General features: G+C 64.8%; 812 protein-coding genes, 3 tRNA genes, 6 pseudogenes and 2 riboswitches (1 of these 823 cut by a window edge). Of the genes and pseudogenes, 434 read left to right on the forward strand and 387 right to left on the reverse strand.

The window, feature by feature from the left end; translation table 11 throughout:
- Positions 1-82 precede the first annotated feature (82 nt).
- Both AC07R1_RS00005 and AC07R1_RS00010 read right to left on the reverse strand, forming a co-directional pair.
- The gene (locus AC07R1_RS00005; RefSeq protein ID WP_155246649.1) at positions 83-229 is read right to left on the reverse strand and encodes a hypothetical protein; all 147 of its coding nucleotides are present in this window, start codon (positions 227-229) and stop codon (positions 83-85) included.
- A 51-nt stretch (positions 230-280) separates the two neighbouring features.
- Complete coding sequence (locus AC07R1_RS00010; RefSeq protein WP_011060391.1) at positions 281-1,564, reverse strand: NAD(P)/FAD-dependent oxidoreductase; 1,284 nt, start codon at positions 1,562-1,564, stop codon at positions 281-283.
- Positions 1,565-1,751: 187 nt separating this feature from the next.
- On the opposite strand from AC07R1_RS00010, the gene AC07R1_RS00015 reads away from it, so the two are divergent.
- A tRNA-Val gene (locus AC07R1_RS00015) sits at positions 1,752-1,828 on the forward strand.
- Between the two features lie 144 nt (positions 1,829-1,972).
- Here the strand turns inward: AC07R1_RS00015 and catB are convergent.
- From catB to AC07R1_RS00030, 3 genes are all read right to left on the reverse strand, one after another.
- On the reverse strand, positions 1,973-2,608 hold the full coding sequence (gene catB, locus AC07R1_RS00020) for a type B chloramphenicol O-acetyltransferase (protein ID WP_495109928.1): 636 nt from the start codon (positions 2,606-2,608) through the stop codon (positions 1,973-1,975).
- A gap of 142 nt (positions 2,609-2,750) precedes the next feature.
- Positions 2,751-3,368 (reverse strand): peptide chain release factor H, encoded by a 618-nt coding sequence (gene prfH, locus AC07R1_RS00025; RefSeq protein WP_342403833.1) that lies wholly within the window; start codon positions 3,366-3,368, stop codon positions 2,751-2,753.
- Positions 3,368-4,501, reverse strand: a complete 1,134-nt coding sequence (locus AC07R1_RS00030; protein ID WP_495109929.1) for an RNA ligase RtcB family protein — start codon at positions 4,499-4,501, stop codon at positions 3,368-3,370. The genes prfH and AC07R1_RS00030 overlap by 1 nt, the downstream gene beginning before the upstream one ends.
- Before the next feature lie 274 nt (positions 4,502-4,775).
- On the opposite strand from AC07R1_RS00030, the gene AC07R1_RS00035 reads away from it, so the two are divergent.
- From AC07R1_RS00035 to AC07R1_RS00060, 6 genes are all read left to right on the forward strand, one after another.
- Positions 4,776-5,096, forward strand: coding sequence for a helix-turn-helix domain-containing protein (locus tag AC07R1_RS00035; protein WP_011060395.1), 321 nt, complete (start codon positions 4,776-4,778; stop codon positions 5,094-5,096).
- An 85-nt stretch (positions 5,097-5,181) separates the two neighbouring features.
- Entirely contained in the window at positions 5,182-5,532 is a 351-nt protein-coding gene (locus AC07R1_RS00040; RefSeq protein ID WP_041117035.1) for a hypothetical protein, read from the forward strand.
- A gap of 343 nt (positions 5,533-5,875) precedes the next feature.
- On the forward strand, positions 5,876-6,505 hold the full coding sequence (locus AC07R1_RS00045; RefSeq protein ID WP_011060397.1) for a lytic polysaccharide monooxygenase auxiliary activity family 9 protein: 630 nt from the start codon (positions 5,876-5,878) through the stop codon (positions 6,503-6,505).
- 45 nt (positions 6,506-6,550) lie between these two features.
- Complete coding sequence (locus tag AC07R1_RS00050; protein ID WP_053150255.1) at positions 6,551-8,017, forward strand: glycosyl hydrolase family 18 protein; 1,467 nt, start codon at positions 6,551-6,553, stop codon at positions 8,015-8,017.
- Positions 8,018-8,180: 163 nt separating this feature from the next.
- Positions 8,181-8,642, forward strand: coding sequence for a DUF2214 family protein (locus AC07R1_RS00055; protein WP_041774567.1), 462 nt, complete (start codon positions 8,181-8,183; stop codon positions 8,640-8,642).
- 79 nt (positions 8,643-8,721) lie between these two features.
- Positions 8,722-9,162 (forward strand): VOC family protein, encoded by a 441-nt coding sequence (locus tag AC07R1_RS00060; protein ID WP_495109930.1) that lies wholly within the window; start codon positions 8,722-8,724, stop codon positions 9,160-9,162.
- Positions 9,163-9,400: 238 nt separating this feature from the next.
- Here the strand turns inward: AC07R1_RS00060 and csrA are convergent, their stop codons facing one another.
- Complete coding sequence (gene csrA, locus AC07R1_RS00065; protein ID WP_007920550.1) at positions 9,401-9,595, reverse strand: carbon storage regulator CsrA; 195 nt, start codon at positions 9,593-9,595, stop codon at positions 9,401-9,403.
- 265 nt (positions 9,596-9,860) lie between these two features.
- On the opposite strand from csrA, the gene AC07R1_RS00070 reads away from it, so the two are divergent.
- Positions 9,861-10,211: a hypothetical protein gene (locus AC07R1_RS00070; RefSeq protein ID WP_011060401.1), complete on the forward strand. Its 351-nt coding sequence runs from the start codon at positions 9,861-9,863 to the stop codon at positions 10,209-10,211.
- Positions 10,212-10,262: 51 nt separating this feature from the next.
- Here AC07R1_RS00070 and AC07R1_RS00075 read toward each other — a convergent pair whose 3' ends face one another.
- The 3 genes from AC07R1_RS00075 to AC07R1_RS00085 all read right to left on the reverse strand — a co-directional run bounded on the left by AC07R1_RS00075 (position 10,263) and on the right by AC07R1_RS00085 (position 12,502).
- Positions 10,263-10,952 (reverse strand): endonuclease, encoded by a 690-nt coding sequence (locus AC07R1_RS00075; RefSeq protein ID WP_011060402.1) that lies wholly within the window; start codon positions 10,950-10,952, stop codon positions 10,263-10,265.
- Positions 10,953-10,956: 4 nt separating this feature from the next.
- Positions 10,957-11,226 (reverse strand): DUF1654 domain-containing protein, encoded by a 270-nt coding sequence (locus tag AC07R1_RS00080; protein WP_015634917.1) that lies wholly within the window; start codon positions 11,224-11,226, stop codon positions 10,957-10,959.
- Between the two features lie 187 nt (positions 11,227-11,413).
- Positions 11,414-12,502 carry an asparaginase gene (locus AC07R1_RS00085; protein WP_495109931.1) on the reverse strand — a complete coding sequence of 363 codons (1,089 nt, stop codon included), beginning with the start codon at positions 12,500-12,502 and terminating at the stop codon, positions 11,414-11,416.
- Positions 12,503-12,840: 338 nt separating this feature from the next.
- Here AC07R1_RS00085 and AC07R1_RS00090 point away from each other — a divergent pair, with 338 nt between their 5' ends.
- The 8 genes from AC07R1_RS00090 (at position 12,841) to AC07R1_RS00125 (ending at position 20,540) form a co-directional block, all read left to right on the forward strand.
- Positions 12,841-13,290, forward strand: coding sequence for a hypothetical protein (locus AC07R1_RS00090; protein WP_011060405.1), 450 nt, complete (start codon positions 12,841-12,843; stop codon positions 13,288-13,290).
- 272 nt (positions 13,291-13,562) lie between these two features.
- Entirely contained in the window at positions 13,563-14,519 is a 957-nt protein-coding gene (locus tag AC07R1_RS00095) for a sugar ABC transporter substrate-binding protein (RefSeq protein WP_011060406.1), read from the forward strand.
- Between the two features lie 57 nt (positions 14,520-14,576).
- On the forward strand, positions 14,577-16,130 hold the full coding sequence (locus AC07R1_RS00100; protein WP_015634919.1) for a sugar ABC transporter ATP-binding protein: 1,554 nt from the start codon (positions 14,577-14,579) through the stop codon (positions 16,128-16,130).
- A complete protein-coding gene (locus tag AC07R1_RS00105; protein ID WP_011060408.1) occupies positions 16,127-17,101 on the forward strand; it encodes an ABC transporter permease in 975 nt (324 codons plus the stop codon). The genes AC07R1_RS00100 and AC07R1_RS00105 overlap by 4 nt, the downstream gene beginning before the upstream one ends.
- Before the next feature lie 3 nt (positions 17,102-17,104).
- On the forward strand, positions 17,105-18,127 hold the full coding sequence (locus AC07R1_RS00110) for a LacI family DNA-binding transcriptional regulator (protein ID WP_011060409.1): 1,023 nt from the start codon (positions 17,105-17,107) through the stop codon (positions 18,125-18,127).
- A 24-nt stretch (positions 18,128-18,151) separates the two neighbouring features.
- Positions 18,152-19,069, forward strand: coding sequence for a ribokinase (gene rbsK, locus AC07R1_RS00115; protein WP_053157380.1), 918 nt, complete (start codon positions 18,152-18,154; stop codon positions 19,067-19,069).
- Complete coding sequence (gene rbsD / locus AC07R1_RS00120; protein ID WP_495109932.1) at positions 19,066-19,470, forward strand: D-ribose pyranase; 405 nt, start codon at positions 19,066-19,068, stop codon at positions 19,468-19,470. The genes rbsK and rbsD overlap by 4 nt, the downstream gene beginning before the upstream one ends.
- A 41-nt stretch (positions 19,471-19,511) precedes the next feature.
- Positions 19,512-20,540 carry a nucleoside hydrolase gene (locus AC07R1_RS00125; RefSeq protein WP_011060412.1) on the forward strand — a complete coding sequence of 343 codons (1,029 nt, stop codon included), beginning with the start codon at positions 19,512-19,514 and terminating at the stop codon, positions 20,538-20,540.
- 33 nt (positions 20,541-20,573) lie between these two features.
- Here AC07R1_RS00125 and AC07R1_RS00130 read toward each other — a convergent pair whose 3' ends face one another.
- Complete coding sequence (locus AC07R1_RS00130) at positions 20,574-20,786, reverse strand: hypothetical protein (protein WP_495109933.1); 213 nt, start codon at positions 20,784-20,786, stop codon at positions 20,574-20,576.
- 165 nt (positions 20,787-20,951) lie between these two features.
- On the opposite strand from AC07R1_RS00130, the gene AC07R1_RS00135 reads away from it, so the two are divergent.
- Positions 20,952-21,257 (forward strand): hypothetical protein, encoded by a 306-nt coding sequence (locus tag AC07R1_RS00135; protein WP_011060414.1) that lies wholly within the window; start codon positions 20,952-20,954, stop codon positions 21,255-21,257.
- A 161-nt stretch (positions 21,258-21,418) separates the two neighbouring features.
- Entirely contained in the window at positions 21,419-21,730 is a 312-nt protein-coding gene (locus AC07R1_RS00140; RefSeq protein ID WP_041117049.1) for an I78 family peptidase inhibitor, read from the forward strand.
- Between the two features lie 71 nt (positions 21,731-21,801).
- Here the strand turns inward: AC07R1_RS00140 and AC07R1_RS00145 are convergent, their stop codons facing one another.
- On the reverse strand, positions 21,802-22,014 hold the full coding sequence (locus AC07R1_RS00145) for a cold-shock protein (protein WP_003179963.1): 213 nt from the start codon (positions 22,012-22,014) through the stop codon (positions 21,802-21,804).
- Between the two features lie 292 nt (positions 22,015-22,306).
- Positions 22,307-22,606 carry a hypothetical protein gene (locus tag AC07R1_RS00150; RefSeq protein WP_011060416.1) on the reverse strand — a complete coding sequence of 100 codons (300 nt, stop codon included), beginning with the start codon at positions 22,604-22,606 and terminating at the stop codon, positions 22,307-22,309.
- A 384-nt stretch (positions 22,607-22,990) separates the two neighbouring features.
- Here AC07R1_RS00150 and thrS point away from each other — a divergent pair, with 384 nt between their 5' ends.
- The 9 genes from thrS (at position 22,991) to AC07R1_RS00195 (ending at position 30,455) form a co-directional block, all read left to right on the forward strand.
- The gene (gene thrS, locus AC07R1_RS00155) at positions 22,991-24,913 is read left to right on the forward strand and encodes a threonine--tRNA ligase (RefSeq protein WP_011060417.1); all 1,923 of its coding nucleotides are present in this window, start codon (positions 22,991-22,993) and stop codon (positions 24,911-24,913) included.
- Positions 24,913-25,464, forward strand: a complete 552-nt coding sequence (infC, locus tag AC07R1_RS00160; RefSeq protein ID WP_169893379.1) for a translation initiation factor IF-3 — start codon at positions 24,913-24,915, stop codon at positions 25,462-25,464. The genes thrS and infC overlap by 1 nt, the downstream gene beginning before the upstream one ends.
- Before the next feature lie 60 nt (positions 25,465-25,524).
- Positions 25,525-25,719, forward strand: a complete 195-nt coding sequence (gene rpmI, locus AC07R1_RS00165; protein ID WP_002553160.1) for a 50S ribosomal protein L35 — start codon at positions 25,525-25,527, stop codon at positions 25,717-25,719.
- Positions 25,720-25,749: 30 nt separating this feature from the next.
- Positions 25,750-26,106 carry a 50S ribosomal protein L20 gene (rplT, locus tag AC07R1_RS00170; protein WP_011060418.1) on the forward strand — a complete coding sequence of 119 codons (357 nt, stop codon included), beginning with the start codon at positions 25,750-25,752 and terminating at the stop codon, positions 26,104-26,106.
- Between the two features lie 110 nt (positions 26,107-26,216).
- On the forward strand, positions 26,217-27,233 hold the full coding sequence (gene pheS, locus AC07R1_RS00175) for a phenylalanine--tRNA ligase subunit alpha (RefSeq protein ID WP_011060419.1): 1,017 nt from the start codon (positions 26,217-26,219) through the stop codon (positions 27,231-27,233).
- Between the two features lie 35 nt (positions 27,234-27,268).
- Complete coding sequence (gene pheT, locus AC07R1_RS00180; protein ID WP_495109934.1) at positions 27,269-29,647, forward strand: phenylalanine--tRNA ligase subunit beta; 2,379 nt, start codon at positions 27,269-27,271, stop codon at positions 29,645-29,647.
- A 3-nt stretch (positions 29,648-29,650) separates the two neighbouring features.
- Complete coding sequence (ihfA, locus tag AC07R1_RS00185; protein WP_002553164.1) at positions 29,651-29,953, forward strand: integration host factor subunit alpha; 303 nt, start codon at positions 29,651-29,653, stop codon at positions 29,951-29,953.
- Entirely contained in the window at positions 29,934-30,290 is a 357-nt protein-coding gene (locus AC07R1_RS00190; RefSeq protein WP_007920509.1) for a MerR family transcriptional regulator, read from the forward strand. The genes ihfA and AC07R1_RS00190 overlap by 20 nt, the downstream gene beginning before the upstream one ends.
- A gap of 88 nt (positions 30,291-30,378) precedes the next feature.
- A tRNA-Pro gene (locus tag AC07R1_RS00195) sits at positions 30,379-30,455 on the forward strand.
- Positions 30,456-30,701: 246 nt separating this feature from the next.
- On the opposite strand, the gene AC07R1_RS00200 is transcribed toward AC07R1_RS00195, so the two are convergent.
- The 4 genes from AC07R1_RS00200 to AC07R1_RS00215 all read right to left on the reverse strand — a co-directional run bounded on the left by AC07R1_RS00200 (position 30,702) and on the right by AC07R1_RS00215 (position 32,485).
- A complete protein-coding gene (locus tag AC07R1_RS00200; protein ID WP_280517146.1) occupies positions 30,702-30,836 on the reverse strand; it encodes a hypothetical protein in 135 nt (44 codons plus the stop codon).
- A 259-nt stretch (positions 30,837-31,095) separates the two neighbouring features.
- Complete coding sequence (locus tag AC07R1_RS00205; RefSeq protein ID WP_011060426.1) at positions 31,096-31,305, reverse strand: hypothetical protein; 210 nt, start codon at positions 31,303-31,305, stop codon at positions 31,096-31,098.
- A 107-nt stretch (positions 31,306-31,412) separates the two neighbouring features.
- Positions 31,413-31,697 (reverse strand): DUF4156 domain-containing protein, encoded by a 285-nt coding sequence (locus tag AC07R1_RS00210; protein ID WP_495109935.1) that lies wholly within the window; start codon positions 31,695-31,697, stop codon positions 31,413-31,415.
- A 59-nt stretch (positions 31,698-31,756) separates the two neighbouring features.
- The gene (locus tag AC07R1_RS00215; RefSeq protein ID WP_011060427.1) at positions 31,757-32,485 is read right to left on the reverse strand and encodes an XRE family transcriptional regulator; all 729 of its coding nucleotides are present in this window, start codon (positions 32,483-32,485) and stop codon (positions 31,757-31,759) included.
- 109 nt (positions 32,486-32,594) lie between these two features.
- Here AC07R1_RS00215 and AC07R1_RS00220 point away from each other — a divergent pair, with 109 nt between their 5' ends.
- Both AC07R1_RS00220 and AC07R1_RS00225 read left to right on the forward strand, forming a co-directional pair.
- A complete protein-coding gene (locus tag AC07R1_RS00220; RefSeq protein WP_080512180.1) occupies positions 32,595-32,765 on the forward strand; it encodes a Com family DNA-binding transcriptional regulator in 171 nt (56 codons plus the stop codon).
- Positions 32,766-33,009: 244 nt separating this feature from the next.
- Entirely contained in the window at positions 33,010-33,852 is an 843-nt protein-coding gene (locus tag AC07R1_RS00225; protein ID WP_047285119.1) for a putidacin L1 family lectin-like bacteriocin, read from the forward strand.
- Between the two features lie 44 nt (positions 33,853-33,896).
- On the opposite strand, the gene AC07R1_RS00230 is transcribed toward AC07R1_RS00225, so the two are convergent.
- Entirely contained in the window at positions 33,897-34,514 is a 618-nt protein-coding gene (locus tag AC07R1_RS00230) for a GNAT family N-acetyltransferase (RefSeq protein ID WP_495109936.1), read from the reverse strand.
- Between the two features lie 254 nt (positions 34,515-34,768).
- On the opposite strand from AC07R1_RS00230, the gene AC07R1_RS00235 reads away from it, so the two are divergent.
- Together AC07R1_RS00235 and AC07R1_RS00240 are read left to right on the forward strand one after the other, a co-directional pair.
- Entirely contained in the window at positions 34,769-35,689 is a 921-nt protein-coding gene (locus AC07R1_RS00235; RefSeq protein WP_495109937.1) for a hypothetical protein, read from the forward strand.
- 99 nt (positions 35,690-35,788) lie between these two features.
- Complete coding sequence (locus AC07R1_RS00240; RefSeq protein ID WP_072444810.1) at positions 35,789-36,487, forward strand: pentapeptide repeat-containing protein; 699 nt, start codon at positions 35,789-35,791, stop codon at positions 36,485-36,487.
- Here AC07R1_RS00240 and AC07R1_RS00245 read toward each other — a convergent pair whose 3' ends face one another.
- Complete coding sequence (locus AC07R1_RS00245) at positions 36,488-37,405, reverse strand: LysR family transcriptional regulator (RefSeq protein WP_011060434.1); 918 nt, start codon at positions 37,403-37,405, stop codon at positions 36,488-36,490. It lies immediately after the preceding gene.
- A gap of 95 nt (positions 37,406-37,500) precedes the next feature.
- Between AC07R1_RS00245 and AC07R1_RS00250 the strand changes: the two genes are divergently transcribed.
- The 3 genes from AC07R1_RS00250 to AC07R1_RS00260 all read left to right on the forward strand — a co-directional run bounded on the left by AC07R1_RS00250 (position 37,501) and on the right by AC07R1_RS00260 (position 40,892).
- Entirely contained in the window at positions 37,501-38,727 is a 1,227-nt protein-coding gene (locus tag AC07R1_RS00250) for an MFS transporter (protein WP_011060435.1), read from the forward strand.
- Positions 38,728-38,729: 2 nt separating this feature from the next.
- A complete protein-coding gene (locus AC07R1_RS00255; RefSeq protein WP_011060436.1) occupies positions 38,730-39,554 on the forward strand; it encodes a hypothetical protein in 825 nt (274 codons plus the stop codon).
- A gap of 102 nt (positions 39,555-39,656) precedes the next feature.
- A complete protein-coding gene (locus AC07R1_RS00260) occupies positions 39,657-40,892 on the forward strand; it encodes an MFS transporter (protein WP_011060437.1) in 1,236 nt (411 codons plus the stop codon).
- A 71-nt stretch (positions 40,893-40,963) separates the two neighbouring features.
- Here AC07R1_RS00260 and AC07R1_RS00265 read toward each other — a convergent pair whose 3' ends face one another.
- Positions 40,964-41,899, reverse strand: coding sequence for a LysR substrate-binding domain-containing protein (locus AC07R1_RS00265; RefSeq protein WP_236204119.1), 936 nt, complete (start codon positions 41,897-41,899; stop codon positions 40,964-40,966).
- Between the two features lie 166 nt (positions 41,900-42,065).
- Here AC07R1_RS00265 and AC07R1_RS00270 point away from each other — a divergent pair, with 166 nt between their 5' ends.
- The 4 genes from AC07R1_RS00270 (at position 42,066) to aepX (ending at position 46,645) form a co-directional block, all read left to right on the forward strand.
- Entirely contained in the window at positions 42,066-43,295 is a 1,230-nt protein-coding gene (locus AC07R1_RS00270) for a pyridoxal phosphate-dependent aminotransferase (protein ID WP_495109938.1), read from the forward strand.
- Between the two features lie 119 nt (positions 43,296-43,414).
- Complete coding sequence (locus tag AC07R1_RS00275; RefSeq protein WP_011060440.1) at positions 43,415-44,245, forward strand: hypothetical protein; 831 nt, start codon at positions 43,415-43,417, stop codon at positions 44,243-44,245.
- A gap of 81 nt (positions 44,246-44,326) precedes the next feature.
- Positions 44,327-45,712, forward strand: a complete 1,386-nt coding sequence (gene fumC, locus AC07R1_RS00280; RefSeq protein WP_011060441.1) for a class II fumarate hydratase — start codon at positions 44,327-44,329, stop codon at positions 45,710-45,712.
- A 42-nt stretch (positions 45,713-45,754) separates the two neighbouring features.
- Positions 45,755-46,645 (forward strand): phosphoenolpyruvate mutase, encoded by an 891-nt coding sequence (aepX, locus tag AC07R1_RS00285; protein WP_011060442.1) that lies wholly within the window; start codon positions 45,755-45,757, stop codon positions 46,643-46,645.
- Positions 46,646-46,997: 352 nt separating this feature from the next.
- On the opposite strand, the gene AC07R1_RS00290 is transcribed toward aepX, so the two are convergent.
- Complete coding sequence (locus AC07R1_RS00290) at positions 46,998-48,428, reverse strand: efflux transporter outer membrane subunit (RefSeq protein ID WP_495109939.1); 1,431 nt, start codon at positions 48,426-48,428, stop codon at positions 46,998-47,000.
- 59 nt (positions 48,429-48,487) lie between these two features.
- Positions 48,488-49,288, reverse strand: coding sequence for a helix-turn-helix transcriptional regulator (locus AC07R1_RS00295; RefSeq protein WP_011060444.1), 801 nt, complete (start codon positions 49,286-49,288; stop codon positions 48,488-48,490).
- A 595-nt stretch (positions 49,289-49,883) separates the two neighbouring features.
- Here AC07R1_RS00295 and ofaA point away from each other — a divergent pair.
- From ofaA to AC07R1_RS00320, 5 genes are all read left to right on the forward strand, one after another.
- Positions 49,884-56,249: an orfamide A non-ribosomal peptide synthetase OfaA gene (gene ofaA / locus AC07R1_RS00300; RefSeq protein ID WP_495109940.1), complete on the forward strand. Its 6,366-nt coding sequence runs from the start codon at positions 49,884-49,886 to the stop codon at positions 56,247-56,249.
- 317 nt (positions 56,250-56,566) lie between these two features.
- On the forward strand, positions 56,567-69,670 hold the full coding sequence (gene ofaB, locus AC07R1_RS00305) for an orfamide A non-ribosomal peptide synthetase OfaB (protein WP_495109941.1): 13,104 nt from the start codon (positions 56,567-56,569) through the stop codon (positions 69,668-69,670).
- A complete protein-coding gene (ofaC, locus tag AC07R1_RS00310; RefSeq protein ID WP_495109942.1) occupies positions 69,667-84,372 on the forward strand; it encodes an orfamide A non-ribosomal peptide synthetase OfaC in 14,706 nt (4,901 codons plus the stop codon). Before ofaB ends, ofaC begins: the two co-directional genes overlap by 4 nt.
- Positions 84,373-84,522: 150 nt before the next feature.
- Positions 84,523-85,674, forward strand: a complete 1,152-nt coding sequence (gene macA / locus AC07R1_RS00315; protein ID WP_011060449.1) for a macrolide transporter subunit MacA — start codon at positions 84,523-84,525, stop codon at positions 85,672-85,674.
- Between the two features lie 2 nt (positions 85,675-85,676).
- Positions 85,677-87,635, forward strand: coding sequence for a MacB family efflux pump subunit (locus tag AC07R1_RS00320; RefSeq protein ID WP_011060450.1), 1,959 nt, complete (start codon positions 85,677-85,679; stop codon positions 87,633-87,635).
- Between the two features lie 60 nt (positions 87,636-87,695).
- On the opposite strand, the gene AC07R1_RS00325 is transcribed toward AC07R1_RS00320, so the two are convergent.
- From AC07R1_RS00325 to AC07R1_RS00355, 7 genes are all read right to left on the reverse strand, one after another.
- Positions 87,696-88,484, reverse strand: a complete 789-nt coding sequence (locus AC07R1_RS00325; protein ID WP_346624430.1) for a helix-turn-helix transcriptional regulator — start codon at positions 88,482-88,484, stop codon at positions 87,696-87,698.
- Between the two features lie 227 nt (positions 88,485-88,711).
- On the reverse strand, positions 88,712-89,125 hold the full coding sequence (locus AC07R1_RS00330) for a VOC family protein (RefSeq protein ID WP_495109943.1): 414 nt from the start codon (positions 89,123-89,125) through the stop codon (positions 88,712-88,714).
- A 175-nt stretch (positions 89,126-89,300) separates the two neighbouring features.
- Positions 89,301-90,767 carry a GDL motif peptide-associated radical SAM/SPASM maturase gene (locus AC07R1_RS00335; protein WP_026020220.1) on the reverse strand — a complete coding sequence of 489 codons (1,467 nt, stop codon included), beginning with the start codon at positions 90,765-90,767 and terminating at the stop codon, positions 89,301-89,303.
- Positions 90,768-90,899: 132 nt separating this feature from the next.
- Positions 90,900-91,508 (reverse strand): DUF1842 domain-containing protein, encoded by a 609-nt coding sequence (locus AC07R1_RS00340; protein ID WP_495109944.1) that lies wholly within the window; start codon positions 91,506-91,508, stop codon positions 90,900-90,902.
- 51 nt (positions 91,509-91,559) lie between these two features.
- Positions 91,560-92,195: a DUF1842 domain-containing protein gene (locus AC07R1_RS00345; RefSeq protein ID WP_103291320.1), complete on the reverse strand. Its 636-nt coding sequence runs from the start codon at positions 92,193-92,195 to the stop codon at positions 91,560-91,562.
- Between the two features lie 36 nt (positions 92,196-92,231).
- The gene (locus tag AC07R1_RS00350) at positions 92,232-92,420 is read right to left on the reverse strand and encodes a DUF1843 domain-containing protein (RefSeq protein ID WP_015634943.1); all 189 of its coding nucleotides are present in this window, start codon (positions 92,418-92,420) and stop codon (positions 92,232-92,234) included.
- Positions 92,421-92,737: 317 nt separating this feature from the next.
- Entirely contained in the window at positions 92,738-93,367 is a 630-nt protein-coding gene (locus AC07R1_RS00355) for an HAD family hydrolase (protein WP_011060457.1), read from the reverse strand.
- Positions 93,368-93,530: 163 nt separating this feature from the next.
- Between AC07R1_RS00355 and AC07R1_RS00360 the strand changes: the two genes are divergently transcribed.
- Together AC07R1_RS00360 and AC07R1_RS00365 are read left to right on the forward strand one after the other, a co-directional pair.
- Positions 93,531-93,737 carry a DUF6021 family protein gene (locus AC07R1_RS00360; RefSeq protein ID WP_015634945.1) on the forward strand — a complete coding sequence of 69 codons (207 nt, stop codon included), beginning with the start codon at positions 93,531-93,533 and terminating at the stop codon, positions 93,735-93,737.
- 95 nt (positions 93,738-93,832) lie between these two features.
- Complete coding sequence (locus AC07R1_RS00365) at positions 93,833-94,018, forward strand: DUF2188 domain-containing protein (protein ID WP_011060459.1); 186 nt, start codon at positions 93,833-93,835, stop codon at positions 94,016-94,018.
- A 94-nt stretch (positions 94,019-94,112) separates the two neighbouring features.
- Here the strand turns inward: AC07R1_RS00365 and AC07R1_RS00370 are convergent, their stop codons facing one another.
- The 5 genes from AC07R1_RS00370 to AC07R1_RS00390 form a co-directional block, all read right to left on the reverse strand.
- Positions 94,113-94,637: a hypothetical protein gene (locus AC07R1_RS00370; RefSeq protein WP_019095111.1), complete on the reverse strand. Its 525-nt coding sequence runs from the start codon at positions 94,635-94,637 to the stop codon at positions 94,113-94,115.
- A gap of 50 nt (positions 94,638-94,687) precedes the next feature.
- A complete protein-coding gene (locus tag AC07R1_RS00375; protein WP_019095110.1) occupies positions 94,688-95,290 on the reverse strand; it encodes a hypothetical protein in 603 nt (200 codons plus the stop codon).
- A 50-nt stretch (positions 95,291-95,340) separates the two neighbouring features.
- On the reverse strand, positions 95,341-95,754 hold the full coding sequence (locus AC07R1_RS00380) for an LIC_13387 family protein (protein WP_019095109.1): 414 nt from the start codon (positions 95,752-95,754) through the stop codon (positions 95,341-95,343).
- Positions 95,755-95,874: 120 nt separating this feature from the next.
- Positions 95,875-97,647 (reverse strand): acyl-CoA dehydrogenase C-terminal domain-containing protein, encoded by a 1,773-nt coding sequence (locus AC07R1_RS00385; RefSeq protein WP_011060461.1) that lies wholly within the window; start codon positions 97,645-97,647, stop codon positions 95,875-95,877.
- Positions 97,648-97,843: 196 nt separating this feature from the next.
- Positions 97,844-99,466 carry an acyl-CoA synthetase gene (locus AC07R1_RS00390; protein ID WP_015634950.1) on the reverse strand — a complete coding sequence of 541 codons (1,623 nt, stop codon included), beginning with the start codon at positions 99,464-99,466 and terminating at the stop codon, positions 97,844-97,846.
- 373 nt (positions 99,467-99,839) lie between these two features.
- Here AC07R1_RS00390 and AC07R1_RS00395 point away from each other — a divergent pair, with 373 nt between their 5' ends.
- Both AC07R1_RS00395 and AC07R1_RS00400 read left to right on the forward strand, forming a co-directional pair.
- The gene (locus AC07R1_RS00395) at positions 99,840-101,741 is read left to right on the forward strand and encodes a PAS domain-containing sensor histidine kinase (protein ID WP_495109945.1); all 1,902 of its coding nucleotides are present in this window, start codon (positions 99,840-99,842) and stop codon (positions 101,739-101,741) included.
- Positions 101,738-102,373, forward strand: a complete 636-nt coding sequence (locus AC07R1_RS00400) for a response regulator transcription factor (protein ID WP_053157415.1) — start codon at positions 101,738-101,740, stop codon at positions 102,371-102,373. The genes AC07R1_RS00395 and AC07R1_RS00400 overlap by 4 nt, the downstream gene beginning before the upstream one ends.
- A 3-nt stretch (positions 102,374-102,376) precedes the next feature.
- On the opposite strand, the gene AC07R1_RS00405 is transcribed toward AC07R1_RS00400, so the two are convergent.
- Together AC07R1_RS00405 and AC07R1_RS00410 are read right to left on the reverse strand one after the other, a co-directional pair.
- Entirely contained in the window at positions 102,377-102,973 is a 597-nt protein-coding gene (locus tag AC07R1_RS00405) for a TetR/AcrR family transcriptional regulator (protein ID WP_011060465.1), read from the reverse strand.
- Entirely contained in the window at positions 102,966-103,817 is an 852-nt protein-coding gene (locus tag AC07R1_RS00410; RefSeq protein WP_015634954.1) for a 3-hydroxybutyryl-CoA dehydrogenase, read from the reverse strand. Before AC07R1_RS00410 ends, AC07R1_RS00405 begins: the two co-directional genes overlap by 8 nt.
- A gap of 171 nt (positions 103,818-103,988) precedes the next feature.
- Between AC07R1_RS00410 and AC07R1_RS00415 the strand changes: the two genes are divergently transcribed.
- Entirely contained in the window at positions 103,989-105,005 is a 1,017-nt protein-coding gene (locus tag AC07R1_RS00415) for an AraC family transcriptional regulator (protein WP_210672233.1), read from the forward strand.
- Between the two features lie 253 nt (positions 105,006-105,258).
- Here AC07R1_RS00415 and AC07R1_RS00420 read toward each other — a convergent pair whose 3' ends face one another.
- A complete protein-coding gene (locus AC07R1_RS00420) occupies positions 105,259-107,127 on the reverse strand; it encodes a sigma-54-dependent Fis family transcriptional regulator (RefSeq protein WP_019094734.1) in 1,869 nt (622 codons plus the stop codon).
- A 355-nt stretch (positions 107,128-107,482) separates the two neighbouring features.
- Between AC07R1_RS00420 and AC07R1_RS00425 the strand changes: the two are divergent.
- The 6 genes and pseudogenes from AC07R1_RS00425 (at position 107,483) to AC07R1_RS00450 (ending at position 113,724) form a co-directional block, all read left to right on the forward strand.
- A pseudogene (locus AC07R1_RS00425) lies at positions 107,483-108,558 on the forward strand (ATP-NAD kinase family protein).
- A gap of 2 nt (positions 108,559-108,560) precedes the next feature.
- The gene (locus AC07R1_RS00430) at positions 108,561-109,538 is read left to right on the forward strand and encodes a thiamine pyrophosphate-dependent dehydrogenase E1 component subunit alpha (protein WP_072444785.1); all 978 of its coding nucleotides are present in this window, start codon (positions 108,561-108,563) and stop codon (positions 109,536-109,538) included.
- A gap of 30 nt (positions 109,539-109,568) precedes the next feature.
- A complete protein-coding gene (locus tag AC07R1_RS00435) occupies positions 109,569-110,582 on the forward strand; it encodes an alpha-ketoacid dehydrogenase subunit beta (RefSeq protein WP_019094731.1) in 1,014 nt (337 codons plus the stop codon).
- Positions 110,582-111,694 (forward strand): acetoin dehydrogenase dihydrolipoyllysine-residue acetyltransferase subunit, encoded by a 1,113-nt coding sequence (locus AC07R1_RS00440; protein WP_011060472.1) that lies wholly within the window; start codon positions 110,582-110,584, stop codon positions 111,692-111,694. The genes AC07R1_RS00435 and AC07R1_RS00440 overlap by 1 nt, the downstream gene beginning before the upstream one ends.
- A gap of 88 nt (positions 111,695-111,782) precedes the next feature.
- Positions 111,783-112,856 carry a 2,3-butanediol dehydrogenase gene (locus tag AC07R1_RS00445; RefSeq protein WP_011060473.1) on the forward strand — a complete coding sequence of 358 codons (1,074 nt, stop codon included), beginning with the start codon at positions 111,783-111,785 and terminating at the stop codon, positions 112,854-112,856.
- A gap of 142 nt (positions 112,857-112,998) precedes the next feature.
- Positions 112,999-113,724: a hypothetical protein gene (locus AC07R1_RS00450; RefSeq protein WP_026020167.1), complete on the forward strand. Its 726-nt coding sequence runs from the start codon at positions 112,999-113,001 to the stop codon at positions 113,722-113,724.
- Positions 113,725-113,934: 210 nt separating this feature from the next.
- Here AC07R1_RS00450 and AC07R1_RS00455 read toward each other — a convergent pair whose 3' ends face one another.
- Together AC07R1_RS00455 and AC07R1_RS00460 are read right to left on the reverse strand one after the other, a co-directional pair.
- Positions 113,935-115,221, reverse strand: coding sequence for an MFS transporter (locus tag AC07R1_RS00455; RefSeq protein WP_495109946.1), 1,287 nt, complete (start codon positions 115,219-115,221; stop codon positions 113,935-113,937).
- A gap of 75 nt (positions 115,222-115,296) precedes the next feature.
- Positions 115,297-116,676 carry a M20 family metallopeptidase gene (locus AC07R1_RS00460; protein ID WP_210713232.1) on the reverse strand — a complete coding sequence of 460 codons (1,380 nt, stop codon included), beginning with the start codon at positions 116,674-116,676 and terminating at the stop codon, positions 115,297-115,299.
- Positions 116,677-116,793: 117 nt separating this feature from the next.
- Between AC07R1_RS00460 and AC07R1_RS00465 the strand changes: the two genes are divergently transcribed.
- On the forward strand, positions 116,794-117,678 hold the full coding sequence (locus AC07R1_RS00465) for a LysR family transcriptional regulator (RefSeq protein ID WP_495109947.1): 885 nt from the start codon (positions 116,794-116,796) through the stop codon (positions 117,676-117,678).
- A 9-nt stretch (positions 117,679-117,687) separates the two neighbouring features.
- Entirely contained in the window at positions 117,688-117,870 is a 183-nt protein-coding gene (locus AC07R1_RS00470; protein WP_440480708.1) for an Imm32 family immunity protein, read from the forward strand.
- A gap of 23 nt (positions 117,871-117,893) precedes the next feature.
- Here AC07R1_RS00470 and AC07R1_RS00475 read toward each other — a convergent pair whose 3' ends face one another.
- Positions 117,894-118,250: a DUF6572 domain-containing protein gene (locus tag AC07R1_RS00475; protein ID WP_026020166.1), complete on the reverse strand. Its 357-nt coding sequence runs from the start codon at positions 118,248-118,250 to the stop codon at positions 117,894-117,896.
- Between the two features lie 106 nt (positions 118,251-118,356).
- Positions 118,357-119,268 (reverse strand): LysR family transcriptional regulator, encoded by a 912-nt coding sequence (locus tag AC07R1_RS00480; protein WP_220224086.1) that lies wholly within the window; start codon positions 119,266-119,268, stop codon positions 118,357-118,359.
- Between the two features lie 194 nt (positions 119,269-119,462).
- Between AC07R1_RS00480 and AC07R1_RS00485 the strand changes: the two genes are divergently transcribed.
- The 5 genes from AC07R1_RS00485 to AC07R1_RS00505 all read left to right on the forward strand — a co-directional run bounded on the left by AC07R1_RS00485 (position 119,463) and on the right by AC07R1_RS00505 (position 126,482).
- Positions 119,463-119,765 carry a peptidoglycan-binding domain-containing protein gene (locus AC07R1_RS00485; protein WP_041117152.1) on the forward strand — a complete coding sequence of 101 codons (303 nt, stop codon included), beginning with the start codon at positions 119,463-119,465 and terminating at the stop codon, positions 119,763-119,765.
- A 154-nt stretch (positions 119,766-119,919) separates the two neighbouring features.
- On the forward strand, positions 119,920-121,545 hold the full coding sequence (locus AC07R1_RS00490; RefSeq protein WP_495109948.1) for a peptidoglycan D,D-transpeptidase FtsI family protein: 1,626 nt from the start codon (positions 119,920-119,922) through the stop codon (positions 121,543-121,545).
- 23 nt (positions 121,546-121,568) lie between these two features.
- The gene (gene mrdA / locus AC07R1_RS00495) at positions 121,569-123,479 is read left to right on the forward strand and encodes a penicillin-binding protein 2 (protein ID WP_072444777.1); all 1,911 of its coding nucleotides are present in this window, start codon (positions 121,569-121,571) and stop codon (positions 123,477-123,479) included.
- Between the two features lie 73 nt (positions 123,480-123,552).
- Positions 123,553-125,901 carry a penicillin-binding protein 1A gene (locus AC07R1_RS00500; protein WP_065363517.1) on the forward strand — a complete coding sequence of 783 codons (2,349 nt, stop codon included), beginning with the start codon at positions 123,553-123,555 and terminating at the stop codon, positions 125,899-125,901.
- Positions 125,902-126,050: 149 nt separating this feature from the next.
- Positions 126,051-126,482: a hypothetical protein gene (locus AC07R1_RS00505; protein ID WP_072444774.1), complete on the forward strand. Its 432-nt coding sequence runs from the start codon at positions 126,051-126,053 to the stop codon at positions 126,480-126,482.
- 220 nt (positions 126,483-126,702) lie between these two features.
- Here the strand turns inward: AC07R1_RS00505 and AC07R1_RS00510 are convergent, their stop codons facing one another.
- Positions 126,703-127,059, reverse strand: coding sequence for a DUF6572 domain-containing protein (locus AC07R1_RS00510; protein WP_065363518.1), 357 nt, complete (start codon positions 127,057-127,059; stop codon positions 126,703-126,705).
- Between the two features lie 533 nt (positions 127,060-127,592).
- On the opposite strand from AC07R1_RS00510, the pseudogene AC07R1_RS00515 reads away from it, so the two are divergent.
- Together AC07R1_RS00515 and AC07R1_RS00520 are read left to right on the forward strand one after the other, a co-directional pair.
- A pseudogene (locus tag AC07R1_RS00515) lies at positions 127,593-128,348 on the forward strand (MCP four helix bundle domain-containing protein); the annotation flags it as partial.
- A 66-nt stretch (positions 128,349-128,414) separates the two neighbouring features.
- Positions 128,415-129,203 (forward strand): methyl-accepting chemotaxis protein, encoded by a 789-nt coding sequence (locus AC07R1_RS00520; RefSeq protein WP_370059486.1) that lies wholly within the window; start codon positions 128,415-128,417, stop codon positions 129,201-129,203.
- Positions 129,204-129,408: 205 nt separating this feature from the next.
- On the opposite strand, the gene arsH is transcribed toward AC07R1_RS00520, so the two are convergent.
- Genes arsH through AC07R1_RS00540 form a run of 4 tightly spaced genes read right to left on the reverse strand, consistent with a single transcriptional unit; the run spans position 129,409 to position 132,267 of the window.
- On the reverse strand, positions 129,409-130,107 hold the full coding sequence (arsH, locus tag AC07R1_RS00525) for an arsenical resistance protein ArsH (RefSeq protein WP_047336258.1): 699 nt from the start codon (positions 130,105-130,107) through the stop codon (positions 129,409-129,411).
- Between the two features lie 9 nt (positions 130,108-130,116).
- Complete coding sequence (locus tag AC07R1_RS00530; protein ID WP_011060484.1) at positions 130,117-130,587, reverse strand: arsenate reductase ArsC; 471 nt, start codon at positions 130,585-130,587, stop codon at positions 130,117-130,119.
- Positions 130,588-130,615: 28 nt separating this feature from the next.
- Complete coding sequence (locus tag AC07R1_RS00535) at positions 130,616-131,899, reverse strand: arsenic transporter (RefSeq protein WP_495109949.1); 1,284 nt, start codon at positions 131,897-131,899, stop codon at positions 130,616-130,618.
- A gap of 20 nt (positions 131,900-131,919) precedes the next feature.
- Positions 131,920-132,267, reverse strand: a complete 348-nt coding sequence (locus AC07R1_RS00540) for a metalloregulator ArsR/SmtB family transcription factor (RefSeq protein WP_011060486.1) — start codon at positions 132,265-132,267, stop codon at positions 131,920-131,922.
- Between the two features lie 230 nt (positions 132,268-132,497).
- On the opposite strand from AC07R1_RS00540, the gene AC07R1_RS00545 reads away from it, so the two are divergent.
- Complete coding sequence (locus tag AC07R1_RS00545; RefSeq protein WP_444434797.1) at positions 132,498-133,052, forward strand: hypothetical protein; 555 nt, start codon at positions 132,498-132,500, stop codon at positions 133,050-133,052.
- A gap of 232 nt (positions 133,053-133,284) precedes the next feature.
- Here the strand turns inward: AC07R1_RS00545 and AC07R1_RS00550 are convergent, their stop codons facing one another.
- Genes AC07R1_RS00550 through AC07R1_RS00560 form a run of 3 tightly spaced genes read right to left on the reverse strand, consistent with a single transcriptional unit; the run spans position 133,285 to position 134,808 of the window.
- A complete protein-coding gene (locus tag AC07R1_RS00550) occupies positions 133,285-133,716 on the reverse strand; it encodes a carboxymuconolactone decarboxylase family protein (protein WP_011060488.1) in 432 nt (143 codons plus the stop codon).
- A 28-nt stretch (positions 133,717-133,744) separates the two neighbouring features.
- Positions 133,745-134,365 carry an FMN-dependent NADH-azoreductase gene (locus tag AC07R1_RS00555; RefSeq protein ID WP_495109950.1) on the reverse strand — a complete coding sequence of 207 codons (621 nt, stop codon included), beginning with the start codon at positions 134,363-134,365 and terminating at the stop codon, positions 133,745-133,747.
- Positions 134,362-134,808, reverse strand: a complete 447-nt coding sequence (locus AC07R1_RS00560; RefSeq protein WP_495109951.1) for a GNAT family N-acetyltransferase — start codon at positions 134,806-134,808, stop codon at positions 134,362-134,364. The genes AC07R1_RS00555 and AC07R1_RS00560 overlap by 4 nt, the downstream gene beginning before the upstream one ends.
- An 87-nt stretch (positions 134,809-134,895) precedes the next feature.
- Between AC07R1_RS00560 and pdxR (AC07R1_RS00565) the strand changes: the two genes are divergently transcribed.
- The 5 genes from pdxR (AC07R1_RS00565) to AC07R1_RS00585 all read left to right on the forward strand — a co-directional run bounded on the left by pdxR (AC07R1_RS00565) (position 134,896) and on the right by AC07R1_RS00585 (position 146,784).
- Positions 134,896-136,299, forward strand: coding sequence for a MocR-like pyridoxine biosynthesis transcription factor PdxR (pdxR, locus tag AC07R1_RS00565; RefSeq protein WP_495109952.1), 1,404 nt, complete (start codon positions 134,896-134,898; stop codon positions 136,297-136,299).
- Between the two features lie 174 nt (positions 136,300-136,473).
- Entirely contained in the window at positions 136,474-138,195 is a 1,722-nt protein-coding gene (locus AC07R1_RS00570; RefSeq protein ID WP_495109953.1) for a ShlB/FhaC/HecB family hemolysin secretion/activation protein, read from the forward strand.
- Between the two features lie 32 nt (positions 138,196-138,227).
- Positions 138,228-145,535 carry a two-partner secretion domain-containing protein gene (locus tag AC07R1_RS00575; protein WP_495109954.1) on the forward strand — a complete coding sequence of 2,436 codons (7,308 nt, stop codon included), beginning with the start codon at positions 138,228-138,230 and terminating at the stop codon, positions 145,533-145,535.
- On the forward strand, positions 145,532-145,930 hold the full coding sequence (locus tag AC07R1_RS00580) for a hypothetical protein (RefSeq protein ID WP_182999910.1): 399 nt from the start codon (positions 145,532-145,534) through the stop codon (positions 145,928-145,930). Before AC07R1_RS00575 ends, AC07R1_RS00580 begins: the two co-directional genes overlap by 4 nt.
- A 530-nt stretch (positions 145,931-146,460) precedes the next feature.
- Positions 146,461-146,784 (forward strand): hypothetical protein, encoded by a 324-nt coding sequence (locus tag AC07R1_RS00585; protein WP_495109955.1) that lies wholly within the window; start codon positions 146,461-146,463, stop codon positions 146,782-146,784.
- Between the two features lie 181 nt (positions 146,785-146,965).
- Here AC07R1_RS00585 and AC07R1_RS00590 read toward each other — a convergent pair whose 3' ends face one another.
- On the reverse strand, positions 146,966-147,367 hold the full coding sequence (locus tag AC07R1_RS00590) for a type II toxin-antitoxin system HicB family antitoxin (RefSeq protein WP_495109956.1): 402 nt from the start codon (positions 147,365-147,367) through the stop codon (positions 146,966-146,968).
- Positions 147,368-147,846: 479 nt separating this feature from the next.
- Positions 147,847-148,155 carry a hypothetical protein gene (locus AC07R1_RS00595; protein WP_194237899.1) on the reverse strand — a complete coding sequence of 103 codons (309 nt, stop codon included), beginning with the start codon at positions 148,153-148,155 and terminating at the stop codon, positions 147,847-147,849.
- 759 nt (positions 148,156-148,914) lie between these two features.
- Here AC07R1_RS00595 and AC07R1_RS00600 point away from each other — a divergent pair.
- The gene (locus AC07R1_RS00600) at positions 148,915-150,582 is read left to right on the forward strand and encodes a GMC family oxidoreductase (protein ID WP_495109957.1); all 1,668 of its coding nucleotides are present in this window, start codon (positions 148,915-148,917) and stop codon (positions 150,580-150,582) included.
- Between the two features lie 61 nt (positions 150,583-150,643).
- Here the strand turns inward: AC07R1_RS00600 and AC07R1_RS00605 are convergent, their stop codons facing one another.
- Positions 150,644-151,882 carry an MFS transporter gene (locus AC07R1_RS00605; RefSeq protein WP_342403966.1) on the reverse strand — a complete coding sequence of 413 codons (1,239 nt, stop codon included), beginning with the start codon at positions 151,880-151,882 and terminating at the stop codon, positions 150,644-150,646.
- 92 nt (positions 151,883-151,974) lie between these two features.
- Entirely contained in the window at positions 151,975-152,304 is a 330-nt protein-coding gene (locus tag AC07R1_RS00610; protein ID WP_342403967.1) for a Dabb family protein, read from the reverse strand.
- A gap of 353 nt (positions 152,305-152,657) precedes the next feature.
- Between AC07R1_RS00610 and AC07R1_RS00615 the strand changes: the two genes are divergently transcribed.
- The gene (locus AC07R1_RS00615; RefSeq protein ID WP_495109958.1) at positions 152,658-153,551 is read left to right on the forward strand and encodes an NAD(P)-dependent oxidoreductase; all 894 of its coding nucleotides are present in this window, start codon (positions 152,658-152,660) and stop codon (positions 153,549-153,551) included.
- A gap of 32 nt (positions 153,552-153,583) precedes the next feature.
- On the opposite strand, the gene AC07R1_RS00620 is transcribed toward AC07R1_RS00615, so the two are convergent.
- Positions 153,584-154,453 (reverse strand): intradiol ring-cleavage dioxygenase, encoded by an 870-nt coding sequence (locus AC07R1_RS00620; protein ID WP_495109959.1) that lies wholly within the window; start codon positions 154,451-154,453, stop codon positions 153,584-153,586.
- A gap of 192 nt (positions 154,454-154,645) precedes the next feature.
- Between AC07R1_RS00620 and AC07R1_RS00625 the strand changes: the two genes are divergently transcribed.
- Complete coding sequence (locus AC07R1_RS00625; protein WP_342403970.1) at positions 154,646-155,560, forward strand: LysR family transcriptional regulator; 915 nt, start codon at positions 154,646-154,648, stop codon at positions 155,558-155,560.
- Positions 155,561-155,604: 44 nt separating this feature from the next.
- On the opposite strand, the gene AC07R1_RS00630 is transcribed toward AC07R1_RS00625, so the two are convergent.
- Positions 155,605-156,675: a maleylacetate reductase gene (locus AC07R1_RS00630; RefSeq protein ID WP_342403971.1), complete on the reverse strand. Its 1,071-nt coding sequence runs from the start codon at positions 156,673-156,675 to the stop codon at positions 155,605-155,607.
- A gap of 25 nt (positions 156,676-156,700) precedes the next feature.
- The gene (locus AC07R1_RS00635; RefSeq protein ID WP_342403972.1) at positions 156,701-157,081 is read right to left on the reverse strand and encodes a nuclear transport factor 2 family protein; all 381 of its coding nucleotides are present in this window, start codon (positions 157,079-157,081) and stop codon (positions 156,701-156,703) included.
- A 272-nt stretch (positions 157,082-157,353) separates the two neighbouring features.
- Between AC07R1_RS00635 and AC07R1_RS00640 the strand changes: the two genes are divergently transcribed.
- Entirely contained in the window at positions 157,354-157,974 is a 621-nt protein-coding gene (locus AC07R1_RS00640) for a TetR/AcrR family transcriptional regulator (protein WP_495109960.1), read from the forward strand.
- A 9-nt stretch (positions 157,975-157,983) separates the two neighbouring features.
- On the opposite strand, the gene AC07R1_RS00645 is transcribed toward AC07R1_RS00640, so the two are convergent.
- Both AC07R1_RS00645 and AC07R1_RS00650 read right to left on the reverse strand, forming a co-directional pair.
- Positions 157,984-158,748: a hypothetical protein gene (locus tag AC07R1_RS00645; RefSeq protein WP_495109961.1), complete on the reverse strand. Its 765-nt coding sequence runs from the start codon at positions 158,746-158,748 to the stop codon at positions 157,984-157,986.
- A gap of 109 nt (positions 158,749-158,857) precedes the next feature.
- Entirely contained in the window at positions 158,858-160,219 is a 1,362-nt protein-coding gene (locus AC07R1_RS00650; RefSeq protein WP_495109962.1) for an outer membrane protein transport protein, read from the reverse strand.
- 378 nt (positions 160,220-160,597) lie between these two features.
- Between AC07R1_RS00650 and AC07R1_RS00655 the strand changes: the two genes are divergently transcribed.
- From AC07R1_RS00655 to AC07R1_RS00720, 14 genes are all read left to right on the forward strand, one after another.
- On the forward strand, positions 160,598-161,746 hold the full coding sequence (locus AC07R1_RS00655) for an MFS transporter (protein WP_342403976.1): 1,149 nt from the start codon (positions 160,598-160,600) through the stop codon (positions 161,744-161,746).
- A 73-nt stretch (positions 161,747-161,819) separates the two neighbouring features.
- The gene (locus AC07R1_RS00660) at positions 161,820-162,437 is read left to right on the forward strand and encodes a TetR/AcrR family transcriptional regulator (RefSeq protein WP_401401900.1); all 618 of its coding nucleotides are present in this window, start codon (positions 161,820-161,822) and stop codon (positions 162,435-162,437) included.
- 867 nt (positions 162,438-163,304) lie between these two features.
- Positions 163,305-164,042: a flavin reductase family protein gene (locus AC07R1_RS00665; RefSeq protein ID WP_342403978.1), complete on the forward strand. Its 738-nt coding sequence runs from the start codon at positions 163,305-163,307 to the stop codon at positions 164,040-164,042.
- A 396-nt stretch (positions 164,043-164,438) separates the two neighbouring features.
- Positions 164,439-165,185: a gamma-glutamylcyclotransferase gene (locus AC07R1_RS00670; protein WP_495109963.1), complete on the forward strand. Its 747-nt coding sequence runs from the start codon at positions 164,439-164,441 to the stop codon at positions 165,183-165,185.
- Between the two features lie 233 nt (positions 165,186-165,418).
- Positions 165,419-165,886 carry an ester cyclase gene (locus tag AC07R1_RS00675; RefSeq protein WP_495109964.1) on the forward strand — a complete coding sequence of 156 codons (468 nt, stop codon included), beginning with the start codon at positions 165,419-165,421 and terminating at the stop codon, positions 165,884-165,886.
- Positions 165,887-166,121: 235 nt separating this feature from the next.
- Complete coding sequence (locus AC07R1_RS00680) at positions 166,122-166,694, forward strand: hypothetical protein (protein WP_401401906.1); 573 nt, start codon at positions 166,122-166,124, stop codon at positions 166,692-166,694.
- A 367-nt stretch (positions 166,695-167,061) separates the two neighbouring features.
- Positions 167,062-167,361 (forward strand): methylated-DNA--[protein]-cysteine S-methyltransferase, encoded by a 300-nt coding sequence (locus AC07R1_RS00685; protein WP_401401908.1) that lies wholly within the window; start codon positions 167,062-167,064, stop codon positions 167,359-167,361.
- An 80-nt stretch (positions 167,362-167,441) separates the two neighbouring features.
- Entirely contained in the window at positions 167,442-167,633 is a 192-nt protein-coding gene (locus tag AC07R1_RS00690; RefSeq protein ID WP_495109965.1) for a hypothetical protein, read from the forward strand.
- 41 nt (positions 167,634-167,674) lie between these two features.
- On the forward strand, positions 167,675-168,223 hold the full coding sequence (locus AC07R1_RS00695; RefSeq protein WP_495109966.1) for a methylated-DNA--[protein]-cysteine S-methyltransferase: 549 nt from the start codon (positions 167,675-167,677) through the stop codon (positions 168,221-168,223).
- The gene (locus AC07R1_RS00700; protein ID WP_342403985.1) at positions 168,220-168,870 is read left to right on the forward strand and encodes a DNA-3-methyladenine glycosylase family protein; all 651 of its coding nucleotides are present in this window, start codon (positions 168,220-168,222) and stop codon (positions 168,868-168,870) included. Before AC07R1_RS00695 ends, AC07R1_RS00700 begins: the two co-directional genes overlap by 4 nt.
- 84 nt (positions 168,871-168,954) lie before the next feature.
- Positions 168,955-170,019: a bifunctional DNA-binding transcriptional regulator/O6-methylguanine-DNA methyltransferase Ada gene (gene ada / locus AC07R1_RS00705; protein WP_401401910.1), complete on the forward strand. Its 1,065-nt coding sequence runs from the start codon at positions 168,955-168,957 to the stop codon at positions 170,017-170,019.
- Positions 170,020-170,032: 13 nt separating this feature from the next.
- Positions 170,033-170,737, forward strand: coding sequence for a 2OG-Fe(II) oxygenase (locus AC07R1_RS00710; RefSeq protein ID WP_495109967.1), 705 nt, complete (start codon positions 170,033-170,035; stop codon positions 170,735-170,737).
- 18 nt (positions 170,738-170,755) lie between these two features.
- Complete coding sequence (locus AC07R1_RS00715) at positions 170,756-171,061, forward strand: Ada metal-binding domain-containing protein (protein ID WP_401401914.1); 306 nt, start codon at positions 170,756-170,758, stop codon at positions 171,059-171,061.
- Between the two features lie 38 nt (positions 171,062-171,099).
- Positions 171,100-171,816, forward strand: a complete 717-nt coding sequence (locus tag AC07R1_RS00720) for a 2OG-Fe(II) oxygenase (RefSeq protein WP_495110275.1) — start codon at positions 171,100-171,102, stop codon at positions 171,814-171,816.
- Positions 171,817-171,904: 88 nt separating this feature from the next.
- On the opposite strand, the gene AC07R1_RS00725 is transcribed toward AC07R1_RS00720, so the two are convergent.
- The 7 genes from AC07R1_RS00725 to AC07R1_RS00755 all read right to left on the reverse strand — a co-directional run bounded on the left by AC07R1_RS00725 (position 171,905) and on the right by AC07R1_RS00755 (position 177,896).
- A complete protein-coding gene (locus tag AC07R1_RS00725; protein ID WP_495109968.1) occupies positions 171,905-172,444 on the reverse strand; it encodes a P-loop NTPase family protein in 540 nt (179 codons plus the stop codon).
- A 189-nt stretch (positions 172,445-172,633) separates the two neighbouring features.
- Positions 172,634-173,434, reverse strand: coding sequence for an amino acid ABC transporter ATP-binding protein (locus AC07R1_RS00730; protein WP_346625277.1), 801 nt, complete (start codon positions 173,432-173,434; stop codon positions 172,634-172,636).
- Positions 173,435-173,450: 16 nt separating this feature from the next.
- Entirely contained in the window at positions 173,451-174,692 is a 1,242-nt protein-coding gene (locus tag AC07R1_RS00735; protein ID WP_495109969.1) for an NAD(P)/FAD-dependent oxidoreductase, read from the reverse strand.
- A 46-nt stretch (positions 174,693-174,738) separates the two neighbouring features.
- Positions 174,739-175,449 carry an ABC transporter permease gene (locus AC07R1_RS00740; RefSeq protein WP_072444735.1) on the reverse strand — a complete coding sequence of 237 codons (711 nt, stop codon included), beginning with the start codon at positions 175,447-175,449 and terminating at the stop codon, positions 174,739-174,741.
- Complete coding sequence (locus tag AC07R1_RS00745; RefSeq protein WP_011060497.1) at positions 175,446-176,165, reverse strand: ABC transporter permease; 720 nt, start codon at positions 176,163-176,165, stop codon at positions 175,446-175,448. The genes AC07R1_RS00740 and AC07R1_RS00745 overlap by 4 nt, the downstream gene beginning before the upstream one ends.
- Before the next feature lie 86 nt (positions 176,166-176,251).
- The gene (locus AC07R1_RS00750) at positions 176,252-177,004 is read right to left on the reverse strand and encodes a transporter substrate-binding domain-containing protein (protein ID WP_262214620.1); all 753 of its coding nucleotides are present in this window, start codon (positions 177,002-177,004) and stop codon (positions 176,252-176,254) included.
- 16 nt (positions 177,005-177,020) lie between these two features.
- Positions 177,021-177,896, reverse strand: a complete 876-nt coding sequence (locus tag AC07R1_RS00755) for a MurR/RpiR family transcriptional regulator (RefSeq protein WP_047285528.1) — start codon at positions 177,894-177,896, stop codon at positions 177,021-177,023.
- 131 nt (positions 177,897-178,027) lie between these two features.
- On the opposite strand from AC07R1_RS00755, the gene AC07R1_RS00760 reads away from it, so the two are divergent.
- From AC07R1_RS00760 to nahK, 4 genes are all read left to right on the forward strand, one after another.
- On the forward strand, positions 178,028-179,074 hold the full coding sequence (locus AC07R1_RS00760) for an Ldh family oxidoreductase (RefSeq protein ID WP_495109970.1): 1,047 nt from the start codon (positions 178,028-178,030) through the stop codon (positions 179,072-179,074).
- A 196-nt stretch (positions 179,075-179,270) separates the two neighbouring features.
- Positions 179,271-180,455 (forward strand): porin, encoded by a 1,185-nt coding sequence (locus tag AC07R1_RS00765; RefSeq protein ID WP_401260857.1) that lies wholly within the window; start codon positions 179,271-179,273, stop codon positions 180,453-180,455.
- Positions 180,456-180,717: 262 nt separating this feature from the next.
- Positions 180,718-181,881: a nitric oxide-sensing protein NosP gene (gene nosP / locus AC07R1_RS00770; protein WP_152686097.1), complete on the forward strand. Its 1,164-nt coding sequence runs from the start codon at positions 180,718-180,720 to the stop codon at positions 181,879-181,881.
- Entirely contained in the window at positions 181,811-184,462 is a 2,652-nt protein-coding gene (gene nahK, locus AC07R1_RS00775; RefSeq protein WP_401401923.1) for a hybrid sensor histidine kinase/response regulator NahK/ErcS', read from the forward strand. Before nosP ends, nahK begins: the two co-directional genes overlap by 71 nt.
- Positions 184,463-184,651: 189 nt before the next feature.
- On the opposite strand, the gene AC07R1_RS00780 is transcribed toward nahK, so the two are convergent.
- The 6 genes from AC07R1_RS00780 to AC07R1_RS00805 all read right to left on the reverse strand — a co-directional run bounded on the left by AC07R1_RS00780 (position 184,652) and on the right by AC07R1_RS00805 (position 189,879).
- Positions 184,652-185,317, reverse strand: coding sequence for a response regulator transcription factor (locus AC07R1_RS00780; RefSeq protein ID WP_011060504.1), 666 nt, complete (start codon positions 185,315-185,317; stop codon positions 184,652-184,654).
- Positions 185,318-185,371: 54 nt separating this feature from the next.
- Positions 185,372-185,914, reverse strand: a complete 543-nt coding sequence (locus AC07R1_RS00785) for a PQQ-dependent catabolism-associated CXXCW motif protein (RefSeq protein ID WP_011060505.1) — start codon at positions 185,912-185,914, stop codon at positions 185,372-185,374.
- A gap of 232 nt (positions 185,915-186,146) precedes the next feature.
- A complete protein-coding gene (locus AC07R1_RS00790) occupies positions 186,147-186,938 on the reverse strand; it encodes an ABC transporter permease (RefSeq protein ID WP_182999917.1) in 792 nt (263 codons plus the stop codon).
- Positions 186,935-187,693 carry an ABC transporter ATP-binding protein gene (locus tag AC07R1_RS00795; protein ID WP_103408176.1) on the reverse strand — a complete coding sequence of 253 codons (759 nt, stop codon included), beginning with the start codon at positions 187,691-187,693 and terminating at the stop codon, positions 186,935-186,937. The genes AC07R1_RS00790 and AC07R1_RS00795 overlap by 4 nt, the downstream gene beginning before the upstream one ends.
- On the reverse strand, positions 187,690-188,664 hold the full coding sequence (locus AC07R1_RS00800; protein WP_236204216.1) for a YVTN family beta-propeller repeat protein: 975 nt from the start codon (positions 188,662-188,664) through the stop codon (positions 187,690-187,692). Before AC07R1_RS00800 ends, AC07R1_RS00795 begins: the two co-directional genes overlap by 4 nt.
- A gap of 30 nt (positions 188,665-188,694) precedes the next feature.
- Entirely contained in the window at positions 188,695-189,879 is a 1,185-nt protein-coding gene (locus tag AC07R1_RS00805) for an ABC transporter substrate-binding protein (RefSeq protein ID WP_495109971.1), read from the reverse strand.
- Between the two features lie 192 nt (positions 189,880-190,071).
- Between AC07R1_RS00805 and AC07R1_RS00810 the strand changes: the two genes are divergently transcribed.
- The 5 genes from AC07R1_RS00810 to AC07R1_RS00830 all read left to right on the forward strand — a co-directional run bounded on the left by AC07R1_RS00810 (position 190,072) and on the right by AC07R1_RS00830 (position 193,850).
- Entirely contained in the window at positions 190,072-190,194 is a 123-nt protein-coding gene (locus AC07R1_RS00810; protein ID WP_259699551.1) for a hypothetical protein, read from the forward strand.
- Between the two features lie 2 nt (positions 190,195-190,196).
- Positions 190,197-191,468, forward strand: coding sequence for a sensor histidine kinase (locus tag AC07R1_RS00815; protein ID WP_495109972.1), 1,272 nt, complete (start codon positions 190,197-190,199; stop codon positions 191,466-191,468).
- The gene (locus AC07R1_RS00820; RefSeq protein ID WP_495109973.1) at positions 191,468-192,106 is read left to right on the forward strand and encodes a response regulator; all 639 of its coding nucleotides are present in this window, start codon (positions 191,468-191,470) and stop codon (positions 192,104-192,106) included. The genes AC07R1_RS00815 and AC07R1_RS00820 overlap by 1 nt, the downstream gene beginning before the upstream one ends.
- A 171-nt stretch (positions 192,107-192,277) precedes the next feature.
- Positions 192,278-192,595, forward strand: a complete 318-nt coding sequence (locus tag AC07R1_RS00825; protein WP_495109974.1) for a helix-turn-helix domain-containing protein — start codon at positions 192,278-192,280, stop codon at positions 192,593-192,595.
- The gene (locus tag AC07R1_RS00830) at positions 192,588-193,850 is read left to right on the forward strand and encodes a type II toxin-antitoxin system HipA family toxin (protein ID WP_495109975.1); all 1,263 of its coding nucleotides are present in this window, start codon (positions 192,588-192,590) and stop codon (positions 193,848-193,850) included. The genes AC07R1_RS00825 and AC07R1_RS00830 overlap by 8 nt, the downstream gene beginning before the upstream one ends.
- Positions 193,851-193,931: 81 nt before the next feature.
- Here AC07R1_RS00830 and AC07R1_RS00835 read toward each other — a convergent pair whose 3' ends face one another.
- Complete coding sequence (locus tag AC07R1_RS00835) at positions 193,932-194,591, reverse strand: pentapeptide repeat-containing protein (RefSeq protein WP_495109976.1); 660 nt, start codon at positions 194,589-194,591, stop codon at positions 193,932-193,934.
- Between the two features lie 78 nt (positions 194,592-194,669).
- A complete protein-coding gene (exaA, locus tag AC07R1_RS00840) occupies positions 194,670-196,565 on the reverse strand; it encodes a quinoprotein ethanol dehydrogenase (RefSeq protein ID WP_495109977.1) in 1,896 nt (631 codons plus the stop codon).
- A 254-nt stretch (positions 196,566-196,819) separates the two neighbouring features.
- On the opposite strand from exaA, the gene pedF reads away from it, so the two are divergent.
- The 10 genes from pedF to AC07R1_RS00890 all read left to right on the forward strand — a co-directional run bounded on the left by pedF (position 196,820) and on the right by AC07R1_RS00890 (position 208,427).
- The gene (gene pedF / locus AC07R1_RS00845) at positions 196,820-197,281 is read left to right on the forward strand and encodes a cytochrome c-550 PedF (protein WP_019093084.1); all 462 of its coding nucleotides are present in this window, start codon (positions 196,820-196,822) and stop codon (positions 197,279-197,281) included.
- Positions 197,282-197,286: 5 nt separating this feature from the next.
- A complete protein-coding gene (locus tag AC07R1_RS00850; protein WP_179597098.1) occupies positions 197,287-198,162 on the forward strand; it encodes a substrate-binding periplasmic protein in 876 nt (291 codons plus the stop codon).
- An 8-nt stretch (positions 198,163-198,170) separates the two neighbouring features.
- Positions 198,171-198,941 carry a quinoprotein dehydrogenase-associated SoxYZ-like carrier gene (locus AC07R1_RS00855; RefSeq protein ID WP_495109978.1) on the forward strand — a complete coding sequence of 257 codons (771 nt, stop codon included), beginning with the start codon at positions 198,171-198,173 and terminating at the stop codon, positions 198,939-198,941.
- A gap of 35 nt (positions 198,942-198,976) precedes the next feature.
- On the forward strand, positions 198,977-199,906 hold the full coding sequence (locus tag AC07R1_RS00860; RefSeq protein ID WP_495109979.1) for a quinoprotein relay system zinc metallohydrolase 1: 930 nt from the start codon (positions 198,977-198,979) through the stop codon (positions 199,904-199,906).
- A 323-nt stretch (positions 199,907-200,229) separates the two neighbouring features.
- Positions 200,230-202,005: a PQQ-dependent alcohol dehydrogenase PedH gene (gene pedH, locus AC07R1_RS00865; protein WP_258611723.1), complete on the forward strand. Its 1,776-nt coding sequence runs from the start codon at positions 200,230-200,232 to the stop codon at positions 202,003-202,005.
- Between the two features lie 316 nt (positions 202,006-202,321).
- Positions 202,322-203,842 (forward strand): acetaldehyde dehydrogenase ExaC, encoded by a 1,521-nt coding sequence (gene exaC / locus AC07R1_RS00870; protein WP_495109980.1) that lies wholly within the window; start codon positions 202,322-202,324, stop codon positions 203,840-203,842.
- Positions 203,843-204,117: 275 nt separating this feature from the next.
- Positions 204,118-204,189 carry a pyrroloquinoline quinone precursor peptide PqqA gene (pqqA, locus tag AC07R1_RS00875; RefSeq protein WP_011060521.1) on the forward strand — a complete coding sequence of 24 codons (72 nt, stop codon included), beginning with the start codon at positions 204,118-204,120 and terminating at the stop codon, positions 204,187-204,189.
- Positions 204,190-204,250: 61 nt separating this feature from the next.
- Positions 204,251-205,165, forward strand: a complete 915-nt coding sequence (gene pqqB / locus AC07R1_RS00880) for a pyrroloquinoline quinone biosynthesis protein PqqB (protein ID WP_495109981.1) — start codon at positions 204,251-204,253, stop codon at positions 205,163-205,165.
- A gap of 387 nt (positions 205,166-205,552) precedes the next feature.
- Positions 205,553-206,716, forward strand: a complete 1,164-nt coding sequence (gene ercA / locus AC07R1_RS00885) for an alcohol dehydrogenase-like regulatory protein ErcA (protein WP_011060523.1) — start codon at positions 205,553-205,555, stop codon at positions 206,714-206,716.
- The gene (locus tag AC07R1_RS00890) at positions 206,700-208,427 is read left to right on the forward strand and encodes a PAS domain-containing hybrid sensor histidine kinase/response regulator (RefSeq protein ID WP_015635023.1); all 1,728 of its coding nucleotides are present in this window, start codon (positions 206,700-206,702) and stop codon (positions 208,425-208,427) included. The genes ercA and AC07R1_RS00890 overlap by 17 nt, the downstream gene beginning before the upstream one ends.
- A gap of 44 nt (positions 208,428-208,471) precedes the next feature.
- Here AC07R1_RS00890 and AC07R1_RS00895 read toward each other — a convergent pair whose 3' ends face one another.
- Entirely contained in the window at positions 208,472-209,020 is a 549-nt protein-coding gene (locus AC07R1_RS00895; protein ID WP_368995748.1) for a YniB family protein, read from the reverse strand.
- Positions 209,021-209,184: 164 nt separating this feature from the next.
- Between AC07R1_RS00895 and AC07R1_RS00900 the strand changes: the two genes are divergently transcribed.
- The 4 genes from AC07R1_RS00900 to AC07R1_RS00915 all read left to right on the forward strand — a co-directional run bounded on the left by AC07R1_RS00900 (position 209,185) and on the right by AC07R1_RS00915 (position 214,107).
- Entirely contained in the window at positions 209,185-209,853 is a 669-nt protein-coding gene (locus AC07R1_RS00900; protein ID WP_047336301.1) for an ABC transporter ATP-binding protein, read from the forward strand.
- Between the two features lies 1 nt (position 209,854).
- A complete protein-coding gene (locus AC07R1_RS00905; protein WP_495109982.1) occupies positions 209,855-212,335 on the forward strand; it encodes an ABC transporter permease in 2,481 nt (826 codons plus the stop codon).
- Positions 212,325-213,410 carry a lipocalin-like domain-containing protein gene (locus tag AC07R1_RS00910; protein WP_019093658.1) on the forward strand — a complete coding sequence of 362 codons (1,086 nt, stop codon included), beginning with the start codon at positions 212,325-212,327 and terminating at the stop codon, positions 213,408-213,410. Before AC07R1_RS00905 ends, AC07R1_RS00910 begins: the two co-directional genes overlap by 11 nt.
- Positions 213,411-213,519: 109 nt before the next feature.
- Positions 213,520-214,107, forward strand: a complete 588-nt coding sequence (locus tag AC07R1_RS00915; RefSeq protein WP_026020035.1) for a hypothetical protein — start codon at positions 213,520-213,522, stop codon at positions 214,105-214,107.
- A gap of 269 nt (positions 214,108-214,376) precedes the next feature.
- Here the strand turns inward: AC07R1_RS00915 and AC07R1_RS00920 are convergent, their stop codons facing one another.
- A complete protein-coding gene (locus tag AC07R1_RS00920; RefSeq protein WP_047285579.1) occupies positions 214,377-214,763 on the reverse strand; it encodes a hypothetical protein in 387 nt (128 codons plus the stop codon).
- A 184-nt stretch (positions 214,764-214,947) separates the two neighbouring features.
- On the opposite strand from AC07R1_RS00920, the gene AC07R1_RS00925 reads away from it, so the two are divergent.
- Positions 214,948-215,313, forward strand: coding sequence for a hypothetical protein (locus AC07R1_RS00925; RefSeq protein ID WP_410037515.1), 366 nt, complete (start codon positions 214,948-214,950; stop codon positions 215,311-215,313).
- Positions 215,314-215,325: 12 nt separating this feature from the next.
- On the opposite strand, the gene AC07R1_RS00930 is transcribed toward AC07R1_RS00925, so the two are convergent.
- From AC07R1_RS00930 to AC07R1_RS00940, 3 genes are all read right to left on the reverse strand, one after another.
- Entirely contained in the window at positions 215,326-216,747 is a 1,422-nt protein-coding gene (locus AC07R1_RS00930) for an FAD-binding oxidoreductase (protein ID WP_011060532.1), read from the reverse strand.
- A 139-nt stretch (positions 216,748-216,886) separates the two neighbouring features.
- Entirely contained in the window at positions 216,887-218,281 is a 1,395-nt protein-coding gene (gene hglS, locus AC07R1_RS00935; RefSeq protein WP_187682874.1) for a 2-oxoadipate dioxygenase/decarboxylase HglS, read from the reverse strand.
- A 135-nt stretch (positions 218,282-218,416) separates the two neighbouring features.
- A complete protein-coding gene (locus tag AC07R1_RS00940; protein ID WP_011060534.1) occupies positions 218,417-219,343 on the reverse strand; it encodes an alpha/beta fold hydrolase in 927 nt (308 codons plus the stop codon).
- A 236-nt stretch (positions 219,344-219,579) separates the two neighbouring features.
- Between AC07R1_RS00940 and AC07R1_RS00945 the strand changes: the two genes are divergently transcribed.
- Positions 219,580-220,662, forward strand: coding sequence for a diguanylate cyclase (locus tag AC07R1_RS00945; protein ID WP_495109983.1), 1,083 nt, complete (start codon positions 219,580-219,582; stop codon positions 220,660-220,662).
- A gap of 410 nt (positions 220,663-221,072) precedes the next feature.
- Here AC07R1_RS00945 and AC07R1_RS00950 read toward each other — a convergent pair whose 3' ends face one another.
- From AC07R1_RS00950 to AC07R1_RS00995, 10 genes are all read right to left on the reverse strand, one after another.
- Positions 221,073-221,990 carry an ABC transporter substrate-binding protein gene (locus AC07R1_RS00950; RefSeq protein ID WP_015635034.1) on the reverse strand — a complete coding sequence of 306 codons (918 nt, stop codon included), beginning with the start codon at positions 221,988-221,990 and terminating at the stop codon, positions 221,073-221,075.
- On the reverse strand, positions 221,983-222,735 hold the full coding sequence (locus AC07R1_RS00955; RefSeq protein ID WP_053150508.1) for a (2Fe-2S) ferredoxin domain-containing protein: 753 nt from the start codon (positions 222,733-222,735) through the stop codon (positions 221,983-221,985). Before AC07R1_RS00955 ends, AC07R1_RS00950 begins: the two co-directional genes overlap by 8 nt.
- 11 nt (positions 222,736-222,746) lie before the next feature.
- Entirely contained in the window at positions 222,747-224,672 is a 1,926-nt protein-coding gene (locus AC07R1_RS00960; protein ID WP_495110276.1) for a TonB-dependent receptor plug domain-containing protein, read from the reverse strand.
- 152 nt (positions 224,673-224,824) lie between these two features.
- Positions 224,825-225,028: riboswitch (cobalamin riboswitch) on the reverse strand.
- Positions 225,029-225,244: 216 nt separating this feature from the next.
- The gene (locus AC07R1_RS00965) at positions 225,245-226,318 is read right to left on the reverse strand and encodes an arginine N-succinyltransferase (protein ID WP_495109984.1); all 1,074 of its coding nucleotides are present in this window, start codon (positions 226,316-226,318) and stop codon (positions 225,245-225,247) included.
- Positions 226,319-226,367: 49 nt separating this feature from the next.
- A complete protein-coding gene (locus AC07R1_RS00970; RefSeq protein ID WP_011060540.1) occupies positions 226,368-227,384 on the reverse strand; it encodes an arginine N-succinyltransferase in 1,017 nt (338 codons plus the stop codon).
- A 172-nt stretch (positions 227,385-227,556) separates the two neighbouring features.
- On the reverse strand, positions 227,557-228,906 hold the full coding sequence (locus AC07R1_RS00975; RefSeq protein WP_011060541.1) for an APC family permease: 1,350 nt from the start codon (positions 228,904-228,906) through the stop codon (positions 227,557-227,559).
- A 215-nt stretch (positions 228,907-229,121) separates the two neighbouring features.
- Positions 229,122-229,874 (reverse strand): N-formylglutamate amidohydrolase, encoded by a 753-nt coding sequence (locus AC07R1_RS00980; protein WP_011060542.1) that lies wholly within the window; start codon positions 229,872-229,874, stop codon positions 229,122-229,124.
- Positions 229,858-231,213, reverse strand: a complete 1,356-nt coding sequence (locus AC07R1_RS00985) for a type I glutamate--ammonia ligase (RefSeq protein ID WP_495109985.1) — start codon at positions 231,211-231,213, stop codon at positions 229,858-229,860. The genes AC07R1_RS00980 and AC07R1_RS00985 overlap by 17 nt, the downstream gene beginning before the upstream one ends.
- A complete protein-coding gene (locus AC07R1_RS00990) occupies positions 231,210-231,854 on the reverse strand; it encodes a cysteine hydrolase family protein (protein WP_011060544.1) in 645 nt (214 codons plus the stop codon). The genes AC07R1_RS00985 and AC07R1_RS00990 overlap by 4 nt, the downstream gene beginning before the upstream one ends.
- Positions 231,855-231,856: 2 nt before the next feature.
- Positions 231,857-232,711 (reverse strand): MurR/RpiR family transcriptional regulator, encoded by an 855-nt coding sequence (locus AC07R1_RS00995; RefSeq protein ID WP_011060545.1) that lies wholly within the window; start codon positions 232,709-232,711, stop codon positions 231,857-231,859.
- A gap of 354 nt (positions 232,712-233,065) precedes the next feature.
- On the opposite strand from AC07R1_RS00995, the gene AC07R1_RS01000 reads away from it, so the two are divergent.
- Together AC07R1_RS01000 and cobF are read left to right on the forward strand one after the other, a co-directional pair.
- Positions 233,066-233,641, forward strand: coding sequence for a histidine phosphatase family protein (locus AC07R1_RS01000; RefSeq protein WP_495109986.1), 576 nt, complete (start codon positions 233,066-233,068; stop codon positions 233,639-233,641).
- A gap of 191 nt (positions 233,642-233,832) precedes the next feature.
- Positions 233,833-234,594, forward strand: a complete 762-nt coding sequence (cobF, locus tag AC07R1_RS01005) for a precorrin-6A synthase (deacetylating) (protein ID WP_015635042.1) — start codon at positions 233,833-233,835, stop codon at positions 234,592-234,594.
- A gap of 242 nt (positions 234,595-234,836) precedes the next feature.
- On the opposite strand, the gene ftrA is transcribed toward cobF, so the two are convergent.
- Positions 234,837-235,826, reverse strand: a complete 990-nt coding sequence (gene ftrA / locus AC07R1_RS01010) for a transcriptional regulator FtrA (protein WP_065363556.1) — start codon at positions 235,824-235,826, stop codon at positions 234,837-234,839.
- 103 nt (positions 235,827-235,929) lie between these two features.
- On the opposite strand from ftrA, the gene AC07R1_RS01015 reads away from it, so the two are divergent.
- From AC07R1_RS01015 to AC07R1_RS01035, 5 genes are all read left to right on the forward strand, one after another.
- On the forward strand, positions 235,930-236,364 hold the full coding sequence (locus tag AC07R1_RS01015) for a rhodanese-like domain-containing protein (protein ID WP_011060549.1): 435 nt from the start codon (positions 235,930-235,932) through the stop codon (positions 236,362-236,364).
- Positions 236,365-236,638: 274 nt separating this feature from the next.
- Positions 236,639-237,418 (forward strand): ABC transporter substrate-binding protein, encoded by a 780-nt coding sequence (locus AC07R1_RS01020; protein ID WP_011060550.1) that lies wholly within the window; start codon positions 236,639-236,641, stop codon positions 237,416-237,418.
- Positions 237,419-237,521: 103 nt separating this feature from the next.
- Positions 237,522-238,634, forward strand: coding sequence for a succinylglutamate desuccinylase/aspartoacylase family protein (locus AC07R1_RS01025; RefSeq protein WP_072451401.1), 1,113 nt, complete (start codon positions 237,522-237,524; stop codon positions 238,632-238,634).
- Positions 238,635-238,752: 118 nt separating this feature from the next.
- Positions 238,753-239,127 (forward strand): hypothetical protein, encoded by a 375-nt coding sequence (locus AC07R1_RS01030; RefSeq protein WP_026020012.1) that lies wholly within the window; start codon positions 238,753-238,755, stop codon positions 239,125-239,127.
- A gap of 62 nt (positions 239,128-239,189) precedes the next feature.
- Positions 239,190-239,906 (forward strand): alpha/beta hydrolase, encoded by a 717-nt coding sequence (locus AC07R1_RS01035; protein WP_053150529.1) that lies wholly within the window; start codon positions 239,190-239,192, stop codon positions 239,904-239,906.
- 13 nt (positions 239,907-239,919) lie between these two features.
- Here the strand turns inward: AC07R1_RS01035 and AC07R1_RS01040 are convergent, their stop codons facing one another.
- Together AC07R1_RS01040 and AC07R1_RS01045 are read right to left on the reverse strand one after the other, a co-directional pair.
- Complete coding sequence (locus tag AC07R1_RS01040; RefSeq protein ID WP_220224120.1) at positions 239,920-240,498, reverse strand: DcrB/PsbP domain-containing protein; 579 nt, start codon at positions 240,496-240,498, stop codon at positions 239,920-239,922.
- Between the two features lie 154 nt (positions 240,499-240,652).
- Entirely contained in the window at positions 240,653-241,438 is a 786-nt protein-coding gene (locus AC07R1_RS01045) for a hypothetical protein (RefSeq protein WP_401023464.1), read from the reverse strand.
- Positions 241,439-241,859: 421 nt separating this feature from the next.
- Between AC07R1_RS01045 and folE the strand changes: the two genes are divergently transcribed.
- From folE to AC07R1_RS01060, 3 genes are read left to right on the forward strand one after another with little or no spacing between them, the layout of a single operon-like run.
- On the forward strand, positions 241,860-242,420 hold the full coding sequence (gene folE / locus AC07R1_RS01050; protein WP_019093528.1) for a GTP cyclohydrolase I FolE: 561 nt from the start codon (positions 241,860-241,862) through the stop codon (positions 242,418-242,420).
- Complete coding sequence (locus AC07R1_RS01055; RefSeq protein ID WP_315869714.1) at positions 242,421-242,948, forward strand: chalcone isomerase family protein; 528 nt, start codon at positions 242,421-242,423, stop codon at positions 242,946-242,948.
- A 24-nt stretch (positions 242,949-242,972) separates the two neighbouring features.
- Positions 242,973-243,500: a DUF3833 domain-containing protein gene (locus tag AC07R1_RS01060; protein WP_041117266.1), complete on the forward strand. Its 528-nt coding sequence runs from the start codon at positions 242,973-242,975 to the stop codon at positions 243,498-243,500.
- Between the two features lie 18 nt (positions 243,501-243,518).
- On the opposite strand, the gene AC07R1_RS01065 is transcribed toward AC07R1_RS01060, so the two are convergent.
- Positions 243,519-243,974 (reverse strand): thiol-disulfide oxidoreductase DCC family protein, encoded by a 456-nt coding sequence (locus AC07R1_RS01065; protein WP_495109987.1) that lies wholly within the window; start codon positions 243,972-243,974, stop codon positions 243,519-243,521.
- 178 nt (positions 243,975-244,152) lie between these two features.
- Here AC07R1_RS01065 and AC07R1_RS01070 point away from each other — a divergent pair, with 178 nt between their 5' ends.
- Positions 244,153-245,451 (forward strand): Nramp family divalent metal transporter, encoded by a 1,299-nt coding sequence (locus AC07R1_RS01070; RefSeq protein ID WP_161467262.1) that lies wholly within the window; start codon positions 244,153-244,155, stop codon positions 245,449-245,451.
- Between the two features lie 283 nt (positions 245,452-245,734).
- On the opposite strand, the gene AC07R1_RS01075 is transcribed toward AC07R1_RS01070, so the two are convergent.
- Positions 245,735-246,679, reverse strand: coding sequence for a LysR family transcriptional regulator (locus AC07R1_RS01075; RefSeq protein ID WP_401154802.1), 945 nt, complete (start codon positions 246,677-246,679; stop codon positions 245,735-245,737).
- Between the two features lie 113 nt (positions 246,680-246,792).
- On the opposite strand from AC07R1_RS01075, the gene AC07R1_RS01080 reads away from it, so the two are divergent.
- A complete protein-coding gene (locus tag AC07R1_RS01080) occupies positions 246,793-247,296 on the forward strand; it encodes a DMT family transporter (RefSeq protein WP_495109988.1) in 504 nt (167 codons plus the stop codon).
- 2 nt (positions 247,297-247,298) lie between these two features.
- A complete protein-coding gene (locus AC07R1_RS01085; RefSeq protein WP_011060563.1) occupies positions 247,299-247,751 on the forward strand; it encodes a DMT family transporter in 453 nt (150 codons plus the stop codon).
- Between the two features lie 7 nt (positions 247,752-247,758).
- On the opposite strand, the gene AC07R1_RS01090 is transcribed toward AC07R1_RS01085, so the two are convergent.
- The 4 genes from AC07R1_RS01090 to glcD are packed head-to-tail and all read right to left on the reverse strand — an operon-like array spanning position 247,759 to position 251,974.
- Complete coding sequence (locus tag AC07R1_RS01090) at positions 247,759-248,166, reverse strand: heme-binding protein (RefSeq protein WP_015635055.1); 408 nt, start codon at positions 248,164-248,166, stop codon at positions 247,759-247,761.
- A gap of 23 nt (positions 248,167-248,189) precedes the next feature.
- Complete coding sequence (glcF, locus tag AC07R1_RS01095; protein ID WP_220224125.1) at positions 248,190-249,407, reverse strand: glycolate oxidase subunit GlcF; 1,218 nt, start codon at positions 249,405-249,407, stop codon at positions 248,190-248,192.
- A 3-nt stretch (positions 249,408-249,410) separates the two neighbouring features.
- Positions 249,411-250,475 (reverse strand): glycolate oxidase subunit GlcE, encoded by a 1,065-nt coding sequence (glcE, locus tag AC07R1_RS01100; protein ID WP_495109989.1) that lies wholly within the window; start codon positions 250,473-250,475, stop codon positions 249,411-249,413.
- On the reverse strand, positions 250,475-251,974 hold the full coding sequence (gene glcD / locus AC07R1_RS01105; RefSeq protein ID WP_041117278.1) for a glycolate oxidase subunit GlcD: 1,500 nt from the start codon (positions 251,972-251,974) through the stop codon (positions 250,475-250,477). Before glcD ends, glcE begins: the two co-directional genes overlap by 1 nt.
- 231 nt (positions 251,975-252,205) lie before the next feature.
- On the opposite strand from glcD, the gene glcC reads away from it, so the two are divergent.
- Both glcC and AC07R1_RS01115 read left to right on the forward strand, forming a co-directional pair.
- Entirely contained in the window at positions 252,206-252,973 is a 768-nt protein-coding gene (glcC, locus tag AC07R1_RS01110; protein WP_011060568.1) for a transcriptional regulator GlcC, read from the forward strand.
- A gap of 132 nt (positions 252,974-253,105) precedes the next feature.
- Positions 253,106-253,276, forward strand: a complete 171-nt coding sequence (locus AC07R1_RS01115) for a metallothionein (RefSeq protein WP_015635060.1) — start codon at positions 253,106-253,108, stop codon at positions 253,274-253,276.
- A 49-nt stretch (positions 253,277-253,325) separates the two neighbouring features.
- On the opposite strand, the gene AC07R1_RS01120 is transcribed toward AC07R1_RS01115, so the two are convergent.
- A complete protein-coding gene (locus AC07R1_RS01120) occupies positions 253,326-253,553 on the reverse strand; it encodes a DUF6555 family protein (RefSeq protein ID WP_011060569.1) in 228 nt (75 codons plus the stop codon).
- Between the two features lie 224 nt (positions 253,554-253,777).
- Here AC07R1_RS01120 and AC07R1_RS01125 point away from each other — a divergent pair, with 224 nt between their 5' ends.
- From AC07R1_RS01125 to AC07R1_RS01135, 3 genes are all read left to right on the forward strand, one after another.
- Positions 253,778-254,551 (forward strand): AraC family transcriptional regulator, encoded by a 774-nt coding sequence (locus AC07R1_RS01125; RefSeq protein ID WP_041117284.1) that lies wholly within the window; start codon positions 253,778-253,780, stop codon positions 254,549-254,551.
- Between the two features lie 243 nt (positions 254,552-254,794).
- Positions 254,795-254,968, forward strand: coding sequence for a DUF1427 family protein (locus AC07R1_RS01130; protein WP_015635062.1), 174 nt, complete (start codon positions 254,795-254,797; stop codon positions 254,966-254,968).
- A gap of 41 nt (positions 254,969-255,009) precedes the next feature.
- A complete protein-coding gene (locus tag AC07R1_RS01135; protein ID WP_053157584.1) occupies positions 255,010-255,966 on the forward strand; it encodes a quinone oxidoreductase family protein in 957 nt (318 codons plus the stop codon).
- A 286-nt stretch (positions 255,967-256,252) separates the two neighbouring features.
- Here the strand turns inward: AC07R1_RS01135 and AC07R1_RS01140 are convergent, their stop codons facing one another.
- Both AC07R1_RS01140 and AC07R1_RS01145 read right to left on the reverse strand, forming a co-directional pair.
- A complete protein-coding gene (locus AC07R1_RS01140) occupies positions 256,253-257,281 on the reverse strand; it encodes a purine-nucleoside phosphorylase (protein WP_495109990.1) in 1,029 nt (342 codons plus the stop codon).
- Positions 257,282-257,368: 87 nt separating this feature from the next.
- The gene (locus AC07R1_RS01145; protein WP_015635066.1) at positions 257,369-258,325 is read right to left on the reverse strand and encodes a nucleoside-specific channel-forming protein Tsx; all 957 of its coding nucleotides are present in this window, start codon (positions 258,323-258,325) and stop codon (positions 257,369-257,371) included.
- Between the two features lie 262 nt (positions 258,326-258,587).
- Between AC07R1_RS01145 and AC07R1_RS01150 the strand changes: the two genes are divergently transcribed.
- From AC07R1_RS01150 to mnmH, 3 genes are read left to right on the forward strand one after another with little or no spacing between them, the layout of a single operon-like run.
- Positions 258,588-258,989: a nuclear transport factor 2 family protein gene (locus AC07R1_RS01150; protein ID WP_232512096.1), complete on the forward strand. Its 402-nt coding sequence runs from the start codon at positions 258,588-258,590 to the stop codon at positions 258,987-258,989.
- Between the two features lie 43 nt (positions 258,990-259,032).
- Positions 259,033-260,067, forward strand: a complete 1,035-nt coding sequence (selD, locus tag AC07R1_RS01155; protein ID WP_065363569.1) for a selenide, water dikinase SelD — start codon at positions 259,033-259,035, stop codon at positions 260,065-260,067.
- Positions 260,067-261,161: a tRNA 2-selenouridine(34) synthase MnmH gene (mnmH, locus tag AC07R1_RS01160; RefSeq protein ID WP_495109991.1), complete on the forward strand. Its 1,095-nt coding sequence runs from the start codon at positions 260,067-260,069 to the stop codon at positions 261,159-261,161. Before selD ends, mnmH begins: the two co-directional genes overlap by 1 nt.
- A 168-nt stretch (positions 261,162-261,329) precedes the next feature.
- Here the strand turns inward: mnmH and AC07R1_RS01165 are convergent, their stop codons facing one another.
- Entirely contained in the window at positions 261,330-262,385 is a 1,056-nt protein-coding gene (locus AC07R1_RS01165) for a permease (RefSeq protein WP_404673284.1), read from the reverse strand.
- 367 nt (positions 262,386-262,752) lie between these two features.
- Positions 262,753-263,529 (reverse strand): IclR family transcriptional regulator, encoded by a 777-nt coding sequence (locus AC07R1_RS01170; protein WP_011060579.1) that lies wholly within the window; start codon positions 263,527-263,529, stop codon positions 262,753-262,755.
- A gap of 171 nt (positions 263,530-263,700) precedes the next feature.
- Between AC07R1_RS01170 and AC07R1_RS01175 the strand changes: the two genes are divergently transcribed.
- Genes AC07R1_RS01175 through AC07R1_RS01190 form a run of 4 tightly spaced genes read left to right on the forward strand, consistent with a single transcriptional unit; the run spans position 263,701 to position 267,217 of the window.
- Positions 263,701-264,471, forward strand: a complete 771-nt coding sequence (locus AC07R1_RS01175; RefSeq protein ID WP_015635071.1) for an ABC transporter substrate-binding protein — start codon at positions 263,701-263,703, stop codon at positions 264,469-264,471.
- A gap of 60 nt (positions 264,472-264,531) precedes the next feature.
- Complete coding sequence (locus tag AC07R1_RS01180) at positions 264,532-265,188, forward strand: amino acid ABC transporter permease (protein WP_011060581.1); 657 nt, start codon at positions 264,532-264,534, stop codon at positions 265,186-265,188.
- Positions 265,185-265,931 (forward strand): amino acid ABC transporter ATP-binding protein, encoded by a 747-nt coding sequence (locus AC07R1_RS01185; protein WP_011060582.1) that lies wholly within the window; start codon positions 265,185-265,187, stop codon positions 265,929-265,931. The genes AC07R1_RS01180 and AC07R1_RS01185 overlap by 4 nt, the downstream gene beginning before the upstream one ends.
- The gene (locus AC07R1_RS01190) at positions 265,928-267,217 is read left to right on the forward strand and encodes an NAD(P)/FAD-dependent oxidoreductase (protein WP_495109992.1); all 1,290 of its coding nucleotides are present in this window, start codon (positions 265,928-265,930) and stop codon (positions 267,215-267,217) included. The genes AC07R1_RS01185 and AC07R1_RS01190 overlap by 4 nt, the downstream gene beginning before the upstream one ends.
- On the opposite strand, the gene AC07R1_RS01195 is transcribed toward AC07R1_RS01190, so the two are convergent.
- Positions 267,218-267,892, reverse strand: coding sequence for a histidine phosphatase family protein (locus AC07R1_RS01195; protein ID WP_342404007.1), 675 nt, complete (start codon positions 267,890-267,892; stop codon positions 267,218-267,220).
- A gap of 227 nt (positions 267,893-268,119) precedes the next feature.
- Here AC07R1_RS01195 and AC07R1_RS01200 point away from each other — a divergent pair, with 227 nt between their 5' ends.
- From AC07R1_RS01200 to AC07R1_RS01230, 7 genes are all read left to right on the forward strand, one after another.
- Complete coding sequence (locus AC07R1_RS01200) at positions 268,120-268,824, forward strand: glutathione binding-like protein (protein WP_015635075.1); 705 nt, start codon at positions 268,120-268,122, stop codon at positions 268,822-268,824.
- A gap of 217 nt (positions 268,825-269,041) precedes the next feature.
- Positions 269,042-269,944 carry a PhzF family phenazine biosynthesis protein gene (locus AC07R1_RS01205; protein WP_495109993.1) on the forward strand — a complete coding sequence of 301 codons (903 nt, stop codon included), beginning with the start codon at positions 269,042-269,044 and terminating at the stop codon, positions 269,942-269,944.
- The gene (locus tag AC07R1_RS01210) at positions 269,941-270,537 is read left to right on the forward strand and encodes a hypothetical protein (protein ID WP_103407867.1); all 597 of its coding nucleotides are present in this window, start codon (positions 269,941-269,943) and stop codon (positions 270,535-270,537) included. The genes AC07R1_RS01205 and AC07R1_RS01210 overlap by 4 nt, the downstream gene beginning before the upstream one ends.
- 286 nt (positions 270,538-270,823) lie before the next feature.
- Positions 270,824-271,798, forward strand: coding sequence for a porphobilinogen synthase (gene hemB, locus AC07R1_RS01215; RefSeq protein WP_015635078.1), 975 nt, complete (start codon positions 270,824-270,826; stop codon positions 271,796-271,798).
- A gap of 111 nt (positions 271,799-271,909) precedes the next feature.
- Positions 271,910-272,431, forward strand: a complete 522-nt coding sequence (locus AC07R1_RS01220) for a sigma-70 family RNA polymerase sigma factor (protein WP_015635079.1) — start codon at positions 271,910-271,912, stop codon at positions 272,429-272,431.
- Positions 272,428-273,399, forward strand: a complete 972-nt coding sequence (locus tag AC07R1_RS01225; protein ID WP_495109994.1) for a FecR family protein — start codon at positions 272,428-272,430, stop codon at positions 273,397-273,399. The genes AC07R1_RS01220 and AC07R1_RS01225 overlap by 4 nt, the downstream gene beginning before the upstream one ends.
- A gap of 101 nt (positions 273,400-273,500) precedes the next feature.
- A complete protein-coding gene (locus AC07R1_RS01230) occupies positions 273,501-275,975 on the forward strand; it encodes a TonB-dependent siderophore receptor (RefSeq protein ID WP_495109995.1) in 2,475 nt (824 codons plus the stop codon).
- A 39-nt stretch (positions 275,976-276,014) separates the two neighbouring features.
- On the opposite strand, the gene AC07R1_RS01235 is transcribed toward AC07R1_RS01230, so the two are convergent.
- A complete protein-coding gene (locus AC07R1_RS01235) occupies positions 276,015-276,920 on the reverse strand; it encodes a LysR substrate-binding domain-containing protein (protein ID WP_495109996.1) in 906 nt (301 codons plus the stop codon).
- Between the two features lie 161 nt (positions 276,921-277,081).
- On the opposite strand from AC07R1_RS01235, the gene AC07R1_RS01240 reads away from it, so the two are divergent.
- Entirely contained in the window at positions 277,082-277,939 is an 858-nt protein-coding gene (locus AC07R1_RS01240) for an SDR family NAD(P)-dependent oxidoreductase (RefSeq protein ID WP_495109997.1), read from the forward strand.
- Here AC07R1_RS01240 and AC07R1_RS01245 read toward each other — a convergent pair.
- Entirely contained in the window at positions 277,926-279,476 is a 1,551-nt protein-coding gene (locus tag AC07R1_RS01245) for an FAD-dependent oxidoreductase (RefSeq protein ID WP_495109998.1), read from the reverse strand. The genes AC07R1_RS01240 and AC07R1_RS01245 overlap by 14 nt on opposite strands.
- 51 nt (positions 279,477-279,527) lie before the next feature.
- Positions 279,528-280,142 carry a LysE family translocator gene (locus tag AC07R1_RS01250; protein ID WP_011060595.1) on the reverse strand — a complete coding sequence of 205 codons (615 nt, stop codon included), beginning with the start codon at positions 280,140-280,142 and terminating at the stop codon, positions 279,528-279,530.
- A 332-nt stretch (positions 280,143-280,474) separates the two neighbouring features.
- Between AC07R1_RS01250 and AC07R1_RS01255 the strand changes: the two genes are divergently transcribed.
- Together AC07R1_RS01255 and AC07R1_RS01260 are read left to right on the forward strand one after the other, a co-directional pair.
- Entirely contained in the window at positions 280,475-281,566 is a 1,092-nt protein-coding gene (locus tag AC07R1_RS01255) for a DUF1615 domain-containing protein (protein ID WP_015635084.1), read from the forward strand.
- 414 nt (positions 281,567-281,980) lie between these two features.
- Complete coding sequence (locus AC07R1_RS01260; protein WP_026020092.1) at positions 281,981-282,523, forward strand: ATP phosphoribosyltransferase regulatory subunit; 543 nt, start codon at positions 281,981-281,983, stop codon at positions 282,521-282,523.
- A gap of 103 nt (positions 282,524-282,626) precedes the next feature.
- Here AC07R1_RS01260 and AC07R1_RS01265 read toward each other — a convergent pair whose 3' ends face one another.
- Entirely contained in the window at positions 282,627-283,424 is a 798-nt protein-coding gene (locus AC07R1_RS01265) for a DUF4349 domain-containing protein (RefSeq protein WP_011060598.1), read from the reverse strand.
- Positions 283,425-283,621: 197 nt separating this feature from the next.
- On the opposite strand from AC07R1_RS01265, the gene AC07R1_RS01270 reads away from it, so the two are divergent.
- Complete coding sequence (locus AC07R1_RS01270; RefSeq protein WP_495109999.1) at positions 283,622-284,041, forward strand: PaaI family thioesterase; 420 nt, start codon at positions 283,622-283,624, stop codon at positions 284,039-284,041.
- Between the two features lie 124 nt (positions 284,042-284,165).
- Here the strand turns inward: AC07R1_RS01270 and rtcR are convergent, their stop codons facing one another.
- The gene (gene rtcR, locus AC07R1_RS01275) at positions 284,166-285,758 is read right to left on the reverse strand and encodes an RNA repair transcriptional activator RtcR (RefSeq protein WP_258611738.1); all 1,593 of its coding nucleotides are present in this window, start codon (positions 285,756-285,758) and stop codon (positions 284,166-284,168) included.
- A gap of 204 nt (positions 285,759-285,962) precedes the next feature.
- On the opposite strand from rtcR, the gene AC07R1_RS01280 reads away from it, so the two are divergent.
- The 11 genes and pseudogenes from AC07R1_RS01280 (at position 285,963) to AC07R1_RS01330 (ending at position 298,300) form a co-directional block, all read left to right on the forward strand.
- On the forward strand, positions 285,963-287,507 hold the full coding sequence (locus tag AC07R1_RS01280) for an RNA-binding protein (protein WP_011060601.1): 1,545 nt from the start codon (positions 285,963-285,965) through the stop codon (positions 287,505-287,507).
- A 772-nt stretch (positions 287,508-288,279) separates the two neighbouring features.
- A complete protein-coding gene (locus tag AC07R1_RS01285; RefSeq protein ID WP_011060602.1) occupies positions 288,280-289,506 on the forward strand; it encodes an RtcB family protein in 1,227 nt (408 codons plus the stop codon).
- A gap of 4 nt (positions 289,507-289,510) precedes the next feature.
- On the forward strand, positions 289,511-290,854 hold the full coding sequence (locus AC07R1_RS01290; RefSeq protein ID WP_495110000.1) for a PBS lyase: 1,344 nt from the start codon (positions 289,511-289,513) through the stop codon (positions 290,852-290,854).
- Positions 290,855-290,870: 16 nt separating this feature from the next.
- Positions 290,871-291,500 carry a hypothetical protein gene (locus tag AC07R1_RS01295; RefSeq protein ID WP_065363583.1) on the forward strand — a complete coding sequence of 210 codons (630 nt, stop codon included), beginning with the start codon at positions 290,871-290,873 and terminating at the stop codon, positions 291,498-291,500.
- Between the two features lie 15 nt (positions 291,501-291,515).
- Complete coding sequence (locus AC07R1_RS01300; RefSeq protein WP_072451373.1) at positions 291,516-292,304, forward strand: nucleotidyltransferase domain-containing protein; 789 nt, start codon at positions 291,516-291,518, stop codon at positions 292,302-292,304.
- Between the two features lie 8 nt (positions 292,305-292,312).
- Complete coding sequence (gene rtcA, locus AC07R1_RS01305; RefSeq protein WP_342404109.1) at positions 292,313-293,341, forward strand: RNA 3'-terminal phosphate cyclase; 1,029 nt, start codon at positions 292,313-292,315, stop codon at positions 293,339-293,341.
- Between the two features lie 39 nt (positions 293,342-293,380).
- Entirely contained in the window at positions 293,381-294,019 is a 639-nt protein-coding gene (locus AC07R1_RS01310) for a glutathione S-transferase family protein (protein WP_065363584.1), read from the forward strand.
- Between the two features lie 443 nt (positions 294,020-294,462).
- Positions 294,463-295,584 (forward strand): site-2 protease family protein, encoded by a 1,122-nt coding sequence (locus AC07R1_RS01315; RefSeq protein WP_495110001.1) that lies wholly within the window; start codon positions 294,463-294,465, stop codon positions 295,582-295,584.
- A gap of 166 nt (positions 295,585-295,750) precedes the next feature.
- Positions 295,751-296,044 carry a DUF3144 domain-containing protein gene (locus AC07R1_RS01320; protein ID WP_011060609.1) on the forward strand — a complete coding sequence of 98 codons (294 nt, stop codon included), beginning with the start codon at positions 295,751-295,753 and terminating at the stop codon, positions 296,042-296,044.
- A gap of 498 nt (positions 296,045-296,542) precedes the next feature.
- Positions 296,543-296,890: pseudogene (locus AC07R1_RS01325) on the forward strand (cache domain-containing protein); the annotation flags it as partial.
- Between the two features lie 120 nt (positions 296,891-297,010).
- Positions 297,011-298,300: a methyl-accepting chemotaxis protein gene (locus AC07R1_RS01330; protein WP_428985084.1), complete on the forward strand. Its 1,290-nt coding sequence runs from the start codon at positions 297,011-297,013 to the stop codon at positions 298,298-298,300.
- Positions 298,301-298,372: 72 nt separating this feature from the next.
- Here the strand turns inward: AC07R1_RS01330 and AC07R1_RS01335 are convergent, their stop codons facing one another.
- Both AC07R1_RS01335 and AC07R1_RS01340 read right to left on the reverse strand, forming a co-directional pair.
- Positions 298,373-298,822, reverse strand: a complete 450-nt coding sequence (locus AC07R1_RS01335; protein ID WP_041117341.1) for a hypothetical protein — start codon at positions 298,820-298,822, stop codon at positions 298,373-298,375.
- A gap of 27 nt (positions 298,823-298,849) precedes the next feature.
- Entirely contained in the window at positions 298,850-299,767 is a 918-nt protein-coding gene (locus AC07R1_RS01340) for a LysR family transcriptional regulator (protein ID WP_495110002.1), read from the reverse strand.
- Between the two features lie 127 nt (positions 299,768-299,894).
- On the opposite strand from AC07R1_RS01340, the gene AC07R1_RS01345 reads away from it, so the two are divergent.
- Positions 299,895-302,330 carry an MFS transporter gene (locus AC07R1_RS01345; RefSeq protein ID WP_495110003.1) on the forward strand — a complete coding sequence of 812 codons (2,436 nt, stop codon included), beginning with the start codon at positions 299,895-299,897 and terminating at the stop codon, positions 302,328-302,330.
- On the opposite strand, the gene AC07R1_RS01350 is transcribed toward AC07R1_RS01345, so the two are convergent.
- Both AC07R1_RS01350 and lysA read right to left on the reverse strand, forming a co-directional pair.
- On the reverse strand, positions 302,327-302,980 hold the full coding sequence (locus tag AC07R1_RS01350; RefSeq protein ID WP_194238250.1) for a hypothetical protein: 654 nt from the start codon (positions 302,978-302,980) through the stop codon (positions 302,327-302,329). The two genes, AC07R1_RS01345 and AC07R1_RS01350, sit on opposite strands and share 4 nt — an antisense overlap.
- Before the next feature lie 188 nt (positions 302,981-303,168).
- Positions 303,169-304,401 carry a diaminopimelate decarboxylase gene (gene lysA / locus AC07R1_RS01355; protein ID WP_495110004.1) on the reverse strand — a complete coding sequence of 411 codons (1,233 nt, stop codon included), beginning with the start codon at positions 304,399-304,401 and terminating at the stop codon, positions 303,169-303,171.
- A gap of 129 nt (positions 304,402-304,530) precedes the next feature.
- On the opposite strand from lysA, the gene AC07R1_RS01360 reads away from it, so the two are divergent.
- Together AC07R1_RS01360 and AC07R1_RS01365 are read left to right on the forward strand one after the other, a co-directional pair.
- Positions 304,531-305,475: a LysR family transcriptional regulator gene (locus AC07R1_RS01360; RefSeq protein ID WP_011060617.1), complete on the forward strand. Its 945-nt coding sequence runs from the start codon at positions 304,531-304,533 to the stop codon at positions 305,473-305,475.
- Positions 305,476-305,668: 193 nt separating this feature from the next.
- Positions 305,669-305,971: a hypothetical protein gene (locus AC07R1_RS01365; RefSeq protein WP_015635102.1), complete on the forward strand. Its 303-nt coding sequence runs from the start codon at positions 305,669-305,671 to the stop codon at positions 305,969-305,971.
- Positions 305,972-306,104: 133 nt separating this feature from the next.
- Here AC07R1_RS01365 and AC07R1_RS01370 read toward each other — a convergent pair whose 3' ends face one another.
- The 3 genes from AC07R1_RS01370 to AC07R1_RS01380 are packed head-to-tail and all read right to left on the reverse strand — an operon-like array spanning position 306,105 to position 308,689.
- Positions 306,105-307,283: an acetyl-CoA C-acetyltransferase gene (locus tag AC07R1_RS01370; protein WP_495110005.1), complete on the reverse strand. Its 1,179-nt coding sequence runs from the start codon at positions 307,281-307,283 to the stop codon at positions 306,105-306,107.
- A gap of 11 nt (positions 307,284-307,294) precedes the next feature.
- Entirely contained in the window at positions 307,295-307,954 is a 660-nt protein-coding gene (locus tag AC07R1_RS01375) for a CoA transferase subunit B (RefSeq protein WP_011060620.1), read from the reverse strand.
- Between the two features lie 36 nt (positions 307,955-307,990).
- Entirely contained in the window at positions 307,991-308,689 is a 699-nt protein-coding gene (locus AC07R1_RS01380; RefSeq protein WP_011060621.1) for a CoA transferase subunit A, read from the reverse strand.
- 152 nt (positions 308,690-308,841) lie between these two features.
- Between AC07R1_RS01380 and AC07R1_RS01385 the strand changes: the two genes are divergently transcribed.
- Entirely contained in the window at positions 308,842-309,744 is a 903-nt protein-coding gene (locus AC07R1_RS01385) for a LysR family transcriptional regulator (protein ID WP_015635104.1), read from the forward strand.
- Between the two features lie 3 nt (positions 309,745-309,747).
- Here AC07R1_RS01385 and AC07R1_RS01390 read toward each other — a convergent pair whose 3' ends face one another.
- The 4 genes from AC07R1_RS01390 to AC07R1_RS01405 form a co-directional block, all read right to left on the reverse strand.
- Positions 309,748-310,590 carry an NAD-dependent protein deacetylase gene (locus tag AC07R1_RS01390; RefSeq protein ID WP_019092914.1) on the reverse strand — a complete coding sequence of 281 codons (843 nt, stop codon included), beginning with the start codon at positions 310,588-310,590 and terminating at the stop codon, positions 309,748-309,750.
- 111 nt (positions 310,591-310,701) lie between these two features.
- Complete coding sequence (locus tag AC07R1_RS01395; RefSeq protein ID WP_019092913.1) at positions 310,702-312,333, reverse strand: methyl-accepting chemotaxis protein; 1,632 nt, start codon at positions 312,331-312,333, stop codon at positions 310,702-310,704.
- Positions 312,334-312,545: 212 nt separating this feature from the next.
- Complete coding sequence (locus AC07R1_RS01400; RefSeq protein ID WP_145714090.1) at positions 312,546-314,771, reverse strand: LTA synthase family protein; 2,226 nt, start codon at positions 314,769-314,771, stop codon at positions 312,546-312,548.
- Positions 314,772-315,051: 280 nt separating this feature from the next.
- A complete protein-coding gene (locus AC07R1_RS01405) occupies positions 315,052-316,122 on the reverse strand; it encodes an AbrB family transcriptional regulator (protein WP_041752151.1) in 1,071 nt (356 codons plus the stop codon).
- A gap of 134 nt (positions 316,123-316,256) precedes the next feature.
- Here AC07R1_RS01405 and AC07R1_RS01410 point away from each other — a divergent pair, with 134 nt between their 5' ends.
- Positions 316,257-317,168 (forward strand): LysR family transcriptional regulator, encoded by a 912-nt coding sequence (locus tag AC07R1_RS01410; protein ID WP_011060629.1) that lies wholly within the window; start codon positions 316,257-316,259, stop codon positions 317,166-317,168.
- A gap of 24 nt (positions 317,169-317,192) precedes the next feature.
- Here the strand turns inward: AC07R1_RS01410 and AC07R1_RS01415 are convergent, their stop codons facing one another.
- The 9 genes from AC07R1_RS01415 to AC07R1_RS01455 all read right to left on the reverse strand — a co-directional run bounded on the left by AC07R1_RS01415 (position 317,193) and on the right by AC07R1_RS01455 (position 326,364).
- Complete coding sequence (locus tag AC07R1_RS01415; protein ID WP_011060630.1) at positions 317,193-317,633, reverse strand: CBS domain-containing protein; 441 nt, start codon at positions 317,631-317,633, stop codon at positions 317,193-317,195.
- Positions 317,634-317,801: 168 nt separating this feature from the next.
- On the reverse strand, positions 317,802-318,971 hold the full coding sequence (solA, locus tag AC07R1_RS01420) for an N-methyl-L-tryptophan oxidase (protein ID WP_125063136.1): 1,170 nt from the start codon (positions 318,969-318,971) through the stop codon (positions 317,802-317,804).
- Positions 318,972-319,002: 31 nt separating this feature from the next.
- Positions 319,003-319,527, reverse strand: coding sequence for a DUF2867 domain-containing protein (locus AC07R1_RS01425; protein ID WP_495110006.1), 525 nt, complete (start codon positions 319,525-319,527; stop codon positions 319,003-319,005).
- Positions 319,528-319,732: 205 nt separating this feature from the next.
- Positions 319,733-320,839, reverse strand: a complete 1,107-nt coding sequence (locus AC07R1_RS01430; protein ID WP_495110007.1) for a hypothetical protein — start codon at positions 320,837-320,839, stop codon at positions 319,733-319,735.
- A gap of 341 nt (positions 320,840-321,180) precedes the next feature.
- Positions 321,181-322,278, reverse strand: a complete 1,098-nt coding sequence (locus tag AC07R1_RS01435) for a polyamine ABC transporter substrate-binding protein (protein ID WP_015635115.1) — start codon at positions 322,276-322,278, stop codon at positions 321,181-321,183.
- Between the two features lie 136 nt (positions 322,279-322,414).
- A complete protein-coding gene (locus AC07R1_RS01440) occupies positions 322,415-323,311 on the reverse strand; it encodes an ABC transporter permease subunit (protein ID WP_011060635.1) in 897 nt (298 codons plus the stop codon).
- Positions 323,308-324,189, reverse strand: coding sequence for an ABC transporter permease subunit (locus AC07R1_RS01445; protein WP_162865010.1), 882 nt, complete (start codon positions 324,187-324,189; stop codon positions 323,308-323,310). Before AC07R1_RS01445 ends, AC07R1_RS01440 begins: the two co-directional genes overlap by 4 nt.
- 44 nt (positions 324,190-324,233) lie before the next feature.
- Complete coding sequence (potA, locus tag AC07R1_RS01450) at positions 324,234-325,376, reverse strand: polyamine ABC transporter ATP-binding protein (protein ID WP_495110008.1); 1,143 nt, start codon at positions 325,374-325,376, stop codon at positions 324,234-324,236.
- Positions 325,377-325,608: 232 nt separating this feature from the next.
- The gene (locus AC07R1_RS01455; protein WP_011060638.1) at positions 325,609-326,364 is read right to left on the reverse strand and encodes a gamma-glutamyl-gamma-aminobutyrate hydrolase family protein; all 756 of its coding nucleotides are present in this window, start codon (positions 326,362-326,364) and stop codon (positions 325,609-325,611) included.
- Between the two features lie 266 nt (positions 326,365-326,630).
- Here AC07R1_RS01455 and AC07R1_RS01460 point away from each other — a divergent pair, with 266 nt between their 5' ends.
- From AC07R1_RS01460 to AC07R1_RS01515, 12 genes and pseudogenes are all read left to right on the forward strand, one after another.
- Positions 326,631-328,007, forward strand: coding sequence for a glutamine synthetase family protein (locus AC07R1_RS01460; protein ID WP_011060639.1), 1,377 nt, complete (start codon positions 326,631-326,633; stop codon positions 328,005-328,007).
- A gap of 33 nt (positions 328,008-328,040) precedes the next feature.
- A complete protein-coding gene (locus tag AC07R1_RS01465) occupies positions 328,041-329,531 on the forward strand; it encodes an aldehyde dehydrogenase (protein WP_019095741.1) in 1,491 nt (496 codons plus the stop codon).
- Positions 329,532-329,586: 55 nt separating this feature from the next.
- Entirely contained in the window at positions 329,587-330,867 is a 1,281-nt protein-coding gene (locus AC07R1_RS01470; RefSeq protein WP_495110009.1) for an NAD(P)/FAD-dependent oxidoreductase, read from the forward strand.
- A 251-nt stretch (positions 330,868-331,118) separates the two neighbouring features.
- Positions 331,119-331,667: a cupin domain-containing protein gene (locus AC07R1_RS01475; RefSeq protein WP_011060642.1), complete on the forward strand. Its 549-nt coding sequence runs from the start codon at positions 331,119-331,121 to the stop codon at positions 331,665-331,667.
- A 149-nt stretch (positions 331,668-331,816) separates the two neighbouring features.
- Positions 331,817-332,752, forward strand: coding sequence for a PoNe immunity protein domain-containing protein (locus tag AC07R1_RS01480; RefSeq protein ID WP_495110010.1), 936 nt, complete (start codon positions 331,817-331,819; stop codon positions 332,750-332,752).
- 331 nt (positions 332,753-333,083) lie between these two features.
- A complete protein-coding gene (locus tag AC07R1_RS01485; protein WP_495110011.1) occupies positions 333,084-333,491 on the forward strand; it encodes a hypothetical protein in 408 nt (135 codons plus the stop codon).
- Positions 333,492-333,830: 339 nt separating this feature from the next.
- Positions 333,831-334,805: a quinone oxidoreductase family protein gene (locus AC07R1_RS01490; protein WP_011060644.1), complete on the forward strand. Its 975-nt coding sequence runs from the start codon at positions 333,831-333,833 to the stop codon at positions 334,803-334,805.
- The gene (locus AC07R1_RS01495) at positions 334,802-335,728 is read left to right on the forward strand and encodes a LysR family transcriptional regulator (RefSeq protein WP_495110012.1); all 927 of its coding nucleotides are present in this window, start codon (positions 334,802-334,804) and stop codon (positions 335,726-335,728) included. Before AC07R1_RS01490 ends, AC07R1_RS01495 begins: the two co-directional genes overlap by 4 nt.
- Positions 335,729-335,766: 38 nt before the next feature.
- Positions 335,767-336,677 (forward strand): annotated as a pseudogene (gene rarD, locus AC07R1_RS01500) (EamA family transporter RarD).
- Positions 336,678-336,908: 231 nt separating this feature from the next.
- Positions 336,909-337,550 carry a GIY-YIG nuclease family protein gene (locus AC07R1_RS01505; RefSeq protein WP_019095026.1) on the forward strand — a complete coding sequence of 214 codons (642 nt, stop codon included), beginning with the start codon at positions 336,909-336,911 and terminating at the stop codon, positions 337,548-337,550.
- Positions 337,551-337,859: 309 nt separating this feature from the next.
- On the forward strand, positions 337,860-338,231 hold the full coding sequence (locus AC07R1_RS01510) for a hypothetical protein (RefSeq protein ID WP_139187207.1): 372 nt from the start codon (positions 337,860-337,862) through the stop codon (positions 338,229-338,231).
- 389 nt (positions 338,232-338,620) lie between these two features.
- Complete coding sequence (locus AC07R1_RS01515) at positions 338,621-338,899, forward strand: hypothetical protein (protein ID WP_145714073.1); 279 nt, start codon at positions 338,621-338,623, stop codon at positions 338,897-338,899.
- A gap of 196 nt (positions 338,900-339,095) precedes the next feature.
- On the opposite strand, the gene AC07R1_RS01520 is transcribed toward AC07R1_RS01515, so the two are convergent.
- Entirely contained in the window at positions 339,096-340,610 is a 1,515-nt protein-coding gene (locus tag AC07R1_RS01520; protein ID WP_495110013.1) for a 2OG-Fe(II) oxygenase, read from the reverse strand.
- 105 nt (positions 340,611-340,715) lie between these two features.
- On the opposite strand from AC07R1_RS01520, the gene AC07R1_RS01525 reads away from it, so the two are divergent.
- Entirely contained in the window at positions 340,716-341,324 is a 609-nt protein-coding gene (locus AC07R1_RS01525) for a TetR family transcriptional regulator (protein ID WP_019095023.1), read from the forward strand.
- The gene (locus AC07R1_RS01530) at positions 341,321-342,007 is read left to right on the forward strand and encodes an HD domain-containing protein (protein WP_495110014.1); all 687 of its coding nucleotides are present in this window, start codon (positions 341,321-341,323) and stop codon (positions 342,005-342,007) included. Before AC07R1_RS01525 ends, AC07R1_RS01530 begins: the two co-directional genes overlap by 4 nt.
- 469 nt (positions 342,008-342,476) lie before the next feature.
- On the opposite strand, the gene AC07R1_RS01535 is transcribed toward AC07R1_RS01530, so the two are convergent.
- From AC07R1_RS01535 to cysD, 6 genes are all read right to left on the reverse strand, one after another.
- Positions 342,477-343,268: an SDR family oxidoreductase gene (locus AC07R1_RS01535; protein ID WP_072452409.1), complete on the reverse strand. Its 792-nt coding sequence runs from the start codon at positions 343,266-343,268 to the stop codon at positions 342,477-342,479.
- 40 nt (positions 343,269-343,308) lie between these two features.
- Positions 343,309-343,776 carry an SRPBCC domain-containing protein gene (locus AC07R1_RS01540; RefSeq protein WP_072452408.1) on the reverse strand — a complete coding sequence of 156 codons (468 nt, stop codon included), beginning with the start codon at positions 343,774-343,776 and terminating at the stop codon, positions 343,309-343,311.
- 16 nt (positions 343,777-343,792) lie between these two features.
- Positions 343,793-344,980 carry a sulfotransferase family protein gene (locus AC07R1_RS01545; protein ID WP_495110015.1) on the reverse strand — a complete coding sequence of 396 codons (1,188 nt, stop codon included), beginning with the start codon at positions 344,978-344,980 and terminating at the stop codon, positions 343,793-343,795.
- Positions 344,977-346,089 (reverse strand): DUF1214 domain-containing protein, encoded by a 1,113-nt coding sequence (locus AC07R1_RS01550; RefSeq protein ID WP_207239057.1) that lies wholly within the window; start codon positions 346,087-346,089, stop codon positions 344,977-344,979. The genes AC07R1_RS01545 and AC07R1_RS01550 overlap by 4 nt, the downstream gene beginning before the upstream one ends.
- Positions 346,090-346,251: 162 nt before the next feature.
- Positions 346,252-348,162: a sulfate adenylyltransferase subunit CysN gene (gene cysN / locus AC07R1_RS01555; RefSeq protein ID WP_495110016.1), complete on the reverse strand. Its 1,911-nt coding sequence runs from the start codon at positions 348,160-348,162 to the stop codon at positions 346,252-346,254.
- The gene (cysD, locus tag AC07R1_RS01560) at positions 348,162-349,364 is read right to left on the reverse strand and encodes a sulfate adenylyltransferase subunit CysD (protein WP_495110277.1); all 1,203 of its coding nucleotides are present in this window, start codon (positions 349,362-349,364) and stop codon (positions 348,162-348,164) included. The genes cysN and cysD overlap by 1 nt, the downstream gene beginning before the upstream one ends.
- Before the next feature lie 824 nt (positions 349,365-350,188).
- Between cysD and cysQ the strand changes: the two genes are divergently transcribed.
- On the forward strand, positions 350,189-350,953 hold the full coding sequence (gene cysQ, locus AC07R1_RS01565) for a 3'(2'),5'-bisphosphate nucleotidase CysQ (RefSeq protein WP_262213230.1): 765 nt from the start codon (positions 350,189-350,191) through the stop codon (positions 350,951-350,953).
- 184 nt (positions 350,954-351,137) lie between these two features.
- Here cysQ and AC07R1_RS01570 read toward each other — a convergent pair whose 3' ends face one another.
- From AC07R1_RS01570 to AC07R1_RS01590, 5 genes are all read right to left on the reverse strand, one after another.
- Positions 351,138-351,902, reverse strand: coding sequence for an amino acid ABC transporter ATP-binding protein (locus tag AC07R1_RS01570; protein WP_047285775.1), 765 nt, complete (start codon positions 351,900-351,902; stop codon positions 351,138-351,140).
- Complete coding sequence (locus AC07R1_RS01575) at positions 351,899-352,558, reverse strand: amino acid ABC transporter permease (protein WP_495110017.1); 660 nt, start codon at positions 352,556-352,558, stop codon at positions 351,899-351,901. Before AC07R1_RS01575 ends, AC07R1_RS01570 begins: the two co-directional genes overlap by 4 nt.
- 9 nt (positions 352,559-352,567) lie before the next feature.
- Positions 352,568-353,215, reverse strand: coding sequence for an amino acid ABC transporter permease (locus AC07R1_RS01580; RefSeq protein WP_011060659.1), 648 nt, complete (start codon positions 353,213-353,215; stop codon positions 352,568-352,570).
- 63 nt (positions 353,216-353,278) lie between these two features.
- The gene (locus AC07R1_RS01585) at positions 353,279-354,067 is read right to left on the reverse strand and encodes an ABC transporter substrate-binding protein (protein ID WP_495110018.1); all 789 of its coding nucleotides are present in this window, start codon (positions 354,065-354,067) and stop codon (positions 353,279-353,281) included.
- Between the two features lie 188 nt (positions 354,068-354,255).
- A complete protein-coding gene (locus AC07R1_RS01590; protein ID WP_495110019.1) occupies positions 354,256-357,303 on the reverse strand; it encodes an aminotransferase class III-fold pyridoxal phosphate-dependent enzyme in 3,048 nt (1,015 codons plus the stop codon).
- Positions 357,304-357,442: 139 nt separating this feature from the next.
- Here AC07R1_RS01590 and AC07R1_RS01595 point away from each other — a divergent pair, with 139 nt between their 5' ends.
- The 5 genes from AC07R1_RS01595 to AC07R1_RS01615 all read left to right on the forward strand — a co-directional run bounded on the left by AC07R1_RS01595 (position 357,443) and on the right by AC07R1_RS01615 (position 363,681).
- Positions 357,443-357,883 (forward strand): Lrp/AsnC family transcriptional regulator, encoded by a 441-nt coding sequence (locus AC07R1_RS01595; protein ID WP_011060662.1) that lies wholly within the window; start codon positions 357,443-357,445, stop codon positions 357,881-357,883.
- A 211-nt stretch (positions 357,884-358,094) separates the two neighbouring features.
- Positions 358,095-358,601, forward strand: a complete 507-nt coding sequence (locus tag AC07R1_RS01600) for a sigma-70 family RNA polymerase sigma factor (protein WP_495110020.1) — start codon at positions 358,095-358,097, stop codon at positions 358,599-358,601.
- Positions 358,598-359,563: a FecR domain-containing protein gene (locus tag AC07R1_RS01605; RefSeq protein WP_495110021.1), complete on the forward strand. Its 966-nt coding sequence runs from the start codon at positions 358,598-358,600 to the stop codon at positions 359,561-359,563. The genes AC07R1_RS01600 and AC07R1_RS01605 overlap by 4 nt, the downstream gene beginning before the upstream one ends.
- A 97-nt stretch (positions 359,564-359,660) precedes the next feature.
- Positions 359,661-362,495: a TonB-dependent receptor gene (locus tag AC07R1_RS01610; protein WP_072442391.1), complete on the forward strand. Its 2,835-nt coding sequence runs from the start codon at positions 359,661-359,663 to the stop codon at positions 362,493-362,495.
- 142 nt (positions 362,496-362,637) lie between these two features.
- Positions 362,638-363,681, forward strand: coding sequence for a hypothetical protein (locus AC07R1_RS01615; RefSeq protein ID WP_410037048.1), 1,044 nt, complete (start codon positions 362,638-362,640; stop codon positions 363,679-363,681).
- A gap of 51 nt (positions 363,682-363,732) precedes the next feature.
- On the opposite strand, the gene AC07R1_RS01620 is transcribed toward AC07R1_RS01615, so the two are convergent.
- From AC07R1_RS01620 to AC07R1_RS01630, 3 genes are read right to left on the reverse strand one after another with little or no spacing between them, the layout of a single operon-like run.
- Entirely contained in the window at positions 363,733-364,215 is a 483-nt protein-coding gene (locus AC07R1_RS01620; RefSeq protein WP_077935005.1) for an HIT family protein, read from the reverse strand.
- A gap of 14 nt (positions 364,216-364,229) precedes the next feature.
- A complete protein-coding gene (locus AC07R1_RS01625; protein ID WP_019095014.1) occupies positions 364,230-364,445 on the reverse strand; it encodes a hypothetical protein in 216 nt (71 codons plus the stop codon).
- Between the two features lie 52 nt (positions 364,446-364,497).
- Complete coding sequence (locus AC07R1_RS01630) at positions 364,498-365,055, reverse strand: hypothetical protein (RefSeq protein WP_495110022.1); 558 nt, start codon at positions 365,053-365,055, stop codon at positions 364,498-364,500.
- On the opposite strand from AC07R1_RS01630, the gene AC07R1_RS01635 reads away from it, so the two are divergent.
- Positions 365,008-365,700 (forward strand): tRNA (adenine(22)-N(1))-methyltransferase, encoded by a 693-nt coding sequence (locus tag AC07R1_RS01635; RefSeq protein ID WP_026022876.1) that lies wholly within the window; start codon positions 365,008-365,010, stop codon positions 365,698-365,700. The two genes, AC07R1_RS01630 and AC07R1_RS01635, sit on opposite strands and share 48 nt — an antisense overlap.
- A gap of 110 nt (positions 365,701-365,810) precedes the next feature.
- Here the strand turns inward: AC07R1_RS01635 and AC07R1_RS01640 are convergent, their stop codons facing one another.
- On the reverse strand, positions 365,811-366,737 hold the full coding sequence (locus AC07R1_RS01640) for a LysR family transcriptional regulator (protein ID WP_077933855.1): 927 nt from the start codon (positions 366,735-366,737) through the stop codon (positions 365,811-365,813).
- 210 nt (positions 366,738-366,947) lie between these two features.
- Here AC07R1_RS01640 and AC07R1_RS01645 point away from each other — a divergent pair, with 210 nt between their 5' ends.
- Both AC07R1_RS01645 and AC07R1_RS01650 read left to right on the forward strand, forming a co-directional pair.
- Positions 366,948-367,388, forward strand: coding sequence for a DoxX family protein (locus AC07R1_RS01645; RefSeq protein ID WP_011060672.1), 441 nt, complete (start codon positions 366,948-366,950; stop codon positions 367,386-367,388).
- 76 nt (positions 367,389-367,464) lie between these two features.
- Positions 367,465-368,388 carry an NADP-dependent oxidoreductase gene (locus AC07R1_RS01650; protein WP_171053474.1) on the forward strand — a complete coding sequence of 308 codons (924 nt, stop codon included), beginning with the start codon at positions 367,465-367,467 and terminating at the stop codon, positions 368,386-368,388.
- A 129-nt stretch (positions 368,389-368,517) separates the two neighbouring features.
- Here AC07R1_RS01650 and AC07R1_RS01655 read toward each other — a convergent pair whose 3' ends face one another.
- A complete protein-coding gene (locus tag AC07R1_RS01655; RefSeq protein ID WP_073698931.1) occupies positions 368,518-369,000 on the reverse strand; it encodes a GNAT family N-acetyltransferase in 483 nt (160 codons plus the stop codon).
- 213 nt (positions 369,001-369,213) lie between these two features.
- On the opposite strand from AC07R1_RS01655, the gene AC07R1_RS01660 reads away from it, so the two are divergent.
- Positions 369,214-370,065, forward strand: coding sequence for a hypothetical protein (locus tag AC07R1_RS01660; protein ID WP_041774174.1), 852 nt, complete (start codon positions 369,214-369,216; stop codon positions 370,063-370,065).
- 113 nt (positions 370,066-370,178) lie between these two features.
- The gene (locus AC07R1_RS01665; protein WP_011060675.1) at positions 370,179-370,604 is read left to right on the forward strand and encodes a GNAT family N-acetyltransferase; all 426 of its coding nucleotides are present in this window, start codon (positions 370,179-370,181) and stop codon (positions 370,602-370,604) included.
- Positions 370,605-370,667: 63 nt separating this feature from the next.
- Here the strand turns inward: AC07R1_RS01665 and AC07R1_RS01670 are convergent, their stop codons facing one another.
- Positions 370,668-371,099, reverse strand: a complete 432-nt coding sequence (locus AC07R1_RS01670) for a hypothetical protein (RefSeq protein ID WP_015635144.1) — start codon at positions 371,097-371,099, stop codon at positions 370,668-370,670.
- A gap of 233 nt (positions 371,100-371,332) precedes the next feature.
- On the opposite strand from AC07R1_RS01670, the gene AC07R1_RS01675 reads away from it, so the two are divergent.
- Together AC07R1_RS01675 and AC07R1_RS01680 are read left to right on the forward strand one after the other, a co-directional pair.
- On the forward strand, positions 371,333-372,295 hold the full coding sequence (locus tag AC07R1_RS01675; protein WP_495110278.1) for an AraC family transcriptional regulator: 963 nt from the start codon (positions 371,333-371,335) through the stop codon (positions 372,293-372,295).
- Between the two features lie 356 nt (positions 372,296-372,651).
- Complete coding sequence (locus tag AC07R1_RS01680; protein ID WP_495110023.1) at positions 372,652-373,584, forward strand: alpha/beta hydrolase; 933 nt, start codon at positions 372,652-372,654, stop codon at positions 373,582-373,584.
- Positions 373,585-373,715: 131 nt separating this feature from the next.
- Here AC07R1_RS01680 and AC07R1_RS01685 read toward each other — a convergent pair whose 3' ends face one another.
- Positions 373,716-373,862: an MFS transporter gene (locus AC07R1_RS01685; protein WP_143061828.1), complete on the reverse strand. Its 147-nt coding sequence runs from the start codon at positions 373,860-373,862 to the stop codon at positions 373,716-373,718.
- Positions 373,863-373,977: 115 nt separating this feature from the next.
- Between AC07R1_RS01685 and AC07R1_RS01690 the strand changes: the two genes are divergently transcribed.
- The 4 genes from AC07R1_RS01690 to AC07R1_RS01705 all read left to right on the forward strand — a co-directional run bounded on the left by AC07R1_RS01690 (position 373,978) and on the right by AC07R1_RS01705 (position 376,028).
- The gene (locus tag AC07R1_RS01690) at positions 373,978-374,148 is read left to right on the forward strand and encodes a winged helix-turn-helix transcriptional regulator (RefSeq protein WP_162865003.1); all 171 of its coding nucleotides are present in this window, start codon (positions 373,978-373,980) and stop codon (positions 374,146-374,148) included.
- A 56-nt stretch (positions 374,149-374,204) separates the two neighbouring features.
- Positions 374,205-374,504 (forward strand): barstar family protein, encoded by a 300-nt coding sequence (locus AC07R1_RS01695; protein WP_011060681.1) that lies wholly within the window; start codon positions 374,205-374,207, stop codon positions 374,502-374,504.
- Positions 374,505-374,588: 84 nt separating this feature from the next.
- Positions 374,589-375,440, forward strand: a complete 852-nt coding sequence (locus AC07R1_RS01700) for an EcsC family protein (protein WP_093409056.1) — start codon at positions 374,589-374,591, stop codon at positions 375,438-375,440.
- 12 nt (positions 375,441-375,452) lie between these two features.
- Complete coding sequence (locus tag AC07R1_RS01705) at positions 375,453-376,028, forward strand: GNAT family N-acetyltransferase (protein WP_495110024.1); 576 nt, start codon at positions 375,453-375,455, stop codon at positions 376,026-376,028.
- A 34-nt stretch (positions 376,029-376,062) separates the two neighbouring features.
- Here the strand turns inward: AC07R1_RS01705 and AC07R1_RS01710 are convergent, their stop codons facing one another.
- The 3 genes from AC07R1_RS01710 to AC07R1_RS01720 are packed head-to-tail and all read right to left on the reverse strand — an operon-like array spanning position 376,063 to position 377,047.
- The gene (locus AC07R1_RS01710) at positions 376,063-376,509 is read right to left on the reverse strand and encodes a hypothetical protein (protein ID WP_145714032.1); all 447 of its coding nucleotides are present in this window, start codon (positions 376,507-376,509) and stop codon (positions 376,063-376,065) included.
- Positions 376,460-376,639, reverse strand: coding sequence for a cyclic-phosphate processing receiver domain-containing protein (locus AC07R1_RS01715; protein WP_495110025.1), 180 nt, complete (start codon positions 376,637-376,639; stop codon positions 376,460-376,462). Before AC07R1_RS01715 ends, AC07R1_RS01710 begins: the two co-directional genes overlap by 50 nt.
- 27 nt (positions 376,640-376,666) lie before the next feature.
- Complete coding sequence (locus AC07R1_RS01720; protein WP_145714026.1) at positions 376,667-377,047, reverse strand: hypothetical protein; 381 nt, start codon at positions 377,045-377,047, stop codon at positions 376,667-376,669.
- A gap of 434 nt (positions 377,048-377,481) precedes the next feature.
- Between AC07R1_RS01720 and AC07R1_RS01725 the strand changes: the two genes are divergently transcribed.
- Genes AC07R1_RS01725 through AC07R1_RS01735 form a run of 3 tightly spaced genes read left to right on the forward strand, consistent with a single transcriptional unit; the run spans position 377,482 to position 379,430 of the window.
- Entirely contained in the window at positions 377,482-378,270 is a 789-nt protein-coding gene (locus AC07R1_RS01725; RefSeq protein WP_495110026.1) for a hypothetical protein, read from the forward strand.
- 26 nt (positions 378,271-378,296) lie between these two features.
- Positions 378,297-378,926, forward strand: a complete 630-nt coding sequence (locus AC07R1_RS01730) for a DMP19 family protein (RefSeq protein ID WP_495110027.1) — start codon at positions 378,297-378,299, stop codon at positions 378,924-378,926.
- Positions 378,927-378,983: 57 nt separating this feature from the next.
- Positions 378,984-379,430, forward strand: a complete 447-nt coding sequence (locus tag AC07R1_RS01735; protein WP_169893659.1) for an NUDIX hydrolase — start codon at positions 378,984-378,986, stop codon at positions 379,428-379,430.
- Between the two features lie 58 nt (positions 379,431-379,488).
- Here the strand turns inward: AC07R1_RS01735 and AC07R1_RS01740 are convergent, their stop codons facing one another.
- From AC07R1_RS01740 to AC07R1_RS01750, 3 genes are all read right to left on the reverse strand, one after another.
- On the reverse strand, positions 379,489-381,960 hold the full coding sequence (locus AC07R1_RS01740; RefSeq protein ID WP_495110028.1) for a TonB-dependent siderophore receptor: 2,472 nt from the start codon (positions 381,958-381,960) through the stop codon (positions 379,489-379,491).
- Between the two features lie 70 nt (positions 381,961-382,030).
- Positions 382,031-383,005 carry a FecR family protein gene (locus AC07R1_RS01745; protein WP_123431002.1) on the reverse strand — a complete coding sequence of 325 codons (975 nt, stop codon included), beginning with the start codon at positions 383,003-383,005 and terminating at the stop codon, positions 382,031-382,033.
- Positions 382,998-383,531: an RNA polymerase sigma factor gene (locus tag AC07R1_RS01750; protein WP_011060692.1), complete on the reverse strand. Its 534-nt coding sequence runs from the start codon at positions 383,529-383,531 to the stop codon at positions 382,998-383,000. Before AC07R1_RS01750 ends, AC07R1_RS01745 begins: the two co-directional genes overlap by 8 nt.
- A gap of 302 nt (positions 383,532-383,833) precedes the next feature.
- Between AC07R1_RS01750 and AC07R1_RS01755 the strand changes: the two genes are divergently transcribed.
- On the forward strand, positions 383,834-384,457 hold the full coding sequence (locus tag AC07R1_RS01755) for a cell wall hydrolase (RefSeq protein WP_495110029.1): 624 nt from the start codon (positions 383,834-383,836) through the stop codon (positions 384,455-384,457).
- Here the strand turns inward: AC07R1_RS01755 and AC07R1_RS01760 are convergent.
- Both AC07R1_RS01760 and AC07R1_RS01765 read right to left on the reverse strand, forming a co-directional pair.
- Positions 384,454-384,819 carry a hypothetical protein gene (locus AC07R1_RS01760; RefSeq protein WP_019094996.1) on the reverse strand — a complete coding sequence of 122 codons (366 nt, stop codon included), beginning with the start codon at positions 384,817-384,819 and terminating at the stop codon, positions 384,454-384,456. The genes AC07R1_RS01755 and AC07R1_RS01760 overlap by 4 nt on opposite strands.
- A gap of 31 nt (positions 384,820-384,850) precedes the next feature.
- The gene (locus AC07R1_RS01765; protein WP_401154721.1) at positions 384,851-385,252 is read right to left on the reverse strand and encodes a GFA family protein; all 402 of its coding nucleotides are present in this window, start codon (positions 385,250-385,252) and stop codon (positions 384,851-384,853) included.
- Between the two features lie 117 nt (positions 385,253-385,369).
- Here AC07R1_RS01765 and AC07R1_RS01770 point away from each other — a divergent pair, with 117 nt between their 5' ends.
- Both AC07R1_RS01770 and AC07R1_RS01775 read left to right on the forward strand, forming a co-directional pair.
- A complete protein-coding gene (locus AC07R1_RS01770; protein ID WP_019094995.1) occupies positions 385,370-385,927 on the forward strand; it encodes a hypothetical protein in 558 nt (185 codons plus the stop codon).
- A 38-nt stretch (positions 385,928-385,965) separates the two neighbouring features.
- Positions 385,966-386,427: a methyltransferase family protein gene (locus AC07R1_RS01775; RefSeq protein WP_011060697.1), complete on the forward strand. Its 462-nt coding sequence runs from the start codon at positions 385,966-385,968 to the stop codon at positions 386,425-386,427.
- Between the two features lie 13 nt (positions 386,428-386,440).
- Here the strand turns inward: AC07R1_RS01775 and AC07R1_RS01780 are convergent, their stop codons facing one another.
- Positions 386,441-386,878 carry a hypothetical protein gene (locus AC07R1_RS01780; RefSeq protein ID WP_019094994.1) on the reverse strand — a complete coding sequence of 146 codons (438 nt, stop codon included), beginning with the start codon at positions 386,876-386,878 and terminating at the stop codon, positions 386,441-386,443.
- A gap of 187 nt (positions 386,879-387,065) precedes the next feature.
- Between AC07R1_RS01780 and AC07R1_RS01785 the strand changes: the two genes are divergently transcribed.
- Complete coding sequence (locus tag AC07R1_RS01785) at positions 387,066-387,596, forward strand: DUF1993 domain-containing protein (protein WP_011060699.1); 531 nt, start codon at positions 387,066-387,068, stop codon at positions 387,594-387,596.
- A 72-nt stretch (positions 387,597-387,668) separates the two neighbouring features.
- Here the strand turns inward: AC07R1_RS01785 and yfcF are convergent, their stop codons facing one another.
- Complete coding sequence (yfcF, locus tag AC07R1_RS01790; protein ID WP_495110030.1) at positions 387,669-388,301, reverse strand: glutathione transferase; 633 nt, start codon at positions 388,299-388,301, stop codon at positions 387,669-387,671.
- Between the two features lie 417 nt (positions 388,302-388,718).
- On the opposite strand from yfcF, the gene AC07R1_RS01795 reads away from it, so the two are divergent.
- Together AC07R1_RS01795 and metE are read left to right on the forward strand one after the other, a co-directional pair.
- Entirely contained in the window at positions 388,719-389,048 is a 330-nt protein-coding gene (locus AC07R1_RS01795; protein WP_019094991.1) for a hypothetical protein, read from the forward strand.
- Between the two features lie 213 nt (positions 389,049-389,261).
- Positions 389,262-391,550: a 5-methyltetrahydropteroyltriglutamate--homocysteine S-methyltransferase gene (gene metE / locus AC07R1_RS01800; RefSeq protein ID WP_495110031.1), complete on the forward strand. Its 2,289-nt coding sequence runs from the start codon at positions 389,262-389,264 to the stop codon at positions 391,548-391,550.
- A gap of 413 nt (positions 391,551-391,963) precedes the next feature.
- Here the strand turns inward: metE and AC07R1_RS01805 are convergent, their stop codons facing one another.
- Positions 391,964-392,860, reverse strand: coding sequence for a DMT family transporter (locus tag AC07R1_RS01805; RefSeq protein ID WP_015635166.1), 897 nt, complete (start codon positions 392,858-392,860; stop codon positions 391,964-391,966).
- Positions 392,861-392,968: 108 nt separating this feature from the next.
- On the opposite strand from AC07R1_RS01805, the gene AC07R1_RS01810 reads away from it, so the two are divergent.
- The gene (locus tag AC07R1_RS01810; RefSeq protein WP_011060704.1) at positions 392,969-394,303 is read left to right on the forward strand and encodes an aminotransferase-like domain-containing protein; all 1,335 of its coding nucleotides are present in this window, start codon (positions 392,969-392,971) and stop codon (positions 394,301-394,303) included.
- Between the two features lie 11 nt (positions 394,304-394,314).
- Here AC07R1_RS01810 and AC07R1_RS01815 read toward each other — a convergent pair whose 3' ends face one another.
- From AC07R1_RS01815 to AC07R1_RS01840, 6 genes and pseudogenes are all read right to left on the reverse strand, one after another.
- Positions 394,315-395,178 carry a methyl-accepting chemotaxis protein gene (locus tag AC07R1_RS01815; protein WP_370059491.1) on the reverse strand — a complete coding sequence of 288 codons (864 nt, stop codon included), beginning with the start codon at positions 395,176-395,178 and terminating at the stop codon, positions 394,315-394,317.
- Positions 395,173-396,162, reverse strand: a pseudogene (locus AC07R1_RS01820) (MCP four helix bundle domain-containing protein); the annotation flags it as partial. The pseudogene AC07R1_RS01820 and the gene AC07R1_RS01815, both read right to left, overlap by 6 nt.
- 27 nt (positions 396,163-396,189) lie before the next feature.
- Positions 396,190-397,071 (reverse strand): alpha/beta fold hydrolase, encoded by an 882-nt coding sequence (locus AC07R1_RS01825; protein WP_041774176.1) that lies wholly within the window; start codon positions 397,069-397,071, stop codon positions 396,190-396,192.
- 87 nt (positions 397,072-397,158) lie between these two features.
- On the reverse strand, positions 397,159-397,680 hold the full coding sequence (locus AC07R1_RS01830; protein WP_495110032.1) for an alpha-ketoglutarate-dependent dioxygenase AlkB family protein: 522 nt from the start codon (positions 397,678-397,680) through the stop codon (positions 397,159-397,161).
- Between the two features lie 53 nt (positions 397,681-397,733).
- Positions 397,734-398,051, reverse strand: coding sequence for a hypothetical protein (locus tag AC07R1_RS01835; RefSeq protein WP_053157779.1), 318 nt, complete (start codon positions 398,049-398,051; stop codon positions 397,734-397,736).
- Between the two features lie 107 nt (positions 398,052-398,158).
- Positions 398,159-398,884 (reverse strand): murein L,D-transpeptidase catalytic domain family protein, encoded by a 726-nt coding sequence (locus tag AC07R1_RS01840; RefSeq protein WP_053157782.1) that lies wholly within the window; start codon positions 398,882-398,884, stop codon positions 398,159-398,161.
- A gap of 153 nt (positions 398,885-399,037) precedes the next feature.
- On the opposite strand from AC07R1_RS01840, the gene AC07R1_RS01845 reads away from it, so the two are divergent.
- Positions 399,038-400,609 carry a L,D-transpeptidase family protein gene (locus AC07R1_RS01845; RefSeq protein WP_019094448.1) on the forward strand — a complete coding sequence of 524 codons (1,572 nt, stop codon included), beginning with the start codon at positions 399,038-399,040 and terminating at the stop codon, positions 400,607-400,609.
- A gap of 183 nt (positions 400,610-400,792) precedes the next feature.
- On the opposite strand, the gene AC07R1_RS01850 is transcribed toward AC07R1_RS01845, so the two are convergent.
- A complete protein-coding gene (locus AC07R1_RS01850) occupies positions 400,793-402,673 on the reverse strand; it encodes an amidohydrolase (protein ID WP_495110033.1) in 1,881 nt (626 codons plus the stop codon).
- A 114-nt stretch (positions 402,674-402,787) separates the two neighbouring features.
- Between AC07R1_RS01850 and AC07R1_RS01855 the strand changes: the two genes are divergently transcribed.
- Positions 402,788-403,159, forward strand: coding sequence for a hypothetical protein (locus AC07R1_RS01855; RefSeq protein WP_210456908.1), 372 nt, complete (start codon positions 402,788-402,790; stop codon positions 403,157-403,159).
- A 3-nt stretch (positions 403,160-403,162) separates the two neighbouring features.
- Positions 403,163-403,345 (forward strand): DUF1289 domain-containing protein, encoded by a 183-nt coding sequence (locus AC07R1_RS01860; protein WP_011060713.1) that lies wholly within the window; start codon positions 403,163-403,165, stop codon positions 403,343-403,345.
- Here AC07R1_RS01860 and AC07R1_RS01865 read toward each other — a convergent pair whose 3' ends face one another.
- Together AC07R1_RS01865 and AC07R1_RS01870 are read right to left on the reverse strand one after the other, a co-directional pair.
- Positions 403,346-403,831, reverse strand: a complete 486-nt coding sequence (locus tag AC07R1_RS01865) for a hypothetical protein (protein WP_011060714.1) — start codon at positions 403,829-403,831, stop codon at positions 403,346-403,348.
- 13 nt (positions 403,832-403,844) lie between these two features.
- Entirely contained in the window at positions 403,845-404,486 is a 642-nt protein-coding gene (locus AC07R1_RS01870; protein ID WP_011060715.1) for a LysE family translocator, read from the reverse strand.
- 246 nt (positions 404,487-404,732) lie between these two features.
- Here AC07R1_RS01870 and AC07R1_RS01875 point away from each other — a divergent pair, with 246 nt between their 5' ends.
- Positions 404,733-405,407 (forward strand): hypothetical protein, encoded by a 675-nt coding sequence (locus tag AC07R1_RS01875; protein WP_015635178.1) that lies wholly within the window; start codon positions 404,733-404,735, stop codon positions 405,405-405,407.
- Positions 405,408-405,493: 86 nt separating this feature from the next.
- Here the strand turns inward: AC07R1_RS01875 and AC07R1_RS01880 are convergent, their stop codons facing one another.
- The 7 genes from AC07R1_RS01880 to AC07R1_RS01910 form a co-directional block, all read right to left on the reverse strand.
- Positions 405,494-405,712, reverse strand: coding sequence for a hypothetical protein (locus AC07R1_RS01880; RefSeq protein WP_019094443.1), 219 nt, complete (start codon positions 405,710-405,712; stop codon positions 405,494-405,496).
- 196 nt (positions 405,713-405,908) lie between these two features.
- Entirely contained in the window at positions 405,909-406,961 is a 1,053-nt protein-coding gene (locus AC07R1_RS01885; RefSeq protein ID WP_065363729.1) for an NAD(P)-dependent alcohol dehydrogenase, read from the reverse strand.
- 213 nt (positions 406,962-407,174) lie between these two features.
- Positions 407,175-408,020 (reverse strand): CAP domain-containing protein, encoded by an 846-nt coding sequence (locus tag AC07R1_RS01890; RefSeq protein WP_176707119.1) that lies wholly within the window; start codon positions 408,018-408,020, stop codon positions 407,175-407,177.
- Between the two features lie 100 nt (positions 408,021-408,120).
- Complete coding sequence (locus AC07R1_RS01895; RefSeq protein WP_495110034.1) at positions 408,121-408,816, reverse strand: YwqG family protein; 696 nt, start codon at positions 408,814-408,816, stop codon at positions 408,121-408,123.
- Between the two features lie 85 nt (positions 408,817-408,901).
- The gene (locus AC07R1_RS01900) at positions 408,902-409,522 is read right to left on the reverse strand and encodes a hypothetical protein (protein ID WP_495110035.1); all 621 of its coding nucleotides are present in this window, start codon (positions 409,520-409,522) and stop codon (positions 408,902-408,904) included.
- A gap of 75 nt (positions 409,523-409,597) precedes the next feature.
- Positions 409,598-410,092 carry a PaaI family thioesterase gene (locus AC07R1_RS01905; protein WP_125063169.1) on the reverse strand — a complete coding sequence of 165 codons (495 nt, stop codon included), beginning with the start codon at positions 410,090-410,092 and terminating at the stop codon, positions 409,598-409,600.
- Between the two features lie 104 nt (positions 410,093-410,196).
- Positions 410,197-410,838, reverse strand: coding sequence for a hypothetical protein (locus AC07R1_RS01910; protein WP_123473178.1), 642 nt, complete (start codon positions 410,836-410,838; stop codon positions 410,197-410,199).
- A 665-nt stretch (positions 410,839-411,503) separates the two neighbouring features.
- Here AC07R1_RS01910 and mqo point away from each other — a divergent pair.
- The 3 genes from mqo (at position 411,504) to AC07R1_RS01925 (ending at position 414,969) form a co-directional block, all read left to right on the forward strand.
- Complete coding sequence (gene mqo / locus AC07R1_RS01915; RefSeq protein ID WP_495110036.1) at positions 411,504-413,141, forward strand: malate dehydrogenase (quinone); 1,638 nt, start codon at positions 411,504-411,506, stop codon at positions 413,139-413,141.
- Positions 413,142-413,396: 255 nt separating this feature from the next.
- Positions 413,397-414,119, forward strand: a complete 723-nt coding sequence (locus AC07R1_RS01920; RefSeq protein WP_015635183.1) for a GNAT family N-acetyltransferase — start codon at positions 413,397-413,399, stop codon at positions 414,117-414,119.
- Between the two features lie 67 nt (positions 414,120-414,186).
- Entirely contained in the window at positions 414,187-414,969 is a 783-nt protein-coding gene (locus AC07R1_RS01925) for a DeoR/GlpR family DNA-binding transcription regulator (protein WP_346624126.1), read from the forward strand.
- Between the two features lie 116 nt (positions 414,970-415,085).
- On the opposite strand, the gene AC07R1_RS01930 is transcribed toward AC07R1_RS01925, so the two are convergent.
- From AC07R1_RS01930 to AC07R1_RS01950, 5 genes are all read right to left on the reverse strand, one after another.
- On the reverse strand, positions 415,086-415,883 hold the full coding sequence (locus AC07R1_RS01930) for a nucleotidyltransferase domain-containing protein (protein WP_495110037.1): 798 nt from the start codon (positions 415,881-415,883) through the stop codon (positions 415,086-415,088).
- A gap of 87 nt (positions 415,884-415,970) precedes the next feature.
- Entirely contained in the window at positions 415,971-417,299 is a 1,329-nt protein-coding gene (locus AC07R1_RS01935) for an MFS transporter (RefSeq protein ID WP_495110038.1), read from the reverse strand.
- Positions 417,300-417,453: 154 nt separating this feature from the next.
- Positions 417,454-418,647 (reverse strand): L-2-hydroxyglutarate oxidase, encoded by a 1,194-nt coding sequence (gene lhgO / locus AC07R1_RS01940; RefSeq protein ID WP_011060730.1) that lies wholly within the window; start codon positions 418,645-418,647, stop codon positions 417,454-417,456.
- A 115-nt stretch (positions 418,648-418,762) separates the two neighbouring features.
- Positions 418,763-419,473: a FadR/GntR family transcriptional regulator gene (locus tag AC07R1_RS01945; RefSeq protein WP_011060731.1), complete on the reverse strand. Its 711-nt coding sequence runs from the start codon at positions 419,471-419,473 to the stop codon at positions 418,763-418,765.
- A gap of 111 nt (positions 419,474-419,584) precedes the next feature.
- Positions 419,585-420,112 carry a GNAT family N-acetyltransferase gene (locus tag AC07R1_RS01950; protein ID WP_401402042.1) on the reverse strand — a complete coding sequence of 176 codons (528 nt, stop codon included), beginning with the start codon at positions 420,110-420,112 and terminating at the stop codon, positions 419,585-419,587.
- A 124-nt stretch (positions 420,113-420,236) separates the two neighbouring features.
- Between AC07R1_RS01950 and AC07R1_RS01955 the strand changes: the two genes are divergently transcribed.
- Entirely contained in the window at positions 420,237-421,130 is an 894-nt protein-coding gene (locus AC07R1_RS01955) for a LysR family transcriptional regulator (RefSeq protein ID WP_236203855.1), read from the forward strand.
- Positions 421,131-421,134: 4 nt separating this feature from the next.
- On the opposite strand, the gene AC07R1_RS01960 is transcribed toward AC07R1_RS01955, so the two are convergent.
- Together AC07R1_RS01960 and AC07R1_RS01965 are read right to left on the reverse strand one after the other, a co-directional pair.
- Entirely contained in the window at positions 421,135-421,749 is a 615-nt protein-coding gene (locus tag AC07R1_RS01960) for a LysE family translocator (protein ID WP_368994867.1), read from the reverse strand.
- A gap of 123 nt (positions 421,750-421,872) precedes the next feature.
- Positions 421,873-422,742, reverse strand: a complete 870-nt coding sequence (locus AC07R1_RS01965) for a LysR family transcriptional regulator (protein ID WP_493168192.1) — start codon at positions 422,740-422,742, stop codon at positions 421,873-421,875.
- Between the two features lie 137 nt (positions 422,743-422,879).
- Between AC07R1_RS01965 and AC07R1_RS01970 the strand changes: the two genes are divergently transcribed.
- From AC07R1_RS01970 to AC07R1_RS01990, 5 genes are all read left to right on the forward strand, one after another.
- Positions 422,880-423,938 carry an agmatine deiminase family protein gene (locus AC07R1_RS01970; protein ID WP_495110039.1) on the forward strand — a complete coding sequence of 353 codons (1,059 nt, stop codon included), beginning with the start codon at positions 422,880-422,882 and terminating at the stop codon, positions 423,936-423,938.
- Positions 423,935-424,843: an N-carbamoylputrescine amidase gene (gene aguB / locus AC07R1_RS01975; RefSeq protein ID WP_065364710.1), complete on the forward strand. Its 909-nt coding sequence runs from the start codon at positions 423,935-423,937 to the stop codon at positions 424,841-424,843. Before AC07R1_RS01970 ends, aguB begins: the two co-directional genes overlap by 4 nt.
- A 43-nt stretch (positions 424,844-424,886) precedes the next feature.
- On the forward strand, positions 424,887-425,966 hold the full coding sequence (locus AC07R1_RS01980) for an extracellular solute-binding protein (RefSeq protein WP_401155012.1): 1,080 nt from the start codon (positions 424,887-424,889) through the stop codon (positions 425,964-425,966).
- A 127-nt stretch (positions 425,967-426,093) separates the two neighbouring features.
- Positions 426,094-427,212: an agmatine deiminase family protein gene (locus AC07R1_RS01985; protein WP_262214839.1), complete on the forward strand. Its 1,119-nt coding sequence runs from the start codon at positions 426,094-426,096 to the stop codon at positions 427,210-427,212.
- A gap of 129 nt (positions 427,213-427,341) precedes the next feature.
- Complete coding sequence (locus AC07R1_RS01990) at positions 427,342-427,800, forward strand: GNAT family N-acetyltransferase (RefSeq protein ID WP_011060736.1); 459 nt, start codon at positions 427,342-427,344, stop codon at positions 427,798-427,800.
- Positions 427,801-427,855: 55 nt separating this feature from the next.
- Here AC07R1_RS01990 and AC07R1_RS01995 read toward each other — a convergent pair whose 3' ends face one another.
- Together AC07R1_RS01995 and AC07R1_RS02000 are read right to left on the reverse strand one after the other, a co-directional pair.
- On the reverse strand, positions 427,856-428,797 hold the full coding sequence (locus tag AC07R1_RS01995; RefSeq protein ID WP_495110040.1) for a class I SAM-dependent methyltransferase: 942 nt from the start codon (positions 428,795-428,797) through the stop codon (positions 427,856-427,858).
- Between the two features lie 241 nt (positions 428,798-429,038).
- Complete coding sequence (locus tag AC07R1_RS02000) at positions 429,039-429,974, reverse strand: ankyrin repeat domain-containing protein (protein ID WP_495110041.1); 936 nt, start codon at positions 429,972-429,974, stop codon at positions 429,039-429,041.
- A 286-nt stretch (positions 429,975-430,260) separates the two neighbouring features.
- Here AC07R1_RS02000 and acuI point away from each other — a divergent pair, with 286 nt between their 5' ends.
- A complete protein-coding gene (gene acuI, locus AC07R1_RS02005; protein ID WP_011060738.1) occupies positions 430,261-431,244 on the forward strand; it encodes an acrylyl-CoA reductase (NADPH) in 984 nt (327 codons plus the stop codon).
- 133 nt (positions 431,245-431,377) lie between these two features.
- A complete protein-coding gene (locus AC07R1_RS02010; protein WP_210482260.1) occupies positions 431,378-432,733 on the forward strand; it encodes an MATE family efflux transporter in 1,356 nt (451 codons plus the stop codon).
- 9 nt (positions 432,734-432,742) lie between these two features.
- On the opposite strand, the gene AC07R1_RS02015 is transcribed toward AC07R1_RS02010, so the two are convergent.
- On the reverse strand, positions 432,743-433,072 hold the full coding sequence (locus AC07R1_RS02015) for a DUF2834 domain-containing protein (RefSeq protein WP_011060740.1): 330 nt from the start codon (positions 433,070-433,072) through the stop codon (positions 432,743-432,745).
- 14 nt (positions 433,073-433,086) lie between these two features.
- Entirely contained in the window at positions 433,087-433,488 is a 402-nt protein-coding gene (locus tag AC07R1_RS02020) for a DUF6713 family protein (protein WP_410919032.1), read from the reverse strand.
- Positions 433,489-433,632: 144 nt separating this feature from the next.
- On the opposite strand from AC07R1_RS02020, the gene AC07R1_RS02025 reads away from it, so the two are divergent.
- The gene (locus AC07R1_RS02025) at positions 433,633-434,085 is read left to right on the forward strand and encodes a GNAT family N-acetyltransferase (protein WP_495110042.1); all 453 of its coding nucleotides are present in this window, start codon (positions 433,633-433,635) and stop codon (positions 434,083-434,085) included.
- Positions 434,086-434,121: 36 nt separating this feature from the next.
- A complete protein-coding gene (locus tag AC07R1_RS02030; RefSeq protein ID WP_495110279.1) occupies positions 434,122-434,943 on the forward strand; it encodes a helix-turn-helix domain-containing protein in 822 nt (273 codons plus the stop codon).
- On the opposite strand, the gene AC07R1_RS02035 is transcribed toward AC07R1_RS02030, so the two are convergent.
- Positions 434,940-435,680 carry a TetR/AcrR family transcriptional regulator gene (locus AC07R1_RS02035; RefSeq protein WP_258718406.1) on the reverse strand — a complete coding sequence of 247 codons (741 nt, stop codon included), beginning with the start codon at positions 435,678-435,680 and terminating at the stop codon, positions 434,940-434,942. The two genes, AC07R1_RS02030 and AC07R1_RS02035, sit on opposite strands and share 4 nt — an antisense overlap.
- A gap of 152 nt (positions 435,681-435,832) precedes the next feature.
- Positions 435,833-436,207, reverse strand: a complete 375-nt coding sequence (locus tag AC07R1_RS02040) for a DUF2784 domain-containing protein (RefSeq protein ID WP_342403605.1) — start codon at positions 436,205-436,207, stop codon at positions 435,833-435,835.
- A gap of 205 nt (positions 436,208-436,412) precedes the next feature.
- Here AC07R1_RS02040 and AC07R1_RS02045 point away from each other — a divergent pair, with 205 nt between their 5' ends.
- A complete protein-coding gene (locus tag AC07R1_RS02045; protein ID WP_401334481.1) occupies positions 436,413-437,441 on the forward strand; it encodes a hypothetical protein in 1,029 nt (342 codons plus the stop codon).
- A gap of 15 nt (positions 437,442-437,456) precedes the next feature.
- Here the strand turns inward: AC07R1_RS02045 and AC07R1_RS02050 are convergent, their stop codons facing one another.
- The 4 genes from AC07R1_RS02050 to AC07R1_RS02065 form a co-directional block, all read right to left on the reverse strand.
- Positions 437,457-439,220, reverse strand: a complete 1,764-nt coding sequence (locus AC07R1_RS02050) for an FAD-dependent oxidoreductase (protein ID WP_065363751.1) — start codon at positions 439,218-439,220, stop codon at positions 437,457-437,459.
- Positions 439,221-439,578: 358 nt separating this feature from the next.
- Positions 439,579-440,952 carry a nucleotide 5'-monophosphate nucleosidase PpnN gene (gene ppnN / locus AC07R1_RS02055; RefSeq protein WP_011060748.1) on the reverse strand — a complete coding sequence of 458 codons (1,374 nt, stop codon included), beginning with the start codon at positions 440,950-440,952 and terminating at the stop codon, positions 439,579-439,581.
- A gap of 225 nt (positions 440,953-441,177) precedes the next feature.
- Positions 441,178-441,843 carry a suppressor of fused domain protein gene (locus tag AC07R1_RS02060; protein WP_077933892.1) on the reverse strand — a complete coding sequence of 222 codons (666 nt, stop codon included), beginning with the start codon at positions 441,841-441,843 and terminating at the stop codon, positions 441,178-441,180.
- Positions 441,844-441,894: 51 nt separating this feature from the next.
- Positions 441,895-442,644, reverse strand: coding sequence for an SIR2 family NAD-dependent protein deacylase (locus AC07R1_RS02065; RefSeq protein WP_072452334.1), 750 nt, complete (start codon positions 442,642-442,644; stop codon positions 441,895-441,897).
- A gap of 182 nt (positions 442,645-442,826) precedes the next feature.
- On the opposite strand from AC07R1_RS02065, the gene AC07R1_RS02070 reads away from it, so the two are divergent.
- Entirely contained in the window at positions 442,827-443,231 is a 405-nt protein-coding gene (locus tag AC07R1_RS02070; RefSeq protein ID WP_011060751.1) for a response regulator, read from the forward strand.
- Between the two features lie 33 nt (positions 443,232-443,264).
- Here AC07R1_RS02070 and AC07R1_RS02075 read toward each other — a convergent pair whose 3' ends face one another.
- On the reverse strand, positions 443,265-444,134 hold the full coding sequence (locus AC07R1_RS02075; protein WP_011060752.1) for an isocitrate lyase/PEP mutase family protein: 870 nt from the start codon (positions 444,132-444,134) through the stop codon (positions 443,265-443,267).
- Between the two features lie 437 nt (positions 444,135-444,571).
- Here AC07R1_RS02075 and AC07R1_RS02080 point away from each other — a divergent pair, with 437 nt between their 5' ends.
- The gene (locus tag AC07R1_RS02080) at positions 444,572-445,699 is read left to right on the forward strand and encodes a saccharopine dehydrogenase family protein (RefSeq protein ID WP_495110043.1); all 1,128 of its coding nucleotides are present in this window, start codon (positions 444,572-444,574) and stop codon (positions 445,697-445,699) included.
- A gap of 7 nt (positions 445,700-445,706) precedes the next feature.
- Here the strand turns inward: AC07R1_RS02080 and AC07R1_RS02085 are convergent, their stop codons facing one another.
- The 3 genes from AC07R1_RS02085 to AC07R1_RS02095 all read right to left on the reverse strand — a co-directional run bounded on the left by AC07R1_RS02085 (position 445,707) and on the right by AC07R1_RS02095 (position 449,090).
- Positions 445,707-447,032, reverse strand: a complete 1,326-nt coding sequence (locus tag AC07R1_RS02085) for a YncE family protein (protein WP_103408011.1) — start codon at positions 447,030-447,032, stop codon at positions 445,707-445,709.
- A gap of 117 nt (positions 447,033-447,149) precedes the next feature.
- The gene (locus AC07R1_RS02090; protein WP_011060755.1) at positions 447,150-448,097 is read right to left on the reverse strand and encodes a sensor domain-containing diguanylate cyclase; all 948 of its coding nucleotides are present in this window, start codon (positions 448,095-448,097) and stop codon (positions 447,150-447,152) included.
- A 3-nt stretch (positions 448,098-448,100) separates the two neighbouring features.
- Positions 448,101-449,090, reverse strand: coding sequence for a response regulator (locus AC07R1_RS02095; protein WP_011060756.1), 990 nt, complete (start codon positions 449,088-449,090; stop codon positions 448,101-448,103).
- A 797-nt stretch (positions 449,091-449,887) separates the two neighbouring features.
- Here AC07R1_RS02095 and AC07R1_RS02100 point away from each other — a divergent pair.
- Positions 449,888-450,424 carry a DUF4174 domain-containing protein gene (locus tag AC07R1_RS02100; protein ID WP_011060757.1) on the forward strand — a complete coding sequence of 179 codons (537 nt, stop codon included), beginning with the start codon at positions 449,888-449,890 and terminating at the stop codon, positions 450,422-450,424.
- A gap of 75 nt (positions 450,425-450,499) precedes the next feature.
- Here AC07R1_RS02100 and AC07R1_RS02105 read toward each other — a convergent pair whose 3' ends face one another.
- A complete protein-coding gene (locus AC07R1_RS02105; RefSeq protein WP_495110044.1) occupies positions 450,500-451,675 on the reverse strand; it encodes an aspartate aminotransferase family protein in 1,176 nt (391 codons plus the stop codon).
- 100 nt (positions 451,676-451,775) lie between these two features.
- Between AC07R1_RS02105 and AC07R1_RS02110 the strand changes: the two genes are divergently transcribed.
- Complete coding sequence (locus AC07R1_RS02110) at positions 451,776-452,723, forward strand: LysR family transcriptional regulator (RefSeq protein ID WP_019094420.1); 948 nt, start codon at positions 451,776-451,778, stop codon at positions 452,721-452,723.
- Here the strand turns inward: AC07R1_RS02110 and AC07R1_RS02115 are convergent.
- The 3 genes from AC07R1_RS02115 to AC07R1_RS02125 are packed head-to-tail and all read right to left on the reverse strand — an operon-like array spanning position 452,675 to position 454,444.
- The gene (locus tag AC07R1_RS02115) at positions 452,675-453,181 is read right to left on the reverse strand and encodes an NUDIX hydrolase (protein WP_019094419.1); all 507 of its coding nucleotides are present in this window, start codon (positions 453,179-453,181) and stop codon (positions 452,675-452,677) included. The genes AC07R1_RS02110 and AC07R1_RS02115 overlap by 49 nt on opposite strands.
- Positions 453,182-453,189: 8 nt before the next feature.
- Positions 453,190-453,897: an NUDIX hydrolase gene (locus AC07R1_RS02120; protein WP_011060761.1), complete on the reverse strand. Its 708-nt coding sequence runs from the start codon at positions 453,895-453,897 to the stop codon at positions 453,190-453,192.
- A 1-nt stretch (position 453,898) separates the two neighbouring features.
- Positions 453,899-454,444, reverse strand: a complete 546-nt coding sequence (locus AC07R1_RS02125) for an adenylyltransferase/cytidyltransferase family protein (protein ID WP_019094417.1) — start codon at positions 454,442-454,444, stop codon at positions 453,899-453,901.
- Between the two features lie 184 nt (positions 454,445-454,628).
- On the opposite strand from AC07R1_RS02125, the gene AC07R1_RS02130 reads away from it, so the two are divergent.
- From AC07R1_RS02130 to nadE, 3 genes are read left to right on the forward strand one after another with little or no spacing between them, the layout of a single operon-like run.
- Positions 454,629-455,276, forward strand: coding sequence for a nicotinamidase (locus AC07R1_RS02130; RefSeq protein ID WP_495110045.1), 648 nt, complete (start codon positions 454,629-454,631; stop codon positions 455,274-455,276).
- 9 nt (positions 455,277-455,285) lie between these two features.
- Positions 455,286-456,515 (forward strand): nicotinate phosphoribosyltransferase, encoded by a 1,230-nt coding sequence (gene pncB, locus AC07R1_RS02135; RefSeq protein ID WP_011060764.1) that lies wholly within the window; start codon positions 455,286-455,288, stop codon positions 456,513-456,515.
- 3 nt (positions 456,516-456,518) lie between these two features.
- Positions 456,519-457,358, forward strand: coding sequence for an NAD(+) synthase (gene nadE / locus AC07R1_RS02140; protein WP_065363761.1), 840 nt, complete (start codon positions 456,519-456,521; stop codon positions 457,356-457,358).
- 132 nt (positions 457,359-457,490) lie between these two features.
- Here nadE and AC07R1_RS02145 read toward each other — a convergent pair whose 3' ends face one another.
- The 7 genes from AC07R1_RS02145 to AC07R1_RS02175 all read right to left on the reverse strand — a co-directional run bounded on the left by AC07R1_RS02145 (position 457,491) and on the right by AC07R1_RS02175 (position 464,777).
- Complete coding sequence (locus tag AC07R1_RS02145) at positions 457,491-457,958, reverse strand: hypothetical protein (protein ID WP_495110046.1); 468 nt, start codon at positions 457,956-457,958, stop codon at positions 457,491-457,493.
- Positions 457,951-458,361, reverse strand: a complete 411-nt coding sequence (locus AC07R1_RS02150) for a GFA family protein (protein ID WP_495110047.1) — start codon at positions 458,359-458,361, stop codon at positions 457,951-457,953. The genes AC07R1_RS02145 and AC07R1_RS02150 overlap by 8 nt, the downstream gene beginning before the upstream one ends.
- A gap of 187 nt (positions 458,362-458,548) precedes the next feature.
- Complete coding sequence (locus AC07R1_RS02155; RefSeq protein WP_220224193.1) at positions 458,549-459,565, reverse strand: DUF2628 domain-containing protein; 1,017 nt, start codon at positions 459,563-459,565, stop codon at positions 458,549-458,551.
- A 112-nt stretch (positions 459,566-459,677) separates the two neighbouring features.
- Positions 459,678-460,991, reverse strand: a complete 1,314-nt coding sequence (locus AC07R1_RS02160; protein ID WP_011060769.1) for an NAD(P)/FAD-dependent oxidoreductase — start codon at positions 460,989-460,991, stop codon at positions 459,678-459,680.
- A 137-nt stretch (positions 460,992-461,128) separates the two neighbouring features.
- Entirely contained in the window at positions 461,129-462,493 is a 1,365-nt protein-coding gene (locus AC07R1_RS02165; protein WP_495110048.1) for a glutamine synthetase family protein, read from the reverse strand.
- Positions 462,494-463,136: 643 nt separating this feature from the next.
- Positions 463,137-463,796 carry a methyltransferase family protein gene (locus tag AC07R1_RS02170; protein ID WP_174394975.1) on the reverse strand — a complete coding sequence of 220 codons (660 nt, stop codon included), beginning with the start codon at positions 463,794-463,796 and terminating at the stop codon, positions 463,137-463,139.
- A gap of 84 nt (positions 463,797-463,880) precedes the next feature.
- Positions 463,881-464,777 (reverse strand): LysR family transcriptional regulator, encoded by an 897-nt coding sequence (locus tag AC07R1_RS02175; RefSeq protein ID WP_342403594.1) that lies wholly within the window; start codon positions 464,775-464,777, stop codon positions 463,881-463,883.
- A 161-nt stretch (positions 464,778-464,938) separates the two neighbouring features.
- Between AC07R1_RS02175 and AC07R1_RS02180 the strand changes: the two genes are divergently transcribed.
- The 3 genes from AC07R1_RS02180 to AC07R1_RS02190 all read left to right on the forward strand — a co-directional run bounded on the left by AC07R1_RS02180 (position 464,939) and on the right by AC07R1_RS02190 (position 468,155).
- Positions 464,939-465,580 carry a hydrolase gene (locus tag AC07R1_RS02180; RefSeq protein WP_011060773.1) on the forward strand — a complete coding sequence of 214 codons (642 nt, stop codon included), beginning with the start codon at positions 464,939-464,941 and terminating at the stop codon, positions 465,578-465,580.
- Between the two features lie 114 nt (positions 465,581-465,694).
- Positions 465,695-466,273, forward strand: coding sequence for an antibiotic biosynthesis monooxygenase (locus AC07R1_RS02185; RefSeq protein ID WP_011060774.1), 579 nt, complete (start codon positions 465,695-465,697; stop codon positions 466,271-466,273).
- A 31-nt stretch (positions 466,274-466,304) separates the two neighbouring features.
- The gene (locus AC07R1_RS02190; protein WP_495110049.1) at positions 466,305-468,155 is read left to right on the forward strand and encodes an amidohydrolase; all 1,851 of its coding nucleotides are present in this window, start codon (positions 466,305-466,307) and stop codon (positions 468,153-468,155) included.
- Between the two features lie 91 nt (positions 468,156-468,246).
- Here the strand turns inward: AC07R1_RS02190 and AC07R1_RS02195 are convergent, their stop codons facing one another.
- On the reverse strand, positions 468,247-468,825 hold the full coding sequence (locus tag AC07R1_RS02195; RefSeq protein ID WP_041117561.1) for a GIY-YIG nuclease family protein: 579 nt from the start codon (positions 468,823-468,825) through the stop codon (positions 468,247-468,249).
- A gap of 279 nt (positions 468,826-469,104) precedes the next feature.
- Positions 469,105-469,434 carry a hypothetical protein gene (locus AC07R1_RS02200; protein ID WP_011060776.1) on the reverse strand — a complete coding sequence of 110 codons (330 nt, stop codon included), beginning with the start codon at positions 469,432-469,434 and terminating at the stop codon, positions 469,105-469,107.
- 568 nt (positions 469,435-470,002) lie between these two features.
- Between AC07R1_RS02200 and AC07R1_RS02205 the strand changes: the two genes are divergently transcribed.
- A complete protein-coding gene (locus AC07R1_RS02205) occupies positions 470,003-472,363 on the forward strand; it encodes a DNA polymerase II (protein WP_072442313.1) in 2,361 nt (786 codons plus the stop codon).
- A gap of 6 nt (positions 472,364-472,369) precedes the next feature.
- On the opposite strand, the gene AC07R1_RS02210 is transcribed toward AC07R1_RS02205, so the two are convergent.
- On the reverse strand, positions 472,370-472,699 hold the full coding sequence (locus tag AC07R1_RS02210; protein ID WP_011060778.1) for a DHCW motif cupin fold protein: 330 nt from the start codon (positions 472,697-472,699) through the stop codon (positions 472,370-472,372).
- 39 nt (positions 472,700-472,738) lie between these two features.
- Positions 472,739-473,035, reverse strand: a complete 297-nt coding sequence (locus tag AC07R1_RS02215; protein ID WP_495110050.1) for a hypothetical protein — start codon at positions 473,033-473,035, stop codon at positions 472,739-472,741.
- 256 nt (positions 473,036-473,291) lie between these two features.
- On the opposite strand from AC07R1_RS02215, the gene AC07R1_RS02220 reads away from it, so the two are divergent.
- A complete protein-coding gene (locus tag AC07R1_RS02220; protein WP_011060780.1) occupies positions 473,292-474,737 on the forward strand; it encodes a serralysin family metalloprotease in 1,446 nt (481 codons plus the stop codon).
- A 116-nt stretch (positions 474,738-474,853) separates the two neighbouring features.
- Positions 474,854-475,489: an SUKH-3 domain-containing protein gene (locus AC07R1_RS02225; RefSeq protein ID WP_220224202.1), complete on the forward strand. Its 636-nt coding sequence runs from the start codon at positions 474,854-474,856 to the stop codon at positions 475,487-475,489.
- A 322-nt stretch (positions 475,490-475,811) separates the two neighbouring features.
- Here the strand turns inward: AC07R1_RS02225 and AC07R1_RS02230 are convergent, their stop codons facing one another.
- Positions 475,812-476,561 (reverse strand): glycine-rich domain-containing protein, encoded by a 750-nt coding sequence (locus AC07R1_RS02230; RefSeq protein WP_401019591.1) that lies wholly within the window; start codon positions 476,559-476,561, stop codon positions 475,812-475,814.
- A gap of 207 nt (positions 476,562-476,768) precedes the next feature.
- Between AC07R1_RS02230 and AC07R1_RS02235 the strand changes: the two genes are divergently transcribed.
- Positions 476,769-477,995 carry a DUF2599 domain-containing protein gene (locus AC07R1_RS02235; protein WP_011060782.1) on the forward strand — a complete coding sequence of 409 codons (1,227 nt, stop codon included), beginning with the start codon at positions 476,769-476,771 and terminating at the stop codon, positions 477,993-477,995.
- A 131-nt stretch (positions 477,996-478,126) separates the two neighbouring features.
- Here AC07R1_RS02235 and AC07R1_RS02240 read toward each other — a convergent pair whose 3' ends face one another.
- Together AC07R1_RS02240 and AC07R1_RS02245 are read right to left on the reverse strand one after the other, a co-directional pair.
- The gene (locus AC07R1_RS02240; RefSeq protein ID WP_011060783.1) at positions 478,127-479,749 is read right to left on the reverse strand and encodes an MFS transporter; all 1,623 of its coding nucleotides are present in this window, start codon (positions 479,747-479,749) and stop codon (positions 478,127-478,129) included.
- Between the two features lie 195 nt (positions 479,750-479,944).
- Positions 479,945-481,591 carry a GMC family oxidoreductase gene (locus AC07R1_RS02245; RefSeq protein WP_495110051.1) on the reverse strand — a complete coding sequence of 549 codons (1,647 nt, stop codon included), beginning with the start codon at positions 481,589-481,591 and terminating at the stop codon, positions 479,945-479,947.
- Between the two features lie 131 nt (positions 481,592-481,722).
- On the opposite strand from AC07R1_RS02245, the gene AC07R1_RS02250 reads away from it, so the two are divergent.
- The gene (locus AC07R1_RS02250) at positions 481,723-482,616 is read left to right on the forward strand and encodes a LysR family transcriptional regulator (protein ID WP_011060785.1); all 894 of its coding nucleotides are present in this window, start codon (positions 481,723-481,725) and stop codon (positions 482,614-482,616) included.
- 6 nt (positions 482,617-482,622) lie between these two features.
- Here AC07R1_RS02250 and AC07R1_RS02255 read toward each other — a convergent pair whose 3' ends face one another.
- Entirely contained in the window at positions 482,623-483,558 is a 936-nt protein-coding gene (locus AC07R1_RS02255; RefSeq protein ID WP_495110052.1) for a phytanoyl-CoA dioxygenase family protein, read from the reverse strand.
- Between the two features lie 180 nt (positions 483,559-483,738).
- Complete coding sequence (locus tag AC07R1_RS02260; protein WP_495110053.1) at positions 483,739-485,253, reverse strand: MFS transporter; 1,515 nt, start codon at positions 485,251-485,253, stop codon at positions 483,739-483,741.
- A gap of 155 nt (positions 485,254-485,408) precedes the next feature.
- Between AC07R1_RS02260 and AC07R1_RS02265 the strand changes: the two genes are divergently transcribed.
- Both AC07R1_RS02265 and AC07R1_RS02270 read left to right on the forward strand, forming a co-directional pair.
- Positions 485,409-486,038: a TetR/AcrR family transcriptional regulator gene (locus AC07R1_RS02265; protein WP_015635232.1), complete on the forward strand. Its 630-nt coding sequence runs from the start codon at positions 485,409-485,411 to the stop codon at positions 486,036-486,038.
- 31 nt (positions 486,039-486,069) lie between these two features.
- Complete coding sequence (locus tag AC07R1_RS02270; protein ID WP_019094398.1) at positions 486,070-486,444, forward strand: hypothetical protein; 375 nt, start codon at positions 486,070-486,072, stop codon at positions 486,442-486,444.
- Between the two features lie 36 nt (positions 486,445-486,480).
- Here the strand turns inward: AC07R1_RS02270 and AC07R1_RS02275 are convergent, their stop codons facing one another.
- The 6 genes from AC07R1_RS02275 to AC07R1_RS02300 all read right to left on the reverse strand — a co-directional run bounded on the left by AC07R1_RS02275 (position 486,481) and on the right by AC07R1_RS02300 (position 493,071).
- Positions 486,481-487,521: a DUF6602 domain-containing protein gene (locus AC07R1_RS02275; protein WP_019094397.1), complete on the reverse strand. Its 1,041-nt coding sequence runs from the start codon at positions 487,519-487,521 to the stop codon at positions 486,481-486,483.
- 16 nt (positions 487,522-487,537) lie between these two features.
- A complete protein-coding gene (locus AC07R1_RS02280) occupies positions 487,538-488,644 on the reverse strand; it encodes a DNA alkylation repair protein (protein WP_495110054.1) in 1,107 nt (368 codons plus the stop codon).
- Positions 488,645-488,928: 284 nt separating this feature from the next.
- The gene (locus AC07R1_RS02285; RefSeq protein ID WP_011060792.1) at positions 488,929-490,752 is read right to left on the reverse strand and encodes a monovalent cation:proton antiporter-2 (CPA2) family protein; all 1,824 of its coding nucleotides are present in this window, start codon (positions 490,750-490,752) and stop codon (positions 488,929-488,931) included.
- Positions 490,753-490,902: 150 nt separating this feature from the next.
- Positions 490,903-491,427 (reverse strand): hypothetical protein, encoded by a 525-nt coding sequence (locus tag AC07R1_RS02290; RefSeq protein ID WP_125063575.1) that lies wholly within the window; start codon positions 491,425-491,427, stop codon positions 490,903-490,905.
- Positions 491,428-491,436: 9 nt separating this feature from the next.
- On the reverse strand, positions 491,437-492,447 hold the full coding sequence (locus tag AC07R1_RS02295; protein WP_495110055.1) for a M48 family metallopeptidase: 1,011 nt from the start codon (positions 492,445-492,447) through the stop codon (positions 491,437-491,439).
- Positions 492,448-492,471: 24 nt separating this feature from the next.
- Positions 492,472-493,071: a LemA family protein gene (locus AC07R1_RS02300; protein WP_072452305.1), complete on the reverse strand. Its 600-nt coding sequence runs from the start codon at positions 493,069-493,071 to the stop codon at positions 492,472-492,474.
- Positions 493,072-493,256: 185 nt separating this feature from the next.
- Between AC07R1_RS02300 and AC07R1_RS02305 the strand changes: the two genes are divergently transcribed.
- From AC07R1_RS02305 to AC07R1_RS02320, 4 genes are all read left to right on the forward strand, one after another.
- Positions 493,257-493,688, forward strand: coding sequence for a DUF4265 domain-containing protein (locus AC07R1_RS02305; RefSeq protein WP_495110056.1), 432 nt, complete (start codon positions 493,257-493,259; stop codon positions 493,686-493,688).
- Between the two features lie 23 nt (positions 493,689-493,711).
- Entirely contained in the window at positions 493,712-494,104 is a 393-nt protein-coding gene (locus AC07R1_RS02310; RefSeq protein ID WP_401154635.1) for an Imm10 family immunity protein, read from the forward strand.
- 76 nt (positions 494,105-494,180) lie between these two features.
- Positions 494,181-494,519 carry an FKBP-type peptidyl-prolyl cis-trans isomerase gene (locus tag AC07R1_RS02315; RefSeq protein WP_011060802.1) on the forward strand — a complete coding sequence of 113 codons (339 nt, stop codon included), beginning with the start codon at positions 494,181-494,183 and terminating at the stop codon, positions 494,517-494,519.
- Between the two features lie 22 nt (positions 494,520-494,541).
- Positions 494,542-494,964: an NUDIX hydrolase gene (locus AC07R1_RS02320; protein WP_065363786.1), complete on the forward strand. Its 423-nt coding sequence runs from the start codon at positions 494,542-494,544 to the stop codon at positions 494,962-494,964.
- A 63-nt stretch (positions 494,965-495,027) separates the two neighbouring features.
- On the opposite strand, the pseudogene AC07R1_RS02325 reads toward AC07R1_RS02320, so the two are convergent.
- Positions 495,028-495,147: pseudogene (locus AC07R1_RS02325) on the reverse strand (sensor domain-containing diguanylate cyclase); the annotation flags it as partial.
- A 67-nt stretch (positions 495,148-495,214) separates the two neighbouring features.
- Here AC07R1_RS02325 and AC07R1_RS02330 point away from each other — a divergent pair.
- Together AC07R1_RS02330 and dmeF are read left to right on the forward strand one after the other, a co-directional pair.
- Positions 495,215-495,490 carry a metal/formaldehyde-sensitive transcriptional repressor gene (locus AC07R1_RS02330; RefSeq protein ID WP_011060804.1) on the forward strand — a complete coding sequence of 92 codons (276 nt, stop codon included), beginning with the start codon at positions 495,215-495,217 and terminating at the stop codon, positions 495,488-495,490.
- Between the two features lie 9 nt (positions 495,491-495,499).
- Entirely contained in the window at positions 495,500-496,489 is a 990-nt protein-coding gene (gene dmeF / locus AC07R1_RS02335) for a CDF family Co(II)/Ni(II) efflux transporter DmeF (protein ID WP_495110057.1), read from the forward strand.
- 11 nt (positions 496,490-496,500) lie between these two features.
- Here dmeF and AC07R1_RS02340 read toward each other — a convergent pair whose 3' ends face one another.
- Entirely contained in the window at positions 496,501-497,139 is a 639-nt protein-coding gene (locus tag AC07R1_RS02340) for a LysE family translocator (protein ID WP_210458814.1), read from the reverse strand.
- 119 nt (positions 497,140-497,258) lie between these two features.
- On the opposite strand from AC07R1_RS02340, the gene AC07R1_RS02345 reads away from it, so the two are divergent.
- Positions 497,259-498,191, forward strand: a complete 933-nt coding sequence (locus tag AC07R1_RS02345; protein WP_053150902.1) for a LysR substrate-binding domain-containing protein — start codon at positions 497,259-497,261, stop codon at positions 498,189-498,191.
- A gap of 13 nt (positions 498,192-498,204) precedes the next feature.
- On the opposite strand, the gene AC07R1_RS02350 is transcribed toward AC07R1_RS02345, so the two are convergent.
- The 4 genes from AC07R1_RS02350 to AC07R1_RS02365 form a co-directional block, all read right to left on the reverse strand.
- Positions 498,205-498,708 (reverse strand): GNAT family N-acetyltransferase, encoded by a 504-nt coding sequence (locus AC07R1_RS02350; protein ID WP_011060808.1) that lies wholly within the window; start codon positions 498,706-498,708, stop codon positions 498,205-498,207.
- 152 nt (positions 498,709-498,860) lie between these two features.
- Entirely contained in the window at positions 498,861-499,352 is a 492-nt protein-coding gene (locus AC07R1_RS02355; RefSeq protein WP_019094385.1) for a DUF1543 domain-containing protein, read from the reverse strand.
- Positions 499,353-499,446: 94 nt separating this feature from the next.
- Positions 499,447-499,794: an antibiotic biosynthesis monooxygenase family protein gene (locus AC07R1_RS02360; RefSeq protein WP_047286049.1), complete on the reverse strand. Its 348-nt coding sequence runs from the start codon at positions 499,792-499,794 to the stop codon at positions 499,447-499,449.
- Entirely contained in the window at positions 499,791-500,930 is a 1,140-nt protein-coding gene (locus AC07R1_RS02365; protein ID WP_495110058.1) for a cytochrome P450, read from the reverse strand. Before AC07R1_RS02365 ends, AC07R1_RS02360 begins: the two co-directional genes overlap by 4 nt.
- 81 nt (positions 500,931-501,011) lie before the next feature.
- On the opposite strand from AC07R1_RS02365, the gene AC07R1_RS02370 reads away from it, so the two are divergent.
- The gene (locus AC07R1_RS02370) at positions 501,012-501,767 is read left to right on the forward strand and encodes an ArsR/SmtB family transcription factor (protein WP_072452299.1); all 756 of its coding nucleotides are present in this window, start codon (positions 501,012-501,014) and stop codon (positions 501,765-501,767) included.
- A 37-nt stretch (positions 501,768-501,804) separates the two neighbouring features.
- Here AC07R1_RS02370 and AC07R1_RS02375 read toward each other — a convergent pair whose 3' ends face one another.
- Positions 501,805-505,407 carry a transporter substrate-binding domain-containing protein gene (locus AC07R1_RS02375; protein ID WP_495110059.1) on the reverse strand — a complete coding sequence of 1,201 codons (3,603 nt, stop codon included), beginning with the start codon at positions 505,405-505,407 and terminating at the stop codon, positions 501,805-501,807.
- A 290-nt stretch (positions 505,408-505,697) separates the two neighbouring features.
- Between AC07R1_RS02375 and AC07R1_RS02380 the strand changes: the two genes are divergently transcribed.
- The 4 genes from AC07R1_RS02380 (at position 505,698) to AC07R1_RS02395 (ending at position 509,793) form a co-directional block, all read left to right on the forward strand.
- Positions 505,698-506,195, forward strand: a complete 498-nt coding sequence (locus tag AC07R1_RS02380; protein WP_047336485.1) for a P-loop nucleotide/nucleoside kinase family protein — start codon at positions 505,698-505,700, stop codon at positions 506,193-506,195.
- Positions 506,196-506,635: 440 nt separating this feature from the next.
- The gene (locus tag AC07R1_RS02385; protein WP_401261061.1) at positions 506,636-508,045 is read left to right on the forward strand and encodes a circularly permuted type 2 ATP-grasp protein; all 1,410 of its coding nucleotides are present in this window, start codon (positions 506,636-506,638) and stop codon (positions 508,043-508,045) included.
- A 3-nt stretch (positions 508,046-508,048) separates the two neighbouring features.
- Positions 508,049-508,999: an alpha-E domain-containing protein gene (locus AC07R1_RS02390; RefSeq protein WP_011060816.1), complete on the forward strand. Its 951-nt coding sequence runs from the start codon at positions 508,049-508,051 to the stop codon at positions 508,997-508,999.
- Complete coding sequence (locus AC07R1_RS02395; protein ID WP_011060817.1) at positions 508,996-509,793, forward strand: transglutaminase family protein; 798 nt, start codon at positions 508,996-508,998, stop codon at positions 509,791-509,793. Before AC07R1_RS02390 ends, AC07R1_RS02395 begins: the two co-directional genes overlap by 4 nt.
- 11 nt (positions 509,794-509,804) lie before the next feature.
- On the opposite strand, the gene AC07R1_RS02400 is transcribed toward AC07R1_RS02395, so the two are convergent.
- Positions 509,805-510,602: an AraC family transcriptional regulator gene (locus tag AC07R1_RS02400; RefSeq protein ID WP_011060818.1), complete on the reverse strand. Its 798-nt coding sequence runs from the start codon at positions 510,600-510,602 to the stop codon at positions 509,805-509,807.
- 111 nt (positions 510,603-510,713) lie between these two features.
- Here AC07R1_RS02400 and AC07R1_RS02405 point away from each other — a divergent pair, with 111 nt between their 5' ends.
- Positions 510,714-511,664 (forward strand): DMT family transporter, encoded by a 951-nt coding sequence (locus tag AC07R1_RS02405; RefSeq protein WP_401019625.1) that lies wholly within the window; start codon positions 510,714-510,716, stop codon positions 511,662-511,664.
- Positions 511,665-511,718: 54 nt separating this feature from the next.
- Here the strand turns inward: AC07R1_RS02405 and AC07R1_RS02410 are convergent, their stop codons facing one another.
- The gene (locus AC07R1_RS02410; RefSeq protein WP_019094320.1) at positions 511,719-512,369 is read right to left on the reverse strand and encodes an SEL1-like repeat protein; all 651 of its coding nucleotides are present in this window, start codon (positions 512,367-512,369) and stop codon (positions 511,719-511,721) included.
- 177 nt (positions 512,370-512,546) lie between these two features.
- Between AC07R1_RS02410 and AC07R1_RS02415 the strand changes: the two genes are divergently transcribed.
- The 3 genes from AC07R1_RS02415 to AC07R1_RS02425 are packed head-to-tail and all read left to right on the forward strand — an operon-like array spanning position 512,547 to position 515,368.
- Positions 512,547-513,767 (forward strand): putative DNA modification/repair radical SAM protein, encoded by a 1,221-nt coding sequence (locus AC07R1_RS02415; protein WP_015635263.1) that lies wholly within the window; start codon positions 512,547-512,549, stop codon positions 513,765-513,767.
- On the forward strand, positions 513,764-514,657 hold the full coding sequence (locus AC07R1_RS02420; protein ID WP_401402102.1) for a TIGR03915 family putative DNA repair protein: 894 nt from the start codon (positions 513,764-513,766) through the stop codon (positions 514,655-514,657). Before AC07R1_RS02415 ends, AC07R1_RS02420 begins: the two co-directional genes overlap by 4 nt.
- Before the next feature lie 12 nt (positions 514,658-514,669).
- Positions 514,670-515,368 carry a hypothetical protein gene (locus tag AC07R1_RS02425; RefSeq protein ID WP_065363798.1) on the forward strand — a complete coding sequence of 233 codons (699 nt, stop codon included), beginning with the start codon at positions 514,670-514,672 and terminating at the stop codon, positions 515,366-515,368.
- Between the two features lie 99 nt (positions 515,369-515,467).
- Here the strand turns inward: AC07R1_RS02425 and AC07R1_RS02430 are convergent, their stop codons facing one another.
- The 5 genes from AC07R1_RS02430 to AC07R1_RS02450 form a co-directional block, all read right to left on the reverse strand.
- Positions 515,468-516,487 (reverse strand): branched-chain amino acid aminotransferase, encoded by a 1,020-nt coding sequence (locus tag AC07R1_RS02430; RefSeq protein WP_011060826.1) that lies wholly within the window; start codon positions 516,485-516,487, stop codon positions 515,468-515,470.
- A 277-nt stretch (positions 516,488-516,764) separates the two neighbouring features.
- Entirely contained in the window at positions 516,765-518,156 is a 1,392-nt protein-coding gene (gene lpdA / locus AC07R1_RS02435) for a dihydrolipoyl dehydrogenase (RefSeq protein WP_041117646.1), read from the reverse strand.
- A 3-nt stretch (positions 518,157-518,159) separates the two neighbouring features.
- The gene (locus tag AC07R1_RS02440; protein WP_053150929.1) at positions 518,160-519,464 is read right to left on the reverse strand and encodes a dihydrolipoamide acetyltransferase family protein; all 1,305 of its coding nucleotides are present in this window, start codon (positions 519,462-519,464) and stop codon (positions 518,160-518,162) included.
- Positions 519,465-520,523: an alpha-ketoacid dehydrogenase subunit beta gene (locus tag AC07R1_RS02445; RefSeq protein ID WP_011060829.1), complete on the reverse strand. Its 1,059-nt coding sequence runs from the start codon at positions 520,521-520,523 to the stop codon at positions 519,465-519,467.
- A gap of 1 nt (position 520,524) precedes the next feature.
- Positions 520,525-521,760 carry a 3-methyl-2-oxobutanoate dehydrogenase (2-methylpropanoyl-transferring) subunit alpha gene (locus AC07R1_RS02450; protein ID WP_495110060.1) on the reverse strand — a complete coding sequence of 412 codons (1,236 nt, stop codon included), beginning with the start codon at positions 521,758-521,760 and terminating at the stop codon, positions 520,525-520,527.
- A 196-nt stretch (positions 521,761-521,956) separates the two neighbouring features.
- Between AC07R1_RS02450 and bkdR the strand changes: the two genes are divergently transcribed.
- Positions 521,957-522,445, forward strand: coding sequence for a Bkd operon transcriptional regulator BkdR (gene bkdR, locus AC07R1_RS02455; RefSeq protein ID WP_011060831.1), 489 nt, complete (start codon positions 521,957-521,959; stop codon positions 522,443-522,445).
- A gap of 3 nt (positions 522,446-522,448) precedes the next feature.
- Here the strand turns inward: bkdR and AC07R1_RS02460 are convergent, their stop codons facing one another.
- Positions 522,449-523,645 (reverse strand): cyclic di-GMP phosphodiesterase, encoded by a 1,197-nt coding sequence (locus AC07R1_RS02460; RefSeq protein ID WP_232642411.1) that lies wholly within the window; start codon positions 523,643-523,645, stop codon positions 522,449-522,451.
- Positions 523,646-523,762: 117 nt separating this feature from the next.
- Positions 523,763-525,385 (reverse strand): methyl-accepting chemotaxis protein, encoded by a 1,623-nt coding sequence (locus tag AC07R1_RS02465; protein ID WP_495110061.1) that lies wholly within the window; start codon positions 525,383-525,385, stop codon positions 523,763-523,765.
- Positions 525,386-525,632: 247 nt separating this feature from the next.
- On the opposite strand from AC07R1_RS02465, the gene AC07R1_RS02470 reads away from it, so the two are divergent.
- The gene (locus AC07R1_RS02470) at positions 525,633-527,117 is read left to right on the forward strand and encodes a DASS family sodium-coupled anion symporter (protein WP_065363802.1); all 1,485 of its coding nucleotides are present in this window, start codon (positions 525,633-525,635) and stop codon (positions 527,115-527,117) included.
- A 15-nt stretch (positions 527,118-527,132) separates the two neighbouring features.
- Here the strand turns inward: AC07R1_RS02470 and dapF are convergent, their stop codons facing one another.
- The gene (gene dapF / locus AC07R1_RS02475; protein ID WP_495110062.1) at positions 527,133-527,927 is read right to left on the reverse strand and encodes a diaminopimelate epimerase; all 795 of its coding nucleotides are present in this window, start codon (positions 527,925-527,927) and stop codon (positions 527,133-527,135) included.
- A 208-nt stretch (positions 527,928-528,135) separates the two neighbouring features.
- On the opposite strand from dapF, the gene AC07R1_RS02480 reads away from it, so the two are divergent.
- Together AC07R1_RS02480 and AC07R1_RS02485 are read left to right on the forward strand one after the other, a co-directional pair.
- Positions 528,136-529,797, forward strand: a complete 1,662-nt coding sequence (locus AC07R1_RS02480; RefSeq protein WP_011060836.1) for an MFS transporter — start codon at positions 528,136-528,138, stop codon at positions 529,795-529,797.
- Positions 529,794-530,918, forward strand: coding sequence for an HlyD family secretion protein (locus tag AC07R1_RS02485; RefSeq protein WP_019094312.1), 1,125 nt, complete (start codon positions 529,794-529,796; stop codon positions 530,916-530,918). Before AC07R1_RS02480 ends, AC07R1_RS02485 begins: the two co-directional genes overlap by 4 nt.
- Before the next feature lie 225 nt (positions 530,919-531,143).
- Here the strand turns inward: AC07R1_RS02485 and copD are convergent, their stop codons facing one another.
- Genes copD through AC07R1_RS02500 form a run of 3 tightly spaced genes read right to left on the reverse strand, consistent with a single transcriptional unit; the run spans position 531,144 to position 532,855 of the window.
- Positions 531,144-532,019, reverse strand: a complete 876-nt coding sequence (gene copD / locus AC07R1_RS02490; RefSeq protein ID WP_401402111.1) for a copper homeostasis membrane protein CopD — start codon at positions 532,017-532,019, stop codon at positions 531,144-531,146.
- A 3-nt stretch (positions 532,020-532,022) separates the two neighbouring features.
- On the reverse strand, positions 532,023-532,391 hold the full coding sequence (copC, locus tag AC07R1_RS02495) for a copper homeostasis periplasmic binding protein CopC (protein WP_220224217.1): 369 nt from the start codon (positions 532,389-532,391) through the stop codon (positions 532,023-532,025).
- 29 nt (positions 532,392-532,420) lie between these two features.
- Positions 532,421-532,855 carry a GNAT family N-acetyltransferase gene (locus AC07R1_RS02500; RefSeq protein WP_011060840.1) on the reverse strand — a complete coding sequence of 145 codons (435 nt, stop codon included), beginning with the start codon at positions 532,853-532,855 and terminating at the stop codon, positions 532,421-532,423.
- A gap of 264 nt (positions 532,856-533,119) precedes the next feature.
- On the opposite strand from AC07R1_RS02500, the gene AC07R1_RS02505 reads away from it, so the two are divergent.
- Complete coding sequence (locus tag AC07R1_RS02505; protein ID WP_011060841.1) at positions 533,120-533,740, forward strand: TetR/AcrR family transcriptional regulator; 621 nt, start codon at positions 533,120-533,122, stop codon at positions 533,738-533,740.
- A 178-nt stretch (positions 533,741-533,918) separates the two neighbouring features.
- Here AC07R1_RS02505 and preA read toward each other — a convergent pair whose 3' ends face one another.
- From preA to hydA, 3 genes are all read right to left on the reverse strand, one after another.
- Entirely contained in the window at positions 533,919-535,193 is a 1,275-nt protein-coding gene (gene preA / locus AC07R1_RS02510; RefSeq protein ID WP_194237802.1) for an NAD-dependent dihydropyrimidine dehydrogenase subunit PreA, read from the reverse strand.
- Complete coding sequence (locus tag AC07R1_RS02515; RefSeq protein WP_495110063.1) at positions 535,194-536,561, reverse strand: NAD(P)-dependent oxidoreductase; 1,368 nt, start codon at positions 536,559-536,561, stop codon at positions 535,194-535,196.
- Between the two features lie 218 nt (positions 536,562-536,779).
- Entirely contained in the window at positions 536,780-538,219 is a 1,440-nt protein-coding gene (hydA, locus tag AC07R1_RS02520) for a dihydropyrimidinase (protein WP_401154610.1), read from the reverse strand.
- Positions 538,220-538,841: 622 nt separating this feature from the next.
- Here hydA and AC07R1_RS02525 point away from each other — a divergent pair.
- From AC07R1_RS02525 to msrA, 7 genes are all read left to right on the forward strand, one after another.
- A complete protein-coding gene (locus AC07R1_RS02525) occupies positions 538,842-540,329 on the forward strand; it encodes an NCS1 family nucleobase:cation symporter-1 (protein WP_065363810.1) in 1,488 nt (495 codons plus the stop codon).
- 217 nt (positions 540,330-540,546) lie between these two features.
- The gene (locus AC07R1_RS02530; RefSeq protein ID WP_495110064.1) at positions 540,547-541,824 is read left to right on the forward strand and encodes a Zn-dependent hydrolase; all 1,278 of its coding nucleotides are present in this window, start codon (positions 540,547-540,549) and stop codon (positions 541,822-541,824) included.
- Positions 541,825-542,111: 287 nt separating this feature from the next.
- Positions 542,112-542,774, forward strand: a complete 663-nt coding sequence (locus AC07R1_RS02535) for a hypothetical protein (protein WP_495110065.1) — start codon at positions 542,112-542,114, stop codon at positions 542,772-542,774.
- A gap of 260 nt (positions 542,775-543,034) precedes the next feature.
- The gene (locus AC07R1_RS02540; RefSeq protein WP_019093858.1) at positions 543,035-544,003 is read left to right on the forward strand and encodes an aliphatic sulfonate ABC transporter substrate-binding protein; all 969 of its coding nucleotides are present in this window, start codon (positions 543,035-543,037) and stop codon (positions 544,001-544,003) included.
- 111 nt (positions 544,004-544,114) lie between these two features.
- Positions 544,115-546,187 carry an ATP-binding cassette domain-containing protein gene (locus AC07R1_RS02545; RefSeq protein WP_495110066.1) on the forward strand — a complete coding sequence of 691 codons (2,073 nt, stop codon included), beginning with the start codon at positions 544,115-544,117 and terminating at the stop codon, positions 546,185-546,187.
- Positions 546,184-547,239 carry an ABC transporter substrate-binding protein gene (locus tag AC07R1_RS02550; RefSeq protein WP_495110067.1) on the forward strand — a complete coding sequence of 352 codons (1,056 nt, stop codon included), beginning with the start codon at positions 546,184-546,186 and terminating at the stop codon, positions 547,237-547,239. Before AC07R1_RS02545 ends, AC07R1_RS02550 begins: the two co-directional genes overlap by 4 nt.
- Positions 547,236-547,700, forward strand: a complete 465-nt coding sequence (gene msrA / locus AC07R1_RS02555) for a peptide-methionine (S)-S-oxide reductase MsrA (protein ID WP_186355466.1) — start codon at positions 547,236-547,238, stop codon at positions 547,698-547,700. Before AC07R1_RS02550 ends, msrA begins: the two co-directional genes overlap by 4 nt.
- Positions 547,701-548,567: 867 nt before the next feature.
- Here the strand turns inward: msrA and AC07R1_RS02560 are convergent.
- The 4 genes from AC07R1_RS02560 to AC07R1_RS02575 all read right to left on the reverse strand — a co-directional run bounded on the left by AC07R1_RS02560 (position 548,568) and on the right by AC07R1_RS02575 (position 554,573).
- On the reverse strand, positions 548,568-549,980 hold the full coding sequence (locus tag AC07R1_RS02560) for an efflux transporter outer membrane subunit (RefSeq protein ID WP_495110068.1): 1,413 nt from the start codon (positions 549,978-549,980) through the stop codon (positions 548,568-548,570).
- The gene (locus AC07R1_RS02565; protein ID WP_495110069.1) at positions 549,964-551,130 is read right to left on the reverse strand and encodes an efflux RND transporter periplasmic adaptor subunit; all 1,167 of its coding nucleotides are present in this window, start codon (positions 551,128-551,130) and stop codon (positions 549,964-549,966) included. The genes AC07R1_RS02560 and AC07R1_RS02565 overlap by 17 nt, the downstream gene beginning before the upstream one ends.
- Positions 551,120-554,341 (reverse strand): efflux RND transporter permease subunit, encoded by a 3,222-nt coding sequence (locus tag AC07R1_RS02570; protein ID WP_495110070.1) that lies wholly within the window; start codon positions 554,339-554,341, stop codon positions 551,120-551,122. Before AC07R1_RS02570 ends, AC07R1_RS02565 begins: the two co-directional genes overlap by 11 nt.
- A gap of 70 nt (positions 554,342-554,411) precedes the next feature.
- On the reverse strand, positions 554,412-554,573 hold the full coding sequence (locus AC07R1_RS02575) for a hypothetical protein (RefSeq protein ID WP_346624170.1): 162 nt from the start codon (positions 554,571-554,573) through the stop codon (positions 554,412-554,414).
- Between AC07R1_RS02575 and AC07R1_RS02580 the strand changes: the two genes are divergently transcribed.
- The 3 genes from AC07R1_RS02580 to AC07R1_RS02590 all read left to right on the forward strand — a co-directional run bounded on the left by AC07R1_RS02580 (position 554,572) and on the right by AC07R1_RS02590 (position 556,559).
- Complete coding sequence (locus AC07R1_RS02580) at positions 554,572-554,976, forward strand: PA0061/PA0062 family lipoprotein (RefSeq protein WP_125063738.1); 405 nt, start codon at positions 554,572-554,574, stop codon at positions 554,974-554,976. The two genes, AC07R1_RS02575 and AC07R1_RS02580, sit on opposite strands and share 2 nt — an antisense overlap.
- A gap of 32 nt (positions 554,977-555,008) precedes the next feature.
- On the forward strand, positions 555,009-555,419 hold the full coding sequence (locus tag AC07R1_RS02585; RefSeq protein ID WP_495110071.1) for a PA0061/PA0062 family lipoprotein: 411 nt from the start codon (positions 555,009-555,011) through the stop codon (positions 555,417-555,419).
- 123 nt (positions 555,420-555,542) lie between these two features.
- Positions 555,543-556,559, forward strand: coding sequence for a PDDEXK nuclease domain-containing protein (locus AC07R1_RS02590; RefSeq protein ID WP_495110072.1), 1,017 nt, complete (start codon positions 555,543-555,545; stop codon positions 556,557-556,559).
- A 75-nt stretch (positions 556,560-556,634) separates the two neighbouring features.
- Here the strand turns inward: AC07R1_RS02590 and AC07R1_RS02595 are convergent, their stop codons facing one another.
- From AC07R1_RS02595 to AC07R1_RS02610, 4 genes are all read right to left on the reverse strand, one after another.
- On the reverse strand, positions 556,635-557,006 hold the full coding sequence (locus AC07R1_RS02595; protein WP_225368752.1) for a YkvA family protein: 372 nt from the start codon (positions 557,004-557,006) through the stop codon (positions 556,635-556,637).
- Between the two features lie 203 nt (positions 557,007-557,209).
- Entirely contained in the window at positions 557,210-558,037 is an 828-nt protein-coding gene (locus AC07R1_RS02600) for a sulfite exporter TauE/SafE family protein (protein WP_011060859.1), read from the reverse strand.
- Positions 558,034-559,311: an NAD(P)/FAD-dependent oxidoreductase gene (locus AC07R1_RS02605; protein ID WP_053157919.1), complete on the reverse strand. Its 1,278-nt coding sequence runs from the start codon at positions 559,309-559,311 to the stop codon at positions 558,034-558,036. The genes AC07R1_RS02600 and AC07R1_RS02605 overlap by 4 nt, the downstream gene beginning before the upstream one ends.
- A 30-nt stretch (positions 559,312-559,341) precedes the next feature.
- Complete coding sequence (locus AC07R1_RS02610; RefSeq protein WP_011060861.1) at positions 559,342-560,226, reverse strand: MBL fold metallo-hydrolase; 885 nt, start codon at positions 560,224-560,226, stop codon at positions 559,342-559,344.
- Between the two features lie 251 nt (positions 560,227-560,477).
- Here AC07R1_RS02610 and AC07R1_RS02615 point away from each other — a divergent pair, with 251 nt between their 5' ends.
- Positions 560,478-561,791, forward strand: coding sequence for a sigma-54 interaction domain-containing protein (locus AC07R1_RS02615; RefSeq protein ID WP_072452278.1), 1,314 nt, complete (start codon positions 560,478-560,480; stop codon positions 561,789-561,791).
- Positions 561,792-561,804: 13 nt separating this feature from the next.
- Here AC07R1_RS02615 and AC07R1_RS02620 read toward each other — a convergent pair whose 3' ends face one another.
- The 4 genes from AC07R1_RS02620 to AC07R1_RS02635 form a co-directional block, all read right to left on the reverse strand.
- Complete coding sequence (locus AC07R1_RS02620) at positions 561,805-562,707, reverse strand: tyrosine-protein phosphatase (protein ID WP_495110073.1); 903 nt, start codon at positions 562,705-562,707, stop codon at positions 561,805-561,807.
- A gap of 20 nt (positions 562,708-562,727) precedes the next feature.
- Positions 562,728-564,110, reverse strand: coding sequence for a DUF1329 domain-containing protein (locus AC07R1_RS02625; RefSeq protein WP_495110074.1), 1,383 nt, complete (start codon positions 564,108-564,110; stop codon positions 562,728-562,730).
- Positions 564,111-564,139: 29 nt separating this feature from the next.
- A complete protein-coding gene (locus AC07R1_RS02630) occupies positions 564,140-565,693 on the reverse strand; it encodes a DUF1302 domain-containing protein (protein ID WP_495110075.1) in 1,554 nt (517 codons plus the stop codon).
- A 219-nt stretch (positions 565,694-565,912) separates the two neighbouring features.
- Entirely contained in the window at positions 565,913-566,452 is a 540-nt protein-coding gene (locus AC07R1_RS02635) for a GNAT family N-acetyltransferase (protein WP_077933952.1), read from the reverse strand.
- A 205-nt stretch (positions 566,453-566,657) separates the two neighbouring features.
- Between AC07R1_RS02635 and AC07R1_RS02640 the strand changes: the two genes are divergently transcribed.
- From AC07R1_RS02640 to AC07R1_RS02655, 4 genes are all read left to right on the forward strand, one after another.
- On the forward strand, positions 566,658-568,145 hold the full coding sequence (locus AC07R1_RS02640; protein ID WP_041117729.1) for a PAS domain S-box protein: 1,488 nt from the start codon (positions 566,658-566,660) through the stop codon (positions 568,143-568,145).
- Between the two features lie 136 nt (positions 568,146-568,281).
- Positions 568,282-568,533, forward strand: coding sequence for a CsbD family protein (locus AC07R1_RS02645; RefSeq protein ID WP_011060865.1), 252 nt, complete (start codon positions 568,282-568,284; stop codon positions 568,531-568,533).
- A gap of 1 nt (position 568,534) precedes the next feature.
- Complete coding sequence (locus AC07R1_RS02650; RefSeq protein ID WP_015635301.1) at positions 568,535-568,795, forward strand: DUF1652 domain-containing protein; 261 nt, start codon at positions 568,535-568,537, stop codon at positions 568,793-568,795.
- Between the two features lie 177 nt (positions 568,796-568,972).
- Positions 568,973-569,614 carry a trimeric intracellular cation channel family protein gene (locus tag AC07R1_RS02655; RefSeq protein ID WP_015635302.1) on the forward strand — a complete coding sequence of 214 codons (642 nt, stop codon included), beginning with the start codon at positions 568,973-568,975 and terminating at the stop codon, positions 569,612-569,614.
- 223 nt (positions 569,615-569,837) lie between these two features.
- Here AC07R1_RS02655 and AC07R1_RS02660 read toward each other — a convergent pair whose 3' ends face one another.
- Positions 569,838-571,232: a sensor histidine kinase gene (locus tag AC07R1_RS02660; RefSeq protein WP_011060868.1), complete on the reverse strand. Its 1,395-nt coding sequence runs from the start codon at positions 571,230-571,232 to the stop codon at positions 569,838-569,840.
- On the reverse strand, positions 571,210-571,893 hold the full coding sequence (locus AC07R1_RS02665) for a response regulator transcription factor (protein WP_011060869.1): 684 nt from the start codon (positions 571,891-571,893) through the stop codon (positions 571,210-571,212). Before AC07R1_RS02665 ends, AC07R1_RS02660 begins: the two co-directional genes overlap by 23 nt.
- Positions 571,894-572,074: 181 nt before the next feature.
- On the opposite strand from AC07R1_RS02665, the gene AC07R1_RS02670 reads away from it, so the two are divergent.
- The 6 genes from AC07R1_RS02670 (at position 572,075) to hcnC (ending at position 577,332) form a co-directional block, all read left to right on the forward strand.
- A complete protein-coding gene (locus tag AC07R1_RS02670; RefSeq protein WP_258611812.1) occupies positions 572,075-572,416 on the forward strand; it encodes a YdcA family protein in 342 nt (113 codons plus the stop codon).
- Positions 572,417-572,454: 38 nt separating this feature from the next.
- Positions 572,455-572,841 (forward strand): hypothetical protein, encoded by a 387-nt coding sequence (locus tag AC07R1_RS02675; protein ID WP_258611813.1) that lies wholly within the window; start codon positions 572,455-572,457, stop codon positions 572,839-572,841.
- A 190-nt stretch (positions 572,842-573,031) separates the two neighbouring features.
- Positions 573,032-573,973: a membrane protein gene (locus AC07R1_RS02680; RefSeq protein ID WP_011060872.1), complete on the forward strand. Its 942-nt coding sequence runs from the start codon at positions 573,032-573,034 to the stop codon at positions 573,971-573,973.
- A 389-nt stretch (positions 573,974-574,362) separates the two neighbouring features.
- Positions 574,363-574,680 (forward strand): cyanide-forming glycine dehydrogenase subunit HcnA, encoded by a 318-nt coding sequence (gene hcnA, locus AC07R1_RS02685; RefSeq protein WP_011060873.1) that lies wholly within the window; start codon positions 574,363-574,365, stop codon positions 574,678-574,680.
- Positions 574,677-576,086: a cyanide-forming glycine dehydrogenase subunit HcnB gene (gene hcnB, locus AC07R1_RS02690; protein WP_011060874.1), complete on the forward strand. Its 1,410-nt coding sequence runs from the start codon at positions 574,677-574,679 to the stop codon at positions 576,084-576,086. Before hcnA ends, hcnB begins: the two co-directional genes overlap by 4 nt.
- Positions 576,079-577,332: a cyanide-forming glycine dehydrogenase subunit HcnC gene (gene hcnC, locus AC07R1_RS02695; RefSeq protein ID WP_145713903.1), complete on the forward strand. Its 1,254-nt coding sequence runs from the start codon at positions 576,079-576,081 to the stop codon at positions 577,330-577,332. Before hcnB ends, hcnC begins: the two co-directional genes overlap by 8 nt.
- 202 nt (positions 577,333-577,534) lie before the next feature.
- Here hcnC and AC07R1_RS02700 read toward each other — a convergent pair whose 3' ends face one another.
- Entirely contained in the window at positions 577,535-578,146 is a 612-nt protein-coding gene (locus AC07R1_RS02700; RefSeq protein WP_011060876.1) for a glutathione S-transferase, read from the reverse strand.
- A gap of 268 nt (positions 578,147-578,414) precedes the next feature.
- The gene (locus tag AC07R1_RS02705; RefSeq protein ID WP_495110076.1) at positions 578,415-579,638 is read right to left on the reverse strand and encodes a multidrug effflux MFS transporter; all 1,224 of its coding nucleotides are present in this window, start codon (positions 579,636-579,638) and stop codon (positions 578,415-578,417) included.
- 92 nt (positions 579,639-579,730) lie between these two features.
- Here AC07R1_RS02705 and pdxR (AC07R1_RS02710) point away from each other — a divergent pair, with 92 nt between their 5' ends.
- The 3 genes from pdxR (AC07R1_RS02710) (at position 579,731) to AC07R1_RS02720 (ending at position 582,481) form a co-directional block, all read left to right on the forward strand.
- Positions 579,731-581,200, forward strand: coding sequence for a MocR-like pyridoxine biosynthesis transcription factor PdxR (gene pdxR / locus AC07R1_RS02710; protein WP_495110077.1), 1,470 nt, complete (start codon positions 579,731-579,733; stop codon positions 581,198-581,200).
- A gap of 75 nt (positions 581,201-581,275) precedes the next feature.
- The gene (locus AC07R1_RS02715; protein WP_495110078.1) at positions 581,276-582,196 is read left to right on the forward strand and encodes a DHH family phosphoesterase; all 921 of its coding nucleotides are present in this window, start codon (positions 581,276-581,278) and stop codon (positions 582,194-582,196) included.
- A 15-nt stretch (positions 582,197-582,211) separates the two neighbouring features.
- Positions 582,212-582,481 (forward strand): DUF7660 family protein, encoded by a 270-nt coding sequence (locus AC07R1_RS02720; RefSeq protein ID WP_053157953.1) that lies wholly within the window; start codon positions 582,212-582,214, stop codon positions 582,479-582,481.
- A gap of 19 nt (positions 582,482-582,500) precedes the next feature.
- On the opposite strand, the gene AC07R1_RS02725 is transcribed toward AC07R1_RS02720, so the two are convergent.
- On the reverse strand, positions 582,501-583,421 hold the full coding sequence (locus tag AC07R1_RS02725; RefSeq protein ID WP_011060881.1) for a MurR/RpiR family transcriptional regulator: 921 nt from the start codon (positions 583,419-583,421) through the stop codon (positions 582,501-582,503).
- A 315-nt stretch (positions 583,422-583,736) separates the two neighbouring features.
- Between AC07R1_RS02725 and AC07R1_RS02730 the strand changes: the two genes are divergently transcribed.
- The 13 genes from AC07R1_RS02730 (at position 583,737) to AC07R1_RS02790 (ending at position 598,484) form a co-directional block, all read left to right on the forward strand.
- Positions 583,737-585,677: a bifunctional 5-dehydro-2-deoxygluconokinase/5-dehydro-2-deoxyphosphogluconate aldolase gene (locus AC07R1_RS02730; RefSeq protein ID WP_495110079.1), complete on the forward strand. Its 1,941-nt coding sequence runs from the start codon at positions 583,737-583,739 to the stop codon at positions 585,675-585,677.
- A gap of 130 nt (positions 585,678-585,807) precedes the next feature.
- On the forward strand, positions 585,808-586,716 hold the full coding sequence (iolE, locus tag AC07R1_RS02735) for a myo-inosose-2 dehydratase (RefSeq protein WP_220224237.1): 909 nt from the start codon (positions 585,808-585,810) through the stop codon (positions 586,714-586,716).
- Entirely contained in the window at positions 586,713-587,519 is an 807-nt protein-coding gene (gene iolB, locus AC07R1_RS02740) for a 5-deoxy-glucuronate isomerase (protein WP_495110080.1), read from the forward strand. Before iolE ends, iolB begins: the two co-directional genes overlap by 4 nt.
- Positions 587,520-587,555: 36 nt before the next feature.
- Entirely contained in the window at positions 587,556-588,377 is an 822-nt protein-coding gene (locus tag AC07R1_RS02745; RefSeq protein WP_495110081.1) for a TIM barrel protein, read from the forward strand.
- Positions 588,378-588,455: 78 nt separating this feature from the next.
- Positions 588,456-590,393: a 3D-(3,5/4)-trihydroxycyclohexane-1,2-dione acylhydrolase (decyclizing) gene (iolD, locus tag AC07R1_RS02750; RefSeq protein ID WP_492575885.1), complete on the forward strand. Its 1,938-nt coding sequence runs from the start codon at positions 588,456-588,458 to the stop codon at positions 590,391-590,393.
- Positions 590,394-590,427: 34 nt separating this feature from the next.
- Complete coding sequence (gene iolG, locus AC07R1_RS02755; protein ID WP_011060887.1) at positions 590,428-591,438, forward strand: bifunctional inositol 2-dehydrogenase/D-chiro-inositol 1-dehydrogenase; 1,011 nt, start codon at positions 590,428-590,430, stop codon at positions 591,436-591,438.
- 213 nt (positions 591,439-591,651) lie between these two features.
- Entirely contained in the window at positions 591,652-591,897 is a 246-nt protein-coding gene (locus AC07R1_RS02760) for a hypothetical protein (protein WP_065363832.1), read from the forward strand.
- A 41-nt stretch (positions 591,898-591,938) separates the two neighbouring features.
- A complete protein-coding gene (locus AC07R1_RS02765) occupies positions 591,939-592,865 on the forward strand; it encodes a sugar ABC transporter substrate-binding protein (RefSeq protein ID WP_011060889.1) in 927 nt (308 codons plus the stop codon).
- A gap of 66 nt (positions 592,866-592,931) precedes the next feature.
- Positions 592,932-594,479, forward strand: a complete 1,548-nt coding sequence (locus tag AC07R1_RS02770) for a sugar ABC transporter ATP-binding protein (RefSeq protein WP_342403177.1) — start codon at positions 592,932-592,934, stop codon at positions 594,477-594,479.
- Positions 594,480-594,510: 31 nt separating this feature from the next.
- Entirely contained in the window at positions 594,511-595,533 is a 1,023-nt protein-coding gene (locus tag AC07R1_RS02775; protein WP_011060891.1) for an ABC transporter permease, read from the forward strand.
- 421 nt (positions 595,534-595,954) lie between these two features.
- Positions 595,955-596,359, forward strand: a complete 405-nt coding sequence (locus AC07R1_RS02780; RefSeq protein ID WP_123723309.1) for a TraR/DksA family transcriptional regulator — start codon at positions 595,955-595,957, stop codon at positions 596,357-596,359.
- 546 nt (positions 596,360-596,905) lie between these two features.
- Positions 596,906-598,144 carry a methyl-accepting chemotaxis protein gene (locus tag AC07R1_RS02785; protein WP_374046142.1) on the forward strand — a complete coding sequence of 413 codons (1,239 nt, stop codon included), beginning with the start codon at positions 596,906-596,908 and terminating at the stop codon, positions 598,142-598,144.
- 121 nt (positions 598,145-598,265) lie between these two features.
- On the forward strand, positions 598,266-598,484 hold the full coding sequence (locus AC07R1_RS02790; protein ID WP_019094291.1) for a hypothetical protein: 219 nt from the start codon (positions 598,266-598,268) through the stop codon (positions 598,482-598,484).
- Here the strand turns inward: AC07R1_RS02790 and AC07R1_RS02795 are convergent.
- From AC07R1_RS02795 to AC07R1_RS02805, 3 genes are all read right to left on the reverse strand, one after another.
- Entirely contained in the window at positions 598,481-598,720 is a 240-nt protein-coding gene (locus AC07R1_RS02795) for a DUF2789 domain-containing protein (protein WP_011060895.1), read from the reverse strand. The two genes, AC07R1_RS02790 and AC07R1_RS02795, sit on opposite strands and share 4 nt — an antisense overlap.
- Before the next feature lie 84 nt (positions 598,721-598,804).
- Complete coding sequence (locus AC07R1_RS02800; RefSeq protein ID WP_169891827.1) at positions 598,805-599,167, reverse strand: HlyD family secretion protein; 363 nt, start codon at positions 599,165-599,167, stop codon at positions 598,805-598,807.
- A 78-nt stretch (positions 599,168-599,245) separates the two neighbouring features.
- A complete protein-coding gene (locus AC07R1_RS02805) occupies positions 599,246-599,476 on the reverse strand; it encodes a hypothetical protein (RefSeq protein ID WP_026020108.1) in 231 nt (76 codons plus the stop codon).
- A gap of 602 nt (positions 599,477-600,078) precedes the next feature.
- On the opposite strand from AC07R1_RS02805, the gene AC07R1_RS02810 reads away from it, so the two are divergent.
- The 3 genes from AC07R1_RS02810 to AC07R1_RS02820 all read left to right on the forward strand — a co-directional run bounded on the left by AC07R1_RS02810 (position 600,079) and on the right by AC07R1_RS02820 (position 601,902).
- On the forward strand, positions 600,079-600,549 hold the full coding sequence (locus AC07R1_RS02810) for a hypothetical protein (RefSeq protein WP_026020109.1): 471 nt from the start codon (positions 600,079-600,081) through the stop codon (positions 600,547-600,549).
- Positions 600,549-600,752 (forward strand): hypothetical protein, encoded by a 204-nt coding sequence (locus tag AC07R1_RS02815; RefSeq protein ID WP_015635322.1) that lies wholly within the window; start codon positions 600,549-600,551, stop codon positions 600,750-600,752. The genes AC07R1_RS02810 and AC07R1_RS02815 overlap by 1 nt, the downstream gene beginning before the upstream one ends.
- 136 nt (positions 600,753-600,888) lie before the next feature.
- The gene (locus AC07R1_RS02820; RefSeq protein WP_410036969.1) at positions 600,889-601,902 is read left to right on the forward strand and encodes an ABC transporter substrate-binding protein; all 1,014 of its coding nucleotides are present in this window, start codon (positions 600,889-600,891) and stop codon (positions 601,900-601,902) included.
- Positions 601,903-601,962: 60 nt separating this feature from the next.
- Here AC07R1_RS02820 and AC07R1_RS02825 read toward each other — a convergent pair whose 3' ends face one another.
- Together AC07R1_RS02825 and AC07R1_RS02830 are read right to left on the reverse strand one after the other, a co-directional pair.
- A complete protein-coding gene (locus AC07R1_RS02825; RefSeq protein WP_495110082.1) occupies positions 601,963-604,098 on the reverse strand; it encodes a TonB-dependent receptor in 2,136 nt (711 codons plus the stop codon).
- Positions 604,099-604,185: 87 nt separating this feature from the next.
- Positions 604,186-604,572, reverse strand: a complete 387-nt coding sequence (locus tag AC07R1_RS02830; RefSeq protein ID WP_047286184.1) for a DUF2946 domain-containing protein — start codon at positions 604,570-604,572, stop codon at positions 604,186-604,188.
- A 96-nt stretch (positions 604,573-604,668) separates the two neighbouring features.
- Here AC07R1_RS02830 and AC07R1_RS02835 point away from each other — a divergent pair, with 96 nt between their 5' ends.
- Entirely contained in the window at positions 604,669-605,106 is a 438-nt protein-coding gene (locus tag AC07R1_RS02835) for a DUF3995 domain-containing protein (RefSeq protein WP_019094294.1), read from the forward strand.
- Positions 605,107-605,243: 137 nt separating this feature from the next.
- Here the strand turns inward: AC07R1_RS02835 and AC07R1_RS02840 are convergent, their stop codons facing one another.
- From AC07R1_RS02840 to AC07R1_RS02865, 6 genes are read right to left on the reverse strand one after another with little or no spacing between them, the layout of a single operon-like run.
- A complete protein-coding gene (locus AC07R1_RS02840) occupies positions 605,244-605,612 on the reverse strand; it encodes a Na+/H+ antiporter subunit G (protein WP_011060902.1) in 369 nt (122 codons plus the stop codon).
- On the reverse strand, positions 605,609-605,887 hold the full coding sequence (locus AC07R1_RS02845) for a K+/H+ antiporter subunit F (RefSeq protein ID WP_011060903.1): 279 nt from the start codon (positions 605,885-605,887) through the stop codon (positions 605,609-605,611). Before AC07R1_RS02845 ends, AC07R1_RS02840 begins: the two co-directional genes overlap by 4 nt.
- Positions 605,884-606,372 carry a Na+/H+ antiporter subunit E gene (locus AC07R1_RS02850; protein ID WP_011060904.1) on the reverse strand — a complete coding sequence of 163 codons (489 nt, stop codon included), beginning with the start codon at positions 606,370-606,372 and terminating at the stop codon, positions 605,884-605,886. The genes AC07R1_RS02845 and AC07R1_RS02850 overlap by 4 nt, the downstream gene beginning before the upstream one ends.
- Positions 606,369-608,057, reverse strand: coding sequence for a monovalent cation/H+ antiporter subunit D (locus AC07R1_RS02855; RefSeq protein ID WP_015635327.1), 1,689 nt, complete (start codon positions 608,055-608,057; stop codon positions 606,369-606,371). The genes AC07R1_RS02850 and AC07R1_RS02855 overlap by 4 nt, the downstream gene beginning before the upstream one ends.
- The gene (locus AC07R1_RS02860) at positions 608,054-608,398 is read right to left on the reverse strand and encodes a Na+/H+ antiporter subunit C (RefSeq protein WP_011060906.1); all 345 of its coding nucleotides are present in this window, start codon (positions 608,396-608,398) and stop codon (positions 608,054-608,056) included. The genes AC07R1_RS02855 and AC07R1_RS02860 overlap by 4 nt, the downstream gene beginning before the upstream one ends.
- Positions 608,398-611,316 (reverse strand): monovalent cation/H+ antiporter subunit A, encoded by a 2,919-nt coding sequence (locus AC07R1_RS02865; RefSeq protein WP_011060907.1) that lies wholly within the window; start codon positions 611,314-611,316, stop codon positions 608,398-608,400. Before AC07R1_RS02865 ends, AC07R1_RS02860 begins: the two co-directional genes overlap by 1 nt.
- Before the next feature lie 205 nt (positions 611,317-611,521).
- Between AC07R1_RS02865 and AC07R1_RS02870 the strand changes: the two genes are divergently transcribed.
- Positions 611,522-611,881 carry a hypothetical protein gene (locus AC07R1_RS02870; RefSeq protein ID WP_169891825.1) on the forward strand — a complete coding sequence of 120 codons (360 nt, stop codon included), beginning with the start codon at positions 611,522-611,524 and terminating at the stop codon, positions 611,879-611,881.
- 163 nt (positions 611,882-612,044) lie between these two features.
- Here the strand turns inward: AC07R1_RS02870 and AC07R1_RS02875 are convergent, their stop codons facing one another.
- The gene (locus tag AC07R1_RS02875) at positions 612,045-613,052 is read right to left on the reverse strand and encodes a DMT family transporter (RefSeq protein ID WP_015635330.1); all 1,008 of its coding nucleotides are present in this window, start codon (positions 613,050-613,052) and stop codon (positions 612,045-612,047) included.
- Here AC07R1_RS02875 and AC07R1_RS02880 point away from each other — a divergent pair.
- From AC07R1_RS02880 to AC07R1_RS02930, 11 genes are all read left to right on the forward strand, one after another.
- The gene (locus AC07R1_RS02880) at positions 613,047-613,610 is read left to right on the forward strand and encodes a helix-turn-helix domain-containing protein (protein WP_011060910.1); all 564 of its coding nucleotides are present in this window, start codon (positions 613,047-613,049) and stop codon (positions 613,608-613,610) included. The genes AC07R1_RS02875 and AC07R1_RS02880 overlap by 6 nt on opposite strands.
- A 202-nt stretch (positions 613,611-613,812) precedes the next feature.
- Positions 613,813-615,015 (forward strand): SfnB family sulfur acquisition oxidoreductase, encoded by a 1,203-nt coding sequence (locus AC07R1_RS02885; protein ID WP_495110083.1) that lies wholly within the window; start codon positions 613,813-613,815, stop codon positions 615,013-615,015.
- A gap of 11 nt (positions 615,016-615,026) precedes the next feature.
- Positions 615,027-615,491 (forward strand): acyl-CoA dehydrogenase, encoded by a 465-nt coding sequence (locus AC07R1_RS02890; RefSeq protein WP_011060912.1) that lies wholly within the window; start codon positions 615,027-615,029, stop codon positions 615,489-615,491.
- Positions 615,491-616,894: an LLM class flavin-dependent oxidoreductase gene (locus AC07R1_RS02895; protein ID WP_495110084.1), complete on the forward strand. Its 1,404-nt coding sequence runs from the start codon at positions 615,491-615,493 to the stop codon at positions 616,892-616,894. Before AC07R1_RS02890 ends, AC07R1_RS02895 begins: the two co-directional genes overlap by 1 nt.
- 152 nt (positions 616,895-617,046) lie before the next feature.
- On the forward strand, positions 617,047-618,036 hold the full coding sequence (locus AC07R1_RS02900; RefSeq protein ID WP_041752187.1) for an AMP-binding protein: 990 nt from the start codon (positions 617,047-617,049) through the stop codon (positions 618,034-618,036).
- Positions 618,033-618,809, forward strand: coding sequence for an ABC transporter ATP-binding protein (locus AC07R1_RS02905; RefSeq protein WP_495110085.1), 777 nt, complete (start codon positions 618,033-618,035; stop codon positions 618,807-618,809). Before AC07R1_RS02900 ends, AC07R1_RS02905 begins: the two co-directional genes overlap by 4 nt.
- Positions 618,809-619,690, forward strand: a complete 882-nt coding sequence (locus AC07R1_RS02910) for a branched-chain amino acid ABC transporter permease (RefSeq protein WP_495110086.1) — start codon at positions 618,809-618,811, stop codon at positions 619,688-619,690. Before AC07R1_RS02905 ends, AC07R1_RS02910 begins: the two co-directional genes overlap by 1 nt.
- 4 nt (positions 619,691-619,694) lie before the next feature.
- Entirely contained in the window at positions 619,695-620,744 is a 1,050-nt protein-coding gene (locus AC07R1_RS02915; RefSeq protein ID WP_047336614.1) for a branched-chain amino acid ABC transporter permease, read from the forward strand.
- A 28-nt stretch (positions 620,745-620,772) separates the two neighbouring features.
- On the forward strand, positions 620,773-622,107 hold the full coding sequence (locus tag AC07R1_RS02920) for an ABC transporter substrate-binding protein (RefSeq protein ID WP_011060918.1): 1,335 nt from the start codon (positions 620,773-620,775) through the stop codon (positions 622,105-622,107).
- 3 nt (positions 622,108-622,110) lie between these two features.
- A complete protein-coding gene (locus AC07R1_RS02925) occupies positions 622,111-622,878 on the forward strand; it encodes an ABC transporter ATP-binding protein (protein ID WP_015635334.1) in 768 nt (255 codons plus the stop codon).
- A 13-nt stretch (positions 622,879-622,891) separates the two neighbouring features.
- Entirely contained in the window at positions 622,892-624,328 is a 1,437-nt protein-coding gene (locus AC07R1_RS02930) for an FAD/NAD(P)-binding protein (RefSeq protein WP_019094299.1), read from the forward strand.
- Between the two features lie 56 nt (positions 624,329-624,384).
- Here AC07R1_RS02930 and AC07R1_RS02935 read toward each other — a convergent pair whose 3' ends face one another.
- The 6 genes from AC07R1_RS02935 to AC07R1_RS02960 form a co-directional block, all read right to left on the reverse strand.
- Complete coding sequence (locus AC07R1_RS02935; protein ID WP_011060921.1) at positions 624,385-625,491, reverse strand: Gfo/Idh/MocA family protein; 1,107 nt, start codon at positions 625,489-625,491, stop codon at positions 624,385-624,387.
- A gap of 231 nt (positions 625,492-625,722) precedes the next feature.
- Complete coding sequence (locus AC07R1_RS02940; protein ID WP_011060922.1) at positions 625,723-626,490, reverse strand: SDR family oxidoreductase; 768 nt, start codon at positions 626,488-626,490, stop codon at positions 625,723-625,725.
- A gap of 39 nt (positions 626,491-626,529) precedes the next feature.
- Positions 626,530-627,597, reverse strand: coding sequence for a phosphotransferase family protein (locus AC07R1_RS02945; RefSeq protein WP_011060923.1), 1,068 nt, complete (start codon positions 627,595-627,597; stop codon positions 626,530-626,532).
- Between the two features lie 247 nt (positions 627,598-627,844).
- On the reverse strand, positions 627,845-628,795 hold the full coding sequence (locus AC07R1_RS02950) for a 2-hydroxyacid dehydrogenase (protein WP_262214769.1): 951 nt from the start codon (positions 628,793-628,795) through the stop codon (positions 627,845-627,847).
- Positions 628,796-628,812: 17 nt separating this feature from the next.
- On the reverse strand, positions 628,813-629,208 hold the full coding sequence (locus AC07R1_RS02955; protein ID WP_019094301.1) for a VOC family protein: 396 nt from the start codon (positions 629,206-629,208) through the stop codon (positions 628,813-628,815).
- A gap of 134 nt (positions 629,209-629,342) precedes the next feature.
- Positions 629,343-629,882 (reverse strand): cysteine hydrolase family protein, encoded by a 540-nt coding sequence (locus tag AC07R1_RS02960; RefSeq protein WP_123430918.1) that lies wholly within the window; start codon positions 629,880-629,882, stop codon positions 629,343-629,345.
- A gap of 492 nt (positions 629,883-630,374) precedes the next feature.
- Here AC07R1_RS02960 and AC07R1_RS02965 point away from each other — a divergent pair, with 492 nt between their 5' ends.
- The gene (locus tag AC07R1_RS02965; protein WP_019094303.1) at positions 630,375-631,655 is read left to right on the forward strand and encodes a serine/threonine transporter; all 1,281 of its coding nucleotides are present in this window, start codon (positions 630,375-630,377) and stop codon (positions 631,653-631,655) included.
- A gap of 316 nt (positions 631,656-631,971) precedes the next feature.
- Positions 631,972-633,645: a SulP family inorganic anion transporter gene (locus AC07R1_RS02970; RefSeq protein WP_019094304.1), complete on the forward strand. Its 1,674-nt coding sequence runs from the start codon at positions 631,972-631,974 to the stop codon at positions 633,643-633,645.
- Positions 633,646-633,699: 54 nt separating this feature from the next.
- Here the strand turns inward: AC07R1_RS02970 and acnB are convergent, their stop codons facing one another.
- Entirely contained in the window at positions 633,700-636,309 is a 2,610-nt protein-coding gene (gene acnB, locus AC07R1_RS02975) for a bifunctional aconitate hydratase 2/2-methylisocitrate dehydratase (RefSeq protein WP_019094305.1), read from the reverse strand.
- A 409-nt stretch (positions 636,310-636,718) separates the two neighbouring features.
- Between acnB and AC07R1_RS02980 the strand changes: the two genes are divergently transcribed.
- Positions 636,719-637,186 (forward strand): DUF1289 domain-containing protein, encoded by a 468-nt coding sequence (locus tag AC07R1_RS02980; protein ID WP_368994981.1) that lies wholly within the window; start codon positions 636,719-636,721, stop codon positions 637,184-637,186.
- A 217-nt stretch (positions 637,187-637,403) separates the two neighbouring features.
- Here AC07R1_RS02980 and AC07R1_RS02985 read toward each other — a convergent pair whose 3' ends face one another.
- Positions 637,404-638,267 carry a universal stress protein gene (locus AC07R1_RS02985; protein WP_011060931.1) on the reverse strand — a complete coding sequence of 288 codons (864 nt, stop codon included), beginning with the start codon at positions 638,265-638,267 and terminating at the stop codon, positions 637,404-637,406.
- 289 nt (positions 638,268-638,556) lie between these two features.
- On the opposite strand from AC07R1_RS02985, the gene AC07R1_RS02990 reads away from it, so the two are divergent.
- From AC07R1_RS02990 to AC07R1_RS03000, 3 genes are all read left to right on the forward strand, one after another.
- Complete coding sequence (locus AC07R1_RS02990) at positions 638,557-639,162, forward strand: MiaE family protein (RefSeq protein ID WP_011060932.1); 606 nt, start codon at positions 638,557-638,559, stop codon at positions 639,160-639,162.
- A gap of 171 nt (positions 639,163-639,333) precedes the next feature.
- Positions 639,334-640,044, forward strand: a complete 711-nt coding sequence (locus AC07R1_RS02995) for a winged helix-turn-helix domain-containing protein (RefSeq protein WP_011060933.1) — start codon at positions 639,334-639,336, stop codon at positions 640,042-640,044.
- Positions 640,045-641,334: an ATP-binding protein gene (locus tag AC07R1_RS03000; protein ID WP_011060934.1), complete on the forward strand. Its 1,290-nt coding sequence runs from the start codon at positions 640,045-640,047 to the stop codon at positions 641,332-641,334.
- A 67-nt stretch (positions 641,335-641,401) separates the two neighbouring features.
- On the opposite strand, the gene AC07R1_RS03005 is transcribed toward AC07R1_RS03000, so the two are convergent.
- The 3 genes from AC07R1_RS03005 to AC07R1_RS03015 form a co-directional block, all read right to left on the reverse strand.
- Entirely contained in the window at positions 641,402-642,202 is an 801-nt protein-coding gene (locus AC07R1_RS03005; protein ID WP_019093779.1) for a MipA/OmpV family protein, read from the reverse strand.
- Between the two features lie 6 nt (positions 642,203-642,208).
- Positions 642,209-644,020, reverse strand: coding sequence for a serine hydrolase domain-containing protein (locus tag AC07R1_RS03010; RefSeq protein ID WP_495110087.1), 1,812 nt, complete (start codon positions 644,018-644,020; stop codon positions 642,209-642,211).
- A 108-nt stretch (positions 644,021-644,128) separates the two neighbouring features.
- On the reverse strand, positions 644,129-644,617 hold the full coding sequence (locus tag AC07R1_RS03015; RefSeq protein WP_019093781.1) for a GFA family protein: 489 nt from the start codon (positions 644,615-644,617) through the stop codon (positions 644,129-644,131).
- Positions 644,618-644,727: 110 nt separating this feature from the next.
- A riboswitch (yybP-ykoY riboswitch) is annotated at positions 644,728-644,888 on the forward strand.
- Positions 644,889-644,898: 10 nt separating this feature from the next.
- Between AC07R1_RS03015 and mntP the strand changes: the two genes are divergently transcribed.
- The gene (mntP, locus tag AC07R1_RS03020; RefSeq protein ID WP_495110088.1) at positions 644,899-645,471 is read left to right on the forward strand and encodes a manganese efflux pump MntP; all 573 of its coding nucleotides are present in this window, start codon (positions 644,899-644,901) and stop codon (positions 645,469-645,471) included.
- A gap of 75 nt (positions 645,472-645,546) precedes the next feature.
- On the opposite strand, the gene AC07R1_RS03025 is transcribed toward mntP, so the two are convergent.
- Positions 645,547-646,113 (reverse strand): GNAT family N-acetyltransferase, encoded by a 567-nt coding sequence (locus AC07R1_RS03025; protein WP_011060939.1) that lies wholly within the window; start codon positions 646,111-646,113, stop codon positions 645,547-645,549.
- A 135-nt stretch (positions 646,114-646,248) separates the two neighbouring features.
- Positions 646,249-647,154: a LysR family transcriptional regulator gene (locus AC07R1_RS03030; RefSeq protein ID WP_495110089.1), complete on the reverse strand. Its 906-nt coding sequence runs from the start codon at positions 647,152-647,154 to the stop codon at positions 646,249-646,251.
- 142 nt (positions 647,155-647,296) lie between these two features.
- Here AC07R1_RS03030 and AC07R1_RS03035 point away from each other — a divergent pair, with 142 nt between their 5' ends.
- The 6 genes from AC07R1_RS03035 to AC07R1_RS03060 all read left to right on the forward strand — a co-directional run bounded on the left by AC07R1_RS03035 (position 647,297) and on the right by AC07R1_RS03060 (position 653,610).
- On the forward strand, positions 647,297-648,124 hold the full coding sequence (locus AC07R1_RS03035) for an HTD2 family dehydratase (protein ID WP_495110090.1): 828 nt from the start codon (positions 647,297-647,299) through the stop codon (positions 648,122-648,124).
- Between the two features lie 34 nt (positions 648,125-648,158).
- Positions 648,159-649,322: an acyl-CoA dehydrogenase family protein gene (locus AC07R1_RS03040; RefSeq protein ID WP_495110091.1), complete on the forward strand. Its 1,164-nt coding sequence runs from the start codon at positions 648,159-648,161 to the stop codon at positions 649,320-649,322.
- Between the two features lie 9 nt (positions 649,323-649,331).
- Complete coding sequence (locus AC07R1_RS03045; protein WP_495110092.1) at positions 649,332-650,681, forward strand: MmgE/PrpD family protein; 1,350 nt, start codon at positions 649,332-649,334, stop codon at positions 650,679-650,681.
- A 32-nt stretch (positions 650,682-650,713) separates the two neighbouring features.
- Positions 650,714-651,919, forward strand: coding sequence for a CaiB/BaiF CoA transferase family protein (locus tag AC07R1_RS03050; protein ID WP_495110093.1), 1,206 nt, complete (start codon positions 650,714-650,716; stop codon positions 651,917-651,919).
- Between the two features lie 349 nt (positions 651,920-652,268).
- Positions 652,269-653,081 (forward strand): HpcH/HpaI aldolase/citrate lyase family protein, encoded by an 813-nt coding sequence (locus tag AC07R1_RS03055; protein WP_495110094.1) that lies wholly within the window; start codon positions 652,269-652,271, stop codon positions 653,079-653,081.
- A gap of 97 nt (positions 653,082-653,178) precedes the next feature.
- The gene (locus AC07R1_RS03060; RefSeq protein WP_011060948.1) at positions 653,179-653,610 is read left to right on the forward strand and encodes an HD domain-containing protein; all 432 of its coding nucleotides are present in this window, start codon (positions 653,179-653,181) and stop codon (positions 653,608-653,610) included.
- Positions 653,611-653,638: 28 nt separating this feature from the next.
- On the opposite strand, the gene AC07R1_RS03065 is transcribed toward AC07R1_RS03060, so the two are convergent.
- The 5 genes from AC07R1_RS03065 to AC07R1_RS03085 form a co-directional block, all read right to left on the reverse strand.
- Entirely contained in the window at positions 653,639-653,830 is a 192-nt protein-coding gene (locus tag AC07R1_RS03065; protein WP_011060949.1) for a tautomerase family protein, read from the reverse strand.
- Positions 653,831-653,920: 90 nt separating this feature from the next.
- On the reverse strand, positions 653,921-654,250 hold the full coding sequence (locus AC07R1_RS03070) for a hypothetical protein (protein ID WP_011060950.1): 330 nt from the start codon (positions 654,248-654,250) through the stop codon (positions 653,921-653,923).
- A gap of 63 nt (positions 654,251-654,313) precedes the next feature.
- Entirely contained in the window at positions 654,314-655,777 is a 1,464-nt protein-coding gene (locus AC07R1_RS03075; RefSeq protein ID WP_495110095.1) for an amidase, read from the reverse strand.
- A 105-nt stretch (positions 655,778-655,882) separates the two neighbouring features.
- On the reverse strand, positions 655,883-657,004 hold the full coding sequence (locus AC07R1_RS03080; protein WP_011060952.1) for a polyamine ABC transporter substrate-binding protein: 1,122 nt from the start codon (positions 657,002-657,004) through the stop codon (positions 655,883-655,885).
- A gap of 106 nt (positions 657,005-657,110) precedes the next feature.
- Positions 657,111-658,142, reverse strand: coding sequence for an AraC family transcriptional regulator (locus AC07R1_RS03085; RefSeq protein WP_036996300.1), 1,032 nt, complete (start codon positions 658,140-658,142; stop codon positions 657,111-657,113).
- Between the two features lie 487 nt (positions 658,143-658,629).
- Here AC07R1_RS03085 and AC07R1_RS03090 point away from each other — a divergent pair, with 487 nt between their 5' ends.
- From AC07R1_RS03090 to dctM, 3 genes are read left to right on the forward strand one after another with little or no spacing between them, the layout of a single operon-like run.
- Positions 658,630-659,631, forward strand: a complete 1,002-nt coding sequence (locus AC07R1_RS03090; protein WP_495110096.1) for a TRAP transporter substrate-binding protein — start codon at positions 658,630-658,632, stop codon at positions 659,629-659,631.
- A gap of 57 nt (positions 659,632-659,688) precedes the next feature.
- A complete protein-coding gene (locus tag AC07R1_RS03095) occupies positions 659,689-660,321 on the forward strand; it encodes a TRAP transporter small permease (protein WP_145713868.1) in 633 nt (210 codons plus the stop codon).
- Entirely contained in the window at positions 660,321-661,601 is a 1,281-nt protein-coding gene (gene dctM, locus AC07R1_RS03100; protein WP_011060956.1) for a C4-dicarboxylate TRAP transporter large permease protein DctM, read from the forward strand. The genes AC07R1_RS03095 and dctM overlap by 1 nt, the downstream gene beginning before the upstream one ends.
- Before the next feature lie 110 nt (positions 661,602-661,711).
- Here dctM and AC07R1_RS03105 read toward each other — a convergent pair whose 3' ends face one another.
- The 5 genes from AC07R1_RS03105 to AC07R1_RS03125 all read right to left on the reverse strand — a co-directional run bounded on the left by AC07R1_RS03105 (position 661,712) and on the right by AC07R1_RS03125 (position 667,799).
- Positions 661,712-662,323 carry a DNA-3-methyladenine glycosylase family protein gene (locus AC07R1_RS03105; protein ID WP_011060957.1) on the reverse strand — a complete coding sequence of 204 codons (612 nt, stop codon included), beginning with the start codon at positions 662,321-662,323 and terminating at the stop codon, positions 661,712-661,714.
- 117 nt (positions 662,324-662,440) lie between these two features.
- A complete protein-coding gene (locus AC07R1_RS03110; protein WP_495110097.1) occupies positions 662,441-663,343 on the reverse strand; it encodes an alpha/beta hydrolase in 903 nt (300 codons plus the stop codon).
- Between the two features lie 44 nt (positions 663,344-663,387).
- Positions 663,388-665,622 carry a TonB-dependent siderophore receptor gene (locus AC07R1_RS03115; protein WP_375538518.1) on the reverse strand — a complete coding sequence of 745 codons (2,235 nt, stop codon included), beginning with the start codon at positions 665,620-665,622 and terminating at the stop codon, positions 663,388-663,390.
- Positions 665,623-665,769: 147 nt separating this feature from the next.
- Positions 665,770-667,107 (reverse strand): HAMP domain-containing sensor histidine kinase, encoded by a 1,338-nt coding sequence (locus tag AC07R1_RS03120; protein ID WP_495110098.1) that lies wholly within the window; start codon positions 667,105-667,107, stop codon positions 665,770-665,772.
- Positions 667,107-667,799 carry a response regulator transcription factor gene (locus tag AC07R1_RS03125; RefSeq protein ID WP_210456787.1) on the reverse strand — a complete coding sequence of 231 codons (693 nt, stop codon included), beginning with the start codon at positions 667,797-667,799 and terminating at the stop codon, positions 667,107-667,109. The genes AC07R1_RS03120 and AC07R1_RS03125 overlap by 1 nt, the downstream gene beginning before the upstream one ends.
- 182 nt (positions 667,800-667,981) lie before the next feature.
- On the opposite strand from AC07R1_RS03125, the gene AC07R1_RS03130 reads away from it, so the two are divergent.
- From AC07R1_RS03130 to AC07R1_RS03170, 9 genes are all read left to right on the forward strand, one after another.
- Complete coding sequence (locus AC07R1_RS03130) at positions 667,982-668,677, forward strand: helix-turn-helix transcriptional regulator (RefSeq protein ID WP_495110099.1); 696 nt, start codon at positions 667,982-667,984, stop codon at positions 668,675-668,677.
- A 5-nt stretch (positions 668,678-668,682) separates the two neighbouring features.
- Positions 668,683-669,468 (forward strand): PhzF family phenazine biosynthesis protein, encoded by a 786-nt coding sequence (locus AC07R1_RS03135; RefSeq protein ID WP_492576027.1) that lies wholly within the window; start codon positions 668,683-668,685, stop codon positions 669,466-669,468.
- A gap of 115 nt (positions 669,469-669,583) precedes the next feature.
- Positions 669,584-670,231, forward strand: coding sequence for a hypothetical protein (locus AC07R1_RS03140; protein ID WP_495110100.1), 648 nt, complete (start codon positions 669,584-669,586; stop codon positions 670,229-670,231).
- Positions 670,228-670,704 carry a surface-adhesin E family protein gene (locus AC07R1_RS03145; RefSeq protein ID WP_011060965.1) on the forward strand — a complete coding sequence of 159 codons (477 nt, stop codon included), beginning with the start codon at positions 670,228-670,230 and terminating at the stop codon, positions 670,702-670,704. The genes AC07R1_RS03140 and AC07R1_RS03145 overlap by 4 nt, the downstream gene beginning before the upstream one ends.
- Before the next feature lie 135 nt (positions 670,705-670,839).
- Positions 670,840-671,133 carry a hypothetical protein gene (locus AC07R1_RS03150; RefSeq protein ID WP_011060967.1) on the forward strand — a complete coding sequence of 98 codons (294 nt, stop codon included), beginning with the start codon at positions 670,840-670,842 and terminating at the stop codon, positions 671,131-671,133.
- Positions 671,134-671,173: 40 nt separating this feature from the next.
- Positions 671,174-671,524 (forward strand): hypothetical protein, encoded by a 351-nt coding sequence (locus AC07R1_RS03155; RefSeq protein ID WP_495110101.1) that lies wholly within the window; start codon positions 671,174-671,176, stop codon positions 671,522-671,524.
- Between the two features lie 107 nt (positions 671,525-671,631).
- Complete coding sequence (locus AC07R1_RS03160; protein WP_019093795.1) at positions 671,632-672,240, forward strand: hypothetical protein; 609 nt, start codon at positions 671,632-671,634, stop codon at positions 672,238-672,240.
- A 16-nt stretch (positions 672,241-672,256) separates the two neighbouring features.
- Positions 672,257-672,844 (forward strand): hypothetical protein, encoded by a 588-nt coding sequence (locus AC07R1_RS03165; protein ID WP_053158049.1) that lies wholly within the window; start codon positions 672,257-672,259, stop codon positions 672,842-672,844.
- 474 nt (positions 672,845-673,318) lie between these two features.
- Positions 673,319-674,926: an alpha/beta hydrolase gene (locus tag AC07R1_RS03170; RefSeq protein WP_495110102.1), complete on the forward strand. Its 1,608-nt coding sequence runs from the start codon at positions 673,319-673,321 to the stop codon at positions 674,924-674,926.
- Between the two features lie 82 nt (positions 674,927-675,008).
- On the opposite strand, the gene AC07R1_RS03175 is transcribed toward AC07R1_RS03170, so the two are convergent.
- From AC07R1_RS03175 to AC07R1_RS03195, 5 genes are all read right to left on the reverse strand, one after another.
- A complete protein-coding gene (locus AC07R1_RS03175) occupies positions 675,009-675,701 on the reverse strand; it encodes a hypothetical protein (RefSeq protein ID WP_495110103.1) in 693 nt (230 codons plus the stop codon).
- Positions 675,702-675,798: 97 nt separating this feature from the next.
- Entirely contained in the window at positions 675,799-676,353 is a 555-nt protein-coding gene (locus AC07R1_RS03180; protein WP_495110104.1) for a UPF0149 family protein, read from the reverse strand.
- Positions 676,354-676,448: 95 nt separating this feature from the next.
- The gene (locus AC07R1_RS03185; RefSeq protein WP_015635375.1) at positions 676,449-676,850 is read right to left on the reverse strand and encodes a hypothetical protein; all 402 of its coding nucleotides are present in this window, start codon (positions 676,848-676,850) and stop codon (positions 676,449-676,451) included.
- A 362-nt stretch (positions 676,851-677,212) separates the two neighbouring features.
- Positions 677,213-677,689, reverse strand: coding sequence for a MaoC family dehydratase (locus AC07R1_RS03190; RefSeq protein ID WP_495110105.1), 477 nt, complete (start codon positions 677,687-677,689; stop codon positions 677,213-677,215).
- Positions 677,690-677,698: 9 nt separating this feature from the next.
- The gene (locus tag AC07R1_RS03195) at positions 677,699-678,316 is read right to left on the reverse strand and encodes a LysE family translocator (protein ID WP_011060975.1); all 618 of its coding nucleotides are present in this window, start codon (positions 678,314-678,316) and stop codon (positions 677,699-677,701) included.
- A 242-nt stretch (positions 678,317-678,558) separates the two neighbouring features.
- Here AC07R1_RS03195 and AC07R1_RS03200 point away from each other — a divergent pair, with 242 nt between their 5' ends.
- The 4 genes from AC07R1_RS03200 (at position 678,559) to AC07R1_RS03215 (ending at position 680,717) form a co-directional block, all read left to right on the forward strand.
- Positions 678,559-679,011 carry an Lrp/AsnC family transcriptional regulator gene (locus AC07R1_RS03200; RefSeq protein ID WP_011060976.1) on the forward strand — a complete coding sequence of 151 codons (453 nt, stop codon included), beginning with the start codon at positions 678,559-678,561 and terminating at the stop codon, positions 679,009-679,011.
- A gap of 71 nt (positions 679,012-679,082) precedes the next feature.
- Positions 679,083-679,313, forward strand: a complete 231-nt coding sequence (locus tag AC07R1_RS03205) for a DUF3079 domain-containing protein (protein WP_015635378.1) — start codon at positions 679,083-679,085, stop codon at positions 679,311-679,313.
- 45 nt (positions 679,314-679,358) lie between these two features.
- Positions 679,359-680,009: a DUF2239 family protein gene (locus AC07R1_RS03210; protein ID WP_123397408.1), complete on the forward strand. Its 651-nt coding sequence runs from the start codon at positions 679,359-679,361 to the stop codon at positions 680,007-680,009.
- 87 nt (positions 680,010-680,096) lie between these two features.
- Entirely contained in the window at positions 680,097-680,717 is a 621-nt protein-coding gene (locus AC07R1_RS03215; protein WP_011060979.1) for a LysE family translocator, read from the forward strand.
- 45 nt (positions 680,718-680,762) lie between these two features.
- Here AC07R1_RS03215 and AC07R1_RS03220 read toward each other — a convergent pair whose 3' ends face one another.
- On the reverse strand, positions 680,763-681,350 hold the full coding sequence (locus AC07R1_RS03220) for an AidA/PixA family protein (RefSeq protein ID WP_065363866.1): 588 nt from the start codon (positions 681,348-681,350) through the stop codon (positions 680,763-680,765).
- A 411-nt stretch (positions 681,351-681,761) separates the two neighbouring features.
- On the opposite strand from AC07R1_RS03220, the gene AC07R1_RS03225 reads away from it, so the two are divergent.
- On the forward strand, positions 681,762-682,949 hold the full coding sequence (locus AC07R1_RS03225) for a PrpF domain-containing protein (RefSeq protein WP_065363867.1): 1,188 nt from the start codon (positions 681,762-681,764) through the stop codon (positions 682,947-682,949).
- 178 nt (positions 682,950-683,127) lie between these two features.
- Here AC07R1_RS03225 and AC07R1_RS03230 read toward each other — a convergent pair whose 3' ends face one another.
- Both AC07R1_RS03230 and AC07R1_RS03235 read right to left on the reverse strand, forming a co-directional pair.
- Entirely contained in the window at positions 683,128-683,574 is a 447-nt protein-coding gene (locus AC07R1_RS03230) for a WapI family immunity protein (RefSeq protein ID WP_255313427.1), read from the reverse strand.
- A gap of 1 nt (position 683,575) precedes the next feature.
- Positions 683,576-683,917, reverse strand: coding sequence for a low molecular weight protein tyrosine phosphatase family protein (locus AC07R1_RS03235; RefSeq protein ID WP_065363869.1), 342 nt, complete (start codon positions 683,915-683,917; stop codon positions 683,576-683,578).
- 189 nt (positions 683,918-684,106) lie between these two features.
- On the opposite strand from AC07R1_RS03235, the gene AC07R1_RS03240 reads away from it, so the two are divergent.
- The 3 genes from AC07R1_RS03240 to katG all read left to right on the forward strand — a co-directional run bounded on the left by AC07R1_RS03240 (position 684,107) and on the right by katG (position 687,777).
- Positions 684,107-684,664, forward strand: a complete 558-nt coding sequence (locus AC07R1_RS03240; protein WP_493168366.1) for a helix-turn-helix domain-containing protein — start codon at positions 684,107-684,109, stop codon at positions 684,662-684,664.
- Positions 684,665-684,782: 118 nt separating this feature from the next.
- A complete protein-coding gene (locus tag AC07R1_RS03245; protein WP_495110106.1) occupies positions 684,783-685,382 on the forward strand; it encodes an HD domain-containing protein in 600 nt (199 codons plus the stop codon).
- A gap of 214 nt (positions 685,383-685,596) precedes the next feature.
- A complete protein-coding gene (gene katG, locus AC07R1_RS03250; RefSeq protein WP_495110107.1) occupies positions 685,597-687,777 on the forward strand; it encodes a catalase/peroxidase HPI in 2,181 nt (726 codons plus the stop codon).
- A 61-nt stretch (positions 687,778-687,838) separates the two neighbouring features.
- On the opposite strand, the gene AC07R1_RS03255 is transcribed toward katG, so the two are convergent.
- The 3 genes from AC07R1_RS03255 to AC07R1_RS03265 form a co-directional block, all read right to left on the reverse strand.
- Entirely contained in the window at positions 687,839-688,507 is a 669-nt protein-coding gene (locus tag AC07R1_RS03255; protein ID WP_495110108.1) for a hypothetical protein, read from the reverse strand.
- Positions 688,485-689,105 carry a hypothetical protein gene (locus tag AC07R1_RS03260; RefSeq protein WP_011060988.1) on the reverse strand — a complete coding sequence of 207 codons (621 nt, stop codon included), beginning with the start codon at positions 689,103-689,105 and terminating at the stop codon, positions 688,485-688,487. Before AC07R1_RS03260 ends, AC07R1_RS03255 begins: the two co-directional genes overlap by 23 nt.
- Positions 689,106-689,169: 64 nt before the next feature.
- Complete coding sequence (locus AC07R1_RS03265) at positions 689,170-689,598, reverse strand: hypothetical protein (protein WP_495110109.1); 429 nt, start codon at positions 689,596-689,598, stop codon at positions 689,170-689,172.
- Between the two features lie 178 nt (positions 689,599-689,776).
- On the opposite strand from AC07R1_RS03265, the gene AC07R1_RS03270 reads away from it, so the two are divergent.
- Together AC07R1_RS03270 and AC07R1_RS03275 are read left to right on the forward strand one after the other, a co-directional pair.
- Complete coding sequence (locus tag AC07R1_RS03270) at positions 689,777-690,721, forward strand: helix-turn-helix transcriptional regulator (protein WP_047336585.1); 945 nt, start codon at positions 689,777-689,779, stop codon at positions 690,719-690,721.
- 64 nt (positions 690,722-690,785) lie between these two features.
- Positions 690,786-691,187, forward strand: coding sequence for a hypothetical protein (locus AC07R1_RS03275; protein WP_401403241.1), 402 nt, complete (start codon positions 690,786-690,788; stop codon positions 691,185-691,187).
- A 39-nt stretch (positions 691,188-691,226) separates the two neighbouring features.
- Here the strand turns inward: AC07R1_RS03275 and AC07R1_RS03280 are convergent, their stop codons facing one another.
- Positions 691,227-691,655, reverse strand: a complete 429-nt coding sequence (locus AC07R1_RS03280; RefSeq protein ID WP_011060992.1) for a hypothetical protein — start codon at positions 691,653-691,655, stop codon at positions 691,227-691,229.
- A 234-nt stretch (positions 691,656-691,889) separates the two neighbouring features.
- Here AC07R1_RS03280 and AC07R1_RS03285 point away from each other — a divergent pair, with 234 nt between their 5' ends.
- From AC07R1_RS03285 to AC07R1_RS03300, 4 genes are all read left to right on the forward strand, one after another.
- Complete coding sequence (locus AC07R1_RS03285) at positions 691,890-692,804, forward strand: SGNH/GDSL hydrolase family protein (RefSeq protein WP_495110110.1); 915 nt, start codon at positions 691,890-691,892, stop codon at positions 692,802-692,804.
- Between the two features lie 348 nt (positions 692,805-693,152).
- Positions 693,153-693,416 carry a hypothetical protein gene (locus AC07R1_RS03290; protein WP_103407483.1) on the forward strand — a complete coding sequence of 88 codons (264 nt, stop codon included), beginning with the start codon at positions 693,153-693,155 and terminating at the stop codon, positions 693,414-693,416.
- A gap of 2 nt (positions 693,417-693,418) precedes the next feature.
- Entirely contained in the window at positions 693,419-693,607 is a 189-nt protein-coding gene (locus tag AC07R1_RS03295; protein ID WP_239692754.1) for a hypothetical protein, read from the forward strand.
- A gap of 86 nt (positions 693,608-693,693) precedes the next feature.
- On the forward strand, positions 693,694-694,266 hold the full coding sequence (locus tag AC07R1_RS03300; RefSeq protein WP_495110111.1) for a hypothetical protein: 573 nt from the start codon (positions 693,694-693,696) through the stop codon (positions 694,264-694,266).
- A 15-nt stretch (positions 694,267-694,281) separates the two neighbouring features.
- On the opposite strand, the gene AC07R1_RS03305 is transcribed toward AC07R1_RS03300, so the two are convergent.
- Positions 694,282-694,959: a phytanoyl-CoA dioxygenase family protein gene (locus AC07R1_RS03305; protein WP_495110112.1), complete on the reverse strand. Its 678-nt coding sequence runs from the start codon at positions 694,957-694,959 to the stop codon at positions 694,282-694,284.
- Positions 694,960-695,249: 290 nt separating this feature from the next.
- On the opposite strand from AC07R1_RS03305, the gene AC07R1_RS03310 reads away from it, so the two are divergent.
- On the forward strand, positions 695,250-695,504 hold the full coding sequence (locus AC07R1_RS03310) for a DUF3077 domain-containing protein (protein WP_495110113.1): 255 nt from the start codon (positions 695,250-695,252) through the stop codon (positions 695,502-695,504).
- A 112-nt stretch (positions 695,505-695,616) separates the two neighbouring features.
- On the opposite strand, the gene AC07R1_RS03315 is transcribed toward AC07R1_RS03310, so the two are convergent.
- Positions 695,617-698,025: an SIR2 family protein gene (locus tag AC07R1_RS03315; RefSeq protein ID WP_495110114.1), complete on the reverse strand. Its 2,409-nt coding sequence runs from the start codon at positions 698,023-698,025 to the stop codon at positions 695,617-695,619.
- A gap of 291 nt (positions 698,026-698,316) precedes the next feature.
- Between AC07R1_RS03315 and AC07R1_RS03320 the strand changes: the two genes are divergently transcribed.
- Positions 698,317-698,598: a hypothetical protein gene (locus AC07R1_RS03320; RefSeq protein ID WP_495110115.1), complete on the forward strand. Its 282-nt coding sequence runs from the start codon at positions 698,317-698,319 to the stop codon at positions 698,596-698,598.
- A gap of 51 nt (positions 698,599-698,649) precedes the next feature.
- On the opposite strand, the gene AC07R1_RS03325 is transcribed toward AC07R1_RS03320, so the two are convergent.
- Together AC07R1_RS03325 and AC07R1_RS03330 are read right to left on the reverse strand one after the other, a co-directional pair.
- Positions 698,650-699,282, reverse strand: a complete 633-nt coding sequence (locus AC07R1_RS03325; protein WP_065363887.1) for a cupin domain-containing protein — start codon at positions 699,280-699,282, stop codon at positions 698,650-698,652.
- 73 nt (positions 699,283-699,355) lie between these two features.
- Positions 699,356-701,308 carry an oxidoreductase gene (locus AC07R1_RS03330; RefSeq protein WP_495110116.1) on the reverse strand — a complete coding sequence of 651 codons (1,953 nt, stop codon included), beginning with the start codon at positions 701,306-701,308 and terminating at the stop codon, positions 699,356-699,358.
- Positions 701,309-701,522: 214 nt separating this feature from the next.
- On the opposite strand from AC07R1_RS03330, the gene AC07R1_RS03335 reads away from it, so the two are divergent.
- The 13 genes from AC07R1_RS03335 to AC07R1_RS03395 all read left to right on the forward strand — a co-directional run bounded on the left by AC07R1_RS03335 (position 701,523) and on the right by AC07R1_RS03395 (position 718,345).
- Positions 701,523-702,584, forward strand: a complete 1,062-nt coding sequence (locus AC07R1_RS03335) for an ABC transporter substrate-binding protein (RefSeq protein ID WP_495110117.1) — start codon at positions 701,523-701,525, stop codon at positions 702,582-702,584.
- A 73-nt stretch (positions 702,585-702,657) separates the two neighbouring features.
- Complete coding sequence (locus tag AC07R1_RS03340) at positions 702,658-703,452, forward strand: class II aldolase/adducin family protein (protein WP_015635397.1); 795 nt, start codon at positions 702,658-702,660, stop codon at positions 703,450-703,452.
- Between the two features lie 466 nt (positions 703,453-703,918).
- A complete protein-coding gene (locus AC07R1_RS03345) occupies positions 703,919-704,557 on the forward strand; it encodes a TetR family transcriptional regulator C-terminal domain-containing protein (protein WP_053151166.1) in 639 nt (212 codons plus the stop codon).
- Positions 704,558-704,640: 83 nt separating this feature from the next.
- Positions 704,641-705,357: a response regulator gene (locus AC07R1_RS03350; RefSeq protein WP_011061002.1), complete on the forward strand. Its 717-nt coding sequence runs from the start codon at positions 704,641-704,643 to the stop codon at positions 705,355-705,357.
- Between the two features lies 1 nt (position 705,358).
- Positions 705,359-706,156: a substrate-binding periplasmic protein gene (locus tag AC07R1_RS03355; RefSeq protein ID WP_495110118.1), complete on the forward strand. Its 798-nt coding sequence runs from the start codon at positions 705,359-705,361 to the stop codon at positions 706,154-706,156.
- On the forward strand, positions 706,153-708,408 hold the full coding sequence (locus tag AC07R1_RS03360) for an ATP-binding protein (protein WP_495110119.1): 2,256 nt from the start codon (positions 706,153-706,155) through the stop codon (positions 708,406-708,408). The genes AC07R1_RS03355 and AC07R1_RS03360 overlap by 4 nt, the downstream gene beginning before the upstream one ends.
- 208 nt (positions 708,409-708,616) lie before the next feature.
- The gene (locus tag AC07R1_RS03365; RefSeq protein WP_072442088.1) at positions 708,617-710,020 is read left to right on the forward strand and encodes an amino acid permease; all 1,404 of its coding nucleotides are present in this window, start codon (positions 708,617-708,619) and stop codon (positions 710,018-710,020) included.
- Positions 710,021-710,487: 467 nt separating this feature from the next.
- A complete protein-coding gene (locus tag AC07R1_RS03370; protein WP_011061006.1) occupies positions 710,488-711,279 on the forward strand; it encodes an enoyl-CoA hydratase/isomerase family protein in 792 nt (263 codons plus the stop codon).
- Positions 711,280-711,496: 217 nt separating this feature from the next.
- On the forward strand, positions 711,497-712,657 hold the full coding sequence (locus tag AC07R1_RS03375; protein WP_125063254.1) for an acyl-CoA dehydrogenase family protein: 1,161 nt from the start codon (positions 711,497-711,499) through the stop codon (positions 712,655-712,657).
- 21 nt (positions 712,658-712,678) lie between these two features.
- The gene (locus AC07R1_RS03380; RefSeq protein ID WP_495110120.1) at positions 712,679-714,778 is read left to right on the forward strand and encodes an acetate--CoA ligase family protein; all 2,100 of its coding nucleotides are present in this window, start codon (positions 712,679-712,681) and stop codon (positions 714,776-714,778) included.
- A gap of 10 nt (positions 714,779-714,788) precedes the next feature.
- Entirely contained in the window at positions 714,789-716,396 is a 1,608-nt protein-coding gene (locus tag AC07R1_RS03385) for a 5-guanidino-2-oxopentanoate decarboxylase (RefSeq protein WP_495110121.1), read from the forward strand.
- Between the two features lie 26 nt (positions 716,397-716,422).
- Positions 716,423-717,631 (forward strand): pyridoxal phosphate-dependent aminotransferase, encoded by a 1,209-nt coding sequence (locus tag AC07R1_RS03390; protein WP_019093507.1) that lies wholly within the window; start codon positions 716,423-716,425, stop codon positions 717,629-717,631.
- 9 nt (positions 717,632-717,640) lie between these two features.
- Positions 717,641-718,345 carry an NAD(P)H-dependent oxidoreductase gene (locus tag AC07R1_RS03395; protein WP_495110122.1) on the forward strand — a complete coding sequence of 235 codons (705 nt, stop codon included), beginning with the start codon at positions 717,641-717,643 and terminating at the stop codon, positions 718,343-718,345.
- A gap of 499 nt (positions 718,346-718,844) precedes the next feature.
- Here AC07R1_RS03395 and AC07R1_RS03400 read toward each other — a convergent pair whose 3' ends face one another.
- The 24 genes from AC07R1_RS03400 to AC07R1_RS03515 all read right to left on the reverse strand — a co-directional run bounded on the left by AC07R1_RS03400 (position 718,845) and on the right by AC07R1_RS03515 (position 749,312).
- Entirely contained in the window at positions 718,845-719,831 is a 987-nt protein-coding gene (locus AC07R1_RS03400) for a 2-hydroxyacid dehydrogenase (RefSeq protein WP_015635406.1), read from the reverse strand.
- 18 nt (positions 719,832-719,849) lie between these two features.
- Positions 719,850-721,145 (reverse strand): MFS transporter, encoded by a 1,296-nt coding sequence (locus tag AC07R1_RS03405; protein WP_015635407.1) that lies wholly within the window; start codon positions 721,143-721,145, stop codon positions 719,850-719,852.
- Positions 721,146-721,282: 137 nt separating this feature from the next.
- Positions 721,283-722,245 (reverse strand): sugar kinase, encoded by a 963-nt coding sequence (locus AC07R1_RS03410; protein ID WP_072442076.1) that lies wholly within the window; start codon positions 722,243-722,245, stop codon positions 721,283-721,285.
- A complete protein-coding gene (locus AC07R1_RS03415; RefSeq protein ID WP_072442074.1) occupies positions 722,238-723,020 on the reverse strand; it encodes a sugar phosphate isomerase/epimerase family protein in 783 nt (260 codons plus the stop codon). Before AC07R1_RS03415 ends, AC07R1_RS03410 begins: the two co-directional genes overlap by 8 nt.
- A gap of 66 nt (positions 723,021-723,086) precedes the next feature.
- Positions 723,087-724,103 (reverse strand): LacI family DNA-binding transcriptional regulator, encoded by a 1,017-nt coding sequence (locus tag AC07R1_RS03420; RefSeq protein ID WP_495110123.1) that lies wholly within the window; start codon positions 724,101-724,103, stop codon positions 723,087-723,089.
- Positions 724,104-724,245: 142 nt separating this feature from the next.
- Complete coding sequence (locus AC07R1_RS03425; RefSeq protein ID WP_495110124.1) at positions 724,246-725,178, reverse strand: alpha/beta hydrolase; 933 nt, start codon at positions 725,176-725,178, stop codon at positions 724,246-724,248.
- Between the two features lie 88 nt (positions 725,179-725,266).
- On the reverse strand, positions 725,267-726,208 hold the full coding sequence (locus AC07R1_RS03430) for a choline ABC transporter substrate-binding protein (RefSeq protein WP_495110125.1): 942 nt from the start codon (positions 726,206-726,208) through the stop codon (positions 725,267-725,269).
- A 127-nt stretch (positions 726,209-726,335) separates the two neighbouring features.
- A complete protein-coding gene (locus tag AC07R1_RS03435; RefSeq protein ID WP_325985975.1) occupies positions 726,336-726,947 on the reverse strand; it encodes a LysE family translocator in 612 nt (203 codons plus the stop codon).
- Positions 726,948-726,997: 50 nt separating this feature from the next.
- Positions 726,998-727,837, reverse strand: coding sequence for an AraC family ligand binding domain-containing protein (locus tag AC07R1_RS03440; protein WP_495110126.1), 840 nt, complete (start codon positions 727,835-727,837; stop codon positions 726,998-727,000).
- Between the two features lie 80 nt (positions 727,838-727,917).
- Positions 727,918-728,559 carry a DUF1345 domain-containing protein gene (locus AC07R1_RS03445; RefSeq protein WP_495110127.1) on the reverse strand — a complete coding sequence of 214 codons (642 nt, stop codon included), beginning with the start codon at positions 728,557-728,559 and terminating at the stop codon, positions 727,918-727,920.
- A 128-nt stretch (positions 728,560-728,687) separates the two neighbouring features.
- Positions 728,688-730,649, reverse strand: coding sequence for an HAF repeat-containing protein (locus AC07R1_RS03450; RefSeq protein WP_495110128.1), 1,962 nt, complete (start codon positions 730,647-730,649; stop codon positions 728,688-728,690).
- Between the two features lie 355 nt (positions 730,650-731,004).
- Complete coding sequence (locus tag AC07R1_RS03455) at positions 731,005-731,625, reverse strand: glutathione S-transferase (protein ID WP_011061022.1); 621 nt, start codon at positions 731,623-731,625, stop codon at positions 731,005-731,007.
- Entirely contained in the window at positions 731,622-735,266 is a 3,645-nt protein-coding gene (locus AC07R1_RS03460) for an AAA family ATPase (RefSeq protein ID WP_495110129.1), read from the reverse strand. The genes AC07R1_RS03455 and AC07R1_RS03460 overlap by 4 nt, the downstream gene beginning before the upstream one ends.
- A complete protein-coding gene (locus AC07R1_RS03465) occupies positions 735,263-736,507 on the reverse strand; it encodes an exonuclease SbcCD subunit D C-terminal domain-containing protein (RefSeq protein ID WP_011061024.1) in 1,245 nt (414 codons plus the stop codon). The genes AC07R1_RS03460 and AC07R1_RS03465 overlap by 4 nt, the downstream gene beginning before the upstream one ends.
- Before the next feature lie 134 nt (positions 736,508-736,641).
- Positions 736,642-737,613 (reverse strand): AraC-like ligand-binding domain-containing protein, encoded by a 972-nt coding sequence (locus AC07R1_RS03470; protein ID WP_011061025.1) that lies wholly within the window; start codon positions 737,611-737,613, stop codon positions 736,642-736,644.
- A 91-nt stretch (positions 737,614-737,704) separates the two neighbouring features.
- Positions 737,705-739,792: a caprolactamase subunit alpha gene (gene capA, locus AC07R1_RS03475; RefSeq protein WP_169891769.1), complete on the reverse strand. Its 2,088-nt coding sequence runs from the start codon at positions 739,790-739,792 to the stop codon at positions 737,705-737,707.
- A 19-nt stretch (positions 739,793-739,811) separates the two neighbouring features.
- Entirely contained in the window at positions 739,812-741,557 is a 1,746-nt protein-coding gene (capB, locus tag AC07R1_RS03480) for a caprolactamase subunit beta (protein ID WP_011061027.1), read from the reverse strand.
- A 295-nt stretch (positions 741,558-741,852) separates the two neighbouring features.
- A complete protein-coding gene (locus AC07R1_RS03485; protein ID WP_495110130.1) occupies positions 741,853-743,487 on the reverse strand; it encodes a BatD family protein in 1,635 nt (544 codons plus the stop codon).
- Positions 743,484-745,229, reverse strand: coding sequence for a tetratricopeptide repeat protein (locus AC07R1_RS03490; protein ID WP_011061029.1), 1,746 nt, complete (start codon positions 745,227-745,229; stop codon positions 743,484-743,486). The genes AC07R1_RS03485 and AC07R1_RS03490 overlap by 4 nt, the downstream gene beginning before the upstream one ends.
- Positions 745,226-746,302, reverse strand: coding sequence for a vWA domain-containing protein (locus AC07R1_RS03495; RefSeq protein ID WP_011061030.1), 1,077 nt, complete (start codon positions 746,300-746,302; stop codon positions 745,226-745,228). The genes AC07R1_RS03490 and AC07R1_RS03495 overlap by 4 nt, the downstream gene beginning before the upstream one ends.
- A complete protein-coding gene (locus tag AC07R1_RS03500; protein ID WP_011061031.1) occupies positions 746,295-746,789 on the reverse strand; it encodes a DUF4381 domain-containing protein in 495 nt (164 codons plus the stop codon). Before AC07R1_RS03500 ends, AC07R1_RS03495 begins: the two co-directional genes overlap by 8 nt.
- Positions 746,786-747,727, reverse strand: coding sequence for a DUF58 domain-containing protein (locus AC07R1_RS03505; RefSeq protein ID WP_011061032.1), 942 nt, complete (start codon positions 747,725-747,727; stop codon positions 746,786-746,788). Before AC07R1_RS03505 ends, AC07R1_RS03500 begins: the two co-directional genes overlap by 4 nt.
- A 5-nt stretch (positions 747,728-747,732) precedes the next feature.
- Entirely contained in the window at positions 747,733-748,692 is a 960-nt protein-coding gene (locus AC07R1_RS03510; protein ID WP_003218556.1) for an AAA family ATPase, read from the reverse strand.
- 263 nt (positions 748,693-748,955) lie between these two features.
- Complete coding sequence (locus AC07R1_RS03515; protein WP_019094865.1) at positions 748,956-749,312, reverse strand: hypothetical protein; 357 nt, start codon at positions 749,310-749,312, stop codon at positions 748,956-748,958.
- Positions 749,313-749,859: 547 nt separating this feature from the next.
- Between AC07R1_RS03515 and AC07R1_RS03520 the strand changes: the two genes are divergently transcribed.
- A complete protein-coding gene (locus AC07R1_RS03520; RefSeq protein ID WP_495110131.1) occupies positions 749,860-754,719 on the forward strand; it encodes an NAD-glutamate dehydrogenase in 4,860 nt (1,619 codons plus the stop codon).
- A 97-nt stretch (positions 754,720-754,816) separates the two neighbouring features.
- Here AC07R1_RS03520 and AC07R1_RS03525 read toward each other — a convergent pair whose 3' ends face one another.
- The 3 genes from AC07R1_RS03525 to AC07R1_RS03535 form a co-directional block, all read right to left on the reverse strand.
- The gene (locus AC07R1_RS03525; protein ID WP_015635425.1) at positions 754,817-755,539 is read right to left on the reverse strand and encodes an META and DUF4377 domain-containing protein; all 723 of its coding nucleotides are present in this window, start codon (positions 755,537-755,539) and stop codon (positions 754,817-754,819) included.
- 366 nt (positions 755,540-755,905) lie between these two features.
- Positions 755,906-757,270 carry an ArnT family glycosyltransferase gene (locus AC07R1_RS03530; protein ID WP_495110132.1) on the reverse strand — a complete coding sequence of 455 codons (1,365 nt, stop codon included), beginning with the start codon at positions 757,268-757,270 and terminating at the stop codon, positions 755,906-755,908.
- Positions 757,271-757,556: 286 nt separating this feature from the next.
- Positions 757,557-757,871: a hypothetical protein gene (locus tag AC07R1_RS03535; protein ID WP_011061037.1), complete on the reverse strand. Its 315-nt coding sequence runs from the start codon at positions 757,869-757,871 to the stop codon at positions 757,557-757,559.
- A 244-nt stretch (positions 757,872-758,115) separates the two neighbouring features.
- Here AC07R1_RS03535 and AC07R1_RS03540 point away from each other — a divergent pair, with 244 nt between their 5' ends.
- From AC07R1_RS03540 to AC07R1_RS03550, 3 genes are read left to right on the forward strand one after another with little or no spacing between them, the layout of a single operon-like run.
- On the forward strand, positions 758,116-758,772 hold the full coding sequence (locus AC07R1_RS03540; RefSeq protein WP_050783811.1) for an STN domain-containing protein: 657 nt from the start codon (positions 758,116-758,118) through the stop codon (positions 758,770-758,772).
- The gene (locus AC07R1_RS03545; RefSeq protein WP_011061039.1) at positions 758,769-759,314 is read left to right on the forward strand and encodes an RNA polymerase sigma factor; all 546 of its coding nucleotides are present in this window, start codon (positions 758,769-758,771) and stop codon (positions 759,312-759,314) included. The genes AC07R1_RS03540 and AC07R1_RS03545 overlap by 4 nt, the downstream gene beginning before the upstream one ends.
- A 37-nt stretch (positions 759,315-759,351) precedes the next feature.
- A complete protein-coding gene (locus tag AC07R1_RS03550) occupies positions 759,352-760,302 on the forward strand; it encodes a FecR family protein (protein WP_015635428.1) in 951 nt (316 codons plus the stop codon).
- A 126-nt stretch (positions 760,303-760,428) separates the two neighbouring features.
- On the opposite strand, the gene gspJ is transcribed toward AC07R1_RS03550, so the two are convergent.
- Positions 760,429-761,040 carry a type II secretion system minor pseudopilin GspJ gene (gene gspJ, locus AC07R1_RS03555; RefSeq protein WP_011061041.1) on the reverse strand — a complete coding sequence of 204 codons (612 nt, stop codon included), beginning with the start codon at positions 761,038-761,040 and terminating at the stop codon, positions 760,429-760,431.
- On the reverse strand, positions 761,037-761,498 hold the full coding sequence (locus tag AC07R1_RS03560; protein ID WP_011061042.1) for a GspH/FimT family pseudopilin: 462 nt from the start codon (positions 761,496-761,498) through the stop codon (positions 761,037-761,039). The genes gspJ and AC07R1_RS03560 overlap by 4 nt, the downstream gene beginning before the upstream one ends.
- 130 nt (positions 761,499-761,628) lie before the next feature.
- On the opposite strand from AC07R1_RS03560, the gene AC07R1_RS03565 reads away from it, so the two are divergent.
- Positions 761,629-762,057 carry a type II secretion system protein N gene (locus AC07R1_RS03565; RefSeq protein ID WP_011061043.1) on the forward strand — a complete coding sequence of 143 codons (429 nt, stop codon included), beginning with the start codon at positions 761,629-761,631 and terminating at the stop codon, positions 762,055-762,057.
- A gap of 3 nt (positions 762,058-762,060) precedes the next feature.
- On the opposite strand, the gene gspI is transcribed toward AC07R1_RS03565, so the two are convergent.
- Complete coding sequence (gene gspI, locus AC07R1_RS03570; RefSeq protein ID WP_011061044.1) at positions 762,061-762,447, reverse strand: type II secretion system minor pseudopilin GspI; 387 nt, start codon at positions 762,445-762,447, stop codon at positions 762,061-762,063.
- 148 nt (positions 762,448-762,595) lie between these two features.
- On the opposite strand from gspI, the gene gspG reads away from it, so the two are divergent.
- The 11 genes from gspG to AC07R1_RS03625 all read left to right on the forward strand — a co-directional run bounded on the left by gspG (position 762,596) and on the right by AC07R1_RS03625 (position 787,717).
- On the forward strand, positions 762,596-763,045 hold the full coding sequence (gene gspG / locus AC07R1_RS03575) for a type II secretion system major pseudopilin GspG (protein ID WP_011061045.1): 450 nt from the start codon (positions 762,596-762,598) through the stop codon (positions 763,043-763,045).
- 8 nt (positions 763,046-763,053) lie between these two features.
- Entirely contained in the window at positions 763,054-764,034 is a 981-nt protein-coding gene (gene gspK / locus AC07R1_RS03580) for a type II secretion system minor pseudopilin GspK (protein WP_019094873.1), read from the forward strand.
- A complete protein-coding gene (gene gspL / locus AC07R1_RS03585; RefSeq protein ID WP_495110133.1) occupies positions 764,031-765,245 on the forward strand; it encodes a type II secretion system protein GspL in 1,215 nt (404 codons plus the stop codon). Before gspK ends, gspL begins: the two co-directional genes overlap by 4 nt.
- The gene (locus AC07R1_RS03590) at positions 765,238-765,804 is read left to right on the forward strand and encodes a type II secretion system protein M (protein WP_019094875.1); all 567 of its coding nucleotides are present in this window, start codon (positions 765,238-765,240) and stop codon (positions 765,802-765,804) included. Before gspL ends, AC07R1_RS03590 begins: the two co-directional genes overlap by 8 nt.
- Complete coding sequence (gene gspD, locus AC07R1_RS03595) at positions 765,801-768,185, forward strand: type II secretion system secretin GspD (protein ID WP_123473297.1); 2,385 nt, start codon at positions 765,801-765,803, stop codon at positions 768,183-768,185. The genes AC07R1_RS03590 and gspD overlap by 4 nt, the downstream gene beginning before the upstream one ends.
- A 220-nt stretch (positions 768,186-768,405) precedes the next feature.
- Positions 768,406-769,827, forward strand: coding sequence for a type II secretion system ATPase GspE (gene gspE / locus AC07R1_RS03600; protein WP_495110134.1), 1,422 nt, complete (start codon positions 768,406-768,408; stop codon positions 769,825-769,827).
- Positions 769,827-771,038, forward strand: coding sequence for a type II secretion system inner membrane protein GspF (gene gspF, locus AC07R1_RS03605; protein ID WP_011061051.1), 1,212 nt, complete (start codon positions 769,827-769,829; stop codon positions 771,036-771,038). The genes gspE and gspF overlap by 1 nt, the downstream gene beginning before the upstream one ends.
- A gap of 547 nt (positions 771,039-771,585) precedes the next feature.
- Complete coding sequence (locus tag AC07R1_RS03610; RefSeq protein WP_065363919.1) at positions 771,586-772,764, forward strand: substrate-binding domain-containing protein; 1,179 nt, start codon at positions 771,586-771,588, stop codon at positions 772,762-772,764.
- A gap of 125 nt (positions 772,765-772,889) precedes the next feature.
- Positions 772,890-774,068 carry a substrate-binding domain-containing protein gene (locus AC07R1_RS03615; RefSeq protein WP_103291126.1) on the forward strand — a complete coding sequence of 393 codons (1,179 nt, stop codon included), beginning with the start codon at positions 772,890-772,892 and terminating at the stop codon, positions 774,066-774,068.
- Between the two features lie 200 nt (positions 774,069-774,268).
- Positions 774,269-786,832 carry a filamentous hemagglutinin family protein gene (locus AC07R1_RS03620; RefSeq protein ID WP_495110135.1) on the forward strand — a complete coding sequence of 4,188 codons (12,564 nt, stop codon included), beginning with the start codon at positions 774,269-774,271 and terminating at the stop codon, positions 786,830-786,832.
- Positions 786,833-787,000: 168 nt separating this feature from the next.
- The gene (locus tag AC07R1_RS03625) at positions 787,001-787,717 is read left to right on the forward strand and encodes a class I SAM-dependent methyltransferase (protein ID WP_065363922.1); all 717 of its coding nucleotides are present in this window, start codon (positions 787,001-787,003) and stop codon (positions 787,715-787,717) included.
- Positions 787,718-787,812: 95 nt separating this feature from the next.
- Here AC07R1_RS03625 and AC07R1_RS03630 read toward each other — a convergent pair whose 3' ends face one another.
- On the reverse strand, positions 787,813-787,941 hold the full coding sequence (locus tag AC07R1_RS03630; protein WP_255313423.1) for a hypothetical protein: 129 nt from the start codon (positions 787,939-787,941) through the stop codon (positions 787,813-787,815).
- Entirely contained in the window at positions 787,938-789,143 is a 1,206-nt protein-coding gene (locus AC07R1_RS03635) for an MFS transporter (RefSeq protein ID WP_495110136.1), read from the reverse strand. Before AC07R1_RS03635 ends, AC07R1_RS03630 begins: the two co-directional genes overlap by 4 nt.
- Before the next feature lie 124 nt (positions 789,144-789,267).
- Between AC07R1_RS03635 and AC07R1_RS03640 the strand changes: the two genes are divergently transcribed.
- Positions 789,268-790,176, forward strand: a complete 909-nt coding sequence (locus AC07R1_RS03640; RefSeq protein ID WP_495110137.1) for a LysR family transcriptional regulator — start codon at positions 789,268-789,270, stop codon at positions 790,174-790,176.
- A gap of 13 nt (positions 790,177-790,189) precedes the next feature.
- On the opposite strand, the gene AC07R1_RS03645 is transcribed toward AC07R1_RS03640, so the two are convergent.
- A tRNA-Gln gene (locus AC07R1_RS03645) sits at positions 790,190-790,264 on the reverse strand.
- Positions 790,265-790,433: 169 nt separating this feature from the next.
- Complete coding sequence (locus AC07R1_RS03650; RefSeq protein ID WP_495110138.1) at positions 790,434-791,138, reverse strand: hypothetical protein; 705 nt, start codon at positions 791,136-791,138, stop codon at positions 790,434-790,436.
- A gap of 179 nt (positions 791,139-791,317) precedes the next feature.
- Between AC07R1_RS03650 and AC07R1_RS03655 the strand changes: the two genes are divergently transcribed.
- The 7 genes from AC07R1_RS03655 (at position 791,318) to AC07R1_RS03685 (ending at position 800,043) form a co-directional block, all read left to right on the forward strand.
- A complete protein-coding gene (locus AC07R1_RS03655; RefSeq protein WP_492617564.1) occupies positions 791,318-792,922 on the forward strand; it encodes an FAD-binding oxidoreductase in 1,605 nt (534 codons plus the stop codon).
- Positions 792,919-794,508, forward strand: coding sequence for a glycerol-3-phosphate dehydrogenase/oxidase (locus tag AC07R1_RS03660; protein ID WP_495110139.1), 1,590 nt, complete (start codon positions 792,919-792,921; stop codon positions 794,506-794,508). The genes AC07R1_RS03655 and AC07R1_RS03660 overlap by 4 nt, the downstream gene beginning before the upstream one ends.
- A 23-nt stretch (positions 794,509-794,531) precedes the next feature.
- Positions 794,532-796,106: an FGGY-family carbohydrate kinase gene (locus AC07R1_RS03665; RefSeq protein ID WP_011061061.1), complete on the forward strand. Its 1,575-nt coding sequence runs from the start codon at positions 794,532-794,534 to the stop codon at positions 796,104-796,106.
- A 119-nt stretch (positions 796,107-796,225) separates the two neighbouring features.
- Positions 796,226-796,729 carry a hypothetical protein gene (locus tag AC07R1_RS03670; RefSeq protein ID WP_210456741.1) on the forward strand — a complete coding sequence of 168 codons (504 nt, stop codon included), beginning with the start codon at positions 796,226-796,228 and terminating at the stop codon, positions 796,727-796,729.
- 187 nt (positions 796,730-796,916) lie between these two features.
- Positions 796,917-797,393 (forward strand): hypothetical protein, encoded by a 477-nt coding sequence (locus AC07R1_RS03675; protein ID WP_495110140.1) that lies wholly within the window; start codon positions 796,917-796,919, stop codon positions 797,391-797,393.
- Between the two features lie 62 nt (positions 797,394-797,455).
- Positions 797,456-797,701 (forward strand): hypothetical protein, encoded by a 246-nt coding sequence (locus tag AC07R1_RS03680; RefSeq protein WP_495110141.1) that lies wholly within the window; start codon positions 797,456-797,458, stop codon positions 797,699-797,701.
- Positions 797,702-797,916: 215 nt separating this feature from the next.
- A complete protein-coding gene (locus tag AC07R1_RS03685) occupies positions 797,917-800,043 on the forward strand; it encodes a TonB-dependent receptor family protein (RefSeq protein ID WP_495110142.1) in 2,127 nt (708 codons plus the stop codon).
- Between the two features lie 83 nt (positions 800,044-800,126).
- Here the strand turns inward: AC07R1_RS03685 and AC07R1_RS03690 are convergent, their stop codons facing one another.
- The 3 genes from AC07R1_RS03690 to AC07R1_RS03700 all read right to left on the reverse strand — a co-directional run bounded on the left by AC07R1_RS03690 (position 800,127) and on the right by AC07R1_RS03700 (position 801,958).
- The gene (locus AC07R1_RS03690; RefSeq protein ID WP_015635448.1) at positions 800,127-800,276 is read right to left on the reverse strand and encodes a hypothetical protein; all 150 of its coding nucleotides are present in this window, start codon (positions 800,274-800,276) and stop codon (positions 800,127-800,129) included.
- A gap of 150 nt (positions 800,277-800,426) precedes the next feature.
- A complete protein-coding gene (locus tag AC07R1_RS03695) occupies positions 800,427-800,924 on the reverse strand; it encodes a hypothetical protein (RefSeq protein WP_072442033.1) in 498 nt (165 codons plus the stop codon).
- A gap of 134 nt (positions 800,925-801,058) precedes the next feature.
- On the reverse strand, positions 801,059-801,958 hold the full coding sequence (locus AC07R1_RS03700; RefSeq protein ID WP_262212973.1) for a serine hydrolase domain-containing protein: 900 nt from the start codon (positions 801,956-801,958) through the stop codon (positions 801,059-801,061).
- A 136-nt stretch (positions 801,959-802,094) separates the two neighbouring features.
- Here AC07R1_RS03700 and AC07R1_RS03705 point away from each other — a divergent pair, with 136 nt between their 5' ends.
- Complete coding sequence (locus tag AC07R1_RS03705) at positions 802,095-802,625, forward strand: hypothetical protein (protein WP_495110143.1); 531 nt, start codon at positions 802,095-802,097, stop codon at positions 802,623-802,625.
- A gap of 8 nt (positions 802,626-802,633) precedes the next feature.
- Here AC07R1_RS03705 and AC07R1_RS03710 read toward each other — a convergent pair whose 3' ends face one another.
- The 5 genes from AC07R1_RS03710 to AC07R1_RS03730 all read right to left on the reverse strand — a co-directional run bounded on the left by AC07R1_RS03710 (position 802,634) and on the right by AC07R1_RS03730 (position 807,119).
- A complete protein-coding gene (locus tag AC07R1_RS03710) occupies positions 802,634-803,107 on the reverse strand; it encodes a hypothetical protein (RefSeq protein WP_011061069.1) in 474 nt (157 codons plus the stop codon).
- Positions 803,108-803,207: 100 nt separating this feature from the next.
- Complete coding sequence (locus tag AC07R1_RS03715) at positions 803,208-804,920, reverse strand: amidase (protein WP_053158227.1); 1,713 nt, start codon at positions 804,918-804,920, stop codon at positions 803,208-803,210.
- A 214-nt stretch (positions 804,921-805,134) separates the two neighbouring features.
- Positions 805,135-805,755 carry a GIY-YIG nuclease family protein gene (locus AC07R1_RS03720; RefSeq protein WP_015635452.1) on the reverse strand — a complete coding sequence of 207 codons (621 nt, stop codon included), beginning with the start codon at positions 805,753-805,755 and terminating at the stop codon, positions 805,135-805,137.
- Positions 805,756-805,809: 54 nt separating this feature from the next.
- Entirely contained in the window at positions 805,810-806,250 is a 441-nt protein-coding gene (locus AC07R1_RS03725; RefSeq protein WP_495110144.1) for a hypothetical protein, read from the reverse strand.
- A gap of 20 nt (positions 806,251-806,270) precedes the next feature.
- Complete coding sequence (locus AC07R1_RS03730; protein ID WP_495110145.1) at positions 806,271-807,119, reverse strand: suppressor of fused domain protein; 849 nt, start codon at positions 807,117-807,119, stop codon at positions 806,271-806,273.
- A 186-nt stretch (positions 807,120-807,305) separates the two neighbouring features.
- Between AC07R1_RS03730 and AC07R1_RS03735 the strand changes: the two genes are divergently transcribed.
- Both AC07R1_RS03735 and AC07R1_RS03740 read left to right on the forward strand, forming a co-directional pair.
- Positions 807,306-807,665 carry a DUF7677 family protein gene (locus AC07R1_RS03735; RefSeq protein WP_015635455.1) on the forward strand — a complete coding sequence of 120 codons (360 nt, stop codon included), beginning with the start codon at positions 807,306-807,308 and terminating at the stop codon, positions 807,663-807,665.
- Positions 807,666-807,739: 74 nt separating this feature from the next.
- On the forward strand, positions 807,740-808,177 hold the full coding sequence (locus tag AC07R1_RS03740; RefSeq protein WP_011061074.1) for an HIT family protein: 438 nt from the start codon (positions 807,740-807,742) through the stop codon (positions 808,175-808,177).
- A gap of 109 nt (positions 808,178-808,286) precedes the next feature.
- On the opposite strand, the gene AC07R1_RS03745 is transcribed toward AC07R1_RS03740, so the two are convergent.
- The 3 genes from AC07R1_RS03745 to AC07R1_RS03755 all read right to left on the reverse strand — a co-directional run bounded on the left by AC07R1_RS03745 (position 808,287) and on the right by AC07R1_RS03755 (position 813,192).
- On the reverse strand, positions 808,287-810,506 hold the full coding sequence (locus AC07R1_RS03745; RefSeq protein WP_011061075.1) for an OsmC domain/YcaO domain-containing protein: 2,220 nt from the start codon (positions 810,504-810,506) through the stop codon (positions 808,287-808,289).
- Positions 810,507-810,655: 149 nt separating this feature from the next.
- Entirely contained in the window at positions 810,656-812,164 is a 1,509-nt protein-coding gene (locus AC07R1_RS03750; RefSeq protein ID WP_495110146.1) for an NAD(P)/FAD-dependent oxidoreductase, read from the reverse strand.
- Positions 812,161-813,192 carry a LysR family transcriptional regulator gene (locus AC07R1_RS03755; RefSeq protein ID WP_011061077.1) on the reverse strand — a complete coding sequence of 344 codons (1,032 nt, stop codon included), beginning with the start codon at positions 813,190-813,192 and terminating at the stop codon, positions 812,161-812,163. The genes AC07R1_RS03750 and AC07R1_RS03755 overlap by 4 nt, the downstream gene beginning before the upstream one ends.
- Before the next feature lie 485 nt (positions 813,193-813,677).
- Here AC07R1_RS03755 and AC07R1_RS03760 point away from each other — a divergent pair, with 485 nt between their 5' ends.
- The 8 genes from AC07R1_RS03760 to AC07R1_RS03795 are packed head-to-tail and all read left to right on the forward strand — an operon-like array spanning position 813,678 to position 833,197.
- Entirely contained in the window at positions 813,678-813,944 is a 267-nt protein-coding gene (locus AC07R1_RS03760; RefSeq protein ID WP_011061078.1) for a phosphopantetheine-binding protein, read from the forward strand.
- A 13-nt stretch (positions 813,945-813,957) separates the two neighbouring features.
- Positions 813,958-815,307: a 1H-pyrrole-2-carbonyl-[peptidyl-carrier protein] chlorinase gene (gene pltA / locus AC07R1_RS03765; RefSeq protein WP_011061079.1), complete on the forward strand. Its 1,350-nt coding sequence runs from the start codon at positions 813,958-813,960 to the stop codon at positions 815,305-815,307.
- 32 nt (positions 815,308-815,339) lie between these two features.
- Entirely contained in the window at positions 815,340-822,716 is a 7,377-nt protein-coding gene (locus tag AC07R1_RS03770) for a type I polyketide synthase (protein WP_495110147.1), read from the forward strand.
- Between the two features lie 48 nt (positions 822,717-822,764).
- The gene (locus AC07R1_RS03775; protein WP_495110148.1) at positions 822,765-828,089 is read left to right on the forward strand and encodes a type I polyketide synthase; all 5,325 of its coding nucleotides are present in this window, start codon (positions 822,765-822,767) and stop codon (positions 828,087-828,089) included.
- Positions 828,090-828,139: 50 nt separating this feature from the next.
- Positions 828,140-829,774 (forward strand): NAD(P)/FAD-dependent oxidoreductase, encoded by a 1,635-nt coding sequence (locus tag AC07R1_RS03780; protein ID WP_053158244.1) that lies wholly within the window; start codon positions 828,140-828,142, stop codon positions 829,772-829,774.
- A 1-nt stretch (position 829,775) separates the two neighbouring features.
- Complete coding sequence (pltE, locus tag AC07R1_RS03785; RefSeq protein ID WP_077934033.1) at positions 829,776-830,918, forward strand: L-prolyl-[peptidyl-carrier protein] dehydrogenase; 1,143 nt, start codon at positions 829,776-829,778, stop codon at positions 830,916-830,918.
- Positions 830,915-832,411 carry an L-proline--[L-prolyl-carrier protein] ligase gene (pltF, locus tag AC07R1_RS03790; protein ID WP_495110149.1) on the forward strand — a complete coding sequence of 499 codons (1,497 nt, stop codon included), beginning with the start codon at positions 830,915-830,917 and terminating at the stop codon, positions 832,409-832,411. The genes pltE and pltF overlap by 4 nt, the downstream gene beginning before the upstream one ends.
- Before the next feature lie 3 nt (positions 832,412-832,414).
- Entirely contained in the window at positions 832,415-833,197 is a 783-nt protein-coding gene (locus AC07R1_RS03795) for a thioesterase II family protein (RefSeq protein WP_011061085.1), read from the forward strand.
- A gap of 5 nt (positions 833,198-833,202) precedes the next feature.
- On the opposite strand, the gene AC07R1_RS03800 is transcribed toward AC07R1_RS03795, so the two are convergent.
- Positions 833,203-833,838, reverse strand: coding sequence for a TetR/AcrR family transcriptional regulator (locus AC07R1_RS03800; protein WP_026020031.1), 636 nt, complete (start codon positions 833,836-833,838; stop codon positions 833,203-833,205).
- A 111-nt stretch (positions 833,839-833,949) separates the two neighbouring features.
- Between AC07R1_RS03800 and AC07R1_RS03805 the strand changes: the two genes are divergently transcribed.
- The 7 genes from AC07R1_RS03805 (at position 833,950) to AC07R1_RS03835 (ending at position 842,027) form a co-directional block, all read left to right on the forward strand.
- Entirely contained in the window at positions 833,950-834,963 is a 1,014-nt protein-coding gene (locus AC07R1_RS03805; RefSeq protein WP_011061087.1) for an HlyD family secretion protein, read from the forward strand.
- Positions 834,960-836,729, forward strand: a complete 1,770-nt coding sequence (locus tag AC07R1_RS03810; protein ID WP_041117996.1) for an ATP-binding cassette domain-containing protein — start codon at positions 834,960-834,962, stop codon at positions 836,727-836,729. Before AC07R1_RS03805 ends, AC07R1_RS03810 begins: the two co-directional genes overlap by 4 nt.
- Before the next feature lie 3 nt (positions 836,730-836,732).
- Positions 836,733-837,881 (forward strand): ABC transporter permease, encoded by a 1,149-nt coding sequence (locus tag AC07R1_RS03815; RefSeq protein ID WP_019093651.1) that lies wholly within the window; start codon positions 836,733-836,735, stop codon positions 837,879-837,881.
- A 4-nt stretch (positions 837,882-837,885) separates the two neighbouring features.
- Complete coding sequence (locus AC07R1_RS03820; RefSeq protein WP_011061090.1) at positions 837,886-839,004, forward strand: ABC transporter permease; 1,119 nt, start codon at positions 837,886-837,888, stop codon at positions 839,002-839,004.
- 11 nt (positions 839,005-839,015) lie between these two features.
- Positions 839,016-840,512: an efflux transporter outer membrane subunit gene (locus AC07R1_RS03825; RefSeq protein WP_495110150.1), complete on the forward strand. Its 1,497-nt coding sequence runs from the start codon at positions 839,016-839,018 to the stop codon at positions 840,510-840,512.
- A 71-nt stretch (positions 840,513-840,583) separates the two neighbouring features.
- Complete coding sequence (locus tag AC07R1_RS03830; RefSeq protein ID WP_170866300.1) at positions 840,584-841,183, forward strand: LysE family translocator; 600 nt, start codon at positions 840,584-840,586, stop codon at positions 841,181-841,183.
- A gap of 454 nt (positions 841,184-841,637) precedes the next feature.
- Positions 841,638-842,027, forward strand: a complete 390-nt coding sequence (locus AC07R1_RS03835) for a hypothetical protein (RefSeq protein WP_495110151.1) — start codon at positions 841,638-841,640, stop codon at positions 842,025-842,027.
- A 192-nt stretch (positions 842,028-842,219) separates the two neighbouring features.
- On the opposite strand, the gene AC07R1_RS03840 is transcribed toward AC07R1_RS03835, so the two are convergent.
- The 4 genes from AC07R1_RS03840 to AC07R1_RS03855 all read right to left on the reverse strand — a co-directional run bounded on the left by AC07R1_RS03840 (position 842,220) and on the right by AC07R1_RS03855 (position 846,175).
- Entirely contained in the window at positions 842,220-843,218 is a 999-nt protein-coding gene (locus tag AC07R1_RS03840; RefSeq protein WP_011061095.1) for an NADP-dependent oxidoreductase, read from the reverse strand.
- Positions 843,219-843,286: 68 nt separating this feature from the next.
- Positions 843,287-844,156 carry an alpha/beta fold hydrolase gene (locus AC07R1_RS03845; RefSeq protein WP_495110152.1) on the reverse strand — a complete coding sequence of 290 codons (870 nt, stop codon included), beginning with the start codon at positions 844,154-844,156 and terminating at the stop codon, positions 843,287-843,289.
- Between the two features lie 75 nt (positions 844,157-844,231).
- Positions 844,232-845,020 carry an SDR family NAD(P)-dependent oxidoreductase gene (locus tag AC07R1_RS03850; protein ID WP_495110153.1) on the reverse strand — a complete coding sequence of 263 codons (789 nt, stop codon included), beginning with the start codon at positions 845,018-845,020 and terminating at the stop codon, positions 844,232-844,234.
- Positions 845,021-845,074: 54 nt separating this feature from the next.
- On the reverse strand, positions 845,075-846,175 hold the full coding sequence (locus tag AC07R1_RS03855) for an alkene reductase (protein ID WP_495110154.1): 1,101 nt from the start codon (positions 846,173-846,175) through the stop codon (positions 845,075-845,077).
- Positions 846,176-846,324: 149 nt separating this feature from the next.
- Between AC07R1_RS03855 and AC07R1_RS03860 the strand changes: the two genes are divergently transcribed.
- Positions 846,325-846,912, forward strand: a complete 588-nt coding sequence (locus AC07R1_RS03860) for a TetR/AcrR family transcriptional regulator (RefSeq protein ID WP_169891718.1) — start codon at positions 846,325-846,327, stop codon at positions 846,910-846,912.
- Between the two features lie 302 nt (positions 846,913-847,214).
- Here the strand turns inward: AC07R1_RS03860 and AC07R1_RS03865 are convergent, their stop codons facing one another.
- Together AC07R1_RS03865 and AC07R1_RS03870 are read right to left on the reverse strand one after the other, a co-directional pair.
- Positions 847,215-847,997 carry a hypothetical protein gene (locus tag AC07R1_RS03865; protein ID WP_495110155.1) on the reverse strand — a complete coding sequence of 261 codons (783 nt, stop codon included), beginning with the start codon at positions 847,995-847,997 and terminating at the stop codon, positions 847,215-847,217.
- A 123-nt stretch (positions 847,998-848,120) separates the two neighbouring features.
- A complete protein-coding gene (locus tag AC07R1_RS03870; RefSeq protein ID WP_011061102.1) occupies positions 848,121-848,912 on the reverse strand; it encodes a response regulator transcription factor in 792 nt (263 codons plus the stop codon).
- Between the two features lie 139 nt (positions 848,913-849,051).
- Here AC07R1_RS03870 and AC07R1_RS03875 point away from each other — a divergent pair, with 139 nt between their 5' ends.
- Together AC07R1_RS03875 and AC07R1_RS03880 are read left to right on the forward strand one after the other, a co-directional pair.
- Positions 849,052-850,155, forward strand: a complete 1,104-nt coding sequence (locus AC07R1_RS03875; protein ID WP_015635473.1) for an extracellular solute-binding protein — start codon at positions 849,052-849,054, stop codon at positions 850,153-850,155.
- A 164-nt stretch (positions 850,156-850,319) separates the two neighbouring features.
- Complete coding sequence (locus AC07R1_RS03880) at positions 850,320-851,504, forward strand: contractile injection system protein, VgrG/Pvc8 family (RefSeq protein ID WP_495110280.1); 1,185 nt, start codon at positions 850,320-850,322, stop codon at positions 851,502-851,504.
- A 123-nt stretch (positions 851,505-851,627) separates the two neighbouring features.
- Here AC07R1_RS03880 and AC07R1_RS03885 read toward each other — a convergent pair whose 3' ends face one another.
- Together AC07R1_RS03885 and AC07R1_RS03890 are read right to left on the reverse strand one after the other, a co-directional pair.
- Complete coding sequence (locus AC07R1_RS03885) at positions 851,628-852,059, reverse strand: hypothetical protein (protein ID WP_495110156.1); 432 nt, start codon at positions 852,057-852,059, stop codon at positions 851,628-851,630.
- The gene (locus tag AC07R1_RS03890) at positions 852,056-852,526 is read right to left on the reverse strand and encodes a DUF6896 domain-containing protein (protein ID WP_495110157.1); all 471 of its coding nucleotides are present in this window, start codon (positions 852,524-852,526) and stop codon (positions 852,056-852,058) included. The genes AC07R1_RS03885 and AC07R1_RS03890 overlap by 4 nt, the downstream gene beginning before the upstream one ends.
- Here AC07R1_RS03890 and AC07R1_RS03895 point away from each other — a divergent pair.
- The 3 genes from AC07R1_RS03895 (at position 852,525) to AC07R1_RS03905 (ending at position 854,342) form a co-directional block, all read left to right on the forward strand.
- A complete protein-coding gene (locus AC07R1_RS03895; RefSeq protein WP_072441992.1) occupies positions 852,525-852,803 on the forward strand; it encodes a hypothetical protein in 279 nt (92 codons plus the stop codon). The genes AC07R1_RS03890 and AC07R1_RS03895 overlap by 2 nt on opposite strands.
- A gap of 63 nt (positions 852,804-852,866) precedes the next feature.
- Positions 852,867-853,463, forward strand: a complete 597-nt coding sequence (locus AC07R1_RS03900; RefSeq protein ID WP_495110158.1) for a hypothetical protein — start codon at positions 852,867-852,869, stop codon at positions 853,461-853,463.
- 339 nt (positions 853,464-853,802) lie between these two features.
- Positions 853,803-854,342 carry a P-loop NTPase family protein gene (locus AC07R1_RS03905; protein ID WP_077934046.1) on the forward strand — a complete coding sequence of 180 codons (540 nt, stop codon included), beginning with the start codon at positions 853,803-853,805 and terminating at the stop codon, positions 854,340-854,342.
- 123 nt (positions 854,343-854,465) lie between these two features.
- Here AC07R1_RS03905 and AC07R1_RS03910 read toward each other — a convergent pair whose 3' ends face one another.
- A complete protein-coding gene (locus tag AC07R1_RS03910) occupies positions 854,466-855,359 on the reverse strand; it encodes a LysR family transcriptional regulator (protein WP_495110159.1) in 894 nt (297 codons plus the stop codon).
- Positions 855,360-855,458: 99 nt separating this feature from the next.
- Between AC07R1_RS03910 and AC07R1_RS03915 the strand changes: the two genes are divergently transcribed.
- The gene (locus AC07R1_RS03915) at positions 855,459-855,779 is read left to right on the forward strand and encodes a hypothetical protein (RefSeq protein WP_342403790.1); all 321 of its coding nucleotides are present in this window, start codon (positions 855,459-855,461) and stop codon (positions 855,777-855,779) included.
- Positions 855,780-855,790: 11 nt separating this feature from the next.
- The gene (locus AC07R1_RS03920; RefSeq protein WP_495110160.1) at positions 855,791-857,002 is read left to right on the forward strand and encodes an MFS transporter; all 1,212 of its coding nucleotides are present in this window, start codon (positions 855,791-855,793) and stop codon (positions 857,000-857,002) included.
- A 122-nt stretch (positions 857,003-857,124) separates the two neighbouring features.
- Here the strand turns inward: AC07R1_RS03920 and AC07R1_RS03925 are convergent, their stop codons facing one another.
- Positions 857,125-857,298, reverse strand: coding sequence for a hypothetical protein (locus AC07R1_RS03925; protein ID WP_346624230.1), 174 nt, complete (start codon positions 857,296-857,298; stop codon positions 857,125-857,127).
- 339 nt (positions 857,299-857,637) lie between these two features.
- On the opposite strand from AC07R1_RS03925, the gene AC07R1_RS03930 reads away from it, so the two are divergent.
- The 11 genes from AC07R1_RS03930 to AC07R1_RS03980 all read left to right on the forward strand — a co-directional run bounded on the left by AC07R1_RS03930 (position 857,638) and on the right by AC07R1_RS03980 (position 868,942).
- Positions 857,638-858,240 carry a transposase gene (locus tag AC07R1_RS03930; RefSeq protein WP_019093945.1) on the forward strand — a complete coding sequence of 201 codons (603 nt, stop codon included), beginning with the start codon at positions 857,638-857,640 and terminating at the stop codon, positions 858,238-858,240.
- 74 nt (positions 858,241-858,314) lie between these two features.
- Positions 858,315-859,949: a ShlB/FhaC/HecB family hemolysin secretion/activation protein gene (locus AC07R1_RS03935; protein ID WP_375538897.1), complete on the forward strand. Its 1,635-nt coding sequence runs from the start codon at positions 858,315-858,317 to the stop codon at positions 859,947-859,949.
- Positions 859,950-859,970: 21 nt separating this feature from the next.
- Positions 859,971-861,788, forward strand: coding sequence for a DUF2341 domain-containing protein (locus AC07R1_RS03940; protein ID WP_495110161.1), 1,818 nt, complete (start codon positions 859,971-859,973; stop codon positions 861,786-861,788).
- Positions 861,789-861,799: 11 nt separating this feature from the next.
- Positions 861,800-862,225, forward strand: coding sequence for an ExbD/TolR family protein (locus AC07R1_RS03945; RefSeq protein WP_011061113.1), 426 nt, complete (start codon positions 861,800-861,802; stop codon positions 862,223-862,225).
- Positions 862,226-862,228: 3 nt separating this feature from the next.
- Positions 862,229-862,945: an energy transducer TonB family protein gene (locus tag AC07R1_RS03950; protein WP_011061114.1), complete on the forward strand. Its 717-nt coding sequence runs from the start codon at positions 862,229-862,231 to the stop codon at positions 862,943-862,945.
- A gap of 40 nt (positions 862,946-862,985) precedes the next feature.
- A complete protein-coding gene (locus tag AC07R1_RS03955; protein ID WP_093402990.1) occupies positions 862,986-864,680 on the forward strand; it encodes a putative porin in 1,695 nt (564 codons plus the stop codon).
- A gap of 17 nt (positions 864,681-864,697) precedes the next feature.
- Positions 864,698-865,345: a DNA repair protein gene (locus tag AC07R1_RS03960; protein WP_103291169.1), complete on the forward strand. Its 648-nt coding sequence runs from the start codon at positions 864,698-864,700 to the stop codon at positions 865,343-865,345.
- 20 nt (positions 865,346-865,365) lie between these two features.
- The gene (locus tag AC07R1_RS03965; protein WP_011061117.1) at positions 865,366-865,851 is read left to right on the forward strand and encodes a YbjN domain-containing protein; all 486 of its coding nucleotides are present in this window, start codon (positions 865,366-865,368) and stop codon (positions 865,849-865,851) included.
- Complete coding sequence (locus AC07R1_RS03970) at positions 865,848-866,804, forward strand: peptidylprolyl isomerase (RefSeq protein ID WP_011061118.1); 957 nt, start codon at positions 865,848-865,850, stop codon at positions 866,802-866,804. Before AC07R1_RS03965 ends, AC07R1_RS03970 begins: the two co-directional genes overlap by 4 nt.
- Before the next feature lie 174 nt (positions 866,805-866,978).
- Entirely contained in the window at positions 866,979-867,956 is a 978-nt protein-coding gene (locus tag AC07R1_RS03975; RefSeq protein ID WP_011061119.1) for a LysR family transcriptional regulator, read from the forward strand.
- Between the two features lie 473 nt (positions 867,957-868,429).
- Positions 868,430-868,942 (forward strand): GNAT family N-acetyltransferase, encoded by a 513-nt coding sequence (locus AC07R1_RS03980; protein WP_011061120.1) that lies wholly within the window; start codon positions 868,430-868,432, stop codon positions 868,940-868,942.
- 134 nt (positions 868,943-869,076) lie between these two features.
- Here AC07R1_RS03980 and AC07R1_RS03985 read toward each other — a convergent pair whose 3' ends face one another.
- Complete coding sequence (locus tag AC07R1_RS03985) at positions 869,077-869,769, reverse strand: aspartate/glutamate racemase family protein (protein WP_011061121.1); 693 nt, start codon at positions 869,767-869,769, stop codon at positions 869,077-869,079.
- Between the two features lie 78 nt (positions 869,770-869,847).
- On the opposite strand from AC07R1_RS03985, the gene AC07R1_RS03990 reads away from it, so the two are divergent.
- On the forward strand, positions 869,848-870,636 hold the full coding sequence (locus tag AC07R1_RS03990; protein WP_258611899.1) for a helix-turn-helix domain-containing protein: 789 nt from the start codon (positions 869,848-869,850) through the stop codon (positions 870,634-870,636).
- A 183-nt stretch (positions 870,637-870,819) separates the two neighbouring features.
- A complete protein-coding gene (locus AC07R1_RS03995) occupies positions 870,820-871,311 on the forward strand; it encodes an SET domain-containing protein (protein WP_495110162.1) in 492 nt (163 codons plus the stop codon).
- A 48-nt stretch (positions 871,312-871,359) separates the two neighbouring features.
- Here AC07R1_RS03995 and AC07R1_RS04000 read toward each other — a convergent pair whose 3' ends face one another.
- Together AC07R1_RS04000 and ccoN are read right to left on the reverse strand one after the other, a co-directional pair.
- Positions 871,360-871,578 (reverse strand): hypothetical protein, encoded by a 219-nt coding sequence (locus AC07R1_RS04000; RefSeq protein WP_011061124.1) that lies wholly within the window; start codon positions 871,576-871,578, stop codon positions 871,360-871,362.
- A gap of 62 nt (positions 871,579-871,640) precedes the next feature.
- On the reverse strand, positions 871,641-873,068 hold the full coding sequence (gene ccoN / locus AC07R1_RS04005) for a cytochrome-c oxidase, cbb3-type subunit I (protein WP_011061125.1): 1,428 nt from the start codon (positions 873,066-873,068) through the stop codon (positions 871,641-871,643).
- A gap of 267 nt (positions 873,069-873,335) precedes the next feature.
- Between ccoN and AC07R1_RS04010 the strand changes: the two genes are divergently transcribed.
- Entirely contained in the window at positions 873,336-875,009 is a 1,674-nt protein-coding gene (locus AC07R1_RS04010) for a nitrite/sulfite reductase (RefSeq protein WP_053158306.1), read from the forward strand.
- A complete protein-coding gene (locus AC07R1_RS04015; RefSeq protein ID WP_011061127.1) occupies positions 875,006-875,500 on the forward strand; it encodes a DUF934 domain-containing protein in 495 nt (164 codons plus the stop codon). The genes AC07R1_RS04010 and AC07R1_RS04015 overlap by 4 nt, the downstream gene beginning before the upstream one ends.
- A 137-nt stretch (positions 875,501-875,637) precedes the next feature.
- Here the strand turns inward: AC07R1_RS04015 and AC07R1_RS04020 are convergent, their stop codons facing one another.
- Positions 875,638-877,995, reverse strand: coding sequence for a tetratricopeptide repeat protein (locus AC07R1_RS04020; protein WP_495110163.1), 2,358 nt, complete (start codon positions 877,993-877,995; stop codon positions 875,638-875,640).
- Positions 877,996-878,207: 212 nt separating this feature from the next.
- Here AC07R1_RS04020 and AC07R1_RS04025 point away from each other — a divergent pair, with 212 nt between their 5' ends.
- Positions 878,208-878,879: a DUF3313 domain-containing protein gene (locus tag AC07R1_RS04025; RefSeq protein WP_011061129.1), complete on the forward strand. Its 672-nt coding sequence runs from the start codon at positions 878,208-878,210 to the stop codon at positions 878,877-878,879.
- Positions 878,880-878,932: 53 nt separating this feature from the next.
- On the opposite strand, the gene AC07R1_RS04030 is transcribed toward AC07R1_RS04025, so the two are convergent.
- The 16 genes from AC07R1_RS04030 to AC07R1_RS04105 all read right to left on the reverse strand — a co-directional run.
- Positions 878,933-879,910, reverse strand: coding sequence for a DUF3829 domain-containing protein (locus tag AC07R1_RS04030; RefSeq protein ID WP_065363963.1), 978 nt, complete (start codon positions 879,908-879,910; stop codon positions 878,933-878,935).
- The gene (locus tag AC07R1_RS04035) at positions 879,907-881,544 is read right to left on the reverse strand and encodes a molecular chaperone DnaJ (RefSeq protein WP_495110164.1); all 1,638 of its coding nucleotides are present in this window, start codon (positions 881,542-881,544) and stop codon (positions 879,907-879,909) included. Before AC07R1_RS04035 ends, AC07R1_RS04030 begins: the two co-directional genes overlap by 4 nt.
- Before the next feature lie 125 nt (positions 881,545-881,669).
- Positions 881,670-884,177 carry a spermidine synthase gene (locus tag AC07R1_RS04040; protein ID WP_495110165.1) on the reverse strand — a complete coding sequence of 836 codons (2,508 nt, stop codon included), beginning with the start codon at positions 884,175-884,177 and terminating at the stop codon, positions 881,670-881,672.
- A 168-nt stretch (positions 884,178-884,345) separates the two neighbouring features.
- Positions 884,346-885,932, reverse strand: a complete 1,587-nt coding sequence (locus AC07R1_RS04045; protein ID WP_011061132.1) for an arylsulfatase — start codon at positions 885,930-885,932, stop codon at positions 884,346-884,348.
- 89 nt (positions 885,933-886,021) lie between these two features.
- A complete protein-coding gene (locus AC07R1_RS04050; protein ID WP_495110166.1) occupies positions 886,022-887,047 on the reverse strand; it encodes an HAD family hydrolase in 1,026 nt (341 codons plus the stop codon).
- On the reverse strand, positions 887,044-888,372 hold the full coding sequence (locus tag AC07R1_RS04055; protein WP_495110167.1) for a BatD family protein: 1,329 nt from the start codon (positions 888,370-888,372) through the stop codon (positions 887,044-887,046). The genes AC07R1_RS04050 and AC07R1_RS04055 overlap by 4 nt, the downstream gene beginning before the upstream one ends.
- Entirely contained in the window at positions 888,369-889,961 is a 1,593-nt protein-coding gene (locus AC07R1_RS04060; RefSeq protein ID WP_495110168.1) for a VWA domain-containing protein, read from the reverse strand. The genes AC07R1_RS04055 and AC07R1_RS04060 overlap by 4 nt, the downstream gene beginning before the upstream one ends.
- A 1-nt stretch (position 889,962) precedes the next feature.
- Positions 889,963-890,958 carry a vWA domain-containing protein gene (locus AC07R1_RS04065; RefSeq protein WP_103408118.1) on the reverse strand — a complete coding sequence of 332 codons (996 nt, stop codon included), beginning with the start codon at positions 890,956-890,958 and terminating at the stop codon, positions 889,963-889,965.
- Positions 890,945-891,523, reverse strand: a complete 579-nt coding sequence (locus AC07R1_RS04070; RefSeq protein ID WP_495110169.1) for a DUF4381 domain-containing protein — start codon at positions 891,521-891,523, stop codon at positions 890,945-890,947. The genes AC07R1_RS04065 and AC07R1_RS04070 overlap by 14 nt, the downstream gene beginning before the upstream one ends.
- Positions 891,520-892,470 (reverse strand): DUF58 domain-containing protein, encoded by a 951-nt coding sequence (locus AC07R1_RS04075; RefSeq protein WP_019095215.1) that lies wholly within the window; start codon positions 892,468-892,470, stop codon positions 891,520-891,522. The genes AC07R1_RS04070 and AC07R1_RS04075 overlap by 4 nt, the downstream gene beginning before the upstream one ends.
- An 11-nt stretch (positions 892,471-892,481) precedes the next feature.
- On the reverse strand, positions 892,482-893,462 hold the full coding sequence (locus AC07R1_RS04080) for an AAA family ATPase (protein WP_072441949.1): 981 nt from the start codon (positions 893,460-893,462) through the stop codon (positions 892,482-892,484).
- Positions 893,463-893,485: 23 nt separating this feature from the next.
- Positions 893,486-894,070 carry a hypothetical protein gene (locus AC07R1_RS04085; RefSeq protein ID WP_177190955.1) on the reverse strand — a complete coding sequence of 195 codons (585 nt, stop codon included), beginning with the start codon at positions 894,068-894,070 and terminating at the stop codon, positions 893,486-893,488.
- Entirely contained in the window at positions 894,067-894,840 is a 774-nt protein-coding gene (locus AC07R1_RS04090; protein WP_495110170.1) for a DUF2092 domain-containing protein, read from the reverse strand. The genes AC07R1_RS04085 and AC07R1_RS04090 overlap by 4 nt, the downstream gene beginning before the upstream one ends.
- Before the next feature lie 12 nt (positions 894,841-894,852).
- Entirely contained in the window at positions 894,853-895,893 is a 1,041-nt protein-coding gene (locus tag AC07R1_RS04095) for a transporter family protein (protein ID WP_495110171.1), read from the reverse strand.
- Between the two features lie 10 nt (positions 895,894-895,903).
- Entirely contained in the window at positions 895,904-896,857 is a 954-nt protein-coding gene (locus tag AC07R1_RS04100) for a SphA family protein (protein WP_011061142.1), read from the reverse strand.
- 12 nt (positions 896,858-896,869) lie between these two features.
- On the reverse strand, positions 896,870-896,983 hold the 3' portion of the coding sequence (locus AC07R1_RS04105; RefSeq protein WP_495110281.1) for a DUF1254 domain-containing protein. The gene runs 1,284 nt beyond the window's last position; 114 of the gene's 1,398 nt are visible here — the last part of the coding sequence; its start codon lies beyond the right edge, outside the window; its stop codon occupies positions 896,870-896,872.

Consider the following 896,983-nt stretch of genomic DNA (forward strand, 5'->3'; position numbering starts at 1 on the left):
GCGGTAGTTCAGTCGGTTAGAATACCGGCCTGTCACGCCGGGGGTCGCGGGTTCGAGTCCCGTCCGCTGCGCCATATCAGCCTCAAGGATCACTGAACGCCTTGAAGCAACGAAACAAGCCAACAGCTTGTTTCGCATCGATAGCAAAGACCCTGGTCGCAAGACCGGGGTTTTTTGTTTTCGGGATTCGCTCTTTGGCAGCGTCTTTTGCTTGCTGCTGATCGAACACAAAAAACCGCCTGCTCGGCGGTTTTTTTGTGCTTGCAAGGAGGTTCGGCTTTCAGAAGCCGAGCTTGTCCCGAAGGCTGTAGTACCAAGCGCCCAGGGCGGTGAATGGCGTGCGCAGCAACTGGCCGCCGGGGAAGGGGTAGTGAGGCAGGTCGGCAAAGGCGTCAAAGCGCTCAGCCTGGCCGCGCAGGGCCTCCGCCAGGACTTTCCCGGCCAGGTGGGTGTAGGTCACGCCGTGGCCGCTGCAGCCCTGGGAGTAGTAGATATTGTCCCCCAGGCGCCCAACCTGGGGCAGGCGCGACAGCGTCAGCAGGAAGTTGCCGGTCCAGGCGTAATCGATCTTCACGTTCTGCAGTTGCGGGAAGGCCTTGAGCATCTTCGGTCGGATGATGGCCTCGATGTTCGCCGGGTCGCGGGCGCCATACACCACGCCGCCACCGAAAATCAGGCGCTTGTCGCCGGAGAGGCGGTAGTAGTCCAGCAGGTAGTTGCAGTCTTCGACGCAGTAATCCTGGGGCAACAGGCTGGCTGCCAGCTCATCGCTCAGGGGCTCGGTGGTGATGACCTGGGTTCCGCAAGGCATGGACTTGGCTGCCAGCTCCGGAACCAGATTGCCCAGGTAGGCATTGCCAGCAACGATGATGAATTTGGCGCGGACCTTTCCTTGGGGCGTGTGGACCACCGGATTGGCGCCGCGCTCGATGCGGATTGCCGGGGACTGCTCATAGAGGGTGCCGCCCAGCGACTCCACGGCAGCCGCTTCACCCAGTGCCAGGTTCAGTGGATGGATGTGGCCGCCGCTCATGTCGAGCATGCCGCCCTTGTATTGATCGCAGGCCACGATTTCGCGGATACGCCGCTCATCCAGCAATTCCAGCTGGGTGTGGCCGTAGCGCTCCCACAGGCGCTTCTGCGACTCCAGATGACCCATCTGCTTGCTGGTCAGCGCTGCGAATACACCGCCGTCCTTCAGATCGCACTGGATCTGGTATTTGGCCACCCGTTCACGAATGATCCGGCCACCCTCAAAGGCCATCTGCCCCAGCAGTTGTGCCTGCTTGGGGCCGACGCTGCGTTCGATCACGTCGATATCGCGGCTGTAGCTGTTGACGATCTGCCCGCCATTGCGCCCTGAAGCGCCAAAGCCGACCTTGGCGGCCTCCAGTACGGTCACACGAAAGCCGTTTTCCAGGAGGAACAGGGCGCTGGACAGGCCGGTATAACCCGCACCGATCACGCAGACATCGGTTTCAATCTCGCCTTGGAGCATCGGACGTTCCGGAGCCGCATTGGCCGATGCCGCGTAATAGGACTGTGGGTAGGGAATGTTCGCCATCCTGCGACCTCATGTGTTTAATATATTTTACGAGTGCGCCGATGCTACCTGAGTTGCAAATGAGCTGCCAGACTGAAGAAAAAACTTCTTCATCCCACGAAAATTAAAAAATTCGCATATTCATAGGCTTAGCTGCAAAAAAGGTGTTGACACCCCTTTGGAATTCCGTAGAATGCCGCCTCACAGCAGGCACGTAGCTCAGTTGGTTAGAGCACCACCTTGACATGGTGGGGGTCGTTGGTTCGAGTCCAATCGCGCCTACCAAACAAAATCCGCTCTGCTGGGCGGTCTAGAAGGGGTTCACCGAAAGGTGAGCCCCTTTTTTGTTTCTGGCCATTTTGATGGCTTTGCACAATCCGCCAAGAAGCCCACTGGCATTGCAGCGCTCGCTGCGATCTTGGCCAGTGATCAGTCGGGGCGGATGTGTTCCTGCCAATGTTCAAACAGCGCCTCGACATTGGCACTGGTCATCAGTGGCATCACTGCTTTCAACTGCTCGCTGCTCCAGTTCCACCACTGCATTTCCACAAGCATCTCGATACGCCGATCATCGAAGCGCTTGCGAATCGTCTTGGCGGGGTTACCGCCGATGATTGCGTAGGGTTCCACGTCCCGTGTCACCAGGGCTCGAGCGCCTATCACGGCGCCATCGCCGATCCTGATGCCCGGCATGACAATGGCTTCGGAACCGATCCAGACGTCATTGCCGATCACCGTGTCGCCTGCGGCTTGATATCCATTCTGCGCGCCCGCGAAGGCCGGTTCCTCGGGCATCCAGTAGAGCGGAAAGGTGCTGATCCACTCGCTTCTATGCCCCTGGTTGCCGGCCATGATGAATGCGGCTCCCGAGCCGATTGAGCAGAAAGAGCCGATTATCAGCTTGTCCGCACCTTCCTCGTGGGGCAGGTAGCGCGCGCACTCATCGAAACTATGGCCGTGGTAGTAGCCTGAGTAGTAGCTGAAACGACCTACTCGAATATTCGGGTGGGTGACTTGCCGATCAAGCGTGATGCCCTTGAAGGGGCTTTCGAAGTAGTTGTTCATCGGGACTCTGCTCCATGTCTTCAGCGTCCTCTGCATTTGCCGCATCGGTCACCGGTTCAAGATCTTTTACGTATTGCCCTCTGTAGCCACCAACCTGGTTCGGGGAGCCGTCGTGACGATCGGCTTCCCGTACCAGGGCGGGTCAGTCCAGAGGGGTGAAGGCGCTGCCGCTGAAGGTGCGCACGGCATTGCCCCGTTCAACCCGGTGATGGGCGCCACGACGCTGCAAGCGCAGTTCCTGTACGGATTGCTCTTGCCGATCGGCAAGTCGTTGCTGGATCAGTAGACGAGCCAGGCGCTTGTTATCGTGCTGGCTGCGTTCGGACTGCACCTTGACGCTGATGCCGGTCGCTACATGGGTGGCACGTACCGCGGAGTCGGTCTTGTTCACGTGCTGCCCGCCGGGGCCGGAAGCGCGCATGGCCTCGAAGCGGATCTCGCCGCCCTCGGTTTCTTCCAGGGCGCAGAATGGCTGGCCGGCGAAATACCAGTTCTTGCGTCGATGTGCGGGCCGCAGAGGGCTTTTGCAGATCCACAGCAGGGTGCCTGTCCAGCGTCGAGCCAGGTTTGCGGCGTGCTCGCCATCCAGGCTGACCAGCACCGAGCGATGGGCGTCGCGAGCCTGGCTGGCAACCTGCTCGATGATGCCGAGGCGCACGTTCTGCGCTTCGGCTTCGTGATGCAGGCGGCGTAATGCGTGGGTTACTGCCAATTCGCATTCGGCAGGCCCTTGGGCGGAGGACAGCTGTAGCAACATCATCAGCAGCACCCCCGGCGTTTGTAGGTCAGTACCGGTTTGAGTCGGGCAATGATCTTCACCAGGCCGGCGTCGCGCAGGCTGCCCACCACGCTGTCGATGCTCTTGTAGGCTTCGGGAGCCTCTTCGTACATCAGGCCGCGGTCCTCGCAGATCACTCGGCTGCCCAGCTGGGTGCGCTTGAGTTGATCGAAGCTGAAGCGCGTTGCCAGCCGGCCCTTGCAGTCGCTGCGCAGCCACTTGCGCCCGGCGCCGTGCGCCAGGGAGTAGAGGCTGAACGATTGGGGGAGCGGTTGCACCAGGTAGCTGTAGTCGCCACGGGAGCCGGGAATCACCACCGGACCCTGGTCCGATGGCGTGGCGCCCTTGCGATGCAGCCAGCCCGATACGCCGTCGACCTGCGCCGCAGACATCAGGTTGTGATTGATATCCAGCAGCGGCTGGCCCTTGGCCCGCAGATTGTGCAGCAGGCGCTCGGCGATCAGCCGTCGATTGGCCTCGGCAAAGCGCAAGGCCTGGTCGTGCTGCTCCAGGTACTGGGCGCCGGCGGTGCTGGTCATCAACAGGCCGTTGTGGCCGTGTTGGTCGACGTGGCTGCGCAAAATGGCCTCTCCCAGGCCTCGGGAGCCGCTGTGCACCAGCAGCAGCAAGGCTTTCGGGTCCAGTGCCAGTGCTTGCAGGGCGTCGGCGTCATGGACCTGATCGAGTTGTTGCAGTTCGGCGAAGTGGTTGCCGCCGCCGATGGTACCCAGGGAGTGCTCATGACCGCTGACCGGCAATGCCAGTTGCGCGCGTTGTTCATCCCACTGTTCATCCAGAGGCAGGTCGATATTGCCGATTTTCTTTTCCAGCTTGTCGAGGTTGAGGCGAGTGCTGGAGAGGTCGGTTTGCCACAGCGCCATGCCGCAGCCGATGTCGTTGCCCACCAGCGCCGGGTAGGCCACTTCGGTGGAAAAAAATGCCGCGCCCACCGGATAGCCCCGGCCTGGATGCAGGTCGGGCATGCCGACGACCTGGCGCATGCCGGGCAGTTGTGCGGTGGTGTGCAGTTGCTGGAGCGCTTTGTCTTCGATCCAGGTGGTGTCGGAGGCGATCAGAGAGACGCCGTTCGACAAATGACGGATGCAAGTGTCCATGTCCAATTCCTGATTGGAAAAAAATATTCAGGTAGTGGCAGGACGAAGCGGGGGTTAAGCGAAGGCGCTAGCGGGTAGCGGTTGCAGCGTTTAAACCAGGCACGTCCTGCAAGGGGTGATCAGCTGTTGCATGGTGGATCTCCTTGGCAAAAGTGTGGAAAGGGCGCGCAGGTTAATCTTTTGCCCGGGGGCTGGCAATGGTGTGGGCAAACAAAGTGCACCTTCTGCGGCCGCTACGGTCGTAAAACCATCACCTTGTTGAATGAGGATGGTTATGCAGACCTTTGGTGAGCGCTTGAAAGAACAGCGCAAGGCGTTGGGGCTCTCCCAGCAGGAATTCGGTGCCATTGGCGGTGTTGAAGCCAACGCCCAGGGCCGTTACGAGAGCGGTGAGCGGGTGCCCAAATCGGATTACCTGATGGCCATCGGGCGCCACGGCGTTGACCTGCTTTATGTGTTGACCGGCGAGCGCTCGCGCTTGTCCGAGGGCAGCCTGAGCCTGGATGAAAGCACCATTATTCAGAACTACCGCCACCTCGGGGATGAGGACCAGGAGGCGATCGCCCAGCTGGCGTCCTCCTTGGCGGAGTGCTGAGTGGGCGTGGGGGAGTTTTTCTGCTGTTCGCGCGCCTTTTTAACGCGGCCTGAGCGATACTCTCGCGTTTTCAGGAGGAGGCAGCATGCGGGTTTTGATGGCGGTAATGGTGGCGGCGCTATTGGCTGGCTGTGCGAGCTCTACCATGGATGAAGCTCGGGCCCGAACGCCCAACAAAACCCTGGCCTCGGCCAAGGCTGATCAACTGGTAGCGCAATGTGTGCAGTTCGCCTGGCAGGACGAGTCGGTCTTTGGTGTCGATGCCGCTGCCTATCTGCAACCGGGCAAGGCTGGGGGGTACACCGTGTATACCCGTTCCGCCGAGACTTTTGTCGATATCAAGGCCGAGGCCGCGACGACCACCGTCCACTTTTATGCGGTTGCAGACAGCTATGTCTCGAAGCGCCGCCTGGCGGCGCTAGCGACCTGTCTGTAACGCAGAGGATAGTCACTGGCGTTGGCATCTGACGCTATCAGGTACAAACCCGGCATCGGCCGGGTTTTGTCATTTCTGGGGAAGGGTTTCCAGCTGGTCAGGCCAGCTGTTATTGGCGATCTGTGGAAACACCCAATAAGCCTGTAGCAAAGCGTGTAATACATTGCCTCTTCAAACTGTCAGTTGAAATAAGGAAGTCCAGGGATTAAGGGGGCTGGGGCGGACTTTTGTAAATTGTCCTGAATGGTTAGTTTTTGTGGTGATGAAAAAAGCAGGGAAAAGTGCGCTAAGTTGAGGGTGCTCAATAAGGAGCAGTAGTTAATTAATCAATGGAGTGAAAGATATGAATAAGCCACAGGCTCAACTAAAACATGGTCGCGTTGTTTCTCCGTCCAGCCGCGGTGCGGTAGCGGTAGAACTGGGGCTGCTGGGAACCTGGCAGGTCAACGAGATGGAAGGCGGGAAAAACTTTCCGGCCCTCGCCGCCGGTCCTTTCCCAAAGCCTTACGACAGCGATGTGGCCAGTGTCGCGCCACCCGCCGATGGTCATATTCTCAGTGGCGGCAAGGTTGATGATCGCGATTGCATCAACTTCACCAACGAGGAAATGTCGAAAAAGATCAACCGGCCCTTCACTTGGCCGCTGGTGAACGTGAACCCGGGCCAAGTGTTCCAGGTGCAGTGGGAATACACCGCACCTCACGTTACCCGGGGCTATAACTGGTTCATCACCAAGGACGGCTGGGACCCGAAACAGCGCATCAGTCGCGCCCAGCTGGAACCCCAGGCTTTTTATCAGGACTTCTACACCGAAGTGCCATTCGACAAGTTCGGTTCGGTATTGAAAGCCAAGACTCATCATGAAGTTGTGCTGCCCAAAAATAAAAAGGGCCACCATGTTGTAGTACTGGTGTGGATTGTTGCCAATACCGGCAATGGCTTTTATCAGGCTTTCGATCTGGACTTTAAATAAGTTTCAGGTAGTTAACATTTTCTGACAGTTCTGAAGGATTAGAACGTGGATAAGATCGATTTTGCATTAATCAAGAGTCAGGCCGCAGATGCTGCTTCCCTGATGCCGAGCATTGCCGGCAAGAAGGTGCTCATGGGCTTCTGGCACAACTGGGCTGCCGGTCACAGCGACGGCTACCAGCAGGGGCAATTCGCCAACCTGGATCTGGTGGACGTGCCCAAGGAATACAACGTGGTTGCAGTGGCCTTCATGAAGGGCAACGGTATTCCCACCTTCAAGCCCTACAACCTTTCGGACGCCGAGTTCCGGCGCCAGGTGGGCGTGCTCAACAGCCAGGGCCGGGCGGTATTGATCTCCCTGGGCGGCGCCGATGCCCATATCGAATTGCACAAGGGCAACGAACAGCCCCTGGCCAACGAAATCATCCGTCTGGTGGAAACCTACGGCTTCGATGGCCTGGATATCGACCTGGAGCAGAGCGCCATCGACTTTGCCGACAACAAGAGTGTGCTGCCAGCCGCCTTGAAGCTGGTGAAGGATCATTACGCCGGCCAGGGCAAGCACTTCATCATCAGCATGGCGCCTGAGTTTCCCTACCTGACCAGCAATGGCAAGTACGTGGCCTACCTGCAGGCCCTGGAAGGCTATTACGACTTTGTCGCGCCGCAGTTCTATAACCAGGGAGGCGACGGGCTCTGGGTGCAGGAGGCCAATGGCGGGCAGGGCGCCTGGATCGCCCAGAACAATGACGCGATGAAAGAGGATTTCCTCTACTACCTGAGCGAAAGCCTGGCCTCCGGTACCCGCGGTTTCACTCGCATTGCCGCGGACAAGCTGGTGATAGGCCTGCCAAGCAACGTCGATGCCGCGGCCACCGGCTATGTGATCGACCCGTCGGCGGTGAGCAATGCGTTCAAGCGCTTGCAGGGCGCCGGTCACGCCATCAAGGGGTTGATGACCTGGTCGGTGAACTGGGATGCCGGCGTCAGTCGGCAGGGCGTGCCCTACAACTGGGAGTTTCGTCATCGCTATGCGCCGCTGATCCATGGCGATGGCGGTGAGCCGGAGCGCCCAGGTGCTCCTGGAAACCTGATGGTACTGGGCACCAGTCGCAGCAGCGTCAACCTGAGCTGGGGTGTTTCCGGTAGTGTGCGGCCTGTGGAGTTCTACACCTTGTACCGCGACGGCAATGCGGTCGCTCGCACTCCCTCTCCGGGCTTCGAGGATCAGGGGCTGAGTGCGGACACCCAATACAGCTATTTTGTGACCGCTACCGACACTCAGGGCCAGGAGTCGCTCCCCAGCCGCAGTGTGAGTGCCAGGACCGCAGGCGGTGCGGTCGATCCGAGCTTTCCCGAGTGGCGCACCAGCCAGCACTACCTCAGGGAGGATGGAGTGACTTACGAAGGCAATCGTTACCTGTGCCTTCAGGAGCACACCTCCAACCCGGGCTGGACGCCATCCGTAGCGTTCACCCTGTGGAGCAAGGTGCTGCAGGAGCGTCATGGCTGAGTTGTGACGGCCATTGATGAAGTTGAGTGGCCAGGCGGTTCTTGCGGAAGTTGTCGATCCGTGCGAGCCGCTTTTTTCGTTTCCGCTGGCCGGCAACAGCCCGGGTTATGAGCTATTACTGAGCTGCCCGGATGTGTCGATCAATCAAGCGGAGATGAGCTCGATGTTGCAGCAATGGTTGCTGGCGGCTGTGCATTTGCTGGCGTTTGCCAGTGCCTTTGCCGGGGTACTGGCGCGTGCTTCGGCATTGCGTCGCCTGGGCGGCGGCGCTGCGGCGCCCGGGCAGGTGTTGCGGGCCGACAATGTCTGGGGGCTGATGGCCGCGGTGTTGTTGATCACCGGGTTGTTGCGGGCTTTTGGCGGTTATGGCAAGGGTACGGAGTATTACCTGCACCAGCCGCTGTTCCATCTGAAGATGACGCTGTTCGTGATCATCCTGTTGCTGGAGGTCCTGCCGATGCTGACCTTGATCCGCTGGCGCATGGCCCTGGGGCGAGGGGTGGCGCCACAGATCGGGCGGGCGCTGCTGTTCGCCCGTATCAGCGATGTGCAGGCCCTGCTCATGGTGTTGATGGTCATCGCCGCCAGCGGCATGGCGCGTGGGGTGACCTGGGCTCAGTTGTAATCATTGGTAAGCGGGGCTGCACTGCGTGGCTGCTTGAGAGTAGGCTCGCGGCTCTATCAATGAGCAATGGAAGCCTTCGATGTTTCAAATGAATGACCTGGTGCCGGAGATGCTGGTCACCGACCTGCAGCGCAGTCTGGCCTTCTACTGCGATCTTCTGGGCTTCAAGGTGGAGTATCAGCGGCCGGAACACTTCTTTGCCTTCCTCTCCCTCAATGGTGCCCAACTGATGCTGGAGCAGGATGACCAGCAGGAATCGGAGTGGCGCGTGGGGCCCTTGCAGGCTCCATTTGGCCGCGGCATGAACCTGTCCATCGAGTGCCCGGATATTCGCCAGTTGGCAGCCGCCCTGGCTCGGGCGGGCATTGCCTTGCGTCGAGAGATTCAGGAGTGCTGGTACCGTCACGACGAATTTCTGCACGGCGAGTTGAACCTGCTGGTACTCGACCCGGATGGTTACCTGCTGCGCTTTACCCAGGACCTGGGCTTCAAGCCTGTGGAGCCTGCAGCGGACGCCTGACCGCCGCACCGGTGCGCCGCCTGCAATGCAGCGGCGGCGTGTGTCGGGAATCAACGGTCGGGCTCGCTATCGCGAAAGGGCGATAATCAGTGGTTGACGACAGTCTGATGGGCGGGAATCTGCTGTGGCTGCAACCGGGCGAGGGTGTGCGGGCCGTCTGCGGGGAAAAGCTCAAGGCAAACAAGACAGGCGCTGCGCCAGCCGTTGTGCGCGGGCAAAAGGCTGGTGCTCATGCTGTTCAGGGGGTTTCGCGTTTGTCCGGAGCGGTCAGGCCTGCCTGAATGCGTTGATAGATTTCTTCACGGTGTACCGCGACGTCTTTTGGCGCGTTGATACCAATGCGCACTTGCTGGCCGCTGACGCCGAGAATGGTGATCGTAATGTCGTCACCGATGTTTATGCTTTCACCGACTTTGCGGGTGAGTATCAGCATGATCTTCTCCTTGATAGCTTTGTAGGGCACCAGATTCAAACAGTGCAGAGGTCGGTCTTAGGTATAGATTAGTGCGAAGTTCCACTGAGTGGGTGCCTCTTTCTGACGCGCAGAAGATCTATTAATTCCCAAGGCGCAACTATACATAGGCAATAAATATCATTCTTCCTGTTTCGGTCCGATTTTGTGACGAGGTCTCTCGGGTCATGAGTGCTAAAATCGCCACCTCAGACTTTCTAGGGGTTAGGTTGTGCGCACAGTAGCGATGATGATGGCGGTATTGGCGTTGGCCGGTTGTGGGGAAGGCAAGCGGGTCGAAGCGAACAAGAGCACGGCGGTGGCAGTACAGACCCAGCCGGCCTCGACCGAGCCGCAATGGGATGTGCTGGTGGGCAGCCCGCTCCCCCTGGCGGTGAGTGACCTGACCGGCTGGCTGATCGAGCACGGGGTGATTTCCAATGTGGTGACCGTGGACGGCAAGCGTCTGGTCGTGGTCGGTCCGTTTGCTTCCCAGGCCGAGGCCGAGGCGAAGAAGAATGAAGTGACCGAAAAGCTGGTCAAGGCCAAGAAGCGTGACATCGAAGTCACGGTCATCGAGCATCAAGCCGCGCAGTAAGCCCGTTTCCATAGGCTCAATGATCGCCCGCCACCCGCGGGCGATCTGCGTTCAGCCACAAGCCTTGAGGTTGACTGCGCCGACGAATTCATTGCCGCGCCCCATCACGCAAGCCACGCTCTGATTGCGCTGGCGCTCCCAGGCCTGTACTGGATAGGTCTTGTTCCAGGCTTCGAAGAGCTGACGATCCTGTTTGGAAAGGCGCAGGCCGTACTGCTTGCTCATGTAGAAGTAGGTGCGGGCAATCATCCCGCGAATCGAAGGGCGAGGCATGACCTTCTTGGCCTTGAAGTCGACCTGGGTCAGGCACGAACCGTACTGGCCCGATTGTTCCGGCAGCCAGCCGAAGCTGAAATTGCTGCGATCACCATTCACTTCGCCAATGCTCGGTACCAGATTGTGCAGGTCGGCCTCGGCGCGCTGATAGACCGAATCGGTGCGTGTGCAGTTCTTGCGACCGCCTTGTTGCCAGCACTGGCGCTGATGGCCGATCTGCCAGGCCGGCACTATATGCTCCCATTCAATGCGTTCGGCGCGCTTGGCGTTCTTGCGCGGAACATAGCCGCAGGCCGCCAGGTTCACCCGGTTGCCGTTGTATTTGCAGCCGCAATAGAACTCGGTGGATTGGGGGGCGTAGAGCTTCCAGGCGACTTTCTTGGCTTCGCTGAAGGTGCGGGGTGCATCGGCTTGGGCGGAACAGGCGAGAAACAGCAACAGCAGGGCAAAACAACGGACACTCATCGACTCAATCTTCCTTCGGCACGACCCAGAAAATCTGCACGCCGCCATCGTCGCGGTAGGCGAGGGTGACGTTGTCGTTTTCGGCGATCTCCTCCAGCAGGCGTTCCCACTCATCCTGTGGCTCATCGGCGAGGCGGAAGATCAGCGCTGCCTTGGCCTTTTGTGCGGTGGGAGAGTTGATGATTTTCTGGATGCGCACACCCAGGCGTTCGTAGGAGCTGAGGGGCGTTTGGGTCGTGGCCACGGAACATTCCTTATTAAGCTGTACGTGCATACAGTATTTAACTGTAGGGCATTTCGCAACTGCTTAAAATTCAAGAAGTTCCTCTGACAACGCTTTATGCATTTGTCTCACGAGGAGAGCAGATTTTTTTGCATGGGGGAAAGGGGGGGAACCACCCGCCCGGGCGGGCGAGTGGTTGCAAGCATGCTCGACCGGGGCCGGTCGAGCAGAGGGGCTGTCAGTATTCCCAGAACATGCGTTGCAGTTCCTTGCTGTCCTGGGTCTTGGTCAGGGCGACCATGGCCAGGATGCGGGCTTTCTGCGGGTTCAGGTCATGAGCCACGACCCAGTCGTACTTGTCGTCAGGCTGTTCGGCGTTGCGCAGTACGAAGCCGCCGGCATTGACGTGGGAAGAACGAATGATCTGTACGCCATTCTTGTGCAGTTCCTGCAGGGCAGGGACCACACGGGAAGACACCGAGCCGTTGCCGGTACCGGCGTGGATGATGGCTTTGGCGCCACCTTGGGCCAGGGCCTTGTAGGCGGTGTCGCTGACGTTACCGTAGCCGTAGGCGATTTCTACGTCAGGCAGGCTCTTGATGTTCTTGATGTCGAATTCCGAATCCATGGTGTGGCGCTTGGCTGGCAGGCGGAACCAGTAGGATTTGCCTTCCACCACCATGCCCAGCGGGCCCCATGGGCTCTTGAAGGCTTCGGTCTTGATGTTGATCATCTTGCTGACATCGCGGCCGGACTGGATTTCATCGTTCATGGTCACCAGTACGCCTTTGCCGCGGGCGTTCTTGCTGCCGGCCACAGCCACAGCGTTGTACAGGTTGAGCATGCCGTCAGCCGACATTGCGGTACCCGGGCGCATGGAGCCGACTACAACGATTGGCTTGTCGGTCTTTTCCACCAGGTTGAGGAAGTAGGCGGTTTCTTCCAGGGTATCGGTACCGTGGGTGATGACGATGCCATCGACGTCCTTGCTGTCGGCCAGTTCGGCAACGCGGCGGCCCAGTTGCAGCAGGTTTTCGTTGGTGATGCTTTCCGAGGCGATCTGCATGACTTGCTCGCCACGCACGTTGGCCAGTTGGCTCAACTCGGGAATGCCGGCGATCAGTTGTTCGATGCCGACCTTGGCCGCCTGGTAGGTGGCGCTGTTGGCCGCGCTGGCGCCGGCGCCGGCGATGGTGCCGCCGGTGGCGAGAACCACGACGTTGGACAGTTTCTGTTGGATTTCAGCTTCTTTGGCTTGCAGGGCTGCAGGTAGAAGCAGGAGGAGGGCCAAAGCGCCCGGGGCGAAGGATTTGAAGGCAGATTTCATTATTTTCTCTCTAGTAGTGAGACGGTGCTGATGCAGGTTCATCTAGAAACACCCCGGCGGCAGATCTGTATGCGCCGGGGCAGCGAGGGTGGAGCAGGATCTGTACCAGCGCTACCTTGGCTGGATGACTATTTTAAGTTACTGATTTATATCAATTTTATTTCTGTTTTTATGCGTAAGAAGTCATGTGGCGTCCGGGTTTCCGAACGTTTTCAAGGTGGCGCGTTCGGCAATCCGAAAATGCTCGTCACAAGTCCCGGGATGACTTCTCGCTCATCCATTAAAGATTGTTCTGCAGCGGTCGATGATCCTTCTAGGATTTTTCACCAGGAGTTCCCATGTCACTATCAGTAGGATTTCCAGGGGCAGGAGCCATTCTGATCAATGGCAAGTCGCCCGCGACCATCGATGCGTTGAGTAATGCTGCCGCCGAACAGGCGTCTACGGCGTTGGGTACCGACGAGTCGGGCACTTTGCGGGTCGGCTCCAGCAAGCAGGCCGAACAGTCTGAAAGCGAAAGCCCAAGCGAAGACAAGCACGGCATCGTGGTAAAGATGCTGCTCAAGCGCATGCAGGAGCTGCAGCAGCAACTTCGCGAGCTGCAACAGCAACTGGCTGCCGCCCAGGCCGCCAACTACCCAACCCCTGAGGCCAAGCAGACGGCAGTGATGGCCATTCAAGGGCAAGTCGCCGATACCAACGGCGCGCTGGCGGAAGTCTCTGGCAACCTGGTCCGGGAGTTGGCCAAGGAGTCGTCTTCCGGTGGCCTGGTGAACACCACTGCCTGAATCATCAGCCTGTCCGGGAGCATTTTTCGGGCAGGTTTTTCTCCTCGTGGCCGGCTGCGGATGGCTACCCACTCTCTCTGATCGCACTTTGAACAGCGTTGACAAACGCTGGCGAGGTTCGCATAGTTCGTTTTACGCAAACGTTTGCGCGGCCTTCGGACAAGGATAATCGTCTATCTTTGCAAGGTTCGCCGTCGGCCAGTAGGGCTGCCTACCTGGCGGTTCCGTTTGACGAACGCTGCTCACAATAATCATAAGATCGGAGTGAACCCATGAAGCTGCCCTTTGCTGGACGTCTCCTCGCTGTCGCCGTTCTCGCCGCTGCATCCGCGGCCCTTCCTTTCTCCTCGGCTCAAGCCGATACCCCGCAGAAACCCAAGGTCGCCCTGGTCATGAAATCCTTGGCCAACGAGTTCTTCCTGACGATGGAAGATGGTGCCAAGGCCTATCAGAAAGAGCATTCCGCCGATTTCGACCTGGTGTCCAACGGCATCAAGGATGAAACCGATACCGCCAACCAGATCCGCATCGTCGAGCAGATGATCGTCTCCAAGGTCAACGCACTGGTGATCGCCCCGGCTGACTCCAAGGCCATGGTTCCGGTGATCAAGAAGGCCGTGGACGCCGGGATCACGGTGATCAACATCGACAACCAGCTCGACCCCGGCGTGCTGAAGAGCAAGAACATCAGCGTGCCTTTCGTTGGCCCGGACAACCGCAAGGGCGCGCGTCTGGTGGGTGAGTACCTGGCCAAGCAGCTCAAGGCCGGTGACGAAGTGGGAATCATCGAAGGGGTTTCCACCACCACCAACGCGCAGCAGCGCACCGCCGGCTTCAAGGATGCAATGGAAGCCGCGCAGATCAAGGTGGTGTCGCTGCAGTCGGGCGACTGGGAAATCGACGCCGGCAATCGTGTGGCCTCGGCCATGCTCAGCGAATACCCGAACCTCAAGGCATTGCTGGCCGGTAACGACAGCATGGCGGTGGGCGCGGTTTCGGCAGTCCGGGCTGCCGGCAAGGCAGGCAAGGTGCAGGTCGTGGGCTACGACAACATCAACGCCATCAAGCCGATGCTCAAGGATGGCCGGGTCCTGGCCACTGCCGATCAGTTCGCTGCCAAGCAGGCGGTGTTCGGTATCGAGACCGCGCTGAAGATCCTCAAGGGCGAGAAAGTCGACAGCGGCACCAATGGCGTGATCGAAACTCCGGTTGAGCTGGTCACTCAGTAGTCATTGCGGCGGTACAACGGCGCTCGCCCGGTTGGGCGGGCGCATGGAGAGTTTCCTATGTCAGTTTCTGCTGCCAACGCTGTCCTATCGGTCAGCGGTATCGGCAAGACTTATGCGCAACCGGTGTTGACCGGCATCGACCTGACGCTGTTGCGCGGTGAAGTGCTGGCGCTCACCGGCGAGAACGGTGCCGGCAAGAGCACCCTGTCGAAGATCATCGGTGGCCTGGTCAGCCCCACCACAGGGCACATGCAGTTCAATGGTCAGGATTATCGTCCGGGCAGTCGCGCCCAGGCCGAGGATCTGGGCATTCGCATGGTGATGCAGGAGCTCAACCTGCTGCCGACCCTGTCGGTGGCCGAGAACCTGTTCCTCGACAACCTGCCCAGCAGTGGTGGCTGGATCAGCCGCCGGCAATTGCGCAAGGCGGCGATCGAGGCCATGGCCCAGGTCGGTCTGGATGCCATCGACCCCGACACCCTGGTGGGCGAGCTGGGCATCGGCCACCAGCAGATGGTGGAGATCGCCCGTAACCTGATCGGCGACTGCCATGTGCTGATTCTCGATGAGCCCACCGCCATGCTCACGTCCCGCGAGGTAGAAATGCTCTTCGAGCAGATCACCCGCCTGCAGGCCCGCGGCGTGTCGATCATCTATATCTCCCATCGCCTGGAAGAGCTGGCCCGGGTTGCCCAGCGCATCGCGGTATTGCGTGACGGCTGCCTGGTCTGTGTCGAGCCGATGGCCAACTACAACAGCGAGCAACTGGTGAACCTGATGGTGGGTCGCGAGCTGGGCGAGCACATCGACCTGGGCGAGCGCCGGATCGGCGCGCCGGCCTTGACGGTGAGCAACCTCAGCCGCTCGGACAAAGTCCGCGATGTGTCCTTCGAGGTCCGCAGTGGCGAGATCTTCGGAATTTCCGGGTTGATCGGGGCAGGGCGCACCGAGCTGCTGCGCCTGATCTTCGGTGCCGATGTCGCCGACAGCGGCACCATCGCCCTGGGCACCCCGGCGCGCCCGGTGAGCATCCGCTCGCCAGTGGATGCGGTGGCCAACGGCATCGCCCTGATTACCGAGGACCGCAAGGGTGAGGGGCTGCTGTTGACCCAGTCCATCAGCGCCAATATCGCCCTGGGCAACATGCCGGCGATTTCCAGCAGCGGCCTGGTCAATGGCCAGGACGAGGAGCATCTGGCGCGGCGCCAGATCGACGCCATGCGTATCCGCAGCTCCAGCCCGGCGCAACTGGTCAGCGAGCTGTCCGGTGGCAACCAGCAGAAGGTGGTGATCGGCCGCTGGCTGGAGCGCGACTGTTCGGTGCTGCTGTTCGATGAGCCGACCCGTGGCATCGATGTCGGCGCCAAGTTCGATATCTACGGCCTGTTGGGGGAGTTGACCCGGCAGGGCAAGGCCCTTGTGGTGGTGTCCAGCGACCTGCGCGAGCTGATGCTGATCTGCGATCGCATCGGCGTGCTCTCGGCCGGGCGGCTGATCGATACCTTCGAGCGCGACAGCTGGACCCAGGATGAACTGCTTGCCGCGGCATTTGCCGGCTATCAAAAACGAGATGCGCTGATCGATGAAGCGGCGCCTAGGAATGCATCATGAAAACTGCAGCAAGCGGCAAGCGAGGCGGCCACTACTACGGCCTCGGCACTTACCTGGGGTTGGCGGGGGCGCTGCTGGGGATGATCGTGCTGTTCTCCCTACTCAGCAGTCATTTTCTGTCCTATGACACCTTCAGTACCCTGGCCAACCAGATTCCCGACCTGATGGTGCTGGCGGTGGGCATGACCTTCGTCCTGATCATCGGTGGCATCGACCTGTCCGTGGGCTCGGTGCTGGCCCTGGCGGCGTCGACCGTCAGCGTGGCGATACTCGGCTGGGGCTGGAGCGTGGTGCCCGCGGCGTTGCTGGGCATGGCTTGCGCGGCGCTGGCGGGAACGGTGACCGGTTCCATCACCGTGGCCTGGCGCATTCCTTCGTTCATCGTGTCTCTGGGTGTACTGGAAATGGCCCGCGGCGTGGCCTACCAGATGACGGGCTCACGCACCGCCTACATCGGTGACGCCTTCGCCTGGTTGTCGAATCCGATTGCCTTCGGCATTTCGCCGTCGTTTATCATTGCCCTGCTGATTATTTTCCTGGCCCAGGCGGTGCTGACTCGCACCGTGTTCGGTCGCTACCTGATCGGCATCGGTACCAACGAAGAGGCAGTGCGTCTGGCGGGGATCAACCCCAAACCCTACAAGATCCTGGTCTTCAGCCTGATGGGGTTGCTGGCAGGTATCGCTGCACTGTTTCAGATTTCTCGCCTGGAAGCGGCAGACCCGAACGCGGGCTCCGGTCTGGAGTTGCAAGTCATCGCTGCGGTGGTGATCGGCGGCACCAGCCTGATGGGCGGGCGCGGTTCGGTGATCAGTACCTTCTTTGGCGTCTTGATTATTTCCGTGCTGGCTGCGGGCCTGGCGCAAATCGGCGCATCCGAACCGACCAAGCGCATCATCACTGGTGCGGTCATCGTGATTGCCGTGGTGCTGGACACTTATCGCAGCCAGCGCGCCAATCGGCGGGTTTGATTCATGGCAACAATCAAGGATGTGGCGGCGCTGGCGGGGATTTCCTACACCACGGTGTCCCATGTGCTGAACAAGACGCGGCCAGTCAGTGAGGAAGTTCGGGTCAAGGTCGAGGCCGCTATCGCGCGCCTGGACTATGTGCCCAGCGCGGTGGCGCGTTCGCTGAAGGCCAAGACCACGGCTACCATCGGCTTGCTGGTACCCAACAGCCTCAACCCGTACTTCGCCGAGTTGGCTCGGGGGATCGAGGATTATTGCGAACGCAACGGCTACTGCGTGATCCTCTGCAACTCCGACGACAACCCGCAGAAGCAGCGCAACTACCTGCGGGTATTACTGGAAAAACGTATCGACGGGTTGATTGTCACCTCGGCCGGTGGCGACAGCGGCCTGGCCCAGGGGCTGGCCGGCGTGCGCACGCCGATGGTGATTGTCGACCGTGGGCTGGAAGGGGTGAACGCCGACCTGGTGCGTATCGACCACCAGCACGGTGCCTACCTGGCCACCCGACACCTGCTGGAGCTGGGGCATCGGGACATTGCCTGCATCGGCGGCCCGGGCAATACCAGTGTGGCGCAGATGCGCCTGGCGGGATTCCAGCAGGCGCTGCGTGAGGCCGGTGTCGAGGCGCCTGCCGAGCGCATCCTGGAAAGTGATTTCAGTAGCACTGGTGGTTATCGCGCAGCCGCGCAGTTGCTCGATGGCGGACAGCCGCCGAGCGCGATTTTCGCTGGCAACGACATGATGGGCATCGGGGTGCTGCGCGCGGCAGCGGAGCGCAATATCCGCGTGCCCAGCGAGCTTTCGGTGATCGGCTTCGACGACATCCTCATGAGCCGCTACGTCTACCCGGCGCTGACCACGGTCGGCCAGTCGATCCTGCAACTGGGGGAAACCGCGGCAGAGTTGCTGCTGCGGCGGATCGCCTGCCGGGAGCTGCCGGTCGACCAGCGCATCGTTACGCCGAATATCGTCTTGCGGGAGTCGACGGCGCCGCTGGGTGGCGCTTTCGCCGAATACCGCTGAACCCAACTGATTGAGTACCGATGTATGTCAGCAAAAGTAGTGGTAGTGGGTAGCCTCAACATGGACCTGGTGACTCGGGCCGAGCGCCTGCCCCGAGGGGGCGAGACGCTGATTGGCAAATCCTTCGCCACGGTATCCGGTGGCAAGGGCGCCAATCAGGCGGTGGCTGCGGCCAGGCTGGGAGCGCAGGTGTCGATGGTCGGCTGTGTCGGCGACGATGCCTATGGCGAGCAACTGCGAGGTGCCTTGCTGGCCGAGCAGATCGATTGCCAGGCGGTGAGTGTGGTCGAAGGCTCCAGTGGGGTGGCGCTGATCGTGGTGGATGACAGTAGCCAGAATGCGATTGTCATCGTCGCCGGCGGCAATGGCCAGCTCACTCCCGAGAAGGTCGCCGGGTTCGATGGGGTGCTGCAGGATGGGCAAGTCATCATCTGCCAGCTTGAAGTGCCGCTGGCGACTGTGGGCTACACCCTCAAGCGCGGGCGCGAACTGGGCAAGACGGTGATCCTCAATCCGGCGCCGGCCAGTGGCCCGCTGCCGGCGCAGTGGTATGGCGCGATCGACTACCTGATTCCCAACGAGAGCGAGGCTTCGGCCTTGAGCGGGGTAGCGGTGGACTCCCTGGAGAGCGCTGAAGTGGCTGCCGGTCGCTTGATCGCTGCGGGTGCTGGCAAGGTGATCATCACCCTCGGTGCACAGGGCTCGCTGTTTGCCGATGGCCAGCGTTTCGAGCATTTCCCGGCGCCCAGGGTCAAGGCAATCGATACCACGGCGGCCGGGGACACCTTTGTCGGCGGATTTGCCGCGGCCCTGGCTGCCGGCAAGAGCGAAGCCGAGGCCATCCGCTTTGGCCAGGTGGCTGCGGCGCTGTCGGTGACGCGCGCCGGTGCGCAACCTTCCATTCCCACGCTGTCCGACGTTCAGGCGTTTATCCCTTCATGAAAAAGACACCTTTGCTCAACATTGCCCTGTCACGCTTGATCGCGTCCCTGGGCCACGGCGATATCGTGGTGATCGGCGATGCCGGCCTGCCGGTGCCCCCGGGCGTGGAGTTGATCGACCTGGCGCTGACCCACGGCGTTCCCGACTTTCTCACTACCTTGAAGGTGTTGCTCAGCGAGATGCAGGTGGAGCGTCATGTGCTGGCCGAAGAAATTCTGCTCAAGCAGCCTACGCCGCTGGCGGCGCTTGAAGGCATGACCGCCGGTGGTGAGCTGGGGCAGCGGCAGCTCATGAGCCACGAGGATTTCAAGGTGCTCAGCCGCCAGGCCCGTGCGTTGATCCGCACCGGGGAGTGCCAGCCGTATTGCAATATCGCCCTGATTGCCGGGGTGACCTTCTAGGCCGCTGTCGGGCCTTTTCCATCTTGCACAAGGAGTGCGCCATGCGCCGCTATGCTCAGTTGTTTCACCACTGGTTCCGGAGTCTGCTGCTTTTGTCTCTGCTCACTGCTACCGGCGCTCAGGCGGCGGAAAAAATCGATCTGATCATCGACACCGATCCGGGGGCCGACGATGTGGTAGCCCTGCTGTTCGCCCTGGCTTCCCCCGAGGAGCTGCAGATCCGCGCGCTGACCACGGTGGCGGGCAACGTGCGGTTGGACAAGACCTCGCGCAATGCGCGCCTGGCCCGTGAGTGGGCGGGGCGCGAGGAGGTGCCGGTATACGCCGGAGCGCCCAAGCCGCTGCTGCGTACCCCCATCTATGCCGAGAATATCCATGGCAAGGAAGGCATTTCCGGGGTGACGGTGCACGAGCCCAAGGCGCCTCTGGCCAAGGGCAATGCGATCAACTACCTGATCGATACGCTGCGGGCGGCCAAGCCCCACAGCATCACCATCGCCATGCTCGGCCCGCAGACCAACCTGGCGCTGGCGCTGATCCAGGCACCGGACATCACCCAGGGCATCAAGGAAGTGGTGGTCATGGGCGGTGCGCACTTCAACGGTGGCAACATTACGCCGGTGGCCGAGTTCAACCTGTTCGCCGACCCCCAGGCGGCCGAAGTGGTGCTCAAGAGCGGTGTCAAACTGACCTATCTGCCGCTGGACGTGACCCACAAGGTGTTGACCAGCGATGCGCGGCTGCAGAAGATCGCGGCGTTGAACAACAACGCCAGCAAGGTGGTGGGGGACATCCTCAACGAGTACGTCAAGGGCGACATGGAGCACTACGGTATTCCCGGCGGCCCGGTGCATGACGCTACAGTGATTGCCTACCTGCTCAAGCCCGAGCTGTTCACCGGCCGTCAAGCCAATATGGTCATCGACAGCCGCGAGGGGCCGACCTTCGGCCAGACCATCGTCGATTGGTACGACGGCCTGAAGCAGGAAAAGAACGTGTTCTGGGTTGAGAACGGCGATGCCCAGGGCTTCTTCGACTTGCTCACCGAGCGCCTGGCGCGTCTCAAGTGAAGCTTGCCCCCGCAGGTACCTGCCTGCGGGGTTCTATTCCCGTTCCGGGGCCTGTACGCCCAGGTGGTCGGCCGGGTATTTCTCGAAGACTTGTTCAATGAAGGCTCGGGCGGACTGGGTGCCCAGTTCCTTGACCAGCAGGTCTATGCCAATGATCGCCAGCTCCTCCGGGCTCCCCGGGCTGTAGGAGCATTGGCCCTGGGGCCATTTGGCTTTGATGTCGGCGTCGATACTCACGGTGGCCATGAAAGTCTCACGAATTCGGATAAGGCGGGTGCCAGGGCAGGGCTCTGGGCGGGTATTTGCTGCGTTGCAGAGTTAACCATGTTGCCGGGCGTTTGGCACTCCGACTTAGGCATCAGGCGAGTGCTGTGCGACACTGCGGCTTTTCCTGTGCTCAAGGAAGCCTCCGTGCAAATCGATTTGAACCAGCCTGATGCCCTGACCCTGGAGGCGGTGCGTCAGCTGCTGGCGTCTGCCAGCGACAACGTGCATACCCAGTTGCGCGTGAGCAAAACCGGAATTGCCTATATCTCTTCGGGGGTGGTGGGCGGTGCCGAGATAGAAGGTTTGCTGTTTCGCTTGGAAACCTGGGCGGCCGGCTCCGGGTATGTCGGCAAGGTGGCTGCCGCCGACGAGGTCTGGGTGATGCAGATCTTCAATGCGCTCAAACAGAACTGGCCCAAGCCGGCGTTCGACTACATCGACATCTATTGAGCGTCGTTCATATCCGGTGACGATTGTCCCGTGAAAGAGTGGCACCGGCTGAGGCAGACTTGCCCGCTGTTCACCTGATACGGCAAATGGCCATTTGTTTTGAAACCAAAAGCCAAATCAGCTGTCGCACGATCTCTGCTTAATTTTGAAAAGGAGGCTTCATGCCTTGGAAGCTCGCTTCATTCGGAACCTTGTTGGCCGCTGTCGTCCTTGGTGGGTGCAGCACTGCCGGGTCGACAAAGGAGCCTGTGGCCGCTGAGTCCGGGCACACTCGTTGTGAAGCATCGGCCGCCGAATTCGCCGTCGGCAAGAAGGCTTCTCCCGAGTTGCTCGAGCAGGCCCGTACACGCGCAGGCGCGCAGTACGCACGGTTCCTCAAGCCCAACGACATGATCACCCTGGAGTACCGCTCGGATCGCCTGAACCTGAACACTGATGCCGGCCTGGTGGTGACCCGGGTCAACTGTGGTTGAGGGCTGAGGCCTTTGGATCACGCATAAAAAACCCCGTCACATGGACGGGGTTTTTTTAGCTCGCTGAGAAATTACTCAGGGCGAACTTGTGCAGCTTGCATACCCTTTTGGCCTTTCTCAGCCACGAAGGAAACGGTCTGGCCTTCTTTCAGGCTTTTGAAACCGTCGCTTTCAATAGCTTTGAAGTGTACGAACAGGTCGTCACCGCCACCTTGAGGAGTGATGAAGCCGAAGCCTTTTTCATCGTTGAACCATTTTACGGTGCCGGTTTGGCGATTAGACATGGTGTATCTCCAAGAAACATATATTTTCAGTAGTGCTGTGCTGCTCAGGCCAACTGGGCACACCGAGCTATCATAGTCGAAATGTTCGGCTTGGGAGCCCCCCAGAGGCGCTCTTTGCCCGATATACCTGTGTATTTTGCCATCTGAGTTGGCTGCAGGCCCCGGTTTAAGGGGCTTTGGCGTAAAACAGAGGGTAATAAAAAAACCCGTAAAAGCTGCGTAAATTGTGAAAAAGACCGCGTTTCAGGCTCTGTGGCGAGCACTGGCGCAGCCTGTTCCGGGCATCAGCAGCTTATTTGACCACCCGGCAAGCAGCGATGGCGTCCAATGCTCGGGTTCGCAGATCTGCGCTGGGTTGCTTGGTTTTGCTCATCAGCTCCTTGATCTCCTCGGTAGTGAATTTTTCATTTAGCTTGTCGGCGCCGCAGGCACAGTGCTTTTCGGCGCTCTTGGCGTCGATGTTCTGGCTGGCCGCCGCGGTGCAGTCCTTCATGTAGTCGGCGCGTGCTCCGGCAGGCCATGCCGCCTGTGCACTCAAAGGCAGTAGCAGGGTGAGCGGTGCGGCAAGGGCGAGCAGTTTGATAAGGCGCATGAGTCGGGTTCTCCTGAAGTCGGTAGCAAGGACGACGATTCTCCGGTTATTTGAGGCTCGACGTACATCTCAAGTTCACTTTCAACAATAAAAGACTGTAAACCAGGCTCGCGATAATTTGCTGCACGGCGATTGCGATGTATCTGTGCTAGCATGCCCGGCTTCGGTGTTTTCAAGCTTTGGGCCTTTTCTAGCCCTTGCCGTCTATGCCTCATTAATCTTGATGTGAACCCCAGTCACTCTGGTTCGGTTTTTCGGTTGGCCGCAAGGCTCTTGCCACTGTGAGGCAGGCGTTCGTAGCAGAACGGCCGGACTGAATCGCGTACTGGCTCATCCCAACCCACGTGACCTTTGGTAGGGGTCACCACTAGGAGAGGAGGCGCCATGCCCACTATTACTCTTCCCGACGGCAGTCAACGTTCATTCGATCACGCAGTATCCGTAGCCGAGGTCGCCGCTTCCATTGGCGCGGGCCTGGCCAAGGCCACATTGGCTGGCAAGGTCAACGGCAAGCTGGTCGACGCCTGCGACGTGATCGACGGCGATGCAACCCTGCAAATCATCACGCCAAAGGACGAAGAGGGGCTGGAGATCATTCGCCACTCTTGCGCTCACTTGGTGGGGCATGCGGTCAAGCAGTTGTATCCGACCGCGAAAATGGTCATCGGTCCGGTCATCGATGAAGGCTTCTATTACGACATCGCCTATGAGCGTCCTTTCACGCCTGAGGATATGGCCGCCATCGAGCAGCGCATGCAGCAGCTGATCGAGAAGGACTACGACGTGATCAAGAAGGTCACGCCGCGCGCCGAAGTGATCGAGGTGTTCAAGGCCCGCGGCGAGGACTACAAGCTGCGTTTGGTCGAAGACATGCCGAACGAGCAGGCGATGGGCCTGTACTACCACGAAGAATATGTCGACATGTGCCGCGGTCCGCACGTGCCGAACACGCGTTTCCTGAAGTCCTTCAAGCTGACCAAGTTGTCCGGTGCCTACTGGCGCGGTGATGCCAAGAACGAGCAGTTGCAGCGGATCTACGGTACCGCCTGGGCGGACAAGAAGCAGCTCGCTGCCTACATCCAGCGTATCGAAGAGGCCGAGAAGCGCGATCATCGCAAGATCGGCAAGCGCCTGGGCCTGTTCCATACCCAGGAAGAAGCGCCGGGCATGGTGTTCTGGCACCCTAATGGCTGGACCCTGTACCAGGTGCTCGAGCAGTACATGCGCAAGGTGCAGCGTGACAACGGTTACCTGGAGATCAAGACTCCGCAGGTGGTTGACCGCAGCCTCTGGGAAAAATCCGGGCACTGGGCCAACTACGCCGAGAATATGTTCACCACCGAGTCGGAAAGCCGCGACTACGCAATCAAGCCGATGAACTGCCCTTGCCACGTGCAGGTGTTCAATCAGGGTCTGAAGAGCTACCGCGAGCTGCCGATGCGCCTGGCCGAGTTCGGTGCCTGCCACCGTAATGAACCCTCGGGCGCTCTGCACGGCATCATGCGTGTGCGTGGCTTCACTCAGGATGATGCTCACATCTTCTGTACTGAAGACCAGATGCAGGCCGAGTCTGCGGCGTTCATCAAGCTGACCATGGATGTCTATGCCGACTTCGGCTTCAAGGACATCGAGATGAAGCTGTCCACTCGCCCTGAAAAGCGCGTGGGCTCCGATGATCTGTGGGACCGTGCGGAAAGCGCACTGGCAGCGGCTCTGGATAGCGCCGGCCTGCCATACGACCTGCAGCCGGGCGAGGGCGCATTCTACGGTCCGAAGATCGAGTTCTCGCTGAAGGACTGCCTGGGTCGTGTCTGGCAGTGCGGTACCTTGCAGTTGGACTTCAACCTGCCGATCCGTCTGGGTGCCGAGTACGTTTCCGAAGACAACAGCCGTAAGCATCCGGTGATGTTGCACCGGGCGATCCTCGGTTCCTTCGAGCGTTTTGTCGGGATTCTGATCGAGCATTACGAGGGTGCATTCCCTGCGTGGCTGGCTCCGACTCAGGCCGTGGTGATGAATATCACTGATAAACAGGCAGATTTTGCCCTCGAAGTGGAAAAAACACTCAATCAAAGCGGATTTCGTGCCAAGTCCGACTTGAGAAATGAAAAGATCGGCTTTAAAATCCGCGAGCATACTTTGCTCAAGGTTCCCTATCTCTTGGTTATTGGAGATCGGGAGGTCGAGATGCAGACTGTCGCTGTGCGTACCCGTGAAGGTGAAGACCTGGGCTCGATGCCTGTCGCCCAATTCTCGGCGTTCCTCGCACAAGCGGTTTCCCGGCGTGGTCGCCAAGATTCGGAGTAATTATTATTAAGCGTGATATGAGACAAGATAAACGAGCTGCACCGAAAGCCCCGATCAACGAGAATATCTCGGCACGCGAGGTTCGGTTAATTGGCGCTGACGGCGAGCAGATTGGCATCGTCTCGATTGATGAAGCGCTTCGTATAGCTGAAGAAGCCAAGCTGGATCTGGTGGAAATTTCCGCCGACGCAGTCCCACCTGTTTGCCGGGTGATGGATTACGGCAAGTCGATCTTCGAAAAGAAGAAGCAGATTGCTGCTGCGAAGAAGAACCAGAAGCAGATTCAGGTTAAAGAAATCAAGTTTCGTCCAGGGACGGAGGAAGGGGATTACCAGGTAAAACTGCGCAACCTGGTACGTTTCCTGAGTGACGGGGACAGGGCCAAGGTATCCTTGCGATTCCGCGGCCGTGAGATGGCCCACCAGGAGCTGGGGATGGAACTCCTCAAGCGGGTTGAAGCTGACCTGCAAGAGTACGGTTCGGTCGAACAGCATCCTAAGATGGAAGGACGCCAGCTGATCATGGTCATCGCCCCGAAAAAGAAGAAGTAATCAACAGGGCACGGCAGGCCTTCTGATTATGTTTATCAACTGAATGCGGAGTATCCGAACATGCCAAAGATGAAAACCAAAAGTGGTGCTGCTAAGCGGTTTCTGAAAACTGCTAACGGTATCAAGCACAAGCACGCTTTCAAGAGCCACATCCTGACCAAAATGTCGACCAAGCGTAAGCGTCAACTGCGCGGTAGCAGCTTGCTGCATCCGTCTGACGTGGCAAAAGTCGAGCGCATGCTGCGCCTTCGTTAATTTTTGGATCAAGAATAGAGGAAGTAACTCATGGCTCGTGTAAAGCGTGGCGTCATTGCCCGTAAACGTCACAAAAAAATTCTGAAACTTGCTAAAGGCTACTACGGCGCTCGCTCGCGCGTATTCCGTGTTGCCAAGCAAGCGGTAATCAAGGCAGGCCAATACGCCTACCGTGACCGTCGTCAGAAAAAACGTCAGTTCCGCGCTCTGTGGATTGCTCGTATCAACGCTGGTGCTCGTAATAACGGCCTGTCGTACAGCCGTCTGATCGCTGGCCTGAAAAAGGCGTCCATCGAGATCGACCGTAAGGTTCTGGCTGATCTGGCAGTGAACGAAAAAGCGGCGTTTGCTGCGATTGTCGAGAAAGCTAAAGCCACCTTGGCTTAAGTACCCCCGACAGTCATCCGGGCTCACCTTTCGTGAGCCCAGATGTTAAACGTCATAAATAGGGGAAGAGCCTTCAAGCTCTTCCCCTATTTTGTATCTGGAGTCTGTACATGGAAAACCTGGATGCGCTGGTTTCTCAAGCACTTGAGGCCGTGCAACACGCTGAAGACATCAATGCCCTGGAACAGATCCGGGTTCACTTCCTTGGCAAGAAGGGCGAGCTGACTCAGGTGATGAAGACCCTGGGCAACCTGCCTGCCGAAGAGCGTCCGCAAGTCGGTGCGCTGATCAACGTTGCCAAGGAGCGTGTAACAGAGGTTCTCAATGCTCGCAAAGCGGCTTTCGAGGAGGCGGAACTCAGCGCCAAGCTCGCCGCCGAGTGCATTGACGTCACTCTGCCGGGCCGTGGCCAGACCTCGGGCGGTCTGCACCCGATTACGCGGACCCTGGAGCGTATCGAACAGTTCTTCACTCATATTGGCTACGGCATCGCCGAAGGCCCTGAGGTTGAAGACGACTATCACAACTTTGAAGCGCTCAACATCCCAGGCCACCACCCGGCCCGGTCGATGCACGACACCTTCTATTTCAACGCGAACATGTTGTTGCGCACCCATACCTCACCGGTACAGGTCCGCACCATGGAGTCGCAGCAGCCGCCGATTCGCATTGTCTGCCCAGGCCGTGTCTATCGTAGCGACTCCGATATCACCCACTCGCCGATGTTTCACCAGGTCGAAGGCCTGCTGGTCGATCGTGACATCAATTTTGCCGACCTGAAGGGCACGATCGAAGAGTTCCTGCGGGTGTTCTTCGAGAAGGAACTGGCGGTGCGTTTCCGTCCTTCGTACTTCCCGTTTACCGAGCCTTCCGCCGAAGTCGATATGGAATGCGTGATGTGCAGCGGTAAAGGCTGCCGGGTCTGCAAGCAGACTGGCTGGCTGGAAGTCATGGGATGCGGCATGGTTCATCCGAACGTGCTGCGTATGTCCGGGATCGATCCGGAAGAGTTCCAGGGCTTTGCCTTCGGCATGGGCGCCGAGCGTCTGGCCATGCTGCGTTACGGTGTCAATGACTTGCGCCTGTTCTTCGACAACGACTTGCGGTTCCTTGCGCAATTTCGCTAGTCGCGCGTCCGTAACGAATCTATTAGGAGAGCAGGATGAAATTCAGTGAACAATGGCTGCGCGGCTGGGTTAGCCCGCAGGTAAGTCGTGACGAGCTGGTAGCCCGTCTATCGATGGCCGGTCTTGAGGTCGACAGCGTAACGCCGGCCGCCGGTGATTTCAGTGGCGTGGTAGTGGGCGAGGTGTTGAGCACCGAGCAGCACCCGGATGCCGACAAGCTGCGCGTTTGCCAGGTCAGCAATGGTTCGGAGACCTTCCAGGTTGTCTGCGGCGCGCCGAACGTGCGCCCGGGCCTGAAGGTTCCGTTCGCCATGATCGGTGCCCAGTTGCCGGGCGACTTCAAGATCAAGAAGGCCAAGCTGCGTGGTGTGGAATCCAACGGCATGCTGTGCTCTCAGGCTGAGCTGCAAATCGGTGAGGGCAATGACGGCCTCATGGAGTTGCCGGTCGATGCGCCGGTGGGTGAGGACGTTCGCACCTACCTGAGTCTGGACGATGCCAGCATTGAGGTCGACCTGACCCCTAACCGCGGGGACTGCCTGTCCCTGGCCGGCATGGCCCGTGAAGTGGGTGCCTTGTACGCGGCCAAGGTGCAGCGTCCGGAAGTGACGGCGATTTCTGCGGCGCATGACGAAGTGCGTCCAGTGGAAGTGCTGGCTCCGGCTGCCTGCCCACGTTACCTGGGGCGTGTCGTCCGCAATGTCGACCTGTCCAAGCCTACTCCGCTGTGGATGGTCGAGCGCCTGCGTCGCGCCGATGTACGCAGTATCGATGCTGCAGTGGACATCACCAACTACGTGATGCTCGAACTGGGCCAGCCGCTGCATGCCTTCGATCTTGCCGAGATCAATGGCGGCATCCGTGTACGAATGGCTGAAGAGGGCGAGAAGCTGGTATTGCTCGACGGTCAGGAAGTGACCCTGCGCAGCGATACCCTGGTGATTGCCGACCATACCCGAGCCCTGGCGATTGCCGGCGTGATGGGGGGTGAGCACAGTGGCGTCACCGCCAATACCCGTGACGTATTTCTGGAAAGTGCCTTCTTCGACCAGATCGCGGTTGCTGGCAAGGCACGCTCCTATGGCCTGCATACCGATGCTTCCCATCGCTATGAGCGTGGTGTGGACTGGCAGCTTGCTCGCGAAGCCATGGAGCGGGCTACTGGCTTGCTGCTGGAAATCACGGGCGGCGACGCGGGGCCGATCATTGAAACGCTCAGCGAGCAGCATCTGCCATCCGTTGCGCCTGTCACCTTGCGCGCTGAACGCATCACTCAGATGCTGGGCATGGAAATCGACGGCCTCGAGGTAGAGCGTTTGCTCACCGCCCTGGGCCTGACTGTAACTGCCGATGGGGCAGGGCAGTGGCGTATTGAGGTGCCGAGCCATCGCTTCGATATCAGTCTTGAGGTTGACCTGATCGAAGAGCTGGCACGTCTTTATGGTTACAACCGTCTTCCGGTTCGCTATCCGCAGGCTCGTCTGGCGCCTCAGGCCAAGGCCGAGGCCGAGGGTGACTTGCCTGCTCTGCGTCGTTTGCTGGTTGCTCGTGGCTATCAGGAAGCGATCACCTACAGCTTCATCGATCCGAAGCTGTTCGAACTGTTCAACCCAGACGTCGAACCGCTGTTGCTGGCCAATCCGATTTCGGCCGACATGGCAGCCATGCGTTCCTCTCTGTGGCCGGGCCTGGTCAAGGCGCTTCAGCACAACCTGAACCGTCAGCAGGATCGTGTCCGCATGTTTGAAAGCGGCCTGCGTTTTGTTGGCCAGCTGGAAGGTTTGAAGCAGCAGCCGATGCTGGCAGGTGTTGTATGTGGCAGCCGCTTGCCTGAAGGCTGGGCGCAAGGTCGCGATGGCGTGGACTTCTTCGACGTCAAGGCGGATGTCGAAGCGGTACTGGGTTTTGTCGGTGCTCTTGATGCATTCACCTTTGTGCCGGGCAAGCATCCAGCGCTTCATCCTGGTCAGACGGCTCGCATCGAGCGTGATGGTCGTGAAGTCGGTTTCCTGGGGGCCATTCACCCAGAGCTGGCGAAGAATCTCGGCCTGGACCGCCCTGTCTATGTGTTTGAACTGGTCCTGAGTGAAGTGGCTCAAGGGCGTTTGCCGAAATTCCATGAGCTGTCGCGCTTCCCGGAAGTGCGTCGCGACCTGGCATTGCTGGCGGATCGTGACGTGGCGGCCAGCGCCGTTCTGGACGTAATCCGTGAAAATGCAGGTGAGTGGCTGACAGACCTCAGGCTGTTTGACGTCTATCAGGGTAAAGGCATTGATCCTCATAGAAAAAGCCTTGCCGTCGGCTTGACCTGGCAGCATCCATCGCGCACTCTTAACGACGATGAGGTGAACTCTACGACGCAAAATATCCTCACCTCGCTCGAACAAAGGTTGAACGCCACGTTAAGGAAGTGACGTATGGGGGCTCTGACGAAAGCTGAAATGGCCGAACGTCTCTACGAAGAGCTAGGCCTGAATAAACGCGAGGCCAAGGAATTGGTCGAGCTATTCTTTGAAGAAATCAGGCACGCTCTCGAAGATAACGAACAGGTCAAATTGTCCGGTTTCGGTAACTTCGACCTTCGGGATAAACGCCAGCGTCCTGGCCGCAACCCGAAAACGGGTGAAGAAATCCCGATCACGGCGCGCCGTGTGGTCACCTTTCGTCCAGGGCAGAAGTTGAAGGCCCGAGTTGAGGCTTATGCTGGAACCAAGTCATAACGACGAGCTCCCGGTCATTCCGGGCAAGCGCTACTTCACCATTGGTGAGGTCAGTGAGCTCTGTGCGGTCAAGCCGCATGTGCTGCGTTATTGGGAGCAGGAGTTTCCTCAACTCAACCCCGTCAAGCGCCGCGGAAATCGCCGGTATTATCAGCGCCAGGATGTGCTGATGATCCGGCAGATCCGCGCGTTGCTTTATGACCAGGGGTTCACCATCGGCGGGGCGCGCCTGCGCCTTTCCGGCGATGAGGCCAAAGACGATACGACCCAGTACAAGCAACTGATCCGTCAGATGATCTCTGAGCTGGAAGATGTGCTTGTGGTGCTAAAAAAGTAATTCTCTGTTTTAAATACTTCCACTTTTCAAAAGCTTGCGGTATATTCCTCACCGTTTCCTGAGAAGTGAAACAGATTTCACGCCTAGTCGGGGCGTAGCGCAGTCCGGTAGCGCACTAGCATGGGGTGCTAGGGGTCGAGTGTTCGAATCACTCCGTCCCGACCATATTCCTAAAAGAGATCAAGCACTTAGCGGCTTGATCTCTTTTTTCGTTTAGAGGCGGCGCAAACTGATCGCGCTGGCGGTAGTTGAATTTCGTGCCCCAGTGGTTTTCTCATCGTTCCGTTGGGCATTTAGATAGAGACGCAAACAGCTCTCTGTCACAGGTCGGTACCCCCTTTCTCCTCCCATTCCTATACCAGGCTGGCATTCATTGGATGTTCGGTGTGGTCATGGCTGTTGTAGTGGCCGTCATTCCACGCTGCACACCCAACGATGATTATTCCGGTATGGCGCACGAATGAAGGTCACATCCGTAAGCAGGATCATGCCTTTGTCCTGCAGGGCTTCAGTCAATTCAACAAGTGTCTCTGCTTCGATAGTCATTGCTGTTACCTCGTCAGATTTACTGTGCTCATAGTTGTGGACTGAATCCGCGTTCGTGGAATTCAATTTTTCTGCGCGGTTGATTGGGTTCCCAAGGGGTAGCTGTGACCGGGTTCCAATCTGGGGCTTGGTGCCCGGATTGATGAGCGGGTTCGGCCTGGCTTGCTAGGTTATCGGCTCGATGGGGGGAGGGCGCACGGGTGGCAACTACTCCTGCCACGTCCATGACTTGGCACTTGTTACGGCTGGATCACGCAGACTAGTGGAGGGTGGCAATGCGCCGGTTTTCGCCAATCCTGATTCGGTCCAGCGCTCGGTTGAGTGCGTCCAGGGCATTGAGCAAGGCTTGTGCCTCGGTTTCCCGACCCTGACCCCAGAGGCGCTCGGCCATCTTGTTCAAGGCCTGGATGGAGCGCTCGATATCGGCGGCAGTGACTGCCTTGGCATCCTCCGGCTCTTTTCTAGGCATGGGCTGAGGCCTCGATTGTGGTTTGCTGGCGAACTGGATGATGGGTTTGCCAGTGTTCGATGGAGGGCTGTTTCCGGTTCGGTCTGGCGAGATTCATGGAAGGCCTGTCACTGACGACATTTCAAGGCCGCGGCTTGTATGTCGGAGGCGCTACCGACGTTGACGACGCTCATGCTGTCGGCGCCAAGTTCGGCTGCTTTATTGAAGGCCATATTCAGCGCGTCCCCATTGGAGGAGCCCTTCACGGTAAATGCCGTCAGAACCTTGCAGGCCTGTGCCGAGGAGGCCGTCACCAGATCGACCTGCCTTCCTGCTTCCGTCAGTTGTGTGGTGCAAGCCGAGACCGAAGTCGCAGCGACGACAAGCAAGACAAGGCCACGCAGATTACGCATCACTGAACACTCCTGTCGACGAGGTTGCGGCCCTATCCCGGCCAGCCAGCCCCGGGCAATCATCGCGAGTACATCGCCCACCAGAACACATGGCCCAGGATCGAGATCTGCTGTTCCTGGATTTCGGCGAAGCTATAGTCTTCGTCCGGATGTTCATCCCGATTGAAGCTGCGCAGGCGCAGCCCGACCGGCAAACGGTAAACCTGCTTCACGCGCAACTGGCCATTGTGGTTGAGTGCATACATCTCCCCGTCGACTACATCCTTCAGGGCATTCCTGCCGACGTTCACGCCAACGGTTGCGCCGTCGCGCAGCACCGGGACCATGCTGTTGCCGCTGACCGACACGCACTTGGCGTTGTTGAACTGCACCCCGTTCTGACGCAGATCTTTCTTGAAGAAGCGCAGCCGGGCGGTATCGCTTTCTTCGATGACAAACCGGCCCGAGCCTGCAGCCAGCTCCACCTCGTGAAGAAAGGGGACGTAGACCTCGTTGTCATCGAGCGGGGTCGCATCGTCCCAGGTCTCGATATCGTCCAAATGCACGCTTGGCTGGGTGCGTGCCGATGCGGTATCCGCCGCCTTGAGCATTTCTCCAACGCCTTCAGCGAGCCACATGGAGGAAACGCCGCATACCGAGGCAATCTGGGCGACAAAGGCCGTGGCCTTCGATTTGCCACGTTCCAGGTCGGAGATTGAGGTTTGGGTCAGGCCGGCACGTTCAGCGAGCTCTGTTTGATTGAGCTGGGCGTGGCGACGAGCTGTTTTGAGTCGATCTTTAAATTCCATCCGCCCAGTATTACGGGGGTTCCCATAAGCTTGCAAATGGGTATTCCTATATTGTACTATATGGGTGTTCCCGTAAGGGCGTCAGGCAGATAATCAAATGGATTTGCAGATGTTAAAAGAATGCAGATGTGGAAGTTGCAATCGACTTCTCGCTCGAGTGGGCGAGTTTACTGAGCTCCAGATCAAATGTTCCCGCTGTGGAACCTTGAATCATGTAAAGGCCGCGAGTCTCGAGCTATCGCCAGGAGCGGCCAGGTGTGAAAGCGGCGTCGGTCATTGAGCCTGTGATGCAAAGGCACGTCCGGGCCAGAGGCCCGAACTGCTGTTGCATGACGGTTCCAGGCCGCGCGTAGCGCTGTCGCAGTCATTATTGGAATGGGTGGAGCTCTCACGCCGTGGCGGTCATCACTGCGCGTTGAAGCTATCGCCCCCTTCGTGAAAGCCAAGAGCTTCGATTTCCTCGCCTTTGAGCGACATGCAGGCGGAATCCTCCGCATCCATCATTCGACTCAATAGGTAACAACATGGCTTGGATTCGATACGACTTTACCGATAACGGCTCTTCTGTACTGCCGGCTCGCTACTACATGGCGCCGAACCAGTATCTTCAATCCCCCAACAAGCGCTTCAAGCTGCTCTTCCAGCCCGATGGCAACCTGGCACTGTATGACGGCGCCCAGTTGGCATGGGTGGCTGACCAGAACACGCCGTTCACCAACGTGAGCAAGGGCAACAAGAAAGATCCGATGATGGTCTTCATGAACTACGGCTTTGTCCTGGATGACCCGCTGCGTGGCCGTATCTGGTCGACCACTCCGAGTGACCCCACCATGGGTTCGCGCGAAGATGCCTCGCTGCGTGCGTTCACCCAGCTTCAGGACGACGGGAACATCGTCACTGTCGACACCATCCCGCACTGGTATGCGCCCAATGGTCGTGTATTCACCCCGGCGGTGGGTACGGCAATGATCATCAGCGGTCCGGCCGAGCTGGTACCGGGCCAGTTCTACAGCGCTGGCGATCACGCTCTGGTCTTCCAGGGCGATGGCAACCTGGTGGTGTACGGGCCGAACTGGAGCGTGGTGTGGGCGACCTATACCCAGAACAAAGGTGGTGTGCGCTGCGTCATGCAGGCAGACGGCAACCTGGTGATCTACGCCGCGAACAATGCGGTCGTCTGGCAGAGCGGCACGGCTGGTCACCCCGGCGCAACCATCCGCCTGCAGGCCAACGGCAGTTTCACGATAGTGACCGAGCGGCCGATCTGGGCCCGCTTCGGCTATACCCCGACCATCAAGCCGCCGCGTGTGTTCTACCCCGATCACAAGTGGAAAACCGGTAGCTACACCTGGGACAACGTGTTCTAACGGCCTGCAAGAGGCCCCGCGACGATGCGGGGCTTCTACAGGCTTCACTCAAGGGCCCGGCAGGCTTGTTCTGCCGGGCTCTGCCCATTGGTGGCGCGGATTGAACGGGGGCACGAACGGGCAAGCGACAGCTGGCCTTCAAAGGCCGTGCGCCCAACCTTGAAAAACAGATTCTCCTGAGTACCGCCATTCACCTGCTTCAGGACGGTGTGCGACAACTGCCCGCCGATTTTCTCCATGGCTCGCTGTGAGCGGATATTCGAACCCGCAACATGGAACCAGACGGTGTCGACCCACTGAAAGGCGTGCCCGAGCATCAGGTACTTGAGTTCCTTGTTGGCACTGCCCCCCCATTTTTCGCGCGCCAGAAAGGTGTAGCCGATGGCAACTTCACGCTGGTCCTCGTTGAACTCGTAGTAGCGGGAGCTGCCTGCAACCTTGCCGCTGTCGCGGTCGATCACGATCAGGGTGCTCCTGGCCGCCAGTGCGTCGTCGAACCATTGGCGAAATACCGGCTCCTGATAGCGGGTCGAGCTTTGGTGCTGAGCCCAGATCAAGGGATCGCAGGCGACGCCATACAGCGCCGCGAAGTCCACGGCCTCAAGTGGGCGCAGTTCAAGTGATTCACCAACGAGCAGGGGCGAGAGGGGCAGCGATTGCATCAGTGGTCTCCAAAGGACGAATGCATCTGTTTCGTTGCGCGAGGCTTGCTGGATGAGCAATATGCTCCGGTTGCATCACGGCTACGCGGGAGCCGGAACCTTGACAAGGCTCTGGCAGGCCTGAATAGCGCGGCACGGCTGCTGTTGGCCGCGAGTATCCCTGATCGGTCTGTGGCGCATCACCTGGTCAACCCCGCGCAATACTCAACAAGCGCGCAAGCGCTCTGAGCACATCAATGGATGGCAACGCGACGATGAAATACCCCATTGGCCTGTTGGCATGCACGCTCTTACTGGCCTCGCCCGCGTGGGCGCAGGGCAAGCGGGTGATTCCAGGTAGCGAGCAGGTCGAGGCGGGTTATCTCTCGTCGCAATTGTTGCTGAAGCCCTGTACGGACGTGACGACGCTGGGCTTCAGCGCGGACGACAGCGCCCTGCACGATGCCGCCGCCGCGCGCCAGGCCTTGCCTGCGGGAACCTGCAACGACGCAGCGCTGGTGGAGAAACTGTTCAAGGCGCGCTTTGTGCAGTACGGCTCGATCACGCAGGTGTTCACCCCGTGGCAATTGGCACGACAGGTCGATAGGCAGAACCGCGCCATCAGCCGTTGCCCGGATACCCAATGCCTGGGCCGCGAGCTGGATGCAGTGATTGCCGCGCTGGCGCCGGTGTATCTCGGCGCCCGCCGGGTCTGGCCCAGGGGCAAGGGGCTGTGCGCCAGCGAGCCGGTGGACAGCCCGGCGAACCAGACCCTGGCGGTTCTGGGGGCCGACACCCGTCAGCAGATCAATGCGCAATGCGCACAGGAGGGGGTGATTGCCACAACCTGCCACGGCCCCCATGGCCAATTGCTGTTCTTGAGCTGTGGCATGAGCGGCAATCAGGTCAACTCAAGCCAATGGCTTTATCGTGCCGGCAAGGCACACGCCGAGCCGCTGTTCGCCGTCGAGGATGGTCCCCTGGGCGTACTGGCGACTTCCTGCAACGGCATGCCCGACCTGATGACCAGTGCACGGGTCAGTGCCGGGGAGCACAACGACACCTTCTACCGGTACGATGGCAAGGCCTATCAGCAGGTGTATTCCTACATCAGCACCTTTGTCGGCATCGATGCCAACGGCAATGACCTGGCCATCGCCCAGGCCGGCGCACTGGCCAAGGTCGCGTGCCGCTAGGGGCGCGCATTGCTCACAGCGCGCGGCAAAGATCAAGATTGACCTCCCTGGCCGACGCCCAGAAGATGCGGCCCTTCGTATCCAGTCTCGGGAGAGGGCATGCAGGCTCATGACGCTTACTTCACTATCGACGCCGAGGCGCTGCAGGACCGCTCCCTGGCCGAGCTGGCCGCCGGGCAGCCGCTGCCGCTGCGCTGCGCAGGGCTGGACCTGAGCGGCCAGGACCTGTCCCGCATCAGCCTGCCCGGCGCCTGGTTCGAACGCTGCCTGCTGACCGGCGCCGATCTCACCGCGGCCAACCTGATCAATACCCGCTGGACCAGCTGCCGCGGCGGCCAGGCCAACCTGCGTTCTGCAGTGCTTACCGATGCCCGTTTCGAACGCTGTGACCTGAACAACACGCAATGGCAGCGCAGCAAGGTGGCCCATGCAAGCTTCGATGGCTGCAAGCTCACCGGCGCCCACTTCGGCGACGTGTCGGCCCTGGGCCTGAGCTTTTCCGACTGCCTGCTCAACAGCGCCATGCTCTCGGGTATCTCGTTCTACAAGTCGCAGTTGCACAACATCGATTTCAGCGAAGCCGACCTGACCTACTGCGACTTTCGCAAGGCGGTGTTTGTCGACGGCGGCAGCCTGTCCATGGCCCGGGTCAACAATGCCCGCTTCGATGACGCCGACCTGCGCGAAGCCAGCCTGCATGGGCTGCGCCTGGTGGATGCCAAGCTGTTCAAGGGGGCGATCATTTCCCGCAGCCAGGCCGGCATGCTCCTGGCCGGGCTGGGCCTGACCGTGCTCTGACTAGAGCCCGGCCGCTGCGGGTTGGGCTTGCAGCAATTCGTCGAGCACCCCCATGAAGGCTTCCACCAACTGGCTGCGGCCCTGCTTGCGGGTCAGTACCAGCAACTGGGCGGTGGCGCTGGGGTCGGCGAGGGGGCGGTAAGTCACGCCTTTTTTCGCCAGGGTCTGGGTGCAGCGGGGCACCAGGGCAATGCCCTGGCCGGCGGCGACCAGGGCGATGATCGAGGTGATCTGCCGGCCGCTGGGGCCCGGGCGCAATGGCAGGCCGTTGCGTCGGTAGAGTTGTTCGATGGCTTCGTTGAGCCCCGAGCCGTAGTCGGCGGGAAACAGGATCAGCGGATGCTCGCTAAGCTCGGCCAGAGTCACTTGTGCCTGCGCGGCCAGGGGGCTGTCGCTGGAGATCGCCGCCACCAGCGGTTCGTCCCCCAGGGACAGGGACTGGATATCGCTCTGCTCGCTCGGCGGTTGCATGCGGCTCATGCCGATGTCGATGCGCCCGTCGACAATCTGCGACCACTGGCTGACCGAAGCACCTTCCACCAGGGTCAATTGCACGTCCGGGAAGCGCTGGGCGAAGGCCTGGATCGCCTGGCTGAACAGGTCCGAGAGGGCGATGGAACTGGCGTAGCCCAGGGCCAGTTGCCCGGCGCAACCTGCAGCCAGCTTGCCGGCCATGACCTGGGCCAGGTCCACCTGTTCCAGCACGGCCCGGGCGTACGGCAGGAAATGCCGGCCCTGGGCAGTGAGGGTCACGGTGCGGCTGGTGCGGTCGAACAGGCGAAACCCCAGTTCGGTTTCCAGGGCCGAAATCTGCCGGGTCAGCGGCGGTTGCGCCAGGTGCAGGCGCAGGGCGGCGCGACCAAAATGCAGCTCTTCGGCGACCGTCAGAAAATAACGCAACTTGCGTAGATCGAGCATCCTGTTCCCTGGGTATTGATCGGTCGGAATTCGGTATTGGTCTTGGCTTGGCGACGTATTTTATAAAGGCCTTTGGTCATAAAACGAGAGGTTTCATGAATTCGCGTCAGCATTGTGCGCGCATCGCCCTGTTTCTGTGTGGTTGTGCGGCATTTCTCAACCTGTATGCGACCCAGGGCATTCTCCAGGAATTTGCCCAGAGCTTTCAGGTGAGCATCCGGGAAGCCGGCTGGAGTATCACCGTCACCACCCTGGCGGTGGCCCTCACTGCGCCCTTTGTCAGCCGCTTTACCGGGCGTTTCGATCAGCGCCGGGTGATTGTGGTGGCCGCGCTGTTGCTGGCGGTGCCGGCGGGGCTGGCGGCCTATGCCGGCAGTTTTACCCAGCTGCTGGTCTGGCGCCTGGTGGAGGGCATGCTGATCCCGGTGGTGTTCGCCACCAGCGTGGCCTACATCGGCGACCGCTGGAGCGGCGGCACCGTGACCGAAGTCACCAGCCTGTATGTCGCCGGCACCGTGCTGGGCGGCTTTGCAGGGCGTTTTGTCACCGGTTTCATGACCGAATACGTGGGCTGGCGCGAAGCCTTTGCCTTGCTCGCGGGCCTGAGCCTGCTGATCGGGGTGGCCATTCATTTGCTGCTGCCGGCCAACCCGCCCCTGACCGCGCCCCGGGCATCCGGCGGCCTCAGTGCCCTGCGCGAGCTGTGCCGGCGGCCCTTGCTGGCAGCCTACGGCGTGGGCTTCTGCGTGCTGTTCTCGCAAGTGGCCACCTTTACCTACGCCGGGCTCTACCTGAGCCAGGCGCCGTTCGACCTGGGGGCTGCTGCCCTGGGCGCGATCTACAGCGTGTTCCTGCTGGCCCTGGTGGTGATCCCCATCGCCGGGCGCCTGAGCAAGTCGCGGCCCCAGGCCGAGCTGCTGGTGGCTGCGGCGTTGCTCGGGGTCTGCGGTTCGGCCCTGACCCTGCTGCCGTCGCTGTGGCTGATCGTGCTGGGCCTGGCCCTGAGTTCCACCGGGGTGTTCCTGGCCCAGGCCGCCGCCAACTCCTTTACCACCGCCACCGCCCGCCACAACAAGGCCGGCGCCGTGGGCCTGTACCTGACCTGCTACTACCTGGGCGGCAGTTTTGGCGCCGTGGTCCCGGCCCTGCTCTGGAGCCACTGGGGCTGGCAGGGCTGCGTGGCGCTGATCGTGCTGTTCCAACTGCTGTCGCTGCTGATTGCCTGGGGCGGCTGGAAGCCCCTCGAACCCCAAACCCCGGTCGCGGCTCGCGAACCGTCCAACCCGATAGATTCATCATCCAACAAGGAATACGTGAGGTGACCATGAATAACGTACTGACCCGGCAGAGCCAGTTGCTGAAGATTGTCGAACCTGTGTTGAACGACATGCCGGCCAGTGTCTTGAAGCATGCGCTGTTCGAGGCGTTCTGGAGCGAAGAGGGCGCCCTGGTGGACATCGAGCATGCCTTCGAGAAGCTCACCTCTCGTCGCCACGAGCCGGCGGTGCTGCGCAAGTTCTTCGCCAGCTGGTCGAAGACCAACAACTCCGCCACCAGTGTGTCCGGGCTGGCCAACCGCATCACCTTGCTGGCCCGCTCCGGGCAGGGCTCGGAAGCCGCCGACGGCCTGTACCGGGCCTGCGGCAGCCTGCAGCGGATCACCGATGAAGACCTGGGCGCCCTGGGCAATACCCTGCATTCGGACCTGTTCTACAACATGGCCACGCCGATCTGCGGTGATGACCAGTGGCTGCTCAAGGAAAACTGCCTGCCCTCGGCCCAGGGCTTCAAGGACTGGACGGATTTTCGCCGCCTGCGTGACCGCGACCTGCTGCAGGGGCTGCTGACCACCCTGATCCACGAGGTCTACACCCACGGCGAAGTGGAGTTCATCCACCCGCTGTACAAGCAGTGGTTCGTCCGCGACATGGGGGTGCCGGCAGAGAAGGCGCGCACCACCGTGGCCTGGGTCACGGTGCACACCGGCGGCACCGAGAGCAATCACTTCGCCCATGCGGTGGCGGCGGTCAACGAGTTCGTCGATGCCATGCAGGTGCGGGTCGACCCGCAGGCCGCGCGGGAAATCTTCGCCGAATACCTGCAGCGCAAGGCTCGGGTAATGCGCGACTGTGCCCAGCTGTTGCGTTGATGGCTCCGGCCCGGCCCCGGCAACGGGGCTTGTGGCTGACCCAGGCTCGCCTATCCTGTTGCTGATTGACCCTTCCTTTTCATTTTGCAGCCTGCCTCGACAATGAATGACCTGAAACATCACGCCTCCCCGGAGGCATTGCCGGCGTCCGATGTGTCGGTGCGCCGCCGTTCCCTGGTGGCCGGTTGCGGCGCCCACGCGGTGCATGACGGCCTGACTGACGTGATCTATGTACTGCTACCGATCTGGCAGGCGCAGTTCGCCATGAGCTACGCCCAGATCGGCCTGCTGCGCGGCGCCTATTCCGGGATGATGGCCGGCTTCCAGTTGCTGGCCAGCCGTGGAGCCAAGCGCTGGGGGCGCGAGCGCCTGCTGGTGGGTGGCACTGCCCTGGCCGGGCTGGCCTACCTGCTGGCGGGGCAGGCCGGGGGGCTGGGGGTGCTGCTCCTGGCGCTGCTGCTGGGCGGCCTGGGGGCCAGTACCCAGCACCCGCTGGCGTCCTCGATCATCACCGACACCCACGAGGCTGGCGGCGGGGTCAAGGAAGCGCTGTCCCAGTACAACTTCGCCGGGGACATCGGCAAGACCCTGATTCCCGGGTTGGTGGGGCTGCTGCTGACCGTGATCAGCTGGCGTGCCAGCGTGACCCTGATCGGCCTCCTGGGGCTGGCCGCTGCGCTGGCGCTGTGGTGGCTGATCCCGTCCCGGGCGGCGACCCTGGCCATGCAGGAAAAGGCGCCGAAGACGGTCAAGGGCCAGGGCTCGGTCGGCGGCCTGCGGGCACTGATCCTCACCGGCACCCTGGACAGTGCGGTACGCATGGGTTTCCTGACCTTCCTGCCGTTCCTGCTCAAGGCCAAGGGCGCCGGCACCGCCGGTATCGGCCTGGCCCTGACCCTGCTGTTCGTCGGTGGCGCTTTCGGCAAGCTGCTGTGCGGTTACCTCGGGGCGCGCATCGGCATGATGAAGACCGTGTGGATCACCGAGTTCACCACCGCCAGCCTGATCGTGCTGGCGGTGTTCCTGCCCTATGTGGGGTTGATGGTGATGCTGCCGCTGCTGGGGCTGGCGCTGAACGGCACCTCGTCGGTGCTCTATGGCGCGGTGCCGGACCTGGCGGGGGCGGGCAAGCGCGAGCAGGCGTTCTCGCTGTTCTACACCGGCACCATCGGCGGCGGGGCACTGGCGCCGGTGCTGTTCGGCAGCCTCGGCGACGTCACCGGGATTCCCCTGGCGGTGATGGCCCTGGCCGCGACCCTGCTGCTGACCCTGCCGCTGTCCTGGTACGTGCAGCGTGGCCTGGACGCCGACGCCCGGTCCTTGCCCAGCCCCGGCTGAGGTCCCGCCAATGCATTGAAAGCGCAGGCCCGGAGCGGGATGGTCCGGGCCTGCTGCTTGCTGGTGGAGCGCTAGCCGCGCAGGCGCCATTCGGGCCCCGCGGCAGGGGCCGGCAGCGGCGCTGCCAGGGTCCTGGCCAGTTCGACGAAGCGCTCCAGGCAGCGCGACCCCAGGGGCGTGCGCCAACTGACCGTCTGTTCCAGCACATAGGGCTCGGCCAGCGGCACATAGACCACCCCGGGACGCTGCAGGGTCGCGGTGTAGTCGGGCACCACGGCCACCCCGCGCTCCGCCGCCACCAGGGACACCAGGGTGGTCATCTGTGACGCCGTGGGCCCCAGGCGCGGGATGATCCCGCTGTGGGCGCAGAGGTCCTCCAGGGCGGTGTTCAGGGCCGATCCGTAGGCGCTGGGAAAGGTCACGAAGGATTCCCCCGCCAGTTCGCAAAACCCCAGGCTGCTCCTGCCGGCGAAGGCGCTGCGCGACGGCACCGCCACCACCAGGGAATCGCGCGAACTCACCAGCGACTGCAAACCGTGGGCCGGCAAGTCGGGCGCCCCCCAGCCAAAGCCGATATCCAGGCTGCCATCGATCAACTGCTGGCGCTGGCTGGCGGTGGACACCTCGCGAAACGCCAGCTCCACCTCCGGCAGGCTGCGGCTGGTGTTGCGGATCATCTCGGAGAAAGCGTTGGACAGGGGAATCGAGCTGGCATAGCCGATGACGATACGGCCGATGGCGCCATGGGCGATCTTGCGCGCGGTGGCCTCGGCCTCGCCGACGGCACTGATCACCCCCCGGGCCTGCTGCAGGAACAGTTCGCCCTCCGGGGTCAGGCACACGGTGCGGGTCGAGCGTTCGAACAGGCGGATGCCCAGGCGCGCCTCCAGGGCGGCGATATGCCGGGTCAGCGGCGGTTGGGCGATCCGCAGGCGCAGGGCGGCGCGGCCGAAGTGCAATTCATCGGCAACGGTGACGAAATAACGCAGACGACGGAGCTCTAGCATTTCTTGTTTTTCCAGTATCAATCACGACGCAAACAGTATTGGCCGCTATTTGCGACTGTCATCAGAATGTAAGACGACCAGCCTAGACCAGCTTTCCAGGTTGTCGGGGGCTCATGGGTACAGGCTCGGTTCACTCTGTTTTCCGATTGTTTTCGCAGGTACAAAAATGACAAGCAGCGAAGCCACGGCCGTCCGTTTTTCCTTGTCCCAGCGTGCGCTGGGCCTCAGTGCTCCAGGCACCTCGAGCATGCGCAGCAAAGCCAACGCCCTGAAGGAAAGCGGGATCAAGGTGATCAATTTCGCCGCCGGCGAATTGTCCTTCGATGCCTGCGAGGACATGCGCGCCGGGGCCATCGAAGCCATCGCCAACGCGCGCAACCGCTACACCCCGCCCATCGGCCTGCCGGCCCTGCGCGAGAAGCTCGCGCAACGGGTCAGCCAGCGCACCGGGGTGGAGTTCGCCGCCAATGAAGTGGCGGTCACCGCCGGGGCCAAGCAGGCGCTCTACAACGCCTGCATGGTGCTGCTCAACCCCGGGGACGAGGTGATAGTGCCGACCCCGTACTGGGAAACCTTTCCCACCCAGATCCGCCTGGCCGGCGCCACCCCGGTGTGCGTCCAGACCCGCGCCGACCGCTACCGGCTGACGGTGGACGCGGTGCGTGGCGCGCTCACCGAGCGCACCCGGATGATCGTCATCAACACCCCCAACAACCCCACCGGCACCGTCTATGACCGCGAGCAACTGCTGGCCATCGCCCAGTTGGCCCAGGAGCGGCAACTGTGGGTGATGTTCGACGAGTGCTATCGCGGCCTGGTGCGCGAAGGCCGCGAGCACCACAACATCCTGGCGCTGTGCCCGGCATTGAAAGGGCAGACGGTGCTGATCGATTCCTTCTCCAAGAGCCAGGCGGTGACCGGCTGGCGGGTCGGCTACGCCTGCGCCCCGGCGCCGGTGATCGCGGCCATGCACAACCTGCAGGGGCACACCACCTCAAACCCCAGCAGCCTGTCCCAGTACGCCGCGCTCAATACCCTGAACGCCGATTCGTCGCACTTTGCCGACCTGGTCAACCCGTTCCTGCAACGCCAGCTGCACGCCGCACGCACCTACCTCGACCGCCTGGAAGGGGTGAGCTATGCGCCGCCGGAAGGCGCCTTCTACCTGTATATCGATGTCTCTTCCCGGCTCGGCGGCTACTACCACGGCGAAGCGGTGCGCGATGTGGATCACCTGGCCGACCTGCTGCTGACCGAGGCGCACATCGCGGTGGTGCCCGGCTCCGGTTGTGGCGACCCCCACTGCATCCGCATTTCCTACGCCGTGGAATATGAGGAACTGATCGAGGGCCTGGGCCGTTTCGCCCAGTTCATCTCGGCGATCGTCATCGACTGAAGCGGCTCCCGGCAGCCCAGCCCCCAGGGGATCAAGCCCGTTCCCGAGCCCGCCGTGGCCCGGGCCGGCGTCGTTCATCTTGTTGTCCGTGAAGTGAAGAACAATTACAGGAGAAAAACATGGAGAGTTCCCGCAAGGCGTTCATCGGCTACGTGCACCAGGCCCTGGTGGATGTCGAGGACCGCAACCTGGTGGAGGCCCTGCTGACGGGCTTTGAAAACCACCCCGACAAGCTGGACGGCTACTGCCTGACCTACCAGCGCATGACCTCGCGCAAGTGGTCCGAGGACTCGCTGTGCACCTTTTTCTGCGGCTGGCGCAGCCCGGATGGCGCGGCTCATGCGGTGTCCAGCATCATCGTGCGGCTGCTGCAGGAGTCCGAGGACCTGCCCGGTGATGACAACAAGCTCAAGCTGCTGGAGGCGGCCCGGCACTGCGGCGAGATCATCGTCGAGGACGTCGGCCTGGGCGAGATGCACGGCCATCCCCACCATTCCAAGCTCTACCACCGCATGGCCTCGGCCATCTGCGGCTCGGACAACTGGCGCCTGCAGGACAAGTACCTGAACCCCATCACCAAGGAGTTCTCCACCTGGGTCGGCGAGAAGCGCCCGCTGGCCCCGAACCTGGTGGAAGCCCTGGAGATGATGGCCCTGACCGAGCTGTTCAACACCGGCGAGTACAACCTGATGACACCGCTGTGGAAGAACTGGCTGCGCGAATCCTGCGGTTACCCCGCCGGGGAAGCCAACCGCATCGCCGGCTTCCTCAGCGTTCACTGCGGCGCCGTCGAGGCCCGGCATTTCCGCCACGCCACCGACGCCCTGAAGCTCTACACCCAGGCCACCGGCCAGCAGGTCAACTACCGGCGCATCGCTGCGCTGTCCGATGAGTACGTGCTGCGCGCCTGCCAGCACCTGGAGAAGATGGCCTCCGTACTCAAGGAATAAGCGCCTGCCAACCAGGCCGGGCAGGGCGCCTGCCCGGCACCGCAGGCCGGACCCTCATTCATTTATTGGAGAACTACCCACATGCGTCTTGAATCCGACTCGATGGGTTCCATTTCGGTACCGTCCAACAAGTACTGGGGAGCCCAGACCGAACGCTCCATCCACAACTTCCCCATCGGCCGTGCACGCTTCCAGTGGGGGGCGCCGATGATCCGCAGCATGGGCATCCTGAAGAAGGCCGCGGCCCTGGCCAACCTCAAGCTCGGCGAGCTGCCGGAAGCCATTGCGCTGCCCATCGTCAAGGCGGCGGATGAGGTGATCAGCGGGCAACTGGACGAGCATTTCCCGCTGGTGGTGTTCCAGACCGGTTCCGGCACCCAGTCCAACATGAACGCCAACGAAGTGATCGCCAACCGGGCCATCGAGATGCTCGGCGGCGAGCTGGGCAGCAAGAAGCCGATCCACCCCAACGACCACGTCAACCGTGGCCAGTCGTCCAACGACACCTTCCCCACGGCGATGTACATGGTGGTGGTGACGGAGATCTTCGAAACCCTGCTGCCGGGCGTCTCGGTGCTGCGCGACACGCTGTTCGAGAAGGCCGAGCAGTACCGCGATGTGGTCAAGGTCGGACGCACCCACTTGCAGGACGCCACCCCCATCACCCTGGGCCAGGAGATCGGTGGCTGGGTCGAGCAGATCGACTATGCCCTGGCGGCCATCCAGCACAACCTCACCGGCCTCTACGACCTGGCCATCGGCGGCACGGCGGTGGGCACCGGGCTCAACTCCCACCCGCAGTTCGGCGACGAGTGCGCACGAATCATCGCCGAGCTCACCGGCTACCCGTTCAAGTCCTGCGCCAACAAGTTCTTCGCCCTGTCGGCCCATGACGCGCTGATCAACACCTCGGCGGCGATCCGCACCCTGGCCATGGCCCTGATGAAGATCGCCAACGACGTGCGCTGGCTGGCCAGCGGGCCGCGCTGCGGCATCGGCGAGATCGACATTCCAGAGAACGAGCCGGGCTCCTCGATCATGCCGGGCAAGGTCAACCCGACCCAGTGCGAGGCGCTGACCATGGTCTGTACCCAGGTCTTCGGCAACGACGCCACCGTGGCCTTCGCCGGCAGCCAGGGCAATTTCCAGCTCAACGTCTACAAGCCGGTGATGGTGCACAACGTGCTGGAAAGCATCACCTTGCTGGCCGAGTCCTGCCGGGCCTTCAACGACCACTGCGCGGTGGGCATCGAGCCGAACCGGGCGCGCATCGAGGCCAATATCGAGAAGAACCTGATGCTGGTGACCGCCCTCAACCGCCACATCGGCTATGACAAGGCCGCGATCATCGCCAAGACCGCCCACCACGAGGGCAAGTCGCTGCGGGAAGTGGCCCAGCAGCTGGGCTATGTCTCGGCGGCGGATTTCGACCGCTACGTGGTGGCCCTGGACATGACCCATCCCTGAGCGAACCCGGTGTTCCCCAACCACAAGAGGCGTGTGAATCCCATGCAGGAAGCTGATATTCGCCGAACCAACCTGAGCCAGTTGCTGCGCCGCAAGCGCTGCCTTCGCGTGCTCGAAGCCCACAGCCCGATCTCCGCCCTGCTGGCGGAGCAATCCAGGCTGGAGCGGGGCAGCGGACCGAGCCTGGTCTACGACGCCATCTGGTCCAGCTCCCTTACCGACTCGACCCACAAGGGCCTGCCGGACATCGAGATCCTCTCGCCGAGCAACCGCTTGCACGGCATCCGCGAGATCTTCGATGTGTGTTCGTTGCCGATGATTTTCGACGGCGATACCGGGGGCAAGGCCGAGCACTTCGCCATCCACGTGAAGATGCTGGACCGGGCCGGGGTCTCGGCGGTGGTGATCGAGGACAAGTGCGGGCTGAAGAAGAACTCGCTGTTCGGCAACGCGGTGAGCCAGCTCCAGGACTCCATCGAGGAGTTCTGCGAAAAGATCCGCGTGGGCTGCGCCAACCGCAGCCACGAGGATCTGCTGATCATCGCCCGTTGTGAAAGCCTGATCCTCGACAAGGGCATGGACGATGCCATCGAGCGCTGCCTGGCCTATGTCGCGGCCGGCGCCGACGGGATCATGATCCACAGCCGCAAGAAGGACGGCCTGGAGATCCTCGAGTTCGCCCGGTTGTTCCGCCGCCACTGCCCGCGGGTGCCGCTGATCTGTGTGCCCACCAGCTACGCTCACTTGAGTTTCGACGAGCTGGAGGGGGCCGGCTTCAACGCGGTGATCTACGCCAACCACATGCTGCGCAGTGCCTACATGGCCATGCGTGATGTGGCGGTGGGGATTCTCGAGCATGGCCGGACCCTGGAGGTGGAGCCGCGGTGCCTGGGCATCGACGAGATCCTCGACCTGGTGCCGGGCACCCGTTAGGCACTCGCGGCCAACCCCCTTCGCAGGGCCGTGGAACGGGCGTGCTTTATCCGATTCCACTCCAAGATTCGGAACGTTCTGAATTCAGAATTTTCCTACAGACGCTGTGGGGGGCGCTGTCTAGACTCGCTCCCCGTTCGCCCGGCCAGCTACCACAGGCAACACGCTGAATGGCGGTGGTTGGTCAGGGCGGGCTGCAACACGGCTGTACCTGCCTGCCCGGTCCATGTTTCGCCTACTGCCCAGGCTGACCGGGTTGGTTCTACAGCGTGGGGCACTCATGGCCCCGGTCCCCGCATCCCCCCAACCTCTCATCGCCCCAGCCCCCTGATACCCGGCCATCGCCAGTGGCTCAGGGCAAGGTCTGGGCGCGGGCCAGGCTCGGTGCCTGCGCGCCATCCTCCCAGGCACCACCCAGGGCCCGGAACAGATTTACCTCGGCCAGCAACTGCGCCAGGCGGTCGTTGATCAGCCCTTGCTGGGCGCTGAACAGCGAGCGCTGGGCATCGAGGAACACCAGGTTGCTGTCGACGCCGATGCGGTAGCGGTGCTCGGCCAGGTTGTAGTAGTCCTGGCTGGCCTGCACCAGGCTGTGCTGGGCACTCAGTTGCTGCTGGAAGGTCTGGCGCGCGGCCAGGCCGTCGGCGACTTCCTGGAAGGCGGTCTGGATGGCCTTTTCATACTGGGCGACGCTGATGTCCTTCTGCAGCTGGGCGTAATCCAGGCTGGCCCGCAGGCTGCCGGCATTGAAGATCGGCAGGTTGATCTGCGGCTGGAAGGTCCAGGCCCCGGCACCGCCCTTGAACAGCCCGGACAGCTCCTTGCTGGCGCTGCCGGCGTTGGCGGTCAGGCTGACGCTGGGGAAGAACGCTGCACGGGCCGCGCCTATATTGGCGTTGGCGGCCTGCAACTGGTACTCGGCCTGGAGAATGTCCGGGCGCCGCTGCAACAGGTCCGAGGGCAGGCCCGCAGGCACCTGGGCCAGCATGCCCTCGGCCAGCCCGCGCCGGGGCAGGGCGTCGGGCAGCGGCGCCCCCACCAGCAGCGTCAGGTTGTTCAGGTCCTGGGCCACCTGGCGCTGGTAGCGGGCCAGGCTGGCGCGGGCACTGTCGACGCTGGTGCGGGCCTGGGCCACATCCAGGGCCGAGATCTTGCCGGCGCTGCCATTGCGGGCGGTCAGGCGCAGGCTCTGTTCGTCCGCGGCCAGGGTCTTGCGGGTCAGCTCCAGCAGCTCCTGGTCGGCACACCAGCTCAGGTAGGCCGTGGCGACATTGGCCACCAGGCTCAACTGCGCGCTGCGCCGTGCCTCTTCGCTGGACAGGTAGATCATCAGCGCCTGCTGGCTGAGGCTGCGGATGCGCCCGAAGAAGTCCAGCTCATAGGCACTGATGCCCAGGTTGGCGGAGTAGCTGGAGCTGATCAGTGCCTTGCTGCCGGTCATCTGTTCCGGCAGGCGCTGGCGCTTGCCCGAGACGCCGGCGCTCACCGCCGGGAACAGGTCGGCACGCTGGATGCGGTACTGGGCCTGGTAGGCCGCGACATTCAGCGCCGCCACTCGCAGGTCGCGGTTGTTCTGCAGGGCGCTGTGAATCAATTGCTGCAGCAACGGGTCCTGGAACAGTCCCTGCCAGTCGGCCCCCGGGTTGCCGGCAGCGGGGGCGAAGGCTGCGCCCTGTGGGTACTGGGGCGCCACGGGAGCGGTCGGGCGCTGGTAGTCCGGGGCCAGGGAGCAGCCGCCGAGGGCCAGGGCCAGGGCCGCCAGGGTCAGTGGGGAGTTACGCATTGATCAGCCTCGTGACAAGGACATCCTGATGGCGGACAGCCAGGGGCGTGCGGGCGGTTTCAGGCGCCGACCATCCACTTGGCCAGCCCGTGACGGCCGCTGACCCCGAGCTTGGCGGCGGCGCGCTTGAGGTAGGTTTCCACCGAGCTGTTCTTGACGCTCAGGCGCTGGGCCATTTCCGGCACGGTGCCGCCGGTCAGCAACCCCAGGCAGACTTCCTTTTCCCGCGCCGAGAGGGTGATGTCGCCCAGGGACAGGCGCTCATCGAACTCCCGTTGCAGCGGTGTCTGCTGCAAGGCATCGGCGGGCTTGGCACTCCAGCTGCGCAGGTTCTTCAGGGCCTGTTGCCGGTGCAGCTGGGCGTGGCGTTCCAGCAACGGCAGCAGGGTCTGCGACAGGCTCTTGAGAAACGACAGTTCGGACAGGGAAAAGCCGCCCTGGTCGGGAGCCCGGTAGAGGGCGATGACACAGCGGCGATTGGCTTTGCGCGAGACCAGGTGGCATTGGTGCGCGGTGGTGCGGGAAGGGCCGCTGCGGGCCTGGGCATTCATTTGAATCAGCAGCGAGTCGTCCATTTCCAGCATCTGCTGCAGCAGCGGGTCATGGCGTCGCGGCGGCTCCGGCAGTGGCAGGTCCTTGTGCAGCCCGGCGCGCCCCAGCAGGGTAATGGCCAGGGGGCTGGCCTGGCGTTCGTCCAGGGTCCATTCGCTGAGTACCAGTTGGGTCAGAGGCACCAGCTTGTCCACCAGTTGCAGCATTTCGCTGGCGAACTGCGGGTGGCCGGAGCTGGAAATCAACTGCCCCAGTTCGAAGTAGAAGTGCGGGGTTTCCAGGTTCGCAATACTGCTGGTCAGACTCATATCCTTATCATCCTTGATCGAGACAAATCGCTGATCGACGCGCGCTTGCCGCGGCATGCCGTGGCAGATTCCCGATGAACCTGATCCAGTTCCCGGGCGTTGATTTAAGCCTATGGCTTTGCCTGGCGTCTGTAGGGGGAAACCGGGACATCATGGCCCTGCCAGGGCCTCGCCAAGGCTCTGGGTCAAGCCCTTGCGACGGCCCCGTCGCGCCCGCCGGCGGGGTGTTTCCCTGCGTCAAGGTTGCCCGAGGGGCAAGCCTGCGGTGGAACGCAAAAGCCCTCCGCCAGGCCATGAGCGTCGTTCACGCGTAGCCAATTTCCTACAGCCGATTCAGCTGATCAGCAGAGCTGCTGCAACAGCCCGGCGCGGTGCTGCCCGAGGTGCCCGACCGGGGCCGGAACTGTCCGGGTTTCGGGTGACATACAGGCCCTGGGGCCGATGCTTAAATCCGCGGACGCCGGTGCCCGGGCCCATCACATGAGAAGGATCTTATGACGCATTTTTCCGCCGCAGCCGTGGGCGCTTTCGTCGCGCCAGTCACCCCAGCCAGCCACTGCCCGCCATGGGCCGGGCACCCCGCCCGGGGGCGCGCATGAACGCCGGTCCGGTACAGGCCCGGGGCCTGCCGCTGACCGCCGGGCAGCGCGATATCTGGCTCGACCAACTGAGCCGGGGCGACTCGCCGCTGTACAACATCGGCGGCTATGCCGTGCTCAAGGGGCCGTTCCGGCCCGAGCTGATGCAGCGCACCGTGGAGCTGCTGGTGGACAAGCACGACGTGCTGCGCACGGTGTTGTCCCTGGAGGGCAGCGTCGACGGTCTGCCCTTGCAGCACTTCGACCGGCAGTGGCCGGTGGAGCTGGTGTTCCATGACCTGTCCGCGGCGGCCGATCCGCTGGCGGCGGCCCAGGCGCAGATCCGCCGGCAGATGCAGCAGGCGTTCAAGCTCGACGGCGAACGGCTGTGCCGCTTCTCGCTGTTCCGGGTGGGCCCCGAGCATCACCTGATGGAAGTCGAGGCCCATCACCTGATCCTCGACGGCTGGGGGTTCGCCCAGCTGTCCCAGTCCCTGGGCGGGCTCTACAGCGCCCTGGCCAGCGGCGAGGAGCCCCAGGCCACGGCGCCGTCCTTTGTCGACTTCATCGAGGACGACACCCGCTACCACCAGTCCAGCCGCTATGCCCGGGACCGCGACTACTGGCTGGACAAGTACCAGAGCCTGCCGGAGCCGGTGCTGCGCCCGCGCTACCGGCCCGCCGCCGACGCCGCGACCCCGGGGGCGACCCTGGTCCAGGCGTTCCCCGCGGCCTTGCACGAACGCATGAAGGCCCTGGGCAAGAGCACCGGGGCCTCGGCCTTTCATGTGCTGCTGGCGGCGCTGCATGTGTACTTCACCCGCACCCTGCAACGGGACGAATGGGTCCTGGGCATGCCGGTGCTGAACCGCCCCAATGCGGCCTTCAAGGTGACCCTGGGTTCCTTCACCCAAGTCAGCGCGGTGCGCATGGACTTCGGCCGCGAACTGAGCTTCGAGGCTTTGGTGGGGGCGGTGCGCGATGTACTGAAACAGGACTTCCGCCACCAGCGCTTTCCCCTGAGCGAACTCAACCGCGCCCTCGGCCTGCTGCGCGAAGACCGCGCGCAGCTGTTCGAGCTGTCGCTGTCCTACGAACTGGAAGACCTGGACTACCGCTATGGCGAGGCGGCGGCCTCGTCGGTGAAAGTCTCCAACCGCCACGAGCCCACGCCCCTGGCCATCCACCTGCGCAGCAACAGCTTCGATGACAGCGCCTGGATGCACTACGTCTACGACTCGGCGTATTTCCAGCCCGAGGAAATCGAGGCCCTGGCCGCGCGCCTGCTGCATGTGCTGGAGCAGGGGCTGGACAATGTGCAACTGCCGGTGGCCCGCTTCTCCCTGCTGCCTGCCGCTGAGCTGCGCCGCTTGCAGGCCTGGAACGCCAACGAACAGCCAGCCGCCGCCGAACAGCGGATTCACGCCCGGGTCGCAGCCTGGGCCCGGCGCACGCCTCAGGCCATTGCCCTGGTCGCCCAGGGCCAGGCCCTCAGCTATGAACAGCTCGACCGCCGGGCCAACGCCCTGGCCCTGCACCTGCGCGAGCTGGGAGTGGGGCCGGATGCGCGGGTGGCCATCGTCGCCCGGCGCAGCCCGGAAACCCTGGTGGGGCTGCTGGCGATTCTCAAGGCCGGCGCGGGCTATGTACCCCTGGACCCGGCCCATCCGGCTGAGCGCCTGGCCTTCCTGCTGCACGACAGCGCACCGCGGGCGGTGTTGACCCAGGGCGCCCTGCGCCAGTGCCTGCCGACGCTGAACGTGCCGCTGATCGACCTTGACAACGGCCAGTGGCTGGATGGCCCTGGCGAGATTGCCGAGGCCGCCGGGCTGACCGCCGAGCACCTGGCCTACGTGATCTACACCTCCGGCTCCACCGGCCAGCCCAAGGGCGTGATGGTGGAGCACCAGAGCCTGTCGAACCTGGTGGACTGGCATGGCCGGGCTTTCGACCTCCAGGCTGGCAGCCACACCTCATGCCTTGCCGGTTTCGGCTTCGATGCCATGGCCTGGGAAGTCTGGCCGGCCCTGTGCGCCGGGGCGACCCTGCACCTGGCGCCGGTCAGCGACGGCCCCGAGGAGCTGGACCGCCTGCTGGCCTGGTGGCGCGCCCAGCCGCTGGAGGTGAGCTTTCTGCCGACCCCGGTGGCCGAGTACGCCCTCAGCCAGCAACTGGGCCACCCGACCCTGCGCACCTTGCTGATCGGCGGCGACCGCCTGCGCCAGTTGCCTGCTGACCCCGGGTTTGCCGTGATCAACAACTACGGCCCCACCGAGGCCACGGTGGTCGCCACTTCCGGTGCCATCGAGGCCGGGCAGGCCCTGCATATCGGCCGGCCCATCGCCAATACCCGGATCTACCTGCTGGATGAACAGCAGCAACTGCTGCCCATCGGCGTGCCCGGCGAGCTCTATGTGGGCGGTGGTGGGGTGGCCCGGGGTTACCTCAACCGCGATGGGATGAACGCCGGACGCTTCCTTGCGGACCCCTTCAGCGACCGTCCCGGCGCGCGCATGTACCGCAGCGGCGACCTGGCTCGCTGGCGGGAGGACGGCAGCCTGGAATACCTGGGGCGCAACGACGATCAGGTGAAGATCCGCGGCCTGCGCATCGAGCTGGGGGAAATCGAGACCCGCCTGGGGGATCACCCGGCAGTACGCGAGGCGCTGGTCCAGGCCCGGGACGGCCAGTTGCTGGCCTGGTTCATTCCGCGCCAGGCGGTCACGGCCCTGCAACTGCGGGAATTTCTGCGCCAGCAGTTGCCGGAGTACATGTTGCCCATGGCCTACGTACCGCTCGACGCCTGGCCGCTGACCGGCAACGGCAAGCTGGACCGCCGGGCGCTGCCGGCGCCGGGGCCCGAGGACCTGATCAGCCGCGCCTACGAGGCGCCCCAGGGCCCGCTGGAAATCACCCTGGCCGGGCTCTGGAGCGAGCTGCTGCAGGTGGAGCAGGTGGGCCGCCACGATCACTTCTTCGAACTGGGCGGGCATTCGCTGCTGGCCCTGCAACTGATCCAGCGCATGGCCCAGGCCGGCCTGCAGGCCGATGTGCGGGTGCTGTTCGGCCAGCCGACCCTGGCCAGTCTCGCTGCGGCGGTGAGCACCGGGCAGGTCGTCGAGGTCCCGGCCAACCGCGTTCCGCCCGACTGCCAGCGCATCACCCCGGCGATGCTGCCCTTGGTGGAGCTGGATCAGGACAGCATCGACCGGGTGGTGGCCTGCATCCCCGGCGGCGCTGCCAATGTGCAGGACATCTACCCCCTGGCGCCGTTGCAGGAGGGCCTGCTCTATCACCACATGACCGCCGCCCGCGATCCCTACCAGCAGCACGCGCTGTTCGCCTTCGCCCGGCGCGAGGACCTGGACGCCTTCGCCCTGGCGCTGCAGGCAGTGATCGAGCGCCACGACATCCTGCGCACCAGCCTGGTCTGGGACGTGCTGGAGCAGCCGCTGCAGGTGGTCTGGCGCCAGGCCCGGCTGACGGTGCAAGAGTGGCAGGCCGGGCCCGGCGGCCATGTAGCGGAGCGACTGCGCGAGCACTTCGACCCGCAGCACAACCCGCTGGATATCCGCCAGGCGCCGATGCTGGCCCTGGCCTGGGCCGAGGACCGGGCCAATGGGCGGTGGATCGGCCTGCTGCGCTTCCATCACCTGGTCAACGACGCCACCAGTACCGCGGTGCTGCTGGCGGAAATCGCCGCCCATGTGCAAGGCCGGCAAGCCAGCCTGGCGCCGGCCTATGCCTACCGTGACTACGTGGCTCGCACGCGCCAGGGGCAGGCCGCCCACAAGGCGTTCTTCGAGGCCGGCCTGGGCACGGTGGACGAGCCGACCCTGGCCTTCGAACTGCAGGAACGGCCCGGGGAACAACTGGACCTGCAGCACGCCAGCGGCCTGCTGGAAGCCGAGCTTGGCCAGCGCCTGCGGACCCAGGTGCGCCAGCTCGGGGTCAGCGCCGCCAGCCTGTTTCACCTGGCCTGGGCCCTGGTACTGGGGCGTACCAGCGGCCGTGAGGACGTGCTCTTCGGCAGTGTATTGCTGGGCCGCCTGCAAGCCGGAGCGGGGGCCGACCGGGCCCTGGGCATGTTCATCAACACCTTGCCACTGCGCCTGGAGCTGGCGGGGCTGACGGTGGCCGAGGGGCTGGGCCAGGCCCAGCAGCGCCTCAGTGCCTTGCTCGCCCACGAGCAGGCGCCGCTGTCCCTGGCCCAGCGCTGCAGCGCGGTGGCGGCGCCGACCCCGCTGTTCAATGCCTTGCTCAACTATCGCCACAACCTCGGCGGCGACCTGTTGCAGGGTTTGCCTGGGGTCGAGTTGCTGAGCAGCGAAGAGGTGCTCAGCTACCCGCTGATGCTGGCGGTGGACGACCTGGAACCGGGGTTCCGCCTGGGCTGCCGGGCCCCGCGGCGGATCGGCGCGCAACGCCTGCTGGGCTACCTGAGCACCGCTCTCGAAGCGCTGGTGCTGGCCCTGGAACAGGCGCCGCAGACGCCGTTGCACAGCCTGTCGATCCTGCCGCCGGTGGAGTCGCGCTACCTGCTGCAAACGCTCAATGCCACCCGTTCGCAATACCCTCGGGAGCTGACCCTGCATGCCCTGTTCGAAGCCCAGGTGCGGCGCACGCCCGAGGCCATTGCACTGCAGGCCGGCGCGCGGCAACTGAGCTACCGGCAGCTCAACCAGCGCGCCAACCAGCTGGCCCATTACCTGCGCGAGCAGGGGGTGGGGCCGGATGTGCGAGTCGGGCTCTGCGTGCAGCGCAGCCCGGAACTGCTGATCGGCCTGTTGGGCATCCTCAAGGCCGGCGGTGCCTATGTGCCCCTGGACCCGGACTACCCGCTGGAGCGCCTGCGCTACCTGGTGCAGGACAGCCAGCCACTGGCGGTGCTGGTGCACCAGCCGACCCGCGAGCTGCTGGGCCCGCTGCCCCTGTCGCTGATCGACTTCGACCGCAGTACCTGGGAGCAGGCGCCGCAGCATGATCCCGTGGTGGCAGGGCTGACGGTTTCGCACCTGGCCTACGTGATCTACACCTCGGGTTCCACCGGTACACCCAAGGGGGTGATGGTGGAGCACCGCGGCCTGGGCAACCTGATGCACTGGAGTTCGCAGCTGTGTGGCGAGCGGGCCCGGGGCACCCTGCTGCAAAAGGCGCCGTTCAGTTTCGACGGCTCGGTCTGGGAGCTGTTCTGGCCCCTGGTCACCGGCATGCGCCTGTTGCTGGCGCGGCCCGACGGCCAGCGCGATCCGCTGTATCTGGCGCAATTGGTGCGCGAGGAGCAGGTGAGCATGATCAAGTTCGTGCCGGCCATGCTCCTGCAATTTCTGCAGTTGGAAGAGGCCGGCCAGTGCCACAGCCTGACCGATGTGTTCTGCGGCGGCGGCGAGCTGACCGAAGCGATTGCCCGGCTGTTCCGCCAGCGCCTGCCCGGGGCCCGTTTGCACAACGTCTACGGCCCCACCGAGGCCACCGTGGACAGCAGCGCCTGGACCCTGGAGCCCGGGGCAGCGGTGCCGCCGGTGCAACTGCCGATCGGCAAGGCCATCACCAACACCCGGCTGTATGTGCTGGATGCCCATGACCAGCCGGTGCCCCAGGGCGTCAGCGGCCAGCTGCACATTGGCGGGGTCGGGGTTGCCCGGGGTTACCTGGGCTTGCCGCAGTTGCAGGCCGAGCGCTTTATCGACAGCCCCTTCGTCGCCGGCGACCGGCTGTACCGCAGCGGTGACCGGGTGCGCTACAACGCTGACGGCGACCTGGAGTTCCTCGGGCGCAACGACTTCCAGGTCAAGCTGCGGGGGCTGCGCCTGGAGCTGGGGGAAATCGAGGCGCGGCTGGCCAGCCACCCGGCCCTGCGCGAGGTGGCGGTGCTGATGCGTGGCGAGCGCCTGGTGGCCTATTTCAGCCTGCACCCCGGGGTGGCGGCGCCGGGGATCGAGGCGCTGCGGGCCCATGTCCTGGAGCGTCTGCCGGAGTACATGGTGCCGGCAGCCTATGTGCAACTGGCGGCGCTGCCCCTGAGCGCCAACGGCAAGCTGGCGCGCGATGCACTGCCGGAGCCGGGCCTGGAAGCGGTGCTGAGCCGCGATTTCGAGCCGCCCCAGGGGCCGCTTGAAACCACCCTGGCGCGGCTCTGGGCCGAGGTGCTGCAAGTGGAGCGGGTAGGGCGCCACGACCACTTCTTCGAACTGGGCGGGCATTCCCTGCTGGCGGTCAGCCTGGTGGCGCGGATGCGCCAGGAAGGCCTGCACGCCGATGCCCGCCTGTTGTTCAGCCAGCCGACCCTGGCGGCGCTGGCGGCCCATACCCTGGGCCAGTTGCAGCGCCTGGAAATCCCCGCTACCACCATCCCCCAGCTCAAGCGCCAGCGGCGTCTCTGAGGCCGCTGCAAGTGCTTTTCCCCGCGCCGGCCCCAGGGCCGGCGCGGGCCGTGGTACCTCAGCGGGACAGGCCCCGCGCCATGTCCCGGCTTCCCATGTCAGCCCCGCTGCGGCGGATGTTTTAGCGTCTGCGAGCTGCCAGCAAGCCTGGCGGGCTCACTGTCCCTGGTGCTTTTTGCGCAACGGCGCGACAGCCCCGCGCGGTGCCTGGCAGCGGCGCTTGTCGCCCGTCCGGGCAGCGGGGCGCCGGTGAAAGGTTGCATCTGAAACAAGGACGTTCTCTTCAACCGTTTCCGAATTCTCAGGCAGGTTACAAGATGCAGTTCAGCGAATTGATGGCAGTGCTTTCGACCCTGGCGATCCGTCTTCAACGGGAACAGGAGGACCTGCTCGTCCAGGGCGATGACGAGGCGCTGGACGACGGGCTCTGGGACAGCCTGGTGCAGCACAAGGCCCGGCTCCTGGAACTGCTCGACGGCCAGGGTGGCAGCTGGCTGAGCCCGGCCTTCAGGATCACCCCGGACATGCTGCCCCTGGTGCAGCTGGACCCGCCCGCCATCGAGCGTATCGTCGCCGCAGTGCCCGGTGGCGCCGCCAACGTGCAGGACATCTACCCCCTGGCGCCGCTGCAGGAGGGCATGCTCTATCATCATTTGTCCGCCGCCCAGGGCGACCCCTATGTGCTGCAGGCGCGCTTCGCCTTTGCCAGTGCCGAGCGACGGCAAGCCTTCGCCGAAGCCTTGCAATGGGTCATCGACCGCCACGACATCCTGCGTACCGCCATCGCCTGGGAAAGCCTGGATGAGCCGTTGCAGGTGGTCTGGCGCCAGGCGCCGCTGGTGATCGAGGCCGTGGCGCTGGACCCGGCCGACGGCGATGTGCTCGGCCAGCTGCAGGCCCGCTACGACTCCCGGCACTTTCGCCTGGACCTGCGTCAGGCGCCGCTGCTGCGCCTGGTGCACGCCGAGGACCCGGCCAACCAGCGCCAGGTGGCGCTGCTGCTGTTTCATCACCTGGCCCTGGACCACTCCGCGCTGGACCTGGTACGCCAGGAAATCCACGCCCGCCTGCAAGGGCACAGCGAGCGCCTGCCGGCCCCGGTACCGTTTCGCAACCATCTGGCCCAGGCCCTGGCAAGCCGCAGCGAGGCGGCCCACGAACGCTTCTTTCGCGAGATGCTCGGCGATATCGACGAGCCGACCCTGCCGTGCGGCCTGGGGGATGTGCAGGGCGCCGGGCGGGTGATCGAAGAGGCCCGGCTGACCCTGGACCGCGAGCTCAGCCAGCGCCTGCGGGCCCAGGCCCGGCAACTGGGGGTGAGCAGCGCCAGCCTGATGCACCTGGCCCTGGCCCGGGTGCTGGGCCAGCTGTCGGGGCGCGAAGCGGTGGTGTTCGGCACCGTGCTGCTGGGCCGCATGGAGGCCGGCGAAGGCGGCGAGCGGGCCCTGGGCATGTTCATCAACACCTTGCCGCTGCGGGTGGATGTCGGCGCCCAGGGCGTGCGCGCCGGGGTCCTGGCCACCCATCAGCGGCTCAGTGCCTTGCTCGCCCATGAGCATGCGTCCCTGGCCCTGGCCCAGCGCTGCAGCGGGGTCAGTGCGCCGACGCCGCTGTTCAGCGCCATGCTCAACTACCGCCACAGCCACGCCGCCGATGGCGCCCAGGTGCAGGAGGTGGCCCCGGGCATCCAGGTGCTGGGCGCCGAAGAACGCACCAACTACCCGCTGACCATCAACATCGATGACCTGGGAGAGGATTTTTGCATCACCGCCCTGGTGGATCGGCAACTGGGCGCCGAGCGCATCGCCGGCTACCTGCTGACCGCCCTGGAGAGCCTGGCCCTGGCCTTGCAGAGCACTCCGCAGGCACCGCTGTACAGCCTGGAGATGCTCCCGGCCAGCGAGCGCCGCTACCTGTTGCAGGGCCTGAACACGCCGCTGGGGCACTACCCGGACAGCCCGCTGATCCACCAGCAGGTGGAAGCCCAGGCCCGGGTCCAGCCCGAGGCCCCGGCGCTGCTGTTCGGCGAGCTGCGGCTGAGCTACGGCGAGCTCAACCGGCGCGCCAACCAGGTGGCCCACCGTTTGCTGGCGCTGGGCGTACGCCCGGACCAGCGGGTGGCGATCTGTGTCGAGCGCGGCGTGGAAATGATCGTCGGCCTGCTGGGCATCCTCAAGGCCGGCGGCGCCTACGTGCCCATCGACCCGGCCTACCCCCGCGAGCGCATCGCCTACACCCTGCAGGACAGCGACCCGGTGGCGCTGCTGGTGCAGGCCGGCACCCAGTCCCTGGTGGCCGACCTGCGGGTGCCGCTGATCGACCTCGACAGCCGCACCCTGGCCCATGAAGCCCAGGACGACCCCGAAGTGCCGGGGCTGACCCCGGCCCACCTGGCCTATGTGATCTACACCTCGGGCTCCACCGGCCTGCCCAAGGGGGTGATGGTGGAGCACCGCAACGTGGCCCGGCTGTTCAGCGCCACCCGCGACTGGTTCGACTTCAACTGGCGGGACGTGTGGGCGCTGTTCCATTCCTTCGCCTTCGATTTCTCGGTGTGGGAGATCTGGGGGGCGCTGGTGCATGGCGGCCAGTTGCTGGTGGTGCCCCAGGCCGTCAGCCGTTCGCCGGATGACTGCTACCGGCTGCTCTGCGAAGCCCGGGTGAGCATCCTCAACCAGACCCCCAGCGCCTTCCGTTCGCTGATCGCGGCCCAGGACCAGAGCCCCCTCAAGCACTCCCTGCGCCAGGTGATCTTCGGCGGCGAGGCCCTGGAACCGGGGATGCTCAAGCCCTGGTATGCCCACCTGGAAAACGTCGGCACCCAGCTGGTGAACATGTACGGCATCACCGAAACCACGGTGCACGTGACCTATCGCCCGTTGCAGGCGGCGGACGCCCAGCTGGTGGGCAGCAGCCCCATCGGCCGGCGCATTCCCGACCTGCAACTGTATGTGCTCGATGCCCACCGCGAGCCGCTGCCCAGCGGCGTGGTGGGTGAGTTGTATGTGGGCGGCGCCGGGGTTGCCCGGGGCTACCTCAACCGCGATCAGCTGACCGCCGAGCGCTTTATCGCCGACCCCTTCAGCCACGAGCCGGGGGCGCGGCTGTACAAGACCGGCGACCTGGCGCGCTGGCGCAGCGACGGCAGCCTGGAGTACCTGGGGCGCAACGATGACCAGGTGAAGATCCGCGGCTTTCGCATCGAGCTGGGGGAGATCGAGGCCCGCCTGGCGGCCTGCGACGGCGTGCGCGAAGCGGTAGTGATCGCCCGGGAAGACACCCCGGGGGACAAGCGCCTGGTGGCCTATGTGATCCCTCGGCCGGGGGCCGCTGCCAGCGCTGCGCAACTGCGCGAGCAACTGCAACAGAGCCTGGCCGAGCACATGCTGCCCAGCGCCTTCGTGACGTTGCAGGCCTGGCCCCTGACCCCCAATGGCAAGCTCGACCGCAAGGCCCTGCCGGCGCCGGACAGCCAGGCCCTGGCCCGGCGTGAATATGCAGCGCCCCAGGGCGAGGTGGAACAGGCCATCGCGGCAATCTGGCAAGAGCTGCTGGGCTTGCCGCAGGTCGGGCGCCAGGACAACTTCTTCGAGCTGGGCGGGCACTCGCTGCTGGCGGTCAAGCTGATGGAGCGCATGCGCCAGGTGGACCTGTGCGCCGATGTGCGGGTGCTGTTCGGTCAGCCGACCCTGGCCGCGCTGGCGGCGACCGTGGGCGGGCAGCGCGAGGTGCAGGTGCCAGCCAACCGCATCGCCGCCGATTGCCGCCACATCACCCCGGACCTGCTGCCCCTGGCGGACCTCGATCAGGCCGCCATCGACCGGCTGCTGGCGCGGGTGCCCGGCGGCGCCGCCAACGTCCAGGACATCTATGCCCTGGCGCCCTTGCAGGCGGGGATCCTCTATCACCACCTGAGCAGCGCCGAGGGCGATCCCTATGTGCTCCAGGTGCAGTTCGAATTTGCCGGCGAAGACGCCCTGCAAACCTTCACCCTGGCCTTGCAGCAGGTCATCGCGCGCCACGACATCCTGCGCAGCAGCATGGCCTGGGAAGGCCTGGAACAGCCGGTGCAGGTGGTCTGGCGCCAGGCGCCCCTGGACATTCAGGTGGTCGAGACGGACCCGGCCCAGGGCCCGGTGCTGGAGCAGCTGCAGGCGCGTTTCGACCCCCGTCGCTACCGCCTGGACCTGAGCCGGGCGCCGCTGCTGCAACTGGCCTGCGCCGCGGACCCGGGGCAGCAGCGCTGGCTGGGCCTGCTGTTGTTCCACCACCTGGCCCTGGACCACAGCTCCCTGGAGGTGTTGGTGGAGGAGATCAGCGCGGTGCTGCAGGGCGCCGCCGCGCAGTTGCCGGCGCCGGCACCGTACCGCAACTATGTGGCCCAGGCGCGCCTGGGCCATGGTGAGGAGCAGCACCAGGCGTTCTTCCGCGAGATGCTGGCGGACATCGACGAGCCGACCCTGGCCTTCGGCCTGCAGGACGTGCAGCGCGACGGCAGCGGCATCCGGGAGCGTCAACTGCGCCTCGACCCGGCGCTGTGCCGGCGCCTGCGGGAGCAGGCGCGGCACCTGGGAGTGAGCCTGGCCAGCCTGCTGCACCTGGCCTGGGGCCGGGTGCTGGGGCAACTGGCGGGCCGCGATGACGTGGTGTTCGGCACCGTGCTGCTGGGAAGGATGCAGGGCGGCGCCGGTGCCGACCGGGCCCTGGGCATGTTCATCAACACCTTGCCGTTGCGGGTCAGTGTCGGGGAGCAGGGTGTGGCCGAGGCCTTGCGCGCCACCCACGCCCGGCTGGCCCGATTGCTGGGCCACGAGCACGCCTCCCTGGCCCTGGCCCAGCGCTGCAGCGGCGTGCCGGCATCGCTGCCCCTGTTCAACAGCCTGCTCAACTACCGCCACAGCGCTGCCGACACCGCGCAGCAGGGGCCGGCGAGCTGGGAGGGGATCCGCGTGCTCGACTCCCGGGAGCGCAGCAATTATCCCCTGGCGCTGAATATCGACGATGACGCCCACGGCCTGCGCCTGACCGTGCAGGCCGTGGCGCAGGTGGACGGCGATCGGGTCTGTGGCTACCTGCAGTGCGTGCTGGAACACCTCGCTCAGGCCTTGGAGCAGACCCCGGCCCTGGCCCTGGAGGACATCCCGGTACTGCCGGCGGCCGAGCGCCGCCAGGTATTGCTGGAGTTCAATGCCAGCACCCGCGACTACCCGCGCCAGCACACCGTGCACCGGCTGTTCGAGGCCCAGGCCCAGGCCTACCCGCAGCGGGTGGCGGCGGTCGAAGGCCAGGCGCAGCTCAGCTACGGCGAGCTCAATACCCGGGCTAACCAGTTGGCCCGGCACCTGCTGGAGCTCGGGCTGCAGCCCGGCGACCGGGTGGCGATCCTGTTGCCCCGGTCCCTGGACCTGCTGGTGAGCCAACTGGCCGTCTGCAAATGCGCCGCGGCCTATGTGCCCCTGGATATCAACGCCCCGGCCCAGCGCCAGGCCTTCATGGTGGAAGACAGCGCCAGCGTGCTGCTGCTCAGCCGCAGCGACCAGGTGCTTGCGTGCCCGGCCAGAAGGGTCGACCTGGACCGCCTGCAACTGGCGCCATTGCCCGGGCACAACCCGGACCTGGCGCAGTCGTCCGAGACCGTGGCCTACATCATGTACACCTCCGGCTCCACCGGCGTGCCCAAGGGCGTGCAGGTGCCGCACCGGGCCATCAGCCGCCTGGTGCTCAACAACGGCTATGCCGATTTCAACCCCGAGGACCGGGTGGCGTTCGCCTCCAACCCGGCCTTCGACGCCAGCACCATGGATGTCTGGGGCGCCTTGCTCAATGGCGGCCGGGTGCTGGTGATCGATCACTACACCCTGCTGGAACCTGCGCGTTTCGGCCGGGCCCTGAGCACGGCCGGGGCCACGGTGCTGTTTGTCACCACGGCGCTGTTCAACCAGTACGTGCAACTGATTCCCGAGGCCCTCAAGGGCCTGCGGATTCTCCTCTGCGGCGGCGAGCGTGCCGATCCGGCGGCCTTTCGCCGCCTGCTGGCGCTGGCGCCGCGGCTGCGCCTGGTGCACTGCTACGGCCCCACCGAAACCACCACCTACGCCACCACCCATGAAGTCACCGCCCTGGCCGATGACGCCGAGCACGTGCCCATCGGCCGGCCGATCGGCAACACCCGGGTGTATGTCCTGGACGCCCAGCAGCGGCCGCTGCCCATCGGTGCCCCGGGGGAGATCGTGATCGGCGGCGACGGCGTGGCCCTGGGTTATCTCAACCGCCCCGAACTCAACGCCGAGAAATTTATCCGCGACCCTTTCAGCGAACAGCCCGGGGCCTTGCTGTACCGCACCGGGGACATTGGCCGCTGGCTGGGCAACGGCCTGCTCGAATGCCTGGGGCGCAACGACGATCAGGTGAAGATCCGTGGCCTGCGCATCGAACTGGGGGAAATCGAGGCGCGCCTCACTGCCTGCGCCGGGGTCAAGGAGGCCGTGGTCCTGGCCCGGGAAGACGAGCCCGGGGACAAGCGCCTGGTGGCCTACTACACCCTGCAGGCGGACGCCGCGCCGCTGCCGGCCGAAGCCCTGCGCGCGGCCCTGCAGCAGCAACTGCCGGACTACATGGTGCCCCTGGCCTACGTGCAGTTGCAGGCCTTGCCCCTGACCAACAACGGCAAGCTGGACCGCAAGGCGCTGCCGGCGCCGGCCCCGTCGGCCCTGCTCAGCCGTGAATTCGTCGCCCCCCGGGGCGAGGTGGAAATCGCCCTGGCGCGGATCTGGAGCGAGCTGCTCAAGGTGGAGCAGGTGGGGCGCCACGACCACTTCTTCGAACTGGGCGGGCACTCGCTGCTGGCGGTGAGCCTGATCGAGCGCATGCGCCAGATCGGCCTGAGCGCCGATGTGCGGGTGCTGTTCAGCCAGCCGACCCTGGCCGCCCTGGCCGATGCCGTGGGCAGCGGTCGGGAAGTGCAGGTGCCGGCCAACCTCATCAGCGCTGATTGCCCGCGCATCACCCCGGACCTGCTGCCCCTGGTGGAACTGGACCAGGAGGCCATCGACCGGGTGCTGGCCAGCGTGCCGGGCGGCGTGGCCAATGTGCAGGACATCTACCCCCTGGCGCCGTTGCAGGAGGGCATTCTCTATCACCACCTGAGCGCCGGGCAGGGCGACCCCTACCTGCTGCAATCGCGCCTGGCCTTCGACAGCCTGGAGCGCCTGCAGCGTTTCGCCGGGGCCCTGCAGCAGGTCATCACGCGCCATGACATCCTGCGCACTGCGGTGCTCTGGGAAGGCCTGCCGCAACCGCTGCAAGTGGTCTGGCGCCATGCCGAGCTCCGGGTCGAGGAACAGCACCTGGACCCGGCCGAGGGTGACCTGCTGGCGCAGTTGCAGCAGCGCTTCGACGCCCGTCACTGGCGCCTGGACCTGGCCCAGGCGCCGCTGATCCGCCTGGTCTATGCGCGAGAGCCCGGGCAGCAGCGGGTGCCGGCGATCCTGCTGTTCCACCACCTGGCCCTGGATCACACCGCCATGGAGGTGATCGGCGAGGAAATGCGCGACCTGCTGTTCGACCGCGCGCAGCACCTGGGCACACCGGTGCCGTACCGCAACTATGTGGCCCAGGCACGCCTGGGTGCCGGGCAGGCGGAACACGAGGCGTTCTTTCGCGACATGCTCGGGGACATCGACGAGCCGACCCTGGCCTTCGGCGTAGAGGATGTACAGGGTGACGGCCTGGGTATCGAAGAGGCCGCGCTGGTGCTGCCCGAGGCCCTGAGCCAGCGCCTGCGGCAACAGGCGCGGCACCTGGGGGTGAGCGCCGCGGCCCTGATGCACCTGGCCTGGGGCCTGGTGCTGGGGCAGTTGGCCAACCGTCGCCAGGTGGTGTTCGGCACCGTGCTGATGGGCCGCATGCAGGGCGGCGCGGGCGCCGACCGCGCCCTGGGGGTGTTCATCAATACCCTGCCGCTGCGGGTCGATGTGCAGGGCAGCGTGCGTGCCGCGGTCAAGGCCACCCACGCCCGGCTCAGCGCCTTGCTCGGCCATGAGCACGCCTCCCTGGCCCTGGCCCAGCGCTGCAGCGCGGTGGCGGCCGGCGCGCCGCTGTTCAACACCTTGCTCAACTACCGCCACAGCGTGCCGAACACGGCGGCGCCGGACGGCCTGGATATCTGGCAGGGCGTCGAACTGCTGGGGGGCGAGGAGCGCAGCAACTACCCGCTGAGCCTCAGCGTCGATGACCTGGGCGAAGGCTTCAGCCTGGCGCTGCTGGCCCAGGCCGGAATCGGTGCGCAGCGTGTCGGCGCTTATATGCAAAGTGCCCTGGAGCAACTGGCCCAGGCCCTGGAACACAACCCGCAGGCGGCCCTCGAACAGTGCTCGGTGCTGCCGCCACAAGAGCGCGAGCAACTGCTGGAGGGCTGCAATGCCAGCACCGCCGACTACCCCCGCGGGCAGACCCTGCACGGGCTGTTCGAGGCGCGAGCGGCACAGGCTCCCGACGCTGTGGCGCTGGTACAGGGGCCGTTGCGCCTGAGCTACCGCCAGCTCAACCAGCAGGCCAATCAGCTGGCCCGGCAACTGCTGGAGTTGGGCGTGCACCCAGACGATCGCGTGGCCCTGTGCCTGCAACGCGGGCCGCACTTGTTGCGGGGCATGCTGGCGGTCCTCAAGGCCGGGGCGGCCTATGTGCCCATCGACCCGAGCCTGCCGGCCGAACGCATCGCCTACCTGCTGCAGGACAGCGCGCCGCTGGCGGTGCTGGTACAAAGCGCCACCCGCGAGCTGCCGGGCAGCCTTGCGGTGGTGTCGATCGATCTCGATGGGGTTGCCTGGCAGGAGGCCGAGCAGGGCAACCCGCTGCTGCCGCACCTGACCCCGGCGCACCTGGCCTATGTGATCTACACCTCCGGTTCCACTGGCCTGCCCAAGGGCGTGATGGTGGAGCACCAGAGCCTGGAAAACCTGGTGCACTGGCACTGCGCGAGTTTCGACCTGGGCCCGGGGCGGCACAGCTCCAGCGTCGCCGGCCTGGGCTTCGACGCCATGGCCTGGGAGGTCTGGCCGACCCTGTGCAGCGGCGCGACCCTGCACCTGCCGCCCGCCGATGTGGGCAGCCAGGATATCGAAGCGCTGCTGCACTGGTGGCGCGCCCAGCCCCTGGATGTCAGCTTCCTGCCGACCCCGGTGGCCGAATACGCCTTCAGCCAGGGGCTCGGCCACCCCACACTGGACACCTTGCTGATCGGTGGCGACCGCCTGCGCCAGTTCGCCGCCGACCCGGGTTTTGCAGTGATCAACAACTACGGCCCCACCGAAGCCACGGTGGTGGCCAGCTCCGGGCGGATCGAGGCCGGTAGCGCCCTGCATATCGGCCGGCCCGTGGCCAATGCGCGGCTCTACCTGCTGGACGAACTGCAGCGTCCGGTGCCCCAGGGGGTCAGTGGCGAGCTGTATGTGGCCGGGGCCGGGGTGGCCCGGGGTTACCTCAACCGCCCGCAAATGACCGCTGAGCGCTTTCTCAACGACCCCTTCAGCGCCGAGCCCGAGGCACGCATGTACCGCACCGGTGACCTGGCCCGCTGGCGCGCCGACGGCAACCTCGACTACCTGGGGCGCAACGACGACCAGGTGAAGGTGCGCGGCATGCGCATCGAACCTGGGGAAATCGAGGCGGCGCTGCTCACCCATCCGGCCCTCAAGGAAGCCCTGGTGCTGGTCCGCGAGGGGCGCCTGCTGGCCTATTTCACTTCCCGTACCGAGGGTGTGCAAGCCGCCGCCGAAGACCTGCGCGACCACCTGCAAGGCCGGCTGCCGGACTACATGCTGCCGGTGGCCTATGTGCGCCTGCCGGCCATGCCCCTGACCGCCAACGGCAAGCTCGACCGCAAGGCCCTGCCACCGCCGGGGGAAGAGGCCTGGCTGAACCGGGAATTCGTGGCCCCCGAAGGCGAGGTGGAACAGGCCCTGGCGCGGATCTGGAGCGAGGTGCTGCAGGTGGAGGCGGTGGGGCGCCATGATCACTTCTTCGAACTGGGCGGGCATTCGCTGCTGGCGGTGAGCCTGATCGAACGCATGCGCCAGATCGGCCTGGACGCCGACGTGCGGGTGCTGTTCGGCCAGCCGACCCTGGCTGCGCTGGCGGCTGCGGTGGGCAGTGGCCGCGAGGTCGCGGTCCCGGCCAATCGGATCACCGCGGATTGCCCGCGCATCACCCCGGACCTGCTGCCGCTGGTGGAACTGGAGCAGGAAGCCATCGACCGAGTGGTGGCCAGCGTGCCCGGCGGCGTGGCCAACGTGCAGGACATCTACCCCCTGGCGCCGTTGCAGGAGGGCATCCTCTATCACCACCTGAGTGCCCGGCAGGGCGACCCCTACCTGCTGCAATCGCAGCTGGCCTTCGCCAGCCGGCAACGCCTGGATGATTTCGCCGCAGCCCTGCAGCGGGTGGTCGAGCGCCACGACATCCTGCGCACCGCGGTGCTCTGGGAAGGCCTGAAGCAGCCGCTGCAAGTGGTCTGGCGCCAGGCAGGGGTGCAGGTGCAAGAGGTGCAAGCGAACCCCGCCCAGGGCGAGGTCCTGGAGCAACTGCAGGCGCGCTTCGATGCCCGGCACCTGCGCCTGGACCTGACCCGGGCGCCGCTGATGCGCCTGGTGTATGCCCAGGACCCGGCCCGCCAGCGCATCGTCGCCATCCTGCTGTTCCATCACATGGCCCTGGACCACACCGCCCTGGAGGTGGTGCGCGAGGAAATCCAGGCCTGCCTGCTGGGGCAGTCGCCCGCGGGCACGGCGATTCCCTATCGCAACTACGTGGCCCAGGCGCGCCTGGGTGTGAGCCGTGAAGAGCACGAGGCATTCTTTCGCGAGATGCTCGGCGATATCGATGAGCCGACCCTTCCGTTCGGCCTGCAGGACGTGCAGGGCGATGGCGATGCCATCGAAGAGCGCCAGCAGGCCCTGGAGCCGTCACTGAGTGCGCGCCTGCGGACCCAGGCCCGGTTGCTGGGAGTGAGTGCGGCGAGCCTGTTCCACCTGGCCTGGGCCCGGGTCCTGAGCGTCACCTCGGGCCAGGACCGGGTGGTGTTCGGCACCGTGCTGCTGGGGCGCCTGAGCGCCGGGCAGGGCGCCGATCGGGCCTTGGGCATGTTCATCAACACCTTGCCGCTGCGGGTCGACCTGGATGCGCGTGGCAGCCGTGCCGCGGTCAAGGACACCCACGCCCGGCTCAGTGCCTTGCTGGGTCATGAACACGCCTCCCTGGCCCTGGCCCAGCGTTGCAGCGGGGTGGCCGCGCCGCTGCCGCTGTTCAGTGCCATGCTCAACTACCGCCACGGCAGCGACGGGGTGCCGAGCCAGGCCGTGCAACAGGCCTGGCAGGGCATCGAGACCCTGCACAGCGAGGAGCGCACCAACTACCCCCTGAGCCTCAACGTCGACGACCTGGGCCAGGGGTTCCGTCTCACCGCCATGACCCTGGCGCGGATCGGTGCCGAGCGTATCTGCGGCTACATGCAGCAGGCCCTGCTGGCCCTGGTGGAGAACCTGGAGACGGCGCCGCAGCGGCCCCTGCGCGAGGTGCCGATCCTGCCGCCGCAGGAGCGTCAGCACCTGCTGCAAGGGTTCAACGCCACGGCCGTGGATTACCCCCTGGAGCAGACCCTGCACGGGCTGTTCGAGGCCCAGGTACGGCGCAGCCCCGAGGCCACTGCGGTACAGGCCGGCGAGCAGCAGCTGAGCTACGGCGCACTCAACCGGCGCGCCAACCAGCTGGCCGGGCACCTGCTGCACCTGGGCGTCGGCCCCGACAGCCGGGTGGCGATCTGTGTCGAGCGCGGGCTGGAAATGGTGGTCGGCCTGCTGGCGATCCTCAAGGCCGGCGGCGCCTATGTGCCCATCGACCCGGGCTACCCCGCCGAACGCATCGCCTACATGCTCGACGACAGCGCGCCCCTGGCGGTGCTGGCCCAGGGCGCGACCCGGGCATTGCTCGGCGAACTGGCGCGGCCCCTGGTGGACCTCGACCAGCTGGCCTGGAGCGGGCCGGCGCCGGGCAACCCGCAAGTAGAGGGGCTGACCCCGGGGCACCTGGCCTATGTGATCTACACCTCCGGTTCCACCGGCCAGCCCAAGGGCGCGATGAACGAGCACCGGGCCGTGGTCAACCGCCTGTTGTGGATGCAGGCGCAGTACCGCCTTGGCACCGAGGACGCGGTGTTGCAGAAGACCCCGTTCAGTTTCGACGTCTCGGTCTGGGAGTTCTTCTGGCCGCTGTTCACCGGCGCGCGCCTGGTGATGGCGCGCCCCGACGGGCACAAGGACCCGGCCTACCTGCGCCAGGTGATCCGCGAGCAGGGCATCAGCACCTTGCACTTCGTGCCCTCGATGCTCGATGTGTTCCTGGCCCAGGGCGAGGGCGCCGAGGACCTGGGCCTGCGCCAGGTGATGTGCAGCGGCGAGGCATTGCCGGGCAGCCTGGTGCGGCGCTTCAAGCAGCAACTGCCACAGGTGGCATTGCACAACCTCTACGGCCCCACGGAGGCCGCGGTGGACGTCACTGCCTGGGATTGCAGCGGCCCGCTGGCCGATACCCCGGACCACACGCCCATCGGCAAGCCCATCGCCAATACCTGCATCTACCTGCTGGACGCGCAGATGCAGCCGGTGCCCCTGGGGGTGGTGGGCGAGCTGTACATCGGCGGGGTGCAGGTGGCCCGGGGTTACCTGAACCGCGAGCAGTTGAGCGCCGAACGTTTCCTCAAGGACCCGTTCAGCCAGGAACCGGGGGCGCGCCTGTACCGCACCGGCGACCTCGGGCGCTATCAGGCCGACGGCACTATCGAGTACCTGGGGCGCAACGACGACCAGGTGAAGATCCGCGGCCTGCGCATCGAACTGGGGGAGATCCAGGCGCGCCTGACCCAGCTGGAGGAGGTCAAGGAGGCGGTGGTACTGGCCCGCGAGGATGTGCCCGGCGACCAGCGCCTGGTGGCCTACTACACCACCCACGACAGCGCCCGGCGCCTGCCCGTCGAGCACCTGCGCACGCAACTGCTGCAGCACCTGCCGGAGTTCATGGTGCCGGCGCTGTTCGTGCACCTGGCGGCGCTGCCCCTGAGCGCCAACGGCAAGCTGGCGCGCAAGGAACTGCCGGCCCCGGGGCTGGAGGCGGCCCAGGTGCGCGAGTATGAGGCCCCGGTGGGCGACACCGAAATCGCCCTGGCGCGGCTGTGGGCCGAACTGCTCAATGTCGAGCGGGTGGGGCGTCACGATCATTTCTTTGAACTGGGTGGGCACTCACTGCTGGCGGTCAGCCTGATCAGCCGCATGCGTGAGCTAGGCATGGAAGCCGATGTCCGGGCGTTGTTCGAACAGCCGACCCTGGCGGCCTACGCGGCCATGACCGAACGAATGGAGATCGTCCTGTGAGCGTGATCGAACTGTTGGCGACACTGAAGGAAAAGGATGTGCAACTGGTGCTCAAGGACGACCAGCTGGTGGTCCAGGGCAACAAGCAGGCCCTGAGCGAACCGCAGCTGCTGGCCCGCTTGCGCGAGCACAAGCCGGAGCTGATCGAGCTGATCCGCGCCGGCCAGTATTCGCCGAGCAAGGCCGGGCAGGTGCAGGTGCCGGCCAATGGCATCACCCCGGGCATCAGCCGCATCACCCCGGCGATGCTGCCCCTGGCCAACCTCGACCAGGAGGCCATCGAGCGCATTGTCGCCAGCGTCCCGGGCGGGGTCGCCAACGTGCAGGACATCTACCCCCTGGCGCCCCTGCAGGAGGGCATTCTCTACCACCACGTCAGTGCGCAGCAGGGCGACCCCTATGTGATGCAGGCGCAGTTCGCCTTCGCCAGCGAGGAACGCCTGGAAGCCTTTGCCGAGGCCCTGCGCGGGGTCATTGCGCGGCACGACATCCTGCGCACCGCGGTGCTCTGGGATGGCCTGGAGCAGCCGATGCAGGTGGTCTGGCGCGAGGCCGGGCTGGAGCTGCAAGAGGTCGAGACCGACCCTGCGGCCGGTGAGGTTCTGGCCCAGTTGCATGCGCGTTTCGACGCCCGCCACTATCGCCTGGACGTCAGCCAGGCGCCGCTGCTGCGCCTGGTGCATGCCCGGGATGAAGCCGGGCAGCGCATCGTCGCCATGCTGCTGTTCCACCACATGGCCCTGGACCACAGCGCCCTGGATGTGGTGCGCCACGAGATGCAGGCCTTCCTCACCGGGCAGGCCGAGCGCCTGGGGCCGGCCATGCCGTTTCGCAACTACGTGGCCCAGGCGCGGCTGGGCATCAGCGAACAGGAGCACGAAGCGTTCTTCCGCCAGATGCTCGGCGATATCGACGAGCCGACCCTGCCTTACGGCCTGCAGGATGTGCAGGGCGATGGCCGGGCCATCGAGGAATGCACCCAGGCCCTGCCAACCGAGTTGAGCCAGCGCCTGCGGACCCGGGCCCGGCTGGCCGGGGTCAGCGCGGCCAGCCTGTTCCACCTGGCCTGGGGCCGGGTGCTGGGCACCCTGGCGGGCAAGCACAAGGTGGTGTTCGGCACTGTGCTGATGGGCCGCCTGCAAGGCGCCGAAGCCACCGAGCGGGCCCTGGGGATCTTCATCAACACCTTGCCGTTTCGCCTGGATGTGGACAGCCAGGGCCTGGGCGAGGCCCTCAAGGCCACCCATGCCCGGCTCACCACCTTGCTGCGCCACGAACACGCGGCCCTGGCCCTGGCCCAGCGTTGCAGCGGCGTGAGCGCACCGACCCCGCTGTTCAGCGCCTTGCTCAACTACCGGCACAGTGCTGCCGGGGCCAGTGCCGCGGCCCAGGCCGCCTGGGCCGGGATCAGCACCCTGAGCTCCGAGGAGCGCACCAACTACCCCCTGACCCTGAGCGTCGACGACCTCGGGCAGGATTTCAGCCTGACCCTGCTGGCCAGCACCCAGGTCGACCCGCGGCGCATCCTCGGCTACCTGCTGTGCACCCTGGAGAACCTGGCCCAGGCCCTGGAGCAGACGCCGCAACTGGCCCTGGAGCAGTTGCCGATCCTGCCGGTGGCGGAACGCGAGCAGGTGCTGGAAGGCTTCAACCGCAGCGCGGTGGACTACCCCCCGGGGCAGGCTATCCATGGCCGCATCGAGGCCCAGGCGCAGCGCACCCCAGACGCCCTGGCGGCCTGCTACCAGGGCCGCTCGCTGAGCTATGCCGAGCTCAACCAACAGGCCAATGTCCTGGCCCGGCAACTGCGCGGGCTGGGGGTGCAGCCCGATGACCGGGTGGCCATCGTTGCCCGGCGCAGCCTGGAAACGGTGGTGGGCCTATTGGCGATTCTCAAGGCCGGGGCCTGCTATGTGCCCATCGACCCGGCCCACCCGGCCGAGCGTCTGAACTACCTGCTCCAGGACTGCGGCCCGCGGGCGGTGCTGACCCAGGCCGAGCTGCTGGGGCGCCTGCCGGCCCTGGCGGTGCCGGTGATCGAACTCAACCAGCGGTTGTGGCTCGATCAGACGGCGGACAATACCCAGGTACCGGGGCTGAGCGCGGCCAACCTGGCCTATGTGATCTACACCTCCGGCTCCACCGGCCTGCCCAAGGGGGTGATGGTGGAGCACCGGACCCTGGGCAACCTGGTGGACTGGCACTGCCAGGCCTTCGACCTGCGTCCCGGCAGCCAGGCCTCGTGCCTGGCCGGCTTCGGTTTCGATGCCATGGCCTGGGAGGTCTGGCCGGCGCTGTGTGTGGGCGCGACCCTGCACCTGGCACCGGCCCAGGACGGCAGCGAGGACCTGGATGCGTTGCTCGCCTGGTGGCGTGCCCAGCCCCTGGACGTGAGCTTCCTGCCGACCCCGGTGGCCGAGTACGCCTTCAGCCAGGAGCAGGGCCACCCGAGCCTGCGCACCCTGCTGATCGGCGGCGACCGCCTGCGCCAGTTCAGCCACGACCAGGGCTTTGCCCTGATCAACAACTACGGCCCCACCGAAGCCACGGTGGTGGCCAGTTCCGGGCCGATCCACGCCGGTGGCGAGCTGGACATCGGCCGGCCGGTGGCCAACGCGCGCATTTACCTGCTGGATTCCCAGCAGCGCCCGGTGCCCATCGGCGTCGCCGGTGAGCTGTATGTGGGCGGCGCCGGGGTGGCCCGGGGGTACCTCAACCGCCCGCAATTGACCGCCGAACGCTTTCTCGACGATCCCTTCAGCGACCAGCCTGAGGCGCGCATGTACCGCAGCGGCGACCTGGCGCGCTGGCTGGCGGACGGGCGCATCGACTACCTGGGGCGCAACGACGATCAGGTGAAGATCCGCGGCGTGCGTATCGAGCTGGGGGAGATCGAGACCCGCCTCTGCCAGTTCCCCGGTATCCAGGAGGCGGTGCTGCTGGCCCGCGAGGATCAGCCGGGCAACCCGCGGCTGGTGGCCTATTTCACCCAGCAGCAGGACGTCGCCCTGGACGTGGCGCAGTTGCGCGCCCACCTGCTGGCGCAGTTGCCTGACTACATGGTGCCGGTGGCTTATGTACGGCTCGACGCCTTGCCCCTGACCGCCAACGGCAAGCTCGACCGCAAGGCCCTGCCGGCGCCGGATCAGGCGGCGCTGTTTGGCCGTGAATACCAGGCCCCGCAAGGCGCCACCGAAACCACCCTGGCCGCGATCTGGCAGGAGGTGCTGCACCTGCCGCGGGTCGGGCGCCAGGATCACTTTTTCGAGCTGGGCGGCCATTCGCTGCTGGCCATGCGCATGGTGTCCCAGGTACGCCAGCGCCTGGGGGTGGAACTGGCCCTGGGCGAGCTGTTCGCCAATGCCGAGCTGAGCGCGGTGGCCGCGGTGCTGGAGCGTGCCGGGCGCAGCCATCTGCCGGAGATCTTCCCGGCGGTGCAGGATCACGACCTGCCGCTGTCCTTCGCCCAGCAGCGCCTGTGGTTCCTGGCGCAGATGGACGGTGCCGCCAGCGCCTACAACATTCCCATCGGCCTGGGCCTGCGCGGGCAGCTCGATCGCTCGGCGCTGCGCCAGGCGCTGCAGGCCATCGTCAGCCGCCACGCCACCTTGCGCAGCCGTTTCGTGCGCGTCGAGGATCAGCCCCAGGTGCTGATCGGGCCCCTGGACAGCGCTCTGGAACTGCACGAGGAAGACCTGCGCCAGGCGCCGCTGACCCTGGCCGGGCGGGTGCGTGCCGAAGCCGCCCAGGCCTTCGACCTGGAGCAGGGGCCGGTGATCCGCGCGCGCCTGCTGGCCCTGGCGGACGATCACCATGTGCTGCTCCTGACCCTGCACCACATCGTTGCCGATGGTTGGTCCATGGGCGTGCTGACCCGGGAGCTGGTGGCCCTGTACCAGGCCTTCAGCCAGGGCCGGCCCGATCCCTTGGCGCCGCTGGCGGTGCAGTACAGCGACTTTGCCCTGTGGCAACGGCGCTGGCTCAGCGGTGAGGTGCTGCAGCAGCAGAGCGACTACTGGCGCCAGGCCCTGGCCGGCGCGCCCAGCCTGCTGATGCTGCCCACCGACCGGCCGCGGCCGCAGCAGCAGGATTTCAGCGGTGGCAGCATCGAGCTGCTGCTGGACCGGGCCCTGAGCGACCAGCTCAAGGCCCTGAGCCAGCGCCATGGCTGCACCCTCTACATGACCCTGCTGGCCGGCTGGGGGCTGCTGCTGAGCCGCCTTTCGGGGCAGGACGATCTGCTGATCGGCAGCCCGGTGGCCAACCGCATGCGCGCCGAGGTGGAAGGGCTGATCGGGCTCTTCGTCAACACCCTGGCCCTGCGCCTGGACCTGGACCCGGGGCAGAGCGTGAGCGGGCTGCTGGCCCAGGTCCGCGCCCGCAGCCTGGAGGCCCAGGCGCACCAGGACCTGCCGTTCGAGCAGGTGGTGGAAATCGTCCGGCCCCAGCGCAGCCTGTCCCACAGCCCGCTGTTCCAGGTGGTGCTGACCTGGGTCGACAACTTCGCCCAGGACCTGCAACTGGGGGACCTGAAACTCGAAGGTGTGGCCGGGGCCAGCGCGGTGGCCAAGTTCGACCTGACCCTGAGCCTGGGAGAAAGCCAGGGGCAGATCCGCGGAACCCTGGACTACGCCACCGCGCTGTTCGATGAGGCCACGGTGCAGCGCTATGCCGCCTACCTGGTGCAGGTGCTGCGGGCCATGGTGGCCGACGATCAGCAATGCCTGGCCCAGGTGCAGTGGCTGGATGAGACCGAGCGCCGGCAACTGCTGGAGGATTTCAACGCCAGCGCCGTGGACTACCCACGGGGCCGGACCCTGGCCCAGCGCTTCGAGGCCTTTGCCGCTCGGCAGCCCGAGGCCACGGCCCTGCAGATGGGCGCGCAGCGCCTGAGCTATGGCCAGTTGAATACCCGGGCCAACCAACTGGCCTGGCACTTGCGGGAGCTGGGGGTGGGCCCGGATCAGCGGGTGGCGATCTGCGTCGAGCGCGGGCCGGGGATGGTGATCGGCCTGCTGGGGATTCTCAAGGCCGGTGGCGCCTATGTGCCCATCGACCCGGGTCACCCCGCGGAACGCATCGCCTACCTGCTGCAGGACAGCGCGCCGCTGGCGCTGCTGGTGCAGGGCAGCACCCGGGCCCTGGTGGGCCAACCGGCCATGGCCCGGGTGGACCTCGACCAGCCCGAGTGGCAGGCCCGCCCCGAGGGCAACCTGCAGGTGCCGGGCATGAGCTGCGCGCACCTGGCCTATGTGATCTACACCTCCGGTTCCACCGGCCTGCCCAAGGGCGTGATGGTGGAGCATGCCAGCCTGGAAAACCTGCTGGACTGGCATTGCCAGGCCTTCGACCTGGGGCCGGGGCGACATGCCTCCAGCGTCGCCGGTTTCGGCTTCGACGCCATGGCCTGGGAACTCTGGCCGACGCTCTGCGGCGGCGCCACCCTGCACCTGCCGCCGGCCGGTATCGGCCACCAGGACCTCGACCAACTGCTGCACTGGTGGCAGGCCCAGCCCCTGGACCTGAGCTTTCTGCCGACCCCGGTGGCCGAATACGCCTTCAGCCAGGGCCTGGGCCACCCGACCTTGCGCACCCTGCTGATCGGCGGCGACCGCCTGCGCCAGTTCAGCCAGGAGCCGAGCTTTGCCGTGGTCAACAACTACGGCCCCACCGAAACCACGGTGGTGGCCAGCTCCGGGCGGCTGCTGGCCGGCGGGCCCCTGGACATCGGCCGGCCCATCGCCAATGCACGGATCTACCTGCTGGACCCGCAGCAGCGGCCGGTGCCCATCGGCGTCGCCGGTGAGCTGTATGTGGGCGGCGCCGGGGTGGCCCGGGGTTACCTCAACCGCCCGGAGCTGACGGCCGAACGCTTCCTTGAAGACCCCTTCAGCACCGTGCCGGGCGCACGCATGTACCGCAGCGGCGACCTGGCGCGCTGGCGGGCGGACGGGCGCATCGACTACCTGGGGCGCAACGACGACCAGGTGAAGGTGCGTGGCGTGCGCATCGAGCTGGGGGAGATCGAGACCTGCCTCAACCGCCTTCCGGGCATCCGCGAGGCGGTGCTGCTGGCCCGGGAAGACCAGCCGGGGCAGACCCGGCTGGTGGCCTATTTCAGTGCAATCCCCGGCGCCGAGCCGAGCCCGGCCGAGCTGCGCAGGCGCCTGCTGGAGCAACTGCCGGAGTACATGGTGCCGGCGGCCTATGTGCACCTCGCTGCCTTGCCCCTGACCGCCAACGGCAAGCTCGACCGCCGGGCGTTGCCGCAACCGCCGCTGGAGGCGCTGCTGAGCCGGGACTATGTGGCCCCCGAGGGCGACAGCGAGATCGCCCTGGCGCAGATCTGGAGCGAGCTGCTGCAGGTCGAGCGGGTAGGGCGCCACGATCACTTCTTCGAACTGGGCGGCCATTCGCTGCTGGCCATGCGCATGCTGTCCCAGGTGCGGCAGCGCCTGGGGGTGGAGCTGGCCCTGGGCGAGCTGTTCGCCAATGCCGAACTGTGCGCCGTGGCCGCGGCCCTGGCCCGGGCCGAGTGCAGCAGCCTGCCGGACCTGCTGCCGGCGCCGCGCAACCAGCCGCTGGCGCTGTCCTTCGCCCAGCAGCGCCTGTGGTTCCTGGCGCAGATGGAAGGGGCCAACACCGCCTACAACATTCCCATCGGCCTGCGCCTGCGCGGGCCACTGGACGGCGCGGCCCTGCAGCAGGCCCTGGAGCGCATCGTCGCGCGCCATGAAACCCTGCGCAGCCGCTTTGCCCAGTACGGTGACGAAGCCCAGGTGCTGATCGCCCCGGCCGAATCCGGGCTGGAGCTGCTGCTGGAAAACCTGCGGGGCCACCCCCAGGCCAGCGACGCCTTGCAGGCCCTGGTGCAGGGCGAGGCCTCGGCGCCGTTCGACCTGCAACGCGGGCCGCTGATCCGCGGGCGCCTGGTCAGCCTGGCGGACGACCACCATGTGCTGTTGCTGACCCTGCACCATATCGTCAGCGATGGCTGGTCCATGGGCGTGCTGACCCGGGAACTGGTGGCGCTGTACCAGGCCTTCAGTCGTGGCCTGCCCGACCCCCTGGCGCCGCTGGCGGTGCAGTACAGCGACTTTGCCCACTGGCAGCGGCACTGGCTCAGTGGCGCGGTGCTGGAGCAGCAGGCGCAGTGCTGGCGCCAGGCCCTGGAGGGGGCGCCGCCGTTGCTCATGCTGCCCACCGACCGGCCACGGCCGGCCCAGCAGGACTACGCCGGCAGCAGCGTCGAGGTGCGCCTGGATGCGCAATTGACCGCCGGCCTGCGGGCCCTGAGCCAGCGCCATGGCACCACCTTGTACATGACCCTGATGGGCGCCTGGGCGCTGCTGCTGGGGCGGCTCTCGGGGCAGTCCGAGGTGGTGATCGGCACCCCGGTGGCCAACCGCATGCGCGCCGAGGTGGAAGGGTTGATCGGGCTGTTCGTCAACACCCTGGCCCTGCGCCTGGACCTGGAGGCGGCGCCCCGGGTCCAGGCGCTGCTGGCCCAGGTCCGCGCCCGCACCCTGGAGGCCCAGGCTCACCAGCACCTGCCGTTCGAGCAGGTGGTGGAGATCCTGCGGCCGTTGCGCAGCCTGTCCCACAGCCCGCTGTTCCAGACCCTGTTCACCTGGCAGAACGGCGACGGCCCGCAGCTGGAGCTGGGGGACCTGCAACTGGAGGGCATTCACGAGGCCAGCCACTTCGCCAAGTTCGACCTGTCCCTGAGCCTGGGGGAGGTGCAGGACCGCATCGAAGGCAGCCTGGAATACGCCACGGCGCTGTTCGATGAAACCACCATGCTGCGGTATGCCGGCTACCTGCAGCGGGTGCTGCAGGCCATGGTGGCCGATGAACAGATGCTGCTGGCACAGGTGCCGCTGCTGGATGCCGCCGAGCGCGAACAGCTGCTGCACGGCTTCAATGCCACCGCCCGCGACTACCCCCTGGAACAGACCCTGCACGGGCTGTTCGAGACCCAGGTGCTGCGCAGCCCCGAGGCCATCGCCGTGCAGGCCGGCGAGCAGCAGTTGAGCTACCGCGAGCTCAACCAGCAGGCCAACCAGCTGGCCGGGCACCTGCTGCACCTGGGCGTCGGCCCCGACAGCCGGGTGGCGATCTGCGTCGAGCGCGGGCTGCCCATGGTGGTGGGCCTGCTGGGCATCCTCAAGGCCGGCGGCGCCTACGTGCCCATCGACCCGGGCTACCCCGCCGAACGCATTGCCTACATGCTCGACGACAGCGCGCCCCAGGCGCTGCTGGCCGATAGCGCGACCCGGCCGCTGCTGGGCAACCTGGCGCTGCCCCTGGTGGATCTCGACCAGCCGCAATGGCACCGCCAGCCCCGGGTCAACCCGCGGCTCAACGGCCTGACCCCGAGCCACCTGGCCTATGTGATCTACACCTCCGGTTCCACCGGCCGGCCCAAGGGCGCGATGAACGAGCACCGGGCCGTGGTCAACCGCCTGCTGTGGATGCAGGAGCAGTACCGTCTCACTGCCGAGGACGCGGTATTGCAGAAGACCCCGTTCAGTTTCGACGTCTCGGTCTGGGAGTTCTTCTGGCCGTTGTTCACCGGCGCACGGCTGGTGATGGCGCGCCCCGATGGGCACAAGGACCCGGCCTACCTGCGCCAGGTGATCCGTGATGAACGCATCAGCACCTTGCACTTCGTGCCCTCGATGCTCGATGTATTCCTGGCCTATGGCGACACCCGCGAATGCGCCGGCCTGCGCCAGGTGATGTGCAGCGGCGAGGCGCTGCCGGGCAGCCTGGTGCGGCGCTTCAAGCAGCAGTTGCCGCAGGTGGCGCTGCACAACCTCTACGGCCCCACGGAAGCGGCGGTGGACGTCACCGCCTGGGATTGCGCCGGCCCGCTGGCACAGACCCCGGACAACACCCCCATCGGCAAGCCCATCGCCAATACCTGCATCTACCTGCTGGACGGGCAGATGCAACCGGTGCCCCTGGGGGTGGTGGGCGAGCTGTACATCGGCGGGGTGCAGGTGGCCCGGGGTTACCTGAACCGCGAACAACTGAGCGCCGAACGCTTCCTCAAGGACCCGTTCAGCCAGGAACCGGGCGCGCGCCTGTACCGCACCGGCGACCTGGCCCGCTACCTGGCCGACGGCACTATCGAGTACCTGGGGCGCAACGACGACCAGGTGAAGATCCGTGGCCTGCGCATCGAGCTGGGGGAAATCCAGGCGCGCCTGACCCAGCTCGAAGGGGTCAAGGAAGCGGTGGTGCTGGCCCGGGAAGATGTGCCGGGCGACCAGCGCCTGGTGGCCTACTACACCACCGTTGCCGGGCAGCCGGCCTTGGCGGTGGAACAACTGCGCCGGGCGCTGCTGGAACACCTGCCGGAGTTCATGGTGCCGGCGCTGTTCGTGCACCTGGCGGCGCTGCCCCTGAGCCCCAATGGCAAGCTGGAACGCAAGGCCCTGCCGGCCCCGGGGCTGGAGGCGGCCCAGGTGCGCGAGTACGAGGCCCCGGTGGGCGACACCGAGATCCTCCTGGCGCAACTCTGGGCCGAACTGCTCAAGGTCGAGCGGGTGGGGCGCCACGACCACTTCTTCGAACTGGGCGGCCATTCGCTGCTGGCGGTGAGCCTGATCGGCCGCATGCGCCGGGCCGGGCTCTCGGCGGATGTGCGGGTGCTGTTCGGCCAGCCGACCCTGGCGGCCCTGGCCGCTGCCGTGGGCCGCGGTCGCGAGGTGCAGGTACCGGCCAACCTGATCTACCGCGACTGCCCGCGCATCACCCCGGACCTGCTGCCGCTGCTGGCACTGGATCAGGCCGCCATCGACCGGGTGGTGGCCACGGTGCCCGGCGGTACCGCCAATGTGCAGGACATCTACCCGCTGGCGCCGTTGCAGGCCGGCATCCTGTTCCACCATCTGGCGGCTGGAGCGGGTGACCCCTACGTGTTGCAGGCGCAGTTCGCCTTTGCCAGCACCGAGCGCTTGCAGGCCTTCGCCCAGGCCTTGCAGGGGGTGATCGAACGCAATGACATCCTGCGCAGCGCGGTGCTCTGGGAAGGCCTGGAGCAGCCGCTGCAAGTGGTCTGGCGCCAGGCGCCGCTGTGCTGCGAAGAGATCGCCCTGGAGCCTGGCGACGGCGAGGTGCTGGGCCAGTTGCAGGCGCGCTTCGACAGCCGTCGCTACCGCCTGGACATCGCCCAGGCGCCGCTGCTGCGCCTGGTGCAGGCCGCCGACCCGGTGAACCAGCGAGTGGTGGCCCTGCTGCTGTTCCATCACCTGGTGATGGACCACGTGGCCCTGGAGGTGCTGCAGCACGAACTGCAAGCCTTCCTCCTGGGCCAGCAGCAGCGCCTGGGGGAAGCGGTGCCGTACCGCAACTACGTGGCCCAGGCGCGCCTGGGCATCGGCGAGGCCGAGCATGAGGCGTTCTTCCGCCAGATGCTCGGCGATATCGACCAGCCGACCCTGCCGCTGGGCCTGCAGGAAGTACCGGGAGGCAGCGCCGAACTCAGCGAAGCGCGCCAGCCCCTGGACCGCCTGCTGAGCCGGCGCCTGCGCTTGCAGGCGCGGCAACTGGGGGTCAGTGCCGCAAGCCTGATGCACCTGGCCTGGGGCCGGGTGCTGGGCAGCCTGGCGGGGCAGCAGCAGGTGGTGTTCGGCACCGTGCTGCTGGGGCGGATGCAGGGCGGCGAGGGCGCCGAACGGGCCCTGGGAGTGTTCATCAACACCTTGCCGCTGCGGGTCGATCTGGGCGAGTTGCCGGTGCGCGAGGCCCTGCTGGCCACCCATGAGCGGCTGGCGCAGCTGCTTGGCCACGAACAGGCGCCGCTGGCCCTGGTCCAGCGTTGCAGTGGGGTGGAGCCGGGTACACCGTTGTTCAGCAGCCTGCTCAACTACCGTCACAGTGCCCCGGCGGCAAACCAGGCGGGGCAGGCCGGCAGTGCCTGGGAGGGCATGCAGTTGCTCAATGCCCAGGAGCGCAGCAACTACCCGCTGACCCTGAGCATCGACGACCTGGGGGACGGCTTCATGCTCACCGCCGTGGCCGCCGGGATCGATGCCCGGCGCATTTGCGACTACCTGCACGGCACCCTGGAACAGCTGCTGCTGGCCCTGGAGCAGCAACCGGAACAGGCCATCGGCCAGGTGCCGGTGCTGCCGCAGGCCGAGCGCCGGCAGGTACTGGAGGGCTTCAACGACACGGTGCGCGACTACCCGCGCGAGCAGGTCCTGCACCAGTGTTTCGAGGAGCAGGTGCTGGCCCGGCCGCAGCAGGTGGCAGCGGTGCAGGGCGCCGAACAGCTCAGCTATATCCAGCTCAACACCCGGGCCAACCAACTGGCCCAGCATCTGCTGCAACTGGGGGTGCAGCCCGGGGATCATGTGGCGCTGCTGCTGCCGCGCTCCCTGGACCTGCTGGTGAGCCAACTGGCGGTGAGCAAGTGCGGCGCCGCCTATGTACCGCTGGACGTCAATGCCCCGGCCGAGCGCCTGGGGTTCATGCTGGCCGACAGCGGGGCGCCGGTGCTGCTCAGCCACAGCGAGCGGGTGCTGGAAGCTGCGGTGCAACGGGTCGACCTGGACCGTCTGCGCTTCGACCGGCTGGCCGGGCACAACCCGAACCTGGCGCTGTCGTCCGAGGCGGTGGCCTACGTCATGTACACCTCCGGTTCCACTGGAGCGCCCAAGGGCGTGCGGGTGCCGCACCGGGCCATCACCCGGCTGGTGATCAACAACGGCTATGCCGATTTCAACCCCGAGGACCGGGTGGCCTTCGCCTCCAACCCGGCCTTCGACGCCAGCACCCTGGAGGTCTGGGGGCCGCTGCTCAACGGTGGCCGGGTCGTGGTGGTGGACCACGCGACATTGCTGGACCCGCACGCCTTCGGCTCGCTGCTGGAACGCACCGGGGTCAGCCTGCTGTTCCTCACCACCAGCCTGTTCAACCAGTACGTGCAACTGGTTCCCCAGGCCTTCAAGGGGCTGCGCATGCTGCTCTGTGGCGGCGAACGGGCGGATGCCACGGCCTTCCGGCGGATCCAGGCCGAGCTGCCGCACTTGCGCCTGGTCAACGGCTACGGGCCCACCGAGACCACCACCTTTGCCGTGACCCATGAGCCCGGTGAGCTGGCGGCGGATGCCGACAGCGTGCCCATTGGCCGGCCGCTGTCCAACACCCGGGTGTACGTGCTCGATGCCCTGGGCCAGCCGCTGCCGGTGGGGGTGGTGGGGGAGCTGTACATCGGGGGTGATGGCGTGGCCCTGGGCTACCTCAACCGTCCGGACCTGTCGGCGCAGAAGTTCCTCATCGACCCGTTTCACCAGCAAACCCACGGCACCGCTGCGCTGGCCCTGATGTACCGCACCGGCGACCTGGGCCGCTGGCTGGAAAATGGTCTTCTGGAATGCATCGGGCGCAATGACGAGCAGGTGAAGATCCGCGGCCTGCGCATCGAACCCGGGGAAATCCAGGCGCAGTTGGCCCGCTTCCCCGGCCTGCGGGACGGCGTGGTCGTGGTGCGTGAAGACAGCCCCGGGGACAAGCGCCTGGTGGCCTACTACACCCTGCACGAGCACACCCCGGCGCCGGATGCCGAGCAACTGCGCAGCCACCTGCAACAGCAGTTGCCGGACTACATGGTGCCCCTGGCCTATGTGCACTTGCAGGCCTTGCCGCTGACCCGCAACGGCAAGCTGGACCGCCGTGCGCTGCCGGCGCCCGGCAGCGCGGCCCAGCTCGCCCAGGCCTATGCCGCGCCCCAGGGCGCGCTGGAGCAGGCCCTGGCCGGGCATTGGGCGGCGGTGCTGAAGCTCGAGCAAGTAGGGCGCCACGACCACTTCTTCGAACAGGGCGGGCATTCGCTCTCGGCCATCCAGTTGCTCAACCGCCTGCAACAGGCGGCGTTCGACGTGACCCTGGCGGAGCTGTTCCAGCACGCCACGGTGGCGGCCATGGCGCGCCTGTTGAGCGAGCGCACGGCCGCGCCGCGCTCCACCGAGCTGATCCCGGTGCGCACCGGCGGCAGTGGCCCGGCGCTGTTCCTGGTCCATGAGTTCACCGGGCTGGACGTGTATTTCCCGGCCCTGGGCCAGCACCTGGAAGGCGATTTCCCGATCTACGGCCTGCCCGGCGTGGCGGTCGGCGAGCCGCAGTTGCGCACCCTGGAATGCCTGGCCACACGCTTGCTTGACGTGATGCGCAAGGCCCAGCCGCAGGGGCCGTATCGCCTGGCCGGCTGGTCCTTCGGTGGGGTCCTGGCCTATGAGATCGCCCAGCAGTTGCTGGGCCTGGACCAGGAGGTGGAGTTCCTCGGCCTGATCGACAGCTACGTGCCGCGCCTGACCGACCAGGGCAAGGCTCGCTGGTCTGGCGAGCACGCGCACAAGCGCCACCTGCTATTGCAGTGCCGCGCCTACTGGAGCGCCCAGGGCGCGGCCGGGGTGCAGTCCCTGGCGCACCTGGAACAACTGGAGGCGCTGCTGGAACCACTGGACTTTGCCGACCTGCTGCAACGCTGCCGCGACCAGGGGCTGCTGTTCGAGCAACTGGCCACGGCGCCGCCGCAAGCGCTCGGCCATTACCTGGACCGCGAGGTCGCCCACGGCCATGCCCTGGCCCATTACCGGGTCCATCCCCTGGGCATGCCGGTGCATCTGTTCTGCGCCGCCGAACGGCCCACCGAGCTGTCCCGGCGCAGCCCGACCCTGGGCTGGGGCGAGATCCTGCCGGCGGGCGAACTGCACTGCATCAGCGTACCCGGGGACCACCTGAGCATGATGAAGGCGCCGCATATCCAGGCCCTGGGTCACGCCCTGGGCCAGGCCCTGGCGGTGGCCAGGGCCAAGGGCGCGGTGAGCGCTGTGCCGCACCAGCCCTTGCTGCGGATCCAGAGCGGGCGCCCCGGGCACACGCCGATCTTCTGCGTGCCCGGGGCCGGTGACAGCATCACCGGCTTTATCGGCCTGAGCGAGGCCCTGGGGGCCGAATGGCCGATCCTCGGCCTGCAGGCCCGGGGCCTGGACGGCTGCGGGGTGCCCCATGGCCAGGTCGAAGTGGCGGCCCGGCATTACCTGGAGGCCATCACCGCCGAGTACCCCGACGGGCCGCTGCACCTGATCGGCCATTCCTTCGGCGGCTGGGTGGCATTCGAGATGGCCGGGGCCCTGCAGGCCGCCGGTCGCGAAGTGGTGTCGCTGACCCTGATCGACAGTGAGGCTCCCGGAGGCAATGGCGCGCTAGGGCGGCCCTATACCACCACCGCGGCGCTGTGGCGCTTGATCGAATCCATGCAACTGGCTGCGGGCCAGGACATGGGCATCGACCCCGAGCGCTTCGCCGCCGAGGACGACGGCATGCAGATGCACCTGCTGCATGCCGGCATGGTACGGGTCGGGCTGTTGTCCCCGCGCGCCGACCCGCGGGCCATGCACGGCCCGGCGCGAACCTTCGCCAGCGCCCTGCGCACCCGCTACCAGCCTCGGCGCCCGTACCAGGGCAAGGTGCGCCTGGTGCTGGCGGATGACCCGAGCCTGGACGCCGCCGGCAACCGCCGGGAGCAGCAGGGGATGGTCCAGGGCTGGCGCCGGCAGGCTGCGCACCTGCAGGTGTGGTACGGCCCGGGCAACCACTTCAGCCTGCTCAAGGCGCCCAACGTCTACCACCTGGCGGCCTGGTGGCATGACGGCCTGGCGCTGCCCCAGGGGGAGGTCATGTCATAGGGCGCGGGGCAACACAGGCGCTGGCCCTGCCGGCGCCTGGACACCCGGTTTCATTCATCTGGAACACCGCTCACTACGGCAGCACGGTGTTCTGTAAGGGGGCTCGCCGCTGGCCGGTGCAGCCCGCCCTCAACGGACTTGTGGTCATCTATGGAAAAGTCGAAGTTTCGCAAAATCGGTATGGGGCTGTTGCTGGTGGTTGTGGCCGGGTTGATTTTCTATACGGTGCAGGCGCCGGCGGAGCCGCCGCAGTACCTGACCGCCAAGGTCGAACGGGGGGATATCGAGAACGCGGTCCTGGCCTCGGGCCTGCTCGAAGGCATCAAGCAGGTGGATGTCGGGGCCCAGGTCTCCGGGCAGTTGAAGTCGCTCAAGGTCAAGGTCGGGGACAAGGTGAAAAAGGGCCAGTGGCTGGCGGAAATCGACCCGCTGGTGCTGCAGAACACCCTGCGCCAGGCCCAGGTGGACGAGGAGAACCTGCAGGCCAAGCGCCGCGCCACCGCGGCCCAGCTCAAGGAAACCAAGGCCATCTACGAGCGCTACCGTGACTTGCAGTCCGACGCCTCGATTTCCCAGCAGGATTACGAGACCGCCGAATCCAACTACGAGGTGCAGCGGGCCAACCTGCTGTCCCTGGACGCGCAGATCAAGAGCGCGCACATCCAGATCGACACCGCCAAGGTCAACCTGGCCTACACCCGCATCGTCGCGCCGATCGATGGCGATGTGGTGGGGGTGGTGACCCAGGAAGGCCAGACGGTGATCGCCAACCAGCTGGCGCCGGTGCTGCTCAAACTGGCGGACCTGGACACCATGACCGTCAAGGCCCAGGTCTCGGAGGCCGATGTGATCCATATCGCCCCCGGCCAACAGGTGTACTTCACCATCCTCGGCGAGGCGGAAAAACGCTACTACGCCAAGCTGCGGGGCACTGAGCCGGCGCCGCAGAACTTTCTCGAAACCCAGACCGCCGGCACCCCCAAGCAGAACACCGCGGTGTTCTACAACGCGCTGTTCGACGTGCCCAACCCGGACCATAGGCTGCGCATTTCCATGACTGCCCAGGTGCGCATCGTGCTGGATACCGCCAAGGACGTGCTGATGGTACCGGTGGCGGCCCTGGGCCCGCGCAATGCCGACGGCAGCTTCGCGGTGCGGGTGCTGGACGCCAAGGGCCATGCCCAGGCGCGCAACGTCAGCACCGGGATCAACAACAACGTCAAGGTGCAGATCAAGGACGGCCTGGCGGAGGGTGACCGGGTGGTGATTGGTGATCCGCTGCCCGGCACGGCAGGGGCCTGAGCATGAGCGAGCCCCTGCTGCACCTCACCGGCATCAGCCGCAGCTTCACCGCCGGGGATCGGGAGTTCCTGGCCCTCAAGCACATCGACCTGAGCATCCAGGCCGGGGAAATGGTGGCGATCACCGGGGCCTCGGGGTCGGGCAAGTCGACCCTGATGAACATCCTCGGCTGCCTGGACTACGCCACCGCCGGCAGCTACAAGGTCAACGGCCGGGAAACCCGCGACCTCGACGACCAGGCCCTGGCGGAACTGCGCCGCGACTACTTCGGCTTCATCTTCCAGCGCTACCACTTGCTGCCGCACCTGAGCGCCATGCACAACGTCGAGATGCCGGCGATCTACGCCGGTACCCCGCAAGTCAGGCGCCATGGCCGGGCCCGGGAACTGCTGGCGCGCCTGGGTTTGTCCGGGCACCTGGGCCACCGGCCCAGCCAGCTCTCCGGCGGCCAGCAGCAGCGAGTGAGCATCGCCCGGGCGCTGATGAACGGCGGCGAAGTGATACTCGCCGACGAACCCACCGGTGCCCTGGACACCGCCAGCGGCAAGGAGGTGATGAACATCCTCCAGGAACTGCACGGCCTGGGGCACACGGTGATCATCGTCACCCACGACCCCAAGGTGGCGGCCAACGCCCAGCGCATCATCGAAGTGCGCGACGGCGAGATCGTCAGCGACCGGGCCAACCCGCGCCCGGCGGACGAGGCGCCGAGCGAGCCACCGGTCAGCGTGCGGCCCGCCGGTGCGCGGCGCCTGGTGGCCAGCCTGGGGCTGTTCAAGGAGGCCTTCGTGATGGCCTGGGTGGCGCTGGTCTCGCACCGTATGCGCACCCTGCTGACCATGCTCGGGATCGTCATCGGCATCACCTCGGTGGTGTCCATCGTGGCCATCGGCGAGGGCGCCAAGCGCTACGTGCTCAAGGACATCCAGGCCATTGGCAGCAACACCATCGACATCTTCCCCGGGGCCAGTTTCGGCGACAGCCGGGCGGCGGCGATCCAGACCCTGATGCCCGCCGACGTGACGGCCCTGAACCAGCTGTACTACGTCGACAGTGCCACGCCCATGGTCGGCCGCAGCCTGTTGCTGCGCTACGGCAACATCGACCTCAACGCCACGGTCAACGGCGTCAGCCACCTGTATTTCCAGGTTCGCGACATCAAGCTGGCCAGCGGCATTTCCTTCAGCGAGAACGACGCGCGGCGCCAGGCCCAGGTGGTGGTGATCGACCACAACACCCGCAACCGCCTGTTCGGGCCGGATGTCGACCCGCTGGGGCAGGTGATCCTGGTGGGCAACCTGCCGTGCACGGTGATCGGCGTGACCCGGGAGAACAAGAACATGTTCGCCGCCAGCAACCTGCTGAACGTCTGGCTGCCCTACGAGACCGCCGCCGGGCGGGTGCTCGGCCAGCGCCACCTGGACAGCATCAGCGTGCGGATCAAGGACGGCCAGCCGAGCAAAGTGGTGGAGGAGCATGTGAAGAAGCTGATGGAGCAGCGCCACGGCACCAAGGATTTCTTCACCAACAACCTCGACAGCATCATGCAGACGGTGCAGCGCACCAGCCGCTCCCTGGCCCTGCTGCTGTCGCTGATCGCGGTGATTTCCCTGGTGGTGGGGGGAATCGGGGTGATGAACATCATGCTGGTGTCGGTCACCGAGCGGACCCGGGAGATCGGCATCCGCATGGCGGTGGGGGCCCGGCAGTCGGATATCCGCCAGCAGTTCCTGGTGGAGGCGGTGATGGTCTGCCTGATCGGCGGGGCCATCGGCATCAGCCTGTCGTTCGCCATCGGCTACCTGTTCACCCTGTTCATCAAGGAGTGGGAGATGGTGTTTTCCATGGGGTCGATCATTACCGCGTTCGCCTGTTCGACCCTGATCGGCATCGTCTTCGGCTTCGTTCCAGCGCGCAACGCCGCGCGCCTGGATCCCATCGAGGCCCTGGCCCGGGATTGACAGGCCGTATACCGAACCGCCGGCGCTGGGGCCGGCGGGGGTTACAGGGCCAAGGCCGGATCAGGCCGTCGGGGTTTCGCTGCTGTGCGGCGCTTGTTCCTCGGGCGAGTACATCCAGCGCAGCAGCGAGTGCCGGCCACTGATGCCGAGCTTGATGGCGGCGCGCTTCAAGTAGCTTTCGACGGTATTGACCTTGAGCTTGAGCTGCTCGGCCAGCTGCGGCGCGGTGCGCCCGGCCAGCAGCCCGACACAGACCTCCAGCTCGCGGTTGGACAGGCGCAGCCCGGACTGTTCCAGGCGCGCGGCAAAGCGCAGGCGCAGGCTTGCCAGGCCCTCGATGGCGGCACTGTCCTGCTCGGCGGCATCGCCCCGGGGCTGCAGGGCGCTGATGTGTTTTTCCACCATGGGCAGCAGCAACGGCGAGATGTCCTCCAGCAGCAGGCGTTCCTGGGGGGAAAAGCTCTGGTCCTGGCTGCTGCGGTACACCGAGAGCACGTAGTGGTAGGAGTCCTTGCGCCCGGTCAGGTGCAGTTGTGCCGGGTCCGCGTGGCCGCGCTGGCGTTGCAGCGACGGGCCCGGGGCCGGTTCGCCGGATTGTTCGGGAAAGCCGGTGAGCAGCAGCGGGTCATTGCTGGCATGGGCATCGCTGTACAGCGGGTGGCGGGTCTGCATCAGGGTGTTGCCGGTTCTGCCGGCGGCCTGTTCCGGGTCGGCCCGCAGTTGGGTGATATGGGTGGCGTCCACAGCCAGCTGGGTGAGTATCAGGTCGTGCAGCATGCGCGGAAAGTTGCGGCTGCCGGTGCTGGCGATGACCTTACCAATGTGTGGAAACAGTATTTGTGAGTTCATCATTTCATCCATGAATGTGAAGGTGTGGAGGGGGGCTGCCTTATAGCAACGAGTTTGGGTCAGGGTTGATTTACCTCCTGTTTGCTCTGGGCGACAAAGGGTCGCCTCGTATCCTAGTACAGGGTGGCGGTGGCTGTTTGATGAAGTGCGCAAAATCTTTCACCGCGGGCGCAGCGGTGCGGTGCTGCGTTGCACAGCACCGGGGCCGGGCTTGCAGGTGGGCCGGGTTACTGGCGCTTCTCGCAATTGACCATCCATGGCACACCAAAGCGGTCCACCAGCATGCCGAAGCGCTCGGCCCAGAAGGTGGCTTCCAGGGGCATCTGCACGTTGCCCTGTTCGGCCAGGGCGGCGAATACCCGTTCGGCTTCGGCGGCGTTGTCGATGTTCAGCGAGATCGAACAGCCGTGGATGCCCAGGTAGGGCAGCTCAGGGGTGGTGTCCGAGCCCATCAGCACCTGGTCGTCGACGCTCAGGCGGGTGTGCATGATGCGTTCGTGACAGTCGGCAGAGATGTGATCACGGGCCGGGCTTTCACCGAAGGTCATCATCATTTCCAGGGTGCCGTTCAGGCATTGGGCATAGAAGGTGAAGGCGGCCTTGCAGGTGCCGTTGAACACCAGGTAGGGGTTGATTTTCATGCTGTGCTCCGGTCGCAGGTAACGGGCAGGCACGCGGGCCTGTGGACGAACTTCCATAGCAAAGCCGCTATCGGCCCTGCGCGGAGGTTTTTTTATAGATGGTTTTTCCATGCTCGCCCGTGGCGATATAACCGTCGCCGCGCCATTGGGGGCGCGGCGGCGGTGCGGGCGGGGGTTACAGGCGCGGCTGCTCCTGGGGCGTGCCGAGCAACTGGTGCAGGGTGTTGATCAGCGCCTGCTGGCGCAGCCGGTCTTCCTGGTGCCGGGCTTCGGCGGCGGCAACATCGGCGTTGCAGTGCGGGCAGGTGCTTTCATGGGCGTGGATGTACTCCAGGCAACTGCGACACAGGGCCAGGCGCGGCGGGATGCGGCCTTCCTCGGGCGACGCCTGGCCCTGGTTGACCCAGGCCAGCTTGATCACCTGGCCGCTGTCGTTGACGCTCGATACCGCCTCGCCGGTGTCGATGCGTTCGGTGATCAGGTCGAAACGGCCCACCGAGAACGACGCCGGGCCGGCGTCTTCGAGCTTGACGATGCGTTCGCGCAGGCCCTTTTTCGCCAGGTCCAGGGTCCGGTAGTGGCAGTAGGGATTGTTCCCCGGCTTGCCCAGCAGAGAGTGCGAGGTCCAGGTGCAGCCGCCGCGGCAGACATCGTTGTAGTAACAGGTGCGGCAGTAGCCCCACAGGTCGTCCACCGAGCGCAGGCGGCCGAAGTGGATGCCTTCGCTGTAGTGCCAGATGTCGTGCAGGCTCATGCTGCGCACGTTGCCACCGGAGAAACCCACGGTGGCCAGGGACGGGCAGCCCTTGACCGTGCCGTCGGCCTCCAGGGCCAGGACCGTCTGCCCGGCGGCGCAGCCGCTCCAGTGCACGCGGTCGTCGCCGAAGCCGCGCCACATGTGCTCGTAGGGGCCGTAGTAGCCGATGTTGTTGCCCACATTCATCAGCAGCCCGCGCTCGGCGCCTTCGCGGTACAGGCGCGCCAGCAGCGGCATCACCTCCAGCAACTGGTAGGGCTGCAGCAGCAGCTCGGGGTGATCCACCGCATTGCCCATGGCCACGGTCAGCTGGATCTGCCAGTGGCTGGCGCCGGCATCGATGATCAGCTCCATCAGGGCCGGCAGGTCGGGCAGGGTGGCGGCGCCGATCTGCGTGTTGACGCTGACCTTGAGCCCGGCCTGCTTGGCCCGGCGCAGGGTATCCAGGGCCTTGTCGAAGGAGCCGGGGACATTGCGCACCGCGTCATGCAGCGGCGCCAGGCCATCCAGGGAGACGCCGACGCCATTGAGCCCGGCATCCACCGCGGCCTGCATCTTGGCCGGGGTCAGGTTGCGCCCGCCGGTCTGGATCGCCACGTACATGCCGTGGTCGTGGATGGCCTGGATCAGCCGCGTCCAGTCCTTGCGCAGATAGGCTTCGCCACCGATCAGGGTGACTTCCCGGGTGCCCAGGGCGGCGATCGAATCGATTACCGACAGGCATTCCTGGGTGTTGAGTTCGCCCGGGCGCCGATGCCCGGCGCGGGAGCCGCAATGCAGGCACTTGAGGTCGCAGGCGAGGGTGATTTCCCAGACCACATGCACCGGGACAAAGCGCTTGAGGTCGGTTTCGCTGAGGTAGCGGGCGGGGAGACGGTCTGACATGAGAGTTCCTTGCGCACCCGGCGGTGCGCGGCACCAACCCATCGAAATAGGCGCGCCTTCCTTGTGTCGCAATGGCGCGGTCGTTTTGTGGCAGCCCCCGGGGCCGCGGCGGACGGCCCCGGGGGCTGGTGGTCAGCGCTGTTCCAGGCGGCTGATTTCTGCCTGCAACTGCTGCACCGCCTGGGTCAGGTTGTCAGCGTTGGCCAGTTGCTGCTCGCCCTGGGCCACCAGTGCCTTGAGCCGCGCCAGGTCGCCGCTGGCCTGGGCCTGCTGCAGCGCCACGGCGTACAGCGGGTGGCGCACTTCGGCGGCCGGGCCGGCCTGGCTGGCGTAGTCCGCCGCCTGCGCCTGCTCCACCGGGGCCGGGCTCACGGCGGCGTGTTGCACCACGTGCCAGTGCCCCTGGAACTGGTACTTGTAGCTGGCGAAACCGCTGGCCCAGTCCAGGCCGAGGATGCCCTGCAGATGGAAGGTCTCGGCGATCTGGCTGGTGGGGCCGCTGGGATTGCCGGCCAGGCTGAGGATGATGTGCCCCTCGCTGGAGGGGTCGAGCTTGACCTGGGAGTAGTCGCCCCACACGTCGGTGTGGAACTGCACCGGTGGCGAGGTGCTCTGGGTCACGCGGGCAACGCCGCTGACGCGTTTCTTCGGGGTATCGACCAGCAGGTCGAGGGTCAGCACCGGCCCACCGATCACGGGGTTGGCGACGATGAGGCGGGTATGGAACAGTCCGATTGTCATGCTGCAACTCCTTATCTTCTTGAAGACATCAGGTTCGATGGACGGCCGGGCTCAGCGCCGCTCCTGCTGGCTGATCTCGGCCTTGGCGGCCACCAGTGCGGTGCGGATCAGCGGCAGCTGTTCCAGTTGCTGGGTGGCGACCTTGTGCAGGCTCTTCATCTGCGCCAGGTCACCGCTGGCGATGGCACCGTGGATCGGCGCCCCGTACAGCGCCGAGATCGGCGGCAGCGGATGGTTGGGCTGGCCGCGGTGCAGAGGGGCCGACAGGGTGCTGGACTGCACGGTTTCCTGCAGGTGGGCGGGCACCTGGTTGACCGTCACCCAGCTGTGGCCGTTGTAGTACTGATAGTTGGCCACGCCTTCCTTCCAGTCGTCGCTGACCACCAGGTGCAGCTTGAAGTTGATCACCGAGTTCGACCCCGGGCCGCCCTGGTCGCCCTGGGCCGTGATGAGGATCTTGCTGGTGCTGGGCGGCATGACGGTGAGGTAGGTGTACTGGCCCCAGACATCGCTGTGCAGGTCCAGGGGCGGGTTGACCGCCTGGGTGATGCTGGAAGTGCCGCGCACACTGTGTTCCGGGGTATAGGCCAGCAGGTTGAGGATCAGGGTGGGTGCGCCGGGTTGCGAGGTGCCGATGCGGTAGCTCAGGGGGAACAGGCCTTCGGCTTGCGAGTAGTTGCCGGACATTTGCTTTGCCTCCATTCAATGACAGGGGAACCGCGATCAGCGGCGTTCCAGGCGGGCGACTTCCTTGGCCAGCTGTTCGTAGGCGTTGTGCAGATCCTTGGGTTCGTTCCTGGCCGGATCGCGCTTGGCCAGCAGGGCTTTCATCTCCGGCAGCTTGCCTTCGCTGATGGCCGACTGGATGGCGACTCCGTAGGGGGGGATCACATGTTGGGATGCATTGCTCATGGCGTTTGCCTTCCGTGGGTGTGGATGGGGTGCTGCGCTACTCGGCAGCTTTTGCAGTTAAGCAGCGCGGGTGGAATTGGCAGGGTAATGGCACATTGATTTTGTGGGTTTCCGACCGGTGGATTCACGGTCGGTAAAGGGTTGATTTTGTAGACATTCCAAAGGGCGATATGCAGGCGGGAGGTGATTGCGGATGGCGATAGGAGGGGGTGAGAAAGGGGGGCGAGCGTAGGCACCGGCTGCCGGCGAAGAGGCCCGCGACAGCCATGCATCGCCCTGGCCGGCGCCTTCGCTGGCAAGCCAGCCCCTACGGGGTGTCAGTGCGCTCGGACCACCCCCAACTCCTCCAGCCGGCGCCGCGTCTCAGCCGCCGTCACATGATGAATCGCATGCCACCCCAGCGCCGTTGCGGCGACGATATTGGGCGCATGGTCGTCAATGAACACCAGTTCCTCGGGGGCCACCCCCGGCAAATGCGCACGAATGCGCCCCAGGGTCGTGTGATAGATCTCGGCATCCGGCTTGATCTGGCGCTCTTGCCCCGACACCACGATGTCGCGAAAGCGCTGCAGAAACGGGTAATTGTCCCAGGCATAGGGAAAGGTTTCCCGGGACCAGTTGGTCAGCCCGAACAGGGGCACCTGCGCCTGGTGCAGTTCTTCCAGCAGGGCCACGCCCTGATCCAGTGGCCCCTTGAGCATTTCCGGCCAGCGCCCGTAATAGGCCTCGATCAAGGGGGCATGGTCGGGGTGCTCGGCCACCAGGCTGCGGGTCGCCTCGGCCAGGCTGCGGCCGGCGTCCTGCCGGGTATTCCAGGCCTGGGTGCAGATGGTGTCGAGGAACCACTGGCGGCGCTCATCGTCGGGGATCAGCTGGCGGTACAGGTGGTGCGGGCTCCAGTCGAACAGCACGCCACCAAAATCGAAAACCACGGCACGAATCGTCATGAACACGTCCTTTTGAGCGGTTATGGGCCAGGCGCCATCCTGCGACGCCCGGCAGCACAATGCAATTTGCCGCTGGCCGCTGGTCCGCTCGGCGGCACCCTGGCCACGAATCGTGATCCAACCCCTGTATCCGGCCTTTTCCAGGCTGGCACAGGAGCTGCCCATGACTGCCAAGAACCCCACGGGGCCGCGCTCGTCCGAGCATGCCTCGAATCATCATGACCCGGGTTTCGACCCCGATTCGCCAGACCTGGCCGACCCCCAGGTAGACCCGGTAGGCCCGGCCAGGGCACCCCTGGACCGCCCTGAACCCGAGCACCGGCGCAAGCGCTCGCGGGCCTACGATCCCCTGGCCAACCTGAAGAAGTGACCCGGCGCGCCGACATGCGGCAGTCGCCGGGCGGTGTGGCGGGTGTAAGGTAAAACGCCCAAGCCCCAGGCTCGCCGAGGAAAAAGGAGGTGTCCATGAGCACGCCGCTGCTGAACAAACTGCAGATCAACGGCTATCAGGTCTTGAGCGTCAACCACGGGCCCTGGAAGGTCTGCACGCCGGGTGACCGGCTTGCTACCTTCGGCACCCGGGAAGAGGCCATGGCTTTTGCCGCCGCCCTGCCGGCGCGCAGGCAACGACCGGCCGCCACCGGTGGCTAGCGCCCAGGCAGGAAAAAAGCCCCGACCGGTTCGGGGCTTTTTTATGCCTGGTCGGGGGCATGGCCGGACGGGGCGAGGGCGCAGCGGGGCGCAATTACGGCTGCATGAAACTCAGCAGCGGGAGGATGAAGGCTGCTGCCAGGGCCAGTGCCCACAGGGTCTGCAGAAACAGCTCATCGGCGTTGTCGGCGGCGGGCCGCGGGGCGAGGCGGCGGCGCCAGTAGAAGTACAGGCCGCTGACCACGAACACACAGGTGATGCCCATCATGTACTCCAGCTCCCACTTCTGGGGGCTGATGGCCAGGCTGCCGTCCTGGTCATCCGGGTAGTCGAGCCGCCACCAGGCGCCCAGCAGCAGCGGCACCAGCCCGGCCAGGAGCCAGGCCAGGCGCGCGCCGGGCATCCGGGTCAGCAGGGTCACGGCCAGGCCGATCAGGCACAGCACCCAGACAAAGAGGTACAGCTGAAAGCCCATGGCCCCACCGAACAGCGTGCTGCTGACATCCCGCGGCTGCATCATCTGCACGTCGCACAGCAGCATCAGCGACAAGGGCGCGGCAACGACGATCCAGCACAGAGGGCGGTAGAGCCACAACCACAGGGTAAACAGGCGAGACATGGGCACACTCATCGAGGTTTGGTGAAGCAAGAAAGAGGCGGGGTTGACGGTCAGTCGACAATGACCCGGGTGCCAGGGCCCAGGCACAGGCTCAACTGTTCGCCGGCCCGGTTGAAGGCGCAGTACGGCAGGGGCGCCTTGCTGGCATTGACCAAGGGGGGGATGAAGAAGCCCCCCAGCAACACCGCCCATGCAATCCGCAACGACAGCTCACGGAGGGTGGCGGGGGCTCTCGGCTTGAGCCGCTGCTGGTGCAACAGGTAGATGCCGCTGTAGACGAGGGCGAAACCGAAGACCATCACATAGTCCAGCTCCCGGGCCTGGATGCTGAAGATCAGGTTGCCGTCGAAATCATCCGGGTAGTGGATCCGCCACCACAGGCCCAGCAGCAACTGCACCAGCCCACCGATGATCCAGGCCAGGCGGGCGCCGGGCACCCGGGTCAGCACGGCCAGGCCCAGGCCGATGACGCTGAAGGCCCAGCCGCCCAGGTACAGCATGAAACCCATGGAGCCGCCGAACAGCGTGCCGCCGACTTCCCGGGGGACGATCAGGTGCAGGTTGCAACGGATCATGGTGGCCAATTGTGCGGCCACGGCGATCCAGCACAGGAGGTAGTAGAGCCGGGACCAGAAGGTGTGCAGGGGCGACATGCAGAGACTCGAAAAAAACAGGGCCGATGAGAGTGTGTGGTGGGCTGGGTTCAAACCAACAGCAAACCGCAGGCAAGCGCGAACAGCACCAGGGCGATGCTGATGCCCGCCAGGGGAATGCGAAACCAGTAACGAATCGCCAGCACCCACAGGCTGGCGAGAAACCCCAGGCCGATCAGCAGCAAGCCACGGGCCTCCAGCAGCAGGGCCGGGTGCAGCCAGGCGAGGTAGCCATAGACCAGGCCGAACAGCATGGCGCCCAGGCTGTGGCTGGCGTTGAAGCCGACCCAGGCCCGCCACAGGCTGGTCTGGCGGGTGATCATCGGCGACACCTGGCGCATGCGTTCGGCCAGGGCCGGGTCACGGGGCTGGAATTTGTCGGTGGCGAAGGTGTAGATCAGGTGCAGGGTGCCGAGCAGCAGCACGATGGCTGAGCTGGCGATGATCAGGGCGGGGGCCAACACGTTTCTTCCTTGGGCGGTGCTCGGGTGCGCGGAGTATGCCGGGCCGCCCGGGGTTTTGCACCTGCGGGCGCGGCTTTTTTACCGGCACGGGGCAGGGCGCCGGGCGCCCTGCCCAGGGGCTCAGAAGTGCTCGGCGTCGAGGCCGAACAAGGAGGCGCTGCCGGCGCGGATGCTCTGCTCCAGGCTGAGGATGCGCGGCAGCATGCGGCTGAAGTAGAAGCGCGCGGTGGCCAGCTTGGCACCGTAGAAACCGTCGTCCTCGGAACGCTTGTGCTCGGCCACCTGGGCCATGCGCGCCCACAGGTAGGCGTAGGCCACGTAGCCGAACAGCTGCAGGTATTCGACGCAGGCGCTGCCCACCGCGTGGGGGTTCTGCGCCGCCTGTTCACGCAGCCAGTCGCTGAGGTCTTCCAGGCGCTGCACCGCATCCAGCAGCTCGGCGGCGTAGGCGGCGCCGGGCAGGTAGGCGTAGTCGCGGATCTCGCCGGTGAACAGGCGCAGGGCCACGCCGCCGTTGCCCACCACCTTGCGCCCCAACAGGTCCAGGGCCTGGATGCCGTTGGTGCCTTCGTAGATCTGGGCGATGCGTACATCCCGCACCAGTTGCTCCTGGCCCCATTCGCGGATGTAGCCGTGGCCGCCGAAGATCTGCTGGCCCAGCACGCAACTGTCCAGGCCGGTGTCGGTGAAGAACGCCTTGGCCACCGGGGTCAGCAGCGCCACCAGGGCCTCGGCGTTGTGCCGCTCATGGGGCTGGTCGGCGAACTTGGCCAGGTCCAGCTGCTGGCCGACGTAGCTGGCGAAGGCGCGGCCGCCTTCGGTCATGGCCTTCATGGTCAGCAGCATGCGCCGCACATCGGGGTGGACGATGATCGGGTCGGCGATCTTGTCCTTGGCCACCGGGCCGGCCGGGGAGCGGCTCTGGATGCGCTCGCGGGCGTAGGTTCGGGCGTTCTGGTAGGAGTTCTCGGCGCAGCCGATACCCTGGATGCCGATGGACAGGCGCTCGTAGTTCATCATGGTGAACATCGCCGCCAGGCCCTTGTTGGCCTCGCCGATCAGCCAGCCGCTGGCGCCGTCGAAGTTCAGCACGCAGGTGGCCGAGGCCTTGATGCCCATCTTGTGCTCGATGGAACCGCAGCTCACCGCGTTGGCCGCGCCGAGATTGCCGTTGGCGTCCACATGGATCTTCGGCACCAGGAACAGCGAGATGCCCTTGGGCCCGGCCGGGGCGTCCGGCAACTTGGCCAGCACCAGGTGGATGATGTTCTCGGTCAGGTCCTGCTCGCCGCCGGTGATGAAGATCTTGCTGCCGCTGATGCGGTAACTGCCGTTGGCCTGGGGCTCGGCGCGGGTGCGGATGATCCCCAGGTCGGTGCCGGCGTGGGCCTCGGTGAGGCACATGGAGCCGGCCCAGCGGCCTTCGTACATCGGCGGCAGGTACAGCTGTTTCAGCGCTTCGCTGGCGTGGGCGTCGATGGCCAGGCAGGCGCCGGAACTCAGGGCCGAGTACAGGGCGAAACTGGAATTGGCGGCGTAGAGCATTTCCTCGAACTGCACCGCGAGCATCTTCGGCATGCCCATGCCGCCGTAGGCCGGGTTGCCGCTCAGGCCGACCCAGCCGCCCTGGATATAGGTGCTGTAGGCCTCCTTGAAACCGGCCGGGGTGCGCACCTGCCCGGCGTGCCAGCTGGCGCCTTCCTCGTCGCCGCTGCGGTTGAGCGGGGCGATCAGGTTGCCGGTGACCTTGGCCGCTTCTTCGAGAATGGCGTCGGCGGTGTCGCCGTCCACGGTATCGGCCAGGGCCGGCAGGCGCGCCCAGAGCTTGGGTGCGTTGAACACTTCATGCAGGACAAAGCGCATGTCGCGCAGCGGAGCGTTGAATTCGGGCATTGCAGGAACCTCGGGCAAAAGTGGAGGTTGAGCGGCCTCGGCCGCATGAATCGACAACGAAAACCCCGCCACCATGTAGGAGCCGGCTTGCCGGCGAAGGGGCCCGCAAGCCATGCATCGCCCTGGCCGACGCCTTCGCTGGCAAGCGAAGCGCCGCCCGGCCAGCTCCTACAAGGGCTGGGTAGGTGTATTCAGGCTAGAGGTTTTTCGCCATGTCGCGCAGGACGAACTTCTGGATCTTGCCGGTGGAGGTCTTGGGCAACGGGCTGAAGACCACGGTACGCGGCACCTTGAAGCCTGCCAGGTGCTCGCGACAGAAGGCGATGATCTCGGCTTCGCGCACGTCCTGATGATCGGCCTTGAGGGTGATGAAGGCACAGGGCGTCTCACCCCATTTTTCATCGGGCCGGGCCACCACCGCGGCTTCCAGCACTGCCGGGTGGCGATAGAGCACGCCTTCCAGTTCGATGGTGGAAATGTTCTCGCCGCCGGAAATGATGATGTCCTTGAGCCGGTCGCGGATCTCCACGTAGCCGTCCGGGTGGGTCACCCCCAGGTCGCCGGTGTGGAACCAGCCGCCCTCGAAGGCTTCGGCGGTGGCCGTGGGGTTCTTCAGGTAGCCCTTCATCACGGTATTGCCGCGCATGAAGATCTCGCCGATGGTCTGGCCGTCCCGGGGCGTGGGTTCGAGGGTTTTCGGGTCGGCCACCATCACCCCTTCCAGGGTCGGGTAGCGCACGCCCTGGCGCGACTTGATCTGCGCCCGCTGTTCCAGGGGCAGTTCATCCCAGGCGGCGTGCCAGGCGCACAGGGTCACCGGGCCATAGACCTCGGTCAGGCCGTAGACGTGGGTCACCTTGATGCCCATTTCCTCCACCGCGCCGATCACCTTGGCCGGCGGCGCGGCCCCGGCCACCATGGCGTTGACCGGGTGGTCGATGGCCGCCTTGGCGGTGTCGGGCATGTTCACCAGGGCATTGAGCACGATGGGCGCGCCGCACAGGTGCGTGACCTGGTGCTCGCGGATCAGGTCGAGGATCTTCTGCGGGTCGACCCGGCGCAAAAACACGTGCACCCCGGCCAGGGCGGTGACGGTCCAGGGGTAGCACCAGCCGTTGCAGTGGAACATCGGCAGGGTCCACAGGTACACCGGGTGGTTGCCCATGGCCCAGGTCATCTGGTTGCCCAGGGCGTTGAGGTAGGCGCCGCGGTGGTGGTAGACCACACCCTTGGGGTTGCCGGTGGTGCCCGAGGTGTAGTTCAGGGCGATGGCCTGCCACTCGTCATCGGGCCACTGCCAGGCAAACTCGGGATCGCCCTCGGCGAGGAACGCTTCGTAGTCCAGTTCGCTGACCGGCTGGCCCTCGCCGTACTCCGGGTCGTCGAGGTCGATCACCAGGGGCGGGTGATCGAGCATGGCCACGGCGGCGTGGATCACCTCATGGAACTCGCGGTCGGCGATCAGCACCTTGGCTTCGCCGTGGGCCAGCATGAAGGCGATGGCCTCGGCGTCCAGGCGCACATTGAGGGCATTGAGCACGGCGCCGATCATCGGCACGCCGAAGTGTGCTTCGAGCATTGCCGGGATGTTGGGCAGCATCACCGCCACCGTGTCGTTCTTGCCGATGCCGCGCCCGGCCAGGGCCGAGGCCAGGCGCCGGCAGCGGCTGTAGGTCTGGGCCCAGGTGCGACGGATCGAACCGTGGATCACCGCCGGGTAATCGGGGTAAACCGCAGCGGTACGCTCGATGAAGCTCAAGGGGGAGAGGGCGATATGGTTGACGGCAGTCGGCGCCAGGCCTTGCTCGTAGATGGACATGGTTCGGGTACCCGGTGGCTGATTATTAGCTCTATTGGCCGAGGCTTGGGTGGCGCGTGCTGTGTACCTGGGGGCACCCACTGTAGGAGCCGGCTTGCCGGCGAAAGCGATCTCAAGAACACCCTGGTCCGTAGGAGCCGGCTTGCCGGCGAAAGCGCTCTCACGGGCCCCTTCGCTGGCAAGCCAGCTCCTACGGTCAGGCGATCCTTATCAGGCGTTCCTTACAGGTACGCAGCACACCCAGCGAAAGCTCGGTGACTTATCCGGGGTCTTTTATATACTGTTTGTCGATTGATATGGAAGTACTACCTGAGTTGTATGGTAGTTGTACTATATTGAAAATCTGCTGTTGCCACCCACAGGTTGATCGATGATGCCCACCTCCACCCACCTGAGCCGCTGGTTGCAGCTACAGCGTGCAGGCCAGTTGCCGGACTCGCCCTGGCTCGGCCACGACCCGCAACCCAGCCTGCTGCTGGACGCCCAGGCGCAGCCGCTGGACCTCAACCCGGCACTGCGCCAGTGGCTGGACGATGCGGCCACTGGCGATCTCGCGGCCCTGCTGCCGGTCAACCACCCAGCCCTGGTGCGGGCCTGCCTGGAACAGCAGCGGGCCATCGAGCAGGTGGAAGCCCAGTGGGGCGAGCGCATCCTGCTCTGGAGCTTTATCCCCGATCCGCATCGCCAGCGGGTGCTGGCGCGCTGCCAGGAAGCCACGGCCCAGGTCCGGGCCGAGCGCGAGTCGGCCAAGGCCCGGCGCCTGTACCGCCTGATCACCGAAAACACCACTGACCTGATTTCCCGGCACACCCCGGACGGCAGCTTCCTCGACGCCTCACCGGCCTCCTGGACCCTGCTCGGCTACTGGCCCGAGCAACTGCGCGGGCGCCTGGCCCGCAGCCTGTTCCACAGCCAGGACCTGGCCGGGCTGATGCAGCGCACCCGCGATGCCCTGGAGCAGGACGGCTACCACACCATGACCTATCGCATCCGCCATCGCGACGGCCACTACCTGTGGTTCGAAACCGCCTGCCGCGGCATTCGCGACACCTACACCGGCACCGTGGTGGAAGTGGTGGCGGTGTCCCGGGACATCACCGCCCGGGTCCAGGCCGAAGAGAACAAGCGGCGCCTGGCGGAAGTGGTAGAGGCCAACCCCGACCCGGTGCTGTTCATCCAGCCCGGCGGCGCGGTCACCTACCTCAACCCGGCGGCGCGGCGCACCCTGGGGCTCGGCGACGGGCAGGCAATGCCGCCACTGGCGGCCATTCTCAGCGCTGCGGTACTCGACAGCCTGCAACGCGAAGGCTGGGACCGCGCTGAACACAGCGGCCGCTGGAACATCGAGGCGCGCCTGCAACCGCCGGCCGGCGGCGCCTCGGTGCCGGTCTCGCTGATGCTCCTGGCCCACCGCTCGGCCAGTGGCGAGCGTTTCTATTCCCTGGTGGCCCACGACCAGAGCGAGCGCGAACTGCGCGAAGCCCAGCAGCGCCATCACCAGGACGAACTGGCCCACACCGCGCGCCTGGTGACCCTGGGCGAACTGGCCTCGGGTATCGCCCACGAGATCAACCAGCCGCTGGCCGCAGTGGTCAACTACGCCAATGCCAGCCAGCGCTACTTGCAGGCCCTGGGCACCCAGCCCGAGGCCGCCCGCAAGGTGGCCCAGGGCCTGGAACGGATTGCCGAGCAGGCGACCCACGCCGCCGAAGTGATCAAGCGCCTGCGGGCCTTTTTGCGCAAGGGCGGGCGCCGGGTGCAGGCCCTGGACATCGCCGAAGTGGCCCGGGAAACCGTGCGCCTGTGTGCCTGGGAAGCCCAGGCCAGCCAGGTGACGATCGACTTGCAGCTGGCGGATAATCTGCCGCCGGTGTACGCCGACCGGGTGCTGCTGGAGCAGGTGCTGCTGAACCTGCTGCGCAACGCCATCGAGGCCAACCGCGAAGTGCATGGGCAGCAGGGCTCGCACATTGTGCTGGCCGCCGAGGCGACGGCCGAAGGCGGGGTGCAGATCAGCGTCAGCGACCAGGGCCCCGGTGTCTGCGCCGAGCAACTGCCGCAGCTGTTCACCCCGTTCTACACCAGCAAGGCCAATGGCCTGGGGCTCGGGCTGTCCATGAGCCGCAGCATCGTCGAGGGCTTTGGCGGCGACTTGCAGGCCCAGCCCCAGGCCGTCGGCCTGCGCATGTGCTGCCGGCTGCCGGCCAGTGCCCCGGCCGACCCCTCGGCAACGTCCCAGGCAACTTCCCCCGCAACGACAGGAGCAAGGCAATGACGAGTGTGGCGCAGCAACTGGTGTATGTGGTCGACGACGACCCGGGCATGCTCGACTCCACCGTCTGGCTCCTGGAGTCGGTGGGGCTCAAGGCGCTGCCCTTCACCAGTGGCCGCGAGTTTCTCGAACACTGCGATCCGAGCCTCAATGCCTGCGTGCTGCTGGATGTGCGCATGCCCGGCATGGGCGGGCTGAACGTTCAGGAAGAGCTGCGCCAGCGCGATATCCGCCTGCCGCTGATCTTTGTCAGCGGCCACGCCGACGTGCCCATCGTGGTCCGCGCGTTCAAGGCCGGGGCGGTGGACTTCATTGAAAAGCCCTACAACGAACAGCTGTTGCTGGACAGCGTGCAGCAGGCCCTGAGCCGCGCCGACCGCCATCAGAACCAGAGTGCCGGGCAGGCCCGGGTGCAAGGGTTGCTGGAGAGCCTGACGCCACGGGAGAAAGACGTGTTGCTGCCGCTGGTGCAGGGCTACACCAACCGCGAGATTGCCGAGCAACTGGGGGTCAGCATCAAGACCATCGACCTGTATCGCTCACGGGTGATGAAACGCATGCAGGCCGAACACCTGCCGGAACTGGTGGGCATGGCCATTGCCGCCGGGCTGGTAGACCCGCTGCACCTGCGCTGAGGCTCAGGCCACCGCGCTGCGCACGGGCACGCCGCCCAGCAGCCGCTCGATGGCGCCGCTCAGCAGGTTTTCCAACAGGGCTTCGCGTTCACGCTCGGCCAGGGGTTGTTCGCTGAACCAGCTAGGGGCGCTGTTGAGCAGGTTGGCCAAAGCATGGGCCGCTGCGCGCTGCGCCTGTGGGCCAAGGCCGGTCGGGGTGCCCAGCAACTGCACCAGCTGTTGTTCGTAGCGTTCGCGCAATTGCCCGACCCGCAGTTGCTGGTCGGGATTGAGGCAGCCGCTGTCGCGCTCCACCAGGCGGAAATGCCGCGGCAATTCCCGGTGCAGCTTCAGGTGGGCGCGGATCAGCGCCGGCAGGCAGTCGCCCTGCAACTTGCGCCGTTGCAGGCGCTTGAGGGTGCTGTGCAGCTCATCGAAGAACTCCTCGATCAGGTCCAGCAACAGGTGCTGCTTGCTCGGGTAATGGTGGTACAGCGAGCCCGGGGTCAGCCCCAGATGGCTCGCCAGCTCACGCATGCCGACCTGGCCGAAGCCCTTGCTGGCGAACAGCTCCAGGGCCTTGTCGCGGCTTTCGGCAAAGCGTGAGCAACGCTCAGCCATAGTGATGGAAACCCCGACCGGTCTTGCGCCCCAGGTAGCCGGCGGCAACCATTTCCTTGAGCAGCGGCGCGGGGCGGTACTTGCTGTCGTTGAAGCCGTCGTAGAAGGCTTCGAGGATCGCCAGCAGGGTGTCCAGGCCGATCAGGTCGGCCAGGGCCAGCGGGCCGATCGGCTGGTTGCAGCCCAGGCGCATGCCAGCGTCGATGTCCTCGGCGCTGGCCAGGCCTTCCTGGAACACCAGGATCGCCTCGTTGATCATCGGCACCAGGATGCGGTTGACCACAAAACCGGGGCGGTTGCCGGCGGTGATCGCGGTCTTGCCCAGGCGCTGGGCCATATTCATGGCCAGGGCGTGGGTCGCGTCGCTGGTCTGCAGCCCGCGGATCACCTCGATCAGGCCCATCACCGGCACCGGGTTGAAGAAGTGCAGGCCGATGAACCGCTCGGGCGCGCTGACGCTGGCGGCCAGTTGGGTGATCGACAGCGACGAGGTGTTGGAGGCGATCACGCACTCGGCGCTGACCTGGGCGGCGATCTGCTGCAGCACCTTGAGCTTGAGGTCGAGGTTCTCGGTGGCGGCTTCGATCACCAGTTGCGCATCCTTGAGCACGCCGTAGTCGGTGCTGATGCGGATCCGACCCAGGGCGGCGAGCTTGTCGTCTTCGCCGAGGGTGCCCTTGCTCACCTGGCGGTCGAGGTTCTTGCCGATGGTGGCCAGGGCCTTTTCCAGGGCGCCCTGGGCGATGTCCAGCAGGGTCACGTCAAAGCCCGCCTGGGCGCAGACCTGGGCGATGCCGTTGCCCATGGTGCCGGCGCCGATCACCCCGATATTCGCAAGATTCATCTTCAGCTCTTCCTTTGTTCATTGCCTTCGCGGAGCATGGCGCGGTTGCCTTGCACAGCGCATTATCCAGCGCGAGTCTAGAGCCCGGCGCGGTGGCCGGCCTATGCCGAAAGCGGTCAAGCGTGCTGGCGTTTTTTGCCATAGGTCCAGCTACGGGAGCACAGCCTCTACATGCGTGAATCGGATTCGGTCGCGGTCTACTTTGTCCGGGTGATGACCCACGCCCTGCGCCAGCAGCCGGCGCGGCTGGCGGCCGTGCTGCGCGAGGCCGGTATCGATCCGGCGTTGCTCGACCAGCCCCGGGCGCGGGTGCCCGGCAGTGCCTTTGCCGCCCTGTGGCTGATCCAGATCCGCGAGTTGCAGGACGAATTCTTCCAGCTCGACTCCCGGGGCATGCCGCCGGGGGCCTTTGCCCTGATCTGCCGCGGGCTGATCCAGGAGCCCAATCTGGAAAAGGCCCTGCGCCAGTGCCTGAACAACTTCGGCCTGTTTTTACGGGACGTCGGCGCCAGCCTCAGCCTGCGGGGCAAGCGCGCGGTGATCAGCCTCGACAGCCGCTGCGCCGACCCGCTGCGCAGCCACTACGCCGAGGAAACCCTGCTGGTGCTGGTTATCAGCCTGTTGTGCTGGCTCGGCGGGCGACGGATTCCCATCGACCGCGCCGATTTTCGCCACTCGCGCCTGAGCCTCAGCGACGATGCGCTGCTGTGGGGCAGCAACCTGAGCTGGAACGCCGGGCGCACCGAGATCGAATTCGCCAGCCGCTTCCTGCGCCTGCCGGTGGTCCAGGACCTGGCCTCGCTCAAGGTGTTCCTGCGCAGCGCGCCGCAGTGGCTGGTGATCCGCTTTCGCAACCAGCACGGGCTGACCACCCAGGTGCACCAGCGCCTGCGGGGCAGCCACTACAGCCAGTGGCCGACCCTGGAAGCCTTCGCCCGCGAAGTGCAGATGAGCGCCAGCACCCTGCGCCGGCGCCTGGAGCGCGAAGGCGGCTCGTACCAGGAAATCAAGGACGAAGTGCGCCGCGGCGTCGCCGTCGAGCTGCTACGGCGCACCTCCGTCAGCATCAGCGAGATCGCCGAACTCACCGGCTTCCAGGAGCCCAGCGCCTTCCATCGCGCGTTCAAGAAGTGGACCGGCGAAAGTCCCGGGCGCTACCGCGCCCGTTTCCAGCCAGCCCCCGCCTGATTCCACGACATCCCGGCTTCTACGGATTTCGTCCCGTCACACAGCCCCCCGTAGGAGCTGGCTTGCCAGCGAAGGCGCCCGCAAGATCACCGCCCGATCCGAGGGCCTGTTCGCCGGCAAGCCGGCTCCTACGGATTTCGTCCCGTCATGCAGTCCCTTGTAGGAGCTGGCTTGCCAGCGAAGGCGCCCGCAAGATCACCGCCTGATCCGAGGGCCCATTCGCCGGCAAGCCGGCGCCTACGGTCGGTGTGGGTTAGGCCGGGCTGCGGCCGGGCATCTGGATGCCGTGCTGCTGCACGCGGCGGTACAGGGTGGCGCGGGAAATGCCCAGGGCCTTGGCTGCCGCCACGGGTTTCCAGCGGTGGCGCACCAGGGCGTCCAGCAGGGCCTGGCGCTCGGGGCTGGTGGCGGTTTCCAGGGCGGGCAGGGCGCCTTCGGCCTCGGCGCCGCGCAGTTGTTCGGGCAAGTCATGCAGTTGGATCAGCGGCCCTTCGCACACCGCGCAGGCATAGCGCAGCACATGGCGCAATTGCCGCACGTTGCCCGGCCAGCGGTAGCCCAACAGGCATTCCAGCGCCGCATTGCCCAGTTGCACCGGCGCACCGCAGCGCTTGGATTCCTCTTCGACAATCCGGGTGATCAGCGCCAGCCGGTCGCTGCGCTCGCGCAGCGGTGGCAACTGAAAACGCGCCCCCCCCAGGCGGAAATACAGGTCCTCGCGAAAGCTGCCTTCGGCCACCAGCGCCTCCAGATCGCGGTGGGTGGCGCAGATCACCTGGATATCCACCGCCTTGCGCTGCGCGGCCCCCAGCGGCGCCACTTCACCCTCGGCCAGCACCCGCAGCAGGCGGGTCTGCAAGGCCAGGGGCATGTCGCCGATCTCATCGAGGAACAGGGTGCCGCCATCGGCCTGTTGCAGCAGGCCCTGCATGCCCTTGTTCGAAGCGCCGGTAAAGGCCCCGGCGACGTAGCCGAACAGTTCGCTTTCGATCAGGTTCTCGGGAATCGCCGCGCAGTTCACCGCGACAAAGGGCCGGTCCCGACGCTGGCTGGCCTGGTGCAGCTGGCGGGCGAAGACTTCCTTGCCGGAACCGGTCTCGCCCTGGATCAGCACCGGCAGGTGGCGGTCCTTGACCCGCACCGCCAGGCGCAGGCTCTGTTCCACCCGCGGGTCCAGCGGTTCTCCGGCCAGGCTCAGGCGCGGGCGCTGTGCCGGGCGCCTTGGGGCTTGCAGGCGGCCGTGGAGGTTATCGGAAAGGGGGCACAGGGCTTCGTCGCGGGCGCGCTGCAACAGCTGCGGGTCGAACACCTGGGCGATGTGCTGCGGCAAGCGGCCATAGCGGCGCAGCAGGTAATGGCGCGCCGCCGGGTTGAGCGCGCGCAGGCAACCGTCGTCGTCCCAGGCCAGCAGGTAATCCGGCTGGCTGTCGACATAGCCGGGGCTGGCATGGGCCCGCAGCACCCAGTAGCCCTGGGCGCTGTTCATGAAGAATGCCTGTTCGATCTCCCGCGCGCTCTGCACCACCATCTGCCGGATCAGGTGCTGGGAACGGCGGTCGTCCGGGGAACGCACCGCCGACACATCCAGCACCCCCAGCAACTCGCCCTGGGGGTCGAACACCGGGGCGGCGGAACAGGTCAGGCCGATGAACGCGGCGCGAAAATGGTCGCGCTTGTGCACGGTGATCGGCGTGCGCGCGGTGAGCACCGCCGCCACGCCGCAGGTGCCTTCTTCACCCTCCGACCAGCAGGTGCCCAGGTACAGCCCGGCCTTGCGGCAGTCGTTGCGCAGGGTGGATTCCACCCGGTAGTCGATGGTCTGGCCCTGGGCGTCGGTGAGCAGCACGCAGTAGTCGGCGTCGCGCACCCGGCCATGCAGGCGGGCCACTTCTTCGCTGGCGATGCGCAGGAACAGCTCGGAACGCTCGCGGCATTCCTTGAGCACGTTTTCGGACAGGATGCGCGGCCCCTGCAGCGAGCCGGGGTCCAGTTGGTGCTGCTCCATGGAGCGGCGCCAGGAATCGAGGATCAGGCTCGGCACCGGCGCCTGGGGCAGGTGATCGGCGTTTTTCAGGACCCGGCTGACGCAGTCCACATGGGCTTTTGAATGTGCGGAAAGCATGAAGGCCTCCGGTTGCAGCTTCTTATCGTTGTGGGCGCATTAAGCGCCGATCCGCGGCTCCCGACAAGCACCGGGCGGCGCCGTGGGGGCGCTGAGACGCAACGTCTCAGGGTCTCGCCAAGGCCCCGTGCAGCCTGACATGCAACGTCTCAGGCGCAGGGCTTCCCGACACCTGCAGGCGAGTGCAACAGCCGCTCTGCCACGGGCCTTTGCAGCGGTTTTTCCATAACTGGCACCGGCCTTGCTCTGGCTCTTGGCAACCAGCCCTTGGCAACCCGCGCCGACTGGCCCATCGAAGAATAAGAACGAGGTGCCCGATGTTTTCTCCTGCCTGTGCTCCGCCCGCGGTGAGCCCATGAGCCGCCGCCCCCTCACTGTCGGCATCATCGCCAACCCGGCTTCGGGCCGTGATGTGCGCCGCCTCACCGCCAATGCCGGGTTGTTCTCCAGCACCGACAAGGTCTCGGTGATCCAGCGTCTGCTGGCGGCCTTTGGCGCCACCGGCATCACCCAGGTGCTGATGCCCACTGACATGACCGGCATCGCCGCCGCGGTGCAGAAAAACAGCCGCAGCCGCCAGGCCCGGGAGCAGCACTGGCCGGCCCTGGAGTTTCTCGACCTGACCCTGCGCCAGAGCGTCGAGGACACCCGCCAGGCAGCGCGCTGGATGGCCGAGCGCGGGGTGTCGCTGATCGCCGTGCTCGGTGGCGACGGCACCCACAAGGCGGTGGCCGCCGAGGTCGGCGACATTCCGCTGCTGACCCTGTCCACCGGCACCAACAACGCCTTTCCGGAGCTGCGCGAAGCCACCAGCGCCGGGTTGGCCGGCGGGCTCTACGCCAGCGGCCGGGTGCCCGCCGAGATCGCCCTGCGGCGCAACAAGCGCCTGCTGGTGCGCGAGCCGTCCCGGGGCCTATGCGAAGTGGCCCTGGTGGATGTGGCGGTGTCGCCCCTGGCCTTTGTCGGTGCCCGGGCCATCAGCCGCGCCAGCGATCTGGCCCAGGTATTCGTGACCTTCGCCGAACCGCAGTCCATCGGCATTTCCGCGCTCTGCGGGCTGTGGCTGCCGGTCACCCGCCAGGAACCCCACGGCGCCTGGATGCGCCTGGACCCGCAATCCCCCGAGGCGCTGCTGGTGCCCCTGGCCCCCGGCCTGCTGCAGGGCTGCGGGGTGCTGGAGGCCGGCTACCTGCAACCCGATGTGCCCCAGCCCCTGTGCCTGAACGCCGGCACCCTGGCCCTGGATGGCGAGCGCGAGATCGAATTCAACCCCCACGACCGGCCCACGGTCACCCTGGATGCCGGCGGCCCGCTGAGCATCGACGTCAACGCGGTCCTGGAACACGCGGCGCGCCAGCGCCTGCTGGCCATCGACCGCGATCACCGGCAACACCCCGTGAACCTTCAGTCCGAAGACACCCTGGAGAATAAAAATGTCGACATCCCTGACCACTGACCAGTTGCTCCACGCCTACCGGGTGATGCGCACCATCCGCGCATTCGAAGAACGCCTGCACGTGGAATTCGCCACCGGCGAGATCCCCGGTTTCGTCCACCTCTACGCCGGGGAAGAAGCCTCGGCCGCCGGGGTCATGGCCCACCTGCGCGACGACGACTGCATCGCCTCCAACCACCGCGGCCACGGCCATTGCATCGCCAAGGGCGTGGACGTCTACGGGATGATGGCGGAGATCTACGGCAAGAAGACCGGGGTCTGCCAGGGCAAGGGCGGCTCCATGCACATCGCCGATTTCGAGAAGGGCATGCTCGGCGCCAACGGCATCGTCGGTGCCGGCGCGCCGCTGGTGGTGGGCGCGGCCCTGGCCGCCCGGCTGCAAGGCACCGACGGCGTGTCGGTGGTGTTCTTCGGCGACGGCGGCTCCAACGAAGGCGCGGTGTTCGAGGCCATGAACATGGCCTCGGTGTGGAACCTGCCGTGCCTGTTCATCGCCGAGAACAACGGCTACGCCGAAGCCACGGCCTCCAACTGGTCGGTGGCGTGCGACCACATCGCCGACCGCGCCGCCGGTTTCGGCATGCCCGGAGTGACGGTGGACGGTTTTGATTTCTTCGCCGTGCACGAAGCTGCCGGCGCCGCCGTGGAGCGGGCCCGGGCCGGGGAGGGGCCGTCGCTGATCGAGGTCAAGCTGACCCGCTACTACGGCCACTTCGAGGGCGACGCCCAGACCTACCGCGCCCCCGACGAGGTCAAGCATTACCGCGAGCACAACGACTGCCTGATGCAGTTCCGCGAGCGCACCACCCGTTCGGGCCTGGTGCAGGCCAGCCAGCTGGACCAGATCGATGCCGACGTGGAAGCGCTGATCGAAGACGCGGTGCGCAAGGCCAAGTCCGACCCCAAGCCGAGCCCCGCCGACCTGCTCAGCGACGTGTACGTCGCTTATCCATAACGCCCCACAGAACAACAAGAGACCACCATCATGGCGAGAAAAATCAGTTACCAGCAGGCCATCAACGAAGCCCTGGCCCAGGAAATGCGGCGCGACCCCAGCGTGTTCATCATGGGTGAAGACGTGGCGGGCGGCGCCGGCGCCCCCGGCGACAACGACGCCTGGGGCGGCGTGCTCGGGGTGACCAAGGGCCTCTACCATCAATTCCCCGGGCGGGTGCTGGACACCCCGCTGTCGGAGATCGGCTACGTCGGCGCCGCGGTCGGCGCCGCCACCCGTGGCGTGCGCCCGGTGTGCGAGCTGATGTTCGTCGACTTCGCCGGCTGCTGCCTGGACCAGATCCTCAATCAGGCGGCGAAGTTTCGCTACATGTTCGGCGGCAAGGCCCAGACCCCGCTGGTGATCCGCACCATGGTCGGCGCCGGCCTGCGCGCCGCGGCCCAGCACTCGCAAATGCTGACCTCGCTGTGGACCCACATCCCCGGGCTGAAAGTGGTCTGCCCCTCGTCGCCCTACGACGCCAAGGGCCTGCTGATCCAGGCCATCCGCGATAACGACCCGGTGATCTTCTGCGAGCACAAGCTGCTCTACAGCCTGCAGGGCGAAGTGCCGGAGGAGTCCTACGCGATTCCCTTCGGCGAGGCCAACTTCCTGCGCGACGGCAAGGACGTGACCCTGGTGTCCTACGGGCGCACGGTGAACACCGCCCTGGATGCGGCCCGCAGCTTGGCCGGGCGCGGCGTCGACTGCGAGGTGATCGACCTGCGCACCACCAGCCCGCTGGATGAAGACAGCATCCTGGAAAGCGTGGAGAAGACCGGGCGCCTGGTGGTGATCGACGAAGCCAACCCACGCTGCTCCATGGCCACCGACATCTCGGCCCTGGTGGCGCAGAAAGCCTTCGCCTCCCTCAAGGCGCCGATTGAAATGGTCACCGCGCCCCACACCCCAGTGCCGTTCTCCGACGCCCTGGAAGACCTGTACATCCCCGACGCGGCGAAGATCGAGAAAGCCGTGCTCACTGTGATCGAGTGGAGCCGCTGATGAGCCAGATCCATACCCTGACCATGCCCAAGTGGGGCCTGTCGATGACCGAGGGCCGGGTCGATGCCTGGCTCAAGGAAGAAGGCCAGAGCATCAGCAAGGGCGATGAAGTGCTGGACGTGGAGACCGACAAGATCTCCAGCAGCGTCGAGGCGCCGTTCTCCGGCATCCTGCGTCGGCAGATCGCCCGCCAGGACGAGACCCTGGCGGTGGGCGCGCTGCTGGGCATCGTGGTCGATGGCGAGGCCAGTGACGCCGAGATCGACGCGGTGATCGAGCAGTTCCAGGCCAGCTTCGTGCCCGGCGACAGCGCCGATGAAGATAGCGGCCCGGCGCCGCAGAAGGTCGAACTGGGCGGCCGCCTGATCCGCTATTTCGAGCGCGGTGAAGGCGGTACGCCGCTGCTGCTGGTGCACGGCTTTGGCGGCGACCTCAACAACTGGCTGTTCAACCACGAAGCCCTGGCCGCCGGGCGCCGGGTGATCGCCCTCGACCTGCCGGGCCACGGCGAATCGGCCAAGGCCCTGCAACGGGGCGACCTGGACGAGTTGAGCCAGGTGCTGCTGGCGCTGCTGGATCACCTGGAGATTCCCGTGGCCCATCTGGTGGGCCACTCCATGGGCGGCGCGGTGTCCCTCAACACCGCGCGGCTGGCGCCGGACCGCGTGCGCACCCTGACCCTGATCGGCAGCGCCGGGCTGGGCCGCGAGATCAACGGCGACTACCTGCAAGGTTTTGTCGAGGCCAGCAACCGCAATGCGCTGAAGCCGCAGCTGGTGCAGCTGTTCTCCAACGCCGAGCTGGTGAACCGGCAGATGCTCGACGACATGCTCAAGTACAAGCGCCTGGAAGGGGTGCAGGCGGCCCTCGGGCAGTTGGCCGGCAACCTGTTTGCCGACGGCCGCCAGCACGCCGACCTGCGCCCGGTGGTGCAGGACGGCCCGCAGCCGGTGCTGGTGATCTGGGGCAGCGACGACCGGATCATTCCGGTGAGCCACAGCGCCGATCTCAAGGCGCAGATCGAGGTGCTGCCGGGGCAGGGGCACATGCTGCAGATGGAAGCGGCGGAGCAGGTCAACCGCCTGATCCTCGACTTTATCCAGCAGCACTGAGGTGTTCTGCGGCGGCCAGGGGGCCGTCGCAGCTCTACAAGAATAAGGAGAAGCCAAGATGAGTGTTTCCCTCAAGCCTGTTTCCAGCATGCGTGCCGCGGTCTGGCACGGCCGCCACGATATCCGCGTCGAAGACGTACCGCTGCCCGACGCGCCGCCTGCCGGCTGGGTGCAGATCCGCGTTGACTGGTGCGGCATCTGCGGCTCCGACCTGCACGAATACGTGGCCGGGCCGGTGTTCATTCCGGTGGACGCACCGCACCCGCTGACCGGGATCAAGGGCCAGTGCATCCTCGGCCACGAGTTCTGCGGCGAAATCGTCGCCCTGGGCGAAGGGGTCCAGGGTTTCAGCGTTGGCCAGCCGGTGGCCGCCGACGCCTGCCAGCACTGCGGCACCTGCTACTACTGCACCCACGGCCTGTACAACATCTGCGAAAACCTGGCCTTTACCGGGCTGATGAACAACGGCGCCTTCGCCGAATTGGTCAACGTGCCGGCCAACCTGCTGTACGCCTTGCCGGCCAACTTTCCCGCCGAGGCCGGAGCGCTGATCGAGCCGCTGGCGGTGGGCATGCACGCGGTGAAAAAAGCCGGCAGTTTGTTGGGGCAGAACGTGGTGGTGGTCGGCGCCGGCACCATCGGCCTGTGCACCATCATGTGCGCCAAGGCCGCCGGCGCGGCCCAGGTGATCGCCCTGGAAATGTCCGGCGCGCGCAAGGCCAAGGCCCTGGAGGTGGGCGCGACCCACGTGCTCGACCCCAAGGAGTGCGATGCCCTGGCCGAGGTCAAGCGCCTGACCGGCGGGCTGGGGGCCGATGTCAGCTTTGAGTGCATAGGCAACAAGCACACCGCCAAGCTGGCCATCGACCTGATCCGCAAGGCCGGCAAGTGCGTGCTGGTGGGGATATTCGAAGAGCCCAGCGAGTTCAACTTCTTCGAGCTGGTGGCCACCGAGAAAACGGTGCTGGGGGCCCTGGCCTACAACGGTGAGTTCGCCGATGTGATCGCCTTTATCGCCGATGGCCGGCTGGATATTTCGCCCCTGGTGACCGGGCGCATCCAGCTGGAAGAGATTGTCGGCCAGGGCTTCGAGGAACTGGTCAACAACAAGGAACACAACGTCAAGATCATCGTGTCCCCCGGTCAGTTGCGACGCTCGTAAGCGAGCGATTTGGCGATGGCCGGCCGCGGCCATCGCACTTTTTTACAGTTTTGCGTTCTATCACCTGGCCTGGCCGCGCCGATCCCCGCCGCAGCCCGTGAATTCCGACCCGGTGCCGATGGCCTACGCTCCCTCTTCTTGCATGATGCAAACCCGCTTTCAGCGCCTGTTCCTGGTGGCGCTGCTGATGCTTGGCGCCACGGCCTGTACCCAACAGCAAGGGCGCGATTTTGCCAAACAGTTTCGTGAAGGCAAGCCTGACGAATTCTTCCAGACCAGCGTCGATCGCATGGCCACCATCGGCATGCGCGACAACCTGCAGAGCCTGTACCTGCTGATGGGCAAGCTCTACCTGCGCAACCCCAGCCAGTGGCGCAAGTCGGGTTTCCCCGATGGCACCACGGCCCAGCGCGAGATCCGCAATGCCATCGAAAAGCGCCAGCCGCTGCCGGCCCTGGGGGATCGTCGCGACCTGGCGGCCCTGAGCTATTCCCTGAGCCCGGAGTTCCAGGGCGATCGGGTGGGGGCGTTCATCTATGCCATTGGCAGCATGCTGGTGACCGCCCATGGCGGGCGCACCGAGTTCTACATGACCGATACCATCGACCCGCAGTTCATCAGCAACGCCGCGCGCAATATCGAGAAGGCCACCTGGCTGCTGAGCCAGCGCCAGGATGCCAATGGGGTGCTGTTGCTGTTCTCCAACGAGATTTCCGAGGAGGGCAGCAACCTGAGTTTTGCCGTGGAGTTCGGCAAGATCGTCGCGCGCCTGGATTTGCTCACGCAGATTCTCGATGAGCGCTACCGGCGGGTGGGGTTCAATTACGCGCAGAGCCTGCTGCTGATGAATTTCTTGCCGGTGCAGTAGGAGCTGGCTTGCCAGCGAAGGCGCCCGTCCAGGCGCTGCAAGGCCCAAGGGCCGTTTCGCCGGCAAGCCGGCTCCTACGGGGAACGGCACGGACTATCTGCCTGCTGTAGGAGCTGGCTTGCCAGCGAAGACGCCCGTCCAGACGCTGCAAGGCCCAACGATCTGTTCGCCGGCAGCCGGCTCCTACACGGCGTTTGGCTTGGCCCTCTCTCAGGTCATTCCGAGTTTTTTGCGCGCCATCAACAGAGCTACGACGCTCAACGCTGCCGCCAGCATCAGGTAGAAACTCGGTGCCAGCTGTGAGCCGGTCAGGGCAATCAATCCGGTAGCGATCACCGGGGCAAAACCGCCGAAGATCGTGACCCCCAGGTTGTAGCTCAGGGACATGCCGGTGACCCGGGTGCGCACCGGGAAGATGTCCGCCATCAGCGACGGCAGCGGGGCGAAGTACACCGCCTTGATCAGGGCCATCAGCGCCACCACCAGCAGCAGCGAACTGGCACTGGGGCGGCTGTTGAGCCAGAAGAACGCCGGCAGGATCGCCACGGCATAGACCACCGCCGCTGCCAGCATGATTTTCAGGCGACCGATATGGCCGGACAGGTAGCCGACGATGGGCGTGATGATGGTCAGGATCAGGCCGCCGGTAAGGGTCGCCAAAAAGCCCGAGGACTGGGCGATGTCCAGGCGGGTGGCGGCGTAGGAGGGCATGTACTGGATCATGTAGTTCGAGGCGGTCGACACCACCAGGGTGCCCATGGCGATCAGCAGCAGGGTCTTCTGGGTCACCAGCACTTCGCGCAAAGGGCGTTCCCCCGGTTCGCTGGCCTTGAAGTCCGGCGACTCGTCCACCGTACGGCGGATGTACAGGCCCACCGGGCCCAGCAGCAGGCCGAAGAAGAACGGCACGCGCCAGCCCCAGTCGAGCATCTGCTGTGCATCGAGGTGCTTGGTCAGGAAGTAGCCGAAGGTCGAGGCGATGACCACGCCAAAGCCCTGGCTGGCGAATTGCAGGCTGGCGACAAAGTGCCGGGTGCGCGGCGGCGCGTGTTCCAGCATGAAGGCGGTGGAGGTGCCGAACTCGCCACCGGCGGAGAAGCCTTGCAGCAGCCGGGCCAGGAGGATGCCGATCGGCGCGGCGAGGCCCAGGGTGGCGTAGCTGGGCATGATGGCGATCAGCAGGGTGCCCGTCAGCATGATCAGGATCGACAGGGTCAGGGCCTTCTTGCGGCCCCGGCGGTCGGCGTAGGAGCCCAGTACCGCCGCGCCCAGGGGGCGGAGCAGGAACGAGATGCCGAAGGTGGCGAAGGCCAGCAGCAGGGAGAAGGTCGGGTCGGCCGTGGGAAAGAACACCTGGCTGATGGTCAGGGCGAAGTAGGCGTAGATCGACAGGTCGAACCACTCCAGGGTGTTGCCGATCAAGGCGGCGCCGATGGGTTTCCATAAAGCTTTGGGTTCGACCCGGATCGCGGTCGAGGTGGCGGTTAACTCGGTCATGAAGGACGCTCCTGCTTATTGTTGGATTTTGAGCGACAGGTGCCCGAGCGGCGTCGGGCGGGGTAAGCGACGGCCTCAGGCCCGGGGCAGGTCCCCCAGGTCCCAGAACAGGGCCGTCATGATCTCCAGGCCCTCGCGAATCACCGGCAGCAGCAGGTGTTCGTCCGGGGCGTGCTGCGAGCAGCCGGGGTAGGAGTGGGGAATCCACAGGGTCGGCAGCCCCAGCACGTCGGCGAAGATGTCGTTGGGCAGGGTGCCCGCCAGGTTCGGCAGCAGGGCCAGGCGTTGTGAACTGCTGTTGCCGATGGAGGCTTTGGCGAAGCGGACCCAGGGGTTGTCCGGGTCCAGGCGGGTGGCCGGGGAACAGCGCTCCATGATGACCTCCACCTGGCTGAAACCTTCGCGGTCCAGGTGCGCACGCAGCAGGCTTTCCAGCTGCTGCCAGGGCGTGCCGAGGACAAAGCGCAATTGGCAGTAGGCCACGGCCCGGGGTGGAATCGCGTTCACCGGCTTTTGCGGATTGCCGGTGCTGAAAGCGAGGATTTCCAGGGTGTTCCAGGCAAACAGGCGCTCGCCCAGGGTCAGCCCCGGTTCGCCCCAGTGTTCGTCCAGCGGGCGGCCCAGGGAGTCGCGGTCAATCTCCAGGTCGGCGATGGCGGCGCGCACGTTGTCGGGAATGTTCGCCGGCAGCAGTTCGCGGCAGCGGATGCGGCCGTTCTGGTCCACCAGGCTGGCCAGGGCGTTGGCCAGTACCACGCCGGGGTTGCTCATCACCCCGCCCCAGTTGCCCGAGTGCAGGCCCTTGTCCCGGGTGTTTACCTCCAGGCGGAACTGCGCTGAACCGCGGGAGCCAAGGAACAGCGTCGGCCGGGCCTGATTCAGCCGTGGGCCGTCCGAGGCGATAAACACATCGGCCCGCAGCAACTCTCGCTGCTCCTGGCACAGCTGGCGCAACCCCGGGGAACCGGCTTCCTCGCCCATCTCGAACAGCAGCTTGAGGTTGAAACCCAGGCGCCCGTCGCGGGCCTTGAGCACTTGCTCCAGGGCGGTCAGGTTGATGCTGTGCTGGCCCTTGTTGTCGGCGGTGCCACGGCCGTACCAGCGTTCGCCCTCCAGGGTCAGTTGCCAGGGATTCAGGCCCGCGCGCCACTGTTCGGCGTAACCCGGCACCACGTCGCCGTGGCCGTAGCTGAGCACCGTGTGCAGGGCCGGGTCTTCCAGGCGCGTGGCAATCAGGAACGGCCCGCCGGCCTCGGGGTTGGCCAGCATGTGGCAGTCGAAGCCCAGGCGCTGCAGCAGCGGCTGGATTTCCTCCAGCAGGTAGCGCGGCAACTCGCTGGCGTGGGCCGGGTCCTGGCTGTCACTGCGAAACGCCACCCGGCGTCGCAGGTCCTGTTCAAAGTGGCCGTCGTCCAGGTACTGGCGAACGCCGGCGAGGGCAGCTTGCTTGGTCATTGCAACTCCGGTCGGGCAAGGGGAACGGGCCCATGGTGGAGTTGGCAAAGGCATCTGTATATTGCTGTTTTTTGAAGGCATGATTCTAAAAATTGGATGCCTGGCAAGGGGATGCAGATGGACTATCGGTATTTTCTGGCGGTGATCGATGCCGGCTCCCTGGCGGCGGCCGGGGAGCGTTTGCACATCGCCCCCAGCGCGGTGAGCCGGCAGATCGCCCTGCTGGAAGAGAGCGTTGGCGTGGCGCTGTTCGAGCGGCGCCCGCGGGGCATGCAACTCACCGCCGCTGGCGAAGCCCTGGCCGAACACGCCCGGCGTACCTGGCTGGAACAGGAGAACATCCTCGCCGAACTGCGGGGCGAGGGTTACCCGGGGGCCAAGGTAATCCGCCTGGTATCCACCGAGGGCCTGTCGCGGTATTTCCTGCCGCGGGTGCTGCTGGAGCATTACCGCCTGCGGCCCGGAGCCGAGTACCGCCTGGACGTGATCTCGCCCCACGAGTGCGTGCAGCGCATTCGCCGAGGCGAGGCGGACGTGGGGCTGACTTTCAGCACCGAGCCGGTGGAGGGAGTCAACGTGTGCTATTCGATCCGCTCGCCGATTCGCGCCCTGATGCGCGTGGGGCATCCGCTGGCCAGCGCCGGGGTGCTGTCACTGGAGCAGGTGCAGGCGTTTCCCGTGGCCTTGACGCCCAAGGGCACCACCCAGCGGCAACTGCTGGACCTGGTGTGCCAGATGGACGGCCTGAGCTTCGATCAGGTGATGACCTGCAACTTCTCCGGGGCCCTGCATGAGTTTGTGCGCCAGTCCGACACGGTGGCCTTTGCCAGCGCCATCAGCGGCGAAGGGCAGGGGATGGATGGGCTGGTATCGGTGCCCCTGTCCAACCCGCGCTTGGGCGATCGGGACATTCAGGTGCTGACCATGCCCAAGCGGGTGCTGCCGGAAAGCCTGGCGTTCTTTATCGACACCTTGATTGCGCGGTTGCAGAAAGAGGGCTGAGGGAGGCTGCTGACCGTTCTCGCCGAGCCGGACACACTCAGGGCGCTGGGTGAGTTCCTGATCAAGGCTTCAGCCGACATGGCGGCCAATGGCCTGGAACATGTGCACCTGCAAGACGTGATCGAGCACTTCTCGCACCAGCAGCATGTGGATGTGATTGCCCTCAACCGGGCTGTGATCAAGCCTGCCTGAGGCAGCGCCGTGCCCGGCCCGGCTTACATGTTGCGAATCCTCTCGTCGACCCTGAGCTCGAACTCGAAGCCAATGCCCACGTCATTCAGGGTTTCGGTCACGCGGGCCATGAAGTACTCGGCCTGCGCGGGCAATTCATACAAGCCAATGACCCGGATGATCGGGTACTTGCCATAGGCGCCGGGGATCTCGGTGTAGATCTCGCCACTTTCGATGAAGGCGATGTAGCTGTTGATTTTCTCTTGCAGCACGAGCAAGTGCTCGCCTTGTTCCGCCTTGTCGCCCCATTCGAGGTGGTCGGTCATCACCAGTAGCAGGTCGTTGGGAGCCTCCTTGGAGATCCCCCAGAAATCGATGACTTTGGGATTGGTGACGGACATGGCTGATCCTTCAGGCGGCGGGGGCGGGGATTGTATTACGTGCCCCGGGGTTAGTGGCGGTGCTGTAGCAAGTGTCCGTTCTGAGACGTTCGTAAGCCTTCGCCCTTCATTGCAGAAAGAAATGCTCCTTGATCGAATCCAGCAGCAGTGACTTGACGATCTGCAACGCGTTGTCGTGTTTGCTGCCCACGCGCATGCCGATCTCAAGTTCGTAGGAAGGCATGGGCACGGGGCAGGGGAAGGTTTGCAGCGAACTGATCCGTTCCATTGCGCGTGCGGCATGGGTGGGCACGGTGGTGATCAGTTTGGAGCCCACCAGCAGAAAGGGAACGGCGGCGAAGTGCGAGGTCGAGGCCTTGATCGTGCGGGTCAGGCCGACGTTGTTCAGGCCTTCATCGACAATGCCGACATAACCTGCGGACGACACCAGCAGGTGCGGGCGCTGAGCGTAATCCTCCGCGGTCACCGGGACGGTGTTGTGGGCATCGGCGATGCCCAGGTAGTTGCCGCGGCCCAGCCTGATGCGGGTGATCAAGTGCGAGGACAAGCCTCCGGCGGAGATGGCGAGATCGATCTTGTGGCCCATCAGCATGTCTTGTACGACGCCGCTGTGGGTTTGCCGGAAGAGGATGCGCAGCCCGGGCAGGCGCTCTTCCACCACCGAGAGAATCTTCTGCCCCAGGGCGATTTCACTGTCATCGGAGAGCCCGATGGTGAGGGTGCGGCCCTGCACTTGCTGGCCGTCGGAGGCCATGGCCAGGGCCAGCCTGCAGCGGTTGATGGCTTCTTCGACCAGGGGGTACAACTCGTTTGCGCGCATGGTCGGGCGCAGGCCGCGCCCTGTGCGCTCAAACAACGGGTCGCTATAGATCTCTCGCAAACGTGCAAGGGAAGCGCTGACCGCCGGCTGGGTGACGCCCAGCCGGATAGCCGCGCGGCTGGCACCGCCTTCTTCGACCAGGGCGGCAAAAACCCGGAGCAGGTTCAGGTCGGTGTTCTCGATATCAATGGTTTTCATATCAGATAGCTTGAATAGAGTATTGATCTATATTGTACCAGCCATAAAATGACCCGCCAAAACAATCAACGGCTTGAATTACAGAGCCGGTGTTGATGTTTCCAATACTGGGTTAGTGCCCGTTAGTTCGGTTTTTTTATAGGCGGGCATAAGCCTTGGCTGTTGGGTAAGAGGTTTTAACCAGAGGTTGAAGTATGGCGCGCCACTGTAAGTATCTTGCGGCCATGGTGCTCTTTGCCTGGGCCTTTGCGGCTTCTGCTTGCCTGTTTGAAACCGCCATCGGCTCACCTTTGGGAGAAGAGGTTGTGGGTAGATTGCAGCAGGCCCTGGCGGCGCGAAATTATTATCAGGGAACAATAGATGGCGTGGTGGGGGAGAAAACCGAAGAAGCCATCTTTCTGTTCCAGATGGACTGTGAACTTCCGTTAACCGGCAGTATCAACTCGCAGATCCTGCAAAGGCTGGATATAAGGCCGCCCTTGTGGTTATCGGAATAAGTGTGTGGCTTGAAGGTCCGGTACAGGGAAACGTAATTGTTTCGCTATCAAAGGTCAGTGGCTGGAAAGTGGTTTTATTCTTATGGCTTTAACCCATAGCCCAGCGTCTGGTTATCCGTGGCGATTCAGGCTGGCTGTTGTTCTGGTGGGGGTGATGGCCGCAATTGTGTGCGGCCGGATCATTCAACTGCAGATCGCCGACAAGGCGTTTCTGATCAAGCAGGGCGATGCCCGAAGCCTGCGCTCTGTGGCTATCCCGGCCTACCGAGGCTTGATCACCGATCGCCATGGGCAGCCTCTATCCGTCAGCACGCCGGTGACCACGGTCTGGCTCAACCCCCGGGAGCTGATGGGCGAGCAGGGCCACTGGGCTGCGCTGGCCCAGGCGCTTGACGTGCCACAGAGCCGGTTGAGCTCGATCATCCTGCGCAACCGGCAGAAAGAGTTTGCCTACCTGCATCGGCGCGTTGCTCCCCAGGTGGCGGAACAGATGATGCAGGCGGTGCAGGCACTCAAGGTCACGGGGGTTCATACGCTGCAAGAGTCCCGCAGGTTTTATCCGGCGGGCGCCTCCATCGCGCACGTCATCGGCTTTACCGATATCGACAACCGCGGTAGCGAAGGGCTCGAACTGGCTTATGAGAGTGTGCTGCGCGGGCGCGATGGCAAGCAGTTGGTGCTCAAGGATCTCCGTGGCCACTTGATCGAGGACCTGGGGGTTTCGCGCCTGGCCAGGCCCGGGCAGGCACTCGCGCTGTCTGTGGATCTGCGCCTGCAATACGTGGCCGATCGAGAGCTGCGCGAGGGCATTGCCAGCAATGGTGCGGATGCCGGCAGCGTGGTGATCATGGATGTGCGCACCGGCGAGATCCTGGCCTTGGCCAATCAGCCCAGCTACAACCCGAACAATCGCTCTCGGGTGACGCCGTCGATGATGCGCAATCGCGCAGTGGTTGATGTATTCGAGCCGGCTTCAACCCTGAAGCCGTTCTCGGTGGCCGCCGCGCTGGAAAGTGGGCGCTGGAAGCCGGGGGACAGGGTGCACGTGGCAACCGGCACCTTGCAGATCGGCCGATACACCATTCGCGATGCTTCCAGGACCGCGGGCGAAACCCTGGACCTGACCGGCATCCTGGTGCGTTCGAGCAACGTTGCCATCAGCCAGGTGGCCTTCGATATCGGCGCACCGCGGATTCATGACCTGCTGCACCGGGTGGGGCTGGGCCAGGAGACGGGCGTAGGGTTCCCCGGTGAACAGACCGGGGTGCTGCCCCTGCGCCGGGAGTGGCGGCCCACCGAAACCGCGACGCTGGCTTACGGCTATGGGGTGTCCGTTACCGCGGTACAGCTGGCCAGGGCTTACGCCACCCTGGTCAACGGCGGTGTCCGGGTGCCCGCTTCACTGCTGCGGGTTTCTGCCGTGCCCAAGGGCGTCCAGGTGATGCCGGCCAGCGTGGCCAACACCGTGAAAGACATGCTGGTGCAGGTGGTTGAAGGCCCCAGGGGCATCTATCGGGCCAAGGTGCCTGGCTATCAGGTGGGCGGAAAAAGCGGCACCGCGAAAAAAACCAGCCAGGGTGCCAAGGGCTATCTGGCCAGCTCCTATCGCGCCATGTTTGCCGGCTTCGCCCCGGCGGCAAACCCCAGGTTCGTGATCGTGGTCGTGGTGGACAACCCCAGGCACCACGGTTTTTTTGGCGGGCTGGTATCCGCCCCGTTGTTCAGCAAGATCATGTCGCAGACTCTGCGCCTCAATAACGTGGCTCCCGATGATATTTGAAGCCTATGCAGCAAGAGTTGCCCATGCCGCAAATCAGTAACTTCAATCACCAGCAAACAGAAGATGCGATCGTCACCAAACGAATAATGGCAAGTGCCGTGCTGGTGGTTCTGCTGACCGCGGCGCTGGTGGTCAGGCTTTATTTTCTGCAAGTGACGCAACATGAGTACCAGGTTGCCGTTGCGGAAAAGAACCGCGTGCACATCAGGCTCATCCCGCCAGAACGGGGGCTTATCTATGACCGCAATAACGTGGTTCTGGCCGATAACGTAGCCAGTTTCAACTTGACCCTGACCCGTGAACGCGCCGGGGATGTCGGTGTCGTCCTTGGCCATCTGGCGCGGATTCTGCAATTGCCCGAAGCCGAACGCAGCCGGGTCGAGAAGGAACTGCGCCGCGCAAGAAGAGCCTTCGAGCCCGTGACGCTGATGCTGGACCTGACGGAAAAACAGATCGCGCAGGTAGCGGTCAATCAGTTCCTGTTGCCCGGTGTCGAGGTCCAGGCGCAGTTTCTCAGGCAGTACCCCCATGGCGAGCATTTTGCCCACTCGGTGGGGTATGTCGGGCGGATCAACGAGCAGGAGTACAAGCGCCTCGATCCGGCCCGATACCTGCGCAGCCAGTTGATCGGCAAGACCGGGATCGAGCGTTTCTACGAAGACGCCCTGCATGGCCAGATGGGGTTTGAAGAAGTGGAGACCAATGCCCAGGGCCGGGTGATGCGGGTGCTGCGCCGGCACAACCCGATTGCCGGGCAGGACATCGTCCTGACCCTCGACGCCGGGCTGCAGGGTGCCGCCGAGGAAGCGCTGGGGGACCGGCGGGGCGCGGTGGTGGCCCTGGACCCGGCCACGGGGCAGGTGCTGGCAATGGTTAGCCGGCCGAGCTTCGACCCCAACCCCTTCGTCAAGGGCATCTCTGCGCCAGGCTACGCCGCCTTGCGCGATTCCGATGACATGCCGCTGTTCAACCGGGTGTTGCGCGGGCTCTATCCCCCGGGCTCGACCATCAAGCCCATGGTGGTGGTGGCGGGCCTGGACAGCGGCGTGATCACCCCCACCAGCCAGGTGTTTGACCGGGGTTATTTCGAGCTGCCCAACTACAAGCACAAGTACCGCAACTGGAACCGGGGCGGCGAAGGCTGGGTGGACATGTACGACGCGATCATGCGCTCCAATGACACCTACTTCTATGACCTGGCCCACAGGCTGGGGGTCAGAAGGCTGCACAGCTACCTCAGCGAATTCGGCCTGGGGCAAAAGGTTTCGATCGACATGTTCGAAGAGGCAGCGGGATTGATGCCGTCCCCTGAATGGAAGCGCGCCACCCGCCGGCAACCCTGGTTCCCCGGGGAAACCCTGATTCTGGGCATCGGCCAGGGCTATATGCAGGTCACGCCCCTGCAACTGGCCCAGGCCACCAGCCTGATCGCCAATCGGGGGATCTGGCACCGGCCGCACCTGGCGCTGGCGGTCGGCGGCCAGGCGCCGGTCGACCCCAGGCCCATGCCGAACATCGTGCTCAAGGATGCCCATTCCTGGGATCAGGTCATCCAGGGCATGCAGATGGTCATGCACAACCCCCGTGGCGTAGGCCGCGCAGCAGCCCGGGGCGCGCAGTACCGCATTGCCGGGAAAAGCGGCACGGCGCAGGTGGTGGCGATCAAGCAGGGCGAACGCTACAACCGCAACAAGACCCATGAGCGCCACCGGGACAACGCGCTCTTTGTCGGCTTCGCCCCGGCTGAACAGCCGGCCATCGTGGTGGCGGTGATGATCGAGAACGGCGAGGCCGGGGCCCGGGTGGCCGGCCCTGTGGTGAGGAAAGTCATGGACGCCTGGCTGCTCGATGCCAGTGGGCATCTGCAGCCGCAGTTCGCCGTACCGGTATCCAGCGACAAGCGCGCAAACACCCTGACGGTAAACGCCAGCTAGGCGCGCAGGAAATCAGCCAGGGCTCCAGGGCCCGTCAGGTTCACATTCAAAACGGTAAGCGAGGAAACAGCGGGTGCGAGTCATTGAATATCTGGGTTGGAGTGTGCTCGCGCTGGTCAGCGTGGGGCTGCTGGCCGCAAGCGGCACCTACCTGTATCTGCAACCCCGGCTTCCCGATGTCGCTGCCCTCAGGGACGTGCATCTGCAAGAGCCCCTGCAGGTCTTCACCCGGGATGGGAAACTCATTGCCGAGTTCGGTGAAGTGCGGCGCATACCCCTCGCCAGCGCGGACATCCCCCCCGACTTTCGAGCAGCCTTCATGGCCGCCGAGGACGGCAACTTCTATCAGCACCCCGGGGTCGACCCGGCCGGGTTGCTGCGGGCGGCGTTCGAGTTGCTCAAGAGCGGCCACGTTCGCTCCGGCGGCAGCACCATCACCATGCAAGTGGCGAAGAACTTCTTCCTGAGCCGCGAGCAGACCTTTTCACGCAAGCTCAGCGAAATTCTCCTGGCCCTGCAGATCGAGCGCAGCCTGAGCAAGGAGGAAATCTTCAACCTGTATGTCAACAAGATCTACCTGGGCAAGCGCGCCTATGGCATCGCGGCAGCCGCCAGAATCTATTACGGCAAGCCGGTGGCGCAGCTGAGCCTGGCTCAGGTGGCGATGATTGCCGGGCTGCCCAAGGCGCCATCGCGCTACAACCCGATCAACAACCCCGCCAGGGCCAAGCAGCGCCGCGACTGGATTCTGGGGCGCATGCACGCGTTGGGCAGCATCGATACAGCCAGGTATCAAGCAGCCCTGGCGCAAGGGGTAGACGCCAGCTACCACGCCCCGGAACCCGAGATCGATGCTCCCTACATCGCAGAAATGGTCAGGGCGGAAATGTTCCGGCGTTTTGGCGATGAGGCCTACACCCTGGGCCTGCGGGTAGTGACCACGGTTCCCGGTTCATTGCAGGCGTCGGCCACTTCCGCGCTGCGCAAGGGCTTGAAGGTCTATGACAAGCGCCATGGTTACCGCGGCCCTGAAGGGCATTTCGCAGGCCGGGCCGGCAGCCAGTGGCCCGAGCGACTGAAGGCTTTTCCAGCGTATGGCGGCTTGCGGGCGGTGGCGGTGACCCAGGTTTTCGAGCAAAGCATCAGCGTGGTGGATGACCGTGGCCAGGAGCACTCCGTGCCCTGGAGCAGCATGAAATGGGCGCGCCCCTATCTGGGCCACAGCGCCTTGGGGCGCCAGCCGGTGCGCCCGGCCGAGGTGGTCAAGGTCGGGGATGTGATCCGTGTCGACCCCGAGCACGATCCGCTGCTGAGCTTCAGCCAGGTGCCCAGGGCCCAGGGCGCGCTGGTGTCGATCGCCCCGGAGGACGGGGCGATCCAGGCGCTGGTGGGCGGTTTTGATTTTCAACAAAGCAGCTTCAACCGTGTGCTGCAGGCCAGGCGCCAGCCGGGTTCGAGCTTCAAGCCCTTCATCTACTGCGCGGCGCTGGACAGCGGCTACACCCCGGCGAGCCTGGTCAACGACGCCCCCATCGTCCTGGGGGGCGACTACTCCGGCCCGGTGTGGCGCCCGCAGAATGAGAACCGGACCTTCCTGGGGCCGATTCGCCTGCGCGAAGCCCTCAACCGCTCAAGGAACATGGTCTCCATACGCTTGCTGCAAGCCATGGGGGTGGACAAGACCATCGACTACATCGCCCGTTTCGGGTTCGACCCCCAGGACCTGCCCCACAACCTTTCCCTGGCCCTGGGCACCGCGTCGGTCACGCCCATGGAGGTGGTCGCGGGCTGGAGCGCCTTTGCCAATGGCGGCTACAAGATCAGCCCGTACTTCATAGAGCGCATTGAAGACCCCAAGGGCCAGATCGTGTTCCAGGCCAGCCCGCGTTCGGCCCCCACTGCACAGCGGCCAGCCCCCGAGGCGGTGGCCGAGCAGATAGTCGACAGCCGCACCACCTACCTGCTCACCAGCCTGTTGCAGGACGTGGTCAAGCGCGGCACTGGCCGCGCCGCAGCCGCCATGCAGCGCCCGGACATCGCGGGCAAGACCGGCACCACCAACGAGGCCAAGGACTCCTGGTTCACCGGTTACAACGGCCACTACGTCACCAGCGTCTGGGCCGGTTTCGACCAGCCGCAGAGCCTGGGGCGGCGCGAATGGGGCGTGACCATCGCGCTGCCGATCTGGATGGACTTCATGACGGCGGCGCTCGAGGGAACGGCGCCTTACTCCCAGCCGGAGCCGGATGGCATCGTGACCCGCCGGATCAACCTGGAAGATGGCAGCGCCGCCAGCGCGCAGGCGCCGGGCACGGCGATGGAGGTGTTCAGGAGTGACAACGTGCCGCCGGTGGGCGCGGGAGAGGGGGCAGCTGTCGACGGCGCTGCGGACATGCAGCGCACGATGCAGGAACTGTTCTAGTGACCGGGCCGGGCCCTGATGGCGAGAACCGCTCCGGCGATTTTCCAACAACCGTTGCGTAATGGATAGTTGGCCATAGGATGTGCGCGTTCCCGATGATGATCGGGCCCCCATCGTCGTGATCCTTTACTCAGTTTCAAGGTTGCTGCATGAATCCGGATGACTTCAAGAAATTCAATATCGGCTCCATTGTTCGGGCCACTCAAAGCTCTGCTGCGCTCAAACACCAGCTCGGCTTCCTGATCAGGGTTCTGGAGGAACTGGATATCCAGTTCTCCGACTGCGAGCAGGATCCTCTGCGCCTGGCGAAAGCCTATGTTGCCGGGGAAATTCCTGCTGAACGCTGCAAGGCGCAGGCTGCACTCTGGTGGGCAAAAATCGATGAGCAAGGGGCAATACGAGGGTTCAAGGATCGGGAGGTATTGAAGGCACGACTGGCCATTTGTCTGCTGTCGAATGATGAGGACGATATTTCCGTGTTGGGAGATAACCTCTCGTGGTTTCTTGAGGTGTTGGGTTTCTTGAATGTGGAACCGATGAAGCCAATTGAAATGATGAGAGAGTATTTCGAGTTCAAATAGAAGTTCATTCGCGCCCGGCTCGCTCTCGGTGCCCTGGCCGGCAGCCTGACGGCAGGCAAGCCCCCATGCGTTTTGCTGGCTCCCCCCGTCACGCTGGCGGTGTGCTCGACGCGTTTTTCATGAGCAGCATGTGGATTTCATTGCGCTTGATCGGGCGCTGATCCTGCCTGCACAAGGTGTTCCTGCGCGCGGCTCAATCGGCGAGCGCGCAGGGGGCGAGCTACAGGCTGGGAGCCTCTTGGTTCACTTTCAGCTCGAAATCGAAGCCGATGCTCCGTTCATGGAGGATCTCGGTAATGCGTTTGAAAAACCAATCGACTTGCTCGGGCAGTTCGTGCAAACCCAGTACCCGGATAATCAGGTGCTTGCCGCAGGCATCGGGAATTTCGCTGTAGATCTCTTCACTTTCGATGAAGGTGATGTAGGTGTTGATCTTCTCTTGCAGCAGGAGCAGGTGTTCGCTGTGTGCCGCTTCGTCACCCCATTCGAGGGGGTCGACCATGATCAACAGCAGGCTGTCGGGCGCGGATTTGGGGATGGCCCAGATATCGATGACTTTTGGATTGGTGATGGACATTGCTGATCCTTCAGAACGTGGGGGCGGGGGCATTATAGGCCGTAGCGATGGGTTTCTTCAGTGGGCAATCGGTGGTCGCGGTTCCGGCCCGTGGGCGAGGCCAGGGTGGGCTGCCGGGGCTTGCCCCGTTCAGGCGCAACCTGATCGAGCGGCGGCGTGCTCTTTTCAACAGCGGCCTAATCGACGGTAGTGACAAAACGCCACCATCTGCTATGGCTTGTTAGGCCCCCCCTGGATAGATGCCGGGCTCCAGGTGCCATTGCCCAGAAAAATCGAGACGGCGCGGGCCGCGTTATTCGACTTAACTGATGCTCACCCGCCAAGGGGGACATGGGCGCAGGAGGACCGAGTGGGGCCTGCGTCCCGACAGGCCTGGATTGACCCGAGTGAGTATCGACGTTGCCGTGCCGGGTGGGCCGCTAACCCAGTCGTCGGCTTGTTTGCAGCTCTCTGACACTCAGTCGATAGCGTGGAATGACAGCAGGGAAGTACCGACCATTCTATTAGAGAGATAAATAATGAACGTCAGGACAATGAATCTTGCTCCAAGGTCTGCCGCCTTTTTCTCGCTCATTGTCCTGGTGGTGTTCGCCCTGGGCATTGTCGCCGTGCTGCAAATGGGCAAGCTGCGAGACGCGGAGCAGGATGTCGAGACCAACTGGATGACCAGCATCCGCGAGATCGGCAAGATGAAGACCAGCGTCTTGCGCCTGCGCCTGGAAAGCATCCGCATCACTGTGACCACCGACGAACAGCAGCGCCAGACCCGCATCGCCTCGTTGAGCGGTTATCGATCCAACCTGCAGAACACCATCAACCAGTACGAACCCCTGATCACCGGGCCGGCGGAGCGTGAGCTGTACCAGGCTGTAGCGACCGATGTGCAGGCCTACTTCAAGCTGGTGGACGAGCTGGAGCCGCTGTTGCGCAGTGGCGACAACGCCGCGGCCATCACCCTGATCAACACCCGCATCAGCCCCATGACCAACGCCATGCAGGAGAAGATGGACAAACTCTCGGACTTCAACGACGAGGGCGCCAGGCAGGCGGGGATCACTGCCGAGTCGGTTTACAGCAGTGGCCTGACGCTGGTGTTGGTGTTGATGGGGGTGACGGTGGTGCTCACCGTGGTGTTGGCGGCGGTGCTGACCCGCAGCATCACCGCGCCCATCAGCGACGCCCTGGCCGTGGCCGAACGCATTGCCGGCAGCGACCTGTCCCGGGAGATCGGCGTCAGTGGCCGCGATGAAGCCGGCCGCCTGCTGGCCGCCCTGGCGCAGATGCAGACCAACCTGCGGGAAACCATCGCCCACATCGCCGATTCCTCCACCCAACTGGCCTCGGCCTCGGAAGAAATGACCGCAGTGACCGAAGACGCCAGCCGCGGGCTGGTGCGCCAGAACGACGAAGTCAGCCAGGCGGCCACCGCAGTGACCGAAATGAGCGCCGCGGTGGACGAGGTGGCCCGCAACGCCGAAGCCGCCGCCCAGTCGTCCCGCGAGTCCATGGAGTTCACCCGCTCCGGCATCGAGAACGTGGCCCAGACCCTCAAGGCCATCGAAGGCCTGGCCGGCAACGTGGCCAGCACTGGCGAGCAGGTCAAGGCGCTGTCCAGCCGCGCCCAGGACATCAGCAAAGTGGTGGAAGTGATTCGCGCCATTGCCGAACAGACCAACCTGCTGGCCCTCAATGCCGCCATCGAAGCCGCCCGCGCCGGCGAGCAGGGCCGAGGCTTTGCGGTGGTGGCCGATGAAGTGCGGGCCCTGGCCCACCGCACCCAGCAGTCGACCCAGGAAATCGAACAGATGATCAGCGCGATCCAGGCCGACTCGACCCACGCGGTGAGCGCCATGAACGTCAGCGCCGAGATGGCCAGCAGCTCGATCTCCGTGGCGCAGAACGCCGACCTGTCCCTCAAGCAGATCGCCCAGGCGATTACCCAGATCAACGAACGCAACCTGCTGATTGCCACCGCCTCGGAAGAACAGGCCCAGGTGGCGCGTGAGGCGGACCAGAACCTGACCAGCATTCGCGAGCTGTCGATCCAGAGCTCGGCGGGGGCCAGCCAGACGGCCAGCGCCTGCGGGGAGATGGCCAATCTGGCGATCGAGTTGAACCGGCTAGTGGCACGGTTCAAGGTTTGAGCGCGGCTTTTTGCCCTACGGTGGTCTGGTTCCTCCGTAGGCGCTGGCTTGCCAGCGAAGCTCGCCAACGATGATGCGCAATCAGCGAATCAATGCGGCGCCAGCGAGTGTTTTGCAAGCCAGCGTGCGCCTGCCCAAACCCATTCTTGAAATCCGGGTTCACAGGCTTTTGTCGGCGCAGGCTGCAAATGGGCTGTTGCGCCCCTCAGATTGAACGCTGGTTGACCCGGGCCATCAATTGCTCGGCGCTTTCCTTGCGCTCGGAATAACGGTCCACCAGAAACGCCTGCCGGTCGCGCAGCAGCACGGTGAACTTCACCAGCTCTTCCATCACATCCACCACCCGGTCGTAGAACGGCGAAGGCTTCATCCGCCCGGCGTCGTCGAACTCCATGTAGGCCTTGGGCACCGAGGATTGGTTGGGGATGGTGAACATGCGCATCCAGCGCCCGAGCACGCGCAACTGGTTGACCACGTTGAACGACTGGGAGCCGCCGCAGACCTGCATCACTGCCAGGGTTTTGCCCTGGGTCGGACGCACCGCGCCGAGCTCCAGCGGAACCCAGTCGATCTGTGCCTTGAACACCGCCGACATCGCCCCGTGGCGTTCTGGCGAACACCAGACCTGGCCTTCTGACCACAGCACCAGCTTCCGCAGTTCCTGGACCTTGGGATGGTCCACCGGGGCATCGTCGGGCAAGGGCAAGCCAGAGGGGTTGAAGATCCGCGTCTGGGCACCGAAATGCTCCAGCAGGCGCGCGGCTTCTTCGACCAGCAGCCGGCTGAAGGAGCGCTCGCGGGTGGAACCGTAGAGCAACAGGATGCGCGGCTTGTGCTCGTCTGGCGTCGAAGTGGGTGCGCCATCGAACAGGCGCAAATCCAGGTTAGGCAGGTGCTCGGACATGGGGCCTCCTTAAAGCGTGCCGATGCGATCGAGCTCGGTCTTGAGCTGATCGCGGCTGAGGTGGTTGAAGGGCAGTGCGAAGAAGGCTGCGCAGCGCTGTTCGATCTGCGCCAGGGTGGCGCGGAACGCGGCGTCGATCGCTGCCTCTTCACCGCGCACATCGGACGGGTCCGCCAGCCCCCAATGGGCCTTGAGCGCCGGGCCGAAATACACGGGGCAGCTTTCACCGGCCGCCTTGTCGCAGACGGTGATGACAATATCCGGCGGGTTGTCGGCGAAGGCGTCATTGCCCTTGCTGTACAGGCCGTCGGTGGCGATGCCGGCCTGCTGCAAGGTCGACAGGCTACGTGGCAGCACCTGGCCCTTGGGGAAGCTGCCGGCGCTGACCGCCGCAAACCCCTCGGGTGCCAGATGGTTGAACAGGGCTTCGGAAAGAATGCTGCGGCAACTGTTGGCCGTGCACATGAACAGGACTCGCATGGGGGGCTCCTGCCGCTTTGGGCGGCTGTCAGAGGCTCAGGCGCAGGGCCAGGGCCGAAAGGGTGACCAGCAGAACCGGGAGGGTCAGCAGCACGCCGACCTTGAAGTAATACCCCCAGGTGATGCGCAGGCCCTTGCGCTCCAGCACGTGCAGCCAGAGCAACGTGGCGAGGCTGCCGATGGGGGTGATTTTCGGGCCCAGGTCGCAGCCGATGACGTTGGCGTAGATCATCGCCTCGCGCACCAGCCCCTGTGCCTCGCTGGCCTGTATCGACAGCGCGCCGATCAGCACGCTGGGCATGTTGTTCATCACCGAGGACAGCAGCGACGACAACAGGCCCGTGCCCAGGGTGGCGCTCCACAGCCCCTGTTCGGCCAGGCGGTTCAGCACCTGGGCCAGCAGGTCCGTCAGGCCGGCATTCTTCAGGCCGTACACCACCAGGTACATGCCCAGCGAGAACATCACGATCTGCCACGGCGCCTCGCGCAGCACCCGGCGCGTGGAGATCCGGTGGCCCTTGGCGGCGACGGCAAACAGCAGCGCGGCACAGGCCGCCGCCACGGCGCTGATGGGAATACCCAGGGGCTCCAGGGCGAACAGCCCGACCAGCAGCATCAGCAGGGTCCAGCCCCCGACCCTGAAGGTGGCCCGGTCACGGATCGCCGTGCAAGGTTGCGGCAGCGCATCCAGGGCGTAGCGGTGCGGCAGGTCCTTGCGGAAATAGAGGAACAGCACCAGCAAGGTCATGGCGACACTGGCCAGGCTCACCGGCAGCATCACCGCCGCGTACTCGGCGAACCCCAGCCGGAAGTAGTCGGCGGACACGATATTCACCAGGTTGGACACCACCAGCGGCAGGCTCGCGGTGTCGGCAATGAAGCCCGCGGCCATGACGAAGGCCAGGGTCGCTCCGGGGCTGAAACGCAGCGCCAGCAGCATCGACATGACGATGGGCGTGAGGATCAGCGCTGCGCCGTCATTGGCGAACAGCGCCGACACCGCCGCCCCCAGCAGCACGCAGAAGGCGAACAGCCGATGGCCGCTGCCCCTGGCCCAGCGCGCCACATGCAGGGCGGCCCATTCGAAGAACCCGGCCTCGTCCAGAAGCAGACTGATGATGATCACCGCGATGAAAGTCGCGGTGGCGTTCCAGACAATGGCCCACACCGTGGGAATGTCCTGCAGCGATACCGCGCCCACCGCCAGCGCGATGATTGCGCCGAGCGTGGCGCTCCAACCGACGCCGAGGCCCTTGGGCTGCCAGATGACGAGAATCAGGGTGAAGAGAAAAACAGCCACAGCGACAAACATGCAGATTCACTCGATAGGGGTCAGCAGCAAGCGGCTTCGCGAACGGGGCGGCCATCCATGTTCTGCAGGCGCGCGGCGTTGTCCTTGAGCCAAGCGGCGTTGGCCTTGGCCGTCACATGCAGAATCTCCCGGACCCAGCCCGGCAACTCGGGGTTGAGGCGGTAATACACCCATTGGCCCTGGCGGCGATCGAGCAGCAAGCCACTGCTGCGCAGTTGCGCCAGGTGGCGGCTGATTTTTGGCTGGCTGTCGTCGAGTGCACACATCAGCTCGCAGACACACAGCTCCCCCTGATCGGCGATCAGCAGGGTGGCGCGCACACGGGTTTCGTCGGCCAGGCTTTTGAAGACTTCGGGAGGCGTGATCATGCTCGCTCCTTATATATGGAAAATCGAATATACGAATATCCATATGTATTGGGCAAGCCAAAATTTTTCGAGACGCAGGCCTATGGCGGGGAGCGGCCAGAGGAGCGTGGCTTTTCATGGACGTTGCACGGCCGCCCATTGCACTATTGCGCCGGCCTTTCAGCCACCCATCACCCTCCCGTCGAAGACAGAACCCTCGACGGCCCCTTGCCAAGGAAGTCATCAGACCCATGACCGTCAGCGAACTGCTTGCCGCCATTCGTAAACCCTATGTCGAAACCCTGGCGCGTATCGCCGCAGAAGGGGCGGCGCATGTCGAGCCCGCTTACCGCAACAGCGATGGTTCGCTGGCGGTTGAAGGGGCCATGGGCACGCCTTGCCGGGTGGATGTGATTGCGGCCGAGGGCGCTTCGACTGGCGAGCCGGTGCAGGTCGATTCCGAAACCGAGCTGGGCTTTGAGCCTGTGCGCTTTGCGATCGAGCAGATGGCGGTGGTGATCTCGCCCTTTGGCTGGGACTGGTTGCCCCTGGAGGTGCGGGGCTTGAGCCTGGAACAGGCCTCTGAGGTTATTCGGGCGTGGTTCTTTGAGTGGTTCGATGGCGAAGACGAGAATTCGCCAACCGAAGAAGGGCTGCAAGGGGTGCTGCATTTTGTGTCGGACCCGGAGGCCACGGAGGAGGGGTACAGGGTCAAGATTGACCTCGGCTCGGCGCCCGAAGAAGCGCTGGAAGCGCTGCTGTTTGCATTGGCCGATGCCGGCGCCAGCGGAGCTTTTCTCGCATAGAGCAGGAGAGGCCCTGAGCCGACCTGATATCGCTTCCCCTGTAGGAGCTGGCTTGCCAGCGAAGCTCGCCAACGAAGACGCGGAGCCACCTTCTTACCGCGTGCACCTGGGGGCGGGTGGCGGCCAACCCGGCATCCTGCCGGGTTGGCCACGGCTCAATGCCTGCCTTCGACCCTCCTGTGCGCAGGGGCAGGAAGATCAACAGCCAACACCGCCAACGATGGCCTCGCTCTCAGAGCTTCATGCCCACCGCCAGCCGGTTGAAGGCATTCATCAAGGACACGGCCAAGGTCAGGTCGGAAATTTCAACGTCGCTAAAGTGCGCTTTCAGCGGTTCGTACAGCTCGTCCGGCGCGCCCTTGTCGTGGACGTAGGTGAGGGTTTCGGTCCAGGCCAGCGCGGCGCGCTCGCGTTCGCTGAACAGTTCGCTGACGCGCCAGCCGGCCAGGCAATCCAGCTTGTCTTGCGCCACCCCACACTCGCGCAGGGTCTGTGAGTGCTTGCCCAGGCAGAACGAGCAGCCGTTGATCTGCGACACGCGCAAAAACACCAGTTCCACCAGGGGCAAGCCCAGGGGGCTTGCGACCAGGGCGGTGTTGGTGGCGAGCAGGCCTTGATAGGCGGCTGGCGACAGGGTGGCAAAGGGCAGTCTGAGTTGGCTCATGGTGAAACTCCGATAGGGAAAAAAGTGATCAGGCACAAACGAGAGGGTTGAACAGGGGCTGCAAGGACAGTGCGCTGCGGGCCTCGTCGAGGGTTGCACGCACGGCCTCGTCACCGAACACCAACCCTTGCAGATAAGTGAACTGCAGGTCGAACAGGCCGAGGGTGTTCAGCACCTGGCGCAGGTAAGGCGTGAGAAAGTCCGGTTGGCGTGCCCGCGGGCCCTGGTGAAAGCCGCCGGAACTGACCAGCACCTGCACCGGGCGGTCCTTGAGCAGGCCGACCTTGCCTTCCGGGCCGGAGCTGAAGGTGCGGTGAATGCGCAGCACGTAGTCGATCCACAGCTTGAGCGCGGCCGGCAGGGTGAAGTTGTGCATGGGCGTGGCAATGAGCAGGGCATCGCTGCGCTCCAACTCGCCAATCAGCCCTTCGGACACCTCGAACAGTGGCGCGTCGAAGGGCGTGGCGGTGGTCAGGGCGTGGGCGTAGTCCATGCCCAGTGGCGGCAACGGATTGGCCCCCAGATCGCGCTCGACCAGTTCCAGGTGCGGAAAGCGTTGGCGCAGGGAACTCACCAGTTCCAGTGCCAACTTGTTGCCATGGGAAACCTGCCCGCGGGGGCTGGCGTTGATCAGCAGCAGGTTGTTCATGCCGGCTCCCCACCTTGAAGTCGTTGAGTGAAATGCATGCCCCGGGCCAGCAGCCCCTGGCGGAAATAGAAGCGCTGGGCCAGGGGCATATGCAGGCCAGTATCCAGCACCAGGTGATCGCATTGACGCTGCACGGCCTCATCACGCACGGCGCTCAGCAGCCGCGCACCCAAGCCGCTGCGCTGAAGGTCCGGGCTCACGACCAGGTCATCAACGTAGATGAAGCGCCCGTAGAGCAGGTTTTCCAGCTCGCGGTAACCCGCCAGGCCGACGATGCGCTCAGCGTCCCACACGGCGAGCAAGCGGTAGCCCTGCTCGGTTTGCCGGGCTACTTGGGCGACATAGGCCGCCGGGCTGGTGAGGTGGGGGCGCAAGACACGCATCAAGTCGAAACTGGCCGCCAGGGCCGCTTCGCTTTCGAGGTGTTGAAGGGTGTAGGGCATGTCCGTCATCCGCTGAAAAGAGATGACCCACTTTAGAAGGTCAATGGCTTAAGCTACAGGGCCAAAAAATGCATAAATGACTAGGCCATGATCCTTCCTTTCGAATTGGACCGCAGCCAGACGGCGCCGATCTATCGCCAGCTTTATCAGCGGTTTCGCGAGTCTATCGCCGATGGCCGCCTGCGTCCGGGGGACCGAGTGCCGGCGGTTCGCGCCTTGGCGGCGGAACTCAACCTGGCGCGGGGCACCGTGGAAGCGGCCTACCAGCTGCTGATAGGCGAGGGTTACCTGACTGCTCGCGGGGCCGCCGGGACCATTGTCACCCCGCAACTGGCACCGGTTTCGGCGCCCACGCAGCGCACCCCAGTGGCCCCCACGACCTACCAGGCCACCCATGCCGGCACCTCGCCCCTGGCCCTGCAAATGGGCCTGCCAGCGCTGGACGCCTTTCCGCGCAAACTCTGGACCCGCCTCGCGGGCCGGCAACTGCGCCAGGCGGGCGTCGAAGGCCTGGTCTACCCGGACGCGCGCGGCTATGCCCCATTGCGGGCGGCCATTGCCTCCTACCTGGGGATTTCCCGGGGCATCAGCTGCCACCCGGAGCAGATTTTCGTCTGCGCCGGCTACCGCGCCTGCCTCGATCTGATCAGCCACACGCTGATGGGCCCGGGCGCCACTTGCTGGCTGGAAGAGCCCGGCTACTTCATGGCCAGGAGCGCGCTGCTGGAAGCCGGTGCGCAACTGGTGCCGGTGCCCGTGGACGATCAGGGCCTGGACGTCGCCCAAGGCATCGCCCGCGCCCCGGAGGCCGGCTTTGCCGTGGTCACCCCGACCCACCAGAGCCCCCTGGGGGTGTCGCTGTCCCTGCCGCGGCGCCTGGCCCTGCTGGACTGGGCCAACCGTCAAGGCAGCTGGATCATCGAGGACGACTACGACAGCGAATACCGCTACCAGGGCAAGCCCTTGCCGGCCCTCAAGAGCCTCGACCAGCAAGGTCGCGTACTCTACACCGGCACCTTCAGCAAAGTCCTGTTTCCAGGCCTGCGCCTGGCCTACCTGGTGGTGCCCACCGAACAGACCCCAGCGTTCGCCCGCCAGGCGGATCGTTTGCACAACCACTGCCCGCACCTGCAGCAGGCGACGGTCGCGGCCTTTCTCAACGAGGGGCACTTTGCCCGGCACCTGAACAAAATGCGCGGCCTGTATGCGCGTCGGCGGCAGTGGCTGGTGGAGGCGTTGCACCAGGCGTTGGGTGGGCGTTTGCAGATAGACCCGCAGGCGGGGGGCATGCATGTGGTGGCTGGGCTGGGGGAGGGGGACGATGTGCAGATTGCCCAGCGGGCTCGGGGGGAGGGGATTGCGGTGGAGCCGTTGTCGCAGTGGTATCTGGGGGATGGGGTTAGGCAGGGGTTGGTGATGGGGTTCACCAATGTGGTCAGTGCCGAGCAGGCGGCGAGCGTGGCGGTGCGGTTGGGGCGGGTTATTGGGTGAGGTGGTGGGCTGTTGGCCGTTTTGCCTTGACGGCCACTCACTGTCGACGAGCGCAAAAGTGATAGTGCTTGTACCAAGATTGAAACAAATCTATACGTTTAATTGACGTCATTAAAACGCCAACCTAAGATCGCCGCCGTTTAATGGCACAAGGCCATGTAGAGGGATCTAGAAATGTGGCGTTTGGTACGTCGGACCAGGTTCAGCCTGCTGTCCGCTTTTTTTTGCCTGGGCATGGCCGGGATGGCCGAGTCCGCGCCCCTACAGAACACTCCAGGCGTCACCGACCTGATCCGAGACCGCCAGGATCGCTTGCTCGAAGAGCAACAACGTCGCCTTGAAGAACTCAAGGACCTGCCCGGTAAAGTCGTAGCGCCTAGCAAGCCGACAACGCCCACCGACACCCGTTGCTTCACTATCAAAACTGTCGACCTCAGTGGTGCCGATGCCTTGTCCGAGCGCGAGCGCAGCACCTTGCTCAAGCCTTACATCGGCCAATGCCTCGGTGTGCCCCAGCTCAACGAATTGCTCAAGGTCATCACCGACCAATACATGACCAAAGGGTTGGTCACCAGCCGCGCGTACTTGCCACAGCAAGACCTTTCCAGCGGCAACTTGAAGGTGCAGGTGGTCGAGGGTCGATTGGAGGGAATGAAGGGCGCAGAAAACAGTGGTATCACCGACCGCCAGCTGTTCATGAGCTTCCCCGGAAAAACGGGCGATCTGCTCAATCTGCGGGAAGTTGAGCAGATGGTTGACCAGCTAAACCGCTTGCCTTCCAACCAGGCGCAGATGGAGTTGGCACCGGGCAAAGCCGTTGGCGGCAGCGAAGTGCTGGTCAAAAACACTCCACAAAAGCCCTGGCGCGTTGGCCTATCGCGCCACAACGGCGGCCAGCGCAGCACGGGGGAGCAGCAGTGGGGCGTCAATCTGGATTGGGATAACCCTTTCGGCCTGGCCGATCAACTCTCGCTGCGTGGCGGTCACGATGCGCTAAGCGATCACCAAAAAACCTCGCGCAACTCGATGCTCAACTACAGCCTGCCGTTCGGCTGGTGGAACCTCAATTACACCTACAGCGAAACCGAATATCGCTCCTTGGCCCAGGCCAGCGGTTTCAATTTCAAGCAATCGGGCGACAGCCAAAATCATCAGTTGCGGCTGGAGCGCGTGATCCATCGCGATGCCCTGAGCAAAACATCTCTCAGCACCGGTGTGGCGTACCTGCGCACCAACAACTTCATCGAGGACAGCAAGCTCGCTTTGAGCAGCAACCGCCTCAGCGAAGCCCAGTTCGGCATTAACCATGGTCGACGTATCGGTGGCTCATTCCTCAACATTGACCTGGGCATGCAGGACGGCATCGGTGCGTTCGACGCCCAAGCCAACCACAACCCGCGCCCCGGCCAGGCCGATGCGCGCTATCGCAAATACACCGCGACCCTGAGCTACCTGTACCCGTTCAAGCTGTGGGGCGAGTCGTTCAGTTTCAGCAGCCTGATGACTGGCCAGCGCAGCGAAGATGTGCTGTTCAGCCCTCAGCGCATAAGCCTGGGTGGGCAGTCGTCGATTCGTGGCTACAAGGATCAAAGCCTGGCCGGCGACAGTGGCGGTTACTGGCGCAACGACCTGCGCTGGAGCCGCCCGGTGACCTGGGCCTGGATGCAGCCGGTGTTCAGCGAGTACGGCACCAGCCTGGGGTATGACCAGGGCGTGATCCGCCGCGACCGCTATAACGCCGAACAGCACGGGCGCATGACCAGCAACTCGGTGGAGCTGTTTGCACGCGGCCAGAACGTCGCCGCCACCGTGACCTTTGCACACTCTTTGGAACGACCGGCGCCCATCACTGAGCGTGAAGCGCCGATCTATTTCCGCCTGGATTTCTTTCTCTAAATTTTTACCGCCCTTGGGCATCGAGACATGACATGGACGTTCAACAGTTCGCCTTCCTTGCGCGCCAACCTTCTGCATCCCTGAAAAGCCGCTCCCACTTCATGGGCTTGCCCAAACGCGGGTTGGCGTTTGTTTTGGCGAACGTCATGTTCTGGCAACCGTTGCTGGTGCAGGCGGATGGCATTGTAGTCAGCGCGCCGGGCACCAGCCTGGGCCAGGCGGCGAATGGCGTACCTATCGTCAACATCAGTGCACCCAATGGCAGCGGGCTGTCGCATAACCAGTTCCAGGACTACAACGTCGGCCAACAGGGAGTGATCCTCAACAACGCCACCAGCCGCACTCAGTCCACGCAGTTGGGCGGGATCATCCTCGGTAACCAGAACCTCAACGGTACGGCAGCCAGGGTAATCCTCAACGAGGTCAACGGCGGTAGCCCCAGCCAACTGCGCGGTTTTACCGAAGTGGCGGGGCAGTCGGCCCATGTGATCGTGGCCAACCCGTATGGTGTTACCTGCAACGGCTGCGGCTTTATCAACACCCCGCAAGCGACGTTGACCACCGGCAAGCCTGTGCTCGAAAACGGCCAGCTTCAGCGGTATCAGGTGGACCAGGGCAGCGTTGTTATTGAAGGGGCCGGGCTCAATGCCAACAACATCGACCGCTTCGAGATCATCACCCGCTCAGCCAAGCTCAATGCCGACATTCAGGCCAAGAACCTGACAATCATTGCCGGCGCCAATGATGTTGATGCCAAGACCCTGAACGCGACTGCGCGTGCCACTGCCCCGGCGACCGCCCCTCAACTGGCCATCGACTCCTCGGCCCTGGGCGGCATGTACGCCGGGGCGATCAAGCTGGTCAGCAGTGAAGCCGGTGTCGGCGTAAAGCTTGACGGCAACATGCTCGCCAGTGGCGGCGACATGCAGTTGGATGCCAATGGTCACTTGAGCCTGGCGCAGGCCACGGCGGCGCAAGCGGTTGTCATCAATGCCAAGAGCCTGGATGCCCAGGGCGCGGTCTATGCCGGTACCCGTGTCGATGCAACCACCCAAGGCACACTGACCAACCGCCATTCCATCGCCGCTCGGGACAGCGTCAAGCTGACCAGCGACGGTCAGCTCAACAACCTTGGCTTGATCGAGGCCGGTGTCACCCCGCAGAGCACCCGCAACCAAACCGGTGATGTGACCCTCACCGCCAAGAACATCGACAACCGTGGCCAGAGCGTCGTCGCCAGTCGCGACCTCAAGGCAACCGTCAGCGAGACTCTCGACAACCGGGCCGGCACGCTGTCGGCGAACACCGGGATGATCCTCAGTGCCCAGGCTATCGACAATCGCGGCGGCACCCTGACCAGCCAGGGCACGCTCAAAACTACCCTCGGTGGTCAGCTCGATAACCGCGACAACGGTACCCTCGCCAGCGGCGGTGAGCAGGTACTGAAAGCGGCAGCGGTGAACAACACCAACGGGGTCATCAGCAGCCAGGATACCCTTGGCCTGGACGTGGCCAGCCTCGATAACAGCGGCGCTAAGATCACCGCCAAAAGCACGTTGACCCTGGAAGGCACCACCGTCGACAACGCCAAGGGGCAGATCACCAGTCAGGGTGACATCCTCGCCACCGCCAAAGCCTTCAACCAGCAAGGCGGCAAACTGATCAGCCAAGGCCAGCTCAGCCTGACCGCTGACACGATCGACAACAGCCTCGACGGCTACATCGCCTCCGTCAATGCCATGGGCCTCACTGCCCATCAGCAACTGATCAACACCGGTAAAGGCATCATCAGCACCCAGCAGGGCCTGACAATCAACGGCGGTGCGGTGGACAACAACACGGGCAGCCTGCTCAGCCAGAGCGGCATCACCGCGACCTTGGACGCAGGGCTGAATAACCAAGATGGCAGCGTCATCACCCAGACCGATAACCTCACCATCGAAGCCCACAACGTTGATAACCGTGGCGGTGTATTGGCCAGTGTTGCGGGCAAGCTCAAGGCCACTGCGGCAACCGTGCTGGATAACGGAAAATCGCTCACAGCAGCTGACGAAGTGGGGCTGATCCAGGCCCAGTCGATCTACCTGGGCGCGCAACAATCGCTACTGAACAATGGCGGCCAGATTGCTGCCCTGAGCGGCGATACCCAGATCACCAGCACGATCCTCGGCAACCAGAATGGTGCATTGCTGGCCAAGCAAGCCCTGAACGTACGCGCCACCCATCTCAACAACAGCCAAGGCCGAGCCGCCGCAGATGCCATCGATTTCGACCTGGCCGGCGAGCTGAACAACCAATCTGGCCTGGTCGAAGGCGCCAGCGCTTTGCTGATTGACGCCGCGTCCATCAACAACCAGAACGGCAAATTGCGCTCCCTCGGTCAACAAGGCACCGCCAGCGTAGCCAGTGCGCAGTTGCTGGATAATCAGCGCGGCATGATCGAAGCCGCCAACCATGACGTGTCCCTGCGCATGGCCAGCTTCAAGAACACCGACGGCAATGTCCGTCACGTCGGCACAGGCACTTTTGCGGTCGATCTGGCGAAGTTCAGCAATATCGGCGGAAGCGTCGCCACTGCCGGCACACTGACCGTCGACGCCGCCACCTGGGACAACAGCACGGATGTTCAGGCGGATGTGCTGAATGTCACCGTAGGCCAGCTCAACCAGGCAGCCACCGGCAAACTGGCCGCCAGCCAAAGCTTCACCGGCAAGGGCGACAGCTGGACCAATGCCGGACGCATCACCAGCGGCGCAGCGTTCTCCCTGACCGCCGCCAATGTCACCAACACCGGCACCCTCGGCGGCGCCGGCAAGGTTGATCTGAATGCCGAAACTGTGCGCAACGACCACGGCCTGATCTTCAGCGGCGCCGACATGGCGCTGCGCTTCAAGAACCTGACCAACTACTACGCCGACATCTACAGCCTCGGCGGCCTGAGCATGATGGCCCGCGACGGCGTGGCCCGCAGTGCGTCACTGGAAAACATCTCCAGCCATATCGAAGCGGCCAACGATGTACTGGTGCGCAGCGACAGCCTAATCAACCGCAAGGACGTGTTCAGCACTGTCGACCAACCGGTGTCGGGCAGCCTGAGTGTGAGGTGCTACGACTGCAGCGGTGACCACCACAACGTCGATTACATTGCCAATGAAGTCTCCAAAAGTGTGGTGGCGACAGATTCGGCCAGCTCATCTATCCAAAGTGGGGCCAAGCTGACCGTCGATGGATCCAGTGTGCTGAACAAGTACAGCACCATGGCCTCGGGCGCGGATCTGCTGATCACCGCCGACAACTTCGCCAACATTGGCGCTACCACTGGTACCAGCACACGCACGCGTACCTGGAACACCGGCCGCGTTACCGACGGTACGGATGAGCGCTTCCGCGCCAACTGGATCTACCCCTACAACGCCCAGCCCAACCCCAAGGTATTGCCGGTGGGCGCGCTCAACTCTTTCAACCTGGTGGGCGACACCACCACCGTGACCCCGGGCGATCCCATTGCCTCGGTGATTCAAGCGGGCGGCAACATCAGCATCCAGGCGCCCCAGCAGCTGGAAAACAGCAGCATCGTGCAGTTCACGCCGCCGACGCCCGTCGCGGACAAGGGCGGCGCCACGACCGTGACCAAGCCCGCCGTGGTGGTGCTGAACCCGCAACTGCCACCGGACCTGGCACAGCAACAAGTCAACCCGACCACCATGCCGGGCTTCGCTCTGCCCAGTGGGACGAACGGGTTGTTTCACGTGGTCGACAGCGCCGCTGTTGCCAAAAACAGCCAGGATCTGAGCCAAGCCAACATCCAGGGCTCGGACGCCAGCCGTGTGTTCGTCGGCCCCAAATACCTGGTCGAAACCAACTCCGCCTTCACCGATCTCAAGCAGTTCATGAGCTCGGACTACCTGCTGGGCCAGCTGGGTTACGACCCTGAAACCAGTTGGAAGCGCCTGGGGGATGGTCTCTATGAACAACGCCTGATTCAACAAGCCGTCACCGCGCGCACAGGTCAGCGCTTTATCGCCGGCCAGACCACCGACGAAGGCATGTTCAAGTACCTGATGAACAACGCCATCGCCAGCAAGGAGCAACTCAACCTATCCGTTGGCGTGACCTTGACCTCGCAGCAAGTCGCCGCACTGACCCATGACATCGTCTGGATGGAAGACCAGGTGATCAATGGCCAGCACGTGCTGGTCCCCGTGCTGTACATGGCCCAGGCGAACAACCGCCTGACGGCGGATGGGGCGTTGATTCAGGGCAAGGACGTCACCTTGATTGCCGGTGCGGATTTGAAGAACTCCGGCACGTTGCGCGCCAGCGAAAACCTTTCGGCAGCCGCGGGGAACAACCTCGTGAATACGCGGCTCGCGCAGGCCGATGAAAAACTGAAGTTGGTGGCGGGCAAGGACCTGGTGAACATGCAAGGCGGCATCCTCAAGGGTAAGGATGTTGACCTGAGCACCTTGACTGGGGATATCCGCAATGACCGGACCATCACCACGATTGAACACAGTGGGAAGGGCTTCAGCTCCAAGACGGCAGTCGTCGATAGCGCCGCGCGGGTTGAGGCCGAGAACAACCTGACGATGCATGCAGCGCGGGATTTGCTGAATGTCGGCGGGGCCATTACCGCAGGCAAGAACGCTGAGCTGAGCGCGGGTAACGACGTGGTGATTGCGGCGGCTCGCGAAGAAACCGGCTCGACGCGCCAGGACAAACGGCATTTCTGGGCGCAAAGCCAGACGGTGCAGCATGCCAGTGAGATCAAGGTCGGTGGGGATCTTGATGTTGTGGCGACGAACGATTTGACGATGGTTGCCAGCCATGTCAAGGCAGGCGGCGACGTCAATTTATCGGGCAAGGATGTGAACCTCCTTGCGGCTGCCAACGAAGACTCAAGTGAGTACCGCTACAAGCGCAGCGGCAAGAAGATCAAGCAGGAAGAGGACCATGTTCGCCAGCAGGGCACGACCATTGAGGCCGGTGGTGATGTAAACGTTGCGGCGCTGCAAGACGTGACGATGGTCGCCAGCAAAATCAACGCCGGTAACGAGGCCTATCTGGTCGCCGGTAAGCAGTTGAATTTGATGGCTGAACTCAACCGCGACTACTCCCTCTACGACATGAGCAAAAAAGGCAGTTGGGGGAGCAACGCGGCGAAACGCGATGAAGTGACGCAGCACACTAACGTCGGCAGTGAAATCAAGACGGGCGGCGATCTCACGCTCAAGAGCGGCGGGGACCAGCGTTACCAAGTGGCAACCCTGGACAGCGGTAAGGACCTGACGCTGGACAGCGGTGGCCGCATCGTGTTTGAGGGCGTGAAGGACTTCCACGACGAGAGCCATACCAAGAGCAAGGGCGATTTGGCTTGGTACAAGATGAAGGGCGAAGGCAAAACGGATGAGACCCTTCGACAAAGCGCCCTGATCGCTCAAGGCAAGCTGGTGATCAAAGCTGCCGAAGGCATTCGTATCGATATAAAGCAGGTCGATCAACAGAGTGTTAGCCAAACCATCGATGCGATGGTGCAAGCGGACCCCAACCTGGCCTGGATGAAGCAGGCGCAGGCCCGTGGTGATATCGATTGGCGCCAGGTAAAGGAAATTCACGACAGCTTCAAGTACGAGTCCTCTGGCCTCGGCGCTGGCGCCAAGATTGCCATCGCTATTTTGATGTCTTTCATCCTCGGCCCCGCTGGTTTGGGGTTGAGCGGGTCAAACCTGGCAGTTGCTGCCAGCCTGAGCACGACCGCGGTCACTAGCACCATTGATAACAAGGGCAACCTAGGGCTGGCGGTGAAAGATACGTTCAGCACGGGGAGTCTGAAGAACGCTGCGATTGCGGGATTCACTGCTGGCTTTCTTGATTACGCCGACGACAAATGGTTCACGGCAGCCGATGGCGCGGGCTCGGCCACACAGGGTATTCAACCCACGGATGGTGCTGCGGTAGGCGCGACCACCCCTTCCAAAGATATCTTCCGTTGGAGCAATGCCTCTGATGCGGCGACTCGTACCGTTGGACGAGCACTTATCTCGAGCGGAGTGTCCTCGGCCATTGGGGGAGGCAGTTTCGGCAGCAACTTCAGCGCAGCCTTGATGGGCGAGGCCGGCCAAATGGCCATGGCCTCCGGCTTCAACTGGATTGGTGACAACGCCATTCATTTTCCAGATGCAAGCGTCCAGAAAGTGGTTGCTCACGCGATCATGGGCGGCTTGCTGGCTGAGCTGACGGGCAGTGACTTCAAGACAGGCGCAGCGGCCGCAGGGCTCAATGAAGTCATGGTGAGCTCGATGGGCGACCTGGGCCGGGATAACAAAGAGCTGAGGCTGGTTCTATCGCAACTTACTGGCTTGGTAGCGGCTGCGGCGGTCGATGGCGATTTGGACAAAGGTGTTGCTATCGCCAAAGGCGCCACTCAATACAACCATGACCTGCATGAAACTGCGGCGAAACAGGTGGCCCAGCAAGCGCTGGACCACTGTCGCCAAAACCCTCAGCTATGCGACCTGGGTATCGATTTCAGCAAGTTGACGGTCGACGACATCGTTTTTGCCATGCGTGTAGAGGGGGAGCATGGAAAGGGGATAGAAAACGCCAAGCCGGAAGCAATCGCTTTTGTTGACGGCTTCATGTTCAGCAGAGCTCCTAAACTACGTGACGCTTTGTACACTGAAACGGAGTCTGAGCGGAGTAGGCTTGATGTCGAGAATAAGGCGACTTTGGCGCTTTCGGTCATCAGTCTTGGCAATGCGGTTCGTAATTTTGGTAACTTCCTGCAAGGATTGGTGAGGGCGACGCCAACCGGTGTACCTGTCGTCAAAGCTGTGGATGAGCTTGCGGCAAAAGAAGCTGCAGGAGCTTCAAAGAACTCGAATGTGACAAGTGCCATAACAGATGCGGAGGCTGGAACTAGCGGGCTACCGAAACTCGGCTCTTTGAAAGGAGAGCCTGAGCTCCCACCAAAAAATGCGTCTCCAGACATGGTTCGGTCAATAGAACGTCAAAATGAGGCGTCTAAAAAACTTGCCCAAGCAGGGTTTGATGTCGAACAGTTAGCGAACACGGGTCGGAAGGGTGGGAATCCTGATTTGCGAATTAATGGTGACTTGGCTGATGTATTCTCTCCTAGAACGAATAGCCCTATTTCAGTATTAATGACTGTCACTGAGAAGGTTGAAAAACAGGCTAGCAGTGTTGTTGTGAATTTAGCGGACTCTCCACTAACATTTGGCGAGATAGAGAAAGCACTGCGATCTCGTCCTGTTGAAGGATTGAAAAAACTTTATTTGATGAAAAACAATGAATTCAGGGTGATTGAGGCTTCAAAATGACTATTACTATGAGCCTTGAGGCTGAAGAGGGTACCTCATTCGATAAGGTTTCCTTAGCCTTATCAAAAGTTGGAGCTGAATACTCGGTTGATGATAAATATTTGACTGGGAATTTTAATTTTTCGAATTGCTATTTTGTCTTTCGCTATATTGTTCCTCATGACTCTGTGGTAGCAGAGGGTGTGGAGGCCGATTGGGAAGTAGGTGTGCGAGGTGCATTCCATTCGCCTATTGACTCACTCTCGGAAAGTTGGGCGGATATTAAGGGTTTTCTTATGGAGTTTTCGATGGAGACAAGTCGGAGATTTGTACTCTCTTTTCAATATGAGAGCGTGTATGCAGTTCGAGATCAGCATGGTGTAAAATTTTTTAAGAGTATGATTGATGATATTTAGAATCCATATTCCTTCTTCTTAAGCGGGGCAAAAGCAACAGGTGGCGCTGCTGGAAAAGTCGAGGAATTTATCTCGCCAGGAATGGATCGCCATCCCGCCCGGTTAACCTCGAGTTTCCTCCGAGCGTTGTTGATGGGATGGAGTATCCGTAAATATAAAAAATATGGTGGGCTGCTCCAAATAATTTCCCGTTCATTCTTTAAAATATTTCTGTGTTTGCGTTCTTCACTGCGCACGATTGCGTTTAATGAGATTTCAGCCAGGCTTCCTGCGAGCGGCAGTTGTAAATCAGCGATTTACAACCGCTGCCTCAGACACTGAGCTATCACCATTGCTGCAGCTGGTTGGTTATTCTGCCATTTCAACCAGAGCCCTCAAACGCCCTGCAAAACCCTCAACGCGGCTTGATCCAAAATACCCGATCGGATTTGGGGACAGAGGAAAGGCTGCGAAATATCATTCCGATCCGCACACACATACCTACGAATATGGTCCTGGCTATGGAGTAAATGGTAAGACGAGAGTAAAGCATGATTAAAGTTCTGCAATTGAATGAGTTGCTTGTTGCTCACAACTGCTTGCGCGCCATTAATATTCAATTGAACGAAGATGGGGTGACTTATGATTTGTCTCTATCGGTTTCGGTCTCTGAAAATTCAGGGGGTGATGTGGTATGTATCAAGTTTATTGATATCAGCCATTTTGCGTTCCGTGATATTGGTGGCAGATTGACTCAGTTGATGAATATGAGTGTGAGTCAGTTGGATTCGGGTTTTGACCGGATGCGTTATCAGTTGGTCGATCTTGAAGATAATAAGTTGTCATTTTACTTCTCATCATTTTCGGTTGAGTAGAGGGTGCAAAAGAGAGCTAGCCCGTGATTGGAACTGTGGTGTAACTGGTCGTCTCAATGCAGTCAGGTGATGCAGCCATTTGGCCGGCCACACCCCCTGTGGCGAGGGAGCTTGCTCCCGCTGGGTTGCGCAGCAACCCCAACCGGTCTCACTCCGCTTAGCCTGCCCCCTGCAGCCGCTTTCAGCGTCCGAGCTTTTCCATCGCCGCATCGGCCAGGAAGGACGACCGGCTCTTGATGTTGTGCTCGCGGACAAAGCGGTCGATTTGCTGGATGACATAACCCGGCAGGGTCACGTTGACCTTCTCGGTCTTGCCCAGGTAAGGCGTGATATCGATATCCAGCATGCCCCAGCCCATGCCCTCGAAATCGGGGTTGGCGCGGTGCTTGCGGGTGGGTGAGTGCAGGGGAATGGCGTGCCCTGCGCGGGCCCGTTCTTCGAGCATGACGTGGGCAATCTCGATGGCCGCGCTATAGGCGGTTTCGAAGCTGTCGCCCGCGGTGACAGCGCCGGGGATGTCGGGAATCTGGATGCCGGTGGCGGTGTGTTCGTCGCCCCACTCGATGCAGATGGGATAGTGCATGGGGATCTCCTCAATAGATGAAGGCTGAAGGGCTAGATCAGTCCAGCCAGTTTTCTGATGGCCCTGACCGTCGAAACCTGTAGCCGCTGTCGAGCGCAGCGAGGACGCAGTTCTCGCCAAACCTGTCGATGCTTTTCACCTGGCTGCATACGGTTCTGTGGACATATCCGTTGCTGCGGTTACGGCCACTTATGGTTTCGCTCTTACAGCGACTCACTTTTGAACAGCGCAAAAGTAAGCAAAACGCTCCTGCCCCCGCATCCGGCGCCTCGCATAGGCTCGGCGTTCCCTCACTCCGGCGTTGCTCCGGGGGCACGCCGCCACAGGCCATCCATGGCCTGATGGCGGCTAGCTCGGCATCCATGCCGAGCTGCCCCCTGCGCAACGCCTGCGTTCGGCCTTCTGGAGGGGGCAGGTAGATCAAGAGCAAGATCAAAAGCCAAAGCAAGATCAAAGGCCGGGGCAAAGCCCAGCGCGTTTTACGCGCTTGTTGAGTTCAATGGCGTGCAGGCCTCTTGCGCTGTTCGCCACTGAATCACCTCCAGCACCGCGCAACCCTCCCGGGTGAGCAGATGCACCCCTCGGGTGACCCGCGTCAGGTCGCAGTCGGCAATGTCTTTCAGGTTAAGCGTGGACAGCGTGTCCATCAGGTCCCGCACCACGGTGAAACGATGGGCCGCACTGCTGGCCAGATCGCTCAGGGAAGCTTGGGTGTCGAGGTAGAAAACGGCTTGGTTGGCGTCGTGGGTGTCGACGGCGGTAAAGCGCGAGAGTGGCTGGTCAATCATCGGTACAGCTCCTGTTTATGGAGCAATCACCTGGGTTGCCGACGACGAAGAAAATGACCGCTGTGCGCGCCTATGACGACCGGAGAATCACCGCGCACAGCCGTCATCACATCCTGTCGCGGGCACCGGAAAGGCGACTGCAAAGGTGTTGTGGACGCTGATGCTGCGTTGTAATTCGACCGGCCAAGGTCGTCGCGGATGTTGCTGCGAGAAGGGACTATAGGGACGGGGTTTGGGGGCGGCAAGAGAGTGTTGGAGAGGATGTTTAAGTGGCTGTGCCTAGCAGCAGGGGGGCGGCCGTTTTAGATAGCGCTTCGTTCTTGTAGGCCGGTGTGAGAGACCGCTATCGGCCGATTGCTGCCATCCGATAGGGGTAAACATTAGGTCGGAAACAGTCCAGCTAGCGGGGGGGCAACTACACCGCGGTCATGGTTATCGCAGAAAAACTCATTTTCAGTTATGGCCGTTGTTGCCGTCATCGCACGAGAACTACCATGCGTTCTCAGTCGGATTCTAACTACCAATGCTGGTGGATCGCACAAGATTACGCAGGTCTGAATAGACGTTGTCCCGCTTGCCCGAGTTGGAACGGCGACAGTGACCGCATTCCTCGACGAATCTAGTCAGGCCGGCTCGGTGCTCATCGCTCCCAAGGTCCATACCTGCCAGCTTATCTCCATCGTGCAATGGGTCTCCCATGCTGATGACGCCGCTTGTTGATCACTTCAAACATCCAATAAGAAAGAGGCTAGTAAGCATATGCGCAAGACGTATCTTATTGTCGGGGGCGGTACTGCCGGAGCTGTGCTAGCGGCGCGATTATCCGAGTGGGATCTGGCGGATGTCGTGCTGTTGGAAGCTGGCCGCGATACGCCTCCCCACGCTATGCCTGACGATATCAATGATGCGTTTCCTTCGGCATCGCTCAATCCAGGCTATTTCTGGACCAACCTTATGGCGAGGCGAAGGGCAGGTGGTCCTGGGTATCCTTATCCGCAGGCGAAGGTGTTGGGCGGAGGCTCCAGTATCAATGGCATGTGGACTCTACGTGGCCTGCCATCGGATTTTGCACGGTGGGTGGAGTTGGGTGCTGAGGGCTGGGGCTGGGAGCAGGTCTTGCCTTTTTTCAGGAAGGCCGAAGGTGATGTTGATAGAACCGCTGCGCCAGCTGGGCCTTTTAAAATTCGGCGCCCGTCGGAGGTTGAACTTCCAGGCTTTGTTCGGAAGATACGCGACGTACTTGCGGGTAAAGGTGTCGAGGTGATCGATGACATCAACGAACAGCCGGATTGCGGTTTTTTCAATATGCCTTACGCGGCTGTAGGCGGCCTGCGTTCCTCCAGTGCCAGCTGCTATCTGACAGCCCAGGTACGTGCCCGACCCAACCTGCGAATTATTGCCGACGCAGGGGTGGAGTCGATCCAAATGTCCGGCAATCGCGCGTGCGGAGTCATCTACAAAAAAGATGGCGAGGTGCACAATATCGCCGCACATGAAGTGGTCCTGAGCGCCGGAGCGATCCATTCGCCGGCAATTCTCATGCGTTCCGGTATCGGTGCATCTGCCGCGTTAAGCGCCCTCGGTATCCAGCCCCGCATCAATCTTCGAGGCGTGGGGCAGAATCTGCAAAACCATCCTTATTTGCAGATGGTACTGACGCTCCCCCGCCCGGCGCGGCAGAAGGCTGCTTTACGTGCCTTTGCCTGTGCCGGGGTCAGGCACTCATCTGGCTTGAAAAACACAACACCGGGTGATCTGTTTCTCGCGTTTCTTGGACGTGTCAGTGCACGGAGTTTCGGCACGGACCTGGCGATGTTCAGCGCTGCGCTGTACGCCCCAAATTCTCGTGGCAGAGTCGAGTTGGTCTCCGCGGATCCGCAGGTTCCGCCCAGCATTGAGTTTAATTTTCTCAGCGATCCATTGGATATAGAGAGATTGCTGCTGGCGGCCCGTTTCGCCGAATCGCTGTTGGCGGAGCCTGGGTTCAAGCCCTGCTTTCATGATGCGTTCATTATGCCGCCGGTGATGGCCGCCAATCAGTTCAACCAGAGAGGTCTGGCGGGCCTGATCATGGACATAGGTGCTAAGGCGTTGTTAAACGGCCCTTCCATTTTGTCCAGGTGGCTGCTCTCAAAGAGGTTCAGGCCAGGTCGCTGGATCGCCAGTGCTACACGACGTAAACCGATGAGCGATGCCGAGATCCTGGGGGCCATTGCTCCGATGGGGCATCCATCAGGTACTTGCAGAATGGGCCATGCATCTGACCCGGATGCCGTGGTCGACGCTCAGTGCCGGGTGCTGGGGGTTGAGGGGCTGAGGGTGGTCGATGCTTCGATCATGCCCGTGATTACCAGTGCGAATACCAACTTGAGCACGATCATGATTGCCGAAAAAGCGGCAAGCATGATGCTGGCCGGGCAAGTCTGAACCGTTTCAAGAACACAGCGATGATACCGGACAGTGTCATCGCCGTTCCTGAGTGCAGTGACTACTTGAGTGAGTGGCCGCGCAGTCGGCCAATGGGCTGGCTGAAGGTGTCGATATCTGTTTCTGCTGAATGTATGCCGACTCTGGGTAACATCAGTGCAACCAACGCTGCCAGGCCGAAGAAGCCGGCACAGACAATCAGCCCGCCACTGAACCCGATAGCACCCGAAATCCCCGCCAGAGCGAATGGCGCCAGGGCTGATATGCCGCGCCCGACGTTGAAGCAGAAGCCGGCTCCGGTGGAACGAACCCGGGTCGGAAACAGCTCGGCAAGGTAGGACCCGAACAATCCGAAAAATGCTGTGAACAGACCGAACAGCGGACCGAGCCAGAGGAGCACTTGGTGATCATTGGTCATGGCATATATCGGCATGATTGCGGCCACACCCAGCAACGTGATCACGATAGTGCGGTGTCGGCCAATACGGTCAGCCAGCAGGCCAAAGCCGTTGTAGCCGATGAACATGCCCACGTTCAATATCGTTACAAAGTAGGCAACGGATGTAGAGGGCAGGCTTCGCTCAACGGCGAGGTATGTAGGAAGCCAAGCCATTGCCCCCCAGTATCCTGTCAGGGCAAACGCTGACATCAGCGTGCCGAGAATGGTTGTACGACGCAGAGAGGGCTCAAATACATCCCGGACGACCACGGGGGTAGTGCCATGTCGAGCCTTCTGCACAGTCCATTTGGCAGACTCGCGAAAGAGGATGGCAATCGTCAGTACCGGCAGCAGCACGGCGGCGCCGGCAACCAGGAACATCATTCGCCAATCTGGCAGAAAGTGGCCGGAGATTACCGCCGCCACGGCCCCGCCTGCCGGGAAAGCACTGATCACGAAGGCAGCGGCGCGTCCGCGGCTTTGGACTGACCAGGTTTCTACGATGTAGGCTGATACAACGCTCCATACCGACCCCAGGCCAACGCCGGCCAAAAACCTCAGGATTAAAAAGCAGGTGAAATTGGGCACGACTGCGATCGCTGCGGTAAATACACCGAAGGTGATCAAGGCAGTCAGTAGCGCCGTTTTACGTCCATAGTTATCCGCTACATAACCGCCAGTTACGCTGCTCACACCGATGCCGATCAAGGTGGCGGTGACGAGCAGACCACCTTGAGTTGCAGAGAGCCCTAAGTCGCTGCGAATGGAGGGAAGTGCCAACGACAGGAGGACGATTTCCACGGCGTCAAACAAGTACGCAAGGAAACATCCTCCCAGTACGATCCAGCGATTCTGATTCATTTTTTTTGTACCTCTATTGTTATTGTTATACGACGGTGTGCATGCGACGTGGGTCGGGAAGGGTAGGTGTCTCTTGGAGCCGCTACGCGAATTTATCGCCCCCGCGGTTGGGTCTTGGACCAGTAATCCACCTGGTAGCGCGCAATTCGAAGATCCCCCAGCTCCTGTTTTACGCGCAGGTGCTCTGGGTGCACGGCGTAGCCTTCCAGTGCTTCCTTGGAGACAAACTCTGAGTACAGCACCACGTCACACGCATACTCGATGCGGCTGAAATCCACGCCGATTTCGAGGTGTGTCATGCCAGGAATACGGCCGAGTAGGCTGTCGAATGATGCTTTGATCTGCTTGGCGGCTTGATGCCGTTCAGCATCGTTCTGTCCTTTGAGGTTCCACATCACAATGTGCTTTACGTTGTCGCTCATCTTGCCGGTCTCGTTGTTCAGTAGTGAAAAGGTATCGTTTCCAACGGGGTTACCCAGCTGTCGGTGCTGACGCTAAAGCTTCGACGCCACGGGATAAATGCCGTGGGTGGAATTCAATATTTCGCGAATGGAAAAGCGCACGTGAAGTTCAGCCAACGAGCTTCAATCTCGGACTCTTGCGACTGCTGGAAAACACATTTCCGGGGGCGTCATTGGTTGGCAAAGGCAATTTTGCTAGGTTGCCTGTGACGTAAATCCATAAATGGAGAGCGGTATTAAAAAATGAAAAACACAAAAATGAATACATCGGTCTTTTGCCATTTCTCCCTTTACGTAGGAGGCGCGAGCTTCGTATGAACGCACCTGTCATCGGCTGGATTGGGCTGGGAAAAATGGGCACTCCCATGTGCGAGCACCTACTGGACGTAGGCTATCCCCTGCTGATTTTCGACCTGAACAAACAAGCAGTTGAGGCCTGTGCTGCTAGAGGGGCCCAGCCTTGTGAAAGTATTGCTGAGCTGGGGCAGAGAGCCGATATCGTGATCTCGATGCTTCCTGACGACAGCGCCTTGATCAGCGTAGGTGCTCAGGTCCTGAATCATATGGCGGCTGGGAAAATCTTTGCGGACATGAGCACGGTCTCTCCCGAAGCCTCCGCAACCATCTGCGCCGCTGCCACCGCAGGTGGAATCGACTACGTCTGCGCGCCCGTTTCGGGTAGCACCGAGCTGGCGCGCAAGGCAATGCTCACCGTGTTCGCCTCAGGGGGTAAGCCGGCGTGTACGGCGCTGGCACCCATCTTCGCCACATTTGCTGCGACCTGTTACCAGGTAGGTTCGGCGCACCAGGCCCGCTACATCAAACTGGCGATCAACCATATGGTTGGTTCGACAGCGGCATTGATGGGCGAAGCACTGGCCTTGGGTCGCAAGGGTGATGTCGACTGGGACGTGTTGCTGGATGTCATGGCTTCAAGTGTCATTGCTTCCCCCTTGGTGAAGTACAAGATAGATACCCTCAAGGCGCGCAATTTCACGCCTGCGTTTACTGCGGCGCAGATGCGCAAGGACATGGGACTGGTCACATCGGCAGGGAAACAATCAGGCGTGTCTATGCCGCTGGCGGACAGGGTATACAACTACTTCCAGGACTATGCGGAACATAGTCCACAGAACGACTTCTTTGGCGTGCTTGAGGATGTCGAAGCACAATCGGGCCTTCAGCCCCTAGAGCGAACCACGCGCTGAAACTGGCGCCCCGGCCATGGCCGGGGCTGCTGTCAGTTGGGCTCGCTTGGCTTGAGCACAAAATCGAAGTCCAGCGTACAAAATGGCTCATCACACTGCGTGCCGTCGGGAGCAATGCCCGCCTCATGCTTGACCCATTCAGCGATCAGCGATGTGCGAACACCGAAAACGGTATCGGAGTCCAAGTATTCGCCACCCTCCTTGAATACATGGGTGACCAGACGTTCATAGCCCTCGGCCGACACCATGAAGTGCAGGTGAGCAGGTCTCCAAGGATGGCGCTCCAATGCTGCCAGCAACTTGCCAACGGGGCCATCATGGGGGATCGGGTAGGCCTCCGGAACGATTGTTCTGAAGTGAAAGTGCCCTTGGGCATCAGCCCTGAGAACGCCTCGCCCTTCATATGCATCAAGATCCGGTTTCTGAACATCGTAGTAACCCTGGTCATCGGCTTGCCAAACCTCCAGTACCGCGTAAGGCACCACCTCGCCGTTTAATCCTCGGACGGTTCCTCGTACGAACCACGGTGTCCCCGGCAGACTTCTGGACAGGTCTGCACCTAATTCAATGAATGGCGCGTCCGCGACGTGAAAGGGTCCAAATACGGTGGCCTCGGTGCACCCATCCGGCTTGCGATGATTCTGGGCAATGACCAGCGTGGACAAACCCAGTATGTCGGAAAGCAAAATAAATTCTTGGCGCACGGGGCTGCAGATCTGGCCCACGCTGGTTAGAAACTCAATGCCTTTTTCCCACTCCTGTTCGGTGAGCTGAACCTCTCTGGCGAACGCGTGGAGATTTTGGATCAATCCCGTGATGATCTGATGCAGACGCCTGTCCCGCGTGCCTGCGTTTCGCGCGAGTACTTCTTGTGTGATCGTTGTTTCGTCGAGGTTACGCATAGAGGCTCCTGTTGTTCTTGTCAGTGAGTGGCAATTGGGTGGTTGGCAAGAAGCACCGAATTCGATAGCCGATGACGGTGCTTCTGTTCAGACTCGAGCTAAGTTATAGTTTCAAAATATGAAGTAAAATCCATTAATTGGAATTGTGTATTCCAATATTGGAATAATAAAAATAAGTTAAGGCGGGTCAATATGGATCGAATGACAGAGCTGGAGTTGTTCGTAAATACAGCCGAGTTGGGCACTCTGTCCAAAGCCGCTGAGCAGCTTAATATCTCCAATGCCTCTGCAAGCCGCCATTTGGGGGCACTCGAGAGTCGTCTCAATGTCAAACTGATCGAGCGCAACACGAGGCGTTTGTCCCTAACATCTGCCGGCAGTGAATTCTATAAACGCTGCAAGGCATTGCTGGTCGAACTCAATGAGGCTGAAGCTTCATTGACGTCTTCCCAGGCCGAACCTACCGGTACGCTCACGGTTACAGCCTCGGTCTCCTTTGCCATGCTCCACCTCTCGCCGTTGCTACCCAAGTTCTGCAAGCGCTATCCACAGCTCAAGGTCAAGGTCGTCGGTGCCAACCGCTACTACGAAATCATGGATACGGATATCGACCTGGCCATACGAACCCGAGAGTTCGAACCGGACTCCAATATCACTATTCGGCGTCTTGCAGAAACTCGGCGTATCCTGGCCGCCTCACCGGATTACCTGCATCAGCGTGGAAGCCCGAAGCGGGTGCAAGACCTGGCGGACCACGACATGCTGCTTTACAGCCACGCCAACCAGCCTGGCACCCTGAACTTTCAGCAGGGCACCACCGAGGCGTCCATCACGGTAGTACCCAAAATGGAAACCAACGATGGGCAGATTGTCAGAGCAGCGGCTTTGGCAGGCTTGGGCATCCTGGTGCAGCCGATGTATATCATTCATGACGATATCGTTTCCGGTCGCCTTGTATCTGTATTGGATGACTGGCACCTGCCGAGCCTCACGATCAATATTGCATTCCAGAGCCGACGGTACATGCCGGCCAAGACACGCCTGTTCATCGACTTCCTATTGGAGGAGTTTGAAGCGCAGCAATACGAGAAATATTGGACGCGTTAAGGTCTGAAATTCCGGCCCAGGCTCGCGGCCTTGGCCGGAGGACGCTACATCGGACGATTGCCCTCAAACGCGTTTTGCAGCAGTTCGCGAATCGCAGCACGTTCGATTGCTCTAGGGTTCCAGTAGGGGTTGGCCAGTGCGATCTCGGTTGCACGGTCTAGTTCGGCCTCCTTCATACCTAGCTCCTTAAGCGTCAGTGGCGCGCCGAGCGAAGCTGCCAGGTCATAGAGCGCTTGCCCTGCGCTTACGCCTTCGGCACCCAAAGCACGGTTAATACGTAGGGCCGCTTCAGGTATTTGCGCGGCGTTGTAGGCGATTGCATGAGGAAGCACCACGGTATGAGTCGGTGCATGGGGCAAATTAAAACTGCCCCCCAATGTGTGGCACAACTTGTGATGAAGCGCCATGCCGACGTTGCCCAATACCGTGCCGCACAACCAGGCGCCATACAGGCAATTGCTCCGCGCAGCGATGTCTTCAGGGGCATTGACGATAAGGCGAAGTCCACTGGCAAGTGCACGAATGCCTTCCTCGGCGAGCAACGACATCACGGGGTTACCATCTTGGGCGTACAGGCCCTCTGCAGCGTGTGCAATGGCATTGATACCACTGGTGACCGAGAGCCCGACCGGAAGCGAAAGGCTCAGGGTTGGGTCATAGATAACCGTCTTCGGCAGCACTCGCGGGTTCTTGCCCGTTTTCTTGATTCCGTCTTCGGTCAGGCCGTACACCGGTGTCATCTCTGAACCTGCATAGGTTGTCGGGATGGCGAGGATAGGCAGCCCAGAGTCCAGGGCAATCGCTTTTCCGAGGCCAGTGGTCGAGCCGCCACCTATCGCGACAGCACAATCTGCTCCGAGACTACGGGCAACTTCACGTGCTTCTCGGGCAGACTCGATCGGGACATGCATGACCGCCTTGTCGAAAATCCCGGCAGCTCGACTTCCCAGGATCTGGGCGACTCGCTCGGCCTGGGGACGCTGTTCGGGCGTAGACAAGATGAGCGCACGCCTTGATCCGAGGCGGTCAATCTCTTCTTCCAGTTTGCCGATTGCGCCTTGGCCGAAGATGACGCGACCGGGCTGTGAAACGTAGGTGAAATCCATGAGTGACATAAGAAGGGTCCCGGGTTGTTAAAGATCAGGCGATGGGGGTTGGCTGGTAAGCCAGGAGTTTCCAGTTATCGCCATCGTTGACCCATACCGCGAGCGACTTATTGCGCAAAGTCTTGGGGACACCGCCTGAGGTGATTTGCGCGTTCATCTCTCCGAACACCAGAGCAACGCTTCCTTCTACGCGGATGCTATCGATCGGATGGTCGACATGATGGTAAACATAGAATCCTTCGCGACACTTCTTGAGGTAAGAGTCGACCGTATCAATAACTCCGTTGGAGTGGGCGTACTGAAGGTCGGGGTGGGAAAGGTTGGCAAACGTGTCGTATGACCCTTCGAGGATTGCCGCATAACGCAAGTCTTCTTGAGCGCGGATGAGTGTTTCGATATCGCTGGCACTATTCATAACAGTCTCTTTGTTGTGAGGAAGCCGCTGCAGAGCGGTCGAGATGTTTTTAGGCTCGAGTACATCTGCTCGTCTGCAGCCTATAGCCGTACGACAGTTGAAAAAATGCGTGAGATGAAAATCTATATTCCCGCGCTGGAAGAATGCGGCGACCTGGATTTCATGGGGGTACAAGTATTGGGTGTTTTCTATTGGGTTCCGCCTTTTTGGATTAAACGCTAATGTAGGTGGCAGTTGCCCGCTTTGGGCTTATGACACCCACTCGATTCACTGTGTCTATTGATGAAAAACATGAAATGAATGAAAAAAACCAGCAACAGGCGCCAAGTAGACGCTTGGGTGGCCGCTCAGCCCAGGTTGTTTCTGCTGTCCATAGCGCAACCCTTTCCCTGCTTGAAGAAAAAGGCTTCAGCGGGTTTGAAATTCCTGAGGTTGCTGCCAAAGCCAACGTCAACAAAACGTCTATCTATCGCCGTTGGCCCTCTAAGTTGGAGCTCGTCGCTGATGTGGCCAGGGCTCAGGCAAAGCTTGATGTGCCATTGCCCGACACGGGCTCGTTGAAGGGGGATCTTCATGCCTTGTTGCTGCACCTGAGGACTACACTGGAAAGCCCACGTGTGTTGGGGTTGCTTCAGCTAGTTATTGCGCTCGGGAAACAAGACGTTTCCATTCAAAGAGAGCGGGATTTATTCTGGCTGGAACGCTTCGAATTAAGTGGAAAACTGGTAGAGCGCGCAATAGAAAGGGGAGAGCTGCCCGAGGAAACCCACCCTCGGGAGTTCCTCGAGTCCGCCTGCTCTCCGCTGTTTTTTCGAGCGCTGATCACCCGTACGGGAAGCTCCGATCTGGATATCGAACGGGGGGTAGGTCGTTCGATCAAGGCATTTGAGTAGGCTTGGTGGTTAACAAGGCCTCCAGTGGCTTGCTGAGTTTTCAGTGGCCAGGTAGTTAGCGCGGGTGGCCGCTTCGATCCAGTTCGAGAACTCACTGGCCAGATGAAATCGATGACAGCGAATCAGCCACGGCATGACGGCGTAGGGAAATTCGACAGTCAGTTTCGCGCGAAATCCATTGGCCTCATTTTTGAATTGATGCCTTACACCCCCTATCGCAAGGCCGGTGGAGTCCCTGGCGACACCGGCAATCTGGTAGGCGTAGTTGGGGTCTACGGGGGATTTCAAGCTACTCAAGTCTTCGTAGTCGATGTAAAAGTGGGTGGCTAAAGGCGAACCGCCAGTCGTCTCGATGACTTCCTGGCAATTATTCCCGTCGGTGCGAATGACATAGTGGTCGGGCGCTGCGGCGATCATCGAGACTTCATCATTTTTAATCCCGCACTCAATAAACCAGCGCAGGAAATCTTCTGCACGGCCGCGATCGACCAAGATCTCAATGACGCTGAAACGTCGCTGGTTGAATGAAAGTCTAGCAATGACCTTGGTCAGCATTTCAGCCGTCGCAAGCTCGGTTCGCAAAAACGTACGTAGCCCTTCGTCACCGAGCTGCATTTTTCTCTCTAGCAGTTTTTTTCGTAAGCGTTCCAGCGACCAATTTGAGTCAAATGGCACGCCCAGCTTTTTTAGCACATGGTGGGTACGACGTTTTTCCCAGTTGAGGACATCCTGTGCAGGAACGGGTTGGCCTTTAATGTATATATTGATGTTCATCGCATATGCCGGAGGAGCAAGGCCTCACTCCCAATAGAATTTTTCCGGAGTAAGACATTGCAAGTATTGTGGTAAGGCCTCTCCATTCGAGAGTGTGCCCGAGTGGTAGTTAAAAACGGTAGGTAAGTTGGGCTGTAAGGCCGTGTGCACTGTTGTCATACTTGGCTTTGTAAGCCGGGACAATTGGGAGTGACAAGCCTGAACCGGTGGTTATATTTCTTCCGGATTGATTGACCGAAGCCGTGCTCTCCCACAAATAGGCGTACGCCACATCGAACGTCATATCAGGAGTGGGCGAGTAACCGGCCCCGAAGGTGATGGTTTTTCGATTGCCGACAGGTGCTCTTACACTGCGGTTGTCATTTCCTGCTGGGGATGGGTCATAGGCAAAACCGCTGCGCAGGACCAGACTATCTGTCAGCTTGTAAGCGGCGCCAATCGATGCGGCAAGGGTATCTTTCCAGTCCATCGTTTCGCTAATCTCTCCGAACATGGCCTCTGCTGGAGCTGACAATCCACTATTTTTTACGTTAAGGCTCTTGATTCGGCTCCAGCGCGTCCACAAGAGTCCGGCATACATCGTCCATTGATCATCAAATTTGTGAGTAATAGACGTGTCAATCGACTCGGGAAGGGTAACATCCAGTTTTGCCGAGTATTCTCCATTTAACGCTTGAGCCAATGTGCCAGGTGTAGGCGTGCCCGTTATTATTGAGAGCGGTGTATTTGGGGCGTTGCTGATCGAGGTATTTCCCTCCATATGCAAATCTACCTTGGAATGATAAGTGAGCCCCCAAGTCGTGTCTTTATCGATGTCTATCATGACACCCAAGTTATAGCCGAGCGCGGTATCATCGCCTTTGATACTGACCCGCGTATCTCTACCCGTACCACCCAGTACGGGTGGAAGTCCGCCGGTATTTAAATCGTTTTCCAACTTGCCCTTGCCGTGGTTGATAGTGGGTCCAAAGCCCACAGATACGTTGTCGCTTATCCTGTAAGCAATCGTGGGTTGAACAGTGACAACTTGTACATTGCTGTAAGAGCCTAAGCCGCGGCCAGCGAAACTACCTTCGTAATCATTGATCAATCCGAAAGGAACATATACGCCGATACCTGTGGAAAAACGGTCATTGATTGGCGTAGACAGAAAACCGAATGGAATGGCACCTATGGGAATAGAGTCCCCCTTATTGGTCCCACCTGGGGAACCGCCCGAAGTTTTGCTGAGATCATCCTTGGCTGAAAACACGGCAACCCCGCCACTGATCTCCGCCCGTTTCAATTTGGTTAATCCCGCAGGGTTTCCGTAAATCGTACTGGCATCATTTACGCTGGATGAACGACCCGCATAAGCAGTTCCAGCGGAGCTTGAGCTTTGTTCGTTTATTGCTAGCCCATTGGCAAAAGCCGCAAGACAATTTGAATAGATAGCAATAGTAAGAAGGGATTTCGGCCAGTGTATTTTCATTGTGTCAACCGTAGGCTGGTTATTGTTTTAATTTGGTCGTTGTACACAGCATGTTTCGCGAGGGCCCCCTCAATTTCTGTTGTCGCTCAGGACGATTCTTGCGCTGAATCAGCTGGCTAGAAAAGGTATCTGAAGGGCTTATAGCAACTCTAGTTGCGTTAAAAACGCATGTCAAGACTATCTGCTGGCTGGACTGTTGTCCTTCGTGTGTGCATGAGCTGTGAGAGAGGGGGAGCACGTGAGACTAATTTTTTTCTTGCGATACGATACGTATCGTCTCAGTATGCGTCGGCAAATAACCAGGCTCAGCCCTACAAGCCTTGCCTCTCCTGCGGGGAGAGGGCACTTGCCTAAACATCCTCCACCTCGGGTTCATCCATGCACTTTCGTTCGCTCTGTCTACTTGCCACCTTGATGTGTGCGGGGTTGATGGCTTCTGGTCAGCTCTATGTAACCATTCCCATCGCCGATGGCATCGCCCAACACTTTGGTGTATCTCCGGAGACGGCGGCACTGGTGGGCACGATATTTGGCGTCGCCTACTCGATGGGATTTCTTCTTTGGGGGCCGGTTTCGGATCGATATGGGCGCCAGATTGTGCTGGTGCTCGGCATCGCGGCGACCAGCGTTGCGACACTAGGCGTAGCCTTCGCGCCAAGTTTTCAGTGGGTACTGATTGCGCGTGGTGTTCAGGGCGTATGTGCCGCCAGCATCGCCCCTATCGGATTGGCAATGATTGGCGAAAGCCTGCCAGTTGCCCTGAGGCCCAGTGGCTTGGCAATGATGAGCTTTTCATTTATCGCGGCCGCCCCCATCGCCCAGATGTATGCTCAGGAAACCCAATTGGCCTTTCCTGCTCTGATGGCTACGGGAGCGGTTAGCTACGCCGCCTGCGCATTTGCTTTGGCTGTGCTGGGTTGGAAACGCAATGATCATGGCGATCACCGTCCCCATCTAGTTAGCAGCAGTATCAGTCTGCTGGTCCGGGATCCGGTCATCCTGACCGCTTGGCTTATCTCGCCGGTGGTGCTTTTCAGCTTCGTTGTATTTCAGGTTTCTCTTCACGGGGTTATTGATACCCAGGGGTGGGATAACGCGTGGATTCGGGGTTTAACCCTATTCGGCATGCTAGGCAGCTTTGTAGCGGGCTCGATCATCAAGAAAGTCGGCGGTATCACCACCACTAGGATTGGTTTGTTTGCCTCGGCCATTGCGCTGGTAATGGCTGCGGTCTGGCAACCTTTGCTACCTGTTTCGGTGATTGTGTTGTCGCTGGGCATCTCTATTACGTTGCCCAGTATCATTTCGACCATTTCGCAGCATGCCAATCATGGTAGTCGCGGATTGGCCATCGCAATCTATTCGTTTTCCGTGTTTCTAGGGGCCAGCCTGGCTCCGATGTTTGTTCACAGGGTGCCCGTGTCTGCGCACAGCGTGTTGTTTCCTCCCGTCGTGTTGTTATTGCTCGCGGCTGCGTGCATAAGCCTTCCTTGGATACGCATTCGGGGGCGTCGGCATCTTAAATAGCCTCTCGCGTATCATGGGGGGGCAGGATTCTCGACATATACCGTGCCGAGACAATCGATACCAGAGTATTCAGATGAGTATTGAGAAGGCAGCCCCAAGGCGGCGCAATCAAGCGACATTGGAGGTAATCCTCACCGCGACTTATGAACTGCTACAGCAAAATGGCTATGATCGGTTGACCATCGAGGGTGTTGCCGCCAGAGCTGGCGTGGGCAAGACCACCATTTATCGCTGGTGGCCCAGTCGAGGAGCACTGGCGGTTGATGCCTTCCTTGCAGTCGTTTCGCCTCAGTTGAGCTTCAATGAAACGGAGTCCGCCAGTGATGATATCCGCCGGCAGGTCAGAAGGCTGGCGGCGGTATACGATGGTGAAGTTGGGAAAATTGTGCGCGAGATGATGGGGTCCGCGCAGTTTGATAGCACGACATTGGCGCTATTCAACGAGGGATATCTCCAACCTCGCAGAATCGCCGCAAAGGCGGCGCTCCAACGCGGCATCGAGCAAGGGGAGTTTCGTGCCGACATAAATCCTGAGCACGTAATCGATGCCCTGTATGGCCCTATTTACTACAGGCTTCTAACTGGAGCATCGATACGGGAAGAGGCCTTTTTATCCACGCTGGAAGCCTATGTACTCGACGGTATCTCTCTCAAGAGTACTACATGTGATCAGCGGGACCTGCGCGACTGAATCAATCTATATAGTTGAAGATGGTTGATCATTGGACTGGAAGAGGAGGTTGCTAAAGCCTTTCTGGTTTTGATGTGCCGATCAGTGAGGTCGACCTTTCCTCGTGGTAAGTAAATCTGTAAATGAAAACGCCCCTCAGAGCGGCTACTAACGGGCCAAAAAAGGTCGCTTGCTGAAGGTCCGCTCAGGCACGGAAAATCACTCAAGTAGCGTCACTATGAAGCCCGAAAGTGTCTAAGCAAATAGGCCGATTCATATAGAGCGAAAAAATTGGTTAACAAGATGGGAGCTCAGGCCAATAAACTCTAGTTATCGATCTTGCTCTCTGAAGATCGAGATAAACCCGCAGATGTGGACTTGTGTTTGCGTGAGTCAAATACCTGCACGTGCGAGACCTCTTTTTAATCTGGAGATTGATGCCGACATTTCTTTTGCTTTTTAGCGATCAAAACGGATCTCCCTCCGACCTCCGCTACCTAAGTCAAGCGTTCTAAATTCGCATGGATATCAGGGAGACAGCTTACGCGCTGAAGATGAAAAGCTCGGAAATTACCGAGTTTACTTGGCCGACCGCCATCATCAGTCGATCAATTTGACAAAAATGGTAGAAGGTCCTCCCGCCAATCATTTGTGTTGCGTGTGGCGCCCGGAACCCTTTCTAAGTTAATAAGGCCGAACAATTCATCGTAAATTTTAGGTTAAAAGCGACTCATGCAAAAGTTGCAGCGCAAGAAACGGAGTTATTCAGCAAGGCAATAGAGTTAATATCGGCTGTGCCATACATGCTTGAGCAAGTAAAGTGATTGTTTTTACGATGCAGGCAAGAGCTTGTGGGCAGAATATTACCTAAATAGATAGAGGCTCAAAGTGAAAGACGTTAATAGCCATGTGATTAGTGAGCCATCCATCTTGTATCTCGGCACTCCCGTGATTTTGAATAGTTCAGTGAACAAGGATGGAACATACAATTTAGCGCCAATATCTTCAGTGTTCTGGCTCGGATGGCGTTGTATGCTTGGCTTTGAAGCTGTGTCTCAAACGGCACAAAACATTATTAGAACAGGTGAGTGTGTTATTAATCTTCCCACATGTAGCATGGTTGAAGTTGTAAATCGCCTTTCAAAATTGACTGCTTCCAATCCGGTGCCATTTGGCAAAGCGCAACGTGGATATAAATATGAAGCGGACAAATTCGGCGCGGCTGGGCTGACTCCAGTTGCCTCGGAGACAGTGGATGCTCCACGGGTGCTGGAGTGTCCTATTCAATTAGAAGCTAAACTTGTGAGAGTTAACTCTGTAATGACGGATGAATATGATTATTCCGTCCATGAGCGTGCTGAAGAATGCACGTTGGAAGGAATCACCTGTCTCGAAATGAGAGTTCAGCGCGTGCATGTGGATCCTTCCATTCTGGTTAAAGACAACCAAAATCGTATCGATCCAAATCTTTGGCGTCCGATGATTATGAGTTTTTGTCGCTACTATGGTCTTGGTTCAGAAATATCTGAATCAAAATTGGCGGAAATTCCAGAAGAGCAATACCGCACTCCGGATGTAGATCGCGCGCGGATCGCCCCAGTGAGACTTAACACAATGCAGATCTAAGGTCGACGTAAGTGTGTCCCCAGATTGAGATTTGGGGATTTCATATCTTGATAACCAAGGTGGGGGCGGTAGTGCCTAAACTAGAATCAAGATGACTTGCAATTGTTTTCTGCTCAAAAAAATCGTCGCATCATAAAGAAAACTCTCATACTTATACTTATGGTAAAAAGTTCTATTTTTTGTTTATAGGCGAATCGCATTAGGGCGCCCTACGATTTTCGTTTAAATAAAATTAGTACGGCGTTTGGCTTTTGGTCGGCCAGATATTTCCATATGCAGCATGACGGATTTCCAGAAGCAAGAATCGGAGTTCCTCAAAGAACGCGCATAGGCAAAGTGGCTCTCAAACGAGGGTGCAATCCCGGCGCGTCACCATAAAGGCTATTTGAGGTAACTATGACCACAAGAATTGCTTCTGCTCAGCGAACGGCAAGAATAGAAAAACAAACGCCTTCACCTTTACTGACTCGTGATCTGATTGAGAGAGGGGGTATCGAGCGGCTTGCTGCAATTGACTCCCCAAATTTGAAGCTACTCACAGACGCCGACAGAAAAGCATCTGTGACCACGATGTTGTCCAAACGGCCACGCGGTGATGTTTGGATCTTCGGCTACGGATCGTTGATCTGGAACCCGGTGATTGATGCTCTGGAAAGGCGCGTTGCCAGAGTCGACGGTTGGCATCGTTCGTTCTGTCTATCCATCACAGCGCTGCGTGCAACAGTGGATCGCCCTGGGTTAATGCTTGCATTGGATCGAGGCGGCTCTTGCTATGGCGCTGCCTACAAATTGTCGGAAGCTCACCTCGAACGTGAATTACTTTTGCTCTGGCGAAGAGAAATGGTCTGTGGGGCTTACGTTCCTCGCTGGGTCGAATTGAAAAGCGTTAATGGAAAACATTTAGGGTGGGCCATTACATTCGTCATTGATGCTAACGCACCCCAGTATGCTGGCGATCTCGACGAAAATACGATAGCGCATCGGTTAGCAACCGCTTCCGGTGGTCTCGGAAGCTCAGCCGACTATCTATTTCGAACCTGTGACGGCCTACAGGCCAACGGTATTTGTGATTCCAAGCTGGAGCACTTGGCTTCGTTGGTGAAGGCTTTATTTACCAAGGATCGTTGCCTGCTGAGTGCCTGAACCACCGATCCAAATTGTATAAATAGAACGCATGAATTTGTTCGAATACATGGGGGATTTTTTACAGGGAATCAGAAAGCTTTTAAACGGCATGCCGCTCCGTCGATTCAATTGAACTTTCAATTTGTGCAGCAAGAATCGGAGTTTCAAATCCTGACCTGGTGCTTATCGTTACACCAAGGTCATCGAATGTTTCGATGCCCTTTTCGAGACTACTTGCGAGGATTGTCGAAATGAGCAACGAAGAACAAAACAAGGCCGTCGTCGGTCGCTGGTTTACCGAGTTCTGGGGCAAGAATCCTAACCTGGCGGTCATTGACGAAATCGCCGCTCCCGACATGCTGCTCCATTACTCTCTGCACGAGCCTCGTCGTGGCCGCGATGACATTAAAGCGTTCATGACCGATTTCCGTAAGGCATTCCCCGATCTCAATTTCTGGGGCACAGCCGACCTGATCGCCGAAGGGGATTACGTAGTGGGTCAGTGGGAAGGTGGTGGTACTCACACAGGCCAGGCTCACGATGACTTTCTCATCGGTGGTCTGCCTGCCGCAACGGGTCGCAAAATGCACTTCACCGGCACTACGGTGCTGAAGGTGATTGACGGCAAAATCGTGGAGGAACGCGGTCTCGATGATGGCGTCGCAGCCCTGACTCAACTGGGACTGATCAAAGCCACGACCACTAACGGTGACGCTTGATACTCTCAAAGCAAGGAGAGTCACTCCATTCTTTTTAAGCGTGGAACACTGCTCCTGATCTGCGCAAGGGGGCCCGCGTTTCTGCCGGCCTTCTTCGCGTTGTGAGTTTCTATTTTGCTTTCCCATTTTCTGAGCTTTTGAGCAGGAAACGGAGCGTCCCCGACCCGTTGTAGATGCAGGTTTTCACTGTTGGCACCTGTATTTACAGTATCCCTTTCTAAACGAACCCAGGACTATGGCCGAAACTGCACAGACTGACTCATTGACGCAATCACTCATTGCTTGGGTTAAGGCAGTAAACCAGGGCGCACTCTCTCCGGCTGCTATCTACTCGCGCCTAGATGAAATGCGGCTTGAACATCTCGTATTGCGGCTTCTGGAAATCGATCCTGAAGAGGCTGTACAGATAGATGCGCTGTCGAACTCCATCTTTCCATTTGAGCGCTCTCCGGAACGCTTTCATGAAGCTTTGCAACAAACCATACGACAACTGAAACTATTTAAGCTCTTTACGAAAACATGCGACGGCGAATATCACCGAAGCGTTTGTCCCTCTGCCTACAACGCGTGCACTGGCGAAAATTATCCGGAAGAAATGGCGCGATGGCGCGCCTATTTTCGGGCTATGTCACCCGAGCAGCAAATGGTAGTTAGCACCATTGTCTGGATGTATCGCTCAGGCCCCGATTCGATTTGGCTGCGCCGAGTTCCCTGTACGTGGACGGCTTCTGAAGCGCTGCACTACATGCATGACGCGGGTTGTCTCTCGTTGTGGCTGCAGCTCATCGGGAGGTACCCAGGCTGGTAGCGAGCCAAAGAATTTGACCGCAAGGGGCGGAGTTTCAAGGGCGAGAGTGATTCCTAGACTGAGCTCACTCCCCAATCGATAAGAGCCAAGGGCATGAACACTCAGTCCCGTTCTCCTTTCCAGTACAACTTCCGCGCCCCGGGCAGCCAAGTGGAAGGCCCCATTCAATTCGCCGTAAGCCAATCAGCGATGGGTAAGCTTCTTATCGGTCGTAGCTAGCGAGTCATATGCACTATTTTTCTCGGCGAAGACGCGCAAGAACTGCGTGAGCAGCTCGCGGACGAATTTCCGAATATTGAACTGCAAGCTGACCAAGTTTCTCTAGAACACGAACTCGAACTGGTCATCGATTGTCATCGACAAACAGATGGCCGCAGGTGTTATCAATCTCGATGTTGGCGGTACCGTTTTTCAGCAGAGAGTTTGGCAGGCGCTTTGCGACATCCCGACAGGCAAGACATGCAGCTACAGCGATGTGGCACGCGGCCTAGGTGCGCTAGAAGCAGTTCGCGCCGTAGCGGGAGTCTGTGCAGCCAACGTGCTGGCCATTGCCATTCCTTGCCATCGCGTGGTGCGTCGTGACGGTTCGATCTCCGGCTACCGCTGGGGTAGTGCGCAGCATTTCGGCAGCCAGCGCATCAATTTCACTTTCCGCAAAGCGGGATGAATTTGAAAATTCAGAAGCAAGGTTCGGAGTTTCTCATCGCTGTGACGTCGCTAGAGTGGTGGCAGTAGACGAGGTTACGAATGAACAGAACATCCACAGACCAGATGCAAGGGCTCCATGAAGAGCGTCGCCAGGTCGAAACGTATTGCCAATCGCTGGTGAGTGCCGGGGCGGCGCAATGGCGGATCAACGAGAGCGGTGATACCGAGTTGCATCTGAAAAGCGGGGAAGCCTTTTTTTTCGGCAATGTGGGTGTGACCCGTTTGAAGTAGGCAATCCGATGCCACGAAGTCGATTAAATAAGGAATGCATCATGAAACTGTTTCTGAGCCATCTGGATTCGCCCTTGGGCGCCATACTGCTCGTCACCGATGCAAATAACACTGTGCGTGCACTCGATTTCGTCGACCACCAGTCAAGATTACAGCGCGTTTTACGCCAGCACTATGGCGAGGTGGCGCTGACTGAGAAGCAGGCTCCAACAGAGATCGCTGATGCACTTGCTCGCTATTTCCAGGGTGAATGGGAGACGCTAAGTTCGCTTCGAACTGCAACTGCCGGTTCGGAACTGCAGCGTGGCGTTTGGGCTGCACTTCGCCGAATCCCGGCGGGCCAGACTACGACGTATGGAAAGATTGCCAAGGATTTGGGATTTGATGATCCGCGTGCTGCCATCCAGGTAGGAGCGGCAAATGGCTCCAATCCGATAGCCATCATCGTGCCGTGTCATCGGGTGATTGCCAGCAATGGAGACCTCAAGGGCTATGCCTGGGGCCTGCATCGCAAGCGTTGGCTGTTAGGGCATGAAAAGGCTATTGCTCAGCAAGAAGAGCCGCAGACCGCCATGCTGCTGGGGTTATGATTTTGAGCAAGACCATAGCGGACGAGCTGTCACCGCACGCATTTCAGAAAGCTGCTCTGTTCTTGTCCGAGATGGACGAGGACTGGGCTCGTCATATCGCCGTTATTGGCCCCTGCCGGCATGAGGCCAAGCCTGCCCGCGAGCCCTATGAAGCATTGATAAGGGCCATCGCCTACCAGCAATTGCATGCCAAGGCAGGTGATGCGATTTTGGGCCGCCTGTTGGCGTTATATCCGGACACGTCCTTTCCAACGGCGGAACAATTGCTGGCGAGCGAACCAGAAGTTCAGCGCGCCTGCGGCTTCTCGGCAGCAAAGTTGGCGACCATACGCGGTATTGCTCAAGCAGCTGTAGAAGGCGTTGTACCTAACCTCCAAGAGGCCCGACATCTGTCCGACTCGGCCCTAGTCGAGCGCCTGACTTCATTGCGTGGCGTAGGCCGGTGGACTGTCGAAATGTTCTTGATCTATTCGCTGGAACGTTCCGACATTCTGCCGGTGGATGATTTCGGTGTACGGGAAGGTTACGGTCGCCTGAAACGATTGGATAAGGCACCTACACCACGTCAGATGCGTGAGATTGGTGAAGCTTGGAGTCCTTTTCGGACAGTCGCTGCTTGGTATCTATGGCGTTTGACCAGTCGATAAACATCGGCCGCAAGAATCGGAGTTCTTGCGGCTGAACTCCCTCATATCCTGACCCTAAAGGTTGTTGAAGAGAGGGTTTCTGCCATGAGTACTACCATTGCATATGCGACTGAAGACGATCGCTGGAAAGCCGTGCAGGCGCGAGATTCCGCCGCTGACGGACATTTCGTCTACGCCGTGCGCACTACAGGCGTGTACTGCCAGCCGAGCTCGACGACACGGCTACCCAAGCGTGAGAATGTAAAATTCTTTGATTCGGCCAAAGCCGCCGAAGCGGCGGGTTACCGGTGTAGTCGGCGCGCCAGTGGCGACCAAACGAGTGCCGCCGCTACCCGCGCCGAATTGGTTGAGCGCGCGTGCCGATTGATTGAGGCATCGGAGACACCTCCCTCATTAGAGGGGCTGGCAGCTGATGTGGGCATGAGTCCCTTTCACTTTCACCGCCTGTTCAAGGCCGAAACCGGACTAACGCCCAAGGCATACAGCTCGGCTTATCGAGCTCGAAAGCTGCGTGAAGAACTGAGCAGTCCAGAGGCGTCCATTACTGAAGCCATCTACGGTGCGGGCTTCAATTCCAATAGCAGGTTCTACGAGGCCTCCGATCAGTTGCTGGGCATGCGTGCGCGAGACTATCGAGCGGGTGGTGCTGGAGCGATCATTCGCTTCGCGGTGGGCCAATGCTCGCTGGGTGCGATTTTGGTAGCTCAGAGTCAGCGCGGTATCTGCGCCATATTGTTGGGTGACGATCCAGATCAGTTGGTGCGTGACCTACAAGATCAGTTTCCTAGGGCAGAAATCATCGGTTGCGACGGTGAGTTCGAGCAATTGATTGCCCAAGTAGTTGGATTCATCGAAACGCCTTCGATCGGGCTGCATCTGCCATTGGATGTACAGGGTACGGCATTTCAGGAGCGCGTCTGGCGCGCGCTGCGTGAGATCCCTCCGGGAACGACCGTGAGCTACACCGAAATTGCCGAACGCATCGGCTCACCCAAAGCCGTACGCGCTGTGGCTCAAGCCTGCGCAACGAATCACATCGCCGTTGCCATTCCTTGTCACCGCGTCGTGCGACGTAATGGTGATCTGGCGGGCTACCGATGGGGTGTAGATCGCAAGCGCGAGCTTTTGCATCGCGAAGCCTCTGTCTAAGGAAGGGATGACCATGCCTGAACTCAATAAGATACTTGATCGTCTGGACTGGATGGATGTCAGCCTGCAACTCGATGCCGAGGGCTTTGCTGTTCTACCCGGTGTGTTAGGCGCAGAAATGACGAGAGGCCTGGCTCAGCAAGTCACAGCCTCGGGTATCCGTCGAGTCACTTTGGAATCCATCGATTTGGGGCGCGGTGAATTGCTGTACTTCGACACAGGCTTGCCAACACCGCTGCACACGTGGCGCACAGTTCTGTATCGCCGCCTGGTAGTCATCGCCAATCGCTGGAACGAAACCTTGGGCATCGATTATCGCTTTCCGGCCGAGCTGGATGATTTTGTGCGGCACAACCGAGAGTCTGGTCAGACACGGGGACAGTCCCATCTGAACAGGCTTGGAGTGGAAGACCATGTATCACTGCATCAGCGAAATGATGGTGAGCTTCTTTTTCCCATGCAGATCGTGGCGCTGGTGTCAGAGCCTGGTTCGGACTTTAAGGGGGGCGAATTCGTGATGACAGAACAACGCCCTCGCATGCAGTCGCGCCCAATGGTGGTACCACTCAAGCTCGGTGACGTAGCCATCATCACCACTGCAGAACGACCCTTCAGGGGCACCAAAGGCTATTACCGCGTCAACTTAAAACACGCCATCAGCCGAGTGCGCTGGGGTGAACGCATTGGATTGGAATTGTCATTCCACGATTCGAATTGATACCGGCCGGAGTCGTGAATGCGGACATCAAATAAGACGTTCACCCTTGTTGGGCCCAACGGTAAGACTTACTCAAGCCTCCTGCCTGGCTCGATCGGAGGACATCGCGGTAGCAAGCTGTACGGTCGCCTTGACTGCCGTGCTGCGCAGCAGGCGATTGCTCGCGGTGGATATGTGAAATATCGCGTTTTCTTTGCCGATCAGACTACCGCAATTGCCGCCGGCTACAGGCCGTGCGCCGTTTGCATGCCTCAGGAATACGCGATTTGGAAAGAGAGCCAGGCCGCGCATTTGAGTGGCGCCCGAAAAGAGACAACCCTATGAGCTCGCTACTGTTCAAGCCCTCAGGCGCGGTAAACCACATGTTGCACGAATCGACCAAAACTCGAGTTCAATCAATGAACTGGAATCAAGTCGAAGAAAGTCTGGGACGCGATGGTTTTGCAGTGCTGCCTTCGCTACTGACACCTACTCAATGTGAAGAGCTTGCGGGCTACTTCTTTGAAGAGACCCGCTTTCGCAGTCGCATCGTGATGGAGCGCTACGCATTCGGCCGGGGCGAATATAAGTACTTCAGCTATCCGTTGCCCGATGAAGTCGGCCGCCTACGCCAATCGCTTTATCCTCATCTCGCGCCTATTGCTAATCGTTGGCATGCCGCAATGCGAATTGAAGAGCGCTTTCCTGCAACTCATGAGGAATTTCGGGAAGTCTGTCATGCCGCAGGCCAGCGTCGGTCGACACCACTCCTACTACGATACCTGGCAAATGATTATTGCTGTCTGCACCAGGACCTCTACGGAGATCACGTATTTCCTTTCCAAGTCATATTCCTGCTCAATGAGCCAGGGCGCGAGTTTGGGGGGGGAGAGCTTTTGCTCACAGAGAGTGATCCGAAGAAACCCGGACGAGCAGAGGTGGTGCCTATACGCCAAGGAGACGCCGTGGTGCTCGCAGTAAACAATCGTCCGGTACGCTCTACACGTGGGCACTACCGTGTGGGCCTACGTCATGGTGTTAGTCAGCTGGCTTGGGGACAACGACATACTTTGGGAATCATCTTTCACGATGCTAAATAACCTGGATAGTCTCTCACTGTCGATTGGCCGCTATCGGCCAGGAGTTGCCGCTCATAAGCGGCAGTTTCCGCAGTCAGTCAACCGACGATCAATCCTGCAGAGCTTGGACAGTCGAACTTCCCATACTCGCGAGAAAAATGCCGATATCCCGATTAGACCGCAGACAAACCACGCGGCAAGCTGATGGCGCTGTTGCCACAAGTTGCTGCATTTTTTCTCGCGCTGATTTTTTCGTCCGCCACATGAATCTAAAAAACTCCGGCAGGTTCGCCAGCAGTTCGGGGCAGTTCTCCGGCAAGTCGGGCCGAGACTGACCGCGTTGGAGCAGCGTTCTGCGCAGTACGCGCAAGAATCGAAGCGTCGCCGAACGATCAATCCATATCAAAAGATCGGCACGGGCCACCCGGTTGTCCCAAGTGGCTGAATGGCCACCTTCGAATATCCAGCGATCTCGAGCCTCTACATCGAGACAAAGCCGCGTCTTTTCGTCCGGGCTTCGTTCGATCCACCCTGGCTGCCAATGGATAGTGTCGATATGAACGACCGGCAAGCCCGTGCGCTGACCAAGCTCACGCGCCAAAGTGCTTTTGCCTGATCCAGGTTGACCAACAATCATCACCCGTTGCATCGAAGCTCCTTCTCGCTATGCAAGCTGATTTTTTGGGGCGGCGATTTTACGTCAATGCTTACCTCGGTCAACAACAGACGGTCAGCACGGCAGGCAGCTTCTGGTCGACAGAAGTCTTTCACTAAGTGCAGCAATAAATACCTCTACTTAAGCTAAACAGGCGCCGCACAATACGCGGCGCCCATCCACTCAATGCATAATCTGCGCAAGAAACGCCTTAGCCCTCTCACTCTTCGGCGCCCCAAAAAACTCCTCCGGCGGTGCATCCTCCACAATCCGCCCCCCATCCAAAAACAACACCCGCCCAGCCACCTGCCGGGCAAAGCACATCTCGTGGGTTACGCAGAGCATGGTCATGCCGCTATCGGCCAGCTTGACCATCACGTCCAGCACTTCGCACACCATCTCCGGGTCCAGCGCCGAGGTCGGTTCATCGAACAGCATGATCTTCGGCTCCATGCACAACGCCCTAGCAATCGCCACGCGCTGTTGCTGCCCACCGGACAGTTGGCTCGGGTATTTATTCGCCTGGTTCTCTATGCCCACCTTGGCCAGAAAACCCCGCGCCAACTCTTCAGCCTTTTTCCGCGACAACCCGCGCACGGTCATCGGTGCCAGGGTGCAGTTGTCCAGCACGCTCATGTGCGGGAACAGGTTGAAGTGCTGGAACACCATGCCCACTTGGCTGCGCACTTGCGCTGCTTCGCGGGTGTTTTGCGAGAGGTCGGTGCGGTCCACCAGGATCTGGCCTTTTTCGGCGATTTCCAGGCGGTTGATGCAGCGGATCAGGGTGGATTTACCCGAGCCGGAAGGCCCGCAGAGGACGATGCGTTCGCCCTGACGCACCTTGAGGTCGATGTCGTGCAGGACGTGGAAGGCGCCGTAGAACTTGTTCAGCCCGGCAATATCGATCACCACTTCACGCGGGTCGGCAATGGGCTGGGCGGGCGCTTGGCGGGCGGCGGGAAGCGGGGCGGTCTGGGTCTGCATGGCGGTTCTCCGTCGGTCAGTTGAAGCGCTCGGCGCGGTAGGGGGTGGGGTCGGTAAACGGGGTTTCGCCGGTGACCATCTGCGCCAGCAGGTGGCCGCTCACCGGGCCCAGGGTCAGGCCGTGGTGGGCGTGGCCGAAGTTGAACCACAGGCCGGGGTGGCGCGGGGCCGGGCCGATCACTGGGCACATGTCCGGCAGGCACGGGCGGCGGCCCAGCCAGGGTTCGGCGTCGAGGCGTTCGCCCAGGGGGTAGAAGCGGCGGGCCAGGGCTTCGCAGCGGCGCAGTTGGATTTCGTTGATCGGGTCGTCGCGGTCGGCGAATTCGATGCCGGTGGTCAGGCGGATGCCGCCCACCATCGGCGCCAGGACGTAGCCGCCCACCGGGTCGAGGATCGGGTGCTGCAAGCGGGTGCCGGGCAGGGCGGCGTAGTGCATGTGGTAGCCGCGCTTGATCGCCAGGGGGATGCGGTAGCCCAGGGGCTCGAAGATGCCGCTGGCTTGCGGGCCGAGGGCAACCACCACTTCCTGGGCGGTGATCGGGCCGAGTTCGCTCTGCACCTGCCAGCCGCCTTCGATCTGGGTCAGGCTCAGGGCATCACCGATGACGAATTGGCCGCCGCGCTGCTTGAACAGTTCGGCGTAGCCGCGGGTCAGGCCGCCGGGGTCGCTGACGGTCTTGGGGTCGAGCCAGTGCAGGCCGCCGACTACGTCTTGGTGCAGGCCGGGTTCCAGGGCCAGCAGTGCAGTGCGGTCCAGTACCCGGTAGTTGAGCTGGTAGTCGCGCAGGTCGGCGGCGGCGCGTTGGGCGAAGTCGAAGGCCTCCTGGTCGTTGAAGGCTTCGAGCCAGCCGCCGTCGGCGATCAGCTGCAGCATGTTGGCCGGGCGGGCCAGGGCCAGGTGTTCGCTCACGCAGCGTTCGATCAGCGGCAGCATGGCGCGGGTGGCGGCGGCCAGGCCCTTGGGCGAGGAGTGGCGCCAGTATTGCAGCAGCCAGGGGCCGGCCTTGGGCAGGTGGCGCAGGCTGTAGCGCACGTCCGATTGCTGGTTGAGGCCGTAGCGCACCAGCTTGGTCACTTCCCGGGGGAAGGCGTAGGGAATCACGCTGGCGCGTTCGATCAGCCCGGCGTTGCCGTGGCTGGTGCCGTTGCCCGGAGGCTGGCGGTCCAGCAGCACTACTTGGCGGCTGCGGGCCTGCAGGTGCAGGGCGCTGCTGACGCCGACGATTCCGGCGCCCAGGACGAGGGTTTGGCAATGCATGTTTCAGTCCTTATGACAGGGGCCGCGCGGCGGCCCGCTCAAGGGTTCAGTTCAGGTGCCGGCCCAGGCGGCCTTCCAGGTACTTGAGGCTGCGCCGCACTATTTCGACGATCAGCAGGTACAGCACCGCGGCCCACAGGTAGATCTGGAAATCGAAGCTGCGGGAGAAGGCCAGTTTGGTCACCCCCATCAGGTCGTAGATGGTCACCAGGGAGGCGATGGCGCTGGCCTTGATCATCAAAATCAGCTCGTTGCCCAGCGGCCCGATGGCGATCAGCAGCGACTGCGGCAGTATCACTTTGCGAAACGCGGTCCAGCGCGACAGGCTCAGGGCCTTGCAGGCTTCGCGCTGGCCCTGGGCCACGGCCAGCAGGCTGCCGCGCAGGATCTCCGCCTGGTAGGCGGCGGTGTTCAGGGTGAAGGCCAGCAGGGTGCAGAACCACGCATCGCGGAAGAACCACCACAGGCCCACGTCCTGCCAGAAGCCTTTGAACGAGCCCAGGCCGTAATACAGCATGAACAGCTGGGCCAGCAGCGGCGAGCCACGGAAGAAGTACACATAAGCCCCGGTGAAGCGCCGCAGGAAACGATTGCTGGACAGCCGCCCGAGGGCGATCAGCAGGCCGAGCACCGCGCCCAGGCTGAAGGAGATCGCCACCAGCTTGGCGGTCACCAGCAGGCCGTCAATAAAGCGCGGGCCGTAGCGTTCCAGCAGTTCCTGGTTGAGGAACAGGTTCAGCAGGTCATCCAGGTTCATGGCTGCAGGCTCCGTTGCGCACGGTTGAAGCGTCGTTCGAGAAAACTGAACAGGTGCCCGGACAGCGCCGAGAAGAACAGGTAGCCAAAGCAGGCCACGCTGTAGAACAGCATGGGTTCCTTGGTCACGCTGACCGCGAGGTTGGTCTGGCGCATCAGGTCCACCAGGGAAATGGTCGACACCAGGGAGGTGTCCTTGAGCAGCGACAGCCAGTTGTTGGAAAGCCCCGGCAGAGCGATGCGCGTCAGTTGCGGCAGCAGTACCCGGTTGAAGGTGGTGCGCCGCGACAGGCTCAGGGCGCGGGCGGCTTCGTACTGGCCCTTGGGCAGGGTCTTGAACGCGGCCAGCCAGATCTCGCTGGAGAAGGCGGCGAACACCAGGCTGAAGGCGATCATCGCGGCGACGAAAGTGTTGATCGCCACTTCACCGGGGTAGCCCAGGGCGCCGAGGATTTTCTGCGCGGCAATCTGGCAGCCGTAGTAGATGATCAGCAGGGTCAAGAGCTCCGGCAGGCCGCGAAACACCGTGGAAAAGGTCGTGGCCCAGGCCCGCGCCCAGCGGTTTTTCGAGCGCGCGGCCAGGGCTACGGCCAGGCCCAGGGGCAGGCCGATGGGCACGCAGGCCAGCGCCAGGGCGATGGTCACCAGGGCCCCGGCAAGCAGGGCCGAGCCCCAGCCGCCGCTGGCGAAGGACAGGAGTGACAGCTGTTCGAACATGCGCGAACCCTCTGGAAAAATGAACCGTGCAGGGCGCCGCCGCGCTCAAGGGAACGCGGGGCAAGGGCAGCGGCAAAGGCGGGCGGTCAGTAGATGTCGAAGGCGAAGTAGCGGCTGGAGATCTGCTTGTAGGTGCCGTCGGCAACGATCTCGTCCAGGGCCTTGTTCAGGCGTTCGCGCAGGGCGTTGTCTTCCTTGCGCACGGCGATCGAGGCGTCGGCGGTGGTGCCGTTGACGTCGCCGATAATCTTGCAGCAATCCTTGCCGGTGCTTTCAGCCCAGGCCAGCAGCGGGAACTTGTCGGCGATCACCCCGTCCACGCGCCCGGCGGCCAGGTCGCTGTTGGCTTCGTCCAGGGTCGGGTAGAACTTCACGTCGGCACCGGCCGGGCCGTAGTGGTCCTCGGCGTAGATGGCCTGGGTCGAGGAGGCCTGGGCGCCCACGGTGCGGCCCTTGAAGTTGGTCTGGGCGTCGGTGATGTCCGAGTCCTTGGGCACCGCCACCGACAGCGGGGTGCGGTAGTAGTGGTTACTGAAGGCGATCTTCTTCTTGCGTTCGTCGGTGGCGATCATCGAGGCCACCACGGCGTCGTATTTCTTCGCCAGCAGCGCCGGGATGATGCCTTCCCAGTCCTGGGCGACGATCTGGCACTCGACCTGCATCTGCTTGCACAGGGCGTTGGCGATGTCCACGTCAAAGCCGTGCAGCTGGTTGTTGGAGTCCACGTAGTTGAAGGGCGGGTAGGCGCCTTCGGTGGCGATCTTCAGGGTTTCGGCCTGGGCCGTGGAGGCGGCGATGACCAGGGCGCAAGCGCCGGCGAAGCGGAGGACGTTGTTCATGGAGCACCTCGGTTATTTATTGTTTTGGTCGGGCGGACGATGTGTAGCCAACAAACTCGTTATGCAGGGCAGCGGTGGCTTCCAGGCGTTTTTCCACCTCGGGTCCCAGGTGCTTGCACACCTCGTTGACCAACAGGTGCACCAGCGACAGCATGGCCGCGGTGGACTCCCAGAACAGGTTGAATTCAGTGGGCACGCGGAACACCTCGTCGGCGTTCTGCTCGGCCCAGTCGCAGAAGGTGTCGGTGACCAGGGTCACCGGAATCCCGGCCTCGCGGGCCTTGTGGCACAGGGTCAGGGCGTGGCGCGAGTAGCGCCGGGCCTCGAACACCACCAGGGCGCAGTCCTCGGCGGGGCTCAGCAGTACGTCGGCGAAATGCCCGGCGGCGCCGTCCACCAGGTGCACGCCATCACGCAGGTATTGCAGCAGGTGGACCATGGAGGCGGCGATGCCGCGCTCGGTCTGGAACCCCGCCACGTACACCCGGCGCCGGCTGGCCAGGCGCTGGACCACGGTCTGCCAGGCCGGGGTCAGGCTGTATTCGTAGACCTTGACCAGCGCCGCCACTTCCAGCTCGAAGCTGCGGGGCAGGCCCTGGGCCGCCGGGTTGGGCTGCTGGCGAAATTCCTGCAGGCGGTCGCCCACCAGCCACGGGCCTTCGCCGAGGTCGTTCTTCAGGTCGTTTTTCAGATCCTTGAAATGGCTGTAGCCGATGGCGCGGCAGAAACGGCCGACGCTGGATTCGCTGACGCCGAGTTTTTCGGCGATGTCGGCGGCGGTCTGGAAGGGCAGTTCATAGAGGTTGGCCAGCATGTAGCTGGCAATCGCCCGGCCCGACGCGGTGGCGCTGGACAGGCTGCTTTCAAGGCGTTGCTTGATGGGTTGGCTCATGGTTGTTTTCATTCTTGTGGGCCGTTGACAATGGAAAATGAATGTTTTCTGTCATGAAGTCAACATTTGACAGTTAACTGGCGTGACGCGATAGTCAGGCACCTTCCAATAACAATTCCAATGGAGCTGCAATGACCGAAGCGAACCAGGCGACCCTGGCGCAGGCACCCGTCGAGTACCTCGACCTGCCTGCCTTGACCGACTTGCTGCAACGCATTTTTCTTCGCCACGGCACCTCTGCCGAAGTGGCCCGGGTGCTGGCCGACAACTGCGCCCGCGCCGAGCGCGACGGTTCCCACAGCCACGGGGTGTTCCGCATTCCCGGTTACCTGTCGTCCCTGGCCAGTGGCTGGGTGAATGGGCAGGCGCTGCCGCAAGTGGAGGATGTGGCCCCCGGCGTGGTGGCGGTGGACGCCGCAGGCGGCTTTGCCCAGCCGGCCCTGGCGGCGGCCCGCGAGCTGCTGCTGAGCAAGGCCCGCAGCGCCGGAAACGCGGTGCTGGCGATTCGCAATTCCCACCATTTCGCCGCCCTGTGGCCGGATGTCGAGCCCTTCGCCGAAGAAGGCCTGGTGGCCCTGAGCCTGGTCAACAGCATGACCTGCGTGGTGCCCCACGGCGCCCAGCGCCCGCTGTTCGGCACCAACCCGATTGCCTTCGCCGCACCCCGCGAAGGCGCCGAGCCCATCGTCTTCGACCTGGCCACCAGCGCCATTGCCCACGGCGATGTGCAGATCGCCAAGCGCCAGGGCCAGCCACTGCCGCCGGGCATGGGGGTGGACCGCGATGGCCAGCCCACTTGCGATCCGGCAGCGATTCTCGACGGTGGCGCCTTGCTGCCCTTTGGCGGGCACAAGGGCTCGGCGCTGTCGATGATGGTGGAGCTGCTGGCGGCGGCGCTGACCGGTGGCAATTTCTCCTTCGAATTCGACTGGTCGCAACACCCCGGGGCGCAGACGCCCTGGACCGGGCAACTGCTGATCGTCATCGACCCCAGCCACCTGGGCGGCGGGCGTTTTGCCCAGCGCAGCGGCGAGCTGGTGCGGCAGATGCAGGCCGTGGGCCTGGAGCGCATGCCCGGCGACCGACGCTACCGCACCCGGGCCAAATCGCTGGAGCACGGCATTCCCCTGGCCGTTGCCGAACTGGCGCGACTGCGCGCTTTGGCGGCTGAGGCTTAAGGCCTTATCCCTTGGCACCGGGGTCGATAAACCCTTGGTGCTACTCCAGGTAGCGGGCCGGTCGTGGATCGGATTTGCCGCTCCCTGCCAGCCCCTCCAAAGCACCGTGAACTTGCCCCCAAGGCAGCCTATGGGCGGCCTTGGCGCGTTTCGATAATCGCCTCCGACATTTCGTCCCCCGTTTGCGGAGCGCGCCATGCATAACAATAAGAACTGCCAGTACCCTCTGATTCCGGCCCTGCTTGTCGGCCTGTCGACCCTTGGCCTGGGCTCTGTCGCCGAAGCCGAGATCATGCTGTACGACAAGGACCAGACCACCTTTTCCACCGACGGCTACATCAACGCCTTCTACGTCAACAGCAAGGTCGACCGCGCCGGCGAGCAGTACGACCGCCGTCAGGCGCGGGTGAAGATGGGCTTTCTGCCCAACTACCTGGGCTTCAACATGGGCAAGCAGGTGGACGACCTCAAGCTCGGCGCCCGGGCCTCGTTCTGGGTGACCATCAACGACAGCGAAACCAACGGCACCGACACCGCCATCGACGTGCGCCAGTTCTACGGCACGGTGGCCAACCCGGAGTGGGGCGAGGTGCTGATCGGCAAGGACTTCGGCCTGTTCGCCCGTTCCAACATCCTGCTCGATGAAATGCTCGCCGGGTACGGCCAGGTCAGCGACAGCCTGGGGCTGGTGGACGGCGGCGGGGTGTCGTTCGGCAACATCGGCAGCGGTTACCCCTATCCCTTTCCGTCGTCGCAGATCACTTACCGCAGCCCGGTGATGGACGGCCTGCGGGTGGCGGTGGGCATCCTCGACCCGGTGGACACCAACGACAGCAGCGCCCTGGGCAAGGCCTACCAGAAGAACCCGCGCACCGAGAGCGAGATCACCTACCAGTTCGACCTGGGTGGGGCCAAGTTCTACAGCTGGCTCAACGGCAGCTACCAGACCTCCGACAACACCGACCCCAACGTGCAGTCGGTGACCTCCAAGGGCCTGGGCTATGGCCTGCAGGCCAAGATGGGCGGGTTGTCCCTGACCGGTTCCGGGTTCCAGGCCAAGGGCATCAACCCGTTCTTCACCAACAATGCCGGCGAGGCCACCCTGCGCAATGTCGACAGCAAGGGCTACCTGCTGCAGGGCTCGTACAAGGTGGGCAAGAACCGCCTGGCGCTGTCCTACGGCAAGACCCGTGACGACGGCAACGGCGTGGTCGGCAGCGGCGCCGACTACCAGACCCGGGGCGTGGCGCTGTTCCACGACATCAACGACAACCTCAAGCTGGTGGCCGAGTACAACCAGTTCGAGATCGACGGCCACCACACCAATGCACAGAACGAAAACACCGACACCTTCGCCGTGGGTGCCGTACTGACCTGGTAACCCCAGCGCCGGCCCTGGCGTGCGCATCGCGCCCGGGCCGGCGCCCCGTATTCCCCGCTTATTTTCCGCAACGGCGCCTTCCCCGTAGGAGCCGGCTTGCCGGCGAAGAGGCCCTCAAGCCTTGCACCAGCCCGGCCTACACCTTCGCTGGCAAGCCAGCGCCTACACCCATGGAACCGGCTACCCGCTACCCAAGTAGCATTCGTGCCCCGGGGCCGGCTTCGTACACTCATTGCTCAGACAACCCGCGCCGGAGGCGACGATGCAGCAAGCCCAGAGCGAGGGCGTGGTCAGCGCCATGTCCCAGGCCGCCGATCCGCAGCAGGTGGCCCAGGACCTGGCCAGCCAGTTGCTGCATCCGCACCTGGGCTTCGTGCTGTTCTTCTGTTCCGCCGAATACCCCCTGCAAACCCTGGGCCCGGCCCTGCAGCAGAGCTTTGGCGGCATCCCCCTGGTGGGCTGCACCAGCGCCGGGGAAATCACCCCCCTGGGCTACGGACGCAATTGCGTGACCGCCATCGGCTTCGACCATCGGCACTTTTCCATCGCCGCCGAACTGATCGACCAGATGGAGCATTTCAGCCTGATCGACGCCCAGCAGATGGTCGAACGCCTGGTGGGCCGCTGCCGCAGCAACACCCTGGCGCCGATCAAGGGCAACAGCTTCGCCCTGACCCTGCTGGACGGCCTGTCGAGCCGCGAAGAGATGGTGCTGGCCGCCCTCAGCGCGGCCCTGGGGGACATTCCGCATTTCGGCGGTTCGGCCGGCGATGACAACTACCTGACCCACACCCACGTGTATTACGGCGGCGAGTTTCACAGCGGCGCGGCGGTGGTGGTGCTGGTCAACACCTGGCTGGATTTCGAGGTGTTCACCACCCACCACATCCAGCCCCGGGAAGAAAAACTGGTGGTCACCGGCGCCGACAGTACCTTGCGCCGGGTCTATGAACTCAACGCCGAGCCCGCCGCCGAGGAGTACGCGCGGCTGATCGGCGTGCCCCTGGCGCAGCTCGACCATCGGGTGTTCGCCGCCCACCCCCTGGCGGTGCGCATCAACCAGCACTACTACGTGCGCGCGGTGCAGCAGGTGCACCCGGACCTGAGCCTGAGTTTCTACTGCGCGGTGGAAAACGGCATCGTCCTCACCGCCATGACCCCCGGCCCCTTGCTGCCCAACCTGCAACAGCTGTTCGACGGCTTGCAGCAACGCCTCGGCGGGTTGCTGCTGACCATTGGCTGCGACTGTTTTTTGCGCCGCCTGGAGCTGGAGGGGCAGGGCAGCCTGGAGCAGATCGGGGCCTTTTTGCGGGAACAGCGGGTGATGGGTTTCAACACCTACGGAGAACAGTTCAATGGCATGCACATCAACCAGACCTTCACCGGGGTCGCCATTGCCCGCAGTCGAACTCCGGCCCGCCGCTGAGCTGCAAGCGCAGCTCGACTGCCTGCAGCGCGAGAACCGCAAGCTGCGGCGGATCAACAGCGCGCTGATCGAACGGGTCGAATCCGGCATCACCCGCGGCAATGACCCCTATGCGGCGTTCCAGCATTCGGTGGTACTGGCCGAGCAGGTGCGCGAACGCACCGACGCCCTGAACCAGGCCATGGCCGAGCTCAAGGCCGGCAACCATTTGCTCAGCGAAGCGCGGCTGCGGGCCGAGACGGCACACCAGCACCTGATCGATGCCATCGAGAGCATTTCCGACGCCTTCGTGCTGTTCGACCAGGAGCAGCGCATCGTCCTGTTCAACAGCCGCTTCCGTGCCTTCTGGAGCCACAGCCGGGTACGGATCATGGCCGGCATGCGCCTCTCGGAAGTGCGCAGGTTGCTGACCAGCACCGGGTTGTTCAGCGAAGAACCGCGCAGTGGCGGTGACGAGCAGTTGCTGTATCGCCTGCATAACGGCCGCTGGCTGCAGGTCAGCGAGCGGCCGACCCGGGAAGGCGGGCGGGTGATCCTGTTCACTGACATCACCGAGGTCAAGCACAGCGAAACCCTGCGCCGGGAACAGGCGGTGGCGCAAAAGTCCCACCTGCTGCAACGGGCGGTGGACAACCTGTCCCAGGGCGTGGCCATGGTCAGCGCCGAGGGCGTGCTGGAGTTGTGGAACCGGCGCTTCCTGGAGCTCAGCGGGCTGGCCCCGGTGGCCGCGCATCGCTTGTTTGCCGAGGTCATCGGCGACAGCGAACTGCGCCTGCTGAGCCCCGACAGCCGCGACGCCAACGGCCGGCCGATCCACGAATGCGAGCAACGCCTGAGCGATGGCCGGGTGCTGGAGATCCGCACCCATCCGCTGCCCACCGGTGGTTTCGTCAACACCTTCACCGACATCACCGAGCGCTACCAGCACGCCGAGGCCCTGAGCGAAAGCGAACGCTGGATCCGCCTGATCACCGACCATGTGCCGGCGCTGATCGCCTACCTCAATGCTGATCTGGTGTATGAGTTCACCAACAAGGTCTACGAGGAATGGTACTGCTGGCCCCGCGGCGTGATGCTCGGCCAGAGCCTGCGCGAGGTGCACAGCGAGCAGCACTACCAGCGCCTGGAAAGCTATGTGGAACGGGCCCTGGCCGGGGAGAGCGTGACCTTCGAATTCGCCGAGACCAACATCAACAATCAGGAGCGCTACATGCTGCGCTCCTACGTGCCCAACCGCCTGGCCAATGGCGAGGTGGTGGGGATCTTCGTGCTGATCCGCGACATCACCGAGCGCCGGCGCACCGCCGAGGCGCTGCATCAGGCCTACCAGAACCTGGAGCTGCGGGTGCGCGAACGCACCGCCGAGCTGACCACCCTCAACCAGCAGCTGCTGCGCGAGATCGAAGAGCGCAGCCGGGTTGAATCGCGGCTGCGCGAGGCCAAGGCCGAGGCCGAACGGGCCAACCTGTCGAAGACCAAGTTCCTCGCCGCGGTCAGCCATGACCTGCTGCAACCCCTGAACGCCGCGCGGCTGTTCACCAGCGCCTTGCTGGAGCGTCGCGATCCCCAGGCCAGCAGCGCCCTGGTGCGCAATGTCAGCAACTCCCTGGAAGACGTGGAAAACCTGCTGGGCACCCTGGTGGACATTTCCAAGCTCGATGCCGGGGTGATCAAGGCCGATATCGCGCCCTTTGCCTTGAGCGAACTGCTGGAAAACCTCGCCGCCGAGTACGCCCAGGTGGCCCGCAGCGAAGGCCTGGAACTGCACTTCGTGGCCTGCTCGGCGCTGGTGCGCAGCGACATCCAACTGCTGGCGCGGATTCTGCGCAACCTGTTGAGCAACGCCATCCGCTACACCCGCCAGGGCCGGGTGGTGCTGGGCTGTCGGCGCCAGGGGCGCTGGCTGTCGATCCAAGTCTGGGACAGCGGCATGGGTATCGCCGCCGAACGCCTGGAGGAAATCTTCCAGGAGTTCAAGCGTGGCGAAGAACAGCGCCCGGACCAGGATCGCGGCCTGGGCCTGGGGCTGGCCATCGTCGAGAAGATTGCCGGGATTCTCGGGCACCGCATTGGCGTGCGCTCCTGGCCGGGGCGCGGCTCGGTGTTCAGCGTGCAGGTGCCGATCAGCGCCAGCGCGCCCTTGCCAGCGCCGCGCCCGGAGCTGGGCGACGCCCTGCTGGAGCGTTTGCAGGGGGCGCGGATCTGGGTGCTGGATAACGACGCGGCGATCTGCGCCGGCATGCGCACCTTGCTTGAAGGCTGGGGCTGCCAGGTGATCACCGCCTTGTCCGAAGAAGACCTGGCGCGCCAGGTGGACGACTACCGCGCCGAGGCCGACCTGCTGATTGCCGACTACCACCTGGACCAGCAACAGAACGGCATCGATGCGGTAGCGCGAATCAACGCCCGTCGCGCCCTGGCGATCCCGGCGATGATGATCACTGCCAACTACAGCAACGAGCTCAAACAGCAACTGCGCGAACTGGGCCACACCCTGATGCACAAACCGGTGCGCCCGATGAAACTCAAGACCGCCATCAGCCACCTGCTGAGCCCGGCCACCCCTACGCCCCATCACTGACTGCCAATCGTAGGAGCTGGCTTGCCAGCGAAGGGGCCCGCAAGATCGCCTTCGCCGGCAAGCCGGCTCCTACAGGTCCACGCCACAGTCTCTACCAACCGTAGGCGCTGGCTTGCCAGCGAAAAGGCCCGCAAGATCGCCTTCGCCGGCAAGCCGGCTCCTACAGGGTCGGTGCACGATCAGCGCAATTCAGCGGCGCAGGTAGGCGCCGAAATCGATGTCCCCGGCACTCAGGATCGCTTGCACCCGGTTGTGCACGTTGAGCTTGCGCAAAATCGCCGAGACGTGGGCCTTCACCGTGGTTTCGGCAATGTCCAGGGTGTAGGCGATCTGCTTGTTGGATTCGCCCTTGGTCATGCGTTCCAGCACCAGGAGCTGTTTGCGGGTCAGGGCCTGCAGCAGTTCCGGGGGGAAGCTCGGGGTCTCGCTGCTGCGCCGCCCCGGCTGGCTTTTCTGGGTGCGGATGATGTCCGGCGGCAGGTACACGTTGCCGTTGAGGATCTGTTCGATGGCCTCGGTCATCTGCGAGCGCGCCGAGGATTTGGTGATGAAGCCGACGGCGCCGTAGGTGATGGCCTGGAGCACGATCTGCTTGTCCTGCTCGGCGGAAACGATCACCACCGGAATGGTCGGCGCTTCGTTGCGCAGGGTGATCAGGCCGTTGAGGCCGTGCATGCCGGGCATGTTCAGGTCCAGCAGGATCAGGTCGAGGTCGTCGTGTTCCTGGGTCAGGGCCAGGGCGCTGTCCAGGTCGGCGGTTTCCATCACCTCGCTGCCGGGAAATCCGTCGCTGATGACGTTGTGGATGGCTTCGCGAAACAGTGGGTGATCGTCGGCTATCAGAATTTTATACATGGCCTTTCACCTCGTTATTGTGGTTATGGGGGCGGCAACGCCGTGCTGCGGCGCTCAGGGAAAGGGTTGCGGCCGGGCCGCCTCCACGGGCAGGCCGGCGGCCTCCCAGGCATCCAGGCCGTCGCGGTACCAGTAGATGTTCTTATAGCCCAGGGCTGCCGCGCGTTTTACCGCGTTCCAGCTCAGCCAGCAATCGGCACGGCAATAGAACACCAGGGCGCGCTGCGGGTCGGCGTGGCTCAGCCGTTGCAGGTTGCCGGCGAAATAGGCCTGCCACTCGGGGCTCAGTTCGCCGTCGCCGGTGTTGGCCAGCCAGTGGCTGCCGGGGAGGTTGGCGTGGGGCTCGCTGTCGATGAAGCGTCCCTGCAGCCATTGCCGACGGTAGACGTCGATCAGCAGGGGCGCCGGTTGCTCCTTGAGCAGCTCTTGCAGGCCCGGGGTGTCGATGATCCGGCCCTGGTCGATCTGCAGCGGGGTCGGGCTGCGGTAAAGGCTGGTGCGATAGCCCTCGGCGGAAAACAGCGGGGCAGCGGCATGGGCGGCGCCCAGCGCCAGGCTCAGGGTTAGCGCGGCCAGGGTCTCTAAGGCACGGGGCATAAGGCTTTTATCCTTTTTGTTATAGGCCCATTACATGCCAGGGCAGGGCCTTTTGTGAATGCGACCATCGACAGCAAAAGCAGTACCAAAGTCGTAGATCGCCCATGGGCAAGCGCTGTGTAGGAGCCGGCTTGCCGGCGAAAGGGGCCTGGGGTCTGGCGTTGGGATTGCGGGCCTCTTCGCTGGCAAGCCAGCTCCTACGTTGGGTGGAGGTGGGTGGCAGGATTGTGGCTCAGGTGCTTTTGCGCAGGGCGGCGTGCTGGGGGTTGAAGGTCAGCACCGCCAGCAGGGAGAACACCAGGGTCAGCCCCAGGCACACCGCCAGGGCCAGCAGGTTGAGGCGTTCGTACAGGGCGAAGCGCACCAGTTCCACGGCGTGGGTGAAGGGGTTGAGGGCGCACAGCCAGTACAGCCAGGGGCTGGCTTCGAGCATCTTCCACAGCGGGTACAGCGCCGAGGACAGGAAGAACAGCGGGAAGATCACGAAGTTCATCACCCCGGCAAAGTTCTCCAACTGGCGGATGGCGTTGGACAGCAGCAGCCCCAGCGCGCTGAGCATCAGGGCCACCAGGAGCAAGGCAGGTAGGGCGCTGAGCTGCCCCATGGCCGGCGGTTGCACGCCATACAGCCAGGCCACGGCGAGGAAGGCATAGACCTGCAGCAGCGAGATCAATGAGGTGGCCAACAGCTTGCTGGCCAGCAGGAAGGCCCGGGGCAGGGGGCTGGTGAGCAGCACGCGCATGCTGCCCATTTCCCGGTCGTAGACCATCGACAGCGAGCCCTGCATGCCGTTGAACAGCAGGATCATGCAGGCCAGCCCCGGGACGATGTAGACCTCGTAGGGAATGTAGGTGCTGTAGGGCTCGATGATGGCGATGCCCAGGGCCGCGCGAAAGCCGGCGGCAAACACCAGCAGCCATAGCAGGGGCCGCACCAGGGCACTGAGAAAGCGCGTGCGCTGCAGCACGAAGCGCAGCCATTCGCGCAGCACGATGCCGCGCAGGCATTGCCAGTAGGCGTTCATGCGAGCGGTTCTCCGATCGGGGCCGGGCGTGGCTGGGGATTCTGGGTCAGGCGGGCGAAGGCCGTGCCCAGGTCGCCGCCCTGTTCCTGGCTGATGGTGCCGGCCACGCCACTGGCCACCAGGCGCCCCTGATGCAGGATCAGCAACTGGTCGTCGGCCTGCACCTCATCCAGCAGGTGGGTGGTCCAGAGCACGCTCAGACGCTGTTCCTGGCACAGCTGGCGAATGTGCCGGTTGAGCGCCAGGCGGCTGGCGGGGTCGAGGCCGGCGCTGGCTTCATCGAGCAGCAGCAGGCGCGGTTCATGCAGCAGGGCGCGGGCGATCTCCACCCGTCGGCGGTGGCCGCCATTGAGGGCGCGGACACTGTCCCGGCGCCGTTCGCTCAAGCCCTGGCGCGCCAGTTCGGCGTCGATCCGCGCCTGCCCCTGGCGCCGCGACAAACCGTGCAGCGCGGCGTGGTAGTGCAGGTTCTGCTCCACGCTCAGGTCCAGGTCCAGGGTGCTTTGCTGGAACACCACGCCGAGCTGGCGCAGGGCGGCGCGGGCGGCGTTGCGCAGCGAGCAGCCGCCGACGCGGATGTCGCCCTGCTGCAGGTCGTAGAGCCTTGTGAGCAGGGCGATCAGGGTCGACTTGCCGGCGCCGTTGGGGCCCAAGAGCGCGGCGAAGCGCCCGGGAGCCAGGCTCAGGCTGACCTGATCGAGGGCCTGGCGCGGGCCATAGGCGAAGCTCAGCTGGCTGACCTCCAGGGCGTTCATGGGGTCACCACCACGCCCCAGGGATAGCGCCCGACCTTCACCGACTTGAGCACCTTGAGGCTGTTCACGTCGATCACCGAGACATCGCCGCTGACCCCGTTGGTGGCCAGCAACTGGCTCTGGTCCGGGGTGAATGCCAGTTGCCAGACCCGGCGCCCCACCAGCAGGTAGTCGAGGATTTCGTAGGTCTTGGCGTCGATCACCGCCACATGGTTGGCCGGGCCCAGGGCGACGAAGGCGTACTTGCCGTCGGCGCTGAGCTTGATGCCCACCGGCTGCACCTTGTCCGGGTGCACGCCCTTGATCTTGAAGTTCAAGGTCTTGAGCACCTGGCGCGTGGCCACGTCGAGGATGGTCACGGTGCCGCCGATTTCCGCCGAGGCCCAGAGCCTTGAGCCGTCCTGATTGAACTCGACGAAGCGCGGGCGCTGGTCCACCAGGGTGCTGTCGGCCAGGGTCTGGGTGCTGGTGTCGATCCAGTGCAGCATGTTGGTGGTTTCGCTGGTGTTCACCGCCCACTTGCCGTCGGGGCTCACCGCCATGCCTTCGGGCTCGACCCCGACGTTGATCTGGCCGAGGACCTTGGCGGTCTCGGTGTCGATCACCGTGACCAGCGCATCGTCCTCGTTGGACACGTACAGCCAGCGGTTGTTGGGGTGCAGGGCGAACTGCTCGGGGTCCTTGCCGGAGGGCAGCTCCTTGACGATCTTGCGGGTCGCCACGTCCATCACCTGGACCCGGTCCGAGTCGCTGGCGCAGATGTACAGCAGCTTGTTGTCATGGGACAGCAGCAGCCCGCGCGGGCGCTGGCCCACCGGCAGGGTCTGGGTGACTTCCAGGGTCTGCAGGTCGATCAGGCTCAGGCTGTTGTCCTTTTCATTGGAGACCCAGGCCGTGGCGGCCATGGCGTGCCCGGCGGCGAGCAGCAGGGCCGCGCACAGGACGGAGCGGCAGAGAAGGGGGCGGCGCATGGCGGATTCCTTGTTGTTGTGGTTATCGGATCAGGGGTAGCGGCAGGTCACTTCGGGGCGGTCGTAGCCCAGGCTGTCCATTTCGTTGAAGGGGTGCAGGAAGCCGTCCTGGGGCGAAGTGCTGACCAGGGCCCGGGGCTGTACCAGGGGAATCGGCTGGCGCAGTTCGCCGTTCCACGGCCGGTAGCTGAGCTTGCGGCCCTTGAACCCGTCCAGGGGCAACTGGTCGCTGAGCAGCAGGGTCTGCAGGGCCCGAGGGTCGGCCTGGCGCAGTTTGCTCACCGCGCTGGCGACGCTGCGCACGGCCATCCAGGCGGCGAAGTCGCGGTCGTTCATCCAGCGTCCGGCCCGGGCTTCGAAGCGCTTTTGCAACTGCGCGGCGCCGAAGGTTTCCACGCTCTTGTGCCAGCCGGTGGGAGTCAGGCCCTGGGTGCCGGCCACCGGGCGCGGGTACCAGGTCTGGTAGGGCAGGTACTCGCCGAAGTCGCCGCGCTCGTCGGCCACCAGCACCACGTCGTATTCGGCGGTCTGGGTGAACAGCGGCATGTCGGCCTGGGCGCTGCGGCGCTGGTCGTTGTCGAAGGTCCAGGGTTTTTCCGCGACGATCTTCACGCCGAAGCGCTGGGTGGCCCGGCGCAGGGCATCGGCGTAGGCCCGGTCATCCTCGGTCTGGCCGACGACGAGCAAGGCCCGCTGCCATTTGCGCAGCACCATGAACTGCACCAGGGCGTCGGCCAGCATCGCCCGGCCGGGCAGGCTGTGCAGCACGTTGCCCAGGCACTGGCTGCTGCGCAGGCGGTCGTCGGGGCTGCCGGCGTTGAACAAGAGGCTGTCGGGCAGGGCGGCGGACAACTCCCGCAGGCTGGCCGCCGGGGCATTCACCACGAACAGCCGCAGGCCCAGGTCGTGCTGGGCCTTGGCGGCTTGCAGCAGCGCCTCGGGGCTGTCGACGTTGGCGCTGTCGAGCTGGAACTGCTGCTTGAGAAAGCGCCCGGTGCTGTTGCTGTCGACAATCGCCAGCTGCGCGCCCTGCAGCCCGGCGTCGGCTGGCTCGGGAATGATGTTGGACAGCAGCGGGCCGGGGTCGGGGCGATAGCCCAGGTAGCCGATGCGCACCTGCAAGGGGTCCTCGCTGGCCTGGCTCGCGGCCAGGGGCAACAGGACCGAGGCCAGGGCCAGCAGGCAGGTCGGGATAAGCGGGGCAGGCTGGTGCATAAGGCACTCCACGGCAGGTGGCGCCAGCATAGGAAGAGTACCGGGGCGGGGAAATATGCAGAAAGTAGCGCCCGGGCAGTACCAAGGTAGTAGCCCGGCGCGGGTGCGGCGGTCTTAGCATGGTCCCAGCGGCCCCGACCCTGGCCTGAACCCGCCCCCGAGCCCTGAGCCCGAACCTTGAGAGAGATGCTCATGCGCATCATCAAAGTGCTGCTCCTGCCCTTGCTGCTGATCCTCAGCCTGATCGGCGTCGACCGTCTGCACGGCCCGCGTCCGGTGCTGCCCCAAGCGCTGCCGTTGGTGCCGGGGCGCTAGGCATGTCGGCGCTGTGGCGGATCAACCTGTGGGTCACGGCATTCTTTGCCGTGGTGACCCTGGCCTGCGCTGCCTTGCTGCTGCATCAGGCGGTGGCCGATGTCGAACGTGAATTGCAGTCCGCCGAGGCGGTGGTGGAGTACCTCAGCGACAGCGCCGCGCGCAACCCGGCGGGCCTGCAACCGCACCTGACCCAGAGCCTGCGCCATGTGCGGGTGCACTGGCTGGCGGCGGACGAGGCGGCACGCATGCCGGAGGAGGCAGGGCTGGACGCCTGGCTCGGCCGCCAGTTGTTCAGCGAGCGCCGCCACAGCGCCCGCGAGCTGGACCTGGGCGATGGCCGCCGGGTGCTGATCGCCGTGGACGCGCGGGATGAGATCGACGAAGTCTGGGACTCCCTGCAACAGCTCTTGAGCCTGTGCGGCCTGGCCCTGTTCCTGAGCCTGCTGACCATCCGCTGGGCGGTGCGCCGCGGCATGGGCCTGCTGGATGATTTGCTGCGGGCCTTGCAGCAGGTGTCCGGCGGGCAACTGGCGGTGCGCCTGCGCGAAGCCGGCCTGCCGGAGGCGCGGCAACTGGCCGGGCACTTCAACCGCATGACCGCGACCCTGGAACAGACCCGCGCCGACAACGCGCAACTGACCCAGGCCCTGCTGGCGGTGCAGGAGCGCGAGCGCACCTACCTGGCGCAGACCCTGCACGACGACCTCGGACAATACCTGGCGGGCATTCGCGCCCAGGTCTGCCTGCTGCGCATGGTGGCCGACCAGCCGACGGTGGTGGAGCACACGGCCCAGGCCCTGGAGCTCAACTGCGAGCGTTTGCAGCAAGGCTTTCGCGCCCTGGTGCAGGACCTGTACCCGGTGGTGCTGCAGCACCTGCCGCTGGCCGAAGCCTTCGGTTTGCTGGTGAGCCAATGGCAGGACAGCCAGGGCATCGACTGCCAATTGCGGGTCGGCGCCGACCTGCCAGCGTTGCCCAGCGCCAGCAAGACCCACCTCTACCGCCTGCTGCAAGAAGCGCTGACCAATGTCGCCCGGCACGCCGGCGCCAGCCAGGTACGGGTGCGCCTGCAACGCAGCGCCCGGGGCCTGCGCCTGCTGGTGCGCGACAACGGTTGCGGCGCGCACCAGCCCCAGCGCCCCGGCGTCGGCCTGCACTCGATGGCCGAACGGGCCCGCAGCCTGGGCGGCGAACTGCACATCCTCAGCCGTCCCGGCGCCGGTTGGGCACTGGCCTTGAACATGCCCCTGAACATGCCCATGGAGGCCTGATGAACATCTTGTTGGTGGATGACCACGCCGTGGTCCGCCAGGGTTACGCCAGCCTGCTGCGCGCGGTATTGCCGGCGATGCAGGTGCGCGAAGCGGCCAGCGGCGAAGAGGCCCTGGCCCGAGTGGTCGAAGAAGTGCCAAACCTGGTGATCATGGATTTCGGCCTGCCGGGCATCAGCGGCCTGGAGACCACCCGCCGCCTGCGCCAGCGCCTGCCGCAGCTGCGGGTGCTGTTCTTCAGCATGCACGACGAACTGCCCCTGGTGCGCCAGGCCCTGGAGGCCGGCGCCTCGGGCTACCTGACCAAGAACTCCGCGCCCCAGGTGCTGATCGAAGCGGTGCACCGCGTGCTGGCCGGGCATGCCTACATCGAACAGCCCCTGGCCACGCAACTGGCCTGTACCCCGGCGCAGAACAGCAGCGACCCGCGCTTGCAGAGCATGACCCAGCGCGAGCTGGAGATCTTCGTGATGCTGGCCAAGGGCACCCCGGCGCGGGTGATTGCCGAGCAGTTGTGCATCAGCGCCAAGACCGTGTCCAACCATTTGACCTTGCTCAAGAGCAAGCTGCAGGTCAGCTCTCATGCCGAGCTGGTGCATTTGGGGATTGATATGGGGGTGGTGCGGGTGGCGGGGTGAGGAGGGGCAGCGGCTAGCTGCAAGTGGCAAGATAAATCCATTATTTCGCTTGTTATTTAACTAATTCGAGGGATAAGAATCAGATTTATGAAGTTATTTGGTTTTGCGGAATCTTTCTGGTAACTCTATAATTTTGAGTGTTAAGTGAAATTTTAGGGTTTAACGCTCGATATGATGAATTTAACTCTTGCCAGGCCGGATGAGGTGCTCAAGCTGCTTTGCACCCGCCTGCGTCAGGAACGCCTGTCCCAGCAGATGACTCAGGTCGAAGTCGCCGCCCGTGCCGGCATCGGGGTTGGCACCCTGTCCAATCTGGAGGCCGGGCGTAGTGTCGCATTCGACAGCGTGGTTCGCGTGGCGATGGTGCTGGGGCGTCTTCGCGAGCTGGAGCAATTGTTCCTGCCGCAGTTGGACAGCCTCGACGACATCCTCCGTTATGAACAGGGCGCCCAGCGGCAGCGCGTCAAAAGGAAGTCCGCCGATGCTTAAGCAAGTCGATGTCTACTACGACGGTTGGGGGGAGCACTGGCGCTGGGGTTCGCTGGTATCCACGACGGCACTGACCGGCCGCCCCTTGATTGCCTTCGAGTACAGCGAGGAGGCACAGGATCGCGGCCTGGAACTGTCGGCCTTGCGCTTGCCGCTCAAGGGCCCGAGGCTGCGTCGGGACTTTCCCGATCATCAACTGTGGCTGCCGGGGCCGGTCTATGACTCGCTGCCGGACGGTTGGGGCATGTTGCTGATGGATCGCTTGTTCAAACGCCGTGGTCTCAACCCCGCGCAGATTGGTCCTTTGGAGCGACTGACCTATATCGGCACCCAAGCCATGGGCGCGATGTCGTTCGAGCCTATGGCGCCGGAGCTGTTCATGGCGCCTGAAGAGGTTCCCCTTGAGCGACTGGCTGCTGAAGTTCAGGAGGTGCTCCATGGTCAGGGCGGGGAGTTTCTGCAGCGACTGCTGCGGATGGGCGGCTCGCCGCAGGGCGCTCGACCCAAGGCCTTGCTCTATCGCGACCCTACGGGAGGGCGTTTCAGCACGGCGGCGGCATCTGGCCTGGAAGCCTGGTTGATCAAGTTCCCGGGAGCGGGTGAACACCCCGAGGTCTGTGCTATCGAAGCTGTCTACGCGCAATGCTTGCGCGAATGCGCCATCGAAACGTCGGACAGTGAACACTTCGAGCTACCCAATGGGCAGGCGGCCTTCGCCACCCGAAGATTCGACCGGCACAAAGACATGCGCGTGCCCATGCAAAGCCTAGCCGCCTTTACCGGTGCGGACTACCGAGCAGCCGGGGCGCTGGACTACAGCAATTTCCTGCGGGCAACCCAGTACTGCTGCAATGATGTGCGGGAAAAGGCGCTGGCCTTTGCCCGGATTGTGTTCAACGTGGCGTTCAACAACCGTGACGACCACCCGAAGAATTTTGCCTACCTTATGTCGTCGAGCGGCCAGTGGAAGCTGGCGCCGGCTTACGACGTGACCTTCTGCGAGGGGCCGGGCGGCTATCACCAGATGGACGTATTGGGCGAGGCGTTGCACATCACTCGCAAGCACTTGCTCAGGCTCGCGGCGGTGGAGGCGGAACTCTCGGTGAGGGAGGCCACCGATATCATCGAGCACATCTGCCAGGTTGCTAGCGGCTTTGCCCGCAGCGCCCGGTCCCGGTTCCCGGGTGGCATCACCGTGGACACCCTGAGCATGATTCAGGCGCGCATCGACGAAAACCTTGCGCGACTCAGCTAGCGTGGCTGTAGCTGCTATTGAACTGGCGATTGTTCCAATAGCAGGTACAGTGAGGCGCTTGGTAATGCCTGGGGCAACGGCCTACTTATCCCAACTCCCCGGACACCCCATACACCCCTCCATATTGGCATCCTGAAAATTCCCATAATGCTGCCGCGCCCCGCGCAAATCGGCCCGTTCCAGATTGCTCTCACCCAACTTGGCCTCCTGCAGATTGGCATCACTCAGATTGGCCCCTTGCAGATCCGCCTTGCTCAACCAGGCCATCTCCAGATCCGCCGCTTGCAGGTTGGCCTGGTGCAGTTTGGCCCCGGACAGCCGGGCAAATTGCAGATAGGCCGCGCTGAGGTTGGCGTTCTCGAATTGCGCGCCCTGGGCAAACAGGCCCCAGCCCTGGATCGCCATCAGCTTGGCGTCGGTGAAGTCCGCCAACCGCAGGTTGCTCTGTTGCAGGCTGGCGCGGGTCAGGTTGGCGCCTTGCAGGCGGGCCTTTTCCAGGTTGGCCAGGTCCAGTTGGGCGTGGCGCAGGTCGGCGCCGGAGAGGTCGGCGCCGGCCAGGTTCATCTTGCGCAGGTCCTGGTTGGCGAGGTTAGCGCCACGCAGGTTGGCGCCGGGGCATTGGCTGGATTCGGCGATCAGGCAGCCGTTGACGGTCAGCGGTACATCGTTGCCGTCGTCGTCGACATTCATGGCCAAGGCGGGGGAGAGGCTCAGCAGCAGGGCCAGTGGCAGGTAGTTCATGGTGCGGTTCTCCAGGCTGGAGTGAAGGCGGGTGTGGCGAGGGAGCGGGCTCCCTCGCCACAGACAAGGCGGGGATGATCAGCGCTGGGCGGTCTTGTTATCCCAGCTCGGGATCTTGAACACCCAGAACGAGCCGCCTTGGGCCACCGGCTTGGTCAGTTCGGCCATGTCGCCGCCCCACAGCGGCACCGCGCCGCCGTAGCCCACGGTCACACCGATGTACTGCTCGCCATCCTGTTCCCAGGTGATGGGCGGCGAGACGATGCCGCTGCCGGTCTGGAATTTCCACAGCTCCTTGCCGGTCTTGGCGTCGAAGGCCTTGAAGAAGCCGTCGCCGGTGCCGGTGAACACCAGGTTGCCCTTGGTCGCCAGGACGCCAGCCCACAGCGGCAGGTGTTCCTTGTGCTCCCAGACCAGCTTGCCGGTGGTCGGGTCCATGGCGCGCAGGGTGCCGACGTGGTCGTCGTACATGCGCTTGATACGGAAACCCATCCCCAGGTAGGCCGAGCCTTTCTTGTAGTTCACTTCCTCGGTCCAGTACTCCTCCTTCCACTGGTTGCCGGGGATGTAGAACAGCCCGGTGTCCTGGCTGTAGGCCATGGGGTTCCAGTTCTTGCCACCGAGGAACGGCGGCGAGACTTCCACCGGCTTGCCCTTGGTTTCACCCGGCAGCGGCTTGGCCGGACGCTGGCCTTCGTTTTCCACCGGGCGCCCGGTCTTGAGGTCGATGTGGCTGGCCCAGGTGATGTTGTCGACGAAGGGGAAGGCGTTCTGCAATTTGCCGTTGTTGCGGTCCACCACGTAGAAGAAGCCGTTGCGGTCGGCGTGGCCGGTGGCCTTGATCACCTTGCCGTCCTTGCCCTTGTAGTCGAACAGCACCAGTTCGTTGTTGCCGGAGAAGTCCCAGGCGTCGTTCGGCGTGTGCTGGTAGAACCATTTCACTTCGCCGGTGCTCGGGTCGACGCCGACCTGGCCCGAGGTGTACAGGCTGTCGTAGTCGTGGGGGTTGCCGTCTTTGGCGGTGCGCGCCCAGGTGTTCCACGGCCCGGGGTTGCCGGCGCCGACGATGATGGTGTTGGTTTCGGCATCGAAGCTGGCGCTCTGCCAAGGGGCGCCGCCGCCGTGGCTCCAGGCTTCGACCTTGCCGGTTTCGGTGGTCTTGTCGTCGGGCCAGGACGGCGCCTTGACGTCGCCGGTGGGGGTGCTGTCCTTGCCGTTCAGGCGGCCCATGTGGCCTTCGACGAAGGGCCGCATCCACACCTCTTCGCCGGTCTCCGGGTCGCGGGCGAACAGCTGGCCGACCACGCCGAATTCATCGCCCGAGCTGCCGTGGATCAGCAGCACCTTGCCGCTGGTCTTGTCCTTGATCAGCACCGGGGCGCCGGTCATGGTGTAGCCGGCGCTGTGGTCGCCGAACTTCTTGTTCCACACCACCTTGCCGGTGTTCTTGTCCAGGGCGATGACCCGGGCATCGAGGGTGCCGAAGTAGATCTTGTCGCCGTAGATCGCCGCGCCGCGGTTGACCACGTCGCAGCATGGGCGAATGTTGTCCGGCAGGCGGTGGTTGTAGGTCCACAGGCGCTTGCCGGTCTTGGCGTCCAGGGCGAACACCCGGGAGTAGGAGCCGGTGACGTAGACCACGCCGTCGCTGACGATGGCCTGGGATTCCTGGCCGCGTTGCTTCTCGTCGCCGAAGGAATAGGACCAGGCCGGGGTCAGCTTGAACACGTTCTTGTCGTTGACCTGGGCCAGGGGGCTCCAGCGCTGGGCGTTGGTGCCCATGCCGTACTGCAGCACGTCCTTGGTGGTCAGGTGGTCGTTGGCGATGTCTTCCCAGGTCACGTTCTTGCCGGCAGGTGCCGCCGGGGCGGTGGCCGCTGTGGCCGCCGCGCCCAGGGACAGGCTGCCGGCCAGCAGCAGGGCCTGGACGGCAAGGCTCAGGGGGGAGAGGGCGGGTAGCGATCTTATTGTCATGGTTGCAGTTCCCAGTGGAGGTTTTGGCCTGACTAGGGTCTGCCCCGGGGCGGGTGTTGAGATACGGAAAAAGTCCCGCCCTTGCCGGGAATAGTTCCCGGGCGGCACCTGATTTAGGCCCGCGCCACAAGCCCTACTACCAAGGGAGTAGGGCGCGGCCACCAAAGCAGCATACGGCCGCCCTCCGGCTGTTTCTAAGATGGCGCCATGGCCTCTGTAGCTGAGGTCTTGCGTGCAATCTTGAGGGCATAACAATGACAACAAAACGCAACGCCTTGCTCGCGGTAGGGCTGCTGACCGGTGCCTTGGCCACCGGTGCCGTATGGGCCCATGGCAACGTGGTGCCCCAGGCGGTGGAAACCAAGGGCCTGACGCCGATCAAGGATGCCGGGGTGAGCGTCGATGGTGACGGCTGGGCCGCGGTCAACCCGTACCGCACCTCGCCCGAGCGCGACAAGGCGGTGGAAATCGGCGCTTCGGCCTACAACCAGAACTGCGCCGCCTGCCATGGCCTGGAAGCCAAGTCCGGCGGTATCGCCCCGGACCTGCGCATGCTCGATGCCGGCGAAGCCGGGGATGAATGGTTCGTCGAGCGGGTGCGCCACGGTGCGGTGCGCGATGGCCGGGTGTACATGCCGAAGATGGCCGATTACCTGAGCCAGGAAGCCCTGTGGGCGGTGCGCACCTACCTGGACAGCGTGCGCGTCGAGGAGTGATCGCCATGGGCCGCTTCGCCCTGTTCCTGGCTGGCCTGCTGCTGTGTTGCGCCACGGCCCAGGCCGGGGTGCGCAACTACGACACGATGATCGCCTCCGGTGAACTGAAGGTGGCGGTGTACCAGGATTTTGCCCCCTACAGCTTCGAGGACCAGGGCCAGCCGCGGGGCGTCGACGTCGAGCTGGCGCAAGCCCTGGCCGAGGCCCTGGGGGTGCGCCTGCAACTGATCTGGGCGCCCCCGGGGGAGAAACTCGACGACGATTTGCGCGACTACATCTGGCGCGGAAGCCCGCTGCGCCACCAGCAGTTGGCCGACCTGATGATGCGCGTGCCCTACGACCACGACTACGCGCAAAAGCGCAACGAACTGGGGGAGCTGGCCAACGATCACGTGGTGATGTTCGGCCCCTATCAGGAGGAGCGCTGGCAGGTGGCATTCGACCGCCGCCGGCTGGATTCGGTGGCCAGTGTCGCGGTGTTCCAGGAGCACCCCATTGGTGTCGAGGTGGACAGCGTGCCGTCGTTCTACCTGACCTCGGTGTTCAACGGCATGCTCAGTGCCAAGACCCACCATTACCCCAGCGTGCAACAGGCGTTCGGCGCCTTGCGGGCCGGGCAGGTGGACGCGGTGATGGCCATGCGCGGCGAGATCGACTGGCAGTTGCATAAGGCCGCTGATCCGCAGTTGGCCCTGGCGGAAAACGCCTACCCGAACATGGGCAAGCAGGTGTGGGAGATCGGCATGGCGGTGCATGAAAGCAACCGCCAGCTGGCCTATGCCGTGGAAGAGGCCCTGGAAGGGCTGATCCGCGACGGTCGCCTGCAGGCGCTGTACGCCCGTTATGGCCTGCGTTACGAGGTCCCAGAGATGTATCAATAGGAGCTGCGATGAACTGGCGAGCGACCTGTCTGCTGGCGTGCTGGCTGCCCTTGGCGACCCCGGTGCTGGGCGCCGATCCGCAGGCCCCGGGCCCGGACCCGGTGCCTTCGGTGATGTGGGCCTTCTACCACAAGCAATTGCTGGGGGACGCGGCGTTCGTCTTCGATGATCGGGTCAAGCTGCTGGCGCCGCCCTTTGCCGAGGATGCGCGGCAGGTGCCCCTGGAAATCGACGCCCGGGCCTTCACCGGCGATGTGGTGCGCATCCTCGCTTGGGCCGAGCTCAACCCCTTGCCGCGCATCGTCGATTTCGAGCCGGGGGAGCGGGTGCTGCCCTGGCTGTCGATCCGCATCCGTATCGAGCAGGCCACGCCGCTGCGCGCCGCGGTGCTGACCCGCGATGGCCTGTGGCACGTGGGCTCGACCCTGATCGATGCCGCGGGCGGCGGCTGTACCGCGCCCAGCGTGGTGCGCACCCAGCCCGGCTGGGAAGAGCACATCGGCGAGGTGCTGGGCGGGCGTTATCCCCGTGGGGATGCCAGCCGCCTGCGCTTGCAAGTGTCCCACCCGATGGACAACGGCCTGGTCAGCGGCATCCCTGAGTTTTTCCTCAACCACGCCGAACTGCGCGACCAGAACGACCAGCGCCTGGCCAGCCTCGAACTGTTCCCGGCGGTCAGCGAAAACCCCAACCTGGGGTTCGATATCCAGGGGCCGGGGCAGACCCGCTTGCTGTTGCGCGACAACAGCGGCAACCAGTTCGAGGCCAGGCTGCCCTGACCGCATCCTTTGACCCACCCAAGCCGAGGCGCGCCATGCGTTGGATCCTGCTGTTGCTGCTGTGCCTGGGCCTGCCGGCCCGGGCCGACCTGGACTATTCACTCAAGCCCCGGCAGATCGCCGCGGGCACCTGGCTGCTGGAAGGCAGCACCGACAATTTCGCCAAGGCCAATGGCGGCAACATCGTCAACACCGGCTTCATCGTCACCGACAGCGGGGTGGTGGTGATCGACAGCGGGCCGTCGAAACGCTACGGCGAAGCCTTGCGCCGGGCGATTGCCGCCACCACCGACAAACCGGTCATCCAACTGCTGCTGACCCACCATCACCCCGACCATGTGCTGGGCAACCAGGCTTTTGGCGACGTGCCCATCGGCGCCCTGGCCGGCACCGGCGACCTGCTGCGCCAGCAGGGCGAGGCCATGGCCGAGAACATGTACCGCATGGTCGGCGACTGGATGCGCGGCACCGAGGTGGTGCTGCCGACCCAGGTGCTTGAGCCCGGGGTGCTTGAGGTGGGCGGGCATCGCTTGCGCTTGCTGGGCCTGAGTGGGCACACCGGCGCTGATCTGGCGATTCTCGATGAGAACACCGGGGTGCTGTTTGCCGGTGACCTGGTGTTCTACGAGCGCGCGCTGACCACCCCCAACAGCCCGGGGCTCGGGGTCTGGCTCAAGGACCTGGATACCTTGCAGGCCCTGCCGTGGAAGCTGATCGTGCCTGGCCATGGCCCGGTGGCCAGCGATACCGCGCCCTTTGCCCAGATGCGTGACTACCTGGGCTGGCTGGACGGGTTGATGCGCGACGGCGCCGCCCAGGGCGACGACATGGCGGAGATGATCCGCCGCCCGATCCCCGAGCGTTTTGCCGGCATCAGCCTGACCCGCTATGAGCTGATCCGCAGCGTCAGCCACCTGTACCCGCGTTACGAACGCCAGCGCCTGCAGCGTATCGACGGCCTGTAGGCGCCGGCTGGCCGGCGAAGGCGGACTTGCTGGGCCTCTTCGCTGGCAAGCCAGCTCCTACGGTAGGCAGGTACATCGCGAGGGCTTTGTAGGAGCCGGCTTGCCGGCGAAGGCGGTCTTGCGGGCCCCTTCGCTGGCAAGCCAGCTTTTACGGTAGGCAGGGAGATCGGGTGGGGCTTTGTAGGCGTCGGCGGCCGCTCCTGTACCAAGGAACTAGAAAACTCCGCACTGCGGGCAATTGTTGGCAGGCAGGCCGGGACCAAGAATTCCCGGCAGACCGGGAAAATTTCCCGGGAACAACAATAACCGCCGAGGTAGCCGTCATGACCCAACCCCCACGTCGTCCCTTTTTCGCCGTGAGCCTGGTGCTCAGCGCCATGCTGCTGTCCAGCGCGGCCCTGGCCGCCGTCACCGATGAAGAGATCCTCCAGGACCCGAAGAACCCGCAGCAGATCGTCACCAATGGCCTGGGCGTCCAGGGCCAGCGCTACAGCCCGCTGGATATCCTCAACGTCGATAACGTCAAGGAGCTGCGGCCGGTCTGGGCCTTCTCCTTCGGCGGCGAGAAGCAGCGCGGCCAGCAGGCCCAGCCGCTGATCAAGGACGGGGTGATGTACATGACCGGTTCCTACTCGCGGGTGTTCGCGGTGGACGCGCGCACCGGCAAGAAGCTCTGGCAGTACGATGCGCGCCTGCCGGACGACATCCGCCCGTGCTGCGACGTGATCAACCGCGGCGTGGCGCTGTACGGCGACCTGGTGTTCTTCGGCACCCTGGACGCCAAGCTGGTGGCCCTGAACAAGGACACCGGCAAGGTGGTGTGGAGCAAGAAGGTCGCCGACCACAAAGAGGGTTATTCCATCAGCGCGGCGCCGATGATCGTCAACGGCAAGCTGATCACCGGGGTCGCCGGCGGCGAGTTCGGCGTGGTCGGCAAGATCCAGGCCTACGACCCGAAAAACGGCGAGCTGCTGTGGATGCGTCCCACCGTGGAAGGCCACATGGGCTACGTGTACAAGGATGGCAAGGCCATCGAGAACGGCATTTCCGGCGGCGAGGCGGGCAAGACCTGGCCGGGCGACCTGTGGAAGACCGGCGGCGCGGCGCCGTGGCTGGGCGGCTACTACGACCCGGAAACCAACCTGCTGCTGTTCGGCACCGGCAACCCGGCGCCGTGGAACTCCCACCTGCGCCCTGGCGACAACCTGTATTCCTCGTCGCGCCTGGCCCTGAACCCGGACGACGGCACCATCAAGTGGCACTTCCAGAGCACCCCCCACGACGGCTGGGACTTCGACGGCGTCAACGAGCTGATCTCCTTCAACTACAAGGAAGGCGGCAAGGAGATCAAGGCCGCCGCCACCGCCGACCGCAACGGCTTCTTCTACGTGCTCGATCGCACCAACGGCAAGTTCATCCGCGGCTTCCCCTTTGTCGACAAGATCACCTGGGCCACTGGCCTGGATAAGAACGGCCGGCCGATCTACAACGAGGCCAGCCGCCCTGGCGCCCCGGGTAGCGAAGCCAAGGGCAGCTCGGTGTTCGTCGCCCCGGCCTTCCTCGGCGCCAAGAACTGGATGCCCATGGCTTACAACCGCGACACCGGGCTGTTCTATGTGCCGTCCAACGAATGGGGCATGGACATCTGGAACGAAGGCATCGCCTACAAGAAGGGCGCGGCGTTCCTCGGCGCGGGCTTCACCATCAAGCCGCTGAACGAGGATTACATCGGCGTGCTGCGGGCCATCGACCCCATCAGCGGCAAGGAAGTCTGGCGCCACAAGAACTTCGCGCCGCTGTGGGGCGGGGTGCTGACCACCAAGGGCAACCTGGTGTTCACCGGCACGCCTGAGGGCTTCCTCCAGGCGTTCAACGCCAAGACCGGCGAGAAGGTCTGGGAATTCCAGACCGGCTCCGGGGTCCTGGGCTCGCCCGTGACCTGGGAAATGGACGGCGAGCAGTACGTCTCGGTGCTCTCCGGCTGGGGCGGCGCGGTGCCGCTGTGGGGCGGCGAGGTGGCCAAGCGGGTCAAGGACTTCAACCAGGGCGGCATGCTCTGGACCTTCAAGCTGCCCAAGGACCTGGTGAGCAAACGCTGATCGTAAGCGCCAGCTTGCTGGCGAAGGCGCCCGCACGACCGCTTTCGCCGGCAAGCCGGCTCCTACAAAGCCCTCACAATATCCCTGCCGACCGTAGGAGCCACCGCAATGTCCCTGCCGACCGTAGGAGCCAGCTTGCTGGCGAAGAGGCCCGCAAGAGCGCCTTCATCGGCAAGCCGGCTCCCGCACAGGGCAATCAACCTACGACCAAATGACGAGAGCCCCCCTGCCAACGATGCATTCGTCCGGCACGCGGGGCTCTCTACCATCGAGCCATCGCCTGTCGTGGACAGGCATCGACCAGCAGAGGCCCAGCATGATCTACGCACAACCCGGAACCCCAGGCGCCGTCGTGTCCTTCAAGCCACGCTACGGCAATTTCATCGGTGGCCAGTTCGTGCCGCCGGTGGACGGCCAGTACTTCAGCAACACCTCGCCGGTCAACGGTGAGGTGATCGCCGAATTCCCGCGCTCCACTGCCGCGGACATCGACAAGGCCCTGGACGCCGCCCATGCCGCCGCCGATGCCTGGGGCAAGACCAGCGCCCAGGACCGTTCGCTGGTGCTGCTGAAGATCGCCGACCGCATCGAGCAGAACCTGGAGATCCTCGCGGTCAGCGAAACCTGGGACAACGGCAAGGCCGTGCGCGAAACCCTCAACGCCGACGTGCCCCTGGCCGCCGATCATTTCCGCTACTTCGCCGGTTGCATCCGTGCCCAGGAAGGCGGCGCCGCAGAGATCAACGAACTGACCACCGCCTACCATTTCCACGAACCCCTGGGCGTGGTGGGGCAGATCATCCCGTGGAACTTCCCGCTGCTGATGGCCGCCTGGAAGCTGGCCCCGGCCCTGGCCGCCGGCAACTGCGTGGTGCTCAAGCCCGCCGAGCAGACCCCGCTGTCGATCATGGTCTTCGCCGAGCTGATCGCCGACCTGCTGCCGGCCGGGGTGCTGAACATCGTCCAGGGCTTTGGCCGCGAAGCCGGCGAGGCCCTGGCCACCAGCAAGCGCATCGCCAAGATCGCCTTCACCGGCTCGACCCCGGTGGGCTCGCACATCATGAAATGCGCCGCCGAGAACATCATTCCGTCCACCGTGGAGCTGGGCGGAAAGTCGCCGAACATCTTCTTCGAAGACATCATGCAGGCCGAGCCCAAGTTCATCGAAAAGGCCGCCGAAGGCCTGGTGCTGGCGTTCTTCAACCAGGGTGAAGTCTGCACCTGCCCATCCCGGGCCCTGATCCAGGAATCGATCTACGAGCCGTTCATGGCCGAGGTGATGAAGAAGATCGTCAAGATCAAGCGCGGCAACCCGCTGGACACCGAGACCATGGTCGGCGCCCAGGCGTCGCAGCAGCAGTACGAGAAGATCCTCTCCTACCTGCAGATCGCCCAGGAAGAGGGCGCCGAGCTGCTCACCGGTGGCGCCGCCGAGCTGTTGGAAGGTGACCTGGCCAGCGGCTATTACATCCAGCCGACCCTGCTCAAGGGCCACAACAAGATGCGCGTGTTCCAGGAAGAGATCTTCGGCCCGGTGGTGGGCGTGACCACCTTCAAGGACGAAGCCGAGGCCCTGGCGATCGCCAACGACAGCGAGTTCGGCCTGGGCGCCGGGCTGTGGACCCGCGACATCAACCGCGCCTACCGCATGGGCCGGGCGATCAAGGCCGGGCGCGTGTGGACCAACTGCTACCACCTGTACCCGGCGCATGCCGCGTTCGGGGGCTACAAGAAATCCGGCGTGGGCCGCGAGACCCACAAGATGATGCTCGACCACTACCAGCAGACCAAGAACCTGCTGGTGAGCTACGACATCAACCCCCTGGGCTTTTTCTAAGGGCAACAACAGGCGCGGGGGTTGGGTGCCACCGCGCTTGTGCGGGACGGACACGGGGAGGGCTCATGGGTGGGCACCTCCCCGTGTGCGTTGTGGGCGCAGCACCGCCAACCCTGTAGGAGCCAGCTTGCTGGCGAAGAGGCCCGCAAGACCATCCCCATTTCCCCCTACCAACGCACCCCGCCGGTTCGTCCCAAAGTAGCATTCGGCCCCCGCGCTCCCCGTGCATTAATGCCTTTACCGGAATCCCCCGGCACAACAAGAGGCTTGACCCCATGTGGCATAAACCCGCGTACACCGACCTGCGTATCGGCTTTGAAGTGACCATGTACTTCGCCAACCGCTGAGCCGTCCCGCTCCGGCCGGTACTGGTGTCGGCCGGAGCCTTTTGCCCTTCAGGAGCACCTTATGCATATCCGCATTCTCGGGTCCGCGGCGGGCGGCGGTTTTCCCCAGTGGAACTGCAACTGCCGCAACTGCGCCGGCGTGCGCGACGGCAGCCTGCGCGCCCGGCGCCGCACCCAGTCGTCCATCGCCCTGAGCGACCAGGGCAGCGAGTGGATCCTGTGCAACGCCTCCCCGGACATTCGCCAGCAGCTGGAGTCCTTTCCGGTGCTGCAACCGGCCCGACAGCTTCGGGACACCGCCCTGGCCGGGGTGATCCTGCTGGACAGCCAGATCGACCATTGCACCGGCCTGCTCAGCCTGCGCGAAGGCTGCCCGCATCAGGTCTGGTGCACCGAGATGGTCCACCAGGACCTGTGCAGCGGCTTCCCCCTGTTCAACATGCTCAGCCACTGGAACGGCGGCTTGCAGTGGCAGCCCATCCACCTCGATGGCCGGGAATTCAGCCTGCCGGCCTGCCCGGACATCGCGCTGCGGGCGATTGCCCTGCGCAGCAGCGCGCCGCCGTATTCGCCCCATCGCGGCAACCCGCACCCGGGGGACAATATCGGCCTGTTCATCGAGGACCGGCGCAGCGGCGCCAGCCTGTTCTATGCCCCGGGTCTGGGGCAGGTGGATGAGGCCCTGCTGGGGTGGATGGAGCGCGCCGACTGCCTGCTGGTGGATGGCACCTTGTGGCGCGACGACGAGATGCGCCTGTGTGAAGTGGGCGACAAGCTGGGCAGCGAGATGGGCCATCTGGCGCAAAGCGGCCCCGGCGGCATGCTTGAGGTGCTGGAGCGCTTTCCCCGGGCGCGCAAGGTGCTGATCCACATCAACAACACCAACCCGATCCTCGACGAGGACTCTCCCGAGCGCGCCGAACTGACCCGCCGCGGCATCGAAGTGGCGCATGACGGCATGGACATCCATCTCTGACGCCACCCGGTCCCTGTAGCCGCTGCCGAGCCCGCGAGGCTGCGCAAAGGCCCGCAGGGCCTTGCCTGACCATCTCCCGCCAAACCCGCAGCGACCTCAAGAGCGCCGCGGCCCTTCGTGCCGTTCGCAGCCTGCGGCAGCGGCTACACCAACCTCGGATCGACACTGGCCCTGTAGCCGCTGCTGAGCCCTGGCGATCACCCGCCAAACCCGCAGCGGCCTCAAGAAAGCTGCGGCTCTTCGTGCCGTTCGCAGCCTGCGGCAGCGGCTACATGGCCTGTAGCCGCTGCCGAGGCTGCGAAGTCCGCCGATGGTCGGATTGCTTTCAGCAACGGATGCTTTAGGCTGGCGTTCTTCTCCAGAACAATAAGAAAACAGGCTTCCCCCATGGGCCAGAATCTCAGTCTGCTGCGCAAGTTCGTCTCTCCGGAAATCATCTTTGGCGCCGGTTGCCGGCACAACGTCGGCAACTATGCGAAGACCTTCGGTGCGCGCAAGGTGCTGGTGGTCACCGACCCCGGGGTGATCGCCGCCGGCTGGGTCGCCGATGTCGAGGCCAGCCTGCTGGCCCAGGGCGTCGAGTACTGCCTGTACAGCGCGGTGTCGCCCAACCCGCGGGTGGAGGAGGTGATGCACGGCGCGCAGATCTACCGGGAAAACGCCTGCGATGTGATCGTCGCGGTCGGTGGCGGCAGCCCCATGGATTGCGGCAAGGGCATCGGCATCGTCGCCGCCCACGGGCGCAGCATCCTCGAGTTCGAGGGGGTGGACACCATCCGCATGCCCAGCCCCCCGCTGATCATGATCCCGACCACCGCGGGCACCTCGGCGGATGTCTCGCAGTTCGTGATCATCTCCAACCAGCAGGAGCGGATGAAGTTCTCCATCGTCAGCAAGGCGGTGGTCCCTGATGTGTCGCTGATCGACCCGGAAACCACCCAGGGCATGGACCCGTTCCTGTCCGCCTGCACCGGCATCGACGCCCTGGTGCATGCCATCGAGGCTTTCGTTTCCACCGGCCACGGGCCGCTGACCGATCCCCACGCCCTGGAAGCCATGCGCCTGATCAACGGCAACCTGGTGCAGATGATCGCCAACCCCTCGGACATCGCCCTGCGCGAGAAGATCATGCTCGGCAGCATGCAGGCCGGGCTGGCGTTCTCCAACGCGATCCTCGGCGCGGTGCATGCCATGTCCCACAGCCTGGGGGGCTTTCTCGACCTGCCTCACGGGCTGTGCAACGCGGTGCTGGTGGAGCATGTGGTGGCCTTCAACTACAGCGCGGCGCCGGAGCGATTCAAGGTGATTGCCGAGACTTTCGGCATCGACTGCCGCGGGCTCAACCAGCGGCAGATCTGCGGGCGCCTGGTGGAGCACCTGATCGCCCTCAAGCGCGCCATCGGCTTCCACGAGACCCTGGGCCTGCATGGGGTCAGCAGCAGCGATATTCCGTTCCTCTCGCAGCACGCAATGGGCGACCCATGCATCCTCACCAACCCTCGTGAATCCAGCCAGCGTGATGTCGAGGTGGTCTATGGCGAGGCCCTCTGACGAACAGCAACGAGCCCTGGCCGGGCTCCTGGGGCTGGGCAACCACTCGGCGCGCAAGAGCCATTACCCGGAACTGGCGGCGCGCCTGGAAGACCTGGAAACCGAGCGCAACCGCTACAAGTGGCTGTTCGAGAACGCGGTGCACGGCATCTTCCAGGCCAGCCTGCAGGCCGGCATGCGTGCCGCCAACCCGGCCCTGGCGCGCATGCTGGGGTATCAGGACCCCCAGGAAGTGCTGTTTTCCCTGGCCGACCTGGCGGGCAACCTGTTCGTGGGCGGCGCCGGGGAACTGGCGGCCATCGGCGAGCAGTTGCAGAACCAGCGCAGCCTGCTGGGTTATGAAACCCAGCTGCGGCGCAAGGACGGCAGCAGCATCGACGTGCTGATGAACCTGTTGCTCAAGCCCGACCAGGACGGGCTGGTGGAAGGGTTCGTCGCCGACATCACCGAGCGCAAGCTGGCCCAGCAGCACCTGGAACAGCTCAACGACCAGCTGGAGCAGCGGGTGGCGGCGCGCACCGATGAGTTGCTGGACGCCAACCGCAACCTGCAGCAGCAGATCGCCCGGCGCGAGCGCATCGAGCGCGACCTGCGCGAGGCCCGGGACGCCGCCGAGGCGGCCAACCGCAGCAAGGACAAGTACCTGGCTGCCGCCAGCCACGACCTGCTGCAACCTCTGAATGCCGCACGCCTGCTGATTTCCACCCTGCGCGAGCGCAGCCTGCCGGCCCCGGAGCAACTGCTGGTGGAACGCACCCACCAGGCCCTGGAAGGCGCCGAGGACCTGCTCACCGACCTGCTGGATATTTCCAGGCTCGATCAGGCGGCGGTGAAGCCGGACCTGGCCACCTACCGCCTGGATGAAATGCTCGCGCCCCTGGTCTCCGAGTTCCAGTCGGTGGCCGAGGCGGCGGGGCTGGGGCTGCGGGTGCGCTTCGGTGACTTTGCCCTGTTCACCGACTTGCGGCTGATGACGCGGATCCTGCGCAACTTCCTCAGCAATGCCTGCCGCTACACCGAGCGCGGCAGCATCCTGCTGGCGGCGCGGCGCCGGGGCGACCAGTTGCGGCTGGAGGTGTGGGACACCGGGCGCGGCATTGCCGCCGACCGCCTGGAGTCGATTTTCCTGGAATTCAACCAGCTGGATGTAGGCCGCGCCGCCGACCGCAAAGGGGTGGGACTGGGGCTGGCGATTGTCGAGCGCATCGCCAAGATCCTCGGCTATCGGGTGCAGGTAGCGTCGCGGCCGGGGCACGGTTCGCGGTTCAGCATCGAGGTACCACTGGCGGCCCGGGTGCCCTTGCCCTTGAGCCAGCAGGCGCCGCAGCCGGGCACCGGCAACCCGCTGCCGGGGCGGCGCCTGCTGGTGCTGGACAACGAGTTGAGCATTCTTGAAAGCATGGCCGCGCTGCTCGGCCAGTGGGGCTGCGAGGTGCTGACCGCCACCGATCAGGCCGCCGCCCTGGAGGTGCTGCAGGGCCGGGCGCCGGAGTTGATCCTGGCGGACTTCCACCTGGATCACGGGGTCACCGGCTGCCAGGTGGTCAGGCGCTTGCGCGAGCATTTCCAACAACCGCTGCCGGCGGTGATCATCACCGCCGACCGCAGCGACCAGTGCCGCCGCGCCTTGCAGCAACTGGGGGCGCCGCTGCTCAACAAACCGGTGAAGCCGGGCAAGTTGCGGGCCGTGCTCAGCCAGTTGCTGGGCTAGTGGTGGCAGGGGGGGGCGGCCAAATCGATGCGCCGGCGCGGGGCTCAGATGATGCGCAGCATCCACAGCAGGCCCAGGTAGACCGCTGCACCGCCCAGGGGCCAGACCAAAAGCAGGCGGGTCTGGCTGAAGAACGGTGGCGCGGCCTCCACCAGGGTCGAGTCCTCCAGCTGTTGCAGGGTCTTGGCGGGTACGCCTTCCTCGACCGGGGCGTTGAGCTGGGCCTCGATCAGCGGTTCCACTTCCTCGACCTTGCGCATCAGCATTCGGCCTGAGGTGAACAGGGCGGCGCCGACGAAGATCAGCAGGTAGATCAGCAGAAACTTCCAGTGCACGGAGTTGCTCAGGCGGATGAAGTCGGGGGTCGGGCTGTTGTCCCAGAGCCAGTTCAGGGGGCGGGTGTTTTCCCAGACCATGAGGGTGAACTGCTCGATCGGGCGGTTGATGGTGCGCGCCATGGCGGTGTAGCTGTCCAGGCGCCAATGGAGCATTTTCAGGGTCGAGAAAAAGGTCGAGATCAAGGCACCGGTAAACAACAGTGCGCCTGCGGCGATGTACAGCCGGTACTGCAATTGGGCCCTGGTGTAGGTCATGGGTGCTTCCTGCAATGAACAAAAGGGCCGCAATACTATATTCCGTCGCCGTTGGGCGATAGGGGCGCGCCCTGGTTCATCGGTTGCAGCGCTGCAGGTTTGCGCTGGTGCCATGGGCGACACGGGTTATCCTTGAGCCCCCTTCAGGTCGGACGAGTCAGCCCATGCTGGAAGTACAAGGAGTGTTCAAGAGCTATGCCACCCCCCAGGGGCCGCTGGCGGTGCTGCAGGGTGTCGATTTGCACCTGGGGCAGGGCAGCAGCCTGGCGCTGATGGGCGAATCCGGCAGCGGCAAGAGCACCTTGCTGCACCTGGTGGCCGGGCTGGACAGGGTGGATGCCGGCAGCATTCGCATCGGCGCCCAGCGCCTGGAGCGCATGAGCGAAAGCCAGTTGGCCAACTGGCGCCGCACCGAAGTCGGCCTGGTGTTCCAGCAGTTCAACCTGATCGGCAGCTTGCGGGTCGAGGACAACCTGGGCTTCCAGGCGCGCCTGGCCGGGCGCTTCGATCCGCGCTGGCAGGCGCAGTTGGTGGAGCGCCTGGGCCTGGGGGACTTGCTGCGCCGCTACCCCGAACAGTTGTCCGGCGGCCAGCAGCAGCGGGTCGCTTTGGGCCGGGCCCTGGCGTCGAGGCCCGGGCTGTTGCTGGCCGATGAGCCCACCGGCAGCCTCGATGAAACCACCAGTGACCAGGTGCTGGATTTGCTGCTGGAATTGCTGGCCGACAGCCCCACCAGTTTGCTGATGGTGACCCACAGCCAGCGCGTGGCCAGCCGTTTGCAACACACCGTGGTCCTGCAGCGTGGCCGCCTGGCCGCAGCGGGCGGGGCCTGAGATGCGGGTGCTGCGTGGCACCTTGCAGGCGCTGTTGAGCCACTGGCGCCAGCACCCGGTGCAGTTCTTCAGTGTGCTCACCGGTTTGTGGCTGGCCACCAGCCTGCTGACCGGGGTCCTGGCCCTCAACAGCCAGGCCCGGGACAGCTATGCCCGGGCCAGCCAGTTGATTGGCGGTGAACCCCAGGCCAGCCTGGGCACGGCCACTGGCGCAAGCTTTGCCCAGCAATGGTTCGTCGACCTGCGCCGGGCCGGCTGGCCGGTGTCGCCGGTGCTGCAAGGGCGGGTGCAGTTGCAGGGCTTCGAGGCGCTGCGCCTGCAACTGATGGGCATCGAGCCTTTGTCCTTGCCCGCCGGTTCCGCAGTGGCCGGCAAGCCACTGGCGATGCGGCAGGTGGTGGAATTCTTCAGCCCGCCGGGGCGTACCTGGGTTGCCCCAGAGACCCTGGCCAGCCTCGGCTACCGCGAGGGCCAGCAGTCCCGTGCCAGCAATGGCCGGCTGCTGCCGCCGTTGCAGGTGCAGGCGGACATGGCCCCGGGGCTGCTGCTGATGGACATCGGCTTTGCCCAGCAGGTACTCGACCAGCCGGGGCAACTGAGCCGCCTGCTGCTGCCCCGGGACTTTGCCGCCCGCGCGCCGCCCTTGCCGGCCGAGCTGGCGGGGCAACTGGTGCTGCATTCGGGCGAATCGGAAAACACCCTGGCGCGCCTGACCGAGAGCTTTCACCTGAACCTGGATGCCTTGGGTTTCCTGTCCTTCGTGGTCGGGCTGTTCATCGTGCATGCCGCCATCGGCCTGGCCCTGGAGCAGCGTCGTGGCCTGCTGCGGACCTTGCGCGCCTGCGGGGTCAGTGCGCGGCTGCTGATCTTCAGCCTGATTCTGGAACTGGGGGCCCTGGCGCTGCTGGGTGGAGTGGCGGGGGTCATCAGCGGCTACCTGCTGGCCGGGCTGCTGCTGCCGGACGTGGCCGCCAGCCTGCGCGGCTTGTACGGCGCCGAGGTGGCGGGGCAGTTGAGCCTCAGCCCCGGGTGGTGGTTCAGCGGTATCGGCCTGAGCCTCTTGGGGGCCTTGCTGGCCGGCGCCGCCAGCCTGCTGCGGGCGGCGCGCCTGCCGCTGCTGGCCCTGGCCACCCCCCAGGCCTGGCATCAGGCCCATGCCCGCTGGCTGCGCCGCCAGGGTGCGGTGGCCGTAGTGGCGCTGCTGCTGGCCCTGGCGGCGTGGCAGTGGGGCGACAGCCTGGCCAGCGGCTTTGTGCTGATGGCGGCCTTGCTGCTGGCGGCGGCCCTGGGCCTGCCGGTGCTGCTCGATGCGGTGCTCGGGACCTTGCTCGGGCGCCGGCGTGGGGTGCTGGGGCAGTGGTTTCTTGCCGATTGCCGCCAGCAACTGCCGGCCCTGAGCCTGGCCCTGATGGCGCTGCTGCTGGCGCTGGCGGCGAATATCGGCGCCGGCAGCATGACGGCAGGGTTTCGCGAAACCTTCAACGACTGGCTGGAGCAACGCCTGAGCGCCGAGTTGTATGTCAATCCGCAGAGCCCGGAGCAGGCCCGGCAGTTGCTGGACTGGTTGCCGCAACAGGCCCAGGTGGCCGCTGTGCTGCCCAGCTGGCAGGTGGCGTTGCAGGTGCAGGGTTGGCCGGCGGACCTGTATGGGGTGATCGACCATCCCAGCTACCGCCAGCACTGGCCGCTCCTGGAAAGCGACGGCGCCGAGCCCTGGGCACAACTGGCGAGCCAGGACACCCTGATGCTCAGTGAACAGCTGGCCCGACGCCTGAAGGTGCGCCCCGGCGACCGCCTGAGCCTGCCGGTGCCCGCCGGGCAGTGGGCGCCCCGGGTAGTGGGGATCTACGCCGACTATGGCAACCCCAAGGGCCACCTGCTGGTGAATGCCGGGCACTTGCTGGCGCATTGGCCAGCGCTGACGCCGAGCCGCTTCAACCTGCGCCTGGCGCCGGGAGCGATGCCCGGGCTGGTCGGCGCCTTGCAACAGCAGTTCGCCCTGGACGACAGCCGGATCATCGATCAGGCCCGGCTCAAGGGCTGGTCGCAGCAGGTCTTCGAACGCACCTTCGCCGCCACCGCCGCCCTCAACAGCCTGACCCTGGGGGTGTCCGGGGTGGCGCTGTTCATCAGCCTGCTGACCCAGAGCCAGAGCCGGCTGGGCCAGCTGGCGCCGCTCTGGGCCCTGGGGGTGGGGCGGCGTCAACTGATGCTGCTGAACCTCGGGCAGACCTGGCTGCTGGCCTTGCTCACCCTGGTCCTGGCGCTGCCGCTGGGCATCCTCCTGGCCTGGTGCCTGGACAGCGTGATCAATGTCCAGGCCTTTGGTTGGCGCCTGCCGTTGCGGGTGTTCCCCGGGCAGCTTCTGCAACTTTTGGGCCTGGCCATGCTGGCGACTCTGTTGGCATCGGCCTGGCCGCTGCTGCGTTTGTACCGCGCGCAACCGGCGGACCTGTTGAGGACTTTTGCCCATGAAGACTGATGTGTTGGGCCGGGCCCTGGCGGGGTTGCTGCTGGCGCTGCTGGCCGGTTGTGAACAGCCCGCCGAGCCGCCCCAGGGTTTTGCCGGCCTGGGCAGCGAGGCCGCGGCCTTCACCCCGGTGTTGCCGGGGCGCAGTTTCAGCTTTCCTGCCGACCACGGTGCCCATGACGGGTTTCGCATCGAGTGGTGGTACCTCACGGCAGACCTGAGCGACGCCCAGGGCCGCCGCTTCGGCGTGCAGTGGACGCTGTTTCGCAGTGCCCTGCGGGCCGCTCCCGAACAGCCGGGCTGGGGCGCGCCGCTGGTGTGGCTGGGCCATGCAGCGGCCACGTCGGCCCAGAGCCACCACGCCGCCGAGCGCTATGCCCGGGGTGGCGTCGGCCAGGCCGGGGTGATCGCGCAGCCGTTCCAGGCCTGGATCGACGACTGGCAGTTGAGCACCCTGAACAGCGCCGGCGACCCCCTGGCGCGGATGCAGGTGCAGGCCGCGGGGCCGGGGTTCGCCTATCGCCTGCAGCTTTCCAGCAGCCGGCCGCTGGTGCTGCAGGGCGAGGGCGGCTACAGCCGCAAGTCCGACCAGGGGCAGGCCTCCTACTACTACAGCCAGCCGTTCTTCCAGGCCGCGGGGGAGTTGCAGATCGATGGCCAGCGCTATCAGGTCAGCGGCCCGGCCTGGCTCGACCGGGAATGGAGCAGCCAGCCCCTGGGCGCGGACCAGAGCGGCTGGGACTGGTTCTCTCTGCACCTGGACAGCGGCGAGCGGCTGATGCTGTTCCGGGTCCGCGAGCGGGACAAGGCGCCCTATATCACCGGCACCTGGATCAGCACCGATGGCCACACCCAGAGCCTGGGCAAGGAGCAGATCCAGTTGCTGCCGCTGGCCCAGTCCAGGGTCCAGGGCCGCAGCCTGCCCACCACCTGGCAACTGAAGATCCCCGCCAAGGGCCTGGATATCACCACCCGGGCCCTGAACCCCCAGGCCTGGATGAACCTGAGCATTCCCTACTGGGAAGGGCCGCTGCAATTCGCTGGCAGCCACAGTGGCAGCGGCTACCTGGAGATGACCGGTTATTGAGGGCGCCGCGACGCTTGCACCCATCCCCCCGGTGAAAGCTGGCAGGGCGTCTATGCTCAAGGGCCTGACTGAAAGTCAGTGTGTTTCTCAACCACAAGGAATGTTCATGATGAAAACCCTCAATACCCTGGCCCGCGCCATCGCCCTGGCCACTGTGCTGGGCACCGCCAGCCTTGCCGCACACGCCGCCGATATCCCGCTGTCCGGGGCCATCGAGGCCGACCAGGTGGTGACCAAGGTCCTGTCGGTGGACGCCGCCAAGCACCAGGTGGTGCTCGAAGGCGCCGGGGGCAAGCCGGTGCATGTGCAATTGAGCGATCAGGCCAAGGACCTGGGCCACCTCAAGGTCGGCGATCAGGTCAAGGTCACGGTCACCCACTCGGTGGTGGCGGTGCTCGACACCGACGTTGAAAAGGGCAAGCCCGATTCCAGTGAAGCCAGCGGCGTGGTCCGCGCTACCGCAGACAACCCCAACCCCGGCGGCGCGGCCTATCGCCAGGTGCAGGTGCAGTTGAAGATCACCGCCATCGACTTGAAGAAAAACCAGCTGACCTTCGAAGGCCCGGCGGGCAACAAGAAAGTGGTGAGCGTGGAGAAACCCGAAGTCCAGCAGCGCCTCAAGGACCTCAAGGTGGGCCAGAGCGTGCTGGTGACCTACACCGACATCCTGCAGGTCAGCACTGCCCACGAAGGCTGAGGGGGCAGGACTGAGCGGGGGAGGCAATGGGCAATCGGGTTAACTGCACTGTGCAGTTTTATTCAGAATCTGCCCACGGACTTTCCCCGCCAGTTGCACTAGAATGCCAACCGTTCGCCCGGTGCAAGGGCTCTTTACCGGTGCAAGGATTGCCAAGGCCAGAGCACTGGGCGAACACCTTTCCCTGTCGCGTCCTGCGACTTTCCCGCTGTACATCACCCTGAATCGACCCTGGCTGGATGCTCCGGCGCGAGCCTGCCGTGCTCCCTCTACAGTGCCACCGGACTCAAGCTGACCTGGCGTGCAAGCAGGCTGACGAAGCCGCCTGGCTGCGCGTGGCCACCCTGCAGCGACAGCAGGACGATGTTCGGACCTATGGCCAGCGCCGCGACAGCCTCGTCTTCCCGGGGCAGCAACTGCCCGGTGACCCGCAGCCCTGCCTGTTCCCGGCTGATGCTTGGCCTGTCCTGGGTCGCGGCCCACAGGTTGTGATCCCAGACAAAATCGTCCTCCAGGCTCAACTCCACCTCATGCACCTGGCCCGTCTGTGGCAGCGTGCCCAGCCATTGGCCCCGGCCTTCGCCGAACGCACTGCTGAAATTGACCCACAGGCTATGGTCGGCTTCTACATGGAGGGTGTTGAGGGTGATACGCATGGCCAATCCTTTCCTTGGTACTGCGGGTTCAAGAGGCGTCCAGCCGGCTTTCCGGGGGGGCGGCCGGGCTGGATGGCAAGCGGCCACTGCGCTTCTTATTGCACAGTGCGCGGGCCTTCAACAGAATGCGCGATTGCCCGACCGGGACAGGTCGAGGGCGGTGAATGATAGCGGAGATCCTGGATTGATCTGGTTAAAACGTTTGCTCATGTCGGTGGGCGTACTGGCTCTGGTATTGCTGGCGGTGGTCGTGTTCAAGAACGGCTTCTCCACGACGCCGGTCCATGTATTGGCCGAGCACCCTGATGCGCGGTGGCAGGGCGGCCCCGATGGTGGGCATTACATTGAGATCACCCGCTCCGAGCCGCCTTATTTCTTTGTGCAGGTGCGTCATGAAAGTGGCGACTTGTGGGATGAGGGCTGGCTCAAGTACGAGGACGGCGACGCCAGCGCCCTGACCACCGACAAGGTGCTGGCCTTCGACGGTGACGGAGTGATTTACCTGCAGCAACGCAAGGTATTGGCGCCACTGCGCTCCGCGGCCCATTGATGGCACCCAGCCTTAAGGTTGGGCAGCCCCATCCCCTGTGGCCCCCAGCCCATAGGCATCCCACAACTTGTTGCGGAACTTGTTCTGCGGATCGACCCGGGCCTTCAGCGCCAGGAACTCCCCGGCCCGTGGATAGGCCGCGCGAAACTGCTGGGCCGTGGCGTGGATCTGGTACGGCAGGTAGTAGCTGCCGCCGCGCTCGATGGCGCTGTCCACCAGGGCGCGGGTCCATACGCCGACTTTTTCCCGTTCCTCTGGCGCGGTGCTCTGCTGGTAGTACAGCACCAGGGCGAAGACCTCGGTCTTGGCCCAGGCCAGCAGGGTGCCGGGGTCGGCCTTGGCGTGGCGGATCGACAGGTTGATCACGTTGACCTTGTGCGCCCGCAGGGTCGCGCCCATCTCCTGGACGAAGCTTTCCAGCTGGTCGGGGGGCACGAAGTATTCCTGCAGCACGTAGGTGCGCTTGGCCCGGGAGTCGGGTTCCAGTTCACGCACATCGAGGCTGGCTTCGTGGTTGCGCCAGGACACTTGCGGTTTTTTCAGCACCAGGGGGTCGATCACTTCCTGGCGCAGGGTCTTGCCGCCGGGCCACTGGCTCACCACTTTCAGGGCCTTCTGTTCTTTCCAGTAGTTCTGGTCCAGGGGCGTGAGGCGTTCCTTGACCGTGACCGGCAGGTCGGTCTGGCTGTAGGAAACCGCGCGCAGGGTCTGGTACTGGTCGGGGTAGAGCACGGCGTTGTGCAGGATGACCTTGGGGTTGTTCTGGATCCGGGCCTGGAAGTAGGGGCGGTAGTCCCCCAGGGGCATCTCGTCGACGCTACGCAGCAGGCGCACGTTGTCGCTCAGTTGCAGGGTGGCTTGGACGATCACCCCCAGGCCGCCGTAGCCGCCGATGGCGCCGTAGAACAGGTCGCTGTTGTGCTGCGGGCTGGCGTCCACCACTTGGCCGTCGGCCAGCACCAGCTTGATGGATTTCACCGAGCTCACCAGCGGGCCGTAGCCGATGTAGCGGCCATGGGCGTTGACGCTCAGGGCGCCGCCGACGGTGAAGTTGGCGTAGCTCTGCATGATGCTCACGGACAGGTCGTGGGGGTCGATGTAGTCCTGCACGGCGCGCCAGGTGATGCCCGGCTGCACGGTGATTTCCTTGCGTTCCTTGGAGAAGTCGAGCACCCGGTTGAAGCCGCGCATGTCGATCTGCAAGGCCTGTTCGGTGGCGGTCTGGCCGCCCATGCTGTAGCGCCCGCCGCCAATGGCGATAGGGCCGGGGTGCCCGGCCACCAGCTGGACGATCTGCTCCAGGCGGGTGGGGCGTACCACCTGGTCCACCACTATGGGGTTGAGCTGGGTGATGTCGTTGACGGTTTCTGCGGCGTGGGTGGTGAGTGCGCCGCCGAGTGCCGCGCATAAAAACAGGCCGATCGCGAATCTCATTCGCCGTGTCCATCCCTGGTGGTGGCGCGCCGCTGATTGGGCGCAAGTGGCGGCAGAATAACGCCGCGACGGGTCCATGACCATGGGGGCAGCGCACCGGCTGCAAGGCCGGCATCGACCCGCGGGCCTGCCCTGCGCCTTAGAGCGTCGGCAGGCCCAGGGTGGCGGCGCAGTGCTCCAGGGAGCGCTGCTGGGTCTGGGCGTAGAGCAGCAGTTCGTCGAGGGTGGGGCGGCCCAGGGCGGCTTCGAACGCCTGGCGGTTGGATTGCCCGGCGTAGTGGCTCTGGCTGTCGTCCCCCAGGTTGGACTGGAAGATCCCGGCGGCGCTGACCGGCAGGAAATCTTCATACACCAGGGGTTCGGCGCTCAGGTGCCCGGCCGCCAGCAGCGCTGCCAGGGTGGTGGGCCGCTGGGGCTGGTTGCGCGCGGCCAGCCCGGTTTCGCTGACGAAGTAGCGAAAGTAGGCCAGGCCCTGTTCGCGCATGGCCGGGTGGCTGTCGGGAAATTCCCTGAAGTGCTCTTGCATCAGTTGGTTGTAGCGTTGGGCATTGGCTTCGTTGGGGAAGTCGCCCAGGGCGTCGCGGGCGGCGTTCAGCAGGCGGTCGTAGAGCTCTCGGCCCTTGGGGGTCAGCGCCGCGCCGCGCTGTTCGATCTCGCCGAAACGCGCGCTGTGGCTGCCCTGGCTCTGGGCCTGGTCGGTGAAGGCCACGGATTCCTCCAGGGCCTTGAAGCTGGTCTGGCGCAGCAGGATCGGGCATTCCCGGCGCGGCGGGCCTTCGATCACCGCCTTGGGGGTGATGCCGCGGGCAGGCATCAGCCGTTGCACTTCATCGATGTCCAGGGTGCGCGGGGTCAGGTGGTTGATGTGCGGGCCCTTGAAGGCCACCACGTCGGCGATCAGCCGGTGCTGGGCGCTGAGGCTGGCGTACTGGGCGGCGGTCACCGTGGCGTGGTGGTGCCAGCGGAAGGTTTCCAGGGCCTGGCGGATAAAGCGCTCGGCGTCTTCGGCGTCCAGGCCTCCGGCAGCCTCGGCCTGCTGGATCAGTTCCAGCACCTGGGGGGTGAAGATCTGGCGCCGGGCCAGGACCTGTTCGGCAAAGCTGCGCAGCTCCGGGTTGTCGATCAGCTCCAGGCGCAGCAGCGAGGTGAAGACCCGGAACGGGCTGACTTGCAGGGCCGCTTCGTGCACCGCGCGAAAGGCCGTGGAATGCACCGGCACCCCGGCGGGGGTCAGGTCGTAGTAGCCCACCGGCTGCATGCCCATTACCGCGAACAGCCGGGCCAGGGTCGCCAGCTCGGCGGCGCTGCCGACGCGGATCGCGCCGTGGCGCTCCAGGTCCAGGCGCTGCAGTTCACCGCTGCTCTGCAGGTGCCGGGCAAGCGCCGGCTGCCGCTCCAGGACCTGGGCGTTGACTTCGGCCACCAGCTCCATCAGGGCGCCGTAGAGCGGCACCTCCTCGCGGTACATGTCCGACATCGCCCGGGAAAATCCCTGGCGGATCAGGTCCGGGCTGACGAAGTGCTGGTTGCTCATGAACAGGCTTCCCGTGGCAGAGGGGCGAGGCGTGAAAGGGCGGGTCGGCCTCGATTCTGCTGGGCCTGCCCGAGGCTGACAAACGAAGTTTCCTCTGAACTTCATTCTGCAAATGAATGCATGAGCGGGCCGCTGTCAGTGCCGCTGGCGTTCCAGGAACTGCTGGTACAGCCGGGCACTGCGCACCGGGCGTTCGACCATGGGCATATGCCCGATGCCCTCCCAGAGTTGCACCTGGGCCTGGGGCAGGCCCTTGGCCCAGACCTGGGCGCTGCTGGGGTGCAGCAGGCGGTCCTCGCGGCCCCAGAGCAGCAGGGTCGGGGCCTGGATCTTCGCCAGCTCGGGCTCCATGGGCGGGCTGGCCTGGAGCTCGGCGAAGATCCGCGCCAGTTGCCCGCGGCGCGCCTGATAGCGTTCGGCGATGGCCGCCAGCACTGCTTCGGGCACCCAGGGCGGGGCGGCCATGGTCAGGCTGTAGAAGTGCTGGAAGTCGGCGCGGGAGCGGACCAGGAAGGGGTTCTTGCCCTGTTCCAGCAGGTGCTGCAGGTCGCTGGTCTCGGGGGCTTCGACGCCGGCCGGGTCGAACAGCGCCAGGCCGCTGATCCGTTGCGGGGCATGGGCGGCCAGCCAGGCGGCGATATAGCCGCCCATGGAGTTGCCGATCACCTGCACCCGCTGGATGCCGCAGGCGTCGAGCAAGCGCAAAAGACGCTGGGCCTGGGCCGGAACGCGGTAGTCCTGGTGGGCGGCATAGGCGGTTTCGCCATGGCCGCCCAGGTCCGGGATCAGCAACCGGTAGTCGCGGTTGAAGTGCCGGGCAAAACGCAGCCAGATGCTCTTGTCCGCGCTCAGGCCGTGCAGCAGCAGGATCACCGGCGCCTGGGCCGGGCCGCCCTGGTAGGTCATCAGGGTCTCTTCGCCGATCTGCACCGGGACTTTCTGCAGCCGGTACAGGCGTGCTTCCAGGGCCACGCTGGCGTCGTACAGCAGGTGGCCGATGCGCGGGTAGGTGCGGTAGCACCAGAGTGCGGCAAGGAGCAGCAGGACCAGGATCACCAGCATCGGCGGCCTCCAGGGGCAGGGTGGATCGGCTCAGGGGCGGCGCGCGTCGTGCTCGCCACTGCGAAGTCGGTTATCGGCCGCCCCTCAGTTATAGCCAAATATTCCCCACCTGCTGGCGCTGGCAGGCCGAAACTGGGCGTTGGCAGTGATGGCGCTTTGAAACGCGACTGATAGACTTTCACCGGTTGCTTGCCACCTGCTCGTTCCACCTTTACCCATTGCTGATCGGAGGCGACTTGCTCCCTGCGCAGGACACCAGAGGGAAGGGACTGTCATTGGCCAGGAGGCTTTATCGGTCACGGACCCTGGGCCTGGCCCTGGGGTTTTTCTGCGTGGCCGCGGGGATGGCGCCCCTGCAACCGGCGCCCTGGGTCTGGAGCTTCATGCTGTTCAATGCATTTGCCTGGCCGCACCTGGCCTACCAATGGGCACGGCTTGCCCGGGTGCCGTTTCGTGCCGAGTACCGCAACCTGCTGGTGGATTCGCTGCTGGGGGGCTTCTGGGTCGGCGCCATGCACTTCAATCCGCTGCCGCTGGCCACCACCCTGGGGATGATGGCCATGAACAACATGGCCCTGGGCGGGTTACGTTTCTTCCTCGCCGGCAGTGCGGCCCAAGTGCTGGGCATGGGCGTTGCCCTGTGGCTGTTCGGGCCGGCGTTTGTCGCCCAGACCACCCCCGAGCAGGTGTATGCCTGCCTGCCGATGCTGACCCTGTACCCGCTGGCCCTGGGCTACATCTGCTATCAGCAGGCGGTGACCCTGGGCCGGCACAAGCGCGAGCTGCTGGCCCTGAGCCGCACCGACAGCCTGACCGGGCTGCTCAACCATGGCGCCTGGAAGGACCAGTTGGAGATCGAGTTCCAGCGCTGCAAGCGCCAGGCCCATGGTGGCGCCATCGCCCTGATCGACATCGACCACTTCAAGGCCATCAATGACACCTACGGCCATGTGGCCGGGGATGTGGTGCTGCGCCAGTTGAGCAAGCTGCTGCGGCAGAACCTGCGGGTCAGCGACCAGGCCGGGCGTTATGGCGGCGACGAGTTCTGCGTGATCCTGCCGGACGTGCCCCTGGCCCATGCCGCCGAACTGATGGAGGCCCTGCGCGGTCGTTTTGGGGCCCTGGGCTATGAACAGAGCCCGGCGCTGCAGGTCAGCCTGAGCATCGGCCTGGCGGCCTTCAACCCCCTGCACGACGACGCCATGGGCTGGCTCAACGATGCCGACCAGGCCCTGTATGCGGCCAAGACCTGCGGCCGCAACAACGTCACCTGCCACCCGCCGGAGCAGCCGTCCAGGCGTTTGCTCAACTCCCTGTAGCCGCTGTTCCTTGTGTCCCGCGAAGGCGTCTGTGGGTGCGCCTCGGGGTCGGAGGTGTTCCCTTCGCCGCCGGCAAGCCGGCTCCTACGGGGGGCTCGCTGGTGGTTGTAGGAGCGGGCTTGCCCGCGAAGGCGTCTGTGGGTACGCCGCAAGGTCGGGGTTGCTCCCTTCGCCGGCAAGCCGGCTCCTACGGGGGGGGCTCGCTGGTGGTTGTAGGAGCGGGCTTGCCCGCGAAGGCGTCTGTGGGTACGCCGCGAGGTCGGGGTTGCTCCCTTCGCCGGCAAGCCGGCTCCTACGGGGGGCTCGCTGGTGGTTGTAGGAGCGGGCTTGCCCGCGAAGGCGTCTGTGGGTACGCCTCGGGGTGGGAGGTGTTCCCTTCGCCGGCAAGCCGGCTCCTACAGGGGTGGGGGTCAGTCGTGGGTGGGGTGCAGGCGCCGGGCCAGTTCCAGGGCGGTGCGGCCGCTGGCGATGCCCGGCACCAGTCGGGCGAAGGGGATGTCGATCAGTCGGTCTTCGCGCACTGCGCGCAATCGCGACAGCACAGGGTCGCTGTGCAGCAGCTGGCGTTTGCGCCGGGCCGGGGACCACAGGGCGTCGGCCAGGAGCATGGCGTCCGGGTCGTTGGCCAGCAGGGTCTCGCTGTCCACGGTCAGGCGCGGGCGGTCGATGGCGGCAAAGCTGTTGCGTGCACCGGCCGCTTGCAGCAGCACGCCGACAAACCCGCGCTGGCCCTGGCTGGCCAGGCCGTTGACTTCGCTGTCCAGGTAGAACACCGAAGGCGTCGGGCGCCCGCGGTACAGGGCCGCGGCGGCCTCCAGGTCGGCATCCATCTGGCCCACCAGTTGCTGCGCGCGGGCCTCCTGGCGCAGCAGCCGGCCCAGGGTCAGCAGGTCGCGGCGGATATGCCCGAAGTAGTCCTGGTCATGCCCGGCGCAGGCCGATTCCAGCAGGTAGCTGCCCACGCCTATGGCCCCCAGGCGTTGCCGGGAGCTGAAGTTTTCCGGGAAGGCCGAGGCGAAGCCGCCCACCACCAGGTCGGGTTTCAGGCTGTAGAGCACTTCTGCCGACGGGTACTGGCGAGCGATGACCGGCACGCCGTGGTAAAGCCCTTCGGCCTGGGCCTGGCCATCGTCGTCCAGATAGGCGACGCCGATCATCGACGGCCCGGCACCCAGGGCCAGCAGCAGGTCGGCGCTGTGCTGGTTGAGGGCGACGATGCGCTGGGGCGGGCCGTCCACCGTCCAGGTCCGGCCACAGTTCTGGTAGCTGTGCGCCAGGGCCGGCAGGGCCGCCAGCCACAGCAGCAGGCCGAGCAGTCTGCTAGGCATCCGCCGTTCCTCCGTAGGGCGCGGGAATCCGTAGGTCCGCCACCGGTTCGCCCTGGACCAGGTGCTGCTGCACCAGGCGCAGCACCTCGCCGTCATCGCGCACCCGGTACCAGCAGCCGTCCGGGTGCACGGTGAGTACCGGCCCCAGGTTGCACGGGAACTGGCAGGCGGTGCGGGTCAGCAGCACGCCACCGGGCGTCTCCATGTGCTCCAGGCGCAGCAGTTCGCGGCGCAGGGTCTTCCACAGCGCCAGGGCGCCGCGCCGCACGCAGCGCGGGCCGGTGCACAGGAACACCTGGCGGGCATGGGGCGGCACCCGCGACCAGTCCGGGTCGCTCTGCACCGCGTTGACGTTGTCGCAGGCCAGGTGGCGCTCGCGCTGGCCGATGCTGGCGCAGGCCAGGGCCGCGTCCAGCCCGCGCCGGCCCAGGGCCTGGGCGGTGATCCACAGCCGCGGTGCCTGGGGGTGGGCCTGGGCCAGGCGCCCCAGCTCATCGCGCAGCCAGTCCAGGTAGGCACTGTCGGAGCTGGGTTCCAGGTCCACCACCAGCAGCTTCGCGCCGTCCTCGGGCAGGGCTTCGCCCAGCGCCGCCCAGAGGCTGTCGAAGCCGTCCAGGGTGTCGATCACCCGGGTGTCGGCGCCGTCGCCGCGCAGGGCCTCGAGCTCCTTGCGAAAGGCTTCGCCGAGGGCGCCGCCGTGCAGGCCGGGGCCGACGAACAGCACCCGTTGATAGTTCTCATGCATGTCGGTCGGCCTCAGAAGCGGTAGGTGTAGCGCACTTCGGTGGTGAAGGGTCGCCCCAGGTTGTCCACCGAGGGCGAGCTGCTGGTCATGCTGGTGCTGTAGTCGCGGTCGAACAGGTTCTCCACCAGCAGGCTCAGGCGGTGCTGCTGGGCCGTATCCAGGTAGCGATAGGCATCGGCGTCGACCACCGAATAGTGGCCGTAGTCGACGTTCTTCGGGCTGTCGATCTGGCCGATGTAGCGGACCGCGCCACCCACGCCCCACATCCGGTCCGGGGCTTCGAAGCCCAGCCGCGAACGGGCGAAGAAACCGGGGATGTTGCTCAGGGTCACGCCGTTGCGCGACTCCACCAGGTTGCGGGTCATGTCCGCCTGCAGGGTCCACTGCGGGCTGAACTGCCAGCGCCCGTCGAGTTCGATGCCGCGCACCTTGATCCGGCCCTGGCCGTTGCTCCAGACATCGTTGGCGTCGAGGGTGATCAGGTCGTCGATCTTGCGGTGGAAGGCGCTGACGCTGGCGTTGAATTCGCCGGCCAGCAGGCTGCCCTTGTAGTCCAGGCCGAGCTCGGCATTGAGGCTCTTTTCCGGCTTGAGGTCGGGGTTGCCTTTTTCGTAGTCCTCGTTGGCGTACAGCTGCTCGGCGTTGGGCAGCTTGAAGGCGCTGCCGTACTGGCCGCGCAGTTGCCAGTGGGGCGTCAGGTCGTAGAGCGAGGTGAGCATGCCCACGGTGGCGCTCTCGCCGCCGCTGATTTTCTCGTGGCGCACGCCCAGGCTCGGGTGCCAGTCGGGCAGGGCGTCGAACACCGGGCGCAGCTGGGTGTACAGGGCATTGGCCTGGGCCTGCTTGTTATCGATCTTCAGCACGTCGTCCTGGCCCTTGAACCACTGGTTGTCGGTGCCCAATACCAGCACGTGGCCGCCGTCCAGCTCGGCCTTGCCCTCGGCCTGCAGGCCCCAGTCGGTGAAGCCCCAGTAGTCGTTGTGGTTGCGCACCTTGAGGCTGGCGTCGTCGAGGCTGTCGATCCTGGTGTAGCGGGTGTCCCAGTCGTTGACATGGCCCTTGACGAAGTAGCTGAAGCCTTCGCCCAGGCGCTGCTCGAAGGTCGCGGTGGCGATCTGCTGGATGCGGTCGTTGGTGGTTTTCCGGTTGTTCACCGGGCGGGCGAAATCCAGGTTGGCGTCGCTGTACTGGTAGAACAGTTCCAGCCGCGAAGCGTCGCCAAGGCCCTGGATCGCCTTGGCGCCGAAGGTGGTCACTTCATAGCTGCGTTTCTTGTCCCGGGTGTTGGCGTTGTAGGCGCTGTTGCGAAATGGCTGGTAGCCATCGGAGACGTTGTGGCTGACATAGGCCAACAGCCCCAGCTCGCCCAGGCCGTTGCTGAGGATCTGCTCGGCGCGGGCGTCGCCGCTCCTGCCCATGAAACTGTCCAGGCCCAGGTTGACCTCGCCGGAGACGTCGCGGGTCTGCGGGTTGCGGGTGACGATGTTGATCACCCCGGACACCGCCTGTGTACCGAACAGCAGGCTCTGGCCACCCTTGAGCACCTCGATGCGCTCGATGGCGTTGGCCGGCAGGGTATCCAGGTACAGGCCGCCGTACAGGCGGTTGTTCAGGCGCACGCCGTCCAGCAGGATCAGGGTGTCGTCGTTGCGCCCGCCCAGCAGGGAGTAGGTGCCGTAGTCGAAGGGGCCATTCTTGGGCGCCACATACAGCCCCGGCACGTACATCTGCAGGACCCGGGTGATGTCGCTGCTGGGGCCGGCGCGTTCTATCTGCTGGCGGTCGATGATCTCCACCTTGCTGCCGTACCGGGCCATTTCGGCCACCGTGGTGGACTCCACCGAGGGGGCGGAAACAAATTGCCGGTCCAGCGTCAGGGGGCTGTCGTCCGCCAGCAGCAGGGGGCTGAACAGGCAGCCGAGCAGGGCGCCGCTCATGGTGCGGCGAGGTGCACGCCAGTCGCGTGCAGGCAAAGTGTCAGGTGTTGTCATTGTTGGTCTTCTCGAAAGTGTCTTCGGGAAGCACGCAGGAGAGGGTATCGGCCACGGGCACGCGACCATACCGGCCCATGCCCGCCCACCGCAGGATTGCCAAACAGACGTCACAGGCCGGTCTCCGGGCTTGCGAGTCTGGCGGCATTCGCCTTCCCATACCTTGGGTACAGTGGCCTGTTGAATGCAGCACTCGCTTACCGTTGCGGGGGCAGCACCGGACTTGCCCGAAAAGGGGCGCACCGGTTTCCCGTTTCACCTCCTGCACGGCGGCAGGAGGCACCTGAAACTGGGCGGCATATGAACATCCGCCCCGGCGTTCGTCAACGTTGCGCCTGCCGCCAGGTGTTACCGGATTCATCGCCCTGACGCCTCTGTAGCCGCTGCCGAGCCCGCGAGGCTGCGCAAAGGCCCGCAGGGCCTTGCTTGGCAGTCTCATGTCGAGCACCTCAGCGGTCTTGAGATTTCGCGCCCCTGCGGGCCGTTCTTTCGAACGCGGCCCGAGCCTGCGGCAGCGGCTACAGGAGCAGGGCGCTTTGCGGGGCCAGGTGCCGCTGTGCGTGCAGGGCCGTGCGTGACTCGCAGGCCAGCAGCGGCGCCGCCCGTACCGAGTCGCCCGGCTGCAGTTGCAGGCGCTTGGCGGTCAGCCGGTCCACCAGCAGGCAACCCGAAACCAGGCGCCCGGGGGCGGCGGTGATGCGGCAGCTTTCCAGGCGCCGGTTGTGGATCAGCCACACCGGCGCCTGTGCGTCCGGAGTGCCCACCAGCAGGGGCAGGGTCTGGCTTTCGCGCACGCTGCGGATCTTCGCCACCTCGGCCTCGATCAGCGGCCCGCCATCGAAGATGTCGATGCAGCCCTGATGGCTGAAGCCTTCGTCGCGCAGGATGCTCACCGCCTGTTCGGTGCTGGCGTGGGCCTGGCCGATGGCGGCCTGTGCCTGGGGGCTGAGCAGGCAGGTGTACAGCGGCTGGCGCGGCATCAGTTCGGCGATGAAGGATTTGCTGCCGTGGCTGGACAGGCGATTGGCCTGCTGGAAACCCATCTTGAAGAAGTGCCGCCCCAGGCTGTCCCAGAACGGCGAGCGGCCCTGGCTGTCGAGCTGGCCGCGCAGTTCGGCCACCAGCTTGTCGCCGAACAGCCGGGGGAATTCGGCGACAAACAGCAGGCGCGCGGTGGACAGCAGGCGGCCGGTGTAGCCCTGGCGGTGATCGCGGCGCAGGAACAGCGAGCACAGCAGCGACTGCCCGGTCATCTCGTTGCACAGGAACAGGGTCGGGATGTGCTTTTCGATGCCCAGCACCGGGGCGCTGCCGTGGGTGGTGCCGACCCGGTAGTTGTAGCAGGGCTCGCGCAGGCCGATGGCGCCGCTCAGGCCGCAGACCCCGATCACCTGCTGCTCGTCATCTTCCATGACGAACAGGTAGTCGGCATCGGCCCGCTCCACCTGGTTGGCGAAGGCTCGCTGCGCCCAGCGCACCCGATGGGCCAGGCGCTCGGGGTCGGTGGACAGGTTGTTCAGTTCGCGACAGCTGCCTTCGAGCAGGCTCAAGACCGCCGGCAGATCGGTGACGCGGATCGGACGGACGATCATTGGCGGGCTCCTGGCAATGACGCCGGGCAGGGGGGCAACAGGGGCCGGTTCATAAGGCAACGCTCCGTACCGGCTCGCCCGGCGCCAGTTGCAGGGCCTGGAACATGGCCGGGTCGAGGCCGATTTCAGCGCCCGGGGCGGTGTCCAGCGCCGCGACTATGGCGCGAAAGCCCTGCAGCCGCTCGTTGCTCAGCAACCACTGCTGGCCCTGGCCGCTCTGGGGGCTGGGGTAACTGGTGGCAACCCGGCTCTGGGCGATCGAGCGCAGTTGGTGGCTGCGCCCCTGAAGGGTCGGCCCGGCATCGAACAGGTCGACGTACTGGGTCGGCGCGAAGCCTTCGTCGATCAGGATCTGGCAGGCCTCCCGGGCATCCGGGTGAACCTGGCCGATGCAGTCCTGGGCCGCCTGCGCCAGCATCGGGATGTACAGCGGGTACTGGGGCATCAGTTCGGCGAGAAAGCCGCGGCCCTGCAGGGCGCACAGGCGCTCGGCCTCGACATAGGGCAGGTCGAAGAAGTGCTGGCCCACGGCTTGCCAGAACGGCGACTCGCCGTTGGCGTCGCTGTAGCCGACGATCTCGCTGATGCAGCTGTCGGCGAAGCGCTGGGGGTGGGCGGCGATGAACAGCAACCGCCCGCGGGAGGTGAGCTGGGCCAGTGGCGTGCCGCCCAGCGGCGGGTCGACATGGAAGCTGCGCAGCAGGGTCTGTTCGCTGAGGTCGTGGCACAGCGACAGGGTGGGCACCCCGTGCTGGATGTTCAGCTCCCGGGAACTGCTGATGAACGGGCGGTTGCGCAGGCTGTAGAACGGGCTGGCAAAACCGGCAGTGGCGAGGATGTCCGAGCAGCCGCGCAACTGGCCGCTGTCGAGGTCCTCGAGCACCAGGAAATAGTTCTCCGGGCCCTGGCTGGCCTCGCTCTTGGCGAAGGAGGCCTGGGAATCGAGGATCTTGTCCCGCAGGCAGGTTTCGTCATCCACCAGGGAGGTCACGCCCAGCAGGCGTTCGCGGGCCAGGCGCCGCAGTTGGGGCAGATCGGATAACGCCACCGGACGCAAGGCCAGCATGGGTGTACTCCTGTATCAAGGGCCGCTTGCCCCGGGGGGCAGGCACTGGCCAGACATCACTGTCGGTTACCACGCAGTTCCATGGCCGCGGCATCCGGCGGCCAGTCCCCGGGCCGCTCTTGCTGGCAGCGCCGGGGTTGGCGCGACGCCCTGGGGCGCCGCGCGGGTGCAACTAGTGCTTGAGCGGGTCGGGCAGGGCGGCACCGCTGCCCAACTTGTTCAGCAGGAACAGGTAGACCAGCCCGGCAAGGATCCAGATGGCGCCGAGTTTCTGCGCATCCACGCCCATGTTGTACATGATGGCGCTGACGATCACGAAGCCGATCACCGGGCAGATCAGGTGGCGCACCACCTGGCCGGACTTCTGCCGGCGCCAGTAGAAATTGATCACGGTGATGTGCAGCAGCATGAAGCCGCTCAGGGCGCCGAAGTTGACCAGGGAGGTCAGGGTGTCCACCGAGTTGATGAACAGGTAGCAGATCAGCAGCGACAGCACCGCCACCAGGTAGATGCTGATGTGCGGGGTGTTGTGTTTGGGGTGGACCTTGGCCAGCACCTTGGGCAGCTTGCCGTCGCGGGCCATGCCGAACAGCAGGCGCGATACCGCGGCCTGCGAGGTGATGGCCACCGCCACGCCCCAGGCCAGCGCCGTGGCCACTCCGGTGAGGGTCGCCAGCCAGCTGCCGGCGGCCAGTTCGGCGATTTCATAGAAGGCGGTGTCGGCGGACTTGAAGCCCATGCCGGCGGCCAGGTCGGTGGCGATCCAGGTCTGTACCACGAAGATCGCGCCCATCACCACCAGGGTGATCAGCGCGGCGCGGCCGACGCTGCGGCCCGGGTCGCCCTTGACCTCTTCGGCGAGCGTGGAGATGGCATCGAAGCCGAGGAACGACAGTACCGCGATCGAGACGCCCTGCATCAGCATGCCGAAGTGGAAGTTCTCCGGGTTGTACAGCGGCGCCAGGGTCAGCTGGCCGTTGCCGGCGCCACCGTGCAGGGCATTCCAGGCGTAGAACAGGAAGATCCCCAGGACCGCCAGTTGCGCCAGCAGGAACAGGATGTTCATCCGCGCGGTGAAGGTGATGCCGCGCAGGTTGACGAAGGTGGCGCTGACCAGGAACGCCAGGATGAAGCCGACCTTGGGCACTTCCGGGTACAGGTGGTTGAGCGCCATGGCCGCGTAGACGTAGAGCAGCGGCGGGATCAGCAGGTAGTCCAGGAGCATCAGCCAGCCGGCAAGAAAGCCCACATGGGGGTTGAGGCCGCGCTGGGCGTAGGAATACACCGAACCGGCGATGGGAAAGGCGCGGGCCATGGCGCCGTAGCTCAGGGCGGTGAAGACCATCGCCACCATGCCGATGATGTAGGCCAGGGGCACCATGCCCGGGGCTTCCTGGTTGACGTAGCCGTAGACCCCGAACGGGGCGATGGGAATCATGAAAATCATCCCGTAGACCACCAGGTCACGCAGGCTCAGCCCGCGCTTGAGTTCCTGTTTGTAGCCGAATTCTTCAATCTCCATGAAGCCGTTCTCCTTGAGCCTGTGTAAGTGGGTAAAGGCGGGGCCCTGCGGGTCGTCGTTGACACCTCGGGCCGCGCTTTCGTGTTTGAACCTGGCAGGGTTTAAAGACACACCACAGCGGTTTTTCTAGTTGTTGTACCGGTCCTGCAAACAGCGTTTTGGCGCGCCGGGTGAGTCCTTCGGGGCGCGCCGGTGAAACCTTCCTCTCGCCGCGGCTACAGCAGCGGCGCCAGTGTATCGCTCCAGTGCTGCACCGCTTCAGGGGTACGCAGCAGATCGTTGCGCACCTCGATCAATACCGACGCCAGGCCACGGGCGTCGCCGTGCACCGGCACGGTCATGTCGCTCAACGGATCGATCTCGTAGGGCTGGTTGCCCGCCACCTTGATCGGCAGCCTCCACAGCCCTTCGAGGATCCGCGCCGCGTAGTCGGTGGCGCTGCCATACAGCACGCCGATTTCCAGCGCGCGCGGCTGCCCGTAGTAGACCGGGGTGAAGCTGTGGATCCCCACCACCCGCACTTCACGGCCCTGGGCCAGGCGCCGGTCGATGATCCTTTGCAGGCGCTGGTGAAACGGCGTGAACAGCTGCTGGCGGCGGTACTCGCGAGTGGCCTCGTCCAGCTGCTGGTTGCCCGGCACCTGATAGATCTCGCTTTGCAGCGGGATGCTGTCGGGGGCGTGGCGCGGCCGGTTGAGGTCGATCAGCAGGCGCGAGTAATTGGCCGCGATCAGGGTCGCGCCCAGGGCCTGGGACAGGCTTTGGGCCAGTTCCAGGGCGCCCGGGTCCCAGGCGATGTGTTCGCGGGCCGCCAGCGGGTCCAGGCCCAGGTCGTGCAGGGCCGGTGGAATGTAGTGGCTGGCGTGTTCGCACACCAGAATCAGCGGGTGCTCGGAGTCTTCACGGATCAGGCGGTAGGCCGGCTCGGTGTAGAACCCCAGCTCGGCGGATTTAGTACAGGTGTCCATAGTGCTCACAGAGTTGGGCAGCGGTCAGGTGCTCGGTCAGGGACACTTCCTTTTGTTTGACGGCGAAGTAGGTGGCCAGCAGGTCCTGGGGCAGGAATTGCAGCAGTTCAGTGTTGCCGCGCAGGCATTCCAGGGCCTGGGGCAGGGAGCTGGGCAGCGGCACGATGCCACTGGCCAGGCGTTGCTCGGCGCTCAGGTCCGAGGGTGCCTTGTCGGTCACCGCATTGAGCACCCGTTGCTGTTCGAGGCCCAGGCGCCCGGCCATCAGGATGACCGCCATGGCCAGGTGCGGCGAGGCGGTGGCATCCAGGGCGCGGAACTCCAGGTTGTACTGCGGCGCCACCGGCTTGCCGCCCAGGCTCAGGGTCGGGCAGATGCGCAGCGAGGCTTCGCGGTTGCGCAGGCCCAGGCAGGCGTAGGAGGCGCTCCAGTGATGGGGCTGCAGGCGCTGGTAGGAAATCGGCGTCGGCGCGGTGAAGGCGCACAGCGCCGGCAGGTGCCTGAGCACCCCGGCGGCCCAGTGCTGGCCCAGGCTCGACAGGTCGTCGCCACTCACCGCGTGGGGGTCGTAGAGCAGTGGCTCGCCGTCCAGGTTTTGCAGGCTCAGGTGCAGGTGCACCCCGTTGCACACCGCGTCGTCGGCAGTCTTGGGCGCGAAGCTGACCCGGTGCCCCAGTTGCCGGGCGATTTCCCGGGTGATCTCGCGCACGTTCACCGCCCGGTCGGCAGCGGCCAGGCCCTGGGTCGGCCGGCAGGTGATCTCGTACTGCTGCTTGCCGTATTCGGGGAGGAACATTTCCGGTTCGGCGCCGGCGGCCCGCAACGCCGCCAGCAGCCAGCCACCGAAGGCCGCGCCCTGGCGCTGGGCTTCCAGGGAGAAGGCCAGGTGTTCGCGCTGGCCGGTGCCGGTGTCGAGGTTGAATTCATGCTCGAAGGCCGCGGTGATCTGGATGCCCAGCTCGCGGTAGCGCTCGATTTCCTTGCGCAGCAGGGTGCGCGGGCAGGCCGCCCAGGGCGTGCCGTCGGTCTCGCAGATGTCGGCGTGGATGAAATCCAGCGGCGCCGCGCTGGCATCCGGCCCGGCGCCGACACTGACCCGGCTGTCCAGGTCGGGGATCAGCCGCAGGTCGCCATAGGCGCCCCAGGGGTTGTCCTCGGCGATCAGGTTCTGGGGCGTCAGCGCGCTGTTGGCCGGCACCCAGCCGCAGCCGCCGACCTTGTAGCGCTCCAGCTCATCGCTGGGAAAGGAGCGGCCACGGGTGACGCCGATCAGGTCGGTGGTGACGATGCTGGTCATGGCCACCGGGGTCAGGGCCTCGATGCCCTGGCCGCGGCTCATCCGCGGATCTCCCGCAGGCGGCCGAGCACGGTGTCGGTGTCGGTGATCCAGCAGTAGCCCTTGATTGCGTTGAGGCAGGCCTGGTGCCGGGTATCGCCGTAGGTGGCGCAGGCATCTTCCACCAGGGTCACCAGGTAGCCGCGGTCGGCGGCGTCGCGCACGGCCATGTCCACGCACTGGTCGGTGACGATCCCGGCGATGATCAGGTGGCGGGTTTCCAGGTTGCGCAGCACGTAGTCGATGTTGGTGGAGTTGAACACCCCGGAGGAGGTCTTGGGCAGCACGATCTCGTTTTCAACCGGTTCGAGTTCGGCAATGATCGCCGCCTGGGGGCTGCCCTTGGGCAGGTGCATGTCCGACAGCTTGTGGTCCAGGGAGCGGTCACGGCCATCGGCGGTCAGGCTTTCGATAATGGTGTGCAGCACGTTCTGCCGCGCCTCGCGCACCGCCGCCAGCAGCCGTTGCTGGTTGGGGATCACCCGCTCTCGTGCGCGCTTGAGAAAGGCCTCGCCCTCGGGCCCTTGCAGGTGCGGGTCGAACTGCGGTTCAAGCCACGCCCGCTGCATGTCCACCAGCAGCAGGGCGGTGTGGTCGACGACGAAGGGCAGGTCCCGGGGCGAACGGTGGGGCAGGCTGAACATCCTTATTTTTCCTCCAGCACATGGGTAGCAAATTCCGCCCGCAGGGCATCGATGCCCTCCAGGCGTTGATCAAGATGAGGGCTGCGCGGGGTCAGGCAGGCGACCAGCGCCTCGACCTGGGCCAGCGCCGGCACCAGGGTGTCGAATGGCGACAAGGATTCCACCGGTGCACTGATGACCAGGTCCGCCAGCTCCCGCAGCGGCGAGGCATAGATATCGGTGAACAGCACCACCCGGGCGTTGCGTGCCTTGACCGCACTGGCCACGCGCATGGCCTGGGACTGGTAGCGGCGGTAGTCGAACAGCAGCACCAGGTCCTGGCGCTGGACATCGAACAGGCGGTCCGGCAGTTGGGCGTTGTCGTCAAGGAAGAAACAGCCCGGGCGCATCAGCCGCAGGTGGTTGAACAGGTAGAGGGCGAGGAAGCTGCTGAAGCGGCCGCCGAAGCAGTACACCGAATGCCGGCTGTCCAGCAGCCAGTCCATGAGCACGCGGATGTCTTCGGGCTGGGTCAGGGCCTGGGTGTCCTGCAGTACGCGCTGGCTGTCGGCCAGGTAGCGGCCCCAGGTATCGCCCTGGGCCACTTGCGAACGCGGGCGCAGCAGGGTGCTGGGGGAGCGCAGGCGGTCATCCATGTCACTGAGCAGGGCTTCCTGGAATTCGCCGTAGCCGCTGAAACCGAGCTTCTTCACCAGGCGCACGATGGTCGGATCGCTGACCCCGGCGTGTTCCGCCAGGCGTGACATCGGCCCCAGCCCGTTGCGCGGGTAGTGATCGAGCAGGGCCCGCACGACCTTGCGCTCGGAGGGCGTGAGGTCGAGGGCGGGGTCGGTGATCAGGTCTCTGAGAGAGGGCATCGGGGTGCCTTGGAAAGTGATGTCGTTTTTATTTCATAAAATGGCGAAATGGATATTTATGTAATAGACGCTACATGTCTAGTGAATTTTCCTCTGATATCAAATTGCCCTGAAATGGGGCGGTTTCAGGTGGGAATCTGTTGTTGGCGGGGCGGGAAGCCACGGTGCGGGACGTAGGGGAGCGATCGAAACAGGGTCTGGCTTACGCCGAGCAGGCCGAATACAGTGGCGCGACCGCACCGGACAGGCACCGGCGTGCTGTTTTGCAATGAACCTTGGAGGCGGTTGCAGCAAAGATGTTGCATCTGCCCGGCCCGTGTAGGTTTGCCAATCGATAACGCCAGAGTAAACACCGTGCAGGCCACCCGTCTGACCCTGATCTGCCATGCCCGCACCGCCGCCCAGAAGCTGGCGCGTTTTCCCCGGGACGAACCCCTGGAGCTGGACTGGCAAGCCCAGGCCCTGAGCCGTGCCGCTGATTTCAAGCGCAGCATCCGGGTGTTGTGCGGGCCCGAGCTGCGCACCCGCCAGAGCGCCCAGCTGTTCAGCGCCGAGCATGAGGTGCAGGACGCCTTGCGTGACTGTGATTTCGGCGCCTGGCACGGGCTGCGCATCGATGAACTGCAAGAGCGTGAACCCGAGGCGCTGCAGGCCTGGCTCAGGGACCCGCAGCTGGCGCCACCGGGAGGCGAATCCCTGGCCCAGTTGTGCCAGCGCGTGGCGCAATGGCTGGAGGTCATGGCGCAGCGCCCGGGCCACTGGCTGGCGGTGACCCATCCCTTCGTCATCCGCGCTGTGCTGGTGCAGGTGCTGCAGGCGCCGCTGGCCAGCTTCAACCAGATCGACATCGAGCCCCTGTCCCGGCTCGACCTGAGCCACGCCGGCCGCTGGCGCCTGCGCCTGCCCGGCCCCCCGACGCCATCCCGGTAGCCGCTGCCGAGCCCGCGAGGCTGCGCAAAGGCCCCGGGGGCCTTGCCTGGCCATCTCCAGCCGGACATGCAACGGCCCCAGGCCACCTTTCGCTGCGCCGATGCCCGCCGCCCCAGAGGGCTACAGAAGCATTTCTCATCAGGCCAAAGCGCCGCATACTGGCCCGCTGGCAAAACAGCGAGAGCAAGCCCATGAAAACCCTCCTGGTGATCGGCATCGGCGCCGGCAACCCCGACTACATCACGATCCAGGCGATCAAGGCGCTGAACCGCAGCGACGTGGTGTTCCTCATGGACAAGGGGCCGAGCAAGGATTCCCTGATCGACCTGCGGCGCGAGCTGTGCGAGCGCTACCTCACCGAGCGGCCCTTTCGTTACGTCGAGGCGCAGAACCCCGAGCGCGAGCGCGGCGACGTGGACTACCAGGCCAGTGTGCAGACCCTGAACCGCGACAAGCAGCAGGTCTTCGAGCGGCTGATCAACCAGGAACTGGCGGACGGTGAAACCGGCGCTTTTCTGGCCTGGGGCGATCCGGCGCTGTACGACAGCACCCTGCGCATCCTGCAGCAGATCCTGGCCAGCGGCACGGCGTCGTTCGAGTACGAAGTGATCCCCGGCGTCACCAGTGTCCAGGCCCTGACGGCCCGGCACAAAGTGCCGCTGAACCGCATTGGCCGCTCCGTGGAAATCACCACCGGACGCCGCCTGGCAGCGGGGCAGGCCGGTTCCGCCGACAGCCTGGTGGTGATGCTCGACGCCGAGGACTCCTACCGCCACCTGCGCAACCAGGGCCTGGACATCTACTGGGGGGCCTACCTGGGCACCGCGGATGAAATCCTCATCAGCGGCCCCTTGGACCAGGTGGCCGACGAGATCCGCCGTGTGCGCCTGCAGGCCCGCCAGACCCATGGCTGGATCATGGACACCTACCTGCTGCGCAAACCCCAGGACTGACGCCCCGCCGGACCCGCGTCGACCGATTGCATCCCGCTCCTGCACGTCTCTTCTGCAGGAGCGGGCTTGCCCGCGAAAGCGCCGGAATGGACGCCGCCGCCTCAGCGTCGTCCCCTTCGCCGGCAAGCCGGCTCCTACATCCCCTTCCTGCATTAATCTTCTGCAGGAGCGGGCTTGCCCGCGAAAGCGTCGGGATGGACGCCGCCGGACCAGCGTCCCCCCCTTCGCCGGCAAGCCGGTTCCTACGACGGGCGCGGTGGTGTGGTGCTTTCCAGGCCGCGGCCGAAGCGTTCGCGGTACACCGACGGCGGTACGCCCACCAGGCCGCGAAAGGCCACGCGAAAGCTCTCCACCGAGCGATAACCGCAGCGCAGGGCAATGCTTTCGGTACTCTCGCTGCCGCTTTCCAGCAGTTCCCTGGCCCGGGCCAGCCGTTCATGCTGCAGCCAGGCCTTGGGCGAGGCGCCAGTGGCGTCGTGGAAACGCCGCAGGAAGGTGCGTTCGCTCATCAGCGCCCGGGCCGCCAGTTCGCTCACGCTCAGCGGTTGATGCAGGCGCTCCCGGGCCCATTGCATGACTCGCGACAGGTCGCTGCGCGGGGTACGGCTGACCGGTGCGGGAATGAACTGCGCCTGGCCGCCGGTGCGTTGCGGCGACATCACCAGGCGCCGGGCCACGCTGTTGGCCACCTGGGTGCCGAAATCCCGGGCCACCAGGTGCAGGCAGGCATCGATACCGGCGGCGCTGCCGGCGGAAGTGATCAGTTGCCCGGCATCGACATAGAGCACATCCGGGTCCACCCGGATATTCGGGTAACCCTCGGCCAGCTCGCGGGCGTAGCGCCAGTGAGTGGTGGCGCTACAACCATCCAGCAGCCCGGTGGCCGCCAGAACGAACACCCCGGAGCAGATCGACAGCAGCCGCGCACCGCGTTGGTGGGCCTGGCGCAGCGCTTCCAGCAACTTCGGCGGCGGCGCCTGCTCGCGGCTGCGCCAGCCGGGAATGATGATGGTCCGCGCCTGCTCCAGCAGCTCCAGGCCCCCGTCGGCCAGCACCTGGATCCCGCCCAAGGCACGCATCGGGCCGGGGTCCACGGCGGCGATGGTTTGCCGGTACCAGGGGAAATCGAACTCCGGCCGGGCCAGGCCGAAAATCTCCACGGCAATGCCGAACTCGAAGGTGCAAAGGCCGTCGTAGGCGAGAATCGCCACCAGTCCGGGGTGATTGTGCATTTGGCGGAAAGTTACCAGTCAGTGTCCGGGTCGCCACTTTAGCGTGGTGGGGCAGGGCCTATAAAGTCCTTCCCACCTTAATCGCAAGTTTCTGGAGACGCCCATGACCAGCCTGGTCCGCAGCACTGCCGCCGCCCCTTCGGCCATTGCCCTGATGCATTTTTGCAACCGCCTGACCTTTGAAACCGACTGTTCCGACGTCCACAGCAGCCAGGAGGCCGGTGAAGTGGATTTTGTCCTGGTGGATGTGCGTGGCCCCGAAGCCTTTGCCCGTGGCCATGTCCCCGGGGCGATCAATCTGCCCGGGCGCTTGCTCACCGCCGAACACCTGGCCGGTTATCCTCGCGACACCCTGTTCGTGGTGTATTGCGCCGGCCCTCACTGCAATGGCGCGAACAAGGCGGCGGTCAAGCTGGCGGCCCTGGAATACTCGGTCAAGGAGATGATCGGCGGTGTCACCGGCTGGCTCGATGAGGGCTTCCAGCTCAGCACCGGGCAACCGCGCCGCGAGGGAGCGGATCTGTCCTGCGCCTGCTGAAGGGCTGACTCCGCTAGTAGCGGCCTTGGGCTGCGGCTAGCGGGGATGTGTCGGTAAAAATGGCCCGTTCTGAGGCGAACGTCGGGATTTTCAGGGGCAAACGCATCATGCCGGGGCGAGGGAGGAGGTAGAGGATCGCGGACGCATATTTTTTATAAGTATTTGTCGCATAAACACAATTTGCATCCCGGGAGCCGCTCTAGACTGCTGGCCACTTCGATTTGCCCCCCAATCGAAACCAGCCAATAAAAGCCTCCGTCTCCTGGAGTTATAAATGAACAAGTTTGCGCTGTTCGGTGCCCTGGCACTGTCGCTGTTTTCCTTCACCGCTTCGGCCGACGAGGCCAAGCCGATCCGTATCGGTATCGAAGCCGGCTACCCGCCGTTCTCGATGAAGACCCCCGACGGCAAGCTCACCGGTTTCGATGTCGACCTGGGCAACGCCCTGTGCGAGCAGATGCAGGCCAAGTGCACCTGGGTCGAGCAGGAGTTCGACGGCCTGATCCCGGCGCTGAAGGTGAAGAAGATCGACGCCATCCTGTCGTCCATGACCATCACCGACGACCGCAAGAAGAACGTCGATTTCACCATCAAGTACTACCACACCCCGGCGCGCTTCGTGATGAAGGCCGGCACCAGCATCAAGGACCCGCTGACCGAGCTCAAGGGCAAGAAGGTCGGTGTGCTGCGGGCCAGTACCCATGACCGCTTCGCCACCGAAGTGCTGGTGCCGGCGGGTATCGACCTGGTGCGCTACGGTTCCCAGCAGGAAGCCAACCTGGACATGGTCTCCGGCCGCGTCGACGCGCTGCTGGCGGATTCGGTGAACCTCGACGATGGCTTCCTGAAAACCGACGCCGGCAAGGGCTTCGCCTTCGTGGGCCCTGAGTACAACGATCCGAAATACTTCGGCGGCGGTGCCGGCATTGCCGTGCGCAAGGGGGATCAGGAACTGGCCGGGAAATTCAACAAGGCCATCACCGAGATCCGTGCCAACGGCAAGTACAAGCAAGTGCAGGACAAGTACTTCGATTTCGACGTCTACGGCGAGTAAGCCCGGACGTTGAAAAAGGTGGTTGCCGGGGGCCGGCAGCCACCTTTTTTGTGCGCCACTGTTTTATTCTGCGCCACGCCTTTTTCTGATCTCCGGAGTTGCCATGCAACGCATCGACCATTCCTTGCCCTGGGGCCACCTGGGCACCCAGCGCCAGCTCAGTGTGTTCCGCTTTGGCAGCGGCCCGCGCAAGGTGTACATCCAGGCCAGCCTGCACGCCGACGAACTGCCCGGCATGCGCACTGCCTGGGAGCTCAAGCAGCGCCTGGCGCAGCTGGAGAACCAGGGGCGCCTGCAGGCAGTGGTCGAGCTGGTGCCGGTGGCCAATCCCATCGGCCTCGACCAGCAGGTGCAGGGCAGCCACCTGGGGCGTTTCGAGCTGGGCAGCGGCAAGAATTTCAATCGCGCCTTCGTCGAGCTCAGCGGCCCGGTGGGCGACTTGATCGGCAAGCAACTGGGGGACGACGCCACGGCCAATATCGCCCTGATCCGCCGGGCCATGGTCCAGGTGCTGGATGAGCTGCCAGCGGCTGATTCGCAGCTGCAAGCCCTGCATCGCTTGCTGTTGCGCCATGCCTGCGACGCCGACATCACCCTCGACCTGCATTGCGATTTCGAAGCGGCGATCCACCTCTATGCCTTGCCCCAGCACTGGCCTCGCTGGCAGTCCCTGGCGGCGCGGCTCAAGGCCGGGGTGGCGCTGTTGTGCGAAGACTCCGGCGGCAGCTCTTTCGATGAATCCTGTTCCGCGCCCTGGCTGCGCCTGGCCCGGGACTTTCCGCGGGCGGCGATTCCCCCGGCAAACCTGGCCGCCACCCTGGAGCTGGGCAGCATGGGCGACACCCGGGTGCAGCAGGCCCGGGCCAACTGCGAAGCCATCCTGGGGTTTCTCGCCGAACAGGGGCTGATCAGCGGCGAGTGGCCGGCCGCTCCGCAGCAGTGCTGTGAAGGCATGCCCTTCGAAGGCACTCAGTACCTGTTCGCCCCCCACCATGGCGTGGTCAGTTTCCTGCGCGATGCCGGAGAGTGGGTGGAGCGTGGCGATGCGTTGTTCGAAGTGGTGGACCCCTTGAGCGATCGCGTCAGCACCGTGTGTGCCGGCACCAGCGGCGTGCTCTTTGCCCTGGACCGTGGGCGCTACACCCAGCCGGGCATCTGGCTGGCCAAGGTGGCCGGCCGCGAGGCGATTCGTGAAGGCAAGCTGATCAACGACTGAACCGCCCCCGCAGGGGTCGATCGGGCGTTGGCTGGCCAGCGCAAGCTGCAGCGCGCCCACCCCTTGATCCGGCGTCACGCCCTGCGCCGGCCAGCCGGCTCCTATGACAGATGTGCCCATGCCCCGAGTGTCGCTGTGCATCCGCCTGCTGTTCGCCCTGTGTCTGTTGGCGGCGACGTTCAATCACCTGCGCGCCGCCTTCGAGCATGGCCTGCTCTGGGATTATGGCTACGGCGCCGCCACGCCCCTGGCCAGCCGGGCCTTCTGGGGCTCCCTGACGCTGTTCGATCCGCTGGCGGCGCTGCTGCTGTTGGTGCGCCCGCGCTGGGGCCTGCTGCTGACCCTGGCAATCATCCTGCTGGATGTGCTGCACAACAGCCTCTACGTGGCGGCCCATGGCCAGTGGCTGGAGACCTTCTACCTGTCCCAGGTGGGGTTTGCGCTGGCGGTGCTGCTGTGCTTGCCGCTGGCCTGGCGGGGGCTGGGCAGATGAACGCTCGGGACTGGCAGTGCTAGGCTCTGGCGACCCGTTTTTACCCCTTCAAGGAGCTACACATGATCCGCTACCTGGCGCTGTTGGCGCTGCTGGCCGCGCCTTGGGTGCAGGCCGCCGATGTACTGCACGATGACCTGCCGCTCAAGTACCTGGAGCAGGCCCCGGCCGAGCCGCGCAACCAGCCGCTGGTGATTTTCCTGCATGGCTACGGCAGCAACGAGGCTGACCTGTTCGGCCTTCGCCAGCGCCTGCCGGCGAGCTACACCTATGTGTCGGTGCGGGCACCGCAGACCCTGGAGGAGGGCAGCTACCAGTGGTTCCACCGCAAGGGCCAGGGCCCCTACGACGGTGTGACCAGCGAGCTGGCCAGCGGCGCCGAGCTGATCGGCCAGTTTGTCCGCGCGGCGCTGGCCAAGTACCAGACCCAGCCGGACAAGGTGGTGCTGGTGGGGTTCAGCCAGGGCGCGGTGATGGCCTATGAAGTGGGCCTGCGACATCCGCAGTCGGTGCGGGGCATCGCCGCCTTGAGCGGGAAGATCCTGCCGGTGCTGGCAGCGCAGGTGAAGAACAACCCGAGCCTGCAGCGCCTGGGCATCTTCATCGGCCATGGCACCCTTGACCAGCGCCTGCCCTACAGCGATGCGGTGGATGCCCAGCGCTTGCTGCAGGGGTTGTCACTGCAACCGCAGTTCCATGCCTACCCGGGCCTGGGGCACAGCATCAGCGAAGCGGAGATCGACGACCTCAAGGGCTGGCTGCAGGGGCTCAACCCCTGAGCCGGCACGGGGTCTACTGACCGAGGATCTGCTTCATCAGCGCGGTGTGGCCGGCCTTGTCGGTGGCCCGGGAAATTATCTGGATCACCGCCATGCGTGTGCCGGAGCCGGCAATCAGGGTGGAGTTCAGGGTCAGGCCGCCGCCCATGGTGGCGGTGCTGTCGATCTGGCGCACGCCAAGGCCCTTGAGGGTCATGTTCTTTTCGCTTTGCTTGCTGAAATCCGGCAGCGCCGCGGCCTGTTGCGCGAGAAAGCCGCTGACCGCGTCATCGAGAAAGGCGGCGTCGTTGTCCTGGACCTTGGCCCCATGGGGAATGGTGTTCTGCGCCGCGATCACCACGGTACGGGTGGTGGCGTTGGAATACAGGGTGCCGCTGGCGCCCTCGGTGCCATTGGCCTCGCTGCCGGCCGGCAGTACCGAAGCGCTGAACCCCTTGGGCAGGGTGAAGGCGAGCTTGCCGTCGAGGACTGCGACCTTCTCCCCCGAGGCCTGCCTGGCCGCGGATTTGCTGGCGGCGACCGCGTTCAGCGCGCCCAGGCCCGCTACGGTGGCGAACACCAGGACCAGGGCTTTTCTAGCGAAAGATGACATGCGCAATCTCCGGGCAGTGATCAAAGGCGCGCATCATCCCACGGCCGTTGCGGCCTGCTCCACAAGGATTTTTCAGCGCGGCTCCGATGACGGCCAGCCAAGGCTTGTAGGAGCTGGCTGGCCAGCGAAAACTTCCGCCAGCCCGGTGCAAGACTCAAGAGCCCCTGTGCCGGCCAGCCGGCTCCTGCACAGTGGCTCGCAACAGCCGCTTGCTCAGCCCCAGGACCAGCATCGACGCTGCCAGCGCCACCGCGAAGGCGAGCATGCCCAGCGGGGGCAGGGCCAGTGCCAGGGCCAGGCAGAAGGCGGCGAAGGCGTACAGGCCGGTGGTCAGGGAGCGCAGCAGCACGGTGGTGAAGGCCACGCCACGACTCTGATGGGAGAACACCGCAAGGACGCTGCCAAGCACCGGGAACACCGCGAGCATGCCGCTCCAGCGTTCGCCGACGGTGCTGGCCAGCAGGGTCACGGCCAGGGTCAGCAGGGCCCCGGCGAGCATCCGGTAGGGCAGTTTGTCGGAGCGCGGCCCAGGGCTGGCGGGCAGTTCGCCCACCGGCGGAAACAGCCGTGGGGCCAGGAGCAGGGCGCTGGCGGCGCAGAGGCTGGAAAAACCCAGGGATGGCGGCACCTGGGCGATGACCGTGGCCAGCAAGGCCCACACCAGGGTCGCAATGGCCAGGGCCCCGGGCCAGGAGAAGCGCTGCGCGGCATGGGTATAGGCGACGCTGAAGGCGATCATCGCGAACACCGCCGACAGGGCCGCCACTGCGGCATGGGTGGCGAACACCTGGCCCTGCTCCAGGGCCAGGAACAGCAGGATCGGCCCCACCACCACGGGAAATCCCGCCAGCCAGCCAGCGACATTCGGGCCCCAGCGCTTGCTCGCCAGGGAGATCAACCACAGAAATCCGGGAACGGTCAGCAATTTCAACAGCAGCATGGGCGCACTCGGCGGATGAACGGTGCGCCACGCTAGCATCCAACGAAGCGATTGGCGCGTATCTGCAGGCAGGGAAGTGGTCGGGAGTGAAGTGCAGGGTCGTTTTTTCTTGTACAGATAGAAAGTATTGAATCGATTAAAGGCTTGTTTGTACAAGTATTTGGGCTTAAAACGCATTTTTCGCCGATAAAAATTGTACAAAAATTAAATTGTCGTATAGGTTTTTAAGGTGTGGGATGTGCTGATAGCTGCTCAGTTTTTCAAGGGGCGGCGGTCGCTGCCCACGCTTTTTGGGCTCCGAGGTCAGCCCGGGTGGAACCGGGGCTGGGTCAGTTAGGTGGTCGACCACCTCGGAGGCCTTTTTTCCTTGGCACGTGCACGGAAATTGCCCGCCCTGCCAGCCTTTCGGAAGCCATGCGCCATGCACGATCCTCTCTCCCAGCACTTTCACGGCATTTTGCAGGGGTTGGGTGAAGACCCGACCCGCGAGGGCTTGCGGGACACCCCGCAGCGAGCCTCAAAAGCCTTGCGTTATCTGTGCCATGGTTACGAAACCAGCCTCGAAGAACTGGTCAACGGTGCGTTGTTCAGCTCCACCAGCGACGAGATGGTGATGGTCCAGAACATCGAGTTGTATTCCCTGTGCGAGCACCATTTGCTGCCGTTCATTGGTCAGGCTCATGTGGCTTACATCCCCACCGGCAAAGTGCTGGGCCTGTCCAAGGTGGCGCGGATCGTCGACATGTATGCGCGACGCCTGCAGATCCAGGAGACCCTCACGCGGCAGATTGCCGAGGCGATCCAGGAAGTGACCCGGGCGGCCGGGGTGGCGGTGGTCATCGAAGCGCGGCACATGTGCATGATGATGCGCGGGGTCGAGAAGCAGAACTCGCTGATGAACACCTCGGTAATGCTGGGGGCCTTTCGCGAGTCGGCCAGCACCCGCCAGGAGTTTCTTCAGCTGTTGCGCAGGCAGCCTTGAATGAAACGCAGGCGGCGAGTGGGCTTGGCCCGGTTGCTGTGGCTGCTGGTGCTGCTCAGCGCTACGGCCAGTGCCGGTTGGCAAGAGTCGTTGCCCAATGCGCGGCTGCTGGGCAGCGGCGAGTTCAGCTGGTTCGGCTTCAAGGTCTACACCGCGCGGCTCTGGGGCACGACGTTGCCATTGACGGCCGATAGCCCCTTCGCCCTGGAACTGACCTACCGGCGCACGATCAGCCGCGGCGATCTGGTGCAGACCAGCCTCGACGAGATCCAGCGCCTGTCCGGCAGCGCGGTGAGCCCGGCGCAACTCAAGGACTGGCAGGCGCAGATGCAGCGCGCCTTCGTCGATGTCGAACCGGGCCAGCGCATCACCGGGGTGTTCCTGCCCGGGCGCGGGGTGCAGTTCTTTGTCGACCAGCGCTTGCAGTACAGGGTCGAGGACGAAGCCTTCGCCCGAGCGTTTTTCGCCATCTGGCTCGACCCGCGCACGCGCAATCCGCAGTTGCGCGCACAACTGCTGGGCCAATAGCGGGCGCAGCACAGGAGATATTCCATGCTCAAGCAATACTTGCTAGTGCTGTGCCTCGGCCTGGTCGCATGCAGCGACACCGACGTCAAGCAGTACCGTGACCAGAAGCCCGAGCTGGAACTGCGGCAGTTCTTCAGTGGTCGGGTGGAGGCCTGGGGCCTGTTCCAGAAGCGCTCCGGCGAGGTGATCAAGCGCTTTCATGTGCAGATCGACAGCCGCAGCGAAGGCGAGAAATTCATCATGCACGAAGACTTCACCTACAGCGACGGCACCCGCCAGACCCGGGTCTGGACCCTGGTCCCCGCGGGGCCCGGCCTGTGGCGCGGGACCGCCGACGATGTGGTCGGCGAGGCCCGGGGTGAGGTCGCCGGCAATGCCCTGCGCTGGCGCTACGTGCTCAACCTGCCGGTGGATGGCAAGACCTACCAGGTGCACTTCGACGACTGGATGTACCTGTTGGACGAAAACACCCTGGCCAATCGTTCCTACATGACCAAGTTCGGCTTCGAGCTCGGGCAGGTGACGCTGTTCTTCCGGCGTCAGCCCGGCTGATCGGGCCGGGTCGGGGCCTCAGGACGGGTCGTCGAGAAAGCGCCCCTGGTGATCCGGGCTCGGCAGTAAACAGACGTCGAGACGGCCGAACAACCGATAGCGATTGCGCGCAATAAGGTCGTAGACCCAATCCCGCAGCGGCCGGGGAACCCCGCGCAACAGCCGCAGCCAGCGCCAGGGCGCCGGCAGTTGCGCCATCAGGCGGATAAACGCATCGGAGCGCTGGGACAGCCGGGCTTCCTCGATCAGCAGCACGCTGTCGAACTGTTCGGTGGGCAGGCCGAACCAGGCCAGCAGCGCCTGGCCCTGGGGCGATTGCACCGAGGCCAGCTTGATCCGCCGCTGGCTGTCGTGGCGGATGACGAAGCGCACCGAGGCATTGCACAGCTTGCACACGCCATCGAACAGCAGCACCCGGTCGCCGGGTTGCAGGAAAGGGGGCAGAGGTTCGGGGGGCGTCGTAGTGCTGTTCACAGGGCTACCTTGGGCCAGAAAATACTCACTGCCGAAGGTTTCGGCGCAGGGCACAACCTGCGCAGCATACTCGCCTTGGCGGGGTAAATTCAGGCTTGGGTGCCCGCATTGAAACGTCTAAGCTGGGCCCCTGCGCCAATCCGCCTGGGAAATATCCGTGAAATTCAGCTTGCCGAAAATCGCCACCGCGCCCTTTTGCCCACCGGAGGTGGCGGGTTCCGTCGCCGTCGACCCCGGCGCTTCCCTGTGGCGCCGCCTGCTGCGCTTTGCCGGCCCCGGGCTGCTGATTTCCATCGGCTACATGGACCCCGGCAACTGGGCCACGGCCATCGAGGCCGGTTCGCGCTACGGCTACAACCTGCTGTTCGTGGTACTGCTGGCGAGCCTGGCGGGGATGGCGGTGCAGTGCCTGTGTTCCCGCCTGGGGATCGCCACCGGGCGCGACCTGGCCCAGCTCTGCCGCGAGCGCTACAGCACCCGTTCGGCGCGCACCCAGTGGCTGCTGGCAGAGGTTTCGATCATCGCCACCGACCTGGCCGAAGTGCTGGGCTGCGCCCTGGCGTTCCACCTGCTGCTGGGGGTGTCCCTGAGCACCGGGATCGTCATCACTGCCTTCGACACCCTGCTGGTGTTGGCCCTGCAGAACCGCGGCTTCCGCCGGCTGGAGGCGATCATGCTGGCGCTGGTGGCGACTATTGGCGTGTGCTTCTTCATCGAGCTGCTGCTGATCAAGCCCTACTGGCCGGACGTGGCCCGGGGCTTTGTACCCTCGCTCTCGGCCATCGGCGACGCCGCGCCGCTGTACCTGGCCATCGGCATCCTCGGCGCCACGGTCATGCCCCACAACCTCTACCTGCACACCTCCGTCGTGCAAACCCGGCTGGTGGGCAACGACCGCGCCAGCCGCGCCGACGCCATCAAGCTGGCGCGGATCGACACTATCGGCTCGCTGGCCCTGGCGCTGCTGGTGAACGCGGCGATCCTGATCCTCGCCGCCGCGGCCTTCCACAACACCGGCCACAGCGATGTGGTGGAGATCCAGGACGCCTACCACCTGCTCGACCCGCTGGTGGGCGGGGCCCTGGCCAGCGTGCTGTTCGGCGTGGCGCTGCTGGCTTCGGGGCAGAGCTCGACCTTCACCGGGACCATTGCCGGGCAAGTGATCATGGAGGGTTACCTGAACCTGCGGATTCCCTGCTGGCAGCGGCGCCTGATTACCCGTGGGCTGGCCCTGATCCCGGCGTTCATCGGCGTCTGGCTGCTGGGTGACGGCGCCGTGGGCCAGTTGCTGGTGCTGAGCCAGGTGGTGCTCAGCCTGCAACTGCCGTTCGCCCTGTACCCGCTGATCCGCATGACCAACGACCGGCGCTTGATGGGCGAGTTCGTCAACCGCTGGCCGACCCGGATCCTCGCCTGGAGCCTGTTCGCCATCATCAGCGCGGCCAATGCCTGGCTGATCCTGCAAATGGCCCTGTAGGAGCCGGCTTGCCGGCGAACGGCCCCTGGATCCTGCGCAAGCCTTGCCGCCGCCTTCGCTGGCAAGCCAGCTCCTACGGGTGGATGAATGGCGCGCTCTTGTAGGAGCCGGCTTGCCGGCGAAGGGGCCCCTGGATCCTGCACAAGCCTTGCCGCTGCCTTCGCTGGCAAGCCAGCTCCTACAGGTGGGTGAATTGCGTGCTCTTGTAGGAGCCGGCTTGCCGGCGAAGGGGCCCTTGGATCCTGCGCAAGCCTTGCCGCCGCCTTCGCTGGCAAGCCAGCTCCTACGGGGCGGGGCGGCGGTCCCAGTAGGGCTCGGGGCCGAATTTCTCGACGAAGAAGTCGATCACCGTGCGCACTTTCACTGACAGCCGTCGGCTGCCGGGCCAGAGGGCGGCGATCTGTTGCGGTTCGAGGCTGGTGGCCACGTCGAAGTCTTCGAACAGCGCCACCAGCCGGCCCTGGTGCAGGGCTTCGCCAATCAGCCAGGAAGGGAACATCACCAGCCCCAGGCCCTGTTCGGCGGCCTGGGTCAGGGTGTCGGCGTGGTTGCCGGTCAGCGGGCCCTTTACGCTGTAGGGCGTCCAGTCTGCCCGGCCCTGGCGGAAGAACCAGCGCTGCTGGCCGGTCTCGCCCTTGTAGGCCAGGCACTGGTGCCGCTGCAGTTGCTCCGGATGGTGCGGGGTGCCGTGCCGGGCCAGGTACGCCGGGCTGGCCGCTACCCGGTAGCGCTGCGGGGCCAGCAGGCGCGCCTGCATCGAGGAGTCTTCCAGGGTGCCGATGCGAAACAGCAGGTCAGTACCGTCCTGCAAGGGGTCGATGTAGCTGTCGGTCTGCTGGATATCCAGCTGCAGCTTCGGGTGGCGCCCGTGCAGTTCACCGAGCCAGGGCGACAGGTGGCGCTGGCCAAAGACCACCGGGGCGTTGATCCGCACCAGCCCGGCCGGTTCGTCCTGCTGTTCCTGCAACGCCTGTTCGGCTTCCTCCCACTGCGCCAGCACCCGCCGCGCGTGGTGCCCCAGCAGGCGCCCGGCCTCGGTGGGGCTGACGGCGCGGGTGTGGCGGTAGAGCAACTGCTGGCCCAGGGCCTGTTCCATCAGTTGGATCTGCCGTGAAATGGACGAGGGCGCCAGCCCCTCGCGGCGCGCCACGGCAGAAAAACTGCCCTGGTCGAGCACGGCGATAAACAGGCGCAGGGCCTTGAAACCGAGGTCGTTGAAGCCGTGCATGGGTCGATCCTGCTGTGCGTTTTGCGCAAAGGTGTTGTCGGCATGCTCCCATTTATCGCAAAGCTTGCGCAATCGATAATGCCGGCCATTCCTTGATGTCGAGCAGGTGTTGCATGTCCTCTGAAACCATAGAAGTACCGCTGCCCAACCCGATGGCGAACGCTGTACCCGCTGCCGGCTGGCAGCGTCTGATGCTGTTGCCGCTGGTGATCCTGGCGGGCATGGGCCTGTCGGTGGAGGCCGGTCTGCTGGGCCCGCTGGGGAGCCAGGTGGGCCATCTGTGGGCGACCCTGAGCATCTTCGGCGTGGGCACGGCGCTGCTGTTGCTGCTGCTGTTGTTCAGCGGCCCGCAGCCCGGCCCGGCCTTCAGCCAGTTGCCGCGCTGGCAGTTGCTGGGCGGGGTGCTGGGGCCGATCTACGTGGTGGTGCTGACGTTGGCCACGCCCCATATCGGCATTGCCATGACCATGATCGCGATCCTTTCCGGGCAGGTGGGCAAAAGCGTGCTGATCGACCATTTCGGCTGGTTCGGCAGCGCCCGCAAGCCGGTCAATGCCGAACGCTGGCTGGCCCTGGCGCTGATTGTGCTGGCCCTGATCCTGATTGCCCGAGGTTGAAGATGAATCTGTTTCTATTGCTGGTTGTGGTGGTGGCCGCCGGTGCGGTGCTGAGTGTGCAGGCGGCGATCAATGGCCGCCTGGGGGAAAGCGTCGGTGTGTTGCGCAGCAGCCTGCTGACCTTTGCCGTGGGTGCCCTGATCACCGGGCTGCTGATCGTGTTTTTCCAGCCGCCCCAGGCCATGAGCCTGCTGCAGGCGCCGAAATGGCAACTGACCGGCGCGTTGTTCGGCGTGGTCTACATGCTGGTGATGGTGGGGGCCGTGCCCCGGGTCGGCACTGCGGTGGCCACGGTGGCGGTGATTCTCGGGCAGTTGGGCATGGGCATGCTGATCGACAACTTCGGCTGGTTCGGCAACCCGGCCATCGAACTGTCGCCCAGCCGCCTGCTGGCGATGCTGTGCCTGGCCCTGGCGCTGCTGTTCATGTACCGCAGCAGCGTGCGCCGCGCCTGAACCCGCTTCAATCGCGCTCCAGGCACGCGGCGCCAGCCAGTGCCACCTGGGCGTCTTCACCGGCCTTGACCCCGGAAACCCCCACCGCGCCGACCACCTGGCCGCCGACGCGGATCGGCACGCCGCCTTCCAGGGAGGTGAGCAGCGGCGCCGAGAGAAAGGCGCTGCGCCCGCCATTGACCATGTCCTCGTAGGCCTTGGTTTCGCGCCGGCCGAGGGCCGCGGTACGGGCCTTTTCGGTGGCGATATAGGCACTGATCGGCGCGCAGCCGTCTAGGCGCTCCAGGGCCAGGGGATGGCCGCCGTCGTCGACCACGGCGATGCTCACCGCCCACCGGTGGCGCTGGGCCTCGGCGCGGGCGGCGGCGAGGATGCGGCGGGCTTCGTCTTGACCCAGTACGGCTTTGTGCTGCATGGCGAGCTCCAGGGGCGTGAGGTTCAGGGCAGGGCGGCTTCCAGCACTTCGATCCAGTGCCGTACCGGGGTCCGGCCGGCGCCGTCGAGGTGGCTCTGGCAGCCGATGTTGGCGGTGGCAATGAGGTCCGGCTGGCCGCTTTCCAGGGCCTGCAGCTTGTCGTTCCGCAGTTGCCGCGCCAGCGCCGGCTGGGTCAGCGAATAGGTGCCCGCCGAACCGCAGCACAGGTGGCTGTCGGGCACCGCGGTGAGGTGAAAGCCCAGGCGTTGCAGCAGGCTTTCCACGGCGCCGCCGAGCTTCTGCGCGTGCTGCAGGGTGCAGGGGCAGTGGAAGGCCAGGCGCTGGTCGCTGTGGGCGCCGAGCTGTTCCAGGGGTTCGTCCCGCAGCACTTCCACCAGGTCCCGGGCCAGGGCACTGACGCGCTGGGCCTTGCTGCGGTAGGCCGGGTCATGGGCCAGCAGGTGCTGGTAATCCTTGATGAAGGCGCCGCAACCGCTGGCGGTCTGGACGATGGCTTCGGCCCCCAGTTGCAGGTGCGGCCACCAGGCGTCGATATTGCGCCGGGCGCGCTGCAGACCGGCTTGCTGGGCATCCAGGTGATAGTCCACCGCGCCACAGCAGCCGGCCTCGCTGACCGGTTGCACGCTGATGCCCAGGCGATCCAGGACCCGCGCTGCGGCGGCGTTGGTATTGGGTGACAGCCCCGGCTGCACGCAGCCTTCGAGCAGCAGCACGCGCCGTGCATGGCGCAGGGGCGGACGCGGTTTGGCGCTGGGCACCTGGCGCGGCAGCTTGTCCTGCAGGGCCTGGGGCAGCAGCGGGCGCAGGCGGCTGCCGCCATGGATCAGGGCCTTGAACAGCTGCGGGTTGGCGCTCAGCGCCCGCAGGCCGCGGCGCAACAATTGTTGGCCGGCGGGCCGGGGCAGGGCGGCATCCACCGCGGCGCGGCCGATGTCCAGCAGGTTGTGGTAGTCGACCCCGGAAGGGCAGGTGCTTTCGCAGTTGCGGCACGACAGGCAGCGGTCCAGGTGCTGCTGCGTCTGGGCGGTGGCCGGGGCGCCTTCGAGCACCTGCTTGATCAGGTAGATGCGCCCCCGCGGGCCGTCCAGCTCATCGCCCTGCAACTGGTAGGTGGGGCAGGTGGCGTTGCAGAAGCCGCAATGCACGCAACTGCGCAGGATGCGCTCGGCTTCGGCGGCCCGGGGCAGTTGCCGGGCCTCGGGGCTGAGGGTGGTCTGCATGGTCTAGAGCTCCGCGTAGAGTCGGCCGGGGTTGAAGATCCCTTGCGGGTCCAGTTGGGCCTTGAGGCGCTGGTGGTAGTGCAGCAGGGTCGGCGCCAGGGGCTGGAACGGGCTGTCCAGCAGGCCGTGGCTGTAGCAGCTGGCGTGGCCGCCAACGGCGCTGACAACGGCGCGGATGTCGGCGGCCGTGGCATCGGTCTTCAGCCAGCGCTGGGCGCCGCCCCAGTCCAGCAGTTGTTCGCCGGGCAGGGGCAGCAGCGGGGTGTTGTGCGGCACCGACAGGCGCCACAGCGGCAGGCCGGGGTTGAAGAAGTCCAGTTGCTGCTCGTTGAGCTGGCTCCAGTAGCCCGGGTCCAGGGGCTCGCCGCCGAGCCGGTCATGGGCCGCCGCCACCGAGCCTTCACCGCCCTCCAGGCGCAGGTGCAGGCGTTCGCCGTCATGGCAGGCGGCGCTGATGGGCAAGGGCTGCTGGCCCCATTCGGCAAGCTGGGCGAGGGCCCGCTGGCGGTCCATTTCCAGGCTCAGGCTCATGCATTGCCGGGGCTTGGGCAGGACCTTCAGCGAGACCTCGGTGACCAGCCCCAGGCAGCCGTAGCTGCCGGCCATCAGCCGTGACAGGTCATAGCCGGCGACGTTCTTCATCACCTCGCCGCCAAACCGCAGGTGCTGGCCGCTGCCGCTGATGACCCGGGTGCCGAGGACGAAATCGCGCACCGCCCCGGCCCAGGGCCGGCGCGGCCCGGACAGGCCGCTGGCGAGCATGCCGCCCAGGGTCGCGCCCGCGCCGAAGGACGGCGGTTCGCAGGGCAGCATCTGCCCGGCGGCGTCCAGGGTGGCGTGCAGCTCGGCGAGCGGCGTACCGGCCCGGGCGCTGATCACCAGCTCCGTGGGGTCGTAGCTGACGATGCCGCGATGGCTGCGGGTATCGAGTATTTCCCCGGCACTCTCGCGGCCGAGAAAGGCCTTGCTGTTGGAACCCTGGATGCGCAGCGCGGTGTTGCTCGCCAAGGCATCGCGCACCTGTTCCAGCAAGGTCTCGGCGGCGTCGAAATCGCTGGCCACGTTCATCAGAATCGCTCCAGTTCGGGGAAGGGCAGTTGCCCGTGGTGGATGTGCATGGCGCCAAATTCGGCGCAGCGGTGCAGGGTCGGGATGTTCTTCCCCGGGTTGAGCAGGCCGCTGGGGTCGAAGGCCGCCTTGATGGCGTGGAACAGGGTCAGCTCGTGGTGGTTGAACTGGGCGCACATCTGGTTGATTTTCTCCCGGCCCACCCCGTGTTCGCCGGTGATGCTGCCGCCCACTGCCACGCACAGTTCGAGGATCTTGCCCCCCAGGGCCTCGGCCCGCTCAAGCTCGCCGGGCTGGTTGGCGTCGAACAGGATCAAGGGGTGCATGTTGCCGTCGCCGGCATGGAACACGTTGGCCACCCGCAGCTGGTGTTCGTCGGCCAGGCGGGCGATGCCCCGCAGCACCCCCGGCAGCTCGCGGCGGGGAATGGTGCCGTCCATGCAGTAGTAGTCCGGGGACAAGCGCCCCACCGCCGGGAAGGCGTTCTTGCGCCCGGCCCAGAAACGCACGCGCTCGGCCTCGTCCCGGGCCAGGCGCACCTCGCTGGCGCCGGCCCGTTCCAGCACCTGGCGCACCCGCTCGCAATCGTCGTGGACATCGGCTTCCACGCCGTCCAGCTCGCACAGCAGGATGGCCTCGGCGTCCACCGGGTAGCCGGCATGGATGAAGTCCTCGGCGGCGCGGATCGCCAGGTTGTCCATCATCTCCAGGCCGCCGGGGATGATGCCCGCGGCAATGATGTCGGCCACGGCGCGGCCGGCGGCTTCCACCGAGTCGAAGGCCGCCAGCAGCACCTTGGCGATCTGCGGCTTGGGCAGCAGCTTGACCGTGACTTCGGTGATCACCCCCAGCAGGCCTTCGGAGCCGGTGAACAGCGCCAGCAGGTCGAAGCCCGGCGCGTCCAGGGCCTCGCTGCCCAGGGTCAGGGGCTGGCCTTCGACGCTGAGCATCTGGACCTTGAGCAGGTTGTGCACGGTCAGGCCGTATTTCAGACAATGCACGCCGCCGGCGTTTTCCGCGACATTGCCGCCAATCGAACAGGCGATCTGCGAAGAGGGGTCGGGGGCGTAGTACAGGCCCCAAGGCGCGGCGGCCTGGGAGATCGCCAGGTTGCGCACCCCGGGCTGGAGCCGGGCGCAACGGGCGGCGGGGTCGATCTGGAGGATTTCCTTGAAGCGCGCCATCACCAGCAGCAGGCCCTTTTCCAGGGGCAGGGCGCCACCGGACAGGCCCGTGCCGGCGCCCCGGGCCACCACCGGCACCCGGTGGGCGTGGCAGATCTGCAGGATGCGCTGCACCTGGTCCAGGTGCCGGGGCAGGGCCACCAGCATCGGCGTGCTGCGGTAGGCGCTCAGGCCATCGCATTCGTAGGGTTTGAGCTGTTGCTCCTGGTCCAGCAGCTCCAGCTCCGGTAGCTGCTGGCGCAGGGCCTGGATCAGGGCCTGGCGGTCGACGTCGGGCAGGGCGCCATCGAGGCGTTCGTCGTAGAGAATCGTCATGGCGGCTAAGGACCTTGTGTGGTTTTTATCAGGTCGCGAATGCTGTACGGCTGCCTTGCATGATTGGCCCGGCGGGCTTTAGTGTCCATGTGCGTTGGCAGTGGTCGAACCACTTTGTTTTCCAGGGCAGGCCGGGCTTTTTCCAAAAAATCAGTTTTTTCAAACGCTTGGCGGGCACGCAGCAATAGCCGGACAAATGGCACAGGGCTGGTCATACCAGTGGGAGGAAGCATGCAGGACACGCAAGCGGGGCGTCGGCCCCAGGTGGCGGACCTGGTCTGCGCACGGATCGAGCGGCTGATCGTCGACGGGGTATTCAAGACCGGCCAGTTGCTGCCCTCGGAACGGCGCCTGACGGCCAAGCTCGGGGTTTCGCGCACGGCCCTGCGCGAGGGCCTGAAACTGCTGCGGGCGCGGGGCATCATCGACACTCGACAGGGCCGCGGCTCCCAGGTGGCGCAACTGTCGGCCCCGGCGGCGCAGTCGCCGCTGATGCATCTGTTCAGCTCCCAGCCCCGCACCCTCTACGACCTGCTGGAAGTGCGCAGCCTGCTTGAAGGCGAGTCGGCGCGGCTGGCGGCCCTGCGCGGCACCGAAGCGGATTTCGTGCTGATCGAGCGCGCCTACCAGGCCCTGCTGCAGGCCCATGAACAGGCCCTGGAGCCCGCCGCCCTGGCGCGCCTGGACCACGCCTTTCACCTGGCGATCTGCGAGGCCTCGCACAACCCGGTGCTGGTGCAGACCCTGGGCTCGCTCACCGACCTGCTGCTGAACTCGGTGTTCGCCTCGGTCAACAACCTCTATCACCGCCCGGCGCCCAAGCGCCAGATCGACCGCCAGCATGCGCGGCTGTACAACGCAGTCACCGGGCGCCTGCCGGAACAGGCGCGCAAGGCGGCGGTGGCGCATATCCAGGGCATTGCCCGCAACCTCAGGGACATCGAGGACGAAGAACAGCGGCTGGTGCGCGCTACCTTGCGTTTGCAGGGCTGGGAGTGAGGGGCCGACCATCAGTCGCGTGCGCCCTGGCCGGGCGGTGCCTTGGCCTAACCTGTGGGGACTCGGCCCGAGCGGGGCGCTCGGTGAAGCACCCGCCCAAAGGCCCGAGCCTTGAACCCTAGGAGCCATGCCATGTCCACGCAAACCTGTGCCTGCCCGGCCTGCACCTGCAAGCTGGGCGCCCATGCCATCGTCCGTCACGGCAAGCACTACTGCTGCCAGGCGTGCGCCGACCATCACGCCCACGGCGAGCCTTGCGCTTCCACCGAAGGCTGCAAATGCGCCAAGGGCGCCCACGGCTGAGGGGGGATCGGCGGGTGGGGCCGTGCGGCTCCACCCGCGTTGCTGCGTCCTAGACCGAAGGGCGCCAGGTGACGTTTTCGATACCGAACTTTTCGGCCATGGGCTTGCTGGTCTTCTTCACCCGTTCGCGGCCGAAACGTCCTATCCGACCCACTCCAGCGTCGCAACTGGCCCAGTGCCAAGCCTCGGCGTTGTCCATCTTTTCCTGGCGGATGATGAAGGACTTGGGGGCGCCGTGGAGGGTGTATTCGATGACGAAAAGTTTTGCGTTGTTCATAAAGCCTTTGTTCCTCCCTGTGATCTTTTAGTGATCCTGGCGCGGCGGAAAAATTCACTCTGATTGTCCGCCCGGGCTACCGACGGTCATGGGCCGCCAGCCGCTCTATCCGAATGGATTCCCGAGCGGCGCCCAGTCCTTCATCCGGATGGGCGCGGCAGCGGTTGGCGGCGCCCCGGGCGGCTAGTTACCATGGGCGCCCGCCGACCTGCCGCGACCTTGCCATGGCCCTAGCCGCACCCCCCGACCTCAGCGACCCCGCGATCCCGGTGCAACCCCTGGCCCGCACCTATCCGCGGGGCTTGTTCATCGAGCCCCATGAACACGATTGGGGCCAGTTGCTCTACGCCATGAGCGGGGTGATGTGGGTCGAGACGCCCCATGAAGCCCTGGTGGTGCCGCCCCAGCGCGCGGTGTGGTTGCCGCCGGGGGTGAGCCACGGGATTCGCGTGGTCAGCGACCTGCAGATGCGCAACATCTATTTGCGCCCGTCCCTGGCGGCGACCCTGGACCCCAGCGTCCAGGTGCTGCAGGTGGACAACCTGCTGCGCGAATTGATCGTGCGCCTGGTGGAACTCGACCCGCCGCAGCCGGAGTACTACGAGGCGCTGGTGGGGCTGGCCCTGCTGGAACTGCGCCGGGCTCGCCGCTCGCAATTGAAGATAGCCCTGCCGGACGCCTCCGACCGGCGCCTGGGCAGCCTGTGCCAGGCGGTGATGGCGGCGCCGTCCCTGGCCATCTCCTTTGAACAGCACGCCGATGCGGCGGGGGCCAGCGTGCGCACCCTGGCGCGGCTGTTCAAGGAGCAGTTGGGCGTGGGCTTTGCCGAATGGCGGCGCCAGGTGCAACTGGCCACCGCTGCCGCGGAGCTGATCCAGGGTGTACCGGTGAGCCGCATTGCCCGGGAGCTGGGTTATTCCCCCAGCAGCTTCAGCGACATGTTCCGCCGGGAACTGGGTGTCGCGCCTTCCCAGTACGCCAGCGCCAGCCAGGTGTAGCCGCTGCCGCAGGCTCGGGCCGCGTTCGGACGAACGCTCTGGGCGGCACTCCGTCGCAGGAGACGTGAAGATCCGGAGAGCGCCGGATGTGCATCAGGCGGACGCCAGCCAAGCGACCGCCAGGGTTTCGGCCTTGGCCGAAATCCTGAAGCACTTGGCCGATGCCGCGGGACCGTGCCACCTAGACTGTGCCGCACACGCCACTTCACCCCGGCATGAGCCGCACGGCCTCTGGAGCGCAGCATGAACTACCTGATTTCCCTGGCCGCCGGACTGTTGGTCGGCCTGCTTTACGGCGCCTTGCAGGTGCGTTCTCCGGCACCGCCGGCAATTGCCCTGGTTGGCCTCTTGGGCATGCTCGGCGGTGAGCAGTTATGGCCCCTGGGGCGCCAGTTGCTCGGCAGCTGGCTGTCCTGAACACGCATTTTTCCTTTCTCCCCCGACTCATGGAACCGACGATGAAAGCACTGCAATTTTCCGCCACCGGCGACCTCGCGGCCCTGCACGTAGTGGACCTGCCCACCCCGGTACCGGGTGCTGGTCAGGTGCTGGTGCGCATCAAGGCCGCGGGCCTCAACCCCAGTGATGTGAAGAACGTCCTCGGGCGCTTTCCCTACACCACACTGCCGCGGGTGCCCGGGCGGGACTTTGCCGGGGTGGTGGAGCAGGGGCCGGCGCAACTGCTGGGCCAGGAAGTCTGGGGCACCGGCAAGGAGCTGGGCTTCTTCGCCGACGGCAGCCATGCCCAGTACGTGGTGCTGTCCGCCCAGGGCGTGGCCCGCAAGCCACGGCACCTGAGCTTTGCCCAGGCCGCAAGCCTCGGGGTGCCCTACACCACGGCCTGGGATGCCCTGGAGCGCAGTGGCGTAGCCCGTGGCACCCGGCTGCTGGTGATCGGCGGCGGCGCGGTGGCCTCGGCGGCCCTGGCCCTGGCCAAGGTGCGCGGCGCCCGGGTGCTGGCGGCGGCGCGCCGGGTGGAGCAGGTCCAGGCGCTTGAAGCCCAGGGCTACCCGACCCTGCACCTGCAGCAGCCGGAAACCCTGGCGGCCCAGGTGGCCGAAGTCTATGCCGGCGGTGCCGAGGTGATCTTCGACACCACCGGCTTCTGGCTGCCGGCCTCGGTGCCGGCCCTGGCCACCTTTGGCCGCATCGCCATCATCGCCGCCCCGGTGGACGGCCATGTGCAACTGCCGGCCCTGGCGCTGTACCGCAAGGGGGGCTCGGTGGTGGGGATCAACTCGCTGTTGTATGGCGTAGAGGCGTGCGCGGCGATGCTGGAGCAGTTCGGCCGCTATTTCGATGAAGGCCTGCTGCCGCTGCCGGAAGGCCTGGTGGAATCGCCGCTGGAGCGGGGGCTGGAGCGTTATGCCGAAGTGAACCAGGGGCGCGGCGAAAAAATCATCCTCATCCCCTGAGCGCAGCGGCCATCCCTGCGTAGGAGCACGCTTGCTGGCGAAGGGGCCCTGAGATCGCCTTCGCCGGCAGGCCGGCTCCTACGGGGGATGCGTGCGCCGTGTGTCCTGTGTAGGAGCCAGCTTGCTGGCGAAGAGGGCCCAGAGATCGCCTTCGCCGGCAAGCCGGCTCCTAAGGGGGATGCGCGCGCTGTGTGTCCTGTGTAGGAGCCAGCTTGCTGGCGAAGAGGGCCTTGAGATCGCCTTCGCCGGCAAGCGGAACGCCGCCTGGCCGCTCCCGGGAGAGAAATCAGGTCTCGGGCACGCCCTTTTCCCAGGCCGACCAGTTGCCGAGGATGTCCTGCACCAGGGGGTTGCCCGCCCGGTAGAGGTTTTCCAGGGCCGGGACAAAGCCGCCCTGGTCGGCGTACTTGAGCAGGTTGTCCACTTCGCTGGCCCCCGGGGCCGGGCGGTCGAAGTCGGAACCGGCGCGCACCACCGCCAGGCGCTGGATGTCCAGCAGGCCCTCGCGGCTGGCCCGCAGCAAGGCTTCGTAGGTGGAGTTGTCTTCCTGCTGGGTGGTGCAATAGGTGCCTTTGTTGTCGGTCAGCAAGCGGGTCCAGACCTCCGCGCGTTCGCTCAGGCGGGTGCCGGAAAACCAGGTGTTGCCCGCCAGGGTGTCGCAGCGGGTCACCACCGGTGGCTGGTTGGCCGGGGCCTTGGGGTATTTCAGGCGCCAGGCCGCCGACTCCTTGCTCTCGCTCAGGGCCACGTTGCGGCTCAGGGCGAAGGCCTTGGCCTGGAGCTTGGGGTTCAGCTCGAAGACTTCGGTCTTGTAGTCAAGGGGCGGTTTTTCGTTGGGGCCCTTGGTGTTGATCCCCAGGTAGCCGGTGGGCCAGCCCTCGGGCGCATCCCGGGAGTCGATTTCCCATTGGGTGCCGAACTCCACCAGGTAATGGGCCCAGGCGGCGGTGCCGATGGTGCCGTGCTGGGGGCTGATGCCGGCGATCCCGGCAATCAGGAAATAGCTCTTGCGCAGGTCGAATTTGGGCGACAGCGCCAGGGCCAGGGTCGACGCCGCGGCATTGGTCTGGCCCATGCCCGTGGTCAACAGGCACACGTCCCGGTCGTTGCAGCGAATCACCGGATACTCCGCCGCCAGCCCCGGCACGCGGATCTCGCGCTTGAGCTCCAGGCGCTCGATCCAGTGCTGCGCTTCCGGCGCGAACATGCTGATCAGCACCACCTTGGGATTGATCGGTGCCTCACTGGCCCAGGCGCCGCTAGCCACCAGTGCACTCAAGCCCATTGCCCACGAAACCTTTTGAATCCCACGCATACAACCTCCATGACTGCCGTTAACCGGCGCTTATCCTGCCTGATCCAGGTTGCAACTCATCGCACCCGTTCTTGTCTTGCCGCTGCTTTAAAACTGATAGCCAACCCCGGCGTAATAGCCCCAGCCATTGGAGCGGGCGCGGAATTCGCCGTCGCCGAAATTCAGCACGCTGCCATCCTCCCAGTTGCCGCCGTTGTGGAAGTAGCGGCCCACCAGGGTGAAGCGCAGGTGGGTGAAGGAATAGAGCAGCACGTTGGTGGCCACCGTGGCATTGGCGGTGCGGGCCGGGTTGTCCTTGTGCAGGTCGGAGCCGAAATCGAAATTGGTGAAGCCGATGTAGGTCAGCGAGGCACCGTTGCTGAAGCTGTCGATGGGCACGATGTATTTCAGCTGGGCGCGATAGCCGTCCCAGGAATACTCGTTGCTGGCGCCATAGTTTTCCCACTGGTAGCGGCCGTAGAAGTTGGCCGAGAGGTTGACCCGCGAATGGGTGTCGATGTCGGTGCCCAGGCCGCTGTACAGGGTGTTGGCGCGGTTGGCGGTACGGCTGCCGTGGTCGTAGATCCAGTCGAAGGCCACGTACCACTCCTTGAACGGGCCGATGGCCAGGCTGCGGCCGGCCAGGTAGTCGATGGAGATTCGCGGCTCGTGCTCCATGAACAGCGGCGAGCCGTGGTCCCAGATGCCCTTGTCGTGGCTGTTGCCGATGTCGAGGATCTTCGGCAGGTCGATGTAGCCGTACAGCTCGAAGGGGCCCTTGCGCCCGAAGTATTCGTATTCCAGGTAGATGTCGTCTGCCGGGCGCGGGCCGAAGCTGATGTCCTTGCTGCCGATGAGCATCAGGTCCTGGTTGTACCAGTCGGAGAGGTAGGCGCCCTGTTTGGCCGGTTGCACATCGGCGCTCAGGCTTTCGCCCTGGGCCGAGTCGTCCGCTGGGGCGGCGGGGGGCTGGGCGAAGGCGCTGGGTAGACCCGTAACGCCGGCCAGCCACAACGAAACAGCCAGGGTACGGCAGGACGCATGGCGTCGCAGAGGGTTGAGCATGGAAAGTCCCTGTTCTTGCAGTGTGAAGTCCCTTGTGCTCGACACTTCGAAAGAAGGCGGCGAACACCCACAAAATTACAACTCGCAAACGTTTGCATATGGCGTACCAACTTGAAACAGCGGCTTGCGACAAAGGCGTGAATGGCCGCGGGATTGGCGCTTGGGGCGGGGTGCGTGCCGATGGCGGGGAGGGCCGGACGCTGCAGGCCTGGGCAATGCCCGCCCCCCAGGCCCGGCGCTGGTGCAGGCGCGCAATGCTAGAGTGCGCCACTTACCCGCCACCACCTCGGGAGTGACCATGGAGCTGTCCGACCACCTGCTGATGCTTGAACGCCAGTTGCAACAGGCCGACGTGCGTGCCGATCGCCAGGCGCTGGAGGCCTTGCTGGCCGATGACTTTCTTGAATTCGGCGTCAGCGGCGGGCGCTGGGACAAGGCCCAGGTGCTGGCCAGCCTGCCGCAGCAGGTCTTCATCGAACGGCGCATCAGCGAGTTCGCCGTGCAGTGCCTGGGGGCCGACCTGGCCCAGGTCACCTACCTGTGCCATAACGCCGCAGCGCCCGGGCGGGCGGCCAGCAGTGCCTGGCGCAGCTCGCTGTGGCGCTGCCAGGAGGGGCGCTGGCAGATGCTGTTCCATCAGGGCACGCCGCGGCCAAGTGCCTGAGAGCTCTGCTAGAATCCCCGTCCCAGACTTGACGAGGTGCCCCATGAGCGAGCCGATTCGCCTGACCCAGTACAGCCACGGAGCCGGCTGCGGCTGCAAGATTTCCCCCCAGGTACTGGAGGTGATCCTGGCCGGCAGCGGGGCGCAGAACCTCGACCCCAAGCTCTGGGTCGGCAATGCCTCGCGCGATGACGCGGCGGTGTACGCCATCGATGAAGAGCGCGGCGTGGTCTCCACCACCGACTTCTTCATGCCTATCGTCGACGACCCCTTCGACTTCGGCCGCATCGCCGCCACCAACGCCATCAGCGACATCTACGCCATGGGCGGCGACCCGCTGATGGCGATTGCCATTCTCGGCTGGCCGGTGAACGTGCTGGCCCCGGAAATCGCCCGTGAGGTGATCCGCGGCGGCCGTGCCGTGTGCGACGCCGCGGGCATTCCTCTTGCGGGCGGGCACTCCATCGATGCGCCGGAGCCGATCTTCGGCCTGGCGGTCACCGGGCTGGTGGAAAAACGCTTCATGAAGCGCAACGACACCGCCACGGCCGGTTGCCTGCTGTACCTGACCAAGCCCCTGGGGATCGGCGTGCTCACCACCGCCGAGAAAAAGGGCAAGCTGCGCAGCGCCGACATCGGCCTGGCCCGGGACTGGATGTGCACCCTGAACAAGCCCGGCAGCCGTTTCGGCAAGCTCGAAGGGGTGACCGCGATGACCGACGTCACCGGTTTCGGCCTGCTCGGGCACCTGGTGGAAATGGCCGACGGCAGTGGCCTGACCGCGCGCATTCACTACGACCGCGTACCGCGCCTGCCGGGGGTCGAATACTACCTGGACCAGGGCTGTGTGCCCGGTGGCACCTTGCGCAACTACAGCAGCTACGCCGACAAGGTCGGGCGAGTGCAGGAACTGCACAAGCGCGTGCTCTGCGACCCGCAGACCAGTGGCGGGCTGCTGGTGGCGGTAACCCCGCAAGGCAATGGCGAATTCCTGGCCCTGGCGGCGGAACTGGGCCTGGAACTGGCGCCGATTGGCGAGCTGGTGGAGCGACAGAGCCACGCGGTCGAGGTGTTCTGATGTCTCTGGACTGCACCGACTACCGCGAGATCTTCCTCAACGACCGGCCGATGATGGACACCCGCGCGCCGATCGAATTCACCAAGGGCGCCTTTCCCGGGGTGCTCAACCTGCCCCTGATGACCGACCAGGAGCGCCAACGGGTCGGCACTTGCTACAAGCAGCAAGGGCAGCAGGCGGCGATTGTCCTGGGGCATCAGTTGGTGTCCGGCGCGATCAAGGAACAGCGCATCCAGGCCTGGGCCGATTTTGCCCGGGCCCATCCCGACGGCCTGCTGTACTGCTTCCGTGGCGGCCTGCGCTCGCAGATCGTCCAGCAGTGGCTCAGGGAAGCGGGCATTGACTACCCGCGGGTTGGTGGCGGTTACAAGGCCATGCGTACCTTCCTTCTGGACACCACCGAACAGGCGTTGCAGCAGTGTGATTTCGTACTGTTGGGGGGCATGACCGGCACCGGCAAGACCGAAGTGCTGGGCCAGCTGGAGAACGCCCTGGACCTGGAAGGCCACGCCAACCACCGCGGCTCCAGCTTCGGCCGCCGCGCCACCGGGCAGCCGAGCAACATCGACTTCGAAAACCGTCTGGCGGTGGACCTGCTGAAAAAGCGTGAGCGCGGCGTGCAGGCTTTTGTCCTGGAAGACGAAAACCGCATGATCGGCAGCTGCGCCTTGCCGCTGCCGCTGTACCAGAGCATGCAAGGCTTGCCCATGGTCTGGCTGGAAGACCGCCTCGACAGCCGGGTGCAGCGCATCCTTGACGACTACGTGGTCAACCTCAGCGCCGAGTTCGTGGCCGTGCATGGCGAAGAAGGTTTTGCCCTGTTTGCCGAACGCCTGCTGGAAAGCCTGAACAAGATCCACAAACGCCTGGGGGGCGAGCGTCACCAGCGCCTGTTCCTGCTGATGGAAGCGGCCCTGGAGGAACAGGCCCGCAGCGGTGACGTGGAGCTGCACCGGGCCTGGATCGAAGGCTTGCTGGGCGAATACTACGACCCGATGTACGCCTTCCAGCGCGAGAGCAAGGGCGCGCGGATCGAGTTCAGCGGCGAGCACGGCGCCGTGCTCGATTACCTGCGCCAGCGCTCACCGCGCTGATTCGTTCGCCGGCAAGCCGGCTCCTGCAGGGCAGCTCCCACCAACCGTAGGAGCTGGCTTGCCAGCGAAGGGGCCCGCGAGATCGCCTTCGCCGGCAAGCCGGCTCCTACATGGGCAGCTCCCCACCGACCGTAAGAGCTGGCTTGCCAGCGAAAGGGCCCTCCAGCCCTACAACAACGCCGCACCAATCAACCCGCAGACAATCCCCACCAGCATGGTCAGCACGGCCACGGTCACCAGCACCCGGGCATCGAAATCCTTGCGCAGCATCAGCAGCGACGGCAGGCTGATGCTCGGCAGGGTCATCAGCAGGGCCACCGCCGACCCGGTGCCCAGGCCCAGGGTCATCATGGTCTGGACGATGGGAATCTCTGCCGCCGTGGGGATCACGAACAGGGTCCCGGCGATCGCCAGCGGCACCAGCCACCACAGGCTGTCACCCATGGCACCGTCGATATGCGGAAACAGCCAGACCCGCGCCGCGCCCAGCACCAGTACCGCCAGTACGTAGATCGGAATGGTGCTCCAGAACAGTTGCCACAGGGTCTTGCCCCAGCGCAGCAGGAACGGCTGGTCGTTCACCGTGCTGGCTTCCACCACCGCATCCACCGCGGCTTCGGGCAGTTGCTCGGGGCCGGCGACACGCTGCGCCACCAAGGACACGCCCAACACCAGGACAATGCCTGCCACCAGGCGCAGGGCGGAAAAGCCCCAGCCCAGGACAAAGCCCATGAACACCAGGGTCGCCGGGTTGAGCACCGGGTTGGCGATCCAGAACGCCAGGGCCGCACCCACCGAAACCTTCTGCCGGCGCAGGCCAGCAGCCACCGGCGCGGCGCAGCAGGAACACATCATGCCCGGCAGGGCGAACAGGCCGCCGCGCAGGGTCGAGCCGAAGCCGGCACGGCCGAACAGGCGCAGCAGCCAATCCCGGGGAATCAGCACCTGCAGCAGGGAACCCAGGATCACCGCCAGCACCGCAGCCTTCCAGATGGCCAGGAAGTACACCTGGGAATAGGCCAGGGCGGCGCTCCAGGGCGAGCTCTGCTGATCGTTGAGGATCGAGGCGCCGATGCTGTGGCTGTCGGCGGCGACAAAGGCCTTGAGGTAGTAGGGCGACCACTTCACGTAATACAGGCCGATGGCGGCGACTAGCAGGAACAGCAGGGGTTTGCACCAGAACGCCCAGCCGCGGTTGGGCTGGGTGGAGGCGAGGTTGGACATGAAAGGTATTCCGCACGAGGACAATAAGCGCGAATTGTAGCCGCTGGCGCCGGCGCGCTGCGAACCGATCTCGTCCGGCCTTGTCTGGCGATCCCCCGTCGGGAGCTCATCGGCCTTGAGAACGCCGCGTCCCTGCGAGCCGTTCGTCCGAACGCGGCCCGAGCCTGCAGCAGCGGCTACACAAATCCCTGATCGGCACTGGCCCTGTAGCCGCTGCCGAGCGTCAGCGAGGCTGCGCAAAGGCCCGCAGGGCCTTGCCTGGCGATCCCCCGTCGGAGCGCTGTCGGCCTTGAGAGCGCCGCGCCCCTTCGGGCCGTTCGTCCGAACGCGGCCCGAGCCTGCGGCAGCGGCTACAGGGGAGCGATTTTCAGAGGGTGCGAATCGAGGTGCGGATGGCCCTGGCGCATTCGATCACCGAGGGCGCGAGCTTGCGTTCGGCTTCTTCCAGGGTCCAGCGGCTGCTGGGCACCACCACGTGCACCGCGGCCACCGGCAAGCCCTTGCCATCGAGGATGGGCGCGGCTATCGCCATGTCGCCCAGGAACAGTTCTTCCGGGTTCAGGGCATAGCCGCGGCGCTGGGTGGCGTCGATCTCGCGCTGGATCTCGTCCAGGTCGGTGCGGGTGTGCCGGGTGTGGGCCTTGCGGTCGCTGGCCTGGAGGATCTGCAAGGCCTCGGCGGCGGGCAGGGCGCTGAGGTAGGCGCGGCCCGAGCCGGTGCAGTACATCGGGATACGACTGCCGATGGGCATGTGGATGGGGATGAACTTGGGCGCCACGAATCGCGCTACATAGACCATGTCCAGGCCATCGGGCTCGGTGAGGTTGGTGGTTTCCCCGGTGACCTGGGCCAGCTCGGCGAGGAAGGGGTTGGCCACGTCCACCAGGGTGTCGGCGGCCAGGTAGTTGTAGCCGATCTCCATCACCCGCGGGGTCAGCTGGAAGCGCTTGGTCTGCGGGTGCTTACGCACGTAGCCCAGCTGTTCCAAGGTGTGGATCATGCGCTGCGCCGAGCTTTTGTTGATGTCGGCGGCCGTGGCGATTTCCGCCAGGTTCATGGTCCGTTGCGCGGCGTTGAAGGCCCGCAGCACCGCCAGGCCCTTCTCCAGTGACTGGTTGAAAAGGGAGTTGTTGTTATCGCTCATGACCAGTCCTTTCAGGTTATTTTGTGTTTTGAATATCGATATTCGATATTTATAAATCTCTTTACGATTTTTGTAAATTGTTTATAGTCGGGTTCATGCCTCCTGCCTTCCACACCAGAGGCTATCCATCACGGACTTCAAACAATAAAACCGTCCAATGGGAGATTCGCCATGCACACCCGCACTCGCGTCCTTGCACCCGCTGTTTTCGCATTCTGTTGCGCCCTTGGCCTGGGCCTTTCGGCGTCGGCCCAGGCCGAGCCGCTGTACAAGGTCGGGGCCACCGCCACCGGCATTCCCTTCACCTTCCTTGACGTCAAGAGCCAGAGCATCGAGGGCATGATGATCGATGCCGCCCGGGCCGTGGGCAAGGCCGGCGGTTTCGCCGTGGACATCCAGCAGACCACCTTCGCCGCACTGATCCCCTCACTGACCTCGAACAAGATCGACATCATTTCCGCTGCCATGCTGCGCACCCCTGTGCGCGAGAAAGTGGTGCAGTACTCCGACCCGGTGTTCAGCTACGGCGAGGGCCTGATCGTCAAGGCCGACGACGCCAGCGACTACCGCCGCATGGAGGACCTGGCCGGGGAAACCGTCGGCGCCCAGGTCGGCACGGTGTTTATCGACGAGCTGAACAAGCGCGGGATCTTCAAGGAAGTGCGCGGCTACGACTCGATTCCCGATCTGATGCGCGACCTGGCCCTGGGGCGGATCAAGGCCGGTTTCGCCGACCGGCCGATCCTCGCCTACCAACTGGCCCAGGGCACCCAGAACAAGGTGCGGCTGGTCAAGGGCTACCAGCCGGTGGTCATGGGCGATGTCTGCCTGATCGTGCGCAAGGGCGATGCCCAGACCCTGGCCGAGGTCAATCGCGGGATCGCCGCGATCAAGGCCGACGGCACCCTGGACCGCATCATCGAGCACTGGAAGCTCAACTGATCCAGTCGCGGCCCGGCGCCTGGCCCGGGTCCCTTTCCTGCTGATTAAACGGGTCTCTCCATGTTTCTCCAGAACGCTCTGGACTTCCTGCCCATTCTGTTGAAAGGCGCAGTGGTCACCCTGCAGGTTACCGTTGGCTCCTTCGTGCTCAGCTCGCTGATCGGCCTGGTCTTCGCCTTGATGATGGTGTCCAAGGTGCGCTCGGTGGCGTTGTTCGCCATCGGCGTGGTCAACGTCATTCGCGGGCTGCCGATCATCGTCCAGCTGTTTTACATCTACTTCGTGCTGCCGGATTTCGGCATCCAGCTCACCGCCATGCAGGCCGGGGTGATCGGCCTGGGCATCGCCTACTCGGCGTACCAGGCGGAAAACTTCCGCGCCGGTATCCAGGCCATTCACCAGGGGCAGATCGAGGCCGCCGAATCCATCGGCATGCGCGGGCCGATGATCATGCGCCGGGTGGTGCTGCCCCAGGCCCTGCGCATCGCCTTGCCGCCCTATGGCAACACCCTGGTGATGATGCTCAAGGACTCGTCCCTGGTGTCCACCATCACCGTGGCCGAGATGACCCGGGCCGGGCAGCTGATCGCTTCCTCGACCTTCGAGAACATGACCGTCTACACCCTGGTGGCCTTGCTCTACCTGGCCCTGAGCCTGCCGCTGTCCTTTGCCCTGCGCCGCCTGGAGGCGCGCATCAGCACCCGGAGAAAGCCATGATCCAGATCAAGGGCGTACACAAGAGCTTTGGCAACGTGGCGGTGCTCGAAGGCATCGACCTACAGGTGCACAGCGGTGAAGTGGTGTGCCTGATCGGGCCCTCGGGGTCCGGCAAGTCGACCCTGCTGCGCTGCATCAACGGCCTGGAAAGCTACGAGCAGGGCGACATCCTGGTGAGCGGGGCGCGGGTCGACCGGCAGGCCAAGAGCATCCATGAACTGCGTACCCGGGTGGCCATGGTGTTCCAGCGCTTCAACCTGTTTCCCCATCGCACGGCCTTGCAGAACGTCACCGAGGGGCCGATCTACGTCAAGAAACAGGACCCCCGGCAAGCACGCCTGCGGGCCGAGGCGCTGCTGGAAAAGGTCGGCCTGGCCCATCGCATGCACGCCTACCCGGACGAGCTCTCCGGCGGCCAGCAGCAACGGGTGGCCATTGCCCGGGCGCTGGCCATGGACCCGGAGGCGATTCTCTTCGACGAACCGACTTCGGCGCTGGACCCGGAACTGGTGGGCGAGGTGCTGGCGGTGATGCGCAAGCTGGCCGACGAGGGCATGACCATGATCGTGGTCACCCATGAAATGGGCTTTGCCCAGGACGTGGCAGACCAGGTGTGCTTCCTCCACAGCGGGCGCATCGTCGAGGCCGGCCCGGCCCGAACCGTGCTCAGTACCCCGAGCCACCCGCGCACCCAGGACTTCCTGCGGCGCTTGCTCAACCAGGGCGCGGAGGTGCAGGCATGAGCGCATCCGAGCCCCTGCGCATGCCGCCCTCGCTGTGGGCGGCCACGGCCATGCCGGCCGAGCACACCCCGGCACTGGCCGAGGACCGGGAGGTCGATGTGGCGATTGTCGGCGCCGGCTACACCGGGTTGGTGAGCGCTCTGCGCCTGGCCCAGAGCGGTGCCAGCGTCTGTGTGCTGGATGCCGGCGAGCCCGGCTGGGGCGCCTCCGGGCGCAACGGTGGGCAGGTGATCCCCGGGCTCAAGTTCGACCCCGAGCAACTGCTGGCCAAGTTCGGCCCGCTACAGGGCGAGGCGCTGGTCGATGCCGTGGGTGGCGCGGCCGATGAAGTGTTCGAGCTGATCAAGGAACACGGCATTCGCTGCGACGCCACCCGCAAGGGCTGGATTCAGCCGGCGTTTTCCGGCGCGGCAATGCACACCCTGGAGCAGCGCGCCGAGCAGTGGCGCCAGCGCGGCGTGGCCGTGGAGTTGCTGGACAAGGCCGCTGTGAGCCAGCGCATCGGCAGTTCGCAATACCTGGGCGGCTGGGTCGACCCGCGGGCCGGCAGTCTGCACCCGCTGAACTACGCCCGGGGCCTGGCCCGGGTGGCGATGGGGCTGGGGGTGAGCATTCACGGCCAGAGCCGGGTCCGGAAGCTGCAGCGCGATGGCGGGCGCTGGACCCTGGAGACCGACCGCGGCGCTCGGGTGCGTGCCTCGAAGGTACTGCTGGCGACCAATGGCTACACCGACGACTTGTGGCCGGGGTTGCGCCAGACGGTGATCGCCGCCAACAGTTTCATCATCGCCACCCGGCCGCTGCCTGCCGAGCTGCGCCAGAGCATCCTGCCGGGCGGCGAGGTGTGTTCCGATGCCCGGCGCCTGCTGCTGTATTTCAAGCAGGACGCCCAGGGGCGCCTGCTGCTGGGTGGGCGCGGGCCGTTTTCCGAGCCGCGCCGGGATGCCGACTGGAACCACCTGGAGCGTTCGTTGCTGAACCTGTTTCCGCAATTGGCGGGCGTCCCCATCGAGTATCGCTGGAGCGGGCGCGTGGCCCTGACCCCGAGTTTTCTGCCGCAGTTGCACGAGCCGGCGCCGGGGCTGTCGATCCTGCTGGGCTACAACGGGCGCGGCATTGCCTTGTCGACCCTGCTGGGCAGGCACCTGGCGGCGCGGCTGACGGGAGCGGGGCAGGGTTTTCCTTTCCCGGTCACGCCGTTGCGGCCGATTCCGCTGCACGGCCTGCAACGCCTCTACCTGGGGGCGGGGATTGCCTGGTACCGGTTGCTCGACGCCCTGGGCTGATCAGCTCGGGCAATCCTGCTCGCCGCCGTCCAGGCCCTGTTTGTAGCTCTGGCTGTGCAGGCTGGCCTTGCCGTTGCGCCAGGTCAGGGTCAGCACGTACAGCGAGTCGAAGTCGCTGGAGGCCCAGTCTTCGGTGATCGGCTGCTGTTCGCCCACGGCTTCTTCGGCGACCTTGTTGATCAGCTCCGGCAGGTAGCCGTGGGACCAGGCGGTGTAGATGATCGAGTTGTGGTAGCGGTCATGCAGCAGCTCGTCCGCCAGGTCGCTGGTGTCATTGGCGGCAAAGTCGATGTTCACCGGCAGGCCGAGCTTGATGGCGCTGGGGCTGATGGTCATCAGCGGGCGGATGTAGCTGTAGGAGTTGTCCAACTCGCCTTCCTCGACGTTGCGCGTGGGGTCGGCGGCGAACACGTACTGCGCCTTGCCGAATTTCTCCGGCAGCAGCGAGGCCAGGTCGATGGCCCGGTTCAGGCCCTGGCAGTTGAGCTGGCCGAGGCCGCCGGCGGGCTTTTCCGCGTGGCGCAGGAACACCAGGGTCTGGGTGCCGTCCACCGGTTGCGCGCGGCTGGCGCTGGATTCCAGGGACAGGCACAGGGCGCCGCCCAGCAACAGGGCCGGCAACGGCAGGTAGCGGCGGTGCTTGAAGTGGCGGGCAAGGCGGCGGGGCAGGTTCATGGTGCGGTCATTCTTCAAGTGCGATGCGTGAGGCTGACAAACCCGTGTTCCCTGTCGTTGCTCATGGCCTGATCGGGCCGTGGCTTATGAGTCCCTGAACGGCTTTTGGTTCGATTGCAGGCAGCTTAAGCACTGCATGTTGCCGATTTAAGAAAACCCGGCGGATAATTCCCCGCCGTTGCCCATCCGTGGCGCCGCCCCCCTTTGATTGAGACTGGAAGCCTGTCATGAGCGATCTTTCCGCCTTTGCCGTCACCCAGAAATGGCCTGCGCAATTCCCTGAGTGGATTCAGTTGTATTCCTTGCCGACCCCCAACGGGGTCAAGGTCTCGATCATGCTCGAAGAGATCGGCCTGCCCTACGAGGCGCATCGGGTCAGCTTCGAGACCCAGGATCAGATGACCCCGGAGTTCCTCAGTGTCAGCCCGAACAACAAGATCCCGGCGATTCTCGACCCCCACGGCCCGGGGGACCAGCCGCTGGCGCTGTTCGAGTCGGGGGCGATCCTGATCTACCTGGCGGACAAGAGCGGGCAACTGCTGGCCCAGGAGTCGGCGGCGCGTTATGAAACCATCCAGTGGCTGATGTTCCAGATGGGCGGCATCGGCCCGATGTTCGGGCAGGTGGGGTTCTTCAACAAGTTTGCCGGCAGGGAGTACGAGGACAAGCGGCCGCTGGAGCGCTACGTGAACGAGGCCAAGCGTCTGCTGGGGGTGCTGGACAAGCACCTGGGGGGGCGCGAGTGGATCATGGGCGAGCGCTATACCATTGCCGATATCGCGACCTTTCCGTGGATTCGCAATCTGATCGGGTTCTATGAGGCGGGTGAATTGGTGGGCATCGACAACTTCCCCGAGGTCAAGCGAGTGCTGGCCAAATTCGTGGCGCGCCCGGCGGTGATCCGCGGGTTGGAGATTCCCAAGATTTCTTGACGCACGCACGCCCTGTAGCCGCTGCCGCAGGCTGTGCACGAGCGCGCAGCGGTGGCGGCGATCCCAAGAATGCCAGGGGTGTGTCTGGGGGCGCCCAGCCAGGGCCTGCGTACCGAACGCAGCCCGCTCTTTCGCAGCTTCGCCCTGGCTCGGCAGCGGCTACAGCCAACGTTGTGCCTCATAACGCTGGGCCTTATTAAGAAACAGGAATTTTTGCATGCACCCCTTAAGTTTCAAGCAAGTCGATGTCTTCAGCTCGACTCCCCTCAAAGGCAACCCCTTGGCCGTGGTATTCAACGCCGACGAGCTGAGCACCGAGCGCATGGCCACCTTCGCCAACTGGACCAACCTCAGCGAAACCACCTTTCTGCTCCAGCCCCGCGATCCCCGGGCCGACTACCGCCTGCGGATCTTCACCACCACCCAGGAATTGCCCTTCGCCGGCCACCCGACCCTGGGCAGTTGCCACGCCTGGCTCGAAGCCGGCGGCGTGCCCCGGGGCGAGGAAATCATCCAGGAGTGCGAAGTGGGCCTGGTGCGCATCCGCCGCCAGGGCGATCAGTTGGCCTTTCTCGCGCCGCCGCTGCTCAAGGCCGGCCCGGTGGAGCCCCAGGTGCTGGAGCAGGTGCGCCGTGGCCTGCGCCTTACGCCCGGGGACATCGTGCAGGCGCAGTGGGTCGACAACGGCGCCGGCTGGCTGGCGGTGATGCTCGGCGAACGCCAGCAGGTGCTGGACCTGCAACCGGACTACCCGGCGCTGATCGGTCTGGCGGTCGGGGTGATCGCGCCCTGTGACGCCGAGCGTGATGACAGCGACGCGCAGTTCGAGGTACGGGCCTTTATCGCCGGTGATGGCATGCCCGAAGACCCGGCCACCGGCAGCCTCAATGCCGGCATCGCCCAGTGGTTGCTGGGCGCCGGGCTGGCACCGGCTCGCTACCGCGTCAGCCAGGGCCTGAGCATGGGCCGGGCAGGGCGGATTGACGTGGAACAGATCGGCGATGAAATCTGGATCGGCGGCACGGCGCGAACCTGCATCGAAGGGCACCTGCGGCTTTTCCCAAGCAGTGAGCAAACGTGCGAGAACACACCTTCGCCCACTGGACCGAGGCATCCATGAGCGCGCTGACACCTGGCGATTTTGCAGGCACCGGCACGCACAGACAGGCACGGATCCTGTGCGCCTGGGCCCAGGTTGTGCCCTGTAAGGGCTGGATGCTGCGGGCAGGCCTGCTGGGTTTGCTGGCGCTTGATCCACTGTTTTGCATTGCACAAACCGCGGCGGTCAAACAACCGCCCGGCCCGGCAACCTTGCCTGGTAATACACCGCGCAGCGAATCCGCGGCATCCGCCAGCGTGGCGGCCACGCCAGGGGACAACGGCGTGGCGGTGAATGCCACGTGCAACCTGCCGGTCAAGCCATCGGCCGGCAAAGTCGTGGAGATATATTGGACCCAGGGCCCGGAAAATCGTCGCGTGGTGGGTCGCGAGGCTGACCATTACGTCGATCTCAATCTGATCGTTCGAACTGTGGGTTACCGGCCTGGCGAGTGCATCGAAGCGACGATTCAGTCCGAAAACGCTGCCGATGAAATTGCCGACCGGATCAAGAAAATCGTGCTCAGGGGAAAGGTTGACGATACCGGCATGGCCTACTTCAAAACGCCTCTGAAGGACTACACCCTCAATTTGCAGGGCAGTGAGCCGCCGTAGTGTGCACACCCGTGCGGGAGCCAGGAGCTGCTGCAAGCGGCCAACCGCCGGATTTGTCGCACGCAGGTTTTTCAATGGCGGCTGCCGCTGTTGCGTCAGATGGTCGCAGGCTGGCCGCGTCGAGTGGCCGATACCCCCTGGATCGCGGGGCCTCAAGGGCATTGTTACGGCTTGGGCAAGACTCTCTTGAGCCGTGCGGGTTTGTACCGGGGCGGCTGCGGGCATAAGCTTTCAGCCTTTTTTCGCCATAGCTCGTGTTGTTTCGCGCTCAGCCTTAGGAAAAATCATGTCCAGCCAGTTCCCAGAAGCCCGTCCGCGTCGCCTGCGTCGCTCCGAACAACTGCGCAGCCTGTTCCAGGAAACCGAATTCACCCTCAACGACCTGGTGCTGCCGATTTTCGTCGAGGAAGAAATCGACGATTTCGTGCCGATCAAGAGCATGCCCGGGGTGATGCGCATTCCCGAATCCAGGTTGGCCGGCGAGATCGAGCGTTACGCCCGCGCCGGGATCAAGTCGGTGATGACCTTCGGCGTCTCCCACCACCTGGACTGCGACGGCAGCGACACCTGGAAGGAAAACGGCCTGGTGTCGCGCATGTCGCGCATCGCCAAGGACGCGGTGCCGGAGATGATCGTGATGTCCGACACCTGCTTCTGCGAATACACCGATCACGGCCACTGCGGGGTCATGCACGGCCATGAAGTGGACAACGACCAGACCCTGCTCAACCTCGGCAAGCAGGCGGTGGCCGCGGCCCGTGCCGGCGCCGACGTGATTGCGCCGTCGGCGGCCATGGACGGTCAGGTCCAGGCCATCCGCCGCGCCCTGGACGCCGCCGGTTTCACCCAGACGCCGATCATGGCCTATTCCACCAAGTTCGCCTCGGCGCTCTACGGCCCGTTCCGTGAAGCGGGCGGCAGCGCGCTCAAGGGCGATCGCAAGAGCTACCAGATGAACCCGATGAACCGTCGCGAGGCGGTGCGTGAATCCTTGCTGGACGAGCAGGAAGGCGCCGATTCGCTGATGGTCAAGCCCGCCGGGGCCTACCTGGACATCATCCGCGACATCCGCGAGGCCTCGCGCCTGCCGGTGGCGGCGTACCAGGTCAGCGGCGAGTACGCGATGATCAAGTTCGGCGCCCAGGCCGGCGCCATCGACGAGCAGCGAGTGGTGCGCGAAACCCTGGGTTCGATCAAGCGCGCCGGCGCCGATCTGATCTTCACCTACTTCGCCATGGACCTGGCCCTGGCCGGGATCTGACCAGGCCCCCGCAGTACCGCCACGAACGTCGCCCGGCGTTCGTGGCTCTTGCCAAGACTTCCGCCTCTACATGACAATGCGATTCATTATCAAATATGAATCCTTACTGTCATGCCCGCCGACGACTTATCCCTGCGCTGTGCCGTCACCGACCTCTACACCCATCACCATGGCTGGCTGCAGGGCTGGTTGCGCCAGCGCCTGGGCAACGCCTTCGATGCCGCCGACCTGGCCCAGGACACCTTCGTGCGGGTGCTCAAGGCGCGCAACGCAGTGGAGATCCGTGAGCCGCGGCCCTACCTGTCGCGCATTGCCCGGGGCCTGCTGATCGATCTGTTTCGCCGGCGTTCCCTGGAGCAGGCCTACCTCGAAGCCCTGGCGCTGGTGCCCGAGGGCGAGCACCCGTCGCCGGAGGAGCAGAGCGTGCTGTTCCAGGCACTGATGGAAATCGACCGGCTGCTGGATGGCCTGGGGCCCAAGGTGAAACAGGCTTTCCTGCTGTCCCAGTGCGACGGCCTGACCTACGAGCAGATCGCCGAGCGCCTGCAGATTTCCGTGCGCAGCGTGAGCAACTACATGGCCAAGGCCATGGAGCATTGCTGCCTGATGCAGATGCGGATGCAGCTGTCATGAGTTTCGCCGGCCTGCAACTGAGCGTCGGCGAGCGCCAGGCCATCAGCGGCGCGGCACGCTGGTACGCGCAATTGCGCTCCGGCAGCGCCAGCGAGCAGGAGCAGGCCGCCTGGCGCGAATGGCTGGCCGCCGACCCCTTGCACCGCCAGGCGTGGGAACGCATGCAGCAACTGGGCGAGCAGATGTCGGCACTGCCCGGCGGCCTGGCCGGTTCCACCTTGCGCGGGGCAGGGCGCTCGCGCCGCGAGCTGATGCGCAACCTGGTGGTGCTGGCCTCGGCCGGTTCCCTGGGCTGGCTGGGCTGGCGCAGCGACAGTGCCCAGCAACTGCTGGCCGACTATCGGACCCAGATCGGCGAGCGCCGGCAAGTGCGCCTGGCGGACGGCACTTCGCTGCTGCTCAATACCAACACCTCGATCAACGTGCAGTTCGACAGTCAGCAACGCAAGGTGCAGCTGTTGTGGGGCGAGATGCTGGTCAGCACCGCTGCCGATCCCTTGCAGCGGCCGTTCCGGGTCTTCACCCGGGACGCCGAGGTGCTGGCCCTGGGCACTCGCTTCGTGCTGCGCAGCGATGAGCGTGAGGAGCAGGTGGCGGTGCTGGAGCACGCGGTGCAGGTCAGCCTGGGCGCAGGCAGCGCGCCGCGCCGGGTCGAGGCCGGCCAGCAACTGGCGTTCAGCGCCAGGGGCTTTGCTGCGCTGCGGCCCAACGATGCCGCGGTGGGTGCCTGGCGCCAGGGCAGCATCATCGCCATCGACCGGCCCCTGGGGGAATTGCTGGCCGACCTGTCGCGCTACCGCCGCGGGGTTGTGCAGTGCGATCCGCAGATTGCCGGGCTGAAGATCTCCGGGGCTTTTCCCATCGATGACACCGACCGCGCCCTGGCGGCGCTGGAAAGCGGTTTCTCCCTGCAGATCAAGCGCTACACCCGCTACTGGGTACGGGTTTCCGATAGCCGCGTGGGTTGAATCCGCGGGGCGAAAAAAATTCAAGGGTCTTTGCATGTTTGCCCCTCCTGGTCCGGCTTACCCCCCAGTGGATTCATTTTCGTTAGCGGGGAAGGCAAAGCATGTCTAATGTTCACAAGTCGAAGTTGGCCCAGGCAATCAAGGTCGGGCTCTGGGGGGCACTGGCGGTCTACGGGGCGGCACTGCTGCCGTTGACCGCGGTGGCGGCCAGCGAACAGACCGCGGTGCGCCGCTTCGATATTGCCGCCGGTGACCTGACCGAGGTGCTGAGCCGTTACGCCAGCGCGGCCGGCGCGGCCATTTCCTTCGATGCCCGGCAGACCGCCGGCCTGCGTTCGGCGGGGCTCAAGGGTGAATACGGGGTACAGGAAGGCTTTGCGCGGATTCTCGCCGGCAGCGGCTGGCAGGCCGAGCCCCAGAGCAACGGCAGCTTCGTGCTGCGCCCCGTGCCCCAGGGCAGCGGCGCTCTGGAGCTGGGCACCACCCAGGTGCAGGGCCAGGAGCTGGGGGCCACCACCGAGTATTCCGGTTCCTACACCACTGGCGCGGTCACCATCGGCAAGGGCCAGCATTCGCTCAAGGAAACCCCGCAGTCGGTGACCGTGATCACCCGCAAGATGCTCGATGACCAGAACCTCAACACCATTGACCAGGTGATGGAGAAGACCCCGGGCATCACCCTTTACGACTCGCCCATGGGTGGCAAGTATTTCTACTCCCGGGGCTTTCGCATGACCGGCCAGTACCAGTACGACGGCGTGCCCCTGGACATGGGGAGCAGCTACGTACAGGCCGACAGCTTCAGCAGCGACATGGCCTTCTATGACCGGGTGGAGATCCTGCGCGGCGCTGCCGGCATGCTCAAGGGCGCGGGCGGCACTGCCGGCTCGGTGAACTTCGTGCGCAAGCGCGGCCAGGCCACGCCCCACACCGAACTGACGATGTCCGCCGGCAGCTGGGACAACTACCGGGCCCAGGTGGACACCGGCGGGCCGTTGAACGATGCCGGTACCGTCCGTGGCCGGGCCGTGGTGACCCAGCAGACCCGGCAGTACTTCTACGACCTGGGGGATCGCAAGGACCAGGTCTACTACGGCGCCCTGGATTTCGACCTCAGCGACGCCACCACCCTGGGCCTGGGCATGGCCTATGAAGACGTCGACTCGCGCCCGTGCTGGGGCGGCCTGCCGCGCTACAGCGACGGCAGCGACCTCAAGCTGGGCCGTTCCACCTGCCTGAACACCGCCTGGAACAACTCGCGCAGCAAGCGCGCGACCTATTTCGCCGACCTGCGCCAGCAACTCAACGACGACTGGGCGCTGAAGGTGGCCGGGGTCTACAGCCGCAATACCCAGGACATCGAGTACGCCTTCCCCAGCGGTTCGGTGCCGGTGGGCGCCAGCCGCTCCAGCACCCTGATGCTGGGCAGCATCTACGACTACGACCAGGTGGACTACGGCTTCGACGCCTATGTCGACGGGCACTTCCAGGCCTTTGGCCAGGAGCACGAGCTGACCTTCGGCGCCAACGCCAGCCGCTCGATCAAGGACGACTTCTACGCCGTGGCCGTGTTGCCGCAGCGCCAGAACGTGCTGGACCCCGATCACCACTTGCCCAAGCCCGATGACAGCTACTACCAAAGCAACTCCACCCGGGGCGGCCCCACTGATCTGCGGATCCAGCAGCAAGGGCTGTATTCCACCCTGCGCCTGAAGCTCGCCGACCCGCTGACCCTGGTCATGGGCAGCCGGGTGAGCTGGTACAAGTCGCAGAACGATTCGGTGGCCTACTGGCGCGATACCCGCACCCCCAGCAGTGCCCGATCCAAGGAAACCGGCGAGGTCACGCCGTTCGCCGGGGTGCTGTACGACCTCAACGACAACCTCACGGCCTACGCCAGCTACTCCAGCATCTTCACTCCCCAGGGCAGCTATCGGACCCTGGACGGCGCCTCCCTCAAACCCCTGGTAGGCAAGAGCTACGAAGCGGGGATCAAGGGCGAGTGGTTCGACGGCCGCCTCAACAGCGCCTTGAGCCTGTTCCGCACGATTCAGCAAGACGCTGCCCAGGACGATCCGTTGTGCCCCGACAGCACCTGCTCGCTGAACTCGGGCAAGGTCCGCGCCCAGGGCGTTGAAGCCGAAGTCAGTGGTGAGGTGATCGAGCGCCTGCAAGTGCTGGCTGGCTACACCTACACCCAGACCAAGATCCTGGAGGATGCCGACGGCGCCAACACCGGCCTGGCGTACAACAGCTACGTGCCGCGGCACCTGCTGCGGGTCTGGGGCGACTACCAGCTGGGCGGTGCCCTGGAGCGCTTCACCGTGGGGGCCGGGGTCAACGCCCAGAGTGACAACTACCGGGTCTCGCCTACCAGCGGCAAGCACATCCGCCAGGCCGGCTATGCGATCTGGAACGGGCGCATCGGTTATCGCATCGATGACACCTGGTCCCTGGCGCTCAACGGCAACAACCTGCTGGACAAGCGCTACTACACCACCATCGGCACCGAAGGCTTCGGCAATTTCTACGGTGATCCGCGCAACTTCACCCTGTCGGTCAAGGCCGACTTCTAAGGCCCGGTGGCGGCCGCTCAGGCCTTCTGCACGGCCGCTTCAGGCCCCGGGCCCGGCGTCGAGCAAGGCCATGAAACGCTGCAGCTGTGGCGAAGGGTTGTCCCGGTGCCAGTTCATGTACAGCCCGATGCTTGGCCCGGGCTGCGTGCCCATGGCCCGCAGCGGGCGGTAGGCGACGCAGCCCTGCAGCACCGCATCGGCCATCGAGCGGGGCACCAGGGCCACGCCGAAACCGCAGCCCACCAGGCCCAGCTGGGTGTGGACCCGGGCCACTTCCTGGACCACCTTCGGGGTGAACCCGGCCGCGCTGCACAGCGCCATCAGCTGGTTGTGGTAGCCGCTGCCCAGGGCCTGGGGCGTGAACACGAAGTCGTCGTTGGCCAGCTCCCGCAGGTCTACCTCTGGCGCCTGGGCCTGGGGGTGGTCGTGGGGCAGGGCGATGAGGATCGGTTCATCGAGGATCAAGCGCGAGGCTATCTGCCCTTCGGGCAGCGGCAGCTCACGCATGAACGCCAGGTCGATGTCGCCGCCGAGCAAGCCCTTGAGCTGCTCGGCCGAAGGCAGTTCCCGCAGTTCCAGGCGCACTTCGGGCAAGGCCTGGCGAAAGCCCCGCAGGCTGGCGAGCAAGCTCGGGTAGCCGGCCAGGGACAGGCTACTGACGCGCAGGCTGCCGGCCAGGCCCTGGGCAATATGGCGCGCCTGCTCGATGCCCTGTTCCAGGGTGGCGAGGGTGCGCCGGGCGCTGTGCAGAAAGTCCGCCCCGGCCGGGGTCAGGGCCACGCCTCGACGATTGCGCCGCAGGAGGCTGAAACCGAGTTTTTCCTCCAGGCGGGCGATGGCCTGGCTCAGGGGCGGCTGGGCCATGTGCAGGCGCGTGGCGGCCTTGTGAAAGTGCAGTTCTTCGGCGACGGCGATGAACTGGCGCAACAGGCGCGTTTCGATCATGGCGATGCTTCCTGGCTGGGGGCTATGGGACTGTAAACTCCAAGGCTCATGGTTTCACAGCGAATTCATTGATATCAAAAACCTCTCACAGAACCTGGAATTTAGTATTAAGTCACTGATTTTCATGCTGTTACCCTGGAATTCACACAGGAGGGAAGAGCATGGATTTCAGCGGCAGAACGGCGATTGTCACCGGCGCCGGGCGCGGCCTGGGCTTGAGTTATGCACGGGCCCTGGCCCGTCGTGGTGCCCAGGTGGTGATCAGCGATTGCGGGAGTGACGGCAGCGGTAGCGGGGCGGATGACAGTGTCGCCCATGATGCGGTGCGGGCCTTGCGGGCCAGCGGTGCCAGGGCGCTGGCCGACACCGCCGACCTGGGCACCGAGGCCGGTTGCCAGGGGCTGGTGCAGCGCACCCTGGAGGCCTTTGGCAGCCTGGATATCCTGATTCACAACGCCGGCTGGGTTGGCTACCAGGCGCTGGAGCAGACCGACGCCGGGTTTCTCGAGCGCATGCTGGGGATCCACCTGTATGCGCCCATCTGGCTGGCCAGGCATGCCTGGCCCCATCTGCGGCAGTCCGCCGCACCGCGGCTGCTGTTGACCACCTCTGACCGTGCGCTGTACCCGGAATATGCCCAGCCGGGGCTGCTGGCCTACTGCGCGGGCAAGATGGCCCAGGTCGGGATCATGAATGCTCTGGGCCAGGAAGGGGCGGAGCACGGGATCCGGGTCAACGCGGTGTCGCCGGTGGCCAAGACCCGCATGTGGGGCGTCAGCGAGGAGCCGCCGGAGCTCAAGCCGGACTGGGTGACGCCGGGGGTGCTGTTTCTGGTCAGCGAGCAGTGCCAGGACAGCGGCTACATCCTGCGGGCCAGCAATGGCCAGTTCAGTGCCTGGCGCCCCCAGGAGGCCCCCGGTGTGGATTACCCCCGGGACCTGAAGCGGATCACGGCGGCCACGCCGGAGCAGTTCGCCCGGCGCTGGGGGCAGATCAAGCAGCCTTTCATCGGGGGGTGAGGGAGGGGGCGGCGCTCTGCGGGGAAATCTCCCGTTCGCGGAAGTAGCGTTCCAGCACGCGCGGGTCGGCCGAGCGCTCGGCCAGGGCCACGTAGGTGTCCGGGCGCAGCAGGTAGAAGGCGTTGCGCGCCAGCCCCGCGGCGGCATGGGCCGGGCGCCAGTCGAAGGTGCGCAACGGCACCTGGTGCGCGGTGCACCAGTCGCGCAGGGCGTCACTGGTGACGCCGTAGACATGCACCTGCCAGCCCAGGTACTCCAGGCTGTCGAAGTTGTCGTGTTCACCATCGCGCACCCAGGGCAGGCGGTCGCCGCCGTGCACCGGGCCGACGCCGCCGGCGCTCAGGGGCATGCCGCGGTAGTTCAGGGTGATCTGCGACACGGTACGGAAGAGAAACTCCCGGGCGCTGTCGAAGGCGGCGATCTTCGGCAGCAGCAGGGGCGCCAGGCGGGTGCGCGCCAGGTAGGCCACCGGGCCGTCGGCGGTGGCGAAGCTGAACACCCGGTCGGTGGTGGCCACCAGGCGCCGCGCGAACTCCATGCGTTCGGTGGCGTAGGTTTCCAGCAGGCGTTCGGCACTCTTGCCGCTCAGTACCGCTGCCAGTTTCCAGGCCAGGTTGATGGCGTCGCCGATCCCGGTGTTCATGCCCTGGCCGCCAGCCGGGCTGTGCACGTGGGCGGCGTCCCCGAGGAGGAACACCCGGCCGGTGCGAAATTGCTCGGCCACCCGGTGATGCACCTTGTAGGTGGAGAACCAGTTGACCTGGGCCACCTCGACCTTGAGCTGGCGCATGGCGCGCTGGCTGACGTCCTCGAAGCGCAGGTTCTCGGGGTGCTCGGCACGTTCGTCGCGCACCGTGCCGATCAGCCGTGCGCGGCCGCTCTGGGCCAGGGGGAACACCGCGAGAAAGTCGGCGTCGTCCAGGTCCACGTGCAACTGGCCGTCGATGCTCGGGCCGCTGGCCTGCACATCCGCGACGTAGAACACCTGCTGATAGGTGCCGCCGGGAAAGCCGGTGCCCAGGGTCTTGCGCACCGTGGAGCGGGCGCCGTCGCAGCCGGCCAGGTAGAACGCCTGGCAGTGTTCTTCGCGCCCGTCGGGGCCGCGCAGGCGGGCGTTGATCAGGTGGCCGTGGTCGGTGAAGGCCAGCAGCTCGGTGTTGCGTTCGACCTCCACCCCCTGCAGCGCCAGGCGTTCGATCAGCAGTTGCTCGTGTTCGTCCTGAGGAAAGATCTGCAGGAAGGGGTAGGGCGTCAGGTCTTCGCCGATGGCGTTGAACGGCAGGTGGGCGGCGCGCTCGCCCTTGACCCAGAGGTTCACCGCCGGCACATGGTGGCCGCGCTCGACGATGGCCCGGGTCAGGTCCAGCTGGCGGTACAGCTCAAGGGTTCGCGCCTGCACCGCCAGGGCCCGGGAGGTAGTGCCCGGGCCCGGGGTCTTGTCGATGATCCGCACCTTGACCCCCTGCCGGCGCAGCCAGAGCGCCAGGACCAGGCCGGTGGGGCCGGCGCCGATGATCAGTACGTCGCTGCAATTCATGGGCTTGCCCTCGGTAGACGATCAAGGTCATGCAGGCGGCTGCCGCCGGGCTCAGCGCTGGGCGAAGGCCAGGTTCAGGCCGAGCCCGGCGAAGCTTGCGGCAAAACTGCGGCGCAGCCAGTTCTGCACCTGGGGCGATTCGATCACCGCGGTGCGGAACAGGTTGGCCAGCAGGCCATAGAGCACGAACACGAAGAAGGTCATGGCCATGAACACGCCGCTCAGGAGCAGCATCTGCGGGATCGGGTCGCTGCCGTCATGGGCGATGAACTGGGGCAGGAAGGCCAGGAAGAAGAGGGTCAGCTTGGGGTTGAGGATATTCAGCAGGCAGGCCTTGAGCATCAGCGCGCCGGGGCCATGGCTGACGGCGTTGCTGTCCACGGCGAAGGCCGAGCGGTCGCGCCAGGTGGCGTAGGCCAGGTACAGCAGGTAGGCGACGCCGGCGAACTTCAGGCCCTGGAAGGCCAGCGCGCTGGAGTGCAGGATGGCCGACAGGCCGAGGATCGAGGCCAGCAGGTGCGGGACAATCCCGGCGGTGCAGCCGATGGCGGTGAACAGGCTGGCGCGCTTGCCGGCCACCAGGGCGGTGGAAATGGTCAGGATCACGCCGCTGCCGGGAATCAGCACGACGATCAGGCTGGTGATCAGGAAATCCAGGGTCAACATCCGGGCATCACTCCATTGAGGGCAGGCGCGGGGTCAGGGCTGGGCGCCACACCGAGGTCGGGGGTCATCAAAATACACCCAGCCACACCGCCAATAGAAGGATTCTAGCCTGTAGCCGCTGCTGAGCCCGCGAAGCTGCGCAAAGGTCCGCAGGACCTTGCCTGGCGATCTCCCGCCGATCCCGCAGAGGCCTCAGGGTCGCGGCGTCTGCTACGCAGCCTGCGGCAGCGGCTACAAGGGCCGCGGCGGGAACAGCGCTCGCATTCCTTGGTCGAACGCCCCAGCCGCTGCTTTACTTGCACGGCCCTCGCCCAGCCATCTCGCGGAGCCCCATGATTTCCTCTCGTCTTCTCAGTTGCTTCCTGGGCCTGTCGCTGCTGGCCGGTTGCGCCAGCCAGCGCGGCCCCCAGGCACCAACACTGACCCCCGAACAGACCCAGGCCCGGATCCTGCGCCTGCTGCCGGCCCAGGTGGCGGACCGCCCGGGCTGGGCCCGGGACATCCAGGTGGCCTTCAGCGCCCAGGGCCTTGAGCCGAGCCAGAGCAACCTGTGCGCGGTGCTGGCGGTGACCGAGCAGGAGTCCACCTTCCAGGTCGACCCGACGGTGCCGGGCCTGGGGCGCATCGCCCGGCAAGAGATCGACCGCCGCGCGGCCAAGGTGCATGTGCCGGCGCTGCTGGTCAGCGCCGCCCTGCAAGTGCGCGGCCCGGACGGCCAGTCCTACAGCCAGCGCCTGGCCAGTGCCCGCAGCGAGAAGGAATTGAGTGCGATCTTCGATGACTTCATCGGCATGGTGCCCCTGGGCAAGACCCTGTTCGGCGGCTTCAACCCGGTGCACACCGGTGGGCCGATGCAGGTCAGCATCGAGTTCGCCCAGCAGCATGCCCAGGGCTATCCCTACCCGGTGCAGGACTCCATCCGTCATGAGGTCTTCAGCCGCCGCGGCGGCCTGTATTTCGGCATCGCCCACCTGTTGGGCTACCCGGTGGACTACCCGCAGCCGTTGTACCGTTTCGCCGATTTCAACGCCGGCTGGTACGCCAGCCGCAACGCGGCGTTCCAGAGCGCGGTGAGCCGTGCCAGCGGGATCAGGCTGGCGCTGGATGGCGACCTGATCCGCTACGGCTCGGTCATGCCCGGCAGCACCGAGCTGGCGGTGCGCACCCTGGGCAAGCAGCTGGGGCTGCGTAACCCGCAGATCCGCGCCCAGCTGGAGAAGGGCGACCGCCAGGACTTCGAAGAAACCGAGCTGTACCGTCAGGTGTTCGCCCTGGCCGATCGCACGGCGGGCAAGCCCGTACCGCGCCAGCAACTGCCCGGTATCGAACTCAAGAGCCCGAAGATCACCCGCCAGCTGACCACCGCCTGGTTCGCCAAACGGGTGGACGAACGCTACCAGCGCTGCCTGCAACGCCCGCTGTAGGAGCTGGCTTGCCAGCGAAGGCGGCCGCCAGGGCGATGCAGGGCCTCTTCGCCGGCAAGCCGGCTTCCACAGGGGGGCACTGTTGTGCGGGGCGCAGGTGCTTGCTTGTCAGGCCCGGGGGCGGCGTGGCAGGATGCGCCATGAATTTTTCCCGGCTCGTCTCCCGCCTTCATCACCATCGACCTCATCTCCGGGGCCGTGGTCGCTTGTGCGCGTCGAGCCGTCAGTCATCGAGCAATCGCGATCACTGACCTTCGATGAAAAAAACCAAGGCGCCCCACAAGGCGCCTTTTTTATTGCCTGTCAAAAAACCAGAGGAATGACCCATGACCATGTTACGTGGCACTCGAATGATCACCGGCGAACAAGCCGCTACCCTGCGCACCCTGGAAGGACGCTTCCGGAGCTGGCTTCATCGAAGCGGGCGCTGAAGAAGTCATTGTCCCGGCGCTGTGGGGCCAGGACACCTTTATCGAGAAGGCTGGCGGCAGCGAAGTCATCGGCCAGATGTGGGCCTTCAACGACAAGGCCGGGCGGCCTTGCTGCCTGATCCCGGAAGCCACCGCGCTGTTCCAGGAAACCGCCGGCGAGCTGCTGGCGGGGCGCGAGCAGGCGGCCTTCTTCTACGTTGCCCGCTGCTATCGCTACGAGCGGCCGCAAGCCGGGCGCTACCGCGAGTTCACCCAGTTGGGCCTGGAGATTCTCGGCCCCGATCCGCAGCGCGCCCTGGAGCAGGCGCGGGCACTGTGCGTGGGCTTTCTCGACGTCTTGGGCCTGGAATACCAGCTCAACCTCGGGGTCAAGCGCGGCCTGACCTACTACCTCAATGGCGAGGGTTTCGAAGTGCGCTGCCCGCGCCTGGGGGCGCAGCAGCAAGTGGTGGGGGCAGGCGCCTATCGCCAGGGAGCCGGCTTCGGCATTGGCCTGGAGCGCCTGCAACTGGCGCTGCAAGCTTGACCGCCTGCGTGTGGTAGGGACTGGCTTGCCAGCGAAGGCGTTCGCCAGGGCGGTGCAAGGCTTGCGGGCCTCTTCGCCGGCAAGCCGGCTCCTACGGGTGGGGTCAGGGGCGCCGGCGTACGAATTTGCGCCACAGCCAGACCCACAGCAGCACCAGGGGGAAGGCCAGGATCACGAAGGGCAGCACATAGCTGCCTTTCTCCAGGGCCTCGGCGGTGCCGTCGGCCAGGTTGTCCAGCAGGTTGCTGAAGGCGCGCTTGAGGCTGGATTCGCGCTGGACGCCGTCGCTGGGCAGGAACTTCAGGGTCAGGAGGTTGGTGTCCAGGCGGCGTTGCTGGCCGGCGGCGGTCTGGGCCAGGGCCTGCAGGTCGTTCTCGATGCCGGCCTGTTCCCGGCTCAGGGCAATCAGGTCGCTGACGCTGATGTCCTTGCGCGCCGCCAGTTCGTCCAGGCGCTGCTGCTGGGCCTTGAGGCGCTGCTGCTGGCGCTGCACATCGGCCACGGCATCGGCCAGGTCTTCGGCGCTGGTGATGCGCTCGCCCAGTTCCGCGCCCTGGGAGGCCTGCTGGACGATGGGCTCCACACCGTCCGGGACTATTCGCAGCGTCACCTGGGCACGGTACTTGCCCTGTTCCAGGCGCAGGATATTGCACGGGCCGAACTGGGCCTTCTCGCAGGCTTCGCGGGTTTGCGCCAGGCGCGGACCGATCTGCGCGGCTGGCAGCGACAGGCTCAGTTCATGCTCATAGGCCAATTGCGCGCCGGCCTTGCCCTGGGCCCCGCCCAAGGCCACGGCGCTGCTGTTGTGGTCGCCGGGAGAGCAGGCGCTGAGGGCCAGGGCGCCGAACAGGGCCAGGGCCAGTCGACGGAATTTTGCAGGGTGATCGTCCTGATGCTGCATGGGGGCTCCTTGAGGGATGAATCGGCGACAGGGTCGCAGGTGCGCATCTTACCGTCGTTCGGGGAAAGACCACGATCCCGGCTTGGCTTATCGGCGACAATTTTCCTGGCTGATGCTGATAGGCGCGGCGCGGGTTCAGGACTACACCTGTGTCAGCCCGGGACGACGGTGTTTCGGCGCAGATCAAGGAGTGCGTCATGCGCGAGTCGGCTATCCCCCCAGGCTTTGCCCCCTTGCCCCGCAGCAGCCCGCTGCTGGAACTGATCGGCCCGGTCTACGGCTGCAGCAGTGGCAGCGAACTGCGCGTCGGCCTGCGGGCCGATGCCCGGCACGCCAACGGCCGGGGCACGGTGCATGGCGGCATCATCGCCACCCTGGCGGACATCGGCATGGGCTACGCCATGGCGTTTTCCAGCGATCCGCCCTTGCCGTTGATCACCGCCAGCATGACCCTCGACTACCTGGGCGCGGTGCAGGTCGGGGAATGGATCGAGGTGCACCTGGAGCATGCCAAGCGTGGCCGGCAGATGGCCTTTGCCACCGTGGTGCTGCGGGTCGGCGAACGGGAAGTGGCCCGGGCCAGCGGCGTCTTCGCCGTCCCAACCGCAGCCCTGTAGCCGCTGCTGAGCCCGCGAAGCTGCGCAAAGGTCCGCAGGACCTTACTTGGCAATCGCCAGCCAAACCTCTATCGATCTTGAAAACCCTGCGTCCCTGCGGGCCGTGCGCAGCCTGCGGCAGCGGCTACAGCTGTTTCCAATCCAGGCCGAAACGCGCCAGGTATTTGCGCAGGCGGTCGGCGTCGTTGGGGTTGGCCTTGCCCAGGCGTGACACGCCGAACAGCCGGCGCCCCGCCTCCGACAGGCTGTCGGCGCGGCGGCACTCGGCAATCACTGCCTTGAGTTGCAGGCGGTCGAACAGGTCCAGCTCCACATCGTCGCCCAGCAGTTTCTGCAGTTCGTCCTCTTGGTTCTCCAGCCCCCAGGCGTGGCGCAGGCGCTGGATCTCTTCCTCGGCCTGGGCCTGGTCGATGCGCCCGCTGTCGGCCAGGGTGGCCATGCGGGTGATGGACGCCGACAGCTCGCGGAAGTTGCCCAGCCACGCCGCTTCGCTGGAGCTGGCAAAGGCCAGGTAGCGTCGCCGCGCTTCAAGGTTGAAGCGCACCAGCTGCCCTTGTTCCCGGGCGTGACGCTCCAGCTCGAAATCGATGTTCGGTTCGATGTCTTCGCGGCGCCCCGCCAGCCCCGGCAGGTTGAAGGTCCAGAGGTTGATCCGCGCATACAGGTCCTCGCGGAACAGGCCCTGGGCCACCCGGCCACGCAGGTCGCGGTGGGTGCCGGCGATGATCAGGAAATCGCTCTGCACCTCCTGGTCCGAACCCATGGGAAAGAAGCGCTTCTCCTCGATGGCCTTGAGCAGCATGGCCTGTTCGTCCAGCCCCAGTTCACCGATCTCGTCGAGAAACAGCATGCCGCCATCCGCCGCCCGCAGCAGGCCTTCACGGGCATTCTGGGCGCCGGTGAAGGCGCCCTTGATATGGCCGAACAGTGCCGACATGGCCCCGTCCCCACGCAGGGTGGCGCAGTTGACCTCGACAAAGCGCCCCTGCACCTGGTGCCGGCCACGCTTGAGCTCATAGATGCGCCGGGCCAGGAACGACTTGCCGGCACCGGTGGGGCCGATCAGCAGCATCGGTGCCCTGGAGCGCACGGCAACCCGTTCGATCTGCTCGATGGAGCGGTTGAATGCCGGGTTGCGGGTGGCGATCCCGGACTTGAGGAAGGCCAGGCCTTCCAGGCGCTTGTGGGCAAAACGCGAGGCGATGCGGTCGTAGCGCGACAGGTCGAGGTCGATCAGGGCGTGGGTGCCGGTGGCGTGCTGGTCCGGGTCGCGGCGCCGCGCCGGCGAGGTCTGGATCAGCCGGGCAGGGAGGTAGCGCGCCTCGGTCAGCAGGAACCAGCAGATCTGCGCCACGTGGGTGCCGGTGGTGATGTGCACCAGGTAGTCCTCGCGCTCGGTGTCGAACGGGTAGGCGCTGGTGAAGTCGTGCAGGGCGCCGTACACCTCCTCGAAATCCCAGGGATTGTTCAGGCCCATGGGGTGCAGGCGCACCTCGGTTTCCGGCGACACCTGGCGCACGTCGTTGGCCACCCGTTCGGCCAGGCTGACATCCCGCGCGTCCAGGCCATGGACCAGCTCCAGGCGGTTGATCAGCACATCCTGCTGCTGGCACAGACCGACCGTGGGCCGCCAATGGCTCCAGCGGTTGGCACCCTTGCCGACGCGATCGAGGGTGGAACCGACAAAACCTATGGCGACCGTGGGCTTGTTCGACATGTTTATACCTAGAGATAAAAAGCGATAAGTAAAGATATAAAATTATCGAGGCGTTTGTCTTGTCGGATACTTGATGAAAAAGTGATAAAAAATAAAAACCTTATAAATCAATTAGTTAAAAAATAGTTTGGTGGAAAATCAAAACCTGGCACAGCGGCTGCAATATCTCTGGCAACGAACAAGACAACAGAGCGAGACGCCAAGATGGCCAACTTCCAGCTGTTCAACACCCAACAGGCAAAAGCGCCAGCGAGCACCACCCTGAACGCTTCCAAGGCCGGGGCCTATGCCTACAACGCCAAGCATCGCTTGGCCCAACTGGCGGTCACCGGTTGCCTGAACTCGACCTTCTACACCTCGCCTGAAGGCCAGCTGGAAGCGGTGCTGCAACTGGTGAGCGAGCTGGACAGCCGCTTCGTCGCCCAGGCCGCCCGTTACGCTCGGCAGCAAGGCCATATGAAGGACATGCCGGCGCTGCTGCTGGCGGCACTGACCGCGCAACGCTCGGCCCTGGTGCCGGAGCTGTTCGCCCAGGTGGTGGACAACGGCAAGATGCTGCGCAACTTCGTGCAGATCCTGCGCAGCGGCGTGACCGGGCGCAAATCCCTGGGTTCGCAGCCCAAGCGCCTGGTGCAGAACTGGTTGAACAGCGCCACCGAGCGCCAGCTGTTGCAGGCCTCGATCGGCAACCAGCCGTCCCTGGCGGACGTGGTGAAGATGGTTCACCCCAAGCCAAGCGAGGCCTGGCGTGAAGCCTTCTTTGCCTGGTTGATCGGCAAGCCGGTGGATGTGCAGGCGCTGCCTGAGTTGACCCGGGACCTGCTGGCGTTTCGCAGCGGAGCGACCCGGGAAGTGCCCCAGGTGCCGTTCCAGTTGCTCGGCAACGAGACACTGAGCGCCGAACAATGGGCCGGGCAGGCCCGCAACATGGGCTGGCAGGGGCTGCGCATGAACCTCAATACCCTGGCGCGCCACGGCGCGTTCCAGGTGCCGGGTTGCACCGAGTACGTGGCGGCGCGGCTGGCGGATGCGGGGGAGGTGGCCAAGGCTCGGGTCTATCCGTACCAGTTGCTGGCGGCCTACCGCATGGCCGGTGACGAGGTGCCGCAGCCGGTCCGCGAGGCGCTGCAGGATGCCCTGGAGCTGTCCCTGGCCAACGTGCCGGCGCTGGCGGGCAACGTGGTGGTCTGCCCGGATGTCTCGGGCTCGATGCACAGCCCTGTTACCGGCTATCGCCAGGGCGCCACCACCGCGGTGCGCTGCATCGATGTGGCGGCACTGGTGGCGGCCGCGGTGTTGCGCAAGCAGCCGGCGGCGCGGGTCATGCCGTTCGAGCGTGGGGTGGTGAACATCCACCTCAACCCGCGGGACAGCGTGATGAGCAATGCGCAGAAGCTGGCGAACATCGGCGGAGGGGGGACCAACTGCTCGGCGCCCCTGGCGCAGTTGGCCAACGCCAAGAGCCGCGTGGACACGCTGATCCTGGTCTCGGACAACGAGTCGTGGATCGATGCGCGGCGCCACGGCGCCACGGAAACGATGCGCCAGTGGGAGCGGATCCGGGCCATCAACCCGCAGGCGAAGCTGGTGTGCATCGACATGCAGCCCGGGGCCACGACCCAGGCACCGGACCGCGAGGACATCCTCAACGTCGGCGGCTTCAGTGACGCGGTGTTCGATGTGATCGAGCAGTTCACTGCGGGCAATTACGGTGCGCAGCACTGGGTAAAGGCTATCGAGGCGATGTAACGCTGATCGGTAGAGGATGAAACACACCGTGCGCCGGCCAGCCGGCGCACACCACAGATTTTTTGCTCATTGGCCCTGAATGCCGCTGTGACTACATCCAAAGGCGTCTCAGCAACTCTTGTCAGGGCCGGTGACGGCACGAATGCCAGTGGCTGTACATATTGGTTAAGCCGGTTCGAATCCGGCGATCAGTCACTTCTTTTGTCGTGCCACCTTTTTTGCAGTTTTTGCGACGAATGCTGATGGAACTACATCCAAGGTTCGAGATGCGGGTTCGATTCCCGCCGGTGCCGGAAAACGGCGCCGTGGTTCAATGGTCAGAACGCGAGTGCACCGTTTCATCGATTCCTTGTCGTCGCCTCTTTTCCCCCCGCCTCGGCGGGATGGCAGCGAATGCCACGGGTACTACATCGTGTCGCGGGTTCGAACCCCGCCAGCCGCAAGGCTGTAGCTCAGTCGGTAGAGCAAATGTGCCTGTTCCCTTGTCGCTGCCCGCAGGCCCGGCCTGCACCGATTGACCCGGCGAATGCCGGTGGAACTACAGGACAGCGTGGTCGCGGGTTCGAGTCCCGTTCACCGCAAGGTGCTAGCTCAGAGGCAGAGCGCGCTGCATGTTTCACCTTCACTTGTCGCCGTTTGCACCGAACACCGCAATTTCGTAGGAGCTGGCTTGCCAGCGAAGAGACCCCTGAGATCGTCTTCTGCGACCCGGCTCCTGCGCACCCTATTGAACAAGGCCGTATCCGCGGCCACAGGAAAAAGAGTCAACGACATGGAACACAAGACCTACCAATTGCTGGAAGTCGCCAACGGCAAGCCGATCAAGATGTGGACCCAGGGCGTGCCGGTGGAAAACGAAGCCCGCCAGCAATTGATGAACACTGCGAAGATGCCGTTCATCTTCAAGCACCTGGCGGTGATGCCCGACGTGCACTTGGGTAAGGGTTCGACCATCGGTAGCGTGATCCCCACGGTGGGCGCGATCATCCCGGCTGCGGTCGGGGTGGATATCGGCTGCGGAATGATCGCCGCCCGTACTTCGCTGACCGCCTCCGACCTGCCGGATAACCTGGCCGGATTGCGTAGCGCCATCGAGGCGGCGGTGCCTCACGGTCGTACCTCGCCCCGTAGCGGTCGCGATAAGGGCGCCTGGGGCGACGTGCCGAATCAGGCCGACCAGGCCTGGGCTGCGCTGCACCCACGTTTCAAGGCGATCACCGATAAGTACCCGGCCCTGGCCAACAGCAACAACCGCAAGCACCTGGGAACCCTCGGCGGGGGTAACCACTTCATCGAGGTCTGCCTGGATGAGGCCAACCGGGTCTGGTTCATGCTCCACAGCGGTTCCCGTGGCGTAGGTAACGCCATCGGCAACCTGTTCATTCACCTGGCCCAGGCCGATATGCGCCAGCACATCGCCAACCTGCCGGACCGCGACCTGGCCTATTTCGAGGAAGGCAGCCAGCACTTCAACGATTACGTGGAAGCGGTGGCCTGGGCCCAGGATTTCGCCCGGCAGAACCGTGAGCTGATGATGCAACTGGTGATCCAGGCCACCCGCAAGGTGATCAGCAAGCCCTTCGAGGTGGCGCTGGAGGCAGTCAACTGCCACCACAACTACGTGCAGAAGGAGCGCCACTTCGGTGAAGAGGTGCTGGTGACCCGCAAGGGGGCGGTGTCGGCGAAGAAGGGCGAGCTGGGGATCATTCCGGGTTCGATGGGGGCCAAGAGCTTCATTGTCCGCGGATTGGGTAACGAGGAGGCGTTCTGCTCCTGCAGCCACGGCGCGGGGCGTACCATGAGCCGCACCAAGGCCAAGAACACCTTCACCCTGGCCGACCAGATCCGCGCGACCGCCCATGTGGAGTGCCGTAAGGACGAAGCGGTGATCGATGAAATCCCGATGGCCTACAAGGACATCGACCAAGTGATGCACGCCCAGCGCGAGCTGGTGGAAGTGCTGCACACCCTGCGTCAGGTGGTGTGCGTTAAGGGGTAGAGCAATGGACGACATGGATGCATTGATAACAACCCCGCCCGGCTGGCAGTACCAGCTGAGCGACTACGAAGCCCGCCGCGTGCGGGAGGTGATGGACGAGTTGGACAGGCACAGCGCCTGGCTGGAGCTGAGCCGCTTCGGCAACGGTTTCGTGCGTCAGGCCGCGGTGCGCGGGCTGGCCGCGCAGCCTTCGGCAGAGGCCCTGGTGGCTTTGCTGGAGCGCCTCAACGACTGGGTGCCCCAGGTTCGCCAGGAGGCCGCCGCGGCGGTCGAGGCCTATTGGGTGCCGGAGCATGCCGGGCTGCTGTTGCAGACCCTGGCACCGCTGCTGGCCCTGGCGGGCAAGCAGCGCGCCGACCACGGCGCGACCTTGGAGCGGGCCAGCGCCGTGTTGCAACTGGCCCAGGTGCGCGACCAGGTGCAAGGGGCCTTTGGCACTTGCCGGGGCAAGGCTGCGCGCTTTGTCTTCGAGCTGTTGCTCAAGGGCGTCGAAGACCGACCGGCGCTGCTGGCCATGGCCCTGCGCCACCCGGAGGTCAGCGTGCGGCAGATGGCGGTGGACGCCTGCGCCGAACTGCCCGATGAGCAGGCGCTGCCCTTGCTGGAAGAGGTGATGCGCAGCTGCGGCGCCAGTGTGCGGGTCAAGGCCCTGCGGCTGCTGCTGTCGCGCCTGGCCGATTGTCGCGAGTATCTGGCGCAGGCCCTGCTCGACCCTTCGGGGGCCTTGCGTTGCCTGGCCCACTGGGCCGCGCCGCGCCATGGGCTGGACCCGCGGGCAGTGCTGCTGGCCCGCTTGCAGCAGCCGGCCCCGGGCAACAAGCGCCAGTGGCTGGGGCTACTGGGGTTGGTCAGGGAGCTGCAGGAGCCACAGGCCGATGCCATGGTGCGCCAGGCCCTGGCATCGCCGGCGCTGAGCGTGCGCCTGCAGGCCCTGCAAACCCTGGGCGAACGTGGCATGGCCGAGCAACTGGCGGCCCTGGACGATGCCTCGGACAAGGTCTTCGACTGCGCCCTGGGCCTGTTGCGCCAGCAGCCGTGGGCGGTATTCGACGAGGCCCTGGAGCAGCGTCTGGACCAGCATTGGCACGATCTGCCCAAGGCGCGACGCTGGGCCATGCTGGCCCTCAAACCGGGCTGGCGTCAGTTGGAGTACCTGCTGTGGCGCCTGGGGCAGGGCGGCAGTGACGCCGCCTATTGGCGCGAGGCCCTGGCACGCTGGTGCGGCAGCCGCTACGGGATGTTCGACCCGGTGACCCCCAAGCCCCTGCGCGAGGCCATGGTGCAACGCTTGCAGGCAATGGAAGCCGCCGGGGAATTACCCGCCGGTTCGGTCCAGCGGCTGTTGTGAGGAAAGGAGAACCGCCATGTTGACCCCGGTTGAAGATGAGCACAGCCAGGCGCTGCGCCAACAGCTGGAAGCGGCGTTTTGCGTGTTCGATTTTGTGCGGCTGGCGGTGGAGCCGGGTGTCGAGGTGAATCAGGCCTTGCATCGCCAGGGCTTGCAGCACCTGTATCAGCACCTGATGGCCAGGCGCCGTGAGGCCTGGAAAAAGCTGCGCCAGGACCCGCGCTACGCCGACGTTGGTGAACCGCAGATGCGCTGGGAACCGGAGCGGGCACTGCCTGAGCGGCTCAGCCCGCAGCAGGTCCGGCAACTGGTTTGCGAAGACCCGGAGCAGCAGGATTGGGCCTTGTACCGGGCGTTTTGCCAGCCACCGTACGGGCTGCATTTCCCGGGTGGGGCCGAACAGGCCCGCCAGGTGTACGGCCAATGGCTGGACCTGCTGGGGCTCGATCTCCAGCAGCAGCCCCAGGTGATCAACTGGGTGGGCGGCCTGGAGCTGGATTGTCAGGCCCCGGCCATGGGCCCGCATCTGCTGCCCTGGAGTGAATATTTCGACGAAGGCCTGGAGTGGTGGGGCGTCTGGTGCCTGACGGTGTGGAACCCCGTGCGCCGGACCCTGAGTGTGCTGGCCGCCAGCGCCACGGATTGAACAAGGAAAAGGATCATGGAACATCTGGAGCGCCATCCCCTGAGCAGCGCCATGCGCGAACGGGTATTGGCCGAGCTGGCGCGGATCGAGCGCGAGCGCAATGTGCAGGTGCTGTATGCCTGCGAATCCGGCAGTCGGGCCTGGGGCTTTGCCTCTACCGACAGCGATTACGATGTGCGTTTCGTCTATGTGGAAAAGCCCGAATGGTTCATCCAGGTGGATGCCGGGCGCGACGTGATCGAGCGGCCCCTGGACGACGAGCTGGACATCAGCGGCTGGGAACTGCGCAAGACCCTGGGGCTGTTGCGCAAGTCCAACCCGACCCTGCTGGAATGGCTGGATTCGCCCCTGGTGTACCGCAGCGAACCGACCGCCGCCGAGCGCCTGCGCGAGCTGGCCGAGGCGTTCTACAGCCCGCCGGCGGCGCGCAACCATTATCTGTCGATGGCCAGGAAGAACTTTCGCGGTTACCTGCAAGGCGACAGCGTGCGCTTCAAGAAGTACTTCTACGTCCTGCGGCCCTTGCTCGCGGTGCGCTGGATCGACCAGGGGCGCGGCCGACCGCCGATGACCTTCGCCGACCTGCTGACCACCGTCGACCATCAGCCACTGCTGGACGAGGTGGCCGAGCTGCTGGTTTTGAAACGCTGCGCCGACGAGTCCGCCTACGGACCGCGACGCCCGGCACTGCACGCCTTTATCGCCGCCGAGCTGGAACGCCCGGTGCCGAAACTGGCGCGTACCCATGAAGACAACGCGTTGCTGGACGCTTACCTGCGGGAAACGGTCCGGCACTACGCCTGAGGAATGTGATGAAACAGGATGTAATCGAACTGGACGGCGCCATCGGCGGCGGCCAGGTACTGCGCAGCGCCCTGAGCCTGTCGATGCTCACCGGCAAGACCCTGCGTATCCATAATATTCGCGCCCGGCGCAGCCGCCCGGGGCTGTTGCGCCAGCACCTGACCGCGGTGCTGGCGGCGGCCCAGGTATGTGGCGCCAGAACCACTGGGGCCGAGCTTGGCTCCCAGGTCCTGAGCTTCGAGCCGGGGCCGATCCACGGCGGCGACTACCGCTTCGCCATTGGCACCGCCGGCAGTTGCACCCTGGTGCTGCAGACCCTGCTGCCGGCCTTGCTGCGAGCGCCGCAGCCGAGCCGCGTGAGCATCAGCGGCGGCACCCACAACCCCCTGGCGCCGCCGGTGGATTTCCTACAGCAGGCCTGGCTGCCGCAACTGCGGCGCATGGGCGGGCGGGTGGAACTGCAGTTGCTGCGCCATGGTTTTGTCCCGGCCGGCGGTGGTGAGCTGGAGGCCTTTATCCAGCCTTCGGAGCTGCAACCCTTGCATCTTCAAGAGCGCGGAGCATTGCTCGGCAGTCGAGCCTGGGCCTTGAGCGCGGGCCTGCCCGAGCATGTGGCGGAACGCGAGTTGCGCCGGGTGCACGATCGCCTGCAACTGCCTCGCGAGCAGCTCACCCCGGTGCTGCTGGATGAAGAATACGGCCCGGGCAATGTGCTGCTGCTGGAGTTCGCCTTCGAGCACCTGACCGAGCTGTTTTGCGGTTTCGGCCAGAACAGCCTGCGGGCGGAGAAGGTCGCCGACGGCGCCATCGATCAGGCCCGGGACTGGCTGGACTCCGGTGCCGCAGTGGCGGAACACCTGGCCGATCAACTGTTGCTGCCCATGGCCCTGGCCGGTGGCGGCAGCTTCACCACGCCGTGCATGACCGAGCACCTGCAGAGCAATATCCGGGTGATCGAGGCATTCTTGCCGGTGCGGATCGAGGCGCGGCCACTGAGCGAGCAAGTACTGCAGGTGCAATGCCACGCCCTGTCGTGAAAGGGCTAATGGGCCCGGGTCATCAAGGAGGTTGTCGCCATGTATCACCTGTATGGAAGCCAGGGCACCGGCTCGGCCATCGTCGAGATCGCCCTGGAGTACTGCCAGCTGGCCTACCGCCGCATCGAGGCCGCGCCCTGGGAGGACAGCCCCGGGCGCGAGGCCCTGGCACGGCTCAATCCGCTGTTGCAGATTCCCACCCTGCAACTGCCCGATGGCAGCATCCTCACCGAAAGCGCGGCGATCCTGATCCACCTGGGCCTGGAGTTTCCCGACTCCGGGTTGCTGCCTGCGCCAGCGTCAGCCCGGGCCCAGGTGATACGCGGCCTGGTGTACATCGCCGCCAACTGCTATTCGGCCATCGGCATCCTCGACTACCCGGAACGCTGGATCAGCGACCCCGACGAACCGCTCAAGGCCCGGGTGCGCGCCGCCGCGGCCGAGCGCCTGTATCGCAGCTGGGGGCTGTTCGCCGAGCAGTTTGCGTCGCGACCATATTTCGGCGGTGCGGCGCCGGGTGCCCTGGATATCCAGGCGGCAGTGGTGTCGCGCTGGTCCGGCGCGCGAGAGCACCTGCGCGATAGCCATCCCGATTTTCTCGCCCTGCTGCAACGCATCGACCGCGAACCGCGCATCGCCGCGGTCCTGGCCCGCCACTGGCCCCCCGCATCCTCGTAGGAGCTGGCTTGCCAGCGAAAGCGACCGCCAGCCGTATGCAGGGCTCGCGGGCCCCTTCGCCGGCAAGCCGGCTCCTACGGGGTTTTGATATTGATGGGAGAGGGGCACTCTGCTCCGCATCCTCGTAGGAGCTGGCTTGCCAGCGAAAGCATCCGCCAGTCATATGCAGGGCTCGCGGGCCCCTTCGCCGGCAAGCCGGCTCCTACGGTGGGTTTTGATATTGATGGGAGAGGGGCACTTTGCCCCGCGTCGTAGGAGCTGGCTTGCCAGCGAAAGCGGCCGCCAGGCGTATGCAGGGCTCGCGGGCCCCTTCGCCGGCAAGCCGGCTCCTGCGGTTAGGAGGCGGGGTGATAGAGAGGTGAATCAGCGGTTGAGTTTCCTGGGGCGAAGCTGGCAGTCTGCGCGCCCGGTTCAGTGTCGGTTTTCTCTCAGGGACGTACTCGATGGATGGCAACACCTGGCTCAAGGCCTTGAATACTCTGCTGACGATTGTGCAGCGCCTGGTGCTGCTCAGTGGCTGGTTTATCGCCGCGCTGGTGCTGGGGTTCACCATCAAGTCCGGGTTGCAGCCCTTTCTGGCGATGTTCCTGGCTTCGCTGTTGGGGGTTGTCGCGTTGGTGGTGCATGAGGGCGGGCATTACCTGGGGGCACGCGGGTGCGCGATGCCGGTGTTGCATGTACGGGTGGCCGCCGTGGAGATCCAGGTGCTGCGGCGCGGCTGGCGGGTGCGCTGGGCGCCGCAGCTCAAGCGCAATCGCCTGGGCGGCTATGTGATTGCCGCGAGCAATCTGCAACGGCCACTGCGGCAGCAGTGGATGCTGGTGGTCCTGTGGGGGCCGCTGCTGAATCTGCTGGTGGGTGGCGCTTCCCTGGCGCTTGGGCTGTCCTGGCCCGGAGTGCCGGGGGCCATTGCCCTGGCGTTTGCCGTGATCAATCTGGCCATGGGGGTGGGTAACCTGATGCCTGCCTGGCGGGTACTGCCCAGCGACGGCATGCTCCTGCTGGGCTGGTACCGGCATCGCGACGATCAACGTCCGGAGCTGGCCCAGGCACGCCTGTTGGCCCTGACCGTGGCCGGGGTGCCCAGCGCACAATTGCCGGTGGACGATCTTCAGCGCCTGGCCGAAGGCCCCATGCCCGGGCCGCTGGTCGCATTCGGCTGCCGCCTCAATGCCCTGCAGGACCAGGGCGACTGGCCGGCCGCGGTGCAGATGGAGCAGGAACTGGATCAATTGCTGGCGGCCCGGTCGGCGCAACTGAACGGCATGAGTGGCCTGATCGAGTTGTTGAGGGGCGAGTTGGCGTTCTGCCGCGCTTTGCTGCAGCGTGACGCCGCGCCCCTGAACAACACGCCGATGAGCGCCGAAGTGGATTGGAACGCACCCTGGCTGCGACCGCGCTGCCTGGCCTTGCAAGCCATTCTTGAAGGCGACCGGCAGCGGGGCGAGCACCACCTGCAACAGGCGCTGCAAGCGGCCAATAACAGCGTGGTGCTGTCCCAGGGCAAGAGTGAAGCCCTGCTGGCCGAACAGCTGCGAGCCTTGCCGGCGCCCACCCATCTGTAGGCGCTGGCTTGCCAGCGAAAGCGGCTGCCAGCCTGGCGCAAGGCTCGCGGGCCGCTTCGCCGGCAGCCCGGCTTCTGCGGCCTGGGGATGAAAGTAGTCGGTGCAGGAGGACAAAACTCTTATACTCCGGCGCTTTATTTTCCCCACTCCGCCAGAGGAACGCCCCGTGGCCAATGACACCGACCAGGATTTCTACAACCGCGCCGACGCCGTTATCGAGCTGGCCAACTCCCATATCGCCGACAGCAGCCGGGGCAAGGCCAGCGCGTCGCTGATGTACGCCAACTCCCGTTTCAGCGCCTGGGTCAGCGCCTGCGGGTGCCGCAATGCCCAGGAGCTGGCGGCGGCCAAGCAGCAGGCGGTGGATTATTTCGTCGAGGAGTTCCGCCTGATGATGGAAGAGAACCTCACGGACTACATCGAGAACTTCGAGCTGTACATGGGCGCCAAGCAGGACTGAAGGCGCCAGCGCCGCCAGTCGTGTAGCGGTTCTCGTGCCTGGCCCGGGCTGCCCGTAGCCCGGGGTCTTGTTTCGAGGATGGCAGGGCCCCGGCTACCGAGGGCGCTGCCTGAGTCGCCCCTCTCCAGTTGTACTCCCGCCTGTTGCGCTGACAAAAAAAGTGAACGGCATCACTCTTTGTTCAAGGGAAGCATGCATCCGGTCGATAAGCTCTGAATGCCTATTGATATGGAGTTCGTCATGGCCTTGCTACCGGTTCGTCTGTCTCATCGTTTGACCCTCGGCAGTGTGTTGCTGTTGCTGTTCACGGCGCTGGCGGTATTTGCCGTGATGACCTTACGGGGGCAGCCCAAAGTGGTGGAGGCAAGCTCGGCACTGATCGAGCAGACCGGCAGCGCCATCGTTCGCCAGCTGGCGTTGCAGTTGGCGGGCATCGAAGGGGTGACCGCGAGCATGGCCCACCTGCTGGAAGGGCTGCCCAAGGAGCAGGCGCTGGTCATGGCCACCCTGCCCAAGGTGATCGACCATGAAGGCGACAAGGCGATCGCCGGGGGCGGCATCTGGCCAGAACCCAATGCCTTCACCCCGGGCGTGGAGCGCCGCAGTTTCTTCTGGGCCCGCAGCGATGCCGGGCCCTTGGCATTTTCCGATGACTACAACGCCGCCGGCAGCGCCGGTTATCACCATGAAGCCTGGTACACCGGCGCCCGCAACAGCGCGCCGGGCCGTTGCCTGTGGTCCGAGGCCTACCAGGACCCGGTGACCCAGGTGCCGATGACCACCTGCAGCGTGCCCTATCGCCAGGACGGTGCCTTTGCCGGGGTCGCCACCATCGACCTGCGCCTGGACGACCTGGCGCGCTTCCTCAAGGAGCAGGGGTCGGTCACCGGCGGCTATGCCTTCGCCCTGGACCAGGCCGGCAACGTGCTGTATTTCCCTGATGCCCAGGCCGGCGGCGGGGGCCAGATGCTCAGCTTCGACGCCCTGAGCAAGCAGCAACCCTGGTTGCTTCCGGTGGCCGAGGCCCTGGCCAAGCCGGCACCGACCGGGCAGGTGCGCAGCCTGGACCTGGACGAGGATGGACGCTTGCAGGAAGCGGCGCGGGTCAGCTTGTTCAGCATGCCCGGCAGCGGCTGGACCATCGGCCTGGTGACCCCGGAGCAGAAGGTCACCGGCCTGGCGCGGGCCATGACCACCGAGATCCTGCTGTTCCTCCTGCCGTTGCTGGCGCTGCTGCTGTTCTTTGCCTGGCTGGCCGGGCACAAGCTGATTGCCCAACTGGAAGAAACCACCCGGCAGATCGATGCCCTGGGCAGTGGCCAGGCCAGCGACAACGCCGAGCTGCACGTGGCCCGGGCCGACGAGATCGGCGCCTTGCGCGCCGCGGTGAACCGCTATGCCGGGCAGTTGCGGCAAATGCTGCAGAAGATCGCCAGCGAAGCCCGGCAGTTGCAGAACGAAGCCGCGCGCCTGGGTCAACTCAGCAGCACCCTGGCCCAGCGTGCCGAGCAGCAGCGCCAGGAGAACACCCAGTTGGCCACGGCCATCACCGAGATGTCCTCCAGTGCCCTGGAAGTGGCGCAGAACACCAACAATTGCGCCGACACCGCGCGCCAGTCCCTGGTGGTGGTGCAGGAGGGCCAGCACAAGGTCGATGCCAATAGCCAGTCGATCCAGCAGTTGTCCGCGGAAATGGCCGAGGCGGCGGCAGTGATCCAGCGCCTGGAGCAGGACAGCCAGCAGGTCGGCGCGGTGCTGGATGTGATCAAGGCGATCTCCGAGCAGACCAACCTGCTGGCGCTGAACGCCGCCATCGAAGCGGCCCGGGCCGGGGAGCAGGGCCGGGGCTTTGCCGTGGTGGCGGACGAAGTGCGGACCCTGGCCGGCCGCACCCAGACCTCGGCCAACGAGATCAGCGGCATGATCAACGACTTGCAGCAGGCCTCGCGTCAGGCGGTGCAGGCGATCCAGGCCGGCGAAACACGAACCCGCCAGGCGGTGGGCGAGGCGTCCGGTGCATCGGATGCGCTGTCCAGCACGGTGACCAGCTTCGACGATATTTCCCAGCGGGCGCAGCAGATTGCCGTGGCGGCCCAGCAGCAGAGCCACGTGACCCAGGAGATCAACGAACTGGCGGTGCGCATCCACGGCATCAGCGAGGACAACGCCCGGGACGCCCAGGCCCTGGACAAGGTCAGCGAGGCCATGCAGGCCCTGTCCGGGCGCTTGTCGAACCTCAGCCAGGGCCACCGCTGAGGCATTGCCTGCCCGGGCCGTCGGTGGCCCGGGCGGGTTTCAGTTCCCTCGGGCCGCATTCGCCGGCCCGTTTCAGACCTGGCTGTACATCATCAGCTTGAAGTTCAGCAACAGCCCCAAGGACACCCAGCCGAGCCCCAGCAGGCCATTGATCAACGGCTTGCCGGGAGCCACACGCGTGGCCAGGAAGCGGGCGATGGCGGCGCCGATCAGCGCGCCGGGAAAGTCGAACAGATAGAACAGCCAGCCCAAGGCGCCTTCCGGGGAACTGATCCACAGGCAGAACAGTTGCAGGTGCGCGGCCAGGGCCAGGGCCACCCCGGTGAACAGCGCCGGCGTGGGCCGGGTGCACAGCAGCAGGCCGAGAATCAGCCCCTGGGGCAGCCAGTAGGCGGCGAAGTTCTCCCAGAAATAATCTATCGGTTGCCAGGCCCGGACGATTGCCAGGGACAGCCCCCAGAGCAACGCGGCGGCAGCGGGCAGGTGATTCAGGGAGAGCAGGCGCAGGGAGCTGGAAGACATGCAGGATCTCGCTAATGAAGTTGTGGATCAGCCGGGCTGATGGTCGGGGAGGGCGCTCTGGCTGCACAGCTCATGCACCACCTGGCGCAACCAGCGATGGGCCGGGTCGGCCTCCATGCGCGGGTGCCAGAGCAGGGAGATGGTCATTTCCGGCAGGGGCACCGGCAGGCTGAAACCGTGCAGGCCGTGCCGCAGGTTGCTGGTGTGGCGCTCGGGCACCATAGCGATCAGGTCCGAACCCCGGGCCAGGGCCAGGGCGGCGGAAAAACCGCTGACCAGGGTGACGATCTGCCGTTCCAGGCCCAGGGTTTTCAGGGCCTCGTCCATGCGCCCATGAGCATGGCCCTGGTGGGCGGCGAGGATATGTTCGCCAGCCACGTAGGCATCCAGGCTTACCGGCCCCCGGCTCAAGGGGTGGCCGGCGCGCACCACGCCGATAAAGCGATCGCGAAACAGCGCCCGGGTGCGCAACTCGGGGCTGGTGTCGGCGTCGATCACCGCGGTTTCCAGGTCGACGCTGGCATCGCGCAGGGGCTGGCTGTCGCGGTCCAGCTTGGGTACGAAGTGCACCCGCACCCCGGGCGCTTCAGCCCGCAGGCGACTGACCAGCGCCGGGCCGAAATTCTCGACGAAACCATCACGGCTGCGCAGGGTGAAGGTGCGCTGCAGGCGGCCAAGGTCGATCTGCTCGGCCGGGCGCAGGGCGGCCTGGGCGTCTGCCACCAGTTGGCCGATGCGCTGGCGCAGCTCCAGGGCCCGAGGGGTGGGCACCAGGCCGCGCCCGGCGCGCACCAGCAGCGGGTCGCCGGTGGCCTGGCGCAGGCGGGCCAGCGCCCGGCTCATGGCCGAGGGGCTCAGATGCAGGCGCTGGGCAGCCCGCGCCACGCTGCCTTCGGCCAGCAGTACGTCCAGGGTCAGCAGCAGGTTCAGATCGGGAGTCGACATCGGCGCAATGTAGCACGCAGGCAGCTGGTATGGCGTTGAATGCATCAATTAACTGCAAAGGCTGCGCCTTCCGCCTGGTCACGGCTGGCCCTAGGCTGGCGGGCATCACCTTGCCGGAGCCTGTGCGATGCCCATTCCCGAGTCCCAAGCCACCCCCCAGGAAGCCCTGGCGCCCCGTGCGCGCTGGGCCCTGGCCAGCCTGTCGCTGGCGATGCTGATGCCGTCCCTGGACACCAGCATCGCCAATGCCGCGCTGCCGAGCCTGGCCCAGACCCTTGAGGCGTCGTTCCAGCAGGTGCAATGGATTGTCCTGGCCTACCTGCTGGCCATCACCACCCTGATCGCCAGCGCCGGGCGCCTGGGGGACCAGTGGGGCCGGCGCCGGGCGCTGCTGGCGGGGATCGGCCTGTTCACCCTGGCCTCGCTGTGCTGCGGCCTGGCCCCGGGCCTGGGCTGGCTGCTGGCGGCCCGCACGCTGCAAGGCCTGGGGGCGGCGGTAATGCTGGCCCTGAGCATGGCCCTGGTGGGTGACGCGCTGCCCAAGGCCCGCACCGGGGCCGCGATGGGCTGGCTGGGCAGTATGTCGGCCCTGGGCACCACCCTGGGCCCGGCCCTCGGCGGCCTGATACTGGCCAGCGTCGGCTGGCGCTGGATGTTCCTGGTCAATGTGCCCCTGGGGTTGGTGGCGCTGTTACTGGCCTGGCGTTGCCTGCCGCCGGACCGGCCTGTGGCGTCGGCCAGTGCCTTCGATGTGCCGGGCAGCCTGCTGCTGGCGTTGAGCCTGGGCGCCTATGCCCTGGCCCTGACCCTGGGGCACAACTTGCTGGCGCCGTTGAACCTGGGCCTGCTGGTGGCCAGCGTGGTCGGGGTCGCGCTCTTGGTGCGTGTCGAGCGCCGGGCCGCCGCGCCGCTGTTCCAGCCGGCCCTGCTGCGCCGGCCACAACTGTGCAGCAGCCTGTGGCTGAGCCTGCTGGTGTCGACGGTGATCATGACCACCCTGGTGGTGGGGCCGTTCTACCTGGCCCGGGGGCTGGGGCTCGGGAGCCTGGCAGTGGGTCTGAGCCTGTCCCTGGGGCCGCTGGTGGCGACCCTGTGCGGCGCCCCCGCCGGGCGTCTGGTGGACCGTTACGGTGCCCGGCCGCTGTCCCGGCTCGGCCTGCTGGGGTTGTGTGGCGGCCTGGGCCTGCTGGCGCTGCTGCCCCGGAGCCTGGGGCTGGCAGGCTACCTGCTGCCGCTGGCCCTGGTCACCGCCAGCTACGCGCTGTTCCAGGCGGCCAACAACAGCCTGGTGATGCGTGATGTGGCGCCGCAGCAGCGCGGGCTGACGGCGGGGTTGCTGAGCCTGTCGCGCAACCTCGGGCTGATCAGTGGCGCGGCGGCCATGGGCGCACTGTTCGCCTGGGGCTCGGGGCCGCAGGCCGGCGTCGAGGCAGTGTCCCGTGGCATGCACTGGACCTTTGGCGTGGCGGCGCTGCTGATGCTGCTGGCCTTGCTCAGCGCCGGGCGCAACCGGCTGTCCGAGGAGGCCGGCTCGCCCTTCATCAGCCGTCTGCTGGCGCACAAACCCACCTACATGATCCTCGACGACCACGAGATCGAGGACAACTGGACGCAGGACCGCATCGACAAGAACGGTAGCAAGCGCACCCTGTTCAACTGGGCGATGGGCGCCTACATGAGCTACCAATGGAGCCATGGGCCGCGCTTCGAGGACAGCCATGTGCAGAACCGTGCGATGTCCGGCAACGATCAGTACCTCAAGCACCGTTCGGTCAAGCAGCTGTTCTACGACTTTTCCTGTTCCAACTATCCGTTCTTCGTGCTGGATACCCGTACCCAGCGCTTTGTCGATGATGTGCCCGGCGCCTTGCAGGACAACCACCTGCTGGGCCGACCTTCACTGCACCCGGCCGAACCCGGCCAGTTGGATCGCTTGTGCGCCTGGTTGCGGCATATGCAGGAGGACCGGGGCAACACCCCCAAGTTCGTGGTGACGTCCAGCGTCTTTGTACCCAATGGCGTGGATACCGCGGGCGAGGGCCCGCGCTACGAGCGGCGCAAGAACCAGAGCGACTCCTGGTCGGCGTTTCCCAGCACCCGCAGCACCGTGCTGGAAACCATCGCCCTGTACCAAGTGCAGAACGTGGTGTTCCTGTCCGGCGACATTCATTGCTCGAACATTTCCCGGTTGCAGTTCAGTGGCGGAGTCCAGGGCATCAAGGCTCATGCGGTCACCTCGTCAGCCTTCTATTGGCCGTTCCCCTTTGCCGACGGCGACCCTGCCGGCTACGTGCATGACTCGCGCGCCCCCCAGACCCCGGACAGCTTTGCCCTGAAAAATGTCCCGGGCACCATGGACTACCGCACCTGGGCCTTTACCCAGGCCGACAACTTCGCCCGCCTGGACCTGCACCCCGACACCGCCGAAATGCAGGTGCAGTTCTACGGCACCGACGGCGAGCCCCTGGTGACCCGCAAGCAGGACGATAGCGTCAACGACCAGCCGGAGCGGCTGCAACTGATGCCCTGGTATCGGGGCTGGCCCTGGGCGCACCTGCTCTAGTGGCCTGTCACATGGAGTTGGTGCAGATGGCTCACCCGCCCGAGAAACATCATCTGGCGCATGTACATCGCCACGAGCAGGGCCAGGGCGCTAAAGCCGTTGAACCAGGGATGCTGGACCATGGACAGCGCCCCACAGGCGCTGAAGCCGATTTCGATCAGGGCCAGGGCGATAAAGCCGGTCAACAGGTTCTGGCAGAGGCTGACCTCCGCCATCGCCTTGACCAGGGTCTTGCCGGCGCCGTCATCTGCCTGGATGACTTCATCCAGTTGCCTGGTCACCGCCTTCCACCTGGCGAAGCTGGAGGATGCCGGGGCATCTGCCAGGCCTACCAGCGCCGCCAGGAACCTGAAGCGGTTCAGCGTAGCGATGGATAGCCAGTCCCAGAGCGGGGCGAAGCCGGTGAAGACGATACCGGACACGTAGCTGAGGATGATCAGCACGAACAACAGGGCGCCGCCGAGAATATCGGGGGGTTGCAGCTGTTCGTGGGGGTACTTGAAGGCCAGGACGATCCAGAACGCCATGCCCGGGCAGATCCGCGCAATCAGATCGTAATAGACGCTGGGAATGAGGTTGAGGATCGAGGTGAGCCCGCTGCCGCCCTCGCTCTTGCCAGGCTCTTTCTTGCCCTTGTCTGCTTCGCACATGGCGCTCTCCCTTGCCCAGGAACTCCTGGCTCCTAACTCTTAGTTCAAGGGGGGAGCGTTGTCCACGGAACGGGCTGGACAAGCACTTTCAGTGCTGCCAGGGCAGGGGGACGCCTCGAACACACGGTTGGGCGAACACAGGGCCTGGGTGCCCTGTGTCCCTTTGCCGGTCAGTACCCAGGGGCGGCTTACAGCCCCAGTTCCAGCGCCAGCAGGTCCGCCAGTGGCTGGCGGCGGCGGATCAGTTTCGGCTTGCCGTTCTCGAACAGCACCTCCGGCAGCAGCGGGCGGCTGTTGTAGTTGGAGGACATGCTGGCGCCATAGGCGCCGGTGTCGTGCAGTACCAGCAGGTCGCCGACCCGGGCCTGGGGCAGGGGGCGCGGGGTCAGGCATTCGTCGTCCTGGGTGAAGATGTCGCCGGACTCGCACAGCGGGCCGCCGACCACGGTCAGCTGTTGCGGGCGCTCCACCGGGTGGCCGGCGGCGTCCAGCAGGCTCATGCCGTGGTAGGCGCCGTACATGGCCGGGCGCATCAGGTCGTTGAACCCGGTATCCACCAGCACGAAGTGATGCTGGCCGGCGGTCTTCACCACCCGCACTTCGCTGACCAGGCAGCCGGCCTCGGCCACCAGGAAGCGCCCCGGTTCGATCTCCATGCGCACGCCGTGGCCCAGGTAGGCCTCGATCTCCTGGCGCGCCACTTTCCAGGCATTGGCGTAACGCTGCACGTCCACCGGGGTGTCGCCCTCGCGGTAGGGGGTGGACAGGCCGCCGCCGATGGAGAAGGCCTCGAGGTCGTGGTCCAGGGATTTCACCGCCGCCACCATGGCTGCGCCCACCTGTTCCAGGTGGTCGTAGTCGACCCCGGAACCGATGTGCATGTGCAGGCCCACCAGGTGCAGGCCATGCTGGCGGATCACTGCCAGGGCTTCGCTCATCTGGTCGTGCCAAATGCCGTGCTTGCTGTTTTCGCCACCGGTGTTGGTCTTGCGGCTGTGGCCGTGGCCGAAGCCCGGGTTGATCCGCAGCCAGACCCGGTGCCCCGGGGATTTCTCCCCCAACTGGCGGAGCATGTCGATGGAGCCGGCGTTGACTTCCACCTGCAGTTCCACCACCCGGGCCAGGGTGGCCTCGTCGAACAGGTCGCAGGTGAAGACGATGCCGGCATCCACCGGGCTGAAGCCGGCCAGCAGGGCGCGTTCGATTTCCCCCAGGGACACCGCATCGACCCGTACCCCGGCCTCGCGGATCAGGCGCAGCAGGTGCAGGTTGGACGAGGCCTTCTGGGCGTAGCGCACCACGTCGAACGCCTGCAACTGGGCGATGCGCGCCTGGATGGTGGCGGCGTCATAGCACCACAGTGGAGTGCCGTACTGGCGGGCGGCGGCGACAAGTTGAGCGGGGGAAAATGGAATGGCCATGGCGAATGCAATCTGTGATCAGTGGGAATGGAGGCAGCATGCCCGTTGGCGGCTATTCAATAAAATATCTATTCTTTGCCAAGGTATTCATATCTGATATGGATTGGTTGATTAAGCGAGTTTCCCGCCATGGACATCTCCCTGCGGCACATCGAAGTGTTCCGCGCCATCATGCAGGCCGGCAGCGTCACTGGCGCCGCGCGCCTGCTGTTTACTTCGCAGCCCACCGTGAGTCGCGAGCTGGCCCGGCTGGAAACGCTTTCCGGCTTGCGCCTGTTCGATCGTGAAGGCGGGCGCCTGCTGCCCACGGCCCAGGCCCTGCTGTTGCTGGAGGAAGTCGAGCGGGCCTATGTGGGGCTGGAGCGGATCAACAGCGTGGCCCAGTCGATCCGCCGTTTCGAGCACGGCCAGTTGAGCCTGAGCTGCCTGCCGCTGTTCTCCCAGACCCTGCTGCCGCCGGTGTGCAAGCAGTTCCAGGCGCAGCACCCGGGCATCGGCCTGAGCATCACCGCCCAGGAATCGCCGCTGTTGGAAGAGGCCCTGAGCGCCCAGCGCCATGACCTGGGCCTGACCGAAAGCGAGCACCTGCCCCGGGGCACCCAGGGCGAACTGCTGTTCTGCGCCGACATGGTCTGCATCCTCGCGGACGACCATCCGCTGCTGGCCAGGCCACGGCTGGCGCTTGTGGATTTTCGCGGCCAGGACTTCATCAACCTCTCGGGCCTGGATATCTACCGCCAGACCCTGGATGAGCATTTTCGCCAGGCCGGGGTGGATCGCCGGATAGTGGTGGAAACCACCAACGCAGCTTCGGTGTGCGCCATGGTGCGCCAGCGGCTCGGGGTGGCGATCATCAATCCCTTGAGTGCCATGGAAGAGGCCGGGCGCGGCCTGGCGATCCGGCCGTTGCAGCTGTCGGTGCCCTATCGGGTGATGCTGATCCGCCCGGATTACCGGCCCTCGTCGAGTTTTGTCGAGGGTTTCAGTGAAGCCCTGCGCACCCAGGCCAAGGCACTGCAAGAGCAGGTCGGGCGGATAGTGCAGGGAGGGCAAGGGGTGAATCGCTCAGGCTGATGGGGGGCGTGGCCCAATGTTCAGCTTGTTGGTGAAGAGGGCGCGCTGGCGTTTCAGGGAAACATGTCCCTCTCGTATGGCGGCAGACAGTTACCGAGGATAGCCCTGCGGTCGGCCGATCTTGTGGCAAGCCTCAGGTGCAGGCCCGGACCGTAGCGACTCAACCCCCTGACCAGTTCTGGAGTCAAATAAAATGCCTATTGCCATTCACGCACGCAACAACACCGCCGCTGCGCAGCAAGTCGCCATCAGGAATACCGCCCAGGGCAACAACCTGGCCAACGTCAACATACCTGCCCAGGGCAACGTGGTTCTTTATGTCCTGCAAGCGGATGCCAGTGCCGACCTGTATCTGATCTGCAATGCCAATGCTGCCCAGGCTGCCCAGTTGAGCGTCGTCTACCAGGGCCATAGCAGTGTGGTTCAAGACAGCGACTGGGCCCGCCAATGGACAGTCGATGGTGCCGTGGATGGCGTACAGCTGGACCTGGCATAGCGGGAAAAACTCGCTGGCAAAGACCATCCTGCGCACGCCTTCCCCGTAGGAGCCAGCTTGCTGGCGAAGGCGCTCTCACGGGCGCCTTCGCTGGCAAGCCAGCTCCTACAAGGAGGGCGGTTTTGTGCGGAGGTTAGCGCTCGATCGCCAGGGCCACGCCCTGGCCGCCGCCGATGCACAGGGTCGCCAGGCCCTTTTTGGCATCACGCTTGATCATTTCATGCAGCAGGGTCACCAGCACCCGGCAGCCCGATGCACCAATCGGGTGGCCGATGGCGATCGCACCGCCGTTGACGTTGACCTTGCTGGCGTCCCATTCCAGCTCCTTGGCCACCGACAGCGACTGCGCGGCGAAGGCTTCGTTGGCTTCGATCAGGTCCAGCTGGTCCAGGGTCCAGCCGGCCTTGTCCAGGCAGCGGCGGGTGGCCGAGACCGGGCCGATGCCCATGATCGCCGGGTCGACGCCGGCGTTGGCGTAGGCAGCAATTTTTGCCAGCACCGGCAGGCCCAGGGCCCGGGCCTTGCTGGCGCTCATCAGCATCACCGCGGCAGCGCCGTCGTTCAGCGCCGAGGCGTTGCCGGCGGTGACGCTGCCGTCTTTCTTGAACGCCGGCTTGAGTTTGGCCAGGGCTTCGGCGGTGGTGCTGGGGCGTGGCTGCTCGTCGGTGGCGAAGGTCAGCGGCTCGCCCTTGCGCTGGGGAATCTGGATCGGGGTGATCTCGTCGACAAAGCGCCCGGCCTCGATGGCCGCCGCGGCTTTGTGCTGGGAAGCGGCGGCGAAGGCGTCCTGGGCTTCACGGCTGATGCCGTATTTCTCCACCAGGTTCTCGGCGGTGATGCCCATGTGATAGTCGTTGAAGGCGTCCCACAGGCCGTCGCTGATCATGGAGTCGACCATCTGGCTGTGGCCCATGCGCAGGCCGGTGCGGGCGCCGGGCAGCACGTAGTTGGACAGGCTCATGTTTTCCTGGCCGCCGGCGATGATCACCTCGGCATCGCCGCAGCGGATGGCCTGGGCGCCCAGGTGCAGGGCCTTGAGGCCGGAGCCGCAGACCTTGTTCAGGGTCATGGCGGGTACCGCGTGGGGCAGGCCGGCCTTGATCGCGGCCTGGCGGGCGGGGTTCTGCCCGGCGCCGGCGGTGAGTACCTGGCCCATGATCACTTCGTCGACCTGGGCCGGGTCGATGCCGGTCTGGGCCAGCAATTGGCGGATGACCGCGGCGCCCAGGTCAACGGCGGGAATGTTCGCCAGGGAGCCCTGGAAACTGCCCACGGCGGTGCGGGTGGCGGCAACGATTACGACGTCTTGCATGATGGGGCTCCTCAGGCGAACTGCATTTCAGGCACGTGGTCCGGCACGATCAGCTTGCCGGCGGTCTTGCTGACGATTTCCTCGACGCTGACCCCGGGGGCGCGCTCCTTGAGGATGAAGGCGCCGTTCTCGATCTCCAGGTACGCAAGGTCGGTGAGCACGCGCTTGATGCACTGGGCGCCGGTCAGCGGCAGGCTGCAACGGCTGAGCAATTTGGATTCGCCGTCTTTCGAGGCGTGGGTCATGGTGACGATGATGTTCTCGGCACCGGCCACCAGGTCCATGGCGCCGCCCATGCCCTTGACCAGCTTGCCGGGGATCATCCACGAGGCGATATTGCCCTGCACGTCCACTTCGAAGGCGCCGAGCACGGTCAGGTCGATATGGCCGCCGCGGATCATCGCGAAGGATTCGGCGGACGAGAAGATCGAGGCGCCGATGCGCGCGGTCACCGTCTGTTTGCCGGCGTTGATCATGTCGGCGTCGACTTCGTCCTCGGTGGGGAAGGCGCCCATGCCCAGGAGGCCGTTTTCCGACTGCAGCATGACTTCCATGCCGTCGGGGATGTAGTTGGCCACCAGGGTCGGGATGCCGATGCCAAGGTTGACGTAGAAGCCGTCCTGCAGTTCGCGGGCGACGCGCTGAGCCATTTGTTCGCGGGTAAGAGCCATGTTTGTTGTCCTTTTAGTCGGGCTGGGGAAGGGCGATCACTTGCGCACGGTGCGCTGTTCGATGCGCTTCTCGAAGGTGCCGCAGATGACCCGGTCGACGTAGATGCCGGGGGTGTGGATCTGCGTCGGGTCCAGCTCGCCCGGTTCGACGATTTCTTCCACTTCGACCACGGTGATCTTGCCGGCGGTGGCCGCCAGGGGGTTGAAGTTCTGCGCGGTGTGGCGGTAGACCACGTTGCCGAAGTGGTCGGCCTTCCAGCCCTTGACGATGGCGAAGTCACCGGTGATGGACTCTTCCATCAGGTAGGTGCGGCCCTTGAATTCGCGGGTTTCCTTGCCGTCGGCCACCGGGGTGCCGACGCCGGTGGCGGTGAAGAAGGCCGGGATCCCGGCGCCGCCGGCGCGCATTTTTTCCGCCAGGGTGCCCTGGGGGGTCAGTACCACTTCGATCTCGCCGCTGAGCAACTGCTTCTCGAACAGGGCGTTTTCACCCACGTAGGAAGCGATCACCTTGCTGATCTGGCGGTCTTCCAGGAGCACGCCCAGGCCGAAACCGTCGACCCCGCAGTTGTTGGACACCACGGTCAGGTCGCGGGTACCGCGGCGCTTGATCTCGGCGATCAGGTTTTCGGGGATACCGCACAGGCCGAAGCCGCCGGCGATCACGGTCATGCCGTCTTGCAGACCTTCCAGGGCTTCCTCGTAGGACGCCACGCGCTTGTCGAAACCTGCCATTTGCACCTTCCTCTTTCTTGTTCGTTGGCGGCTGGCCAGCCGTTTGCGGGCCAGTGTTGCGCCGCGGGATTGATTTGTTAAGTTGATTTTTAAGGTTGATTGATTGGAAAAGCAGCATAATCCAGGGCGGCATACACCCAAGAGAATGGCAGATGACGGTTAAACAGATACGGGCATTTCTGGCCGTGGCCCACAGTTTGAGCTTTGCCCTGGCCTGCGAACGGCTGCACCTGTCGCAGTCGGCCCTGAGCCTGACGATCAAGGCGCTGGAGGAAGGCCTGGGTGGGCGCCTGTTCACGCGCAATACGCGCAATGTGGCCCTGACCCCGGAAGGCGAGGCCCTGCTGCCCCTGGCGCGGCGTCTGATCGCCGACTGGGACAACGCCGAGGACGAACTGCGCCAGCGTTTCACCCTGCAGCGAGGCCGGGTGACCCTGGCGGCGATGCCGTCCTTTGCCGGCAACCTGCTGCCGCCGATCCTCAAGCACTTTCGGGCCCGCTATCCCCAGGTCAACGTGACGGTCAACGATGTGGTCAACGAGCAGGTGCTGGAGATGGTCCGTGATCGCGAGGTGGAGCTGGGGGTGGCGTTCGAGCCCCAGGACAGCACCTCGCTGGTGTTCACCCCGCTGTACATCGACCGCTTTGTCGCCGTGGTGCCCCGGGATTCGCCCCTGGCCCGGCGCAGCGAGATCGACTGGCAGGCGCTGTTGCAGGAGCCCTTCATCACCTTGCAGCGGCCGTCCACGGTGCGGGTGATGCTCGAAGATCACCTGCGGGCACGGGGCGTGCAACTGCCGGTGGAGTTTGAAAGCCACCAGTTGGCGACCGTGGGGCGCATGGTCGCCAGCGGCCTGGGGGTGAGTGCGGTGCCGGCGCTGTGCGCCCAGCAGATGCGCGAGCTGGGCGGGCACTGCCTGACCCTGCATGATCCGGTGGTGGAGCGGGCCATTGGTGTACTGACCAAGCCGGGGGACGAGCTGTCCACCGCGGCCCAGGCGCTGTTCGACATCCTGCGCGAGGAAAACCTCGGCCAGCGCCTGGCGCTACTCTGAGGCTCAACGCAGCAGACGTTCGGCCAACTGGGGCAGCAACAGGTCACAGGGCTCGCCGAGCTTGAGGTCCAGCAGCTCGTCGGCGCGGGTCTTGCCGAAGTTGATGGCCAGCAGCGGCTTGCCTTGCTCGGCCACGGCGCGGCACAGGCGGAACGCCGAATAGGCCATCAGCGACGAACCCACCACCAGCAGGCCTGCGGCTTCGTGCACGGCGCTCAAGGCCCGGGCAGCGGTGGCCGCGGCCACGTTCTCGCCGAAGAACACCACATCGGGTTTCAATCGCGAGCCATTGCAGTAGGGGCAGTGGGGCACCTGAAAGCGTTCCTCGAAGGCCGGGTCCAGCAGGGTGTCGCCGTCCGGCGCCTGCACCGCGTCAACGCCGGCCAGGTAAGGGTTGTGCGCCTCCAGTTGCTGCTGGATGGCCTCCCGCTGGCTGCGCTGGCCGCAGTCCAGGCACAAGACCCGCTGCAGGCTGCCGTGGAGCTCGATGACCTCCAGGCTGCCGGCCTCGTCGTGCAGGGCATCGACATTCTGAGTGATCACCCCGGCGATCCGGCCTGCGGCCTGCAATTGCGCCAACGCCTGGTGCGCGGCATTCGGTCGGGCCTGGCGAATGCGCGGCCAGCCGAGCATGGCCCGGGCCCAGTAGCGGCGACGGGCTTCGGGCTGGGCGAGGAATTCCTGGTACATCATCGGCTGGCGGCCACGGCGCACGCCCTCGCTGTCGCGGTAGTCGGGGATCCCCGACGGGGTGCTGATACCGGCGCCGGTGAGGACCATGAACGGCTTGCCGTGCATGGCGGCGGCGAGTTGTTCGAGCGGCGGGGCAGTGGGGCGATCGATCATGGGCTGCGCTCGTCTGTAGAGGGGACGGTTATCAGGAATAAACGCAAAACCCCGGGGATGCCAGGGTTTTGCGTCGATGGCTGGGCGGTCGCCCCGGCGAGGGCACCAGATCTACAGCCTGAACACGTTCACCTGCTGCTCCAGGTTTTGCGCCAGTTGCTGCAGGGAGCGGGCGGTCTCGGTGGTTTCCTCCACGGCCTGGCTGTTCTGCTGGGACATCTGGGCAATGCGCTCGACGTTGCGCGCCACATCCTGGCTGGCGGCGGTCTGTTCCCGCAGGGCCAGGGAGATCTGGTCCACCACCCGCACCACATTGCCGGAGGAGGTGCGGATATTGACGATGGCCTCGCCGGCCTGCTGGGCCTGTTCGACGCCGCTTTTCACCTGATTGACTCCGACGTCCATGCTGCTCACCGCTTCCCGGGTGCCCAGCTGGATCTTGTCGACCATCTCGGTGATCTCCTGGGTCGAATTGGCCGTGCGCTGGGCCAGCAGGCGCACTTCATCGGCGACCACGGCAAAGCCACGGCCTTGCTCGCCGGCCCGGGCGGCCTCGATGGCCGCATTGAGGGCCAGCAGGTTGGTTTGCTCGGCAATGCCCTTGATCACACTGACAATGCTGGAGATCTGTTCGGCATGCTGGCCCAGTTCACCGATCTGGGTGGCCGAAGCCTGCACGGTCTCGGCGATCAGACGCATGCTGCCCAGGGTGTCCTGGATCACGCTGCCGCCTTCCTCGGACTGGCGCCCGGATTCGCTGGACAGGGCATGAGCGTCCCCGGCGTTGTCCGCCACATGGTTGATGCTCACCGTCAGTTCTTCCACCGTGGCGGCCATGGATGAGGCCGAGTGGGACTGTTCCTGGGCCGATGCCGAGAGCTGCAGCGAGGCACTGGAAATGCTCTGGGAGGCGCTCACCAGTTGCTCGGCTCCCAGCTTGATCTGGCTGATCATCGACCGCAGGCGCTCCTGCATGGCGGCGAAAGCCTGCTGCAGCTCGCTGACTTCATCGCGCCCCTGGGTGCTGATGCGGTTGTCCAGGTGGCCGGCGGCGATGGCCTCGGCCACTTCCACGGACTGGCGGATGCGTCCCACCAGGTTGCTCGACAGCGACCAGGCAACGAGCATGGCCAGCAGTGCCGCCAGCATGCCGCCGCCGAGCAGGATCGCCAGGGCCGAAGCCTTGGCGTTGTCCATGGCCTGGCTGCGGGCGTCCTGCAGGCTTTTTTCCGCTTCGCGCAACTCACTGGTGAGCTGGCGCATGGCGTCCATCTTGGCCTTGTCGCGGCCGGCGCTGATCTGCTCGGCCATGGCGGTGGCCGGCTGAGTCCCGGCGTTGATCGCCCGGCGCAGGGCCAGGTTGCCCTGGATGTCCTCGCGCAGCCACTGGTCGTGCAGGGCCTTGAGTCGCTCCAGGCGCGCCTGCTGCTCGGGGTTGTCGGCGGTGCTGCTCTTGATCCGGGCGTAGTAGTCGGTAAAGGCTTTTTCGCCTTGTTCCAGAGGTTCGAGGAAGCTGTCGCGACCGGTCAGGGCATAACCGCGCATGCCGGTCTCGATATTGATCAGGCTGCGCAAGAGGGCGTCGGACTGGTTCAGCACTTCATGGCTGTGGATGGTGCTTTTGACGCTGCTGCTGACTTGATCGAAGCCGCGCAGGGCCGCCAGCACCAGCAGCAGGAGGATCAGCAGGACGACGCCGAAACCGGCATAGAGCTTTTGCGAAATGCTCAGATTGGAAAACATAGGAAGGACCGCTCCTAAACCGTTGACTGAATGCTTCACAGGGGCGTGCCTCGATGAGGCAGCGTGATAGCTCAATGATATTTAAATGACATCAACGGTCCGACTTTTCCTATACAAAAAAAGTTTCATGTACAGGAAAATATTTTTGCGGGGCATGCAGAAGGGCGCGCCGAGCATCGCCCCAAGGGGGGCGGCTCGGCGTGCGGCAGGGGTCAGCTGGAGTGGGCGTTGCTGTCTTCTTCGGGGTCGACGCTTTCGGTCTGCCCCGGCAACTCGGTGATCACGCTGAAGTCGCTGACTTCCACCGCCCCCAGGCCATAGCCCAGCAGGTGGAAGGAGAAGGCCTTGCGGGTTTCCGGGTTGTCGAAGCTGAAGTCCATCTGCAACGGCTGGTCGGGTGTGACCAGCATTTCTTCCGGCAGGCCCAGGGGCACGTCCTGTTCCAGTTCCTTGCCCTTGAGCAGGATGTAGGCATTTTGCTGCGGGTCGGCGGAGCGCACGGTGAAGCGCACCCGGGTCTGGGAGCCCTTGGGCATTTCCAGGTACTGGGCGCCGATCAGGTTGTCGGCCCAGTCGTCCTTGATCTGCGCCTGCAGCGGGATGATCGCCGGGCTGCCGAACTGGTAGTGCTGGTTCAGCGGCGACTGCAGCAGGCTGCGGTCCAGGTTCGCCGCACGCGCGCTGATCTGCCGGGCCCGCAGGCCTCCGTATTGACCCTGCAGGCTGGCGCTGTCGGCGATGAAACCGGGGCTGGCGTAGTAGCGGCAGCGCTGTTGGAAGTCGCACTCGGTGAAGGTGCCCTGGCCATCGTGGTAGCGCAGCTTGCCGTTGGTGTAGGACATGATTTCCCGGCCCTGGGCATAGTCGCGCAACAGCGAGCGGCCGCTGAGGCTGGCGGGCACCGGCAGGCCGAAGTAGTCCAGCACCGAGGCGCTGAGGTCGACGTGGCCGTAGGTGCCGGACTTGAGATGGGGCAGCAGGTCCTGGTCCGGGGCGAGCATCAGGTTGAAGCCCCAGGACGAAGCCAGGCGCACGCCGTCGATGCCGTGGGACTCATCGGAGGTAATGATCACCAGGGTGTCCTTGAGCACGCCCTTGCGCTCCAGGCCCGTGAGGAACTGGTCGATGGCGTCGTCCAGGTAGCCCACGGCGGCCTGCTTCGGCGTCTCATAGCGCTCCAGGTAGTCCTCGGGCGCCGAGTAGGGCTGGTGGGTGCCGACGGTCAGCAGGGTGAGCATCCACGGCTTCTTGTTCTTCTTCAGCTGGTCGACGTAGCCCAGGGCGCCTTCGAAGAAGGCCTTGTCGTCCTTGCCCCAGGGGAACTCCAGGTAGTTGTCGTTCTTGAACCACTCCAGGCCGTGGGTCGAATCGAAGCCGATGTGCGGCATGATCTTGTCCTTGGCCATGAAGCGCAGGCCGGCGCCCTGCAGGTAGTGGGTGTTGAAACCGAACTTGTGCATCTGCGCCGGCAGGCAGGCCTGGTTGCGCTGGCTCTGGGTGAGCATCTCGACGCCCTTGGGGGTGCCGTTGTCGAGCTTGTCGTAGTCGCCGCAGAGCATGGCGTACAGGCCGCGGATGGTCTGGTGGCTGTGCAGCACGTAGTCCGGGGTGTTCATGCCGCGCTCGGCCCAGGCGCTGAGCTTGGGCATCAGGTCTTCCTGGTAGCGGCTGTTCAGGGCTTCGCGGTTGGTGCGGATATAGGCACCGGGAATGCCTTCGAGGGTGATCAGCAGCACGTTGCGCGCGCGGCCTGCGCTGGGCAGCAGCGGCTGGCCTTCCAGGTCCAGGCGGGTGAGCCCGGCCATGGGCGGTGGGACATCGGCGACGTCGCCTTGCAGCCAGTCCTCCACCTGCATCTGCGCCTGGCCGGTGGCGGTGGCCAGGGCCTGGTGGGGCAGGTTGAACAGTTGCCACTGGTCGGCTTCGCTGGGCTTGAGGTACTGGATGCCGCCGTGGGCCACCAGCAACAGCACCGGCAGGCTCCAGCTATGGCGCGGCAGTGCCGGGGGGCGCACCCCGCGGTGGGCGCGCTGGACCACCAGCCACAACACCAGCCCCAGCAACAGCGCCAGGCCCAGGTCCGGGTGGGTCAGGCCGCCGCCGGTGGAGTTGCCGACAAACTGCGGGTCCACAAGGTAGTGCAGGTCGGCGAGGTTGGGCATGCGCCCCACGGCGCTTACCAGCTCGGCGCTGACCAGGGTCAGCAGGGCCCAGACCAGCAGCACCGGCAGCGCCAGCCACCAGGGCCGGCGGTACAGGAGTACGGTCAGCAGGCTGGCGCTGGCCAGGTCCGACAGATAGCCCAGCGGGTTGGACCAGCCCAGGGCCAGGCGCGCGCCCATGGGCAGCAGCAACAGCAGGCCGAACAGGGCGCACAGGGGGGCAAGAGGGTGTTGTAGGCAACGACGGATCAACTTCACAAATAACCTGCCTGTCATCAAATCTTCACGCAAATGTGCGCGATCTTAACAAGAGCTGACGGCAAGACGTTTCTTAATCGTCAAGGAAAGACCTGGGGTCAGGCTTTGCGAATCGCCCCCAAGAGGCGGTGGAATCCGTGCAAAGCCCCAGCCTGGAAGGCTGGCGGCGAACAGGGGCAGGTTTCACACCGCTTGGATTTACTATTTCAGGTTGTTAAAAAAATGTGCCTTGGGTGCTGATGCCGATCAATCAAGGGCAAGCACTGTAAGGGGGGGGCAGGGGAGCTTGCTCCGGCACCTATCGCGACCACTTGATGATCAGCCGGGCGAAAAACGCGCCGCTGACAATCACCGCGAACAGGCGCAGGGTCTGCATCGCCAGCACCAGGCCGACATCCGAATGGGTGTCCACCGCGATGATCGCCATGGCGTCCAGGCCGCCGGGGCTGGTGGCCAGGTAGACCGAGAGAAAGTCCTTGCCCATCCACAGGGCCAGCCCCCAGGCAGAGAGGGCACAGAGGGCGATCAGCAGCAGGGCGCCGCCGATCATCGCCGGCAGGTGGCCGAACACATAGCTCAGGGTCGGGCGGTCGAAGCGCAGGCCGATATAGCCGCCGATGGCGCCGTAGGCACAGGCCAGCAGCCAGGACGGCAGGCTGATCTGCAACAGCCCGCTGACCTGCAGCGCGCCGCCCAGCAGCAGCGGCACCAGCAGGGCCCCGGCAGGCACCCGCGAACCCAGGAGCACACCGCAGACGATCGCCACGATGCTCAGGCCAACATTCGGCAGGCTCATGCCGTGCAGGGCCATCTGGCTGGCGTGGGCCTCGCTGCCGCTGGCCGGAGCGCCGATCCAGTGGCTGACGAGGGCCCCGACCATCACCACGCACACCACCCGCACGTATTGCATGGTGGCCACCACCCGTGAGTCGGCGCCGAACTCGTCGGCCATCGACACCATGGCCGAGGCCGCACCGGGCGCCGTGCCCCAGGCCGCGGTGCTGGCGGCAATCGCGCCGAAGCGCACCAGCACCAGGCCCACCAGGGCGCTGAGGCTGACGGTGAGCAGGGTGGCCACCAGCATCACGTGCCAGGACTGGAGCATGGCCGTGAGCACGGCGAGGGTCATGGAGTGGGCGGCGAGCATGCCCACCGAGCCCTGGCCCAGGCGAAACGCCAGGCGCGGCACGCGGATGCTGGCACCGCACACGCCAAACAGGATCGCCGTGAGCATCGGCCCGAGAAACTGCCCGGCGGGAATCTCCAGGTACTTGAGCAACTGGCCGCTTATGCCGGCCAGCAACAGCCAGGCCGGCCATTGCAGCGCCTGGGGCCAGGTATTCAGGGATAGACGAAGCGATGGCGACAAGGGACGACTCTCCAAGACGCTGGCCACTCCTGTTGCGGGAGCGGTAAAACCTGCGCCGGAGCAAATTATTGATAGCGCGATTGATCAAGTCCAGTTTCTAATTGTGATCAACTCATAACTATTGTTGATCGATCATGGACCTGCGCGACCTGACCTATTTCGACACCATCGCCGAGCTCGGCCACCTGGGCCGGGCGGCGCAGAAGCTCAACCGCAGCCAGCCGGCGCTGACCAAGAGCATCCAGCGCCTGGAGGAGTCCTTCGGCACCAAGCTGTTCGAGCGTGAAGGCCGCGGCATCAAGCTCACCGCCGTGGGTGAGTTGCTGCAGCGGCGCAGCCGGCAACTGCAGCAGAACATCGCCGAGACCCACCGCGAGGTGCGGGACTTCGCCAGCGGCGTGCTCGGCAACATCCGCCTGGGCTGCGCCGCCAGCATGGCCGAACACCTGCTGCCGCAGATGACCGCCACCTTGCTGGAGCGGGCCCCGGACATCACCTTGAACCTGGTGATCGGCCAGGACGACCTGTTGCGCGAGTCCCTGCGCTCCGGGCGCCTGGACATGGTCATCTGCCCGATGTTCGAAGGCGACCCGCACCTGAGCCACCACACCCTGTTCGAAGACCGGGCGGTGGTGGTGGCCAGCCGCGACCACCCGATATTCGCCACGCCCATGCGCCTGCGCGACTTGTGCGCCTACCGCTGGGTGCTGCCGGGCACCCGGGTGTCGGCGCGACGCTGGATCGACAACGTGTTCCAGAGCCATGAACTGCCGCTGCCCTCGGTGCAGATAGAGACCAACACCATCTCCCTGTTGCCGCGGCTGATCGCCAAGACCGGGCTGCTGAGTTTTCTGGCCCGGGAAACCCTGGACGACTTCAAGGGCATCGCCCACCTGCGGGAAGTGCCCCTGGCGCAAACCTGCATGCGCCGCAGCATCGTGGTGCTGGTACGCGCCGAAGGCTACCTGTCGCCCGCAGCCCAGGCCCTGCTGGATCTGCTCAAGAGCGATGGGCGGCAATTCTTCACGGCGGGTGACGCCCTGTGAGCCAGGGCGGCGCAGGGCCTGGGGTCATTCGCCGCGGATGTACTGCTCCAGCTGGCGGATCAGGTCGGCCTGTTCGGCGATCGCTTCCTTGACCAGGTCGCCGATGGACAGCAGGCCCAGCAACTGGCCGTTTTCCACCACCGGCAGGTGGCGCAGGTGGCTGTCGGTCATGATGTTCATGCAGGTGTCCACGCTCTGGTGCGAGTCCACGGTGATTACCGGCGAGCTCATGATCGCGCTGACCGGGGTGCCCACCGAGGAGCGCCCGTGGAGCACCAGCTTGCGCGCGTAGTCGCGCTCGCTGATGACCCCGACCACCACGCCATTCTCCAGCACCGGCAAGGCGCCGACGTTTTTCTCGGCCATCACCATCAGCGCCTCCAGGACCATCTGGTGCGGGGCGATGGTGTGCACTTGCTGGTTGTGCTTGGCCTTGAGTTTCAGCAGTTCTGCGACGCTCTTCATGGGGCGCTCCGGTTGTTCTACGTGGGGCGGCGATGCGCCGCCCTGAGGGGTTTCTAAAGAATCGTAGAGACTCGGCCAACCAGCAAGGCTGAAAACGGCAGATAAACGGCGAAAAACGTCACCCCGAGGATTTTTTTCACCACGGCGCCGATAAAGGGGCCGTTGCCGTCAGTTGAAGCGGTGCAGAGAAAAACTTTCCAGGTCGATTTCGCTGCAGCCGTCCACGTGCTGCTGGGCCAGGGCTTCGCCAATCGCCGCCGAATGCTTGAAGCCATGGCCGGAACAGGCGCTGACCACGGTGACATTGGCCAGGCGCGGGTGGCGGTCGATGATGAACCCCGAATCCGGGGTCACGGTGTAGGCACAGACACTGGCCTTCACCAACTCGGGGGCCAGCCCGGCGATATGGGGGGCGATCAGTTTGTGGAACAGGCGCTGGGCGTCGGCGCTGCTGGGCTGGCGGTCGAGGCTGTCCGGCTGGCTGCTGGCGCTGTACTGCTCGGTGGCGATCTTCACGCTGCCTTCGCCGGGAATCGGCGGGAAGCCGTAGCAGGCGTCCACGTCATCGGCGCTGTGGAGAATGAAGCTCGGGGAGCGGGCCGGGTAGCGCTCGGGCTCATCCAGGCGGAACCAGTACAGCTGCTGGCGGCACACCTGCAACAGCGAATCGAAGGGCGCCCCCAGCAACTGCGCCGACCACATGCCGGCGCTGACGATGACCTGTCGAGCAAACAGCCGCGAGCCGTCGCTGATGATGTGCACCCCGTCATCCTGGGCGTCCAGCTCCAGCACTGTCTGACCGGTGATCAGGGTTGCCCCCAGTTGCCGGGCCCGGGTCAGTTGCGCATCGATGCAGCGTTCCGGGCGGACAAAGCCGCCGCCGGGTTCGAAGTAGCCCCGGGCGCTGTCATCCAGCGGGGCGAACTGCGGGAAGCGCCGGCGGATCTCGGCGGCGTCCAGCTCCTGGTGCTCGATGCCATAGCGCCGGGCCAGCTCGATGCTGTTGTCGGTGAAGTCCCGGGCCTCTGCCGGGCGCTGCGGGTCGGTGCTGGCGGTCATCACCAGCACCCCGCATTGCTCGAACAACTGCACATCCAGCTCCGCCTCCAGTTCGCGCCAGATCTGCTGCGAGCGGATCGCCAGGGGCACGTAGGCCGCGCCTTCGCCCACCGCCTGGCGGGTGATGCGGGTGTCGCCGTGGCTGGAGCCCAGGTCGTGGGGCGGGGCGAAGCGGTCGATGCCCGCCACCCTTACCCCGCGCTTGGCCAGTTGATAGAGGGTGGCGGCGCCCATGGCGCCCAGGCCTACGACTACAACATCGAAATCCGGTGTGTGCACGGCAAGATCCTTGGGATGGAAGGCTCAGCAGTTATTGGTTATTGATAGTGGCCAGGGTCATGGGCGCGATGATCCGGTGGAACGGCGCCACCGGCAGCATGTACAGGCGCCCCAGGCGGTTGTGCGGGTGGACCACGGTGGACAGCACCACCGGGCGCCGGCCCTCGGCGTCCAGCGGCAGGCGGTTGAGCGACAGGTGCACGTCCAGGTGCTTGTCGCGGTCCACCACCAGCACCTCGTCAGGGCTCTGGGAAATCAGGGTGAAGATACCCACCCGGTCGCCGGGCTGGTAATCCTCGTCGGGGCGCGACAGGTCGATGCGGGTCAGGCGCCCCAGGTCCTTGAGGCCGAACAGCTGCACCACGCGGTTGCGCAGGCCCATCAGGCGGTCGATCCAGGCCGGGGTCTGGCTCATCAGGCACAGCAGGTGACGCATGGCGCTGCGTTCGGGGTCCTCGGCCAGGGTGCGGCGGCAGTCGATGAAGGTGGCACCCGGGGCCAGGGCCGCGATGCTGGAGTCATGGGGCAACGGGCAAGGGTGTACGGCAGACTTCATCGGTGCAGCTCCCTGAAAGTTGGCGGCCTTGGCTTCATGCCGATCAGCCACGCCAGAAGCCGCAAAAAATACCACTTCCTGAGGCGAGGAACCTGCTGTTGTGTAGCGGCCAGTTGCCGCTGGGCAATGGCCGCGCCGGGATTCGGCTGTTATCAGCCCGAAGGGGGCCGGTGCGAGCAGGAACCCTCGGGACCCGCCGGGCTGCTCAGTCCTGGTCCGCGCTCCTGTGTTCCAGCCAGCCAATGCTCTGCTTGCCATAGCCGGTGCTGTCCAGCAGGCGCCGGGCATCGAACCATTGCTGGCCCTCGTGGTTCTGCCATTGCTCGCCCCAGCTGTTGAGCACCTTGAGCCCTTCCTGGCACTGGCCCTGGGGCGTACACAGACGGGCATGTGCGTAGGCCACCAGGCTGTGCCGGTACTGCTCGGGGCATTTTTTCTGCTTGGCGCCGCGATACAGGCAGACGTTGGCAATGATCACCGGGTTGTCGGCATCGATCGCCTGTTTCAGCGCCGGGTACAGGCCGGCGAAGTTGTTCTGCGCGGCCGTTTCCGGCAGGGCGCGGATCTGCAGCTTGTCCTGGAGTTCGAAGAGTGCCCGGCGGCTCAGGCGCCGGCATTCGGGGGGGATGATGATGGCCGAGAAAAAACCGCCGAAGTGCGGCTTGCCCAGGGCCTGGGCGATGCCCCGGGGATCGCGGGTGGTGGCGTAGATGGCCTGGAGTTCGGCCACCTGCGTCGCGCTGGCGACACACTCGGTACAGGGGGCCTTGAGCCGGTTCTGCTGATAGAAGTCCTCCAGCGCTTTGAGTACTGCGCGCTGGGCCTTGACGTCCTCGGCGCTGATGGCGCCGCTGGGCACGAACTTGTCCTTGAACAGTTTCTCTTCGGAAAAGCACGCCTGGGACACCACGGAGCCCACCATCAGGGCCGCGGTTTCCAGGGTGTAGAGCGGGTCACCGCCCTCGTCGATGTCCTCGTAGGAGGCGACGCTGTCTACCTCGCCCGTGGGTTTGCGGCCAAAGCGTGCCATGTCCAGGGGCGCCGCCAGCTGGTTCTTGTCGATGCGGGTGCAGTCTTCCTTGGCCGCCTGGCACTGGTAATAGTTGAATACCGCCGCCGCGCTGTGGCTGAAGCACAGGCCCAGGCCCTGCTGCGAGGTCGCCAGCGGCATGTTGCCGATGGAGTGTTCGCTGCCCGGCGCCGGCTTGGCCGTAGAGGGCAGGGCCACCAGCGCCAGCACCGGTGGTGCGGCGCTGGCGTACAGCGGGAACAAGGCAGAAGCCAGCAAGAGCGCACGTAAGGTTGCATGCATGTCGAAGGACCTGTGGCGGTCATTGTACGAAGTGGGAGGGGAGCCGTGTCGGCTGAATCTAGCCAAAGTAATGGCTGTCTGCCAGCTGTAGTCGCTGCCGAGCGTTAGCGAGGCTGCGAAAGGGGCCGCAGGACCCTCTGTTGCCGGGATCGCCTATGTCGCTCCAGCCATTCGCGCCTGCGCCAGCGGCTGCAGGGAACGCAAAAAAGGCGCCCGAAGGCGCCAAGGATTCACCCCAACCGAGGGAGCCGGGTGAAGCCGTTCGCAGGAGTGTCGCGGTGGTAAGGCGCGACGTGAACGGAAAAAGGCGAGCGGTGCCCGCCAGCGGCGGGCAGCTTGAGTCATTTGCCCAGCTTGATCCTGGTCCAGCCGCGGTTCATCACGCGCTGGATGGCGATCGGCTGGTCCGGTACTGCGTAGAGGGTGGCCAGTACGGCCTGGGGCGGGTAGGACGCCGGGTCGTTGCGGATCGCTTCGTCCACCAGCGGCGTGGCCGCCGCGTTGGCGTTGCTGTAGCCCAGGCTGTTGGTGACCTCGGCGATGATGTCCGCGCGCATCAGGAAATTCATGAACAGGTAGGCGTTGTCGACGTTGGTGGCGTCCTTGGGGATGGCCATCATGTCGTAGAAGCTGCCGGCGCCTTCCTTGGGAATGCTGAACGCGACCTTCTCCTTGTTGCCGGCCTCTTCGGCGCGGGAACGGGCCTGCAGCACGTCGCCGGAATAACCCACGGCCACGCAGATGTTGCCGTTGGCCAGGTCGGAGATGTACTTGGAGGAGTGGAAGTAGGTCACCGAAGGACGGATCTTCATGAACAGGGCTTCGGCTTCGAGGATCTGCGCCTTGTCCTTGCTGGTCACCGGGTAGCCCAGGTAGTGCAGGGCGGCGGGGAGCATCTCGGTGGGCGAGTCGAGGAAGCTGATGCCGCAGGCCTTGAGCTTCTCGGCGTTCTCCGGCTTGAACAGCAGGTCCCAGGAGTTGGTCGGGGCGTCGGCGCCCAGGGCCGCCTTGACCTTGTCCGGGTTGTAGCCGATGCCGATCGAGCCCCACATGTAGGGAAAGGCATGGGCGTTGTCCGGGTCGCTGGCGGAGGCGTTTTTCAGCAGCACCGGGTTGAGGTTCTTCCAGTTGGGCAAGCGGGACTTGTCCAGTTCCTGGTAGACCCCGGCCTTGATCTGCTTGGCCAGGAAGCTGTTGGACGGCACCACGATGTCGTAGCCGGACTTGCCGGTGAGCAGGCGCGCTTCCAGGGTTTCGTTGCTGTCGAAGACGTCGTAGGTGACGTGGATGCCGGTCTCGGCCTCGAACTTCTTCAGGGTGTCCGGGGCGATGTAGTCCGACCAGTTGTAGACGCGCAGCACTTTGTCGTTGGCTTGAGCGCCGGTAACCATTGCGCCCATCAAGGACAGTGAGAGCAGAGTCCTGCCAAGCATTTTCATCACTACAACTCCATTTCTTATTGTGCAGATTGCTGCGTGTGCAACTCGAGGGTTCGGGGTGAGCCTTTTTCGCCAGCAAGCTGGCTCCTACAGGTTTGGGTTATCCGTAGGAGCCAGCTTGCTGGCGAAGAGGCGGTTAGGCCGTCGCAGGTGTTCGTACCGCAGGTTTTTTCGCTGCCGGTGGCTGCCAGGATTCGTTGGCGGTGAAGTCCATGGCCTCCTGGATCGCCCGCTTGCGGGCGGCCTCGGCGCGGCGGCCAAAGTACCAGACCAGGAAGGTCACCAGGGACACCGCCAGCAGGATCAGGCTGGCCACGGCGTTGATCTCCGGCTTGACCCCCAGGCGCACCGCCGAGAACACTTCCATCGGCAAGGTGGTGGAACCCGGGCCGGAAACGAAGCTAGCCAGTACCAGGTCATCCAGGGACAGGGCGAAGGACATCATGCCGCCGGCCGCCAGTGACGGCGCGATCATCGGGATGGTGATCAGGAAGAACACCTTGAACGGTCGCGCTCCCAGGTCCATGGCCGCTTCTTCGATGGACAGGTCCAGCTCCCGCAGGCGCGCGGAGACTACCACGGCTACATAGGCTGCGCAGAATGTGGTGTGGGCGATCCAGATGGTGACGATGCCGCGCTCCATGGGCCAGCCGATCAATTGCGCCATGGCCACGAACAGCAGCAGCAAGGACAGGCCGGTGATCACTTCCGGCATCACCAGCGGCGCGGTGACCAGGCCGCCGAACAGCGTGCGGCCCTTGAAACGGGTGACCCGGGTCAGCACGAAGGCCGCCAGGGTGCCCAGGGCCACCGCGGCAATGGCGGTGTAGCAGGCGATCTCCAGGGAGCGCATTACCGAGCCCATCAGTTGCTGGTTGTCCAGCAGGCCGACGTACCACTTGATCGACCAGCCGCCCCACACTGTCACCAGCTTGGAGGCGTTGAACGAGTAGATCACCAGGATCAGCATCGGCAGGTAGATGAACAGCAGGCCCAGCACCAGCATCAGTTTGGAAAATTCGAAGCGTTTCATGCCCGTGCCTCCATCTCTTTGGCCTGGCTGCGGTTGAACAGCAAGATCGGGATAATCAGGATCGCCAGCATCACCACCGCCAGGGCGGAGGCCACCGGCCAGTCACGGTTGTTGAAGAACTCCTGCCACAGTACGCGGCCGATCATCAGGGTTTCCGGGCCGCCCAAGAGTTCCGGAATCACGAACTCGCCCACCACCGGAATGAACACCAGCATGCAGCCGGCAATGATGCCGTTCTTGGCCAGGGGCACGGTGATTTTCCAGAAGTTGTTGAAGTTGCTCGAACCCAGGTCCGAAGCGGCTTCCAGCAGGCTCTGGTCATGCTTGACCAGGTTGGCGTACAGCGGCAGCACCATGAACGGCAGGTAGGCGTAGACCACACCGATGTACACCGCGGTGTTGGTATTGAGGATTTCCAGCGGCTGGCTGATCAGCCCGGTCCACATCAGGAAGCTGTTGAGCAGGCCGTTGTTGCTGAGGATGCCCATCCAGGCGTAGACGCGGATCAGGATCGCGGTCCAGGTCGGCATCATGATCAGCAGCAGCAAGACGTTCTGCGCCTCCTTGCTGGCCTTGGAGATGGCATAGGCCATGGGGAAACCCACCACCAGGCACATCAGGGTGCTCAGCAGGGCCACCTTCAGCGAACCCAGGTAGGCCGAGAAATACAGCTCGTCGCCGGCCAGCATGGCGTAGTTGCCGAGGTTCAGCAGCAGCTGGAATTTCTGTTCGGCGTAGCTGTAGATCTCCGAGTAGGGCGGAATCGCCAGGGCCGCTTCCGAGAAGCTGATCTTCATCACCAGGAAGAACGGCAGCATGAAGAACAGGAACAGCCAGAGGAAAGGAATGCCGATCACCAGCTTGCGACCGCTGGGCAGCATACGGAACAGCTTCTGATTGAAAGTGCTCATGGTCGATGTACTCATGCTCGCAGTACCACGCCGCTGTCGTCTTCCCACCAGACGTAGACTTCGTCATCCCAGGTCGGCCGCGAGCCACGGCGCTCGGCGTTGGCCATGAACGACTGGACGATCTTGCCGCCAGGCAGCTCGACGTAGAACACCGAGTGACCGCCCAGGTAGGCGATGTCATGCACCTTGCCCTTGGACCAGTTGTAGCGGGCGTCGGGCTTGAGGGTGGTGACCAGCATCTTTTCCGGGCGGATGGCGTAGGTCACCGACTTGTCCTGCACCGAGGTGCTGACCCCGTGGCCGACGTAGATCTGCTGCTCGAGGTCCGGGCAGTCGATGATGGCGTAGCCTTCCAGGTCTTCGGTAACGGTGCCGTCGAAGGCGTTGACGTTGCCGATGAATTCGCACACCAGGCGGCTCACCGGCGCTTCGTAGATGTCCACCGGGCTGCCGGTCTGGGCGATCCAGCCCAGGTGCATGATGGCGATGCGCTGGGCCATGGTCATGGCCTCTTCCTGGTCGTGGGTTACCATCACGCAGGTCACGCCCACGCGCTCGATGATCTCCACCAGTTCCAGTTGCATCTGCGAGCGCAGTTTCTTGTCCAGGGCGCCCATGGGTTCGTCCAGCAAGAGCAGCTTGGGGCGCTTGGCCAGGGAGCGGGCCAGGGCCACGCGCTGGCGCTGGCCACCGGAGAGCTGGTGCGGCTTGCGCTTGGCGTACTGGGTCATGTGCACCAGCTTGAGCATTTCCTCGACCCGGGCGTCGATCTCGCTGGCCGGCAGGCGGTCCTGCTTGAGGCCGAAGGCAATGTTCTGGGCCACGGTCATGTGGGGGAACAGGGCGTAGGACTGGAACATCATGTTGATCGGCCGCTCGTAGGGCGGCATGTCGGTGATGTCCACGCCATCCAGCAGGATGCGGCCTTCGGTGGGGCGTTCGAAGCCGGCGAGCATGCGCAGCAGGGTGGATTTGCCGGAGCCGGAACCGCCCAGCAGGGCAAAGATCTCGCCTTGGTGGATCTCCAGGGACACATCGTCCACGGCCACGGTTTCATCGAACTTCTTGGTCACGCGGTCGATCTTGACCAGGACCTTCTGCGGGCTCGGAGTGCCTTCGAGGGCCTTGCGGTAAGTGCTGGAGGCGTTTGCCATGTGAAACTCCCAACAGGTGTCAGCAGCCCGATCAATTCGGCCGGGCCTAAAGGTTGATTGCCAGCCCGCAGTGAGTGCGGGCTGATTCGGCGCTGCCTCCCTGGCGGCCTGACGCTATTTGTTGTTGTGGTCTTGCCGTGTGTTGCTCACGCTGGACGACGGGCGCGCACAGGCGCGCTCGCCGCGGGGCAGGGCGTGATGAATCGTCTGGGTTGTGGCCGCGGCCGGTGGTTCAGCGCCGTTGTGCGGCCCGTTGCCGGCAGGCGTCGCCAAAGGCCTGGAAGATCCGCAGGTAGGCCGGGTTCGACAGCACCTGCCATTCCGGGTGCCACTGCACGCCGAAGGCGAAGGCCTTGCTGTGTTCCACCGACAGCGCCTCGATCAGGCCGTCCGGGGCCACGGCCTCGACCCGCAGGCCGGGGGCCAGGCGGTCGACGCCCTGGCTGTGGATCGAGTTGACCTGGATCTCACCGCCCAGGCCCATGGCCTCGAACACACCGCCGGGCTGGATCGCCACCGGGTGCGCCGGGGCGTACTGCACTTCGATGCGCGGATCGTCGGCTTCGCGGTGGTCCATGTAGCCCGGCAGTTCATGCACCTTCTGGTGCAGGCTGCCGCCGAAGGCCACGTTCATTTCCTGGAAGCCGCGGCAGATGCCGAGCACCGGCACGCCGGCGGCAATCGCCGCGCGCAGCAGGGGCAGGGTGGTGGCATCGCGCTGCGGGTCGTGGGCGGTGCCCGGCTCGCTGGGAGTGCCTTGGTAATGGAAGGGTTCGACATTGGATGGCGAGCCGGTAAACAGCAGCCCATCCACTTGCCGCAGCAGATCGTCGATGTCGATCAGATCCGCCAGGGAAGGAATGATCAGGGGCAGGCCCTCGGCCGCGACGCTGACAGCACGCAAGTACTTGTCGCCGCTGACGTGGTAGGGGTGCAGGCCGATCTCTTTGACGCACGCAGTAACGCCGATCAATGGCTTGAATGCCATTTTTATCACCTCGAAATTCACGCTGGAACGAGTTTTTCCAGAGCTTATCCTCGTTGATTTTAATTAACAACTTCCATGTAAAAAATTCTAAACATTATCTGCTTGAAACCCGCAGGCGGCGCGGATTGCGCGGCGTATCGACCTTTAGTGAGGCAAAATAATTGACGAATGGTGGCTGCTGTTGGCTATTGACTCCGGTTTTTCTTTCGGGTTGACTGCTGGCGTGTCACAGCAGTGAACATAATAATTAACACAATAGGTGCATCATGTCGGTCCCCCCGCGTGCCATTCAACTCAATGAAGCCAATGCCTTCCTGAAAAAACACCCCGAGGTTCTCTACGTCGATCTGCTGATTGCAGACATGAACGGTGTGGTGCGCGGCAAGCGCATCGAGCGCACCGCGCTGCACAAGGTCTATGAGAAGGGCATCAACCTGCCCGCCTCGCTGTTTGCCCTGGATATCAACGGTTCCACGGTGGAAAGCACCGGCCTGGGCCTGGACATCGGTGATGCCGACCGCATCTGCTACCCGATCCCCGGCACCCTGAGCGTCGAGCCCTGGCAGAAGCGCCCCACCGCGCAACTGCTGATGACCATGCACGAGATCGAAGGCCAGCCGTTCTTCGCCGACCCCCGCGAAGTGCTGCGCCAGGTGGTGAGCAAGTTCGATGAGATGGGCCTGACCATCTGCGCGGCCTTTGAACTGGAGTTCTACCTGATCGACCAGGACAACGTGAACGGCCGTCCGCAGTCGCCTCGTTCGCCGATCTCCGGCAAGCGTCCGCATTCGACCCAGGTCTACCTGATCGACGACCTCGACGAGTACGTCGACTGCCTGCAAGACATCCTCGAAGGCGCGAAAGAGCAGGGCATTCCGGCCGACGCCATCGTCAAGGAAAGCGCCCCGGCGCAGTTCGAAGTCAACCTGCACCACGTCAGCGACCCGATCAAGGCCTGTGACTACGCAGTACTGCTCAAGCGCCTGGTAAAGAACATCGCCTACGACCATGAAATGGACACCACCTTCATGGCCAAGCCTTATCCGGGCCAGGCGGGCAACGGCCTGCATGTGCACATCTCGATCCTCGACAAACAGGGCAACAACATCTTCGCCAGCGAAGACCCAGAGACCAACGAAGCCCTGCGCCATGCCATCGGCGGCGTGCTCGACACCCTGCCGCAGCAGATGGCTTTCCTGTGCCCCAACGTCAACTCGTACCGCCGCTTCGGTGCGCAGTTCTACGTGCCGAACTCGCCGACCTGGGGCATCGACAACCGCACCGTGGCCGTGCGCGTACCCACAGGTTCTGCCGATGCGGTGCGCATCGAGCACCGGGTGGCTGGCGCCGACGCCAACCCTTACCTGCTGATGGCTTCGGTGCTGGCGGGCATTCACCACGGCCTGACCAACAAGATCGACCCGGGCGCGCCGGTTGAAGGCAACTCCTACGAGCAGAACGAACAAAGCCTGCCCACCAACCTGCGGGACGCCCTGCGCGTACTGGACGACAGCGAAGTGATGGCCAAGTACATCGACCCGATGTACATCGACGTGTTCGTGGCCTGTAAGGAAAGCGAGTTGGCGGAGTTCGAAAACTCCATCTCCGACCTGGAATACAACTGGTACCTGCACACGGTCTGATGACCGTGTCACTTCCTGCGTTGAGTATTTGCCATGACTAAATCCCGCAGCGACTGGGAGCAGCACTTCCAGTCCCTCAGCCTCGAAGGCCGTGCCTTTATCGACGGCCAGTACTGCGCCGCCGCCAGCGGTGCCACCTTTGAATGCCTGAGCCCGGTGGACGGGCGCTTCCTGGCCAACGTCGCCAGCACCGATCAGGCCGATGCCGATCGTGCGGTGGCCGTGGCGCGCCAGGCGTTCAACAGTGGCGTCTGGTCGGGCAAGGCCCCGGCCGAGCGCAAGCGCATCCTCACGCGCTTTGCCGAACTGATCCTTGAGCACCAGGAAGAACTGGCGCTCCTGGAAACCCTGGACATGGGCAAGCCGATTGGCGACTCCATGGCCATCGACATTCCGGCCACGGCCAACGCCATCCGCTGGAACGCCGAAGCCATCGACAAGCTCTACGACGAAGTGGCGGCCACGCCCCACGACCAGCTGGGCCTGGTGACCCGGGAACCGGCAGGCGTGGTAGCGGCCATCGTGCCGTGGAATTTCCCGCTGATCATGGCCAGCTGGAAATTCGCCCCGGCCCTGGCGGCGGGCAACTCGTTCATTCTCAAGCCGTCGGAAAAGTCGCCGTTGACCGCGATCCGCATCGCCCAGCTGGCCCTGGACGCCGGAATCCCCAAGGGCGTGTTCAACGTCCTGCCGGGTTACGGCCACACCGTCGGCAAGGCCCTGGCCCTGCACATGGATGTGGACGTGCTGGCCTTCACCGGCTCCACCGCCGTGGGCAAGCAACTGCTGGTGTATGCCGGCGAGAGCAACATGAAGCGGGTGTGGCTGGAAGCCGGTGGCAAGAGCCCCAACGTGGTGTTTGCCGATGCCCCGGACCTGCGCGAAGCCGCCGAGGCGGCGGCCGCAGCCATCGCCTTCAACCAGGGCGAAGTCTGCACCGCCGGCTCGCGCCTGCTGGTGCAGCGCTCGATCCGCGAGCAGTTCATCCCGCTGCTGGTGGAGGCCCTCAAGGGCTGGAAACCGGGCCACGCCCTCGACCCCGAGACCCGGGTCGGCGCGGTAGTGGACCAGCGCCAGCTGGAGAACGTGCTGCGCTACATCGACATCGGCAAGGAGCAGGGCGGCCAACTGTTGGCCGGTGGTGCCCGTGCCCTGCAAAGCACTGGCGGCCTGTATGTCGAGCCGACGATCTTCGACGGCGTGACCAACGCCATGACCATCGCCCGGGAAGAGATCTTCGGCCCGGTGCTGTCGGTCATCAGTTTCGATACCGAAGAAGAAGCGCTGCAGATCGCCAACGACAGCATCTTCGGCCTGGCGGCCGGGGTCTGGACCGCCAACCTCAGCCGCGCCCACCGTTTTGCCCGTGGCCTGCGGGCCGGCAGTGTGTGGGTCAACCAGTACGACGGCGGCGACATGACCGCTCCGTTCGGCGGCTTCAAACAGTCCGGCAATGGCCGCGACAAGTCGTTGCACGCCTTCGACAAATACACCGAGCTCAAAGCGACCTGGATCAAGCTCTAACTCTTATAACAACAGCGGCGGCGGGCCTGGGCCCGTACCCGCTGGGGAATTTCTCATGCAAACCTACGTGAACAGCTACTACGCGGCGACCCGCAACCAGACCACCGACTACCCGCAACTCGAAGAGTTGGTGGAGTGCGACGTCTGCGTGATCGGCGCCGGCTACACCGGCCTGTCCTCGGCCTTGTTCCTGGCGGAAGCCGGCTACAGCGTCACCGTGCTGGAAGCGGCCAAGGTCGGCTTCGGCGCCAGCGGGCGCAACGGCGGGCAACTGGTCAACTCCTACAGCCGCGACGTGGACGTGATCGAAGAACGCTACGGCGAAAAAAGCGCCGAAGTACTCGGCAGCATGATCTTCGAAGGCGCCGAGATCATCCGCCAGCGCATCCAGCACTACGACATCCAGTGCGACTACCGCCCCGGTGGCATCTTCGCCGCCCTGAACAACAAGCAGCTCAAGGGCCTGGCGGAACAGAAGCGCAACTGGGAGCGCCTGGGCAATAACAACCTGAAGATGCTCGACAAGGCGCAGATCGACCGCGAAGTCGGCACCAAGAACTACATCGGCGGCCTGCTGGACATGCAGGGCGGCCACATCCACCCGCTGAACCTGGCCCTGGGCGAAGCCAGCGCCATCATCGGCCTGGGCGGCAAGATCTTCGAACAGTCGGCGGCGGTGGAAATCACCTACGGCGAACCCAACGTGGTGCGTACCGCCAAGGGCGTGGTCCGCGCCAAATACCTGCTGATCGCCGGCAACGCCTACCTGCAGCAGGACCTCGACCCCCGCGTGACCCGCAAGAGCATGCCCTGCGGTTCGCAGATCGTGGTCACCGAGCAGTTGCCGGAACAACTGGCCCGCAGCCTGATCAGCAACAACTACTGCGTGGAAGACTGCAACTACCTGCTGGACTACTTCCGCCTGACCGGCGACAACCGTCTGCTGTACGGCGGCGGCGTGGTCTACGGCGCCCGGGAACCGGATGATATCGAGCAACTGATCCGGCCGAAGATCCTCAAGACCTTCCCCCAGCTCAAGGACGTGAAGATCGACTACCGCTGGACCGGCAATTTCCTGCTGACCATGTCGCGCATGCCGCAATTCGGCCGTATCGAAAAGAACGCCTACTACATGCAGGGCTACAGCGGCCACGGTGTTACCTGTTCACACCTGGCGGGCAAGCTGATTGCCGAAATGATCCGCGGCGACGCCGAGCGCTTCAACGCCTTCGCCTCCCTGCCGCACATGCCGATGATCGGCGGGCGCACCTTCCAGGCCCCGTTGACCGCCATGGGCGCCGCGTACTACGCCCTGCGCGACCGCTTCGGCATCTGAATGTGCACCGCGGCTACAGCCTCCACCCTGTAGCCGCTGCCGCAGGCTGCGACGAGGTCCGCAGGACCTCCCGACGCCCCCCCGACAACGCCCACATTTCCCCCGCGGCACCCCTCATCGCCAGTCTTTACAGCTTGCCTGTCAAACATGTTTAAATAGCCGCCTTTTCAGGCTCCAGGGCAGCCAAATCGCGACGTTCGCGACCCAACCGCCGCAAAAATACCCTTAAGTACTTCTCACATAAGGCTGTTATGGACACGGGCACCCGACTCAAACTCGTTCGCGAAAGCTACAAACTCTCCCAGCGCGAGCTGGCCCGTCGTAGCGGCGTAACCAATGCCACCATCTCCCTGATCGAACAGAACCGCGTCAGCCCCTCCGTCAGCTCCCTGAAAAAGCTGCTGGAAGGCATCCCCATGTCCCTGGCCGACTTCTTCACCTTCGACCAGCCGCCCCGTGAGCACCAATACGTGTTCCGCGCCAACGAACAGCCCGACCTGGGCCGCGACGGCCTGCGCCTGTTGATGATCGGCGCCCCGGTGGCCAACCGGCAGATGCGCTTTCTGCGCGAGCAATACGCCCCCGGCGCCAGCTCCGGCGAAGAAGCCATCGTGCATGCCGAAGGCGAGGAGTGCGGCCTGGTGACCCGCGGCACCGTGGAGTTGACCGTGGACGGGCAAGTCAGCGTGCTCAACCCGGGGGATGGCTATTACTTCCCCACCACCTTGCCCCACAGCTTCCGCAATATTGGCCAGGATGAGGCGGAAATCATCAGCGCCAACACCCCGGCGAACTTCTAAGGGGCCGGGTAACTGATCCGGCTCGACCTGCTGCAACCCTATCCAGCCTGCGCCTTGTGTCGCGGGCTTTGTTTTTTGGACCGGTGACTGCGCGTTGCCGCGCTTGCCGGCAATGCCTGGAGCGGGCGTCGTTCAGGTAAGGAAGACCCATGATCAAGGACAGACGACAAGCATTCCTCAGCGCAGCGCGCCTTGCGAACTTCTTCAGCAACTACCAGCACAGCGTGGAGTTCTTTACCGAGAACACCTTTGAGTCCGACTCCGAAGCACAGGAAAAGTCCCTCAGGGCCCGGCATTTCCAGAAGTGGATCTTCAAGGAAATCCTCATCCGCTATACCGCCGGCCACAGCATCGACCTGCTGATTCCCCTGCTGGAAACCCTGGTGGACAGTTACGAACACCTGCAAAGACAACTGGCCCAGTACAACCAGATTCCGAACATCACCCCCTTGGCGATCGACGACTGGCTCGACCAGTACCAAGAGTGCGTCCAGGTGTTCAGCCTGTGCATCCTGCTGCACCGCACCGACCTGCTCCAACGCTTCGTGGCCCTGATCGACCCCGCGGGTTACGCCGGGGACGACACCCTCTACGAAGACCTGCTGTGCAAACTGCTGCCCGACCGATATGACGTCGATGACTGGTACCACGACGTCTACACACCGCTGATACAAGCCATCTACGCCGACGACCCGACCGAGGCCAGCGACCTTCTGCAGCAGTACTGTGACGACTGGTACCCCGCGTTCGAACAGGCGCCTTGGCACGACAGCCACCTGCAAGGGGACGAGGGCAGCTATTGCGGGTATTGGGCGTTCGAGGCGGCAGCCATCGCCTTTCTGTATGGCATCGATGACAGCGGGGTCGAGCACAGGGTCTATCCCAAGGATCTGCTGGCCTACGCGAGAAATCTTCAGCCAAGTCACCCGAAACATGTAGCGCCGGTGGTGGCGGGGCAGTTTTGCAGCAAGGCCGGTTATTGGTTTACCCCGGCGGCGCCGGAGTCGCGGCGCTGCTTTGCGGAGGGGGAAGTGATGCCGGCGTTTGAGGGGGGAGCGGTCTGGTATTGGGTGGCGCAGGGGTAGGGGTGGGCTGCCATTCGTTGTAGCGTTTTCCAACGCTAGTTTCTGGTCGAGTGCAGAAGGGGCTGCTATCGACTCAACGGCATCCTGAGAGAAATCTCGGCCATCCGAGTAAGGCTTCAAGTCGCAGGACAAAGAGCCTGCGGGCGGTTCAACTGCTGCTCGGCCATTCGACGCTGGAGAGCACCGTTCGATATCTGGGTATTGAGACCGATGACGCCCTGGAGAGGACGAAGCAGACTGAGGTTTGACCATGCATAGCGACGGCCGAAGACGGGCCGTCGCTAACCGGTACCGATCAGTTATTTAATGAAACTTTGAAGAGACTCGGACTGTGAAACTCAAGAAAACGACAGCTGGTGACATCGTATTGATCCCTGTAGAAGGAGGATTTAAGCCAGCCAAGGTTTTGTATGTATCAGAGCGATACAAAGACACCATTTTGCTTGGAATATATAAATTTTTTTCTACTGAACAAAGACTTCCGGACGAGTTACCTGACAGATTTGATCTCCTGCTTTACACATCAAAAGCACCTATTCAAAAAAAACGCTGGCACTACGTTGGGCACGAGGATTTAAGAAGCACTCAGACAGACCTAGATCTTAGAGTTGTAGCTGGGGAGCTGTGGAAAGGTGATGTTCATATCGGCGCTGCATCAGACGAAGATAGAAAAAGCTTGCCTGAAATGCTGGTAGTGGGAGCTGGGCTAGTTGAAAAAAAGGCCACTGCATTGATCTGAAGAACGCAAAAGGATCTACAGGCCGCGGTTCTACTGAACCGCCTCTTGATACTCAATGACTGCATTTGGCCGATTTCTACCGTTCGTGACAGGCCGCAATCGGCCAGAAGCGGTCGCTCCTGAACTATTGAATCGACTCGTTGCGCACACGTAGCAGCTACTTTTTTCCCTCAGCTCTGTTCGCCCCTCATCGTCTTGCGCTGCAGTTGATTTAACGATGCTATTGCTGCAATTAATGCATTAATGTTCTGCATTAAGCCCATCTTGTTCATCTGAGGTTGAGTTCTCACACTGGCGGCATCGGCTTGGAAACAGCTTCTGACTGTGGAGAAAATTACCATGATATCCGCTATCCGTTTTAACCAATTCGGCGCGCCTGAGGTTCTGAAACTGGAACCAGTGAATGAGCAATTGCCAGGGCCAGGTGAGGTTTGGATTGAACAGGAGGCCATTGGGGTCAACTTCCTCGACGTGACTCAACGAAAGGGCGTAACGCCTGTTGCGCTGCCATCCGTTCTCGGATTAGAGGGAGCCGGACGGGTCGTCATCATTGGTGAAGGTGTCAGTAACGTTCAGGTTGGCGATCGTGTCGCTTATGCCACCGGACCTATAGGATCATACGCGTCCGCCCGACTTTATCCGGCAGAGCGGCTGGTGAAGATACCCGAAACCTTGTCCTTCGATGATGCTGCCGCTGTCATGTTCAAAGGCATTACAGCGCAGTACTTGCTAAAAACCACCTATCCAGTAACCCACGGCAAAACTGTCCTGATTTATGGTGTGGCGGGAGGATTGGGAGAGATCATGGTGCCCTGGGCCAAACACCTTGGGGCGACAGTGATCGGTGTAGTTTCAAAACAAGCCAGTGTTGAAAAAGCACTGACATCAGGTTGTGATGAGGTACTGGTGTTCGACGCCAACAACCTGGCATCCGAGGTCAGTCGTATTACCCAAGGCCGAAAGGTCGATGTGGTCTATGACCCAATCGGACGTGCTTCCTTCGAGGCGTCTTTGGATAGCCTACGCCCACGCGGACTGATGGTATCGTTTGGGGCATCGTCAGGTGCGCCCTCGGCTGTTGAGTTGTCAACGCTTAACGCTAAAGGATCGCTGTTTCTGACGCGTCCATCGCTTGCAGCGCACACCGCCAGCGCGGCTGAATATCAAGAGCGGGCACAGGATGTGTTGGCAGCTATAGAGTCGGGGATTATCAAACCTCGTATCTGGGCCAGCTACGCTTTGAAAGATGCATCGCTGGCGCACACAGCGTTGGAGTCGGGGCAGTCCTCAGGAGCTATCATTCTAAAACCATGAATCTTGACGTTCTGAATAATCAGCACAGTGACGAAATCGCTGCGTTTCTGGCCGTTGCCTCGCAAGGCTCCTTTGTCGCTGCAGGCAGGCTTCTGCAGCGACACCCTACCATCGTTTCGAAACGACTGGCCGCGATGGAAAAGCGCCTGGGAGTCCGTCTCGTCGAGCGCTCCACACGGCAAGTCCGAATTACGCAAGTGGGCTCCAAGCTTGAAGAGCGTTTGCGCGCGGCCATAGACCTGATGGATGTAGCTCAGCAGCAGGCGGCGGAAGGTGCTAACGAAGTTCGAGGTACCTTGCGACTCGCTCTGCCGGCAGCTATGGGACGGCGATGGCTTGGCCCCATGTTGCCGGAGTTTCTCAGGGATCATCCGCACGTCTCGATTCTCGCAGACTATAGCGAACGCCTGGTCGACATCATTGACGAAGGATTTGACGTTGCGATCCGGATCGGAGAACTGGAAGACAACCGACTAATAGCAATGCAACTTAGTGACCATCGCCGGATTCTTTGTGCTTCGCCGGCGTATATCGAAAAGCACGGCATGCCCGAAACCCCACACGACCTGATCGAGCACAATTGTCTTCGCTTCAGTGGTCTTGCGTCTTTTCCGCAGTGGAAACTTTATCGCGGCAGCGAATTCCAGACCGTCTTGCCAAAAGGAAACCTGACGGCCAACGACAGCGAATCATTACTCGCCGCGGCTTGCGCTGATTCAGGAATATTGGGTGCTGGCGAATGGTTGATGCGTCATGACATTGCGGCCGGAAAGTTGCGTCATGTTCTCCCGGACTGGCAGTTGGACACCGCCGGAGGGGTTTATCTGGTTAGACCCTCATCTAAGTTTCCCAGCGCCGTAGTAACGGCCTTCAAAAAATGGGTCGAATCAAAATTTATTCCCGCGCCCCCATGGGCAATTTAGCCGTCGGATAATTCTCACTTCAAAGAAATGGAGGCCCCTTGTTCAAAGGCGTCGCTCTGTCTATCACTTCATCCTGCCTTTTCGCCATCCTTTACTACTACGCAACCTTGCTATCCCCACTCACTGGAGTGGAAATTTTTGGCTGGCGCATGCTGCTGATGCTGCCTTGTATCACCGCTTTTTTAATAATTAGCGGAGCATGGTGCCAAGTGAAGATCGTCTGGCAACGCCTTAGGCAGAGGCCACGGTTACTCATCGGACTTCGCTTGAGCAGCGCTCTGCTGGGTACCCAGCAATGGCTATTCATGTGGGCACCGCTCAACGGGCATGGCCTCGATGTTTCACTTGGCTAATTCCTGCTGCCTCTCGTAATGCTCCTGTTCGGCAAAGTTGCTTACGGTGACCAGCTGACACCAATCCAAAAAATTGCCGCTCTTTGCGCTGGGCTAGGCGCGCTCAATGAGCTTTATCAGGTTGGGAAAATATCGTGGTCTACGCTGTTGGTTGCCTTCGGTTTTCCACTGTATTTCATGTTGCGGCGTAAGCTCTCTACCGCGAGCCTCGGCTTACGCTACCGGTTGCCGCCTATTTTGCGATGGGAGTCAGGTCGACGCCGGGGGTGTTCACTCAGGTGCCCAATTTGTATCTATTGCTTGCGCTGTTGGCAATCATCAGTTCGGCGGCATTCATGTCCTACACCGTTGCAGGAAAGCATCTACCGTTCAGCCTGTTCGGTTTACTGGGTTACGTAGAACCGATATTGATGGTCGCAGTAGCGTTGATCCTAGGTGAGCGGATCAAGCCTGAACAGTGGCTGACATATGTGCCAATCTGGACTGCGGTTGGGTTGCTTGTTTTAGACGGTGGACGCTATTTGTGGGCAGCATGGTTTTCAGCACGCGAACAGCATTCAGCAAAGGCCAAAGTGGAATTGTGTAGTTTCGATTGAGAAGTGAGACTAGAACTCTACAGTTGCTCACCGGCATCTAAGGGATGACTTCAGCAGGATCTGACGGGCCGCTATTGGCCGGTAGCTGCCCTTTGCGAGAGGCACCTATCGGCCAGCAGGAGTCGTCACAAGTTGTGAAGAAAAGCGTATTTCTGCGATGTGCGTGAGTTATGTTTCATTGGTTGATCCGCTGGTACCATCAACGTAAATCAGCATTTTCTAGGATTGAGTATGCAGGGCGAACTAAGCTTCACCGATGTGGTACGGGAGATTCTTCGGCAGCACCCTGAGGGACTGACACCGCAACAGATCCGAGAGTTCGTGAAGACCGGATACCCTCAGTACGTTGGCACGCCAAGCCATTTGAAAAACGTCGCAGCAGGTAACTACAAAGATGTTGACCATGCTGTTCTTGCCCGAATTTACTTAGCCTGCAGAGGCGCCTCGGACATCGCGGCAGATAAAAGTCGTAAGCCTCACCTAATGACTCTCTTGGCAGACGCCGCCTCAGTGGACACCAAGGCTGATGATTTCATTGAGGGGGAGGACCTTGCCAAGCTAGAGGCGGATATCGGGACGCTGTACGTGCTCTCCACCGGTCTCTATACCGCTGAGCAAGTCGAGATCGTAAAGATTGGAATAACCAGTGGGTCAGTCGACAAGCGCATCACACAGCTCTATACGACGGGGGTACCTTTTCGCTTCACGATCTTAAGCCAGCTTGAAACCACAAACTATTCAAAGCTAGAGCAGGCTTTGCATTGTTTGTTTGATAAATATCGGATCAATAAGTCCCGAGAGTTTTTTACAGGGAATTGTCTAAAATTCCTTCCTGATCTAATCGCGATTCACCGGAAAATTGAGGAGGCGTGAGCCGGTAGGGAGGGAGCGAAGGAAGCAATGGAGCAGGGTTGATTTTCCTACCTTGACTGACAGTTTTCGGCCAGAAGCGTCACCCTCGGGGAGGGTGGCTCGTTACGAGCAGCAGCAGTAACAGGCCATGGACACGTTGCTAGCGACTTCGTAATCTCCGTGAAGACTCATGTCGCTTTTCCCCCGCTATTGTCGCGTTATAGCCGTACCTAAGGTGCTGCTGAAGGGGAAGTAACTTTATCAGACACAAGTGGCGGAAAATTTTATCCCGCGTGTGTCGTCTACTTACAGTTAGGGAATGGCCAAACTATGCAAGACCCGATTCAGACAATCCGAGAAATTCTGATCTCAGCTGCAAGAGACAGGAAAACTGTTTCTTACCCGAAAATTTACAATGTCTTCAAAACAGGCACGCCAAAGAACGAGGTATGGGATACTTTTGAGGAGGCGTGCAGAGGTATTTGCGACAGCAAAACAGCAATCTACGGCGCGTTGCTTTCAAAAAAAGACACTGGACTCCCCGAAAGTGGTTTCTTCGATATTTATAAAAACATGAGGGGAGCTCATTACAGAGCAATTGCAGGCAACGTCGAGGCAAACGTTTTGACAGGAGCTCATAAAAAATTATTCTGTGATACCGAAAGAAGCACTGTCTACCAGCATGTCCTCACTATCTCCTAACAACGCGCTCAAAGAGCTCACTTCGCTCACTGGGACGGGCTGGGTCATGGGGGCGAAGCTGAGATGCGTGTGAGGCACCTTTTGGCCGATTTCTGCCTATGCCCACCGTCAGCTTAGGGTCGAAAGCGGCCATTGGTAAGAGGCTGCTTCCGGGCAAAGGCAGCCTGTCATAAGCTGATCACTGTATGTTTTTGAAACGATAAACCGAACGATCTTTTACCCAGAAACTGTCATCGAGCGAATACCACTTCTATAGTCCAACACGTCACCGCAACTTAAGTGACTGGTCATCGCGGGCCAAAAAACTATGGGCATAAACCTCGTCTCTTAGCCGATTCCATTTGGCTGTTTGACGGCGGTAAAGACTTGTCTCTCATGGAGCTTCACCAATGACCCGCACACCTACCTGCAATCCCATCCCGCTCACCCGCAACGACACTGACCATCCCGTCCTCTACCTGGACGCCAACGCCTCGTTGGCCGATCTGTATACCTGCGCTCAGCAACGCATCGGTGCAGCCCGCAACCTGCTGGAAATCCTCGACTGCGCTTCTGTTCCGCAGGACCTCTCACAGATCCGCTTTGCCATCGGCCTGTTGCTCAGTGATGGCTTCGATCTGCTGCGTACCTTGGGTGATAGAACCTTAGGGCAGGCTGATCCTGCCTGACCCCTGGTTGAGTAATGAAGCAACAAAAAAGGCGACGCAATGCGTCGCCTTTATGATTGAACGGGGCGCTTTCCAACGATCGGCTTTGTGCCCGCTGTCCTGCCTCTGACGTTGGCCTCAGATCCGCTCACTGACTTTTAAGAACCACCTTGGGGCTCCGCCGGTCTGGTATTGGGTAGCGCAGGAGTAGGGCGTCCTAACCCTTGTCGCCATGCACCAATATCCGGCCGTCATACCCACAGCTGATCCAGCCACCGGAGCGGGTGGGGAGCACATCGGTTGCAAAGTTGTCGTGTGAGCCGATGCTCACCCCTTGCCGTGAGGGCAGGTTCCAGCGCTTGACGAATCCGTCCTCGCCGCAGGTCAGCAGCATGTCTCGCGCCTCGAAGCGCACGCGCCGCACAGGCCCGTCATGAGCGGCAAGGCAATCCAGGAGCGCGAGCATCGGTTCGGTCGCTAGCAGGTGCACCGCGCCGTCGAGATCACCAACGGCCAAGGTGACGCTGCCATTGGCGTCGATCCAGCTCGCCAGCGTTCTCAGGGGGCGGCCCAGATCGAGCACTTGTACGCAGTCCCGCTCCTCGGGTTGCCACAGCCTGACGGTTCCGTCCTCCGATGCGGTGGCGAAACCACCGTTGGCCGTAGGCGCGATCGCCCAGACCCAGCAGGCGTGGGCCTGACGCTTGTCCGTGGCACCTGTCGCCAGGTTCCAGACTGTCACGCGACCGTCAGCAGCCCCGGTTACGAAGAGGCCAGCGCCTAACTTTGCCGAGGACAGGACGGCCGAGTCCGATGTGCCGATCAACCTTGACTTGCCGGTCGCCAAGGACCAATGCCGGACTGTTCGATCCCGCGAGTGAGAAACAAGCTCGCCAGGCGCCACGCCCACCAGACCCAGAATGGATTGTGTATGTCCGTCAAGCTGGCCCAGGCACCGGCCCTCGCGATCCCACAGCCGGATGGTTGCGTCACGCCCGGCGCTTGCAAAGCCCCTGTCGCCAAGGTCGGCAAGCGCCCATACGTAACCGCGGTGGCCCGGCTGGAAGGGGCCGTCGGCGTGCAAGGATTGCTGTGGCTCGTACATCAGGTCACTGCGCATGACGTATTTTTGGCCAGCGTCCACTAAGGCGCCGGCGTGCCAGAGTGTGTGGTCGAATACGATCAGGCTGCCCTTTCGGGGGCGCAGCCTGAGCGTGGAATCCCGGTTCGACATGGCGGCGGACCGTCCCTCGAAGAACACGGTCTCTCCGCCGCTGAATGCATCGTCGTTGAGATAAATCATGAAGGTCAGGCGTGACTGTTGGTGCTGGCGATGGTGGACACCATCCTGATGGGCACGGAACTGGGTACCGGGCCGGTAGCGGCAGAAGCGCAGCCGCTCATTGATGCCGACCAGATGCCAGCCGTCCTCATCGATCACCGTCCCGAGCCTCGGCATCCGCAAGGCGCAGTGCTTCAAACGTTCGAATAGCCGCCCGGCCAGAGCAGGGTCGTCTGCCACGATCCGGTCATTATCGCGGTAGGAGGACGGGTAGTCCGACCCTGCGCTGGCGAACCCGCACTGCTCCGTGGCTTCTATCAACGCTTCGCACTCGCTGGCTGAAAGAAACTCGTGCACCAGGACACACCGCACCCGGTCACCCAGCGGTAGCTCGACCGAGGCCGACGCAGCAGTGGCCCTCGCCATCAGTTTTTCAGCGAAGGAATTCATCGTGATCTCCAAAGTTGGTCTGATAACCAATATTTGGAAAGCTAGGGTGTGGCGGGGTCGATGTCAATGCTAAGCTGGTCGCGCAACCAACATTGGAAAGGTGACATGGCACGGCGCTCGAACACTGATGAAAGACGCGGCCAGATCGTGGCGGCACTCCAGGCTGTCATGGCCAAGGCCGGCTACGCTGGCGCAACCGTAGCGGCCATCGCCCGGCATGCGGAGCTAGCGCCTGGCCTCGTGCACTACCACTTCAAGGACAAGCGCGAGATCTTGGTGGCACTGGTCGACTCACTGGCCGGCTACGCCCATCAGCGCTACGAGTCCCGGGCCGCTGAGGCCCAGACCGCCGAGCAAAGGCTTCAGGCCTACATTGCAGCACACCTGGCCTACGGTTCGGACGCGCAGCCCGATGCGGTCGCGGCATGGGTGATGATCGGCGAGCAGTCGGCCCACGACCCGGACGTGCGTGAGGTCTATCAGGCTGTGCTAGCGGCGCAGATGAAGCTTCTCAAGGGCCTGCTCCGGCAGCGGTTCGCCGAACGCGGACGCCGCGCCCGAGGGCTCGACGCGCTGGTGGCGGGCATTACCTGCTTTATCCAGGGGGCGTTCACGCTGTCCACCACGGCGCGACCACTGCTGCCGACGGCTTTTGCCGCACCGACGTTGATCGCCTGGGTCGAGCGGTACATTGATGGGGAGGAGGAGCGATGAGGGGAACGCCAGAAGGGCGCAACCTCTTTCCGGCCGGCGCGCACGGCGCCCCCGAGTTGCCTGATGGTGTGGATTTCGCCGCCTGGGCTCGCCTCTGGGCGGAGCTTGGCGCCGGCTGCCCGCCGCGAGCAACCTATGAAGAGCTCCTTCGACGCTACCGCGAGCCCCATCGTGCGTACCACAACTGCCAGCATTTGCAGGAATGCCTCCAGGTGCGCCGGCTCATCAACGCTGCCTGCCATGCCCCCGCTGAAGTCGACCTCGCACTCTGGTTTCATGACGCCATATACGACCCCCTTCGCAGCGACAACGAGCTGCGCAGTGCGCAATGGCTGGACGACGTGGCACGCGATAGCGGCCTGGGGGATGAAATCCGACGCAGGCTTTACGGCCTGATCATGGTGACGCGACACGACGGCGCTCCAGCGTCGGCAGACGAGGCCGTGTTGGTGGACACGGATCTGGCGATCCTTGGGGCATCGGCCGCGCGGTTTGAGGAGTACGACCGCCAAGTCCGTCGCGAGTACCGATATGTACCTCTGTTTGTGTACCGCCGAAAGCGGCGCCAGGTCCTGGAGGGCTTCCTGGCACGCGGGCGCATCTATACGACCGCACCGTACTTCGATGCATTCGAACAGCAAGCCCGCGTCAATCTTACAAGCGCCATCGACCGCCTCGGCTGAGGAACGGACCCCAGTGGAGGGGCGGGAATTTCGCCTTTGCAGGCGCCTGGTCATTCTGCAGTTCAAGCCGTCACCGTAAACAGATGAAGGGGCATAGCGGGTCCCAAAAAAACTGGTTACAGGTCACACAGGCTGCGTCCGGGAAAAGCGCGCCATGATCGGTTGTGCCACCTTCGGGAAGCATTCCTCCTTTATCAATCCGATCCTGGACGTTCCAGATGTACCTGAGCTCATCCCGGCCGGCGCGGGAGTCGTGAACCTTCAGGCGTTGGTGCGGCGTTTTTTCGGGTTTCTTGATGATTTTTCCTGTGTGCCAACCATAGGGGACGAGCGGGTAGGGCGCTGCCATCGTCAAATGTGCCACTCCGGACGCCGGCCATGCCGACGGCCCTGTGGATGGGCCGTGCATGGTCGCGCTGTGGCCGATCCGGCCCTTACGGAAAAAGCCCTGGCGTTCGGCCAGCGGCCCTCAGTGGGGCAGGAAGTGGCCTCCGTTGACATCCAGCTGTGCGCCGGTAATGGCCTTGGCGTAGTCGCTGGCCAGATACAGCGCGGCCATGGCGCAGTCGTGGTCCTCGGGGATTTTGCGCAACGCAATCTGCTGCGCGACCTGGTCGATCAGCGACGCTATCGGGACGCCGAGGCGCTTGGCTTCGCCCTCGAAGTAGCCGATCACCGGCGCGCCCCACATCCAGCCCATGAAGGTGGAGTTGACACGGATGCCAAACGGGCCGAGGTCCTGGGCCAGGTACTGCACGGCGGTTTTCAATGCACCCTTGGAGACGGCATAGCCGGATTCCAGCTGGTTGGGAGTGCGGGTGGCCATGGTGTTGATCATGACGATGCTGCCCGACTTCTGTTGTTTCATCTGTGGCAGCACGGCCTGGGTCATGTGCATGGTGCCGAACAGGTTGACGTCCATGGTCTTGCGCCAGTCGTCCATTGACGACTCGGAGGAGCTGCCCCATGCGCCATGGGCGTAGGCCGAGTTGATCAATACGTCGATCTGGCCGAAGTGCTCGACCGTCAGCTCGGCGAGTGCCTGGCACTGTTCGGCCAGGGCGATGTCGGTGGGGACTTTCAGCACCGGAGTGCTGTAGCCGGCGTCGCGGACGGCCTTTTCAGCCTGGTCCAGTTTGCCAGGGGTGCGGGTGGCCAACACCACGGCCTGCGCCTGATATTGCGCGGCACGCACGGCCAGTTTGATGCCCAGGCCAGGGCCAATGCCTGAAATGATGACGACTTTGTCTTTCAGCAACATGGCAACTACCTTCTTGTTGTTTTGCTCATGAATGGGGCTTTCAGGTGCGGCTGGCGTGCAGTTCTTCGGCACGTCGCTTCAGATCCAGGGCCATCTGGTCGAAGCCGACTTTTACCCAGGCTCCGTGTTCACGCATGATCGTGTCCTGGTTCAGGCCAAGGAAAATGTCAGTGGTGAAGTAGCTGCAGCGATTGGCGTCGAGCGCTTCGATGTATTGATCGCGGCGAGCGGCGTCCATGTTTTCCGGGACCGGGCGCTGCTCCCAGGACAGCAGTCGTTCCGGCTCGCAGGCCACCAGGTATTCGTTGACCGGGACGGTGCCGTCGGTACCGGGGATACGGACCTGCATATGCACTGGAGCGCCCAGCTGCAGGCTGCAGATAATGCTCGGACAAAAGCTGTTCCACTCGTGGTACTTGTCCAGGTCGATCAGCACCTCCCAGACCACACGGGCAGGGGCGTTAATTTCCACCTTGTGGGATGTCACGATGTTTGCGGCTTTGGCCATGGTTCCTCCGGCGAGGTCAGTGGTTGGCGTTCAAATGACGGGCGCGATATGCCTGATAGTCCTCGGTCATCTGTGCTTCATTCAGACCGAAACGTTCCAGGCTGTAGTCGTGGCTGGCGCGCTTTTCCCGTCGGTTCTGCGATAGCCAGGCCTGTGCGTCGGTGCGCGCCTTGTCGGTGAACGGCAGGTTGGCGAAGGCGTAGATCCGCTCCAGAACCTGCATCGGCTGGTTCACGGTGTCGGCGAAGTGGATATCGAGGAAGCGCTCGGCCGCGTGTTGCTCGCGAACCTGCATGGTGTGACGGATGCCCCGCGCCATGCGGCTGTTCCACTGGTCGCCAGCGTTCTTCGGGTCCGGGTTGTCGCTGTACATCTGCCACAAGGTGTACGCCATGCTGGCCATCGAGGGAATTGTCTGCGCCGGTTCGCGGTGGGTCAGGATCACCTGCGCGTCCGGGAAGACATCCAGCAGCAGGTCCAGAGTGTGCAAGTGTTGCGGGGCCTTGAGCAGCCAGCGTTGACCGGCGGGTTCGCCGCGCTGTTCTTTTTGCCACTGCAGAAACTGCAGCATTTTTTTCAACTGGGTGTAGACCGGTCGCTGATCCTGGCGATCCAGCCAACGGGTATAGCTGGGCACGTTGACGTAGGCGTCCATGGCGCACATGAACGAGTGTTCCATGAGCATGAACTCTTCGTCGCAGAGCATCGCGTCCAGCGGGTGGATGGCGAGAATCTGGGGAATAACCCGAGCCATCAGCTCGACCTCGGCCTTGGCCCGGGCGATGCGCATGGCCGGCTCCGCCAGGGTTTCGTCCGCCAGGGGGGCCGGAAAACGGGTCTCCCACCAGGCCGCCGAATAGAAGCGCCGATCAACCGCCAGGGTGCGTTGCAGCAGGGTGGTGCCGGTGCGCGGCAGGCCGACGATGACCAGCGGATCGTCGATCGGTATCTGGGTGATTTGCGGATAGCGGCTCAGGTAATCCTCGATCAGTAAACGGTTGACCAGTTGCCCCACCAGTCTTTCCTGGAGCAGATACTGGCCGGCCTGTGACAGCTCGGCTTCACTGGCCAGGGCATCGAGCAGCACCTGCAACGACTCGCGATAGTTGTCCTCGCCAAAATTGCGCAGGCCATGGGTGCGGGCGCTGGCGGTGCTCAGCAGGTTGTCGACGCTCAACTCTTCAATCGGCGAATGCGCGTTCATAGGGCCTCCGTGACGTCCGCCAGGTTGACTACCTGGGTGGTTGGATGGCATTGCTCTTGGGCGCCGACCCAGCGCAGGCACAGGGTGCCCTGGCGGATGCCGGCGGTTTGCAGCCAGTTGTTCACCCCCGGGTCTTGCTCGCTCAGGACCAGGGTCACGCCGCCGTTAGCGTCGTGTTGCGCCTGGTGCTTGTTGAGGCAAATCTGGTGGTAGCGGTAGTCCAGCGACTCCATCCAGTAGTTGTTGATCTGCAAGTTCCAGAAGTCGCACTCCGGAACCTTGTCGATGTGGATGACCAATGCCTGGTCCTCGGCCAGCGCCCAATGCGAGTGGTAGTAGAAAATGTTCGGGTCACCGCCCACGGACTGACACAGCGCCTGGTTGGCCGGTGGCAATTGATTGCTGTGCGGCAGGTAGCTTTGGCTCCAGTCGGCGAACAACCGGGCGGTGTTCTCGACGAAACTGGAGACCCGCGCCAGGCCTTGCTGGAAGGTCGCCGGGTCGAGGGCTTGCGGCTTGGCATCGCTGCCGATGCGCTCGATGCTCAGTTTGGCCGGCACTTCGCTGCGGCGGTCGAGAAAAGTCTGGCGCACGATCAGCGCGTTGCTGGCGTCTTCCATTTTCAGCCAGTTACCCGGTTGTGGCTCACGGCTGAGGATGATTTCGAAGTGCCCCTGGGCATCGATCTCTAGCTGGCTGGCGTCGATGAAACCGGTCTGGATCAGGGTGCCATCGGTTTCATAACCGCCTTTCTGGGTGCCGAAGCTCAGGTAGGCGACACTGCCGCGCTGACCCTTGATGCGGTATTCCAGCGTGCCGTCCAGGCGCGAATATTCGTAGAGATTATCGGGGTTGTCGGCGCCGATCTTCGCGGTCTCGTGGGAGGTCTTGAAGAAACTCGGGAACGCCGGGTCGGCAAACTCGATGTGCATTTCCAGGCCGATACGCAGCAGGCGAGTGAGGTAGCGGAAACCTTCGGCGCGGGTAGCCGCATCGGCGGGCGCTTCAGGGCGCAGGATCTGTTCGCCGCAACGCTTGAGATGGTCGCAGAAGGTGGCCCAGGTCTGGCCAGTTAGCAGGTGTTGTTCGTCAATCGAGCTGATGGTCATTGTTAGACTCTCTTGAGCTGGTGGAACCCGGACCGTGGGCGCCCTCGCAGGGCGCTCGCGACAGGTTCATCGGCCCCCGACAGGGGCTCGGCTTTACTCGTCCCGGGTTCTGTGGGAGTACCCGAGGCGATCGTTAAACGCCCGGCGAGCCGGGCGCCATGGCTATTGCTCAGCGATGATGCCGCGCTCGGTCAGTACCCTGATGATGCGATCCACGGCCTTCTCCGGTGTCAGCGTGCAGGTTTCGATATGGATGTCCGGCTTATCCGGCACTTCGTAGGGTGAGTCGATGCCGGTGAAGTTCTTCAGTTCGCCACGGCGGACTTTCTTGTACAGGCCCTTCGGGTCGCGCTCCTCGGCCACCGACAACGGCGTGTCGACGAAGATCTCGATGAACTCGCCCTCCTGCAGCAGGCCGCGCGCCATTTCGCGCTCGGAACGAAATGGCGAAATGAACGCGGTCAACACGATCAGCCCGGCGTCGACCAACAGCTTCGAGACCTCGGCCACCCGGCGGATGTTTTCCACACGATCGGCATCGGTGAAGCCCAGGTCGCGATTGAGCCCATGACGCACGTTGTCGCCGTCGAGCAGGTAAGTGCTGCGACCGCGAGCATAGAGACGGGTTTCCAACAGGTTGGCGATGGCCGACTTGCCGGCGCCGGACAAGCCGGTGAACCACAGCAGCACCGGTCGCTGGCCCAACTGTTCGGCGCGGGATTTCTTGTTCACGTCCACGTGCTGCATGTGGATGTTCTGCGAGCGGCGCAGAGAGAACTCGATCAGGCCCGCGCCTACGGTGGCATTGGTCAGGCGGTTGATGAGGATGAAACTGCCGGTCTCGCGGTTGTCCTTGTAGGCATCGAAAGCGATCGGCTGGCTGGTGAACAGGTTGCACACGCCGATTTCGTTCAGCGCCAGTTCCTTGGCAGCCAAGTGCTCCATGGTGTTGACGTTGACCTTGTACTTGGGCGCCGACAAGGTCACCGGCAACGTCTTGCCACCGATCTTCATCAGGTAGGGCCGACCGGCGAGCATGGGCTGCTCGTGCATCCAGATCAGGCTGACCTGGAACTGGTCGGCGACGCTGGTCGGATCTTCGGCGCTCGACAGCACATCGCCGCGGCTGCAATCGACTTCGTCGCTCAGGGTCAGGGTGATCGACTGTCCGGCCACGGCTTGTTGCAAGTCACCGTCGAGGGTGACGATGCGCGAGATATGGCTCTGTTGTCCGCCCGGCAACACACGCACGCGGTCGCCGGGACGAATCACGCCGCTGGCGATGGTGCCGGTGAAACCCCGGAAATCCAGATTGGGCCGGTTGACCCACTGCACCGGCATGCGGAAGGCCAGCTTCTGTTGGCGTGCCTCGTCGATCTCGACGGTTTCCAGGAAGCCCATCAACGTGGTGCCGCGGTACCACGGCATGTGCTCACTCTTTTCGGTGATGTTGTCACCGCGCAGCGCCGACATCGGAATCGCGGTGAAGTCCTGCAGATCGATCTGCCTGGCGAAGGCGCGATAGTCATCGACGATGCTGTTGAAGACTTTCTCCGAGTAGTCCATCAAGTCCATCTTGTTGACGGCCAGCACTACTTTGCGAATGCCGATCAGCGAGGCCAGAAAGCTGTGGCGCCGGGACTGGGTCAGCACGCCGCGCCGGGCATCGATCATCACCACGGCGACATCGGCGGTGGAGGCGCCGGTCACCATGTTGCGGGTGTACTGCTCATGGCCAGGGGTGTCGGCGACAATGAATTTGCGTCGCCCGGTGGAGAAGAAACTATAGGCCACGTCGATGGTGATGCCTTGTTCGCGTTCCGCGGCCAGGCCATCCACCAACAGGGCGAAGTCCAGTTCGCCACCCTGGGTGCCGTCTTTTTTCGAGTCGGCTTCCAGGGCTTCCATCTGGTCTTCGAACAGCATCTTCGAATCAAAGAGCAGGCGCCCGATCAGCGTGCTCTTGCCATCGTCGACACTGCCGCAGGTGATGAAACGCAGCAGGCTCTTGTGCTCGTGGGCCTTGAGGTACTGCTCGATATCCTCGGCGATCAGCTCGGATACATGTGCCATCAGAAATACCCCTCTTGTTTTTTCTTCTCCATCGATGCAGACGCGTCGTGGTCGATCATTCGCCCCTGACGCTCGGATGTGCGGGTCAGCAGCATTTCCTGAATGATCTTGGGCAGGGTGTCGGCATCGGACTCGACGGCGCCGGTGAGGGGGTAGCAGCCCAGGGTACGGAAGCGCACGTTGCGGATCATCGGCACTTCGCCGGGGTTGAGCGGCATGCGCTCGTCGTCGACCATGATCAGCATGCCGTCGCGCTCGACCACCGGGCGCGGCGCGGCGAAGTACAGGGGCACGATCGGAATGTTTTCCAGGTGGATGTACTGCCAGATGTCCAGCTCGGTCCAGTTGGACAGTGGGAACACGCGGATCGACTCGCCTTTGTGCTTGCGCGTGTTGTACAGGTGCCAGAGTTCCGGGCGCTGGTTCTTCGGGTCCCAGCGATGCTGGTCGGAGCGGAAGGAAAAGATCCGCTCCTTGGCCCGGGATTTCTCCTCGTCACGGCGGGCGCCGCCAAAGGCCGCGTCGAAGCCGTAATGGTCCAGTGCCTGTTTCAGACCTTCGGTCTTCATGATGTCGGTGTGGATCTGTGACCCGTGCTTGAACGGGCTGATCCCCATTTCAAGGCCCTCGGGGTTAATGTGGGTCATCAGCTCGACCTTGAGTTTGGCCACCATCTGATCGCGGAAGCGATACATCTCCTGGAACTTCCAGGTGGTGTCCACATGCAACAAAGGGAAGGGCGGCCTGGCCGGGTAGAAGGCTTTCATCGCCAGGTGCAGCATGACCGCGCTGTCCTTGCCGACGGAGTAAAGCATCACCGGGTTGTCGGATTCGGCGACGACTTCACGCATCGCCTGGATGCTTTCGGCTTCCAGTCTCTGTAAGTGGGTAAGCGTCATGGAGGTGTCCTTCGCTTTTTGTTGTTGTCGTTTATCAACGTACAACTGGCGCGGCTCGGACTTATGCGCGACTTGATGTTTTAACATCAGGCGCAACATCTGCAGCATGGGGTCGCTGGGGCGGGCGAGTGGGGCGGCGGTCGGGAGGGCCAGAGCACCGCGCGCGGCCTGCCGGTTGACGTGGGCTGCCAGCTCGCGGGCGCCCTTGAGCATGTCGTTGGCTTCAGGCAGATGGAACAGATGAAAGCATTCGTTGCGTTCGCCGGCCCAGCTGATGAAGGTCGCGGCACGCTGCCAGTGCATGCCCGAGAGCAGGGCGAAGACCTTGCGCTTGGCGCTGCGGTAGAGGCGGTCGAAGAACTCTTCCAGATGGGGGGCGCGTAGCTTGCCCTCATAGGGCAGCCAGAGCACCTTGCCGCGATTGCTCACCGCTCGCAGCAGGCCATGACGGAGTTTGCCCGGGTCGTTGCGTGCACCGTAGTCGTCGATCCAGTAGATCTCGCCGTTCTGCGCGCGGGCCTGATCGAGGATGTGGCGGTAAGTGTCGCGGTACCAGCGCTGCACCGCTGCCGAGGCATTGGCGACACGCTTGGCCGGACGCTCGGCATTCAACTGCCAGCGTTGCAGGTAATGGGCGGCGGTTCGGTCTGGCAGGTCGATCCCGTGCAAGCGCCTTACCAGCGCCTGCGTGGCCTCCAGTTGCCACAGCAGGCACGGCAAGTCGTGGCGTTCCGGCGGCGTGCTGACCAACAGCCGGTAGATGTTTTTCTCCTGCTCCGCCGAAAGGCTCCGGCCTTCGCCCTCCTTGCGCCCGCGCTTACGCACGGGCACGGCATCCCAGCCGCCGGCCTGCCACGCCTTGTAAGCGGCGATGATGGTCGGTGAAGACAGGCCGGTGTCCTGACGGATGACCTTGAGCGTACTGCCGGCAATGCGCAGTTGCACGGCACGCAGGCGCAGGCGGTTGATCTGGAGAACGGACAACTGATTGCCGCGGGACACGGGAACTCCTGTCAAACATCCATTTGCTGAGTGGCGATGAAGCGGACGTCTGTACTGTTCCCTGATTCGAAAAGCGGCGCATAGGCCGAACGGACCATACGTAGAGTAAAAACAGGAGCACTCCCATGAACGCGTCAATGACCGTCCTGCTCGAAGATGTCATCGACATTGCTCGCGAAGCGGGCGAGCTGGTGATGCAGGTGTATCGCTCGGATTTCGAGGTGCGCGGCAAGCTCGATGCTTCCCCGGTGACCGAGGCCGATGAGCGCGCCGAAGCCTTGATTCTGCGGGCGCTGGCAGCACTTACACCGCACATTCCGGTGATCTCCGAAGAGGCCGCCACGGCCGGCCAGGTGCCTGAAATCGGTCAACGTTTCTGGCTGGTGGACCCACTCGACGGGACCCGGGAATTCATTCATCGCAACGGCGAGTTCACCGTCAATATCGCGCTGATCGACAATGGCGAGCCGGTGCTGGGCGTGGTTTTGGCGCCTGCGTTGGAGCGATTGTTCGCCGGGGGGAGGGGGTGCGGCGCCTTTATCGAACGGGCCGGGCAGCGTCAACCTATCGAATGCCGGGCCGTCTCGGAAGACGGCCTGGACATTGTCGCCAGCCGCTCCCATGGCGATGCCGAGGCGCTGGAAAAATTCCTCGAGCGACGCAAAGTACGCTCACTGAAAAATGCCGGCTCATCCCTGAAGATTTGCCTGGTGGCCGCCGGCGAGGCAGACCTTTATCCACGCCTGGGACGCACCATGGAGTGGGATATCGCCGCGGGTCATGCGGTGCTGCTGGCCGCCGGTGGAGAGATCTGCACCTTGGCCGGCGATGTGCTGCGTTATGGCAAGGCGGGTCTGGACAACCCGCATTTCTACGCTCGCGGGCTGTAGCGCCAAGAGCCCGGTATCGGTCCGACTTGCCACTCCAGGCGCTTGGCCTCGATGCCCTGATTGGCCTGGGCCAGGGCATCGAGGCCTGATGGTGCCTGGCGGCCAGCAACTCGTTCATCTGCGCCAGTTTGAACCCCACCGACTGGGCGCAGGACAATCTTCGACAGGGATAAGCGCCACCTCTCTAGGCGTGCAAATGCTTTTTCAGGAACGACCGGGTTCGTTCGTGAGTCGGGTTCTGCAGGATCTCTTGTGGCGCGCCTTCCTCGACCACCACGCCACCGTCCATGAAGATGATCCGGTCCGCCACTTCGCCGGCAAAGCGCATTTCATGGGTGACGATCAACATGGTCATGTGTTCGGCGGCGAGTTGCTTCATGACCTGGTTGACCTCTTCCACCAGCTCGGGGTCCAGCGCCGAGGTGGCTTCATCGAACAGCATGACCTTGGGGCGCATCGCCAGGGCCCTGGCAATGGCCACGCGCTGTTTCTGCCCGCCGGACAGGCGAGAAGGGTACTCGTCGAACTTGTTGGCCAGGCCGACTTTCGACAGGTACTCCATGGCCAGCTCGCGAGCGGCTGGCCGGGTCAGCCCTTTGAGCTTGATCGGGCCGAGGGCGATGTTTTCATGCACGGTCAGGTGCGGAAACAGGTTGAAGTGCTGGAACACCATGCCCATCTGCTGGCGCACGCTATTGATGTGCTGTTCAAAGGCTCGACCTTTCAAGGGCCGGTTGACGTGTTCGCCTTCCAGCCAGATCTCCCCCTCGTTCAGTACTTCCAGGTGGTTGATCGAGCGCAGCAGGGTGCTTTTGCCCGAACCACTGGGGCCGATGATGGCGATGATCTGCCCGCGCGAGACAGACAGATCGATGCCTTTGAGCACTTCAAGTGCGCCATACGCCTTGCGCGCGCCCTTGACTTCAACCATGAGCTTTTCGGTGGTCATCGTGACATCTCTACCTTGGTTTCAAGAAGGTGCAGGCCGGCTTCCAGGACAAGATTGACCGCGTAGTAAATCACCGCGACGGCCAGATAGAACTCGAACGGGCTGTAGGTTTCGCTCACGGCGCGCTGGGCGCTGTAGACCAGTTCGGCAATGCCGATGATCGACACCAGGGAGGTGTCCTTGAGCAGCACGATCAGGTTGTTGCCCAGGGGCGCGAGGGTACTGCGCAGGGCTTGCGGCACAATCACGTAGCGCTGGGCTTGGCTGCGGCTCAGGCCAATGGAGCGCGCGCCTTCAATCTGGCCCGGGTCGACCGACAGGACTCCGGCACGAATGACGTCGGCGTTGTAGACGGCGAAGTGCAGGCTCAGGCCGATGATGCCAGCGATCAATGCCGGGATATCGATCCCCACTTGCACCAGGCCGTAATAGATCAGGTACAGCTGAAGCAGCAAAGGTGTGCCCATCAGCAGCCAGGTCAGGAAACGAATGGGCAGGGAGACCAGTTTGGGGGTGTAGATCACGATCAGGGCAAAGGCTATTCCGGCAATCAGGCTCAATACACTGGAGCAGAGGAACAAGACGATGGTCCACCAGAGCCCGGTGGCCAGCAGCTCGGAATAGGGGGTGAGGATACTGAGATCGAGGCTTTGCATTGACGCGTCTCACTTTGCCGCGAAGCGTTTGTCGAGGTGGTCAACCAGCAATCTGACCGTGTAGACCATGGCGATATACAAAATGGCCGACACCATGAAGATCTCGAATGGCTTGTAGGTGGAGCTGATAAAGCGCTGCGCTGTATAGGAGAGCTCCACCACCGAGATGGTCGACACCAGGGCCGAGCCCTTGATCAGCGCGACCGCATTGACCCCCAGTGGCCTGATCATCAGCTTGGCGGTTTGCGGCAGGGTGATCAGCCACAGGGTCTGGCCCTTGCCGAAACCGATTGAGCGGGCCGCTTCGACCTGGCCGGGATCGACGTTGCTGATGGCGCCGCGAATGGATTCGGCCATGTAGGCCGCGATGTTCAGGCCCAGGCCGATGACGCCAGCGGAAAACGGCTCCAGCTCAAGGCCGATCTGCGGGCCGCCAAAGTAGAGGAGGAAGAGTTGGACCAGGCAGGGCGTGCCGCGAAAAACGCTGATGTAGACCCTGGCCAGGCAGCGAAGCAGGAAAAAGCCGGACAGCCGGGCCGCCACCAGCACGATGGCGACCAGCAGGCCCAGCAGCAGTGCCAGTAGCGAAACGTGCACCGTGACCCAGGCCGCCTCCAGAAAAAACGGCAGGGTGCGCTGTATGAGTGTCAGATCCATGGGCAGGCTCGAAAAGGTCAGGTTGACTGGCCCGACCCCAGGTCGAGCCAGGCTGAAGAGGAGTCAGCGAATGTCCTTGCCGATCCACTTCATCGAGATCTTTTCGTAGCTGCCATCGGCGAGCATGTCGTTCAGTGCCTGCTGCATCGCTGCCTTGAGCTCGGGGTTGTTCTTGCGCAGCGCAATGCCCATGCCTTCAACCCCACCGTCACTGTCGGGTGGCGTGATGATGCGCACTTTCTGCCCGGTTTCCTTGACGGCCACCAGTACCGGAACGCTGTCCATCACCAGCGCGTCGAGGCGCCCGGCTTCCAGGTCGACCAGCATCTCGGGAAGCCCTTTGTAGGTCTTGACCTTCAGGTTGCCGCGCGCCCTGGCCCATTTGTCGTGGGCATCGCCGAGGGTGACGCCCACCGTCACATCCTTCAGGTCAGCCAGGCTGTTGATCGGCGAGTCTTCCTTCACCACGATGGTGCGGCCGGCGTGGTAGTAGGGGCCCACGAAATCCACGGCCCTCAGGCGCTCAGGGGTAATGGTCATGGAGGCGATGATGGCGTCGTATTTCTTGGCCAGGAGCCCGGCAATGATCCCGTCGAAGGGCGTGGTGACAATACTGACCTTCACCCCAAGCCGCTGGGCCAGGGCTTCGCTGATGGAGGCGTCGAAGCCGACGATCTGGTTCTGCTCGTTGGCAAAGCTGAAGGGCGAATATTGCCCGCTCATGGCGATGCGAATCTCTTTGGATGCCTGGATCGATTGCAAGTCGTCAGCCTGAGCGGCGGCGGGGCAGAGGAGCGCCGCGGCGGCGACGGTGGATGCGGCAAGCAGACCCTTGAGCGTTCTGGTTAGCATGGGATGGCACCTTTGAAGAATTATTATTTTTTGTTGTGGGCTCTTCACCCTGGCCTCGGGAAAAGCTTTGCACAGGCCAATGCGCAAAGCACCCGGCAAGGTGTCCGCGTGCCGGACACATTGCCGGAGTTGGCCGACATTATGTCGGCCAGCCCGGTTTGGGGCGCTGCGGCCCCGATCCTGTCGCTCTAGCGCAGTGCCGCCTTGAAGCTTTCGTCCAGGACTTCAAGCAGGAAGTCGGCGTTCTTCTGGCTGAAAATCATCGAGGGGCGCATTTTCAGTACGTTGTCGTAGGGGCCTTCGGTGCCGATCAGAATGCCGCGCTCCCGGGCACCATCGGCGACCTTCCTGGCCAGTTGCGTAGCGGGCGCCTTGCTCTTGCGATCGGTGACCAGTTCAATCCCGAGGAACAGCCCCAGGCCGCGTACGTCGCCAATGGCATCGTAGCGCTGCTGCAGGGTGCGAAAGCCATCGAGCAAGTAGTTGCCCACCGTCAGTGCGTTGAGTTTCAGGTTGTCGCGCTCAATCACATCGAGAACGCTGAGCCCCACGGCACAGGAAACCGGGTTGCCGGCGAAGGTGTTGAAGTACTCCATGCCATTGTTGAAGCTGTCTGCGATCTCGCGGGTGGTCACCACTGCCGACATCGGGTGCCCGTTGCCAATGGGCTTGCCCATGGACACCGCATCGGGCACCACGCCCTGGGTTTCAAAGGCCCACCAGTGGCTGCCCACTCGACCAAAGCCGACCTGGACTTCGTCGGCCAGGCACAGGCCGCCCTCGGCACGCACCATGGCATAGACCTCCTGCAAGTAGTTTTCCGGGAAAAACAGTTGCCCGGCGACGCTGGGAATGGACTCCGCCAGAAAGAACGCCGGGCCCCGGCCTTGCTTGCGCATGCTATCGATCTGCTCGGCGACACTTTGCGCGAAACGCTTGCCCAGCTCTTCGAACGGCCAGTGATCCGCTGCGCGGTAGGCATTCGGCACGGCCGCCTCGAATACGTGTTCTGCACGGCCTTTGCCGGCCTTGCGCTTGTACTTGTAGGGGCTCAGGTCGATCAGCTCCTGGGTGGTGCCGTGGTAGGCCCAATCCAGCACGATGGCGTCGTTGCGCCCGGTGTGATTGCGCGCCATGCGCAGCATCAGGCTGTTGGCTTCGCTGCCGGAACAGCCGAAGGAGGCCACCGCCAGGCCTTTGGGCAGGGTCGCGGTGAGGCGTTCGGCGTACTCGACGATGTTGTCGTGCAGGTAACGGGTGTTGGTGTTCAGCCGTGATGCCTGGCGTGCAAGCGCTTGCACCACATCGGGATGGGAGTGGCCCAGGTGGCAGACGTTGTTGAAGCAGTCCAGGTAGGCCCGGCCAAAGTTGTCTATCAACCAGACCCCATCACCGCGCACGAACTTGATCGGGTCCGAGTAGGAAATCGACAAGTTGGGCAGCAGCATTTCCTTACGCTTGGCCACGATTTCCGCTTTGCTTCTGCCTTCCTGGCTGTAGGTTTCCGGGGGGATTCCGGCCAGGGTCGAGGCATCCGGGAACAGGTCGGCCCATACCTCAAGATAGGCGCGCTCACCAACGCCGATGAACTCGCTCGCTTGCAGCTGGGTATCGGTGGACATCTGGAAGTGCACATGGGGCAGCCAGCCGCCGTTTTCCGTGTCCGCGCCCATGTGGCCCACCAGGGCGCCCGCCTCAAGACGGTCCCCGGGCTTGAGGCGGGTCAGCGCTTCGTGGGCCATGTGCCCCCACAGGGTCAGGAACGGCGGGCAGCCCTCAGGCGAATGCTTAAGCATGATCAAGCCGCCATAGCCCAGCGGCTCACGCTCGACCTCGACGCTGCGCACTACGCCGGCAAGCGGTGTGTACAGCGGCGTTCCGGCCGGCATGATCAAGTCGACGCCCAGGTGAATGATCCGACGTTGCCCTGCAATGAAGCGCGATTCAAATGCCGCGTCGGTGTAAATGGTCCGTTCTTCGCCCCAGGGGCCGATGCCCAGTGGCACTTGATGTTCAGCCGCGAAATCGTTCCACCATTTCGCCGCCTCTGCCGGACGCTGCTCGGCGGAGGCGACCGTCAGCACATGGGCGGCATCGGCGAACGGCACAATGGCCTTGTTCAGGGTCGCCGCCGCCGGGTGCACGATGTCCGCGAAGGCGTGGCGGTTTTCATCCACCCAGCGGCGAACCGCCCCGGCGCCTTCTATTGCGTCATAACCGCAGGCCTTGCGCAGGATCGCCGTCGCCAGGCGCGGGTTCATGCGGTCCATTTTTTCCAGCAGGCGCCAGGCCGGGGCTTCGCTGATGGCCAGGTAAGGGTTGTCCTGGGTCTGCTCGTGGCGCGAGGCCGACAAGGTGACGCTGATGACCAGGCGCATGGCGATCAGGTTGAACAGCACGTCCAGCTCTTGCGGCTGCAGCGGGTAGCGCTCGTGGAAACCGGCGGTGAGGGCGGCGGCCGCGCCGATGGGGTCCTCCATGTCGAGAATGGAGTAGGCGCAGGTGATGGCGACTTCGGCAATCAGCACCGTATGCACGGCATCGCCAAAGTCGATGATGCCCGAGACCTGCTGATGAGTCTGCGGGTCGACGAGGATGTTCCAGTCATTGCCGTCATTGTGAATGACCTGCGTGCGCAACCGCGCAAGCCTGGGTTGCACCGTGTTTTCGAACGCGGTGATGAAGCGCTCCAGAATGGCGCGTCGGCCAGGGTCCTTGACGAAATGCAGGCGCGATCTGGAGCGCGCGGCGTGCCGCAGGTCCCAGTCCAGGTCGCGCACCGCACCGGGATGCATGAAGCCCTGCAACGCACGATCCATGTCGGCGAACGACTGGCCCAGGCTGCGCATGAGGGCGAAGGTGCGCTTGACCTCGGCCAGGGGAGTGCCGTGCAGCCAGCTCACCAGGCGCACCGCATGGGTTTCACCGGAGGGCGCCACGGCCGAGGCGAGGAAACCACCGGCAAGGCTCTTCTTCAGCTGCGGCACGGCAAGCTCGGGGTTGTAGCTGGCGAGGTGGCTGAGGATGGCCGTCTGCAGCTCGCTTTCGGCTCGCGGCTCACTCGAATTGACCACCTTCAGAATCCATCCCGCATCGCCTGCAGTGTTCAACCGGTAGTTGCAGTCGCGTTCGCCATCCAGGGGCGAGGCCGTGGCGACGACATTGAAAAGCTGCTCGGCCAGTTGTTCGGCATCGCGGGGCGAGAACTGCGGGGCGGGGTGGGAAAGGTTGGTCATGGTAGTGGTTTTCCAAGTTATTGTTTTCAGTTAGCTTGGCATGCGAAATCCTTGGCGGCAGTAGGTATGCGGTCGGCATTGGCCTGCATATTGTCGGAATCGACCGGCACAAATTCGGTAGTCAAAGTGAGGAGTCTTGATGCGCGACCTGGACGTGAAAGATCGCGAAATACTGGACATTCTGTCTAAAGAAGCGCGGATCGCCCTGAAGGCCCTGGCCGCGAGAATCGGACTGTCCAGAAGCGCCACCAGCGAGCGTGTCCTCAACCTTGAGCGCAATGGCGTGATCAGGGGCTACCGGGCGGATATTGGCGAAATCGACGCCAACGTGATTCGCGCCATGTTTCTGGTGTGCCTGAAGCGCACGCCGGCCATCAGCCTGCTGGACATGCTGGCCCAGCACTCCCAGGTGCGACGCATCTCTTCGGTCAGTGGCCAGCTGGACCTGGTGATCGAGATCGAATCACGCACCATTGATGACCTGAACCGAGTCCGGGATGCCGTAGCCAGTCATGAGTCGGTCGAGGACATCACCACCGCCGTGGTGCTTCGGCGCGACATCGACCGGCAGACTTCCTGATTCTGCGACACGAAGAACGGGCGGGATGTGCCTGCGGGAAGTGCCGGGCACGCCTGCAAAAGCTCTGAAATGCCCGCTTGGCGCCCGTCCCCGACAGCCGGATGTATGAGGGCGGGCCCATTCCCTTGCGGCAATCACCCGCTTCCTACCCTGTACAACGCGCATCGCAAAATCATAAAATGAGAAGCATTATCATTAATGCGAATCTGCCATGCACAACCACAGCCTCTCTTCGCCCGTCGCCCAGTTGTATGCGAACCATCACGACTGGCTGCGGGGCTGGCTGCACCGGCGCCTGGGGCACAGTGCCGATGCCGAGGACCTGGCCCATGACACCTTTATCCGGGTGCTGCGCTCCCAGGAGGATGTGCGTGAGTTGCGCCAGCCCATGGCGTTCCTGGCCACCATTGCCAACGGCCTGCTGATCAATCGCTGGCGCCGCCAGGCGATCGAACGGGCTTATCTGGAAGCCCTGGCGGCGCGGCCAGTGGGGGAGGAGCCTTCGCCGGAGGAGCGGCACCTGATGATCGAGACCCTGTTGCAGCTGGATGCGCTGCTGGTGGGGTTGTCGTCGCGGGTGCGGCAGATCTTCTTTCTGTCCCAGCTCGATGGCCTGACCTATCCGCAGATCGCCGCGCAGTTGAGCCTGAGCGTGGCCCAGGTGCAGCGGGCCATGGGCAAGGCCTTCAGTGTCTGTTACGCGAGCCGTTTTGAATGAGTGGCGCCGCGGTCGATCCCCGGGTGCGGGACAGTGCCATCGATTGGCTGGTGCGGATGCAGTCCGGGCTGATGAGCGCCGCGGACCATCAGGCCTTGCAGCAATGGCGGCAAGCCAGTGCTGAGCATGAGTACGCCTGGCAGCGGGTCAGCAGCTTGCCGCTGATGCTGCAGCCGGGGGCCGAACTGTTGGCCGATGCCACGGCGCGCCGGGCGTTGCAAGCGGCGGGCGCCGATCCGCAGCGACGGCGACAGGTGCTCAAGTGCCTGCTGGCTTTGGGGCTGTTGGGGGGTATTTCCTGGCAGGGGGCGGATTCCACCCTGGTGCGCTCAGCCCTGGCCAGTTATCGCACCGGCGTCGGCGAGCGACGCCATTGGGCCCTGGCCGACGGTGGCTCGCTATGGCTGAACACCGCCAGTGCGGTGAACCTGGACCTGAGCGCCCGGCAGCGCAGCCTGCAATTGATCGAGGGCGAACTGGCCCTGGACACCCCGGCGGGCTCTGCATCCCTGCAACTGTCGACCCCGGATGCGGTGCTCTATAGCCGTGGTGCCAACCTGCTGGTGCGTCACGATCGCCTGGGCACCCAGGTGACGGTGTTGCGCGGGCTGGTGCAGGTGAGCGCACGGCAGCACCCAGCACCGCTGGCGTTGCAGGCCGGCTGGCAAACCCGAGTCGATGGCCGGGGAGCAGGGCGGCCAAGCCCCATCGATACGTTTCTGGCCCAGGCCTGGATGCGCGGCATCCTGCCCGCCGAGCGCATGCGCCTGGATCAGTTGCTGGCAGAGCTGTCGCGCTATCGCCCGGGCTTCTTGCGTTGCAGCGAAGCCGTGGCGGGCCTGCGCGTAACCGGCAGTTTCCAGTTGGACGACACCGATGCCGCCCTGGCCCTGGTAGCCAATACCTTGCCGGTGCGCATCGAGCGAAGAACCCGTTACTGGGTGACCGTGGTGCCGGCCTGAAACTTTTTTTTCACCGGCGCGATAGTTTTTTCGATCTGGCTTGGCCTTCAGGTATTACCCACCGGCACAGGTGGGTTTCGATCCCTAGGAGCCCTGCATGATTTTCCCTGCTCGTGTCTTGCGTACCCATACCTTCGGCCTGCTGTTGCTCGGTTTGCAGCCGCTCTGTAGTGAAGTGGTGTTGGCTGCCGGCGAGCGCCACTACAGCATCGGCGCCGGTCCCCTGGACCAGGTGCTGTCGCGCTTTGGCGCCGAGGCGGGCATCAGCATGGCCGGCAGTGCGCTGCTCACCGCAGGCAAGACCAGCCAGGGCCTGCAAGGGGATTTCAATACCGAGGCGGGCTTGAACCAGCTGCTGTCGGGCACCGGCCTGGGCTACGTGCGCCAGGCCGACGGCGGCTATGCCTTGCGCCTGCGCCTTGATGCGGTGTCGCTGCCGACCCAGAAGGTCAAGGGCGAAAATCCTGACGAGGAAGAGGTGTACCGGGCACCGCGTTCATCGGTGTACATCTCTGCCGACGACATGCAGCGCTTTGGCGTGGTGTCGGTGGGCGACATGCTCAAGGGCCAGCCCGGGGTCCAGGTCGGTGACAGCCGCAATGGCGGCGGCCTGGATGTGAACATCCGCGGCATCCAGGGCCAGAGCCGGGTGGCGGTGACGGTGGATGGTTCGCAGCAGGCGCTGGATGTCTATCGCGGTTATGCCGGGACCCAGCAACGCAGCTACATCGACCCGGACATGATCAGCGACATCGCCATCGACAAGGGCCCGAGCCTGACCTCCAGTGCCATAGGCGGCACGGTGAAGATGCGCACCCTCGGGGTCGGCGACATCCTCAAGGACGGTCAGAATATCGGCCTGCGCCTCAAGGGTGATGTCTGGAACAACGGTGTGGCCCCGGCCTCCCGCGATCCGCACTCCAAGACCCAGGACCTGTACTCCGAGCCGCATCAGAGCCGCGGCGGGCTGTTCGGCTCGGAGGCCGAGGCCGGCAGTGCCGCGTTCGCCTATTCCCATGAATTCTTCGATGTGGTGGCGGCCTACGCCCATCGCAACCAGGGCAACTATTTCGCCGGCAAGAAGGGCCAGGATCGCTACCGCACCTATGACCGTTACGGCGATGAAGAGACCAGCGTCGCCACCACCTACAACGCCGGGGAAGAGGTGCTGAACTCCTCGTCGAAGACCGAATCCTGGCTGCTCAAGACCACCCTGCGCCCGGCGGACGGCCACACGTTCGACCTGGGCTACCGGCGCTACGACGGACGTATCGGCGAGATCATGCCCTCGGACATCTTCCGTTTCGGCACTGGCGGCATCTACCAGTACCCCCTGGGCCACACCCAGATCGACACCTACACCGCGCGCTACAACTACCTGCCTGCAGGCAACCCGCTGGTGGACCTGAGCGCCGACCTGTGGATGACCGATGCGCAGACCAGCCAGTTGACCGCCGTCTCGGCGCCGGCATCCCAGGCCTACCGTTCGGACCGCAACTGGAGCCGCCAGGCCGATCGCCGGGTGGGCGGTGGCCTGGCCAATACCTCGCGTTTCGAGACCGGCTACGGCGACTTGAAGCTGGACCTGGGCGGCTCGTTCCAGCTGGAGGAACTGCGCCCGCAGAAAAGCGTGGCCACCACCCAGGACGATATCAACGCCAACCGCATGCTGCGCGAAGGTTCGCGGCAAGAGTTCAGTTTCAACGGCAAGCTGGAGTACAAGCCGGTGGACAGCCTCACCCTGTGGGGCGGCGGGCGCTACACCCACTATCGCAGCAAGGATCACGTGCCCACGGCCACGGCGCGTCGCGAGGAACGTGACCTGCGCTACCTGCGGGTTTCCAACGGCGACAATTCCGGCAACATGATGTGGTTCCCCGACCAGAACGGCCAGTACACCGACGCCACCGACCCGCGCCTGAACAACGGCATCGTCTTCCAGAACACCAACTTCCCCTTCGAGGGCGTGCGCTACAACGACTTTGGCGCCACCGACTCCACGGTCTATCCGTCCCAGGTCGGCGAGGTGGTCACCGGCTACAACTACTCCGGCAAGAACAGCAACAGCGGTGGCGCCTTTGCCCCGGCCTTCGGTATCAATATCGAAGTGCTGCCGGACACCTTCGTGTATGCCTCGTACACCCAGGGCTTTCGCATGCCGTCGCTGTTCGAAACCAGCCAGGGCGTACAGCAGACGATGCCCGGCAAGGGCCTCAAGCCCGAGCGTTCGAGCAACTGGGAGATCGGCGCCAGCACCCTGCAAAAGGGCCTGCTGGTGGATGACGACTCGGCGGCGTTCAAGCTGGCCTACTTCAACAACACCATCAAGAACTACATCACCCGCTACTACGACCCGAGCCCGGGCCTGTGGGGCCTGATGCGCTTCAGCAACACCGACAGCTACAAAACCAGCGGCCTGGAACTGCAGACCCGCTACGATGCCGGGCGGGTGTTTGCCGACCTGTCGTCCACCTACTACCTGAAGACCGAAACCTGCGACGCGGCTTTCGCGGCCACCCTGCGCGCCACCAGCAATCCCTACCAGAAAACCGCCGACACCCCGGACTGCACCCCGGGCAGCTTCATGGGCTCCTACACCAACACCCAGAACCCGCCACGCTTTGCCGGCAACCTGACCACTGGCCTGCGCTTCTTCGACCAGAGCCTGACCCTCGGTACGCGCATCACCTACACCTCCGGCCCCACGGTTACCGCCGACAAGCCCTGGCAGACCGGCGCCACCACGCCGCAACTTAACTACCGCGAAGTGGCGCTGTTCGATCTGTTCCTCAACTACAAACTGAAGGAAGACGCCAGCCTCAACGTGTCGTTGCAGAACCTCACCGACCGCTACTACCTGGACCCGCTGGCGCAGAGCTTCATGCCGGCACCGGGGCGCACGCTGCGGGTGGGGATGCAGGCGAAGTTCTAGGATGCGGGCGGCCTTCTCCGGACCAGGCAGCAAGGTGCGGCCTTGCCGCGCCGGCCTTTTACTGCGGCGGGTCGACGCAGTAAAGTAGGCCGCTTTCGCCCCCATTGGCCGGCACTCGCCCCTGACCTGAGCGGTATTGCCAATGAAGACCCTGGTAAAGCGTCTCCGCCCCCTGGCTGTTCTGGTTTCAGTCACGCTCTTGAGTGCCTGTGCCCCGCTGGGCAGTTCCGACCTCAATGGCAGCGCCACGCAGAACCCGACCAACCAGCTCCTGGAAACCATCGATGGCGCGACCCGGGACGGTATGTCCGTGGTGCTGGTGCCGGCGCTCATGCCCAACAAGAGCGTGACCGACCTCTCCAGCTATTCCCATCGCGTGATCTTCAGCAACAAGGATCAGCCGGGCCAGGGCTACATGCAGTCCTTCGCCAATAACGACCTGGAGAAAATCAAGGAAACCGTATTTCTCTGGGACTTCCTTGAAGTGCACATCGTCCCGCCGGGAACCTACCTGATGTCCGGCGGCATTGATTACAGGATCGACAGCAGCCTGGCCCAGGTAGGCGCCGCGAAGGGCCAGCCGGCCAGCAGTGCCCGTGGTTCGGTGGACATGTCTGCGGTGCTGTATCGCCAGTTCGTCAAGGAACAATACTGGCGCGACGCTTCCTACGCGGATACCACTCACACCCAGAATGTCTGCAGTACCGTGCATGTCGCCTCCGGCCAGTGCGTGGCCTGGCAAGAGCAGCAATACAACACGCGCCGGCAGGTGTCGGAAGGCGGTTGGACCGAAGGCACCAAGATCCGTGATGTCCAGTCTGTCAAGTTGAAGGCACAGATCCCCGACGCCTACGCGCCCCTGGCCTTCAGTATCCAGCCCGGCCAGATACTGCTCAGCGACCGCTTCCACCTGAAAACCCCGGCCGTGAGCTACGACAAGAAGACTTGCAAGGCTATCGACCCGCAGAACATCAAATGCGCACTGCGGGATATCCAGGTCTACGTGAGGCCGGCCCCCGTGGAACTGGTCAAGAAGTTCAGCGACAGGGAGCTGGCGAATGTCAACGACACAGGACGCCGGGTGCTGGCGCGTATCGAACCGATGAAAACCCGCCTGCAAGGGGACACCGGCATGGAAGACCTGGTGTGGGGCATCCCGGTTTCCCTGAAGAAAACCGCCAGGTAAGGGGGCTTGCCTTGGGGCGCGGAGAACAGCGCGCAGCGCCACGGGCCATTGCTAGTTGAAGGAGCTGCGCAAGCCTTTGATGACCTGTTCGATGGAGGGCCCTTGAATGGCCGGCGGTTGCGGGTTTTCGCCGAATTCGCGCCAGATGAACAGGGTCAGTTCCGCCCCGTCAGTCAGTGACAGGGCGTTTTCCTCATGGGCGAAAGTTTCAAGCAGCCGGTAGCGCTGATCACTCCAGAACAGCTCCTCGACCCAGGGGTACACCGGAATAAAGTGGAAATGGATGGGGTAGCCGGGGGCATGGCCGAACCGGCTGATGTACAGCCACTTGGGTTTGAGCTGCAGCTCCAGGTTTTTCTGCACCCTGGCGAGCAGGCCGCCCAACTCCGTCAGGGCGCTCTCGGGCAGCTCGGCCAGTGAATTGACCCGGGATCGCGAGCCCAGCATCAGGTAGCCGGGCAGGGCGGACGACAGGTGATGATTGAGCACCCAATGGTCGGTTTGCAGAATGATGAACTCGGGGGCTATGCCCACCTGCTGGGCGGTGTTCAAGGCATGGGCTCCTGTTCGGGAAGGTCGCTCTTGTATTCGCCCCACTGCATGTACGCGTAGTACCGGGTCATTGCTTCGAAGTGGCTGGGGGCTTCCACTTCCCACACAAGCCGGGCGTCGGGGTGAAGCAGTTTGCGTGCGGTGTTTCCCTGTGGGCCGCTCAGACAGAAGGTCTGGCAGTCATCCGGTTCCATCCAGAGTTGGTAGTTCATCTCTTGCGCTTCTGAGTGTGGGGGAGGCTATCGTCGTTGTGGCTCGAGCAACCTAGATCGAGCCGACCGAACGCAGGTATTTCCGTGCCTGAGGGCTGGTGATCTTTTCGGGTTCAAGCACATACAGCGAGCTCCAGAGCGGTGGTAAACCCAGTTCCTCCATGTAGGACGTGAAGCTGTTGAAAGGCTCGGTACCAATGACTTCGGCGCTGAGCCAGAGCAACTCGCACTCCTGGCAAAGGTGCAGGATTTCCTGCGTTGCCCGCACTTGAACCTGGGTTACTTCGCCTTGTTCACATTCCGGACACAGCATTTTTTCACCTCCCCAATGGGCGCGCAGTCTATCACTGACCAGGTTGCACGCGGCCAGCAACGAAGGTCTGCCTGCGCTCAGAAACCCGCCATGGAGGACGCTGCCTTCGACCCTGTCCGGAGCGGACCTTTGCGGCACCCGCATCCCCGGCCCCGGTCGCATAAATTTGAAATGCCCGGCATTGCTCGCCAGAATCGCCCCCCGATCCGGCACAAGGTGCCGGACCTTGGTGGTGAAAAGGGGCAGCAGTTGAATCAGCAGACATTGTCCATGCGCCTGGCGCGCGTGGCGGCGCATGTACCAACCGGCGCACGCCTGGCCGATATCGGCTCGGATCACGGCTATCTGCCGGTGGCCTTGCTGCTGCGCGGCAGCATCAGCGCGGCGGTGGCCGGAGAGGTGGCGTTGACGCCGTTCCACGCGGCCCGGCGCACGGTGCGCGACAACGGCCTGGAGCAGCAGGTCAGCGTGCGCCTGGCCGATGGCCTGGCGGCGATCGAACCGGGCGACGCCATCAGCGCCATCAGCCTGTGCGGCATGGGTGGCGAGACCATCCGCGACCTGCTGCAAGCCGGCAAGGCGCGCCTCAATGGCCAGGAGCGGTTGATCCTGCAGCCCAACGGGGGCGAGCAGCCCCTGCGCCAGTGGCTGATGGACAACGGCTACCGCATCCTGTGCGAAGAGGTGCTGCGGGAAAACCGTTTCGACTACGAAATCATCGTCGCCGAGCGCACAGGGCCGGTGAGCTACAGCCCCCGGGAGCTGTACTTCGGCCCTCTGCAACTGCAGGCCCGCAGCCCGGCGTTCCTGGCCAAATGGCAGCGCCTGCTGCGCCTGAAACAGCGCACCCTGGAAAACTTCAGCCGGGCACAGGCGGTGCCCGAAGAGAAGGTGCAGGACATGGCCCGGCAGGTGCGCTGGATCAGCGAGTTGCTGGGCTGAGTGCGCCAGGCGGCCGCTTGCCAGGGCCCGGTGCCAATCACCGCCGGCCCGTACGACACGCTACCGAGCCGCGCAATGTCCCACGCTCAGCGCGTTGCCGGCTCCAGGCCTTATGCCTGGGGCTGGATGGCCGGCGGCGTCGAGACCTGTTGCAGGAACCGTTCGATCAGCCATCGCGCCGCCGGGCCCGGCGGCGTGTCGCTGCGGTAGATGGCGTCGAAGGGGTAGATCCCGCTTTGATATTCCGGAAGGTTCAGGCGCACCAGCCGGCCGCTGCGCAGGTCCTCCTCGACCATGGGCCGCGGCATGTTGCCCCAGCCGATGCCGGCACGCAGCAACATGTGCTTGGCGCCCAGGTCCGCCAGCCGCCAGGTGCGGTTGCTCAGCACCGCGAAATCCCTGCCCCGGGTCAGCGTCGAGCGGTCCGACAGCACCAGCTGGATGAATTCGCGCCCGGCGCCGGTCAGGTTGGCATCGCTGGCGGCCAGGGGATGATCCGGCGCGGCCACCGGAATCAGCTCGACACTGCCCACCCCGATTCTTTCGATCCCGTCGATGCTTTCGTTCATCGGCCCACTGATGCCGACGACTGCGCCGCGCTCGATCACCCGCTCGGTGACTGCTCCCAGGGCTTCCATGTGCAGGTGCAGGGCCACCGTGGGAAAGGCTTCGCGAAAGGCCTTGAGGGCGTCCACCACACGCTCGGGGGCCAGCATCACATCGAGCACCAGGTGGACCTCGGCCTCCAGGCCTTGCAACAGGCCCCTGACCTTGGCACGCAGGCCATGGACGCCGTTGGCGATGGTCCTGGCCTCCACGAGCACGGTGCGTCCGGCCTCGGTGAGTTGCGGCTTGCGCGTGCTCTGGCGGTCGAACAGCGAGACCCCGAGCTGCATTTCCAGGTTGGCGATGGAGTAGCTGATGACGGACGTCGCGCGGTGCAGCTTTCTTGCGGCGCCGGCGAAGCTGCCGACTTCCACCACGGTCAGGAATACGCGCAATTGGTCCAGTGTCGGGGTGCCAGGGTCGGAGATCATCTCGGGTTCCTTGAGCGTTGGCGCCCCGGCAGTGTGATCGATTCCAGCCGGGGAGGGGTTGAGGCAGTGTCCAGTGAGCGTTGTATTCTTGCCTATTTTATCGAACCTAATGATCTAAATTAGTCGGCTATTCAGAGAAGCTGTGGCGGCGCAAGCTTTCTTCACCCGGGCGATTCATCTCGGATCGCACCCAACTGAAGGAAATACCTCATGTCCGCTTCTGCCCATATTGCTCAACCCGACACTCGCCAACAAAGCCGCTCCGATACTCCCCAGGCCGTGGCCGCACTGGCTGGCCGAGTGCTGCTCAGCGCAATCTTCCTGTTGTCCGGCGTCTCGAAGCTGGCGGCACCGGCGATGATGATCGGCTACATCGGCTCTGTCGGCTTGCCATTTCCGCAGCTGGCCCTGGCCCTGGCGGTCATCGTTGAAATCGGCGGCGGCCTGGCCCTGGTCGCTGGCTGGCGGACCCGCACTGTCGCGGCATTGCTGGCGTTGTTCAGCGTGGTCACTGCCTTGGCCTTCCATAACGCACTGGGCGACCAGAACCAGTTCATCCACTTCTTCAAGAACCTGGCCATGGCCGGTGGCCTGTTGCAGGTCGTGGCGTTCGGTGCCGGTCGTTTCAGCCTCGACGCCCGCCGTCGCTGATCACCCGCCAGCGGGGGGACGGTTCCCTCGCGGCGGTTGCGGTTTCCCTGTGTTTTCTTGCCTGATCGAGGTGTCCATGAAAGCCATACGTGCCTACCAATACGGCAGTCCCGATGTCCTGCGCCTGGAAGAAGTTGCCGACCCTGTGGCCGGCGAAGGTGAAGTGCTGATCGATGTCGCCGGTGCTGGAGTCAACCCTATCGACTGGAAGATCCTGTCCGGTGCCATGCAGGCATTCATCCCGCTGCCACTGCCTTTCACCCCGGGGGTCGAGGTGGCCGGGCGGGTGCTTGCCACCGGCCGGGGCGCCAGCCGGTTCGAGGTCGGTGACCGGGTGTTCGGTTTCATCAACATCACGGGCGGCTATGCCGGCAAGGCGGTTGCCCGGGAATCCTCGCTGGCGTTGCTGCCCCGTTCCCTCACTGCGTTGCAGGCCGGCGCCGTGCCCGCCACAGCGCTGACCGCCTGGCAGGCCCTGACCGAACATGCCGGCGTACAGCCCGGGCAGAAGGTGTTGATCCATGCCGCGGCAGGAGGTGTGGGCAGCATGGCGGTGCAGATCGCCAAGTACCTGGGGGCCGAGGTCATCGCCAGCGCTTCGGCGGACAACCATGCCTACCTCAAAGGGCTAGGGGCCGATCAGGTCATCGACTATCGCCGCCAGGATTTCACTCAATGGCGGCCCGCGGTCGATGTGGTCCTGGACCTGGTGGGGGAGCAAACCCAGGCGCTGTCGTTCGCCCTGTTGAAACGGCACGGGGTGCTGGTTTCCCCGGTGAGCCAGCCCGACATCACCCTGGCCAACGACTATGGCGTGACCCCGGTGAATTTCGCCACCCGTGGTGATGGTGGCCAGTTGGCGAGGATTGCCGAGCTGTTCGACCAGGGCCGCTTGCAGGTCGCTGTCCAAGCCTTCCCCCTGAGTGACGCCCCGCAGGCGCTGGAAAAAAGCAGGGGCCGCCATGGCCATGGCAGGCTGGTCCTCGACATGGCCCGCTGATCGCTTGGCGGGCTCCCAGAACAGCCGGCACCACCGGCAAGCCAGGGCGGCGGTCCAGGGTACGGGCCTGCCGCTTGCGGCATTGGCGAGGGCTAACCGGCGGGCCTGATGCCGAAGGGGCCGTTGCAGTCAGCCCTGCACTGTCCAGAGCATGGTCTGCACCTGGATGTGGGGGTGGCTTTGCAGAGGCTCCCACTCATCAATGAACGCGAACCCCTGGCGCAGATAGAAACTCGCGGCCCTGGCATTGGCGGGGGAGACGTCGAGGAACACCCGCTCATGGCCTTGTTCCCGTGCGCGCGACTTCACCGCCTCCACCAGCCGGGCCGCCACGCCGGAGCCACGGGCCGCGGGTGCGACCCACATGCCGATCAGGTTGTAGCGGTTTGCCTCACTGACTGCGGCGCCGATCATTCCCAGAGGCTGGCCATCCTCGATGGCCAGCCAGAATGCGCTGGCCGCGCCCGAGGCACGTTCCTGCCACTGCTGGTCACTGTACCGGGCGGCACTCTGGTAGCTGACCCCGAACGCGGTCGGGGCGTCCTGCAGCGCGGCGAGACGAACTTGCTTCAACAGCCTCCAGTCCTTGGTTTGCGTCGGTCGAATATCCATGGTGGTCTTCAGGTCGAGTGAGGCAGCAACCTCTCACAAGGCTGGCGCAGGAACAAGCGCGTCTTGCCCGGTGCTGCGCTTGCCGGCGGCCTGCGCTTGCCATTTGCCAGCATCTTGTCGCTGATGAAACGCTGGCTATATGATCGCGCGTCATGTCATTGGCCACTTGCGTGGCCGGCGTTTCCTCATCGGTTCTACAGGGATGTTCCAGGGATGAAAATCAAGAGCAATACAGGTCTGCACAAGGAAGGCCGGCTGGCTGCGCGACTGGCCGGCTGGTTGCTGGCGCCGTGCATGCTGGCGGCTTCGATGCTGGCCCAGGCCGGTGCGCCGATCCCTCCCGGCGCAGTGCTGGCGGTGATGCAGAACGTCGAGGTGCCGGACCAGGATGAAGAAGTGGAGCTGGAAGACGGCGTTACCGCCACCTTCTGGTACGGCCAGGAGCTGGACTTCGACGGCAAGCACTACTACGCCACCTTTGTCTGGCACACCCGGGACCGCGCCGCCCGCGAGGGCGAGGATTTTGCCGCGCCGGAGGTTCAGGTACGGCTGGCCGATGCCACCTTCGAACTCACCAACCCGGGCCAGAAGCAGGCCTATTCCATTCGCAGCATCGAACGCAAGATCGGCTTCTTCGGCGGCGGCGAGAAGCCCGAGGAAGTGGACACCAAGCGCAAGGCCGTTGAGCACCGTACCGCTGACGGCCGCCTACTGCTGGCGGTGCCCACGGCCACTTTCGACAATGGGGTGATCACCAGGGGCTACACCATGCTGGTGTTCAATCCGAACAAGAAACCCGAAGACGATGGCTGGGTCTGGTCCTATGTGGGCCAGGTGCGCACCGGCGAGGACAACTCCGCGGCCTGCGACGACGGCGCGGTCATGCCCTGCATCGGCAGCGACGGTGAGCTGAGCTTCGTCGCCGGCCAGGAGCCGCTGCCGCAGGTGCAGGTCAAGGTCAGCGGCACTACCTTCGAGGGCCCGGGAAAGGTCCGTTCGCTGGCGGCCGCAGACAACCTCACCTATGTCTACGACAGCAAGACCGAGCAGTACGTCAGCCGCTAGTTGCGACAGCGACGGCCAGGTAGCGCAGCCTTGCCAAACCCACGATCCTCCAGGGAGGATCGTGGGGCGCTTTCACCCCGGTCCGGCACAGCCATCATCCAAGGAAACGGCGAATGAGTACGCGTATCGACATGCTGATGAACCCGGGGCCGGAGGTGCGCGCTGCGATCCTCGAGCCCTTGCGGGCCCACAACCGGGCCCAGGCGGGCGATCCCAAGCCCGAGGCCATCGCCCTGGTGGTTCGCGACGAGCACAGCGGTGAGATTCTCGGTGGCCTGCAGGCGGAGATTTTCTATCGCTGGATGTTCATCGAGCTGCTGGCGGTCCCCGAGCAGACACGGGGCCAGGGCACGGGCTCGCAATTGCTGAACATGGCCGAGGAGCTGGCCCGGGAAAAGGGCTGTATCGGCATCTGGCTCGATACCTTCGACTTTCAGGCGCCGCAGTTCTATCAGCGGCATGGCTTCAGCGAGTTCGGCCGGCTGGAGGATTTCCCGCCGCAGCACCGGCGTTTCTTCCTGCACAAACGCCTGGTCTGAACTCCCGGGCCCTGGCTGGCGAACCCGCATGCAGCGCGTTCCCGCAGCCTGGGCCGCGGCTACTCAGGCGTGGGCATCGACGCCGATCCGCGCCAGCAGCCAGTCCTGATAGAGCGCGGGGCTGTCGGTGGTCTGGCCGCCGTTTTTGGCAACGACCGTCTTGCCGTCCAGGCGCCCGATTTCCATCAGGTATTGCAGGCCCTTGAGCACGTGGGTGGCGTCGTCCTTGCCCAGGGACTGCACATCGGGCAGTTGGACGGAGTTGCTCTTGTCGTCGAATGTCGCCCAGGTGGGGTTGGCTCTGTATTGGGCTATCAGTTTGGCGTCCGAGATTTGCGATTCATGAAAACTGGCGTCGATCTTCGCCTGCATTTGTGGCGTCGCATTCTCTACCTGGATTTTCATGGACTTCAGCGTGCCATTCTCCAGCGCCCTGGTGATTCCCTTGAGGCCCATGGCTACGAGGGATGTCGAGTTTGAGATGCTTCCTGTCATGAGACTGCTCCTGGGTGGGTTCTGGCCAAGCAGAGCAAAACCCGGGCCATGAGCCCTGAACATGATGCGGCTCGGCGTTGGCAGCGGCGCCAGCAGCGATGGCGGGCAGAAGTTGGCCGTAGTGGGCAATGGATTGCCATTGGATCGCCTGCTTTTGCCAGCCACTACTGCCCCGAGGCGGATATCGACCTGTGTCCGCCGCCCTGGTGGCCGTGAAGAAAAACTCGATCTGCATGGCCAATCGGCGCACAGTGGCCGCCTGTACTGTTGCCACTTCCGATTGCCCGCACATGACCCAGCCCCGAACCCCCACCGCACTCGCGGCCCTGATTGCCCGGCACACCCCGCACTCCGGCGACTTTCCCAGCGCCGTGCCCAACCTGACCTTGCACCGCCGTTCCACGCCGACCTCGGCCATTCCCTGCATCTACAGCCTGGGCCTGGGGGTGATTGCCCAGGGCGGCAAGCAGGTGCTGCTGCAGGAGGCGGTGATCAATTACCGGGCCGGGCAGGGCATGCTGACCAGCATCGACCAGCCGGTGGTGGCCCGGGTGACCCAGGGCTCGGCGGCCGAACCTTTCCTGGGCATGATGCTGACCCTGGACATGCACCAGATCCTGCAAACCGCCGCGCAGATGCAGCCGCCACCGCCTTCGCGGGCCAGCGATTATCGGACGGTGGTGGTGGATGAACTGGAGCCGGGGCTGGCCAGCGCTCTGGAGCGGCTGGTGGGCTTGCTCGACGAGCCGGCGCTGATTCCCCAGCTGGCGCCATTGATCCAGCAGGAAATCATCGTCCGGCTGTTGGCCGGGCCCTACAGCCTGGCGTTGCAGCAGCTGCTGGCGGTGGGTTCGCCGACCCAGCAGATCTTCAAGACCGTGGCCTGGCTCAAACAGAACTTCACCCAGCCGTTGCGCATCGATGATCTGGCGCAGCGCGCCCATATGAGCCCGTCCACCTTCCGCCAGCATTTTCGCGCCATCATCGGCGTCAGCCCGCTGCAGTTCCACAAGCAGTTGCACCTGCAGTTGCACCTGCAGGAAGCCCGGCAGTTGATGCTCAGCCAGAACATCGATGCCGGGCGCGCCGCGGGGCTGGTGGGCTATGAAAGTGCTTCGCAGTTCAGCCGGGAATACAGCCGGGTGTTCGGCGCGCCGCCGCAGCGGGATATCCGCAGGATGCGCGAGGCCGGGTAAGGGCCAGGTTGCAGTGCAGGGTTCAGCGAAATAGGCAAACAGGCTGTGGCGGGGTTCTGGGCGCCTAACCATTCGGTCCGCCACGGATAGGCGTGTTTCTAGCTGTTTGTGTTGCAGCGAAACAGCCTTCGGGGTGAGCCGGCAGAATCCGCAAAACAGGCAAACTTGCCGTCAGAATAGGCAAGGTTTCGCCGCGAGCCATTTCTATACTGGTGCCCGACGACGCAGCAGCCCCAAGGCCTGCCGTGTCCCGGGCGCTTTCGGTAACGCCCGACTCCGCACTCCCGCACACGGGAGCGAGCGGTCCGCCTATCGATCCAGACGAGCCTGCCCAGGGCGGCTCAAGGAGTACGGTCATGAGCAACAGCATCGAACACGTCAGCTTCCCCAACTTCGGCTGGGACAACGCCGCGGACATCTATCTGCCGGCGGATTTCGACCCGGGCAAGCGCTACCCGGCCATCGTCAGCACCCATCCCATCGGCAGTTGCAAGGAGCAGACCTCCGGCAACATCTACGCCGCCGGGCTGGCCCGGGCCGGGTTTGTGGTCATCGCCTTCGACGCCAGTTTCCAGGGCGCCAGCGGCGGCCAGCCACGCTTTATCGAAGACCCGGCCATTCGCGTGTCGGACATCCGTTTCGCCATCGACTACCTGGTGACCCTGCCTTATGTCGACCCCGAGCGCATCGGTGCCATCGGTGTCTGCGGTGGCGGTGGCTACACCATCCAGGCGGCAATGACCGACTACCGGATCAAGGCCCTGGCCTCCATTACCGGGGTCAACTTCGGCCGCCTGATCCGCGAAGGTTTCAGCAACTTCGATCCGGTCAGCGCCTTGCACGCCATGGCGAAGCAGCGCACCGCCGAGGCCCGGGGCGAGGCGCGTCATGTGATCGACTACCTGCCAGCATCGGTAGTCGAGGCGCAGCAGAACGGCATCAGCGACATCGACGTACTGGAAGCCACCGAGTACTACAAGACCGCCCGGGGCCAGCAGCCAAACGGCGCCACCAGCGGTCTGTTTTCCTTCAATAGCGCGGCCTTTGGCTGGGATGCCTTCCTGCAGGCCGAGGTGCTGCTGACCCAGCCACTGATGGTGGTGGTCGGCGACAAGCCCGGCGGCTTCGGTGCCTACCGCGACGGCCTGGAAATCCATGGCCGCGCGGCCTCCCGGGACAAGCATCTGGTGGTCGCTGAAGGCGGGTCCCACTACGACCTGTACGACCGCGCCGAAACGGTGGCGCTGGCCATGGCGCAATTGGTGCCGTTCTTCCAGCAGCACCTGTAAGGGGAGAGGCAGCCGCCGCTGTCGCCTGGCCGGCGACGGCGGCTTTGTCGCGCCCGGGCGCCAAACCGCTCCCCCGGCAGGCCGCCGGTGAGCAGCAGGCTGGCGAAGCTCAGGGGGTAGGCATTGATGACTCATTGCAGGTCCGTGATGCCGGCATCCATGTCCCGGGCGATGGATTCCAGGGCGACATTGACGATCGAGGTGTCGAGGATCACCACCCCATAGCTCCGGCAAGGGGCGATCAGTACTTGGCGTTGCAGGCGGTGCTTGAGGTCCATGGTGGCGTATTTCCTTTGCCGCAGTGCGGTGCGACTATACGAACCTTTTTGCACACCATGCTTTGGGCTGGATCGAAGTGTGCGGCGAAACCTTCGCCGAGCCGGTGCGGGGGGCATGCTCATCATCCTGTCCGATGGCAGCTCGCTGTCCGCCAGCGCCCTGGCCGAAGCGGCGGGGATGTCACCGCAGACCGCCAGTTCGCATCTGGCCAAGCTGCTGGAGAGCTTTTGCAAGCTGGGCTGGGAGCAGTTGCAGCGCCAGCTGGGTGTCCAGCCGCTGGCCTGAAGCCCTTGTGGCCAGCCAGCGAAAGCCCCTTCAAGCCATTACCCAAGGAATGACGAATGAGCCGCCTGCCCCTGCAACACATCGACCTGAGCCAGGTGACGAGCACCGCTGAATTGCACCTGGTGCTGCGCGATGCCCTGGGCTTTCCCCATTGGTACGGCTGTAACTGGGACGCCTTCTGGGACGCCATTACCGGGCTGGTGGAAATGCCCGAACAGTTGCATATCAGCGGCTGGCAAGCATTGTCCCGGCGCCTGCCCCGGGACGCGCAACTGCTGCTGCAATGCCTGGAGCGGATGAAGGTCCAATACCCGACGCTGGCTGCGGACCTGCTGTTGGAGCCAGCCAAGCCTTAGTCCTGCCTATCGCCGGACGCGCAATTGAGCCACGACGCCGCCTGGCAACGGTTTATTCTTTCCCGAGGCAGTGAACAGCCACCCATGGAGACGCCTGTGAGCATCAAAGACCATCCCGCGGATTACCAGGACCTCAAGCGCGCCGTCGCCTTGCTGGAGTCGCCTTCACTGACGGCGCGCCTGTCCGGGCTGCTGGGTTCGCCCATCGAAAGTGCGGTCAAGGCGCTGCCGGCGGTGGTGGCGAAAAAGATCAACGGCGCGGTGGTGGCGGCCCTGCACAGCTCCGCCGATGCGGCGCTGTGGAGCCTGGACAACGCGCCCAAAAAACCGGCATCGACCTTGCTGCACAAGATGTACGCGGCCACTTCCGGCGCTGTGGGCGGGGCCTTCGGTTTTGCCGCGCTGTTTGTCGAGTTGCCCATTTCCACCACCATCATGATGCGCTCGGTGGCCGATGTGGCCCGCAGCGAAGGCTTCGATCTGGCGGATTTTGCCACCAAGCAGGCCTGCATCGAAGTGTTCGCCATGGGCGGCAACAGCCAGGCCGACGACGCCACGGAAACCGGCTACTACATCACCCGCAGCTTCACCACCCAGGCCATGCAGCAACTGTCCAAGGAGCTGGCGGCCATTGCCGCCAAGCGCGGTGCCGGGGCGGTGGGCAGCTTGTCGCCGGGGCAGGTGGGCAAGTGGCTGGCACTGCTGATCGAGAAAGTCGCCAGCCGTTACGGCGTGACCATCTCCAGCAAGTTCGCGGCCCAGGCGGTGCCGGTGATCGGCGCCTTTACCGGCGCCACCATCAATGCGCTGTTCACCGACTTCTACCAGGACATGGCCCGTGGGCACTTCACCGTCAAGCGCCTGGAGCACAAGTACGGTTTTGAGCAGATCAAGGACGAGTATGCGCAGATCCTGCGCAAGCAGCTGGCAGGCTAGGGCGGTATCCCCATGAGCGACTTTCCCGTTATCCGCACCCCGCGCCTGATCCTCAGGGAACTGTGCCCGGCCGATGTCCCGGCACTGTTCGCGATCCACAGCGACGCCGATGCCATGCAGTGGTTCGGCACCGACCCCATTACCGACTACCCGCAGGCCGAGCAACTGCTGGCGCTGTTTGCCAGCTGGCGCAGCCTGCCCAACCCGGGGACGCGCTGGGCCATCGAACGCCAGAACCAACCGGGCCTGCTGGGCACCTGCGGCCTGTTCAAATGGAACCGGCAGTGGCGCAGCTGCGCCGTCGGTTTCGAGCTGGGGCGTGCGGCGCAAGGGCTGGGGCTGATGACCGAGGCGCTGGAGGCCGTGGTTGGCTGGGGCTTCGAGCATATGGCGCTCAACCGTATCGAGGCCCAGGTGCATCCGCGAAACCTGGCGTCCCTCAGATTGCTGGAGCGGGCGGGCTTTGTCCGCGAAGGGCTTTCACGGCAGGCGGGATACTGGCTGGGGACTCATCATGATCTGGCGCAGTACGGGTTGTTGAGGGCCGACTGGCTCAGTCTGGCGCCGCTCGCCGCAGGTTCTGCGTAGCCCATAGCGCGAATATCAAGCGGGCGCTGGCAGCTCAGCTGTTGCCCGGCGTCGGCGCATCGCTGTCCTCGACGGGCTCCAGGTCGTGGTAGGAGGGGAAGACCTTCCGGTTACTGATCTTCAAGCCTGTCGGTTGCTCGAGCCCGTGGGTCTTACTGGAGTCCCAGGTGCGCCGTTCGCCGCAGTAGGTATGCACCACTTCCGAGTTGTCCCAGAACAGGCGCTCCAGCAGGGCTTCGTACTCGGCCAGCCACGAATCATCGAAGATGTAACTGCCTTTGGGGGAGGTGGCGAAGTGCACCATATGCCCGAAGTAGCAGTGCCCCCGGCTGTTTGGCAGCACGCTGAAAAGCGCCCGGGTGATCTGCGCCCCCGTCACTGGCAGGCTTTGCAGCACCGCACGATTGTGCGCTTCGGCAGCCGGCGAAGGGTCAAAGCAATGGATGTATCCATACAGGTTGCCGCTTGCCGCGCTGATCATCTCCGAGGTCGTGGTCGAGGCTGATGTCTTCGACGCCACCGGCCTTCAGCAGCGCGATCACTTCGTCCGGCCAGTAGGCGCGAACCCAGCCTTGCGGGGTTTGGCGTTCGTCGTCGAGGTAGATTTTCATGGGCCTGTTTACTCTTGCAGATGCAGTTCAAGCATCGGCGTCGTTCGCGATGACATGCAGCACAAGGCTTAGCGAGTCGTCGGTGAGCAGCGGTGGGTGATCCTGATGCCGCTTGTCGATGAAAAAAAGCGCACCCGGCGCTGTTTCAGCGGGCATGGAGAGGCAAGGGTAGAGTCGGTTTTTACTGGCCTCGGCATACTGGATATGAACCTCGCTGTGCTCAATCCAGATCCTGCTCGATTGACCGGAGCAACTCAGGAACAAGGTGCCGAAACTGGATTGCTCCTGCTCCAGCGGCATTGATTGAGACTCGCCGTGCCGGCCTTTGCGAATGGCTCGTGCCATGGCATTGAATGCTTTGGGTGTGCCAAAGAAATGCAGTTCCTGTCCGTTCAGTCTTGCCAGCACGTCAAGTTTCCTTTCATATCGCGTCGGTCAACGCTGGGTCATTGCAACCTGCGCCGGAGCGCTGACAGGACCGCGTCAGCGTGGCAGAGTGGCCTGTCCAGAGGAATGGCGCCGGCTGTTTCAGGTGCCAAGGTGATCGTGCTGGGCACGCCCTGGTCGCAGAGCTGCTGTTGAGCTTGCAACAGGACTCGGCGGCTGCCTGTAAGCCAATGCTTGTTCTGCTCTGACAGCAGTGCAGCGACTTGCGGTGGGTGGTCTTTTACGGTGGATGTCTGGATGAATTTTCGCCCAGTTGTATACCCCGATATTGAGCAATAAGCCATTGCCGGGCTCAAGGTTGCATTGTTTCTCCGGCACTGGATTAGTCCGCCGCACTTGTGTAGAAACGCACCTTCCTTCAACCCGGCACCCGTTGCCACCCCAGGTAGAACCCCATGCGGCCCAACGCCGAACTGCGATTGTTTGCACTGCCCCTGTGCGCTGGCCTGGTCTACGCCGTGATCAAGGGCCTGATCAAGGGCTGGAATGGCACGGAGCTGTTTTCCGGGTTTCTGTTTGGCAGTGTGATCGCCATGGTCCTGGGTATTCCCCTGTTGCTGTGGACTGAGCGGCGCTGCCCGCAGGCCAGGGCGCGCTACCTGTGGATCAGCCTGATCCTGAGCCTGGTGGCCACGGTGCTGGTGCGTACTTCATGGATGCAGCTGTTGCTGCTGCCGCTGGCGGGCGGGCTGGCCCTGGCTGGCCTGTACAGCATGCTGAGCCGTGGAATTGATCAGCTGTCGGTGCCGCCCCATGGGCGAGGGCCGGGCTTGCGGCGGCTGCTGGCGGTGCCGCTGTCGGGGGCGCTGACCCTGGGAGGCGTCGCGGTAGCGCTCTATCCCAAGGGCGCGGAAAGCCTGCCGGTATTCTTGCTGGGGGCCATGATCGGTGCCTGGATCAGCATGCTGGTCAGTTGGCCGGTGCTGTGGCTGGTGGAGCGCTTTCTCGCCACTGGCTGGCGCTATGTGATCGGCGGTGGCCTCAGTGGCGTGCTGATCTGGCTGCTGTCCGGCGCCCCGGGGCTGTTCGCCGGGTCCCTGAAGGGGGCTTCGGGGCTGGACTACTGGATCCCCTTGCTCAACCGTGGGATCTTTCCGTTCCTGCTGCTGGGGCTGCTGGGCGGTGGGCTGTTCACGGTGCTCCACGGCATCGGCCCGCGCCGCCGTCCGGCCGCTTACGACTGAATTAGATTGCCCAAAGGTCCTGCCTGATGAACCTCAGCCCCATCACCCACGTCGCCTTCGAGGATGAAATGCTCTGCCTGAGTTGGGCCGACGGCTTGCGGCTGCGCCAGCCCCTGAGCCGTTACAGCCGGCTGCGGGAGGCCACGCCCGAGCAGCGGGCGGATTTTGCCATCGCACATCGGGGCTGGTCCGTGTCCTGGCCGCACCTGGGCGAGCCGGTGCTCAGTCTCAACGCCATCGACTGGATCTGGGAATGCCTGTGCGATGAGTCCATGGCTCGCCTGAAGGCCCTGGACTGGCAACTGCAGCAACTGCCGGCGGACGACCAGGCCATCGTCGCGCTGTGGCGGCTGGAGGCGGACGGCTACAACGGCGGCTTCCTGCAGTTCTTCTGCAACTGGGGGCAGCAGACCTGCGAGCTAGCGCTCAGCACCCTGGCAGCGATCGGCGCGCGCAACACTCGGGCCCTGGTCAGCCGCCAGCGCCAGCTGATCGCGCACCTGGAAGGCCACCCGCAACTGGAGCAACTGTGGGACATTCCCGGGCTGCTGAGCGACGAGGAACATGAGCTGATCAGTGGCAAACTGGACGAGCAACTGTGGTCGGCGATGGAGGAGGTCCCGGCCTTGGCGGTGAAGTATTTTTACGTTGGCTGAGGGGCCTGGCGCCGTGTTCTAATGCCGCGCCTCGTCTCGGCAAATGGACTTCACCCCATGTCTGAACCCCGCATCCGCGCGCTCGCGCTGTGCATCTTCCATCACCAGGGCAAGATCCTGGTCAATCAGTTCTTTGATGCCGACAAGCAACAGATGCTGTTTCGCCCCCTGGGTGGCGGCATCGACTTTGGCGAGCACAGTGCCCAGGCAATCGTTCGGGAAATACAGGAAGAGCTGGGGCTGTCGATCAACAGCCTGCGCCTGATCGGCACCCTGGAAAGCCTGTTCACCTATGCCGGCAAGCCCGGCCATGAGTTCGTCCAGGTCTACGACGCCCGCTTCGACGACCCGAGTGTCTACCAGCGTGCCCAGCTCGATGCCCGGGAAAGCGATGGCGCGCCCTTCGTGGCCCGCTGGCAGGGCAGCGCCAGCTTCACCGAGCAGACGCCGCTGGTTCCCGCGGGCTTGGCGGACCTGCTCAAGCAGGCGGGCCTGCTTGGCTGACGGGCACTGATGCTGCTTGGTGCCCTGCCGGGCGGGGTGGCCCGGCAGGGCCGCCGGCTCAGAAGTCCCAGCGGGTGCTGAGCATGAAGTTGCGGGGTTCGCCGTAGGCTGCCGAGTTATAGAAACCGACGTTGGTGTAGTAGGACTTGTCGAAGATGTTATTGACGTTGAGGGTCGCCGACAGGTTCTTGGTGATCTGGTAGCGGGTCATCAGGTCCACCAGCCAGTAGGCCTCCTGGGAAATGTCTTCGTTGATCTTGCGCGGCGCGTTGTAGACCGAATACCAGCCCTCGCTCTGCCAGCGCAGGCCGCCACCGACGGTCAGCTTGTCCAGGTCGCCCTTGAGCTTGTAGCTGGTGTAGAGGTTGACCTGGTCCTGCGGCTCGAAGGTGGAGATCTTGTCGCCCTCGTCATCACGCACGATCTTGTGGGTGTAGCCGGCCTGCACTTGCCAGCCCGGGCTCAGTTCGCCGGAAATCTCCAGCTCGTAGCCCTTGGTGACCGCCTTGGCGCCCTTGAAGGCGTAGTTGTCGGGGGGGGGCGACTGGTTGTTGTAGGCATCGTCCGGCACCGAGCGGTTGGTCTCGTGCACTTCGAAGTAGGCCAGGCTGCTGTTGAGGCGGCCTTCGAAGAACTCGCCCTTGAGCCCCAGCTCGTAGTTCTGGCCTTCGTCCGGGTTGAGCAGTTTGCTGTCCTTGTCCTTGTTCCAGCTTTCCTGGGGCATGAAGATATCGGTGTAGCTGGCGTAGATCGAGAAGTGGTCGTCGAGGTCGTAGACCGCGCCGACGTAGGGCACGAAGCGTCCGCTTTCCTTGTAGGACGGGGTCAGGCCGGTGAGGTGATAGTTGACCACGCGCCCGCCCAGAAACAGGTTCAGGTCGTCCATCAGGTTGAGGCGGGTGGTCATGTAGGTGCCGGTCTGGCGCACGGTGTCGTCGGTGCGCTGGGCCGGCAGCCCCCAGATGGGCCGTTCGATCTTGCCGTGCCAGTTGTAGAAGTCCACCACGTTACCCTTGCCCCCGGGGAAGTCCGGGGACCAGTAGCCCTTGCCGGTCCAGCGCGAGTTGGCGATGGAGCCGCCCAGCACCAGTTCATGCTCGCGGCCGAACAGATTGAAGGGGCCGCTCAGGTACAGGTCGGCGGAATCGCTGGTGGTGTCGCCGGTGTACTTCTGTGCGTTGACCTTGGCCGTGCCATCGGTCTGCGGCTCGTCGAACTGGATCGAGCCGAGTTCGGCGTGGTAGCTGTTGATCTTGTGGTCCAGTTGCAGCTTGGTGACCCAGCCATCCCCCAGGTCGTGTTCGAGCATGGCAAAAGCGGTGCGGGTGTATTGCTCCCAGCCGCTCCAGGTCGCGCCGTTGTTGTAGGAGCGCGACATGCTGTTGTGCCCGCCAGTGGCGTTGATCAGCGGGAAGGTGCCGGACCAGCTGGAGCCCTTGGGGATGTTGTCCTGGTAGTCGCCGCCCACGGTCAGCAGGGTGTCGGGGGACAGGTCGAATTCGAGGATGCCGTAGTAGGTCGAGGTCTTGCGCGAATAGTGGTCGAGGAACGACTGCTTGTCCTGGTAGGCCGCCACTGCGCGGCCGCGAACATTGCCGGTTTCGGTCAGCGGCCCGCTGACGTCCAGTTCGCTGCGGTAGTTGTCCCAGGAGCCCATGCCCAGGGAGGCGTGGCCCTGGAACTGGGCGGTGGGCTTCTTGCGCACCAGGTTGATGGTGGCGCCCAGGGAGCCGGCGCCGGTCAGCAGGCCGGTGGCACCCTTGAGCACTTCCACCCGGTCGTAGATGGCCATGTCGCTGAGGGTGTTGCCAGCCGAATAGGCGACGTTGCGCACGGTGGAGGGAATGCCGTCGTACTGGAAGTTGTTGATCGAGAAACCGCGGGCGTAGTAGTTGGTGCGGTCGGTGTCGTAGGCCGAGACGGTGATGCCCGGGGTGTGGCGCATCACGTCGTCGACGTTGTTGAGGCCGAAATCTTCCATGTGCTGCCGGGTGACCACGGTGATCGACTGCGGGGTCTGCCGCGGGGTCAGCACCATGCGGGTCGCCGTGGCGATGGTGCCTGGGGTGTAGGAGCCGCTGCCTTCGGTGACGGTGCCCAACTGGTTGCTGACGATCTGGGTGGCCTCCAGTTCCACGGCCTGGCTGCTCTGGGGCAGGCGGGTCAGCAGCACCGCGTTGGCGCCGTTGCGTTCAAAACCCAGGCCGGTGCCGGCCAGCAGCTTGCCCAGTGCCTGTTCCGCGCTCATGCGCCCGCTGACCCCCGCCGACTCGATCCCCTGGGCCAGTGCCGCGGAGTAGGCGATCTGCAAACCGCTCTGGGTACTCAGTTGGTCCAGGGCATTGGCCAGGGACTGGCGGGCGATGGCAAAACTGTAGGTGGCGGTTGCCTGGTTGTCGGTAGCGGTGGTGGGCTCGACCGCCATCACGGGGTTGCAGGCCAGGCAGATGGCCAGCGCGAGGATGCTGCGGGCCGGGGTGAGTGTTGGAAGGTGCATGGAAGTCCCGTACGAAATAGGAATGATTTGCATAAGCAAACACCCTGACGGGTTGGCCTCGGCAAAGCCGTAAAACTTTTTTTCAGCCCCCCCGGGCAGTGTTTCAGCGCAGTACCAGGATGCCGCCCGGCAGGCGGGTGAGCTCGGTGGCGGTGACTTTGCTCAGGGCCCGGACAATGGCCTGCGGGTCATCGAGCTGGTAGTTGCCGCTGACTTTCTGCTGCGCCGCGTCGGCGTTGAACAGCAGGATCGGTGCGCGATGGTAACGCCGCAGTTCTTGCAGAACCTGGGCCAGGGGTGCGTCCTGGAAGGACAGGCGGCCGTTGATCCAGGCCAGTTGCCGTTCGCTGCCCTCGGGGTTCAGGGGCAGCAACTGGTGGCCCTGCAACTGTTGCCAGTTGCCGGCTTGCAGCAGGCTCTGCTGGCCGTTTTCGTCGGCCAGGCGTACCCGGCCTTCGCGTACGGCCACGGTCACCCCGTCGGCCTGGCGGCTGACGCTGAAGCGGGTGCCGACCACGGTCACCGTGGCGCTGCCGGCCTCGATGGTCAGCGGCCGGGACGGGTCGTGGAAGGCCTCGACATAGAGCTCGCCGCGCAGCAGCTGGATGCGCCGCCGGGCGTTGCTGAAGTCGCTGCTGATGGCGCTGTCGCTGCCCAGCACGATGTGCGAACCATCGGCCAGGTCGAAGCGCTGGAGTTCGCCGACCGCGCTCAGGTGATCGGCCTGCAGGCGCAGTGGCAGGTCGCCGAACCAGCCGGCACCGAGCATCACCAGCACCGTGGCCGCGGCGGCCAGCCAGCGAGTGCGGTGGCGTTTTCTGCGCGGCGTGGCGGGGGCCGGCGCGGCCGGCAGGTCCAGGCCCAGCGCCAGCTGTTCCAGGGCCTGTTCGAAGGCGCTGGCCTGCCACAGGTCTTCCAGGGCGCGGTAGGCCTCGGCGTGCTGCGCATGGCTGTTGCGCCACTGTTCAAAGCGCTGGCGCAGCGGCAGGTTGTGGGTCATGGCCTCACGCTGGGTGAACCAGTAGCTCGCCTGCTCGCGAATGGCGTCGCCGGGAAGGGCGCTGAGGTGTTCAGTCATCGGGGTTCTGCCGGTCGGTGGCTTTGATGCAGGCATTGAGTGCATGGCGCAGGTCCTTTTCCACCGTGCTCAGGGAAACCTGCAAGCGCTGGGCAATCTGGCTTTGCGAAAGATCGTGCAGTTTATGCAAAACCAGGATTTGTTGCTGGCGCTTGGGCAGGGTGGCCAGTACCTGTTGCAGCAAGTGCAACTGCTGCTGGCCCTGGACATGGCTTTCCGGCCCGGGGGCGGCAGTGGGCACTTCGCTGAGCTGGCTGGCGTCGGTGGGCTGGTACTCGAAGCGGCGTTTGCTGCGCTGGCTGCGCAGGTGATCGAAGGCCAGGTACTGGGCGGTCTGATAGAGGAACGGCTGCAAGTGCTCGATGGGGCGGGCGTTGAGCGCCTTGGCCACCCGCAGGTAGGTCTCCTGGGCCAGGTCCTCGGCCAGGTTGGCGCACCCCACCACCCGCGCAAGCATGCGGATCAGCCCCCCGCGCTGTGCAATGAACAGCGCGCTGAGTTGTTGCTGGTCGTCTCCGGTTTCCATCGCCCACTGCTCCCACTACCTGATACGGCTCAGCGTGAATGGCTGGGCATTCTAATGAGAATTCTTATCATTACCAGCGAATTTCCACGGAAGCCTTGTCCTGGGCCTTGTGCAGGGCTTGCGGCACCAGGGAATGATTCGCGCGGCCCATGGTCGATTCAACATGGCCCCCGGTGACCCGTTCGCTCCCCCTCGACGCGCCATTGTGCCGGCCATGCTGCAACCGGTTGCGCCGCTCTGCCGCCAGGTACGTTCAGGGGCGGCGCTGGCAGGGGGTAAAGGTTTTTCGGGAAGGATCGATCATGCGCTGGATTGTCAGGACCCTGTGTTTTGCCTTGTTGTTGCCCGCAGCCCAGCTCTGGGCCGCCGACCCGCAGCCGGCGGTCCAGGCCGCTGCCCAGGACAAGGCCCAGGCGCTGGAGCAGAAAGCCGCGGACAAGGAGAGCCCGAAGGCCGAGCCCCAGGCCGTACCCATCACCAAGACCGAAGTGCAGGCCGTGGACCCGGCCGGCCAGGCCCCGGTGGACGACGCCATCACGTGCCTGTCGCGGACCATCTACTGGGAAGCCAAGGGCGGTGAAAGCGCCGATATGGAGGCCGTGGCCAATGTGGTTCTGAACCGCCTGGGCCATGAGGGTTTTCCCGGGACGGTGTGCGAAGTGGTCAAGCAGGGTTCGGAAAAAAGCCCCTGCCAGTTCTCCTGGTGGTGCGATGGCCGGCCCGACCAGGTGGAAGAAGAGGGCCGCTACACCATCGCCAAGGAAATTGCCCGCAAGGCGCTGAACCAGCAGCTCAAGGACCGTACCGGCGGCGCTCTGTTCTTTCACGACCGCAGTGTGTCGCCGGACTGGTCCCGGGCCTATATCAAGACCACCGAGATCGGCAGCTTCAGCTTCTACAAACCCAAGGACGTCGCGGCGCGCTAGTGGCGTGGGTTTGAGTCGTGGGTACGGGCCTGGTTGTCCTGGCGTAGCCAGCGTTTGCCGAGGCTGGTCAGCCGATGGCGGATGGGCTGGCTGAACATTTTTTGCGAGACCTGGTGCAGCAGGCTTTCGCACAGCTCGCGATCCAGCGGGAAGCCGGCTTCCAGCCATGCCACAGCACAGTGCTCCCAGTGTTCGGAGCCGGACCCCAGGGCGCTCAGCAGCAACTGGCGCAGGCACAGCGGTTCACCCGGCGGGGGCTCTATCCTGAGCCCGGCGAGGGCGCCAGGCAGGTCGGCCGCGACCGATTCGTAGGGGCGTTCAAGCAACGGCAGGAGCCAGACGTAGCTGAAGTGCCGGGTCATGACAGGGGCATTCCTCTGGGTGCGGCGTGGCTTATTGCACTTGGTCGAACTGATCGGTGATTGCATACCAGTCGGCCTTCATGGCCACGCAGTAATGCTGTTGCCTGGGGGCTGCGAAGGGCGTGTCCAGGGTGGCAATGGCGATGGAAATCCACTGGCGATATTCGCCCTGGATGTCCTGCCAGAACAACGAAGAGCCGCAGTGGCAGCAGAACTGGCGCAGCACGCCAGGGGAGGATTCGTACACCTTGAGCGCCGATCTCTGGTCGCGGATTTCCAGATTCGCACGCGGCGTACTGGCGTAGGAAGCAAAGGCCGCGCCGTGGCCCTTCTGGCACTTGTGGCAATGGCAGTGGGTGACGGCTTTCAGCGCGCCGCACACTTGGTAAGTCACCGCGCCGCACAGGCAACTGCCTTGATGCTGGTTTTGCATGGTCAGGGTTTCCGAAGTTTCAGGGCCAGCATTGCCGCGAGTGGGTGAACCCTTTATAAAACGCCGGCTGCTGATCGCAGCAGCTGCCCAGGAACCCGACCCGCAAGGAGCGACATAGTGAGTCAATCGCCTCATCCCCTCAACACCTGCATAGGGCGCGTGCGCCTGCCGGGTCTCGCCGGCCTGTTGCTGGCGCTGGCCGGCTGCGGCGCCCTGACCGATGTGCGGTCCTTTTCCACGCCCTATTCCACGCCGCCGGGTGGCGAAACCGTGCGCCTGCGGGTGATCAGCGACGGCATGGTGCGCGGTGTGCCCAGGTCCGACTGTGTGGATTTCCGCCTGCCCGGTGCCGGGGTCGTGGTGGCTGCCCGGGACGGCTACGCCAACCGTAACGGTGAAAGCCTGGGCATGGCGGCGCCGCAGACTCCCGCAGTGCCCGGTACCCGGACCGAAGTGCTGGTGCCGGCCGGGCAGCCCATGGCGTTCCACTACCTGGGCAACCAGTGCTACAACCTGTTCAGCTTCGTGCCCAAGGCAGGCATGGACTACCAGCTGGAAGCCTCGGGGATGTACAAGTGCGCGGTGATGCTCAAGCAGGCGCCGCTTGGCTCGAAGGAATATGCTGCGGCCCCGTTGAAAGACAGCAAGCTGTGCCGGGTGACGGACAACCTGTAACGCCCCGGACCTGAACCCGGGCAGAGGAGAGAGGCACCATGCAGGCCTTGGAAAACCGCATTCCACCCCCCCTTGTCGCGGTCCTGTTCGCCGTGTTGATGGGGCTGCTTGCGCGCGGCTTGCCGGGCCTGGATCCGGGCTTGGGCACACGCCTGTTGCTGGCGCTGCCGCTGGTGATGGCCGGGCTGCTGTTTGTCCTGGCCGGAGGGCTTGCCTTTCGCCGGGCCAAGACCACGGTCAACCCGCTGAAGCCCGCCAGCGCCTCGGCCCTGGTCACCTCGGGGATCTACCAGTACACACGCAACCCGATGTATGTCGGCTTTGCCCTGTGGCTGCTGGCCTGGGGGCTGTACCTGGCCTCGCCCCTGGTGCTGCTCGGCGTGCTGGGGTTCGTCCTGTACATGAACCGCTTTCAGATCTACCCCGAAGAACGGGCGCTCGGGCAGTTGTTCGGGGCTGATTTTGCGGCGTATCGCCAGCGTGTGCGGCGCTGGCTTTAGGCGGTACGGCTGTTCAAGCCGCCACTTGCGCCTGCAGTTGCAACTGGCCATCCACTTCGCGGGTCAGGCCGCTGGCGACGAACAGCGGTACCAGCAATTTGTGCAGTTGGGGGTCGACGAATTCCTTGACCGTTGCCAGGTCCAGATCGCCGCTCGCCGGCAGCTCGGCCTTGGTGAAGGACAGCCAGGCTTTCTTCAGGGCCTGCAGCACATCGCTGCCGGCGGTGGAGGCGAAGCGCCGGTTGGCCACCCGGCCGGCGAAGTTGAAGGTGTGCTGGTAGTCGTAGCCGCTCTCGTCACCCTGGCTGGCGACGCAGCGACCACAGGAGCAGGGGCCATCGGCGAAGGCCGCGCGCAGGTAGCTGTTGAAATCGACGATGGGCTTGAGGGCCAGGCGCTTGTCGACTTCGAACAGGTCCCCGGTCATTTTTGCTTCACTGCTCAAGGTCATTTTCCTCACTGTCAGGCGGTGTATTTCTCAAGGGGCGCACCATACCAGCCGGATCGGCCCAGGGGTACTTTTCTGGCATTGTCCGCGGCTTGAGAGAGGGGGGACATCTGCTAGGATCCATCGGCTTTTATGGCGGGGCGACGGGCAGCACCCGGCCCCTGTGTCTTGATCTCATCGAGGAACACCCATGTCGATCTACGCAATCACTGTTCCCTGTTTTGCCCAGATGCTGCGCGCCCTGGAGGGCTTTCTCGCCAAGGGCGAAGAGCAGGCCAGGGAGCGGGGGTTCGAACCCCAGGTGCTGTTGCAGTCGCGGCTGGCACCGGACATGTATGACCTGGCGGCCCAGGTGCGTTTTGCCTGCACCCAGGCCCGGGAAGCGGTACAGCGCCTGAGCGGGCAGCCTGTGACTGCATTGCAGGCGCCGGCCGGTATGGCCGAGGCCAGGGCACTGATCGAAGACACCCTGGCGTTCCTGGCGGCGGCGGACCGCGAGCTGATCGACAGCAGTGGCCAGCGGGCCATCGCCATCGAGCTGCACAACGGTATTGCCTTCGACATGAACGGCGAGGAGTTCGCGCGCAACTGGGCGACGCCGCAGTTCTATTTCCACCTGGTCACGGCCTACAACATCCTGCGGCACAACGGTGTGCCTCTGGGCAAGGCCGATTATGCCCAGCACATGTTCGCCTACCTGCGCCAACCGCAAGAAGCCTAACCGCGCCAGCCGCAGACTCCCCGGCCAGCGTCAGGTCAACGCCGATGGCCGCATCACCCGGCGCTCCAGGCCCTACAGCGCCGGCCGCGGCAACTGCACCCATTCCTGCACTGCCGGCCGTTGCCACTGGCGCCGGGCATAGGCCACCAGGTTCGCCGGTACCGGGTCACCGTTGAGGATCAGCCGGTTGAGCATCAGCGCCAGGTCGACATCGGCGATCGACCACTGGCCGCACAGGAAGTCGCGGCCATCCGCCAATAGCTCCTGCGCGGCCTCCACCAGGGTGTTAGCCGCCGCTTGGGCCTGGGGCGACAGCGGTTCGCCCTTGCAGCCGTAGAACACCACCAGGGTCGTGCGCTCCTGGCGGATCGGCAGCAGATCGCTGCGCAGCCAGGCCTGGACCTGGCGGGCCTTGGCACGCTGGCGCAGGTCCTGGGGATAGACCGGGTTGTGCGGGAACAGCTGTTCCAGGTATTCAGCGATGGCCGAGGATTCGGACAGGGCAAAATCGTCCAGCACCAGGGTCGGCACGCGCTGGGTCAGGGACAGGCGGGTGTAGGCCGGCTCGCGGTTCTGCGCGGCGTCCAGGTCCAGGGGCAGCAGGTCGAAGTCGATACCCTTTTCCCGCAGCACCACGAACACGGACAGGGCATAGGGGCTGGTGAACTGGGCATCGACGTACAGGCGCGGGCGGGAAGCGGTCACGGCGGTCTCTCCAAGGGGGGAGCGCCCACGCTAGGAGATCCTGGTCGATAAATAAAATGCAGGTTTTTTATCCGTGCATTCCTCGTAGGAATACTGGCGTTTCGGCCTCCGTGCGCGATGCAGCCGTGGCGATGCGGTTCTGGAGTCGCGGGCGGGCGTCGGAGGCGGACCGGGGCGTGCAGCAGTGGCTGTGCAGTCGCCAGCGTCGGTTATCGAGCCGGTCCACGGGGTGCGGAAAAACCCGGCTTCAGCGCGTTGCAGTTGATCGACTGGCGTCAGCGACGGGTGCGCCTGTGCCGCGCGAGTGGCCAGCATTGGCAGGCACATTGCCTTGATCGAGAAGGCAAAGTACTGGCCCCGGGCAGTCTGAAGTGTCGCCAAAATCACTTTATTTTCAGGTGGTTAGGTGACCGCAAAATGCGCCATGTGTTGATTACGCTGACTTCGTTTGCCCTGTTGGGCGGGGCTTCTGCGGCCCAGGCCCGGGAGCTGGCGGCCAATGACCGATATATCTGCAGCTGGGGGGCGGGCACTGCCGCCAGGGCCCAGGAATTGAAGTTGTCCGGGGTGTCGCTGTATGCGGCGCGGCAGAAGATCCAGACCTACAAGTTCAGCAAGGGCTGGATGCGCATGATGGCCCTGGGCATTACCGAGCAGACCTACGACAGCCCCTCGCGGATCAAGCCCGAGGCATTGCGCAAAAGCTTTAACGAGGATTGCCTGAGGTATAAGTTGGCTCGCCGCTGAGGGGGGCGCAGATCTGCACCGGGTCGTAGGCCTGTAGCTGGCCCGGGCCGCTCCGGGCAGGAGCCTGAAGGGCGCGCGGCCTCCTGCGGCAGTGTCTGATCTGCCTGTTTGATCATGAATGGAACTTGTGATCATCGCGATTAAAATGAGTTTGTCTCACCAAGTGCCGAGTGCCGACAATGGCTCCCATCAAACACAGGGGAGTTGCATGTCATGGCTTTGGCCCATTCTCTAGGATTTCCGCGCATTGGCCGCGACCGTGAACTGAAGAAAGCGCAAGAGGCGTTCTGGAAGGGCGAACTCGACGAAGCCGGCCTGCGCGCCGTGGGCCGTGATCTGCGCAAGACTCACTGGGAGCTGCAGAAAAACGCCGGTATCGACCTGCTGCCCGTGGGCGATTTCGCCTGGTACGACCAGGTTCTGACCCATTCCCTGATGTTCGGCGTGATTCCCCAGCGTTTCCGTCCGCAGAATGGCCCAGCCACCCTGCAGACCCTGTTCGGCATGGCGCGTGGCGTCAGCGACGGCTGCTGCGGCGGTGCCCACGCCCAGGAAATGACCAAGTGGTTCGACACCAACTACCACTACCTGGTGCCTGAATTCGGCGCCGACCAGCAATTCCAGCTGGGCTGGGAGCAGCTCTTCGAAGAGGTCGAGGAGGCCCGGGCCCTGGGGCACGCCGTCAAGCCGGTGTTGATCGGCCCGCTGACCTACCTGTGGTTGGGAAAGGCCAAGGGCGCAGAGTTCGACAAGCTGGAGCTGTTGGACCGCCTGCTGCCGCTGTACGGCCAGATCTGCCAGCGCCTGGCGGCCCAGGGCGTGGAGTGGGTGCAGATCGACGAGCCGATCCTGGTGCTGGACCTGCCCCAGGATTGGAAAAACGCGTTCGAACGCGCCTACAACCAGATCCAGCGCGAGCCGCTGAAAAAACTCCTGGCGACCTATTTCGGTGGCCTGGAAGAGAATCTCGGCCTGGCCGCGAACCTGCCGGTCGATGGCCTGCACATCGACCTGGTGCGTGCTCCCGAGCAGTACCCGACCATCCTCGATCGCCTGCCGGCCTACAAGGTGCTGTCACTGGGCCTGGTCAATGGGCGTAACGTCTGGCGCTGCGACCTGGAAAAAGCCCTGGCCACCCTGCAGCACGCCCATGAGCGTCTGGGGGAGCGCCTGTGGGTGGCGCCTTCCTGCTCGCTGTTGCACAGCCCGGTGGACCTGGACCGTGAAGACCAGCTGGACGCCGAGCTCAAGAGCTGGCTGGCCTTCGCCGTGCAGAAATGTCAGGAAGTGGCGGTACTGGCCCAGGCGGTGAACCAGCCGCAGGCCCAGGCGGTGCTCAAGGCACTGGAGCAGAGCCGCGCCGTACAGGCCAGCCGCGCGGCCTCGCCGCGCATCCACAAACCGGCGGTACAGGCTCGGGTAGCGGCCATCACCCCCAAGGACAGCCAGCGGCGCTCGGCCTTCACCCAGCGTATCGCCAAGCAGCGCGCCGGCCTCGACCTGCCGCTGTTCCCCACCACCACCATCGGTTCGTTTCCGCAGACCGCCTCGATCCGCCTGGCACGCCAGTCGTTCAAGCAGGGCAAGCTGAGCCTCGCCGAATATACCGAAGCCATGCACAGCGAAATCCGCCACGCGGTGCTGGTGCAGGAACGCCTGGGTCTGGACGTGCTGGTGCACGGCGAGGCCGAGCGCAACGACATGGTCGAGTACTTCGCCGAGCAGTTGGACGGCTATGTGTTCACTCGTTTCGGCTGGGTGCAGAGTTACGGTTCCCGGTGCGTCAAGCCGGCGCTGATCTTCGGTGACCTGAGCCGCCCCAATGCCATGACCGTGGAGTGGATCCGCTACGCTCAGGGCCTGACCGACAAGGTGATGAAGGGCATGCTCACCGGCCCGGTGACCATGCTGATGTGGTCTTTCCCGCGCGAAGATGTGAGCCGCGAAGTGCAGGCCCGGCAACTGGCCCTGGCGATCCGCGACGAAGTGCTGGACCTGGAAGCCGCCGGCATCAGGATCGTGCAGATCGACGAAGCCGCGTTCCGTGAAGGCTTGCCGCTGCGCCGGGCGCAGTGGCAGCACTACCTGGACTGGGCCACCGAAGTGTTCCGCCTGTGCGCCTCTGGCGTGCGTGATGAAACCCAGATCCACACCCATATGTGCTACAGCGAATTCAACGATGTGATCGAGTCCATCGCCGCCATGGATGCGGACGTCATCACCATCGAGACCTCGCGTTCGGACATGGAACTGCTGGACGCCTTCAAAGCCTTCGCCTACCCGAACGAGATCGGCCCGGGCGTCTATGACATCCACTCGCCACGGGTGCCGGATGCCTCGGAAATGGCCAACCTGCTGCGCAAGGCCGCCCAGCGCATTCCTGCCGAGCGCCTGTGGGTCAACCCGGACTGCGGCCTGAAGACCCGCGGCTGGCCGGAAACCGAAGCAGCCCTGGTGCACATGGTCACCGCGGCCCGTCAGTTGCGTAAAGAACTGGCCTGATCGGCCAACCCCGCAACCGGAGCACGTCGGCGTGCTCCGGTTTTCTGCTTCCAGCATGGCATCGGGGGCAAGTGGTGCGAGGGCGAGCAAGCAGGTAGCGGAGGCCGGCGCGGCGCATCTGATCCGTATTTTTCTTGCGCATCTGCGTCTGTTATCAGAACAGCCATGGTTTGAAAATGGCGCGCCCGGCCGGCTTTACGGCTGGAGACCGGGCCCGCTGCACCGCATACCTACTGTTCAGGAGGCCTGATGACTAAGATGGCGTTTTTCTTGTTTGGATTTTTAGCCTTGACCATCGCGCTCGGTGCGCTCGCGACTATCTCTCCGACCTGACCCCCGAGCCCTTTGCGGCTCTTGCTTCATATCCCCGCGCAATCAGTGGCAGCCCGGCAAGCGCTGCCACTGCCTTGTACTTATTTGGAACACTTTCGTGCCCCGACCACGCAGAGGATCACCGCCACGGTGACCCCGAGCATGCCCAGGCTGACGTGCTCGTGGAGCAGGCCGGCGGCCAGGGCCAGGCCGAAAAAGGGTTGCAGCAACTGCAACTGGCCGACGGCGGCGATCCCGCCCTGGGCCAGCCCGCGGTACCAGAAGACAAAACCGATCAGCATGCTGAACAGCGATACGTAGCCCAGGCTGACCCAGGCCGGCAGGCTGATGCCACTAAAGGAGGCGGGCATGCTGAACAGGGTCAGTGCGGCCATCAGTGGCAGCGACAGCACCAGGGCCCAGGAGATCACCTGCCAGCCGCCCAGGGTGCGCGACAGCTTGGCGCCTTCGGCATAACCCAGGCCGCATACCAGTACGGCCAGGAGCATGAGCAGGTCACCCTCGGGCGAAGCCGTGAGGCCCTGGGACAGGGCATAGCCCACCACCAACAGGCTGCCGAGCACCGAGAACAGCCAGAACACAGGGCGCGGCCGCTCGCCGCCGCGCAGCACGCCGAACACCGCGGTGGCCAGGGGCAACAGGCCAAGGAACACAATGGAATGGGCCGAGGTCACGTACTGCAGGGCCAGGGCCGTGAGCAGCGGAAAGCCCAGCACCACGCCCAGGGCAACGATGGTCAGGGGCAGGAGCTGGGCGCGGCTCGGACGGCGCTGCTTGAACAGCAGCAGGATGCACAACGCCAGGAGCCCGGCGATGGTGGCCCGGGCCACGGTGAGGAATAGCGGGTCGAACTCCAGCACCGCGACCCGGGTGGCCGGCAGTGAGCCGCTGAAGATCAGCACGCCGATAAAGCCGTTGAGCCAGCCACTGGCGGTTTTTTCCAGGGCTGGGGATTGCAGGGTCGATGTCCGTTCCATTCGGGGAGTGCTCAAGAAGTGGGAGGCCGCAGCGGCGGGGGCTTGTGTCGAGCCCATCCTAGGATTGAAAATCAGCACAATCAAAAAATTGTCATGGATACAGCGCCTATGGCCCGTGCCCGCTACAAACAACTGGTGGACACCTTTGCCGCCGATATCCGTACCGGCATCCTTGCCCCCGGCACCCGCCTGCCCACCCATCGCGAGCTGGCGGCGCGGGAAGGGCTGGCCCTGGTCACTGCATCGCGGGTCTATGCCGAGCTGGAAGCCATGGGCCTGGTCAGCGGTGAAACCGGGCGTGGGACCTATGTCCGGGAAACCGCCTTGCCGCCAGGGCAGGGCGTGGACCAGCCCGCCACGGCACCGGGCACCCTGGACCTGAACTTCAACTACCCGGCGTTGCCCGGCCAGGCCGAACTGCTGCGTAGCGCCTTGCGCCAGTTGGCGGCGACCGGCGACCTGGAAGCCTTGCTGCGCTACCAGCCCCACGCCGGGCGCAGTCATGAGCGGGCCACGGTGGCGCGCTACCTGGCAGGCCATGGGCTGGTGGTGGAGGGCGAGCAGGTGCTGCTGGTCAGCGGCGCCCAGCACGGCCTGTCGACCACCCTGATGGCGTTGCTCAGGCCCGGTGATGTGGTGGCGGTGGATGCCTTGACCTACCCCGGGTTCAAGGTGGTGGCCGAGGCCCACGGGCTGGAACTGCTGGCCATTCCCCTGAGCGAGCAGGGGCCGGACCTGGAGGCCTTCGAGCGCCTGTGCCAACGGCGGCGGGTGCGCGCGGTATACGCCATGCCGACCCTGCACAACCCCATGGGCTGGGTGCTGGACCTGGCCTGGCGCCAGCGCCTGGTGGCGATTGGCCGGGCCCACGGGCTGCTGATCATCGAAGACGCCGCCTACGCCTTCCTGGCCCAGGATCCTCCCGCGCCGCTGGCTGCCCTGGCACCAGAGATCACGGTCTACATCTCGGGGTTCTCGAAGAATGTGGCCACCGGCCTGCGGGTCGGTTATGTGGTGGCGCCGCCGGCCTGGGTGGCGCTGATCGAGCGTGCGATCCGCACCAGCACCTGGAACACCCCGGGGGTGATGACCGCCATGGCCTGTGCCTGGATCGAGGACGGCACGGTGGCGCGCCTGGAGCACCAGAAGCGCGAGGATGCCCAGGCCCGCCAGGCCCTGGCCCGGGAAGCCCTGGCCGGGCTGGCCTATGTCAGCCATCCGAACTCCTACTTCCTCTGGCTGCCCTTGCCCGAGGAAGTCCGGGCCGATCAGGTGGCCATGGCGCTGCTGCGGGAGAAGGTCTCGGTGTCCACCGCCGAGCCCTTTGTCGGCGCCGGCCCGGTGCCCCACGCCATTCGCCTGGCGTTGGGCTCTGTGGCCATGGCCGATCTGGGCGTGGCGCTAGCCAGGGTCCGGCAGGTGATCGGCCGCTACGCCTTCTGAAGCGGCAAGCGTCAAAGCTTGAACTGGGTCACCAGGGCATTGAGGTCCACCGCCAGGCGTGACAGCTCCTGGCTGGCGGCATTGCTCTGGTTGGCCCCGGCCGAGGTCTGGGTCGACAGGTCGCGGATATTGATCAGGTTGCGGTCCACCTCGCGGGCGACCTGGGCCTGTTCCTCGCTGGCGCTGGCGATCACCAGGTTGCGCTCGTTGATGGTGGTGATGGCCTGGGTGATCTGGTCCAGGGCCAGCCCCGAAGCGCGGGCGGCTTCCAGGGTCAGGTGGGCGCGCTCGTTGCTGTTGCGCATGGCACTGACCGCACCTTCGGTGCCTTCCTCGATGGTGTTGATCATGCTTTCGATTTCCTGGGTCGACTGCTGGGTGCGATGGGCCAGGGCCCGCACTTCGTCGGCGACCACGGCGAAGCCGCGTCCGGCGTCCCCGGCCCGCGCGGCCTCGATGGCGGCATTGAGCGCCAGCAGGTTGGTCTGTTCGGCAATCGAGCGGATCACTTCCAGCACCTGGCCGATATTGCGCACGTCCACCGCCAGGTTTTCCACCCGCTGGCAGGTCTGGGTCACGTCTTCGGCCAGTTGGCCGATGGAGTCGACGGTGTGCTGTACCTGCTCGCGGCCGTGATGGGCCGTGCGGTCGGTTTCCTGAGAGGCTTCGGAGGTGCTCACCGCATTGCGCGCCACTTCCTCCACGGCGACGGTCATTTCATTGACCGCGGTAGCCGCCTGTTCCACTTCGTTGCTTTGCTGGTGCAGGGTCTGGCTGGAATGCTCGGTGACCGCGTGCAGTTCCTCGGCGGCGGAGGCCAGCTGGTTGGACGAATCGGCGATCCGCTGCAGGGTGCCGCGCAGGCTGGCCTGCATGGTCTGCAGGGCGTGCAGCAGGCGCGCCGGTTCGTCCTTGCCGCTGACTGCGATGCTCTGGCCGAGATCACCGCGGGCGATGGTTTCCGCTACCTCCACGGCCTGGCCCAGGGGGCGCACGATGCTGCGGGTCAGGAACAGGGCCAGGACCACGGTCAGGGCCACCACGACCAGCATGATCAACAGGACCATGCCCACCGCACCTTTGAACACCTGGTTGCTTTGCGCCGCCGCGGCGATACCGCCCCGGGTGTTGACGTCGATGATGGTCAGCAATTCCTTGAGCATGGCGTCGGCATTGGCCAGGAACGGGCCGCCGTCGACGATGTCGATCGCCGCTTCCTTGTGGCCCTGGCGCATCAGGTCGGTGATCCGGTGCTGGTCCTTGAGGTACAGCGCTTCGGCTTCGACAAAACGCTCGTAGGCGGCGCGTTCGTCGTCGACGTTGATCAGTTTTTCATAGGCCTGCTGTTGCCGATCCTGCTGTTGCTCCAGTTCGTTGAGGCGCGATAGCAAGGCCTGCACGTCACCGCTGTCGCGCACCACCAGCATGCGCAGGGTCAGGGTTCGGATCTGGGTGCTGGTCAGGGCCAGGGCATTGGCGGCAACGATGGATGGCTGCCAGTTCTGGTCGACCTCAAGGGATTGCTGGTTCATGCGTTGCATTTCCAGCAGGGAGAAACCTCCCAGGGCCAGGGCCAGCAGGGCGATCAGGGCGAAGCTGAACCCTGCGCGGCGGGAAATGTTCATCGTTCTCAAGAGCATGACTGTGTTCCTTGTGGCGGCAAAAAGTACAACCGGCGAGGCGAGTCGCGGTTTGCATCGGTGCGGTGCGCGGTGGGGCCAGGCCCCACGGCACCGTCGGCTTTTTGCACACAAGGCAGGCGGCAGGCGCATCTGATCGGCGCCTTTGTCCAGTGCTTTCCAGGATCGACAGGTTGCACGGCCTGCCTGGAAAACCCGCCAATGATAGCACGGTGACATCTGTCGCGGGCGCCTGGCCCGCGGCTTTCACCGGCCTTCGGTCTGGAGAAAGCCCTGGATGGAGCGGGCGCTGGTGGCCGGGTCGACCTGCATGAAGCAGTGCTGGCCGTCGATCACCTGGGTGCTCAGGTGCCGGTTGATGGCCGCCCAGCGCTTGATCGAGCGAGCCACGTAGGGGTAGCTGTCGCGGCCGTGGATCACAAGGCTTGGGGTCTTCACCTGGCGCAGCGAGCGCCACAGGCGGCGGGGAAAGGAGCTGTAGATATCCACTTCGCGCTCGGGGGCGCATTTTAGGGCCACGCCTTGTTCGTCGTCCTTCAGGCCGTGTTCGACATAGGCGGCCAGGGCCGCGTCGCTCCAGCCCTTGAAGATGCCCCGGTTGGCCAGCGCGGCCTTGGCGGCGGCGCGGTCCGGCCAGCGCCGGCGGCGGGCGGCGGCCTTGCGCGCGAGGCTGTGGCGGCGGTTCAGGCCCAGGGCCGACAGCACGCCCAGGGAGCCGATCATGGAGGGGGTGAAGATCACCGGGTCCAGCATCACCGCCTTGCGAAACAGTTGCGGGCGTTCGGCGACGATCAGGCAGGTGAGCACCCCGCCAAAACTGTGGCCCAGCGCATAGCGCGGTACCTCGCCATAGGCATCGAGCCCGGCTTCGAAGGCCTCGGCTGCCAGTTCCGCGGTGCGGTTCCAGCCGAGGAACGGGCCGCCGTGGTCGGTATCGCCGTGGCCCTGGACGTCACTGAGCCACAGGTCGAAGGACTCGGCCAGCAGCGCCAGCATCGGCTGATAGGCCATGGAGCAGAAACCGTTGCCGTGCAGGAAGTGCAGCAGCGGCTTGCCCGAAGGCGCGGAGCGCAGGCCGCGCAGGGTGAAGCCTTCGGGACAGGGGTAGGACCAGGGAAGCAACTGCATGGGGCCTCGGGGCAAACGCTGAATACAGCCGGGCATTGTCGATGGCCCGGCCCTTGAGTCAAGGGCCGATCCTGACCGAGTCCAGCACTACCCGGTCTTGAGCTGGCGAAACGACAGGCTGATGCGCTCGCCGGCGTCCGGCGCCTTGGGGATCGCGTGCAGCCAGTGTTTCTGCAGTTCGTCCGACATGTGCAGCAGCGAGCCGCTGGCCAGGCTGTAGTCGAAGGTGGCGCCGCTTTCCTTGTGGCGAAAGACCATGGTCCGGGCGTGGCCCAGGGAGACGATCACCACCCCGGTGCCTGTCACCAACTGTTCATTGGCGTCGGAATGAAAGCCCATGGAGGAGTGGCCGTCGGGGTAGCAGTTGAGCAGGCAGTTGTTGGGGCGAAAGCCCAGCAGTTGCTCGATGGGCCCGCACAACTGCTCCAGCGCTTCGGGCATCGGCACGGCGGGGTAGGTGATCTGGGAGTAGTCGTAGGGCGCGCCGAAACTGGCGGTCTTGCGCGCACGCATGCGCTCGTCCCACAGCACGGAGTCCTTGAGGTGGTTGAACAGCCGATGCGGGTCGGCGATGAAGTCGGGGAAAAAGTCGATTTCGGGTGGAGTCATGGGAGTACTGCCTGTCGTGAAGGACAGCGCCTGCGGGGGGCAGGGCGTGATCCTTATCGGTCCTTGATGGGTGCCTGGAGTGTGCCGCCTGCCACCGACTGGATAAACTGTGCGGCCTTTTGCCCCAGGTCCGCCTGGGAAGCGCGGATCAGCAGGACCAGGGGCGCCAGGGACAGTGGCTCGATGTCCAGCCGTTGCTGGCTGGAATTGCGCAGTATCAGGGTCAGCTCGGTCCACTGGTCATCGTCGGCGGTCCGGCTGTCGCCATCGGAATCCACATTGCAGCCAGCGCCCCACAGGTGTTCGGCCACCCGGTAGAACGCCGGGCGTGGTCCGGGCTGTTGCAGAAGCAGGGCATGTGGCGAAGGCATGGCGTGGAGCTCGGGCGAGGTGGCGTTCCAGGTCGGTAACGGTATCTCGCCGCCGGCGTGCGGCGCAACTGCGAAGAGGGCAGGCGCCGAGCATCCGGCCGGCTTGCTCAGCCGCCGTTGGCGCTGAGGATGCTCGCCACCTGGCGTGGCTGGCAGTTGAGGTAGGGCGAGGTTTTCAACCAGCGCTGGTCCGGGTACCAGGAGAACATGAACTGGCCATCCTTGAGCTTGTCTATCACCTGGCGCGCCACTTGCGGGCGCACCGCGGGGCAGCCCTGGCTACGGCCGATGCGGCCCTGGCGCTGGCTCCACAAGGGGTTCACGTAGTCGGCGGCATGGATCACGATGTCGCGGTCCCGGGCCCGGTCGTTGAAGCCCGGTTCCAGGCCGTCCATGCGCAGCGAGTAGCCATGGCTGCCTTCGTAGCTTTCCTGGGTGCGGAACAGGCCCAGGCTGGATTGGTAGCTGCCCAGGCGATTGGAGAACTGGGTAGCGAAGTTTTCCCCGGATTTCTGCCCGTGGGCCACCAGGTCGCGCAGCACCAGTTTTTTGGTCCGCAGGTCGAAGATCCACAGGCGCCGTTCGGTGGAGGGCTGCGAGTAGTCGATCACCGCCAGGTGGCGGGCTTGTCGGGCGCCGCTGCCTACCGCGCATTGCATGGCGCTCAGGGCACTTTTCAGGGCCTGGGGATTGAGTTGCGGGGCGGCGTGGGCGAGGCTGGCGTACAGCGTGGGGCTGGCGACGGGCTGGACTTTGCTGGCGGCGAAGGACGAAATGGAAAAGGCGCCCAGGGCAATGGCCACCAGGCAGAACCGGCACGAGAAATTCAACATGTATAGAGCGTCCCCATGGTCACTTTGGCTCCTGACGTCCTGTCGTTCCCCCGGCAGTCTGGTCTATATGTTTAATGCCCAGGCCCGATTGTTTTCCGCATCTGCCGTAATGGTTGGCCGCCCGCTGGGCGCCCACGGATTGGAGTAAAGCAGTTGTTCAAAAAACCCGCATGTTACTTGACCCTGTGCCTGCTCGCTGCGCCATTGGTCGCGCTGGCCGATGAGCTGCCACAGCTGTCGGCGAGCCCGATGCAAACGGCGCTGACGCAACTGGCCGTGGCCTGCCCGGCCCTGGCGCCGCGGCTCAATACCCCGGCCCAGCAGCTGTTGCAGGGCTTCTACCAGCAACAGGGCGAACAGCAGGTGTGGTCCGTGGCGGGCCGCCTGGCCAGCTTGCAGGCGCAGTTGGCGCAACTGGTGGACGACGGGCTGGACCCGGGCCACTACCGCCTGCCGCAGGCGAGCCCGGCGGGAGATGGCCTGTGCAGCGATATCGATATCACCCATCAGTACCTGCAAGCCCTGCAGGACCTGCATTACGGTCGCCTGGCGCAAAGCCGCTTCGAGCCTATGTGGCGGGCCCAGCCGCTGCCGGACGATCGCCAGAGCGCGCTGCTGGCGATTGCCGTGCCGGGCATCGCCCACATCGCCACGGCCTTCGAGCAGGCGCGCCCCAGCCTCGCGCAATACCGCAACCTGCGCCAGGCCTATGCCCATGAGCGCCAGCAACCCTTGCCCCAGTGGCAGGCCGTGGCCGGCGGCCCGTTGCTGCGCCCGGACATGCAGGACAAGCGGGTGCCGGACCTGGCCCTGCGCCTGTACCACGGCGGCTACCTGCAAAGCCCGGTGGTCAACCCGGACAACGCCTACAGCGGCGAGCTGGTCAGCGCGGTGAAGAACTTCCAGCTTGGCCATTCGCTGCAGGCCGACGGTGTGGTCGGCGCGGGCACCCTGAAAGAGATGAACATCAGCCCGGCCGAGCGCCGCGAACAGCTGCGCATCAACCTCGAACGCCTGCGCTGGCTGGCCCAGGATTACGAGCCGAACCTGGTGCTGGTGAACGTCGCCGCCGCCCAGTTGACCTTCTATCAGCACGACGCGGTGGTCTGGCAGACCCGCACCCAGGTCGGCCGCGCGGAGCGCCAGACGCCCTTGCTCAAATCCCAGGTCACCCGGCTGACCCTGAACCCCACCTGGACCGTGCCGCCGACCATCCTCAAGGAAGACAAGCTGCCGGAAATCCGCCGCGACCAGGGTTTCCTCAACCGCCAGAACCTGCAGGTGCTGGATGCCAACGGCCAGCCCCTGGCGGCCGAGGACATCGACTGGGACCGCCCCGGCAACATCCTCCTGCGCCAGGGCGCCGGCCCGCGCAACCCCTTGGGGCGCATCGCCATCCGTTTCCCCAACCCGTTCTCGGTATACCTGCACGACACCCCGAGCCAGGCGCTGTTCAGCAAGGGGCCGCGGGCCTTCAGCTCCGGCTGCGTGCGGGTCGAGCAGGCCCTGCAACTGCGCGACTGGCTGCTCAGCCCGGCGGAGCGGTTGCGCACCAACGAGCTGTTGGCCACCGGCCTGACCCACGAGTTCCGCCTGGCCAAGCCGGTGCCGATCCTGCTCAGCTACTGGACGGTGCAGGCCGACAGCCACGGGCAACTGCTGTATGCCCCGGATATCTATGGGCATGACCAGGTGCTGTCGACTGCGCTGGGCAGCAAGATCTGATGTGGCTGTGTGGGTGAAGGCAAACCCTGGCCAGGGAGCTTGCTCCCGCTGGGTGGCGTAGCCGCCCCTAGGCCCTCATGGCGCTCTAGCGGACGCAGGCTCTCTCGCCACCGGCGCCTTTGCGCGAGCAGAAAAAACGCCGCGGTGCCTGGATGGGCGTCGCGGCGTTTTCCATAGCGGGTTTCAAGGCTGCACAGGCGCCAGCCGGTCGTAGATCACATCCAGGGCCGGGCCCAGGTCGCCGTCGCCCTGGGCCACGGCCTTGATGCCCTGGGGTACCGGCAATGACGGATCGCCATGCATCCCGAACGGCGGCGGCAAGCTTGCCACCTTTGCCGGACGCTCATAGATCACCCGGCCTTCCTTGACGGTCTTGAGCACTTGGATCTCGCTCAGGGTCTCGGGTTTGACGGTCAGCGGGTTGGCCGAGAGCACCGCGAAATCCGCCAGCTTGCCCGGGGTGATGGAGCCTTTGCGGTCTTCTTCGAAATGCTGGTAGGCCGACCACAGGGTCATGGCCTTCAGCGCCTGCAAGGGCGTCACCCGCTGGTCCGGGCCGAGTACGTAGCCGCTGCGGGTGGTGCGGTTGACCGTGGCTGCCAGCACTCGCATGGAGTCCGGCTGGGCCACCGGTGCATCGTGGTGGGTGGTGAATTTCATCCCGGCCTGGAGCACCCACTGGGTCGGCGAGATGTTTTCCGCGCGTTCGGGCCCCAGCACCGACTGGCGATGCCAGTCGCCCCAGTAGTAGGTGTGCATGGGGAATAGGGAAGGGAAGATCTTCAGTTGCTTGAGTTCGGCCACCTGGTCCTTGCGCAGGGTCTGGCCGTGGATCATTACCGGCCGCACATCGACCCCGGGGTAGGCCTGTTCCGCGGCACGCATGGAACCGAGCAACTGGTCGATGGCGCGGTCGCCGTTGGTGTGGGAAAGGATCTGCCAGCGGTTGGCCAGGGCCTCTTTATAGATGGCCAGGGCGTCGGCGTCTTTGACCACGCCGTAGCCGGCATAGCTGGCGTCCTGGCCCTGGGGCGGCTTGAAGTAGGGCTGGCTCAGCCAGGCCGTCTTGCCCTGGGGCGAACCGTCCAGGGTCAGCTTGACCCCACCGATGCGAAAGTGCTGGTTGTACACCACCGGCTGGTTGCTCGGGTGATACCAGGGGGCGACCATCAGTTGCTTGACGCCGGGGGTGAGGATATCCGGGTAGGAGACGATGTCCGCCAGCAACTTGCCATCGCCCGCGGCCTTGATCGCGGTCTTGACCTGGTCCGGGGAAGAGCGGCCGTCCTGGATCGTGGTGTAGCCATAGCTGACATACAGCTTCTGCCCGGCGCTGAGCATGTCCACCGCCTGGTCGGCGGTGAGCTTGGGGAAGATCCTGATCAGGGCGTTGAAGAAGGCGTTTTCCTCCAGCACTCCGTTGGGTTCCTGGCTGCCGTCGACGCGGCGGATCACCCCGCCTTCCGGGTTGGGGGTCGACGCGTCGATCCCCGCCAGTTCCAGCGCCTTGCTGTTGAGCACCCCCAGGTGCGAGGACTGGTGGACGATGGCGATGGGCAGGTCGCGGGTCACGGCGTCCAGGTCGGCCTTGGTGGGGTGGCGCTGTTCCTGCAGCTGGGAATCGTCATAGCCAAAGCCGAACAGCACGCCGAACTGCTTGGGGATCGGCGACTGCTGTTCAAAGCGGCGCAGGGTTTCCTGGAGCCCGGGGATGCTGTTGTTGGTTCCATCCGGTGGCGGCAGCAGGTTGGCGCTGGCAGCCTGGAAACCCACCATCGACACATGGCCGTGGGGGTCGACGAAGCCCGGTAGCAGGGTCGCGCCCTTGAGGTCGAGCATCTGCGTGGCCGGGCCCTTGTTCTTGAGTACGTGTTGCCGGTCACCCACGGCGAGGATCTTGCCGTCCTTCACCGCCACTGCCTGGGCCTTGGGGTGCTGGTCATCGATGGTGATGATCGGGCCGTTGAACCAGATGGCGTCGGCCACCGGCGGCGTGGCCGCCAGGGCACTGGCACTGGCGAGCTGGAGCGCTGCCACGAGCAGCGCGAAGGAGGTCTTTTGCATGTGCGTTCTTCCTTGAAGCGGGCAGGAGCGCACTAGCCTAGCCGCAAAGCGCCGCCGCGGGCGAGTGGCTTGAGGTATGGTGTGCGGCCTTTTAGCTGCGACTCAAGGCTTGTCATGCCATTCAACAAACGCCAGCAGGCGGCCACGGAGCGCCTGCTGGCCGCCACCCTGACCGAAGCCTGCGAAGCCGCCAAGGCCGAAATCGTCGGTTTTTCCTGGCTGACCCACGAAGTGGACTACGCCGCCTTTGCGGCGAGCCTGGTGGTGGTCTGGGTCTTCGACACCCAGGCCCACAAGGAGCAGGCCCTGGCGGCCGGGCAGGGCGCGCGGATGCTCGAACTGACGACCCGGGCCCTGGAAGAGGCCGATGTTCACCTCGACGCCCTGGAAACCCGTGTGTTCTTCGACAGCGAAGAGCAATGCCGGCGGATCAATGGTGGCGATTGGGCGCAACGCCTGAAGCGCCTGCGCCCGGGCCGGGGTTGAGCCATGGCCAAGGAAATCGACAACCCCTGCATCGCCCTGTGCCAGCTCAGTGGCGACCTGTGCCTGAGTTGCGGGCGCAGCAAGGACGACATCCGCAAATGGAAGCGCATGAAGCGCCCGGAAAAAATGGCCGCCGTGCAGCGGGCCGGCATCCGGCTCAAGGCCTTGCAGAAAAAGAAGGGCTGATCAGGTATCGCTCTGGAATTGGCCGGCGCCCAGGCGCCGCACGCTCAGCCAGAAGTCTTCCCCAGGTTCGTACTCGGCCAGAGACAGGCGGTGCACCTGTCCCTGCTCGTCCTCCACCGTCAGGCTGGTCTCCCAGTCGAAATCCGGGTTCTGGGAAATGGTGTAGGACGGGTAAGGGCTGTTGATCTCGAAATGAATCGAGTAGACCTCCAGTGGCGGGCACGACAGCAGGCCTTGTGCGTACAGCTGCCAGACCTTGCGCATGCCGGGCACGCACAGGCGCTCGGCAAAGGCCAGGGCCTGGGGGATGTCGTCCCAGGCGGCCTGCACCCCTTGCTGCGCGGTCGCAAGCCGGCGCTGGGGCGGTTCGTTGCTGGGGTGCTGGACGTAGACCAGGCGGCTGCCGAACTGCAATTCGCATTGCAGCACGCCGGCAGTGGTTTCCCAGTGGCCCAGCAGCGATTCCTTGAGCAGGTCTATTTGCATCGCGCCTGAGGGCTCAGGCCGTTTGCCGGCGCATGGCCAGGATGGTGGTGCCGAAGAAGATAAAGGTGGAACCCACCACCCGGTTGACCCACTTGGACAGGGCCGGCCGGGTCAGCACGCCCTTGGCCCGGGAGGCCAGCACCGCGTAGACGCTGAGGGAGGTCAGCGACAGCGCCATGAAGATCAGGGTCAGGATGAAGAACTGCGGCAGCAGCGCGGCGTGCTGGTCGATGAACTGGGGGAACAGGGCGGTGAAGAAGATGGTCGCCTTGGGGTTGGTGGCGGCGGTCAGGAAGGCCGACTTGAACAGCTTCAGGCGCGGCGGCTTGCCGACCTTGGTGCTGTCTGCGCTGGCTTCGCTCAGCAGTTGGCTCTTGCTGAACAGCTGCTTGGCACCCAGGTAGAACAGGTAGCCGGCACCGATGATCTTCACCGCGTTGAAGATCCATTCGGAACTGGCGATCAGTGCCCCGAGGCCGAGCATGGCCGCGGCAGACATGCAGAACAGCCCGCTGACGTTGCCCAGCGATGACCAGATAGTGGACTTGGCGCCGTAGGCCACGCTGTTGTGCAGCGCCACCAGGGTAGCGGGGCCGGGGCTGGCGATGGCGATGGCTGCCACCAGGGTGTAGGTCAGTATCGAGTGAGCATCCATGGTCCGGACTCGTCTTGCAGAAAAAGGGGGCTTGATTCTATCGGGGCCAGGGCGAGCTGTATGCCAGAAATTGACGGCTTTATCGAAGGGCGCGAGCGGCGCAGGCCACCGCCTTCGAGGCGCATCGGTGCCCATTGTCAACCATTGCTGCAATCGATAGTTATCATCAAAAAGTGCAGGTTCCGTTTTTCCGGCAAAGGAGGAAGATAGCGCTTACACCGTGCTTGCTGCAGAAGGAAACACCCGATGAGAATCTCGACTCTAGTGACCCTCGTGGTGCTTTTGATCGCGGGAACCGGGGCTTCTGCGGCCACCCTCGCCACTGACGACGCCTCCTGCCACTTCCTGCCCATGGCCGACAGCAGCACCGACCTGCAGCACGCGCAGTCGGTAGGCGTGCTGTACAGCGAAAACACCATCAGCACCCTGCAATACCTGGAGCACTACCATGCGGTGGCGCTCAACGGGGCGAAGAATGCCGGCCTCGATCCGCGCATCAGCCAAGCCTTCGTCAACAGCTCGGACCCGAAACGGGCAATCGACTGGCTGATGGCTTCGCTGCAGAAGCATTTCGGTTCGGTGACCGTCTATGACAGCCTTGACGCGGTGGTCCAGGCCCACCCCGATGTGGTGGTGATGCTCGATACCTACAACCAGCTGGTGACCAAGCGCAACAGCAAGGTCGAGGCGCGCTTCATCGCCAAGTTCTATGACGCCAACCTGCAGTACATCGGCCAGGCAGCCGGGATCCAGGCCAAGGAACTGCCGTCGGTCTGGGTACGGGGCAAGGCGGCGCCGGAGATCGCTGCGCAGATCAACCAGCAGACCGAGTTGCAGGTCGATGCCCTGAAGCAGTTCGACGCATCGCTCAAGGCCCTGGTGAGCCAGGGCGAAGCGGGGCAGATGGCGGCCAACAAATGAGTTGCAGGCAGGCCTGATGAAAAAAAGCCCCGAATGTTCGGGGCTTTTGCTTTGTGCCTGGCCGGGGGCAGCCTGTGGCGCGGTGCCTAGGCCGAGGCCAGAACCCCCGCGACCAGCAGCGCTATGCCCAGGTACCAGCCCCAGAGAAAGGGCCGGGCTTGTGGGTCTTTCCTGGCGTAGACGTACACATAGAAGGGAATGAACAGGCTGAGGATGGCATTGCCCAAAGAATTCTTCAGGGCCACGCAGAAAATCGCGAACTGCATCGCCACCGTAAGTGCAAGCCCTGACAGGATCAGGAACATAACCATTGAATCGTCTCGCTATCGAATGAAGGTCGGTCACCCCCTCTGGTGCGTCGCGGCCCGGATGCGGGCAGCGGCGCGCCAGAGGGAGCGGTGTGACGGGTTATCGACACGGCGGTGCAAAGCAATAGGCAAGGGTGCCGTCATCGACCCTTCATTCACTTGCGAGCGTTCACTGCTGGTGCCAGGCCGGGTTTCAGGCGCCGCTGCCCAGGGACGCCATGTCGATCACGAAGCGGTAGCGCACATCGGCCCGTTCCATACGTTCGAAGGCCTGGTTGATGTCCTGCATGGCGATCATTTCGCAGTCCGGGAGGATGTTCTTGCGCGCGCAGAAGTCGAGCATTTCCTGGGTCTGGGCGATGCCGCCGATGGGTGAACCGGCCAGCCGGCGCCGGCCCAGGAGCATGGGCAGGGTCAGTTGTTCGTCGATCGGCCCGACCTGGCCGACGATCACCAGGGTGCAGTCGATGTCCAGCAGGGGCATGTAGGGCGAGACGTCGTGGCGCACCGGAATGGTGTCGATGATCAGGTCGAAGCTCGACTGGGCGCGGGCCATGGCCTGCGGGTCGCTGGACACCAGCAGTGCATCGGCGCCCAGGGCCAGGGCGTCGGCGCGCTTGTCGGCGCTGCGGCTCAGGACCGTGACCTTGGCTCCCATGCCCACCGCCAGCTTGACCGCCATGTGCCCCAGGCCACCGAGGCCGATGACCCCGACCCGGCTGCCGGGCCCGACATTCCAGGTGCGCAGCGGCGAATAGGTGGTGATGCCGGCGCATAGCAGCGGCGCGGCCTTGGCCAGGTCCAGGCCCTCGGGCACCCGCAGGACGAATTCTTCGCGCACCACCAGGTGCTTGGAGTAGCCGCCGTAGGTCACCTCGCGGGTGATGCGGTCCAGGCCGTTGTAGGTCTGGGTATTGTGCTCGCGGCACATCTGTTCTTCGCCCTTGCGGCACTGGTCGCACACCTGGCAGGAGTCCACCATGCAGCCGACGGCGACGCTGTCGCCGACCTTGTACCGCTTGACCTCGGGGCCGACGGCGGTGACCCGGCCGACGATCTCGTGGCCCGGGACCATGGGGTAGCGGCTGGCGCCCCAGTCGTTGCGCGCCTGGTGCAGGTCGGAGTGGCAGACCCCGCAATATAGGATTTCCATCGCCACATCGTTGGCGCGCAGGGCGCGACGCTGGAAGGTGAAAGGTGCCAGGGGAACCCCGGCGGACTGCGCTGCGTAACCGAAGGTTTGCATGATCAGCGTTCCTGTGTGAGGGAGAGCGAATGATCCGAAGGCAGGGCTACAAGCATAGAAGCCCCGGGCGCACCGTGAGGACGGCCGACCGATGGTTGTGCGGGCCAACCGGCCGCGCACCGCGCAGGCCGGGGTGAGTGAGTGTCGCTCCTTCGTTGTCCTGGGGGCCCGGTTGCAGCTTCAGGGCGTGGCAGCCACGCCCAGGCACTGGGCTCAGGGCGCGCCGAACATCGCGGTCCAGTAAATGCCGGCATCGCTTTTCGGGTCCACCGCGTAGGCCGCGCCCAGCTCGCTGTAGGCCGGGTTCATCAGGTTGGCGCAATGCCCGGGGCTGGCCAGCCAGCCGTCCACCACCTTGCGCACCGTGTCCTGGCCGGCGGCGATATTCTCGCCCACCTGCTGGCCGGCATAGCCTGCCAGTTCCGCGCGGTCACCCGGGGTTCGGCCGTCATGGTCCTTGTGGTCGAAGTAGTTCTGGTTGGCCATGGCCCGGCTGTGTTCCTCGGCGGTGGTACCCAGGGTGGCGTTCCAGGCCAGGGGCGCGGTGGCGGCAAAACCTTGGCCACCACATTGCCGGGGCTGGCCGCGGGCACTGTTGATCTGCGCGAGCAGTTGCTGGCCCTCGGCCTGCCAGTCCCCCAGGCGCGCGGACAGCAGCGGTCGCGCGAGCACGATGCGCCACTGGTTGGCCTGGCGATTGACACCGATATCGACGAACTGCGGGTCCAGCACCACCTGGCAGAAGCTCTCGCGCACCGCCTGCATCGCCGCCTGGGCATCCCGGGGGCCGGAGAGGCTGATGGCCTGCACGTTGACCATGGGGTAGGCCGCCCGGGCCAGGGCCTGCTGCAGGTCACCGACGTTGTCCACCGGCAGGATCAGCCGTGGGTCGCCGGTCAGCGGCGGCAGCTCCGAGGAGGCCTGGTTGGCGCAGCGTTGCGGCTGGCTGCGGTAGGCGTTGATCGATTCGATCAGTTGCGACTGGTCGTCGGCGACGGCGCCGGTGGCCGCCAGCAAGCCCAGAGCCAGGGCTGCGGCGGGCAAGAACAGTGAGCGCATGGGCATGCAAGTCTCCCGGGAAATGGACAGCGCCCATGATGCACCCGGCGCCGGGGCATTTCATCCGCCGGTTGATGAAATCGGTGTTAGCCGCTGCGCCTCAATGGAAGTCGAAGTACAGCGCCCATTCGCCGCTGCCGGGGTGTTTCCAGAACATCAGGCTGCCGCCGTGCACCACGTTGAGGTTGATCTTGGCGTCGGAGGAAATCTGCATCACGAATTCGAAGCCGTCCCCGACATCGACTCCCGACTGGCAGAACGAGGGGTAGCCCCCGAGCTTGTGCTGGTAGCAATGGTTCACCAGGTCGTAGTAGCACTCGATCTGCCCGGAGTTTTCCAGTTCGAGGATTTCCCGCTCCAGGTCCTCCGGCACCCCACCGCCGTCCCACAGCGGAAAGTCCGCGGGCACTGCCTCGGGCTTGAGCGGGAAGGGCTTGAGAAAGGCCCCGGGGGCAGTCAGGTCCTTGCGCACCAGCACATCCTCGGCACGGTATTCGCGAATCAGCCAGCGCTCGCCCATGGGTTCCAGGGGCTCGGGAAAGGGGTTGGCGACGAACACCGTGAGCACCCGCACGCCTTCCAGCAGCGGGCTGTGGAAGGGCAGCGCCGGCAGATAGAGCTGGGCGAACGGCAGCAGGGTTTCCCCGGCGCTGTTGCGCGGCAGCTCTTCATCCTCGCGAAACAGAAAGACCCGGCCCAGCCAGCTTTCCTCGTCGCTGCCGGAGGGGCGAAAACCGCCGGGAATCAATTGCAGCGCCGGCTTGGCCAGGCGGCGCTGGAGCTCTTCGATGTCCATGGTCAAATACAGTGTCCTATCTAGGGAGGGAGCGAGGTTGGATTTACAAGGGGAGCGACGCTTGTCCGCAGCTGGCGGGTTCAGGCTATTTGTGGATCTGCCTGACTACCTGGCCATATTTTGTTTGCAGATCGTGAATGGCAAGGTCGAGCCCTATACGGTCCCCCAAGTACTGAATCACCGACCACAACATGTGTGGAGAGTCTTGTTCAAGTCCGTAGTTATATAGATCCAGTTCTGCAATCTGACTTGCCGGGGTATCAAACGGGTGGTTTCGAACTGCGAAAACCAGTTGGTGCGGCTCACCGTCGGATAGGCCATACGAGCCGAAGATTGGTGGTCCTGCTGGAATTGCGTTTTCGTTGGGAAAGCAAATGGCAGTGTCAAAAATCTTTCCTTCGAACTCGACCCAGGAATGACTAAAGCATCCGCCTGGAGCTTGCACAGTGCCTATGTGAAGACTGGGGGAAAGACCCAGCTCATGGGCAAGCACGTAAAAGGCTGCAGAAGTGTCATGGCAAGCCCCGCGCCAGCCTTGCATCAGTGTGCAGGAAAGAATGAGCTGATAGAGCTTGAGTATCTGCTGGCCGGACTCGAATTCGGCGGCTATGAATTCGGCACGCATAAGCCAAAGATCCAACAGGCGCTGTCGTTCAACAGGGTCCGACAAATCAGTATCAAAGACTGCAGCATTGTTCGTCGTCATAGTGGCTTCCTGATAATACTGAGGGAGTCTGGAATCGACTGACTCTGTCGAGCCATAGTCAGTCGAATTGATGGATCAGCTTTCACGACCATGAGCAGCGGCGGCCAGCTGGCTGGTATCGACCCGCACGAAGACCGAATCGCCAATGGCGGTCAGCACATCGCCGGCATATACCTCGCAGATCACCTGGCTCTTGCGGCCTACTTCACCCTCGACCCTGGCGCGCAGGGTCAGGGGCACGCCCATGGGGGTGGGCTTGATGAACTTGATGCCCAGGTTGCCGGTGACGCAGTCGATGCGTGGCAGGCTGCCGGGCTCGCGCTGTTCGTTGCGGTAGTGGTAGGCCATGGCGGTCCAGTTGGAGTGGCAGTCCACCAGCATCGCGATCAGGCCGCCGTAGACCAGGTCCGGCCAGCCGCAGTACTTGGCGTCGGGCAGGTGCTCGGCCACCACGTGCACACCGTCCTCGTGCCAGTGGCTCTTGATGTGCAGGCCGTGATGGTTGCTGCTGCCGCAGCCGAAGCACACGCCTTCGGGGGCGGTGGTGTCTTGCAGTGAGGTCGGGTGCATGGTTGTTCCTTGTTGTTCTTGGGGGCGCGGCGCCGGGTGCTTTCCCGGCGTTGCAGCGCAGCATCCTATCCAATTTGCCTGAACGATCGAAGGCCGGATTGCAGCTAGCTGGGGTAGTGCATGGTCAGCACGGCCCAGCGCAGGTTCTCGACCCCGGGTACTTCGCCAATATCGCGGGAGGCGTGTTCGACCCAGCCGGTGTATTCCTCGACCGTCTCCAGATGCTTTGTCCATTTATCCTCTGTGAAGCCGACGCCGAAGATGATCACGCTGCCGCTGGCGACCTTTTCTTCCTTGGCCTTCAGGCGTGTCATGTACCAGTAGTCGTCCGATGCCGAGATGAACAACTTGCCTTGGTTGGCGTTGGCAAAGGGCGCCTTGAGTTCGATGAAGTGGAAGCGCTGCTTGTCTGCGTCGCGGATCCACAGGTCACATTGCTTATGGTGAATGTCCATGTCGGACCAGCGCTGGTCCAGGGCGACCTTGTATTCCACGCCCACGTCGCCGAGCCAGCCGTCGCGTGGCCCGGCCAACCCCCGGTGCTGGATCAGCCAGAAATAGAATTCGAACTTCAGCCAGCCCTCGAAACCATTGCCGAGCACGCTGAGGGCCGAGGGAAGGTGCGGGCGCTCCTGTTCCCAGGACTTCAGGAACGCGCGGAACTCTGTTGCAACACTGTCGATACCTGGCATGGCCGTCCTTTGCAGTAAATGGGTGAAGGTGGTGTTGTGGCGCGGAGCCATCATGCATCAAGGTCGCCTCTTGGCGAAGGCGCATTTGCCGCTGTGAATGAGGGGCGGCCAGCGTCGTTGTGACGCATTGATTGCGGCAGGTGTCGTACAGCGTCGAGGTTTTCCCGGGCGGGCGGCTCGTGGCTCCGGCCAAGACAGGCTGATGCCGTAATGATATTCTTGCGCTGAATCGGTTCATCGTTTGTGCAGAAATACCTTACCCGTGCTTAGCTTCAAGTGGCCTGTTCGGGTCCCTTGCAAGGCTGTGGGAGTGTCTGCACGACCCCGCCGAATGTAATGTCAGGCAGTGTTCGTTTACCTCTTTGGTTGAACCCGACCCCTAATTTCCTGTTGGCCCCCGCAGTTGCGGGCGTCATTCTTGTTCGTCCGGCAGTTTGCGGCGCGCAAGGTCGGGCAGGGGGAAACTGCCTGTTGGTTGCGTCCCGTGACGTGCCCTGAGAAACACTGTCACTCAAGTAGCTGAAGCCAAGAACGACAAGAAGTCAGCGCCGGAGCGATATAAAACTGAGGTCGAGCCTGTCTCGTCGGCCTTGTGTGCCCACCCTCCAGTTCTTTTGAATGTGTTGGTCCAGGACCTGCGAAATGACTGTTTCGCAATCACCGGAGTACGCAGGATCGAGGATGGGGCGGCGGATGGCGTTCTATCGTAGGTACTCAGAATGTTTAAGAAAGTGAACACGGCCCTGATCGGGCTGGCGATGTCGATAGGCCTCACGACCGCGCACGCGGCTGAGCCGAAGAAAGTGGATGTGCTGCTGATCGGTGGCGGCATCATGAGTTCGACCCTGGGGGTCTGGCTCAATGAGCTGCAGCCGGATTGGTCGATGGAGATGGTCGAGCGCCTGGACGGCGTCGCAGAAGAAAGCTCCAACGGCTGGAACAACGCCGGTACCGGCCACTCCGCTTTGGCCGAGCTGAACTACACGCCGGAAGGCAAGGACGGCAAGATCGAGATCGCCAAGGCCATCGAGATCAACGAAGCGTTCCAGATTTCCCGGCAGTTCTGGTCCTGGCAGGTCAAGAACGGCGTCCTGAGGAACCCGCGTTCGTTCATCAACTCCACCCCGCACATGAGCTTTGTCTGGGGCGATGACAACATCAAGTTCCTCAAGGCCCGCTACGAGGCCCTGCAGGCCAGCCCGCTGTTCAGTGGCATGCAGTACTCCGAAGACGCCGAGCAGATCAAGAAGTGGGTTCCACTGATGATGGAAGGTCGTGACCCGGCGCAGAAGATCGCTGCGACCTGGACCCCGATCGGCACCGACGTCAACTTCGGCGAGATCACTCGCCAGTTCGTTGCCCACCTGCAGGCCCAGCCCAACTTCGCGCTGAAACTGTCCAGCGAAGTGCAGGAAATCGAGCGCAATAAAGACGGCTCGTGGCGCGTGACCTACAAGAACCTCAAGGACGGTTCGAAAACCGAGACCGACGCCAAGTTCGTGTTCATCGGCGCCGGCGGCGGTGCCCTGCACCTGCTGCAGAAGTCGGGCATTCCTGAAGCCAACGAATACGCCGGCTTCCCGGTGGGTGGCTCGTTCCTGGTGACCGACAACGCCAGCGTGGCCGAGCAGCACCTGGCCAAGGCCTACGGCAAGGCTTCGGTCGGCGCGCCACCGATGTCGGTTCCGCACCTGGACACTCGTGTGCTGGACGGCAAGCGGGTGATCCTGTTTGGCCCATTCGCTACCTTCTCCACCAAGTTCCTCAAGGAAGGTTCGTACTTCGACCTGCTGACCAGCACCACCACCCACAACTTCTGGCCGATGACCAAGGTGGGCATCGAGCAGTACCCGCTGGTGGAATACCTGGCCGGCCAACTGATGCTGTCGGATGACGACCGCTTCGCCGCGCTGAAGGAATACTTCCCCAACGCCAAGCAGGAAGACTGGCGCCTGTGGCAGGCCGGCCAGCGCGTGCAGATCATCAAGCGTGACGAAGAGAAGGGCGGCGTGCTGAAACTGGGCACCGAGATCGTGGCCTCCGAAGACGGCAGCATCGCCGGCCTGCTGGGCGCGTCCCCAGGTGCTTCGACCGCCGCGCCGATCATGCTCAGCGTGCTGCAGAAAGTCTTCAAGGACCAGGTAGCGACCCCGGCCTGGCAGGAGAAGCTCAAGCAGATCGTGCCGAGCTACGGTACGGCCCTGAACGACAGCCCTGAGCGTGTGGCCAAAGAATGGGCCTACACCGCTGAAGTGCTGCAACTGACCCCGCCACCGCCGGTCAAGGGCGCGGCGCCTCAGGCTCCGGCCAGCCTGGCCAAGCCAGAGAGCAACCCAGCGGCCGACATGGCGCTGTAAGCCCTCGGCCCCGCCCGCGTTCGTCGGGCGGGGCACCGCGGATGCCCCGGTGCATCCGCATCCTGTGCCGGTTGCGGCCATGGCCCCGCCATAGCCGCAGCCCGCCAGTCTCTTGCTCCCGATCCCATTCGCGCTTTTTCGCCGATGCACGCACCCGATGCGCTGCCCGGTTGTGCGCCTGTGTCACCCGCGCCGGGTTATCATGGCGCGCCCGCCGTAGCCGGGCCTGCCCCAACCCTCGGAGTCACCGCCTCGATGTCCAGCATCACCCTGTTCCAAGCCCCGCCGCCCGAAGCCATCCAGAGCCAGATCCAGCAGATGGTGGTGGACTACATCACCGACGTCAGCGCGGTGGCCATCGCCCCGAGCAACCCGCTGTACAACCTGTACCAGTACGGCGTCGGCTATGAGGTGCACCTGTACCTGCAGGCCATGGACGGTTCCCGGGGGATCGCGGTGGAGCTGGTGGTGGCCACCGACCCGCAGGCCCCGGACCAGGTGCTGGGTTTCACCCTGTACCTGCCGGTCAAGGACGATCCCCAGGCCTGCGCCGTGGCGTACATGGCGGTGCTGCAAGGCCACCGGCGCCAGGGTATTGCGCGGCAGATGCTGCAAGCCATGCTGGCGCGTTACCCCCATGCGGAACTTGCCTGCAACGTGGCCAAGGTGGGGTGTTTCGAGGCCCTGGGCTTCCAGCTGCTGGGCGCCCGCGGCCCGCAGGTGCTGATGAACACCCGGGACCACGGCAGCGACGGCCTGCTGGCGGTGCTGGATGTGGCACCGATCTACCAGTCGGTGGAAGTGCGGCAGATCCACACCTACCTGCTGGCCCAGCACGGGCGCAAGGCCATGCTGGAAGCGGAGAAAAAGCGCGACCGGCAGTTGGACCAGATGACCCGCCAGGCCCAGGCGCTGGTGCGCGAGCGCCTCGGGGAAGCGGCCTTGTACCGCTCACGGGCGCCGCAGTTGATCAACTGATCGGGTTGCTTGTTTTTGCCCGAGTGTCTGTGTAGTTTGGCGAAAACACGCAATAACGGGCATAAACATGCAAGGTCAACACCCGCCAGCCGAGCTGCCATCCTTGCGTCGGCAAAAAATCCTTCTGCTGCTGGAGCGCGACGGCAAGGTCATGGCCACCGAACTGAGCCGGCATTTCGCGGTGTCCGAAGACACCATCCGCCGCGACCTGGCGGAGCTGGATGCCGCGGGACTGGTGCAGCGGGTCCATGGTGGCGCGCTGCCGCGGCCCAAGGACAGCGGCAAGGACTATTTCACCCGGGTCGGCGAAACCAATGAGGCGAAACTGCGCCTGGCGCAATATGCCGTGCAATGGGTGCAGGACGGCCAGACGGTGCTGTTCGATTCCGGCTCCACCACCCTGCACATCGCCCAGTCGCTGCCGGCGGGCATCAGCCTGACCGCGGTCACCGCCTCGCCGATGATTGCCGTGGCCCTGGCCGAGTACCCCAAGGTCAGGGTGATTCTCGCCGGTGGCCAGCTCAACCCGGCAACCCTGTCCGCCAGCGGCCATGAAGCACTGCGCATGATCCAGGGAATCAAGGCCGACCTGATGTTCACCGGCGTCTGCGCGATCCACCCGGAGATCGGCATCAGCTCCCTGCATTTCGACGAGGTGCCGATCAAGCAGGCAATGTTCGACAGTGCCAGCGAGGTCATCGCCGTGACCACCGCCGACAAGCTCGGCGCCATGGAACCCTTCGTCGTGGTGCCATGCAACCGCTTGCACCGGCTGGTGACCGAGCAGGAGGCGCCGGGTGTGGACATCGAAGGTTATCGGCAGTTGGGGATCGAGGTGCTGCAGGTCTGATCCGGCAGCGACCCCCGTTCCGGCGCCGTTTGCAGTAGATGGGGCAGCGCCTCGCGGGGTTGAGCCGTTTAGAAGCCCTGGTGCAGCCGTTGCCGGGGGCGGTGCAATTGCAAGGGTCAATTCCTGGATGGCGGCGGGGCCAGTGCCTGGCTCATCCACTGCGCCATCTGCCGCAAGCGGTCGCTGAAATCGGCGCCGGCGGGGGCCGTTGCCTCGGCGGCCTGGCGAAACACGTCGATGGGGCCTGCCATTTCCGGGTAGTGCTGCACAAACAGCCGCACGTGCTCATCCAGGCTCTGGGGCCAGCTCGGCTCCTGCTCCTGGCGCAGCAGGTTGGTGGCGCGAACGAGTTTGCGCGAGGCCTGCCGTTGCAGCCGGAGGACTTCGGCGGGCATCTGTTCGCGGTCGATGCGCTCGGCGTAGTCGTCCAGCACTGCGAGAAAGTCACCGTTCACCGCCAGGGCAATCTCCCGGCTGGGCCTGAAAGGTGCAAAGCGCGAGCGCAGGTCTTCGCCCCAGAGGCAGCGGCAATGGTGCTTGAGCCAATAGCCCCAGCTGTCGAGGTTCCGCGTTTCCAGTACCTGCTTGAGGTCGCCGATATCGAAATCGATCTTCGACACCAGCGGGTGGCGCGCTTGCAGGGCCTGGCGCAGGTTTTCCAGATGCAGGCACGCGGCCGGGGCGGCGGGATCTTGCAGGATCAGGCACAGGTCCAGGTCGGAAGCTCCAGGCCGGGCGGTGCCACGGGCGACGCTGCCGTACAGGTACAGGCTATGCAGCGGCGGGCTGGCGGGAGCGGTGAGGGCGGCGCACAGCTCGTCGAGCAGGGCTCGGTACTCGGGCTGCAGGGGTGGTTCGGCAGGAAGGGCGATCAAGCCGTCGGCATCGACGCCGAATGCGCTATCGGGTGACATGGGGTGGCCTGTAATGCGGGTTCAGCGGCCACCTTAGCAAAGTCTGCCCGGGCCGTTGGAGCGGCCCGGGCAGGGTTGGGTCCAGCCTCAGTTCTTGAAGGCCGAGTGCTTGCGGCCCTGGTCGAGGAAGGCGAACACCACCACCAGCACCGCGGCGACGGAGAGAATGATCACCACGCCGTCGGTGGAGTGGGTGGCCGAGGCCGTGACCAGGGACAGAGCGCCCAGCGGCGCCAGGCCACCGGCGATGGCGGTGCCGATCTCGCGCCCGGTGCCGAAGCCCGAAGAGCGGGTCGCGGTGGGGAACTGGCGGCTGAGGAAGGAGCCCTGTGGGGCGAACATCATCGGCGCCAGAATGCCGGTGCCGACGCCGATGGCGATGTAGATCATCAGGCTCTCACCGGTGTTGAGCAGGGCCAGGAAGGGGTAGGCGAACAGCACCGAGAACAGCCCGCCGAGGATCAGCACGGTCTTGCTGCTCCACTTGTCGCAGAGCCAGCCGAAGAACGGCACGGCGACGATGGCGATCAGGCTGGCGATGGTCACCGACAGCGAAGTGACGTGCACATCGACGTTCTTGTACTGGGTCAGGTAGGCCAGGGAGAAGGTCTTGAAGATGTAGCTCAGGGCGTTGTAGCCCACCGCCACGAAGAACACCACGGCCAGGCCCTTGAGGTCGTTCTTGAACAGCGCCTTGAGCGGCGAGGCCTTGGCTTTCTGGCTTTCCTTGCTCAGTTCCTTGAACTCCGGGGTTTCCGGAATGCTGTTGCGCACCCACAGGCCGACGGCCACCAGGACGATGCTGCAGACGAACGGAATGCGCCAGCCGCCGGCCAGCAGGAAGTCGTTGCCGTTGATGGTCAGCAGGTAGATGGTCAGCGACGACAGCAGCAGGCCGAGGTTCAGCCCCAGCGCCGGCCAGGCGCCCTGGCTGCCGCGCTTGCCTTCGCTGGCGTGTTCATAGGAGGTGACCGCCGCGCCGGACAGTTCGGCGCCGGCGCCCAGGCCCTGGATGATGCGGATTGCCACCAGCAGGATCGGCGCCCAGATGCCGATCGACGCGTAGCTGGGGATCAGGCCGATCAGCGCGGTGCACACGCCCATCAGGCAGAAGGTCAGCACCAGTACCTGCTTGCGGCCGAACTTGTCCCCCAGGTAGCCGAACAGAATGCCGCCGAAGGGGCGGGCGATAAAGCCGATGGCAAAGGTCGAGAAGGCCATCAGGGTGGCGCTTTTCGGGTTGCTGTTATCGAAGAAGATCTTCGAGAAGACGATGGCCGCCATGGTGGCGTAGAGGTAGAAGTCATACCACTCCAGCATCGAGCCGAAGATGGTGGCCGCCGCGACCTTGCGCAGGCGTTTCTTGGTTTGCTGTGGGGTTTCCGCTGCAGTACTGCTGGTTTCAACTGCGGTCATATCCGTACATCCTCATGAATCATTGTAGTTATTGTCGAGTTGACGCGAGCCTTGCGCGACGCGCCCTAAGGGGCGGCCAAGGGGTATTGCGGCGACACGCGGCCCGCTTGGCAGTGCCGGGGCACTGCGCTGCAAGGTGATGGCGCGGGGTGTTTCAGGCGGCCTGGAAAATCCGGTCGGCAATCATCGAGCCAATGGGAATCGCCGAAGTGGCGGCGGGCGAGGGCGCGTTGCACACGTGCAACATGCGCGGGGTTTCGGCGAACAGGAAATCGTGCACCAGGCTGCCGTCGCGCATCACCGCCTGGGCGCGGATCCCCGCCTCATAAGGCAGCAGGTCTTCCACTTGCAGGGAAGGGCAGTACTTGCGGCACTGCTCCAGGTAGCCGGACTTGAACAGCGAGTTCTTCATCTCGGTGGTGCCGGAGCCGAGGTTCTGCCAGATGGTTTTCCAGAAACCGGGGAAGCTGGCGTACTGCGCCACGTCGCGCCAGTTGATGGAGAACTTCCTGTAGTTCTCCCGGCCCAGGCCTAGTACCGCGTTGGGGCCGACGGTAACGCTGCCGTCGATCATGCGGGTCAGGTGCACCCCGAGGAACGGCAGCTCCGGATCGGGGATCGGGTAGATCAAGTGATTGACGATGTTGTTCTTCGACGCCGGCAGGCGGAAGTATTCGCCGCGAAAGGGGATGATCTGGTGGTCGATCTTCACCCCGGCCATCACCGCCAGGCGATCCGATTGCAGGCCGGCGCAGGCCACCAGCTTCTTCGCCCGCCAGCTGCCGCCGTGGCTGCTGACGGTGACGCTGTCGGCGCTTTCCTGGATCGCGGTGACGGTCTGGCTCAGGCAGATCTCGCCGCCCTCGCGGCGGATCACCCGGGCCATGGTGTCGCAGACTTCGCGGTAGTCGACGATGCCGGTGGCGTCGAGGAACAGCCCGCCAAGGCCGACGATATTCGGTTCGCGCTGGCGCAGTTGCTCGGCGTCCAGGCGCTCCACCTTCAGGCCGTTCTGTTGCGAGCGCTGGTACAGGGCCTCCATGCGCTGCACTTCCAGGGCGTTGGACGCCACCAGCACCTTGCCGCAGACCTCGAACTTGATCCCGTGCTCGCTGCAGAACTGCTTGGTGGCCTCGGCGCCACGCTTGCACAGGTCGGCCTTGAGGCTGCCCGGAGCGTAGTAGATGCCGGCGTGGATCACCCCGCTGTTGTGCCCGGTCTGGTGCTTGGCCAGGACGTTTTCCTTTTCCAGGATGACCAGCGAAGCGCCGGGCTGGCGCTTGAGGATCTCCATCGCCGTAGCCAGGCCGACGATGCCGCCGCCGATGATGCAAAAGTCATAAATCATTGTTCTTAGGTACCTTGGATCCAATGCGTTTCGGTCTGGTTATCAGGTTGTCAGACTAACTAATCCGACAAAAAACCGCAGGCCGTGGCATGCGGCTCGAAGCGTGAAGCTGGGGTCAATCGATAGTCGGCAGCTCCAGGCCCAGGCGCTTGGCCGAAGCCCGCAAGTGGGCGTCGGCGCAACCGGCGGCGGCCTGGCGGTCGCCAGCGGCAATCGCCTGGTACAGCGCCTGGTGTTCCTGGGTGGCATCGGCGGAACCGCCCACCATGCGCAGCGCCGAGTTCTCCCAGGCGGCCTTGCGGGCGCTGGTCAGCTGGCTGCGCAGGAAATCATGGAAGGCCACGAAATAGTCGTTCTTGCTGGCCTCGGCGATGGCCCGGTGGAACTCCACGTCGGCCAGCCCCGCGGCTTCGAAATCACTGCGCTTGTCGTGCATTTCCTGCAACGCGCCCTGCATCCGTTGCAGGTCGGCGGCATCGCGGCGCTGGGCGGCGATCGACGCGGCCTGGGTTTCGATCCACAAACGCATCTCGAACATCTGCGCCAGGTCCGGCAGGCGGCCATCGCCCTGGGGGAAACGGAACACGGTGCCGGCGGGGGTCTTGGAAATATACGAACCCAGGCCACGCCGGGCGATCAGTACGCCGTCGGCCTTGAGCTGGGCGATGGCCTCGCGAATCACCGAGCGGCTGACGTTCAACTGCTCGGCCAGTTGCTGCTCGGTCGGCAGGCGCGATTCGGGGGCCAGGCGGCCGGAGTCGATCTCGGTGCGGATCGCATTGACCACGCGCACAACGAGAGAGTCGGGTCGCTGGAGTTCAAGCATGGGTGGGTAAAACCTTGGTAGTCAGGTTGTCAGACAATAGCCGTTGGGAATTTTCGCTGTCAAGAAAAACCCACGCCAGGCAGGCGTAGGCGGGGTCCCGCAAAGCCGCACTCAGGCCGTCAGGGGGCAGCTGAAAATCAGGTCGTCGAAGTCTTCGCCACCCCTGCGGAAGGCCCCTTCGTCACGTTGCTGGAAGACGAAACCGCAACGCTCCAGAACCTGGCAGGACGCAGCATTGCCGTCGGTGACCGTGGCCACCAGACGCTTGATCCCCAGGCTGTGGCGGGCGTACTGCATCAGCGTGCGCAGGGATTCCGTGGCCAGGCCCTTGCCTTGATGACCGGGGGCCAGCAGGTAGCCGACCTCGGCTTCGGCGCTGGGCCGGTCGCTGACTCGCAGGCCGGTGAAGCCCAGCTCCTCGCCGCTGTGGCGATCGCGGATCACCAGGCACAGCCAGTGGTCGCAATCCATGTCCCAATGGGGCAGGCGCGAGGTGAAACGCTCCTCGATCTGCATCCGGGAGAGCGGATCGCAGACATAGCGCAGGTTTTCCGGGTCGCTGTGCAGGTTCAGGAACAGCTCCCAGTCATGGGCGTTCAGGGGGCGCAGGTTCAGGCGAGGGGTGTGCAGTTCCAGCATGGGGGGCTCCCGATCCGTGGGCAGGAAAGATTTTGGGCACTTTACAGGAGAAAAGTCTGACCGCTGCGCTGCTTATTTCGCATAAGATCCCGGGCCTGGGTTTTCAGGGATAGGGCAGGTAAGCGTGAACTGGGACGATTTGCGGTTTTTCATTGCCGTCGCCAATGCCAGCAACATCACCGACGCCGGGCAGGCGCTGAAGGTGTCGGCCTCGACGGTCTCGCGCAAGATCCTGGTGCTGGAGCAGGCCTTGAGCAGCGTGCTGTTCCTCAAGACCACCCAGGGCTATTTCCTCACCGAAGCCGGCCAGGCCCTGCTGCCCATGGCCCTGGAGATCGAGGAGCGCTTGCGCCTGATGGAACGCCAGTTGTCCCGGCCAGGCGCGCGCATGGCCGGGGTGGTGCGCATCGAATGCCCGGAGTTGATGGGCAGCCACCTGATCATTCCCGCACTGGCGCAGTTTCGCTTGCAGCATCCGCAGATCAGCTTCGATTTCGTCAATGCGGCGCGCTCGGTCAAGCTCACCCAGAGCCACAGCGACCTGCTGCTGCGCCTGCAACGGCCGGAAGCCGGCAACTTCACCCTGCGCCGGGTCGGCGAGTTGACCCAGGCGCTGTTCTGTTCCCCAGGTTATGCCGCAGCCCATGGCTGCCCCGAGAAGCCTTCGCAGCTGCGCCAGCATTCGCTGATCGGCTGGAACCAGACCCTGGCCCACATGCCCCTGGCCCGCTGGCTGGACCAGCTCAGCGGTAATCAGCCGTTGTGGATGCGCACCGGCAACCTGGAGGCGCAGCTCAAGGCGGTGCAGGCGGGCCTGGGGATTGCCGCCTTGCCGGCCTATATCGCAGAACCCCTGGGCCTGCACCGGGTCTTGCCCCAGGCTCCGGCCCACCGCGCGGATATCTGGCTGCTGCGCAACCTGGCGACCCAGGGCCAGGAGCGGGTCGAGCGGGTGGCGGAATTTCTCTGCGATCTGCTGGCGCGCCAGGGCTTGCAGGGTGAGGGCAAGGCCGGCTGACGCGTTAGGCGCCACGCAGCAATAGCCACCCGGCCACCGCCATCAGCAGCGAGCCGAACAGCGCATTCTGCGCCAGCAGCAGGCGCGGGCGGTCGCGCATCAGCCGCTGCAGGCTTGAGCCCAGGCTGGCCCACAGCAGGTGGCCGAACAGGTTCACCGCGATCAGCGCGGCGCTGAGCGCCAGCACCACGGCAGTGCCCGCATCGGCGCCCGGGCTGAAGGTGGAGAACATGACCAGCAGCATCACCAGACCCTGCACATTGCCCAGTTGCAGCATCACGCCATCACGAAACTGCAGGGCTTCACTCTGCTCGCCAGGCTTGCGCAACGGCCGCAGCAGCAGGCGCAGGCCCAGCCAGAAAATGTACAGGCTGCCCGCTACCCGCAGGCCCCAGAGCAACCCTGGATACGCCGCCAGGCTGTGATACAGCCCCAGCCCCACCAGTAGCGCCAGGAGCAGGTAGGTCAGGTCCAGCCCGCAGATGAAGCGCAGGGAACGCCGCACGCCGCTGCGGGCGCCGGAGCTGGCCACCATCAGGTTGCCGGGGCCGGCGCTCAGGGCCATGGGCAGCATGGTGGACAGCCACAGCGGCCAGTTGATGTCGTGGATCGGGGGCACGGGCGGCTCCTGGAAGGCAGTGCGGATTGCACCGGCGCCAGCTTAAGGCGCCGCCACGCGTGGGGTTAGGGGCAGGAATGGAAAGCGGTTTTGCATCGCTCCAGTCCTTGCCGGGCGGGCGCCTCAAGCTTCGGCCGAAGCCTGCAGCGCACCCTGTAGCCACTTCGAGAAACTGCGGGTCAGCGGGCTGCTTTCACTGTCGCGGTGAATCAGCCAGGCCCAGGTCGGGCCGCGCACGCTCTGTTCGCACAAAGGGCTCAGCAAGCCCTGGCTCCGGGCCTGCTGGCTCAGAAGCTGGCTGACCAGGGCAATGCCGTGGCCGGCGCAGGCGGCGTCCAGCAGCAGGCCCGGGTCGGAAAAGTTCAGGCCGTTGCTGCGTTGACCAATGTCGCTGCCGCCTTCCACCAGCCAGTGGCTCCAGTCCATTTCCCGCTCGCCATGCAAGGTGGTGCGCAGTGCTTCGGGTTGCGCCAGCACGCTGGGGTGGCAGGCAGGGTAGAGGCGGTCGCTGTACAGCTCCAGATAGCTGCATTCGGCCTGGGCGCTGAGGTCGTCGCGCAAGGTCAGGTCGATGGTCTGGGTGCTCATGTCCGGTGGCTCGAAGCTGGTGAACAGCCACAGGTCCACCTCCGGGTGCAGGCGATGGAATTCCCCCAGCCGCGGCAACAGCCAGTGGCGGGCAAAGGCCGGGCTGGTATTGACCACCAGCTGGTTGGGCTTGCGGTACTGCTCCAGGCGGCGGATGCCCACCGCCAGTTGCTGCAATAGCGACTGGGTGGTGCTGCGCAGGTCGTGCCCGGCGTCGGTGAGGGTCACGCTGCGGCCGTTGCGATGGAACAGCGGCTGTTCGAGGAAGGTTTCCAGGCTGCGGATCTGCTGGCTGATGGCCGATTGGGTGAGGTGCAGTTCTTGCGCCGCCTGGTGAAAACTGCCCAGGCGAGCGGCGGCTTCGAAGCCTCGCAGGGCATTCAGGGGTGGCCAGTGTTTGAGCATGATTGATAAGCCTGGCTAATCAGATGTGCGCTAAATCTATCGTTTGTTGGCGGTTTTTCAAAGCCATAGCATGGGCGCTGTGTTTCAACCTTGTTGGTTGATTGATAACAAAACCTTACTTGAGAGGTGCAGGGCCCATGCAAGGCAATGACAGGCAGGACAGTGGCTGGCGGATGCCCGCCGAGTGGGCGCCCCACGCGGCGACCTGGATGGTCTGGCCCCACAACCGGGGGGTGTGGGAATCGGTATGGGGCGTGACCCTGGCCGAGGTGCAGGCAGACTTCGCCCGGGTGGCCAATGCCATCGCCGGTTTCGAACCGGTGAAACTGGTGGTCGACCCCTCTGCCCTGGACAGTGCCCGACGCCTGTGTGGCGCCAATGTCGAGCTGGTCCCCCAGGCGGTGGACGACAGCTGGTGCCGGGATTCCGGCCCGAGTTTCATCTGCCATCCGCAGCAGGGGCTGGCCGGGGTCAGCTGGCGCTTCAACGCCTGGGGCGACAAGTCCGAGCACAGCCTGGACCGCAGCCTGGCCCGGCGCCTGCTGGACCAGTTGGGGCTGCCTTGCTTCGGCACGCCCCTGGCCAACGAAGGCGGGGCCATCCATGTGGACGGCGAAGGCACCCTGATCACCACCGAATCGGTGCTGCTCAACCCCAACCGCAATCCGGGCCTGGGCAAGGCCGAGGTCGAGGCGATCTTCCAGCGCCTACTGGGTGTGCAGAAGATCATCTGGCTGCCGGGGGACCCGGACCACGTGACCGGGGACATGACCGACGGCCATGTCGACGGGATCTGCGCCTTTGCCCGCCCCGGGGTGCTGCTGGTGGATGCCACCCATGACCGGGGCTCGGTGTACGCCGAAGTGGTGCGCGAGAACCGTCGTGCCCTGGAGCTGGCGCGGGATGCCCGCGGGCGCGCCTTCGAGCTGATCGAGCTGTTCGAGGCCAGCGCCGCGGTGGACCACCGGGCCGAGGTGTTCTGCGCCTCCTACACCAACTTCTACCTGGCCAATGGCGCGGTGATCATGCCGGCCTACGGCATCGCCGCCGACCAGCAAGCGGCCCAGGTGCTGGCCCGGGCCTTCCCCGACCGGCAGGTGGTGCCGGTGCGGATCAACCATCTGGCCCACGGCGGCGGTGGCGTGCATTGCATCACCCAGCAGCAACCCCAATGGCCAACGAGGGCCCAGGCATGAACCCATTGACCGTCGCGACCACCCAGATGCCCTGCACCTGGGACCTGCCGGGCAACCTCGAGCGCGCCGAACAGCTGGTGCGCGAAGCGGCAGCCCGGGGCGCCCAGGTGATCCTCCTGCAAGAGCTGTTCGCCACCCCGTACTTCTGCATCGAACAGCAGCACCGGCACCTGGCCCTGGCCGAGGAGTACCCCGCGAGCCGGGTGCTCCAGCGTTTCGCCGCCCTGGCCCGGGAGCTGGGTGTGGTGCTGCCCCTGAGCTGGTTCGAAAGGGCCGGTACGGCCTATTTCAATTCCCTGAGCGTCGCCGATGCCGACGGCCGCTTGCTGGGGGTGTACCGCAAGACCCACATTCCCAACGCCGTGGGTTATCAGGAGAAGGAGTACTTCAGCCCCGGCGATACCGGTTTCAAGGTCTGGGACAGCGCTTTCGGCCGCCTGGGCATCGGCATCTGCTGGGACCAGTGGTTCCCCGAGACCGCCCGCTGCCTGGCGCTGCAAGGCGCCGAGGTCTTGCTGTTTCCCACCGCCATCGGCAGCGAACCGGGCAGCGCCGGGCTGGATTCCCGGGATCACTGGCAGATGACCATGCGCGGGCACGCGGCGGCCAACCTGCTGCCGGTAGTGGCGGCCAACCGGGTCGGCCGTGAAGTGGCTACCGGTGACCCGGCGTTGCACATGGATTTCTACGGCTCATCGTTCATCTGCGACCACAAGGGCCGGCTGCTGGCCGAGGCCGATCGTGACAGCACAGGGGTCTTGCTGCAGCGCCTGGACCTGGCCGCCATGGCCGAGGAGCGTCGCACCTGGGGCATCTTCCGCGACCGTCGCCCGGAGATGTACGGGCCGCTGCTGAGCCTGGACGGCCAACACCTTCACCCACGCTGGAACCCCCGGGAGGCATGACATGCAGACCACAGGCAAACGCTGGAAACGCCGCTGCGCGGGCATGCTGGCCCTGACCCTGGTAGTGCTCCAGGCCCAGGCCGAACCCGAGGACAAGACCCTGCGCCTGTACAACTGGGCCGACTACTTCGCCGCCGATACCCTGGCGCGTTTCACCGCCGAAACCGGGATCAGGGTGATCTACGACGTGATGGAGGGCAGCGAAGTGCTGGAAGCCAAGCTGATGACCGGCGGCAGCGGCTACGACCTGATCTTTCCCGGTGACACCGTGGCCGAGCGCCTGATGCGCGCCGGCAGCCTGCAGACCCTGGATCCGGCCCGGCTGATCGGCCAGGACGACATCGAGCCCGGCCTGCAGAAGCTGCGCGCCCAGTACCCCGGGGCCCGCCAGGCCACGGTGCCCTACACCTGGGGCACCATCGGCCTGACCTATAACGCCCGGCAGATTGCCGAGCGCCTGCCCGACGCCCCGGTCAACAGCCTGGACCTGTTGTTCAAGCCGGAGCTGGCGGCGCGCTTCGCCGATTGCGGAATTTCCCTGATCGACTCGCCGGATGAGGTGCTGGCGGTGGCGCTCCACTACCTGGGGCGCGACCCGCGCAGCGCCCGGCCCGAGGATCTGCGGGCCGCCGGCGAGCTGCTGGGCAAGCTGCGGCCCTATATCCGCAAGTTCCAGTCGCAGCCGGTGACCGACCTGGTCAATGGCAACCTGTGCCTGTCCCTGGGCTACAGCGGCGACATGACCCAGGCCCAGCGCGCCGCCGACGCCGCAGGCAAAGCGGTCGAGTTCCAGTACCGCATTCCCCGGGAAGGCACCACGGTGTGGATGGACACCATGGCGATCCCCAAGGATGCGCGGCACCCGGAATATGCCTATGCCTTCATCAACTTCGTGACCCGACCAGAGAACATGGCGGCCATCAGCAACTTCACCGGCTACCCCACGGCCAATGCCCGGGCGCGGCCAAGTGTCGACCCGCAGATGGGCAACAACCCGGATATCTACCCGGATGCCGCCACCTTCGAACGCTTGATTCCCGGCCGCGACATTCCCCAGGCCGATATGCGGGCTCGAATGCGCACCTGGACCCAGTTCAAGACGGCCACCGCTGCCCGCCACTGACCGGGCGCCATACGGTTCGCCGGCAAACCGGCTCCTACACTCCCGGGTAGGAACCGGCGTGTCGGCGAGGGCCCGCGCCGCCCCCCCGAACCTTTTCATGCAATACCTTCGACAAGAGAACCGTCCAATGCCCACCCGACGTCAACTGATCAAACAGGCCTCGTTGCTGGCCGCTGTCGCCGCCATGCCGGCCCTCGGCCTGGGGCCGCGCAGTGCCCGGGCCGGGGAGCAGGGCCACTGGTACCTGCCCGATGAAGGCGACCACCAGCAGCGGGCCTTCATGGCCTTTGGTGCCCAGGAGGCCATCTGGGAAGACTTTACCGGCGACGTGCAACAGGCCCAGGGGCGGATCGCCCGGGCAATTGCCGCCTATCAACCCCTGACCCTGTTCTGCCGGGCAGAGGAGCGCGGCCTGGTCGAGCAGTTGTGCGGCTCGCACAACATCACTTTTGTCAGCACCGAACTGGACGACATCTGGATGCGCGACATCGGTGCTAACTTTGTCGTCGATGGAGAAGGCGGATTGGGCGCGGTGGACTTCAACTTCAATGGCTGGGGCAACAAACAGCGCCACGCCAGGGACGCCCGGCTGGCGCGGCAGATGGCCGACGCTGCAGGCGCCCGTTATCTGCGCAGCGAACTGGTGGGCGAGGGCGGCGGCATCGAGGTGGACGGCCACGGCACCGGGATCATGACCCAAAGCAGCTGGATCAACGGCAACCGCAACCCGGGCTGGAGCCAGGCCGAGGTCGAAGAGGAACTCAAGGCTTGCCTCGGCCTGCGCAAGATCATCTGGCTACCGGGGATCAAGGGCCGGGACATCACCGATGCCCATGTCGACTTCTATGCGCGTTTCGTCAGGCCGGGGGTGGTGGTGGCCAACCTCGACAACGATCCCGACTCCTATGATCACTCGGTAACCCTCGAGCACCTGGAGATCCTGCGAGCCGCCAGTGATGCCGATGGTCGCAAGCTGCAGGTGCATACCCTGTCGCCGCCGATGAATCCCCGGCAGAACCGCTTCAGCCGGGGCAACCCGGAGTTCGCCGCCGGCTACATCAACTATTTCGTGATCAATGGGGCGGTGATCTCACCGCAGTTCGGTGACCGGCAGGCCGACGCCAAGGCCCATAGCCTGCTGGCCAGCCTGTATCCCGGGCGGCAGGTGATCCAGCTGGATATCGACGCTATCGCCGCAGGGGGCGGCGGCATTCACTGCGTGACCCATCAGCAGCCCGGGCTGTGAGGGGTTGGGAAAAGTGGTCTGTTACAGATGGCAGAATTGGCCTGATAAAATCCGCCACTCACGCACTAACCTGCGCACTCTTCAATAACCGGGGCTGATCCCGGTGTGGATGATCAAGAGGAGCGCGTAATGAGCGATCAACAACCTGCGGTGACGGTACGGGCGATTCAGCCTGGGGATTACCAGCAATGGCTGCCGCTGTGGCTGGCCTATCAGGATTTCTATCAGGTGACGCTGAGCGAAGAGGTCAGCCGCCGCACGTTCGAGCGTTTCCTCGATTCGCGGGAACCGATGTATTCGGCGGTGGCGGTGCAGGGCGATGAAGTCATCGGCTTCGTCAACCTGGTGTTGCACCGTTCGACCTGGGCCGTCGGCGACTTCTGCTATCTGGAAGACCTGTACGTGGCCCCGTCGATTCGCGGCAGCGGGGCGGGGAAACTGTTGATCGAGTGGGTGCAGGCCTTTGCCCGGCAACACCAGTGCGCTCGTTTGTACTGGCATACCCAGGAGAGCAACAAGCGGGCGCAACGGTTGTATGACTGGGTGGCGCACAAGCCGGGGGTGATCGAGTATCGGATGGAGTTGTAAGGGCCTGGCTGGATGCCCGTTGCTGCAGCAACGGCCACCCAGCCAGGATCAAGGCCTATGCCCCATGCCGAAATACCAGTGCCTTGAGCCCGCACTGCGGATCCGCATCCGGAAACTCCGGCGGGTTCTCCAGCCGCTGTTCAAAGCGCAACCCCGGCGCGGCTTCGGCCATCCCCTCCAGAAGAAAATCCACGCTAAACGCCGGATCATTCATGCACGCCAGTACGCAACCATCGGCCGTGAGCAACTCCGGCAGGCGCCGCAGCACCCGCGCATAGTCCTTGCCGAGGACAAAGCTGCCTTTCTGGAACGACGGCGGGTCGATGATCACCAGGTCATAGGGCCCGCCCTGCTTGACCTTGCTCCAGGACTTGAACAGGTCATGGCCGAGGAAGCTCACCCGGCTGGTGTCGTGGCCGTTGAGCCGGTGGTTGTCGCGGCCGCGGCTCAAGGCCGCCCGGGACATGTCGAGGTTGACCACCCGCTCGGCACCGCCGGCAATCGCCGCCACCGAGAAGCCGCAGGTATAGGCAAACAGGTTCAGGACATTCTTGCCCCGGGCATTGGCCCGCACCCAGTTGCGCCCGTAGCGCATGTCGAGGAACAGCCCGTTGTTCTGCTTGCTGCCCAGGTCCACCTGGTAGCGCAGGCCTTCCTCGGTGATGGTGCAACTGTCGATGGCCTCGCCCAGCAGCCACTCGCCACGGCTGTCGGGCAGGTAGCGGTGTTGCAGCATCAGGCTGCGGGCGCCGCTGACCACCCATTGCGGGGTCGAGCCCAGGTCCGCCAGCAACTGCTGCAGGGCTTCGAGTTGCCCGGCTTCGGGTTCCTTGAACAAGGACACCAGCACTACCCCCTGCAGCCAGTCCACGGTCAGCTGTTCCAGCCCCGGCCAGCAGCGGCCGCGGCCATGGAACAGGCGCCGGGTTTCGCCGGGCGCGGCGGCCAGGGCGGTCAACAGGTGCTGGTTGAGGGTGGCGAGGGCGAGAGGGGTCATCAGCGGGGCCGGTCATTTTTTCGGGGCGGCATTTAACCACGGGCAGCAGCCCGCCCGCCAACCAGCAATTGCTGCTGGCTGGCGGCCGCCTGCTGTCGGGCCAGGGGCTTGTCGGCACGTGTTTCAACGCGGATCTGGACAGCGGTGGTGATGGCGGGCGACTGCACGCCAAGGGCGACGAGCTCGAACCGTGCCGCACGTCGAGCAGGCTGCGCCCGTTCGCTCTTGCCCCTTGCCCCCGCTAGAGAATGGCGTTTGCCCATTTCTGGGTGCCGGCCAGGCGGCGCTTGACGCTGTCGATGCGCCATTGGCCGGCAACCCGCTTGACCACGAAGCGATGCTCGTAGCAAAGGGCCCGGGACGCCGGGTCGCGCACCAGCACTTCGGCCTGGGCGGGCTTGAGCAACTGGCAGCCCAGTAGCTCGTCGGCCTCGGCGTGGGTCGTGGGGTAACCATAGGAGGCTCGCGGATAGGCCCGCGGTCGCAGGGTACAAAAACGTTCGAGCAACTGTTGCGGTTCGGCCCAGAAGGCGGCGTCGAGCGCGTCGTGGCCCAGGGCGTTGCCGCGCTGTTCCCAAGAGTACAAAGCCAGGGTATAGGCCCGCACCTGGGTGACCGGATCTGCGCTGCTGTCAGTACCAGGCACCAGCGGCGGCCAGGGCAGGGAAGGGGCCGGTGCAGGTGCTGGCGGTGCCCCGGTACTGGCCTGCTCCAGCTGTTGCATGACCTGGGCATGGCCATTTTCTTCGGCCAGGGACCAGGCGTTGCGTTGCTGGAAATCCACGGGCGAGGGGTTGGCGCCGGCCTCGAGCAGCAAGGCCACCATTGCCTCGTGGCCAGCCTGGGCAGCGTTCATCAGGGCGGTGCGTTGCAGTTCGGGGCTGGCCTGTTCGAGCGCTGCGCCATGGGCGATCAGCAACTCGGCCAGGGCAGTGTCGCCGTGGCTGGCGGCCCAGGCCAGGGGGCTGTAGCCCAGGGCCTTGCACGGCTGCTGGACATTCGCGCCGTGCGCCAGCAGCAGCGCCACGGCCGGCCGGTGCCCGGCGATAGTGGCGGCCAGCAAGGCCGTGCGGCCGGTGCCCTTGTGCTGCCATTCAAGGTCCGCACCCGCATCCAGCAGGCGCTCGAGAGCAGCAAGGTCGCCGCGCGCGGCGGCTTTTTCCAGGAGATGGGACAAGGTCGGAAATCCGTTCGGTCAGGGGGCAGATGCCGCCGCATGGTAGCGCTCTGGGGCCAGGTTCTGCCACGCCCGGGCTACTCCACGCCCCGGTTCCGGCAGGCCGGGCGCGCTGGGCTGTACTGCGATACGCGACGCCGGCGTGGGCAGTGGGCTGTTTCGAGCGTCGCGGGTGGGGAGGGGGGAGGCTCATGGACGCCTTGCAGAGGCTTGCGTAGGATGGCGCGTTCGCGCTCTACGCCGTTGCAGCCAGCGCTGCAGCCTCCCTTGCCAACAGGAGTCCATGATGTTCAAGGCCATTGTGATCGACAAAGACACTGCAGGTTATCGCGCCCATCTGCGCGAGCTGGAGGAGGCGCAACTGCCTGAGGGCGATGTCACGGTCCGGGTGGCCTACAGCACCCTGAACTACAAGGACGGCCTGGCAATCACCGGCAAGAGCCCGGTGGTGCGGCAGTTTCCCATGGTCCCCGGTATCGACTTGGCAGGCACCGTCGAAGCCAGCAGCCATCCGCGCTTTCGCCCGGGTGAGCAGGTGCTGCTCAATGGCTGGGGCGTGGGCGAGAGCCACTGGGGCGGGCTGGCGCAGAAGGCCCGGTTGCAGGGCGACTGGCTGATCCACCTGCCTGAAGCCTTCAGCGCGCGCCAGGCCATGGCCATCGGCACCGCCGGCTACACCGCCATGCTCTGCCTGATCGCCCTGGAGCGCAGCGGCCTGACCCCCGAACACGGCGAGGTGCTGGTCACCGGTGCCAGCGGCGGGGTCGGCAGTTTTGCCATTAGCCTGCTGTCGCGCCTGGGCTACTCGGTGATCGCCGCCACCGGGCGTCCGGAGGAGGCCGACTACCTCAAGGCGCTGGGCGCCAGCCGCATCATCGAGCGCGCCGAGCTGTCCCAGCCGGGGCGTCCGCTGGCCAAGGAACGCTGGGCGGCGGCCATCGACTCGGTGGGCAGCCATACGCTGGCCAACGTCTGTGCCGGCACCGCCGCCGATGGCCTGGTGGCCGCCTGCGGGTTGGCCCAGGGCATGGATTTCCCGGCCTCGGTGGCGCCCTTCATCCTGCGTGGGGTGAGCCTCTTGGGGATCAACAGCGTGACCCGTCCCTATCACGAGCGGGTGCATGCCTGGGAACGCCTGGCCGCCGAGGTGGACCAGCAGCACCTGCAGCGGATCACCCGCGAAGTGGGCCTGGAAGAGGCCCTGACCGTCGCCCACGAGTTGCTTGAAGGCAAGGTTCGCGGGCGGGTGGTGGTCGACGTCAACCACTGATATAAACCCCGGGCCGCACTGTTGGAACGCCGTGCGCGGCCTGGGTTGCTGCATGTTTCAGGTCCGACGCGAGCCCCGTGCCACGGGGCTTCTTCGCGGCCCTTCGTCCTCTTGATCCGAGGTTGCCTGTTTCATGTCCATTTCCCCTCAGCGCCCCCTCTGGCAGGTGTACCTGGTCTTCCTGCTGCCCATGGTGCTGTCGAATTTCCTGCAGTCGTTTTCCGGCACCCTCAACGGTATCTACATTGGCCAGTTGCTGGGCACCCAGGCGTTGGCGGCGGTGTCGGGGATGTTCCCCATCGTGTTCTTCTTCATTGCCCTGGTGATCGGCCTGGGGGCCGGTGCCTCGGTGCTGATCGGCCAGGCCTGGGGTGCCCGGGAGCTGGATGCGGTGAAGTCGGTGGCCGGCAGTACCCTGATGCTGGGGGCCTTGATCGGCCTGCTGGGGGCGGTGCTGGGCATGCTGTTCGCCCGCCCGGCCCTGCAGGGCCTGGGCACACCGGCGGATGTACTGGACGACGCAGTGGGCTATGCCCGGGTGATGATGCTGATCATGCCGCTGCTGCTGGTGTTCGTGCTCTACACCCAGTTGCTGCGGGGTGTCAGCGATACCCTGTCGCCCCTGCTGGCCTTGATGGTCTCGACCCTGGCGGGGCTGCTGCTGACCCCGGCGTTGATCCGTGGCTGGCTGGGCCTGCCGCCCATGGGTATCCAGAGTGCGGCCTTCGCCGGGCTGGCGGGAAATATCCTGGCCATGGGGTTTCTGGTCTGGCGCCTGAGTGGCCGCGACCACCCCCTGGCCCCGGACCGGGCGCTGTTAGCGGCGCTGCGGCTGAACCGGGCGATACTCGGCAAGGTGCTGCGCATCGGCCTGCCCACCGGGGTGCAGATGGTGGTCATCTCGCTCTCCGAGCTGGTGATCCTGGCCCTGGTCAACCGCCACGGTTCCCAGGCCACGGCGGCCTATGGCGCGGTGACCCAGATCGTCAACTACGTGCAGTTCCCGGCGCTGTCGATCGCTATCACCGCTTCGATCCTCGGCGCCCAGGCCATCGGCGCCGGGCGCCTGGAGCGCATCACCCCGATCCTGCGTACCGGGCTTGCGATCAACCTGTGCCTCACCGGCGCCCTGGTGCTGCTCGGCTACCTGATTTCCCACTGGCTGCTGGGCCTGTTCATCATCGACCCGGCAGCCCTGGTGCAGGCCCAGCACCTGCTGCACATCATGCTCTGGAGCATCCTGGTGTTCGGTTTCCAGGCGGTGGTCGGCGGCATCATGCGCGCCAGCGGCACGGTGCTGGTGCCGGTGGCGATCTCGATCTTCTGCATCCTCGGGGTGCAGGTGCCGGCGGCCTATGTGCTGGACGCACATTTCGGCCTGCAAGGGGTGTGGATGGCGTTCCCGGTGGCCTACCTGACCATGCTGGTGCTGCAGGTCTGCTACTTCAAGCTGGTGTGGCGCCACAAGGAGATCCAGCGCCTGATCTGAGGCCCGCGCTCAAGCGCCGCCGGCCAGTGGCTGCCGGGGCGGGCGCAGGTCGCGAACCACCAGGTACAGCAAGGGCCCGATGGAGACGAAGACCGCCGTCAGCAGCAGATAGGGCAGCACCGAACGCCAGGAGCGCCCACGGGCGCGGGCGTCTCCCAGCATCCACGCAGCTGCCAGCAGCGCCATCAGGTACAGGTCGATCACCACTTGTGCGGTGTCCGGGCGCGACAGCAGTTGCAGGCCGAATTGCAGCAGCGACTGTTCGGCCTGGAACAGGCAGTACAGGGTGTAGGCACTGAAGCCCAGTAGAGCCAGCAGGGCGGGGTAAGGGTGGCGCATGGCGCAGTCCTCGATCAGGGATGGGCAGGGTGTACGGCGCGGCGGTTGCGGGTGGCCAGGCCCAGCAGCAGATACAGCAGGCCGGCTGCGCCACAGCCAAAGATCAGGCTTTGCGACAGCAGGGAGTCGAACAGGTACAGCGGGTCGTCGCGCAGGCGTTGATGCAACCCGGCATGCACCAGGGCGAGCGCCGCCAGCCACTGGCGGGCAAGCTCGCGCACGCGACGGCGCCGATGGCCGCACAGCTGGACCAGCCCGGCACACAGGGGGACGTGCAGGGCAATGAACAGGTGCTGCCCGAGCATGGGGTCGAGGTTGCGCAGGCCATACAGCAGGCGCCATTCACGCTGCGCCACGGCATCCAGCTCATGGCCGGCGAACAGCCCGATGCAGAGTCGCCAGAGTGTGTTTTTCACGGTGAAAATCCTTGAACAAGCGGGAATGAACAGGCTAAGTGGCAAGCCTGTTGTCACTCAATGACCCCCCAGGTCATAGACAGCGGGGCGCTTCAGGCTGTCAGCTGGGGCGGTGCGACTTTCACTTTCAAGGATTGAACAGCGATGACTTCCAACCAGCAGGCTCCCGGCGCAGGCCGGGTGATCCGCGTGGCCGGGCCCGATGATGTGCCGGCCATGCTCGAGTGCGACACCTATGCCCAGGCCCACGCCAGCCGGGGCGATGCCGTACGCGTGGCGGTGGGCCGTGGCCAGGGTTGGGTGGAGGTGGCGGCCGGCCGGGTCGCCGGCTACCTGCTGCTGAACCATGACTTCTTCGACCATGGCTTCGTGTCCCTGGTGGTGGTGGCTCCGGGGCAGCAACGCCAGGGCGTGGCCCGGCGCTTGCTCGGCGCCGCCGAGCAGGCCTGTCGCACGCCCCGGCTGTTCATCTCCACCAACCAGTCGAACCTGTCGGCCCGGGGCCTGATTGCCAAGGCCGGTTTCCAGCCCAGTGGGGTGATCGAGAACCTCGACGAGCAGGACCCCGAGCTGATCTTCTGCAAGCGTGTGGGCTGAGCCGGGATGCCTGTGCCCGACAGCGGTCGCGCCGCCATGCCCTGCACCCTTGAAGCTCCCCGCGCCGGGCCCTTGCCGGTGGGCGCACAGTTGCGCCAGTTACGGCGCCAGGCGCGCTTGAGCCAGTTGGACCTGGCGTTGCAGGCGGGGATTTCCCAGCGCCATCTGAGCTGCGTCGAGACCGGTCGCGCCCAGCCCAGCCCGGCCTTGCTGGATGCGCTGCTGACCACCCTGGACACCCCCTTGCCCCAGCGCAACCGGGTGTTCCTCGCCGCGGGCTATGCGCCGCGCTACGCCGCCTTGCCCCTGGCCGACCCCGGCCTGGCGCCGGTGCGCGCAGCGCTGATGCACCTGCTCAAGGCCAACAACCCGGCGCCAGCGATCGTCATCGACAGTGGCTGGCAAGTGCTGGCGGCCAATCAGGCTACCGCGGCGTTGTTCCAACTGCTGGGGTTGTCGCAACACGCCATGGAACGGGGCTTCAACCTGTTGACGGCCCTGCTGGAGCCCGGTGGTTTCGGTGACTGCCTGATCAATGCCGAGGAGGTGCGCCAGGTGGCCTGGCAGCGGGCCTCCCGGGAGGCCATGGGCGACCCCGGCTTGGCGGCGCTGCTGGCCGGCCTGCCCTTCCCCGGAGAGTCGCCGGCGACCCCGAACCCGGCCGAGCCGTTGCTGCTGACCCGGGTGCGCGGGCCCGGGGGCGAGCTGCGTTTTCTGTCCACCTTCACCACCTTTGGCATGCCCCAGGACATTACCGTGGCGTCGCTGCGCATCGAACACCTGATTCCCGCTGACGAGCCGACCTGGCAGGCCCTGACCCTGGCCTGCGAACGCCTGGGCGAACTCGAACCGGGTTAGATCGCCAGGGCCCGGGCCGGCAGCCCCTGGGCGCTCGCCAGCGCCGGCAGTGCCCCGGCCAGCACCATGCGGGTCAGGGTGGCCGCGACGCTCTGGAAGTCCCTGCTGGAGGGCTGGGCTACGCCGCTCATCAGGGCGATCTGCCAGCCCAGGGTGGGGTAGGTCTGGGTCGCCGCTCCTATGAACAGCAGCAGGTGCTCCGGGGCAATGGCGCGGATCAGGCCACGTTCGGCCCAATTGCGCAGGCAAGCGATTTCACTGCGGTTCTGCGCCTCCAGGCTTTCACGCCAGGCCTCTGGCAACTGCTGCGCGCCGTGCAGCAACTCGCTGCAGAGAATCTTCGAACGCAGGGGGAAATCCTCGACGATCTGCATCCGCGCCTCGATGTAGGCCTGCAACGCCTGCGCCGGATCGGCCTCCGGGCGCAGCAGCCGCGACGCCTGGTGCAAGGGTTCCAGCAGGGGCTGCAGGACTTCGGCGTAGAGGTTTTCCTTGGTGTGGAAGTAGTAGTACAGGTTGGCCTTGGGCACCCCGGCGCGCAGCGCGATATCCAGGGTCTGGCAGGCACTGAAGCCCTTGGCGGCGAACTCGTTGCGGGCGGCATCGAGGATCAGTTGCCGATGCCGCAGGCGCGAGCGGCGTTCCTGGCGGGCTGGCGCTGGCACCCGGGGCGCTGCCGAGTCGGCCTCAAGCGCCTGCGAGGGCAGGCAAAACGGGGTGGATGAGGGGCAGTGCATGGGCAAATCTCGGGGGTGTGAAATCGCAATATACAAAAGTATATAGCGAAACACCCGCCTCAGGCGCCGGCGCTGCTGTCTCGGCTGTTTCATAGAGGGGCGAACAGAGGAGGCAAGGCCGGAACGGTGCGCCGTTCCGGCTGGCGGCAGGCTCAGGCGTGGCGCTTGCGCAGCCAGCGTCGGGCCAGGTAGCCGTAGACCCAGAGGTTGATCAGCAGCACCAGGCTGCCCAGCCACAGCTGAATGCCCGGGGTCAGCCCGGCGGGGTAGATCAGCGGGATCAGGTAATGCTCGATGAAGCCGGCGCCGTAGCCGTCCTGGCCGGCGGCGTGGCGCAGCAGGTTTTCCCAGCGGGTCAGCGGGCACTCCAGGTGCAGCACTTCCACTGCCACGCCCCAGGCTGCGGCGGGCAGGTGCAGCAGCATCAGCCGCGGGTGGCGCAGCACCAGCAGGCCGCCCAGCAGCACGAAGACGATAAAGGACAGGTGAAACAGCACCAGGCTGTCGGCGGCAATACGGTAGAGCATGGGGGTTCCTTGTAGGGGGCAGATCCGTGGCGCAGGCGCCGGGGCGCAATATACCGAGGGCCGGTAGGCGGTGGCAGTGTTTCTTCGTGGTGCAGGAAAAAAGCCCGGCTCGCAATCGATCGGGCCCGCCTTTGCGCTACCTATACTGCTGGAACGCCAGGGCGACCTGTCGAGCCTGGCGCGGCCTTTGCGGGAGGTACATGCCTTGCGGCCAACGATGCTCTGCTGCCGCCACGGGGTCCTGGTGCTGATGCTGGTGCTCGCCGGCTGCGCCCATCGGGTCCCTGAGCCGGTGGCCGCGATGCCGGTCAGCCCGGCCACCTGGCGCCAGGTCAACCATGAACTGCTGGAAGCCTCCCGCAGCGCCACTGAACAGGCCGAGGTCTATGCCCAGGGCTCCATGGAGCACTGGCGGACCCGGGTCTACCAGCAGACCGAGGAAAACTTCATTCCCTGGTTCAGCGGCTACTGGACCCAGGAATGGCTGTCGCTCAAGGTCGGCTGGTATTCCCTGAACGATAAAGGCGACGCCGGGCAAGCTTCCCGGCGCCTGGCGGCCTACTTGCAGGAGCAGTACCAGGAACGGGTGCTGGCACCGGTGGCGCTGGAAGTCGATGCCGATGCGATCACCGGCGAGGCCATGGAGTTCTATGTGCAGTTGCTGCGCCAGCAACTGGCGCAGATCCGCAGCCGTTACCCACTGCCGGCACCGCAACTGGAACTCCATCTGGACCAGGTGCTGGCCATCGACCTGGGGCCGGCCCCCGAGCAGCGCGCCTCCTTGAACCAGTTGATACGGGCCGAGCCCATTGCCCGCTTGCCCGCCTATGGGCCTTTGCTGCAGCAGATCCATGGCGCCCCGACCGGCGAACAGGGAGCGCCGGCCCCGGGGGTGTCCCAGGTGGCGCAGGTGACCAGTGACAAGCTCCAGGCCCAGTTCGCCAGCCGCAGTGTGGCCGGTGCGGTGGCGGCGGCGGTGGGGCGGGTGGCCGGCGCGCTGATTTCGGTGGGAGTGGCCGGGGTCCGGGCGCTGGTCCAGGACCATGACCGGGAAGACCTGCAGGCCCAGACCCGACGGGACCTGGGCGCGGCCTTCGATCAGGCCTGGGCCAGGCAGTTGCATGACCCCGAGCATGGGGTCATGGCCGGGGTGTATTACCTCGGCCAGCAGCTCGAACGCCAGCTGCAGGCGCCGCTGATCAATGAGGACGCCGGCGATGGCCGGGGCCCCTGAATCCGTCCTGGCGGCTCAGCCTCGGGTGGCCTCGGCACCAGGATCCAGCGGCACTTCGTAGTCACTGACCCCGGCCGCATGGCGCCCGGCGATGTAGCCGAAGGTCATGGCCGGCCCCAGGTTGATACCGCCGGAGGGATAAAAGCCGCCCATCACGCTGGCCATGTCGGTGCCTGCGGCATACAGCCCGGGGATCGCCGTGCCGTGCGAATCCAGCACCTGGGCCTGGGCATTGGTCTTGAGCCCGGCAAAGGTGCCGAAGCTGCCGGGCAGCACTTTCACCGCATAGAACGGCCCCTGTTCGATGGGCGCCACGCAGGGGTTGGGCCCGGGATACAGGGCGTCGCCCTGCTTGCGATTGTAGGGCGTCGAGCCGCGGCCGAACTCGGGGTCCTGGCCGTTGCGGGCATGCTGGTTGAATGCCTGCACCGTGGCCGCAAGGCCCTGGGGGTCGATGCCGCACTGGCTGGCCAGGGCCTGGATGGAGTCGGCCCGTACCAGGTAGCCGCTGCGCACCAGCGGCCCCACCGGCAGGGGGAAGGGCCGGGCATAACCCAGGCCGTAACGGCGCTGGAAGCGGTGGTCGCAGATCAGCCAGGACGCCACTTCCTCGCCCGCGGGAACCGCCTCCAGCATGGCCGCGGTGTAGTCGTAGTAGCCGTCCGCCTCGTTGACGAAACGCTTGCCGTTGGCCAGCACGCCGATCAGCCCGGGTTTGGCCCGGTCGATGATGTGGGGAAAGTGGCCGATGCTGCCGTCGGCATGCCGCACCCGAGAGACGGGGGCCCAGGCCACCGGGCTGGCAAGGTCCGTGGCCAGCACGGCACCGGCCTGTTCGCCGAGGCGGATGCCGTCGCCGCAGCAACTGCGCGGCGGCAGGGCCAGGTGCTCGTCCGGCCCCGGGGCGCGGGGAAACAACGCCTGGCGGCGGGGCAGGTCATTGGCGAAGCCGCCGGCGGCCAGCAGCACTCCACGTCGGGCGCGGATTTCCCGCGGCCCCTCAGGCGTGTCCACCAGGGCGCCCTGCACCCCCTGGCTATCGCGCAGCAGCGAGCGGGCCGGGGTGGACTCCAGCAGGTTGACCCCCAGGTCCTCGGCGGACTTGCCCAGCCGGCCGATCAGCGCCACGCCGTTGACCAGGTGCATGGCCCGGCCGTGTAGCGCCAGGTCCCGCAGGTGGCGGGCAAAGCGCCCGGCCACATGCAGCAGCGACCTGAAGGAACGGGTCATGCTGAGAAAGGCCCCCAGGTCGGCCCCGGCCATGATCGGCATGCCCAGGAACGAGGTTTCCCGCAGGGTCTTGCGCAGCCGTTTGAGCAGTGGGCCGATGGCCCGGGCGTCATACGGCGCGGCGATCACCTGATGGCCCTCGATCCCGGCCCCGGGCACCTGGCCGTGGATATCCGGGATGCCATTGCCGTCGACGAATTGCAGGGCCGTGTGCTGTTCGAAGAAGGCCACCATCTGCGGCCCGTTATCCAGAAAGGCGTCGATGCGTGCGGCATCGTAGCGCTCCCCCAGCTCATGCTTGAGGTAGGTGCGCGGTTGCTGCGGGTTTTCATGGATGCCGGCGCGGCGTGCCAGGGGATTGCCCGGCACCCACATCCAGCCGCCGGACCAGGCGCTGGCACCGCCGAAAGTGGAATCCTTTTCCACAACTATCACCTTCAGGCCATGCCACGCGGCGGTCACCGCACAGGCCAGGCCGGCGGCGCCGGAGCCGATCACCAGCAAATCACAATCCAGGGGCGGGAGGGTTGCAGCGGGAACGTCGCTCACAATGACAGGGCCTTTTTTGAATTATGATAAAAATGGAATCAAGTTCCATTAATTTGAAAAACTATTTCATACTGCCTGGGGAGCTGTCAAACCGCCAGGAGGACCAGGCAGGCTCATTGGTGCTGGGGAGCAGAAGGTGCTTTTAGCTACGGGGGCACCTTCAGGAGGGGCTGGCGGAAGGGCAGGAAGGCGATGTCGCTCAGGTGGGAAAGTCAGAGTGGCCAGCAGGCCTCTTTGTGCTGCTCAAGGACGCAAGGCCGCTGCACAGAGGCGCTTGCGCTGCGGGTGGATGCCGGGCAAAAAAAAGCCGCGTTCCCAGGCAGGGAACGCGGCGTTGTTCAAGGCGGCAGGGCAGGGCTCAGTTGACCACGCGGTAGCACGGTACGTAGGCGGCGCCGCCGGGCAGCTTCATGCGGTGCTGCTCGACGAAGGCTTTGAGCAACTGGTCCAGGGGCTGCATGATCGCCGGGTCGCCGTGGATGCTGTACGGGCCTTTCTGCTCGATCAGGCGAATGCCCTGGTCCTTGACGTTGCCGGCGACGATGCCGGAGAACGCACGACGCAGGTTGGCCGCCAGTTCGTGGGGCGCCAGGGCATGGCTCAGTTGCAGGTTGGCCATGTTCTCGTGGGTCGGATCGAAGGGACGTTGCAGGCTCTCGTCGATCTTCAGCAGCCAGTTGAAGTGGAAGGCGTCGTTGCGTTCGCGGCGGAACTGCTTGACGGTCTTGAGCCCCTCGGTCATCTGCCGCGCCACTTCCGGCGGGTTGTCGATGATGATCTGGTAGTGCTGGCGCGCCGCTTCGCCCAGGGTTGCCAGGACGAAGGCGTTGAGCTGCTCCAGGTAGGGCGCCGCGCTCTTGGGGCCGGTGAGGATCACCGGGAAGGGCAGGTCGCGGTTGTCCGGGTGCATCAGGATGCCCAGCAGGTAGAGGAACTCCTCCGCGGTGCCGGCGCCGCCGGGGAAGATGATGATGCCGTGGCCGACGCGGACGAAGGCTTCCAGGCGCTTCTCGATGTCCGGCAGGATCACCAGCTCGTTGACGATGGGGTTCGGCGCCTCGGCGGCGATGATCCCCGGCTCGGTCAGGCCCAGGTAGCGGCCGCCGCTCATGCGCTGTTTGGCGTGGGCGATGGTGGCGCCCTTCATCGGGCCCTTCATCACGCCCGGGCCGCAGCCGGTGCAGATGTCCAGCTTGCGCAGGCCCAGCTCGTGGCCGACCTTCTTGGTGTATTTGTATTCCTCGGTATTGATCGAGTGGCCGCCCCAGCACACCACCATCTTGGGCTCCACGCCGGGGCGCAGGGTGCGGGCGTTGCGCAGCAGGTGGAAGACGTAGTCGGTGATGCCCTGGGAGCTGTCCAGGTCAATGCGCTGGCTGTCCAGTTCGTTCTCGGTGTAGACGATGTCGCGCAGGGCGCTGAAGAGCATTTCCCGGGTGCTGGCGATCATCTCGCCATCAACGAAGGCATCGGCCGGCGCGTTCAGCAGTTCCAGGCGCACGCCGCGATCCTGCTGGTGAATGCGCACTTCGAAATCGTGGTAGGCGTCGAGGATGGTCTTGGCGTTGTCGACGTGGGCGCCGGTGTTGAGAATCGCCAGGGCGCACTGGCGGAACAGGGTATAGATGCTGCCGGAACCGGCGGCGCTGAGCTGTTGCACTTCACGTTGCGAGAGGGTCTCCAGGCTGCCTTTCGGGCTCACCGAAGCATTGATCACTTGTCTTTGCGGCATTCATCCATTTCCTGAAAGCGTCGCCACCGCACCATGCGCGGCCAGTGGCGAAAAAATAGCGGGGCAGTGAACAGAGCCACCGGTACGGGGCTTGGTTTCCAGCGGCAGGGCAAGAAAGCAAACGTCGTCGCGAGATTGTTCGCTGCTTGAATCTACCTCATGCGGGCCCGCCGTGGCGGGAAAAATGACGATCCGCCCTGGTCGTGGCGGATTTTTCACCGGCCTTCAGCACAGGCTGGCTCGGGTCGGGTCCAGCACCGGCGCTGCCCCGGCCAGGGCAAGGCGCTCCATCAGGGCCGGGTAGCCCTCGGACTGGCCCCAGGCGTGTTCGGCCAGGGTCAGGCCGATGATCTGCAGAAATCCGAAGCGCCCGCTCAGCAATTGCCGGGGGCCGGCAAAACCCGGCGCGGGGATGAACAGCAGTGCCTGCAACAGGCTGTCGCCGCCATTGATCGGCTCGCCGGTACGCATGCGGTCCCATTCGCCCAACGGCGGCTGCTCGCCAAAACGGCCGGCGGCCAGCAGCAATTGGTAGGCGCAGAAATTGCGTAACAGGCGCAGGGCCCAGGGTGATTGTTCGCGGGTTTCCAGCAGCAGTTCGTGGCCCATGCCGGATTCGCCATCGGCATCGGGCCGGGCATCTTCCCAGGCATTGGACAGACCCGAAGTGACGTACAGCCAACTGCTGCGACCGGCATTGGGCGGTGACTCGAAGACCCCGTGGGTGAGCCAGCGCGGATCGACGTCGTGCTGGCCAAAGACCTGGCTGAACAGCGCCATGTCCAGGGGATAGATGCCCGGGCCCAGTGCGCCGAACAGCGCCGGGTAGATCTGTTCTTCACGTTGCGCCCAGGCGGCTTCGAGCCATGAAGAGTCGGGGGATTGCGGCATGTGAAAGCGTCCTTGAACAGAAGCGGCGGCCCGGCTTGAGCCACCAGGGAATCAGGCAAAGGCCTGGCGCAATAGTTCCGGCAGCAACTGCCCGGCCTTGCCCTCCAGGCTGTATTCCTCGGCGCCGGTGCAAGCCTGGGGCTGGGGGTTGATATGCACCACGCAGGCGCCGTGCTGCAGCGCCAGTTGGGGAATTCGCGCCGCCGGCTGGACCAGCCCGGAGGTGCCCACCGACAGCAGCAGGTCGCATGCTTCGGCGGCGTTGAAGGCGGCCTTGAGGGTCGCCTGGGGCAGGGGTTCGCCGAACCACACCACCCCGGGGCGGATCTTGCCGTTGCAACCGGTGCAGCGCGGCGGCTCCAGGCTGGCGCCCTGTTCCGGCAAGTTCGGCAAGGGCAGTTGGCCCTTGAACGGGCGGTTGCAGGCAAAGCACTTGGGGGTGTGCAGGCTGCCGTGCAAGTGCAGCACCGAGGGGCTGCCGGCGCGTTCGTGCAGGTCGTCGACGTTCTGGGTGATCAGGGTCAGGCGCGGCACCCGCCGGGCCAGTTCGGCCAGGGCCAGATGGGCTGGATTGGGCTGGGCCTGGAGCACTTTCTGGCGTCGCCATTCATACCAGCCCCAGACCAGCGCCGGGTCTTCGCGAAAGGCTTGCACGGTGGCCAGGCGCGCCGGGTCGAAGTGTTCCCACAGGCCGGTCAGGGCGTCACGAAAGGTCGGGATGCCGCTTTCCGCCGAGACCCCGGCACCGCTGAATACCACCACATGCCGGGCCTGGGCCAGGCGCTTGGGATCGAACTGCATGGTTGAAGATGTTCCTGCCGTGGGTGAAAGAACGGGGCGCCCGCTTCCGCGTGCGGATCGGACCGGTACTAAAAACGCGCCGGCCTTGCAGCGTAAATGAATTTATCGTCAAGGCGCCGCTCATAACTCTTGTCAGCGGTCCTGTGTGTAGCCGCCTCAATCCGTCAGGGAGTGTCACCCTCATGAACCCAGCCACGCCAGTCAATCCCGGCGCCCAATCCCGTTTGATCCTGGTGGTGGAGGATGAGCCGACGGTGCTGGAGTTTCTCTGCGAGATCCTGCAGGACGAAGGGTTTGCCACCCAGGCGATGGACAGCGCGGATCGGGCCTGGGAATTCCTGCAGGAACAGGCCGCGGACGTGGCCCTGCTGCTGACCGATATCACCATGCCCGGCACCCTCAATGGCGCGAGCCTGAGCAATTTGTGCGGCGAGCGCTGGCCGCAGTTGCCGATCGTGGTCATGTCGGGTTTCGAGACCCCCGAGAGTTCCGGGGTGCGTTATCCGGTGTCCTTCATCCGCAAGCCCTGGACCATCGGGCAGATCCTCGACTGCGTGGAAGGCGCGCTGAAATCGGCCCAGGGTTGAGGCGTGGCGCCTCACCCCGGCCAATCGCCGGTGTTACTCCTTGACGCTCATGAACTCCTTGGCCCAGACGATGTACTCCTCGGGCTGGGTGTAGGTGTGGGCCAGTTCGGTGGCGCTCAGGTCCGACGCCTGGGTGAAGATCTGCCGCTGCTCGCGCAGGCAGTCGTAGGTGGCCTTGATCGCGGCGAAGTAGGCGGCATGACCGTCCACGGCGATCTTCACGCCCAGCTCGGCCAGGCGCGCATCGTCCCGTAGCGCCGGGTTGCCGTAGGTCACCAGCATCAGCGGCACGCTCAGGTGCTCGGAGATCTGTTCCAGCTGTTCGAAATCACGGATGCCCACCATGCAGATGGCGTCGGCGCCGGCACGCTCGTACTGCTGGGTACGGCTGATGATTTCCTGCACCGGAAGGATGCCGGCGTTGGTCCGGGCGATGATCGCCAGTTCCGGATCAACCCGGGCTTCCAGGGCGGCGCGGATCTTGCCGACGCCTTCGGCCACCGAGATGAGGTCGGTGGATTTGCGCCCGAACTGGGCCGGCAGCAGGGTGTCTTCGATGGTCAGCGCGGCAATGCCGGCGCGTTCCAGTTCGACCACGGTGCGCATCACGTTCAGCGCGTTGCCATAGCCGTGGTCGGCGTCGGCGATGACCGGCAACTGCGCCACGCGGCCGATGCGGGTGGCCTGTTCGGCGAATTCACTGAGGGTGATCAGGGCGAAGTCGGGGGCCGCCAGCACTTGCAGCGAGGCCACCGAGCCGCCGAGGATGCCCACTTCGAAACCCAGGTCGGCGGCGATACGGGCAGACATCGGGTCGAATACGGAAGCGGTGTGGTAGCAGGAGTTGGAAGCGATCAGTTCACGGAAACCGCGGCGCAAATCTTGATGGGAAAGCCTGGACATAACAGCTCCGAGATAGGATCGAGAGATCGACCTTGAGGTCGAGTCAAATTTTGCAATCAGTTCCCTTGGCGAGCCGGGGAAAGAGCGGCTCACAGCGAAACGTTAGTTGGGCAGATGAAGATGAAACAAGGTGGGTAGCAAGGCGTCTTTATCCCGTTCGGTTGCGCGAACCGACGGGTTTATTATGCGAGGCCGACATAGCAGGACGAGGCTATCACGCTCCAGGGCCGTAGATGATGAGGATTTTGCATAGCATTATGCCGGACCGGCATTGGCATTTTTTTTCTAACTGAATATTACAAGCACTTGCCAGGGGCGTTTCGGGGGCATGTCGAAGGTGGGCGGGGGCTTGTCGAGCGCTGGCAAATCCACCAAGCTGCCGCGCCTCGAATGGCAGCGTTCACGCTGCGCAACGGCTTAGTTCAAGGATGCAGGCAATGGCGCTCAGGGTGTTGGTGGTGGGTGGTTATGGCAATTTCGGCAGCATCGTCTGCCGCTATCTGATCCATACCCCTGGGGTGCATCTGCTGATTTCGGGGCGCGACCCGCACAAGCTCGCGGCCAAGGTTCAGGCCTTGCAGGCTGAAGGCGGGCAGCCCTGCGAAGGCTGGTGCGGCGATGCCATGGGGCCGCAATGGGTGCCGGCGCTCAAGGCCCTTAAGGTGCACTGGGTGATCCATACCGGCGGGCCGTTCCAGGGCCAGTCCTACGCGGTGGCCCGGGGCTGCATCGAGGCCGGGGTCAACTACTGCGACCTGGCCGACTGTCGCCAGTTCGTGCGCGGCATTGGCACGCTGGATGAGGCCGCCCGGGCCGCCGGGGTGACGCTGCTCAGCGGCTGCAGCTCGGTACCGACCCTGTCGGCGGCGATGATCGATGAACACCGTGAGCGTTTTTCCCGCATCGAGCGCATCGAGCACGGCATTTCCTCCTCGGCGAAGATGCCCGGCCTGTCCACCATCCAGGGCGTGCTGGCCTATGCCGGCAAACCCATCCTGCAACTCAAGGACGGCCGGCCGCATCCGGTGATCGGCTGGCAGGGCCTGACCCTGCGCAAGCTGCCCAGGCTGGGCACGCGGCTGGTGGCCAATGTCGATGTGCCGGACCTGGATCTGTTCGCCGAGCGCTACGGTGCCCACACCCTGAGCTTCCAGGCCGGCGCCGGGCTGAAGATCGCCGGGTTGGCCAATGCGCTGCTGGCCCAGGCGGTGAAGCTCGGCCTGGTGCGCGACCCGGCGCCCTGGGCGGCGCGCCTGCATCGCTGCGGCACCTGGTTCGAAGGTTTCGGAGATGGGCTCAGTGCCCTGTACATCGACGTGTACGGCCTGGGCCAGGACGGCCAGCCACTGTCGATGAGCGTGCAGCTCACCGCAACCCATGACCACGGGCCGGAGATTCCCAGCTGCGCGGCGGTGGCGGTGGTGCACAAGCTGCTCGCCGGCCACGTGCCGGCCCCGGGGGCCCGGTCCAGTGCCGGCGAGGTCAGCGTGGAGGAGTACCTGCGGGCGATCGACGATCCGGATCACCTGCAACTGCAAGTGAGTTTCTCGCGCCCGCCGGTTTAACCCCCGGTCACCACAGCAGCGGCTTGGCGAAGTCTTTCCAGAACAGCCAGCGCTGCACTTCAAGGTGCTCGCCGGTGCCGATCTGCCAATCCGGGCGTCCGGCGTCCAGGTCAAGCTTGACGATGATCCCGGCATAGGTGGCGGCCACCAGGGTCTTGCCATCGGGGCTGATGTCCATGGCGGTGAGGGTCGAGCCGATATAGTGCTGCCAGCGTTCCTCGCCGTTTTCGCTGAAGGCCCGCAGATAGCCGTAGGCGTCGCCGATGATGAATTCGTCGCCCCGTGATGCCGCGGCATACACCCGGGCGCCTTCCTGCAGCACCGGGGTGCGCGCATCGTCACTGTAGAAGTCGGTGCTCAGCCCTGGCAGGTCGGCCACCGCCACTCCCACGCTGGCGCCGCCATAGAAGTGGCAGGCGTTGAGCAGCAGGCGATCGCCGCGCTGGTTGAAATGGGCGAAATGCGGGTACTCGCTGGCGGGGCCGATCTGCGCTACCCGTTGCAACCTTGCATCGAACACCAGGTGCGAGCTGCTTTGCTCGCCCACGGCGATCCACTGGCCATCGGGCGACACCGCGCCATGCTCCATGCTCAGGCCGATGCCCAGGTCCTCGGGGGCGACGCCGTCGGCCAGTTCTTGCTGCAGGTCTTCCAGGCTCGGCAGCAGGCGCGTGGCGCCCTCGGCCTGCAGGACGAAGATGCCGTCGGAACTCACCAGCAGTACCCGGCGCCCGTCGGGGAAGGGAATCAGGCTGCTGGGGCGAGGGCGCCCGGTGTCTTCAAGCGCCACCCCCGCCGGCAGGTTCGCGTGGGGATCGGGCCAGGCAAAACTTGCCACCTCTGGCCCGTTCCAGCCGTCGGTGAGCTGGATGCCGTCAGCCCGGGCCCAAGCGAAATAGCGCCGCTGGGGGCACATGCCGAAGCCTTCCACCTGCTCCAGGGTCTGGATCCTTGCGTCGTCGATATGCACCACCTCGCCAGCCTCGTAAGGTGCGCCGATGCGCGCCAGCAGGCTGCCGTCCGGCAACAGGGCCAGGGTCGGAATCATCCGTCCCTGGCTTTCCAGGCGTGGCGACAATGGGAAGTGCGCCGGCGGCCAGTCCTGGCGGAATGCCTGGCGCCGGGCTGCGTCGTAGGGCTCCTGGTTGCTCGCTTCCAGGGCCGCCTGCCAGTCTGGCAGCAGGTGCTCGGTATCGGGCAAGTGCGGTTCCTTCAAGCCCTTCCAGCCGTCGCGGTTGCCGGTCTCGACATAGCGATTGATGTCGCGGGCATAGGTCAGCACGGCTTGCTGCCATTGCTCTTGCGGGGAGTGGTTCGAATTCGACTGGGACATGCGCGCAGGACTCCTTGTGGCGCTGGGAAAGGCGTAGCAGACCGGGGGATGGACCGGAAAAGCGCGCAGTTTATCCCTCGGGAGCGAGTTTTTTTCAGGTTTTTCCAGTGCTGCCGTTCAAGGCGCGTAGGTACTGACCCGGTTGCGCCCGGCGCGCTTGGAGGCGTACAGCGCCTGGTCGGCCCACTCGATCAGGCAGCGATGATCCCGGGCCGGACGGTCGAGGCAGGCGATGCCCAGGCTGATGGTGAAGGCGATGGCCTGGCCGTTGTGGATCACCTCCTGCTCTTCCACCGACTGGCGCAAGCGCTCGGCCAGGGTGCGGGCCCCGGCAAGGTCGGTGTGGGGCAGGAGAATGGCGAACTCCTCGCCGCCATAGCGCCCGGCCACGTCGCTGTCGCGCACATGCTGGTGGATCAGCTCGGAGACGCGCTTGATCACTGCATCGCCGGCCTGGTGTCCGTGACGGTCGTTGATCGACTTGAAATGATCGATGTCCAGCATCAGCAGGGCGATGCTGCTGCCGTGGCGGCTGTATTCGAACTGCAGGCGCTGTTCCCAGTGGCCGCGGTTGTAGAGCTGGGTCAGGTGGTCGGTGCGCGACAGGTGCTGCAACTGCTGGTTGGCCTTCTGCAAGGCCAGGCTGTTGATTGCCACGTCGGTCAGGTCGTAGATCACCAGGCAGACGTGGTGGATCTCGCTGTTGGAGGAACGCAGCGGCAGCAGGGTGGTGTTCTGGTACATGAACTCGCCCTGGCCGGTGATCGGCTGGTAGTTGTTGAAATGCACCAGGTACGGCCGCTGCTTCCAGATGGTGAAGGCCGGCGTGCCGAGGGCCACCACGCGCCCCACCTTGCGGGTGAACCAGGGGCGCTCGACCTCGGGGAACAGCTCGAAGAACGACTGGTCGATGGCCTGCTTGGAGGGCACCCCGGAGCGGTTCTCCATGAAGCTGTTCCACACCTGGACCCGGCACTCCAGGTCGAGCACGACGATACCCACGTCGATGCTCTGGACCACCGCCAGCAACCAGTGCAATTCACTGAAATCCATTCTCTTGGGCATGGCTCAACTCATCAGGTAGGCGAGCTTCTGTTCCAGCAAGGCCATGGAGCCTTCGGTGAACAACAGCAACAGGTCGAAGTGGATGTTCTGTTCTTCCAGGCTGTAGCTGATCTCCACCGCCTGGGTCTTTTTCCAGCGCTGCTGGTTGAGCACGATCAGCTCGTCGATGGTGGTGTGTTCCCCCAGTACCTGGGGATGGCCCACGGAAAAGAACACGTCCAGCTGGTCGGCGATGCTGCTCAGGCAGGCGCCGATCAGCACGCTGGAGAGGTCGATCAGCACTTCCATTTCCTGGTAGGGGTCGGTGCCTTGCTCTATCAACTGGGCGATGTCGGCCACTTCGGAGTCGTAGAACATCAGCAAGGCTTCGCCGGCGATGCCGCTGCCGATGTAGCTCTGGCAGATGGCGGTCAGTTGCCGGGCGCGGTTGGCATCGGCCAGGAGCATCTGCAACTCGCCGGCTTCCAGCACATTGACGTGGGGAATCGGCAGGTGCACGAAGACATCCAGGACCTTGGCGATCAGCGCCGCGGCGTAGCCCATGGAAACGTTGACGGTTTCCCGGAAGGCGTCGCGAAAGGTCACCACCGGTGCTGGCGAAGGGGCTGCCAGTGGCTTGGCGTCAGTGCTGTCCAGCAGTTGCAGTTCGTTGAGCAGGGCGCGCAGTTGCTGCGGGTCGAAGGGCTTCTTGAGGAAGGCCCGTGCGCCCAGCTCGCGGGTGCGGCGCACGGCTTCTTCTTGAATGTCGCCAGAGATGACAATGATCTGCGCCTCGATGCCTTCTTCCTGCACCGCACTCAAGACCTGGTAGCCGTCCATCACGGGCATGGTCAGGTCCAGCAGCGCCACCTTGCCCAGCCCGCGGCGCAGGGCTTCCAGGCCTTCGCGCCCGTTGCAGGCCTGGGTCACGGACACCCGCCACTCGCTGGGCAAGGTCCGCAGCACCTGCTTGCGGGCCATGCTCGAGTCATCGCAGATGAGGAGGGGGATCATCGGTATCGGACGCTCATTCGAAAAAACCCGTAAGGGATAGTGTTCGGTAATAGGGCGAGTTGCCGCTTTATAGTTGTGCCGTATCGGGCTGTCCGTGCCGCGCCGCACTATAGTTCCCTCGGCAATAAAAGAACAAGTAGTGATGGCTTCGGTTATTTGCTCCAGATCATTGTCTGCTGCAATTCAAGCAGGCCTGGGCATGTAACTTAGAGTTGTTGCAGGGCAGCAGTTAAAAGGCCGCGGCGGCCCGTGGCGTGGGCTGTGGCAAAAATCTGAGAGGCCTCTGTAAGCCTTGATATAGACAGATTTTTCTATCGGGGTAGGAGATTCGCGCCTGTTTTCTGACGTTTGAAAAATGACACTTTAGGCATAAGTTTAAAACTTTCGGAATCTTCTTGTTGATTGTTGCCGGAGGTTCTGCGAGTGGTTCGTTTCAATGGTTGTTAAGAGCGCTGGAGTTGTGTGGGTTGAATGTGTCGTGCAGCGGTTCTTATAAACAACCCAGGGCCGCTGTTGTATTGATTCGAATATTAAAGAACGGGCGCAAGGCTGTTGGAACGAGTGCTGCAGGGGCGTCGTTGTCGGGCTGCGCTCCTGCTGCATATGCAACAAAACCTTACCGCGAACCTGGTTGTGCCGACCGCTCGAAGGGCGCCAGCCCCGGTCGTGCGCGGCCTGTGGCAAGCCGACGACCAGCGCGGCGCCGTGGGCAAAAAAATGTCAGATTTTGAGTCCCGGCCTGGACCTTTTCCCGCAATGCGCAATCATTACTGCGTGGAAAACATAAGGAGAGACGCATGTTCATTCGGTCATTGACCTTCGCTACTCTGCTCGCTGTTGCCGGCCCTGTCCTGGCGGCCGACAACGACGGCCCATTGACCCAGGACCTGGGCAAGTCACGGCCACTGATCGTGATTGCCCCCAGCACCGTGGACCCGACCCTGGTGAGCCTGAAGAAGTCCCTGGAAGAGCCGGCCACCCGTCAAGCCTTCAACGAACGCAACATGGTCCTGTACACGGTGATCAACACCATCGGCCAGCGCGATGGCAAGGACATCGACCCGCAATCCACCATGGCCCTGATCCGCAGCCTCAAGCTGGGCGCCGGGGCGCAGACCAAGGTGATCCTGGTGGGCAAGGACGGCGAGAAGAAGCTGGAGCACTCCGGGGCCATCGAGCTCAAGGAAGTCTTCAGTGCCGTCGACCAGTTGCCGGCGGCGGAGAAACAGGCCGCAGCGCCGGCTCCGGCCCCCGAGCCGGAGGCCAAGCCGGCCAATGCCAAGGCCGGCAAGGCGGCCAAGCCCGCCGCAGCGCCCAAGGCGCTGGACGACTGAAGCCCATGGGCGGAGGCCGGGGCAGGCGCTGACCGCCCCGGTGCCTGCCGACTGCATTGCCCCGCCTCGCCCAGGCTAGAGCGCCTCCAGGGTCTGACGCAGCCCATCGACGATCATCTCCACTTCCTGCCCATTGATCACCAAGGGTGGCAGCAGGCGGATGGTGGTGCCCCGGGTGACATTGATCAGCAGCCCGTGGTCACGGGCGGCGACCTGCACCAGCTCTCGGGCCGGCTGTCGCAGTTCGATACCCACCATCAGCCCCAGTCCGCGAATCTCCCGCACCGCCGGATGCACCGCCAGTTCCTCGCGCAGCCGCCGCAGCAGTTGGGCACCGCGCTGTTCGGCGTTGGCCAGCAACTGCTGGTCCTCGATGACGTCCAGTACGGTGCAGGCCGCGCGGCAGGCCAGGGGGTTGCCGCCGAAAGTGCTGCCGTGGCTGCCCGGGGTAAACAGCTGGGCAGCCTTGCCCCGGGCCAGGCAGGCGCCGATGGGAATGCCGTTGCCCAGGCCCTTGGCCAGGGTCATCACATCCGGCACCACGTCTTCGTGCTGGCAGGCAAACCAGCGCCCGGTGCGGCCGATGCCGCTCTGGATCTCGTCGAGCATCAACAGCCAGTTGCGCCGGGTGCACAGCTCGCGCACGGCCTTGAGGTAGCCGGGTGGGGCCAGCTGGATGCCACTTTCCCCCTGGATCGGCTCCATCAATACGGCACAGATGCGTGGAGCATGCTCGGCGACGGCCGATTCCAGGGCGACCAGATCGCCGAAGCGCACCTTGAGAAAACCGCCTGGCAACTGGCCGTAGCCCAGGCGCACTGCCGGGCCGTCGCTGGCGGCCAGGGTGGCCAGGGTCCGGCCATGAAAGGCGTTTTCCATGACCACCACCAGGGGCTGCTCGATGCCTTTGTGCCAGGCGTGCAGGCGTGCCAGCTTGAGGGCGGTCTCGTTGGCCTCGGCCCCGGAATTGTTGAAGAACGCCCGGTCCATGCCGCTCAACCGGGTCAGCTTGGCGGCCAGTTGCTGCTGCCAGTGGATGTCGTAGAGGTTGGAGCTGTGCAGCAGCAGGCCGGCCTGTTCGCTGATGGCGCCGACCAGCCGTGGGTGGCTGTGGCCGATACCGGTCACCGCGACCCCGGCGATGGCGTCCAGGTACTCTCGCCCGGCCTGGTCCCAGAGACGGCTGCCCAGGCCTTTGCAGAAGCTCAGCGCGAGGGGTTGGTAGGTGCTCATCAGGCAGGCGGCGGTCATGGCGGGCGGCTCCATCTTGGGGGTGTGCTATCAGTATCGTTAGCCACCCAGGCTAGATAAACTCGCTATTTCTTTAATCATCTTGAAGTCAGGATTGATAATGGATCTGTTCCAGGCAATGTCGGTGTACGTCAAGGTGGTGGAGGCGGGGAACATGACCGCCGCGGCCCGGGAGTGCGGCATGTCCACCACCATGGTGGGCAATCACCTGCGGGCCCTGGAGCAGCGCCTCGGGGTGCGTCTGCTCAACCGCACGACACGGCGCCAGCGGCTTACCGATTTTGGCCGTGACTACTACCAGCGCTGCCTGGCGGTGCTGGGGCTGGTGGCGGATTCCGAGCGCCTGGCGGAGCAGGCCCAGGGCGAACCCACCGGCACCTTGCGCATCACCGCACCCCTGACCTTCGGCACCGAACGCCTGGCGCCAGCGCTGGACGAGTTCCGCCAGCGCTGCCCCCAGGTCAAGGTCGAGCTGACCCTGGCCAACCAGCGCTTCGACCTGACCGATGGCACCTTCGATGTGGCGGTGCGCCTGGGCAACCTGGACAACGCCTCGCTGATTGCCCGGCGCCTGCAGGACTACACCCTGACGATCTGCGCTGCGCCGGAGTATCTGGAGCGCTGCGGCACGCCCCAGGTCCCCGAGGACCTGCAGCGGCACAACTGTCTGGCATTTGCCTACCCGGCCGGTGATGAGTGGAGCGCCACCGCCACCCTGTGGCCGTTGCGCGGGCCTGAAGGCGATGTGCAGATTCCGGTGTCGGGGTCATTGCTGGCCAACACCTCGTCCGGCTTGCATCGTGCGGCGCGGGGTGGCCTGGGGCTGGTGATGATGCCCGATGCGCTGGTGGAGGAAGACCTGCAGCAGGGCCGGCTGGTGCCGGTGCTGCAGGACTATCAGTTGCCCTTTCGGACGATGCACCTGCTCTATGCCCAGGACCGCTATCGCCTGCCCAAGCTGCGCAGCTTTGTCGACTTTGCCCTGGAGAAATGGGGGCGTCAGGCCGACTCGCTGGCCAGCAGCATCATCGCTGCCGACAGCGTGTGACCATCGGTGATCTGGCCGGCGGCGATCATTGCCAGCAACTCCTGGCGGCTGGCCCACAGCACATGGTCCACTTCGCCATCGGTGGCGGCGGCCTGCTGCTCGGCGATCTGCACCTGGCACACCGCCACGGCGCTGGCGATCAGCGAAGTGTTGCTGTGCAGCAGCCCCAGCTGGCGTACCTCTGAGGCTTGCCAGCCGGTTTCCTCCAGCAGTTCCCGGGCCGCCGCGTCGCAGGCGCTTTCCCCGACATCGATGGCGCCCCGGGGAAACTCGATGGACTGGCCGCCGATGGCCCGGCGCCGCAGGTTGACCAGCATCAGTCGGCCATCGGCCAGGGTCGGCACGGCCACGACGCCGTTCACCGCCTGGGCTTCCTTGATGATGAAGTAGCCGTTCTCACGGACCACCTTGAAGTACGGGGTTTCCAGCAGGCACTGGGTGTCGGGGGTGGAACTCATGGGGGCTATCACTCCAGGAAACAACGATCGAACAAATACAGCTCGGCGGGCTTGAGCTGCTCCACGGTGGCCTGAGGCCGGCCGCCGTCGCCGCTCTTCTTGCGCCCGGTGTCGCGCAGGTAGCCGGCCTCGCTCATCTTCAGCAGGCGCTGGCGGATGCTGGTCTTGAGCACCGGACGCTGCAGCACCAGGGAGAAGATGCTCACCGCCTCGGGGGCGCTGAACTCGTTGCCGAGAAACATCAGCGGCAGGCTGCTGTACAGGGATTTGGAAAACAGCCGCTCGTGCACCTGGGCTACCAGGGCGTTGTGGTCGAAGGGCAGCTTGAAGGCACCGCTGGCCACCTCGCCGAGGGCGAAGAAGCCCTGTTGCGCGGCGGGCTCCACCGGCTCGCTGAGGATCCCCAGGTAGAAGGTCGAGGACGACCAGCAGCGCGGGTCGCGAAAGGCGTCGCCCACCGTGCCCACCTGTTCCAGCCAGGCCAGGGGCATGTCCACCTTGCTCGAACGGCGCAGGCGTTCCACCGCGTCATTCAGGCTGCGGTCTTCGACGTCGCCGTTGACCACGATGCCCGGCAGCGCCCAGTGCCCGGCGAAGGGCTCGGCATCCCGTTGATGGAGGAGGATCTGCAGCTCGCCGCGTTCGCGGTGATAGCGCAGCAGGCACAGGTCGATGGTGTGCAGGTAGGCGCTGGGGAGGGTGGTGCGGTCGTGCATATCAACTTCCGTGGACGGCGTAGAGGCCGTAGTTTAGCGGATTCATTCCCGGAGCCAGCCATTGCCTGGGCGGCGTTTCGCCACGGGCCAGGCATTGGCGCAACACGCTGCTGCGCACCCCGGGCTGCTCTTCGATGCAGAGGACGGAAAAGCGCCGCAGCAGTTCCTCGCCGCGATGGAACCTGGGCAACTGGCGCGCCACGTCTTCGCCCACCACCAGGGCGATGCGTTTGCCGTCCAGGGCCAGGTCGTCGGCCAGGCGTTGCAACAGGGTGAAGCTGTAGACCGGGCCCGGGTCGGCCAGGGCCAGTTGCCGTTCCAGGCGGCTGACCGCCAGCTCGGCGTCGCACTCTGGCTGCAGGTGCGCGGTGATTGTCTGCAACCAGCTGGCGCGCTGCTCGAAGTCGGCCATGCGCTTGCCGTCCGGGTGGCGGAAGCTGGGCACTACCAGTACCCGGCGGGCATGGCGGGCGGCTTCGAGCATCACCTGGGCGTGCCCGGCGTGGGGCGGGTTGAAGGCGCCGCCATAGAGGGCCAGTTCAAACATCTGCTTTTCCTTGTTAGGTACATGACGTGTACATTAGCATCGCTTTTGTCGGCGGAGAATCTTCTTTTTCAGCTTATTTGTTCGGTTTGATTGAAGTCCGATTGAGAAAAATAAAATCCAAGGAGGGCTTGTCATGAAAGTACATGACATGTACTTTGTGCTCCATGCAGAGGAGAGACCCAGCATGAACAGCCAAACGATGAAGACCGCTTCCTTCGATGTCGATGCGCAAAAGAGCTTTACCCCGCTGTGCCCGGACGAGTTGCCCGTGACCGAAGGCGATCGCATCGGCGGCGAGCTGAATTTCATGGCGACCCTCGCCAGCCTGCGTATCGGCAGCAAGGACGCCCACAGCCCCCAGGCTCCCTGGGTGGTGGCCGGGCACGACCAGATGCTCCAGCCCACGGGCCTTGAACATGCTGATCTGACCTGGGTCAGCCACTGCGTTCCGGGCACTGAAGGCTTCACCCTTTTGGACGAACTGCCTGCGCCCTATGACTACGACTACTTCGTGTGGAAGGGCGTGGAGCCGGACCTGCACCCCTATGGCGCCTGCTACCACGACCTGCACGGCAAGCTGTCCACCGGGGTCATCGAGTACCTCAAGGGCCAGGGCGTACAGCAAGTCATAGTCGGCGGCCTGGCGTTGGATTTCTGCGTCAAGACCACTGCCCTGCAACTGGCCGCTGCCGGTTTCAAGGTGCTCATCCACCTGCCGGCGTGCCGGGCCATCAGCGCCGAGGGCGCTACCCAGGCCATCGCCGACATGCAACAAGCGGGCATCACGGTTGCCGCGACCCGCGAAGAAACCGCCAGATTGGCCAAGGCTTGAGGAGTCACCATGGAAAGTGCATTTGACCGCAACAACGGCGTGATCCAGAGCCTGCTGGACACCGACTACTACACCTTCACCATGATGCAGGCGGTGTTGCACCAGCACCCCAATGTGGACGTGGAATACCAGTTCATCGTTCGTTCCAGAGAGTCACTGGTGCACCTGATCCCCGAGATCCGCCAGGAGCTGGAAAAGCTTGCCGGCCTGCAGATGCGCGAAGGCGAACAGCGCTTTTTGTTCAACAAGCGCTTTCGTGAATACCTGACCCCTGACTTCGAACAGTTCCTCGGCCTGTTCCGCTTCAACCTGCGCTACATCCACGTGGCGGCGGTCGACGGCCAACTGAGCATCCGCGTCCGCGGCCCGATGCTGCACTGCATCATGTTCGAGCAGCCGGTGCTGGCCATGGTCAGCGAGCTGCGCAACCGCGATAAGTACCCCGAGGTGGAGCTTGAGGATGTCACCCGCCGGCTCTACCAGAAGTTCGAATGGCTGGAGAAAAACGCCAGCCGCGACGAGCTTGCCGAGTTCCGCGTTTCGGATTTCTCTACCCGCCGGCGCCTGTCGTTCAAGGCTCAGCGCGAAGTGGTGAAGATCATGCGCAGCGATTTCCCCGGGGTCTTCGTCGGCACCAGCAATGCGCACCTGGCCTATGAGTTCGACCTGCCACTGATCGGCACCATGGCCCACCAATGGCTGATGGTGCACCAGCAACTGGGGCGGCTGCGCGAGAGCCAGAACGCGGCCCTGGAGAACTGGGTGCACGAGTACCGCGGGCGCCTGGGCATTGCCCTGACCGACTGCATCAGCACCGATTTCTTCCTCAAGGACTTCGACCTGTACTTCGCCAAGCTCTACGACGGCCTGCGCCAGGATTCCGGGGACCCGATCCTCTGGGCCGACAAGGTCCTGGCCCGCTACCGGGAACTGGGCATCGACCCGCGGACCAAGGACCTGATGTTTTCCGATGGCCTGAACTTCGAGAAATGCCTGCCGATCCTGCGCCACGTGCGTGGCCAGGCCCGCTTCGGTTTCGGCATGGGCACCAGCCTGGCCTGTGATGTGGAGGGCGTGGAGCCGCTGAGCATCGTGATGAAGCTGGTGCGGGTGCATGGCGAACCGGTGGTGAAGTTCTCCGACGACCCGATCAAGAACGTCTGCGAAGACCCGTCGTTCCTCCGCTACGCGGCCCAGGTGTTCAACGTCGATCTTGCCCACTCGCCCCTGGAGGCCTGACATATGAGCAATTCAACCCAAGCACGCATCGCCCGGGAACTGGGCATTGACCGGCAACTGGTTCGCGGTGGCGAGGCCGCCGAGATCGCCCGGCGTGTGGCCTTTATCCAGCAGGTACTGCGCGAGTCCGGCTGCAGCACCCTGGTACTGGGCATCAGTGGTGGGGTGGATTCCCTGACCGCCGGCCGCCTGTGCCAGTTGGCGGTGGAGCAGATGCGCGCCGCGGGGCAGGAGGCCCGTTTCATCGCCATGCGCCTGCCTTATCGGCAACAGGCGGATGAAAGTGATGCCCAGGCTTGCCTGGACTTCATAGGCCCCGACGCGGTGAGCACTTGCAACATTGCTGACAGCGTCGAGGGCCTGATGAACCAGGTGCGGATCGACGGCCTGCAGCCTTCGCCGGCCCTCACGGACTTCGTCAAGGGCAACGTCAAGGCCCGGGCGCGGATGCTGGCCCAGTACGCGGTGGCCAACTTCAGCAACGGCCTGGTGGTGGGCACCGACCACGGCGCCGAGGCCCTGATGGGTTTCTTCACCAAGTACGGCGACGGCGCCTGCGACCTGGCCCCGCTGTCGGGGCTGACCAAGACCCAGGTGCGGCTGCTGGCCGAGGCCCTCGGCGCGCCAGGGCATCTGGTGTACAAGGCGCCCACCGCGGACCTGGAGGAACTGGCGCCGGGCAAGCTGGACGAAACGGCTTATGGTTGCAGCTACGCAGAAATTGACGCTTACCTGATGGGCGAGCCCGTTACCGACGCGGTGCGCCAGTTGATCGAGCGTGCCTACCTGCGCACTGCCCACAAACGCGCCTTGCCCCACACCCCGGCGATAGCTGGCCTGTAGCAACGGACTTGTGTGGTCCGCCGAATCGCCTTCGCCGGCAAGCCGGCTCCTACAGGCAGCGCTGCACCCAATACCGTAGGAGCCAGCTTGCTGGCGAAGGGGCCCGGAGCAGCACCGCCACCCTTTGAGCGTTCAATCCGGCCATCTGCGCAACGCCTCACGGCAATCCTTGGTCAGCTCCGGCATATGCTCCCGTACCTGCGACCAACCCAATATCTCCAGCGCCTCGCGGGCGCCTTCTCGCAGCGGTCGCCATTGCGGGTGTTCGAAGCCGTTGTCTTCCAGGGTCAGGCCGTAAGCTTCCCGGCACAGTACTTCACAGCCGCTTAACAGTGCTTGCAAGCGCGGCAGCAAGTGCGGCGCCAGATGCAGCGGAAACTGCTTCACAAAACCAGCGAGATAGTCCAGATAGCCAGACCACAGATTGCACTCGGCACAGCAACCGACCTCCACCCGTTGTCGCTTGGCGTCCAGGGCGAGAAATTCCAGGGCCACGCCCAGTTCTCCCAACAGGATGATCCTCCGGTATTCGTCCTGGCCGTACCAGGTCCAGACGTTCGAGGCGAGGGGGGAGCTGCAGCGCGACGGTGCTTCACTCATGCTTTTCGCCTTTATCCTGCGTTGTCGGTGCGGGCTGCCAGCCCTCGGGCCAGCGGTCGCTGAACGAATGGCTGTGCGGCATCAGGGCCGGGTCGCGGTTGTCATCGAAGCAGCCCAGCAGCAAGGCAATGGTCGGCTGATCATCGATGGCCCCCAGGGAGCTGCCGCAAGCCCGGCAAAAGGCCCGGCTCGAATAGTCCGACGACCTGAAGGTCGCCGGTGCGCCGCCAGGGCCGGTCCAGGTCACCCGTTCTCGGGGGAATTCGACCCACGCCAGCGTCAGCGCGCCGCTGTGGCGCTGGCACAATTGGCACGAGCAGGTGTGGGGATTGGCGGCAGGCCCGCGGGCTTCGAAGCGGACCTGGCCGCACAGGCAGCCGCCCTGATACAACGCTTGGTTCATGGCTGGGTCTCTGGACATGCGGCGCTGATGGCCGGTGGGCGAATCTACCACGGCCAACGTGCTTTCAAGGCACGACCAATGGCTGATCGAACGCTGTGGCCGCAGAGTCAGGTGTGATCCACAGACTTTCTTCGGAGTTCTTTTGCCCCAAGCTGCGGCTCGGATCGCTTTCACGGGGCAACGGGGGTTATTGACCGAACCCCGGCGCTGCCTCTTCGACCTTTCTTTTGTACTGCACCTTGGCCTGGTCGGGGTTGCAGGACAGCAGGGCATCGACCTGGACAAAACCCTTGGACAGCACCTGCCTTTCTCGCCACAGGTTGCCGCACGCGCCGAATACCCCGGCGCTGAGCAGCCAGCCCAGGGCGAACCAGTGGTGGCCGGCGCCTGTATCAGGGATCAGCAGGGTCAGGCCCAGGGCAGCCAGGGTGAGGGCGGTCACCCAGTACAGGCTGACGCAGTACGACCAGAGTACGGTGAGAAAGCAGGCGGCAAAATTGAAGCCGATGGCCACGGCTTCCAGTTCGCCCTGGGGGTTGCGATAGAGGCGGTAGAGGCGTTTGTGTTGTTCCTCTAGGTCCTGGTTGATCCGCTTCTCACGCTCGGCGATCTGGATTTTCTCCGTAGCGCTGAGGTCGCTGTCATCGAAGATTTCCTTGAAGGTTTCTTCCAGAAGGTAATAGCCGGTGTAGGCGCTGGAATGGCCGGTGAGGTACAGGGCGTCGACGCGATAGCGGCGGTTGAGCTTCAACTGGGTGTCGCCACTGAAGAAGCTGCAGGCCGAGGTCTGGATGTGCAACCAATGCTTGCCAAAGCTGTATTCGATATAGGGCTTGCCGCCGTTCCGAACCCAGCGGCGGTCGAAGTAGCCTTCCAGTTGCTCCACCTTCACGTCCGTGATGTCGGTCCTGGGTTGCGCCTGGGCGTTGAGCCACTTGGCGGTGCACCAGCCACCGACCATCAGGCAGAGGAAGGTGCACAGGATGACCTTGGCGAACAGCGGGCCATCCAGCAGGCAGATGAGGATGAGGCAGGGGAGCAGCAGGATGCCCGAGAGGACGCAGGTGGTTTCAACATCAGCCTTCCAGGCGCGGGTCAGGTCTTGATTGATGCGGTCGATTCTTTCCTGGTCGAGGACTCGGATAACGGCGGTCTCGCTGGGCCCAAGCCTCAGGCTTGGGCGGGTCTTTACAAGACGAAGCACAGGGACCGCCCGCGGGCTCGGGGCGGTCCATGCCTTCGAGGGGCGGGCAGCCTACTGAACAGGGGGCGGTTCAGCAAGCCGGTTCAGCGGCCCGCGGATGCTTGCCCGGCCCTCAGCGCAGTTTCTCCAGCATCTGGTAGTACCACATGCCCGCCGCCAGCATCGGGTTGCCCAACTGGTCGCCGAAGGGTACGCGGATGTGCTGGCAGGCGGCGAAGGTGTCGTAGTGGCCGAGGTGGCCGGTCAGGGCCTGGGCCATGATCTCGCCCATGATGTGGGTGGTGGCCACGCCGTGCCCGGAGTAGCCCTGGCAGTACCAGACGTTGTCCGAGAGCTTGCCCAGTTGCGGGATGCGGTTGATCACGATGCCCATGGCGCAGCTCCACTGGAAATCGATGCCTACGCCCTTGAGCGCGGGGAAGGTGCGTTCGATGCACGGGCGCAGTTCGCCGGCGATGTCCCGCGAGTCCTTGCCGCTGTAGTTGGCGCCGCCGCCGAACAGCAGGCGGCCGTCGGCGGTCATGCGGTAGTAATCGAGCACGAAGCGGCAGTCGTAGACCGCCAGGTCCTCGGGGTTGAGGCGCTTGGCCAGGTCGCCCAAGGGCTCGGTGGTGACGATGCCGCCCATGGCGGGGAAGATCTTGCCCTTGAGTTTCTTCGGTTCCAGCTTGTGGTACACATCGCCCGCCAGCAGCACTTGCCGGGCGTCGATGCGGCCCTGGGCGGTGACCACCGCCGGGCGCTCGCCGTGGATGATCTCCAGCACTTCGCTGTGTTCGAAAATCAGCGCCCCCAGGCTTTCGGCAGCCCGGGCTTCGCCGATGCACAGGTTCAACGGATGCAGGTGCAGGTTGCGGGTGTTCTTGATGGCGCCGTGGTAGAGCTCGCTTTCCAGCAGCCCGCGGACCTGGGCCCGGTCCAGCAGGCTGACCTCGTCGCCCATACCGCGGCGCACCGCTTCTTCGTAGTCGGCGCGCAGGCCCGGCAGGTGGCTGGGTTTGTAGGCCGCGTGCAGGTGGCCGTGCTTGAGGTCGCAGGCAATGGCGTATTTTTCCACTCGCTGCTGGATGATCTGGTGCCCGCGCCAGCGCAGGTGCCAGATGAAATCGTCCACTTCCTCGCCCAGGTGGCGGCGCATCTGCTTGCGCATGGCTTCATCGCCGGAGAGGCTACCGGTGACCTGGCCGCCATTGCGCCCGGTGGCGCCCCAGCCGATCTTGTGGCTTTCGACGATGGCGACTTTCAGGCCGCGCTCGGCCAGTTCCACCGCGCTGGCGACGCCGGTGAAGCCGCCGCCGATGATCACCACATCCACTTGATGAGTGCCTTGCAGGGTCGGGTAGTGGGTTTCCTGGTTCAGGGTGGCGCTGTAGTAGCTGGGGCAGCGCTCGGCTGCCGGGGTCCGCGGATCGAAGGCGGCTGTCATGGATAGAACCTCGCAAAAAAGTGAGCCGGGCCGCTGCGGGCAGGCAGCGGCCAGGGCTTTGAAATCGGTCGATGGGCCGGCGGGTCCGGCACGCAATGGATGCGCCCGAGCCCTGCGCGGCAGATCGGCGACGGACCTCAGGCCTGGGTCAGGTACCAGCGCCAGTCCTGCTCGCCGACTTCGGCCATGAACTGGCGGTACTCGGCACGCTTGACCGCCAGGTACACACCGAGGAATTCGGAGCCCAGGGCATCCCGTGCCCAGGCCGATTGCTCCAGGGCCACCAGCGAGGTCAGCCAGTCGGTGGGCAGCAGTTCGGTGGCCTGGGCGTAGCCATTGCCCTGTACCGGCTCGCCGGGGTCGAGGTTTTCCCGCAGGCCACGATGGATGCCGGCGAGAATCGCCGCCGCTGCCAGGTAGGGGTTGGCGTCGGCACCGCAGATGCGGTGCTCGATGTGCCGGCTATTGGCCGGGCCGCCGGGCACCCGTAGGCTCACGGTGCGGTTGTCGACGCCCCAGGTGGGGGCCAGGGGCGCGTAGCTGTTGCTCTGGAAACGCCGGTAGGAGTTGGCGTTGGGGCAGAACAGCAGCAGCGACTCCAACAGGGACGCGAGCATGCCACCCACCGCCTGGCGCAACAGCGGGGTGCCGGCCGGGTCCTGGCTGGCGAACAGGTTGCGGCCCGCGGCGTCGGCGATGCTCACGTGCATGTGCATGCCGGTGCCGGCCAGGTGATCGAAGGGCTTGGCCATGAAGGTGGCCTGCATCCCGTGCTTGTGGGCCACGGCCTTGACCAGGCGCTTGTAGCGCACGGCCTGGTCCATGGCTTCCAGGGCGTCGCCGTGTTCCAGGGTGATTTCCACCTGGCCTGGGGCGTATTCGGAGATCGCCGTGCGCGCTGGAATGCCCTGCAGTTTGCAGGCGGCGTAGAGGTCGGCGAGGAACGGCTCGATCTGCTCCAGCTCGCGCAGGCCATAGACCTGGGTGCTGCGCGGGCGACCGCCGTCGGCATCCAGCGCCGGTTGCGGCCGGCCGTTGCTGTCGCGCTTGGCGTCCAGCAGGTAGAACTCCAGCTCGCAGGCCATCACCGGGTGGTAACCGTCGGCCTTGAGGCCGTCGATGACCTTGATCAGCAGGTGGCGCGGATCGGCGATGCTGGCGGGCAGGCCCTCCTGAGGGTGCATGCTGACCTGCACCGCGGCGGTAGGGATCTGCCGCCAGGGCAGGCGTACCAGGCTGCCGGCCAGTGGGTAGGCACGGCAGTCGATATCGCCCACATCCCAGACCAGGCCGGAGTTTTCCACGTCGTCGCCGTTGAGGGTCAGGCCAAGGATGGTGCTGGGCAGGGGCCGGCCGCTTTCGTACACCGCCAGCAGTTCTTCGCGGTGCAACAGCTTGCCCCGGGGCACGCCGTTGGCGTCGAGAATGAACAGCTCGATCATGTCGATATCGGGGTTGGCGGCGAGGAAACTCCGGGCTTCGTCTAGGGCTGCAAAATTCATGTTTGTGCTCGCTTGGCGCCCGTGGGGCGCGCAGGTTTTCAGGTCCTGCAACGACGCCGCGCACGGGCCGGTTGCAAGGGCAGAAATCAGGTCTGGGAGGGACCACGCAGGAGCGCGATCAGGCCAGCGGCGAGTGATCCGGAGGGCGTGAGGAATGGCGCAGGCGGGAACGGCACAGGGCCATGGGCAGGTTGACCAGAAGCTTCATGGGCAGGGCCTGTCCAGGAAGAGAAAACCGATGACGCCAGCGCGCACCTCATGCACCTCACAAGGGCGTTGGGCAGGGTGCAGCGGGGAGTGGCAGGGCAGTGCGATGCGAGCGTCGACAAGCGTACCACCGCCAAGGCGCGGGGCCGTGGAGCGGGTGCAGGCCAATCCGTGGAACGGGCTCTGGGGATGCATCTGCCGGGTGATCTCGCTGTCGAGTTCGGGGTGATTATTCTTGGTTTACACCGGGCGCTGGAGGATGCGAACTGCTGCGGCGAGCCTCCAGGGCGGATCAATACTGCAAGAAAGCGCAGGCCAATGTAAGGGGGGTAAAGGGCGCAAGCCCCTTGGCATGGGGCTTTCGCTCATGGTGAAAGCCGCGTGCTAGAGCGGCGCGTCCCGGCTGCCAGGCGTGTCTGATTTTTTTTACAGAGCCTTAGTACAGGCCCGGCAGCAGGCGCCAGCTGCGGGCGCGATAGGCCTCGTATTCCTCGCCGAAATGCTTGAGCAACAAGGCCTCCTCGGCATGAATCCGCGCAATCAGCGGGACCAGGGTCAGTGCTGCCAGCAACAACCCCAGCCCCGAGCGAAACGCCAGGGCCCAACCCAGGGCATTCACCAGCAGGCCCAGGTAGCTGGGGTTGCGCAGGTGGCGGTAGAGGCCGTCCACCACCAGGCGGTGGTTGGGCTGGATCGCCACCAGCCCGCTGAAGCGCCGGCCGAGGATGAATACCGGCCACAGCCGCAGCCCGCCGCCGAGGATGAACAGCAAGGCCCCGAGCCAGCGCAGGCCTTCGCCGCCGAAGGTGCAGAAATCGATGCGGTCGCTGTAGGCCGGGACGAAGCCGCTCAACAGGCCGATCACCCCGAACACCGGCAGTACCCAGCGGTTGCCCTGGTCTTCCTGCTCGCCGCTGCTCAGGTTGACTTCGCTGTACAGCGCGGCGACTACCATCAGCAGGGTGGCGATGGCGATCAGGGTCAACTGTGGATGGCCGAAGAAGGCGGAGAAACCGCCCATGCCCCAGATCGCCAGGCCCAGGTAGGCGAGGGCACCGAGGATGCTGGAAACGGCTAGCCTGAGGGAGATTTTCATGATGCGCTGCGCCAGTAGCGGGAACCTGTGTTGAGTGTAGGAGCCCGCCTGCGGGTGAAGGCGTACGTTCGTCCGCTGCAAGGTTCAGCCCGCGGTTTTCTGGGTCAGGTGCCCCGCCAGAAAGTCGATGAAGGCCCGGGTCTTCTGCGGCACCCGCCGCGCCGAGGGGTAGACCACGTTGATGCTGATGGGCGGCGCCTGCCATTCGCAGAGCACCGGCACCAGGCGCCCGGCCGCCAGGGCGTCCTCGACGATGAAATCCGGCAGCAGGGCGATGCCCATGCCGGCCTCGGCGGCCTGAGCCAGCAGGTCGCCGTTGTTGGCGTGCAGCGGCCCGGTGACATGCACCCGCTGCACGTCACTGCCGTTGCTCAATTGCAGGCTGACGCCGCTTTGCAGGTAGCCGTAGTTCAGGCACTGGTGGCTGCTCAGGTCCTTGGGCTGGCGCGGGACGCCGGCCCGGGCCAGGTAGGTGGGGGAGGCCACCATGATCCGCGGTGCCGGTGCCAGCTGGCGGGCCACCATGGACGAGTCCGGCAGGCTGGCAATGCGCAGGGTGACATCGAAGCCGCCGCGCAGCGGGTCCACCTGCTGGTCGCTGAGCACCAGTTGCAACTCGATCAGCGGATGCTGTTCGTGGAACAGCGGCACCAGCGGCCCGAGCCGACGCAGACCGAAGGACATCGGTGCATTGACTCGCAGCACTCCGCGCAACTCGGCGATGCCATCGCGCGCGCGCTGTTCGGCTTCGTCCACCGTGGCCAGCACTTCCCGAACGCTTTCGTAGTACTCGGCACCGGCTTCGGTCAGGCGCAGGCTGCGGGTGGTGCGTTGCAGCAGTTGCACGCCGATGGCCTCTTCCAGCGCCTGGATCTGTTTGCTGACCTTGGAACGGGGCACGTCCATGGCGCGGGCGGCTGCGGCAAAGCCGTTTTCGTCGACGGTGACGACGAAGGCGCGCATGCATTCGATACGGTCCATGATTGTCCCTGATTTAGAATCAATGATTCTCGATTTTAGGTAATTGTTCCTTTTTCTGCCAGGCCCTAGATTAGCCACCAAGCCGGACGCCACGGGGCGCAAGCAGCGCCATCAGCCGGTCATGTTCGACCCTCACTCTCTGACTGCAAAAGGAACGCGCCATGTCCATTCGTGAATTGCTCAACCCGACCAACTCCGCCCTGATCCTCATCGACCACCAGCCGCAGATGGCCTTCGGCGTGCAATCGATCGATCGCCAGACCCTGAAGAACAACACCGTGGCCCTGGCCAAGGCGGCCAGGATCTTCAACGTGCCGAGCATCCTCACCTCGGTGGAGACCGAAAGCTTCAGCGGCTACATCTGGCCGGAACTGCTGGCGGTGTTTCCCGGCCAGCAGCCCATCGAGCGCACGTCGATGAACTCCTGGGAAGACCGCAAGCTGGTGGAGGCGGTGAAGGCCACCGGGCGCAAGAAACTGGTGATGGCGGCGCTGTGGACCGAGGTCTGCCTGACCTTCCCGGCGCTGGAGGCCATGGCCGAAGGTTACGAGGTGTACATAGTCACCGACGCTTCTGGCGGCACCAGCCAGGAGGCCCACGACATGGCCGTGCAGCGGATGATCCAGGCCGGCGCGGTGCCGGTGACCTGGCAGCAGGTGCTGCTGGAGTACCAGCGCGACTGGGCGCACAAGGACAGCTACGACGCGGTCATGGGCCTGGTACTGGAACACAGCGGTGCCTACGGCATGGGCGTGGACTATGCCTACAGCATGGTGCACAAGGCCCCGCAACGTCAGCTGTAGGCGCCGCCTGGCCGGCGAATGCGATCGCACCGACCGCTTCGCTGGCAAGCCAGCCCCTACGGGCCTTAACTGTGATGCGCGAATGCATCTCCTAGCAGACACTGGAGCCTTCTGATGAATATCGAACTCACCGACGGTGTCGTGACCCTGCTGGTCCGTCACCGGATCAAGCAGGGCCAGGATCAGGCCTATGAAACCTGGCTGCGGCAGATCATCGCCAAGGCCCGCAGCTATCCGGGGCACCTGGGCATCGACGTGGTGCGTGGCCACAGCGGCGGCCTCGGGTTGTTCACCAGCGTGCTGCGCTTTGCCAGCACCGAACAGTTGCAGCACTGGCTGGATTCCGCCGACCGCCGCGAGCTGGTGCAACAGGCCCAGCACCTGCTGGCCGACGGTGACCAGACCGAAATCAACGCCGATCGCGAATTCTGGTTCACCCCCCAGGACGGCGGTGCACCGACCCCGCCACCGCGCTGGAAACAGGCGTGTGTGACCTTCCTGGTGATCCTGCCGCTGAGCTTCCTGGTGCCGCAATTGTGGAAGCCGCTGTTCGCCCAACTGCCCTGGCTTGGCGGCTATGTGCCGGCCACGGTGCTGATCACCCTGAGCATCGTGCTGCTGGTGGTCTACGTCTTCATGCCCCGGGTCACGCGCCTGTTCAGCCGTTGGCTGCAGCCACGTAGTGCGGCCTGATTCCTTCCCGACCTTCGTTTGGAGCAATGCCATGAAACCCGATGCAATTGCCGACCTGATTCTGTTCAACGGCCGCCTGCACACCGTGGACCGGGCCAAACCCCGGGCCAGCGCGGTGGCGATCAAGGACGGGCGCTTCATCGCCGTGGGCAATGACGCCCAGGCCATGGCCCTGCGCGGTGCCGGCACCCAGGTCATCGACCTCATGGGGCGCATGGTGATCCCCGGGCTCAACGATTCGCACCTGCACCTGATCCGCGGCGGCCTGAACTACAACCTGGAGCTGCGCTGGGAAGGCGTGCCGTCCCTGGCCGACGCCCTGCGCTTGCTCAAGGAACAGGCCCTGCGTACCCCGGCGCCGCAGTGGGTACGGGTGGTGGGCGGCTGGAACGAATTCCAGTTTGCCGAGAAACGCATGCCGACCCTGGAAGAGCTGAACCAGGCGGCGCCGGATACCCCGGTGTTCGTCCTGCACCTGTATGACCGCGCCTTGCTCAACCGCGCCGCGCTGCGAGTGGTGGGCTACGACCGCAACACGCCGAACCCGCCGGGGGGCGAGATCGTCCGCGATGGCAACGGCAACCCCACGGGCATGCTGATCGCCCGCCCCAACGCGATGATTCTGTATGCGACCCTGGCCAAGGGCCCCAAGCTGCCGTTGGAGTACCAGGTCAACTCGACCCGCCAGTTCATGCGCGAGCTCAACCGCCTGGGGGTCACCAGCGCCATCGATGCCGGTGGCGGCTTCCAGAACTACCCCGACGACTACCAGGTGATCAACGAACTGGCGGCCCAACAGCAACTGACCGTGCGCATCGCCTACAACCTGTTCACCCAGAAGCCCAAGGAGGAACTGGCGGACTTCAAGCACTGGACCTCCAGCGTCACCTACGGCCAGGGCGACGACTTCCTGCGGCACAACGGGGCAGGGGAGATGCTGGTGTTTTCCGCTGCGGATTTCGAGGACTTCCTCGAACCGCGTCCCGACCTGCCGCAGAGCATGGAGCAGGAGCTGGAACCGGTGGTGCGCCACCTGGTGGAGCAGCGCTGGCCGTTCCGCCTGCACGCCACCTACGATGAATCCATCTCGCGGATGCTCGATGTGTTCGAAAAGGTCGACCGCGACATTCCCTTCAACGGCCTGCCGTGGTTCTTCGATCATGCGGAAACCATCAGCCCGAAGAACATCGAACGGGTGAGGGCCCTGGGCGGCGGCATCGCGATCCAGGACCGCATGGCCTTCCAGGGCGAGTACTTCGTCGAGCGCTACGGCGCCAAGGCCGCTGAGATGACCCCGCCGATCCAGCGCATGCTCGCCGAAGGCGTCCCGGTGGGCGCCGGCACCGACGCCACCCGAGTCTCCAGCTACAACCCCTGGACCTCGCTGTACTGGATGGTCAGCGGCCGGACTGTCGGCGGGCTGGAGCTGTACCCCCAGGGCCTGAGCCGCGATACCGCGCTGGAGCTCTACACCCACGGCAGCGCCTGGTTCTCCTCGGAACAGGGCAAGAAGGGCCAGATCAAGGTCGGGCAACTGGCGGACCTAGTGGCCCTGTCGGCGGACTACTTCAGCGTCGAGGAAGAGGCGATCAAGTGGATCGAGTCCCTGCTCACCGTAGTGGATGGCAAGGTGGTGCATGCCGCCGGTGACTTCGACCAACTCGCCCCACCGAGCCTGCCGGTGACCCCGGACTGGTCGCCGGTGGCCAAGGTGCCTGGGCATTGGAAGCCCAACGCACCGTTGCAGAACCAGGTGCACCAGTGCAGCGGACCGTGCGCAGTGCATGCCCACGGGCACCAGAAAGCGCGCATGTCCAATGTACCGGTGAGTGACTTCCAGGGGTTCTGGGGAGCGTTTGGGTGTTCGTGTTTTGCGTTCTGAAGCAAACCCGTAAAAGGCGGCAGGGCGGTAGACCGTCCTGTCGCCTGCTATTTGGGAAAATCTCCCGGCTGCAGGAGGGGTAGGATGCGTGTCAGTCGATGCCAGGAGGCGTATACGCCTGTTCGATATGGCCGATGTTCTTGTTCAAGATAGGCTTGGAAATTCTGAGGATCAGTGACTCAACGTGTTTTGGGAAATCCAACCAATCGGAGCTGCCGACGTCGTAGGCTGAGATGTAGCGAACGATTTCGTAGCGTTTATCGGGCTTCTTCTTGATCCCTGCCGGGAACTGGATGTCTACGTCCCGGCGAATGGCCGAGTAGGTTTCTTTCAACAGGTTGGTGGCTTTGCCTAGGTAGATGAGGTTGGCCATCGAGTCATAAAAGGCATAGATGCCTGCCCGCTCTTCGTGGCCCTTGAACAGGGTTCTCAACTGAGCCATCACCGGCTGGTCCTGCTTGAACTCGGCGAACTCCACTACTGACTGGAATTCAGGCGTAAAAGCACAGTGTATGAAGTGCTCAACTGTGAGGTGCTGTGGCTGGCATTGGCCAGAACACCAGTCCGCGATCTGCTTGCTGCTGTACCCGGTATGGGAACAGGCAGTTTCTATGTCTCCCGAGTAATACTGTTCAATGATGTAACGCAAAACACCGCAGCGATCAGTCACAAAAAATCCTTTTCCCAGATTTGGCTTAGCTATCGAGTAGACCTCCTGATGGTTGTACTGAGTCTCAGCATGATCCTGAAAGTCCGTATTCCAACCTCCAGGTCGGCTTGAGTGGACGAATGATACTAATTGGCCATTATTGTGTCCAACCGTTAGCAGATGGTGCTCTTGAAGTGGTTTCGGTATCCGGAAAAGGCAATTCAAGTTCGTTGCAGACAATAAAAAGGGGCGCTGAAAGTTCAGCGCCCCTTGTTGGCTTATACCCAGTGTTAACTTGTCTCAGCAAAACCGATCAATAACCCGAACTTCCGACTTATCCCGCAGCGATTGCCATTCGGCTTTCAGGGTCTCCAGGACCCGGCCGATGAAGTCCTTGTCGGCGGCGGCTTTCTTGCCGACGTAGCCCTGGCCACGGCGGTACATCTTCAGGCGGGCCGCGAGGTCCCGGTTGTTCTGGTCGAACTCTGCTTCATGGCTATGGGGCGACAGGCAGTCGATATGCACTTGGCCCGACTTGGCGATCCACAGGATGTGGCTGTCGTGGCTGTCTTTCTGTGCGGCGAACATGCGTGCCAATTCATCAATAGTGGGTTGATTATTAAGATTCATTTGTAGCCCCCTTGACCATTTATCGATCTATCTAAGTTGATTCGCTAATTCATCTTGCTACGTCGGTAAGTTGAACCCTGATACCGGAAACAGGGCGACAGAGGGTGTCTGTCGGATACAGATAAGGCCCAGAGCCTGATGCGTGTAGTTGCCTTGATTAACTGCTACGCAATAGCGTCACAACGAAGAGAAGCAGCGTAAACCTGGATGAAGCTGCCGACATTCCCACCATCGGCCACAAGCATCTTGAAGAGTTTTCGCCGGCTTCCCGTCTTGGTACTGGACGGTCAATGCCAGGTCAGTTTCATCAATCTGCCTTGTGGGCAGTACACATCCGGGTCACAGCTCGGCGGTCAGACGAGCTTGCTCATAACACCTTTGCCTCGTCCCCCGATCGGGGAGACGTCTGCATCATGCAAGGCCGAAATCCTCTCGTCAACGGTTTTGTAGTGAAAATTTTCAGGCACTACATATTGTCTGACAAAAGCCGAAAAGCCATCATCCGGCCCCCCCAACGCGAGGCTGGGCAGGTAGAATCGGCGCCTTGAAATGTTCTGAGGTTGCAGCGGTGGATGTACAACAAGGCTTCGTCCTGACCCGGCACTGGCGCGATACGCCGGCGGGCACGCAAGTCGATTTCTGGCTGGCCACCGACCAGGGGCCGCGCCAGATCCGCCTGCCGTTGCAGACTTCCGTGGCCTTCGTCCCGGCGGCGCAGCGGGCCCAGGCCGAGCGCTTGCTGACCGACGACCCGGATGTGCAACTGCGCCCCTTGCAGCTGCGTGACTTCCACCAGCGCCCGGTGCTGGGCCTGTACTGCCCGCAGCACAATCAGCTGATGCGCCTGGAAAAGACCCTGCGGCGCGCCGGGGTGGAGGTGTTCGAAGCCGATGTGCGGCCGCCCGAGCGCTACCTGATGGAGCGCTTCATCACCGCGCCGGTGTCCTTCGGCGGCCAGCCCGGCCCCGATGGCTTGTTGCTGGAGGCGCAGATGAAGCCGGCGCCAAACTACCGGCCGAGCCTCAAGCTGGTGTCCCTGGACATCGAGACCAGCGAGCGCGGCGAGTTGTATTCCATTGCCCTGGAAGGTTGCGGCCAGCGCCAGGTGTACATGCTCGGCAAGGCCCGGGACGACGACAGTGCGGTGGATTTCGACCTGGAGTTCTGCGCCAGCCGCGAGCAGTTGCTGGAGAGGCTCAACCAGTGGCTGGCCGAGCATGACCCCGACGCGATCATCGGCTGGAACCTGGTGCAGTTTGACCTGCGCGTACTCCACGAACATGCCCGGCGCCTGGCGGTGCCGCTGCGCCTGGGGCGTGGTGGCGAGGAAATGCAGTGGCGCGAGCACGGCAGCCGTACCCACTATTTCGCCTCGGCTGCCGGCCGCCTGATCATCGATGGCATCGAGGCATTGCGTTCGGCGACCTGGAGCTTCCCTTCCTTCAGCCTGGAAAACGTCGCCCAGACCCTGCTGGGGGAGGGCAAGTCGATCGACAACCCCTACCAGCGCATGGACGAGATCAACCGCATGTTCGCCGAGGACAAGCCGGCCCTGGCCCGCTACAACCTCAAGGACTGCGAGCTGGTGACGCGGATCTTCGCCAAGACCGAGCTGCTGACCTTTCTTCTGGAACGGGCCACGGTCACCGGCCTGCCCGCCGACCGCAGCGGCGGTTCGGTGGCGGCCTTTACCCACCTGTACATGCCGCTGATGCATCGCCAGGGCTTTGTCGCCCCCAACCTGGGCGAGCTGCCGCCCCAGGCCAGCCCCGGCGGTTTCGTCATGGATTCGCGGCCCGGGCTCTACGAGTCGGTGCTGGTGCTGGACTACAAGAGCCTGTACCCGTCGATCATCCGCAGTTTCCTGATCGACCCGGTGGGGCTGGTGGAAGGCCTGCGCCAACCGGACGAGCAACATTCGGTAGCGGGCTTTCGCGGCGCGCGTTTCTCCCGCACCCGGCATTGCCTGCCGTCGATCGTGACCCGGGTCGCCGAGGGCCGCGAAGTGGCCAAGCGCGAGCACAATGCGCCGCTGTCCCAGGCGTTGAAGATCATCATGAACGCCTTCTACGGCGTGCTGGGTTCCAGCGGTTGTCGCTTCTTCGACCCGCGCCTGGCGTCCTCCATCACCCTGCGTGGCCACGAGATCATGGCCCGCACCCGGCAACTGATCGAGGCCCAGGGGCATCAGGTGATCTACGGCGACACCGATTCCACCTTCGTCTGGCTCGGCGGCCTGCATGACGAGGAACAGGCAGGCCTGATCGGCCGTGCCCTGGTGGCCCACGTCAACCAGTGGTGGCGTGATCACCTGCAGCAGCAATACGGCCTGGAAAGCGCCCTGGAGTTGCAGTTCGAAACCCACTACAAACGCTTTCTGATGCCCACCATCCGTGGTGCCGAGGAGGGCAGCAAGAAGCGCTACGCCGGCCTGGTGCAGCGCGCCGATGGCAGCCAGGAGATGGTCTACAAGGGCCTGGAGACGGTGCGCACCGACTGGTCGCCCCTGGCCCGGGAATTCCAGCAGGAGCTGTACCAGCGCATCTTCCACCGCCAGCCCTACCAGGACTATGTGCGCGACTACGTGCAACGCACCCTGGCCGGGCAACTGGATGACCTGTTGATCTACCGCAAGCGCCTGCGCCGGCCCCTGGACGACTACGAGCGCAACGTGCCGCCCCATGTCCGCGCAGCGCGCCTGGCGGACGAATACAACCGCGAGCAGGGCCGCCCACTGCAGTACCAGAACGGCGGCTGGATCAGCTACGTCATCACCTTGGCCGGCCCCGAGCCCCTGGAAAACCGCCGCGCCGCCATCGACTACGAGCACTACCTGACCCGCCAGTTGCAACCGGTGGCGGACGCCATCCTGCCGTTCGTGCAGGATGATTTCAGCACCCTGGTGGGTGGGCAGATGGGCCTGTTCTGAAGCGCTTCAATCCACCACGAACAGCTTGGCCCCCACGGCGGTGAAGGAGCGGTGCGGCTCGGCGTTGTCCGCCACCTGGTAGCTCATGCCCGGGGTCAGGACGAACCGCCGGCCGTCCTCCAGCTCGGTGTGCAGCTCGCCTTCCAGGCACAACAGGATGTGGCCCTTGGAGCACCAGTGGTCGGCCAGGTAGCCGGGGCTGTATTCCACCATGCGCACGCGAATTTCACCGAACTGCCGGGTGCGCCAGAAGGCGCTGCCGGTTTCGCCGCGATGCTCGGTGGGTTCGATGTTCGACCAGTCGGTGGTGGCGAAGGGAATTGCGCTGATGTGCATGCACGGCTCTTGAGGTTGTGAGGCAAAAGGGGAGAGGGCTCAGTCGTCCACGGCTTCGCAGAGACCACTGGCGCCATGCTTGTCGGTGTACTTGACGGTCACCGATTCATCGTCCTCGACGCTGATGGACAGGCTGATTTCTGCCGTCTTGACCTGGAAATGCCGGTCATCCACGGCACTGTTCTTGACTGCGTTGCCGTTGATGTAAACCGGGCCGCCCTGGTCGGCGCTGACTGCCAGATTGCCCGGGCAGGAGACGTTGAACAGTGGAATGCCTTCGGCGTGGGCCGAGCCGGCGAGGATCATCAAGGTGCCCAGAAACAGGATTTTGCGCATCACAGACTCCTATCCAAAGAGGGCCGCGGGGCCCCGGTGCGGTGTCTAGCCTATCCCTTGGCGCCCCCTCGTGCGAGTGGAAAATTTACCCCGTGCCAGAGCGTCCCGGGGGCTTTGTAGGACAAAAAAAACCGTGGACTCACGGCTGACGGATATGTCAGGTTTCCAGCGCCTCAATGGGCGAGTGATAGGACGATCTCGCAGGCGGGGTCGCAGCTGTCCTATCGGATTTTTTGTCTGGAACAAGGACGTAGCAATGTCAAAAGCACTCTCGGAAGCAGTCGGCAACGGCATCGATTCGGCCGCTCAGGCCAGCCATGCCTACCAGCAAGTTCTGGCCTTCAGCCACCTGTATGACCGTGGCGGCAGCGAGCTGGTGAACGGCAAGCCATCCTTCACCGCGGACCAGGCGGCGGATTCGATCCTGCGCAAAGGCCTGTCCTGGCACGACCAGAACGGCGACGGCAAGATCGACCTGAGCTACAGCTTCCTCACCGAAAAACCGGCCAACTACAACCCGGCCCTGGGCAGCTTCAGCGAGTTCAGCGCACTGCAAAAAGCCCAGGCGCTGCTGTCCCTGCAATCCTGGGCGGACGTGGCCAACGTGACCTTCACTGAAGCGGCCAAGGGTGGCGACGGCCACATGAGCTTCGGCAACTACAACGTCAGCACCGGCGGCGCGGCCTTTGCCTACCTGCCGTCCGGCAGCAGCTACGACGGCCAGTCCTGGTACCTGATCAACGACCAGTACCGGGTCAACGAAACCCCGGGCAACGGCAACTACGGCCGCCAGACCCTGACCCACGAAATCGGCCACAGCCTGGGCCTGTCCCACCCGGGCGTGTACAACGCCGGCAGCGGCAGCCCGACCTACAACGACGTGACCTACGCCCAGGACACCCGCGGCTACAGCCTGATGAGCTACTGGAGTGAGAGCAACACCGGGCAGGACTTCAGCAAGGACGGCGGCGGTGCCTACGCCTCGGCGCCGTTGCTGGACGATATCGTTGCGGTGCAGAAGCTCTATGGCGCCAACCTGGAAACCCGTGCCGACGACACTGTCTACGGCTTCAACTCCAACACCGGTCGGGACTTCTACAGCGCCCACAGCGCTTCGGACAAGCTGGTGTTCGCGGTCTGGGACGGCGGCGGCAACGATACCCTGGATTTCTCGGGTTTCACCCAGAACCAGAAGATCAATCTCAATGAAGGGGGCTTCTCCGATGTCGGCGGCCTGGTGGGCAACGTGTCCATCGCCCATGGCGTGACGGTGGAAAACGCCATCGGCGGCTCGGGCAATGACCTGCTGATCGGCAACGCTGCGGCGAACATCCTCGAAGGCGGTGCCGGCAACGACATCATCTATGGCGGTGGCGGTGGCGACACCCTGTGGGGTGGGGCGGGGGCTGATACCTTCGTCTACGGCGCGGCCGCGGATTCGACCTTCGACGCCCCGGACTGGATCATGGATTTCGTCAGCGGCGAGGACAAGATCGACCTCACCGGAATCCCGCAATTCGCCTCCGGTGGTGCCACCCTGAACTTCGTCAGCGGCTTCACCGGGCATGCCGGCGACGCGATCCTCACCTACTACGCCGAAACCAACCAGACCAGCCTGATGATCGACCTGACCGGTCATGGCGCGGTGGACTTCGCCGTGGGTACCGTGGGCCAGGCGGCCGTTACCGACATCATCGCCTGATCGATCGGAAACAGTGGAGCGGCGCGCGATGCGCCGCTTCCACATCACTCTTCCCCTATCCCCCCTTGTTCTCCCCGGTCCCGGGCAGGTTTGACCGAGGCAGGGATGGGCTGGCCATGGCGTTGCCGTCGATAGCCGTGGATGTCGAGCTGTTGCGCGGAGCAACGGATAGCGTTCCGGCAGGGGGCGTATCCAGGGCTTTTGCGTTTCTCCTGCACTTTGATTATCTTCGCCGCATGAATCTCCTGACTCCGAACATAGAACCGTTTTTCAGAGCTGCCGGATGGGTCCCTGGCAGGGCCGTTGTGGTTGATCGTCACGTACCCCGCGCACATCCGGCATTTCGCATCCTGCAAGCATTTGGCGAATTGACCGTAGGGCATATCGGCACGGGGGAGGAGTGTGCCTCTAGTGACATCGAGTTTGGCTCTCCGGCGTGCCCCGATGAACAAGTAGATGGCTGGCAAGAAGCGCTGCGCACCGACTTTGTTTGCTTGGGTGATGTACATCATGGTCATGGACAGCTCTGGCTGGACAGCCAAGGCCGTTTGTTCTTGAACGGATTGGTCGCGTCCATGATGCTTTTTGTTGGGCATGATTTTGCCCAAGGCATCGAGGCCCTGCTCAAAGGGTATCGATCACACCCCATGCTGTTGCCATCGCAGGAGGACGTCATGGTGTGGGGAGAGCGTTTTCGAGCTGGCGATCCGCGTGTTCTAACGCCCGATTTTTTCCGCGCCCGCGCGCTCTGATGTGGGGGCTGGGCATCGCGCCCAGCCGCCGCAACAGCGTTTTCGCTACGTAGTGGCAGATCAGGCGGTGGACTTCGCGGGTACGACAGGCACTGCGCCTGCGCCTGGCAAATCACCGCTCCAGTACATTGCCTAGGCCACCTGGGCCGCGCGTTTCGACCCGGGTACGAAGAACAACGAATGGACCCTCAGCGTCACGCCGAAGGCCCGCGGCAAGACCCTGTGGAACCTGGACCGTTCCGTCCGACGGTATCGCCTGAAGCCGCGAAGGCCGCAGGCTGCAATCCATTCTGAGGGCTGTCGGTGGCGCGGCCCTAGGCGATCAATCGCCACCCCCGCCGCCACAACCGCCCCCACCGCAACCGCCGCTGTCGCCTCCACCGCCATCGCTGCCGCCACTGTCGCCATCACCGCCGAAACGCGAGCTGTCGCTGTCGCTGCTGCTGCCGGAAGAATCGCTGTCCAGGGAGCTGCTGTGCAGCTCGCTGCCGCAGTGCACCAGGGTGGCGCTGCCGCCGTTGTCGGTCAGGCGGCGCAGGGACTGGCAGTCGGCGACGTAGTGAAAGCCCCCGGCAATCTTCAGCTTGGTGTCCAGGGCGAACAGCAGTGGCAGGCGGCTGGGCTGGGCCGGGTTGATGTTCTCTTCCAGGCAGGCCTGGCGCCAGACCCGGCGCAGGCCGTTGTCGCTTTGTTGCGCGGCGTTCTGGCCGAGCACCGCCGCCGGGGTGTGGTGGAGGAACTGGCCGAAGGCCTGGTTGCAGAACTGCTGGTAGTCCCGGGTATGCAAGATGAATTCGTGCCACAGGTCGTCCACCACCTGGGACGGCATCGACACGTAGCGCTGGCCGCTCTTGAGGTAGGCGAGAAAGAACTGGCGCAAGCCCTGGGCCACCAGCTGGCAGTCCTTGAGGTTCAGGTGCGGGTGCTGGGTGCGCAGGGGCTCGAACAAGCGCGGCGGCAGGGTGAAATTGCGGATGTGGGCTTCCCGACGCAAGGCCGTGAGGGCTTTCTGACGGCGCCAGAACACCAGGATCAGGGCCAGGGCCACCACTGCGGGCAAGATCAACAGCATGTTCGGTCTCCGCCGGAAAAAGTGCCGAGACAGTGGCGCAATGCGGCGTTTTATTCAAGCCATCGCCGTGCGCCTGCTGCCGGTGGTGGGGATCGGGGACACAGGCCGGGAAAAGTCCATCAGGGCCAACCAGCACTTCTATCTTCTGCTTATTGCCGGACCACGACTTGGCTGGCCAGGGTTTACACACCACACGGAAGTCACCCCATGAAAGCACGCAGAACCCCCATTGCCGTTGCCATCGGCCTCGCCGGCCTGTGCCTGTTGCCCACGGTGCAGGCCGACCAGGGCAGCGACACGGTGGCCCGTCTCAACCAGTTGTACAACGACACCCGCCAGGATTGCGGCGGCCCGTCGAAACCGGCATTCCTGTGTTCCGGGGTGCTGTTTCGCGCCACCTGGCCGTCCACCGACTACCAGTTCTACAGCATCAGCCCGAAAAGCCAGGCCAGCGGCGGCGTATCGGCGTCCTACCTGCGCAAGGATTCGAAGTTCCGCAAGCTGGCCTACGGACTGCAGAGCGGCTTCATCTTCGACACCATCTTCGGCAACCCCAAGGATCACCAGGACTATGCGGTGCTCTGTTCCTTCCCCATCGACGCCGCCACCGACGACCGCGGGCAGCAGGGCTGCACCGACTCGCGGCGCACCCCGGGCAATGTCGAGAAGTACTGCCACGAGATCGGTGTGACCACCGCCGAGCAATGGGGCGCCAACTACCGACAGAACCGTGGCGACCACTCGCGCCAGTGTTCCTTCGATGTACGTGACGAACGCAACAGCGCCGCCGGCCCGGCGTTCTACCAGAGCATCCGCTCCATGGCGCAGATCGCCGCAGAATCCTTCGGCACTCAGAATGAGCTGCGCCTGGCCAAGTGGGAGGAAAAACCGCCGCAGTCGCCCTCGATCCTGGCCCTGTTCTACACCGAGGATGGCGGCCTGGAAGGTGCACGGCTGAACCAGATCCAGTGGTACAAGGCCGTGCAGCAGTACCTGCCGGTGATCAACATGAAGCTGCCGCAAACGCCGGCGCAGGACGCGAGTTTCGTCTACGACAACAAGAAGCAGGTGATCTACCCGATCACCGAGAAGAACAGCTGCGATCGCTATGTACAGAGTGCGGTGTGGATCGAACGTGATGACCCGGGCTTCGGCAAGAAAGTCATGACCCTGGAAGTCACGCCCACCGATTGCGGGCGCAACGTCAAGGACAACCAGACCAACAACTTCTTCAACGAACTGGCCAGCGACCACTACCTGGACGCCCAGTGGAAGAACAACCCGGACAACCGCGACAGCAGCGTGGGCAGCATGCGCCGGCAACTGGTCTGCCACTTCAATATTGCGCGCAACAAGCCGGAATGGAACCTGGAGCCTTCACGGCCCTACACCTCCAACGAAGACTCCATCGCCAAGGGCTGCAACAACACCTGAGGCCCGCCAGGCCGCCTTCGCCGGCAAGCCGACTCCTACGGCCCCCGCACTATCACCGGCCACCGTAGGAGCTGGCTTGCCAGCGAAGAGGCCCGCAAGACCGCCCCCGTCGGCAAGCCCGAGCTCGCTGCTCAGTTGTGGTTGATGTCGACGTCCCGGGTTTCCCGCAGGCACAACAACCCCACCACCAGGCTGACCCCGGTAATCAGCACCGGGTACCACAGGCCATAGAAGATATCGCCGGTGTAGACCACCAGGGCAAAGGACACGGTCGGCAGGAAACCGCCGAACCAGCCGTTGCCGATGTGGTAGGGCAGGGACATGGAGGTGTAGCGGATACGGGTCGGGAACAGCTCCACCATCAGCGCCGCCAGCGGGCCGTAGCACATGGCGGCAATCAGGATCAGCGCGACGATCAGCACCACCACCATGGTCTTGTTGACGTTCTGGCTGTCGGCCTGCTGCGGATAACCGGCCAGGGTCACTGCGCCGCGCAGGGCGGCCTCGTCGAAGCCGTTGATCTTCACATCACCGACGCTGACCTGCACCGGGCTGCCGGCGGGGGCGGCGATGCTGCTGTAGGGCAGGCCCTGCTTCACCAGGAAGGTCTTGACCTTGTCGCAGGGGCTGTCGAAGCGCGCCTTGCCCACCGGGTCGAACTGGAAGGTGCAGGTGGCCGGGTCGGCGGTGACGCTGATGGGCGCCTGGCGGCTGGCCTGGTCGATGGCCGGGTTTGCGTAGTGGGCCAGGGCCTTGAAGATCGGGAAGTACAGCAGCGTGGCCAGCAGCAGGCCGAGCATCAGCACCGGCTTGCGGCCGATCTTGTCCGAGAGCCAGCCAAAGAAGATGAACATCGGCGCGCCGATTACAACGCTGATGATCAGCAGGCTGTTGGCCAGGGCCGGGTCCATCTTGAGGAACTGGGTGAGAAAGAACAAAACGTAGAACTGCGCGGCATAGAAGGTCACCGCCTGCCCGGCATTGATGCTGAACAGGGCGATCAGCACCACCTTGAGGTTTTCCCACTTGCCGAAGGATTCGCGGATCGGCGCCTTGCTGGCGCGGCCTTCCTCTTTCATTTTCAGGAAGGCCGGCGACTCGTGCAGGCTCATGCGGATCCAGGTGGAGATGCCCAGCAGCACGATGGACAGCAGGAACGGCAGGCGCCAGCCCCAGACCTCGAACTGGTCGCCGGTGAAGTAACGGCAGGCCAGCACCACCAGCAGCGACAGCAGCAGGCCCAGGGTCGCGGTGGACTGGATCCAGCTGGTGTGCAGGCCGCGCTTGCCCTGGGGCGCGTGCTCGGCCACGTAGGTGGCGGCGCCGCCGTACTCGCCGCCCAGGGCCAGGCCCTGGAGCATGCGCAGGGCCACCAGGATGATCGGCGCGGCGATGCCGATGCTGGCGTAGTTGGGCAACAGGCCCACGGCGAAGGTCGCAACGCCCATGAGGATGATGGTGGCAAGGAAGGTGTACTTGCGCCCGATCATGTCCCCCAGGCGGCCGAACACCAGGGCGCCGAAGGGGCGCACCACGAAGCCGGCGGCAAAGGCCATCAGGGCGAAGATGAAGGCCGTGGTGTCGTTGACCCCGGCGAAGAACTGCTTGCTGATCACCGCCGCCAGGGCGCCGTAGAGGAAAAAGTCGTACCACTCGAACACCGTGCCGAGGGACGACGCGAAGATGACCTTCTGGCTGCCCTTGGCAGTGGAGTCCTGCAGGGGCGCGTTCAGGGGCTGTGCGTGTTCTGACATAGGGGGCTTCCTTACAGTGATTATTGTTGTTGTTCCACTGCCGACGCCGTTTCCGGCGCCGCTGTTGCAGATTCACCGCGACCGCACGATGAACCCTCGTTTCCCTCATCCGTAGGAGCTGGCTTGCCAGCGAAGAGGCCCGTGAGCCGGGCGCCGGCCTTGGGGGTTCCTTCGCCGGCAAGCCGGCTCCTGCGCTCATGCCGGGGTGGCGGGCTCCTTGTGCTGGACCGTGCTCCTGGGGACGCTGGCAAGGATCAGTTCAGCGGCCTTTTCAGCGATCATCAAGGTCGGTGAGCAGGTATTGCCCGAGGTGATGCGCGGCATGATCGAGGCATCGGCGATGCGCAGCCCCGCAATGCCGTGCACCCGCAGTTGTGCGTCCACCACCGCCTGGGCATCGCTGCCCATGCGGCAGGTGCCCACCGGATGGAAGATGGTGGTGCCGATGCGGGCCGCGGCCTCGTGCAGTTGCTCGGTGCTTTGCAGCTCGGGGCCGGGCAGGTATTCGCTGGGCTTGAAGGGTTGCAGGGCCGGGGCGCCGACGATGCGTCGGGTCAGGCGGATGGCGTCGGCGGCGACCCTCAGGTCCTCGGGGTGGCTCAGGTAGTTGGGCTGGATCAGCGGCGCATCGCCGGCCTCCACGGAACGGATCTCGACCCGGCCACGGCTCTGCGGGCGCAGGTCGCAGACCGAGGCGGTAAAGGCCGGGAAGGCGTGCAGCGGTTCGCCGAAACGCTCCAGGGACAGCGGCTGCACGTGGTACTCCAGGTTGGCCCGGGTCTGTTCCGGGCCCGAGCGGGCAAAGGCGCCAAGCTGGCTGGGGGCCATGGACAGCGGGCCGCTGCGGTCATACAGGTAGCGCAGGCCCATGCCCATCTTGCCCCACAGGCTGCCCGCGATCTGGTTCAGGGTGCGGGCGTTCTCCAGCTTGTAGATCAGGCGCAGTTGCAGGTGGTCCTGCAGGTTGCCGCCCACCCCGGGCAGGGCATGGCTGACGCCGATCCCCAAGCGTTGCAGGAGCGGCGCCGGGCCGATCCCCGAGCGCTGCAGGATGCTCGGCGAGCCGACGGAGCCGGCGCAGAGGATGATCTCGCGGCGCGCCTTGAAGTTCTCCAGGCGCCCCTGGCAGCTGGCCCGCACCGCTGTGGCGCGGCCGTCCTCGAGGAGCAGCCGCTGCACCTCGATGCCGGTCAGCACCACCAGGTTCGGGCGCTGGGCGATGGGTTTGAGAAAGGCCTTGGCGGCATTCCAGCGCACCCCGGCCTTCTGGTTGACCTGGAAGTAGCCGCAGCCTTCGTTGTCGCCGCCGTTGAAGTCGTCGATGGTGCGAATGCCGCTCTGCTCGGCAGCGCTGCGAAAGGCATCGAGGATCGGCCACGACAGGCGCTGGCGCTCGACCCGCCATTCACCGGCGGCGCCGTGCAGTTCGCTGCCGCCGGCAAAGTGGTTCTCGCTTTTCTTGAACAGCGGCAGCACCTGGTCCCAGCCCCAGCCCGGGTTGCCTTCAGCGGCCCAGCTGTCGTAGTCGGCAGCCTGGCCACGCATGTAGATCATGCCGTTGATCGACGAGCAGCCTCCCAGCACCTTGCCCCGCGGGTAGCTCAGGCTGCGGCCCTGCAGGCCGGGCTCGGCCTCGGTCTTGAAGCACCAGTCGGTGCGCGGGTTGCCGATGCAGAACAGGTAGCCCACGGGGATGTGGATCCAGGGATAGTTGTCGCGGCCACCGGCTTCCAGCAGCAGCACACGGTGCTGGGGATTGGCCGACAGGCGATTGGCCAGAAGACAGCCGGCGGGGCCGGCGCCGACCACGATGTAGTCGTAGGCGTCAAAGGCAGGGAGCATCCTTAACCTCGTTTTTCGTTCTTATTGGGAACCATCCTAGTTGTTAGCTTTCGTTAAAAGAATGTTAGTTTTTACCCACCCGCTGTGCGTTTTCTAACAGCGTTGGCCTTCGACTCCGCCAAGGAAACCCCATGTTCGACTGGAATGACCTGCGCTTCTTTCTTGAGCTGCAACGCAGCGGCCGCCTGCTGACCGCCGCGCGACGGCTGAACACCACCCACGCCACGGTGGCCCGGCACATCGAGGCGGTGGAGAAGGCCCTGGGCACCGCACTGTTCGTCCAGCACGCCCAGGGCTACGAACTGACCCCGGCCGGCGAAGCGCTGCTCAAGCACGCCGAGGCCATGGAAAACGTCGCCTTGCTGGTGCAGGAAGAGATCACCCAGTCCAGCGCGCCTTTGGGCAAGATCCGTGTCGGGGTCACCGAGGGCCTGGGGGTGAAGTTTCTCGCCAGCCGCATGGTTGGGCTGTTCGAGCGGTATCCGGGGCTGGAAGTGGAACTGGTGGCGGTGCCGCGCTTTGTCAGCATTCTCAACCGCGAGGCGGAGATCAGCATCCACCTGGAGCGCCCCAGCGCGGACATGCTGGTGACCCGCAAGCTCACCGACTACCGCCTGGCGCTGTACGCCAGCCAGGCCTACCTGGACCGCGCTCCGCCCTTGCGCAGCCGCGAGGACCTGGGCCGGCATGCCTGGATCGGCTACGTCGATGATCTCTTGTTCAGCCAGGAGCTGATGTTCCTCAACAGCTTCTGCCGCAACCCCCAGGTGGTGTTCCACAGCACCAGTGTCATTGCCCAGCAGGAAGCGGCCCGTTCCGGCTTGGGGATCGCCGTGCTGCCGTGCTACATGGCCGCCGCCGACCCGCAACTGGTGCCGCTGCTGCCGGCGGAAAGCATCCAGCGCGCCTACTGGATCAGCACCCGCCGCGAACTGCACAAATCGGTGCGGCTGCGGGTGGTCTGGGATTACCTGGTGGAGCAGTGTGCGGCGCAGCAGCAGGTGTTGCTAGGGCCTGAGATCTAGCCTGGATCAGAGGATCGGCCCGCAATGGACCGAGCTGCGGATCGGTGCCCCGGGCGTGATATCGACGAAGCGCGAGCCGTAGGACACTGGGTTCAGCGGGCCGCCGTCCAGGCCCATGCCCAGGCCACCGGCGCTGCGGGTTTCGCCGTCCTGCATCAGTGGATCAAGGCATGCCCGCCAGTCCAGCAGGCGCAGGGTCACGGCCTGGCGGCGTTCCAGGTCGCCGTCCAGCAAGGGGCTGGAGCGGTGCCACAGGTATTTGCTGAACAGCAGGGCGTCGCCAGGATCGAAGGCCTCTTCGATGCGTTGTTCCTCGAAGGCGTCGGTAAGCACCCCGGGCGTGCAGTAGGTCTGGCGCAGGTGCGCGGAAAATTCGGCCACCGACTCGCCCCGTGCCAGTTTGCCTGCCAGCAGGCGCGAGAACTGAAAATTCTCCTGGGCCGAGAATTGCGACAGGGGCACCCAGGCCATGCCGCCACCTTGCACTTCGGGGCGGATCGGCTGCAACGGCATCCACAGGCTGAAGGCCGGGTCCTGGGGGCGGATGTAGCGAAAGTTCAGCGAGTCGTAGTGCCAGGCAAAGCCCGAGCGTCCCACCCCCAGCTCGAAACTCTGGGCCTCGCTCATGATCAGGCGGCAGCCGCTGAGGCGGGTCAGCACCTGGGCGAAGGCCGGTTGCCGGTAGAGGCGCTCGAGGATGCCGACCTGGGTCACCCGGTGGGTCAGGCGACTGAAACCGTCGCCATGGGCCGAGGTGCCCGAGGAGGTCGGGCGCAGTTGGCTGTTGGCCAGCTCGCGCAGTTGCAGGATGGCCGCAGGCGTCAACAACCCCCGCAGCTTGATGAAGCCACGCTCCTTGAAATGCCGTAGATCGTCCTGGTCCAGGCGTAGCGGGTTGACCAGGGCAGGGGCGGTGTCAGGCAGGACCGGGGGCAGGTTCACGGGGGTATTCCATTACCAGGGGACAAGGCCCTTGAGTATGGACAGTGCGCGCCGGGGCGACAGGCTGGATTCGACCTTGAGCAACGCCTTTGCGACATCGGGCAGGGAGGACGGCGCCTTAGTCGTCAGGCCGGATGTAGCGGTCCCGGACCTGGAAGGTCGGTGCCACCACGGCGCTTGTCAACGAGCCGGCCTGGTGCCGGGGCTGCCGGCAGGCTCGCGGACCGCTTGCTGGCGAGTTCCCAGCAACAGCCCCATGGCCAGCAGGCTGGCGCAACCGGCCAGGGCCATGGCCAGGCCAAATCCGCTGGTCATGGCGGCGCCATAGAGGTCGGCGAACAGCGGGTCGTGCAGCGGCAGGCGGTGTTCGGTCACCGCTTGCCGGGCCAGTTCGGCGGCGCCGTCGAACCCGGCCGCGGCGCCGGATTCGCTGAGCACTTGCACTGCCCGGGTGCTCATCAGGCTGCCGAGCAGGGCGATGCCGACGCTCATGCCGGTCTGGCGCAGGGCGTTCATGCTGGCCGAGGCGATGCCGGCGCGCTCTGCCGGTGCGCAGGCCATCACCACCAGCCCGGTGGCCGGCACCGCCAGGCCCATGCCCAGCCCCAGCAGACCGAACAGCGAACCCACCAGCCAGTAGGGCGTGTGGGCATCGAAGCCGGCCATGGCGCTCATGGCCAGGCCTACCAGGCCATAGCCGCCAACCATCAGCCAGGGCAGGGGGATGCGCCGGTGCAAGCGGCCAAAGAGCATCGATACAACGCCTGTGACCACGAACTGCGGAAGCATGCGCAGGCCGGTGTCGGCGGCGGACCAGCCCTGGATCTGCTGCAGGAAGATCGAGAAGAAGAACAGGCTGCTGTAGCAGGAAAACCCGAGGATGAACGAGGCCAGGTTGGCCACCGCAAAGGGCCGCTGGCGAAACAGGGTGACGGGCACCAGGGGCCGCTGCACTCGACGCTCGACCTGGATCAGGGCCAGCAGCGCCAGCGTCGCCAGCAGCAATGAGGTGAGCGCCTCGCGGCTGCCGAAACCGTCCTCGCCAGCGACGATCAGGCCGTAGGTCAGGGCCCCGAGGCAGAGCACGCTGAGGATCTGGCCCAGGGGGTCGAGCGCGGCGTGCTGGGGGTACTTGCGCTCGCTGATGCCCCAGCCGCCCAGGGCCAGGGCCAGCAGGCCGATGGGCAGGTTGATCAGGAAAATGCTCTGCCAGCCCAGGTGCTCCAGCAACAGGCCACCCAGCAGCGGGCCGAGGATCAGGGCCAGGGCGCTGAAGGCCGACCAGCCGCCGATCACGTGGGCCCGTTGCCGAGGCTCGGGAAAGGCGTGGCTGAGGATCGGCATCGCCCCGGGAATCAGCAGGGCCCCGGCCAGCCCCTGCACTGCGCGCCCGGCCAGCAGCAGCGAAAGCTCCTGGGCCAGCGCGCACAGCGCCGAGCCGAGGCAGAACAGCAGCACACCGATCAGCCAGCAGCGCTTGTGGCCGTAGCGATCCCCCAGGGGGCCTGCCGAGAGCATGAACGCCGAGAGGCAGATGGCGTAGGCATTGACCACCCATTGCAGGCCGCCCAGGTCGGTGGCCAGGGCCTGCTGCAAGGTTGGCAGGGCGACGTTGACGATGCTGATGTCGAGGGACGCCAGGAAGGTCCCGAGGTAGGCGGCGGCGACCAGGGCCGGGCGACGATAGCGCTGCATGGTGTATCTCCCGCAAGGTCTGGAATGGGCTTGCAGGGCGAGCATAGTATTTTGACTGACCGTCGGTCAATGGAGAATGAAAAAGATTCTCAACTCTCTTTTCCTCCACAAATCCCCTAGAATGGCGGCCTTTGTCGAACAGCCCGGATTCGTTCATGAGTGTCAAAACCTCCCCGGTTGCCAAGCGCGCTGCCCAGCCGCGGCCGCGCACCAAACCGGCCGAAGTGCGCCTGGAAGAGCTGATGGCCGCCGCCCAAGACCTGTTCCTCAGCCAGGGCGTGGAAGCCACCACCATCAGCGAGATCGTCGAGCGCGCCGAGGTGGCCAAGGGCACCTTCTATCACTACTTCCAATCCAAGAACGACATGCTGGTGGCCCTGGGGCAACGCTATACCCAGCACTACCTGCAGCGCCTGGAGCAGGCGGTGGCGGCCTGCCCCGAGGACGACTGGGTGGCGCAGCTCAGCAGCTGGATCCGCACCAGCGTGCAGGCCTACCTCGACACTTACCGCCTGCACGACATCGTCTACCCCAACCACCATCATCACGACCGCGGCAACCCGGAAAAGAACGCGATCCTCGAGCAGTTGCTGGGACTTCTCGAAGGCGGCCAGCGCGCCGGCTGCTGGTCCCTGGCCCAGCCAGGGGTGATCGCTTCGCTGATCTACGCCGGGGTGCATGGCGCCACCGACGATGTGATCGCCGCCGGCGAGGACGATGGCCGGGCCCTGGCCGAGGCCATTGTCCAGGCGTGCCTGCGCATGCTGGGCCTGCCTCCTTCTTGATGTTTCCACGGGTAAAAGGAACGACCCTGCAATGAAAAAGATCAACCTCATTCTCGGCGCCGCGCTGGCGCTGTACCTGGCGTACCAGGCCTATGGCTCGTTCTACTACGGCACGCCGTATCAGGGCCGCGACTACAGCGCCGACCAGGCCTTCTACTACCAGAAGTACCGCTTGTTCAGCTGGCGCACCTGGATTCCCACCATGACCATGCCCGGCGATGGCGACAGCTCGCGCTACAGCGTTGGCGGCTACCTGCGGGTGTTCAAGGCCGACGGCACGCTGGTAGGGCAGTCCTATGACGGCTGCATCGCGGTGGTGGAAGTGTTCTGGTACGACGACGCAGTGGGTGGCTTCGGCTGCAGCGAGCACTTGATCGCGCTGCCCACGAAGGCCACGACGGGCTGAGCGCCCAGTCGCGGTTTGCGGGCCCTGTCGATCGCTTCAGGCCCCGGCCTTCCACAAGCCGAACTTGCCCGCCAGATCCAGCTTGGGATCACGCACCCGGGTCAGGTTGATCGCGGCGCCGGACCAGCCGCCCTCCATCTCTTCACTCAGGTGGTACTTCAACAGGTTGTACTGGATCGCCGTCCCCCCCAGTTGCTGGTAGCCGATGCGTGAGGTCACCGCCTCCAGCAAGCTGGAAATCAGGTATTGCAGCGGCGTTTCGTAGGCCTTGATGGCGATGCCGTAGTCGAAGCTCTCAGCGTTGCTTTCGCGAAAGCAACCGAAGAACTCCTGCTTGCTCATGCTGCTGGACATGGCCGTGTTGTAGCTCTGGCGACAGGCCTCCAGGTCGGCGGCGCCGGGCCGGGGCAGGGCCAGGTGGTTGTTGAGGTTCTTCAGGGTCACACAGCCCTGGGTGGCAATGACCTCGGGCATCAGTGTCACGTCCAGTTCGCCGGCACGGTCGGGGATGTTGTGCCAGGCATTCAGGCTGTTGCGCAAAAGCTCCAGGCTGCTGCCGGGGTAGCCTCGATACCCGTACACATAGGCTGGCGGCAGCACCAGGCCCATGACCGAATTCATCTGCGACACCGTCAGGTTCTGATAGTCGCGTCCATAGATGCGGGCGCTGTACTCGTCCAGGGAGTGGCGCAGCACCGAGGGCTTGAGGTTGCGCACCGACTTGCCGTTCTCCAGCGCCTCGAACAGGCTCTTCTCGTTGAGTTGGGACTTGACCTCCACGGTGGCGATCACCCCTTCGATCAGGTACACGTCCGCCGAGCCGAAGGTACGCAGCGTGGGGAAATCGTTGCGGTAGATGATCAGGTCGATCTGCTTGGAGATGCTCCCTTCGGAGTCGATGATCTGCCCGGCACCGATGCTGATGTTGCTCGGCAGAAAGCGCTTGAGGACGTCACGGATGAAACTCTCCCGGGCGTCACCGAGGACGCCGGAGTGGCTGGCGATGGTGCTGCTGACGCTGAAGCTGCTTTCCAGGACCCGGGCGATGGATTTCGCCCATTTGCTGATGATTGCCATGGGGCTTCCTTGGGGATCAGGGGACGAGCAAGTCGAAATGGCCTGTGGCCAGGGGTTCGCCGTTGACCAGCAATCGCACGCCGTGGCGCCCCGGATAGTGGCGGCGGGTGGTCAGTTCGCGGATCTGCTGGCTGCGGCCAAGCTCCACCTGGGCCAGGCCTTGCAGGGTGAAGGTCTTGAGCTTGAACACCTTGCTCGCGGTGGCGCCGGAGGCCTTGACGTAGTCGATGGCGTAATCCACCACCAGGCGCTGTTCGTGCGAGCAGGTGGAGACCAGGGTCAGGGACAGGTTGAGGCTGTTCCCCAGGCGCAATTGCCCGGGGGCCACCTGGAAGCGGCAAACCTGGACCTCGGCCCGGGCCCCGGCGCCGATCAGCGCCAGGGCCCGGCGGTCGCCCTGCTTGATCAGGCTGCGCAAGGCATGACGGGCGATCCAGCCACTGTGCGGCTGCTCCAGGGGCCAGCCTTCAAGACGTTCCAGGACCCACTGCGGGTGCTCTTTGGTGATGTCGTTGAGGTGGTTGGCCACCGACTTGCGCACGTACAGGCTGGGGTCATTGCGCAGGCGTTCGAGGATCGGCGCCGCCAGTTGCGGGTCGGCCTGCAACTGCTCCAGGCGGAACGACCAGGGCAGGCGCGGGCGGCTGCCTTCGCTGGCCAGGCGGCGTACGTGTTCATCGCTGTCCGTGGCCCACTCGTGCATCACGGCCAGCGTGTGCTGGCAGTCCTGGCGCAAGAAGTGGCGCACGGCGAACTCCGATGAGCCGAAGCCGGTGAAGTACTTCAGCGCCGCCATGGACAGCTCGAAGTCATGCAGGCCGTAGCTGGCCACGTAGTGGGGCAGGAAGATGCACACGAAGCGGCTGTTCAGGCGCGGCGCCAGGGCTTGCAGCAGCTCCAGGCTGCTGGGGTAGTCCAGGCCCAGTACCTGGTGCAGGCTCTCGCTGACCCGGGCCAGGCGCTGCATCAGCGACAGCTCGGCGAGGCCGTGGCCGGCCCGTTGCACGAACCCCTGGCGGTCGAAGGCCGGGTGCACCGCGTGCATGGCGTCGGCGATATGCATCAGGCGCTGCTGGTTGAAGATTTCCTTGAGGGCGGGGGCCTGCTCTTGGGTAGAACTCATGGGGCGTATCCATTCAAAGCCGGGGCGGCGTCCACTCTACACGCCCTCTGCTGACAGAATCTGTCGGTAGCCGCCGGAGGGCGTGTTGCGTCATGCAGATCGTTTTGCGGTGTTGCTGAGGCCGCCTTCGCCGGCAAGCCGGCTCCTACGGTGTGTCGTGCCGGCCTGTAGGAGCTGGCTTGCCAGCGAAGGGTACACCACGGCCCTCAGATCATTCCCCGGCGTCCTTGAGACCGCCTTCGCCAGCAAGCCGACTCCTGCGAGGTGGCGCAGGGCCTGGCGCCTCAGCGCATCGGCGGCAGCGGGCTTTCGATCTGTTCGTCCTGTTCGTCGGCTTCGAACAGCCGGGCCAGTTCGGCGCGGGCTTCCTGGGCGCTTTGCAGGACCTTGGCGGCGTCGTCGTAGACGGCATGCTGGGCCGCCAGCAGTTGTTCGTCGTGCTGGGTGAAACGCTGGATCCGCGAATCGGCCTGGGCCTGGCTCAAGCCCAGCCCCACCAAGGTGCGGCGGCTCATTTCCAGGCTGGAATAGTAGGTCTCCCGCACCGCCTGGGCCCCCAGGTCCACCAGCCGGTGCACGTGCTGGCGGTTGCGCGCCCGGGCGATGATCTTCAGGTGCGGGTAGAGCCGGCTGACCTGCTCGGCGGTCTTGATATTGGTTTCCGGGTCGTCGGTGGCAATGACGAAGTACTCCGCTTCGCCGACCTTGGCCGCGCTGAGGATCTCCGGGCGCAACGGGTCGCCGTAAAACACCGGCATGCCGCCGAAACTGCGGATCAGTTCGATGGTTTCCACCGAAGTGTCCAGGGCCACGAAGGGCACTTTCTGTGCCCGCAGGATCCGCGCCACGATCTGCCCCATGCGGCCCATGCCGGCAATCACCACCCGCGGCCCGTCGGAATCGATCCGGCGATACTCGGCGGGCATTTCCACCGGCTTGGCCTTGGGTTTCAGCCAGCGGGTGCAGGCCAGCAACAGCAGTGGGGTGAGGGCCATGGACAGGGTGATGGTCAGCACCAGCAGGTCATACAGGCGGGGCTCGAACAGGCCCTGGTCGCGGCCGATCTTGAACACCACGAAAGCGAACTCGCCGCCCGCCGCCAGCACCACCCCGAGGCGCACCGCACTCTCGCGTCCCAGGCCACCGGCCAGACGCCCGACCACGAACAGCAGCGGCAGCTTGAGGGCGATCAGCAGCAGGGTCAGGCCCAGCACCGCGATGGGCGCGCTGAGCAGCAGGCTGATATTGGCGCCCATGCCGACGCTGATGAAGAACAGCCCCAGCAGCAGGCCCTTGAAGGGTTCGATCTGTGCTTCCAGCTCGTGGCGGTATTCCGAGTCCGCCAGCAGCAGGCCGGCGAGGAAGGCGCCCAGGGCCATGGACACGCCCACCAGGTCCATCAGCCAGGCGGTGCCGATCACCACCAGCAAGGCAGTGGCGGTGGAGACTTCCGGCAAGCGGGTCTTGGCCACGATGCGAAACACCGGGCGCAGCAGGTAGCGCCCGCCCACCACCACCACGGCGATGCTGCCCAGCACTTGCAGGCCGTGGCGCAGGTCCTCGGCGCTGCTGGTGTGGTGATCGCCACCGGCCAGCACCGGGACCATGGCGATCAGTGGAATGGCGGCGATATCCTGGAACAGCAGGATGGCGAAGGCCATGCGCCCATGAGGGCTGTTCAGCTCCTTGCGTTCGGCCAGGCTTTGCAGGCCCAGGGCGGTGGACGACAGGGCCAGGCCCAGGCCCAGGACAATGGCACTGTTGAGCGACTGGCCGAACAGAAACAGCGCCACCACGCCGATCAGCATCCCGGTCAGCAGCACCTGGGCCAGGCCGACGCCGAACACCGCCTTGCGCATCACCCACAGGCGCTTGGGCGACAGCTCCAGGCCGATGATGAACAACAGCAGCACCACCCCCAGCTCGGAGATATGGCTGACGCTCTGGGGGTTGCCCACCAGGCCCAGCACCGAGGGGCCGATCAGCACCCCGGCCAGCAGGTAGCCGAGCACGGCCCCCAGTTGCAGGCGCTTGGCCAGGGGCACGATGAGCACGGCGGCGCAGAGGAACACGACGGCGGCTTGTAGCAGGTTGCCTTCATGGGGCATGGGCAGGACTCCAGGTAAAACGCTGCGCGGAAGGTTCCATGGCTGATGATAGACAGCCATCGGTGACGCTTTCAGCGGCGGTTGGTCGCCGCGATGATCGGCGCAAAAAAATGAATGCAGGACAAAGGCCGTGGCCGGGTTTGCGGTCCTTCAGAGCAGGTCGCGCCAAAGGCTGTGGGCCCCCTGGGTGTCAGATGGCAATTGGTTGAGCAGGGCAGTGGCGTCATCGCCCTGGTTGTAGAAAACCACAAAGTCGCCGCTGTCGAAGTCGATCCGGAAACCGCAGAGAAAGGTGCGTCCCAGTTCTGGCCAGTTGTCGAACAGCCCCTGCACCCGGACGATCAATGCGCCCTGCAGGTGGCTGGCCGCCAGCCTGGGCAAGAGGTCGCGGGCCTCCCACGCACAGCGCACGCCGGCCTCGAGTTCAAAGCCCTCAGGCAGGCGCATGGGCCTTTGTGCGGCGCCGACGCTTTCCCCGTCAGCGAGCAGGAACAGGCTGACCTGGCTGCCGTCCTGGCCATCCAGTTGCAGGGCGCCACAGCCATCGGTCAGCACCTGCCCGTTGTACAGATACTGGGCGTGGGTCAGTGCCTGCAGGCGCCGGCCCAGCAGACTGGCGGCGGCCTGGAGGTGCTCGGGTTGTGCGGCGGGATTCAGGCGTGGATCGTCAGGCACGTGGGATTCCTACAGGGGGGCAAAGCGCCCATCCCACTGCGGGTCCAGGCGCTGGATGCGCGCAGCCAGCGGTGGGTGGGTGGCCATCAGGCGGCCCAGGCGCAGTTTCACCCCCTGGTGAAAATACAGGTGGCTGTACTGCGCGGCGGCGAAGGCGCGCAGGCGCGAACCGGCGCTGCTGCCGCCGATCTTCTTCAGGGCGCCGGCAATGCCCTGGGGGTTGCGGGTGAACTGCACCGCCGAGGCATCGGCGAGAAACTCGCGCTGACGGCAGATGGCGGCCTTGATCAGGTTGCCCAGCAGGCTGCCCAGGGAACCGAAGACCAGCAGGGCCAGGCCCAGCACGGCGAAGATGATCTGCCAGAAGAAGCGGTGGCGGTCGCTGCCCAGGTGCTGCTTTTCAGCCTGGCGCAGCACCGCGATGCCCGCCAGGCTGAACACCAGCAGGCCGTGGATCACGGCCAGCAGGCGGGTGTTGAGGCGCATGTCGCCGTTGTGAATGTGGCTGAACTCATGAGCCACCATGCCCTGCAACTCGTCGCGGTCGAGGTGGACCAGGGCTCCGCGGGTGATGCCGAGCACGGCCTGCTGCGGGGTCAGTCCGGCGGCGAAGGCGTTGATTGCGTCTTCCGGCAGTACATACACGGCCGGCATGGTGGCGCCCGAGGCCAGGGCCATTTCCTCGACGATATTGAGCAGTCGCTGTTCCTCGCTGCCTCGTGGAGAGTCGTTGATCAAGCGCCCCCCCAGATGCTCGGCGATCATCTTGCCGCCGGCCCGCAGGCGCCAGCTCTTGTACCAACTGCCCAACAGCACCACCAGCAGCATCAGCAGCGCCACCACGGCCACTGCGGTCCAGCTCAAGACCTTGGGCTGCTTGTATTCCTGGCTCAGCTCGCGCCATGCAAGGCCCAGCCCCAGGCTGCTGAGGCTGACCAGGGTGGCTACCGCCAGGGTCATCAATAGCACCAGCTTGAGGGTGTGGCGCCGGGCTCGGGCCTGGTGTTGAAAGAACTTCATGCAGGTTTCCGGGGGCAGGTGCAGTTACTGGAAGGAGACTTTGCTGGCGTCTTGAATGCGCGCGCTGTCGGCAAATTGCAGCAGGGCGGCATCGGCCCGGTGGCCGAACAGCCCGGCGAAAAACAGTGCCGGCACCCGCTGCTTGCACAGGTTGTAGTCGGTCACTGCATCGTTGAAGGCCTGGCGTGCGTAGGCGACCTTGTTCTCGGTGCTGGTCAGTTCTTCGCTGAGTTGCGCCATGTTCTGCGAGGCCTTGAGTTCCGGGTAGGCCTCCAGGCTCAGGTGCAGGCGGTCGAGGACCTGGTCCAGGGCACCCTGGTCCTGGCCCAGGCGGGCGATGCGTGCGCTGTCGCCGGGTTGCGCGGCGGCGGCTTGCAGGCTATCCCGGGCACTGTTGCGGGCCTCGGCCAGGGCGGTCAGGGTCTGGCGCTCGTGCTGCAGGTAGCCCTTGACGGTTTCCAGCAGGTTGGGGATCAGGTCGTAGCGGCGCTTGAGTTGCACCTCGATCTGGGCGAAGGCATTGCGCAGACGGGTACGCCGGGTGGTCAGGCGGTTGTAGAGGCTGACCAGGTACAGCGCCAGAGCGGCGAGCAGCACCAGGGCGACGATATCGGCGGTGGCCATGGGATGTCCTTATCGAGTGAGGCGTGGGGGCGGCAATGGTAACGGAATCTTCCTGTTCGGTGACACACCTTCGCCGGCGACCCGTCAATGATTGCCAAGGGGCGGCAATTCTGCGAAAAAGCGCTCGGCTTGCGCGGGGACCGAAGGGCTCCGCTGCCTTTTATTCAATGAACCAGGGACAGGTGATGGACAAGATCATGCTCAGGTTGACGGTGGTGGACGACTATCCGCCGGTGGCCAGCAAAGGGGTCTGGGCCGAACGCCAGCCCGATGGCCTGTACCGTATCGCCAACCTTCCGTTCTACTCCCAGGATGCCTGTTACGAGGACGACGTCGAAGTCCAGGTGGAGGCCGATGGCCTGAAGTGGTTCAGGCGGGTCGGGCGCAGCAGTGGCAACAGCACGTTGCGCCTGGTGTTCTTTGACGCCGGCAGGGCCCGGACCCCCGAGGTGCTGGCGCGGATCAACGCCCTGGGCTGCAGCTGGGAAGGCATGAGCAAGGCGTTCCTTGCTGTCAATGTGCCTGCCTCGGTGGCGCTGGACAGCGTGCTGGAGTACCTGCAGGAGTGCTTTGAGCAGGATTGGCTGGATTATGAAAGCGGGCTGTTGCGCCAGTGACCGCGAATAAGGAGCAAGGAGCGATGAGTTTGAAATTTCATGCCACTGGCTACAGTGCCTGCACTGAAGACGAGGTGCAGATCCTGGGCTTTGCCGACGACAGGCAGCAGCCCGGGCACTACCTGCTGTTGCAGCGCGCCGAATGCTTTGACGAGCAGGACCGGCAGTTGGGCATGGACACTTACCATGTGGAACTGGGCGGCCAGGCAGTGTCCGGCTATGGCGGCATCCGCCAGGTGCTGCTGGCCCCGGGCCGCCTGACCCTGCATTTTGGCGATTCCCAGGCCTGGTGCCGGGGCTTGCCCAGCCTTGAGATCAGCTGGAAGCCGGGGCTCGCCAGCGTCGAGGAGGTCGCGATGGCGCTGGGGGCGATCTTTCTCGATACCGATACCCTGATCGAGGTTGCGCCACAGTGATTGCCAAGCCGGGGCAATTCTGCGAAAAAGCGCGCCGCAGTCCCGTGACGGGGCAATGCTTGAACGGGAGTGAACCATGAGCGACGAATTGCAGGTCATCGATATCCAGCCGGGCGACGGCAAGGCTGTGGTCAAGGGCGCCTTGATCACCACCCAGTACCGGGGCTTTCTGGAGGACGGCAGCAGCTTCGACTCCTCCTATGATCGTGGCAAACCGTTCCAGTGCGTGATCGGCACCGGCCGGGTGATCAAGGGCTGGGACCAGGGCCTGATGGGCATGCAGGTGGGCGGCAAGCGCAAGCTGCTGGTGCCGGCGCACCTGGGTTATGGCGAGCGTTCCATGGGCGCCATCCCGCCCAATTCCAACCTGATCTTCGAGATCGAGTTGCTGGAAGTGCTGACCCGGGACGATTGAAGGCTTGAGGAGCGAGGGGCCGATGCGTGCCAATAAAGCCTGCCCGGTGGTGCTGCGCCATTCCACCGAGCTGGAGATCCTGGCTTTCCGCCATCCGCTGGCCGGCCTGCAACTGGTCAAGGGCACGGTGGAGGCGGGGGAGTCCACGGCTACTGCGGCCGTTCGCGAGCTGGCGGAAGAGGCCGGTGTCCAGGCCGGGGAAAGCGGTTTCCTGGGGCTCTGGCATTCGGGTTTCTGCGGCCAGGTGTGGGCCTTCCATGAATGCCGGGTGCCAGCGCCGTTGCCGGAAAGCTGGAGCCATTTCGCCGCGGATGACGGCGGCCATCGGTTCGAGTTTTTCTGGCAGCCCCTGGCCAGCCTGCCGTCGGAGCAATGGCACCCGCTGTTCCAGGGCGCCCTGGGATTCCTGCGCCAACGCCTGCTGGGCGAAGGCGCCGAGGCCTAGGCAAGCGGCTTATTGCCCGAGACGGTAGTGGTAGTTGCCGCTGCGCCGGGCCTCGTACATCGCCTGGAAGCCGAACATGCCGTAGATCGCCTCCGACCAGTACAGGCGCTGGGTATCGACCTCCCAGTCCCAGGTGTCGATCCGCGCAAAATACTGGCTGCGCTTGAACCGTTCGGCATCGTCGGGCCGGCTTGCGTTGTCGAGGGCAGGGGAGCAAGATGCGCTCTATATAGGTATAGGGGGTATAGGTATGTCGCACACTCACGCGCAGAAAGATGAGCTGCTCAAGCGGGTCCGGCGCATTCTCGGCCAGGTCCAGGCTGTGGAGCGAGCCCTGGAAAGCGGGGCCGACTGCGGCAAGACCCTGCACCTGGTGGCCGCCACTCGGGGCGCCATCAGCGGCCTGATGGGCGAGATCATCGAAGCCCATGCCCTGGAGCACGTGGCCAACCCCGAGCTCAGCGATGCCGAGCGGGCCCGGGGCGTGGATGAACTGCTTGAAGCCATCCGCCGTTATTCCAAGTAGGAGCCGCTCATGAACCTGTCTCAGCAGGCTGCACACCTGGCCCACGATCATCAGTTTCTCGGTGCTGATCACGACGACAACGCCCGCCGCACGCTGTGGGTGGTGCTGTTGACGGTGGTGATGATGGCGGGGGAGATCGTCGCCGGTTACCTCACCGGTTCCATGGCCCTGCTGGCTGATGGGCTGCACATGGCCACCCACGCCGGGGCCCTGGGCATCGCGGCGGCGGCCTACGGTTTTGCCCGGCGCAATGCCGGCAACCGGCGTTTCAGTTTCGGCACCGGCAAGGTCGGCGACCTGGCGGGCTTTGCCTCGGCCATCATTCTCGGCCTGGTGGCGCTGGGCATTGCCGGCGAATCCCTGGTGCGGCTGTTCCAGCCCACTCGCGTGGCCTTTGGCGAAGCCACGCTGATCGCCGTGGCGGGGTTGCTGGTGAACATTCTCAGCGCCTGGCTGCTGGGCGGGGGGCACGACCATCATGGCCATTCCCACGGCTACTCTCATGATCACGAGCATCACGAGCATCACGAGCATCACGAGCATCACGAGCATCACGAGCATCACCAGTCGCACCGGGCCGGGGGCGACAACAACCTGCGTTCGGCCTATGTGCATGTTTTGGCCGATGCCCTGACGTCGGTGCTGGCCATTGCCGCGCTGCTGGCCGGGCGCTACCTGGGTTGGGTCTGGCTCGACCCGGCGATGGGCATTGTCGGCGCGCTGGTGATTGCCCGCTGGTCCTATGCCCTGATCAAGTCCAGCGCCGCGGTGCTGCTCGATGCCAGCGATGAGCAGGTGGCCGGGCAGATCCGCGCATCGGTGGAAGGGCCGGGGGATGCCAGTATCGTCGACCTGCACGTGTGGCAGGTGGGCCCCGGGGCCCGGGCGGCGATTGTCAGTGTGGTGGCCCGGGCCTCGCTCAGTGCCGAGACCGTGCGTGCGCGCCTGGCCGCGCTGCCCGGGCTGTCGCACCTGACCCTGGAATTGCGCAGCGTCTGAAGCCGGGCGCCTCAGGTGGCGCCCGGGCGGTACAGTTCCAGCAGCGAATAGGCCAGCCCCACCACGGCCACTGCCAGCAGCACCAGGCTCGACACCCCCGTCACCAGGCGCTTGTACTTCAGCGAGAAGCCCTGGCGCGCCACCAGGATATAGGCCCCCAGCACCGCCAGGTCGATCAGTACCCAGACCAGGGTCAGCAGCAGTGCGCTGTGTTCGAAGGTGCGGCCGACCTGGATGAACTGGGGGAAGAACGAGACAAAGAAGATGATGTCCTTGGGGTTGCCGATGCCCACCACAAAGCCGGTGGCCAGGCCCCTGCCGCGTCCGGCCAGGGGCTTGGCCGGTGCTTGCGCAGCGGGTTGGGTGGCCGCCTCGCGTAACCCCTGCACGGCCAGCCAGGCAATGAAGCAGCAGCCCAGCACGCTGATCCAGTGGATCAGCCGTGGGTCCAGGGCCAGCCCGCCGGAGAGCATCAGCACCGCCAGCAGGGCCAGCAGCAACGACGCCGCGTTGGTGCCCAGGGCGGTCAGCAGCGCCTGGCGCGGGCCGGCGTTCATGCTGGTGCTGACGATCAGCGCCACCACCGGCCCCGGGGTCGCCACCAGCATCAGCACGCTCAAGGTATAGGCCAGCAATAACGACATGTTCACATCCACCCGGCAACTCCTCGGTCATTGGCAAAGGCCCTAGCCTGAAGGCTTGAGCCTGCGTTGAAAAACGCAAAAAGCTGTGACCTACTATGATTTTTAATCATGCTGAGTGCTTGCCGATGGTCGAGTCCCTGCCGCCGCTCTATGCCTTGCGCGCCTTTGAAGTGGCGGCCCGTTCCAGCTCCTTCACCCGGGCCGCAGAGGAGCTGTCCCTGACCCAAAGCGCCATCAGCCGGCATATCCGCACCCTGGAAAGCCAGTTCGGCTGCCGCCTGTTCGAGCGCCACGGCCCCAGGTTGGTACTCACGGACGTCGGGCAGCGCCTGGCCCGGGAGCTCAAGGCCGGGTTCCGGATCATCGAGGACGCCTGTCTGCCGCTGCGCAGCGGCAGTGGCCAATTACGCCTCAAGGCCCCTTCGACACTGACCATGCGTTGGCTGCTGCGGGCCCTGGACCAGCTCAAGCACCAGCAGCCGTCGCTGGCGGTGCAACTGGCCAGCGTGTGGATGGATTTCGATCATGTGGATTTTCATGCCGAGCCCTATGACTGCGCGATTCTGCTGGGCAACGGGCAGTTCGGCGCCGGGGTCGAGGCCTGCAAGCTGTTCGATGAGTGGCTGATTCCCATCGGCCCTCCGGAGGCTGTGGATGCGCCGCCCTGGACCCTGGAACGGCTCAGGGAGGCGCCACTGATCCACCCTTCGGCGGACCGCCGCGACTGGCGGCGCTGGCTGCAGGCCCAGGGCCTGCTGGGGCAGGTACGGCTGGACCGGGGCAACGTCTTCGACACCCTGGACCAGGCGATCTGCGCGGCCATGCGTGGCCACGGGCTGTCCATCGCCGACCTGTACCTGGTGGCCGAGGACATCCGCCAGGGCCTGGTCAGCCTGCCGTTTCCCCGTGCGCTGGCCTCGGGGGACGGCTATTACCTGGTGTGGCTGCGGGACAGCCCGCGCCGGGAACAGATCGACGGCCTGCGCGCCTTTCTGCTGGAGCAAGTGGTATCCATCGATGACCTTGAACTGGCTGACCTGACGCCTGGCGCGGGCTGATGGCGGGGCCGCTTCAACGGCGCAGCATGACCCAGTCGCGGTGCAGGTCGGCGCCGCAGGGGAACAGGGTTTCGCCGACCCTCACAAAGCCGTTGCGCTGGTAGAAACGGATCGCCCGGGCATTGTGTTCGTTGACGGTCAGGCGCAGGGGGCCGGGCTGCTGTGCCAGGGTCTGTGCCAGCAGGAACTGGGCGGCGCCACTGCCATGGTGGGCGGCATCCAGGTAGCAACGGGTCAGCTCGGCGATGCCGTCGGCACCGGCCACCCCGAGGTCCTGCGGGTGCAGGTTGACCAGGCTGTAGCCGATGACCCGGTTGTCATCGAGCAGCACCCGCAACTGTTTGCCGGGGGCTTCCAGCAGTGCGCTGAAATGTTCGGGCAGCAGGTTTTCCTGGATAAAGGCCTCGATCTCCGTTGCCGGGGTGTCCGGCGGGCAGGCGAGGGCAAAGGTCTGGCGGGCGATCTGGCTCAGGCGCTGGGTGTCGTCTTGCTGTGCGTTGCGCAAACATAGCGGCATGGCTCTGCTCCCTGAAGAAAAACGCCAGCATAGCCGGCCTGCGCGCGCTTCACTGGCCAGTCAGCCGGTTGCCACAGGATCACACCGCCCCTGTAGGAGCTGGCTTGCCAGCGAAAGGGCCCGCAAGACCGCCTTCGCCGGCCAGCCGGCGGCTACAGGATGATGTAGTCGTTGTGCTGCACGATGCCCTGGTGAGGGCCCTTCACCAGGTGCACGTAGCGGCCGTCCGCCAGGTCGATGGGCAGGCAGTCGTCGACGTCCAGCAGGGCATCGGTGTGGGATTTGTGCCAGTGGGCAAGCATCTGCTGCTTGCCTTTGGCCTTGGCCTGCGCCTTGTCCCGGGCCACCACCAGCAGGTAACGGTGGGCTTCGCCGAAGGTCGCTGCTTCATAGCCGCCCAGGTTGATGAAGTACAGGCGTGGCGCATCCGCCGCCGGGGCCAGGGCGCTGAGTTCGAGCCTGTAGTCGTCGATACCGTCCACCCGCATCCATGAGTCGATGTGCAACCCCGCCGGGCTGCCGAACCAGCCTTCGCGCAGTTGCGGGTAGGCCGCTTCGAGGCTGTCGGCGACCACGAACTGCACATCATGGACTTCGATTTTCGCTCTGGGGTGCTTGCCCCCCAGCATCACCACAAACAGCATGCAGGCTCCTTGTTCCGGGCTAGGTGGTGGCGCGTGCCGCCACCGCGGGCGCACGTTTTACCTCAAGCCGGGCGCCGGGCCAAGGCCGACGGTGTCAGCGGCCATGCAACCGGCGGCTGTCCGCAGGGGCCTGGCAACGCTCTTGCAGTCCATAGTCGCGCAGCACCGTCGCCACCCGCAGCCGGTAGTCGGCAAATACCTCACCGCGGCCCCGGGCCTGCGCCTGGCGGTGGCATTCCAGGTTGCGCCACTGGGCCACGGCCTGCTCGTCACGCCAGAACGACAGGGACAGCAGTTTTTCCGGCTGGGCCAGGCTCTGGAAACGTTCGATGGAGATGAAACCGTCGATCTCCCCCAGCTGGTTTTTCAGCCCGGCCGCCAGCTCCAGGTAGGCGTCGCGCTGGCCCGAAGCTGGCAGTACTTCGAAGATCACCGCGATCATTGTTCGGCCTCCCCGCGGTCGCTGAACAGCGGAATACGCCCGTTGACCGAGGCCAGGTACTGCCAGTCCAGGGCCAGTGCATCCAGGCCGGGGCCCTGCAACAGGGCGCGCAACAGGCATTGGACTATGCCCAGGGCCAGCTCCCGGCCAGGGCAGCGGTGGGCTCCGGCGCCGAAGCTGAAGCCCTGATGCGCCGGGTTGCTGCCGGTAATGGCGGCTAGCGCCGGGTCCTGGTTGGCCGCGGCCAGCAGCACCAGAATGGTTTCGCCGGCTTGCAGTTCCACGCAGTGCACGGTGCAGGGTGCGGTGATGAAGCGCCGGGTGTTCTGCACCGGCGGGTCCAGGCGCTGGCGCTCCAGCAGCCAGTCGCCCAGCAGGCCCGGTTCCTGGCGCAGGCGCTGCTGCATGGCCGGTGCAGCCAGCAGGGCGACCAGGCTGTTGCCGACCAGGCCGGCGCAGGCGTCATGGGTCTGCGCCAGCAGGCCCGCCAGATTGGCCCGCAGGTCCGCTGGAGCAAGCTCACCACTGCGGTCGAGAATCTGCCGCAGCAGCGGGCTGTGTTGCGGGGCCTGCACCAGGGCCTGCATCTGCGCGTCCAGCTCCAGTGCTGCCCGGTCGGCGGCCTGCAATCGGGGCTGATCGCTCAGGGGCGAGAAGCAGGCGACGAATTCCCCGGTGCGCCGGGCGAGTGTTTCGCACTGTTCGGCGGGGACGCCAAGCAGGCTGGCCAGCAACGCCACCGGCAGTACGAACTGCCAGTGTTGCAGGTCGGCGGCGCAGGCCGGAGCCACGAGGGCCGGTTGCCACCTGGCCAGATGGGCCTCCAACCCGGCGGTACAGAGACCCTGCAAGGCCGGCTCGATGGCCGCACGCGGGCAACGCTGGCGCGGGCCATCGTTCATCCGCATCAGGCGGCCGAACAGCTGCCCGGCCGGCCTTCCGGCAATTGCCTGGGGTACCGGCTCGGTACTGGGGCGCACCTGGCAGGCCGGGTGGTCGAGCACCGCTGCCACCGCCGCGGCGCTGCTGGCGACCCATAGCCTGAGGGCGCAATCGTAGGTCAGGCCGCCCCGGGCGCGGAGGCGGGTGTAGTAGAAGTACGGGTCTGAGTGAGTAGCAGCGCTGATCGCGTCCATGATTTATCTCTTTGTTCTGCAGATATCCAGGCTGCTACTATCCTGACCCTTTCGAAGACACGATTCGTCAGGGAGCGAAATATGAATGTAGTGCAGAACGACATAGGGGTATCCCAAGTGGCGGCGGCCATCGCCGAGCCGGCGCGCACCCGCATGCTCTGTGCGCTGATGGACGGCCACGCACGCACCAGCACCGAGCTGGCGGCGATTGCCGAGGTCAGCACCTCTACCGCCAGCGCCCATCTGGCCAAGCTCAAGGAGGCGGGGCTATTGCGGGTGCAGGTCCAGGGCCGGCACCGTTACTACTGCCTCGGCGACCCGCTGGTGGCCCAGGCCCTGGAGGCGCTGATGGTGATCGGCCAGGGCCGCGCACCCAGCTTCACTCCGCGCACCCCGGACCGCCTGCAGTTCGCTCGTACCTGCTACGACCACCTGGCGGGCACCCTGGGGGTGCAGTTGCACGACCGGATGTTCGAGGCCGGCTGGCTGCTGGCGGCCGAGGAGGGTGAGGCCTACCGGGTCAGCGACAGCGGCGAAGAGTTTTTCCGCAGCCTGGGGATCGAGGTGGCCGGGCTCAAGGCCTTGCGTCGACGCTTTGCCTGCCCGTGCCTGGATTGGAGCATGCGCCGTCCGCACCTGGGGGGCGCCCTGGGGGCGGCGCTGTTGCAGGCCTTGCTGGAGCGCAAATGGCTGATCCGGGACCTGGACAGCCGCGCCCTGAGCCTGACCGGCACCGGCGGACGCTACATCAGCAAGCGTTTTGGCATGGCCCTGATCCAGCCGGCCCGGCCGCTGTCGTCCTCGGCCGTCATTGAATTGCAACGCCTCGGCGGCTGAAGCCTGCAAGCTCCAGTTCGAGAGCCCGGGCCGTGCATCATTCGGGCTGCAGGGCATCGAGCAGGTCGCGATCGAGCTCCAGCATGGCCTGCTCCAGGCGAGCCAGTGCGGCCTTGATCTCGGTGCTGGCGGCCCCCTGCAGGCAGGCTCGCTCCAGGTATTCGCATTGCTGGATCAGCACCTGTGCCTTGATGATTTGCGCCGCGCCGCGAATCCGGTGGGCCAGGTCGGCAACCCCCTGGTGGGTCTCGCTGGCCAGCTGCTCGCGGATGTCCATGAGGTCTTTCTGGTTGCTCTGGTGCAAGCCGCGCAGTACTCGCTGGATGACCTTGGGGTTGCCATTGGTGAGGTAGTCGAGTTGCTGGATGTCGTAGCGCTCGCGGGGGGCCTGCGATTGCACGCGGGGCAGGGCGGCCAGGGAGCGCAGGCGCAGATCGAGGTCGGGCAGGGCGATGGGCTTGAACAGGCAGCCGTTCATTCCGGCATCGCGGCAGCGCTGTTCCTCTTCGGGCTGGACATTGGCGGTAAAGCCGAGGATGTGCACGGGCGCGCTCTGCTGTTCGCGTTCGCTCGCACGAATATGCCGGGCCAGTTGATAGCCGCTCATGACCGGCATGTTGCAGTCGGTGATGACCAGGTCGAAGGGCTCCTCTCGCCAGATCTTGAACGCCTCGGCGCCATTGCTCGCCTGGCTCAACGAGTAGCCGAGGTACTTCAACTGCTCGCAGAGCAACTGCCGGTTGGCCTGGCTGTCATCCACCACCAGGATATGCAGCGCCTGCCGCGCGGCGACCGCTGGCGCGGCAGGCGGGAGCACGGTGGGGGCCTGCGGCAGGGCGGGCAGGCGGCTCAGGCGCAGTTGCACCCGCACCTCGGTGCCCAGCCCGGGCTGGCTGTGCAGGGTCAGGGTGCCGCCCATCATTTCGCACAGGGTGCGGCAGATCACCAGCCCCAGGCCAGTGCCGGAACGGGCATCCTGATGCTGCCCGAGCACCTGGCTGAAAGGCTTGAACAGCTGTTGCAGATCGTCGGCGGCGATGCCGATACCGCTGTCCTTGACCGTCAGCAGCAACGCCAGGTACTCCGGTTCGCTGGGCCCGGTTGCCAGGCGCACCTGTACACCGCCTTGCTGGGTGAACTTGATGGCATTGCTGATCAGGTTGGAGAGGATCTGCTTGAAACGCAGTGGATCCACCAGCACGTCGTCAGCGGCGTGGCTGTCCAGCTCCAATTCCAGGCGCAGGCCCTTTTGCCGGGCCAGGCCGTCGAAGACCCGGAACACCGGCTCCACCAGCCCCCGCAGGTTGGCCCGCTCCGGGCTCAGGCTCAGGTGGCCGCTCTCGATCCGGGCGATGTCGAGGATATCGCCGATCAGTTCCAGCAGGGTTTGCGCCGAACTGTAGGCCACCTCGATCGAGGGCCGGTCGAACTGGCCCTGATCGGCGCGCTTGAGCGCCAGTTCGAGCATGCCCAGCACCGCGCTCATGGGCGTGCGGATCTCATGGCTCATGGTGGCCAGGAAGGTGGTCTTGGCCCGGTTGGCCTTGTCTGCCTCATCCTTGGCCTGGGTCAGCTCTTGCAGCAGTTGCTGGCGTTCGCTGATGTCCAGCCAGCCGCCGATGATGCCCTGGATTTCGCCCTCGGCATTTCGATAGGGCAGCATCCAGTGGTAGATCCGCATCTCCTGGCCGCGGATATGCACCGTACGGTCGATCAGCAAGGGCGGGCCGCCGTCGAAGATGCTTTGGAAGTCCTTGGAGAACTGCTCGGCTTCGGGCACCGCCAATTGTTCGAGATCGGTCCCCAGCATGCTCTGGCGATCGGTGCCCATGCTCTTCAGGTAGCTGTCGTTGCAGATCACCAGGCGCCGCTTCAGGTCGCGCACGTAGATCGGGTTGGGCGTGCCGTTGATCAGTGCGTCCATGAAGCGCAACTGATCGTTGAGGGCGTGTTCGGCCTTTTCGCGCTGGCGAACCTGGCGTCGCATGGCGTAGCCCCAGGCCAGGGAGATCAGTAACAGGAGTATCGAACCGGCCCCGGCCAGGTAGAGGGTGGTGCGGTAGTCGCGCCAGGAGGGCGGGGCGACGGCGGCCTTGGAGCGCCAGCGATTGTTGAGCTCGGTGATGGCGTCGGGCGAGATGCTGCGCAAGGACTTGTCGATGATGCTGAACAGCTCCAGCTGGTCACGGCGCACGGCAAAGGATTCATTGAGCAACGGCAGGTCGAGGGCTGGCCTGACCTTGAGCTGGTCCTCCTTGATGCGCGGCAGGTTGAAGCTGACGGCGATTTCCGCCTGCACCGTGCCGTCTGCCTTGTGGTCGCGCAGTAGCGACAGGGCTTCGAAGTTGGTCTGCACCTCTTTGATGCGGATCTGTGGATAGCGCTGGCGCAACTGCGATACCAGGGCATGGCCGCTGCCGATCAACAGGGTCTTGCCGGCCATGTCTTCGAGGCTTTTCGGCGCATCGGCGGCGTCGCGGGTGACCAGCATGTAGGGCCCGACCAGGTAGGGCCGGGTGAATTGCAGGTAGGTTTCGCGCTCTGGGGTGCGCGCCCGGTCGGCAACCATCTGCACCCGGCCGTTGCGCACGGCCTCGTTGAGGTCCTTGAAGCTGGGCAGCGCAGTGATGTCGAAGCTCAGCCCGGTCTTGGCCTCCAGCATGGTCAGCAGGTCGGCGGTAATGCCCAGGTAATTGTTGTCGGCGTCGAAGTAGGACATCGGCGGCAGGTAGCGGTGAATGCCAATGCGCACCACCGGGTTGTTTTCGATCCAGCGCTGTTCCTCGGCCGTCAGGCTGGTTTTCTCCATGCTCAGCAGCAGACGGTCGCCCCAGCGATTGCGGATGCTGGTGCCCTGTTCCTTGTGGACTGCTTGCAGCGCGTTGTCGAGCAGATGCTGCAAGCGTTGGTTGTCGGGGGCCACTGCAAAGCTGAAGCCGCTGGTGCTGGCCGGGCCGCTGTAGATGATCCGCAGGTAGTCGCTGTAGTTGCGCGAGATCAGAAACTGCGCCAGCACTGCGTCGCCAAGCAGCATGTCGGCATCGCCGAAGGCTACCGCGGCCATGGCCGCATCGGCACTGGCGTAGCTTTCGATCCGAGCCTTGGGGTACATGGCCTGGGCCACGGGCAGGCTGATACTGTCCAGGGAAATGGCCAGCCTGTACCCCTGCAAACCGTTTTTCAGCGACGGTGAATCCCCCAGGCGAGCGACCAGTGTCGGGCGATTGGCCAGATAGATCTGGCTGCGCAACAGTTGACGTCGCTCGGCCTCGCCCTGGGTGACGCTGCCCATGAAGTCGATCTCGCCCTTGGCCAGGGCGCTGAACACCTGCTCGCGGGTGTCATAGGCGCGAACGCTGATCTTCACGCCCAGGGCATCGCCCAGCAGGCCGGCATAGTCGGCGGTGATGCCTTCGTATTCCTTGGCTTCGTTGACCATTTCCAGCGGTGGCAGGTTTTGCTGCGAGGTGCCCAGAACCAGTTCACGCTTGTTGCGCAGCCATTGCCAATCGTCGCCGCTCAATGGCAGTGGCTGGTGGTGGGGAGATTCATAGTTGAGCAGTTGCAAGGAGAACGCGGGGTTGGCCATCGCCGGGAGGCATGTCAGCCACATCAGCAGGGGCAGGATGAAGCGAGGCATCGGGGCTCCTGAACGAATTACGGCACACGGATGAGTCGAGAAGGAGTGGCAGGCTGAGTGGCCCGCTATACAAGGGCCTACCGTCAATGCTGGACGTTAGTGTAGATCACGGGAGGGCGCAGAAAGCGGCCCATTTTCCTGGGTTGCCGGGGCTTGGGCAAGTGCGCTGCCGGGCGGTGGTCGGGCGTCCCTGGATCAGGGCTAGTGGCGGCCCGTCCTCAAGCCCGGGGCTGGACGCGTGCGGCAATAGTGGTAAAGCTGTGCGTCCTTCAACGTTGGCAGGGCCTTGCATGCTCATCGTTTTCAGCGGCTTGCCGGGTACCGGCAAGACCACCATCGCCCGTACCCTGGCGCCACACCTGGCGGCCACCTACCTGCGCATCGACAGCATCGAACAGGGCCTGCGTGACGCTGGCCTGGCGCAGGTGGGCAAGGCCGGCTACCAGATTGCCCTGCAACTGGCCGAGGCCAACCTGGCCCTGGGCAACCGGGTACTGGCCGACTGCGTCAATCCGGTGCAGGAAAGCCGCCAGGCCTGGCAGGCCCTGGCCAGCAGACAGGGGGTGAGGCTGCTGGAGATCGAGGTGGTGTGCTCCGATCTTGCGGAGCATCGGCGCCGGGTCGAGACCCGCCAGTTGGACGTGCCGGGCCTGCGCCCGCCCAGCTGGCAATCGGTGCTCGAGCATGACTATCAGCCTTGGGCGAGCTCGCCGCTGCGCCTGGACACCGCGCAGCTCTCACCGCAGCAGGCGCTGGCCCTGATTCTGGCGTGCCTGCCGGGCGCCTGAGGTTGCCGGGGGCAGCGGCGCCAAGTCTTTGAACCTTGATGGTGCGCTGATGGTCAGTGCTCAGGGCCCCGCGATGGCGCCTCAAGGCCGCGCTGTGGGGCGGCATTGGCCGGAAAACTCCCGATAACGGGGCAAAACATGCAGCGCGGGGGCTTTGTGCACCGATTCTGTTCGCGCAGGGCCGCGAGCGGCGCCGGCTACGCTGCTGGGGCTTTGCTGCTGGGTGTTCTCCAGCTTTCTTTGTGTCTCTTTTTTGAATCTATTTGTCGCTAAGCGGTCATTTTTGCCACGGGCCACCTCCGGGGCGGCGCACCGTGCATTTGCGGCATAGCGATTGCTATCACTCTTTCAGGGGGGCTGGGCCCCTCACGCTCGAAGCCGGGTCACGCACACACAGGGTTCAAATAAAAAGCCGTTCACGTCACGGCAAGGAGTTGGCTATGTCCCGCGCTTTCTTTGATGAAATGTATGCTGCCGATGGCGTCTGCCGGCCTCACTACCAGGGGTTTGCCCGCTGGCTGGCGGACACTCCTCTGGAACTTTTGGACCAGCGCCGGCGCGAAGCCGACCTGCTGTTCCACCGCGCCGGTATCACCTTCACCCTGTACGGCGACGAGCAGGGCACCGAGCGCCTGATTCCCTTCGACATCATTCCCCGCAGTATCAAGGCCAGCGAATGGCGCACCGTGGAGCGCGGCTGCATCCAGCGGGTGCAGGCGCTGAACCTGTTCCTCGCCGACCTCTATCACGGCCAGCGGATTCTCAAGGAAGGCATCATCCCCGCCGAACAGGTGCTGGCCAACGAGGGCTATCAGGTGGCGATGCAGGGCCTGGACCTGCACCGCGGCATCTATGCCCATATCGCCGGGGTCGACCTGGTGCGCGACGGCGACGGCAGCTACTACGTGCTCGAAGACAACCTGCGCACCCCCAGCGGTGTCAGCTACATGCTCGAAGACCGCAAGATGATGATGCGCCTGTTCCCCGAACTGTTCGCCGCCCAGCGCATCGCGCCCATCGACCATTACCCGAACCTGCTGCTGGACACCCTGAAAAGCTCCAGCCCCCTGGATAACCCGACCGTGGTGGTGCTGACCCCGGGGCGCTTCAACAGTGCCTATTTCGAACATGCGTTCCTGGCCCGGGAGATGGGCGTGGAACTGGTGGAAGGCGCCGATCTGTTCGTGCGTGACGACCGGGTGTACATGCGCACCACCGCCGGTGCCCAGGCGGTGGACGTGATCTACCGACGCCTGGATGACGCCTACCTGGACCCGCTGTCGTTCAACCCCGATTCCATGCTCGGGGTGCCCGGGCTGATCGCCGCCTACCGCTGCGGCAACGTGGTGCTGGCCAATGCCGTGGGCACCGGGGTGGCCGACGACAAGTCGATCTACCCCTATGTGGACGAGATGATCCGCTTTTACCTCAGCGAGGAACCGATCCTCAAGAACGTGCCCACCTGGCAGTGCCGCAAGCCCGCCGAACTGTCCCACGTGCTGGCCAACCTGGCGCAGTTGGTGGTCAAGGAAGCCCAGGGTTCCGGCGGCTACGGCATGCTGGTGGGGCCGGCGGCGACGGCGGCGCAGATCGAGGAATTCCGCGTGCGGATCAAGGCCCGGCCCGAGGCCTATATCGCCCAGCCGACCCTGTCGCTGTCCACCTGCCCGACCTTTGTCGAAAGCGGCATCGCGCCGCGGCATATCGACCTGCGGCCGTTCGTGCTTTCGGGCCGGGAAACCCGCCTGGTGCCCGGCGGCCTGACCCGGGTCGCGTTGCGCGAGGGCTCGCTGGTGGTCAACTCGTCCCAGGGCGGCGGCACCAAAGACACCTGGGTGGTGGAGGACTGAACCATGCTTTCAAGAACCGCAGCCGATCTGTACTGGATGTCCCGCTACCTGGAGCGTGCCGAGAACCTGGCACGCATGCTCGAAGTCAGTTACTCGCTGTCGTTGATGCCCCAGGCCGGGCGCGGCGACGGCCAGGCCGAACTGGCCATGTCGCTGCTGGCCGCCGGCACCCTGGACGATTACCACCAGCGCCACGGCGAACTCAACAGCGAGCGCATGCTGCATTTCTTCGCCCTCGACGAGAGCAACCCGGGCAGCATCTACTGCTGCCTGCGCGCGGCACGCAGCAATGCCCACGCGGTGCGCGGGCGGATCACCGCCGACATGTGGGAAAACATCAACGCCACCTGGCTGGAGATGCGCAACATCGCCCGCAACGGCCTGGGGCGCTATGGCATCAGCCAGTTCTGCGAGTGGGTCAAGGAGCGTTCGCACCTGTTCCGCGGCGCTACCGCCGGCACCATCATGCGCAACGATGCCTATCGCTTTATCCGCCTGGGAACCTTTATCGAACGCGCCGACAACACCCTGCGCCTGCTGGATGCGCGCTATGAAATGTTCGGCGAGGAGTCCGAGGAGGTCAGCGACGATTCGGCCCGCGGCTACTACCAGTGGAGCGCCTTGCTTCGCGCCTTGTCCTCCTTCGAGGCGTTCAACGAGATCTACCGCAATGCCCCGGGGGCCGAGCAGGTGTCCGAAATGCTGCTGCTGCGCGCCGATGTGCCGCGCTCGCTGCACGCCTGCGTCGAGGAGCTGGACCAGATCCTCGCCGCGCTGCCGGGGGACAACGGCCGCCCGGCCCAGCGCCTGGCCGCCGAGCTGAATGCGCGGCTGCGCTACACCGGGATCAACGAGATTCTCGACTCCGGGCTGCACCAGTGGCTGACCGACTGCATCGCTCAGATCCGCCACCTGGGGCAAACCGTGCACGAGTCCTATCTGGAGGTGGTATGAAACTGTCCATTCGTCACGACACGACCTACAGCTACACCGATGAAGTCTGCACCAGCATCCAGTTCCTGCGCCTGACGCCCCAGAACAGCCTGCGCCAGCAGATCCTCCAATGGCACCTGGAGCTGCCGCGGCGGGTGCGTGCCCAGCGCGATCCCTACGGCAACATCCTCCACGTCATGACCCTGGACGAGCCCCACGGCGCGATCGTCCTCAGCGCTTTCGGCGAAGTGCAGATCGACCCGCTGCGCGAAGTGGAGGGCGACAGCCAGTCGCCGCTGCCGTTCCTGCGCAGCAGCCACCTGAGCAAGGCCGACCCGGCCCTGAGCGACTTTGCCCGACAGCATTGTGGCGAGCGCCGCGATCGCGCCGCGCTGATCGAGCTGATGCAGGCCCTGGCCGAGCACATGCCCTACAGCCCTGGCGCCACCGGGGTCGGCAGCACCGGCGCGCAAGCCTTTGCCGGCGGCGCCGGCGTCTGCCAGGACCACACCCATGCGTTCCTGGCCTGCGCCCGTAGCCTGGGCATACCGGCGCGCTACGTGTCCGGCTACCTGTGCACCGAGGACCAGAGCCACCTGGCCAGCCATGCCTGGGCCGAAGCCTGGCTGGATGACGGCTGGTACAGCTTCGACGTGACCAACCGCCTGGACCGCCCCGAGCGCCACCTGAAACTGGCGGTGGGCCTGGATTATCTGGACGCCTGCCCGGTACGCGGCATGCGTCGCGGTGGCGGGGCGGAGCAGATGCACGCGCAGGTGCAGGTCAGTTCCATGATGCAGGTGCAGCATCAATAGGCGCGCCGGGCTCAGTCGCGCCCCATGGCTTGGCGGCGGTATTCATCCGGGGTGGTGCCCATCATCCGCCGGAACATGCTGATAAAGGCCGAGGCGCTGCTGTAGCCCAGGTCCAGGCCGATGCTTTCCACGGTCCGTCCCTGTTCCAGCAGGGCCAGGGCCTGCACCACTTTCAGGCGCTGGCGCCATTCCACCAGTGACATGCCCAGCTCGCGCTGGCTGCGCCGCATCAGCGTGCGTTCGCTGGTGTTGGCGGCATGGGCCAGTTGCGGCAGCGAGCGCGGGTCGCCGGGGTTGGCCTTGAGGGTGCGCAGCACCGGGCCCAGCAGCGGGTCGTCGGACGAGGGCAGGTAGCTGCCGGCGCAGGAGGCATGCCCCAGCTTGTCCACCAGCACCTGCAGCATGCGCTGTTGCTCGTCGCTCTGGGGCAGGCCCGGTGGCGCCTGGCGCAAGTCGTCCAGGAGCGCCAGGACCAGCGGGCTGAGGCTCAGGGCGCAGTGCCGGGCGGGCAGGGCGGTGCACAGCTCGGGCGCCAGGTACAGCGAGCAGTGGCAGGCTTCGTGGCGGTTGAAGCCCATGTGCTCGACATTCGGCGGCAGCCAGATGCCGTACTGCGGCGGCGCCAGGTAATGGTGGTCGCCCAGCTCGATTTCCATCACCCCGCTGTAGGCATAGACGAACTCGCCCCACGGATGGCGGTGGCGCGGGTAGGTGGCGTGGGCCGGCAGATTGGCCGCGCGAAAGAAGATCGGCGCCGGCAGGGCTTCGCTGAAAGGCGGCAGGTGCAACTGTTGCGCGGCTTTGTTCATGTCGGGCACCGGTTGGCGGATAAGTGCTATGGGCTGGCGGATTAAAACTATATCTAGGAAAACTGTCAGGCGGACAATCCTTCATCACTTTTTCTCGATGAAGGATCTGCCATGGCCACTCGCCAACCCCTGGATGCCACCGCCTGCAGCCTGATGGTTGGCCTGTGCGCGATCTGGGGCCTGCAGCAGGTGGCGCTCAAGGCCACTGCGTCGGACATCGCCCCGGTGCTGCAGATTGCCCTGCGCTCCGGCGGCGCGGCGCTGCTGGTGGGCCTGCTGATGTGCTGGCGCGGCGAGCGCCTGGGGCTGGGTGACGGCCATTGGCGCCCGGGCCTGCTGGTGGGCGGGCTGTTCGCCCTGGAGTTTCTGCTGGTGGGTGAAGGGCTGCGCTACACCACGGCCTCGCACATGGCGATCTTTCTCTATACCGCGCCGATCTTCGCCGCCCTGGGGCTGCACTGGCTGATGCCGGCCGAGCGGTTGAAACCCGCGCAGTGGCTGGGTATCGGCGTGGCCTTTGGTGGCATAGTCGTGGCCTTTAGCGGCCCCGCCGCGGCCGGGCACGGCGGTGGCAGCCATGTGCTGCTGGGGGATTTTCTCGGGGTGCTGGGCGGGGTCGCCTGGGGCGCGACCACCGTGGTGGTGCGCTGTTCGCGGCTAGCCTCCAGCCCCACCACCCGGACCCTGCAGTATCAACTGCTGGGGGCCTTTGTCTGGCTCGGGCTGGCGGCGCTGCTGACCGATCAGACCAGCATCCATTTCACACCGTTGGTGGTCGCCAGCCTGGGCTTTCAGGTGTTGGTGGTGTCGTTCGCCAGCTTCCTGATCTGGTTCACCCTGCTGCGCCGCTACCCGGCCTCGCGGTTGGGCGTGCTGTCGTTCATGACCCCGCTGTTCGGCATAGGTTTCGGGGTCTGGCTGCTGCATGAGCCGCTGGAGCCGAACTTCATTTTCGGCGCGTTGCTGGTGCTGGCGGGGATTGTCATGGTCAGCGGCTACGAGTGGCTGCGCCAGCGTTTCAAGCGCAATCGCGAAAGCCCGGTGGCGCCGCGCGGTTCTTGAACGCCCGGGCGCTGGCAAGTCGGCTCCTGCCAGCGAGACCGTTCCCGGGACGATTCAGCGTTTCGCCGCCTCAAGGGCGTTGCGAATGTCTTCCTGCAACTGGCGGGCACCGCTGCAGGCAGGGTCGGCGGGGCCGTGCTTGCAGGATTTATCCAGCACCTTCAGCGCCAGATCGGCGTCGGGCGCTACGCCTATGCCCCGGCTCAGGTGGAAGCCGTACATGGTGCAGGCCCAGGGGTCATCCAGCTCACAGGCCTTGTTGAAGGTCTGCACTGCACAGTGCCGGGTGCCCTGGCTGTCGGCGTCGGCCGTGAGCATGCCGGCGGCGCGGTTGGTGCAGCCGGAGACCAGGCCCAGGCTGCAAGCGCGCTGGTACAGCGGTTCATAGCCTTCGGCCGGCCCTTTGGCCTGTTGCAGGGTGGTTGCCAGCCAGTAGCAATCGTTGCCGTCGCCGGCCTCGCAGCGCTGCAGGCAGGCTCCCAGCTGCTCCGGGGTTTCGCAGCGGTTGGCCTGCGTGGCCCGTATCGCGGCCCTGGCCGGCATGTTGTCGCCGGGGCATTGCCTGGCCTGGGCCTGCCAGTCCTGCCGGGCCTGGACTTTGGCGTACAGGGCAGCGATCAGTTCCTGGTCGGTGGGCGCGGCGCTGGCGGCAATGCTCGACAGCAAGGCCATGCCGAACAGGCAGAAACGGTAGAGGCGATGCATGGGGCAGAGTCCTTTCCAGGGGGCGTGGGCGCGGGGGGTATCTTAAGGATTTTCGCCAATAGCTCCAGGCTGCCGACGGGGTGGCGAGACGTTTTTTTTCAATTTGCCCCGGCAGCTCTCTTGTGGTCCCGGGGTTTTACTCTGTACTGTATATAAAAACAGTATCCGGGCCCGACCATGCAACTGATCGACAAGCTGAGCATCCTCGCCGACGCCGCCAAGTACGACGCTTCCTGCGCCAGCAGCGGCGCGCCCAAGCGCAGTTCCGAAGGCAAGAGCGGGCTGGGTTCGAGCAATGGCATGGGCATCTGCCACAGCTATACGCCGGACGGGCGCTGCGTCTCGCTGCTCAAGGTGCTGCTGACCAATTTCTGCCTCTACGACTGCCAGTACTGCGTCAATCGCCGTTCCAGCGACGTACCCCGGGCACGCTTCAGCCCCGAGGAAGTCGTGCGCCTGACCCTGGATTTCTACCGGCGCAATTGCGTCAGCGGGCTGTTCCTCAGCTCGGGGATCATCCGCTCGGCGGACTACACCATGGAGCAACTGGTGCAGGTGGCAAGGCTGCTGCGCGAAGAGCACGAGTTCCGTGGCTACATCCACCTCAAGACCATCCCCGACGCCGACCCGTTGCTGATCGAGCAGGCCGGGCGCTACGCCGACCGCCTCAGCGTCAACGTCGAGCTGCCCACCGACCAGGGCCTCAAGGCCCTGGCCCCGGAAAAGCACCTGGGTTCGATCAAGCAGGCCATGGGCACCATCTATACCGGCGAGCAGACGGTGCTCAACGAGCCCCGGGCGCCGCGCTTCGCCCCGGCCGGGCAGAGCACCCAGATGATCGTCGGCGCCGATGACACCGACGACAGCACCATCCTCCACAGCGCCGAGGCGCTGTACGGCAACTTCCGCCTGCGCCGGGTCTATTACTCGGCCTTCAGCCCGATTCCCAACAGCCCGAAAAGCGTACCCCTGGCCGCGCCACCGCTGATGCGCGAGCACCGCCTGTACCAGGCCGACTTCCTGCTGCGCGGCTATGGCTTCAGCGCCAACGAACTGTTCCAGGGGCCGGGGCACCTGGCCCTGGACATGGACCCCAAGCTGGCCTGGGCCCTGGACAACCGCAGCGTGTTTCCCCTGGACCTGAACCGTGCCGAACCGGCGCTGATCTCGCGCATTCCGGGGATCGGCCTGCGCACTACCCAGCGCCTGGTGGAACTGCGCCGCGAGCGGCGTATCCGCTACGAGGACCTGGCGCGCATGCGCTGTGTGCTGAGCAAGGCCAGGCCGTTCTTTATCACCAGCGACTATCACCCGCAGCAGGCGGAGACCAGCAGCGCGCTGCTCTACCAGCAACTGCGGGAACGCCCGCAACCGCAGCAGATGGGGCTTTGGGGATGATCAGCCTGGACTGTGACGACCTGTTCGACACCTGGCGCCAGCAGGCGCGCTGGCTGCTCAGCCATTCCATCGACCCGAGCCGGGTCAGTTGGTCCGGGACGCAGGAGGCCGATCTGTTCGCCAGCGATGAGGCTTGCCCTGAGCAGCCCGGTCCGTTTCGTGCGCGGATTCCCCTGGCCCTGCTGGAGCTGCTGGAACGGGCCGCCTGCTATCGCGGCGAGCAGCGCTGGAGCCTCTTGTACGAGGTGCTGTGGCGGGTCAGCCATGGCGACCGCACGGCCATGCTCAGCGGCGATCAACTGGGCAGCGAGTTGCAGCGGCGAATCAAGCAAGTCGACCGCGAGGCCCATCACCTGCATGCCTTCGTGCGCTTCGTCAGCTTGCCCGCGGGCCGCTCACAGCTGGCCGAGCAGCCTGAATACGTGGCCTGGCACGAGCCGGCCCACGACATCCTGGCCCAGGCCAGCCGGCATTTCATCGGGCGCATGGGGCGCCACCGCTGGATGATCGCCACGCCCCGGGACGGGGTGTATTTCGACGGTACGCAACTGCACCACCAGAGGCGCTGCCCCAGCGCCTGGCGGCAACTGGCCCAGGCCGGTGAAGACCCCGGGGGCGAGCTGTGGCTGGCCTACTACAGCCATATCTTCAACCCGGCGCGGCTCAACCCCCGGGTGATGCAGGGGCATTTGCCGGCGCGCTTCTGGAAGCACCTGCCGGAGGGGCCGCTGATTCCGGCACTGATCAACCAGGCCCGCCACGGCAAGCAGCGCGACGGGCAGGCCAGCCAGGTGGCAGCACGGCCAGGCAAGCGGATCGGCCAGCCGCGCGGCGATAGCGCTGGGCAGGCCCCAGGGCCTTCCCTGACAATGGGCGGCTTTGAACAATGAGGCAGGCAGCCAATGGATGACGGCGTGGATGACGGCAAGGGCATTACCGAGGAATTCTGGTCGAAGGGAGTGACTGACGACGCGAAGATGATGTGGCGGGTGGGCAGCCGCGGCGTGACCTTCCTGGCGGCGCTGCTGCTGCCCAAGACCGGGTTCAAGGTCGTGGACATCGCGGTTGGAGTGCTGACCATGCTGATCCCCTTGCTGGTGATCGAAACCCAGAGGGCCTATTCGAAGTTTTCCCCCGGGTTTCTCGCCTGGGTGATCCGCATCAGTGTCTTTGCCAGCGGTGTGGCCATGGCCAGCCTGGGGCTGGTGGTCTACTTCGGGGTCGTGATGCCTTTGGTTTCAGCGGTGGGCATGCATTTTTTTCAACAGAGCGCCAGCCTCCAGTCCCAGGGGCAGAGCGGGGTGGAACTGGTCGGTTTCTGGTGGATGGCGGCTGTCACCGGCTTTGCCGTGATGTATGCAGTGTTCAAGAATTTTCGCGAGACCAAGGTGTTCGAGATCGTCTATCACCTGCCACGCAACGGCGTGAGGCAGCTCATGCAGGAGCGGCCGCTGCGCGCCAGCAACTGGCCGATGTTCGTCTGGTTCGAGCTCTGCGTGTTGATCGCGAGCTTTTTCTACACCTTGATGGCATCCCAGGCCGCGCTGCTGGTGGTGGATGGAACGCAACAGGTGCTGATGTTGTTCGGTATCAGCCTCTGAGGGGGAGCCCCGCCTTCGGCTGGCATCCTGCAGGCTCCAGGCATGAAAAAGCCCGCCCCTGGCAACCAGGGGCGGGCTCGGCTGAAGCAGGGGGGGGAATCAGACCTTGACGATCCAGCCCGCTGGCGCTTCGACGTCGCCGGTCTGCACACCGGTCAGCTCTTTATAGAGCTTCTGGGTGATCGGGCCGACTTCTTTTTCGCTGTAGAACACGTGCAGCTTGTTCTGGTACTCGATGCCGCCGATCGGCGTGATCACCGCAGCAGTACCGCAGGCACCGGCTTCCTTGAAGTCCGCCAGCTTGTCGATGAACACGTCGCCTTCGACCACTTCCAGGCCCAGGCGGGTCTTGGCCAGCTCGATCAGCGACAGGCGGGTGATGCCCGGCAGTACCGATGGCGAGTTGGGGGTGACGAATTTGTCGTCATGGGTGATGCCGAAGAAGTTGGCCGAACCCACTTCCTCGATCTTGCTGTGGGTCAGCGGGTCGAGGTAGATGCAGTCGGCGAAGCTGGCCTTCTTGGCCTGGGCGCCGGGCATCAGGCTGGCGGCGTAGTTGCCACCGACCTTGGCCGCGCCGGTGCCCTGAGGCGCCGCGCGGTCGTAGCTGGAGATCAGGAAGTTGTGCGGGGTCAGGCCGCCCTTGAAGTAGGCGCCGACCGGGATGGCGAAGATCGAGAAGATGAACTCCGGCGCGGTGCGCACGCCGATGTTGTCGCCGACGCCGATCACGAATGGGCGCAGGTACAGCGCGCCGCCGGTGCCGTAGGGCGGGATGAAGCGTTCGTTGGCCTTGACCACGGCCTTGCAGGCTTCGATGAACTGTTCGGTGGAGACCTGCGGCATCAGCAGGCGGGCGCAGCTGCGCTGCATGCGTGCGGCGTTCTGGTCCGGACGGAACAGGTTGATCGAACCGTCCTTGCAGCGGTAGGCCTTCAGGCCTTCGAAACATTGCTGGCCATAGTGCAGGGCGGTGGAGCCCTCGCTGATGTGCAGCACATTGTCTTCAGTCAGGGTGCCTGCGTCCCACTCGCCGTTACGCCAGTGCGACAGATAGCGCTTGTCTGTCTTGATGTAGTCAAAACCCAGCTTGTCCCAATTGATGCTTTCGTTACCCATGACACCCTCTATCGCTTAACAACCGTCGGAACGGCTCAAGGCTTCTGACGTTTTTTTGGATGGGCACAACAATACTGCATTCCGGGGGCGTGCCGCATCCCGGACGATGGGAGGGGGCGCAAAAAAACTTAGCCTGCTTATGAAGCTTCCCCCCTAACAGCCCCATACCCCTGTAGGAGCGAGCTTGCTCGCGAAGGCCGCTTGGCTGTCCACGCTGGCCCTTTCGCGGGCCAGCCGCGCTCCTACCTGGGCACTGTCCTGTGTGCCCCTTGAGTGGTTACAGATGCAGGGCGTGGCCCAGTGCCCGCAGCGCCGCTTCCTGGACCGCTTCACCCAGGGTCGGGTGGGCGTGGATGGTGCCGCCGATGTCTTCCAGGCGCGCGCCCATTTCCAGGGATTGGCCGAACGCCGTGGACAATTCGGAGACTCCGACTCCCACTGCCTGCCAGCCGACAATCAGGTGATTGTCACTTCGGGCCACCACCCGCACGAAACCGCTTTTCGATTCCAGGGTCATGGCCCGGCCATTGGCCGCGAACGGGAAGCTGCTGACGATGCAATCCAGGCCGGCAGCGCGGGCCTCGTCCGGGGTCTTGCCCACCACCACCAGTTCCGGGTCGGTGAAGCACACCGCGGGGATCGCTGCCGGGTTGAATTCCCGGTGCTTGCCGGCGATCAGCTCGGCGACCATCTCGCCCTGGGCCATGGCCCGGTGCGCGAGCATCGGCTCACCGCTCAGGTCGCCGATGGCCCAGACGTTGCGCATGCTGGTCTGGCACCGGTGGTCGATCTTGATGGCCGCGCCGTTCATGTCCAGGTTCAGGCTTTCCAGGTTCCAGCCCTGGGTGTTGGGCTTGCGGCCCACGGCCACCAGCACCTGGTCGGTGGCCAGGTTCAGGGTATCGCCATTGGGTTCGCGTACCTGCAGGCTGCTGCTGGCGGCATCGAAGCCCAGCACGCTGTGCTTGAGGTAGAGCTTGATCCCCAACTGCTTCACCGAGTCCAGCACCGGCTGGGTCAGTTCGCCGTCGTAGGCGGGCAGGATACGTTCCTGGGCCTCCACCACGCTGACTTCGACCCCGAGCTTGCGGTAGGCGATGCCCAGTTCCAGGCCGATGTAGCCGCCGCCGACCACGGTCAGGCGCTTGGGCAGGGTCTTGGGTGCCAGGGCCTCGGTGGAGGAAATGATCGGCCCGCCGATGGGCAGCATCGGCAGGTTGACGCTTTTCGAACCGGTGGCCAGCAGCAGGTGCTCGCACTGGATGCGGGTATCGGCGCCTTCGATTTCCACGGTCTTGCCGTCGATGACCCTGGCCCAGCCCTGAATCACCTGGACCTTGTTTTTCTTCAGCAGCGCGGCGACCCCGGTGGTCAGGCGGTCGACGATGCCGTCCTTCCATTCCACGCTCTTGCCGATGTTCAGGGTTGGCGCCGCCACTTCGATGCCCAGGGCCGAGCCCTGGCTGTGGTGGCGGGTCTGGTGGAACTGCTCGGCGACATGGATCAGCGCCTTGGACGGGATGCAACCGATGTTCAGGCAGGTGCCGCCCAGGGACTGGCCCTCCACCAGAATGGTGGAGATGCCCAGCTGGCCGGCGCGGATGGCCGCCACATAACCGCCAGGGCCGCCGCCGATGATCAACAGTTGGGTATTGAGAGTCTGTTGCATGTCTTACTCCACAAACAGCGTGGCGGGTTGTTCGAGCAGGCCGCGAATGGCCTGGATGAATTGCGCAGCGTCCATGCCGTCGACCACCCGATGATCGAAGGAGCTGGAGAGGTTCATCATCTTGCGGATCACGATCTGGCCCTTGATCACCATGGGCCGCTCGACGATGCGGTTGACCCCGACAATCGCCACTTCCGGCAGGTTCAGCACCGGCGTGCTGACGATCCCGCCCAGCGCGCCGAGGCTGGTGAGGGTGATGGTGGAACCGGAGAGTTCATCCCGGGCGGCCTTGCCGCTGCGAGCGGCCTGGGCCAGGCGCGCGATTTCCTCGGCGTTGCCCCACAGGCTGCGGGCTTCGGCGTGGCGCACCACCGGCACCATCAGGCCGACGTCGCTCTGGGTGGCGACCCCGACGTGCACCGCGCCGTGGCGGGTGATGACCTGGGCCTCGTCGTCGTAGCGGGCGTTGATCTGCGGGAAGTCGCGCAGGGCGACGACCATGGCCCGCACCAGGAACGGCAGCAGGGTCAGCTTGCCGCGGGTGGCGCCGTGCTTTTCATTGAGGTGGATGCGCAGCTCTTCCAGGGCGGTGACGTCCACTTCCTCGACATAGCTGAAGTGCGCGGCGCGATGCTTGGACTCCTGCATGCGCTGGGCGATCTTGCGGCGCATGCCAATGACCTGGATCTGCTCTTCATCATGGCGCTCGGCATAGCCGGCCCCTGGCGCCGAGTAACCCTTGAGCGGCTGGCTGTCCTGGGCCAGGTAGGCGTCCAGGTCTTCGTGCAGGATGCGCCCGGCCGGGCCGCTGCCTTGCACCAGGCGCAGCTGGATGCCCAGGTCCAGGGCGTGCTTGCGCACCGCCGGCGAGGCCAGCGGACGCTCGTCGGCTTCCCGGGCCACCGGTGCCTGGGGCGCTGGGCGGCAGGCTGCTGCTGGACTGGCGACGGGTTTTTCCGCTTTGGGGGCTTGGGCCACTGGCGCGGCGGCCACGGGCTTATTAATAGCTGCCGGCTCTTTTGCCGCCGGTGCGGCTGCCTGGGCGGATTCCTTGAGGTTGCCCGCGCCTTCGACCTCGATGCTGATGAGGATGCTGCCCACCGCCATCACTTCACCGGGCTCGCCGCCCAGGGAGATGACCTTGCCGTGCACCGGGGAGGGGATGTCGACCATCGCCTTGTCGGTCATCACGTCTGCCAGAACCTGATCTTCCACTACCTGATCGCCGACCTTGACGTGCCACTGCGCCAGTTCAACTTCCGCGATGCCTTCGCCGATGTCCGGCATCTTGATTACGTGCGTGCCCATTCAGACCTCCATGACCCGTTGCAGCGCCGCGCCCACTCGGGACGGCCCTGGGAAATATGCCCACTCCTGCGCGTGGGGATACGGCGTATCCCAACCGGTGACGCGCTCGATCGGGGCTTCCAGGTGGTGGAAGCAGTGTTCCTGCACCAGCGACACCAGTTCGGCGCCGAAACCGCAGGTACGGGTGGCTTCGTGTACCACCACGCAACGGCCAGTCTTTTTCACCGACTTGACGATGGTGTCCAGGTCCAGGGGCCACAGGCTGCGCAGGTCGATGACCTCGGCGTCGATGCCGGTTTCCTCGGCCGCCACTTGCGACACGTAGACGGTGGTGCCGTAGGTGAGGATGGTCACGTCCTTGCCCGGGCGGGCGATGGCCGCCACGTCCAGCGGCACCTTGTAGTAGCCGTCCGGTACCTGGGCCGCCGGGTGTTTCGACCAGGGGGTTACCGGGCGATCGTGATGGCCGTCGAACGGGCCGTTATACAGGCGCTTGGGTTCGAGGAAGATCACTGGGTCATCGTTCTCGATGGAGGCGATCAGCAGGCCCTTGGCGTCGTAGGGGTTGGACGGCATCACGGTGCGCAGGCCGCAGACCTGGGTGAACATCGCCTCGATGCTCTGGCTGTGGGTCTGCCCGCCGTAGATGCCGCCGCCGCAAGGCATGCGCAGGGTCATGGGCGCGGTGAACTGGCCGGCGGAGCGATAGCGCAGGCGCGCGGCTTCGGAAATGATCTGGTCCGAGGCCGGGTAGACGTAGTCGGCGAACTGGATTTCCGCCACCGGGCGCAGGCCGTAGGCGCCCATGCCGATGGCCGCGCCGACGATGCCGCTTTCCGAGATCGGCGCGTCGAACACCCGCGAGGTGCCGTACTTGGCCTGCAGGCCTTCGGTGCAGCGGAACACGCCGCCGAAGTAGCCCACGTCCTGGCCGAACACCACGACGTTGTCGTCACGCTCGAGCATCACATCCATAGCCGAGCGCAGGGCCTGGATCATGGTCATGGTGGTGGTGGTCATGGCGGTGTCCAGCTGGATATTGTTGTTGTGATCGTTCATTTCAGATCCCCAGTTCCTGGCGTTGGCGTTTCAAGTGCTCGGGCATGTCCTTGTAGACATCCTCGAACATGGTCGCGGCGCTGGGGATCTGGCCGCCGGCGAGGGTGCCGTACTGCTCGGCTTCCTTCTGGGCGGCGATGACCTGGGCTTCCAGCTCGGCACTGACCGCGGCGTGTTCCTCTTCGGACCACTGGCCGATCTTGATCAGGTGCTGCTTGAGACGGGCAATCGGATCGCCCAGGGGGAAGTGGCTCCAGTCGTCGGCCGGGCGGTACTTGGACGGGTCGTCGGAGGTGGAGTGCGGGCCGGCGCGGTAGGTGACCCACTCGATCAGGGTCGGGCCAAGGTTGCGGTGGGCACGTTCGGCGGCCCAGCGCGAGGCGGTGTAGACGGCGATGAAGTCGTTGCCGTCGACCCGCAGCGAAGCGATGCCGCAGCCCACGCCGCGTCCGGCGAAGGTGGTGGCTTCACCGCCGGCGATGGCCTGGAAGGTGGAGATCGCCCACTGGTTGTTGACCACGTTGAGGATCACCGGTGCGCGGTACACGTGGGCGAAGGTCAGGGCGGTGTGGAAGTCCGACTCGGCGGTGGCGCCGTCGCCGATCCAGGCCGAGGCGATCTTGGTATCGCCCTTGATCGCCGAGGCCATGCCCCAGCCCACGCCCTGCACGAACTGGGTCGCCAGGTTGCCGGAGATAGTAAAGAACCCGGATTCCTTCACCGAGTACATGATCGGCAGCTGGCGCCCCTTGAGCGGATCGCGCTCGTTGGACAGCAGTTGGCAGATCATCTCCACCAGCGGCACTTCCCGGGCCATCAGGATGCTTTGCTGGCGGTAGGTGGGGAAGCACATGTCGTCGATGTTCAACGCCAGGGCCTGGGCACTGCCGATGGCTTCCTCGCCCAGGCTCTGCATATAGAAGGACATCTTCTTCTGCCGTTGGGCGACCACCATGCGGTTGTCGAAGATCCGCGTCTTGAGCATGGCGCGCATGCCCTGGCGGAGGATCTCCACAGGCACGTCCGCGGCCCAGTCGCCCAGGGCGTTGCCCTGATCGTCGAGCACGCGGATCAGGCCACGGGCCAGGTCGGCGCAGTCGGCAGGTTCGATATCGATAGGAGGTTTGCGGGCCAGGCCGGCATCGTTCAGACGCAGGTAGGTGAAGTCGGTCTTGCAGCCGGGACGTCCCGAGGGCTCGGGAACGTGCAGGCGTAGCGGTGCATACGCTGGGGTCATGGCTTTCTACGCTCGATCTTGTGGATTTCTTGTAATTGGGCGCGCTAGCTGACAGTCATTCCCTGGGTAAGAGAAATCTTGTCCTACAAACATCATAGGCCGGGCGTAGAAGAATATTTATCTCTGTTTCATTGCGCTGGACGGTATTTGCAGATAAAAAATCTGCATAAACATAAAAAACAGGTTGTTTTGTCTCATGCGCAAACTGGACCGTACCGATATCGGCATTCTCAACAGTCTTCAGGAGAATGCCCGCATCACCAACGCTGACCTCGCCCGCTCGGTGAATCTTTCGCCCACCCCGTGCTTCAACCGGGTCAAGGCCATGGAGGAGCTGGGGCTGATCCGCGAGCAGGTGACCCTGCTGGATGCCGACCTGTTGGGGTTGCACGTCAATGTGTTCATCCACGTCAGCCTGGAGAAGCAGGTGGAAGAGGCCCTGCAGCACTTCGAGGAGGCCATCGCCGACCGCCCGGAGGTGATGGAGTGCTACCTGATGGCCGGTGATCCGGACTATCTGATCCGGGTGCTGGTGCCCAGCATCCAGTCCCTGGAACGCTTCATGATGGATTTCCTGACCAAGGTCCCCGGGGTGGCCAATATCCGTTCCAGCTTCGCCCTCAAGCAGGTGCGCTACAAGACCGCGCTGCCCTTGCCGGCCAACGGCCTGACCCTGGGCACCTGAGGTTCAGGCCGGGACCTCGCTCCACAGCTGTTGCAGTTGCTTGAAGTCCCAGGCCTCTTGCGCTTCCCGGGCGACGATGTGTTCCTCGCCCTGCAGCCGTGAAAGGTCCAGGACCCGTTGCGGCAGGGGCATCTTCGAGCGTGTGGAAAAGAACACCTTGACCTTGGGCAGCAGCAGCGACTCGCTGTTCTGCTCCAGGACCACCGCCAGCTTGCCGCTGTTCAGGCGCACCAGGGAACCCACCGGGTAGATGCCCACGCACTTGACCAGGGCCTGCAACACCCGCGGGCCGAAATGCCCGGTCCAGCCGGACATGCGCTGCAAGGCTTCGGCCGGGTCCCAGCCACGGTTGTAGGGGCGGGTCGAGGTCACGGCGTCATACACGTCGCAGACCGCACCCATCTGTGCGAACAGACTGATCTGCTCCCCCGCCAGGTGGTGCGGGTAGCCGCTGCCGTCGATCTTTTCGTGATGGTGCAGGCACACATCCAGCACCAGCGCGTCCAGCTGCGGGTTCTGGCGCAGGATGGCACCACCGGCGGCAGGGTGCAGCTTGACCCGCTCGAACTCGTCGGCGGAGAGTTTTTCCGGTTTGTTGAGGATGCTGTCGGGGATGGTCAGCTTGCCGATGTCGTGCAGCAGCCCGGCGACTCCGGCCTGGTGCACCTGCTCCACCGGCAGCTCCAGTTGCCGGGCCACCGCCACCATCAGCGCGCAGACCGCCACCGAGTGCATGTAGGTGTAGTCGTCGGCGGTCTTGAGCCGGGCCAGGCTGATCAGCACGTCGGGGTGGCGCAGCAGCGAGCTGGAGATGTTGTGCACCAGCTCGTCCACCTGGACCAGCTCGATGGCCTGGCCCATGCGCACCTCCTGGAACATCTGCATCACCGCCTTCTTGGAGTGGGCGCAGATCTTCAGCGCACGCTGGATTTCCTCGGCCCGCTCGACCCGCAGCGGGGCTTCGCTCTTGAGCGGCGGCTGGGCGGCCGGCGCGCTGGGGTGCGGGTTCGCCGGCAGGTCCAGGCCCTTGTCCGAGTCGATCCACAGGCTGCTGACATTGGACTGGCGCAGGCGCTGCAGGTCGGCGTGGCTATTGAGCACGAAGCCGGCTTTCCAGAACGAATGGTCCAGCCACGAACCGCAGAACTGGTGGATATACATGCCCATCTGCAACTGCTGCACGGAAATGAGTTTGAGCACGGTCGAGCCCCCCACCTGATTCAGACCGGCCCGGGCGCCAAGAGGCGGCCCGGGCTGGCTGATCGATAACGCTCCTTGCCGTTACTTATCCTGAACCGCTTGACCGGTCGCGCCCGGTCAGAGGGAGAAGCGTGCCACCAGTTTGTTCAGACTGACCGCCAGTGACGACAGTTCACTGCTGGCGATGGAAGTCTGGCTGGCGGCGGACGAGCTTTGCAGCGACAGGTCGCGGATGCTCATCAGGTTCTGGTCCACCGAGCGTGCCACCTGGGCCTGTTCCTCCGAGGCGGTGGCGATCATCAGGTTGCGTTCGTTGATTTCGCTGATGGCCTGGGTGATATGACCGATGGCGGCGCCGGCCTCGTGGGCGATGGCCAGGGTCTGGCTGGCGTCCTCGCTGCTTTGCTGCATAGACAGCATAGCCTTGCTCGAACCGCTCTGGATGCCCTGGATCATCTGCTCGATCTCCTGGGTCGAGAGCTGGGTGCGGTGGGCGAGGGCGCGCACTTCATCGGCCACCACGGCGAAGCCGCGGCCCTGTTCCCCGGCCCGGGCGGCCTCGATCGCGGCGTTCAGGGCCAGCAGGTTGGTCTGCTCGGCAATGGCGCGGATCACATCCAGGACCTTGGTGATGTCCTGGGCCTGCTGGGCCAGGCCGGCCATTTCCAGCCGGGTGTGTTCCACGGTGCCGGTGAGTTTCTCGATGGAGTGGATGGTCTGCTCGACCCGCTCCTTGCCCAGCCCGGCCGAGCGCTCGGAGGCCTGGGTGGATTGCGAGGCGGACACCGCGTTGCGCGCCACTTCCTCCACCGCAGCGGTCATTTCATTGACCGCGGTGGCGGCCTGGTCGGTCTCCATGCTCTGTTGCTGGATGCCGGCGTTGGACTCGCGGGTGATGGCGCTCATTTCCTCGGCCGCGGAAGCCAGTTGGGTGGACGAATCGGCGATGTGGCGGATGGTGGATTTCAGGCTGTCGAGCATGGCCTGGGTGGATCTCTGCAGGTCGGTCAGCTCGTCCTGGCCGCTGACGTCCACCTGGGCCCGCAAGTCGCCCTCGGCGATCTTCTGGGTGGTGGCCAGCAGCGACAGCACCGGGCGGATGATGCTGCGGGTGAACAGGGTGGCGATGAGGATCGTCAGGACAATCGCCAGGACGATGATCACCGAGGTCAGGGTCAGGCCGGTGTCGAACTGTTGGCCTGCCTGGTTGGCGGAGTGCTCGGCGCCGTTTTCGTTGATGGCGATCAGTGCCTCGATGGCGGACTGCAGGGTGTTGGCCAGGGGCACGGTGACCTGGTTGATGTAGTCGCTGGTCTGTTGTGCAGTGTTGGTCTTGCTGCTCTCGATCAGCACCGCCAGCTTGTCCAGGTAGTCCTGGGCGCCGCGCTTGACCTGATCAAAGGTGGTTTTTTCCTCGGCGCTGGAAACCAGCGGTTCGTAATCCTTGATGGCCTGGGCCAGGCTGGCCTTCAGGGTCCCCAGCTTGTCCAGCGAAGCGGCTTTCTGGGTATCGTTCTCAGTGGCGTAGTGCAGTGCTTCCAGGCGCACGCGCAAGGTGCCGGATTCGATTTTTGTGGCTTGCCTGACGCTGGGCAGCCAGTTGGTTTGCAGATCCAGTGCCGCGTCGTGAATCTGTCCCATTTTCCACAGTGCCAGCCCTCCCAGACCAATCAGCAGTACACAGATGGCGCCGAAACTCAGTAGCGCCCTGGAAGTCAGTTTCATGTTTCTTGTCACCATAAAGGCACCTTGCAGGTTGGAGTGATACAGCCAAGTACGTTTCGACTCCTTGTCGCCTTGATATCACTCTGATCTCAAAGTTGTGAAAAATCTGCATAGATGTAAAAAAATATTTCTACGGGTGTTTTCCTGTTCAGCCCGCAGACAGCTTGAGCCCTTGCAGGACGCCGTGCTTGACCTTCATCAAGGCGCTTTCCGGGGTTTTGCGCCATGCTCGGCGCCTGTCCAATTGAAAAGGAAAAGGCCCATGTCCAAGCCTGAAACAACGGCGCCCACGGCCAAGGCTGTATTACCGATTGGATTGCTGATCGCCGTGCTGGCGATGGTTGCCGTGCTGCTGTTGCCACTGCCCGCCGACCTGCCGGTGGCGGGGCACCGGATGCTGGCGATCCTGGCCTTTGCCGTGGTGGTGTGGATCAGCGAGGCGGTGTCCTACGAGGCCAGCGCGATCATGATCACCGCCTTGATGGCCTTCCTCATCGGCACCGCGCCGACCCTGCAGGACCCGAGCCAGCTCTATGGCAGCTCGGCGGCCATCGGCCTGGCCCTGACCGGGTTCTCCAATTCGGCCCTGGCCCTGGTGGCCGGTGCCTTGTTCATCGCCGCCGCCATGACCCACACCGGCCTCGACCGGCGCATCGCCCTGGTGACCCTGACCCGGGTCGGCACCAGCACCCGGCGCATCCTTATCGGGGCCATCGCCGTGACCATCCTCCTCAGCCTGCTGGTGCCCAGCGCCACCGCGCGCAGTGCCTGTGTGGTGCCGATCATGATGGGGGTGATTGCCGCCTTCGGCGTCGACAAGCGCTCCAATATCGCCGCCGGGCTGATGATCGTGGTCGCCCAGGGCACCAGCATCTGGAACGTCGGGATCCAGACCGCCGCGGCGCAGAACCTGCTGACCGTGGGCTTCATGGACAAGATGCTCGGCCAGCGCGTGGCCTGGCTCGACTGGCTGATCGCCGGCGCGCCCTGGGCGGTGATCATGTCTTTGGTGCTGCTGTGGCTGGTGCTGAAACTGCTGCCGCCTGAAACCGACAGCATTCCCGGCGGCAAGGAGGCGGTGGCCCAGTCCCTGGCGGACATCGGGCCCATGACCGGGCCGCAGAAACGCCTGCTGGCGGTGTCGGTGCTGCTGTTGTTGGCCTGGTCCACCGAAGGCAAGCTGCACCCCTTCGACACCACGACCACCACCTACGCCGGGCTGGTGATCCTGCTGCTGCCGCGGATCGGCATCATGACCTGGAAGGATGTGCAGTCGCGCATTCCCTGGGGCACGGTGATCGTCTTCGGCGTCGGCATCAGCCTGGGATCGGCGCTGCTCAGCACCCAGGCCGGGCAATGGCTGGGGAGCCAGGTAGTGGCCCATACCGGCCTGGACCAGGTGGGGCCTTTGGCGGTGTTCGCGATTCTCGCGGCGTTCCTGATCCTCATCCACCTGGGGTTCGCCAGCGCCACGGCGCTGACTTCGGCCTTGCTGCCGATCCTGATCGCCGTGCTGCAGACCCTGCCGGGTGAGTTCAGCCGCCTGGGCATGACCATGCTCCTGGGCTTTGTGGTCAGCTACGGCTTCATCCTGCCGATCAACGCGCCGCAGAACATGGTCTGCCTGGGTACCGAGACCTTCAATGCCCGGCAGTTCGCCAAGGTCGGGCTGCTGGTGACGCTGATCGGCTACCTGCTGATGCTGGTGTTCGCCATGACCTGGTGGAAATGGCTGGGCTGGATGTAGGAAAAGTAAATCCCTTCACAGTGACCCGCTGAACACCCGGGTCACGCTGCCGGCCAGGCGCACCTTGCCCTGGCCGTCCCAGCTCACCGTCACCGGCCCGCCATCGCACAGCACCCGCACCGGGCTGTCCAGCAGGCCGCGGCGGATGCCGTTGACTGCCGCTGCGCAGGAGCAGGAGCCGGAACCCAGGGGGATGGCGCCATTGCGCTCCCAGATGCGCAGACGGATGGTCTGGCGATCGATCACCTGGATGAAGTGCACATTGGTCTTGTGTGGAAACAGCGGGTGGTTCTCGATCTGTGGGCCCAGCGTGGCAATGTCCAGCGGTGCCAGGTCGTCGACGAAAAAACTGCAATGGGGGTTGCCCATGCTGCACGCCGCCGGTGTTCCCGGCAGTGGCAGGTGCAGGCTGTCCAGCTCTCGGACCAGGGGGATGGACTGCCAGTCGAACGAAGGCAGGCCCATTTCCACCGACACCGACCGATCCTCAATGCGCAGGCATTGCTGCAGGCCGCGGGCGGTTTTCACCTGCACCGAGGTGACGCCGCTTTCCTGCATCAGCAGGTCGGCGGCGCCCCGGGTGGCACTGCCGCAGGTGTCCAGGCTGGAACCATCGGCGTTGAAGAAGGTCAGTTGCGCCGCGCTGTCGCTGCAATCGCCGAGCACCACCAACTGATTGAAACCGATGCCACGCCGGCGGTCCCCCAGGGCCCTGGCCAGCTCGCGGGTGATCGGGTTGGTGCGGCCACGGGCATCGATCAGCACGAAGTCGTCACCATTGGCGTGCATCTTCACAAAGTTCAGGGGCATTCGGGCTCCAACAGGCGAGGGCAGGGAAGGGCGGGGGCCAGCGCATGCAGGATTCCGAAAAAAAGCCACCGACGCCAGCGCCTTAAAATAAAATTCATCCTGTAAGCCCGGGCATTGCCTGGGCGGCGGGATTTTCCGGCACACTGCCGGACCACCGGGAATATCGCCGACCGCCGCAACAGCGGCCGGCACAGCACAAGGTCATGGCATGGATCACTACGCCCCGCGCAACTGGCAGCCCCACGAAAAGCCCAGCTTGCCCGGCTCCCCCTCGACACCGTTGCACCCTACCCACAAGCGCCTGGCCTATGCGCTGGTGGGCTTGCTGGTGGCCATCACCGGTGGCCTGGGCAACTCGTTGGTGATCGCCAACCTGCCGTACCTGCAGGGGGCGCTGGGGGCGACCACCGCGGAAATGGCCTGGCTGCCGGCCGCCTACGTGATGACCAACGTGTCGATGAACCTGTTGCTGGTGAAGTTTCGCCAGCAGTTCGGCCTGCGCGCCTTCACCGAAGTGTTCCTGGTGCTCTACGCCCTGGTGACCTTCGGCCACCTGTTCGTCAACGACCTGAGCTCGGCCATCGCCGTGCGCGCGGCCCACGGCATGGTCGGCGCGGCGCTGAGCTCCCTGGGCCTGTACTACATGGTCCAGGCCTTCCCGGCGAAGTGGCGGCTCAAGGCCCTGGTGCTGGGGCTGGGCGCCTCGCAACTGGCCTTGCCCCTGGCCCGGCTGTTTTCCGAGGACCTGCTGCAGATCGCCGAATGGCGCGGCCTGTACCTGTTCGAACTGGGCCTGGCGCTGACCTCCCTGGGCTGCGTGTTCATGCTCAAGCTGCCGCCGGGGGACCGCTTCCGTACCTTCGAGAAGCTCGATTTCCTGACCTTTGCCCTATTGGCCACTGGCGTGGCCCTGCTGTGCGCGGTGCTGTCCCTGGGGCGCATCGACTGGTGGCTGGAGGCGCCGTGGATCGGCTACGCCAGCGCCGCCTCGATCCTGCTGATCATGGCCGGGCTGTGCATCGAACATAACCGCAGCAACCCGATGCTGATGACCCGCTGGCTGGGCAGCGGGGCGATAATCCGCCTGGCCCTGGCAGTGATACTGATTCGCATGGTGCTGTCGGAACAGTCCACCGGCGCCGTAGGCTTTCTCCAGGCGCTGAACATGAGCAGCCAGCAGATGCGCATGCTCTACGGGGTGATGCTGCTGGGCAGCATTGCCGGGCTGGCCACCAGCGCCCTGACCATCAACCCGGCGCACCTGCTGATGCCACTGGTCATTTCCCTGGCGCTGATGGCCGTGGGGTCGGTAATGGACAGCTTTTCGAGCAACCTCACGCGCCCGGCCAACATGTACTTCAGCCAGTTCCTGCTGGCCTTCGGCGGTACGTTCTTTCTTGGCCCGACCATGGTCCTGGGCACCCGCAACGTGCTGACCAACCCGCGCAACCTGGTGAGCTTCTCGGTGCTGTTCGGCATCTGCCAGAACCTTGGCGGGCTGATCGGCTCGGCCTTGCTCGGGACCTTCCAGATCGTGCGCGAGAAGTACCATTCCAGCCATATCGTCGAGCAGTTGACCCTGCTCGATCCCCAGGTCCTGGCCCGGGTACAGAGCGGCGGGGCGGCCTACGGCAAGGTCATTGCCGACCCGGACCTGCGCACCCTGCAAGGCATACGCAGCCTGGCCACCGCGGCCACGCGCGAAGCCAACGTACTGGCCTATAACGATGTATTCATGCTGATCGCGGTGATTGCGGTACTGACCATGATCTGGATATTCATTCGCAGCCTGTGGCTGATGAGCACGACCCAAGCGGTCGCGCCTGCTGCCCCGGCTCCCGTTCAACAAAGTGGTGCCTCTTCTTCATGAGCGAAACCGTCAACCCCACCACCAACGCCATTGCCTCGACTCCCGAGCCCAGCGGCCCGCCGACCATGCCGGCCACCGAGCCACGGCCGCTGGCGGTGCGCATCATCTCGTCCCTGGGCTTTGCCGCCATCGCCATCGTCGGTGTGCTGATCGTGCTCTACGCCTGGCAACTGCCACCCTTCTCCAGCGCCATCGAAAGCACCGAGAACGCCCTGGTGCGGGGGCAGGTGACCATCATCGGCCCGCAGCTCAGTGGCTACGTGTTCGAAGTGCCGGTGCAGGACTTCCAGCAGGTCAAGGCCGGCGACCTGCTGGTGCGCCTTGACGACCGCATCTACCAGCAGCGCCTGGACCAGTCCCTGGCGCAACTGGCGGTGCAGAAGGCGGCCCTGGCCAATGCCCTGCAACAGCGCAACAGCGCCGAAGCCACCATCAAGCTGCGCCAGGCGGCCCTGGCCGACAGCCAGGCCCAGGCGCGCAAGAGCGCGGCCGACCTGCAACGCAACGAAGCACTGATTGCCGACGGCTCGGTGTCCCGGCGTGAACTGGACGTGACCCGCGCGGCCAATGCCCAGACCGTGGCCGCCGTGGCCCAGGCCCAGGCGCAACTGGAAATAGCCCGCCAGGACCTGCAGACCGTGATCGTCAACCGCGGCTCCCTGGAAGCGGCGGTGGCCAGCGCCGAAGCCGCAGTGGAACTGGCGCGGATCGACCTGTCCAACACCCGCATCCTCGCCCCGCGGGACGGCCAGCTGGGGCAGATCGGCGTGCGCCTGGGGGCCTACGTCAACTCCGGCGCCCAGCTCATGGCCCTGGTGCCGAACCAGCTGTGGGTGATTGCCAACATGAAGGAAACCCAGATGGACAACGTCCGGGTCGGGCAGCCGGTGAGCTTTACCGTGGACGCCCTGAACCACCGCAAATTCACCGGCAAGGTGCAGCGGATCTCCCCGGCCACCGGTTCCGAGTTCGCCTTGCTGCAGGCCGACAATGCCACCGGCAACTTCGTCAAGATTGCCCAGCGGGTGCCGGTGCGGATCACCGTCGACCCGGACCAGCCGGAGCTTGAACGCCTGCGCCCGGGGTTGTCGGTGGTGGTCAGCATTGATACCAGCCAATAGCCGACACAGCACCTCACGTAGGAGCCGGCTTGCCGGCGAAGGGGCCGGCAAGATTTGCACCGATGCTGCAAACGCCTTCGCTGGCAAGCCAGCCCCTGCAAGGGCTGGGTTTTCCCAAGGCTCGATGCTTTGCGTAGGAGCCGGCTTGCCGGCGAAGCGGTTCGTAAGATTTGCAGCGATGCTGCCGACGCTTTCGCTGGCAAGCCAGCTCCTACAGGCTGAGGTTTAGACCGCCTGCATCGGCGGCAAGGTGCCCAGCAACGAGACCGCCGCCACTGCGGCCACTCCCAGCAGCCATTCCAGCTGCACGCTGTTGCGCAGGCTGGCAAGGCGCTGGTCGCAGCCGCGAATCCGCAGGCGATTGAACAGTGCCAGCGCGAGCATGCCCGCCACCAGCAGCACCTTGATCAGCAGGATCAGGGCAAAGCCGCTGAACAAGGGCGTTGGCCACCATTGCCCGGTAAGCACCCGCACGTTGATCAGGCCGGTTAGCAGCAAGCCGGTTACCAGCCCATAACCCACGCCGCTGAAGCGCTTTAACAAGGGCTCGACAGACAGCCCAGCGGGTTGCCGCAACACCAGCAACAACACCAGCAAGCCCCCCAACCAGATGGCGACGCAGCTTAAATGCACGATCTGATTGAGGATCAGCAACTGCCCCGCCAACCCATCGAGCATGGCACCGTGGCCCACCGGAGCCAGGGTTGCCAGGAGCAGGGCGCCCAGGCCCAGTTGCAGTGGCAGGCGCCGGCCCAGCGGGGTCAGCAGCAGGCCCAGCAACAGCAGGTTGAGCGACAGGTGCCAGCTCCAGACCTGGCCGAAGAAGGTCTTGCCCAGCACCAACTGCACGGTCGCCGGGTCCAGCGCCGCCGACCAGGAGCCGGCCATGCTGGCGGTGATCAGCAGCAGCCAGCACAGGCCGCTGCCCAGGCCGATCAGCGTCAACCAGCGGCTGAGTCGATCGAGCTGTCGATACACGGCGCCATGGCCGTTGTGCGCGGAATCACGGCCCAGCAACAGCGGGCGAAACACCCAGGCCCCGACCAGGGTCAGCACCACCGCAAAGTGCACGAAGCGGCACAGCACCAGCCATGACGCCATGGATTACTGGCTCACCTTGAAGCTGTAGCTGCCTTCGCTCTTGTGGGTATCCACCGACACGGCGTGCCATTCCACCTTGTACTCGCCGGCGCGCAGCGGCGTGGCGGCCGGGGTGACCACCAGGGTCTTCTTGTCCGCGCCTTCGGTGGCGACGCTTTTGACCTCCACCGGGGCGCCGTCCTTGCTCAGCTTGACCTGGGTGAAGGCCGCTTCCACGCCTTCGGTGAATACAAGACGCAGCTCGCTGGGCGCGCTGACACTGCCTTGGGCCGGCGGGGTCGAGCTTTTCAGGTGGGCGTGGGCGAACACCGAACTGGCGGCCAGCAGGGAGGACAGCAGGGCGGTGGTGGTGAAGAGGTTTTTCAGGGACATGGCAGGTTTACCTTTAAAGAGAATGGGGCTCATTGGTCTTGCAACTGCATGTGAATGATCGGAAACGGCCGGCCTTCACCGTCGGTTTCCGAACGACCGCAGTCGACGAAGCCGTAGCGACGGTAGAAACCATGGGCCTGGGGGTTCTGTTCGTTGACGTCGACCTTGAGGCCGGGACGGCGTACGTGATCCAGGAGCTTTCGACCGATGCCCTGGCCCCGTTGGGCCGGTTCGATGAACAGCATTTGTACCGTGTCGTCGCTGGTGGCGATAAAACCGCCGGGGCTGGCGTCGGGGTTCTCCCAGACCCAGGCCTCAAGGGCCGGCAGGTAGCTGTCGCGTACCAGCGGGTACAGGCGCTGGATATCGTCTTCAGCGATAAAGTCATGGGTGGCGCGGACCGAACGCTCCCAGAGCGCGGTCAGCAGGGCGTCGTCCGCAGCGACGCGAGGGCGAATCTTCATGAGCATGTTCCATCGGTAACAGGACAGATGGCCGGCGATGGTGCAGGGCCGGCATTCGGGCAGAGACCTGTATGCCCGTGTCGCGAATTAACGCCTGGACGGAGCACCGCAGTGGCTGCTGCAAATGAGCGGGAGGCCGATCCTACCCAATATGGCCGGGTGGTGAAAGACCGACGCAGGCCGGCGATGTCGCAGGCTTGACAGCTCCCCGCAGCGGGCGGGCGGATGCTAGTCTTGCCCCAGACTGTTTTCGTAGGAGCCCTCATGGGCAATCACAAGATCGAGATTCGTCGCAGCAACGTGGAAAAGATCCTCCTGGGTGCCGAGAAAATCTTCGCTGAAAAAGGCTATGCCGGCACCGCCATGGCCGACATTGCCGAAGAAGTGCAACTGCCGCGCTCCAACCTGCATTACTACTTCAGCACCAAGAACGAGCTGTACAGCGCTGTGCTCCTGGACCTGCTGGATGTGTGGAAACAGGACGCATTGTGCTTCGAGATGTTCGATGACCCGCGGGTGGTGCTCAGCAGCTACATCCGCGCCAAGATGCAGCATTCACGCAGCCGGCCCTATGGCTCCAAGGTCTGGGCCAATGAAATCATGCACGGCGCCCCGACCCTGGGCGAGACCCTGGATGCCAGCCTGTACGACTGGGCGAAGATGAAGGAAGCGAAGATCCGCCAATGGGTGGAGGACGGGCGGATCCTGCCGGTGGAGCCGTCGAGCCTGCTGTACATGATCTGGGCCTCGACCCAGCACTATGCCGACTTCGATCATCAAGTGATGATCCTCAACGACCACCAGCCCCTGTCGGATTTGCAATTCGAACGGGCGGTGCAGACCGTCACCAGCGTCATCCTGCGGGGTATCGGGCTGGAACCCTGAACCTGCATCGCCGCTTCCCGTAGGAGCTGGCTTGCCAGCGAAGGGGCCCGCAAGACCGCCTTCGCCGGCAAGCCGGCTCCTACAGAACCTCCCGCGATATTCCTGCCAGCCGTAGGAGCTGGCTTGCCAACGAAGAGGCCCGCAAGACCACCTTCGCCGGCAAGAGCAGGCCTCTCTCTCAAACAGCTTCGCGGTAGGGGTTGCGCGGATCGTGCAGCCAGTCGAGGAACGGTTTGCCCGTGTCCTGGGGCACCATCTCGATGCAGTCCTGCACCGGACAGGTGATCTGGCACAGGTTGCAACCCACGCATTCGTCGTCGATCACTTCATATACATGGCTGCCGTCGGCTTGCCGGAGGCTGGCAATCGCCTGATGCGAGGTGTCTTCGCAGGCGATATGGCAGCGGCCGCAGCCAATGCAGGCCTGCTGGTCGATCCTGGCGATCACCTGGTAGTTGATGTCCAGGTACTTCCAGTCGGTGGTGTTGCCCACCGCGCGCCCGGAGAAGTCCTGCAGGCTGTGGTAGCCCTGGCTGTCCATCCACCGCGACAGCCCATCCTTCATTTCCTCGACGATGCGAAAGCCATGCAGCATTGCCGCCGTGCACACCTGCACCGCACCGCAGCCCAGGGCGACGAACTCCGCCGCATCGCGCCAGCTGCCGATGCCGCCGATGCCACAGATCGGCAGGCCGCGGGTCTGCGGATCGCGGGCAATTTCCGCGACCATGTTCAGGGCGATCGGCTTGACCGCCGAGCCGCAATAACCGCCGTGGGTGCTCTGGCTACCCACCATGGGGTGGGCCACCATGCGCTCCAGGTCGACGCTGGTGATGGAGTTGATGGTGTTGATCAGCGACACCGCGTCGGCCCCGCCACGATGGGCGGCGCGGGCGGCCATGCGAATGTCGGTGATGTTCGGCGTGAGCTTGACGATCACCGGCAGCGAGCAATAAGTCTTGCACCAGCGAGTCACCTGCTCGACATACTCCGGCACCTGGCCCACCGCCGCACCCATGCCCCGTTCCGGCATGCCGTGGGGGCAGCCGAAGTTCAGTTCGATGCCGTCGGCACCGGTGGCTTCCACCAGCGGCAGGATGGCTTTCCACGACTCTTCGACGCAGGGCACCATCAGCGAGACGATCAGCGCCCGGTCTGGCCAGTCCTTCTTCACCTGGGTGATTTCCTTGAGGTTGATCTCCAGGGAGCGGTCGGTGATCAGCTCGATGTTGTTGATCCCCATCACTTCGCGGTTCGGTCCGAAATGCGCCGAATAACGGGACGAGACGTTGACCGCCGCCGGGTCCTCACCCAGGGTTTTCCAGACCACACCACCCCAGCCGGCCTCGAACGCGCGGACCACGTTGTAGGCCTTGTCGGTGGGTGGCGCTGAGGCCAGCCAGAACGGATTGGGGGCTTTGATACCGGCGAAGACAATCGACAGATCGGCCATTTATGCAGCCTCCTGGTTGAGCATCAGTCGGGCATGCATGGCTTCTGCGGCCAGCTTGCCGTGTTGTACCGCCTGCACGGTGAGGTCCTGGCCGAGGCTGACGCAGTCGCCGCCGGCGTAGACTCCGGGAATGCTGGTGCGCAGGTGTTCGTCCACCTGGATACGTTCGCCGCTGCGTTGCAGCTCCCGGGCCAGCGGGTCGCTCAGGGCTGTAGCGTCGAAGCTCTGGCCGATGGCCTTGAAGATCGCATCGGCGGCCAGTTCGAAGGTGTCGCCGGTGGTTTGCAGGCGGCCTTCCACCATGCGGGTACGGGCGAAGCGCATGCCGCGCACCCGGCCCTGGTCATCCAGCAGCACCTGTTGCGGCGCGGCCCAGGTCAGCAGGCGCACCTGATTGGCTTTGGCGATGTCCTGTTCATGCTCGGTGGCGCCCATGTCCTCGACGCCCCGGCGGTACACCAGGTTGACGTCACTGGCACCCAGGCGCGCCATCTGCACCGCCATGTCGATGGCGGTATTGCCAGCGCCGAGCACGATGCAGCGCTCGGCCAGGGGCAGTTGGCTGAGGTCGTCGGCCTGGCGCAATTCGCGAATGTAGTCGGTAGCGGCCAGCAGCCCGGGGGCGTCTTCATGCTCCAGCCCCAGTTGCTTGCTGGCGGCCAGCCCGAGGCCGAGGAACACCGCGTCGAACTGCTGGTGCAGCTCGGTCAGGCTCAGGTTGGCGCCGAGTTTGTGCCCGTGGCGGATCTCGATGCCGCCAACGCCCAGTAGAAACTCCAGCTCCTGCTGGGCGAAGTCATCCACCAGCTTGTACTTGGCGATCCCGTATTCGTTGAGGCCGCCAGCCTTGTCCCGGGCTTCGAAAATCACCACCTCATGGCCGTGCAGGGCGCAGCGGTGGGCGCAGGACAAACCCGCCGGGCCGGCGCCGACCACGGCAATGCGCTTGCCGGTAGGTGCGGCGCGCTGGAATGGGTGCTCGCTGAAGTGCGCGTTGTCCAGGGCATAGCGTTGCAGCAGGCCGATCAGCACCGGCGCGCACTCCTGGGCGTTGTTGCGCACGCAGGCCTGCTGGCAGAGGATCTCGGTGGGGCAGACCCTTGCGCAACTGCCGCCGAGGATGTTGGCCGAGAGAATCTTCTGCGCCGCGCCCTGGACGTTGTCGGTGTGGATATTGCGGATGAACGAAGGAATGTCGATCTCGCTGGGGCAGGCGTTGACGCAGGGCGCGTCGTAGCAATACAGGCAGCGCGAAGCTTCCAGGTGGGCCTGGCGGGCGTTGAGCGGCGGCGCCAGGTCGCTGAAGTGGCCGGCCAGGGTGGCGTTGTCCAGGGTCGGGTGGGGCAAGTGGTTCAAGGTCTTGATCACGGTTTTGGCCTCACGGTTCGTTTCTTGGTTGCCTCTGACGGGCATTTTCTATAGCTGGGATCACCCATATCCGTAGGAGCCGGCTTGCCGGCGAATAGGCCTTTGACTCTTACAAGGGATTTGCGGGCGCCTTCGCTGGCAAGCCAGCTCCTACAGGGGGCATGGGTTTCTGTAGGAGCGAGCTTGCTCGCGATAGGGGGGCAACGCCCCCCCCGGTCTCAGCGTTTAACCGCCGTCGGCTTGTGCCGCTCGGCGCGCTTGCTCAAGAGGTCGAACACCGCCGGGTAGGCCGGGCGTTCGATGTAGCGCCCGGCACCGCGTTCGGCCCGCAGGTCGCCGTCGGCCCACACCAGCTTGCCCTGGCTGATGGTGTGGCTGGGCACGCCGCGCACGGTCTTGCCTTCGAAGATGTTGAAGTCCACCTGCTGGTGGTGGGTCTTGGCGGAAATGGTGCGGCTGCCTTGCGGGTCCCAGAGCACCAGGTCGGCGTCGGCGCCGACGCGGATCGCGCCCTTGCGCGGGTAGAGGTTGAAGATCTTCGCGGTGTTGGTGGAGGTCAGGGCGACGAATTCCTGCATCGACAGGCGCCCGGTATTCACCCCTTCATCCCACAGCACCGCCATGCGGTCCTCGATGCCGGCGGTGCCGTTGGGGATCTTGCTGAAATCATCGCGGCCGGCGGCTTTCTGTTCGGCGCAGAAGCAGCAGTGGTCGGTGGCGGTGGTGTGCAGGTTGCCCGATTGCAGGCCGCGCCACAGGGCCTCCTGATGGCCACGGGGGCGGAAGGGCGGGCTCATGACGTAACCTGCGGCGGTCTGCCAGTCCGGGTCGCGGTACACGCTGTCGTCCAGCAGCAGGTGCCCGGCCAGCACTTCACCGTAGACCGGCTGGCCCTTGCCCCGGGCATAGCTGATTTCGTCCAGGGCTTCCTGGGTCGAGACGTGCACCAGGTACAGCGGCGTGCCCAGGGTCTCGGCGATGCGAATGGCCCGGCTGGCGGCTTCGCCTTCGACTTGCGAAGGCCGCGACAACGGGTGGGCTTCCGGCCCGGTAATGCCCTGGGCCAGCAGCTTGCGTTGCAGGTGATACACCAGCTCGCCGTTTTCCGCGTGTACCGTGGGTACCGCCCCCAGTTCCAGGCAGCGCTCGAAGCTCGCCACCAGGGTGTCGTCGGCGGCCATGATGGCGTTCTTGTAGGCCATGAAGTGCTTGAAGCTGTTGATGCCGTGGTGCTGCACCAGCTCGGCCATTTCCTCGCGCACCTGCTCGCTCCACCAGGTAATGGCCACGTGGAAGCCGTAGTCGCTGGCGGATTTTTCCGCCCAGCCGCGCCACTGCTGGAAGGCCTCCAGCAACGACTGCTGGGGGTTGGGAATCACGAAGTCGATGATCGAGGTGGTGCCCCCCGCCAGGCCCGCCGCCGTGCCGCTGAAGAAGTCTTCGCTGGCCACGGTGCCCATGAAGGGCAGCTGCATGTGGGTATGGGGGTCGATGCCGCCGGGCATCAAGTATTGGCCGCTGCCATCGAGCACTTCGCAACCGACGGGAATATCCAGATTGTTGCCGATGGCGCGAATTAGACCGTCTGCGCAGAGCACATCGGCTTTATAACTTTCATCATGGGTAATAACGGTGGCGCCACGGATCAACAGAGACATTCCGAGTTCCTCGCAGGCATGACCGACTGCTGTCGGTTCTAACTTTTTTATTGAACGCACTGATAACTTAAACAATCCTGTCATCGGTGACAGGATTAGAAGCTAGTCGCACTTCAAAGAAACATCAAGAATATTTTTTATAAGCTTATATTCAATATAACTTATTGAAATATAACGATTAAAAGTTCAAATCTGCAAAATGGTGCAGCCTCTCACCATTTTGACGCACTTGACAGGATCGAAAAATAGTCGAGATTTCCTATGTCAAATCAGCTGCTTGAGGAGGCGCTGGGAAGACCAGGAAATAACTAGAAAAATAACCGTGCACTGCTTTGGGTCCTGATCGAATGGACAACTTGCCAAACACCCGGCCTGAGTGGATTGGCAACTAACCAGGGGCTTGAAAGTTGCTTGCATAAAACCCAATGACATCAGTTGTTTACATGGATTCCGCCAACCGTGCAGCAACGACCGCGCAAGTACTTGGCATCTTTATTGAGTGCCGCCGCAGGTCGATGTGCCGGAGGGTGGAAGTCGTAAGTTCTCCGGCCATCGTCCGGCGCGCTGTCCCTTCGTGCGCCGGCCTGATGAGCAAAATAATCAGAACAACAGTGGAGCGGCCATGCAACAGATCAGATCCCAGGTGACCGAGCGCGCCGGCTTGTACGAGCTGGACGCCGGCAGCGACGTACTCGACAGCCCCCGTTACAACCACGACATAGCACCGACCAAGGTCCAGGAGCGCACCTGGAACAGATGGCACATCACCGCACTGTGGATCGGCATGTCGATCTGCGTGCCCACCTACACCCTGGGCGGGGTGCTCACCGCCTACTTCGGCCTCAGTGTCGGCGAGGCGCTGCTGGCGATCCTGCTGGCCAATATCGTGGTGCTGGTGCCCCTGACCCTCAACGCCTTTGCCGGCACCAAGTACGGCATTCCGTTCCCGGTGCTGCTGCGCTCCTCGTTCGGCATCATCGGCTCCAACGTGCCGTGCCTGATCCGCGCCCTGGTGGCCTGCGGCTGGTTCGGCATCCAGACGATGTTCGGCGGGCTGGCGATCCACCTGTTCCTGGGCTCGATCTTCGAGGGCTGGAAGGCCCTGGGCGGCACCGGCGAGGTGATCGGCTTCATGATTTTCTGGACCCTCAACCTGTGGGTGGTGCTGCGCGGCGCCGAGTCGATCAAGTGGCTGGAAACATTGTCCGCGCCGCTGCTGGTGGCGGTGGGCATCGGCCTGCTGGTATGGGCCTTGCCCAGCGTGTCGCTGACTGAGCTGTTGGCGATCCCGCCCAAGCGTCCCGAAGGCGCCAGCGTCACCGGCTACTTCATGGCCGGGCTCACGGCGATGGTGGGTTTCTGGGCCACCTTGTCGCTGAACATTCCCGACTTCAGCCGCTACGCGAAAAGCCAGAAGGACCAGATCCTCGGACAGATCTTCGGCCTGCCGCTGACCATGTTCCTGTTCGCCGCCCTGGGGGTGGTGATGACCGCCGCCTCGGTGAAACTGGTGGGGGTCACGGTGTCCGACCCGGTGAGCCTGATCGGCCACATCCAGAGCCCGGGCTGGGTGGCCCTGGCCATGGCGCTGATCATCATCGCCACCTTGTCCACCAACACCGCGGCCAACATCGTCTCGCCCACCAACGACTTCCAGAACCTGGCGCCCAAGCTGATCGGCCGCACCACCGCGGTGATCCTCACCGGCCTGGTGGGGCTGGCGCTGATGGGCCACGAGTTGCTGAAAAAACTCGGCCTGCTGATTTCCGACGTCAGCCTGGAGACCGTGTATTCCAACTGGCTGCTGGGTTACTCCAGCCTGCTGGGGCCGATTGCCGGGATCATGGTGGTGGACTATTTCATCATCAAGAAACAGCGCCTGGACCTGGCCGGCCTGTACCGCGACGACGTCTACCCGGCGTGGAACTGGCACGGTTTCATCGCCTTCGGCGTGCCGGTGGCCCTGACCCTGATGTCCCTGGGCAGCAGCGCCTTCAACTGGTTCTACAGCTACGGCTGGTTCACCGGCTCGGCCCTGGGCGGGTTGATCTACTACGGCCTGTGCAGCTTGCGCAGCCCCCAGGTGGCGACCGCCAAGACCCCAACATGAATACCCAGCCAGCGTGCTCGCGGGCACCACCCCCGTCCCGTAGGAGCTGGCTTGCCAGCGAAGGCGTCGGCACGGGCGATGCACCTCTTGCGGGCCCCTTCGCCGGCAAGCGCAACGCCGCCCGGCCGGCTCCTACCGATTGTTGCTAGGCCGTTATCCCGGGCGTTGCGCCACGCATCCCCCGACAAAACCAGAAGAAACGCCTGAGGAAATCACCATGAACGCTGCCGTCGAGGTTCTGCAATCCAGCCATCAGCACATCAACCGCGACCGCCTGTGGCAGTCGCTCATGGAACTGGCCAGGCTCGGCGCCACGGTCAAGGGCGGGGTCTGTCGCCTGGCCCTGACCGACCTTGACCGCCAGGCCCGCGACCTGTTCGTGAAGTGGTGCGAGGAGGCCGGTTGCACGGTCACGGTGGATGGCATCGGCAACATCTTCGCCCGCCGCCCCGGGCGCAATCCGCACCTGCCACCGGTGATGACCGGCAGCCATATCGACACCCAGCCCACCGGCGGCAAGTTCGATGGCTGCTTTGGTGTGCTGGCCGGGGTGGAAGTGCTGCGCACCCTCAACGACCTCAAGCTGGAAACCGAGGCGCCCCTGGAAGTGGTGGTGTGGACCAACGAAGAAGGCTCGCGCTTTCCGCCGTGCATGATGGGCTCCGGGGTGTTCGCCGAAAAATTCACCCTGCAAGACACCCTGGCCAAGACCGACGTCGATGGCATCAGCGTCGGCGAGGCGCTGAACGCCATCGGCTACGCCGGCACGCGCCCGGTCAGCGGGCATCCGGTGGGCGCCTATTTCGAGGCGCACATCGAGCAAGGCCCGATCCTGGAAGATGAGCGCAAGACCATAGGCGTGGTGCTCGGCGCCCTCGGCCAGAAGTGGTTCGACCTCAAGCTGCGTGGCGTCGAGGCCCACGCCGGCCCGACCCCGATGCACCTGCGCAAGGATGCCCTGGTGGGCGCCGCCGCCGTGGTCGCGGCGGTCAACCGCGCGGCCCTCGGTCACCAGCCTCACGCCTGCGGCACCGTCGGCTGCCTGCAAGCCTACCCGGGTTCGCGCAACGTGATTCCGGGCGAGGTACGCATGACCCTGGACTTCCGCCACCTGGAGCCGGCGCGCCTGGACTCGATGATTGCCGAGGTGCGCCAGGTGATCGACAACACCTGCGAAGAACACGGCCTGAGCTTCGAACTGACCCCCACAGCGGACTTCCCGCCGCTGTACTTCGACCCGGTGTGCGTCGATGCGGTGCGCGGCGCCGCGCAGGGTTTGGGGTTGTCCCACATGGACATCGTCAGCGGTGCCGGGCATGACGCGATCTTCGTCGCCGAGCTGGGCCCGGCGGGGATGATCTTCGTGCCTTGCGAAGGTGGCATCAGCCACAACGAAATCGAGAACGCCGACCCCGACGACCTCGCCGCGGGCTGCGCGGTGCTGCTGCGCGCCATGCTCGCCGCCTCCCAGGCCATCGCCCAGCGCCAACCGTAGGAGCCGGCTTGCCGGCGAAGAGGCCCGCCAGATGTGCACCGCCGGTGCCGACGCCTTCGCTGGCAAGCCAGCTCCTACAGGGGGCTTGTGGTGTTTCCACAAGTCCTCCCACACCACCATTCCCGTAGGAGCCGGCTTGCCGGCGAAGAGGCCCGCAAGACATGTATCGCCCGTGCCGGCGCCTTCGCTGGCAAGCCAGCTCCTACAGGGGGCTTGTGGTGTTTCCACAAGTCCTCCCACACCGCCATTCCCGTAGGAGCCGGCTTGCCGGCGAAGAGGCCCGCAAGATGTGTATCGCCGGTGCCGACGCCTTCGCTGGCAAGCCAGTTCCTGCAAGGGGCATCGTGGTGGGCTTTGCCTGGCGTACACTGGCGAACTTTTCCCATGGGATGCCGAATATGCACAGGATGGTGCTCTGTCTGGCCCTGGCTCTGAGCCTCGGCGGTTGTATCGATTACAAATGGGGCCACGACTGGAAGGCCGACAGTCCGGGCGGCTGGCAAGACGCAAGCGTTGTCGGTTTCGACAAAGGCACGGCGTTCCAGCTGGCCTGCGGGGGCAGCCCACTCTATGTGAACGTGGAGACCCACGCCTCCCATCAACTTTTATCGCTGTTCTTCATCCCGTTGTTTTCCGCGTCGGACGATGACGGCCATGTATGGATCAGGGCCAGTCACCCCAGCCTGATGGCATGTGCTTCGCCTGCGCAAAACCCTCTGCTGCTGAAGCTGGACAACCGGCCCATTCAGGCAGTTGGCTTCTCGCGGCGTAGCGGCGAAGGCCTGTGCATCATCGACCTGGGCCCGCGCGAGTTGCAGGGCGAACAGCTGTCGATCGAGGTCAACCAGGCCTTGCTGCCCTGCGCAGTGGCGCCGATGACCCTGAAAAAGGACAGTTTCTTCTGCCTGCGGGCTACAAAGTTCGGCGGTTCGACACCGTGCGGTCGGTAGCCAAGAAGCAAGGCCCTGCGTACCGAACGCGGCCCGACCTTTCGCAGCCTCGCGGGCTCGGCAGCGGCTACAGGGTCTGTGGTGAGCTGGGTTTTTGTAGCCGCTGCCGCAGGCTGCGCACGCCCGGCACGGGCGTAGGGGGCAGGGCCGAGATAGAGCTGCCAGCCGAACCTAAGCTAATTCCTAAAAAGTATTTATTTTAGATTTGTTAGATCGATTAGCTTTTAGCGACTTTCCTGTCTCCCAGAAGGTTCGCCCCCATGCGCCTGCCCTTTGCTTTGCGTCGTAGCTTGTCGATCACCGCCCTGGCCGGCCTGGCGCTGGGCATGGCCCTCAATGCCCAGGCCGATACCGACCTGCGCATCGGCTACCAGAAATCCTCGACCCTGCTGGCCTTGCTCAAGGCCCAGGGCACCCTGGAAAAACAGTTGGCGGGGCAGGGCGTCAACATCACCTGGCACGAGTTCACCAGTGGCCTGCCGTTGGCGGAATCGCTGAATGTGGGCAATGTCGACATCAGCGCCGATGTCGCCGACACGGTGCCGGTCTTCGCCCAGGCCGCCGGGGCCCAGCTGACCTATTTCGCCAGCGAAACTCCCTCCCCGGCGGCCCAGTCCATCGTCATTCCCAAGGATTCGCCGCTCAAGTCCCTGGCCGACCTCAAGGGCAAGCGCATCGCCGTGACCAAGGCCGCCGGCAGCCACTACCTGCTGATTGCCGCCTTGCGCGAAGCGGGCTTGAGCTTCGCCGATATCCAGCCGGTGTACCTGACCCCGGCCGATGGCCGCGCGGCGCTGGAAACCGCCAAGGTCGATGCCTGGGTCACCTGGGAACCCTTTGTCGCCAGCGCCCAGCGCCAGCAGGGCGCGCGGGTGCTGCACGACGGCCAGGGGCTGGCCAGCTATCGCCGTTACTACCTGGCTTCCAACGACTACGCCAAGGCCCATCCCGAGGTGCTGCAGCAAGTGTTCGCCGAGCTGCAGAAGACCGGCACCTGGGTCAAGGCGCACCCGGCCGAGGCGGCAAAACTGCTGGGCCCTCTGTGGGGCAACCTGGATGTGCCGACGGTGGAACTGGCCAACAGCCGCCGCACCTACAAGGTAGAAGCGGTCAAGCCCGACGCCCTGGGCGAGCAGCAGAAAATCGCCGATGCCTTCTACCAGGAAAAGCTGTTGCCCAAGCCAGTGGATGCCCGGGCCGTGCAGTTGTGGAGCCCCAAATCCTTGTAGTGGGTCGTTAGGTCGCTTTCGCTTGTAGGAGCCGGCTTGCCGGCGAACAGGCCCCCCTTTTTCTTGTTCACCGCCGGCTACGCCATTCCGCGCCCGGCGTCAGGAGTTCCCGTGTCTGCCGTTCACCCCCAAGAGGCCTTTGCCGTCCCTGCCTCGTCCAGCCCGCCCGCGGTTAACGCCGACGTGGTGCTGGAATTGCGCCACCTGACCAAGCACTACGCCCGCCGCCGTGGCCAGTCCGCTCCGCCTGCGGTTGAGCAGGTCAGCCTCAAGGTGCGCCGTGGCGAGGTGCTGTGCCTGATGGGCACCTCCGGCAGCGGCAAGTCCACCTTGCTGCGCCATATCAACCGGTTGATCGAGCCCAGCAGCGGCGAGGTGCTGATCGACGGTTCGGCCATCAGCCAGCTTTCGGCCAGGGAACTGCGCACCCTGCGTTCGCGGCGCATCGGCATGGTGTTCCAGCACTTCGGCCTGCTGCCTCATCGCAGCGTGCGCGACAACGTCGCCTTGCCCCTGGAACTGCGCGGCGAACCCGAGGCCCTGCGCCATGCCGCAGCCGACGTGCAGTTGCACGCCATGGGCCTGGACGGCTGGGGCGAGCACTATCCCCACGAACTGTCCGGCGGCATGCAGCAGCGGGTCGGCCTGGCCCGGGCCCTGGTCAGCGAGCCGGACATCCTGCTGATGGACGAACCCTTCAGCGCCCTGGACCCGACCATCCGCCGCGACCTGCAAAGCCACTTTCTGCAGGTGGTGCGCGAGCGCGGCATCACCACCTTGCTGGTGACCCACGACCCGGCGGAAGCCCTGCGCCTGGCGGACCGCATCGCCGTGCTGCGCCACGGCCAGCTGATTCAGGTCGGCACGCCCGAGGAATTGCTGAAGCAGCCGGCGGATGCCGAAGTGGCGGACTTCTTCCAGGAACACGGCGCCCGCAGCGCCACGCCGGTGGCGACGATTGCCCCGCGCAAGAGCGCGACGACCCCGGCGCCGGTCAGCCCCGGACTGTCCTCTGCCCAGGCCCTGTTGCTGGGGCCCGCCGCCCTGGCCGCCAGCGGTCGCGGGGGCCTCTACTGGCTGGGCTTCGCCCTGGAACTGGGGGCGGCCGCAGCCTTGGGGCAGGGGCTGGCCACGGCCAGTTTCGCCTGGGCCGCCCTGGCGCTCATCGGCTTGCTGCTCAGCCGCCTGTTGAGCCTGGCCCTGGCCCGCCGCCCCAGCCGCCTGGGGCGTTCGGACTGGCGTCTGCCGTGGCTGGTGTTGCTGCTGTCCCAGGCCCTGGTGCTGTGGCGGGTGTTGGCCACCGATGCCTCTGGCCCCTGGCTGCAATTTCCCGCCGACCGGCAAGTGCTGCTGGGCACCGCCGCGGCCATCGATCAACTGATTGCCTGGTCCCAGGTGACGTTCGAAAGCACCTTCGTCGGCGTGATAGTCGCCGTGCGCACGGTGATCGAAAGCATCGAAAGCCTGCTGGGCTGGTTGCCCTGGCCGGTGCCGGCCCTGGCCCTGGTGCTGCTGGCCTGGCGCAGCGCCGGCGCCGCCCTGGCCCTGACCAGTGCCGCGGCCTTGCTCTACATCGGCCTGTTCGGTTTCTGGGAACGGACCATCGCCACCCTGGCCCTGGTGGGCTCCTCGGTGCTGATCTCGCTGTTGATCGGCGTGCCCGCCGGCATTCTCCTGGCCAAGCGCGCCCTGGCCCGGCGCCTGATCACTCCGCTCCTGGACGTGATGCAGACCTTGCCCACCTTCGTGTACCTGATCCCGGCGGTGGCGTTCTTCTCGGTGGGCAAGACCCCGGCGGTGATCGCCACGGTGATCTTCGCCCTGGCGCCGATGATCCGCCTCACCGCCCTGGGGATTCAGGAAGTGCCCAAGACCGCCGTCGAAGCAGCCCTGGCCCACGGCGCCACGCCGTGGCAGATCCTGACCAAGGTCGAACTGCCCCTGGCTGCGGGCTCCTTGCTGCTGGGGATCAACCAGACCCTGGTGATGAGCCTGTCGATGGTGGTGGTGGCGGCGCTGATCGGCGCCGGTGGCCTGGGCTACGACGTGATGACCGCGCTGCGCAACATCAAGGGCGGTGAGGGCATGTTGGCCGGCGCCGCGATCGTGTTCTGCGCGCTGATTCCCGACCGCATCATTCAAGCGACCCTGCGCCAGCGGGATCGCACATTGCATCAATCATGAGGTGTCCCTTGAACAAGTCGTTTACCCGTACCCTTGGCGCCGCCGCGCTGTTGTTGGGTTTGTCCCTGCCGGTGCTGGCCAAGGACAAGATCGTCATTGGCGAGCAGAACTGGACCGGCGCCATCGCCATCCAGAACATCCTTGGCGAAGTGATCAAGAGCCGCCTCGACGGCGAGGTTTCCTACCTCGCCGGTGACGTGCCGGTGCTGTTCGCCGCCGCCGCCAAGGGCGACGGCTCGGTGGACGTGCTCACCGATATCTGGCTGCCCAACCAGTCCGCCGCCTGGGCCAAATACGTCACCGGCGGCACCCGCTCGCTGGTGCCCAACAAGCAGCCGTACCTGGGGGTTCAGGGCTTCTACATCCCCGGCTACCTGCAAGACAAATACGGCGTGAAGTCGGTCTACGACCTGCAAAAGCCCGAAGTGGCGAAACTCTTCGAACCCCTGGGCGGCGGCAAGGCGCAACTGCTGGTGGGCCCGGCGGGTTGGGAATCGACCTACATCGGCGAGATCAAGGCCAAGGATTTCGGCTTTGCCGACAAATTCGAATCGGTGTCCACCGAAGCCTCGGTGACCTACGCCAAGCTTGCCGCGGCCTACAAGGCCCAGCGCGGCGTGGTGTTCTACGCCTACACCCCGGACTGGATCTTCTCCGCCTTCGACCTGCGCCGCCTGGATGAACCGGCGTTCGACGGCTACGCCCAGGACAACAAGAAGGGCGACCCGCTGTACAAGGCAGACGGCTGCTGGAAATTCATCAGCCCCACGGTGGATGCCGACTGGCTGAGCAAGAGCAAGATCACCTGCGCCTACCCGGATGCCCGGGTGTATGTCCTGGCGTCCACCGCCCTGCAAAAACGCGCACCGCGAATTGCCGCGTTCCTGGAGAACTTCAGCATCGAACCTCAGGCCCTGAACGACCTGATTCTCAAGATCGAAAAGGAACAGCAACCGGCGGCGCAGGCGGCCAAGGAATGGGTCGTGGCCCATCCGCAGATCGTTGATGGCTGGCTGGGTGCCAGCGGCGAGAAAGTGGGAGTGGCGCAATGAGTGGGGCGCCGGTGAACAGCCTCGAACAGGCGACCTTCGGCGCCGGGTGTTTCTGGGGCGCGGAAGCCGCGTTTCGGGCGCTGCCTGGGGTCGTGGACAGCCGCGTCGGCTACGCCGTGGAAGCGGCGGACGAAGCCTTGCAGATTGAAGTGGTGCAGGTGGATTTCGACCCGCAGGTGCTGGCGTATTCGACCCTGATCGAACACTTCTGGGGCTTGCACGATCCCACCTCGGTGGATCGCCAGGGCGAGCATGGCGGGGTGAAATATCGCTCGGCGATTTTCCACACCAACGCCGCGCAAGCCGAACAGGCGAGGGCGGCCAAGACCGCCCTGCAAGACTCCGGACGCCTCAACAAACCCGTGGCCACGGTGATCGTGCCCCTGGGTCGCTTCGACCTGGCGGATGAAGCGCACCAGCGTTACCTGGAGAAGAACGGCCTGAGCAGTTGCCACATCTGATCGTTTGCAGGTACGCAGGCTTTTGTAGGGGCTGGCCAGGTCGCTCAAGGGGGCTTCGGTGTCGAGGTAGAACACCGGGTGTTCGGTGTGGTGGGTGTGGTTGGGTTTTGATAGGGGACATATCCGTTGCTGCGGGTGTGGCCACTTATGGTTTCGCCCTTACGGCGAGTCCCTTTTTACAAACGCCTAAAAAGGAACCAAAAACGCTTGCCCCTCCATGGGCCCCTCGCTAAGGCTCGGGGTTCCCTCACTTCGGCATTGCTCCGGGGGCCGCCGCCAACCGGCCATCCCTGGCCGGGTGGCGGCTAGCTCGGCATCCCTGCCGAGCTGCCCCCTACGCAACGCCTACGCTCGGCCGGCTGGGAAGGGGCCTGAAGATCAAGATCAAGATCAAAAGCAAAAGCCAAGCGCGTTTTACGCGCTTTTCGTAGGAGCCGGCTTGCCGGCGAAAGGGCCCGTGAGACATGCAGCGCCTGGGCGGACGCTTTCGCTGGCAAGCCAGCTCCTACACGGGGGGCGCTACACGCCGCTCCAGCTCCAGCTCCAGGCCGGCCGGCAGGCCGCCGTCGCGCTCTTGATTTTGATCTTGATCTGAACGCCCCGTTAACCACGATGGCCGAACGCAGGCATTGAGCCGTGGCTAACCCGGCAGGGATGCCGGGTTAGCCGCCCCAGGCCATGGATGGCCTGGGGCGGCGGCCCACGGATCAATGCCGGAGTGAGGGCATGCCGAGCCTAGGCGAGGCACCGAGTGGAGGGGCAGAGCGTTTTGCTTACTTTTGCGCTTTTCAAAAGTGAGCCGCTGTAAGAGCGGAACCAATATCCGCCACACCCGCAGCAACGGATATGTACACCCTCCTCAAAAACTCACCCGTTCCACCCCCCACCCAACGCCACCACCAACCCCACACTGGCCTGCAACTCTCTTGTCTGCACCGCCTGCAACCCCCGCTGGGCCTGCAAGGCTGCGGTCTGCGCCGTCACCACATCCAGGTAGCTGACGGCACCTGCCTGATAGCTGTTCATGGCCAAGGTCTGCGTGTGCTGGGCAGCATTCACCGCCGCCTGTTGGTCCAGCGCTTCCTGGTGCAAATCCCGCAGTTGCCCCAGGTTATCCTCCACCTCGCGCACCGCCCGCAGCACTTGCCCACGGTAATGGGCGGCGGCCTCTTCGAACTCGGCGTGGGCCTGGCGCTCATTGGCGCTCAGCCGGCCGCCGTCAAAAATCGGCAGGTTCACCAACGGCCCCAGGGCCCAATAACGATTGCCCGCGGCCAGCAGGTTGCCCACGCCCTGGGTCTGGCCACCGAGCATGCCGGTCAGGCTGAAATCCGGGTACCAGGCGGCGCGGGCGATGCCGATGCCGGCATTGGCGGCGTAGACCCGGCGTTCGGCGGCGGCAATGTCCGGCCTTCGTTGCAGCAGGGTGCTGGGCAGTTGCCGGGGAATGCTCGGCAGGCTCAAGAGTTGCGCAGAGGGCGCCAGGTGGAATTGGCTGGCCGGCTCGCCCACCAGTTCGCCGATGGCGTGTTCGGTGAGGTTGCGCTGGGCGCGCACTTCGTCCAGTTCGGCTTCGGCGCTGGCCAGTTGGCTCTGGGCCCGGGTCAGGTCCAGTTCCGAGGCGATCTGCCCCTGGTAGCGGTCGCGGGTCAGTTGCAGGGCCTGGGCGTAATCCTCCAGGGAGTGGCTGAGGATGCGGCTCTGGGCGTCCAGGCCATTGAGTTGCACATACAGGCTCGCCAATTGTTTTTGCAGGCTCAGGCGCGCCGCTGCCAAGTCGTCACCGGAGGCTTGGGCCTGGGCGTCTCCGGCCGCCGCTTGATTGCGAATCCGCCCCCAGAGGTCGAGGTCCAAGCCCAGGGCAAAACCGGCGGTGTTGCTGTTGTATACCGAAGGCTGGGTGCTGCCGCGCAGCGGGCGGCTGTCCGACTGACGCTGGCGCAACGGCTGGGCGCTGGCGCTGATCTGCGGGAACAGCCCGGCCTGCAGCTGGCTGGCGTAGGCCTGGGCGCCGTCATAGTGAGCCAGGGCCGCGGCGAGGTCCGGGTTGGCCTGGAGCAGGCGCTGTTGCAGGTCGTTGAGACGCGGGTCCTGGTACAACAGCCACCATTGCTCGGCGATCATCTGGGGCGTGGCGGCCGGGTGCCAGGGGCCGTCGGCGTTCTGTTCACGATACTGCGCCGGCAGGTCGATGGGCGGCACCTGGTAGTGGGGCGCCAGGGAGCAGCCGTGCAGGGCCAGCAACAGCAGGGCGGCGAGGGGCTTAAGCCTTGGGCGCATGTTCGCCTCCCGCGTCCGCCAGTTGCACCCGATCACCTTCGCGCAGGGCGTCCGGCGGGTTGTCGATGACCTGGTCGGTTGCTTGCAGGCCCTGGTCGATCACCAGCCGCTCGCCCAGGTCCAGGCCAATATGGATGCTGCGCAGGTGTACGTGGCGGGAACCGTCGATCACCGCCACCTGGGTGCCCTGGGCGCGGAAGATCAGGGCGCTGGCGGGGATGCTCACACCGTGGGTGTCGGCAGGGATGGCCAGTGTGGCTTCGGCATAGTCGCCGGGCATCAGCGCGCCGTCCGGGTTGGCGGCGACGAACTGCGCCAGCAGGGTGCCGGAGCGTGGGTCGATGGCGGTGGAGTCGCCCAGCAGTAGCGCGCTGAAGTGCTGGCCAGGGTGCTCGGGCACGGTCAGCTGCGCTTGCAGACCAGGGTGGATCACGCTGGCGTAGTTCTGCGGAATCGGCACGTAGAGCCGCAGTTTGTGGGTGTCCGCCAGGTCGAACAGCTCCGGGTCGCTGTCGTTGTCGGCCTTGATCAACTGGCCGATATCGGTGTGGCGGGCGGTGATGGTGCCGGCGAACGGCGCACGAATGGTCTTGTAGTCCTCCAGCGCCGAGAGCCGCGCATAGTCGGCGGCGGCCGCCTCGGCATTGGCTTTGGCGGCGGCTGCGTTGGAGGTCTTTTCATCGGCTTCCTGGCGCGATACCGAGTGGCTGGCCAAGAGGTTCTGCCAGCGCTCGGCGGTGGTCTGGGCCAGCCGGGCATTGGCTTGCTGCTGGGTCATCCGCGCCCGGGCCTGGGCCACTTGCTGGTCCAGGTCGGGGCTGTCGATATGGGCCAGTACCTGCCCGGCGGCCACGTGGGTGCCTATGTCCTGGGTCCAGTCCTCGAGGTAGCCGCTGACCCGGGCATGGATCGGCGCCTTGCTCCAGGCCTCCAGGTGCGCCGGCAGGCGCAGGGTGTCGCCCAGCACGTTGTGCTGCGGCTGGAACACCAGCACCTGCGGCACGGCAGCGGTTTCGGTCCAGGCAACGACGGCCCGTTCATGCCGGGTGCGCGCGGCCAGGCCGCTGGCCACCAGCAGGGCAGCCAGGCTCAGGCCGCCGATGCCCAGCAGCATCAGGCGTTTGCGCGAAGGGGTGTGATCAGGCGACATGGGTGTTTTCTCCAGCAACAGCGGATTGGGGACGGCGGCCGTGGACCAGGCTGAAGACCACGGGGACAAAGATCAGGGTGGCCACGGTGGCGAGGATCAGCCCGCCGATCACCGCGCGGCCCAGTGGGGCGTTCTGTTCCTCGGACAGGGCCAGGGGCAGCATGCCGATGATCATCGCCAGGGCGGTCATGCACACCGGGCGAAAGCGCGTGTAGCCGGCTTCCAGCGCGGCCTTGAGGGCATCGCCGTGTTCCGCCAGGCGCTCGCGGCAAAAACTCACCACCAGGATCGAGTTGGCGGTGGCCACCCCCATGCACAGGATGGCCCCGGTCAGCGCCGGCACCGACAGCGAGGTGCCACTCAAGAACAGCATCCACACGATCCCGGCCAGGGCTGCCGGCAGCGCGGTGATGATCACGAACGGATCGACCCAGGACTGGAAGTTGACCACGATCAGCAGGTAGATCAGTACCACCGCACCCAGCAGGCCCAGGCTCAGGCCGCTGAAGGCTTCGTGCAGGGCGTCGATCTGCCCGTGCAGGCTGACCGTGGAGCCCTTGGGCCGCAGGGCCGCAGCGTCGTCCAGAACCTTTTGCATGTCGTGGGCCACGGCGCCCAGGTCGCGGCCCTGCACGTTGGCGTACAGGTCCAGGGTCGGCTGGATGTTGTAGTGGCTGACCACCGCCGGGCTCTCGACCCGAGAGATGTCCGCCAGGCCGCCGAGGATCTGCGACTGGCCGTTGCTGCCGGTGACCGGCAGCGCCTCCAGGGCCGGCAGGCTGTCCAGGCGGTACTGCGGGGTAGCCGCGACGATGGAATAGGACACGCCGTTCTTCGGGTTGAGCCAGAAGGTCGGCGCCACCTGGGAACTGCCGGCCAAGGACGCCACCATGCTGTTGGTCACGTCACGCTCGGTGATGCCCAGGCCATTGGCCCGCAGGCGATCGACCTTGACCTGCAAGGACGGGTAGCCGGTGGACTGCTGGATGCGCAGGTCGGCGATGCCCGGCACATGCTGCAGGCGCCGTTGCAGTTGCAGGGCGAAGGCGCGGTTGGCCGCGGCGTCGGGCCCGGAGATTTTCACGTCCAGGGGGGCCGGGGCGCCGAAGTTGAGGATCTGGCTGCTGATGTCTGCCGGCAGGAAGGCGAACTGGCTGCCGGGGAAGCTTTCCGGCAAGGCTTCACGCAGCTGTTTTACATAGTCGGCGCTGGGGGCGTGGCCGGGTTTGAGGGTGACCTGGATATCACCGTCCTGGGGGCCGATGGTGCCGCTGTTGCTGTAGGCCATGTCGATGCCGCTCAAGGGGATGCCGATGTTGTCGATGATGCTGTCCAGTTGCTCGGCCGGGATCACTTCGCGAATCCGCGCTTCGATGCGGTCGAAGGCCGCCGCGCTTTCCTCGATCCGCGTGCCCAGGGGCAGCCGCACGTGCAGGGCCAGGGCCCCGGCGTCGGTGGCGGGGAAGAAGTCCTGGCCCAGGCTCGGCAGCAGGGCGAAGGAGGCCAGCACGCAAGCCAAGAAGCCGAGGATGAAGGTCTTGCGCCGGCCCAGGGCCAGGTGCAGCAGGCCGTGGTAGGTGTCGCGCACGCTGGAGAAACGCGCCTCGAAACCCTGTTGAAAGGCCAATAGCCCGCGCACCAGGGCATTGCGCGGCTTGGCATGCTGTTCGCCTTCGTGATGGTTGATGAAGGCATCTTCCGGGTGATGCCCCGGACCTGCTTCCGGCGTATGGGGCTTGAGCAGGTAAATGGCCAGTGTGGGCACCAGGGTCCGCGAGAGGATGAACGAGCTGGCCATGGCGAAGATCACCGCCAGGGCCATGGGCCGGAACAGGTAGCCGGCGATGCCCTGCAACAGGAACATCGGCACGAAGACGATACAGATGCACAGCAGCGAGACGAAGGCCGGGCCGACGATCTGCTTGGCGCCGTCAAGGATCGCCACCTTCACCGCCTTGCCCTGCTCCAGGTGCCAGTTGATGTTCTCGATGGTCACGGTGGCGTCGTCCACCAGGATCCCCACCGCCAGGGCCAGGCCGCCCAGGGTCATCACATTCAGGGTCTGGCCGCTGAGCGCCAGCAGGGCAATGGCCGAGAGCACCGCCAGGGGAATCGAGGCGGCGATGATCAGTGTGGAGCGCCAGCTGCCGAGGAACAGCAGGATCATCGCGCTGGTCAGCAGGGCGGCGATGATGCCTTCCTGGGCCACGCTGCCCACCGACTGCTTGACGAACACCGAGGCGTCCCCCAGCAGTGAGGTCTTCAGCGCTGGCGGCAGGGTCTCATTGATGCGCGGCAGCATCTGACGGATGCCGTCGACGATCGACAGGGTGGAGATATTGCCGTTCTTCAGGGCCGGCATCAGCACCGCGCGGCGTCCGTCGACCCGCACGATGTTGGTCTGCGGCGGCGAGCCGTCGCGCACGTGGGCCACCTGGCCGATGGTGATCAGCGCGCCGTCCACGGTCTTGATCGGCAGGTCGTTGAGCTCCTCGATGGCGGTCGGGCTGTTGTTCAGCAGCACCGTGTATTCATCGCTGCCCAGCTTGGCGGTGCCCACCGGGATGATCTGGTTCTGCGCCGCCAGGGCATTGCCCACGTCCTGGGCCGACAGGCCCTTGGCGGCCAGGGCTTGCGGGTCCAGGTCGAGGGTGATCTGGCGCTGCTTGCCGCCCATGGGGGTGGGCATGGCCAGGCCGGGCAGGGAGCTCAGGGGCAGGCGGATGTTGTTCTGCACCAGGTCGCGGATCTTCGCCTCCGACAGGGTCGGGCTGGAAAACGCCATCTGCAGGATCGGCACCGTCGAGGCGCTGTAGTTGAGGATCAGCGGCGGGGTGATGCCCGGCGGCATCTGCTTGAGCACGGTTTGTGACACCGCGGTCACCTGGGCGTTGGCGGTGCGGATATCGACCCCGGGCTGGAAGAAGATCTTGACGATGCCCATGCCCGGCAGCGACTGCGACTCGATGTGCTCGATGTCGTTGACCGTGGTGCTCAGGGAGCGCTCGTAGGTGTAGATCACCCGCCCGGCCATGGCGTCCGGCGACAGGCCGTTGTACTGCCAGACCACCGCCACCACCGGGATGCCGATATCCGGGAACACGTCGGTGGGGGTACGCAGGGCCGCCAGGGGCCCGATGATGCAGATGAATATCGCCAGCACGATGAACGTGTAGGGCTTGAGCAGTGCGGTCTTGACCAGCCCGAGCATGCCGAAAACCTCCGAGGGAGTGGGGTTGCAAACCTCGGCAGCCTGCAGCGACCCACCTAACACGCGGCTTTCAGCCAAGTGAAGGAAGTTTTAGGTAAGGCCTGTATTTCCTTTCATGTGGATTCATTTGTTCTCGCACCGGGGCCTCGACAAGCTTGGTGGCCATCGGCGCAGGGGATTTTTCCCGGGCTTGCGCCGCACTCATGACTGTCATTTGCGAGGTTTCTTCCATGTCCCTCAAACCCTTGTTGCTGCTGCCGGGCCTGGGCCTGGTGTGCCTGCTTTCGGCCTGTGCCGGGCCGCTGCCCAAGGCCGATCCGCAGCAGGCCTGGATCGATCTTGCTCCGGAGTCGCCCAACGACTTGCTGGCCGACAGCGTCGATGGCAAGCGCCTGAACGATGGCCGCTACTTCCAGGTCAGCCCCGGCCAGCACCGCTTGCAGATGGCCTTGCTGCAAGGGGCCAACGGCAACTCGGCGCAACCCGAGTGCCTGGGGCGCCTGGACTATGCCGGGTTCCAGGCGGGGGGCCATTACCGACTGGTGGAGTCCAGCCAGGGCCAGGACGTCAGCGCCGAGCTGCTGGACGCCCAGGGCCGGCAGGTGGCCCAGAGCCGGCCGTTCAGTTGCCTGTAGGGCTTTTTTTTCCATTGCCAAGGTAGATTTTCATGACACTCAAACCGCTGCTGCTGATACCCGTCCTGGGCCTCGCGTGCCTGCTCGGCGCTTGCGCCGGGCCCATGCCCCGGCCCAATCCCAGCGAGGCCTGGATCGGCCTGCAGGAAGAGGCGCCCAACGACCTGATGGCCGAACGGGTGGACGGGCAGAAGATCGACGATGGTCGCTATTTCCAGGTCAAGCCCGGTGCTCACCGCCTGGACGTGACCCTGTTTGAAGAGAACGTCGGCGACTCCAACCAGCAAGACTGCGACGGCCACATCAGCTACGGCGGCTTCAAGGCCGGGGAGCATTACACACTGGTGGAGTCGAGCCTGGGGAGCGAGGTGTCGGCGCGCCTGTATGACGCCAAGGGCAAGCAGGTAGCCAGTACCCACGACTTCAATTGCATGCCCGGCTGACGGGGCTGTTTACCGCGCTCAAACAAGGACATTTCGCTCACCACAAAGAGACGGGCCTGACTTCAGGCCCATGGCGAGCCACGGGATGATAGGGGCCTGTCTCCCAGCAAGCGGGCGAGCGTCATGAAGCAAGAGGCTGAAGCGGCGATCTCTTCCACCGAAGTGGCATTTGGCGAAGTGGCGCAAATGATCACCGCCGCGCGGCAGCGGGCAGTGCGCGCGGTGAATACTGAACTGGTGGAGCTGTATTGGCAGGTCGGGGCCTATATCAGCCGCAAGATCGAGGCGGCGGAGTGGGGTGATGGCGTGGTCCGGCAATTGGCGGATTACCTGGCGCGGCAGCAGCCGGGCCTGCGGGGTTTTACCCGGGCAAACCTGTTTCGCATGCGCCAGTTTTATGAGGCCTATCGTGCTGACGAGAAAGTCGCACCACTGGTGCGACAATTGTCCTGGAGCCACCATCTGGTGGTGATGGGACAGAGCAAAGGGCCCAGTGAACGTGAGTTCTACCTGCGCTTGGCGGTCCAGGAACAATGGTCACGCAGAGAACTGGAACGGCAGATCAAATCCGCGCTGTTCGAACGCACGCTGACCCGCCCGGCCAATGCCTCGGCAACCTTGAAGCAGGCCCGTCCCGAGGCCCTGAAGGTCTTCAAGGATGCCTACATGGTGGAGTTTCTCGACCTCGCCCAGGGGCATGGCGAAGCCGACCTGCACCAGGGGCTGGTGCGCCAACTCAAGGATTTCCTGGTCGAGATGGGGCGCGACTTCTGCTTTGTCGCTTCAGGCTATCCGCTGCAGGTTGGCGGGCGCGATTTCGCCCTGGACCTGCTGCTGTTCCATCGCGGGTTGAATTGCCTGGTGGCCGTTGAACTCAAGGTCGGGCGCTTCGAGCCGGAGTACCTGGGCAAGCTGGACTTCTACCTGGAGGCCCTGGATCGCCAGGTGCGCAAGCCCCACGAGAACCCTGCCCTGGGCGTGTTGCTCTGTGCCAGCAAGGAGGACGAGGTGGTGGAATATGCCCTCAACCGTTCCCTGTCACCGGCGCTGATCGCCGAGTACCGGACCCAACTGCCGGACAAGCAACTGCTGCAGGCCAAGTTGCAGGAGTTCTATGCCCTGGACACCCAGGCGCGGTGAGTCGGGTGGCCATGGTGTCGGGGGCGCTGCACTGCCTTGGTGAGTCGAATGCCCAGCCTGGCGCCGACCTCTGGCTCATTCCGACTCGCTGCCGAACCAGTCGGCCAGGCGCGCGCTGGCTTGTTCCCGCACCTCGGCGTTGATGTGGGCGGCCACTGTCACCACTGAGCCGGTCAGTAGTCCAAGGTCATCGACGTACCCGGCCCCGGGGATCAGGTCGGGGATGATGTCCAGCGGCAGCACGAAGTAACCCAGGGCGGCATAGATGGTGGTCTTGGCCCAGATCGGGGTTTGCGGCCGTTGCGCGGCGTAGTAGAGCCATAGGGCTTTCTGGATCAAGGCCCGGCCGATGCGCGAGGCGTAGCGGCCGATCTTGCGCCAGAAACAGAGTTCAAGGGACTGGGCGGTGGACATGGCGCACTCCTGGGGGACATGGGTCCAGGTCATGGTCGCCACCCGAGCGCTGGACCGGCAGAGGCCAATATTTCCCCGGTCGTTCTCAGCGTAGGAGCCGGCTTGCCGGCGAAAGGGCCGGACCAGGCGCCGTGAATCTTGCGTCAGGACAACGGCGCCTGTGAGCACGCCTTCGCTGGCAAGCCAGCTCCTACGGGGGGCGTACACGGTGCTGCAGGAGCCGGCTGGCGAAGGGGTCAAGGGGCAATCAGCCCCAGGGCGCCGCCGGCCAGCAGCAGGGCAGCGAGGATCCCGGTGATGGCGAACAGCTGTTGCAACCGCGGGCCGGCCAGGTGGCTGGCTACCTGGCGTCCCAGCACCAGCCCCAGGACCGCCCCCAGGGCAAAGGGCGCGCCCACCGCCCAGTGCATGATCCCGCTGAGGCTGGCGGTGACCACGCTGCCCAGGGAGACCAGGGCGATCACCGCCAGTGAGGTGGCGACGATGCTCTTGCTGTCCAGGTTGGTGTAGCGGCTCAGGGCCGGGATGATGACGAAGCCGCCACCCACCCCCAGCAGCCCGGAAAGCAGCCCCGAGAGCATCCCGGTGAAGGTCAGCGCCCGGGCGCAGGGCAGGGTCCAGCGCAGGCGGCCCTGGGCCGGGTTGAGCACGCAGGGCATGAAGGCCGGGCGCGGCGCCGGCTGGCCCTGTTTCAGTTCCAGGCTGGCCTTGCGCAGGATGCGCCCGCAGGCGTACAGCAGCACCAGGGAGAACAGCAGCGCCAACGGCAGGTTGGGTAGGCGGTGGGCCAGCCACAGGCCCAGCGGCGCCATGAGGATGCCGATGCCGGCCACGAACCCCGCCGCGCGGTAGCGCACGATGCCCTGGCGCAACCCCAGCACCGCGCCGACGCTGGCTGCCAGGCCCACCGCCAGCAGGCCGATGGGGGCAGCCTCGACCATGCTCAGGCCCAGGCCGAAGACCAGGAGCGGCACGGCGAGGATGCCGCCACCGGCCCCGGTCAGGGCCAGGATCGCACCAATGATCGCCCCCAGCCCGGCGCCCAGAAGACTGTGTTCGCTCATGCTTTCGGGGTGTCCGTGGCCAGGGTCGGGTGGGCCAGCCATTCGTGGCCCTTGAGCATGCCGCGCCAGTACAGCGGTGGCAGGATCCGTTCCTTCAGCCACCAGGCGCGACGGGTTGGCTGGCGCCCGTCCAGCAGCCAGCGCGGGAAACTCGGTGCCAGCTTGCCGCCATAGGTGAATTCGGCGAGGACGATCTTGCCCCGTTCCACGGTCAGCGGGCAGGAACCGTAGCCGTCGTATTCGGCCAGGCGGGTCAGGCGCTTGAGGGCCACCAGCACATTGTTGGCCACCACCGGTGCCTGTTTGCGTGCCGCTGCGGCGGTCTTGGCATTGCTGGTATTGGTGGCGTCCCCCAGGCCGTGGATGTTCACGTAGCGCTTGTGGCGCAGGCTGCCCGGGTCGACGTCGATCCAGCCGGCGGCGTCCGCCAGGGGGCTCTGGCGGATGAAGTCCGGGGCGCACTGGGGAGGCACCACGTGCAGCATATCGAAGGCCCGTTCCAATGTTTCCTGGCGGCCATCGGCCAGGGTGCGGACAAAGGTCGCGCGTTTGGCCGGGCCGTTCACCGCCACCAGGTTATGGCCGAAATCCAGTTCGATGGCGTATTTCTTCACGTATTCCATCAGCGCCGGCACGTAGTCGGCGACGCCGAACAGCACACCGCCGGCATTCAGGAAGCGCGGCTTGATCTGCCCCAGGCGGCCGTGGCGCAGCCAGTGGTCGCAGGACAGGTACATGGCCTTTTGTGGCGCTCCGGCGCACTTGATCGGCATCGGCGGCTGGCTGAACAGCGCCTCGCCCTGTTGCAGTTGCTGCACCAGTTGCCAGGTGTAGGGCGCCAAGTCGTAGCGGTAGTTGGAGGTCACGCCGTGGTTGCCCAGGGCCTGGGGCAGGCCGTCGATGGCGGCCCAGTCGAGCTTGAGCCCGGGGCAGACGATCAGTTGGTCATAGGCCAGCACCCGGCCGTCCTCCAGCACGAGGGCGTTGTGTTCCGGGTCGAAGCGGCTGACCGCGTCCTGGATCCACTTGACCCCTTGGGGCATCAGCTCGGCCATGGCGCGCTCGGTGGACTGGGCGCTGAATACTCCGGCGCCCACCAGGGTCCAGCCGGGTTGGTAATAGTGGTGCCGGGCAGGGTCGATGAGTGCCACGTCCAGGTGTGGATCGCGGGTCAAGAGGCTGGCAGCAACGGCGATGCCGGCGGCACCGCCACCGACGATCAGCACCTGGTGGCTGCCGTCGACAGTGGGCAGGGCCGGGTTGAAGGGGCGCATGGCAAGGTCTCCGTGTGGAGTAGGTAATAGTTATAGGGTGTTCAGGGGAATCTTCAGGTAGCTCACGCCGTTGTCCTCGGGCTCGGGGAAGTGCCCGCTGCGCATGTTGACCTGCACTGAAGGCAGGATCAGCACCGGCATGTCCAGGGTCGCGTCGCGAGCTTCGCGCATGGCCACGAAGCTGTCTTCGTCGACCCCCTGGTGAATGTGGATGTTGTTGGCGCGCTGCTCGGCGACGGTGGTCATGTACTGCAGCTCGCGGCCGTTGGGCAGGTAGTCGTGGCACATGAACAGCCGGGTGCTGGGGGGCAGGGCGAGGATCTTGCCGATCGAGCGGTACAGGGTCCGCGCGTCGGCCCCGGGGAAGTCGCAGCGGGCGGTGCCGTAGTCGGGCATGAACAGGGTGTCGCCGACAAAGGCCAGGGTTTCGTCGCCGACCTGCACCAGGTAGGTCATGCAGGCCGGGGTATGCCCCGGGGTGTGCATGGCCCGCGCGGTGAGGCCGCCGATGGCGAATTCGGCGCCGTCTTCGAGCAGCACGTCGAACTGGCTGCCGTCCCGGGCAAAGGCCGGGGCTTCGTTGAACAGCGCGCCGAAGGTCTTCTGCACCCGGGTGATCTGGTTGCCGATGGCCACCTGGGCCCCGAGCTGCGCCTTGAGGTAGGCGGCGGCCGACAGGTGGTCGGCATGCACATGGGTTTCCAGGATCCAGTCGACCCGGGCGTCCAGCTCTTTCACCCGGGCGATCAGGCGATCGGCGGACTCGGTGTGGGTGCGGCCGGATTTCGGGTCGTAGTCCAGCACGCTGTCGATCAATGCGCAGTGGCGGCTGGCCAGGTCCATCACCAGGTAGCTGATAGTCCAGGTATGGCTGTCGAAAAAGGCTTCTACACGCAGCGTGTCGCTGATGATCATGGGGCACTCCAGGCAATGAAGGTGAGGGCAGTCTGCGCTGACGCTCGTTTCTTGAAGTGTCAATAAGCGTGCCAACCCGAAACGGCGTCGTTTGGCGCCTGTTCATTGGTCTAGACGCTTTTTCAACCCCTTGGTGATGTGTTGTCGCCAGGACTGTCACCCGGGGTTGGCAGTCATTTGGCAGTTGCTGGCAGAAAATGGCAGTGATGGCGCCCATGCTTTAAGCTGCCGCCTCTGCCCCGGAGTTGCCCATGTCCCTGATTGCCACCGACCTAGTCCCGCCACCGATGTCCGCCCTGGTGTCCTACCTCGAACACGACCCGCAGCCCACCATAGTGCTGGACACCGACTACAACATCATCGCCGCCAACACCGCTTACCAGCGTCAGTTCGGCGTGGCCGGCAAGCCCCACGTGGGCGCCAAGTGCTACCGGGTGTCCCATCAGTTCGCCGTGCCCTGCGACCAGGCCGGCGAGCATTGCCCGATGCGCAAGGCCCATGACAGCCGCGTACCGGAACGCATGCTGCACATCCACCACACGCCCCGGGGGCCGGAACATGTGGACGTGGAGCTGCGGCCGATCATTGGCCAAGACGGCACGGTGGTGGCCTATGTCGAGCGCCTGAGTTCGGTGGCCGTGGCCTCGGTACAACCCCAGCAGAAGGGCCTGGTGGGGCGCTCGCCGGCCTTCAACGAAGCCTTGGGCGCCTTGCAGCGGGCGGCGCCGGCGCCGATCCCGGTATTGCTCCAGGGTGAATCCGGCACCGGCAAGGAGCTGTTCGCCCGTGCCCTGCACGACGGCAGCCCCCGGGCCAGCGGGCCGCTGGTGGTGGTGGACTGCACCGGGCTTACCGAAAGCCTGCTGGAAAGCGAATTGTTCGGTTATGAAAAGGGCGCCTTCACCGGTGCCCTGCAGCGCAAGATCGGCCTGGCCGAAGCCGCCCATGGCGGCACCCTGTTTCTCGACGAGATCGGCGAAGTGCCCCTGGCCATGCAGGTCAAACTGCTGCGCCTGATCGAGTCCGGCAGCTTTCGCCCGGTGGGCAGCCTGCGCACCGTGCACTCGGATTTCCGCCTGGTGGCGGCGACCCACAAGCCGCTCAAGGAAATGGTCGCCGCCGGCACCTTCCGCCAGGACCTGTACTACCGCATCAGCGCCTTCCCGATCCGCCTGCCGGCCTTGCGCGAACGCAGCGACGACCTGCCACTGCTGATCGACAGCCTGCTGCGCCGGCTTGACCCCGGGGTGGTGCCGCGGGTCGATCCCCAGGCCCTGGCCCAACTGAGCCTGTACACCTACCCGGGCAATATCCGCGAGCTGCGCAACATCCTCGAGCGGGCGCGGCTGTTCAGCGACGACGGGGTGATCCGCCTGGCGGACCTGCCGCCGGAGCTGCGCAGCACGCCGGCACCAGCGCCCCCCGGCCGCCGCCGCGGCAACAAGGACCTGGAGCAACTGGCCCATGCCCTGGAGGTGTTCGAGGGTTCGCGCAGTGAGCTGGCCAGGGCCCTGGGCCTGAGCGAGCGGACCCTGTACCGGCGGCTCAAGGCCCTGGGTCTCTGAGTGCCGCAACTGATCAGGGGGCGGCGGTTTCGAGGAACTTGCTTTGCAGCCGCGAGCGAAACGCGGCATCGACCCCCAGCCCCTCGCGCAGGTAGTTCTCCACCGAGCCGTAGTCTTCGCGCATGGCCATGAACGCCGCTTGCAGGTAGCGCGCCTCGACGCCTAGCAAGGGCTGTAGCAGGGCAGGATCGGTACGGCCTTTTGACGCGAGCCGGACTTGTTCGGCGATCCGGCGGTTTTTTTCCCCGAGGAAGCGGTTGGACGCCAGATAGTCCTCCATCACCGTAGCTTCCGGCACCCCCAAGGCCAGCAACACCATGGCCGAAGCGAAGCCGGTGCGATCCTTGCCCGCGGTGCAGTGGTAGAGCACCGGGGTGCCCTGGTCATCGAGCAGGCCATGCAGCCAGGCTCGGAAGAGCGGGCTCTGCTCGCGGACGAATTGGATGTTGGCCCGAACCAGCACATCGTCCAGGTGCAGCTCGGCGGTGTCGCCACTGTTGATGCGCCGAGTCAGCTCGCGGATGTCGATGTTGCCGGCACTGATCGGCATCTCGATCCGCCGCTCCATGAGCGCAGGCGGTAGGCGGTCGGGGGCGTCGGCGATTTCCTCGCGGCTGCGCAGGTCCACCACACGCTGCAGTTGCAGGCCTTGCAGCCTGCGTTGATCTTCGGCACTGAGTGAGTCCAGGGCTCCACCGCGATACAGCAGGCCCCACTTCACGCTACGTCCGTCGGCCGTGCGGTAGCCACCCAGGTCGCGCAGGTTGGGTGCGCTTGCCAGGTTCAGGTCGCGCAGCGCCTGGCGTTCGCTGGCGGGCAGTTCTTGCGGGGGCGCTGGCTGCTCGGCTGGGGCCGCATTGGCTGTGGCGATGGTGCACAGCAGGGCGGCCCCGAGGGCCAGGTCGAATCGGGTCATGTTGTGCTCTCCGTGAGTCTTCATTTGGCGCGCTTGCGCACGGCGGCGGGGGTGAAATCGCTGGCATCGTGGGCCAGGTCCGTCAGGCGGATCGGGCCGTGCTCATTGGTCAGGCGATCCACCAGATAGGCCCCGGACATCAGGTCGTGATACACCGATGGGCCCGCCTGATAGCTCTGGGTGTCATAGGCGTAGAAGGTGGTCTGCAGGTTGGTGCGCCAGAGGAGGTTGCGGGCGTCATAGCTGTCGGCCATGACCGCGCCCCAGGTGTCTTCGTCGATGTAGAAGCGGCGTTTGGCATACACATGACGGTTGCCGGGCTTGAGGCTGGCCTCCAGTACCCATACCCGGTGCAATTCGTAGCGCAGTGCTTCGGGGTTGGGGTGGCCAATGGTTTCGGTGAGCTTGGCCAGGGTGGTCGCGGGGTCGCTGATTGCATAGTTGTGATAGGGGATGAACAGCTCGCGCTTGCCGATGATCGTCCACTGGTAGCGGTCGGTGCCGCCATTGAACATGCGGCTGTCATCGTTGACCCGCAGGCCGCCGCTGGCGCCACTGGAAGGATTGTCGTAGCCGACGTTGGGCGCGCGCCGCACCCGTCGGCTGCCCGGGTCGTATTGCCAGCTCTGCTGGGCGTTGGCCACCGGATCGACGAAGCCGTGGCCGAAGGTGATCTTGCCCAGCTCCCGGGCCGGTTCCAGGGTCCGGTACATGAAGTGGCTGTTGATGGCGTCGCGGTCGTCTTGCCGGGGGCTGTCCGGGTTGGTCCAGATATTGAGCGTCTGGTGATGCTGGACCTGACGTGCCTGCTTGCCGTTGGCCAGGGTGACGACCAGGCTGTAGACGCCTTCCTCGCCGGGCCCCCGCCCTTGTAGGGCGTGGTTCCAGATCAGTTCGTTGCCGTTTTTCGGGATCGGGAACGGCGACGCGCCCCAGGCCCCGGTGACGCCGTTGCCATCCTCGGTGAGTCGAGCGGTGCGTCCGTTTTCGCGGATTTGCTCTTCGATTTTCGCACTCGGGCGCATGTCGCGATGACTGGGATAGATGTCCATCCAGTAGCTGCGTGGATAGCGCTTGAACAGGGCGATCTGGCCGTCACTGAGGCGGTTCTGGTACTGCTCCAGGTTCTGCGCGGTAATCCTGAACAACGGGCGCTCTTTGGCGTACGGATCGGGGTACAGCGAGCCGCTGCCGGCGAACTGCACATGGGGCGGAGTGCCGCGCCACTGGCCGGACCAGTCAGGAATGCTGCCGTCGGCGTTACCGGCACGCTCCGCGCCGACGGGCGTGAGATCTTGATCGAGGCGAGCCAGCTCGGCCTCGCTGAGCGCGGCCTGGGCCAGGGGGCACAGGCCGAGCAGGCCGGCGAGCACAAAGGCAGGGAATTGCGTTTGGCAGGACATGGAATGTTCTCCGGTTGTCTGGGCGAGGGTCAGAAGCTGTACTTGGCGTTCAGGGCGATGTGGTCGCGATCGCTCTGGTTGTTGTACCGGGGGCTGCCCAGGTAGGCGTTGTAGACGGCCTCCAGGGAGAGGTTCCCGAGGTACTCCAGGGTGCCGCCCAGGGACAGCCGATTCCTGCCCTGGTTGTAGCTGCCCAGAGAGGAGTTGCCGTTAACCCCCTGGTTGAAGGACAGCGGGATGGTCAGGTCCCATCCGGGCATGATCTCGATGTAGCGCGAACTGGCGCGCAAGGTGTAACCCCAGGCCGAACGGTCGTTCCAGAGCTTGTCACTGGGGGTGCGCTGGGGCAGGTAGGCACTGTCGTTGCTCAAGACGCGGTTGTAGCCGACCTCGCCATTGAGGGTGAAATTGTCGGAAAAGGGCGTCTGGCCGAAGCCGTGGGTCATCGACAGCAGTACCTGGCCGGTCCTGCCGCGGGCAGTGTGGCGGGCGCCGCCGAGGTCGATCGCCAGGGGCAGGCGATCCTGGATGCTGATCTCGCCGTTGATGTTGGTGTCGACCACGACCGTGGCGAAGCTTGCGCCATACAGTTCGATGCCTTCGAAGTAGCGCGCCTGGTAGCTGCCGCGGCGGCTTAGGTTGTCCACCACCGGTGTCTTGCTGTGATAGCGCAGGCGGTAGAGGCCGAACTCGGTGTTGTTCAGGCTCTGGGCGACATAGCGCAGGGCCAGGCCGAACTGCCCGCTGTCGCGGGGTTCGTCATCTTTCAAGCGGACCAGTTGACCGGTGGAGTTGCTGTAGCCGCCCCTGTCGAGGAGGTCGGTGGTGGAGAAGTAGCTGCCGACCGCGTTGAGTCGGCTCTTCTTCCACTCGTACTGGTAATAGAACTGCAGGTCGAGCGCGTCGGTGAGGCTGTAGGAGGCGAACAGCTGGCCGGTCGGCAGCGTACGCTCCTTGATCTCGACCCCGGGCACGTTGGATTTGCTGGCATCAAACGGGCTCATGGTCGAGGCAATGCCGTTGCCGTTGTAGACGCTCTCGCCCCAGTAGACCACCTGGCGCCCGAGGCGCAGGTTGAAGGGCCTGTCAGCGACTTGCCAACTGCCATACAGGTAGCTGTCGAGCATTTCCACGGCACCGCCGTGAGCGTCGCGGGTGGGCCTGGAAAACTGGTCGGGGCGCGAGCATTGCCCGGCGGCATAGCAGTTCGAGGTGCCGGTGTGGTTGTCATTGCGGCGATGGTAGACATTGTCGTAGTAGGCGCTGGCGCGCACGAACAGGCCGAAGTCACGGCGAAAGTTGAAGTCGGCGTCGCTGACCAGGCCCAGGCGATGGGTGATCAGGCTGCCCCGGTCGAAAGCGTTGTTGCCGTCGTTGCCGTTGGCATTGTTGCGCCCGCCAAGGGCATGGGCCGGCTTTGCCGTGCGCCAGGCCAGGCCATAGGAGACGACGTTGCTGTTCTGCACTTTGAGGTCGTCGCCGATTTCGAAGACCAGGGCGGCCAGCGGGGAACTGAACAGGAGCAAGGAACCGGGAACTGCGAGCAAGGTGGAGAAAGCGTAAGGCGTTATTGTTTTTTTCATTGCTGCCTCTGAATGTCTGTTTTTGCGTCGAGGTACCGTAGGGTTGTGGAGGGGGGGAAGGGACTATCGGAAATGCAGCGGGGTCTGGACATCGTCTATTCGGACTAGTCGCTTTGTTGCGGGCGCCGCACGTTCAGGCCGCCGGAAGGGCTGAACGTGCAGGGTTCTGGAGGGAGGGGGGGACGGAGCAGGCGCTGCCCCTGGACGGGATCTTGAGCCTCAGGCCGTGCGTTCGCCGGTGCGCGGAAGGTCGCAGGCCATCACCCACATGCCGATCTGTTCCAGGTCGGTGCTGAACGGCACCTCGTCGACCTGCCGCAGGCCGGCGCTTTCATAGAAGCGCCGGGCGCCGCTGTTGCTCTTGAGCACGTCCAGCCACAGGCAGGGCTCACCGGCAGCGCTGGCCCGTTGCAGCACATGCTCCAGCAAGCGGCGGCCATAGCCCTTGCCGGCCTCGGACTTGAGCAGGTAGATCTTCTGCAGTTCGGCCCCGCGCCGGGCTCCATCGGGCAGTGGCCGGTTCCAGTTGAGCTTGGCAAAACCGATGGGCTGCTGCTGCGGGTCCAGGGCCAGTAGCCACAGGTGCAGGTGCTTGTCGGCCAGGGACTGTTCCAGGGGGGCGGGGGCAAAATCCTGGGCCAGGAACTGCTGCATGCCTTCGGTGCTCCAGATCGCGGCGAAGTGCTCGCGGTAGGTGGCGCAGCCAATGGCCTGGAGGGTGTCGATATCGCGGCTGTCGGCTTCACGGATGGTGATCATGCGTCATTCCTCGAGGGGCGGCTGGCCGGTGTCGCCGGGCTGGCGGCTGGCCCGCAATCCGGACGGGGCAGCTTACTCCGTTGCCCAAAGGGGCTCCAGCGCTCGGGCCGGGGCACGATGGCGGCGCGCCGTGGTCGTAGTTGCAGCCCCCTTTTTTCCGGCGTGCGGGATGTTTGGCGCAGCGTCGGGTTCTTCCGGAGATGCCATGAGCCAGGCCGTACTTGCCACCGAAACCAACCGCCGCCAATTGCAGCAGATCATCTCCGGCCTGTCCGACGGGGTGATCCTGATCGAGACCGACAAGCCCCGTACCCTGCTCTGGGCCAATGAAGCGGCCCTGGCCATGCACGGCGTCAGCACGGTCGAGCAGTTGGGCGGCAATCTGCGCGAATACGCCCGGCGCTATGCCTTGCGCTACCGCAACAACCATCCACTGGGCCTGGACAGCTACCCCATCAACCGGGTGGCTGCCGGAGAAACCTTCAGCGACGTGGTGGTGGAGGTCCAGGCCGAGATCGACGGCGAACCCCGGCACTGGGTGCACCGGGTGCGCAGCATGATCCTCGAGGACCGCAATGGCGCGCCGGAGTCCCTGGTGCTGATCCTCAGTGACGCCACCGACTGGGCCAGCGCCGAGCAGCGCTTCGAGAAGACCTTCAACGCCAACCCGGCGCCGGCGGTGATCTGCCGCCTGGGGGATTTGCGCTACATCAAGGTCAACCAGGGCTTCCTGGAGATGACCGGCTATGCCCGGGACCAGGTGATCGGCCGTTCGGTCTACGAGCTGGACGTGCTGGAAGACGCCGAGCACAAGGAACTGGCCGTCGAACGCCTGGGGCAGGGCGCGACCATCCCGCAGATGCAGGCCGAGCTGCGCCTGCCCGAGGGCGGCAGCAAGCTGGTGATCGTCGCCGGCCAGCCGCTGGACATCAACGACGAGGACTGCATGCTGTTTTCCTTCATGGACCTGGAGCCGCGGCGCAAGGCCGAGATCGCCCTGCGCCAGAGCGAGGAGCGTTTCGCCAAGTCGTTCCGCCTGACCCCGGTGCCGACCCTGGTGTGCAGCGCCGAGCAGCAGATCGTCGATGTCAACGAAGCCTTTCTCGACACCTGCGGCTACAGCAGCGAAGAGCTGCTGGGCAAGACCGTGCAGGACATCGGTTTTATCGCCGAGCCCCAGGCCGCCGAGCAGTTGTTCGGCCGCTTGGAGAAAAGCGGCAACGTCATGGGCCTGGACCTCAAGGTGCGCAAGAAGGGCGCCGAGCAGGTGGACTGCGTGGCCTACGCCGATACCGTGCTGATCCAGGACAGCCCCTGCTACCTGCTGGTGCTGATGGACATCAGCGAGCGCAAGCGCTCGGAGCTGGAACTGGTGGGCGCCATCGAGGAGGTGATGCGTGATGCCTCCTGGTTCAGCCAGACCCTGATCGAAAAGCTCGCCAATGTGCGCAACACCCGCAGCGCGCAAGCCCCGGCGGTAACCTCTGCCGAGCTCACCACCCGCGAGCGCGAGGTCCTGGGGCTGATCTACCAGGGGCTGGCGGACAAGGAAATTGCCGCGCAACTGCAGTTGGCCCCCAACACCGTGCGCAATCACGTGGCCACCCTGTACTCCAAGCTCGATGTGCACAGCCGCGGCGAGGCCATTGTCTGGGCCCGGGAGCGCGGGCTGTTTGCCGGCAGTGCCGGCTGACCCGGTGCAAATGCACCAGTGCAACCAGTGCAAATGCGCCTTTTGCCCGGGGGCGGGCCTTTCTATCCTGTGATTCTGCGCAGGGCTCTGTATCGGGCCTCTGCCATTCATGAACCGCAGTAGAAGGAGCGCCAGCATGGCTAGCGAACAGATCAAGGGCACAGTGGGCAAGGTGGCCGGCAAGGCCGAGGCCGTGGTGGGTGAGTGGCTGGATGATGAGCAACTGCAAGCCCGCGGCATGGCCCGGGAAGCCGCCGGGCAATTGCAGGAAAAGTACGGCCAGGCCCTGGACCAGGGCGCTCGCTGGGTACGGGACAAACCGCTGTTGAGCGTGGCCCTGCTGGCCGGCGTCGGGCTGTTGGCGGGCCTGCTGCTGCGGCGCCGCTGAAATGCCGGCGGCCATCACCCTGGCGCAGTTGCGCGCTTGTATCGAGCAGCGCCTGGCGCCCCTGGCCTGCAGCTTCAGCAACGCCGGTGACGGCACCCTGACCTTGCGGGTGTTCGAGCCGGCCAGCGGCCGGGTCGACCTGGTGGTGACCGGGCTCAGCGCCCGGGCGCTGCAGAGCGAGGCCGATGTGCAGAAGATCATCGACGAACTGCTCTATGAGCTGGGCAGCAACTCCCTGGGCCAGCTCGATCTGGCGCCCTGAACCCGGCCTTGCACCGAGGCCGGTCGATGGCGACAGCCCACGGCCTGAACTATAAGCAAAGGGTCGACGGTCGGGTTCCCGGCCGTCATCTCCAGCCTTTTGCAGGTGCCCGGGCATGCCTTCAACCCTGTTGCCGCGCCGTATTTTCCTGATCACCTCGCTTTTCTGGATGGGCCCATGAACGCCCGGGCCCAGGGCTTGCCCCGGCGCCTGGAAAACATCGTGCTGGTGGCGGATCTGGCGGGCACTGCGGTGTTTGCCGTGGAGGGTGCGATCAGCGCCATGCGCGCCCAACTGGACCTGCTGGGGGTGATGGTGATCGCCTTTATCGTTGCCCTTGGCGGAGGGGTGACCCGTGACCTGCTGATTGGCGCCACGCCGCCCAAGGCCGTGGCCGACTGGCGGTACCCGGCGCTGGCGCTGCTGATGGGCGGGCTGGCCTTCGTGGCACGGGACTGGGTGCTGGGGTGGTCCGGGCCGCTGCTGATTCTGCTGGACGCCGCGGGGCTGGGGCTGTTTGCCGTGGCGGGCACGCAGAAGGCGCAGAACTTCGGCATCTCGCCCTTTGTCTCGATGCTCATGGGTACGGTGACCGGGGTGGGGGGCGGGGTGATTCGCGACATTGTCCTGGCCCGCATTCCCCTGGTGCTGCAGGTCGACCTGTATGCCAGCTCGGCCTTTGTCGGCGCGGCCAGCCTGGTCATCGCCCGGCGCCTGGGCGTGCCGCCTTTATGGTCGGCCTGGCTGGCGGGCACCGTCTGTTTCGCCCTGCGCATGCTCTCGGTGCGCTACGGCTGGCAACTGCCCAAGGCCTTGTAGCCGCTGCCGCAGGCTGTGAACGGCTTGGGCGGCATTGCGACGCAGCAGGCGCCGGGGTCGCGAGAGCGCGGAAGGTTTGGCGCAAGATCGTCAAGCAAGGCCCTGCGTACCGAACGCGGCCCGGCCTTTCGCAGCTTCGCAGGCTCAGCAGCGGCTACAGGATCACAGGGTCACAGGGCCACAGGGCCACAGGCACCGGATCATAGGGGCGTGGAGGCCGGGATCAATTGTCGGCAATCAGGCTCGGCCGGCAGTCCAGGCTCAGGCGCGCGCCGCCGCGTTCGCTGCTGCCCACCTCAAGCTTGAAACCGTGCAGGCTGACAATCGCCGCGACGATCGACAGGCCAAGGCCAAACCCGCCCTGGGCATTGTTTTCATCCACCCGGTAAAAGCGCCGGAACACCGCCGCCCGTTCCGCTGCGGGTATTCCGGGGCCTGAGTCGAGCACTTCCAGGCGCGGGCTGCCGTCGTCGTCAATCCCCCGCAGGATCACTTCGCCCCCCGGTGGGGTGAACTTGATGGAGTTGCTCAGCAGGTTGGCCAGGGCCTCGAACAACAGGGCGCGGTCACCGGTGAGGCTGGGCAGGCTCGCCGGTACATCCAGCACCAGGGTCAACTGGCCTTCCTCGGCCAGGGGCAGGTAGAAGTCATAGAGCTCGTGCAGCAGGGGCAGGGGGTCGAGCACCAGGAAGCCCGAGCGCCGCTGCTGGTCCTCCAGTTCGGAAATCCGCAGCAACCCGCGAAAGCGCGCCATCAGGGTGTCGGCCTCGGCCAGCAACTGGTCCATCTGCAGGGCCTGGGGCGAGCCTTCCTCGGCCTGTTGCTGCAGGCGATAGAGCTGGGCCCGCAGGCGGGTCAGCGGGGTGCGCAGGTCGTGGGCGATGTTGTCGCACACGCCCTTGACCTCATGCATCAGCCGTTCGATGCGTTCGAGCATGGCGTTGACGATGGCCGCCAGCATGTCCAGCTCGTCACGCCGGTCCGACAGCGGCAGGCGCCGGGTCAGGTCGCCGGCGACTATGGCTTCGGCGCTGGCCTGGATCTGGCGGATGCGCCGCAAGGGCCGGCGGCGCAGCAGGTGCCAGCCGGCGGCGCCGGGAATGATGGTCAGGGAAATGCCCCAGAGCAGGGCGTGGAGAATGATCCGGGTCACCGCGAACAGCGAGCCGTTGTCGCGCACCAGCACCAGCCAGCGGCCATCCCGGGTGTGGGTGGCCACGGCGTCGCAGCTGTCGCGGGGCAGGCTCGGGTCGTCGGAGTCGATGCAGTTCTTCAGTTCGTGGATCTTGCCGTCCAGGGGCAGGTCGTCGGGTATCTGCCGGATCGGCCCGCTCAGGGGCCGGCGCTGCTCATCGAACAGGCCGTAGGCGTCGATGGCGCGCATGTCGAAAGTCATGCTGGTGGTCAGGGCTTCCACCAGCTGGTCGCCCTCGAAGCGCGCGAACAGGTGCTGGCGCTGCATCAGCGAGTGCTTGGCCAGGCTGTCCAGGTAGGTGGAAACCTCGTAGTACAGCACCCCCATGAGGATGCAGCTCCAGGCCACGAACAGCGTGCTGTAGAGCGCCAGCAGGCGGCTGCTGGAGGAACGCCAGCCTTTAGAGGGGTTCAGCAATGACATAACCCGAGCCTCGCACGGTGCGGATCAACGGGGTCATGCCGGGCGGGTCGATCTTCTTGCGCAGGCGGCCGATGTGCACGTCGATCAGATTGGTCCCGGGGTCGAAGTGATAGCCCCAGACCTCCTCGAAGATCATCATCCGCGAGAGGATCTGGCCGGTGTTGCGCATGAGGAATTCCAGCAGCTTGTATTCGGTGGGCAGCAGGCTCAGCAACTGGTCGGCGCGGGTTGCCTCGCGGCTGATCAGGTTCAGTTCCAGGTCCGCCACCCGCAGGCTGGTGTCGAAATCCTTGACCGTGTTCTTGCGCCGCAGCAGCACTTCGACCCGGGCCGCCATCTCGTCGGAGGCGAAGGGCTTGGTCAGGTAGTCGTCGCCCCCGGCCCGCAGGCCGCGCACCCGTTCATCGACGTCGGAGAGGGCGCTGATCATCAGGATCGGTGTCGACACACCGATGGTGCGCAGGGTGGTGACGATGGCCAGACCGTCCAGTTCCGGCAGCATGCGGTCCAGGGTGATCAGGTCGTAGTCGCCGCTCACGGCGCGCACCAGGCCCTCGCGGCCATTGTCCACCCAATCCACGTCGAGGCCGTGGCTGCTCAGTTCGGCGACGATTTCCCGGGCGGTCACGGCGTCGTCTTCGATGGTCAGAATGCGGGTCATAGGCGTTACCTGTTTGGCGGTTCGTGACACAGGCGGGCATTTTGCCAAGAAACGGCGGCCGCAATTCTAAAAAAACTTTCATCTGCGCCTCCAGGACTCTGTCCAGACCTTGAACAAGCCCCTGCCAGAGGCCGCGCTGCCTGATATTATCGCGCCACTTTTATGGCCAGGAGGCACATCCATGACGGGCCTGCCCCGGGTTGGCTGGAAGCCATTGTCCTTTCTCTGCCTGATGGTGCTGTGCAGCAGCGCGGTGCTGGCGGCCAACCAGCCCTGTTCCGGGCGCAAGGGCGGCATCGCCCGTTGCGACGGCGAGCTGTTCCTGTGCAACGACGGCTCCATCAGCGCGTCGAAAAAGAACTGCGCCCTGATGGCCGGCCAGCGCTCCACTACCCCGCGGGCCGAGCCCCTGCTGCGCGACGCCCAGGGATGCAGCTGTGGCAGCGGCAGTTTCTGCACCGGGCCCCGGGGCGGGGTGTACTGCCTGACCCCCAGTGGCAACAAGAGCTACAAGCGGCATTGAAAACCCGATTGACCTTCTGTGTATCAAGGTGTTGTGCAATGAACTACGCATCACGTTTCAAAGGCCTGCTGTGGCTGCTGCTGGCCAGCCTGCTGTTGAGCCTCGCCGTGGATCTGGCGCTGCGCCTGCCCGGTTACCTGGAGGCCTATGCTGCCGACCCTCGCTATGCGCGCTGGATGCTGGCGTATCGCGGCCTGGACGTCCTGGTCATCGCCCTGATGGCGGTGGCCGTGCCGGCAATCATGCGGCTGCTGGATTTTCGTCGTTCGGCCTGGCTGGCATTGCCGCTCTTTACCTTGTGGGGGCAGGGCATCGGGCAATTGACCCTGGTGGGCAACCTGCTGCTGGCCCTGTGGATCCTGGTACTGGTGGTGCACCTGTGTTGGACCCGCGGCCGGGAGCTCTACCGGAGCCGGCAGGCCTGAGCACCGGGCGGGCCGTGCAGAACGCCCGCCCGAAAACTCCCGGGCCGGTAAATTGCACGATCCGGGATTGTCTGCTTATCGCAAGTCATTGAAATAAAAGAGCTTATAAAGTTCGTGCAACTGGCACGGTGGCTGCACTTGTCCCTTCGAGACGTGTAACACCATTTTTCATGCCTGGAGCTGAACAACAATGAACAGACCCTCTGAACACCTGCTGGCCACCGCAGATGCCTCGAGTCATCACTCGGGCGTGTCCTGGGCGGCGATCTTCGCCGGCGCCGCGGCGGCCGCCGCTCTTTCGCTGATCCTCCTGTTGCTGGGCTTCGGCCTGGGCTTTTCCGCGGTTTCGCCCTGGGCCGGCAGCGGCATCAGCGCCAAGGGCCTGGGCATTTCCAGCATTGTCTGGCTGGCCGTGACGCAGATCATCGCTGCCGGCCTGGGCGGTTACATCGCCGGGCGCCTGCGGGTGAAGTGGGCCAACCTGCATGGCGATGAAGTGTATTTCCGCGACACCGCCCATGGCTTCCTGGCCTGGGCCGTGGCCACCCTGGTCACCGCGACTTTGGTGGTGGGGTCGGTCAGCAGCGTCATCAGCGGCGGCGTGCATGCCGGCGCCCAGGTGGCTTCCGGCGCCGCCGGTGCCATGACCCAGGTGGCTGGCCATGCTGCCGCCCAGGGTTCCCAGGATGACTACGGCTACTTCGTCGACAGCCTGTTCCGCGACGATCGCCCGGCGGCGGTCAGCGATGACGCGGCCCGTGGCACGGTATCGCGGATCTTCGTGCGCACCCTGAGCAACGACGGCCAGTTGGCCCCTGAGGACCGCAGCTACCTGGCGCAATTGGTGGCCCAGCGTACCAACCTCAGCCAGGCCGATGCCGAGCGTCGGGTCGATGAAGTCTTCGCCAAGACCCGCCAGGCCGTGGAAGAAGCCAAGCAGGCCGCCAAGGAAGCTGCCGACACCGCAGCCAAGGTGGCTGCCTGGTCGTCGCTGTGGATGTTTATCGCGCTGCTGTGCGGGGCCTTCTTCGCCAGCCTCGCGGCGACCTTTGGCGGTCGTCGTCGGGACGCCGTGGTCTGGCTTGAAAGCGATGTCCAGCCGCGCACCGTAGCCCCCACCCCCGTTCACTGATCCAGGAGATTTCCCATGCGCTCATTACTCTTGTGGTTCCTCGGTGTGCCGATCCCGGTGATTATCCTGATCGCCCTGTTCATGCACTGATTCAAGCTATAAAGCCCGGCCCGAACGGGCCCGGGCCTTCCCGAACGCCGCTGCCGGCCATTGCCGCCAGCGGCGTTTTTGTGCGCGGTATCGCAGTTTTGCAAGGGCTGGCCACCGTCGGGTGCGAGGCAGCCGTTTGCTTGGCCCAGATCAATATCCGTGTCCGACAAACCGACTAGATTGGCCCGCGCTCGGTTCTGACAAACAGCTTGGGACCGGGACGTTGCCCGGTCCCGACCGCAGCAGCATGGACGGCGGGACGCCGGCAACCCCATTCATTTTTCACGGATGAACCCACAATGCGTCAGATAGACCGCAACTTCGATATTCAGCCGCTGCAGCATGCGGACATGACCATCAGCCTCAATGGCCAGCCAGTCACTGCCGCCCTGGGTGAAACCGTCCTCAGCGTGATCCAGGCCACCGGCCTGCGCCAGGTGGCGCGCAACGATCACGGGCAACTGGTCGGCGCCTACTGCGGCATGGGCGTGTGCCATTGCTGCCTGGTGCAGATCGACGGCCGGCACAAGCGCCGCGCCTGCCAGACCCTGGTCAAGCCGGGGATGCAGGTGCAGACACTGAGCAACCGCATCACTGAAACGGAGCCCACGTTATGAGCCTGAACCCGGTGATCGTCGGCGGTGGGCCGGCGGGCATGGCGGCCGCCATCGAACTGGCCGAGCACGGTGTGCGCAGCACCCTGATCGAAGAGGCCTCGCGCCTGGGGGGCGTGGTCTACCGCGGGCCGTTGCGCGACGGCGTGCAGCTGGATTACCTGGGGCCGCGCTACTGCGAAATGCTGGCCAAGCTGCACGGCGATTTCGCCGACCACGAACAGATGATCGACGTGCGCCTCAACAGCCGGGTAGTGGGCGCCGAAGGCACCCAGAGCCTGGTGCTGCTCGATGGCGAAGAGCAGGTGCAGCAGGTCAGCTACGAGCAGTTGATACTGGCCGCCGGCTGCCATGAACGCAGTGTGCCGTTCCCCGGCTGGACCCTGCCCGGGGTCAAGCTGCTGGGTGGCCTGCAATTGCAGATCAAGAGCGGGGTGGTCAAGCCCCAGAGCCCGGTGGTGATCGCCGGTACCGGCCCCTTGCTGCCCCTGGTGGCGTGCCAGCTGCATGCTTCCGGCGTGCGCGTGGCGGGGGTCTACGAGGCTTGTGCCCTGGGCAAGATCGCCAAGCAGAGCCTGGCCATGCTCAACAAGCCGCAACTGTTTCTCGACGGCCTGAGCATGCTCGCCTACCTCAAGCTGCACGGCATTGCCCTGCGCTATGGCTGGGGCGTGGTCGAAGCCCAGGGCCAGGACGCCCTGAGCGTGGTCACCGTGGCGCCGTACTCCAGCGACTGGCAGCCGGACATGGCCAAGGCCCAGCGCATTGCTGCCCAGACCCTGGCGGTGGGCTACGGCTTCATCCCGCGCACCCAGTTGAGCCAGCAGATGGGCCTGGAACACAACTTCAGCGACGACGGCTACCTGCGCGCCAGCGCCAACGCCTGGCAGCAGAGCAGCGAGCCCCACGTGCACCTGGCCGGCGACATGGGCGGCATCCGCGGCGGCGAGGCGGCCATGCTCAGCGGGCGTATCGCCGCGCTGTCGATCCTCATGCAGCGTGGCGTACTGAGCAACGAAGCGGCCCTGCAACGGCGCCAGGGTTACGAGCGCAAGCTGGCCTCGATCCTGCGTTTTCGTGGTGCGGTGGACCGCTACACCGCGCGTGGCGCCGGGCAGGTAGAGCTGCCCAAGGGCGACACCGTGATCTGCCGTTGCGAACACACCACCCGCAACGACATCGAGCGTGCCCTGAGCCAGGGCGTGCAGGACATGGCCAGCCTGAAAATGCGCACCCGGGTGAGCATGGGCGACTGCCAGGGGCGGATGTGCGTGGGCTATTGCAGCGACCGCCTGCGCCAGGCCACCGGGCGCAAGGACGTGGGCTGGATCCGCCCGCGCTTCCCCCTGGACCCGATTCCGTTTTCCGCGTTCCCGCCGTCTGACCAGGAGGTCTCCCAGCATGATTAAGCATTACGACGTGGTCATTGCCGGTGGCGGCGTGATCGGCGCTTCCTGCGCCTACCAGTTGTCCAAGCGCAAGGACCTGAAGGTGGCGCTGATCGACGCCAAGCGCCCGGGCAACGCCAGCCGCGCTTCGGCCGGCGGCCTGTGGGCCATCGGCGAGTCGGTTGGGCTGGGCTGCGGGGTGATCTTCTTTCGCATGATGTCGGCCAACCGCAAGCGCGAGGCCCAGGGTTCGGCGGTGGTGGTGGATTCCAGCACTCCGCACATCCTGCCGCAGTCGTTCTTCGACTTCGCCCTGCAGTCCAACGAGTTGTACCCGCGCCTGCACCGCGAGCTGATGGGCCTGCACAACATGGATTTCAAGTTCGAGCAGACCGGGCTCAAGTTCGTCATCTATGACGAGGAAGACCGGCTGTACGCCGAGCACATCGTCGGCTGCATCCCGCACCTGAGCGACCAGGTACGCTGGCTCGACCAGGCGGCCCTGCGCGCCTCGGAACCCAATGTCAGCCATGAAGCCCAGGGCGCCCTGGAGTTCCTCTGCGACCACCAGGTCAACCCGTTCCGCCTCACCGACGCCTACACCGAAGGCGCACGCCAGAACGGCGTGGATGTGTACTTCAACACCAACGTCACCGGGGTCCTGCACCAGGGCAATCGGGTCAGCGGGGTGAAGACCGACGTTGCCGGGTTGTTCCGCTGCACGACCCTGATCAACGCCGCCGGCGCCTGGGCCGCCGAGCTGAGCCTGCAGGCCACCGGCATCGAGATTCCGGTGAAGCCGGTGAAGGGCCAGATCCTTCTCACCGAGCGCATGCCCAAGCTGCTCAACGGCTGCCTGACCACCAGCGACTGCTACATGGCGCAGAAGGACAACGGCGAGATCCTGATCGGCAGTACCACCGAGGACAAGGGCTTCGACGTCACCACCACCTACCCGGAGATCAACGGCCTGGTGCAGGGCGCAGTGCGCTGCGTACCGGAGCTGGCCCATGTCAACCTCAAGCGCTGCTGGGCGGGGTTGCGCCCGGGTTCGCCGGATGAGCTGCCGATCCTCGGGCCGATGGATGGGGTCGAAGGCTACCTCAATGCCTGCGGGCACTTCCGCACCGGCATCCTGACCTCGGCCATCACCGGCGTGTTGCTGGACAAACTGGTGAACGACGAAGCCCTGCCGCTGGACATCACCCCCTTCCTGGCCCGGCGCTTCGCCACTGCCGCCGTGAAGAAACAGCCCGAACCGGCCTGACCGCTCTGTAGGCGCTGGCTTGCCAGCGAAGGCGTTTTCGAAGGCGCTGCAAGGCTTGCGGGCCTCTTCGCCGGCAAGCCGGCTCCTACGGGGATATGGGGTTGCTGTAGGAGCTGGCTTGCCAGCGAAGGCGTTTTCGAGGGCGCTGCAAGGCTTGCGGGCCTCTTCGCCGGCAAGCCGGCTCCTACGGGGAGGGTGTGGCTCAGGTGGCGGGGGTGGCGAGGAACACCGGCAATTGTTCGGCGTACTCGGCAAAGCCGCGTACTGCCGGGAATTGCCCGGGGTTGAACTGGTCCGCCACCATCATCTGGCTGAAACTCCAGGCCACCGCCAGGCTGATGCCGGCCTGGCCCAGGGAGCCATCCCGGGGCAGCGGCTGTTTCTGCAACTCCTGCTCCAGCTCGCCATAGGCGGCTTGCAACTGGCCGCCAACCCGCTCCAGCCAGGGGCCGTGCTGTTTCTCCGCGGGGCGCAGGTTGCGCTCGTAAACGATCTGTACCGACTTCTCGCAGGCCGCCAGGGCCAGGCCGACCAGCCGCAGCTCACGCAGGCGCTGGGGCAGGGCGGTGGGCATCAGGCTGCGTTGCGGGCCGGCCAGGGTTTCCAGGTAGTCGATGATCAGGCTCGAATCCATCAGCACTTCACCGCCCTCGCAGACCAGGGTCGGGGCCTTGACCACGGGGTTGATCGCCTTGAACTGCTCGAAGGTGCTGAACACCGAAAGCGAGTGATGCTCGAAGGGCAGGCCCAGGCTCTTGAGGCTGATGGCGACGCGGCGCACGTAGGGTGAATCGAGCATTCCAATAAGCTTCATCACGTATTTCCTTGTCTTGAACGGCACAACGGATGGGAAAGGCGCGGCCAATTTAGCGGTATTGAAGCGGCCTTGCACAGTGCAAACCTGTAGCCGCTGCCGCAGGCTGCGAACGGCTCCGAAGGAGATGCGGGGATATTGAAGGCGCTAGAGGTTCGGCTGGAGGCTGCCAAGCAAGGCCCTGCGTACCGAACGCGGCCCGGCCTTTCGCAGCTTTGCAGGCTCAGCAGCGGCTACAGGGGTGCAGGAAGGCGTTCCGAGCCGGCGCCTACCGCCGCCGTGGCCGCAGGCACCACCAGGCCAGCCCCAGGGCCAGGCTGAACAGGCCGGTCAGGGCCTGCAGCGAGCCCGCCGGGCTGTCCGCCAGCAGACTGGCCAGCAGCCCGCAGCCGGCGGTCATGGCCATCTGGATAAAGAAGAACAGCCCCGAGGCGGTGCCCGCCACCGCCGCATAGGGCTGCAGGATCGCCAGCTGGCAGGCGGGAATCGCCAGGCCCACCGAGAGCATCAGCGCCAGCATCGGCAGCACGATGGCCCACAGGCTGTCGGGCCACAGGCTGCGGGTGAGCAGCAACAGGCCGGCGCCGGCCAGGTTCAACAGGCAGGCCGCGGTGATCAGGCGGTCGGCACTGTGGCGTACCCCCAGGCGCTGGAACAGTCGCGACCCCATCAGGTAGCCGGCCACGGTGGCGGCGAACACCAGGGCGTAGGCCGTGGGCGACAGCCCCAGCTGGCGCTGCAACAGCGCCGGCGATTGCACAATGAACGGGAAGTAGGTGCAGTACAGGCAGCCGATGGACAGGGAATAGCGCATGAAGTAGGCGTCGCCCAGCAGGCGCAGGTACAGGCGCGGCAGGCTTTTCACGGCCACTGGCGCGAGCTGCGGCGGGCGGGTTTCGGCCAGCCGCTTGAACATCAGCAGCCAGGCCGCCGCGGCCACCAGGCTCAGGCACAGGAACAGGCCACGCCAGCCCAGCAACTGGTCGATCAGGCTGCCCAGGGGCGGTGCCAGCATCGGCGACAGGGCAATGCCCATGGACAACAGCCCCAGCAGCCGCGGCTGCTCCTCGGGCGGGCAGCGGTCGCGGACCATGACCCGGCCCACCAGGGTGCCGCAGCAACCGCCCAGGGCCTGCAGCAGGCGGGCGGCCATCAGTACTTCGACACTGGCGGCCAGCATGCAGGCCAGGCTGGCCGCGAGAAACAGCGCTGTGCCCGCCAGCAGTACCGGGCGCCGGCCATAGCGGTCGCACAGCGGGCCACCCAGCAGCATCGACAGGGCATAGCCGAGCATGTACAGGCTCAGGGTCAGTTGCAGCTGGGCGTCGCTGGCCCCCAGTTGGTCGGCCATGGCCGGCAGCGCCGGCAGGTACAGGTCGATGCTGATCCGCGGTAGGCAGACCACCACCAGCAGCAACAGGGTCCAGAGCCAGGGGGCGAGGGGGCGTTCAACAGCGATGGAGCGGGTGGTGATGGGGCTGGCGGGCGGCATGGCAGGCTCGGGGCAGAGGGCGATGGCGCTGAAATTAAGGGGTTTGTGGTTTAATGCCGAGCACCATTTAGGCCGCTTTTGACTGGACCACTATGAGCCGTGGAAAACACCCCGTGCCCCTCGACCTGCCGCTGCCCCAGCACTGCGATGAAGCCCCGGGCAAACAGGACAGCGCCTACAGTGCCCTGCGCCAGGCGATCCTGGAAAAACGCCTGCCGGCCGGCTGCCGCTTGCCCTCGACCCGCACCCTGGCCCAGCGCTGGGGCCTGTCCCGGGGCACCCTGGAAGTGGTCTTCGACCGCTTGCGCAGCGAAGGTTATGTGAGCCGGGCCAGCGGTTCCGGGACCCGGGTCTGCGCGGTGGTGCCGGACCTGTACCTGAGCGCCCCGGCACGGGCGGCGGCACCCATCGTCAGCGAGAGCGAGCCGCCGTACCCGCCGCTCAGCGTGCGGGCCGGCCAGCCGTTTGTCGCCCGGCTGGCCGACCCGGCGCTGTTTCCCCTGCAACGCTGGACCCGCTCCCTGACCCGGGCCCTGGGCAATGCCTCGGCGAAGTCGCTGTGGGACGCCGACCCCGGCGGCCTGCCGGCCCTGCGCCAGCAGATCGCCCAGTACCTGGGGCAGCACCGGGGCATCGCCTGCGAGCCGCAGCAGGTGATGATCACCACCGGCATCCGCCATGGCCTCGACCTGCTGGCCCGCAGCCTGCTGCAAGCGGGCGACAAGGTGTGCCTCGAAGACCCCGGCTACCTGTCGGCCCGGAGCCTGTTCGCCCTGGCCGGAGCGCGGCTGGTGCCGATTCCGGTGGAGGAGGACGGGATCGATGTACAGCAGCTGCAACACCATCAGGATGCCCGCATGGTCTATGTCACCCCGGCCCATCAGGCGCCCCTGGGCATGACCATGCCGGTGTCCCGGCGCCTGGCCCTGCTGGAGTGGGCCCGGCACAGCGAGGCCTGGGTGGTGGAGGACGACTACGACAGCGAATTCAACTACCAGAGCGCGCCCCTGGCGGCCCTCAAGTCCCTGGACCGGGACGACCGCGTCATCTACTGCGGCAGCTTCAACAAGACCCTGTTCGCCGGTCTGCGGGTGGGCTTCATGCTGCTGCCCGAGCGCTTGCGCCCGCGGTTGCTGGCCACCTTGCAGGACACCGGGCGCTCGGTGGGGGTGATCGAGCAACTGGCCCTGGCCGACTACATCGCCAGCGGCGCCTTCCTGCGCAATCTGCGGGCGGCGCGCCAGGCCTATCAGGAACGCCGCGACCTGCTGCTGGCGATCCTCGCCAGTGAAGCACCGGGCTGCTACAACATCAGCGGCCAGCAGGCCGGACTGCACCTGCTGCTGACGTTGCCGCCGGGCAGCGATGAGGCGCGCTTTCGCCAGCGCGCGGCCCAGCAGGGCCTGCTGTTGCAGGGCCTGGCCGAGCACTGCCAGCAGGTGCGCCGGCCGGCGGCGGTGATCGTCGGCTACGCGGCCCTGAGCCTGGCGCAGATCCGCTTCAGCGGCTCGCGGCTGGCGGCGCTGCTGGTGGCCGAGGCAGGGCCTGTAGAGGGCCGCTGACTGTCATCTGGCCGTCATGTGGCTCAGGCACCCTCGGCGCCCCGGCCTCCGGCCTTTGTGGATTACAGGGACGTCATGATCATTGTCACCGCCGGCGCGACCTATCTGGATATCGACGCCTACGCCGGCTGCATTGCCTATGCCGAATGGCTCAACCTCAGCGGCCGCCCGGCCCGGGCCCTGAGCAGCGCGCCGCTCAACGAGAGCATCCCGGGCACTTTCCGCCAGCGTCTCAAGGGGCTGGACGCCCATGTTCCGCAAGGGACCGAGCAGTTCGTGCTGGTGGACATTTCCAACCACCTGCACCTGGACCCGCTGGTGGACCTGGACCGGGTGGTGGAGGTCATCGACCATCACCCGGGTTTCGAGGCCTTCTGGAACGAGCGCCTGGGCCAGCACGCGGATATCCGCCAGATCGGTGCCGCCTGTACCCAGGTCTACCAGCGCTGGCGCGACTCCGGGTTGCTCCCCAGGATCAGCCGCGACAGCGCGCAACTGCTGGCGGCGGGCATTCTCGACAACACCCTGAACTTCACCGACCAGGGGTGCACCGCGGGGGACCGCCAGGCCTACGCCGACCTGGCCGCGCTGGCCGGCCTGGGCCCCGACTGGCCCGAAGACTATTTCAAGCAGTGCCAGCAGCAGATCGAAGCGCAACTGCCCGAGGCCCTGCTCAAGGACCTGAAAGTGTTCGAAGCGTCCAGCAACCTGCCGCGGCGTTTCGCCCAACTGACCCTGTGGCATGCCCAGGGCCTGCTGGTGCGCCAGCGCAGCCTGATCGAGCAGGTGCTGGGGCAGTGGGGCGATGACTGGCTGCTGAACCTGATCAGCCTCGGCGAAGGCACGAGCTACCTGCTGACCGGCAGCCCGGGCAGTGCCCGCAAGCTGGAACGGCTGCTAGAGTGCAGCACCCTGGACGGCGTGCATTGCCCGGGCCGGCCGATCCTGCGCAAGGAACTGCTGCGCAAGGGCCTGGCGCTCCAGGCAACGTCCTGACCCCGGAGAGCCCCAATGGACCTTGAACAATGCTTGCAGCAGGTGCATGACGAGCAGAGCTTCCTCGACTTCGTCCAGGCGCTGATTGCCGACCGCCGCCAGGCGCAGCGCATGGCCCAGGCCGGCGAGGCCGACAGTTGGCAGAACCATTGCATCGAGGATTTTCTCGACGGTGCCCACGCCTGGGCCGAGGCCACCGGCATCGGTGCCACCCAGGGGCTGGTGGAGGCTTCGCCCTGGCAGCGCTTCGCGGTGTTCCTGTACTGCGGCAAGATCTACGAATAGCGCCGCGCCAGCCGAAGGGCTAGTCGTCGAAGCCGCCCTGTTCGTGAATCTCGTCCATCTTCAGTTCCAGGCGGTAGGCCACGGCAATGAACAGCGCCTGGCACAGGCACAGGGTGGCGCTCAGTGAGCGGAAGGCGAAGGAGCTGCCCTCGTTGACCAGCAGCACGCTGTTGGCGCGCTTGGCCAGGGGCGACAGGGTGCTGTCGGTGATGATCAGGGTCTTGGCCTGGTTGTGCTGGGCAATGCGCAGGCAGTGCTGGGTTTCCTTGGCGTAGGGGGTGAAGCTGATGGCGATCACCAGGTCGTTGGGGCGGATACTGCGCATCTGCTCGCGGTAGCTGCCCCCCAGCCCCGACACCAGGTGGATGCGCTTGTTGGTGTGCTGCAGGTTGTACACCAGATAGTCGGCCACGGCGAAGGAGCGGCGCACCCCCACCACATAGATATTGTCGGTGTTGACCACCAGGTCCACGGCCTGCTCGAAGGCCGCGTCGTCCAGTTCCAGGCCCAGGCGCTCGATCCCCGACAGGGTGGCGCTGATGCAGTCGCGCGCCAGGTCGCCGTCGCTGGCCTTCTGCGACTTGTTGGCGATCAGGCTGCGGATGCGCTGCTGGTAGTTCTGCACCGGCGTGGCCTTGTGGGTGTAGGCCTGGCGGAACAGCGCCTGCATTTCACTGAAGCCGCTGAAGCCGAAACGCTGGGAAAAACGCACGATGGCCGAAGGGTGCACCTCGCACTCGCGGGCGATGTCGCTGATCCGGTCGACCATGATCCGGTCGCTCTGCTGGCTCATGTAGCTGGCGATGCGCTTGAGCTGGCGCGGCAGGCTCTCGTACTCCTCGGTGATCAACTGCAGCAGCCGCTCGGCATTGGCCGGAGGGCTGGCAAGGTCGCTCTCGGGCGTGCGATCGGACAGGGCCGGCTGATCGGTGCGGGACATAACGGATCCTTCTGAGGGTACTGATGGGAGCGACCGCGGGCGTCGCCCCCTGACAATAAATGGGCTGCGGGCAGTCTACAGGGTCGGCGCCGGGAAAATCTTGAGGGGCCGGGCCCCGGGCGCCTTGCTGAAACGATGCACGGCGCAGCCTTGGGCATTGCAGAAAAGTTTAATGGAAAAAATATTCCACGTAAAAAATTTATAGAATAAATATTGATTGGTGCCGGGAGACGTTCTAGTCTGCATCCACCAAGTAGGCCTGCCGGGGCAGTGCGCGACGGCAGGCAGCGGCTGATAAAAATAACAGGAGCCAGCATGGGCCAGACTCGTTTTGCCAGTGGGCGTCAATTGGATCTGATCTGCCTCGGACGCCTGGGCGTCGACCTCTACGCGCAGCAAGTGGGGGCCCGGCTGGAGGACGTCGCAAGCTTTGCCAAATACCTCGGCGGCTCGTCGGCGAACATTGCCTTCGGCACCGCACGGCTGGGCCTCAAGTCGGCGATGCTGAGCCGGGTCGGTGATGATCACATGGGGCGCTTCCTGCTGGAGTCGCTGGTGCGCGAAGGCTGTGACGTCAGCGCCGTCAAGGTCGACCCGCAGCGCCTCACCGCCCTGGTCCTGCTGGGCCTCAAGGACCGCGAAACCTTCCCCCTGGTGTTCTACCGCGAGAACTGCGCGGACATGGCGCTGTGCGCCGCCGACATCGACGAAGCCTTCATCGCCTCCAGCAAGGCCCTGCTGATCACCGGCACCCATTTCTCCACCGACGGCGTCTACCGGGCCAGCCTGCAGGCCCTGGACTACGCGCAAAAGCACGGAGTCAAGCGGGTCCTGGACATCGACTACCGGCCGGTGCTCTGGGGCCTGGCGGGAAAGGCCGACGGCCAGACCCGGTTCGTGGCCGACCCGCAGGTCAGCCAGCATGTGCAGGGCATCCTGCCGCGCTTCGACCTGATCGTCGGCACCGAAGAGGAATTCCTGATTGCCGGCGGCAGCGACGACCTGCTGACGGCCTTGCGCACCGTGCGTTCACTGAGTGCCGCGACCCTGGTGGTCAAGCTTGGCCCGCAAGGGTGCACGGTGATCCACGGCGAGATTCCGGAGCGCCTGGAAGACGGGGCGATCTACCCCGGTGTGCGGGTGGAGGTGCTCAACGTGCTGGGCGCCGGCGATGCTTTCATGTCCGGCTTCCTCAGTGGCTGGCTGGAAGAGGCCAGTGACGAGCGCTGCTGCCAGTTGGCCAACGCCTGCGGCGGCCTGGTGGTGTCGCGCCACGCCTGCGCCCCGGCGATGCCGACCCGGGCCGAACTGGACTATCTGTTCAGCAGCCCGGTGCCCATCACCCGTCCCGACCAGGACCCGGTGCTGCAACGCCTGCATCAGGTCAGTGTGCCGCGCAAGGCCTGGAAGCCCCTGTTCGTCTTCGCCTTCGACCACCGTGGGCAACTGGTGGAACTGGCGCAGCAAGGTGGTCGCGAGCTCAAGGCCATCGGTCAACTCAAGCAACTCTTCATAGACGCGGTGCAGCGGGTCGAAGCCGACCTGCGGCGCCAGGGCATCGAGGCCGATGTCGGCCTGCTGGCCGACCAGCGTTTCGGCCAGGAGGCGCTGAACGCCGCCACCGGGCGCGGCTGGTGGGTGGCGCGGCCGGTGGAAGTGCAGGGCTCGCGGCCCCTGGCGTTCGAGCACGGGCGTTCGGTGGGCAGCAACCTGATCGCCTGGCCCCAGGAGCAGATCATCAAGTGCCTGGTGCAATTTCACCCGGACGACGAACCCCTGCTGCGCCTGGAGCAGGAAGCACAGATCCGGGGCCTGTACCAGGCGTCCCAAGTCAGCGGGCATGAACTGCTGCTGGAAATCATCCCGCCCAGGGACCTGCCCGGCGCTCATCCCGAGGTGCTCTACCGCAGCCTCAAGCGCCTGTACAACCTGGGCATCTACCCCGCGTGGTGGAAGATCGAAGCGCAGTCGGCCGAGGAATGGAAAAAGCTCGATGAGCTGATCCAGGAGCGCGACCCCTATTGCCGTGGCGTGGTGCTGCTGGGCCTGAATGCCTCGGCCGAAGCCCTCGCCGAGGGCTTCCGGCAAGCGGCCGACAGCCGCACCTGCCGGGGGTTTGCCGTGGGCCGCACGATTTTCCAGGAGCCCAGCCGAGCGTGGCTGGCGGGGGAGATCGACGACGACACCCTGATCCGGCAAGTGCAGGGCACCTTCGAGCAACTGATCAACGCCTGGCGCAACGCCCGCCCTGTGTAGGAGCCGGCTTGCCGGCGAAGTGGGTCTTGAGTCTGGAGCCAGGCCCGCCGACGCCTTCGCTGGCAAGCCAGTTCCTACCAGTGCGAGGCCGTTCTCCACGCTTTCATGAATAACAACAAAAGGTGCAGCCATGCCCGCGATCCGAATTGGCATCAACCCGATCTCCTGGAGCAACGACGACCTGCCGGCCCTGGGCGGGGAAACGCCCTTGAGCACCGCCCTCAGCGAAGGGCGCGAGATCGGTTACCAAGGCTTCGAACTCAACGGCAAGTTCCCCAAGGATGCCAAGGGCGTGGGCGATGTGTTGCGCCCTTATGACCTGGCGCTGGTCTCGGGCTGGTACTCCAGCCGCCTGGCCCGGCGTTCGGTGGCCGAGGAAATCGACGCCATTGCCAGCCACGTCGAACTGCTCAAGCGCAACGGCGCCTCGGTGCTGGTCTACGGCGAAGTGGCCGACTCGATCCAGGGCTCACCGGTGCGGCTGATCGAGCGCCCGCGCTGGCACAGTGCACAGGCCTGGCAGGATTACGCCGACAAACTCACGGAGCTGGCGCGTTTCACCCTGTCCCAGGGCGTGCGCCTGGCCTATCACCACCACATGGGCGCCTACGTCGAGTCCCCGGCGGACATCGACACGCTGATGCGCCTGACCGGCGAGGAAGTCGGCCTGCTGTTCGATTCGGGCCATTGCTACATGGGCGGCGGCGAACCCCTGGAGGTGCTGCGCCGGCATATCGGGCGGGTGTGCCATGTGCACTTCAAGGACGTGCGCAAGCCGGTGGTGCAACTGGCGCGCAACAACCTGTGGAGCTTCCCGGACTGCATCGTCAACGGCACCTTCACCGTGCCCGGCGATGGCGACATTGACTTCGCTCCCTTGCTCGATGTGCTGCTGGACGCAGGCTACCAGGGCTGGCTGGTGGTGGAGGCCGAGCAGGACCCGGCGGTGGCGCCGAGCTACGTCTACGCAAAAAAAGGTTACGACACCCTGCGGGCCCTGCTGGACGCTGGCCTGCAACGCAGGAGGGCTGCCCAATGAGCCTGCTGGTTAAAAGCGCTGCAAAGGGCCGGACCATGGTCCAGCTGCAAGAGGGCGCCCTGGAGTACGTGGGGTTCAGTGCCTACCGCCTGGGCCTGGGGGAAAGCCTGCCGGTCAGCGCCGGCGACAAGGAGCTGTGCCTGGTGCTGCTCAGCGGCCGTATCGATGTGCAGGGCGAAGCGCCCCAGGGCGCCTTCCAGTGGTCCAACCTGGGTGACCGGCAATCGGTGTTCGAGGACAAATCCCCCTTTGCCGCCTACCTGCCGCCGGGCAGCCAGGCCCGGGTCACCGCCTTGAGCGATGTGCAGATCGCTGTGTGTGCCGCCCCGGGGGCAGTCGATAACGACCTCGGCCCACGGCTGATCCGCCCGGAACAGTGCAGGCGCAGCGTGCGTGGCAAGGGCGCCAATACTCGCTACGTCTGCGACATCCTGCCCGACAGCGAGCCGGCCCATTCCCTGCTGGTGGTGGAGGTGCGCACGCCGTCCGGGCATTCCTCCAGCTACCCGCCGCACAAGCACGACACCGACGACCTGCCGCACCAGAGCTTTCTGGAGGAGACCTATTACCACCAGCTCAACCCGCCCCAGGGCTTCGTCTTCCAGCGGGTCTACACCGACGACCGCAGCCTGGACGAGGCCATGGCGGTGGAGCACCACGACCTGGTGGTGGTGCCCAGGGGGTACCACCCGGTCAGCGTGCCCTATGGCTACGAGTCCTATTACCTGAACGTGATGGCCGGGCCGAAGCGGGTCTGGCAGTTCCATAACGACCCCCGGCACAGCTGGCTGCTGGATCTGTGAGCGACGCACCTTTGCCGATTTTCGGGGAGCTGGAAGATGACTCAGCCTTTGCGTTTTGCCTTGAACCGAATGGTCGCACCGCACCTGCCTCTGGCGGATTTTCTTGACCTGGTACTGGCCTTGAAGATCGATGCAGTGGAGCTGCGCAATGACCTCAAGGGTATGGAGATCGAGGATGGCACGCCCCCCGAGCAGGTCCGCGAGCTGTGTGAGCAGCGTGGCATCCGGCTGCTGTCGATCAATGCCCTGTACCCCTTCGACCTGTGGGATGAACAGCGCCGCCAGCAGTTGCTGCACCTGGCCGGTTATGCCCGCGCCTGCGGTGCCGAGGGCCTGGTGTTGTGCCCGCTGAACGACCCCGGCGACCGGCGCAGCGCGGGTCAGCGGGCCCAGGGGCTGGCGGCCGCCCTGACCCGGATCGCGGAGGTTCTTCGCCAGCATGGCCTGCGCGGTTTTGTCGAGCCCCTGGGGGTTGCCGAGTGCGCCTTGCGTGACAAGCGCAGCGCCGTGGAAGCGATCCGCGCCGTTGGCGCGCTGGATGTGCTGAGCCTGGTGCACGACACCTTCCACCACACACTGGCCGGCGAACCCCAGCTGTTCGCCGAGCTCACCGGGCTGGTGCATCTCTCCGGTGTCGAGGGCCCACCACTGCCTCTGGCAGCGCTGCGGGACGGTCATCGGGTGCTGGTGGGCGCGGCGGACCGGTTGGGCAACACGACGCAGATCGCCGCGTTGCTGGCGGGCGGTTACCGCGGCTACCTGTCCTTCGAGCCCTTTGCCGCGAGCGTTCACGATCGACCGGACCTGCAGCAGGCTCTGGAACGCAGTATCCGGTACCTGCGCCAGGCCCTGGCCTGACCCCCCTTGTAGGCGCCGGCAAGCCGGCCTCCGCACAAAGAACAGTGAGAGTGCTGTATGGCCATTGAAGGAACACAGATGAGCACGATTCGACTGACCATGGCCCAGGCCCTGGTGAAATTCCTCGATAACCAGTACGTCGAGGTGGACGGGCAGCAGAGCCGGTTCATTGCCGGGGTCTTTACGATTTTCGGCCACGGCAATGTGCTGGGCATCGGCCAGGCGCTGCAGCAGGACCCGGGCCAATTGCGGGTACACCAGGGCCGCAACGAGCAGGGCATGGCCCATGCCGCCATCGGGTTTGCCAAGCAGCACCTGCGGCGCAAGGTCTATGCCTGCACCGCTTCGGTGGGCCCCGGCGCGGCCAATATGCTGACCGCCGCGGCCACCGCCACGGCCAACCGCATTCCCTTGCTGCTGTTGCCCGGCGACGTGTTCGCCAGCCGCCAGCCGGACCCGGTGCTGCAACAGATCGAGCAGTTCCATGACCTGGGCATCAGCACCAACGATGCCTTCAAGGCGGTGAGCAAATACTGGGACCGGATCAACCGCCCGGAGCAGTTGATGAGCGCGGCGCTGCAGGCGATGCGAGTGCTGGCCGACCCGGCCCAGACCGGCGCGGTGACCCTGGCGCTGCCCCAGGATGTGCAGGCCGAGGCCTACGATTACCCGCTGAGCTTCTTCGCCCGACGGGTGCATCGCATCGACCGGCGGCCACCCACCGAAGCGATGCTGGCGGACGCCGTGGCGCTGCTGCGGGGTAAGCGTAAGCCGTTGCTGATCTGCGGTGGCGGGGTCAAGTACGCCGCGGCCAACCAGGCCCTGCAGGCCTTTGCCGAGCGCTTCGCGATCCCGGTGGCCGAGACTCAGGCCGGCAAGAGCGCGCTGCTGTCCAGCCATCCATTGAACGTGGGCGGCATCGGTGAAACCGGCTGCCTGGCGGCCAACCTGCTGGCCCGGGAGGCCGACCTGATCATTGGCGTCGGTACCCGCTACAGCGATTTCACCACCTCGTCCAAGTGGCTGTTCCAGCACCCCCAGGTGCAGTTTCTCAACCTCAATATCAACCCCGGCGATGCCGTGAAGCTCGATGGCGTGCAACTGCTGGCCGATGCTCGGGCCGGCTTGCAGGCACTGGGCGAGGCCCTGGCCGGCAGCGCCTACCGCGCCGGCTGGGGCACTCGGGTGGCCGAGGCCAGGGCGCAGCTGGATGCCGAGCTGGAGCGGGTCCACGGCGTGCACTATCAGGGCGAGGATTTTGTGCCGGAGGTCAACGACGCGCTGGACCCGGCGGTGCTGCGCGAGTTCATCGAGCTGACCGGCTCCTGCCTGACCCAGAGCCAGGTGCTGGGGGTGCTCAACCAGACCCTGGCCGACGATGCGGTGATTGTCGCCGCTGCCGGCAGCTTGCCCGGGGACCTGCAACGCAGCTGGCGCAGCAAGGGGCTCAACACCTACCACGTGGAATATGGCTATTCGTGCATGGGTTATGAAATTGCCGCGGCCCTGGGGGTCAAGCTCGCCGCCCCCGAGCGCGAGGTCTATGCCCTGGTGGGCGACGGCTCCTACCTGATGCTGCATTCGGAGCTGCTGACCTCGATCCAGGAGCAACGCAAGATCAACGTGGTGCTGCTGGACAACATGGGCTTCGGCTGCATCAACAACCTGCAGCTGGGCCAGGGCCTGGACAGCTTCGCCACCGAGTTCCGCTACCGCAACCCAGACAGCGACCAGCTGGACGGTGGCCTGATCCCGGTGGACTACGCCATGAGCGCCGCGGCCTACGGCTGCAAGACCTACAAGGTGAGGAACCTGGAGCAGCTCCACGCCGCCCTGGCGGACGCCCGGCTGCAGCGGGTCTCGACCCTGATCGATATCAAGGTGCTGCCCAAGACCATGCTCCACGGCTACCTGTCCTGGTGGCATGTGGCGGTGGCCGAGGTCAGCGGCAGTGAGAGGGTGGCCGCCGCGGCCGCCGCCATCGATCAGCAGTTGGCCAAGGCGCGCCAGTACTGAAACTCCCCAACCGAACAACCACAGGAGTACACCCATGTCTTTGCAGCTAGGCGTTATCGGCACTGGTGCCATAGGTCAGGATCACATTCGGCGTTGCAGCCAGACCCTGCAGGGCTGCCGGGTGGTGGCGGTAACCGACATCGACCCGCAGCAGGCGGCCCGGGTGCTGGCCGGGCTCACGCTTGAGGCCGAGGTCTACCCCGACGGCCATGCCCTGATCCAGGCGCCGGAGGTCCAGGCGCTGCTGGTGACGTCCTGGGGCCCTAGCCACGAAGAGTTCGTGCTGGCGGCCATCGCCGCCGGCAAGCCGGTGTTCTGCGAAAAGCCCCTGGCGGTGACCGCCGCCGGCTGCCGGCGCATCGTCGAGGCCGAGATTGCCCAAGGCCGGCGCCTGGTGCAGGTGGGGTTCATGCGCCCCTACGACGCCGGCTACCAGGCGCTCAAGGCGGTGGTGGACAGTGGGCGCATCGGTGAGCCGCTGATGCTGCACTGCGCTCACCGCAACCCGCGGGTGGGGGAGAACTACAAGACCGACATGGCCATCACCGACACCCTGATCCACGAGCTGGATGTGCTGCGCTGGCTGCTGGCGGACGACTATGTGTCGGTGCAGGTGCTGTTCCCGCGCAAGACCGGCAAGGCCCACGCCCAACTGCGCGACCCGCAGATCGTGCTGCTGGAAACCGCCCGGGGCACGCGGATCGACGTGGAGATCTTCGTCAACTGCCAGTACGGCTACGACATCCAGTGCGAAGTGGTGGGCGAGAGCGGAATCGCCCGCCTGCCGGAGCCGCCCCAGGTCCAGCTGCGCAGCGCGGCCAGCCTGTCCAGCGCGATCCTGATGGACTGGAAGGAGCGCTTCATCGCCGCCTATGACGTCGAGCTGCAGGCCTTTGTCGATGGCGTGCGCGCTGGCCGGGTGGGTGGGCCCTCGGCCTGGGACGGCCTGGCCGCGGCGGTGGCGGCCGACGCCTGCATCGAGGCCCAGCAGAGCGGGGCGATCGTCCCCATCAGCCTGCCCCAGCGCCCGGCGCTCTACGCCTGAACCCCGGGATTTCTGTAGGCGCTGGCTTGCCAGCGAAGGTGTTTTCCAGGGCGCTGCAAGGCGTGCGGGCCCCTTCGCCGGCAAGCCGTCTCCTGCGGAAAGCGAGGGATCTGGCTGCTGGAAATGCAATTGCAGTAAAATTCTAAAATGAGTTGATATAGAAATTATTTTCCAATAAAGTCGTTTCCAGGTAGCCGACCCTACAAGGTTCCCATGGCCTTCAAGCCCCGCTTGAGCCCTGGAGAACCCACCAACAAGAACAAACAGGTGCCGTCGATGAAAACCTTCCGCTCTGCTCTGCAATGGCTGTCCCGTACCCGGGGCGCCGCCTCCCGCAATCTGCCCTTCACTCCCTGGTCCTCTCGTTTATTGACCCTGCTCAGCGGCCTGTGTGTCGAACACCAGGGCGCGCTGTTGGGCTGCATGCCCGGGGCCCCGGTTCTGTATTCGCCGGCCTGAGCACGGCCACCCACCAACAAGCATGTGGAGAACGACTCTTAATGAACATTCAGAACCGAGTGGCGTGTCTTGCCCTGTCGCTGATGCTGTTCAGTGGCGCGGCGCTGGCCCAGGTGCGCATCGGCGTGAGCATGTCGCAGTTCGACGACACCTGGCTGACCTACCTGCGCGAGTCCATGGACCAGAAGGCCAGGTCCATGCCCGAAGGCGTGCAGTTGCAGTTCGAGGACGCCCGCAGTGACGTGGTCAAGCAGCTGAGCCAGGTGGAAAGCTTCATCAGCCAGAAGGTCGACGCCATCGTGGTCAACCCGGTGGATACCGCCGCCACTCGCAAGATCACCGAGGCGGCGGTCAAGGCCGGGATTCCCCTGGTCTACGTCAACCGTCGCCCGGACGACCTGAACCTGCCCAAGGGCGTGGTCACCGTGGCCTCCGACGACCTGGAGGCAGGCAAGATGCAGATGCAGTACCTGGCCGAGAAAATGGGCGGCAAGGGCAGCATCGTGATCCTTCTCGGCGACCTGGCGAACAACTCCACCACCAATCGCACCAAGGGGGTCAAGGAGGTGCTGGCCCGGTACCCCGGGATCAAGGTCGACCAGGAACAGACCGGCGTCTGGCTGCGGGACAAGGGCATGACCCTGGTCAACGACTGGCTGACCCAGGGCCGCGAGTTCAATGCGGTGGTGGCCAACAACGACGAGATGGCCATCGGTGCGGCCATGGCCCTGAACCAGGCCGGGGTGGCCAAGGGCAGCGTGCTGATCGCCGGGGTCGACGGCACCCCCGACGGGCTGCGCGCGGTGCAGCGCGGCGAGCTGGCGGTGTCGGTGTTCCAGGACGCCAAGGGCCAGGCCGACGGCTCGGTGGAAACCGCGGTGAAGATGGCCAACAAGCAGCCGGTGGACGCCGCGGTGTGGATTCCCTACCGCCTGATCACCCCGGAAACGGTCGCCCAGTTCAAGTAGGCGCCGGCCCTTCAATCACACGCGGGCCGGGCGGCGCTGGCTGCCCGGCCGCTGGAGTAGCTGATCATGAACGCTTGTGCTTCTGCTTCGAGCCTGCACTCCCTGAGCCCGGCCGTGGCGCCCCAGGAGCCCTACCTGCTGGAAGTGCTGAATGTCAGCAAGGGCTTTCCCGGGGTGGTGGCCCTGGCCAACGTGCAACTGCGGGTACGCCCCGGCACGGTCCTGGCGCTGATGGGCGAAAACGGTGCCGGCAAGTCGACCCTGATGAAGATCATCGCGGGCATCTATCAGCCCGACTCCGGCGAACTGCGCCTCAAGGGCCGGCCGGTGACCTTCGCCACGCCGCTGGCGGCGCTGCAGGCGGGGATCGCCATGATCCACCAGGAACTCAACCTGATGCCGCACATGAGCATCGCCGAGAACATCTGGATCGGCCGCGAGCAACAGAACCGCCTGGGCCTGATCGACCACCGGGAAATGCACCGCTGCACTGCCGCCTTGCTGGCCCGCCTGCGCATCGAACTGGACCCCGAGGAGCAGGTGGGCAACCTGAGCATCGCCGAGCGCCAGATGGTGGAGATTGCCAAGGCGGTGTCCTATGACTCCGACGTGCTGATCATGGACGAACCGACCTCGGCCATCACCGACAAGGAGGTGGCGCACCTGTTCTCGATCATTGCCGACCTCAAGGCCCAGGGTAAGGGCATCGTCTATATCACCCACAAGATGAACGAAGTGTTCGCCATCGCCGATGAAGTGGCGGTGTTTCGCGATGGCGCCTACATCGGCCTGCAACGGGCCGACAGCCTGGACGGTGACAGCCTGATCTCGATGATGGTGGGGCGCGAGCTGAGCCAGCTGTTTCCCCAGCGCGAGAAGCCTATCGGCGAGCTGCTGCTCAAGGTCCGCGACCTGCGCCTGGACGGGGTGTTCGCCGGGGTGTCGTTCGACCTGCATGCCGGGGAGATCCTCGGCATTGCCGGGCTGATGGGCTCGGGGCGGACCAATGTCGCCGAAACCCTGTTCGGCATCACCCCAAGCGATGGCGGCGAGATTGTCCTCGACGGCCAGCCCCTGCGCATCGGCGACCCGCACCGGGCGATCGAGAAGGGCCTTGCCCTGCTGACCGAGGATCGCAAGCTCAGTGGCCTGTTCCCCTGCCTGTCGGTCCTGGAAAACATGGAAGTGGCGGTACTGCCGCACTACGCCGGCGGCGGTTTTGTCCAGCAGAAGGCCTTGCGCGCCTTGTGCGAGGACATGTGCAGGAAGCTGCGGGTCAAGACCCCGTCCCTGGAGCAATGCATCGACACCCTGTCCGGGGGCAATCAGCAGAAGGCCCTGCTGGCGCGCTGGCTGATGACCCAGCCGCGGATCCTGATTCTCGACGAGCCGACCCGGGGCATTGACGTGGGGGCCAAGGCCGAGATCTACCGCCTGATCGCCAGTCTGGCCGGTGAGGGCATGGCGGTGATCATGATTTCCTCGGAACTGCCCGAGGTGCTGGGCATGAGCGACCGGGTCATGGTCATGCACGAAGGGCAACTGATGGGCACCCTGGACCGCAACGAGGCGACCCAGGAACGGGTCATGCAACTGGCTTCGGGCCTGAACTAGACGACATTCAACCCAAGGGTGGTGGCTGGCAATGAATGCGATAATCGACAACAAACCCGCGGCGGTGGCAGTCAAGCCCCGGCGACGACTGCCCACCGAGCTGAGCATCTTCCTGGTGCTGATCGGTATCGGCCTGGTGTTCGAGCTGTTTGGCTGGATCGTCCGCGACCAGAGTTTCCTGCTCAATTCCCAGCGCCTGGTGCTGATGATTCTCCAGGTCTCGGTGATCGGCCTGCTGGCCATCGGCGTGACCCAGGTGATCATCACCACCGGTATCGACCTGTCTTCCGGTTCGGTGCTGGCCCTGTCGGCGATGATTGCCGCCAGCCTGGCCCAGACCTCGGACTTCACCCGGGCGGTGTTTCCGTCCCTGACCGACCTGCCGGTGTGGATCCCGGTGCTCGCCGGGCTCGGGGTCGGCCTCCTGGCGGGGGCGATCAACGGCAGTGTGATTGCCCTGACCGGCATTCCTCCCTTTATTGCCACCCTGGGGATGATGGTCTCGGCCCGGGGGCTGGCGCGTTACTACACCCAGGGCCAGCCGGTGAGCATGCTCTCCGATTCCTATACCGCCATCGGCCACGGGGCGATGCCGGTGGTGATCTTCCTGGTGGTGGCGCTGATCTTTCATATCGCCCTGCGCTACACCAAGTACGGCAAGTACACCTATGCCATCGGCGGCAACATGCAGGCGGCGCGGACTTCGGGGATCAACGTCAAGCGCCACCTGGTGATTGTCTACAGCATTGCCGGGCTGCTGGCGGGGCTGGCCGGGGTGGTGGCCTCGGCACGGGCCGCCACCGGTCAGGCGGGGATGGGCATGTCCTACGAGCTGGACGCGATTGCCGCGGCAGTGATCGGCGGCACCAGCCTGGCCGGCGGGGTGGGGCGCATCACCGGCACCGTGATCGGCGCGCTGATCCTCGGGGTCATGGCCAGTGGCTTCACCTTTGTCGGGGTCGATGCCTACATCCAGGACATCATCAAGGGCCTGATCATCGTGGTGGCGGTGGTCATCGACCAGTACCGCAACAAGCGCAAGCTCAAGCGCTGAGCAGGGGAGAGGCGCCGGCTGGTGCAGGAGCCGGCGTGCCAGCGAATACGCTCCCGAGCCCTGGGCCGCTCCAAAGGCCTCTTCGCCGGCCGGTGCCCCTGGAAATCGTTGAAAACGACCAGAATCCGCCGTCCGGCACTGCCGTTTGTCTTCTAACAGACCCATGGCTATGGAATTTTTTGTTATAAACGCACTCCAATAAACGCCACCAAAGCCCGCATTTGCGGGCTTTGTGCGGTTTGTCGGACAGATTCGCTGTCATTTCAGTTGCTGCGCCCTCAAACCGGCCTTAGACTGCCGCCCCTCGTAAATTGAGTGCCGGGTGGCGCTTGGAAGGTATGGCGCCTTTCTGATGACCTGACGGGTCAACCGGAAACAGTTTGAATTCGCCTTAATGCACGTATTTTTTATAGAGAAATCAATGACCAAGGATAAGTTGCTGGCCATGCCGGCGGATGACTACATGAATGCCGAGCAGCACGCTTTTTTCAGCGACCTGTTGCAAGCCATGAAGGTGGAAACCCACGAGCGCATCGAACAGAACCGGATCGCCATTGAAAGCCTGGACACCCCGGCTGACCCGGCCGACGCCGCTTCCGTCGAAGAAGAGCGCACCTGGTTGGTCAACGCCATTGATCGCGACCAGCGCATGCTGCCGCAACTGGAACAGGCCCTGGGCCGGATCAGCGACGACAGCTTCGGCTGGTGCGACGACAGCGGCGAGCCGATCGGCCTCAAGCGCCTGCTGATCAGCCCCACCACCAAGTACTGCATCGAGGCCCAAGAGCGCCACGAGCAGATCGACAAGCATCAGCGTCAAGCCTGATCGCCAGCCCCCGCCACAGCGGGGGCTCTGTTTTTTCGGGCAGTGCCCGCCCGCACATTCTCTTGATCTGCTGCAAACCCGCGACTAAGGGACCATGGATAATGGCCCTCTAGTGGCGTCTAATGCCGCAAACAATTAGAACGATGTGGGGTGACACAGATGTCAAGAGATGGATCTCTAGCGGCGCCGGTCGCGCAGCCGCTGGCAACACCCGAAACCGCCGCCCGCTGGTGGGCGCCGTCCTTGCAGAGCGCGGCGCTGATGGCGCTGTTCGCCGGCCAGGCCCTGGGCGGCTGGTCGCTGTACCTGTGCCTGCCCGTGGCGGTGCTGGTGATCTGGCTGCCGCGGTTGCGCGCGCGCGGGCGGCCCCTGGTGGCGAACGCGACGGCTGACGATCAGTTGTCGGCGCTGACCCGTGACCTGTCCTACGGCACCACCCATAACGCACTGTCCGCGGCGGGCGTGGCCTACTCGGTGACCCAGCTGGCAGGCAAGCTGCAATCCCAGCTCGACGCCGCCGCGCGCATCGTCGGCAACGCCGAAGTGATGATCAAGACCGAGCAGGTCACCTCCCAACTCAGCCAGCAGGCCCTGGGCGCCGCCAGCGAGGCCCACGCCAGCAGCGCCGAAGGGCGCACGGTGCTGGGGGAATCCATCAGCCGCATGCACCTGCTCAGCCAGCGCGCCAATGGCAGCCGTGAGCTGATCGAGGCCCTGAGCCAGCGCAGCGAGGAGATCCAGCGGGTGACCCTGGTGATCCAGTCCATCGCCAGCCAGACCAACCTGCTGGCGCTGAATGCGGCCATCGAGGCGGCCCGGGCCGGGGAACACGGGCGCGGTTTCGCGGTGGTGGCCGATGAGGTGCGCGGGCTGGCCGGGCGCACCGCCGCGGCCACCGACGAGGTCGGGGTGATGGTGGCGGATATCCAGCAGCGCACCAGCGACGTGGTGGAGCAGATCCGCCAGCTGGCCGACGACCTCAACCTGGGGGTCGAGCAGGTGGAGCACACCGGTCGTCACCTGGACAACATCGCGCGCCTGGCGGCCGGGGTGGAAGGGCAGGTCAGCGAGATCGCCCGGGGCGCCGAGACCAACCGCGAGCAACTGGACAGCCTGTTTCATGCCGTGGAGCAGATGCGCAGCGACCTGGCGGTCAGCGACCAGCAGACCCGCAGCCTGGCGCAGGCCGCGGTGCAGATGGAAGGGCAGGCGGAAACCATCAGCGAACGCCTGGCGGCGGTGGGCCTGGATGACTATCACCAGCGCATCTACGACCTGGCCCGCGAAGGCGCGCGGCGCATTGCCGAGCAGTTCGAGGCCGACCTGGAGCAGAACCGCATCAGCCTCGACGATCTGTTCGATCGTCACTACCAGTTGATCGCCAACACCGACCCGGCCAAATACCAGACCCGCTTCGACCGCTACACCGATCAGGTGCTGCCGCCGATCCAGGAATCCCTGCTGCCGCGCCACGATGGCCTGGTGTTCGCCATCGCCTGTACCCAGGAAGGCTACGTGCCGACCCACAACAAGGTTTTTTCCCAGCCGCTGACCGGCGATCCCGAGGTGGACAACCTGCATAACCGCAGCAAGCGCAAGTTCGCCGACCGCACGGGGATCCGCTGTGGCAGCCACCAGCAACCGCTGCTTCTGCAGACCTATACCCGGGATACCGGCGAGCTGATGCATGACCTTTCGGTGCCGATCATGGTTCGCGGCCGGCACTGGGGCGGGCTGCGCCTGGGTTACAAACCCGAGCAGGCGCCAGGCTCGGGCAAGGGCTGAGGCCTCCATTGTTACGCTATCGGTAATGCTGCAATGCAGGAACAGGCTGTTCCAGGGGCCGGCAAGTTAGTTAGTATGCCAACATCGTTAGGCAGCTAACTAATTTTCTGGAGGTAGCTCCATGCACAGCAAAGTCGATGTAGCGGTGATGATTGGCAGCGGCGTGCCAGCCAGCCTGCGGGCCCAGGGCCGTCGTGCGTGCTGGGTGGTTCTGGTCAATGGCGAACAGCGCGGCACGGCCTTTGCCAGCCGCGCCGAGGCCGAGGAGTGCCGGCTGGCCTGGCAGCAGCAGCTGCAGGTGCTGCTGCCCGGCGGCCGGCACCTGCGGCATTCGGCTTAACCGGCCTGGTGCAGGCGCAGATTGAGCTCGTCCACCACGGGCGCCCAGTCGGCGTCTTCGCGCAGTTGCTGTTTGAGAAAGGCCGCTTGCTGGGGCGTCCAGAAGGGGGCGTCGATCATTTTCAGGTCTTCGTCCAGGGGCGAGTGCCGGGCGATGAAACCATCGATGGCGGCGGGGCTGGAATCCAGGCCCAACTGGTCGAACAGCCCTTCGAGGTTATGGGTGGGCGCTTCCATGGTGATCTCCTTGGGTGACGGGCAGCACCGGCGCTGCCTCAGTGCATCTGAGGCATGGCAGGCGCGCAAGTTCGATCCAAGGGTTCAGGCCAGGGTGCCGCTCTCGGCCTGGAACAACGCCGTCTGGGCCATGGACAGGGCAGTGCTGTAGGCCATGACCTGGGCCCGGGCGGACGACAGGGCCATGGCCCGGCCGGTGTCGGAGCCGGAACTGGCGCCCTTGACCGTGGCCAGGCGGGCCTTGGCCCGTTGCAGTTTCTGTTGCAGCAGCTCGATCTGCTTTTTCAGTTGGCGGATGCGTTTCTTCTTCGCCAGCAACAGCGCCTCTTCCGGGGTTTGCGCGCTGGAGCGGCTCAGGACCAGGGTCTCGCCGTCGTCCGAGGCTTCCAGTACCGCAGTGCTTGGATCCGGCTTGAGAAAGTCGGCCAGGCGAGATGGGGGTTTCAAGTCGATCATCATGATGCTCTTAAACGGATCTCGCCTTTGTATCGGTCGCGCTGTCGGATCCTTGACTGGCGCTGTCTGTCAGGCGTTCAGGGCGCCCTGGTCGATGGCCTGCTTGAGGGCCTTGGCCGACGCTCTGGCTGCCGCGGCAGCGTCTTCCGAGGTCTTGAACCAGCGATCGCGTTCCACCTGGTGGAAGGTGACCTGGGTCAGTGGGGGTTTGGCGCGCATGGCAATCACGGCCTGGAACTCGCCTTCGACTTCTCTGCACTCGCCACGAATGAAAAACTCGCCAATATCTAGTTCGGTCACTTCTAGCCTTCCCTTGGAGATGAGTGAGTGCTTGAACGCCCCCCAAGAGGGGGGCATTCAATCAATGGCGGAGTATGGCAGTTGTTGGGTGATGGCGGGCTGAGTTATATCATTTGGATTCTAGGTGGCGATTATTCTGATGATCTAATCTGAAACTTCCTGCTTCTGTTGCTGGGTAATATTACCGGCTGTGCGTCAACTCCGGCTTTTGCTGAAGTGGGTGCGCGCGAAGCCGGTGTGCGCTTTAAATAGTCGAAATGCACAAAGTTGCTCTAGAATTGCCTCTGCAACCCGAAGTGGCTGCCGACCGGGGGAATCGTGACCCGGGTGCATCCGGCCAGCAGGCCTGTTCCAGCACCCACCCCCGACGACGCGCCGCCACGCTTTGCGGGTCAGAGCTCACTCCTCACGCCTTCGACATGTGCCTGATGCATCGGCGAAATGCCCCTTGCTCAGTGCCGCCGCCAGCGTCGTGGCCAGGAGTGCCAGCTGCACTTGTGTGTATTGGGTAACCGATTGGGGTGACTACGCCGTCATGGCGGTTTTTTCGTGCCGTCCGTTTTTTTCCGGGCGACATCATTTTGAGTATCGGGGAGTGTTCCTTGGCAGTAAGTAATCTTGAAATGCATGCATTGTTCGTGTTGGGTGATTTGCGCGCAAAGCTGGTCAAGCAGTTCCAATCTCGTTTTGTCTACCTCACCGAACAGTCCGCCGAAGGCATCTACGTCGCCGAGATCGACACCGAGACGGCCCTGGTGGTGGACGACAAGCCGCGCCTTGAACTCAAGGTCGGCGATCATTTTCGCGCCGCCGTGCTGCCCAGCCGTGAAGGCGGCAAGATGGAGATCCGCTTTCGCGAGATCAAGCTGACGGTCTACGGCCTGGGCGACTACGCCTTTGTCAGCAGCCCCCTGGGGCAGGGCATCCTGTTCAAGGAAGGCCATTCGGTGGTGACCGTGTTTGCCGCCAACGAGCAGTTGCAGGAAGGCCTGACCAAGACCCTCAAGGCGGTGACCGCCAAGGCCGCCAAATGGCGCAAGGGCGAACTGGTGAGCTTCAAGGCCAGCGAGTGATGAGCCAGGGCCGCGCCGCGTTTCACCATGAGCATCAACAGGCCGCGAGCGCTGAAGCCCAGCGCCTGTTCGCGCAGAAGACCGTGCTCCAGGGCGCCTGGCTGAACTGGGTCGCCGCCCAGCTGTACAACCTGCGCCCCGCGGCCTACGCCAGCATGGTGCGCCGCGAGTTGCAGCGGTTGCAGGAGCCTCCGGCCTCTTGAGCGGCCATCCGGGAATGGCCTGGGGTTGAAACTACTGAACCTCTACTACAGTCAGTTGACTTAATGCTTTGGGGGCCGTGCGCTTAGGCGCTGCCTGCCCCTGTGGCCCAGGTCCTGACCCAAGAGGTGTACCCCGATGAAAGGAATCCGCGCGCTGCTGGCCAGCAGCCTGTTGAGCCTTGCCGCCCTGAGTACGGTGCAGCCGGTTGTGGCGGCGCCGCAACCGATTCATTTCGCCGACCTGAACTGGGAAAGCGGCAGCCTGATCACCGAGATCCTGCGGATCATGGTGGAGCAGGGCTATGGCTTGCCCACCGACACCTTGCCCGGCACCACCATCACCCTGGAAACGGCCCTGGCCAACAACGACATCCAGGTGATCGGCGAAGAGTGGGCGGGGCGCAGCCCGGTGTGGGTCAAGGCCGAGGCCGAAGGCAAGGTGCAGGCCCTGGGGGATACGGTCAAGGGCGCCACCGAAGGCTGGTGGGTGCCGGAATACGTGATCAAGGGCGACCCGGCCAAGGGTATAAAGCCGCTGGCGCCGGAGCTGCGCAGCGTGACCGACCTGGCCCGCTACAAGGACGTGTTCAAGGACCCGGAGAGCCCGGACAAGGGGCGTTTCCTCAACAGCCCGATCGGCTGGACCTCGGAGATCGTCAACCAGCAGAAGCTCAAGGCCTATGGCCTGCAGGACAGCTACGTGAATTTTCGCAGCGGTTCCGGAGCGGCCCTGGATGCGGAGATCAGCTCGGCGATCCGTCGCGGCAAGCCAATCCTGTTCTACTACTGGTCGCCCACGCCGCTGCTCGGGCGCTTCAAGCTGGTGCAACTGCAAGAACCGCCCTTTGACGCCGAAGCCTGGAAGACCCTGACCGACGCCGCCAACCCCAACCCCCGGCCAACCCGTTCCCTGGCCTCCAGGTTGTCGATCGGGGTGTCCACGCCATTCCAGAAGCAGTACCCGCAACTGGCGCAGTTCTTCGCCAAGGTCGAACTGCCCATCGAGCCCCTGAACCGCGCCCTGGCGCAGATGAGCGAGAATCACAGCGCCCCGCGGGACGCGGCCCGGGCCTTCCTCAAGCAGCACCCCGACGTCTGGCGCGCCTGGGTGCCCCGGGACGTGGCGGACAGGATCGCCGCCACCTTGTAGGCACCGGCGTGTCGGCGAATGGGCCCTTGAACCTTGCGCCCGGCGGGTGCAGGGCAGGGGTCAGAAGCGGGTCTGCACCGCCACCTCGAAGGCTCGCGGCTGGCCCAGGTAGTACGCCGGGGACACATGGGCGAACTGGCCATAGACCTCGTTGGTCAGGTTGCGCACCCGGCCGGTCACTGTGGTGTGGCTGTCGACCTTGTAGCGCAGGAAGCTGCCGTACAGGGTGTAGGCGGGCATCCGCAGGGTGTTGGCGTTGTCGGCGTATACCGAGGCCACGTAGCGCGCATCGACCCCGGTCTGCCAGTTGGGCGACAGGTCATAGGTCAGCCACAGGTTGGCCAGCCGGTCCGGTACGTTGGTCGGCGTGTTGCCCTTGCGGGAGACCACCGCGCCGCTGGCGATCTTCTCGTTGAACTCGCCGTACTCGGCATCCACCCAGGCGAAGTTGGCTTGCGCCAGTAGCTTGGGGGTGATGTGCAGGGAACTGGCCAGCTCGATGCCCCTGGAGGTCTGCTGGCCCACCGGGATGCTGTTGGCCGGGTCCAGGGGATCGGTGACGGCAAAGTCCTTGCGCTCGATGCGATAGGCGGCAACGGTCGCCGAACCCCGTCCTTGCAGGTAGTCGAACTTGCTGCCCACTTCCCATTGCTTGCCCGTGGACACCTCGAAGTTCTGAGTGCCACTGGGCTGCTCGGCGGCGGTGCTGTACTGCACGTAGACATTGGCGCTGGGCAGGAACTGCCAGGTCAGGCCCAGGCGCCCGGTGACCGGTTCCCAGCTGCGCTTGAGGTGGCGCGGGTTGCTGGCGGTGATCAGCCGGTGGTTGGTCACGTCCAGGTCGATGGCGTCGTAGCGCAGGCCGCTGAGCAGTGACAGCTCGTCGGTCAGGGCCAAGCGGTTCTCGACGAACAGGGCGCGGGTGGTGACCTGGTTGGTCTTGTCCTTGGCCCAGCCCTGGCGGGTGCCCTTCAGGTCATAGAAGTACCCCGGCTGGAAGTTGCCGGGATCGACGCTGTTGCTGGCCGGCACGTTCCAGGGCGAGTTGGTGGTGCTGTTGACCTTGTACTCAAACCCCCCGGACCAGGTGGTGTCGAGGCCGAACAGCTGATCATCGTGGCGCAGTTCGAACTGGTTGCCGTCCTGCTGGCCCTGGTGCCGTACCAGGTAGGCGGTCGAGCGGTTCACCCGGCTGTTGTCGGCGTTGTACTGGTAGGTCTCCAGGTTGCGATAGTCGCGCTGGCTGTCCAGGTGGTAGAGGGTGTTGCGCAGGCTGGTGCTGGGGTTGATCCGGTAGTCGATGATCGAGCGCAGCCACACAGTGCGCTGTTCATACAGGCCATCGGCGACGTTGTAGTTGTTGAAGCGGTTGTGCTTGTCGATCTTCAGCTCACCGGCCTTGGGATTGAGCACCGGGGTGCCCCAGTAGGGGCTGTCCTCGTGTTCATCCTGGTATTCCACCGCCAGGGTGTGGGACAGGTCCGGGGTCAGGTCGCTGAGCAGGGAGAAGGCCAGACTCCAGGCATCCCTTTCCTGGCGGTCGATGTAGCCGTTGCTGGTGTTGTGGCTGACGTCCAAGCGCGCGTAGTGCTGCACCTCGGCGCCGGCCGGGCTGAGGGCGTGGTTGACCCCGAAAGCGGTCTGCGTGGTGTCGTAGCTGCCGTAGCCGAGCAGGCCTTCGGCAGCCTGTTCGCGGCGGTCCGCGAGCTTGGTCACGTAGTTCAGCGAACCGCCCACGGAGCCAGCGCCATTGATCAGCGACGAGGGGCCGCCCACCAGTTCCACCCGGTCGTAGATCCAGGCGTCCACGGGCCGGGCCAGGCCGGTGGCGACGTTGATGCCGTTGAACATCTGGGTGATCTGGCTGCTGGTAAAACCACGGTAGGAGACGAAGCCGCCGAACCCCGGCGGCGCACTGGCGTTGACCCCGGGCAGGGCGTTGGCCGCTTCCTGGAAGGTGCGGGCGCCGCTTCGCTCCAGGTCCTGGCGGCTGGCCACGGCCACCGAGGCCGGGGTTTCGCGCAGGCTCAGGCCCAGGCGCGAGGCCATGCCGCTGGACTGGTCCAGGTTCAGGCCCGGCTCGGCATCGGCCTCATCGGCGCCGATGGTGGTGGGGGCCAGTTCGAGGCTCGGCTGGCCCCAGGCATTGATCGACAGGCAGCCCAGCAGGCTCGCCAGCAAAGGAAGGTGTTTCATCGGTGCATCCTGAATTCTTGGCTAGGAAAAGGCCCACGAACGCGCGCCGCGCGACAGCGCAGTGGGCAGGTTGAGCACGAGCAGGAATCAGGCGAGAGGCGGTGCCCGGGGGTGGGCCGCGGGCCAGGTGGAGCGGGCGGGGAGGTCGGTCTTGGCCAGGGGGCGCGCAGGCGGGGCCTGGGGCTGCGGCAGCAGGGCCAGGGTCAGGCTGGAGTTCAGGGCCGGGCCCATGCCGCCGGTGGAGCACAGCGGGCAACCGAAGGCTTTGGATAGAGTGGGCAGGGAGCCCTGGTCGGCCGGTTTCTGCAGCGGCGCCTGGGTGGCAGGGTCGACGCTGCAGAACTGCCCGCCGATGCCGTTGAGCTGCATGCCGAGCATCTGCCCGTGGCCGATGCTGCAGGCGAACACGTTGAACAGGACGCAGCAATAGAGCATCCAGGCAACGAGCGAGCGATCGGAACGGGCAAATTTCATGGGGCGGCACTTTATCATCGAAGGCGACGAACGTACTTACAAAAACGGTCAATCGAGTCCATTCTTCAGCGACATTTTCTGCACGGACGTCTGAACATGAATCTTCTGCTCGCACAGGGGGTGGCTGGCAGCTTCCTGTTGATCAGTCTGATCCATCTGTACTGGGCTGCGGGTGGCAAGCGTGGCAGTGATGCGGTGATTCCCGAGGTGCCGGGGCCGGGGCCCGGCATGACCCAGCCGGCGTTCCGCCCGCCGGCCCTGGCCACGATGCTGGTGGCAGTGGCTTTGTTGCTGGTGGCGATGCTGGTGTGCCTGAGGGTCGGGCTCTACCTGCCGACGGTGACCCACCCGTCTCTGCAGTGGGTGATCAGCGCCATTGCCTTGCTGATGTTCGCCCGGGCCATCGGCGACTCCGAGCTGGTGGGTTTTTTCAAGGAAGTCCGGGATTCGAAATTCGCCCGCCTCGACACCCTGTTCTATTCCCCCCTGTGCGTGGTGCTGGGGGCCGGGTTGCTGGTGCTGGCCTGGGCCTGAGGGCAGTCAGCCGGCGCTGGCCAGTGCAGGAGCTGGCTGGTGCAGGAGCTGGCTTGCCAGCGAAGGCGTTTTCGAAGTCGCCGCAAGGCTCACGGGCCTCGTCGCCGGCAGCCGGCTCCTAGGTGCAGCGGATGTGCTCAGTTGCCGGTTTCGCTGCGTTTGCTGCTGATTTCCGCCGGCACATCGTCGCCGGCCATGCGCTTGCGGAACAGCGCGGCCCGCGCCAGCAGCAGGGTGGTCACCGGTACGGTGATGGACATCAGCACCGGGATCAGCCAGGCGTGCAGCACCGGCCCGGACTTGAGCGCGGAAAAGTACAGGATCGACGCCAGGGCCACGGCCCAGGAGCCCATGGTGGAGGCCAGGGCCGGCGGGTGCATGCGCTGGAAGTAGCTCTTCATGCGCAGGATGCCCAGGGCCCCGATCAGGGCAAACACACTGCTGATCACCAGCAACAGGGCCACCAGCACTTCCACCCACAGTGGCAATTGTTCCAGGCTGTTCATTCGATCACCTCGCCACGCAGAAGGAATTTGGCCAGGGCGAAGGAGCCGACAAAGCCGAACAGGGCGATCAGCAGCGCCGCCTCGAAGTAGGTGTCACTGGCGTAGCGCACGCCCAGCACCAGCATCATCAGCATCGCCAGGATGTACAGGTAGTCCAGGGCCAGAACCCGGTCCTGGGCCGAGGGGCCCTTGAACAGGCGCACCAGGGTCAGGACCATGGCCAGGGAGAAAATGAACAGACTCAGCAAGATCGCGTTGGTCAGCAGGACACTCATTCGAAAATCTCCATCAGCGGGCGCTCGTACGTGGCCTTGAAGTGCTGGATGAATTGCGCCTCGTCCTTCAGGTCGAAGACGTGCAGCAACAGCAGGCTGCGGTCCAGGGACAGCTCGGACCAGACCGTGCCCGGCACCACCGTGGTGATGGTGGACAGCGCCGCCAGGCCATTGGCGTCCCGCAGGTCCAGGGGGATCTTGACGAAGGCCGAGTGCACCGGGCGCCGGCCGTTGTTGAGCACGCCCCAGGCCACCAGCAGGTTGGACACCAGCACGTCACGGCCCACCACCAGGAACAGGCGCAGGATGGTGCCCGGGCGGCGGATGCGGATCGGCAGGGGCCGCAGGGGCTGCATCAGCAGCGGCGCGAGAAAGCCCAGCAGGGCGCCCAGCAGCAGGTTGCCCGGGCTGAGGGACAGGTTCAGCACCAGCCAGAGCAGCCACAGTGCCAGGGACAGGAATGGCGCGGGGAACAGGCGCTTCATGGGTGCACCTCCACTGCCGCTGCGGTCTTGGATTCAGGGCTGAGCACGGTGCGGGTGCCCAGCACCGCCATCACGTAATGCTCCGGGTGGTTGAGGCTGTCGGCGGTGGCCTGGGTGAAGCGCAGCAACGGCTCGGCCTTGAAGCTGAGCAGCACGCAGAGCCCCAGCAGCGCCACGATCGGCAGGCACTCCAGGCGCCGCAGCACCGGCGAAGGGCGTTCCTCCGGGGTCCAGAAGCGCTGCACGCCCAGGCGGGCAAAGGCAATCAGCGAGGCCAGGCCCGAGAGGATCAACAGCGCCAGGAAGCACCAGGCCGCCGGGGTGATCGGCGCGCCCTCGCTGGCCCCCAGGCCCTCGGGGTTGAGCAGGGCGGCAATCAGGTTGAGCTTGCCGATGAAGCCCGATAGCGGCGGCATGCCGATGATCAGCAAGGCGCAGGCGATGAAGCTCAGGCCGAGGAAGGCCATGGTCCAGGGGATCACCTGGCCGACCACCACTTTCTGTTCATCGTCGAGGTTGCTGCCCCGTGGCGGGTGCAGCGACTCCATGGGCCGCGGCAGGATCTCGCCTTCATCCTCCAGGGGGATCTCGTTGGCCGAGCGCGAACGCTCGATCAGTTCTGCCAGCAAAAACAGCGCGCACATCGCCAGGGTCGAGCTGAACAGGTAGAACAGCGCCGCGCCGGTGAGGGCCGGCTGGGCGAAGCCGATCACCGAGATCAGGATGCCGGCCGACACCAGGATGCTCAGGCTGGCCATGCGCTCCAGGCGCTGGGCCGGAAGAATCGCCAGGGCCGCGCAGAAGATCGTCGCCATGCCGCCGTACACCAGCCACTGGCTGCCGAAATAGGCCGAGGCCCCGGCTTGCCCGGAGAACAGCAGGGTCCACAGGCGCAGTACGGTGTACACACCGACTTTGGTCATGATGGCGAACAGTGCCGCCACCGGCGCGCTGGCCGAGGAGTAGGCGGGCACCAGCCAGAAGTTCAGTGGCCACATCCCGGCCTTGGCCAGGAAGGCGATCGCCAGGATCGCCGTACCGGCGTGCAGCAGGCCGCGGTCGGCTTCCGGCACCAGGGGGATCTTCATCGCCAGGTCGGCCATGTTCAGGGTCCCGGTGACCCCGTAGATCATTGCCGTGCCGATCAGGAACAGCGACGAGGCCAGCAGGTTGATGGTGATGTAGTGCAGCCCCGAAGACACCCGCGCGCGCCCCGAGCCGTGAAGCATCAGGCCGTAGGAGGCCGCCAGCAGCACCTCGAAGAACACGAACAGGTTGAACAGGTCGGCGGTCAGGAAGGCCCCGTAGAGGCCCATCAGCTGGATCTGGAACAGGGCATGGAAACTGGCCCCGGCGCCGTCCCAGCGGGCCATGGCGAACAGCAGCGCGCTGACCCCGATGATACCGGTGAGCACCAGCATCAGCGCCGACAGGCGATCGACCACCAGCACGATGCCGAACGGCACCTGCCAGTTGCTGGGCAGGTACACGCCGAAGGAACCGGTGGCGCCCTGGACCTGGGTCCAGTACAGCAGGTAGCCCGCCAGGCACAGGCCCAGCAGGGTGGAGAGCAGGTTGATCCGGGCTTTCAGCGGGCGATGCTTTTCCCCCAGCAGCAACATGATGCCCGCGGTCAGCAGCGGCAGGAGGATGGGGGCGACGATCAGGTGCGACAACGGATTCATTCCTTGGGCTCCCGGCCATCGACGTGGTCGGTGCCGGTCAGGCCCCGGGAAGCCAGGAGCACCACCAGAAACAGCGCGGTCATGGCGAAGCTGATGACGATGGCCGTGAGCACCAGCGCCTGGGGCAGCGGGTCGGTGTAGTGCAGCAGGTCCTGGGGCACGCCGTCCTTGACGATCGGCTCCTTGCCGATGAACAGGCTGCCCATGCTGAAGATGAACAGGTTGACCGCATAGGACAGCAGGCACAGGCCCATCACCACCTGGAAGGTCCGCGGGCGCAGCACCAGCCAGACTCCGGAGGCGGCGAGGACCCCAATGGCGATTGCGATGACTTCTTCCATCAGGCGGCTCCGTTCTGAGTCAGGGATTTGGCCTGGCTGGCCGGCTTGTGGGCCCGCACCGACTGGTGCGCCAGGGCCGTGAGGATCAGCAGGGTCGCGCCCACCACCACGGCGTACACGCCGATGTCGAAGAACAGCGCGCTGGCGATGTGGATATCACCGAACAGCGGCAGGTCCACATGCAGCGTGTGGGTGGTCAGGAACGGGTAGCCCCAGGCCAGGGCGCCGAGGCCGGTGGCCAGGGCAACCAGCAGCCCGGTGCCCATCCAGCGCAGCGGCCGCAGACTCATCTGCGCCTCGACCCACTGGGTGCCCGCCACCATGTACTGGAGGATGAAGGCCACCGACATCACCAGCCCGGCGACGAAACCGCCACCCGGCAGGTTGTGCCCGCGCATGAACAGGTAGAAGGACACCACCAGGGCAATCGGCAGCAGCAGGCGCACCAGCACCGCCGGCACCATCATGAAGCCCAGGGCGGTGTCGCTGGCCTGGCGCGGGTTGACCAGGTCGGTGACCACGTCCGGGGCCAGCAGGCGCTGCTGCGCCGGCAACTGCATGCTTTCCTTGGGCGGGCGGAAGCGGCGCAGCAGGGCGAACACGGTCAGGGCCACCGCCGCCAGCACGGTGATCTCGCCCAGGGTGTCGAAGCTGCGGAAGTCCACCAGGGTCACGTTGACCACATTGGTGCCGCCGCCTTCGGGCAGGGCGCGGCTGAGGTAGAACGAGGAAATGTCGTTGGGAGTGGGGCGGGTCAGCATGGCGTAGGACAGCACTGCCATGCCCAGGCCCACGGCCACCGACAGGCTCAGGTCGCGCAGGCGGCGGATGCGCGCCTTGGGCACGCTGCTGGGCAGGGGCGAGACGTCCTCGATCCGCCGTGGCAGCCAGCGCAGGCCGAGGAGGATCAGCACCGTGGTCACCACTTCCACCACCAGCTGGGTCAGGGCCAGGTCCGGCGCCGAGAACCAGACGAAGGTCACGCAGGTCATCAGGCCGCAGACGCTGACCATGGTCAGGGCGGCCAGACGGTGGTACTTGGCTTGCCAGGCGGCGCCCAGGGCGCAGGCGATGGCCAGCAGCCAGAAGGTCACGAAGACGATGGAACCGGGGATCTTCGGCCGGTCGCCCCAGGTCAGCTGGCTGTAGAGCATGGGGATCAGCCCGGCGATCACCGCCGCCAGGATCAGCACGAACAGCTGGGTCTGCAGGCGCTTGGTGCTCAACCGGCGTTCCAGGCGCCGGGCCAGGCGGGTCATGCCCACCAGGCTGCGCTCGAACAACAGCTTGCCGTTGAGACGGCCCACGCCCGGCGGGTAGGCGAAACGGCCCGCCACCAGCGGCTTGTGCAGCAGCAGGTAGAGGACGATGCCGCAGGACATGGCGATCAGGCTCATGATCATCGGGGCATTGAGGCCGTGCCAGATGGCCAGGCTGTACTCGGGCAGGGTTCCGCCCACCACCGGCAGCGCCGCGGCGGCCAGCAGCGGGCCGATGATCTGCGCCGGGAAGATCCCCACCAGCAGGCAGGTGAACACCAGCAGTTCAACCGGGGCACGCATCCAGCGCGGCGGCTCGTGGGGCGTGTGCGGCAGGTCGGTGGCCGGCTCCCCGAAGAACACGTCGACCGTGAAGCGCAGGGCGTAGGCGACGCTGAAGGTCCCGGCGATGGTAGCGATCACCGGCAGGGCGATTTCCACCCAGGCGCTGGAGTTGATGAACACCGTCTCGGCGAAGAACATCTCCTTGGACAGGAAGCCGTTGAGCAGCGGCACCCCGGCCATGGAGGCGCTGGCCACCATGGCCAGGGTCGCGGTGTAGGGCATCAGCTTGATCAGGCCGTTGAGCTTGCGGATGTCACGGCTGCCGCTTTCGTGGTCGATGATCCCGGCCGCCATGAACAGCGAGGCCTTGAACGTGGCGTGGTTGAGAATGTGGAACACCGCCGCCACCGCGGCCAGCGGGCTGTTCAGGCCCAGCAGCAGGGTGATCAGCCCCAGGTGGCTGATGGTGGAATAGGCCAGCAGGCCCTTGAGGTCGTTCTGGAACATCGCGCAGTAGGCGCCCAGCACCAGGGTGCAGGCCCCGGCGCCGCTGACGATGTAGAACCATTCTTCAGTGCCGGACAACGACGGCCACAGGCGGGCCAGGAGAAACACCCCGGCCTTGACCATGGTCGCCGAGTGCAGGTAGGCCGAGACCGGGGTCGGTGCGGCCATGGCGTGGGGTAGCCAGAAGTGGAAGGGGAACTGCGCGCTCTTGCTCAGGGCGCCCAGCAGGATCAGGGGCAACAGGATCGGGTAGAGCGCGTGGGCGCGTATCTTGTCTCCGGCAGCCAGTACCTGATCCAGGTCGTAGCTGCCCACCACATGGCCGAGCAGCATGACCCCGGCCAGCAGGCACAAGCCCCCGGCACCGGTGACCATCAACGCCATGTAGGCGCCGCGGCGGGCATCGGAGCGGTGGTGCCAGTAGCCGATCAGCAGGAAGGAGAAGAGGCTGGTGAGCTCCCAGAAGAACACGATCTGGATCAGGTTGCCGGAAATCACCAGGCCGAGCATGGCCCCCATGAAGGCCAGGAAGAAGGCGAAGAAACGCGGCACCGGATCTTGCGGCGACATGTAATAACGCGCGTAGAGCGCCACCAGGCTGCCGATGCCCAGCACCAGCAGCGAGAACAGCCAGGCGAAGCCGTCCAGGCGCAGCACGAAGTTCAGCCCCAGGCTCGGCAGCCAGGCATACTCCTCGCGAATCACCCCGCCATCGGCGATCTGTGGGTACAGCAGAGCCACCTGGATGGTGCCAATGAGTGCCACCAGGCCGGCCAGCAGAGATTCGGTGTTACGTGCGTTGTGCGGCAACAGGGCCGCCAGACAGCTGCCGATGAATGGCAGAAGCAGTAGAACTATCAGGGACATAGGCTTCTAATCTGCGGAAAAGTATGACGCATAATACGTGCCAGGCCCTGGATCACCAACCGCCATGCGCGGCCCGGGCCCCCTAAGAAATGTTACATACGCTTTCAAAGGTAGGAGACAAATGCCTGATGCGCCCGTTCACCGGGTGCTGTGGGGCAAATGCCCTGCCCAGCTCAAGCCGCCACAAGGATCGACAAGGGTGCACATGATTAAAGGATCGGCCTTGGGCCGGCTGTTTCGACGGGGCGCGTTCGCCGTGCTGTTCACCGCCTTCGGTGCGGCATCGGGCATTGGCCTGGAGCATTATCTGGACCGCCCCGACATGCTCAAGACCCGCCAGGCGCTGGTCATCGAAGGCCCGCAGGGGGATGAGCGCAACTATGTGCTGCCGCCTGGCACGGTGCTCTATTTCGACCGCGCCTTTGCCGAGGGGCATGCGCTCTACCACGCCTACTTCTACTATCACGGCGAGCCTGAAAATGACCGGGTACTGCTGGAGCCCAAGCACAAGGGCTCCCTGACCGTCCCCACCTGGCTCTACGCCCCCGGGGACCCCGCACTGTAGGCGCTGGCCTATCAGCGAGAGCGCCTGCAAGAGCACCTTCGCCGGCAAGCCGGCTCCTACAGTCCCCACCACTACCCCAGCCAGCCGTAGGCGCTGGCTTGCCAGCGAAAGGGCCCTCAAGAGCTCCCTCACCAGCAAGCCACCCCCCGCAGCGGGCCGTTGCTCAGGACTCCACCGCCTCGCCGCTCTGCTGTCCGGCTTCTGCCTTGGGCTTCCATTCGCTGATGATCACCGCCAGCACGATCAAGGCGCCGCCCAGCAACGCCAGCCCCGGCAGGCGCTCCCCGGCGATGCGCCCGACAATCCCGGCCCACACCGGCTCGCCGGCATAGATCAGGGTGGCGCGGGTCGGCGAGACGCTTTTCTGCGCCCAGTTCATTGCCAGCTGGATCACCGCGCTGGCAGCCCCCAGGCCCAGGGCGCTGGCCAGCAGCAGCCAGGAAAACCCCGGCAGCGCTTCCCCGGTCGGCCACACCATGGCGAACGCCAGCAGCGAGGTGACCGCCAGTTGCACCACGGTGACCCGGCGCACATCCACCCGCCCGCCGAAGCTGCTGATGAGGATGATCTCCGCGGCAATGGCCACGGTACTGATCAGGGTGGCGATCTCCCCGGGGCTGAAGTCCAGGGAGGCGCCATTGGGCCCGGACAGCAGCATCAGCCCGGTGAACGCCAGCATGATGCCGATACTCGGCAGCAACCCCGGGCGCTTGCCCATGAACAGCCATTGCAGCAACGGCACGAAGGGCACATAAAGGGCAGTGATGAACGCCGACTGGCTGCTGGGAATGCTTTGCAGGCCCACGGTCTGCAAACCGTAGCCGAGCATGATGGCGGTGCCGATAAAGGCCCCGGCGCGCAGTTCGAACAGGGTCAGGCCGCGCAAGTGGCGCAGTGAGAATGCACCGACCATGCACGCCGCTGCGGCAAAGCGCAGGCCGACGAAGAACATCGGCCCGCTGACGCTCATGGCGTTCTGCACCAGCAGGAAGGTGCCGCCCCAGATCATGGTGATCAGCACCAGCACGGCTTCGGCCTTGCTCAACTTGAACTGGAATCCGCGGGAGGGCGTTGCTGTCATGGCCTTGCGTGCTACCTGAGGGGGACGCACAATGCGCCGGAAGTTGGGCAGTATACTGCGCAGGCCCCGGGAGTGAGCAATATAGTGCACAAAGAAAACGTCCAGCGGGCCTCGGTCCTGCAACATGTCAGCCTCAACGTCCGCCGCCTGCGCAATGCCGCGGGCTTGAGCCAGAGCGCCCTGGCGGAAAAATCCAATGTCAGCCGGCGGATGCTGGTGGCGATAGAGGCGGGGGAGAAGAACGTCAGCCTCGGCACCCTGGACCGGGTGGCCGAAGCCCTGGACGTGGCCTTCAGCGACCTGATCCAGGCCCCGGAATCCCGGGATTCGAGCCGCATCAACGAGCTGGCCTGGGCCGGTGCTATCCCCGGCAGCAAGGCGCTGCTCCTGGCCAAGGCCGAGGCCACCCGTGAAGTGGAGCTTTGGGAATGGCAGCTGGAGCCTGGCGAGGTCTATCACTCGGAGTGCGACGCCGAGGGCTGGAGCGAGCAGATCTACGTCTTCGAAGGCTGCCTGACGGTGTTTTTCGGCGACACTGAACGGCGCCTGGAATGCGGTGACTTCTTCATGTTCGCCAGCCACGTGCCCCACGGCTACCGCAACGACGGCACCCGGGCCACGCGCTTCGTGCGCAACGTGGTGATCTGATGCCCCGTGGCCCGGCAAGCGCTGTTTGCCCAGCAACAGCAGTTGGACATTTTGCCTGTTTTCAGTTGATGTCTTTTAGCTGAATTATCAAGCAAGCTGCTGATATTAAAGGTTTTTATATTTAGGCACGACTCCTGCAATTGTCCTGATAGCGAACACCCGAGCGGTGTTCATCTTGATCTTCAGGAAGCGGAGTCGGCCCATGACAGTCCCAGCCCAACCCTCTCGCAGTGCCCACATCATCCGCAGCGATGCCGAGGCCATCAGCGTGGCCCAGGCCCTGGCCCAGCGCTTTGCCGTGGAGGCTGCGGTGCGCGACCGCGAACGGCGCCTGCCCCGGGCAGAGCTCGACGAATTTTCCGCCAGCGGCCTGTGGGGCATCACCATCCCCAAAGAGTACGGCGGTGCCGGGGTGTCCTACGCCACCCTGGTGGAAGTCATCAAGCTCATTTCCGCCGCCGACCCGTCTCTCGGCCAGTTGCCGCAGAACCACCTGGGGGTGGTGGACATCCTGCTGCAGACCGCCAGCGAAGAGCAGAAGCGCCATTACTTCGCCAAGGTGTTGCAGGGCTACCGCTTCGGCAATGCGTTTTCCGAGGCCGGCAGCAAGCACGTCGGCGCCTTTGAAACCCAGATCCGTTTCGACGGCGAACAGGCGCGGATCGACGGCGAGAAGTTCTACTGCACCGGGGCGCTGTTCGCCCACATCGTCCCGGCGGTGGCGGTGGACGAACACAACCAGGCGCACATTGCCTTTATCGAGCGCGACAACCCTGGCCTCACGGTGATCGACAGCTGGGACGGCTTCGGCCAGCGCACCACCGCCAGCGGCGGGGTCAGCCTCAAGGCGGTGCGGGTGCCGCGCAGCGCGGTGATCCCGGCCCATCGGGCCTTCGACCAGCCCACCGCCGATGGCCCGATCTCGCAAATCATCCAGGCCGCGGTGGACACCGGCATCGCCGTCGCCGCGCTGGAAGACGCCAAGCACCATGCCCGGCAATCCCGGCCGTGGATCGACAGCGGCCTGGACCATGGCTGGCAGGACCCGTTCACCATTGCCGCCATCGGCGACCTGGAATGGCGGGTGCACGGCACCGAGGCGATCCTCGCCAAGGCCGCCGAGGCGGTCGATCAGGCCCTGGCCCAGCCCGGTGAAGACAGCGTCGCCCAGGCCTCCCTGGTGGTGGCCCAGGCCAAGGTGCTGTCGGCGGAGAGTGCCTTGCTCGCCGCCAGCAAACTCTTCGAACTGGCCGGCACCCGTTCGGTGTCGGGCAAGTACAACCTCGACCGCCACTGGCGCAACGCCCGCACCCACACCCTGCACGATCCGGCGCGCTGGAAATATCACCTGATCGGCAACTACCTGCTCAACGGCATCAAGCCGGCCCGCCACGCCTGGAACTGAAGGACTGCGCCATGAATGCACTGACCCGCCCCGACACCCCCCAAGCGGCCCTGGAACACAACGCCCAGGTCCTGCAGCGGGCCCGCGTCCTGCTGCAGCAAACCCTGGATTTCATCCGCGAGCAGGCCCGGCCCTGGAGCGGCAGCGGCCTGGCCAGGGCCAGCGACGACCCCTATGTGATCAGCCGCTTTGGCGACCTGAACATCCGCATCGACCTGGCCGCGGCCCTGCAGGAGCGGGCCCAGCGCCAGATAGAACAAGAGCCGGACCCGGCGGAAGTTGCGGTGGCCCTGGCCGAGGCGGCGATTGCCGCGGGCCAGGCACTGCTGGCGGCCAGCGACGCCGAGTTCGAACTCACCGGTCAGCGCAGCCCGCAGCCCCAGACCCTGGATGACCCGCTGCGCTGGAAATACCAACTGATTGGCAACTACCGCCTCAATGGCGTGCCACCCCAAGGTTTCAGGAGTGTTGTGTGATGTCCCGTGAAATCCGCCTCAATGCCTTCGACATGAACTGTGTCGGCCACCAGTCGCCGGGCCTCTGGGCCCACCCCCGGGACCGCTCCTGGCAGTACAAGGACCTGGAGTACTGGACCGACCTGGCGAAAATTCTCGAAAAGGGCAAGTTCGACGGGTTGTTCATCGCCGATGTGCTGGGCATCTACGACGTCTACAACGGCAACGGCGAGGCAGCGATCCGCCAGGCCGCCCAGGTCCCGGTGAACGACCCGCTGCAGCTGATCCCGCCCATGGCCCTGGTCACCGAGCACCTGGGCTTCGGCCTCACCGCGTCGCTGTCCTTCGAGCACCCGTACCCCTTCGCCCGGCGCCTATCCACCCTCGATCACCTGACGAAGGGCCGCGCCGGCTGGAACATCGTCACCTCCTACCTGGAGAGCGGGGCCAAGAACATCGGGCAGCAGGCCCAGACCGAACACGACGCTCGCTACGACTACGCCGAGGAGTACCTGGAGGTCTGCTACAAGCTCTGGGAAGGCAGTTGGGAAGACGGCGCGATCCTGCGCGACCGCGAGCGACGGATCTTCAGCGACCCGAGCAAGATCCACGAGATCCGCCATGTCGGCAAACACTTCCAGGTGCCGGGCATCCACCTCTGCGAGCCGTCGCCGCAACGTACCCCGGTGCTCTACCAGGCCGGGGCGTCCAGCCGGGGCAAGCAGTTCGCCGCCGAGCAGGCCGAATGCGTGTTCGTCGCCGCGCCGTCCAAGGTGCTGCTGAAAAAGACCGTGGCCGACATCCGCCGCCGGGCCGCCGAGGCCGGGCGCGATCCGTCGAAGATCCTGATCTTCAACCTGCAGACGGTGATCCTGGGCGAGACCGACGCCAAGGCCAAGGCCAAGTTCGAGGAATACAAATCCTGGGTCAGCTACGAGGGCGCCATGGCGCTGATTTCCGGCTGGACCGGCATCGACTTCAGCCGTTTCAAGCCCGACGAGCCCCTCAAGCACGTGCACACCAACGCCATCCAGTCGGCGGTGGAAGCCTTCTCCACGGCAGACCCGAACAAGGTCTGGACACCCCATGAACTGGCGGACTGGGTGGGCATCGGTGGCTTTGGCCCGTTGTTCGTCGGTAGCCCGGAAACCGTCGCCGACCTGCTTCAGGAATGGGTGGAAGAGACCGACGTCGACGGCTTCAACCTGGCGTATGCGCTGACCCACGAAAGCTTTATCGACGCCGTGGAACTGCTGGTGCCGGAGTTGCAGAAGCGGGGCGTCTACAAGACCGAATACGCCCCGGGCACCCTGCGGGAAAAACTTTTCGGCGCCGGCCCGCGCCTGCCCGAAAGCCACCCGGGCAGCGCCTGGCGCAACCTGGGCGGGCAATGCCAAGCAGCCGCGCAACGTGCCAGCGCCTGAACCCCGCGCCCTGTAGGAGCTGGCTCGCCAGCGAAGGGGCCCACGCCTTCGCCGGCAAGCCGGCTCCTACAAGCGAAAAGGCCCACAAGGCCCCCGTTCATTTCCAGCCAGCGGACCACCGCACGCGATTGCCAAGAGATCGAGGTCAACTCATGAGCGTGCATGAACTCAAGCGTGCGCCGAGCGCGGATTCGCCAGCGCCCCAGGCCCGGCTGCAGTTGAGCGGGGCCCTGGAGCGGTTGCGCCACTGGGCCCAGGTCAGCCCGTTGCACAACGCCTTGCGCCACAAGCGCCACGGCCACTGGTACGCCTGGCGCTGGATCGACGCCCTGCGGGACGTCGAGCGCCTGGCCGACGGCCTGCGCCAGCAGGGCCTGACGCCGGATTCGCGGTTGGCAGTCAGCGCCCGCTTCGAACCGGACCTGCTCCTGCTGGCCCTGGCGGCCCACAGCCTTGGCGCCGAGGTGTTGAGCCTGGACGACGAGCTGCCGCCCCAAGCCCTGCGCCAGACCCTGTGGCGCCTGCAACCGAGCCACGCCTTCGTGCATTCGCGCCAGCAGGTGCTGGATTGGGTCGCCGCCAGTGAAAACGCTCTGGCCCCGCAGTTGCTGATTGCGGGGCAAGCCTTGCCGCGCCTGCCGGAAGGCGCGCATCTGCCCCTGCTGGAATTGCGCGAGCTGCTGGGCCGGGGCGAGCCACCCCGGCGCCAGGCCAATTGGCGCGCCCCGGTCGGCAGCGGCCAATTGTGGAGCGAGGAGGGCACGCAATGGCAGGAGGGCCTGACGGTGCTGCTGGAGCAATGGCTGGGCAGTGGCCAGTGCCTGGCCTTCGCAGAAAGCCGCGGCTCGACCAGCCGCGACCGGCGGGAGGTAGCCCCCAGCGGCCTGCTGCTGTCGCCCCAGCGCCTGCAACGCCTGGCGGACGAGGTCGAGAGCCGCCTGGCGCCCCCCGATAGCTGGCGCCGACGCCTGTGCGAGTGGGCCTTGGCCCATCCCCAGGGCCTGTTGGCGCGCCTGCTCAAGCATCGGGTGCGCCGCCTGCTGGGCTTTGCTCGCCTGCAATTCATCTGGCAGGCCCCCCAGGCCACGACGCCACCGGCCACCCCGGCCTGGATCGTCGAATTCACACGGAACATTGCATGAGCCACGCCGAATCCATTTTGCAAGTCAGTGACATCTCCCTGTCGTTCAAGGGGGTCAAGGCCATCAATCAACTGTCGTTCGAGGTGCGCCGGGGCGAGATCTGTGCCCTGATCGGCCCCAATGGCGCGGGCAAGAGTTCGCTGCTCAACGTGCTCAACGGGGTCTATCGCTTTGACGCCGGGAGCATCGTGTTCGAGCGCCAGCCGTTGCAGCGCATCGACCCGCTGGACGCCGCGCGCCGGGGCATCGGCCGGACGTTCCAGAACAACGCGCTGTTCAAGAAGATGAGCGTGCTGGACAACCTGCTCACCGGCCTTTCGCGCCACTCCCGCGCGCGCTTCATCGAACAGGCCCTGGGCTTGCCCCGGGCCCGCCGTGAAGCCCGGGCATTCCGCCAGCTGGCCGAAGGCATCCTGCAGTTTCTGGAATTGCAGGCATTGCGCGATGTGCCGGTGGGCTACCTGGCCTATGGCCTGCAAAAGCGCGTCGAGTTGGGCAGGGCGCTGATCGCCGGGCCCAGCCTGTTGCTGCTGGACGAACCCCTGGCCGGAATGAATGCCGAGGAGAAGCAGGAAATGGCCCGCTTCATCGCCGACATCAATCGTGACCTGGGCACCACCGTGGTGCTGATCGAGCACGACATGGCGGTGGTCATGGATCTGTGCGACCACGTGGTGGTGCTCGACTACGGACGCAAGGTGGGCGATGGCACGCCGGCCGAGGTCCAGGCCAACCCCGAGGTGATCGCCGCTTACCTGGGGGCCGTGCACTGATGGCATTCTTCTTCGAAACCCTGCTCGGCGGTCTGCTGGCCGGCACCCTGTATTCACTGGTGGCCATCGGCTTCGTGCTGATCTACAAGGCCAGTGGCGTGTTCAATTTCGCCCAGGGCTCGATGCTGCTGTTCGCCGCGCTGACCTTTGTCAGCCTGCACGAGCGGGGCGTGCCTTTCGCCCTGGCACTGTTGCTGACGGTGCTGGTGATGATCCTCGGCGCCTGGCTGATCGAACGCCTGGTGCTGCGGCCCTTGGTCAACCGCTCGCCGATCACCCTGTTCATGGCCACCCTGGGCCTGTCGTTCATCATCGAGGGCCTGGCCCAGGGCCTGATGGGCTCCCAGGTGCGGGCCCTGGACCTGGGCATCGACGATGTGCCGCTGTTCCTCGGGCCGCTGATGGTCAGCCAGTTCGACCTGATTGCCGCGGCCACCGCCCTGGTGCTGGTGACGGTGCTGGCGCTGCTGTTCAACAAGACCCGCATCGGCATCTCGCTGCGGGCGGTGGCCGACGACACCACGGCGGCGCTGTCCATCGGCATCAACCTCAACCGCATCTGGCAGATCGTCTGGGCGGTGGCCGGGGTGGTGGGGCTGGTGGCCGGGCTGCTCTGGGGGGCACGCCAGGGGGTGCAGTTCTCTCTATCGCTGGTGGTGCTCAAGGCGCTGCCGGTGCTGATCATCGGCGGCTTCACCTCGATCGGCGGGGCGATTGCCGGCGGCCTGATCGTCGGCGCCGCCGAAAACCTGGCGGAGGTCTATATCGGCCCGCTGATCGGCGGCGGCATCAGCCCCTGGTTCGCCTATGTCCTGGCCCTGGCCTTCCTCTACATCCGCCCCGCCGGCCTGTTCGGCGAGCGGGCCATCGAGCGAGTGTGAATTGATGTCCCTTCTTCTGACGCGGCAAACCGCCCCCTTGCTGCTGGTCCAGCGCCGCCTGCCCTGGGGCCTGGCCGGCCTGTTGCTGCTGGCCTTCGGCGTGGTGCCGGTGCTGGGCAACGACTATTGGCTCAACGCGATCCTGATTCCGTTCCTGGTGCTGTCCCTGGCCGGGCTCGGGCTCAACCTGCTGACCGGCTACACCGGCCAGACCTCGGTGGGCGCCGCCGGCTTCATGGCCGTGGGGGCCTTTGCCACCTACGGTATTCTGCTGCGCCTGCCGCAGCTGGGGCTGCCCCTGGCCCTGCTCGGCGGCGGCCTGATCAGCGCCCTGGTGGGCTGGCTGTTCGGCCTGCCCAGCTCGCGGATCAAGGGTTTCTACCTGATGGTCAGCACCCTGGCGGCGCAGTTCTTCCTGGAGTGGCTGTTCGTCAAGTTTCCCTGGTTCTACAACTACGGTTCCTCGGGCACCATTTCGGCGCCGCAGTTGAGCCTGCTGGGCCATGACCTGAACCACCCCCAGGGGCGCTACCTGCTGACCCTGGTGACGGTGCTGCTGTTGACCTGGGTCGCGCAGAACCTGGTGCACAGCCAGGTCGGGCGCAACTGGATGGCGATCCGCGACATGGACACCGCCGCCGCAGTGATCGGCATCCCGGTGGCCCGCTACAAACGCCAGGCGTTTGCCGTCAGCTCGTTCTACCTGGGCATCGCCGGTGCGCTGTGGGCCTTTGCCTACCTGGGCACCGCCAGCGCCAGCAGCTTCGATATCAATCGTTCGTTCCAGATCCTCTTCATCATCATTATCGGCGGCATGGGCAGCGTGGCCGGCAACTTCGTCGGCGCGGCCTTCATCAGCCTGTTGCCGATTCTCCTCAGCCATGCCGGGCAGGCACTGCTGGGCGGGGCGGTGGACGCCGGGCAGTTGCAGAACCTGCAGAAAATCATTTTCGGCGTGCTGATCATCCTGTTCCTGATCAAGGAACCCGAGGGCCTGATCCGCTTGCTGGGCAACTTGCGCGAGCGCCTGCGGCACTGGCCGCTGCGCTTCTGAATTCCTCCTCCCAGAACAGAGAGACAACATGCGTGCATCCTTGAAAGCTTCCCTGGCCGGCGCGGCGTTGCTGCTGGCGGCGGCCGTTGCCCCGGCAGCCCAGGCCGGGCCGGACCAGCAGTTCTTCCCCCTGGCCACCTACCGCGTCGGCGCCTATGCCTCCAGCGGGGTGCAGGTGTGGGCCGGGATGATCGACTACCTGAACTACATCAACCAGGTGGAGGGCGGCATCAACGGGGTCAAGCTGGTGTGGCAGGAGTGCGAGACCGAGTGGACCGCCGAGAAGGGCATCGAGTGCTACGAGCGCTTCAAGAACGGCCTGGATGGCGCACCGGTGGCGGTCTACCAGCCCAACGGCGCACCGGCGGCCTATGCCCTGAGTGAGCGTGCCGAGGTGGACAAAATCCCGCTGATCACCCTGGGCTACGGCCGCACCGAAGCCACCGACGGCACGGTGTTCCCCTACAACTTCCCGGTGATGCTGACCTTCTACAGCGAGGCCTCGACCCTGGTGAACTACATCGCCCAGCGCGAGGGCGGGTTCGACCGGCTCAAGGGCAAGAAGATCGCCACGCTTTATCACGACTCCGCCTATGGCCGGGAAACCCTCGGGCCGCTCAAGCTGCTGGCCGAGAAGTACGGTTTCGAGAACATCCAGATTCCGGTGGCCGACCCGGGCAACGAGCAGTCGGCGCAATGGCGGCAGATCCGCCAGCAGAACCCGGACTGGGTGTTCCTGCGCACCTGGGGCGTGTCCACCCCGGTGGCGGTGAAGACCGCCGCGCGCTTCGGCTTCCCGGTGGACCACATCATCGGCGATATCTGGGCCAGCTCCAGCGAAGACGTGCTGCCGGCCGGCGCCGCGGCCAAGGGTTACCTGGCGCTGACGCCCTACCCGGCGGGCAGTGACTTCGAGATCCACAAGCGCCTCAAGCAGTACATCCTCGATACCGGCAAGAGCGACCTCAAGGACCTGAAGAATTTCGGCAGCGTGTACTACAACTCCGGCCTGGTGAACGCGGCGGTGGCGGTGGAGGCGATCCGGACCGCCCAGGGCAAGTTCGGCAAGCGCCCGCTCAATGGCGAGGAAGGGCGCTGGGGCCTGGAACACCTGAACATCGACGACGCCCGGCTCAAGGACATGGGTTACCTGGGGCTGATGCAGAACCTCAAGCTGTCCTGCCGCGATCACGAAGGCGGCGGCGCGGCCCGGGTGCAGCAATGGGACGGCGCCAACTGGACCCTGATCAGCGAGTGGATTGCCGCCGACCGCGCGCTGCTACGGCCGCTGATCGACGAAAAGGCCGCGGCCTTTGCCAAGGAGAAGCGCCTGGTGCCCCGTACATGCAACGAGGGTGACTGAACCATGAGCCACAGCGCCACGGCCGCGACGGCCGAGACCTTGCTGCAGGTACAGGACATCGAGGTGATCTACGACGGCGTGATCCTGGCGCTGGCCGGGGTATCTTTGAGCGTGCCCCGGGGGGCCATCGTCGCCTTGCTGGGGGCCAATGGCGCCGGCAAGAGCACCACCCTCAAGGCCATTTCCGGGCTGGTGCGGGCCGAGCGTGCCGAGCTCAGCCGCGGCGCCATCGCCTTTGCCGGGCAGGACCTGGCCGGGGTCGACCCCAGCCAGCGGGTGCGCCAGGGCATGGTGCATGTGCTGGAAGGGCGCCACGTCTTCCCCCAGTTGACGGTGGAAGACAACCTGCGCGCCGGCGGCTTTGTCCGTGGCCTGGGCCGGCGCCAGCTGGAACAGGACCTGGAGCGTATCTACAGCTGGTTTCCGCGGCTGCTGACCAAGCGCCGGGTGCGCGCCGGGCTGACCTCCGGTGGCGAGCAGCAGATGCTGGCCATCGGCCGGGCGTTGATGACTCGTCCTACTTTGGTACTGCTGGATGAACCGTCCATGGGCCTTGCGCCTATTATCGTCCAGGAGATTTTCCAGATCGTCGCCCAGCTCAATCGCGAGGCGGGGGTGAGCTTTCTGATCGCCGAGCAAAGCATTAATCTGGCGCTCAAGTACGCTTCCCATGCCTACCTGCTGGACACCGGCCGCGTGGCCTTGTCCGGCAGCGCCGAGCAACTGCTGGCCCGGGGCGACCTGCAGGATTTCTACCTGGGCAAACACTGACCGTGAGCATTCCATGAGCCAAACCCACACCGGACAGGCAACCCCTGCCACCCGTGATGCGCCAATCCTGATTGTCGGCGGCGGCCTCAGCGGCGCCTTGCTGGCCGCCCAGTTGCTGCGCCTGCCGGGCCAGCGACGGATCCTGGTCATAGAACCGCGCAGCGAGCTGGGGCGCGGCGAGGCCTACAGCGCCGTGGAGCTGGGGCACACCCTCAATGGCAACGCCGCGCGCATGAGCGTCGACCCGGACAACGCCGACGACCTGACCCAATGGCTGGCCCGGCACATCGCCGAGGGCGGCTGGCCCGAGTCGGACCGCCAGCATGTGCCGGTCAGCGAACTGTTTCCGCCCCGCGGGCTGTTTGGTGTCTACGTCCAGCAGCGCCTGGCCGAGGCCCAGGTGCAGGGCCGGGCGCAGGGCTCCTCGTTGAGCCATGTGCAGGGCGAGGCGGTGGACCTGGAAACCGGCCCTGACGGCGTGCTACTGACCCTGGCCGATGGCCGGCAACTGCCCGGCGCGGTGGCGGTGCTGGCCACCGGCATGTTCCCGGCGGCGCGTACCCCGCAGACCCGTTCCAGCGGCCTGAATGCCGCGGCGCTGGACCCCTGGGATGTGGCGGCCATGGCCCGCCTCGATCCCCGGGCGACGGTGCTGATCATCGGTTCCGGGCTGACCATGGTGGACGCCGTGGTGTCCCTGGAGCAGGCCGGGCATCGTGGGCCGATCGAGGTGTTTTCCCGGCATGGGCTGCTGCCACACGTGCGCCGCCAGCCCCCGGCCTGGGAAGACTTTCTCGGCGCTGACCCGAGCATCCGCAGCCCTCGGCAACTGCTGCGGGCGCTGCGCCAGCAATGCCGCGTGGCCGAGGCCCAGGGCATCGACTGGCAGGCCCCGCTGGACACGGTGCGGGTGCATATAGGGCGCCTGTGGAGCCAGGCCAGCGAGGTGCACAAACGCCAGTTCGTGCGCCATGTACGGCCCTGGTGGGAAAGCCATCACCATCGCTCGCCGCCCCTGAGCGCCGAGCTGGTGGCGCGCCTGCATGAAGAAGGGCGGTTGCGGATTCATGCCGCTTGCTACCAGGGCCTGGAGCCGGGCGACGAAGGCCGGCTGGCGATCCGCCTGCGCTACCGCGGCAGCCAGGACAGCGTGCGCATGGCGGGCGATGCCCTGATCAACTCCAGTGGCATCGAATACGACTGGCGCCGGGTGGCGCGGCCCTTGCCGCGCCAGCTGCTGGCCCGCGGCCTGGTGACACCCGGGCCTTTGGCCCTGGGCATCAGCGCCGCACCCGATGGTGCCGTGCACAACGCCCAGGGCCAGGCCTGCGAGCGCCTGTTCGCCATGGGGCCGCCCCTGCGCGGCCTGTGGTGGGAAAGCACCGCCGTCACCGACGTTGCCCTGCAGGCCAAGGCCCTGGCCGCGCGCCTGGCCAACCACCAACCGTAGGCGCTGGCTTGCCAGCGAAGGCGCCCGCAAGATCGCCTTCGCCGGCAAGCCGGCTCCTACAGTGCCACCCAGCGCTGTTCGGCGGCTGCAGTACGGATCGCCGCGGCCAGGCGCTCCACTTCCCAGGCTTCAGCGAAATCCGTGCCGTCCCGGCCCTGGCCGCACAGGGCCATGATCAATTCGTGAACTTCCAGGGTCTTGAGTTCGTTGTAGCCCAGCTGGTGCCCCGGGGCCGGGCTGAAGGCCGCGTAGCCGGGCAGGGCGGGCCCGGCCAGCAGGCGCTGGAAACCCTTCTGGCCGACCCGGTACAGGCGCAGTTCGTTGAGGCGTTCCTGGTCGAACGCCAGGGTGCCGAGGGTGCCGCTGATCTCGAAGCTCAGGTGGTTCTTGTAACCATGCTTGATCCAGCTGCTGCTCAGCGTACCCCGCGCGCCATTGGCAAAGCGCAGCAGGGCATGGGCCTGGTCATCCACGGCGATGGCGCGGCGTTCCTGGCTGCCGGCTTCGGTGGGGCGTTGCAGGTGCACGGTCTGGGTATCGGCGCACACCGCCTGCACCGGCCCCATGAGAAAGCGTGCCATGGCCAGCAGGTGGCTGCCCAGGTCCGCCAGGGCGCCGCCGGCGTGCTGCGGCTCGCAACGCCAGGACCAGGGGGCATCCGGGTCGGCCATGAAGTCTTCGCTGAACTCGCCCTGGAAACTCACCAGTTGCCCCAGTTCGCCGTTGCCGATCATGTCCCTGGCCTGGGCGATCACCGGGTTGTGCTGGTAGTTGTAGCCCACCCGGGTCACCACCCCGGCGGCCTGGGCCGCGTGGTGCATCTGCCGGGCCTGTTCGACGCTGACCGCCAGGGGCTTTTCGCAGTACACCGCCTTGCCTGCGGCCAGCGCCGCCATGGCCATGGGGAAGTGCAGGTGGTTGGGAGTGGTGATGGCCACCAGGTTGACCCGGGGGTTGGCCACCAGGGCCTGCCAGTCGGCATGGGCCTGGGCAAAGCCCCAGGCGCCGGCGCAGTGTTCGCCGCGCTGGGCGTCGGCGTCGGCCAGGGCCGCCAGGTGCAGGCGCACCGGCAATTCGAAGACCGCGCCGGCACTGCGAAACGCCAGGGCGTGGGCACGCCCCATGAAACCGGTGCCGATCAAACCAATGCCGAGCTCGTCCATAACCGCACCTGCAGAATTATTGTTCTAGGGAAGGCTAGTTATGGAATAAATATTCTTTAATTGCAATTGGTGGAATTAAAATTTTGAAAGACGCCTGTAGGAGCCGGCTCGCCGGCGAAAAGGGCCGCCTGAGTTGCGCCGGGCTCAAGGCCCTCTTCGCTGGCCAGCCAGCTCCTGCGGGAAATGAAAAAGGCAGCCCGGAGGCTGCCTTTTTTGTGGTGCAAGCGGGCCTCAGGAGAGGAAGCCGCCGTCCACATTGAGCGAGACACCCGTGGTGTAGCTGGAGGCGTCGCTGGCCAGGTAGAGCACCGCGCCGGCCATTTCGCTGGGGTCGGCCACGCGCTTGAGGGGGATCTGCGCCAGGGCGGTCTTGAGTATGGCGTCGTTCTTGACCAGGGCCGAGGCGAACTTGGTATCGGTCAGGCCCGGCAGCAGTGCGTTGCAGCGGATGCCGAACTGCGCGCATTCCTTGGCGAAGACCTTGGTCATGTTGATCACCGCGGCCTTGGTCACCGAGTAGATGCCCTGGAAGATCCCCGGCGAGATGCCGTTGATCGAGGCCACGTTGATGATGCTGCCGCCGCCGTTTTCGCGCATCAGCTTGCCGGCTTCCACCGACATGAAGAAGTAGCCGCGGATGTTGACGTCGACGGTCTTCTGGAAGGCCCCCAGGTCAGTGTCCAGGACGTTGCAGAACTGCGGATTGGTCGCGGCGTTGTTGACCAGGATGTCCAGGCGCCCGAACTGTTCGCGAATGCCGGCGAAGACTTGGCTGATCTGCTCCATTTCACCGATGTGGCAGGCAATGGCGGTGGCCTTGCCGCCGGCGGCGATGATCGCGTCGGCCACGTGTTGGCAACCTTCGAGCTTGCGGCTCGACACGATGACATGGGCGCCTTGCTGGGCCAGCAACTTGGCAATGGCCTCACCGATGCCGCGGCTGGCGCCGGAGACGAATGCGATCTTGCCGTCGAGGTCGAACAACTGAGTCTTGGACATGGTTTTTCCTTGTTTTGGCTGTCGAGCGCCGGGGCGCGGTCAGAGGCTGGATTTGTGAATGACCTGCAGGCTCATCTGCTCCAGCAGTTTGTTCATGTGAATGAACTGCGCGAAGCGTTTGTCCTGGGTCTGGCCATGGTAGAAGCGGTAGTAGATCTGCTGCACGATGCCGGCCAGGCGGAACAGGCCGTAGGTGTAGTAGAAGTCGAAGTTGCCGATTTCGATTCCCGCGCGCTCGGCGTAGTAGTCGACGAACTGCTGGCGGGTGAGCATGCCCGGGGCGTTGCTCGGCTGGCGGCGCATCAGTTGCACCGGCGCCGGGTCGCCGGCCTCGATCCAGTAGGCCAGGGTGTTGCCCAGGTCCATCAGCGGGTCGCCCAGGGTGGTCAGCTCCCAGTCCAGCACGCCGATGATCTGCATCGGGTTCTGTGGGTCGAGGATCACGTTGTCGAAGCGGTAGTCGTTGTGCACGATGCTCGAGGTCGGGTGGTCGGCGGGCATCTTCTCGTTGAGCCAGGCCTTGACCTTTTCCCAGTGCGGCGCGTCCGGGGTCAGGGCCTTCTCGTAGCGGTCGCTCCAGCCCTTGATCTGGCGCTGCACATAGCCTTCGGGCTTGCCCAGGTCACCCAGGCCGCAGGCGCTGTAGTCGACCCGGTGCAGCTCGACGAAACGATCGATGAAGCTCTTGCACAGCGCCTCGGTCTGGCCGGCATCCAGGCCCAGCTCCGGCGGCAGGTCGGAGCGCAGGATGATGCCCTTGACCCGTTCCATGACATAGAACTCGGCGCCGATCACCGACTCGTCGGTGCAGTGCACGTAGGCTTTGGGGCAGTAGGGGAAACCGTCCTTGAGCTGGTTGAGAATGCGGAACTCGCGGCCCATGTCGTGGGCCGACTTGGCCTTGTGGCCGAAGGGCGGGCGACGCAGGACAAACTCCTGCCCGGGGTATTCCAGCAGGTAGGTGAGGTTCGAGGCACCGCCCGGGAACTGGCTGATCTGCGGCGTACCGCTCAGGCCGGGGATGTGCGCCTTGAGGTACGGGTCGATCAGGTTGGCATCGAGTTCCTCGCCGGAGCGAGTGCGGGTGGACTGGTCTGTAAGCGCCATGCTTATCCCTTCTGCTTATTCTGGAGGCCAGAGATTATTGGCTAATCTAATGCGCCTACCGGCCCCTCACAATCGCGGCGGGCCTTTATAGGTGCGCGTGTTGCCGGACAATCATTGCTTTTGATACAAGCGTTTGAATTTAGCCCCGTGTGTCTACGACCCGATGAGAGCAAGCCGGCTCCTACACCAGTCATGCAGGCACAGAGGTTGTCCGCCCCACGAGCATAGGCGTTGACTCGGGGCTGGGTCAGTTCGGTGCCGGCAGGGCCAGCGGGGTCAGCAGTGGCCGGCCTTCGAAGTGAGCCAGCAGGTTCTGGCCGACCATCGCCACGGTATCGCGGCTGGCCTGGGGCGAAAGGCCGGCGACGTGAGGGGTCAGCACCACATTGTCCAGGCCCTTGAAACCGTCCGGTACTTGCGGCTCGTCATCGAACACGTCCAGGGCCGCGCCGGCAATCCGCCGCTGCTGCAGGGCCTGCAGCAGGGCGTTGGTGTCCACCACGCTGGCCCGGGCGATGTTCACCAGGAAACCTTCGGGGCCAAGGGCTTCCAGCACCGGCTGGTCCACCAGGTGCCGGGTGTCGGCGCCGCCCGGGGTGGCGATCACCAGGACGTCCGAGTCCCGGGCCAGTTCCACCAGGGTCGGGCAGAAGCGGTAGGGCTGGTCGGGGCGTGGCTGGCGGCTGTGGTAGCTCACCGGCATGTCGAAGCCCAGGGCGCAGCGCCGGGCGATGGCCTGGCCCACGGCGCCGAGGCCGAGCACCCCCAGGCGCATGCCGGCCAGGGACGGGCGCAGCACCTTCGGCCAGTGCCCCTGGCGTACCGCGGCGTCGGACTGGGGAATGCCGCGCACCAGGGCCAGCAGCAGGGCCAGGGCATGATCGGCCACGGACGAGGCGTTGACCCCGGCGCCATTGGTTACTGCGATCCCGCGATTGCTCGCCGCTTGCAGGTCCACTTGCTCATAGCCGGCGCCGATCACGCAGATGATCTGCAATCGGGGCAGGGCGGCGATTTCCGCCGCGCTCAGCCCCAGGGGGCCACGGGTCAGCACCGCATCGATCTGCCCGGCGTGGTCCCGGATCGCCTGGGCCCGGGTCTGTGGGGTGGGCGCCAGGATCAGCCTGAAACCCAGGTCTTCGAGGTGCGGCAGGTAGGCGTTGACGTTTTCAACCAGGACCAGAACGGTGGCGCGCATGGCGGACTCCTCGTGGGTTAGCGGGGCAGGGGTTGGCGCAATTGAAAGATGTTGCCTTCCGGGTCGATGCCGTCGCAGGCCCGGGCGTCCTTGAATTGCCATTCGCGCTCGGCCTCGTACACCCGGCCACCGGCCTTGGCAGCGCGCTGCCGGGCCCGGGCCAGGTCGTCTACCTGGAACAGCGGCTTGCAGGCGCAATCGCTGCGGGGCAGCGGCGGTTCCTGGAGGACGATGCGCGCAGCAATCGCTGGCGGCACCTGGACCAGGGTCAGCTCGAAGCCCTGGTGGGCCAGCTGCTGGTAATCGGCTTGCTGTTCGGTGATGGGCCAGCCCAGCAGTTCGGCATAGAAGCGGGCGAGGGAAGGTGGATCAAGGCTGTAGAGGAGGCAGCCGGCGATCGTCGTGGCGCTCATGGAGGGTTCCATACGGGCAGGGGCGAAGGCTCAAGGGTGCGGGTTGCGAGGGGTTTTGGCAATGCTCGCCGGCACCGTTCCCGGGGGAATCACGCCATGTTCGGCGTGCCCGGGGCGGTGTGGGGACGATGGGGTCAGAAGGTTACGTCGGCGGTCGTGGCCAGGCGCACGAAGGGGCCGTTCAGGGTGGCGTTATGGTGGGCGATGATGGTTCTTGCCCCGATCAGCGGCGTGTCCATGCAGGTGTGGGCGTCCTCTACCAGCACGGCGGCAAAGCCCAGGTCGCCGGCGGCGCGGCAGGTGGTATCGACGCAGTACTGGGTCTTCATGCCGACGATCACCAGTTCATTGACCTGGGCCTCCTGCAGGCGCTCGGCCAGCCCGGTGCCGACAAAGCAACTGGGGCGGGTCTTGTCCAGTACGCAGTCCAGCTCTTCATCCACTTCCAGGGTCGGCAGCAGTTGCCAGAAGGGGCTGCCAGCGGCAATCGGGGATTCGGCGGGGCCGGTATGGCGCACGGCGAAGATCGGCGCCCCGGCCTGGCGGGCGCGGCGGATCAGTTGGTTGATGTTTTCCAGGACCTGCTCGCGCTTGTAGGGCTTGTCCGGTCCATTGAACAACCCGACCTGCATATCGATCACCAGCAGGGCACGCTTGGCGTTGGATAAAGGCATCTTGTCTCTCCTTGTAGTGCCAGCTGGACGGAGAAACAAAAGGCCCCGTCCATTGCTGGCGGGGCCTTGGTTCTACTGTGCTTGTGTCATCCCGCACAGCCACCACACGACCCGCCGGAGGCAGTCGTGGTGGTGGAGGTAGGGTTCAGCGCGTAGATATTCATGGGGTCCGATCATGCCGCCTGCCCGTGAGGCTTGTCAACGCGGCCCGCTAGGGGCCGGCTTGCCGGCGAATGGCGTCTTCAGGCGGGCACCTTCGCTGGCAAGCCAGCTCCTGCGGAACCCGGATTGAGCGGGAGAGGGCCGGGCCAGACGCTTTCCCATCAAACGAAAAAATACCTGCAGCGCATAAACCGTTCCTCAGCTGAGTCTATGCAGCGCCCTTGGAATCCCGGACAATCGCGCCCCCTCTTTTCGCTCGGGCACTGCCTGTCGGGTACTCCGATACGCCCGGGTGAATGGCAAACGACCGGAATGTGGAGATCCCACCGGATGAATGATCAGGCCAACAGCGTTGATCAACGCTTTGAAACCGCGGCCCCAGCGACCCTGACCCGCTGGAACCGCCAAGACACCACCTGGATGCTCGGCCTGTTTGGCACGGCCATCGGTGCCGGTACCCTGTTTCTGCCCATCAATGCCGGCATCGGCGGTTTCTGGCCGCTGTTGATCCTGGCGCTGCTGGCCTTCCCCATGACCTTCTATGCACACCGCGGCCTGACCCGCTTCGTGCTTTCCGGGCGTGACGGTGCGGACATCACTGACGTGGTGGAAGAGCATTTCGGTCTCACCGCCGGTGCCCTGATCACCTTGCTCTACTTCTTCGCGATCTTCCCGATCCTGCTGATCTACAGCGTGGCCCTGACCAACACCGTCGACAGCTTCATGACCAACCAACTGCACATCGCGCCGCCACCGCGGGCGATCCTGGCCCTGGTGCTGATCTTCGGCCTGCTGGTGGTGGTGCGTTGCGGCGAGCAGGTGATCGTCAAGGCCATGAGCCTGATGGTCTACCCGTTCATCGTGGCCCTGCTGTTCCTTGCGGTGTTCCTGATCCCGCACTGGAATGGCGGCATCCTCGCCACCGTCAGCGATGTCCCGGCGCCTTCGGCCTTCCTGCATACCCTGTGGCTGGCGATTCCGGTGATGGTCTTCTCGTTCAACCATTCGCCGATCATCTCGGCCTTTGCCGTGGACCAGAAGCGCCGCTATGGCGTGCACGCCGAAGAGCGCAGCTCGCAGATTCTCTCGCGTGCCCACCTGCTGATGGTGGGCATGGTGCTGTTCTTCGTCTTCAGCTGCGTACTGACCCTGAGCCCGGCGCAACTGGCCGAAGCCAAGGCGCAGAACCTGTCGATCCTGTCCTACCTGGCCAACCATTTCCAGAATCCGACCATCGCCTTTGCCGCGCCGTTGATTGCCTTCGTGGCCATTGCCAAGTCCTTCCTGGGCCACTACATCGGTGCCAGCGAAGGCCTCAAGGGCCTGATCGGCAAGAGCGGCCGGCGCCCGGGCACGAAAACCCTGGACCGCGTCACCGCCGCCTTCATGCTGGTGATCTGCTGGGCCGTGGCCACCCTCAACCCGAGCATCCTGACGATGATCGAGACCATGGGCGGCCCGGTGATCGCGGCGATCCTGTTCCTGATGCCGATGTACGCCATCCGCAAGGTGCCGGCCATGGCCCGCTACCGCGGCCAGGCTTCCAACGTCTTCGTGACCCTGGTGGGCCTGGTGGCCATTACTGCCCTGGTGTACTCCCTGGCGTCCTGACAGCCTTCCGGTAGGAGCCGGCTTGCCGGCGAAGAGGCCCGCAAGCCAACTGCAAGGTGCGCGGACGCCTCCCTGGCGAACCCGCTGCTGCACACAACGCCGTCGGTACTTCACTGTACCGGCGGCGTTGTCGTTCAAGGCATTGATCAGTATTGTTTGCTGCCTTGAATAAAGGGCTAAGCTGGTGCTCTTATTGCTGCCAGGAACCCGCCCATGGCCATTCCCGCCCCTCTGGCTGCAAGCCTGCCCAAACATGTTTATTCCGTTGGGCGACACCCCCTGAATCTGGATTTTGCGTTGTCACGGATGAACCCGATTGGCCACTGAACCCCTGACCCACCCAACCGCTGCACCCAAGCGCACCCGCGACCTGCTGGCCGGCCTATCCATTGCCGGCCTGTTATTGCCGGAAGCCGTAGCCTATTCCAGCATCGCCGCCTTGCCGCCCCAGGCCGGGGTCATTGCCCTGTTTGCCGGGTTGCTGTGCTACGGCCTGTTGGGCACCAGCCGCTTTGCCATTGTTTCTGCCACTTCATCGTCGGCCGCGGTGCTGGCGGCGGCCACCCTGTCCCTGGCCGGTGGCGACGCCCAGCTGCGCCTGAGCCTGGCCTTTGCCCTGGTGCTGCTCACTGGGGTGTTCTTCCTCCTGGCCGGGCTGTTCCGCCTGGGGGGCGTGACCGCCTTCATTGCCAAGCCGGTGCTGCGCGGCTTTGCCTTCGGCCTGGCGTTGACCATTGTCCTCAAGCAGTTCGCCACCGTGGTCGGGGTGCACCTGAGCACCGGTAACCTGGTGCGCTTCCTGCCGCAGTTGCTGGAGCAGTGGCCGCAATGGAACTGGGCCGGCGCCGCGGTGGCGGCGGTGGCGCTGCTGGTGCTGGGGATCTGCTCGCGAATTCCCTATGTGCCCGGCGGGCTGGTGGCGGTGGTGATCGGCATTGGCGCCGGCCAGTGGTTCAACCTGCCGGCCCATGGCGTCGACCTGATCGGGGTCATCGAACTCAAGCTGGAGGTGCCGAGCCTGCCACAACTGCCTTTTGCCGACTGGCTGCGCCTGGGGGAGCTGGCGTTCGCCCTGGTGATGATCCTGTATGCCGAATCCTATGGTTCCATCAGCTCCTTTGCCCTGAAGCATGGCGACCGGGTTTCCTCCAACCGCGACCTGCTGGCCCTGGGCGCTTCCAATCTGCTCTCGGGGCTGTTCCATGGCATGCCCGCGGGGGCCGGCTACTCGGCCACCTCCGCCAATGAAGCGGCCGGGGCGCGCTCGCGCCTGGCAGGGCTGACCGCGGCGGCGGTGATGCTGCTCATCGTGCTGACCGTGCTGCCCTATATCGCCCTGACCCCGGAGCCGGTGCTGGCGGCGATTGTCATGTACGCCCTGGGCCATGGCCTGAGCCTGCAACCCCTGGGGCGCTACTTCATCTGGCGGCGTGACCGGGTGCTGGTGATCTGCGCGGTCAGCGCGGTGCTGGTGCTGGGGGTGCTGGACGGGCTGCTGCTGTCAGTGGGTATCAGCATCCTGTTGCTGCTGCGGCAGATGTCGGCGGCGGATATCCAGATCCTCGGGCAACTGGGCAGCGGCCACGACTTTGTCGATCTCAGCCGTCATCCTCAGGCCCGGCAGGTGCCCGGCGTGCTGATCCTGCGGCCGGGGGAGGCGCTGTTCTTCGCCAACGCCGAACGCATCCTCGGCGGCGCCCTGCGCCTGATACGCCATGTGCAGGCGCCGATCCACAGCATCATCCTCAGCCTGGAGGAGTCCCCGGACCTGGACGGCACCAGCATCGAGGCCCTGGACGAGTTCTTCCGCCAGGTCAGCCTGGAGCACAAGCACCTGGCCCTGGCGAGGCTCAAGCACGAGGCCAAGGACGCCCTGGCACTGCTGCCGTCGAGCCGCGAGTACCAGGTGCTGCTCAGCGGCACCAGCGTCGACGACACGCTGCAGGAGAGCCTGCGGGGCTGGAAGGCCGGGGCTATTTCCCAGGCATAAAAAAACGCCGCGTATCGTGGAATACGCGGCGTTCCTTCTTACAACGCTACAGCCTTAGGCTTGCACCACCGGGATGTTGGCGTTGGCAGCCGCTTCACGGAACTCCGCGATCTGGTCGAAGGACAGGTAGCGGTAGATATCGGCCGCCATGCTGTCGATCTTGCCAGCGTATTCCATGTACTCCTCGACGGTCGGCAGGCGACCCAGGATCGAAGCCACCGACGCCAGCTCGGCCGAAGCCAGGTAGACGTTGGCGCCATCACCCAGACGGTTCGGGAAGTTACGGGTCGAGGTCGACACCACGGTGCTGTTCGGCTCGACGCGTGCCTGGTTACCCATGCACAGCGAGCAGCCCGGCATTTCCATGCGTGCGCCGGCCTTGCCGTAGATGCCGTAGTAGCCTTCTTCGGTCAGTTGGTGAGCGTCCATCTTGGTCGGCGGCGACAGCCACAGACGGGTTGGCAGCTGGCCCTTGACCTGATCCAGCAGTTTACCGGCAGCGCGGAAGTGACCGATGTTGGTCATGCACGAACCGATGAACACTTCGTCGATCTTCTCGCCAGCAACGCTGGACAGCAGACGGGCGTCGTCCGGGTCGTTCGGCGCGCACAGTACAGGCTCGCTGATGTCGGCCAGGTCGATTTCGATGATTTCGGCGTATTCGGCGTCGGCGTCGGCTTCCATCAACTCAGGGTTGGCGATCCAGGCTTCCATCGCTTGAGCGCGACGTTCCAGGGTACGTGCATCACCGTAGCCTTCGCCGATCATCCAGCGCAGCAGGGTGATGTTGGACTGCAGGTACTCGGTGATCGACTCTTTCGACAGCTTGATGGTGCAACCGGCAGCCGAACGTTCGGCCGAGGCGTCGGACAGTTCGAACGCCTGCTCCAGGGTCAGGCCTTCCAGGCCTTCGATTTCCAGGATGCGGCCGGAGAAGGCGTTTTTCTTGCCTTTCTTCTCGACGGTCAGCAGGCCGTTCTGGATGGCGAAGTAAGGAATGGCATGGACCAGGTCACGCAGGGTGATGCCAGGTTTCATTTTGCCCTTGAAGCGCACCAGGATCGATTCCGGCATGTCCAGCGGCATGACGCCGGTGGCAGCGGCGAACGCCACCAGGCCGGAACCGGCCGGGAACGAGATGCCCATCGGGAAACGGGTGTGGGAGTCACCACCGGTACCGACGGTGTCCGGCAGCAGCATGCGGTTCAGCCACGAGTGGATGATGCCGTCGCCCGGACGCAGGGAAACGCCGCCGCGGGTCATGATGAAGTCAGGCAGGGTGTGGTGGGTGGTCACGTCGATCGGCTTCGGATACGCCGCGGTGTGGCAGAAGGACTGCATCACCAGGTCAGCGGAGAAGCCCAGGCACGCCAGGTCTTTCAGTTCGTCACGGGTCATTGGACCTGTGGTGTCCTGGGAGCCCACGGTGGTCATCTTCGGTTCGCAGTAGGTGCCAGGACGAACGCCTTTGCCTTCTGCCAGGCCGCAGGCCTTGCCGACCATCTTCTGCGCCAGGGTGAAGCCCTTGGTGCTTTCAACAGGGGCTTCGGGCTTCTTGAACAGGTCGAACGCAGGCAGGCCCAGTTCGGCGCGAGCCTTCTCGGTCAGGCCACGGCCGATGATCAGCGGGATACGGCCGCCGGCACGGACTTCGTCGAGCAGGACCGGGGTCTTCATTTCGAAGGTGGCCAGGACTTCGTCGGTACCGTGCTTGCAGACTTTGCCTGCGTGCGGGTACAGGTCGATCACATCGCCCATGTTCATCTTCGACACGTCGAATTCGATCGGCAGGGCGCCGGCGTCTTCCATGGTGTTGTAGAAGATCGGGGCGATCTTGCTGCCGAAGCAGAAGCCGCCGGCACGCTTGTTCGGAACATAAGGCACGTCGTCGCCGAAGAACCACAGCACCGAGTTGGTGGCCGATTTACGGGACGAACCGGTGCCGACCACGTCGCCGACGTAGGCGATCGGGAAGCCTTGACCGCGCATTTCTTCGATCTGCTTCATCGGGCCGGTCTTGCCTTGCTCGTCCGGAACGATGCCGTCACGGGCCATTTTCAGCATGGCCAGGGCGTGCAGCGGGATGTCCGGGCGGGACCAGGCATCAGGAGCAGGGGAGAGGTCGTCGGTGTTGGTTTCGCCGGTGACCTTGAACACCCGCAGGCTGATCTTGTCGGCCAGTACCGGGCGATTTTTGAACCACTCGCCGTCGGCCCAGGATTGCAGTACGCCTTGGGCGTGAACGTTGCCGTTCTTGGCTTTTTCCGCGACGTCGTGGAAGGCGTCGAACATCAGCAGGGTGTGCTTGAGTTGAGCGGCGGCCACTGGCGCCAGTTCGGCGTCGTCCAGCAGGTTCACCAGGGTCACGATGTTGTAGCCGCCCTGCATGGTGCCCAGCAGTTCAACGGCGCGCTTCTTGTCGATCAGAGGGGAGGAGGCTTCGCCTTTGGCCAGCGCGGAGAGGAAACCGGCCTTGACGTAGGCAGCTTCGTCGACTCCTGGTGGAACGCGGTTGGTGATCAGGTCAACGAGGAAAGCTTCTTCGCCAGCCGGGGGATTCTTCAGCAGCTCGACCAGGCCTGCAGTTTGTTCGGCGTTAAGCGGCTGGGGAACGATACCCAGTGCTGCACGCTCTTCGATATGTTTGCGGTAGGCTTCAAGCACAGTTATTACCCTCATCAGTGGTCCCAAATGGGTGTCCGGGACGCTCATCCCGAAATTGCCGTACTCATGCGCTGCGTGGCGTTGTGGGCCACTTAGCCAGAATTACCGACAATTCCTTACAGAAGCTGCTTTCAAAGTTTTACGCCTGCAGAACGGGGAGCTGATGAGGGTTGGCGTTGGGTTTTTCCCCGCTGGAAAAACCCCTCGCCAACACCGCTCTGAAGGAACGACTGTGCTCGTGACGCTTTGAAAACAGCTTCAAACGGACATTGGCGCCTAAAAAGGCTGGCTGATTCTACGGTAAAAAAAGCCTCAACGTAAGTTGCTGTATTGAAGTTTGAGGGGTGATCAATCTTAGACAAAGGGCTAACATTGCCCACTGTTTTGCTTTTGCGTGCGTTGTCTATCTATGCCCAATCAGACCATCAAGACCCCCTGCGTCGGCCTCTGTTCCACGGTTTACGGCGATCTGGTATGCCGTGGCTGCAAGCGTTTCCACCATGAAGTGATCAACTGGAATGGTTACAACGAGGAGGAAAAACGCGCGGTCTGGCTGCGTCTTGAGCACCTGCTGGTGCAGGTGATGGCGGCCAAGCTGGAAGTCTTCGATCCGGCGCGCCTGCGCGAGCAGCTGGAGCAGCGCAAGATCCGCTTCGTGCCCCATCAGTCCGAGTATTGCTGGGCCTACCAGCTGATTGCCCGCGGCGCGCGAGTGATCAACCAGCTCGATGCCTATGGAATGGTGCTGCTGCCGGAGTTTCGCGACTGGGCCTTGCCGGAGTTGCGCGACGCCATTGATCGGGAATTCTTCCTGCTGTCCGAAGCCCACTACCAGCGCTACATCGCCCCCGGCTTTCTCAAGGATGCCCTCGGCTGAGTGCTCCGCCGCCAAGGCGCCCCCCACGCAAATGCCACTGCAGGAGCTGGCTTGCCAGCGAAGACGGCTGCCAGGGCGGTGCAAGGCTTGCGGGCCTCTTCGCCGGCAAGCCGGCTCCTACGGGGTGAGGTTGATCGGGCTCTGTAGGACTGGCTTGTCGGCGAAAGCGCCGTCATGGACGGCGCAGATTACGCGATGGCGTTGCGGGGGAGGGGGCTCAAGCCTTGGCCGCCAGCTCTTCCAGGTGATCCATGATGTCCGCCGGCTTGAGCACCAGCACGTCGCTGTCCAGGGAGTCGAGCACCACTTCGGCGGTGTTGCCGATCAGTGCCCCGGAAATCCCGGTGCGGGCCACGGTGCCGATGATGGTCAGCACGGCGCCAAGCTTGTGGGCCAGGTGGGGAATCAGCACATCGGCCGGGCCTTCCTCGATATGCAGGTGGGCGTCGTCGATGTCGAACTCGGCCTGGAACGCCTTGCACTGCTCGCGATAGCGCGCCTCGATGGTTTCCTTGAGCTGGAACACCGGGTCGGCGGCCGACAGCATCGGCGACGGGTGAGCGCTGATCACATGCAACTGGGCCTTGGCCAGGCTGGCGATATCGAAGCCGTGGTCGACGATACTGGCGTGCAAGGCCCGGTGCTCGCCGTCCATGTTGCCGACGTCGATAGCGGCCATCACCACGCCGCCGACCCAGGGCGTGGCGGTCTTGACCAGCAGCACCGGGGTCGGGCAGTAGCGCAGCAGTTTCCAGTCCGCCGGGGTCAGCAGGGCTTTCTTCAGCGGGGCGTCCGGCAGGTGCTGCTTGATCACCAGGCCGCAGCCCTCGGCCTGCTGCACATCGATGATGGTTTCGTGCAGGCTTTCGTTCCAGGCCTGCTCGGTGGTGACGCTGTAGCCTTCGCCGGTGAGGCTGCTCTTGAGTACGCTCAGCAGCGCCGAATGCTCGTGCTTTCTGTCGCAGACCAGCAGGTGCAGGTGGGCCTGGGTGACCCCGGCAATCAGCTTGGCGCGCTTGAGGGCAAGGCTTTCGCCGGGCGTGGGATCGATGACCACCAGGATACTGCGGATGCTTTGCATGATCGGGATCTCCAGGAAGGGATGAACGGTTAGGGTCTGTTCCCGTTTGGCCCAGCGACGCGGCTCGTCACCAAACGGGAACAGACCCTAGCGTGCACAACTATAGTTGCTGGCGCCCGGGCCGGATGTTGATGCATATCAATCGCGGCCGCTGGTGGTCTGCGGCTCGGCCGGTATAATCGCCGGCCTTTCGCTATGAAGCCTTTTGTCCCGTGAGCCTCATGTTAACGATCACTGATAGTGCTGCCTGCCGCTTTGCGGTGGTGGCTGATTGTTCGGAAATGCGCCGATGAACTTTCCTGAAATTCCCGACTTTCTTGGCTGCCGCACGCCCGACGCCTGGGTCCAGGCGGCCCTGGCCGACCAGGAAACCCTGCTGATCGACCACAAGAACTGCGAGTTCAAGGCCGCCAGCACCGCCTTGAGCCTGATCGCCAAGTACCACGCCCATGTCGACCTGATCAACATGATGTCGCGCCTGGCCCGGGAAGAGCTGGTGCACCATGAGCAGGTCCTGCGCCTGATGAAGAAGCGCAAGGTCGAGCTGCGCCAGTTGCATGCCGGGCGCTATGCCTCGGGCCTGCGCAAGGTAGTGCGCAGCCACGAGCCGGTGAAGCTGGTGGACACCCTGGTGGTGGGCGCCTTTATCGAGGCCCGCAGCTGCGAGCGTTTCGAAGCCCTGGTGCCGCACCTGGACGAGGAACTGGGCAAGTTCTACTTCGGCCTGCTCAAAAGCGAGGCCCGGCACTACCAGGGCTACCTGAAGCTGGCCTATCAGTATGGCGACGCCAAGGACATCGCCCAGGTCATCGACCGGGTGCGGGCGGCGGAGCAGGAACTGATCGAGTCGCCGGATCCGGAGTTCCGTTTTCACAGTGGCGTGCCGGCCTGGTGAACGACTGCCCTTGTGTAAAAGCAGGGGCAAATTGTTAAAAACTCTTAAAAGAATGAAATATCGCGCAAAACCGCTGCAAGTCCCGGGTTTTGTGGCTTGCGTTATCCTTTCCTTAACCTCTTGCCCCCTATAATGCGCGCGCACAAATTGTGCGTTCACAGATTGGCAAATATGGAAAACCTGGGTCTTGGCAAGGTGTTGCTGGTGGAAGATGACGAGAAGCTCGCCGGGCTGATCGCGCATTTTCTGTCCCAGCACGGCTTTGAAGTGCTGACGGTCCACCGCGGCGATACCGCCCTGGCGGCATTTCTCGAATTCAAACCGAAACTGGTGGTGCTCGACCTGATGCTGCCCGGCCAGAGCGGCCTGCACGTGTGCCGGGAGATCCGCGCCGTGGCGGACACCCCCATCGTCATCCTCACCGCCAAGGAAGACGACCTGGACCACATTCTCGGCCTGGAATCCGGCGCCGATGACTACGTGATCAAGCCTATAAAACCGGCGGTGCTGCTGGCGCGCCTGCGGGCCCTGCAACGGCGCCAGGTGCCGGAAACCACCACCCTGCGCGGGGCCCTGGCATTCGGCGTGCTGAGCATCGACCGCAACAGCCGCGAGGTGCGCCTGGCGGGCGAGCCGGTGGAACTGACCACCATGGAATTCGAGCTGCTCTGGCTGCTGGCCAGCGCGCCGGGCAAGACCCTGTCCCGGGACGACATCCTCAACCGCATGCGCGGCATCGAGTTCGACGGCCTCAACCGCAGTGTCGATGTCTACATCAGCAAGCTGCGGGGCAAGCTCAAGGACAACCCGCGCGAGCCGGTGTGCATCAAGACCGTGTGGGGCAAGGGCTACCTGTTCAATCCGTTCGCCTGGGAGGTTTGAATGCTGCGTCTGTTTCTGGGGCTCTACCTGTTCCTGGCCCTGGGTTTCGCCGGGGCCATGACCGCGGTGCAACACATCTTCATCAACTACCTGGCCGCCGACCTGATCGAGTCCTACAACCGCGACGCGGTGCGCGGGCCGGCCTACAGCCTGAGCGAACAGTTGCGGCCGTTCGACGAGGCCGGGCGTCAGCAGCAGCTGGAGCAGCTCAAGCCGCACTACGGGCTGCTGCTCAAACTGGTGCAGGCCGACGACCTGGACCTGAGCGTGCGCGAACAGGCCCTGCTGGATTCCAACCAGTTGGTGGTGCGCGAGGAGTTCACCGAATTCATCGGCAGCATCGACGGTGGCAAGCAACTGTTGAGCATCAAGCTGCCGGAAGACCCGCCCCTGACCCTGCTCTACAACATCGCCGCCTATGCCTTGCTCGGCGCGCTGCTGGCCATCGTCCTGTACTTCTGGGTGCGCCCGCACTGGCGCGACCTGGAGCGCCTGCGCCTGGCCGCCGAACGTTTTGGCGACAACGACCTGGGCACCCGGCTGCACCTGTCGCGGCGTTCCAACATCCGCGACCTGGCCCAGCACTTCAACCGCATGGCGGCGCGCATCGAGGGGCTGATCGCCAATCAGCGCGAGTTGACCAACGCAGTGTCCCACGAACTGCGCACGCCCATCGCCCGGCTGTCCTTCGAGCTGGACCAGTTGCAGCAACAACCAGATCCGGATGAAAACCGCGAGTTGATCGCCGACATGTATGCCGACCTCGGCGAGCTGGAGGAAATGGTCTCCGAACTCCTCAGCTACGCCAGCCTGGAACATGGCGCGGCCACCATCAACCGGGAAAACATCCAGGCCCAGAGCTGGCTCGACAGCGTGGTCGGCAGCGTGGCCCTGGAGGCCGAGGCGGCCGGGGTGCAACTGCTGATCCGTTCCTGCCAGGTGGAGTACGTGCGCATCGAACCGCGCTTCATGGCCCGGGCAGTGATCAACCTGCTGCGCAACGCCATCCGCTACGCCGACCGCCGGGTCGAGGTGTCCCTGGTGCGCCTGGAGCATGGCTACGAAGTGCGGGTCAACGATGATGGTCCCGGGGTGCCGGTGGATGGCCGGGAGAAGATCTTCGAGCCGTTTTCCCGTCTCGACGCCAGCCGTGACCGGCGTACCGGCGGTTTCGGCCTGGGCCTGGCGCTGGTGCGGCGGGTCTCGCAATGGCACGGCGGCAAGGTCGAAGTGGCGGATTCGGAGTGGGGCGGTGCCTCGTTCCGCATGACCTGGGCCCACCTCGACTGAGGTTCGCGCGCAGCCCTGAACCTGAGCAGCAACGCGGCCCGTGATCACGGGCCGCGCGTTCCCTTTCTTAGAAGCTGTACTCAAGTTGAGTGGCGATGCTGGTCTGCATGCGCCGGTCGACGATCGGGCTGTCGCCGGCTTCCTTGCTCAGGTACTTCATCGACAGCAGGGTCGAGACCTTGGTCTGCTCATTGAGGGGCAGGGTCCAGGCCAGGTCGGCACCGCTGCTGACCCGTCCACCCTTGGCCCGGTAGGCGCCGAAGCGGCTGTGGGCCGCCTGGGTGTCGCTCACCCCGTACCAGGTCTGCATGTAGTCGGCGTTGCCGAACAGGCTGTTGAGGCTGGCATCCAGGCTGCCGAAGCGGCCCTGGTAGAGGTTGCTGCCAATGCTCAGTTCCAGTGCGCTGTAGGCCGAGCCGGTGTCGCGGTTATCGTTCTTCTTCACCGCGTGGGTCAGGGTGGCGCCCAGTTCGAACGGCCCCAGGTCATAGCCCAGGTGCGCGCCAAACTGTGCCCGGGTCTTTATTTCGCCCATGCCCTTGAGGCGCTTGGAGCCCTGGCCCAGGTGGTTCTTGTCGCGCCGTGATTCGCTCGGGCCGACCCAGGTACTGAACGACAGGTCGCCCCATTCGTTGCCCCAGCCCAGGCCCTGGTCGGTATTGAGGAACACGCCCCAGGGGCTGATGATCTCGCCGCCGAGAATCGGCGCCAGGGCGCGTTCGTCACTGCCGCTGTAGCGCGGCACGCTGGCCACCCCGGCGTGCACGCCGTACTTCCAGTCTTCGGCGTGCAGCGTGCCGCAGACCGTGCTCAGGCCCAGGGTGCCGGCCCACAAGGCGGCGGTGGTGGAGTGTTTCAGGGTTTTCATGAAGGGTCAGAACCTCAGGTGGTTGGCGTTATAGGTGCGTTTGAATGAGTAGCCCAGGACGTTCACGCCGTTGACCTGGCGGCGCACGGTGTCGCCCAGGCCCGGGCCGTTGCCGGCGATCACCGCGTGGGCGTTGTCCACCGGGGCGAGGATGTAGTCGGTGAGGGGACGGCCTTGCTGCAGGCTGCGGATCATCAGGAAGCCGTCCTCCAGGGCGATGTCCATGCCGTTGATGGGCGGTTCGCCGGGGGCGTCGCTCAGAGCCTGGTAGGTGCCGACCGTGGCCAGCCAGTTGTCCGTCAGGGGCACCGGCTCGATCCGTTCTCCCACCGCCAGCAACTGGCCGTGGCTCTTGGCGGTGAACACCCGATGGCCCTGGACCTGCATCACGTCCAGTTGCAGTTGCCCCAGCGGGCCCAGGTCCTGGGGCCAGAGCCCGAGGCGCTTCTTGCGCACCCTTAGCCAGCCCTGTTCGTCCCGCAGCAGTTCGTAGCGCTCGCCGGCCAGCTCGGCGTACAGGCGCTGGTGCTGGTCGCGGATCCGCAGCACACCCCAGCGGGTGGCATAGAAGCCCGCCAGGTGCCGGCGATCCGCCGCTTGCGGAACCCGACGTTGCTGGGCCTGGGGGGCCGTGACCGGTGGCGGTGGCGGTGGCGGGGCGCCGTGGGCCTGCAGCAGCATGCGCAGTACCTGGGGCACCAGGGGCTGGGCCAGGGCCTCGCCGCTGTCGGAATTGCTCATCACGATCACCGCCAGCTGCTGCTCGGCCAGCACGCTGATCCGGGCATGAAAGCCCTCGCCGAAACCGCTTTGCTGCCAGGTGCGCATCTCTGGCCGGACCCATTCCTCGCCGCAGGGCGACAGGAACCAGCCAAGGCCTACCTGGCAGTCGAAATCCAGCGGGTTGCCGGCGTTCTGCGTGCGCACCATTTCGTCGATGGATGCCGCCGAGAGCAGTTGGCGGTCCTGGTACCGGCCCTGGGCGAACAGCATGCGCACATAGCGGCTCAGGTCCCGCGGGCTGCTCCACAGGCCCTGGGCGGAAAGGTCGCGGACCAGCGCATCGCTGCTGACACCGTCTTCATAGCCTCTTGCCCGGTAGGGCTGGGCGCGGCTGTCCCCGACAAAGCTCGACTGGCTCATGCCCAGTGGGCGCAGCAGGCTCTTCTGCAACTGCCGTTCGAAATCCACGCCGCTGCTGCGCTCCACCGCTGCCCCGAGCAGGGCATAACCGAGGTTGGAGTAGGCGGTCTGGGTTCCCGGAGCGTTGCTCAGCCACAGCCCGCTGAGCTTTCCCGGCAGTTCGTCGAGGGCGTTGGGGGTGCGTGCGTCGCGCAGGTATTCGCTGGGAATGCCGCCCTGGTGGCTGAGCAGGCGGCGCAGAGTCACGGCCCGGTCGGCGGCGTTCTGGTCCTCGTGGAAGCGCGAGCGGACGTAGAACTCCCTGAGGGTGTCCTGCAGCGGCGCGTCCAGTTGCAGGCGCCCTTGTTCCACCAGTTGCATCACCGCCGTGGCAGTCAGCAATTGCGACAGGGCGCCGGCGCGAAACGCGGTGTTTTCGGTCACTTGCAGGCCCCGGGCCTGGTCGGCGAAGCCAAAGCCCCGGGCCCAGATCAGTTGCTGGCCGTCCACCAGGGCGATGGACAGCCCGGGCACCTGATGTTCGGCCATCTGTTGCGGGATGTACTGCTTCAGGTAGCCGATGATGCTGGCGTAATCGCCGGGCGCGATGGGCGGCGGCGCCGGAGGCTGGCCGTTGCAGCCGAGGTTGCTCAAGAGCAGGCCCACCAGCGGCAGGCCGAGAAGTTTGCGGGACATGCAGCACCCGAGGGCCAATTGGATCAGCGGATGCTAGGGAAGGGGGGCGTGGCAGTCTTTGACAGCTTTGTCGGGAAACTGTCAAAGACTGTTAAGCCCCGGTTGCGCTCAGGCCTCCAGCCCCAGGCGCTGGTGCCACTGGGCAATCGATTCCTCGGGGTATTCGGCGAACTGCAGGTCGTGCGCCCCGGCATCGACCTCGACCCAGGGCGCCCTGGAGTCGAGCATCAAGTGGGTGTGTTGCGGCGGCACCGGCAACGGGGTGTCGATGGCCGAGGCAAAAGGGTGGATCAGCTCCGGCCATTGCGGGCTGAACAGCCACAGCCCGGAGCCGCAGCGCCCGCAGAAGTGCCGTTCGGCGCTGCTGCTGTGGGCCCGGGCGGCACCGGTGGGCTTGAGCCGGGCATGGTAGATGACGATGTGCTTGCGCCCGCGTACCTTGAGGCTGGCCGCATCGCCCCCCAGGTTGATGGCGTAGCCGCCACCGCCCTGGGTCTTGCGGCAGATCGAGCAGTAGCAGCGCTGGTAGGGATAGGGATGGCGGCTGGACAGGCTGAAGTGCACGGCGCCGCAATGGCAGGAGCCCTGGAGTTGCATGGGGTACCTCCACGAATCAACGGGTGGATTGCACAGGCTAGCCGCTGTGCGAGCAGCTGTCGTGACGCGGTGCCGATGAAATTTTCACATGTGGCCGGCTAAGCTGCGCGCCTCTTTGGGGAGTAACCTGCCACCGCGCCCTGCGGTGGCGCCCGTATCAACATTCTCGGCAACCTGCCGTGGTACGGGCACCGTTTCGGTTGGTGAGACCATCGACATACCTGCGCTGAAGTCGGGCGCGTGGGCATGTCGTGGACTCAAGCCCGACCGGAAGACTCAACGTGAACCCAGCCTCGATCATCTTTCTCGCCTTCGCCATGTCCACCGATGCCTTCGCCGCCGCGGTGGGCAAGGGTTCGGCCATGCTCAAGCCGCGCCTGCTGGAAGCTTTGCGCATCGGCCTGATCTTCGGCGTCATTGAAGCCATCACCCCGGTGGTGGGCTGGTTCATCGGCCAGGCCGCGACTCAATGGGTGGCCAACTGGGACCACTGGATCGCCTTCAGCCTGCTGCTGTTGCTGGGCCTGCACATGATCTACAACGGCACCCGCCAGCAGGCTGAGGCCGAGGAAGAAAAACCGCGCCAGCACGGCTTCTGGCTGCTGGCGGTGACCGGCCTGGCCACCAGCATCGATGCCCTGGCGGTGGGGGTGGGGCTGGCGTTCGTCAGCGTCAACATCTGGGTCGCGGCCAGCGCCATCGGCCTGGCCACCATGACCATGGTCACCCTGGGAGTGATGCTGGGCCGCGCCATTGGCACGGTGATGGGCCAGCGCGCCGAAGTGCTGGGCGGGGTGGTGCTGATCATCGTCGGCTCGGGAATTCTCTACGAGCACCTGTCGGCTGTGGCTTGACTTCAGTATCGGCGGCGGGGCGGTTCTGCGGGCAATGCGGCCGCGCCTCGGGCCGAGGCGCGGAGCGCTCTGGCGTTACAGCGCCAGGCTGTGGATCACCTGGGTGGCGTCATCGGGGTCGATGGCGCTGCGCATGCCCAGCTGTTTTGCCAGGCGGCGCATGCTGTAGTTGGCGGCGGAATCCACCGAGTACATCTGCTGGAAACCGTTGTTGCGGGCTTCGTCGATCAGGTGCTGCATCAATAGCGCGCCGAGGCCCTTGCCTTGCCACTCATCGGCGATGGTCACGGCGAACTCGCAATGCGAGGGCTGCTCGTCTACCTGGGCGTAGCGGCTGATCCCCACTTCCCGCAGTTCGCCGTTGTCGTGGACCAGGGCCACATAAGCCACCCGCTGCGGCGTGCCGACATCCATCAGTTGATTGAGCAGTTGCTCGCCCACTTCCTTGATCTCACCGAGAAAGCGCTGGTGCCGGGTGGCCGGGGAGAGGTTTTCGATAAAGGCCTTTTCCCGCTCCCGGTCCTGGGGCCGCAGCGGGCGGATCAGCACATGGCTGCCATCGTTCAGGGCGTCGATCCAGTATTGGCCTTGCTGCGCCGGGAACGGTGGGTGGGCGAGGGTATCGAGAGCGGTGCTGGGCATGGTCAAGTCTCCGCGGAGCCAAAGGGCGGGCTGCGCACACAGCCCTGATTGGCTTCAGGTTTACTCCGCTGGCGAGGCGGGCACTTGATCGGCATCAATGTCTCTGCTTGCGCTGCCGGCCAGGGCGATCACCGGTCACGAGGCTTGCGGGCTCCGGGCATCGGGCATCAGCGTCGCGATCAGCGCCCGCACGCTGCCGGGCAGGGCCTCCAGTTCGCGGACGATGATGCTGCGTTCGCGCACGGCCCAGCTTTCATCCAGCTTCACCGTCACCAGCTGCATGGTGCGGCTGTGCCGCAAGGCCGCGGACTCGGGAATGATGCCGATGCCGACCCCGGCTTCCACCATGCGGCAGATCGCTTCGAAGCTCGACACCTGGATGCGCAGCGAGAGTTGCTTGCCCAGGCGCTCCACGTGCTCGCGCAGGAAGGTCAAGAGGGTGCTGCCTTCATGCAGGCCGATGTGCTGGTAGGCCAGGGTCTGTTCCAGGTTCACCGAAGCCTGCCCCGACAGCGGGTGGCCCACGGGCACCATCAGCACCAGGTGGTCGGTGCTGAAGTGCAGCACCTGCAGGCCGCTGGCTTCCACCGGGCCGGCGATGATGCCCATGTCGCTGGTGCCGTCCAGCACACCGCGAACGATGTCCCGGGACAGGCGCTCCTGCAGGTCCACCGTGACTCCCGGGCGTACCGAGAGAAATTTCGCCAGCACTTCCGGCAAGAATTCGGTGACCGCCGTGGTGTTGGCGAAGATGCGGATGTGCCCGGAGGAATCACCGCCGTACTGGGTGAATTCGCTTTTCAGGTAATCCACCTGGCGCATGATCAGCCGCGCGTGCTGCAGCAGCCGTTCGCCGGCGGGGGTGACTTCCACGCCACGGCTGTCGCGGTACAGCAGGCGGGTTTCGAGCTGGCCTTCCAGGGCCTTGATCCGCGCGCTGGCGGCCGCTGGCGAGAGGAAGGCGCGGCGCGCGCCCTGGGTCAGGCTGGGGGATTCGGCAATATGGATAAACAGGCGCAGGTCCGCCAGATCGAAATGCATGTCCGGGCTCCTGAAGGCAGGGGTAGGGGCGAATGGCGTTCAGCATAAACGAACGCCGGTTTATAGAAATGCAAATTCTCCATACGCGCCAGCCCCTTGCATGATGGCCGCCATCACCTTCGTGCCACAGGACCCTGCCACCATGAGTGCCACCGACCCCAGCGCCTGGATCGGCCGCAGCCAGCGGATCGACGACCACCTCAGCCATAACCTGCTGGCCCGCATCGCCGCCACGTTCGGCCAGCCCGCCCCGGCCCCGGGCGAGGCCCTGCCGCCGTTGTGGCACTGGTGTTTCTTCCAGCAGCCACAGCCGGCCTCGGCCCTGGGCGGCGACGGGCATCCGGCGCGGGGCGGTTTCCTGCCGCCGGCGGCCAACCGCAACCGCATGTGGGCCGGTGGCCGCCTGGCGTTTCACCGGCCGCTGCGGGCCGGCGCCGAGGCTAGTTGCACCAGTACCATCCTCCAGGTCGAGGAAAAGGCCGGGCGCACCGGCAAGCTGCTGTTCGTCACCCTGTGTCACGAATATTTTCAGGACGGCCAACTGGCGCTGCGCGAAGAACAGGACATCGTCTACCGCGAAGCGTCCCCGCCGAAAATCAGCAGTGGCGAGCTGCTGCCCGAAGGCGACTGGCGCGAGCCGGTGGAGCCCACGCCGACCCTGCTGTTTCGCTACAGCGCGGTGACCTTCAACGGCCATCGTATCCACTACGACTATCCCTACGTCACCGCCACCGAGGGCTACCCGGGGCTGGTGGTGCACGGCCCGCTGATCGCCACCCTGAGCCTGGGGGCCTTCTGCCGGGCCCACCCCGAGGCGCGCCTGCGCCATTTCGCCTACCGCGGCCTGCGGCCCTTGATTGCCCCGCAGCCTTTCGAGGTCGGCGGGCGCATCAGCGCCCCTGGCCACGCCGAACTGTGGGCCGGCGACGGCTCCGGGCTGGCCCAGCGCGGCGAAGTGCAGTTCGACTGAATTCCAACAATAAGCAAAGGCGGAGTGCCGATTGATGACCCCCCATGACACTGAAGAACTCAATGCCATCCGTGAAGGCGTGCGTGCCCTGTGTGCCGAATTCGACGCCGCCTACTGGCGCGGCATCGATGAGCGCAAGGGCTTCCCGGAAGCCTTCGTCAAGGCCCTGACCGAGGCTGGCTGGCTGGCGGCGATGATCCCTGCCGAGTACGGCGGCTCCGGCCTGGGGCTGGCCGAAGCCTCGGTGATCCTCGAAGAGGTGAACCGCTGCGGCGGCAACTCCGGCACCGTGCACGGGCAGATGTACAACATGTTCACCCTGCTGCGCCACGGCAGACAGGCGCAGAAGCACTACTACCTGCCCAAGCTCGCCAGCGGCGAACTGCGCCTGCAATCGATGGGCGTCACCGAGCCCACCACCGGCACCGACACCACCAAGATCAAGACCACTGCCATCCGCCGCGGCGACAAGTACGTGATCAACGGGCAGAAGGTGTGGATCTCGCGCATCCAGCATTCCGACCTGATGATCCTGCTGGCCCGCACCACGCCACTGGCCGAGGTGCGCAAGAAGTCCGAAGGCATGTCGATCTTCCTGGTGGACCTGCGCCAGGCCATCGGCAACGGCCTGACCGTGCAGCCCATTGCCAACATGGTCAACCACGAGACCAACGAGCTGTTCTTCGACAACCTGGAGCTGCCCGCCGACAGCCTGATTGGCGAGGAGGGCAAGGGCTTCAAGTACATCCTCGACGGCCTCAACGCCGAGCGCACGCTGATCGCCGCCGAATGCATCGGCGATGGCCGCTGGTTCATCGACAAGGCCAGCGCCTATGCTCGCGACCGGGTGGTGTTCGGCCGGCCCATCGGCCAGAACCAGGGCGTGCAGTTCCCGATTGCCGAGGCCCATATCGAGATCGAGGCCGCCGACCTGATGCGCTGGCGCGCCTGCGAGGAATACGACAGCGGGCACAACGCCGGGGCCAGCGCCAACATGGCCAAGTACCTGGCGGCCAAGGCTTCCTGGGAAGCGGCCAACGCCTGCCTGCAGACCCACGGCGGCTTCGGCTTTGCCTGCGAGTACGACGTCGAGCGCAAATTCCGCGAGACCCGGCTGTACCAGGTGGCGCCGATCTCCACCAACCTGATCCTGTCCTACGTCGCCGAGCATTTGCTGGAGCTGCCCCGCAGCTTCTAAGGAGCCCCCATGAGCCATACCCACGATCTGGCCGGGTTCCTCGCCGGCCTGCGCTACGCCGACCTGCCGGAAAACGTCCTGCTGCGCACCCAAGAACTGTTCCTCGACTGGCTGGGCTCGGCCCTGGCGGCCCAGGGCGCGCACCCGATCCCCTTGTTCGAGGCCTATGCCCGGCACATGGGCCCGGCCAGTGGCCCGGCGCGCATCCTGGTCAATGGGGCCGGCAGCTCGGCGTATTTCGCCGCCCTGGTCAACGCTGCCTCGTCGCACCTGGTGGAGCAGGACGACCTGCACAACAGCTCTGTGCTGCACCCGGCCACCGTGGTGTTCCCGGCGGCGCTGGCGGCCGCCCAGGACCTGGGCAAGTCCGGCCGCGAGCTGCTGCTGGCGGCGGTGGGCGGTTATGAGGCAGGGATCCGCATCGGCGAATTCATGGGCCGTTCCCACTACCGGATCTTCCACACCACGGCCACCGTCGGCACCCTGGCCGCCGCGGTGGCGGTAGGCAAGCTGATGGAATTCGACAGCGAGCAGTTCATCAACCTGCTGGGCAGCGCCGGGACTCAGGCCGCCGGGCTCTGGGAATTCTTGCGCGACGCCGCCGACTCCAAGCAATTGCACACCGCCAAGGCCGCCGCCGATGGCCTGCTGGCCGCCTACCTGACCCGGGACGGCCTGAGCGGTGCGCGCAATATCCTCGAAGGCGAGCAGGGCATGGCCGCCGGCATGTCCCGGGATGCCGAACCGGCATTGCTCAGTGCCCGCCTGGGCAGCCGCTGGGCGCTGCTGGAAACCTCGTTCAAGTTCCACGCCTCGTGCCGCCACACCCATCCCGCCGCCGATGCCTTGCTTGAGGTGATGCAGCGCGAAGGCCTGGAACACGGGCAGATTGCCCGGGTGCTGACCCGGGTGCACCAGGGCGCCATCGATGTGCTGGGCCGGGTCCAGGTGCCGCAGACCGTGCACCAGGCCAAGTTCTCCATGGGCACCGTGCTCGGCCTGATCGCCGTGCACGGCAAGGCCGGGTTGCCGGAGTTCCAGCGCCATGGGCTGAACGACCCCCGGGTCGCGGCGTTTCGCGACAAGGTCGGCATGCAGCTGGACCCTGAAGTCGATGCGGCCTATCCAGCGCGCTGGCTGGGCCGGGTCGAGGTGCAGTGCGTGGACGGCCGCACCCTGCACGGCGCCATCGATGAGCCCAAGGGTGACCCGGGCAATGGCCTGTCCCGGGCCGAGCTGGAAGACAAGTTCCAGCGCCTGCTGCAGTTCTCCGGCGCCCGCACCCCGGAGCAGGGCAATGCCTTGATCCGCCGGGTCTGGGCCCTGCGGGACGCTGCCGACCTCAACTCACTGCTCTGAATGCCCGACATCGAACAGGGCGAGGACCGAACATGACTGACAACACAGCACAGCCACGGCCCCTGGACGGCATCACCGTGGTCAGCCTGGAACACGCCATTGCCGCGCCGTTCTGCACCCGCCAGCTGGCGGACCTGGGCGCCCGGGTGATCAAGGTCGAGCGCCCCGGCAGCGGCGATTTCGCCCGGGGCTACGACCAGCGGGTCAAGGGTCTGGCCTCGCACTTCGTGTGGACCAACCGCTCCAAGGAAAGCCTGAGCCTGGACCTCAAGCAGCCCGAAGCCGAGGGCCTGCTGGACAGCCTGCTGGCCGGGGCCGACGTGCTGGTGCAGAACCTGGCACCGGGGGCGGCGGCGCGCATGGGGCTGTCGTTCGAGGCGCTGCATGAGCGCTTTCCACGGCTGATCGTCTGCGATATTTCCGGCTACGGCGAAGGCGGCCCCTATGAGCGGAAAAAGGCCTACGACCTGCTGATCCAGAGCGAAGGCGGCTTTGTATCGGTGACCGGCGGCCCCGAACCGGAGCAGATGGCCAAGGCCGGTTGCTCGATCGCCGACATTGCCGCCGGCATGTACGCCTACAGCGGCATTCTTTCGGCCCTGCTGCTGCGTGGGCGCACCGGCCTGGGCAGCCGCATCGACATCAGCATGCTGGAAAGCCTGGTGGAGTGGATGGGCTACCCCCTGTACTACGCCTTCGAAGGCGCCGAACCGCCACCCCGGGCCGGCGCGGCCCATTCCACCATCTACCCCTACGGGCCGTTTCCCGCGGGTGACGGTGGCACGGTGATGCTCGGCCTGCAGAACGAACGGGAATGGGCGGCCTTCTGCGACAAGGTGCTGGAGCTGCCCGAACTGGCCACGGACGAGCGCTTTGGCGCCAACTTCAAGCGTTCGGCCAACCGCGAGGCGCTGCGCCAGATCATCGTCGAGCGCTTTGCCCGGCTCAGCGTCGCCCAGGTGATCGAACGGCTGGAGCAGGCGCAGATCGCCAACGCCCGGGTCAACGACATGCAGGGCGTGTGGCAGCACCCGCAACTGGCGGCCCGGGATGCCTGGCGCCAGGTGGACAGCCCGGCGGGCCGCCTGCCGGCGCTGTTGCCACCGGCGCGCAACAGCGCCTATGGGCCGCGCATGGACGCAGTCCCGGCGCTGGGCCAGCACAGCGCAGCGATACTCGCCGAGCTGGGCCTGAGCCCGCAAGGCATCGAGCAACTGCAGGCCCGTGGAGTCATCTGAACCCCAACCTCCCCGTAGGAGCCGGCTTGCCAGCGTAGAGGCCGCGAGATCGCCTTCACCGGCAAGCCGGCTCCTACGGAGGGCAGGGCAACACCAGGCTCTTATCGTAGGAGCTGGCTTGCCAGCGAAGAGGCCCCTGAGATCGACTTCGCCGGCAAGCCGGCTCCTACGGAGGGCAGGACACACCAGGCTCTTAGCGTAGGAACTGGCTTGCCAGCGAAGGGGCCCCTGAGATTGCCTTCGCCGGCAAGCCGGCTCCTACGGAGGGCAGGGCAACACCAGGCTCTTGCCGTAGGGGCCGGGCAGCAAGCCTGGCCGCCATTGGTCTTCCAATAACAAGGATCCGAACATGTCCAACCCCATTGTCCGCTCCGCGCTGTTCGTCCCCGGCAGCCGCCCCGAGCGTTTCGCCAAGGCCCTGGCCTGTGGCGCCGATGCGGTGATCGTCGATTTCGAGGACGCCGTCGAGGAACCCCTCAAGGTGCAGGCGCGAGAGCACCTGGGGCGCTTCCTGCTGGCGCAGCCCCAGGTCCGGGTCTGGGTACGAATCAACGCACCCGAGCACCCCCAGCACCTGGCCGACCTGGCGTTCTGCCAGGCCCATGCCGGTGTGGTGGGCATTCTCCTGCCGAAAGTCGAGAGCGCAGCCCAAGTGGCGCGGGTGGCCGCCAGCGGCCGCCTGGTCTGGCCGATCATCGAAAGTGCCCGGGGCTTGCTGACCCTGGGCGAGATCGCCAGCGCCCCCGGGGTCCAGCGCCTGTCGTTCGGCGGCCTGGACCTGGCCCTGGACCTCAACCTCAGCAGCGGCTCGGCGGCGGCCCAGTTCGCCCTGGACCAGGCGCGGCTGGCGCTGATCCTGCACTCCCGGGCGGCGGGGCTGCAGGCGCCGCTGGACGGGGTGTTTCCCGGCATCGCCGACAGCCAGGGCCTGGCCGCCTCGGTCCGCCACGCCTACGCCATGGGCTTTGCCGGTGCGCTGTGCATCCACCCGGCCCAGGTGCCGGTGATCCACCAGGCCCTGGCGCCCAGCGCCGAGGAGTTGGCCTGGGCCCAACGGGTGGTGGAAGGCGGGCGCGAGGGTGCCGGGGCCTACCAGGTGGATGGGCAGATGGTCGATGCCCCGGTGCTGCTGCGGGCCCAGCGCTTGCTGGCGATGGCCTGACCCTGCGCCCGGGCCGCGGCGCAGGTAGAATGGCGCGGTCTTTTTGTCGAGGTGGCACCATGCACGGCTCAGCCCCATACACCTGCGGTAGCGTCCGATGAGCAGCCTGGAGCGGGCCATCGCGCTGGCCGCCCAGGCCCATGCCGGGCAAGTCGACAAGGGCGGCGCGCCCTACATCCTGCATCCCTTGCGCGTGATGCTGCGCCTGACACACCCCGAGGCGCGGATTGTCGCGGTGCTGCACGATGTCCTGGAAGACTGCCCCATCACCCCGGAGCAGTTGCGGGGCGAGGGCTTCAGCGAAGAGGTGCTGGCGGCACTGCTGGCGCTGACCAAGGTTGCAGGCGAGGACTACCCGGCGTTCATCCGCCGCGCAGGCGCGAACCCCCTGGCGCGGCAAGTGAAGCTGGCGGATCTGGCGGAAAACAGCGACCTGTCGCGCATCCCCGAACCGGGTGCCGAAGACCTGCGGCGCCTGGAGAAGTACCGCCAGGCCACGGACTACCTGAACTCACTGGCGTGCGACTGAGCTCGTGATACCTGCGCCCAGCAGCGGCTCAGGCCTGGTCGTCGTCGCTGAGCTCGCCGGCAAACCCCCAATCGCTGCCGTCGATTTCCTGGATCACGATGTGGGTATGCTCGGGCTTCTTGCCCAGTACCCGCACCAGGGATTCGGTGAATTCCTTGACCAGTTGGGCCTTCTGCTGGCGCGTGGCGCCCTTGGTGATCTGCAGGTTGATATAGGGCATGGATCGACACTCCAGGTGATGGTGCATGGACGGGCGGCAGGGCAGCCTACGACAGCCGCTGCCCTCCTGCCAGCCAGGGGCCTTGGTGCGTCAGTTGCTGTAGCTGGACAGCGCCACTTCGGCGGTGCGTGCCGGTGGCTTGCGCCCACGGGTGCGCCAGTGCTCGATCAGCGCCCGGCCATGGGCCAGGCCGGCCTGCAGCGCGGCTTCAGTGCTGGCGTAGTCGTTGCCGTAGGGCGGGCAGGCGAAGTGCACGGAAAAGCACGGGTGCTGGCCGTGGCCGGTGAGGCGGCCGACGTAGCTGTAGCTGGAACCGGACTGATGGGGATCAAGGCTGGGAGAGCTCGGTTCACGAATGATCATCACGTAGATGTCGTGGTCGAATTGGGTGTCTTGATACCAACTGCTTGAAGAATCCATGGTCCACCTCCTTGTCCGTGAGCCTTCGCCGTGGCCGGCGTCGGCATTGTGTTCTGTGCGGGTCTAGCGGTTTGCGGGTGACGCCTGGGGGGCGTCGTGCAGCCCGGCGGGGTGGCGGAACACCCCCTCGGGCAGCCGTTTTTCCAGGGCCCGTGCGGCCCTCAGTACCAGGGCGTCGCGGCCGAAGCGGGCGACGATCTGCAGGCCGATGGGCAGGCCCGCCTCGCTCAGGGCGCAAGGCAGGCTCAACGCTGGCTGGCGGCTGAAATTGAACGGGAAGGTGGTGGGCTGCCACATGGCGCTGATCTGTTCCGGCCAGTCCGGCGGCAGCAGGCGTTCCACGGCGAAGGGTTCGACCACCGCGGCAGGGGTCAGCAGCAGGTCGTACTCACCCAGGAAAGCGTGAAGCTTCTGCGCCACCTGATGGCGCTCCTCCACCGCACAGGCGTAGTCCAGGGCATTGAGCTGGCGCGCGCGGACCTGGGCCTGCTGGAGAAAGTCCCCCACCAGATGGCGGTCCTCGGCGGGTATTTCCTGGGCCACGGCGCAGGCCACTTCCACCGGCCAGGCCCGCAGGTAGTTCGGCGCCGGGTTGCCGATGTCCGGCGAGGCCAGGACCAGGGTGGCGCCGGCTTCCTGCAACAGCCTGGCAGCGTTCAGGCAGGCTGCGGCGATCTGCGGGTCGACATGGGCGGCGTAGCCCAGGTCGGCGCTGAAGGCGATGCGCAGGCCGGCGACGCCGTCCTCGATGGAGCTGAGGAAATCCCTGGGCCCATGGGGCCAGGCAAAGGGCTCGCCGGGCTCGTGCACGGCCATGAGCTCCATCAACAGGGCAATGTCGCGCACGTGGCGGGCAATCGGCCCTTCGGCGGCCATGCCGCCCGGGTCGATGCTCGGGCAGGCGGACACCAGGCCATGGCTGGGCTTGAAGCCGACCACGCCGCAAAAGCTCGACGGGGTACGGATCGAACCGGCGGCATCGTTGCCTGTCGCGGCCGGGGCATAACCGGCTGCGACCCCCGCAGTACTGCCGCCACTGCTGCCACCGGCATGCAGGGCCAGGTTCCACGGGTTGCGGGTGATGCCGGTCAACGGGCTGTCGGTCAGGGGCGTGCTGCCCAGTTCCGGCAGGGTGGTCTTGGCGATGAAGATCGCCCCGGCTTCACGCAGGCGTGCCACCAGGCTGGAGTCCCGGGTCATGGCCGGGCGGTTGGCCAGGGCTCGGGAACCACTGCGGGTCTGCCAGCCCTGTACGTCGTTGTTGTCCTTGACCAGGATCGGAATGCCATCCAGCCGGCCCATGGGTTGCCCGGCGGCCCAGCGCGCGGTGGACGCCTGGGCAGCGCGCAGCGAGGCCGGGTCCTGGCGTTCGCAGAGGGCGTTGAGCTGTGGCTCGTGGCGCTCGATCTGCGCCAGCACGGCCTGCAGCACGTCCACCGGGGTGAACTGCAAGGTGGCGAAACCCTGCAGCAGCGCCTCGATCGACAGGTGCGGCAGGGCCGCTTGGCTGGAAGTGGGCAACGGCATATTCGGCTCTTCGTTCAAGCACGCCGGGCGCGGGCTGCGCCACGGCGTGGAAAGGCGGCATGGACGCCGTTGGCGGCGTCCTGGTGGGCCTTCGCAGTGAATGACTCAGCGGCCACTGGTGACCTTGACCCAGGTCCGGGTCCGGGTGCGCTCGGCCTTGGCCGGCAGCGGGGCCAGGGGGTAGAGGCGGGTCATGGTCTCGGCGCTGGGGAACAGGTCCGGGTTGTCCAGCAGCGACTGCTGGATGAACGGCTTGGAATCGGTCACGCCGTTGGGGTAGCCGACGTAGTTGCTGATGGAGGCAATGACCTTGGGTTCCATCAGGTAATTGAGGAAGGCGTGGGCGGTGTCCACGTGCTTGGCGCCGGCGGGAATGGCCACGGTGTCGATCCACACCAGGGTGCCTTCCTTGGGAATGCGCATTTCGATGTGCACGCCGTTCTTGGCTTCGTTGGCGCGGTTGGCCGCCTGCAGGAAGCCGCCGGAGTAGCCCACGGCCACACAGATGTTGCCGTTGGCGATATCGCCCATCCACTTGGCGCTATGGAAGTAGCGCACGTAGGGACGCAGCTTGAGCAGCATGGCCTCGGCCTTGCGGTAGTCCTCGGGGTTCTGGCTGTTGGGGTCCAGGCCCAGGTAGTGCAGGGCCAGGGGCAGCATTTCGGTGGGCGAGTCGAGGAAGGTCACGCCGCACTGGCTGAGCTTCTTCAGGTTCTCTTCCTTGAACACCAGGTCCCAGCTGTTGACCGGCGCGTCGCTGCCCAGCAGCTCCTGGACCTTGTCGCGGTTGTAGCCGATCAGGTTGGTGCCCCACATGTAGGGGATCACGTAGCGGTTGCCCGGGTCGCTCTGCTCCAGCAGCTTCATCACGGCCGGGTCGAGGTTCTTCCAGTTCGGCAACTGCCCGCGGTCCAGGGGCTGGAAGGCGCCGGCGCTGATCTGCTTGCTGACGAAACCGCTGGAGGGCACCACCACGTCATAGCCGCTGTTGCCGGTCAGCAGCTTGGCTTCGAGCACTTCGTTGCTTTCGAAGATGTCGTACTTGACCTTGATCCCGCTCTGGGCCTGGAAATCCTTGATGGTGTTGGGAGCGATGTACTCCGACCAGTTGAAGATGTTCACCGTGCGCTCGGGGGCGGCCTGGGCGGTGACAGAGGCGGCCAGGGCCAGGGCACCGAGGGTGCAGGCCGTGGCGAGGCGGGAGAGGGCGGTGTGCAACGATTTCATATGACAACTCCATGTCCGAAATGAGCGGAACCATCCGAGGCGGACATTTTTCGTCGGATAGGTCGCAGAGAGAATGCTTGCAACGGTCAATAGGGGATATTTAGCGTCAATCTTCGGCGCAGTCCGAGAGCGGCCCGAGCTGGCCGGCCAGCTGGCGGAAGCGCCCAGGAGCGACGCCGCTCCAGCGTTGGAAGGCGTGGCGGAAACTTGCGGTTTCCTTGAAGCCCAGGGCTTCGGCGATGCGGTAGATGGGCAGGCTGTGCTGGCCCAGCAACTGCTGGGCGCGGGCGTAGCGCAACTCGTCCAGCAACTGCTGATAGCTGGTGTCCTGGGCTCGCAGGCGTCGGCGCAGGGTGCTGGGGGAGCAGTGCACCTGGCGCGCCAGGCTGTCGAAATCCGGCACCGCGTGCAGCTGTTCATTGAGGATGCGCCGCACCTGGTCGATCCAGGTCGGCCGCGCGCTGAGCTCCTCGTTGAGGCGGATGCAGCGTTGCAGCATGTCGTTCTGGGTCACCAGGTCCGCCAGGGGCAGGCGCCGGTCCAGCCACTCCAGGTCGAAGCCGATGGCATTGCGCCCGGCATTGAACTGCACCGGGCAATTGAAGGCCTGCTCGTAGCTGTCCATATAGGGCTGGGGGCCATGCATCAGTTGCACCTGGCGCAGGGGCAGGGAGCAACCCAGCAGGTCCTGGCAGGTGACCCGGTAGGACGACATGCAGAAATCGGTGTTGAACACCTCAAGTTCGCTTTCGCTGTACTGGTCGGCGGTGAGCCAGGCCAGGCCGTCGCGGACCTCAAGGTCGAGGCGGAAGAAGGTGCCCAGCAGCAAGGGGTAGCGCAGCGCCAGGGACCAGCCTTCGCGCAGGGTGGCGCTGGTCAGCAGGGTCAGGCCGAACATGCCGTAGGCGGAAATGTGCAGGTTGCGCCCCAGCACCAGCCCCAGGTCCTGGCGAAACTGCACGGCGTTGCTGAACACGCGCATTTCCTGGCTGATATTGATCAGGCTGTTGGGCAGCTCCAGGTCCGCCAGCTGGATGCCGCTGCCCTCCAGCAGCACCTGGGCGGGTACGTCGCTGTCACGGAAGGCGTCCAGCACCGCTTGGGTGGTATGCAGGGTGGTCAAGCGAAGGGCGGTCATCGACGATCTCAGAGTGATATCGGGAGGCGTGACTTTAGGGGTTACGCGCCCGCGGTTCAATTGCCCCTTGCAGGCGCTGGCGGGGGCGGCGCAGGGCTAGGGGGCCCTTTCGCCGGCAAGCCGGCTCCTACGGGGAGGTGGGCGGCGCCGATTGCGCAGGCACTGCCCGTTGCAGGAGCTGGCTTGCCAGCGAAGGCGCTGGCAGGGGCGGCGCAGGGCTCAAGGGCCCTTTCGCCGGCAAGCCGGCTCCTACGGGGTGGTGGGCGGCGCCGATTGCGCAGGCACTGCCCGTTGTAGGAGCTGGCTTGCCAGCGAAGACGCTGGCGGGGGCGGCGCAGGGCTCGGGGGCCCTTTCGCCGGCAAGCCGGCTCCTACATGGGGCGGAGCGTTCGGCGGGGGTGAACGCGGGTATCAAAAATTCGAAATTCTCTATACGCCATGCCTTAGGCACTCTTCCCTCAATCACAACAATAAAAAGGTGAAGTCCATGTTCAAGCTCTCAAGAGCGCTGTTCTGTGCCGCCGCATTGCTTGCTGCCGGGGTGGCCCAGGCCGCCGAATCCACCGGCAACCCGATCATCATCAAGTTCGCCCACGTGGTGGCCGAGAACACCCCCAAGGGCCAGGGCGCGCTGCTGTTCAAGAAGCTCGCCGAGGAGCGCCTGCCGGGGCGGGTCAAGGTCGAGGTCTACCCCAACTCGTCGCTGTTCGGCGATGGCAAGGAAATGGAGGCGCTGCTGCTGGGGGATGTGCAGATGCTGGCGCCGTCCCTGGCCAAATTCGAGCAGTACACGAAAAAGATCCAGATCTACGACCTGCCGTTCCTGTTCGACGACCTGGCGGCGGTGGACCGCTTCCAGGCCGCCGAAGGCAAGCAGTTGCTGACCTCGATGCAGGGCAAGGGCATTCTCGGCCTGGCCTACTGGCACAACGGCCTGAAGCAGTTGTCGGCCAACAAGCCCCTGCACGAACCCAAGGACGCCCGTGGCCTGAAGTTTCGCGTGCAGGCCTCCAGCGTGCTCGAAGAGCAGTTCAAGGCGATGCGCGCCAACCCGCGCAAGATGAGTTTCGCCGAGGTCTACCAGGGCCTGCAGACTGGCACCGTCAACGGCACCGAGAACACCTGGTCGAACTATGAAAGCCAGAAGGTCAATGAGGTGCAGAAGTACTTCACCGAGTCCAACCACGGCCTGATCGACTACATGGTGATCACCAACGCGAGCTTCTGGAACGGCCTGCCGGCGGACGTGCGCGGCGAGCTGGAAGCCATCATGGCCGAGGTCTCGCTGGAGGTGAACAAACAGGCCGAGGCCCTGAACCAGAGCGCCCGGCAGAAGATCGTCGAGGCCAGGACCAGCGAAATCATCGAACTGACCCCCGACCAGCGCCAGGCCTGGCGCGACACCATGCGCCCGGTGTGGAGCAAGTTCGAGGACGAGATCGGCGCCGACCTGATCAAGGCCGCCGACGCTGCCAACCAGCGCCACTGATACGCCCTCCCGGCCGTCCGCGGCGGACGGCCACTGCCCGTTTCGCGAGGTATCTCTATGCAGTCCCTGAGACGTATCTGGGAGCACCTGGAGGAGGGCCTGATTGCCCTGCTGCTGGCGACCATGACCCTGGTGACCTTCGTCTACGTGATGCTCAACAACATCTACACCCTGTTCTTCGCCCTGGCCGACAAATGGGCCGCCAGCAGCGCCTTCTTCAACGCTCTGGGCGACGCCACCATGGGCCTGGCCCAGGACATGACCTGGAGCGTGGCCCTGACCAAGGCGATGTTCGGCTGGCTGATCTTCTTCGGCATCTCCTATGGCGTGCGCACCGCCGGGCACCTGGGGGTGGACGCCCTGGTGCGCCTGACCCCGCGCCCGGTGCAGCGCTACCTGGCGCTGCTCGCCTGCCTGTGCTGCCTGGTGTACGCCGGGCTGTTCATGGTCGCCAGCTTCAAGTGGCTGAGCGCGATCATGGCCGCCCATATCGGCGCCGAAGACCTGGACCGCTTCGGCATCCGGGTCAGCCATATCGTGGTGATAGTGCCCATCGGCTTCGCCCTGGTGCTGATCCGCTACCTGGAAATCTTCTACCGCATCTTCACCCGACGGCAGTTCGGCCTGGGCCTGGCCGACGAGGCGGGCGAGGCCAGCAAGCTGGCGGGCAGCCATGAGGAGCGTCACTGATGGCCGTGCTCTGTCTGTTTCTGCTGCTGTTCGTGTTCATGTTCCTCGGCGTGCCCATCGCCATTGCCCTGGGCCTGTCGGGGGCGGTGTCGATCCTGATGTTCAGCCAGGACTCCCTGAGCTCCCTGGCGATCAAGCTGTTCGAGACCTCCGACGCCTACACCTTCCTGGCGATTCCGTTCTTCCTCTTGTCCGGGGCCTTCATGACCACCGGCGGCGTGGCCCAGCGCCTGATCGACTTCGCCAACGCCTGCGTCGGCCACATCCGTGGCGGCCTGGCAATTGCCGCGGTGCTGGCCTGCATGCTGTTCGCCGCGCTGTCCGGTTCCTCGCCGGCCACCGTGGCGGCGGTAGGCTCGATTGCCGTGGCGGGCATGGTGCGCTCCGGCTATCCCAAGGAGTTCGGCGCCGGGATCATCTGCAACGCCGGGACCCTGGGCATCCTGATTCCGCCGTCGATCGTCATGGTGGTGTACTCGGCGGCCACCGAGACTTCGGTGGGCAAGCTGTTCATGGCCGGCGTGGTGCCCGGCTTGCTGCTGGGCCTGCTGCTGATGGTGGCGATCTACATCGTGGCCCGGGTGAAAAAGCTGCCGGCCCAGCCACGGGCCACCTTTGGCCAGTGGCTGAGTGCTGCGCGCCGGGCGTTCTGGGGCCTGTTGTTGCTGGTGATCATCCTTGGCGGCATCTACAGCGGCATGTTCACGCCCACTGAGGCGGCGGCGGTGGCGGCGGTGTACTCGGCCTTCGTCGCCCTGTTCGTGTACCGCGACATGAAGCTGCGGGACTGCCCCAAGGTGCTGCTGGAGTCGGGCCGGCTGTCGATCATGCTGATGTTCATCATCGCCAACGCCATGCTCTTCGCCCATGTGCTGACCACCGAACAGATCCCCCAGGAAATCACCGCCTGGGTGATTTCCGAAGGCCTGACGCCGATCGGTTTCCTGCTGATGGTCAACGTGGTGCTGCTGGTGGCGGGCAGCTTCATGGAGCCCTCGGCGATCGTGCTGATCCTGGCGCCGATCTTCTTCCCGATTGCCATGAAACTGGGGATCGACCCGATTCACCTGGGCATCGTCATGGTGGTCAACATGGAGATCGGCCTGGTGCACCCGCCGGTGGGCCTGAACCTGTTCGTGACCTCGGCGGTGACCGGCCTGACCCTGGGCCAGACCATCCGCGCGGCGATGCCGTGGCTGATGATCCTGCTGCTGTTCCTGATCCTGGTGACCTACGTGCCGCTGATCTCCCTGGCCTTGCCCAACTGGCTGGGCATGTAGCGCCCCCATCGCTGGCAAGCCAGCTCCTACAGGCGCGCATAACCCCGTAGGAGCCGGCTTGCCGGCGAACCGCGCAGCGGCCAGTCCGCACCGGGTCAAGTGCGCGGTGTTCAGGCCGTCGGCACGCGCCACAGGTACCAGGCAGCAGTGGTGCGCCAGGGGCTCCAGGCCTGGCCGATCTGGCGCAGCTGCCGGGGGCTGGGCTGTTTCTCCAGGTCTTTCAGGCGGCGATAACCTTCGCGTACGCCAAAGTCGTCCACGGGCAGTATGTCCTCGCGCTCAAGGCTGTAGATCAGCAGCATCTCCACGGTCCAGCGGCCAATGCCAGGCAGCTGGATCAGGCGCTCTATCAACTGTTCGTCATCCAGGCCACGGGCGCTGGCGGCATCGGGGACGCGGCCGTCCAGGGTGGCCTGGGCGATGCCCTGCAGGGTCGCTACCTTGCGTGCGGAAAAGCCGCAGCCGCGCAGGCTCTCCAGGCTGGCAGCGGCCAGTTGCCCGGGCGTAGGGAAGTCCTGCCCGGGAAACAAAGCGCGCAGGCGGCCGAGTATCGCGTCGCCCGCGCGGGCATGCAGTTGCTGGTAGGCCACCGCGCGCACCAGCGCCTGGTAAGGCTCGCGCTCCGGGCGGGGCTGGTGCAGGCAGGGGCCGACGGCGGCGATCAGCGCGGCCCAGTCGGCATCCAGTGCGGCAAGAAAACGAGTGGCAGGGCAGGTGGGCATTGGCGATCCGGAACAAGTGGCGGGGCGAGCGGCAGATTAGCCTGCCGCCCCAAGGCTTGCACCCTGTCTCTTGCGCTGGAACTCGCGGCCCGGGCCTTGCACCCGGGCGCAGGGTTTTCAGTCCTTGGCCGCCGATAGGTAGAGCCGCTCCAGCACGTAGTGCAACGAGGCCGCCAGGGTTTGGCCATGGCTGAGTTTTTCAAAACTGTGGTAGTCCAGGGCCAACCCCGGCACCTGGGCCAGTTGCGCCTGCAACTGGCGGGCGCGCTGGTCGGCCTCGGGCCCTGCTGGCTGGCGCGGGTTGCCCGGCTCGGCGCCGCCACGCATCAGCAGCAATTGCGCATGATGGCCCTGCAGGCGCTCGGCCAGGCCCTGGGCCTGGGGCAGGATCAGGCCGTCGCCCCACCACAGCGAAGGGCTCGCGGCGGCGTAGTGTCGAAACGCCTGGGGCTGGCTGAACAGCGCCTGCAGCACCAGCAGGCCGCCATAGGAGTGGCCCCACAGGGTCTGTTGCGCGGTATCTATCGGTGCCTGGGCCGTCACGGCCGGGCGCATGCGTTCGCGCAGCAGTTGCAGGAAGGCTTGCGCGCCGCCGCTGGGTTGCCCGGTCAGCGGGTCTTGCTGCTGCGCCTGGCCCGGTTGCTGCGGGGTGTAGTCATAGGTGCGGGCGTTGCGCTCGATACGCAGCGGGGTCTGGTAACCCACTGCCACCAGCAGCGGCGCCTGGCCCTGGTCCAGGCGCTTGAGCTGCTCGGGGTCGAGGGCGCCGATGGCGGCGTTGCCATCGAGCATCCACAGCACCGGGTAGCCCTGTGGCGGCGGCGCCTGCAACGGCTTGCCGATCCACAGTTGGTAGTGCCGCTGGCCGTCGGCGGAATCCAGTTGCAGGCTAGTGAAGCGGTAGGGCAGGTCCTGGCGTTGCAGCAGGCTGCGGTCCATGGGCTGGTCCGGGGCGGGGGCGGCCAGGGCCGCTCCAGCAAGGCCCCAGGCCAGGGCCAGGGGCAGGAAAAAAGTTCTCATCAGGCGTTCTCGGCAGGCTCTTGGTGATGGCTCTTGGTAATGGCTCAGAACGAAGCGGTCAGGCTGGTGTACAGGGTGCGCCCGGGTTCGTTGTAGGTGGCGGCGCCGGCCCCGGCAATATTGTTCACGCCCTGGGCATTGCCTTCACGGAACAGGCGTTTGTCGAACAGGTTGTCGACCCCGGCGGTAACGCTCAGGTGGCGGGTCAGGGCGTAGGTGCCGCTGACCCCGGCAATGGCGTATGGCGCCAGTTGCTGGGTGGCGCTGCCGGTGACTCGGTCGCCGTGGTAGTCGTACTTCTTCGGCGTCTGCTGGCCGTACCAGGCCACGGTCGCCTGCAGCGACAGGTCCTGGGTGGCCTGCCAGTCGAGCATCGAGTTGAGGGTGTAGCGCGGGGTCACCGAGAGGTAGTCGCCGGTTTCCTTGTTCTTCGATTGCAGCATGTAGGTGAAGTTGTTGTTCCAGGTCAGCTGGCTGGCCAACGGAATGGTCAGGGTGCCTTCCAGGCCTTCCACCAGGGCCTTGGGCACGTTTTCCCACTGGTAGATCGCCGAGTTGCGGTAAGCGCCGCTGCCGCCGCTGGCATGGCTCACCGGGGCCAGGCCGGATTCCACCTTGTTCTTGTAGTCGTTGCGGAAGTAGGTCAGGCCGGCCACCCAGCCGTCGGCCTTGTATTCCAGGCCCAGTTCCTTGTTGACGCTGGTTTCCGCCTTGAGCTTGTCGTTGCCCTGCAGGTAGCAGCTGGTGCTCTGGCCGTAGCAACCCTGGCCGCGGCTGTAGAGCAGGTAGTCGGAGTTCAGCTGGTACAGGTTCGGCGCTTTGTAGGCGCGGGCGATGCCGGCCTTGAGGGTCAGGGTGTCGCTCAGGGCGTGGGACAGGTTGAGCGATGGGCTCCAGTTGTCGCCGACGATGCTGTGGTGGTCCAAACGCAGGCCCGGGGTGAGCATGGTGCCCGGCTGCAGTTCGATGTTGTCTTCAGCGAACAGCGAGAAGATCTGCGCGCTGGACTGGGTGCTGCGGTTGCTGCTACTCAGGCCGCCCACGGCGCCGCCTTCGCTGGTGCTCTGGGTGTTGGCGCTGGGGTCGTCGAGCTTTTGCTGGGACCATTCGCTGCCCAGGGTCAGGGTCTGCTCGAAGCCGGCGCGCAGGGGCAGGTTGACCTCGCCATGGGCGGTCAGGTCGCGCAGCACCGCGGTGTAGAACTCGCTGTTGCTGAAGATGCCTTCGGTACCGCCGGCCAGGCCTTCGTTGATCCGCGTGTTGCGGGTCTTTTCGTATTGCAGGTAGGCCATGGAACTGCCGAAGTCCCATTCGCCACGATGGGTCACCGAATAGGTCTCGCGGTAGCTGCGGTTGGTCTCGTGGCCTAGCAGGTTTTTCACCGTGCTGTTGCTGTTGGTGTTCTGGGTATCGCCGGTGTAGATGTTGCCCTGGCGGCTGAAGCCGGCTTCGAAGTCCAGGCTCTGGTCCGGGGTCAGGTGCCAGCTCAAGAGGCCGTTGAGGTCCTTGTTGCGTACCCCTTCGCGGCCGGCGGGCAGGGTGCCGACCTGGTTGCCGGTGCGCAGGGATTCATGGCCGGCGTTGATGTCGGCGTCGTCGGAATCGGTCTTGGCCACGTTGCCGTAGACCCGGTAGCTCAAGCTGTCGGTCAGCGGGCCGTTGAGGCCGAAGCTCATGCGTTGGGTGGCGCCTTCGTCCTTGTGGGTCGGGAACGAGCTGTAGATCGTGGCATTGCCGTGGGTCTGGATGCCGGCCTGCTTGGTGATGATGTTGATCACCCCGCCAGCGGCGCCGTTGCCGTAGCGGGCCGCCGCCGGGCCGCGGATCACTTCGATGCGTTCGACCTGGTCGGCCGGCACCCAGTTGGTGTCGCCGCGGCTGTCACGCTCGCCGCGCCAGCCGTAGCGCACCGAGTTGCGGCTGCCCACCGGCTTGCCGTCCACCAGGATCAGGGTGTTTTCCGGGCCCATGCCACGGATGTCGATCTGCCGGTTGTTGCCGCGCTGGCCGCTGGTGGAGTTACCGGTGAGGTTGACCCCGGGCATGGTGCGGATGATCTGCGACAGGTCGTTGGCCGGCGGGCGCTTCTGGATGTCCTCGGCGGTGATCACCGAGACCCCCGGTGCCTGCTTGGTTTCTTCCTTGGCGGTGGCGATGACGCTCTGGGGTTCCAGCTCCAGGACCGGCTGGGTCGAGCCTTCGTTGGCGGCCTGCACGGCCTGGCTGAGCAGGCAGCAACCGGACAGCAGGAAGGGGGCGAAAGGACGCATCGAGCGCATGGACATCGGTGATCTCCGGGACAGAGGCAGAAACAGAAGATCACGAATGATAATGACTACTATTTGCGAGTAAAGCGCATTAACTTTCTAAACACTTCCAGGTCGGGGCGAGGTTCTGTCAGGGGACCGGCCGCGCTTGTGCCGGGCCTAGGCGGCGGGCAGCAGCAGGTGCATGCACAGCCCGGGGTGGCCGTTGCTGGCCCAGATCCGCCCCTGGTGCAGCTCCACGGCGCGCCGGGCGATGGCCAGGCCCAGGCCGAAGCCGTCGCCCTGGGCCGAGTCCAGGCGCTGGTAGGGCTGGAAGATGCGTTGCAGGTCCTGTTCGGCAACCCCTGGTCCCTGGTCTTCCAGGCACAGGTGCCAATAGGCGCCTTCGCGCCAGCCGCGCAGGCTCACCCGGCCGTCGGCGGGGGAATAGCGGATGGCATTGCGCAGCAGGTTCTCCAGGGCCTGGGCGATGCTGTCCAGGTGCACCTGGACCCGGCACTCGGCGTCCAGCAGGCAGGGCAGGCGCTCGGCGTCCCAGGCGCTTTCGAAGCAGGCGTCCTGGCGCAGGGCTTCCCAGATCGACAGCACCTGCACTGCTTCGGTGGGCAGCTGCGGGCGCTCGGTGTCGAGCCAGGCCAGGTCCAGGGTGTCTTCCAGCAGGCGCTGCATGTCGGCGATTTCCCGGTCCAGGCGCTGGCGCAACTGCTCCGGCGGCAACCGGCTGTCATGGGCGATGCGCAACCGCGCCAGGGGCGTGCGCAGCTCGTGGGACAGCGTGCGCAGCAGCAGGCGCTGCTGGGCCAGGCTCTGGCGCAGGCGCTCGGCCATGTGCTCGAAGGCCAGGGCCAGTTCTCCCAGTTCGTCGTGGCGGTTCACCAGGGGCGTGCCCAGCCCCTGGCTTTCCAGGTCGTCGGCGCGCAAGGCATCGGCGCGGTCGCGCAGGCGGTTCAACGGCAGCACCAGGTGGCGGTAGAGCAACAGGCCGAGCAGGGCGGCCAGCAGGGTCGGCACCACGCCATGGCTGAGCACGTGGGTCCAGGGCGTCAGGCCGCTGGGCAGCAGGCGCTCGGGCAGTTGCAGCACCAGCCGGCCTTGCTCCGGGTGCTCGGGGAATTCGATGCTGACGTAGGGCAACTCGTCCTGCAGGCGCCGGCTCATGGGCCAGTCGAGCTTGCGCATGAAGGTCAGGTGGCTGGCTTCCTCAGCGGTCAGCGGCGTGCTGCCCAGGCTCTGCAGGCGATCGCCGATCACCGCGACCCAGGTGTCTTCCCGGGTTGCCAGTTGTCGCTGGAACTCATCGACCGCAGCCACGCCGCCCTGGCGCCAGGCGTGCTCGGCCTGCTGGGCGTAGCTGGCCAGGTACTGGCGGTCGGCGGGGTCGAGAAAATAGGTGCTGCGCTCGGCCGACAGGCCCCAGGTCCAGATGATCCAGGTCAGCAGCAGGCAGAAGCCGATCTGCAACAGCGCCAGTTTCCACAGCAGGGGGTGACGGCGCATCAGTGGCGTTCCGCTTCCACCAGGATGTAGCCCGCGCCGCGCACCGCCTGGATCTGCAGGTGCTGCACCCCAAGGTCGGCGAGTTTGCGCCGCAGGTTGCACACGTGTACATCCAGGCCGCGATCGAGCCTCGTGTAGATGCGGTGCAGCACGTGCTGATAGAGAAACGGCTTGCTCAGGGTTTCCCCGGGGTGCTCGCGCAGGGTCACCAGCAGCCGGTATTCCGAGCCGGTGAGGCCCGCTGCGCGGCCCTGGTGCAGTACGTCCTGGGCCTGGTCGTCGAAGCTGAGGATCGGGTCCTGGCGCGTGGCCTGCAGCTGTTGTACCCGGGCCATGCGCCGCAGCAGGGCGTCGGCGCGGGCGTCCAGTTCGGCCAGGCTGAAGGGCTTGGGCAGGTAGTCGTCGGCGCCTCGGGTAAAGCCGGTGATGCGGTCCTGCTCGGCGCCCAGGGCCGACATCAGCATCACCGGCGTGCCCTGTTCCTGGCGCAGGGTTTCCAGCAGGGCCAGGCCGTCCATGCCCGGCAGCATGATGTCCAGCAACACCAGGTCGAAGTGGCCGGCGCGCACTGCGGCCAGCCCCTGGCGGCCGTCGGTGCAGGTGGTGACGGTAAAGCCGCGCTGGCGGAAATGCAGGTCCAGGTCGTCGCGCAGTCGGGCGTCGTCTTCCACGAGAAGCAGGTTGGGGGTCATGGGGCAGAGCACTTGAATGGGGATATTTAATGAGAACGTTTTACATTTGCGAATATTGCAGCAATGCCCTTGGCTATGCAATTGCCATGATGGGCGGGCATGACCGGGATCAATCGAACAAGAAGTTGAATATTCAACAAAGTGTTGATATTTTTCCTGGCCGTTCACCTTGGTAGTCACCCATGAACCGATCTTGCGCTTCCCTGCTTGCCGAACGTCAGCTGGTGCTGCAGGTGCTGCACAGCACTTTGCAGATGCTGGGCAGCGTGGTCGGCCGGCACGTGGAGATTGTCCTGCATGACCTTGACCGTCCCGAGTGCTCGATCGTCGCCATCGCCAATGGTCATGTCACCGGGCGCCGGGTAGGCGACCCGGTGCTGGTCGGGCCGCGCCAGGACCTGGGTTTTGCCGCGGTGCGACGTGCCCTGCAAGACCGCTCCGCGGCGACCCCGCTGGTGCTGGAGAACTACTCGACCCTGGCCCCCGACGGCCGCGAGCTGCGCAGTTCCACGGTGATCTTTCGCGACAGCAGCGGGCAGCCCTTCGCCAGCCTGTGCAGCAACAGCGACCTGAGTGGTATCGCCGCCGCTCATGCCTGCCTCGGGCAGTTGCTGGGCCTGGGCAGCGCGCCTGCGCCGCGCCGCGACGAAGCCCCCGACATGGAACAGTTGCTGGCCCAGATCATCCAGGGCGCCTGCCCGGGAAACGGGGCGCGCATGAGCAAGCAACACAAGCTCGACGCCGTGCGCCAGATGCAGGAGCGCGGGGTGTTCATCGTCAAGGGCGGGATCGAAAAGGCCGCCGCGGCCCTGGGGGTGACCCGCTACACCATCTACAACTACCTGGAACAGATCCGCGCCCAAGGCGCCGAGGAATGACCGCGATGCAGCTCGATATCTTTCAAGTGGATGCCTTTACCTCCCACGTCTTCGGTGGCAACCCGGCGGCGGTGTGCCCCCTGGATGCCTGGTTGCCGGACGAGGTCCTGCAGCGCATCGCCCTGGAGAACAACCTGTCGGAAACCGCCTATTTCGTGCCCCGGGGCGAAGTCTTCGAACTGCGCTGGTTCACCCCCACGGTGGAGGTCGACCTGTGCGGGCACGCCACCCTGGCGGCGGCCTGGGTGCTGTTCGAGCAGTTGGGCGAGCGCCGCGACGTGCTGCGCTTTGCCACCCGCAGCGGCGAGTTGCGGGTGAGCCGCGAGGGCGGCCTGCTGTCCATGGATTTTCCCGCCAAGCAGCCCGAAGCCGTGGCGATTCCTCCGGCCCTGCTGCAAGCCCTGGGGTTGCCGGCGGCCGAGGCCCTGTATCGCACCGACGATTACCTGCTGGTGGTGGACGACGAATCTCTGGTGGAGGCGCTCAAGCCCGATTTCGCCGCACTGGCCGCCTTCGATGTGCGCGGCATCGCCGTGACGGCGCCGTCCCGGGCATTCGATTTCGTCTCGCGCTGGTTCGGCCCGCGGGTCGGGGTCAATGAAGACCCGGTCACCGGTTCCGCCCATACCTCCCTGGCGCCTTACTGGGCCGCGCGCCTGGGCAAGCGTCAGTTGCGGGCGCAGCAGGGCGGGGCGCGCAAGGGCCAGTTGCAGTGCCAGGTGCTGGACAACGGGCGGGTGATCATCAGCGGCTACGGCGCCTTGTACCTCAAGGGCCGTATTTTCCTCTGAACCGGCTGTGGCGCCGCTCTGCCATGCAGGCCTGGTGCCTGCAGGCGGATTTGTCTCGGCGGTGCCGGCGGGAGTAGAGTCGCGTTTTTTTCGCCTGCTCAGGATGCTCCAGACCATGCAACGGACGCGCACCTTGCCCCGCCTTTCCACCTCACCGCTGTTGGCCTTGCTCCTGGGCTTGAGTGCCGGCGCTGCCCAGGCAGCGAGCCTCAGCCAGAGCCTGCTGGAGTGCCAGCCGAGTTTTTTCAAGGCCCTGTATCAGCAGCGCGCCGAGCTCGGGCAGGTGGTGAAACTGGCGGAGAATCAGCGCCAGGGCATCGCCTGGATTCCGGTGGCGGAGCGCCGCGACAGCGCCACCGCGCTGATGGCGTTTTCCCGGCCGCTGCTGGATCAGGGCCTGCCCCTGACCGCCTACTACGACCGCCAGTTCGACCTGGGCGAGCAGGGCACCTTTCACTTCTGGGGCTTTGAAATCGATGCCAGCCGCGAGGCCGTCATGGCCGCGCTGCCCCAGGCCGGTTGGCAGGAGACTGGCGAATACTTCGTCTCCCGGCCGCAGATCAAACTCAACGCCGCGGCCCCCTGGCAGGACAACCCGGCCGCCGCTTCGGGCATCGCCCCGGCGCCGGGCTCCGCGGAAAAGGTCCTCATGCTCAGCCAGGAAGACGGCAAGACCCGTTTGCTCTGCTCGCTGCAGGGCACTGTCGATCAGCCATTGCTGGAGCAGGAGCGGCCGGACCTGGCCCAGGGAGCGGGCCGATGAACAAGCTGTCGAGCTTGAGCGCGGCGCTTTTGCTCGCCGGTTGCGCGCATTCGGGTACCCCCGGGGAGGCCCCGGCGCCGCAGCGTCCGGACGGCATGTTCAAGGTGCTGGAAAGCCCGGAACTGGCCACCTACTTTGCCGCCAACTCGCTGGCCCTCTACCAGAACAACCCGAACCTGCGGCAGTTCTATCTGGTCAACAACTACGCCAAGCCTGCTGCGCTGGGCGGTGGCAAGCCGCCGATCTACAGCTCCCGCGCGACCCGGGTGATCAACTGCGAGAAGGATGAGTCGGCGCAGTTCGGCCGGGTGTACTTCTCCGAGCCCTTCGCCCAGGGCGTGGAGGTCATGCGCAAGGACGATCTTGCGCAATGGGCCGCCTTTCCCCGTCAATCGTTGATCGGGGAGCTGCGCAACATGGCCTGCGCGGTCGATCCGACCCGGCTCAAGCTGGCTCCGGCACCGAGTCGGTGAGCGGTGTCAGCCGGGCCTGTTGATCAGCCCGGCCAGGCCATGATCAGCATGGGCGGTGGCCTGCCTGATTGAAGCGCGCGCCGCACGCCACCCAGGCGGCATTCTGTCCAACTGTTGAGCACCAAGGAAGTTTCGATGCTGGAAAGCAACCGCACCATCACCCTCTCTGGCGAGCAGGCGCTGCAGGCCCTGGCGGAGCTGGAGTTCGTCTTGATCTCGTTGCACAAGATGGGCGCCTACTACATGGATAAACCCGTGGCTGACTACCAGCGCGCCACCACCGATTTCATCGATAACCAGCAGGTCACCCAGCGCCTGGCCCAGGTGCGCAGGATTCTCAGCGAACCCTTCGACCGTACCCTGGGGGAGGACGACATGGACGACATCGAGCGCCATGTGGAGGGGCTCGAACTGTGGCGGCCCGAGTAGCAGGGCGAGGGCTGCCCGCCGATTTATCAAGGAACCTGCCATGTCCAGAATAAGCATCGCCGCCGCGACTCCCAGCACTGACCTGGCGCTGGTCAAGTTTCTCCATCAACGCCTGGGCCTGTCCCTGAGCGTTGCCCAGGGCTATCTGCGCCGTGGCGCCGAGGGCTTCTTCTACAGCGCCAAGCTGTTTCAAAACGACCATGTGGAACGTGAGCAGGAACTGCGCGACATCCTCGCCTTCTGCAACAACGCCCAGGTGCCGCTGCTGATTGTCGAAAGCGACCCCGATGAGGAGTGGAACGGCGTTGCGCCCGAAGCGCTGGAGGACTGCGCGATGCCCCAGGAGCACTTGTTCAATCTGCTCCAGGCCTATGAAGAGGATTATCAATAAGGCCCGAGAGCGGGCCTGTAGCGCCCAACCGAATGCGAGGTTTTCCTAAAGTTCTGGGCGCCGGGGTCGAGACGTTGGTGCTGTCCGTCCCTCAATAAGGATATTTCGTGTTCAGAACCCTCCTCAGGGCCACCGCCCTTGTCGCCACCCTGGCGCTGACCGGCTGTGTGTCCTACAACGTCACCGGCCCCTTGGGCGCACCGCTGCATCCCGCGCCTGCCAGCAGCCCGCGCACCGCGCAAATCGCCGATGTGCAGGTTTCCGCCGCCGGTATCGACGAAGCCACCCGCACCGCCATCAGCCGCTCCCTGACCGCCCAGCTGACGCCCTACGTCAAGAGCGCCGGCTACTTCCAGCAACTCAGCGAGTTTCCTACCCGCCTGGGGGAAAACGACGTGGTGCTGAAGTTCAACATGACCTCCCTCAAGGGCCATCGCGGGCCGCACCCGGGCTATGTGCCGGGGGCCCTGCTGACCCTGACGCTGTGGATCTGGGTCAATGGCCCGATCTACGTCGACAGCTTCGACCTGGCCGGTGATCTGTCGATCGTTGATCGCGACGGCAAGGAACTGGCCAGCGCCAGGGAGCAGCTCAAGTTCGAGCGCAATGTCGGTCTCTATGGGCGCGAATACTGGGCCCCGACCCAGGGCGCCAAGCAGCTCAACGAGCTGGTTGGCACATTGCTCGACAACGCCACCGCCCGGTTGGCGCACTAGGATCAAGGAGCGTCACATGTTCGGTTCCATCAAGCACGTACTGGTGCTGGCCGCGGTACTGCTGAGCGGCTGCGTGTCCTATTCGCAACACGAACTGGCACCGGTCACGGCCTGGCCACCCACCGCCCAGGCGGAGCAACACAAACCCACGGCCTTCGTGCGCACCACCGCGATGAACCAGGTCAATGGCGGCCCGGCCAATGCTGCCGCCGGCGCCCCGGCCGCCGCCTGGGAAGCGGCGGTGGCCGATACCTACCGCCAGTCCGGGCGCTTTGCCCGGGTCAGCACCGACAAGGTCGAGTCGGACCTGTACGCCGAAGCCACTCTGTACAACAACGAACAGTTCAGCATGGCCTCGGCCATCATCACCGGCGCCACCTTCTTCATCATCCCGTCCACGGCGAAAAACACCTTCACCCTGGAGACGGTGTTCAAGGACAAGGACGGCAAGGAATTGGGGCGGATTCGCAAGAGCGAGTCGGTGCGTACCTGGATGCAACTGCTGCTGATCGTCGCCATTCCTTTCCAGGCGGATACCCGCGATGTGGTCCAGCAACTGGCCCGCAGCACCCTGGATGAAGCGGTGCAACGCCAGTTGCTGTAACCCCCGCGCAGCACCTGATGGCAGGCATGAAAACGCCGCTGGCCCGGGTAGGGCCAGCGGCGTTTCTCATGGGCCGGGCCAGCAGCGGAACCAATATTCTCATGCCACTGCACTGGCCAGAGCCCGGCGTAGTTGATCTTGTAGTAATTGATTATTTTTGTGTTTATTAAGTAAAAGTTGATTGTCGCCTAACTATAAGTTCGCTATCGAATAGGTTTTTTCAAGTAGTGGCTGGATTTAAATTTGATTTGTGCTAGCGAGTGAGGGCAGGTCGGAGTGTTGAAGTAAAGTTGATCTCATGTGGAAAAGGCTTTAGAGGTAAGTCTTAATATTTATATATCGAGATGCTGGCTGAATGCCGCTTGCTGACTATAGTGGTGTTGTGACTAGGCAAGATGTCCACGTTGCCTCTAACTAATGTGTCTACGGCGCGAAGGTCAGTATAAGGGTCAGGAGTGATCCAGGGAGTTAGTTATGATGCGTCTCAAATGGTTAAGCCTGATTGCCTTGGGAGTAGGAGTTGCTGGTTGTTCCGGACCCGGGTCGGTCATGGAGCCTTATGAGTCGGCATTGCAACTGGATAGCACCAATGCAAAAAACTTCCATTCCAGCCTGTATTTTCCATCCGGAACCGCCTTGCATTACCCAGGGTATGTCGTGGCCATTGAAAAAAGCCCACAGGCCATCGTCGGCGGCCCCAAGGCTTATCCCCAGGTCAGCTTCGTACGGAGCGGCCAATACATCAGCGCGGAAGAACCAAGCCGCTGGGGAACACCAAGTCAGATCAGGAGATTTCAGGAAAGTGACTCTAAGGCGATGTTCATTTCGCACATCATAAAAAACTCGATAGCCAAGGACACCGCCGGGGCAAGTGATCCTTATCTTTCAAAGAATCATTGCTTTGTATATAACGCTTACGCGGCAAAGCAATTATCACTCGTCAAAAAGAACTATGATCTGGCGAAAATAAGTGACTGGCATGCCTGCTCAATATCCACCAACCTAGACAAGGTGGATGCCCATGCCTATCAGTTTTACGATTATGGAAAGTATGCGCTGCTATCGCTGGAAAATAATTTGACCCAGGACCTTCGGCAAGGTAGTTACACCCATGTTCTGGTGATTGTCATGGGCTGGAACACTGCCCAACAAGAAGCAATACGAAATTTCAATGACTTGACTGGTAACTTGATGGCCGCTTCCTTGGAAGCGGCCAAGGGACAGCAAGAAAGTCCGATCGACAGGACGCTGGCAATCAAACCGCTGGTCGATGATCAGGTGACTGGTCACTTCCGCCCCTTGGTCATTGGCGTGACCTGGCCGTCTTATTGGTCCAACTCCTTCGGCAACGTATTCAGCTATTCAAATAAGGCCAATGATGCGGACGAAGTAGGCTTGTCCTGGCTGAACAAGATGCTCAACGAAACCATTCCGCGCAGCCTGGCGGCCTCTGGCAGCAAGGCCAGGGTTGTTGCGCTAGGCCACAGTTTCGGGGCGCGCGCCATGACTCGCGCGGTGTTCAGTTCACCGGCCCTGGTGCCTCTTGGCAGTCAGTTCCCCGATCAGCCGATGGTCACCAGCCCGGTTGATCTGGCCGTTGGCTTGCAAGGGGCGATGAGCATCAACCGTTTTGCCCCGGACCTCGGACGTGAAGGCGCTCCCTATCGGGACTACGGGCATCTTCAAAAGACCAAGGTGGTGCTGACTGCAGCCACCAACGATTCGGCGACCGGCGCCCCCTTTATCGTCTGGACCGATCCTGCCGGATCGATCGGCTCATACCACAAGGCCTGCGATACGACCGACCCCCAGTACCAGCGCATATTCGAGTGCATGACGGCTTCTGACACATCCGCAGTTCCAGGAGGTCGGTTCGAAGTCTGCAAGCACGGTCAGCAAGGCTGCGCCGAGCCGTTCAAGAGCACCGGCCCGGACAGAAAAGTGGCCTATATCGACGCTTCTAACGGCATTACCGAATTCAACTCGCCGGGATCCGGAGGAGGGGCCCACAGCGATATCTACCGCCTACCGATGGGCCGTTTGCTGTGGAAACTGATTGAGGAATATGCGCCTACCCAATGATCTGAGGGCCTTACTACTACCGCACCCAGCTTTGCAGGCATGGCGCACACCATGCCTGCTTAAAACGGGAATGGACCTTTGATCAGACTTTCACGGCCAGGAGTAGTGAAGCGGCTCGTGAAGCGCAGAAGGTTGCATCATCGCGCCAAGTCACCATGAGCTGGCCTAGAGTTAAATCGGTGATGGCCGGCAATGAGTACCAATGACCATTCAAGTGAAGTTGGATGTCCTGTCGTGGAATGGTCAGGCAGGGGGGATCGCAAATGATGTATCGACACTCTTGATCGTTTTGGGTCCCATCGGCAAAGCTTGTTCGCCCTGTCAACGCCGCGGTGTCTTTTTTATAGCGAGCCAGAAAGCACAGGAGCATCCAATGTTTGTAAGGCGAGATCAGCCCTGAGGTAGCCTCAATGCACTCCTTATGGTGCGAGGCAATCTTCGTTTGTGCATAGGGGAATGGGCTGTAGTAGTAGAACACGTACACCAGACCATGGACGGCTGCGTAATTTTTCAGCGCTTCGTTCATCGTCAGGTCTTGGGAATGACCTCCTCCCTGGTTGCGGCAGGGTATGGTGAATTCGCTTGAGAAGTATCGCGTCCATTGGTCAGCCGCTTCTGTTCGGTAGTAGAAGTCCTCGTCGGGCTCATGATCGCAAGTTGGCAAGCCGGACAGATATTCCTCCAATGTCGGAGGGGCGGCGGGTGCGGGAATGTCCTGCGGCTGCGGCTGCGCTGGTGCATTCCGGCTGAAAAGTCTCTTGATGCATTTGAACATGGGCATTATCCGTCCTTGGCTGGCAGACTTCCCCGAGCGGGAAATCTGCCTTTTTTTGCCCCTTAGGGCCCCCGCGGTGCTTCTGCTGGCGTCAGCCTCAGCGCTGCGCCGTCCAATAGGCATGCAGCGCCCGCGCCGCCGGTTCGATGGCCGCTACCTGCTGGCGATGCTGCTCCAGATCCAGGTCGGCCGGCAGTTCGAAGTTGTCCTGTTCGGCACAGTCGATGATCGTCTGCAACAGGCCGGTCTGTGGTGCCGGCATCTGCGGCCAGTTGCCCACGGCCACGCCACGCAGGTAGCCAAAGCACCATTCTTCGGCCAGCAGCAGGTCCTGGCCCTGGTGTTCGGTGGTTTCGAAACGTGCATGGAAACCCTGGGCATCACTGGCCAGTTGTTCGGCCAGGGTGTTGATGTGGCGCACGCACAGGTCGATGAACTGCCGGCACTCTTGCGGGGTTTCCCAATTGGGGTTCTCGCCGCCCCAGATCGCCGGGAACCATTCGGCGATATCCACCTGGGTCGGGCCCGACACCAGCGCGGTGAAATAACCGTCCAGCTCGCAGGGGTTGAGTACCGAGTGGTCGTGGCCGTACTTGAGCAGGGTGTCTTCGAGGGTTTCGAAGTCGGCGGCGTTCAATGGGGTGTTTTGCATGAGAGAAGTCCTGGAAAAAGCAGCAGCAAGTTTCCGGGTTCAGGCCCCGGGCTGCAAGCCTTGAACGGTATGGGCGGCGCTTGAGTGCGCAGCCCTCAGGTGCCGCGCAACAGGTCCTGGGAGTCCAGCAGGCGGTAGGCGATTTCCGGGCGCTGCTCCATGGCCCGGCGGATGGCGGCCGGGATCGATTGCCGGGTCTTGCGGCACAGGCCGGGCAACTCGCCCAGGGAAATGGCGATGCCGCGCATGCTGCGGACCACATTGTCACTGGGGCTGATCTGGACGCGGATGCCCAGTTGTTCGTACATCCGCCGCTGCATGTGTTCCAGGTCCGCCAGGTCCTTGAGGTTTTCCAGGCGTTCGAGCAGGCGCTTTTCCTCCTGGCGCGTGAGATTGAGGATGCGCAGGTCGGCTCCGGGGGTGTCCAGCAACTGCTCGCGCTCGCAAATGCAGGCGCCGGGCGGACAGGGTTGGCGGATCGCGGGGCTGGGGTTCATGGTGATCCATCATAGCGATCCCGTAGCCGCTGTCAGAGAAAATTCTGTGCCCGGCCAGCCCCAACGAGATGGCGTGGTGGCGGGGCTTTGTGTAGGAGCTGGCTTGCCAGCGAAGGCGTCTTCGGGGGCGCGGCAGGTCTTGAGGGCCTCTTCGCCGGCAAGCCGGCTCCTACGAGATGGCGTGGTGGTGGGGTTTTGTGTAGGCGCTGGCTTGCCAGCGAAGGCGTCTTCGGGTGCGTCGCAGGGCTTGAGGGCCTCTTCGCCGGCAAGCCGGCTCCTACGAGGTGGGGTAGTGGCGGGGCTTTGTGTAGGAGCTGGCTTGCCAGCGAAGGGGGCTTCGGGTGCGTCGCAGGTCTTGAGGCCTACCGAGCCAGGGGGTTGCCGGGGTCGCCTTCGGCGAGCATCTGGCTCAGTAACTGCCGTTCCTGTTCGCCGGGAAGCACGCCGCGGGTTTCGCCTTCGAGCACGATCACGCCATCTTCGTTGCTCAGGGTGATGACCGCCGTAGCCCGCCCCCGGGCATCCACCTCGGTGATCAGCCAGCGGCAGGTCACGGTATCCCCCGCATAGACCGGGCGGCGGAACTGGAAGCTCATCGCCGAGGCCAGCCAGCCGATCTGCCCGCCGATCTCGGTCACCAGGCTGGCGGTCAGCAGGCCATGGGCCACCGGTTCGCGAAACCCTCGGGCCTCGGCGAAGGGCGGGTGGTAGTGCACCGGGTTGTAGTCCCGGGAAATCTCGGCAAAGCGCTGGATGTCCTGGGGAGTGAAGCGTCGCGACAGGCTGAAGCTGTCACCGCTTTGCAGCCCGCGAGCCGCTCGTTGTCTGAAGCTATGCATGGGTCTTCCTCAAGCCAGGAGTTGTTCCGCCAGCAACACTAGCGCAATCAGGACCATCAACCCGCCCGACAGGCGACTGACCCACAGCGCCGCCACCGGCCGCGCTTGTAGAACAGTGCGCGAGCCGAAGCCCACCAACAGGTAGATCACCGCGCAACTGAAGGCATGCAGCAGCCCCAGGGCGAGGATCTGCAGCGACACCGGCCAGGCGGCCGCGGGGCTGGTGAACTGTGGCAGCAGGGCCAGGAACAGCAGGAAGACCTTGGGATTGAGGCCGCTGACACACAGGCCCTTGAACGACCAGCGTGCCCAGGAAGCATCGGCCTGGCCTGCGCCGGCCTGGGGCGTGGACGGGTGGCGCAGCAGGCCGACGCCCAGCCACAGCAAGTAGCCGGCACCGGCCACGGTCAGGCCCGCAAGGGCCAGGGGGTAACGCGCCACCAGCCCGCCGACCCCGGCGGCCACCACCAGGGTCGCCAGCAGGTGCCCGCTCAGCAGCCCGGATACCGCGGGAATCACCACCCGGCCGTTGAGCCCGGCAGAGATGGCATAGGCCCAGTCGGCGCCGGGGGTGATCACGAACAGCAGCGACACTGCCCAGAACGCGGCCAACATGCTCGGTTCCATGCTGGCTTACCTCGGCTGGCTGCAGGTAGCGTGGGCGGGGCAGGCGGTCGCGCTAGGCAGCGCAGGGTGCGGCTTGGCAAGGGGGTAGGGCATGGGGCTTTCTCACGGGCATCAGGGGCTCGACCGCCGCACAGCTGCGGTGAACAGGGGCTTCAAGGTGTGAAGAAAGAATAGTGAAGATCGAGGGGGATTTTTTCTCTAATATTCCAACTGCAAACCTTCGAATGGGGAGAATTATTCAAATGGATCGGATTGATCAGAAGATTCTTGCCGAGCTGCAAGCCGACGGCCGCCTTTCGGTCACCGACCTGGCCGAGCGGGTCGGTCTCAGCCTGTCCCCTTGCCATCGCCGGGTACGGGCGCTGGAGCAGTCCGGGGTGATCCTGGGCTATCGCGCACAACTGGCGCCCAGCGCCCTGGGGCTGAATTTCTCGGCCATGGTGTTTGTCACCCTGCGCGAGGGCGATCACCAGGCCGTGGCGGCCTTCGAAACTGCCTTGCAGGGCATTGTCCAGATCGTCGAGGCGCAGCGGCTGTTTGGCGAACCCGATTACCTGCTGCAGGTGATCACCCGCGACCTGCCGGCGTTCCAGCGGTTGTATGACGAACGCCTGTCGACCTTGCCCAACGTCCAGCGCCTGACCTCGACCCTGGTGATGAAGCAGGTGATCCAGGACCGCACTCTGCCATTGTGATCGGGATCAAGGCTCGAAGGCCCCGCAGGTTCTAAGGTGCAGGCTCCTTCATCCAGGTTCCGGGAGCCGCCATGGCCAAGCCCTTTCCCCTGCGCCCCAAACACCCCGAGCGGATCTGCTGGGGCTGCGACCGCTACTGCGCGGCCAATGCCCTGGCCTGCGGCAATGGTTCCGATCGCACCATGCACCCGGCGGAAATGCTCGGGGAGGACTGGTACCTGGACGGCGACTGGGGCATCGAGATGCCCGTCGACAGCGAGCCGGCCCCACAGCGGCAGTCGCGAGGGCCGGCCGCTGTTTAAATATTACCCGGGTATTATTGATTGTCTTATTAATACCCGGGTAATATGCAGCCTCGTTTCCTTGAGGCCATAACCATGTCCGACCCACTTACCCAACCCGTCACTGCGTTTCAGGCCCAGCAGGTGCTGGCGGCCGGCCCGTTGCTGGAGGTCGCGCTGGCGGTCAAGCGTGCCAGCGAAGAGGCGGCGCCGCAGCCGTTGCTGGTGTTCGACGATGCCAGCGGCCGGGTCATCGACCTCGACCTGCGGGGCACCCCGGACGAAGTGCGCCAGCGCCTGGCCGCCACGCCGGCGCCGGGCAACGGGCGCTATCGCCCGCGCCAGCCTGCTGCTGCGCCGGTCGAGGGCGAAGAGGCTGCGCCCCGGGGGCGGGGGCGACCCAAGCTGGGGGTCATCGCTCGGGAAGTGACCCTGTTGCCGCGCCAGTGGGACTGGCTGGCCGAGCAGCCCGGTGGCGCCTCGGCGGTGCTGCGCCGGCTGGTGGACGAAGCCCGGCGCCATGGCGCCGAACCGCAGCGCCAGCGGGCCGCGCAAGAGGCGGCCTACCAGTTCATGCTGGCCATGGGCGGCGATCTTCCCGGTTATGAAGAAGCCACCCGGGCGCTGTTCGCCGCGGACCTGGCGCGCCTGCAACAGTGCATCGAGGACTGGCCGCAGGACATCCGTGCCTATGCCTTGCGCCTGGCCGGGGCGTAATCGCCGGGGCTGGCTTGTGTCCCGGGGCCCAGGCGTTTTATGTTCCTTGCCGGTCAACAACGACGCCTTGCCGATTCTGGAGTGCCTATGAACCTCGCCACCCTGGCGCTATTTCTCCCGGCCTGTTTCGCCCTGAACATGGCCCCCGGGCCGAACAACCTGCTGTCGGTGCGCAATGCCAGCACCTACGGTTTTCGCACCTCGTGCCTGGCGGGCATCGGCCGCCTGGCAGCGTTCGCCCTGATGATCGCCCTGGCCGCCGCCGGCCTGGCGGTGGTGCTGCAAGCCTCGGAGCTGTTGTTCTACGGGATCAAGATTCTCGGCGCGGGCTACCTGCTGTACCTGGCCTATCAGCTGTGGACCGCGGACCCCCAGGTGCAGAGTGCGGAGCGCAGCCGGGTGTCCGGGCTGCTGGCCCTCAGCCGGCAGGAATTTCTGGTAGCCATCGGCAATCCCAAGGCGATCCTGATCTTCACCGCGTTTCTGCCGCAGTTCGTCGAGCCCGGGGCGCCAGTGGGTTCGCAGTTCCTGGTGCTGGGGCTGTTGTTCCTGCTGCTGGAGTGGATCGCCATCAGCGCTTATGCGCTGATGGGCCTGCACATGCGCCGCTGGTTCAGCGAGCCTGCGGGCAAGCGCCTGTTCAATCGTTGCTGCGCGGCGTTGCTGTCGGCGGCGGCCTCGGTGCTGTTGCTGGCCCGGCGCGCCTGAAGCCTGGAGCAAGCCTCTCCCCGCAACGGGGAGAGGCCATGGCCATCAGTGGATGGAGAAGTACGGGTCCCAGGAGCAGTAGGCGATCACCTTGTTGTTGCTGTCCAGGATCATGAAGGCCCAGGTGTAGGTAATGCGCGAGCCGACCCGGGTGGCGTTGGCCTGCCAGTAGTAGTTCTGCACGCTTTGCGCGATGGGCTGCCCGGCCGGGTTGTCCTTGTCGATGATGGGCAGCGGCGTGCTGTCCAGGACCACCGGCGTGACGTCGGTCAGATAGGGCGGATTGCCGGCACTCGGTACCGGGTTGGTCTGGGTGTACTGGTACAGCAGCACCGCGTTGTACATGCCCTTGGACAGGCTGGTGGCGCGCCAGCGGACAATGTCCCCCTGACGCAGGTTGACCGCCAGTTCGGAGCCGCCGTCCGGCCCGTCGGTGTTGTCGCGGCGGGCCACCATGTAGACCACCTGGTCGGACAGGCGCTGGCCGTTGCTGTAGTAGTTGTAGAGCTGGGTGGGGGTGGCGCTGTGCTGGCTCAAGGTCAGCGTGTTGCCGCCGTCGAAGGTCTTGCCGTTGCTTTCCAGAATGGTGTCCACGTCAATGGTGACAAGGATATCCACGATGTTTTCGTTCATGTCCGGCTCCCTGTTGTCGCGCTATGGGCCTGGCGATCCAGGCCCGGGTGTCATCGGCTGTGCAGCGTGCGGCCACCGAGCATCCGGGCGCGGCGCAACAGCTGTCGGGCACCGGGCGAAATGCACTTCCATGAGGTCGCCAGTGGAATCTAGAAGCTCAAGACTGTTAGTCAAATGGGCCGGTCAAAAAAGCGCCGTGAGGGCGTCCTGGCCGCTTCGGGCTACAAGCCTGTAGCACCCGTGCCAAGACCCAGGTGCTGATCGGCCCCGGGCACGATGCGCAATCGGGCGACCCCGGATCGCCAAGCGACAGGCCCCGGGATAGGCCGCGACGGTTTATCATGCTGCGCTGCCGCCCGTTGCCCGTGCGACAAGGGGCTGTTCCATTCGCCCACCCTGGAGGCGCCCGCCATGCCTGATCTGCCCAAGCCTGCTGCCATCCCTGAATTCCCCGTGTGCCACGCCCGTGGCGGCACCTCCACCGGGCTGATCCTGGCCCGCGAAGCGCTGCCCCGGGACGAAGCGCTGGTGGAAGAGTTGCTGCGCCACCTGATGGGCGTGCCGCTGCATGGCGAGTGGCCGGGCAACAGCCAGATCACCGGCCTGGGGCGCGGCGGGCCCACCAGCAACAAGGTATTCATCGTCGAGCGCCGCCCCGGCGAGACGCGGATGATTAGCACCCTGGCGCAACTGGCGGCGGGCAAGAGCGCCATCGACTGGAGCGTCAACTGCGGCAACATGTCCGCGGCCCTGCCGTTGTACGCCCTGCAGCGCGGCTGGCTGGAGCCCGGGGAGGGCGGTGGGCAGATCGAGATCTACAACAGCAACACCCAGACCACGATGTATGCGCGCTTAGGCTTCGCCAATGGCCGGCTGCTGAGCGACACGCGGATTCCCGGGGTCAACGGGGTGTTTCCCGGGGTCGACCTGTTTCTCGACAAGCCGGTGGGGGCCAAGACCGGCGCGCTGTTCCCCACCGGCAAACGGGTGGACCTGCTGGACGGCATCGCCGCCACCTGCATCGACGTGGCGGTGCCCATGGTCATCCTGCGTGCGGCGGACCTGGGCAAGACCGGCGAGGAAACCCCGGCCCAGCTGGACGCCGACCCGCAATTCAAGGCGCGCCTGCTGGAACTGATGGTGCTGGGCGGGTTGCGCATGGGCCTGCGCAAGCGCGACGGCAGCCTGATGAGCGCCGACGAGCTGCGGCGCAGCGAAACCATCCCGAAGATCTGCATCGTCAGCCCAGCGCGAGAGGGTGGGGATATTGCCACCCGCTACTTCACCCCGCAGAACGCCCACCCGTCCCTGGCGGTGTCCGGCGGTTGCTGCCTGGCGGCGGCCTGCCTGGCCGAGGGCACCGTGGCCCATGCCTTGTTGGCGCGGGCGCCGGTGCTAGGCGAGGAGCCGGGCGAGTACCCGCTGGCAATTGAAAACCCCGCCGGGGTGCTGGAGACCCTGATCAACGCCCGGCTGGCCGGTGGAGAGCTGCTGATCGATGGCGCCGCCTACCGGCGCAGCGCACAGATCCTGTTGCAGGGCAGCACGCCGCTGTACAACGCCTCCCCAGCGTTGATCGCCGCCCTCGGCTCCGTCTAACCACCACCGAGGCTCCTTCGCGGCCACACAGAGTCCAACCCCGCGCGTGCCCCGCTTCTTGTGGCCGCTGCCGAAGGCTGCGCACGAGCCGCAGGCTCGCTGGCGATCCCCCTGGCGCCTAGGCCCCTTCGGTGCCTATCGCAGCCTGCGGCAGCGGCTACAGACGGGCGGCTGTGGTTCAGCGCTGGGGGAAATCCCGGCGCAGGGCATCCACCCCTGCCAGCAGCCGAGGCACGGAATTGCAGGCCAGGGGCAGCGTCACTTGGCAGCCGTCCAGCCGTTGCTCCGGGTTCAGCCAGGGCGGTGCGGCTTCAAGGCAAAAGTGGATCTGGATCTGCGGCTCGGGGCCGCCCAGATAGTGAAACGCCAGGCAGGGCTCGGTGAACCAGCAGGGCCGGGGAGGGCCTTCGGGCTGATCCAGGGCGTGTAGCCACTGGGCCAACTGATCGAGCTCATGAGTCCTCAGGCAGGCATCCTTGAAACGCCAGTCGCCCTGGGGATGCTCGATGCGGCCCTGCACCATCAGCCAGTTGGCGTCCAGGTGATCGTGGCTGCCAGGGAACTGGTAGCCAAGGATGTCCAGCTCCACCCGCAGCTCAGGTGGGGCCCTGAATATCAGGGGCATATCAGCGAGCCTCGCCGCCATCGGGAAGAAACTGCGGCACCTTCTGCTGCAGCAACTGGATCAGCTCCGGGTCCATGAACTCGTAATCATCGGGAATGTTCAGGCAGACAATCTGCTGGTTATTCAACTGCGCCTTGAAGCGCTTGCGCAGTTTTTCCCGGTGCCGGGTTTCCATCACCACAATCAGCCCGGCCCATTGCACCAGCTCCGGGCCCAGGGGCACCTGGGCGTCGTGGTTGAGGCCCGCCGAAGCGGTCTCGATCCCCGGCCAGTCGGCAAACACCTGCTCGGCGGTGGGGCTGCGCAGCTTGTTCTGGCTGCAGACAAACAGGACATTGAGCATTGGGCCGAACTCCTTGGCACAGGCGCCCGGCCCGTGGAGGGCAGGGCAAAGGCGCTGATTTTTCGTGGCTTTGGCCGCGCTGTCCAGCAACTTGTGGCAGGCCGGGTGAATGGCGTGGGTCAGCGCCAGTTGCCCGTCAAGCGCCGGGGCTGCGAAACTGTCGGCCCCTTTACCCCTATCACTTATTCCATGCCCGCAGCCCCGTTCACCTCCCCCCATCTGGGCCTGGCCCTCAGGCGCTGGCGCCTGTTGCACCGGGTCAAGCAGCAGCACGCCGCCGAACTGTTCGGCGTGGCGCAGTCGAGCATTTCCCGTTGGGAAAACGGCCGGCAAGCCATGGAGCCGGCAGAGCGTGCGCGCCTGGAACAACTGCTGGCGGCCAACCTCAGCGCCGCCGCCGATCAGGCCCTGGCGCGGCTGGTGAACGACAGCCCGCGCGCCGTGCACCTGGTGTGCGACCTGACCCACCGCCTGCTGGCCTGTTCCGCCACCCGCGCCGGGCAGTTCGGCGTGCCCTTGAGCGAGCTGCTGGGGCACTCCCTATGGGGCTTCTGCACCGAGGAAATCGTGCGTAAGGAAGCCGCCCTGGATGACCTGGGCTGGCGCGAGGTGCTGGCGCCGCCGTCCCTGGAATTTTTCAGCGGCCACAACGATTCGGCCATCGTGCCCATCGCCCCCAGCCAGTGCCGTTGGACCCGCCTCAACCTGTCCGACGGCAACGCCGTGCGGCTGGTGGAAACCCTCTGAAACGGCGCCACGGATATTTTATCCGTGGCCCCGGCAGCACCCCTTGGCTAGTCTGGTTGGCCATCGCTCGCCGCCTTTCAGTGCCGGCTGTGTTTTGCCCACCCGCGCAGGTCTTTCCATGAACAGTGAACTTCTCAGCGGCCGTCTCGACTTTCTCCGTGAAGCGGAAAAACTCAAGGACGTGCTGCGCAGCGCCCACACCTCCAGCGGCCGCCAGGAAAGCACGGCCGAGCACAGCTGGCGCCTGTGCCTGATGGCGCTGCTGTTCGAAGACCAACTGGGGGACCTGGACCTGCTGCGGGTGCTGAAGCTGTGCATCGTCCACGACCTGGGGGAGGCCATTCACGGCGACATCCCGGCGGTGGCCCAGGCTGCCCACCCGGACAAGAGCCAGCAGGAGCGCGCGGACCTGCAACTGCTGGCCCGAGCCCTGGACGCCCCGGCCCGCCAACGCCTGCTGGACCTGTGGGATGAATACGAAGGCGCCGCCAGCACCGAGGCGCGCGCGGTCAAGGCCCTGGACAAGCTGGAAACCCTGCTGCAACACACCCAGGGCCAGAACCCGGCGGGTTTCGACTACCGCTTCAACCTCGGCTACGGCCGCCGCTACACCGATGCCAGCCCGCTGTTCCAGGCTCTGCGCCAGCAGATCGATGCCGACACCCAGCGCCGCCTGGACGCCCAGGCTCAGGCCGCGGTTCAGCATCGGCTGCGCTAAACAAGCCTGGGCGCCGCTCGCCAGATCCGGGGCAGGTTCCCAGGGGGCAGGGCGCCCCGCGCAGAAACCTTGCAGGCATCATGGTTTTTTTCTGCCAGGGTCATCAAGCGGGTCTATTTTTACCTTCGCTTGCCGTTCACTACGCTTTTCATACGCACGTCCAGCCTCGGGCCCATATCGAGCAGCCGGGTAGGGATGACCGAAGGAGAGTCCCATGTCCAACGAATCCAAGTGTCCGTTCAAACACACCGCCGGCGAAGGCACCAGCAACCGCGACTGGTGGCCCGGCCAACTGAACCTGAAGATCCTCCACCAGCACTCGCCGCTGTCCGACCCCATGGCCGAGGACTTCGACTACGCCGCCGAATTCAACAGCCTGGACCTGGCCGCGGTGAAGCGCGACCTGCAGGCGTTGATGACCGACTCCCAACCCTGGTGGCCGGCGGATTTCGGCCACTACGGCCCGCTGTTCATCCGTATGGCCTGGCACAGCGCCGGCACCTACCGCATCGCCGATGGCCGTGGCGGCGCCGGGGGCGGGCAGCAGCGCTTCGCCCCGCTCAACAGCTGGCCGGACAACGTCAGCCTGGACAAGGCGCGGCGGCTGATCTGGCCGATCAAGCAGAAGTACGGGCGCAAGATCTCCTGGGCCGACCTGATCATCCTCACCGGCAACGTCGCCCTGGAGTCCATGGGTTTTAAAACCTTCGGCTTTGCCGGTGGCCGCCAGGACGTCTGGGAGCCGGAAGACAACGTCTACTGGGGCAGCGAAACCACCTGGCTCGGCGACCAGCGCTACAGCGGCGACCGCGAGCTGGAGAATCCCCTGGGGGCGGTGCAGATGGGCCTGATCTACGTCAACCCGGAAGGCCCCAACGGCAACCCCGACCCGCTGGCGGCGGCCCGGGACATCCGCGAAACCTTCGCCCGCATGGCCATGAACGATGAAGAAACCGTGGCCCTGATCGCCGGTGGCCATACCTTCGGCAAGACCCACGGCGCCGGCCCGGCGAGCCACGTCGGCCCGGAACCGGAAGCCGCCGGCCTGGAAGAGCAGGGCCTGGGCTGGAAAAGCAGCTTCGGCACAGGCGTCGGTGGCGACGCCATCACCAGCGGCCTGGAAGTGATCTGGACCACCACCCCGACCCGCTGGAGCAATGACTTCTTCGACCACCTGTTCGGCTTCGAATGGGAACTGACCACCAGCCCCGCCGGCGCCCACCAGTGGCGGCCCAAAGCCGGCGCCGGGGCCGACAGCGTGCCCGACCCCCACGACCCGAACAAACGCCGCCCCCCGTCGATGCTCACCACCGACCTGTCGTTGCGCTTCGACCCGGCCTACGAGGCGATCTCCCGGCGCTTCCATGAGCACCCCGAGCAACTGGCCGAAGCCTTCTCCCGGGCCTGGTTCAAACTCACCCACCGTGACATGGGCCCGCGCGCCCGCTACCTGGGCCCGGAAGTGCCGGCCGAGGAACTGATCTGGCAAGACCCGATTCCGGCGGTGAACCACCCGCTGATCGACGCCCAGGACATCCAGCAGCTCAAGGGCCAGATCCTCAATTCCGGCCTGTCCGTGGCGCAACTGGTGTCCACCGCCTGGGCCTCGGCCTCGACCTTCCGCGGCTCGGACAAGCGCGGCGGCGCCAACGGCGCACGGATTCGCCTGGCCCCGCAGAAGGACTGGGAGGTCAACCAACCGCAGCAACTGGCCCAGGTGCTGCGCGCCCTGGAAGGGGTACAGAGCGCCTTCAACAGCTCGCAGACGGGTGGCAAGCGCGTATCCCTGGCCGACCTGATCGTCCTCGGCGGTTGCGCGGCGGTGGAACTGGCGGCGAAAAATGCCGGCTACAGCATCAGCGTGCCCTTCGCCCCGGGGCGCATGGATGCCAGCCAGGAACAGACCGACGTCGAATCCTTCGCCGTGCTGGAACCCGTGGCCGATGGCTTTCGCAACTACCTCAAGCCGATCAGCGGCGTCACCGCCGAAGCCCTGCTGGTGGACAGAGCGCAACTGCTGACCCTGACCGCCCCGCAACTGACCGTGCTGCTGGGCGGCCTGCGGGTGCTGGGGGCCAATGTCGGGCAATCGCCCCACGGCGTATTCACCGCGCGCCCGGGCACCTTGAGCAATGACTTCTTCGTCAACCTGCTGGACATGGGCACCCAATGGAAACCCCAGTCCGAGGCCCGCGACCTGTACGAAGGCAGCGACCGCGCCACGGGGCAATACAAATGGAGCGGTACTCGGGTCGACCTGCTGCTGGGTTCAAACTCGCAACTGCGGGCCCTGGCCGAGGTGTATGCAGCGGCGGATGCGGGTGAGCAGTTCGTGAAGGACTTTGTGGCGGCCTGGGACAAGGTGATGAACCTGGACCGGTTCGATCTGCGCTAAAAGGGGAGCAAACCGGGTAATACGACAACGCCTCCCTAGGGAGGCGTTTTTACTGGCCCGGCTACTGCGTTGCCCCCACCCGTTGCACCTCCGGGAACAGTTGGCCCAGGGTGCTGCGGGCCTGGGCCGCATTCAGGTAGGCGTAGAGCAGGTCGGTCAGGGCTTGGAAATCCAGGCGCTGGCCATCGAGCATTGGGTTGAACAGCCACAACCGCACGCGCATGCCCGCGGCCACTGGCCAGGCATGGGGCGCGGCCAGGGACTTGAAGCAGGCTGGCGCCAGGGCCGGCGCACGGCTACCGGCGATCACCGAGAACACCACCCCCAGGCTCAGGTAGCGCTGCTCCAGTTCGAAACCATCGAAACACACCCAGGGAGTGGGGTCGGGCGCATTGGCGAACTGCAGGGTGTCGGGGGTCAGCGCCAGCACCTGCTGGCCATGCCGCCGACGCAGGGCTTCGGCCGCCGCCAGGCCCACAAGCCCGGCGCCCAGCATCAGCGCCCCGGGCAGCCAGAACCACAGCTGGGCAGAGCGCAACTGCCAGGCCGAAGGCAGGCTGGCCAGCCAGCCGCCCAACAGCACCAGCAGCAGCGAGAGCAGGGCCAGCATGACCGCTTGCCCAAGGGAGCGCTCGCGAATCTCGCAGCGGCGCCGGGGGCCGTCGGCATCGGCCTGCAGTTGCAGCAACAAGGCTTCTTTTTCGGCGTTATCCACGGCCTTGCAACTCATCCAGCTGTTGCTGTGCATTGGCCGCCTGGCAGTAGGCGTCCAACAGCGCGGCAATGTCATCGATGGCCAGTTTGCGCCCCCCGCTCATCAACCCGGCGGAATGAATGCGAATGTGAGGTTCGGGGCTCTTGAGCGCCATGGCCTGGTTGCCGAACACCTGGCGCACGGGCCTGTGGGTCGGCAGCGGGCTGCCCGGGCGCAGGGTCAGCTGCTGCAGGGTCAGCAGCCCCTCATCCTTGACATGGACATCCACCACGTCCGTCAGGTTGACCGGTGCGCTCAGGGAATCCACGAACAGCTGGCGCCGGGTCAACCGCATGAAGGCATGCTGGCCGGCGTGGCGATGCTGCCAGGTCACCAGGGCGAACAACGCGGACAGAAACAGCCCGCAGAGCAACATGCCGGTCTTGCCCTGCTGGATACCCCAGGCCAGCATGCCCAGCGAAATCAGCGTGAACAGCGGGCCCAGCAATTGATAGCGGCGCGTGTTGGTGAATTCGCTCTGCTCGGGCACACGCTGGATCACCTGTTGGAGCTGGGCGATCACCTGTTCGCGCTGAGCGTCGCGGGATGCATCGGGTTGCAGCGATGAAGTCATAAACAAGTCCTTGATTCACAGAAAACAAAGCGGCCGAGCGCCTGGGTGCCGGCGCTCCCAGGGCTTACCGGGCCTTGAGATAGTCGGTAAGGAACGCCTGGGCATCGCCCTGGCTCGACAGGTTCTCGTCATAGCGCACCCGCACCGGCGCGGCTTCACCCGGCAGGTACAGCTCGCCCCAACCCTCCTGGAGCACCAGCACCACGAATTTCTGCCCGTCGACGGTCGTGGCGTAGCGGGTATCCTTTGCGGTCTTTTCCACGGCCATTTTCTGGATGCGCAGGTTCCAGTCGTGATCCACGTCCTCAACCTGCACCAGGGCCTGATGCTCACTGCGCTCACCGATGCGCAAGGTCCAGACCTTCACCCCCTGCTGGCCGACATAGGCCGCCAGCTTATCCGCCACCGGGGGCCGTTCATCGGCTTGGGCCAGGCCGGTTATCAAGGCCAGCGCCATGGCCCACACGGCCGCCCATCTGCAATAAAGCTGCATTGTTCACACTCCTGACATCTGAAAAAGCCGTTCATTGAAGTCGGCACCTGCTGCCCTGCCAAGCGCTTTGGCCGTCATTCACAAGAAAAATTCCGACGCTCACAACCACCGCTGCGCAAAGTGTGAGTGAGTTACCATTGGCCGCCGTAGCAACCACCCCCATGGACCCGCTTTGCCGATGGAATGCTGGAACCCCTACCTCGATACACAATTCTGCTTCGACCGGCCGGTTGGCCTGGCCCGCGCCGGGGTGTTCGACCCCAGTGCCCGGCGGGTGATGGGCAGCGCCGTCGGCCACTACCGCGCCCGCACCGTGCGCCCGCACTTGCAGTACTTCGACTGCAACCTGCAATTCCCCGATCCGCTGCGCATCCACAAGGTATTGCCCGACAGCCTGTGCATCGTCCAGGTGCTGGCCGGGCAATGGCAGCACCGGATCGACGGCCAGCTCCACCACTACACCCCCGGCGCGCCCCAGGCCCTGGGCCTGAGCGAAACCATGGAAGCGCTGGACCAGATGCCCGCCGGCAGCCACGCGCGCATGGCCGGCCTGCGTATCGCCGGTAGCTATCTGCGGGAACTGGCCGAGGAAGACCCGACGCTGCAGCCCTTGCTCGGCCTGCTGGACGACGGCATCCGCTTTCGCCAGTTTCAACGCTGCCGGGCGCTGGGCAGCTTGCTGGAGCGGCTCTACCAAGCGCCGTACCAGGGCGCCCTGCAACGCCTGCACCAGGAAAGCCTGAGCCTGGCGGTGCTGGTGGAACTGGCGGTGCACCTCCAGGGCCAGCGCCCTGCGGCGCCCACGGTGCGGGGGCAACTGGACCTGGCCCACGAAGCCCGCCGCCAGCTCGACGCCCACCTGCTGGACCCGCCCGGCAGCCAGGCGTTGGCCCAGCAACTGGGGGTAGGAGAGACCACCCTGCGCCGCGCCTTTGCCCAGGTATTCGGCCAGTCGATGCTGCAGTATGTGCGGCGCCAACGCATGGAGCTGGCACGCACTCTGTTGCGTCAGCGCAAATGGCACGTGGCGCAGATCGCCTACCGCCTGGGCTACGCCAATCCGGCCAATTTCAACCACGCCTACAAGGCCCACTTTGGCCATCCGCCCGGCGCGGAAGGCTAGCGCAGGCGCACCCCAGCCCCTTACGCCTTACTCGATCGTCAGCGATACCTACATCGATCAAGCCATGCAAGAGGGTGGCAAGGTGCTGGCCTACAGACCCGCGGCGCGACAGGTGGATGGTTACGGACAGCCCATCACCCCGGCGCGGCGAATCGAAGTGGTTGAAAATCCAGGGCAGGACAGCGACGAAAACGGCCTGGCCAAGATCGCCGGAATACCCGCCTGGATTCAGGGTCAAGAGACACGCCCAGGCTTGAACTATGTGCTGCAGATCAACAACTCCCGGCTGAACAGGGCCGCTCAAGAGCACAAGGGCATTTTGGTCGGTGGAGCCTGCTACCTGCTATTGAAGCAAGGCATTGATGACGAAGACCTGATGGCCGGGGCCCTCAGCGTCATGAACCAGGACCGGTTTGATCTGCGTCGAGAGGGATGCACACGGGGAAAAACGACAACGCCTCGCTAGGGAGGCGTTGTCGCAGAGCGGTCGCGGCCGCCCGACGCTTTACTTCGCCTTGAGGTACTCATTGAGAAACGCCTGGGCATCGCCATAGCTGGACAGGTTGCTGTCATAACCCACCTTCAGCGGCTTGGCCTCACCCGGCAGATGCAACTCGCCATAGCCTTCCTGAAGCAGCAGCACCACGAACTTCTGCCCGTCCACCTGAGTGAAGTAACGGGTGTCGCGGTCGGTTTGCTCCACGTTCATTTTCTGAATGCGCATGTTCCAGTCATGGTCGGCGTCTTCCACCTGCACCAGCGCCTGATTGGCGCTGCGCTCACCGATGCGCAAGGTCCAGACCTTCACCCCATGCGGCCCGGTGTAGGCCAGGATCTTGTCCGCCACCTGTGGCCGTTCCTCGGCCTGGGCCAGCCCGGTTCCCAGTACCCACGCCATGACCCAAGCGGCCGCCCAGCGGTAATAAAGCTGCATCCTTCTAGCTCCTGAACATGAAAAAGGGCGTTTATTGAAGCCGACCCGGGCGGCGCTGCCAAGCACCCAAGGCAACAGGCGGGATAAAAAAAACGGCGCACACGCAGGACTCACCCGCCACCGACCTGTCGCGAACAGCACACTCTTTGCGCCCTCGGCTAAATACAGGTCGCAAGCGTGGCGAGGCAAAACGTCGCCACCGGTAGTCTAAGAGCACCACCCGGGAGACTTTCAATGATTCGACGCGCTTGCTTGGCCGCTCTATTGACCATGACTGCCGCAACCGCCTTTGGCGGCCCGGGCCACGATCATCTCTATGCGTTCGGTGACAGCTACTCTGACAATGGCGCGGGTGAAACCTTCACCAAAACCATGGCCGCGCAGAAGGTCAAAGATGCACAGGAGCTGCCCGGTTCGCTGTATTGGCAGGGACGCTGGAGCAATGGTCCCACCGCGGTCGAGCACTTGGCGCAGGCCTTGAAAATCCCCTTGACCGACTACGCCATTGGCGGCGCCAAAAGCGGCAACGGCAACTACTACGCCTGGATGCAGCCCTCTCGCGACACTGGGGTTTTCGGCCAAATCGCCGATCACCTGAAAGCCGCTAAAACACACAAAGCGGATCCGGATGCGCTGTATTTCATTTTCATCTCAGCCAACGACTTTTTTGAATGGGCCGACTTCGCGCACCCAGAAACGATCGACGTGCTTGGCCAGAACAGCGTGGCGAACATACAGAAGAGCACCGAGACGCTGATCGCCGCAGGGGCGAAGCACCTGATGGTGGTGGGGACCACGGATTTGAGCCATGTGCCGGCTGTGGTGCAGGGCAATCAAGTCAAGAACGCAACGCAATACCAGCAGATACTCGAACAAAAACTGCCCGCCGTGCTGACAACACTGGCTAACACCCATCACGTGAGCATTGGCTACTTCGACCACCTGGCCTTCAGCAACGCGCTTCGCGCGGCACCCGAGGTGGCGGGCCTGAAGGATCTGGATACCCCGTGCCAAGCCACCTACCCGGACGTCAAACCCGTGTGTACGGATCCGGATGCCCATTACTACTGGGATGAATGGCACCCGACCCGCAAAGTCCACAGCCTGGCCGCCGAGGCGATGCTTGAAATGCTGAAAGCGAGCCGTTGAGGTTCGCTATCCGCCCATAGCCGGTCAGCACTGCCCGGCTATGAGCGCCAAGCATTGTCATGGTCGTTGCTCGGACATCCTTGCCCTTGTCGTTGAGAACAGCACGCTGCGTTCACAGGACGCTTAGCGACATGTGACCTTGTCGGCACCTTGGGGGGAGACGCCGGCAACGAGTTCTCCAGTGGTATGGCGGACATGGGCTTGGCTCCATTCTTGAGGTCGTTGTTTGGGCTTGAACGCGATAAAGTGACCCGCCTCAAAGCGCCTGACGCACAAGCTGCGCCTCTGCACATTCCAGCCCGCGATCGCGCCCCGATTCAAAGGCTACATTTTCAGGACGAATACCCCATGAGCCAACTCACCGCACTGATCGCCCAAGCCCAAGCCGGGCTGTCGATCCAGCAAAACATTCCCCAGGAACGCTGGGAGGCCATCGCCACCCAGTGCGGCGCGGCGGAAATCGCCGAGATCAAAACCCGCATCGCCTCACTCAAGGCAGACAGGGAAGCCGTCGAAGACTGGGACGGCGACACCCGCGATGACCTGTATTTCGCCATCGCCGACTTCACCCGCCTGCTGGAACTGGCCAGCGCCCACGCACAAGGTGAATGAACATGCCGATTGATCGCACAACGGATTATTTCGAGAGCAGCGAAGGCGACGTGCGCCTATGGATAGAGCAGGGCAGTGCCATTCATCTCAAGGCCATCAGCCCGCACAACGACCCGGTGGAACTGACGGCGGAACAGGCCCTGGAACTGGCCCTGGCACTGCAACGTTTGGCCAGCCGCCTTGCCGACTGAAAGCAGCCCCAAGACCAGCGCCCACGCAACCACCTGGGCAACTGCACACCTGAGAGGAACAGACCCTGTTTAACGAACTAGTGTTTTTGCACGAAGACCCTGACCAGGACTCCGCCTACCTCGGCGGCAACCCCTACCTGCCTGAGTCCATCCCTTGGCCCACCGACTCGATGGGCGCCCCCTTGCTGCACCTTGCCAGTCTGCCGGCCAGCTTTATCAATCGATACCTCGCAGGCATGCAATTGAATGACGAGTTGGTGGTTTCGCTGTTTACGCCTTACTCAATCGTCAGCGACACCTACATCGACCAAGCCATGCAACAGGGCGGCAAGGTGCTGGCCTACAGGCCCGCGCGGCGACAGGTGGATGGTTACGGACAGCCCATCACCCCGGCGCGGCGAATCGAAGTGGTTGAAAATCCGGGGCAGGACAGCGACGAAAACGGCCTGGCCAAGATCGCCGGAATACCCGCCTGGATTCAGGGTCAAGAGGCACGCCCAGGCTTGAACTATGTGCTGCAGATCAACAACTCCCGGTTGAATAGGGCAGTTCCAGGGCACAAGGGCATTTTGGTCGGCGGAACCGGCTATCTGCTATTGAAGCAAGGCATTGATGACGAAGACCTGACGGCCGGAGTCCTGATCATCCAGAGTTCATAAGAAGGGGGCGAGCCCTCAGCCCACGAGGGCAAAATCCTTGGGATCGAAGCGCTCGCGGGTGTCCATCTGAACATTGCGCAGGCTCGCGGTTTGCTGCTGGCTGGCGTACAGCGACTCGGCAGAATAACTGATCAGCAGCGAACGCCGGCGCGCGCCACTGCGGTTGCGGCAGGCCCCATGCACCAGATCGGCATCGAACAGCAGCACGTCCCCCGCATTACCCGCCAGATGCACCACCCGGGATTCATCACTGAAATCAAAGGGCGCCAACTGCTCCCCGGGGCGATGACTGCCGGGCACGATGCGCGTCGCGCCATTGGCCGGCCCATAGTCATCGAGATAGACCAGCGCCGTGACCCGGTCACCGAGGCGCTGCTCCGACAGATCCCGGTGCAATACCTGATGACCGCCCCCCGCCAACGGCTCGCGGCCCTCCACCTGCGCCAGAAAAAAGCCTTCCCCGATCAACTCCCCGGCCACCGCCAACAGCGCCGGCAAGCGACACACCGCCTGCACCCGTGCATCCAGATCCACCAGCGCATGCCGCCAGTCCGGCCCCCGAGGCACCGGCCATTGCTCGGGCCCAATCACCCCCGCCTCGAACGTGGCCCGCAGCTCATCCAGCCAGTCGGCGGGTACTGCCTGACGCAGCAACTGGTAACCGTTTTGATGGAGCTGTTCGCGGTCGATCATGGGGGGGCAGATGTCCTTATCCGGGGTGGGGGAGAGCATAACGGCTCGCTAATCCGAGCGACATAACCGGCTACGGTTTAGCGGTTGCCGGACACAGAGCAGAGCGCCTAGTCTGCTGCGGTCGCTGCAAAATCAGCGACCGGGCCTGAGAACCCGATCAGATGCAGGCACATTGTTGATCAGGGAGTTTCAATCATGTCTGCCGGTAATCTGTCTGAATTTTGCTGCTGTTCCTTTCGCCTTCCTCCGCTTAAAAGCCTCTGCTGCCAGACCCTGGCAGGAGGTGCACGATGAGCCATTCAAACTCCATCAAAACCCAAGGTTTTGTCACCTTTGGCCAATGTGCCGATCCTGAACTAACGTTGTTTCGCGTCAATGCGGATGTGCCTTTGCAGCAGGCGTTGGAGCAGGCTTCGACGTTGTTGTACTACGCCAAGAAGTTAGCGTTGGATGCGGCTATGGAAGAGCAGGGGGAGCGGTATGCGTGGGCTGCGTATTTTTTGGCGGAGATGGGGAAGGCGGTGATTGATGATGTGGGGCTGTGAGGGGGAAGTTTTGGTTAATGGTGAAAGTTTGACTTGAAGCTGTTCTCTGAAAAAATAAGCTACAGACGGTGGAGGTAATAGTTAAACTATTACCTCCACTAATATCTGAGTTTTAGGAAAGCTCAGAAATTACAGATTGTAGCGACGTCAAACATGTCGTTACATGTTTGTGTCGGCGTACTTCTGGCGGCAACTGAGCAATTCTATTTATCACATCTCTACTGTAGTTCAAGATTTCGATACGGTGGTGTGGAGTTATTTCTGGCTGATGCATTCGTACAAACTCGTTTATTGAAGCGGCTACTCTGTATGGGTAGTGCTTTTTCTCGTGTAGCATTTGTTTGGTCAGTAATGCTTTCGATTCTAGATACAAATTGTATGCGAGTTCGTAGTTTTTCTCTCTTGTTGCTTTAACCATTAGGAATCTAGCGTAGTGGTTGTCGATTTGATAAGTGTCGTAATTTATGTTTTTGGCAAGTGCGTACGAAGATTTGAAGTATGGAGCGATTTCGTCTAGGTCATCCTCGAAGGACAGTCGGGCGATAGCATATTGAAGCCAGTAATGAGGGTTTCTGTTTGTAAATTCTGTACTTTGAATAGCTTCATAGAATTTAATTGTTGCGCCGCGCAATCCGTTTTTTGGCAAGAGTTTCTGTAGTGCGCTGAAACTCATAATACTGCGCATGAAGTAATCGTACTCCGGAGATTGATTGCGCAGTTTTAGTGCTTGTAAAAACATTTCCAGTAAGATTTCTACAACTACTGAGGCGTCCGCTAGTTTAGTGAGGTAGTACTCAGCCAGAACAGAAGATTTCAATCTGATGTGTCCGGTTGAGTCATCCCAAAGGAACTGGACGCTTTCTCTGTCGGTATTTGATAGGCGAATTAATGGTGCGTCTTTTAAAAGCTCGTTAAGGATGCTTCTGTCGCTCGATAATCCACTGCCTTTCAGTATGAATACTGCAATTGCAATTCTGCGTAAATGACTAGGCAATTGTAGAAATAGTGATGAGATTTTTTCGGATATGTGTGGTGAGTTATAGATTTTTAATAGCAGTTGATGTAGTTGTCCATCGCAGCCAGCTCTCACGATGTTTAGTTTTTCTATATCGCTAAATGCCGAAAACTCTGCCCAGAGACCGTAGCTGTCAATAAGTTCAACGATATCGTTGACTTCACTTCTGTTTAGCCTATTTAGATCGATTTCGGCAAATGTCGTAACACGCAAAGAGTTTTCTAAACGATCCCTGAATGCTTCGTGTACGTGAGATCGCCCGGTAAGTATAAATCTGAAGTTTTTACCTGTCCGTCGGATAGAAACAAAATCGATAAAATCAAGGTATGGAACATAGTTATCAATAATTAATGCTGTGTTACCTGGGAGGTCCAGTAACTGAATCGCTTCTTGTCTAGAGTTCTTTGTGTCTGAAGTGAATCTATATACATTCCATCCCAAGCCGGCAAGATTTTGCGATAATTGCTCAAGCGCAACAGTTTTGCCATTTCCGAGGTCGCTTACTAATACAATGTCTTCTGTGGTTTTTAAAACTTCAGATATGTGGGTGCTGGAAAGGCGATCAATAGTGTATTTTCTAGAATTGCCATCCTCGTTAGTGGGGGAAAGCAGCGCCTGTTCTATCTGGCCATATAAGAATAGTTTTTCAACATCTGCGTTATTCGGCTGCCTAGATAATGAAGGAGCAGCGATTTTTTCTAGTGCAATGAAAACATTTTTGCTCTTGCTTCTGGAGTATGTGAGAGATTCTGTGGCGATGGAGTTGGCTAGTTGCTGAATTCCAATCGGTAGCACATTGCCAAATAAAGGTAACATTATTTGGTCCGTGCTAGACGGCGCAGGGGAGGTTATAAATATTGTTTTATGCTTAATGTCTTCGGCGTGAAATAGTCGTTGGATATCCAAGTCGTACATGGAGTAGCCAATGAATATTACCGCCCGTGCCAGCCGAACATCCTGGCGCAAAACACCCGCCCAATTCGATCCGGTTAGTCCGTCGGAAAGGTAACTCCCTGCGGTCAGTTTAAAACCGCCAGCCAAATCCAATACGGAGAGTTTGTTTATGAATCCATTTACGTGCAAGCAAATTCTGGCGCTGGAAATATATTTCTCTGGTAGGTCCTCCAGCGTCAGTGGGACTAACGACTTAGCGTTTTCAGCTGAGCTTTTTTCGAGTAGGTCATCGTAGTTTGTCGTGTATATACGCTGCCAAGGAAGCTTCATTATCTCAATGTGATGTTCGGCAGGCGCTCTAATGGAGAATGTATTTCTACATAATTCTGCCAGCTTTGCAGCGCCGTATTTTTGTACGTAAAGCTGAGATGCTAGGGCTAAATTATCGTCTGCATCGTTTACAGCACACTCTGAAAAAAGAAATTTAGCAAAATCCCTGCCGTTCATTGGCGATTTCTTTTCAAGGTTTTGTGACCCGTAAGAAAAGCCAGAACCCGTAAATAAAACTGCGTTTCCATCTATGGCGTGCTTAATTGCTTCGGTCAGATCCATCTGTTGTCTCTCAATGATTTGGTTGGAAATATGCGTAAAGTTCCATAGTTTCACTAAGCCATCACCGAGTCAATTTCAACTAAGGTCGGATGTAAATGGCCTCATGGAGCCAGCTTGCTTGTGACTCGCCCGAGGTTCATAGACGCATTTGAGTGATTGCCTCCGGTCGGAAGCAGTCTCTACCAGTGCACATGAACATGCTAGACCACGGATGAAATGACGAGAGTAGGGCTATCCTCCGTGTCATCTCTTTAAGCTGCTTATCTAAGCGTTCTGTCTAAGGGGCAAGGTATGACCGTCGAAATCGTCGAGTTCAGAAAACTGCTAGGGGCCGGGCGGCGCTATCTGGAGGGCGCCACCACCCTCGCTGAACTGAGCGGTCGAGCAAGAGCAACATTGGAGGCCGGACACTTCTGGGGAGCAGCAGCGCCACTCATAGACGTCGCCCGAAACTGGGAACACATGATTAACCGCGCCTGGAATGAGATGGGCGAGCACCACGCTCCGCTGACCGCGGCCCAGTTCAGCGAATGGTTGCGGCAACAGTTCTACTTCCCAACCCGTGACAGCTAGTTTTCAGTAAACGAAAGAGCGGTGCATTGCGCTTCCGCTCAGTAGCTCGCCTCAAAACGTCGGCGGCGTAATCACCCACAACACTACCGCATCCTCCTCCCCTGGGTTCCCATACTTATGCGGCTCCTGGCTGGAAAAGCTAAAGCTATCCCCCTCACTCAGCTGAAAATACCGCTCACCCACCCACAGCTCAAAGCTCCCCGACAGCACATACCCGGCTTCCTCACCCTCATGGCTATAACTCTCCTTGCTGTAGGTCCCCGGCGGAAACCGCGAGTGCAAAAACTCCAACTGCCGGGTCGGTTGCGGGGTCAACAGCTGATCGATAATCCCGTTCTCATAATTCACCTGCAGCCGCTGTTTTTTGCGTACCACATAGCCTTGGTCTTCGGGTGCGGTTTGGGTTTCGCTGGCGAAGAACCATTGGATGGTCACGCCCAGGCTGCGGGCGATGTTGAACAGGGCGGGGATGGAGGGGTAGGCGAGGTTGCGTTCCAGTTGGCTGATGTAGCCGGCGGTGAGTTCGCTCTGTTGCGCCAGTTCGCTCAGGGTCAGGCCGCGGCGTTTGCGCAGGCCGCGGATGCGGGTGCCAAGAAACTGTGGGCCGCCAGGGGCTTGGTTGTCGCTGCCGGGCTCCGGTGCGGGAGGGCGGCTCGCGGGCGGCGTCTTGCTGCTTTGGTTCATGGCGGGCTCCGGACCAGGGGAACGGGCGCGTCCGGGCACCCGTCCTGCAAAAGGCCTGGAGTATAAAGCAGCCTCAAAGCGCCCAGGCGACTTTCAAGCCTTCATGGATGGCTTCTTCGACGGTGCGCGGTGCCAGGCAGTCGCCGATGCGTTGGAAGGGCACCAGGCCTTTGAGTTGTTGGCCGAGGTCGTCCACGGATTGGTGGCCTTGGCACAACACCAGGCTGTCGACGTTTTCCAGCAGCATGGGTTCGCCGCTGGCGGTGTGTTGCAGGTACACGGTGCTGTCGTCGCAGCCATAGAGGCGGGCGTAGGGGATGATCGGGACCGCCAGTTTGTGCAGTTCGCCGGCCAGTTGGTCGCGCACGTAGAGCGGCAGGTTTTCGCCGCAGTGGGTGCCGTTGACCGCCAGTTGCACTTGGTGCCCGGCGCGGACCAGGCGTTCGGCGATGCCGGGGCCGATCCAGTCGCAGCGCCAGTCGGCCACCACGACGCTGCGGCCCAGTTGTACTTCGTCGCGCAGTACTTGCCAGGCGTCCACCACTTGCAGTTCGCCGCCGCGTTCGAAGTTCGGCCAGTAGGGTTGGGCGCCGGTGGCGATGATCACGTGGTCGGGGTTTTCGCGCTCGATCAGGGCGCGGTTGACCCGGGTGTTGCGCACCACTTCCACACCGGCCAGTTGCATTTCCCGTTGCAGGTTGGTGCTGGCGCCGCCGAATTCGCTGCGCCGGGGCAGCAGTTGGGCCAGCAGCACTTGGCCGCCGAGTTGGGAGGTGGCTTCGTAGAGGGTGACTTGGTGGCCCCGTTGCGCGGCGACGGCGGCGGCTTTCATCCCGGCCGGGCCGCCGCCCACCACCAGGATGCGCTTGCCGCGGGCGCTCGGCTTGGGCTGGCCGTAGAGCAGTTCGCGGCCGGTTTCCGGGTGCTGGATGCAGGAGATCGGCAGGCCCTTGTGGAAGTGGCCGATGCACGCCTGGTTGCAGGCGATGCAGGCGCGCACGTCCTCGGCGTGGCCGCTGTCGCTCTTGTTGGGCATCTGCGGGTCGCAGATCAGCGCGCGGGTCATGCCGCACACGTCGGCCTGGCCCTTGGCGATGATCGCCTCGGCTTCCTGGGGCTGGTTGATGCGCCCGGTGACGAACAGCGGGATCGACAGCTTGGCCTTGAAGGTGCCGGCTTCCCGGGCGAGATAAGCCGCTTCCACCGCCATGGGCGGGACTATGTGCACGGCGCCGCCGAGGGAGGCGGAGGTGCCGGCGACTATGTGCACGTAGTCCAGTTGCCCTTGCAGCAATTGCACGGCGGCCAGGGATTCGTCTTCGGTGAGGCCTTCGGGGTCGCGTTCATCGGCGGAAATCCGCAGGCCGATGATGAACTCGGCATCGGTGCTGGCGCGCATGGCGCCGAGGATTTCCCGGATAAAGCGCAGGCGCTGTTCCAGCTCGCCGTTGTAGCCGTCGGTGCGGCGGTTGACTCGCGGGTTGATGAACTGCGCCGGCAGGTAGCCGTGGCTGGCCACCAGTTCCACGCCGTCCAGCCCGGCCTGATGCAGGCGCCGGGCGGCGTCGGCGTAGCCCTGGATGATCTCGTCGATCATGTCCTGGTCCAGGGCCCGGGGCATGACCCGGAAGCGTTCGTTGGGCACCGCCGAAGGGGCGTAGGCCACGGCCAGCAGGCCGTCGGCGGACTCCATGATTTCCCGCCCCGGGTGGAAGATCTGCGACAGCACCAGGGTACCGTGGGCGTGGCAGGTTTCGGCCAGGCGCCGGTAGCCGTCGATGCAGGCATCGTCGGTGGCCATCAGCACGTGGCTGGTGTAGCGCGCACTGTCGTGGACCCCGGCCACCTGCAGCACGATCAGGCCGACGCCGCCTTCGGCCCGGGCGCGGTGGTAGGCAATCAGCTGTTCGTTGACCAGGTTGTCGGTGGGCATCGAGGTGTCGTGGCCGCTGGACATGATGCGGTTCTTCAGGCGTTTGCCACGGATCTGCAAGGGTTCGAACAGGTGCGGGAAGGCGCTGATCATTGCGGTGACTCCAGGCGGGCCAAGGGCAGGGGGCGGGGCCTTGGCGTTGTTATTGTTGGCCTATCAAAATTTACCGCCAGTAAAAAATCAACTTGTTTTTTTACTAAGGCTTGCAGTAGCTTCGATCTGCGCCCGCTCCCGGGGCCAACCTCACAACAATAAAAAAGGGCTGTGCCGGCGCCTGCCGGTGTGGCACCGCGAAGAGGATTCACAGATGAAAGCGCTCACCCGCAAGCACGGTTGTTCTTTCCTGGCCCTGAGCCTCGCCCTGGGTCTGACCCTGGGCCAGGGCACTGCCCAGGCAGCCCCCGACATGGTGGTCGTGGCGTACGGCGGAGCCGGACAAAAAGCCCAGGATGTGGCGTTGTTCCAACCCTTCAGCAAGGCCGATGGCAGCAAGCTGATCCAGAGCGAATACAACGGCGAAATGGCCCGCATCAAGGTCATGGTCGACACCGGCAACGTCGACTGGGATGTGGTGCAGATCGAAGGCCCGGACCTGATGCGCGGTTGCGACGAAGGCATGTACGAGCCCCTGGACTGGAAGACTCTGGGCCGTGCCGAGCAGCTGATTCCCGATGCCGCCCAGCCCTGCGGCTCGGCGGTGCTGGTGTGGAGCGTGGCCATTGCCTACGACCGCAACAAGCTGGCCAAGGCCCCGGCGTCCTGGGCGGATTTCTGGGACGTCAAGCAGTTCCCCGGCAAGCGCGGCCTGCGCAAGCGCGCGGTGTACAACCTGGAATTCGCCCTGATGGCCGACGGGGTCAAGGTCGAGGACGTGTACAAGGTCCTGGCCACGCCCGAGGGGGTGGAGCGGGCCTTTGCCAAGCTCAGCGAACTCAAGCCCTACATCCAGTGGTGGGAGGCCGGGGCCCAGCCGGGGCAGTGGCTGGCCGCCGGTGATGTGGTGATGACCTCGACCTACAGCGGCCGCATCGCCGTGGCCGCCCAGGCCGGCGCGCCGCTGGCGGTGGTCTGGCCCGGCAGCCTGTACGGCATGGACTACTGGGCGATCATCAAGGGCTCGAAACACGTGGATCAGGCCAAGCGCTTCATCGCCTTCGCCAACACTCCCGAGGTCCAGGTCGACTACGTCAAGCAGATCCCCTATGGCCCCACCAACACCCTGGCCGCAGCCAAGCTCGACCCGGCGCTGGCGCAGTGGGTGCCGACCTCGGAACAGAACCTCAAGGGTGCACTGGCGATGGACGTCGGGTTCTGGGTCGACCATGGCGAAGAGCTGGAAGAGCGCTTCAACGCCTGGGCCAGCAAGTAAGCGCAACGGGCTGGACGTCTGCGGATGTCCGGCCCTATTGTTTGCCAGCCCAACAGCCTGGAGGACTCCAACAATGAACAATATCGCTCCCAGCCCCCACGCCCTGACCGAGCGCAGCAGCACCGAGCAGCGCCTGCGGGAAGAATTGGCGGCCTGCTACCGCCTGATCGCGCACTTTCGCATGACCGACCTGATCTTCACCCATATCTCGGTGCGCCTGCCCGGGCCCGAGCATCATTTTCTGATCAACCCCTACGGCCTGATGTTCGATGAAATCACCGCCTCCAACCTGGTGAAGATCGACCTCAATGGCGAAGCCGTGGAGCCGTCGCCGTACCCGGTGAACCCGGCGGGGTTCGTGATTCACAGCGCGATTCATGGCGCCCGGGAAGACGCCCAGTGCGTGCTGCACACCCACACCAAGGCCGGTTGTGCGGTGGCGGCGCTCAAATGCGGCTTGCTGCCGGTGAACCAGATTTCCATGGAGTTCTATGGCCGCGTGGCCTACCACGATTACGAAGGTGTGGCCCTGGACCTGAGCGAGCAGCAACGTCTGGTGGCCGACCTCGGCGACAAGAGCGTGCTGATGCTGCGCAACCATGGCTTGCTCACCGTGGGCGAAACCGTGAGCCAGGCGTTTTTGCGCATGTACTACCTGGAGAAGGCCTGCGAGATCCAGCTGGCGGCCCAGGCAGCAGGGGAGATCGTGCTACCGCCGGACGCGGTCTGCGCCCACACCGAACGCCAGTTCAACGACCCGGGCCGGCCGCTGCAGGAAGGCGAACTCAACGACCCGGACGCCATGCAGCTGGCGTGGGCAGCGTTGTTGCGCCTGCTGGAGCGCATCGCCCCCGACTACCGCGCCTGACCACACGTGGGTTTGTATCTACCTGTAGCCGCTGCTGAGCCCTGGCGAAGCTGCGAAAAGCCCGCAGGGCCTTGCTTGACGATCTCCAGCCGAACCTGTGTCGTCTTCAAGATCTTTGCGTCCCTGCGGGCCGTGCGCAGCCTTCGGCAGCGGCTACAGGGACCGCGCCGTTTGTTGTTTTTGTCACGGTGCTCCCGGCTTTGTCATGTGTAGCCGCTGCTGAGCCCTGGCGAAGCTGCGAAAAGGCCCGCAGGGCCTTGCTTGACGATCTCCAGCCGAACCTGTGTCGCCTTCAAGATCGTTGCGTCCCTACGACGGAATGCCGCCCAACTCGTTCGCAGCCTTCGGCAGCGGCCACAGGAAGCGGTACGGCTCGGGCGGCCACACAAACGCTGGATAGCCACGGAAGGCCTGTTGTACAGTCGTTCAGTTTCAACTTCCCGCCACTGTCCAAGGAACCCGCCCCATGAGCCAGGAAGCGCGCTTTTCCCGCCTGGAACCCGACCTGCGCAAGGCCGAGCTGATCGAGGCGACCCTGACCTGCCTCAAGCTCCACGGTTTCCAGGGCGCGTCGATCCGCAAGATCTCCGCCGAGGCTGGGGTGTCGGTGGGGCTGATCAGCCATCACTATTCCGGCAAGGACGAACTGGTGGCCGAGGCCTATCGCGCCATCACCGGGCGGGTCATGAGCCTGCTGCGCGAGGCCATGGAGCAGGCCGCGCCTGATCCCCGGCAGCGGCTGTCGGCGTTCTTTCGCGCCTCGTTCTGCGCCGAACTGCTGGACCCACGACTGCTGGATGCCTGGCTGGCCTTCTGGGGCGCGGTGAAGACCGCCGAGGCGATCAACCTGGCGCACGAACATTCCTATGGTGAATACCGCAACGAGCTAGCCGGCCTGCTGGGCCAGTTGGCCGGCATTCAGGGCTGGAAAGGCTTCGACGCCGATCTGGCGGCCATCAGCCTCAGCGCCTTGCTCGACGGCCTGTGGCTGGAATCCGGGCTCAACCCGGGGACCTTCAGCCCGCAGCAGGGCGTGCAGATCTGCGAGGCCTGGGTCGAGGGGCTGCTGGCCAGCGGCGGGCGAGGTTTCGCTGTGCCGACATAGGGCTGTTGATCGGTTGTTCAGTAATGGCTAGGCTGCTGCGCTGTAGGTGGTTTCTCTAATAAAAATAATCAGGAACACAGGCGATGACTCCTCGGGTATTGATCGTCGACGACGATCCGCTGATTCGCGAGCTGCTTCAGGCTTATCTCTCTCAGGAAGGCTACGACGTGCATTGCGCCGCCACCGCGGAGCAGGCGGAGAGCTTTCTCGGCCAGCACACGGTGGACCTGCTGATGCTGGACATCCGCCTGCCGGGCAAGGACGGCCTGACCCTGACCCGGGAACTGCGGGTGCGTTCGGAGGTGGGGATCATCCTGATCACCGGGCGCAACGACGACATCGACCGGATCGTCGGCCTGGAATGCGGCGCCGACGACTACGTGATCAAACCCCTCAACCCCCGCGAGCTGGTGTCCCGGGCCAAGAACCTGATCCGTCGGGTGCGCCAGGCCAGCCCGCCCCAGGCCCCGGCCAACAGCCCGAGCCCGGTCAAGCAGTTCGCCGACTGGGCCCTGGACACCGACCGCCGCCGGCTGATCGACCCGCGGGGCGCTGAAACCCTGCTGACCCACGGCGAATACCAATTGCTCAGCGTGTTCCTGCGCAACAGCGGCCATACCCTGAGCCGCGACCAGTTGATGGACCAGATCCGCAACCGCGAATGGGTGCCCAGCGACCGTTCCATCGACGTGCTGGTGGGCCGCCTGCGGCGCAAGCTGCACGACGACCCGGCCGAGCCGGAGCTGATCATCACCATCCACGGCGCCGGTTACCTGTTCACCGCCAGCGTGGCGGCCTGAATTGCTGCGTCGCGCGCTGGTGCTGTGCCTGGGCCTGTGCCTGATCCCGCTGGCCGGCGCGACCTGGGCCGAGCCCCAGCCTGTGCTGCGTTATTGCGACTACCCGGTGTACCCGCCGATTTCCTGGAGCGACGGCAGCCAGGTGCGCGGCCTGGCACCGACGGTGGTGCGCCAGGTGCTGGGGGACCTGGGCTATCAGGTGCAGGTGGTGGTGCTGGGCAACTGGAAGCGCTGCCTGCTGGACGCCGCGGCCGGCCGGGTGGATGTGGTGCTGGCCTACAGCACCGGCCAGCGCCAGCAGGACCTGTTGTTTTCCCGGGTGCCGGTGCTGCGTGAGGAGGTGGCGCTGTTCGTCAACCGCCGCAACCTGCCGAGTTTTACCCACTTGCAGGACCTGACCGCCTACCGCGGCGGCCTGCTGTTCGGCGAGAGCTACGGCCAGGATTTCGACCGCGAAGTGGTGCAGCACGGCAATATCGAATGGGTCTCCAGCAGCCAGCAGAATTTCGGCAAGCTGATCCGCCAGCGCATCGATTTCATCCCCCATGAACGCCGCACCGGGCAGTTGTTCATCGAGCAATTGCCGGGGGCCGAGGACATCATCGCCTTGCCCCAGGCGGTGAGCGTCGACTACCTGCGCCTGGCGGTGTCGCGCCATTCGCCCCTGGCGGCGCGCATGGCCGAGATCGACACCCAGTTGCAGCGCCAGGTGGACAGCGGGGCGATCCAGCGCTGGCTGGCGCAAAGCCAGGACGACTACCGCGCCATGCTCAAGGCCCAGGTCGAGGACCGGCCATGATTGCGCTGCGGCCCAGCGGCCTGTTGCGCCGCCTGCTGCTGTTTATCCTGCTGTTCAGCCTGTGCTTCACCGTGCTCGCCAGCAGCGTGCAGCTGTACTTCGAATACCGCCGGGAAATGCGCGACATCGACAGCCGCATGGAGCTGATCCGCGCCGGTTACCTGGGCAGCCTGGAACGCAACCTGTGGGACCTCAACCAGGAGCAGCTGACCGTGCAGTTGCAGGGGCTGGTGGACTTTTCCGATGTGGCCCGGGTGCACCTGATCAGCAACGATTTCGACTTGCAGCAGGGCAGTGCCGAGCTGATCGGGCCGCTGCGGGTCGAGCGTTTCCCCCTGAGCTACCAGCCGCCGTCCGGGCCGCTGCGCCAGCTCGGCGAGTTGCAGGTCAGCACCGATCTGGGGGCGGTGTACCGGCGCCTGTACGCCACCGGGCTGGCCAGCCTGTTGTGGATGAGCGTGTTTCTCTGCGGGCTGGCGGTGGCCTTGTCCGGGCTGTTCTACCGCCTGGTGACCCGGCACCTGCAAGTGATGGCCGATTTTGCCCGGCGCGTGGCGGCCGGCGAGCTGCACGAGCCCTTGCACCTGGACAAGCGCCAGCGCCCGGACGGCGACGAGATCGACACCGTGGCCCGGGCCCTGGACGACATGCGCCGGGCGGTGCTCGACGATGTGCAGCGCCGCGAAGCCGACCGCCTGGCCCTGCAGGACAAGCGCGACGAACTGCAGAAAATGGTCCAGCGCCGCACCGCCAGCCTGATGCACGCCAAGGACGAGGCCGAAGCCGCGAACCTCGCCAAGTCGCGCTTTCTGGCGACCATGAGCCATGAACTGCGCACCCCCTTGAACGGCATCCTCGGCATGGCCGAACTGCTGCGTTCGGCGCCCCTGGGCAGCCAGGATCGCCAGCGCTTGCAGGCCTTGCATCAAGCCGGGGAGGGCCTACTGAGCATCCTCAACGAAGTGCTGTCCTTTGCCCGGTTGGAGGAGGGCGAAAGCCGCCCGGAAGTGCGGGACTTCTCCCTGCGTCAGTTGCTGGAAGAAGTCACCACCTTGTTGCAGCCCCGGGCCGAGGCCAACCGCACCCGCCTGGAATTGCACATCGACGAACAACTGGCACCGCGCCAGCAGGGCGCCGAACAGTACCTGCGCCAGGTGCTGAGCAACCTGCTGGCCAACGCCATTCGTTTTACCGAAGACGGCTGGGTGCGGGTCGAAGTGCAGGTGCTCGACAGCACCGCCGGTGGCCAGCGCCTGCGCTGCTGCGTGCGCGACAACGGCATCGGCATTGCCGCGTCGATGCGCGAAAAGATCTTCGAGCGTTTCGTCCAGGCCAGTGATGAAGTCAGCCGCCGCTATGGCGGCACTGGCCTCGGGCTGGCGATCTGCAAACACTTGCTGCAGCAACTGGACGGACGCATCGGCGTCGACAGTGAGCTGGGGCAGGGCAGTTGTTTCTGGTTCGAGCTGGTGCTGGGGGTGGGTCAAGAGCCTTTGCCGTCGCCACAGCTTCAGGTGCCGGCGCAGGGTTTGAAGATCCTGGTGGTCGAAGACGTGGCCCTCAACCGCGAAGTGGCCAGCGGCCTGCTTGAGCGTGACGGCCATCAGGTGTGGCTGGCGCAAGACGGTGAAACGGCCCTGGCCCTGTGCCGGCAGCAAGCCTTCGACCTGTTGCTGCTGGATGTGCACCTGCCCGGCATCAGCGGGGTCGAGTTGTGCCGGGACATCCGCCGCCGCCCCGGGCCCAATCGGCAGGTGCGGATCTTCGCCCTGACCGCCAGCGTCCAGCCGTCTGTGGTGCGCAGTTATCTGCAGGCCGGGATGCAAGGCATTCTCGGCAAGCCGTTGCAGTTGGCCAGCCTGCGTCAGGCGCTGGCCGGGCAACTGCAGCCACCGCCGTTGCAGGCCCCGCAAGGCTTGCTCGACCAGGGCTTGCTGGACACTCATCGCAGTCTGTTGGGCGAGCAGAAGTTGCAGGACCTGCTCCAGATCCTGGCCGATGCCCTGGATCAGCAACAACCACTGTTGGCCGACGCCCTGGCCGCCGAAGACTGCACCGAGGTCCTGCACCTGGCCCATCGGCTGGCGGGCAGTGCCGACTCCCTGGGGTTTTGCGCGCTGGCCCGGGTGCTGCGGGAGTTGGAGGAGGCGGCGCAGCAGGCGGATCGCCCGGCTCTGGCGTCCCTGGCGGCGAGGCTGCAGCGGTCCTGGCAAGAGTCTCGGGCCTTGCTGCAGCGCTTGCTGGCGGCCTGACGTACAAAATCCTTACGACTTTTTACATCTTCGATCTTTTGCTTCAACCCGAACTTACATGGCTTTCCAATAATCGCTTCAGCCGCGCCCGCCGCGGCCTTCGAAGCTTATTGGAGATAATAATAATGAACTGCCTGCAAGCTGCTTGTGCCCCACGTCCCGTCCCATCGCCCCGCGCCCTGCGCCTCACCGACTGCTGAGGTGCACCATGACGACCAGTACTGAACGCAAAGGCATCCAACTGACGCGCTCGCTGAAGAGCCGGCACATTTTCATGCTGTCCCTGGGCGGCGTGATCGGCACCGGGCTGTTCATGGGCTCCGGAGTCACCATCAACCAGGGCGGGCCCTGGGGGGCGATCCTCTCCTATCTGGTGGCCGGCTTCCTGATGTACCTGGTAATGGTCTGCCTGGGCGAGCTGTCGGTGCAGATGCCGGTGTCCGGCTCGTTCCAGGCCCACGCCACCAAGTACATCGGCCCGGCCACCGGCTTCATGATCGGCTGGGTCTACTGGATGAGCTGGGCCACCACCGTGGGCCTGGAGTTCACCGCCGCCGGCATGCTGATGCAGCGCTGGTTTCCCGGGGTGCCGGTCTGGTACTGGTCGGCGCTGTTCGTGGCCTTGCTGTTCGGCATCAACGCCCTGGCCACCCGGGCCTTTGGCGAGGCCGAATACTGGTTCGCCGGGGTCAAGGTGCTGGCGATCCTGAGCTTTATCGTGGTGGGCGCGCTGGTGATCTTCGGCGTCATCGACCTGCCCAGCGGCGCCCCGGCGCCGATGTTCGACAACCTCAAGGGCGACTCCCTGTTCCCCAACGGCCTGCCGGCGGTGTTCGCGGTGATGATGACCGTGGTCTACGCCTTCCAGGGCTGCGAGATCATGGGCGTGGCTGCCGGTGAAACCGACCAGCCGGAAAAAAGCATTCCGCGCGCCGTACGCAACGTGGTGTTTCGCGTGCTGATCTTCTACGTGCTGGCGGTGATGGTGCTGGCGGCGATCATTCCCTGGCAGCAGGCCGGGCTGGTGGAGAGCCCCTTCGTCCAGGTATTCGACATGGTGGGCATTCCCTACGCCGCCGACCTGATGAACTTCGTGATCCTCACGGCGATTCTTTCGGTGGGCAACTCCGGGCTGTATGCCTCCACGCGCATCCTCTGGGCCATGTCCAAATCCGGCATGGCGCCCAAGGCCCTGTCGCCCCTGAGCAAACAAGGCGTCCCCCTGCGCGCCCTGTTCATCACCCTGTGTTTTGCCCTGATCTCGCTGATGACCAGCTTCATCGCCGCCGACACCCTGTTCATGGTGCTGATGGCGGTGAGCGGCATGGCCGGCACCGTGACCTGGATCGTCATCGCCCTGGCCCAGTACCGCTTCCGTCGCCAGTTCCTGCGCGAAGGCGGGCAACTGGAGCAGCTCAAGTACCGCGCGCCCTGGTTCCCTCTGGTGCCGCTGCTGTGCATCGTCCTGTGCAGTTCGCTGTTCGTGTTCCTGGCCCTGGATGAAACCCAGCGTCCGTCGCTGTACTGGGGCTCGGGCTTTATCGCCCTGTGCTACGGCGCCTACTACCTGATGCAGCGCAAACGCCAACTGCAACCCGCGGCCGCCGTGTAGGAGCCGGCAGGTACACCGCTCAGGCTCCCGTAGGAGCCTTGAGCCTTGCATTGCCTGGGCGGACGCCTTCGCTGGCAAGCCAGCTCCTACATTTCCCTGTAGCCGCTGCCGCAGGCTGCGAGCGGCTTGGGCGACATGCCGACGCAGGAGACGCGGCGGTCTTGAAGGCGCCCAGGGTCTGCCTGAGGACCGCCAAGCAAGGCCCTGCGGTCCTTTGCGCAGCCTCGCAGGCTCGGCAGCGGCTACAGAGCCCGCGCGGGAGGTTGTAGGCGGTTGTTCGAAGTTGTAACAGAGGCGCCCGAAGCAACGATTGATTCTGATTAATATCTATTTAAAACAACGAGTTATGTGTGTTTATCAGAATGAGGACAGGCCTCGATCAACCAATTGCCGCCTTGTTGAACACTCGTTTAGTATGGCCCTCACGTCACCTCCCTCACGCCAACCACAATAATTCGAGGACGCACATGACCCCTTCATCGTCGCTGCTTAGCCGGGTCGAAGCCGGCGTAGCCTGGATCACCCTCAATCGCCCGGAGCAACGCAACGCCCTGGACATCCCCACCCTCAAGCAACTGCATGCCTTGCTGGAGCACTGCAACAGTGACCCGGCGGTACGGGTGCTGGTGCTGACCGGCAGCGGCCGCAGTTTCTGCGCCGGGGCCGATCTGGCGGAATGGGCCGAAGCCGAGGCCCGGGGCGCCCTGGAAAGCTACGGCTGGACCGAAACCGCCCACGCCTTGATGACCTGCCTGCACAGCCTGGACAAACCCACCATCGCCGCCATCAACGGCACGGCGGTGGGCGGTGGCATGGACCTGGCGCTGTGCTGCGACCTGCGGGTGGCCGGGCAGTCGGCGCGTTTCAAGGCCGGCTACACCAGCATGGCCTACTCGCCGGACGCCGGGGCCAGCTGGCACCTGCCGCGCTTGATCGGCAGCGAACAGGCCAAGCGCCTGCTGTTCCTCGATGAGTTGTGGAGCGCCGAACGCGCCCTGGCCGCCGGTTTGGTCGGCGAGGTGTGCGCCGACGAGCAACTGATCGGCAGCGTCAGCGAGCTGGCGGCGCGCCTGGCCACGGGCCCGACCTTCGCCTTTGCCCAGACCAAGAAGCTGATCCGCCAGGGCGCCGACCGCAGCCTGGCGCAGCAACTGGCCGCCGAACTGGCCGCCGGCCTGCTGTGCGGGCGCAGCGCCGACGGCGCCGAAGCCCTGCGTGCCGTCAGCGAAAAACGCCCGCCACGTTTCCAAGGGTTGTAGGGGCGGCCGGGCGGCGCTCGGTTTACCGGCGAAAGGGCCCCTGGGCCATGCGCCCATTTTGTAGGAGCCGGCTTGCCGGCGAAGGCGCCCGCAAGAACAGCGCCTGATTCAAGGGCCTGTTCGCCAGCAAGCTGGCTCCTACGGGAAGGTTTTTTCGCCAGATCGTCCTGCCAGATCACTGGTTTTTTTGCACCGTCAATCACTCACAGGTAGCGCCATGAATTTCCAACTCAGCCAAGAACAAGAAATGTTGGTGGACGCGGTTCGCAGTTTTGTCAGCAAGGAGTTGCTGCCCCACGAGGACGCGGTGGACCGCGCCGATGAGGTCAGCGCCGACCTCGCCGGGGAGATCCGCAGCAAGGCCATCGCCGCTGGCTTCTATGCCTTCAACATGCCGGAAGAAGTGGGTGGTGGCGGCCTGGACTACCTGTCCCAGGCGCTGATCGAGCGCGAGCTGGCCAAGTGTTCCTGGGCCCTGCATGTATTCGTTGCCCGGCCGTCGAAAATCCTCATGGCCTGTACCGGCTCGCAGATCGGCGACTACCTGCTGCCTTGCGTGCAAGGACGCAAGGTCGACTGCTTCGCCCTGACCGAACCCGGCGCTGGCTCCGATGCCAATGCGATCAAGACTCGCGCCGTGCGCGACGGCGGCGACTTCGTGCTCAACGGCAGCAAGCACTTCATCAGCCACGCCGGGCATGCGGATTTCGCCATTGTCTTCGCGGTCACCGGCACCTATGAGCACAACGGCCGCCAGCGCAACGCGGTGACCTCGTTCCTGGTGGATCGCGACACCCCGGGCCTGACCATCCGCCGTGGCCCCAAGTGCGTGAGCAACCGTGGCTACCACACCTTCGAGATGTTCTTCGACGACTGCCGGGTACCGGCTTCCAAGGTGCTGGGGGAGGTGGGCAAGGGTTGGGAAGTGGCCAACGCCTGGCTCACCGCCGGGCGAGTGATGGTCGCGGCCAACTGCGTCGGGCAGGCCCAGCGCGCCCTGGACGCATCCCTGCAATGGGCGGCGGATCGCAAGCAGTTCGGTCAGGCCATCGGCAGTTACCAGGGGGTGTCGTTCAAGCTGGCGGACATGGCCACGCAGATCCGCGCCGCCGAGCTGTTGACCCTGCACACCGCGTGGAAGATGGACCAGGGCAGCATGACCGACGGCGAGGCCGGCATGGCCAAGCTGTTCGCCAGTGAAGTGCTGGGCCGGGTGGCCGACGAGGCGGTGCAGATCTACGGCGGCATGGGCCTGATGGACGAAGGCCCGGTGGAACGCATCTGGCGCAATGCGCGGATCGAGCGCATCTGGGAAGGCACTTCGGAGATCCAGCGCCACATCATTTCCCGTGAACTGCTGCGGCCGCTGATGCGCTGAGCGCCCTGGAGAATTGCCGTCATGTCCCAGACTCTACGTGACAATCTCAAGCGCCTGCTGGCCCCAAGGCACCTGGCTTTCGTCGGTGGGCGCAGCATGGCCCGGGCCCTCAAGCGCTGCGCCGAAGGCGGTTTTACCGGGCCCATGTGGCTGGTCAACCCGCAGCATGCCGAGCTCGATGGCGTGCCGTGCGTGGCCAGCATCGAACAGCTGCCCTGCGGCCCGGATGCGGTGTTCGTCGCCACCAACCGCGAGCTGACCCTGACCTGCGTCGCGGCGCTGGCGGCCAAGGGCGCCGGCGGGGCTATCTGTTACGCCTCGGGCTTTGCCGAAACCGGCGCCCAAGGCCAGGCCCTGCAACAGCAACTGCTCCAGGCCGCGGGCGACATGGCGCTGTTGGGCCCCAACTGCTACGGCCTGCTGGACTACCTGCACAGCGCCGCGCTGTGGCCGGTGGCCCATGGCGGCCAGCCCGTGGAACGCGGGGTGGCAGTGCTGACCCAGAGCGGCAACTTTGCCTACAACCTGTCCATGAGCGATCGCTCGCTGCCGGTGGCCTACATGGCGTCGGTGGGCAATCAGGCGCAGCTGGGCATTGCCGAACTGATGGACGTGCTGCTGGACGAACCACGGGTCACGGCCATCGGCCTGCACCTGGAAGGCCTGAAGAACGTGCCGGGTTTTGCCCGGGCGGCGCATAAAGCCCTGGAGAAGGGCATTCCGATCATTGCCCTGAAGACCGGGGTGTCGCAGATCGGCGCCGAACTGGCCTTGAGTCACACCAGTTCGCTGTCGGGTTCCGATGCCTTGTACGACGCGTTGTTCCAGCGCCTGGGCGTGATCCGGGTCAGCGGCCCGGTGAGTTTTGTCGAAACCCTGAAGGCCGCCTCCTGCGGGCAGTTGCCGGCCGGTCCGCAACTGATGGCCCTGGCCTGTTCCGGGGGCGACGCCGGGCTGATCGCCGACTACGCCGAGCGCAACGGCCTGCAGCTGCCCAAGCTGGATGCCGGGCAATGCGCCGAGCTGGCCCAGGTGCTGCCGGGCTACGCCAATCTGGTCAACCCGCTGGATTTCACCACCGCGATCTGGGGCGATGCCCAGGCCCTGCAAGCCATGCTCGACACGGCGCTGCGTACCGAGGCCGACAGCGCCATGCTGGTGCTGGATTACCCGGCCGAATTTACCGGCGAGCGCAAGGAATGCGACCTGCTGCTGGAGCTGTTCTGCGCCGCGTTGCAGCGCCACGGCAAGCGCGGTTTTGTCACTTCGGCCTTTCCCGAACTGCTGCCCGCCAGTGCCCGCGAGCGTTTGCACGGCCACGGCATTCCCGCCTTGCAAGGGGTGGAGGATGGCCTGGCGGCCTGGGGCCGGATCGTCGCCTATCAACAGCGGCGCCCGGTGTTGCTGGCCCTGGGGGAGTCGGCCCTGGTGCCGCTGTGCCCGCAGGCTCTGGACGGTAGCGCTGTGCTGCTGGACGAGTGGCAGTCCAAGCAGGCCCTGCGCGCCTTCGGCCTTTGCACCCCCGATGGTGTGTTGACCACCCCCGGGCAGGCCCTGAGCGCGGCGGCGGGCATTGGCTACCCGCTGGTGCTCAAGGCGGTGAGCGCCGAGCTGCCGCACAAGACCGAGGCCGGGGCGGTGGCCCTCAATCTCAAGGACCCTGAAGCCCTGAGCGCCGCATTGCGCCTGATGCGCACGCGGATTGCCGAGCATGCGCCGCGGCTGGCCTTTGAACAGATCCTGCTGGAGCCCATGGCTGCGCCGCCCCTGGCGGAGCTGATTGTCGGCATCAAGCGTGAGAACGACTTCGGCCTGGCCCTGGTGATCGGCGCCGGCGGGGTGCTGGTGGAACTGCTCAAGGACAGCCGCAGCCTGCTGCTGCCCACCACCGAAGGGGCGATCCGCCAGGCCTTGCTCAGCCTGCGCAGCGCTACCTTGCTGCAAGGCTTTCGCGGGCGCCCCGAGGCCGATCTTGAGGCCCTGGTGGCGGCCATCGGCGCGGTGGCGGACTACGCCTGCGAACATGCCGGGCAACTGCTGGAACTGGATGTGAACCCATTGTTGGTCGGTGCCCAGGGCACCGTCGCGGTCGATGCGTTGATTCGCCTTGGCCAGGCTTGAGGAGAGAGACATGCACGATCAGACCTTGACCGGTGGCCAGGCCCTGGTGCGGCTGCTGGCCGGCTACGGCGTCGACACGGTGTTCGGCATTCCCGGGGTGCACACCCTGGAGCTGTACCGCGGGCTGCCCGGCAGCGGCATCCGCCATGTGCTGACCCGCCACGAGCAGGGCGCGGGCTTCATGGCCGACGGTTACGCCCGGGTCAGCGGCAAGCCCGGGGTGTGCTTTGTCATCAGCGGCCCGGGGGTGACCAACGTCGCGACCCCCATCGGCCAGGCCTACGCCGACTCGATCCCGCTGCTGGTGATTTCCAGCGTCAACCACAGCGCCAGCCTGGGCAAGGGCTGCGGCTCGCTGCACGAAACCCAGGACCAGCGGGCGATTACCGCGCCTATCACCGCCTTTTCAGCCCTGGCCCTGAGCCCGGAAGACCTGCCGGAACTGGTGGCCCGGGCCTTTGCCGTGTTCGACAGCGAGCGCCCGCGGCCGGTGCACATCAGCGTGCCCCTGGATGTGCTGGCGGCCAAGGTCGCCCGGGACTGGACCGGCGAGGTGCGGCGACGCCCCGGGCGTGGCCCGGCCGCGGCGGCGGATATCCAGCAGGCGGCGAACACACTGCGCAACGCCAAGCGGCCGATGATCATTGCCGGTGGCGGCGCGCTGCACGCGGCCGAGCAACTGCGGACCCTGAGCACGCGCCTGGGGGCGGTGTTCTTCAGCAGCGTCGCCGGCAAGGGCCTGCTGCCGGACGAGGCGCCACTGAACGCCGGGGCGACCTTGTGCGTGGAGCCAGGCTGGCAGTTGATCAGTCAGGCCGACGTGGTGCTGGCGGTGGGCACCGAGATGGCCGACACCGACTACTGGCGCGAGCGCCTGCCGCTGAACAGTGAGCTGCTGCGGCTGGATATCGACCCGCGCAAGTTCAATGACTTCTACCCGTGCTCGGTGGCCTTGCACGGCGATGCCCGGGCCACCCTGGACGCCTTGCTCCAGGCCTTGCCACCCACACCGGCCGACGCGGGGGCGGCGATTCATGCGGTGGCCGATCTGCGCCAGGCGGTGCAGAACGGGCAGGGGCCCTTGCAGCAGATTCACCGCTCGATCCTGCAGCGCATTGCCGCCGAGCTGCCGGAGCACGGGTTTATCGCCAGCGACATGACCCAGCTGGCCTACAGCGGCAACTACCTGTACCCGACCCGGGCCACCCGCAGTTGGCTGCACCCCACCGGCTACGGCACCCTCGGCTACGGCTTGCCGGCCGGCATCGGCGCCAAGCTCGGTGCCCCCGAGCGGCCTGGGCTGGTGCTGGTGGGCGATGGTGGTTTTCTCTACACCGTGCAGGAGTTGGCCACGGCGGTGGAGGAACTGCGCAGCCCGCTGGTGGTGCTGCTGTGGAACAACGATGCCCTGGGGCAGATCCGCGATGACATGCTGGACCTGAACATCGAGCCCATTGGCGTGCTGCCGCGCAATCCGGATTTTGCCGCCCTGGCCCGGGCCTTTGGTTGCAGCGTCAGCCAGCCCGCCAGCCTCGATGAGTTGCAACAGGAACTGCGCGAGGGCTTTGCCCGCAACGGCGTGACCCTGATCGAACTCAAGCACGCCTGCGCGCGCTGACCATCCCTTTTTCCTGGAGCTTGTGCATGCGCTTTTCTCGACTGACCCAACGTATTGCCGGAGACGGCGCCGCCGCCTGGGACATTCATTACCGGGCCCTGGCCAAGCGTGAACGTGGCGAGGAAGTCTGGTTGCTGTCGGTGGGCGACCCGGATTTCGACACCCCCCAGCCCATCGTCCAGGCGGCCATCGACAGCCTGCAGGCCGGCCACACCCATTACGCCGATGTGCGCGGCAAGCGCGCCTTGCGCGAGGCCATCGCCCGCCGCCATCAGCAGCGTAGCGGGCAAGTGGTGGATGCCGAGCAAGTGGTGGTGCTGGCCGGTGCCCAGTGCGCCCTGTACAGCGTGGCCCAGTGCCTGCTGGACCCGGGTGACGAAGTGATAGTGGCTGAGCCGATGTACGTCACCTATGAAGCAGTGTTCGGTGCCTGCAATGCCCGGGTGGTGCCGCTGCCGGTGCGGGCCGAAGACGGCTTTCGGGTACAGCCCGAGGCGGTGGCCGCGCGCATCACCGGCAAGACCCGGGCCCTGGTGCTCAACAGCCCGCACAACCCCACTGGCGCGAGCATTCCCCGGGCCACCTGGGAGGCCCTGGCGGCGTTGTGCATCGAACATGACCTGTGGCTGATCTGCGACGAGGTCTACAGCGAACTGCTGTACGAGGGCGAGCATGTCAGCCCGGCCAGCCTGCCGGGCATGGCCGAGCGCACCGCAACCCTCAATAGCCTCTCCAAGTCCCATGCCATGACCGGCTGGCGCCTGGGCTGGGTGGTGGCGCCGACGGCCCTGGCCGCGCACCTGGAAAACCTCGCCCTGTGCATGCTCTACGGCTCACCGGAATTCATCCAGGACGCCGCCGTGGTGGCCCTGGAACAGCCCTTGCCGCAGCTGCAAGAGATGGCCCAGGCCTATCGCCAGCGCCGGGACCTGGTGTGCGACTGCCTGGCCGATTGCCCCGGTGCCCGGCCGTTGAAACCCGATGGCGGCATGTTCGTCATGGTCGATATCCGCGCCACCGGGCTCAGCGCCCAGGCCTTCAGCGAGCGCCTGCTGGATGAGCAGGGCGTCTCGGTGCTGGCTGGCGAAGCCTTCGGCCCCAGCGCCGCCGGGCATATCCGCCTGGGGCTGGTGCTGCAAGCGGATGACCTGCGCGAAGCCTGCCGGCGCATCGCCTTGTGCGCCCGGCAGTGCCTGGCCGAACGCGATGCCCCTGTTACTGTGCAACCTGTCTGAGGAAGCTTCATGAATGTGTTGATCGTCCACGCCCACCCCGAACCGCAGTCCTTCACCGCCGCCTTGCGTGACCAGGCCCGCAGCACCCTGGAGGCCCAGGGGCACCAGGTACAGGTCAGCGACCTGTACGCGATGAACTGGAACCCGGTGGCCAGCGCCGCGGATTTTGCCTCCCGGGACAACCCGGACTACCTGGTGTATGCCCTGGAACAGCGCCTGGGGGTGAAGAACCAGAGCATTGCCGCGGATATCCAGGCCGAGCTGGACAAGGTGCTGTGGGCCGACCTGTTGATCCTCAACTTCCCGGTGTTCTGGTTCTCGGTGCCGGCCATGCTCAAGGGCTGGATCGACCGGGTGCTGGTGTCGGGGGTGTGTTATGGCGGCAAGCGTTTCTATGACCAGGGCGGGCTGGCGGGCAAGAAAGCCCTGGTGACCCTGACCCTGGGCGGGCGCGAGCACATGTTCGGCGAAGGCGCGATTCACGGCCCGCTGCAGGACATGCTGCGCCCGCTGCTGCGCGGCACTTTGGCCTATGTCGGCTATGACGTGCTGGAACCCTTCGTGGCCTGGCACGTGCCCTACATCAGCCAGGAGGCTCGCGAAGCCTTCCTGCACAGCTACCGCCAGCGCCTGCAGCACCTGGCGGACGACCAGCCCCTGGTCTTCCCGCGCCTGGACCAGTTCGACGAAGCCCTGTACCCCTTGCCGGTCTGAAATCCCCACCGCCGATACGCCTTCCTCCGTAGGAGCCGGCTTGCCGGCGAACAGGCCCTTGAGCCTTGTGCTGCTCTTGCGGCCGCCTTCGCTGGCAAGCCAGCTCCTACACGAGCGTCCGCGGCGATACGCCTTCCTCCGTAGGAGCCGGCTTGCCGGCGAACAGGCCCTTGAGCCTTGTGCTGCTCTTGCGGCCGCCTTCGCTGGCAAGCCAGCTCCTACACGAGCGTCCGCGGCGATACGTCTTCCTCCGTAGGAGCCGGCTTGCCGGCGAAGAGGCCCTTGAGCCTTGTGCTGCTCTTGTGGCCGCCTTCGTTGGCAAGCCAGCCCCTACACGAGCGTCCGCGGCGATACGTCTTCCTCCGTAGGAGCCGGCTTGCCGGCGAACAGACCCTTGAGCCTTGCGCTGCTCTTGCGGCCGCCTTCGCTGGCAAGCCAGCTCCTACACGAGCATTCCCGGCGATAGGGAGTTCTTCGGGGGCGCTGCGCAGGCTGGCCGCTAGGGGCGCGGGCCGGTCCACGCCGCGGGGTTGACCAGGTTCGGCGGGCGCTGGCCGGCCAGGGCCGCCAGCAGGTTGTCCACTGCGCAGCGGGCCATGGCTTCGCGGGTTTCGTGGGTGGCCGAGCCGATGTGCGGGGTGGCCACGACGTTGGGCAGTTGCAGCAGCGGGGAGTCGTGGTCCAGCGGCTCGCGTTCGAAGACGTCCAGCCCGGCGCCGCGAATCCGCCGTTGTTGCAGGGCTTCTATCAGCGCCGCTTCATCCACCACCTTGCCCCGGGAAATATTGATGAAGATGCTTTCGGGGCGCATCAGGGCGAACTCCCGGGCGCCGATCAGGCCCTGGGTGCGTTCGGTCAGGGGCAGGGTCAGGCAGATGAAGTCGGCTTCCTCAAGCAGTTGCTCCAGGCTTCGGTACTGGGCATTGAAGCGTTGCTCCACCGCGGGCTTGGGCCGGGTGCTGTGGTAGATCAGCGGCATGCCGAAGCCGAAATGCCCGCGCTGGGCCAGGGCTTCGCCGATGCGCCCCATGCCGATGATGCCCAGGGTCTTGCCGTGGACATCCGTGCCAAAGTGCGCCGGCCCGATGTTGCGCTGCCATTGCCCGGCGCGCACCAGGTTGGCCAGTTCCACCACCCGCCGGGCGGTCGCCAGGATCAGCGCGAAGCCGGTGTCGGCGGTGGTCTCGGTGAGCACGTCGGGGGTGTTGCTGAGCAGGATGCGGCGCTGGGTCAGGTAGTCGATGTCATAGTTGTCGACCCCCACCGAAACGCTGGCCACCGCCCGCAACCGGGGCGCCAGGTCCAGCAGTTCGGCGTCCAGACGCAGGCTGGCACCCAGCAGCCCATCGGCGCTCGGCAGCGCCTGGCGCAGGGCATTCAGCCCCGCCGCGTCGAGGGTTTCGATCAGGGTCACCTGCGCCTGCTCCTGCAGGCGGGCCATCAGCGTTGGGGAGAGTTTCTTGTACAGCACCAGGTGTTTTTTCATGGGGTTCTCTAGACCGTTTCAAGGGTGGGCCAGGCGCCGGCGCAGAGGCAGGGCCTTGGCCTGCGGCTGGTCGGCACCGGGTTTGAGCAACAGGGTCAGCAGTACCGAGAGCAGCAGCGCGCCGCTCATCAGCAGGTAGGAGGCGCCGGGGGAGCCGGTGGCGCTGTTCAGGTAGCCCACCAGGTAGGAACCGCCGAAAGAGCCCAGGGCGCCCATGCTGTTGATCAGGGCCATGGCGCCACCGGCGACGTTGGCCGGAAGGATCTCCGGGACGATGGCGAAGAACGGCCCGTAGGGCGCGTACATGCAGGCCCCGGCGATCACCAGCAGGCTGTAGGACCACCAGAAGTGCTCGGCCCCCAGCAGGTAGGAACCGTAGAAAGCGATGGCCGCCACCAGCAGCGGCGGCCAGACGAAGCGCTTGCGCTTCTGGGTGCGGTCCGAGCCCCAGGACACCGCCAGCATGGCGATCACCGCCGCCAGGTAAGGCAGGGCCGAGAGCCAGCCGGCTTCCACCATGTCCATCTGCGCGCCGTGCTTGAGGATCGACGGCAGCCACAGGACAAAGCCGTAGACCCCGATGCTCCAGCAGAAGAACTGCAGGGCGAGGATGATCACCTTGGGCGAGCGGAACGCCTCGGCGTAGTTCTTCACCGCCTTGATCCCTTGCTGTTCGGCGGCCAGGGCGCTTTCCAGGTCGCGTTTTTCGTCCTGGCTCAGCCACTGCGCCTGGCTGGGTCGGTCATCGGCCAGGCGCCACCAGATAAAGGCCCAGATCACCGCCGGCAGGCCTTCGATGATGAACATCCAGCGCCAGCTGAAGTGCTGCACCAGGTAGCCGGAGACCACCGACATCCAGAGCATGGTCACCGGGTTGCCGAGGATCAGGAAGGTGTTGGCCCGGGAGCGTTCGGCGCGGGTGAACCAGTGGCACAGGTACACCAGCATCGCCGGCATCACCGCGGCCTCTACCACCCCCAGCAGGAAGCGGATGCCGATCAGCATGTAGGCGTTGGCGACTATCCCGGTGAGGGTGGCCAGGCCGCCCCAGAGGATCAGGCTGACGAAGATCAGCTTCTTCACGCTGCGCTTTTGCGCGTAGATCGCCCCGGGCACCTGGAAGAAGAAATAGCCGAGGAAGAACAGCGCCCCCAGCAGCGAGGACAGGCCGGGGGTGATCTGCAGGTCGTCGGCCATGCCCGAGGCCGCGGCGAAACCGTAGTTGGCGCGGTCCAGGTAGGCCAGGCTGTAGGTGATGAAGACGATGGGCATGATGTACCACCAGCGGCGGGTGGCGAGTTTGAGCGTGTCCATGAAAGTTCTCCTGAGCTTGTTGTTTTTGTCGCAGCAGGTGGTTCGTGGTGTTCGGTCACTGCAGGAGCCGGCTGGCCGGCGAAGGGGCCCTTGGGGCGTGTGTCGCCGGGCAGGCGTCTTCGCTGGCAAGCCAGCGCCTACAGGGCGCTGGCGGTTTTCAGGCTGGGCGTGTGCTCCGGTAGTTCGTGGCGCAAGGGCAGGCCTTCCATGTCGCCACGGCTCTGCACCGCGCGGCTGCCGATCCAGTTGGCCCGCTGCACCGCTTCGAGGATGCCGCGGCTTTCCAGCAGGGCGCTGATCAGGCCCACGGCAAAGCCGTCGCCGGCACCTACGGTGTCCACCACCTGGGCCACCGGCACGCCCTCGACGAAGCCGGCATCCAGCTGGGTGCGGTAGTAGGCGCCGTGGGCGCCGAGCTTGATCACCACGGCTTCGGCGCCCTGGTCCAGGTAGAAGGCGGCGATGTCCGCCGGGTCGTCGCGGCCGGTGAGCAGGCGGCCTTCGGCGAGCCCCGGCAGTACCCAATGGGCCAGCGCCGCCAGGCGGTTGATCTCGCGGATCATCAGCGCTTCGCTGGGCCACAGGGCGGGGCGCAGGTTGGGGTCGAACGACACGCTGTGCCCGGCGCTGCGCTGGGTGTGCATCAGGTGGCCGGACAGCTCTCGGGCCGAGTCCGAGAGCGCCGGGGGAATACCGGTGGCGTGCAAGTGGCGAGCCCGCAGCAGGGCCGGGTCGAGGTCGCCGATGGCCAGGTGGCTGGCCGCCGAACCGCGGCGGAAATACTCGACCCGCGGGTCGTCGCCGCCGTCTTCCCGGGACTTGAGCTGAAAGCCGGTGGGATGGATCGGGTCGCAGCGCACGAAACGGCAGTCCAGGCCTTCGGCGCGCAGGGTGTCGAGCACGAAGCGCCCCAGGGAGTCGTTGCCTACCCGGCTCAGCCAGGCCACCTTGAAGCCCAGGCGTGCCAGGCCGATGGCCACGTTGCTGTCGGCCCCGGCGATGCGCTTGTGGAAGTGCTGGACCTGGGCCAGGTCGCCGCCGTGTTCGGCAACGAACATCGCCATGGTTTCGCCGAACGAGAGGATATCGATATCAGGCATCTGCATGCTCCAGGCGCGATTGGCCAAGGTGGGCCAGCAGGCTGACCTGCTCGGTGGTCACTTGCAGCAGGTCGGTGCCTTGCAAGGGGTATTCCACGGCCCGGGTAATACCTTGAGTCATGTGCCGCAGCAGTTGTTCCCATTGATGCAGCTCCGGGGCGCCGGGCGGTATGGCCACCAGCTTGCCGTCGACCCGCAGGCGCACCGCCTTGCAGTGCACGTAGGCCACGTGCCGGCCCAGCAGGCGCGCGGCGTTGAGCGCCGATTGCTCCTGCCATTGCCAGTTGCCGATGTCGAAGGTCATGCGCAGCGGCAGGTTCAGCGCCTCTACCGCGCTGAAAAAGCGCTGGAACGGCTCGATGCGCCCGCCGTGGGCGGTCTGGTCGTTCTCCACCAGCAGGGCCAGGGGCTGGCGAAACAGCAGGCTGGCCAGGCTGCGCAGGTCGTGGTGTTCGCGAAAGTGCCCCAGGGACACCTTGAGCCGCTTGGCGCCGAACTCCCGGGCCCGTTGCAAGGTGGCGCTCAGTTGCGGGTTGGGCTCGCTGCGCTCGGCCTGCCACAGCTCCAGGGGCGAGGAAAACACGCTTTCCAGGCCGTGCTCCGCAGCGCTGCGGGCCAGCTCGGCGGGCTGCTCATGGGTCAGCAGTTCTTCGCGCCATTCGATGCAGGACGCGCCGGCGGCGGCCACCAGGGGAATGAAATGCGCCTGACCCTGTGCGCGCACAAGGTCTGCGCCGTAGCTGGACAAACTGATGGATACGGGGGATTGCTGCATGTTCCTGACCTCTGAAACCGGTTTCATTTTTGTTCGAGAAAAAAGTGGTGGGTCTTGCCCTCACCGTTACAACCGGGTGGAGCCGCGCACGATCAACTGCGCCGGAAAATCCACCACTCGCGCCGGGGCATCGTCGCCCCGCAGGCGCTTGAGCAGGCATTCGAAGGCACTGGTGCCTATGGCTTCGGTGGGCTGGGCCAGGGCCGTGATGCCATTGCCCACCAGGGGGTACCAGTCCAGGTCGTCAAGGGCGATCAGGCCCACGCCTTCGAACAGCGGGCACTCCAGCTCACGCAGGGCGCGGGTGGCGGCCAGGGTCGCCACGCCGTTGGCGCAGAACAGCGCCTTGGGCCCGGGGCCGGGGGCGGCGAGAAAGGCTTGCAACTGGCGGGTCAGGTGGCTGCCGGTTTCCAGCAGTTGGCCGCGCAAGGCCGGACGGCGCTCGATCTCGGCCTGGAAACTGGCGCTGCGCTCCAGCCGCGAGCTGGTGCCGTCATGGGGTTCGCTGACCAGCAGCAGGTCGCGATAACCCTGCTGTTGCAGGTGGTCGAGGGCGCTGCGCACCGCCGCCGGGTTGTCCAGGCCCACCAGGTCGGCCTGCAACTGCGAGAGCTTGCGGTCCACCAGGACCATGGGCATCTCTTCCTGCAATTGCTGCAACTGTTCCAGGTGGTGGCCCAGGGTGTTCACGATCAGGCCTTCGATGTTGTAGGCCCGCAGGTTGGCCAGGTGCCGGGCTTCCTGTTCGTCGTCGCGGTCGGTGTTGCACACCACCAGGCTGTAGCCGTGCTGGCGGCAGGCGGTTTCCACGCCATGCATCACGGCAATCGAATAGGGGTTGCGGATATCGGCCACCAGCATGCCGATCAGGCGGGTGCGCCCGCGCTTGAGGCCGCGGGCCATCTGGTTCGGGCGGTAGCCCAGTTCGCTGATGGCCTGATCGATGCGCAGGGCAATGGCATCGGAGAGCAGGGCCCGGTCCTCGCCGATAAAGCGCGACACGCTGGCCTTGGAGACCCCGGCGCGGCGGGCGACATCGAGCATGGTGACGCGGCTGCGCTGGGCGGCGGAAAACTGATTCACGGGCGACGACCTTGTTTTTGGAATTATGGGTTCCAGTTGCGCTGAAACCGGTTTCAGGAAACCGCAAAAGCGCTTCGGCCGTCAATAGTGCAGAGGCAGGAAATAGCATCCACGCAGGTCGGTGGCTGACCAACGGTCGCGTTCAGGGGCGGCCCAGGTGCTGTTCCAGGTAGGCCAGCAGGGCGCTGTACAGGGCGTCCACTTCAGGGGCCAGGCCCCTGGCGCGCAGGCAACCGTGCACCAGCCCCAGGCCCAGGTACAGCTGGCTTTGCCCACCGGCTGCGAGCAAGTGCTGGTGATAACGCTCGCCGTCATCGCGCAGCGGGTCGAACTGTGCCAGGGCGATAAAGGCCGCGGGCAAGCCGGCGAACTGTTGCGCCAGTAGCGGCCGGGCATAGGCCGAGCGCTGCTGCGGGCCGGGCAGGTACAGGGCCTGGAAACAATCCAGGTCGCTGCTGCTGAGCAAGGGCGCGTCGGCGCACTGGCTGCGCGAGGGCAGGTTGGCGGCGCCACCCAGGCCGGGGTAGACCAGCACCTGGGCCGCCGGCCCGGGTTCGCCGGCATCGCGCAGGGCCAGGCACAGCGCCGCCGCCAGGTTGCCGCCGGCGCTGTCGCCCATCAGCACTCGGCGCTGCGGGTCCAGTGGCAGGGGCAGTAGCCCTTGTTCCAGGGCCCGCCAGACCCCCAGGCAATCGTCGAAGGCGGCGGGGAACGGGTGCTCCGGGGCCAGCCGGTAGTCCACGGCGATCACCAGTATTCCCAGCTCGCTGGCCAAGCGGGCGGTGATGAACTCGTGGGAGTCCAGGCCCCCCAGCACCCAGCCGCCGCCGTGCAGGTATAACAGCCAGGGCCAGCCCGAAGGTGCAGCCGGGCGCTCGGGGTGATACAGGCGCAGTGGCACCCCGGCCAGTTGCAGCTCCTGTACTGCCAGCCCGGCCGGGCGAGGCGGGGTGAAGGCCCGGCACATGCGCTCGTAGCTGTCGCGCAGGCCCTGGAGGCTGCTGTCGACGCTGGTGTAGCTCAGGGTTCGCTGGACAAAGGCCGCCAGCTCGGCAGAAAGCGGGTAATGGTTCATGGACAGTCCTGGAGGGTGGGAGCCGGCTTGCCGGCGAAGAGGCCCGTGAGACCGCCTGCGCCGGCAAGCCGGTTCCTGCAGAGGGTGGCTACAGGCTCGCTTTGACCGCTGCCACGCCATCGCCGCCGTCGAAGGTGGTCACCCCCGCCAGCCAGCGCTGCAGGTCCTCGGGATGCTCGCGCAACCATTGCCGGGCCACCTCCTGGGGCGATTGGCGCTGCATGATGGGCACCATCAGCTGGCTTTCCTGGGCTGCGGTGAAGCTCAGGTTCTTCAGCAGCCGGTCGACGTTGGGGCAGCGCTCGGCATAGTCCGGGGCGGTCACCGTGGACACCGTGGCCGCGCCTTCGTTGGGCCCGTACACGTCCTCGCTGCCGGTGAGGTAGGTGATGGGAAGGTTGATGTTCATCGGGTGCGGGGTCCAGCCGACGAACACCACGAACTCCTTGCGGTTGATCGCCCGCTGCACCGCCGCCAGCATCCCGGCCTCGCCGGACTCGATCAGCTTGAAGCCCTTGAGGCCGAAATGGTCGGTGTCGATCATGGTCTTGATCGTGGTATTGGCGCCGCTGCCGGGTTCGATGCCGTAGATCTTGCCCCCCAGCTGCTCCTTGAAGCGGGCGATGTCGGCGAAGGTCTTCAGGCCCGCTTGCGCCACGTAGTCCGGCACCGCCAGGGTCGCCTGGGCATCGGCCAGGCTGGGCTGGGCCATGACCCTGACCTGCCCGGCGGCCAGGAAGGGCGCGATGTTCAGGTCCATGGCCGGTTTCCAGTAGCCGAGGAAGATGTCCAGGCGCCGGTCGCGAATGCCGGCGAAGATGATCTGCTGCACCGCGCTGGTCTGCTTGCTGTCGTAGCCCAGGCCGCCGAGCAGCACGTCGGCCATGGCGCTGGTGGCGATCACGTCGGTCCAGTTGACCACGCCCATGCGCACGGTCTTGCAGGCGGCGGGCTCGGCGGCCCAGGTCGGGGCACTCAGCAGGGCGCTGGCGCAACAGGCCAGGAAACAACGCTTGAACGGTGTTTTCATCGGAGGCTCTCGTGGGGCAGTGGTTTTTGTTCGGGGCGGCGTCTTGTTGCGCCGTGTGCGCCACCCTACAGCGCCCCGGTGCCGAGCCAAAGGCACTGGAGCGACCGCCCGTTGCACTGTGGCGACCTCAGGCCCACAGGCTCATCCAGGTGGATGCCAGCAACAGCAGGGCCATGCCCCGATTGAATGCCTGCAGCGCCCGCGGCGAGCGCAGCCAGCGCGCCGAACCGGCCCCCAGCAGTGCCCAGGCGCCCAGGCACGGCAGGGCGATGAGGAAAAACACCAGGGACAGCCACAGCGCCCGCCACTGTCGGTCGGCCTCGGTACCGGCGAACACGCTGACCACCGCCAGGGCCATCATCCAGGTCTTGGGGTTCACCAGTTGCAACGCGGCGGCGCCGGCCAGCCCCAGGCGGCGCGGCTGCCCGGCACTGGCATCCAGGGCGCTGGCCGGGGCCTGCCAGATCTGCCAGGCCAGGTAGCTGAGCCACAGCAGCCCGAGCCACTGCATGGCCTGCTGCACCTTGGGCCTGCCGGCGAGCCAGTCGCCCAGGCCGGCGCCCACCAGCAGCACGATCCCGGCCGCGGCCAGCGCCGCGCCGAGGATGATCGGCGGCGCCGCCCGCAGGCCATGGCGGGCGCTGTTGTTCAGCACCAGGATATTGGTCGGCCCCGGGGTGATGGAGGCGACGAAGGCAAACAGCACAAAGGGCAGCAGGGTCGAGAGAGACAGGGGCATGGCGGGCAACTTTGGGAAGTGATCGGCAGTTGATCCTGGCCCAGTTGCTTTCAGGCGTCTGGAAGCTTTGTGCAGCGCTTGCGATACAGCGCCGGGCTCAGCCCGTAGGCACGCATGAACCAGCGCCCCAGGTGGCTCTGGTCGGCAAAGCCCAGGGCCGTGGCGACCTCGGCCGGCGCTGCGCCTCCGGCCAGCAGGCGGCGTGCCCGGCTCAGGCGCAGTTGCACCAGGTAGGCATGGGGTGGCAGGCCGAAGGCGGCCTTGAAGGCGCGGCTGAGGCGAAAGCGGTCGACCCCGCAGGCCTGGCTCAGGGCTTCCAGGCTCAGGTCCTGGGCCAGGTGCGCATGCAGGTAGTCCCGGGCCCGTTGCGCCACCAGCGGCAGGCGCGGGTCCTGGGTGTAGCGCCGGCGCCAGTGCAAGTGCCCGGTCAATTGTTCCAGCAACTGGTCCAGGGCGCTCTGGCGGACGATGCGCAACTCGCCATGGTGCAGGCTGTGAAAGGCCGCGCTGGTGGCGCTGGCCAGGCGCGGATCGCTGGCCAGGGTACTGCCGAATGCCAGTTGGGCATTGGCCGGCGCCTCGGCGAACAGCGCCCCCAGTTCGCGCTCCAGCCACTGCGGGTCGAGGTACAGCATGCGGTAGGTAAAGCCGCCCTCGGTGGGGGCCTCGCCGTCGTGGATTTCCCCCGGTTCCAGCAGGAACACCTTGCCCGGCGTGCTCTGGTGCCGGGCCCGGCGGCAGTTGAACTGCTGCACCCCTTGCTCGGTGACGCCCACCAGGTAGCTGTCGTGCCAGTGCGGGTCATAGGCGTGGCCGGTGAAGTGGGCCCGCAGGGTCTCGATGCCGGTGTCGGCATCCTGGGCCAGGTCGATCCAGTTGGGCGTGGTCATGGGGCGGTCCGTGGGGCGTGGCGGCAACCCTGGCAGTTAACGCCGGTGCCAGGGCTGGGGTCTAGAAGTTTTGTGCAGCCTCAACTGAACAGCCCGGCGGCGATATTGATCGAGAAACCGAGGATCGCGGTGTTGAACAGAAAGCCGATCAGCGACTGTGCGAGGACGATCTTGCGCAGCTCGCGGGTGGCCACGCCGACGTCCGAGGTTTGCACCGCCACGCCGATGGTGAAGGAGAAATACAGGAAGTCCCAGTAGTCCGGGTTGGTCGGGCCTTCGGCAAAGCGCAGCGCCGGTTCCTTGCCGTCCCAGGTGTAGTACAGGCGCGCGTAGTGCAGGCTGAAGATCACCCCCACCAGCAGCCACGAGCCGATCACCGTCAGCCCGGTGAAGCCGTAGTGGACCAGGCGCTGGGTGCTGTCCAGGTCCTTGCTGCCCACCAGCTCCAGGGTGATCGCCACCAGGCTGGCAATGGCCGCCACACAGACGATCAACAGCACCAGGCCGGCGTTTTCATCCTCGGCTTCGGCGATGCGCCTGACCTCATCGGCCCGGGCCCGAACGGTGAGCCAGAGCATCAGTGCCAGGTAGCTCCAGACAGCGGCGTTCCAGCCAATGAGGATCTTGCCGGTCAGGGTCTGGGCAGGAGCGAGCAGACCAATGGTGCAGCCGATCAGGACGCCGATGGTCAAGCGGGGGTGGGTGCGGATGACGACGGACATGGGCATTTTCGCGAGAGTGGAAGTGGCCAAACCTTAGCATGGTGCTTGGCTCCCGGGCCCGCCCAATGGCGAACGTGCACCCGCATCCCCGGCCGGCCTCGAACTCAGGCCGGCGGGGCAGGCTGCTATCAGAACTGGTAAGTGAAGGCTGTCTGAATACCGGTCACATCACTGCCACCTGGTTGCTGCGCCCAGAACACGCCCGTATGCACGGCGCTGTGTTCGTTCAGGGCATAGCTCACTCCCGTGCCGGCCCCCAGGCGAGCGTCGTGCTGTTTTCCGGCCTGGTAGGTGTAGCGCCCCAGGTACTCCATTTGGGCTTGAAAGGCATCGCGCTTGTTGCGCAGGTCCTGGGTCAGCTCCAGGTTGGCACTGAGCTCCAGCTGCCGGGTGAGCTTTTTGGCGCCCCGCACACCGAGGTTCAGGCTGGTGGTCGTGCGGCCCATTTTCGCGTAGCTGGCCGCAAACACCGCGCCGCTGTTTTCACGATAGCCCTGGCGGCTGACCTGAGTCTGGCTGAGGCCCAGATACGGCGTCAGGGTCATTGCATTGAGCATCACGCCGTAGGCGCCTTCGATGCTCAAGGACTTGCCGCGCAGGCTCGAACGTCCTTGGCCGGCCTCGGTGTAAGCCAGTTGTTCGCGTGTGATATCGACCTTGGAAGACACATAGGCTGCGGCCACACGGCCCTGCCAACCCAGCCCGTGGCCTGTTTCGTCAACGGCGGCGAAGAGGGCGACCGCCGGTGCTGCCGACCCTGCCTTGGCGTAGTTGTCCGGCAGTTGCCGATCGAGGTCCTGATCCAGGGTGACGCCAAGGCGCAGATGCTCGGTGGGACGAACCCCCAGGGTCAGGCTCATGCTGGTCTGCCCGGCCACGCCGTTGCGGCTGTAGCTTGGGCCCACACCGATACAGAACGAGCCACTGTCGATCTGGCATTCCTGGCTCATCAATCGAGCCAGTTGTTCGCTGCGCAAATCGAGCATCCCCCAGGCCCGATTGGCGTTCTTGGCCATGGCGGTGCGGGTGTTGTCCAGGTCGACAAGGTGGGAACCTGTTTCGGTGATTTTCCATAGCGCGGCGTGCGTGGCACCTTCGCCCGTAAGGCTGATACCCACGACAACATTGCCGTCAGCGGAGACGCCGGTCGCCGATGACGTTCCACCACCCAGGGTGCCCAGGTCGACCATGCCGCTGGCATCGGTGTGCCGGAATGCATGGGGATCGCCAGTGGCCGTCGCAGCTGTACCCACGACGACGCGACCGTCGGCAGAAGCGCCATAAGCAAAGGAAGGGCCACCCCATGAGCCCAGGCCGACCATGCCGGTGGTGTCAGAGTGTTTGAACGCTTGAGTGTCGCCTGTAGCTGTCTGGGCCGTTCCCACGACAACATGGCCGTCAGCGGAGATGCCGAATGCCAGTGAGGTCTGCCCTCCCAGGGTGCCCAGATCGATCATGCCGCTCGCGTCGGTGTGCTTGAAGGCGTGTTTCAGGCCTGTGCTGGAGTCGATATTCGCGTATCCCACGACGATGCTGCCGTTCGCGGACACGGCGGTGGCAAAGGAGACGCCGCTGTTGTCCGCCTTCAGGGTGCCCAGATCGATCATGCCCTTCGCGTCGGTGTGTTTGAACGCACGATAGTAGCTATTGGTTGCAGACGAATAGCCTACGACAACCGCGCCGTCAGCCGATACGCCTGTCGCCTCTGACATCCCCTCTCCACTCAACGTGCCCAGGTCGACCATGCCGGTTGCATCGGTGTGCTTGAAGGCGTGAGTGTGGTTACTGGAGAGGGCGGCGAACCCCACGACCACCTTGCCGTCAGCGGATACGGCCTTGGCATGGGATTGATTGCCACCCAGTGTGCCCAGATTGACCATGCCGGTCGCATCGCTGTACTTGAACGCATATTGATTGCCGCTCGTGAACTCAGTGCCGACGATGAAACGGCCGTCAGCCGATACACCGTAGGCGACGGAGTCATCAACGCCTAAAGAACTCAGGTCGATAGTAATGTCGGCACAGGACTGTGCTGAATAAATCATTCCATAGATCAGTGTTAGTGCGGCTGTTGCAAAAGGCGATTTCAATGTAATGAACCTGGCGATAAAGTAAATGATTACAGCGGCCTGAGTAATGGAATTTTTTTATGGGCGAACAGGCTACTGCCGAGGTAAAGGCTTGGTTTACGCAGCGATGAGGGTGTGACGCCCGGATGGCTTGGGGTTTAGGGCCGGGCGGGGCGCGATGGCGTGAGTCGAAGTTGTCTTGCTTACATGCGGGTAGTAACTGGGCGTTTAACTAATTGCTGTATTGGATATGAATTTGATGTGTCGGGTTAGTTTAGTTATTAGTTGCGGATGAAGTCTTTAGGAAGATTCTGAAAGCCTGTTGTTTCGGCAGCTCAATCTATTTGAGGCTGCCGATGCGCGCATCTTGTGAAGGTTATTGTTTGGCCATGACTGCCAGGAATAACTCTGATGCTAGCCGCTCCTGCAACCACTCCTGCAAGGAGCGATAAGGCGTCTGGGCAAACCACTCCCGGTCCACATGGGCAAACTGGCGAACAAACGGCAGCAGCGCCATGTCCGCCAGGCTCGGATGCTCCGCCAGCAGATAGCGGCGCTGCTGCAACAGGCTATCGAGGCGCGCCAGAAACGCCTCGCCCTGGGCCCGGTAGTGCTCCATGGGCGCCTCGGGGTAGCGCTCGGCGTACTTGTAGCGATTGAGGTGCACCTTGAACACCTGGTCATTCTCGGCAATCAGTGCCGCCATCTGCGCCTGGGCCGTCGGGTCCGCCGTGAGCCGCCAATCCTCGGGGTCATGCTGGGCCAGGGCCCAGTGCATGATCTCCAGGCTTTCATCGATCACCCGATCCTCCAGTGCCAGCACCGGCACCGTGCCCTTGGCCGACAGCGCAAGCATCTCGGCCGGCTTGGCCTTGAGGCTGACTTCGACAATCCGCATTGGCACCCCGGCATAGCGCAGGGCCAGCCGCGCACGCATGGCGTAGGGGCAGCGGCGGAAGGAGTAGAGGGTCGCCCCCGGCGTTTGCAGCGTGCTCATTTCACCTCCAGGGTGCTCAGGCCATTGCCCTGGCGGCTGACCTTGATCTGTACCGGAATCCGTTCGTGCATTTCCTGTACGTGGGAGATCACCGCCACCTTGCGGCCCTGGGCCTGCAGGCCGTCGAGGGCATCCATGGCCAGTTGCAGGGACTCGGGGTCGAGGCTGCCGAAGCCTTCGTCGATGAACAGCGATTCGATCTTCAGGGTGCTGGAAGCCATGGAGGCCAGCCCCAGGGCCAGGGCCAGGGACACCAGGAAGGTTTCGCCGCCGGACAGCGAGTGCACCGAGCGCAGTTCGTCGCCCATTTCGGTGTCCAGCACCAGCAGGCCGAGCATGCTGCCACCGCGCTTGAGGCGGTAGCGGCGCACCAGTTGGCGCAGTTGGGCATTGGCGTGGTGCACCAGCAGGTCGAGGTTGTAGGCCTGGGCGATCTTGCGGAACTTGTCGCCTTCGGCCGAGCCGATCAGGGCGCTGAGCCGGGCCCAGCGCTGCCACTGGGCGTAGGCCTGTTCAAGGCGTTGGTTGAGGGCCTGGTTGGCGGCCTGGCGGCGCTGGTCCTCGCTTTGCCGTGCACGCAGGTCCGCCACCTGTTGTTCGCTGGCCTGGGCCTGTTGCTGCAGCTGTTCCAGGGCCTGGGCCAGTTGTTCGGTCTCCAGGTTGCCGTTGTGCTGGGCCTGATGCTGTTCCAGGCGCTGCTGGCGTTCCTGCAGCAGGACCTTGGCCTGCTCGATGGCCTTGTCGTTGTCTTGCAGGCGCTGGCGCAGTTGCTGCACCTGTTCTTCGTCCAGCTCCAGCAGCTGTTGCAGGCCGGCGTCATCCAGTTCCGGGTGCCCGGCGCGCCACTGCTCGATGCTGGCGGCCAGTTGCTGTTGTTCGCTTTCCAGGGCTTGCAGGCGTTCTTCCCGGGCCTTGAGCTCGGCGCCCAACTCGATCGCTTGCTGGTGCAGCGCCTGCTGCTGTTGCTGGGCCAGGGCCTGGGCGCTGCGAGCCTGGTCCACGGTTTGCTCCAGATGCTGCTGCCAGTGCTCGGCGCTGGGCTGCTGGCCCAGCAGTTCGGCGAGCCTGTGCTGGCAGGCCTGTTGCTGCTGGTGCAGGGTGTCGAACTGCTGTTGGGCCTCGGCCAGTTGTTGCTGGCGGGTCAACTGGCGGTCCTGTTCCTTTTCCAGGGTCAGCTGGCGCTGTTGCTGTTCTTCGGCCTCTTCCTGCTGCTCGCGCAGTTGCTCGATGCGTTGCAGCACCTGCTGGTCGAGCTGCATGAAAGTGCTGGCCGGGTCGCGGCGCAGGCCGTCGAGGACCTCCGCCGGCAGCAAGTGGCTGAAGCTGGCCAGTTCCTCGTCCAGGCGCTGGCGGTCGGCGCTCAGTTGCTGCTGTTGCTTGTCCAGGTGCTGGGCGGCCTGCTGGCTGGCGTCGATTGCCGCCTGCAGCTGGTTTTGCAGGCGCGCGGCATCTTTTTGCAGGGTCAGCAGGGCGCCCTGGCGGTTTTCGTCCTGGGTGATGCTCTGCTGCAGCTGGTCGAGTTGCTGTTGCAGCCAGGCGTCGCGCTTGGGCGGGTCCTGGTCCAGGAGGCTGGCGCTCAAGGGGTGGGCTTGCAGGCTTGGGGCCAGGGCCTGCATCTGGCTCGCCAGCTGTTCCTGCTGCTGGAGGAATTCCTTCTGCTGGGCGATCAGCCCCTGGACCTGGGCCCGCAGTTCGTTGAGCTGTTCCTTGAGGCTGTCCACCGTCTTGCGGGCGCTGGCTTCCTCGTTCTCGTCGTGGCGCCCGAGGCTCTGCAGCAAGGCTTCAGGCTGGTGGTAGGGGTGCTCGACGCTGCCGCACACCGGGCACGGCTGGTCGCTCTGCAATTGGGCGCGCAATTCCTCGACGCTGGCGCTGCGGGCCAGCCGCTGGCGCTCCAGCAGGGCCTGGGTGACGCTCAGGGTCTGCTCGGCCACCACCAGCTCGGCCTTGGCCTGCAGGCCGACCTTGTTCAGCTCCTCGCGCTGGGCGGCCACCGCCTGCTGCCTGTCCTGCAGGGCCTGGCCGCGCTGGTCCAGTTCGCGTTGCTGGGCCCAGAGCCGGGCCAGCTCTTCGACGGCGCGCTGCTGCTTGCGGTTGTCCTGGAGCAGGGTGCCGAGCAACTGGATCTGCTCGGCCACCGCCTGGGGCTCGGCCCCGGCTTCGCTGTAGAGCAGTTCGAGCTGCGTGCGTTGCTCGCTCAGTTGCTGGGCGGCGCTGCTGGCGCGCTGTTCCAGGGCCGGCAGTTCGGCCTGGCCCTGGTGCAGGCGATTGCCGATCAGCATCAGCTGTTGCAGGCGTTCGCGGTAGGCGTTCCAGGCGTCGCTCAAGGGGGCGAGGGCGACGCTGTGGGCCAGTTGCCCGGCGATCCGCTCCAGGCGTTCGCCCACCAGGCGCTGTTTTTCCAGCAGTTGCTGGATGCCTTGCTGGCCCTCGGTGCTGGCCTGCTCGGCGCGGCTGCGTTGGGCCTCGGCCTGGGCCAGGCTCTGCCCCAGGCGCTCCAGGTTGGCCTGTTCGGCAAAGGCTTCGCGCAGCAACGGGGCGCTGGTGCTGTGCTGTTCCTGGGCCTGGGACAGGGCCGTGCCGGCGTCCTGCAGTTGCTGTTGCAGGCGTTCCTGCTGTTGTTGCAGGGCGCCTTGCTGTTCGACCTGCTGCTGGATCTGCTGGCGCAACGGCAGCAGGCTGGCGCCCAGCTCTGCCTGGCGCAGGAACTGGTGCCGCTGCGGCGCCAGTTGCTCCAGGCGTTGCAGGCGCAGGCGCTCCGGGGCCAGGGCCTGGGCGTCCTGTTCGGCCGCTTGCAGTTGTTCGGCGGCGCTCTGCCGGGCTTCCTGCCATTGGCGCAGTTCCTTGAGCCAGACGTGCTGGGCTTCCAACTGCCTGAGCTGGGCCTGTTGCTCCTTGAGCTGTTGCTGGGCCTGGCTCAACTGCTGTTCAAGCTCGGCCCGCGCCTCGGGCTCCAGCGGGCTGATGCCGCTGGCCTGGGCCTTGAGCTCCTTGTGGGCGTCTTCGGCCTCCTTGCTCTTGCTGTAGGCGCGGCGCCCCAACTGGCTGTAGACCGCAGTGTTGGTGAGCTTTTCCAGCAGCTCGCTGCGTTCCTTGTCGTCGGCCTTGAGAAAGGCGCTGAACTCGCTCTGGGCCAGCATCACCGCCCGGGTGAACTGTTCGAAGTTGAGCCCCAGGCGGGCCTCGATCAGTTGCTTGTATTCGCTCTTGCTCTGGTTGCTCAGCAGCTGTTCGCTGTCAAGGTCGGTGAGGTTCTGCCGGCTGCCTTGCAGCTTGCCGGTGGCTTTGTCGCGGGCGCGGTTGGTTTCCCAGCGGGCGCGGTAGCGACGGCCGTCGATGCCGACAAAATCCACCTCGGCATAGCCGCTGCCGGTGCCGCGGCGCAGCAGGGTGCGCGGGTCGCTGGTGAGGATCTCGCTGTCGACCTCGGGGACCTTGGTCTCGCGGCCGATATTGTTCAGCCGCGGCACCGCGCCGAACAGCGCCAGGCACAGGGCATCCAGCAGGGTGCTCTTGCCGGCGCCGGTGGGCCCGGTAATGGCGAACAGCCCGGCGCTGGCCAGGGGCTCGGCGGTGAAGTCGATCTCGAAGGGGCCGGCCAGGGAGGCCAGGTTCTTCAGGCGGATGGCCAGGATCTTCATGGCTGTTCACCTTCTTGCTGGACGTCCTGCAACAGCAGGGCGAAATCCTTGAGGGTGGCTTCGTCCACCTCGTTGGCGTAAGCGTCGCGCCAGGCGCGGCGGAACAGCTCTTCGGGGGTCAGCTGGTCCAGCTCGATCAGCTCGGCACTGGCCTCTTCACCGTCACCTGCGCCCTTGCCGGCGTATTCGGCGGCGATCCGCACCAGGCGCACGGCCTTGCCTTGCAGGGCGCTTTCCACTTGCTGGCGCAGGTCCGGCTGGGGCTCGTCCAGGCGCACCCGCACTTCCAGCCAGGGCTGGCGCTGCTCCTCGGCCAACAGGTCGATGTCCGGCAGCTCGCCGAGCTGGGTCAGGAGTTCCCCCAGGGGCGCCGGGCCCAGGCGTTGCAGGTTCACCGCGCGGGGAATCAGCCGCGGTTCGACGCTGACCAGGGTCTCGCCGTCCAGGCGCACGTCGAGGATCTGGTGCTGGTAGCCGATCTCGGAAAACGACAGCGGGATCGGCGAGCCGCTGTAGCGGATGCGCTCCTCGCCGTTGACCTTCTGCGGCTTGTGCAGGTGGCCCAGGGCCACGTAGCTGATGTCCGGGCCGAACAGGCTGGCGGGCAGGGCCTCGGCGTTGCCGATGATCAGGCTGCGTTCGGAATCTTCCGAGACCGAGCCGCCGGCCATGTGCGCATGGCTGACGGCGACCAGGGCCTGGCCCGGCTGGCGCTTGGCGTTGGCCGCAGCGATCAGCCATTCGTGGACCTGGGCAATGCCCTTGAGGTAGTCGTCGCCCAGCTGGCGGCCGGTGACTTCCGCCGGCCGCAGGAACGGCAGGGCCAGGCACCAGGCGGCGACCTGGCCGCTGGCGTCGGGCAGCGGCAGCAGCAGGCGCTCGGCGTCCAACTGGCCGTCGTCCAGCCACAGCACCCGGCCCAGGGCGTGGGTGCGCAGGCGGCGCATCAAGGGCGCCGGCAGCTCGATGCGCGAGCCGGAGTCGTGATTGCCGGCGATCATCACGACGGTCAGGGCCGGCTGCTGCTCGTGGGCGCTGACGATGAAGTCGTAGAGCCGCTCCTGGGCGCTGACCGGCGGGTTGACGGTGTCGAAGATATCGCCGGCGATCAGCAGCACATCGGGCTGTTCGTGCTTGAGCTGGCGCAGCAGCCACTCCAGGAAACAGGCGTGTTCGAAGTCGCGTTCCTGGCCGTGGAGGTTCTGGCCCAGGTGCCAGTCGGAGGTGTGAAACAGACGCAAGGCAGGCTCCGCATGCAAAAGGCTTGGCCGCACATAAGGGTGACCGCGGCGAAAGGGCAGAGAGTTTACTGGCAAATGCGTGTTCATGCCCGAGCCGTGGCAAATGCCCCGGCGCTGCCAAGTGGGGCCGGCGTTCAGTGACGCGGTACGGCAGTGCCCTGGCCGGCGCGCACTTCGCTGGCGGTGCAGCCGAACTGCTGGCGAAAGTGCCGGGCGAACTGGGCCTGGTCGGCAAACCCCCAGCGCGCGGCCAGCTCGCCGATCGACAGGCGGCAGTGGGCGTCGCGCAGTTGGCGGTGCACGGCGCAAAGGCGCTGCTGACGAATCCATTCGCCCAGGCTGAAGGGGCTGTCGGCAAAGAGCTTGTGCAGATAGCGCAGGGAAATGCCACAGGCGCTGGCGATCTGCCTGGGGTTGAGCTCCGCCGAGCCCAGGTGCTGCTCCACGTAGCTTTCGATGCGTTGCAGGTGCAGGGCGGCGAGGCTGGAGCTTTCACTGCTGAGCACCCGTTCGTCCTGGCGCAGGGTCAGCAGCAGGGTCGCCAGGGCCTGTTCCAGCAGCATATGCCGCGCCGCCGGGGCGCATTCGTCGAAGCGCGCGGCGCACATGGCCAACTGGTCGGCGAAGATCCGCCCCAGGCCGCGCCGGGCATCGAAACAGAAACGGGTGTAGCGCTCGGCGCCGCGCAACTGGCCGTGCAGGGCCTGCTCCGGCAGCTTGAACACCCAGAGATCGTTGTCGCTGGCGTAGCGGAAGCGGTAGGGCGCATCGCCCCGCTCGAAGATGAAGCTGCCGGGGCGGCAATGCAGCTCGCGGCCGTCCTGTTCGAACAGCACCTCGTGGCGCCGGGGAATGGTCACCAGGTAGCAGGCCTGGGTGTCGTTGCTGACCTGGGCCTTGCTCCGGGAATAGCCCAGGCGGCTGGAACGCAGGCGCGACAGGGCCAGGGCACTGCTGGGGGTTTCCCAGATCCGCAGGTTGCCCTGGAAGGGGCGGTCGCTGCTGAATTCAAGGGACAGGGGAAAGTAGGCGTTGCCAATGGCTTCGGCCCAGCGGGGCTGGCATTGGTGCTCGGGCCAGTAACGGGTGGAAAGCTGCTGAACCATCATCACTCCTGCTTTCTTGTGTTTTTTAGTCAGGACAGCACCGGGTGGTCAGCCACGGTGCCGGTGATCTTTGGGCAAAAGCGCGGGTCGGTCAATCGGCAGGCGTCAGTCGGTAGCAGGCCGAGGGCGCGAGCGTCGCCTGCCAGCCCGGCGGCACCACGATGTTGGTGGTGGCTTCCTCGATCACGCAGGGGCCGGTGAGGGTCTGCCCGGCCTGCAGCTGTTCGCCCTGGTAGACCGGCGTCGGTTGCCAGCCGCCGGCTTCGTCGAACAGCATCGAGCGCTGTTCCCGAGGCGTTGCCGGTACCTGCTGCTCGGGGATCGGCAACTCCGGCATCGGTGGGTGCTGCAGCCTGGCGATCACCGAGCATTCAAGGTTCACCAGCTCGATCGGGCTCTGCGGCTCGCTGTAGGAGAACAGCGCCTTGTGCCGGCTGTGGAAGGCCTCGCGCAGGGCGCCGAGGCCGGCCGGGTCCAGCTCGTTGCTGGCCAGCTCGACGCTGCATTCGTGGATCTGCCCCAGGTAGCGGATTTCCAGGTGGTACTGGGTATCGACCCGGTTGCCGTTGCTGAAGCCGTCCTGGCGCAGGTTCTCCAGGCCCTGTTCGCGCAGCCGGGCCAGGGTCCGGTTGAGCAGCGCCAGGTCCACGTGCTGGTCGTCCAGGCGCATGGGCAGGGTGGTCAGCTGGTCGTAGCGGATGTCCGAGAGGATCTGCCCGAAGGCGCACAGCCCCGAGGCCACCTTGGGAATCAGCACCACCTGGCTGCCGATTTCCTCGGCCAGGCGGATCACGTGCATGCCCGCCGCGCCGCCGGCGCCGATCAGGGCGAACTGGCGGGGATCGTAGCCGCGCTCCACCGATACCCGGCGGATGCCGCTGACCATGTTCAGGTTGACCAGGGTGATGATTCCCAGCGCCGCGCGCTCGATGCTGATGCCCAGGGGCTCGGCGATCCGGCTGGCGATGGCCTGCAGCGCCGCCTGGCGTGACAGGCGGATGCTGCCGCCGAGCAAGGCGCCGTCCGCCAGGTAGCCCAGCGCCAGGTTGGCGTCGGTCACCGTTGGCTCGCTGCCGCCCTTGCCGTAGCACACCGGCCCGGGGTTGGCTCCGGCGCTGCGCGGGCCGACCTGGAGCATGCCGAAGGGGTCCAGGTGGGCGATGGAGCCGCCACCGGCGCCGAGGGTTTCCACCTGGATCATCGGCACGCCGATGCGGTAGCGCAGAAAGTCGCTGTCCTTGCTGAAGTTGGTGCGCCCACCCTGGCTCAGGGTGATGTCGAAGGAGGTGCCGCCCATGTCCACGGTGATCACGTTGTCGATGCCGAATGGCCGGGCCACGCACAGCCCGGCCTGGGGCGCCGAGGCCGGGCCGGAATTGATCGCATTGACCGCCCGGGTGCTCATGATCGCGCCGGGGGCCAGGCCGCCGTTGGACTGGAAGTAGCGGGTCGGCTGCTGTGCCCCCAGTTCTTCGAACAGGCTGTCGATGCGCTCCACGTAGCGTTGCATCACCGGGCTCAGGTAGGCGTTGACCACGGTGCTGGAGGTACGGGTGTATTCACGGATCTGCGGGAACACTTCATTGCCGGTGCAGACGAAGACCCCGGGCAGGGCCGCGCGCACCAGCTGTGCGGCGCGCTGCTCGTGGGCCGGGTTGCGCACCGACCAGACAAAGGAGATGGCCACCGCCTGCACCTCCTGCTCGCGAAAGTACTCGATGGCCCGCAGGATCGCCGTTTCGTCCAGGGGCGCGTGCTCCTGGCCGTCGCTGCGCATGCGCCCGCCGATGGGCCGGCGTAGGTGGCGCGGCACCAGCATGTGGGCCTGGGGGTAGCTGGCGTCGTAGCGGTGGCCGTCTTCCTTGTGCCCCAGGCGGATTTCCAGGCTGTCTTCGTGGCCATCGGTACACAGCAGGCCGACCTTGGCCCCGGTCTTCTCGATCAGGGCGTTGAGGGCCACGGTGGTGCCGTTGATGCACAGGTCGCAGTCGCCAATGATCTGCGCCGGGCTGCGCCCCAGGGCGTCGGCCATCTGCGCCAGGCCGTTGCGGATGGCCAGGGTGCCGTCCTGCGGGGTCGAGGGGGCCTTGAACAGCTGCACGTTGCCGAGCTGGTCGGCGAGGATGAAATCGGTGAAGGTGCCGCCGGCGTCGATGCCCAGGCGATAGTGTTTGCTCATGGGGGGATGCTCCGTGGGTTCAGGGGCGGGCGCGCAGGGCGCGGGTGGCGTCGTGGTCCAGGCGCTGCTCGGCGTCGAACACCACGCCGTAGTCCAGGCGCGCGCCTTCGAGGGAGACCAGGCCATTGCGCAGGTCTTCGGCCACTCGCTCCAGGGGCCGCAGGAAGGGGTCGCCATAGCCGCCACCGCCGGGGTTGAGGTTGATCACCCGCTCTCCGGGTTGTGCGGTCAACTGGGCGTTGTGCTGGTAGGTGTGTTCCTGGCCGTCGGCACGGCGATGGGTCAGGCGCCCGAGCTTGGGCGCCAGCAGGCCGTTGCGCGCCCCCGCGGCGCCGGCGGTGGGCAGTTGCCGGCCCTCGCCGAAACCCACCACGGTCATCGGGTGCTGCAAGGGTTCGATCTCGATGCAGGTGCCCGAGCCGCCGCGAAACTGCCCGGCGCCGCCGCTGTCGGTGATCAGGCTGTAGCGGTGGATGAGGATCGGGTAGGCGTATTCCAGCAGTTCGATGTCGCCGGACATCAGCGCGCCGAAGCAGCACAACGGGCCGCAGGCCGGCCAGCCGTCCATGGCCTGGTTGGCCCCGGCCCCGGAGATGATCGAGGCCAGGACCATGGTCACGTATTCGGCGTTGTCGTTGCGCGGGTCGTGGCCGGCGATGTTGATCCCGCTGGCATGGCCCCAGGACGCGGTGACCCGTTCCGGCGCGGCCTGCTCCAGGGCCTGGCGCACCGCGTCGGCGAGGGTTTCCATGGGGGTGGTGGTGCTGTTGACGTGGGGCGCGGGTTCGCTGGCGTTGCACAGGGTTCCGGGCTCCCCCAGGTCGACGCTGATGCAGCGGTACAGGCCCTCGTTATAGGGCGGCGGCACCTGGGCGAACATCATCAGCCCCAGGTACACCCCGGACACCGAGTTGCCGGCGTAGGAATTGATGAAGTAGGGCACCTGGGGCGGGCTGTCGATGCGCACCCGGGCCTGATCGCCGCTGATCTGCACCTGGGCGGTGATGGTCAGCTGGCCCAGGCCGTGGCCCGAATCCTCCAGCACCGCGCTGCCGTGGTAGAGGCCATCCGGCACCTCGCGCAGCAGGGCGCGCATGTGCCGGTCGGCCATGTCCTTGAGCTCGCCGATGCAGGCGCGCACCTGTTCCACGCCGTAGCGCTCCAGGAGTTGCAGCAGGTGCCGCTCGCCGACGCTGCAGGCGCCGTACTGGGCATTCAGGTCGCCTTCCTGGTAGACCCGGGCGCGCATGTTGGTCAGCAGCAGGTTGATCACATCCTCGCGGCGCTGGCCCCGGGACCAGAGCTTGACCGGCGGAATCCGCAGGCCCTCGGCATAGATCTCCCTGGCGTCCGGGTTGTAGCCGGCGGGCACCGGGCCGCCGATGTCGGTGAGGTGGCCCTTGCACACCGCCCAGAACACCAGCTCGCCCCGGTAGAACACCGGTTTGTACATGCAGCAGTCGAGGATATGGCTGCCCTGGTAGGCCGGGTCGTTGTGGTAGATCACGTCCCCTTCATGGATGTCGTCGCCGAAGAATCCGGCCACGCATTTCATCGCCGGGATCAGCGAGCCGAGGTGGATCGGGATGTCCTGGCCCTGGAGGACCATTTCCGGGAGGTGGTCGAACAAGGCATTGGAGTAGTCGTGGGCCAGGTTGAAGACGCTGGAGCGGCCGGTTTTCTCCAGGGTCAGGGTCATTTCACGCTGGGCGGTTTCCAGCGCCCCTCGCACCACGGCGAGGGTGATCGGATCTACTGTGCTCATGGCTCACCTGAGTTCTTGTTGTTCTCGGGGTGCGGCGCGACGGCTGTTGCGCCCACGGCCTTAAGCTACGCGCAGCCAGGCGCACCTGGCTTGTCGCCGGGTGCAGGGCTTTTTGCGTTCTGGTGCACTGTTGCCACTGCTGAATGTGGGGGGCACGCGCTGCAGGAGCTGGCTCGCCAGCGAACAGGCCCGCCCAGGCGCGGCATGGCTTACGGGGCTTTTCGCCGGCAAGCCGGCTCCTGCGCGGGAGGTCGCCGGCAAGCCGGCTCCTACGGGGGGCTGCGCGAAGCGCCGGCTACTTGGGGTACAGCGGCGGCAGGCTGGTGGTGTCCGCCACCGGGTCCTGGACCCGTTCGTCGATCGGGATGGCGCGTATCGCTCGCCACAATTCCTCGCCCTGCCAGTACTGGCCGGTCTCGCTGTAGAGCGCGCCGTTGAGGCCGTCCAGGGCGTCGGACAGCGGCACGAAGCGCGCGGCCATTTCGGCCAGGGTTTCGGGCTGTTGCCGGGCCCAGGCGTCCAGGGCCTGGCGGGTGGCCTGGGGGTCGTTGGCCTGGCAGGCACGCTTGAGGTCGTCCAGCAGCGAGCGCGGGCTGGGGCCGGTCTGGGTGGCGCGCAGCACCGCCGGCTGCCAGCGGGCGCGCCACCACAGGCCGAAGCCCAGCAGGGTGGTGCAAGCCAGCAGCAGGGTGCTCAGTTGCCACAGCCACAGGTTGCCGCTGTCGGGCCCGGCCGGGGCGTTGCCTGCCGGGGTGTCCACCACCAGGCTCGGGTTGTTCGCCACCTGCAGGGCCCGCGACGGCAGGCTGGTGCTTTCCAGGCGGTCTTCGACGGTGTTCCACCAGGTCACTTCAATGGCGGGCAGTTCGACGTTGCCGGGGCGGGTGGGCACCAGCGCCTGGCGGTCTTCGCGAATGCCCAGAAGGCCCTGTTCAACGTGCTGGTTGCTCAACTGCGGCTGGTCCGGGTAGCTGCGCAGGCCATTGACGTCGGCCAGGGGCAGCGGCGGCAGCTGGGCGCTGAACAGGCCTTCGGCGCGCAGGGTCAGGCTGCGGGTCAGGGAGTCTCCGACCTGAGGGTGCTCGGGCTCCGGGTTCCAGCTTTCGCTCAGGCTCAGGCTGCGGGCCGGCAGCCAGGGCGCGTCGGCCGGGTAGGTGGCGGGCTTGGCCTTGACCTGCAGGCTGATGTCACTGGAGCTGACGTGGATCAGCTTGCCGGCCCGGGGCGTCTGCGAGCTGGTTTCCTGGCCCGGGTCCGGGTTGGCCAGGGTGGCGCTGAAGGTCAGCGCGGGAATCTGCAACGGCCCGCTGCGCTGGGGATAGAGCGCGTAGCGCATCTCGATCACCCCGTGGCGCACGCCATTGATGAGCTTTTCGTAGGTGCGCGGCTCGCCCAGCTGTTCCACCCGGGTGTCGCTCAGCAGCAGCGGGCTCAGGCTGCTGTCGTCGAACAGCGGCACCGAGTGGTAGATGTGCAGGGTCAGCAGGGCCTGGGCCTGGACATAGACGCTGGGCTGGTCGAGCTCGGCTTCGATGAACACCGGTTCCAGGCGGGCGTTCTGGTCCTGGGCCGGGCTGGTGTTGACCTGCAGGCTCAGGGGCTGGCTCTGCAGGCTGCCCAGTTGCAGCGGGGCGATTTCCAGGGTGCCGGTATGGCGCGGCAGCAGGGTGACGATCCAGCGGGTACTGGCGTGGTTGTCCCCCAGGCCGTTGAGCTGGTTGACCTGGCGTGTGCCGCGCACCTCGAATTGTGCCTCCAGGGGCGCCAGGTCCGGCTTGCCGAACTGGGTGACATCGGTGGACTCCAGGGTCAGCTCGACGGTTTCCCCGGAATTGACCTGGCTGCGGTCCAGGCTGGCGAGCAGGCCGGCAGCCTGGGACTGGCCAGTGCAGAACGCGAGGGCAAGCAGTAGGGCGGTGCAGCGGGTCATCGAGTTTTTCCCTGATCCTGATGTTGTTGCTGTTCGTACCAGAATTTGCGCCTGAGCAATTCACCCGGGTCGTCGGGGATCTTGCGCAGCCATTGTTCCAGCGCCTGCTGGTGTTCAGCGTCCAGGCTGTCCTCCACCGGGCGCAGCGGGGTGGTGGTGTGCTGGTCGTCCAGCTCGCTGCCGGGCACTTCGCTGTGGCCGGCGGCCTGTGGATCCGGCGGCGGCGTGTCGCCTTCGTTGGCCGGCGCCTGTGCCGGGTCCTGCGGGCCATTGCTGCCCGGTGGTGGCTGGGTGGCTGCACCGCTGGGGCCCGGGCGGGTGTCGTCGCCTTCGGGGGTGTCCGGCTTCTTCGCCGGTGGCGGTGTTTGCGTCTGGGCCTGTTGCTGTTGCAGCAGGCTTTCCACCAGGGCCTTGTTCTGCAATGCCGGTTGCAGGTCCGGCTGGCGTTCCAGGGCCTGCTCGTAGGCGTCGATGGCGGCTTCCAGCTCGCCGCTGCGGGCCAGGGCGTTACCGCGATTGTAGTGGGCGCGGGCGTCGTTGCCCTCGGCGAAACGCTCGGCGGCGGCAGTGTAGTTGCCGGCTTCGTACAAGGCCACGCCTTGCCATTGCGGGTCCTGGAAATGCCGCGCGGCCTCCGCCGGGCGCTGCTGTTGCAGAAGCCGCTGGCCCTGCTGGTCGGGGCGCAGCCACAGGTCATTGAAGTCGAAGGCGTAGCTCGGTTGTGGCACGGCGAACAGCAGCAGGGGCAGGCAGAACAGCCAGCCCCGGCGCCCGGCGCAGGCGGCCAGCAGCAACAGCGGCAGCAGCAGCCAGTAGCCCTGGTCGGCCCAGGTATCCAGGCGCAGGGTCTGGCCGTCGCTGCGCAGGCCTTGCGGGCCGCCCAGCAGGCCCAGGCCGCGCAGGTCGCTGTCGTCCAGGCGCGCCTGGCGGTAGCGCCCGCCCACGTCGCCGATGAAGTGCTTGAGGTCCGGGCTGTCCAGGCGCGATACCAGGATCGCGCCCTGGTCGTCCTTGAGGTAGCTGCCGTCTTCCTGGGCCACCGGGGCACCGTCGCGGCTGCCGAAGCCGAGCATCAGCAACTGCGGGGCGTCGCCCTTGAGCGCCTGGCGGATGCCCTGGCGTTCCTCTTCGTTGAGGGAGGAGGCCATCAGTAGCACCCGGCCCTGGCCCAGGGCCCCCTGGTCCAGCAGCTTCAGGGCCTTGAGCAGGGCCAGGTCGGCGCGCTGGCCGGCCTGGGGCATGATCGACGGCTTGAGGGCGTCCAGCAGGTTGCGGCTGGTGGCCAGGTCATCGGACAGCGGCACCAGGGTGTGGGCGCTGCCGGCGTAGACCACGATGGCGGTCTGCGCGTCGCTGCGCAGTTGCAACAGGTCCAGCAGCTTGTGCCGGGCCTGCTCCAGGCGATCGGGCGGCACGTCGTTGGCGAGCATCTGCGGGGTCAGCTCCAGCAGCACCACCAGCGGGTCGGCGGGTTTCTGGCTGGTCTGTTCCACCCGCTGCCAGCTGGGGCCCAGCAGGGCCAGCACTGCCAGCAGCCAGGCCAGGCCCAGGGCCACCCAGGGCAGCTTGCTTTCGCGGCCATTGCCGCCGCTGAGCAGGGCGGCGTGAAAGGCCGGGGGCAGGATCATCTGCCAGCGCCCGGCGCGTTTCTGCCGGTGCCAGAGCTTCCACAGCAGCAGCGCCAGCAGGGGCAGCACCAGCAACCAGCCGGGGCGGAACCAATGGGGCCAGAGGCTGATCATCGACGCCTCCGCAAGCGCAGGCGCTTGAGCCGCTGGCGCCAGTCATGGGCAGGCAGCAGGAAGTTCGACTGGGTGAAGAAGCGTTGCAGCGGGTTCTGCGGCCAGCGCTCGCGCAGCACCAGCAGCACGCTGAGCAGCAACGCCGTGGCCAGGGGCCAGTGGTACAGGGCCTGGGCCGGGCGTGCCTGGGTCGGTTGCTGGGCCACCGGTTCCAGTTGGTCGAGGGTTTGCTTGATCGCTTGCAGCTCCTGGCCGTCCCGGGCGCGGAAATAGCGCCCGCCAGTGACTTGCGCCAGCTCCTTGAGGGCCGGTTCGTCCAGGTCCAGGCTCGGGTTGATGCCCAGCACGCCGAGGGTGGCGCTCTGTTCCGGGTCGGCGCCGATGCCGATGGGGTAGATCTTCACCCCTTCCTCGGCGGCCAGCCGGGCGGCGGTGATGGGGGCGATCTCGCCGCCGTTGTTGGCGCCGTCGGTGACCAGGATCAGCACCCGGCTCTGGGCCGGGCGCTGGCGCAGGCGCTTGAGGGCCAGGCCGATGGCATCGCCGATGGCGGTGTTCTTGCCGGCGATGCCGATCTTCGCTTCATCCAGCCAGACCCGCACCGTGTGCCGATCGAAGGTCAGGGGCGCCTGCAGGTAGGCCTTGCTGCCGAACAGGATCAGGCCCACCCGGTCGCCTTCGCGGTGTTCGAGAAAGTCCCCCAGCAGGTGCTTGACCAGGTTCAGGCGGCTGACGTCCTCGTCCTGCCATTGCATGTCGGGGAAATCCATGGAGCCGGAAACGTCCACCGCCACCAGCAGGTCGCGGCCGCTGGCGGCCACCGGCAAGGGGTCGCCCAGCCATTGCGGGCGCGCGGCGGCCAACAGCAGCAGGAGCCAGAGCAGGATGAAACGCACCTGCTGGCGCCAGGCCGGGAGGTGGGCGCGGGCCCGGCGCTTGGACAGGCCTTCCAGGTCACTGAGAAAACTGACTTTCAGCGCCGGCTCGCCGCTGTCGGCCACCGGCAGCACCAGGCGCAGCAGCCAGGGCAGCGGCAGCAGGACGAAGACCCAGGGCCAGGCGAACTCAAACATGCTTGCGAATCCAGGTGTCCACCGCCTGGGTCAGGCCGGCGATGGCTTTGTCGTCGAGCTTGCATTCGGGCTTGTAGGCGCCTTCCACCAGCACCATCCAGCGGGTCAGGCCGGCGGCCGGGCAACGGTTGTCGAGGAACGCCAGCCATTTGCGCCCGTTCAGGGTGTGGCTCTGGCTGTAGGGGTAATGGTTGCGGCACAGGCGCTTGAGCAGGGCATTCAAGGCCTGCAGCCAGGCGCCGGCGGGGGCACCGTCATAGGGCTTGGGCAGCAGCGCCAGTTCTGCCAGGGCGGCCAGGCGCACCGGGTCCAGGGGCTGCTCGCTGCGGGCGCGCACGGCCTTGCGCGGCCACAGGTGGCGCCAGTGCCAGAGGGCCAGGCCCAGCAGCGGCAGCAGGATCGCCAGCAGCCACCAGCCCGGGGCCGGTGGCCACAGGCTGACCGCCGGCGGGGGCAGCAGCGGTTGCAGTTGTTCCAGGCTGCTCATCGGCCGGCTCCGGGGCGCTGCGGGTTGAGGTACTCGCGCAGCTGCTCGACCATCTCGCTCTGGGTGCTCAGGGGCATCAGCAGCACCCGCAGCTTTTGCGCCAGGCGTTCCCAGCGGGCGATGCGCGCTTCGCTCATGGCGCGGTAGGCCTGGCGCAGGTCGTAGTTCAGGGTGTCCAGTTCCAGCTGGGCTCCGCGTTCGGCAAAGCGCAGCAGGCCGGCGGCGGGCAGGGCGTGGTCCAGCGGGTCGGAAAGGGGCATCAACAGCAGGTCGCAATGGCGCGACAGCAGGCTCAGTTGCTGCTCGGCGGCGTCGCTCAGGGCGCGTTCGTCGCAGATCACGATCACCAGGCTGCCGGGACGCAGGACTTCGCGCCCGCGCAGCAGCGCGGTGCCCAGGGCGTCGCGCTGGGGCCGGGCTTCGCTGTGCAGCGACTGGTTGACCCGCACCAGGCGGTTGAGCAGCTGCAACAGGCTCTGCTTGCTGCGCCGCGGCTTGATCTCGTAGTGCTCGTCGTCGCCGTAGACCAGCCCGCCGACCCGGTCGTTATGGCCCAGGGCGGCCCAGCCGATCAGGCTCGCGGCCTGGGCGGCGAGCACCGACTTGAACATCAGCCCGGAGCCGAAGAACAGCTGGCGGCTCTGTTCCACCATGATGAAGATCGGCCGCTCGCGCTCTTCGTGGAACAGCTTGGTGTGCGGTTCCTGGGTGCGCGCGGTAACCCGCCAGTCGATGGTGCGCACGTCGTCGCCGGCCTGGTAGACCCGCACCTGGTCGAAGTCCACGCCGCGCCCGCGCAGCTTGGAGTGGTGCAGGCCGATCAGCGGGCTGCGCTGGCTGGGGGTGGAGAACAGCTGCACCTCGCGCACGCGATGGCGCATCTCGATCAGCTCGCCGAGGGTGATGCGAATGCCGGGTTCGGCAACGGGCTGGGTCATGGGCTTCAGGCGACGGCAACGACGTCGAGGATGCGCTGTACCACACGGTCCTGGTCGATACCGGCCGCTTCAGCCTCGAAGGACAGGATGATGCGGTGGCGCAGTACGTCGAACAGCACGGCCTGGATGTCTTCGGGGCTGACGAAGTCGCGGCCGGCGAGCCAGGCGTGGGCCCGGGCGCAGCGGTCCAGGGCGATGGAACCGCGGGGGCTGGCGCCGTAGGCGATCCACTCGGCCATCTCCGGGTCGAACTTGGCCGGGGTGCGGGTGGCCATCACCAGTTGCACCAGGTATTCCTCCACCGCATCGGCCATGTACAGGCCGAGGATTTCCTTGCGTGCGGCGAAGATCGCCTGCTGGCTGACCCGGCGCTCGGGCTTGGTCTCGCCGTTCAGGGCTTCGCCGCGGGCCTGCTGGAGGATCCGCCGCTCCACGGCGGCGTCCGGGAAGCCGATCTTGACGTGCATCAGGAAGCGGTCGAGCTGGGCTTCGGGCAGCGGGTAGGTGCCTTCCTGCTCGATGGGGTTCTGGGTCGCCATCACCAGGAACAGCGGCGACAGTTCATAGGTGCTGCGCCCGACGCTGACCTGGCGCTCGGCCATGGCTTCGAGCAGGGCCGACTGGACCTTGGCCGGGGCGCGGTTGATTTCGTCCGCCAGCACCAGGTTGTGGAAGATCGGGCCTTGCTGGAACACGAAGCTGCCGGTTTCCGGGCGATAGATCTCGGTGCCGGTGATGTCGGCGGGCAGCAGGTCGGGGGTGAACTGGATCCGATGGAATTGCGCTTCAATGCCTTCGGCCAACTCCTTGATGGCCTTGGTCTTGGCCAGCCCCGGAGCGCCCTCGACCAGCATGTGGCCGTCGGCGAGCAGGGCGATGAGCAAGCGCTCGATGAGTTTTTCCTGGCCGAGAATCTGCGTTGAAAGAAAGGTTCGCAGCGCCAAAAGCGCTTCACGATGTTCCATCGGTGACTGTTCCTGGAGAGGGTGCGCCCCGGGCGTTGAGGGAACGTCGGGGCTGGGGGCGATACTTTAATCCATAGCGGGGGTCGGCGACTAACGGGGAAAACCTGATTTGGCGAATTAGTCGAAAAAAATCCGTGTTTTATTCAGCACCACGCGACCCCCGGTAGGAGCCGGCTTGCCGGCGAAGAGGCCGGCAGGGTTTGCGGCGGAGCCGAAGACGCCTTCGCTGGCAAGCCAGCTCCTACCGGGAAGGGCGCTGTCGCTCAGGACAGCTGGCTGATGTAGGTGCCGGTGCCCTTGAGGATGTTCTGCAGGGTTTCCTCTACTTCGGCCAGGTCCGAGGCAGCGGTGCTGTGGCGGATCTCCAGGTGGTCGGCGCCGTTCAGGGCGTCGGCGTCGGCCGCGGCGATTTCGATCAGCAGGGTGGTGGGGCTCAGGGTCACCTTGACGCCATCGAGGGTCGAGGGCTCGCCGTCGAGGGTGATCTCCAGTTCGTCTTCGTCCGGGTAGCGGCTCATCAGGAACATCTCGCCCTGGGTGCTGTGGCAGCAGAGCATGGCCATGTTGTCTTCTTCGTCGTCGCAGGGGTTGGCGATCAGGTGGGCGGTGGTCATGTGCATGGGGGCATTCCTGAGAGAGTGGCCGGGCGGGCAGAAAGGAAACAATTCTGCCAGCCCGATGGAATTTCTGCTGGCTTGTCTGTCAGAGAACAGGTCGTGAACACAATCGCTGCGGCAGTCACTTTTGGTACGCAAGTACCGTGAATCCGGGGAAAAAAACCGGTTTTTCCACCGCGGCTGCTAGTGTTGCTCAAAGCGTGAGCGTTCTGCTGCGTGCCGTTGACCGAATATGTCGCAGCATCGCAAGCAGCTGTCACATCGCACTCGTTAAGCTGCGCAGCGGACAATTTGTTCTTAGTGCAATAGGTTGCGTCTGATTTGTGATGGTCACCTGTAAAGGCATTGCGCTCGGTTTCCCGGCTAGCGTCAGTCGTTTTTGCAGATGCCCATCCCCGGAAGGTGAATGTGACCTGTGCGTCTCGTCCAGCTTCACCCACCTGTCATCCTGCTACCTCTGCCCGAGACCAGGAGCAGGATGCAGCACCGCCCCGCGAGGGGTTTGCACGCGACGCTTCCATCAATAACAAGCCCAAGCGGAGTACCACAGATGGCGTTCTTCACCGCAGCCAGCAAAGCCGACTTCCAGCACCAACTGCAAGCGGCACTGGCGCAGCACATCAGTGAACAGGCACTGCCACAAGTGGCGCTGTTCGCTGAACAATTCTTCGGCATCATTTCCCTGGACGAACTCACCCAGCGTCGCATGTCCGACCTGGCGGGCTGCACCCTTTCTGCCTGGCGCCTGCTTGAGCGCTTCGACCACGGGCAACCGCAGGTCCGCGTCTACAACCCCGATTACGAACGCCATGGCTGGCAGTCGACCCACACTGCTGTGGAAGTCCTGCACCACGACCTGCCGTTTTTGGTGGACTCGGTACGCACCGAGCTCAACCGTCGCGGCTACAGCATCCACACCCTGCAGACCACCGTGCTCAGCGTACGTCGTGGCAGCAAGGGCGAGCTGCTGGAAATCCTGCCCAAGGGCACCCAGGGCGAAGGCATCCAGCAAGAGTCGCTGATGTACCTGGAGATCGACCGTTGCGCCAACGCCGCCGAACTCAGCGTGCTGGGCAAGGAACTGGAACAGGTACTGGGCGAAGTGCGGGTCGCCGTGGCCGACTTCGAGCCGATGAAGGCCAAGGTCCAGGAACTGATCCAGAGCATCGACAACAGCCAGTTCCCGATCGCCGCCGAAGAAAAGACCGAGATCAAGAGCTTCCTCGAATGGCTGGTGGGCAACCACTTCACCTTCCTCGGTTATGAAGAATTCGTGGTCGGCGCCGACCAGGACGGCGGGCATATCGAATATGACCCGAACTCCTTCCTCGGCCTGGCCAAGCTACTGCGCGCCGGCCTGACCAGCGATGACCTGCGCATCGAAGACTACGCCGTCAACTACCTGCGCGAACCGACGCCGCTGTCCTTCGCCAAGGCCGCGCACCCGAGCCGCGTGCACCGTCCGGCCTACCCGGATTTCGTCTCGATCCGCCAGATCGATGCCGACGGCAAGGTCATCAAGGAATGCCGCTTCATGGGCCTGTACACCTCTTCGGTGTACGGCGAGAGCGTGCGGGTGATCCCTTACATCCGCCGCAAGGTCGAAGCCATCGAGCAGCGCTCGGGCTTCCAGGCCAAGGCGCACCTGGGCAAGGAACTGGCCCAGGTCCTGGAAGTGCTGCCACGGGACGATCTGTTCCAGACCCCGGTGGACGAGCTGTTCAGCACCGTGATGTCCATCGTGCAGATCCAGGAACGCAACAAGATCCGCGTGTTCCTGCGCAAAGACCCCTACGGTCGTTTCTGCTACTGCCTGGCCTACGTGCCGCGCGACATCTATTCCACCGAAGTGCGGCAGAAGATCCAGCAAGTGCTGATGGATCGCCTGCAAGCCACCGACTGCGAGTTCTGGACCTTCTTCTCCGAGTCGGTACTGGCCCGCGTGCAGTTGATCCTGCGGGTGGACCCCAAGCAGCGCATCGACATCGATCCGCTGCTGCTGGAAAAAGAAGTGGTGCAGGCCTGCCGCAGCTGGCAGGACGACTACGCCAGCCTGGTGGTGGAAAGCTTCGGCGAAGCCCACGGCACCAACGTGCTGGCGGACTTCCCCAAAGGCTTCCCGGCCGGCTACCGCGAGCGTTTCGCTGCCCATTCGGCGGTGGTGGACATGCAGCACCTGCTGAGCCTCACCGAAGCCAACCCGCTGGTAATGAGCTTCTACCAGCCCCTGGGCCAGGTCTCCGGCCAGCGCGAGCTGCACTGCAAGCTGTACCACGCCGACACCCCGCTGGCGCTGTCCGACGTGCTGCCGATCCTGGAAAACCTCGGCCTGCGCGTGCTGGGCGAATTCCCGTACCGCCTGCGTCACAACAATGGCCGTGAGTTCTGGATCCACGACTTCGCCTTCACCGCCGCCGAAGGCCTGGACCTGGACATCCAGCAGCTCAACGACACGCTGCAGGACGCCTTCGTCCATATCGTGCGCGGCGATGCCGAGAACGATGCCTTCAACCGCCTGGTGCTGACCGCCGGCCTGCCATGGCGCGACGTGGCGCTGCTGCGTGCCTACGCCCGCTACCTGAAGCAGATCCGCCTGGGCTTCGACCTGGGCTACATCGCCAGCACCCTGAACAACCACACCGACATCGCCCGCGAGTTGACCCGGTTGTTCAAGACCCGCTTCTACCTGGCGCGCAAGCTCACCAGCGACGACCTGGAAGACAAGCAGCAGCGTCTGGAGCAGGCGATCCTCACCGCCCTGGACGACGTCCAGGTGCTCAACGAAGACCGCATCCTGCGGCGCTACCTGGACCTGATCAAGGCCACCCTGCGCACCAACTTCTACCAGACCGACGCCAACGGCCAGAACAAGTCGTACTTCAGCTTCAAGTTCAACCCGCACGCGATCCCTGAGCTACCGAAACCGGTGCCCAAGTTCGAGATCTTCGTCTACTCGCCACGGGTGGAAGGCGTGCACCTGCGCTTCGGCAACGTTGCCCGCGGCGGCCTGCGCTGGTCCGACCGTGAAGAAGACTTCCGTACCGAAGTCCTGGGCCTGGTAAAAGCCCAGCAAGTGAAGAACTCGGTGATCGTGCCCGTGGGCGCCAAGGGCGGCTTCCTGCCCCGTCGCCTGCCACTGGGCGGCAGCCGGGACGAGATCGCGGCCGAGGGCATCGCCTGCTACCGCATCTTCATCTCCGGCCTGTTGGACATCACCGACAACCTGAAAGACGGCGCCCTGGTGCCACCGGCCAACGTCGTGCGTCACGACAACGATGACCCGTACCTGGTGGTCGCGGCGGACAAGGGCACTGCGACCTTCTCCGACATCGCCAACGGCATTGCCATCGACTACGGCTTCTGGCTGGGTGATGCATTCGCCTCCGGCGGTTCGGCCGGTTACGACCACAAGAAGATGGGCATCACCGCCAAGGGCGCGTGGGTTGGCGTGCAGCGCCACTTCCGCGAGCGCGGCATCAATGTCCAGGAAGACAGCATCACCGTGGTCGGCGTCGGCGACATGGCCGGCGACGTGTTCGGCAACGGCTTGCTGATGTCCGACAAGCTGCAACTGGTGGCGGCGTTCAACCACCTGCACATCTTCATCGACCCGAACCCGGATCCGGCCACCAGCTTCGTCGAGCGCCAGCGCATGTTCGCGCTGCCGCGTTCGGCCTGGAGCGACTACGACACCAGCATCATGTCCGAAGGCGGCGGTATCTTCTCGCGTAGCGCCAAGAGCATCGCCATCTCGCCGCAGATGAAAGAGCGCTTCGACATCCAGGCCGACAAGCTGACCCCCACCGAGCTGCTCAACGCCTTGCTCAAGGCGCCGGTGGACCTGCTGTGGAACGGCGGTATCGGCACCTACGTCAAGGCCAGCACCGAGAGCCACGCCGACGTCGGCGACAAGGCCAACGACGCTCTGCGCGTCAACGGCAACGAGCTGCGCTGCAAGGTGGTGGGCGAGGGCGGCAACCTGGGCATGACCCAGCTGGGTCGTGTGGAGTTCGGCCTCAATGGCGGCGGTTCCAACACCGACTTCATCGACAACGCCGGTGGCGTGGACTGCTCCGACCACGAAGTGAACATCAAGATCCTGCTCAACGAAGTGGTGCAGGCCGGTGACATGACCGACAAGCAGCGCAACCAGCTGCTGGCGAGCATGACCGACGAAGTCGGCGGCCTGGTGCTGGGCAACAACTACAAGCAGACCCAGGCCCTGTCCCTGGCTGCGCGCCGTGCCTACGAGCGTGCCGCCGAGTACAAGCGCCTGATGAGCGACCTGGAAGGCCGTGGCAAGCTGGACCGCGCCATCGAGTACCTGCCGACCGAGGAGCAGCTCACCGAGCGCGCCGCCACCGGCAAGGGCCTGACCCGTCCGGAACTGTCGGTGCTGATTTCCTACAGCAAGATCGACCTCAAGGAAGCCCTGCTCAAGTCCCTGGTACCGGATGACGACTACCTGACCCGTGACATGGAGACCGCGTTCCCGCCAAGCCTGGTGGCCAAGTTCTCCGAGGCCATGCGTCGCCATCGTCTCAAGCGCGAGATCGTCAGCACCCAGATCGCCAACGACCTGGTCAACCACATGGGCATCACCTTCGTGCAGCGCCTGAAGGAGTCCACCGGCATGAGCCCGGCGAACGTCGCCGGTGCCTATGTGATCGTGCGGGACATCTTCCACCTTCCGCACTGGTTCCGTCAGATCGAAGCCCTGGACCACCAGGTTTCGGCTGAAGTGCAACTGGCGTTGATGGACGAGCTGATGCGCCTGGGCCGTCGTGCCACCCGCTGGTTCCTGCGCAGTCGGCGCAACGAGCAGGATGCGGCGCGCGACGTTGCGCACTTCGGTCCGCACCTGGCGGCCCTGGGCCTGAAGCTCGACGAGCTGCTCGAAGGCCCGACCCGCGAGGGCTGGCAAGCCCGTTACACCGCCTATGTCGAAGCCGGTGTGCCGGAGTTGCTGGCGCGCATGGTTGCAGGCACTACCCACCTGTACACCCTGCTGCCGATCATCGAGGCCGCCGATGTGACCGGCCACGATGCGGCGGAAGTGGCCAAGGCCTACTTCGCCGTGGGCAGTGCCCTCGACCTGCCGTGGTACCTGCAGCAGATCAGCGATCTGCCGGTGGCCAACAACTGGCAGGCGGCGGCGCGCGAAGCCTTCCGCGATGACGTGGACTGGCAGCAGCGGGCGATCACCATCAAGGTCCTGCAGATGGCCGATGCGCCGGATGACATGGAGGCCCGCGTGGCCCTGTGGCTGGAGCAGAACGCGAGCATGGCCGATCGCTGGCGCGCCATGATGGTGGAAATCCGTGCCGCCAGCGGCACCGACTACGCCATGTATGCGGTGGCCAACCGCGAGTTGCTGGACCTGGCCATGAGCGGTCAGTCGGTGCTGTAACGGCCTGACCCCGCCCAGAACCAAAAAAGCCCCGTATCTTGCGATACGGGGCTTTTTTATTGCCTGTCGGTTTGTGCCGGCTGGCGGGTGGCTCGGCTCAGTGGGCCGCCGAGGCGTCCTGCTCGACCACCATGTCCAGCACATAGACGCTGGACGGGGCATCGGCGGGTGCATTCTTCCACTCGTACTGCTTGACCCGCAGCACATTGCGCACGCCGTCCTGGTGCTCGTAGCCCTCGATGGACTGGTACAGCGGGTGCCAGGTGTCCTGGGTCGGCAGCTGCAGGCCGGCGTCGTCGTAGCGGCGCTCACGCACTTGCAGGCACTGGAAGTCGGGGATCAGCGGGTGGCTGCACTTGACGGTCTTGGCCGCCACTTCCAGGAAGCGGGTCTGGCCCTGGCTGCCGTAGCGGGTTTCCGGGGTGGGCTGGCCTTCGAACGTGAGCAGGGTGCCGTCCTGGGTGGCCAGTTGCAGGGTCGGGGTCGACTGGTCGCCGCCGAAGGTGGTGCGCAGGTCGCCCTTGAGCAGGTTGGCGATTTGTGCGTCCAGGGCCATCAGTTTCGGCTCGCAGGCCATCAGGGTGGCGGCCAGTGGCTGTACCTTGAGCACGCCATTTTCATGCTGGAAGCCGCCGAACTGGCGGTTGCAGCCGCCGCTGATGCTCAGGTTCTGCCCGGCGAAGGTCAGGCGCAGCTGGCGCTCGATGCCCTTGTCCAGGGCGGCGACGGGCTTGCCCGCCGCATCGCGGGCCGCAACCAGCTGCCAGTAGTAGGCGGACAGCGCAGGCTGGGCGCTGACGGAGGCAGTGCTGGCGGGCATGGAAGAAGATCCTTCAGGGGTGGTGGAAGCCGGGGTGCAGGCCTGGAGCAGGGCGGCACAGACGGATACGAGGAGGATGTTTTGCTTCATGGTTCGCTCTTTCAGCCTTGATGGAGTATGGCCTGCCGCATGGGGGGCAGGCCCAGGCCGGTAACCTGTGGCGGTGAGGTCGTCGGGCCAGTGCTGCGTGGGCCGCAAGCCGCCGCAGGGCGACCTCCGCCGTTACCGATTGCGATGTGACAGCACTGTGCCAGTTCGGTTTCATCGCCGGGGGTGCCCGGGAGTGTTACCAAATCTTGCACGCTGCCGGTGAGCGCCGTTGCCTGCTTCCGGCCGGGCGCTGCGGGCCAGGTGTGGACGCCCGCCTTACCAGAACCAGTAAGGCAGGAATTTGGGAGTGGGTTCTTTGGCCAGTTCCAGATGATAGGTGATGGCGTTGAAGAAGAACCCATCCAGCAAGAGAAAGGCCGCCACGCCGAATGCCAGGACGATGACCTCGTAATGCCGGTGCCCGGTGTACTGCCGGCCGATCCAGTAGCGTACGCCGCTGAGCAGGGCAAAGCTTGAAAACACCCCGGCGAAGTCGGGCTGCAGGGGCCGGGCGGCAAAGCTGTTGTAGCCCAGCACCAGCAGCGCCAGGAACGCGCCGATGGTCGGCAGGTTCAGGCACAGGCGCAGCAGGCGTCTGCGGGTGGCGCTGAACAGGCCGTTGGGGTCGATGAAGATGTAGGCCGCCAGCAGGGAAATGGCCGGGGTGATGGACAGCACGTAACGCGCCTTCTTCGAGTTGGGGATGGTGAAGAACACAATCAGCACCACGAACCAGGCGCCCAGGTGCAGCAGCAGGCGCGGCGCCGACAGCGACGGGGCGCCGAGCCACTGGCGGCCGCTCCTGGCCATCACGCAGAGGGCGTAGAACGCCGTGAAGCTGTAGGTGATCAGCCCGGCGCTGAAGTAGAAGTAGTAGCGCGGCGAGTGATCGCTGGCGATCCGGCCCAGGCCCTGCATCTCCAGCACTTGCTGCATGAAGGCATCGCCGCCCTGCACGTGGGCGGCCCAGGCCAGTAGCGTGACCCCGGCGGCGAACAGCAGGCCGCTCACCAGCGAGAACCCGACCAGGGTTCGCCACTGCCGGCTCAGCAGGTAATAGCTGCCGACCACCAGTGCCGGGCCGATCATGCCGATCGGCCCGCGCAGGGCAAAGCCCAGGATCAGGCCGAGGAACACCAGCGCCAGGCGTCCGCGCTGCTGCTTGAGGTCGGCGGAGTAGGCCAGGTAGAAGCAGCCTGCGGTGATCAGGGCGGGGTAGATGTCCAGGGCCAGGGAGTTGACGCTATCCACGAAGGCCCAGGTGAACAGCGCAAAGAGCACGCCGCACAGGCCCCATTTGCGCTCATGCAGGGCCCCCAGCTTGTAGATGAACACCAGCATCAGCGACGCAGCGATGCAGAAGGGCAGGCCCATCGACAGCACGGACAGCTGGCCGAAGGGCAGCGACGCCAGATAGACCAGCACCGTGTTGGCGATGGTGTAGTCGGGGTAGGGCTGCAGATCGTCGGCAATGGGGAACAGCGTCATGCCGTGCTGCAGCATGTAGTCGGCAAAGTCGACGAAGCGCGTGGTGTAGTTGAGGACTGCCGGTTTGTACTGCAGCGCCATGAACAGCGCGAGGGCAATCAGGAAAATGCTTTGGCAGGGGCGCTGCAGGATCAGCTTTTTATAGTCTTCCATGCGTCCAACACGCAAAAAAACACCAATGATAGGGTGGCCGGCAGGCGAACGCCATCCACGCGCCGTGTTCGGGGCCGTTGCCGGCACCGGGGTTCAAGGCTCGGCAATCTAGCGCGCCCGGGGTTAACGCCCGGTATACGGGCAGGGGCTGATCAAGGGGGCGCGGCGCAGTGCGCGATTGGCCACGGGGCGACCGTCGCCCGCTGCCTTCGCCGCTGTCCAGGCGGGCCCTGGGACGGGCCCGGTGGCGGGTAGCGGCCCGGCAATCGGCCGCCCACGGCGCCGTTCAGGGCCGTTGCGGCTTGACCGAGGTGCCGAAGGTGTTGCCCATGCGCACGCCGGTGGCCGCCGGCGTCGAGAGCCCGACCTGATTCGGTGGGCGCTTGTTCACCGGGTCCTCCAGGGCCTGCTGGTTGGCCTGGGCCGCCTTCACTGCGTCCGGGTTGTTGCCCATCTGTTTGCTCAGGCAGTTGTAGTCGGGGGCCTTGTAGCCGCCGACGCTGACTTCCACGCAGCCCTCGCTGGCTTCTTCGGCATGCAGCGTCCAGGGCAGGGCGCTGAGCAGCCACAGGGCTGCGCTGTATCGGCTTAATCGTTTCATCCTGGCCTCCTGGCTGGCCCGGGGAATCGGGCTTCGATGCCGGCCGAGTGTAGTGCAAAGCCCGGCCTGAAAAAGTGATGGTTTTTTTGCCGTGGCCGTAACACCAGATTCATAAACTGGCCTCAGGATGACGCTTTTCAGGGATTGGACCGCAGTGCAGCGACGCAGAGCGCAGGTCGGGCGATGGACTTCATTGCACGGGGGCTTGGCGACCTGTGTGGTGGCGCTCGGGCTGCTGCTGTGGATGCCGGCGGGCTGGGCCCAGGGCCCTCCCGGCGGGCCGCCGCGGGTGGATTCACAGGCCCTGCTGGCACTGGAGATACCGGCGCAGAACCTGGCGGATGCCCTGGAGCTGTTCAGCCGCGCCACCGGGATGGCGGTGCTGGTGGACCGGGAGCTGACCCGGGGCCGGCGCTCGGTGGGGATCAACGGTCACTACAGCGCCCGGGAAGGCCTGAGCCGGTTGTTGGCCGGCAGTGGCCTGATGGCCCGCTACGCCCGCAGCGATGCTTTCACCCTGCAGGTGCCGCAGGCCACACAGCCGGCCGTGCAGCCCGGCGCGGCGGGCAGTCGTGCGGCGCGGCTCAACAGCAGCTACGCCAGCGCCCTGCAACGGGCGGTGGAACGCAGCCTGTGCGGCTCGGCGCTGACTCGGCCGGGGAGCTTTCGCGCCTTGCTGCAACTGTGGATCGGCGGCGACGGAGCGGTGCAACACAGCCGCCTGGTGAGTTCCACCGGCGACCTGCAACGGGATGAGGCGCTGGTGCAGCGCCTGGCCCAGACCCGGGTCGAGCGCCAGGCACCGAGCTCGTTGCGCCAGCCGCTGACCTTACTCTTGATACCGGACACGACAGGGAAACGCATGGACTGCAAGGAATGGGAAGGAGCTTCCGGGGTATGAAAAATACCGGACACAGTGCGATGGTCAGGCTGTTCCTGACGTCCTACGAGGATTTTCGGGTGCGCTTGCGCAGGCGCCTGGGGTCCGAGGACCTGGCCAACGACGTCCTGCACGAAACCTACCTGCGGGTCGACCGCATGGAAGAGCCGCCGAACCTGGCGCAACCCAATGCCTACCTGTACCGCATGGCGCTGAACATTGCCGCCGACCGGCGCCAGTCCGATGCCCGCCTGCTCACCGGCGATGAGGTCGAGGAGCTGTTGCAGATCGCCGACGAAGCCCAGGACCCCTCGCGGGTGGTGGGTGGCCAGAAGGAAATCCAGACCCTGCTCAAGGCCCTCTACGAACTCCCGGCGCGGCGCCGCAAGATCTTCATTGCCGCGCGCCTGGAAGAGGCGCCGCACCTGGAAATTTCCCAGCGCTTCGGCATTTCCACACGGATGGTGGAGAAGGAACTCAAGGCAGCCCTCGGCCATTGCGCCCTGCGCCTGGAAAGAAAAGTCATTCAGCGGTTCGGTCCCGGGGCCGGAAAACCGTCCTAGACAAAGAGCCCTGATCAATCCGTGAGTACCTGCGCGCTTGAACATTTTTAGCATCTCCACACCCCAGGCCTCGGCGGACCAGCAGTTGCTGAGCGAAGCCCGGGACTGGCTGGTCCTTCTGACGTCGGGGCGGGCCACCGCCGCCGATGCCCGGGCGCTGCGCCAATGGTGCGGGCAAAGCCCGCAGCACGCGGCCGCCTTCGAGCAGACCAAGGCCCTGTGGCATTGCCTGCAACCGGCAGCGGCGCTGCTGGAGCAGCAAGCGCGGCCGCGGCACTTTGGCCGCCGGGCCTTTCTTGGCGGCGCCCTGGCGGCCTCGGCGGCGCTGTTCATGGTGCGGCTCACGGTGCCGGGCGGCTTTGCCGGATTGACCGCCGACTTTGCCACCGAAGTCGGCGAACAGCGCCGGGTGGATCTGGCCGAGGGCGTGAGCCTGGAGCTCAACACCCAGACCCGCATCAGCCGGCGTGACCTGGGCGCGGGCGAGCAGGGCATCGAACTGCTGGAAGGCGAAGTGGAAGTCTTCAGCCAGCGCCTGCAGCCGCTCAAGGTCCAGGCCGGCGAGGGCTGGCTCAGCGCGCGCCAGGCGCGCTTCAACCTGCGCAACACCGACCACCAGGTGTGCGTCACCTGCATCGAAGGCAGCCTGCAAGTGGACGTGGCCGGGCGCAGCATTGGCCTGGATAGCGGCCGCCAGCTGACCTACGACCCGCGCAGCATCGGCGAGCCCCAGGTGGTGGACATCCACAGCGTGATTGCCTGGCGCGAGCAGGTCCTGGTGTTCGACAACGCCAGCCTCAACACGGTGATCAGCGAGATCAATCGCTACCGCCCGGGAATGCTGGTGCTGCTCAATGCCGAACTGGGCAAGCGCAAGGTCCAGGCGCGTTTCAACCTCAACCAGCTGGCTGGCGTGGCCTTGCTGATCCGCGACGCCTACGGTGCCAAGTGCACCGAATTGCCCGGCGGCGTGGTGCTCCTGAGCTGATCCGCGAAACACCAACAGCCCCCTGTAGGAGCTGGCTTGCCAGCGAAGGGGCCGGCGCTATTTGCCGAATTCTCAGGGCCTGGCCGCTACGCGGTTCGCCGGCAAGCCGGCTCCTACGTGAGAGGATTATTGCAACGGCCCCAGCACTTGCCGGTAGCGCTCTTCGCCCTGGGGCGTCTGGCGCACCAGGCGGATCTCCAGGCCCTGGGGGCTGTCTTGGCGGTTGCCGCTGAGCTGGCGCCAGCCTTTGTCGGCATCCCAGACCCGTACTTGCAGGTCGCTGACCCGGTTCAGCACCGCCACGCCGTCGCGCGGCGCGGGCAAAGGGTAGCGGTCGCGGGGCTCGGCCACGGCGCGGTACAGGGTGTCGCCCTTGAGCCACCAGCGCACCCGTTGCAAGCCTTCCCCCGGGGTGGCGGCGCTGCGTATCACCTCCAGGCGAAAGCCCTTGCTGTCGGAGCTGCGCACGCTCAGCGGGGCCGGGCTGTCGGGTTCGGCTTCTTCGCTGTCGCCCAGGGCCGGCTCGCGCAGCTGGGTGCCGGCACGCAGGGCCACGTCACGTTCCAGCTGGTTGAGGGTGCGCAGCAGTTCTTCGGTCTGTTCGGTGCTGGCCTTGAGATGGCTGTCGGCCCGGGTGACGCTGTCCAGGCCGCGCCAGGCAATCAGGCTGACCACCGCCATCAGCATGATCGCCACCATCACTTCGATCAGGGTGAACCCCTGCTGCCGACGCTTCATGGCTGGGTCACCACCCGCAGTTGGCCGGCGGCGCTGCGTTCCAGGCTCAGGCTGTGCTGGCCGTCGGATAACACCAGGCGCAGCGGCGGGTTGATCCATTCGGCGTTCAATACCAGGCGCTGCCTGGGTTCGATGCGCACTTGCAGCGCCGGGGTTTCCCAGGCCCGGGGGCGCAGTTGGGGGTCGCCACGCAAGTCATCGATGCCGCCTCCGGATTCGCTGTGGCGGCTGAAGGCAAAGCCCTTGGCCGTGGCTCGCCAGGTGATCGGCCGACCATCGGCGCGGGCTTCGGCCTGGGCCACTTGCAGCAGTTGCGCCAGGCGCTCGGCGTCCTTGCGCAGCAGTTGCAGCGGGTCGGGCTTGATGCTCAGGCCCACGGCCGCGCTGGCAATGCCGATGATCACCAGCACCACCATCAGCTCGATCAGGGTGAAGCCTTGTTGCTTGCCTGCCTGCATCGGATTGCACTCCTTGGCCCTCGGACCAGCCTGCCAGACGCAGATGATCGTCCGGTGAAATAAAACCGTGAGAATTGAGCGGTAGGCTGGGGGCACGGACAAACAGGAGGTCCCCCCGATGCTACGTGCCATGTCATTCGCCCCGCGCCTTGATGCCCCTCGACTGCTGCAGTACGCGGCCTTGCTGGCGGCCCTGGGTGGGGTCGCCACCTGGTCGTCGCTGCTGCTGACCCCGGCCGAATCCCAGACCCCGGCGGTGGCGCCCCAGGTGCTGGCCGCGCGTTCCGACAACCCGGCCCTGCAGTGGTTTGCCAACCAGCCGGCCCAGGTGCAGATCAAGGTGTCCGGGGTCATGGCCGGGGCCCGTGGCGCAGTGGCGATCCTGCATCTGAACGATGGCCCGCCGCGCAGCTTCCTGGCCGGGGAAACCCTGACCCAGGGTGTGCGCCTGGCTGCGATCGAGGCCGACGGCGTGCTGATCGAGCGCGGCGCCGAGCAGTCGCGGATCAAGGTCAGCAAGCTGCCGGACTCGCCGGAGCTGCCGCGGTTGACCCGCTAGGCCTCACTGGCGTTGTACCTGCGGCCGGCTGACCAGGGTTTCCAGGCGCGCAAGCGGCGGCGCCTCGCGGCTGCGGTCGCTGACTTGCACCTGCACGCGCACCAGCCCCGGCGCACTGCCCGGGGCGATGCGGGTTTCGCAGCGCAGCTTGAGCCGTCCCTGGTCGCAGTCGAGGTTCTTCACGCCGCTGTTCAGGCGGCCTTCCAGGCGCACTTCGGCGACCCGGCTCTGGGCCGCCAGCAAGGCCAGGGATTTGTCCCGCAGCAGGCCATTGCTCTGGGTCATCAGGCCCGCCACGCGCACCGCTGCAGCCATCGCCACGGCAATGATGGCCAGGGCCACCAGCACTTCGATCAGGGTGAAACCAGCTTGTTTGCGCAGGGCTTGCATGGGCCGCTCGAGACCGGGAAACAGCCTCGCAGACTAGCCTGCGGGCTTGACCGAATGGCGACCGAAACTCCCGAGGTTTTTCAATACCACTGACATATCTTCTTGCAACACTGCGCGACGAATCGAACTTACGCCAAGGAATGTCGAGATGGATATCGCGCCTGTAACATCCCCGCCCCGAGGCCTGCGCGGCCAGCGTGGCTTCACCCTGATCGAGATCATGGTCGTGGTGGTGATCCTCGGGATCCTGGCAGCCATGGTGGTGCCCAAGGTCCTGGATCGCCCGGACCAGGCACGGGCCACGGCGGCCAGGCAGGACATCGCCGGGCTCATGCAGGCCCTCAAGCTCTATCGCCTGGACCACGGCAGCTACCCGAACATGAACCAGGGCCTGAAGGTGCTGGTGGAGCGCCCGGCCAATGCCAAGGACAGCAACTGGCGCTCCTACCTGGAACGTCTGCCCAATGACCCCTGGGGCCGCCCGTATCACTACCTCAACCCCGGTGCCAACGGCGAAGTGGATGTGTTTTCCCTCGGCGCCGATGGCCAGCCCGACGGCGACGGCGTGAATGCCGATATCGGCTCCTGGCAACTATAGGGCCGGTCGTGAAAGCCCATTCGCCCAGTGCGGCGAAGCAGCGTGGCATGGCCATCATCAGCGCCTTGCTGATCGCCGCGGTGGTGGCGGTGATCGCCGGGGGCATGCTTACCCGGCAAACCTCTTTCACCCGTGCGGTGGAAGCCGAACAGGCGCGGATCGTCGCTGCCGGGGTGCTTCAGGGCGGCCTGGAATACAGCCGGCAACTGCTCTGGGACGCGCGCCAGCGTGATGTGTTGACACGCCTCGACCAGGCCTGGGCGCGGCCCATCGGCGACCAGGCCCTGGGTGGATTCAACGCCGGGTTCCAGGGCCACCTGCAAGACCTGCAGGGCAAGTTCAACCTGCGCAACCTGGTGTTCAACCAGCAGGTGGATGCGGGGCAACTGCAGAGCTTCCAGCAGTTGTGCCAACTGATCGGCATCGACGGCGCCCTGGGCCGGCGCATCAGCCAGCGGGTGATCGCTTCCTACCCCCAGCGCCTGCAGGCGCCAGCCGCCACCAGCAGCCATGGCAGTTTCAACAGCGGTCGCCAGACCTCGGCAGGCGCTGCGGCGCAGACCCTGGCGCCCAGGCAGCCGATGCTGCGCAGCCTGGACGACTTGCTGGGCCTTGAGGGCGTGACCCCGGAACTGCTGGCGCGCCTGGAGCCGTACGTGAGCATCCTGCCGGGCAATACCTGGATCAACGGCAACACCGCCAGCGCCGAGGTGCTGGTGGCGGCGGTGCCGGGCCTGGATCTGTCCCGGGCCCGGGCCCTGGTGGCCGAGCGTGACGCCGGGCACTGGTTCATCAACCGTGGCGATTTCGTCAATCGCCTGCGCCTGCCGCAGTTGCAGGTGGACCAGATCAAGGTCGGCATCACCAGCGAGTGGTTCCTGCTTCAGGGCCAGGCCCGCCGTGATCAGCGCCGGGTCAGCCTGCAAGCGCTGCTGCACCGTCCCGAGGACCGCATGCCCCAGGTGATCTGGTCGCGGGTGGGCGCATGAGCCGCCTGCGCATCGGCTTGCCGCCCCTGGACTTGTTGCTCGGCACCGAGCAGCCGCAGCAGTGCCGGGTGGATTTTGCAAGGCTCGATCGCGGCGGGCGGGTCACGGATACCGGTTGCTGTGCCCTGGGCCAGCTGGGGTTGCCGGGCAAGGGGGACAAGCCGCCCGCAGTGGAGTGTTTCCTGCACCCACTGGACAGCCTGCTGACCCAGATCCCATTGCCGCAATTGCCCGCTGCGCGGATCAAGGCCGCGGTGGCCTGCGCTGCCCAGGCGCTGATCCTCGGCCCCAGTGAACTGATGCATGTGGCCCACGGCCCCCGCGATGCAGAGGGCCAGGTGGCGCTGAGCTGGCTGCCCCGGGAACGCCTGCAGGCCCTGGGGCGGCTACTGGAGCAGGCCGGGTTGAAGCTCGCCGGCCTGTACCCGGCGCCCTACGCCTTGCCGGCGCCGCCCCCGGGGCAGGTCAACCTGTGCCTGCTGGATGAACAGTTGCTGGTGCGCCAGAGCGCCACCCAGGGCAGCGTGCAGCCCCTGGTGGCCGAGACCCTGGAGCAGTTGCGCGCCAGCGCCAGCGAGCTGTGCTGGATCGGCGAAGTGCCAGCGCTGCCGGGGCAACCATTGCCAGCGCCAGAATCCCTGCCGGCGCAATTGCGCTGGAGCGGCACGTCGCCTTCCTGGGGCCTGCACAGCGGCGCGCTGGCCGGCACCCGCGCCCCCCAGGGCTGGGGCCGGGCCCTGGGCTGCTGCGCCCTGGCGGTGGCGGTCTGGGTGCTGGGCCTGAACCTGTACGCCGCCCGCGAGGCAGAGCAGGGGCAGCGGCTCAAGGCGCAGATGAGCCAGCGGGTGAAGCAGGTATTCCCCGAATTGCCGGTGGTGCTCAATCCGTTGCAACAGGCTCGCCAGCAACTGGCGGCGCGCCAGAGCGGCGCTGCGGCGGACCCGAGCCAGGGCTTCGCCCACCTGCTGGCCCAGGCGGGGCTGGCCATGCCGTTCATGGTGGGCAGCGTGCAAAGCCTGGAGTTTTCCGGGCAGCGCTTGCAGCTCCAATTGTTGCCAGACACCCCGAAAACCGCCGACAGCGCCTGGCAGGGGGCCCTGATCCAGGCCGGCTACAGCGTCCAGGCCCAGGGCAATGGCTGGAGCCTGGCCCCGGGGCAGGCTCCAGCCGAAGAGAGCACAGCCGAGGCAACGGGAGAAGACAATGAATAAGGCCATGCTGGCGCCGTATCGGGCGCGCTGGTCGCGCCTGCGGGCCCAGGCCCTGGGCCACTGGAACGGCCTGGCCCTGCGGGAAAAGCGCTTGCTGGGGGCCACTGCCCTGGGGTTGCTGGGGCTGTTGCTGTGGTTGCTGCTGATCCAGCCGCCGCTGAAGAAGATCGACTACTGGCAAGCCGAGACACCCAAGCTGCGCTCCCAGGCCGAGGCCCTGGAAGTGCTGCTGCACGAGGTCGCGGCAGGCCCTCGCAATGCCCCGGGCGAAAGCCTGGAACAGGCCCTGCGCCTGGCCCTGGATGCGGCCGGGCTCCAGGGCCGCTACCAGTTGCAACACGCGGATCAAGCCGGCCCCGAGAGCTGGCGGTTGACCTTTGAGCAGGCCCCGGCGGATGCCGTGGTCGGCTGGCTGCTGGGGGCTCCCCGGCAGTTTTCACTGCAGGTGGTGGAGGCTCGTCTGCAACGCGCAGACGCGGCCGCCGCCCAAGACTCGGCAGGCACACTGTCCGGGACCGTTCGCATGGATCAGGCGCAGGGCGCTAAGGAAGCTTCATGAAGTGGTCAGGTTCCAACTACGTGCGCCAGTGTCGCAAGGCCGCACCTTTTCTGCTGCTGGCGCTGGGGGCTTGCAGCAACACCACCTCCACCACGCCGCCGCCCTTGCTGGTGGACAGCGAGCTGGGCCAGCCCCTGGCCGACACCCGGCGCAGCGGCGATCTGCTGGCGGACCGCGAGCGCTTGCAGGCGCAACAGGCACAACGGCCGAAAGTCCTGCACCCGGTGACCAGCAGCAGCCGCGCCCAGGGCACGTCGCGCAGCACCAGCGTGCCGCGCAATCCTCTGGGGGATCAGCCGGTGCAGTTGAACTTCGTCGACGCCGATATCCAGGCGGTGGTGCGCGCGCTGTCCCGTTCCACCGGCCAGCAGTTTCTGGTGGACCCACGGGTCAAGGGCAACCTGACCCTGGTCAGCGAAGGCCAGGTGCCGGCGCACCAGGCCTACGACATGCTGCTGGCGGCCCTGCGCATGCAGGGTTTCTCCGTGGTGGACGTGGGCGGGGTGGCCCAGGTGGTGCCCGAAGCCGACGCCAAGCTGCTGGGCGGGCCGATCTACAGCGCCGACAAGCCGGCGGGCAACGGCATGCTGACCCGCACCTTCCGCCTGCAATATGAAAATGCGGTGAACCTGATTCCGGTGCTGCGGCCCATCGTCTCGCCGAACAACCCGATCAATGCCTACCCGGGCAACAACACCATCGTGGTCACCGACTACGCGGAGAACCTGCAGCGGGTGGCGCAGATCATCAACGGCATCGACACCCCGAGCGCCATCGACACCGATGTGGTGGCGGTGCAGAACGGCATCGCCGTGGACATCGCCACCATGGTGGCCGAACTGCTGGAAACCCAGGGCGCCGACCAGACCCAGAAGATCAGCGTGATCGGCGACCCGCGCTCCAACTCCATCATCATCCGCGCCGGCAGCCCGGAGCGCACCGAACTGGCGCGCAACCTGATCTACAAACTGGACAACGCCCAGAGCAACCCCAGCAACCTGCACGTGGTGTACCTGCGCAACGCCCAGGCCGGCAAGCTGGCCCAGGCCCTGCGCGGGCTGCTCACCGGGGAAAGCGACAGCGCCGGCAGCGACGGCGCCCGGGCCATGCTCAGCGGCATGGGCGGCAACAGCCAGGGCGCCCAGGGCGCGAGCCAGAACAGCAGCGGCACGCCCACCGCCAGTGGCAACCTGAACAACAGCAGCAGCGGCAGTGGTGCCTACGGCCAGGGCAGCAGCGCCGGCCAGGGCGGCACGGGCCAGCAGAATGACCAGAACACCGCCTTCAGTGCCGGTGGCGTGACCATCCAGGCCGATGCCACCACCAACACCTTGCTGATCTCGGCGCCGGACCCGCTGTACCGCAACCTGCGGGAGGTCATCGACCAGCTCGACCAGCGTCGCGCCCAGGTGGTGATCGAGAGCCTGATCGTCGAAGTCAGCGAAGACGATGCCAGCGAGTTCGGCGTGCAGTGGCAGGCCGGCAATCTCGGCGGGCATGGCGGCTTTGGCGGGGTCAACCTCGGTGGCAGCGGGCTGGTGGGCACGCCGGCGAGCAAGACCAGCATCGACGTGTTGCCCAAGGGCCTGAACGTCGGCGTGGTCAACGGCACGGTGGACATCCCGGGGATCGGCAAGGTGCTGGACCTCAAGGTCCTGGCCCGGGCCCTGAAGAGCAAGGGCGGCACCAACGTGTTGTCGACGCCCAACCTGTTGACCCTGGACAACGAGGCGGCGAGCATCTTCGTCGGCCAGACCATTCCCTTTGTCACCGGCAGCTATGTGACCGGCGGTGGCGGCACCAGCAACAACCCGTTCCAGACCGTGCAGCGTGAAGAAGTGGGCCTGAAGCTCAATGTGCGGCCGCAGATCTCCGAAGGCGGCACGGTGAAGCTGGACATCTACCAGGAGGTCAGCAGCGTCGACCAGCGGGCTTCGGTGGACGCCGGCACCGTGACCAACAAGCGGGCGATCGACACCAGCATCCTGCTGGATGACGGGCAGATCATGGTGCTCGGCGGCCTGCTGCAGGACGGCTACAGCCAGAGCAACGACGCAGTGCCGTGGCTGTCGAACATCCCCGGGCTCGGGGTGCTGTTTCGCAACGACAAGCGCAGCGTGACCAAGACCAACCTGATGGTGTTCCTGCGGCCCTACATCATTCGCGACAGTGGCGCGGGGCGCAGCATTACTCTCAATCGCTATGACTTCATGCGCCGGGTACAGGGCCAGTTGCAGCCGGAGCGCAGTTGGGTGATGCCGGATATCCAGGCGCCGCAACTGCCGGCGGCGAGCAAGGCGATCCCCGGGGCAGTGCCGGTGTCCCTGCAGGGCGTACCGCAGACGCCGCGGGCGCCGATTCGCGCGGTGCCGGTGCAATGAACGGGGCAAAGGGGCCCCAAATCCGGGCTGCCAAGCCCTTCGTAGGCGCCGGCTTGCCGGCGAAGGAGCCCGTGGATCGGGCGCTGATCTTGCTTGCGCCTGCGCTGGCAAGCCGGCGCCTTATGGGGGATGCCCCCATTCTTTTCCAGGCCGGCGGGCATCGCGGGTTTCACCGTGGCAACCCACGCAATGGCGCCGCACCCCACAAGGAGCCACAGCCATGACCACCCAGTTGCCCTACGCCTGGGCCAAGTCCCAGCGCATCCTCCTGCGCCACACCGAGCAGGGCGCGGTGCTGCTGGTGTGCCCCTCGACGCCTGGCTGGTCCATCAGCGAAGCCCGCCGCCAGTTCGGTCCGGCGCGCCTGGAGCGGATTCGCGACGAGGAACTCGACGGCCTGCTGGCCACCGCCTACGCCGACACCGGCAGCGCAGCAGCGGTGGTCGGGGCGGCGGAGAACGAGGTGGACCTGGACCGCCTGATGCAGGACATGCCGGAAATCACCGACCTGCTGGACACCCAGGACGGCGCCCCGGTGATCCGCATGATCAACGCCTTGCTCACCCAGGCCGCGCGGGACGAGGCCAGCGATATCCATATCGAACCCTTCGAGACCCATTCGGTGGTGCGCTACCGGGTCGACGGCACCCTGCGCGACGTGGTGTCGCCCCGCAAGGCGCTGCACGGCGCGCTGGTGTCGCGGATCAAGATCATGGCCCAGCTGGACATCGCCGAAAAACGCCTGCCCCAGGACGGGCGCATCGCCCTGCGGGTGGCCGGGCGGCCCATCGATATCCGTGTGTCCACGGTGCCCACCGGGCATGGCGAGCGGGTGGTGATGCGCCTGCTGGACAAGCAGGCCGGGCGCCTGCAACTGGAGACCCTGGGCATGGACCCGGACCTGCTGGCGCGCCTGGATACCCTGATCCGCCAGCCCCACGGCATCGTCCTGGTCACCGGGCCCACCGGCAGCGGCAAGACCACCAGCCTCTACGCGGCCCTGGCCCGGCTGGATGCCAGCACCAGCAATATCCTCACCGTCGAGGACCCGGTGGAATACGACCTGCCGGGCATCAGCCAGATCCAGGTCAACGCCAAGATCGACATGACCTTCGCCCTGGCCCTGCGGGCGATCCTGCGCCAGGACCCGGACATCATCATGATCGGCGAGATCCGCGACCTGGAGACCGCGCAGATCGCGGTCCAGGCCTCGCTCACCGGGCACCTGGTGCTGGCGACCCTGCACACCAACGACGCGGTATCGGCGGTCAACCGCCTGATCGACATGGGGGTGGAGCCGTTTCTCCTGGCCTCGTCGATGCTCGGGGTGCTGGCCCAGCGCCTGGTGCGGCGCCTGTGCAGCCAGTGCAAGGAGCAGGACCCGGCCAACCCCGGCACCTGGCGCCCGGTGGGCTGTCCGGCCTGCAACCACATCGGCTACAGCGGGCGAACCGGGATCCATGAGCTGTTCTGCATCGATGACGATGTGCGCAGACTGATCCACCAGGGCGCCGAGGAGCAGGCCCTGCGTGCCGCCGCGCGCCGGGCCGGGATGTTCAGCATGCGCGAGGACGGTGAACGCTGGGTGCGCAGCGGCGCCACCGCGCCGGAAGAAATCCTGCGTGTGACACGGGACGCCTGATGAATCGCTATCGCTATGAAGCCGCCGACGCCCTCGGCAAGATCGAATCCGGGCACCTGGAAGCCGACAGCCAGGGTGCGGCCTTCGCCAGCCTGCGCAGCCGCGGCCTGACCGCCTTGCTGGTGCAGCTCGATGGCAACGGCGGCGACGGCGGAGCAGGGGGGCTGCTGCGCCCCAGGCTCTCGGACAACGACCTGGCCTGGGCCACCCGCCAGCTGGCCAGCCTGCTGGGGGCCAGCCTGCCGCTGGAGGCCGCGCTGAGCGCCACGGTGGAGCAGGCCGAGCGCAAGCACATCGCCCAGACCCTGAGCGCGGTGCGCGCGGATGTGCGCAGCGGCATGCGCCTGGCCGAGGCCCTGGCGGCGCGGCCCAGGGATTTTCCGGAGATCTACCGGGCGCTGATTGCCGCCGGCGAAGAGTCCGGCGACCTGGCCCAGGTCATGGAGCGGCTGGCGGACTACATCGAAGAGCGCAACGGCCTGCGGGGCAAGATCCTCACCGCCTTTATCTACCCGGGGGTGGTGGGGCTGGTGTCCATCGGCATCGTGATCTTCCTGCTCAGCTATGTGGTGCCTCAGGTGGTCAGTGCCTTCTCCCAGGCGCGCCAGGACCTGCCGGGGCTGACCCTGGCCATGCTCAATGCCAGTGATTTCATCCGTGCCTGGGGCGGCCTGTGCTTTGCCGCCATGGTCGCCGGGTTCTGGGGCTGGCGGGTGTACCTGCGCAACCCCCGGGCGCGCTTGAACTGGCACAGCCGGATCCTGCGCCTGCCGCTGATCGGGCGCTTTGTCCTGGGGCTGAACACCGCGCGTTTTGCCTCGACCCTGGCGATCCTCGGCAGCGCCGGGGTGCCTTTGTTGCGGGCCCTGGAAGCGGCGCGCCAGACCCTGTCCAACGACCGCCTGAGCCAGAGCGTGAGCGAGGCCACGGCCAAGGTGCGCGAAGGCGCCAACCTGGCGGCGGCGCTGCGGGTGGAAAAAGTCTTTCCGCCGGTGCTGATCCACCTGATCGCCAGCGGCGAGAAGACCGGCGCCTTGCCGCCGATGCTGGAACGGGCGGCGCAGACCCTGTCGCGGGATATCGAGCGTCGGGCCATGGGCATGACCGCCTTGCTCGAACCCTTGATGATCGTGGTGATGGGCGGTGTGGTGCTGGTGATCGTGATGGCGGTACTGCTGCCGATCATCGAGATCAACCAACTGGTCACCTGAACCGCACAACCCCGCCCGACCTGACCCCGTCCGGCCCGGTCCGGCCCGGTCCGTAGGCGCTGGCTTGCCAGCGAAGGCGTCGGCAGCGGCGATGCAGGGCTGGCGGGCCTCTTCGCCGGCAAGCCGGCTCCTACGAGAGCGAAGCGGTGGTGCGAAGCACAGGGCAGGGCAGCCATAAAATTTCGCGCCGCGTGCCTCACTCCCGACCGGGCAACGGGCCAACCTCGGGTTCCTCGTTCTGTCATGTTCAGACCCGGTGGCCAGCCCCCTCGGCGCTTGCAGGGCAATGCCGCTTCCAGCCCCGGCAACCTGGCGGTCATTTTCCCGGGAAAGGCGCGAAAACCTCCGACAAACACCCGAGAATCTTTTGCAAAAACAGCCGCTTTCTCCCGAGGTTTTTTCCTTTATCTGTCACCGGAAACTGCGAACTTCTCTCCCCATGGCCTCACCCATCAAGCCGTCTGGATCAAGGCTTCTGGCCCGAGTGCCATGGCGTCATGCAAGAGCTATTCACCCAACGTACGAACACGACGAAAGGAGATTCTTCATGTTTAAGCGCAACGTTCTCGCGGCATCCCTGACCCTGGCTGCCCTGTGCTCGGCACAGGCTGCAATGGCTGATATCAACGGTGGTGGCGCAACCCTGCCACAACCGCTGTACCAGACCGCTGGCGTACTGACCGCCGGCTTCGCTCCCTACATCGGCGTAGGCAGCGGCAATGGCAAGGCTGCCTTCCTGAACAACGACTACACCAAGTTCGTGGCCGGCACCACCGGCAAGAACGTGCACTGGGCCGGTAGCGATTCCAAGCTCACCGCTGCCGAATTGAACAGCTACGCCACTGGCCACCAAGCGGCCTGGGGCAAGCTGATCCAGGTGCCTTCGGTGGCCACTTCGGTTGCCGTTCCATTCAACAAGGCCGGCACTGCTGCCGTTGACCTGAGCGTCAACGACCTGTGCGGCGTGTTCTCGGGCCGTGTTTCCGACTGGAGCCAGATTGCAGGTTCGGGCCGTACCGGCGCCATCACCGTGGTTTACCGCAATGAAAGCAGCGGCACCACCGAGCTGTTCACCCGCTTCCTGAACGCCAAGTGCGCCGAGACCGGCACCTTCGCCGTGACCACCAACTTCGCTTCCAGCTACTCGGGCGGCCTGCCTGCCGGTGCGGTTGCCGCTGTTACCAGCCAAGGCGTCATGGACGCGCTGAACGCTGGCGACGGTCGCATCACCTACATGAGCCCGGATTACGCCGCGCCGACCCTGGCCGGCCTGGACGACGCTACCAAGGTGGCCAAGGTGGCTGGCGTTTCCCCGGCGCCTGCCAACGTTTCCTCGGCTATCGCCGCGGTTGCCGTGCCTGATACCACTGTTCGTGGCGACCAGAACCTGTGGGTTCCTGTCTTCACTTCCCAGGCCAACATCGACGCCAACCCAAGCGACAAGAGCCTGCGCCTGTACCCAACCAGCGGTTACCCAATCCTGGGCTTCACCAACCTGATCTTCAGCCAGTGCTACGCCGACGCTAACCAGACTTCGCAAGTACGGGCTTTCTTCAGCCGTCACTACGGTGCCCTGGTGAACAACGACACCGCCATCAACAACAACCGCTTCGTGCCTCTGCCAGCTGCCTGGAAAACTGCAGTACGTGACTCGTTCGTCACTGCCTCCAGCGGCCTGAGCATCGGTAACGCCAGCGTCTGCAACGCCATCGGCCGTCCGCTGTAACTCTCGCGTCCGATACCTGCAGCACCCGGATCAGCAACGGTTTCGACCGTTGCTGATTTTTTTCATGCTCGGCACAACGGTCCGGCACGAGTGCTCGCCCGTCCTGATACGACAGGAGTCATGTCATGTTCAAAATGCATTGGTTAGCCACGTCACTGGTGGGCAGCGCCCTATGTGCCCAGTTGGCCCTGGCGGATATCAACGGTGGCGGGTCGACGCTGCCGCAGTCGTACTACCTGGCGCCCGGGGTACTGACGGCGGGTTTTGCGCCCTACATCGGCTCTGATCTCGGGGACAAGGAAGCCTTTCTGAACAACGACTACAACCGCCTGATTCCGGGCGCCCCTACCCGGAACGTGCACTGGGTGGCCACTGAATCGAAGTTGAGAGGCAGCGAGCTCGACGGCTACTCCATGGCCCATGGCGCGAGCTGGGGGCCGTTGATCCAGGTGCCCGTCGCCGCGACTGCGGTGGCGATCCGCTTCAACAAGGCCGGCATTGGCAACCTGGACCTGAGCGTCAATGACGTGTGCGGGATCTTCTCGGGCCGGCTGGACCGTTGGGAGTACCTGTCGAGCGGTGCAGGCACTTACGGACCACTGACGGTGGTCTACCCGCAAGGGCCCAGTGGCACCACCGAGCTGTTTACCCGTTTTCTCAATGCCAAGTGCTCTGAACCGGCCGGGCCTTTCGCGGTGACCCGGTTCTTCGCCAACGCTTATCCAGCCTCGGTGCCACAGACCGCCAAGAGCGCGCAGGGCAGCCCCCAGATCATGGAAGTGCTCAATGCAACCCCGGGGAGTGTGACCTTCATCGGTTCGAGCCACGCATCCAGCACCCTTGCCGGGCTGGAAGATGGCAGCAAGGTAGCGCGGGTAGGGGGGATAGCCCCGACACCGGCGAACATCGTCAACGCCATCAGCCTGATCAGCCCGCCGACGGCGAACCTATCGACCGGCCCGTTCAGCGACCCCATCAGGTGGGTACCGGTGTTCGCCGCTTCGTTCGATGGCAATGACCCCTCGGTGGTGCCATTTCCCAGCGTCGGGTATCCGATCCTGGGCTTTAGCACCGCGATTTTCAGCCAGTGCTACGCCGATGCGGCGCAAACCGCCCAGGTGCGGGCGTTCTTTGCCCGCCAGTACGGTTCGCTGGTCACTAACGATGCGGCACTGCTCAACAACAACCTGCAACCCTTGCCGGCGATCTGGAAGGCCGCGATACGGAACGCCTTCGTGACGCCCGCCAGCCTGCGCAGTATCGGCAACCCCAATATCTGCAACGCCATCGGCCGACCTTTCTAGCTGGCCAGCGCCGCTTGTCCCTGCCTGCCGCCGTGGCACGCAGGGGCAGGGGCGACACGCTGCACCCCAAAGATGAATTTTCCGTGACATCCGTTCGGTCGCGCCTCGCGCCAACGGCCTATCCCCTAAAGCAGTGACGCGCGCCCTGGGCCCTACAAGCGTCGCGCTCCCGTGGGCGTCATAACAAAGGATGAGTAGTAATGGTTCGCTGCAAACCACCGGTCAAATCCCCCGCGCTGCGCCCTGATGGCGAGCTGCCGATCCTGCGGCTCAAGCCCCTGGCCCAGGCCATCGCCCTGCTGATGGTGGCGGGCAGTGCCCATGGCGCCACGGCCTTCAGTTCCGGCTGGTTCGCCGACAAGGGCGCGTCCCAGGCCGCCACCGCCGCGCGCACCAACGGCCAGGTTCCGGGGATCCCGCCGCTGTCCCAGCAGACCCGCGCCAACCAGCAGTTGCAGCGCTCCCTGAGCAACCTCAATTCCAGCGTTGCCGCCATCGCCGCCCAGCAAGCGGCCCAGGCTGCCGCACGCCAGGCCGCATTCGGCACGGTGAGCACCATTCCCGATGGCCTCGGCGAAGGCGGGCTGAAGGTCGACAACAGCCTGACCCAGGGTTGGCTCAACGCCAAAGGGCCGGTGCAGAGCCAGTCCGGCGGCAAGACCACGGTGACCATCGAGCAGACCGCCGACAAGGCCATTCTCAACTGGGAGACCTTCAACGTCGGGCGCAACACCACCGTCGACTTCCAGCAGCAGTCCAACTGGGCGCTGTTGAACAAGGTCAACGACCCCAATGGACGGCCCAGCGAAATCCAGGGCCAGATCAAGGGCGCCGGTACGGTGATGATCATGAACCGCAACGGGGTGATCTTCAGCGGCACCAGCCAGGTCAATGTGCGCAACCTGGTGGCGGCCGCGGCCACCATCAGCGACGAGCAGTTCACCCAGCGCGGGCTCTATGTGGACGCCAACGGCACCCAGCCGACCTTCAGCGATGCCCTGGGCAAGGTCCAGGTGCAGCGCGGCGCGCTGATCCAGACCCACCCGGCGGCCACCTCCACCGAATCCGGCGGCTATGCCTTGCTGCTGGGCTCGGAAGTGGAGAACGCCGGCACCATCGTCACTGCCAAGGGCCAGACCACCCTGGCGGCCGGCGACAGCTTCTACATCCGCCGCGGGGTCGGCACCAGCGGCAACCAGCACTCCACCACCCGGGGCAATGAAGTTGCCACTTCGCTGAAGGCCGGCAGCAGCGCCGGCAAGGTCAGCAACAGCGGCCTGATCATGGCCTCCACGGGCGACATCACCCTCACCGGGCACCAGGTGGCGCAGAACGGCGTGGCCCTGGCCAGCACTTCGGTGGACACCCGCGGCACCATCCATTTGCTCAACTCCGCCAGCGACAGCACCGGCAGCGTGACCCTGGGGCAGGGCAGCACCACCGCAATCCTTCTGGACAGCAGTGGCAGCAGCGCTCTGGACAGCCAGCGCAACAACGGCCTGATCAACCTCGACGGCACCCCGACCAACCTGATCACCGGCCAGTTCAACAACCTCAGCAGCGTGGCCGACCGCAGCGACCAGTCCCGGGTGGAGATCGTCAGCGGCGGCACCGTGGATTTCCAGGACGGCTCCATCACCCTGGCCACCGGTGGCCAGGTGGCGGTCAGTGCCGGGCAGCGCAGCCTGGTGCGCGATGGCGCGGTGATCGATGTGGCCGGCGCCGTCGGGGTCAAGGTGGCGATGGAGTCCAACAACATCAAGATCAACGTCCAGGGCAACGAGCAGCGCGATTCGGCGGGCAACCGCGACAGCGGCCAGTTGATCAACAACGACGTCTGGGTCGACCTGCGCGAGCTGGTGTTCGTCCCGGCAGGCACCAACGGCTACGCCACCGATCGCTGGTACACCGCCGGCGGCCTGCTGGAAGTGGGCGGCTACCTGGGCACCCAGGGCCACAACGTCGGCGAGTGGATGGCCCAGGGCGGTACCCTGACCTTCACCGGCAAGGACGTGGTGACCCAGTCCGGCGCCCAGTTGAACCTCTCCGGCGGCACCGTCGATGTGCAGGGCGGCTACATCCAGCAGACCTGGCTCAAGGGCGCCGACGGGCGCTTGTACGAGCTCTCCAGGGCGCCGGGGGACCTGCTCTACACCGGCATCTACAAGGGCTATGTGGACAGCAGCCCGCGCTGGGGCCGCACCGATTACTACTACAACCCGCTGATCGCCCAGCAGCGCCGCTACGAGGCCGGCTACAGCGTCGGCCGCGACGCCGGCAAGCTGGTGATCGGCACCAGCAACGCCGTGCTCGAAGGCCAGCTGGTGAGCGAAGTGTTCAAGGGTGACCGCCAGACCCAGGCGCCGAACATCAACCTCGATGGCTACCAGCAATCGCACAAGGCCGCGGCCCAGCGCGCGCAACTGATCATTGGCAACTACACGCCGATCTACAACAAGGCCAGCGGCACCCTGCGCTACGCCCTGAGCCCCAGCGTGGACAAGGTGCTGATCGAGGCCAACCAGCAGAAGATCGCCGACGGCCTGGACCTCGCCACAGCCCTGCCGGCCAACCGCCAGGGCCAGCTGGTGCTGGACAGCGACCAGCTCAACGGCTTCCAGCTGGGGGCGATCAAGGTCGGCGCCAGGCAGCAGGTCCAGGTCAACGGCGCGCTGAAGGTGGCCGATGGCGGCGACATCACCCTGTTCGGGCCAGAGGTCAAGATCAACGCCAACCTCACCGCCCACGGTGGCAGCATCAACGCCGGCAACGTGCTGAACCAGGTGGATGTGAACCGCAATTTCGTGGTCGGCGATGTGATCCTCGCGCCCACCGGCGGCGCCCAGGCCCGGGTCGATGTAGCCAGCGGGGTCAAGCTGGATGCCAGCGGGCGCTGGAACAACCTGGCCCTGGACCCCTCGGACAGCAGCGGCCTGGCCTTTATCAACGGGGGCAAGGTGTCGCTGCGCAGCAGCGGCGACCTCAACCTGGCCAACGGCACCCTGGTGGATGCCAGCTCCGGCGCCAGCATTGCCTATGACGGCAAGACCAGCGGTGGCAAGGGCGGCGACGTGACCCTGGCCGCCGACGGCAAGCTCGACCTCGATGGCGAGCTGCGCGGGTATGGGGTCAACGGTGGCGGCACCCTGGCCCTGCAAGCGCACAAGGTGCTGATTGGCGCCCATGATCCGGCCCCCGAGGCCGGCACCCTGCAACTGGCCGGGGATTTCTTCAACAAGGGCTTCGGTGCCTACGACATCACCGGCAACGAAGGGCTGACCGTGGCCGAGGGCGCCCAGGTCGAGGTCAACATGCCGGTCTACCGCTTCGGGGCCCAGGCCAGCAGCAGTGCCACTGGCAGCGACCCGGCCACGGTGCTGGAGCGCTGGTTGCCGCAGCTGTACCAGCAGGATGCAACCAGGGGCGTGCTGACCCAGCGCCGTGGCGCCGGCCTGACCCTGAACGCCGGCAACCAGTACTCCACGGCCGCCCAGTTGGCCACCACGGCGCTGAGCGTGGGGCAGGGCGCGGTGATCAGTGTCGACCCGGGGCAGGCCATCAACCTGCGCAGCGTCGGCCAGTTGACCCTGAACGGCACGCTCAATGCCTGGGGCGGCAGCGTCAGTCTGGGCGGCCTGACGGTGGCCAGTTCCGAGGCCGCCAATGCCGCCGGTCACGGGCGCTCGATCTGGGTCGGCGAGCAGGCGGTGATTGATGTGGCGGCGCGGGCGGTGAGCGCCGTGGACAACCGTGGCCGCCGTTACGGCCAGGTGCGCAATGGCGGCAAGATCGCCATCGGCGGCGAGATCGACCTGGCCACCGGTATCGCCAAGGCCAGCGACCTGTTTGTGGTGGTGCGCGAGGGGGCGCGTCTCGATGCTTCCGGCGCCCAGGCGGCCCTGGACATTCCCGGCCAGGGCCGGGTGCAGGTGGCCAGCAACGGTGGCAGCATCAGCTTCGCGTCCAACAACGGCCTGTACCTGGATGGCAGCTTCGTCGCCCGGGCCGGAGGCGCTGGCGCTGCAGGGGGCACCTTGTCGCTGGCCCTGGAAAGCCCGTACTACATCAAGAACGCGGTCATTGACCGGGTGCTCAAGGCCCGGGAACTGGTGCTCAGCCAGATCCACCAGGGCAGTGCATTGCCCGGTAGCGCCGACGCCGCGGCCGCCAGCCTGGAGTATGGCCACGGCCGCCTCGGGGTGGATCAGGTCACCGCCGGCGGCTTCGGCAACCTGGCACTGCTGAGCAACGGCCTGTTGAGCTTCGATGGCGATGTGTCGCTGAACATGGGCCAGAGCCTGCGCCTGTACAGCGGTGCCCTGAACCTCAGCGAAAGCGCCGCGGCCAATAGCCGGGTCGACCTGTCGGCACCCTACCTGCTGCTGGCGGGCATCCTCGCGCCGCTGGAAGCCAAGGACCAGTACGTGCGTCCGGTCTCCACCGGCACGCCGTCGCAACAGGCCACCCAGGCGCAGTTCAATGCCAGCGGCAACCTGATCGATGTGCGTGGCAACGTGGTGTTCGGCAGCAAGGGCACGTTGCGCCAGGCCGACAACAGCCTGCTGAGCGTCGAGCGCCGCGGGTTCGACCATGTGCAACTGACCAGCCAGGGCGACCTGCGCTTTCTCGCCGGGGCCGGGGCCGATGTGATCGCCAAGGGCATCAGCACCCAGTTGCTGACCCAGGGCGACATGACCCTGCGGGCCGCGCAGTTGTACCCGGGTACCGAGGTCGGGGCCCGGGTGATTGCCGGCTACCTCAACGATATTTCCGGCACCAGCATCAACTTCGACCCCACGCGCACCCTGACCATCGGCCGCACCGGCCAGGGCGAGGCGCCTGTGCCGTACTCGGCCTTCGGCCGCTTGCAGCTGGGCGCGGCCAACATCCAGCAGGGCGGGGTAGTCCGTGCGCCCCTGGGGCTGATCGAGATCGGCAACCTGGGCGCGAGCAAGGTCGAGCTGCTGCCCGGCAGCCTGACTTCGGTCAGCGGCAAGGGCCTGGTACTGCCTTACGGCGGCACCGTCGATGGCCAGGTCTACAAGTACAACGGCAAGACCGTGACCTTCCTCGGCCAGGGCGCCCTGGTGAATGAGAACAGCGACCTGAGCGTCGGGGTGATCCTGGGCGGCAAGTCGGTGCAGGTACAGCCCGATGCCACCGTGGACCTGTCCGGTGGTGGCGAACTGCTGGGCGCCGGGTTCATTTCCGGGCGCGGCGGCTCCACCGATGCGCGCTACAGCCCGCTGGTGCAGATCGGCGCCAACGGCAGCTTCATCCTCCCGGGCCTGGGCAGCAACCCGATCTACGCCATAGTGCCCGGGGTGCAGCCGGGCTATGCGCCGGTGGCACCGGAGGGCGGCGCGGTGGACCCGCTGATCGGCCAGCAGATCACCATTGGCGCCGGGGTTCCGGGGCTGGCGGCGGGCACCTACACCCTGATGCCGTCCACCTATGCGCTGATGCCGGGGGCCTTTCGCGTGGAGATCAACGGCCTCGCCGGGCTCGGCACCGAAGGCGCGACCCAGCCGTTGCGCAATGGCTCCTGGTCCACCGCCGGGCGCCTATCGATCGCCCATACCGGGATCAGCAACAGCGTCGCCAGCCAGTTGATCCTGACCTCGGCCGACACCCTGCGCCGCTATTCCCAGTACAACGAAACCGGCTATGCCCAGTTCGCCCTGGCCGATGCCGCCAAACTCGGGGTGCCACGGCCGATGCTGCCGGTGGACGCCAAGACCCTGAAGCTGGCCCTGGAGCCGGGGGCCGGTGCGGATGCCTTCTCGTTCAAGGGCATTGGCCGTTTCGATGCCGCTGCGGGGGGCTATGGCGGCACCGTCGCGGTGTTGAACATGGGCAGTGGCAACATCGAAGTGGTGGCGGCCGGCAAGTCGGCCACCCAGGGTTTCAACGGCGTTACCCTGGATGCCGACAGCCTCAACGCCATGGGCGCAGCGCGCCTGATGCTGGGCGGCCTGACGCTGGTCAAGTACGGCCAGGGCGGCAACTACATCACCGTGGCCGAAGGCGTGAACACGCCCAAGGGCTCGATCACCTTGCGCGAGGGCGCCACCCTGGCCGCGCCGGAAGTGTTCCTGGTGAGCAACACCGGCGAGATCGTCCTGGAGCAGGGCGCCTCGATCAATACCCTGGGCCGAGGCAAGGCCAGCTATGACGCCCGTGACGGTTTCACCTACCAGGTGGCCAATATGCTGGCGGTGTCCAACGGCCTGCTCAACGTGATCAGCAAGGCCCAGGCCGGCGGACAGACCAGCGGCGGCATCCGGCTCGGGGTGTGCGCCAGCGCGCCGTGCAGCGGGCAGACCGCACTGTATTCCGATGGCAGCCTCGTTGCCTTGACCGACAACGCCTTCGAGCTGGGTGACCAGGTGCGCTACGGCACCCGCCACCTGAACCTGGGCCTGAACAACATCAACGTCGGCAGCCCGGAGGCGCTGGCGGCAGCGGCGGCGGGCAATCGCCTGCCCAGCGGCATGACCCTGACCCAGCAACTGCTCGACCGCCTGCTGCGCGGCGATACCCAGTTCGGCGCCCCGGCCCTGGAGACCTTGCAGCTCTCGGCCCGGGACGGCTTCAACTTCTACGGCAGCGCCAGCCTGGACACCTACGACCCGGCGACCGGCAAGTCGCTGCTGAGCAACCTGATGCTCTCCACCCCGGCGATCTACGGTGCCGGGGGCGCCAATGATGTGGCCAGCATCCACACCGCCAACCTGATCTGGCAGGGTTCCGAGACCCCGGCAGGCGCGGTGGTGGCCGGCGGTGCCGGAACCGGCAGCGGCCGCCTGCAAATCAATGCCGAACGCATCGAGTTCGGCTACGGGGCCTTTGCCCAGCCCAGCACCACCAAGAGTTTCGACCGCCTGGCCCTGGGTTTTGCCAACGTCGACCTCAATGCCAGCCAGCGCATTACCGCCAACCACAAGGGCAGCCTGTCGGTCTACCAGAGCCAGGGCGCCTTCGATCCGCTCAAGGGGTTTGCCTACAGCGGCGGCAACCTGAATATCCTCACCCCACTGATGACCGGCGAGGCCGGCTCGGTGAACCGCATCACTGCTGGCGGCGCCATGGATATCGGCGCCTCGGCCGGCCCTCGTGGCCAGGCCAATGGCCAGGGTGCGGAACTGTCTCTGCAGGGCGACAGCATCCGCCTGGCCAGTGCCGTGGTGCTGCCCAGCGGCAAGGTGACCCTGGGGGCCCGGGGTGATGTCAGCCTGACCGATGCGGCGCTGATCGATGTGGCTGGCCGCACCATCGCCTTCAATGACCTGAGCAAATACGGCGCCGGCGGCGAAGTGCTGCTGCAGAGTGCTACCGGCAATGTGCTGCAGGCCACGGGCTCGACCATCGACCTTTCGGCCACCCATAACCAGGCCGGCAAGCTGCGGGCGGTGGCGCTGGACAGTGCGGCCGGGCGGGTAGACCTGGCGGGCAAGGTCCTTGGCGGCAGCAGCGGCTACTACGATGCCGGCGGCACCCTGGTGCCGTTCCTCGGCGCCACGGTGGAAATCCAGGCCCAGCACCTGGGCAGCAGCGGCACCCTGGACGAGCAGTTCGCCGCCCTCAACCAGCGCCTGAACCAGGGCCAGGTCTTTGGCGCACGCAGCTTCCAGCTCAAGCAGGGCGACCTGACCATCGGCGACGGGGTCAGGGCCAGCACCGTCAACGTCTCGGTGGACAACGGCAGCCTGCGGGTTACCGGGCGAGTGGACGCCAGCGGCGAACGGGTCGGCAGTATCAACCTGGCGGCCGGCAAGGGCCTGACTCTGGACGGCAGCGCGGTGCTCGATGCCCACGGCAGCAAGCTGCGGGTGGACAGCTACGGCAAGATCATCGACTCACCGAACCGCGCCAGCGTGGTGCTCAGCTCGGGCCAGGGCCGCCTGACCCTGGCCGACGGTGCGCGCATCGACCTGCGCCACGGCACCGACGTGGCTGTGGGCAGCGCGGCGGGGCAGAACGACGGTCGCAGCCGCGGCACCCTGGAGCTGAACGCGCCGCGCCTCGTCCAGGCGGACCAGAGCAGCAACGACATCGACATCGATGCCCGCGGCCCGCTGGATATCCAGGGCGCGCGCTCGATTGCGGTCAACGGCATGCTCCGCTACGACGATGCTCCGGAAAAAAACGACGCCACCGCCAGCGGCCGCCCTTACCAGGAAATCACCCAGGCCTACCTGGATGCCAAGCATGCCCAGAGCACGGCCTTTATCAATGCGGCCCTGCAAAACAGCGACCTGCTGCAGAACAAGCTGGCCGGCCTGAACAACGCCGGCTATGCCGACGCCTTCCATCTGCGGCCCGGGGTCGAGATCGTCAGCAAGAGCGCAGACGGCGACCTGGTGGTGCAGGGCGACCTGGACCTGTCGGGCTATCGCTATGCCAGCCTCAACCCCCACAGCCAGAAGACCTCGGTCTACGGTTCCGGCGAGGTCGGCAGCCTGACCCTGCGCGCCGGGGGCGACCTGAATGTCTATGGCAGCATCAACGACGGCTTCGCGCCGCCGCCTGCCACCGTGGACGACAAGGGCTGGGTGCTGCTGCCGGGCGTGGACTTCACCGGCGGCACTATCATCGTGCCGGGCAACGGCGTGACCCTGGCCGACGGCACCGCCTTCCCGGCGGGCAGCACCCTCAACTACGACCTGCCGATCAAGGGGCTGACCGTGGCCGCGGGCACGCGCCTGCCGGTCACGGCGACCCTGGACCAGACCCTGGTACTGCCGGCGGGTACGGTACTGGCGGCGGCGATTCGCGATGCCTCGGGCAACCTGCTGTTCGCCGCCGGCACCCTGCTTGGCGAGCCCAGGACCCTGGTCGCCGGCACCCGTCTGGAGGCCGGGACGCTGTTGACCCAGGGCACCCAGCTGCGGTCCATGACCTGGCCCAAGGGCGTGCCGCTGCCGCAAGTACACCTGGCCAATGTGAACAACAACATCGTCATGCTCGACGGCAGCAAGGCCCTGCCCAAGGGCGGGCTGATCCCGGCCGGCACCAACGTCAAGCTGCCGAGCGGCGTCGACTCGGTGCAGTTGCGGCCCGAAGACGTCGGGCGCCAGGGCAAGCTCTGGGCCATTGCGCCGATGCTTGCCGAAGGCTCGCAATCCTGGTCCCTGCGCCTGGTGGCCGGGGCCGATACCCGCGCAGCCGACAGCCGCATCGTGCAGGCCAACCCACGCAGCGGTGACTTGCATCTGGCGGACAGCCATTACGGGATGTTCGCCAAGGAACTGCCCAGCCAGGTGGTGCGGACCTGGACCCAGGTGGCGGTGGATGACCTGGCCGGCGTAGGGATAGTGGTCAAGGCCGGCGATCCGATCGACGAACAACTGCTGGTGGATCTGGGGCAGACCTCGATCGAGCAGTTCTGTGCCGACAGCCCGGCCTATTGCGCGATCAAGGCCAGCTACGCCTGGACCCAGTTGGCGGTGGACGAGCTGGCGGGCGCCGGGGTGGTGGTCAAGGCCGGCGATCCGATCGATGAGCAACTCCTGCTGGACCTGGGGCAGTCGTCCGTCGCGGCCTTCTGTGAAGAGTCGCCCGCCTTCTGCATGGCCCTGGACAGCAAGACCTATGGCGCAACGCCGTCCAGCAGCCGCTTCAGCGTGATCCGCACCGGCACCGGCGACCTTGAACTGCTCAGTGCCGGCAACCTGAGCATGGACTCGCTGTACGGGGTCTACACCGCCGGTACTTCCTCCACGGCGACGACGGCCGGCGATCCCTACAACCAGCCACGGGCCCTGGGAACGGGAGCCACGGTGCTCAATGACCCGGGCAGTTACTTCGAGCAGTTCGTCAATGGCAGCGGCACCAGCCTGTACCGCGCCTGGTACCCGGAGGCGGGGGGCAACCTGCGGGTCAGTGCCGGTGGCGACCTGACCGGCAATATCAGCAGTACCGCCAACGACAGCCGTGCCTGGCCCAACCCCAAGGACAACGGCCAGGACTCGGCCGAAGTGGGCAACTGGCTGTGGCGCCAGGGCAGCGGCGATGTCGCCACCGGCGGTTCGGCGCAACCCGTTGCCTGGTGGATCAACTTCGGCACCTATGCGGCCAACGGCAGCGCCGACCGGATGCTGGGCTTTACCGGGTTCGGCACCCTGGGCGGCGGCAACCTGGAGCTGAATGTCGGCGGTGACGCGGGCATCCTCCAGCGCCTGACGGACAGCGCCGGCGCCTCCACCGTGGCGCCCCGCAGCCAGGGGCTGGTGCTGGCCGTGGGCAGTACCGGCCGGGTCGCCAGCGATGGCAGCCTGCAACTGACCGGCGGTGGCGACCTGCGGGTGAACATTGCGGGCGCCTTGAACCCGGCCAGCAACCTGGTCATCGAGCATCGCAACGGGGTGGTGGTCAACCTGCGTGGCAGCAGCCATTTGCAGAGTGCCTCCCTGGGCAGCATCGACCTGCACTATGGCGGCACCGCCGTTGACCACAACCCCAGCGAAGCCCGGGCCTTCGACCCGTTGCGCGCCACCCGTGGCCTGGCCCAGGGCGGCCTGACCCTGGTGCCCGGCGATGCCACCTTCAACCTGCAGAGCCGCGGCGACCTGGTGGTGCAGAACGTCGAGGACCCGGGCCGGGTCCGCCAGTTCAACACCGCGCTCTTCAGCCGTGGCAGCCAGCAAGGCAGCGGCCGGAGCTGGTTCACCCTGTGGACCGAGCGTACCGCCATCGACCTGATGTCCCTGGGCGGCAACCTGACCCCGCTCACCAGCCCTGGCAGCACCGATCTGGCGGTGGTCTATCCGTCGATCCTCAGGGCCGTGGCAGCCAGTGGCAGCCTTTACTATGGCAAGGCCGCCAGCGCGCAAGTCGGCGACCTCAACTACCGGGTGCCGCTGTTCCTGGCGCCGGGCGCCGCAGGGCAGTTGCAGTTCCTGGCCCAGGACTCGATCTACGCGGGCGGTTTCACCGTCAGCCAGTCGGGCGCCGCGGCCGCTTCGGTGGCTACGCCCTGGCGTCCGGCATTTGTCGGCAGCATCGAGGGTGAAGTGGTGGCCAGCAACCTGTCGGTCAACGGCAACCCGGTCATCGGCTCGATCCTGCCGTTGTTCGCCTTCGGTTCCGGCAGCGTCTCCGGGCTGGTTGCCGGCCCGGCCGATCCGGCGCGTTTCTATGCGGTGAACGGCGACCTGATGGGGGTCAACAGCGGCCGGATCATCACCTTCGGCCAGGCGGCCTCACAGTTGCACTCGGGGCAGACCTGGTACGAGGGCAGCCGCCCGGTGTGGATGATGGCCGGGCGCGATATCGTCAGCAGTGGCCGGACCTTCGGCGTCGAGGACCCGGTCAATGGCTCGACCTCCCAGGGCAACCTGTTCGTGCACAACAACCCCAGCGACATCTCCGTCGTCAGCGCCGGGCGCGACATCCTCTACAGCAACTTCAACGTCGCCGGCCCCGGCACCCTGGAACTGACCGCGGGGCGCAACATCCTCATGGAGGACAAGGTCAGCGTCACCAGCATCGGCGCCGTGGCGCCGGGGGACCGCCGGCCCGGGGCGAGCATCGTGATGCAGGCCGGGTTCGGCCCCAACGGCCCGGGCTACCGGCGTTTCGTCGAGGCTTACCTGGACCCGGCCAACCTCGCCCAGCCGGGCGAAAGCCTGTCGGGCGCTAGGGTGGCCAAGACCTACGAGGGCGAACTGCTGGACTGGCTGGCCGAGCGCTTCGGCTTTGTCGGCGACAGCGCCCAGGCCCGGGCCTATTACGCGGCCCTGCCCGCGGAACAACAGCGGGTGTTTGCCCGGAATGTGTATTTTGCCGAGCTCAAGGCCGCCGGCCGCGAGTACACCGAGGAAGGCGGCATGCGCCAGGGCAGCTATGCCCGTGGCCGTGCGGCGATTGCCGGGCTGTTCCCGAGCACCGACGTGGCGGGCAACCCGATCACCTACCAGGGCGATATCACCTTGTTCGGCGGTGCCGGGGTGCACACCGACTTTGGCGGCAACATCCAGATGCTGACCCCCGGCGGCAACCAGACCTTCGGCATCGAAGGCACGGCGCCACCGGCCTCGGCGGGGATCATCACCCAGGGCGCGGGGGACATCCAGCTGTACTCCCTGGGCAGCATCCTGCTGGGCCAGAGCCGGATCATGACCACCTTCGGCGGCTCGATCATGGGCTGGTCGGCGGCGGGCGACATCAACGCCGGCCGCGGTTCCAAGACCACCGTGGTCTATACACCGCCCAAGCGGGTCTACGACAACTGGGGCAACGTCAGCCTGTCGCCGTCGGTGCCCAGCACCGGGGCGGGGATCGCCACTCTCAACCCGATACCCGAAGTGGCGGCCGGCGACATCGACCTGATCGCGCCCCTGGGCACCATCGATGCCGGCGAGGCGGGGATCCGGGTCTCGGGCAACGTCAACATCGCCGCTCTGCGGGTGGTCAACGCGGCGAACATCCAGACCCAGGGCAAGTCCAGCGGGGTGCCGGTCACGGCGGCGGTCAACACCGGCGCCATGACCTCGGCCAGCGCCGCCGGCTCCGCCGCGTCCCAGGCCGCGGAAGATGCGGCCCGCAACCAGCAGGCGGCGGCCAAGCAGGGCCGGGCGTCCATCGTCACCGTGGAAGTGCTGGGCTTTGGTAGCGAACCGGTGCAACGCCCCCGTGAAGACGCCAGCCGCGCCCCGGGCTACAACCCCGACAGCCCGGTGCAGGTGCTGGGCGCCGGGCCCTTGAGCGACCAGGCCCGGGCGCGTTTGACCGACGAGGAGCGCGGGCAACTGACGCTGTAGGTTCTCTCGTGGTAGCAAGGCTTGGGGGGCGATCGTCGATCGCCCCCTTTTTTTTCGGGAGCAGGGGAGGTGCTATTCCAGGAAGGAATGCAATGAATAAAAACAATGAATTTTAATTATCAAGCCGCAGGGCCTAGCCTGTCCCGATCCTTTGAATGGAGCCCTGCCATGACCTCATCCTCGGTAAACCCGGCTGAAAAATTCGACCGCTCGCGAGCCGACGAATACGCCCGCCAGAGCCGTATCGCCCTGGCGGGCTATGACGCCTGCCATGACCTTGCCGCCTGCATGTTGGCGGCCAGCCTGGGCGAGGGGCGTGCGGCCCACATCCTGGCCGTGGGGGCTGGTGGCACGGCCCAGGAGATTATCGCCATGGCTTCCCTGGAACCGGGCTGGCGCTTTACCGCTGTAGACCCCTCGGCACCGATGCTGGAGACAGCGCGCCAGCAGTTGCAGGCGCAGGGTTTGATGGAGAGGACCGAAGTGCGTCTGGCCACGGTGGACGAACTGGCGGCGGACGACCCCTTCGACGGGGCCACGCTGATCGGCGTGCTGCACCATCTGCCCGGTGATGAAGCCAAGCGGCAATTGCTGCGGGCCATCGCCCGGCGCCTCAAACCCGGCGCGCCGCTGATCGTCGCCGGCAATCACTACGCCTACGCCAGCCAGCCCCTGCTGCTGGCGGCCTGGGGGCAACGCTGGCGCCAGCAGGGCGCGACGGCGGATGAGGTACACGCCAAGCTGGGGAAAATCCTTCAGGGCGCCGACCCGCCCCATTCCGAGGCGGCGGTGCAACGGTTGCTCGAAGAGGGCGGTTTCAGCGCGGGAACACGTTTCTTCAGCAGCCTGTTCTGGGGCGCCTGGTTGAGCCGCAAGCGTTGCTGAGGGGCCGCTCGAACAGCGTAGCTCCGAGCCTGGCACGCCTTCAGGCCGGCAAGCTCCACAAGGTCATCACTCATGGAGTGTCGCCGCATGCCGGGTCAGCCCGCGAGGCTGGTATCGCCTTTGAGCATCTGCTGTACATGAGCAATGTGCCGCCACTGGCGGCCTCGCCCCCCTGTCGGGCAGCCCAGGCGCAGATTGCCGCGCGCCTGGGCATCAATGATCACGCGCCGGTCCTGCTCCTGGCCTGTTCCAGGTTAGCCGCGCCCACCCAGTAGAACAGCCCGCCGGCGACTATGAACGCTCCCAGCATGTAGAAGATCCAGTGCGCCGGGTGGCTGGCCAGGAGCATGCCGCAGAGTATCGGGCCCAGTGCGCCGCCGAGGTTGGAGAGGTTCTGCGCGCCGTAATACAGGCCTCGCAGGTGTTCGGGGGCGATCAGGTCGATGAACATGTACTCGGCGGGAAACACGATGATTTCCCCCAGGGTGAACACCACCATCGACAGCACCCACAGCGCCAGGCTGGTGGCCAGGCCGAAGCCGCTGACCCCCAGCAGGAACAGGCCCAGCCCCAGTGCCAGCCAGCGGCTCAGGTGGCGCTGGGTAATCCTGCGGCCGATGGCGTATTGCAGGGCGATCACCAGCAGCGCATTGGTCGCCACCAGGGTGCTGATGATGCGGTAGGTGGCCTCGGCCGAGGTGGTGACCACCAGGTACTGCGACAGGTACGCCGAGAACTGGCCAAAGACCACGGCGCTGAGCAGGCCGCCCAGGGTGAAGCACACCAGGCGGTAATCCCGTAGCAGCTGTTTGCCCAGGGCCGCGAAGGATAGCGGCGCTGGTGTCGGGCCGGCGGCGCTCAGCTGTCTGTCGCCCCAGCGCATATGGATCGCCAGGAACCCGGCGCCCAGGGCGGCGGAGATCAGGAACGGCAGGCTGATGTCCAGGCGCGCCAGCCCGGCGCCGAGGAACGGGCCCACGGCGTAGCCGATATTGGTCAGGGTGTATTTGATCGAGAAGGCTTCGCTGCGCTGTTCCACCGACAGGCGCTGGGCAAAGCCGGCCTTGATCGCGATGTCGATCACCGCATAGGCCAGGTTGACCAGCACCAGGCACAGGTAGAACAGCCACAGCTGGTGTGCACTGAAGGCGCCGATGAAACCCAGGGTGAACAGCGCGCAGCAGGCCAGGATCAGCCGGTAGCTGGGCGTGCGGTCCACCAGGAAACCACCGTAGAGGCTCAGCAGCGAGCCGAGGATCATGCTGCTGCCGATCACCAGCCCGATGTCGCTCACTTGCAGGCCGAAAGCACTGCTCAGGTAGATCACCAGGTAGGGCAGGGTGACTGCCCGGGCCAGGGTCAGCACCAGGGTGCCGGCCAGCAGCAGGTTGATTGCTTTCGGGTAGCTTTTCAGGGTGCGCAGCATCCGTGCCTCATCGGTCTGTAACGGCGTTTTTGAGAATGGCAGCCAGCTTACTGGGGAATCTGGTTCTGTTTTATGATGTTTTTTACCCAGTGAATGGAATCAGATTCATGAATAAGAGGCGCCGATGTTTTCTTCCGAACGCTTGAAGGGGATCGATGTATTTGTCTGCGTGGCCGACTGCGGCAGCTTCAAGGCCGCCGCCGAACGGCTCAACCTTACGGCTTCCGCCGTCAGCAAGGCCATCGCCCGGCTGGAAGGGCGCCTGCAGGCGCGGCTGTTCCAGCGCACCACCCGCAGCCTGGCGCTGACCGACGCGGGCACGGCCTTCTACCGCACCTGCAGCGGGGTGCTGGCAGACCTGGAAGAGGCCGAGCTGGCGCTGAACGCGGAAAACTCCGAGCTGCGGGGGCGGGTGCGCATCGACCTGCCCGGGACCTTCGGCCGCTCCCAGGTGCTGGGCGCCGTCCTGCGCTTTGCCCGGGAGCATCCGGGCTTGCAGCCGCACATCACCTTTTCCGATCCCAGTGTCGAGCCGCTTGAAGCCGGTGCGGACATCGCCGTGCGCCTTGGCGGCTCGGGACAGTGGCCGGCGGCGCTGGGGCACCGCTGCCTGGGCCGCGAATGGCACCTGTTCTGCGCCTCGCCCGACTACCTGCGCAGCCATGGCGTGCCGCTGACCGACCAGGACCTTGAGCGCCATCAGTGCATTGCCTATGGCTGGGTGGATGGCCGGGTCAGCCCCTGGAACTTCGCGAGCGGCCGCCCGGGCGAGAGTGAGCGCCGGGTGATGTCCGCCAGTTGCGTGGTGGGCGATGGCGAGGGGCTGTTGATGGCGGTGCAGCAAGGCTACGGCATTGCGCAACTGCCTTCCTGGCTGGTCAAGCGCCAGTTGGAGGACGGAAGCCTGGTGGAGGTGCTGCCGCAATGGGCCAGCGAAGGGCAGGCGATCCATCTGCTGTGGCTGAAAAGCCGGCAGGGGTTGCCCAAGGTCAGTGCATTGCTGGAGATGCTGGAACGGAATCTGCGGGGATAACGATGAGAAAAAATGGCAGGGGCGGCTGGATTCGAACCAACGCATGGCAGGATCAAAACCTGCTGCCTTACCGCTTGGCGACGCCCCTGTAGCTGTTGCGACGTTACTTGCCTGAACTGCCGGCCCGGGGAGGGCCGCTGCAAGAACGGGCGCAAATTTATCAACTTATCGGCGGGCTGGGAAGCCCCCTGGTGAAAAAAATGAGTTTGAAAACAGCTGCTTAGTCTTTTTCAGGGCGATTTTATCCGTCCCGGGGTTCAAGGGACCAGGTAGCCGGGCTGTGAATCCTTCAGCGGCCGGGCCATGTCCAGTGCGCGGCGGATGGCCCGCAACTCCGCCCCTTCAAGGGCGCGCCGGCCAAATTGATAGTCGTCGCCCCCCGGGCCCAGGTGCACCGAAAGCAGCCCGAACAGCTGCTCGCCCACTGCTTCGATGAACATTTCCATATAGCTTTCGTAACGGCCGTAGGCGCACAGGTAGATCAGCCCCTGGACCTCGGCGCGCTCGCACTCGTGAATGTCATCCCAGGACAGGCAACTGCCCTGTTCGCCACTGATCAGCGGCAGGTGCCAGGCGTTCGGTACGAGCGGTTGGGCGCGCAGGGCCGCCGGTAGCGGCTGGCAGGACAGCACCTGGAAGCGGTACCTGAGCCTGCCATGGTGGTTGGCATGCCGTGGCGCGGGCGGCTCGGCGGCCGGGCCGGTGATCCGCACGTGCAGCAGGTGGCTCAGGGCGATTTCCGAGGGTTGCTCGTTCCAGCCATTGAGGTCCGCCAGCGGCGGGCACCAGATCAGTTGCAGGGTTTCACCGAGCACGATGCCGTCCTGGCGTTGGAAGAAGGCTGAGCTCTGCTCGCCCACCACTGGCAGCAGGTCGCGCAGCTGCAAGGTCGGCGCGCCGTAGTCGATGCCCAGGTCGGTGGACCAGAACAGGGGGGTGCAGGTTCTCAGGGTTGCCGGCATGGACGCGAGCCTGTGATGGGGAAGGGGAGGATTCTTCGGTAACTGGCGCCGGATGTCACCTCTGTCTGACTCAATCGGCTACATCCGCTGGCTCAATGTGACCGTGACAGCCCGCTGCCGCGCACTAGTATAGGGAGCCTTGGGCAAGACCTATAAGAACAGCAGAAGGACACACACGCATGCGACGCTGGAACGGCTGGGGGGATGCATCCACGGTGGTCGAATTGCCGGCCCAGGGCGCGGGGTTTCTCGCCGAGCGCCTGGGGCCGGGACGCAGGTTGCCGGAGGCGACCCTGGAGCAGGCCCTGGCCCGGGTGCCGGCATCGCGCCTGCAAGCCCATGACTTGTACAGCATCAGTGTCGAGGACCGGCTGCTGCACGCCCGCGGCCAGAGCCTGGCGGACTGGCTGGCGCTGCGCGAGGGCGAGCTGGGGGCCTACCCGGACGCCGTGGCGTTCCCGGAAACCGCCGAACAGATCCGCCAGTTGCTGGCCCTGGCCGAGGACCGCGACCTGTGCCTGATTCCCTACGGCGGGGGCACTTCGGTGGCCGGGCACATCAACCCCGGCTGGTCCGAGCGGCCGGTGCTGACGGTGTCCCTGGCGCGCATGAGCCGCCTGCTGGACCTGGACGAAGACAGCCTGCTGGCGACCTTCGGTCCTGGGGCCAGTGGCCCTCAGGTGGAAAGCCAGCTGCGGGCCCGGGGCTACACCCTGGGGCACTTTCCCCAGTCCTGGGAACTGTCGACCCTGGGCGGCTGGGTCGCCAGCCGCTCCAGCGGCCAGCAGTCGTTGCGCTACGGGCGCATCGAGCAGCTGTTCGCCGGCGGCACCCTGGAAACCTTTGCCGGGCCGATGCCCATCGCCACCTTTCCGGCGTCCGCCGCCGGGCCGGACCTGCGCGAGGTGGTGCTGGGCAGCGAAGGGCGCTTCGGGATCATTTCCGAGGTCAAGGTGCGGGTCAGCCGCCTGCCCGATGACGAACGTTTCTACGGGGTGTTCCTGCCCGACTGGCAGCAGGCCCTGCAAGCGGTGCGCGCCCTGGCCCAGGCCCGGGTGCCGCTGTCGATGCTGCGCCTGTCCAATGCCCTGGAGACCGAAACCCAGCTGGCCCTGGCCGGCCACCCGACGCAGATCGCCTGGCTGGAAAAGTACCTGGCCTTGCGCGGCGCCGGGGCGGGCAAGTGCCTGTTGACCTTCGGCGTGACCGGCAACCGCCGGCAGAATGCCTTGTCCCTGCGCCAGGCGCGCCAGCACCTGAAGGCTTTCGGCGGGGTGTTCACCGGCACCCTGCTGGGCAAGAAATGGGCGCAGAACCGCTTTCGCTTTCCCTACCTGCGCGAAAGCCTGTGGAACGCCGGCTACCTGGTGGACACCCTGGAGACCGCCACCGACTGGAGCAATGTCGACCGCCTGCTGCAACGCATCGAGCAGAGCCTGCGTGACGGCCTGGCCGCCGAGGGCGAGCAGGTGCATGTGTTCACCCACCTGTCCCATGTCTATGGCGAAGGGTCGAGCATCTACACCACCTACGTGTTCCGCCCGGATGCCCAGTACCCGGCGACCCTGGCCCGCTGGCAGGCACTCAAGCACGCTGCCAGCCAGACCATCGTCAACCACCGCGGCACCATCAGCCACCAGCACGGCGTGGGCAAGGACCATGCGCCGTACCTGCTGCGGGAGAAGGGCCCGCTGGCCATCGATGCGCTGCAGGCCCTGAGCCGCCACTTCGACCCGGCCGGGCGCCTCAACCCCGGCACCCTTTTGGAGCCCCGTGAACCATGAGCCAGGACTGGAATGCCCAGTGGCGCCAACAGGCGCTGCCCGGGCTGGCGGCGCAAGCCTGGGACCTGATCGTGATCGGCGGCGGCATCAGCGGCGCCGGCATCCTGCGCGAAGCGGCGCGGCGCGGCTGGCGCTGCCTGCTGCTGGAACAGCGAGACTTTGCCTGGGGCACCTCCAGCCGCTCCTCGAAGATGGTCCATGGCGGCTTGCGCTATATCGCCAAGGGCCAGTGGCGCCTGACCCGGGATTCGGTGCGCGAGCGCCAGCGCCTGTTGCAGGAGGCCCCGGGGCTGGTGGAGCCCATGAGCTTCCTGATGCCCCATTACCGCGGCAAGTTTCCCGGGCCCCGGGTGTTCGGCGGCCTGCTGGGTGTGTATGACGCCCTGGCCGGGCGGCGCAACCATCGCTTCCACGATGCCCGGCAGCTGGCTTTCCTGGCCCCCGGGGTCAAGGAGCCGGGGCTGTTGGGGGGGACCAGTTTTCTCGACGCCCTGACCGACGATGCGCGGCTGGTGATGCGGGTGCTGGCCGAGGCCCGGGCCGATGGCGCCCAAGTGTTCAACGGCGTTCGGGTCACCCGCCTTTTGCGCGAGAACGGGCGGGTCTGCGGGGTGCAGATCGAGGACAGCGAAGGCGGGCAGCCGCAGCAGGTGCGCTGCGCGGCCCTGGCGGTCGCTACCGGCGCCTGGGCCGAGCGCCTGCGCCCGGCGGACCGCGTGCGCCAACTGCGGCCCTTGCGCGGCAGCCATCTGCTGCTGCCGGGCTGGCGCTTGCCGGTGGCCCAGGCCTTCAGCTTCATGCATGCCGAGGATGGCCGGCCGGTGTTCGTCTTCCCCTGGGAGGGCGCCACCGTGGTCGGCACCACCGACCTGGATCACCGCGATGACCTGGACCAGAGCGCCAGCATCAGCCAGGAAGAGCTCGAGTACCTGCTGGCCGCCTGTGCCCAGCAGTTTCCCCAGGCCCTGATCACTGCCGGCGACGTGCTGTCGACCTGGGCCGGGGTGCGCCCGGTGGTGGCCAGCAGCGACGGCCAGCAGGGCAAGCCTTCCAATGAAACCCGCGAGCATGTGCTGTGGCAGGAACCCGGCTGCGTGACCCTGGCCGGCGGCAAGCTCACCACCTTCCGGCCCCAGGCCATCGAAGTGCTGCAGGCCTGCGGGGCGATGCTCGGGCGTGAAGTGGTGGACGACGGCGCTCCGGTCTTCACGCCTGTGGCGCCCCTGGAGATCCCTGGCCTGAGCGGCGCCCAGGTGCGGCGCCTGGCTGGCCGCCACGGCCGCCATCTGCCGCGGCTGGCGCAGTGGGTGGCGACCCTGGGCGGCGATTGCGTCGGCGCCAGCGACACCCTGTGGGCCGAGCTGGCGTTTGCCGCCGAGGCGGAAATGGTCCTGCACCTGGACGACCTGCTGCTGCGCCGCACCCGCATCGGCTTGCTGCTGGCCGAGGGCGCCGTCCAGTACCTGCCGGCCATCCGCCGCCTGTGCCAGCCACAGCTGGGCTGGGACGACGAGCGCTGGCAGGCCGAGGAACAGCGCTACCGGGCCCTGTGGCAACGCCATCACAGCCTGCCGCCACTCGCCTAACGATGCTCAACCAAGAGAGCCCCATGGATAACCACAACAACAATAAGCAGGACTACCTGCTGGCCATCGACAACGGCACCCAGAGCGTTCGTGCGCTGCTGTTCGACCTCAAAGGCAACCTGCTGGGCAAGGGCAAGGTGGAGCTTGAAGCCTATTTTTCCAGCCGGCCCGGCTGGGCCGAACAGCACCCGGACTACTACTGGGCCAAGCTCGGCGAAGCCTGCCAACTGCTCTGGCAGCAGACCGGCATCGACCGTTCGCAGATCCGCGGCGTGTCCCTGACCACCCAGCGCGGCACCCTGATCAACGTCGATGCCCAGGGCCGCGCGCTGCGCCCGGCGATCCTCTGGCTCGACCAGCGCCAGGCCGAGGTCGAAGGCAAGATCAAGGGGCCCTGGGGCTGGTTGTTCAAGTTGATCGGCGCCGAGGCCACGGTGGATTATTTTCGCGCCCAGGCCGAGGCCAACTGGGTGGCTCAGGAACAGCCCGAGGTGTGGGCCGCCACCGACAAGTTCCTGTTGCTCTCGGGCTTTCTCACCCATCGCCTGACCGGCAATTTCGTCGACTCGGTGGGCTGCTGCGTGGCCTACCTGCCGTTCGACTACAAACGCCTGCGCTGGGCCGCCCCCAGTGACTGGAAGTGGCAGGCCCTGGCGGTGCGCCAGGAGCAGTTGCCGACCCTGCTCAAGCCCGGGGAAACCCTGGGCCGGATCACCGCCGAGGCCAGCCGCCATACCGGCATACCCGAAGGCTTGCCGCTGATTGCCGCGGGTGCCGACAAGGCCTGCGAAGTGCTGGGCTCGGGCGTCCAGGACTCCACCACCGCCTGCCTGTCCTACGGCACCACGGCCACCATCACCACCACCCGTTCGCGCTACCTGGAGGTAGTGCCTTTGATACCGCCGTACCCGGCGGCGGTGCCGGACCACTACAACTGCGAGGTGATGATCTTTCGCGGCTACTGGATGGTCAGCTGGTTCAAGCAGCAGTTCGGCCTGCGCGAAGTGCAGCAGGCGGCGGAGCAGGGGCTGGAGCCGGAGCAGCTGTTCGACGCCCTGGTCCAGGCGGTGCCGCCCGGGTCCATGGGCCTGACCCTGCAACCCTACTGGTCGCCGGGCATCCGCGAGCCGGGCATGGAAGCCAAGGGGGCGATGATCGGCTTTGGCGACGTGCACACCCGGGCGCACATCTACCGGGCCATTCTCGAAGGCCTGGCCTATGCCCTGCGCCAGGGCATGGAGCGCATCGAAAAGCGCTCCAGGCTGAAGATCAGCCGCCTGCGGGTGGCCGGCGGCGGCTCCCAGAGCGACGCGGCCATGCAACTGACGGCGGACATCTTCGGCCTGCCGGTGGAGCGGCCCCATGTCTATGAAGCCTCGGGGCTGGGTGCGGTGATCGCCTGCGCGGTGGGCCTGGGGCTGTACCCAGACTTCGCCACGGCCATCAGTGCCATGACCCGGGTTGGCGCAGTGTTCGAGCCCCAGCCCCAGGCGCAGCAGATGTACCAGCGGCTGTACAGCGAGGTCTACCTGCGCATGTACCGCCAGCTCAAGCCGCTGTACCAGAGCATTCGCGAGATTACCGGCTACCCGGCGTGAGGACGCGGGCCAGGAGGGGTAAGGGTTCCCGGTCGAAAAAAGCCGCTTGCGCGGCACGGCTCAACTATCGTCATCCAGGTGGACGGAACCCTACGACAACCTGAACCGGTGAGCCGAACATGAACCGCCAGGACGCGCTGAACATCCTCTGGAAGCGATTGTTCATCATCTTTGTGCTGCTGTTGGCGGCGTCCCTGGGGGCGGTCGCCCTGGCCGACGGTTACACCATCCCCTCGGTGGTGTTCATCGTCGGCAATATCGGCGGTTACGTGGGCTTCCACCGCCAACTGTCACACCTCAGCGAGGAGGAGATCATCAGCCTGTGCAGCTCCTGGTTCAACGTGCTGTTGCCGTCGTTCATCGGCGGCATCCTCGCGGGCCTGCTGTACATCCTGTTCATCTCAGGCGTGGTGCAAGGTGAACTGTTTCCCCAGATCGTCGACGACAAGATCTGCCGGTACCCGGACAACAGTTTCTATGTGATTTTCTGCCAGCACGCGGACGGCTATGCGTCCTACGGCAAGCTGCTGTTCTGGTCCTTTGTCGCGGGTTTCAACCAGAACTACGTGGTCGATCTGATCGAGAACATTAAGGGCAGCAAAAAAGCACAGGGTGAAGCATGAGCAAAGGCCGTCGGGTAAGAAGGGCCGGCGTCGTGCGGCCCTTCGATTGCTGGTCGCTGCGGTCACTCGGTCTGAAGAAAGCTAGGTGTGTGTGTTTTGTTGTATGAGTATTTAATTACTAGTAGGTGTTGACACCTACTACTTGGTTAAATATTCTTCGCAGCACATACACAAGAGATGCCTTCCAATGAATAGTCTCGTCAACGCCTACCAGGCGCTCGAAGTCCTCACCCAGGATGAGTTCAATCGTCGCTTTCCGCAAAAGCACACGCTGGGGGAAGTGGTGCTGGGCATGGGAGAACTGGTTGAGGTCTTGAAGAAAGACAACGGCCTGTCGCTGCGCAAGATTGCTGAAATCGCCGATGTTTCGGTGGCCGGTCTTGATCGCTGGCGCAACAACGGCTACGGCAGCAAGAAGCACTGTGAAAAACTCATCGCCTACTGCCAGCAATTGCTGGGCGAAACCCTCTTGCCACATCCGGTCGCCACGGCACCCGCTGCCAGTGTGGCGCAGAGCCTGCGCGCCTGTAGCCCGGCGCAGTTGGAGGCGGCCATTGAGCGTGCCTTGCAGGCACAGCTGGGGTTCCCCGATTCGCTGGAATGCACCCTGGTCAGGATGGAGGCCGGCGCTGACGGCCACCGTCTGGAAATTCTGCTTCGCTGAGCCACGGCCCCGGTGTTTCCCGGGCTGCGGCTCGCGCCATTGAGCTTCAAGGAGAGTTGAAGATGAACCCTATGCAAACTTCGGCCTGGGACCAGGCCGCCATCGCCCTCAAACAGAATGCGGCCAAGCTGCCTGCTGGGTACCAAGGCAAGGTTCGCCAGATCATTGGGGAAACGCTGTGGGAGCCTTTGCAACGCACGACCCGCCATCGCTTTGGCAAGCATGTACGAGCCAATCTTGAACACTATGGGTTGGTGTTCGTGTGCAAGGCGGGGACTATAGCGGTGTACAAGAAGTCGGCGGTCTGATCGGCCTGCTGACCGCGGGCCGAGCCTCGGTGAGGCCACCCGCCCTGTCAGCGTTGCAAAGCGCCGCCGCCCCTGGTAGGGCAGCGGCGTTTTATCTGTTTGAGTGCCGATTTCCCGCCGGCTGAATGACCTTGGCCAGATTGTCCTGTGCTCTGTTGGTTCTTTCCTGCGTCGCACCTTGCATTGCCCTCTTTCTGCCTGTCGGAGTTTTCTCGATGTCTTCGCCAAAATCCTTGCCCACGGCCCTGTTGGGCCTGGCCCTGGCCTGCCCGGCATTTGCCGAAACCCGTGCCGTGGAGCTGGCTCCGGCGCAGGTCCTGGGGCAGGAACAGGGCGGTGAGGGGCAGCCGGCGCAGGAGGCCGCGGCGCGGCTGGCCCAGGTGCCCGGCGGCACCAATGTGGTGGACATGCGCCGCCCGCTGCAGGGCCGGGTGGCCAGCAACCAGGATGTGCTGGCCTACCAGCCCGGGGTCTATGCCCAATCGGCGGGCAACGAAGGGGTGAAGATCTCGATCCGCGGCTCGGGCATCAACCGCGCGCCGGGTGCCCATGCCTCGGGGCTCTATACAATGCTCGACGGCCTGCCCCTGACCGGCCCCGGTGGCACGCCCTATGAATTGCTGGAGCCCTTGTGGGCCGACCACGTGGAAGTGCTGCGCGGCGCCAACGGGTTCGACCGTGGCGCCCTGGCCCTGGGTGGCGCCATCGATTACGTCAGCCACACCGGCTATGACGCACCGCTGTTGCAGGTACGCTACGCCACCGGTAGCCACGGTTATCAGCAGCGTCAGGTCAGTTCCGGGCAAGTGCTGGGGGATTTCGACTATTACGTGTCACTGACCGACTCCAATGCCGACGGCTACCAGGATCACACCCGCAGCCAGAGCAAGGGGCTGATCGGCAACTTCGGCTACCGCTTCAACCCGAACCTGGAAACCCGCTTCTACCTGCGCTACCGCGAGACCGACAACGATCTGGCCGGGCGCGTGACCAAGCGCTCCATCGAACACGACCCGCGGGCGGCCAACCCGGCCTACGTCAGCCGCGACGATCGGCGCAAGCAGCCGGGCAGTACCTTTGTCGGCAACAAGACCACCTATTACCTGGACGACGATTCGAGTATCCAGGCCGGGCTGGTGTACCACGACTACCCCATGGACCTGCGCGAAGGCCCCAACCGTCTGAAGGTGGCCTACAGCGACGTCAGCGGCACCCTGGACTACAAGCGCCGCGACAGCCTCTGGGGCCTGGAAAGCCGCAGCACCCTGGGCCTGCGGGTGACCAAGCACCTGCCCAATGACGGTGCCAGCGAGTTCGTGCGCATTCCCACCGGCAATACCAAGACCTACGCGCCGGGCACGCGGATCCGCAACTTCACTTACCAGGGCTCGGACACCGTCCTGCACGTTGGCAATGACCTGGAGATCGCCGACGACCTGTGGCTGACCACCGGGCTGGCGGCCATCTACACCCGCCGCGAAAGCGCGGTGACCTACCCCGAGGGCGGCGGCAAGACCAGCCTTGGCGACTGGGACTACGCGCCGCGCCTGGGCCTGCGCTACCAACTGAACCCGGATCTGCAACTGTTCGCCAACCTCAGCCGCTCGGTGGAAGCGCCACACCCCTGGTCGCTGATCTACAGTGCCAATCAGCGTTTTCCGGACACCAGCGGCGTCGCTTACGGTGCTCAAAGCAATCCGGTAAAGCTGCGCAATCAGACCGCTACCACCCTGGAACTGGGCGGGCGCGGCGACAGCAGCCTGGGCCAGTGGAGCCTGGCCTGGTACTACGCCCAGGTGCGCCACGAACTGCTTTCGGTGCTGCCGGATGCCAACGCCATCACGCCTTACGAACTCAACGCCAGCCCCACCGTGCACCAGGGCGTGGAAGCCAGCCTGCAGAGCGAGCTGTGGTCGCGCCCGGGCGTCGGCCGCCTGAGCCTGCGCCAGGCCTATACCTTCAGTGATTTCCACTACCGCGACGATCAGCGTTTCGCCGACAACCGCCTGCCGGGCCTGCCCATGCACTACTACCAGGGCGAGCTGCGCTACGACTGGCCCCTGGGCTTCTTCGCCGCGGTCAATACCCAGCTGGTGTCCAAGGTGGCGGTGGATTACGCCAACAGCTACCACGCCGATCCCTATGCGCTGTTCGGCGCCACCCTGGGCTACAACGCGCCGAAGAACGACTGGCAGACCTGGGTCGATGTGCGCAACCTGACCGACAAGCGCTACGCCGCCACCGTGACCCCGGGCTATGACGACAAGGGGCTGGACGCGGCGCGTTCAACGCCGGGGGAAGGGTTGGGGGTGTACCTGGGGGTGTCCTGGAGCCTGCGCTGAAAGCAGGGCCGCGAGCGAGCCGACACCCGCCAATGAAAGTGCCCGCAGCAGCGGGCACCTGGTTCATGCCGGGCGGCAGTGATTTACCACTGGCCCGAGAACACGCAGGTCAGCGCTTCGATGGCGCTGAACTTCCACAGCGAGTCGCCGCAGTCGCTGGCAAAGGCGTGGGCGTTGGAGGCGGTGAGGGCCAGGGCGATGGCCGAGGCATAGACGATTTTCTTGAGCGACATGGGAAAACTCCTTGTTATGAATCCGCACGTTCTTGTAGGCGCCGTCCTGAAGGGGGGGCTGCTGCGGACTATAGGCCCGTGCTGCCCCCGGCACTATTAGCCCGAATGTGCTAATGGCCCATGCGCATCACTGTGCCGCCCGGCCCAGGCTCAGTTGCGAAAATACAGCTCGTCCAGCTGCCGCCGGCGTATCACCAGGTACTCCTCCCAGACCTTGGGGAAATCCTCGTCCCGGGTCAGGGGGAAGGTCAGGTAGTAAGTCCGACCGGTGACACTGATGTACTCCCGCACCCGCTTGTACGCCGGCTGTTCCAGCAGCGAGATGTATTCGTCATAGGCGTAGTGGTAGTGGGAAATCGTCACCCGATGAGGCGCGATCATGCAGCGGGAGAAGTCGATCACCCAGCCATGGCTCATGTCGCTGCCCAGGTAGCCGTAGACCCCATCCTCGGAGAGGCTGATGGCTTTTCGTGCCTGTACCCCATCCTCATCGTTGACCAGCACGATCTGGCTTTCGAAGTAGCGGATGGCCTGTTGCTCGGGGCCGCGCAACTGCAGGTTCCAGCCGACGGCGCCCATGCGGAACTCGCCCTGTTCGGTATATTCGGCAGTCCAGCCGTTGGCGAGGGTAATGCTGTGTGTGGTCATTGTCGTCCTGGTGATGGCTGTCCCTGAAGGCTGGGGATTGTACGTCAGCCGCGGTGCGAAGCGGCAGGGCCCGTGGCGCCCGGTCAGTCATGCCAGCATGCGAGCTGTCCTGTGACTGTGGCCGTGCCCTGTGGCTAGTTCGCCAGTGCGTGGCGCAGATGCGCCAGGGCCCGGGTTTCGACCTGGCCCTGGTCGCTCCCCGGATTGAAGACCGCGCAGCAGGCGCTGGTGCCGGCGACGTTGGCGCGATAGACCGCCAGCGTGCTGCCGGGGCCGCTGCCGGTGTGGCCGTAGAGCGTCAGGCCAGACTCGACAGTGCCCACCATCAGGCCCATGGCATAGCCGGGAGCGACCCAGGGCCGGCCGGCCATCGGCCCGCCCAGAACCTGGGCCTGCTGCATGCCTGCCAGCAGTGCCGGGGGCAATAGCGCGCCGCTCAACAGCCGATCCAGCAGCAGCGCCGCCTCCGCCAGGGGCCCCACCAGCAGGCCGTGGTAGACCCAGCCGGGGTGGTAGTCGCCCAACTGGCCCAGGTCCACATCCCGCAGGTCTTCGCGGGTCACGGCGAGGCGTGTGCGAGACAGGCCCAGGGGCGCCAGTACCCGTTGTTGCAGGGCAAGGTGCAGGGGCAGGTCCGTCGCCTGCTGGATCAGCTGCGCCACGAACAGGTAACCCACATTGGAGTAGCGCCACTGGCTGCCGGGGGCGTAGCGCAGGCGGCTGGCGTCCAGGCGCTGCAGCATCTGTGCGCCGGGCCATGCATCCTCGTTGCGCAAAACCGCGTCGTGGTAGTCGCTCAGCTCGCTGTAGTCCGCCAGCCCGGCCTGATGCCGCAGCAACTGGCGCAGGGTGAAGGGGCCCTGGGGCAGCGGCTCATCCAGCCCCAGCAGGCCGTCGCGCACCAGGGTCAGGGCCGCTGCGCAAAGCACGGTCTTGGTGAAGCTCCACCAGGGCACCAGTGGCTGGGGTTGCTGGGGGGCCAGTGGTTGGCCGTTGTGGATCAGGGCATGAAGCACGGAGGGGATGTCCTTGATGGGCTGTGTTGCCGCGCGCTGTTGGGTCAATCAGGCCGTGAGCGGCCCTGCAGGGTACGGCATAATGCGCGGCCGTTTTGGCTAAACCTAGGAATTGATCAGGAGGATCAGGCTGGCTATGTACAGACTGGGGCACATGATAGACAACCGGTGGGTCGAGCACAGTTATCCGCCGGTATTCGTGGTGGCCCCCGTTGGCGAGGGGCAGCGCGTGGTGGCGGGCGTTCCAGGCTCGGACCTGCAGGTCCTGCTCAGCCTGCTGGGCTGCCTGGCCGAACCGCTGGTGCTGCTGTTCGTGCTGCACACGCCCCGGGACGAATCGCAAGCCGGACGCTACTGGAGCCCGCAGCTGTCGCGTGAGGACGTTCAGGATTTCATCTACGACTTCAAGCCACTGCTCTGTGGCGACAGCCGTTTCGACCTGTGGGTCCACTCGCCCGAGCAACAGGCCACCGTGGTCTGGGACCGGCACAACCTGATCTATGGCTACGGGCCGCTGGAAGACTACGCCACGGCCCTGCGCGCACTGGGCTTCGGCCATGGCGAGCCGCAGTTGCCCGTGCCCCATACCCACCACTACCACCCGCAGCTGGATGACCTGTGCCGGCAGTTGCTCACCCACTTCGATTGGCAGTACTCGCCATTGCGACCTGAGGATGAGCAGTGATGGTGCAATCAAGCCCACTCATGCTCGGTCAATCTTTTGAATTCAGTGCAGGCCTCGTCAAACTGTTGCCTGGAGAATTCGGCGCGTTGAGCGTTGCTGTTCCAGGCCACCGCAGTGACCAGTCCGTCGATCACTGTGACGGCTCGTCCAAAACGTTCCCAGATCAGCTTGTCTCCCCGTACCACCTGCTCGACCACGGCCACTGTGCAACTTAGATCCATGTCGTCGGGGCAGATCAGCAACGGGACGATGCTCGAGCAATCCTCGCTCGCGGGAGCCAGTAACTGCCAGGCAAGTTCTGCGTGCTCGTCATCGATCAGCCAGCCCTGGGCCGGTACCAACCCCTCGGTGCTGTCTGCCCCCGAGCCATCGTAGATGACCCCCTTGATCCAACTGTCCAGGGGGACGTCGTCGAGGGTGAAGACGGGGTGGGGGGCCTTGGTGTATTTCGATTGATGCATTGCAGCGCGAATGTGGTTCATGGGGTCTCGCCAACGGGTTGAGCGCAAAAGGTCATGCGCAAAGGGGGCTCGAAGGGACGGCGTTTAGGAACGGGGCCGTTGCGGCCCCCGATCCGGTTTGTCACTGGCCGCTGTGCAAGGCCGGCGTGCGCGGTGGAATCAGGCGCTTGCTGCCGGTGGCCTCGAAGGCCGAAGCCAGGCGCAGCAGGCTCGAGTCGTCATAGGCGCGCCCGGCGAAGGTCAGCCCCACCGGCATGCCGATGTCCGCCATCACTCCCATGGGCACGGTAACGGTGGGCACCCCCAGGTGGCGGATGGCGAGGTTGCCGTTGGCCACCCACACGCCGTTGCTCCAGGCGATGTCTGCCGACTCGGGGTTGATATCTGCGTCGGCCGGGCCAACGTCGGCCACGGTGGGGAACAGCACGGCGTCCAGCCCCAGGCGGTCCATCCAGTCTTCCAGGTCGATGCGCCGGGTCTGTTCCAGGCCGCGCAGGCCGTCGGCCAGGGTGGCGATCTGGTCCCAGGTCTTGAGCCCGCGCTTGGCCATGTTCACGTATTCGTCCATGCCGGCGGCCAGGTCGTCTTCGCGGTTGGGCAGGGTGCCGGGGTCGTGGGGGAAGATCTGCGGCCCGTCGACATTCGCCAGGCGGTTGAGCTTGGGGTCGTCGTTGGCCCGCAGGAAGTCGTCGAAGGCCCAGCCCGAGAGCTCCCACAGCTCGTCGTGGAGGAACTCCTTGCTGACCAGGCCGCGGTTGTACACGGTCGGCGCGCCGGGGCGGTCGCCCTCGCAGTTGGACACCAGGGGGAAGTCCACTTCCAGCACTTGCGCGCCGGCGGCCTCCAGGGCCTGGCGCGCCTGTTCCCAGAGGCTGATCACCGAGGGCCGGGTATGGATGCGCTGGCCGGTGGGGCCGCCGATGCCCGGTTTCTCGCTGGTGCCGGCCTCAGGGTCGGCATTGATGTACATGCGCGGCACGCCAAGGCGCTTGCCCTTGAGCGCCGCGGCGCCGGCCGCCAGTTGCGGGTAGGAGGCCGGGCGCACCGAAGCGACGCTGGGGATCGGCACCCAGGGCTGCAGGCGCCACAGGTCGCCGCGGGTGTCCGGGTCTTCGGCCACCACCACGTCCAGCACTTCCAGGAGGTCGGCCATGGTCCGGGCAAAAGGCACCACCACGTCCATGGTCGGGGTCAGCGGCCAGTTGCCGCGCACCGAGATCACCCCGCGCGACGGGGTGTAGGCGCACAGCCCGTTGTTGGAGGCCGGGCCACGGCCGCTGGACCAGGTTTCCTCGGCCAGGCCGAAGGCGGCGAAGCTGGCGGCGGTGGCGGTGCCGGCGCCATTGGACGAGCCCGAGGCGAAGGGCGCGGTCAGGTAAGCGGCGTTATAGGGGCTTTCGGCGCGGCCATACACGCCACGCTGCATACCGCCGTTGGCCATGGGCGGCATGTTGGTCTTGCCCAGGCAGATGGCCCCGGCAGCCCGCAGGCGCTCGATGGTGAAGGCGTCGCGGTAGGCCACCAGCTCGGCGAAGGCCGGGCTGCCGGAAGCAGCCGTCAGGCCCTTGACCAGGTAACTGTCCTTGGCGGTGTAGGGAATGCCGTCCAGCGGGCCCAGGGTCTGGCCCTTGGCGCGGCGCTCATCGGCGGCCCGCGCCTCGTTCAGCGCCTCGGGGTTGCGCACCACCACGGCGTTGAGGGCGGTGGCGGTGTTCGGGCCGTCATAGGCCTCGATCCGCGCCAGATAGGCCTGGACCAGTTCCACCGAGGTGGTCTGCCCGGATTCCAGGGCAGCGCGCAGGTGGGCAATGGAGACTTCGGTGACTTCGATCATGCTGCTACCGCCGTTGGCTGGTGGGTGATGAGGTGCAGAGGGCGCAACGGGGCGCGGGTTTTCGGGTATTGGCTGTGCATGGTGATTCTCGTGGTACGGCTGGCACGACAAGGGTGGCATGGGAACGCTGGGGGCCTTTTTAGCATCTAGTGCGGGGCAGAGGAATCGGCTTGATGGATTATTGCTTCAGGCCAGCTGCGCCAGGGCCTGCGGGCTAGAGGTAGATCTTTCCCTCGGCGTCCCTTGCGTGAAACTGCTGCAGGAAAGCGTGGTAGTCACGATAGTCATGGAAGTCCATGCCGGCCTTGTCAGCCCGATCGTGGAGATCCCGTGGATTGGGACGAAAGATTTTCTTGATCTGGCGCATTCGCTGCACATCGATGCCGTTGAATTTTTGATCTCGCTCATAGTGGCTGTAGAGATTCTTTCCACCGACCGAGAACCCGCGGCGAGCCAGAATCCAGTCGACTTGAGCCTCTGCCTCCTCGGGATGTATGGGGAACCATTCAGAGTCACGGCCGGTGTCCAAGTGCTTGATCGGCTCTCCAAAGACGGATCTTGAATGGATGTAACGCTCGATGTCGGACAGCTCCCGGCGCGAAGTCCCGTTGGAGCACTTGGACAGTTCATAGACCGTGAACAGGGTAAGGAAAGGATTGTAGGTCTTGCCTTCGGCAATCCGTTGCTGCGGAGTTCGCTTGGTGGTCAGCCCGATCTTTGTCAGGCCCATGTCGCGGATGTCGATGGCGATATAGAGCCAGGCATACAGGGCAGGGGTGCAGTCAGCGTAGTACTCGTTGAACTGCGCTTCTTCATCGTCAAAATCGAGGTCCATCTAGCCACCTTCCTTACGGGCTGCTGAATGCAATCGCTGATTGCAAGAGCTCGCTCATGCGGGCTCCACGTTGAACTCGCCAAGGTAGTCCAGGGTTGCCGTGCTTGCGGGCTGGCGTTGATTGGCGCCGCCGGAGATCGATTTGTGGTCACCGTAAATCGACTCGCAGCCAACGATGATGAAATGGCTGTAGCCGGAGTCGATGCGCGTGCGCAGCTGGTGTTTTTCGGCGTCGCTGCGGATCAGCGATTCCAGGTATTGCGGGCCGTCTTCACTGTCGATCAGCTCGACGAAATCGGAGTCCATGTAGTACCCCAGCTCCTGTTTGAGGCCCCAGCTGGGGTTGCGTGCTTCCCAAGCGCTGAACTCGGCGTCGCTGACATCAGCCGCGGGTTCGGGCTCCCACTGTTCGAAGGCAAACCGTTCGGCCTCTGCCTGGTCCGGGAACCGGGCAGCGAACAGGTAGAAAGGAAAGTAGGCATCGGCTTCTGACATGGACGGCTAGGCTCCTTGGTTCAGATCAGGCTGGCGCGCTGCAAATGGCTGATATGACCATGGCCGGCGGCGCTCAAGCGCACGGCCAGGTCTTCCCGGGCCTGGGCCCCGCCGCTGCGCACGTACTCCAGCTCCGCGGCGGTGATCAGCACCACCGGCACCAGGGTCACGGGGGACAGCGGCATGTCTTCCAGGCGTGTCGGGAAGTCCGGGGCCGGGCCGCCCACCAGTACCCCGGCGCAGTCGTCGGCGCTGATGAAATGCGCTGGCAGTTGCTCGCTCATGGCGCGGGACTGGCTGACGCCGGGCAGTTCCAGGGACAGCACCCCGTAGCGCTGCAGGCGAGCAGTGAGGCCACCGGCATCGGCCGTGGTGTTGGCCACGCAGCGCAGCAGTTCGAAAGCCCAGCTATCGGCGAACGGATAGACATCACCCACCGCGCCCTGGGCATGGGGTGGGATGTCCGGGGTTTCGACGAACAGTTCCATCTCGAAACCATTGCCCAGATCATCACCTGTGACCCCATCGAACGGATCGGACAGGCCCTCGGTGGCGAGAATGATGCCGTTGTTGCGACGCACGATGCGATAGGCCTGGCGCGTGGAGGGCCAGTGCGAGCCGCCCATGAAACTGGGGCTGATGGCGAAGCCCAGGACGTCTTGCTCACAGTGGCCGACCGCTTGCCAGTGGCGATCGAGGCAGGCGGCACCGGCCTCCATCAGGGCAATGCCGGCCAGCTCTGCTTCGGTTGGCTGGTACTGGGCGTAGGGCTCCTCTGCGGCGGCCGGCTCGCCGGCGGGCAGGGTGGGCTCGGCCTTTTGTGGCGCCGGCTTTTTGAAGACGCTGAGCAGTTTTTCCAGGAAATTCATCGGGCGATCCTTGCGGGGCAAGTGCGTTGCACAAGGCGCACAGCACAGGGGTAGAGAGAGGGGGCACATTGTGACGGGTTTGCCATGCCCATGGAAACCGACGGATGCAAGTTGCACGAAGCCTTGCCTTGCCGGTGTGGCTGCCCGAGAATCCGCCCCGGTCCGCTATCAAGGAAAGTGATCAGCATGTCTTACCCGAAGAAGCTAAGTCCGGAGTTTTCCGGGGCACTGAGAACCTTCAGTTTCTGGGTCGCCAACGGCACCTTGGGCTATCCGTTGCTGGAAGGCGTCGACTACCGCAGTTGCCTCGGGGACGAGCCGAGCATGCTGGAGATGGCCTATGCCATTTTTGCCAATGTGCTGGAGCTGGACGAGCAGGGCGTACCGGTGAATGCCAAGTACGCCGAGCACCGGGCGGCGCAGTACATCCGCCAGTATTGCGATCCGGGCTACCAGGCACGGCCGGCGTTCGAGGACTGGGAGCAGGAGCTGTACGGCCCGCCCGACCGGGACGACAGCAAGCCCTGGCCAGCCGGCGTGGCCTAGGTTTTTCGACGGCTGGATACAAGCCTCGGGCACTATGGCTTCGAAACGACGAACCCCCTCATCAAGGATTATGAATGTCGCTGATTTCGCAACGTGTAGAACTGGCCCGCCAGGGTGCCAACGACAAGGTGATTTGCCGCATGGCTTCGGGCTGGGCGGTGATGGGCGATGTGCAGTTTCTTGAGGGCTATTGCCTGTTGTTGCCGGACCCGGTGGTGGCCAGCTTGAACGACCTGGATGCCCAGGCCCGGGCCACCTACCTGCTGGACATGGCCCGCATCGGCGATGCGCTGCTCGAGGCCACCGGAGCGCTGCGCATCAACTATGAAATCCTCGGCAACTCGGAGCCTGAGTTGCATTGCCATATCTTTCCCCGCTACGCCTCGGAGCCGGAAGGCAAGCGCCGGATGCCGGTGTGGTTCTACGACTGGAAGACCGCGCCGCCCTATGTCGAGGCCGAGCACGGCCCATTGCGCCAGCAGCTTGCCCGGATACTGGCTGGCCAATTGTAGGAGCGAGCTTGCTCGCGATGCTCGTTAACGAAAAACGCCGCGTTCACTGGGGGAGCGCGGCGTGCTTGAGTGCTTCGCGAGCAGGCTCGCTCCTACAAGGGGCTGTTGATCAGCGGTTTGCTGCGCTCCACTTGGCTCGCGCTGCGTGCAGCTTCTTGTAGCTGTCGATCAGCCGCAGGTGGCGGTCCAGGCCTTCGAGCTGCAGGTTGGTCGGGGTCAGGCCGTAGAAGCGCACGCTGCCTTGCACTGAGCCGATCACCGCGTCCATCCGTTCGTTGCCGAACATGCGCCGCAAGTTGGCCTCGTAGTCGCCCAGCTCCAGCTCGTCGTCCAGCTCCACTTCCAGCACCGCGTTCAGGGCCTGGTAGAACAGCCCGCGCTCGACGGTGTTGTCGTTGTATTGCAGGAACATCTCCACCAGCTCCTTGGCCGGGTCGAACTGCCCCAGGGCCACGTGGATCAGCAGCTTCAGCTCCAGGATGGTCAACTGGCCCCAGGCGGTGTTGTCGTCGAACTCGATGCCGATCAGGGTGGTGATGTCGGTGTAGTCGTCCAGTTCGCTTTCTTCCAGGCGCTCCACCAGCGAGCGCAGGCCGTCTTCGTCCAGGCTGTGCAGGTTGAGGATGTCTTCACGGAAGAACAGCGCCTTGTTGGTGTTGTCCCAGATCAGGTCGTCCACCGGGTAGATTTCCGAGTAGTCCGGCACCAGGATGCGGCAGGCCGTGGCCCCCAGGTGTTCGTACACCGCCATGTAGACTTCCTTGCCCAGGCCCTCGAGGATGCCGAACAGGGTCGCGGCCTCCTCGGCGTTGGCCGCCGCTCTTTCACCGCTGCTGCCCTGGCTGGTGAAGTCCCACTCGACGAATTCGAAATCCGCCTTGGCACTGAAGAAACGCCACGACACCACGCCGCTGGAGTCGATGAAGTGCTCGACGAAGTTGTTCGGCTCCATCAGCGCCTGGCTTTCGAAGGTCGGCTGCGGCAGGTCGTTCAAACCTTCGAAACTGCGGCCCTGGAGCAGTTCGGTGAGGCTGCGCTCCAGCGCCACCTCGAAGCTTGGGTGGGCGCCGAACGAGGCGAACACGCCGCCGGTGCGCGGGTTCATCAGGGTCACGCACATCACCGGGAACTCACCGCCCAGGGACGCATCCTTGACCAGCACCGGAAAGCCTTGTTCTTCCAGGCCCTGGATGCCGGCCAGAATGCTCGGGTACTTGGCCAGCACTTCCTGAGGCACATCCGGCAGAGCCATCTCGCCTTCGAGAATCTGGCGCTTGACCGCCCGCTCGAAGATCTCCGACAGGCACTGCACCTGGGCTTCGGCCAGGGTGTTGCCGGCGCTCATGCCGTTGCTCAGGTACAGGTTCTCGATCAGGTTGGAGGGGAAATACACCACCTCGCCGTCGGACTGGCGCACATAAGGCAGGCAGCAGATACCGCGCTCGATATTGCCCGAGTTGGTGTCGTACAGATGCGAGCCGCGCAGCTCGCCATCCGGGTTGTAGATGGCCAGGCAGTGCTCGTCGAGGATCTCCTTGGGCAGCTCATCCTTGCGCCCCGGCTGGAACCAGCGCTCGTCCGGGTAATGCACGAACTCGGCGTTGGCGATCTCTTCGCCCCAGAACTGATCGTTGTAGAAGAAGTTGCAGTTCAGGCGCTCGATGAACTCGCCCAGGGCCGACGCCAGTGCGCTTTCCTTGGTGGCGCCCTTGCCGTTGGTGAAGCACATCGGCGACTGCGCATCGCGGATATGCAGCGACCAGACGTTGGGCACGATATTGCGCCACGAAGCGATTTCGATCTTCATCCCCAGGCCCGCGAGGATCCCGGACATGTTGGCGATGGTCTGCTCCAGGGGCAGGTCCTTGCCGGCAATGTAGGTGCCTTCGCTGGAGCCCGATTGCGGCATCAACAGCGCCTGGGCATCGGCGTCGAGGTTTTCCACTTCCTCGATGATGAATTCGGGGCCGGTCTGCACCACCTTCTTCACCGTGCAACGGTCGATGGAACGCAGGATGCCCTGGCGGTCCTTGTCGCTGATGTCCGCCGGCAGCTCGACCTGGATCTTGAAGATCTGGTTGTAGCGGTTTTCCGGATCGACAATGTTGTTCTGCGACAGGCGGATATTGTCGGTGGGGATATTGCGGGTCTGGCAGTACAGCTTCACGAAGTACGCCGCGCACAGCGCCGAAGAAGCCAGGAAATAATCGAACGGACCCGGCGCCGAACCATCGCCCTTGTAGCGGATAGGTTGGTCGGCCACCACCGTGAAGTCGTCGAACTTGGCTTCAAGTCGAAGGTTGTCGAGAAAGTTGACCTTGATTTCCATGGGGGCACCGGCATCACAAAGCAAAAAATGGCGGGCATTATCCGGGTTTTTGCGCGGGAAGTGTTGTGGTTTTCGGCGGACGGGTGGATCGCCAGGGCTGGCTGCCGGTCACAGACACCGGCGCCCGGCCCCGGGCATCACTCAGGCATTCAGACTTTGAGGATGAAACGATTGGATATCCGTGAATAGCCCAGGGGCAACAACTCGGCTTCGTGCTCCTTGATCAGCTCATGCAGCGCGTTGGCGGTTTCGGCCACCGGCCTGGCTTGCTCCCTGGCCTGTTGCATGACCTGGCACGACCGCCTGAACAGGCTTTCGTAGGCGGGCGAGTCCAGGGACAGGCAGCCAGGGAAGCGCACCGCCTCAAGCGCTGCATCGAACTGGCGGGCGTCGCCACTGTGTTCCAGGTCGTGCAGCAGCTTTTGCAGAAAGGCACTGCCCAGGTTGGAGCCGCTGAGCCAGACCCGATGCCACACATTCCACAGGTGAAAGTCGCTGAAGGCTTCATAGGAGCAGGAGACCAACTGGTCATTGGTCGCCACCGCGTTCAGGCAATGGCGCTCGACTTCGATGAACTGTTCCCGTTGCCAGCGGTTGCTGCGGGCGGCGTCCAGCACCTTGGGGGCCAGCCTGAGGATGGACTCGAAGGTGGTGATCAACCCCCTGGAGAACAGCGGGTCGATAAACCCTGTGGCTTGCGGCAGGAGACAGAAGCGATCCCCGACATTTTGCACGCTGCGGTAGTTGATGCGCGGCGCGTAGATCCACTCCCGGGCATTGACCGCATCCTTGAAGTGTTCGCCGATGGCCGGGTACTTTTTCAGCAGTTTGCGAAACTCGATCTCCGGCGCCTTGGTGGGACGGTACTTGGCGTTGTTGAACTGGAAGCCGATGCTGCACAACTGATTGGTGCCCTGCGGGTGGTTGTTGAAGGGGATGACCCACAACCAACCCTCTTCGAAGATGTGGTGCAAGGTGCTCTTGAACAGTTCGATGGGGGAACGAGTGCGGGACAACGGAGCCAGGGCATCTTCGTAGCTCTTCACATTGAGCATGTGGGTGAAGAATGAGCAGGTGTCGGTCGCCAGCCCTTCGGTGGTGCGCAAGCCCAGTTGGCGGGAAAGCGGAGAGCCCTGGGCAGCAGCGTCAATGATGAACGCGGCCTTGACGGGGGCGGCGTTGGACAATGCCACCTCGACCCCGTCGTCGTTGAGGCTGATCGACTCGATCTTGATGTTCTGTCTGGATTCGGCGCCGTGTTTCAGGGCAATCATCAGGGCGAAATAGTCGATGTCCTGCCGGAAAAGATGGGCTTCCGGCACCTTCAGCGGCGGGGCCACAAGGTGGTCGGGGGACGACGGCGCGTTCTCTTGATGCCAGGCAAAACTGAAGCCCAGCTTGATCCCGCAGGCGCTCGAACCGACGTGCTGGATGATCTTGTCGGGGTGCGAGAGGTAGGCGATTTCAGGGATGTCGAAGCGCTTTGAGAGCAAACGCAGCAGAAAACCGCTTTCCGGTGTCGCCGCTTCGCCGACGGAGAATCGTGGGTGCTGGGCCGAGTCGAGGATCAGAACGTTCAGCCCGGACTTCGCGAGGACGGCGCCGGTCAGCGCGCCGGCGATACCACTACCGATGATAATGACGTCGTACTGATTCATGATGTCTGGCTCTTGTCTTGCAAGGTGGTCGCTCTGGAAAGCGCTGAATGCATTGCGGTATCGAAATGCAGGGTGGCCAGGGTCTGCGGTATTTCCTTTTCAAACGGCAAGTCCCAGTAAGGCGTGCTGCCGATCGAGCGTTTCAACTCATTGATGAACAGGCGGGTCTTGGCCGGGACAACGCTGCTGCGTGCCCTCAGTGCGTAGATCGCTCCCTGTTGCGGATCGGCCTCGCAATATTCGTCGAGCAGCGACACCAGTTGGCCGCTGGCGATCTGTTCATGCACCAGCCAGGTGGGCGCGTGGATGATTCCTATGCCCTGAAGGGCGCCGTCCACCAGCAACTCGGAACTGTTGACCGATAGCCGGCTGCTGGGCATGAGCTTCTTGAGCAGGCCATCGACCTTGAATTGCCAGGTCAGTGAGAAGTTGCTGCAGGTGCTGTGGATCAGGCAGGCATGTTGGTACAGGTCTTCAAGAGTTTGCGGACAGCCGTGTTGCCGGATGTATTCCGGGCTTGCGCAGAGCACGCGCCGCATATCCGCAAGTTTCGTTGGAATCAGATTACTGTCCGGCAATATGCCCAGCTTGATACAGATATCGACGTTATCGATGCTGGGGTCGAGAGCTTTGTCGTTAAGCGAGAATTCAATTTTCAAACCGGGATGATGGTTCAGTATTCTGCTCAATAAAGGCGCTACATGGCGCCGTCCAAAGGCCACGGGTGCTGAAACCTTGAGAACGCCAAGGGTCGATGCAGTGTGTTCTTTTACTTCTGATCTAGCATGCCCAATGCATCTCGAGATGTTCTTTGCATGTTCGAGAAAGAGCAGGCCTGTTTCGGTAAGTATCAAGCATTTTGTCGATCGATTGAATAGACAGGTTTCAAGTTCTTTTTCGAGGCTATTGATTCTGCGCATCACCGAAGAAGGTGGGATGCCAAGTAGTCTTCCTGTTTCGGAGAAACTACCCGTTTTAGTTACGGATATATAAAGGTCTATGTCATTGACAACGCCTAGCGCCTTCATTCCTAAATCCTTTTAGAATTTTTAGTGTCTTATTTTTGTAAAGGCAAATTACAAATAGATCATGACAGCCTCCTTAGTACGGCTAGGCTTTTTGTTTGTCAAGCAGTGCTGGGGCCATGATTAGTTGGCTTTGGGAAAATTGATTCATAACATTTCAGGCGCCACAGCTCTACCCGGCGCAGAGCGGAACACCGTCCAAGTGCAAGGCTTGGTTTGCACTATCTGGATACAAAAATAGTTCTAGTGGCTAATTGCGCAGAGCGCCAAAACTATGCTTGGGCGCTCGAAGATGACTTTCTGAAGGCCGTCATATAGGCCTGTGGAACATCGTTAAGTTGTGTTGGCTTCGATGTTGTCGGGGCTGTTTTGCCTTTGCGGATATGCAAAGGCCTTTTGCAAAAACGGCTATTCACAAGTGCATTCTTATTGAGGATTGTAGACGGGTTTTCCCAACCCACGATTGTCGAATGCAGGAGCGTACGTCTATGGACGGAGAGGAAGTTAAAGAAAAGATTCGTCGCTACATCATGGAAGATTTGATCGGGCCAAGTGCAAAGGAAGATGAGCTTGATGACCAGACTCCACTACTGGAGTGGGGCATTCTCAACTCGATGAATATCGTCAAGCTCATGGTCTACATCAGGGATGAAATGGGTGTCTCGATTCCAAGTACCCATATCACCGGAAAATATTTTAAAGACCTGAATGCAATATCCAGGACTGTCGAGCAACTAAAGGCCGAGTGCGCCTAACAGGGAGTGGGCAATGAGCGATCATGATTATGATGTAGTGATTATCGGTGGCGGGCCGGCGGGTTCGACCATGGCCTCCTACCTGGCAAAAGCCGGTGTCAAATGCGCGGTGTTCGAAAAAGAACTGTTCGAGCGCGAGCATGTTGGCGAGTCGCTGGTACCGGCCACCACTCCGGTGCTGCTGGAAATCGGGGTGATGGAAAAGATCGAGAAAGCCAACTTCCCGAAGAAGTTCGGCGCTGCCTGGACCTCGGCAGATTCCGGCCCCGAAGACAAGATGGGCTTCCAGGGGCTGGACCACGATTTCCGTTCGGCGGAAATCCTCTTCAACGAGCGCAAGCAGGAAGGGGTCGATCGCGACTTCACGTTCCACGTCGACCGCGGCAAGTTCGACCGCATTCTTCTGGAGCACGCAGGTTCGCTGGGGGCCAAGGTCTTCCAGGGCGTGGAGATCGCTGACGTCGAGTTTCTCAGCCCGGGCAATGTCATTGTCAATGCCAAGCTGGGCAAGCGCAGCGTGGAGATCAAGGCGAAGATGGTGGTGGATGCCAGCGGTCGCAACGTGCTGCTGGGCCGCCGGCTGGGCTTGCGAGAAAAGGACCCGGTCTTCAACCAGTTCGCGATTCACTCCTGGTTCGACAACTTCGACCGCAAGTCGGCGACGCAAAGCCCGGACAAGGTCGACTACATCTTCATTCACTTCCTGCCGATGACCAATACCTGGGTCTGGCAGATCCCGATCACCGAAACCATTACCAGCGTGGGCGTGGTTACGCAGAAGCAGAACTACACCAACTCCGACCTCACCTATGAAGAGTTCTTCTGGGAAGCGGTGAAGACCCGGGAAAACCTGCATGACGCGCTGAAGGCATCGGAGCAGGTCCGCCCGTTCAAGAAAGAGGCGGACTACAGCTACGGCATGAAAGAAGTCTGTGGCGACAGCTTCGTGCTGATCGGCGATGCCGCACGGTTCGTCGACCCGATCTTCTCCAGCGGCGTCAGCGTTGCACTCAACAGTGCGCGCATCGCCAGCGGCGACATCATCGAGGCGGTGAAGAACAACGACTTTAGCAAGTCCAGTTTCACTCACTACGAAGGCATGATCAGGAATGGCATCAAGAACTGGTATGAGTTCATCACGCTCTATTACCGCCTTAACATCCTCTTCACCGCGTTCGTTCAAGACCCACGCTACCGCCTGGACATCCTGCAATTGCTGCAAGGGGACGTCTACAGCGGCAAGCGCCTGGAAGTGCTGGACAAGATGCGCGAAATCATCGCTGCGGTTGAAAGCGACCCGGAACACCTCTGGCACAAGTACCTGGGCGACATGCAGGTTCCTACCGCCAAACCCGCGTTCTAAACACTAAACACCCAGTCGAAGGAGATGACTGAATGGATGCTCGTGCGCCCATGGATTTTGAACCCATTGCAATCATCGGGAGTGGATGCCGCTTTGCCAAAGGTGCATCGACCCCCGAGGCATTCTGGGAGCTCCTTCGTGCTGGGACCGATTTTGTCGGACCGGTTCCCGCAGAGCGCTGGGACACAGCGGCGATCTACGATGAGAGCGCTGCTGAAACCGGTACGACCTACAGCAAGGTGGGGGCGTTCCTCGAGCACATCGACCGCTTCGATGCACATTACTTTGGCATCTCGGCCTCTGAAGCCAAGGAAATGGACCCGCAGCAGCGCCTGCTGCTGGAGGTCGCCTGTGAAAGCGTGGCCCGTGCCGGCCTGACCCGCGAGCAGCTCAAAGGCAGCAGGACCGCGGTCTATGTCGGCATGCTGGGCATGGATTACCTGGCACTGCACTCCCGCGAGGCCGGCATCGAACAGATCAACCCCTACTATGCCGCCGGCAAGGAATTCAGCTTCGCCGCCGGGCGTATTGCCTACCACCTGGGTGTTCATGGGCCGGCAATGACCGTGACCACTGCATGCTCTTCTTCCCTGGTGGCCATGCACCTGGCCTGTCGCGCCTTGCAGGCAGGGGAGGCGGACATGGCCCTGGCCGGAGGGGTGAACCTGATGCTGGCGCCGGACCTGACGATCTACATGAGCCAGATCAGGGCGATCTCGCCCAGTGGCCGCTGCCGGGTATTCGATGCGGCGGCCGACGGGATCGTCCGGGGCGAAGGCTGCGGGGTCACGGTGCTCAAGCGCCTGGCAGATGCCCTGCGCGATGGCGATCCGATCCAGGCGGTGATCAGGGGCTCGGCGATCAACCAGGATGGCGCCAGTGCCGGCCAGACCGTGCCCAACGCCAATGCCCAGGCTGCGGTGATCAGCCAGGCCCTGAAAGTGGCCGGCTTGAGCGTGGACGACATCGACTATGTCGAGGCCCACGGCACCGGTACGCCCCTGGGCGATCCGATCGAACTCTCTTCGCTGGACAGTGCCTTCCAGGGGCGTGAGCGGCCGCTGTGGGTGGGCTCGGTCAAGGCCAACATGGGCCATCTGGATGCGGCCGCCGGAATGGCCAGCGTGATCAAGACCATGATGGTTCTCAAGCACGCCGAGGTGCCTGCGCAACTGCATCTCGCACAGTTGAACCCACTGGTGGACTGGAAGCGTTCCCGGCTGGCGGTGCCCACGGCGATCGAGTCGTTGCCCGACCGGCCGCGCCTGGCTGGAATCAGTGGTTTCGGGCTCAGTGGCACCAACGTCCACATGATTCTCGAAGATGCCAGCGCCTATCGGCAGGCACAGCCGCAGCAGGAACGATCGGCACAGGGCCGGCCCTGGGTCCTGCCGGTATCGGCCAGGTCCGCGCAGGCCGTGGTGGAGCAGGCCAGGGCCTATGCCGTTCATCTGCCGCAGCAGGACGATGGGCAATTGCAAGCCTTTGTCGCCAGCGCCATTCATCGTCGTGATCACTTTCCCTACCGGTCGGCCGTGGTGGGTGCGAACGCCGCGCAATTGAAGAGCCAGCTGGAGCAGTTGCCGGCCCCGACCTTGGCCTGCACGACGGACGAAGAGGATCGGCGCGGGCCCGTGCTGGTGTTTACCGGGCAGGGCGCCCAGTGGGTGGGAATGGGTCGCGACCTGCTTGAACGGGAGCCGGCCTTCCTGGCGATGATCCGGCGTTGCGACCAGGCGCTGGCCCAGTGGGCAAGCTGGTCGGTGGAGGCCGAGCTGCGCAGCGACGCCAGTGGGTCCCGCCTGCACCTGACCGAATTTGCCCAGCCCTGCATCTTTGCCATCCAGGTGGCGATCAGTGAATGCCTGCGCCAGTGGGGTGTGATCCCGGCGGCGGTGGTCGGCCACTCCATGGGGGAAGTGGCCGCGGCCTATTGCGCCGGAGCACTGGACCTGGAGTCGGCGGTGCGGGTCATCCACCATCGGGCCCAGGCCATGAAGGACACCCTGGGGCAGGGGCGGATGCTGGTGGTGGGCTTGCCCGCGCCGACGCTCCAGTCGCGTCTGGCGAACAACCCGCAACTGGAACTGTCGGTGGTCAACAGTCGAAACAGCTGTGTGGTGTCCGGCAGCCCGCAGGCTGTACAGGCTCTGGATCAGCAACTGCGTGACGAAGGCATCTTCACTTACCTGATGCCGGCGGAATATGCCTTCCACTCCCGCCAGATGGATGAGTGCCTGACGCAGATCCGCGCGGGGCTGGAGGATTTGCCGGTGTTTGCCGCGCACACGCCCTGGATTTCCACCAGTGCGATGCCCGAGGAGCCGATCCTGGCAGATGCCGACTACTGGGCGAGGAATGCCCGTGGCATCGTGCGCTTCGATCGCGCCATCGAACAGTTGATCGAGCAGGGACACCGGCTGTTCGTCGAGATCGGCCCGCACACCGTGTTGGCGGCGTCGATCAACCAGGCCCTGGCCGACAAGGGAACCCAGGGACTGGTGTGCGGCGCCTTGCACAAGCAGGGCGACGCCGCCCTGGAGCTGGCCAGTATTGTTGCCCGCCTGTACGAGTGGGGCGCAGGTCCCGACTGGCAAGCCTTCCAACCCAGGGAGGCGGCGCTGGAGCTGCCGGCCTATCCCTGGCAGCAGGAGCGTTTCTGGTTTGCCCCGGCGCCGCGGCCGCAGCCGGCAGGGCTCGTGTCCCAGCTGCGGGCGCAGGTACTGGTGTATGACGCCCAGGGCAATCTCTGCGCCCAGGCCAACGATGTGGCGCTGAGCGTGCCGCAGCTGGCACAAGTCGCTGTGCCGGCACCGGCCAAGGTGTCCGCAGCGGCGCAGCCGGTGGGGGATGTGCGGGCGCAGATTGGTGCACTGCTGACGCAGATCATCGGCGTGGCCTGTGCCGACCCGGACCCGGATCGAGGCTTCTTCGAACTGGGCCTGAGCTCGATTTCCCTGGTTGAATTCAAGCGCATGCTGGAGCGCCAGTTCGCCCTCAAGCTGTCGGCGACCGTGGGCTTCGACTATCCCACCATCAACCGGCTGGGCCAGTACCTGGAAGGGCTGCTGTCCCGGGAGCCGGCCAGCACCCCGATAACGGTCGATGCCGGGGCGACCGACGCCGCGGGGAGCGTCGCCGTGGTGGCCATGGCGTGCCGGTTTCCCCAGGCCGACAGCCCCGAGGCACTCTGGAAGCTGATGCTGGAACAGACGGACACCGTGGGGCCGGTACCGCCGTCCCGGCTCGCCGGCGCCAAGCCGGAGGAAACCTTCCCGCGGTTTGCCAGCCTTATCCAGCGCCCCGAAGGGTTCGACGAAGCGTTCTTCCGCATTTCCCCCAAGGAAGCCCGGAGCATGGACCCCCAGCAACGGCTGTTGCTGATGGTGGCCTGGGAGGCTCTGGAACGGGCCGGTATCCCTCAGGAGAAGCTGCTGGAACAGAGGGTCGGGGTGTTTGTCGGGGCCAACTCCCACGACTACGAAACCCGGGTCCTGGGTAGCGTGCAAGGCGTGGATGCCCACTACGGCACTGGCAGTTCGTTTTCGGCGATCTGCGGGCGCCTCTCGCATTTTCTCGGCGTGCGTGGGCCGAGCCTGACGGTGGACACCGCATGCTCGTCATCGCTCACGGCCATCCATCTGGCGTGCAACAGCTTGCGTGCCGCGGAGTGCGACATCGCGATTGTGGGTGGGGTGAATGTCATCGCCTCGGCGTCGATCTTTCAATCCATGGGGCAGGCCGGCGCATTGGCCCCGGACGGCATCAGCAAGGCCTTCGACGACAGTGCCGACGGTTACGGTCGAGGGGAGGGCTGCGGCGTGGTCATTCTCAAGCGCCAGGCCCAGGCCGAGCGGGAGCGTGACCCGATTGTCGCGACGATTCTCGGTTCGGCGGTCAATCACGACGGTGCCTGTGCCGGGCTGACAGTGCCCAATGGTCCGGCGCAAGAGGCGCTGATCAGCGAAGCACTGGCCAACGCCGGCGTGCATCCGGGGCAAGTCAGCTACGTCGAGGCCCATGGCACCGGCACGGTGCTGGGTGACCCCATCGAGCTCAACGCCCTGCACAACGCCTATCGCCAGGCCAGCCCCGACAGTACGCCGCTGACGGTGGCCTCGGTCAAGGCCAATATCGGGCACCTCGAGGCGGCAGCGGGCATCGCTTCGCTGATCAAGGCCTGCCTGGTGGTGGAGCACGGCCGGATTGCCCCGCAAGCCCATCTGCAGCGGGCCAACACCCGTGTCGACTGGGCGGCCATGAACCTCAAGCTGGCGCATCAGGCCATGGACTGGCCGGGCCGGCCGGAGTCGCGGGTGGCCGGGGTCAGTGCCTTTGGTTTCACCGGGACCAACGTGCATGTGCTGCTCAAGGGCTATACGGCGCCCGCGACAGCGCCTTTGCCACCTGCCACAGCACCAGTGGCCTTGTGCCTGTCCGCGGCCACCCCGGCGGCATTGGCGGAGCTGGCCCAGCGCTATGTGTCCTTCCTGGGCGCTACCGAGCACTGCCCACAGACCATCTGCTACAACGCGCTGATGCGGCGCACGGCGTTCAAGGAACGCCTGGTCGTCCACGGCCAGGATTGCCGCGAGCTGGCTCAGGCACTACAGGCCTGGCTGGCCGGCAGCCCCATCGCCAATGACCGCAAACCCGCGGCCGGCGAACCCTGGGCGACCCTGGCCGAGGCCTTTGGCCGCGGCGCCCAGCCGCCGGGCCCCGAGCGCTTGCCGGACGGCTGTCAGGCCATCGGGTTGCCCACCTATCCCTGGCAGCTCAACGACTACTGGATCGATGCTGGCCAGCCGGCTACGGCGGTGCAGCCCGCCCGGGCAGCCTCGGGCCATCCTTGCCTGCAGGGGCTGGTACGGCCGGCCGGGCAGCTCTGGTACTGGTCGGGGGCTCTCGCTCCCCAGGCCGGGCATTACGACCCGCTGGGCGAACAGGGGTACAGGGTCAAGACTCACCTGTTGCTGGATGCCGTGCTCCAGGCGGTGCGGGAAACACCACGGGGCGTGCAGCAGATCCGCGACTTGCAGATTGCCCAGCTGCGTCTGCGCGGCGAACAGCACCTCACTTCGCACCTGAGCATCCACCTCACCCAGGCGCCTGACGCCTGCTTCGAACTGGCCTTGCAAGGGGCCGGCGACGAGCGCCGCCAGGTCTGCATGAGCGGAACCCTGGTTGACTGTGCAGCGCAGTTGCAGGAGGAAACCCTGTGCGGGGTGTCGATGCTCGATGAGCCTTCACCGCCGGCGCCGGACGTTGGCCTGTGCCCATGGTCCGGGTGTGCGGCCACGGGCGGGCAGCGGGCCTTGTACCGCTTTGCCCACTCCCTGACGGCGGCCGAGCGCCAGACCCAGTTGCTGGCCAGTGTGGTCGAGCTGTTTGAAGGCGCCCACGCCGCCGCGCTGGTCGGGTTCTCCGGGCTCCAGGTATGGGCAGACCTGCCGGCGCAGGTATGGATTGTGCTGGCCGGCCATGACGCCGACAAACCCGACAGCCTGCAGGTAGTGGATGCCCGGGGTTGCCAGCTGGCGCTGTTCGAAGGTCCGCAGTTTGGCCATCCTGGTTCGTGGTACTTGCCCGACCTCCAGACCGCACCCCTCGACCTGCCGATGATCGCTCGCCAATTGCAGGACTATCCGATGCCGGGCGAGGGCGCTCAGCAACGCGAGGGCTACTGGATGGTGCTGGCCTGGAGCACTGCCGAGGTCCAGCCACTGGCTGCGGCGTTTGCGGCTGAACAGCGTCCGGTCGAAGTCATCGAGCTGCACGCCGGGCAACAACCTCTGGCCCGCAAGCTGTCCTCGGCGTTGCGCGGGGCAGTGGCCGATCCGTCCTGCCTGGGGGTGATCGTTGCCGGCGGTGAGGCTCAGGAGGCCGACGGCCTCGGTATATCCCTGGTGGCCTCTGCGGCGCTGGTACAGGCCTTCGCCGGTGCGATTGCCAGCGTCGGAACACCGGCAAAGCCGGTCTGGTTCGCCCTTCATGCCAGTGATGCTGCGTCGCCGGCCATGGCCGCTGTCCAGGCCACCTGGCAGGGCGCCGCGCATATCTTCGCCCTGGAGCATCCTGCCTGGTGGGGCGGTCTGGTGACTTTGCAGGGCAGCGACAGAAGAAGCTACGCCAGCCTCTGCCGGCTGTTGCACGGCCAACCTGGCCATGATCACTTTGCGATCAGCGGCGCCCGGGTCGAGGTGCAATACCTGGTGGAGGATCAAGCCGACCCGCTACAGCGTCTGGAGCCGCCGGCGCTGAACGGAACCGTTGTGCTGCATGCCGTCCCGGGATCTGACATGGAGACTGTGCTGACGGCGCTCGGGCAGCGGGGTGTGCAGCGTGTGCTGCTGCTCTGCGAGGCCCCCGGGCAACTGCACATGCCTGAGCGGATGCCCGAAGCGATGGCGATCAGCAGCCTCTCGGACCTGAGCCGGGAAAACCTGGCTGACACCTTCGCGACGCTGCGAGCGCAAGACCGCATCGCCGGCTTTATCCACCTCGATCTTGACTGGCGCACGGTTGCGCTCAAGGAGCCAGAGTTTGTCGTGCGAATGCAGGAAGGCGTTCGGCCGCTTGAGGTCTTGCAGCAGGTTCACCAGCTGATCGATGACCCCGAAGCGTTCTTCCTGATCCTGGGCAGCGTGTCTTCCCTGCTTGGCGGGGCCGGCTTCGCCCGCTCGGCGATTGCCGATGCATATGCCTTGTGGGTGCATGCACAGCGCCGGCGCCAGGGGTTGAACTGCCAGCTGCTGCACCTGACGCAGAGCGAACAGGAGCTTGAGCAGGACGCCGCAGCCCGCACGGCCATGCAAGGCAGCGGCCTGCAGCCTTTGCAGCGCTCGCAGATAGTGCAGGCCATAGCCCGCGTGCTGGGTGGCCAGGGCCAGTGCGGGCTGCTCAATGTCGACTGGCAACAACTCAAAGGGCTGTACCTGAGCGTGCTGCCCTGGCCCTTGCTCGAACACCTGGGTGCAGCGGATAGCGCAGCGGATCAGCGTCTGGCCGAGCTGATTGGCCTGCCACCGCTGCAGCAGCGCCGGGCCATGCAGGCGCTGATCTGCGAGGTAGTGGGGCAGGTGTTCGGCGTTGCCGATGGCCTGGAGCTCGATGTCAGGAAGGGCTTCTTCGACATGGGCATGTCCTCGGTCATGTCGCTGGACCTGCGCTCACGGCTGGGCCGGGCGTTGAGCATCGACCTGCCTTCGACCTTCGGCTTCGAATACACCTCCATCGAACAGGTCACGGACTACCTCATGGGCCAGCTCCTGGCGCCTGAAACCCGGGAGCCGGTGGCGGTGCCCGAACCTGTGTCGCCAGCGTCGCGGCATCAGGACCTGCATGAACTGTCACGGGCCGAGCTGATTGGTGCTCTCGAAGACGAGCTGCGCGATATCGCCAATTACTAGCCCTGGGGCTGGATGACAACTGCCAGAGAATCACTGATCGAGGCCTTTATGGATAACGATGTCCGCGATGTAAGCAAGGAACAGCTGCAAGAGAGTCTTGCTCAGGCAATCACCACCATCCGTGCGCTCAAGGAAAAGGTGGCCGGCAAGAGCTCGGCGCCTGTCGAACCGATCGCCGTAGTGGGCCTGGGGTGCCGGCTGCCGGGCAGTGCCGACACACCGAAGCGGCTGTGGAGCCTGCTGAAACATGCCACCGATGCGGTGGGCGACATGCCCAGCGACCGTCTGTACGGCACCGACTATTACCATCCTGATCCCCAGGCACCCGGCAAGGCCTACGTCATGCGCGGTGGCTTCATCGAGGGGGTGGATCAGTTCGACCCGGGCTTCTTCGGCATTTCGCCCAAGGAAGCCGAAGGCATGGACCCCCAGCAGCGCCTGGCCCTGGAGGTTGCCTGGGAGGCCCTGGAGAACGCCGCGATCGCCCCCGACAGCCTGCATGGCAAGAAGCTCGGCGTGTTCATGGGGGTCAGTACCAATGATTACGTGCGCCTGCGCCAGCAGTTGGGCGCGGTCGAGGACGTCAACGCCTACCAGTTCTATGGCGAAACCAGCTTCGTGGCCGGGCGCATTGCCTACACCCTGGGCTCCAGGGGCCCGGCGGTGGTGCTCGACACCTCCTGCTCCTCATCCCTGGTGGCCCTGCACCAGGCCTGCAACAGCCTGCGCAGCCGCGAGAGCGAGCTGGCGCTGGCCGGTGGGGTCAACCTGATCCTGTCGCCCTACGGTTTCATCCTGGTCAGCAAGCTGCGGGCCGTGGCCCCCGATGGCCGCTGCAAGACCTTCGACGCGGCGGCCGATGGCTACGGGCGCGCCGAAGGCTGCGTGATCCTTGCGCTCAAGCGGCTGAGCGATGCGGTACGCGACCAGGACCCGGTGCTGGCCGTGATCGAGGGTAGTGCGGTCAACAACGACGGCGCCAGCAGCGGCATCACCGTGCCCAACATCCACGCCCAGGAAGAGGTGATCAGGCTGGCGCTCGGCCAGGCCGGGCTCCAGGGCAGCGAGGTCGACTATGTCGAGGCCCATGGCACCGGCACCGCGCTGGGCGACCCGATCGAACTACACGCCCTGCATGCGGTACTGGGCAAGCAGCGGCCCGTCGATGCACCGCTGCTGGTGGGCTCGATCAAGGCCAACATGGGGCATCTCGAACCGGTCGCGGGGGTGACCGGGCTGGCCAAGGTCCTGCTGTGCCTGCAACAAGAGGCCCTGGTGCCCCAGGTGCACTTCAACACGCCCAACCCGCGGATCGAATGGGATCGCCTGGCCCTGAAGGTGGTCACCGAATCCACGCCCTGGCCACGCCAGGGCAAGGCGCGGCACGCCGGTGTCAGTTCGTTTGGTGTCACCGGCACCAACGCCCATGTGCTAGTGGGCGACGCGCCGCTGCGCGAACGTGCCCAGGGGCGCGACAACCCCTGGCAGCTGATCACTCTGTCGGCCAAGGGCGAGACGCCCCGGCGCCAGATTGCCGGACGCTATGAACGTTTTATCGCCGACAACAGCCAGCTCGAACTCAAGGACCTGTGCTACACGGCGAACGTCGGGCGGGCACACTTTGGCCATCGTTTCGCGGCCGTGGCCGATAGCCGTGAGGGGCTGCGCGAGCAACTGGCAGCCTATGCGTCACGCAAGGTGGTGGGGCATGTATTCGAAGGGCGCTGCCAGGGAGCGGCGGCGCCGCTGGTGATGCTCTTTCCGGGGCAGGGCTGCCAGTACCGGGCAATGGCCCAGGCACTGTATGACAGCGAACCATTCTTCAAGGCGCAGATCGATGAATGCCGCGCCCTGTTGCAGCCGCTGATGGACGTGGACCTGCTGACCCTGGTGCTGGACGCGGGTGCGGCCAGTGACAGCTACCTGCAACAGACCCGCTATGCCCAGCCGGCGATATTCGCGGTCGAATATGCCCTGGCGCGGTTGTGGATGCATTGGGGGGTCGCTGCCGATGCGCTGTTCGGACACAGTTTCGGCGAGATCAGTGCAATCTGTGTGGCCGGGGCGGTATCCCTGGCTGACGCGCTGCGTATGGTGGAGGCGCGTGGGCGCCTGGCCCAGCAACTGATGACGGCCGGCGGCGCGATGTACGCACTGGGCATGAGCGAGGCGCAACTGCTGGAGCTGCTCAAGGACCGGCCCGGCAGCGCGATCGAACTGGCGGCGGTCAACAGCCCGCAGGACGTGGTGGTGGCCGGGCCGCAAGCCGAGGTCCAGGCGCTGGCCGAAGCGGCGCTCGCCAGCGGTTGCAAGGTCAAGAAGCTTGCGGTTTCCCATGCCTTCCATACCGCAGCCACCGAGCCGATGCTTGAAGCGTTCCGCCAGACGGTGGCGCAGATCACCTTCAGCGAGCCGCGCTTGCCGGTCATCAGCAGTGTCACTGGCCGGGTGCATACGCTCTCCAGCCTGAGCTCGCCCGATTACTGGTGTACGCACACCCGCCAGGCCGTGAGGTTCAGCGAAGGGGTCAACACCCTGATCGCAGAGCTGGGGGTGAAAACCTTCCTTGAAGTGGCCTCCGATGCTGTGTTGACGCCGCTGATCGGCCGTCACCCCCTGGCGGACGGCAGCCTGGTCCTGGCCAGCCTGCGCCGGGCCGGCGATCCGTCCAGGGACCTGCGCCTGGCCGCCGCGCAGCTCTACGTGGGCGGCCATAACCTCGACTGGGCCCGGCTGCACGAGCATGACGGGGCCTTGCGCCAGGCCTTGCCCGGGTATGCGTTTCAGCGCCAGCGCTACTGGTTCGACAACGCCAGCGGCTCGCCCCTGCAACAGGTCGCTGCGGGAGCGGTCGGCCGGCTGCTGGGGCATTCGGTCAATGCACCCACTCCGGCATTCGAGTCGACGCTCGATAGCGCGCTCCTGCAGGCCGTGGGCGGCGAGATCCGCGATGACCTGGCGCTGCTGCGTCCTGACCGGTTGCTGGCAGCCCTGAGCGATGAGCTGGCCGGCCACTTGCAGCTGGACACCTATGGGGTGAGCCTCGCCAGCATCACCCCGGCCCTGGCGTTCCATGTCGATGACCAGTTGCATCTGTTCACCGAACTCAAGCCGCTGTCCGGGGCGGCCTGGGAGGTCAACTGTTCGGCCCTGAGCGCAGCGGCCAAGGTTGCCGGTGCCGATTGGCAGCCGGTCCTGTCGCTGACCCTGGAAGGCCTGCCGGCGGCTGTCCGGGGCGGCCTGCCGGACCCGGGCCATGCCGCCACCCAGGACGCAGGCTTTGTCTACCACATGCAGTTGCCGGCAGAACCCGATCCGCACGGCAATCACCTTGGGCAGGTCCTCGAGTACCTGGGGCAGGCGGTGCCGGGCGATGCGCCGGGCTCGATAAGCGGCATCCGCCGCTGGGTCGCCAGCCGGTCCGCTTCGCCCCGGGCAAAAAGCCTGGTGATTGCCACGAGCCAGGCACATCCGCAGCAGTTCGACTGCGCCTTGTACGATGCGCACGGCCAGTGTGTAGGCAGCCTGGAAGGGCTGACCCTGGCTGCCGCCCCGAGTGAGGAGGCGCTGCGTGGCATGCTTTACCAGCCCGACGTGCTCTACAGCCTGGATTGGCTCGAACGCCCTCGCCAGCGCGCCGAAGTGCCGCAGCAGGGCCGCTTGTTCACCCTGGTCAGCCGCTCGCCGGAGACCGCCGCTCCTCTGGTCGAACACCTGCAGCGTGGCGGGCATCGTGCCGGGGTCCTGTGCCCGCAGCAGTTGCTCGATAGCGCGCGGAGGGTGCTGGCCCAGGACCCGAGCCAGGCATTGACCGATGAAGGCGAGGCCTTGGCCGCCGATATCATCGTGCTCGATGGCAAAGACATCGAGGATGCCGGCTCGACCACGCTGCAGAGCCTGTCGAGCCTGCAGGCGACACTGTTCCACCCGTTGCTGGAGATGGTCCAGGCGCTCATCGAACTGGGCCCGCGCGGTGGCCGGTTGTGGCTGGTGACCCAAGGGGCAAACCCTGTTGGCCTGGATCGCGACCAGCCCCTGCAAGTGGCGACCGGGCCGTTGTGGGGGCTGGGCAAGACGCTCGCCCTGGAGCACCCCGAACACTGGCGCGGGCTGATCGACCTGGCCCCCGACGATCCTCACTGGGCAAGGGCGCTGGCCGAAGAAGTCAGCGACCCCGATGGCGAGGACAAGATCTGCCTGCGCCCGGGCAAGCGTTATGTCCAGCGCCTGAACCATTTCAGCGCTACGCAGTTGCCAGCACAGGCCTATGCACCTTGCCCGCAGGGCAGTTACCTGATTACCGGCGGCATGGGTGGAATTGGCCTGGCCATGGCCCAGTGGCTTCTGGATAAAGGCGCGGGCGCTGTGCTGATCACCGGCCGGCGGCCACTGGAGGATGTCGCCACGGGCCTGGAGCGCTTCGGCGCTGCGGCATCGCGGGTGAGTTACGTCCAGGCCGACATCACCTCGCCCCAGGACATGCAGCGGCTGTTCTGCGGTCTGGAGGCGTCGGGCGCGAGCCTGAAGGGCATCTTCCATGCCGCCGGAATTTCAATTCCGCAGGATCTCAAGGACGTCGACCGTGACAGTTTCGACCAGGTGATGCGGCCCAAGGTCGAGGGCACCTGGTTGTTGCACGAACTGTCCCTGGGGCTGGACCTGGACTTCTTTGTCCTGTGTTCGAGCATCGCCAGTGTCTGGGGTTCGCAGCATGTCGCCAGCTACGCAGCCGCCAATCAGTTCCTCGACAGCCTGGCGTGGCAGCGTCGGGCCATGGGCCTGAGTGCCCTGGTGATCGACTGGGGGCTGTGGGCCGGCGGCAGTCACCTGTTCGACGAGCAGGTGCTGAATTTCCTCACCAGCGTTGGCTTGAAACAGATCGCCCCGGTACAGAACGTCGGCCTGCTGTCGCGGATTCTGGCCAGCGAGCTGCCCCAGATGGTGGTGTCAGGGGTGGACTGGAATCGCTTCAAGCCACTGCTCGAATCCCGCGGCCCGCAACCGCTGCTGCAGTACATCCGCAGCCAGGCTCCGACCGCCAGGGCCGGCGAAAGCAGCAACGTGGAGATCCTGCAGCAACTGGCGGGCGCCGACGAAGCCGCTGCCCTGGCATTGCTGGATGACTACGTGTGGGAGCAGTACGCGCAGTTGCTCGGGGTCAAGACCGAACAGGTGCGGGCCAAGCTCGAGGATGGCGGCAGCCTGATGGACTACGGCCTGGACTCGCTGCTGGTGATGGACATGGTCGCCCGCTGCCGGCGCGATCTGAAGCTGGAGATCAAGGCCCGCGAGTTTCTTGAGTGTCCGGGCCTGATGTGGCCGGACTTCCTGGCCCGTTCGATAAAGGAACAGGGCTGCGTGGCCGAGGCCTGACGGGCCGCGGGCAGTGCAACCCAGACCCATGATCTGTGATTGAGGTGGTTATGAACGATGTGCAGTCTGGCAAGGCGCCAGAGCATTACGACATTCTCTTGGCGGGCAACAGCATCAGCGTGATCATGCTCGCCGCCTGCCTGGCCCGGAACAAGGTCCGGGTCGGTTTGTTGCGCAACCGGCAGATGCCCCCCGACCTTACCGGTGAGGCGACGATTCCCTATACCTCGATGATTTTCGAGCTGATTGCCGACCGCTATGGCGTGCCGGAAATAAAGAATATCGCCCGCACCCGGGATATCCAGCAGAAGGTGATGCCGTCTTCCGGGGTCAAGAAGAACCTCGGGTTCATCTATCACCAGCGCAGCCGGGCGGTGGACCTGGGCCAGGCGCTGCAATTCAACGTGCCCTCCGAGCATGGCGAGAATCATCTGTTCAGGCCCGATATCGATGCCTATCTGCTGGCGGCGGCCATCGGTTATGGCGCGCAGCTGGTGGAGATCGACAACAGCCCCGAGGTGCTGGTCGAGGACAGCGGGGTCAAGGTAGCTACGGCGCTGGGACGCTGGGTCACTGCCGATTTCATGGTTGATGGCAGCCAGGGCGGCCAGGTGCTGGCGCGGCAGGCTGGCCTGGTCAGCCAGGCTTCGACGCAGAAGACCCGGACCCTGGAATTCTCCACTCATATGCTCGGGGTGGTGCCGTTCGATGAGTGCGTGCAGGGCGATTTTCCCGGCCAGTGGCATGGCGGCACTCTGCATCACGTGTTCGACGGGGGCTGGGTGGGGGTCATCCCGTTCAACAACCATCAGCACTCGCGCAACCCTTTGGTCAGCGTGCTGGTTTCACTGCGTGAGGACCTCTGCCCGAGCATGGACGGCGACCAGGTCCTGGCCGGCCTGATCGAGCTGTACCCCGGCCTGGGGCGGCACCTGTCCGGCGCCCGGCGGGTGCGCGAGTGGGCGCTGCGCCAGCCGCCCCGGCAGGTCTATCGCACGGCGCTCGAACGCCGCTGCCTGATGTTCGATGAGGGCGCCGCGAGCAATGATCTGTTGTTCTCGCGCAAGCTGTCCAATGCTGCGGAACTGGTTCTGGCGCTGGCGCACCGGCTGATCAAGGCGGCGCACAGCGGTGACTACCGCAGCCCGGCCCTGAATGATTTTGTCCTGACCCAGGACAGCATCATCAGCTTGAGTGACCGGATCGCCTCAGCGGCCTATGTGTCGTTTCGCGACCCCGAGTTGTGGAATGCCTTCGCCCGTGTCTGGCTGCTGCAGTCGATTGCCGCCACCATCACCGCGCGCAAGATCAACGATGCCTTTGCCAAGGACCTGGACCCGCAAGTGTTCGATGAAATCGACCAGCTCGCAGAGGACGGTTTCTGGATGCCTCTGTATCAGGGGTACAAGGATATTCTCAACACTACGCTGGGCCTTTGTGATGACGTCAAAAGCGCCAAGGTCTCTGCTGCGCACGCGGCGAGCAGCATCTTTGCGGAGCTTGCCAACGCCAGTTTTGTTCCGCCTATTTTTGATTTTGCTAATCCTCACGCTCGTGTCTATCAACTGACCACCTTGAGAAAGCTCAAGGCGCTCTGGTGGGGCCTGATGCAAGTGCCCTCAGAGGTCGGGCGGCTGATTTTCTATCGATCCTTCAGAAAACCTTCCCTGCGCAAGGAGAGTTGAAATGGACTTCAACTACGACGATACCCAGAAAAAACATGCGGCCATGATCGCCCAGGTATGTGCCGAGCAACTGGCGGCCTGTGGCAATGAACACTCGCGGTATTTCACCGCCCGGCAATGGGCGATCTGCGGCGAGGCCGGATTGCTGGGGCTGTCGATTCCCCGGGAATACGGTGGCCAGGGCCTGGGTGCACTGTCGACGGCCATTGCCATGCACGCCTTTGGCCTGGGTTGCACAGACATGGGCCTGGTGTTCGCGGCGGCGGCCCACCAGTTTGCCTGTGCGATGCCGATCGTCGAGTTCGCAACAGCGGAAACCAAACGCGATGTGTTGCCCAAACTCGCCAGCGGTGAATTCATCGGCTCCAACGCAATCACCGAACCCGAGGCCGGCTCCGACTCCAGCAATTTGAAGAGCCGTGCCTGGCCCCAGGCCGATGGCAGTTATCGCCTTGACGGCCACAAGAGCTTTGCCGGCAATGCGCCGATTGCCGACATCTTCGTGACCTATGCCACCACCCAGCCCGAGTACGGTGCCCTGGGGGTCAGCGGTTTTATCGTCCACCGCAGCAGTGCGGGGCTCAGGGTCAGTGAGCCCCTGGACAAGGTATGCCTGAGAAGCTGCCCCGCGGGTGAAGTGTTCTTTGACGATTGCAGGGTTCCTGAGGTCAACCGCCTGGGTGAGGAGGGGCAGGGCCGGCAGGTGTTCCAGAGCTCCATGGGCTGGGAGCGTGCCTGCCTGTTCGCAGCGTTCCTGGGGATGATGGAACGGCAACTGGAACAGACCATCGAGCATGCGCGCACCCGGCGCCAGTTTGGCAAGCCGATTGGCGACAACCAGGCGGTTTCGCACCGTATCGCGCAAATGAAGCTGCGCCTGGAGTCGGCGCGGTTGCTGCTGTTCCGGGCGTGCTGGGGCATGGACCAGGGCGATTCGGGGCAGCTCAACATTGCCCTGTCGAAACTGGCCATCAGTGAAGGGGCGCTGGCATCTAGCATCGATGCGGTGAGGATTTTCGGCGGCCGGGGCTGCCTGGAGTCTTTCGGGATCGAGGCGATGCTGCGCGACTCCATCGGCACTACGATCTTTTCCGGCACCAGCGACATGCAGCACGAGATCATTGCCCGGGAGCTGAAGCTATGAAGCTGCTCCATGAACGGATGATGCACAGCCTTGCCCGCTACCCGCGGCAGACGGCGGTGGTGGATGAGCAGGATGCCTTGAGCTACGAGGCGCTGGAGCTCAGGACCCGGGAATTCGTGGCAATGCTCTGTGCCCTGGGGGTCGGCCAGGGGCAGCGGATCCTGCTCTGGGCGCACAAGTCGGTGGACCTGGTGGCGGTCATGCAGGCGGCCCTGCGGCTGGGGGTGGTGTATGTGCCGGTGGACCCTCTGAGCCCGGTGTCGCGCCTGGAAAAGATCGCCGGGGATTCCCAGGCCGTGCTGGTCCTCTGCACCGCGGCACGCCAGGAAGAACTTGCCGGCTCCGCGCTTGCCCAGGTGCGCAGCGTGGTCCTGGACGACCCGGCCAGCGCCGGCTACTGGCGCAACATCGATACCGGCTCCAGCGTAGTGCCTACGCTGCGCATCCAGCCGGACGATCTGGCCTACATCCTCTACACCTCCGGGTCCACCGGCGTGCCCAAAGGGGTTGCGCTCAGCCACGGCAATGCCCTGGCCTTCGTCGACTGGGCGTGCGAGCGCTATTGCTTCCAGCCTGGCGAGCGTTTCGCCAACCATGCCCCCCTGCATTTCGACCTGTCGGTCCTGGACATCTACTGCGCGCTCAATGTGGGCGCGACGGTGTGCCTGGTTCCCGAGTCGATCGCGTTCTCGCCGCGGCTGCTGACCGACTTCATCCGCCAGCACGAAATCAGCATCTGGTACTCGGTGCCCTCGGTACTCATGATGATGATGCAAGACGGCGACTTGCTCAGCGATATCCAGGACACCCTGCGGGTACTGTTGTTCGCCGGCGAGCCTTTTCCGATCAAGCACCTGCGTGACCTGCGCGCGGCCTATGCCGATGTGCGTCTGGCCAATCTCTTCGGCCCCACGGAAACCAATGTGTGCACCGCATTCGAGGTCGGCGCCATCGATCCCGAGCGCGTGCTCCCGGTGCCCATCGGCACGGCCGCCTCCGGCAACCAGGTGTGGGCGCAAAAGCCTGATGGCAGCCGCTGTGCAGTGGGTGAAGAAGGTGAGCTGGTGGTGCAGGGGCCTACGGTCATGCTGGGCTATTTCGCCAAGCCGGCTCAGGAGGGGCCCTACAAGACCGGCGATATGGTCAGGCAGCGGCCTGACGGCAACTACGAATACCTGGGGCGTCGTGACGACATGCTCAAGGTGCGTGGCAACCGGATCGAGCGCGGGGAAGTCGAAGCCGCGCTACTGGTCCATCCCCAGGTCAGCGAGGCCGCCGTGCTGGTGGTCGGGGAGGGGATGAACGCGCAGTTGTGGGGCGTGCTGGTCGCTCACACCCGGGACGCTCTTTCGCTGATCGACCTCAAGCGCCACTGCGCCCAGCGCCTGCCTCGCTACATGATCATCGACAAGGTGCTGTGCCTGGACGCACTGCCACGCAACGCCAATGGCAAGGTCGATCGCTTCGCCCTGGCCAGGCAGGTGGAGGGCTGACCCATGGGAACTCCATCACGCGTGGCCAAGGACGCCTGGTTTCCCTATGCCAGCCGGCCTCGGGGCAAGATGCGCCTGTTCACCTTTCCCTATGCCGGGAGCGGGGCCTCGGTCTTTCATCGCTGGTTCCTGCCCCTGTACGACCAGGTCGACCTGTATGCCTTGCAGTTGCCGGGCCGCGAGGGTCGCAGCCAGGAGGCCTGCTACAGCGACATGCAGGCGGCGGCCAATGACGTGGCCGACTGCCTGGAGCAGTTTGGCGATGACATCCCCTGCTGTTTCTTCGGCCACAGCATGGGCGCCTTGCTGGCCTTTGCGGTCGCCGGTGTGCTGCAGGAGCGGCGGTTGCCGATGCCGCAGCAACTGATGCTCTCGGGCATGGTTGCGCCCCATGTGCGGCAACGGGTAGCACCGCTGCACCAGCTGCCGGCAGAGCAGGCCATCGCCGCGCTGCAGGCCATGGGGGGCGTGCCGGCGGTGGTGCTGGCCGAGGAGGACCTGATGCAGATGTACCTGCCCATCATTCAGGCCGACATACAGATGGTCTACTCCTACGCCGGTGCCCAGCCGCAGCCGCTGGACACCCGCATGATCTGCCTGAGCGGCGCCCAGGACCTGATTGCGCCGCCTGCGCAGATGCAGCAGTGGCGGCGCTACACCCTGGGCGGCTTCGAGCAGTTCGTGTTTGCCGGTGGCCATTTCTTTCTCGACGCCCAGGTCATGTCGCGGGTCAAAACAGTGCTGGGCAGCGCCCTGCACAATCAGCCTGGCAGTCTGGCGGTGTGAGCCGACTATTGGGCAATGGCCGCGAGGCCGGACCTGGCGAACAGCTTGAAGTGGGCTTTCAGGGCGTTGGCGTCGTGTTGCAGGACGGCTTGCAGCGGGCTGGGCTGCTGGCGATCTATCACCGCCAGCATCAGGCAGGGCGCGATGATGCTGATGGTGCAACGCGCCAGCGCCGGGTCACCGATCGGAAAGCCGGTGATCTCGCTGATGAGCGCTTCCAGCAGACGGAATTTGGGCATCACTTCTTCTTGCACAAGGCTGGTGAAATGGACAGTGGGCGCCAGTATTTCCCGTGCACAGACTTTGCTTTGCCAGCTCTGCTCATCGAGCACCCGGGTGACGATGGCATCGATGAAGCTATCGAGCTTGATCAGCGCCGGCTCTTCGCTTTGCGCCAACTGCGACAGGGCTTCGAAGCTCACCAGCTGCTTGTGTCCCTCGATCAGCACCGCCTTGTACAGGGCTTCCCGGCTACCGAAGTGGTAGTTGATGGCGGCGAGGTCGGCGCCGGCTTCTTCACAGATGAGCTTGCTCGCGGTGTTGGCATAGCCATGCTGGGCAAACAGGCGGGCAGCCACTTCGAGAATGCGGATTTTAGTGTGTTCGCCGTCGCTTCTGCTGGTTCTGCGTCGCGTGTTCATGATGTTCCTCGTGGTCTGAGCGGGGGGTTGCTTCATGGCCAGTATCTGTTATTTTCTAATTTAAATTCAAATTGAATTTTAATTAGGCCTTGGCAAACAAAGGACTCATGGATGAAGAAGCAGTTGATTGTAGGGGTTGCCGTACTGCTGGTGGCCACAGCGGGTGTTTCCTGGTTTCTCCTTCGCCCCGAGAAGCAGAACGACCACCTCAAGCTCCATGGCAACGTCGACATTCGCCAGGTGTCCCTGGCGTTCGACGGCAGTGAGCGAATCGCCGCGCTGTATGCCGAAGAGGGCGACCTGGTGCAGCCAGGCCAGGTCCTGGCGGAACTCGACACACGCACACTGCGCCTGGAAATAAATCGCTCCAAGGCCAGGATCGGCGCCCAGGAACAGGCGCTGCTGCGCTTGAAAAATGGCACACGGCCTCAAGAGGTCGAGCAGTCCAAGGCACGTTTTGATGCCGCCCAGGCGCAAATGCAGCTGGCTCAACTGCACATGCAGCGCCTGCGCAGGATCGCCGACGACACCCAGGGCAAGGGCGTCAGCCAGCAACGCCTGGACCAGGCAGCCGCCCGCTTGCAAGTGGCCAAGGCCCAGTCGCAGGAGCAGCGCGAATCCTGGACCCTGGCCAAGATCGGCCCACGCAATGAAGACATCGCCCAGGCCACGGCCGACCTGCAAGCCTCCAGGGCCGACCTGGACCTGCTGGAACATTACCTGGCGCGCGCTCAGCTCAAGGCGCCGACCCAGGCCCGGATCCGCACGCGCCTGCTGGAGCCGGGGGATATGGCCTCGCCCCAGCGCCCGGTGTTTGCCCTGGCCCTGACCGACCCCAAGTGGGTGCGGGCCTATGTCAACGAGCGCCAGTTGGGCCACATACGTGCGGACCAGATGGCGCGGGTCTACACCGACAGCTTTCCTGACCAGGCCATCGACGGCAAAGTCGGCTACATCTCCTCGGTTGCCGAATTCACCCCCAAGTCGGTGGAAACGGAAGACCTGCGCACCAGCCTGGTCTACGAGATCCGGGTGCTGGTCAAGGACCCTGACGATCGCCTGCGGCTCGGTATGCCGGCGACCGTCTACCTTGACCAGGCACCGGTGGCCGGGGCCACGCCATGAGTGCGCCAGCGGTAACGGTTCAGGCTGTTGAACTGGTCAAGCGCTTTCGCAGTGGAACGCGAGAACAGTTGGCTCTAGAGCAGGTTTCTCTGGAGGTGCCCAGTGGCAAGTTGAGTGCCCTGGTGGGGCCGGACGGGGCCGGAAAAACCACCCTGTTGCGGATGATTGCCGGCTTGCTCAAGGCCGACGAAGGGCTGTTGAAGGTGCTGGGGCTGGACGTCGCCGCAGATCCGCAGCAGGTGCAGGACCTCATCAGCTACATGCCCCAGAAGTTCGGCCTGTACGAAGACCTGACGATCCAGGAAAACCTCGAACTCTACGCCGACCTGCATGGCGTGCGCGCCCAGCAGCGCGAGGAGCGCTTTTCCCGGTTGCTGCAGATGATGGACCTGACGCGTTTTCGCGACCGGCTGGCCGGACAGCTTTCCGGCGGCATGAAACAGAAACTGGGGCTGGCCTGTACCCTGGTCCGTTCACCGCAACTGTTGCTGCTGGACGAGCCCACCGTGGGGGTGGATCCGCTGTCGCGGCGGGAACTGTGGAGCATCATCGAACAACTGATCGAGCAGGAAAACCTCACGGTGCTGATCAGCACTGCCTACATGGACGAGGCCCAGCGTTGCGCCCAGGTCTTTGTGCTGTACCAGGGGCGGCTGATCGCCCAGGGGCCACCGGCGCAGTTGTGCCATCTGGCGCAGGGCCTGTGCTATGGCGTCGGCCCCGAGGCCGGCACCCCGGCCAGGCTGTTGCAGGCGCGCTTGCTTGACGACAATGAACACATCATCGATGCCGTGCCCGAAGGCGGCATGGTTCGCTTTATCCGCAGCGCCCAGGTGCCTCTGCAGGCCATTCCATCCCTGGCTGGCCAGGCCTCTCCCCAGGCGCTGGAGGCCCGCCTCGAAGATGGCTTCATGGTGTTGCTCCGGCAACAGGTTGGCAGCGTTGCAAGCCTGGACGAGCCGGCGCAGGCGCCCGCCAGCGACGGCCAGGGCGACGCTGCCTCTGGGCGTGCGGTGGTCATCGAGGTCCGCGACCTGGTGCGCAAGTTCGGGGACTTCACCGCGGTTGCCAGCACCTCGTTCGAGGTGTTGAAGGGCGAGATATTCGGCTTGCTGGGCCCCAACGGAGCCGGCAAGACCACCACGTTTCGCATGCTTTGCGGTTTGCTTCCCGCCTCCAGCGGGCACCTTGAGGTGGCTGGCGTCAACCTGCGCACCGCACGTGCGGCGGCGCGGCGCAAGATCGGCTACGTCTCGCAGAAGTTCGCCCTGTACGCGAACCTGTCGGCCCTGGAGAACCTGCGCTTCTTCGGCGGCGCCTATGGCCTGCACGGCGCGAAGCTGAAAGCGCGGGTGGCGTTGATGCTCGAACAGTTCGACCTCGACGAACACAAGCACCTGCGCAGCGGCGAGCTGCCCGGTGGCTACAAGCAGCGCCTGGCCATGGCGGTCGCGTTGCTGCACGAGCCGCAGATCCTGTTTCTCGACGAACCCACCAGCGGTATCGACCCCTTGGCCCGCCGGGCATTCTGGCGCCGTATCACCGCCCTGGCGCAAAGCGGCACGACGATCGTGATCACCACCCACTTCATGGAAGAGGCCGAGTACTGCGACCGTATCGTCATCCAGGATGCCGGACGGCTGCTGGCCCTGGGCACTCCGGAACAGGTACGCCACCAGGGCAGCGAGTCGCTTGCCGACATGAACAGCGCCTTCATTGCCGTGGTCGAGCGTGCTCGGGCCCAGGCCAGCGCCCCGGTGCAGTGAGGAATGACCATGACTGACTCCAATCGATCCGCCTCAGGGTTCAGGCGCAGGCTCATTGCGCTCACCCGAAAGGAGTTGCGCCAATTGATGCGTGACAAGAGCAACCTGGCGATAGGCATTGTCCTGCCCATCGTACTGATCCTGATATTTGGCTACGGCCTGTCCCTGGACATTCGCAACACGCCGCTGGCCGTGGTCCTGGAAGACAGCTCCCCCAGCGCCCGCAGCGTGGTGGCGAAGCTTGCGAGTTCGGACTACTTCTCGGTGGTCCAGGTGACCAGCATGGCCGAGGCCCAAGCGCTGATGGACAAGCGTCGGGTCGACGGCATCGTGCGCGTGCCGGCGGATTTTTCCAGGCGCCTCGAACAGCAGGATGCGCGCTTGCAATTGCTCCTGCATGGCGCCGATGCCAACAGCGCGGCGACCCTTGGACGCTATGTCAGGGGCGCGCTGAATGTCTGGCAACAGCAGCAGTTCGACCGCTCCCGGCAGCCCCAGTCGGCCGGTCGGGTGCTGGTCGTCGAACGCATGTGGTTCAACGCCGCCAACAGCAGTACCTGGTACCTGGTGCCCGGGCTCATCGCCCTGATCATGACCCTGGTGGGTGCCTTCCTGACCTCTCTGGTACTGGCCCGGGAGTGGGAGCGGGGCACGCTCGAATCACTGTTCGTCACCCCGGTCAGGTCGATCGAAATACTCCTGGCCAAGATCATTCCCTATTTCCTGGTGGGCCTGCTGGGCCTGGTGATGTGCCTGGTTTCGGCGCGGTTGCTGTTCGAGGTACCGATCCAGGGTTCGCTGGTGCTCCTGCTGCTGAGCTCCATGCTCTACCTGCTGGTCACCCTGGGCATTGGCCTGCTGATTTCGGCGAAGACACGCAACCAGTTCCTGGCCAGCCAGATCGCGATCATCTTCAGCTTCCTGCCGGCGCTGATGCTCTCGGGGTTCCTCTTCGATCTGCGCAATGTGCCGACGTTCATCCGCGTGGTGGGCTCGATCCTGCCGGCGACTTACTTCATGGAACTGGTCAAGACCCTGTTCCTGGCTGGCAACAACTGGCCATTGATCGCCAAGAACCTCGCAATCCTCGCGGCCTACGCCGTGTTCCTGTTGAACGCTGCACGCCTGTGCACCCGCAAGAAGCTGGATTGAAGCCATGGACAAGCTGATGAATTTCCTACGCGAGTTGCTGTTCCTGTTTCAGAAGGAGTTCCTGGCCATCGTCAAGGACCCGGCCAACCGGGTGATCCTGATTGCCCCGGCGATCGTCCAGTCATTGCTGTTTGGCTACGGCGCCACCTACGACCTGAACTACGTGCCCTATGCCGTGCTGGATCAGAGCCAGGGGCGCGCTTCGACAGAGCTTTTGGCACGCTTCGATGCCTCCGGGGTATTTGCCCGAGTGTCGACCCTGACCAGCGTCGATGAGATCGCCCCGGTGATCGACCGGGGCAGTGCCTTGCTGGTGCTGCATATCGCCGCAGACTTCGACGAGCGCCTGAGCCGGCATGAAAACGCCGGCTTGCAGTTGATCCTGGATGGGCGCAACTCGACGACCGCGGGAATGGCGGCCGGGCATATCGCCAACCTGGTGGCTGACTTCAACCAGCAGTTCCTGGCGGTGGACAACGCGCCGGTACGCCTGGAGACCCGTGCCTGGTTCAACCCCAACCTGCAAACCCGCTGGAACATAGTGCCGGGCCTGATCGCCGCGCTGAGCATGATCCAGACCCTGATGCTGGCGGCGTTGTCGGTAGCCAGGGAGCGCGAGCAGGGCACCTTCGACCAACTGCTGGTGACTCCGCTGACGCCTTTTGTGATCCTGCTGGGCAAGGCCCTGCCGTCGGTACTGATCGGCCTCTTGCAGTCCAGCCTGATCCTCCTCATCGGCCTGTTCTGGTTCAAGATCCCCATGATCGGCTCCGTGCTGGACCTGTACCTGGGGCTGTTCGTCTTCACCAGCGCCTGCGTGGGCATCGGGCTGTCGATCTCGGCGCTGTCGGCCAACATGCAGCAGGCCATGGTGTACACCTTCGTGCTGATGATGCCGCTGATCCTGCTCTCCGGCCTGATCACCCCGGTGCACAGCATGCCCGAGGCCCTGCAACTGCTGACCTATCTCGATCCGCTGCGCTTTGCCATCGACCTGGTCAGGAGGATCTACCTGGAGGGGGCAACGCTGGCGGATGTGTCCTGGAACCTGGTGCCCATGCTTGCCGTTGCGCTGGTGACCCTGCCGCTGGCTGCGTGGCTGTTTCGCAATCGATTGGTGTGATAAGGAATGTCATGAAAACTACTCACTCTGGATACCTGCGTAATGGGCTGACGCTGGCCATGCTGCTGGCCATCACCGCCTGCACCGTCGGGCCCGATTTCAAGGCGCCGGCAGTTACCAGCCCGGAACGCTGGACGGATTGGCACAGTGGCCCGCCAGCGTCTTCGGTGCCGGGCAAAGCCCCGGCGACCCCCTCGCAAACCGCAGACGGCAACTGGTGGCAGGTGTTTGGCGACCCGGTGCTGGACCAGCTGCAGGCCCAGGTGCGCGAAGGCAGCCCGGACCTGCACACGGCCTTGCTGCGGTTTGCCCAGGTGCGGTTGCAACGCCAGATAGTCGCTTCCCTGGAAACGCCCGAAGTGTCCTTTTCCGCGGCGGCTTCGCGAAACCGGCAAAGCCGGTATGCGCCGAACAATCGAATGCTTGAAGCCTTGGGCAGCGACAGTGATGCCCTGGAAAAGGTGCTTACCGACCCTTATAGCCTGTACCAGGCCGGGTTCGACGTTTCATGGGAGCTGGATCTCTGGGGGCGGGTGTCACGCCTGGGTGAAGCCGCCCAGGCCGAGGTCGATGGTGCGGCCGCGACCCTGGACGACGTGTTGCTCAGTGTCTCCAGCGAGCTGGCGCGAAACTACTTCGAAGTGCGTACCGCACAGCGCCAGACCCGTCTTCTGGAGCAGGAGGCACAGATCCTGGCCGCGCACCTGCAAGTGGTTGCCGTCCAGGCCCGGGAGGGCGAGGAAGACGGGTTCGCGGTGGAACGCCAAGAGGCACGGCTGGCCTCGCTGCATGCACAGATACCGGGTTGGAAGGCGCTGCACACCCAGGCGGGCAACCGTATTGCGCTGTTGCTGGGGGAGCATCCCGGAGCCCTGGAAACCTTGCTCGCGGAGCGGCCTGATAATGCCTTGAGCCGCCCGCTGCCCAACCTGCAGTTGGGCCTGCCTGGCGACCTGGCCCGGGAGCGTCCGGACATCCGCGCGGCCCAGGCCCGCTTGCATCGGGCGACGGCGGGCATCGGAGTGGCCGAGGCCGAACTGTACCCGAGCGTGATGCTGGGGGCCGACTTCGGCTTCGAATCCTACAAGAGCGGCCAGTTTGCCGACTGGAGCAGCCGCACCTGGTCGGTAGGGCCGCGCCTGGACCTGCCGCTGTTCGACCGTGGGCGGCGCAGCAAGACCGTGGTCCTGCGCACACTCGAACAGCAAGAGGCGGCCGTGGCATTTCACCGGACCGTACTGGCAGCCTGGCAGGAAGTGGACGATGCGATGAGCCGCTACCACAACGAATACCAGCGTGCCGCGCACCTCAAGGACAGCTATGACAGCAAGGCCCGCACCTATGAGTGGACCCGCGTCCGGTACGCGGCCGGGGAGGCCAGCTACCTGGAGGAACTGGAAGCGCAGCGCACCGTGCTGGAGGCGCAGCGCGACCTGGTCAATAGCGACAGTCAACTGCGTACTCACCTGATCAGCATTTACAAATCCATGGGTGGGCATTCCACCTGAGCCCCTGAAACGCTGCCTCTGGCAGCACTCCCCCCAGACCCACTTTCCTAACGGAATAGGAAGCCATGCAAATGGATGACCTCTACAAGATCGCGCTTTTTTCGTCCCTGATACTGGTAGTGCCGGGGCCCTCAAACACCTTGCTGCTGGCCTCGGGCTTCAAGTTCGGCGTGTTGCGCTCGCTGCCACTGGTGTTGATCGAAATGCTCGGCTACACCGTTTCGATCTGCACCTGGGGCTGGGGGCTTGTGCTGCTGTCCCACGACTACCCGTGGCTGATCCACCTGATCAAGCTGCTGTGCGCCTTGTACATCGCGGCGCTGGCCTTGAAGACCTGGAAGACCTCCACCACCGGAGCCCAGCACACCGAGCGCTTTGAGAGCTGGCCACGGCACCTGTTGATTGCGACCTTGCTCAACCCCAAGGGGCTGATCTTCGCCAGTGTGATCTTCCCGGCCACCTCATTCGCCAGCCTGGGGGATTTCCTGCCGTCATTGAGCGCTTTCTTCCTGGCACTGGCGCCAATAGCCTTGCTCTGGGTCTCGCTGGGGGCGGGCATTCGAGCCCAATACCTGGGGCGGGTTTCTGGACCGCTGTTTTCCCGGGGCACCGCCGTCGTTCTGGCGCTATTTTCCGCCACCCTCACTTACACCGTGGTTCGTGCGGTGTAGGTGTTTTTGCCGCGGCTTTCAGCGCCCAGGTGAGGCTAGGGCAATGGCGCTGTTGAGAGAGGCCCTTGTACCCCCGTGTTCCAGCACCGCTCTGTTGTCGCCAACACCTGGGGGGGCTCATTCCACGTAGCGCAGCCACAAGTGGGTGCGACCGCGAACAGCCTCGACAACCGTTGAAACCACGGCTTGCCGGTTTTCCTCGGGGGTGTTGTAGAGCGCACAAAAATCGCTCGCCACCGCGCTGGCGACGCAAAGGTCGGCAGGCGCTGCACGCAGGAAGCAGAGGTAGGACGCGCCAATCCCCATCATCCGGGATTTTGCTCGCCAGTGGGGCGGTTTTTGGGCAGGCGCGTACCCGCGGGCGCTGAGCGGTGGCCTTGATCCGATGAACAGGGCGTTTGGCGGATGTTAATCTGCGCCCCCCGGACAAACGGTGGGCCAGTGGATGCAGAGGATGTTGAGTGAAGCCGAGCTTCACAAGGTGCTGGAATCGATCGAAAGCGACTCCTGCCATGACCTGAATCTTCTGTATGACGGGATGCAGATAGACCGGTGTGCTCTTTTCAATCAAGTCGCCATGGCGGTGGCCCGGCTCTTTATCGAGGGGCAGCGCGACTTTCATTACGGCGATGCGGTCATGAATACCTTGTTCAGTGACATTGTTGATGTGTCCTTGAACGCTGACATGCCCGAGCCGGCCTTTTCCATCTACCTCGCGTTTGATGCCGGAGAGCATCGTCACCCAGGGGATGGGCAAGATGAATTGCCTTGGGAAAAGTGGACGCGGCCGGCGCTTGAACGGATTCTGCGCGAAGCCGATGAGGGGGCGTCGGCCGAGGTTTAGCCGGCCTGGGTTGTCGCCAGAAAAGCCGACGGACCTACGGCTCCAGGATCAAGCGGTGCCAAAGGATCTGTGGCGGCGCAACAGCATCCGCCGGCACTTGCGGTGCAGGTTTGTCCGGCGCCTGCGCTGGCGTTGCCTCGTCGGGTTCAGGGGTTGTCGTCGATTCAGTCGGGTCATCGGTAGGCGATGGGGTCATTTGATCCTGACCACCACCTTGCCCTTGGTTCGTCCCTGCTCGACGTACTGCAAGGCCTCTGCCGTCGATTCGAAACTGAAGCTGCGGTCAACCACAGGCTTGATGATTCCGGCCTCGATCAGCGCGGTGATCTGTTGCAGCTGGGCGCCATCGGCCCGCATGAACACAAAGGCGTAGCGGACGTCCCGCTGGCGCGCCTTGCGCCGGATACCGAAGCTCAAGAGGCGCATGACCTGCTGCAACGGCCAGGCCAGCCCTTGCTCCTGGGCGAATTGCACCGTGGGTGGCCCGGAGATGGAAATCAGCTGTCCGCCGGGCTTGAGGACCTTGAGGGACTTTTCCAGTACGTCGCTGCCCAGGCTGTTCAACACCAGGTCGTAGCCATGCAAGAGGCTTTCGAAGTTCTGCTGCTTGTAGTCGATCACCTGATCGGCGCCCAGGGCTTTGACCCATTCGACATTCGCCGTGCTGGTGGTGGTCGCGACGAAAGCGCCGAGGTGTTTGGCCAGCTGGATGGCAAGGGTGCCGACACCGCCTGCGCCTGCGTGGATCAGCACTTTCTGGCCCTTTTTCAGTTGGGCGGTTTCCACCAGCACTTGCCAGGCGGTGAGTGCGACCAAGGGGATCGACGCGGCCTCGGTCATGGTGGTGTTGGCAGGTTTCAGGGCGATTGCGTTTTCGTTCACGGCGATCCACTGGGCGAACGTCCCGATCCGTGTTTCAGGCGGGCGCGCGTAGACTTCGTCTCCCGGCTTGAAGCGTTGCACTTGGGGGCCAACCTCAACCACGACGCCCGCCAGGTCGTTGCCCAGTACCAGCGGCAATGCATAGGGCAGGATCAGCTTGAATTCGCCGTTGCGGATCTTCGAGTCCAGCACGTTGACGCTGCTGGCGTGGACCTCGATCAACACGTCGTGGGCACCCAGCGTGGGCGTGGGCGCTTCGCCCATGCGCCCACTGTTCTTGCCATAGCGATCAATTAGAAAGGCTTTCATCGTGGTGCGGCTCTTGTCGGTTGGAATAGGTGTGGGCGGTGCTTGGGTGGGGTTGCTGTCATGGGGGCTCAGTCGTCAAGGAACGCCCGGACCTTGGCCACGAAGTCCGCGTGGTACTGGAAGATGCCGCCGTGCCCGGCATCCTCATACATCACTAGCTGTGCGTTGGGGATCCGCTTGGCCAGGGCATGGGAGTTGGCGCTGGGAACCATGATGTCGTTGTCGCCATTGACGATCAGCGTCGGCGCCCGCAAGCGCCCGAGATCCTGCGGCGCCTGTCTGCCCCACGCGGTGATGGCTTGCAGCTGGCGCAGGAAGGCGCCGGGCGTTGGGCCCTTGTCGCGATGCTTGCTGCGGGCTTTCAGGCGTTGCAGATATTCCGAGGCGGCTCGACGACCATTGGGCGTCGAGGTAAAGAACAGGTAGTACTTGGGATCGCGCAAGGTCAGCAAGCCTTTGAGCATCAAGGGCCAGGTCACCGAGCCGACCTTGTCGATACCGATGCCGCCGGCCGGTCCGGTGCCGGTGAGAATCAAGCGGTGCACCAATTGGGGGGCTTGCAGGGCGATGTCCTGAGCGACGAAGCCGCCGAGTGAGAAGCCCAGGATATCGACGCTCTTGAACCCCAGGGCCTGTATCAGCTCAATGGCGTCTTGCGCCATGTCGCCGACCGTCAGGGGGGCGGTTCCACCCGAGCCGCCGATGCCGCGATAGTCGGTGGTGATGACTCGCCGGGTCTGTGCCAGCCCATCGATTATTGCCGGGTCGAAGTTGTCCAGCACCGCGCCCCAGTGGTTAAACAGCACCAGGGGCACGCCGCCCGCGGGACCGGTATCGCGATAGGCGAAGGGAATGCCCCTGACCATGATCGACTGGTTCGCCGCGTTGATGAACGACGTCTGCAAAGCCGGGGGGAAGGTTGTCTGCGTTGGATTCATTGCTACTCCGAACAGCGGACCGGATTCGTCGCAGTGCCTGCCGCGAATCCGCCGCGAATGCTCGCTACCTGAAGATCACTCTTGGGTCTGGTAACGCTGGGCAACCTCGGATTGACGGATGTGCCCCAGCAGGCCCTGACGTGCGCTCTGCAGGTCATCCCAGGGTTCAGCCTGTTGCAGTGGCGGGATGGTCACCGGTTCGCGCCGATCGAAACCGACCAGTGCGGCATCCACCAGATCGCCCACTTCCATGATTTCGTCCAGGGTATTGATGTCGACGCCGGAGCGGTCCCAGATTTCCGTGCGGGTGGCGGCCGGCAGCACGGCCTGCACGTACACGCCCCGGGGCGACAGTTCCAGGCTCAGGCCCTGGGACAGGAACAGCACGAAAGCCTTGGTTGCACCATAGACCGTCATGCCGAACTCCGGCGCCAGGCCCACCACCGAACCGATGTTGATGATCGCGCCGTCACCGGCTTTGGCCAGGCGCGGGGCAATGGCACTGGCCAGCCGCACCAGTGCCGTGGTGTTGAGGGCAACCAGTTGCGCAACGCTGTCGGTGCTTTGCTCGATGAAGTTGCCGGACAGCGCGGCGCCGGCGTTATTGATGAGGATGCCGATACAGGCGTCGTCGCGCAGGCGGCTTTCAACGGTTGCCAGATCGCTGAGTTGGGTCAAATCCGCTTTCATCACCTCGACGGCGACCCCGTGTTCGCCGCGCAGTCGGGCTGCAAGTGCGTCCAGGCGTGCCCGGTCGCGGGCAACCAGGACCAGATCATGGCCACGTTGCGCGAAGCGCTCGGCGTAGATGGCTCCGATGCCAGTGGAGGCGCCAGTGATGAGAACGGTAGGGCGAGTGTTCATGGGATCATCTCTCTTTCAAAATGGGTGAAAACGGACAGCCCGGTTTCTGCTTGCTCAGCTTGCGCTGGCGCTCGATTCAACCAGCGTCGGGTAGTCGATGTAGCCTGCCGCGCCGCCGCCGTAGAGGGTGGCGGGATTGAATGCGGACAAGGCGGCGCCGGTCTTGAGACGCTCCACCAGATCCGGGTTGCCGATGAACGGGCGACCGAACGCGATCAGGTCGGCATGGTCTTCGGCAAGCCGCGAGGTCGCCAGCTCCAGGTCATAGCCGTTGTTGGCGATGTAGGTGTTTTTGAAGCGCTGGCGCAGGGCGGCGAAATCCAATGGCGCCACGTCACGCGGGCCACCGGTCGCGCCTTCGACCATGTGCAGGTAAACGACGTCGAGGGCGTCGAGTTGATCGACGACGTAATTGAATTGCGCCTGCGGATTGCTGCTGGAGACACCGTTGGCCGGCGACACCGGCGACAAGCGCACCCCGGTGCGATCCGCGCCGATTTCATTGACCACGGCAGCGGTGACTTCGAGCAACAGACGCGCACGATTTTCAAACGAGCCGCCGTAAGCATCGGTGCGTACGTTGGCGCTGTCCTTGAGGAACTGATCCAGCAAATAGCCGTTCGCGCCGTGAATTTCCACGCCATCGAACCCGGCAGCGATAGCGTTTGCCGCGGCCTGGCGGAAATCGGCGACGATCCCCGGCAGTTCGTTGATGTCCAGTGCGCGGGGCTCGCAGGCGTCTTCAAAGCGGTTATTGACGAACACCTTGGTGGCCGCACGCAGCGCGGAAGGGGCCACGGGGGCGGCGCCGTTTTCTTGCAGATCAACGTGGGACACGCGGCCGACATGCCACAGTTGCACAAAGATCTTTGCGCCCTGGGCGTGGACCGCGTCGGTCACCGTGCGCCAGCCATCAATCTGCGCCTGGGTGTAGATCCCGGGGGTGTCCTGATAGCCCTGGCCCTGTTGGGAAATCTGCGTGGCTTCGCTGATCAGCAAGCCTGCGCTAGCGCGTTGGCTGTAATAGGTGGCGGCGAATTCGCTGGGAACAAAGCCTGCGCCCGCGCGGTTGCGGGTCAGTGGCGCGAGGACGATGCGGTTCGCCAGCGCGAGGGCGCCAAGGGTGTAAGGGGTGAACAGATTCTGATCGGTCATCTGGTGTCTCTTCCGTGCCCGTGAGTGGAGGTCGGTGGTGCGTGCAATTAGGATGATGATCGAAATCTAAACTGTCAACGGTTTTGATTATGGTCGACATCTATGTATGATTGGGCCGATGATTTCCCAATGAACATGAGGTATTGCACGTGAGAGTGAGCAAGGCCCAGGCGCAGGCCAATCGAGAGCACATCGTTGAAACGGCCTCAGAGTTGTTCCGTGAGCGCGGCTTCGACGGTGTGGGTGTGTCGGATCTCATGGCGGCGGCCGGTTTCACCCACGGCGGCTTCTACAAGCATTTCGGCTCGAAGGCCGACCTCATGGCCGAGGCCTCGGCCTGCAGCCTTGCCAAGTCGCTGGCAGGCGTGCAGGCGCTGGATGTGCCTGGCTTCATCGACGTCTATGTGACCAGGGAACATCGCGACGGACGTGGCAGCGGTTGCACCATGGCCGCGTTGTGTGGCGATGCGGCGCGCCAATCGGATGATGTGAAAGCGACGTTTGCCGAAGGGGTCGAGCACACCCTGCAAACCCTGGGGGACAAATACCCGACCCGGCCGGATGCCGCTCCGGAGGAGGGCAGACGGAAAATGATCGACCTGCTGTCCCGTGCGGTGGGTGCGATCATGTTGTCGCGTGCCTGCCCGGATGATTCCGCCCTGGCGAATGAGATTCTTGAGGTGTGCCGCGCTGAGATGTTTGCGTCGTTGCCGGTTGATAAAGGCAAGCCGGCATAAAGGGGGGCATGCCAGGGTTGTGCGCTTGCGGTCGTTGAGCGCACGTCGGCGTCAATTATGATTTGAAACGTGCCTCGGATCTGCCTGGGCGCACACCAGTGTCAAATTCTTCCTTCACCTTGACTGACGATTCGGCATTTCCAAGATCAGCCTCAATGGGGCCAATGCAACCCCAACAGTCACCGCCACAATCGACCGAAAGCGGATCGTCTTTGAGGCCCAGTTTTCGACCACATATACCGCACATGTCTGACATGCCTAGATCCTTGCTCAGCCAACCTCAATCGTCTTTTCTCCGAGCGTCATTCCACGTAGCGCAGCCACAAGTGGGTGCGACCGCGAACAGCCTCGACAACCGTTGAAACCACGGCTTGCCGGTTTTCCTCGGGGGTGTTGTAGAGCGCACAAAAATCGCTCGCCACCGCGCTGGCGACGCAAAGGTCGGCCGGCTCTGCACGCAGGAAGCCGAGGTAAGACGCGCCCACCCCGATCAACTCATAGCCATGGGCCTGGGCGAAATGGCGGGCCACTGCAAAGTTCTGCGCGGGGCCCAGGTCGCAACTGAAGTAGCCGTTGGGAAAAGCGGCGAGCGCCTGATAGGACTGCTCGACGGGCACCAGGAGTGCCGAGAGGGGCTGGTCGAGCAGTGATACAGGGTTTTGCTGATAGTCCACCCATTCGTGCAGGGCTGGCGCATCAAGGGTCAGGCCGTGGGCGCAAGCGTCTTCGAACGAGCTGCCTGCCACCAGGTCAGTGAAGTTGCGCAAGCAGATCGCGAACTCGGCCTTGGTGGTGGGGTAGCCCAGGTATTCACCCTGTTCGAAGCATTCTGCAGGTAGCAGGGCGATCTCCTGCTCCGAGGCATCGTCCAGCCCCAGGTTGTTGCGGGCGTGCCCGGAGGTGTAGCGGGCCTGGGGCAGATCATCCAGCGAGAGAAGGGGCTGGAAACCCGGGTGGTCGCCAGCGATCTTGCGGTAGGCGTCGATCAGCTCATCCAGGCTGGAAATGGCGCTCAGGCTGTATTCATCGCAGGTGCCAGCGGCGGGGTTGCCAGGCATTGCGTTACCGCGAAATTGGATATCCATCGAATGGCTACCGGCTCCATGTGGGTGTTCAGGCGAATGAGCAACGCTCGGTCGAACGTACGTGAGCCTGCTGGTGCTCTCGCTATTCGTGCCAGGCCTGTGAGTTCATTCCAGGCCCGGGGCCTAGCTTAAAGAGAGCACATCCTGCCTGGGCATGAAGAAGCGTGCAAAGAGTTCGGACTGTGACTTGATGTTCAACTTGGCGTAGATGTTGCGGCGGTGCACTTTGATCGTCTCTGTGGAGAGGGAGAGCTTTCCTGCGATTTCCTTGTTGGAAAAGCCACTGAGCAGCAGCCTGAGCACATCACTTTCCCGCGTGGTTATCTGGGTACCAAACTGGGTGATCGTCTCCGGCCATTGCGGCGGTTCGCTGAGGCTTTTTTCCACATCGACTTCGAAGCACATGCGCTGATGCATGAGTGCCGTGACCCACGGCTTGATGATGTCCAGCATGGTGATGTGTTCCTGGCTGAAATGGGCGTTGCTGCCAATGGAAATGCACAATGTTCTGTCAGCATCGAGCTGGATGTTGTATTGCACTTCATCTACGCAAATATATTGTGCAAAGTACTTGTGGTAGTACTCGGTTTCAACAAAGTACTCCGGCGCTATATCCAGTAGATGAAAGAAGCCGCTCTGCGGGTTTTCCCGGTTGGCGATATAGAAGGGGTCCAGCAAATACAGGCCTTTTACATAGAGGTGAATGAACGCATCCACTTCTTCTGCATCTGCCACCTCGGGCAGGCTGACAACTTGCACTTGTTGATTGCTGAAGATCAAAACCACCCAGTTATCAATCTGCACATATTCATTGAGTGTGCGGATAAGTGAGCTCCAGAACTCTGGGCGATTCAACTGCAGAATCAGTTTTCCAATCGAACGGTGCCAGGCCAGGCTATGAAGATCGAGTGGCATTTTCTACCCCTTTAGGGTTAGGGAATGGTCGGCCGGAGCTAAGTAATCGTAGGTATTTACTATTGGCTGATGCCCGGTATATTCGCTGGCACGGGTTTACGACCGCCATGAGGGCACGTCGTCTGGACAAGGATGTTGCATGAGAAAGTCACGTTTGCGAACCATTTTTTCGGCTGCGTTTCTCTATGCCGGAATAAGCACAACGGCGGGTGCCGCAGAGCCTGCCATGTACCTCTACAACTGGTTCGGGCTGCTCGCACCAGAGACTCCAAAGGAGTTCGAACAGGCCACCGGCACCCGTATCCACATGGATGCCTTCGACAGCGCCGATATCATGCAGAGCAAGGTCATGGCCGGGCGCACGGGGTATGACGTGGTGGTGGCGACCTCCAATGTACTGCCCAGCCTGATCCAGGCCGGAGTCCTGCAGCCACTTGATTCAGGTCAACTAAGTAACCTGTCCCATGTCGATCCCGCCATCCTGGCGCAACTGGCGGTCAATGACCCTGGCAATCGCTACGCCGTGCCCTACTTGTGGGGCACCACCGGCATTGGTTATGACGTGGATAAAGTCAAGGCAGCCCTGGGTGACAATGCCCCGGTCAATAGTTGGGACCTGATCTTCAAGGAAGAGAACATCAGCAAGCTGCAGTCTTGTGGTGTGGCCATGCTCGATTCTCCCAGCGAGATCATCTCGATTGCCTTGAATTACCTCGGGCTGCCCAGCAACAGCAAGAACCCGGATGATTACCAGAAGGCGCAAGCGCTGCTGTTGAAGATTCGCCCCTATATCCTTTATTTCGACTCCTCCAGAATCGACACCGACTTGGCGGGCGGCAACATCTGTGTCGTTGTGGGCTGGGCCAATGGCGCCCTGGCTGCGCAGGCCGCCAATGAAAGTGCCAATACCGGGCGCAGGATCAACTACAGCCTTCCTCGTGAAGGTGCGCTGGTCTGGTCGGAAAACCTGGTGCTGTTGAAAGATGCCCCTCACCCCAAGGAAGGGCTGGCCTTCATCAACTATATGTTGCGCCCGGAAGTGATTGCCAAGACCTCGAATCACACGCTTTATCCTAATGGCAATAAAGATGCCACCGAGTTTGTCGAGCAGAAGTTGCGCGATAACCCCTGGATTTATCCAGACAAGCAAACCATCGCCACATTGGTTCCACTTGAGCCGCTGCCTTTGAAACTGGAAAGAATCCGCACTCGGGTCTGGACCAAGGTGAAGAGCAGTATCTGATCTGAGTTGACTCTTCGCTTGCTGCTTCATGCACATCTTCATTGTGTGTGAGCGCATTGTTCAAACACTCGGAGACATGTACGCGTCTTGTGCAAGATGAACTTTTGCGCAAGGCGCTGCACGACCGTGCCCATTCAACAGGTTATGCAATAAGAGAACAGTGGATGTTAAGCCCAGCCAATGCACCCCGGTTCAGCCTGACAATCGACGGTTTTGCGCACGACTTCAAGGTGCGCGCGTTCACCGGAGAAGAGGCGATCAGCAAGCCTTATTTCTTCAATGTGGAGTGTGTGAGCGAGCGACCGGATCTGGATCTACAATGCCTCTTCGATGTGCCGGCTTTTCTGGCATTCGACACTTGGGGCAATGGCATTCATGGGCGCATCTATCACATTGCGCGAGGCCCGGACGCTCAAGGCTTGACGCACTACAACCTGGCCCTGGTGCCGCACCTGTCCTACTTGCGTCACCGTATCAACAAGAGGATCTATCAGCAGTTCTCGGTGCCCGCTATCGTCGCCCTGGTCCTGGAGGAGCATGGGATTCTGGGGGATGCCTACCGCTTTGAGCTCGGGGCGAGTTACCCCGAGCGTGACTGCTGCACCCAGTACGATGAAACCGATCTGCATTTTATTCAGCGCCTGTGCGAGGAAGAGGGAATTCACTTCCACTTCCAGCACAGCGCTCAAGGCCACGTGCTGGTTTTTGGCGATCAGCAGGCAGTATTCCCCCCGATCGGGCCGACCACGGCTTTTGCCCCCGGGCACGATGGGCTCGCCACCCTGTTACCGGTCGGTCACGGCACGCCGACAAGCCTGCGTGCCAGGGAGTCGCGCCAGGTTGAAGGGCAAGGTACGCAGAGCGGGCTGCTCAGTGGTCATGTCCTGGAAACCTCGGGCCAGGGCAGCGACCTCTGGCTACTGACTCAGGTCATTCATGAGGGCAAGCAACCACAGGTTGCGGGTGAGAGCGTCGCCAATGTCAACACTGACAACCAGGTTCAACTGCGCCAGGGTTATCGCAACCGTTTCACCGCGCTTGCGTTGGACCTTTGCTATCGCCCGCCTTTGGCTCATGAGAAGCCTCTGGCGCCAGGCAACCAGACGGCGCTGGTCATCGCCCTGGAAGACCAGGCGAACTCACGTGGTCAGCGCTTCGAAAGGGTCAAGGTCAAGTTTCCCTGGGACCGCGAAGGTCGGTTCGACGACAAGAGCAGTTGTTGGCTGGCCGGTACTGCCAATTGGCGTTGTGAAGTGACGCCGCTGCGACCCGGTGTGGAGGTCAAAGTCGCATTTCTTGAAAACGACCCCGATCAACCGCTGATCAGCGGTTGCCTGTGTTGCGGCTGATACGCCATTGCCCTGAACGCGCATCAAGCCGCCAGGGAGAAGGTCCGGACCGCGCTCGATAGTGAATCGTCGGTTGCCATCATTGGACTGATCCCAGGCCTCGGTCCTGACGCCAGGGCTTTCTCATGAGTGTCTGGCCGCGTAGGTCTGGCCCGTCAGCAGCATGACGCCTTCTTTTGAGCAGACGCGGGTGATGCTGTTGATCACGACTTCAAGGCCGCTGGAATGCGGGAACAGCGAAAACAGCAACTCGAAATACAGGTAGTCCTGGACCAGGCGCGCCGCCAGATCGGGATGGTCCTTCAACAGCGTCCTGAAGCTTGGGTAGCCCAGCTCTGCAAGTTCCTGGATGTCGACAAAACCCTGGTCGATATCGTCGATTTTGCATTCGGCGGCAAAGGTGTCCGCGCAGTCAAGAAAGCGTTGCGGCAGATCGCCGTGGTGGATGCGCAGTTCATAGGGCGTTACCGGGATCGTCAGTGCCTCGCCGAAGCCCAGGCTGCGATAGCCGACGGTTCGTGGGTCGATGATTTGATCGGCGGAGGTGAACTTCATGATGGGCTTCCGGGGTGCTCGGGGGGTGAAGGACTGTCGCTATCTTCGAGCGTGCGCGCTTGGGGTTTAACGGTTGCGACGTAATAAAGGATATAGCCCGAATACACCAGCGAGCCTGCTGCCACTTCTTGGTCGAAGCACTGCTTTAGTTCATCCTCATCCGTAAAACCGTATTCCACGAGCCTGTTCTCGGCAAAACCGGCCAGCCTCGATAGGGTTACGCCGTCGATTTCGCCCTGCTCGCCAAAGTCAAAGCTCACCGTTGCCGTTGGCAGGTGAACGGCGCAGCCATAGCCGTGCTTGAAGTAGCGAATACCGCCAGCCAGTTCTCCTTGATCCGGGATATCGGTTCCCACCCAATCGGCGTTGCTGGCAGGGAGGGGAATGGCGGATTGTTGCATCAGTTCGACAGCCATGCGGATGCTGGCTTGGTAGTCGGAAACAAGATGGGCGAGGTGCGGGTTCATGGGAATTGGCATCGTGGGCAAGGGGGCAGAAGATTTCAGAGATTGCGGTGCGATACAAGCGGCGAGTGTGCTGGATGCGCGCCAGTGCGTTGATATCGGTATATTCGCCCGGACAAATTTCGGAGCCGAAAACATGGGGTTTTCCACCACTGTCTGGGAATGGTACGGGCAGGATGAGTACAAGCGGGTGTTGGCGGTGGGCGAGGCGCAGTTGCGCCCCTTTCTGGAGGAACTGATGGTGGATTGTGGACGTGCGGTGCGTGGCGTGAAGTCTTGACCCAAGTATTGGCCAGAGGCTGTTAACGAATGCGGCAACCTGTGATGGAGTGGACAGAAACGGATGTTTGACGAGCTGATATTTACCGGTGAAACGCCTGCAAAAGAGGGTGCCTATGTCGGTGGTGGGGCCTGCCTGCCCACAGAGCTGGCTTGGCCCTGTTCGCCTGATGGAGTACCGCTGACACACCTGATGGCCTTTCCTGGACATTGGTTTTCAGAGGCCCTGATCGACAGGAGTTATTGGGTTTCGGTTTTTGTGCCGTACTTGCCGGGCGAAGTCGGCCACTATCGAAAGTTGCGTGCCATCCAGGGGCGCTCGCAAGCGGTTGTCATGGGCTATGTTCGAGCCGGTTCCGAGCGGAATGAGGCTGTTCAGCCGATTTCAGATCCCGGGGCGGTACGGCTGGGGGTGAACCGCGACGTGGACGATGACGAGAACCTGGCCTCGAAGCTGGATGGCGTGGACGCTTGGCTGCAGGCGCCTGTTTCAGCGGAGGCAGGGCGCAGAAGGGTATCCATTTATGGGGGCGATCTGGATAGAGCGCTGCCTGCGTACAAAGGCGTGCTTTCGGATGGCATGGGGTATCTGTTTCTGGATGAGGATTTTTCAGAGCGGATAGGCGCGGGGATTGGTCGGTTCTTTTTGCAGTTGGGGTAGGGGAGATGGCGCTATCGAAAGCAACGGCCAGGCCAACGATTTTCGCTGAAAGGGCGTTTGACTGCGTGAACGGGCGCTGCTCGAACAATGCCAGTTGAGATGCTTCTAGATCGACGGAGAGGGCCAATGCTCTATCCCTTGGTCGGGGCCTGACCTAAGTATCTGTGGCCCTTGGCGGCTAACCGTTTGGACTCACCTGTGTCGATGCTTTGTCGTTTGGGCTGACCGCTTTCGGTCAGAAGTTGCCTGTCGTGATGAGCGCCTGTTGTTGACCGAGGTAAGCATTGACGTAAAATCGCCGCCCCAAAAAATCAGCTTGCATAGCGAGAAGGAGCTTCGATGCAACGGGTGATGATTGTTGGTCAACCTGGATCAGGCAAAAGCACTTTGGCGCGTGAGCTTGGTCAGCGCACGGGCTTGCCGGTCGTTCATATCGACACTATCCACTGGCAGCCAGGGTGGATCGAACGAAGCCCGGACGAGAAGACGCGGCTTTGTCTCGATGTAGAGGCTCGAGATCGCTGGATATTCGAAGGTGGCCATTCAGCCACTTGGGACAACCGGGTGGCCCGTGCCGATCTTTTGATATGGATTGATCGTTCGGCGACGCTTCGATTCTTGCGCGTACTGCGCAGAACGCTGCTCCAACGCGGTCAGTCTCGGCCCGACTTGCCGGAGAACTGCCCCGAGCTGCTGGCGAACCTGCCGGAGTTTTTTAGATTCATGTGGCGGACGAAAAAATCAGCGCGAGAAAAAATGCAGCAACTTGTAGCAACAGCGCCATCAGCTTGCCGCGTGGTTTGTCTGCGGTCTAATCGGGATATCGGCATTTTTCTCGCGAGTATGGGAAGTGCGACTGTCCAAGCTCTGCAGGATTGATCGACGGTTGACTGACTGCGGAAACTGCCGCTTACGAGCGGCAGCTCCTGGCCGATTGTTGCCTGTCACGATCGGCCGCAATCGATCCATAGCAGACGTTGTCGCGCGTCGAATGCAGAGGGCTCAGCTTCTATATTTCAGCGCCTCCACCAATGCAGAAAAGGCGGGAGACGCTTGTCGCCTGTTCGGGTAATACAAATGGTAACCCTGAAACTTAGGGCACCAGTCGGCCAAGACTTCTTTGAGCCGGCCGTCAGCCAGATAGGGTGCTACCAATTCCTCTGGTACGTAGGCCAAGCCAACGCCATCAACGGCGGCATTGAGTACGTGCATGATGCTGTTGAAAACAAGTTGTCCATCTGCCTTGACGGTAAAAGCCTGGCCATTACTTTCAAATTCCCATGCGTAGATCGCCCCTGATGGTCTGTGTCGGATATTCACGCAGTCATGCCCGGTCAGCTCATGGGGGGTTGTTGGTGCCGGGTTGCGTTCGAAATATTCTGGAGAGCCCACCACAGCCAACCGCCAATCTGGGCCTATGCGAACGGCGATCATGTCTTTGCTGATCGATTCGCCCATGCGAATGCCAGCATCGAATCGTTCCTCGACCACGTTGGTGAATCCATAGTCGACGTAGAACTCCAGTGTGATATCCGGGTAGCTCTTCAGGAAGCTTGCAAGCATTGGCCGAATGCACAACTCAATCTGATCATCAGTACAGGAAATACGAATCGTGCCACTGGGCTTGTCCCGCAGCTCGCCCAGCGCTTCAAGCTCGGCGGTGATCTGATCAAAAAGCGGAGCGATCGAGCGCATCAATCTTTCTCCCGCCTCTGTGGGCGACACATTGCGTGTCGTGCGGGCCAGCAGTCGTATCCCCAGTCTTTGTTCAAGTGCCCGGATCGTATGACTCAGCGCAGAGGGAGTAATGCCCAGTTTAGCGGCGGCTTTCGTAAAGCTTTGATCTCGCGCCACCGCAAGAAAAGCTTGGAGATCGTTGACTTTAGTACTGGCCATTGCTGAGTTTTTCTCAAAACCACATGAAGATTACGCCTACTAATCAAGATATTTCGAATCCGTCAAGCTCTGTCACATATCTGGAACGGAGTACTGATGATGAGCGAGACACCTGTAACCCTCCTCGAAGCTGCAGAAGCCTTGAACTCTCCAGGGCTTGATCGGCGCGCATTCGTAAAGGCCAGCGGCGTCAGCATTGCGGCCCTGGGCGTCCTTTCAGTCGCAGGCGGTGCTGCCTTAGCAACTGACTCGAAAAGCGCTGTGAGCGCGCCGGAAGGCGCCAACAATTTTTACAAAAGTGACAAGGTCACTGTGCAAAAGGTGACCTTCAAGAGCTCATACAGTCTTCAAATTGTGGGCAATCTTGTAACGCCCAAAAATCTGGATAGAAACGCTAAAACGCCTGCAATTGTTTTATGAGAGGTTTTTGAATGACGGCTCAAGTATTCGACACCCCGGCAGGTGAGGCCCTCGGCACGCCGGGGACTGGTGAACTGCCGGCTTACTGGAGTGGCATCTTTGCGATGACACTGTGCGTATTCGCGTTGATTGCCTCGGAGTTCATGCCTGTCAGTTTGCTCACGCCGATTGCATCTGATCTGCAAATCAGTGAAGGACTGGCCGGGTATGGGATCGCCATCTCCGGCGCCTTCGCGGTGCTGACAAGCCTTGCGATTTCCAGGCTAGTGGGTTCAATGGACCGCAAGACGCTGTTGCTTGTACTGACCGGGATTATGTGTGTGTCGGGGCTGGTGGTCGGTCTGGCGCCGAACTATACGGTGTACATGATTGGTCGTGCGCTGATCGGCGTGGTGATCGGTGGATTCTGGTCGATGTCGGCGGCAATGGCCATGCGCCTGGTACCTGCCCATAGCGTGACCAAGGCTCTGGCAATCTTCAACGGCGGCAATGCTTTGGCAACCGTAGTGGCCGCTCCGCTGGGAAGCTATCTGGGGAGTGTCATCGGTTGGCGGGGTGCTTTTTTCTGCCTTATTCCGGTAGCGATTATCGCGTTGATCTGGCAGTGGATCAGCCTGCCAGCCATGGCGCCGGCGCCGCGCAAACCGGGCGCTGGCAATGTCTTCCGATTGTTTAAGAGCCCATTGGTCAGTTTCGGCATGTTGAGTGTGGGCATTTTCTTCATGGGGCAGTTTGTATTGTTCACCTATCTGCGCCCGTTCCTGGAAACCGTCACAGGTGCAGATGTATCCCTGTTGTCGATGGTCCTGCTGGTCATCGGCGTGGCGGGTTTTGTCGGGACCGTTCTGATCGGCACTTTCCTGAAAACCGGAATGTACCGCGTCCTGGTCTGCATTCCACTCTTGATGGCCGCGATTGCACTTTCTTTGATTGTCCTTGGCGGCAAAGTCGTGGCAGCTTTTGTACTGCTTGGGCTGTGGGGCCTGATCGCGACGGCGGCACCTGTGGGGTGGTGGTCGTGGTTGGCCAAGGCGCTGCCCAAGGATGCTGAAGCCGGTGGCGGCTTGATGGTGGCAGTCATTCAGCTATCCATTGCGCTGGGCTCTACCCTCGGTGGGCTGCTGTTCGACGGCAGCGGTTATCGCGTGACATTTCTCGCAAGCTCTGTCTTGCTGGTACTCGCGGCAGTGATGGCCTTTTTCACATCGCGAAACCAGGTTTAATAGAAGGCAGACTGAGTAAGGCAGGCAACTGTCCACAATTTGTAAGATCGGATTTGATCCAACGTCCGCTATTGGCCGTTTTCAACCACTTTTAAAAGACTTCTTTCCCCCTAAAAAACAAATCACCGCCCCCATTTGAAGCGCTCCGCACCGCCCAGCAGCACGATTGCCGCTACGTTGGAGATCTGTTGCAGATTGGCGTCGTCAGCATTCCCCGGCTCTGCGCGGGAGAGGCTTTCCAGCAGTTGAGTCATGGCCAGTAAAGGTGCCGCACCCTTGGCATGTAGCACGTCCAATGGTGCGGTCTTGCTTATGAAACAGAGCCCCCGTCCGGGCGGCGCATTTTCAAGCCTTCCCCAGTACAACAATTCCCTCTCGTAGGAGCCGGCTTGCCGGCGAAGAGGGCGGTCTGGTCGTGCGCGGAATAACGACAGCCCAGCGCTGTTCTGGCGGCTGTCTTCGCCGGCAAGCCGGCTCCTACAACGTTCGCGCGCTTCCCTCGTGAATGAAGCTTTTATGACAAAAGTTCGGTAGCACATGGCCACGCGCGTCTTGGGTATGTAACGCGCTTGAGGGGGCCGCCAGGCCACTTTTTTAAGCCGAGGCGGGACGCCGGGAGTGAGGCTATGGGGACTATGGAACGCTACTCGAAAGTGGGCATGCAGGAGCTGGATCAACGGCTGTCGAAGATCGTCGAGGCGGCGCGCAAGAAGCCGGTGTCGGTCTATCGCTACGGGGCGCCGTGGGTCTGGATCGTGTCCCAGGATGATTGGCAGGGTGCCTTGAAGGAGGTGGCCAGCTATATCCCGCCGGGGCATTCGCTGGTGCTGCTGCGTCCGCAGATCGATGAGTTGCTGGATCAGCACCGCGATCTGCTCCAGGGCCTCAATGCCGAGCCCGGCATGCTGATCGCGCCGCGTACGGTGATGCACATTCTGTTGCTGCAGTTGCTGTATTCGGTGCCCAGTGAGCAGCAGCTGTATGAACAGCTCAGTTACAACCTGTTGTTCCGTTGGTTCGTCGGTCTGGATCTGAACCAGAAGGTCTGGAGCTTCAGTGTCCTGAGTCGCGACATCGCCACGCTGTTGAACAACCCGCGGGCGGTGCAGTTGATCCAGAAAATCATCGGTGAAGTGTTTTGCGGCGCTCTGCTGCAAATGCCCGAGTTCTCGCTGAATTTTGCGCTGTTGCACACCTGGCTGGCGCGCCACGAAAACACCTCGATCAGCAGCAATTGAAGCGGCCAAACGCTGTGCAGACGGCGACGGCAATGCGCGCGTGCGCGCCAATTTTCAGACTTCTAGGGGGCGGTGTGGAGCATCTGGGCAAATCAGGGCGACCGGGTAGTGGCTGGCGCTGGTGGCCGTTGTGCGGTTGGTTGGCACTGGCGGCGCTGGTGCCGGCGGTGCAGGCCGAGGAGGGCGAGCCGGCCCCGGTCGAAGCCTCGGCCGCGGCGCGGTTGGTGGACGTCAATGAGTACTTCGTGCGTGGCAATACGGTGCTCGATGCCCGGGCCATCGAGGAGGCGGTGTATCCCTTCCTTGGCCCGCAGAAGGCCCTGGCCGATATCGAAGGCGCCCGGGATGCGCTGCAGAAGGTCTATCAGGAGCGCGGCTACCAGTCGGTGTTCGTCGAGCTGCCGGAGCAGAAGGTCGAGGACGGTATCGTTTATCTGCAGGTCAGTGAAACCAAGGTCGGTCGGGTGCGGGTGGTGGGGGCCAAGCATTATTCGCCGGTGGAGATCCGCGACCAGGTGCCGGCGCTGAAAGAAGGCGAGGTACCGGACTTTGCCACGGTGCAAAGCCAGCTGGCCGGGCTCAATCGCGGCGCCGGGCGCCAGGTCATGCCGCTGGTGCGTGAAGGCCAGCGCCCGGGGACCATGGACGTGGACCTGCAAGTGGAAGACCAGAACCCCTGGCACGCCAGTGTCGGCCTGAACAACGACTACAGCGCCGACACCGAGAAGCTGCGCACGGTGGTCAATGTCGGCTACGACAACCTCTGGCAGTTGGGCCACAGCATTTCCCTGACCTATTTCACCGCGCCCCAGGACACCGACAACGCCAAGGTCTGGTCCGGTTCCTACACCGCGCCGCTGAGCGATCGCTGGGCCCTGCAGTTCTCCGGTTACCAGTCCGACAGCAACATCGCCACCATCGGTGGCAGCAACGTGCTGGGCAAGGGCCATTCCTACGGGGTGTCGGCGATCTACACCTTGCCCGCCGCGGGCAACTGGGCCAACTCGCTGTCGGTGGGTGTGGATTTCAAGGACTTCGAGGAAGAGATGCGCTTTGGCCGCAGCAGCGACCAGATTCCGCTGAAGTACGCCCCCATGACCTTTGGCTACAACGGCTACCGCTACAGCGAGAAAGCCCAGCTGGGCCTGGGCCTGAACCTGATCGTCGGCACCCGGCGCTTCTTCGGCTACGGCAGCGACGCCGAGGAGTTTCACTACAAGCGCGACGAGGCCAGCGCCAGCTTCTCGGTGCTCAAGGGCGACCTGAATTTCACCTACACCTTCGCCAACGACTGGCAGTCGGCGTCCAAGGCGGCGTTCCAGCTGGCCTCGGGGCCGCTGGTGTCCAACGAGCAGTATTCCGCCGGCGGCGCCACCTCGGTGCGCGGCTACCTGGCCGCCGAGCGCACCGGGGACGAGGGCTACCTGTTTTCCCAGGAGCTGCGCACGCCGTCTTTGGCCAAGTTCCTCGGCAGCTACGTGCAGGAGTGGCGCTTCTATGCCTTTGCCGAAGGCGCGCACCTGTCGCTGCACGACCCGCTGCCCGAGCAGGAGGACGAATACAGCCTGGCCAGTGTCGGCCTGGGCACCCGCGCCAGTTTGAGCAAGTGGCTGTCCGGCAGCCTGGACTGGGGCTACCCGCTCAAGGACGGCCCCAACACCCAGAAATACGACCCGCGCCTGCACTTCAGCGTGCAAGCGACGTTCTGACTTTTTACGGAGACCCTTCACATGCAACGCTTATTCCTGAGCCTGTTGATCTGCCTGGGCTTCGTGCTCCCGGCCACGGCCCATGCCTGGTGGCAGGACGACTGGCATTACCGCAAGCAGATCAGCGTGGACACCACCCCGCAAGGCGCGCCCATCAACGAGGCCCTGGGCCGCACCGCGCTGCTGGTGCGCCTGCACACCGGCAACTTCACCTTCGACGGGGTCAAGGAAGACGGCGCCGACCTGCGCTTTGTCGCCGCCGATGACAAGACCGTGCTCAACCACCAGATCGAAAGCTTCGACCCGCTGATGGGCATGGCGCTGATCTGGGTCGATGTGCCCAAGGTCGAGGGCGGCCAGCGCCAGGACATCTGGATGTACTACGGCAACCAGAAGGCCCCGAGCACGGCCAATGGCCAACTGACCTTCGACCCCAGCTACACCGCGATCTACCACTTCGACGGCAGCAACGGCACGCCGGCCAAAGACACCACCGCCTATGGCAACACCGCGCAGAACGCCACCGGCGCGGCGATTGACGGGGTGATCGGCCGGGCCTTGCAGTTCAGCGGTCAGCCGCTGTTGCTGCCGGCCAGCCCGTCGCTGCAGCACAACGCCGGCGGCGCCTTCACCTTCAGCGCCTGGGTGCGCCTGGACCAGGCCAGCGGCGAACAATTGCTGCTGGCTCGTCGCGAAGGTGTCGGCAGCTTGCTGATCGGCATCAACCAGGGCATGCCCTTCGTCGAAGTGGACGGCCAGCGCGCTGCCTCCACTCAGCCGCTGAACCCGGGGCAGTGGCAGCACCTGGCCCTGAGCGGCGAGGGCAGCCGGCTGGCGCTGTACGTCAACGGCCGCGAGACCGCGAGCCTGGCCCAGGCTATTCCCACCTTCAATTCGCCGTTGGCCATCGGCGCCGACTTGCCAGCGGCCGCCGGGGCCGAGGCCAGTCACTTCCAGCCCTTCACCGGGGCCCTGGACGAGCTGCGCCTGTCCAAGGTGGCGCGTCCGGCGGCGCTGATCCTGGCCGATGCCAGCGCCCAGGGCGCGGAGTCGAAGCTGGTGGCCTATGGCGTCGATGAAGAACAGTCGGGTTTTGGTTTCGGCAGCCTGGGTTTCCTGCTCAAGGCGGTGCCGGTGGATGCCTGGGTGATCATCCTGGTGCTGGTGGGGATGATGATCCAGTCCTGGGTGATCATGCTGCGCAAGAACCGCATGGTCAGTCGGGTCAGCGCTGCCAATGCGCTGTTTCGCGAGCAGTTCGCCAAGGTCGGCACCCGCCTGGAGATGTTTGCCGACGATCAGGTCCTGGCCAGCCGCCTGGAGCATTCCTCGCTGTGGCGCCTGTACCTGGTGGCGGTGAAAGAAATTCGCACCCGGCGCGAGCAGGGCGCCGATACCTCGTCGGTGTCGGCGGCCACCATCGAGGCCATCCGCTGCTCCATGGATGGCGTGCGCACCCGGGAAAACCAGCAGCTGAGTTCCAAGCTCTCGACCCTGTCCAACGCCATTGCCGGCGGCCCCTACATCGGCCTGTTGGGCACGGTGCTGGGGATCATGGTGGTGTTCCTCGGCACCGCCATGGCCGGTGACGTCAACATCAACGCCATCGCCCCGGGCATGGCCGCGGCCCTGCTGGCCACCGCCATGGGCCTGTTCGTCGCGATCCCGGCGCTGTTTGGCTACAACCGCCTGATCACCCGCAACAAGGAAGTCGGCGCCGACATGCGGGTGTTCGTCGACGAGTTCATCACCCGGCTGGCGGAGCTGCATGGCGAGAGCCAGCACAGCGAGAACGCCCACTGGCGGGTCAGCCACAGCAACGCGTCGGTTCCGGCCTGAGGAGAACTGCCATGGCTTCCGTGAATGCCTCCCATGACGACGAAGACGATGCCGCCGTCGACAGCATCAACATCACGCCCCTGGTGGACGTGCTGATGGTGGTGCTGGTGATGTTCATCCTCACCGCCACCGCCCAGGTCTCGGGCATCCAGATCCACTTGCCCAAGGCCAGCGCCTCGGTGTCGCTGTCCGAGGCCAAGACCAAGGCCATTTCGGTGAACGATGGCGGCCAGGTGTTCCTCGACGCCTACCCGGTGACCCTGGGCGAGCTGGAAGAGCGCCTGCGCATCGAGAAAGCGCAGAACCCGGACTTCCCGATCATCGTCCGCGGCGATGCCACGGTGCAGTACCAGAAGGTCATCGAAGTCCTCGACCTGCTGCGCCGCCTGGAGTTGTCCCAGGTCGGCCTGGTCACCGGCAAACCGAGCCAGGGCTGAGCCATGAGCGCACATCAACCGTTCGAGCTGCCGCCGGTACAGAACAAGCCGCGCGCCCTGCGCCTGCTCAAGTGGGGCGCGGGGCTGCTGCTGGGTGCCGTGGCGGCCTGGCTGCTGTGGCAGTGGGCCAATGACATGGCCGGGGTGCGCCGGGAAGCGCCGAAGGTGCCGACCATCATCCCGCTGCCGCCTCCGCCGCCTCCACCCCCACCGCCGCCGGAGAAACCCAAGGAGCCGGAGCCGGTGGAAGAAAAGATCCCGGAGCCCGAACCCACGCCCACCCCCGAGGAGGTCAAGCCGGAGGAGGAAGCACCACCATCGCCGGCGGACGATCTGGCCAACCCGATGCAGATCGATGGCGACGCCCAGTCCGGCAACGACGGCTTCAACGTCGGTGCCGGCAAGGGCGGCGGCATGGCCGGCGCCGGTGGTGGCGGGCTGGGCACCGGCACATACAAGCAGTACCTGGCGGCGACCTTCCAGCGCGCGCTGCGCGAAGACCCGGAGTTGCGCAAGAAAGCCTATGCCTTGCAGGTGGACCTGTGGCTGGGCGCCGACGGGCAGGTGACCCGCGCCGAGCTGGCCGGCTCCAGTGGCAACCCCGAGACCGACCAGCAAGTGCTGGCGGCGCTGCGGGCCACGCCGCGCCTGAAAGAGCGCATGCCGGCCTCCCTGACTTTGCCGGTACGCCTGTCCCTCAAGGGCCGGCGACCGGAATGAGCGAACCCCTATTTGCAGTTTCTACAGGAGTTGTGTGCAGATGATTTCCACCGTGAATCGATTGACCCTGGCGCTCGGCATGGTCGCCCTGACCCTGGCCGGCCAGGCCACGGCCGCCGCGGCCGCGCCCTCGGAGAACGCCACGATCAACCTGATCCGTCTGTTGGTGCAGCAGGGGGTATTGAAGCAGGAGCAGGCCGACGGGCTGATCGCCCAGGCCGAGAAAGAAGCCCAGCAGGCCCGCGCGGCCACCGCCGTGGCGGCAACCGGCCCGGCTGCGGCGCCCGGTGATGTGCGAGTGCAATACGTGCCGGCCATCGTCCGCGACCAGATCCGCGATCAGGTCAAGGCCGAGGTCATGGCCACCGCCAAGCAGGAAAACTGGGCCCAGCCCAACACCTTCCCGGACTGGATCTCGCGCATCAGCTTCGACGGCGACATCCGCCTGCGCGACGAGTCGCGGTTCTTCGCCGACAACAACAGCAACGAGATCGTCGACTACGCCAAGCTCAACGACAGTGGCCCCTACGACGTCAACAAGGACACCAACAGCAAGCTGCCGCCGCTGCTCAACACCCGCGAGGACCGCGACAACCTGTTCCGCCTGCGCGCGCGCCTGGGGATGAAGGCGGTGATCTCGCCGGAATGGACCGCCGGTATCCGCATCGGCACCGGCTCGGACAACAATCCGGTGTCCACCACCCAGACCCTGGGCGGCGGCTTCGGCAAGAAGGACATCTGGCTCGACCAGGGCTACCTGACCTGGAAGGCCACCCAGGACCTGACCCTGACCGGCGGGCGGATCGCCAACCCGTTCTATGCAACCGACATGCTGTATTCCAACGACCTCAATTTCGACGGCGTGGCGGCGATCTTCAACCACAAGCTGAGCAGCGACTGGGGCCTGTTCGGCACCCTCGGCGCCTTCCCGGTGGAGTACACCAACGACACCGCCACCAGCAACGGTTTCGACAAGAACGAGAGCGACACCAAGTGGCTGTTCGGCGGGCAGATCGGCGCCAACTGGAAGATCAACCGCAGCAACAGCCTCAAGGGCGCCCTGGCCTACTATCGCTTCGATGACATCGAAGGCCAGCGCTCCAGCCCTTGCGCGCCCTGGGCCGGGGCCCCGGGCTGCGACACCGATGGCTCGCGGGTCGCCTTCATGCAGAAGGGCAACAGCGTGTTCCTGCTGCGCGACATCACCCCCAACCCGGCCACGCCGGGCCTGACCCCGCAGCCGCAGTTCGTGGGCCTGGCCTCGAAGTTCGACGTGCTCGACCTGAACCTGGCCTGGGACACCGAATTGCCGGACGACCTGCGCCTGCGCAGCCAGACCAACTTCATTCGCAACCTGGCCTACGACAAGGGCGAGATGCTCAAGCGCAGCGAAGGCGAGATCGTCAACAACATCAACAGCCAGGGCCAGTTCGAAAGCGGCGGCAATGCGCTGATGGTGCAGTTCACCCTGGGCAATGCCCTGGAAATGAAGAAGGCCGGGGACTGGAACCTGCTGGCCGGCTACAAGTACATCCAGCCCGACGCCTTGCCCGACGGCTTCAACGACTCCTCGTTCCACCTGGGGGGCACCAACGCCAAGGGCTATTTCCTGGGCGGCAACTACGGCATCGACAAGAACATCTATGCCACGGCCCGCTACATGAGCGCCTCGGAAGTCTACGGGCCGCGCTACGAGGTGGACGTGATGCAGCTTGAACTCAACACGCGCTTCTAAGTGCAGGGAGGAAGGTTATGAACAGCCGAGCGAGGGCAGGGGCGGCGAGCCTGTTGCTGGTCTGGGGCGTGCTGGCCAGTGTCGGCGCCAGCGCCGAAGGCATGGAGGAGCGCCTGCGCACCCAGTTGCGCAGCACCACCCAGCAGTTGCAGGCCCTGCAAAGCGAACAGGCCCAGGCCGCGGCGGCGCGGGTCGCCGCCGAGAACGCGGCCAGGGAGGCCCAGGCCCAGGTCAAGCAACTGACGGCCGAGCTGGCCAAGACCCGCGGTGTGGCAGAGCAGTTGGCCGGCCAGCAGCAGAGCCTGCACAGCCAGGCCCAGGCCCAGGCGGCCGCCAGCAGCGAGCAACTGGGCAAGTTCAAGAAGGCCTATGAGGACCTGCTGGTGCTGGCCCGGGGCAAGGAAGCCGAACGGGCCAGGTTGCAGGCGCAATTGAGCGAGCGTGACACACAAGTGCAGCAATGTGCGGTCAAGAATCAGCAGATGTACGGCATCGCCAAGCAGATCCTGGCGGCCTACGAAAACATCGACGTGGCCGAGGTGGTGAAAATCCGCCAGCCCTTCGCCGGCAGCGCCCGGGTCAAGTTCGAGGAACTGGCCCAGGGCTTTGGCGACGAGCTTTACCAGACCCAGTTCGACGCCCCGCGGGCGGCGAGCACCCACTGATCACCAGGGAAGAGATGACCATGACCTTGATTAACAGCGTCACCACCGAAAGCCTCACCGACCTGCTGCAAGGCGCCGGCTACCGGGTCAACCAGACCGAACAGAACGGCATCGTGCAACTGCTCAGCGCCAGCCAGGGCATCGGCTACGCCGTGCGCTTCGGTAACCCGGGCAGCGAAGCCGGGCACTACGTGGACTTCACCTACAGCTGCGCGCTGCGGGTGCAGGGCGAATTGCCGGCCGGGCTGGCGGAACTGTGGAACGCCTCACGGCGCTTTGCCCGGCTGTCGCTGCAGGGCGAATTCCTGGTGATGGAGATGGACGTGGTGGTGGCCGGCGTCGGCGAGACCCACCTGCGCAGCCAGCTGGAGCTGTGGGATCGGTTGCTGCAGGAGTTCATCGTCTACCTGCGCGAATACAGCCAGCAGGCGGCCCAGTTGCAGGCGCAGGCCGAAGCGCCCCAGGCGGCGCAAAGCCAACCCCGGGAAGAGGCGGCCACCCTGTGAAAAAGCCCACCCTGGTGGTCGGTGCCGGGGCACTGACCTTGCTCGGCCTGGCGTTGGGCCTGGCCCTGCGCCCGGGCAATGACCCGGTGGCGGCGCAGCAGCCGGCCCCGACCCTGCTGCAACAACAAGTGGCGTCTACGCCCGCTGTGGCGCGCCTGGGCAATCAGCAGGTGGCGGCCGAGGAGCTCAAGCGCCTGTTCGCCAGCCTGCCCGAGGAATCCCGGGGGCAATTGCGCGGCAATCGCCCGGCGCTGGAAGCCTGGATTCGTTCACGGCTGGCGGAAAAGGCCGTGCTGGAGCAGGCCGATGCCCAGGGCTGGCGCCAGCGCCCGGAGGTGGAGCAGCAGACCCGCGCCGCCACCGAACAGATCGTGTTTCGCGACTATCTGCAGTCGGTCAGCCAGGTGCCGGCGGACTACCCCAGCCCGGCGGAGTTGCAGCAGGCCTATGACAGCGGCAAGTCGGCGTGGATGACGCCGCCGTTGTACCGGGTCAGCCAGATCTTCCTCGGGGTCGCCGAGCCCCAGGCGGCCGAGCAGGTACGCCGCCAGGCGCAGGAGCTGAGCCGCAAGGCCCAGGCCGCGCCGGGGGAGTTTGCCGCCTTGGCGGCGCAGTACTCCCAGGACCGGGACAGCGCCCAGCGCGGTGGCGACTCCGGCCTGCAGCCCTTGCAGCAACTGCTGCCGGAGGTGCGCAGCGCGGTGGCCCGGCTCAAGGTGGGCGGGGTGTCCGAGGTGGTGCAGAGCGCGGCGGGTTTCCACGTGCTCAAGCTCACCGAACAGCAGCCGGCACGGACCGCCAGCCTGGACGAACTGCGTGATCGCCTGACCCAGGCCCTGCGCGCCCAGCGCCAGGAGCAGATCGCCAAGGCCTACCTGGAAGGCATGCTCAACACTGCGACCCTGAGCATCGATGGCGCGGTGTTGAACCAGGTCCTGGAGGACAAGCTGTAGGAGCTGGCTTGCCAGCGAAGGCGATCTCACAGGCCCCTTCGCCGGCAAGCCGGCTCCTACGAGGCAATACGCAGCACCGGCAACTGTAGGAGCTGGCTTGCCCGCGAAGGCGATCCCACGGCCCCGCCGTCCGCCCGCCAAGGAAGCAACACTCAACAAGACAGGGAGTCATCAATGTCATTTCTCGAACCCGCTCCACTCCAGGGCTTTGCGCCATACACCGCGCCCCAGGAACCCCGGGAAGCCTGGCTGGCCCTGGCCGCCGGCATCGAACCTGCGGTGGCCCAGTATTTTCTGGTCAGCGCCCGTTGCGGCTGCTTCATGCAGGCGGCCCGCAGCCTGAACATCAAGGCCACGCTGCTGCGCAAGCAACTGGCGCAGTTGGAGGAGCACCTGCGTCGTTCGCTGTTCTGCTACCAGGGCAATGCCTTGAGCCTGAGCCGCGAAGGCCTGCAACTGCAGGCCCAGCTGATTGCCCTGGCCCACCAGCGGCGGCTGCCGGTGATCGAGCAACCCCTGATCCGCGTGGCCGTGGCGGAAACCATCCTCCACGACATCCTTGGCCGTGACCTGATCGCCTTGCTGCGGCGCAACGCCAGCGCCCGGCTGGAAATCATCTCCATCGACAGCGACCTGTCCCTGCAGGCGCTGAGCGCCGACCTGGTGCTGTGGCTGGCGGCCGAGGACTCACCCCTGCCGGGCCCCAGCTTCGCCACCCGCGAACCCATGCCCCTGGCGCGCATCGACTACCTGCCGCACATCGCCAAGCGCTACTCCCGGGTCGCGGCCCGCCCCGACAGCCTGGACGACCTGGCGGACTACATGCTGGTGCAGTGGCAGCACGACCGTCATATCGAGCCGTTCCGGCCCTGGAACAGCCTGGTGGAACAGCGCCTGGCCGGGGTGGTGCAGGTGCATTCCTATGAACTGATGCTGGAGATGATCCGCTGCAGCGCCTGCATTGGCCTGCTGCCGCAGTACATGAGCCGCTTCGACCGCGGCCTCACCGCCTTGCCGGGCCTGTTCGAGGAAAGCATGCAGCGCCGCGCCTGGCTGGCGGTCAATGCCCAGGTGGAGCATGAAGAGCAGGTACAGCAACTGGTGGAACTGATCCTCAACACCTTCAGCGAACGCCAGGACTGGTTTGTCTGAACGGACCCGCCCGCTCTTGCAGAGATTCACTCCCACGCCCACGAGCGGGCACCCACCGCTATTACATGTAGGAGCCGGCTTGCCGGCGAAGGGCCCGCAAATCCTGCGCCGGTTCCGGAAACGCCTTCGCTGGCAAGCCAGTTCCTACCAGGGGCACCCACCGCTATTCCATGCAGGAGCCGGCTTGCCGGCGAAAGGGCCCGCCAGCCCTGCGCCGGTTCCGGAAACGTCTTCGCTGGCAAGCCAGCTCCTACCAGGGGCACCCACCGCTATTCCATGTAGGAGCCGGCTTGCCGGCGAAGTGGCCCGCAAACCCTGCGCCGGTTCCGGAAACGCCTTCGCTGGCAAGCCAGCTCCTACGGGTGTGCCTGCGAGGCGGTTCCTTGCCGGCGAACGAGCACCATTGTCCTCGTCATCCAGAGGCGCATGCCCGTACACTCGATGGCCATTTCGACTTCAAGGATGACCTCGCCATGCCCAACGCCCATCCCACCATCGTCATCGAGCGGTGCAACGAAGCTCATATCGACGGCCTGACGGCGCTGTACAGCGAACCCAGTGTGGCGGCCCAGACCCTGCAACTGCCTTACCAGTCCCGCGAGTTGTGGCGCAAGCGCGTCGGGCTGGGGCAGGAAAACGAGGGGCTGGTGGCCCTGGTTGCCCTGCACCAGGGTGCGGTGATCGGCAGTTGCAGCCTGCTGCAGGTGGCGCGGGTGCGCCGGGCCCATTGCGCCGATATCGGCATGGGCGTATCCCCGGCCTGGCAACGCCAGGGCATCGGCAGCCGCCTGCTGGCGGCCGTGCTGGAGGTGGCCGACAACTGGATGAACCTGCGCCGGGTGGAGTTGACGGTGTATGCCGACAACCAGGCCGCCATCGGCCTGTACCGCAAGTTCGGCTTCGAAACCGAAGGCCAGCTGCGCGACTACGCCGTACGCGACGGCGGTTATGTCGATGTGCTGAGCATGGCGCGCTTGCGTCGTTGAGACCGGGTTCGTGTAGCCGCTGCCGCAGGCTCGGGCCGCGTTCGGACGATCGGCTCCGCAGCAGAGGCAGGGATCCTGTGGCCGCCCGAGGTTCGGCAGGCGATCGCCATGCAAGGCCCTGCGGGCCTTGACGTTCACTCCAGCAAAGCGAAATCCACCGCCGCCCGGGCATGCAATTCGGTGGTGTCCAACAGGGGCAGGGCGCTGTGCTCGGGCTTGAGCAGCAGGCCGATTTCCGTGCAGCCGAGGATGATCGCCTCGGCACCACGGGCCTGGAGCCCGTCGATCACGTGTTGGTACAGCCGCCGCGAGCTCTCGCTGACAACGCCCACGCACAGCTCCTCATAGATGATGCGGTGCACCGCCTGGCGCTGCGCTGCATCGGGCACCAGCACCTTCAGGCCCTGGTCTTCCAGGCGGCCTTTGAGGAACGCCTGCTCCATGGTGAAGGCTGTGCCCAGCAGCCCCACGCTCAGGGTGCCGGCTGCCTGGGCGGCCTGCACCACGGGGTCGGCAATATGCACAAAGGGCACTCCAATGGCGGCCTCTATTTGCCCGGCGACCTTGTGCATGGTGTTGGTGCAGAGCACCACGCATTCGGCGCCGCCGGCTTCCAGGCGCCGGGCTGCCTCCACCAGGATCGCCGCCGCGTCGTCCCAGCGCCCGGCATGCTGGGCCTGTTCGACAGGCCCGAAGTCGACGCTGTACATTAACAGCCGCGCTGAACGCAGCGGCCCCAGTCGATCGCGAACCTGCTGATTGATCAGGCGATAGTATTCGGCGCTGGACTCCCAGCTCATGCCGCCGATCAGGCCGATGGTGCGCATGGGCAACTCCTCTGTGGTGCGGTTGGGTAAGCCTCAGTTTCACGCCGCCACGGGTGGCGATCTATCAGGAAATTTCACATGCCCCAGGTGCTCGAACATCGCCTGCTGGACGGCCGCCTGCTGCTGCAACTGCTGCCGGCCGCGGCCTACAGCGCCCGCGATCCGGCCCAGTGGCAGACCTTGGGGGTGACCCTGGAACGCCAGCGCGGGGTGCATGCCATCGACTCCGACCGCCGCGAGGATTTCGATACCTGGCCCGGCACCCTGGCCCTGACGCCCGCAGGCATTGAGGTGTTTTCCGAATCCTCCATGGGCGGCGAATACCTGCTGCTGCGCTGGCAGGGCGCGACTCCGCTGGTTCCTGGCCAGCGCCGGATGCAGAGCCCGGGGCATGCCCGCGCCCTGGCCCTGGGGCGCGAAGCCAGGCGCCTGCTGCTGGCGCCCGAGGCCGATGAGCTGGCCCTGGAGCAATGCGCGCTGGCGTTTCTGGGGCTGGCCCAGCCCGGTCGGGCGGCGCCAGCCCCGGCCCCGGAGCTGGGGCAGGTGCTGCAACAGATGGCCGATGAATACGCCCGGCCCCTGTCACTGGCGCAACTGGCCCTGACCTACGGCCACAACGAACTGCGCCTGCTGCGCGACTTTCGTCGTGCTGTAGGCATCACGCCCCATGCCTGGATCACCGAGGTGCGGCTGCAAGCGGCCCGGCGGCTGCTGGAGCACACGGACCTGCCCCTGGCGGCGGTTGCCCAGGACTGTGGTTTTGCCCATCAGTCCCACCTGGGCAGCGCCTTGCGCCAAGCCACCGGCCTGACGCCGCGTCAGTACCGGCTGCAGTTTCAGTGCCGAGCGGCGGATACTGCGCTGTAGATTTTGCCTGGTAATGCCTTGCCAGTGATCGTCGCCAGCGGCCCGCAGGATCATCATCGGTGGGCGCAGCTACAGGGCTCGGCGAGCCGGCGGGCAAACAACTCAACGCCCGACACCGGCATCTGCCATGCTCAGGGCCGGCGACCTGCTGTTCTCAAAGGTCGAAGCCAGGGACACAGCACAATGGACGATATCCAGCAACTGGGCGAGATGCTGCGCCACTACGCGGCCAGTGAAGCCCACAAGAAGCAGCTGTTCGACAGCCAGTCGGTAGTCTGGGCGCGTCGCATTCATCAATTGTTCGGGCAGATCGAAGACTGGTTGGCGCCGGTATTGCTGCCGGACCTGCTGGCGTTGCAGCGCGAGCCCTATGTGGCCTTCAGCCCGGCGGTGCCGCTGGAGGTCTCGACCTTCAAGAGCGAGAGGCTGACCATCCATATCGCCGGCAAACCGGTGGAGTTCGTGCCGGATGTGATGGGCCCCCAAGGGCAGATTTCCCTGGCGGTGATCGGCCTGACTGCGGCGCGGCTGGGCAGCGTGTCCCTGGTCGGCGAGGCTTCGGGCGGCTGGCAATGGCGCAAGACCAACGGCTTGAAGGACCCTGACGTCTTTGCCTTTGACGGCAATTTCCTCGCCGCTCAGTTGCAGAGCCTGATCCCCCGCGAGCGCGCCTGACCCGGCCAATACCCCCACTGTAGGAGCTGGCTTGCCAGCCAAAGCGCTCTACATATCCAGGTTTATCCAACCCGGCTTGGCTTCCTCCGGCGCCACGGCGTTGATTTTCTTGCCCGTGGCCAGCTCCACCCGGCGGGCTACGTCGGGGTCGTCGGCGAAGGGGATCAGGCTGGCGTCGTCCAGGCTCTTGGCACTCTGGTGACGCAGGCAGTACTCGATGCAGAGGTAGAGAAACGCCACCCCCAGCAGGTTGAGCAGTATATCCATGGGTTTTCAGGCTCCCTGAGACGCAACACGCCGGCCACGGGGGCCGGCGTGGGGCAGGTGGGTCAGGCGATCCGGGCGTCGCTCAGCGCCAGGCGCTCATCGGCAACGCGCACGGTGCGCCAGGTGTTGTAGGCCATCAGCAGCATGCCGCTGAGGAAGAACACGCCGCCGGCGAAACGCACCACGAATCCCGGATGGCTGGCCACCAGGGCCTCGACGAAGGAGTAGGTGAGGGTGCCGTCTTCGTTCACCGCGCGCCACATCAGGCCCTGGGTGATGCCATTGACCCACATCGAGGCGATGTACAGCACGGTGCCGATGGTGGCGAGCCAGAAGTGCAGGTTGATCAGCGGCACGCTGTACATCTGCTCGCGGCCGAAGACCTTGGGCACCATGTGGTAGATGGCCCCGAAGGTGATCATCGCCACCCAGCCCAGGGCACCGGCGTGTACGTGGCCGATGGTCCAGTCGGTGTAGTGGGACAGGGCGTTGACGGTCTTGATCGCCATCATCGGGCCCTCGAAGGTGGACATGCCGTAGAACGCCAGGGACAGCACCAGGAAGCGCAGGATCGGGTCGGTGCGCAGCTTATGCCAGGCCCCGGAGAGGGTCATCATGCCGTTGATCATGCCGCCCCAGCTCGGGGCCAGGAGGATCAGCGACATGGCCATGCCCAGGGACTGGGCCCAGTCCGGCAGCGCGGTGTAGTGCAGGTGGTGCGGGCCGGCCCAGATGTACAGGGTGATCAGCGCCCAGAAGTGCACGATGGACAGGCGATAGGAGTACACCGGGCGCCCGACTTGCTTGGGCACGAAGTAGTACATCATCCCGAGAAAGCCCGTGGTCAGGAAAAAGCCTACGGCGTTGTGCCCGTACCACCACTGGACCATGGCGTCGGTGGCCCCGGAATACACCGGGTAGGACTTGAACCAGTCCACCGGGATCGACAGGTGGTTGACCACGTGGAGCATGGCGATCACCAGGATGAAGGCGCCGAAGAACCAGTTGCCGACGTAGATGTGCTGGCTCTTGCGCCGCACCACGGTGGTGAAGAACACAATCGCGTAGGCGACCCAGACCACCGCCATCCACACCGCGCCGGCGAATTCGATCTCGGCGTATTCCTTGGTGGTGGTGTAGCCCAGGGGCAGGGTGATCAGCATGATCACGATCACCGACTGCCAGCCCCAGAAGGTGAAGGCGGCCAGGGTGTCGGAGTACAGCCGCACCTGGCAGGTGCGCTGGACCGCGTAGTAGCTGGCGGCGAACTGCGCGCTGCCGGCGAAACCGAAGATCACCAGACTGGTGTGCAGCGGCCGCAGCCGGCCGAAGGTGCTCCAGGGCAGGTCGAGGTTCATCTCCGGCCACACCAGCTGCGAGGCAATCCACACCCCCATGGCCATGCCGATCACGCCCCATACCACTGTTGCGACGACGAATTGGCGAACCACCTTGTAGTTGTAGGCCTGTCCGATTGTTGCTGAGTTCATGGTCAATGCTTCCACGGTTGCAAAGTCTTGCCAGGCCACCCGGTCTGGCACGGGGTGCACTGTAGGAATCAGCGGGGAAACAAAACAGGCTCAGAAAAACCACATTAATACGGATCAGATTTTCCTCATGCCTACGGTGGTGCAGCCTTGGCTGATATGGTTTTTTAGTTTTTACCTGAATCTGTAACGCTCTGCGCCGTACGCGCATAGTCGCCCCCTCACAACACGCGCCGTTTAGAGCACGATCAGCTTCGATGAGGTAGGGACATGTATCAGTACGACGACTATGACCGGGCCCTGGTGCTTGAGCGGGTGGCGCAGTTTCGCGACCAGGTCGAGCGCTTCATGGGCGGCCAACTGAGCGAGGAGGAGTTCCTGCCCCTGCGCCTGCAGAACGGCCTGTATATGCAGAAGCACGCCTACATGCTGCGGGTGGCGATTCCCTACGGCACCCTCAGCGCCCGGCAGATGCGTACCCTGGCCAGCATCGCCCGGGACTTCGACCGCGGCTACGGCCACTTCACCACCCGGCAGAACCTGCAGTTCAACTGGATCGAGCTGGCCCAGGTGCCGGACATCCTGCAGCGCCTGGCCGAAGTGGAGATGCACGCCATCCAGACTTCCGGCAACTGTGTGCGCAACATCACCACCGAAGCCTTTGCCGGGGTGGCCGGCGATGAATACCTGGACCCGCGCCCCCTGGCGGAGATCCTGCGCCAGTGGTCCACCATCAACCCGGAATTCCTGTTCCTGCCGCGCAAGTTCAAGATCGCCATTTGCTCGGCCAAGCAGGACCGCGCGGCGATCATGATGCATGACATCGGCCTCTATCTTTACCGTGCCCGCAACGGCGAGATGCTCCTGCGGGTGATAGTCGGCGGCGGCCTGGGGCGCACGCCGATCCTCGGCCTGCAGATCCGCGACGGGCTGCCCTGGCAGCACTTGCTGTCCTATGTCGAAGCGGTGCTGCGGGTCTACAACCGCTACGGCCGGCGGGACAACAAGTACAAGGCGCGGATCAAGATCCTGGTCAAGGCCCTGGGCATCGAGGCCTTCGCCAGGGAAGTGGAGGAGGAGTGGCAGCACCTCAGGGACGGCCCCGCGCAGCTCACCGAGGACGAATTCCAGCGGGTGGCCAGCGCCTTTGTGCCGCCGCTCTACGAGCGCCTGGCGGACACCGACCTGGAGTACGGCAGCCACCTGGCCGAGTCCCCGGCCTTCGCCCGCTGGGTGGCGCGCAACGTGCACCCGCACAAGGTGCCGGGCTACACCTGCGTGGTGCTGTCGACCAAGCCGGGCCCGGCCTCGCCACCCGGTGACGTCACCGGCCAGCAGATGGAAGCGGTGGCCGACTGGTCCGAGGACTACGGCTTTGGCGAGATCCGCATTGCCCACGAACAGAACATCGTCTTGCCGGATGTGCCCAAGTCGCGTCTGTTCGAGCTTTGGCAGCGGGCCTGCGAGCATGGCCTGGGGACCGCCAACGCCGGGTTGCTGACCGATATCATCGCCTGCCCGGGCGGTGACTTCTGCGCCTTGGCCAACGCCCGTTCGATCCCCATTACCCTGGCCATCCAGCAGCGCTTCGACGACCTGGACTACCTCCACGACCTGGGGGACATCAGCCTGAACATTTCCGGCTGCATGAACGCCTGCGGCCATCACCACATCGGCAATATCGGCATCCTCGGCGTCGACAAGAACGGCAGCGAGTGGTTCCAGGTCACCCTGGGCGGGGCCAAGGGCCGTGACAGCGCCCTGGGCAAGGTGATAGGCCCGTCCTTCAGCGCCGAGGAAATCCCCGAGGTGATCGAACGCATCATCGCCACCTTCGTACGCTACCGGGAAAGCGACGAACCCTTCGTCGAGACCCTGCAGCGCATCGGCCTGGAGCCGTTCAAGGAGCGGGTCTATCCCAAGGCCGTGGAGGCGCTGGCATGAACAACCTGCTGCGTTTGCACGAAGGCGAAGCCCAACGGGTGGAAGACGATGCCTGGAGCCTGGTGCGCGGGGTCGACGACGCATTGCCGGACGGGCCGCTGATTCTGCCCCTGGCCCTGTGGCTGATGCGCCGCATCGAGCATCACCCGGCCCGGGACGGCGTATGGATAGGCCCGGACGACGAGGTGGAAAGCCTCAAGCCCTGGCTCAAGCTGATCCCGCTGATCGCCGTGGACTTCCCCAGCTTTCGTGATGGCCGGGGTTACAGCCAGGCCTACCTGCTGCGCACTCGCCTGGGCTGGATGGGCGAATTGCGAGCGATTGGCGATGTGCTGCGCGACCAGTTGAGCCATATGCGCCAATGCGGTTTCGACAGCTTTGCCGTGCGTGAAGACAAGTGCGCGCTGGACGCACTCAAAGGGTTGGCGGGGATGAGCGTGCTCTATGGCCGCTCGGTGATCGAGCCGCGGCCGCTGTTTCGTCGGCGCTGAAGGTGGCGCGCGGTTGCGCTGGTTAATGTAATTTCTAGAATAAATAGTCGTTTAAAATCAATGGATTAAAGTTGATAGTTAATCCTGTTTGATTGGTTTTGGGGGCTCGGGTAACCGAGCCCTCCTTGCCACCCTGCCTATTGCAACGCCGGGTCCCCGGGGTTGAGCTGCTTCCATTGCTGCATCAGTGCCTGGGCCTTGGGTTCCTGGCCGCTCTCCAGGTAGTACTGGATCAGGCTCAGGCGCGCATTGCGCTGGGTCGGCTGGCGCTGCAGCAGGGCTTGCAACTGACGGTTGGCAGCGTCCTGCTGGCCACTGTCGTGCAGGGCCACTGCCAGCACATAGGCGTACTGAGCATTCTGCGGTTCCAGCTCGGCGGCCTTTTTCAAGGCGGCCATGGCCCGGGCAGTGTCGCCCCCACGAATCAGGCTCAGGCCCCGGGTGTGTTGCAGCAGCGCCGACTCCGGGTGCTGTTGCAGGGCCTGGGCCAGCAGTTGCTGCGCCTCCTGGCTGCGGCCATTGGCTTCCAGCCACTGCCCCAGGGTCACCAGGGCCGGGAAGAAGTCGCTGTCGCGGCGCAAGGCTGCGCGCAGGTAGGGTTCGACCTCGGCACCGCGCCCGCTGGCCTGGTAGAGCATGGCCAGGTTGAGGTTGGCTTCGGCCCGCTCCACGAGGCTCAACTGCACCGCTTCATATTCGCCAAGGGCTTTGTCCCAGGCCCCTTGAGCTGGGCCCAGGCCACTGCGCGCGGCGCCCAGCAGATCGCGAGCTGCGGTGATCCGCACGGCCTTGACCGGGTCTTGCAGCAGGGGCACCAGCAGCGGGCCACGTTCGGCTGGCGGCACCAGGGCGCTGGTGGCTCGCACCGCGCTTTCGCGCACCTGGGGCTCCGCATGCCCGAGGGCCTGGGTAGCCAGTTGCAGTGCCTGGGCACTGGGATAGTTGGCCAGCTCGGCCAGCAGGGTGGCACGCCGGATTGGTGGCAGATCGCTGCGCTGCAGTTGTTCCTGCAACGCCTGGGCTGCCCCTGGGTGGCCGCCGCGGATCAACCACAGGCTGTCGTCGTAGCGCGGTGGCTGGGGTGGGCTGTTGGCGGTCCATAACTGGAACTGCCGGCTGATGCGTTCGCCGGCCTGTTGCCCCTGGTGGCAGCTCAGGCACGCATCGGCCGTGCCAAGCTTCTGCGCCCGCAGCGGGTTGGGCAGGCTGAAGCTGTGGTCATGGCGATAGTCATTGCCCATGTAGACCTTGCCCGGCATATGGCAGTCCACGCATTGCGCACCGGGCTGGCCGGGGGTGTGCCGGTGATGGTCGGGGGAATCGTAATCCTTGGCCTGCAACCCGCGTCCGTCGATGCCGGCTGCCGCGCTCTTGCCGGCGGGGTTGTGGCATTGCAGGCATACGGCGTTGCCCGGGGCCTTGAGCTGGGTGCTGTGGGGGTTGTGGCAATTGCTGCAGCGCACCCCCTTGTCGAACATCTTGCTCTGGGCGAAGGAGCCGTATTCGAACACCTCGTCCTTGATCTTGCCGTCCAGGGCGTACAGCTCCCGGGTCAGGGCGCTGGGCAGGTAGTCATCCATCAGGCGCTGGCCGACGTGGTAGCCGTCGCCCAGGGGCGCGCGCCGGCCGTGGCAGCGGGCGCAGGTCTCAATCTCCTGGGTGGCGCTTGCGGCCTTGAGGTCCACGGCGAAGCCGGCGTTGGCCAGGGTGGCCTTGCTGGCCGTGGCCTGCAGGTGGTTGGAGGCCGGGCCGTGACAGGCCTGGCAGCCAACGCCGAGGCTGTTCCAGCGGCTGTCGAAGCGCTCCTGGCTGGCGCTGAAATTACGCTGGTAGCCGGTGGTGTGGCATTCCACACACATGAAGTTGGCGTTCTGGCTGGGCTTGCTCCAGTGCAGCGGGTTCTTGAAGTTAACGCCCTGGCCCGGATACAGGTGGAACCACTGCTGCTTGCGGGTATCCCAGGCCACGCCCAGGGCTTGCAGGCGCCCCTGGCCGACCTCGATCAGGTATTGCTGCAAGGGCTCGATGCCGAAGGTGTAGGCCACCTTGAAGTCCGCGGGCCTGCCGTCGGCGCCGGGGGTGTTGACCCAGAACTCGGTCCCGCGGCGAAACAACCGGGTGCTTTCGCCTTCGGCCTTGAAACGCTGTTCATTGAAATTGCCCAGCACCGTCTGCGGGTTGGCCTCCTGCATCGCCAGTTGATGGTGCGAGCCTTGCCAGTCCCTGGCCTGGGCCTGGTGGCAGCCCTGGCAGGCCTGTTCATCGACGTACTGGGCGGCCGGTAGCGCCGGCACGGCCTTGGGCTGGGCGGGGGGCGGGGCCGCAGCCACCTGCGGCGCCGCCAGCCGGGGCGGTTCGGCCAGCAGGAACCAGACGAGAGCGCCGAGCACCAGCAGCAACAGCAGGGCGCCGAAGGGGAACAGGTAGCGGTGGGGCGAAGGTGCAGTTGAAGCAGGGGGTGTCGAGCGTGGGTTATTCTTCTTCGGCTTGGGCATTGCGACGTCCGTATCCAGAATGCGGTGCCTTGATCGGCACTCTCAGGCTCGATGGAGCTTTGACGGCAGCTGCCGGTCTGTCAAATCCGGGCTGTGAATCAGCCCGCAAGCCGTGACAAACAACCCGCGCCGGCGGGGCAAAGCGCCGGCTTTTGGCTATACCTTAATTTCCCCTAGCCAGTCCCTGGCTGCTGCACCTACAGGAGTTACACATGAAGCTTGCTCTGACCCTCAGCACGCTGTGCCTTGCCACCCTCGGGATGGTGGGCTGTTCCAGCAAAGTGCCCCAGCCTGACGAGTACTCCGGGTTTCTCAGCGACTACAGCCAGCTCAAGGAAGCCAAGTCGCCCTCCGGCGTGGAGGTGATGCGCTGGATCGATCCCAAGCTCAAGCTGAGCAACTACAGCAGCGTGTACATCGAACCGACCCAGTTCTACCCGCAGCCGCAGCCGACGGCGAAGATCCCCCAGAGCACCCTGACCGCCATCACCCGTTACTACGACCAGGCACTGCAGCGCGAGGTGAGCAAATCCCTGCCACTGGCCACCGGCCCGGGCCCGGGGGTGATCGTGGTGCGCGCGGCGATTACCGCAGTCACCAGCAAGACCGAGGGCCTGAAGCCCTATGAAATCATTCCCGTGGCCCTGGTGGCGGCGGCGGTGAGCACCGCCAGTGGCATCCGCGACCAGGAAACCACCCTGGCCACCGAGGCGGCGTTCCTGGATGGCAGCACCCACGCGGTGATTGCCGAAGTGGTTCGCAAAGGCACCGGCAAGCCCCTGGAAAACGACACCCAGGTGATGCAGGCCAGCGACGTGAAGAACGTCATCGACGGCTGGGCCTATGACATGCACCAGTCCTACCTGCAACTGAAGAAAAAGTGACCGACCGTTGATGGCCGCGGCATCTTGAAAGGTGCCGCGGCCATCGTTCGGTTTCAGTACTGGCTGCGCGCCAGTTTGTTGTAGTGGTAGAGCATCTGGTCGTAACCCTGGGTCACTGCGTGGTAGTCGTCGCTCAGGCGTTGCGGCTCGGCATGTTGCTGCCAGTCGCGGTGCAGGGTGTCCAGCGCCTTGAGGTACTGTTCGCCGGGCTGGGCGATCAGTTGCCAGAGGTACAGCACCTGCTCGGTGTTCTTGTCCGGCTGGCCTGTTTTCAGGTACTGCTGCCGAGCGTCCCAGGTCTGGCGCAACTGCCGGGTGACCTGCGCCAGTTGGTCCGGGGTCAGGCTTTGCTGGCGTACGCCTGCCTCGACAAACTCCACAGTGCTGCGGGCCTGGATCATGTAATCGAGCAATGCCCAATGGGCATTGCGCCCCAGGCGTTGCTCCAGGCGCAGCAGTTGCTGGCTGCGCGGTTCGATATCCAGGGCCGGGAGCAACTGGCGCACGGCATTGGAAGCTTCCAGGTAAGCCTCGCTCTGTTGCGCCAGTTGGCGGGCAAACTCATCCAGTTGCGCCTCGGTCAGGGGCCGCCCGATGCCCATTTTGCGCATGAAGGAATCCTTGGTCAGGGCCGCGAAGGGCCCGAGCACTTGCAGATAGCGCACGGTGGCGGGGAGCAAAGGGCTGTCCGGGGCCAGGACCTGCAACTTGTCGGTGATCCTGCCGGGGCAGTTGAGGCGGTACAGTGCGTCGATGTCCTGGTGGCTGTAGGCATACAGGTCGTAGGCTTCGGGCGCCTTGGTCCGGGGCGCACCCTCGGTCATGAAGGCCTGGTGGGCCAGGCGCCAGGGCACATCCACCTGGTTCATGCAATTGACGATCGGCGCCAGGGCATTGGCCTGGGCGGTGCTCGGGCTGTCCTGGTGGTCCAGCCACAGGTCGAGGCGCCCCAGGGGCTTGCTGGCCCCGGCCAGGCCGACCAGCGTCAACCCCAGAACCAGGCCGATGGGCAGCAACCAATTGGGGTTCATGGCTGCCCCTCCTGGCCGTACCACTGGCGGGCGGTGGCCGGGGCCGTGCAGCCCTCGGCATTGGCGGGCATGCGCGCGCACAGGCGTTCGCTCCATTGCTGCAGGCCCTGGTTGGGGTTGAGCGTGCGCTGGCTGGTGAACAGCTGGAGGCTGCCCAGGCCTGCCACCAGCACCATGCAGCCCAGGCCGATCAACAGCCGCCGGCGCCAGGGAGCGGGTTTTTCCCAGGAAGCCTGGGCCTTGAGTTCGCGGCGCCGCAGGCTCGCCACCCCCAGCAGCACGGCCAGGTAAGTGGCGGCGCTGACCGGGCCGCAGAAATATCCCAGGGCACCGCTGATCAGCAGGGCCGGCAGCAGGTCGCGCAGGACCAGCACCTCACGATCCGGGTCGAGCCAGTGCGGCAGGCGTGCGCCGAGTGCCTGGTCGCGTACCCAGAGGCGGTGAGCCAGAGGCTGCCAGAGCCACCCCAGCAGGGCCCCGGCGCCGGCAAAACAGGTGCTCCAGAACAGCGTCACGCCAATGATTTCCCCCAGGCTGCCGGCTTGCGGCGCATAGCGGGCCACGGCCCCCGCCAGGCAGGCGAGGACAATGCCCAGGTACATGGGCCAGGCGTTGAAAGCGAACTCCCAGTCGCGCCAGAAGAACGGCGTGCCGCCGGGCATGCCGGCCGATACCTCGGGGTGATTGGCGTGCAGCCGCGAGCTCAGTTGGCGGCAGCAGGCCCAGTCATCGGGGCGCAGGCGCCGGGCGAAGTTGCGCCGGCGGGTGAAACTGATGGGCGCCAGCAGCAGGTAGGCGGCGCGCTGTTGCGGGCTGGCCGGCGCCTGGGTGGCCAGGGCCTGCTGGCGGGCAATGAATACCGGTGCTTCGTCACGGGCTTTGAGGCGCTCCCATTCCAGCGCCGGACAGGCGTTGTCCGCACCGTTGTGCCAGCCCTGGCCGGCACACACCGCGGCGAACCCCGGGCTGGACCAGTAGGGGCTGTTGAGCAGCAGCTCCACCAGTTGCAGGTTGAACCACTGGCCCTGGTCCAGGCTGTTCAGCCAGGGCTGCTGCTGGCGTTGCGCGTAGGCCTGGAGCAGAGCCTGGTCGTCGCGCTGGGCCAGGGCGTCCTGCAGGGGCTGCAAGAGCTTTTCCTGGCACTGTTCCAGCAATGCATCGATCAGGTACTCCGGCAGTTCCAGGCGCTGCCAGGCGCTGAGCCAGTGGAACGTGGCAAAGGCCCAGGCCAGCAGCTGTTGCGACTGGTCCGGGCGTTCCACGCAGTGGCGCAACAGGCCCAGCTCGAACTCCAGCAGGCAGTCGCTCTGGATCGCCTGCTGATAGCGCAGGTCCAGTTGCTCGATGCGGATGCCCTCCAGCAAGGGGGCGACTCGCTGCGCCGGCGACAGCGGCTTTGGGCCCTGCGGCGCCTGCCCCGCCAGCGGCACCGGGTCTTCGTTCGGGTGTGGCTCCTGCTCCTGCATGCCCAACCACCGGGCTTGCTCCAGCGCCGATTCATAGGCTTCGCGCAGGCGCTGGAACGCCACCGGGTCTTCATCCGGGCGAGTCTGCTTGAGCAGCCTGGCGTAGTGGCGTTTGATGGTGCGGGTATCGGCGGTGGCCGGCAGGCCGAGCAGGGTCCAGCAACTCATTGGGCGGTACGACTCCATGAAAGACCGCCGCGCCCGGGCAGTGGCGCGCTGAAACTGCGCACCCTACCGGTTTCCTGAAAAAAAGTCCCAGGCCGCATGCAACGGCCCGGGATGGTCGCTTCAGCTCACTGGCCGACGAACCAGCGGTAGTAGGGGTTGCCGCCATCGACCTGGAGCAGTTCGCGGATCTCCCGGGCCCAGGCTTCGCGGTCGCCATCATAGGCGTGCAGGCTGGCGCGGTAGAACTGCATCAGGTTGCGGCTTTCCTGGTTCATGCGCTGGCGAAACTCGGGGCTGACATTCACCAGCACCGGTGGATGGCGCAGGTTCAGCAGCTCCGGCAGAACCCGGTTGATCTCCCGTGGCCGCACCCAGGGTGCGTACTCGATGCGCGGCCGGTCATCGGTGACCGTCGGGGCATCGCCGGCAAAGCGCTGCAGGCCGTCGCGGTCGCTGACCCAAGTGGCCAGCAGCGCCTGGGCGGAATTGACCCCGACTTCCCCCAGGGCGCTGCGCACGTTGTCCTGGGCAAAGCGCCGCTCGATCCTGGCCGCATCCAGCTCGATGGGGTCCGGGGAACCCACCAGCAGCATCTCGTGGAACTCGCTGGTCCACAGGGTGGCGTAGGGGAAGACCTCGAGGAAGCTCTGCATCAGGGCGCGGGAGTCTTCGGTGTTCTGGGTCGGCAGGGGCAGCCACTGGGCCACCAGGCCCTGGGTGTTGAGGCGCCGCGCGGCCAGTTGGTAGAAGTCCCGGGAGTACAGGTTGACCACCCCGGCAGCGGAGGGCGGCGGCGGTTCCAGGGTGATCAGGTCATAGTTCTGCGGGCTGCGCAGCAGTTCCTGGCGCCCGTCCTGCAGGCGGATCTGAATGCCCGGGTCGCTGGCGGCATTGAAGTTGCCCTGGAACAGCGGCGCGGCTTCCAGTACCGCCGGTAGCAATTCCGCCACCACCCGCTGTTCCAGCCCCGGGTAGCGCAGCAGGGCCCCGGCGGTGATCCCTGTGCCGAAGCCGATCACCAGCGCCGAGCGCGGCTCGCCGTTGTGGATCAGCAGCGGCAGCAGGGCCTGGATGCGCATGTAGCGCAGTGACGGCATGGCATCGCCGGTGTTCGACACGCCCTGGATATACAGGCGATGGAATCGCCGCTCGGGCAGGCCCTGGGTCACCACCGCCACCGTGGCGCCGCGGCCTTCCTGGTAGAAACTCAGTTCGGCGTGGCGGGCCCCGGGCAGGAGTTGCGCCAGGCGCTGGGGCGGGGTCAGCAGGGCCACGGCCAGGGACAGCAGCCCCAGGGCAACCACCCCCTGGCGCCGGCCCTTGTTCACCCCGGGGCCCTGACGCACGGCAAGCAGGCCCACCAGCGCTGCGATCAGCGCCAGCAGCCCCAGGGTGCGCACCAGCCCCAGCCAGGGGATCAGCACGAAGCCGCACAGGGCCACGCCAATGATCCCGCCCAGGGTGTTGCAGGCCAGCACGGCGCCAACGTCGCGGCCCACTGCGCGGCCGTCACAGCACAGGCGCAGGGCCAGGGGGAAGGCCGCCCCCAGCAGCAGGGTGGGCACGAACACGATGCACAGCGCGGCCACGGCAAAGCGCCCGCTCATGCCCAGCAGCGGGCTGCCTCCCAGGCTGAGGATGAGGGCTTCGACCTGGGTCTGGGCGAGGATCAGCCAGCGCCCCAGCAGCGCCATTTCCAGCAGGGCCAGCAGCCCGGCACCGGCAATCAGCAGGCCAAACAGGCCCCAGGGGTCACGTACCCGGTCAGCCCGCGGGGCCATCAGGCTACTGCCCAGGAACAGCCCGCCCAGGTAGGTGGCCAGGACTACCGCAAAGGCGTAGGTGCGGGTGCTCATGAACGGCACGATGGACTGCGACCAGACCACCTCGTAGCCCAGGGCCACGCCGCCGGCGAGGCTGTACAGCAGCAGGGCCAGGCGTGCCGGCCGCGGGTTGCGGGCCAGCTTTGCCGGCGCGCTGGCGGGCAGGGCCTGCTGTTGTCGCAGGGCCAGAGCACCGAGGGCCGCCAGCAGGTTCAGTAGCGCGGCGGCCAGGGCGCTGCCGCGCACGCCGAGGGTGGCAATCAGCACAAAGGCGCTGAGCAGGGTGCCGGCAATTGCCCCGGCGGTGTTGGCTGCGTACAGCCTGCCACCGGCGCGGCCCAGTTGCCCCGGGTCGGCCGCCAGGGCTCGCACCAGCACCGGCAGGGTGCCGCCCATCAGCACCGCCGGGGCGCCCACCAGCAGCAGTGGCAGGCCCCAGGCCAGCAGGCCCAGGTGCAGGGCCAGTTCAGCGAAGGGCGCGGCGGCGCCGGCCAGGGCCAGGGTCGCGCCCACGGCCGTCAGCGCCACCAGCAACTCCAGCAGCGCGTACAGGCGCCAGGGATTGGCCACCCGGTCGGCCAGGCGGCCGAACAGCCAACCGCCCAGGGCCAGCCCGGCGAAGAAGGCGCTGATACCAGTGGTGATGGCATAGACCTCGACCCCCACCACCAGGGACAGTTGCTTGATCCACAGCACCTGGAAGATCAGCGCCGCAGCGCCGGAGACAAATAACAGCAGTGCCGGAAACCACTGCGCGCGGGTATCGAGGCTGTGGTTGGCAAGGTGTGGCCGCGAGAGGGGAGAACTCATGTTCCATGGCCTTATGCAGAAAACGAAATGCCCTACGGATGGGCAGGTGCCGGAGTCCCGGCGAATGCGGACTCAAGCGTAGTACAAGACTGGCGGACGTCTTCGTCGGCAAGTCGACGCCTGCTGTGTGGGGGGGAGAGGCCGCCCGGTGGGCCGGGCGGCGTCGGGTCATTGGGCCGGTTGAGCCTTCATTTTCTCGGCGATCTTGGCATCCACCGCGGCGCGGATCTGGTCGATGCTGAAGCTCGCCGGTTTCTGGCTCGGTGGGTATTCGATGAAGGTCTCGAGGAACTTCGCCGACTTGGTCACCGCCACCCCGGCCAGGTAGACGTTCTTGGTGTTCCAGTCATAGAACTGGTCGGACACCACGTCCGCCCGCTCGTAGGGGTCCATCCGCAAGTTGAGGATCTTCGGTACCCGCAGGCATACGAACGGCTCGCTCCAGACCCTGAACCCGCCGGGCTGGCGCTGCTCGCAGAACACCACTTTCCAGTTGTCGAAGCGCATCGACACCAGCACCCCGTCATCGTTGAAGTAGTAGAACTCGTGGCGTTCCCCCTTGGGCTGCTGGCCAGTCAGGTAGGGCAACTGGTTGAAGCCGTCCAGGTGCACCTTGAAGCTGGCGCCACCGGTGGTGGGGGCCCAGCCCTTGAGCAGCTTGTCCTTGACCCCGCTGTCGCCGGCCGCCGCCAGCAGGGTGGGGAACCAGTCGAGCCCCGAGAACATCTCGTTGGAGACTTCCCCGGCCTTGACCTTGCCCGGCCAGCGAACCATCGCCGGCACCCGGTAGGCGCCTTCCCAGTTGGAGTTCTTCTCGTTGCGAAATGGCGTGGTCGCTGCATCCGGCCAGGAGAACTGGTTGGGCCCGTTGTCGGTGGTGTAGACGACGATGGTGTTGTCGGCGATCTTCAGGTCGTCGAGGGTCTTGAGCAGTTTGCCCACATCGTTGTCGTGCTCGACCATGCCGTCGGCGTATTCGTTGCCGGGCATGCCGCTCTGGCCCGCCATGGACTCGCGCACATGGGTGAACACGTGCATGCGCGTGGTGTTCATCCAGACGAAGAACGGCTTGTCGGCCTTGGCCTGCTTCTCGATGAAGGCCTGGGCGGCGGCGGTGGTTTCGTCGTCGATGGTCTCCATGCGTTTCTTGGTCAGGGCGCCGGTGTCCTCGATCTTGCCGTCGGCAAAACTGTGGATCACCCCGCGTGGCGAGTTGGCCTTGACGAAGTCCGGGTCGTCCTTGGGCCAGTAGGGGCGCTCGGGCTCCTCTTCGGCGTTGAGGTGGTAGAGGTTGCCGAAGAACTCGTCGAAACCGTGGGCGGTGGGCAGGTACTCATCCCGGTCGCCCAGGTGGTTCTTGCCGAACTGGCCGGTGGCGTAGCCCTGGGATTTCAGCGCCTGGGCGATGGTGATGTCGCGTTTTTGCAGGCCCACCGGGGCCCCGGGGATGCCCACCTTGGACAGCCCGGTGCGCAGCGGCGTCTGCCCGGTAATAAAGGAAGAGCGCCCGGCGGTGCAGCTGTTCTCCGCGTAGTAGTCGGTGAACAGCATGCCTTCCTTGGCGATGCGGTCGATGTTCGGTGTCTTGTAGCCGACCACGCCCATGGAATAGGCGCTGATATTGGTCTGGCCGATATCGTCGCCGAAGATCACCAGGATATTGGGTTTCTCTGCCGCCCCGGCAGTTGCCGAGAACGCCATCACCGCGGTCGCCACCAGGGCGGCCTTGGGTAGCCACTTGCGTATGCGAGTCATCTGACTTGCTCCTTTTTCGGGTTCGCTCGCCTGGGGCGAGCCACGTTGAGTGCTGTCCTGCCTTGCGTCTGTTGTTGCTTCTCCTGTGGTCATTGCGCTTGCTCGGGTGCCAGGGGCTCGAAGGGGTAGATCCGCCGCCATTCGGCGGCCATGTCCACCAGCGTCCAGCCGTGCTGCTGTGCTTGATCCAGGGCCTGGTCCAGGCGCCCGACCTGGGACTTGCGGTCGTAGGCCCACTCGCGCGCTGCGTCGGTGTGGTGCACCAGGGCCATGAACCGCTTGCCACTGCCGGCGGCGGTCCACTGCAGCATCTGCAGGTCGCCGTCGGAGTTGCCGAAAGCCAGCAGCGGGCGCCGGCCGATGATCCCGTCGATGCTTTCCGGCTTGCCCGGGCCGTCGTCGTTGTGGGCCAGCTTGGCGGTGCGCAGGATCGACGGCTGGCCGTCCTGGAACTGCCACTGGGTGACGAAGTTGCTGCCGATCACCTGTTCCGGCGGGATGCCGTAGGCGCTTTCGGCGAAGACGCGCATGAAGGCGGTGTCGCCGCCGGAGACGATGTAGGTCTTGAAATCCTGGCTGCGCAGGTAGTCGAGCATTTCCAGCATGGGCTGGTAGATCATCTGGTTGAACGGCCGCCCGGTCTTCGGGTGGCGGGCCTCGGCCAGCCAGCGCCGGGCATTGTCGATAAAGGCCTCGCTGCTGATGCCGGTATGGGTGGCGCCGATGATCTGCAGCAGGCCGTGCATGCCGCTGGCGGCCAGGGCCTGGTGATCACCTTCGAGCACGGCCTGGAACGGCTGGCGGGTCTTCCACTCGGGGTGCTGGGGCGCCAGGCGCTTGATTTCGTCGAAGGCGAACAGCACCTCGAAATAGGCCGGCTGCTCGCTCCACAGGGTGCCGTCGTTGTCGAACACTGCAATGCGCTCGGCGGGTTTCACGTAGTCCGGGCCGCCCTGGGTGGTCACCGCCTGGACGAAGGCGAGAATGCCCTGCTTGCTCGGGCCGTCCTTCCACGAGGGCAAGGGGTCGCTGTTGGCCAGGGCCAGCAGCGGGGCGGCCATCAACAGCAGCAGGAGGGGCAGGTGGCGCACGCGCCAGGGGGCTGGAAGTGTCATGGGAAATCCTTCTCGTGACGGGGGTTGAGGGGGCGCAGGCCGTGGCCTTGAGAAGGGGCTTGCGGCGTACCTTCGGCGTGCAGCGCCGGCAACGCCTGGCGCAGTTGCTCCAGCGCCGCACCGGCGTGGGGCGTCGGGCCATAGCAGGCCTGCAGCAGGGCGCGCAGGCGCGGGCCCAGGCTGGCCAGATCGAGGCGGCCGCTGCTGCGCCGGCACCACAGGTACAGGGCACTCAATTGCGGCGGCTGCTGCTTGAGCTGGCCCGGCACCTGTTCCCAGGCCCAGGCGACGGAGCGCTCCCAGGCGGCCTGGCGGGCGGCCCGCCAGTGTTGCCAGGCCTGCTGCCCGCGTTGCCACCAGGGGCGGGCCAGGTACAGCGCCACAACGCCCAGCGCCAGCAGCAGGGCCAGGCCGACCAGGTACTGGGAAATGCGCCAGGGGTTTTGCCGGCCCAGGGCCTGGAGATCGTCGCGGATGGAAAACACCGGTTGATAGCGGCTGGCGGCCGTGGCCTCGAAACTCAAGGCCGGCAACTCGCTGACCTGGGCCCGATGCGCCTGGCTGTTCCACCATTTGATCCGCAGCGCCGGCAGTTGGTAGTGCCCGGGGCGCTGGATCCTGTAACTCAGGCGATCGATGCGCTGGCCACCGCTGATATGCCCGCGACCGTCATCCAGGTTGCTGATGCGCGGGGCCACCGGGTAGGCCTCCAGGCCGGCCACGGCGGCCGTTTGCGGCGGCGGCAGGGACAACCCCGGCGGGCCGTCGGCCTGCAGGGTCAGTTCGCGGACCAGGGTGTCGCCCACCGCCGCTGGTGTCGTGGACAAGCGCAGGGTCTGGGTCAGGCGCAGATCATCGGCCACCAGCACCGTTTCCCCCGGGGCGAAGCCCGGCGGCTGGCTGGCGCTGAAGGCCAGGGGCGGGGTCTGCGCCGACTGTTCGGCGCTGGCCTGGGCCGGGGTGGCACGCACCACCAGGGGCGGGATCTGGAACGAGCGGGCCTGTTGCGGGGTGATCCGGTAGCGGTAGCGCATGCCGAAGAACGGCTGCCCGTCGAGGGTCTGGTTCAAGTGCTCGGCTTCGCCGTCGGGTGCCAGCACCAGGGCCCCGGGCAGTTGCAGCTCCGGCAGGGTCGCGGCCTGGGTGAACCAGGTATTGGTCAGCACATCGACCTGCAACTGCAGGGTTTGCCCGACCATCACCGAGGTGTCGGGCTGCAACTGGGCCTGCACCCGCAACTGCGGCTCTGCCGCCAGCGCCTGCCAGCCCCAGAGCATCAGCCCAAGCGCCACTGCCCACAGACCTCTCAGCGCTACAGGGTTCATGGCGTCACCTGCGGCGTGGTGTTGTCGAGGTCCTGCAGGCTGAACTTCTGCCGCAGGAACGCCGCCGGGGAGGTGCTGAGGTTCTGCAGCCAAAGCTCGTCGCTGGCGGCCTGCTGGGTCTCGACCTTCTTGCTCTGGCCCTTGCCCGCAGGCTTGTCGAACTTGATGGCATCGGGCTTGACCTCGGGGGCGTTCTGCTGCGCGCTCTCGGTGTCTTTTTTCAGCGCCTGGGCCAGGGCCAGGTTGGCGCGGGCCTCGGCAAACCGGGGCTGCAACTTCAGGGCTTGCTGATAGGCGGCGATGGCCTCGTCGAACTTGAAGCGCCGCACATGGATATTGCCCAGGTAGAAATACGCCGCGGCGCTGTCCAGGCGGGCGAAGCTGGCCAGGGCCAGATCGAAGTCCGCCGCTTTATAAGCCGCGATGCCTTTCCAGTAGGGGTCGGTGAACAGCGCGGCGGCGGCCGGGTAGTGGCCGTGTTCGAAGGCCCAGCGGCCTTGCTGGTCGGCGCTGAAGAAGGCGTCGGCCAAGGTATTGGCCCGGGCCGTCGGCGCTTGCAGGCTCAAGCCCAGGCCCAGCAGCAGGGCACCCAGCCAGTTCAGGCTCCAGCCGCGGCGCACGCTGCAGAACGCCAACAGCAGCAGTGGCCAGCACAGCCAGTAGCCGGCGTCTTTCCATTGCAGTTGCCGGTCGGGGGCGCTGGCCGCGGTGAAATGCTGCTGGGCATGCAACTGCACCCAGTCCAGGTCGTCGTCATTCAGGGTCAGGCTGCCCAGGGGCGCGTCGCTGGCGGCGGCCAGTTGCTTGAGCGCGGCGCTGTCGAAACGCCCCAGTTGCGGGCGGCCGTCACTGTCGGTGAGCGGCTGGCCGTTGGCGTCGCGGATGATCCCGCCGTCGCTGCTGCCGGCCGCGAGGATCAGTACCTGCAAGGGGCTGTCGGCCAGTTGCTGTTTGATCGCCGCCAATTGCGAGGTGTCGGCGCCGTCGCTGATCAGCAGCAGGCTGCCGGGGCTGTGCTCGGCCTGGAGCAGGCGCTGGGCTTGCCGGATCACCCCCAGCACATCCTTGCCCGGGCGCTGGATCAGCTCGCTGCCCAGGGCCTGGATGAAGCTGTCGAGCAAGGCCGGGTCGTCGCTGGCCGGCAGTACCAGGTGGGCGCTGCCGGCGTAGGCGATCAGCCCGGTGCGGGCGCCACGGCGTTGCTGCACCAGTTGCTGCAGCTTGTGCTTGGCGGCCTCCAGGCGGCTGGGCGGCAGGTCGCTGGCGTTCATCGAGGGGGACAGGTCGAGGGCGATGATCAGCGGTGCGCGGTTGTGCAGGAAATCCGGGCGGTCCTGTTCCCAGGTGGGGCCGGCAGCGGCCAGGGCGCCCAGCACCAGCAGCGCGCTGAGCAGATGCACCGGCCGCAGGCGCTGGGAGTCCTGCGGGGTGACCAGCAGGTGCGTCAGCAGGTGTGGGGCAATGGTGCCCCGCAGGCGGGCCTGCAGGTCATGCCGGCGCTGCCAGAGCCAGGGCAGCAAGGCCCCGGGAATGATCAGCAGCAGCCACAGTGGGCGCAGGAGGTGCAGGTCGCTGAGGTTGATCTGCATTTCAGGCCTCCTGCGGGCGAACCCGGCTCGGGCGCAGGCGCGGCGCCAGCCAGGCCAGCAGGTGATACAGCACCAGCAGGCCCAGGGCCGCGCCCAGGGGCCAATGGAACAAATCGCGCTTGGGCTGGTGGCGCAGGGTCTGCACTTGATGGGGGGTGAGGCGGTCGAGGGTGGCGTAGACCTGGTCCAGGGCGCTGCGGTCCTCGGCGCGGAAGTAGCGGCCACCGGTGGTCCGGGCGATCTGCTCCAGGGCCGACAGGTCGACCTTGGCTTCACCTTCGGCGCTGGGGTCCCCGATGCCGATGGTATGGATCACTACGCCTCTGGCTGCGGCCATGGCGGCGGCGTGTTGTGGGGTGATGGCGCTGCTGGTGTCGTTGCCGTCGGTGAGCAGGATCAGCACTTTTTCTGGTTCATTGGCCTGTTCCAGCAGCTTGAGCGCCAGGCCGATGGCGTCGCCAATCGCGGTGTTGGGCCCGGCCATGCCGATCCCGCTGTCTTCGAGCAGCAGGCTCAGGCTGGCGTGGTCCAGGGTCAGGGGCGCCTGGGCAAAGGCGCCGCTGCCGAACACGATCAGCCCCAGGCGATCGTCCTTGCGCCGCTGGATAAAGCCCTGGACCACTTCTTTCACTGCGCTCAGACGGTCGATCCGCTGGCCGTTGGCGTCGTTGAAATCCTGGGTCTGCATCGATTGCGAGAGGTCGATGGCGAGCATCAGGTCGCGTACCGGCCGCTGCTGTTCGAGGGGAGGCTCGACCCACACCGGCCGCGCCACCGCCAGCACCAGCAGGGCCCAGACCAGCAGGTTGAGCAGCAACTGCCCGCGGTTGCGGCGGCTGCCGGACGGTTGCGGCGCCTGGCCGACCGCGCGGCTCATGGCGGCGAAGAACGGCACCCGCACCGCGCTGCGGGCCTCGCGGTAGGCGGGCAGCCAGCGGTAGCCGAACCAGGGCAGCGGCAGCAGGAGCAACAGCCAGGGAGAGTCAAGCTGCCACATGATGCTGTTCCACCCAGGTGCGGCACTGCTCGAACAACTGTTGTTGCTGTGCGGGCGACAGGGCCTGCAATTGCGCCTGGGGCGCGTAGGCCAGCAGGGCCAGTTGCTGGCTGAAATCCTCGGGCAGCGGTAGCGGGCAATGCTGTTGCAGAAAGGCCTGCCAATCCGCCCCTCGCAGCCCCGCCACCCCCCGCGGGCCTGCAGGCGCTGGCTTGCCCGCAAAAGCGCGGGTGGCTGTGGCAACGGCTTCCCCGGCAAGCCGGCGCCCACGGGATGCGTGGGGGGCGGGGGGCATGGACAGGGCCACGCGCTTGAGCAGTTCGGGCAAGGCGCGCAGGGCATGGATGCGCTCGTCGCTGGCTTGCAGCCGGGCCAGTTGTGCCAGCGCTTCGCGCCGATAGGCATCCCGGCGCCAGCGCCAGTAGCGCCGGGCGCCCCAGGCCAGGGCGCCGAGCAGCAGCAGGGCCAGCAGCACGGCCCAGCCCCAGGTCTGCGGCAGGTAGGCGGGCGGTGGTGGCAGGGGCATTTCCTGCAACTGGTCGATGCTGGGGAGGGTCGGGTTCATCGCCGCGGCGCTCCCAGCCTGCCCAGCTCGCTGCGCAGTTGTCCCAGGGCCTCCTGGGCCGTGCTGAACATCATCAGCGGCACCTGGCTGCGGCGCAGCAGGCTGGCCACGTCCTTGAGCCGGCCACTGAGGAAGTCCCCCAGGGGCCGGTGCACCTGGCGCTGCTCCACCGCCAGTTCCACTTGCAGTTGGCCCTGGGTCACCAGCAGTCGGCCGTTGTGCGGCAGTTCCAGGGCCAGGGGGTCATAGACCTGCAGGGCGATCACGTCGTTGTGCCGGGCCAGTTGGCGCAGGTACTGCAGGGTGCGCGGGCTGGTGCCGGCGAAGTCGCTGACGATACAGACCAGGTGGTCGTGGGCGGCGAGGTTCAGGCATTGCTGCAGCACCCGGTCCAACTGCGCGTCGCCCTCATGGTCGGGGTTGCCGGCGTGCAGTTGCTGGTTGTGCTGGACGATCCGGCTGCACAGGGCTTCCACGCGCTTGCGGCTACGCAGCGGGGCGAGGCTGTCGATGCCCTGGTCGTTGAACACCAGGCCGCCGACCCGGTCACCGGCCTGGAACACCATCCACGCCGCCAGCGCCGCCAGTTCTGCGGCCAGGGCCGACTTGAAGGCCCGCCGCGAGCCGAAGAACATCGACATGCGCTGGTCCACCAGGATCAGCGCCGGGCGGTCGCGCTCTTCGGTGAAGGTACGCACCACCGCCTTGCCGGTGCGCAAGGTGGCGCGCCAGTCCAGGTGACGCAGATCGTCGCCGGGCTGGTAGCGGCGCAGTTCGTCGAAGTTCAGGCCGCGCCCGCGCAGGCGCGAGGCGTGGTTGCCGGCGAGGATGCTGGCTTGTGGTTGGCGGGCGACAAAACTCAGGGAACGGGCCTGGAACTCCAGGGCCATCAGCTGGCTCAGGGCGACATAGACCTGCCCGTCGGCTTCGTGCAGTGGCGTTGCCATGGCGGTTCTCCTCAGGCCGGGATGGCCACGCTGTCCAGCAGCAGGTCCAGCACCTGGTCGGCGCCGACGCCGTCGGCCACCGCGTCGTAGCTCAGTTGCAGGCGGTGGCGCAGCACCGGGTGCAGCACCCTGCGCACGTTGTCCGGGCTGACGAAATCCTCGCCCTGCAGCCAGGCATCGGCGCGGGCGCAGCGGTCCAGGCCGATGCCGCCCCGGGGGCTGGCGCCGATGGCGATCCAGCGCCCCAGGTCCGGGTGATAGTCGGCGGGGTGGCGGGTGGCGTTGACCAGGTCGATCAGGTAGCGGTCGATGGCCGGGGCCACGGCCACCGCGCCGACTTCGCGACGGGCATCGAAGATCACCTGCTGGGACAAGGCAAAGCCCGGCACCCCGGGCGTGGCGCTGCCCAGGGCCTGTTCCTCGGCGCGCAGCAGGCGCAGCACCTGGCTTTCGTCCTCGGGCTGGGGGTAGTCCAGCAGCACCTTCATCAGGAAGCGGTCCATCTGCGCTTCCGGCAGGGGGTAGGTGCCTTCCTGCTCGATGGGGTTCTGGGTCGCCAGGACGATGAACAGCTCGGGCAGGGCATGGCTGGTGCCGGCCACGGTGATCTGCCGTTCCTCCATGGCTTCCAGCAGTGCTGCCTGGACCTTGGCCGGAGCGCGGTTGATCTCGTCCGCCAGGATCAGGTTGCCGAACAGTGGCCCGGGCTGGAAGCGGATCTGGTTCTGCCCCTGTTCCTGGTGCAGCACTTCGGCGCCGGTGATGTCCGAGGGCAGCAGGTCGGGGGTGAACTGGATGCGCCGCATGCTGGCCTCCAGGTGCCGGGCCAGGGCCTTGACCGTGCGGGTCTTGGCCAGCCCGGGCAGGCTTTCCAGCAGCAGGTGGCCGTTGCCCAGCAGGCCGATGACGATCTGCCGGATCACCGCTTCCTGGCCCAGCACCGCTTCGCTGATGCTGGCTTGCAGGGCCTGTATATCGTTACGTGCGCTCATGCTCGGTTCCTTGTGCATAGCTATTACCAGGGGGCCGCCACGACCACGTAGCGCAGGCTGCCGCCGATGTATTGCGGCTGGTACCAGGTGTTGCCGCAGTGTTGGTAGGCCACGCCGCTGGCCACCACCGAAACGCAGTCCGGCGGCACGCTGTCGACCTGGGTGCCGATGGCGAATGCCGCGGCGGTGGTGGCGCCGACCACCGCCGCTGCGGCCCAGGGGTGGTACCAGTCGTCGCCGTGATCGGGCGGTGGCGGCGGTGGCCCGGGCGGCCCCGGATAAGGCTGGGGCCCTGGCCCTGGATAGGGGTGTGGCTCAGGGCCCGGGCCGGGATAAGGATGCGGGCCGGGCCCTGGTCCTGGCCCGGGATGGGGCTGCGGATAGGGATGGGGCTCGGGATGCGGCCCCGGTTGCGGTGGCTGGGGCATGGGGTGCGGCATCGGCCGCGGCTGGGGCATGGGCCTCGGCGCCGGGCCGCCCCCACCGTGGGGCACGACGAAGGTGCGGGCACCGCCGCCACCGCCGCGCAATTGCCAGGCCTGGGCCGCGGACACTTGCAGCAGGCCAAGGGTCAGGACGCTGCACAGCAACCAGTGATTGCGCTTCATGGCTGTACCTCCCCTTGTGCTGCGCTGCGCTCCAGGCGCCGCAATGGCACCTGCGTGACGCCGGCCGGGGGCTTGAAGGCGAAGCTTGCGGCACTTGGTGCCGACTTGAGTTGCCAGCGGTAATCGACACTGTGGCGCGGCTGCTCGGGGCTGTCGCGGCGGCTGATGACCAGGCGGCAGGGCAAGGGCCGGGGCCCTTCGCGCAGCCACAGCTGCCAGTCGATGTCGCTCTGGCGGAAGGCGTAGTGGGCGCAACGCTGGTCGCCCAGGGTCTCGCTGGCGATGTACAGCGCCGACGTCAGGCCGACCTTCTGCGCGGTGTCGGCATCCCAGCGGAACAGGTCCGCCAGGGGCAGTTCGATGCCGTAGCTGTCGCTCAGGCGCTGTACCAGAGCGTCGATGCTGGCGGGCGCCGGGGCTCGGGCATAGTAGGGGCCGCGGCTGTCGTAGAGGGTGAAGGCTTCGCCGTCGTAGTACAGGCTGCGCCGCGCGCCCTGGCTTTCGACACTGACCCGCAGCCTGTCGGGCCGCTGGGCCAGCAGTTCGGTGTGGTGGCGAAATTCCACGGCCTGGCCGCTTTCCAGCAACTGGTCGGTGACGCTGTCGGCCTGGATCGCGAACTGGCGCAGGCTGCGCAGGTAGCTGCCCATCTGCTGCAGGGCGCCGAGGGCACGAGGTTCCAGCTCATCGGCGGCGTGCAGTGGGGCACCGGCCCAGAGCAGGCCGAGCAGGGCGGCCAGCACAGTAGAGAATCGGGCACGGTCGGACATGGCGGGCTCCGTTCAGAACATGAAAGTGGGAATGACCGGGATAAAGGACAGGCGAAAATTCCAGCGGCTGCCGATCTGGTCGTCGGGGTGGATCGCCGAGTACTGGACTTCGCCGGAGATCCTCACCGGCAACTTGCCGACGTTGAAAATGCGCCCGGCACCCAGGCCGATGGGGAAGGTCACCTTGTTGCCGCCGTCGGCCTTCCAGTTGACGGTGACATTGGGGGTCATGCCGATCCGCCATTGGGCCGGCCCCGGCAGGGCGCGCTGGATGAAGTACTGGATGTTGCTCAGGCTGACGTCCTTGCGCCGTCCGTCGCCGGCCACCGACCACCAGTGCTGGGGAAACACCCCCAGGGTCCAGTCCGGGCCCAGGTAGGCGGCGACGAAGGCCGGGCCCAGGGAGTACTTGCCGGTGCCCAGCACGTCCTGCTCGGCGGTGGGAAACATCGCCGTCGGCCCCACGCCCCAGACCAGCTTGCCGCCGCCGGCAAAGCGCAGTGGCTCCTTGGGGGAGAACACCCCCACGTAGGCCAGGTCGCCGAAGCCGCTGGTGCGCTGGAAGGGGTCCTCGATCAGCGCTGGAAAGTCCCGGTCGCTCAGCACTTCATAGGGGCTCAGGCCCACCAGTTTGCCGGCCTTGCGGTTGACCGGGGCGCTGACATAGCTGATGGGCAGGCGGTTGATCAGGTTCCAGTCTTCCCCCAGGGAGATCGGGAAGGTGGGCATGAAGCTGTATTTGCCCAGGTAACGCGTGCCGTTGCTATGGAGGCCCTTGAGGGCGGTGTAGTCGAACTGGTTGAACAGCAGCACCAGGTTGCCCACCGGGTTGTCCATCAGCTTGGCGATCTGCTCGGTGGAGGGTTCGCAGCCGGCCTTGACCACTTGCTTGAGGTCGATATCGAAGTTTTCCTGCAACTGCCGGCAGGTCTCGGGATCGCCCTTGGCCGCCGGGCGCTTGCCGTCTTCCCCCAGGGCTGGCAGTTCGTTGGCAAGGGCGGCGAGGCTGCCCAGCAGGGTGGAGCACAGGGCCAACTGGCAAGCGATACGCATTGGCGTGCTCCTAGAAAAAGGCCAGGGTCAGGTTGACGCTGACGCCGTTGCCCTCGGGGCGGTTCTTGGTGTCGAACTCGGGGATCCAGCGCGCGCTGATGTTGGCCTGGGCATCGGCGAACTTGCCGCTCCAGCCCAGGGTTGGCCCGGCGCCCACGGAGCGCCCGCGATAGCCGTTGAGTTTGTCTGCGGTGGGGCCCTGGTCGTCGCTGATCTGCTGGATGTAACCGACCACCAGCCCGGCGTTCCAGCCGCTGCCGAAGCCGTGGGTCCACAAGCCATCGAGGCGCAGGATGTCGCCGTTGCGGTAGTCGGCGGCGTCGTTGCGGGTGTAGAACTCCAGGGCGCCCATCAGGCTGAATTCGCCGCCCTTGCCGTCCAGATGGGTGAAGGCGATGGTCGGCATGAAGGTGTAGTTGTTCTGCCCGGGGTTGGCCAGGCGGTTGTCGTTGTAGGCCCCGGTGGGCACGTAGATCGGCAGCGACAGGGCGATATGGTCGCGCTCGTTGATGTGGTAGCCGGCGGCGATCGGCGTGACCAGCAGGTCGGCGAACTGGGTGCCGCTGTCCTGGGTACCCACCGTGCGCCCGCGGGGGCCGGTGAGGCTGGCCTGGATGTCGGTGTACTGCACCGGCACGCCGATGGCCGAGGCGTAGTTCCAGCGGCCCTTGCCGGTGTCCCAGACCCGGGTGAAGTTGCCCATGGTGTAGGACACCTTCATTTTCAGCCCCGAGCTGAGATCGCCGATGATCGGCACCTGGCCGCTGCCCTTGAGCTCGCCGTCGTAGTAGATGCTGGTCAGGGACATCACCCAGCCCGGTTCCGGGGGGATGATCCCGGCATTGGAGTAGATCTGCTGGCCGGTGATGGGCCGGCCGACCCCGCCTTCGGCGGCATGCAGCAAGGGGCTGGCCGCCAGCAGGCAAAGGGCCAGGGATGAACGCAGGGGCGAAGGGCTGGGCATGACGGGCTCCGCTTATTGTTGTTCAGGGGCGACCGGCGTCAGCGGCGGCATCTTCCACTGGCCGTTGCTGACGTCGGGTTTGGGCAGGTAGATTCGCAGCACCCCGTAGAAGGGGCCGTCGGGGGC

The sequence above is a fragment of the Pseudomonas sp. GW821-FHT07F01 genome (genome assembly GCF_059418825.1).

What these genes read in the sequence shown, in the direction of transcription:
- AC07R1_RS00010 (WP_011060391.1), bottom strand. Translation starts at nt 1,564, where the DNA reads ATGGCGAACATTCCCTACCCACAGTCCTATTACGCGGCATCGGCCAAT.
- catB (WP_495109928.1), bottom strand. Translation starts at nt 2,608, where the DNA reads ATGAACAACTACTTCGAAAGCCCCTTCAAGGGCATCACGCTTGATCGG.
- prfH (WP_342403833.1), bottom strand. Translation starts at nt 3,368, where the DNA reads ATGATGTTGCTACAGCTGTCCTCCGCCCAAGGGCCTGCCGAATGCGAA.
- AC07R1_RS00030 (WP_495109929.1), bottom strand. Translation starts at nt 4,501, where the DNA reads ATGGACACTTGCATCCGTCATTTGTCGAACGGCGTCTCTCTGATCGCC.
- AC07R1_RS00035 (WP_011060395.1), top strand. Translation starts at nt 4,776, where the DNA reads ATGCAGACCTTTGGTGAGCGCTTGAAAGAACAGCGCAAGGCGTTGGGG.
- AC07R1_RS00040 (WP_041117035.1), top strand. Translation starts at nt 5,182, where the DNA reads ATGCGGGTTTTGATGGCGGTAATGGTGGCGGCGCTATTGGCTGGCTGT.
- AC07R1_RS00045 (WP_011060397.1), top strand. Translation starts at nt 5,876, where the DNA reads ATGAATAAGCCACAGGCTCAACTAAAACATGGTCGCGTTGTTTCTCCG.
- AC07R1_RS00055 (WP_041774567.1), top strand. Translation starts at nt 8,181, where the DNA reads ATGTTGCAGCAATGGTTGCTGGCGGCTGTGCATTTGCTGGCGTTTGCC.
- AC07R1_RS00060 (WP_495109930.1), top strand. Translation starts at nt 8,722, where the DNA reads ATGTTTCAAATGAATGACCTGGTGCCGGAGATGCTGGTCACCGACCTG.
- csrA (WP_007920550.1), bottom strand. Translation starts at nt 9,595, where the DNA reads ATGCTGATACTCACCCGCAAAGTCGGTGAAAGCATAAACATCGGTGAC.
- AC07R1_RS00070 (WP_011060401.1), top strand. Translation starts at nt 9,861, where the DNA reads ATGATGATGGCGGTATTGGCGTTGGCCGGTTGTGGGGAAGGCAAGCGG.
- AC07R1_RS00075 (WP_011060402.1), bottom strand. Translation starts at nt 10,952, where the DNA reads ATGAGTGTCCGTTGTTTTGCCCTGCTGTTGCTGTTTCTCGCCTGTTCC.
- AC07R1_RS00080 (WP_015634917.1), bottom strand. Translation starts at nt 11,226, where the DNA reads ATGCACGTACAGCTTAATAAGGAATGTTCCGTGGCCACGACCCAAACG.
- AC07R1_RS00085 (WP_495109931.1), bottom strand. Translation starts at nt 12,502, where the DNA reads ATGAAATCTGCCTTCAAATCCTTCGCCCCGGGCGCTTTGGCCCTCCTC.
- AC07R1_RS00090 (WP_011060405.1), top strand. Translation starts at nt 12,841, where the DNA reads ATGTCACTATCAGTAGGATTTCCAGGGGCAGGAGCCATTCTGATCAAT.
- AC07R1_RS00095 (WP_011060406.1), top strand. Translation starts at nt 13,563, where the DNA reads ATGAAGCTGCCCTTTGCTGGACGTCTCCTCGCTGTCGCCGTTCTCGCC.
- AC07R1_RS00100 (WP_015634919.1), top strand. Translation starts at nt 14,577, where the DNA reads ATGTCAGTTTCTGCTGCCAACGCTGTCCTATCGGTCAGCGGTATCGGC.
- AC07R1_RS00105 (WP_011060408.1), top strand. Translation starts at nt 16,127, where the DNA reads ATGAAAACTGCAGCAAGCGGCAAGCGAGGCGGCCACTACTACGGCCTC.
- AC07R1_RS00110 (WP_011060409.1), top strand. Translation starts at nt 17,105, where the DNA reads ATGGCAACAATCAAGGATGTGGCGGCGCTGGCGGGGATTTCCTACACC.
- rbsK (WP_053157380.1), top strand. Translation starts at nt 18,152, where the DNA reads ATGTCAGCAAAAGTAGTGGTAGTGGGTAGCCTCAACATGGACCTGGTG.
- rbsD (WP_495109932.1), top strand. Translation starts at nt 19,066, where the DNA reads ATGAAAAAGACACCTTTGCTCAACATTGCCCTGTCACGCTTGATCGCG.
- AC07R1_RS00125 (WP_011060412.1), top strand. Translation starts at nt 19,512, where the DNA reads ATGCGCCGCTATGCTCAGTTGTTTCACCACTGGTTCCGGAGTCTGCTG.
- AC07R1_RS00130 (WP_495109933.1), bottom strand. Translation starts at nt 20,786, where the DNA reads ATGGCCACCGTGAGTATCGACGCCGACATCAAAGCCAAATGGCCCCAG.
- AC07R1_RS00140 (WP_041117049.1), top strand. Translation starts at nt 21,419, where the DNA reads ATGCCTTGGAAGCTCGCTTCATTCGGAACCTTGTTGGCCGCTGTCGTC.
- AC07R1_RS00145 (WP_003179963.1), bottom strand. Translation starts at nt 22,014, where the DNA reads ATGTCTAATCGCCAAACCGGCACCGTAAAATGGTTCAACGATGAAAAA.
- AC07R1_RS00150 (WP_011060416.1), bottom strand. Translation starts at nt 22,606, where the DNA reads ATGCGCCTTATCAAACTGCTCGCCCTTGCCGCACCGCTCACCCTGCTA.
- thrS (WP_011060417.1), top strand. Translation starts at nt 22,991, where the DNA reads ATGCCCACTATTACTCTTCCCGACGGCAGTCAACGTTCATTCGATCAC.
- rpmI (WP_002553160.1), top strand. Translation starts at nt 25,525, where the DNA reads ATGCCAAAGATGAAAACCAAAAGTGGTGCTGCTAAGCGGTTTCTGAAA.
- rplT (WP_011060418.1), top strand. Translation starts at nt 25,750, where the DNA reads ATGGCTCGTGTAAAGCGTGGCGTCATTGCCCGTAAACGTCACAAAAAA.
- pheS (WP_011060419.1), top strand. Translation starts at nt 26,217, where the DNA reads ATGGAAAACCTGGATGCGCTGGTTTCTCAAGCACTTGAGGCCGTGCAA.
- pheT (WP_495109934.1), top strand. Translation starts at nt 27,269, where the DNA reads ATGAAATTCAGTGAACAATGGCTGCGCGGCTGGGTTAGCCCGCAGGTA.
- ihfA (WP_002553164.1), top strand. Translation starts at nt 29,651, where the DNA reads ATGGGGGCTCTGACGAAAGCTGAAATGGCCGAACGTCTCTACGAAGAG.
- AC07R1_RS00190 (WP_007920509.1), top strand. Translation starts at nt 29,934, where the DNA reads ATGCTGGAACCAAGTCATAACGACGAGCTCCCGGTCATTCCGGGCAAG.
- AC07R1_RS00200 (WP_280517146.1), bottom strand. Translation starts at nt 30,836, where the DNA reads ATGACTATCGAAGCAGAGACACTTGTTGAATTGACTGAAGCCCTGCAG.
- AC07R1_RS00205 (WP_011060426.1), bottom strand. Translation starts at nt 31,305, where the DNA reads ATGCCTAGAAAAGAGCCGGAGGATGCCAAGGCAGTCACTGCCGCCGAT.
- AC07R1_RS00210 (WP_495109935.1), bottom strand. Translation starts at nt 31,697, where the DNA reads ATGCGTAATCTGCGTGGCCTTGTCTTGCTTGTCGTCGCTGCGACTTCG.
- AC07R1_RS00215 (WP_011060427.1), bottom strand. Translation starts at nt 32,485, where the DNA reads ATGGAATTTAAAGATCGACTCAAAACAGCTCGTCGCCACGCCCAGCTC.
- AC07R1_RS00220 (WP_080512180.1), top strand. Translation starts at nt 32,595, where the DNA reads ATGTTAAAAGAATGCAGATGTGGAAGTTGCAATCGACTTCTCGCTCGA.
- AC07R1_RS00225 (WP_047285119.1), top strand. Translation starts at nt 33,010, where the DNA reads ATGGCTTGGATTCGATACGACTTTACCGATAACGGCTCTTCTGTACTG.
- AC07R1_RS00230 (WP_495109936.1), bottom strand. Translation starts at nt 34,514, where the DNA reads ATGCAATCGCTGCCCCTCTCGCCCCTGCTCGTTGGTGAATCACTTGAA.
- AC07R1_RS00235 (WP_495109937.1), top strand. Translation starts at nt 34,769, where the DNA reads ATGAAATACCCCATTGGCCTGTTGGCATGCACGCTCTTACTGGCCTCG.
- AC07R1_RS00240 (WP_072444810.1), top strand. Translation starts at nt 35,789, where the DNA reads ATGCAGGCTCATGACGCTTACTTCACTATCGACGCCGAGGCGCTGCAG.
- AC07R1_RS00245 (WP_011060434.1), bottom strand. Translation starts at nt 37,405, where the DNA reads ATGCTCGATCTACGCAAGTTGCGTTATTTTCTGACGGTCGCCGAAGAG.
- AC07R1_RS00250 (WP_011060435.1), top strand. Translation starts at nt 37,501, where the DNA reads ATGAATTCGCGTCAGCATTGTGCGCGCATCGCCCTGTTTCTGTGTGGT.
- AC07R1_RS00255 (WP_011060436.1), top strand. Translation starts at nt 38,730, where the DNA reads ATGAATAACGTACTGACCCGGCAGAGCCAGTTGCTGAAGATTGTCGAA.
- AC07R1_RS00260 (WP_011060437.1), top strand. Translation starts at nt 39,657, where the DNA reads ATGAATGACCTGAAACATCACGCCTCCCCGGAGGCATTGCCGGCGTCC.
- AC07R1_RS00265 (WP_236204119.1), bottom strand. Translation starts at nt 41,899, where the DNA reads ATGCTAGAGCTCCGTCGTCTGCGTTATTTCGTCACCGTTGCCGATGAA.
- AC07R1_RS00270 (WP_495109938.1), top strand. Translation starts at nt 42,066, where the DNA reads ATGACAAGCAGCGAAGCCACGGCCGTCCGTTTTTCCTTGTCCCAGCGT.
- AC07R1_RS00275 (WP_011060440.1), top strand. Translation starts at nt 43,415, where the DNA reads ATGGAGAGTTCCCGCAAGGCGTTCATCGGCTACGTGCACCAGGCCCTG.
- fumC (WP_011060441.1), top strand. Translation starts at nt 44,327, where the DNA reads ATGCGTCTTGAATCCGACTCGATGGGTTCCATTTCGGTACCGTCCAAC.
- aepX (WP_011060442.1), top strand. Translation starts at nt 45,755, where the DNA reads ATGCAGGAAGCTGATATTCGCCGAACCAACCTGAGCCAGTTGCTGCGC.
- AC07R1_RS00290 (WP_495109939.1), bottom strand. Translation starts at nt 48,428, where the DNA reads ATGCGTAACTCCCCACTGACCCTGGCGGCCCTGGCCCTGGCCCTCGGC.
- AC07R1_RS00295 (WP_011060444.1), bottom strand. Translation starts at nt 49,288, where the DNA reads ATGAGTCTGACCAGCAGTATTGCGAACCTGGAAACCCCGCACTTCTAC.
- ofaA (WP_495109940.1), top strand. Translation starts at nt 49,884, where the DNA reads ATGAACGCCGGTCCGGTACAGGCCCGGGGCCTGCCGCTGACCGCCGGG.
- ofaB (WP_495109941.1), top strand. Translation starts at nt 56,567, where the DNA reads ATGCAGTTCAGCGAATTGATGGCAGTGCTTTCGACCCTGGCGATCCGT.
- macA (WP_011060449.1), top strand. Translation starts at nt 84,523, where the DNA reads ATGGAAAAGTCGAAGTTTCGCAAAATCGGTATGGGGCTGTTGCTGGTG.
- AC07R1_RS00320 (WP_011060450.1), top strand. Translation starts at nt 85,677, where the DNA reads ATGAGCGAGCCCCTGCTGCACCTCACCGGCATCAGCCGCAGCTTCACC.
- AC07R1_RS00325 (WP_346624430.1), bottom strand. Translation starts at nt 88,484, where the DNA reads ATGAACTCACAAATACTGTTTCCACACATTGGTAAGGTCATCGCCAGC.
- AC07R1_RS00330 (WP_495109943.1), bottom strand. Translation starts at nt 89,125, where the DNA reads ATGAAAATCAACCCCTACCTGGTGTTCAACGGCACCTGCAAGGCCGCC.
- AC07R1_RS00335 (WP_026020220.1), bottom strand. Translation starts at nt 90,767, where the DNA reads ATGTCAGACCGTCTCCCCGCCCGCTACCTCAGCGAAACCGACCTCAAG.
- AC07R1_RS00340 (WP_495109944.1), bottom strand. Translation starts at nt 91,508, where the DNA reads ATGACAATCGGACTGTTCCATACCCGCCTCATCGTCGCCAACCCCGTG.
- AC07R1_RS00345 (WP_103291320.1), bottom strand. Translation starts at nt 92,195, where the DNA reads ATGTCCGGCAACTACTCGCAAGCCGAAGGCCTGTTCCCCCTGAGCTAC.
- AC07R1_RS00350 (WP_015634943.1), bottom strand. Translation starts at nt 92,420, where the DNA reads ATGAGCAATGCATCCCAACATGTGATCCCCCCCTACGGAGTCGCCATC.
- AC07R1_RS00355 (WP_011060457.1), bottom strand. Translation starts at nt 93,367, where the DNA reads ATGACGATTCGTGCCGTGGTTTTCGATTTTGGTGGCGTGCTGTTCGAC.
- AC07R1_RS00360 (WP_015634945.1), top strand. Translation starts at nt 93,531, where the DNA reads ATGACTGCCAAGAACCCCACGGGGCCGCGCTCGTCCGAGCATGCCTCG.
- AC07R1_RS00365 (WP_011060459.1), top strand. Translation starts at nt 93,833, where the DNA reads ATGAGCACGCCGCTGCTGAACAAACTGCAGATCAACGGCTATCAGGTC.
- AC07R1_RS00370 (WP_019095111.1), bottom strand. Translation starts at nt 94,637, where the DNA reads ATGTCTCGCCTGTTTACCCTGTGGTTGTGGCTCTACCGCCCTCTGTGC.
- AC07R1_RS00375 (WP_019095110.1), bottom strand. Translation starts at nt 95,290, where the DNA reads ATGTCGCCCCTGCACACCTTCTGGTCCCGGCTCTACTACCTCCTGTGC.
- AC07R1_RS00385 (WP_011060461.1), bottom strand. Translation starts at nt 97,647, where the DNA reads ATGCCCGAATTCAACGCTCCGCTGCGCGACATGCGCTTTGTCCTGCAT.
- AC07R1_RS00390 (WP_015634950.1), bottom strand. Translation starts at nt 99,466, where the DNA reads ATGTCCATCTACGAGCAAGGCCTGGCGCCGACTGCCGTCAACCATATC.
- AC07R1_RS00395 (WP_495109945.1), top strand. Translation starts at nt 99,840, where the DNA reads ATGCCCACCTCCACCCACCTGAGCCGCTGGTTGCAGCTACAGCGTGCA.
- AC07R1_RS00400 (WP_053157415.1), top strand. Translation starts at nt 101,738, where the DNA reads ATGACGAGTGTGGCGCAGCAACTGGTGTATGTGGTCGACGACGACCCG.
- AC07R1_RS00405 (WP_011060465.1), bottom strand. Translation starts at nt 102,973, where the DNA reads ATGGCTGAGCGTTGCTCACGCTTTGCCGAAAGCCGCGACAAGGCCCTG.
- AC07R1_RS00410 (WP_015634954.1), bottom strand. Translation starts at nt 103,817, where the DNA reads ATGAATCTTGCGAATATCGGGGTGATCGGCGCCGGCACCATGGGCAAC.
- AC07R1_RS00415 (WP_210672233.1), top strand. Translation starts at nt 103,989, where the DNA reads ATGCGTGAATCGGATTCGGTCGCGGTCTACTTTGTCCGGGTGATGACC.
- AC07R1_RS00420 (WP_019094734.1), bottom strand. Translation starts at nt 107,127, where the DNA reads ATGCTTTCCGCACATTCAAAAGCCCATGTGGACTGCGTCAGCCGGGTC.
- AC07R1_RS00430 (WP_072444785.1), top strand. Translation starts at nt 108,561, where the DNA reads ATGTCGACATCCCTGACCACTGACCAGTTGCTCCACGCCTACCGGGTG.
- AC07R1_RS00435 (WP_019094731.1), top strand. Translation starts at nt 109,569, where the DNA reads ATGGCGAGAAAAATCAGTTACCAGCAGGCCATCAACGAAGCCCTGGCC.
- AC07R1_RS00440 (WP_011060472.1), top strand. Translation starts at nt 110,582, where the DNA reads ATGAGCCAGATCCATACCCTGACCATGCCCAAGTGGGGCCTGTCGATG.
- AC07R1_RS00445 (WP_011060473.1), top strand. Translation starts at nt 111,783, where the DNA reads ATGCGTGCCGCGGTCTGGCACGGCCGCCACGATATCCGCGTCGAAGAC.
- AC07R1_RS00450 (WP_026020167.1), top strand. Translation starts at nt 112,999, where the DNA reads ATGATGCAAACCCGCTTTCAGCGCCTGTTCCTGGTGGCGCTGCTGATG.
- AC07R1_RS00455 (WP_495109946.1), bottom strand. Translation starts at nt 115,221, where the DNA reads ATGACCGAGTTAACCGCCACCTCGACCGCGATCCGGGTCGAACCCAAA.
- AC07R1_RS00460 (WP_210713232.1), bottom strand. Translation starts at nt 116,676, where the DNA reads ATGACCAAGCAAGCTGCCCTCGCCGGCGTTCGCCAGTACCTGGACGAC.
- AC07R1_RS00465 (WP_495109947.1), top strand. Translation starts at nt 116,794, where the DNA reads ATGGACTATCGGTATTTTCTGGCGGTGATCGATGCCGGCTCCCTGGCG.
- AC07R1_RS00475 (WP_026020166.1), bottom strand. Translation starts at nt 118,250, where the DNA reads ATGTCCGTCACCAATCCCAAAGTCATCGATTTCTGGGGGATCTCCAAG.
- AC07R1_RS00480 (WP_220224086.1), bottom strand. Translation starts at nt 119,268, where the DNA reads ATGAAAACCATTGATATCGAGAACACCGACCTGAACCTGCTCCGGGTT.
- AC07R1_RS00485 (WP_041117152.1), top strand. Translation starts at nt 119,463, where the DNA reads ATGGCGCGCCACTGTAAGTATCTTGCGGCCATGGTGCTCTTTGCCTGG.
- AC07R1_RS00490 (WP_495109948.1), top strand. Translation starts at nt 119,920, where the DNA reads ATGGCCGCAATTGTGTGCGGCCGGATCATTCAACTGCAGATCGCCGAC.
- mrdA (WP_072444777.1), top strand. Translation starts at nt 121,569, where the DNA reads ATGCCGCAAATCAGTAACTTCAATCACCAGCAAACAGAAGATGCGATC.
- AC07R1_RS00505 (WP_072444774.1), top strand. Translation starts at nt 126,051, where the DNA reads ATGAATCCGGATGACTTCAAGAAATTCAATATCGGCTCCATTGTTCGG.
- AC07R1_RS00510 (WP_065363518.1), bottom strand. Translation starts at nt 127,059, where the DNA reads ATGTCCATCACCAATCCAAAAGTCATCGATATCTGGGCCATCCCCAAA.
- AC07R1_RS00520 (WP_370059486.1), top strand. Translation starts at nt 128,415, where the DNA reads ATGACCGCAGTGACCGAAGACGCCAGCCGCGGGCTGGTGCGCCAGAAC.
- arsH (WP_047336258.1), bottom strand. Translation starts at nt 130,107, where the DNA reads ATGTCCGAGCACCTGCCTAACCTGGATTTGCGCCTGTTCGATGGCGCA.
- AC07R1_RS00530 (WP_011060484.1), bottom strand. Translation starts at nt 130,587, where the DNA reads ATGCGAGTCCTGTTCATGTGCACGGCCAACAGTTGCCGCAGCATTCTT.
- AC07R1_RS00535 (WP_495109949.1), bottom strand. Translation starts at nt 131,899, where the DNA reads ATGTTTGTCGCTGTGGCTGTTTTTCTCTTCACCCTGATTCTCGTCATC.
- AC07R1_RS00540 (WP_011060486.1), bottom strand. Translation starts at nt 132,267, where the DNA reads ATGATCACGCCTCCCGAAGTCTTCAAAAGCCTGGCCGACGAAACCCGT.
- AC07R1_RS00545 (WP_444434797.1), top strand. Translation starts at nt 132,498, where the DNA reads ATGACCGTCAGCGAACTGCTTGCCGCCATTCGTAAACCCTATGTCGAA.
- AC07R1_RS00550 (WP_011060488.1), bottom strand. Translation starts at nt 133,716, where the DNA reads ATGAGCCAACTCAGACTGCCCTTTGCCACCCTGTCGCCAGCCGCCTAT.
- AC07R1_RS00555 (WP_495109950.1), bottom strand. Translation starts at nt 134,365, where the DNA reads ATGAACAACCTGCTGCTGATCAACGCCAGCCCCCGCGGGCAGGTTTCC.
- AC07R1_RS00560 (WP_495109951.1), bottom strand. Translation starts at nt 134,808, where the DNA reads ATGCCCTACACCCTTCAACACCTCGAAAGCGAAGCGGCCCTGGCGGCC.
- pdxR (WP_495109952.1), top strand. Translation starts at nt 134,896, where the DNA reads ATGATCCTTCCTTTCGAATTGGACCGCAGCCAGACGGCGCCGATCTAT.
- AC07R1_RS00570 (WP_495109953.1), top strand. Translation starts at nt 136,474, where the DNA reads ATGTGGCGTTTGGTACGTCGGACCAGGTTCAGCCTGCTGTCCGCTTTT.
- AC07R1_RS00575 (WP_495109954.1), top strand. Translation starts at nt 138,228, where the DNA reads ATGGACGTTCAACAGTTCGCCTTCCTTGCGCGCCAACCTTCTGCATCC.
- AC07R1_RS00580 (WP_182999910.1), top strand. Translation starts at nt 145,532, where the DNA reads ATGACTATTACTATGAGCCTTGAGGCTGAAGAGGGTACCTCATTCGAT.
- AC07R1_RS00585 (WP_495109955.1), top strand. Translation starts at nt 146,461, where the DNA reads ATGATTAAAGTTCTGCAATTGAATGAGTTGCTTGTTGCTCACAACTGC.
- AC07R1_RS00590 (WP_495109956.1), bottom strand. Translation starts at nt 147,367, where the DNA reads ATGCACTATCCCATCTGCATCGAGTGGGGCGACGAACACACCGCCACC.
- AC07R1_RS00595 (WP_194237899.1), bottom strand. Translation starts at nt 148,155, where the DNA reads ATGATTGACCAGCCACTCTCGCGCTTTACCGCCGTCGACACCCACGAC.
- AC07R1_RS00600 (WP_495109957.1), top strand. Translation starts at nt 148,915, where the DNA reads ATGCGCAAGACGTATCTTATTGTCGGGGGCGGTACTGCCGGAGCTGTG.
- AC07R1_RS00605 (WP_342403966.1), bottom strand. Translation starts at nt 151,882, where the DNA reads ATGAATCAGAATCGCTGGATCGTACTGGGAGGATGTTTCCTTGCGTAC.
- AC07R1_RS00610 (WP_342403967.1), bottom strand. Translation starts at nt 152,304, where the DNA reads ATGAGCGACAACGTAAAGCACATTGTGATGTGGAACCTCAAAGGACAG.
- AC07R1_RS00615 (WP_495109958.1), top strand. Translation starts at nt 152,658, where the DNA reads ATGAACGCACCTGTCATCGGCTGGATTGGGCTGGGAAAAATGGGCACT.
- AC07R1_RS00620 (WP_495109959.1), bottom strand. Translation starts at nt 154,453, where the DNA reads ATGCGTAACCTCGACGAAACAACGATCACACAAGAAGTACTCGCGCGA.
- AC07R1_RS00625 (WP_342403970.1), top strand. Translation starts at nt 154,646, where the DNA reads ATGGATCGAATGACAGAGCTGGAGTTGTTCGTAAATACAGCCGAGTTG.
- AC07R1_RS00630 (WP_342403971.1), bottom strand. Translation starts at nt 156,675, where the DNA reads ATGTCACTCATGGATTTCACCTACGTTTCACAGCCCGGTCGCGTCATC.
- AC07R1_RS00635 (WP_342403972.1), bottom strand. Translation starts at nt 157,081, where the DNA reads ATGAATAGTGCCAGCGATATCGAAACACTCATCCGCGCTCAAGAAGAC.
- AC07R1_RS00645 (WP_495109961.1), bottom strand. Translation starts at nt 158,748, where the DNA reads ATGAACATCAATATATACATTAAAGGCCAACCCGTTCCTGCACAGGAT.
- AC07R1_RS00650 (WP_495109962.1), bottom strand. Translation starts at nt 160,219, where the DNA reads ATGAAAATACACTGGCCGAAATCCCTTCTTACTATTGCTATCTATTCA.
- AC07R1_RS00655 (WP_342403976.1), top strand. Translation starts at nt 160,598, where the DNA reads ATGCACTTTCGTTCGCTCTGTCTACTTGCCACCTTGATGTGTGCGGGG.
- AC07R1_RS00660 (WP_401401900.1), top strand. Translation starts at nt 161,820, where the DNA reads ATGAGTATTGAGAAGGCAGCCCCAAGGCGGCGCAATCAAGCGACATTG.
- AC07R1_RS00670 (WP_495109963.1), top strand. Translation starts at nt 164,439, where the DNA reads ATGACCACAAGAATTGCTTCTGCTCAGCGAACGGCAAGAATAGAAAAA.
- AC07R1_RS00675 (WP_495109964.1), top strand. Translation starts at nt 165,419, where the DNA reads ATGAGCAACGAAGAACAAAACAAGGCCGTCGTCGGTCGCTGGTTTACC.
- AC07R1_RS00680 (WP_401401906.1), top strand. Translation starts at nt 166,122, where the DNA reads ATGGCCGAAACTGCACAGACTGACTCATTGACGCAATCACTCATTGCT.
- AC07R1_RS00685 (WP_401401908.1), top strand. Translation starts at nt 167,062, where the DNA reads ATGGCCGCAGGTGTTATCAATCTCGATGTTGGCGGTACCGTTTTTCAG.
- AC07R1_RS00690 (WP_495109965.1), top strand. Translation starts at nt 167,442, where the DNA reads ATGAACAGAACATCCACAGACCAGATGCAAGGGCTCCATGAAGAGCGT.
- AC07R1_RS00695 (WP_495109966.1), top strand. Translation starts at nt 167,675, where the DNA reads ATGAAACTGTTTCTGAGCCATCTGGATTCGCCCTTGGGCGCCATACTG.
- AC07R1_RS00700 (WP_342403985.1), top strand. Translation starts at nt 168,220, where the DNA reads ATGATTTTGAGCAAGACCATAGCGGACGAGCTGTCACCGCACGCATTT.
- ada (WP_401401910.1), top strand. Translation starts at nt 168,955, where the DNA reads ATGAGTACTACCATTGCATATGCGACTGAAGACGATCGCTGGAAAGCC.
- AC07R1_RS00710 (WP_495109967.1), top strand. Translation starts at nt 170,033, where the DNA reads ATGCCTGAACTCAATAAGATACTTGATCGTCTGGACTGGATGGATGTC.
- AC07R1_RS00715 (WP_401401914.1), top strand. Translation starts at nt 170,756, where the DNA reads ATGCGGACATCAAATAAGACGTTCACCCTTGTTGGGCCCAACGGTAAG.
- AC07R1_RS00720 (WP_495110275.1), top strand. Translation starts at nt 171,100, where the DNA reads ATGTTGCACGAATCGACCAAAACTCGAGTTCAATCAATGAACTGGAAT.
- AC07R1_RS00725 (WP_495109968.1), bottom strand. Translation starts at nt 172,444, where the DNA reads ATGCAACGGGTGATGATTGTTGGTCAACCTGGATCAGGCAAAAGCACT.
- AC07R1_RS00730 (WP_346625277.1), bottom strand. Translation starts at nt 173,434, where the DNA reads ATGCAGACCCAGACCGCCCCGCTTCCCGCCGCCCGCCAAGCGCCCGCC.
- AC07R1_RS00735 (WP_495109969.1), bottom strand. Translation starts at nt 174,692, where the DNA reads ATGCATTGCCAAACCCTCGTCCTGGGCGCCGGAATCGTCGGCGTCAGC.
- AC07R1_RS00740 (WP_072444735.1), bottom strand. Translation starts at nt 175,449, where the DNA reads ATGAACCTGGATGACCTGCTGAACCTGTTCCTCAACCAGGAACTGCTG.
- AC07R1_RS00745 (WP_011060497.1), bottom strand. Translation starts at nt 176,165, where the DNA reads ATGTTCGAACAGCTGTCACTCCTGTCCTTCGCCAGCGGCGGCTGGGGC.
- AC07R1_RS00750 (WP_262214620.1), bottom strand. Translation starts at nt 177,004, where the DNA reads ATGAACAACGTCCTCCGCTTCGCCGGCGCTTGCGCCCTGGTCATCGCC.
- AC07R1_RS00755 (WP_047285528.1), bottom strand. Translation starts at nt 177,896, where the DNA reads ATGAGCCAACCCATCAAGCAACGCCTTGAAAGCAGCCTGTCCAGCGCC.
- AC07R1_RS00760 (WP_495109970.1), top strand. Translation starts at nt 178,028, where the DNA reads ATGACCGAAGCGAACCAGGCGACCCTGGCGCAGGCACCCGTCGAGTAC.
- AC07R1_RS00765 (WP_401260857.1), top strand. Translation starts at nt 179,271, where the DNA reads ATGCATAACAATAAGAACTGCCAGTACCCTCTGATTCCGGCCCTGCTT.
- nosP (WP_152686097.1), top strand. Translation starts at nt 180,718, where the DNA reads ATGCAGCAAGCCCAGAGCGAGGGCGTGGTCAGCGCCATGTCCCAGGCC.
- nahK (WP_401401923.1), top strand. Translation starts at nt 181,811, where the DNA reads ATGGCATGCACATCAACCAGACCTTCACCGGGGTCGCCATTGCCCGCA.
- AC07R1_RS00780 (WP_011060504.1), bottom strand. Translation starts at nt 185,317, where the DNA reads ATGTATAAAATTCTGATAGCCGACGATCACCCACTGTTTCGCGAAGCC.
- AC07R1_RS00785 (WP_011060505.1), bottom strand. Translation starts at nt 185,914, where the DNA reads ATGCCCCGTGCCTTAGAGACCCTGGCCGCGCTAACCCTGAGCCTGGCG.
- AC07R1_RS00790 (WP_182999917.1), bottom strand. Translation starts at nt 186,938, where the DNA reads ATGAACGCCTACTGGCAATGCCTGCGCGGCATCGTGCTGCGCGAATGG.
- AC07R1_RS00795 (WP_103408176.1), bottom strand. Translation starts at nt 187,693, where the DNA reads ATGAACGCCCTGGAGGTCAGCCAGCTGAGCTTCGCCTATGGCCCGCGC.
- AC07R1_RS00800 (WP_236204216.1), bottom strand. Translation starts at nt 188,664, where the DNA reads ATGCGCCGCCCCCTTCTCTGCCGCTCCGTCCTGTGCGCGGCCCTGCTG.
- AC07R1_RS00805 (WP_495109971.1), bottom strand. Translation starts at nt 189,879, where the DNA reads ATGCACCAGCCTGCCCCGCTTATCCCGACCTGCCTGCTGGCCCTGGCC.
- AC07R1_RS00810 (WP_259699551.1), top strand. Translation starts at nt 190,072, where the DNA reads ATGCGCATCATCAAAGTGCTGCTCCTGCCCTTGCTGCTGATCCTCAGC.
- AC07R1_RS00815 (WP_495109972.1), top strand. Translation starts at nt 190,197, where the DNA reads ATGTCGGCGCTGTGGCGGATCAACCTGTGGGTCACGGCATTCTTTGCC.
- AC07R1_RS00820 (WP_495109973.1), top strand. Translation starts at nt 191,468, where the DNA reads ATGAACATCTTGTTGGTGGATGACCACGCCGTGGTCCGCCAGGGTTAC.
- AC07R1_RS00825 (WP_495109974.1), top strand. Translation starts at nt 192,278, where the DNA reads ATGATGAATTTAACTCTTGCCAGGCCGGATGAGGTGCTCAAGCTGCTT.
- AC07R1_RS00830 (WP_495109975.1), top strand. Translation starts at nt 192,588, where the DNA reads ATGCTTAAGCAAGTCGATGTCTACTACGACGGTTGGGGGGAGCACTGG.
- AC07R1_RS00835 (WP_495109976.1), bottom strand. Translation starts at nt 194,591, where the DNA reads ATGAACTACCTGCCACTGGCCCTGCTGCTGAGCCTCTCCCCCGCCTTG.
- exaA (WP_495109977.1), bottom strand. Translation starts at nt 196,565, where the DNA reads ATGACAATAAGATCGCTACCCGCCCTCTCCCCCCTGAGCCTTGCCGTC.
- pedF (WP_019093084.1), top strand. Translation starts at nt 196,820, where the DNA reads ATGACAACAAAACGCAACGCCTTGCTCGCGGTAGGGCTGCTGACCGGT.
- AC07R1_RS00850 (WP_179597098.1), top strand. Translation starts at nt 197,287, where the DNA reads ATGGGCCGCTTCGCCCTGTTCCTGGCTGGCCTGCTGCTGTGTTGCGCC.
- AC07R1_RS00855 (WP_495109978.1), top strand. Translation starts at nt 198,171, where the DNA reads ATGAACTGGCGAGCGACCTGTCTGCTGGCGTGCTGGCTGCCCTTGGCG.
- AC07R1_RS00860 (WP_495109979.1), top strand. Translation starts at nt 198,977, where the DNA reads ATGCGTTGGATCCTGCTGTTGCTGCTGTGCCTGGGCCTGCCGGCCCGG.
- pedH (WP_258611723.1), top strand. Translation starts at nt 200,230, where the DNA reads ATGACCCAACCCCCACGTCGTCCCTTTTTCGCCGTGAGCCTGGTGCTC.
- exaC (WP_495109980.1), top strand. Translation starts at nt 202,322, where the DNA reads ATGATCTACGCACAACCCGGAACCCCAGGCGCCGTCGTGTCCTTCAAG.
- pqqB (WP_495109981.1), top strand. Translation starts at nt 204,251, where the DNA reads ATGCATATCCGCATTCTCGGGTCCGCGGCGGGCGGCGGTTTTCCCCAG.
- ercA (WP_011060523.1), top strand. Translation starts at nt 205,553, where the DNA reads ATGGGCCAGAATCTCAGTCTGCTGCGCAAGTTCGTCTCTCCGGAAATC.
- AC07R1_RS00890 (WP_015635023.1), top strand. Translation starts at nt 206,700, where the DNA reads ATGGCGAGGCCCTCTGACGAACAGCAACGAGCCCTGGCCGGGCTCCTG.
- AC07R1_RS00895 (WP_368995748.1), bottom strand. Translation starts at nt 209,020, where the DNA reads ATGACCTACACCAGGGCCCAATTGCAGTACCGGCTGTACATCGCCGCA.
- AC07R1_RS00900 (WP_047336301.1), top strand. Translation starts at nt 209,185, where the DNA reads ATGCTGGAAGTACAAGGAGTGTTCAAGAGCTATGCCACCCCCCAGGGG.
- AC07R1_RS00905 (WP_495109982.1), top strand. Translation starts at nt 209,855, where the DNA reads ATGCGGGTGCTGCGTGGCACCTTGCAGGCGCTGTTGAGCCACTGGCGC.
- AC07R1_RS00910 (WP_019093658.1), top strand. Translation starts at nt 212,325, where the DNA reads ATGAAGACTGATGTGTTGGGCCGGGCCCTGGCGGGGTTGCTGCTGGCG.
- AC07R1_RS00915 (WP_026020035.1), top strand. Translation starts at nt 213,520, where the DNA reads ATGAAAACCCTCAATACCCTGGCCCGCGCCATCGCCCTGGCCACTGTG.
- AC07R1_RS00920 (WP_047285579.1), bottom strand. Translation starts at nt 214,763, where the DNA reads ATGCGTATCACCCTCAACACCCTCCATGTAGAAGCCGACCATAGCCTG.
- AC07R1_RS00930 (WP_011060532.1), bottom strand. Translation starts at nt 216,747, where the DNA reads ATGAGATTCGCGATCGGCCTGTTTTTATGCGCGGCACTCGGCGGCGCA.
- hglS (WP_187682874.1), bottom strand. Translation starts at nt 218,281, where the DNA reads ATGAGCAACCAGCACTTCGTCAGCCCGGACCTGATCCGCCAGGGATTT.
- AC07R1_RS00940 (WP_011060534.1), bottom strand. Translation starts at nt 219,343, where the DNA reads ATGCTGGTGATCCTGGTCCTGCTGCTCCTTGCCGCACTCTGGTGCTAC.
- AC07R1_RS00950 (WP_015635034.1), bottom strand. Translation starts at nt 221,990, where the DNA reads ATGCCTAGCAGACTGCTCGGCCTGCTGCTGTGGCTGGCGGCCCTGCCG.
- AC07R1_RS00955 (WP_053150508.1), bottom strand. Translation starts at nt 222,735, where the DNA reads ATGCATGAGAACTATCAACGGGTGCTGTTCGTCGGCCCCGGCCTGCAC.
- AC07R1_RS00960 (WP_495110276.1), bottom strand. Translation starts at nt 224,672, where the DNA reads ATGAGCGGCGCCCTGCTCGGCTGCCTGTTCAGCCCCCTGCTGCTGGCG.
- AC07R1_RS00965 (WP_495109984.1), bottom strand. Translation starts at nt 226,318, where the DNA reads ATGATCGTCCGTCCGATCCGCGTCACCGATCTGCCGGCGGTCTTGAGC.
- AC07R1_RS00970 (WP_011060540.1), bottom strand. Translation starts at nt 227,384, where the DNA reads ATGCTGGCCTTGCGTCCGGTGGCGTTATCCGATCTGCCCCAACTGCGG.
- AC07R1_RS00975 (WP_011060541.1), bottom strand. Translation starts at nt 228,906, where the DNA reads ATGGAGATTGAAGAATTCGGCTACAAACAGGAACTCAAGCGCGGGCTG.
- AC07R1_RS00980 (WP_011060542.1), bottom strand. Translation starts at nt 229,874, where the DNA reads ATGGACACCTGTACTAAATCCGCCGAGCTGGGGTTCTACACCGAGCCG.
- AC07R1_RS00985 (WP_495109985.1), bottom strand. Translation starts at nt 231,213, where the DNA reads ATGAGCCGCGGCCAGGGCATCGAGGCCCTGACCCCGGTGGCCATGACC.
- AC07R1_RS00990 (WP_011060544.1), bottom strand. Translation starts at nt 231,854, where the DNA reads ATGTTCAGCCTGCCCCACCGTTCGCCCCGGGACCTGCCCTTCGTCGTC.
- AC07R1_RS00995 (WP_011060545.1), bottom strand. Translation starts at nt 232,711, where the DNA reads ATGCCCTCTCTCAGAGACCTGATCACCGACCCCGCCCTCGACCTCACG.
- cobF (WP_015635042.1), top strand. Translation starts at nt 233,833, where the DNA reads ATGAAAACCCTCCTGGTGATCGGCATCGGCGCCGGCAACCCCGACTAC.
- ftrA (WP_065363556.1), bottom strand. Translation starts at nt 235,826, where the DNA reads ATGCACAATCACCCCGGACTGGTGGCGATTCTCGCCTACGACGGCCTT.
- AC07R1_RS01015 (WP_011060549.1), top strand. Translation starts at nt 235,930, where the DNA reads ATGACCAGCCTGGTCCGCAGCACTGCCGCCGCCCCTTCGGCCATTGCC.
- AC07R1_RS01020 (WP_011060550.1), top strand. Translation starts at nt 236,639, where the DNA reads ATGAACAAGTTTGCGCTGTTCGGTGCCCTGGCACTGTCGCTGTTTTCC.
- AC07R1_RS01025 (WP_072451401.1), top strand. Translation starts at nt 237,522, where the DNA reads ATGCAACGCATCGACCATTCCTTGCCCTGGGGCCACCTGGGCACCCAG.
- AC07R1_RS01030 (WP_026020012.1), top strand. Translation starts at nt 238,753, where the DNA reads ATGCCCCGAGTGTCGCTGTGCATCCGCCTGCTGTTCGCCCTGTGTCTG.
- AC07R1_RS01035 (WP_053150529.1), top strand. Translation starts at nt 239,190, where the DNA reads ATGATCCGCTACCTGGCGCTGTTGGCGCTGCTGGCCGCGCCTTGGGTG.
- AC07R1_RS01040 (WP_220224120.1), bottom strand. Translation starts at nt 240,498, where the DNA reads ATGTCATCTTTCGCTAGAAAAGCCCTGGTCCTGGTGTTCGCCACCGTA.
- AC07R1_RS01045 (WP_401023464.1), bottom strand. Translation starts at nt 241,438, where the DNA reads ATGCTGCTGTTGAAATTGCTGACCGTTCCCGGATTTCTGTGGTTGATC.
- folE (WP_019093528.1), top strand. Translation starts at nt 241,860, where the DNA reads ATGCACGATCCTCTCTCCCAGCACTTTCACGGCATTTTGCAGGGGTTG.
- AC07R1_RS01055 (WP_315869714.1), top strand. Translation starts at nt 242,421, where the DNA reads ATGAAACGCAGGCGGCGAGTGGGCTTGGCCCGGTTGCTGTGGCTGCTG.
- AC07R1_RS01060 (WP_041117266.1), top strand. Translation starts at nt 242,973, where the DNA reads ATGCTCAAGCAATACTTGCTAGTGCTGTGCCTCGGCCTGGTCGCATGC.
- AC07R1_RS01075 (WP_401154802.1), bottom strand. Translation starts at nt 246,679, where the DNA reads ATGCACGGCTTCAACGACCTCGGTTTCAAGGCCCTGCGCCTGTTTATC.
- AC07R1_RS01080 (WP_495109988.1), top strand. Translation starts at nt 246,793, where the DNA reads ATGTCCTCTGAAACCATAGAAGTACCGCTGCCCAACCCGATGGCGAAC.
- AC07R1_RS01085 (WP_011060563.1), top strand. Translation starts at nt 247,299, where the DNA reads ATGAATCTGTTTCTATTGCTGGTTGTGGTGGTGGCCGCCGGTGCGGTG.
- AC07R1_RS01090 (WP_015635055.1), bottom strand. Translation starts at nt 248,166, where the DNA reads ATGCAGCACAAAGCCGTACTGGGTCAAGACGAAGCCCGCCGCATCCTC.
- glcF (WP_220224125.1), bottom strand. Translation starts at nt 249,407, where the DNA reads ATGCAGACCACCCTCAGCCCCGAGGCCCGGCAACTGCCCCGGGCCGCC.
- glcE (WP_495109989.1), bottom strand. Translation starts at nt 250,475, where the DNA reads ATGAACGTGGCCAGCGATTTCGACGCCGCCGAGACCTTGCTGGAACAG.
- glcD (WP_041117278.1), bottom strand. Translation starts at nt 251,974, where the DNA reads ATGACGATTCTCTACGACGAACGCCTCGATGGCGCCCTGCCCGACGTC.
- glcC (WP_011060568.1), top strand. Translation starts at nt 252,206, where the DNA reads ATGCAGGACACGCAAGCGGGGCGTCGGCCCCAGGTGGCGGACCTGGTC.
- AC07R1_RS01115 (WP_015635060.1), top strand. Translation starts at nt 253,106, where the DNA reads ATGTCCACGCAAACCTGTGCCTGCCCGGCCTGCACCTGCAAGCTGGGC.
- AC07R1_RS01120 (WP_011060569.1), bottom strand. Translation starts at nt 253,553, where the DNA reads ATGAACAACGCAAAACTTTTCGTCATCGAATACACCCTCCACGGCGCC.
- AC07R1_RS01125 (WP_041117284.1), top strand. Translation starts at nt 253,778, where the DNA reads ATGGCCCTAGCCGCACCCCCCGACCTCAGCGACCCCGCGATCCCGGTG.
- AC07R1_RS01130 (WP_015635062.1), top strand. Translation starts at nt 254,795, where the DNA reads ATGAACTACCTGATTTCCCTGGCCGCCGGACTGTTGGTCGGCCTGCTT.
- AC07R1_RS01135 (WP_053157584.1), top strand. Translation starts at nt 255,010, where the DNA reads ATGAAAGCACTGCAATTTTCCGCCACCGGCGACCTCGCGGCCCTGCAC.
- AC07R1_RS01140 (WP_495109990.1), bottom strand. Translation starts at nt 257,281, where the DNA reads ATGCGTGGGATTCAAAAGGTTTCGTGGGCAATGGGCTTGAGTGCACTG.
- AC07R1_RS01145 (WP_015635066.1), bottom strand. Translation starts at nt 258,325, where the DNA reads ATGCTCAACCCTCTGCGACGCCATGCGTCCTGCCGTACCCTGGCTGTT.
- selD (WP_065363569.1), top strand. Translation starts at nt 259,033, where the DNA reads ATGAGCGAGCCGATTCGCCTGACCCAGTACAGCCACGGAGCCGGCTGC.
- mnmH (WP_495109991.1), top strand. Translation starts at nt 260,067, where the DNA reads ATGTCTCTGGACTGCACCGACTACCGCGAGATCTTCCTCAACGACCGG.
- AC07R1_RS01165 (WP_404673284.1), bottom strand. Translation starts at nt 262,385, where the DNA reads ATGTCCAACCTCGCCTCCACCCAGCCCAACCGCGGCTGGGCGTTCTGG.
- AC07R1_RS01170 (WP_011060579.1), bottom strand. Translation starts at nt 263,529, where the DNA reads ATGAGCGATAACAACAACTCCCTTTTCAACCAGTCACTGGAGAAGGGC.
- AC07R1_RS01175 (WP_015635071.1), top strand. Translation starts at nt 263,701, where the DNA reads ATGCACACCCGCACTCGCGTCCTTGCACCCGCTGTTTTCGCATTCTGT.
- AC07R1_RS01180 (WP_011060581.1), top strand. Translation starts at nt 264,532, where the DNA reads ATGTTTCTCCAGAACGCTCTGGACTTCCTGCCCATTCTGTTGAAAGGC.
- AC07R1_RS01185 (WP_011060582.1), top strand. Translation starts at nt 265,185, where the DNA reads ATGATCCAGATCAAGGGCGTACACAAGAGCTTTGGCAACGTGGCGGTG.
- AC07R1_RS01190 (WP_495109992.1), top strand. Translation starts at nt 265,928, where the DNA reads ATGAGCGCATCCGAGCCCCTGCGCATGCCGCCCTCGCTGTGGGCGGCC.
- AC07R1_RS01195 (WP_342404007.1), bottom strand. Translation starts at nt 267,892, where the DNA reads ATGAACCTGCCCCGCCGCCTTGCCCGCCACTTCAAGCACCGCCGCTAC.
- AC07R1_RS01200 (WP_015635075.1), top strand. Translation starts at nt 268,120, where the DNA reads ATGAGCGATCTTTCCGCCTTTGCCGTCACCCAGAAATGGCCTGCGCAA.
- AC07R1_RS01205 (WP_495109993.1), top strand. Translation starts at nt 269,042, where the DNA reads ATGCACCCCTTAAGTTTCAAGCAAGTCGATGTCTTCAGCTCGACTCCC.
- AC07R1_RS01210 (WP_103407867.1), top strand. Translation starts at nt 269,941, where the DNA reads ATGAGCGCGCTGACACCTGGCGATTTTGCAGGCACCGGCACGCACAGA.
- hemB (WP_015635078.1), top strand. Translation starts at nt 270,824, where the DNA reads ATGTCCAGCCAGTTCCCAGAAGCCCGTCCGCGTCGCCTGCGTCGCTCC.
- AC07R1_RS01220 (WP_015635079.1), top strand. Translation starts at nt 271,910, where the DNA reads ATGCCCGCCGACGACTTATCCCTGCGCTGTGCCGTCACCGACCTCTAC.
- AC07R1_RS01225 (WP_495109994.1), top strand. Translation starts at nt 272,428, where the DNA reads ATGAGTTTCGCCGGCCTGCAACTGAGCGTCGGCGAGCGCCAGGCCATC.
- AC07R1_RS01230 (WP_495109995.1), top strand. Translation starts at nt 273,501, where the DNA reads ATGTCTAATGTTCACAAGTCGAAGTTGGCCCAGGCAATCAAGGTCGGG.
- AC07R1_RS01235 (WP_495109996.1), bottom strand. Translation starts at nt 276,920, where the DNA reads ATGATCGAAACGCGCCTGTTGCGCCAGTTCATCGCCGTCGCCGAAGAA.
- AC07R1_RS01240 (WP_495109997.1), top strand. Translation starts at nt 277,082, where the DNA reads ATGGATTTCAGCGGCAGAACGGCGATTGTCACCGGCGCCGGGCGCGGC.
- AC07R1_RS01245 (WP_495109998.1), bottom strand. Translation starts at nt 279,476, where the DNA reads ATGAATTGCAGCGACGTACTGATCATCGGCGCCGGCCCCACCGGCCTG.
- AC07R1_RS01250 (WP_011060595.1), bottom strand. Translation starts at nt 280,142, where the DNA reads ATGTTGACCCTGGATTTCCTGATCACCAGCCTGATCGTCGTGCTGATT.
- AC07R1_RS01255 (WP_015635084.1), top strand. Translation starts at nt 280,475, where the DNA reads ATGATTTCCTCTCGTCTTCTCAGTTGCTTCCTGGGCCTGTCGCTGCTG.
- AC07R1_RS01265 (WP_011060598.1), bottom strand. Translation starts at nt 283,424, where the DNA reads ATGCAGCATCAGGACGATCACCCTGCAAAATTCCGTCGACTGGCCCTG.
- AC07R1_RS01270 (WP_495109999.1), top strand. Translation starts at nt 283,622, where the DNA reads ATGCGCGAGTCGGCTATCCCCCCAGGCTTTGCCCCCTTGCCCCGCAGC.
- rtcR (WP_258611738.1), bottom strand. Translation starts at nt 285,758, where the DNA reads ATGTCGAACAAGCCCACGGTCGCCATAGGTTTTGTCGGTTCCACCCTC.
- AC07R1_RS01280 (WP_011060601.1), top strand. Translation starts at nt 285,963, where the DNA reads ATGGCCAACTTCCAGCTGTTCAACACCCAACAGGCAAAAGCGCCAGCG.
- AC07R1_RS01285 (WP_011060602.1), top strand. Translation starts at nt 288,280, where the DNA reads ATGGAACACAAGACCTACCAATTGCTGGAAGTCGCCAACGGCAAGCCG.
- AC07R1_RS01290 (WP_495110000.1), top strand. Translation starts at nt 289,511, where the DNA reads ATGGACGACATGGATGCATTGATAACAACCCCGCCCGGCTGGCAGTAC.
- AC07R1_RS01295 (WP_065363583.1), top strand. Translation starts at nt 290,871, where the DNA reads ATGTTGACCCCGGTTGAAGATGAGCACAGCCAGGCGCTGCGCCAACAG.
- AC07R1_RS01300 (WP_072451373.1), top strand. Translation starts at nt 291,516, where the DNA reads ATGGAACATCTGGAGCGCCATCCCCTGAGCAGCGCCATGCGCGAACGG.
- rtcA (WP_342404109.1), top strand. Translation starts at nt 292,313, where the DNA reads ATGAAACAGGATGTAATCGAACTGGACGGCGCCATCGGCGGCGGCCAG.
- AC07R1_RS01310 (WP_065363584.1), top strand. Translation starts at nt 293,381, where the DNA reads ATGTATCACCTGTATGGAAGCCAGGGCACCGGCTCGGCCATCGTCGAG.
- AC07R1_RS01315 (WP_495110001.1), top strand. Translation starts at nt 294,463, where the DNA reads ATGGATGGCAACACCTGGCTCAAGGCCTTGAATACTCTGCTGACGATT.
- AC07R1_RS01330 (WP_428985084.1), top strand. Translation starts at nt 297,011, where the DNA reads ATGCTCAGCTTCGACGCCCTGAGCAAGCAGCAACCCTGGTTGCTTCCG.
- AC07R1_RS01335 (WP_041117341.1), bottom strand. Translation starts at nt 298,822, where the DNA reads ATGTCTTCCAGCTCCCTGCGCCTGCTCTCCCTGAATCACCTGCCCGCT.
- AC07R1_RS01340 (WP_495110002.1), bottom strand. Translation starts at nt 299,767, where the DNA reads ATGTCGACTCCCGATCTGAACCTGCTGCTGACCCTGGACGTACTGCTG.
- AC07R1_RS01345 (WP_495110003.1), top strand. Translation starts at nt 299,895, where the DNA reads ATGCCCATTCCCGAGTCCCAAGCCACCCCCCAGGAAGCCCTGGCGCCC.
- AC07R1_RS01350 (WP_194238250.1), bottom strand. Translation starts at nt 302,980, where the DNA reads ATGTGCGAAGCAGACAAGGGCAAGAAAGAGCCTGGCAAGAGCGAGGGC.
- lysA (WP_495110004.1), bottom strand. Translation starts at nt 304,401, where the DNA reads ATGGCCATTCCATTTTCCCCCGCTCAACTTGTCGCCGCCGCCCGCCAG.
- AC07R1_RS01360 (WP_011060617.1), top strand. Translation starts at nt 304,531, where the DNA reads ATGGACATCTCCCTGCGGCACATCGAAGTGTTCCGCGCCATCATGCAG.
- AC07R1_RS01365 (WP_015635102.1), top strand. Translation starts at nt 305,669, where the DNA reads ATGCCTATTGCCATTCACGCACGCAACAACACCGCCGCTGCGCAGCAA.
- AC07R1_RS01370 (WP_495110005.1), bottom strand. Translation starts at nt 307,283, where the DNA reads ATGCAAGACGTCGTAATCGTTGCCGCCACCCGCACCGCCGTGGGCAGT.
- AC07R1_RS01375 (WP_011060620.1), bottom strand. Translation starts at nt 307,954, where the DNA reads ATGGCTCTTACCCGCGAACAAATGGCTCAGCGCGTCGCCCGCGAACTG.
- AC07R1_RS01380 (WP_011060621.1), bottom strand. Translation starts at nt 308,689, where the DNA reads ATGGCAGGTTTCGACAAGCGCGTGGCGTCCTACGAGGAAGCCCTGGAA.
- AC07R1_RS01385 (WP_015635104.1), top strand. Translation starts at nt 308,842, where the DNA reads ATGACGGTTAAACAGATACGGGCATTTCTGGCCGTGGCCCACAGTTTG.
- AC07R1_RS01390 (WP_019092914.1), bottom strand. Translation starts at nt 310,590, where the DNA reads ATGATCGATCGCCCCACTGCCCCGCCGCTCGAACAACTCGCCGCCGCC.
- AC07R1_RS01395 (WP_019092913.1), bottom strand. Translation starts at nt 312,333, where the DNA reads ATGTTTTCCAATCTGAGCATTTCGCAAAAGCTCTATGCCGGTTTCGGC.
- AC07R1_RS01400 (WP_145714090.1), bottom strand. Translation starts at nt 314,771, where the DNA reads ATGACAGGCAGGTTATTTGTGAAGTTGATCCGTCGTTGCCTACAACAC.
- AC07R1_RS01410 (WP_011060629.1), top strand. Translation starts at nt 316,257, where the DNA reads ATGGACCTGCGCGACCTGACCTATTTCGACACCATCGCCGAGCTCGGC.
- AC07R1_RS01415 (WP_011060630.1), bottom strand. Translation starts at nt 317,633, where the DNA reads ATGAAGAGCGTCGCAGAACTGCTGAAACTCAAGGCCAAGCACAACCAG.
- AC07R1_RS01425 (WP_495110006.1), bottom strand. Translation starts at nt 319,527, where the DNA reads ATGAAGTCTGCCGTACACCCTTGCCCGTTGCCCCATGACTCCAGCATC.
- AC07R1_RS01430 (WP_495110007.1), bottom strand. Translation starts at nt 320,839, where the DNA reads ATGCATGCAACCTTACGTGCGCTCTTGCTGGCTTCTGCCTTGTTCCCG.
- AC07R1_RS01435 (WP_015635115.1), bottom strand. Translation starts at nt 322,278, where the DNA reads ATGAAAATGCTTGGCAGGACTCTGCTCTCACTGTCCTTGATGGGCGCA.
- AC07R1_RS01440 (WP_011060635.1), bottom strand. Translation starts at nt 323,311, where the DNA reads ATGAAACGCTTCGAATTTTCCAAACTGATGCTGGTGCTGGGCCTGCTG.
- potA (WP_495110008.1), bottom strand. Translation starts at nt 325,376, where the DNA reads ATGGCAAACGCCTCCAGCACTTACCGCAAGGCCCTCGAAGGCACTCCG.
- AC07R1_RS01455 (WP_011060638.1), bottom strand. Translation starts at nt 326,364, where the DNA reads ATGGCATTCAAGCCATTGATCGGCGTTACTGCGTGCGTCAAAGAGATC.
- AC07R1_RS01460 (WP_011060639.1), top strand. Translation starts at nt 326,631, where the DNA reads ATGTCGGTCCCCCCGCGTGCCATTCAACTCAATGAAGCCAATGCCTTC.
- AC07R1_RS01465 (WP_019095741.1), top strand. Translation starts at nt 328,041, where the DNA reads ATGACTAAATCCCGCAGCGACTGGGAGCAGCACTTCCAGTCCCTCAGC.
- AC07R1_RS01470 (WP_495110009.1), top strand. Translation starts at nt 329,587, where the DNA reads ATGCAAACCTACGTGAACAGCTACTACGCGGCGACCCGCAACCAGACC.
- AC07R1_RS01475 (WP_011060642.1), top strand. Translation starts at nt 331,119, where the DNA reads ATGGACACGGGCACCCGACTCAAACTCGTTCGCGAAAGCTACAAACTC.
- AC07R1_RS01480 (WP_495110010.1), top strand. Translation starts at nt 331,817, where the DNA reads ATGATCAAGGACAGACGACAAGCATTCCTCAGCGCAGCGCGCCTTGCG.
- AC07R1_RS01490 (WP_011060644.1), top strand. Translation starts at nt 333,831, where the DNA reads ATGATATCCGCTATCCGTTTTAACCAATTCGGCGCGCCTGAGGTTCTG.
- AC07R1_RS01495 (WP_495110012.1), top strand. Translation starts at nt 334,802, where the DNA reads ATGAATCTTGACGTTCTGAATAATCAGCACAGTGACGAAATCGCTGCG.
- AC07R1_RS01505 (WP_019095026.1), top strand. Translation starts at nt 336,909, where the DNA reads ATGCAGGGCGAACTAAGCTTCACCGATGTGGTACGGGAGATTCTTCGG.
- AC07R1_RS01510 (WP_139187207.1), top strand. Translation starts at nt 337,860, where the DNA reads ATGCAAGACCCGATTCAGACAATCCGAGAAATTCTGATCTCAGCTGCA.
- AC07R1_RS01515 (WP_145714073.1), top strand. Translation starts at nt 338,621, where the DNA reads ATGACCCGCACACCTACCTGCAATCCCATCCCGCTCACCCGCAACGAC.
- AC07R1_RS01520 (WP_495110013.1), bottom strand. Translation starts at nt 340,610, where the DNA reads ATGAATTCCTTCGCTGAAAAACTGATGGCGAGGGCCACTGCTGCGTCG.
- AC07R1_RS01525 (WP_019095023.1), top strand. Translation starts at nt 340,716, where the DNA reads ATGGCACGGCGCTCGAACACTGATGAAAGACGCGGCCAGATCGTGGCG.
- AC07R1_RS01530 (WP_495110014.1), top strand. Translation starts at nt 341,321, where the DNA reads ATGAGGGGAACGCCAGAAGGGCGCAACCTCTTTCCGGCCGGCGCGCAC.
- AC07R1_RS01535 (WP_072452409.1), bottom strand. Translation starts at nt 343,268, where the DNA reads ATGTTGCTGAAAGACAAAGTCGTCATCATTTCAGGCATTGGCCCTGGC.
- AC07R1_RS01540 (WP_072452408.1), bottom strand. Translation starts at nt 343,776, where the DNA reads ATGGCCAAAGCCGCAAACATCGTGACATCCCACAAGGTGGAAATTAAC.
- AC07R1_RS01545 (WP_495110015.1), bottom strand. Translation starts at nt 344,980, where the DNA reads ATGAACGCGCATTCGCCGATTGAAGAGTTGAGCGTCGACAACCTGCTG.
- AC07R1_RS01550 (WP_207239057.1), bottom strand. Translation starts at nt 346,089, where the DNA reads ATGACCATCAGCTCGATTGACGAACAACACCTGCTAACTGGCCAGACC.
- cysN (WP_495110016.1), bottom strand. Translation starts at nt 348,162, where the DNA reads ATGGCACATGTATCCGAGCTGATCGCCGAGGATATCGAGCAGTACCTC.
- cysD (WP_495110277.1), bottom strand. Translation starts at nt 349,364, where the DNA reads ATGCACTGGCAGCGTGCCGCGACCTTCATCAGCTGGGCCGGCGAACGC.
- cysQ (WP_262213230.1), top strand. Translation starts at nt 350,189, where the DNA reads ATGAACGCGTCAATGACCGTCCTGCTCGAAGATGTCATCGACATTGCT.
- AC07R1_RS01570 (WP_047285775.1), bottom strand. Translation starts at nt 351,902, where the DNA reads ATGACCACCGAAAAGCTCATGGTTGAAGTCAAGGGCGCGCGCAAGGCG.
- AC07R1_RS01575 (WP_495110017.1), bottom strand. Translation starts at nt 352,558, where the DNA reads ATGCAAAGCCTCGATCTCAGTATCCTCACCCCCTATTCCGAGCTGCTG.
- AC07R1_RS01580 (WP_011060659.1), bottom strand. Translation starts at nt 353,215, where the DNA reads ATGGATCTGACACTCATACAGCGCACCCTGCCGTTTTTTCTGGAGGCG.
- AC07R1_RS01585 (WP_495110018.1), bottom strand. Translation starts at nt 354,067, where the DNA reads ATGCTAACCAGAACGCTCAAGGGTCTGCTTGCCGCATCCACCGTCGCC.
- AC07R1_RS01590 (WP_495110019.1), bottom strand. Translation starts at nt 357,303, where the DNA reads ATGACCAACCTTTCCCACCCCGCCCCGCAGTTCTCGCCCCGCGATGCC.
- AC07R1_RS01595 (WP_011060662.1), top strand. Translation starts at nt 357,443, where the DNA reads ATGCGCGACCTGGACGTGAAAGATCGCGAAATACTGGACATTCTGTCT.
- AC07R1_RS01600 (WP_495110020.1), top strand. Translation starts at nt 358,095, where the DNA reads ATGCACAACCACAGCCTCTCTTCGCCCGTCGCCCAGTTGTATGCGAAC.
- AC07R1_RS01605 (WP_495110021.1), top strand. Translation starts at nt 358,598, where the DNA reads ATGAGTGGCGCCGCGGTCGATCCCCGGGTGCGGGACAGTGCCATCGAT.
- AC07R1_RS01610 (WP_072442391.1), top strand. Translation starts at nt 359,661, where the DNA reads ATGATTTTCCCTGCTCGTGTCTTGCGTACCCATACCTTCGGCCTGCTG.
- AC07R1_RS01615 (WP_410037048.1), top strand. Translation starts at nt 362,638, where the DNA reads ATGAAGACCCTGGTAAAGCGTCTCCGCCCCCTGGCTGTTCTGGTTTCA.
- AC07R1_RS01625 (WP_019095014.1), bottom strand. Translation starts at nt 364,445, where the DNA reads ATGAACTACCAACTCTGGATGGAACCGGATGACTGCCAGACCTTCTGT.
- AC07R1_RS01630 (WP_495110022.1), bottom strand. Translation starts at nt 365,055, where the DNA reads ATGCGCCGCCACGCGCGCCAGGCGCATGGACAATGTCTGCTGATTCAA.
- AC07R1_RS01640 (WP_077933855.1), bottom strand. Translation starts at nt 366,737, where the DNA reads ATGATCTCCGACCCTGGCACCCCGACACTGGACCAATTGCGCGTATTC.
- AC07R1_RS01645 (WP_011060672.1), top strand. Translation starts at nt 366,948, where the DNA reads ATGTCCGCTTCTGCCCATATTGCTCAACCCGACACTCGCCAACAAAGC.
- AC07R1_RS01650 (WP_171053474.1), top strand. Translation starts at nt 367,465, where the DNA reads ATGAAAGCCATACGTGCCTACCAATACGGCAGTCCCGATGTCCTGCGC.
- AC07R1_RS01655 (WP_073698931.1), bottom strand. Translation starts at nt 369,000, where the DNA reads ATGGATATTCGACCGACGCAAACCAAGGACTGGAGGCTGTTGAAGCAA.
- AC07R1_RS01660 (WP_041774174.1), top strand. Translation starts at nt 369,214, where the DNA reads ATGAAAATCAAGAGCAATACAGGTCTGCACAAGGAAGGCCGGCTGGCT.
- AC07R1_RS01665 (WP_011060675.1), top strand. Translation starts at nt 370,179, where the DNA reads ATGAGTACGCGTATCGACATGCTGATGAACCCGGGGCCGGAGGTGCGC.
- AC07R1_RS01670 (WP_015635144.1), bottom strand. Translation starts at nt 371,099, where the DNA reads ATGACAGGAAGCATCTCAAACTCGACATCCCTCGTAGCCATGGGCCTC.
- AC07R1_RS01675 (WP_495110278.1), top strand. Translation starts at nt 371,333, where the DNA reads ATGGCCAATCGGCGCACAGTGGCCGCCTGTACTGTTGCCACTTCCGAT.
- AC07R1_RS01680 (WP_495110023.1), top strand. Translation starts at nt 372,652, where the DNA reads ATGAGCAACAGCATCGAACACGTCAGCTTCCCCAACTTCGGCTGGGAC.
- AC07R1_RS01685 (WP_143061828.1), bottom strand. Translation starts at nt 373,862, where the DNA reads ATGGACCTCAAGCACCGCCTGCAACGCCAAGTACTGATCGCCCCTTGC.
- AC07R1_RS01690 (WP_162865003.1), top strand. Translation starts at nt 373,978, where the DNA reads ATGCTCATCATCCTGTCCGATGGCAGCTCGCTGTCCGCCAGCGCCCTG.
- AC07R1_RS01695 (WP_011060681.1), top strand. Translation starts at nt 374,205, where the DNA reads ATGAGCCGCCTGCCCCTGCAACACATCGACCTGAGCCAGGTGACGAGC.
- AC07R1_RS01700 (WP_093409056.1), top strand. Translation starts at nt 374,589, where the DNA reads ATGGAGACGCCTGTGAGCATCAAAGACCATCCCGCGGATTACCAGGAC.
- AC07R1_RS01705 (WP_495110024.1), top strand. Translation starts at nt 375,453, where the DNA reads ATGAGCGACTTTCCCGTTATCCGCACCCCGCGCCTGATCCTCAGGGAA.
- AC07R1_RS01710 (WP_145714032.1), bottom strand. Translation starts at nt 376,509, where the DNA reads ATGATCAGCGCGGCAAGCGGCAACCTGTATGGATACATCCATTGCTTT.
- AC07R1_RS01715 (WP_495110025.1), bottom strand. Translation starts at nt 376,639, where the DNA reads ATGAAAATCTACCTCGACGACGAACGCCAAACCCCGCAAGGCTGGGTT.
- AC07R1_RS01725 (WP_495110026.1), top strand. Translation starts at nt 377,482, where the DNA reads ATGCGGCCCAACGCCGAACTGCGATTGTTTGCACTGCCCCTGTGCGCT.
- AC07R1_RS01730 (WP_495110027.1), top strand. Translation starts at nt 378,297, where the DNA reads ATGAACCTCAGCCCCATCACCCACGTCGCCTTCGAGGATGAAATGCTC.
- AC07R1_RS01735 (WP_169893659.1), top strand. Translation starts at nt 378,984, where the DNA reads ATGTCTGAACCCCGCATCCGCGCGCTCGCGCTGTGCATCTTCCATCAC.
- AC07R1_RS01740 (WP_495110028.1), bottom strand. Translation starts at nt 381,960, where the DNA reads ATGCAAATCATTCCTATTTCGTACGGGACTTCCATGCACCTTCCAACA.
- AC07R1_RS01745 (WP_123431002.1), bottom strand. Translation starts at nt 383,005, where the DNA reads ATGACTGAACACCTCAGCGCCCTTCCCGGCGACGCCATTCGCGAGCAG.
- AC07R1_RS01750 (WP_011060692.1), bottom strand. Translation starts at nt 383,531, where the DNA reads ATGGAAACCGGAGACGACCAGCAACAACTCAGCGCGCTGTTCATTGCA.
- AC07R1_RS01755 (WP_495110029.1), top strand. Translation starts at nt 383,834, where the DNA reads ATGCGCTGGATTGTCAGGACCCTGTGTTTTGCCTTGTTGTTGCCCGCA.
- AC07R1_RS01760 (WP_019094996.1), bottom strand. Translation starts at nt 384,819, where the DNA reads ATGACCCGGCACTTCAGCTACGTCTGGCTCCTGCCGTTGCTTGAACGC.
- AC07R1_RS01765 (WP_401154721.1), bottom strand. Translation starts at nt 385,252, where the DNA reads ATGCAAAACCAGCATCAAGGCAGTTGCCTGTGCGGCGCGGTGACTTAC.
- AC07R1_RS01775 (WP_011060697.1), top strand. Translation starts at nt 385,966, where the DNA reads ATGCAGGCCTTGGAAAACCGCATTCCACCCCCCCTTGTCGCGGTCCTG.
- AC07R1_RS01780 (WP_019094994.1), bottom strand. Translation starts at nt 386,878, where the DNA reads ATGACCTTGAGCAGTGAAGCAAAAATGACCGGGGACCTGTTCGAAGTC.
- AC07R1_RS01785 (WP_011060699.1), top strand. Translation starts at nt 387,066, where the DNA reads ATGTCGATCTACGCAATCACTGTTCCCTGTTTTGCCCAGATGCTGCGC.
- AC07R1_RS01795 (WP_019094991.1), top strand. Translation starts at nt 388,719, where the DNA reads ATGCGCCATGTGTTGATTACGCTGACTTCGTTTGCCCTGTTGGGCGGG.
- metE (WP_495110031.1), top strand. Translation starts at nt 389,262, where the DNA reads ATGGCTTTGGCCCATTCTCTAGGATTTCCGCGCATTGGCCGCGACCGT.
- AC07R1_RS01805 (WP_015635166.1), bottom strand. Translation starts at nt 392,860, where the DNA reads ATGGAACGGACATCGACCCTGCAATCCCCAGCCCTGGAAAAAACCGCC.
- AC07R1_RS01810 (WP_011060704.1), top strand. Translation starts at nt 392,969, where the DNA reads ATGGCCCGTGCCCGCTACAAACAACTGGTGGACACCTTTGCCGCCGAT.
- AC07R1_RS01815 (WP_370059491.1), bottom strand. Translation starts at nt 395,178, where the DNA reads ATGCAGGCCAGCCTGCGCGGCACCCTGCAGCGGATCGCCGATTCGTCC.
- AC07R1_RS01825 (WP_041774176.1), bottom strand. Translation starts at nt 397,071, where the DNA reads ATGCAGTTGCTTCCCTGGTCCTACCCCTGTCCCGAAGGCTTCACCCTG.
- AC07R1_RS01830 (WP_495110032.1), bottom strand. Translation starts at nt 397,680, where the DNA reads ATGACTCCACCCGAAATCGACTTTTTCCCCGACTTCATCGCCGACCCG.
- AC07R1_RS01835 (WP_053157779.1), bottom strand. Translation starts at nt 398,051, where the DNA reads ATGCCTTCGCCACATGCCCTGCTTCTGCAACAGCCCGGACCACGCCCG.
- AC07R1_RS01840 (WP_053157782.1), bottom strand. Translation starts at nt 398,884, where the DNA reads ATGTTGAATTTCTCGTGCCGGTTCTGCCTGGTGGCCATTGCCCTGGGC.
- AC07R1_RS01850 (WP_495110033.1), bottom strand. Translation starts at nt 402,673, where the DNA reads ATGCAAAAGACCTCCTTCGCGCTGCTCGTGGCAGCGCTCCAGCTCGCC.
- AC07R1_RS01855 (WP_210456908.1), top strand. Translation starts at nt 402,788, where the DNA reads ATGCCATTCAACAAACGCCAGCAGGCGGCCACGGAGCGCCTGCTGGCC.
- AC07R1_RS01860 (WP_011060713.1), top strand. Translation starts at nt 403,163, where the DNA reads ATGGCCAAGGAAATCGACAACCCCTGCATCGCCCTGTGCCAGCTCAGT.
- AC07R1_RS01865 (WP_011060714.1), bottom strand. Translation starts at nt 403,831, where the DNA reads ATGCAAATAGACCTGCTCAAGGAATCGCTGCTGGGCCACTGGGAAACC.
- AC07R1_RS01870 (WP_011060715.1), bottom strand. Translation starts at nt 404,486, where the DNA reads ATGGATGCTCACTCGATACTGACCTACACCCTGGTGGCAGCCATCGCC.
- AC07R1_RS01875 (WP_015635178.1), top strand. Translation starts at nt 404,733, where the DNA reads ATGAGAATCTCGACTCTAGTGACCCTCGTGGTGCTTTTGATCGCGGGA.
- AC07R1_RS01880 (WP_019094443.1), bottom strand. Translation starts at nt 405,712, where the DNA reads ATGTTCCTGATCCTGTCAGGGCTTGCACTTACGGTGGCGATGCAGTTC.
- AC07R1_RS01885 (WP_065363729.1), bottom strand. Translation starts at nt 406,961, where the DNA reads ATGCAAACCTTCGGTTACGCAGCGCAGTCCGCCGGGGTTCCCCTGGCA.
- AC07R1_RS01890 (WP_176707119.1), bottom strand. Translation starts at nt 408,020, where the DNA reads ATGCGCTCACTGTTCTTGCCCGCCGCAGCCCTGGCTCTGGGCTTGCTG.
- AC07R1_RS01895 (WP_495110034.1), bottom strand. Translation starts at nt 408,816, where the DNA reads ATGGACATCGAAGAGCTCCAGCGCCGCCTGGCCAAGCCGGCGCTGCAA.
- AC07R1_RS01900 (WP_495110035.1), bottom strand. Translation starts at nt 409,522, where the DNA reads ATGACGACGAACAATGCTGCAGTCTTTGATACTGATTTGTCGGACCCT.
- AC07R1_RS01905 (WP_125063169.1), bottom strand. Translation starts at nt 410,092, where the DNA reads ATGCACCCGACCTCACTGCAAGACACCACCGCCCCCGAAGGCGTGTGC.
- AC07R1_RS01910 (WP_123473178.1), bottom strand. Translation starts at nt 410,838, where the DNA reads ATGATGGCTCCGCGCCACAACACCACCTTCACCCATTTACTGCAAAGG.
- mqo (WP_495110036.1), top strand. Translation starts at nt 411,504, where the DNA reads ATGTTTAAGAAAGTGAACACGGCCCTGATCGGGCTGGCGATGTCGATA.
- AC07R1_RS01920 (WP_015635183.1), top strand. Translation starts at nt 413,397, where the DNA reads ATGTCCAGCATCACCCTGTTCCAAGCCCCGCCGCCCGAAGCCATCCAG.
- AC07R1_RS01925 (WP_346624126.1), top strand. Translation starts at nt 414,187, where the DNA reads ATGCAAGGTCAACACCCGCCAGCCGAGCTGCCATCCTTGCGTCGGCAA.
- AC07R1_RS01930 (WP_495110037.1), bottom strand. Translation starts at nt 415,883, where the DNA reads ATGTCACCCGATAGCGCATTCGGCGTCGATGCCGACGGCTTGATCGCC.
- AC07R1_RS01935 (WP_495110038.1), bottom strand. Translation starts at nt 417,299, where the DNA reads ATGACCGCAGTTGAAACCAGCAGTACTGCAGCGGAAACCCCACAGCAA.
- lhgO (WP_011060730.1), bottom strand. Translation starts at nt 418,647, where the DNA reads ATGATTTATGACTTTTGCATCATCGGCGGCGGCATCGTCGGCCTGGCT.
- AC07R1_RS01945 (WP_011060731.1), bottom strand. Translation starts at nt 419,473, where the DNA reads ATGCTTGAACTCCAGCGACCCGACTCTCTCGTTGTGCGCGTGGTCAAT.
- AC07R1_RS01950 (WP_401402042.1), bottom strand. Translation starts at nt 420,112, where the DNA reads ATGCTGGAACTGCACACCCCTCGCCTGAACCTGCGCCCCCTGAACGCC.
- AC07R1_RS01965 (WP_493168192.1), bottom strand. Translation starts at nt 422,742, where the DNA reads ATGCTCAAACACTGGCCACCCCTGAATGCCCTGCGAGGCTTCGAAGCC.
- AC07R1_RS01970 (WP_495110039.1), top strand. Translation starts at nt 422,880, where the DNA reads ATGCAAGGCAATGACAGGCAGGACAGTGGCTGGCGGATGCCCGCCGAG.
- aguB (WP_065364710.1), top strand. Translation starts at nt 423,935, where the DNA reads ATGAACCCATTGACCGTCGCGACCACCCAGATGCCCTGCACCTGGGAC.
- AC07R1_RS01980 (WP_401155012.1), top strand. Translation starts at nt 424,887, where the DNA reads ATGCTGGCCCTGACCCTGGTAGTGCTCCAGGCCCAGGCCGAACCCGAG.
- AC07R1_RS01985 (WP_262214839.1), top strand. Translation starts at nt 426,094, where the DNA reads ATGCCCACCCGACGTCAACTGATCAAACAGGCCTCGTTGCTGGCCGCT.
- AC07R1_RS01990 (WP_011060736.1), top strand. Translation starts at nt 427,342, where the DNA reads ATGAGCGATCAACAACCTGCGGTGACGGTACGGGCGATTCAGCCTGGG.
- AC07R1_RS01995 (WP_495110040.1), bottom strand. Translation starts at nt 428,797, where the DNA reads ATGACCCCTCTCGCCCTCGCCACCCTCAACCAGCACCTGTTGACCGCC.
- acuI (WP_011060738.1), top strand. Translation starts at nt 430,261, where the DNA reads ATGTTCAAGGCCATTGTGATCGACAAAGACACTGCAGGTTATCGCGCC.
- AC07R1_RS02010 (WP_210482260.1), top strand. Translation starts at nt 431,378, where the DNA reads ATGTCCATTTCCCCTCAGCGCCCCCTCTGGCAGGTGTACCTGGTCTTC.
- AC07R1_RS02015 (WP_011060740.1), bottom strand. Translation starts at nt 433,072, where the DNA reads ATGCGCCACCCTTACCCCGCCCTGCTGGCTCTACTGGGCTTCAGTGCC.
- AC07R1_RS02025 (WP_495110042.1), top strand. Translation starts at nt 433,633, where the DNA reads ATGACTTCCAACCAGCAGGCTCCCGGCGCAGGCCGGGTGATCCGCGTG.
- AC07R1_RS02030 (WP_495110279.1), top strand. Translation starts at nt 434,122, where the DNA reads ATGCCCTGCACCCTTGAAGCTCCCCGCGCCGGGCCCTTGCCGGTGGGC.
- AC07R1_RS02035 (WP_258718406.1), bottom strand. Translation starts at nt 435,680, where the DNA reads ATGCACTGCCCCTCATCCACCCCGTTTTGCCTGCCCTCGCAGGCGCTT.
- AC07R1_RS02040 (WP_342403605.1), bottom strand. Translation starts at nt 436,207, where the DNA reads ATGCTCTACCGTATTGCCGCCGACAGCCTGGTGCTGTTTCACCTGTCC.
- ppnN (WP_011060748.1), bottom strand. Translation starts at nt 440,952, where the DNA reads ATGCCGCAAAGACAAGTGATCAATGCTTCGGTGAGCCCGAAAGGCAGC.
- AC07R1_RS02060 (WP_077933892.1), bottom strand. Translation starts at nt 441,843, where the DNA reads ATGCCGCAATCCCCCGACTCTTCATGGCTCGAAGCCGCCTGGGCGCAA.
- AC07R1_RS02065 (WP_072452334.1), bottom strand. Translation starts at nt 442,644, where the DNA reads ATGCAGTTCGATCCCAAGCGCCTGGCCCAGGCCCGGCATGTGGTGGTA.
- AC07R1_RS02070 (WP_011060751.1), top strand. Translation starts at nt 442,827, where the DNA reads ATGAACCCAGCCACGCCAGTCAATCCCGGCGCCCAATCCCGTTTGATC.
- AC07R1_RS02075 (WP_011060752.1), bottom strand. Translation starts at nt 444,134, where the DNA reads ATGTCCAGGCTTTCCCATCAAGATTTGCGCCGCGGTTTCCGTGAACTG.
- AC07R1_RS02080 (WP_495110043.1), top strand. Translation starts at nt 444,572, where the DNA reads ATGGCGCTCAGGGTGTTGGTGGTGGGTGGTTATGGCAATTTCGGCAGC.
- AC07R1_RS02085 (WP_103408011.1), bottom strand. Translation starts at nt 447,032, where the DNA reads ATGTCCCAGTCGAATTCGAACCACTCCCCGCAAGAGCAATGGCAGCAA.
- AC07R1_RS02090 (WP_011060755.1), bottom strand. Translation starts at nt 448,097, where the DNA reads ATGCCCAAGAGAATGGATTTCAGTGAATTGCACTGGTTGCTGGCGGTG.
- AC07R1_RS02095 (WP_011060756.1), bottom strand. Translation starts at nt 449,090, where the DNA reads ATGATCCCCCTCCTCATCTGCGATGACTCGAGCATGGCCCGCAAGCAG.
- AC07R1_RS02100 (WP_011060757.1), top strand. Translation starts at nt 449,888, where the DNA reads ATGTTCATTCGGTCATTGACCTTCGCTACTCTGCTCGCTGTTGCCGGC.
- AC07R1_RS02105 (WP_495110044.1), bottom strand. Translation starts at nt 451,675, where the DNA reads ATGACCGCCGCCTGCCTGATGAGCACCTACCAACCCCTCGCGCTGAGC.
- AC07R1_RS02110 (WP_019094420.1), top strand. Translation starts at nt 451,776, where the DNA reads ATGGATCTGTTCCAGGCAATGTCGGTGTACGTCAAGGTGGTGGAGGCG.
- AC07R1_RS02115 (WP_019094419.1), bottom strand. Translation starts at nt 453,181, where the DNA reads ATGAGTTCCACCCCCGACACCCAGTGCCTGCTGGAAACCCCGTACTTC.
- AC07R1_RS02120 (WP_011060761.1), bottom strand. Translation starts at nt 453,897, where the DNA reads ATGCACGACCGCACCACCCTCCCCAGCGCCTACCTGCACACCATCGAC.
- AC07R1_RS02125 (WP_019094417.1), bottom strand. Translation starts at nt 454,444, where the DNA reads ATGTTTGAACTGGCCCTCTATGGCGGCGCCTTCAACCCGCCCCACGCC.
- AC07R1_RS02130 (WP_495110045.1), top strand. Translation starts at nt 454,629, where the DNA reads ATGAACAGCCAAACGATGAAGACCGCTTCCTTCGATGTCGATGCGCAA.
- pncB (WP_011060764.1), top strand. Translation starts at nt 455,286, where the DNA reads ATGGAAAGTGCATTTGACCGCAACAACGGCGTGATCCAGAGCCTGCTG.
- nadE (WP_065363761.1), top strand. Translation starts at nt 456,519, where the DNA reads ATGAGCAATTCAACCCAAGCACGCATCGCCCGGGAACTGGGCATTGAC.
- AC07R1_RS02145 (WP_495110046.1), bottom strand. Translation starts at nt 457,958, where the DNA reads ATGAGTGAAGCACCGTCGCGCTGCAGCTCCCCCCTCGCCTCGAACGTC.
- AC07R1_RS02150 (WP_495110047.1), bottom strand. Translation starts at nt 458,361, where the DNA reads ATGAACCAAGCGTTGTATCAGGGCGGCTGCCTGTGCGGCCAGGTCCGC.
- AC07R1_RS02160 (WP_011060769.1), bottom strand. Translation starts at nt 460,991, where the DNA reads ATGACAGCCGCCTTCGATCCGCGGACCCCGGCAGCCGAGCGCTGCCCC.
- AC07R1_RS02165 (WP_495110048.1), bottom strand. Translation starts at nt 462,493, where the DNA reads ATGAATTTTGCAGCCCTAGACGAAGCCCGGAGTTTCCTCGCCGCCAAC.
- AC07R1_RS02170 (WP_174394975.1), bottom strand. Translation starts at nt 463,796, where the DNA reads ATGAAAATCTCCCTCAGGCTAGCCGTTTCCAGCATCCTCGGTGCCCTC.
- AC07R1_RS02175 (WP_342403594.1), bottom strand. Translation starts at nt 464,777, where the DNA reads ATGGACCGTATCGAATGCATGCGCGCCTTCGTCGTCACCGTCGACGAA.
- AC07R1_RS02180 (WP_011060773.1), top strand. Translation starts at nt 464,939, where the DNA reads ATGTCCATTCGTGAATTGCTCAACCCGACCAACTCCGCCCTGATCCTC.
- AC07R1_RS02185 (WP_011060774.1), top strand. Translation starts at nt 465,695, where the DNA reads ATGAATATCGAACTCACCGACGGTGTCGTGACCCTGCTGGTCCGTCAC.
- AC07R1_RS02190 (WP_495110049.1), top strand. Translation starts at nt 466,305, where the DNA reads ATGAAACCCGATGCAATTGCCGACCTGATTCTGTTCAACGGCCGCCTG.
- AC07R1_RS02200 (WP_011060776.1), bottom strand. Translation starts at nt 469,434, where the DNA reads ATGAATCTTAATAATCAACCCACTATTGATGAATTGGCACGCATGTTC.
- AC07R1_RS02210 (WP_011060778.1), bottom strand. Translation starts at nt 472,699, where the DNA reads ATGCACATCAGCGCAATTCCCTTCGCCACCACCGACTGGTCGAACATC.
- AC07R1_RS02215 (WP_495110050.1), bottom strand. Translation starts at nt 473,035, where the DNA reads ATGCGCAAAATCCTGTTTCTGGGCACCTTGATGATCCTCGCCGGCTCG.
- AC07R1_RS02220 (WP_011060780.1), top strand. Translation starts at nt 473,292, where the DNA reads ATGTCAAAAGCACTCTCGGAAGCAGTCGGCAACGGCATCGATTCGGCC.
- AC07R1_RS02225 (WP_220224202.1), top strand. Translation starts at nt 474,854, where the DNA reads ATGGCGTTGCCGTCGATAGCCGTGGATGTCGAGCTGTTGCGCGGAGCA.
- AC07R1_RS02230 (WP_401019591.1), bottom strand. Translation starts at nt 476,561, where the DNA reads ATGCTGTTGATCTTGCCCGCAGTGGTGGCCCTGGCCCTGATCCTGGTG.
- AC07R1_RS02235 (WP_011060782.1), top strand. Translation starts at nt 476,769, where the DNA reads ATGAAAGCACGCAGAACCCCCATTGCCGTTGCCATCGGCCTCGCCGGC.
- AC07R1_RS02240 (WP_011060783.1), bottom strand. Translation starts at nt 479,749, where the DNA reads ATGTCAGAACACGCACAGCCCCTGAACGCGCCCCTGCAGGACTCCACT.
- AC07R1_RS02245 (WP_495110051.1), bottom strand. Translation starts at nt 481,591, where the DNA reads ATGCTCCCTGCCTTTGACGCCTACGACTACATCGTGGTCGGCGCCGGC.
- AC07R1_RS02250 (WP_011060785.1), top strand. Translation starts at nt 481,723, where the DNA reads ATGTTCGACTGGAATGACCTGCGCTTCTTTCTTGAGCTGCAACGCAGC.
- AC07R1_RS02260 (WP_495110053.1), bottom strand. Translation starts at nt 485,253, where the DNA reads ATGCAGCGCTATCGTCGCCCGGCCCTGGTCGCCGCCGCCTACCTCGGG.
- AC07R1_RS02265 (WP_015635232.1), top strand. Translation starts at nt 485,409, where the DNA reads ATGAGTGTCAAAACCTCCCCGGTTGCCAAGCGCGCTGCCCAGCCGCGG.
- AC07R1_RS02270 (WP_019094398.1), top strand. Translation starts at nt 486,070, where the DNA reads ATGAAAAAGATCAACCTCATTCTCGGCGCCGCGCTGGCGCTGTACCTG.
- AC07R1_RS02275 (WP_019094397.1), bottom strand. Translation starts at nt 487,521, where the DNA reads ATGGCAATCATCAGCAAATGGGCGAAATCCATCGCCCGGGTCCTGGAA.
- AC07R1_RS02280 (WP_495110054.1), bottom strand. Translation starts at nt 488,644, where the DNA reads ATGAGTTCTACCCAAGAGCAGGCCCCCGCCCTCAAGGAAATCTTCAAC.
- AC07R1_RS02285 (WP_011060792.1), bottom strand. Translation starts at nt 490,752, where the DNA reads ATGCCCCATGAAGGCAACCTGCTACAAGCCGCCGTCGTGTTCCTCTGC.
- AC07R1_RS02295 (WP_495110055.1), bottom strand. Translation starts at nt 492,447, where the DNA reads ATGAAGTTCTTTCAACACCAGGCCCGAGCCCGGCGCCACACCCTCAAG.
- AC07R1_RS02300 (WP_072452305.1), bottom strand. Translation starts at nt 493,071, where the DNA reads ATGGCCACCGCCGATATCGTCGCCCTGGTGCTGCTCGCCGCTCTGGCG.
- AC07R1_RS02305 (WP_495110056.1), top strand. Translation starts at nt 493,257, where the DNA reads ATGGACAAGATCATGCTCAGGTTGACGGTGGTGGACGACTATCCGCCG.
- AC07R1_RS02310 (WP_401154635.1), top strand. Translation starts at nt 493,712, where the DNA reads ATGAGTTTGAAATTTCATGCCACTGGCTACAGTGCCTGCACTGAAGAC.
- AC07R1_RS02315 (WP_011060802.1), top strand. Translation starts at nt 494,181, where the DNA reads ATGAGCGACGAATTGCAGGTCATCGATATCCAGCCGGGCGACGGCAAG.
- AC07R1_RS02320 (WP_065363786.1), top strand. Translation starts at nt 494,542, where the DNA reads ATGCGTGCCAATAAAGCCTGCCCGGTGGTGCTGCGCCATTCCACCGAG.
- AC07R1_RS02330 (WP_011060804.1), top strand. Translation starts at nt 495,215, where the DNA reads ATGTCGCACACTCACGCGCAGAAAGATGAGCTGCTCAAGCGGGTCCGG.
- dmeF (WP_495110057.1), top strand. Translation starts at nt 495,500, where the DNA reads ATGAACCTGTCTCAGCAGGCTGCACACCTGGCCCACGATCATCAGTTT.
- AC07R1_RS02345 (WP_053150902.1), top strand. Translation starts at nt 497,259, where the DNA reads ATGGTCGAGTCCCTGCCGCCGCTCTATGCCTTGCGCGCCTTTGAAGTG.
- AC07R1_RS02350 (WP_011060808.1), bottom strand. Translation starts at nt 498,708, where the DNA reads ATGCCGCTATGTTTGCGCAACGCACAGCAAGACGACACCCAGCGCCTG.
- AC07R1_RS02355 (WP_019094385.1), bottom strand. Translation starts at nt 499,352, where the DNA reads ATGCTGTTTGTGGTGATGCTGGGGGGCAAGCACCCCAGAGCGAAAATC.
- AC07R1_RS02360 (WP_047286049.1), bottom strand. Translation starts at nt 499,794, where the DNA reads ATGATCGCGGTGATCTTCGAAGTACTGCCAGCTTCGGGCCAGCGCGAC.
- AC07R1_RS02365 (WP_495110058.1), bottom strand. Translation starts at nt 500,930, where the DNA reads ATGGACGCGATCAGCGCTGCTACTCACTCAGACCCGTACTTCTACTAC.
- AC07R1_RS02370 (WP_072452299.1), top strand. Translation starts at nt 501,012, where the DNA reads ATGAATGTAGTGCAGAACGACATAGGGGTATCCCAAGTGGCGGCGGCC.
- AC07R1_RS02375 (WP_495110059.1), bottom strand. Translation starts at nt 505,407, where the DNA reads ATGCCTCGCTTCATCCTGCCCCTGCTGATGTGGCTGACATGCCTCCCG.
- AC07R1_RS02380 (WP_047336485.1), top strand. Translation starts at nt 505,698, where the DNA reads ATGCTCATCGTTTTCAGCGGCTTGCCGGGTACCGGCAAGACCACCATC.
- AC07R1_RS02385 (WP_401261061.1), top strand. Translation starts at nt 506,636, where the DNA reads ATGTCCCGCGCTTTCTTTGATGAAATGTATGCTGCCGATGGCGTCTGC.
- AC07R1_RS02390 (WP_011060816.1), top strand. Translation starts at nt 508,049, where the DNA reads ATGCTTTCAAGAACCGCAGCCGATCTGTACTGGATGTCCCGCTACCTG.
- AC07R1_RS02395 (WP_011060817.1), top strand. Translation starts at nt 508,996, where the DNA reads ATGAAACTGTCCATTCGTCACGACACGACCTACAGCTACACCGATGAA.
- AC07R1_RS02400 (WP_011060818.1), bottom strand. Translation starts at nt 510,602, where the DNA reads ATGAACAAAGCCGCGCAACAGTTGCACCTGCCGCCTTTCAGCGAAGCC.
- AC07R1_RS02405 (WP_401019625.1), top strand. Translation starts at nt 510,714, where the DNA reads ATGGCCACTCGCCAACCCCTGGATGCCACCGCCTGCAGCCTGATGGTT.
- AC07R1_RS02410 (WP_019094320.1), bottom strand. Translation starts at nt 512,369, where the DNA reads ATGCATCGCCTCTACCGTTTCTGCCTGTTCGGCATGGCCTTGCTGTCG.
- AC07R1_RS02415 (WP_015635263.1), top strand. Translation starts at nt 512,547, where the DNA reads ATGCAACTGATCGACAAGCTGAGCATCCTCGCCGACGCCGCCAAGTAC.
- AC07R1_RS02420 (WP_401402102.1), top strand. Translation starts at nt 513,764, where the DNA reads ATGATCAGCCTGGACTGTGACGACCTGTTCGACACCTGGCGCCAGCAG.
- AC07R1_RS02425 (WP_065363798.1), top strand. Translation starts at nt 514,670, where the DNA reads ATGGATGACGGCGTGGATGACGGCAAGGGCATTACCGAGGAATTCTGG.
- AC07R1_RS02430 (WP_011060826.1), bottom strand. Translation starts at nt 516,487, where the DNA reads ATGGGTAACGAAAGCATCAATTGGGACAAGCTGGGTTTTGACTACATC.
- lpdA (WP_041117646.1), bottom strand. Translation starts at nt 518,156, where the DNA reads ATGCAACAGACTCTCAATACCCAACTGTTGATCATCGGCGGCGGCCCT.
- AC07R1_RS02440 (WP_053150929.1), bottom strand. Translation starts at nt 519,464, where the DNA reads ATGGGCACGCACGTAATCAAGATGCCGGACATCGGCGAAGGCATCGCG.
- AC07R1_RS02445 (WP_011060829.1), bottom strand. Translation starts at nt 520,523, where the DNA reads ATGAACGATCACAACAACAATATCCAGCTGGACACCGCCATGACCACC.
- AC07R1_RS02450 (WP_495110060.1), bottom strand. Translation starts at nt 521,760, where the DNA reads ATGACCCCAGCGTATGCACCGCTACGCCTGCACGTTCCCGAGCCCTCG.
- bkdR (WP_011060831.1), top strand. Translation starts at nt 521,957, where the DNA reads ATGCGCAAACTGGACCGTACCGATATCGGCATTCTCAACAGTCTTCAG.
- AC07R1_RS02465 (WP_495110061.1), bottom strand. Translation starts at nt 525,385, where the DNA reads ATGGTGACAAGAAACATGAAACTGACTTCCAGGGCGCTACTGAGTTTC.
- AC07R1_RS02470 (WP_065363802.1), top strand. Translation starts at nt 525,633, where the DNA reads ATGTCCAAGCCTGAAACAACGGCGCCCACGGCCAAGGCTGTATTACCG.
- dapF (WP_495110062.1), bottom strand. Translation starts at nt 527,927, where the DNA reads ATGCCCCTGAACTTTGTGAAGATGCACGCCAATGGTGACGACTTCGTG.
- AC07R1_RS02480 (WP_011060836.1), top strand. Translation starts at nt 528,136, where the DNA reads ATGGATCACTACGCCCCGCGCAACTGGCAGCCCCACGAAAAGCCCAGC.
- AC07R1_RS02485 (WP_019094312.1), top strand. Translation starts at nt 529,794, where the DNA reads ATGAGCGAAACCGTCAACCCCACCACCAACGCCATTGCCTCGACTCCC.
- copD (WP_401402111.1), bottom strand. Translation starts at nt 532,019, where the DNA reads ATGGCGTCATGGCTGGTGCTGTGCCGCTTCGTGCACTTTGCGGTGGTG.
- copC (WP_220224217.1), bottom strand. Translation starts at nt 532,391, where the DNA reads ATGTCCCTGAAAAACCTCTTCACCACCACCGCCCTGCTGTCCTCCCTG.
- AC07R1_RS02500 (WP_011060840.1), bottom strand. Translation starts at nt 532,855, where the DNA reads ATGAAGATTCGCCCTCGCGTCGCTGCGGACGACGCCCTGCTGACCGCG.
- AC07R1_RS02505 (WP_011060841.1), top strand. Translation starts at nt 533,120, where the DNA reads ATGGGCAATCACAAGATCGAGATTCGTCGCAGCAACGTGGAAAAGATC.
- preA (WP_194237802.1), bottom strand. Translation starts at nt 535,193, where the DNA reads ATGGCCGATCTGTCGATTGTCTTCGCCGGTATCAAAGCCCCCAATCCG.
- hydA (WP_401154610.1), bottom strand. Translation starts at nt 538,219, where the DNA reads ATGTCTCTGTTGATCCGTGGCGCCACCGTTATTACCCATGATGAAAGT.
- AC07R1_RS02525 (WP_065363810.1), top strand. Translation starts at nt 538,842, where the DNA reads ATGCAACAGATCAGATCCCAGGTGACCGAGCGCGCCGGCTTGTACGAG.
- AC07R1_RS02530 (WP_495110064.1), top strand. Translation starts at nt 540,547, where the DNA reads ATGAACGCTGCCGTCGAGGTTCTGCAATCCAGCCATCAGCACATCAAC.
- AC07R1_RS02535 (WP_495110065.1), top strand. Translation starts at nt 542,112, where the DNA reads ATGTGTATCGCCGGTGCCGACGCCTTCGCTGGCAAGCCAGTTCCTGCA.
- AC07R1_RS02540 (WP_019093858.1), top strand. Translation starts at nt 543,035, where the DNA reads ATGCGCCTGCCCTTTGCTTTGCGTCGTAGCTTGTCGATCACCGCCCTG.
- AC07R1_RS02550 (WP_495110067.1), top strand. Translation starts at nt 546,184, where the DNA reads ATGAGGTGTCCCTTGAACAAGTCGTTTACCCGTACCCTTGGCGCCGCC.
- msrA (WP_186355466.1), top strand. Translation starts at nt 547,236, where the DNA reads ATGAGTGGGGCGCCGGTGAACAGCCTCGAACAGGCGACCTTCGGCGCC.
- AC07R1_RS02560 (WP_495110068.1), bottom strand. Translation starts at nt 549,980, where the DNA reads ATGCGCCCAAGGCTTAAGCCCCTCGCCGCCCTGCTGTTGCTGGCCCTG.
- AC07R1_RS02565 (WP_495110069.1), bottom strand. Translation starts at nt 551,130, where the DNA reads ATGTCGCCTGATCACACCCCTTCGCGCAAACGCCTGATGCTGCTGGGC.
- AC07R1_RS02570 (WP_495110070.1), bottom strand. Translation starts at nt 554,341, where the DNA reads ATGCTCGGGCTGGTCAAGACCGCACTGCTCAAGCCCTACACGTTCATC.
- AC07R1_RS02580 (WP_125063738.1), top strand. Translation starts at nt 554,572, where the DNA reads ATGTCCCTCAAACCCTTGTTGCTGCTGCCGGGCCTGGGCCTGGTGTGC.
- AC07R1_RS02575 (WP_346624170.1), bottom strand. Translation starts at nt 554,573, where the DNA reads ATGGAAGAAACCTCGCAAATGACAGTCATGAGTGCGGCGCAAGCCCGG.
- AC07R1_RS02585 (WP_495110071.1), top strand. Translation starts at nt 555,009, where the DNA reads ATGACACTCAAACCGCTGCTGCTGATACCCGTCCTGGGCCTCGCGTGC.
- AC07R1_RS02590 (WP_495110072.1), top strand. Translation starts at nt 555,543, where the DNA reads ATGAAGCAAGAGGCTGAAGCGGCGATCTCTTCCACCGAAGTGGCATTT.
- AC07R1_RS02595 (WP_225368752.1), bottom strand. Translation starts at nt 557,006, where the DNA reads ATGACCTGGACCCATGTCCCCCAGGAGTGCGCCATGTCCACCGCCCAG.
- AC07R1_RS02600 (WP_011060859.1), bottom strand. Translation starts at nt 558,037, where the DNA reads ATGAGCGAACACAGTCTTCTGGGCGCCGGGCTGGGGGCGATCATTGGT.
- AC07R1_RS02605 (WP_053157919.1), bottom strand. Translation starts at nt 559,311, where the DNA reads ATGCGCCCCTTCAACCCGGCCCTGCCCACTGTCGACGGCAGCCACCAG.
- AC07R1_RS02610 (WP_011060861.1), bottom strand. Translation starts at nt 560,226, where the DNA reads ATGATCATCAGCGACACGCTGCGTGTAGAAGCCTTTTTCGACAGCCAT.
- AC07R1_RS02615 (WP_072452278.1), top strand. Translation starts at nt 560,478, where the DNA reads ATGTCCCTGATTGCCACCGACCTAGTCCCGCCACCGATGTCCGCCCTG.
- AC07R1_RS02620 (WP_495110073.1), bottom strand. Translation starts at nt 562,707, where the DNA reads ATGACCCGATTCGACCTGGCCCTCGGGGCCGCCCTGCTGTGCACCATC.
- AC07R1_RS02625 (WP_495110074.1), bottom strand. Translation starts at nt 564,110, where the DNA reads ATGTCCTGCCAAACGCAATTCCCTGCCTTTGTGCTCGCCGGCCTGCTC.
- AC07R1_RS02630 (WP_495110075.1), bottom strand. Translation starts at nt 565,693, where the DNA reads ATGAAAAAAACAATAACGCCTTACGCTTTCTCCACCTTGCTCGCAGTT.
- AC07R1_RS02635 (WP_077933952.1), bottom strand. Translation starts at nt 566,452, where the DNA reads ATGATCACCATCCGTGAAGCCGACAGCCGCGATATCGACACCCTCCAG.
- AC07R1_RS02640 (WP_041117729.1), top strand. Translation starts at nt 566,658, where the DNA reads ATGAGCCAGGCCGTACTTGCCACCGAAACCAACCGCCGCCAATTGCAG.
- AC07R1_RS02645 (WP_011060865.1), top strand. Translation starts at nt 568,282, where the DNA reads ATGGCTAGCGAACAGATCAAGGGCACAGTGGGCAAGGTGGCCGGCAAG.
- AC07R1_RS02650 (WP_015635301.1), top strand. Translation starts at nt 568,535, where the DNA reads ATGCCGGCGGCCATCACCCTGGCGCAGTTGCGCGCTTGTATCGAGCAG.
- AC07R1_RS02655 (WP_015635302.1), top strand. Translation starts at nt 568,973, where the DNA reads ATGAACGCCCGGGCCCAGGGCTTGCCCCGGCGCCTGGAAAACATCGTG.
- AC07R1_RS02660 (WP_011060868.1), bottom strand. Translation starts at nt 571,232, where the DNA reads ATGTCATTGCTGAACCCCTCTAAAGGCTGGCGTTCCTCCAGCAGCCGC.
- AC07R1_RS02665 (WP_011060869.1), bottom strand. Translation starts at nt 571,893, where the DNA reads ATGACCCGCATTCTGACCATCGAAGACGACGCCGTGACCGCCCGGGAA.
- AC07R1_RS02670 (WP_258611812.1), top strand. Translation starts at nt 572,075, where the DNA reads ATGACGGGCCTGCCCCGGGTTGGCTGGAAGCCATTGTCCTTTCTCTGC.
- AC07R1_RS02675 (WP_258611813.1), top strand. Translation starts at nt 572,455, where the DNA reads ATGAACTACGCATCACGTTTCAAAGGCCTGCTGTGGCTGCTGCTGGCC.
- AC07R1_RS02680 (WP_011060872.1), top strand. Translation starts at nt 573,032, where the DNA reads ATGAACAGACCCTCTGAACACCTGCTGGCCACCGCAGATGCCTCGAGT.
- hcnA (WP_011060873.1), top strand. Translation starts at nt 574,363, where the DNA reads ATGCGTCAGATAGACCGCAACTTCGATATTCAGCCGCTGCAGCATGCG.
- hcnB (WP_011060874.1), top strand. Translation starts at nt 574,677, where the DNA reads ATGAGCCTGAACCCGGTGATCGTCGGCGGTGGGCCGGCGGGCATGGCG.
- hcnC (WP_145713903.1), top strand. Translation starts at nt 576,079, where the DNA reads ATGATTAAGCATTACGACGTGGTCATTGCCGGTGGCGGCGTGATCGGC.
- AC07R1_RS02700 (WP_011060876.1), bottom strand. Translation starts at nt 578,146, where the DNA reads ATGAAGCTTATTGGAATGCTCGATTCACCCTACGTGCGCCGCGTCGCC.
- AC07R1_RS02705 (WP_495110076.1), bottom strand. Translation starts at nt 579,638, where the DNA reads ATGCCGCCCGCCAGCCCCATCACCACCCGCTCCATCGCTGTTGAACGC.
- pdxR (WP_495110077.1), top strand. Translation starts at nt 579,731, where the DNA reads ATGAGCCGTGGAAAACACCCCGTGCCCCTCGACCTGCCGCTGCCCCAG.
- AC07R1_RS02715 (WP_495110078.1), top strand. Translation starts at nt 581,276, where the DNA reads ATGATCATTGTCACCGCCGGCGCGACCTATCTGGATATCGACGCCTAC.
- AC07R1_RS02720 (WP_053157953.1), top strand. Translation starts at nt 582,212, where the DNA reads ATGGACCTTGAACAATGCTTGCAGCAGGTGCATGACGAGCAGAGCTTC.
- AC07R1_RS02725 (WP_011060881.1), bottom strand. Translation starts at nt 583,421, where the DNA reads ATGTCCCGCACCGATCAGCCGGCCCTGTCCGATCGCACGCCCGAGAGC.
- AC07R1_RS02730 (WP_495110079.1), top strand. Translation starts at nt 583,737, where the DNA reads ATGGGCCAGACTCGTTTTGCCAGTGGGCGTCAATTGGATCTGATCTGC.
- iolE (WP_220224237.1), top strand. Translation starts at nt 585,808, where the DNA reads ATGCCCGCGATCCGAATTGGCATCAACCCGATCTCCTGGAGCAACGAC.
- iolB (WP_495110080.1), top strand. Translation starts at nt 586,713, where the DNA reads ATGAGCCTGCTGGTTAAAAGCGCTGCAAAGGGCCGGACCATGGTCCAG.
- AC07R1_RS02745 (WP_495110081.1), top strand. Translation starts at nt 587,556, where the DNA reads ATGACTCAGCCTTTGCGTTTTGCCTTGAACCGAATGGTCGCACCGCAC.
- iolD (WP_492575885.1), top strand. Translation starts at nt 588,456, where the DNA reads ATGAGCACGATTCGACTGACCATGGCCCAGGCCCTGGTGAAATTCCTC.
- iolG (WP_011060887.1), top strand. Translation starts at nt 590,428, where the DNA reads ATGTCTTTGCAGCTAGGCGTTATCGGCACTGGTGCCATAGGTCAGGAT.
- AC07R1_RS02760 (WP_065363832.1), top strand. Translation starts at nt 591,652, where the DNA reads ATGGCCTTCAAGCCCCGCTTGAGCCCTGGAGAACCCACCAACAAGAAC.
- AC07R1_RS02765 (WP_011060889.1), top strand. Translation starts at nt 591,939, where the DNA reads ATGAACATTCAGAACCGAGTGGCGTGTCTTGCCCTGTCGCTGATGCTG.
- AC07R1_RS02770 (WP_342403177.1), top strand. Translation starts at nt 592,932, where the DNA reads ATGAACGCTTGTGCTTCTGCTTCGAGCCTGCACTCCCTGAGCCCGGCC.
- AC07R1_RS02775 (WP_011060891.1), top strand. Translation starts at nt 594,511, where the DNA reads ATGAATGCGATAATCGACAACAAACCCGCGGCGGTGGCAGTCAAGCCC.
- AC07R1_RS02780 (WP_123723309.1), top strand. Translation starts at nt 595,955, where the DNA reads ATGACCAAGGATAAGTTGCTGGCCATGCCGGCGGATGACTACATGAAT.
- AC07R1_RS02785 (WP_374046142.1), top strand. Translation starts at nt 596,906, where the DNA reads ATGATCAAGACCGAGCAGGTCACCTCCCAACTCAGCCAGCAGGCCCTG.
- AC07R1_RS02790 (WP_019094291.1), top strand. Translation starts at nt 598,266, where the DNA reads ATGCACAGCAAAGTCGATGTAGCGGTGATGATTGGCAGCGGCGTGCCA.
- AC07R1_RS02795 (WP_011060895.1), bottom strand. Translation starts at nt 598,720, where the DNA reads ATGGAAGCGCCCACCCATAACCTCGAAGGGCTGTTCGACCAGTTGGGC.
- AC07R1_RS02815 (WP_015635322.1), top strand. Translation starts at nt 600,549, where the DNA reads ATGAGCCAGGGCCGCGCCGCGTTTCACCATGAGCATCAACAGGCCGCG.
- AC07R1_RS02820 (WP_410036969.1), top strand. Translation starts at nt 600,889, where the DNA reads ATGAAAGGAATCCGCGCGCTGCTGGCCAGCAGCCTGTTGAGCCTTGCC.
- AC07R1_RS02825 (WP_495110082.1), bottom strand. Translation starts at nt 604,098, where the DNA reads ATGAAACACCTTCCTTTGCTGGCGAGCCTGCTGGGCTGCCTGTCGATC.
- AC07R1_RS02830 (WP_047286184.1), bottom strand. Translation starts at nt 604,572, where the DNA reads ATGAAATTTGCCCGTTCCGATCGCTCGCTCGTTGCCTGGATGCTCTAT.
- AC07R1_RS02835 (WP_019094294.1), top strand. Translation starts at nt 604,669, where the DNA reads ATGAATCTTCTGCTCGCACAGGGGGTGGCTGGCAGCTTCCTGTTGATC.
- AC07R1_RS02840 (WP_011060902.1), bottom strand. Translation starts at nt 605,612, where the DNA reads ATGAACAGCCTGGAACAATTGCCACTGTGGGTGGAAGTGCTGGTGGCC.
- AC07R1_RS02845 (WP_011060903.1), bottom strand. Translation starts at nt 605,887, where the DNA reads ATGAGTGTCCTGCTGACCAACGCGATCTTGCTGAGTCTGTTCATTTTC.
- AC07R1_RS02850 (WP_011060904.1), bottom strand. Translation starts at nt 606,372, where the DNA reads ATGAAGCGCCTGTTCCCCGCGCCATTCCTGTCCCTGGCACTGTGGCTG.
- AC07R1_RS02855 (WP_015635327.1), bottom strand. Translation starts at nt 608,057, where the DNA reads ATGAATCCGTTGTCGCACCTGATCGTCGCCCCCATCCTCCTGCCGCTG.
- AC07R1_RS02860 (WP_011060906.1), bottom strand. Translation starts at nt 608,398, where the DNA reads ATGGAAGAAGTCATCGCAATCGCCATTGGGGTCCTCGCCGCCTCCGGA.
- AC07R1_RS02865 (WP_011060907.1), bottom strand. Translation starts at nt 611,316, where the DNA reads ATGTCCCTGATAGTTCTACTGCTTCTGCCATTCATCGGCAGCTGTCTG.
- AC07R1_RS02870 (WP_169891825.1), top strand. Translation starts at nt 611,522, where the DNA reads ATGATTAAAGGATCGGCCTTGGGCCGGCTGTTTCGACGGGGCGCGTTC.
- AC07R1_RS02885 (WP_495110083.1), top strand. Translation starts at nt 613,813, where the DNA reads ATGACAGTCCCAGCCCAACCCTCTCGCAGTGCCCACATCATCCGCAGC.
- AC07R1_RS02890 (WP_011060912.1), top strand. Translation starts at nt 615,027, where the DNA reads ATGAATGCACTGACCCGCCCCGACACCCCCCAAGCGGCCCTGGAACAC.
- AC07R1_RS02895 (WP_495110084.1), top strand. Translation starts at nt 615,491, where the DNA reads ATGTCCCGTGAAATCCGCCTCAATGCCTTCGACATGAACTGTGTCGGC.
- AC07R1_RS02900 (WP_041752187.1), top strand. Translation starts at nt 617,047, where the DNA reads ATGAGCGTGCATGAACTCAAGCGTGCGCCGAGCGCGGATTCGCCAGCG.
- AC07R1_RS02905 (WP_495110085.1), top strand. Translation starts at nt 618,033, where the DNA reads ATGAGCCACGCCGAATCCATTTTGCAAGTCAGTGACATCTCCCTGTCG.
- AC07R1_RS02910 (WP_495110086.1), top strand. Translation starts at nt 618,809, where the DNA reads ATGGCATTCTTCTTCGAAACCCTGCTCGGCGGTCTGCTGGCCGGCACC.
- AC07R1_RS02915 (WP_047336614.1), top strand. Translation starts at nt 619,695, where the DNA reads ATGTCCCTTCTTCTGACGCGGCAAACCGCCCCCTTGCTGCTGGTCCAG.
- AC07R1_RS02920 (WP_011060918.1), top strand. Translation starts at nt 620,773, where the DNA reads ATGCGTGCATCCTTGAAAGCTTCCCTGGCCGGCGCGGCGTTGCTGCTG.
- AC07R1_RS02925 (WP_015635334.1), top strand. Translation starts at nt 622,111, where the DNA reads ATGAGCCACAGCGCCACGGCCGCGACGGCCGAGACCTTGCTGCAGGTA.
- AC07R1_RS02930 (WP_019094299.1), top strand. Translation starts at nt 622,892, where the DNA reads ATGAGCCAAACCCACACCGGACAGGCAACCCCTGCCACCCGTGATGCG.
- AC07R1_RS02935 (WP_011060921.1), bottom strand. Translation starts at nt 625,491, where the DNA reads ATGGACGAGCTCGGCATTGGTTTGATCGGCACCGGTTTCATGGGGCGT.
- AC07R1_RS02940 (WP_011060922.1), bottom strand. Translation starts at nt 626,490, where the DNA reads ATGTCCAAGACTCAGTTGTTCGACCTCGACGGCAAGATCGCATTCGTC.
- AC07R1_RS02945 (WP_011060923.1), bottom strand. Translation starts at nt 627,597, where the DNA reads ATGGCGCTTACAGACCAGTCCACCCGCACTCGCTCCGGCGAGGAACTC.
- AC07R1_RS02950 (WP_262214769.1), bottom strand. Translation starts at nt 628,795, where the DNA reads ATGCGCGCCACCGTTCTGGTCCTGGTTGAAAACGTCAACGCCTACCTG.
- AC07R1_RS02955 (WP_019094301.1), bottom strand. Translation starts at nt 629,208, where the DNA reads ATGAGCGCCACGACGATCGCCGGCTGCCTCCTCTACAGCCTTGATCCA.
- AC07R1_RS02960 (WP_123430918.1), bottom strand. Translation starts at nt 629,882, where the DNA reads ATGCCTTTATCCAACGCCAAGCGTGCCCTGCTGGTGATCGATATGCAG.
- AC07R1_RS02965 (WP_019094303.1), top strand. Translation starts at nt 630,375, where the DNA reads ATGAATGATCAGGCCAACAGCGTTGATCAACGCTTTGAAACCGCGGCC.
- AC07R1_RS02980 (WP_368994981.1), top strand. Translation starts at nt 636,719, where the DNA reads ATGCCCAATCAGACCATCAAGACCCCCTGCGTCGGCCTCTGTTCCACG.
- AC07R1_RS02985 (WP_011060931.1), bottom strand. Translation starts at nt 638,267, where the DNA reads ATGCAAAGCATCCGCAGTATCCTGGTGGTCATCGATCCCACGCCCGGC.
- AC07R1_RS02990 (WP_011060932.1), top strand. Translation starts at nt 638,557, where the DNA reads ATGAACTTTCCTGAAATTCCCGACTTTCTTGGCTGCCGCACGCCCGAC.
- AC07R1_RS02995 (WP_011060933.1), top strand. Translation starts at nt 639,334, where the DNA reads ATGGAAAACCTGGGTCTTGGCAAGGTGTTGCTGGTGGAAGATGACGAG.
- AC07R1_RS03000 (WP_011060934.1), top strand. Translation starts at nt 640,045, where the DNA reads ATGCTGCGTCTGTTTCTGGGGCTCTACCTGTTCCTGGCCCTGGGTTTC.
- AC07R1_RS03005 (WP_019093779.1), bottom strand. Translation starts at nt 642,202, where the DNA reads ATGAAAACCCTGAAACACTCCACCACCGCCGCCTTGTGGGCCGGCACC.
- AC07R1_RS03010 (WP_495110087.1), bottom strand. Translation starts at nt 644,020, where the DNA reads ATGTCCCGCAAACTTCTCGGCCTGCCGCTGGTGGGCCTGCTCTTGAGC.
- AC07R1_RS03015 (WP_019093781.1), bottom strand. Translation starts at nt 644,617, where the DNA reads ATGCAACTCCAGGGCTCCTGCCATTGCGGCGCCGTGCACTTCAGCCTG.
- AC07R1_RS03025 (WP_011060939.1), bottom strand. Translation starts at nt 646,113, where the DNA reads ATGCCCAGCACCGCTCTCGATACCCTCGCCCACCCACCGTTCCCGGCG.
- AC07R1_RS03030 (WP_495110089.1), bottom strand. Translation starts at nt 647,154, where the DNA reads ATGCATTTCGATCTGGCGGACCTGCGCCTGTTTATCCATATTGCCGAA.
- AC07R1_RS03035 (WP_495110090.1), top strand. Translation starts at nt 647,297, where the DNA reads ATGAGTGCCACCGACCCCAGCGCCTGGATCGGCCGCAGCCAGCGGATC.
- AC07R1_RS03040 (WP_495110091.1), top strand. Translation starts at nt 648,159, where the DNA reads ATGACCCCCCATGACACTGAAGAACTCAATGCCATCCGTGAAGGCGTG.
- AC07R1_RS03045 (WP_495110092.1), top strand. Translation starts at nt 649,332, where the DNA reads ATGAGCCATACCCACGATCTGGCCGGGTTCCTCGCCGGCCTGCGCTAC.
- AC07R1_RS03050 (WP_495110093.1), top strand. Translation starts at nt 650,714, where the DNA reads ATGACTGACAACACAGCACAGCCACGGCCCCTGGACGGCATCACCGTG.
- AC07R1_RS03055 (WP_495110094.1), top strand. Translation starts at nt 652,269, where the DNA reads ATGTCCAACCCCATTGTCCGCTCCGCGCTGTTCGTCCCCGGCAGCCGC.
- AC07R1_RS03060 (WP_011060948.1), top strand. Translation starts at nt 653,179, where the DNA reads ATGAGCAGCCTGGAGCGGGCCATCGCGCTGGCCGCCCAGGCCCATGCC.
- AC07R1_RS03065 (WP_011060949.1), bottom strand. Translation starts at nt 653,830, where the DNA reads ATGCCCTATATCAACCTGCAGATCACCAAGGGCGCCACGCGCCAGCAG.
- AC07R1_RS03070 (WP_011060950.1), bottom strand. Translation starts at nt 654,250, where the DNA reads ATGGATTCTTCAAGCAGTTGGTATCAAGACACCCAATTCGACCACGAC.
- AC07R1_RS03075 (WP_495110095.1), bottom strand. Translation starts at nt 655,777, where the DNA reads ATGCCGTTGCCCACTTCCAGCCAAGCGGCCCTGCCGCACCTGTCGATC.
- AC07R1_RS03080 (WP_011060952.1), bottom strand. Translation starts at nt 657,004, where the DNA reads ATGAAATCGTTGCACACCGCCCTCTCCCGCCTCGCCACGGCCTGCACC.
- AC07R1_RS03085 (WP_036996300.1), bottom strand. Translation starts at nt 658,142, where the DNA reads ATGACCGCCCTTCGCTTGACCACCCTGCATACCACCCAAGCGGTGCTG.
- AC07R1_RS03090 (WP_495110096.1), top strand. Translation starts at nt 658,630, where the DNA reads ATGTTCAAGCTCTCAAGAGCGCTGTTCTGTGCCGCCGCATTGCTTGCT.
- AC07R1_RS03095 (WP_145713868.1), top strand. Translation starts at nt 659,689, where the DNA reads ATGCAGTCCCTGAGACGTATCTGGGAGCACCTGGAGGAGGGCCTGATT.
- dctM (WP_011060956.1), top strand. Translation starts at nt 660,321, where the DNA reads ATGGCCGTGCTCTGTCTGTTTCTGCTGCTGTTCGTGTTCATGTTCCTC.
- AC07R1_RS03105 (WP_011060957.1), bottom strand. Translation starts at nt 662,323, where the DNA reads ATGCCCACCTGCCCTGCCACTCGTTTTCTTGCCGCACTGGATGCCGAC.
- AC07R1_RS03110 (WP_495110097.1), bottom strand. Translation starts at nt 663,343, where the DNA reads ATGAGAACTTTTTTCCTGCCCCTGGCCCTGGCCTGGGGCCTTGCTGGA.
- AC07R1_RS03115 (WP_375538518.1), bottom strand. Translation starts at nt 665,622, where the DNA reads ATGCGCTCGATGCGTCCTTTCGCCCCCTTCCTGCTGTCCGGTTGCTGC.
- AC07R1_RS03120 (WP_495110098.1), bottom strand. Translation starts at nt 667,107, where the DNA reads ATGCGCCGTCACCCCCTGCTGTGGAAACTGGCGCTGTTGCAGATCGGC.
- AC07R1_RS03125 (WP_210456787.1), bottom strand. Translation starts at nt 667,799, where the DNA reads ATGACCCCCAACCTGCTTCTCGTGGAAGACGACGCCCGACTGCGCGAC.
- AC07R1_RS03130 (WP_495110099.1), top strand. Translation starts at nt 667,982, where the DNA reads ATGAACCGATCTTGCGCTTCCCTGCTTGCCGAACGTCAGCTGGTGCTG.
- AC07R1_RS03135 (WP_492576027.1), top strand. Translation starts at nt 668,683, where the DNA reads ATGCAGCTCGATATCTTTCAAGTGGATGCCTTTACCTCCCACGTCTTC.
- AC07R1_RS03140 (WP_495110100.1), top strand. Translation starts at nt 669,584, where the DNA reads ATGCAACGGACGCGCACCTTGCCCCGCCTTTCCACCTCACCGCTGTTG.
- AC07R1_RS03145 (WP_011060965.1), top strand. Translation starts at nt 670,228, where the DNA reads ATGAACAAGCTGTCGAGCTTGAGCGCGGCGCTTTTGCTCGCCGGTTGC.
- AC07R1_RS03150 (WP_011060967.1), top strand. Translation starts at nt 670,840, where the DNA reads ATGCTGGAAAGCAACCGCACCATCACCCTCTCTGGCGAGCAGGCGCTG.
- AC07R1_RS03155 (WP_495110101.1), top strand. Translation starts at nt 671,174, where the DNA reads ATGTCCAGAATAAGCATCGCCGCCGCGACTCCCAGCACTGACCTGGCG.
- AC07R1_RS03165 (WP_053158049.1), top strand. Translation starts at nt 672,257, where the DNA reads ATGTTCGGTTCCATCAAGCACGTACTGGTGCTGGCCGCGGTACTGCTG.
- AC07R1_RS03170 (WP_495110102.1), top strand. Translation starts at nt 673,319, where the DNA reads ATGATGCGTCTCAAATGGTTAAGCCTGATTGCCTTGGGAGTAGGAGTT.
- AC07R1_RS03175 (WP_495110103.1), bottom strand. Translation starts at nt 675,701, where the DNA reads ATGTTCAAATGCATCAAGAGACTTTTCAGCCGGAATGCACCAGCGCAG.
- AC07R1_RS03180 (WP_495110104.1), bottom strand. Translation starts at nt 676,353, where the DNA reads ATGCAAAACACCCCATTGAACGCCGCCGACTTCGAAACCCTCGAAGAC.
- AC07R1_RS03185 (WP_015635375.1), bottom strand. Translation starts at nt 676,850, where the DNA reads ATGAACCCCAGCCCCGCGATCCGCCAACCCTGTCCGCCCGGCGCCTGC.
- AC07R1_RS03190 (WP_495110105.1), bottom strand. Translation starts at nt 677,689, where the DNA reads ATGCATAGCTTCAGACAACGAGCGGCTCGCGGGCTGCAAAGCGGTGAC.
- AC07R1_RS03195 (WP_011060975.1), bottom strand. Translation starts at nt 678,316, where the DNA reads ATGGAACCGAGCATGTTGGCCGCGTTCTGGGCAGTGTCGCTGCTGTTC.
- AC07R1_RS03200 (WP_011060976.1), top strand. Translation starts at nt 678,559, where the DNA reads ATGGATCGGATTGATCAGAAGATTCTTGCCGAGCTGCAAGCCGACGGC.
- AC07R1_RS03205 (WP_015635378.1), top strand. Translation starts at nt 679,083, where the DNA reads ATGGCCAAGCCCTTTCCCCTGCGCCCCAAACACCCCGAGCGGATCTGC.
- AC07R1_RS03210 (WP_123397408.1), top strand. Translation starts at nt 679,359, where the DNA reads ATGCAGCCTCGTTTCCTTGAGGCCATAACCATGTCCGACCCACTTACC.
- AC07R1_RS03215 (WP_011060979.1), top strand. Translation starts at nt 680,097, where the DNA reads ATGAACCTCGCCACCCTGGCGCTATTTCTCCCGGCCTGTTTCGCCCTG.
- AC07R1_RS03220 (WP_065363866.1), bottom strand. Translation starts at nt 681,350, where the DNA reads ATGAACGAAAACATCGTGGATATCCTTGTCACCATTGACGTGGACACC.
- AC07R1_RS03225 (WP_065363867.1), top strand. Translation starts at nt 681,762, where the DNA reads ATGCCTGATCTGCCCAAGCCTGCTGCCATCCCTGAATTCCCCGTGTGC.
- AC07R1_RS03230 (WP_255313427.1), bottom strand. Translation starts at nt 683,574, where the DNA reads ATGCCCCTGATATTCAGGGCCCCACCTGAGCTGCGGGTGGAGCTGGAC.
- AC07R1_RS03235 (WP_065363869.1), bottom strand. Translation starts at nt 683,917, where the DNA reads ATGCTCAATGTCCTGTTTGTCTGCAGCCAGAACAAGCTGCGCAGCCCC.
- AC07R1_RS03240 (WP_493168366.1), top strand. Translation starts at nt 684,107, where the DNA reads ATGCCCGCAGCCCCGTTCACCTCCCCCCATCTGGGCCTGGCCCTCAGG.
- AC07R1_RS03245 (WP_495110106.1), top strand. Translation starts at nt 684,783, where the DNA reads ATGAACAGTGAACTTCTCAGCGGCCGTCTCGACTTTCTCCGTGAAGCG.
- katG (WP_495110107.1), top strand. Translation starts at nt 685,597, where the DNA reads ATGTCCAACGAATCCAAGTGTCCGTTCAAACACACCGCCGGCGAAGGC.
- AC07R1_RS03255 (WP_495110108.1), bottom strand. Translation starts at nt 688,507, where the DNA reads ATGAGTTGCAAGGCCGTGGATAACGCCGAAAAAGAAGCCTTGTTGCTG.
- AC07R1_RS03260 (WP_011060988.1), bottom strand. Translation starts at nt 689,105, where the DNA reads ATGACTTCATCGCTGCAACCCGATGCATCCCGCGACGCTCAGCGCGAA.
- AC07R1_RS03265 (WP_495110109.1), bottom strand. Translation starts at nt 689,598, where the DNA reads ATGCAGCTTTATTGCAGATGGGCGGCCGTGTGGGCCATGGCGCTGGCC.
- AC07R1_RS03270 (WP_047336585.1), top strand. Translation starts at nt 689,777, where the DNA reads ATGGAATGCTGGAACCCCTACCTCGATACACAATTCTGCTTCGACCGG.
- AC07R1_RS03275 (WP_401403241.1), top strand. Translation starts at nt 690,786, where the DNA reads ATGCAAGAGGGTGGCAAGGTGCTGGCCTACAGACCCGCGGCGCGACAG.
- AC07R1_RS03280 (WP_011060992.1), bottom strand. Translation starts at nt 691,655, where the DNA reads ATGCAGCTTTATTACCGCTGGGCGGCCGCTTGGGTCATGGCGTGGGTA.
- AC07R1_RS03285 (WP_495110110.1), top strand. Translation starts at nt 691,890, where the DNA reads ATGATTCGACGCGCTTGCTTGGCCGCTCTATTGACCATGACTGCCGCA.
- AC07R1_RS03290 (WP_103407483.1), top strand. Translation starts at nt 693,153, where the DNA reads ATGAGCCAACTCACCGCACTGATCGCCCAAGCCCAAGCCGGGCTGTCG.
- AC07R1_RS03295 (WP_239692754.1), top strand. Translation starts at nt 693,419, where the DNA reads ATGCCGATTGATCGCACAACGGATTATTTCGAGAGCAGCGAAGGCGAC.
- AC07R1_RS03305 (WP_495110112.1), bottom strand. Translation starts at nt 694,959, where the DNA reads ATGATCGACCGCGAACAGCTCCATCAAAACGGTTACCAGTTGCTGCGT.
- AC07R1_RS03310 (WP_495110113.1), top strand. Translation starts at nt 695,250, where the DNA reads ATGAGCCATTCAAACTCCATCAAAACCCAAGGTTTTGTCACCTTTGGC.
- AC07R1_RS03315 (WP_495110114.1), bottom strand. Translation starts at nt 698,025, where the DNA reads ATGGATCTGACCGAAGCAATTAAGCACGCCATAGATGGAAACGCAGTT.
- AC07R1_RS03320 (WP_495110115.1), top strand. Translation starts at nt 698,317, where the DNA reads ATGACCGTCGAAATCGTCGAGTTCAGAAAACTGCTAGGGGCCGGGCGG.
- AC07R1_RS03325 (WP_065363887.1), bottom strand. Translation starts at nt 699,282, where the DNA reads ATGAACCAAAGCAGCAAGACGCCGCCCGCGAGCCGCCCTCCCGCACCG.
- AC07R1_RS03330 (WP_495110116.1), bottom strand. Translation starts at nt 701,308, where the DNA reads ATGATCAGCGCCTTCCCGCACCTGTTCGAACCCTTGCAGATCCGTGGC.
- AC07R1_RS03335 (WP_495110117.1), top strand. Translation starts at nt 701,523, where the DNA reads ATGAAAGCGCTCACCCGCAAGCACGGTTGTTCTTTCCTGGCCCTGAGC.
- AC07R1_RS03340 (WP_015635397.1), top strand. Translation starts at nt 702,658, where the DNA reads ATGAACAATATCGCTCCCAGCCCCCACGCCCTGACCGAGCGCAGCAGC.
- AC07R1_RS03345 (WP_053151166.1), top strand. Translation starts at nt 703,919, where the DNA reads ATGAGCCAGGAAGCGCGCTTTTCCCGCCTGGAACCCGACCTGCGCAAG.
- AC07R1_RS03350 (WP_011061002.1), top strand. Translation starts at nt 704,641, where the DNA reads ATGACTCCTCGGGTATTGATCGTCGACGACGATCCGCTGATTCGCGAG.
- AC07R1_RS03360 (WP_495110119.1), top strand. Translation starts at nt 706,153, where the DNA reads ATGATTGCGCTGCGGCCCAGCGGCCTGTTGCGCCGCCTGCTGCTGTTT.
- AC07R1_RS03365 (WP_072442088.1), top strand. Translation starts at nt 708,617, where the DNA reads ATGACGACCAGTACTGAACGCAAAGGCATCCAACTGACGCGCTCGCTG.
- AC07R1_RS03370 (WP_011061006.1), top strand. Translation starts at nt 710,488, where the DNA reads ATGACCCCTTCATCGTCGCTGCTTAGCCGGGTCGAAGCCGGCGTAGCC.
- AC07R1_RS03375 (WP_125063254.1), top strand. Translation starts at nt 711,497, where the DNA reads ATGAATTTCCAACTCAGCCAAGAACAAGAAATGTTGGTGGACGCGGTT.
- AC07R1_RS03380 (WP_495110120.1), top strand. Translation starts at nt 712,679, where the DNA reads ATGTCCCAGACTCTACGTGACAATCTCAAGCGCCTGCTGGCCCCAAGG.
- AC07R1_RS03385 (WP_495110121.1), top strand. Translation starts at nt 714,789, where the DNA reads ATGCACGATCAGACCTTGACCGGTGGCCAGGCCCTGGTGCGGCTGCTG.
- AC07R1_RS03390 (WP_019093507.1), top strand. Translation starts at nt 716,423, where the DNA reads ATGCGCTTTTCTCGACTGACCCAACGTATTGCCGGAGACGGCGCCGCC.
- AC07R1_RS03395 (WP_495110122.1), top strand. Translation starts at nt 717,641, where the DNA reads ATGAATGTGTTGATCGTCCACGCCCACCCCGAACCGCAGTCCTTCACC.
- AC07R1_RS03400 (WP_015635406.1), bottom strand. Translation starts at nt 719,831, where the DNA reads ATGAAAAAACACCTGGTGCTGTACAAGAAACTCTCCCCAACGCTGATG.
- AC07R1_RS03405 (WP_015635407.1), bottom strand. Translation starts at nt 721,145, where the DNA reads ATGGACACGCTCAAACTCGCCACCCGCCGCTGGTGGTACATCATGCCC.
- AC07R1_RS03410 (WP_072442076.1), bottom strand. Translation starts at nt 722,245, where the DNA reads ATGCCTGATATCGATATCCTCTCGTTCGGCGAAACCATGGCGATGTTC.
- AC07R1_RS03415 (WP_072442074.1), bottom strand. Translation starts at nt 723,020, where the DNA reads ATGCAGCAATCCCCCGTATCCATCAGTTTGTCCAGCTACGGCGCAGAC.
- AC07R1_RS03425 (WP_495110124.1), bottom strand. Translation starts at nt 725,178, where the DNA reads ATGAACCATTACCCGCTTTCTGCCGAGCTGGCGGCCTTTGTCCAGCGA.
- AC07R1_RS03430 (WP_495110125.1), bottom strand. Translation starts at nt 726,208, where the DNA reads ATGAAAACACCGTTCAAGCGTTGTTTCCTGGCCTGTTGCGCCAGCGCC.
- AC07R1_RS03435 (WP_325985975.1), bottom strand. Translation starts at nt 726,947, where the DNA reads ATGCCCCTGTCTCTCTCGACCCTGCTGCCCTTTGTGCTGTTTGCCTTC.
- AC07R1_RS03440 (WP_495110126.1), bottom strand. Translation starts at nt 727,837, where the DNA reads ATGACCACGCCCAACTGGATCGACCTGGCCCAGGATGCCGACACCGGC.
- AC07R1_RS03445 (WP_495110127.1), bottom strand. Translation starts at nt 728,559, where the DNA reads ATGTCCGTCGTCATCCGCACCCACCCCCGCTTGACCATCGGCGTCCTG.
- AC07R1_RS03455 (WP_011061022.1), bottom strand. Translation starts at nt 731,625, where the DNA reads ATGAGCACGCTGCAAACGCCGGGGGCGACCCTCTACTCCTTCCGCCGC.
- AC07R1_RS03460 (WP_495110129.1), bottom strand. Translation starts at nt 735,266, where the DNA reads ATGAAGATCCTGGCCATCCGCCTGAAGAACCTGGCCTCCCTGGCCGGC.
- AC07R1_RS03470 (WP_011061025.1), bottom strand. Translation starts at nt 737,613, where the DNA reads ATGGTTCAGCAGCTTTCCACCCGTTACTGGCCCGAGCACCAATGCCAG.
- capA (WP_169891769.1), bottom strand. Translation starts at nt 739,792, where the DNA reads ATGAGCAAACACTATCGCCTGGGCATCGACGCCGGCGGCACCTTCACC.
- capB (WP_011061027.1), bottom strand. Translation starts at nt 741,557, where the DNA reads ATGAGCACAGTAGATCCGATCACCCTCGCCGTGGTGCGAGGGGCGCTG.
- AC07R1_RS03485 (WP_495110130.1), bottom strand. Translation starts at nt 743,487, where the DNA reads ATGACCCGCTGCACCGCCCTACTGCTTGCCCTCGCGTTCTGCACTGGC.
- AC07R1_RS03490 (WP_011061029.1), bottom strand. Translation starts at nt 745,229, where the DNA reads ATGATCAGCCTCTGGCCCCATTGGTTCCGCCCCGGCTGGTTGCTGGTG.
- AC07R1_RS03495 (WP_011061030.1), bottom strand. Translation starts at nt 746,302, where the DNA reads ATGTTTGAGTTCGCCTGGCCCTGGGTCTTCGTCCTGCTGCCGCTGCCC.
- AC07R1_RS03500 (WP_011061031.1), bottom strand. Translation starts at nt 746,789, where the DNA reads ATGAGCAGCCTGGAACAACTGCAACCGCTGCTGCCCCCGCCGGCGGTC.
- AC07R1_RS03505 (WP_011061032.1), bottom strand. Translation starts at nt 747,727, where the DNA reads ATGACCCAGCCCGTTGCCGAACCCGGCATTCGCATCACCCTCGGCGAG.
- AC07R1_RS03510 (WP_003218556.1), bottom strand. Translation starts at nt 748,692, where the DNA reads ATGGAACATCGTGAAGCGCTTTTGGCGCTGCGAACCTTTCTTTCAACG.
- AC07R1_RS03515 (WP_019094865.1), bottom strand. Translation starts at nt 749,312, where the DNA reads ATGCACATGACCACCGCCCACCTGATCGCCAACCCCTGCGACGACGAA.
- AC07R1_RS03520 (WP_495110131.1), top strand. Translation starts at nt 749,860, where the DNA reads ATGGCGTTCTTCACCGCAGCCAGCAAAGCCGACTTCCAGCACCAACTG.
- AC07R1_RS03525 (WP_015635425.1), bottom strand. Translation starts at nt 755,539, where the DNA reads ATGCCCGCCAGCACTGCCTCCGTCAGCGCCCAGCCTGCGCTGTCCGCC.
- AC07R1_RS03530 (WP_495110132.1), bottom strand. Translation starts at nt 757,270, where the DNA reads ATGGAAGACTATAAAAAGCTGATCCTGCAGCGCCCCTGCCAAAGCATT.
- AC07R1_RS03535 (WP_011061037.1), bottom strand. Translation starts at nt 757,871, where the DNA reads ATGAAACGATTAAGCCGATACAGCGCAGCCCTGTGGCTGCTCAGCGCC.
- AC07R1_RS03540 (WP_050783811.1), top strand. Translation starts at nt 758,116, where the DNA reads ATGCCGGCGGGCTGGGCCCAGGGCCCTCCCGGCGGGCCGCCGCGGGTG.
- AC07R1_RS03545 (WP_011061039.1), top strand. Translation starts at nt 758,769, where the DNA reads ATGAAAAATACCGGACACAGTGCGATGGTCAGGCTGTTCCTGACGTCC.
- gspJ (WP_011061041.1), bottom strand. Translation starts at nt 761,040, where the DNA reads ATGAAGCGTCGGCAGCAGGGGTTCACCCTGATCGAAGTGATGGTGGCG.
- AC07R1_RS03560 (WP_011061042.1), bottom strand. Translation starts at nt 761,498, where the DNA reads ATGCAGGCAGGCAAGCAACAAGGCTTCACCCTGATCGAGCTGATGGTG.
- AC07R1_RS03565 (WP_011061043.1), top strand. Translation starts at nt 761,629, where the DNA reads ATGTCATTCGCCCCGCGCCTTGATGCCCCTCGACTGCTGCAGTACGCG.
- gspI (WP_011061044.1), bottom strand. Translation starts at nt 762,447, where the DNA reads ATGCAAGCCCTGCGCAAACAAGCTGGTTTCACCCTGATCGAAGTGCTG.
- gspG (WP_011061045.1), top strand. Translation starts at nt 762,596, where the DNA reads ATGGATATCGCGCCTGTAACATCCCCGCCCCGAGGCCTGCGCGGCCAG.
- gspL (WP_495110133.1), top strand. Translation starts at nt 764,031, where the DNA reads ATGAGCCGCCTGCGCATCGGCTTGCCGCCCCTGGACTTGTTGCTCGGC.
- AC07R1_RS03590 (WP_019094875.1), top strand. Translation starts at nt 765,238, where the DNA reads ATGAATAAGGCCATGCTGGCGCCGTATCGGGCGCGCTGGTCGCGCCTG.
- gspD (WP_123473297.1), top strand. Translation starts at nt 765,801, where the DNA reads ATGAAGTGGTCAGGTTCCAACTACGTGCGCCAGTGTCGCAAGGCCGCA.
- gspE (WP_495110134.1), top strand. Translation starts at nt 768,406, where the DNA reads ATGACCACCCAGTTGCCCTACGCCTGGGCCAAGTCCCAGCGCATCCTC.
- gspF (WP_011061051.1), top strand. Translation starts at nt 769,827, where the DNA reads ATGAATCGCTATCGCTATGAAGCCGCCGACGCCCTCGGCAAGATCGAA.
- AC07R1_RS03610 (WP_065363919.1), top strand. Translation starts at nt 771,586, where the DNA reads ATGTTTAAGCGCAACGTTCTCGCGGCATCCCTGACCCTGGCTGCCCTG.
- AC07R1_RS03615 (WP_103291126.1), top strand. Translation starts at nt 772,890, where the DNA reads ATGTTCAAAATGCATTGGTTAGCCACGTCACTGGTGGGCAGCGCCCTA.
- AC07R1_RS03620 (WP_495110135.1), top strand. Translation starts at nt 774,269, where the DNA reads ATGGTTCGCTGCAAACCACCGGTCAAATCCCCCGCGCTGCGCCCTGAT.
- AC07R1_RS03625 (WP_065363922.1), top strand. Translation starts at nt 787,001, where the DNA reads ATGACCTCATCCTCGGTAAACCCGGCTGAAAAATTCGACCGCTCGCGA.
- AC07R1_RS03635 (WP_495110136.1), bottom strand. Translation starts at nt 789,143, where the DNA reads ATGCTGCGCACCCTGAAAAGCTACCCGAAAGCAATCAACCTGCTGCTG.
- AC07R1_RS03640 (WP_495110137.1), top strand. Translation starts at nt 789,268, where the DNA reads ATGTTTTCTTCCGAACGCTTGAAGGGGATCGATGTATTTGTCTGCGTG.
- AC07R1_RS03650 (WP_495110138.1), bottom strand. Translation starts at nt 791,138, where the DNA reads ATGCCGGCAACCCTGAGAACCTGCACCCCCCTGTTCTGGTCCACCGAC.
- AC07R1_RS03655 (WP_492617564.1), top strand. Translation starts at nt 791,318, where the DNA reads ATGCGACGCTGGAACGGCTGGGGGGATGCATCCACGGTGGTCGAATTG.
- AC07R1_RS03660 (WP_495110139.1), top strand. Translation starts at nt 792,919, where the DNA reads ATGAGCCAGGACTGGAATGCCCAGTGGCGCCAACAGGCGCTGCCCGGG.
- AC07R1_RS03665 (WP_011061061.1), top strand. Translation starts at nt 794,532, where the DNA reads ATGGATAACCACAACAACAATAAGCAGGACTACCTGCTGGCCATCGAC.
- AC07R1_RS03670 (WP_210456741.1), top strand. Translation starts at nt 796,226, where the DNA reads ATGAACCGCCAGGACGCGCTGAACATCCTCTGGAAGCGATTGTTCATC.
- AC07R1_RS03675 (WP_495110140.1), top strand. Translation starts at nt 796,917, where the DNA reads ATGAATAGTCTCGTCAACGCCTACCAGGCGCTCGAAGTCCTCACCCAG.
- AC07R1_RS03680 (WP_495110141.1), top strand. Translation starts at nt 797,456, where the DNA reads ATGAACCCTATGCAAACTTCGGCCTGGGACCAGGCCGCCATCGCCCTC.
- AC07R1_RS03685 (WP_495110142.1), top strand. Translation starts at nt 797,917, where the DNA reads ATGTCTTCGCCAAAATCCTTGCCCACGGCCCTGTTGGGCCTGGCCCTG.
- AC07R1_RS03690 (WP_015635448.1), bottom strand. Translation starts at nt 800,276, where the DNA reads ATGTCGCTCAAGAAAATCGTCTATGCCTCGGCCATCGCCCTGGCCCTC.
- AC07R1_RS03695 (WP_072442033.1), bottom strand. Translation starts at nt 800,924, where the DNA reads ATGACCACACACAGCATTACCCTCGCCAACGGCTGGACTGCCGAATAT.
- AC07R1_RS03705 (WP_495110143.1), top strand. Translation starts at nt 802,095, where the DNA reads ATGATAGACAACCGGTGGGTCGAGCACAGTTATCCGCCGGTATTCGTG.
- AC07R1_RS03710 (WP_011061069.1), bottom strand. Translation starts at nt 803,107, where the DNA reads ATGAACCACATTCGCGCTGCAATGCATCAATCGAAATACACCAAGGCC.
- AC07R1_RS03715 (WP_053158227.1), bottom strand. Translation starts at nt 804,920, where the DNA reads ATGATCGAAGTCACCGAAGTCTCCATTGCCCACCTGCGCGCTGCCCTG.
- AC07R1_RS03720 (WP_015635452.1), bottom strand. Translation starts at nt 805,755, where the DNA reads ATGGACCTCGATTTTGACGATGAAGAAGCGCAGTTCAACGAGTACTAC.
- AC07R1_RS03725 (WP_495110144.1), bottom strand. Translation starts at nt 806,250, where the DNA reads ATGTCAGAAGCCGATGCCTACTTTCCTTTCTACCTGTTCGCTGCCCGG.
- AC07R1_RS03730 (WP_495110145.1), bottom strand. Translation starts at nt 807,119, where the DNA reads ATGAATTTCCTGGAAAAACTGCTCAGCGTCTTCAAAAAGCCGGCGCCA.
- AC07R1_RS03735 (WP_015635455.1), top strand. Translation starts at nt 807,306, where the DNA reads ATGTCTTACCCGAAGAAGCTAAGTCCGGAGTTTTCCGGGGCACTGAGA.
- AC07R1_RS03740 (WP_011061074.1), top strand. Translation starts at nt 807,740, where the DNA reads ATGTCGCTGATTTCGCAACGTGTAGAACTGGCCCGCCAGGGTGCCAAC.
- AC07R1_RS03745 (WP_011061075.1), bottom strand. Translation starts at nt 810,506, where the DNA reads ATGGAAATCAAGGTCAACTTTCTCGACAACCTTCGACTTGAAGCCAAG.
- AC07R1_RS03750 (WP_495110146.1), bottom strand. Translation starts at nt 812,164, where the DNA reads ATGAATCAGTACGACGTCATTATCATCGGTAGTGGTATCGCCGGCGCG.
- AC07R1_RS03755 (WP_011061077.1), bottom strand. Translation starts at nt 813,192, where the DNA reads ATGAAGGCGCTAGGCGTTGTCAATGACATAGACCTTTATATATCCGTA.
- AC07R1_RS03760 (WP_011061078.1), top strand. Translation starts at nt 813,678, where the DNA reads ATGGACGGAGAGGAAGTTAAAGAAAAGATTCGTCGCTACATCATGGAA.
- pltA (WP_011061079.1), top strand. Translation starts at nt 813,958, where the DNA reads ATGAGCGATCATGATTATGATGTAGTGATTATCGGTGGCGGGCCGGCG.
- AC07R1_RS03770 (WP_495110147.1), top strand. Translation starts at nt 815,340, where the DNA reads ATGGATGCTCGTGCGCCCATGGATTTTGAACCCATTGCAATCATCGGG.
- AC07R1_RS03775 (WP_495110148.1), top strand. Translation starts at nt 822,765, where the DNA reads ATGGATAACGATGTCCGCGATGTAAGCAAGGAACAGCTGCAAGAGAGT.
- AC07R1_RS03780 (WP_053158244.1), top strand. Translation starts at nt 828,140, where the DNA reads ATGAACGATGTGCAGTCTGGCAAGGCGCCAGAGCATTACGACATTCTC.
- pltE (WP_077934033.1), top strand. Translation starts at nt 829,776, where the DNA reads ATGGACTTCAACTACGACGATACCCAGAAAAAACATGCGGCCATGATC.
- pltF (WP_495110149.1), top strand. Translation starts at nt 830,915, where the DNA reads ATGAAGCTGCTCCATGAACGGATGATGCACAGCCTTGCCCGCTACCCG.
- AC07R1_RS03795 (WP_011061085.1), top strand. Translation starts at nt 832,415, where the DNA reads ATGGGAACTCCATCACGCGTGGCCAAGGACGCCTGGTTTCCCTATGCC.
- AC07R1_RS03800 (WP_026020031.1), bottom strand. Translation starts at nt 833,838, where the DNA reads ATGAACACGCGACGCAGAACCAGCAGAAGCGACGGCGAACACACTAAA.
- AC07R1_RS03805 (WP_011061087.1), top strand. Translation starts at nt 833,950, where the DNA reads ATGAAGAAGCAGTTGATTGTAGGGGTTGCCGTACTGCTGGTGGCCACA.
- AC07R1_RS03810 (WP_041117996.1), top strand. Translation starts at nt 834,960, where the DNA reads ATGAGTGCGCCAGCGGTAACGGTTCAGGCTGTTGAACTGGTCAAGCGC.
- AC07R1_RS03815 (WP_019093651.1), top strand. Translation starts at nt 836,733, where the DNA reads ATGACCATGACTGACTCCAATCGATCCGCCTCAGGGTTCAGGCGCAGG.
- AC07R1_RS03820 (WP_011061090.1), top strand. Translation starts at nt 837,886, where the DNA reads ATGGACAAGCTGATGAATTTCCTACGCGAGTTGCTGTTCCTGTTTCAG.
- AC07R1_RS03825 (WP_495110150.1), top strand. Translation starts at nt 839,016, where the DNA reads ATGAAAACTACTCACTCTGGATACCTGCGTAATGGGCTGACGCTGGCC.
- AC07R1_RS03830 (WP_170866300.1), top strand. Translation starts at nt 840,584, where the DNA reads ATGGATGACCTCTACAAGATCGCGCTTTTTTCGTCCCTGATACTGGTA.
- AC07R1_RS03835 (WP_495110151.1), top strand. Translation starts at nt 841,638, where the DNA reads ATGTTGAGTGAAGCCGAGCTTCACAAGGTGCTGGAATCGATCGAAAGC.
- AC07R1_RS03840 (WP_011061095.1), bottom strand. Translation starts at nt 843,218, where the DNA reads ATGAAAGCCTTTCTAATTGATCGCTATGGCAAGAACAGTGGGCGCATG.
- AC07R1_RS03845 (WP_495110152.1), bottom strand. Translation starts at nt 844,156, where the DNA reads ATGAATCCAACGCAGACAACCTTCCCCCCGGCTTTGCAGACGTCGTTC.
- AC07R1_RS03850 (WP_495110153.1), bottom strand. Translation starts at nt 845,020, where the DNA reads ATGAACACTCGCCCTACCGTTCTCATCACTGGCGCCTCCACTGGCATC.
- AC07R1_RS03855 (WP_495110154.1), bottom strand. Translation starts at nt 846,175, where the DNA reads ATGACCGATCAGAATCTGTTCACCCCTTACACCCTTGGCGCCCTCGCG.
- AC07R1_RS03865 (WP_495110155.1), bottom strand. Translation starts at nt 847,997, where the DNA reads ATGGATATCCAATTTCGCGGTAACGCAATGCCTGGCAACCCCGCCGCT.
- AC07R1_RS03870 (WP_011061102.1), bottom strand. Translation starts at nt 848,912, where the DNA reads ATGCCACTCGATCTTCATAGCCTGGCCTGGCACCGTTCGATTGGAAAA.
- AC07R1_RS03875 (WP_015635473.1), top strand. Translation starts at nt 849,052, where the DNA reads ATGAGAAAGTCACGTTTGCGAACCATTTTTTCGGCTGCGTTTCTCTAT.
- AC07R1_RS03880 (WP_495110280.1), top strand. Translation starts at nt 850,320, where the DNA reads ATGTTAAGCCCAGCCAATGCACCCCGGTTCAGCCTGACAATCGACGGT.
- AC07R1_RS03885 (WP_495110156.1), bottom strand. Translation starts at nt 852,059, where the DNA reads ATGAAGTTCACCTCCGCCGATCAAATCATCGACCCACGAACCGTCGGC.
- AC07R1_RS03895 (WP_072441992.1), top strand. Translation starts at nt 852,525, where the DNA reads ATGGGAATTGGCATCGTGGGCAAGGGGGCAGAAGATTTCAGAGATTGC.
- AC07R1_RS03890 (WP_495110157.1), bottom strand. Translation starts at nt 852,526, where the DNA reads ATGAACCCGCACCTCGCCCATCTTGTTTCCGACTACCAAGCCAGCATC.
- AC07R1_RS03900 (WP_495110158.1), top strand. Translation starts at nt 852,867, where the DNA reads ATGTTTGACGAGCTGATATTTACCGGTGAAACGCCTGCAAAAGAGGGT.
- AC07R1_RS03905 (WP_077934046.1), top strand. Translation starts at nt 853,803, where the DNA reads ATGCAACGGGTGATGATTGTTGGTCAACCTGGATCAGGCAAAAGCACT.
- AC07R1_RS03910 (WP_495110159.1), bottom strand. Translation starts at nt 855,359, where the DNA reads ATGGCCAGTACTAAAGTCAACGATCTCCAAGCTTTTCTTGCGGTGGCG.
- AC07R1_RS03915 (WP_342403790.1), top strand. Translation starts at nt 855,459, where the DNA reads ATGAGCGAGACACCTGTAACCCTCCTCGAAGCTGCAGAAGCCTTGAAC.
- AC07R1_RS03920 (WP_495110160.1), top strand. Translation starts at nt 855,791, where the DNA reads ATGACGGCTCAAGTATTCGACACCCCGGCAGGTGAGGCCCTCGGCACG.
- AC07R1_RS03930 (WP_019093945.1), top strand. Translation starts at nt 857,638, where the DNA reads ATGGAACGCTACTCGAAAGTGGGCATGCAGGAGCTGGATCAACGGCTG.
- AC07R1_RS03940 (WP_495110161.1), top strand. Translation starts at nt 859,971, where the DNA reads ATGCAACGCTTATTCCTGAGCCTGTTGATCTGCCTGGGCTTCGTGCTC.
- AC07R1_RS03945 (WP_011061113.1), top strand. Translation starts at nt 861,800, where the DNA reads ATGGCTTCCGTGAATGCCTCCCATGACGACGAAGACGATGCCGCCGTC.
- AC07R1_RS03950 (WP_011061114.1), top strand. Translation starts at nt 862,229, where the DNA reads ATGAGCGCACATCAACCGTTCGAGCTGCCGCCGGTACAGAACAAGCCG.
- AC07R1_RS03955 (WP_093402990.1), top strand. Translation starts at nt 862,986, where the DNA reads ATGATTTCCACCGTGAATCGATTGACCCTGGCGCTCGGCATGGTCGCC.
- AC07R1_RS03960 (WP_103291169.1), top strand. Translation starts at nt 864,698, where the DNA reads ATGAACAGCCGAGCGAGGGCAGGGGCGGCGAGCCTGTTGCTGGTCTGG.
- AC07R1_RS03965 (WP_011061117.1), top strand. Translation starts at nt 865,366, where the DNA reads ATGACCTTGATTAACAGCGTCACCACCGAAAGCCTCACCGACCTGCTG.
- AC07R1_RS03975 (WP_011061119.1), top strand. Translation starts at nt 866,979, where the DNA reads ATGTCATTTCTCGAACCCGCTCCACTCCAGGGCTTTGCGCCATACACC.
- AC07R1_RS03980 (WP_011061120.1), top strand. Translation starts at nt 868,430, where the DNA reads ATGCCCAACGCCCATCCCACCATCGTCATCGAGCGGTGCAACGAAGCT.
- AC07R1_RS03985 (WP_011061121.1), bottom strand. Translation starts at nt 869,769, where the DNA reads ATGCGCACCATCGGCCTGATCGGCGGCATGAGCTGGGAGTCCAGCGCC.
- AC07R1_RS03990 (WP_258611899.1), top strand. Translation starts at nt 869,848, where the DNA reads ATGCCCCAGGTGCTCGAACATCGCCTGCTGGACGGCCGCCTGCTGCTG.
- AC07R1_RS03995 (WP_495110162.1), top strand. Translation starts at nt 870,820, where the DNA reads ATGGACGATATCCAGCAACTGGGCGAGATGCTGCGCCACTACGCGGCC.
- AC07R1_RS04000 (WP_011061124.1), bottom strand. Translation starts at nt 871,578, where the DNA reads ATGGATATACTGCTCAACCTGCTGGGGGTGGCGTTTCTCTACCTCTGC.
- ccoN (WP_011061125.1), bottom strand. Translation starts at nt 873,068, where the DNA reads ATGAACTCAGCAACAATCGGACAGGCCTACAACTACAAGGTGGTTCGC.
- AC07R1_RS04010 (WP_053158306.1), top strand. Translation starts at nt 873,336, where the DNA reads ATGTATCAGTACGACGACTATGACCGGGCCCTGGTGCTTGAGCGGGTG.
- AC07R1_RS04015 (WP_011061127.1), top strand. Translation starts at nt 875,006, where the DNA reads ATGAACAACCTGCTGCGTTTGCACGAAGGCGAAGCCCAACGGGTGGAA.
- AC07R1_RS04020 (WP_495110163.1), bottom strand. Translation starts at nt 877,995, where the DNA reads ATGCCCAAGCCGAAGAAGAATAACCCACGCTCGACACCCCCTGCTTCA.
- AC07R1_RS04025 (WP_011061129.1), top strand. Translation starts at nt 878,208, where the DNA reads ATGAAGCTTGCTCTGACCCTCAGCACGCTGTGCCTTGCCACCCTCGGG.
- AC07R1_RS04030 (WP_065363963.1), bottom strand. Translation starts at nt 879,910, where the DNA reads ATGAACCCCAATTGGTTGCTGCCCATCGGCCTGGTTCTGGGGTTGACG.
- AC07R1_RS04035 (WP_495110164.1), bottom strand. Translation starts at nt 881,544, where the DNA reads ATGAGTTGCTGGACCCTGCTCGGCCTGCCGGCCACCGCCGATACCCGC.
- AC07R1_RS04040 (WP_495110165.1), bottom strand. Translation starts at nt 884,177, where the DNA reads ATGAGTTCTCCCCTCTCGCGGCCACACCTTGCCAACCACAGCCTCGAT.
- AC07R1_RS04045 (WP_011061132.1), bottom strand. Translation starts at nt 885,932, where the DNA reads ATGACTCGCATACGCAAGTGGCTACCCAAGGCCGCCCTGGTGGCGACC.
- AC07R1_RS04050 (WP_495110166.1), bottom strand. Translation starts at nt 887,047, where the DNA reads ATGACACTTCCAGCCCCCTGGCGCGTGCGCCACCTGCCCCTCCTGCTG.
- AC07R1_RS04055 (WP_495110167.1), bottom strand. Translation starts at nt 888,372, where the DNA reads ATGAACCCTGTAGCGCTGAGAGGTCTGTGGGCAGTGGCGCTTGGGCTG.
- AC07R1_RS04060 (WP_495110168.1), bottom strand. Translation starts at nt 889,961, where the DNA reads ATGCAGATCAACCTCAGCGACCTGCACCTCCTGCGCCCACTGTGGCTG.
- AC07R1_RS04065 (WP_103408118.1), bottom strand. Translation starts at nt 890,958, where the DNA reads ATGTGGCAGCTTGACTCTCCCTGGCTGTTGCTCCTGCTGCCGCTGCCC.
- AC07R1_RS04070 (WP_495110169.1), bottom strand. Translation starts at nt 891,523, where the DNA reads ATGAACCCGACCCTCCCCAGCATCGACCAGTTGCAGGAAATGCCCCTG.
- AC07R1_RS04075 (WP_019095215.1), bottom strand. Translation starts at nt 892,470, where the DNA reads ATGGCAACGCCACTGCACGAAGCCGACGGGCAGGTCTATGTCGCCCTG.
- AC07R1_RS04080 (WP_072441949.1), bottom strand. Translation starts at nt 893,462, where the DNA reads ATGAGCGCACGTAACGATATACAGGCCCTGCAAGCCAGCATCAGCGAA.
- AC07R1_RS04085 (WP_177190955.1), bottom strand. Translation starts at nt 894,070, where the DNA reads ATGAAGCGCAATCACTGGTTGCTGTGCAGCGTCCTGACCCTTGGCCTG.
- AC07R1_RS04090 (WP_495110170.1), bottom strand. Translation starts at nt 894,840, where the DNA reads ATGTCCGACCGTGCCCGATTCTCTACTGTGCTGGCCGCCCTGCTCGGC.
- AC07R1_RS04095 (WP_495110171.1), bottom strand. Translation starts at nt 895,893, where the DNA reads ATGCGTATCGCTTGCCAGTTGGCCCTGTGCTCCACCCTGCTGGGCAGC.
- AC07R1_RS04100 (WP_011061142.1), bottom strand. Translation starts at nt 896,857, where the DNA reads ATGCCCAGCCCTTCGCCCCTGCGTTCATCCCTGGCCCTTTGCCTGCTG.